Below are 922,746 nucleotides of genomic sequence, written 5' to 3'. Positions count from 1 at the left end.
CACGTACACCATTCATCAGTGGATGTTTATGCCCACCGCCCTCACCGGCGTGTGGCTGTGCCATCCACCAACAACTTCAAGGAGTTAATCGTGGCAAAGGGTAAGCGTACCTTCCAGCCGAACAACCGTCGTCGCGCTCGTAAGCACGGCTTCCGTACCCGCATGAGCACCCGCGCCGGCCGCGCCATCGTCGCCGCTCGTCGCAAGAAGGGTCGCGCTAAGCTCACCGCTTAATTCATGCTTCCAGCCCAGCACAAGCTCACGTCCCCGAGGCAATTTCGGAGAACCATCAAGGGCGGGCGCCGGGCGGGCACGCGCACTGTCGTCGTGCATTTGCGCTTTAACGACGGTGAAGACGACATCGCGGCCACTGGGCCGCGGTTCGGCCTCATCGTGTCGAAGGCCGTCGGGAATGCCGTGGTTCGCCACCGCACCTCCCGGCGGCTTCGTCATGTGTGCATGTCCCTCATGCGCGATGGCGTCAACGGGACAGTATTGCCCGCCAATGTTGACATTGTTATCCGCGCCTTGCCCGCTAGCGGTAGTGCCACCAGTGAGCGCCTTGAGCGTGATATCCGCAAAGCACTAAGCACATGGGATATCTGAACTCTCAAGGAGAGGAGATTCCTGAAGCCCGCGGGTTCGGGAGAGTCCTAGTTCACGGGGTGCGCTTCTACCAAAAGCACTTGTCAGGCCTTAAGATGGTCTCCACCTGTCGTTTTGAACCGACGTGCAGTGCCTATGCTCTCGAAGCCATCTCCATCCATGGAGCCTTCAAGGGGACGGGCATGGCGCTTGCCAGGTTATGCAAGTGCGGTCCCTGGCACCCGGGCGGGTTTGATCCGGTACCGACCAAACAACAACTGAGGTAAACAACTCTCGTGCTTAATTTCATTTATTGGCCAATTTCAGCCGTCCTGTGGTTCTGGCATTGGCTCTTGAGCTTCGTCCTTGATTCCGCATGGGGCGGAACCTGGATCATCGCCATCGTTCTTCTGACGTGGACGCTCAAGGCCATCATGGTCAAGCCGACCATCACGCAGCTGCGCTCTTCACGCAAGATGCAGGAGATCCAGCCACAAATTCAGGAACTGCGCACCAAGTACGCCAATGACCAGACCAAGGCTGCCCAAGAGATGCAGCGCATCTACAAGGAAGCTGGCGTGCGCCCCGTGGCGGGCTGCCTGCCGATGTTCGCGCAGATCCCCATGTTCATTGGTCTGTTCCACGTGCTGCGCTCCTTTGACCGCACTGTTGCCGTCGCCGGTGGCATCGGGCACCCGGCGGGTGAAGCAATGTCGGAGGAGATGAACGCCTCCATTGCGAACTACATCTTCGAACCTGAGCTGGTGAAGCAGTTCGTAGACGCCAAGATCTTCGGTGTCCCGCTCGTGGCGAACCTGAGCCTCAACTCCGGTCTGGAGATTGTTAAGGAAACCACCACCGCACAGGCGGCCTTCATCATCGTGCCGCTCATCGCCATCATTGCGACGCTGACCCACTTCAACGCCCGCATGACGCTGAACCGCCAGGAGGCGCGCCGCGCGGCCGGCAAGACCGCTACCCCGCAGGGTCAGAACGCGGAGATGATGCAGCAGCAGATGGCCATGATGAACAAGATGATGCTGTGGTTTATGCCGGCAATGCTGGTGTTCTCCGGCTTCATCTGGCCCATCGGCCTGCTCTTCTACATGCTGGCCAACACCGTGTGGACCTTCTTCCAAACCCGCATTGTTTACGCCAAGATGGACCGGGAGGAAGAAGAAGAGGCAGCCGCCAAGGCTGAGCTCAAGCGCACTTCTGCCCCGAAGCCGGGCGCACGCAAGAAGGATCACCGCTCTAAGAAACAGCGCCGCAAGAACAACTAGAACGTAACCCAGGAGTTTTCACAGTGACTGAATCTGTGTCCGACACTGTGCCACTGGACCCGTCTGACGTCTTCGGATCGCGTCTGCCGCTCGCGCAGAAATACCACGATTCGCTGGCTACGGACGGGTCCACCCGTGGTTTTATAGGCCCCCGCGAGGTCCCGCGCCTGTGGGAGCGCCACCTCATTAACTGCGCCGTGGTCGCGGAGGTAATGCCGCAGGGCGCCACGCTTATCGACGTCGGCAGTGGCGCCGGCTTGCCCGGCATCCCGCTCGCCATCGCACGTCCCGACCTGAAGATCACTCTCATCGAACCTTTGCTGAAGCGCTTCACTTACCTCAACGAGGTCGTCGACCTGCTGGGCCTCGATAACGTCACCGTCATCCGCGGCCGCGCCGAGGAAGGCCCGGTGAAGAAGGCCGTTAAGGGTGCCGACATCGTGACCTCCCGCGCGGTGGCCCCGTTGGGCAAGCTGGCCAAGTGGTCCCTGCCGCTGGTTCGCAAGGGCGGAGAGATGATCGCTCTCAAGGGTTCCTCGGTGCACGAGGAGCTGGAGCGCGACGCAGCCGACATCAAGCGCGCCGGTGGCGGAAAAGCCGAGGTCATGACCATCCACGGCACCACCATTATCCGTGTCCCGCGCGTGAACTAAAGTAGACGGCATGACTCATCCTCGTCTTATCACCATCGCGAACCAGAAGGGTGGCGTGGGTAAAACCACCTCCGCCGTCAACCTTGCCGCCGCGCTCGCTGAGGCCGGCAAGAAGGTCCTGGTGATCGACTTGGACCCGCAGGGCAATGCCTCCACCGCGGTGGGCGCGGAGCACACCTCCGGCACCAAATCCAGCTATGAGGTTTTGTTGGGTGACTGCAGCGCGGAGGATGCGATGCAGCACTCCCCCGACGATGAAAACCTCTACTGCATCCCCGCCACCATCGACCTCGCCGGCGCGGAGATTGAAATGGTCTCCCTGGTTCGCCGCGAGTTTCGCCTGTATGACGCCCTGCACAACGGCTTCCTCGAAGAGCATGGCTTTGAGTACGTTTTTATTGACTGCCCACCGTCTCTAGGCTTGCTCACCATCAATGCGATGACGTGCGCAGAAGAGGTCATTATTCCCATCCAGTGTGAGTACTACGCCCTGGAGGGCGTGGGCCAGCTGCTGGGAAATATCTCCATGATCCGTGAGCACCTCAACGAGGATCTGCACATCTCCGGCGTGCTGCTCACCATGTTCGACGCCCGCACCAAGCTGGCAGAGCAGGTGGCCAATGAAGTGCGCGAGCAGTTCGGCGCCGTCGTCTTAGGCAACGTCATCCCGCGCTCCGTTCGCGTTTCGGAGGCGCCGGGTTATGGTAAGACGGTTATCGCTTATGACCCGTCGTCGACAGGCGCCCGCGCCTACGCCGCCGCCGCACGCGAGTTGGATAAGCGCGGGGACTACACGCCGCACCCCACCACGGGTGCCATTGGCGTGAGCCCAGAGATTTTCGCGGAATTGGAAGGATAGGACACCGTGGCAGATAAGAAGGCAGACCACAAGCCGGAGCAGCGCCAGGGCGGTTTGGGCAAGGGCTTGGCCGCGCTCATCCCGTCCGGCCCGGGTGCGCCCTCCCGCAAGCCACGCTTGGGAGATTCCGCCGCAGATATCATTCTCGGTGCGTCCACCGGCGCTCCTAAGGATGCCGGCACGAAAAGGGTGCAGGGTGCGCCCACTATCCAGCAATCCTCGGGTTCGAAGAAGCGTCAGGCCAAGCCTTCGGTGATTGGTGCGACTTACCGCGAGATTTCCGTCGGTGACATCATGCCCAACCCGAAGCAGCCGCGTACTGTCTTCGACGAGGATGACCTGGCCGAGCTGGTCCACTCCATCAAGGAATTCGGTCTGTTGCAGCCGGTCGTGGTCCGGCCTTCCGAGGAGGGCGGCTTCGAGCTCATCATGGGTGAGCGCCGCTGGCGCGCCTCTTCCAAGGCGGGCCTGGCCACCATCCCGGCTATCGTCCGCGATACCAAGGATGATGACCTCCTGCGGGACGCTCTGCTGGAGAATATCCACCGCGTGCAGCTCAACCCGTTGGAAGAAGCACACGCCTATCAGCAGCTTCTTGAAGAATTTGGGGTTACCCAAAATGAGTTGGCTGACCGCATTGGTCGCTCGCGCCCGCAGGTGACCAACATGATCCGCCTGCTCAAGCTGCCGGTGGACGTGCAGAAGCGCGTTGCCGCGGGTACGTTATCGGGCGGTCACGCCCGCGCGTTGCTGGGCCTGCCGGATGCAGAGGCCATGGAGCTCATTGCCAATCGCGTCGTGGCCGAGGGTCTGTCTGTGCGAGCCACCGAGGAAGCCGTCACCCTGTACAAGCGCGATGGCAAGCCAGCCGAGCCAACCAAGAAGCCCGCTGCCCCGCAGCCGCAGTTCTTTACGGACTCCGCCGAGCGCTTGGCCGATCGCTTCGACACCAAGGTCACCGTCACCATGGGCAAGCGCAAGGGAAAAATGGTCGTCGAATTCGGTGACCAGGAGGACTTCGAGCGCATCCTAGCGCTTATTGAGGGCAAAGAAGGAAGCTAGCTCGCCATGCTCGTTCAGGCCGTCAAGGAAGGTGTTGCTATCAACCCCTTGGCGGCCCGATCTATTTTTTGGGAGATGAAAACCACGGTCGCTGACCCTGCATTTGAAAAGGAAGCGTGGATCAGCGCCACCCTGCTGCGCTGCGGCGACTGCGGTTTTACCGTGGGCGATGAGGCCACGGTCCTCTTCTGCCCGCCTGAGCTTGCCCCCGGTGCGGCCAAGCTGCCCACTTCCCCCGTCTCGGAGGATGCGGTCCTGGTGACTTCGCTATTTGTAAAGCCGCACCGCGCGGCGAAGGGCTTGGAAGCAGTGCTTCTCGACGCCACCATCATGCACCTCACCTCCCGCGAGGCAAGCGCCGTTGAGGCCTTTGGCTTTCGTGATGCCCGCCAGGCCGAAGAGCTCCTTCGCGAGAAACCCGCTCGCATTGGCCTATTACCTGTGGAGACGCTGGAGTCCGCCGGTTTCATGGTGGTGCGCGATCACCCTATTACCCCGCGCCTGCGTCTCGAGCTTCCTCCGGCCTTCGACCTGCTGACCGCAGCCGCGGTGGAGGACCTCCTCGCCCGCGCTTTGGCCTAAGCCCTTTAGGAAGAGCGCTCGGCGCGCAGCAGCTCGTCGAAGCGGTAGGTGCCGGTCACGGCGGTGTCCTCGTCCAAGAGGTAGAGGCGCTTGACGGAGACGACGATGGCCTCGGCGATGTCATCGCGGCGGTCCGGGTTGGTAAGGATAGCCACGTCCTTGGGGCTGGTCAGGTAACCCAGCACGACCTGCACCACCGGCATCTGCGTCAGGCGCAACAACGCCCACGTGCGGCCGTGGTTGCGGCAATTACCCAGCTCGGTGCGGGCAACGATCTCACGCTGGATGAAGCCGGAGAGCGTCTCGCCGATGAGGGAAGAGTTGCCGGATTCCGACCCAAAGTAGAAGGTGGCTACGCCGTTGGCTTTCTCCGTGGGGTATTCATCGCAGGCCAGTGAAATAACCAGGTCGGCGTCGAATGCATTGGCCATATCTGCGCGGTCACGAATCGATGGGTCATCGTTGCGCGGGCGGGAGATGATGGTCTCCATGCCGGCGGCGATCATGCGCCCGGCAACGCGCTCGGCCAAGTCCCAGAGGATCTCCTCCTCCGTGATGTCACCAAAGCGTCCCCTGACCGTGCGGCCCTTGTTGAGGCCACCCAGGCTGGGGTCGATCACAACGCGCTTGCCGGCCAGCTTCGGCCCGGCGTTGCGCACGCGCTCGCGTTCCTGGATATTGTGCGCCGAGCCGCCAGTGATACGCCGACCCAGCAGGTTGAGGGCGTTAATGGTGGCAGGGCCACAGATCCCGTCACTGCGCAGGCCAGAGTTGAGTTGGTATTCCGCCAGCGCCGCGTAGGTGCGGGCACCGAAATGGCCATCGATGCGTTCTTGGTAGAAGCCAAGCTCCTGCAATTGTTCTTGGAGCTGTGCTACGTCATCGCCCACCTGCACGTTGCCCGGTTCATAGGCCAGAACGCGGGCGCCCAGCGTGTAGGAAGCCTGGCGCAGCTCGCGCAGAGTGAGGTCATCAATATCGCCGCTAGGCACGATGCCGCGGGATTGCTGGAAGGCCTTGAGGACCTCGGCCAAATTGTTATCAAAGTGCTTATCGGCTTCGGAGTACTTTTGCTTCTTCCAGTCGGACAACGTCCCCTGGTAGTCAGTCATGAGGCCGAGGCGGGCAAGGGTTGCGCGTGCTTCGGCGACCCGAACGCTCTGGTCACCTACACGTAAAACGCGGTTCACACCTACCCCTTTCGTGATCAAGGAGGCGCACCGCAGTGCGCCATCAACGAGTTAAAGAATACCAGTTAGAGCTGTTTCTTTATCTGCGCCACGATGTCGGCCTTGGAACGCAGGCCGACGAACTCATCGACCTTCTCACCGTTCTTGAAAATCAGCACGGATGGGATCGACATGATCTGGAACATGGCACCCAGGGTGCGCTCCTCGTCCACGTTGACCTTGACCACGGAGACGTCATCACCGAGTTCTTCGGCGACCTCTTCGAGAATCGGGGACAACTTCTTGCACGGCCCACACCATTCAGCCCAGAAGTCCACGACGACGGGCTTGCCTGCCTCCACGACGTCCGCGCGGAAGGAATCAGTAGTGACGTTCTTAATGTTGCTCATGTGACTATTAACGGTTATCGGCGAGGAAATGTTCCGCATCAATGGCCGCGCGGCAGCCGGAGCCAGCCGCGGTGATGGCCTGCTGGTAGTGGTCATCCACCAAGTCACCGCAGGCAAAGACACCAGGCAGCGAGGTCTTGGTCGAAGGCTGTTCCACTACGACGTAGCCAGCCTCATTGGTGGCCACCTGGCCCTCGAGGAAGCCGGAGCGCGGGTCATGGCCAATCGCTACAAACATGGCGGTGACATCGAGTTCGCTGGTTTCGCCGGTTAGGGCGTTCTTGACCTCCAGGCCGCCAACCTTGCCGTCCTTATCCAGGACGCGCTCAACGGTGGTATTGGTCTGCCACTTGATCTGTGGGTTCTCCTTGGCGCGCTCCAGCATGATCTTGGAGGCGCGGAAGTTCTCGGAGCGGTGGATGATTGTTACGGTTTCGGCGAACTTGGTGAGGAAGGTGGCCTCCTCCATGGCGGAATCGCCGCCGCCGACGACGGCAATGTTGTGGCCCTTGAAGAAGAAGCCATCGCAGGTGGCGCAGGCGGACACGCCGCGTCCAGCGAGCTCGGATTCACCCGGAATGCCCAGGTAGCGCGGCGCTGCACCGGTGGCGAGGATGACGGTGCGGGCCTCAAAGACCTCGTCACCGACGTGCAGCTTCTTCACCTCGCCCTCGAGTTCGACGGAATCGACAACCTCCATGCGCAGGTCCGCACCGAAGCGGATGGCCTGGGCGCGCATTTCTTCCATGAGCTCTGGGCCCATGATGCCCTTCTGGAAGCCCGGGTAGTTCTCTACCTCGGTGGTGTTCATGAGTTCGCCGCCGTATTCAAAGCCCTCGAAGACGATGGGATTGAGCTCGGCACGTGCTGCGTAGAGTGCTGCGGTGTAGCCGGCGGGGCCGGAGCCGACGATGGCGACATCGTGGATGGTCACAAAAAACTCCCTTGAGACGACAATTCTTGGACAGAATCTGATTCATGTTCGCGCACATCGCGCGAAAGATAGTGTGATTCTACTCGGCCTCAGTCTATCGCCGCACGCAGCACCTGCCGAGCCCGGGCTCGCCGCGACTTCACCGTGCCTGGCGCAACGCCCTGTACTTTGGCCACCGCATCGATGGGATAGCCAGCAACATCGGTCAGGTACAACGCTTCTCGCTGGTCCTCGCGCAACGTCTCCATCGCTTGGGCCACCGTGATGCGTTCCGCCAAGTTCTCGCTGGGATTGTGCGCGAGTGCGTAGTTGCGGTCATCCTCAATGATCTCCGCATCGAGGGAGGCGTTCTCCCGGTTGGAGCGGTGGTTGAGGAAGTCATAGCCGGAGTTCATCACCAGCCTGTGCAGCCATGTGCTCAGCGTGGCATCGTGCCGGTAGGAGGCCATGTTGCAGCTGGCCTTGAGCAGTGCCTCCTGCACGATGTCCTGCGCATCATCATCGTTGCGCGTGTAGCGCCGCGCCATGGCCGTCAGGCGCGCACGGTGCTTCTCGACGATTGCCGAAAAGGCCTTAGTATCTCCGCCGATGAAGGCGTCGACGAGTTCACGATCGGTCGGCTGAGCTGACAAGAAGAATCCCCCCGGAAACTTGAGCAATGACACATGGGTCAACACAGTCCCTTGGCCGAAGCCGATGGTGTGTGATTGTCCCCCGTTAATGTGTCTGCGAGTTTACGGGAAGATTCTTCTGTCCGCTACGCGCCGCGTCTACTGCGCCGCACGCACGCGTTGCGCACGACGCAGCGCATCCTGGCATTCCAGCAGCACGCGGCGCAGCGCCCGAGGGTGCTCGCTGCTCAGGAACTCGCTGGTGGCGGCGTCGGCCATCGCGAGATCCGGGTAGAGCCCGCGCACGAGGCGGTTAGCAATCTCGATGGGGTGCTCCTCCCACAGCTTCGCCAGCGAATCGAAGTACTCTTGGGCAAAGGCCTCGGTGAGGTGGGCCGAGCGCGGTGCGTTAAAGGCAGCGAGGAGGGAATCCACCTCCGCGTTGGAGTACTTGCCCGGCGTGCGCACGAGATCGAAGACTTCGCGCTTGAGCTCGGCAGATGGGAAAGCGTGGGAGGCCCCCAGGTAGGCGGCGGCACCGGTAAGCGTGTTGTCCCGCTCCTTTTCCGCCTCCAGCTCCTCGGCGCCGACGGCATCGCGGGCGGCCAGCGCGCGGAGGATGGCCCAGCGGATGTCCGGGTCGAGGGCGAGGCCGTCGAGGGAGCCGTCGTAAAGCGCGCGCAGACGTGGCGAGCCGGATTCCTCCGGCGTGGCCGCGAAGGCCTGGATGGCGGCGCGGGCGACGGTGAGCTGCGCATCGGAGCCTGCCGGTGCCTGCTGCAGCACCTCCCAGAGGCGCTCGGCATAATCGGCGCGAATCTCTTCGCGGTCATCCTCGCCGACGAAATGGTCGATGGCATAGCGAGCATTGGCAAAGGCCGTGGTCAGAAGCGTCGGGTTGGACTCCGCCGGGGCGTGGTTGAGCACCGTGTCCAGGTAGGAGCGCACCGGCCACTCGCCATCGCGGGTGAGATTCCACAGGGAGGTCCAGATGACCGCGCGGGAAAGCTCATCCGGAACTTCAGACAGGCGCGTGCGGATGGTGTCCAGGGAGGTCTCGTCGAAGCGGACCTTGGCGTAGGTGTGGTCGGCGTCGTTAAGCAGCAGCAACGCAGGTGCCTGAAGCCCCGATGCCTCATCGAGGATGGTGCGCTCGCCCTCCAGGTCGACGTCGAGGGTGGCGTATTTGTTCAGGGAGTCATCGAAGAGTGCCACGTTGAGGCGGTGCGGGCGCGTGGTGTCCTCGGCCTCGACAGCGATGGCGAGCTCGTGGATCTTATCGCCGTCCGTGTGCAGCTCCGGGGTGAGAGTGTCCGGGCCCCACGTGCGCAGCCAGGCTGTGGACCAGGCGTCGAGGTCGCGGTCGGTGTGCTTCTTCAGGGCCTTGAGCAGGTCCTCGAAGGTGGCGGCAGCAAAGGCGTGCTCCTGGAAGTAGTCGCGTGCGCCGGCGTAGAAGTTCTCCCGGCCCACGTAGTGCACCAGCTGCTTGAGCACCGCCGCACCCTTGGCATATGTAATGCCGTCGAAGTTCTGGCGCGCGGCGTCCACGTCCGGGATCTCGGCCTTGATGGGATGCGTTGTGGGCAGCTGATCCTGCAGGTAGGCCCAGTTCTTGCGCTGGCCGGCGAAGTTGACCCACGCCTCGGTGTATTCGGTGGCGTGCACCGAGGAATCCGCGCCCATGAACTCCGCGAAGGACTCCTTGAGCCACAGGTCATCCCACCACTGCGGGGTGACCAGGTCACCGAACCACATGTGAGACATCTCGTGCAGGATGGTATTCGTGCGCCCGGCATGCTGCGCGCGGGTGGCGGCGGAACGGAAGAGGTAGTGCTCCGTAAAGGTCACGAGGCCGGGGTTCTCCATGGCGCCCAGGTTGTATTCCGGAACGAAGATGGAATCATACTTGCCCCACGGATACGGGTAGCCAAAGTTGCTGTGGAAAAAGTCCATGCCCTGTGCTGTGACCTGCAGGATTTCATCATCCAGATACTCCGCCATGGAGGCGCGGGCAAAGGCGCGCAGCTCCACTTCCAAGGAGCCATCGGGTGCGGTCCAGGTGCTGTGCTTCTCGACGTACGGCCCCGCCGCAAACGCCGTCAGATACGTCGACAGCAGAGGGGTCGGCGCGAAGTGCGCTACTTCCCCGCTATCCGTCTTCTCGCGGCCGACCTCCGGCTGGTTGCTGAGCAGCTGCCAGCCTTCCGGGCCGGTGAGGTGCACCGCGTAGTTGGCCTTGAGGTCCGGCTGGTCAAAGCAGGGGAAGATGCGGCGGGCATCGGATGGCTCGAGGTGCGAGTAAAGGTACGTAGTGTCATCGGCCTGGTCGTGCATGCGGTGCAGGCCCTGGCCGGTGCGGGAGTAATAGGAGGAGCCGGTGATCTCCACGGTGAGTTCCTCCCCCACTGGAAGATTATTCAGGTAGACCCGTCCACCGTCGAAGGTGTTCTCCACCTCCTCACCGTTGACGCGCACTGCGTGCACGGCCTTGCCCAAGTAATCCACGAAGGTCTCGGGTTTAGTGGTGGTGAACGTAATACGTGAGGTGACCTCGTAGGAGTCGGCGTCGGTTGGCGCGCTCGTGACGTCGAGGTGCAGCTCGTAGGTGCTCAGGCGCAGCGCGGCGCTGCGGGCGGAAGCTTCTGCATGGGTGAGGTTTGCGGTAGTCATGCGCTACATCTTAAACGTCACTGCGGTGCGTATCACAGGGCGGTCAAGATAGAACCCACCGCGTGTTGGGCCCGCGCTGTGGGCCATCAGGATCGATGCGCGCTTGGCCTATAGTCCGCAGGTGGCGCAGTATTCCCGTGACAGTTGCCCGGTCTACTCCCAGTTCTTCGGCGACTTCACGCGTAGTCAGTGCAGCTCCTTCTTTGAGTTGAGCCAGGATCCAGTCCTGAACGGAGGTCGCTGCGATGTGTCCTTCTATGTGAAGCCCCATCAGTGATCGGGCCTTGGTGGTAAGTATCCACTCTCGCGCTTCCCGTAGTTGTTCTACGAAACCGAGGCTCTCATACCACCGAAGGGTATCCGCAGCCTGATCTTCGCTGACTTGCATGAGTTGGGCAGCAGTGTGGCACAGCAGGATCTGGTTGTCCATAAGGTGACGGGCAATGATGAGACCATTGACGCTGTCGAAAGGCTCAGCGCCGAAAGCACCTTTGAGTTCGGTCAAGGCCTTAACAAACGCGGTGTCAACGCGGCCAGAGGACAAAATAACTTCGACGAAGGATTCCTCGGCGCGAAGTTCCGGAATATGGCGACCACTCGACAGCATCGATGCCCACATGCGGTCGAATCCACGGGAGGATTCCTCTGCTAACCCCAGCATCCTTAACGCCGTCATAAGGCGGGGATTTCGGGGAATTGATTGTGTTGTGAGAACTCGATTGCGTTGTACACCTGTGGGAAGACCACCGGGTGACCATACAGAGAAGGCTATGGGAGATTGGTCGATGACTACTGCAGCCGATGCGTCCCAGTCGCGATGGGCTAAGGCGTTGGAGACGAGCTCGTCGACAGCGGTGTCTGGGAAAGCCTTGATCGATACTTCTTGACCTGTGGCAAGTGCGATGCGCTCCACTTCTTGCTGGGCATTGACTCGAATTAGCTCTTTCAACCGCAAGTATGCGGTGATGAGGGGTGCAGAGATTTCCGTTGTTCTCGGCTCACCACCAGGGACAAGACGGAGGAGGTGCCGAACTGTAACCTGCTGGGATACCGGAGGCATGAAGAGGATTTCGGCCGCGTATGTGGGGTTTTGTGAGCCATCCAGCAGCCCTAATTCTCCCAAAAGTTCGCGGGTCGTCGCGGGAACAGGCTCCTGGGAACCGGACATCGCTCTAGCTTGAGCTAGCAGGTGCCGCGCCTGATCGACGGCTGTCATATCGAGTTCCTCAAGTCCTCGCCGGGAGGGGTGAGCGGTGTAATCCGGGTTGGCGCGTTCAAAAAAGAGTGCGCGGCGTTGGTGCTCGGTGAGGGGTACGCAGCGAGTACCAACCCGTTTGCTTGCCTGTCCCTTCGGGCGCTGATACAGCGTGATGCCACGGGGAACGCGCAAGACGATGAGCCGGGCTCCGCACCACTCCAGCTCCTCTGCTTCGACGTGGATGTTGGGCTGTGTTCCTTCGAAGATTTTTCTTATGAGCCAGTCCAGTTCCCTCTGGGTGCCTGTAAATGCCGCTGGTCCTGATTTCTTGTCTGCGACTCCAAGCACGATGAAAGCGTTCCCGTTATCGGCATTGGAAAAGCACACGGCTTCATCGATGAGGAATTCAACAAGGGTTGCGTCTGGATTGCGATTTCTCGGGTGGACTGCAGGGTCCTCTTTGAAATCGAGAATCTCGGATTCCAGGCTATCGGCGGTTGCGCCGGTTTCAATCGAGCGCAGTGCCTGGATGATGAAGTCGAGTTCGTCCTCTCTCATGGCCTGTAGTATAGCGGAGTTGTTTCAAACAACTCCGCAACAACTAATAAACAACTATTGACTAATATGACAGCTTCTGACGCAGATTTATTCTTAAAAGTGCAGGCCACAGTGTTGCGCGAGTTGTTGAGGAGTTGTTTTAGAGTTGTTTATTACTCGGTTGTGGCGCCTTAGTTGTCAAAAAGTTGTTGCCCGCAGTACCGAAATGGGCACTACGGGCAACAACTAAAAACTACTTCTCAAGGCGAGGTATCGCGCTTGAGGGCTTACTGCTTGATGGCAGAGACCTCGAGCTCGATCTTGATCTCCTCGGAGACGAGCACGCCGCCGGTCTTCAGCGGAGCGTTGAAGTCGATGCCGAAGTCGGTGCGGTTAATGGAGGTCTTAGCCTCGAAGCCAAGGCGGGTGTTGCCGAAGGGATCCTCGGCCACGCCGGTCTCTTCTACCTTGAAATCGACGGACTTGGTGGTGCCCTTGATGGTGAGATCACCGGTGACGGTGCCCTCGCCCTCGTCGTTAACGTCGAACTTGGTCGCGGTGAAGGTCATCTCCGGGAACTTCTCAACATCGAAGAAGTCCTCATTCTTCACGTGTGCATCGCGGTCAGCGTTCTTGGTATCGATGGACGCCGTCTTTACCGTGGCGGTGGCGGCGGAGTCAGTAATGTTCTCCCCTACGGTCAGGGTGCCTTCGAACTCGTTGAAGTTGCCGCGCACCTTGGTGATCATGGCGTGGCGAGCTACAAAGCCGATAGTGGTGTGTGCCGGATCCAGTGCGTAGGTTCCTGCGGTGATAGTCATGGGTTCCTCGTTTCTTCTAGGTTTCTCTAGATTGTTGACGTGACAACAAGAATTATACGCTCCTTCACTTATCTGTCAAGGGAAGAAATTGCAAGAACACTAAAGCCCCAGACCTGCTACCCGAAACCTGCAGGTGGGCGTCGTCAAGCGCGTGGCGCGTCTGAGTCAGCGAGCAGGGAGTTTCGGGATCGAGGTCTGGGGAAATGCGTGAGGTGGTGGGTTAGTTGGTTGGGATGCCCACCAGGGTGGCCTCCTTCAGTGTGACGGAGCCGGACTTGGGCATGTCGGTGAAGACGATGAGGGCGCCGTCGAAGGCCACGGGCTTCTCCTTGAGCTCGATGTCTTGGCGCGCGTTGGTTAGCGTGCCGTGTGCGAGCTCGGTGAGCTTGCCGGAGTCAGGATCCGTGGGGTCAAAATCCTTGGTATTAACGCCATAGACTTCGTACTTGGCGCCGGTGGACTTGCTCTGCTGAAGCGGAAGCGCTCGGAGTTGCGTGGGCTTGTCAATGCTGAGCAGGAGTCCAGTGTCTGCCTTCTTCGTGGACCATGAACCTGATACTTCCTTGCCCTCCGGAACGGAGGTGGTCTTGACGTCCTTCAGGAGCACCGGCGGCACGTTGGGGAATGAGGTTTCAGTCGTCGATTCGCTCTTCGTCACCACTGGGGAAGTCTTCTCATTACCCACATGAGACAGGATCCACACGCTGAGCGCGGCCATCGCCACGACGAAGAGGGTGGCCAGCGCGCCTAGGACGATGATGCCGGAGCCAGAATAGCCGCGGCCGCCGAAACCCGGAGCGGGGCTCGGGTCCTCCTTGCGCGGGGTCTCCTCCACTGGAATCTGGAGGGTCTCCTCGCCCTCGTCGCCATCGCCGGCGAAGGCCGCCAAGCGGTTGGCGATGTCCTCGAGATCGGAGTCTTGGCCCTCCTCGGCGTCGGCAGCAATCTCCTGTAGCACCTCCGGTGTCGGACTGGTGGATTCCACGAGGAGCGAGATGGCGGAGGCCAGCGCCGAGCGGTCAGTCTCCTCATCGTTGCTGTGCAACACCGCGGGGAAGGCCAGGGTGGCAATGCCCTCAGTGGAAATGCGGATGCGGTTGCGGTTCTCAATTCCCAGCACGAGGCCCGCCGCATGGGCGGCAGCCGTGGTGCGCACCAGCGGGACCAAGGCGTGGGCGACGGCGCGCGGATCGAGGTCTTCATCCTCCGACACCGTCTTCAGGGAGGTGCCCTCCACCCAGTCCGCCACGACGAGGCAGCCCTGGCGGTAAGACAGGATGTCGATGTTCTCCGCCATGGCATCCAGTTCCATCTCAGCCAGGCGGCGCGTGGCGCGGGAGACCTCCGCGGAGCGGCGGGCGGCTACCGCCGGGGTGGCCGGTGCCATCGGAGCCTCGCCCGTGGTGTCCACGAATGTCAGCGATACCAGGCGGCCGGTGGCCTGCTCGCGGGCCTTCCAGAAGCGGGTACCCGCGGCAGAGCCGTAGTCCTTGAGGAGGCGGAAGCGGCCATCGGATACCGGTGCGCCCGGCACCAAGCGTGGCCCGCGGACAATACCGGCAGACATCGGCGGCGGTACCGGCGAGGAGTTGAAGGCATCCACGCTGAAGATCGGCTGGATCTCCAGCTGCTCTGGGGCCTCGACCTCGATGGCCTCGGCATGCTCGATCTTGATGATGCGGGACATGCCGGGGATGCGCTGCAGCTGGCGGCCAAGGTTGATGACTTCCGGCAAACCCGAGCGCGAAAGCACGATGCCGGTAACAGCCACGAAGATGAGGCCCGCCACGGCAAGCTTCAGCAGGTACACGAACGGCGGCACCTGCTCCGGGAGCACGAGGTTGATGACGTAATTGATGACGAAGGCCACCACGAGGCCCACGAGGGAGGCCAGTACTGACCAGATAGTCGTCGCGATAACCGCGCGGCCACCCAGGCTGCCCAGCTTTCGCTTGAGCAGGAAGCCGCCGATCACCGCGCCGGCCACGAAGCCGAAGCCATTGGCAGTGCCCAGAAGGACGACCACGCGGTCGGGGGAATCCGCCACGTGTGGGGCAAGCAGGGAGAGCACCGACTTGGTGAGCGTGATGCCAGCGATGATAAACGTCGGCGTCCACGCTTCCTCACGGGCGTAGAACACGCGCAGGTGCAGTAGCACGAGGGCGTATGGGATGAGGGTAAAGGCAGAGAAGCTCAGCGTGAGGCCGAGTACCTCGGCCGCCTTGGCGTTGAAGGCGCCGTATTGGAAAAGGCCGCGGGCGATCGGGATGCCGAATCCCGTCATGAAGATGACGATGGGAATCAGGGCGATAAACGTCAGCTTCGTGCCCAGCGTGAGATCCCGGACCACGGCCTTGACGTCACCGTCCGCGGCGTTGCGGGACAGGCGCGGCATAATTGCGGTGAGCAGCGTGACGCCAATGACGCCATAGGGTACCTGCAGGAGAAGCCATGCCTGCTGGTAGATAAACGGCGCTTCTTTGTCCGCATGGGCCGCCACGCGGGAGGTGATGACGTAACCCAGCTGGGAAACCGCTACGTAGGCCACGATGGCCATGGCCATCCCGCCGAATTGCTTGAGGCGGTCATCCAGGCCCCACAGCGGCTTGAGGTTAATGCCCGCCTTCTTGAGATAAGGGAAAAGGATGAGGCATTGCACCACCACACCGGCCGTGGTACCTAGGGCTAGGAGCAGCACGTGCCGGTCTGTGATCGGCGAAGGCGCATCGGGATGCAAGCTGCCCGGGAGCAGCTGGTAGGCCACGAGCACCGTGATCGAGATGATGTTATTGACCACCGGTGCCCACGCGCCTGGCCCAAAGATGCTCTTGGTGTTGAGCACCGCTTGGAAGAGCGCGAAAAGCCCGTAGAAGAAGATCTGCGGCAGCAGCAAGTAGGCAAAGGAGGTGGCCTGCACGGCATTGACCTCGCCGTCCTCCGGCAACATCATGCGCGTTAACTGCGGGGCAAAGATGCAGGAAAGCACCGTGATCGTGGCCAGCAGGGAGAAGGCCAGCGTGAAGAGGCGCCGGACAAAGTCCTCGCCACGGTCAGCGTCTTCCTTTTCCGCGCGCACCAGCACGGGCACCACGAGCGAGGTCAGCACCGCGCCCAGCACGATCTCCGTGATGAGGTTGGGCAGCTGGTTCGCCGTGGTGAAGGCGGAGGAAATAGCCGGGCCGAGCGACGAGCCGATGAGCACGTTGCGGATGAATCCCGTGATGCGGGAAATCATCGTCGCAATGGCCATGGAGCCGGTTGCGCGAACGACGGCGCCGTCGGAGTTCTTTTCGCCGGAGGGCTCACTCGAGGCAGCGGCTGCCTTGCCCTTCAGTCCCGAGCGGTCCTCGAGTTCGTCGTCGACAGCAACGACGCCACTCGGCGCGCGCTTTTCCGGTACCGGCGCCGGCGGCGAAGGCGTGACAATGCGTCGGCGGGCACCAGACTTAGGTTCATGTGTCATTGAGAAAACTATCCGTGAGACTTCTTTTTCTTCCGCTTACCCAGACGGAACAGGGCAGCTAGGATGAGGGCGAGCGCGGCGATTGCGCCGACTCCATAGACGCTAACGATACCGGCACGCGTCTGCACCGTGATATCGATTGGATCCGATATGAGGTGCTCAGATGGTGTTGCAAGCCATAGGCGCAACGACATCTGGTCAACGTTGCTGGGCAGGTCAGCGGTCATGGACACGGTAATAGATCCCTTGGCTGGGATGTGAATCAAGTCCTGCGTGTTCAACGTGGCGCCGTCGGGGGCGTCGTAGGCTAGGTGGGCGTCGACAGGCAGCGGCAGGCCGTTCTCCGCCACGATGAGCAGCGGTGATGACTCCGAAACGCGGGTAAAGACGTTGCCCGGCGGGATGAGCGCCACGGAGGCGCGAAGCTCGCGGAGCATATCCGCGTTTTTCTCCAGCCGGGCGCGGCTCTGCTCCACCGAGGATGGAAAACCGTGGAGGCTGGAGCGGTCGGTAGCGCTGAGCGCCGTGAGGAGATCGCGGCGCAGGGGTGCCGTGAAGCTATAGCGCGTCATGGCGATACTGGGATCGTTGACCATGATGGACATCAGCTCATCGGTATAGCGCGCCTGCTGTGTTACCTGTGTGATCTCGGCGTCGTGGAAGGCTGCGGGATCTGGGTAGGGACTTCCGGGGTTGCCGCTGCCGGGCTCGATGGGCAGCGCGGCAACGGGACGGGGCTCGAGGCGCCCGGAATTGAGCAGGCGCTGCGCTGCTTCCATCACCGCGCGCGCGGCGGCAGGGTCCTGGAAGTTCGGCAGCTTGGCCACGGTCTCCTCTTGCGCGGACGCCACGCTTATCGACGCCCCCGCCGTCAGCGCCCTCGCCTGCTCTGAATCCATCGAAAAGTCGTAGCGCAGCTCCGGGTTGGAGTACCCAGTGGTCTGCGGCTTGGAACCGGTCTGGGCCAAGAGGGCTCCGAGGGAGGCATCAAAGGTGGCGGCCTTGCCGGCCCACTCGGAATTATCCGCCACCAGCAGCGGGACGGGCATCGAGTGCTCGCTTGTCCCTGAGGCCGGTGCGGTCAGTGGCGTGCTGAGCGGGGCGCCGAGGACGCGCTCGATGGTGTCTGCGCCCTGTTCGACGGCCTCGTGGGTGAGCCACTCGTTTCCTACCTGGGACACGGCATCGGTGTCTGCGTTAGCCCACGGCATGAGCATGCGGCAGTCCACCTTCTTCAGTTTCTCCAGCCACGCGGCGGCGTCTTGGGCGCCCGCGCCCGGCTTGCCGCGATCGGAATCGGCGCTGCTAAACCAGGAATCGCGCAGGCGCGTGGGGTGTTTGGCAGTAGAGGGGCGGGTCTCGTTGACGGTGTAGCCGGCGGACATGCGGTCAGCGGCGTCGACAAGCGCGGGGTCCAGGGCCACGCAGCCTGAACCGTGCAGATCATGCTGCAGGTAGGCGTCGAGCAGCTGATCGAGGCGCCCGCCCGGTGAGAGCTGTTCAGCGAGCTGCTCGCTTTCTAAGATGAGCTCCTCGCCGCCGGTATCTCCCGGCACGACGTCGACCTGGGCGGTCACGGGATAGATCAGTGAGAACTCGTGTTTGCTGTCGTCTTCTGCGTCGGGCGTCGGATCCTGATTTTCGCCCCTGAAATCCAGGATTGTCCGCTCTTCCGCAAAGCTCGTGGCCTGACCGTCGCGGGTGCCGGTGAGCGTAAATAGCAGTGGGTAGGCGCCGGGATCGGTGATGGCCAGCGTGGAGTCATCTCCCAACGCGGTGGGGACCTCCACGGTTACGTCGCGGCTCTCCCCCGGCTCCAGTGCTCCTGCGCCGAGCGAAGTCCCATAATAAGGAAAGGATCCCGCAGCGAGCTCTTGGCGGGCCTCCGTCGTGGAGTTCACAGCATTGCTGCGCCGGGAGGTTATCTGCAAGTCATCAACGGCGCTATCCGTCGGGTTGTGGATGCGCAGCTGGACTTTAAGCGTCTCCCCTACTCGCGCCTCCGTCGCGCTGAGCAAGCTGAGTTCGAGCTCATCGGGGCCGCGGGAGCCGAGCCAATAGTGGGAGTCGTTGCTCTCGGCGTCGGGAGTTTGTGCCTGGGCCACGGGGACGGCGCAGCCCACCGCCAGCGCCGTGATGGCAACCGCTGCGCGCCAACTCACCGCGGAGTCGCCTTTCCTGCGGCAGCTTCCTTTCGCGCGAGATCAGGGAGGAGGTCGTGGGCGATGCGGGCCAGCTTGCGCTCGTCCGCATAGGCAAGGTGCTCGATGAGCTCGGAGACCGGGATCCAGGAGACCTCGGTGACCTCCGGGTCCTCGTCATTCATGATGCCGTCCACGAAACGCAGCAGGTGGTGGTGCACGGTCTTGTGAATGCGCACGCCATCGGAGACGAACCAATAATCAATCATGCCCAGGTCCGCGAAGACCTTGCCGTGGATTCCGGTTTCCTCCCATACTTCGCGCTCGGCGGTGAGTTCCTTGGCCTCGCCGTTTTCCACATGGCCCTTCGGCATGGACCACAGCAGGCGCCCGCGGCGGTCCAACCTGCCGATGAGTGCCACATAGATCTGGGACAGGTCCACGTTGCCGTCTTCGTCGACGGCCTCCGCCAATCCGGACACGACGAGTCCGCCTGCGGACGTCTCATCCCGCGTGGTCATGCGGTTGGTGGACGTGCGCTGGGGGCGTCCCGTGCGGTGGTTCCGGTGGCCCGCGCCCCGCCGGCGGCGGCGCTTGGACCCTGGCGTGTTCTTAGTCATCCCTGCTAATCGTAGTAGACTTCGATCCGTGAATTTTCAGGACACTCAGCTAATCGGCGTTCTTGCTCGCGCGGACGCCACCGTCGCCCAGCTCAGTGGCCTCCTCAGTGGCCTGGTGGAACGCTTCGCGCTTCACGACGCCCCCCTCTACCTCGTCGGCGGCTCCGTCCGCGATGCCCTGCTCGGCCGCCTGGGCAATGATCTCGACTTCACCACCCCGGCCCGGCCCGACGTGGTGTATTCGATTCTGGAGGAGTGGGCGGAAACCGTGTGGGATACCGGCATCGACTTCGGTACTGTCTCGGCGGCTTATAAGGGCCAGCAGATTGAGATCACCACCTTCCGCTCTGATAGCTACGACGGCGATTCCCGCAACCCCGAGGTGGTCTACGGCGACACGCTCGAGGGCGATCTCGTGCGCCGCGATTTCAAGGTCAACGCCATGGCCATCGAGCTGCGCCCGGACGGTACCCGCGAATTCCACGATCCGATGGGCGGACTCGATGACCTGGCGAATCGCATCCTCGATACCCCGGATGCGCCGGAGATTTCCTTCCACGATGATCCTCTTCGCATGCTCCGCGCTGCGCGATTCGCGGCGCAGTTGGAGTTTGACGTCGCCCAGCGCGTGCGCGATGCCATGAAGGACATGGCCGCTGAAATCCAGCGCATCACCGTGGAGCGCGTGCAGGTGGAGCTCAACAAGCTCATCTGCGGCACCGCGCCGTGGAAGGGTATTGACCTGCTCGTTGACTCAGGTATTGCGGACTATGTGTTTCCGGAGATCCCGGCATTGCGCATGGCCCCCGACGAGCACGCGCAGCACAAGGACGTGTACGCTCACTCGCTCACCGTGTTGCGCCAGGCCATGGAACAGGAAGAGGACGGGCCCGACCTGATCCTGCGGTGGGCTGCCCTGCTCCATGACATCGGTAAGCCGGATACCCGCGACACTACTGACGGCAAGGTCAGCTTCCACCACCACGAGGTTGTTGGTGCGAAGCTCACCCGCAAGCGCCTGCGCAAGCTGAAATTCCCCAAGGCCACGACCGAAGATATCGGCCAGCTGGTCTACCTGCACATGCGTTTCCACGGTTTCGGCGATGGCCAGTGGACCGATTCCGCCGTGCGCCGCTATGTCACCGATGCCGGCGATCTTCTCCCGCGCCTGCACAAACTTGTGCGCGCCGATTGCACCACCCGCAATGAGCGCAAGGCCCGCCGCCTCCAGCGCACGTATGACCAGCTGGAGGAACGCATCGCGGATATCGCGGCCAAGGAAGACCTCGCTCGCGTACGCCCTGATCTCGACGGCAACGAGATCATGGAGATCCTCGGCCTTGAACCCGGCCCGGAGGTAGGCAAGGCCTGGTCTTACCTCAAGGAGCTGCGCCTCGAAGAAGGCCCGCTGGAGCGCGAGGTTGCTATTGCGAAGCTGCGCGAGTGGTGGAATTCTAGATAGGGATGTACGCAGACAGACTTTTCAACGCCCTTGAGCGCAATGATCCCGCCCCTGGCCAGCTCCTCGTGGCGGCTCCCGACGTTCTCGCGCCCCAGTACAATCGCTCCGTCATCCTCATCACCGAGCAACATGCCGGGCGCACGTATGGAGTGGATCTGACTAAGCGCTCCGAGGTCGCGGTCTTCAACGTCATGCCGGAGTGGCTGCCCGTGGTGGCTAAGCCGCAGGCCCTCTACATCGGCGGCCCGCACGACCAGCAGGCGGCCATCGGCGTGGCGCTGACCAAGCAGGGCGTGGACATCGAGAAGCAGCCTTCGCTGAGCCGCCTCGCCCCACGGGTGGCACTCGTCGATCTGCGCGTGGGTCCCGATGCCGTCACCGAACTGGTGGAAGGTATGCGTCTTTTCGCTGGTCATTTCGAGTGGGGACCGGGCGAACTCGATGAGGAAATTGATCGCGGTGAGTGGTACGTGGCCCCTGCCCTGCCCCAGGACGTAGTCTCCTCCGGATCGACAGATACGTGGTCAGACGTCATGCGCCGCCAAGCCATGCCCCTGCCGTTGTTTGCCACCTTCCCGCGCTATATCGATGAAGATAATTAGAGTTCCTCTCCACCCTCTGCGCTAACATCTCTGCCATGCGTGCGGAGATCATCAAGGCAATACGGACCTGCATGCCCATTGCCGTGGGGGTGGTGCCGCTGGGCCTCGCCTTCGGCGTGCTCATGGTCCAGACCGGTTTCGACTGGTGGTGGACCCCCATCTTTTCTATCGTTATTTACGCTGGTTCGATGGAGTTCCTCGCCATTTCCATGGTGACCGGCGGCGTGACGCCCGCCGTTGCCGCGGTGACGGGTTTCATGGTGAACTTCCGCCACATCTTCTACGGGTTAACCTTTCCGCGCGATGAGATTCGGAATCGTTTCGGCCGCGCCTATTCCACGTACGCGCTGACCGACGAATCCTATGCCGTCCTTTCTGCCTTCCCCCGTGTTTCGCGCCCGAGTGGTGCATTTGTCTTCACCGTGCAGCTTTTCTGCCAGGTGCTGTGGGTTGTCTCGGGCATCATTGGTGCGCTGGCAGGCCAGGCTATTCCGCCCTCGGTGAAGGGTCTGGATTTCGCCCTCGTTGCCTTGTTCATTGTCCTAGCGATTGATTCCTTCCAGAACAACATGGATTACTCGCTTCCGCTGTCTGCTGCGGTCCTGGGTGTCCTCGCGGGCTGTCTGTTTCCAGGGCAGCTACTCATGGTGGCGCTGAGCGCCTATTTTCTGCTCTTGGTGGTGCGCTACCTCTCTCCTCGTGTCGACAGCGCGATGATTCTACGCAGGGAGTCCTAATGCCAGCTGGAGTAACCCTGCTCAGCATCCTCGCCGTGCTTATCCCCGTCGGGGTGGTGACGGTTGTTTTGCGCTGGCTTCCCTTCGTCTTTGTGAAGGCCCTAAAGGATGGCCAATTCATCAGCATGCTGGGCTTCACTATGCCCGTGGGTGTGATGACGGTCCTGGTGGTTTACACCTTGTTTAGTCAGACCCAAGACACGGGAAGCTTTGTGGCTCCCCTTGTAGGTGCCGCGGCTACTGCCCTGCTGCATCTGTGGCGCCGCAACTCCGGCTTGTCCATCTTCGGAGGCACCGCCGTGTACATGCTGTTGATGAACGTGGTGCTTTAAAGGTCCCCGTAGAGGGCGATGGCCTCTGTCCACAAGGAGTGGAACTGGAAGGCGTCGATAAGCTCGGCATTGATGTCGGGGAATGCGTCGTAGGTGTCGGGGTGTGGAACCACGCGCTGTGGGACCTCGGCATTGCCCACTGAGGTCTCCGGTGTCGCAGCGCCGACGATGGAGTCATTCGGAGCGAGGGCGATCATGCGCAGCATGGAGCAGGCCTCAGCGTTGATTTCCTCAAGCTCCGCGATGTGTGTGGCGGTGCCGACCTCCGGGATGGTCATGGTGGTGCGAACATAAAGCTTTTTCATGTGCTCTCACTCTACCCGGGCGTAGCGTGCCGCCATAGACGCGCAGATCATCAATTGGACCTGGTGGTAAATCATGAGAGGAAGGATGAGCAGCCCCAACGAGGTGCCGCCGGAGGCAAAAATCACCGAGGCCATGGGTAATCCGGTGGCCAGGGATTTCTTTGACCCGCAGAACTGAATAGCAATGGTGTCTTCTCTGTTGAACCCCAGCTTCTGGCTGACCGCCTTGGTGAGCCAGAGCATAAAGAAGACAAGCGCGGCGGAAAAGGCAATCTGGAATAGGATTTGCCATACGCTAATCGACGCCCAGATCCCGTCCACCATTCCCTTAGAAAAGGCCGCATAGACGACCATCGCGATGGAGCCTCGGTCCACCACTTTCGTGGCTTTGCTTGCCGCGAGTTTGCCCACCCATTTTCTGGTGAGCTGGCCGAGCACGAAAGGTAGGAGCAGAAGAACAGAAATCTCAAAGAAAACAGAGCTATCGATGTGAATCCCTTCGCCGGCCCCCATGAGTGCCATGACGAGCAATGGCGTAAGCAGAACTCCAGCGAGGTTTGACGCAGACGCAGAGACGATTGCTCCGGGAACATTTCCACGGGCGATTGAGGTAAAGGCTACCGACGATTGCACTGTTGACGGTACAAGCGTGAGGTAGAGAATTCCCAAGTAAAGATCGTTTGGGATGAACGCGGTGAGCGGGCGCAGTGCGAGGCCGATGGTTGGGTAGACCACAAAGGTAAACGCCAGAATAGTGAGATGGAGCTTCCAGTGTTTGATCCCGTTGATGGCTTCGCGCGTTGAGAGTCGGGCGCCGTAGAGGAAGAAGAGAAGGGCGATCGCTATATTCGTGAGGACATCGAAGCTGTCTGCAAAGCTTCCCCGCGCGGGAAAAGCAATAGCGATTGCGACGGCGCACAGGATGAGGACGATGAGGGGGTCGAGTCTTTTTAGGCGCTCAATCATAGAAGAGAGTCTAGACGCCCCTCACGGTTTCACGTGAAACATCTTTTCAAACCTCCTGAGTCGCCAGGGATATCCATTAGGCGGAGACGTTTTTGACTGTTCCCCCGTTGTTTTCCACTCCGTACTCAGTGAGCGGTTTAGGGCTGGGGCCGCCGGTGACTTCGCCGCTGCTGAGGTCAAAGCTTGAGTAGTGACTCGTGCACGTGGCGGTCAAGCCTTCAATCTTCGTGATGAGGGAACCCTGGTGCGGGCAGGTCTGCGAATATGCTTTGAACTCTCCCTCGGTGGGTTGAGCGAAGATCACCTTGTCTACAATGATGGCGGAGCCAACGGGGATTTCCGTCGCTGCGACTTCCGCGGAAGGCTCCTTGCCACAGGCGGCGAGGTAGGCCCCAGCAAAGGTAGTCGCAGTACCGAGCAGGAAAAGGCGGCGTGAACACGTAGTCATGTGGATTACTCTATCTGATTCAGCGGCAGTGTAGGGAGAGGACAATGTGCTGTTAGCTAAGTTTGCCGTCCCACACGGGAAGCTCCTCTTCCCTGCTGCCGCTGAAATCGTAGGCACCGTATGATGTGCCGACATCGCTATAGATCGTCCCAGCTTCGTTGTGTGCTCCGCGACGTTCTCCGGCGAGTGCATACGTGGCCCCCGCGCCGAGGATGCTGAGGCTGAGCGCTGTTGCAGCGACGAGCCGTAGCGCTTTAGTTTTGGTGTTCTTGGTCATGAACACGATCGTGCGCCGCCCGACTCCTGTTGTCACGTCACATTGCCGTGTTCCCACGTAATTGATGTTTAGCTCTCAGTGCTCGCACAGGACAAAGAAAGGTGGCCACACCAATCATCGGGTCTACCCGGTGTTGAGCTGGCCACCTAAAATATAGTTTGTGATGAAATCATATGGGGACTTCTGTTTGCTCAGAATACGTCACTGTGCTGAAAAAGCCGCTCTAGTCTCGGCCCGTTTTATCGGCGTGTTGTGCCGCGGCACGGATCGCGGAGACGTCGACAGCCGGCGCCTCTCCCCCGCAGCCGCCGTCGCCACAGTTGCAGGAATCGCCGCAACCATCGTCGTCTTTATGGGCTTGGTCCCACAGGTAGGCCGCGCGGGCACCCATGTTGGAGCCGATGGAGAGCGCGAGGACAGCTACGACGGCTGTGAGTGCGGGGATTAGCCACATCCAACCTTCAGCGCGAAGCGCGATAACACCACCGAAAACGAGAGCGATCCCTCCCAGGAACCAGAACGGGCCCGCAAGAGCGTGGGCGTTGTCCCATGCCTCCCGGGTTTTGCGGATCTCCGCGAGGCGCAATCCAACAACACTGTTGCCGGGGAGTTTACGGAGTGTGGCAAGGCCGCCGACGATGATGAGGACCGCGGCAAGGACGAGGAAGATGATTCCGACTACGAGCATGCGTCTAAGTCTATCCCGCCTCCTAGCTAGCGAGAAAGCTGGTTCAATTTATTCGTTTCGTGCTGTAATATACATTTCGTGTCGCTTGGTAGATAAATAAGCGTTTATCGCCGGGCGAGAAACTCGTAGTGGTATCAACCATAGAAAAGACTCAATCATGACATTCAAGAGTGTTCTCAACTCTCTGCTGTTCAAGATCCTCGTAGCGATAGTCTTGGGCATCATAGTTAGCCAATTTGCGCCGGAATGGTTCGGCAGGGCCTTCGCAACATACAACGGACTGTTCTCGAATTTTCTTGGCTTCTTCATTCCCATTCTCATTCTTGCTCTCGTGGCACCGGCAATCGCGGGCCTCGGGCGCGGCGCCGGCAAGTGGCTGGGTATTACTGCCGGGATTGCATATGGTTCCACTATCGTGGCAGGCCTCGTTGCCTACGGTTTGACCCAGGTCCTGTACCCCACGTTGCTTGGTGGGCAGACGCTCAACACTGATGTTGCTGACATCGATGCCGGAGCGCTCGAGCCCTACTTCACCGTTGAGATGCCGGCTCCATTCGAAGTTATGACGGCGCTGCTGTTGTCCTTCTGCGTTGGCGTGGCGATGACCACTGTGAAATCCGACAATCTTTACGCGATTACTAAAGAATTTGAGAACGTCGTCATCAAGGTGATCTGGGGCTTTGTGATTCCCCTCCTGCCGTTCTATATCTTTGGCATGTTCCTCTCCTTGGGCATGAATGGCAACATCGGGACGGTGCTGGTTGCCTTCGCCAAGGTTCTTTTGCTTGCGGTCCTCATGACGCTGGTTTACCTCGTGCTTCAATACATCATCGCCGGCGCAATTGCGGGTAAGAATCCATTCCGCGCATTGAAGAACATGACACCGGCCTACTTCACCGCGTTGGGTACTTCCTCTTCGGCGGCGACGATTCCGGTGACGTTGGACGCCGCGTTGAAGAACGGCATTTCCAAGCCCGTTGCTGGCTTCGTTATCCCCCTCTGTGCGACCATCCACCTTTCTGGTTCGATGATCAAGCTGACGTTGTACGCCTTCGCGATTGTGTACATGGCTGATGGTATGGAAGCAGATTTGGGTAAGGCCTTGGGCTTCATCCTGCTTCTTGGAATCATGATGATCGCGGCCCCCGGTGTTCCGGGCGGTGCCGTGATGGTTGCCGTTGGTCTGTTGCAATCCAATATGGGCTTTGATGATTCGATGGTGGCACTGATGATTGCCGCTTACATCGCTATCGATTCCGTGGGTACGGCCGCGAACGTTACTGGCGACGGCGCTATCGCCATGATTGTTGACCGTTTCGCTCGCAATAAAATTGATGGGTTGGAGGCCGAGGCCGACGCCTCTGCTGCCGACGAGGAGCTCAGCAGAGCTTAGGTTTCAAGCTTAGGTTTCACGTGAAACCCTGAAAGCTTCCCCCTCCCCTAGCTTGCGTTCCATTTCTGGTCTATACGTCTAGACCAATCAACTGGAAAGTTGGCCGCGGGAGGGGGATTTTTGTATGCCTGGTTGCCGACGTCGCGGGCCGCTCGGTCGTGCAAGGAGCTCCCAAAAACTCCGACGAAAACCGAGATGACTCTTGTGGGACGAGCTTAGAACATGTATTCTAAAGGTGGGAGTGGGGGAAGCAATTATCCGGCTAATTTAGGGATGCAGCTCCCCATGGGAATCACAACAAATTCTTCAACCTCGGTACCTACTGCGTATTTTTCTCACTCAAACCCGCATGATCCAGAATGTATGGCGGGTCAACTCATGCGAAGAATAGAGTATGAGTTTTGGTCACGTGTCCAGCCACCGCTCGACGCAGATTCAGACACTGCATTTATGACCCTTGGTCAAAAGACGGGAAAGTCTCCGGCACATGTGGCGCGGAATGTCATGGGGCTTATTCGTCTCAGTGAATTGCCGAAGGTGAAGGCGATGCAAGACTCTGAATACGTACTCGATATGCAAGCCTTGGTTGCTATTGATCAAGTACTGGCAAAGCTGGGCAACCCTATTGCTTCAGTTATCTCAGAGATCGATAGTCAATTGGCGGCGTGGCTAACACCGACTAAACCCAACCAGGTCTTTCCCAGCGCAGAAAAGATTCGGCGCAAGGTACGCGACATTGCTAAGGTCTTGGATGATTCAATCGCGTTCCGGGATAAGCGGAAGAAGAATCGGTATTCACTCCTCACCCGGGGAGAACGTGCCTCGATCGAGTTAGAGGTCGATAGTAACGTCGGCGTCGTAATCCACGAGACAATCAAGCTGGCCGCAAAGGAGCATGACGTCTCAATGGCGGATGCCTTAGTTCTCCTCATTACGGGCAAGATTCAGCCGGAGGCTGGAAAAGTCGTTGTGCATGAATTCAAAGCCACTGACGTGGAGGGAGCGCCGGTCTTTGTTCAGGGACACGGCTGGACCGGTGAAGGAGTCCCAGCGTCGAGGACTGTGACGAGAGACTTTAGTGAAGCACCAGAACCGTGCGAAGGCTACCAGCCCTCAGATGTCACGCGAAAGTATGTCGAGGGGCGCGACGGGACCTGTCGGGCGCCTGGCTGTAATCGACCGGCGTGGACATGCCAATTGGACCACAGGATTAACTATGCCGATGGTGGCCCTACGCACCCGTCTAATTTGGTTGCCCTTTGCCAGCACCACCACAACATGAAAACTGACGGACGGGCTTTCTATATCCTGGACCCAGTTACTGGTGATGTTGTCTGGTTGTTTGAGGACGGCACCTGGGCGGTGACTGAAGCAACCGGTCCTCTGGCCCCGGCGTCTAAGGTGTGGGCACGAACCGTCGCGGAAGATGTCATTGCTCACCGGCGGAAGATGCACGAAGAGGCCAAAGCCTTGAAGGTTGAGCTTGATGGCGGAGAGTTGGTCGAAGTCTTCGACAGGACGGACCCGGCGGATCGCTACTCGAACGCATCCGATGATGTCCCCTTCTGAGGGCCAAGAGACTATCGCTGTTGGGGATTAGGGAATTAAGGAGGCTTTGGAAGGCACAGAAGGCGGCATTATTAGTGATTGCTGGCTACAACGACGGTAGCCGATGGGCTTGTGCATATGGAACACGCGCTGTTTCACGTGAAACGACCCCTTCCATCGTGATGCGTGGTGGCGCACGACGTGATGGAAGAGGCTGAGGTGGGTCAGGATTGTTCGGGAAAGCGCTTAGCCAACGGCACGCTTGGTAGCAGCCTTCATCTTGGATACGAAGTCGGTGACTGCAGAGGCGAGTCCGTCGGTGGGCTTGTTGTTCTCGTCGAGGTGAGCGTCGACAATCTTCGTTAAAGCAGATCCGGTGATGGCCCCAGCTGCGCCAGCGGAGATGGCATCGGCGACATGCTGAGGGGTTGAGATTCCGAAGCCAAGGAGAATCGGTGCCCCGCCGAAGCGTTTCACGTTGTTCACTACATCAACGAGCCCGCGGGTTTCCGATTCCTTCTCGGTGCCGGTGACGCCATCGCGCGAGATTGCGTAAATGTAGCCCCTCGAGTATTGAGCCACGCCCTGGAGGGTCTGCTCCGAGGCTTGTGCCGGGGCGATGAAGATCGGGTCAATGCCGGCCTTGTCGGCGGCGGCGACGAAAGGTGCGCCTTCGCGGACGGGGACATCGGGAAGCAAGATGCTATCAGCACCCGCTTCTTGAAACTCGGAGTAGAAGGTCTCCAACCCACGAGTGAAGGGAACATTGCCATAGATGAGCATGCCAATCGGAAGGTCTGGGAATTCGGCTCGAATCTGGCGGATTTGGGCGATGGCGGAATCAACCGTTGCCCCTCCTTCAAGCGCGCGGATGTGTGAGGCCTGAATGGTGGGACCATCGGCAACAGGGTCCGAAAAGGGGACGCCGAGCTCGAGTGCGTCGGCCCCGCCGGCGACGGCCGCGCGAACGATGTCGAGGGCAGTGTCCGGGTCGGGGTCGCTCAACATGATGAAGGGAACGAAGGCCCCTTCATTGCGGGCGGCAAGGTTGGAGAAGAGTTTCTCGTATCGGCTCATTACTTGTCCTCCGTGATCTTGAATTCGGGGTGCGCGTCGAGGGTGCGGCGGACGTGGTCGATGTCTTTGTCGCCGCGCCCGGAAAGGGAAACGATAATGGTGATGTCCTCATCTTTGCGCTTAAGCGCATAGGCCAGGGCGTGTGAGGATTCAAGGGCGGGAATGATGCCCTCGCGGCGGCTAAGGATTTGGAACGCTTCAAGTGCCTCCGCGTCGGTGATGCCGACATAGGTGGCGCGGCCCGTCTGCGCCAGGTGAGCATGCTGTGGACCGACGCCGGGGTAATCGAGGCCAGCGGAGATGGAATAGGACTCCTCAACTTGACCGTCGGCATTGCGCATGAGGTAGGAGCGGGCGCCGTGGAGAATTCCGATGGTGCCATTGTTGATCGTGGCACCGTGGTGTCCGGAATCGAGGCCCTCTCCCCCAGGCTCGGCGCCGACGAGCTCGACCGACTCCTCGTCGATGAAATCCGCGAACATGCCGATGGCATTGGAGCCGCCGCCGACGCAGGCGACGACCACGTCGGGAAGCCCGCCCGTGCGCTGAAGCATTTGGGCCTTGGCTTCCTCGGAAATCACCCTGTGGAACTCGCGGACAATCGTGGGGAAAGGATGGGGGCCGGCAGCGGTGCCGAGCAGGTAGTGGGATTCGTGGAACGTTGCGGTCCAATCGCGCAGCGCCTCATTAACGGCATCTTTGAGGGTGCCAGATCCGGAGTCCACGGGAATGACCTTCGCGCCCATGAGCTCCATGCGGTAGACATTGGGCTGTTGCCTCTCGACGTCTTTAGCGCCCATGTAGATGACGCACTCAAGATCGAGCAGCGCGCAGGCGAGCGCAGTCGCGGTCCCGTGCTGGCCCGCGCCGGTCTCAGCGATAATGCGGGTCTTTCCCATGCGCTTGGCCAAGAGCGCTTGGCCAATCACCTGGTTGGTCTTGTGGGCGCCGCCGTGGACGAGGTCCTCCCTCTTGAGGAAAATACGTGCCTTTCCACCGAGCTTGGTCGCCTCGGTGAGAGGGGTGGGACGGCCAAGGTAGTCACGAAGATAGCCGGACAGTTCTTTGCGGAAGGCGGGATCGTTTTGCGCTTCGACGAAGGCCTTCTCGAGTTGGTCGAGTGCGGGAATGAGAGACTCGGGAACAAATTGTCCGCCGAACTCGCCGAAATACGCGGGAAGGAGGGTTTCCCTGGCGTCCTGTGGGTTAGTCATGGTGTTCCTTTGGGTAGGGTTTGGGCTATGGGCTAATACGTAAAGTGACGAATGGTGTTGAAGGCCGTAGCGATGAGCGCGGTGTCCTTCCTGCCGTCTACCTCCACGCCGGAGTTGATGTCCAGTCCGGCTGTGCCGACGCGAAGCGCATCGCGAAGGTTCTCGGGTTTAAGGCCACCCGCGAGAAGTGCCTTATCTTTGACGTTGTCGGGAATTGTTGACCAATCGAAGGAGCTACCCGTGCCGCCGGCGCCAGCATCGAGGATGAGCATGTCGGAGGCGTCGGCAAGCGCAGAGGCGAGCACCGGGCCGTGTGGCGCCGTCATATCGATGGCGCGCCATATCTGCCGGTCCCCCGCTACAGCGCGGACGGACTCAATGAGTTGGAGCTCGGCCTCCGTGCTCCCCTGGTAAGGGGCATGGATCTGTAGGGCGGCAATGCCGTCGAAAGCGAGCTCTTCCCAGCCAGTGGTGCGGCGAGAGACCGCGACGTAGCTGAGATCGGGTTCGTGGGCGATGATGTCGAGCGCGGTTTCACGTGAAACACTGCGCGGCGATGCCTCTTCGAAGATGAGTCCTCCGTAGACTGCGCCGGCGGCGCGGGCGGCCTGAGCTGCAGACCACGCCGTAAGTCCGCAGACCTTATTGTGACCATAGACAAGCTCGCGTGCAGCACGATCGATATCAGGCGTACCCGTGAGTTGGGAGCCAACAAGGAATGCGTTGGCATGAGACCCAAGGCGGCGCACAGTCTGGTTGTTGCGGATGCCGGATTCCGAAACCATAACTTTGCCGGAGGGTACAAAGCGAGACAGGCGCTCGGAGCGGGTGAGATCGATGCTGAGGTCGTGGAGGTTGCGGTTGTTAATGCCAATGACGTCCACGCCAAAGGCGGTGGCGCGGTCGACCTCGTCCTCAGTGATCGCCTCAGTGAGAACGTCGAGCCCAAGGGAATCTGCTAGATGTTTGAGCTCTGCATAAGTCTCATCATCGACGCTGGACATCATGAGCAAAATGGCGTCGGCGCCAAAGTAACGCGCGGCATACACCTGGATCGGATCGATAATGAAGTCTTTGCACAAGACCGGCAGGTGCGTGGACAGCGCCACGGTTTGCAAATGGTCATAGTCACCACCGAAACGGTCCGGTTCACAGAGGACAGAGATGGCCGAGGCGTAGCGCGAATACACGCGGGCGATGGCTCCCGGTTCATAATGCTCACGGATGAGGCCGAGCGACGGGGACGCGGACTTGCATTCCATGATGAAACGGTTGGTCCCGTTGAGCGCGTCGTAGAAGGAACGCTCAGAGCGCGGGAGAGTCGTGAGGTCCACGTGGGCGAGGCGCTCACGGATGGCTGGTAGGTGCGTGCGGCGCTTGGCGACGATCCCCTCAAGCACGGTCGGCAGAGCCATAGTTCGCCTCCTCGTGCTTCTTCAGCCATGCGGCCACGGTGCCGTCCTGGATGAGTTGGTTGGCGTGCGCGACGCCGTCTTGGATGGTGTCGGTTGTGCCGTTGAGATAGAACATGGCGCCGGCGGTGGCGACGATCGCGTCGTGATGGGCCGGCTTGCCCGTACCGGCAAAAACCGCCCGGAGGGCCTTCGCGTTTTCTTCCCCGTTGCCGCCGGCAAGGTCGGTCAACTCGTGGCGGGAAATGCCGAGGTCTTCGGGGGTGAGCTCGTAGTGGCTAATGGTGCCGTCGCGAAGCTCCCAGACCTGGGTGGTGCCGTGAACGGCAATCTCATCGGTGCCAGCACCGTGGACCACGAGCGCGCGGGTGCGGCCGAGGTCCTTGAAGACCTCAGCGATGAGCTGGCCTTGCTCGGGGTTGGCTATGCCCATGATTTGGAACTCCGGGCGGCCGGGGCTCAGGAGCGGGCCCATGGTGTTGAAGAGAGTGGAGACGCCGAGGCCCTTGCGCACCGGTTGCACGTGGGCGACGGCCGGGTTGTAGGCCGGTGCAAAGAGGAAGGTGAAATTGGATGCCTCGAGCTGGCGGACTGCGCGGTCTGGGTCGAGATCAAGCGGGATGCCGAGGGCTTCCAGGACGTCGGCTGAGCCAGACTTGGAGGAGACAGAGCGGTTGCCGTGCTTGACCATCTTGACTCCGCCCGCGGAGGCGACGAGGGAAGCGCCGGTCGTGACGTTGATGGTGTTAGCGCCATCGCCGCCGGTTCCTGCGGTGTCCATGAGCCCCTTGCCGGTGACAGGGAATGGCCGGCCGGCCTTGATGAAAGCGCGTGCCGCGCCGGCGACATCAGCGAAGGTCTCTCCGCGGGTGCGGATGTGGGTCAGGAGAGCGGCGATATGGATATCGTCATACTCCCCTACCGTCAGTGGGGTGAAGACCTCGATGGCTTGCTCCAGGGTCGGCTCTTGGATGTCGAGGAAAGCTTGCAATGTCGTCAATGCCTTATTATCAGTCATTACTTGGATCCTTCAATGGTGGGGTGAACAGAAAGTTGATTAATACACCGCTCGATCATGATCGGTCCCGTCGGCGTGAGGAGTGATTCTGGGTGGAACTGGAGGCCGAGAGCCATGCCGTCGAGTGTTTCTGCGGCCATGATGACGGGACCAATGGCGGTCTCGGTCTCGGCGAGACTGCGCATTTGGGCGGGAACGTTCGCGCAGCCTAAGGAGTGGTAACGCGCAACGGGGACGAGGCGGCCAACATAGTTCGGGTTATCGGGCTCGGAATCGGTGGTGAGACCCTGAAAGAGAGGGTGGCTGGCGCCGGCGTCGGTCAGCGTTATGGGTACGGAGGAGCCGTGGACTGGGCCGCAGGGCTCGACGGTGCCGCCGAAGTGATCAAGGAGCGCCTGGAAGCCCAAGCAGATACCGAGGATGGGGATGCGGCCGAGGGAGGCGTCGATAAGCTGCATCATCGATCCGGCGTCGCGGGGATGACCCGGGCCGGGCGAGAGGATGATGATATCGGGCTGGGCGGCGAGGACTTCCTCCACGGGCACGGTGTTGCGGAAGACGGTGGTGTTATAGCCGGCGAGGGCGTCGACGAGGTTGTAGACGAAGGAATCGTGGTTATCGATGAGGAGGACGTGCGGATTCATCGGATGACCTCCAGAGATGCGTTGTGTGCCTGGGCGATGGCGCTGAGCACCGCGTAGGCCTTGTGGACCGTTTCATCGGCCTCGGATTGGGGGACGGAATCGCGCACGATGCCCGCGCCGGCCTGGACGACTGCCGTGCCATCCTTGACATAGGCAGAGCGGATGACGATGCAGTTATCCATCGAGCCATCGCCGCGCAGGTAGCCGATTGCGCCGCCGAAGGAGCCGCGGCGTGTTCCTTCGGTCTCGCGGATGAGCTCCATGGCGCGTAGCTTCGGCGCACCGGTGAGTGTGCCCATATTCATGCAGGCTCGGTAGGCGTCGAGGGCGTCGAAATCCTCGTGCAGCGTGGCGACGACCCGGGAAACCAGGTGCATGACGCGCGAGTAGCGGTCCACCTGGAGCAGGTCGGCGACCTTTCTGGTGCCGGGGACGGCGACGCGAGCGAGGTCGTTGCGGGCCAGGTCCACCAGCATGATGTGCTCCGAGACCTCTTTGGAATCGGTGCGCATCTCGAGCTCATTGCGGATATCCAGCTCGTGGGTCGCACCGCGCGGACGGGTGCCGGCAACCGGGTAGACCTGCACCTGCCGGTCAGAGGCCGTGTACTTCAGGTTGGATTCGGGGGAAGCCCCGAAAAGCTCGTGCTCGGTACCGCGCAGGTAGAACATATACGGCGAGGGGTTGGTCTCTCGCAGCGTGCGGTAGGCGGCAAAGGCATCCGGGCAGTCGAGGCTGAACGCGCGGGAGGGCACGACCTGATAGATATCGCCTGCATGTACGTTGTCTTGGAGGCGCTCGACGTGGCGGCGGAAAGCAGCGTCATCGATGCTGGCGCGTGCGCTGATGGTCTCGCGCGGTGCGGGGGCTTCTGGGGTGATGGGCTCGGTGGCAGCGGCACGGTCGAGCTCCGCTTCGAGCGCGCGCTTGTCGACGCCCCACCCCTCAATATTTGCTCTCTTGGTGAGGTGGTCCACCGTGAGGACGTGCTCGGCGACGAGAAATTCATAATCCGGATACACGTTTGGGCCGTCCGGCACCGGTGGCAGTTCCTCGAACGTGGCGACGTAGTCGAAGGCGAATCCGCCACCAAGGAACGGGAGGGACTCGCCGGAGTAGAGCTGGCTGAACTGCAACGTGCGCAGAATATCGGCGGTGGAGGTGGCGCGGAGGCGGGCGCGCTCGTCGTGCTCGGTGGGGAGAGCGAAGCGGAAGGTGACGCTGCCTTCTGAGCTGTGGATGATCCGTGATTGGAAGTCCGCGCGGAGTTCGTCGATAAGAAGGTGACCCGATGGTGTCAACGCGGTGGCGGTGGCCTCCTGGCCGCGGCATACAACCTTGAGTGCCGCCTTGGTGATGGCGATGCACGTGAGGTTTTTCTTCGACTCGATGTCCGCGGACTCTAAGAGCAGGGAGTTCTGTGGGGTGGCGAGGGCATAAAAGAGTGCGCTGGCGTCGGGTGTGTACCTGACCTCGCGTGTGGCTGTGTACGGCATATTCTGTCTTTCTTTAACGGTTTTGTGTGCTGCCGCGAGCTTCGCAAGAGAGCAAAACGCCGAAAAGCCCGCAGCTGCGGGCCTTAAATATGGGAGAACAACGAGGCCCGCGGGTTACGCGCGCCACCACCAAAGGTTAACTGTGTTCTTCATATCATTGACTCTAACACCGATACCTTCCGCCGTACAGATAATGCACCGGCGGGTACCCCCGTGGTGAGTGGAGGGACGGGCCGAAGGGGTCGATGCGTGAGTGTTTCACGTGAAACCTAGGTGCTGTACTTGGCGGTCCCGACCCCCTGTGTCCATGAGGGCAGTTTCGGCAAGGCGGCAAAAAGGGCCCGGCACGATGCCGGGCCCTGACACGTGTGAAGCTACGTGAGCTTGAGAGCGGAACTACTTGAGCTTGATTAGCGCGGAGGAGAAGTAGTCCTCGACGGCTGATGGATCATCGAGTGGGAGGACGGCACCGACGTACTGGTCCGGGCGAACGATGACGACGGCTCCGTCACGGGAAATGCCGCGGCCTTCAAAGATGTCCTTGTCCCCGGGGAGTGCGTTGAAGACGTTCTCCCAATTCGGAACATTGAACTTGCCGTTGCGGGGGCGGAAGAGAAGAGGGGCGTCGAGAATCTCGTAGTCGTGGTGGTTCGTCTGCTGGTAGATGGCCTTCACATCGAAGTATGTATTCTCGTCAGCCCCTTCGGGGGTGAACTTGGCCAGGATGGGCCCGACCTTCTCGGCCCACTGGCTCAGCGTGGAGTCCTCGCCGGCCTTGGGGGCATCGGCAAAGGCGTAGATGCGGTAGCGGCCATCTGCGGTGTGCTGGTGGCCCAGGTGCTGAGGGTAGGCGTCGCAGCGGCGCAGGACCTCAAAGGACTTGAAGCGCTTGCCCACCGGGAAGCCGGAAGCCAGATCTTGGTGCTGGGTAGTGCCGACGATCAGGTTTTCCTCGTACTGCGTCATCATGCCGGCGGCGAACTCCTCCGCGGCGACGTAGTACTTCTCCACTGCCTCCGGATCATCGAGCTCTTCCGTCGGGGTGGCCATGAGGGTCGACCACTCGCGGTCGAAGTTGATGAGGTTCTGGGCGGCCGGCTGGCGCTCTCCGTGGTACGTGCTGAGAAGCTCCTTCGGCGCGCGGCCGTCGAGGACGTGGCCGAGCTTCCATCCAATGTTGAAGCCATCCTGCATGGAGACGTTCATGCCCTGTCCCGCCTTTGCCGAGTGGGTATGGCAGGCGTCGCCGGTGAGGAAGACGCGTGGGTCGTCGTCGTTATCGTCGAAGGCGTCGACAAGGCGGTGGCCCACCTCGTAGACGGAATGCCACGCCACCATCTTGACGTCGACGAAATAGGGGGCGTAAATCTCATTCGCCTTCTCGATGATCTTCTCAATCGGCGTGTTGCGGACCTTGTGGTTGTCATCCTCTGGCACCACGCCGAGATCGACGTACACGCGGCAGAGATAGCCGCCCTCGCGCGGGATGTGGAGGATAGAACCGGCCTGGGAGTGGATGGCGCACTTGGTGCGCCAGTCCGGGAAATCGGTGTCAACGACAACGTCCATGACACCCCACGCGTGGTTAGCCTGGTCGCCCTTGAGCGAGCGACCGATGGACTTGCGGACGCGTGACTTAGCGCCATCGCAACCGACGACGTACTTAGCGCGAACGTCGCGCGGGTTGCCGTCGACGTCCTCGAGGTGCACCGTCACCGGGTACTCGCCCTCCCCTACCTCTAGGGACACGAAATTCCAGCCATAGTCCGGGGTGATGCGGCCGGGCGCGCGGTGTGCATAGCGGGCGAAGTAATCCAACACACGAGCCTGGTTGACAATGAGGTGTGGGAATTCGGAGATTCCTTGCTCGTCATCAACAGGGCAGGCACCACGGACAATCTTGGAGCGATCATTCGGATCCGGGTTCCAGAAGGCCATCTCTGTGATTTCATAGGCCTCTTCCGTGATTTCCTTAGCAAAGCCAAAGGCCTGGAAGGTCTCTACGGAGCGGGACTGGATGCCGTCGGCCTGTCCGAGCTCGAGGCGATGCGGGCGACGCTCAATGATGCGCGTATTGATGCTGGGAAACATCGCGAGCTGTGCCGCGGCGATCATGCCTGCGGGCCCGGAGCCCACAATGAGAACGTCCATTTCATCTGGAAGTTCAGAAGCGCGATCGACGCCGTACCCGGCGGGCTCGTGCGCGCGGGGGTCTTCCGAAACGTAGCCATTGTGGTGGAACTGCACTGTGGACTCCTTAGTCAGCGGTTGTAATGAACGAGAACGAAGGGGTGGTGGGGGTAGCTGCCACTCCCCTACTGCCATGTGAGCTTTGCTCTTGAGGGTGGTGACTCAGTTCAAGGCGTCTCTGAGATGTGAGCTGGGTCTTAGAAGGGAATCATATATGATATGCCCGCCTCGCACAATGGCCCTTGTGAAATCGTGAGGGCTCATGTGGAGGGGCGTCGTCTAGCGCGGGCTGAAGATGAAGTGTCCTCGGGATTGCTCGGCCTCGTGTTCCGCGCCGAGCGCGATTCCCTTGCGCTCACGCAGGATGAAGGTGCAGATGAAGCCGACGATCGAAGCAGATACGAGGTAGCCCGACACCGCAAAAGTGGTACCAGTTGCCTCGACGAGCGAAGCGGCAATCATGGGGGCGAAGGCGCCGCCCAGGACCGAGCCGAGGGCATAGGTGATGGACACACCCGTGGCGCGAATCGAGGCGGGGAATAGTTCTGCGTACATCGCGGATTGCGCGCCGTAGGTCAGGCCCAGGCCCACGGTGAGGAAGAGGAGTGCGCCGTAGAGAAGCCCGAGGCTTCCGGTATTGACCAGTGGGAAGAGGGCGGCAGCGCCGATGCCCTGCAAGATGAATCCCAGGAGGTAGGTATTTCGGCGGCCGATGTAGTCCGAGATGAAACCGGCGAACAAAGTGGTCAAGGCCCACGAGAAGGCAGACACGGTCACGGCGTTGAGGACATCACCGCGGTCGAGTGCGACGGGGCCCTCCGGGTCGGTGGCGTAGCGCTGGATGTAGCCGCCCGTAGTCATGTATCCGACGGTGCCGTTGCCTGCGAAGACGAGCGCGGCGACCAGGACGAGCGGGGTGAACTTCTTAAACAGCGTGCCAATGGGGTTGGTGGCTTCTTCCTCTTCGCGTTCCGCGATCTCCGCGAACACCGGGGACTCGTCGACGCCCATGCGGATGAGGTAGCCCACCAAGACGAGGACGAAGGAGAGGAGGAAGGGAACGCGCCAGCCCCAGTCCATGAAGGCGTCGCCAGGCGCGATGGTGTTCATGATGGACAGCACGCCGGAGGAGAGCAGCAGGCCGGCGGGCACGCCGATCTGGGGGCCTGCGCCGTAGAGGCCGCGCTTGTCAGTCGGGGCGTGTTCCACTGCCATGAGCACCGCGGAGCCCCATTCGCCACCAGCAGAGATGCCCTGGATGATGCGCAAGGTGATGAGGAGAATCGGCGCCCAGATGCCGGCGGTTTCATAGGTTGGCAGAACGCCAATCAGGGTGGTTGCGCCGCCCATGGCGATGAGCGTGACCATGAGGACCACGCGGCGTCCGAAGCGGTCGGCAAAGTGCCCGGCCAGGAAGGCGCCGACCGGGCGGAACAGGAAGGACAAGCCAACGGTCAGGAAGGAGATGATGGTGGCCAGGCCGCCTTCGAGCGGACCGAACATGAGGTGGTTGAACACGAGTCCGGCCACTGCTGCATAGAGGAAGTAGTCGTACCACTCGATGGCGGTACCGATGGTCGTCGCGGCGACGACGCGGCGGCGTTCGGCCGTCGAAATTGTCGGCGTGACAGTTGCGTGCGACATAGTGAGATTCCTTTCGGCATGGGGTGTGCCATATACGGAAAAGCGTGTGAGTTGAACCACTTGCGGTGGTGCCAAGGATAATATACGATCTGGGCAAGGATTTGTTCACAATTAAGGATTCTTCATGGCTGTACCTGAGTTCTTGCCGGTTAAACCGGGCAAAATGATCGCTGTCCATGTGGCCTTTGAGTCCCGCGCGGCACAGCGCGGTCGCTGGCCCAAGACCCCGAGTTACTTCCTCAAGGCGACGAGCACGCTGGCTGAGTCGGACGGGGTAGTCGAGCGCCCCGAAGGAACCGAACTGTTGGCCTTCGAAGGCGAAATCGCACTCATCATCGGCACTCCGGCCCGCAACGTATCCCTCGAGGATGCGTGGAAGCACGTTGCCTACGTGACCGCCTCGAACGACATTGGCCTGTATGACTACAAGGTTCAGGACAAGGGCTCCAACACCCGTTCCAAGTCGCGCGATGGGTACACCCCCATTGGGCCGGAGCTTATCGACGCCCAGGAGATCGACCCCAAGGGCCTGCGCCTGCGCACGTGGGTCAATGGCGAGGTTGTTCAGGAGGGAACCTCGTCCGATGAAGACCTCATCTTCCCTCTCGCCCAGTTTGTTGCCGACCTTTCCCAGCACATGACACTGGAGACCGGTGACATCATCCTCACCGGCACCCCTGCTGGATCTTCCGTTATCGAGCCTGGTGACGTCGTGGAGGTTGAGGTCGACGTTCCAGGAGGCGTGAGCTCCGGCAAGCTGAAGACCACCGTGAAGGAAGTCCCCGCCTCCTTCGATCCGCAGCTGGGCAATCTGCCCTACGTGGACGATAAGCAGCGCGAGGATGCTTACGGTGACCGGGAATCTGCTGGCCTTCCTCCCAAGGATGAGGGCGAACTCGACCCGGAGCTTAAGGCGGCTCTGGAGAAGGCCCCGACCGCCGGCTTGTCCGCTCAGCTTCGCAAGCGCGGCATCAACCAATCCGTGATCGAAGGCGTGTACCCGCAAGCCAAGGGAACCAAGATGGTGGGCGTCGCCCGCACCTTGCGCTTCGTGGCCGGCCGTGAGGATCTGTTCAAGTCCCATGGCGGTGGCCTCAACGAGCAGAAGAAGGTCTTCGACACGGTCAGGGAGGGCGAGGTCATCGTCATCGAGGCCCGCCAGGAATCCGGTTCCGGAACGCTCGGTGACATTCTGGCGCTGCGCGCTAAGGTGCGCGGTGCTGCTGGTGTTGTGACCGATGGCGGCGTGCGTGACTACGAGGCCGTCAAGGAGATTGGCCTTCCCGTCTTCACCCAGGGCGCGCACCCCTGCGTTCTCGGACGCAAACACGTTCCGTGGGATAGCGACATCGCCGTCTCCTGCGGTAACGCCACCGTCCTTCCCGGTGACATCATCGTCGGCGACGATGACGGCGTCGTGGTGATCCCCCGCGACATCGCTGCCGAAGTCGCCGAGGCCGCCCTGGCCAAGGAGCACGAGGACGAATGGGTTGCCTCCCAGGTGGAGACGGGCGCCAGCTTGGATGGCCTCTTCCCGCCGACCGGAGCGAACAAGGAAGCCTACATCGCGTTCCGTGATGGAAAGGCGGGTGGTCAATGACGGAACCCGCAGCACCAGCTGGGGAGAGCAAGTCCCAACAGGCCTATAACTGGATAAGTGAAAAGATTCGTACTCGCGAGTATGAACCTGGCTACCGCCTCGTGCTGGCAGCAATCGCGGATGATTTGGGCATCAGCGTGGTCCCCGTCCGCGAAGCTATTCGCCAGCTTGAGGCGGAAGGAATGGTCACCTACGAGCGCAACGTCGGTGCCAGCGTTACCACGTATAACCGCGAGGCCTATTACGAATCCATGGACATCGTTGCCACCGTGGAGGCCAACGCCACGGCGCAATCCGCTCCGCATCTTGGCCCAGAGGATATTGCCCAGGCGCGGGAGATTAATCAGCGCATGCGGGAGCTTGATATCCACCACGATCCAGAGGTATTTACCCAGCTCAACAAAGAATTTCATAGCGTTCTCTTCTCCAAGTGCCCGAACGAGAGGCTGAAGAACTTGGTGGTGGACCAATGGAAGCAATTGGAATACCACCGGGTCTCCACCTTTCGGTACGTGCCCGAGAGAGCCCAAGAGTCCACACGAGAACACGAGCAATTGCTCAGCCTCATCGAGGCTGGCGCGGAACCCACCTACATAGAAAAGGTGGCCAGGCAACACAGACTGACCACCCTCAGCACCTATCGCAAGAAAAACGATTAAGGAGTGTAAACCACCCATGGCTACGAACAACGATGCAGCTAAGCCCACCGATCTCCCCGAGAAGATTCTTCACTACATCAACGGCGAGTTTGTCCCGTCGGTAGATGGTGATGAATTCGAGGTCCTGGATCCGGTCACGAACAAGCCCTACATCAAGGCAGCTTCCGGCAAGCCGGAAGACATTGAGAAGGCGGTGGCCGCCGCTAAGGATGCTTTCGAGAACGGCCCGTGGTCCAAGGCCCTGCCGCGCGAGCGCGCCCGCGTCTTGAACAAGATTGCGGACATTGTCGAAACCCGCGCAGACAAGCTTGCCGCGTGGGAGTCCTTCGACTCCGGCCTGCCCATCACCCAGGCCAACGGCCAGGCTAAGCGCGCAGCGGAGAACTTCCGCTTCTTCGCAGACCTGATTGTGGCGCAGGCTGACGACGCCTACAAGGTGCCGGGCCGCCAGATCAACTATGTCAACCGCAAGCCGATTGGCGTGGCGGGCCTGATTACCCCGTGGAACACCCCGTTCATGCTGGAGTCCTGGAAGCTCGCACCGGCTATCGCCACCGGCAACTCCGTCGTCCTGAAGCCAGCCGAGTTCACTCCGCTTTCCGCACAGCTGTGGGCAGGAATCTTTGAGGAGGCCGGTCTGCCGAAGGGCGTCTTTAACCTGGTCAACGGCTTTGGTGAGGAAGGCTATGCAGGTGACCCGCTGGTCAAACACCCGGACGTCCCGCTGATTTCCTTCACCGGCGAGTCCCGCACCGGCCAGATCATCTTCGGCAACGCAGCCCCTCACCTCAAGGGTCTGTCGATGGAGCTGGGCGGCAAGTCCCCCGCCATCGTCTTCAGCGATGCCGACCTGGAGACCGCGATCGATGCCTGCATCTTCGGCGTCTTCTCCCTTAACGGTGAGCGTTGCACCGCCGGTTCCCGCATCCTGGTTCAGCGCGATATCTACGACGAGTTCGTGGAGCGCTACACCGCACAGGCTAAGCGCGTGAAGGTGGGCCTGCCTTCCGACCCCACCACCGAGGTCGGCGCTCTGGTCCACCCGGAGCACTACGAGAAGGTCACCTCCTACATCGAGATCGGCAAGCAGGAGGCCACCCTGGCCGCCGGCGGCGAGCGCCCGGAGGGCTTCGAGGAAGGCAACTTTGTTCAGCCGACCGTCTTCGTTGACGTCAAGCCGGACGCCCGCATCTTCCAGGAAGAGATCTTCGGCCCCGTCGTGGCCATCACCCCGTTTGATACCGATGAAGAAGCCCTCGAGCTGGCCAACAACACGAAGTACGGCCTTGCCGCCTATGTGTGGACCTCGGATCTGAAGCGCGCCCACAACTTCGCTCAGAACGTTGAGGCCGGCATGGTGTGGCTCAACTCCAATAACGTCCGTGACCTGCGCACCCCGTTCGGCGGCGTCAAGGCCTCCGGCCTGGGCCACGAGGGCGGCTACCGCTCGATCGACTTCTACACCGACCAGCAGGCTGTTCACATCAACCTGGACAAGGTACACAACCCGGTCTTTGGCAAGCAGGACTAAGCCGTCCACTCTCTACTCCCCCACCACTAACTAACTAAGGAGCCATCATGGCTGACATTCAGGCCCCCGACATTCTGCGTTGTGCCTACATGGAGATCATCGTTACCGATCTCGCTGCCTCCCGTAAGTTCTACGTTGACACCCTCGGTCTCGTCGTGACCGAGGAGAACGAGAACGAAATCTACCTCCGCACTTTCGAGGAGTTCATCCACCACAACCTCGTGCTGCGTCAGGGCCCCGTCGCTGCCGTCGCTGCCTTCTCCTTCCGCGTCCGTTCCCCGGAAGACCTGGACCTTGCGGAGGAGTTCTACAAGGCGCGCGGTTGCGAGGTGCGCCGCAACAAGGATGGCTTTGTCAAGGGCATCGGCGATTCCGTCCGCGTCCAGGATCCGCTGGGCTTCCCGTACGAGTTCTTCTACGAGGTAGAGCACGTCGAGCGTCTTGCCTGGGCATACGACGCCCACATCCCTGGCGCGCTGGTTCGTCTCGACCACTTCAACCAGATCACCCCGGACGTTCCTTCCGCTGTGAAGTACATGGAGGAGCTTGGCTTCCGCACCACCGAGGACATCCGCGATGAGGAGGGAACTGTCTACGCTGCATGGATGCGCCGTAAGCCGACGGTGCATGACACCGCCATGACCGGTGGCGATGGCCCGCGTATGCACCACATCGCATTTGCTACCCATGAGAAGCACAACATCATCGCGATTTGTGACAAGTTGGGTGCGCTGCGCGAGTCCGACCGTATTGAGCGCGGCCCGGGCCGCCACGGTGTTTCCAACGCGTACTACCTGTATCTGCGTGACCCGGATGGCCACCGCGTGGAGATCTACACCCAGGACTACTACACCGGCGACCCGGATAACCCGGTCGTGACCTGGGATGTTCACGATAACCAGCGTCGTGACTGGTGGGGAACCCCGGTTGTTCCTTCTTGGTACCGCGATGGCTCCACGGTCCTCGACTTGGATGGAAACCCGGTGCCGCTGGTTGCCCGTGAGGATGAGTCCGAGCTGGAGGCCACCATTGGCGCGGATGGCTTCTCCTACACCCGCAAGGAAGATGCGGAGGAGATGCCGGAGTGGAAGCAAGGCGAGTACAAGCTGGGACACCAGCTCTAAAACGACCTAAGTACTCAGGTTGATGAACGTGGCCCCGTGGCGTCGAGAAGCAAGCGCACATATCGCGGGGCCGCGTTGTCGTTTCACGTGAAACCTTCAGGTTCAACAAACCTGTTAAACAGAACAAACACGTTCTACAACACCTTAAGGAGCGAAGTACATGCTGGATGAGAAACAGCACATCGCTATCGCAGATGAACTGGCGCAAGCCGAAAAGGACCGCACGATGGTCCCGCTGCTGACTGCCCGTTTCCCGGAGATGAGCATCGAGGACTCCTACGCGGTGCAGCGCGAGTGGGTGCGCCGCGGTGAGGAAAGCGGGCGCCGCCTCGTGGGCCGCAAAATTGGCCTGACCTCAAAGGTCATGCAGGAGGCCACGGGAATCACCGAACCCGATTACGGCGCGATTTTTGAGGACCAAGTCTACGAGAACGGCTCCACCATCGAGCACGCGCAGTTCTCCAATGTTCGCATCGAGGTCGAGCTGGCCTTCGTGCTCAAGGAAGAGCTGAAGGGACCGAATTGCAGCATTTTCGACGTGCTGCGCGCGACGGAGTACGTCGTCCCGGCCCTGGAGATTCTCTCCTCTCGCATCGAGATGGAGGGCCGCACGATCGTCGACACGATTTCGGATAATGCGGCGCTCGGCGCCATGGTCTATGGCGGCAACCCGGTTGATCCTGCGGACGTCGATCTGCGTTGGGTGTCCGCGCTGCTCTACCGCAACGAGTCCATCGAAGATACGGGTGTGGCGGCGGCCGTGCTCAACCACCCGGCCATGGGCGTGGCATGGCTTGCCAACAAACTCCACGCGCACGGCGATAGCCTCGCCGCCGGCGACATCATCCTTGCCGGTTCCTTCACCAAGCCCATGTGGGTCGAACCGGGCGATACCGTCCACGCTGACTATGGAAAGTTGGGGTCCATCACATGCCGGTTCCAGTAAAGTTGCCGCCCACGTTCACGGACGTCCTTGAGAAAGCCGAGCAACCGCTCGTCGGCGCCTGGATTTGTTCAGGCTCGGAGGCTGCGGCGGAGATCATCGCCTCAGCTGGCTTTAGCTGGACGCTGATCGACGGTGAGCATTCGCCTTATGGCCTGGAGACCATCCTCTCCTTGCTGCGCGCCACCGATGCCTATGGCCTGACGCGCGTGGTTCGCGTGCCCGTGAACAACACCGCGCTGATTAAGCAGTACCTGGACCTGGGCGCACAAAACCTCATGGTGCCCATGATTGATACGGCCGAGGAAGCTGAGGCGGCAGTCGCGGCTATGCACTACCCGCCCCGCGGTGTACGCGGCGTCGGCTCGGCTCTGGCCCGCTCCTCGCGGTGGAACGGCGTGGAGAACTACCTCACCAACGCTTCGGATACGGTGAGCCTGACGGTGCAGATCGAGTCTGCGACCGCAGTGGAGAACGTGGAAGACATCGTGGCCGTCGAAGGCGTGGACAACTTCTTCGTCGGGCCCTCGGACCTAGCGGCCTCGATGGGGCTTCTGGGCCAGCAGACCCATCCGGATGTACTCGAGGCGGTCAATCACACATTTGAAGCAGTCCGCGCTTCCGGAAAGAAGGTAGGCGTCAACGCTTTCAACCTTGAGCAGGCCCAGAAATATTTAGAATCTGGAGCATCATTTGCCCTGGTTGGGGCTGATGTTCAGCTTCTTTCAGGAGCGGCACGCCAACTGGCAGACAAATTCCATTTGGGAGGGTAAAAAAGAACCATGAGTGAAAACAACAAGGTCAATATTGACGAGCTGCTGGCCAAGGTTCCGACCGGCTTGCTGATTAACGGTGAGTGGGTGGACGCCTCCGATGGCGCCACCTTCGATGTAGAAAACCCGGCAACCGGTGAGGTTATTGCCACCCTTGCGTCCGCTACTTCTGAGGACGCGAAGAAGGCTATGGATGCTGCCTGCGCCGTGCAGGATGAGTGGGCACGCACGTCTACGCGTGAACGCTCCGACCTGCTGCGCCGCGCTTTTGACCTGGTGCAGGAGCGCAAGGATGAGTTCGCTGCGCTGATGACCCTTGAGATGGGCAAGCCGCTGGCGGAGTCCTATGGTGAGGTCACCTACGGCGCTGAGTACCTGCGCTGGTTTAGTGAGGAAGCCGTTCGCAACTACGGCCGCACCTTGCCGGCGCCGGAGGGCACCCTGCGCATGATTACCCGCCGCAAGCCCGTGGGCCCGTGCCTGCTTATTACCCCGTGGAACTTCCCGCTGGCTATGGCTACCCGCAAGATTGCCCCGGCCATTGCCGCTGGTTGCACCATGGTGGTGAAGCCGGCCAAGCTGACGCCGCTGACCACCCAGTACTTCGCACAGACCATGATTGATGCCGGCGTTCCGGCTGGTGTGGTGAACGTGGTCTCCGGTAAGTCGGCCTCTGCCATCTCCGAGCCGATCATGGCGGATTCCCGCCTGCGCAAGATTTCCTTCACTGGCTCTACCCCGGTGGGCAAGACCCTGCTCAAGGCAGCCGCTGACAACGTCCTGCGCACCTCGATGGAGCTGGGCGGCAACGCTCCGTTCATCGTCTTTGAGGACGCCGACATCGACCAGGCCGTTGAGGGTGCCATGGGCGCCAAGATGCGCAACATCGGTGAGGCCTGCACCGCGGCTAACCGATTCATCGTTCACGAGTCCGTCGCTGACGAGTTCGCGGAGAAGTTCGCCAAGCGCATCGGTGAGCTCAAGGTGGGCAACGGCCTCGATGAGGGCGTTACCTGCGGTCCGCTTGTGGAGAAGAAGGCACTGGATAACATCACCGCGCTTGTCGACGACGCCGTGGCCAAGGGCGCCAAGGTCCTCATCGGTGGCAAGCCGGGCGAGGGCAAGGGCTACTTCTACTCCCCTACTGTTCTCACGAACGTCTCCCGTGATGCCCGCGTGGCCCAGGAGGAGATCTTCGGCCCGATTGCTCCGATTCTGACCTTCTCCGATGAGAAGGAAGCCATCGCGCTTGCGAATGACACGGAGTACGGTCTGGCCTCCTACGTGTTCACCGAGGATTCCAACCGTATGTGGCGCGTTGGCGACGGCCTCGAGTTCGGCCTTATGGGCTTCAACGCTGGCGTCATCTCCAACGCCGCCGCCCCATTCGGCGGCGTGAAGCAGTCCGGCATGGGCCGCGAGGGCGGTGCCGAGGGCATCGAAGAGTACACGTCGCTGCAGTACATTGCCATGCCTAACCCCTATGCGAATGCATAAATAGCGCATTAAATTCGCTGCTAATAATGCTGGCATCTCCTTTACAGGAGGTGCCAGCATTATCTTTTTATGCATAGTATTCGCGAGGGTGTGATGTGACAGCACTCATAGCCAAATCGTGAGCACACACAAACAACTATTTGCATGTGTGGTGCGACACAATTACTAGCTATACACCGAAAGCCACCGGACACGTCCGGTGGATTATCGGGCCGACATAGCTAGTAAGGAGGAGTTGGCGTGGACACATCGACGCAGTCACCAGTGCTACCCGCTCGAAATGTACAGCCCGGGCACCGGGCTCCCACCAAACCAAAGGGCGGCCTGGGCGCCGGGCGCCTAGGAACAACGTCGCTGGTCTTCATGATTATCGCGGCGTCGGCACCTCTTACTGTGCTCGCGGGAGGAGTACCGACCAACTTCGCGGTATCCGGATTGTTAGGGGTCCCTTGGAGCTACTTAGCGCTTGGGATCATCCTCGTGTTCTTTGCAGTTGGGTACGGAATTATGAGTTCGAAGATTCAGAACTCAGGAGCCTTCTACGCCTATGTGTCTGAGGGGCTGGGCAACCGGCAAGGAATCGCAGCCGCAATTCTGGCCCTGGTTTCCTACAACATGATGCAGGTTGGTCTGTATGGAATCTTCGGTTTCTCCCTCGCCAATCTGATCAATAGTTGGTTTGGCACGAGCATTTCGTGGTGGATCGCGGCTTTGGCTGGCTGGCTCTTGGTAGCTGTCATGGGCGTCAGCAACGTTGACTTCTCGGCCAAGATCCTAGGAGTTCTGGTAGCCCTTGAATTCATTGTCGTAGCTGGCGTATCACTATTGTCCCTTGGTGTTGCTCCTGAAGGGATCTCTGTGGAGACGATGCGGCCGAATCAGTTTTTCACCGATGGTATTGGCGTTCTCCTCGCCTTCGGGATTGCTGCCTTTATGGGTTTTGAGTCTGGTGCAATCTATTCGGAAGAAGCTCGTGACCCAGAGCGGACCGTTCCGAAGGCTACTTATATTGCCGTGGGAACCATCGCCCTCTTCTACGCTTTTTCGGCGTGGGCATTTGCTCAGGGGGTAGGGCCGTCCGTCGTCATCGATAAGGCGACTGAGCTTGGTCCCGATCTGGTCTTCGTGTGGTTGGGCGACTATTCAGTGATTGCTGCCAACATAGCGAACTGCTTGTTTGTAACTTCTCTTATTGCTGCCCTTGTCGCGTTCCATAACGCCGCAGCGCGATACTTCTTCTCCCTCGGGCGCTCACGTGTCCTTCCCGAGAAGTTTGCGATGTCATCGTCCAAAGGGGCTCCTATAGCCGGGTCCCTCACTCAGACTTCCATTGCTTTCGTCGTAGTGGGAGGCTTTGCACTGGCCGGAAATGGCAGCGAGATGGGCGAACTGTTCCCAGTCCTCACGCTCTTTACGTGGTTGACCAACGCCGCGGCGTTTGGCCTAGTCTTCCTGCTCGCAGTGGTGAGCGTGTCCATCATGGCATGGCTCAACAAGCAAGAGAAGAGCTACAACCTCTTCACTCGGGTCATCGCACCGTTTGTTTCAGCGTGCGGCCTCGTGGCTGTCTTCGTACTGGTGCTGATGAATTTCCCGCTCATGATCGGTGGAACCGGCCCAGATGCTCTCGTGTGGGTGATGCCCGGGATCATTATCGCTTCCGGAATTCTTGGGTTGTTTTGGGGTGAGTATTTAAAGCACAAAAAGCCCTACATCTACGCAAGTCTTCACGACAATCTTGACCAAATCTAAATCATAGGAAAGGCAATCATGGAAAAGAAGCAGGTAATCGTCGTTGGTGCGGGATTCGCAGGACTGACGGCAGCGCGTGAGCTGCAAACCGCTGGAATTGACTATCACATCGTAGAAGCACGTGACCGTATTGGCGGCCGTGCCTGGACAGACGATAGGCTCGGACGTCCGTTGGAAATTGGTGCTACCTGGGTGCACTGGCATCAGCCACATGTCTGGTCCGAAATCACTCGTTATGGCCAGGATATTATCGCTTCGCCCGTTGTAGATACCGCCTACTGGTATGCCGGTGGTGAGCTGAAGTCCGGAACGGAAGCAGAAATGGATGCCAAACTGGCGCGGCCGATGGAGAAGATCTTCGAAAAATCTCGCGAATTCTTCCCAGAACCGCACAAGCCGCTGCTTGTACTGGATGAGAAATTCGGTGCATCTCAAGAACTGAAGGATGCTTTCCTGGCTGCAGATCAGGCTGGAGTTCTCGATGCGTTGGAGGACGGTGACTTTACCCAGGAAGAAAAGGACCTGTGCAATGCGTATTGGTCAGCAGGATACATTGGGTACCCAGAACAGGGGTCTTCTTTGATGGCCAAGCAATGGGCAGCCTTGTGCGATCACCGTCTTTCTTTGGTGGATGAGCAAACGCTGCGATATAAACTCGTCAACGGCATGCGGGGTATCTACGGCAACATTGCAAAGGATTTGACCGGAGAAATCCGTTTGAACACTGCGGTGACTGCGATTGAGCACGGAGAAGATTCGGCCACCGTTACGTATGCGGACGGTACCTCCGAGACGGCAGATGCCGTGATTGTTACGGTTCCGGTTGGTGCATTGGGGAACATTGAGTTCAACCCGGGCCTACCTGAAGGCTCGCAGAAGACTATCGAGCAGAAGTGGAATTCGACTGGTTTCAAGGCTTGGATAAAGATCAAGGGCCACCACAACATCTTCGGTTACGCGCCCCAGCCAGCGGTCGTATCCGTGCTTCGTTCTGAATACTTCGAAGACGATGACACGACTATCTGTGTTGCCTTCGGCTCCGATCACGAGAAGATCGATTTGGAGAGCATTGAGGATGCTCAAAAGGTTGTTGACCAGTGGCGTCCTGATCTCGAGGTTGTTGGTGTCACCGGCCATGACTGGGTAGCAGATGAGTACTCAGGCCAGGCCTGGGCCACGTTGCGCCGAGGTCAGTTCACTGAGGGCTGGCACCACTTCCGCAGCGCTACCTCTTCGCTGCACTTCGCAGGAGCTGATTGGGCTTCCGGTTGGCGTGGAGTGGTTGTCGATGGAGCCATCGAAACCGGAATCTCCACTGCTCGTGAGGTCATCAACAAGCTGCGCGATTAACCGCTAGCTGACGCCCGATACGCACTCGGTGACTTGTGGTACTCCGCCTTGAAGATGCGTGAGAGGTGCGAGGGATCGTGCAGGCCATAGCGGGCGCTGATGTGGCCGATCGATTCCTCGGAGTGCCGCGGGTCCACGAGGTCTCTGCGGATGTGTTCTAGGCGTCTTGTTTTGATGTAACTGCCCACGGAGAGCCCCTGTTCGGCGAACTTGGCGTGGAGGTGGCGTACCGAGACGAACAGTGCTTGGGCGATGGTGCTGGGGCCTAGGTCTGAGTCGCCCAAGTTCTTCTCTATGTAGGCGGTGGCCTGGTTAAACAGGAGTGTGCCTGCAGAGGGTTCTCCGGCCACGTCGGAGGAGAGAACCGACACCAACATGGTGAGCGCGGAGCGGACCAGCGCCGTGGCGTGCGGTCCCTTGAGCAGATCGAGGTTCTTGGCCAGCTGCTCAAAGAGAGGAACCGCCACCGCGCCCAAGCCGTGTGAGCGGGAGATGGGGTTTGCGGTCAGGCGCTGGATCTGCGCTGGTGAAATGTCGAGGAAGCTCTGCGGGAAATGCACAATGAGTGTGTTTTGGTCCTCCGGATAGCGCAGCGTGTAGGGCCGTTGGGTCACGTACAGAGCTAGGTCCCCTGGATGCAATTCACACGTTCGCCCGTCCTGGCTCATGGTTGAGGAGCCGGTGATTTGCAGGCTGAGCTTGCAAAAGGGAGCCTCGTCGGTAGAAACCTTGTATCGGTTCACCGTGTGGGGCGAAGTGCACATATCGAAGAGGGAAATATCCCCCACCCTCGTGGATCGCAGCGTGGCGTGAAAGGAAGCGGGGTCTTCGGTGTCCACGTCGAGTTGACCAAAGGAATCGGAAGACGCGGTGCGCCATGACGCGATATCGAAATGCTCAACGGCGGAAGCAGACATAGCTGGAATCATATCGTGAGAGCTCACACATTTGTGGACAAATTGTATGCACGCAGAGTCAAGCGGCATCGTGTGGTGCAGGTAACATGCCGAATAAAAGTTTCTTCGGGCTTTGTTCGCGGGGCCCTCGACTTCTTCACAAGGAGATCTCATGACTCAGTTCGCTACTTACGCTGATCTGCTCAACGCCATCACGGACGAGAACGGACGCGATATCCTCAACCCCGCTACCGGTGAGGTTGTTGGCCGCGCCCCAGAGAACACCGTTGAGGACCTCAACGCTGCAGTTGAGACCGCACGCGCAGCGCAGAAGGACTTTGCCAAGCTTAGCGACGAAGAACGTTGCGAGCTTCTCACCAAGGCCGCCGCCGCCATCGACGCCAATGCAGAGGCACTCGTTGAGCTTCTCTCCCGCGAGCAGGGCAAGCCGCTCAACGGCCCGAACGCCCGCTTCGAGGTCGGTGCGTGCTCCGGTTGGCTGAATGCCACCGCCTCCTTCGAGCACCCCAACTACACCGCCGTGGATGATGACATCACCGCCACCGTCAACTACCGCCCGCTCGGCGTCGTCGGTGCAATTGGCCCGTGGAACTGGCCGATGATGATCACCATCTGGCAGATTGCGCCGGCGCTGCGTATGGGCAACGCGGTCGTCGTCAAGCCCTCCGAGTACACCCCGCTGTCCGTGCTGGGTCTGCTCGAGGTCGTCAACTCCGTGCTGCCGGAGGGTGTTCTCCAGGTCGTCAGCGGTGCCGGTGAGGTTGGTGCGGCGCTGACGACCCACGAGGGCGTCGACAAGATCATGTTCACCGGTTCCACCGCCACCGGCAAGAAGATCGTGGAGGCCAGCGCCGACAACCTCACCCGCCTCACGCTGGAGCTCGGCGGCAATGACGCAGGCATCGTACTGGATGACGCTGACCCGAAGGAGATCGCCGGCGATCTCTTCTGGGGTGCATTCATCAACACCGGCCAGACCTGTGCGGCGATGAAGCGCGTGTACGTGCCGGAGTCGCTATACGACGCCGTCTGCGAAGCCCTCGTCGAGGTGGCCAAGGCTTCCCCGATGGGCGTGGGCCTAGAGGAAGAAAACGTGCTCGGCCCGCTGCAGAATAAGCAGCAGTTCGACATCGTGGACAAGCTCGTCAATGCCGCCAAGGATTCCGGCGCCCGCGTTCTGCTGGGCGGTGACCCGGACTATGACGCGCCGGGCTACTTCTACCCCACCACCCTGGTGGCGGACATCGACCCGGATAGCGCGCTGGTCGTGGAGGAGCAGTTCGGTCCTGCGCTGCCGATCGTGAAGTACACGGATCTGGATTGGGCCATCGAGCAGGCCAACAAACTCGACGTGGGCCTGGGCTCCTCCGTGTGGTCCTCCAATCGCGAGCGCGCCCTCGAGGTGGCCTCCCGTTTGGAGGCCGGTACCACCTGGATCAACGCCCACGGTGCCGTGGATCCGCGCGTGCCTTTCGGTGGTATCAAGTCCTCCGGCTATGGCGTGGAGTTCGGTACCGAGGGCCTCAAGGGCTTGGCTTACCCGCAGATCATCAACGGTTAAAACCGGCCTGGCGCTGCTATTCTTAGCGCCATGAGCACCGCCAAAGTCCCGGAGATCGAGTACGCAGCCTTCGACGCCATGAAGGAGGTTGCGTCCTCGCTGAAAGCCGCCTACCTCACTAGGGCTGCTGAAGCAGGCAACGATGTTGAATCACAATGGTGGATTCGTCAGAATTGGCTGGTAGAGGACATAGTCAGTGGTGTTGATTCAACCGACATCGAAGCCATCCGGGCCGCTGCGGCTCTCTTTGCACAGCGGCTTGAAGCCCTCTCCACCGAGCACAAAGCGGCATAACCTATGCTGTCCGCTGCTGATTTCCCCGTTGACCCGCAGGTTATGGAGCAACGGCTAAAGACTCTGCAAGCCAGCTACTTTGGCCGGTCGAATGTTCACAGTCCGTCTGTTCCAGAAGTCATTTATGTGGCGGGGCAGCCAGCGTCAGGCAAATCAACGGCCATTGAATCCGTGAAAAATGGCCACGCGGTCCTTGACTCCGATGAGATACGTAAATTGCATCCAGCCCTCGACGAGATCATGGAGCGCGGCCCCCTGCGCATGGACGTGCTCACCAATGGGCCGGTGCCCTATTGGATGTCCTCGCTGATTGAGTATGGCCGGCAGCATGGGCACTCGCTCATCATTGAAAACACGCTGTCTAACCCGGAGTTCATCGCGGGCGAGATAGCCAAGTTTCGCTCCGCGGGTTTCCGCGTGAAGGTCGTGGGCCTGGCGGTGGCGCAGGAGGTCTCTAGGCTGGGCGTCGTCCAGCGCTACCTGGAGGCGAAGCGCGTGAGCCGCTACCCGCGCTGGACTAACGAGGTTTCCCACACGTCGGGCTTTAAGGCCATCGTCCCAGGGCTTCAAGCGATTGCCCCGCTTGTCGACGACCTCGAGATCCGCAGCCGCGACGGCCGTACCTTGAGCGGTATCGAGGATATTGAGGTTGAGCGCGCAACCTGGTTCGACTCCCCCGCCATTCGTGCTGACTGGCTGGCCCGCTTCGACAGCTGCGACTTGAGTGGCCTTGAAGCAGAAAAGCTCACGCACAACCTCGTAGCGGACGCAGAGCGTATCCGCACGCTTTAAGACTGTGCCCGTGGAACTATTAGGTTCACCCACAGTTCCCGTGCCTGCACGCACCGAGAAGGACCAGGTGGTGAACTCGAATGACTCGCCTGGTCCAACGTGTGTGTGCGCTCGGCGCGTGGTTTAACCCTTATAAGACTTGCTGATCACAGCCTCAGCGTTTCGCTCGTGCAGCCCGCAGGCCGTTCAAGATCACGATGACTTCGGCGACTTCGTGTACCAAGACGACGGCGGCCAAGCCCAGTACACCGCTGATCGCCAGTGGCATCAACACGATGATGATGGCCAGAGACAGCACGATGTTTTGGTTGATGATCCTGCTGCCTCGGCGGGCGTGCTGCAGCGCCTGCGGGATCAGCCGGAGGTCGTGGCCAGTGAAGGCGACGTCAGCGGACTCGATCGCGGCGTCAGAGCCGGTCGCTCCCATCGCAATGCCCACCGTTGCGCCCGCCAGTGCCGGCGCGTCGTTGATGCCGTCGCCGATCATCGCCGTCGGCGTCTTGGAGGAGAGTTCGGCGACGATGCTTGCCTTGTCCTCCGGTCGCAGCTCGGCGCGCACGTCGTCGATTCCAGCGATTTCAGCCAGCGCCCGGGCGGTGCGAGTGTTATCGCCGGTGAGCATGCTCACTTCCACGTCGTTGTCGTGCAGGGATTGCACGGCATCGGGCACCTCGGGCCGCAACTCGTCGCGCACCCCGATCGCCCCGGCGAGAGCGTCATCGACGGTGACTAGGACGCAGGTCTGGCCTTCGGACTCCATACGCTCAACGTCCGCCTTCAGTGGCCCGGCGTCGATCCATCGGGGGCTGCCGACCAGCACCCGTCGGCCTTCGACGGTGCCGCCGATGCCATGACCGGCTTCCTCGCTGATATCCAAGGCGGTGGGCGCTTCGGGCTCCGCTGCCACGATCGCCGCGGCGAGGGGGTGCGTCGATTGCTGCTCAACCGCCGCCGCGAAGGAAAGCACCTGCGCCCGATCGAATCCGTCTGCCGGGACCACTCCGGTAACCTCGGGCTGGTTGCGAGTAAGGGTTCCGGTCTTGTCTACCGCTAGGTGACGGATGCCGCCGAGTCGCTCGAACGCCGCGCCGGACTTGATGACTACTCCGAACTGGCTGGCCGCGCCGATCGCGGCCACGACCGTCAGCGGCACGGAGATTGCCAGCGCGCACGGCGACGCTGCGACCAGGACCACCAGCGCACGGGTGATCCACGTCTCGGGGTCGCCCAGCAGCGAGCCAATCACACCGACCAGCACCGCCAGGATCATCACCCCGGGCACTAGGGGTCGGGCAATCCGGTCGGCGATCCGGGCGCGGTCACCCTTCTCCGCCTGCGCCTTCTCGACGAGATCGACGAGTGTGGTCAGCGAGTTGTCCGTTCCAGCTGCGGTCGTCTCGACCTCCAGCACACCGGCGGAGTTGATCGCTCCCGCGGGTACCTCGTCGCCGGGTGCGACCTCCTCCGGAATGGATTCTCCGGTGATCGCTGAGGTGTCAAGGCTGGAGCGTCCGGACCGAATGATGCCGTCCGTGGCGATCCGCTCCCCGGGGCGCACGAGCATCAGCTCGCCAGCCTCAAGGTCCTTCGCAGCGACCTCGGCCGTCGTACCGTCGCGCAGCACGGTCGCGGTTTGCGGTACCAGTTTCAACAGTGCCCGCAGTCCGCCTTGGGCCCGGTCCATCGCCTTGTCTTCAAGCGCCTCGGCGATCGAGTACAGGAACGCCAGCGCCGCGGCCTCTCCGACGAAACCAAGGATCACCGCGCCGACCGCGCTGATCGTCATAAGCAAGCCAATGCCGAGCTTGCGCTTCGTGACAAGGTTCCGGATCGCTCCAGGTGCGAACGTATAAGCGCCCAGCAGCAGGCCAAGCCAATACAGTACCGTTGCGGGCGTCTCCAAGTCGGACCAGTCCAGCGCCAGTCCTGTAATGAGGGCTACACCGGAGAAGATCGGTAGCAGTAGCTCGGGGTCTTTCCACCATGGCCGATCGAGCTCTTCGATCTCCGTGGCGGGTTCGTGTTCGCATCCACATGCTGAACTCATGCGTCCGTTCCTTTCTCGCCGCAGCCGGGCACCGAGCACTCAGTGTCGATGCAGGGGGCATTCTCGTCGACGGCCAGCGTCGCGTTGACCAGCGCTTCGAGCGCCGCCGCGAGGTGCGGATCGGCAATCTCGTAGCGGGTCTTACGGCCCTCCGGCTCAGCGACGATGATGCCGCAATCGCGTAGGCAGGACAGGTGGTTCGAGACGTTCGAGCGCGTCAGATCCAAGCTTTGCGAAATCTCGGCCGGGTAGCCCGGACCGTCGAGTAGGGTCATCAGGATTCGGGAACGCGTCGGATCAGCCATGGCCCGGCCGAGCCGGTTCATGACGTCGAGGCGTGAAGCAATAGTCAGCATGTACTGAACAATACAACGTGCGCTGAACTATTCAAAATGCACTGAACTGACGGTTGCGCGAAGGTCCTGCGATCTGCAGGAATTAGTCGATGGGATAGCAGATGACTGATCCTTTGTGGTTCGGCTGCCACCCAACGCGGGAGCGACGTGCGCGGCGAGGTTCTCCAGAATCTTCACGTTGACGTCCACGCCATCCCGCACAACCTTTACGTGTTTCCATGCGCCCATATGTTCTCTGTGTGCTGACGTAATTACAGTTTTCTGATTGTTGCAGGCTAACGAGAAAGTAACTTTGCAACTACATACCGTGGAGTTCAAATTTAACGCGTAGCGTTATTGACGCTTCGCGTTATGGGGGATAAGGTGAAGCATGATCCAGTCGTTCGCTGACAAGGACACTGAGCGTCTGTGGAATCGAGAGCGGATTCCCCGGGGAAACCGGCTCGAGGCGTTGAAAGGTGATCGGCGGGGCCAGAGGAGGTTGAGATCGTTGACTACCACTGACAAGCTCCCTCCGGTTCACCCCGGTGAGATCCTCATGGAGGACTTCCTCAAAGGAATGGGGATCACCCAGCACAAGCTCGCCGTCTCCATCGGCGTTCCGCCCCGCCGGATCAACGAAATTGTTCACGGTAAGCGCGCTGTAACCGCTGACACGGCCCTTCGTCTAGCGAAGTTTTTCGAGATGAGCCCCCAGTTCTGGCTCGGGTTACAGGCTCAATATGACTTGGACGTGGCGGAAGACAAGATCCTCTCGGAAATCGAGCGGATTCAACCGGTCCAAGCTGTCTCAGCGTAGCGGTTACCCGAACCAGGTCCGTCAGCGTGAGGATATGCATGCGGATGGTTCGAACTAGGGAATTTGGGGCCGCCGTCGCGTGGACTTGAGTTCCGAGCGCCGCTTTTTCGCTTCGAGACGGCGTCGCACCGAGCTCCGCGTCGGCTTGGTCCTGCGCCGCGGGGGAGGAGGCGGAGCGAGCGCCTCGCGCAAGAGGGCGGCCATGCGTTCGCGTGCCTCGGCGCGGTTGCGTACCTGCAATCGCTGGGTCGATGCGGTAACGGTAAGGACGGTGCCGTCTAGGCGGTGCTCGTGGTTGTGGAGGACGCGGCGACGCTGGGCGTCGGAAAGCGATGAGCACGTAGCGATATCGACGGAAAGCTGCACTTTGCTGTCCGTAGTATTGACGCCTTGGCCGCCTGGTCCCGACGACTTCGCGAACCGCTCCGTCAGGTCGGCGGCGACGATGACCAGACCCCCGGGGATCCCTGGGCCAGGCGCGATGGTCAGGTCGTTCATACCGCCCAGCTTAGTTAGAGTTGTTTCCGGATCAGACCCGCCGTGCGAGATCAGGGTAGTGTACGACCACGCCGTCACCGTCGACCTCCAACTCGACGTCGGCTCCCCGTGTTCCGCTTTTGTATCGGACAGTTTCAGAATCGACGGAGCTGTAGTACTGGTCTGATGCGATCACCTGGAGGGACGGTATATCAATCCAAGCCATGATCAGCTGCGTTTTCGGAACCTGAGTCTCAAGTAGCGTCAAGCGACGAATAGGCATTGTGTTGGTGAGAGGGCACAGACCGAGAGCGCAATCGAGTGCGGCTTTCAGGTCGGCTGACTGGACGATACCGGGGGAGGGCAGATCTTCAAGCTGGGCGCCCTCTTCATTGGTTTCCGCCGACCACACGCCTTGCTCGGACCTAAACAGCTCGAGGCTTCGCCCCCATCCGTCGCCTTCAACGTTCACCGACACACGTTCAGTCACCCAGTTCTCCGCGGCGCGCAGCTCCCACGTGGCCTCGTATCCATCGCCGTATTGCACTCCGGAAGCGGTCAAACCGGCTCTTAAAAAATGAACTGCGGCCTAGTTCCGGATGAGGGGAATCTCGACATGCTCCCACTTATACGTGCGCTTCATGGTGAGGATTTTCCCACGCTTGATGGTGCGAAAAGGCAGGTAGCTTTCGATTTGGACCACGTACCGAGGACGAGGCATACCGGCAGAATGGTGTATTCAGTAAGTCCGCGACGCAGAAGAATCCCATGAATGAGAGCACGGCCCACACGGCCGTTGCCATCTGCAAATGGGTGAATCGTTTCGAATTGAGCGTGAGCAATCGCGGCCTGGATGAGAGCACCGTGCGAAGCGCCATCGAGGTAAAGACATAAGTCGTCTACGAGGTCATGGACTAGACGTGGGGGCGCTGGGATGAACTCGGCCCCAAAGAGTGTGTGGTTACTTCCACCAATCCAGTTTTGAATAGTGCGGAGACCAGTGGGGATAGAGCCCTTCTCCCCCATCAACTCTCTTTGGAGCTTTTCAAGAAGGCCGATGGAGATGTTGGTTCGGTGGCAAAGCTCTTCTCAATGGAACACAGAACGGTGAGGTTACGCGCAACCTCTTCCGCGCTTTCCTTAAAGCCGCGGACTTCCTTAAAGCCGCGGACTTCCTCCTTTTGGGCGAGTTCCGCGAGGACAACCTTGTCGACGTTGGGCGCAATACCTTCAATGCGTGAGGAAGAAATCGCCTCAGAACGCATGAGTAAGCGGGCCACAGACTCCAACTGGCCAGAAGCAGCATGACGGTTGAGATCCAAGATCTCTCGCTCGATACGTGCTGACCGGCTGGTGAGCTCTGGGGAAAACTCCATGCCTTACTTACAAAATGGTCAGGGACATAGACCTAAAAAGGGCCTCCGGCCTTATCGCGCCGGGGAATGCCGGAGCCTGATTCGGGGATCCAGCTCTCGGTAACGTAGTGAGGCTTGTAGAGGCTATCCATTCGTCAGACAGCAAATGAGTGGTTGGATAACTCTTATCCAACCACTCATTGCGGTTTATGCGCTAGATAAAGCTTAAACATACGGGGTTTCAGGGCCATAATTTGGCCTCAATGAGAATGTCAATGACACCTCAATGGGAAGATCAATGAGAACTCTTGTCATTGAAGAGGAATGAAGTTAGCATTGAGCCGTCATTGTTAACATTGAGGGCGGGTATTCATCGTGAACAATTGGTCCGAGAATCAGCTGAGAGAGCTATTGGCTGAGCTTGAGTTGCGCGGCGGTGATTCAACAACAGTCGAGGTCAAAACCGCTCAAGGGGGCATTCCGGACTCTCTACCGCAGACATTGTGCGCGTTCGCAAACATGCCGAGTGGCGGTCTTATCATTCTCGGTGTCAATGAGAAAGAAGGCTTCATTGTCACTGGCATTGAGAATCCTTCGGAGATGGAGGCTGCTCTGGCCTCGCAAGCTCGTCATGCCATCACTCCCCCAGTCACAGTGCATACCGACAGTGTGGCAATAGATGGCACGCATGTCGTGATTGCGGAGGTTACGGGTCTTCCGATCATTGATAAGCCTGCTATCTACAGGGGAGAAGCGTATCTTCGAATGGCTGATGGGGACTACCGTATGAGTGCCTCGGAGCTGCGCATGATGGACGTGGCAAAGCTGCATGCCGAAGAGGCAGTGTCCTATGACACGACGATTGTGGAAGGCACGAGCCTTGCAGACCTAGATAGCGACGTGGTGCAAGATTTCTTGGTTCAGGCGCGGAAAAAGAATCGGCGACTATCGGGACTTACTCAAGATGAGGACGTCTTACGGGCGCTAGCGGTGACGACCTCGACTGGAGAGCTGACGCTTGCTGGCCTGTATGCGCTGGGTTTCTATCCCCAAGGGCATTTTCCCTCCTTAGCAGTAACGGTGGCGCAAAGGCTACCAAATGGTTCGAAGCACGGGCGAGTGTTGGGGTTGGAGACCTTTGAGGGGCCCGTTCCGGTGCTGTTGAACTCGGTAATGGGATGGGTAAGGCAACGTTTAGCCGCCGTACGGCGATATCGAGAGGACGGATCAATGGTGGAAGTTCCTGAACTTCCCCTTCCGGCCATTCGAGAGGCCGTGGCTAATGCATTGGTGCACCGTGATCTTGGGCCAAATACGTTGGGTGCGGGTAAATCGATTGATGTCCGCCTATTACCGGACAAGATGGTTATCTCCAGTCCAGGAGGCCTACGGGATCTGACGGTTGAACAGCTCAAGTCGAGAGATCTGGCGCGCCAGGAGATTAACCAGCGTCTCTATAGACTGTGCCGATATCTCAAAGCAGACGATGGCTCTTTTGTTATTGAGGGCGAAGGCGGCGGCGTGCAGCTCATGCTGGATGCCGCGCGAGAGCAAGGACTACCGGAGCCTGACCTGATAGATTCTGGCGTGCAATTTACGGTGAAAATGTGGCGGCCGGACACTCGTGGAGAGGCCCGTATCTGGGAGCCACTACGCAAGGAGGAATCAGGCACCGGCCCGGAACGACGAGTGGATGCACCAGTGACCTTGGAACGCCTGGGTGTTAACGCCCCGCGCGTAGCGGAGGCGCTGCGTACGGCGGCACAACCGCTGTCTATCTGCGAAATAGAAACAGCCACAAACCTTACTCGAGCGCAGGTCCGATATGCGCTGAAGTCACTGGTGAAGGCACGATTCGTGCGTATGGATGGTACGCGCGGCTCACAAGCGACAACCTATGAATGGCTAGCTAACCGCGAGGGCTAAGGCGCTTGACCAGCTGATCGTGGTGAACGGGGGCGAGGCAGCCGGCGTCGACGACGCGCCGGGCTAGCTCCTTGTCCCCCATCTTGGCGGCAAAGGCCATGCCCATGGTGATGTCATGGTCGGGGCGGCCGATAAGCGTGATCTCATCGCCGGGATTGATGCGGCCCGGCTCGATGATGCGCAGGTAGGAGCCGCAATCGCCGCGCTCAGTAAAGGACTTAAGCCAGCCGGGCTCGTCCATCCAGCCGGAGAAGGTAGCGCAAGGCTGGCGCGGGATAGAGACCTCGAGCACGCACTCCCCCACCTGAATGCGCTGGTTGATGAGCATATTCGGCCAGGAAATACCCTCGGTGGTGAGGTTCTCCCCAAAGTAGCCGTCACGCAGAACGCGGTTGAGCGTGCCCTCCCAGTAGTTAAGCTCCTCGCGGGCATAGGCGTAGACGGCTTTCTCGGCTCCGCCGTGGTGGGCGTGGTCACCGATGGAATCCCCCACCACGCCGGAGCCGTCACCGTAGGCGGGCCCGGGGACCTCCAAGTCCAGGAAGGGGCGCGGCTGCTTATCGATGCCCGTGTACTCGTGCCGCCCGTGCGGCTCGGGGCGGCGGACAGCGACGTTCGTGGAGATAACCTTCATGCTCACTCATTGTGGCACACCTCACGCGCTTATACGTCGCGATCGCGGAAGAGAGCTTCGGCGGTCACGAGGTCATAGAAGAAGAGGCGGGGGGCGAGAGGGAGGACGTCGGCAAGCATGGGCATGTCCTCCTTGAGCAGGGGGCTTTCCATGATGATGTCGTTCGCCGCGGCGCGAGACGCCAGTGCGAAGGCATAAGAGATGTAGGGCATCCACGCAGCGGCATTGAGCTCATCCGCCGTGTTTCCACTGGCGAAGGCGCCCAACGCGATGAGGGTGTGGCTGACGGACATGTCAACGCCCGCGTTTTGCACCAGGGAGGCCAGAGCCGTGGCGTCCTTGCGCAGGTGATCGATGGTGCCCGGCGCATCGAGTGCGCCGTTGTTGGCAAAGCACTCGCGTAGCGCGGCGACGCGCCCGGCCTCCCCCATCAGGTCATCGACGGGCGGCGTGGGGCTGTGAATGGTCGCAGCATTGAGTAGCATCGGGCGGGTCAGGCCATCGGCGCCGGATTCGCGCACGGCGTTCAGCTCCGCGTTCTCGCTGGCGGAAGGATCGAGCAGGAGATCCAGGTAGCTATCGGCGCTCGACTCGGCGGTGGGCTCCAGCGGCGAGTGGAACAAGCGCGTGCGCGCGAGCGAGCGGGCCTGCTGGTTCACGCTAACGCCAGTGCGCGCCAGGGCGTGGAGCGCGTCCTCCGGTTGGGCGCGCAGGCGATCAATGGTGCTGTCGAACATCGCTTGCAGCTTCGGGTTCGGGCTCCGCTGGGAGAGCACGTGGAGCGCGCGGAAGGTGCCCCACAGCTGTTCCGGAGTCCAATCCTTTGAGGCTAGAGCTGCGGGAGAGCCTTCCGGCGTGATCACGATGGAGGCGCTGGAGGGGCGAGCGGGGGCGGCGAGGTTGGAGTCGGCGCGGAGCTCGCGGACGTCGACAAGCAATGAGCCCTGCTCAGCAAGGTCTGCGGGCAGTTCGAAGCCGTCCTCGGTTGCGGTGAGCTGGGTAGGCGCCACGGTGGGCTCGGCCAATGGCCAGGCCCATCCCACTACTTCTGCCGGCGGTTCTGCGTTCTGTTCGATGACGATGTTGGCATCGGCATCGAGAAGGCCGCGGCTGACGAAGGGAGACTTGCGGATAGTTGCCAGCGCCGCATAAATCAGGCTGGTGGACGCGGACGCTTCATACTCCACGATGCGCCGCTCCAAGCTGCGGGCCTGGTGGGCCGCGCGCTCCTCCGCCGGAAGGGAGTCCAGGTAGTCCTCATAGGACAGCGTGGACCACATGAGGAAAAGCTCCGCCGTTGGCTGCTTGCGCACGGCGTTGGCCAGTGCGGCATTGGGCACGGCGAGGCTGGTGACCGCTTGGGTCGTCTTCGACGTGCGGGCCAGCTCCTTGATCTTTTGGCGGCCGTCAATGGTGACGAACTTGGCCAGCGGGAGCGGGCGCGGGGAGTGGACGGTGAACATATCGTCCTGATCGAGCTGACCGGCGAAAATCACTGGCTTATCGGAGTGCTCGGTGGGCTCTAGGCCGATGCGCTTGACGCGGCTGAACAAAGCCTCGGGCCAGACGTCGAATTCCAGCTCATAGCCGGCTTCACTGGCCACGACCTCGCGGCGAGAGACCTCGGTGTCCTCGAGGGTGCGTAGTCCCTTCTCCAGCGCGATGGGCTTCTTTGGCGGGGAGGCAAGCGTATAGCTGAAGGCTGAGTGCGCACCGAGGGCGTCGATGATGCGGAAATCCATGCCGCGCGGGCCGTCGTTGGTGGCGCGCATGTGGAGGCCCTCGGCGAGGGAGATGAAGCGGACGTCGACAAGCTGCTCGTCGTGCCACAGCGACACCTTGTAGCGGCCCACCCACGGGTCTTCGTAGAGGTCACCCGGGAAAGGCTCGGCGATGCCCGCGTCGAAGGTCTGCTCCGAAATCTCCTCCTGCTCGCCGCCGAGAGGCGCGTAAGTGAGATCGATGCGCCACTCCCCTTCCGCGATGAGGTGCACGCGCGGCGACTTGGTGAACACGGGCTCGTTGTCGAGGCCCCGGGCGTTGGGCAGGATGGCGACGTCAAAGTCCCACTCGAAATCGCCGTGCTTGGCGACGTCCACCGGCTCCCTCTGCGGCACCCTGACCTGATCCGGCAGCGGGCCCGCTTCCCAGCCGGCCCAGATGCCGAGGGGCTCAGCGGCCTCCAGCGTGCCCTGCGGCGCGATGAGCGTGGTGCGGTCATAGACGATAAACGGCGCCTCATCGGTGATGCCGGTAAAGGTGACGGTCTCGATGAGGTCCTCGTCGCCATCGCGCAGGGTGACTTCGATGCGGGTAAAAGGCCCAGGGATGCCGACTTCCAGCGGCTCTTCGGTGGCGAATTCGCGCACTGAGTGCGGGCGGTCGATGAAATGAGACTTGACCACCCACCGCGGATCCGTCAGGTCTGCCTCTGGGTAGGTAGCGGGCAGCTCCAGCATGAGGATGTTGCTGCCCCGGCGCAGTGAAATCCGGGGGCCCTGCTCGACGATGTCAGTAGTGACCACAGGTGTTGTGGGAAGTGAATAAATCTCCGCGCTCATTTGCCTCATCATAGGACACAGCGGGGTGCGGTTGCCATGTTGCTGGTAGACGGCCTTGTTGTCCTATGTGCAGGACAGGTGTCCTAAAGATAGGACAGATGGCTATAGTGGGGCTATGGACGCACTACAACTTCTCAAGAAAAGCCCGCTGAGCCTTAGTGAAATCTCGCGGCGCTCGGGAGTGTCACGAAATACGCTCAATCTGTGGTTGCGTGGGGCAGCTCAACCGAGTTTGGCCGGGTTGGACAAGGTAATGCGCGTGCTCGGATACGAGGTTTCCGTACAGGTGCACCGCATGAGCGATGCCGCCGCCGCGACAGCCGCCCGAGTTCTCCTGGGGGAGCTCAGCAGCGAAGAACCAGACGTTAAAGCCTGGATTGACCGCTTTGTGCAGTGGGGTGACGCTGCGGCCGTCGGTGGCAGCTACCAGGCTCTCATGGAACGGGCCGCGTGGGCCTCCAACCCATATGGTCGCCACGGGGCTCTCCACTTCTTACCGTCAAATCCCATAACGATTGCTTCAGCGGTTGATGCGAGTGGGCAAACTTGGGCGATGTCGGGTGCTTTTGCAGCGCAACGAGTCGCGGGGCAGATCGCAGGTGAAGAAGAACCTCAATCAACATTGATCTGGTGCACAAATCCAGCAGACATCGTGTCTTCATTGCCCACTCGGATCCGTGCCAGTTCTGAGCCCGTATCCGGAGGAATCACCCTCGTGTCTGTCGCTGGTGAAGAGCTCACCGGCGCAACTAATGAAGCCGGAATACACTACGTATCACCGCATCAGCTTGCCATTGATGTGTGCGCAGAAAACTACATCGGAGGGGCATAGGTGATGAGAAGGGCAACGAGCCGAGTGAGCTGGGAGCACCATGAGCGGCCGCATGTTTCGGAGTTGGGGACTGACCGTGCGTTATTTCGATTAACCAAGCAACTTCCTGACTTGGTGTGGAACGCTGCCGCGCTGGAAGGAAACACTTTCACCCTCCCGGAAGTTCGAACCCTGCTAGATGGCATCACTGTGGGCGGAAAGGCACTTGCTGAACAGCAACAGATCTTGGACTTGTCAGAAGCTTTCAACCTGCTCCACGAGCTGGTCCTCAAAGAGGAATGTGCGGTGGATAAAGCCACCAGTAACGCACTCCATGCCGTGCTAGCAAGGAACGAGGCCCTGGACGCTGGTCTTTTCCGTGGTGAAGGCCATGTGGAGGGAGATGGCGGTGGAGTGCGGCTCATGGATGGCGGGTTCATCCCTTTTGACCCTGCTGATGAATTGGGTGAAGCTCATGCCGATTTGCTGGTCTCCCTTCAAGGGCTTGAAAACCCAGTCGAGCAAGCGTTGGCCTATTTCTGCTCTGCCACGCGTAGCCAGTTTTACTTCGATGGAAACAAGCGAACCGCACGGCTTGTGGCGTCAGGCCTCTTGATGAGCAATGGCTACGCAGCACTTAATATCCCTAATGCGAGAAGGCTGGAATTCAACCTTGCCCTCGATGAACTGTTCCGATCCGATGACGCCACGACGCTGATGGATTTCCTGTACGACTGCCTAGAGGAGTCCTCCCAGTAAGCGCAGTCGGCCCTCCGCTTCCGAAGCGGAGGGCCTACGTGGGGGCTGAATGCTCAGCGCATCCTTTAGTGCATAGTGCTGTAGTGCTTAGCGGAACATCTTCTGCAGAGCGGAGAAGTCAGCCTTGACCACGCCGACAGACTGCAGGAATGCGGCGATGGCGCCGAGCAGGGCAGCCACAACGCCTGCGCCCAAGAAGCCGGCGCCGACGGGGTGGCGTGGCTAAAAGGAACAGAGTTGACGACACCAGCGGACTTGTTGTGGTCAATTGCCTGCTCGGAGATTTCTTCAGGGAGTGGCCGTATGGGGACTTGCCCAGAACACCGTTGACGTCGGCAAGCACTGCGTGGACACCATAAAACGACAAACGGTGAACCCCAGGACGTGGGATTCACCGTGGTGAATGAATGAGCGGATTAGGCCATCTGCAGGGTGGTGATGCAGGTTGCGCCCTCCTCGGAGGTGTCCAGTGGGACCTCGCCGGTCTTGCCGTCCTGTTCGATGGTGATGGTGCCCTTTTTGTCGGCGGGCAGCCAGTAGCCAATGAAGCCGTTGTCGAACGTCGTCGTGTCCTCGTTGACCAGCTCGTTTCCTTCATCATCCGTGATGGTGACATGGATGTCTTCCTTGCCGAGCTCACCAGTGCAGGTGGTCAGGGAGTGGTTGAAGCAGTCATGGGTCTGGGTCATGTACGGCGCGATGGAGACGTAGAACTTGTCCTCCGGCAGCGGCAGGGAGGCCTGACCCTGTTCAGTAGCGAGGATGAGCTCGTTCGGGCGCACGGATGCGAGGAGATCGCTATTGCGCTCGTCCTTGGACTGGCGATCCAGCTTGTCCACGATTTCCTGGCCATCCAGGCCCTCGAGGTCGAACCCGGCCTGGATCTCCTCGGCGGAGACCTGCTGGACCTCGGTGGTGGCAGCGGCGCTCTTCGAGGCTTCGCTCGGGACGGGGCTGTCAGTAGAGCAAGAGGACAGGGTGATGGCTGCGGCGCAGGCGGCAGCAAGAGAAATGAGGCGTTTCATAAGGCTTCCGAATGGGTCCGGTTGTGTTGACCCAAGCCTATACCCCACCGGGGTATCAATCAAAGAAATGAGAGAAGGATCATCTTTTTGCGCCACGCAGGCTAAACTCTCCCCTATGTCTGATACTTCGGCCGCAACTTTGCCGCCCTGCCCCGAATGCTCCTCCGAGTACACCTACGAAATGCCGCCGCTGATTGTCTGCCCGGAGTGCGCGCACGAGTTCGAGGCCACAGCTACTGCGGACGCCGACTTCGTTGAGCCCCAAGTAATCGTTGATTCTGTGGGCAACGCGCTTGCCGACGGCGACACAATCACCGTCACCAAGACCCTCAAGGTCAAGGGTGCGCAGCAGCCGCTGAAGTCGGGTACCAAGGTCCGTGGCATCCGCCTGAACTTTGATGCTGGAACGGGTCAGGAAGACCACAACATCGATTGCAAGATTGATGGCTCCGGCGCCATGACGCTGAAGCCGGCGGTGGTCAAGAAGGTCTAGACGGGCTATATCCAAAGCGATATCGTTGCTGATATCAGCGGAAGGTGGTCAGTGCGATGGCCTCATTGGTAGTAAGACCTTGACGACGCGAGAAAAGAAGCGCTCGTGGCTCGTGCCACGCCCAGGTCCGTGTCGGACCCGATCCCTGCCAACAGATCACCGCAGCTTCAACGTGCCTAAGTGGCGAACCACAAAATGGAGGCGGCTTGGGCAGCGAGGATGAATCCCATGATGCCAATGATCCAAGCAGTAGTGCTCTGCGCGTTCCTCATGAGCCAGTTGTTTAGGCGAATCAACGGTTTTTCGATCGCGGAGCGGGCCACTGCTCGGATGCAAGTGAGTAAGAGGGCCGGAAGGATCATTACGAAGCAATAGCCCAGCAAGAGCAGCACATTGCTGGGGAATCCGGGACCCTCGACGGTGATGATGCCGATGCCCGCGAGGTAGGGCAGCATTGTTGCGGCTTCGAGGAATACGGCGACGAGAGCCAATCCGATGAGCGAGCCGGTGGTGCTTGAAGAGGGTTTTCCGCTCATGACCTGCGAACGCCACCTCAATATTCGGTTATCCCCACGTGCTGCTTGCTCCGCAGCGCGTGCTCGAGCTTTCTCGGTGTCCATGAAATGGCTTATTGCCAGCAATGCAATTCCTGCGATGAGCTGTACATACCGAAAGCTCGTGGACTCGAACAGATGACTATAAGAACCAAGTAGCGACGTAGCCCCAAACAGCAAAGCCACGCCCAGTGCGAAATAAGAGCCTGCCACAACACTCAGAAAGAGCAGGAGCCTACCGATCCGCAGGCGTCCAGGTGCCGTTAACAAGCCGAGAGGGATCAGGAGGGTGCCGAAGCTGGCCGAATCGATGAGGGCTAGGACGACGAGGCTGCCGATGGTCGCGATCATCACGGGCCTTTCTTAGTAGCACGACTGTGTTAGACGAGACTTTAACACAGTCGTGCTAAAGTTTCTTTTGTGGCGCCAAGACTCGACATTGAAGAAAGAAAAAAGCAGCTCGCTGAGGCCGTGTGGCAGGTCATTCTGGAGCGCGGCATTTCGGCCGTCTCTGTAAGGAACGTGGCTGAGCAGGCGGGAATCGTTGTTGGCTCACTGCGGCATGTGTTTCCCACCCGCGCCGAGTTGATGAAGTTCTCGGCTGAGCTAATGGTGCAGCGCGCAACAGAACGGGTGCTTTCCGTTCCTCCCAGTGATGAGCCGCAGCAGTATGCGCTTGAGATTGTGAGGAAGCTGTTGCCATTAGAGGCGGACTCGCGCGCTGAATTTGAGGTCAACCTCGCACTCGCAACCGAAGTGCCAGCGCTTCCAGAGCTGGCCTCTATTCGGGATGAAGCCCACCAGAAACTCCATGAAGTGGCACTGCGCTTGGTCGAAATGGTGTCTGGTCATTCTCGTGAGTTGGAAGAAGTTGAGGTGAGTGCGCAACGGTTGCATGCGCTGATCGACGGTCTTGCATTCCACTTGCTGCACCGTCCCGTGGAGGACGATCCAAAGTGGGCCCTCGACATCATTCGCACGGAATTAACAGCCATTCAGGCTGACTTCAGAACGCGGGGGTTAGGTGGGGCTCAACGCGGCGTCGCCAAGCACATTCCCACCCCAGCAAAAATCCCACCAGATGGACAAGGAAATCCCAAGGCCAAATGCCACAATGACCAGCTGGGCTACTACACTGTCTAAACATGACTAACCCGAGTGATTCCACCGCGCACCGCTATACCCCGGAGCTCGCCGCGCAGATCGAAAGCGCCTGGCAGCAGTACTGGAAGGATAACGGTACGTTCAACGCGCCGAACCCAGTTGGGCCGCTCGCGGAGGACGGTAAGGAACTTCCCGCGGAGAAACTGAACGTCCAGGACATGTTCCCCTACCCGTCTGGCGCGGGTCTGCACGTGGGTCACCCGCTGGGCTATATCGCTACTGATACCTTTGCCCGTTATAACCGCATGTTGGGCAAGAACGTCCTGCACACGCTGGGTTATGACGCCTTTGGCCTGCCGGCTGAGCAGTACGCCATCCAGACTGGTACGCACCCGCGCACCACCACGGAGGCGAATATCAACAATATGCGCCGCCAGCTGGGCATGCTGGGGCTGGGCCACGATCCGCGCCGCTCGGTGGCTTCGACTGACCCGGAGTTTTATAAGTGGACGCAGTGGATTTTCCTGCAGATTTATAACTCCTGGTTTGATGAGGAGCAGCAGAAGGCACGCCCGATTTCTGAGCTCATCAAGGAACTTGAGGTGGGCAAGCGCACCACCAAGGATGGTCGCTACTACGCGGATCTGACCAAGGAAGAGCAGCGCCAGGCACTCGATGAATTCCGTCTGGTCTATCTGTCTAACTCCACCGTGAACTGGTGCCCGGGCCTGGGCACGGTGCTGGCCAACGAGGAGGTCACCGCGGAGGGCAAGTCCGAGCGCGGTAACTTCCCGGTCTTCCGCAAGAACCTGCGCCAGTGGATGATGCGCATTACCGCTTACTCGGACCGCCTGCTCGATGACCTGGAGCTTCTGGATTGGCCGGAGAAGGTCAAGTCCATGCAGCGTAACTGGATTGGCCGCTCCCGTGGTGCAGAGGTCAGCTTCCATGCCGAGGGTTACAACATCGACGTCTTCACCACCCGCCCGGATACTCTCTTCGGTGCGGAGTACGTGGTGCTGGCCCCGGAGCACGAGCTTGTCGACGCCCTCCTCTCCCCCATCCCTTATGACGATGATGTCGATGAACGCTGGACCTTCGGTCATGATGATCCGAAGGAGGCCGTGGAGGCCTACCGCGCGTCCATCGCCGCCAAGTCTGATCTGGAACGCCAGGAGAACAAGGAAAAGACCGGCGTCTTCCTGGGTACTTATGCCACCAACCCGGTCAACGGCAAGCAGGTGCCGATCTTCATCGCGGACTACGTCCTGACTGGCTACGGCACTGGTGCCATCATGGCGGTCCCGGCGCACGATACCCGTGACTACGAGTTTGCTACCGTCTTTGGCCTGCCGATTACTGAGGTAGTCGCTGGCGGCGACATCACTAAGGAGGCCTACACGGAGTCCGGCAAGGCCGTAAACTCCGCCAACGATTCCCTGGACATCAACGGTATGTCCAAGGATGAGGCCATCGCCGCCATTATCCCGTGGCTGGAGGAACAAGGAGTAGGCCGCGAGAAGATCCAGTACAAGCTGCGTGACTGGCTGTTTGCCCGCCAGCGCTACTGGGGCGAGCCCTTCCCCATCGTCTACGACGAGGCCGGCCAGGCCTACCCGCTGCCGGAGTCGATGCTGCCCATCGAGCTGCCTGAGGTGGAAGACTACAAGCCGGTGTCATTCGACCCAGATGATGCCGATTCCTCCCCGCAGCCGCCGCTGGCCAAGGCCCGCGAGTGGGTTGAGGTGGAGCTCGACCTAGGCGATGGCCCGAAGACCTACTACCGCGACACCAACGTCATGCCGCAGTGGGCAGGTTCTTCCTGGTACCAGCTGCGCTACATCGATCCGACGAATGATGAGATCTTCTGCGACCTCGAGAACGAGCGTTATTGGACGGGCCCTCGTCCAGAGGAGCACGGCCCGAACGATCCGGGTGGCGTTGACCTCTACGTCGGCGGTGTGGAGCACGCCGTGCTGCACCTGCTCTACGCCCGCTTCTGGCATAAGGTTCTCTTCGATCTGGGCTACGTGACCTCGAAGGAGCCTTACCGTCGCCTGTACAACCAGGGCTACATCCAGGCTTATGCCTACACCGATTCCCGCGGTGTTTACGTGCCTGCCGCTGAGGTAGTAGAACGCGATGGCGCGTTCTACTACGGGGATGAAAAGGTCAACCAGGAGTACGGCAAGATGGGCAAGTCCCTGAAGAACTCCGTGGCCCCGGATGAGATTTGCCGCGACTATGGTGCCGATACCCTGCGTGTCTACGAGATGTCGATGGGCCCGCTGGATACCTCCCGCCCGTGGGCAACCAAGGACGTCGTCGGTGCGCAGCGCTTTTTGCAGCGCCTGTGGCGCCTAGCCGTCGACGAGAACTCTGGCGAGCTGTGCACGACGGACGCAGAGCTCTCCGAGGATGACCTGAAGCACCTCAACCGCACCATCGCCGGTGTGCGTGATGACTACGAGAACCTTCGCCTGAACACCGTGGTGGCCAAGCTCATCGAGTACGTGAACTACCTGACCAAGGCCTACCCGAAGGGCGCTCCGCGCGCCGCTGTGGAGCCCTTGGCCCAGCTGGTATCCCCTGTTGCCCCGCACATTGCGGAGGAGCTGTGGAAGCGCTTCGGTCACGAGGAGACCATTACTTACGAGTCTTTCCCGGAGTTCGATGAGAAGTACCTCGTCGACGATGAGATTGAGGTTCCGGTGCAGATCAACGGCAAGGTCAAGGCCCGCGTCATGGTGCCCGCCGATGCCGACCAAGCCACCGTCGTCGGCGTGGCAAAGAGCGATGAGCGCATCGCCGAGCTGACCGCTGGCAAGAACGTGGTCAAGGAGATCTACGTCCCGGGCCGCATGGTCAACCTGGTGGTGAAGTAAAACCAACGCGGCCCCGATCTCGGGGCTGGGGCTGGGCCAGAGCTAATCCAGCTCTTGGTTCAGCTCCTCGCGCACCTTGGTGATGATCGCGCCGAGGAAGCCCTCGCACCCATCGGTAATCATGGGAAACGTGGAGTCATCCTCAAGGACGCCCAGCGTGAACAGCAGGTCGCGGGTGATGGCGTGCGTGTAGTCGTATTCCGGGTTGAACTCCCACTCGCCGCGGAATAAATGGACTAGTTCGAAGGAGAGCTGAGGGATGCCCTCCGGTTCGGCGTAGGCATAGGGGATGTTGTTCAGGACGACCTGCGTTGCCCAGAGCGGATCGCTCATGGCCTTGCGGCCATACTTGGTGAGCTTGATGTGCGTCGTCGTGGTCTTGATCCAATCCAAGTCCGTCAAGAAACCCCGCAAGTTCAGCAACGGCTGGTGGTAGTCCTCGCGCTTGACCTCATCAAAATCATTGGGGCTATTTAGTCCCTCCTTGAGGCGCGCGACGGCCGCCTGCTTGAGGTAGCCGGCCCCGGTCAGGCGTGGATATTCCTCGATGACCTCGAGGTATTCGCGTATACGCTGGCCTACGTGGAGGGCGGTGGCGTCGTCAAGCGCCGGCAGCTCATAGTCGGGGCGCAGCTCCGGGTAGGCTTCGTGGATGTCCGCGCGCCATTGTTTCAGCAGCTCCGGGGAGGGCACGGGGATGTCCTCGAAGGGTGTGGAGCGGAAGGGATCGAGCGGGAGATCCCCAGGAAGCGCGGGCTTGGTGCCGCCCTCGAGGTTGGCGGCCTCCGTGCCCATGGTGGCCAGGCGCTGCGCCACTGCTGGCGGGAAGAACGTGGTGAGGCGTTGGTGGATTTGGTCCAGTGTGTAGTTGGGGAAGAGCGCGAAGATGCGCTCCATACTATCCGTGGGCACGGCCATGTAGGCCATGGTGGCCTGGACGTCGAGGACCACCTTGAACATCGCCTCGGCGCTGCCCAGCTCACTCATCAGATCGGGGCCCTCACCAGCGATAAGCGCGGGAAGGCCCATGACGACGCGCGAGCTATCGGCCACGCTGATACTGATATTCCAGGCGCCGTCAGAGGGATGGTAGTGCGCCACTTCCCGGAAAGTCTCGAAAAAGTCCTGGTCAATGATGCTGAGGACGTCGATTGGCGTGTCGTCCTCACCCACGAGGATTCCCGGATGAGAGGGCTCGAGGCCCAGTGCGGCGTGAACGATGATCATCATCTCGCCCACGGTGAGTTCCGCGGGGGCGGCGACGAAGCGGGACGTGGTGAAGAAGGGATTCTCCACGTCGATGCGGACGTTCCTAGCGAGGTTCATAGTGACCGACAGTATTAGAAAACCGTGCTAGCCGCGCGCCAACGCTTCGCCCACGCGCTTGCCCGAGTGGATGCATCCGCCGAGGAAGGTGCCCTCCAGCGCATTCTTGCCGTGCATGCCGCCGCCACCGAAACCGGAGGCCTCACCGCAGGCATAGAGGCCGGGGAGTACCGTGCCGTCGGGATTGAGGCACTGGCCATCGAGGTTGGTCTCCAGGCCACCGAGCGTCTTGCGGGTCAGGAACTTCAGGCGCACCGCGATGAGCGGGCCCTTGGATTCATCAAGGATGCGGTGCGGGGGAGCCACGCGGATGAGTTTGTCGCCGAGGAAGCCGCGGGCCACGCGCAGGTAGTTGACTTGGGCGTCCTTGCTGAAGGGATTGTTCAGCTGAGAATCGCGGTCTTCCAGGACTTTTCGAAGTTGGGTCATATCAATGGTGGGGGAGCCCTCCGGAGAAATATCGTTCATTCCGGCGACGAGATCCTCCAGGTTGTCTTCCACGACCCAGTCGATACCGTTGTCCATGAAGGCCTTGACGGCCACGTGCGTGCCGGGGCCTAGCTTGCCGGCGAGCTTCTTGAATTCCTTATCCGTCAGATCCGGGTTCTGCTCCGAGCCGGAGAAGATGAATTCCTTGTCCACGATGGCCTTGTTGAGCACGAACCAGGAATAGCCGTGCCCGGTCTGGCCAATGTGGGCGAGCGCGGCCAGATTATCGGTGCCGGGGAAGAGGTTGGTGGGCAGGCGGTTGCCTTCGGCGTCGAGCCACAGCGCCGAGGGCCCAGGGATGATGCGGATGCCGTGGCCGGGCCAGATGGAGTTCCAGTTGGTCATGCCCTCGGTATAGGCCCACATGCGGTTGGTGTTGACCACGGAGGCGCCGGCCTGTTGGGCGATGTCGATGCCGCGGCCGTCGACATGCGCGGGAACACCCGTGACCAGTTCCTTTGGGCATTCGCCCCAACGCTCAGTGGGCCACATCTTGCGTACCTTCTCCAGGTTGCCGCCGATGCCGCCGGTGGCGATGACCACGGCGGAGCCGCGCAGCTCGAAGTGCTTGACGACGTCCCTCGGGCTCGCCTCACCACGCGCCTGGCTGGTGGGGGAGAGGACGCTGCCGCGCACGCCGACGACCCGCGGATTGCCGGCGTCGTCGTTTTCGACGACGAGCTCGTCCACCCTGTGGCGGAAGTGGAATTCTACCTGGCCTTTTTCCTCTGCCTTGAGGAGTGGTTCGCGGAACACGCGCACGACCTCTGGGCCCGTGCCCCAGGTGAGGTGGAAGCGCGGCACGGAGTTGCCGTGGCCGGAGGCATCGCCCGAACCGCGCTCGGCCCAGCCGATGGTGGGCAGGACGTTGAGGCCTAGGTCTTTGAGGTAGGAGCGCTTTTCATTGGCGGCGAAGCGCACGTATTCGCGGCCCCACTTCGCGCCCCAGAAATCGTGCCGGTCATCCTCTGTCACCGCGTCGTAGTCTGCGGAGTTAGCCCAGTCGCGCCAGGCCAATTCCTCGGAGTCCTTGACTCGCATCATCTTCTGTTCGGGGGAGTCGACATAGAACAGCCCGCCGAGGGACCAGAAGGCCTGGCCCCCGAGGTTATTGCGGTTTTCCTGTTCCAGGAAAATGACGTGCTTGCCGCCCTTGAGGGCCTCATAGCCGGCGACCATGCCGGCGAGGCCGCTGCCGACGATGATGATGGAATTCTCATCCGAAGTAGTTTCTTTCATGACAGTAATGATAAAAGAAACTAGCCTCGATTGTGTGACTTGGCTCGCAGCTTCGGTTTTAAGCAGAGAGCGTGCGCTAGGCGTAGGTCGTGTTGACCTTCTCCACGAGGGTGAGGACGTCGTAGGTCGCCACAATCTCATCCTCCTGGTTGTAGAGCACGGCGTCCCAGCAGACCTCACCGTAATCATCGGTGACGCGCGGGGTGATGCGCTTGGCGGTCAGCTCTACGCGGATGGAATCGTCATAGGTCACCGGCGTGATGAAGCGCAGGTTCTCCAGGCCGTAGTTAGCCAGGACCGGGCCCGGTGCCGGCTCCACGAAGAGGCCCGCAGCCCAGGAGACCAGCAGGTAACCGTGTGCGACGCGGCGCGGGAAGAAGGGATTGCTCGTTGCGGCTTCCTCGTCCGTGTGGGCGTAGAAGGTATCGCCGGTCTTCTCCGCGAATTCGAGGATTTCCTCGAGGGAGACGTGGCGCAGATCGGAGGCGAACTGGTCACCGATCTGCAGCGTGGCCAGGTCCTTGCGGAAGGGGTGGGTGCCCTTGCCATTCTCCACGTCGGCGCGGGTCACGCGCTGCACGGCCGCGCCGCGGTGCCACTGGCCCGTGATAGCGGTGAGGTGGTCCGGGGTTCCCTGAACGGCGGTGCGCTGCATGTAGTGCAGGATGCCGCGCACACCACCCAGTTCTTCGCCGCCGCCGGCGCGGCCCGGGCCACCGTGGACGAGGTGCGGGAGGGGAGAGCCGTGGCCGGTAGACGTCTTCGCATCATCGCGGTCGAGGAAGTGCAGGCGGCCGTGGTGGGCGGCGATGCCGAGGGCATACTCGCGGGCGAGCTGCGGGTCGTGCGTAATAACGGAGGCGACCAAGGAGCCGGAGCCCAGGGCGGCGAGCTCGACGGCCTCGGCGGGGGAATCATAGCCCAGGAAGGAGACAACGGGGCCGAAGGCCTCGGTGTCGTGGACGGCCTGGGCGTGGTTATCGGCAAAGCGCAGGATAGTGGGGTTGAAGAAGGCGCCCTCGGCCTCCTCTCCGCCGTAGACAACCTCACCGCCGCCTGCCTTGAGCTTCTCGACGGCCTCCGCGACGTCCTGCTTCTGCTCCGCAGAGACCAGCGGGCCCATGGTGGCGGAGGGATCGCGCGGATCGCCGACCACGACCTTGTCGCGCAGGCGTGCGCTGAGGGCTTCGATGGTGGCGTCGACAAGCGCATGCGGGACGATGGCGCGGCGGATGGCGGTACACTTCTGGCCTGCCTTCGAGGTCATCTCGCCGAAGACCGCCTTGACGAAGGCATCGAATTCCGGGGAATCCGCGGTAACATCTGCGCCGAGGATGGCGGCGTTGAGGGAGTCCGCCTCCGCGCTGAACTGGATGCCACCCTCGATGACGTTGCGGTGTGCGCGCAGCGTATTCGCTGTATCGGCAGAGCCGGTAAAGGCTACGTGATCGCGGTAATCCAGGTGATCCAGCAGGTCACGAGCGGAGCCGGAGATGAGCTGCAGGCTGCCCTCCGGCAGGATTCCGGAATCGATCATGAGGTGCACGCAGGCCGCGGTGATATAGCCGGTGGGCGTAGCGGGCTTAACAATGGAAGGCACGCCCGCGATGAAAGCCGGGGCGAATTTCTCCAGCATGCCCCAGACGGGGAAGTTGAAGGCGTTGATCTGCACAGCGACGCCGGGGATGGAGGTGTAGATGTGGCGGCCAATGAAGGAACCGTCCTTGGAAAAGACCTCTGCCTCGCCATCCGGCATGACGGTGGAATTGGGCATCTCGCGGCGGCCCTTCGAGGAGAAGGTGAACATGGTGGAAATGCCGCCGTCGATATCGACGAAGTTATCGCGCTTATTAGCGCCAGCCTTGTTGGCCAGTTCGTAGAGCTCTTCGCGGTGATCTTGGAGATAGATCGCCAGCTCCTTGAGCTTGAGGGCGCGCTCGTGGAAGGTGAGCTTCTGCAGCCCTTCGCGTCCGGTATTGCGGGCGTAATCGATGGCGCCGGCGATGTCGAGGCCTTCGGCGCTAACTAGGGCGACGACATCCCCGGTGGAGGCGTCGTGCACGTCCGCAACGCGCGAAGGGTTGTCCGGGGTGAGCCACTGGCCGGAGAGATAGCTGGGGACGAGGGCTTCAGTCATAGCGAAAAGTTTGGCCTTTCCATTAGTTTCCGAACGGTTGGTCAGTAAATACAGGCTAGTATAGTCTGCGTCACATTTCTAGGATTAAGTAAGGAGCACGGCATGGCCGCAGAGGTATGGAAGATTCAGTTGGGTGAGCTGGACAAGAAGATGGGCGTAGAAATCCTGGAAGAGTCAGCCGAGCGGGTGGTGGCCACCATGCCGGTTGAGGGCAACACCCAATCCTTCGGGCTGCTTCACGGCGGCGCGATGGCCTGTATCGCTGAGGCCGTCGGCAGCTGGGCGGCGGTGATTCACGCCTCGACGCTGGGCAAGGTCGCTGTCGGCGTGGACATCAACGCGACGCACCACGCCTCCGGGCGCTCGGGTCAGGTCACGGCGACGGCCACCGCTATCAAGCTGGGTAAGACGCTGTGCTCCCACGAGATCGTCATTACAGATGACGAGGGGAGGAGACTGTGCACGGCGCGTATCACGAATGCGTTGATTTCCCCTAAAGCGGAAGGGAAGTAAGGGAGTCCGTAAATAAAGCGTAAAAATCGGGGTCAAGGGGTGTAAAGATGCCGCAAATAACCCGTAGGTCTAGGGGGGAGCGGGCCTAACGTCAATGCTCGGCAGGTGCTCACCAGCACCGGCGCTCGATGCTCTGGGGCACCGGGCACACCTTGTATTGCTTTCACCCAAGGGGGTCTCTCCCACATGTTGGACATTCTGGTCATCGTGATCGTGGTCCTTACATTTAGCGCTCCCTCCGCCATCAACGAGTTTATGGACGGAGACGCGTAAATCATGAACACCATCACAGCGGTTATCGGGCTCATTATTGTTGTCGCGCTCGTGGCCTATCTCATCATTTCTCTTATTGACCCGGAGCGTTTCGCATGATCGCCAGCATTGTGGCGGTAGCACCGCAGTACCTCGCCCTCTTTGCCCTTCTAGCGGCGGCTTATGTGCCGCTTGGTAACTGGATGGCTCGTACCTATACCTCTGAAAAAGACTGGGCTGTCGAGCGCCTCATATACAGAATTTTGCGGGTTGACCCCAACCGGGGCCATAACGCCAAGAACTACACTCGTGCGCTGCTGGGCTTCAGCCTGGCCTCCGTCTTGGTTCTTTACGCAGTGCAGCGGCTCCAAGCAGTGCTGCCAAGCTTTGGCAACGCCCGCGAAGACGCAGTGGAGCCGTGGATGGCCTTCAACACTGCGGCCTCCTTTACTTCCAACACCAACTGGCAGTCCTATTCCGGCGAAGACACCCTGACCAATGCTTCGCAGATGCTGGGCCTGACCGTACAAAACTTTGCCTCGGCTGCTGTGGGCATGTGCGTGGCTGTTGCGTTGATCCGTGGCATCGGCCACCTGGGTTACCAGCGCGACGTGGCGGCAACGCAGGATGGTCAGAAGCTCATAGGTAACTTCTGGGTGGACCTCACCCGTGGTCTGGTTCGCATCCTGCTTCCCCTGTCACTCATTATCTCCACCGTGCTCATCCTTGGCGGAACCATGCAAACCTTTGGATCCAACCTGGTCACTGACTCTGGCGTGGATATCTCCCGTGCTCCTGTGGCCAGCCAAGAAGCTATTAAGCTGCTGGGCACCAACGGTGGTGGCATCTTCGGAGCTAACTCGGCGCACCCGTTTGAGAATCCAACGGGCTTTACCAACCTGGTGGAGATCTTCTCCCTGCTCGTCATCTCTTTCTGCATGATTCGCACGTACGGCGTGATGCTTAAATCGCAGAAGCACGCGTGGACGCTGCTCGGCGTTGCCGGTGGTCTGTGGACCGTGATGGTTGTCCTAGTGACCTGGGCACAGCACACCCTCGTCGGCGGTGCTTCCCAGTTGGCAGGCGCCAACATGGAAGGTATCGAACAGCGCCTTGGCATTGACGCTTCGGCATTGTTCGCCGTGTCCACCACGGGTACCTCGACGGGTGCGGTGGACTCCATGCACGATAGCTATTCCCCGCTGGGCGGCGGCTTGCTCATCCTCAACATGCTGCTGGGTGAGATCGCTCCAGGCGGTGTGGGCACTGGCCTCTATGGCCTCTTGATTGTGGCCATCCTAGCAGTGTTCATCGGTGGTCTCCTGGTAGGCCGCACACCGGAGTTTATGGGCAACAAGATTGGACGCAAGGAAATTTCGGCAGTCAGCCTCTACATCCTCACCATGCCGGTTCTAGTCCTCGTGGGCGTCGGAGCCTCCGTGGCGCAGCGCAAGCTTGTCGAGCTATCTGCAACCAACTTCGGCGCGCCGGGCACAGCGGACAATGCGCACGGCCTCTCTGAAGTGCTTTACGCGTTTACCTCCGCGGCCAACAACAATGGCTCGGCTTTTGCAGGTCTCACGGTGACTGAGCCCTGGTGGCAGATCACGTTGGGCTTGGCCATGCTGTTGGGCCGCTTCTTGCCCATCGTCTTCGCCCTATACCTAGCCGGAAGCCTGGCAGGGCAGAAGCGCCAGGCCACCACTACCGGCAGCTTGCCCACGTCCGGCATCACCTTCTCCCTGTTGACCATCGGCGTCATCCTGCTGGTCGCAGCACTCACCTTCTTCCCCGTCCTCACCCTGGGTCCCATTTCGGAGGCACTATCATGACAACCCCTACCATGACCGCTGAGCAGGTCAAGGCTCCTCGCACAAAGACTGCGGACAAAAACAGCGGTCTTGCCGCTGCGGCGCTGAAGGCGCTGCCGAGCAAAATGTCCCCGCTTGCCCAAGCACGCAACCCCGTGATGTTCGTCGTGTGGGTCGGCGCCGCACTGACTACGGTGTGGTCCATCATCAACCCCAGCTTCTATGGATGGGTCGTGACTATATGGCTGTGGTTCACTATCGCCTTCGCGGCCTTTGCGGAGGCTTATGCCGAAGGCCGCGGAAAGGCCCAGGCCGACAGCCTGCGCTCTGTGCGTGATGATGCCACTGCCAACCTAATAACGGACTCCGGCATTGAGGTGGTCCCTGCGTCTGAGCTCACGAGAGGCTCTATCGTGCGAGTGGAAGCCGGGGAGACCATCCCGGGTGACGGTGACGTCATCGAAGGTGCCGCTACCGTCGACGAGTCTGCTATCACGGGTGAATCGGCTCCCGTCGTCCGCGAGGCCGGCGGTGACCGCTGCGCCGTGACTGGCGGCACCGTGGTGCTCTCTGACTCCATCAAGGTCAAGATCACCTCTGAACCGGGTTCCACTTTTGTGGACACGATGATTGCTCTGGTGGAAGGAGCCGAGCGCCGCAAGACTCCGAATGAGATTGCGCTGAGCATCCTTCTTTCCACGCTGACTATCCTCTTCCTCATCGCCGTGACGGCTTTGGCTCCCATGGGTTTGTTCACCGGCGCTGAGTTGTCCCCGCTGTCCCTCGTCGCGCTGCTGGTATGCCTCATCCCGACGACCATCGCCGCACTGTTATCCGCCGTGGGTATCGCCGGCATGAACCGCCTCGTTCGCCACAACGTTCTGGCCACTTCCGGCCGTGCGGTGGAAGCAGCCGGTGACGTCGCCACGCTTCTTATGGATAAGACCGGCACCATCACGTACGGCAACCGCCAGGCCACGGGCCTGATCGTGGCTTCGGGTGTGAACGAACGTGAAGCTGCAGAGATTGCACGCATTTCTTCCCTGGCGGATGAAACCCCGGAGGGCCGCTCCATCGTCTCCTGGTTGACGGAGAACTACTCTCTGTCTAGCGAGGGCGACGCGGAAGCTCGGAAGGCTGAAGTCATCCCGTTCAGCGCTTCTACCAGGATGTCTGGTCTCGACCTGGCTAACAGAAAGCTGCGCAAGGGCGCGGGCGACGCCGTGCGAAAGTGGGTAACTGAGGCAGGCGGCGCGTGGCCGCAAGAGATCGAGGATTCAGTAACCCAGATTGCGCAAGACGGCGGCACCCCGCTGCCAGTTGCCGTGGAAGAATCCGATGGCAGCCGCAAGGTGATCGCGGTGGTGCAGCTGAGTGACGTAGTCAAGCCCGGCATGGCCGAGCGTTTCGCCGAGCTGCGCCAGATGGGTATCAAAACCATCATGGTCACCGGCGACAACCCGCTGACCGCCGCGGCCATTGCTAAGGAAGCCGGTGTCGATGACTACATCGCCGAGGCCACCCCGGAAGATAAGCTCGCCCGCATCCGCGAAGAACAGGCGCAAGGCCGCATGGTGGCCATGACCGGTGACGGCACCAACGACGCCCCGGCCCTGGCGCAGGCGGATGTGGGAGTAGCCATGAACACTGGTACCTCCGCGGCGAAGGAAGCCGCCAACATGGTGGACCTGGACTCTGATCCGACGAAGCTTATCGACGTCGTTCGCATTGGTAAGCAGCTGCTGATCACCCGTGGTGCGTTGACCACCTTCTCCTTGGCCAACGACTTGGCAAAGTACTTCGCCATCCTGCCGGCGCTCTTCTCCGCGCAGTTGCCGCACTTGGAACGCCTCAACATCATGCACCTGCATTCGCCTGAGTCCGCCATCGTGTCTGCGGTGATCTTTAACGCGCTCATCATCGTCGCGCTCATCCCCTTGGCGCTCAAGGGCGTGTCGTATAAGCCAGCCTCCGCGTCCTCACTGTTGCGCCGCAACCTCGGTATTTGGGGATTAGGCGGCGTGATTACCCCGTTCATTGGCATCTGGCTCATTGACCAGGTCGTCTCCCTCCTCCCAGGCCTCTAAAGAGAACCTGCAAAGAAAAAGGAAGAACAATGCGTGTTTATCTGCGTAACCTCATTGCCGGTTTTGTCGCCGTGCTGCTCTGCGTCGTAGCACTCGGTATGGTCTATCCGGCGGCTGTGTGGGCCATTTCCCGCATCACACCGCAGTCCGCCGACGGCAATCTCATCTACCAAGGAGAGTGCCTCGTGGGCTCTACCCAAATCCAAGACGGGGTGAGCGAGGGCCCCTACTTCTTCCCTCGCGCCGAGGGAATGAGTAACTACGGTACGAGCAGCACGGAGCTGGAGAAGAACATCCAGGAACGCCGCGCCGCTATTGCCCAGCGGGAAGGCGTAAGCGAAGACCGTGTGCCTGCCGACGCCGTCACGGGCTCCGGTTCCGGAGTGGATTCCGGTATCAGCCCCGTGTACGCCGAGCTGCAAGCTCCGCGTGTGGCTCGGGAGCAGGGCATCAGCGTGGAAGAGATGGAAAAGCTCATCGCCGAGAACACGGAGCATGCCAGCCTCGGGTTTCTAGGCGAAGACACGGTCAATGTGACAACTCTCAATATGTCGTTGCCCACGCCTACTCCCTGTTCATAAAGATCAGCTCATAAGATGAAGCAATGTTGACCGAAGCAACTGCGCCGTCCTCGCGCACCAAACGCGGCACCTTGAAGATTTTGTTGGGCGCCGCTCCTGGCGCGGGCAAAACCTGCGCCATGCTTAGTGAGGCGCACACGCTGATTAACCAAGGCCGTGACGTTGTCGTCGGCATTGTGGAAGACCACGGTCGCGCATATACGAAAGCCTTGTGCGAGGGTTTGGAGATCATTCCGCGGCGCACCGTTGACGGTCTGTCCGCCGGGGAGTTGGATACCTTTGCGGTCATCACGCGGAAACCTGACATTGTCCTTGTCGATGAGTTTGCCCACTCCAATCCTCGTGACGAAGAGCACGAGAAGCGCTGGGAAGACATCGAAGAGATTCTGGATGCCGGAATCGACGTCATCTCGACTCTCAATATCCAGCATCTGGAAAGCCTCAACGATGTAGTCAAGCAGATCACGGGCATCGCACCGCAGGAAACAGTGCCGGATGAGGTAGTGCGTGCTGCGAATGAGATCGAGTTGGTCGACGTCTCCCCGCAGCTTCTGCGCACCCGGCTTAGCGACGGACACGTGTACCGCGAAGCACGCATCGAACCTGCACTCAACAACTACTTCCGCGTGGGAAACCTCACCGCGTTGCGCGAGTTGGCACTGCTCTGGCTGGCAGATCAGGTTGATGAAGCACTCATTACGTATCGCTCGGATCAAAAAATCACCGATACGTGGGAAGCACGTGAGCGGGTAGTTGTGGCCATCCAAAACGTTGCCCATGCTGAGACCCTGATCCGGCGCGGGCGGCGCATCGCGACGAAATCTTCGGCGGAACTGCATGTGGTCCACGTCGTTTTTGGTGATTCCTTCACGTCGCGTTCCTCTTCGGTGGCGGGATCGGCGCAACAACTTGCCCGGCTGCAGACCTTGGCCCACGATGTGGGTGCGCGGCTGCACCAGGTTACTGGGGACTCCGTGCCGGAAGCTCTGCTCAACTTTGCGCGAAGCGTCAACGCTACCCAGCTTGTTGTCGGGGTGTCGCCGCGGCGGCGTTTCGGCGTGCACTGGCACAGCACGGTAGCAGAGACAGTACTGCGCGAATCCGGCTCGATTGACTGCCACCTTGTCAATCTTCCCCCGGAAAAGCCGCTTCCGCTCACACGGATGCTGCATCCTTTCCGGCCCTTCCCGCAGCGTGCAATCGCGTGGCTTAGTTCAGCGTTGGCCTTCGTCGGACTCACTGCGTTGTTAGTGCAGGCTGACGGCCAGGACTTGGGAACAGGTACCTGTTCTGCGTTCTACTTTGCACTCATTCTGTTTGTCAGTTTGGTGGGTGGCCTGTGGCCGGCCGTGGTGGTGGCGGTGGCTTCCGGTTTGGCGGTCAATTGGTTTTTCACCGAGCCAATCCATACCTTCGACATCGCCGATCCCGCTAACGCTGTCATCGCCGTGGTCATGGTGGCTATCGCTCTGGCAGTTGGCATTCTTGTGCGCCGCGCCAAGATTGAGCGGGCGAATGCAGCTGTGGCTGCGCGTGATGCTGAGCTGCTTACGGTGTTTTCCCGTGCCGCGTTGAATCGCCGTGCAGATTCTTCCCCGAAAGATGCCGTGATGCGCAAGGTGGGGGAGGCATTCAATTGTCGTCGAGCGGAGCTGTTGGATGACAACGGTGACGTCCTTGCCACCTGGCGCGCAGTTAGCCCCGAGCGCACTTCGAAGCACCTTCATATTCCCGAGAAAGTGCGCCATGAACAGACAGTGGACACCGTTGTGGCGAGCGAAGATGGGACGGTTCAGCTTCGTCTTGCGGGCCCGACTTTGTCTGCCCGGGATCGTGGCCTTGTCACCGTGGTCGCGGGCTATCTCGCGGGTATTGTTCGCCGCGAAAAGCTTTCTGCTGAGGCCGCGCGCGCTGATGCGATAGCCGCTGCAGACGAGCTGCGGCGAGCGCTGCTGTCGAGTGTGAGCCACGATTTGCGTACTCCGTTGGCAACGGCCAAGTTGGCGGTGTCGTCATTGCGTAATGCCGACATTGAATTCACTCCCGAGGACCAAGATATGCTTTTGGCAGAAACTGCGGCGAGCATCGAGGAACTCACCGGGTTGGTCACCAATTTGTTGGATTACTCCCGGCTTACCGCTGGAGCAATCACCGCTCGCCACGACGTCGTCGAGGTGGCAGAGGTGGCTCATCGTGCCATCGCTTCCTGCGCCTTTGGGCATTCCCCGGAGCAAATTGGGCGCATCCATTTGGACCCTAGTGTGCGTGGAGTTACGTGCTGCGCGGATGCAGCCCTCATGGAGCGTGTCTTGGCCAATCTCTTTGATAACGCCCTGCGTTATGCGCCGACTGGCCAAGTGACGATGAGTGCTCAGACTATCGCCGAACAGGTGGAACTGATTGTCGGCGATGAAGGACCGGGTATCCCGCCGGAGAAACAGAAGGAACTGTTCCAGGCGTTTCAGCGTTTGGGTGATACCAGCAACGACAACGGAGTGGGCCTTGGCCTTTCTGTTGTTCAAGGCTTTGTGGAGGCCATGGGCGGTAGCATCGAGGTAGCTGCCACCCCGGGCGCAACCTTTATTTTGCGGTTTCCCGTCGCGGGAGGAGAACAAAAATGACGACGAAGAAAACTAGCATCGCCATCGTGGACGATGACCCGCGTCTGCTCAACACACTGAGCATTAATTTCAAGGCTCGGGGCTACGAGGTTCACCCAGCACGTACAGGTGCTGAGGGACTGCAGGTGGTGTCACAGCAGCAGCCAGACGTAGTCATCTTGGACATGGGGTTACCGGATATGGACGGAACCGTCGTGTTGGAAGGAATCCGCGGATGGTCTGCAGTACCGGTGATCATCTTGACGGCACGCTCTGATCCGCTGTTCAGCGCCGCAGCTCTCGACCGCGGCGCGGACGACTACGTCACCAAGCCCTTCTCTATGGAGGAGCTTCTGGCCCGCGTGCGCGTGGCGCTAAGACATGGTAGCCCACAGAGTCCAGTGAGGCGCACTGAGACCGCTGTGGTACGCGCCGGGGACGTTCTGATCGACGTTCCGCGCCATTCCATCACTAAAGACGGTGAGCCGCTGCACCTGACCCCCACCGAGTGGGGCGTGCTCACCACGTTGCTTCGCGCCCACGGCGGCTTGGTACGCAAAGAGGATCTGCTTTCTGAAATCTGGGGTCCAGGCTTTGAGGGGCAGGGGCACTACCTGCGTATTTACACCTCCCAGTTGCGCCGCAAGCTAGAGGATGACCCAGCTAATCCCGCCTTCCTCCTCACGGAGCCCGGCTTGGGGTACCGCTTCGTGGTGCCAGAGCCGGGCGCGGGAGGGAGTGGCTACTCGGAGTAGTTGTAGAAGCCCTTGCCGGACTTGCGGCCCAGCTCGCCGCGCGCGACCATGTCGCGCATGAGCTGCGGCGGGCTAAAGCGCTCACCCAGCTGGGATTCAAGGTATTCGGCGATGCCGAGGCGCACATCCAGGCCCACGATATCGGTCAGCTCCAGCGGGCCGATGGGGAACTTGTAGCCCAGCACCATGGCGTTGTCGATATCGCGCGGTGAGGCCACGCCTTCCTCCACCATGCGGATAGCCTCAAGCGCGATGGCCACGCCGAGACGAGAGGAAGCGAAGCCAGGGGCATCCTTGACCACTACGGCGGTCTTACCCAGGCCCTCGACCCAGCCCTTGGCGGTGTCCACGAGCGCTTCCGGGGTGGACTCGGCAATAACCACTTCCACCAGCTTGGAGGCCGGGACCGGGTTGAAGAAGTGCAGGCCGATGACGTCGTTGGGGATGCTTTCCGCCAACTGGGATACCGACAGCGAGGAGGTATTGGTGGCGACGACGGCCTGCGGGGCCGCCTCAGCAATATCCCTAAAGGCGGCCACCTTGAGATCCATCGACTCCGGAACTGCTTCAATCACGAGGTCGAAGCCAGCAAAGGCGGAGGCAGTGGTGGACAAGCTGAGACGCTCATCCCAGGATTCGAAGGTTCCTTCCGCGCCGCGGTCGAGGGAGCCGCGGATGGCCTTGTGCACGCGCTCGCGGGCGGCGGCCACGGCGTCATCGTTGATATCCACCACGGTCACGGACGCGCCGGCGGCCAGGAAGGCGTGAGCGATGCCTGCGCCCATACGGCCGCCGCCGAGCACGCCGACCTTGGCAGGAACCTGCAGTACTGAGGACATGAGTTGAATCTCCTTGTGAGTGGAAGGTTTATTTCTTGCGGTCCAGGAAGGCCTGCATCCGCTCAAACTTGGCGGGGGACTCAAAGAGCACAGCCTGGGCGATGTTATCCACCGCTGGGTGCGCAGCATCTGGCATGGCGATGAGCTGCTTGGTCAGGCGTACGGCGAGCGGGTCTTGCTTGGCAATGCGCCCGGCTAGTTCCAGGGCGCCGTCGACAAGCGCATCCGGCTCGTGCAGCTCGCTGACCAGGTGGTTGGCCAGCGCCTCCTCGCCGTTGAGGATGCGTCCAGCCAGCAGAATCTCCTTCGCCAGCGGGGTGCCCACGCACTCCTTGAGGCGCCAGGTAGCACCCGCGGCGGCAGCGATGCCCAATCCGGCCTCGGGCTGCCCAAACTTGGCAAAGGGCGTGGACACGCGGAAGTCGGCCGCCAAGGCCAGCTCGAGACCGCCACCGAGAGCGTAGCCATCTACCGCCGCGATGACGGGGGCAGGCAGTGAGGCGATGCGGTGGAAGATGCCGGAGTTGATGCCGCGGAGGGCGTCCTCGCGACGGCGCTCACGAAGCTGCGCGATGTCCGCCCCGGAGGCGAAGATGCCGCGAGGGCCCTTCGGGGTGTCCACGGTGCAGCCGGTGATGATGAGGATGCGCGGATCGGATTCGAGTTGCGCGCAGAGCTCGTGGAACTCCGTCACCATCTGCTCATCGATGGCGTTGCGTACCTCGGGGCGGTTGAGCTTGGCGATGACAATCTCGTCGTTCTCGCCACGCGTCGAAATCTCAATGGCAGTAGTCATCTACACCCTCTCAATCGCAATCGCGGTGCCCTGGCCCACGCCCACGCACATGGTGGCGATGCCGCGGCGCAGTCCGTCCGTTTCCAGGCGGTTGAGCAGGGTCAACGTGATGCGGGAACCGGAGGACCCCAGCGGGTGGCCCAGCGCGATGGCGCCTCCCCAGGCGTTGACCTTGTCCTCGTCCAAGCCCAGCTCGCGGATGCAGGCCAGTGACTGAGTGGCAAAAGCTTCGTTGAGCTCGACGGCGTCCACGCTGTCGAGCTCCCAGCCGGCGCGCTCCAGCACGTCGCGGGTCGCCGGGATGGGGCCCGTGCCCATGATCTCTGGGCGCACACCGCGCGCGGAGTTGGCCACCACGCGGGCGCGGGCGGTCAGGTTGTGCTTCTTGAGGGCTTCTTCGGAAGCGACAATGACGCAGGAGGCGCCGTCGTTGAGCGAGGAGGCGTTGCCCGCCGTGGTGACATCTCCCAGGGAGGTCACCGGGCGCAGCTTGGCCAGAACCTCCATCGTGGTGCCCGGGCGGGGGCCTTCATCGGTATCGACCACGGTGACGTTGCCCTTGCGGTCAGTGACCTCGACGGGCACGATCTCCCGGGCGAATTTGCCGGCTTCGATAGCAACGAGCGCGCGCTCCTGGGAACGCACGGCGAAGGCGTCGGCTTCCTCGCGGCTAATGCCGAAGACATTGGCCACTTCCTCGGCGGTCTCCGGCATGGAGTAGGTCATCTTCTCCTGCTCCGCGAACTTCGGGTTGGCAAAGCGCCAGCCAATGGAGGTATCGAAGGCTTGGCCTGGCTTGGCAAAAGGCTTGTTCGGCTTCTCCATGACCCAGGGAGCGCGGGACATGGACTCGACGCCGCCGGCGATGACGATATCTGCTTGGCCGGATTCCACGAGGGCAGTGGCCAGGGCAATCGAGGACATACCTGACGCGCACAGGCGGTTGACTGTAATGCCCGGAACGGTGTCCGGGAACCCGGCGAGCAGCCAGGACATGCGGGCAACGTTGCGGTTCTCCTCACCGGCGCCGTTGGCGTTGCCGATGATGACTTCATCCACTGCGGAGGGGTCGAGGCCAGCCTCCTCCACCGTCTTCTTGATGGCGGTGGCCATGAGGTCATCTGGGCGAACCGAGGACAGTGCGCCGCCATAGCGGCCCACGGGGGTGCGGAAGCCGGATACCAGGTATGCAGTCATGTGATTCCTTAGCTGTTGTAGCTGTTGTGTGGTGTAGAAGGTCGTGAGGTCTAGCGTCCGTGGAAGACCGGCGGGCGCTTCTCGTTGAAAGCAGCGAAGCCTTCGTAGTAGTCCTCGGTATTGCAGAGCTTTCCCTGGGCAACGTTTTCGGCATCGACGCTGGCCCACAGCCCAGTGCCGTTATCGCGGATGTCCTGGACCAGGGTGCGGCTGGTGAGGAAAGCTTGGGTGGCGCCGTGGGCTGCGCGCTTGGCGACGTCCCGAGTGAACCCCAGCAGCTCCTCTGCCGGGATGGCGCGGGAGAAGAGCCCCGCGCGCACTGCCTCCGCGCCGGAGATGAGATCGCCGGTGATGATGAGGTCCATCGCGCGGTGCGTTCCTAGACGTTCGACGAAGAGGGAGTGCCCGCCCGAATCCAGGGTGGCGCCCAGGTTGGCAAACGGGGAGCCGAACTTGGCGTCTTCGGCGACGTACACGACGTCACAGGCCAAGACGAGGCCGAGGCCTACGCCCAGGCAGGGCCCGTGCACGGCGGCGAAGGTGGGGGCGGGGAAGTTATCGATCTTCTTGAGCACCGGGGTAACCACGCCCGCGAGGTATGCGGTGGCGTCGTCTTCGCGCGGGTTGAGCCCCTTGATGTTGCGGCCGGCGCAAAAGCCCTTGCCTTCGCCGCGCAGTATGAGCGCGCGGGGGCTAAGCTGCGCGGCCTCATCGAGGGAGCGGGAGAGCTCGGCGAGGTCTTCTTCCGCGAGGGAATTGAGGGCCTTGGGGTTGTTGAGTACGAGCTCGACGACTCCGGCTTCGGCGTCGTGATGCAGGTCGATCATGTGTGTTACTCCTAGGCGTCAAAGTCGAGGACGATGTTCGGCGTGGTGGGGCGCGACTGGCAGGTCAGGATGTAGCCGGCCTTGACCTCATCGGCCTCCAGCGCGTAGTTCTCCGCCATGTCGACCTCGCCCTCGACCAGCTTGGCGCGGCAGGTGCCGCACACGCCGCCGGCGCAGGCGAAGGGGACGTCGGAACGCACACGCAAGGCGGCGTTGAGCAGAGACTCATTGGCAGAGACCGGGGATTCAACGGAGCCGGAGAGACCATCGAGCTGGAAGTTGATGGTGACGTTATCGCCTTCCGGATCGACCTCCACGTGGCGGCCAGCCTGGTTCTGGTCTCCGGAGGGCTTGCCGGTGGTAAACAGCTCGTAGCGCACGTCCTTCTCACCTACGTCACGGCTGGCCAGCTCGTCGCGGACCAGCTGCACCAGCTCGAAGGGGCCGCAGAGGAACCATTCGTCGACGGTGTCCGTGCGCACGACGTTATCCAGTAGAGTCTGGAGTTTTTCAGCATCGATGCGCCCAGAAAACAGCGGATTGACGCGCTGCTCGCGGGACAGGACGTGGTGCACGGCAAAGCGGGTAGGGAACTTGTCCTTGAGGTCACCGATCTCCTCGGCGAACATGACGTCGCCGCCGCCCTTGTTGGCAAAGATGAGCTCAAATGTGGTGTCGGGGGAGGTATGGAGCACGGTCTGGGCGATGGCCATGATCGGCGTGATGCCGGAGCCCGCTGCAATGGCCACGAGGTGTGGGTTCTCTAGCTTCTCCAGCTCTTCGCGCACGGCCTCGGGGTTGTTGAGACCGGTGAGGTGGGTCTTTGAGGTGAACGCGCCCTGCGGGTTCATCACGTCCATGGTGTCGCCGGGCTTCAGGGTGTCGTTGGCCCACGTGGAGAACACGCCACCGCGGTCACGCTTAATGGCGACGCGCAGGATACCGTCGCGTGGCACATCGCAGATGGAATAGGAGCGGCGGACTTCCTGACCGTCGATAGTCGCCCGCAGGGCAACGTACTGGCCGGGGATGTAGTCATAGTCGTCTTGCAGCTCCGGAGGGATGGCGAAGGAAACCTCCACGGAGTCCTCAGTCAATGCGCGCACGTCGGACACGGTCAGGGTGTTGAACGTGGCCTTCTTCTTTGCGGGGGCAGACGGGGTCGTGGTCATTAGTGCACCTTGAAGTAGTCGAAGGGTTCCAAGCAGTCCTGGCAGTTGTAGAGGGCCTTGCAGGACGTGGAACCGAATTGGGCAAGCTTACGAGTGCGGCGGGAGCCACAGTGAGGGCATTCGATGGCCGGCGGCGGTCCAAGCGTTAGCGGGATGGGGCCTTCCGGCGTGGCCCGGGTTTTCCCGGAGGGAGGGGCAATGCCATAGTCCTTGAGGTTTTGCCGGCCAGTCTCCGTCATCCAGTCGGTAGACCACGCGGGCTGGAGCACGAGGTCAACGCGTACCTTGGCGTAGCCGGCATCCGCCAATGCTTTGGTGATGTCCGCCGTGATGTGCTCCATGGCGGGGCATCCGGAATAGGTCGGGGTAATCGTGGCCACCGCGGTGTCGCCTTCGAGACGAGCATCTCGGAGGATCCCAAGGTCAGCGATGGAAATGACAGGGATTTCCGGATCGGGTACCTCGGCGGCGACGTCCCACACGTGGGCGTCGTCAGGCTGCGTGGGGCGCAGCGGGTGGGATTTGTCTGTGATGGACACGATGAAACCTTGGTCCTTTCCTTTTCTTTACCACGTCGCGCCGGGGTGCTGGCGCGCCAAGGATTGCATCTCTGCGAGGATGTAGCCGCGGTGCTCGGAGAAGCGTCCAGTGCGTTGCCCGGAGCGCGCCTGCTTGACGTCCGGGATGGATAGGCCAGCCTTGTCCAGGACATAGGCGATGCGCTCATCGAACTGTGCGCGCAGGCTGGAAGGAAGAACGGCGATGCCTTCTGCCGCGAGCTTCTCGTGGAGCGGGAGGTCCTCGAAAAGCTCGTCGAGGTAGGGCCACATGTACATCAGGCCCTCCGTGATCCGGCGGTGGGATTCCTCGGTACCGAGACCAAGACGCAGAATCCACTGGTTGGCGTGGTCGATGTGGTACTCAACTTCCTTGATGGCCTTGGCCGCGATAGCTGCCAGCGTCTCATCCTTCGACTCCAGCAGGGCGGTGTAGAGCCCGTATTGGTAATAGGAAAAGAGCAGCTGGCGGGCGATGGTGTAGCCGAAGTCCCCGTTCTCCTGTTCGACGAGGCGCGCGGAGCGGAACTCCTCCTCGTTACGGAAGTAGGCCAAGTCATCCTCGGTCTTGCCCCATGCGGTACCGGCGTAGGTCAGCAGGAAGCGGGCGTGCCCGATGAGATCGAGGGCGATGTTGCCCAAGGCAATATCTTCTTCCATCTCTGGTGCCCGCGAAATCCACCAACCCAATCGCTGGGCCAAGATGAGGGCGTCATCGCCCAACATGAGGGCATAGCGTGCGGTGTCCTCGGGGGCGACTGCGCCGGAAGCGGCGATGTCTTCTGCGGTGATGCCGTTGCCCTGCGATTGCTTCGTCGCAGAATCGGCGGCTGCAAATCCGGTCACAGGTGCGGCACTCCTTCCGACTTGTCGTAGTAGGTGGCGTGGCGGTAGCTCTTACCCTGCGGGGATTCGAAGAATCCGCCCTTGGAGTCGGGGTCGGAGGAGGCGATGGCTTCGCTGGGCACGACCCAGACGGAGGTACCTTCGTTGCGCCGGGTGTAGAGATCGCGGGCATTGCGCAGGGCCATCGTGGCATCCGGTGCATGCAGCGAGCCGGCGTGGACGTGGGAGAGGCCGCGGGAGGAACGTACGAAGACCTCCCACATGGGCCAGTTAGAGCTAGACATGGAATTTTCCTTAAAGTGTCGAGGCTGGTTGGGCGGTGTGCTTGGGCTTAGGCGATAAGCGAGGTATCAGCCGAGTGGTGCTTCTCCGCGTAGGCCGCGGCGGCTTCGCGGACCCAGGCGCCGTCGGCATGTGCTTGGCGACGCCGCTGCATCCTCTGCACGTTGCAGGGACCCTCGCCCTTGATGACGGCCTTGAATTCGGACCAGTCGAGCTCGCCGAAGTCATAGTGGCCGCGCTCCTCGTTCCACTTCAGGTCTGGGTCTTCGAAGTGCAGGCCAAGGGCCTCGGCCTGCGGGACGATCATGTCCACGAAGCGCTGGCGCAGCTCGTCGTTGGAAAAGCGCTTGATGTTCCATGCCATGGACTGCTTGGAGTTGGGGGAGTCATCGTCCGGTGGGCCGAACATCTGTAGTGCCGGGCCGTAGAAACGGTTGATGGCCTCCTGGGCCATCTGCTTCTGCTCGGGGGTTCCGTGGGAAAGCTCGTAGAGGATCTCCCAGCCCTGGCGCTGGTGGAAGGACTCTTCCTTACAGATGCGAACCATGGCGCGGCCATAGGGTGCGTAGGAAGCACGGCAGAGCGGAACCTGGTTGCAGATGGCGGCGCCATCCACCAGCCAGCCGATGGCTCCGATGTCGGCCCACGTGCGCGCCGGGTAGTTGAAGATGGAGGAGTACTTGGCGGTGCCATCGAGCAGCTGCTGAACTAGCTCGTCGCGCGGCGTGCCCAAGGTCTCCGCGGCGGAGTAGAGGTAGAGGCCGTGGCCGGCCTCGTCCTGCACCTTCGCCATGAGGATGGCCTTGCGCTTAAGTGACGGTGCGCGGGTAATCCAGTTGGCCTCCGGCTGCATGCCGATGATTTCGGAGTGTGCGTGCTGGGAAATCTGGCGCGTCAAGGTCTTACGGTAGGCGGCCGGCATCCAGTCGGTGGGCTCGATGCGGGAGTCTTCGGCGATGAGCTCGTCGAAGTGCTGCTGTGCTTGTGCGTCATCCGCGGCCGGGACGGCGGCGAGTGTCTTTTCTGATGGGGTCATGGGAGGAATCGTTCCCTCTCTGCTCAGTGTCGGCTCGGTGATACTTACTGACTGGTTGGTCAGTATATGGGGCAGGTGTGAGCTATGTCAACCATGTTTGTGAGCTGTGCCCTATTTTCGAACGAATCGCTGCTAGGTCTGTAGCTGGGCTTTAGGAGTTACGGTTCTGCGGCTTAGCGGGAAGAACGCGAAATGTGCCGCGGAATTCGGCGATGGGCTTTCCCTTGATGCTGAGGGTGACATCGACGACGCCATTGCGTCCCCAGGCTTGGCGGGTTATCCCGACGCCATCAACGACGTCCCCTTCGAAGGCGGGGGCGATGTAGTGGATTGAGTTGTGCGCGGCGACGGCCAACTCGCCACCGGAGTTGCAGGCGCCGGCGAAGATGGAATCGGCGAACATGTACAGATAGCCACCTTGCGCTGTGCCATGCCCATTGCACATCTCTGGGCGGATGGTGAAGTGGCCTTCGCATTTGCCGAGGTCCAACGTGGTGATTCTCGCGCCAATTTCCGCAGTGGCTCGGTCGTCATCGAACATGGCGCGCACGTGGGTAAACTCGGGGCCTTCGGCGACGCCGGGGGCGAGGATGGGGTGTTCGGTGCTCATGGGAATTCCTCCTTGGGAAGGGCCTTCCGCAGCGCTACCGAGGGAGCGGGTAAAGGGGTGTGGTGGCTCACTAGTCTAACGGCGCCCGGGGCTCTCTGCTTGAATGGACTGCGTGAATAAAGAGAAGTCCATCGCTCAGGGCGCGGTCCGTGGCCGCCCCGGCTACTCCCGTGAAGATGTCATTCGTGCAGCTGTCCGCGCTTTTACTGCCCGCGGTTACGACGCCACGTCGATGGATAACGTGGCGAGTGAATTGGGGATCTCCAAGTCTGCGCTCTATCACCACATTTCTTCGAAGGAAGAGATCCTGGAGCTCACGGTGGTCCAGGCGCTGAAACGGTTGGAAGCGGTTGCGGAGGAGATGGCGGCGGCCGATCTCTCGGCGGGGGAGAAGGTACGTGGGCTGCTGCGTGGCTCGATTGAGGTGCTGTGCTCTGACCCGAAGTCCGTTGCGCTCTTGCTCCGGTTGCGGGGTAACTCCGAGGTGGAGCGCTCCGCGCTTGAGCGCCGTCGGGTGTTGACGCGTTCTGTGATTCCGCTGGTGGAGGAAGCCCAGGAGGAGGGTGCTATCCGCTCCGACATTGAAGCCCCGCTGTTGACGCGCATGATTTTTGGAATGATCAACTCGACGTCCGATTGGTACGAGCCGGAAGGGCGAATCGATGCCGAGGAGCTGGCCAACACGTTTGAAAGTGTTGTTTTCAGCGGCCTAGCGCCGCACGCAATGAAGTAGCTCCGAACCTGCGTTTCGCCCCGGCGTTGTCGCTCAATTCGGGGGTGGGGGCTTCTTTTGCGTGTGAAACCGCCGTGGCCTGCATAGATGTGCCGTGGTTCAAAGACTTGGTGTAAATGTGTTGTCTATCACCGCTGTGGTCTGTAGTGTACGTCACAAGACTTACCTAACCGAACGGTAAGTAAGTATCGCACGTGTTGTGCGTTGTCCCAGCTAACCAACTTCTTGCAGCACTTTCGAGGGAGCTTAAAGGGTGTGGTTCCCCTCTCCTCGAAATGAAAGGCAAATGACGTGACCGCAACGTTTGACATTTTCTCCGACCACCACGGCCCCCAGATGGGTATTGAGTACGCTTCCCGAGATGAAATCATCGCGCTGCAGACCGCACGCGCGAAGAATGAGCTGCGCCACGCGTACTACAACGTCCCGCACTACCGCCGCGCGTTTGATGAGAAGGGTGTTCACCCGGATGACTTCAAGGAGCTGTCGGACTTTGCGCAGTTCCCGTTCACGGATAAAGAAACTCTCCGTGCGGAATACCCCTTCGGAATGTTTGCCGTAGGCCAGAACCAGATTTCGCGCATTCACGCCTCTTCCGGGACCACCGGACGCCCGACCGTCGTGGGCTATACCGAAAACGACGTGCGCATTTGGGCGGAGCTCGTAGCTCGTTCGCTGCGGGCAGGTGGCCTGCGAAAGAGCGATAAGGTGCAGATTACGTTCGGCTATGGTCTTTTTACTGGCGGCCTGGGTGCCCACTATGGCGTTGAAGCCTTGGGCGCTACGGCAATTCCTACCTCCGGTGGCCAGACGGAGCGTCAGATTCAGATCATGCAGGACTTCCAGCCGGACGCGATTCTGGGCACCCCGTCCTACGTGCTCAACCTCCTTGACCGCATGCGTAAGGAAGGCCTGGACCCGCGCGAATCCTCCCTGCGCGCCGGCGTCTTTGGCGCTGAGCCCTGGAGCGAGGGAATGCGTCGCGAGCTCGAGGAAGGCTTCGGTATCACGGCCACCGATATCTACGGCCTCTCCGAGGTGATGGGCCCTGGCGTGGCTCAGGAGTGTGTTGAGACCAAGGACGGACTGACCGTTTGGGAAGACCACTTCTATCCAGAGATTATCGATCCTGACACCCTTCAGCCGGTGCCGGACGGCGAGTACGGCGAGTTGGTCATCTCTTCCCTGACGAAGGAGGCCTTCCCGATCATCCGCTACCGCACCCACGACATCACCCGTTTGCTCCCGGGTACTGCGCGTTCGATGCGTCGCATCGACCGCATTTCCGCTCGTAACGATGACATGATCATCCTGCGCGGCGTGAACTGCTTCCCGTCGCAGTTCGAAGAGATCATCACCGAGGACCGCGTGCTGCGCCCGCGTTACCAGTGCGTGCTGAGCAAGCGCGGCCGCATGGACCACCTCACCCTAGTGGTTGAGCACTCCTCGGAGGCAACCCCTGATCAGGTCGACGCTTCTGCCCAGTGGTTGAAGAAACAGATCAAGGAGCGCATCGGCATCACCGTAGGTGTGGAAATCACTGACCATGTCGATTGCGGTGAGGGCAAGGCAAAGAGGATCGTCGACAACCGCGATAAGTAGTCCGTTCTCGGCCCTTCCGGCGCGTCTTAGCTCAGCATTTGTCCCTTTTTCACTGGCTTAACTGTATCCACCGTGCTTCTGCACCCATAGAGAAAAGAATCCCACTATGTCTGCACCAGTCACCCAACAGCCTGCCCAAGGGCCGGGAATCACAACAGAGCACAAGCGTGTGCTCGCTGGTTCGATGGTCGGAACCACTATTGAATGGTTCGACTTCTTCATTTATGCCCAGGCCGCCGGCCTGATCTTTGCTACCCAGTATTTCGATCCGGTCTCCAATGAAAGCGCCTCGCTCGCGCAGATCATTTCCTGGGCGTCGCTGGGCATCTCCTTCCTCTTCCGCCCACTCGGTGCAATTCTGGCCGGCCACTTGGGTGACAGGCTTGGCCGCAAGCCGGTGCTTGTGGTCACGTTGGTTGGCATGGGTCTGGCCACGATGTTGATGGGTGTGCTGCCGACCTATGCATCCATCGGCATGGCGGCGCCCATTTTGTTGGTGGTCCTGCGCATCCTTCAAGGCCTTTCTGCAGGCGGTGAATGGGGCGGCGCAGCGATGCTGTCGGTGGAACACGCACCGCAAGGAAAGCGAGGACTGTTTGGCGCTTTCCCGCAGGTGGGCGTGCCTCTCGGTATGTTCCTTGCCACCATTTTCATGCTGGTCCTCTCCACTGTCCTGACCCCAGAGCAGTTCGTTGCATGGGGTTGGCGCATTCCATTTCTGTCTTCTGTGGTGCTCATTGTCCTCGGCTACCTCATTCGCCGAGCAGTAGAAGAGTCCCCGGCTTTCGCGGAAATGGAAGAGCTGAAGGAAAAGTCCTCCGCACCGCTGGCAGTCCTGTTCAAGGGGCACTTGGGAACCGTGATCAAGTGCGCGCTCATCTTTGCCGCTAACAACGCTATCGGCTACTTCGTCATCGCCTACTTCACTGCTTATGGCACGAAGGTCGTGGGCTATACGCGCCCGCAAGCCCTAGCCGTTGCCCTTATCGCGTCTGTCGGTTGGTTCTTCGGAACGCTGTACTTTGGCCACCTGTCTGACAAGATTGGGCGCCGTACGACATTCATTGGTGGTTACATCGTCTTGGCGCTCTACATCACCCCGGTATTCCTTGCGGTCGATTCCGGCAATGTCATGCTTTTCGGCGCGGCCGTGTTCCTCCTTGGCGTCATCTTGGGCGCGAGCTATGGCCCGCAATCGGCGATGTACGCGGAGATGTTCCCGGTGAAGGTGCGCCTGTCAGGCGTGTCCATCGGCTATGCCTTCGGCTCCATTATCGGTGGTGCTTTCGCCCCGATGATCGCGGAGATGCTTTACACGAAGTTTGAGACCTCCATGGCTATCGCGGCTTATGGCGTCGCGATTTCGATTGTCTCCCTCATCGGTGTGCTCGCCGTTCCCAAGGGGATTCAAGACCGCGATCTGCACGTATAGTCGCGCGGCTTCTTCCCCCGTTACCCTTCATCGCTTAGCTTCCTCCCGGACCCCATCGTTTCGGGCAGGGGATAGGCGTTGAGGGGTTTGTCGGTTTTGGGCTCCTGACCATGGGGTTGGGGTGGGCTAGATGCCAAGAAATAAAAACTCAAAACGGTACCTATAGGTTGGCAGGTAGGCTAAGATTCTCGCTAATACTCGTCGTACGCGGCCCGTATAAACAATTCCTGCGGTCTTGCTCGTGCGCGATATTTGCTCAAGAAGAAAGTTCTCTCATGACCACATCAACCCCGCACAAGACTCGCTCAACGCGCGATACCTTCAATACGCGCTTTGTCTTCCTCATGGCTGCTATCGGCTCCGCCGTTGGCCTGGGTAACATCTGGCGCTTCCCGTATGTTGCCTATGACAACGGTGGCGGTGCCTTCCTCATCCCGTACATGGTTGCCCTGCTCACCGCCGGTATTCCCATCCTGTGGTTCGACCTGGCTATTGGTCACCGCTTCCGTGGTTCCGCGCCGCTGGCCTTCCGACGCATCAGCAGCCGCTGGGAGGGAATCGGCTGGTTCAAGGTCGGCGTGAACTTCTTCATCGCCATCTACTACGCCGCCATCATTGCCTGGGCGGCGCTCTACACCGTTAAGTCCGTGACCCAGGCATGGGGCGATGATCCTGCGGAGTACTTCATGGGTGACTTCCTCCAAGCAGAGCCGGAGGCGACCTACTCAGGGCACATCGTCCCGTCCATCCTTGGCGTCATGGTCCTCGTGTGGATCGTCTGCATTGCCACGTTGGCCACGAGCATCAACGAGGGCATCGGCAAGCTGACCTCCATCTTCCTGCCTGTCCTGGCCGTCATGTTCATCATCCTGGTCATCCGTGCCTTCTTCCTCGACGGCGCCGCCGAGGGCCTCAACGCCTTCTTCACCCCGGATTGGTCCGTGCTGAGCAACCCGTCGGTGTGGATCGCCGCCTACGGTCAGATCTTCTTCTCCCTGTCCATTGGCTTCGGCATCATGATTACCTACGCCTCCTACCTCAAGCCGCGCACCAACCTCACCAACACCGGCCTGGTTACGGCCTTTGCTAATTCCTCTTTCGAGGTGCTGGCCGGCATCGGCGTCTTCGCCACCCTGGGCTACATGGCCGCCCAGCAGGGCGTGGCTGTGGATGAGGTGGCATCCTCCGGCATCGGCCTAGCCTTCATTGCGTTCCCGACGATCATCAACCTCATGCCGCTCGGCGGACTGTTCGGCGTTCTCTTCTTCGGCTCCCTCTTCCTGGCCGGCGTGACCTCGCTGATTTCCATCATGGAAGTCGTCGTCTCCGCCGTGGCAGATAAGTTCAACATCTCTCGCCGCGTTTCCGCCATCACCGTAGGCGGCACCATGGCCGTGGTGTCGTGTGTCCTCTTCTCCACGTCCTCGGGGCTGGTCACGCTGGACATCATGGATAAGTTCACCAACAACCTGGGCATCGTCTTCGGCTCTATCTGCGCCCTCGTAGTCGTCGGCTGGGTCACCGGCCGCCGCCGCGAGATCCAGCAGCACCTCAATGCTGTATCGCAGTTCAAGGTCGGTGGCTTCTGGCAGTTCTTGACCTTCATCGCCACCCCGCTGCTGCTGGTCTACTTCCTGGTCAACGAGATCCTCACCATTGCCCGCGAGGGCTATGAAGGCTACTCCTCCACCCAGATTGGCCTCTTTGGCTGGGCGGTGCTGGGTCTCATCCTGCTCGCTAGCTTCCTCATGCCGCTGGTGGCCTTCCGCGGGAACAAGTACCTGGATGGCATGGAGACCTCGGACTACGGCGTCCCCGTAGGTGGGCGCCCAGCCGGCACCCCGAACCCGCTTGCCGCGGGTACTACAGCCGCACCGAACACTGACGACAAGTAACGAGTATTAGGAAAGGCCAACGACAATGACTACAAGCGCAATCCTGCTCTTCATCCTCTTCGTCGTCGTCATCTGGGGCGGGCTGGTGCTCTCCTCTATTTGGCTGGCCCGCAGCGACGATGACACCACGGGCGAGCTGGGCAATGCCCTCGGCACAGACGACGAATCCCTGTCCCACCGCGTGCACTAAACGGCGGGACGCGGTGAGCTCTGCGTCGGCCTAAATCTCGACCACCGTGCGCCCGTGGCGGGAGCCGGCGCGTAGCTCGGTGGCTGCGGTGGCGACGTCGGAAAGCGCCACCGTTTCCGTGATCGAGTTCAGCATGCTGAGGTCGAGGTGTTCGTCGAGAAGCTGCCAGGCAGCCTCGCGCACCGCGCGGGGCGCGTCGACGGAGTTCCCGCCGGCCAGTACGATGCCGCGCAAGATGAACGGCAGCACCGAAGCGGGCAGGTCCGGGCCAGCCGCCATACCGGTGGCCGCAACCACACCACCCCAGCGCACCTGCGCCAACACGTTGGCCAGGACGGTGGAGCCGGCGGTGTCAATCGCGCCGTCGTACAGCGCCTTCTGCAGCGGGCGGCCGGTCTCCGACAACTCCGCGCGGTCCAGAACGTGATCTGCGCCGAGTGCGGTGAGGTAGTCCGACTGGGAATCCACGCGGCCGGTGACGGCGGTGACCTCGTAGCCAGCGGACTTGAGCAGCTGGACCGCGACGGAGCCCACGCCGCCAGTGGCGCCGGTGACCAAGATATGGCCCTGTGTCGTGCCGTGCGCGCGCAGCTGGTTCACGCAGATAGCGGCGGTGTAGCCGGCCGTGCCGATTGCGGCGGCATCGTGTGCGCTGAAGCGCTGAGGCACGGGGATGGTGGCCTCTGCATTGACGCGCTGGCGGGTGGTGTAGCCGCCGTGGCGGAATTCGCCCAAGCCATCGCCGCAGGCGACTACAAGTTGGCCGGGGTTCAAGCGGGAATCAGAGGTCTCCGCCACGGTGCCCACCACATCGATGCCGGGAACGAGGGGATCGATGCGCATGACGCCTTTGTCACCCTCCAAGGCCATGGCGTCCTTGTAATTGAGGGAAGAAAACTGCACATCTACAACCGTGTCACCTTCCCCGAGCAGGGGCTGCTCCTGGAAAGAATGAGTTACTCCGGACTCCGTGCGAGTGACAATAAGTGTGCTCATGGGCACTATCGTACAGAGGATGTGAAGCAGCGTTTTCCGGCTAATGCTTCAGCCAGCGTCCAGAGAACATCGTTAGGGTGAAGCGCATGACTGGGATTAAAGCTCAACACCCGCGCAATAGGCTGCGGCCCGCGCCGGATCCGTATCGGCACCAGCTTCGTGATTCCTTCCTAGTCGCGGCCCTGTCCTTGGTGGTCGTGATGCTGGCGACGGTGGGCAAGCCATTCATGGACATCCCAGGCGTGGTTGACGGCTCCGCGCATGCCGTGCGCCAGGTGAACACCCAGCTCTTAGGCGGTTTTGAGAACTCTTCCGTGTGGTACGGCGGGTGGACCGACCTCGTGGGAAATATCGCTCTCTTCATGCCGCTGGGCGCGGCGCTCTACGTAGCGGGACGCAACCTGTCGGGTATTAAATGGGGCCTGGGCGGGGCGATGCTCATCGGCCTGATGGTCAGCCTGTGCATAGAAAGCGCCCAGTATATCTTTGCCCTGGGCTTTAGCGATGTCGATGACCTTCTATACAACACCGTGGGTTCTGTTCTCGGCGCCGTACTCATGGCGCGCTTGGGGCGCGAAGGGCAGACAAAGATTCTGCGGCGCCTGGGATTCCTCCTTGCGCTGGCAGCGGTGGTGCTCCTCGCTTTGGTGGTGCTGTAGTACTTAGCTGGGCGTACGCACGAGCTTGGCGACGTCCCCCGCCACCCGCCGCGCATAGGGTGAGACACCAGTAATCGTGGCCGAGCCCGGGCCCGTCCACGAGCCATAGCCCACGGGGAAGAAACCTTCCACCGTGGGCTTTCCTTCTGCCAGCAGCCCGGGGAAGGGGCGCAAGGCCGGCCGGAAGCCGGTGGCCCAGATGAGATCGCTAAAGCCCTCGCGGTTGAGCTCCTCGAGTGAGGAGAACATGCCGGTGGCGTTCAGAATCCCACTATCGCGGGCTTTGAGCACTGGCGGGACCATGACGATATCCCCCAGTTCTGTTTCGGGGCCCGGGTCCGGCTCGCCCCGCAGCTTGGCCAGCATTCGCTGACGGTTGCGGCTAAAGAGCACGCGCCCGTCTACATCATCCGGCATCCAGCGTGGAGGGTGCGCGGTAAACCACGTGGTGTCCACGCCGGCGAGGGAGAGCTCGGCGGCGATCTGCGCGCCGGAATTACCAGCACCGACAACGGCTACAGGATTGTTGTGGCCGCGCTCTAAGAAAGGACCACACCCCGGGTAGCTCGCCGTGTGCCATTGGCAACCCTGGAATTCACCGGGGTAGAAGGGGATAAAGGGCGCGGACCAGGTGCCCGTCGCGGCCACGACGGTGCGGGCACGGAACTCACCGTGGGTGGTGAGGAGGCGGAAGTGGGAGGCGTCGTCAAGCACGCGCTCCACCGCCACCCCGTGCCGGACCGGCAGGTCATAGCGCTGCTCATAGCGGGTGAGGTAGTCCACCACGTGGGAAGCCGGCGGGAAGCCGGGGTAGGCGGGCATGGGCCAGCCGGGCAGGGTGGAGGACTGAGCATCGCTAAAGAGCGTGAGTGAATCCCACACGTGCTGCCAAGCTCCGCCGGGGGAGGAGTTGGCGTCGAGGACGAGGAAGTCGAGTTTCTGGCGGTGCAGGTAGTAGCCGGTGGCCAGGCCGGATTGGCCGCCACCTACCACGATGCAATCGTAGGTATGCATCTATTGGATGAGCTTTCGTTCGCGGGCGGCGGAGACGGCTGCGGTGCGGGTTTCCACGCCGAGCTTCTGATAGACGTGGATGAGGTGGGTTTTGACCGTGGCCTCGGAGATGAAGAGCCGCTGGGCAATCTGCTTGTTGGAGGCTCCCGTGGCCAGCGCTTGCAGGATCTCCAGCTCGCGGGGAGACAGCGCGGTTTCCGGCTGCGCCAAGCGCTCCGCCAGGAGGTTCGTGACTTCAGGCGCCAAGGTCCGCTTGCCCGCGGCGGTGTCGAGCACCGCGGCGTGCAGGGTGTCCTCGGGGGCGTCCTTGAGCAGGTAGCCCAACGCGCCCGCCTCCACGGCGGCCAGGATATCCGCCTGCGTGTCATAGGTGGTCAGGATGAGCACCGGGGGCCCATCGAGCTCGCGCACGCGCCGGGTGGCGGCGATGCCGTCGACATCCGGCATTTGGATATCGCAGACGACGACATCGATATGGGGGCAATCAGCATCCGCCAGCTTTTCGACGGCCGAGCCATCGGAGCCTTCCAACACCACCTCGATATCGGGGAAGGCGTTTAGAATCGCGCGCAGCCCGGCGCGGACCACGGGGTGATCATCGATGAGCATCACGTTGACCATTGCTGCTGCCTCCTGTTGGGATTCGCACCGCGAGCGCGGTGCCGGCGGGTGAAGATTCTACTTGGACGCTGCCGCCGACGCTGCGAACACGCTGCTCCAGGCCGGTGAGCCCGAAGCCGCGCGGACTGTCGATGCCGCGGCCGTTATCGACGACATCGAGGATGATTCCATCCTCGAAAGAGCCGAGGGTGACCACGGCTTGGTCGGCGTCGGCGTGCTTCATGACATTGGTCAGCCCTTCGCGCGCGGCGCGCAGGATGACGTGGGAAAACTCGGCGGGTACGTCAGCGCTGCCGGTGAACTTGAGCTCAAAATAGGTACGCAGCCCGAGCCCTTTGGCCTGGGCTTGGAGCTCATCCACGAGTGCGCGCAGTTCCTTATCGATGGAGGAGGCAGGGGCCGCGAGCTCCTTGACGAAGCGCCGGGCCTCGGCCAGGTTGTCCTGGGCCACCTTCTCAATGAGTGCGAGCTGTTCGGTGACGTCCTGCTGCGTGGAGGTGTTCTTGGCGGCGCGGCTGAGCAGGACGATGGAGGACAGCCCCTGCGCTACGGTGTCGTGGATCTCGCGGGAGAGCCGCTCCCGCTCCTCGAGGCGCCCGGCTTGGTGCTCGCTGGCGGCGAGCTCTTCCTGGGTCTCACGCAGCTGCTTGGCGACGGCCTCGTGGTGCGCCGCCTCCGCCTGAACCCGGCGGGCGGCGTGGTAGACGGCCACGGCGAAGCAGGTGCCAATGAAGGGCCCGATGGCCGCGGCCGCGGTCCAGAATTGCGGGTGGATCCACGCGGGGACGAAGGCGGCCACGGCCCACAGGACCACGCTGGCGAGAATGCCCGGCCAGAAGGGCAGTGCATGGATGAAGACGAAGACCAGCGGGAACTCGAGCCACATGAAGTCTTGGGCGTGCACCATGAGGCCGATCCACAACAAGCACAAAGCGGCGAGCCACAGCGTGGTGGGGACGGGGCGGGTAATGGTACGGGAACCGAAGATGACGAAACACGTGTAGACCACTGCGAGTGCAATGGAGAGGCCGAGGACGCGGGCGTCGAGGCGCTCATCGGCCCAGGCGCGGAGCACTCCGAACACGAGGAGGAAGCCGAACATGGCATGCAGTCCCACGGTCCACAGTTTGTTGCTCATCATCACGAGGCACCAGCCTATCGCCTAGGTGGGGGAGCGCGAATCAACCAACTGGTTGAGTAGAGGTTCAACTGGCTACCCGATTACTTTCGGCGCCCGCACACGCAGGATAAATAGTATGTTCCTGGCATTGAGAGAGATAGTCACCGCCCGCGGTCGGTTCTTCCTGATCGGCGGCGTCGTGGCTCTAATTACGTTGTTGCTCGTTATGTTGTCCGGCCTGACCCAAGGCCTGTCCAAGCAAAATACCTCCGCACTCGAGGCTCTCGGGGAGCAGAATCCTTATGTGACCTTCTCGACGGAAGATCCCTCCTTCACCGAGTCGGAGATCTTCGCCGAGGACGTTCCCGCCTCTGGTATTCCGCTGGGCACCTCCCAAACCAAGCTGGAGGGCCACGGCGGCGTGGCGGTTATCGGACTGCCCGCCGGCACTCAGATCCCCGGCTCTAGCACCGTGATTCCGGAGGAAGGCATGGTCTTGAGCCAATCCATCGACGAGGCCCTGAACGCGCCGTCCCGGGGCACCCTTGGCGGCGTGGACCTGGACGTGAACGCGGTGGTTGAGGATGAGTATTACTCCCACTCCCCGGTGGTGTGGGTCGCTACCGAAACCTGGCAGAAGGTTTCCCATTCCCCCGAGGACATGGTGGGCGTGGCCGTGCTTTCCCACGAGCCGACCGACACCTCCGTGTCCATGGGCAAGGCCCTGTCCGGCCTGCCGGCATATAACTCGGAGCGCGGTTCCCTGCTGACCATGCAGGCCTTCCTCTACGGTATCTCCGCGCTGGTCACCATCGCTTTCCTGAGCATCTGGACCATTCAGCGCACCCGTGACCTGTCCATCCTGCGTGCCCTTGGCGCCAGCGTGAAGTACCTGCTCAAGGACGCTATTGCGCAGGCCGCCATCATCCTGGCGATTGGCGTTGGGGTGGGCGCGCTCGCCGGCTGGCTGCTGGGCCTTGCCGCCCAAGGTGCTGTGCCCTTCGAGGTCTCCGCCATGACCGTCATCGTCCCCGCACTCGGCATTTGGCTGCTCGGCATCGCCGGTGCCTTCCTGGCCACCCGCCGCGTTTCCAAGATCAACCCGCTCGACGCCCTAGGAGGCAACGCATAATGACTACCACCGTTACTCCCGCCCTGTCACTGCGCGACATCGTGGTGACCTACCCCGACGGCCAGTCCCGCACAACTGCACTCGACGGCGTGAGCCTGGACGTTAAGCCCGGCGAGCTCACCGCCGTCATCGGCGAATCCGGTTCCGGTAAATCCACCCTGCTCTCCGTGGCCGCTGGACTTATCGAGCCGGACTCCGGATCCGTTGAGATGCACGGCACCCGTGGCCTCATCTTCCAGCAGGCCAACCTGCTAGCAGCCCTGACTGCGCGCGAACAGCTGCTCATTATTGATCACATGGAAGGCCGCAAGCCCCGCGGTGACCGGGCTGACGAGCTGCTCAGCTTCGTGGGCTTGGAAGGCTTTGGCAACCGCCGCATGAACCAGCTCTCCGGTGGCCAGCGCCAGCGCGTCAACATTGCCCGCGCGCTGATGGGCCAGCCTTCCGTGCTGCTTGCCGACGAACCCACTTCCGCCCTCGACTCCAAGCTCTCCCGCGAGATTGCCAAGCTCCTGCGCGGGGTCACCGATGACTTCGACACCGCCACACTGTTCATCACACACGACCGCAGCCTGCTGGACTATGCCGATACCGTGGTCGAGGTCAAGGATGGAAAGCTCTCCGAATATTCCGAGCTAGCCGCGTAGGAACCCGCTCATCTCTCACATGTTCATACAAAGGGGTAAATTATTACCCCGTTATGATTCGACCCCGCAAGCCCCGAGTAAGCCCAACTGACTACCCGCGCATGCAGCAGTGGACCGCGCTACATGCGCTCATGTTGAGCATCACCGTGGTGGCCTGCGGGGTCTTTATCGTCGCTGCCCGCAGAATCAAGGGAACCTCCCGCGAGACCTTCATCCGCCGGATGGTGGGCTGGGCCTTGCTGGTGGCGGGCACTGCGTGGACGGTCATCTCCCTGGACCCGAAGCAATTCGATATCCGCGAGTCTTTGCCTTTGCACCTGTGCGATGTGCTGCGCCCCATTTTGGCGCTGGGCCTTATCACCGGCAACGAGCACGCCCTGACCTTGACCTACTTCTGGGGCATCATCCTCAACCCGCAGGCCATTATCACCCCGGACGTCATCTACTACTTCTCCCCGCGCTGGCTGCGGTTTGGTACCTATTGGTTCTTCCACATCGTGGCCCTTGCTGTTCCGCTAGCGCTGACCTTTGGTTTGGGCTACCGGCCGACGTGGAAGGGCTATCGCTTCGCCGTGAAGGTCACCCCTGTATGGATGGCCACCGCCATGGCGGTCAATGCGAAGACCGACGGCAATTATGGCTTCCTTAACCACGCGCCGGGAAGCCCCTCCATCATCAACCTGCTGGGACCCTGGCCTGGCTACATCGCGGTAGAGACCCTCGCCGTCGCAGCAGCATGGGCGGGGATGACGTGGCCGTGGGAGAACACTTCGCTGCGCCGCGGCACGGTGGCGGTGGGGCCACGCGGGCTCATGCGCAAGTCCGTCGGTACCGCGTCCGGGATCCTGCGCCGCGCCACGGTACGTTTTCGTAAATAGTGGCTGCGAACCGCGGAATTTTAGGGCTTGTGTGCGAAAACGTACCCACACGGTGGTGGCTAGGTACGGATCGATCAAATAAGGTCCCAGATCTTCGAATTTCTGGGGTGTTATTTGATCGAAACGTACCTTGCTGCGGAGCTAGCGCCGGGCCACGGAGCTAGCGTTGCGCGTTGAGGAGCCGCGCAATGGCTTGCGGGATGGCCGCCGCGATCTGGGACGCAGAACAGGGCGCGAAGCCCTCGGGGGTTTCGGCCGCGATGGCCGCCGCGTGTGCGTGGATAGCGCCGGCGTGGAGGACCTCGGTGATGGTTCGGGCGGTGGTCGCGGCGGCGGTTTCGGTGGAGGTTTCGGCGAAGAGCTGGGCCATGACCGCGCCGAGGATGCCGGAGAGCACGTCCCCGGAGCCCGGGGTCGCGGCAAAGGAGTGACCGGCGTTGAAGGAATAAACCGGCTGGCCCGGAGCGGTAACGCGGGTCAGGCGGCCTTTGAGCAGGATGATGCTGTCCAGCTCCTCGGATAGCTCGTGGAGGGCAGCGCCCCACCCAGCAGACGCATCGGGCGTAGAGCCGAAGGTGGCTTCGTAGAGGCGGCGGAACTCGCCTTCATGCGGGGTGAGGATGGTCATCGGGAGCTCGGCAGCTTTCTGGCGCAGGGAGGTGTTGCGCGCCAAAAGTGTCAGGGCGTCGGCATCGAGAATGGTGGGTAGGTCCTGCGCTAGCACCTTTCGCAGTTCGGTGGCCGCCGCTGCATCGGTACTGCGGCCGGGGCCCACGACCCAGGCCTGGGCCTGACCGGCGGAGGACACATCGGGATGGCAGACCAGCTCGGGAAGCAGGGAGGTAATCGAGTTATCGCCGATGAAGCGCACCATTGAGGGCGTGGCGCGCACCGCCGCGGTGGCACAGAGGATCCCCGCGCCCGGGTAGGTATCACTTCCGGCAGCCAGGGCGACGACCCCGCCGGAGTACTTATCAGAGCGCGCGCTCGGTGTGGGATCAACGATGGGGCCAGTGCAGCCAACTGGCCAGGGGCGGGAAGCGCGCCCGCCCGGCAGATCGAGTTCGCCCGATTGCCACCCAAAGGGCGTCGGCACGGAGGGCTCGTGGGCGATGAATGCCGCTGGTTCATCGAGTTCGGCGAGGGTCGCAGCGAAAGAAGGTGCGCCGGGCAAGAAGAGATCGGAGACCACAACCTGCCCGCATTCGGCGGCCAGCGCGTGACCGAGCCGTGGCGAGCCAAAGGTGACGGTGACATCGGCGTGGACGGCATCCGCGGCGCGCACTCCCGTGTCGGCATCGACGCCGGTGGGCATGTCGACGGCTAAGACTGCCGCCCCGGCAGCGGTGGCTTCGCGGTAGAGCGAAAGCGCGGTGCCGGTTAAACCCCGTGCGGATCCGAGGCCGGCGATGGCGTCGATAAGCAGCGCGCTTCCTATGGGCGCGCTGCCGTTAGACAGCGCGCCGGCAGAAAGGACCGTCCCACCAGCACTGCGGAACGCAGTGAGGGCCTCCTCGTGGCAGCGTTCCGGAACCAGAGCATGGACCGTAACCCCGCGCGAAGCCAGCTCCGCCCCGGCAAAGAGCCCATCCCCGCCGTTGCCGCCGGAACCGGCAAGAATGAGCACCGCGCCGGGGCGTGCCTCCAGCATCACCGAGGCGGCGTCGGTCACCGCCGCGGCGGCCAGCTTCATGAGCTGATCCTCATGAGACTGCTGTTCCAGCAGGTGCTTTTCAGCGGCACGGACAGTGGCAACGGTATAAGCGGGACGCATAACCCACACCCTAGCGCGCGGGTTGGCAGGTAGGGCACCAAAAGAGGTTGCGGCCCTGCATGACCTGCTCCCGGATCTCGGTGCCGCACACATGGCACGGCAGCCCGGCGCGGCGGTAGACGTAGACCTCGCCGCCGTGGTCATCCTTGCGCGGCTCGCGGCCCATGGCCTCCGGTGTGTGCGCGGGGCGAACCGTGTCGATGCGGCCGTGCTCCACGCCGTAGTCCATGAGATCGACCAGGTCAGACCAGATGGCATCGAACTCCGCGCGGTCGAGCTGGTTGCCCGGGATGAAGGGGGAGAGTTCTTGCCGGAATAGGGCTTCTGCGCGGTAGATATTGCCCACCCCGGCGAAGAGTCCTTGGTCCATGAGCATCGCGCCGATGCTGCGCCGCGAGGCATGCACGCGGGCCCACAGCGCATCAGGGTCGGCGTCTGTGCGGAGAGGATCTTGGCCCACCTTCGCCACCTTGGCCTTGTACTCCTCCTCCGTAATGAGCGTGCAGAACTGCGGGCCGCGCAGGTTCGCGGCCATCGTTCCGTTATCGATGCGCAGCCGGATTTGCCCCCACACATCAGCGGAAGGCTCAAAGCGCAGGGACCCAATGAGCCCCAAATGGATGTAAATCACGTGGCGCGGGTTATCCGCATCGAAGTGGAGGAAGAGGTGCTTGCCAAAGGCTTCGGCGAGGGAGAGGGGTGAGGCGTCGACAAGCGCGGCCTCCGCAGCAAACCTGCCCTGGGGGCTGCTCACAGCTAGCGGCGCGCCGCGAAAGTCCGCATTGAGTGTCCGAGCAAGGCGGTGAATAACGTGTCCCTCAGGCATGTCAGGAAGTCTACGCGGGGGCAGTGCTGCTGTAGACTTTCCGGGTACTACCCGTTGAACGGAAGGGCCTAAATACTATGGGGCGCGCAATCGGTTTTGACCGTGAAAAATACATTGAGCTGCAGTCGGAGCACATCAACGCTCGACGCAAAGAAATCGGTGGGAAGCTTTACCTGGAAATGGGTGGCAAGCTTTTCGATGACATGCATGCCTCCCGCGTGCTGCCCGGTTTCACCCCGGATAACAAGATTGCGATGCTCGAGCGCATCAAAGATGACGTAGAAATCCTCGTCTGCATCAACGCCAAGGACATCGAGCGCCAAAAGATGCGCGGTGACCTGGGGATCCTCTACGAAGACGATGTGCTGCGGCTTGTCGACGTCTTCCGGGGCCGCGGTTTCCTTGTCAACAACATCGTCATGACGCAGCTCGAGGACGGCAACAGCCAGGCGGAGGCCTTCATCGAGCGCCTCGAGCGCCTGGGGCTGACGGTGGCGCGCCACCGCGTCATCCCGGGCTACCCCGCCAACATCGACCTCATCGTCTCCGAGGAGGGGTTGGGCAAGAACGACTACGTGGAGACCACCCGTGACCTCGTGGTGGTCACCGCGCCGGGGCCGGGCTCCGGTAAGTTGGCTACCGCACTATCGCAGGTCTACCACGAGAACGTGCGCGGCGTGCAGGCGGGCTACGCCAAGTTTGAGACCTTCCCCATCTGGAACCTGCCGCTCGACCACCCGGTGAACCTGGCATACGAGGCAGCCACGGTGGACCTTAACGACGCCAACGTCATCGACCACTTCCACCTCTCCGCGCACGGCGAATCCACGGTGAACTACAACCGCGACGTCGAGGCCTTCCCGCTGCTGAAGTCCCTGCTTGAGCGCCTGACCGGCACCGTTCCCTACCAGTCCTCGACGGACATGGGCGTGAACATGGTGGGCTTCTGCATCACCGACGACGAGGTCTGCCGCGAGGCCTCCCGGCAGGAAATCATCCGCCGCTATTTCAAGACTTTGGTGGAGGAGGCCCGCAACGGCCTCGACTCCACGCAGTCCGAGCGTGCCGCCGTGGTCATGGCGAAGGCCGGCATCAAGTCCACCGACCGCCCGGTGGTGCTCCCGGCGCGTCAGAAGGCGGAGGAGACCGACGGCCCGGCGTCCGCGCTGCAGCTTCACGACGGCACCATCATCACCGGCCGCACCTCCCCACTTCTGGGCTGCTCGGCGGCCACCTTGCTCAATGCGCTCAAGCACCTGGCGGGCATCGACGATGACCTGCACCTGCTCTCGCCGGAATCCATCGAGCCGATCCAGACGCTGAAGACCAAGCATCTGGGTTCGCAGAACCCGCGCCTGCACACCGACGAGGTGCTCATCGCACTCTCTGTCTCCGCGGCCAAGGACGAGAACGCCCGCCGCGCGCTCGACGCACTGAAGGAACTCGAGGGCTGCGATGTCCACACCACCACCATCTTGGGTTCCGTGGATGAGGGCATCTTCCGCAACCTAGGTGTCCTGGTGACCTCCGATCCGGTCTTTGCCCGCAAGAGCGCGCTGTACCAGAAGCGCTGAGACTCCACCGAAAAATTGGGGATCTTGCCATTAGCAGGCCTAGACTTGCGGGCGTGACTATTGGCAAGATTCTCCTCTACTACTGCTTTACTCCCATTGAGGACCCCACCGCGATCATGCTGTGGCAGCGTAACCTCTGCGAGAAGCTCGGGCTGAAGGGCCGCATCCTCATTTCGGAGCACGGCATCAACGGCACCGTGGGCGGGGACATGGAGGCCTGCAAGCGCTACGTGCGCGAAACCCGCGAGTACCCGGGCTTCAAGAAGATGGAGTTCAAGTGGTCCGAAGGCGGTGCGGAGGATTTCCCGCGCCTCTCGGTCAAGGTACGCGATGAGATCGTGGCCTTCGGCGCGCCGGGTGAGCTCAAAGTGGATGAGAACGGCGTCATCGGCGGCGGCGTTCACCTCAAACCCGAAGAGGTCAACAAGCTAGTAGAAGAGCGCGGCGAGGAGGTCGTCTTCTTCGACGGACGCAATGCCATGGAGGCGGAAATCGGCAAGTTCAAGAATGCCGTGGTGCCGGACGTGCGCACGACGCATGACTTCATCGCCGAAATCGAGTCCGGAAAATATGACTGGATGAAGGACAAGCCCGTGGTCTCCTACTGCACGGGCGGCATCCGCTGCGAAATCCTCTCAGCGCTGATGAAGAACAGAGGCTTCAACGAGGTCTATCAAATCGACGGCGGCATTGTGCGCTACGGCGAAAAGTACGGCAACGATGGCCTGTGGGAAGGCTCGATGTACGTCTTTGACAAGCGCATGCACCACGAGTTTGGCCAGGGCCTAGAGGATCCGGGCTTCATTCAGCTCGGCCACTGTGTGCATTGCGGGGCGGGAACCAACACGTTCCATAACTGCATCAACGAGGACACGTGCCGTAAGCAGGTGCTCATCTGCGATGACTGCATCCAGCATGTGGAAACACAGCACTGTGGGCGGCCGGATTGCGCCGAGGTGGCAGCTGCCCAGGCGCAGGGCTAGTTTTCGATAACCGGGGCGAGCAGGATCTGGATATCGTTGATGCACCAGATCATGAAGTTGCCGGCCATGACCCAGAAGATGGCCATCCAACCGCGCCAGCGCACATAGGCCTTGAGCTTGCGCACCATGATGACGGCGCAGCCGATCATGCCGATGAAGGGGATGATTAGCGTCGTCGTGGCGAACACGGTGCGCTGGGTCCTCGTGCAGAGCCAGGCGGCATACTCGGCGCGGAGGCAGTCGGTCGTGGTTCCGGCGACCTTAAAGATCCCCGCGAGGAGGAGCGCATACAGCGCTGAGCCGATAAGGATGGCAATCATAAACCACAGCGCTTGGCGCGAGGAGCGGCGGTTGGCTTCGGCGACGGCGAGGGGATCGGGTTCGTCGGCAAGCTCGTCAAATGTGCGGGGCTCGGGGCGAGGCAGGTTCGTATAGTCCGCGTCGGACGTGAGATCGTTTTCGGGGTGCTCAGCTGCCATGGTCTGCCAGTCTAACGCGCTTCGGTGGTGTAGGTGCTGGGGCAGACCAGCACGGGCACACCCAGATGCGGGAGCAGCTCGGTGGCGGTGCTGCCGATGAAGACGCGCTCGATGGGGCCCATGGGGTCGGAGCCTAAGCAGAGGAGGTCGCCCTTCTTCCACTTCAGCGAGTCCACCGCGCCGGACCAGCCATGGCCGCTGCCGATGGCCGTCGTGACCGAAAGCTCGGGGTAGGCATCCGCGATGAAATCGTGGGCCCGGTCCAACAACGAAAGCGAGTGCTCGCGCCAATTGGGGGCATCGGAAGGAAAGGTGGGGGAGTATTCGAGGGGGACGTCGACAAGCCCCTTGGCTGAAAACGCCAGGATGCGCAGGGGGATACCGCCGCGCTGCGCAATGCAGGCCGCGTGCATGAGAGCGGGATCATCGGCGCTGCCAAGATCGGTGAAAGCAAAATTAATGCGGGTGATGCCGTGCTTAGACAGCTTGATGCCGCGCGGAGTCAAGCCCACTGGGAGCGGCGCATAGTGCAAAAGCGCATCGGCGGTAGAGCCGGAGAAGAAACGGCCCTTGGGTGCGGATTGGTTTGCGCCGAGGAGGATGACGCTTGCGTTGAATTCCTTGGCCGCCTCCTCCAAGAGCTGCGGGCGCGAGGGCCCTGCGATGAGAACGGAGACGTTCTTATCGAGCTGGGACTTGTCTACCCCAGCCGCGTTCAACGCCTGTTTGACGGCCCGCTCGCAGGCGGCGCGCTCCTTCTTGAACCACTTTTTATAGGAACCGGTGAGCTTGCTGAGCGACGTCACGGTGAGTGGTTGCGAAATAGTAGATACCACGCGGATCTGAACGGGCGTGGAACGCGCGATCCACGCGGCAAACTCGATAGCTTCCGTGCCGGTGGAGCTGGGGCTCCACGAAACAAGGACGCGGAGCGGAGGGACCGTGGCGTCTGGGGAGCACTGTCCTTCCGCGGGGTGTGAAGAATTCTTAGCCATTCATCAAAAGGTTCGGGGTCGTTTTATTCATTATCGGCCCTTCACGCCTTAAAATAAAAATCCGCTCTACCGGCGCTTTTGGTCTATTTTCCTTCCATGATTGGCCGGTAGACATCGGCCAGCTTGGAGATCAGGTTAACCAGGGAGTTGGCATTCTTGATGTCGTCCGGATCGAGCCAACGCAGGATCTCTGCCAAAGCCGCCGCACGCTGGCGAGAGACGATGGTCAGCTCGGATTCACCGAGCTGGGTAAGGGCGACGAGGACACCGCGGCGGTCCTTCTCGTCGCGGTGGCGTTCCACGAAACCTTGGCGTTCCAATTGGTACAGCGCATTGGAGGCGGTAGGCATCCGGATGAGCTCTGCCTGGGCGATGGTGCTCACGCGTGAAGGGCCGCGCATGCGCAGCTGGTTCATGATGGAGACCTGCGACGTGGTGAGGGATGTGCCCTCTGTCGTGCGCTGGAAAATGAGCATAAGTTTGTTGAGCGCGGGCTGGATCTGGCGGGCGACTTCCAGGGCATCCTCGTAAGGGATGGGGGATTCGATAGTTTCTTCACTCATGGAAAATAAGTGTAGCTAGTAATTTCGCGGAGCGGTAGTTAGCCGATTAAAAAATTTGGTTTCCCACCGCGAAGCACTATGAAAGGGCCTAGATTGTTGACGCCGCCGGCACTACACTGTCCGGCGTGAATTCTCCGTCAAAGGCAGAGTCTGCAAAGACAAGGCCAGAAGTGGCCTACCGCAACGAAGTCTCTTATGAATGGGAGCGTGCACAGCATCTGCGCGAGCTTCGCGCGGGAAAGGTGACGCGGGAAGAGCTATGTGATGCCGACTTTCTCCTTCGCGCGGCGGCGGAACACCATGGCGTCGACATGTGCAAGCCGTGCCCAGTGTGCGGTTCAGACATGCGGCTGACCCGTTGGGCTTATGGAGATGCTTTAAAACGCCGGGCGGGAAGCGCGCGGAGCGCTGCGGAAATTGCGGACATGGCCGCTGAAGGGCTGGAATTTACCGTGCATTTTGTGGAAGTGTGTCCGGCGTGCCGCTGGAATCATCTGCTTCGAGCTGCCACGGTCTATGCTCTAGGGTAGTTTTGGCTTCCCAGTTCACGCCGGTAAGCTGCATGTATTTACAGTTTTTGTACAGGATTGATGAGGACACGGATCAGTGACCGAAAAGGAAACCTCCGGGCGAAAGTCAGGTAATCGCAGGAAGAGCACCTCACAGAGCGCTCAGCGTTCGTCCGGCCGCAAGCGCCGCTGGCCGTGGATCGTGCTGGCTGTTTTGTTTGTACTAGTGGGCATTCCTGCCCTGCTCTTCGGCTACGCGTATACGCAATACGACGTCCCCGGGCCCAAGGAGCTGCAGCCGAGCCAGATCTCCACCATCGTCGCCGGCGATGGTGAAACTCAGCTGGCCAAGCTCGTTCCGCCGGAAGGCAACCGCCGTCAGGTGACGTTGGAAGAGATCCCGGATTATGTGGAGGACTCGGTCCTCGCTGCCGAGGACCGTGAGTTCTGGACCAACTCGGGCTTCTCCTTCACTGGTCTGGGCCGCGCCGTCTTGGGCAAGCTCACGGGTGATAGCACTGCCGGTGGTGGTTCCACCATCACCCAGCAATACGTGAAGAACACTCTGGTGGGTGACGAATACTCCTACGTCCGCAAGATCCGTGAGCTCATCTATTCGGTGAAGATGACCAATGAGTGGGCCAAAGAGGACATCCTGAACGCCTACCTCAACACCGTCTATTTCGGCCGCAATGCCTACGGCATCGAGGCTGCCTCCAATGCCTACTTCAATAAGGACGCCAAGGACCTCACCGTGGAGGAAGGCGCCATGCTCGCCGGCCTCATCCAGTCCCCATCGGTCTTGGATCCGTGGGTGGATGAGGAACGCTCGCAGAACCGCTGGAACTACGTCATGGATGGCCTGGTTGAGATGGGCGATCTGGATGCGGCTGAGCGGTCCCAGATGGCTTTCCCGGAGACCCGTGATCCAAGCGAATACTCCGCCTACACCGAGGCACCCGGTGCTTATGGGCACATCAAGAACCAGGTCACTGATGAACTGGCGCGTGTGGGTATTACCGAGGACCAGCTGGCCACCGGTGGCCTCAAGGTGACCACCACTATTGACATGACCGTGCAAAACGCGTCAACCGACGCCGCCCACGAGCAGCTTGGAGTGCTGCAGGAGGACGCCCGCGCCGCCGCCGTGACCATTGACCCGGCTACGGGTGCCGTGCGCGGCTACTATGGCGGCGATGATTCTGGCGGCTGGGATTATGCCAATTCCCCGCTGCAGACAGGCTCAACCTTCAAGATTATGACCCTGGCCGCAGCACTCCAGCAGGGCATCGATCTCAATACTTATTACTCCTCGGCGCCCTACCAGCTGCCAGGATCGCAGATCGTGACCAACGACGTGGGTGGCGGCTGCGGTAGCTGCTCCATCGCTGAGGCAATGAAGAAGTCTTATAACACGTCCTTCCTGCGCCTCCAGGATGACTTGGAAAACAAGACGCAGGACACCGCGGACATGGCCCACGCATTGGGCGTTGCGCGCAGCCTGCCGGGGATTGAAAAGACCCTGACAGAGAACGGCGGTACGCCGTACGAAGGCATCGTGCTGGGCCAGTACCAGTCCCGCCCCCTCGACATGGCGACCGCTATGGCTACCTTGACCAACCAGGGTGTGTGGCACCAACCGCACTTCGTGCAGAAGGTTGAAAACGCCAACGGCGAGGTTCTTTATGAGAACCCGACCGACGGCGGTGAGCGCCGTGTCTCCGCCAACGTGGCTAATAACGTTATTTCTGCGATGCAGCCAATTGCCGCATGGTCGAATGGCGCGCTAGCTGGCGGGCGCCCGTCTGCGTCTAAGACTGGTACCACCCAGCTGGGTGACACCGGTCAGAACAAAGATGCGTGGATGGTCGGTTCCACGCCGCAGCTCGCTACAGCAGTGTGGGTAGGCACGGCCGACAACACCTCCGCGATTTTCAATCAGTGGGGCGGCATCATGTACGGCTCGGACGCACCGACGAAGATCTGGAAGGCCATCTTGGATACCTCTCTGGCTAATGCTGAGCAGCAGACCTTCCCGCAGGCCTATCCGATCAACTACGGCGTCGGCAGCTGGGGTTCGGGCTATGTCTATGACCCGAGCCAGACCACGACGTGGGACCAGACCCCGGCAAGCCCGGAGGGCGAAGCCGCTGAGGGCGAGGGCGAGGCAAAACCAGAGGAAGGCCAACACCATGAGGAGGGGCATGGTGATGCCCCGGCGCAGCCGGCCCAGCCTGAGCAACCGGCTCAGCCCGCCGACCCTGAGGTCCCCTCGCTGGATGAGATTCTCAATGGAGATGGCCTCGACCAACTACTTGGCCAATAGGAGACTGATCCCTGGTGAGCCAACACATGACTTCTCAGCTAGTCCCTCTCTCTTCTGAGTCGATGGCCCGCGGCGCCGTCGACGCCCTGGGCGGGTCGACGGGGCGTTTTGCTCGCTCGGCCCACTCCGGGTGGTGGACTCCACTGCGAGTGATCATCACGTTGGCGTGGACATTCCTGGCGTTTGGGTTCTTGAGTAAGGCAACCTGTGCCGGTAGTCGCAAGGGCGAGGATGGCCTCATTAGCCTGAATTGGGACGGTAACCGTCAGTACACGTCCTTCTGCTACAACGACATCATCCCGCTCTATGGGGGCCGTGGACTAGACCAGCCGGGCTTCCCCTATGCCTATTCCTGGGTTGAGGGGGATATCACGCGCTACATGGAGTACCCGGTGTTGGCCGGCATGTTCCAGGGTGCCGTCGGTTGGCTGGCGCGCACCACCTATCCGGCCGTCGAGTGGATTGGGATTGCCGATGTCAGCTGGTACTTCGGGCTGACCGCGCTCATCATGTCCCTCGTGTGGGTAGGCACCGTGGTTATGGTCTTCCAGCTCACGGGCAACCGGGCGTGGGACACCGTCCTCATGGCAGCTAGCCCCCTCGTGGTCATGCATGCCTTTACCAATTGGGACATCCCGTCGGTGGCGTTCATGGTCGGCGCCCTGCTTGCGGTGACCAAGCGTAAGAACTGGCTCGCCGGCATCCTCATCGGGCTCGGCACGGCCTTTAAGCTGTGGCCCCTGTTTATTCTGGGTGCCTTTCTGGTGCTGGCCATCCGCAACAAGCGCTGGTCGCCGTTCATCAAGATGTTCGTGGCAACTATTGCGACGTGGCTCGTGGTGAACCTTCCCGTGGCGGTGGCCTACCCCGAAGCTTGGCGCGAATTCTTCCGGCTCAACCAAGAGCGTGGGGCGGAGTGGACCACGATCTACGCACTCCTGACTCGCGTTACGAACGTGAGCTTTGAGGCCGAATTCCTCAACACCTTCTCCCTCGTGGCCTTCCTTGTGAGCTGCGCAGCAATCGCCGTCATGGGGCTTAAAACCCCGCGTGCGCCGCGGGTGGCTGAGATGATCTACCTCATCATCATGGCCTTCCTTATCTTCAATAAGGTGTGGTCGCCGCAATACTCGCTGTGGCTCATTGTCCCGGCGCTCTTGGCGCTGCCACGGTGGCGCCTCATCTTTAGCTGGGCGCTTGCCGACGCCCTCCTCTGGCCCATCCTCACCTGGCACATGCTCGGCTCGGAGAACAAGGGCCTGCCGCACGAGATGCTGGACATCGCGGTGATCACCCGGGATGGTTTCATCATCGCCATCGGCGTGCTCATCATCCGTCAGATGTGGGGCAAGTCGGAAGACAAGGTTCGTGCCGCGCACGGTGGCAGGGATCCACTGGCGGGGGACTTTGCGCGATGACCATAACAATCGTGGGCATCATCTCCATCACGATAGGTTTCTTGTGCGTATTGGGTGCCTATTACCTGTTTCAGCGTTCTGAAGACCGAACCTGGCCCATCATGCTGGGGTTGCTGGCTCTGCTTTTCCTTACGGTGATACCTGCGAGTTCGGCAATCTTCGTCGCCGCGACTCACTAGGGGGCGGCCGAGGAGACAAGGGATTTCCTTTTCCGCCGGTCAGTGCGGTACTGTGTGAGGGTTGCTTGACGCAACAGACCCTCCTGCCATATCCGCAAAGGTGATATGGCCGATACCAATTACTAGACCATAGGAGGTGATGAGGTCCGTGCGTCACTACGAAGTCATGATCATTCTGGATCCCAATCAGGATGAGCGCACCGTAACCCCGTCCCTAGACAAGTTCCTCGAAGCAATCCGCAAGGATGGCGGCAAAGTCGAAAAGGTTGACGTGTGGGGCAAGCGCCGTCTTGCATACCCGATCAACAAGAAGGAAGAGGGCATCTACGCAGTCGTGGATCTGGAGTGCGAATCCCACTCCGTTCTCGAGCTCGATCGCCGTCTGAACCTGAACGACTCCATTCTGCGTACCAAGGTTCTGCGCACCGACAGCAAATAGCGGATACTGGGTTTCGAGCAATCCACGTAACCGATATTAAGGAGTAAAGACATGGCTCAGGGAGATACCAATATCACGGTCGTTGGCAACATTGTCGCCGACCCGGAACTGCGCTTCACCCCGGCGGGTGCCGCAGTGGCAAATTTCCGTGTTGCCTCCACCCCGCGTCGCTATAATCAGCAGACTTCCCAGTGGGAGGATGGCGAGGCCATGTTCCTCACCTGCAACGTGTGGCGCCAAGCCGCAGAAAACGTTGCGGAGACCCTGACCAAGGGCATGCGCGTTATTGTTACTGGCCGTTTGCGTCAGCGCTCTTACCAGACTCGTGAGGGCGAGAACCGTACTGTCTTTGAGATCGAGGTCGATGAGGTCGGCCCGTCCCTGCGTTATGCAACCGCTCAGGTAAACCGCAAGTCCGGCAACGGTGGCGGAAACTATGGCGGCGGCCAGCAGCAGGGTGGTGCTAACTACGGCGGCGGCAACCAAGGCGGTTTCTCCGGAAACCAGGGTGGTTTCTCTGGAAACCAGTCCCAGTCTTCTGCCCCGCAGCAGTCCCAGCAGTCGGCTCCGAGCAACGATCCGTGGAATTCGGCACCCCAAGCGGGAAGCTTCGGTGGTGCGGATGCAGAACCCCCGTTCTAAGACTGTCACGCAAGTATTCATTTAACTCAATTGAAAGGCAGGGATCATGAAGCTGATCCTCACCGCTGCCGTTGAGAACCTCGGCGCCCCCGGCGAAATTGTAGAGGTTAAGGACGGCTACGGACGTAACTACCTGCTTCCGCGCGGCCTGGCAATCGTTGCCACCCGCGGTGCTGAGAAGCAGATCGAGGGCATCAAGCGTGCCCAGGAAGCTCGCGCAATCCGCGACCTGGACCATGCACGCGAGATCCGTACCCAGCTGGAGGAGCTCAAGGACGTCAATGTCCCCGTGAAGACCTCCGAGTCCGGCAAGCTCTTCGGCTCCGTGTCCGCAGAGGACATCGTGAAGGCCGTTGCCGCCGCTGGCGGCCCGAAGCTGGACAAGCGCATCGTTGTGCTTCCCAAGGGCCTGGTCAAGAAGACCGGCAACTACCAAGTCGAGCTGAAGCTGCACGCTGACGTTATCGGCAAGGTGAACTTCTCGGTCGTCGCTGCCTAAGAACTAAGGCGCACGACGGTCACCCTCCGTCCAGCCGCGTGTGAGGCGCGGCGATGGTACGCAGGTACGTGACCCTCAGACAACAGCAAGGTTTAAGGCCGTGCTCCTCCCACTATGTGAGGTGGTGGAAGGTGTACGGCCTTTAGCCGTTTTAGGCATGCGGGGTGGGGAATCGTCGCCAAGCACGGCATGTGGATAACTCGCGGAACCTGTGGATAAACCTGTGTGCAGTTTACAGTGAGTTTACTCACGCCGCCTTTTGTTAACCCGCAGGTAGCGCCGATTTCGGGTTGAAGGCCCTACTTTTTCACGGGTTTTGTGCGTATATTCACACCTTGAAAAACATGCTCTGACCTGCGGTAATTATCTTCGCTGGTCACGGGCTTGCAGAGTTATCCACAGGCTTGACCTCGCGCTTTGCGGAGCCTTCGTCCGCTGAGCTGGTAATTCCACAGGGATCTGTGGATAACTGTGGCAGTTATACCCAAGGGGCAGTGTCCATTGCCTCGGCTACACTGTTGTGTACTACGCGCGGTTGCCGCTTGGCACTGCCTTAAAGCCTGGCCGTCCGGAGCGGATAGAAGCTGAGATTTTCAGGGGCGGTCAGGGTGGGATCGATGAACGGTGGGATTGATGGACAATGACTAATGCCAGTTTTGATGACGATCAGGTTCCACCGCCGCCCGAACCGGTAGAGGAGGAACCCCGCCGCTCCTACCGTCAGGAGGAGCCGAAGCGTTACGGCGAATTCCGCCAGCCACCCGCGGACCGGGAAGCAGAGCAAGGCGTTCTTGGCGCTATGCTCCTGAGCCCGAACACGGTGATGGAGGTCATTGAAGAGCTGGAGCCGGAGGACTTCTACTATCCTGCGCACACGCTCATTTATCAGGCCATGATTGACCTCTATGCCGCGGGCACCGATATTGATGCGGTGATTGTGGCAGCTCGGCTCGAGCGCTACAACAACCTCGAGCGGGTCGGCGGCGCGCCCTATCTGCACACCCTGCTGGCCACGGTGCCGACTGCCGCCAACGCTCGCTACTACGCGGAGATCGTGGCGGAAAAGGCGGTGCTGCGCAAGCTGGTCGACGCCGGAACCAGAGTTGTCCAGCTCGGCTTCCAAGGTTCCGAGGACATGGAGATCGAATCGGTTCTGGACCGCGCCCAGCAGGAAGTCTTCGCGGTGGCACAGAAGAAGACCACCGAGGACTACCGGGCACTGAGCGATCTTATCGATCCCACTATCGACGAACTCGCCGCCCTGCAGCAAAACGGTGTGGAATCGGGCGTGCCCACCGGGTTCATCGACTTGGATAACCTGACCAATGGCTTGCGCGCCGGCCAGATGATTATCGTCGCCGCCCGCCCCGGCGTGGGCAAGTCAACGCTCGCCATGGACTTCATGCGCTCGGCATCTCTGCAGCACAACAAGACCTCCGTGGTGTTTTCCTTGGAGATGTCCGCCTCGGAAATCGTCATGCGCTTGCTGTCGGCGGAGGCGGAAGTGAAGCTGTCGGATATGCGCGGTGGACGCGTATCGACTGAGGACTGGGCAAAGATCGATGACACCCTCAACCGCATCCAGGATGCGCCCCTGTTCATCGATGATTCCCCGAACCTCACCATGATGGAGATTCGCTCGAAAGCCCGCCGCCTCAAGCAGCAGCACGGGCTCGACCTCATTGTGCTGGACTATATGCAGCTGATGTCCTCGGGCAAGAAGGTGGAGTCCCGCCAGCAAGAGGTTTCGGAGTTCTCCCGCCAGCTCAAGCTGCTGGCCAAGGAGCTCGAGGTCCCGCTCATCGCGATTTCCCAGCTAAACCGTGGCCCAGAGTCCCGTACCGATAAGAAGCCACAGCTGGCGGATCTGCGTGAATCCGGCTCGCTCGAGCAGGACGCCGACATGGTTATGCTCCTGTATCGCCCGGACTCACAGGACCGCGATGATCCCCGCGCCGGTGAGGCGGACATCATCTTGGCCAAGCACCGTGGCGGCCCGATCGACACGGTGAAGGTGGCGCACCAGCTGCACTACTCCAAGTTCGTCAACATGGCGCACGGTTAAATCACAGGTCCACCACGGCGTTGGGGTCACCCAACCGTGGGCCGAGAATGACTAAGACTAGGAAGACGGCTGCTGCGGCGAGTGCGAGCCACCGCCACACGGGGAAGAAGCGTTCGCCACACAGCCGGGCGAATGCCGCGCCGATCAGCGCGCCGAGCGTATTGAAGATGAGGTCATCGATATCGGTGCGTCCCAGGGCGAAGGCGTACTGTGCTGTCTCCAGCGCCAGGCTCAGCGCGAAGCCCCACGCGGCCGTGGCCTTGAGTGAACGGCACATGCTGAAGACGAGCATTCCGAAGGGAATGAAGAAAGCGGTATTGCCCGCGTACTCAAAGAGCGGGCCAAACCACGTGCCACCGGAAAATTCATCGAGCGGCACCAAGCGCAGATCGCGGACACGCTGGTTCTCCGGCTTCCAGAGGTAGCCAATCTGAAAGAAGGACTTCAGCGTAGTCAGCGCAACCATGACCGCGACCCACGCGCCAAGGGCGACCCTATTGAGCAAGGGTCTTACCCTTGAATTCTGGCAGGGTCAGCGCCGCGACAGCAGCGGTGCCGAAGGCGGCCGCGAAGAGGACGAAGAGCCAGCCCGTTCCTGCCACCGCGATGAGCGGCGGAACGATGAGCGGCGCCAGGATGGATGCGAGCCTGCCGAAGCCGGCGGCAGCACCCGTACCGCGCCCGCGCAGCGCGGTGGGATAGAGCTCGGGACCGATGGCGTACAAAGCACCCCACGCGCCCAAGTTGAAGAAGGACAGCAAACAACCGGCCAGGATGATCGTGGCCTCAGTGCTGGCAAAGCCATAGAGACCTGCGGAAAGCGCGGAGCCCACGAGGAAGGCAGCCAGCGTGGTGCGGCGCCCCCATACTTCGATGAGCCAGGCCGCGGCGGCGTAGCCGGGCAGCTGGGCCAGGGTGATAATGAGCGTGAAGCTGAAGGACTTCACCAGGGAGAATCCGTCGGCGACCAGCAGCGAAGGAATCCAGATGAAGGCGCCATAGTAGGACAGGTTGACGCAGAACCAGATGGTCCACAACGCGAGAGTGCGCCCGCGCAGGGACGGCGACCAGATGCTGGCGGCGGTGACGTCTTCCTCGGAGTAGGTCGGTGCCGGGGTCGTGCGGTCGATGTCCGTCGAGTCCACCTCTGCCTCAAAGGAGGCGACGATCTCCTCTGCTTCTTCGTGGCGGCCCTTCGACTCTAGGAAGCGCACCGATTCTGGCAAATGGAGCCGCACGAAAAGTGCGTAAAAGGCGGGCACCATGCCGAGAGCGAGCGCCCAGCGCCAGCCGCTTTCCGACGCCCCCACAACAAACGTTCCAACTACCGCGGCCAGGATCCAGCCCACCGCCCAGAAGGCCTCCAGCAAGACCACCATGCGCCCGCGGACCTTGAGCGGGGCGAACTCGGAGATCAGCGTGGAGGCCACCGGCAGCTCGGCGCCCAGGCCGAGTCCGATGAAGAAGCGCAGGACGATGAGAAGCGTAAGGCCCGTCGCCAGGGCGGAGGCACCCGTGGCGAGGCCATAGACCAGCAGGGTCAAGGCAAAGACGTGGCGGCGGCCGAACTTATCGGCCAAAAGGCCGCCGAAGGTAGCACCCAAGGCCATGCCGATGAAGCCCACGGACGCCAGCCATGAGGATTGGGTCGGCGTGATTCCCCAGTGCACGGCCAAAGCGGCCATGATGAAGGAAATGAGGCCCACGTCCATGGCGTCGAGAGCCCAGCCAATGCCGGAACCGAAGAGGAGACGTTTGTGTTTTCCAGTGACGGGAAGGCGGTCGAGCCTCTCCGTGCGAGAGATAGAGCGATGATCAAGACGATTCATGCAGGCTAAGCATACTCTGCGGAGTGAAAGCTTTTCAGGCGCAAAGAATTACTGACTACAAAAACCGAACTCAACGCCATGGCTATACCCGCGAAAAGGGGGTTGAGCAGGCCAAAAGCGGCAACAGGTAGAAGAATAATATTATAGGCGAAGGCCCAAAATAGGTTGCCTTTGATGATGCGCAGGGTAGCGCGCGCAAGCCGTACGGCATCGGCCACAGAGCGCAGGTCGTTATTCATCACCGTGATATCAGAGGCCTCGATGGCGACATCAGCCCCAGCACCCATCGCGATGCCGAGGTCCGCCTGTGCGAGTGCCGCGGCGTCGTTCACGCCATCGCCCACCATGGCCACGGTCCGTCCCCGATCCTGCAGTCGAGCGATAGTGTCTACTTTGTCGGCGGGCATGACCTCCGCTGTCACGTTGGCTTCATCAATGCCAACGGCTCGCGCCACTGCGTGTGCTGCACCGGTGTTGTCGCCCGTGAGCAGATGGGGCGTGAGGCCTAGGTCCTGGAGGGCGGAGATGGCGGCGGCTGCGGACTCCTTAACGCGGTCCTGTAGCTCGATGGTCCCCACCACGGCATCCGCCACGTAGACGCCGACCTGCGTCCCGGTGCCGTCGTAGCCCGCAGGCGGGCGTCCCACCCGCACGCGGGTACCTTCAACGGTTGCTTCGATCCCTTGGCCCGCTAGCTCGTGGTAGTTCTCGGCTGCAGGGGTGTTGCCGTCGTAAGCCGCGCGGATGGCTCGCGCGATGGGGTGCTCGGAGCCCTGCTCCGCGGCGGCCGCAAGACGGAGAACCTCCTGCTCTGAGTGCCCCGCAGTGGTCTGAACCGCCGCTACTGACATCTGGCCTTCGGTGATGGTGCCCGTCTTATCCAGAACGATGGTGTCGATCTGGCGGGTCGATTCGAGGATCTCCGGGCCCTTGATGAGAATTCCCAGTTCGGCGCCGCGCCCGGTGCCCACGAGGATTGCGGTGGGCGTCGCCAAGCCCATGGCGCAAGGGCACGCAATGATGAGGACGGAGACGGCGGCCACGAAGGCTGGGGCAACGCCGCCGACCCACAGGTGCGCCAAGAGCGCGAGGATAGCGATGCCGATGACGATGGGTACGAAGACAGCTGCAATGCGGTCGGCGAGGCGCTGCACCGGGGCTTTCGAGGTCTGGGCCGCGGTGACGAGCGCGCCCATCTGGGCTAGGACGGTGTCGGAGCCGACGCGGGTGGCGCGCACCTCAAGCCGCCCGGAGGCGTTGATGGTTGCGCCCGTCACCGTGCTGCCGGGTGAAACCTCAACCGGTAATGATTCGCCGGTGAGCAGGGATTCGTCTACGGCTGAATGGCCGGTGAGGACCACGCCATCGGTGGCGATCTTCTCACCGGGGCGAACCACAAAAATATCGCCCTCGTGAAGGTCACCGATGGGTATGCGGGTTTCAGTATCGCCGCGCAGCACCGTCGCCTCTTTCGCACCCATGGTGAGCAGCGTGGTGAGAGCCTCGGAGGAGCGGCCCTTTGCTTTGAGTTCAAACCAGCGCCCAAGCAGCAGGAACGTAATGACCATCCCCACTGATTCGAGGTAAATGTGGTCCATCTGCGCGTCATTGGAACGCAGCGTCATATGCATGGTCATGCCGGGCATGCCGGCGTTGCCGAAGAAGAGCGCGTAGAGCGACCAGCCAAAGGCGGCGGTGGTGCCCAACGTGATGAGCGTGTCCATCGTGGCGGCGCCGTGCTTCAGGTTGGCCCACGTGGCGCGGTGGAAGGGCGCGCCGCCGATGACGTAGACGAGCGTTGTGAGTACCAGGCAGGCCCACTGCCAGTTCTGGAATTGCAGGGCCGGGACCATGGAGAGGAGCATCACGGGCAGCGAGAGCGCCGCAGAGACGAGCGTGCGCTGCAGGATGTCGGAAGCCTCATCCTCGCGGGCGATGTCCGCCGTGCTTGCCGACGCCTCCCCCTCATCGTCCACCGTGAAGGCTCCATAGCCGGCGCCTTCGACGACGTCGATGAGATCGGCGGGGGTCGTCGTCGCTGGGTCATAGCTTACGGAGGCAGATTCCGTGGCGAAGTTGACCGTGGCTTCGACGTTGTCGAGCTTGTTGAGCTTGCGTTCCACTCGGGATGAGCAGGAGGTGCAGGTCATCCCGGTGATACCGAGGGTGAGGCTGGTGGTCATGATGTTTAGGCCAACTCGTAGCCGGCTTCGGCGATGGCAGCGGCGACCTGTTCATCGCTAAAGCCCTCACCAGTCACGGTGACAGCGCCGGTGGTGTGGTCAGCGGTAACGTCGGTGACGCCCTTGATCTCCGAGATCTCTTCCTTCACGGAGAGTTCGCAGTGGCCGCAGGTCATGCCGTTAACGGTGTAGGTGGTGGTGCTCATGGTCGTGATCAGACTCCTTAAGTAGTGGGTAGATACACCGTTGAGCGTATACCCCCTAGGGGTATAGGTGCAAGGGATAATTGAGCCTTGTGTACCGTTGAGAGTTGAAAGAACCTACAAATTTCCCCGAAACAGATAGGAAGAGACATGGCAACGATTGACATCACTGAAGAGACGTTCCAGGAGACCATCTCCGGCGATGGCATCACCCTCGTGGATGCCTGGGCGGAATGGTGCGGTCCGTGCAAGCGCTTCGGCCCGGTCTTTGAGAAGGCATCCGAGGAGCACCCTGATGCCACCTTTGCCAAGTTGGATACCGAGGCAAACGAGGATCTGGCTGCGAAGCTGCAGATTAACTCCATCCCGACGTTGATGGTTTTCCGTGACGGCATCTTGGTTTTCCGCGAGTCGGGTGCATTGCCGCCGGCAGCCCTGGAAGATCTCATTAGCCAGGTCAAGGCTCTCGATATGGATGAGGTCCGCGCCCAGGTGGAGAGCCAGCAGGCCTAATAATTCCGGATAGTTCGTCTATAAGGCGGTCGAGATAGACCGCTGTGCGCGCTTTCCTGTGAGTATCGCTACACTCGCAGGAAAGCGTCTTTACATATAAAGCACTAACGAGCGCTGCATTGATTACTGCTGCAGGAACCACTAAGGAGTGAGCGCAATGGCAAACCCATTCAGCAAAGGTTGGAAGTATGTGATGGCTTCTTTCGATCAGAAGATCGATGAGAACGCTGATCCCAAGGTTCAAATCCAGCAGGCCGTGGAAGGTGCAAAGGAACAGCACCGCCAGATTTCCGAGCACGCAGCGGAGATTATCGGCCGCAAAACCCAGCTGGAAATGCAGCTCAACCGCCTAGTGAAAACTCAGAAGGACTACCAGGATCAGACGCGCCGGGCCTTGGAGTTGGCGGACGCTTCCGAGGATCCGCAGAAGGCCGCCGAGTACAACCAGGCAGCGGAGGTTGTGGCGAGCCAGCTGGTCGCCGTAGAAAATGAGCTGGCGAATCTGAAGTCCCAGCACGAGGCTGCCGCGCAAGCGGCGGAGCAGGCAAAGGCCCAGCAACAGCAGTCGGAGGCCCGACTGAAGGAGCAGCTCGCGCAGGTGGACCAGTTGCTGTCCCAGGCCGATCAGGCGGCGATGCAGGAGAAGAACGCTGAGGCGCTGGACTCCATGAATGAGCTCAAGCCGGATGACTCGACGCCTACGTTGGATTCGGTACGTGCCAAGATTGAGAAGCGCTACGCTGATGCGCTCGGCGCCCAGGAGCTGCACCAGGCAGCTGGTGGTAGCCGGATTCAGGAGATTTCGGCGGCGGGCCACGATATGGCCGCTATGTCCCGCTTGGATGAGATCCGCGCTGAGATGGCCAAGAACAAGGAGCTGGAAGGCTCGACCTCCAAGACCGCAGAGGAGCTCGAGGCCGGCGCCGAAGCCAAGGACGCTGAGGATAAGTAGTAGCCAGCGCCGAAGTAGAGGGACCTTCTGGAGCAGGCCGCATAGCGCGGCCAGGGGAGTTCACCCCCACGCTCCCAAAAGGTCCCTTTATCTATGGTTCGCAGTGATGCTCTAGCTGTCTTGGCGGCGGATATTGATAAGCACGCCGCGGATGCCGGAGTGGAAGCCATCGCGCAGGTTGACGCGCTGGGTTTCGGTGAGCGTGTACTCGTGCAGCGTTTCGCAGGCGAACTGCAGCAGCGGACGGTCGATCTCCGGCGGCAGACCGCCGCCGGAAAGGAGATGGGCTTGGTCGCGCTGATCGGCGCTCGCGGCGTTGTCGAACCACCACGATGCGTATTGCTGCCCCACGTCAAAGGGGGACTGGAAGCCGGCGGAGCTCCACACTTCCTCGGGGAGGGGAACATACTTCGAGCGCAGCTTGCGGCGCGGCGCCATCATCGACGGCTTGGGCGCGGCCGGTTTGGGGGCAGGCTTCGGGGCTTCGGTGCCCGTTTCCTCTTCTGCGTCCGCGGGCTTCTGATCCGCGGCGCTGGGCTTTGTGGTTTGTTCGCCGCAGGGGGCGGGTTCCTCTTCGTCGGCGGGGGCGCTCGGTGCTGCGGACTCCGGGTGCGAGGCGGTGGCAGCCACGTCTTGAGCCGCGGCGGAAGGTGTTGCAGGCCCAGGCTTTGGCGCAGAGGGGAAGGCAGCTTGTGCCTCGGTAGGTTCGTCGCACTCCGGCGCGATCTCATCGGTGGATTCGCTTGCCTTCTCGTTGCCTTCCTCGGAGCTCTGGGGCTCGCGGATGGTCGGCGGCAGCGGGCCTTCAAGGACCTCGAGCTCCATCGCATCGGCGAAGTCCTCCCGCGGATCGAGGATCGTGGTGGAGTCGCAGGCATGGCGCAGCGCCGAGGACATCGAATCCCATCCGAAGCCATAAAGGTGCACGCGCACACCATTGTTGACGGCCTCCTGGACTCCGGGAATCATGTCTGCGTCGCCGGAGACCAAGACGAAATCCGTGACTTGGCCCTTCATAGCGGAAACGATCATATCGGCGACGAGGCGGGTGTCCACGGCTTTCTGGGTACGCCGTTCGCCCCATTCGATGAGTTGTCCGGTACGCAGTTGGACGCCATCGCAGACCCGCAGCGCTCGCTGGTAACGGTGGGGGCCGGTATCGGGGATTCCGTCGTACCAGTATTGGCGGTGGATGGGGTTGCCTACTTGGTTCTCAATCATGGAACCGAGGGAGCTGACTACTTCGGGTAAATCAATCTCTAGCTGGGCGCGGGCCCCCGTCTCCCAAGAGTTATAAAAGCTGGCCAGTAGGTATGACGTGTCAACGAAGACAAGTGTTCGTTCAAGCATGGCTCCTAAATTCCGTTCTATTTCTTCTAACTAATTTTCTAGGGTCACTTCTGTGAGATCTTCCAGCCTAGGGCCGGTGTAGTCCAGTGTGCCCCATTAGTCACAAAACGTCGATAACCCCGAGGAAATTCCCAGGTCAATGGCATTGCCCGTGGGGGGCTTGCGAGGGTTCCGGTGCGGTTATATGGTTAGTTACATGAGTAACCAACCAACGAGGAGGCCGGCATGGACAACTCTGCCCAGCCGCTCTTCCGGCAGATAGCGGTGCTCATCGAGGACGCCATTATTGAGGGCACTCTCGCCGAGGGCGCCCAGGCACCGTCCACGAATGAGCTCGCCGCTTTCCACAGCATCAACCCCGCCACTGCCCGCAAGGGCCTGACCCTCCTCGTGGATCTCGGAATCCTCGAAAAACGCCGAGGTATCGGCATGTTCGTCACCTCTGGTGCCGCAGACCTTATCCGGGCGCGGCGTCGCCAAGACTTTGCGGCTGAATACGCCGCACCGCTCATCGACGAAGCCGTGCACCTGGGCTACACCCGCCAGCAACTCCACGACCTCATTGACCTTGTCGCAGAAAGCCGAGGACTCTACTCATGATTTCCACCCCGCACTTCACCTTCGACAACGGCCTCACGCACGGCCTCGTCGGCCCTAATGGCATTGGCAAGACCACCCTGCTGCGCAAAATTGCCGGGCAATTGGGCGCCTCCGGCATCACGGTCGACGGTGACAAGCCCTATGACAATGAAAAGGTGCTCAACAAGGTTGTGCTTATGGGCATCGACAACCCCTTGCCCGAAGGCTGGAATATGAAGAAAGTCTTCACCGTAGCCCGCCTGCGCTGGCCCACGTGGAGCACAGCGCGCGCTGAGGAGCTGGTCGAGCGCTTCGAGCTGCCGATGAAGAACTACTCGGGCCTCTCCCGCGGGCAGAAGTCGGCGGCGAGCTTCATCGTTGCGGTGGCTTCGGGGGTGCCGTACATGCTTCTCGACGAACCCTACCTCGGCCTCGACGCCGCCAAGCGGGAGGTATTCTACGACGTCTTGCGTGAAGAGCACGGCCGCACCATTATCGTCTCCACCCATCACCTTAACGAGCTGTCTGGTTTGCTCGATACCGTGGCGCTGATGGGGGAGAACCCGCTGTCCGGTCCCATCGATGAGTTCATTGAGGGCGTCGTCCAGCTCACTGGCTCTGCCGAAACCCTCGATCGCGCGCTGGGGCGCCTGCAGCTCCCAGTGCTTGAGCGCGAAACCTCAGCCGTAGCAGACCGCGCGCTTGTCGACGCTCGCCCCAACCACACCGCCAACGTCTTCGACATGGCCCAAGAAATGGGGCTGCGTGCCACCGAGGTATCCCTTGAGCAGGCAGTTCTGGCATTAGGGGAGGCATGATGAAGCTCTATAGGCATATGGCGCTGAGCTGGAACAGCTTCTTCTACGCCTTGTGGATTGTCATCCTTCCGGTGCTGGGAATGGGCCGTGGGCAAGGGTGGGCCATTGGTTACTCACTCTTTATGGTCCTTATGGTTTACCTTTCGCAGCCTGACTTCACGCGCTATCTGACCTTTGGGTTGAGCACCCAGGTGTGGAATGGGCACCGGCGCATCAATGCTTCCCTGACGCTCTTTCTCATTCTGGTTAGCGCACCCTTCGCGTTTCCATGGTGGGTCCTCATCGCCCCGGTGCTCATGTGGGTGGTGTGCATGACGAAACGCTTTGAGCCATCACGACTGACCGCGAGCTCCCTCATCGTAGGCAGCGATGGTGATTCTTCGACGGGCTGGTTCTCAGCGTCCCCGGTCTCCCAGATTGTGTTGCGCCCTCAAGCCCGCGCGTGGATGTGGGCTGCATTCGGTATAGCCATCGCACCTGCGATAAACATCGTGGTGAGCAAGCTGTGGGATACCGGCGTGGGCATCGTAGGTGTCATTGTTACGTTGATTGTCCTGCCGCTAGTTGCTGATTCAATCCGCAGCTCACTCAAAGATGCAGTGGCCTTTGGGCTGCCGCGCGGTGCTTGGGCCAAGACCACTGTGCTGTGCACGGCAATCCCCGTGGTCCTATCGCTCGTGGCCGATCTGGTAGCGATGATGTGGACCGGCAATCCAGCCGGGTTCACCATCGTGTGTCTTGCTACAACGTCACTACTTTTAACTTTCGCCATTACCGACAAACTGACGTGGCTTTACACAACTGCGCTAGCGGGAGCAATCGCCGTACTGTTCATAGCGTGGCTTATCAATCCCAGCGTTGCGATGGGGTGGACGCTCACAGGGATGGCAATCATCTACGTCGTGTGGGTTGCCGCGTATCCCCGGATGGCAAAAAAGACCAACGTGTTTAGCCCGGGCCTCATGGGCTGGTTTGGGGCACGCTGAGCGCCATCCAATGTCTGCGTTAAAAGGTTGTCTTTGTGCACTTCAAGAAGGGGTAAAAACCTTCATTGAAGTGCATATTTGTGTTTTTTCAAGGCCGTGTGTAACTTTATGTGGGTCAGCGCGACCGACAGCGCCCCACAGGAACTGAGGTTCTTGGAGAGAGGCGGTAGGAAAACAGGCCCTGACAACAAATATTTTCTTTACTCGCAGTACTGCGTACCGCCAAAGGCGTTCCGTATGGCTGTGTGGTGACGATGTTTGAGAACTCAATAGTGTGCCAATGTACTTTTTGTGTTGGTTGATTTTATTCATTGTGGCCGTGATGCATTGTATGTGTGTTGTGGTTGGTGTATGCCGGATGGCGCTTTTCTTTCAAGCGGCGTCATTGTAAATAACATAAGTTGTTTGGGCGTAAATGATTTAAAATCTTCTGACTAGGCCAGCCTCCTTTTTGCCCCGTCGGGTTGGGGGTTGGTTTCGAGATTTTTTCTTTATGTAATTTTTGGATAGCCAGTTCAGGCGATGCTGCTTTTTGTGGTGTTGTTTGTTGTGGTTTGTCTTTTTGACTAGGTTTGGGCTTTTCACGGCCTTTTTGTGGAGAGTTTGATCCTGGCTCAGGACGAACGCTGGCGGCGTGCTTAACACATGCAAGTCGAACGGAAAGGCCCCAGCTTGCTGGGGTACTCGAGTGGCGAACGGGTGAGTAACACGTGGGTGATCTGCCTTGCACTCTGGGATAAGCTTGGGAAACTGGGTCTAATACCGGATATGAACTGCCTTTAGTGTGGTGGTTGGAAAGTTTTTTCGGTGCAAGATGAGCTCGCGGCCTATCAGCTTGTTGGTGGGGTAATGGCCTACCAAGGCGTCGACGGGTAGCCGGCCTGAGAGGGTGTACGGCCACATTGGGACTGAGATACGGCCCAGACTCCTACGGGAGGCAGCAGTGGGGAATATTGCACAATGGGCGGAAGCCTGATGCAGCGACGCCGCGTGGGGGATGACGGCCTTCGGGTTGTAAACTCCTTTCGACAGGGACGAAGCTTTTTGTGACGGTACCTGTATAAGAAGCACCGGCTAACTACGTGCCAGCAGCCGCGGTAATACGTAGGGTGCGAGCGTTGTCCGGAATTACTGGGCGTAAAGAGCTCGTAGGTGGTTTGTCGCGTCGTCTGTGAAATTCCGGGGCTTAACTTCGGGCGTGCAGGCGATACGGGCATAACTTGAGTGCTGTAGGGGAGACTGGAATTCCTGGTGTAGCGGTGAAATGCGCAGATATCAGGAGGAACACCGATGGCGAAGGCAGGTCTCTGGGCAGTTACTGACGCTGAGGAGCGAAAGCATGGGTAGCAAACAGGATTAGATACCCTGGTAGTCCATGCCGTAAACGGTGGGCGCTAGGTGTAGGGGGCTTCCACGTCTTCTGTGCCGTAGCTAACGCATTAAGCGCCCCGCCTGGGGAGTACGGCCGCAAGGCTAAAACTCAAAGGAATTGACGGGGGCCCGCACAAGCGGCGGAGCATGTGGATTAATTCGATGCAACGCGAAGAACCTTACCTGGGCTTGACATACACCAGATTGCTGCAGAGATGTAGTGTCCCTTGTGGTTGGTGTACAGGTGGTGCATGGTTGTCGTCAGCTCGTGTCGTGAGATGTTGGGTTAAGTCCCGCAACGAGCGCAACCCTTGTCTTATGTTGCCAGCATTTGGTTGGGGACTCATGAGAGACTGCCGGGGTTAACTCGGAGGAAGGTGGGGATGACGTCAAATCATCATGCCCCTTATGTCCAGGGCTTCACACATGCTACAATGGTCGGTACAACGCGCAGCGACACTGTGAGGTGGAGCGAATCGCTGAAAGCCGGTCTTAGTTCGGATTGGGGTCTGCAACTCGACCCCATGAAGTCGGAGTCGCTAGTAATCGCAGATCAGCAACGCTGCGGTGAATACGTTCCCGGGCCTTGTACACACCGCCCGTCACGTCATGAAAGTTGGTAACACCCGAAGCCAGTGGCCTAAACTTGTTAGGGAGCTGTCGAAGGTGGGATCGGCGATTGGGACGAAGTCGTAACAAGGTACCCGTACCGGAAGGTGCGGGTGGATCACCTCCTTTCTAAGGAGCATTTATTTTGAGCACCAGTTGGTGCTGTATAGCGTGTGAGTGTTTATTCTTACTCGCTTGGTGGTTTATGTAGACGATTGTTTTACTGCCACTGATTGATAATCGGGTGGAGATACATCTTAACCAGAATGATGATTCAACTAACGCGTTGAAAAGTGCTTGGTGCATTGTTGGGTGTCTGGGGCATTGTTCCCTGGTTGTAACCCATGTAAGTTTCAATAACTACTTTTTTGGTGTGGTTGTTGTCTTGTGTGGGGTGTTGTGTGAGAACTGTATAGTGGACGCGAGCATTCAACCATGTGCTTTCCATCTTCTTTGTGTTGGTGGTGGGTCATGGTTTGTGTGATTTCTTTGTTCTTTTGTGTTTTGTGTGTTCACACCAGCATGATGACTGTTGCTTTTGTGGTGGTTGTTGTGTTGGTTGTGTGTTCGTTATTTAGGGCGCATGGTGGATGCCTTGGCATGCTGGGCCGATGAAGGACGTGTAAGGCTGCGTTAAGCCTCGGGGAGTTGTCAATAGAGCGTTGATCCGAGGATGTCCGAATGGGGAAACCTGGCACCTGTTATGGGGTGTTACCCTTCAGTGAATTCATAGCTGTTGTGGGGGTTTACGCGGGGAAGTGAAACATCTCAGTACCCGTAGGAGAAGAAAATAAAATATGATTCTGCTAGTAGTGGCGAACGAACGTGGATGAGGCTAAACCGTGTGCATGTGATACTTGGTAGAGGTTGTGTGTGCGGTGTTGTGGGCCCCAATGTGAATCAGCTACCACTGGTTTGCTTGTGTGTTGTTGTTAGGTGAAGTGGTGTGGAAACGCCGACCGTAGAGGGTGATAGTCCCGTAGTTGAAGGCTTCAATGCATGGGTTGTTGGGTTGCCCGAGTAGCAGCGGGCTCGTGGAATCTGCTGTGAATCTGCCGGGACCACCCGGTAAGCCTAAATACTCAGTGTGACCGATAGTGTATGAGTACCGTGAGGGAATGGTGAAAAGTACCCCGGGAGGGGAGTGAAATAGTTCCTGAAACCATGTGCTTACAATCCGTCAGAGCACCTGTATGTGTGTGATGGCGTGCCTTTTGAAGAATGAGCCTGCGAGTCAGCGGCATGTCGCGAGGTTAACCCGTGTGGGGTAGCCGTAGGGAAACCGAATCCTCATGGGGTGTTTAGTGGCATGTCCTGGACCCGAAGCGGGGTGATCTACCCATGGCCAGTGTGAAGCAGTAGTAAGATGCTGTGGAGGCGCGAACCCACGTAGGTTGAAAACTGCGGGGATGAGCTGTGGGTAGGGGTGAAAGGCCAATCAAACTCCGTGATAGCTGGTTCTCCCCGAAATGCATTTAGGTGCAGCGTCGCATTAGCTTGGTGGAGGTAGAGCTACTGGTTGGTTGAGCGGGACTACAATCTTAGCAATGTCAGCCAAACTCCGAATGCCACTAATTGTGTTGTGCGGCAGTGAGACTGTGGGGGATAAGCTTCATAGTCGAGAGGGAAACAGCCCAGATCGCCGGTTAAGGCCCCTAAGGGTGTGCTAAGTGGAAAAGGATGTGGGATCGCGAAGACAGCCAGGAGGTTGGCTTAGAAGCAGCCATCCTTGAAAGAGTGCGTAATAGCTCACTGGTCGAGTGGTCCTGCGCCGACAATGTAGTGGGGCTCAAGCACACCGCCGAAGCCGCGGCAATACTTTGTATTGGGTAGGGGAGCGTCGTGCATGTGTTGAAGCGTTACCGTAAGGCGGCGTGGAGTGTGTGCGAGTGAGAATGCAGGCATGAGTAACGAATTGGAAGGTGAGAATCCTTCCCGCCGGATGACTAAGGGTTCCTGGGTCAAGTTCGTCTTCCCAGGGTGAGTCGGGACCTAAGGCGAGGCCGACAGGCGTAGTCGATGGATAACCAGTTGATATTCTGGTACCCGTATATCCGCGCCCATGATAAAGCACTGATACTAACCACCGCGGATACGATCGTCGTGTTCTTTGAACACGGTGGTTGTTGATGTCGTGGGGCCTGATGTGTGGTTCAAGTGATGGGGTGACACAGTGTAGTAGCCATGCCGCTTAGTGGATTGTTGGTGTAAGCGTGTGAGGTGGTGTGTAGGCAAATCCGCACACCGTTTAACCTGAGGCGTGATGCGTAGCCCAAATGTGGGTGAAGTTGGTGATCTAGTACTGTCGAGAAAAGCCTCTAGCGATGTGGATGTATGGCCCGTACCCTAAACCGACACAGGTGGTCAGGTTGAAAATACTAAGGCGTTCGGGTGAACTGTGGTTAAGGAACTCGGCAAAATGCCCCCGTAACTTCGGGAGAAGGGGGACCACACGACTTTGACACTTCTTGCAAGTGTTGTGGGTTGTGGGGTCGCAGAGAATAGAGGGAAGCGACTGTTTATCAAAAACACAGGTCCATGCGAAGACGTTAAGTTGATGTATATGGACTGACGCCTGCCCGGTGCTGGAAGGTTAAGAGGACCGGTTAGTAGTCTTTGACTGCGAAGCTGAGAATTTAAGCCCCAGTAAACGGCGGTGGTAACTATAACCATCCTAAGGTAGCGAAATTCCTTGTCGGGTAAGTTCCGACCTGCACGAATGGCGTAACGACTTCTCTGCTGTCTCAACCACAGGCCCGGTGAAATTGCACTACGAGTAAAGATGCTCGTTACGCGCGGCAGGACGAAAAGACCCCGGGACCTTCACTATAGCTTGGTATTGGTGTTCGGTTCGGTTTGTGTAGGATAGGTGGGAGACTATGAGACGTGTGCGCCAGCACGCGTGGAGTCGTTGTTGAAATACCACTCTGATCGGATTGGATACCTTAACCTTGGCCCATGATCTGGGTTGGGGACAGTGCCTGGTGGGTAGTTTAACTGGGGCGGTTGCCTCCCAAAATGTAACGGAGGCGCCCAAAGGTTCCCTCAGCCTGGTTGGCAATCAGGTAGCGAGTGTAAGTGCACAAGGGAGCTTGACTGTGAGACAGACATGTCGAACAGGGACGAAAGTCGGGACTAGTGATCCGGCACCTACTTGTGGATGTGGTGTCGCTCAACGGATAAAAGGTACCCCGGGGATAACAGGCTGATCTTCCCCAAGAGTCCATATCGACGGGATGGTTTGGCACCTCGATGTCGGCTCGTCGCATCCTGGGGCTGGAGTAGGTCCCAAGGGTTGGGCTGTTCGCCCATTAAAGCGGCACGCGAGCTGGGTTCAGAACGTCGTGAGACAGTTCGGTCTCTATCCGCCGCGCGCGTTGAAACTTGAAGAAGGCTGTCCCTAGTACGAGAGGACCGGGACGGACGTACCTCTAGTGTGCCAGTTGTTCCGCCAGGAGCATCGCTGGTTGGCTACGTACGGAAGGGATAACCGCTGAAAGCATCTAAGCGGGAAGCCTGTTTTAAGATGAGGTTTCATTTGAGGTCCCCCAAAGACGATGGGGTTGATAGGCCAGACCTGGACGCACCGCAAGGTGTGAAGGCTACTGGTACTAATAGACCAAAACAAACACACACACCCATTCTTTAGGGCGTGTCAACAACAAACACAACAGTTAATCAATCACACTGCCGTGTTCGCGTCCACTACACAGTATCTGACACAACACCAGCAACCAGACGTTGCCCCGAGTGTTTGTCGGTGGCCTATAGCAGCAGGGAAACGCCCGGTACCCATTCCGAACCCGGAAGCTAAGCCTGCTAACGCTGATGGTACTGCAACCGGGAGGTTGTGGGAGAGTAAGAAACCGCCGACACCAAACAACAACAAACAACTCAATACAACAAAGAGAGACCGTTAAAGCACCATCATTGCTTTAACGGTCTCTTTTTCGTTTTGCCAGCACTACCGGCATGCGTTACCACGTCTGCACTTCCAGGTCTGAACAAATGGCTTTTTAGTGACCGAGTCATGAGGGCCCTCCTCGGCACCACGTCTGTCGATGCTGGGGTGAAGTTGTTCTGTTCGTCTTCCTTGGCAGGGTCAGTTACAGTAGAGGCTGTGGTTATTGGTGTTGTTCGCGCAGACTGTCAAAGTTGGGGGCGTTGCGTTTGACCGACAAGTTTGACCTGTGGGAACTTCCCTATGAGGGAAAGACCTTCTATGTCCTGCTTGCAGCACGGGGCAAAGTTTCTGCTCTGGCGGACTCAGAAAGTGCTGAAAGTCTTGCTACCTCGGATGAGATTCAGACGCGGGTTTCGCAGTGTCCTACACCCCGTGGATTGATGGATAAGGTGCCGGCTGCATGTCTGATACGTGAGGGGCAGGTTGTCTCCCGGGTGAAAGATATTGAGCATTCTTTGGTCTTGAGGGAGAGGCCGGCCCCAGGGTGGGAAGAGGACGGTCTGAGCCACTTCTTTGCGGACAAGACTGTAAATGTCTTTGAGCCCGATAGTCGTTCAGCGCGGGTAAGACTCGGTGATGACCTTAAGCGGATCGACTTTCTTCCGGTTGCCAACGAGTCAGCACGGAAGAGGCGCGTTGACTTAGCCACACATCCCCACCGCGCGGGCGCGTGGGAACTCAGTAAGAAGTTCGCATTGGCGGCGCTGTCCTTTGTTCTTTTGCTTTTCGGGCCGGCGATTCGTGACCGACTAGAACCAGTGATTGAACCCGTGGCTAAGCGCGTTTCGGACCTGCATAGCCGGGGTGAGTTTTACGGCATGGTGTTTGAGTTCTTCCAGATTGACCATGTGATTGATTTTGCGGCGTCTCTGTTCAGTCCGATTGGCGCTGTCGTCGTTCCGGTCGCTGGCTTGGTGGTGGCCTACGTTGCCGGGTGGAAGGGCGCGCGGGACACGGGCACCTGGTGGGAGGCGGCCGGGCGTCCGCTTGGAAATGAACGCGAGATCCCGGCCTTCGAAAGGTAGGTCGAAGGCCATTGACAATGGTTAAATGTTCCTAATTACGGGCTCAATAAATGGTGGGTTTCAAGCGGTAGTTGAGAGGAGAATTCTCGGGGTCTGGCTGTTAATGGATCAACAAAAGAAATGTGTGTCGCCGTCAGGTGCATGGGAATCCGCATGTCTTCGGCCTCTGCAGGGAAAATGACCGGGTATATGGGGTCACCAATAATAGGGATGCCCGCCTGAAGCATGTGTAGCCGGAGCTGATGAGTCTTGCCGGTCTGTGGCTTGAGAGTGTACTTCGCTATCTCGGGAAGTGAACCGTGGATGGCTTCGTACGGTGCCTTATCTACTGGTTCCACGCCGCCGACCTCGGTGATGGCGTTGACTTCGCCCTCGACGATGCGACCTTGCAATTCCCCTGGGGTCTTCTCCATACGGGAGCGCCAGACGGTGCCGGGGGAGACGTCGGCAAGCGGGGCGATGGCTTCGTAAGTCTTGGTGACGCGGCGCTCGGCGAAGAGCGTTTGGTAGGCGCCCCGAACGGTGCGGTCCTTGGTGAAGACGAGTATGCCCGAGGTAAGCCGGTCCAGGCGATGCGCGGGGGAAAGCTCGTTGTTGCCTGTCATTCGGCGAAGGCGAACGGTGGCAGTCTCCGTGATGTGGCGGGCGCGAGGCATCGTAGCCATGAAGGGCGGCTTGTCGACGACCAAGAGGTGCTCGTCTTCGTGCAGGATTGGGATGTCGTATGGGACGGGTGTTTCGGGAGCCGGCATGCGGTAGAAGTACACCATCGCGTTGGTGGCGAGGGTGCTGTCGGGACTAAGCGGGGTGCCGTCTTGGGATACAACCTCGTTCGCTGTGAAGCGGGCTTGGAGGGCCGAGTCGTTGTCGTCGGGGTGGCGGTGACGTTGGGTCACGATGAGGTCGTGCACAAAGTCCCACGCGGTGATGGGGCCTTCGACAACGCGGGCGTGAGTGGGGTTTAGTCCATCGCGGATAGGAAGTGGTGTTGCGCCACGCTCTTTTTGCGATATTCTTTGCCCCATGGATTTCAACTCTATTCTCGCGCCCGTCATCGATTTCTTCTCTAATGGTATCGGTGCCGTCATTCGTGATATTGCTGTGGCTGCCTACAACATTCTTTTCCCAGCGAATGCTGATGCCGCTACCGCCCCACAGGTCGGCCAGTAGGTATTAGACTGGAGGTGTAAGCACTTCGAAAGGAAAGGTCATGGCAAAGGAAGACATTGTCGTCGTCGCCGTTGATGGTTCGGAAGCGTCGAAGAACGCCGTCCGCTGGGCTGCAAATACTGCGGTGAAGCGGGGTATCCCGCTACGTATCGCATCGAGTTATACGATGCCGCAGTTCCTCTACGCCGAAGGCATGGTCCCGCCGAAGGAGCTTTTTGATGACCTCCAGGCAGAGACCCTAGAGAAGATCGAGGAGGCCCGCGCCGAGGCTCACAAGATTGCCCCGGAGCTGAAGATTGGCCACACCGTGGCTGAGGGCTCCCCGATCGACATGCTGCTGGAGATGTCCAAGGACGTCACCATGATTGTCATGGGTTCCCGCGGCATGGGCGGCCTGTCCGGCATGGTCATGGGCTCGGTATCGGCATCTGTGGTCTCTCACGCATCCTGCCCGGTGGTCGTGGTTCGTGAGGATAACCACGTCACCGAATCCACGAAGTATGGTCCCGTTGTTATCGGTGTCGATGGCTCCGAGGTCTCCCAGAAGGCAACCGATTACGCCTTCAAGGAAGCAGATGCCCGCGGCGCTGAACTCATCGCCGTTCACACCTGGATGGACATGCAGGTTCAAGCTTCCCTGGCTGGGCTTTCAGCAGCCCAAGCGGAGTGGGCCGAGGTCGAGAAGGAGCAAGCAGAACTGCTGACCGAACGCCTCGCGGAGTTCCAGGAGAAGTACCCGGACGTGCAGGTTAAGAAGGTTATCGCCCGTGACCGCCCGGTCCGTGCACTCTCGGAGGCCTCCGAAGGTGCGCAGCTGCTCGTTGTGGGCTCCCACGGTCGCGGTGGCTTCAAGGGCATGCTCTTGGGCTCTACATCCCGCGCGCTGCTGCAGTCCGCGCCGTGCCCGATGATGGTGGTTCGCCCAGACTCGGAGTAACCATCGCATAACCTCGCTATAACGATTCGGGCCCATCCGGTGGAAATATGGTGGGCCCGGGTCGTTTTGGTGTTTTAACGCGTACCGTGGAAGTGTGCGTAGATAAACGCTATTTACTGCTATTAGAAGGAGTGAGTGACATGGGACTCGGTCTCGGTTTCTTTGGTTCGATTGTTGTTGGCATCATTGCCGGCTGGCTCGCTGAGAAGATTATGAAGCGTGACCAGGGGCTGTTTACCAACCTCATCGTTGGTGTTATCGGCGGCCTCATCGGTGGCGGATTGCTGGCGCTCTTCAACAAGAGTGTCGGCGATAGCTGGTTCCTGATGATCATTACGGCAACGGTCGGTGCATGTATCTTGCTGTGGATCGTGGGTGCCATTACGGGCCGCAAGAAGTAATAATTCGCATACATACCGGTTTGTCTATATTGTATAGATGAACCGGTTTTGTCATGTAAGGAGAAGAAATGGCCGAAAAGAAGTCGCGTCGCAACCGCCCGAGCCCGCGGAGCCGACTACTTGAATCCGCCACGCGGCTCTTTACCACCGAGGGCATCCGTGTCATCGGCATCGACCGTATCCTGCGCGAGGCCGACGTGGCCAAGGCGTCGCTCTACTCCCTTTTCGGCTCCAAGGATGCCCTCGTTATCGCATATGTCGAGGCCCTCGATGAGGAATACCGCGCCGATTGGCAGAGGCGCACCGAGGACGCGACCGATCCGGAGAGCAAGATCCTCGCCTTCTTCGACAAGGCCATCGAGGAACAGCCCTCCATGGAGTTCCGGGGCTCGCACTTCCTCAACGCCGCCGGGGAATACCCGCGTCCAGAGACGGAGGCCGAGCGGGGCATCGTGGCAGCATGCGTCGATCACCGCACGTGGATGCACTCGACGATCACGGCCCTGCTCAACGCCAAGAATGGCTACCCCTCAGAGGAGCAGGCGAGCCAAATTCTCATCTTCCTCGATGGCGGCCTTGCCGGCGCCCGCTTGACCCGCGACGTCGCTCCACTAGTAACCGCGAAGCAGCTGGCTATTCAGCTTCTCTCGGCGCCTCCTGCTGACTATTCGATTTAAGAATTTTGCGTGCCTCCGCCACGATGGCCGAGTGGCGCTTGCGGGCAGCAGCCTTTTCCTTCTTGTGCGCAGGGTCTTCCTTAAGACGCTGCTTGGCGGCTTTCTTCTCTTTCTTCTTTTCCTTAGCCCGCCAGCGCTGGATGCTGTCGCGGCGCTGTTCGTGGACGGCCTCCGGTAGGGGATAGCGGCGGTGCAGGATGAATTCGTACACCAAGGTCTGTAGCAGGGTAAAGAGGTAGGAGCAGCCCCAGTAGAAGATGATGGTCACGGGGATGGGGCCATGCCAGGCCACTTTCCACAGCATCCAGGGGATGAGAACCACCATGAGCGCCATGAACCACAGCAAGCGGCGAGGGATCTTCTGATCGAAGAGCGTGGTGAGAAAGCCACGGTAGAGCGTGATGAGCGTGTTGAGGGAGGTGAACACCAGTGCCGCCACGAGCATCGGTAGAACCAAGTCGTGATGCTCGCGCGCGAAATCGGTGAGGGGGACGCCGAAGACGGTGGAGGTGCGGAAGGAGGAGACGTCGCCAAGCGTGAGCATCCCCACCGGTTCATTCGCGGAGCCTGACACCCGAAGAACCACCTGGTAGAGGCCAATGAAAGCCGGGATGATGAGGAAGGCGGGGAAACAACCCACCAGCGGATTGTGCTGGAAGCGCTCCTTGAGCTCGCGTTGCTGGGTGAGGATGTCGACAGCCTCATCGACCGAATCGGCCTGCGTGAGGTGTTCATTGAGTTCGGTCATCTCCGGGCGCATGAGGGCGCCGATGCGGCCCTGTTTCACGGAGAGCCAATTCAGCGGAGCGATGATGCCGCGGACCGTGAGCACGAGGAAGACGATGGTGAGGATCCACGCCATCGAGCCGTCAAGGAAGGAACCAAAAAGTAGGTGCCAGAGTTTCATGATTCCGGAGACCGGGTACATGAAGATATTGATCATCGCCTACTCCTCTTTCTGCAGGGTGATGGGGCACTTACACGTTACCGGGAGGCTAAGGTATGGGTATGCCCCACCCCACCGCGCGCACTCGGCCGACCGTAGGGACCGTCATCGGTGAGCTTATGCTGACGGCCGGCGTGCTTCTGCTTCTCTTTGCCTTTTATGAGTCCTATTGGACAAACATCGAGTCTGGTCACAAGCAGGACCAAGCCAACGAGACGCTGCAGGAAGAATGGCACAACCCACGCGGAGCGGGCCATGCCCCGAAGCTCGGTGAGGCCTTTGCGCGCCTTTATATCCCGGCCTTCGGCTCGGACTTCGCGTTCGCGGTTCTCGAAGGAACCGACGAAGACGATTTGTTGCGCGGGCCGGGGCACTATACCGACACGCAGATGCCTGGTGAGCCGGGCAATTTCGCGGTAGCCGGGCACCGTGTGGGCAAGGGCGCTCCCTTCAATGACCTGGGAAACCTGCAGGCTTGCGATGCCATCGTCATCGAAACCGCGACGGACTGGATTACCTACCGCGTGCTGCCTATCGAGGGGGCTGCGGGGGACTGCTTCAGCCCAGAGCAGCAAGCCAAGCCGGAATACCAGGCTGTACAGGGGCGCCATATCACCCTGCCGGGTGATGTGAGCGTGCTCCAGCCTGTTCCCGGGATGGAAGGGGCTGACCCCAGCGAATCCCTGCTCACCCTCACCACCTGCCACCCGCAGTTCTCCAATGCAGAGCGCATGATCATCCACGCCATGGAGACTGACCGCGAGGCTAAAGCACCCGGATCAGCTGACAATGACCGCCCCGCTGTCTTGGAGGAGAACTAATGTATCGCGCACTCTGGAACCTGTTGCCCGGCCCCACCGTGGTCAAGGCGGTGTTGGCGCTGGCCCTCGCCGTGGGGGTTTTCTTCCTGCTCATGGAGGTGATTTTCCCCTGGGTAGCGGCGCAGATGCCCTATAATGACGTCGCCGTTTAGGCGTTAGTCGCTGTTTAGACCATTAAATGCTTAGGTCGTTACTGTGCATAGGTCGTTACAGACCTAAGCGGTTGATTGCTTCCTGCGCTATGAGCTGGGGCTTGAGAGTCTGCAGCTGATTCGACCACACCACCACGGCGTGGTTGTCCTTCTGGACGGCAAAGACCGAGTGATTCTCAAAGACGCCGCGCCCGCCGGACCACCCATCGAATTCGGCGAGCTCCGTATCCTCAACCGGTGCGGCCCAATCCACGACCGCCCGGGCCTCCTCCACGCTGGGCATCTGCCGCACCAGGACGGTAACCTGTGGGTCCTCGGGGTAGGACCAGAACACGCAGGCGGGGGTGCTAAAGCGCTTGTCGACGCCCCACCGGGTCATCCTCTGCCCATTCGTATCGGCCACCCACTGCGTGTCCAGGTAGGGGCAGTCTTCCCAGTCACTGACCTCGGCGGTAGCGTCCGTGGGCAGGCCATCGCCTGAGTTTGTGTCGGACGAGGGGTTGGCGGCCTGGGTGGTGGGGGCGGGGTCGGCTGCATCTGAACACCCCACCGCGGCAAAACTTATGCCGATCAGGCAGGCGGCGAGTGGGGGAAGTAGGCTGTGGCGCATGACGTCCACACTAGACCAGCCCTCGGTTGAATCGGATGCACTGCGCAACGGTATCCACGTCCTGACGGCGACGCTGCTGGTGGTGGCGATATTTATGACGGTACGCCTGCCGCTGTGGCAGGGCGTGCTCAACCTGCTGCTGTTGGTCTCCTTCGCGGTGGTGTACTTCGGGGGCTCGGCCTATATGGAGGCCCTGCCGCGCGTCGCGCGCTATGGCTGGATGGTTATCCTCACGGTCTTGTGGTTAGCGGATATAGCGGTGGCGCCCGCGGCCATCTACCTCGTGTTCTCTCTGTACTTTGTCTACCTCTATGTGCTGGAGATGATTCCCGGCTTCATCTGCGTGCTCGCGGCCACGGCGGTGACCATCCTGGTGCAAGTACCGGGCGGGCTCTCCTTCGGCGGCATCATGGGCCCGGCGGTATCGGCCTTGGTGACGATTGCTATTACCTATGCCTTCCGGGCGTTGAGCCGCATGAACCAGGAGTTGATGAAGACCCGTTCCCAGCTCGTGGAGTCCGAGCGCACGGCCGGCATGACCGCTGAGCGCCAGCGCATCGCCCACGAAATCCACGACACGCTGGCACAGGGCTTGTCCTCCATTCAGATGCTTTTGCATGCCGCTGACCGCGATCTCGCACAGGAGGACATCCCCAAGGCGCAGGAACGCATCGAACTGGCTCGGCGAACAGCGGCGGATAACCTCCACGAAGCGCGTGCGATGATCGCGGCGTTGCAGCCGGCGGCGTTGTCCGAAACCTCCTTGGGGGCGGCCATGACAAGGATGGCCGAGAATTTTGCGGCGACCGGTGGCCTCGACGTCTCAGTGGACGTAGAAGGCGATGCGCAACAGCTACCCATGAAGGTGGAGGCCGCGTTGCTGCGGATTGCGCAGGGAGCGGTGGGGAACGTCGTCAAGCATGCCCACGCCACGAAGGCTCGCGTGACCGTGACGTATGCGCCGGATGAGGTGCGCGTGGACGTGGTGGATAACGGCCAGGGCTTTGATGCGGAGGCGGTGGAAAATAAACCGGCGGGGCTGGGCCATATTGGTCTAACCGCCATGCGCCGGCGCGCGGCGGAACTCGGCGGCGAGGTCGTGGTTGAATCCACGCCGGGAAGTGGCACGGCGGTCTCAGTTAGTGTGCCCTTAAACAACGATGTAGATTAGGAAATTGTCCACACTGTACCAATGAGGAGGAAGCCCGTGATTAGGGTCTTGCTTGCCGACGACCATGAGATCGTGCGCCTAGGTCTACGCTCGGTGCTCGAGGGGGCTGAGGACATCGAGGTTGTGGGCGAAGTTGCCACGGCCGAAGCTGCTGTGTCCGCAGCCCAGGCGGGTGGCATCGATGTTCTCCTCATGGACCTGCGTTTTGGTGCGGGGATCGAGGGCACGCGCGTCATGGGTGGTGCGGAAGCGACCGCCGCTATCCGCTACTCCATGGAGAATCCCCCCAAGGTGCTCGTGGTGACCAATTACGACACCGACGCGGATATCCTCGGCGCAATTGAGGCAGGCGCGGTGGGCTACCTGCTCAAGGACGCGCCGCCGGTAGAGCTGCTCGCGGCGGTGCGCTCGGCGGCGGAAGGTGACTCGGCGCTCTCGCCCGTGGTTGCTGACAAACTGATGACCCGCGTGCGCACGCCGCGCACCTCGCTCACCCCGCGCGAGCTCGAGGTGCTGAAGCTGGTCGCGGCGGGTTCCTCAAACCGTGAGATCGGGGTGGAGCTGATGCTGTCGGAGGCGACGGTGAAGTCTCACCTGGTCCACATCTACGACAAATTGGGCGTGCGCTCCCGCACCTCCGCCGTGGCGGCAGCACGCGAGCAGGGCGTTCTTTAGAGGTTGTTGGCGTCGCGGTACGCCAAGATGACGTCGTTGGGGATCTTGCCGCGCTCGGCCACCTCGTAGCCGTGCTTGGCGGCCCAAGCGCGGACATCGGCCGGCTTGTAGCGGCGAGTGTCCTTCTTGACCGGGTGGCGGGCAGCCTTCACGAAAGGCTCCAGGGCGGCGTGGAACTTGTCAGCATTCTCCTGCGAGACGTCGAGGAGGTAATCCTTACCGTCAACGCTGAAGCGGATAACGATCACTTCATCTTCATTGAGGGGCGAATTATCAATATCGTCAAAAAACTGGGTGATTTCGCGGCGTGCCATGTTTCTCCATTCGAGCTCTAAACTGATTCTCCCGCTATTAACTATAGAACGAAAACAAATTCCGTGACGCCGCTAATGCGGGTTTTCAAAAAGGGGTTTTGAGTGCGAAAGAAAAAGCCTTCGGGCCGCATATCCTCCACCGTCTAAAAGCGGGGAAGGCAGCGGCCCGAAGGCGTAGAGAATCCGTGTGAGCGGCTATGCGCGCAGCTTGGACTGGATCTCGTCGTTGAGCGAGTCGATCTCACCGGAGATGGAGCGGTGCGCGCGCTGGCGCTGCTGATCGGTCATGTACTCGGCATTGTCGATCGCAGAATCAAGCTCGTTGAGGCGCTCCTTGACGTCGCGCTTGAAACCGGCGGGAAGCTGCGCATCCTTCAGCGAATTGCGGATACCGGCGGTGCGGGCCTTGAGCGGTGCGCCGTGGCCGGAGAAGGAGGCCAGCTGCTCGGCGCTGACGCCGGCCTTCTGCGCGCGCTTCTTCTCAACCTCGCGCTGGGCAACGGTGATGCCGCGGTAAAGGAGAGGCAAAAGAAGGGGCGCTGCGGTGCGCAGGGCGCCGGCATAACGCTTGACATTGTTCTTATTAAAGCGGCCTTCCTTAATACGCTCGAGTTCCTTCTTGGCCATCTTGTATTCGTGCTTGCGGCGCTTCTTTAGGCCCTTTTCCTCGGACTTGATAAGCGCCTTTTCCTGACGGGCCAATAGCTTTTGCTGGCGGTGCTTGGCCTTATCCGCGGCCTTTACCTCTGCCTTTGCGCGGGTTTTGGCAGCCTTGATCTCGGCGCGGGCCTCACGGCGGGCCTTGCGGATCTTCTTCATAATGCCCATTGAAACGTCCTTAAATAATCTATCTTTAGGGTCTCGCTACAACTCTAGCAAGGTGGTCTACTAAGCTCACCTGCTGTGAAGGATGTGCTCGTCGCCACGGACCTCGTGGGCTGCCGTTATCGCTTGGTGCAGCGCCGCGCCCATCCCGAGATCCCACGCACCGCGGTGAGCCAAGCCCGGGCGGAGCGCCACGCCGCGGCTATCGATGCCGCGCTCGCTCGCCTTCCCAAGAAGGGGCCTGGCCGTTTCCGCCGGATTGATCTGGAGGGGGATGATTTCGAGCGGGCGCTTGCCACGCTGGAGGCGCTGGCTCACGGTTACACACACATCACCAACGCCGTCATTTCCACGTCGGAGTGGATGGTGCGCGTGGAGCTTCTGGTTCGGGATGGTGATAAGTACAGCCCCGTTATCGTCTCGGATCACCGCGTGGCCCGCCCGCATGAGAACTCGCGCACGCTGGTTGTCCCCACCCATCGCTTGGGATTGAGTGAGCCGCTGCCGGCGAAATACAAGATTAAGCATCACGCCGTCGATGGCTACCGTTTAGCCCTGGCCGCGCGGGGTTTGGAGGACGTCGGCCTGAATTCTGGCAGGGGTGCGGCGATTGGGCAGGACCGCGGTCAGGCTTTTGTCACGGATACCTCGCGCTTCGGCATCGATGAGGCGCTCGTACAGCCGCTTCCCGCTGGGCCGCGCCGCGTCAAGGAGTGCGCCTCCTGCCGCTTTTGGCCCTTGTGTAAGCAAGAGCTGGAGGCCCGGGATGATATCTCCCTCTTCTTGCCGGGCGACCGCGCTAACCCCTACCGCGAGCGCGGTATCACGACGGTGCAGGGGCTTATCGACGCCTCCCTCGGCGCCCCCTCCGCCCTCGCTGCTGCGTGGCGCGAGGGCGTCCCTTTGCTGCGCCGCGACCGGGTTAGCGTTCCTCGCGCGGATGTGGAAGTCGACGTCGATATGGAGGCCTACCTGGATCAAGGTGCCTACCTGTGGGGCGCGCTCCTGGACGGCGAGTACCACCCCTTTGTGACCTGGGATCCGCTGGGAGGGCGGGCCGAGGCGGAGAATTTCGCCGAGTTTTGGGAGTGGCTCATGGGGGTGCGCGCTGACGCGCATGCAGCGGGCAAGACCTTCGCGGCCTATTGCTACTCCGCCCACGGCGAAAACCATTGGATGCGCAGGTCCGCCCAGCGCTTCTCCTCCCCGAGCCTGGAGGAGGTCGAGGAATTCATCTCCTCAGAGGAATGGGTGGACATGTTCGTCCACGTCAAGCGCAGTTTCGCCGGCACTGCGGGCCTGGGGCTGAAAACCGTGGCGCCCGTCGCTGGCTTTGAATGGCCGGAAGAGTTCGATGGCGAGGAATCCGTCAATGCCCGCCGAGCCGCCCTCGCCGGTGACACGGACGCGCGTGCGCAGATTCTGCGCTATAACGCCGGCGATGTGCGCGCGACCCATGCCGTCCGCGAGTGGATGTCTCACGGCGCGCCGGGAGTGCCATCCCTCGAGCCCTAGCTTCTCCCTGCCCTCCCGTGTGCAAGTCCCCAGACCTGAAACCCGCAACCTGCAGGTGGGCGTCGCCAAGCGCTTGCCGACGCCCCACCACCCACCCCAGGAGGTTGCGGGTTTCAGGTCTGGGGATCTACAGGATGAGGCTGAGTCCGCCGAGGATAATGAGCACCGCAAGGGCCACCCACACCTGGTCCCAGTCCGTGGTGGTCGTGGGCGCTGGGCCTTCGGCCTTCTTGAGGAGCACGGCTTTCTGAGCCTTGACCGCGCGAGCGGTGAGTACGGGGATGATGGCCATGGAACCGAGGCAGAGCAGGGAGGCGGCAACCATGGTGAGGGAACTGGAGGTGGCCAGCCACAGGGCAAGCCCGCCGTTGATGAAGACCGAGCGCCCCAGCCCCCAGCGGTTGTATTCGCGCAGGCCAGCCCGCACCGCTGAAGGGCCGCCGCCCATCGTGGTGGGCAGCATATAGCCCATGACGCCGATGAGCAGTTGGGCGCCAAACCCTACGACGAGCGCGAGCATGGGAATCTGTGGCTCGCTGGAGAAGAAATGCTGGGTGGTGTAATACACCAGGCTGCCGAGCAACCAGAAGCAGGAAAAGAGCACAGATAGCGCCGGGAAGGTGATGCGCCCGCGTGGTTCTCGGAACACGGTGAGGGCATTGAGCAGCCAGCTCTGCAGGCTGAGCACCCAGCCGACGCAGTAGACGATCAGACCCGCTTGCGGTACATTCCACGCGCTGCCGATCACGGTGGTCACCACGCCCAGCGCCAGCAGCGTGAAGCTTAGGCTCATGTGTGGGTTGATTCCCTTGGTGCGCCAGATAGATGGGAACAAGATGGTGAGTGAACCGGCGGCTGCGAGGCCGACGAAACCGCCGATGTTGGCGGCAACGTGTGCAATGAGCAGGCGCGGATGGGAGGGGTGTGTGGCGAGGAATGCGCCAAGAGTAGCGCCCACGGCAAGGAAGAAGGCCGAGGCCACATAAGCTGCGACGACGGGGCGGAATCGTTTGGATTCCGCGCGGCGCCACAAAGCAAAGAGGGCCAACCCATGCCAGGACACCGCAAGAGCGACGAGTGTGGCGCCTATCTGTGTGAGCACCCAGTGGTGGCCCCAATATTCACTGAGGATTTGGCCCACGAGGGTGAGGATAACGCCGGAATTCTGCAGATAAATCCGCGCGAGCTGGCGAGGGCGGGCCGACATCGGAACTTTGAGCTGCACGAACTTTTCGGTGAGGTGCTGGGACCACACCACGATGCTGTTGCTGAGGATGCCCAGGGTGAAGAGATGGATGAGGACCCAGCGGTAGTTTGGGATAAGGGTGTGGGTTGCGCCGGCGAGAAGAAAAACCATCATCCACAGGCTGACCGGGCGGGATGCTTTCCTGTGCCATGTGCGCGGCGACCACTTGTCCATAAAACACGAGTTTATCCGGTTTTTCTCACAACCCAACTCAGCACCGCGATGCCCGTGGCGAGGGCGGTGTAGACGGCGATGAAGCCGGTCCACGACAAGGAATCAAAGAGCACGCCGGCCAGCGCGCCCAGGATGGAGCTGCCCAGGTAATAGAAGAAGACGTAGAGGCTGGAGGCCTCCGCGCGGTCGTGGGTGGCGATATGGCCCACCCACCCCGAGGCCGTGGAGTGCGCGGCAAAGAAGCCGATGGTGAATAACACGATGCCGAGCAGGGTGGGGATTAAAGAGCCCATGCATAGCGCGATGCCCACGGCAAAAAGCAGGCAGGATAGGAGCAGCGTGTTGGCGTGGCCTACTTGTGAGACCAGCCGGCCGGCGCGCGCCGAGGACCATGTGCCGGTGAGGTAGAAGAGGAAGACCAAGCCTGCCAAACCGGGCGCGAGGTGGAAGTGGTTGATGAGCCTAAATGCCAGGAAGTTATAGAGGGATACGAAGGTGCCCATGGCCACGAAGGCCACGATGAATAAAGGGATGAGGCGGGTATCCCGGGCATGGCGGAAGATGGCTCGCAGCTCCGAGCGGAAGTGGATTTCCTTTGGGGTGAAATTCTGCTGGTAGGGCAGCAAAATAGCGGCGATGATGGCGAGGATAAGTGTGACCAGGCTGGAGCCGGCCAGGGCCCAGCGCCAGGAGGTGAGCTCGAGAAGCCCGGTGGGGATGAGGCGGCCGGTCAGCCCACCGATGGTGGTGCCGGCGATGTACAGCCCCATGGCGCGGGCGACGTAGGAGCTTTCGAGCTCCTCCGAAATCCAGGCCATGGCGGTAGCGGGTGCGCCGGCGATGACAGCGCCCTGGAGCGCGCGGGTGGCGATGAGGATCTCTGGATTGGGGGCAAGCGGCACGAGCATGCCGATGAGCGTGGCCGCGATGGTGGAAACAAGCAGCAGTTTTCCGCGGCCGATGCGCTCGGAGATGATGGACACGGGGATGACACAAATGGCCAGCGCACCGGTGGCCGCGGAGATGGTCATGGCGGCTTCGGTGGGGGACATGCCCATGTCCTCCACCAAGGTGGGCAGCATGGCTTGGGTGGGATAGAGGCAAGAAAAAATTGCCAGGCCCACGAAGAGCATGGCAATGGTGGCGCGCCGCGTTCTGGTCATGCATCAAGCATGGCCTAGCGCGGATTATGTGTAAAATGTCCGAAAGTTACTTAAAGCATGCGAGGTGTGCATGAATCTGGAAGATGTGCGCGGCGTGGTCGCGGTGGCGGACCATGGGCTCGTCGGCGCGGCTGCCGACGCCCTCGGGCTTTCTCAATCCGCGCTGACCCGCCGCGTGCAGCGCATCGAGGCGGAGGTGGGGGCCAGCCTCTTCGAGCGCAGCGGCCGGCGCCTGCGGCTGAATGCCCGCGGCCAGGCATTCGTGGAACACGCTCGGCGGATGTTGATGTCCGAAGCTGCCGCGCGCGATGCCGTGTCCCGCCTCATGGATCCGGAGCGCGGCACCGTGCGCCTCGACTTCATGCATTCCTTGGGCACGTGGATGGTCCCGGAGCTGCTCAAGGCCTACCGCGCCCAGCATCCCCACGTGGATATCCGTCTGCACCAGGGTGCGGCCCGCGAGCTCGTGGAGAGGGTAGCCGCCGGCGAATCCGACTTGGCGCTGGTCGGCCCCCGCCCTACGGCCCCCGGACCGCTAGGGTGGCACCAGCTCAAACTGCAACGCCTCGGTCTAGCGGTTCCGGAAGGCCATTGGGCCGCAGGGCGAGACAGGGTGCGGATGGAAGACTTCCGCGATGAACCCTTCATCGGCATGCTGCCGGGCTATGGAACGCGCATGTTGCTCGACTCCCTAGCGAGCGAGGCCGGCTTCACCCCGCGCCTCGTCTTCGAATCCATGGAGCTCACCACCGTGGCGGGCCTCGTGGCCGCTGGGCTGGGATCGGCTCTGTTGCCGCTCGACGACCCCTACCTCAAAGCCCGCAACCCCGTCCCCCTGCAGCCCGCGGCCTACCGCGAGCTAGGACTGGTGTGGAGGAAGGGCGATGATGCCCCGCCGGTCGAGCACTTCAAGGATTTCGTCGTGGCCCGCACCGCTGAGGGCAGTAGCTTGGTCGAGGCCGACTAGCTGCCGAAGGGAAGCTTAGCGGCCAGAGCAGCGAGCGTCTTCGGGGTAGAGACCTCGTGGGGCAGCCAGGGGATGGTGTGCACCGGTTGGCCCGGCAGTTTCACCGCGAGCAATGCGAGGGCCGCGCCGCGTTGCTCTCTATGACGTTTAAGTGGGGGCAGAAGGGGTGTAGTCCATCACCCTCACGGGTCGCAGATTGCCTTTGCCGAGAGGCCAACTGCCCTACATGACGAAGATCCGCGCGGATCGGCAATGACGGCGTATAACTTTGGCAGCTCGGGCAGTTTCGGCTCGCGCGCCGGGATTGGGCGCCCCTCCGCGAGGCCTGTAGATGGATGAAAACGCGAAACCGCGCTGGGGCCTCAACGAAGAGGCCCCAGCGCGGGATGAAGCTACGTGGCCTTAAAGGAGGCCACAGTGCTTACTTGGTGGCAGCAGCGTAACGCTCAGCAACGTCATCCCAGTTGAAGACGTTCCAGACAGCCTTAACGTAATCAGCCTTCACGTTCTTGTACTGGAGGTAGAAGGCGTGCTCCCACATATCCAGCATCAGCAGCGGGGTGAAGTTCACGGAGATGTTGCCCTGCTGATCGGTCAGCTGCTCAATAATCAGGCGGCCAGCAACGTGGTCGTAGCCCAGAACTGCCCAACCGGAGCCCTGCAGGCCGGTAGCAACAGCGGAGAAGTGAGCCTTGAACTTCTCGAAGGAGCCGAAGTCGCGGTTAATAGCCTCAGCCAGATCACCGGTCGGCTCGCCGCCACCGTTCGGGGAGAGGTTCTTCCAGAAGATGGAGTGGTTGGTGTGGCCACCCAGGTTGAAGGCCAGGTTCTTGGACAGAGCGCGGATGGCGTCAGCATTAGCCTCGCCGTTGCGCTGCTCCTCCAGAGCCTCGAGCGCAGCGTTAGCGCCAGCAACGTAGCCAGCGTGGTGCTTGGAGTGGTGCAGCTCCATGATCTCAGCGGAGATGTGCGGCTCCAGAGCATCGTATGCGTAGTCGAGTTCCGGAAGTTCGTAAACAGCCATTTGTTTCATCCTTTCTTTGGGGTACGAGGCCCCATGGTAGGGGCCGGATGAGAATTTGGCCACAATAATTTTTCTATGGGAGCCGCCGTGAACAAAAACCTGGATTGCGGGCAGTACGGCGGAGTATAAGAGGGAGGACAACGCTAAGTGTAAGGAGAACCCAGCATGTTTCTTTTCAAGCCAGAACCCACGCTGGTGGCAGCTAAGGACGCTCTTCCCGGGCGCGTGGAGCCTGTTCTTGAGAACCCGCAGCCCCACGCGGTCCTGGGCACTCCGATTACCGGCCCGTGGAAAGAGGGGCAGAAATCCCTCATCATCGCCATCGGCTGTTTCTGGGGAGCCGAGAAGATGTTCTGGGAGACCGAAGGCGTGGAGGCAACCTCCGTGGGCTATGCGGGCGGCACCACGCCAAACCCCACCTATTACGAGGTCTGCCGCGGGCTGACCAACCATGCGGAGTCTGTGCAGATTACCTATGATCCACGGCGCGTGAGCCTGCGTAACCTTGTGGTTAAGGCCTTGGAAGCTCACGACCCCACCCAGGGCTTCCGCCAGGGCAACGACGTGGGCACGCAATACCGCTCGGCCTTCTACCCAGAGACTGAGGAGGAACGCGCGGAGATCCAGCAACTAGTGGATTCCTACGCAGGCAAGCTCGCCGACGCCGGCTTCGGCGCCACCACCACCGAAGTCACCCTCCTCAGTGAGACGGACTCAGGCCAGTACTACCTGGCTGAGGACGAGCACCAGCAGTACCTGCATAAGGTGCCCAATGGCTACTGCCCGCACCACAGCACCGGTGTGAAGTGCGGCTAGAGCTGCTTGCGCACGTGCGTCCGGCTAGAGCTGTTTGCGCACATGCGTGCGGAAGTCGGAAGGTTTGTTGAGCTGGTCGCGCTCCACGAAGACCCGCATGCGCTCGGCTAATTCCGGGGTGAGTTGAGTGCGCGTTTGGGATCCAAGGACGGAATCCCAGTACCAAAACGTTTCCTCGAAGTAGTTGTGCCCGTGGCCGCCGGGCACGTTGAGGGAGTTGATCTGGTCCAGGGCTACCTGCCAGAAGGTAATGAACGGGTGCCAACGCAGATTCTTAAAGGTATCCGCGTACAGGGTCTGCGGGGTGGGCTCGTGGATCCAGTTGGGGCGGGCGTAGATGAGCTTGCTGTCCCACCACACGATGGCGTCGGAGGCGTGCTGGCCCACCGCCACGCGCGGGCGTTCCCAGCGGCCATAAGGTTCGCCGAAGGCGTCGTGCTCCATGTGGGCGGGAACGGCGGCGAAGCGGAGGTGCCGGCCGCCGTCGATAAGCGGCAGGCGTTCCAGGGAACCGCGTTCACGGTGCAGGCGCCGCATGAAGCTGGTCATCCGCGGAGGTCCGGTGAAGACCGCACCATCGCAGGCGGCGAGGAGTTCCTCGAGCGTCTCAAAGTTCTCCACGATGGCATAGCAGCCTAGGGACTCGCCGCTGAAATACAACTTGGGGCGGTTGTCCTCGGGGAGGAGCTCGAGGCGGTCATGGACGGCCGCGATGAGTTCGCGCGCAAAGATGCGGGAGAGGTTCTTGTCCACCAAGTAGGAAAACATGGAAGGCAAGTAGTCGAATTGCAGGGCCACGGTGGCGCAATTGCCCCGCGTGAGGAATTCGTAGCCGCTGACCGCATAGTTATTGATCCACCCTGAGCCGGAGGGCATTTGCAACACGATCGTGTCGCGGTGGAACGCACCCGTGCGGTCCATCTCCGCCACCGCGTGGCGTGCGGCGGCGTGCGGGCCGCGACCGCGAATGAGTCCGATATAGATGCGAATTGGCTCGTGGGCGCGCTCGAAGTGCATGACCTCCTTGATGTCCTGGGCGCGCGGGCCGCGGTCAAGAAACGCTCTGCCCTGTGCGCCGACGGCCGTCCAAGGCTCATGGGACCAGGGGCTGCCAGAGCGCTCCGGCTCCCACGGCATGGCGGAGCCCGGATATACCAGCTTGTTGAGCGCCAGGCCTTGGACGGAGGCCTTGCGGAGCAAGCGACGCCACACCATCCGGTCGCTGACCAGGGCTGTGGCGAAGCCGACCGCGCCGCCGGCTAGCGGCCAGGCAATCCACCTGGGCAGCCAGCGCTGGACCTGGAGGGACAGCTGAGTGACGGTGAGCTGGGCTGCCTCCCCCACAACGAGCAAGGCGCCGTAGCCTGCCGTGCCCACGGCCATGCCCAGTGCTGCGGACTGCGGGCCGCGGTCATTGAGCTTTCCCACGAGCCGGGCTTGCTCCGTCTGATTGCGCAGGGAGCGTATGCCTGCGACGAGTGTGCCAACCCCAAGTGCGTAGTAGGAATAGCGCCGAGTGGTGGGGCCGACGCGGTCCTGGGGGCGTCGGCCAGCGTGGTGCAGCGCGCGCTTGGCAGCGAAGGCCGCGGTGGTCGCGGCGAGGTGCCCGGCGCCTTGGCCGATGGCCACGTTGGCGGCGGTGACCCACCACGGGCGGGGCAAAAGGGAAGGGGAGACGGCTGCCCACGTTGCGACTTCGGCGCCGAAGAGCCCGGGCCACATGTTTTGCGGAAGGCGCCGCCGGCCAGTCATGCGCATGCCGGGCGTGAGATCGCTGATGATCTCCAGGGAAAAGATTGCAGCCTGAAGGCCCGTGCGGGCGGTTCTGAGTGCGATGCGGCGCGCAAGTTGACGCATGCTGGCCATTGAACCAGCTTTAGGTGCGACGTGCAGTGGAGCATCCATAGATGTCCGATCAGACATGAAAATGTGAGATCGGACTACTGGGTCTGTGAATTCGGGCGCATAACGAGCAAAATTCGGACATTGGGGGCACAATAGGAGGCATGGGAAATCATGTTGGAAACAAAGTAGTACTCATCGGCGCGGGCGACGTTGGAGTTGCTTACGCCTACGCTCTGGTCAACCAGGGAACTGTTGACCACCTGGCCATCATCGACATCGACGAAAAGAAGCTCGAGGGCAACGTCATGGACCTCAACCATGGTGTTGTCTGGGCCCCGTCCCGCACCCGCGTGACCAAGGGCACCTACGAAGACTGCAAGGACGCCTCCATGGTCGTCATCTGCGCCGGCGCCGCTCAGAAGCCCGGCGAGACCCGCCTGCAGCTCGTGGACAAGAACGTCAAGATCATGAACTCCATCGTGGGTGACGTCATGAAGAACGGCTTCGACGGCATCTTCCTGGTCGCCTCCAACCCGGTGGACCTGCTGACCTACGCGGTGTGGAAGGCTTCCGGCTTCCCGCACGAGCGCGTCATCGGCTCCGGCACCGTCCTGGACTCGGCCCGCTACCGCTACATGCTCTCTGAGATGGATGACGTGGCGCCGACCTCCGTCCACGCCTACATCATCGGCGAGCACGGTGACTCCGAGCTGCCGGTCGTCTCCTCCGCCAACATCGCTGGTGTCTCCCTGTCCCACCGTTCTGAAAAGGACCCGGGCTACAACGAGCGCATCGAGAAGATCTTCGAGGACACCCGCGACGCCGCCTACCACATCATCGACGCCAAGGGCTCCACCTCCTACGGCATCGGCATGGCCCTGGCCCGTATCACCCGCGCGGTCATCCAGAACCAGGCCGTCGCACTTCCTGTCTCCGCTTACCTGCAGGGAGAGTACGGCCACGAGGATGTCTTCATCGGCACCCCGGCCATCGTTGACCGCTCCGGCGTCAACCGCGTTATCGAGCTGGCCCTCGATGATCACGAGAAGGAGCGCTTCGAGAACTCCTTCAACACTCTCAACACCATCAAGGAAGAAATCTTCGGCTAGTGAAGATTGTCGCCCACAGGGGATACTCCGGGAAATATCCGGAGCTATCCCCTCTTGCCTTTGAAAAAGCGCTCGAGCTTCCCATTCACGGCATCGAGTGCGATATCCGTCTGAGCAGCGACGGCAAGGTGGTGGTTCACCATGATCCCACCCTGGACCGCACCACGAATGGCTCAGGCCGAGTGTCTCGCATGACATGGGAGGAGCTGCGCCGCCTCAAGATCGGTGGTGGCCAGCGCATGCTGCTTCTCGACGAGCTCCTCGAGATGCTCGGCGATAAGAAGCATCACCTCTACATCGAGACCAAGCATCCCTCGGGGCAGGGCGACATCCTCGAAGAACAGATGGTGCTGCGGTTGCGCTACGCAGGGCTTGTCGACGACCCCCGGATCCACATGATTTCCTTTTCCCACCGGGCCATCCGTCGAATGGCAGCGCTCGCCCCGCATATCGACCGCATATATTTGCGCCGCGATTGGGAGCGCCATTTCAACCGCCCGGACATCCTGTTATCGCAGCCCACGGGCCTAGGCATGTCGCTGCTGCGCGGCAAGCTCCAACCAGGCGCCATTGGTGCGCATGGTCTGCCCACGTACATGTGGACCATCGATAAACCTGAGGATATGAAGTGGGCGTGGGCCAATGGGGTGGATATTCTCGCCACGAACCAGCCGGAAGTGGCCCTGCATGCCATTGAGCTGTAATGAACAGGTAAGTTGTTCAGTATGGCCAAGAAGAAAAAGAAGAACGAACAGCTGCCGGAGGGCATGTCCCGCCGCCAAGCTAAGCTCGCTGCCCGCGCCGCCGAGCGCGCTGCCCTAGAAAAGGACCCCCGCCCCTTCGGTGGACTCGCCGCTGAGGCTAGCCTCGTCGCCCTGCAGGAATTCGTTCCTTCCGCAACGGCGAAGCTGTCTGTGAAAGGCTTTGACAAGGACGTTTACGTCGCCACCGTGCTGCCCGGGGCTACCGCCGCACTCATCCGTGATGAGGAGTCCGGCGGTGAGGCCTTCGTGGGCCTGCAGGTGCAGTCCCACACGCACAATCCGGGCCGCGACCTGGCTTTCGCCCTGAACTGGGTGAAGAACAACGCGCCGGGTTCCACTCTCGAGTCCACCGCTGCTGATGGCTCCCAGCCGGAGCTCAAGGAGCTGCTGGAGGAGGACGCCGAGCTGGAAATCAACGTCTACCAGGACTTCGCGTGGTGGATGCCGGAAGGCGCGCAGGTTCCTCCGCAGATGGCGCAGGCCCTGCAGCGCGCTAACGATTCCGTCATCGAGTCCTACCAGGTGGGCCAGGAGGCTGAAGGCTTTGTGGGCACCGCCTTCTGGGCTAACGCCGGTGGCGGCAAGGCGCACATCCGCTGGGTCCGCCCCTGCGATGACGAGAATGCTTTCCTTAACGCCCTTGCGCGCATCGCCGCTCGCGGTGAGCTCAACCTGGGAGAGAACACCAAGTTTGCCGGTGTCTTCCGTACCCACGGCCTCATCGCTCCGGTCTTCGACCTCGACCCGGAGGTTGCGCACGATTCCTACGAGGCAGAGTTGTCTCGCGTGAATAAGGCGCTGGAGGAGGAGATCTCCAACGACGCCAACCTCGACGCCGATGAGCGCAAGCAGCTGCAGAACATCAAGTCCCGTCAGGTGACGCTGCGCTAGTATCTCGGTGCCTTCGCCCCCGAGGCGCGGGTACGAAACGATCAAATAAGGCTCCAAAACCACAAGGTTTTGGAGCCTTATTTGATCGAAACGACCGGCCGAAGCCTTAGCGCATGGAGTCCCAGAGCGCTTGGGCCTCGGCGTCATCCCAGAGGACGACGTTGCCCACGACCGTGTCCTCGAAGCCGCCGATGGGGACCGTCTTTGTTTCCACGCCGGAGGCCATGGATAGCGCCACGCGTGCAAGGTGCCAGACGTGGTCCTTCTCGTTGACAATGAAGGAGTCGGCGGTGTGGTTAACCAGTGAAATTGCCTTGAAGGGGTTGCCGATGGTGGAGAAAGACGTTGCCTTATCCAGCAGCGCGGCGAAGAACTCGCGCTGGCGCTCCACGCGGTCCAAGTCACCCATCGCGGTGGCGCGGGTGCGCACGTAGCCGAGCGCATCCGGCCCGCGGAGCTTCTGGCAGCCCGCTTGGAGGTCGATGCCGGCAAGCGGATCGTTGATGGGCTCCTTGACGCAGATATCCACGCCGCCGACGGAATCCACGACGTTGGCCAAGCCACCCATGCCGATCTCCGCATAGTGGTCGATGTGGAGGCCGGTGGCTTGCTCCACGGTTTGGGTCAGCAGCTGTGGGCCGCCGTAGGTAAAGGCTGCGTTGACCTTGTCCATGCCAAAGCCGGGAACGTCGACATAGCTATCGCGTGGAATGGAGACCAACTGGGCCTTTCCGGATGCGGGAATGTGCAGCAGCATGATGGTATCGGTGCGGCCGACGCCCACATCGCCACCGGTGCCTAGCTCCGCCTGTTGTTCTTCAGTGAGCCCCTGGCGCGAGTCCGAACCTACGAGCAGCCAGTTTGTACCAGAGGTTTGTGCCACCTGCTCGGTGGGCAGGGCATCGATGCGCGTTAAACGCGAATCCGTCCACAGGGTGAAGGCCACCATGAAGACGAGGGCGATGACGACGATCCAGCCCAGGCAACCGAAAGCCTGCTTGGCTGGGTTTACTTTCTTGCGGCGGCTGTGCGGGCGCCCTTCGGCACGCCTGCGGGTGGGGGCTTGCGGAGCATAGCTACGCGGTGGGGCATCCGGGGTGTACCGATTGGCGCGGACAGCAGGCTGTTGCGAAGGTACGCTCCGGCGGGGCGCTGGGCGCGCAGGGGAGCGCTGGGCCATGTAGGCGTCGACGTCGAAGCGGGTCTCCTCCGGCCGGGAACGCCGCGCGCTGGGGCGCTGAGCGCGGGAGGATGAATGCGCAGGATTAGCTTGCTGCGCGGATGGACGGCGGCGCACCGGTCGGCCGTAGCGATCACGCAAGGGCTGCCCGTCGGCACCAAGGACGAACTCGCCAGCGTCATCACCGGCTGCGTGTGAGCCGCGCGGGCTGGCCATGTTCCGGGGGCGGGAAGGGCCTGCAGAGCTAGCGGAGCCCGCGCGGCGAGGCGTGCCGTGGGGCTCGCCGGCACGGCGGGCTTCGCGCTCTGGATCGCGTCCTTGGTAGGTCATGGGGAACACTGTACCGCGAAACAACTTCTGCCCCACCTATCACACAGGGGGACGGTAGCTGTCTTTTCGCTGTGGCTTGCTGATAGCTCTTATTTAAGCGCCGAAGAGGAGGGCGTAGCCAACGAAAGCGATGGCGTCGATCAGAAAGTGCGCGATGACCAACGGCCACACCTTGCCCGTGCGGTGGAAGTACCAGCCATAGACCACGCCCATGATGATATTGCCGAAGCCCGCGGAAACACCCTGGTAAAGGTGATAAGAGCCGCGCAGGATGGAGGAAGCCGCCAGCGTTGCGGGCAGGGCCCACCCAGACTGCTTAAGCCTGGTCATGAGCCAATACACCACCACGAGCTCCTCCGCCCAGGCATTAGCAAAGGACTTGATGAGCAGCACGGGAATCTCAATCCACGTATCGAAAGCTCCCGGGACGACCTCCTTGGTCCAGCCGAAGTGCAGCGCTATGTAATACAGCGCCAGACCCGGCAGACCGATTACCGCCGCCAACGCCGCGCCATGCAGGCCATCCCGCCACTGCGGGCGGGGTGGAGAAGAAATCAAGTACAGAGCAAGCGCTCCCCACGCGAAGAGCACCGCGGCACTGCACAGCTGGAAGGCGAGGTCGAGCAACGTAGTCGCTGACTGCGAAGCGTTGATGGTGACCGATTGCTCATTGAGCGGCGCCGGGTTGAGCAGAGAATCGGTCAGACGCAACGCGGCGCGCACACCCGAAATACCAAAGGTGATGGTGAGGACGATGAGTATTTCCGCCCGCAGGCGTGAGCGCGCGCTCATGGGTGAAGCACCTGGGCGAGGCCGAGGAGGGAGGACTCGTCAAGCGTGATTGACCCTAAGTGCACGCCCACCGGCGGGTGATCGCGCACCGGCCACGGCACGCAGATGGCAGGCAGCTGCGCCACGTTGAACAGCGAGCCCCACGGTGACCACCGCGTTTGCTCATCGAAGTTGGCCTGGTGATCCAGCGCCAGGAAATGCCCGCGCCGCGGCGGATCGAAAGCCAGCATGGGACTCAAAATGGCATCCACGTCCCATTCCTGGGCCAGCATCTCCGGCAGCTGAGCGGCATGGGCGCGGGCCGCGGCGAATTCGGAATCCGTGACGCGGCGGCCCTTCGCGCGAATCCACTCCGCGTAGCCCTCCGCAAAGTCGAGGCCCGCCAATCTCCGGGTGAAGATGTGCTGGAAGGCCTCAAAGGTGCGGGCAGCTTGAGGGTAGGCAGAGATGGCGACGGTTTCGAAGCCGGCGCCTTCAAAGGAGGCGGTGGCCTCCGCGACCGCACGCAGCATGTGCGGGGCCACCTCGGCTTGAGCGAAAAGGGGATCCGTCAGCACGCCAATGCGGGCGCGCCGGGCACGCGGACGAAGGCCATGCAGCGCGGCGGTATCGGCGATGCTGCGCGTGATGAACCCCTGCACCGAGAGGTCCTCGCCGCCGGGCTTAAACCCGACGACGCCGCAGGCAGCGGCCGGAACGCGGATGGAACCGCCGCCATCGGAAGCATGCGCGGCGCGCAGTAATCCTCGCGCCACCTGGACCGCTGCCCCGCCGGAGGAACCGCCCGGCGTATGGCCGGGATAGAGAGGATTATCCGGGTGGGGCAGGCCGACAGGTTCGGTGTCCACACGCAGGCCCAGCTCGGGTGCGGCGGACTTGCCGACGACTCGCGCGCCGGCGTCGATAAGCTCCTGCACGAAAGGATCAGTCTCCTCCGCCACGTAGGCACGCTCGGCATGGCCGAGCGTGGTGGGCATGCCGGCGACGTCGTTGAGATCCTTGACCGAGAGAATCCACCCGCTCAAGCGCCCGTGTGCCTGGGGCCGGCGCTCGAGATCGAGATACGTGAAGCCGTGCTCGGCAGGGCTCAGGCCCGCTAGATCCTCGCGCAGCTTGTCCAGTGTGAACTCGGTTCTCTCCATGGCGGCTCAGTCTAGTAGTTGAGTGGGATAAAGTTGCTGTCATGAGCACCACCATCGCATTCCTTGGGCCCGCCGGAACCTTTACGGAAGCGGCGATGCAGCATTTCGCCGCTGACTTTGATTCCCCCGAGGTCCTTCCGGTGAGCTCGCCGGCCGAGGCGCTGGCGGCGGTGCGCTCGGGCGCGGCGGACTATGCCTGCGTGGCCATTGAGAACTCCGTGGACGGACCCGTCACGGCTACTTTTGACGCGCTTGCCGACGGCTCCCGGGTCCAGATCTACCGCGAGGTGGACCTGCCGGTGTCCTTCTCCATTCTGGTGCGCCCCGGCAGTTCCAGCCGCACAACTTTCTCCACGCATCCTGTGGCCTACCAGCAGGTACGCGGTTGGTTGGAGCAGAACCTGCCGGACGTGGAGTATGTCCCGGCGGCGTCGAATGGCGCGGCGGCGCAGGCCGTGGCGCGCGGGGAGGTGGATGTCGCGGCCGCCCCTGCCCGGGCAGCGGAGGTCTTCGGGCTGGACTCGATTGCGGAGAATGTCGCGGACGTTGCCGGGGCCACGACCCGCTTCGTCCTGGTGGGGCCGGCCGGAAAACCGACCGAGCGGACCGGCAACGACAGGACGTCGGTCATCTTCACCCTGCCCAACGAGCCTGGCTCCCTCGTCGGCGCCCTCCAAGAATTCGCGCACCGCGGGGTGGATCTTTCCCGCATCGAATCCCGACCGCTGCGCACCGTCTTCGGTAACTATCGCTTCCACGCCGACCTCATCGGGCACATCGAGGACCAACCGGTGGCGGAGGCTTTGCGGGCGCTGTGGTTGCGCGCGGAGAACGTCGTTTTTGTCGGCTCCTGGCCTTCTGCGGTAAAACTCGGGGAGGGCCCACGGGATTTGGCGCGGCTGAAAGAGGCCGATGACTGGGTAGCGCAGGCGCGCACCGGTCAATAGTGTGGTGAAGCATGACCGGAAGAATCATCCTCCTGCGCCACGGCCAGACCTATTCCAACATTGACCGCATAATGGATACCCGCCCGCCGGGTGCTGAGCTCACCGAGCGCGGCCGCGGCCAGGCGGAAGATGTCGGCCGCGAGTTAGCTGAGCTGTGCGCAGGCCGCCGCGTGCGATTTGTGTGTTCTATTGCCCTGCGCGCCCAGCAGACGGCGATGCTGGCCGCCCGCACATACGGCGAGGCAGCCGATGAGCGCAGCGTTCCGGTGGAGGTTCGCGTGGGCCTTCACGAGGTCTTTGCCGGCGAACACGAGATGAGCGGCAGCGAGGATACCCACCGCGAGTACATGGTGGCGTTGCGCGGCTGGGTCGACGGCGACCCGGAAGCCCGAATGCCGGGCGGTGAAAGCTACGTGGACGTGTTAGGGCGCTACCAGCCTGTGCTGGAGGATCTCGCTGCTGAGCTGGAGGATGATGAAGACATCATCGTCGTCAGCCACGGCGCCGCCATTCGTGTGGTGACGACGCACGCCTGCGGCGTGGACCCCGATTTTGCCTACACCGGGTACATGCCCAACTGCCGCTTCACCCTCATGGAGCCGCAGGGCCAGCCCTTTGGCCAGTGGGTGCTGAGGCGCTGGGCGGATACCGAAGTTTAGTTCATTGCGGCCACGGTAGGTACCTACCCCCAGCCGAGCTCGTGGAGACGGTCCTCCTCGAAACCAAAGTAGTGCCCGACCTCGTGGAAGACAGTCACCATGACTTCGTGGGCGAGCTCTTCTTCCGAGTTGCTTATCGCCTGCAAAGGCTGCCGGTAGATCGAGATGGTGTCTGGCAGGTGGCCGGTGTGTGAGGCCGTGCGGTGGGTGAGCATCACGCCCTCGTAAAGCCCAAGCAGGTTGGGGCTATCCGGGTGCTCTTCTTCGACGAGGATGACCAGGTTGCGCATCTGATCGACGAAGCGATCCGGGATCTTGTCCAGGGCCTCGCCGACTAATTCCTCGAAGCGTTCCTCGCTGACCTCGTACATGTGCTTACTCCCTGTTGAGCGGACGGGGGTTTATTGGGCCGGTGCCACGGCTTCAGGCGCGGCGGGATCGGCGTTCTGCCCGGCCGGCTGGGCATTCTCGCTGCCCTGCTGGGAGTTCTGCTCGGCTGGCTGGGCATTCGGGTCGCGCAATGGGTTGCGCTTCGGCTGCTCCGTGGGCGGGGCGCCATTGATGCTCAGGGCATCACGGCCGCCCGTGGCAGAGCCGGTGATCTCGGAGAAGTGGCCGTCCTTGATGTGGATCAGCGAGCAATTCACCGAACGGGAGCCTCCCTCCCACGATTCGCGGCTCATCGCGCCCCAGAAAGGCTGCAGCGTGGATTGGTAGAGATTCTCCTCGCCGCCCAGGTAATCCATGGCGTTCTGGGTACACGTTTCGGAGAGGAATTTATCCATCTCTTCATCGCTGGGGTAAGCATCGGGGAACTTCTCTGCCAGGCTGATGACGGACACGGTCTCCATCTGGTGCGGTTCCTGGCACGGCACGGTGCTGACTACCTGTTTGTCATCCACCTTGCGGCATTCGCCGGGCTTGGCGACGATCGCCTGGTCCACCTCGCTGACCTTGCCCGTGGACTCCTGCGGTACGCCGTTGGCGTCGGTAGTCTGCAGGCCGCACAGGAGGGTGCGGTCACCCTGATCCCAGGAACCAGCCGGCGGAAGGATGGAAGCAATGTCGTAGCGTCCGTTGGGATCCCATTTGCCGTTGAGGTAGCTCACCGTGGGGGCCTCGCACAGCTCGTCGCGCAGAGCGTTTTGCCGCGTGACGTCTGGGCGCTTGGCGTTGGGGCCGAACTCGCTGGTGGGGTAGGCGCTGAGATCCTCTCGGGCGGAGACCTCGAAGCGGTGCGGTTTATCGCAGCTGGTCTGCTCAAAACCGGTGGCAGTGCCGTCCGGGGCGATATCCCACGTCACGCACGAGCCCGCGGAGGCGGTGGTGAAGGATGCGGCTTCGCCTTCGGAGGAATCAGCGGCCTGGCGACCGTCGGCGCTGGGGGAAGCGGAGTCATGTGCGGCCGAATCGGTGCCAGTTTGCCCGCCGCTGAAGAGACCGTAGAACGCCAAGAAGACGGCCGCGGCTACGGCAGCAACGAGGACGACGCGGATGGCGGAGGCGGAGCGCCACGCAGATGAAGTGCTCATAGAACTCTTCATACTACCCCCTCAACGGCCCAGGCTTCTAGCCCGCCCAAGGCTAAGGCGGCGGGAGAATCACTAGATGCGCGAGCGGGAGACGTGTGTTGTGAGCCGGTAGCGGTCAGTGCGGTAGACCGAGGAACACCATTCAACCGGGCGGTCCCCGGAGCGGGCGAGGCGGGTGATGTGCAGGAGCGGGGTGCCCGGTGAGACGTCGAGAAGCTCGGCGATGTCCTCCTCAGCTGCCACGGCGGTGACGGTTTGTTCGGCCTCGGTGATGGGGACCTTGAAGGTGTTATCCAAAATCGAGTAGACGGAGTTGTAGATGTCATTTTCCAGCAGCGTGGGCGCGAAGGCAGAGTTATACCAGCCATCATCGATGGAATAAGGCTCGCCATCGCCCAAGCGCAGGCGCCGCAGGTGGGTATGGGAAACCGAGGCTTCCGTACCGAAAAAGGCGCAGACTTCACCGGGGGCGGCGCTGCGTTCACCCAGCAGGATGCGCGAGGAGGCCTGTACTTTCTGATAGCCCATCTCATCAGAAAAGGAGGCCAAATGAAGCCGGGAGACCAGCGGGTTGGGGGCCACGAAGGTGCCTTTTCCTCGCACGCGGCGCAGGCGGCCTTCAGCTACTAGGTCACCGATGGCGCGGCGCACGGTGATGCGGGAAACGCCGTATGTTTCCTCGAGGATGCGCTCGCCCGGAAGGATGTCACCGGGTTTGAGGGTGGTTCGGCAGAGCTCGGAAAGAATATCCCGCAGCTGAGCGTGCTTGGGCACGGGGCCGTCGGTAATGATGTGAGGTGCCATGTTATCCATGATAATCCGCTGGTTATTACCAGCGCAAAGGTATGGCCGTGCGCTAAACTATCCGGCGTGATTGATCTCAAGTTTCTTCGCGAAAATCCCGATGTCGTCCGCGCCTCCCAGGTAACCCGTGGGGAGGACCCCGCCTTGGTGGACCAGCTGCTCGCCGCCGATGAACAGCGCCGCGCGGCAATTGTGAAGGCAGACCAGCTGCGCTCGGAGCAGAAGGCCTTTGGCAAGAAGATTGGCCAGGCCTCCCCGGAGGAGCGCCCCGCGCTGCTGGAGGGCTCTAACGAGCTGAAGGAGAAGGTCAAGGCGGCCGGCGAGGAAGCGGCCGCGGCCGAGGCCAAGGTGACGGAGCTGCAGTACCAGCTCTCCAACGTGGTGGAGGGTGCCCCGGCGGGCGGTGAGGATGACTTCATCGTGCTCGAGGAGGTCGGCGAGAAGCCGCAGTTCGACTTCGAACCGAAGGATCACCTGGAATTGGGTGAAACGCTGGGGCTTATCGACGTCAAGCGGGGCGCCAAAGTCGGCGGCGCACGTTTTTATTACCTCACCGGCGATGGAGCCTTCCTGCAGCTGGGCATGCTGATGTTGGCTGCGCAGAAGGCCCGCGAGGCCGGTTTCCAGCTCATGATCCCGCCGGTGCTCGTGCGCCCGGACGTCATGCAAGGCACCGGCTTCCTGGGCCAGCACTCGGATGAGATCTACTACCTGCCGGCGGATGATCTCTACCTGGTTGGTACCTCCGAGGTGGCTCTGGCCGGCTACCACAAGGAAGAAATCATCGACCTGTCCAAGGGGCCGCTGCAGTATGCGGGCTGGTCCTCTTGCTTCCGCCGCGAGGCGGGTTCTCACGGCAAGGACACCCGCGGAATCCTGCGCGTGCACCAGTTCGACAAGCTGGAGATGTTTGTTTACTGCAAGCCGGAAGACGCCGAGGAGATGCACCAAAAACTCCTGAAGATGGAAAAGGACATGCTCGCGGCGATGGAGCTTCCCTACCGCACCATCGACATCGCAGGTGGGGATCTGGGCTCCTCCGCGGCGCGCAAGTTTGATAACGAAGCGTGGGTGCCGACTCAGGAGACCTACCGCGAGCTCACTTCGACCTCGAACTGCACCACCTTCCAGGCCCGCCGCCTGTCCACGCGCTACCGCGATGAGAACGGCAAGACCCAGTACGCCGCTACGCTCAACGGCACCCTGGCGACCACCCGCTGGCTCGTGGCCATTCTGGAGAACCACCAGCAGGCGGACGGCTCCGTCGTGGTTCCGGAGGCACTGCGCCCATTCGTGGGCAAGGACGTTCTGTACCCCGTAAACTCCTAGAAGAACGCGGCGCGCGGCGGCTCGCGCGCCGCTTACTTTTGTCCCCTCCTTGCTGCCTTCCGCCGGCGGCGAGGTCTTAAGCATTTGGAGCACTATGAGCGCTGTGGCTAACTTCCTCTACCGGCAGATCACGCACATCGGGCGCGGGGTGACTATTGCTCAGGGGCTCAAGATGCGCCTGTCCGGGGAGGAGAATATCCCGGATAAGGGCGGGGCTGTCATCGTGTGCAATCACACCGGCTACATGGATTTTCTCTTTGGGGCTTTCCTGGCGTATCGCAAGCGCCGCTTGGTGCGCTACCTGGCTAAGGCCTCTATTTTTAAGACGCCGGTGGCGGGGCAACTGTTTCGGCTGATGGGCCATGTACCGGTGGATCGTATCGATGGTGGGGCGTCGATTGTGAAGGGCATTGAGCTGGCCAAGAGCGGGGAGCTCGTTGGGGTGTTCGCGGAAGGGACGATTTCCCGCAGCTTCGAGATTCGCAGCATGCGCAATGGCGCAGCGCGGATTGCTCATGGCGCGGGGGTGCCGATTATTCCGCAGGTTATCTTTGGCTCCCAGCGCCTGTGGACGAAGGGGCAGAGGAAGCACCTGGGCCGCACGAAGACGCCTGTGCTGATTAAGGCCTTGGAGCCTTATTACACGACGGGTGACTTTGACGCGGACATCGCTGAGGTGCGCCGCCGGATGCAGGAGGCCCTGGAGGGCCTGTGGGCCGACTACGAAGCGGAGTTTGGCCCGATGCCGGCCGGCGAGTTCTGGGTGCCGGCACGCAAGGGCGGCGGCGCCCCGACATTGGAGGAGGCAGAGGCAAAGGACTCCGAGGTGGAGTCCGAGCGCTACCGCGTGCGTCGGCTGCGCGATGATCTGACAAGCCTTAAGGACCGCGTCTCTGAGGCCACCGTGGAGCTTATGCGGGATCGGATGGCGCTGATGAAGCCGGGCAGTAACGAGGAAACCGGTACCGCAGAAGCTGGAGCCGACGCCGCAGAGAAGAATCGCCCGCGTACTGCGCCGGAAACCCTCGAGTGGATCAAGGAGAACCTCAACTCGGTGGTTGAGGAAGCCATGCGCGGCGTCGGGGAAGGCCGCGACAAGGTCACGGAGGTCATGGCGCAACTGAAATCCGACGTGATGGAAGCTCAGGCCTCGATGACGGCGAGCAGCAAGGAGATTTTCGCCGGATCCGTGGTGGAGCAGGGCTTGCTGTCTGCGGCGACGCAATCGCGCATCATCGTTTCCCGCCTGCCGCACCGGGTGAAGGCTGAATACTCTGAAGCGCCGCGGGTGATTGCGGCGGATCAGAGTGCGTTGAGTATGGAGAACGGCGAGATTTCGAAGCGGCTCCAGGAGGCGCTTACACAACTGCACCCGCAGGTTGAGGAAGTGATCGTGATTTCGCCGCATGGCGAGGTGCTGGACGCTGCGGCTTTTGGGGATCTCCCCCAAACCTGCTGGCGCATTGCCTGCGCGGACGGGGCCGAAGGGGTGCAGTTCAACGATGCTCCTGGCGGCGCAGTGGTGACCGCGTCTTCGCCTGCGGAGGGGTTGGCAGCCGTGGTGAAGAAGATTGGCGCCGAGCCCAAGGATCTCTTGTTCTTTGCCAACGAGCCAGGGGATGAGACCTTTGCGGAGGGTGCGGAAGGCGTCGCTGTGCATATGGTGGCGCTGGAGACCGCCCCCATTGAGGTGATTAAGGCTGCCCGTGCGGTGACGTATTCCTCGGAGCGTTATGGCATGGCTGAGGTGTTGGAGGCGATGGCGCGCCTGCAACGAGAGAAGGAATAGGTCTTTATACCCCTGGACTTGTGGAGAGTTCGTGACGCCCGTTAACACCCCCGGAAGGGGGTGTTATTTTATTTTGTCATCCTATGAAGCTTCTTGAAAATGCCAGCTTACGGCAACGAAACCTACGTGTGAGTAGCGTCTCCGGAGAGAAATCCAGGTGATATATAGCATTGGCTTTGGGAGAAAACTTCTTCTTCATCCGCCTCTCGGGCAGGTAGCCGAGGCATCGGTGAGCAGGGCGCTCGTGGTGGATGAGCACGATATGCTGCGCATTCCGTCAACTGGACAGGACTTTCTGACGCCGTGCAGCGAGAGAGGAGACTCAGTCAACAATGAGCACGACGAGTATTACAAGCTTCAACCCTGAGTATTTTGAAAAGACCTGGAATGACTACTCCACCGAGGACTATGACGTCGTCATCATCGGCGGAGGTTCCGTAGGCGCCGGCGCCGCCGTGGATGCGGCCACTCGTGGCCTGAAGACGGCCGTGCTCGAGGCCCGCGACTTCGCCGCTGGCACCTCGTCGCGCTCCTCCAAGATGTTCCACGGTGGCCTGCGCTACCTGGCCATGTTTGATTTCCGCCTGGTGGCGGAGTCCCTCAAGGAGCGCGAGCTCAACATGTCCACCCTCGCACCGCACCTGGTGAAGCCGCTGAAGTTCATCTTCCCGCTGACCCACCGCGGCTGGGAGCGCGTCATGATGTTCGGCGGCTTTACCCTCTATGACCTCATGGGCGGCGCCAAGAGCGTTCCGATGCAGAAGCACCTCACCCGCAAGGGCGTGCTGAAGGTGACCCCGGGCCTCAAGGAGGACGCCGTCGTCGGTGGCGTGCGCTACTACGACACGCTTGTCGACGACGCCCGCCACACCATGACCGTCCTGCGCACCGCCGCCGAATACGGGGCCAACGTGCGTACCGGCACCGAGGTGATTGGCTTTGAGAAGGACGCCCGCGGGCGCGTCACCGCTGCGAAGGTCCGCGACCTGGAAACCGGCCGCGAGGCCACCGTCAAGGGCAAGGTTTTCATCAACGCGACCGGCGTGTGGAACGACAAGATTCAGCAGATGGCAGGCGTCGAAGGAAAGTTCACGGTTCATGCCTCCAAGGGCGTGCACATCGTGGTTCCGAAGGATGCCCTCGACGCGGAAGCCGCGCTGTGCTTCGTCACCGAAAAGTCCGTGCTCTTCGTCATCCCGTGGGGCGAATACTGGATCATCGGTACCACCGACACCGATTGGGAAAAGGGCCTGTCCCTGCCGGATCCAGCCCCGACCAAGGCGGATATTGACTACATCCTGGATCAGGTCAACCAGCGCGTGCGCAACAAGATCACCCGCGATGACATCGTCGGCGTGTACTCCGGCCTGCGCCCGCTGCTGTCCGGCAAGTCCGATTCCACCACCAACCTCTCCCGCAACCACGCCGTGGCCCGCGTGGCACCGGGCATGGTTTCCGTCGCCGGCGGCAAGTACACCACCTACCGCGTCATTGGTAAGGATGCCGTGGACCTGGCCGTGAAGGAGCTGGGTACTAAGGTGTCCGAGTCCGTTACCGAGCGCACCCCGATTCTGGGCGCGGATGGCTACCACGCGCTGGCCAACCAGGTACCGGCGCTGGCTCGCCGCTATAACCTCAGCGAAGACCGCATCGAGCACCTGCTCGGCCGCTATGGCTCTCTGATCGGTGAGGTGCTGGCCCCGGCTGCTGAGGACGCCACGCTGCTCGAGCCGGTTCCGGGCGCTGAAAGCTACATCTGGGCTGAGGTTCGCTACGCCGTAACCCACGAGGGCGCCCTGCACATCGACGATATCGTGACCCGTCGTCTGCGCGTGGCCATCGAGTTCGCCGACCGCGGCGTCGCCGCTGCGCAGCCGATCGCTGAATTCGTTGCTCCGCTGCTGGGCTGGGATCAGGCTGATATTGAGCGCGAAGTCTCCCACTTCACCAAGCACACTGAGGCAGAGCTCGCCGCCGAGGCGGCACTGACCGACCGTGAGGCAAACGACATCCTCGAGCGCGCAGGAAGCGCACGAGCCACCAAGGAAGAAGCCTAAAAGTCGCGGGGCCCAGCGAGCGGTGGATATCCCTCGCTGGGCCCTTGGCCTAGGCAGATGAGAAAGGACATCTAATGACCGGAATGGATGCATTCCTCTGGGAGTTCATCGGCACTGCGCTGCTGCTCCTGCTCGGCAACGGCGTGTGCGCCGTTGTGAACCTCCGAACTTCTGGCGCGCGCGGTTCGGACTGGATCGTCATCGCTATGGGCTGGGGCCTCGCGGTGTTCATCGGCGCTAGTGTTGCGGACCCCACCGGTGGCCACCTCAACCCGGCGGTCACCATCATGCTGGCCGTGAACGGCTCCCTCGAGTGGGGCCTCGTTCCCTACTACCTGCTGGGGCAGATTCTCGGCGCCATGCTTGGTGCATTCCTTGCCTGGGCCACCTTTAAGCAGCTTTTCGACGCCAACAACCTCGACGAAGCCGGCAACGTCACCGGCGCCAACAAGAACACCGGGGGCATCTTCTTTACCAAGCCCGCGCACCCGAATAACGGGTGGAACGCGGTTACCGAGTTCATCGCTACCTGCGTGCTGCTCATGTTCATCGCCTTCGGCCCAACCGGAGGAGAGCTGGGGCCGCTGAGCTACTTCGGTGTTGCCTTCGTCATCGTCTCTATTGGTCTGTCCCTCGGCACCGCCACCGGCTACGCGATTAACCCGGTCCGTGACTTTGGCCCCCGTATCATGTACGCCTTCGTCCTTCCCATTAAGGACAAGGGAGACGCCAACTGGGGCTATGCATGGGTCCCGATAGTTGCACCGATGCTGGCGGCCGTCGCCGTTGGCCTGTTGTCCATGGTTCTTTAAACCAACCCCGACAAGGAGAAAACAATGTCTACCAAGAGCTACGTTGCAGCAATTGATCAGGGCACCACGTCTACCCGCTGCATTATTTTCAACCACGACGGCGAACAGGTGTCCGTCGGCCAGCTCGAGCACGAGCAGATCTTCCCGGAGAAGGGCTGGGTCGAGCATGACCCGGAGGAAATCTGGAGCAATACCCGCCGCGCGGTGGGTGAGGCTTTGGCCAACGGCGACATCAATGTCGAAGACATCGCCGCCCTCGGTATTACTAACCAGCGTGAGACCACCGTGGTGTGGGACAAGAACACGGGCAAGCCGGTGTACAACGCCATTGTCTGGCAGGACACCCGCACCACCGAGATTTGTAAGGAGCTCGCCGGCGACGAGGGCGCGGACAAGTGGCGCCGCCGCACCGGCCTCATCATCAATTCTTACCCGGCCGGTCCGAAGGTGAAGTGGATCCTCGATAACGTCGAGGGTGCGCGCGAGCGCGCTGAAAAGGGCGAGCTGCTCTTCGGCACCATCGATACCTGGCTGCTGTGGAACCTCACCGGTGGTGCGGACGGCGACAACGGCCAGGAAGCCCTGCACGCCACCGACGTCACCAATGCCTCGCGCACGTTGCTCATGGACATCGAGAAGCTCGAGTGGGATGAGGAACTGTGCAAGGAGATGGGCATCCCGACGTCCATGCTTCCGGAGATCCGCCCGTCCCTGGGTGACTTCCGAACCGTGCGCGAGCGCGGCTCGCTGGCCGGCGTGCCGATTCGCGCCATTTTGGGTGACCAGCAGGCCGCCATGTTCGGCCAGGGCTGCTTCCGCCCGGGTTCCGCCAAGAATACCTACGGTACCGGCCTGTTCCTCCTGCTCAACACCGGTACTACCCCGAAGTTCTCCGAGAACGGCCTGCTCACCACCGTGTGCTTCCAGCGCGAGGGCGAGCGCCCTGTCTACGCGCTTGAGGGGTCCGTCTCCATGGGCGGTTCCCTGGTGCAATGGCTGCGCGATAACCTGCAGATCATCCCGAACGCTGCCTCCATCGAGAACATGGCCCGTGAGGTTAAGGACAACGGTGGCGTCTACATCGTTCCTGCCTTCTCTGGTCTGTTCGCCCCGTACTGGCGCCCGGATGCCCGCGGCGTCATCGTGGGCCTGACCCGCTTTGCCAACCGCAAGCACCTGGCCCGCGCGGTCCTCGAGTCCACGGCGTACCAGACTCGCGACGTCGCCGATGCCATGGTGGCGGACTCCGGCGTGGAGATCACCGAGCTGCGCGTCGACGGCGGCATGACGATGAACGAGCTGCTCATGCAGTTCCAAGCGGACATGCTTGGCGTGGAGGTGCACCGCCCGAAGAACGTGGAGACCACCGCCACCGGTGCTGCATTCGCCGCGGGCCTTGACTCCGGCTTCTGGGATGACCTCAGCGTGCTGAGCTCCCAGCAAGGTGACTTCAAGGTGTGGAAGCCGCAACGCGAAAAGGAAGAAGTTGAGGCTCTCTACCGCGATTGGAAGCGCGCCATCAAGCGTTCCCTGAACTGGGAAGACGTGGACGATGACGACGTGATTGCCTAAGACCTGAACGACGCACGAAGGCGCGGCCGTGACGAGTAATCTCGTGGCGGCCGCTTTCGTCGTTGGGCGCTTATCCGTGCCGTCGTGTGTCTCAACCTGACGTAGACTCGGGGCTATGGCCAATGAAGTATTCTCGGACCACGCTCCGCGCCTCATCATCAGCGATATCGACGGTACTTTGTTGGACCGAAACCACCGGGTGCCCAAGCGAAACCGCGAAGCTGTGGCCCGTGCGGTCGCCGCGGGCAGCGAGTTTGCGCTGGCAACTGGGCGCCCCTTCCGGTGGATCATGCCCGTGCTCGAGCAGCTGACCGTGCGCCCAGTCTGCGTGACATCAAATGGTGCGGTGATTTATGACTCGGCGGAGGACCGCGTTCTCTCCGCCCACGAGCTTTCGCCTGAGGCCCTCGCGGAAACCGTGAAGGTCGCTGCAAAGGTGCTCGAACCGCATGGCGGGGTTGGCTTCGGGGCGGAGCGCGCGGGAGGCTCGGTCTTGGACCCGGTTGAGGAACTCTTCGTGGTGGAATCGCACTATTCAGAGAACGCGCTCTTTGAGGGCTTCGGGCTGGTGAGCGTGGGGGAGTTGGTGTCTCGACCGGCGGTCAAGCTGTTGATTCGTAATACCGCGTTCTCGGCGCCGGAACTCTACGAACTCATCGCGCCGCACATTGATTCCGAGCTTGCTCACGTGACCTACTCGATGTCCGAGGGCGTTCTAGAGGTTGCGGCCCCCAACGTGACGAAGCGCCGCGGAGTGAAGTGGCTGGCTGAGCATCACGGTATCGCCCGCGAAGACATCATCGCCTTTGGCGATATGCCCAACGATATCGAGATGCTTGAGTGGGCAGGGTGCGGTGTTGCCATGGAGAATGCGCATCCGGATGTCGTGGCCGCTGCAGATGCAGTGACGCTGCCGCACCATCAAGCAGGTGTGGCAAAGGTCCTCGAGCGCTGGTTCTGATATCTCCGGTTGCGGGGTGCGTGGTGGTGTTTTAGTCTTTGTCGCATGGGGGATTTGGAGACTTATTTCTCCTACCGCAGTTCGGGGTTGGATCTTGTGGGGCTTGCGGTAGGCAGTGTGGATGATTTACGCGCGCGTGGCGCTTCATTGGCTGATGCGGTGGAGTTGGCTGGGCTGCATCGTGTGTATTTTGGGTCGACGCGTTTTACGGGCAAGCAGCGCCAAGCGCGTGCGGCTGCGGTTGCCCAAGGACATGATGTGGCGTCGTTGAGCTTGATTGAGGCGTATACCGCCAAGGTGAAAAAGGAGTTGGATGCGTGGAATCTGCGTGTCAGGTTGGCAGGGACTCCAGCACACCAAATCCCAAAGGTAGCGAAGGAACGCTTGAAGCAGTTGCGGCCGCAGCGGGTGCCTGAACCTGGGGTGCGCTTGACGTACCGGAAGGTGGGGCCGCATTCGTTGACGATTACTGATTCAGCCTTGCGCATTAGTGAGATGCGTGGGACTTTGGAGTCGATTAATCCGGCTGATTTGTTGGATGCGGCAGGTCAGGTGTTCTTTAACCAGGCGCATGGGGGTTCGAAGCCTGCGGTGGCGACCAATGTGGTGGTTACGTTGGATGAGTTGGACCAGATTGTGCGGGGTGAGGGCGATGATATTGAGCTCGTGCTTACCAACGGTGGGCGGATGACGGGCCGGGAGTTTGTGACCTATAAGTTTGCTGAGGTTGGGTATGTGACTTTGGTGCATCCGACTATAGGGCCGGTGTGGTTGCATCGTGTGCGGCGTTTGGCTGGGTTTGAGCAGCGGTTAATGGCGAGTGCGGAGCATCCGACGTGTGCGCGTGAGGGGTGTAATAAGCCGGCGGATTATTGCCAGGTGCATCATTTAGTGCCGTGGCAGGCGGGTGGGGCGACGGATCCGCCGAATCTGACGATGTTGTGTGCTTATCACAATGGCATCAATGATGATGACCCGGATAAGCCGACTGGTGCCGGCTATGTCTTTAGGTTGCGGGGCGGGGTGGGGTATGTACCACCCTGGGCGGAGCCGATTACTTCGCAGCCGGCATACCAAGCGGCACAAGCGGCATTGAAGCAGCAGACCACAGGGGACTTTTTAGGTTCAGCCCTCCCGGATACCTAAACCCCAAGCCCAAATAAATGCCGAAGCGGAAGCCATCAGGTGGCTCCCGCTACATCGGCGATCCCGCTTAGACTTGGGGTGCTTTGGGGTTAGTCCGTGAACACCTGAATCTGCTCAGTCTCCGGGTTGTAGACAATGGAACCGCCCTGGAACTGCACGCGGACTTCCTTGCCGAGGCCGGTGGGGACTTCGTTGGACGTCGGCAAGCCGAGCGTCGCCGCGTTGTCGCCGGACGCCCATTCCTTGGCGATGCGTCCCACGAGTGCGTGCGTACCAGTGTCCTCAGAGCCTAGGACGATGCCGTTCTGAAAGAGCTGGTAGATGATGCCGGCCGACTCATCCGGCCCGCCCACAGCCAATCCCAGCGCTGGGCCGAAGGCGTTAAGGACCGCCGTCCACGTTTGCTTCAAACCCTCGTTCTTGCTCAGGGACAGCACCTTGGTCACGATGCCCGGGATCTGCTCCACCGGCAGGCCATTGACGGTCTGGTCCATGTCAATCTGCTGGTCCGAGCGGGCATACATGATGGCGAAGAGCGTGCCAGCCAGGCCTACCAGTGCCGTCACGGTGCTCATCGGGATCTCGGCGCCGCCCAGGGACGACGTCGCCTCCTGCGCCGGGGCAGCTTGTCCGCCCGGCGTGGAGTCAGGGGTGTCTGGTGTGGTCGTATCCTCGCTGTCCCAGTCCGTCGACGTCGAACCAGACGCACCCGACTTGATGGCGAGGTACTTCTTGTGCGCCGCCGCGCGGATCTTTGGCCATTGGGCAATGGTGTATTGCCCCGGGCACGCGGTGTAGTGCACATCGCTGTGGCCGAAGAGGCCATAGACGGGGGCAGAAGCACCCGCCGGGTAGCGCGAACCGCCGTAGCCCTCCGAGCGCAGCGAAACGCGGGAGGACGGATCGACGCCGGAAATCGCGCCCTTCCAGCCGGCGAGGTCAGTGACGGACTCGAGCATGGCTTCCGTCGGCCGGGCTTGCTCGTAGTTTCCGATCATGGAAATGCCCCACGTGTTTCGGTTGAAGCCGCCGATGTGGGCGCCCTGTACGGCCTCGTCGAGCCCGCCGTAGCGGCCCTCGTAAATGGTGCCGTACTTATCCACCAGCGCGTTGTATCCGATATCGCACCATCCCAGGCTCTGTGCATGGTACTTGTACGCGGCGCGCACCTGCGCCGCCGCCTGCGCACGGGTGTAATTGTTGGAACCCGCGGTGTGGTGCAGCGCGATAGCCTTCACTCCGTCGTCATAGTCGGCATCCTTGCACCGGATGCTCTCGTCGGCGCCCCAACCGGCGCGGGAGACCACGCGCGGCATGCCATCGGTTTCAGCGGTTGGCTCAATGCCCTCGCCTTCTTGGGCGTTGCCGTCCATGAAGACAGCCTCGAGGCCTTCGACGTCGCTGTTGGCCGGAAGCTCTTCGGTCTCGGCAACGGGGGCGATGTCGCCGACGTTGAAGGGGGCGTCGTCAAGCGCGGCGTCCTCAACGGGGGACTCGGTGAGTTTCTCATCCAAGTTTGACCCGGTCACCAGGTCCACGTTGTTGATGGAGACCTGCACGTCGTTGGTATCGCCCACGAAGATGAGCTCGGTGCCGTTCGTGGCATTGGGGTCATCGTTGTTGTAGGACATCGAGTCCATGTCGTACCACTCGGACCAGGACCCGTCCGGTTGCTTCGCGCGGACGAAGGCCGCGACATCGCGCGTGCCCTTCCACGTGACGGCGAAGGAGGAGAAGGTCTCATCGCGGTGGAATTGCTTGACGGCGCGCGGACCTTCGCCCTCGCCCTGGGCTGCGATGGCCGGGTCATCCACGACGACCGTTTCGCCAGAGCCGAAGGTTTCGGAGGCCGAGCTCACTTCGATGGGGCCGCTGCCCGCTTCCTGGGTCTGGATGAGGGGTTGGCCGCCCACGGCTGCGGCAGCGACCACAGCGATCGAGGTGACCGTGGCGATAACCGGCGTTGACCACGTCGATTTCGCGGGAACAAGACGACGTTTGAGGTGCACTGTTACTCCCTAGGATGGTGGCGCCACAAGGTTAAGAGAAGCGCAAAAAGTTAACTAACGGGACAGATGTTACGTCAGGTGTTGGAGTGAAAGAAGGTGTGACACGCGAGTTTCCTCGCTTGGGTGTCACCCGCCGTTTTGCACGTGTTGCTGCCTTAAGCTGGTGGCCATGACTGCATATGACCTCATCGTTGTTGGATCTGGATTCTTTGGCCTGACCGTGGCCGAGCGCGCAGCCTCCCAGCTGGGCAAGAAGGTGCTCATCGTCGAGCGCCGCGAGCACCTGGGCGGCAACGCCTACTCGGAGGCCGAGCCGGAGACCGGCATCGAGGTCCACAAGTACGGCGCGCACCTCTTCCACACCTCGAACAAGCGCGTGTGGGAGTACTGCAACCAGTTCACCGACTTCACCGACTACCAGCACCGCGTCTTCGCCATGCACGACGGCACGGCCTACCAGTTCCCCATGGGCCTGGGCCTGATTAACCAGTTCTTCGGCCGCTACTACTCCCCGGATGAGGCGCGCGAGCTCATCAAGGAGCAGGCTGGCGAGTTCGCCGTAGATGAGGCGCAGAACCTGGAGGAGAAGGCGATCGCGCTCATTGGCCGCCCGCTCTACGAGGCCTTCATCCGTGATTACACGGCCAAGCAGTGGCAGACCGACCCGAAGGAGCTGCCGGCCGGCAACATCACGCGCCTGCCGGTGCGCTACACCTTCAACAACCGCTACTTCAACGACACCTACGAGGGCCTGCCCGTCGACGGCTACGCAGCCTGGCTGGAGAAGATGGCGGAGCACGAGCTTATCGACGTCCGCCTGGGCACCGACTGGTTCGACGTGCGCGAGGAGGTGCGGGGGGCGTCGCCAAGCGCGCCGGTGGTCTACACCGGCCCACTGGATCGCTACTTCGACTTTGCCGAGGGTGAGCTGGGCTGGCGCACGCTGGACTTCGACCTGGAGGTGCTGGAGACCGGTGACTTCCAGGGCACCCCGGTGATGAACTACAACGATGCGGACGTGGACTACACCCGCATCCACGAGTTCCGCCACTTCCATCCGGAGCGCGCCGATAAGTACCCCAAGGACAAGACGGTGATTATGAAGGAGTACTCGCGCTTTGCCGAGAAGGGCGATGAGCCGTACTACCCGATTAACACCCCGGAGGACCGCTCCAAGCTGGAGGCCTACCGCAAGCTCGCCGCCGCTGAGGCCCGCGAGAACCAGGTTCTTTTTGGTGGCCGCCTGGGCACCTACCAGTACCTGGACATGCACATGGCCATCGCGTCCGCGCTGAGCATGTTCGATAACAAGCTGGCCCCGTTCTGGAATGAGGGCAAGGCCCTGGAGCAGGAGCGCGGCCACTAAGCCGCGTGCGGCCTGTACGGGTTAGTTCCCGTGGCGCGCTATGCTGAGACACCTCGATGGAAGGAGGTGACGGCATGGCCCAGCGCAAAAAGAAGCGCGCAGACCGCAGCATGTGGAAGATGTCCCCGGAGCGGCTCGAGGAACACCTCAAGCTGCGCAGTCGCGCAACGCGCATTCCCGATAAGAAGAAGGAACAATCCAGGAAGGCCTGCCGGAACACCCGGCAGGCCTTTGGCCTTTCTTTGGGAGGTTTCGCCAGCGCACGGGGCCGGGATGCCGCACATAAAACTTGTCGGGCGTTCAACGATTGATTAAAGTTAACAACAGGTTAACAATAGGCGAACAGAAAGTGAGTTTAGAGATGACTTCCCCGAATGCCCGCCGTTTCGATACGTTGCGCCAAGACCTGCACGCAGATTATGGCCACGAATACACCGCGCAGGAGATTGATTCCTTCCTCGACGCCACCATTGAGCGCCACGAGGCCGGCGCAACCTTAGAAGAGTTCATCCCCGTGATGGTGGAGCGCGAGGTGCGCGAGCACTTCGGTACGCACCGCATCCACGTGCGTTTCGCCGCAGGAGCTGACCACGCGCTGGCGCAGGCTGCCGTAGCGCTGACGAAGAAGTACGCCGGCGAGGCCCTGCTTGTCGACGCCGCCGTAGCCCACCCCGAAAACGACCCCGACTCCCACATGGCCCACGTGCTCCAAGAGCGCGGCATGGCGGAGCACCCGGACCGCTACCTCGAGGACCTGCGGCTGGTGACCATCCCGGATTACATCGTGTATCTCGGCCGCGAGATCCCGCGCGACGAGGCCGGCAAGGACATCAAGATTTGGGACATCGCCACCGCCGAGACCGTGGAGGAGACCCGCGAGCTGGCCGATGCCCTCGGCGCCCGCGTGCTCTACATGCTCAACCGCCTGGGAATCGAGCCCATCTCGGAGGATGCCGCTGTCACGGCCTAAATCAGCTGGATAAAGACTTCCTCAACGCGGTCGACACTGCGCAGGGAATCTGGAAGGTTAAGACCGGCATGGGCGATGACGTAGGCGTCGCGTACATCGGTCTTGGAGTTGCCGACGTGGATGCGAGAGAGCTGCCGCATCGCAAGCCCTGGTAGATGGCGAACATCTGCCCCCATGTCTTGGGCGACTGCGACGGTCAACCGGCCGATGTTGTTGGGAATAACAAGGACCGAGGCGTTGTCGGCGAGGAATTGGCCGAAGAGCTTGCGTAGCGAGCCTTCATGCTGATTGATGCGTTTGGACAGGACTTGCCTGCCTTGGGGATCGAGGACGCAGGCGTGGTGGAAGTATTTGCCGACGTCTACGCCAATGACGAAGTCATAGGCCATGGGTGTATGCCTCCTAGCGATGAATGAGAAGTTGGACTATTTAAGCTTCATCGCTGGGGTTGTCGGACATGCTTGCGCTGGCATCCACATTACTGTGAGACCTCATACCACCTGGGCTGGGTCGGGTTCCTATTAGCAGTTTGAGGATGTCACTGTCTTCGGCGGCATCACCCCCGGATCATTTTCAGACAGGGGCGGGAACAAGCCATACCGAAGCCAGCGACTAGTTCCACTGTCCTTTCAGACGGAGGGACCGGAAATAAACATAACCAGCCCAATCGGGTGGACAGGCTATGAATCTTCGGTGCCCTGAGGTGGAACTGCTAACAACGTAATGGGGGGAAGCGGGGGCAAAGTCAATAATTCGAGTCTGGCATAAGTTGATAAGGATTGCCTAACCTAATACTGTTTCAAGTTATGTTCCGATCGGGAATCGGCAACGGAAGCGAGGCGGCGACGATGAACAGAAAACGTGGATCGACCAGAGAACCCCTCTCCGGAGGGGGAGTCGGGGACGCGGGCCCGGACGGGACGGGCGACGGCGACGCGGTGGCGTCGCAGACGGACGACGGGCGGTTGGTACACGTCGCACCGGTCGCAGCGGGTGGCCGACCATCCACCCGCGATATGCTCGTCGCCGCCGCGATCGGCGTCGCGGGGTCTCTCGTCGTCGTGCCCCTGACCTACCTGCAGGTGTTCGCCGGCATCGCCCACGTTTATCTCGTCGCGGCGACGCTCGGGTTGTGGTTCCTGCAGTGCGTCGTTCCCCTCATCGTCGTCCGCAAGCCTGGCGCGAGCCTCATTGCGTGCCTTGCCATGGGCGTCGTGTCCGCGGCGACCACCCCGTTCGGCGTCGCCGCGATCGGGGCGCTGATCATGGAAGGATTGCTCATCGAGCTTCCATTCATGGTCACCCTGTACCGGCGGTGGACGCGTACCCAGTTCGTGGCGTCGGCGATGTTGTTCTCCGCGCTGATGGGAACGATGGCCCCGCGCGCAGTTGGCGTCGACTCGCCGACCACGCCCATGACCCTGATCAGCTTCGCCGTAGCCTTGGCCTCGAGCTTGGTGTTTTTGGTCCTGGGCTTTGCCGTCGCAAAGGGGCTTCGCAGCCGCGGGGTCACCCGGTGACCGGCGGAGCACCCGCGTGCGCCGGTGCGACACGCGGGACGGCCCCGGCCCGGTTACGGGTTAGGGGCGCGGGCGTGCGGCACGCCGATGGGCGATGGGCACCCGACATGGTGGATCTCTCCTTCGATTTCGGCACGATCAACGCCATCACGGGACCCGTGGGATGCGGAAAGACAAGCCTGGCCCACCTCATCGCTGGACTGATTCCCTCGCACATCCCCATCGACCATGCCGGATTCGTGCACATCGTCGATGCCGACGGCACCGAACGCCCCGTGGACGGGGACCGGGTCACCTTCGTCGGGCAAGACCCGGCGACGCAGGTGCTCACGCTCCGAGTCGTCGATGACGTGGCCATGGCCCTCGAGTTTTCCCTCGTGGAAGCCGGTATCGTCGCCAAGCGATCAGCCGAGGCTCAATCGGAGCTCGGGCTGTCAGAGCTCGCGGAGAAGGATCCGTGGGCTTTGTCGGGCGGGCAACGCCAGCGGATGGCCATCGCTGGTGCGGTGGCCAGGGCGCCGGAGGTCATGATCTTCGACGAGCCCGCCGCCCACGTCGACGAGGACGGTCGGCGGGCGCTGTTCGCCGCCATCCGTGATTTGCGGGCCCCGGGGCGCGTCATCCTGCTCATCGAGCACGACCTCCGTCCGTTCGACGGGTGGGTCGACACGGTGACAATCCTCGATGCGGACGGGAGCGTCGCCGCGCACGGAGCGCCGGAGGGTATCGCGGTGAAGGGCATTGCGACGTCGGCCGCGACCGCCGGAGCGCCGGACGCCAGTACGCCGGGCACGGGGGCACCGGACCGTCTCAGTCCGGACCGGCGGCGAAGGCCCCGGGGAGCCGGGGATGGCGCCGATCCGGAATCGGAGGCGGACGCCGTTCCACTGCTGGCCTTGACCGGAGCCCATGTGGCCCGGGGCAGGGAGCGGATCCTGAACGGGGCCGATCTGACACTGGAACGGGGCGAGATTCATGCCCTAGTCGGTGCCAACGGAGTCGGTAAGTCCACCTTGCTGGCGGTGCTGTCGGGCCAGATGAAGGCGGGAGCGGACCTCCGGATTGACGGCGCGTCCGCCCGGCGCGTCCCCGACGCCTTCGCGTCGTTGGCGTTCCAGAACCCCGAGCACCAGTTCACCCGCGCGACCGTCGCCGCGGAAATCGACTCCGCGTTGGCCGGCACGGACCCGCACGGACCACTCGGCGCCGATGAGCTGTGGAAACTGCGGGAAGCCTTGTGCCCCCGGGCACTTGACCCCGTCTCGCCGTTCGTCCTGTCGGGCGGACAGAAAAGACGGTTGGGCATCTTCCTGGCGGTGGCGGCCAATCGCCGTTTGCTGCTTCTCGACGAGCCGTTGGCGCACCTGGATTCGCCGAGCTCGCGCATCGTACTGGATACGCTGGCGGAATACGCCGGGGCCGGCGGAACCGTTGTGTTCACGTGCCACGACCGCCGTGCCGCGCGAACGTGGGCGGATCGGGCGAGCATCGTCGCCGAAGGGAAGGTCGCCTGGTCTGGTCCCGCGGCCGACGTGCCGGCTGCCCCGGAGTCGTCCCGGCGGGATCGCGCACTGCCCGCGGCCGGCGCAGGGACGTCCGGGAATGAAAGCCCCTGGACCAGTGAATCCGCCTCTCGAAGGCGCGCAGGGTTGAACGCCATCACGATTGTCGGGGCGGTGATGCTCGTCCTCGTCGCCGGGCTGCTCTCCGGCGGAGACGCCGTTCTCGCTCTGACGGGGGTCGCGTTCCTCGCACTCGCTGCGATCGCGGAACGCGACGTTCGGGCGACGGCGGGGAAGGTCCTCCTCGTCCTGTTGATCGGGGTGTTCTTCGGCCTGCTCGGGTGGCGCTCCGAGTTCTACGGAGGTGGGGATACGGCGGAGGCCGTCCGCCACGGCATCCATCACGGACTGCTGCTGACGGCCGTGTTCGCGGGGACGGTCCTGGTCTCCGCGTGCATGCGCGTCGAGGAGCTCTTCGACGCCATGGTGCAACGCCTCCGGGTGCCCTACACATGGTGCACCATAGCGATTTCCGGGGTGAGCATCGCGGCGTTCCTGCGCAGCGAAATCCCCCAGCTGACATGGGCGATTAGATTGCGCTCGATGCAACCAGGGCAGTTTTTCCGCTCCGGTTTCATTCGCGCGACGACGCCCGCGCGCATCGCCTTCCCCTTGTTCGTCAGCGCCGTGCGCGGCGCCGAAAAGCTGTCCCTGACCCTGGCGATGCGCAACTTCGGCCGCCATCCGCGGCGTACCTTCCGCACCGATCACCCCTGGCGAGTGCGTGACGGTTTCGCGGCCGCAGCGTCCGCCGCGGCCTTCGTTGCCGCCCTGGTGTCCGCAGTGACTTGACGGGCACCCGGAATCGGCGGGCCCCGAGCCCGCGAGCGTTTCCGAGCCTGTACGGAGACGCGCCCCACCCAGTTGCTTCAACCCTTCAGACACATCCTCCGGGTCGCGCCATGCGGGCCCGGTCCGCCCGGCACCGGCATGGCGCCGACAACCGAAAGAGGTACCAGTGAACACGATCCGGACCATCAGCGACGTGCTTCGGGACAAGGCCGATGAGACGAAGAAGGGGATCACCTTCGTCGAGAATCGGCGGGACGTCCTCGTCCCGTACGGCCGGGTCCATGCGGAGGCGGTGGCGGCTGCGACTCGGTTGGCCGAAGCCGGCATCGGCCCGTTCGAGGTGCATGCAGACTCACTCGCCCGTGCTTGCATCGACTCAGGCACCAGGTACATCGACGTCAACGATTCGATCGACGCCCGCCGCGCAATCATGGCCCTCGACGGGGATGCTCGGCGGGAGGGGGTTCCCGTGCTCACCGGGTTCGGCCTGTGCCCGGGCTTGTCGACGGCCCTGTTGATGCTCGGGGCCTGCGCTGCGGGGGCCGAAGAGGTCCGCGATGTGCGGGTCGATCTGCGAATTGGCGCCGACCAGGAATCCGGGGCCGCGTCGGTCGAGTCGATGTTCCGGACCATTCGCGGCGGATACCGCTCGATGCTCGGCGGCGCCATCGTCGAAGTGCGGCGCAACCTGGTGTCGTCGCAAAGCGGAATCGGCTACGAATGCCCGGACATCGACGTCGTACGCGGGGTGTGCCCCTCGATCCTCGGATTTTCCTACCACGTCGCCTTCGATGCTCTCCCCGATGAGTCGGTGGAGAAGATCCGCACGTCGAGACTGTACGCGATGCCCGTCGTCTCCGGTCTGCTCGCCCGTCTCGGGGCGGCCGTGACGTCGCGGAAGGCGCGGGCGAACGGCACTTCGCAACCCGCCGAGCTGGTCATCGCACTGTCCTCCGCCGGCGCGGGCGATGCGGGGTCGGCGGCCGAGACAACCGTCGTCCGGGCAACTGGCCCGGGTTCCTACAAAATGACCGCGGCCATTGCCGCCGCCACCGTTGCGTCGGTCGCGGGGAAGCCGGTCGCGCCGGGGTGCCGGGATCTCGTCAGCCACCCCCGGCTCCTCGAACCGGTCCTCGCCTTCGCCCGCGATGCAGGCATCCATATCGAAACGCCGCATGACAACCCGACCACGGGGCCACTGCCGGCAGCGGCCCACTGCGACACCAAAGAAAAGGAGAAACGATGACGGATCAAGCTGAACGGGGTGCGGCGATCGTCGTCCGCGACCTCACGAAGAGCTACCCGATTGCGGGCACAGCCGGCACCGCGCCCGAAGGCGGGGCAGGTGCTCCGCCGGACGGCGGGCGCAAGGGAAAGCGCGGCGCCCGGATGCGCAAGCATGTGCTCGACGGCGTGAGTTTCACCGTGCCCGCCGGGTCGATCGTGTCGTTCCTCGGCCACAACGGCGCAGGCAAGACCACCCTCATCCGAATCCTGTCGACGCTCATCACCGCAGACTCCGGCGAGGTGAGCATCTTCTCGCGCGATGTGAAAGAGGACCCGGCGGGCGTGCGCGCCGACATTGCCACCACCGGCCAATTCGCGGCGATCGACGAGAACCTCACCGGCCGGGAGAACCTGGAGTTCTTCGGGCGTCTGCGCGGACTCGACCGCGCCGACGCGGCCGCCCGCGCGACGGAACTGCTCGCGCAATTCTCGCTCGCAGACAGTGCCTCGACGCTGGCGTCGGCCTATTCGGGTGGCATGCGGCGCCGTCTCGACATCGCCGCGTCGCTGTGCGTCGTGCCCAGGCTGCTGTTCCTCGACGAACCCACGACGGGGCTGGACCCTGTCAGCCGCGAAGAGCTGTGGGGCTTCATCCGGCAACTGCGCGACGACGGAATGACCCTGGTGCTGACCACCCAGTACCTGGAAGAGGCGGAGGCGCTGGCAGACCACGTCCATCTGCTCAAGGACCGCCGCATCATCGCCAGCGGAACGCCGGAGGAATTGCGTCGCGACTTCGGGTCGCACGTGCTCCGCGTGTCCTTCGCCACTGCCGCCGGGGCGGAGGCGTTCGCCCGCTGCCTAAGGGGAGCGTGTCTGGACCGTGCCCGCGTCGCGGGGAAGTTGGTGTCCCTCGACGTCGACCCCGGACCGCAGGTCCTCGAGGCGGTGGCGCGGGCGATGGAGGCCTCGGAAACGTTGCCGGATTCGCTGAGCGTGTCGCCGCCCACCCTCAACGAAGTGTTCATATCGATGAACGCGGGGGGTGTGGCGCGATGAGTGCGACGTCGGTCGCGGCGTTCCTCCGTCGGGATCTGCTGCTGTTGCGACGCAACACCGCGTCGCTGATCTCCATGTTCGTCGTTCCTCCCCTCTTCCTGCTGTGCCTGTACGCGGTGTTTGGGTACTCGGCAGGGCAATCCGGCTTCGGGTACCTGCGTTTCGTGCTCGGCGGCTGCCTGTTCCAGGCGGCGATGTTCACCGCCGCGGCGTCGGCGATGGCGGTGGGACAGGACGTCGAATCCGGGCTCGTCGACCGCGTGCGCGTGCTGCCCGGGGCCACAGGCGGCTATGTCGCCGGCAGGCTCGCCACCGATGTGCTGCGGATGTCCGCGTCGATCGCGGCGCTGCTGGTCGTCGCGTGGTCCTGCGGCCTCGACATGGCTCTCGGTGACGTCGCGTGGACAGTCCTGTGGTCACTGCTCGCCGCCGCGGTCCTGTCCCTGGTCACGGACGGGGTGATCCTGATGGTGCCCGCCCCGGTGTCGACAGCCTCATCGATCCAGGCGCTGGAAATGCTGCTGCTCATGTTCTCCACCGCGTTCATTCCGGCGACCGCTTTGGACGGCTCCCTGCGCGACGTCGTACGTCACATGCCGTTTTCGCCGATCATCGAGGTGATCAGGGCGGCGTCCCCGGATGCCTTCCCGGATAGTGCCGGGGAAGAGGCAGCCCTGTGGCTCGGTGTCGCGGCGGTCGCCGGAATCGTCCTGTTCATCCGCCGGTTCACCTCGAGGAGCGAATCATGATCGGCCCCATCTTCGTGCATCTGCGGCGCATTGCCCACATTTGGCTGCGGCGCCCCGACTTCTGGTTCATGACGTTCATTGCTCCGCTCGTGTACCTGTTCATCGTCAACCGCATGTTCGGTAGCCTGGTCAGGCAGCTCACCGGAGAGTTCGAACTCCCGAACGCGGTCATCCTGGTCGTGACGACGTGGGCGTTCATCTTGGCCATCACGGGATCGTCCACTGTGTTCGTTGAACGCAGCAATGGCCTCCACGAGCGGTTGATCACCATGCCGGCGCCGTACGCGGCCGTGCCGGTCGCACGGATCATCGCTGAGTTCATCCGGATCATGGCGATGTCGGTCGTCGTCGCGGCGGTGGCCGCCTTGCTTTCCGACAGCCCCCCTGAGGCGTCCTGGTGGTGGAGGATCGCGGTGACCGGCGCGATGGTTGCCGCGGCGGCCGCATGCACCGGCACGTACATCGCGTTCTCCATCACCAGCCCCCAGGGCTCCGTGGCCCTCATCCCGTTAATCATCGTTGCGATGTTCGTCAACACGGTGCTCATGCCCGCCGACCACTTCCGTCCCCTCCTGCGCGGAATCGCCGGGCACACCCCCGTATCCGCGGCCGGCGAGGCCGTCAACGGCACCGGGGCTGCGGGTCTGGTGGTCTGCGCGGCCTGGTTCTTTGGTATCGCCGTGCTCGCGGCGTGGGGCATCGCCGTGAAAACGAGGCCGGGGGAGTCTGCATGACGGCCCGCGAATCCGAGCATCTAACCCGAAACCGCCGCGTGGACGCGGCCCACACACCCGGAGACAGAACCAGATGAAGTCGATCGCCCAGATCGTCCAGAACAACCGCAGGCTCCTCGCGGCCTACGAGGACAAGGTCGAGCCGAGGTTCCTAAGCCGCTATGCGCGCGAACCGATGGACGCCGCCGCCGTGTACCGGAAGCTCCGTGCGCTGGATCCCGGGCCGGATGCGCCGGCCCGGGTCCTCGACCTCGGTTGCGGAACCGGGTGGCTCGCCCGCACGCTCGCCGCTGAGTCTCGCTATCGCAGGGCGAACATCGTCGGCTACGACCTGTCGCCCAATGCGATCCGCATCGCCCGCGAACGCGCCGCCGCCGACGGGCTCGGGGCCCGGACGGAATTCCACGTTGCCGACATCCTCACGCCGCTCGCGGGAGAGCCCGGCGGGGCCTGTGAAATCTGGGTGTGCGGCGCGCTCCACCAAATGAAGGATGCGGGAGCCGCGCTCGGCAGGGTCTCCGGGCTGCTCGCCGACGGCGGCATCGCTTACGTGCAGACGTTAGTCGAGGATCCCGATGTGAACGAGCGGGTCGACATGGCCGTCATGGCGAAGATGGGCCACCGGGTGTTCCGGGGCAGCGAGCTCGAGGACCTCGCCGAAGCCAACGGGCTGAAGCTGGACGGAGCCTCACGCGCCGGCATGGTGTATTTCTGCACTCTCGCGAAGAAAAGCGCGATCGGGGAGGCGGGGAAGTGAGCGCCGTGGACGGGACCGTCGGCCCGTGGTCGCTGCTCGCCCCGATCCGGACCCGGATGCGTGCGGTGGTCGCGTTGTCCGTCCTGTCGTCGGTGGCTACCGTCGCTTCGCTGGTCGGCATCATCGACATCGCGATGACGTACCCGGAGGCCCCGGTGCATCGGACGTGGTTGGCCGTGGCTGTCATCGTCGTCGCCGCGACGGTGCGAATGGCTGCAGACGGCGCCGCCGGCATGCTCTCGCACCGGGCGGATAACGACCTGCAGCTCCACCTCCGGCGCCGGTTGGTTGCCCATATCCGGAAGCTGCCGCTGGGCTGGCTGGACGCCCGGCGCTCGTCGGGGATCATCGGGTCGGTTGAGAAGGACGTCGCGGCCGTCCACCAGCTCATGGGCCACACCGTCGGCGAGACCGTGGTGGCGGTGCTGGTTCCCCTGCTTTCCCTCATCGCGCTCGTCGCGGTCGATTGGCGGATCGCGGCGGTGGCGGTCGTCCCAGTGCTGGTCACCTTCGCCCTGATGGGCATGATGATTTCGCGCGGAGCCGATCTTCAGCGCGACTACGAGCGAGCCTCTGAAAAAGTGACGGCTGCGGTCATCGAGTTGGTGCGCGGCATCCCTGTGATGAAGTCCTTCGGACGCGCCAGCCAGGGCGCGGGCCGCTACGATGCCGCGGCGTCGTCGTTCGTCCGCGCGTGGTCCGCCTGGTCCCGGCAGTCGAACATCTATCTCGGGCTCATCGACGTGGTGACGTCCCCGATAACAGTCCTCGCAGTGGTGTGCGGCGCCGGCCTCGCTTTGAGGGACACCGCGGGCGGCAAACCGGAGGGTCTCGTCGCCGGGCTGGTTCTCGGCCTTGGACTCTCCGCGGCGATCGTGCGGGTGGCCATGAACTCCGAACCCATCATCGCGGGGATCGCCGCCCTGAAGTCCATCGCGGAGGTGCTGGGCACGCCGCCGATCACCGAGTCCGCCGAGCCGGTGCCCGTGCACGGAGGCGCGCTTGAGGTTCGGAACCTGGTCTTCTCCTACGGGGATGGGCCGCGGGTCCTCGACGGGATGTCCGCGACGTTCGAACCGGGGACCCTCACGGCGCTGGTGGGGTCCTCCGGTTCCGGAAAGTCCACCGTCGCCCGGCTGTTGGCGCGTTTCCACGACCCTGTCGAAGGCTCGGTGCTGCTGGGCGGCGACGATCTTCGCGACATCGCCGTGCGCGACGTGCACCGTTCGGTGTCGGTGGTGTTCCAGGATCCGCAGTTGCTCACGCTGCCCTTGCGGGAGAACATCCGGCTGGCCAGGAGAGACGCCACCGACGGCGAAATCATGGCGGCCGCGAAGCTCGCGAACCTCGATACGGTCATCGCGGCGCTGCCGAAGGGCCTGGATTCGGTGGTCAACGTCGACGTGACCTTTTCCGGTGGTGAGGCGCAGCGCGTGGCCATCGCGAGGTCGATTGTCACGGACGCGCCGGTGCTCATCTTCGACGAGGCAACCGCTTACGCGGATCCGGCTTCCGAGGCCCTCATTCAGTCCGCAATCGAGCGTTTGGCTCGTTCGCGGACGGTGATCGTGATTGCGCACAGATTGAGCACGATCCGTAACGCCGACCGCATCCTCGTTCTCGATGGGGGAGCGGTCGCGGAGGCGGGCACCCACGACGAGTTGCTTGCGCGCGGTGGCCGCTACCGGGATCTGTGGCGCGCGTTCGCGCTCGACGACGAACCATCCGCCCCGCGGGGCACTGAAGCAGACGATGAAAAGGCAGGGAACCGATGATCCGGGACTTGTGGTCGATGACGGATCGGCGCTCGAAGATGACGCTGGCGTGGCTCATTGCGTTGGCCGCGCTTGCCGCGCTGGCACAGGGTGCGGCGTTCGTCGCGCTGCTGCCGCTGCTGTCGGCTCTGGCCGTGGGAGATGATGCGACGGCGTGGCGTTTCACCGGCGTCATCGCCGGCCTCGCGGCCGCCCATGCGGTGCTGTCCCTCGCCGCGGGGACGGTCGGCAGGGCGAATTCCGCAGCGGTGCTGTCGTCCCTGCTGCGTTCCCTGGGCGAACGCGTGCTGACGTTGCCACTCGGGTACGTCACCAAGTCCACGGCCGGCCGCTTTTCGGAGATGGCGTCTTCGGGCATGGCGTTCGCGGCGTCCGTGCCGCACGTGATCCTGCGGCCCGTCATCGCCGCGGTGGTTACGCCGACCGTCATCGCCTTCGGAATTCTGGCGGTGGATTGGCGCGTCGGTTTGGTTCTTGTCGCGTCGGCACCGGTGCTCTTCTTCGCCTACCGGGCCATTGGCCGGGTCGGCGGGGAGTCGGACGAAGCGCATGCTGACGCCGTCGCTGCCGTCTCCGGCAGGCTGATCGAGTTCACCCGCGGCCAGCAGGCGATTCGCGCCGCGGGCGACGGTTCGGCGGCGGACGCGATGGTGGATGAGGCGATCCAGGCCCAACACGATGCGTTCGCGAAGGCGACGTCGACGCAGGGGACGGCCATCGGACGGTTGGGTTCGGTCGTCCATGCGGTGTTCACAGCGGCGGTGATCGTCGCCGTGGCAGTCGCCGCGACGGGTGGGATGGCGCCGACGCATTTGGCGCCGATGCTCATCGTGCTCGTCCAGTTCACCGGACCGATCACCACGGCGGGAGCGTTGTCCGGCGGGTTCGGTGCGGGCCGCAACACGTTGGCTGCGTTGCGTGACCTGCGGGCAATCCCCGCCCTTCCCGAACCTGCCGCACCGGAGCTGCCCGACGGGCATGACGTGGAGTTCCGCGACGTGAGCTTCGGGTACGGGGATAAGAAGGTCCTCGACGGCGTCAGCTTCCGTGCACCTCAGGGAGCACTGGTCGCCATAGTGGGACCGTCGGGGGCGGGCAAGACGACGGTCATGCGGCTGCTGTCGCGTTTTCATGATCCGGACTCGGGGGAGATCCTCATCGGCGGGGTGCCCTTGCCTCGGATCGGCACCGACGGCGTGAACTCGCTGGTGACCCCGGTGTTCCAGGAGACGTTCCTCTTCGACGCGTCCGTGCAGGACAACGTGGTCTTCGCCGACCCCGGATTCGGTTCCGGGCCCGGCGACGGAGACCGCTTGCGCGAGGCCGCCCGGCGATCCGGGGTGGACCGCATCGTGGAGCTGCTGCCTTCCGGGTGGGATAACCCGGTGGGGGAGGAAGGGACGCTGCTGTCGGGAGGCGAGCGGCAGCGCGTCGCCATCGCCCGGGCGCTTCTGAAGGATTCCCCGGTGGTACTTCTCGACGAGCCGACGTCCTCGCTGGATGCGGCCACTGAGCGGGCGATCATCGGCACGATTGAGGCGTTGCGCGGCGATCGCACCGTGATCGTCGTCGCCCATCGCCTGCACACCATCCGCGATGCCGACCTCATCGTCGTGCTTTCGGAGGACGGGACGGTCGCAGAACGGGGCACGCACGATGAATTGCTGGCGAAGGGCGGCCGCTATGCCGAGTCGTGGGCGTGCCGGACGGGGAGTTCCCCGGGCGCCTGATCCTCGTCCGTCGAGGACTATCGCTCCGGTCCGGTACCGGTGCAGTGGTCCCGCCACGCCGTCCCGGTCAGCGGGTCCTCGACGATGCCCTGGGCGACAGGGTCGTAATTGAAGCCGTAGTGCTCGGTGCGGTGGGCGGGGCACACGTCTTGGACGGTGATGTTGGTGACGCCGGGTTCCCGCACGAAGGAGTTTTAGTGGGGGAGCACGGCATTGTCGTGCCGCGTGCCCAGGAAGGTGTACCGAACGCCCGGTCGAGTGATGTCGCCGATGGTCAGCTCATTCAGCAGCATGGAACCGGAGATCTGCTGTTCCCAGGCAAGCGCGTTCGTTTTGCCGGCGTTTCGGGAGTATCCGTGGCGCATCTCGGGGTGGACGTCAAAGCGATCAGCTGCGCTGTGCGCCCGGGGCCCGTGGTTCGAGGCCCGGTACCGATGAGCTGTTCGACGACCCGGTCCCGGGAATGAGGATGACGGGCAATTCACCGTCCCGGGGCGGCACCGGAAGTCGTTGGCGCCGGGGGCACCAGACCGGGCTTGGCCATGGACAGGGCCCGGGCGGCCGCGGGTGAGGTTTACCGGTGGCCGGGCCACCGGTCGGGAAACCGCCGTCCGACAGCGACGAGGGGATTCTCGTCACCTCGTCGGGGGTGTTCCTATATAGGTTGTCAACTCCGCGGGTGGGCAGTCGAACAGTGCTTTTTGTAGTTGTCTCTCTTGAAAGGTTATTGGCGTCTTTTTCGAAGATTGCTGCGGGTGTTTCAATAGTTGGTGCTCTTTCGGCCGAGCTTCATTCAGCGACAAAGGCGATAGTTCTCCCGTTGTGCTACGTGCTTGGCATTCCCGCTATTGTGTTGTCGGTTTCCCAGACAGAGGTGCTGGCATTAGAGCAGTTTGGCCAGGGCATTCAAGACTGGGATTTTCTTATCATCTTTGGTCTTCCCTTGCTATTCGTTGGATTGCTATCTGTTTTTTCTTTTTTCGCGGGGGGTGGACCAGATTAAAGTCACCACTGAGCGGCTCGCGCGAATTGGTGTTGCAACTCCGATGATCAATGTCGCACGGTTCATCGGCTTGCCTTTTTGCTACTTGACTTTGTCAATGGCCTTGTCGGTAGTTTTCGCTGTGCTGAGTTCTACATTGCATCTGGCTATCCTTGGTTCCTCATTGGGGCATGTGATGGCGGGGATTTCTCTGAAGGTTTCGTTTTCCCTTGCTGGCGTTCTTTTTGCAGCATTTCTTGTTTGTACCGGCGTTTATCTCACTTGGGGAGCAGTTGGGAAGAGGTTCGCTAAAGTCGACTCTTTGAGCTGACTGAAATAGGAAGAAAGACACTCTGATCATGTGTTGCTATGAGGAGTATCCTTCTTATTGCACAGAGTTAATAGTTGTCAGTTAGCGAAAAATTAGTCAGTATTGTTCTCTACTTTCTCAATCTCCCTCCGATTCGACACTCTCTTGAGCCTCTGACAATTGCGGCCACGAGTTCGTGACCATCGAGGTCGATTTCCTTTTGGCGCCGCAATCATAGGCGACGAAGTCGGCAAGGACATCAAGATTTGGGATATCGCTACGGCAGAAACCGTAGAGGAGACCCGCGAGCTGGCTGACGACCTCGGCGCCCGCGTGCTTTACATGCTCAACCGTCTGGGCATCGAACCCATCTCGGAGGATGCACCCCTCTCGGCTTAGCTTTCAGCCGCGTGGGAACTCAGCTGAAGAGTGCGAAACCACTAATCTTGGTTCCTGAATACTGTCGAAACCTGTGTGGAGAACCGAAAATATCGTGACTGCCAACAAATCTGCTGCGTACGAACCCGTACAGCGCATCCTGCTGCCCAAGCGTGGCGAGCCGGTCGACGTCCGCATGCTCTACCTCATCGAGTCCGAGCAAAACCGCGAGCGCCTCAGCTGGAGCGGCCGCACCTCCGTGACCATCCCGGCCGGCGAGGAAGCCTCCTTCGAGACCTACTTCAACGCCTTCCCGGCCGCCTACTGGCGCCGCTGGTCTCAGCTGAAGTCCATCGTGCTGGTGATGGACGTCGAGGGCGAGGCCAACATTTCCCTCTACCGTTCCAAGCAGGATGGCCAGCGCATCGCCGTGGCCAACCACGTGGTGACCACCGGCCACCACGAGTTTGAGCTGCCCCTGAAGAACTTCGAGGACGGCGGCCTGCTGTGGTTCGATGCCTCTGCCGTTGAGGACACCGTGCTTGCCGACGCCTCCTGGTGCGCCCCCCACGCCCCGAACCCGCAGCTCCTACCGGACGGCAGTGAGTACCCGGCGCAGGACAAGCGCGTCGCCGTGGGCATCCCGACTTTCAACCGCCCCACCGATGCCGTCGCGGCGCTGCAGGCGCTGGCAGAGGACCCGGTGGTGGACGGCATCATCGACTACGTCCTTATGCCGGATCAGGGCAACCAGCACCCGGCGGACGAGCCGGGCTACGACGACGCGGTGGCGCACTTCGGTGAGCGCTTCCGCGAGTTCCGCCAGGGAAACCTGGGCGGCTCGGGTGGGTACTCCCGCATCATGTTCGAGGCGCTGGAGAATACCGACTCGCCCTACATCCTCTACATGGACGATGACATCGCCATCGAGCCGGATTCCATCCTTCGTGCGGTCCAAGCAGCGCGCTACGCCGCCAAGCCCTTCATCGTGGGCGGCCAGATGCTCAACCTGCAGGAGCGCTCCCAGCTGCGCACCACCGGCGAGCGCGTCAACCGCGCCGACTTCATGTGGGGCGCGGCCGAGCACGCCGTTTACGACCACGACTTTGCCAAGTACCCGCTGCGCGCCATCGGTGACGCCCAGTCCCACCTCGACCCGAAGAAGTACGACTCCCGCGCGCTGCACCGCCGCGTCGACGTGGAATACAACGGCTGGTGGATGTGCCTCTTCCCGCGCGTCGTCGCGGAGAGCATCGGGCAGCCGCTGCCGCTGTTCATCAAGTGGGATGACACCGAATATTCCCTGCGCGCCGCCGCCCACGGTTTCCCCACGGTGACCTGGCCGGGCGCTGCCATCTGGCACATGGCGTGGGCGGATAAGGACGATGCCATCGACTGGCAGGCCTACTTCCACCTGCGCAACCGCCTCATCGTGGCGGCCCTTTACCACGAGGGCGATGCGCGCGGGATTACCAAGTCCATCTTCAAGTCCACCCTCAAGCACACCATGTGCATGGAGTACTCCACCATGGCCATCCAGCTGGAGGCCATGAAGGACTTCCTGGCCGGCCCGGATCAGCTCTTCGACATCCTGGAGTCCTCGCTGCCGCGCATCGCCGCGATCCGCAAGGAATTCCCGGACGCCGTCATCATCGAGTCGGCGGATCAGCTGCCCGCGCCCACCGGCGCGCCGGGCGTGCCCACCCGCAACATCGGCGGCCGCCTGGGCAAGATCAAGAAGATTCCGTGGCTCATCAAGTCTGCCAAGCACCTGGTTACCAAGGAAGACCCGGCCCATCACGAGGCGCCGCAGCTCAACCTCACCCCGGAGGAGGCCCGCTGGTTCACGCTCTCCCGCGTCGATTCCGCCACCGTCTCCACCGCGGGCGGCACCGGCGTGGCCTTCCGCAAGCGCGACCGAGAGCTGGCCCTCGAGCTGGTGAAATCCACCCGCGAGCTGCTCAAGGAAATCGAGGAGAACTTCGATGACCTGCGCGCCGAGTACCGCGCGGCCCTGCCGGAGCTGACCTCCCGCGAGTCCTGGCGGAAGGTCTTCGATGCCCAATAAGCTTTCTGTCGCCGAATCCCACGTCCTCGAGAAGATTCAGGACGTGGCCTTCGAGGCCCCCGGCGTTCTGCCCACCGCGCGGGGCTTAAGCCACTTCGGCGAGCACGCCCTGGGCTGGCTGGCTCTCTCTGGTCTGGGTGCTGCCGTGAATTACCAGAAGCCGGCGCGCCGCCGCCAGTGGGTAGCTGTTGGCGTGGGCGCTTTCACGGCGCACGCGGCCAGCGTTGTGATCAAGCGCATTGTGCGCCGCAAGCGCCCGGACTATGACTACGTCAAGGTGGGCGTGAAAACCCCGTCTAAGCTGTCGTTTCCTTCTTCTCACGCGACGTCCACAACGGCGTTCCTCGTGGGTGCCGCGCACGTTCTGGGAACCCCGGCGCCGCTCGTCGGTGTGCCGGTCATGATGGCCTCGCGTATGGTGCTCGGGGTACATTACCCATCCGATACGGCGTTCGGCGCCCTGCTGGGGGCCGCCACCGCGGAAGCATGTCACCGCTATGAAAGGAAGACCGCATGAGCGAACGACCAAACCGCGTCGACGACGGTGAGCAGAGAGTCTTCCACTCTGAGCCGCACACCTCCGGTATTGATACCGGCCGCAAGCGCAAGCCGCCGAAGAACCTCGCCGACGGCATGGTGAAGGCCCTGCGCCCCAAGCAGTGGGTCAAAAACGTCTTGGTCTTGGCCGCCCCTGCGGCCGCGGGCGCGGAGTCGCTGTTCCACTCGCGCGTGCTTCTCGACGTCCTCCTCGCCTTCATCGTCTTCTGCATGGGCGCGTCCTCCATTTACCTCATCAACGATGCCCGCGATGTGGAGGCTGACCGCGCGCACCCGACGAAACGCTTCCGGCCAATCGCGGCGGGCGTGCTTCCGGTGGGCCTGGCTTATGTCATGGCGGCGGTGCTCATTATTGGTTCCATTGGCCTGTCCTTCTTGGCCACGGCCGGACTGCACCTTGCCATCGTCATGGCCATTTACATTGGCCTGCAGCTGGGCTACTGCTTCGGGTGGAAGCACATGCCGGTGATCGACATCGCCCTGGTGTCCTCCGGTTTCATGCTGCGCACCATGGCCGGTGGCGTGGCCGCGGGCATCGAGCTATCCCAGTGGTTCCTACTGGTGGCCGCGTTCGGCTCCCTGTTCATGGCCTCGGGTAAGCGCTACTCGGAGATCCTTTTAGCGCAGCGCACGGGCGCCAAGATTCGCAAATCCCTGGAGGGCTACACCCCCACCTACCTGCGCTTCGTATGGACGCTGGCGGCTACTGCCGTGGTTATGTCCTACTCCCTGTGGGGCTTCCAGCTCTCCAACGAGTCTGATGGGCCGGCCAGCGTGTGGTACCAAATCTCCATGGTGCCGTTCACCATCGCCATCCTGCGCTATGCCGCCGATGTGGACCGCGGCAATGGCGGTGCACCAGACGAGATCGCCTTGGAGGACCGCGTCCTTCAAATTCTGGCCCTGGTGTGGCTGGCATGCATCGCCATGGCGGTCTACATCATGCCGGTAATGGTGGGCTAGCCAGCGGCGATCGGGAACAGGGCAAGGCAAGTGCTAAACTCTCTCCTCATGCGAAAATCCGATACACGTACCGCGGCCGCGCTCAGCGCGCTGGCCTCGGTCATCGTGATCGGAGTTTTCTCGTTTTGGGGTGGATTCGCCCGCCGCTGGATCTCCGACGACGGCCTGATTGTCCTGCGCACTGTGCGCAACCTTGAGGAAGGCAACGGGCCCGTCTTCAACGCGGGGGAGCGCGTCGAGGCGAATACCTCGACGCTGTGGCAATACCTGATCCTCCTCGTGCGGTGGGTAACGAACGCCCCGCTGGAATCCATCGCCGTCAACCTGGGCCTCGTGCTGGCGGTTGCGGCGATGGTGCTAGGGGCGTGGGCCACGGCACGCGCCTTCTTCCGCTCGGGCCAGTTTGCCGCACCGCTGGTGGCTCCCGCGGGCGCGCTGGTCTACCTCGCGCTGCCCCCGGCTCGTGACTTCTTCACCTCCGGGCTCGAATGGGGACTGTCCATTTTCTACCTCGCGGCCCTGTGGGCGCTGCTGCAGCACTGGGTGCAGTCCCGCGATAGCGCCAGCGCCTACTGGCTAGCGCTGTGGGCCGGGCTGTCCTGGCTCGTGCGCCCGGAGTTCGCGCTCTACGGCGGACTGGCCGGCCTGCTGCTCTTGGCGGCACACCGTAATTGGAAGGCGTGGCTGGGCATCCTCGGCGCGGCCCTTCCCATCCCCGCGGGCTACCAATTCTTCCGCATGGGCTACTACGGCCTGGTGACTCCGCACACGGCAGTGGCCAAGTCGGCGTCGTCAAGCGCGTGGGGCAGCGGCCTGAACTACCTGAAGGATTTCGTGGGGCCTTATGCCCTGTACCTGCCCGTTCTCGTGCTGGCGGGTGCGGCGTTGTGGACCTTCCGCGCCCAGCTGCGCCCGGCAGCGCTGCGCAGCGCCACGACCGTGACCTACCTGATGGTCGGGGCGGCGGCGGTGCACGTGCTGTACGTGCTGCGCGTCGGCGGTGACTTCATGCACGGACGTATGCTGCTGCTGCCGCTCTTCGCCGCCCTTCTCCCCGTTTTCGTGCTGCCGCTCAAGGGTCTTGTGTCTTCGCTCGCGGTGGCCTTCTGCGCGGTGTGGGCATTCATCATCGTGCTGCGCGGGCATCCGACGGATTGGGATGCCTATGAAAAGCCGCTGTCCATCGTGGATGAGCGTGATTTCTGGACCTATGCCACCCACCGCGAGGCGGGCCACCCGCCGCGCTCGGCGCGGGATTACCTGGGGATGAAGTTCATGCGCGGCTACGAAGAAGCCGGCGAGAAACTCGTTGGCGGAGATGCCCTGGCCACCATCTATGTGGAGGATAAAGAAAAGGACCTGCTCAACTGGCTCACCGTTCCGCGCGAGCCGGGAATGAACGAACCGCCGACGGTCTACCTGGTGAACTTGGGCATGACGTCGATGAACGCGCCGCTCAATGTCCGGGTTCTTGACACGATTGGTCTGGCCACGCCGATGGCCGCACGCATGCCCCGCGAGGAAGGCGGGCGCGTGGGCCACGACAAATCCCTTGAGCTGGAATGGCAAGCAGCACTCACGGGCGCGGACATCGAGTATCTCCCGCCGTGGTATGACAAGGACAAGACCCGCCAGGCGCGCGCCGCGCTGGACAGCCCAGAAGTGCAGGAACTCATCGCTTCCTATAGCGCGCCCCTGACGTGGGAGCGCTTCCGCGCGAATCTAGCTTTCTCGCTGACCTCGGGGCGCACGCTCATGTTGCCGTCTGACCCGAGCGATTATCCTGTCCATTAGCTTGGTGTGAGCTGGGGAGCACCCCCATGGGTAGGCGAAAATTGCCAGGGTGCGTTACGCTAAACAAGATTCTTGTTATTGATCTGTAACTATCGCTGGCGTGTTGGCGATGTAGTAGTGGCAGTAAAAACGTTAAGGAGAAACATGAGTTCACTAAGCTCTGGCCTGCGGACTCGGGTCCTCTCAGTGGTGGCAGCCATCGCTGTGGCTTTGGGCCTGGTAGCGACCGCGGGTACGCAAGAAGCATCCGCCGCCAACCGGGACTGGCTGCGTGGCGACGCCACCGGTGCCTGCGAGTGGGACCGCGTCGGCTACTGGGTGCAGCGCTGCGACGTGTGGTCCCAGGCAATGGGCCGCAACATCCCAGTGCAGATCCAGCCGGCTAAGAACGGCGGCAACGCAGGTCTGTACCTGCTCGATGGCCTGCGCGCTACCGATTCCACCAATGCCTGGATCAATGACGTCAACGCCGCGCGCACCTATGTAGACCACAACATCACCCTGGTGATGCCGGTGGGTGGCGCAGCGTCCTTCTACGCGGACTGGAACGGCCCGGCCACCTATGACTTGGTCAAGCCGGTCAACTACCAGTGGGAAACCTTCCTGACCCAGGAACTGCCGGCCTACCTGGAGGGCAACTTCGGAGTGGCCCGCAACAACAACTCAGTTGCCGGCCTGTCCATGGGCGCTACCGCTGCCATTACCCTCGCTGGCAAGCACCCGGGGCAGTTCCGCCAGGCGCTGTCCTACTCCGGCTACCTCACCACGACCTTGCCGGGCGCTCAGACCTTTATGCGCTTGGCGCTTCTCGACGCCGGCGGCTTCAACATCAACGCCATGTACGGGTCCATCATCAACCCGAAGCGCTTCAGCAATGACCCCTTCAATCTGATCCCGGAACTGGCTGCGAACGGAACGGATGTTTATGTCTCCGCCGCGTCCGGCATCCCGGGGCCGGTGGATCAGCAGCGCTACCGTCCGGAGCACATCGCGGCCGGCGTGGCCTTGGAAGGCTTTGCCAACGGCACCACCCGCCTGTGGGAGCTGAAGGCCCGCGCAATGGGCGTTCGCCTGCAGACGAATTACCCGGCACAGGGCCTGCACAACTGGGAGCAGTTCGGATACCAACTCGAACGCTCCAAGCCACAGGTGCTTAACGTAATGAACGCTTGGTAATCATCTCCTGCGTGGCCGCCGTGCTCTTGAGCACGGCGGCTTTTTCATAGACATGGTGGGCGTGTCCCCCTTCCCAAAGTCTCAAGTTAAACTTAAACTTGAGAACACATTAGACCGCTCACTACGCGTACGGTGGCGAGTTCCGCAGGAGGGGAACCTGCGGAGCCCGCTCGCGGTAGCGCGTGCCCTCATCTCGATTTACCCCTAACAAGGACTCTTCAATGCCGAACACTGCGTCAACTCAGCCCCGCCGGTCCACCAAGGTTTCCGGCCTGCGTTCCCCGTCCGCAGCCCGCAAGGGCCTGACCATCGCTGCACTGCCCACCGCCGTGGCCGTGGGCTTTGCGTTGCTGCCTATTGCAAACGCGCAGTCTTCCGGCTCTTCCAGCGACGGAATTACTGATCTTCTGGGCAGCTCCAACCTCTCCGATTCCTTCGCCCCGTCCAATCCGCCGCAGCGCACTCCGGTGGAGACCGAATACCCGAAGATCGAGGGCTTGCCGGAGGGCGTGTCCGTGTCCCGCGTTGAGTATCTGACCAACCGCCACCTCAAGGTCTACATCAAGTCCGCCGCCATGCCGGACAAGGAACAGGTCGTGCAGATCCAGCTCGCGCGTGACTGGTACTCCAACCCGGACAAGACCTTCCCGGAGGTCTGGGCTCTTGATGGCCTGCGCGCCCGCGACGACGAGTCCGGCTGGACCATCGAGACCAACATCTTGTCCCAGTACGCCGACCGCAACGTCAACCTCATCATGCCGGTGGGCGGCGAGTCCTCCTTCTACTCCGACTGGCAGAAGGAAGACAACGGCAGGCACTACATGTGGGAGACCTTCCTGATGAAGGAACTCATCCCGATCCTGGAGAAGGGCTACCGCTCCAACGGCAAGCGCGCCGTCACCGGCATCTCCATGGGCGGTACCGCCGCTGTCAACCTTGCTGAGCGCAACCCCTGGGCCTTCAAGTACGTTGGCTCCTTCTCGGGTTACCTCGATACCACCACCACCGGCATGCCGGAGGCCATTACCGCCGCGCAGGCCGATGCCGGCGGATTCACCTCTACCAACATGTGGGGTGACCTGTACTCCCAGGATTGGATCGACCACGATCCGAAGCTGGGCATCGAGAACCTCAAGGACATGAAGGTCTATGTCTCCGCCGGTAACGGCAAGGATGACTACGGCCAGATCGGCTCGGTGGCCAAGGGCCAGGCCAACATGGCCGGCGTGGGCCTGGAGGCCATCTCCCGCATGTCCACCCAGACCTTCGTTGATTACGCTAAGCGCGCTGGCGTCGAACCAGTGGTTAAGTTCCGTCCGACCGGCGTTCACAGCTGGGAATACTGGCAGTTTGAGATGACCGAGGCATGGCCTTACATCGCTGATTCCCTCGGCCTGGACAAGAGCGACCGCGGCGCGGACTGCACCCCGGTCGGCGCCATTGCGGAGGCCACCAAGTCCGGCATCATCGGTAACTGCGTGAACAACGAGTATGACGTCGCCGAGCGCGGCAAGGCCCAGGACTTCCAGGCTGGCACTGCCTACTGGTCCCCGGAGACCGGCGCCCACGCCGTGATCGGCCGCATCGGCGCTCGCTACTCCGAGCTCGGTGGCCCGACCTCCTGGCTGGGCTTCCCGACGACCGGCGAGGAAAAGACCCCCGACGGCCGCGGCCGCTACGTCCACTTCGAGCACGGCTCCATCTACTGGACCCCGGAGACCGGCGCTTGGCCGATCCCGAAGGACTTCTTCGATGCATGGGGCAAGAACGGCTTCGAGGGCGGCGACCTCAAGTACCCGGTTGCCGAGGCGCGCAAGGTCGGCGACGGTCAGGTCCAGGACTTCGAGGACGGCGTGCTGACCCGCAACCCGGACGGTTCCTTCCACATCGTCCACGGCGCCATCGGCGCGAAGTACAAGGAGCTGAAGGCTGCTGAGTCCGAGCTGGGCTTCCCGGTGGGTGAGGAAAAGGCCGTCAACGGCGGCTTCTTCCAGGAATTCGAGCACGGCAACATCTACTGGTCCATGGACTCCGGCGCGCACTACATCCTCAAGGGCAAAATCTTCGATGAGTGGGGCAAGCACGGCTGGGAGCAAGGCGAGTTTGGCTGGCCGACGGAGGACTACACCTCCATTCCGGCCGGTGGGCTGACCCAGTCCTTCCAGCATGGCGTCATCCGTGAGGTCATGGGCCAGGTCCAGGCGGATAAGAAGTAGGAGAACCGCCATGCGTCTTTTCTCCGCGCGTCCCGCCGCGGCAGCCGGCGCGGCCGTGCTGTTCGCCGTCGGTGCCCTGCTGAGCGGTTGCGGTTCCGCCACCGTCGAGGAGGGCGAGGCCACCGACACCTCCGTGGCGCCGTTGGAGCGTTCCTCCGCGGCGAGCGGTGGGGCGGCGGCAAGCTCGGCGTCAGCTAGTGGGGCGTCGGAAAGCTCTTCGTCGGCGTCGCGCACCGAAGAGGAACAGGACGGGGAGCCGGAAGACCGCGGCGCACGCGAGATCTCCGAGATCCCCGCCCCCGCTCCCGCGCAAGGCCCAGACCAGGACTTCCTGGCTGCGGTGGCGAAGGCCGGCGTGAATGTCGACGGCGTGGAAGACCAAGTGGTGGGTGCCGCGCAGGCCTCCTGCCAGGGCGATGCCGTCACCGCACCGGCAGTGGCCGGACAGCTCATTGAGCAGGGCCGCACCGAGCTTAGCCACGAGGAACTAGTCCGGCTCATCACCGAGCAGGGCCGCAAGCTCTGCGCTCAGTAACGTGGCAGGGATTTTCCAGACAATCCCGTGCCTTCTCGAGGTAGAAATTTCTTCATGCGTAAAACACTTACCGTCCTTGCCGTCGTTGTTCTCCTCGCCGTGATTGGCGGGGGAGCGGTCCACTTCCTCAACACTCGCGAGGAAGGAGAGCAAGGAAACCTTGCGGAGCCCGCCCCCTCCCAGGGGGAGGGCGAAGAAAACGCAACCCCCGAGCAACCGGATTGGTGCCCGCGCGTGGAGTTCATCTCCGCGCCGGGAACGTGGGAATCTGCCGCGGACGATGATCCGATCAACCCGGGGGCGAACCCGAATTCCTTCATGCTGTCGATTACGAATCCGCTGAAGGAGGCCTACGTTCCCGAGGACGTCAAGGTGTGGACGCTGCCGTACACCGCGCAGTTCAAGAACATTAACGCGCAGCACGAGATGAGCTACGACGATTCCCGCAACGAGGGCACCTCGCGCCTGGAGGGCGAGCTGACCTACATGCACGAGACCTGCCCGAACACGAAGTTCATCCTGAGCGGCTTTTCGCAGGGCGCGGTCATCGCGGGTGATGTGGCGGACCGAATCGGCGGCGGTAACGGGCCCGTGCCCGCAGAGAGCGTGGCGGGTGTCGCACTCATTGCGGACGGCCGGCGCCAGGACGGCGTGGGCATTAACCCGGGCGCGCACGTCGGCGGCGTGGGCGCGGAGATTGCCCTGCAGCCGGTCTCAACGTTGATTCAGGGCATCGTCCCGGGCGCCACGATGCGCGGTGAGCGCGCCAACGGTTTCGGAACGCTAGCGGACCGCACCTTCCAAATCTGCGCGCCGAATGACTCCATCTGTGATGCACCACTGGACGTCAGCAACGGCCTCGAGCGCGCCCGCGATCTTATCGACGCCAACGGCGTCCACGCACTGTATGCCTCTAATCCGGACACCATCGAAGGCACCACGGCCAACCAATGGGTGACGCAGTGGGCCAAGGACACCATCGACGCACAATAGCGCTTGGCGACGGCCTCCGTACGCCACCGCACCGCGCGCCATGTAACGGTCGGCGTAGTCCTTCTGATATTTTTAATGTCAAAAGTACGTGAAGCAGGGGTATGTGCCCCGCTCTACCCTACGAAGGAGCTTTCCCACATGGACTTGAAAGCCTTGATCGGCCAGTTCTTCGACGAGAAGGGCAACATCGCCCTGCCGCCCCACCTCACGTTGGCGGGCCTTGCTGAACACGTCTATGCCGCGGAGCAACAGGCGGGTATCCCGGACCGCCCGGTCATGCGCCAATGGGTCTATAGCGATAACCCGGAGGGAACGCCGCGCGATGTCACCCGATCCCAGGTCAATACCCGCATCAAGGCAGTGGCTGCGCGCCTGCAACAGGTAGGCAAGATGGGGGACCGCGTGGCGATCCTCGCGGGTAACTCCCCCGAGTACATCTTCGGCTTCCTTGGCGCGATGTACGCGGGCATGACCCCGATCCCGCTCTATGATCCGAACGAGCCCGGCCACACCGACCACCTGCGGGCGGTCTTTGGTGACGCAAACCCGTCGATCGTTCTGACCAATAACATCTCGGCCGCGGCGAACCGCGCATACTTCTCGGACCGCCCGGCGGCCGAGCGCCCGCGCATCATCTCCATCGACTCCCTGCCGGATTCCCTGGCGCAGAGCTGGGTGAACCCGCTGGAGACCGAGGAAGGCAAGGCGGCCCTGGCCGCGCTGCAGACCGCGCCGGTGGACCACCCGGCCTTCCTGCAGTACACCTCCGGCTCCACCCGGACACCTGCGGGCGTGCTGCTGACTAACCGCAACATCATGACCAACGTGCTGCAGATCTTCACCGCGGTACAGATCAAGCTGCCAGCGCGCGTGGTGTCCTGGCTGCCGATGCACCACGATATGGGCATCATCCTGGCGGTCTTCGTGACGATTCTGGGCCTCAACCTGGAAATCATGACGCCGCGTGACTTCGTACAGCAGCCCAAGCGCTGGATTGATCAGCTCAAGCGCCAGCCCATCGATGAGCAGCTGCAGGGAACCTATGCCGTGGTTCCGAACTTCGCCCTTGAGCTTGCCGCGCGCTATGGTGCCCCGGCCGAGGGAGAGAAGCTGGACTTCAGCAACGTCGACGGCATCGTGATCGGTTCGGAGCCGGTCACCGAGTCCGCGGTGAATTCCTTCTGGGAGACCTTCGGTAAGGAAGAGTATGGCCTGCGCCGCGATACCCTGCGCCCCTCCTATGGCATGGCGGAGGCCTCCTTGATCGTCACCACACCGCAGACCCTGGAGCGCCCGATTATTTCCCACTTCGACCGTGACCGCTTGGCCGAGGGGGAGGCGGTCATCGTAGAGAAGTCCGCGGACTCCGTGGCCTATGCCTCCTGTGGCCAGACCGTCGTGGCTCAGCACCTGACCATCGTGGACCCAGAGACCAAGGCCGAGTTGCCGGATGGCCGAGTGGGCGAAATCTGGCTCCACGGTGATAACCGCGCGGCCGGTTACCTGGACCGCGCGGAGGAAACCACCTCGACCTTCCACAACACGCTGGGGGAGCGCCTGAAAGAGGGCTCCCGCGTGCCGAATGCCCCGGAGGACAATAACTGGTTGGCCACCGGTGACCTCGCGGCAATCGTGGATAACCAGCTCTACATCACCGGTCGCCTCAAGGACCTCATCGTGGTCGCAGGCCGCAACCACTACCCGCAGGACATCGAGGGCACTGTGCAGGAGGCCTCGGGCCACGTGCGTGCGGACTCCATCGCGGCCTTCTCCGTGGAGGGCGGCAGCACCGAGGAGCTCGTCTTGCTCATCGAGCGCGCCGATGGCGCCAACCCGGCCGATGACGCCGCCGCGTCCGAAGCCATCCGCTCCGCGGTCTCCGCGAACCACGGCGTGACCCCGGCGGTCATCCAGTGGTTTAACGCAAACGAGATCAAGCGCACCTCCTCGGGCAAGATTGCCCGCCGCGTGGCCAAGAAGATCTACCTCGCTTCCTAAAGCCCACGCCGCTTAAACCCCCGTTCCCGCGCTACTGCGGGGCGGGGGTTGCTGCTGCCTGTGGGTATGTCGGTTATGAAACCCAAGTTAACAAAGTGAGATAATTGGTCGATAACCCCTATGTACGCTTCGACGTGCGCGTTTTCGTGCTGCGCAAAATCGAATGCAGAGTTAGATATTTTTTAGTCCGCGTAAGAAAGCTAGAGATTTATGACCGTTGAAGAGCTTCGTGGCTGGTTGCGCACCTGGGTTGCGCAGACCACCGGCCTGTCGGCAGAGGAAATCACGGACACCAAACCGCTGGAGAATTTTGGGCTGTCCTCGCGTGACGCAGTGGTTCTTTCCGGCGAATTAGAAAACCTCCTCGGCATTAAGCTCGAGCCCACCGTGGCCTACGAGTACCCCACCATCGCGCAGCTGGCTGAGCGCCTGGTCAACGGTGCAGCCGCTGCAGGGGAGAGCGCACCGAAAGAGGCGTCGCCACGCCCGGCCACCATCGCGGGCGGTGACATCGCCGTCATCGGTTACGCTGGCCGCTTCCCGGGCGCTAAGAACGTTGATGAGTTCTGGACCATGCTCGTCGAAGGCCGCGCTGGCACCGGCCCGCTGCCTGTCGGACGCTGGTCGGAATACTCTTCCGATCCCATTACCAGCGAGAAGATTGAGCAGCAGAACACCGACGGTGGCTATATCGAGGACATCGCTTCCTTCGACCCCGAGTTCTTTGGTCTCTCCCCGCTGGAGGCGGCCAACATGGACCCGCAGCAGCGCATCCTCATGGAGGTCTCGTGGGAGGCCCTCGAGGACGCCGGCGTACCCGCCAACCAGCTGCGCGGCACGGCCACCGGTGTCTACATGGGCTCCACCAACAATGACTACGGCATGCTCATTACCGCCGATCCGGCCGAGATGCATCCCTATGCCATGACGGGTACGTCCTCGGCGATTATTGCCAACCGTCTGTCCTACGCCTTCGATCTGCGCGGCCCTTCCATCAACGTGGACACCGCGTGCTCCGCCTCCCTCGTGGCGGTCAACCAGGCGGTCAAGGACCTGCGCGTGGGTGCGGCTGATACGGCACTCGCCGGCGGCGTGAACATCCTGGCTTCACCCCACGCCTCCATCGCCTTTAGTGAGCTGGGTGTCACCTCTCCCACCAGCGCCATCCACGCCTTTTCCGATGATGCCGATGGCATCGTCCGCGCGGATGCCGCGGGCGTGCTCGTGCTCAAGCGCCTCGAGGACGCCGAGCGCGATGGCGACACCATCCATGCTGTCATCAAGGGCACCGCGGTCAACTCCGACGGCCACTCCAACGGCCTGACCGCCCCCAACCCGGAGGCGCAGGTCGACGTCCTCGAGCGCGCCTATGCCGACGCCGGCATCCGCCCGCAGGACGTGGACTACGTCGAGGCCCACGGCACCGGCACCATCCTCGGTGACCCCATCGAGGCCACCGCGCTCGGCCGCGTGTTGGGCCCGGGCCGCCAGGCCGCGAACCCGACCCTGCTGGGTTCTGCCAAGACCAACATCGGCCACTCCGAGTCCGCCGCCGGCGTGGTGGGCCTCATCAAGGTCATCGAAGGAATGCGCCACGGCGTCATCCCGCCGAATATCAACTACGCGGGCCCCAACCGCTATATCGATTTCGACGCCGAGCACCTCGAAGTGGTCGAGGACCCGCGCGAATGGCCCGAATATTCCGGCCAGAAGGTCGCGGGTGTTTCCGGCTTCGGCTTCGGCGGTACCAATGCGCACGTTGTGCTGACTGACTACCGCGGGCTCACCCACCAGGACACCCCGCAGGTCGCCATCGGCGAGGGCCAGCCAGTGGCCCTGCCGGTCTCCGGCCTGCTGCCCTCCCGCCGCGCCGCAGCGGCTTCCGACTTGGCGGACTATATCGAGGCAGAGAACCCGAACCTGCTTTCCCTGGCCCGTACCCTTGCGCGCCGCAACCATGGGCGCTCGCGTGCGGTAGTGGTGGCGTCGTCCAGCGAGGAGGCCGTCAAGCGCCTGCGCCAGGTTTCCGAGGGGACCGTCTCCGTGGGCATCGTCGCCGCGGACTCTCCCTCCGTCCACGGCCCCGTCTTCATGTACTCCGGCTTTGGCTCCCAGCACCGCAAGATGGCCAAGGACATGATTGAGATTTCGCCGCTGTTCAAGGAGCGTCTGGAGGAGCTCGACGCCATCGTGCAGCACGAATCCGGATGGTCCATTCTGGAGCTGGTGCACGACGACGCCCAGACCTATAACACCGAAACCGCGCAGGTGGCCATCACCGCCATCCAGATCGCGCTGACGGACCTGCTCGCCACCTTCGGCGTGCGCCCGGCCGGCGTTATCGGCATGTCCATGGGTGAGATCGGCGCGGCCTATGCTGCGGGCGGCATCACGGCGGCCGACGCCATGCTCATCGCCTGCCACCGCGCGCGCCTCATGGGAGAGGGCGAGGCCTCGCTTCCCGACGATCAGCAGGGCGCCATGGCCGTCGTCGAGCTCTCCGCCGAGGAGATTGACGCCCTGCCGGGTTCCATCGAACCCGCCGTGTACACCGGCCCGGGTATGACCACCGTGGGCGGCCCGCGCGAGGAGGTCCTCGCGCTGGTGGAGCGCCTCGAAGGCGAGGGCAAGTTCGCCCGCGCGCTCAACGTCAAGGGCGCGGGCCACACCTCCGCCGTCGACCCGCTCCTCGGTGAGCTCTATGCGGAGATCGCTGGCATCGAGACCCGTCCGCTACACACGACGCTCTTCTCCTCCGTGGACCGCGGCAAGGTCTACCGCCCCGGTACGGTGCTGCACGATGAGGATTACTGGATCCGCATGACCCGCAAGCCCGTCTACCTGCAGGACGCAGCGGAGGCAGCCTTTGCGGCGGGCCACATGCAGATCGTTGAGATTTCCCCGAACCCGATTGCGCTCATGGGCCTGATGTCCACGGCCTTTGCTGCGGGCAAGGCGGATGCGCAGCTGCTCTATAGCCTGAAGCGCAAGGTGGATCCCACCGAGTCGCTGTTGGATCTGCTGGGCAAGCTCTACGTCGCGGGAACTCCGGTGAACTACACTAAGGTCTTTGGCTCGGGCGCGCTTGTCGCCGCCCCGCATACCCGCTTCCGCCGCCAGCGTTTCTGGACCAACGCTCGTCCCTCGTCGGGTGTGTCCGGCCTGCCGGGCGCGCGCGTGACGCTGCCGGAGGGCGCGGTGGCGTTCTCCACGAACGCTGACCAGGCGCCGAGCGCGCTGGCCATCCTGGAGGCCGCCGCCGAGGCCGTCACCCCGGGCGCGCACATCGCGGCGAGCGAGGAGCACCTGGATCTGCCCGCGAAGGGCGAGGTCACCACCATTGTTCGCCGCACGCTGGGCGGGCTGTCGGTGGCGGTGCACTACGTGGATGGAGCGACCACCAAGCTTGTTGCGGAAGGTTTTGCCTCGACCCTTAACCTTGCAGAACCCACCCCGACGGCCGAGCCGAGCCTGCCGCAGGCCGTGACCGCGCCGCAGTTTGCTGACCCCGACGTAGGGGTCGACGCCGTGCGCTGGGACCCGGAGAAGGAGAGCGTGGAGGAGCGCTTGGCGCTCATCGTGTCGGAGTCCATGGGCTACGACGTCTCCGATCTCCCGCGCGAGCTGCCGCTCATTGATCTGGGCCTGGATTCGCTCATGGGCATGCGCATCAAGAACCGGGTGGAGAATGACTTCCAGATTCCGCCGCTGCAGGTGCAGGCGCTTCGCGACGCCTCCCTCGCCGACGTCATCACCATGGTCGAAGAGGCCGTGTCCGAGCAGCCCGATGCCGCAACCGCAAGCGCCGACGCGACCGCCGACGCACCCTCCGCGCTCACCGAGAGCGACGACACCACCCCAGACGCCTCCGCGGTGAGCGCGAAGGGCGGCGAAGGCGTGGGCGTTGCACCGCGCGATGCCTCCGAGCGCATGGTCTTCGGCACCTGGGCCACCTTCACAGGTACGGCCGCAGCCGGCGTGACCTCCGCGCTACCGCAGGTCAGCGATGAGGTGGCAGAAAAGATTGCCGAACGCCTCACCGAGCGCGCTGGCATCGAGGTCACTGCGCACCAGGTCCACGAGGCCGAAGCGCTGGAGAACCTGGCGGACCTCGTCCGCGAGGGCCTGGAGACTGAGGTCGAGGGCAATATCCGTGTCCTGCGCGAGGCCGATGGCCCCGCCGTCTTCATGTTCCACCCGGCCGGCGGCACCACCGTGGTCTACCAGCCGCTGACCCGCCGCCTGCCTGCCGACGTCGCCGTCTACGGCGTCGAGCGCCTCGAGGGCAGCCTGGAGGATCGCGCCGCCGCCTACATCGAGGACATCCTGCACTACGCGCGCGGCCGCAAGGTCGTGCTTGGCGGCTGGTCCTTCGGCGGCGCGCTGGCCTATGAGGTGGCCTACCAGCTGCAGGAGCGTCAAGCTCGCGGCGAGGATACTGCTGAGGTTGCCTTTATCGCTCTGCTGGATACCACCCAGCCGGCTAACCCAGCGCCGAAGACACTGGAGGAAACCAAGGCCCGCTGGGGGCGCTACGCCGCCTTCGCCAAGAAGACCTATGGCCTCGACTTCGAGCCGCCCTACGAGATGCTGGAGACCGTGGGCGAGGATGCACTCATGGCCATGCTCGCGGAATTCCTTAGCTCCACCGACGCCTCTGAGCACGGCCTGTCCGCCGGCGTGCTCGAACACCAACGTGCGTCCTTCGTGGATAACCAGATTCTGGGCTCGCTGGATATGGGACGGTGGGCGTCGGTAAGCGTGCCCGTCATCCTCTTCCGCTCCGAGCGCATGCATGACGGCGCCATCGAGCTCGAGCCTGCCTATGCGGAGATTAACCCGGACGGTGGCTGGGGCGTTATCGTGAAGGATCTGGAGATTGTGCAGCTGCCGGGCGACCACCTGGCGGTTCCCGACGAGCCCGCAATCGGTATCGTGGGCAAGCACATGGAGGAATGGATCGAGGAGAAGATTCGGAAGTGACTAGCACCGCTGACAAGCTAGCGGACCTACGCGAGCGCCTCGAACGCGCCCAGGATCCCGGCAGTGAACGCTCCCGGGCGCGCCGCGACGAGGCTGGGCGTTCGACTCCGCGCCAACGCATCGCCGCGCTTCTCGACGAAGGCTCCTTCGTCGAAACCGGCGCCCTGGGCAAGACCCCCGGTGACCCGGATGCGATTTACTCCGACGGCGTGGTCACTGGTCACGGCCGCATCAATGGCCGCCCGGTGTGTATCTACGCGCACGATAAGACCGTGTATGGCGGTTCCGTGGGCGTGACCTTTGGTAAGAAGGTCACCGACATCATGGATTTGGCCATCAAGATTGGCTGCCCGGTTATCGGTATCCAGGATTCCGGTGGTGCGCGCATCCAGGACGCGGTGACGTCTCTGGCCATGTACTCCGAGATTGCCCGCCGCCAGCTGCCGCTATCTGGCCGTAGCCCGCAGATTTCCATCATGATGGGTAAGTCCGCCGGTGGTGCGGTGTATGCGCCGGTGACCACGGACTTCATCATCGCCGTCGATGGTGAGGCGGAGATGTACGTGACGGGCCCGAACGTGATCAAGGAGGTCACGGGCGAGGAGATTTCTTCCCACGATTTGGGCTCGGCCCGCCAGCAGGAGCTCAACGGCAACGTGTCCGTCGTGGTGCCCTCGGAGGATGAGGCCTTCGACATGGTGCGCGATTTGCTGGACCACCTGCCGCTGACCTGCTTCGACGAGTCCCCGGTCTTCGATGCGCCTACTGATGACGAGGTGGCTGAAGACACTGAGCTGGATTCCTTCATGCCGGATGACACGAACGCCGGCTACGACATGATGGACCTGCTCACGCAGCTTGGCGACGACGACGATCTCATCGAAATCCAGGAAAACTACGCCCCCAACGTCATCACCGCCTTTGGCCGTATTGATGGCAAGGCCGTGGGTTTTGTGGCCAATAACCCGATGCACTCGGCGGGCTGTATCGATGCGGATGCCGCCGATAAGGGCGCGCGCTTTATTCGTATTTGCGATGCCTACAACATCCCGCTGGTCTTCGTGGTGGATACGCCGGGTTACCTGCCGGGCGTGGACCAGGAGAAGGCGGGCTTGATTCACCGTGGCGCGAAGTTCGCGTTTGCGGTGGTAGAGGCCACCGTGCCGAAGGTCTCGCTGATTGTGCGCAAGGCTTATGGCGGCGCGTATGCCGTGATGGGTTCGAAGAACCTGACCGGTGATATCAACCTGGCGTGGCCGACGGCCCAGATTGCCGTGATGGGCTCGGCCGCCGCCGTGGTCATGATTGCGGGCAAGCAGCTCGAGGCCGCCGAGACCCCGGAGCAGCGCGCCATGACGAAGAAGATGTTCATGGACTTCTACGACGAGACCATGACCGCGCCCTATGTCGCCGCGGAGCGCGGCTACCTCGATGGCATGATTAAGCCCTCCGAGTCGCGCTTGGCCCTGCGCCGCGCGCTGCGCCAGCTTGCCGATAAGCAGGAGAAGGACCTGCCCAAGAAGCACACCATCTCCCCGCTCTAGCGTCGTTTAAACCCGGCGGCGGGCGAAGAAGGCCTGCGGATCGCGCTGAATTTTGTGTCTCGGCGTAACATGTGAGCCTGTTTTATCCGATAAGCCTAAAGACTAGGAATTCAATCAAAGGAGAAACCCAATGCTCTCTAGCGTTCTTGACCTCAGCGGTGACATCATCAACCTCGTCATCATGCTGCTCAACCAGGCCGGCGTAGACGTTTCCGCGCTGAGCTCGAAGTAAGCCAGCGCTTCTAGCCCCTCCTTGCGGAGGGGCTTTTTTAATCCCAGACCGGGCTGGGTAGGGGGACTGGTGGTCCGCCGTCGGGAGGCAGCCACGCCATGCGGCCTTCGATGCGGTCGATGCGCCCGCGATACGTGGGGCGGGCGGGGTCATCGTCATTGATGGCGTTGTGGTACTTACATAACGGCACGAGATTGTCGAGGTTCGTCGGCCCGCCATCCTGCCACCTTCTGATGTGGTGCATTTGGCATTCCGCGGCAGGTCTTGTGCAGCCGAGCCAGGCGCACGTTGGATGCTCTGCGCTGAGCAGGATTCGTTGCTTATCGTTGGCGAAGCGGCTGCCGTAATACACATTGACCGGCCCCTCGACCGGGTGGAAGAGGGAGACGAAGCCACGCTCAGAAAACGTGGTGCGGAGGAACTCCGCGCCCGTCATCGTGCCGCCGTCGGTTGCCTGCAGAAGGATGTCATCGCCCTCGCCACGCACAATCTTGTCCAGCTGGTCGAGGCGCACAATGACGTGCGCATGCAACGCCGGCTTTGGCGCGCCGCTGCCGGAAAAGACCTCGTGGACTGCCTTGAGCAGGTCTTCTGATGTGGCTTTGAGCGTGCCTACCAGATTGGCAATCGCGCGCGGGCGATCCGTGATGATGAGCTTGTGCATGCCGCCCGTACCGCGTCGCACGCGGACGCCAGGAGTGGGCTCGGGTGTGAGCTCCGCGAGCCTGCGCTTCGCCACACGCGAAATCTCGTCTTCTGGGGTCGCACACAATTCCACTCGCAGGTCCCATGCTTGGCGCGAGTTCTTGACTCGCGCGACGTGTCGTTCAATCTGCAACAGCGTATCCAGCGCATGGTTCGTTTCCCGCGCGCGGCGCTGCTTGGCGCTGAAAGCAGTCTGGCCAAAATACACGCGGTGGAGTCCCTCGAGCTGCCGCGCCACGCGCGGCGTCGCGCCCAGCGCCAGCATGTCCTCGTGCGTGTGCCCTGCGCACAAGGAGACGACGTGCATGCCGCGAGCGAGTACCCCGAGTAAGTCCCCCAACTTCATGCCTCACACACTAAACCGCCCCTAACTATCCCGCAACCGGAACGCTAAACTCCCAGCTCAAACGTCCATTTGCAAGGGCGTAAAGGGGTGAAAGAAGGTCGACGGGTAACCGACTATGTCACAGATTCTAGGCGCGGGAGCGGGAAGCAAAGGCCGCGATGGCTCGCCAGCCAAAGAAGAACAGCGCCGACATTACGGTGGCCACGATGAGGAAGGACCAGTGCGGCAGGCGGCCGTTGACCAGCATCCACAGGGCCATACCGCCAATGATGGCGCTCAGCCACACGACGACGCCCTCCTTCCACAGGCCGCTCAGCTTCGTCGCCATGATGATGACCCAGCCCACGAGCGCGCCCACGGTCCATGGCCAGAAGGCATCAACCCACGAGCTAAAGCTCAGACCACCGTGCGCCAGGCGGGCGAAGATGGCGAAGAGGGCGAGAGCGAGGACGTCGATAAGCGGGGCAACGCGCATTTAGGATTCCTTCCGATTCAACGCCGCGTAAGAGAAGCCATCGCGGGCGTAGTGGGCGAAGTAGATGACCCATCCAATGATAGTGATGAGTGCAAAGGAAATAAGCCGGTAGATGATGGCTGCGGAGGTGGCGTGCACCACGGTCAGGCCCGTGGCCACCAGCGGGGTGATGAGCGCGGCCTCCACCGTGCCCACGCCACCCGGGGTGACCTGCGCGGAGCCGGCCAGCTTTGCGGCGAGGAAGGCCAGGGCCACACCGGCCAGGGTGGTGTGGTCGGCGTCGGCACGCAGCCACGGAATCTCCCCGGTTACCGCCCACACGGAGGCCCACAACGCGCCCATATCGGCCAGGCGGTGAACCAGCGACGCCCCAGCAACCACAGCAAAGGGGCCACGCGACAGGTGGACCTCGCCCAGGTTGCGGACTTCCTGAATCGCGCGGTCCCGCTTCGGCCCGGGCCGAAGCTTGCGCAGCCAGCTCTCAAGGGTCACCGGGTGCGAGGTCAGCCAGAAGATGCCGCCGAGCGCCGCGAGCATGAGGACAACCGTGGTGATAAGCGATCCCAGAGCCATATCCGCGTTGAGGAAAAACACCCCGCCGAGCCCAATGAGCGCGAGGAACATCGAGCTAATAATCGAGGACAGAAACAGGAAGTAGCTGCACAGCGCCACCGACGCGCCCCAGCGGCGTTGCACCTGGAAGGTGAGCAAGGCGGAAAAGGCAGGGCCCGCCGGCAGAGTCGTGGACCAGGCATTGGAGGCCAACGTGATGGCATAGGTTTCGCGCAGCGGCACCTTGACACCGCCCGCGCCGATGAGCCGCTTCATCACTTCTGCCATACCCGCGATGGAGAGCAGCGCGAAGAACACCACCAGCACCACGGGGAAAGGCTCGGCGTGGCGCAGGCGGCGCAATCCCTCGGAGATGAAGTCCAGCTGGTCGCGGAAGAACCACGCCAGCGCGGCCAGAATCAGCAGGGAGACTATCCAGGTCAGCCAGTTCTTCTTCATCGATCATCCGTGGAATTGAGGCGCTTGACCAGCTCGGAGAAGGGGATGAGCTCGGTGTCGGTGTCGGCGCTGCGGTCCCCGCGTACAGGAGCATCGCTTGGCGACGCCTCCTCAACCTGTTCTGCCGAAGTCACAGAGGAGTGGGGCGCGTCGTCCTGCGCAGCCGGTGCGACCTCTTCGTTGTTCAGCACTGGGGCGGTGGGCGCCGGCTCGGCAGCTGACGCAGTGGCCAGGGCCGGTTCGGCAACCGGAGCGTTGTCGCCGCCGAGGCGGTGGGTCAGGCGGGTGAGGAAGCGCGGGGCCCACCAGTTGTCCTCGCGCAGGAGGTGCATGACGGCGGGGACGAGGAGCATGCGGACGATGGTGGCGTCGATAAGCAGTGCAAAAATCATGCCGAAGGCGATGTACTTCATCATCACGATGTCCGAGAAACCGAAGGCGCCCGCGACCACAATCATGATGAGCGCGGCCGCCGTGATGATGCCGCCCGTGTGCGCGGTGCCCGCGGCGATGGCCTCGTCCGTGGACGCACCCCGGCGGCGGGCCTCCACCATGCGCGAGACCAGGAAGACCTCATAGTCCGTGGACAAGCCAAAGACGATGGCGATGATGAGCACCAGAATCGGGCTCATCAGCGGACCGGCGGTGTAGTTGAGCAGGCCGGAGCCGAGGCCATCGACGAACATGAGCGTCAAAATGCCCAGCGTCGCACCTAGCGAGAGCAGCGTCATGATGATGGCCTTGAGCGGCAGGATGAACGAGCCGAAGACCAGCGCCATGAGGATGAAGGTGGCCAGCACCACGTAGAGGGCCATCCAAGGAAGGGTGTCGAAGAGCGCGTCGAGGGACTCGACCTCCATGGCCGGGGTGCCGCCTACATAAAGCTCCACGCCGTCGGGTGCCTCAATGTTCTCGAGCTCGTGGACGATTCGTGCGTAGTCCTCGCGGTCCTGGATACCGGCGCCGAGGACGGTGGTGCCGTCGACGGTCGCGGTCTTCGGGCCCATTGGCTCGGTAAGGCCTTGGATGGAGCGGGCTTGCATGACGACGTCGACAAGCTGCTCATTCGTCGCGTTCTTCACCACCAGCTTGACCGGCTCGGTGCGGAAGGAGGGGAACTGCTCGTTGAACTGATCCTGCGCCACGCGCGCGTCTTGGTTGGGCGGCAGGTAGGTCTCGTTGATACCGCCGAATTTCACGCCCAGCACCGGCAGGGCCAGCGCGATGAGCAGGGCGCAGATGGCGGTGGTCATTAGACCCGCGCGGCCCATGGCCCAGCGTGGCATCCGGTACCACCACGTGTCCTCGATGCGGCGCCCGCGCCGCGAGGTCTTTCGCACAGTCCACTTATCGATATTGTGACCCAGCATGCCAAACAACGACGGCAGCACCGTCACCGACAGCAGCGCTGCCAGGCCGACGGCGGAGATGGAGCCGTAGGCCACGGATTTGAGGAAGGCCTGCGGGAAGAGGAAAAGCCCGGAGAGGGATACGGCCACCATGGCGGCGGAGAAGACCACGGTCTGGCCGGCGGTGGCGGTGGTGATCGCCACGGCCTCCTTGGTATCGCGGCCCTTGTCCAGCTCCTCGCGGAAGCGCGAAACCATGAACAGGCCGTAGTCGATGGCTAGGCCCAAGCCCAGCAGCGTGACGACGGCTTGTGCAAACACGTTGACCTGTTGGAAGCCCGCCAGGATGGACAGAATTCCCAGCGAACCCAGGATGGACAGGCCACCCACGACGAGCGGCATGAAAGCCGCGACGACGGAGCCGAAGACCACGAGGAGCAGCAGGCCGACGAGCGGCAGGGCAGCCTTCTCCGCGCGGGAAATGTCCTTGGCCATGCCCTCGTCCAGTGCATCGGCCACCGCGGTGGCGCCCGCCACCTGCACGGGCACGTCGGCAGCGTGCAGCGAATCTTCGATGGCGCGGAAGTCCTTGAGCGTTTGCTCGCCGTCACCTTTGAGTCCGATGGCGGCAAAGGCCGTGGAGTGGTCCTGCGTGATGAGGTTCGGGTTGCGCTTATCAAAGTAGCTGGTGATGGAGTCGATCTGCTCCGGGTACTGGGCCTGCAAGTCCTCGAGGAAGGCCTTTGCCTCGGCGGTGTGGGCGTCGGGGTCCTCGAAGAGCAGGATGACGTCGCCGGAATTGTCCCGGCCGAACGTCTCCAACTCGATCTGTGCCGCGCTTGTCGACGCCGCCCCCGGATCCTCCCAGCCCTCCTGGCTCATGCGCTCCTCGAGGCGCGTGCCGAAGCCGAAGAAGAGGCCGAGGATGAGCCCGACGATGATAAGCGGGATGACCTTGCGGTGGGCATAGGAAAAACGGCCCCAAGAATAAAACATGCGGCTCCTAACTCTGCTTGGGCGCGCGGTCCGGCAGCAGCGCGGACAGCGGACGGAAAGGCTGCAGCCAGGCGCCGCCTGGAGGCAGGTTGTCCAGGTTCACGCGCGGCAGCGGTTCGCGGAAGACACCCTCGATGTCTTCGAGGTCGACGAACTCGATATCGGGATGGGTCAGCGCCCAGGAGGTGTGCTCGTGGAATCCAAGCACGCAGGTGGGCAGGCCGGAAGCGGAGAGCTGCTCAAGCAGGTGCTGGAAGTTCTGGCCGTCGGCAGAAGCCACGATGACACCGGAGAGGTTCTCGCGGTTGGCCTTGATGTATTCGACCATGTCGGGGTCGACATCATCGTCCTCGTGGAGCTTTGGCTTGGCAAACACGGCGAAGCCGACGTTGCGGATAGCCTCGACCCAGGGGCGGATGACGTCGGCGCCGCCGGGGCTGACGTTGGTGAAAACGGCGGCCTCAGGGGTGGCGTCGTTATCGAAGGCCAGGTCCACCAGCCAGCGGCCGATGGCGTCGAAACGCGGGCGGTAGGCGGCGGTGGGGCGCCCCCCGAGGATGGCGCCGAGCCCCATGTCCATGTTGGGTGCGTCCCACACCAGAAGGTAGGTTCCGGCCATTACTTCTTCTCCCACAGGTACTCGGTGATGACGTGTTCCTTATCCAGGCCTTTGCCCTCAAACTTGGTGATGACCTGGCGGTCGGTGAGGATGGGGCACTCCGGCCAGGGCCAGCCCTTGTAGTCGAGGGAAGGCTCGACCTCGACGAGCTCATTAATCCACTCGGCGTAGCCGGCGTGGTCGGTGGCCACGTGGAGCACGCCGCCGGGTTTCAGGCGGGAAGCAAAAAGATTGAGCGTGCCGGATTGGATGATGCGCCGCTTGTGGTGGCGGGCCTTGGGCCACGGATCCGGGAAGAAGATGCGGATGCCGTCGAGGGACTCGGGCGCGAACATGCGCATGAGAACCTCGATACCATCGCCGCGGACCATGCGGATGTTCTCAATATCGTTGCGCACGATGGAGCCCAGCAGCTTGGCCAGGCCCGGCTTGTAGAGCTCGACGGCGATGATGTTGGTGTCCTGCTCGAGTGGCGCCATGGCTGCGGTTGAGGTACCGGTGCCGGAGCCGATCTCGACGATGGTCTTAGCTCCCTCGCGGCCGAACCAGGCGGGGATGTCGAGGGGTTCGTCGGCAAGCAGGCGCCCCAACCTAGGCCAGTTCTCCTCGAAGAGGGCGTTCTGGTTGTCGGTGAGGGTGCCGCGACGGAAGGTCACGTTGCCGAGGCGTGGGTAGTCCAAATCATTGTTGAACTCGGCGTTGAAATCCGTCTGGAGGCCGCGGCCGTGAGGCATCTGCGCGGCGGGATTTTGGGAAGAGTCTGCGCTATTCATCAGTTGACATTGTTCCCTTAAGCAGGGGTGAGGGGCAACGTGCCGCGCCGTGGAGGGTGGAGGGGCACCTCGGTGGAGGCCACACAGGACGCCGTGGGGGTAGCGGGACGGGCGTACGGGATGGGTGATCCACAGAAACGAAACCCCCGTATGGGGGCGATTGAGGGCGGTGGGTGCCACATTTCACACTCCGCTGTCCTCGACATAGTCGATATGAACTGGGTGGATATAACCGGGGTGGCGGGCATTACACATTCTGTCATCACCAGTGTCCGTACTCTGGTTGGTGAAACGTCGTTGGGGGAACCTTCGGCGAAATAAAGCACCCTGGCCACACCGACCACAGGAGAATGTGAGATGACCGCAACTATTAAGGGCCTTGTAGGTGAACTGCCCACGAAGAACGAGAAGCTTATTTCGTGGATCAGTGAGAGCGTCGAGCTCTTCCAGCCGGAAGAGGTCGTCTTCGTAGACGGCTCCCAGGAGGAGGCTGACCGCCTCGCCGCCGAGCTAGTGGAAAAGGGCACCCTGATTAAGCTCAACGAGGAGAAGCGCCCGAACTCCTACCTGGCTCGCTCGAATCCTTCGGATGTTGCCCGCGTGGAGTCCCGCACCTTCATCTGCACCGAGACTGCTGAGGACGCTGGCCCGACCAATAACTGGGCCCCGCCGGCAGCCATGAAGGAAGAGATGACCGAGGCCTTCCGCGGCTCCATGAAGGGCCGCACCATGTACGTCGTGCCGTTCTGCATGGGCCCGATTAGTGATCCGGACCCGAAGCTCGGCGTGCAGCTCACCGACTCGGCTTATGTTGTGCTCTCCATGCGCATTATGACCCGCATGGGCCAGCAGGCCCTGGACAAGATCGGGGACAATGGCGGCTTTGTCCACGCTCTGCACTCCGTGGGCGCCCCGCTGGAGCCGGGCCAGGAGGATGTCGCCTGGCCGTGCAATGACAAGAAGTACATCACGCAGTTCCCGGAGACCAAGGAGATTTGGTCCTACGGCTCCGGCTACGGCGGAAACGCCATCTTGGCCAAGAAGTGCTACGCGCTGCGTATTGCTTCCGTCATGGCGAAGGAAGAGGGCTGGATGGCAGAGCACATGCTCATCCTGAAGCTCACCAACCCGGAGGGCAAGAAGTACCACATCGCGGCCGCCTTCCCGTCCGCCTGCGGTAAGACCAACCTGGCCATGATTACCCCGACGATTCCGGGCTGGTCGGCTGAGGTCGTGGGCGATGACATCGCGTGGATGAAGCTGCGCGAGGACGGCCTGTACGCCGTCAACCCGGAGAACGGCTTCTTCGGCGTGGCACCGGGCACCAACTACGATTCCAACCCGATTGCCATGAAGACGATGGAGCCGGGCAACACCCTGTTCACCAACGTCGCGCTGACCGACGACGGCGATGTCTGGTGGGAGGAAATGGGCGAGGCCCCGGAGCACCTCATCGACTGGCATGGCAACGACTGGACCCCGGCTTCGACCACCAAGGCGGCTCACCCGAACTCCCGCTACTGCGTGCCGATTACGCAGTGCCCGACCGCTGCGCCGGAATTCGATGACTGGAAGGGCGTCAAGATTGACGCCATCCTCTTCGGCGGCCGCCGCGCGGATACCGTCCCGCTGGTGACCCAGGCCTTCGACTGGAACCACGGCACCATGATTGGTGCCCTGCTCTCCTCCGGTCAGACTGCTGCCGCCGAGGGCAAGGTCGGCGCCCTGCGCCACGACCCGATGGCCATGCTGCCGTTCATGGGCTACAACGCCGGTGACTACTTGCAGCACTGGGTAGATATGGGTGAAAAGGGCGGCGACCGTATGCCGGCCATCTTCCTGGTGAACTGGTTCCGCCGCGGTGAGGACCGCCGCTTCCTGTGGCCGGGCTTTGGCGAGAACTCCCGCGTTCTCAAGTGGATTGTGGACCGCATCGAGGGCAAGGTCGACGCCGTCGAGACCGTCGTGGGCCACACCGCCCGCCCGGAGGATATCGACCTCACCGGTATCGACTTCGACATCGAGGACGTCCGCGAGGCCCTTTCCGTGAACCCGGCCGATTGGGCTGGCGACATGGAAGACAACAAGGAGTACCTGACCTTCTTGGGCTCCCGCGTTCCGTCTGAGGTGTGGGACCAGTTCACCGCGCTCAAGGAGCGCGTTGAGTCTGCCTCCTAATCTTCGCTGTTAAACGGATGCTCCCCTGCGGGGGAGCTTTCGTCGTTTTAGGGGCTTAAGCGCGCAGGACGAGGACCAGGTTGGAGGTGAGGAACTCGCGCAGTACCGGCACCTTGAGCACCCACCAGGCCCAGGCAGGGTGGTAGCGCGGAAAGGCCGCGAGGAACTCTGCGCCCTGTGGACTCGGCGGAGCCACGCTGCGCGCCCAGTCCAAGCCCTCGCGGGCGGAGAGCGCAAAGAGCGAGGTGCCGAAGACGTTCTTCGGCGGGTGGCCGTGGATGCGGGCGTAGCGGTCGCGGGCGAACTCGCCGCCCACGTAGTGCTCCCACAGGCCGGTCTCGTGCCCGCCAAAAGGCCCCAGCCACACCGTGTAGCTCAAGATCACGAGCCCACCGGGCTTGGTTACGCGCAGCATCTCCTCACCCATGTCCCACGGGTTGGGGATGTGCTCGGCCACGTTGGAGGAATACGTGATGTCGAAGGTGTCATCCGCGAAGGGCAAGCTAGTGCCGTCGCCGCGTACGGCCTGGGCCACCTCGATGCCGGCGGCGGCCATCTCGCCCACGTCCGGCTCCAGCCCCACATAGCTGGCCCCGCGCTGGGCAAAGGCCGAAGCGAAATAGCCGGGCCCGCCCCCGACGTCGAGCACGCGCGCGCCGGTGAGGGAGAGGGAATGGTCGCGGGAGAGGGCGTCGACAAGAGCGGCGGTGTCCTCAGCCAAGCCGCCATAAAAGACCGCGGGCGCTGTCTGCTCGAAGCGGAAGGAGCGCAGCAGCCGCCAGGAGCGGCGCAGTGTGGCCAAGGCACGGGTGCGTTTCATAACCCACTAGGCTAGTTCCTCGACATGAAAATCCTTCTTTTGTGCTGGCGCGATTCCACCCACCCGCAAGGTGGTGGCTCCGAGCGCTACCTTGAGCGCGTCGGGGAATACCTCGCTGCCCAGGGCCACGAGGTGGTCTTCCGCACCGCGCGCCACATGAACGCCGCCAAGCGCGAGCGTCGAAACGGCGTGCTCTATTCGCGCGCCGGGGCCAAGTTCAGCGTGTATCCGCGCGCGCTGTTGTCGATTTTATTGGGGCGCCGCGCTTTGCGCGGCGCTGACGTTGTGGTGGATACCCACAACGGCATCCCCTTCTTCGCGCGCCTGGCCACTCGCGCGCCCGTGGTGATCCTGACGCATCACTGTCACCGCGAGCAGTGGCCGGTGGCCGGTCCCGTCCTGGCGCGGCTGGGGTGGTTCCTGGAATCTCGCGTGGTCCCCGCGCTGTATCGCGAGAACACGTGGGTGACGGTCTCGGAGGCTTCGAAGCGCGACCTGGAGAAGCTGGGGATTCACGGCGCGCACATCATTGAGAATGGCGTGGACCCCCTGCCGTCGCACGTGCCTACCTTGGAGCGCGAGGCCGATATCCACCTGGTGACACTGTCGCGCCTGGTGCCGCACAAGCAGATTGAGCACGCGATGGACACCGTGGCGCGGATTCCGGGCGCGCTTCTCGACGTCATCGGTTCCGGCTGGTGGGAATCCCACCTGCGCGAGTACGCGCGCACTCATGGGGTAGAAAAGCGGGTGCGCTTCCGCGGTCAGGTGACGGAGGACTATAAACATGCGCTGCTCGCGCGCGCCGATGTGCACCTTATGCCGTCTCGAAAAGAAGGCTGGGGTTTGGCAGTCATGGAGGCGGCCCAACATGGGGTGCCCACGGTAGGTTATGCGTTCGGCCTGCAAGACAGTGTTATCGACGGCAAGACCGGTGTGCTGGTGCGGCGCGAGGAAGAGTTCGCGCCGGCGGTGCGCACGCTTGTCGACGATCCCTCCCTCCGCCACCGTTTGGGCAACGCGGCGCGCGAATTGGCGGCTACTTTTTCCTGGGAGAAAACCGGCGCGCGCTTCGAAGAACTGCTAGAAGCGGAAGTGCGCACCAGGCGGCGCTAAGCCCCCACGGGGCGGGTGCCGGTTGCGCGTTCGTGGTGGCAACGATGCCTCCCTTTTCGACGACTGCGCCCACGCCGAGTTCTTCTAATCGGTGGAGGTCGCGTTCACTCCAGGCCTCGGCGGCCGCGAGGTAATGCGGCGATGGCTCATCCACTGTCACACCGTCTACGGTGAGCTCGCCGGAGTCGAGCTTGTTGGCGGCTTTGGAGTAGGGGTCGAGGGCGATGCCGTCTTCGAGCGGCACCATGGCAGGACGGTCGGCGAAGAAAGTCAGGCGCCCGTCGAGCTCTTCGATGAGCTGGCGGTCGATGCCCGTCTCACGTGGCTTCAACACGGCGAGCTCCCGCGGGGCATCCGGTGCTTGGAGTAGGCAGGCACACAGGGCGAGCGCGGCCGGAAGCTGGCGCAGGGACGCGATGCCCGCCACGGCCAGCGGCAGGGCGAGCAGGGTCAGCTTGGAGGAATCACGAACCAGGCCCGCACCGGGAATGTGCTCGATGGCGAAGGCAGTGACACCAGGTGCCAGCGCGCCGAGGATGGCTAGTCCCATGCCGAGAACCGCCAGGGCCGCTAGCGGGCGCAGCTCGCGCCGGGGAAGGCGGGTGGCGCCAAGAATGGCGAGGGCGGCGACGGCCAGGCCTGCCAGAGCGAAGCCGTGTTCGCGGGAGGCCGGCACCGCTGCGGCGTTCCAGATGCCACCGAAACCAAGCAGCGAGCCGACTACTCCCACATAGGCCTCCGCGCGCGGAGCGAAGGCCGCTGCCTGGGCGGCGGGGGCGCCGGGGGTGCCGGGGGCGGTGAGTACACCGCCCATGAAACTGGGAACCAACCACGGCAACCACAACAAGACTGAGCCGCACGCGAAGAGCCACCTTTTTCGCCCTTCGCGCTCACAGACAACCGCGATGAGTCCCCCGAAGAGCCCGCCGGTGGGCGTCAAGGACGCGGCCCACAGCGCTAGCCACGCCACGCGCGGGCGCGCAGTGAGGCATCCCCATGCGATCACGGGCGCCAGCCAGGCCGCGACCGCCAGCGACCACTGGCCCTGCAGGAGGCGCTCGATGACGAAAGGATTGGCCACCGCGCACGCCATTGCCGCGGCCGCCGCCCACGGGCTGGACTCGCGTGCCCACCGGCCCGCCACCCACGCCGAGGCGCTCGCGGCAGCAAGGATGAAGACCCTGGCCAACCACGCCCCGCCGAGAAGAGCGAGCACGCCGTCTTGCGGCGCGTTGCGGGCGGGAAGATCACCGGCGCCGAAGGCGGCGGCGCTCAGGGCTGGGCGGTCAAGGAGCACCATGTCGCGCCACAGGAACTCGCCGGGCAGCACGAAGGGCCAACACACCGCGAGCACGAGTACCACGCCCCACGCGCAGAGGGCGGCGCGCACCGCAAGGGATGCTCGGGACACAGCCACGGGCGCCTACGCGCTCTGCGCTGCATGGCGGCGCATGAACATCGCGGCCGCCACGGCCAACAACGCCACGCCGATGGCCTTGCCCAGCCAGCCGACGAGGCTCAAGATTTTGACCGTGTCGATCACCCGGCGAACCGAGTCGAGGCGTTCGGTGCGGGTGGAATCGGACCAGGAGAGGGGGACGTCGAGAAGCGCACGCTCGTGCGTGTCATCGGCATCGACCATCGCCTGGGCCTGGCGTGCGTCCGTAGCCCAGAAGATGCGCGGGTGCTCCTCCTCGTTGACGATGGTGCCGGTCGTGGGCTCCACCCACACCGTGCGGCTCACGGCGTAGAAAGGCTCGAGGATGACGTGTGATTTCGGCTTGAGGTTGTAGCGCTCCAGGGATTCCGCGGAGTAAAAATCGCCCGCGGGGCCGGAGCGGTGGGCTTCGAAGGCGAAGACCTCCCCGAGCGAGACTGGCGCGACATCCTGGTGGAAGACGTAGGTGGGGATGCTGTCGAGCTTTTCATCGCGCAGGAAATCGATGGGCTCCGTGTCCTGGGTCAGCGGATCGAAGAAGGGATAGGAGCGCTGCTCCGCGCCGGAGGGGAAGAAGTAGCTGATGCCGTCGCGCTCCACCCGGTCTTCCACCTGTACGTCGAAGGCGGGCAGCTCGATGTGCTGCGTCGTGTTCGGCCCCGCCACCGGGTAGGTGGATTCGCGGTTGAGCTGGGATTCCTCGGTGATGTGCGCGATGGTTTCGCCGTTGAAGGTGAGGTCCACGGTGGACTGCGCGCGGGCCACGGAATCCTTCTTCGCAGGGGCGGTGGTGGTGTGGCGGGTAAACGTGGCTCCGTCGTGCTCCGCGTGGATCTCTAGGTTGAGGTCCCTGGGCAGCGGGCGGGATTGGTTGTTGTACAGCGGCGGAAGGATGGACCCGAGTATGAGGAACACCGCGGCGGCAATCGTCACCTGCGCTAGGCGGGAGCGAAGGAACACGTCAGCTCCGATCGGTCGAGGGATTCACTGCAGAAATAGTATCGTAGTGGGCCATGCGCTTTCTCCCTGAGCTCGAAGGCGTGCGTGCGCTGGCAGCATTGGCAGTCGTGGTCACGCACGTGTCCTTTCAGACGGCCACCGGCTGGGCCTGGGCTGAGCGCCTGGATTACGGGGTGGCGGTCTTCTTCGTCCTCAGCGGTTTCTTGTTGTGGCGCCGGCGGCACGCGCACACGGCGGGGCAGTACGTGCTCTCCCGCGTGGCGCGCTTGGCACCGCTGTATGTGGTGTGTGTGGTGGTAGTCCTCGCCTTGCTTCCCGACGCTTCCCCCTTAACCCTCCCGCAGGTCATCACCAACCTGACTGGCACGCAGCTCTATATTGCTGATGGCCTGGTTCCCGGGTTAACGCAATTGTGGTCGCTGTGCGTGGAGTTCGCCTTCTACGCGGTGTTGCCGCTGTTGGCGTGGTTGTTGGATAAGCTCTCGGCGCGCCCGCGGGTTGCACTTATTGCTGGAGCTGGCGTGCTGAGTTTGTTCTGGGGTTTTCTGCCGTTTGTGGCCGGATATGAATCCGGCGATGTCAATACGCAGATTTGGCCGCCCGCGTATTTCTCGTGGTTTGCGGTGGGAATGTTGGCCGCGGAGGCCGAGGCCGCGCAGGTGCGCCTGCGTGCTGGGCGGATTGTGCGTCCCGCCTGTTGGGCGGTGGCGGCGGGCTGCGTGTGGCTGGCCAGCCGCGAGTGGTTCGGCCCGCAGGGCTTGGTGCATCCAGAACCGGGTGAGTTTGCGCGGCGCATTGCGGCGGGGGCGGTGTGCGGGGCGTGCATCGTGGTGCCGGTGGCGCTGGCCCCGCGGGAAAGCTGGCTTTCTTCCGAGGTGATGCGAGCGCTGGGCCGCTGGTCTTATGGTGTTTTCATGTGGCACGTAGCGGTGCTGGCCATTGCCTTCCCGCTGTTGGGCGTGTCTGCTTTCTCCGGCTCTGCCGGGGATTTCGCGGTGGTGTTGGTCTTCACGGTGGTCGTTAGCTGTGTGCTTTCTGCTGCGACCTACGCGCTTGTCGAGGTCCCCGGCCGCGACCTCATCCGCTCCTTCGCCCGCGGCCGCATCGCCGTCCCGCGTTCTCTGCCGCGCGTCGCCGCCGATTCCGCGAGCTCTGGCGGTTCCGGATCCCTTGCCAACGCCGCCGGTTTTACTGATTCCGCCGGTTCGGCGGGGCCGTAGACGGCACTTCACACATGGCATTTTCCAGAAGGCATTAGTCAAACGGTTTACTTGACCCCAAACAAACCTTTTACATCGCCGCAGATGGTTTCCCTGCCCCCAAAGACACCTTTTGACTAGTACCTTTTGAGGGAAACCATCTGGGGCGGGGCCGGGTACTTAGGACGTGCGGCGGGATGGGAGGCAGGCACACGTGATGGCCGCGGCGCAGAGCAGTTGCACGAGCAGCGAGTCGCCGGCGTAGCCGTCCGTGGGCCAGGGTGCGCGGGCGAGCATCGCGCCCGCGGCCAAAGTGAGCGCGCCCGCCAGGTAGTCGGGGCGCAACGTGGTCCAGCGAGTGATGGCCCACGCCGCGGCAGCGGCGGCCACACCGGGCAGACCTGCGACGAGAGCCATCGTTGCCGCGATGAGCAGGGCTAGAAGGACACGCGCCGAGGAAGACGAGTGGGTAGCAGGGCTGGACGAGGCGGTGTTGTGTGCCGTGTAAGCAGCGGAGGCGGCGGGGGAAGCGGAGTGAGGGCGGGGGCCGCGGGCCATGACGAGCAGGCACAGCGCGGTGGTCAGCGCGGCGAGCGCGCCGCCGAGGCCCAGGCCGACGCGATAGGCACGGTCGGCAGCAAAAGACATGTGGAAGGTGCCACCGGCACCGGCGGGAATGAGGAAGGCTTGCGTGTCGGCATCGATGGAGCGCGGCTCGAGGGACAGTGGTTCCGAGCTGGAGGCAGGCGTTGAGTCCGGCGCTGAGTCTTGTGCTGAACCTGGCGTCGAGACCGCAGCTGTGCTGGGGGAGCGCAGCTCGCCGCGCAGGCCTTCGTTGAAGGCACGGCCGGTGATGAGGAGGCGGTCGTGGTCGGCGGGCTCGATGGTCTCACCGGCAGCGAGCGGGGTATAGCCGTGGTCAGCACCGGATGTGGCGGCTGAGCCGGCGGAAGACCCGGCTGCGGCTGAAGAGCGGTCAGAGGAAGCGGGAAGGGGCGCGGGCAGGGAGGATGCGGTATCGGTCAGCGCCGCCCAGTCGCCGGTGGTGCGCAGGAGGTGCTGACCGGCGGGCAGGTTGAGGGTGGAGTTGGGGGCGTGGGGGGAGCCGTCGATAAGCACTGTCTTCTCACCGGAGACCCGCACCGTCATGTCGCGCGGGGTAGTAAAGGAGCGGATGAGGATGTGCTCGTTGTCCTGCTGGAAGAGGAACTGCTCGGCATCGGGCGAGGTATCGGGCACGGTGACGATGCGCCGCGGGGTGGGCTGATCCACGATGGAGGCTTCCGCAATTCCGGTGCGGCGCTGCGGCTCGATGCGGATGGTGGAGGCTTTCGCGCCGGGCACGCGGATATCGCGGGCGCGGTAGGCCTCCATGGTGACCGTCACCTTGGAGTCGCCGTTGTGGATGGTGACCTCAGTCGTGCCGGTGGTCATCAGCCGCAGCGTGGGCGAGGTCCACGTGGAATCGGAGTGCAGCTCCAGCCAACCGGAATCGCCGGGCGCGGGCCACCACGCGGTGGAGTTCTCGTCGTCGACGGCCGCTGTAAGAGAACGCGCCGGGTTCGCCCCGCCGAAGGCAGAAGCATCCGCGGCAGAGGAGGACGCGGTGACGCGACCATCGTGCTCCACCACCTGGGTCAGCGGGCCAGCGGAGGGGTAATCGCGCAGTCGATTGCGCACGGTGGAAGGGTCATCAGGGGCCAGCGGCGCGGAGACCGGGCCGGAAAGCGTTCCGTAGTTGCGGTCGCGCAGCGCAGGCGTATCGGTCACGATATCGGCGTTGGAGGCGACCAGTTCGTGTGGGCCGTACAGGAGTGCGAGCGACTCCCCACCGCCCGCCACACGCGGCGGATTCGCCGGCGCCAGGTTCATGGAGAGGTCGGGGTCGAAGACAACGACGTCGACCTCCCCGAAGGTGTGGACCTCGCCCGGAATATGGGTTGCAGAACCAGCCATGAGGTCGTGGCGCACCGCGACGGCCCCGATTCCAAGACGCTGCAAAACCACGGGTGCCGTGGCGGGATCGCGTTCAATCTGCGCCATGACACCGTCCAGGCCACGGATGCCCTCGGGCGGGATGAGGGGAACGGCGTCGCGGACGGCCCAGGGGACGTCGAGAAGCGGCTGCGCCGGCTCATCGCGCGTCCAGCCCCAGTCCTGCCGTGCAAAAGAGGCCGGCGGGTAGAGAAGCACGCGCGTATCCAGGCTGTTCATGAAGTCAGCTGCCTCGTGCCAGTAGGCAGGAACCTCCTCGTAGGCGCCCTTCGACAGCAGCCGGCCCGCCCAGGCGGGGGCGGTCGCGCCCATCACCACGAGGCACACCAGAAGGCCCGCTGCTTCACGACGCCCCGGGGCCAACGTCCGCGGCAACCTCACCCGGGCAGCAATCGCGGCCACGCCGAGTACCAGTGGGATGCGCACCAGCGGGTCGAATTTGTGCACATTCCGCAACGCGGCCAGCGGGCCATCGAGCGCGTCGAGGTACCACGCGGCATGCGTGCCTAATATGGCCACGCCCACGAGCAACATCGCAGGCCACAGGCGCGGCAGGCGGGCCAGGCCCATAAGACCCAGGGCGGCCACGGCCACGGTGACAAGCACGAAGACCGGCTCGGTGGCCAGCTCGTTGCCAGCGACGCGTTCGGTATCCACAAACGGCGCCCAACTGGTGGTGCCGCGCAGGATTTCCGCCAGGTTGAGCCACCGCGTGGTCACGCCGGCGGACTCGATGAATTCCGTAAAAGGCGGGGCATAGCGGCCCAGGATGAGCAGCGGGGTAATCCACCACGCGGATACCGCAGCGCACCCAGCCAACCACACCAGGCCGGTCTTGCCCGAGCGCCGCCACAGCAGGATCACACCCGCCGGCAGGCAAGCGGCGAGTGTGGCCGTGGCGTTAACCGCGCCCATGCACGCCACCGCCACCACCGAGGGTGCGGCATCCCGCCAGCTCAGTTCGCCCTTTCGCAAGAAAGGCAGCAGCACCCAGGGCGCGAGCATAACCGGCCAGGTCTCCGAGGAAATCGCACCCAGCGTGGTCAGCGTGCGCGGGGAGAGCGCATAGAGCAGACTGCCCATCAGCGCGGCATAGCCCGGCGCGGTGGGAAGCACTGTCCGGACAACGCGGAAGAAGCCCAGAAAGCCCACCGCTAAGACCAGGAACCACCACGCACGTTGCGCTATCCAATCCGGCAGTGGGTCCGCCAGCAGGAAAAACAAACCCTGCGGGAACAAGTAGCCATAGGCCTGGTTCTGCAACTGGCCCAGCGTGAAAGTATCGGTATAAGCATGCAGCGCGCAGCGCAAGAAATGCGCGGGGTTGGCCACCAGATCGTGCTTGGTATCAGCAGCGGTCAGCCCCCACGGCTGCACCAGAACCACGAGGGCTAAAAAGAAAAGCCCCCCGATACGTGCGCGCACGCTTACTCGCGGGAGCCGTACTCCGGCCCGCCCATCACGGCGTCGGAGGCCTTGACGGAATTATCGTTCGGCACGGCATCGGCCTGCGAGAATTGGGCAATGCCCAGGATGGTCACGACTCCCAGCGCCACGCCGACGACCGCGCTGCCCAGGGCCGGGCCCAGGGTGCGCTTGTTGAGGGAATCGCTGTCGAATGCCATGGCGCCAGATTCTAGCAGCTAAAAGCTGCCTTTAGGAGTCGCTTTCTTCCGCGTCGTCCTCATCGTCGTTCTCCGGCGGCACGATGAAGACTGGGAGACCGGCGTTGCGCACGATGTACTCCGCCGTGGAATTCGTCCACAAGGAGCGGAAGCCGGTGAGCGCGCGGGTGCCGGTGACGATAACGTCGATGTCGAGTTCGTGGGCGGCGTCGACAATCGCGCTCTGAATCGTCGTCACTGATTCCACCAGGTGGGCATGGCCGCGCAGGCCGAGGGACTCGGCCTTGGCAATTCCGTGGTGGCAGATGGCGAGGGCCTCTTCATAGGCCGGGTCATCCTCCACGCTGTCCGGTGAGACCGTGGATTGGTGCAGCCCGGTGCGGCTGACCGCGCGGGCGGCCTGGCGTGCGGACGGCTCCCAGGCGGTGAGGATTTCGACGTCGGTGGGGCGCAGGAGCCGCGCGGCGTACTCGAGGGCGCGGTCGGCGCGGTCGGAGCCGTCATAGGCAATGAGCATGGTCTCTCCGTTATTCATGTGACCATCCTAACAACCGCTTGTTTCCCGCGCGGGTGCTTCAGGCACACTGGTGGGCATGAGAAAAGCAATGCCCGCCCTCCTGTTGAGTGCTACCTGTGCGCTGAGCGCGTGTAGTGAGGAGCCTGTGCTTTCCGACGCCCCGCCCAGCGAAACCAGCGCCGCGGCCTCGAGCGCCGCGTCGGGGGACGCGGCAGAACACGATGCCGCGCTTGAGGGCGTCCGCGCTCGCGCTGCCGTCAAGCTCATGCCGCCGGCGCTGAACTACGAGGATGCCCGCGCGAAACTCGAAGCCGGCGTGGGCGGGCTCTTTATCCCCAGCTGGGCCGACCCTGAGCTGCTCAGCGATGGCCCGCGGGGAGTGAACGCTTTGCGCGAGGAGATGGGCCGCGACTTCGAAGTCTCCATCGATTTCGAAGGCGGGCGCGTACAGCGCTTCTCCGAAATTTTGGGCGACTACCCCTCTCCGCGGGCCATGGCGGAGGGCCACAGCCCGGAGGAGGTCGAGGCCCTAGCCACGGAGATTGGGCAGAGCCTACGCGCCCACGGCGTGACGGTGGACTTCGCCCCGGTGCTCGACGTGGATGGGGGAGACCTGGAAGTCGTCGGTGACCGCTCCTTCTCCACCGACCCACAGGCCGCCGGCGAATATGGCGCGGCCTTTGCCCGCGGGTTGCAGGCCGCCGGCGTGAAGGCCGTGTTCAAGCACTTCCCGGGCCACGGGCGTGCCTCCGGGGACACACACCTGGGTGAGGCCGTTACCCCGCCGCTGGAAGAACTGTACGGACACGAGTTCGTGCCTTTCCACACGGCAATCCCGCAAGCCCCGGAAGCGGCCCTCATGATGGGCCACCTCGTGGTGCCTGGGTTAGGGGACGAGCCCGCCTCCCTCAACCCGCGGGCTTACCAGCTGGCCCGCGAGGAACTGGGTTTCGAGGGCACGATTTACACCGATGACCTGGGAGGGATGGCCTCCATCTCGGAGAACTTCAGCGTGCCGGAGGCCGTGGCCGCAGCCCTCACCGCCGGGGCCGATATGCCGCTGTGGTCCACCGACGATGACATCAACGCGGTCATCGACGCGGCCGCCGACGTGGTGGCCCAGCAAGAGGGCGACTAGTAAAAACTAGCTGGCAGCCGTTAATCTCGTACACGTGAAAAAGGCAATCGGACACAGCCAACAGCGACGCAAGGGGCTCCAGGTGACCCTTGGCGTGCTCGTCGGCCTGATACTCATCGCCGGCATCGCCTATGCGTGGGACGTCATGGCTAACCAGCACAAGGTCCCGCGCGCGACGTCGGTCGGCGGCGTGGACATCTCCCGCATGGAGCGCACCGCTGCGGTGGAGAAGCTGGAGCAGGAACTCGGGGACGTCGCGGCCCAGCCCGTGGATATCCGCGCCGGGGAGAAAAGCTCGCAGCTTATCCCCCAAGACTCCGGCCTAAGCCTGAATTATCAGAAAGCCGTCGACGGCATTCCCGACGCTTCCCTGAACCCCCTCTCGCGCCTGTACAGCTTCATTAAGCCCACCCAGGAAATCCCTGTGGCTGTGGACATCGATGAGAACCAGCTCTCCGGCCAACTCGAGCGCGTGGGCAACGAGCTGAAGATCGAGCCGGAAGACGGAAACTTGGAGCTTATCGACGGCTCCCTCAAAGAGACCAAACCCAAGCTCGGCCAGGCGGTGGAAGAGGGAGTGCTGCACGAGGGCGTCGTGAAGCACTGGCTCGACCCCGAGGGCGTCGACGTCGAGCCGATGGTGGTGGAGCCGCAGATTAATGATGAGGCCATTGAGGCCATGCGCACCGGGGATGCCGCCCGCGCGCTGGATAACCCGCTCACCCTGAAGGGCGAGAACAACACCACCGGCACCCTGCGCAAGCCGGAGATTTCCCAGTTCGTCTCCATCGCCGCCGAAGACGGCGAGCTGCGCCTCAAGGTGGACAAGAACCGCGCGCGCGAGCTTTTCCAAGAGCGCATGCAAGGCTCCGAGGTGCCCGGCACCAACGCCAAGATTTCCTTCAGTGGCAATGACAAGCAGATCACGCCGTCTGTGGATGGCTCCATCATCGACTGGGATAAGACCTTCGAGGGCTTCGAGGACCGCGTGAGCAGCGAGGACGACCGCGAATGGGATGCCGACTACAAGCCGGACCCCGCGGATTTCACCACCGAGATGGCGGAGAAGGCCACCTTCGATGACACCGTGTCTGAGTTCTCCACTGGCGGCTTCTCCGGGGCCTCCGGAACAAATATCCGCCTGGTGGCCCAGCAGGTCAACGGCGCCGTGGTCAACCCGGGTGAGACCTTCTCCCTCAACAGCTACACCGGCCCACGCGGTACCGCGCAGGGCTACGTGGAATCCGGCATCATCATCGATGGTCACGCGGGCGCTGCCGTGGGCGGCGGCATCTCCCAGTTCGCCACCACCTTGTACAATGCCGCCTACTTCGCCGGCATGGAGGACGTCGCGCACACCCCGCACTCCTATTACATTTCCCGATACCCGGCCGGCCGCGAGGCCACCGTCTATGAAGGTGCTATTGACCTGCAGTTCAAGAACACCTCGAACCACCCAGTGCGCATCGAGACTGACTTCGGCAACGACATCACCGTGCGCTTCAAGGGCGTGAAGACGGTCGACGTCGAATCCATCAACAACGGCCGCTGGGCCAAGACCGAGCCGCAGCGCAAGTCGGTGAGTGAGGATTGCTCGCCGTCGTCCGGCGCGCCGGGCTTCACGACGTCCGATACCCGCGTAATTAAGGATCTGTCCGGCAAGGAGATCTCCCGGGAGACCACCACCACGGTCTACGACCCGCAGCCCATCGTTACCTGCGGTTAAGCCATGACCCGGCCGATGCACACCGCGGTGAAGGACCCGGCGGACGTCGATCAGCTGGCCCAGCACCCGGTTGCTTTCCGCCGCGTGGCCGGCCTGTTTGCCCCGCACCGCGGCACGCTGCTTGTGGTGGTGGCGCTCATCATCGCCACCTCCGGGCTGACGGTGGTGCAGCCTTTCCTGGTACGCCGCACCGTGGATGAGGCCATTCCTGAACACGACACCGCGCTGCTGCTGTGGCTCGTCGGCGGCATGCTGGCCATCACCGTGGTCTCCCAGGCCATCGGCGTTATCCAGTCTTTCTTATCCGCGCGGGTGGGGCACACCATCATGCACGAACTGCGCACGCAGGTCTTTGCCAACCTGCAGCGCCAATCGCTGCAATTCTTTACCAATAACCGGGGCGGTGAGATTCAGTCGCGCCTGACCAATGACATCGCGGCGATGCGCGGCATGGTGACCACCACGGCGACCTCCGTGGCCAGCAACCTCACCATGACGGTGGCCACGTTGGTAGCGATGGTGGCGCTTTCGCCCACCCTCTCGCTGTTGTCCCTGGTGGTGCTGCCTCCCGCAGTGTGGCTCACCCGCCGCGCCGCCGTTCTGCGCCGCAGCCTCATGGAGAAAAACAGCCGCGCGCAGGCGACGTTGCAGCAGACCATTTCGGAGAACCTGTCCGTGTCCGGCATGCGCCTGGCGGCCACGCTGGGCGCGCAGGAGCGGGTCTATGGCGCGTTTGAAAAGACCTCGCGCTCCCTCATCCGCTTGGAACTGGAATCGCAGCTGGCCGGGCGCTGGCGCATGGCGCTGACGCAAATCATCTTCGGCGTGATGCCGGCCCTGATTTACCTGGTGGCTGGCCTGCGCCCGGGGATTACGATTGGCACGCTCATTGCGTTTAGTACCCTGCAGACCCAGATTTTCCGCCCGATTACCGGCCTGCTCAACGTGGGCGCGCAGTGGGTGGCGTCGATGGCGCTGTTCAGCCGCATCTTCGAGTACCTCGACCTGGAGCCCGATCTCACTGAGGCCACTCAGCCCGCCCAGCTTGCCGACGCCTCCCTCACCCTCCACCACGTCTCTTACCGCTACCCCGGCACGGACACCGACGCGCTTTCCGACGTCTCCCTTTCCATCCCCGCCCACACCACCACCGCGCTAGTAGGGCATACCGGTTCCGGCAAGTCCACGGTGGCCGCCCTCCTGGCGCGCCTAGCCGATCCCACCGAAGGCACCGTGCACCTAGGTGGGGTAGACCTGCGTGACATTCCACCGGCGCAGCGCGCGGCGGTCATCGGCGTGGTCTCCCAGGAGACCTACCTCATCCACGGCACGGTGCGGGAGAACCTCCTCTTTGCACAGCCCGATGCCAAAGAGGAACAGATGTGGGCGGCGCTTAACGCCGCGCGCGTGGACGAGGTCATCGCCGCGCTTCCCGACGGGCTGGATACTCTCGTGGGCTCGCGCGGCTACCGTTTCTCCGGCGGTGAGCAACAGCGCCTCTCGCTGGCCCGCACGCTGCTGCGCCAACCCCAGGTGCTCATCCTGGATGAGGCCACCTCGGCCCTCGACAACGAAACGGAGCGCGCCATCCAGGACGCAGTGCTTGGCGCGGACGCTACCCGCCTGGTCATTGCGCACCGCCTGTCCACCATCCGCGACGCCGACCAGATCATCGTCCTCGACGCCGGCCGCGTGGTCGAGCGCGGCACCCACGCCGAGCTGCTTGCGCGCGGCGGTGCCTATGCGGCGCTGCTTCGCGCCGCCGACGAGACCTAAAACAAAACCCAGCCTGAGCTGGGTAAATAAGTGGAGCCGACGACGGGAATCGAACCCGCGCCAGCAGCTTGGGAAGCTGCAGTTCTACCATTAAACTACGTCGGCGCAATGCAGAATCTGCATCGCAGTAAAGCTTAGCACCGCCGCCGCCCGAGGCCATAAAAGGCCCAGTGGGGAGGTAGACTGTGTGCCGTGCTTCTTTCCGATCGTGATATTCGTGCCGCCATCGACTCAGAGGGGCCTGATGCCTTGGGCATTGAGCCTTATGACGCAGAGATGGTCCAGCCTTCCTCAATCGATGTGCGCCTAGACAAGTTCTTCCGCGTGTTTAATAACTCGCGCTACACGCATATCGACCCCAAGCAGGAGATGCCGGACCTCACCAGCGAGGTAGAGGTGGCTGAGGGCGATGCCTTCGTGCTGCATCCGGGTGAGTTTGTGCTCGGTGCAACGCTGGAGAAGTTCACCCTGCCTGCGAATTTGGCTGGACGCTTGGAGGGTAAGTCCTCCCTGGGGCGCTTGGGCCTGCTGACGCACTCCACGGCCGGATTCATTGATCCGGGTTTCTCCGGACACATCACGCTCGAGTTGTCTAACACCGCGAACCTGCCCATTACCTTGTGGCCGGGGATGAAAGTGGGCCAGCTGGCTATCTTCCAGATGTCCTCGCCGGCGCAGGCCCCGTATGGTTCCGGCGCACTGGGGTCGAAGTACCAGGGCCAGCGCGGGCCTACACCGTCGAAGTCCTATCTGAACTTCCGTTAAACTTTTCGTTCTCGCCGCGCGCTTCAGGTCAACCGCGCCTAAAATTCCCGGTTATGCGTATGACTGTGATTGGTACCGGCTACCTGGGTGCGACGCACGCCGCCTGCATGGCGGAACTCGGCCACGAGGTACTCGGTGTAGATGTTGATGAAAGCAAGATTGAAGCCCTCAAGAACGGCCGCGTGCCGTTCTATGAGCCCGGCCTCCCGGAGGTGCTTGAGCGCAACATCGAGTCCGGCCGCCTGGGTTTTTCCACCAGCTATGATGACGCCGCGGAATTCGCCAACCTGCACTTCCTCGGCGTAGGAACCCCGCAGGCACACGGCTCCTATGCGGCGGACCTGACCTACGTGAAGTCCGTCATCACGGAGCTCGTGCCGCGCTTGAAGGGCGAGCACATCATCTTTGGCAAGTCCACCGTCCCAGTGGGCACCGCAGCGGAGCTGCAGAAAATGGCAGATGAAATCGCCCCGGAAGGCACCAGCGTGGAGATTGCGTGGAACCCGGAGTTCCTCCGTGAGGGCTATGCCGTCAAGGACACCATCACCCCGGACCGTATCGTCCTCGGCGTCGGCGAATTCGCCGAGAGTCGTGCCGAAGAGGTTGCCCGCGAGGTCTATGCCAAGCCGCTGGCGCAGAACACCCCGTTCATCGTGACCGACCTGCAAACCGCCGAGCTGGTCAAGGTCTCCGCCAATGCCTTCCTGGCCACCAAGATTTCCTTCATCAATGCGGTGTCTGAAATCTGCGAGATTGCAGGGGCGGACGTGGTCAAGCTTGCCGACGCCATCGGCTACGACGAGCGCATCGGCCGCAAATTCCTCGGTGCTGGCCTCGGCTTCGGCGGCGGCTGCCTGCCCAAGGATATCCGCGCCTTCATGGCGCGCGCCGGCGAGCTGGGTGCGGATCAGGCGCTGACCTTCCTGCGCGAGGTCGACGCCATCAACATGCGCCGCCGCGATCGCGTCGTGGACCTGGCCAAGCAGGCTTTCGATGGCTCCCTCCTCGGCCACCGCGTCACCGTTCTGGGCTGCGCCTTCAAGCCCAACTCCGATGACGTCCGCGATTCGCCGGCGCTCTCCGTGGCCGGTTCGCTCTCCCTCGCTGGTGCTGCCGTCACGGTCTATGACCCGGAGGGCATGGAGAACGCGAAGAAGGTGTTCCCAACCCTCAATTACGCGCCGACTGCCGACGCCGCCCTCAAGGACACCGAGCTGGTCATCCTCGCCACCGAGTGGCAGGAATTCCGCGACCTTGACCCGGCGGAGGCCGGTGAGCTCGTGGCCCGCCGCCACATCATCGATGGCCGCAACGTACTGGACGTCGACAAGTGGCGCAGCGCCGGCTGGACCCTCGATGCTCTGGGGCGCGTCCTGCCAGCTTAATGCCTACAATCGCCGAATGCGTTGTCTCATCGCCCTTGGGGGTGGGCGGTGATTCTTAATTGAGGATTCGGTGCAGAGCTTTGGTCGCCTTTGAATGAAAAGGGGGCGAGGCATCTATTTCTGACAGCAGTTTTTCAGCTTCCGCGAAATCGAAGCTGAAAAACTGCTGTCAAGAGTATTGGCTATTTGAGAGTTAACGGGAAGTATTTCAAGGGTCAAAGGGGGTAAAGGCCTGAGTTATAGTTCCAGTACAGCACCTATTCGGCACCCCCGAAAAGGGTCCTGAATGTTACTGGTGTTCAGCAACTATGTGCGAGATTCAGGGTTGGGTGAATGTCTGCAAGTTTTAAGTGTATGTCGGTGTCCAGCCCATATTTATGCTGGTTATTGTTGTGGCCGTGGTGATGGATAGTTTTGGGCTATGGCTGGAAGAAGTATGAGTCTGTCAAAAAGATTTAGTATCGGGCTGTCGTGCAGGTAGTCGGGTGGCAGGTGAAATCGACTTGATTTTAAGCAAGTAGTAAGGTTGCAAATGGAGCCCAAGCTGGGCCCAGAAAACTTGAGAAGTTCTTGAGCGCTCAATTTTCTCTCATCGCTGACCGCAACGGGCCCAGCGAATACTGAATCTCCGAAAGGAATCTCACCATGGCACTTGTCATTAAGAAGACTGCCGCAATCGCCATCGCAGCGGGTCTCACTTTTGCTGGCTCCGCAGGATTGGCTATTGAGAATGCAGCCCCGGCCGCTGCACAGGTGGAGCAGCCGGGCAACGAGGCTGGCTACTCCTTGACCATCACGAAGCGTGACCTCAATGGAGACAACTCCGGGACGTCTAATGGTTCGAAGCTGGATGAAGCTAAGATCCCGGGTAAGACCCCCGATACTCCTGCAGGCTTCAAGTTCTCGATCATCCGCGTAACCCCAGCTACGGGTGATGACAAGAATGATGCCTCGAAGGCCACTCCTGTTGAAGGAGCAGTCAAAAAGAGTGGTGTGACTGATGGAAACGGTGTCATCGAGTTCACCGGCCTTGAGGAAGGCGTCTACCGCGTCTCCGAGCTTGAGGTTCCAGCAAATTCTGGCTTCGTTCCCGGGCCTGACTTCTTGGTTTCCGTGCCGGTTACCAATGAGACCGGCACTGGTCTGATCAATAACGTTCACGTTTACCCGAAGAACACCCGTGCGGGCATTGAAAAGACCGTTCAGGATAAAGACAAGCACGGCGGTCAGGAGTACACCTACACCATCAGCTCTGACATCCCGAAGGCAGCTTCTGGTGAGGACAAGCTCGTAAGCTACCGAGTCGAAGATGCTCTCGATGGTCGCCTTGAAGCTCCGACTGCTGACAAAATTGAAGTTCGCCTGGGCACCAGCTGGGAAAACGCAACCAAGGTGGATTCGAAAAACTACGATGCTGTCATCACTCCCGCACCGGCGAAAGATGGGAAGCACAACATCAACCTTCAGTTCAATGAAGATGGCCGTGCCCTCTTGGCTGAACAGAAGGCTGGCACCAAGGTTCTGACCCGTATCACCACGAAGGCGCCGGAAAACGTTGAGGTCATTCCTAACAAGGCTAAGCTGTATTTCAACAATGGTGATGGTAGAGGTGAGTACGACCGCGAGTCCGAGGAAGTAAAGACCTACTGGGGTACCCTCAACATCAACAAGGTTGGTGAGGACGGGAAAACCCCGCTTCAGGGTGCAGAGTTCCGCCTGGTGAAGTGCCAGGCCGGTGAGGATGGCTACACCCAGCTTCCTAATACCGAGGCTCTGAACGTCAACGGTAAGTCTTCCTGGACCACTGGTAAGGACGGCAAGATCTCCATCACTGGAATTCACGCCACCGATTTTGCTGACAATGCCGATGACAACACTCTGCTGTGTGCACAGGAGACCAAGGCTCCGACCGGCTTCCAGCTTGATGAGCGTTTGGTTCCGTTCGTAATTAAGCGCACGGACGGTGGCACCCAGACTGCTCCGAACGTGTCTGGCCTGAGCAATGTGAGCAATGTGAAGGTTGACAACCTTGCGTACTCCTTCGACCTGAAGAATAAGCCGAGCGACCGTTTCCTCCCGAACACCGGTGGCATGGGTATCACCGCTCTGGTTCTCGCTGGTCTCGCCATTGTAGGTGCCGGCGTATTCGTTGCCCGTCGTAACGCTGCTTAAGCGTGCTGTGCATTGCTGGTCTAGCGGCCACTGAACGCTAAACCAGCATGCGGCGTACCCACGCGGGGAGGCGCCTTTCAAAAGTATCCCCGCCCCTTTTAAACAAAGATTGGACACAGCATGAGCATCGCAACGCGCACACCTGCGCACAAGCACAGGCAGCAGCGCTCGCTAATGCAGCGTGTCGTTCTGCCCGTCGTTATCATTCTCGCCGGTCTATGCGTGCTCATGTACCCAGTCTTGGCTACGCAGTGGAACAACCACCTCCAGCAGCAAGTCACTGAGGAGTACGAGCGGGAGTTCCGGGATGCTTACCATGCTCAAGAGGCCAGTGAGCAGGTTGAGGCGGCGCGCAGCTACAACGCCGCGCATACCAACGGCCCGATTTTGGACCCGTGGCTTACTCGCATCAGCGAAGACAATATTGAATACCAGGAGTACCTCGACCAGCTCAGCGGGGCACCGGCGATGTCCCAAGTTGTCATCCCCGCTATCGACGTAAAGCTGCCGCTTTACCATGGCACTAAGGATTCCACCCTGCAGCGCGGATTAGGTCACCTCTATGGGACGTCTCTTCCCGTCGGAGGCGAGGGAACTCACGCGGTTATCACCGGCCACTCGGGTCTGACTAATGCAACCATGTTTGATGACCTTGAAGAGCTTAAAGCGGGCGATGCGGTTTACATTTCTACGTTTGGCGAGCGAATGAAATACCAAGTTTATGAGACTGAGGTTGTTCTGCCGGACCAAGTAGACAACCTGCGTGCAGATGGTGATCGTGACCTGTTGACCCTTGTCACCTGTACTCCATACGGCATCAACACCCACCGTTTGCTTGTTCATGCGGAACGCGTGCCGATGGACCCGGACGAAGAGCAGCTTATCGACGAATCCGCCTCCATCTTCCAATGGTGGATGTGGTTGTTGTTGGGTATCTCCCTCCTGGTCCTCATAGGACTCATCTGGTGGGTCTACCGGGAAAAGCAGAAAAGCACTCACGCCGAGGAAGCTCAAGAGGAAAAGGAATCATAATGCGTAGGACCAAATACGTAGCGGCGATTGCTGCAGCAACAGTACTATCCTCGGGGCTCTTCCTACCCGCAGCAGATGCCCGCGTGATTAGTGGAAATGATCGAGGAATTGTTGCAGAAAGCGTCGATTCGCAGCGCTCAATCTCACTGGTAGTAGAGAAGGTCGCCACGAATCCTTTCGATCCTGTTCCCGCCGGTGAGAAGCCTCCTGCAATTTCTGGTGCAACCTTTACCTTGTCGGAAGTTAAAGGCATCGATGTCACCACATCTGCTGGCCGAGCAGCGGCCAAGAACATGGAGCTCGATGATGCTCGTGCTCAGGGCCTCGTGCGTGTCGCATCCCAAACAACTGGGGATGACGGACGTGCTCACTTCGAACGCCTTAAACCAGGGCTCTATCTTCTCGAAGAAGACGAACCGGACAGCGCGTTCGATTATCATGTCTCATCCCCCAAGTTGATTATTCTGCCTCTGGCCAATCTTGAAGGAACATCGTTCACTTATGAGAACGTCGTGGTGACTAAGTGGGATAAGGACAAAGATGTTCCTCCTCCGTCGACAACTCCGGTAACAACGCCCCGAGATACTCCGCCACCAGAAGACACTCCGCCGCACAATCCTGGCACCCCTTCGAAAGAAACGACACCCCGAGTTCCAACCGGGCCGCATGAAGAACCCCCCACGAGCGAGCCGCCAGTCTCAAGCAACGGCGACTCCCCACTGGCGTCGACAGGTGCGAACGTTCTCTGGGCCGTAGGCCTCGGCAGCATGCTCGTACTACTCGGTGCCGTACTCGCACGGCGCAACGGAAACAAGCAAACACAGTAAACCGCGGACTCTAGGAAAGAACGATTATGCGAAACTTTAAAAAGCCTGCAGCACGTACTGCGAGCTCGCGTACCCGCAACGCGATACGAGGAGTCTCCGCTGTGGTTGCTTCCTTCGCCCTTGCCGTGGGCCTAGGAACCTATCCGGTTGAGGTATCGGCGCAAGAATCCGTTTCCCCTTTAGAAACAGAGCCTGCCGAAACTGAACAGGCGGTTACGGTAAAGCGGGAGAAAAATGTAGACCGCATCACCGTCGAGGACCCCCAGGGGTACGCATGGGATTTTGGGTTCAAAGCTTCCTTGGAGGATGTGTTTGCCATCAAGCGTGTTGGCAAGGGTGAGATCAAGGAGATCCGCAAGGTAACTATTGACGGGCATGAGATTGAACCTGAGTTCTACGGATTCGTGAACGCCGATAAGAACAATGACAAGGACGCTGACGATCAGGAAAGCTACTTGGCCTTTGATATCCAGGCGTTGTACTCGGTTCCTCCGCGCATGGTTGAGTTTGAGGTTGAGACCACGGATGAGGCTGAGTACTCCGTAGCTGAAGCCGACGAAGTACCGTCCAAGGAGGAACTCAAGGAATCTGGTTTCGGTATGAAGGCCTCCGAGACCATTGCAGAAGAATCAACGGAATCCGAGGCCGATACTAATGCACCTGAAGAAGCCGATGCTTTAGAGCTGTCCCCAGAGTCGACCAACGGTGGACGTCTTCGTGCAGCGCAACCGGGTCCTGTTTATGGTCAGCCGGGCGTATACGACCAAGAGCTGTCGCTGTCCAATCCCCAGCCGAAATTCCTCAACGGCAATCCAGAGTTGGGCATGACCGTGAACGAAACCGGTGAATGGCGGATGACAAGGTTCGCTATTAAGAAGGACCGAAATGATTCCAATACCAAGTCGATCACGGGCCCCGTTCGCATCCGCGTTGTGCGCAATGGCACGACTGTTGTAGACCGTACCTTTGAGGATCTCTATGAGAAGGAATGGAATTGGAATTCTCTTAATAAGTCTTATGACACGGAATTCCAGCTCATTCCGAAGGTGACTGATCTATATTTCCAAGGTGGCGACATCATCATCTTTAACCCAGTCGCACCTCCGAATGGCACGTATGCAGTGCAAATCTGGGGCCAGGACATGGACAATGAGTCCCAAGGCCACCGGGTCAATGTCACCGGCAACGGGGTTGAGTTGTCGGAACAGAAGACCGAGGGTGAGGACCCGTATAAGACTACGTTTACGGTGAAGGAGAACTCTCTCTTCGAGAATGCTCACCTCACCCTGAGTCCTTCCGCGCGACTCGAAGACGTTTACTTTGAACTGCCCATTGAGGGTTTGGGAGATGGTGTCACGCTTGAACACGAGGTAAAAACGTATTCGGATCGCGTCGAAATCACATGGTTCCCAACCAAGGATGGACAGCGGCTCAGCTCGGTCAAAGTTGCGAAGGATTCCCAGGTTGTTCTCCGCACCTCGTACCGTTCGGAGCCTACCCGCTCGGAAGATCTCGTCATTAACGGCTCGCGTGACAAGGACTGGGTGATTGAGCCTGAGCCAGGGCTTCCGATTGCCCCGATTGAAGAGAAGGATGTTCCCCCAGTAACTCCTTCAGGCGAGAAGTGTACCCAGCGCGATACAAAACCCGACAGCCGTCAGCCTGCTCGTAGCCTTACTGCTAGTGAGGCTCTGTACGGCACGAGGCGGTTTGTGGTGGCCAGCCCGAACAGTAGTAAAGACCGTATTTCTTCGCAGCTCTACCTGCAAGTACAAGATGAGACGGGAAACTATAAGACCCACGAAGTCGGGCCGAAAAGCGGATGGGTTTACAACGCAATCGCTTACAACGATAAAGATAACTACATCTATGCGATTAGTGAGCCTAGGACTGTAGATTCTGTCGGCCACATCGAGGACCCGTGTTTCCCTGCTGGGCATTTGCTTCAGATTAACCCCTACACTGGTGAGGTTTTCGACCTCGGACGCGTGCAAGGATTCCTTGGCGAATTACCTGAGCACGCTAGCAAAGTCGGTGAATACTCCAATGATCTAGGCAGCGGCATCAACGCGGGTACCTTCGACTCGAATGGAAAGTACTGGGTAGCTGCGTCATCAAGCTGGGGAGCCGGACGGCTCTACGAGGTTGACCTCGATCGGCTCACAGCAACTTCTAAGAATAAATTCCCCGCAAAACAAGCGGCTGCTACGCCATGGTCCATCGGACAAAATTACCGTACCGTATCTGAGGACATCGTAGCTCTTTCGGATGCCCCCAACTATGCGTGGGGAATTCAAAGCGGGTGGGCAAACCCAAGCACTCCGCAAAAGATCTGGCTTGAACGAATCAATCTCTCCACTGGCAAAGTTGATCGCATCGATATCACTAACCTGACTATGCCGTCCGGCCAGACCCTGTTTGGTTTTCTCGGGAACCCGAATAAAGCGCCGGTATGGGGACAAGGATGGGCAGAATCTGGCGATACCTTGGCCTTTGGCTTGGGCGGTAGCTCTTCCAAAGGGGGCGTAAGCCAAATTGTGGAAATCAAGGTCGGTAATGCTGCGGCCAGCATCGGAAGTGTGAAGCCGAGAATTGTTGGGACGAGAACTGCGCCCAGTTCTTATAACACTGACGGTACATCGGCAATTGCCCCTGATACCGTGCCTGAGCCGGTTGATCCTTTGGTGGAAAAGGATGCTGTTGAGGATCACGCAATTGCTAACGGCGATGGCACCTACAACCTGAAGTACACAATTACCGTGACCAACCCAGATAAAAATATGGGCGCAATCTATGACGAGGTTGTTGATAAGCCGGAGTTTCCGAACTCAGTGAAAATTCTGAAGACCTCGTGGACCAAGACTGATGAATTTGGTCGCAAGGCGGGATCCGGAATTCAGCAAGGAGCCGGCCCGTTCAAGCTGGCTGGATACGCTGAAATCCAACCTGCGGGTACCAAACAGTTTGGTCAAACCAGTAACGGTAAGCACGTCTTCGAAGTCGAGATGCAGGTGGCGATCGACGCAAATGCTGCAGCACCTAAAACTGGTGAATGCAAACCTGGACAAGGTTTCTTCAACACTGCCATTGTTGGAAATAAAGAAGATGATGGCTGTGTTCCTTATCCGGAAGAAGGAACCGATACGGTTCGTCTGCACCTAGCCAAGATTTCAAGCGATGATCTCAACAAGGAGAACGTCCTTGCTGAGGCAGAGAAGCTCAAGACCGCGGAGTTCGAGCTGCGTACGCTCGACAATGAGGGCAACGAGACGGGTGTTGCTACGAAGCTAACTTTGAATCAGGAAACCGGCACTTTTAGCTCGGAGGAACTCAAGCCGGGGCATTACCGCCTCGTTGAGACTAAGGCTCCGGAGTCCTACAGCCTGCTTACAAAGCCAATTGACTTCAGGGTGTCTGTGAGCGGTCAGGGCAAGGACGTGAAGGCGGATATTACCTTCGACGACCCAGAGGGCATTGAACTCATTGCTCAAGAGGTGGATTACAGCAAGGCTCCGAGCCAATGGAACCTTTCTTCAAAGGACGTGGTGATGACAGTCGCCAACGTATTCCAAGGCGATCTTCCCAAGACAGGCGGCGTTGGTTTGTGGGTACCAACGTTGGTTGGTCTGACCATCATCGGTCTCGGCGTGCTTCTCGCGACGCGACGCCGCCAGCTGAGCTAGAACCCACCCCTCAGGGGATGACCACCCGAAAACACTAAAGGTGTTGTGAGAGGAAACCTCACAGCGCCTGTTGTGTTTTGCTACGAGGCTGAGGGAGAACGCTAAGAAGGTGTTCCCGACGTTGAACTACGCGGCGTCGGCAAGCGCGGCACTCAAGGACACCGAGCTGGTCATCCTGGCCACCGAGTGGCAGGAATTCCGCGACCTCGACCCGGCTGAGGCTGGTGCACTCGTGGCCCGCCGCCACATCATCGACGGCCGCAACGTGCTCAGCGTCGATGCTTGGCGCGCCGCGGGCTGGGCCGTCGAGGCGCTTGGTCGCGTCCTTCCGGCACAGTAAACGCCGCAATCACGGTGGTCAGCGGCACCGCGAGTGTCAAGGCCATCGCGCCCAGCAGGGAGCGCAGAACCTCCGTGGCGACGAGGTCGCTGGAGAGGATCTGCAGGGCTGGGCGCTGCGCCGCCGTGATGAGCATCAGCAGGGGCAGGGCCGCGCCGGTATAGGTCAGCACGATGGTGTACACCATGGAGGCGATATGGTCGCGGCCCACTTTCATCGCTGAGGTAAAGAGCGTGCCGGGCCCCACCGTCGGATCAGCGGCGTGCAGCTCGCGCACGGTGGAGGCCTGCGCCACCGCGATGTCGTTGAGGCTGCCGATCGCACCGATGATAAACCCGCACAGCAGCACGCCCACAACGGGCACCCCGGGCATGTAGAGCAGCAGCTTGAGATTATCCTCCGAGCTGGAACCCGTCAGTGCCGTGCTGCTTATCGACGCCCACCCCAACGCCCCCGACAACGCCAGCGCCACCAATGCTCCTCCTAAGGCGGAGGCTGATTTCCAGTTCACGCCGTGCACGAGAGGAACGGCGAGAAAAAGGATGGCCGCGCAGGTAACGAGCGCCAGCGGCAGCGCCGAATGGCCCTCGATGAGGGAGGGGATGAGGTAAAAGAAGACGATTGCCAAGCTGATTACTAGGCCCAGCAGTGCGCGCAGTCCGTGCCAGGCGGCGAAGCCGACGGTAACAAGGGCCGCGATAATAGCCCATAACGCAAGGTTTCCACTGCGCTGAAAATCAGCGAAGGCATAGGTGCCATCCGCGGAATGGGAAAGCACTATCTCATCGCCCTGGTTTAGGATCGGGTCACTGGCCAGGCCGTGGAAGATGAGTTGGGTTTTGCGCCCCGTGTCCTCGCCGGAGGTCAGATCTATCAGTGCGCGGGTGCAGCTGGTGTCCTCGCTCGCGGCGGGAATCAGCGGGGCTTCGTCGAAAGCCCGGCCGGCATGGGGATCGCTGCAAAGATGATGATCGATGCGGTCGACGGTTCCGGTCACCTGTGGCTGATTGAGCGCATAGGTAGCGAAGAAATCGGCGCTGGTGTGCTCGGATGGCGGGGTGGTGGGGCGTAGTAGAAACAAACCCGCAAGCGTTATCAGGGCGGAGAGGCTAAGAAAACTGATGAGCCCAGTACGCCACGGATTCAGGTTAGTCATGCCTATCATTGTGAATGAGTTTCATTAAAAAGAAAACTAATGATGACACGATCAACAAGTTATCCACAGGCTGGCGGCGGCGCCGTTGTGCGGTGCGGGTGGGGCGTTTAGCGTTGCTGGCATGAACCTTGTGGAAGCGCATCTTCGCAGCCAGGCGGCGGGCATCGAGCTCGTCGCCGGCGTTGCGGGGCTCAGCTTCGAGCAGCTTCGGGTGTGGGGTCCGGAGTCTGCGGCACGCTCTCTGCTGGCGCTTTTCGACGTCTACTTTGCCTCCACCTCCTTCACCCGCAAACAGGCGCGTGCCGTTTCGGCCGCCCGTGCCAATGGGCACGACCTGCCCACGCTGTTGCTCATTGAGCGCTTCGCAGGAAGGCTGAAGAAACAGCACCAGGCGTGGGATCTGCGCATTGAGCTGTGCGGAATCGCTGGCGATGAGAAGGCCGTGGCCCGCTATGCGCGCAAGCGCATTCGCGAGCTCAGCCCGCCGCCCGCGCCGAAGCCGGGAGTGACAATTCGCCGGGGAAAGGAGCTATCCAAGCTCACGCTCACGGCTCCGGCTGCACTCATCGAGGACCTGCGGCCCAATATCGATGAGGAGGATCCTGTGGGTTCCTTCACGGCCGCGTTTCGCGAGGGCCGCCTCGCCCGCCCCGTTGCCCAGACCCTCGCCGTCATGGAGCTTCCCGAGTACGCCACAATCCTGGGTCGCCTCGGTGATCCCTCCACCCCGCGCCCCGATTCCGCGGATCCTGCTTCCGCCGCTCCAATACCCCCAAATTCTACTTCGGACCAGCCCACTATCAGTAGCTGCGCCGACGAGTCTCGGGACAACGCAGCCCCAGACCTCGGGGATATCGTGATTCAGCTATCCAACGGCGCCAAGATCACGGGCAAAGAGCTCATCGAGCGCGAGCTCGCCGAAGAAGGCCTCGTCATGATTGTTGACCGCGTCAAAGGCCCCGTGGAACTCCACCGCACCCAGCGCGTCGCCTCGGAGAAGCAGCGCATCATGGCCTGCGGTGAGCAACCCACCTGCGCCTGGGATCGCTGCCTGTGCGGCGCCGATTATTCCCAGATACACCACATCACAGAATGGAGACACGGCGGCGAAACGAACCCCGAGAACCTCACTCCGCTGTGCAAATACCACAACGCCATCAATGGCCTCCCGGGTCGCGGCCGCATTGTGCGCGAAAACGGCAAGATTAAATGGGTACCGGCTGGGCCCCACGATCCGCGTGAACCGGCCCACCCGCATCGCGCGCCGCGCGCTCAGCGCATCCGGGAGCATCGTGACGGCACCGCAAGCCAAAGCTGTACTGAGCCAAGCGCCCGCACACCCGCCGCGCCGCCGGCATCCACACCTTCCGAGCCGGGAAGCCCCGCTCCGCCCGACCGCTAGTGCTCGAGGCAAGGGGCCTCGCACGCTTTTGCGCTGAGCGCGCCCCTTTACGCTTGCCCGATCGTGGGAAGCCTGGCCGTCAGTAGCGTGCAGGGCTACTGGCGGTAGCTCACCAGGAAGTTGCCGAGCCGCTCGATCGCGTTCTCCAGCTGCGAAGCCCACGGCAGCGTGACCACGCGGAAGTGATCCGGCGTGGGCCAGTTAAAGCCGGTGCCCTGCACCATGAGGATTTTTTCGGCGCGCAGGATGTCGAGCATGAGCTTCGCGTCATCGTGGATCTCGTAGACCTCTGGATCCAAGCGCGGGAAGCAATACAACGCGCCCATCGGCTTCGTCACGGATACGCCTGGAATCTCGTTGAGCTTCTCGTATGCGACATTGCGCTGCTTGAGCAGGCGCCCGCCCTGGCCGGTGAGCTCATAAATGGACTGACGCCCACCAAGTGCGACCTGAATCGCGTGCTGCGCCGGCACATTCGGGCACAGGCGCGTGCCCGCCAGCAAATCCAGGCCCTCGATGAAACCGCGCGCATGGGACTTCGGGCCCGTCAGCACCATCCAGCCGGCGCGGTAGCCGGCCACGCGGTAGGCCTTCGACAGGCCATTAAACGTGATCGTCAGCAAGTCCGGCGCCAGCGAGGCAATCGAAATGTGCTTCGCGCCGTCATAAAGAATGCGATCATAAATCTCATCCGCCAGAATCAGCAGATTGTATTCGCGTGCTACCTCAACGATTTTCTGCAGCGTTTCACGCGAGTACACCGCACCCGTCGGGTTATTCGGATTAATGACCACAATAGCCTTGGTCTTCTCCGTTACTTTTGCGCGAATATCCTCAATGGACGGATTCCAATCATCCTCTTCATCGCACAAATAGTGCACAGGCGTGCCACCCGCCAGCGACGTCGCTGCCGTCCACAGGGGGTAGTCAGGGGCGGGGATGAGAACCTCGTCGCCGTCGTCAAGCAGCGCCTGCGTGACCATCGAAATTAGTTCGGAGACGCCGTTGCCCAGGTACACGTCATTGACGTCGAAGCTGGGGAAATCCTCCAGCTCATAGCGCGTCACAATCGCGCGACGCGCCGGGATAATTCCCTTCGATGTGGAGTAGCCCTGGGAGGTCGGCAGCGCCGCAATCATGTCGCGCATGATGACGTCCGGCGCATCGAAACCAAACACTGCCGGGTTGCCGGTGTTGAGCTTCAAAATGCTGTGCCCGTCGAGCTCCATGCGCTCGGCCTCCGTGGAAACCTCGCCGCGAATATCGTAGGCAACGCCTTGTAGTTTGGTGGATTGATCAAAAATCCGGTTGTGTGTCATGCCGGATATGTTACTTCTGGTTCCACTGCTCCAGCTTGCGTTTGGCCAGATTCATCGCATCGCCGGTGATTTCGCTTGCTTGACGACGCCTCTCCGCCCATTGCGCCTGCTCCAACGCCCGCATCTGCGCGCGTTCCTCCGCGCCCGCGGCCTTGAGCTCGCGCATGCGCTGGCGCTCGATCTGGCGCGGCGACGGGCGATGCCAGGATTCCGGGCCCACCTTGGCCACGTACAGCATGATCCACAACGCGGGGATGAGGAAAAGCAGGCCCGTTCCGGTCAGCGCGGCGGTGACGCCGGACATGGCACCGAAAGATGCAATCGAGCCGAACAACAACCCCAGCGTGCCTACCATGGCCGTGGCCAGTCGAGGCTTCTTCGTAGCCTGGTAGGCGCGCTCCATTTCACCTTGGGAGTAGATCTTGAGCTCCGTGCTGGCTTTGGTGGGGATATCCATGAAGACGGCCGCCAGCTCGCGGCGAGTCGTCGCCTCCATTATCGCGTCGGTGCGCTGTTCAAACTCGTCCATCGATAGACGGCCTTCACCCAAGGCCTGGGCGAGGTCGTTGACGGCGTTGGTCCGTTCGGCGTCGGAAAGCCGCATGCTGAAAGGATTAGTCACAATAGCCATCCTAACAGCCTATTTAGCTTGCTCCTTTTCGCGCACGAGGCCGGAGAGGAACGGGAAGATTGCGACGGTGAGGGCACCGCCGGCGATGAAGATCGAGGCCATTTCTGTATCGACGATGCCCGAACCCACCGCAAGCGTCATCACCGCCACGATGATGGGCAGGCCGGTTGCCGCATAGAGCGCCACTTGGAGGCGCTCGCGGGTGGTTTCGACGTCGGAGCCCGTGTGGTGGATATTTTCGCGCAGGAACACTGGCAGGCCGCGGGTCACCAGGATAAGAAGCGGGATGCCGAGGACCTTGAGGGGCTCGTCCACGATGACCTTCCAGTCAATCGCCATGCCGGAGACCACGAAGAAGACCGGGATGAGCATGGAATAAAACACCACGTCGAGGCGGTTCTCCAAGCCCTTATGGAACTCATCGGGCACGATGCGGTTCAGGATGATGCCCGCTGCGAAGGCGCCCAGCACGATATCGAGCTCAAAAACGGCGGTGACCGCCATGAGGATGGCCAGAATCAAAATGATGAGGCGCATGATGGTTTGGTTGGTGGAGCCCGCCCCGGAGATGAATGCGTCCTTGAACCACGGCATGAGCGTCGTAATGGCAAAGGGCATGATGGCCACGGCGACCGCGATTGCGATGAAGGCCAGAAGAATCAACATTGTGGTCCACGTGGAGCGCGTTCCCAAAAGGAGCGCCATCGCGGTAATCGGCGCAACCTCACCGATGGCGCCGTGGATGACCACGGAATCGCCCACCCGCGTGCCAAGCAGCTTGTCCTGCTTGAGCATCGGCGTGATGGTGCCCAGTGCCGTCGACGTCAAAGCAATTGCCATGACGATGGCGCCGGGGATGTCATCCATGAGGAAGTACGCGCCAACGCCACACACCACCATGCAGATGAGCCACGTGGACAGCCCCGTCGCGGCTTCCTTCGACTTCAGGCTGGCGAGGTCAATTTCAAAACCCGCAAGCAGGAACAGCGCGCCAACGCCAAGCTCCTTGAGCATTCCGATGCCGGGGTCTTCATGGGCCAGGCCCAACATCGATGGGCCGATGAGCATGCCGAAGAAAATGAGCAGCGCCACGGCCGGCATCTTCTTGCCTAGGGCATGGGATACCAACGGTGCCAACAGCGCCACCGCCATAATCCATGCGAAGGACACCAGCGAGTTGGTGTAGTTGGTCTCGCCCGAGGCGAGGACGTAGGTTACGTCAGTTTGCATGGGGTAGAGCGTACCTGTGGGGTATCAGGCACGCCTACCCCGTGCGTTGGTGGTGTGGCCGACGTCGCACTAGTCGCCCTTGCTTGCCGACGCCCCCGGAGCCTTCGGCGCCGCCGGGGCACTGGGTGCCGCTGGCGCGTCTGGCACAGATGGTGCCTGAGGTGCGCTGGGTGCGGCTGGAGCCTTTGGTGCCGCGGGTGCGCTGGGTGCGGCTGGAGCCTTTGGTGCCGCGGGTGCGCTGGGTGCCGCCGGTGGTGTCGGTGCGGACGGCGCCGCAGGAGTGCTGGGCGCAGTTAGAGGTTTCGGTGTCGAAGGAGCAGCCGGGGCACTAGGCGCTGCGGGTGCTTGCGGCGCGCTTGGCGCAGTCGGAGCTGCGGGAGCGGTGGGGGCTGCGGGTACCTGAGGTGTGCTGGGGGCCGCCGGTGCACTAGGGGTGGAAGGAACTGCTGGAGCAGTAGGCACGGTTGGCGCGGACGGAGCTTGGGGCGCAGTGGGTGCTGCAGGAGCGCTGGGGGCAGCCGGAGGCGTCGGCGCTGCAGGTGCCTGCGGCGCAGAGGCAGCGCTTGGTGCGGACGGCGCAGCGGTGGGGGCCTGTGGGGAGCTTGTCGGGGCAGATTGCGCAGCGGTCGCTTCCGGGGAAGGCACGTCGGAATCTTCCACGGGCAGGCGGCGAGGCGTGTCGAGGAAGGCCTTCTCGCGCGGGGCAGGGAGGTCGCCGGAGGGGGCGATGGCGCTGCGCAGCATGAGCGCCACATCGCTGACCTGGGTTTCCGGCGCGATGGACTTCACGCCGCCCGTGAGCATGACGTTGCAGAACGGGCAGCCCGTCGCGATCTGTTCCGCGCCCGTTGCCACGGCCTGCTCCGAGCGGAACTCGTTAATGCGCTTGCCCAGCTTTTCTTCCATGAACATGCGCGCGCCACCGGCGCCGCAGCAGAAGGCCTCGTCGCGGTTGTGGTCCATCTCCGCCAGCGACGCACCGGTCGCCTCCACGAGCTCACGCGGCGGGTCGAAGACCTTGTTGTGGCGGCCCAGGAAGCACGGGTCGTGGTAGGTCACCGGCTTGCGGTTCTCCGGGGAGCGCGGCACCGGCACGAGCAGCTTCTCCCGCACCAAACGGTTAAGCAGCTGCGTGTGGTGCAGCACGTCGAAGTGGCCGTCGAAGTCGGGGTACTCGTTGCGAATCGTGTTGAAGCAGTGCGGGCACGTCGTGATGATTTTGCGCTGGCCTTTGGGGACGCCGGCAAAGGCGTCGTTAAGCGTGGCGACGTTTTGCTCCGCCATCACCTGGAACAGGAACTCATTTCCGGCACGGCGCGCCGGGTCACCGGTGCAGGTCTCGCCCGTGGCCAGCACACCGAACTTCACGCCGGCGGTGTGCAGCATGTCCACCACGGCGCGCGTCGTGGCGCGGCCCTTGTCGTCGTAAGTACCCGCGCAACCGACCCAGAACAGGTACTCCAGGTCCGAAAAGTCTTCCGCGTCCTCACCAATAATCGGCACCTCGATGCCATCGGCACGCGCCTCGTCGATCCACGCGCGCCGTTCCGAGGCGTTGCGTCCCCACGGGTTGCCCTTTGTCTCGATGTTCTTAAACAGTCCGGTCAGCTCCGACGGGAAGTCGGACTCCGCCAGCACCTTAAACCGGCGCAGGTCCGCCACGTGGTCGATGTGCTCGATGTCTACCGGGCACTGGTCCACGCACGCACCGCAGTTGGTGCAGGCCCACAGGACATCATCATCAATCGTGCCCGCCATCGCCAGCACGTTGAGCCCCTCGTGCGGGTTGTAGTTATCCAGCGCGCCCTGGCGCAGGTCCATCATGAGCTTCTTCGGGCTCAGCGGCTTCTCGGTGTTCCATGCGGGGCAGAGGTCCTGGCAGCGGCCGCATTCGGTGCAGGAGGAGGCGTCGAGAAGCATCTTCCAGCTCCCCGGCTCAAGGTCCTCCAGGTCGGGTGTGGGCACTGAGCCCAGCGCCTTTTCACCCGTGGCGTTGCGCTGGAAGAAGATGTTGAAGAAGGCCATGAAACGGTGCCACATCACGCCCCACTGGAAATAGCGCGCGATGCAGGCGATGAACACCAGGCCCGTCAGCAGCTTCACTAGGGCAAAGAACTGCACCATGCTTGGCGACGCCTGCATAATCCCCGCCACACGCATGGTCAAGAAATCAGCCCACGGGGAGCCTCCGCCATAGGTGGCGATGGCGGAGGCCTTGACGGCGAGCATGCCTAGGCCCTCGAGGAGAACGATGGCCTCCACCAGGCGTGCGGGGAAGACCTGCGAATTGTAGAAGCGGCTGCCGCGCTCGGTGTGGCCGAGTTTCAGGCGCACGCCAATGAGGAAGCAGATGCCCAGCACGGTGCCGATCGCGAGGACCTCTTCGATGAAGTGGTAGACCGGCCAGTCGCTGAGCCACGGCCAGCCTTTATCGGGGGCGAAGGTTTGGATATAGGCCTCGAACCAGACGATGGCGCCGAAGAGGAAGCCCACCATGACGAGCCAGTGCGCGGCATTGACCAGCGGCCGGCCCTTGAAGTGGGTATGGCCGAAGACTTCGATAAGCACGCGGCCGAGGCGCGCCAGGGGGCGGTCGGTACGGTTTAGCTGCGTGGGGCCGCCGGAGCGGATGAACCGAAACAGCGCCGTGAGGCGGTAGAAAAAGTACAGCCACACCGGGACCGATGCGGCGATGGCAACCCAGCCGAACATGCGCGCTCCTTTAATTGCTGCTGTGTGTGCCTCTTACCTTAAATCCTCGGCCCCGAAATCAGTGAGTCAGGATTCAGCTAGTGTTTTCGGAGGCCGAGAAATAAGCTGACGTGTATGGGAAGAATCAGTGCGCCGAAGGCGGCGGTGGGGCTTATCGCAGGATTTGCGGCTTTCGGCGTGACGGGGTTTGCAGTGGCGCAAGGCGGTCTGACGGCGAACCTGGCGCTATCGGGAACGTTCTTCAACGTCAACATGCGGCACTTGGAGGGCGAGGCTTTCTCGCTCTTCGTGGATAGTGACAAGAAGGGTGAGGAGGACGTGCCGACGGCCCGGTTGAAGATGGAGCACGCGGTGGCCTCGGATCTTTGCCTCTACGTCACGACGGACCTGCCGGCGGTGGGGGAGGCCACGCTGGCGCTGAAGGCGAAGGGCGATAACAGCGTGGAGGCCACCGACTTGTTGGTTGGTGCGTCGGACATCGAAGGCTCGTTGGTCATGGAGGACGCGAACGTGGGCATCGATGCGCGCCAGCTGTCTACCACCGCGGATCCCGGAACGTGGGGCCTGTATGCAAAGAAGGTTTCGCTGACTGCCGACGACGTCCGCGCCACCTCCATCGGCGCCAAGACGCTGTCAGCACAGAACGTGGGTGTATCCGTGGAACGGGGCCGCGGAAATGGCTGCTGATCGGTTTAAGGCGTGGCGCGGTGGGCGGCCGTTCATCCCGGGCTTGCTGCTCATACTTTCGGGAATCGTCATCGCCACGCCCGCGTATTTCACCGTGCACATCTCGGACCTGCTGGTCATGATTTCCACGGTGTCGGGCGTGTCCACGCTGCTTATCGGGACGCTGTTGGTCATGTTCGGCTTAGGAGCGTGGTTTCGCCCGGCCACCTCGACGTATCTGGGAGTGCTCGGCATCATCGTGGCCGTGATTGCGCTGCCTACCTCTAACTTGGGAGGCTTCCTTATCGGCACGCTGCTCGGCATCATTGGCGGCGCGCTCACCCTGGCGTGGGAGCCCACCGATGTTTAAGCACCGTCCTTCGCGCTCACGGAGCGTGTTGTTCGTGGCCGCCATGGTCGCTGCGGCGAGCGCGACGGGCGTGAGCGCGCAGGTCGCCCCGGCGCAGCCCTACTTTTCCACCGTGAAGGCGGACGAGGTCACGCTAACGGGAAACGTGAAAGCCACGCTGGGCACGATGCCCACCCGCGACGGCGAGGTGCGCGTTATCGAGCTCACCGGCGATCGCCTTGCCGTGCGCAACCTGGCCATCACCTTGCCCGGAAATGCCGGCGATGGCCTGCTCACGACAGGTGGTTCGATAACCACCGTGGAGCCCGCGCGCATCGTGGCGACCTCGCTGACCGCCACCCCCACCGTCGAGGGTGCGCGCACCGTGCCCGTCACGGCAGATCTCACCGGCGGCGATATCAATGCCGTTCTCGATCAGCTCGGAATTCCCCCTGCTCCGGACGCCGAGCTTCCCGACGCCCTCATGGAGCACCTTTCCTTAAGCGACGTCACCCTTGAGCTGGCGAACCTCACGGGTGACACGTTCTCGGCCCCGAGGATGTCCGTGACCGTCGACTAGTCCTCGCGGAACTGGGACTGGTGGAGGCGCCAGTAGGCGCCGTGGGCGTCGAGAAGCTCGGCGTGGGTGCCCTGTTCCACGATGCGTCCTTCCTCCATGACGATGATGATGTCGGCGTCACGAATCGTGGACAGGCGGTGCGCGATGATGAAGGAGGTGCGGTCAGCGCGCAGCGCGTTCATGGCGTCCTGAACAAGCACCTCGGTGCGGGTATCCACGGAGGAGGTCGCCTCATCGAGGATAAGGAGCGCCGGCTGCGCCAGGAAGGCGCGCGCGATGGTGATGAGCTGGCGCTCGCCGGAGGAAATCGCGCCATTGTCCTGATCGATGACCGTGTCATAGCCCTCAGGCAGCGCGTGGACGAAGCGGTCCACGTAGGTGGCCTTGGCGGCGGCAATGACCTCCTCGTCGGTGGCGTCGAGGCGGCCGTAGCGGATGTTGTCCATGATGGTGCCCTCAAAGACGACGGCGTCCTGCAGCACCATGCCCACCTGCGAGCGCAGCTCGTGGCGCGACATCTGCGCGGTGTCGATGCCATCGAGGCGGATGGTGCCGGAATCGATGTCGTAGAAGCGCATGATGAGATTGACCAGCGTGGTCTTGCCGGCACCCGTGGGGCCGACGATGGCCGCGGTCTGGCCCGGTTCCACGCGGAGGCTGAGATCCTGGATGAGTGGGGTTTCGGGATCATAGGAGAAGTCCACGTCCTCGAACTCAACCAAGCCCTTCGCGCGCCCGCCCAGGCGGGAGGTGGTCTCCTCGGCGGGTTCTTCCTCAGCGTCGAGGAACTCGAAGACGCGCTCGGCCGAGGCCACGCCCGATTGCACCTGCTGCATCATTCCGCCGAGCTGGCCCAGCGGCTGGTTGAACTCGCGGGAGTACTGGATGAAGGCCTGGGCGCCACCCAGCGTGAGGTTGCCGGAGGCCACCTTCAACGCGCCGAGCACCGCGATGACCACGTAGGACAGGTAGGAGATGAACTGCATGATCGGCATCATCATGCCCGCCAGGAACTGCGCCAGCGAGGCGGAGCGGAAGAGCTCCTCGTTGCGCTTATCAAAGTCCTCCGTCATGGAATCGATGCGCCCGAAGACGGTCGCCAGGTCGTGGCCGGAGAAGGCTTCCTCGACCTGCCCGTTGAGGTCACCGGTGGCCTTCCACTGCGCCTTGAACTGCTTCTGCGCGCGCGAGCCGACGACCCCGATGACCACACCGGTCAGCGGCAGCGCCAGCAGCGCCACGAGGGCCAGCTGCCAGGACACGGTGAACATCATGACCGTGATGCCGATGACCATGAGCAGGTTATAGAACAGCTGCGAAATGGCCTGCTGCAGCGCCGTCTGGACGTTGTCGGCATCGTTGGTGGTGCGCGAAAGAAGGTCGCCGCGCGACTGCGTATCGAAGTAGTTCAGCGGAAGCCGGTTGATCTTCGCCTCGATGCGCTCGCGCAGATCGAAGACAACCTTCATCACCAGCGAGTTGAGCAGGTAGCCCTGCCACCACTGGAAGAGCGAGGACACCACGTACATCGCAATCACGATGCCGATGACCGTGCCCAGCTTGGAAAAATCAATGCCGAAGCCAGGGTTCAAGTCCATGGCGGAGGCCATGTCCGCGAACTTATCCTGCCCGCCCGCGCGCAGAGCGGCGATGGCCTGCTCCTTGGTCATACCGGCGGGCAGGTGGCGGGAAATGACGCCGGAGAAGATGACGTCGGTGGCCTTGCCCATAACCTTGGGCGCGGCCACGGCGAGGAACACGCACACGAGGTTCATCGCGGCAATCGCGACAAGCTGCGCCTTGAACGGCGCGAGCAGGCCAAAAAGACGCTTGGCGGAGGGCCAAAAATTCTTGGCCTTGCGCGGCGCGTTCTCGCCGGTCTTCTCCTCGATCTCGGCAGTGGTGTCTTCACTCAACGTAGCGTTGTCCTGCTCAGCCATTTATGCCACCTCCTGGGATTCCACAATTTCGCGGTACGTCTCCGAGTTTTCCAGCAGCTCCTCGTGTGTGCCGCGGGCCACGACGCGCCCGGCGTCCATGACCAGAATCTGATCCGCATCCACAATCGAGCTCACGCGCTGCGCCACAATGATGGTCGTCGCCTCCGCGGTGTATTCCCGCATGGCGTCGCGTACCGCGGCATCCGTGAGGACATCGAGCGCGGAGAAGGAATCATCAAAGAGGTACACCAGCGGCCGCGCCACCAGCATGCGTGCGATGGACAGGCGCTGGCGCTGGCCGCCGGAAACGTTGGTGCCGCCCTGGGAGATGTGCATGTCGAGGTCCTCGACGAAGTTTGCCTGGGCCACGCGCAGCGCTTCCCACAGCTCCTCATCGGTGGCGTCCGGGGCGCCGAGGCGCAGGTTGGAGGCCACGGAACCGCTAAACAGGTACGGCTTCTGAGGAACGAGGCCCACACGCTTGACGACGTCCCCTCGTGCCATATCGGCGATATTGGTGCCGTCGAGAAGCACGCGCCCCTTCGTCGGGAGGTAGAGGCGCGGGATCAGGGAGAGTGCGGTGGTTTTGCCGGAACCGGTCGCGCCGATGAGCGCGGTGGTGGTGGCGGGGGTGGCGGTGAAGGAGACGTCGTGAAGCACGGGCGCTTCGGCGCCGGCGTACTGGAACGTGACGTTGTCGAACTCGACCACACCCTCGGAGCGCTCCGGGGTGAGCGGGTTAGCGGGCTCGACGATGGAGGGATCGTGTTCGAGGACGTCGGTGATGCGGCGCGCGCAAATGACGGCGCGGGGCAGCATCATGGCCATGAAGGTGCCCATCATGACCGCCGCGAGGATCTGCAGCAGGTACTGCAGGAAGGCGGTCAGGGAGCCGACTTCCACGAGGCCATCGTCGACGCGGTGGCCGCCGAACCACAGAACTGCGCCCGTGGCTACGTTCAGGATGACGGTGATGATGGGGAACATGAGGACGAACAGCTGACCCACCTTGAGCGAGAGGTTGGTGATGTCGCGGTTGGCGGTGCGGAAGCGCTCGGCTTCGTGCTCCTCGCGGGTAAAGGCGCGGACGACGCGAATGCCGGCGATTTGCTCGCGCAGCGTGCCGTTCATGACGTCGAGCTTTTCCTGCCAGGAGCGGAAGAGCGGCATGAGGCGGACGATGATGACGGAGATGGCGGCCAGCAGTACGATGACGGACACCGCGACGAGCCAGGACATTCCGGCGTCTTCGCGGATGGCCATGATGATGCCGCCGATGGACATAATGGGTGCGGCAACCATGAAGTTGAGCATCATCATGTAAACCATCTGGACCTGCTGGACATCGTTGGTGCCGCGGGTAATGAGGGTGGCGGTGCCGAAGTTGCTCATGTCTTCGGCGGAGTAGCGGGTGACGCGGCGGAAGACTTCGGAGCGCAGGTCGCGGCCGAGGCCCATGGCGGTGCGGGAGCCGAACCAGATAGCGGCGATGGCGGCGCTGACCTGGATGAAGGCCACGATGAGCATGATGCCGCCGGTGCGCCAGATGTAGTCGATATCAACTTGGGCCACGCCCCTGTCGATGATCTTCGCGTTGAGCGAAGGGAGGTAAAGCGTTGCCGCGGTGGACAATGCTTGGAGAAGCAACACCGCGATGACGTAGCCGGTATACGGCTTCGAACGGGATATGAGGATACGTAGGAGTTCCATAGACCAACGTTTCATGTGAGCGGCCTGGAAAGGCCAAAGGTCAATGACCGCGCAAGTCTATCCCGCTAGACGCGAGCGCGTCTAGCGCGCTAGAAGCAGACCGGCGCGCGCTGGGCCCGCGCCGTGACGGCGGCCCAGTCCTCGACGTCGTCGGTGGGCTGGCACAGGCCCTCCCACGTGGTGATGGCCACGCCGCGGGCCATGAGCTCCAACAGAACAAGGTGGCGGTCCCCGGAGGCGGAGAGCTGGTTGAGGTCCGCGTGGGAAATATCGGCTCCGACGCGGACGTTGCCGATGAGCCGCAGGCGCGGCGTGGTCCCCTTCGGGCACGGCTCAGCAACGGATTCCGCGCCGGAGAGCCCGGCGAAGCGGCGCAGCAAACCGAAAGGCGCGGGGCGCTCGCAGTAGAGGTCCACGCACAGCCCGGCCCTGATGAGCCGTTCGGCGGTGGAGAGCGCGGCGGGGCTGTCCCCGACGATGGCAACACGCTGCATGAGAACCCCTTCAGTTCGGTAGAAATAGACTGTCTAGTCTGTAAATCTAGTCCGCTCGGTTCATTCTGGCTAATTTTTATTCTCCCTAGTACCCAAGCTCACAGCCCCCGCGCCCCACTGTGGGGCTGCGCACACGCCCGCCTCCCTTTAATGTGAGGTGTCATGACCGAACCGATAAACCTGCTGGACCGCGGCGACTACCGCGACCCCAGCATTAGCCCCGAAGGCACCCGCGACACCGCGCCGCTCGAGCTTGCCGTGGCCGAGCGCAACCAGGAACTCGTCGAGGAGTGGGCCGACAAGCTTTATGACGCCTCCGCCGAGACCATCACCGAATGGGCCGCCGAGCACGCACCCGGCCGCCTCGCCGTCACGATGTCCATGGAAAACACCGTGCTCGCCGAGCTCGCGCACCAAGCGCACCTCGACGCCGACCTCCTCTTCATCGACACCGGCTGGCACTTTCCGGAGACGTTGGAGGTGGCGGGGGACGTCGCCAAGCGCTATGCGGACCTGCCGCTGGTGCGCGTCCTGCCTATCTTGAGCCCCGAGGAGCAGGACAAGATTTATGGCCCGCGCCTGTACGCGCGCGATGTCGCGGCCTATAACCGCATGCGCAAGGTGGAGCCGCTCAACATGGCTATGGACCCGTATGTCGGGTGGGTCACCGGCCTGCGCCGCGCCGATTCCGAGCACCGCGCCACCGCCCCGGCGCTGAGTCTGGACCGCACGGGGCGGCTGAAGATTTCCCCGATTATTACGTGGGACCTCGATGACACCGACGCCTACATCAAGGAACACGACCTCATCATCCACCCCCTCACCCTCCAGGGGTACCGCTCTATCGGCTGCGCGCCGTTGACCTTCCCGGTAGGCGAGGGCGAGGATGCGCGCTCCGGGCGCGTTTTCGCTGACGGCAAGACAGAATGCGGGTTGCACGACTAATGACTCTTTCACCACACCTTAAAGACTTAGAGAACGAATCCCTTCACATCCTGCGCGAAGTCGCCGGGCAATTCGACAAGGTAGGCCTGCTCTTTTCCGGCGGCAAGGACTCCGTCGTCGTCTTCGAGCTCGCCCGCCGCGCCTTTGCGCCGGCCACAGTGCCCTTCGAGCTCATCCACGTCGATACCGGGCACAACTTCCCGGAGGTCATCGACTTCCGCGATCAGCTCGTCGCCGAGACCGGCGCGCGCCTGCACGTCGCTCACGTCCAGGATTGGATCGACCGCGGCGACCTCCAGGAGCGCCCCGATGGCACTCGCAACCCGCTGCAGTCCGTGCCGCTGGTGGAGACAATCGCCGAGCGCGGTTACGACGCCGTCCTGGGTGGTGCCCGCCGCGACGAGGAACGCGCCCGCGCCAAGGAGCGCATCTTCTCCATCCGCGATTCCTTCGGCGGCTGGGACCCGCGCCGCCAGCGCCCGGAGCTGTGGGACCTCTACAACGGTGGCAAGATGGCCGGCGAAAACGTCCGCGTCTTCCCCATCTCCAACTGGACCGAATCCGATATTTGGGAGTACATCGGCGCGCGCAATCTGCAGCTTCCCTCCATCTACTACTCGCACCAGCGCGAGGTGTTTAACCGCAACGGCATGTGGCTGACCCCGGGCGAGTGGGGCGGCCCGCGCGAGGATGAACCGTTGGAGACCCGCACCGTGCGCTACCGCACCGTGGGCGATATGTCCTGCACCGGTGCTGTGGAATCCACCGCCGCCTCCCCCGATGAGGTGCTCGCGGAAATCTCCATTTCCACCCTGTCCGAGCGCGGCGCCACCCGCGCCGATGACAAACTGTCCGAGTCCGCCATGGAGGACCGCAAGAAGGAAGGCTACTTCTGATGACGACTACCCTCGCACCGAATGTCGGCGCGCTCAAACAGCGCGATACCCTGCGCCTGTGCACCGCCGGTTCCGTCGATGACGGCAAGTCCACCTTCGTGGGCCGCCTGCTCTACGACACCAAGTCCGTGCTGGCGGACCAGGTGGAGTCCATGGAGCGTTCCTCTGCCGACCGCGGCTTCGACGGCATGGACCTCTCACTGCTTGTCGACGGCCTCCGCGCCGAACGCGAGCAAGGCATCACCATCGACGTGGCCTACCGCTACTTTGCCACCGATAAGCGCACCTTCATCCTCGCCGATACCCCGGGCCACGTGCAGTACACGCGCAACACGGTCACCGGCATGTCCACCTCCCAGGTGGTGGTGCTGCTTGTCGACGCCCGCAATGGCGTCGTCGAACAAACCCGCCGACACCTCAACGTGGCCGCACTCCTGGGCGTGCGCCACGTGATCCTGGGCGTGAACAAGATCGACCTGGTGGACTACGACGAGGCCACCTTCCGTGCGATCGAGACTGAGTTCAACGAGGTCGCCGCGCGCTTGGGTATCACCGATTCGGTGGCCATCCCGATCTCGGCGTTGAAGGGCGATAACGTGGTGGAACGCTCCACGAACATGCCGTGGTACGAGGGCCCGACGGTCCTCGACACGCTCGAGACCGTCCCAGTGGCCACCGGCCGCGCCGATGATCTGGACCTGCGTTTCCCCATCCAGTACGTCATCCGCGAGCACGCCAGTGACTACCGCGGCTATGCCGGCCGCGTGAAGGCCGGGCACGTGGCGGTGGGGGATGAGGTGACCCTGCCAGGCGGGCGCACCTCGACGGTCACCGCGATCGATACCAACGACGGCCCGCTTGGCTCGGATGAGGCGGCGCGCGCCGGGGATTCCGTGGTACTTAGGCTGGCCGATGACATCGACTTGGCCCGCGGCGACCTCATCGCCGGTGCGCAGCGCCCGGAGGAGGTGCGCGAATTCGCCGCCACCGCGGTGGTCCTCACGGACAAGGAGCTGCGTGCGGGCCAGATGGTGAAACTGCGCTATGGTGCCGCGCTGGTCAAGGCGCGCGTGGCATCGGTGGAGCGCATCCTCGACCTCGATGGCGTGGCGGATGTTGAGGCACCGGAATCAGCAGCCCTCAATGACATTGCGTTCATCACCGTCCAGACACAGGCGGAGCTTCCCGTGGAGGATTATGCCGCCCGCGGCGCGGTGGGCAACTTCCTGCTCATCGATCAGTCCAGCGGCAACACCCTTGCCGCCGGCTTTGTGGGCCAGCGCCTGCGTTAACCCGCGAGTTTAGGCCGTGGCGTTCTTCTCGGCCTGCTTGCGGCCCAAGGTCTTGCGCAGGGACCAGATGAACTCCGCAATCATCAGGTAGACCGGGGTGCCGCCGGCGACCATGAAGAAGAAGGCGCCGGCGGAGCTGGCCTCGTCGACGTAGTCATCAGCGCCGTAGAGGAGCTCGACGCTGCTGGCGTTGCCGACCTCCGCGAGGGCGCCGAGGCCGCGAATCGTGGAGATGATCCACATGAAGGCCAGCAGGCCCCACACGATGCACCACTGGCTCGACTGCGCGCGCTGGCGGGAGGGCTCCACGGGGAAGGAGAAGTTGCTCAGATCAACGTTGAAGTTGGAGGAACCGGAAGCCTGGGCGGTCGACGGCTGGGGCATGAGCTGCACTCCCGAGCCAGACGTGGCGATCTCACGGATGCGGGCGACGTCCACCTCAGGGCCGAAGGGATCCGCGATAGCTCGGTCATACTGCTCGCGGCGGTCCTGGCGGGAGAAGATGCTGTGGGCGGTGGAGAGTTCGTCGTAAAGCGCGGCGTTGGACGGGTCAGTCGCGGTGAGGCGGCGCTCGATATCCGAGGTCAGGGTCGCGGAATCAGCGGAAGGGTCAAGGTTGAGGGAGTTATAGAGGTTGTAGTGTGCCACGAGGCGAAAAGTCCTTTCGAGGGGTTAGCAGGGATCGCTGAAATCTGCATTGTTATTGAGCGAACGGGCGTTGCCACCGTATCGCGCCTTGAGCTTACAGACCTCATCCACGCTGTGTCCGGCGTCGTAGTAGGCCGCATAGACCTGCTTGCCTTCGTGTTCCGAACGCAGCGAGCTGCATGCTGTTCCCGGCATGATCTTGGCCCCGGCGTAGTGGGCCTCCACGCGGTCGATTTCGGATTGCGGGGACTCGCCATAAGGGACGAGGAGGGAGTCCACGATGAGGATGTAGCGGCCATCGCAGGTCTCTTGCGCTTGTGTGCTCTCAGCGCTGTCCTCAGTGCTCTGCTCGCAGAGGGGGATGTCATCCGTGATTTGCTTCGGGACATTGTTGGCACTGAGGCGGTTGGAATCCCAGCATTTGATCGTCGTTGAGTCAACGAGGCCGTCGTTTTTATAGGAAACCCATTCTCCGCCGCCCCAGGAATAGAGGTAAAAAGAGGAGCTGTTTTCTGTGGCGAGGTAGAGCCAGTCGTCATTGCAAAACAGCGTCATCGGGCGTGGAATATCATTCCTAGTCTTTTCAGCTGCTGTACCGCACCTGTCTGCCTTCTGAGGCGTGGCTTTAGACGTCACGGGTTTCGCGGTGCTCGTCTCAACACTTGTAGTGCGGGTTTCAGCGCTCGTTGTGGTGGCCGCAGCACTTGTGGTGGTGCTTGGGGCCACCTGTGTAAAGGAAGCTTCTTGCTCGATGCTCTCAGAGGATGAGCGCGACATTAACAGCCACGTGACACCAGCAATGACCGCAAGGAGTACGACGACGGCGATGATCATGATGCTCCTCGAGCGTGCAGGACGTTCCGGGCCCTCGTTGTTTGGCGGGGCCCAGGGGTTGCTATTAGTCACGCAGGGAACTCCTTTAAGACGGGGGGCGGCAGACAGCAGCTTCCACAGGAAGCCGTGTCACACTATAGCCGCATTATCCCGCACAAAAGGGGGGTTAGTTCGGTGGGACATCACCGCTCATGATTGTTTTCTGCTGGTCTTCGTCCCAGCGGAACCCGGCATGCGTTTCGCCGGTGCGCCCGGCGGTGGTTTCGCCCTCGCGGGCCCAATGGTAGGTCACGGCGATCTCCGCGTCACTCACTCGCTCGACGGTGGGAAAGAAACCATAAGGCTCGAAGGTAGCAGTGCCAAGGTATTCGCCTTTGTGGAAGAGCATGATGTGGTGTGGCGAGGAGGCCGTGGCACCCCCGATGGTGATAATTTGCCAGCTCAAATCCGCGCAAGGGTCGAAGCCGTCGGAAGAGGATAGTTGCCAGCCAAAGTCATTCCACGGCGCGATGCTGCCAATGCCTGATTGATAGGCCTCGTCGGCGTCAATATCCTCGCAGGACTCCGACTTGTCCGCGCTCTGGGTAGGGGAAGGTGCCTCGCTGCTCGTCGGCTCAGGGCTTATCTCCTCTTCCGTGGTGTTCTCGGTGGCAACGTTCGCCGAGCTGTTGTGGACCGCACTGAACATAGGGGTCTCTGCCTCGTCCTGATGGCTTTGCGCACAAGCAGCGAGTGGGAGGCAGATGAGGATAGCGCCCACAAAGGCAGGCCTGAGCATTATTTTTCCTTCCATAAAAAGTGCGCCTCGTGTGAGGCGCACGATTAGTTTTATCTTAGCGAGGAGGAACGTCACCGCTCATGATGACTTTGTTCTGGGCGGCGTCCCAACGGAAGTTTGCTTCCGTGGTGCCCGTCGGTGCGGCATTGGCGTCGCCTTCTTGCGGCCAGTGGTAGGTCACGGAAATCTCACTGCCGTTGACCTGCTCGACGCTGGGGAAGAAGGCGTAGGGCTCGGCGGTGGCGGTGCCGATGTACTCGCCGTAGTGGAAGAGCATGATGTGGTGCGGCGAGGAGGCCGTGGCACCCTCGACGGAAATGGTCTGCCAACTTAAGCTCGCGCACGGATCGAAGTGGGCGGAATCAACCAGTGCCCATTCATGTCCATTCCACTGGGGAACCTGGGCGATGTTGTCGGCGAAAGCGGCGTGGGCATTTCCTGCCTCGCAGACTTCGGCGACGGGGCTGGCCTGAACTTCTTCTGGGTTGGCGCATGCAATGAGGGGGAAGCACAGTAGTGCGGCTCCGGCGAAAACTCGTGGTGTGAACATTGTGTTCTCCTTTCTGAGGTCTCGGTGTGGTTCCAGACCCTACAAAGGCCGCAGAGACCCCGGCCAGAGTTACGGAGAGCATTCCTCGGGTCAGCGGGTAGTCTCTCAGGCATGGAGAATCTGTCTGGTCGTACACTGTTCGTCGCTGCCGTGGATGCCGAAGCCACGCATGTTCCGGAGGGAGCGCCGCTGCTCATCACGGGTATTGGTACGGTTCCCGCCGCCATCGAGCTGACAACGGTGCTGGCGTCGGCAGAGGTGCTGCCGGAGCGTGTCATCAACATCGGTACTGCGGGCGCGCTTCGCGACGATCTCTCGGGCGTCTTCGAGGTCTCCCACGTGCGCAAGCACGACTTCCACTTGGAGGTGCTCAGTGATGTTTCGCGCTACCTGCTCCCCGAGGTCATCGAGTTAGAGACCTCCGGTAAGCTGCCGACCGCCACGCTTGCCACGGGTGACGCCTTTATTTCGGATACCCCGACCCGCACGCGCCTTGCCCAGGATTCTGCGCTGTGCGATATGGAGGGCTACGCCATCGCTGCGGTGTGCCGAAAGTTTGGTGTGCCGTGCACGCTTCTCAAGCAGGTTTCGGACACCGCTAATGAAGAATCCTATGGCTCGTGGGCCTCGGTGCTCGACCGCGCGGCGGAGGAGTTGGCCGCCGCCTTCGGCACGGTGTCCGCGGACTAGGCTCTCCATAGGGCAGTTGTCGGGTGCATAATTGTGTACTGCGACCAGCATGAGGGCTCACACACTCGTGCCGCCTGATGCACCGTGGTGTGCTTCCAGGATTGTGATGCGTGCCGATAAATAAATGTTTCTGTTACCAACACCATTAGGTGTGGGGTTGGCAATCGGGGGTTAGGCGCTACAGGCGTTGCTGAGTCTGGATGAACGGGATATATTCACAGCTGGAATAGGTGGTTGTGCCAGTTCATTTTCAGTTTGCATGGGGATTGTCATGAAAATTTCAAAATCGTTATCCATTAAGCTGTGCGCGTTTGTCTCGGCTACTGCCGTCATTACTGCTACAGCGGTGGCGCTTCCGAACGCGTCTGAGGCAGCGCTGACGGATCCAAGTCTTTCTACTCAACACGGTGATGATCTAGGTCAAGGGCCCGAAGCATCAATCACACTCCAAACAGACCGCCAAAAGGTTAAGCCGGGTGATTCGGCGGTTGCCCATGTCACGCTTACAGGCGATGTACCTTTCCCGGAAACTGGGACGTGGCGGTACGGTGAATCGGATGCCACTGCGGTGCTTTTTGAGCTGCAGGTCGATCCAAAGCTGATCGTTCAGGACGTTGATCAGCTGTCCTTCCAGTGGGGTGATGGTCAGTCCCGCACCCCTTTGGACGTGACTGTGGACGAAGAACACAACAGTATTCTGTTTGAGTTCACTCCAGTTGAAAATCTTCCGCTTGGCCCGAACCCCACAATGAGCGTGGACATTCCTGTGACAGTCAGTGAGGAAGCCAAGCCTGGTGAAGACCTTGGAATCGGCGTGGCCACGGAGGTGGATATTCGGCCGACGCTCGACTGGACGTGGGGCAATTGGGACATGGTTGAGGACCCAAACGGAGACCAATGCGTGCGTCTGGCTACAGGTAACCTCCACTTCGAGAATCCTGGACAGTACGGCACGTGGCTAGCAGATTTGTGGTTGGGTGCGGATAACAACGATTTCGAGTTGGAGGGCCCTGCCACCTTTGCTGTCACGGATAAGAATGGTTCCGACTTTACGGATCAGGTCTTCCAGACTGAGGACTATCCTGCTTCGACGCCAATTCCGTCGGCTGAACCAGAAATCTGGACGGGCGCGGATGGTACAGATTTCGGTTTCTACCGTTGGCTGCACAGGTACCAGTGGAAGATTAATGATCAAAAGTTTGCTGGTGATGTCTGGATTCCAGAAGGGTCGACCATTCACATTGAGCAGCTAGTTCGCTCCAAAACCTGCAGCTTCGAGCCCGAAAGAGAGCATTTTGGTGCGAAGGTTGAAAGCCACAACTCGCCATTGTTTAAACAGGCTACTGCGAGGACAACCCTAACGGTAGAAGAAGAACCTACCCCTGAGCCGTCGCCGACTACGGAGTCTTCGTCGTCTTCGTCGAGCTCGTCGTCGAGTTCTGTGTCTTCTTCGGTTGTTCCGTCGTCTTCGGTGACGTCTTCTTCTGCTGAGCCGTCGCCGACTACGGAGTCTTCGTCGTCTTCGTCGAGCTCGTCGTCGAGTTCTGTGTCTTCTTCGGTTGTTCCGTCGTCTTCGGTGACGTCTTCTTCTGCTGAGCCGTCGCCGACTACGGAGTCTTCGTCGTCTTCGTCGAGCTCGTCGTCGAGTTCTGTGTCTTCTTCGGTTGTTCCGTCGTCTTCGGTGACGTCTTCTTCCGCTGAGCCATCGCCAACTACGGAGGAGTCTTCGACTGAGTCGTCCGCTACGACGCCAACGAGTACTGAACAGTGCGTGACGAGTACCGTCACCACGACGGTATCGCCTTCGGAGACTGAGCCTGAAGGAACTGAAAGCGCTGTGACGACGACGGAGACTGAATCCGAGTCCTCAACAGAGAGCACGACTACTGAGACACCGGAGGACGATCCATGTCCCCCGGTGACGGTTACCTCGACCCCTACTTCAGCACCGCAGTCGTCGAATCCGGACAAGCCCGAAGGCGATAAGCCTAAGGAAGGCTCTAGTACATGGGGGTGGCTCATCCCGTTGGTACCGCTGGCCATTGTCCCGCTCTTGATTAAGAACCACCAGCCGGATACCCCAGCGCCCGAGGCTCCCAAGTCGCAGCCGACTCAAGAGCCTGCACGGCATGTCACTGAGCAGCCATCAACGGTGGATGGGCCCACATCTGAGCACTCGCATCCTGTAGAAAATCAAGCGGATTCTGTAGAGAAGCAACATAGCCCCAAGTCTCGTGTTCTTGCGAATACCGGTGCAGACGTAGCGATCATCGCGGGTCTTGCACTCGTGCTAATTGCATCAGCACTAGTGCTTCTGTGGCCTGGACGCCGCAAGGAGTCCTAGGACTGCTTAGCCTCTAAACGGACAACGCCCGAGCTGTATAGCTCGGGCGTTGTCGTAGTATCGCCTAATCCAAATTTTGCACCGGAGTCCGGCAAGAGGGAAGCAGTGTGTTCAGTCGGTGCTAGAGCAGCTCATTGACCTAGCGGGCGCCGCTGGCCTCTAGGTTCTCGTAGAGCTCCATGACGTCCTCATGGCCCTCCGCCGTGGAAATCTTAATGTTTTTAGCTTCGATTTCGCCGGCGCGTAGGCTGGCCATCTCCTGGTGGTAGCGGAAGACCACGGCAATGGTGGCAGCCACCGGCACAGCCAGGAAGGCGCCGATGATGCCGGCCAGGGCGGAGCCGACCGTGACGGATAGCAGAACCATCGCGGCGTGCAGGCCCATGGCCTTGGATTGCAGCATCGGCTGGAGCACGTTGCCCTCCACCTGTTGGACGATGATGATGAGTGCCAAAGCGAGCAAGGCCTTCGTCAGCCCATCGGAGACCAGAGCGATGACGACGGCCAAAACACCCGCAGTGACAGCACCAATGACCGGGATGAAGCTGGCGAAGAACGTAACCACGCCGATGACAAGGGCCAGCGGTACCTGGAGAGCCCAGAGGCCGAGGCCGATGAGGATGCCGTCGACAGCTGCGACGGCTGCCTGTGCCTGAATGAAGCCGGATAACGTGTTCCACACGCGAGTCAGTAGCTCGGTGGCGTGCCAACCTGCGGAGTAGCCGGTATAGGTGCGCAGCCACGGCAAGAATTTATCGCCGTCCTTGAGGATGAAGAAGGCTACGAAGAGCATGATGGCGAGCGCCATGGCGATGGAGCTGGCCATCGATACGCCGGAAATCACCCCGGTGGCGATGTTGGAAGCTTGGCCCTTGATGAAGGTCATGGCGTCATCGAGGACTTCCTGGACTTTCGCGGCATCAATATCGAAGGGCAGGTCCTTGGCCATATCGACGAGCTTGTTCAAGCCGCCTTCAGCCTGATTGACCAAGGAAGCGCCCTGGGAGGACACCACCGGGGCCATCGCCGCGAAGACACCGCCGATGATGGCCAAGAATCCCAGCAACGTGGTGATGGAGGCCAACGCACGCGGGAACTTGTGCGCGCGTAACCAGTTCGTCACGGGGAAGAGCACCGTGCACACCAGGATGGCCAGGATGACCGGCAGCAGGCCCACCCAGATGAACTTCAGCAGGTAGCCGGCCAGGCCGACGCCCGCCACCACGATGATGAAGATCAAGCACACCTTGGCCAAGGAGATGGCATCGCGCCCGAGGACGCGAGACTTGTCATCGGTCTTCGACACCGGGAGGGTAGCTTCTTCATTAATGGGCTCCGCGGCGGCAGAAGCCGCCGCGCCAGAGGCCGTGGAGGACGTGCCCGAGCGGGCACCGTCATCATTGTTGTTTGTCATGCGCTCCATCTTCTCATATGAGCGCAGAAAACGAACTATGCGCGGATGCTGCTTACCTGGCGGATGATGCCGAAGCGGTGCATCGTTACCGAGACTGCCTGCTCGAGGAGGAAGGGAAGGAGCTCACGGCGGCCATCGGCCAGCACCGGCTGGTCCAGGACCACGGAGTTGGATTCCACCGCGGCCTCAAAGACGCCTGGCTCGACAGAACCCACGGTTCGAATGCGCGCGGATTCCAAGCCGGAAACCTCGCGGGCGAAGGCGCTTGCCTCCACGGCATCGATGTCAAAGCCCAGCTCGCGCAGCTCCGCGGCCTTCTCCGGCGCGGCGCTGAAGCGCACGGGTGAGCCGGTGCGGGTGGCGGCGAGGGCGAGGCGGGAGACGTCGCGAAGCGCGGCATCAGTGCCAATGCGCACCTGGAGCGGGGTGAGCACCGGACGGTAGCGGAAGACGTTGGCCTCGCAGACCAGGCCTGCGCGGTCGTGCTGGCGGCCAAACTCCTGCTGCCATGCCAGCTCGTCGAGTTCTGCTGCACGCCACAGCCAGGCGGTGTCCTCCTCCGAGAAACCCAGCTCGCCGAAGGCACGCAGCTGGGCCGCCACCGGCTGGGAGATATCCACGTCGAAGGGGCGCAGCGGGCCCTCGGACCAGGTGCCGAATTGTGCCACGTAGTTCGGGCCGCCGGCCTTCGCGCCCGGGCCCATGACGGACTTCTTCCAGCCGCCGAAGGACTGGCGCTGCACAATCGCACCCGTGATGCCGCGGTTGACGTAGGCATTGCCCACCTCGACGCGCTCGAGCCAGTAGTCAATCTCGTCGTTATCCAGCGTGTGGATGCCGCCGGTCAGGCCGTAGCCGGTGGAGTTCTGCCACTCGATGGCCTCCTCCAGGGTTTCCGCGTGCATGATGCCAAGCACCGGGCCGAAGCACTCGTTGACGTGGAACCAGGAACCGGGGCGCACGTTATCGCGGATACCCGGCGACCACAGGGTGCCTTCCTCGTTGAGCTTCTCCGGCTTTACCAGCCACTTTTCACCCGGCTCCAGTTGGGTGAGGCCGCGCAGCAGCTTCTCGCCCGGGGCCTCGGCTAGGCCATTCATCGTCGTGGTGATGTCGTAGCCGGGGCCGGTGATGAGGGTCTTGACGGCGTCGACAAGCTGCGAGCGCAGGCGCTGCGACTCGCCGGCCGCACCGACGAAGATGACCAGGGAGGAGGCCGAGCACTTCTGGCCGGAGTGGCCGAAGGCTGAGAGGTAGAGGTCCTGGATGGCCAGGTCGGGGTCCGCGGACGGGGTGATGATGAGCGCGTTCTTGCCGGAGGTCTCCGCCATGATGTTGAGCTCCGGCTTCCAGGAGCGGAAGAGCTTGCCGGTATCGGAGGCACCGGTGAGGATGACGGCGTCGACGTCGGCGTGGGAGATCAGCGCGCGGCCAGCGTCGCCCTCGTCGGTGAAGACGAGCTGGACCAGATCCGGGTCGAGGCCCTGTGCCTCCAAACCTGCGCGGAAGGCCTCCACGACGAGCTTCGCGCAGTGCACGACCTGCGGCGCGGGCTTGATGATGACGGCGGAACCTGCGGCGAGTGCCGCCGCGATGCCGCCGGTGGGGATAGCCACCGGGAAGTTCCATGGCGGGGTCACCACGGTCACGCGGTGGGGCGTGAACTCGGCGGAGTAGCGCTCCAGCAGGCGCGCGGACTGCGCGTAGTAGGTACAGAAATCGATGGCCTCGGAGATTTCCGGGTCAGTCTGCGTGACGGTTTTGTTGGCCTCGTAGGCGGCGACGGAGATGAACTCGCCGCGGCGGTTGGCCAGCTCATCGGCCACGGCCTCGAGCGCGCGGGCGCGGCCCTCGGCAGGGCGCGCACCCCACTCGGCGCCGAGCTCGGCGGCGCGGGACACGTGCTTGTCGACGACCCCCGCATCCGTCACCTCATCCACCCCGTGCTCACCCGGGTCGGTGGCCAGGGCCTTAAGCGCCCACTCGCGGTTAGCCTCCAGGGCCGGGTCGGTGTCCGGCTCGTTGGCAAAACGCCCGGTGCGCGGTGCCTGGCGGCCGGCTGCCTGCTTTGCCTCCTCCAGGCGGTTTTGGGTACGGCGCGGCCCGGCGAAGGTATCCCAGCGGTGGTCGACGGCCTGGCGGAAGACCTGCTCCTGGTCTTTCAGAGCCTGCTCCTCCGGGGCGAAGAGGGCGTAGAGGAAGTTCTGTGGTGCGGAGTTTTCCTCCAAGCGGCGCACCAGGTAGGAGACCGCGACATCGAAGTCCTCCATGTGCACCACCGGGGTGTAGAGGATCTGGCGGCCCTCGAAGGCATCGCGGACCGCGGCCTGCTGGGCCGGGGACATGCCCTGGAGCATCTCGGAATCCATCATGCGCATGACACCGCGCTTGGTGCCCAGCTTGTAGGCAAAAGCCGCGGTGTAGAGGTTGTGGGTGGCCACGCCGATGCGCACGCAGTCGGCGAACTCGGGGCGCAGGATGTAATCGAGCAGGCGGTAGTAGTTGGCGTCCACCTCATCCTTGGTGGAATAGGGAGCCGCCGGCCAGCCGTGGATCTCACCCTGGACGTGCTCCATGGAAAGGTTTGCACCCTTGACGATGCGAATCTTGATGTGGGATCCGCCCTCGGCCACGCGCTGCTTAGCGAATTCTGCCAGGTGCGCCAAGGCGTCGAAAGTATCCGGCAGGTAGGCCTGCAGCACGATGCCGGCCTCGAGGTTGGTGAACTCCGGCTCGCTGAGCAACTCGGTGAACAGGCGCACCGTGAGGTGGAGGTCGTGGTATTCCTCCATGTCCAGGTTGATGAAGACCTTGTCCGGGCGGCGCGCGGCGGCCTCATAGAGCGGGCGCAGGCGCTCCTTGAGACGGACCAGGGAGCCCTCGATATCCCACGGGTTGAGCTGGGCCACCATGGAGGAGGCCTTGACGGACACGTAGGTCACGCGCGGGTTATTGATGAGCTTGAGGGTGCGCTCGGCGCGGGAGCGCGCTTCGTCGTCACCCAGCACGGCCTCACCGAGGAGGTTGAGGTTGAGCTGCTCGCCGGACTCGGCGGCCTTGTCCAAGGTCTTGTTGAGGGCGTCGCTCTCGGCGTCGAGGACCAGGTGGCCGACCATCTGGCGCATGCGCATGCGCGCCAGCGGCATGACCAGGTTGGGCAGGATGGGCCCGAAGAAACCGCCCAGGCCCACCAGCGAGCCGTTGATGAGGCCGAGGAAGGACGCGTCATAGGTGGTGGTGACGGATTTCAGCGCGTGGGCGGCTACCTTGTCATCTTCGGGACGCATGACGCGGTCCACGAAGTCCATGGTGAAGGCCACCCCGTCCGGGTTGCGCAATAAGTCTGCGAGCTGTTCTGTGGCCGGATCCTGCTCGTCGGCGGTGGAGGCGAGCCAGGAGTGGGCCTGGGCCGCGGCGTCGGCGATCAGCGCGGCGTCAATGTCGGTGGATTCGGGAACGGGGGTGTGAGCATCGTTAGTCATGGATTACAACCTTTATGGGTCTCAAGGCACACTGGTGCGGCCTTGCGGAAAGCGGAAACTGCAGACTTTCTAGTCCAACACGGGCGCATACTCTGCGCCGTGCCGTTCAGTCTGTGTGAAAAGAGGTGCTTATTTAACGCTGGCGTACACAACCGGTGGCCGATCGGAAGAACGACGCTGCCTAATGAAGTGAGCATTCATGTGCGACCACCCTTCTTGCGTGTGGGGAGCAGCCAGGCAACGGCCTGGCCTGATTAGCGAGAAATCGGTGACCTTGATATGGCCCGCCGCACAGAAATCGTAGACGTGTAACCCATCTCGCTTACATGAAAGCTAGCCCCTTAAGTTGGGGTGAGTCAATCCCACAGGTGTTGTTTTGAGGGGAGGGTGCTACCCCCGTGTTAGTGGCTGAGATAGTCCGCGAGATCTGACGCGATTTTCTGTGCGCCCAGAGGCCCCAAGCCGAGTGCCCACGTATCGTCGCTGACCTCGATGGCATGGCCGTCTTTGACCGCAGGTAGCCGTTGGAACGCCGCGGTAGAAACGGCGGTGTCTTGGCCGGTGGCGGAGGGATCTCCGTAGCTGCAGTAGAAGATGTAGTCGGCGTCCGCTTGGTCAATGTTCTCCGGCGAGATTTCCGCAGCGAGCTCTTCGATGTCCTGGTTGGCGGGGCGGGCGAGGCCGGCGTCATCAAGCACCGTTCCAATGAGTGAAAGGCGCCCGTAGAGGCGTACCTTGCCCGGCATGAAGCGCAGAATGGTGACGGTGGTGTCTTCGCTAGCTGGCCCGTCCTCAATGACCTTCTTTACTTCTTCGATCTTCTTGTCATAGTCGGCCATGACTTGTTCGGTGCGCTCCTCTTCTCCGAGGGCTTCGCCGATGAGTCGGAAGTTTTCTTTCCAGGTGTATCCAGGACGGATCGAGAAAACGGTAGGTGCGATGGAATTGAGCTGGTCATAGTGCTTATCCATGCGCAGCTGCGAGCCGATGATGAGGTCGGGGTTGAGCGAAGCAATCTTTTCCATATTGACTTCGTTGATCGTGCCTACCGTTTCGATGTCACTTGCTTTGTCGGCCATGTAATCCGGGACGGGATTCTGGCCCTTGGACGTGGTCATGCCGACTGGCTTCATGCCGAGTGCTAGGACGGAATCGAGTTCGCCGCTTTCTAGAACAACCACCCGTTGTGGCTTTTCTTTGAGTTCGGTCGTTCCGCGTGCATGCGTGACCGTGCGTGGGAATTGACCAGGGGCTGCATCGCTGCCAAAGCTTTGGCTTTTCTCTCTCGCCCCGGCAAAGCCTTCGCCTCCGGTGGCCACGGAGTCATTTCCCGAGGCTGAATTGGAGTTTCCTGATTCTTTCCCGGACGGTGAGGACGCAGGGTTAGAAGCGTCAGCGTTTGAGTTGGTGTTTTCGAGGCTGGCGCAGCCGGTGAGCGCTAGCGCTGCGGTAAGACCAACAGCAGTGAGGCGGAGGAGAGGGGTGCGGGGTGCGATTTTCTTTCGAATGTTCATAAAAGGTAGCCTAACCTAAATTAGGTCGAGCTAAGGAAACGTGAGCATATGAAGATATTTGGGTGGTGTCGGTGATTGAGCAGGGGTTGCGCGCCGGAAAGAGAAATACCCGGCGTCTTGGTTGGGTAGTAGTTGCTGGCCTTGCCATTCTCTGTATCGGCGTGGCGCTGTCACTGGCGTTGGGCGCGCGTAGCATTCCCTTCAGCGACGTGTTGGCCGCCCTTCGGGGACAGCCTGGTATAGCTTCCTCGATCGTGTGGGAGAGGCGTCTTCCCCGTACACTCGTTGCTGTTTGCGCAGGCTGTGCTTTGGCCCTCGCTGGTGCAGTTCTGCAGATCATGACGCGCAACCCTTTGGCAGATACCGGAGTTTTCGGGATTAACGTAGGCGCCAGCTTGGCCGCCGCCATTGCTCTGGGCTGGTGGGGGTGGCAATCACCTTTTGCGTTTTCGCTCGCAGCCATCATCGGTGCGGCGGTGACCATGCTGCTGGTCACCGCGGTCGGGCGTGGCAGAGCGGGCGATGTTGATCCGCTGAGACTGATTCTTGCAGGCGTAGCCATCGGGGCGGTATGTGAGGGCCTGTCCTCCGCGCTGATCCTGATAGATCCTCACGCCTTTGCAAGAATCCGTGCTTGGGTGACGGGCTCCGTTGACGTTGCTTCGTGGACGCCAGTGGTGATTGCCTTCGGCGGACTGGTGGTAGGCGTGGTGCTACTGATTGTCTTTGCTCGCCACTTGCCGCCCCTTGCTCTGGGGGATGACGTTGCGGCGAGTCTCGGCATTAACCTCAAACTGACTCGTTTGGGGCTTGTCGCGGCGGTAACGGTGTTGGCTGCTACCGCCACCGCAGCGGCGGGGGTGATTGTGTTCGTTGGACTAGTTATCCCGCATGTTGTCAGGCTGTGCGGGATATACGAAGAGCGGGCACAGCTTGTCGCCGCTGCCGTGGTGGGGCCTTTGTTTTTATTGGGCGCCGATATTGTGGGCCGCTACCTCACTGCTGCTGAGTTGCCGGCTGGCGTCACGGTGTCGCTCATTGGTGCCCCAGTATTGATTGCGCTGTCCCATCGCGCTGGAAGGAGGCTGTGATTGTGAGCGTGAGAAGTGTTTTGTCCTTTGCGGGCATTGTGATCGTCGCGCTGGCTATTGCTGCCTATTCGCTCTTCTCGCCTGGTGCCGGGCAGGATAGTGCAGCGTTGTGGTCCGTGGCTACGAATCCCAATAGCACTGACTTTGCAGCCACCGTCGTGTGGCAATGGCGTGCTCCGCGGGTGGTTGCCGCGATTGTCGTAGGAATGTGTTTGGGCATAGCGGGCGCCATCTTTCAGATCCTCACCCACAATCCGCTGGGGTCACCCGACATTATCGGGTTTAATACCGGTGCCTATACCGGTGTCATCGCGGTCTCCTTGGCGAGCTTTAGCTCCGCATTCAACATTGCGCTAGGCGCGTTGGTGGGTGGGACTATCACTGCGTTACTCATCATGGGGCTTTCATTTGCCGGAAGGCTCACGGGAGCAAGGCTGGTTGTGGTGGGGATTGGAGTGACGTTCTTCCTTTCAGCAATAAACAAGTGGTTGATTCTTAGTGGTGAGTTGGAGCAGTCCCTAGGTGCGGCGACTTGGGCTGCTGGAACATTGAATGCTGTGTCCTGGGCGCGAGTTATTCCATTGGGGGTGCTGGGAGGCGCGGCGTGCGTCGCTGGGTTGCTGCTGCGTGGCTGGTGTGACGCGCTTGCCCTGGGGGATAGCACGGCGAGTGCGTTGGGGTTGAACGTGAGTCGTGCACGTGTGGTGATGGTTCTGGTTGGCACAGTTCTTGTCGCTGTATCGACGGCGATAGCGGGCCCAATCTCATTTATTGCCCTCGCGGCCCCACATATGGCTCGGTTGCTCTCGCGTCCAGACAGGACGCCGGTGTTGCTCTCTGGAGTCCTCGGTGCACTTTTCTTGCTCGCTGCCGATTTAGCAGGGCAGCGGCTGTTTTTCCCAATTACTCTGCCTGCCGGTCTTATTACGGTCTGCGCCGGTGGCATCTACCTGGCGGGTTTGCTGCTGTGGCAATCCCGATCTGCCGGAATGAAAGGTCAGTAAAGTGAACCAACTAAAAGTATGTGACGGTGCGCCGAGCGTGCGGGCTGAGGGGGTGAGCATGTCCTATGGGAGGACTGCCCCGTTAATTCTCGACTCGGTGGATGTGTCTTTTCCGGCCGGGAAATTTTCTGCCATTATCGGCCCCAATGGTTGTGGAAAATCCACTTTGGTGAAGGTGTTGGCGCGGTTGGAAATGCCGAACGCGGGCGCGGTGTGCATTGGCGAAGAAGATGCAGCCGCATTCTCTCGGCGTAGCTACGCTCGGCGCGTCGCCGTGATGTCGCAGCAATCCATAGCTCCCGAAGGGATCAATGTCAGGGAACTGGTTGCGCGCGGGCGATTCGCCCACCAAGGATTTATGGGGTGGAGGAGCCAGGAGGACGAGCGTGCCGTTAGTCGTGCGCTAGCAAGGGTGGGCCTTGAACAACTGGAGACGGCCGAGGTAGCGGCGTTGTCTGGCGGTCAGCGTCAGCGTGCTTGGTTGGCCATGGCCCTCGCCCAGGAAACGCCTGTGCTCTTCTTGGATGAGCCAACGAGCGCGCTTGACATTGGATACCAGCATTCCTTCATGCGGCTGATGCGGCAGCTGGCAGGAAGCAAAACCCTTATTGCGGTCATTCATGATTTGGCGCATGTATTGCGCTATGCGGATCACGTCGTGGCGATGAAAGATGGAACGGTGCGGGACGCGGGCGTGCCGCGCGAGGTAATCACCCCTGCCCTTATTGAGGAACTCTATGGGCTGTCAGTCCGCGTTGTAGATGTGGACGGTGAGCCGGCAATCGTCCCTGTAGGGTGAGTCTCCGCCAAACCGGGTTTGTTTTCCCAGCGTGTTGGCGATAAATAAAAAAGTTGAGTCGATCGGGAACAACTTTGAGTTTGCCTGCGTTGTGTAGGTTGAGTGACCGGCGCTCAGGTTTGGATGACTTTGAGTGTCGCTTCTGTTAGAGTCGCTGACTGGACGCGGCAGAAGTTGAGTCGCGCACTATCAACTTAAAACAAACCCCAACACGCAAGGAGAAAAGATTATGGGACGCGCAGTAGGAATTGACCTTGGTACCACCAACTCGGTTGTATCCGTGCTGGAAGGTGGCGAGGCAACCGTTATCGCTAACTCCGAGGGTTCCCGCACCACCCCGTCCGTCGTGGCTTTTGCCAAGAACGGCGAAATTCTCGTTGGCCAGTCCGCCAAGAACCAGGCGGTCACCAATGTTGACCGCACCATTCGCTCCGTCAAGCGCCACATCGGCACCGACTGGACCATCGATATCGATGACAAGAAGTACACCCCGCAGGAGATTTCGGCCCGCACGCTCATGAAGCTGAAGCGCGACGCCGAGGCTTACCTGGGTGAGGACGTTACCGACGCCGTCATTACCGTCCCGGCTTACTTCGAGGATTCCCAGCGCCAGGCCACCAAGGAGGCCGGCCAGATTGCAGGCCTCAACGTCCTGCGTATCGTTAACGAGCCGACTGCCGCCGCGCTGGCCTACGGCCTGGAGAAGGGCGAGCAGGAGCAGACCATCCTGGTCTTCGACCTCGGTGGCGGTACCTTCGACGTCTCCCTGCTGGAGATCGGTGATGGCGTGGTTGAGGTCATGGCTACCGCTGGTGACAACCAGCTCGGTGGTGACGACTGGGACCAGCGCATCGTCGACTGGCTCGTCGATAAGTTCAAGGCTTCCCAGGGCGTTGACCTGACCAAGGATAAGCGCGCTGTCCAGCGCCTGCGTGAGGCTGCTGAGAAGGCCAAGATTGAGCTGTCCTCCTCCCAGTCCGCCAACATCAACCTGCCGTACATCACGGTGGACTCTGAGAAGAACCCGCTCTTCCTGGATGAGACCCTGTCCCGCACCGAGTTCCAGAAGATCACCCAGGACCTCCTGGACCGCACCAAGGAGCCGTTCAACCAGGTCATCAAGGATGCTGGCCTGTCCCTGTCCCAGGTTGACCACGTGGTCCTCGTCGGTGGTTCCACCCGTATGCCGGCCGTGTCCGATCTGGTCAAGGAGATGACCGGCAAGGACCCGAACAAGGGCGTTAACCCGGATGAGGTCGTGGCAGTCGGCGCTGCTCTCCAGGCAGGCGTGCTGCGCGGTGAGGTTAAGGACGTGCTGCTTCTCGACGTCACCCCGCTCTCCCTCGGCATCGAGACCAAGGGTGGCGTGATGACCAAGCTCATCGAGCGCAACACCACCATCCCGACCAAGAAGTCCGAGACCTTCACCACGGCTGATGACAACCAGCCTTCCGTGCAGATTCAGGTCTACCAGGGTGAGCGCGAGATGGCTTCCGCCAACAAGCTGCTCGGCTCCTTCGAGCTCGGCGGCATTGCCCCGGCACCGCGTGGCGTGCCGCAGATCGAGGTCACCTTCGACATCGACGCCAACGGCATCGTCTCCGTTTCCGCTAAGGACAAAGCCACCGGCAAGGAAAACACCATCAAGATCCAGGATGGTTCCGGCCTGTCCCAGGAGGAGATTGACCGCATGGTCAAGGACGCCGAGGCACATGCTGAGGAAGACAAGAAGCGCCGCGAGGAGCAGGAGACCCGCAACCAGGCGGAATCCACCTCCTACCAGACCCGCAAGTTCATGGATGAGAACTCCGACAAGCTGCCGGAGGACCTCAAGACCCGCGTGACCGAGGCTGCTGACGCCGTCGATGAGGCGCTGAAGGGCGATGACATCGAGGCAATTAAGTCGGCCGTCGAGAAGCTCGGCACCGAGTCCCAGGAGCTGGGCAAGGCCCTGTACGAGGCACAGGCTGCTGAGGCGGGCGCCGAGGGTGCCGCTGCTGGCGACGCCGCTGGTGACCCGAACGTCGTCGACGCCGAGGTTGTCGACGAGGACGACGAGAACAAGGAGAAGTAAACCATGACCTCCCCTCAGGACCCGGGCAACCCGGCCAATACCGACCCTGAGGCAACCTCCGCTGAGGCTGCGGAGGCTGCCGCCGCCGAGGCCGCTTCTGCCGACGGCGCCGTGGATGACGCCACGGCGAACACCGCTGAGGCAGAGGCCGCGGTAGAGGACGCCGCCCGCGACATCACCGATGAAGCGGCCGCGGGTGAGGAGACCGTTGCGGAAAACTCCTTGGAAGCTCAGCTCGCTGAGCGCACCGAGGACCTGCAGCGCCTCAACGCGGAGTACACCAACTACCGCCGCCGCACCGAGCGCGACCGCCAGGCCGTGATCGAGACCACCAAGGCCAAGGTCTTGGCAGACTTCCTGCCAATCCTTGATGACATGGAGCTCGCTCGCCAGCACGGTGACCTCAACGAGGGCCCGCTCAAGGCCATCGCGGACAAGCTCACGGGCGTGCTGACCAAGAACCAGCTGACCCCGTTCGGCGCCGAGGGCGATGCCTTCGACCCCGAGGTGCACGAAGCGGTCCAGGACTTGTCCACCGGTGACGAGCAGGTCATCGGCACGGTTCTGCGCCGCGGCTACACGGTGGGGGAGCGCGTTGTGCGCACCGCCATGGTGATTATCGCCGACCCTGCAGAGTCAGCCGATACCGCTGAGAGTCCGGATAGCTCGGACAACGCAGAATAGGTATTGCAGGTGGCGTCAGGGCTCAATGTTCCTTGGCGCCACTCTTCTTTTCTCTACTTAGTTAGCTTTTTACTTAGCAAAAAATCTTAAAACCCAACCATGAATCGACTCTCCTGAAAGGAGGAGATGCCCAGTGAACGCTAAGCCAGAATGGGCAGACAAGGATTATTACGCGGATCTGGGGGTCTCCTCATCCGCTACCGCCGAAGAGATTAAGCACGCTTACCGCAAGCTGGCCCGCCAGAACCACCCCGATGCCAACCCGGATAACCCCGCGGCGGCGGAGAAATTCAAGCAGGTGGCTGAGGCCTATGACGTGCTCTCAGATAAAGCGACCCGCAAGGACTATGACCAGTTCAAGGCCATGATGCGCGGCGGTGGCTTTGGACGGAGAGGAGGCGCCGGGTTTCCCGGCGGGTTTCGATCCACGCACATGGGTGGACCGGGTGCGCAAGAATTTGACATCTCGGACATCTTCGGAGGATCCGCTCGAGGAGCGTCTCAAGGCGGCGGTCTTGGGGATATCTTCGGTGGCGTTTTCAACCGCGGCGGTGGTGCTGGCCACACAGCTCGGCCGTCGCGGGGGGCCGACGTCGAAACGCAAATAACCCTCGACTTCCGCGAGGCAGCAAAGGGAACCACCATCCCGCTGCAGCTCAGCGGCGAAGCTCCCTGCACCACGTGCCACGGCTCCGGTTCAAAGAGCGGCAAGCTGACGACGTGCTCGACGTGCGATGGCACCGGTTTCACCTCTGAGCAGCGCGGTACCTTCGGTTTCTCGGCGCCGTGCACGGATTGCGATGGCACCGGCCAGCGCGCCGAGGACCCGTGCGCTGATTGCTCCGGTTCCGGAACGGTGCACCGCACCCGCTCGATCACGGTGCGCATCCCCGCAGGCGTGATCGATGGCCAGAAGGTACGCCTTGCCGGCCAGGGCGAAGCTGGCCCGAATGGCACGCCGTCTGGTGACCTCTTCGTGGCGGTCACGGTAAAACCCGACAAGGTCTTCACCCGGGAGGGCGATGACCTACACGTCACCGTCCCTGTCTCCTTCGCGGAGCTGGCCTTGGGCGACACCATTACGGTGCCGACCCTCGATTCACCCGTGCGCGTGAAGGTACCGGCGGGCACTCCCGACGGCCGCACGTTGCGAGTGAAGGGCCGCGGTGTGGCCAAGCGCGGCGGCAAGGCCGGTGACCTCATGGTGACCGTACAAGTTACGGTGCCCTCCACCCTGGATGCTGCTGCCTCCTCGGCGCTGCGCAATTACGCGCAGGCGGAGAAGGACTCGGGCTTCGATCCGCGCGCCGGCTGGGCCGGCAACACGGTAGCCCGCTAGGAGGAGGTGCGTGATGAGCAAAGACAGGATGAACCGAAGCGATGCGGCGCAGCCCAAGGCGATGTACGTCATCTCCGTGGCTGCGGAACTGTCTGGCATGCATGCTCAAACCCTGCGCACGTATGACCGGATGGGGTTGGTCTCCCCGGCCCGCACCTCCGGCGGTGGGCGCCGCTATTCCGAGAGCGATATCGAGCTTTTGCGCAAGATCCAGACGCTCTCGCAGGATGATGGTGTGAACTTGGCTGGTATCAAGTCCATCATCGAGCTGACCGCGGAGCGTGACCGCCTCGCCGCCGAGCGTGATGAGTTGCAGGCCGAAGTTGAGCGCTTGCGCAGCCAGGTGCGGCCATCGCGCGGCGAGCTGGTCCACGTACCGCGTTCGACATCCGTGGTGATGTGGAAGCCGCGTCGCAACCGACGCCGCGACAGCTAGGCACTTCCCCCTCCCTTGTGGGAGGGGGTTCTCCTGTTTTGGGGCCCAGCCAGCCCTGCTCGGCCTGAGGCCGCGTGCTCTTCGCCTAAAAAGTGCCGTTGTTGCCAAAGTTCTTGTTCAAAATTGCTCTGGGCCTTCGAACTTTGGCAGCAAGGCGCCTTTGGTCAACGACCCCAAAAGCTTTCCTCATTGAAAACGTGAGTTTGGCAATACTTATCGCTACACTCGCGTCCAGAGTTGTGCCGCCCGTCACGTGTAGATGCGATTGTGCGTGCGGCCACCGTTACGGTACTGAATCCATGAGAAAGGCACTAGGCACATGACTTTGTACGCAAACCCAGGCACCCCTGATGCCATCGTCAACTTCCGCGAGCGCTATGACAACTACATCGGCGGCGAGTGGGTACCGCCGGTCGATGGTGAGTACATGGACAACATCACCCCGGTGACCGGTGAGGTTTTCTGCCAGGTGGCCCGAGGTAAGGAAGCAGACATCAACTTGGCCATCGATGCCGCGGAGAAGGCTTTCGAGACTTTCGGCAAGACCACCCCGGCGGAGCGCGCGCTCCTGCTGCATCGCATCGCGGACCGCATCGAGGAAAACCTGGAGAAGATCGCCGTCGCGGAAACCTGGGAGAACGGCAAGGCTGTGCGCGAGACCCTCGCCGCCGATATCCCGTTGGCTGTTGATCACTTCCGCTACTTCGCCGGCGCCATCCGCGCACAGGAGGGCCGCCTGTCCCAGATCGACCAGGACACCGTGGCTTATCACTTTCACGAGCCGCTGGGTGTGGTGGGGCAGATTATCCCGTGGAACTTCCCGCTGCTGATGGCGGCGTGGAAGATTGCACCGGCGCTGGCCGCAGGTAACACCATCGTGATGAAGCCGGCTGAGCAAACCCCGGCATCGATTCTGCTGCTCATTGAGATTATTGAGGACCTCCTGCCGAAGGGCGTGCTCAACATCGTCAACGGCGTCGGCGAAGAAGCTGGCGTGGCTCTGTCCACCTCGGAGCGCATCGCCAAAATCGCCTTTACCGGCTCCACCCCGGTGGGCAAGATCATCAACAAGGCTGCTGCGGACAAGGTCATCCCCGTCACGCTGGAGCTCGGCGGCAAGTCACCGTCCATCTTCTTCGCGGACATCATGGACAAGGACGATGCCTACCTGGAGAAGTGCGTGGAGGGCTTTGTCATGTTCGCCCTCAACCAAGGCGAGGTCTGCACCTGCCCGTCCCGCGCATTGATCCACGAAGACATCGCGGACAAATTCCTAGAACTGGCGGTGGAGCGCGTAAAGAAAATCAAGATTGGCCACCCGCTCGATACCGAAACGATGATGGGCGCGCAGGCCTCCCAGGAACAGATGGACAAGATCACCGAATACCTTGAGGTGGGCCCGAAGGAGGGTGCGGAAACTCTCGTCGGCGGCCACGTGAACAAGGTGGAGGGCCTGGAAAACGGCTACTACATTGAGCCGACCGTCTTCCGCGGCACCAATGACATGCGCATCTTCCGCGAGGAAATCTTCGGACCGGTGCTCTCCGTGGCCACGTTCAAGGACTTCGAGGAAGCCATCCAGATAGCCAACGACACCAACTTTGGCCTTGGCGCCGGTGTGTGGTCGCGCCACCAGAACACCTGCTACCGCGCCGGGCGAGAAATCCAGGCCGGCCGCGTGTGGGTGAATCACTACCACGTCTACCCGGCGCACAGCGCCTTCGGCGGCTACAAGGAGTCTGGCATCGGACGCGAGAACCACCTCATGATGCTGTCCCACTACCAGGAGACGAAGAACATGCTGGTGTCCTACTCTGAGGAGCACGCCGGCCTCTTCTAAAAGGCAGCAACCCCACGTGGCTGCCTACTAATAGCGTCGTGCGATGATGCCCAGACCCCGCAGGAATGCGGGGTCTTTCCAATAGGAGCCATGATCGCCCGGAAGTCCGCTAGCACCTGGCAGAGGTGTTGCACCGAAGGCGGGGGAGGTGGGATCGGGGCCATGGATGCCACCATGCGGACCGGTGGTAATCGTGATGGGATCCTCGGTGTTCCGCGTGCTCCAGATCCTGCCATGCAATTGCGACGCTCTATCCGCCGAGGCGCCCGGGCTGCCGACGAGCACGACGTCATCCGCAACATAGTCCTGCTGCGCGGCCTTACCTACAACCACCGAGCCATAGGAATAGCCGATGAGGATGTGCTGAGCCCGAGGAAAGCGCTGCCGCAAGGCGCGTTGGAAGCGGCCTAGCTCGGCGGCCCCGCGGCGCGCCGGGTCTTCGTGTGCCGCGCGGGACAATGTGGGCGGGGCGGAGTAGCCAATCCACGCCACCGTAGGCCCATGGGTGGCGCAGGCGATGGCGCGTGCGCGCTCCACCGCAGTGGGCCAGCTCGCTGTAACGGAAGAACCTACCCCGCCCACAAACGTGCTGACCTGGGCGGCCTGTGTGCCGATGTTCTCTGGGTCCACGAGCGCCACCAGCCGCCCAGGGCTGGCCTCGAGCACGGTGACATCAGGGTTAGCCGCGGCCAGAGAGCGAACCTCCTCGCTGGCCATGGTCAGCTGGAGCTCGTGCAACTCGGTCAGCGAGAGGTCGCCGAAATCCTCCAAACGGCTTGGCGGTTGGGCCAGCTCCGGAGTGCACAGGGCGGTGAGTTGGCGGGCGCAGGCCCAATCGAGGACGTCGGCAAGCGCGTCCAACTGCCCCAGCGCCACGCTGGCGGGTTCTGCAAAAGCGGGGACCGAAGCCAGCCGCACAGCGCGTGCGCGCAGCTGTTCAATTCTCTCCTGCAGTGGTGCGTAGAGGCTCAGAATGCGCGCGGCAAGGCGCATCTGCTGCACGGGATTCACCAGATTGTCGCTGGCGCGGTGCAAGGAACGCCGCGCGGCATCGGCGCCAACGCCAGAAATCGCTAGACCTACCCAATGATGGTGCGACGCAGCTATATAACGTTCCAGCTCAGATGCGTTTCGTTCCATCCCTAACGCTTCCAACCGAAGCGCCCCGGCCGCGCTCATTGCGTTCCTTCCAAACGGGAGGAAAGCTCTGCATCAAGACCGTGGGTTAACCCCATGAAATGGTCAAGTTCCTCCAATTGCGTCCGCCGAGCATTTTCGCTGGCCCGCCGGGCGTCCTCCCACTGGGCGCCGAGGAGGGCAAGGGCGCGGGCGGTGCGGGGAGGATCCTGCAAGGACGGAAACGCGGCGGGGCAGGCATGGCCGAAGAGGTAGCGGATCTGCTCGCGGGCAGCCCGGTCAATGTCGAGGTGGTTCATAGCATCGAGACTGCGCCAGCTCTCCTATTGCCGTAAAGGGCGGCCGTCGCGATCCGCGAAATCTGTGGATAACTAGTCCGGGCTCGTCTACCGTGGGCCGCATGAAGGTAGCAGCAGTTCAATTGACCAGTACCGGAGACGTTGAGGACAACCTCGCCGCAGCCCTCGACAAGATTCGGGAAGCCGCGGACAACGGCGCGCAACTTATCGTCCTGCCGGAAGCTACCACCCAGAGCTTTGATTCCGGGCGCCTCGATACGCACGCGGAGGGTCTCGATGGCCCCACCGCCACCGCCGTGCGCGCGCTGGCAGAAGAACTCGGCGTGTACGTGGTGCTGGGAATGTTCGCCCCGGCGGATACCGTCCAACGGGGAGAGAAGACCATTAACCGCGTGGCCAACGTCGCGCTCATCGCGGGGCCGGGCGTCTTCGGCGGCTACGAAAAGATCCACACTTACGACGCCTTCAAGTACAAGGAATCCGATACCGTCCGGCCCGGTGAGTCACTTGTTGTCTTCGACGCCGGGGAGCTTACCGTAGGTGTCGCCACCTGCTATGACATCCGCTTCCCCGAGCAGTTTAAGGAGCTTGCCCGCCAGGGAGCCCAGCTCATCGTCGTGCCCACCAGCTGGGCGGATGGCCCTGGCAAGCTGGAGCAGTGGCGCCTGCTCAGCGCGGCGCGCGCGCTCGATTCCACGACGTATATCTTGGCTGCGGGTCAGGCTCGCCCCGGTGGGGAGGCGAAGGCGGGGGAGGCCTCCGGGCCCACTGGCATCGGGCACTCCGTCCTCGTGGCGCCGGATGGCACGCGCCTCGCGGAGGTGGGCTATGAGCCGGAGATCCTCTACGGCGAGGTGGACCCAGACACCGTGGCGAAGGTTCGTGAGTCCCTCCCCATTCTGGACGCCTAAGCTCCGTGTGCACGCCTAAGCGCTTTAGCGCTTAGGCCCACTGGGACTTCTTCCATGCCGCCCAGGCCTCCCAGTCATCGCCCCACCCGTCAAGCTCCGCGGCGGAGGCCGCCCACTCGTGGCCACGCTGCCAGCTATCCGTGGTGATTGCCTCCTCCGAAACGCCACCGTCGAGCAGCGCCGCGCGCGCTAGTTCGATGCGATCGGCAGGACCGATGAGCACGAAGCGGCGGTCCGTTCCCGCCGCGAGCACCGGTTCCATCGGTTCATTGGCCACCACTGGGTTGAACCCGGCGGCCAGCGGCCGTGCTCCGAGCAGCCAGGGATCCTGCGAATCCCGAACGATGTGCCGCAGAGTGAGCTCCGGAACCAGGGCCTGCAGGTTGGCCTGAAACTCCGTTTCATAGTGCTCGCCCGGCGAGGGGGCCACGGCATAGACCTCGAGCCCGGAGGGGAGGGTGCTCCCCAGGGCGTCGAGAAGCAGCGCCCGGGCGCCTGCCCACCCGGTGCCGAAGGAAATGAGAGTGGTCTCGGAATCGAGCTGCGGTGGCTCACCGGCGGGCATGCCCAGCGTCCACCAATCGCCCGGCTGGGCCTTCGCCAGCATGGAGGAGGCCTCACCCGCCAGCGCAAGGTGGAATGTCAGCTGCCCCGAATCATCGGACGGCGCAGCCGGGGTCAGGGGGCGCCAGGTACCGGGCGTGAGCTGCGAGGTCACCGGTACGTGCTGGCCCGCGCGGTAGTCCAGCGCCATGCCGGATTCCAGACGGACCACAGCGGTGTTCCGGTTAGGCTTGTCCACCGCCACGACCTGGGCGCTGTGAGCAGGGGGAGTGCCGGCGGCATCCGCCTCCTGGGCGGCGCTGCGCATGATTGAACACACGCTGGAAATGGTGCGCGTTGCCACGTCGTGCTGGTGCGGCGTCAGCCCCAGCACCGTAAGCCCCTGCACCAGGGAAGCCTCGAATTTGGGATACACCTCAGGGGGGAAACCGTGGCGGCGATGATCGCGCCCCATCTGCGCTAGGCGCTTGGCGACGTCCCCCCGAACCCCACCGTCCTCCACATTCTCCAGCACCCACGCCAGCGCGGGGGCCAGTGAGGGGTGCGTGTCCTTCATCGACAGGGCAAAGACTTGGCGGGATTCGGCCACGGTGGCAAAAAAGTGCCTGTGTACTGCATCGCGATAGTCCTCGGCATGGTTGCGCAGGTGCTCACCCAATTCCCTCATGCCCGCCCATCCTAGCGCCTGGGGGTAGCGTCAAAACCCCCTAGGGTTATACGTCAGGGGTGGCAAAGCGGGGAGGGAGTTGTAGTGTAATCTACGGTTCATTTCCCGAAAGTGGGTGAGTCTCGTCTCAAGGATGCCGCGATGCGCGGCATGGAAGGAAGATCTCGCATGGAAGATTTCTCTGCGTACACAATCATGACCGACGTGGGCTGGATTTCTTTGCTCATGGTTATCGGCAACGTTTTGCGCCACCAGATCAAGTTCGTATTCCAGGACTTGCTGCTGCCTGCCCCCATCACCGCCGGTCTGCTCGGCTTGCTCTTGGGGCCCAATGTCTTGGGGTGGATCGGTTTTTCCGACAATCTCGGTGATTACACTTCGCTGCTCATCGCCGTGGTCTTTGCCTCCATGGCCTTCTCCATGGAGATGGGCGGCAACATGGGCAAGGGCGCTCGCAACATGTGGGGCTATTCCACCATGATGTTCACCGGCCAGTGGGGCCTGTTCATCATCCTTGGCCTCTTGCTGTTTAAGCCTACTTTCGACACGCCCGACTGGTTCGGCATGATGCTGCCCGTTGGCTTTACCGGCGGTTTCGGTACCGCCGCGGCCGTCGGCGGTGCCTTGGAGGGCGTGGGCGCTGAGGCAGCCTCCTCGCTGGGCTTTACCTCCGCTACCGTGGGTACCTTGGCCGCCATCGTCGGCGGCATCATTGCGGGTAACTGGGGCATCCGCAAGGGCAAGGTTTCGCACGTTCCGAAGCAGCTCCCAGAGGAGCTGCGCCGCGGTTACATCTCGCGCCTGGAGGATCGCCCCTCGCTGGGCCGCGCGACGACGAACCCCTCCGCCATCGAGCCCATCACCCTCCACGTTGGTTTCATCGCCTTGACCGTGATGACCGCCTACGGGATTAACAAGGGCATCGCCTCCATCTGGGAGAACGTCTCCATCCCGCTGTTTGCCATGTCCATGGTCGTGGGCCTGCTCTTCCGCGCCGTGATGAACATGGTGGGTGCTAAGGACTACCTGGATAAGGACACGGTGAGCTCGGTCTCCGGTGCGGCGACTGACTACCTCATTGCCTTTGGTGTGGCGGCCATCGTGCCGGCAGCCGTCGCAGCCTACTGGCAGGCCCTCCTGTTGCTCTTCGTCCTGGGCACCATCTACTGCATCTTCTTCCTGATGTGGTTCCCCGCCGAGTTCTTCGGTGAGCGCTGGATTGAGCGCGGCATCTTCGGCTGGGGCTGGGCCACGGCCACCGTGGCGACAGGCATTGCGATCCTCAAGATCGTGGACCCCAAGCTCAAGTCCGGCACGCTGTCGGAGTACGGCATGGCCTACATCGGCTTCGGCCCCTTCGAGATTTCCTGGACCATCATCGCTCCGCTGGCCGTCATGTACGGCTTCACCGCTGGCTTTGGCTGGATCTCCCTGGGCATCGCGGTGGTCATCTACCTCGTGTTCAAGTTCACCGGAATGATGCCGCCGCGCGGAACCATCTTCAAGGAAGGCATCGGGCACGTCGGCTCATCGAAGTAGACGCTAAAGCCCTTCGCGCGCAATCCCCCAGGCCGTGGCCTGGGGGATTGTTTTATTGGTAGGGGTGTGACTTGACTGAAGGGGAGCTTGTTGAACACATTGCTCTTTAACTGAAGATAGGGGTAAAATTAAGAAGTTATTAGCGTGGCGCTCGCACAGTGTCTGCCTTTCTTCCTCTATGTGAGCGCAAACTTAGGAAGCCGTATGCATTTTCTTTATGAAGACTCACTTCGTGAGCGTGTACTCGAGTCTGCGCTTCATATCGGAGCTGCGGAGGGAGATGAGGCCATCTCCGTCGAATCCGTGGCCAAGCTGGCGGAGCTTAGTGCTGATCAGGTGCTTGCGGAGTTTCCTGACCGCGAGGCCATCGTGCGGGCGATCCCCGAATATGTGACTGACCGCAAGGTCAAGTTTCTTGAGGAAACGCTCGATGCGGCCCCAGGCTACGCCGATCTTTTTACCAAACTGACAACTTTTACTGAGGCCTATTACGAGTATGCCGAGCGTGAGCCGGAGCTGTTCCGCTACCTCTTTGAAAAGAAGGCCTATGTCTTCGAGGATGAATGGCAGGCTCTCTTGCAGGGCAATTTGACCTATAACCGGACCTTGGACCTGATCTACGAAAGCATTTCGCTCATCGCGACGGAGGGAAAACTCCAGGTTGGAAGCGATGTGTGTTTCGAATCGGTGGCAAAGTTCAGCGTTGCTACCTTGGCCACTGTTCATGGCATGGCGCACCTCAGCGTTCTCGGCGTACTGCGGCACCAACACTCGGTGGTGCGGCGCTTCAACCTGCGCGAGGTATGCAAGGCGCTCATCGGAACCCTGTTCAAGGCGGCAGAGTCGCTAGAAATGCCGAGCCTGCGCAATCCGATGCAGGATTACCGTGCGATGCTCGCCGGCTTTGTTCCGGACCGCGATCCAGCTCTCGATATCTCTGCGATTGAGGATTTACAGAAGCTTCCTGCGGAACGCGCGCGCATGGCCGTCATGGAACGCGCTATCCAGCTGGCGGCGCGCGACGGGCTGAAGGCAGTGACCATCGAGAACGTGGCCGAGTACTTCGAGGTCTCCGATGTGTTCATTGCTTCGTTGGTGGACAATGACTTCGTGCTGCGTGAATCCGTGGATCAGGAAACCGACTGTGAGCTGGAAGCCCGCAGCCTCTACCTCCTAGAGCAGCTGCCGGAGGATGCATCGGCCGTCGACAAGCTCCTGTGCGTAGCGGTGGCCTACTTCGATTACGCGGTGACCTACCCCGAACGTTATAGCGCCTGCATCGCCGCTGCCTCTGGGTCCGTGGTGCCGCTGAGTGCGGATGGCGAGGAACAGACCAAGATGGGTGTGTCCTTCGCATTGTTGATGCGTTTTGCCCGCGAAGCGCTGCGGGAGGCCGGGTACGAACCGGAGGATCGCCTGGTTTATATCAAGAACTTCACCCTGTGGGCCGGTGCTGACGGCATGTGCCACCTAGCTTCTATGGGTGAGTTCCGTGGTATCGACCTCGAGGAAAAGTGGTCCATCTATTACTTTGTGACGGGCGTGGTCCTAGCGACCTTTGCCTACGATCTTCCCGGCAAGCAGCCGCAGACTATCTAGCCCGTTTAATCGTAGATAAACGTAGATAAACACCGGCTCTTCCGTTCTGCTGAATCCAGCAGGGCAGAGGGGTCGGTTTTCTTGTGCCCACGGCGTGCCAGGATAGGCGGCGTGTCAGTAAAGGCACGCCATATCAGCGGAAAAGGGAAACTTGAGTGTGAGCCGATCAACCTGGCGTAGACATGGAAATTTAAAAAAGTTCTAGTTGAGTGGAACAGACTCAAGTTCTGTGGCGTTATAGACAGTGAAGCTTCCTTCGCCACTGTTGTTGCGGGAAGGTTTGGACAAACAGTAGAAACGGAGAAACGCAACAATGAGTTCTTTTAACCCCACCACTAAAACTCAGGAGGCCCTGCAGCAAGCGCTGCAGACGGCCTCCGCCAACGGTAACCCGGACATCCGCCCGGCACACCTCTTAGCAGCCATCCTTGAGCAGAAGGACGGCATTGCCGCCCCGGTGCTCAAGGCCACCGGTGTGGATCCGGAGACGGTGCTCAAAGAGGCGCGCCAGCTTATCGACGCCCTCCCGAAGGCCGAGGGCGCCAACATGGCGAACCCGAACTTTAACCGCGACGCCCTCAACGTCTTGACCCGTGCCCAGGAGCTGGCCGGCGAGCTCGGTGATGAGTTCGTCTCCACCGAGGTTCTGCTCGCAGCTATTGCGGGTTCCAAGTCGGATGCCGCCGAGCTGCTGACCTCCCGCGGTGCCACCTATGACGCGCTCAAGGGCGCTTTCCCCTCCGTGCGCGGCGCGGCCAAGGTGACCTCGGAGAACCCCGAGGAGCAGTTCCAAGCATTGGAGAAGTACGCCACGGACCTCACCGCACGCGCCCGCGAGGGCAAGATTGACCCGGTCATCGGCCGCGATCAGGAGATCCGCCGCGTGGTCCAGGTGCTTAGCCGTCGCACGAAGAATAACCCGGTGCTCATCGGTGAGCCCGGCGTGGGTAAGACCGCCATCGTGGAGGGCCTGGCCCGCCGCATCGTGGCGGGTGACGTCCCGGAATCCCTCAAGGGCAAGACGCTGCTGAGCCTGGACCTCGGCTCCATGGTCGCCGGCGCGAAGTACCGCGGCGAGTTCGAGGAGCGCCTCAAGGCCGTGCTCGATGAGATTAAGGCTTCCGATGGGCAGATCATCACCTTCATCGATGAGCTGCACACCATCGTGGGCGCTGGTGCCACCGGTGAAGGTTCCATGGATGCCGGCAACATGATTAAGCCCATGCTGGCCCGCGGCGAGCTCCGCCTAGTCGGTGCTACCACCCTCGACGAGTACCGCAAGTACATCGAGAAGGACGCCGCCCTGGAGCGCCGCTTCCAGCAGGTCTACGCCGCCGAGCCTTCCGTGGAGGACACCATCGGTATCCTCCGTGGCCTCAAGGAGCGCTACGAGGTGCACCACGGCGTGCGCATCCAGGACTCAGCCCTGGTCTCTGCCGCGGAGCTCTCGCACCGCTACATCACCAACCGCTTCCTGCCGGATAAGGCCATCGACTTGGTCGATGAGGCCGGCTCCCGCCTGCGCATGGAGATTGACTCCTCCCCGCAGGAGATCGATGAGCTGGAGCGCATCGTCCGCCGCCTCGAAATTGAGGAGCTGGCCCTGAAGAAGGAATCGGACGCCGCCTCGAAGGACCGCCTGGCAGCCCTTCAGCAAGAGCTGGCGGATGAGCGCGAGAAGCTCGGCGAGCTCAAGGCCCGCTGGGCCAATGAGAAGAAGGCCATCGATGATGTGCAGACCATCAAGGAACAGCTGGAGGATCTGCGCCGCCAGGCCGAGATTGCGGAGCGCGATGGCGACCTAGCGCTGGCCTCCGAGATCAACTACGGCAAGATGCCGCCGCTGGAGAAGGACCTGGCTGCGGCCGAGGAGAAGGCGAAGCAGCAGCACAACACCATGCTCACTGAGGAGGTCACTCCGGATACCATCGCGGAGGTCGTCTCCGCTTGGACAGGCATCCCGGCCGGCAAGATGCTGCAGGGTGAGACCGAGAAGCTGCTCAACATGGAGTCCGTGTTGGGTGAACGCGTGGTAGGCCAGAAGGAGGCCGTCACCGCGGTGTCCGACGCCGTTCGCCGCGCCCGTGCCGGTGTGGCTGATCCCAACCGCCCGACCGGTTCCTTCCTCTTCCTCGGCCCCACAGGCGTGGGTAAGACGGAGCTGGCGAAGGCTCTGGCGGACTTCCTCTTTGACGATGAATCCGCCATGGTCCGCATCGACATGTCCGAGTTCGGTGAGAAGCACTCCGTGGCCCGCCTCGTCGGTGCCCCTCCGGGATACGTGGGCTACGACGCCGGCGGTCAGCTCACGGAGGCGGTGCGACGCCGCCCGTACACGCTGGTGCTTTTCGACGAAGTCGAGAAGGCCCACCCGGACGTCTTCGACGTGCTGCTCCAGGTGCTCGATGAAGGCCGCCTGACCGATGGCCAGGGCCGTACCGTGGACTTCCGCAACACGGTCATCATCCTGACCTCGAACCTGGGTGCCGGCGGCACCAAGGAAGAGGTCATGGAGGCGGTCAAGCGCAGCTTCAAGCCGGAGTTCATCAACCGCCTCGATGATGTCGTGATGTTCGAGCCGCTGACCTCGGATTTGCTCACCGGCATCGTGGACATTCAGCTCAAGGGCTTGGCCGAGCGCCTGTCCGGCCGCCGCCTGACGCTGAACGTGTCCGACGCCGCCAAGCTGTGGCTGGCGGAGCGCGGCTATGACCCGGCCTACGGTGCCCGCCCGCTGCGCCGCCTGATCCAGCAGGCCATCGGTGACCAGCTCGCCAAGAAGCTCTTGGCCGGTGACATCGTGGACGGCGATACCGTGCACGTTGACGTCGCCGATGGCGGCGAGCACCTCGACCTGTCTGCCCGCACCGCGTAATCCGCCGACTAAGCGGTGAGCGCTAATTGCGCTCACCGCGCTCACCGGTCGCCAGCACCCGCTCATGCCCCTATGATCTGGGGGCATGAGCATTTTGATCTCCCCTCACGAGCTGAGTGAGAAGATTTACCGCGGTGACAAGACGACCATCCTCGCTTCCCTCTGGGCCCCAGGGGAAGGCGAGGCCTTCAATCTTTTTTCTTCCCTTCACATTCCAACCGCCCAGTACGCGGACGCCGCGTCAGCCTTCGTGGGCCTGCCGGGCTCCAAGGTCGGACGCAACCCACTCCCACAGACCGAGAAGATTCAAGAGTGGATCGATCACTGGGGCCTGCGTGAGGATAGCGAGGTCGTGGTCTACGACGAAGGCCGCGGCCTCTTCGCCGGCCGCGCGTGGTGGACGCTGCGCTGGGCGGGCATCCATAACGTCCGCATTCTCGACGGCGGCCTGTCCAACTGGCGCGCCCAGGCAATGCCCACGCTCACCGGCCCGGGCAACCTGGGCATGACCTCGAACCTTAAAGTGAAGCCGGGCTCGATGCCCACGGCCACCATCGATGAAGTCAAGGAACACAAGGGCCTGCTTCTCGACGTTCGCACGCGCAACCGCTTCGCCGGCCGCCGCGAAAACCTCGACTTGAAGGCCGGCCACATCCCGGGCGCGGTTAACCTGCCCGAGCGCCTCTTCCACACGCAGGACATCACCGTGTGGAAGTCCAAGGAAGAAATCCTGGAAATCCTTGATCAGCACGGCGTGACCAAGGAGAACGTGGACGGCGCCATCATCTACTCCGGTTCCGGCAACCACTCCGCGCTCACCATTGCCGTTCTGGAGCACGTGGGCTTTACCGGCCTGCGCCACTTCGTTGGCGGCTGGTCACAGTGGTCGGCCAATCCTGCCAATCCCGTGGAGCGCGGGGACCGCGAGCACGTCTAGAATCCGCGCGTGACCAGCGTGCCAGCGCCTATCGGGCGCGCCGGGCGATTAGAGTCGGTCAATGATGCCTTTCGTACTCTTATCCCTCGCCGCCCTCGCGCTCGCGGCTGGTCTCATCGTGCTCTGGTTGGATCAGCGCCAGCGTGCCGCACACTCCGCCGGTGACGCAGCAACCGACACCGTCACCGATACTGACGCCTCTGCCGACGTTATTGCCACCGATTCCGCCGACGGCGCAGCCGATGCCGCGGCCCCTGAATCCGCCGAGCCCGAGGCCGAACCTGTACACGCCGAAGAACCCGAGCCCACAGTAGAGCCCGCCATCGCAACCGAGCCGGAAACCACCCCAGAGCCTGAGGCAGAGCCGGCCGTAGAAGCAAGCGCAGAACCGGCACCAGCGCACAGCTTTGCCGAGCGCGCAGAGCGCGCCAGGCACCTCGTGCCGGGCAGCGCCCGCCGCGAGCGCAAGGCCTTTGGCCAGCAGCGCGGCTGGGAATACATCAAGCACGATTCCTACTTGGCCGATGAGTGGACCCGCGGCGCCGCCGCCCGCGGCCAGGAACCCCGGGATATCGTGGCCGGAAGCGTCCGCGGCCATGAGACGCTGCTCTTCGACATGGGCTCAATCCCCGTCATGGCCATGCGCACCGGCGCGGCCTCCGACATTGTTGTGGATTTCCGCCGAGCAGGCGAGGAAGCGGAGAACCATTCTGAGGATCTGGTGTACGTGCGTGAGGAGGAAGGCTTCGAGGTCTTCGCCACCGACGCCGGCGTGGGACAGCGCCTCATCGATGCCCGCGTCACCGACGCGCTGAGCCGCCTTCCCGCCGAGGTGACCGCCGTGTGGATGGAGGGGGAGTGGGCGCTTGCCCAGACCACCCGGCAGGCGCGCAGCGCAGAGTGGGAAGAGCTGCTCGAGCCACTGGCCACGCTCGCCGATTCCGCCCGCGTGCTCCCACCGCGCTCCGAGGCTGCCCAAGTGCTGCGCGTTGATGAGCTCGACCCCAGCCGCGATATCCCGGAGCCCCCGCAGCCGGAGCCGACCGGGCCCACGGCAGTTCCGGATCGTGATGACTCCCTCGACACCCCTACCATCCAGCGCCCTACCGAGCCGGTGGTCATGCCGAGCCGCACCACCAGCGAGGCCCGCGGCACCATCGACCATTCCAGCTTGGGTGCGGACGAGGTAGACGCGATTGCCGACGGCCACGAACACCCCGCACCCGAAAACAACCAGGCCCGCCTCCCACGCCGTTTCGACGGCGGCTCCTCCATCTTCGACTAGACCTGCCGGCCCGGCACCAGCACTAGTCGCGGGCAACCGTGCGGCAAGAGGGTAAACTACAGGGCGGATTTTTCAAGGCTATAAAGCCACAGACTTTAAGGAGCGAGCGATGAGCCTGGATCAGCAGAAGAAGCAACGCCTAGCAGAGCTGGTGAAGGAGCTGGCCGTCGTCCACGGCAAAGTCACGTTGTCCTCCGGCAAGGAGGCCGATTACTACGTGGACCTGCGCCGCGCCACCCTGCAGCACGAGGCCTCGCGACTTATCGGCGCGCTGCTGCGTGAGCTCACCGCCGACTGGGACTACGCCGCCGCCGGCGGTCTGACCATGGGCGCAGACCCGGTCGGGTTGGCCATCATGCACGCCGATGGCCGCGATATCGATGCCTTCGTCGTCCGCAAGGAAGCCAAGAAGCACGGCATGCAGCGCCAGATCGAGGGCTTTAACGTTGAGGGCCAGAAGGTGCTCGTCGTCGAGGACACCACCACGACCGGCAACTCCCCACTGACCGCAGTGAAGGCGCTGCGCAAGGCAGGCGCCGAAGTCGTCGGCGTGGCCACCGTGGTGGATCGCAACACCGGTGCTGGCGATGCCATCGCCGCCGAGGGCTTGGAGTACCGCTACCTGCTGGGCCTTGAGGACCTCGGCCTTGCCTAAGCCCGAGGAAGAAGCGGAAGCCAAGGGGCCTACCGAATGGAATGAGGGCCGCCACGGTGTTGGCCCTTGGGAGGGCCCGCTCCCGCAGGGCCCGGAGGCGGAGAAGTACGATCCCGAGCTGCTCGCGGAGGGGGATCGTCGCAACGTCGTCGACGCCTACCGTTACTGGACGCGCGAGGCGATCCGGGAGGACATCGATAAGCGCCGGCATGCCCTGCACATCGCCATCGAGAACTTCGAGAACGATTCCAACATCGGCACCGTGGTGCGCACCGCCAACGCCTTTGCTGTCGACACCGTCCACATCGTGGGCCGGCGCCGCTGGAACCGGCGCGGTGCCATGGTGACCGACAGGTACCAGCACCTCATGCACCACGCGAACGTCAGCGATCTGATGGCCTGGGCTGCCGACCAAGGCCTCACCGTCGTGGCCATCGATAACACCCCCGGGTGCGTTCCACTGGAGACCGCGGAATTGCCCGAGCGCTGCCTGCTCCTCTTCGGGCAGGAGGGTCCGGGGGTGAGCCCAGAGGCACAAGATGCGGCGCTGATGACCTGTTCCATCGCGCAATTTGGTTCGACTCGCTCCATCAACGCGGGCGTGGCCGCAGGCATCGCCATGCATGCGTGGATTCGCCAGCATGCGGATTTATCAAAAGCTTGGTGAGATCCTGCACACTGTGTTTACATCTAGGTAACGAATTCACATTTAAGAATGATGAGACAACAGTGTTAGAGAAATGGTCCCACCGCGCTGACCTCGCGGAGACAGCCATCAATGAGCGCCACGCGCAAGCCGTGTGGGGCTTGCCCCGTACCAACCTTGCCGTGGTGAGTTGGCCACCCACCACCAAAGAATCGCTCTTTGTGCACTGGCATTATTGGTGGCAGGCGCACTATTTGGACTGTCTTGTCGACGCCGCCTTGCGCAAGAACACCAAGGCCCGCCGCGCGCGCATTTCCGATACCATCCGCGGCATCCACGTGCGCAACCTCCGTGCGCTGACGAAGAACCGCTACTACGACGACAAGGCCTGGATGGCCCTGGCTATTTCCCGTGCCGGTGAGCTGAAGAAGCAGCGCCCCTACAAGAAGCTGGGCGCCCTGCAGCACAACATCCGCGATGGCATCGATTCCCAGGTGGGCGTGCTGCCGTGGCGCGAGGGCGAGACCTTCCTCAACGTTCCCTCCAACGGGCCGGGCGCTATCATGCTCGCCCGCATGGGGCGCGTGGATGAGGCCCGCCACATCGTGGACTGGATCTACGACCACCTGATCGATGACGATGGCTTCGTCATGGACGGCATCCGCATGCGCATGGACGGGCAGGAAATCGTTCGCAACATCCACCCCTACTGCCAGGGCGTGGTGCTCGGTGCTTGCTTGGAGATTGTGCTGGCGCTGCGGAAGCAGACGGGCCTGCGCTCCGTGGAGGACATCGACACCATTCATGAGGCCGAGCTCGCCGCGGACATGATGGATTACACCACCCGGATCCGCGGCCTCGTCCAAGCGGTGGCCACGGGAATGGCAACGTATACGGGTGTCATTGATTGGCAGACTGGCGACGGCGACGGCGGCCTCTTCAAAGGCATCCTTGCTCGCTACCTGGCTGACGTGGCGGTGCGCCTGCCGGGGGATTCCCCGGCTAACCGCGCAACGAAGAAGTTGGCCGCGCGGCTGGTGACGGCCTCGGCGGAATCCGTGTGGGAACACCGCCTTGAGGTGGATGGTCTGCCCATTTTCGGCTCCGACTGGACCGCGGATGCGAAGCTGCCCCACAATTACGGTTTTGGGCCTTCCTCCTTGGGCCAAAAGGTGGGCATTATCCGCGTGGCTGAGCGCGATTTGTCCGTTCAATTGTCCGGTTGGATGTTGTTGGAAGCCTGCACCCGAATTGTGAAGTACAAGTCAGAATCCGCCTGACGGCAGAATATGCCCAGCTCAAAGGGCTGTTTGAGCCCGTGGGAGCCGGGGTTTAAGTGAGGTCACACCGCTTCTCGCGGCGGAAAACCACAATAACAGGCATACTTGGATGTTGGAACGTGTTGTTTCGCTGGTTTGTGAGACGGCACGGCTTACTGCACAGCAACTCCAAAGGATGGAATTTCATGCCTATTGCAACCCCTGAGGTTTATAACCAGATGCTGGATACCGCCAAGAAGGGCGGCTTCGCATTCCCGGCAATTAACTGCACCTCCTCCGAAACCATCAACGCCGCACTCCGCGGCTTCGCCGAGGCTGAGTCCGACGGCATCATCCAGTTCTCCACCGGCGGCGCCGAGTTCGGTTCCGGCCTGTCCGTGAAGAACAAGGTTGCCGGCGCCAAGGCACTGGCTGCCTTCGCTCACGAGGCTGCAAAGCACTACGGCATTAACGTTGCGCTGCACACTGACCACTGCCAGAAGGAAGTCCTGGATGAGTACGTGCGCCCGCTGATCGCCTTCTCCCAGGAGCGCGTTGACCGCGGCGAGCTTCCGCTCTTCCAGTCCCACATGTGGGATGGCTCCGCTATCCCGATCGATGAGAACCTCGTGATTGCCCAGGAGCTCCTCGAGAAGGCCCACAACGCCAACATCATCCTCGAGGTTGAGATTGGCGTCGTCGGCGGTGAAGAGGACGGTGTTCAGGCCAAGGCTGGCGCAAACCTCTACACCTCCCCGGAGGACTTCGAGAAGACCGTCGATGCCCTCGGCACCGGCGAGAAGGGCCGCTACCTGCTGGCCGCTACCTTCGGCAACGTCCACGGCGTCTACAAGCCGGGCAACGTGAAGCTGCGCCCGGAGGTCCTGGATGAGGGCCAGAAGACCGTCGTGAAGAAGCTCGGCCTGGAAGAAGGCTCCCAGCCCTTCGACTTCGTCTTCCACGGCGGCTCCGGCTCCGAGAAGGAGAAGATTGAGCAGGCTCTGGGCTACGGCGTTGTCAAGATGAACGTGGACACCGACACCCAGTACGCCTTCACCAACCCGGTTGCCCGCCACATGTTTGCTAACTACGACGGCGTCTTCAAGATCGACGGCGAGGTTGGTAACAAGAAGGTCTACGACCCGCGCTCCTACATGAAGAAGGCTGAGCAGGGCATGGCTGACCGCGTGGTTGAGGCCTGCACCGACCTGCACTCCGTGGGCAAGACCGTTTCTAAGTAAACCAACGCCCCGCTGACGCTGGCTCCTCCTGGACGCCGTGCTGATTCAGCACATCTCAACAAGCCACCCCTCACCCTCGAGGGGTGGCTTTTGCGTATCCCAACCCCATCATCAGAACGCGTAAAATACCGGAATCATGGAAGCGCAAGAGTCATCGTCGAATTCGTCACCGGGAGCCAAACGCGTCCGCAGGACCACCCGCGAGCAGCTGCGGTTGGTGGATAAATCTCTGAAGTCGCGCTTCACGCGCATTCGCAACCGCCTGGTATTCATGATTCAGAGTACCCTCGGTGCCGGTTTGGCGTTCTATGTTGCGCATGACTTTTTCGGCCACGAGCAGCCCTTCTTTGCCCCGATGGCCGTCATCATCATCCTCGGCCTTTCGGGTAGTGACCGCCTCAAGCGCGCCGTCGACATGTCCATTGGCGGCATCGTGGGCGTGCTGGTGGGCACGCTGCTTGTCGACGCCCTCGGAACCGGCCCCATCCACATGACCATCATCATTGGTTTGGCGCTGGTGATCGGCTCCTTCGTCACGGGCTCGCAGCTGGTGAGCAACCAGATCGTCATCGCCGCCATCCTTATCGCCACCATTCTTCCGCCGGAAGAAATGGGCGGGCTCTCCCGCGCCATCGACGCCATCATCGGCGCGGTTATCGGCCTCACGATGATTGTGCTGATTCCCTCCTCACCCCTGCGGGCGGGCCGCTCGGAAGTCTCGAAGGTCTTGGGCATTACGGCCTCGGTTCTCTCCGATGTCTCCAGGGGCCTTGCGGACAATGATCCAGAAACCATCATGGAGGCCCGCGATGCCGTGCGCGGCACGCAGGACGACATCAACAATATGCTCAACGCCACCAAGGGCGGTGCGGAGACCGCAAAGCTCTCGCCCTTCCTGTGGAGCTCGCAGCGCAACGTCCGCTCGCTGGAGCGCATCCTCACGCCGGTCGATAACGTGGTCCGCGGCACCCGCGTGCTGTCCCGCCGCGCCCTCGTGCTCGCCGAGGACGGCGACCAGGCCACTGCCGAGCAAGTGGAGCTTATCGACGAGCTGGCCGAAATTACGATGGAGCTCTCTGACCTCTATACCCACCAAACTGCGCATGAGCGCCGCGTGGATGAGGCGCATGCTATTCCGGAGATAGTCAAACGCCTGCGCCAGTTGGCTGCGCGCTGCTCGATGGACGTCGCCGGCGAGGAAGCAGTGCTCTCCGCCTATGCTGTGCTGGCCCAAACCCGCTCCGTCATCGTGGACCTGCTCATGGTGTGCGGCATGTCGCGTGAGTCCGCCGTGGCGCAGCTGGTGCCCACCTCGAAGCACCCGGCCTACCCGCCGGAGGTGCGGGAAGAGGACTAGGGCTTGAGACTCGGGCAGTGAGAATTTTGGAGGCAATTCGAGCTATTTGCTCGGTGAGGGTAAATCAGAAGTGACCCTGGCGGCCAATAGCGAACTGCTTTGAAAGTACCGAGGTCTTTTCACAAATGCGGAGCCACGACCGCTAGCCTCGTGCACGATGTCCTGCTTTTCAGCGGTAGTGAGAGTTGAGGGATGCTTAGACCCACTGAGGTGATAAACCTTGTACGTATTCTCTGGAGGGTAGCTCTTAACGAATGGATTAGAGAGTGCGTAGCTCATAATTTTCCCGAGACGTTGTTCCTCGGGGTCGGATGATTTCTTAAGCGCATCTGAAGTCTTTTTATTCCAGCTAGAAGCGATTTCAATGTCTAAGACCTTTGGAAAGATTCCGACGATTCTCTGGCTGAAGTAGAAACCGATGTAGTCCACTTGTGCAAGAGGCGTAGAGGCTTCCAGGATGACGGCACCTACCCTTTGATAAAAGGTGAAAAGAGAATTGTCGGCATGCCCCAAGATGGCGGTGTTGAGTTTTGGCGTGCGTTGAGCAGCCAGCTTGGTAACACGTTCGAGGTTTTCTAGCCATAGCCTTGCATCTTGGTCTATCCAACTGGCGAGCCTAAGAATTTTCTTTAGTTCTACGGTTGGATCCACGTTGAGAAGTGAGTCCTGATGCGCACACCGGTTTCGAAGGATATTGAGGTCTGTCAACAGGGCTGCAACTATCTTCCTGTTACCTTGGCCTGGGAATGCGTTTCGAAGGTATTTTCTCCAGATTTCCTCATTGGCATCGGATTTCGTGGAAAGAAGTGAAGCCCAGTACCCCATGTTCAGATGCGCGATGATGTCGTCTTTGGTGACAGGACGCTTGTACTTCTTAGCTAGCTTCGTTGATAGCGCTGAAGTATCGAAAGAATCTTGGTTCCAGCCGAAGTCAAATGGGTGAGCGTCGGCAAGTGAATCGCTCATAGCGTTTCGAAGCAAGACTTCTGTGTGATGAATTACTTCAGACAGCGCAGCTGCGATTTGCGCGTTGAGTTCATAGAGCTTCCATGCCTCTTCCGCCGTGCCGCATTCTTCGAGGTATGGGGCGAATCTGGCATCAGATACCCAAGAAATTTTGTGCGTTAGTGGCATGGGCTTGTTCTTTCGGGAGCTGAGAGTGGTAGAGTCTTCCGCAGACCGCCTAGGTGCATTGCACAATGCGCATGCGGTGAGGATTCGGTTTCGAGCCTAGTGCCGAAAAGGTAATGCTGGCCGAATCCTCCTTTCGTTTTACCTTCGCCGCGAGAATCGTGCTGGTTTTCCCGGATAGTGGCGCTGTAGTTGAGTGCGGTTGCTCGGAGGCGAGGAAGAGGATTAGGGCCGCACTATCTGTAGGTCCCGCAGGTGACGGTAGAACGTCACGCGCTTGACCGGCCTCTTGGCGCGGACTCCATCGACGCTGACGCTGAGCGCCGGTCCCCCTGCCTGCACCGCCCGGCCCTGCACGACGCTGGCGGGGTCCAGTTGCCCTGGCTGGACAGGCTTGCGCAGGCGCGCGAAGAACCCACGGCGTGGTGCTACGTCCGCCTCAAAACTTGTCACCGCCTTCGCCGCCACGATGCCCGGCGCATCCGTCATCGGCACGAGCTTGGCACCGAAGACATCCTTCTCGCGGTCCGCGCGCAGCAGCACGGCATCGTCAACGATGATCTCACCAGTGATCTCCTCGTTTGACCACTCAGCAATCGTTGCCGAACCCGCCACGGCGAGGCCCGCATCATTGCGGATGAGCGGCACTGGGTTGACGGGTGCGGTCATGGCAAAGGAGAGCGCCTCCTCCATCACTGTTCCTTGGTCGCCGAGACCCTGGCGGCCCTGGCCCGTTTCGCTAGCTTTTAAGCCCCAATTCATCGCCGCGGTGGAGTGCTCCCCAGTTGGAACGTAGCCCACCTCGGCCCACAGGTAATCCGCCCGCATCATGCGAGTGAGCACGGCGCTCAGTGCGGCATCGCTGCCAATGACCACAATGCGCAGTGGCTCACGCAGGAACGGTGCCTGGGGCGCTGGCCCCGGCGCCCCAAGGTGGCTCACGTCCGGCTGCGCGGCAATCTCATCCAGCGATGGGGTGGGGTCTTCCGGGAGAATCTCGCTGGCCAGGGTATCAATAGCCTTCAACTCCTGCCGGCTGGGAACCTCTGCGAAGCGGAAGTGCTCGACGCGTATTCCGCGCTGGGAGGCCTCAATGAGGGCAGTGGTGTGGGCGTCGGTGAGGTGGCCGCCGCAGTCTACAAGCGCACAGATCATACAAGAAGCATAGAAGCGTGGAAAGAGCTTCGCTAAAACACGCCATGCGCGGCGTGCAGACAGTGGAGCTTTCCCCAGAAAAGTAGTGCACATCACAATGCGCCAGTAGGCTCCAAGGCAACGCCCAACTTCTTAGCAATCAATTCTTAAGTCCCTAACAGCCGGAGGTAAGTACCATGTCCACCCGATTGACAGTTCTTGCACTTGTATCCACCGCCGGGCTCCTGATGAGCTCGTGCAGCCTCATCGGCGGTGCGCTGACGGAAGCCGAGGAGCCAGCATTCATCGAGGCTGCCGCCGAGTCCACGACGAGTTCGGCGGCGCCTACTTCTTCGAAGGCCACGTCGACATCGAGCAGCACGTCCTCTTCGAGCGCCAACGCCGATTGCGATGACTCGAAGGAGCTCGAGGATACCGAGCTAAGCAAGGTCCTCGAGAATAAAGAAGCCTATGTGAAGGGCTCGACCGAGAAATTTGAAGACGTGAGCGTCAGTGAAGATGAATACGACGCTTGCAAGTTCCTCAGCTACGCGGTGCTGGAGGGCGAGTTTGATGGGGAGGACGTCAAGGTTCCTGTCTTCTTCGTCAACGGTGAGGTCTATGACGAGGATGCCCTCTACATCACGTCAACGTCCTTCGAGGTGGAGGAAGACGGCGAAGGCTACACTTTTGAGTCCAAGACTGAAGGCGACGTCGTTGGCGTCGAAGGAAAGGCATACAAACGCCCAGGAACCGAGGCGCCGTCCATGGAAACCTCCTTCGACGGCGTGGATTCGGACATCTTCTTCATCGACGTGGATTCGGAACCAACCGAGTCCGCGGATTTGGCTAAGGATGAAAAAGACCTCCGTGGCGAAGAGCTCTTCACTATCTCCGCCGATGGCTGGAACATGGTCTGCGGAATCATTGAGGAAAACAACGCAATCGACTGCGCGCATGGCGACGGCGGCAGCTGGACCATCAAGGGTGGCAATACCCCAATGCCAGAGGGCATGGAATTCAACCTGGTGACCTTCCTGCCGCTAGAGGGCAGCACTGAGTTCACTCAGTATGACGATGAAATCCCAACTAACGGCACAAAAATCGAGGGCAACGGGCTCTACCGAATCGGCATCGGTGATGTTGAAGCCCAAATCGCTGTTGTCGACGACGGCATCATCGTCAGCACCCCGGACAAGTCGCGGTTGATGTTTACCAATGACACCATCTACTTCGATGAGGAGGGCTCGGGCGGCGGCAGCACCGACGATGAAAACACCGAAAACGTCTAGCCCACCCCATGCCGCCAACGCATCAATTCCTGATGACCATGTCACAAACCCACCGCCATACCGTTATGCCGGGTAAAGTAGGTGCGTATTTGACTTCAATAAATAGGAAGTGACACCAACATGGCAGCGATCGTCATCGTCGGCGCCCAGTGGGGCGATGAAGGCAAGGGCAAGGCTACCGACATCCTCGGCGGCAAAGTCGATTACGTGGTTAAGCCCAACGGCGGTAACAATGCCGGCCACACCGTCGTGGTCGGCGGCGAGAAGTACGAGCTGAAGCTCCTTCCCGCCGGCATTCTTTCTGAAAACGCCACCCCGGTCCTGGGCAACGGCGTGGTCATTAACTTGGAGGCCCTCTTCGATGAGATCGACGGCCTCGAAGCCCGCGGCGCTAACGCTTCGCGCCTTAAGATTTCCGCCAACGCGCACCTCGTGGCGCCCTACCACCAGACCCTGGACCGCGTGCAGGAGCGCTTCTTAGGCAAGCGCGCTATCGGTACCACCGGCCGCGGCATCGGCCCTGTCTACGCCGACAAGGTTGCCCGCATCGGCATCCGTGTGCAGGACATTTTTGATGAGTCCATCCTGCGCCAGAAGGTCGAGTCCGCCTTGGATATTAAGAACCAGATGCTGGTGAAGATGTACAACCGCAAGGCCATCGATCCGGAGCAGGTTGTGGAGTACTTCCTGAGCTACCGCGATCGCCTGCGCCCGATGGTCATTGAGGCCGAACTGGAGCTGAACCAAGCACTGGATGCTGGCAAGCACGTCCTTATGGAGGGCGGCCAGGCCACCATGCTGGATGTTGACCACGGGACCTACCCCTTCGTGACCTCCTCGAACCCGTCGGCCGGCGGTGCCTCGGTCGGCTCCGGCATTGGTCCTACGCGCATTAAGACTTCCCTGGGCATCATCAAGGCCTACACCACCCGCGTGGGCGCTGGTCCTTTCCCCACTGAGCTCTTCGACAAGTGGGGCGAGTACCTGCAGACCACCGGCGGCGAAATCGGCGTCAACACCGGCCGCAAGCGCCGCTGCGGTTGGTATGACTCCGTGGTGGCTCGCTACGCCACCCGCGTCAATGGTTTCACGGACTACTTCCTGACCAAGCTGGACGTGCTCACCGGCATCGGTGAGATTCCCATCTGCGTGGCATACGACGTCGACGGCAATCGCTACGACGAGATGCCGCTGACCCAGTCTGAGTTCCACCACGCCGAGCCCATCTTTGAGACCATGCCGGCCTGGGATGAGGACATCACCAACTGCAAGACTTTTGAGGACCTCCCGCAGAAGGCTCAGGATTACGTCCTGCGTCTGGAGGAACTCTCCGGCTGCCGCATCTCCTACATCGGTGTCGGCCCCGGCCGTGACCAGACCATCGTGCGCCACGACGTCATGCAGGACCAGTAAGGGGCCAACCAGTCCAAGACGAACGAACCTCAGGCACCGCCTAACGGTGACGGTGCCGTGCAACAACCGCCCAACTTCTCCCGTGCCAGAGAAAAGTGGGCGGTTTCGCGTTTCTATGAGGGTATTTGTGTGTTTAATATGCCCTGCTTGGCGACGCCCCATGCAACCCCCTCCCTGTCCTCTCACTGTCCGCAACACCCCCTTTAGAAGTGAATTCCTGAGAAAAATGTTACCAGTGTTGCAATGTGAGATAATTAACAATCGAGACGGTGTGTTGAGGTCCCGCATGAAACCGCAGGTGGAATGTGAAATATGATGCACTGTTGATAGCGATTGGCATTTATGAACTTTTCAGCTGTCCGTACGGTTTCTTTAATCTGTGAACGGCGATAACATCGGAAGGGAGTTTGTTCATACATCCCTGGAACCTCTGACCTTCATTCAGGGAGAAATAGTTGAGCGGCTCTCGGTTGCGTAAGCCGGTTTTGCCCCTTACGCGGTCACGTTTCCCTAGCGTGATCAATTCTTTCAAGTCTTAAGGAAAGGACTTCTTGCCATGAACAAGAAGGAAATAAAGCGTACTGCTGTACGCCGCCGCGGCACTACCATTGCTGCCGCTGCGCTCTCTATTGCTATGGTGGGCCCCTTCGTCCACGCAGTAACTCCCGCATCCTCTTTCGCTACTGTTGCTAATGCGCAGGAAACCCAGCCTGCTGCTGACGCTCCGGCAGCAACTGGTGCCGACAAGGCCATCTACTCTCCGGGCCAGGCTGACCAGAAGGGTACGATTTCTGGTTCTGTGAAGGAGATTGTCGAAGCCGCGGTTGGTTTCGGCAATGTCCAGGGCTCTGGTAACCCGCTTGCTGGCGTGAAGGTGTACGCCCAGTGGTACGAGGGCGCGCAGACTCAGCATTCGTCGCCGATTTATTACACCGAGTCGGACGCGAACGGTAACTTCTCTATCAACATGGCGCCGTACACTGACGCGCTGGGTGTGAACCGCAAGTTTGAGGCTGATGCGTCGGTTGGAGAGACGGTCCCACAACGCGATCACAAACGTGAGAAAATCCGTGTCTGGACCGAGCTTCCGGATGACATGACGGATAAGTACCGTTTGGTGCACCAGCCGGCTGCAGGCATCTTCCCAGCTATTGGTGATGCTGCGACGCCTACCGAGCAGGGTGATGGCGCATGGGGTGGCAACAAGGTCACGGGAATGACCATTCAATATGCGCAGAAGGATAAACTGCCGCAGCACTTGCCGGAAAACCAGTGGGTAGAGAGCACCGGAACGGGCGGTAACGATGGTACCTACGCCGGCCGAGCTTTCTGGAACATGCATGTGCTGCTAGGTGCGTTGAACCACAACACTCAAAGTGCATTTAATAGTAAGGATCTTGCGGCGCCTGGTTTGAAGGTTGTTGGTTCTTACTTGAGTGATGAGGCTGTTACAAAGATTGAGCAGTACGCGAAGGATAACTTTGCGGGTAAGACGCTGCGAGGCAAGGGTTGGACTCCTGCCGATGAACAGGGGCTTCAGAAGTGGATTAATGAGCAGATAGCTGCGGATCCACAAGGCTGGATCGCAGAAACCATGACCACCACTACTAGCGCAGACGGTAAGTTCGAGTTGCGTTGGAAGGGGCTGTATGGAAATAACCACACGGGCACCGGTGGTGGCATTAACCCACCTGCAGACAAGCTGCATAAGCTGGCAGGTTCGCATGATGAGGGATCCTGGGAAAACGGTAATCGTCAGTCAAAGCATGTCAACATGCACTGGAGCTACGTCAGTATCCTTGACAAGAACGGCAACCCGCTGCCGGACAACATCGGTGCGCTGTACCCGTGGTCGCTTGGCCAGTGGGCGGGCCCGGGCTTCGGTGCTGACTTGAATGCTGGCGCTAATGCTCAGCTCTTCGGTGGCGACGGTGCCTTCATTGGTAACACCACCGATGGCTACACGGGCTGGAACATTGCGCTTGCTCCGCAGGCTTTGAAGTTCGACGTGGTGGAGAAGAATACCACTGACAACTGGGCAGCGATTGGCGACAAGGTCCAGACCGACACTGCCGGCCTGCCGATTGCGGACAACCTGAACTACTACATCGAGTGGGTCGACAAGAACGGCAAGGTCGTTAAGACCTGCGAGACCGCTAAGGCTGATTCCGCCACCAAGATTCCGAGCTGTGCGCTGGATGTTCCAGCGGATGCCGAGACTGGTGACACGTTCACCGCTCGCCTGAAGGTTACTAGCGGTGACCCAGATTCGAAGAACGACCTCGTTCTGGCGGTGGATGCCTTTGCCGTGACTCGCGACTACCTCGAGTACGACCCAGTCGACGACGCGAAGGCCGAGCAGCCGGCTACCTCCGAACCGAAGTTCGACAACCCAGCTACCGATGCTGAAGAAACCAAGCCTGAGGACCCCAAGTTTGAGCTTGGCAAGCTGCCGGAGGGGGTCACCGAAGACCAAGTCAAGGTTGATCCTAAGACCGGTGTTGTGACTTTTAAGCCGACCGCTGAGCAGGTAGGCAAGACCTTCAAGTTCCCAGTAGTGATGCGTGACGAAGCTCTGCAGGTTCCGGTTCGCGATGAGAACGGCGACCCTGTAAAGGACGACGAGGGCAACCCGAAGACCCAGGGCCGTATCGTCGCTCGCGCTGACGCTCCATTCAAGGTTGCGGACGCCACCGCGTCTACGATTGAGCCGAAGTATGAGGACAAGCTTGTTGTTCCGGGTGAGGAGACGAAGTCTACGCCGTCCTTCACTGATAAGGACGGTAAGGATGCCAAGGCTCCTGCTGATTCGAAGTTCAAGATCGCTGACGGCTTCAAGGCTCCTGAGGGCTACACGGTCAAGATCGATGAGAACACCGGTGTAATCACTGTTACTGCTCCGGAGAAGCTGGATGGCGAGACCGTCGAGGAGTTTGAGGTTCCGGTTACGGTGACCTACCCGGATGGCACTACGGACAACGCTAACGCGAAGTTCGAGCTGGACACCGATGGTGACGGTACGCCTGATTCCAAGGATGATGACGACGATAACGACGGCGTCTCCGATAAGGATGAGGAGGAGAAGGGTTCTAACCCGAAGGATAAGGGTTCGATTCCGGCTACTCCGCTGGAACCGGGTAACCCGACCGACGCTGCAACCCTAGAGCCGTCCTACGAAGACCAGCTTGTTGTTCCGGGTAAGGAGACGAAGTCTACGCCGTCCTTCACTGATAAGGACGGTAAGGATGCCAAGGCTCCTGCTGATTCGAAGTTCAAGATCGCTGACGGCTTCAAGGCTCCTGAGGGCTACACGGTCAAGATCGATGAGAACACCGGTGTAATCACTGTTACTGCTCCGGAGAAGCTGGATGGCGAGACCGTCGAGGAGTTTGAGGTTCCGGTTACGGTGACCTACCCGGATGGCACTACGGACAACGCTAACGCGAAGTTCGAGCTGGACACCGATGGTGACGGTACGCCTGATTCCAAGGATGATGACGACGATAACGACGGCGTCTCCGATAAGGATGAGGAGGAGAAGGGTTCTAACCCGAAGGATAAGGGTTCGATTCCGGCTACTCCGTTGGAACCGGGTAACCCGACCGACGCTGCAACCCTAGAGCCGTCCTACGAAGACCAGCTTGTTGTTCCGGGTGAGGAGACGAAGTCTACGCCGTCCTTCACTGATAAGGACGGTAAGGATGCCAAGGCTCCTGCTGATTCGAAGTTCAAGATCGCTGACGGCTTCAAGGCTCCTGAGGGCTACACGGTCAAGATCGATGAGAACACCGGTGTAATCACTGTTACTGCTCCGGAGAAGCTGGATGGCGAGACCGTCGAGGAGTTTGAGGTTCCGGTTACGGTGACCTACCCGGATGGCACTACGGACAACGCTAACGCGAAGTTCGAGCTGGACACCGATGGTGACGGTACGCCTGATTCCAAGGATGATGACGACGATAACGACGGCGTCTCCGATAAGGATGAGGAGGAGAAGGGTTCTAACCCGAAGGATAAGGGTTCGATTCCGGCTACTCCGCTGGAACCGGGTAACCCGACCGACGCTGCAACCCTAGAGCCGTCCTACGAAGACCAGCTTGTTGTTCCGGGTAAGGAGACGAAGTCTACGCCGTCCTTCACTGATAAGGACGGTAAGGATGCCAAGGCTCCTGCTGATTCGAAGTTCAAGATCGCTGACGGCTTCAAGGCTCCTGAGGGCTACACGGTCAAGATCGATGAGAACACCGGTGTAATCACTGTTACTGCTCCGGAGAAGCTGGATGGCGAGACCGTCGAGGAGTTTGAGGTTCCGGTTACGGTGACCTACCCGGATGGCACTACGGACAACGCTAACGCGAAGTTCGAGTTGGACACCGATGGTGACGGTACGCCTGATTCCAAGGATGATGACGACGATAACGACGGCGTCTCCGATAAGGACGAGAAGGACAAGGGTACTAACCCGAAGGATCCGTCCGATAAGCCGTCTGAGGATAAGGCTCCGGACTGGAGCGATAATGCTTCTACCACTCCGGATGAGCCGGCTGTAGTTGAGAAGGATCCGAACTCTGGTGATGTGAAGCCGGGTACTACGGTGGAGGTCACTGAGGGTGACGGTACTGCAAAGATTGATCCGGAAACTGGTGATATCACTGTGACTCCGGGTGAGGATGCGAAGCCGGGCGACAAGGTTGTCGTTGAGGTTAAGGATCCTTCCGGCGAGGTTATTGACACCATTACGGTGACGATTGCTGACCCGTCGATTAACACTGACAAGGTCACCATCACTGAGGGACAGGAGACTGACCCGTTTGACACGGCCAAGGATGTTCCGGAAGGCGGTACGGTTTCCGTTGAGAACCTGCCGGGCGGTTTGACTGTGGATCCGGAGACCGGCAAGGTCACTGGTACCCCGGATAAGCTCGATGACTGGGGCAAGGATGAGGAGACGCGTGACGTTGTTGTTACCGTCACCATCACCGATGCTGATGGCAACGAGGTCTCTGGTGACAAGGTCATCACTATTCAGCGTGATACTGACGGCGATGGTGACCCAGATGTCACTGACCCGGATGATGACAATGATGGTGCCACCGACGAGGAAGAGAACAAGGCTGGAACCGATCCGAAGGATCCGAACTCCAAGCCGTCGGAGGATAAGGCTCCGGATTGGAATGATGGTTCTACTACGCCGGATAAGCCGGTAGAGCTTCCGAACACTGGCGGTTCGGTTGAGGACGGCACCACGGTTGAGACCGAGGGGCCGGGCGAGGCCGAGATTGGTGAGGACGGCACCATTACGGTGACTCCGGGTGAGAATGCGAAGCCGGGCGACAAGGTTGTCGTTGAGGTTAAGGATCCTTCGGGCAAGGTTATCGACACCGTTGAGGTAGAGATCACCAAGCCGGGTAAGCCGGGTGGTTCTTCTGATTGGGATGGTTCTTCGAACCTGTCTCAGCGTTGTATCAACACTGGTTTGGGTGTTGGTATCCCGCTGCTGTTCCTGATTCCGGTTGGTCTGGCTTCCCAGATGAATATTCCGGGTCTGAAGGACTTTGTTGCTCCGATTAATAAGCAGATTCAGAATCTGAATACTCAGCTGCAGAAGCAGGCTGGTGTGTTCAATGGCCCGCTGGCTGGCAAGGTTGCTGGTATTGATGCGCAGCTGAAGCGCTTCGGTGCTGATTATCAGCAGGTTGCTGGTGCTGTGGCTCTGATTGCTGCTGGTGCGCTGGCTATCGGCCTTATCGCTGATGCTTGTGCTCCGGGTGCAGGTTCTTCCAACGGTTCCTCCAAGTAAGAGAGACACTGACGCACACCGAGGGCCAGTCGGCCCTTAGGGGCCGGCTGACACATAGAAGGTCAGTCTAAAGACCAAGCCCCCTTTCCCACCGTTTCCCTGCGGTGGGGGAGGGGGCTTTGGTGATCCTGGGGCAAGGGCGTGTTGTGCGCTGGTGCTCGTGTGGGGGAAACGGTGAGAATGGGTAGGTGGGGGTTTGGGGGACGTCGCCAAGCAATGCAGCACCAGAAGTGTGCGATAATTCGAGAATGACTACCGTAGGCGACATCGCAGGCCACATCGGAACCCCTCTGACAGGAAACGCCACCAAGGTGCTTCTTTTGGGGGCGGGAGAGCTGGGCAAGCAGTTGGTAATTGCCTTTCAGAACTTAGGGCTAGAAGTCCACGCCGTGGACCGCTACGCAGGAGCACCCGCGCAGCAGCTCGCGCACTTTAGCTACATCGCAGACATCAGGGACCCGCACAAGGTGTGGGAGCTTACAGAGCGCATCAAACCGGACTATGTGGTCCCGGAAGTGGAGACCGTCGCGGTGGAGGCGCTGAAGCGTATCGAGGAATTCGGCACCACCGTCGTGCCGACGGCGCGGGCCTGTGAGCTGACACAGTGCCGCGAGAGCGTGCGTGAGGTGGCTGAGAGCATCGGCCTGCCCGTAACTGCCTATCGCTTTGCTGAGTCCGCTGAACAGCTGCAGGAGGCGGTGGGGGAGTTGGGACTGCCGTGCATCGTGAAGCCGGATATTACGACCTCCGGCAAGGGGCACGTCCTTCTTAAGGAAGAAGAGGACGTGGAGGAAGCCTGGGCCATGGTGCGCCACGTGTCCTCCGATAACAAGCGCGTGGTGGTGGAGCGCTTCGTTGACTTTGACTATGAGGTCACGCTGCTTGCCGTGCGCTCCGTCGACCCAGCTACGGGCAAGATGGCTACGTGGTTTAGCGAGCCCATTGGTCACCGCCACGAGAACGGTGACTTGGTGGAGTCCTGGCAGCCCATGGCGATGAGTGAGGACGCCCTGGCGAACGCACGCTCCGTTGCGGCGCGTATCTCTAATGAGTTGGGCGGGCGCGGTGTCTACGGCGTTGAGCTCTTCGTGGCGGGCGATGAGGTGTACTTCTCCTCCGTCTCACCGCGTCCTTTGGATACCGCCATGCTGACCGGATACACGCAGCGCTTCTCTGAATTTGAGCTGCACGTCCGCGCGATCTTGGGCTTCCCCATTGACGTGACGATGGTCAGCCCCGGTGCTGCGGTCATCCTGCACGCGGACGCAGAGCTTGACGACGTCTCCTTCACCGGCCTCGACACCGCCCTATCCTATGAAGAGACCGACGTGCGCCTGTTTGGCAAGCCCTGGGCATACGCCGGCCGCCGCATGGGCATGGTGGCTACGACTGCCGAGGACGTTGAGACCGCCCGCGACAGGGCAGCGCTCGCAGCCGGAAAGATCACTGTGGGGCCGAACGCTGATCGAACCGTCCACGGTGATTCACAGCCCGTGGAGCCGACTGCCAATGCCGTCTCCGACATTGAGCTAATTGAGGTCCCGGAGCCGGTTGTCGACGTCGACCCGAAACTCATCCGCTCCACCGACGATTAAAGAAACAGTGACGTTATAAGTTAAGGGGAATGGTGCCCCGCGCCCTGACTGGAGAGCGGGGTACTGGATGTGATTGAAGTGGCCGCGTGTTACGCACGGCCACTTCTGTGCATTTCTGGGGGCTACTTGTCGGCGGGCCAGAGTGATGCGCGCGAGCCATCTTCCGCCGAGGAATCTAGTTGGCGTAGTGCCGCCTTAAGGAAATGCTTATGCAAAAACTTAAGAAATTTTAAATGGAGAAATCTAAGAAAATCTGAGTTATGTGCCGTGTCAACATTTGGGCGAACAAATTGGCGAAAAACGGCCTAAAGGTCAAGCGTACAGCACGTTTTACCTGCTAAAATATAGCCCTATGGGGGCATAAGGAAAAGTTATGCAGCAATCAACTATCTTGCGACTAGCTGTGAGTGATGATAGCATCCTGAGTGGACTATAAGAGTACGTGAGATTCTTAAGGAGAATCGCCGGTCAGGGTGTAAAAACCTACGTCCAGATTTCAGATTGTCTCAGCGGAAACTTACTGCTGTGCAGAACAACTTGTAGACATTCACATCATTCGAAGAGGAAACGATGAGTAAATTAAGGAATATCTCCAGAGAGGGGTGGATGGTCCTTACTGCTGTTTTCACAGCAATAGCAGTGATTGCGGCCATGGTCACCGTTCCCTGGACGAAGGCCGGTGCGGCTGAGCCGACCGACTTCAAGCCGAATATGACTATGGGTGAAAAGACTGACGATCCCGTTACTGATACATCTTGGGGACCGCTGGTGTGGGCCGGAAAACCGGCTAGTACTTACTATCACAAAGGAAACAAGGCCAACAATGTAGGCTGGGCATGGTGTATCGATGCTACTGCTTCGATTCCGATGCAGAATAATAGTAAATATGATGCATCAACTGCGGTAAAGGCTCCGATTCCCGAGGAGTTCCGGGATGCCGCTATCAATGTAGCTATGAAGCAGCAGGATGCACTCAAGCGAAACGATAAGGCCGCTGTGCGAACCTACGCGGTATATCTGGCTGCGCTTCTTGGTTCTAATTCGCTTCACCGGAAGGTTGCAGCTCTGACCATTACCGGTGATGACTACAAATACAACGAACCATTTGGGAATGAGTGGTATCCGTACTTCAAGAATGATGGCGGAAGTGCAGAAGAGTTTAAACAGCTTACTGGCTTCGAGATAAAGACCACAAGAAACAGTGATGGATTTGCTGTCGAATTTGTTCGTGATCCATCCGTGATGGTTCCAAAGGCTCCTGAGGGCGCTTACATCACCATTATTGGACCTGATGGGAAGCCAGGGGGAGATCCCCACGGTCAGCGAGTTATGCCGCCGGATCAACCTGGTCTTCCAGACGATGAGTCTGTAGAGCCGTCGATCGGAACTCAGGCTAAGTTTGCTGAGGGTTCGACTCAGGTTGTTGCTGGGGCAAAGGTTGAGGACACGGTGACCTATGAGGGTCTGGTTCCGGGTAAGAAGTACACCCTTAACGCTGAGCTGATTTCCAAGAAAGATGGCAAGACCGTTCTGGGTGAGGGTGAGAAGACCTTTACTCCGGAGACCGCTAACGGTAAGACCGTTGTTGAGATCACTGTTGATGAGTCCGTCAAGGAGCCGGTTGAGGCTGCGGTTGCTTTTGAGAAGTTGACTTCGGTTGAGGTCAACGACAAGGGCGAGGAGACTCCGGGTACTGATCCGGAGAACCCGAACGACATTGCTAAGCACGAGGACATCAATGATAAGGCTCAGACTGTGACCTCTAAGGATGAGCCGTCTGAGTCCACCACGCCGGAGCAGCCGGGCGAGTCGACGACTCCGGAGAACCCGGATGAGTCCACCACTCCGGAGAACCCGGATGAGTCCACCACTCCGGAGAACCCGGATGAGTCCACCACTCCGGAGAACCCGGATGAGTCCACCACTCCGAAGACGACGGAGCCGTCTGAGTCGACGACTCCGGGTAAGCCAGGTGATGAGTCTGGTAAGCCGAAGATTTCGACGAATGCTGACTTCGCTAACGGTGCAACCCAGGTTGTTGCTGGTGCGCAGGTTAACGATACGGTGACGTACAAGAACCTGGTTCCGGGTAAGGAATACACCCTTAATGCTGAGCTGATTTCCAAGGAGGACGGCAAGACCGTTCTGGGTGAGGGTGAGAAGACCTTTACTCCGGAGACCGCTAACGGTAAGACCGTTGTTGAGATCACTGTTGATGAGTCCGTCAAGGAGCCGGTTGAGGCTGCGGTTGCTTTTGAGAAGTTGACTTCGGTTGAGGTCAACGACAAGGGCGAGGAGACTCCGGGTACTGATCCGGAGAACCCGAACGACATTGCTAAGCACGAGGACATCAATGATAAGGCTCAGACTGTGACCTCTAAGGATGAGCCGTCTGAGTCCACCACGCCGAACAAGCCGGGCGAGTCGACGACTCCGGAGAACCCGGATGAGTCCACCACTCCGGAGAACCCGGGCGAGTCGACCACTCCGAAGACGACGGAGCCGTCTGAGTCGACGACTCCGGGTAAGCCAGGTGATGAGTCTGGTAAGCCGAAGATTTCGACGAATGCTGACTTCGCTAACGGTGCAACCCAGGTTGTTGCTGGTGCGCAGGTTAACGATACGGTGACGTACAAGAACCTGGTTCCGGGTAAGGAATACACCCTTAATGCTGAGCTGATTTCCAAGGAGGACGGCAAGACCGTTCTGGGTGAGGGTGAGAAGACCTTTACTCCGGAGTCTGCTAACGGTAAGACCGTTGTTGAGATCACTGTTGATGAGTCTGTGAAGGAGCCGGTTGAGGCTGCGGTTGCTTTTGAGGAGTTGACTTCGGTTGAGGTCAACGACAAGGGCGAGGAGACTCCGGGTACTGATCCGGAGAACCCGAACGACATTGCTAAGCACGAGGACATCAATGATAAGGCTCAGACTGTGACCTCTAAGGATGAGCCGTCTGAGTCCACCACGCCGGAGCAGCCGGGCGAGTCGACGACTCCGGAGAACCCGGATGAGTCCACCACTCCGGAGAACCCGGATGAGTCCACCACTCCGGAGAACCCGGGCGAGTCGACCACTCCGAAGACGACGGAGCCGTCTGAGTCGACGACTCCGGGTAAGCCAGGTGATGAGTCTGGTAAGCCGAAGATTTCGACGAATGCTGACTTCGCTAACGGTGCAACCCAGGTTGTTGCTGGTGCGCAGGTTAACGATACGGTGACGTACAAGAACCTGGTTCCGGGTAAGGAATACACCCTTAATGCTGAGCTGATTTCCAAGGAGGACGGCAAGACCGTTCTGGGTGAGGGTGAGAAGACCTTTACTCCGGAGACCGCTAACGGTAAGACCGTTGTTGAGATCACTGTTGATGAGTCCGTCAAGGAGCCGGTTGAGGCTGCGGTTGCTTTTGAGAAGTTGACTTCGGTTGAGGTCAACGACAAGGGCGAGGAGACTCCGGGTACTGATCCGGAGAACCCGAACGACATTGCTAAGCACGAGGACATCAATGATAAGGCTCAGACTGTGACCTCTAAGGATGAGCCGTCTGAGTCCACCACGCCGGAGCAGCCGGGCGAGTCGACGACTCCGGAGAACCCGGATGAGTCCACCACTCCGGAGAACCCGGATGAGTCCACCACTCCGGAGAACCCGGATGAGTCCACCACTCCGGAGAACCCGGATGAGTCCACCACTCCGGAGAACCCGGGCGAGTCGACCACTCCGAAGACGACGGAGCCGTCTGAGTCGACGACTCCGGGTAAGCCAGGTGATGAGTCTGGTAAGCCGAAGATTTCGACGAATGCTGACTTTGCTAACGGTGCAACCCAGGTTGTTGCTGGTGCGCAGGTTAACGATACGGTGACGTACAAGAACCTGGTTCCGGGTAAGGAATACACCCTTAATGCTGAGCTGATTTCCAAGGAGGACGGCAAGACCGTTCTGGGTGAGGGTGAGAAGACCTTTACTCCGGAGACCGCTAACGGTAAGACCGTTGTTGAGATCACTGTTGATGAGTCCGTCAAGGAGCCGGTTGAGGCTGCGGTTGCTTTTGAGAAGTTGACTTCGGTTGAGGTCAACGACAAGGGCGAGGAGACTCCGGGTACTGATCCGGAGAACCCGAACGACATTGCTAAGCACGAGGACATCAATGATAAGGCTCAGACTGTGACCTCTAAGGATGAGCCGTCTGAGTCCACCACGCCGGAGCAGCCGGGCGACGAGACTTGCGAGTCCACGACCCCGTCTAAGCCGGGCGAGGAGACTACCCCGAATAATCCGGGCGAGTCAACGACTCCGGGCAAGCCTGGTGAGTCGACCACTCCGGGTAAGCCGGGTGAGTCCACCACTCCGAACGATCCGTGTGAGTCTACGACCCCGGATAAGCCTGGTGAGGAGCCATCTGAGTCGACGACTCCGAAGACGACTGAGAAGACCACTGAGCCGTCTGAGTCGACGACTCCGAACAAGCCGGGTGACGAGACCTGTGAGTCCACGACCCCGTCTAAGCCGGGCGAGGAGACCACTCCGAACAACCCGGGTGAGTCCACCACTCCGGGCAAGCCTGGCGAGTCGACCACTCCGGGTAAGCCGGGTGAGTCCACGACCCCGAATGACCCGTGTGAGTCCACCACGCCGGATAAGCCTGGTGAGGAGCCGTCTGAGTCCACGACTCCGCGTGAGCCGGGTGATGAGTCTGGTAAGCCGAAGATTTCGACGAATGCTGACTTTGCTAACGGTGCAACCCAGGTTGTTGCTGGTGCGCAGGTTAACGATACGGTGACGTATGAGAACCTGGTTCCGGGTAAGGAATACACTCTGTTCGCTGAGCTGATTTCTAAGGAGGACGGCAAGACCGTTCTGGGTGAGGGTGAGAAGACCTTTACTCCGGAGTCTGCTAACGGTGAGGTTGTTGTTGAGATCATCGTTGATGAGTCTGTGACGGAGCCGGTTGAGGCTGCGGTTGCTTTTGAGGAGTTGACTTCGGTTGAGGTCAACGACAAGGGCGAGGAGACTCCGGGTACTGATCCGGAGAACCCGAACCATATTGCTGAGCACAAGGACATCAACGATAAGAACCAGACGGTTCCGAAGTCGGGCGATGATGAGTCTGGCAAGCCGAAGATTTCGACGAATGCTGACTTTGCTAACGGTGCAACCGAGGTTGTTGCTGGTGCGCAGGTCAACGACCGTGTTACCTATGAGAACCTGGTTCCGGGTAAGGAATACATCCTGTTTGCTGAGCTGATTTCTAAGGAGGACGGTAAGACCGTTCTGGGTGAGGGTGAGAAGACCTTTACTCCGGAGTCTGCTAACGGTGAGGTTGTCGTTGAGATCATCGTTGATGAGTCTGTGACGGAGCCGGTTGAGGCTGCGGTTGCTTTTGAGGAGTTGACTTCGGTTGAGGTCAACGACAAGGGCGAGGACACTCCGGATACTGATCCGGAGAACCCGAACCATATTGCTGAGCACAAGGACATCAACGACAAGAACCAGACGGTTCCGAAGTCGGGCGATGATGAGTCTGGCAAGCCGAAGATTTCGACGAATGCTGACTTTGCTAACGGTGCAACCCAGGTTGTTGCTGGTGCGCAGGTCAACGACCGTGTTACCTATGAGAACCTGGTTCCGGGTAAGGAATACATCCTGTTTGCTGAGCTGATTTCTAAGGAGGACGGCAAGACCGTTCTGGGTGAGGGTGAGAAGACCTTTACTCCGGAGTCTGCTAACGGTGAGGTTGTTGTTGAGATCATCGTTGATGAGTCTGTGAAGGAGCCGGTTGAGGCTGCGGTTGCTTTTGAGGAGTTGACTTCGGTTGAGGTCAACGACAAGGGCGAGGACACTCCGGATACTGATCCGGAGAACCCGAACCATATTGCTGAGCACAAGGACATCAACGACAAGAACCAGACGGTTCCGAAGTCGGGCGATGATGAGTCTGGCAAGCCGAAGATTTCGACGAATGCTGACTTTGCTAACGGTGCAACCCAGGTTGTTGCTGGTGCGCAGGTCAACGACCGTGTTACCTACGAGAACCTGGTTCCGGGTAAGGAATACATCCTGTTTGCTGAGCTGATTTCCAAGGAGGACGGTAAGACCGTTCTGGGTGAGGGTGAGAAGACCTTTACTCCGGAGTCTGCTAACGGTGAGGTTGTCGTTGAGATCATCGTTGATGAGTCTGTGACGGAGCCGGTTGAGGCTGCGGTTGCTTTCGAGGAGTTGACTTCGGTTGAGGTCAACGACAAGGGCGAGGAGACTCCGGGTACTGATCCGGAGAACCCGAACCATATTGCTGAGCACAAGGACATCAACGACAAGAACCAGACGGTTACCTCTGACTCCGACAAGCCTTCCGATACCCCGGATAAGGGCGACGGCAAGGACAATGACGGAGACAAGGGCAGCTCGAAGAAGGACCTGCCGTGGTGGCTGCTGCTCATCCCGGGTCTGGGCCTGATCAAGATCATCACCGACGGTGGCCACAACGGTGGCAACGGCGGACATGATGGTGGCAACAACCACGGTGAGTCCCACGACAACACCGGCCGCGATGACCGCGAGGTTACCGTCCTGGACGCAACCCCGCCGGAGGATGCTGCTAACCAGCCGCAGGACTTCGGTCAGCCGGTGCCGTCCAACACGCACCGCGTGGAGATCAAGCACGTACCTTCCGGTGCAACCCAGCTTGACCCAGGCATGCAGGACTTCATCAAGTAGTCCGCACTGCAACACCATCCCGGCCCTCACCGGCTGGGCGTGGTAGGGGCAGGAAATGATTAGGACAATCCCCTCCAGGGTGAAAACGCTGGAGGGGATTCGTCGTATGACTCTTAGACTATTGTTTACAACGAAACCCCATAGCGAAGACTTTTAGAAGCTAGACGCCCATAACTAGAAGACAGTCACAAGGAGCAGAGATTATGGCTGACGAAAGCCAGCAGAACGATATTCCGGAATACCCCGCCGATTCCACGGGCGAGGCTGCCGGGGAGACAGCCGCGGGGAAGCACCGTGCCGGTGAGGAGCAGGCAGCGGGCGAATCGAAGAAGGGCAACAAGAAGCTCCTCATTGGTCTGGTGGCGCTCATTGCGATCATCTTGGTCATCGTGCAGCTGGTGATCTATGCAGGCCGCAATGGCGATGATTCCGCGGAAGACAATGCGGGGGATTCGGCGGAGACGTCGCAAAGCTCTGAGTCTGCCGCACCCACGACGAACAATGATCCCTTCGTGGATGACTCCGGTGAGCAGGATCAGGAGATTGATGCCGCACCGGGTGAGTTCCGTGGCTTTGGTGCCATGTCCCTGGGCATTAACGATGAGTTCGCCGCCGTGGACCCGATTCAGGTTACGGATACCGGCATGCTGATCCCGCCGCGCGATGTGCAGCGCTTGGGTTGGTATTCCGCCTCCGCAGTACCGGGCGAGGCTGGCCCGGTGGGCTCCAGCGTTATCACCGGCCACATCAACTACCAGGGTCAGGGAACGGGCTTTGCGGAGAAGTTCACCACCCTGGAGCAAGGGCAGGAGTTCACCGTTTTCATTGACGGTGAGGAGCGCAAGTTCCGTGTGACGGAGGCGCCGTACCGTCTGCCGAAGGGCGCGGGATTCCCAGACGTGGTCAATGACACGGAGGGAGAAAACCGTCTGGTCCTCATCACCTGTGGCGGCAAGTTCGTCGGTGGCGAACTGGGCTACGAGGACAACATCATCACCGTGGCAGAGCCGGTGGCACCCGTGGAAGGCGGTGCTGAGGCGCCGGCAGATGGTGTTGTTGACGCGCCCGCTGAGGGCGCGGTCGAGGCGCCGGCGGTTTAGCCTGGTTGGTGAATCGCCTAAGCGGGGTGATGGCTTAGGCGGAGGCCTCCTCCAGACGCGCGATGTGCAGCGTCAGGTAGGAGACTTCATCGGGGGTTAGTGCGCTGTCGAGGCGCAGCTCAATTAGGTTAGCTACCATCTGGGCGGTCTCGACGGCATCGGGGTAGCGGGCGGAGATGGCGGTGGCCACCTGGCGGTCGTCGGAGTCGAGCTGCTGGTGCTCCGCCATGCGCACGAAGAGGTAACGCAGGTGCGTGATGAAGCGGGCGACGGAGATGTCCTCGCTATTAAGCTCCGTATCGTTGTGCGAGCCGATAACAGCCAGGATCTGCTGAATCAGACCCGTCATGCGGTAGGTGCCGGAGAGATCTCCCACTGCGAAGCCGGCGTTGACCAAGTGCAGGGTGATGGCCACGGCCTCGTCGGGAGCCAACGGCTTATGCAGGCCACCATTGATGGCGGTGAGTAGCTGCTGTGCGAGGGCAAAGTCATCGGAGTAGAGGTGGCGCACCTCAGCTTCGAGGGGATAAGACACGGCGTTGCCGCGGTTGACGGCACCGTGGATGTGGTCCGCAATCGCCACGACCAAAGTGAGCTTGCTGCGCAGTGCCTCAGACATGTCGACGGAATGCATGGCGTCGATGACCAGCTGCACGTATTCGCCGGGAATGCCGGCGATCATGGCAGCCATGTGGTCCGGGTCGCGGCCAGAATCCGGGACGAAGACCTTGACCACCTTGGCGGGGTCAACCTCAGTGCCGGGGTGAGCCTGGAAGCCAATGCCACGGCCGGTGACGATGACGTCCTCCGCGCCGCGCCGTGCGAGAACGACGTTGTTATTAAACACTCGCAACAGTTGCACAGGGCACCTTTCTGGTTGAGGTTAAAACGACTAAAGCCGGCCACGATGGTGGTTCCATCGAGCCAGCTTAGTCAGGGGTCGTTAAAGGCGTGCTAAAGGTTCCCTAGTGGGTCCTTTAGCGGGTCGTGGTGATGACCGTGTCGCCAGCGGAGGCTTGGTTGAGGCCAGCCGGAGTGACGGCGGACAGCGCCTTGGTGTTGGTCACGGCAAGGACGATGGTGGTGTCGTAGCCGGCTTCGGTGACCTTGGCGAAGTCAACGGTGGCAAGCAGCTCGCCCTGCTTGACCGTGTCGCCCTTCTTGACAGCCGGAGCGAAACCTTCGCCCTTCATCTTGACGGTGTTGATACCGATGTGGACGAGGACCTCGACGCCGTCCTCAGTCTTGATGCCGTAGGCATGCCCCGTCTTCATGGCGCTGACAATCGTGCCGCTCACTGGGGAGTAGACGTCGTTGTTTTCGGGGACGATGCCCACGCCGTCGCCCAGGGTGCCGGCGGAGAAGACCGGGTCATCGATATCAGCCATGGGAACAACCTTGCCGGCAGCCGGGGAGGCGATGTCGGTGGTGGTGCCAGCGGCAGGCTCAGCGGCCTTGGCCGGGGCGTCAGCGCCGGCAGCGGCGGTTGCTGCGGGGGCGTCGGCAAGCGCGGCGTTGTCGGCGGTGTTGGCGTTGTCGAGCTCGGCCTTCTCGGCTGCCTCGCGGGCGGCCTTAGCCTCAGCGCGCTCCTCCGGGGTGCGGTAGTCGGTGAAGAGGATGAGGAAGAAGGCCACGAAGAAGGCCACTGCGATGGCGATGGCGTACTTGGCCATCGGGGTGAAGACCGGGATGGTCAGCAGGGAGGTGAAGACGAAGGCGTCGGTAGTAATGCCGTTCGTGCCCAGGGTCAACAGGGCCACGGTCAGGCCACCAGCGAAGCAGCCCACCAGCATGCGCGGGTAAATCCTCTTGTAGCGCAGGTGGATACCGTAGAGGGAAGGCTCGGACACGCCGCCGAGCAGGCCAGCCAGGAGGGCAGAGCCGGAGGTCTGGCGCATCACGGTGTCGTGGTCACGAATGGACAGTGCCAGCACGCCAGCGGTGGCGCCGAAGCAGGCGAAGTTCCATGCGCCCATGGGACCCTGGATGAAGTCATAGCCCAAGGTCTGGATGTTGACCAGCATGAGGGCGTTGAGCGGCCAGTGCAGGCCCAGCGGGACGAGGAACGGGTAGAGCATCGGGATGGCCAGGGCGAAGACGAACGGGGCGTTGTCATTCATCCAGGACAGGCCAGCGCCAATGCCGTTACCGGCCCACACGCCGAACGGGCCAATGATGAAGGCGGTCAGCGGGATGAGGAAGAGCAGGGTCAGGAAGGGAACGAAGACCATGTGCACCGCGGACGGGATGATCTTCTGGAAGCCCTTGTAGAAGAGCGCGGCGACGGCAGCCATGATGAGCGGGACGAAGACGTTTCCGCCGTAGTCCTGCAGCTGCATGGTCATGCCGAAGATTTCGATGGAGCACTGCTCAGCGCCGAGGGTGTCGTTGGTGACGCACTGGACGGCGGGGTTTTCTGAGAGGTTCAGGAACTCCGGGGTGAAGAGCGCCGCCATGATGGTGGCCGGGACCCACGGGTCGATGCGCAGCTTCTTACCAGCGTTGTAGGCCACCATCACCGGCAGGAAGTAGAACACGGAGCGCCACATGGCGTCCACGAAGAACCAGGAGGCCGGCTTGTCCGGGGAACGGAAGTCCACGACGCCGAAAGCATCCAGGACGGAGGCGAAGGCGATGATGAGGGAAGCGCCCAGCAGCACGCCCAGAATCGGGCGGAAGGAGTCAGAAAGGTACTCGAAGAAGGCGTCCATCCACGGCAGCTTGCCCTTGGACTTGGCGCGGGCGGCGGCCTTGACATCGTCATTAGATTGGCCGCCGGACTGGTTGCGGTTCTTCATCTGCGGGAGGGCCTTGATCTCGTCATAGACGGTGGCCACGTCTCCGCCGATGACAACCTGATAGTTGCGGCCGCCCTGGGGCACGGCACCCATGACCTTGGGGATGGACTCGAGTGCTTCCTTGTCTGCCTTGGAGGCATCAGCCAGCTCAAAGCGCAGGCGGGTGGCGCAGTGCGTGAGAGAGGTGATGTTCTCCGCCCCGCCGATGCCATCCAGGATGGCCTCGGCTGCCGAGCGAGTATCAGTCGACATGAGAATCCTTTCGCGAGTTAAGGGCCTGTGAAAACCACAAAAGACCTAGGCCACAATGGTTCATAGCGAACCATCCCCACGCGGCTAAGAGTGGGGAGCCTAGGTCTTGCCCGAAGTAACAATCCTGGTTAGGAGCCTACTCCGAGGTGCTCACGGGAGACAAGTTTCTGTGGGATAGCACACTTTGGCCCCGGCTTAGGTGTCGGTGGCCTGGGAAGTTGATGAGGAAAAGCGTCAAGCGGGCGGCGAGCAAGGGTGTGTTCCCGTACTGTGAAAGTGTCGTAGTGTCACTGTGTGTCCCAAATTGTGATCCCGGGTACACACCTTCTATGCAGAGAAAGGTTGGTCATGACCGCCAAGTCCTCACGCAATTCTGCCTTTATCAGCGTCATCGGGCGCGGCTTCGACGGTTTGGACGTTGCTGCTGTGGCTCAGGAACTAGGAGCCACCTTCGCCCAGGTCGATGACTTGGGAACCACGCTCAGCGAGGTTTTGGACAACGCCCCCGCGGGCAACCTGGTCCTTCAGGGCACAGGCGTTATGGACTTTGACGCCAAGGCCGCGGCCGCTCTGGGCCTGCCCTTCGTGCTGGTTTCCGATGCGCCTGACCGCGCCGCGGAGCTGGCGCTTGAGCACGCGCGCTCGGTGGGCGCCACCGTGGTGGGCGCGGTGGGCGACGTCTCCTCCGTTCCCAGTGCGATTTCCTCCTTGGAGGACATCGAGCCCTATATGTGCGCCGAGCTCTTCCAGAAGCAGCTTCTGGATCAGGCCCGCGAAATCGGTGCGCACATCGTGCTGCCGGAGGGCGAAGATGATCGCATCCTTCAGGCCGCGGGGGAGCTCATCAAGGGCAAGGTGGCGAAGCTGACGATTTTGGGTGACGGGGACGTCGAAAAGCGCGCCCAGGAACTCGGGATCGACCTGAGCGGTGTGGAGATCATCAACCACCTGGAATCCCCGTTGGCGGAGGAATTCGCAGCGGACTTTGCGGAGCTGCGTAAGAAGAAGGGCGTGACGCTGGAGCAGGCGCGCGAGACCATGAAGGACGTGTCCTACTTCGCCACGATGATGGTGCACAAGGGCTTGGCCGATGGCATGGTCTCCGGCGCGGCTCACACCACGGCGCACACCATTAAGCCTTCCTTCCAGATCATTAAGACCAAGCCGGAGGCCTCCGTGGTCTCCTCCATCTTCCTCATGGTGATGCCAGGCCGCCTGTGGGCCTTTGGTGATTGCGCGGTGAACCCGAACCCGACCCCGGAGCAGCTCGGCGAGATCGCCATCGTCTCTGCGCAGACCGCCGCGCAGTTTGGCCTAGACCCGCGCGTGGCGCTGCTGTCCTACTCGACGGGTACCTCGGGCGCTGGCCCGGACGTGGAGAAGGTGACGCAGGCCGTCGAGGTGGCTCGCGGCATCGATTCCTCCGTGGCGGTGGATGGTCCGCTGCAGTTCGACGCTGCCTGTGACCCTGGCGTGGCCGCCAAGAAGGCGCCGGAATCCGCCGTTGCGGGTAAGGCTACGGTCTTCGTCTTCCCGGACCTGGAGGCCGGCAACATTGGTTATAAGACGGCGCAGCGCACCGGTGGCGCGCTGGCGGTGGGCCCGATTCTGCAGGGGCTGAACAAGCCGGTCAATGACCTTTCGCGCGGCGCGACCGTTCCGGACATCATCAACACGGTGGCTATTACCGCAATTCAGGCAGGGGTGAAGTAGATGGCGTACGTACTCGTTCTCAACTCGGGTTCCTCCTCGGTTAAATTCCAGCTGGTGGACCCGGAAAGCTCGGCCACGGATACCCCGCTGGTCTCCGGCTTGGTGGAGCAGGTCGGTGAGCCGCAGGGTGCGGTGACCGTCAAGACGGGCGGTGAGGAATACAAGGAAGAGCTGGAGATTCCTACCCACTCCTTCGGCCTCGACCGCGCCTTCGGCATCATGCACGAGCACGGCGTGGGCCCGACGGACGTGGAGGTCATCGCCGTGGGCCACCGCGTTGTGCACGGTGGGCGCCTGTTCAGCGAGCCGCAGCTCATCGTGGACCAGATTGAGTCCATGATCGAGGACCTCATCCCGCTCGCGCCGCTGCACAACCCGGCGAACCTGGATGGCATCCGCGTGGCGCGCAAGCTGCTGCCGGATATCCCGCACGTGGCGGTCTTCGATACGGCCTTCTTCAACCACATGCCGCCGGCGGCCGCGCTCTATGCCATCAATAACGATGTGGCCTCGCAGTACGATATCCGCCGCTACGGCTTCCACGGAACCTCCCACGAGTTCGTCTCCCAGCAGGTGCCGAAGCTGCTGGACCGCGACCCGGGCCACGTCCACCAGATCACGCTGCACCTGGGCAACGGTGCCTCGGCGGCGGCGATTCGCAACGGCCGCCCGATCGATACCTCGATGGGCCTGACCCCGCTGGCGGGTCTGGCCATGGGCACCCGCTCGGGCGATATTGACCCGGGTATCATCTTCCACCTCTCGCGTGAGGCAGGCATGTCGATCGATGAGATCGATAACCTCTTGAACAAGCGCTCCGGTGTGAAGGGCATTGCGGGTGTCAACGACTTCCGCGTGCTGCGCGAGCGCATCAACAACGAGGACCAGGACGCCTGGCTGGCTTACAACATCTACATCCACCAGCTGCGCCGCTTCATCGGTGCATACATGATTGCGCTGGGCCGCGTGGACGCGATTACGTTTACCGCCGGTGTGGGCGAGAACGATACCGAGGTCCGCCAGGATTCGCTGTACAACCTGGACATGTACGGCATTGACTTCGATAAGGAAGCCAACCTCGTGCGCTCGAAGGAGCCGCGCATGATTTCGACCGCGGAATCCCAGGTCAAGGTCTTCGTGGTGCCGACCAACGAGGAACTGGCCATCGCGCAGAAGTCCGCGGGCATCGCGGCCATGGCCCGGGAGGCGGGCCTGTACTAGTTCTACGTGCCGGCGAAAGCCGGCACCTAGAACATCGTGACCGGGCGGACCTTATTGGCCAAGTCCACCAGCGCGTAGCGGTGGCGGGCGAACGGTGCCTGGCGGGCTAGTGCCCGCAAGGTATCCGCCAGGCCATAGCGCAGGCCGCGCTGGGTAAAGGGGAACTCGAAGAGATCGTTGGGGGAGGCAGCGGCGTCGAGGTCTGCCTCGCGCAAGAAGGTCAGCCCGGCGGAGATGACCGCAATCTTGATCTGCAAGAAGCGCGGCTCGTTCTGCGGAATCTCCTCCAAGCGGCGGGCGGCACGGCGGATGCGGGACTCGGAGAGATCGTGCACGATGAGCTGCAGGACCGTGGTCAAGCGGGCCATGCGGTGGTGGCGCGATGCATTGGGCACCCTATCCAAGGTGGCCACGGCGAGCTCAACCTGGTGCTCAGCGCGCAGCTGGCGGGCCAGGCCGAAGGCGGAGGAGACCGTCGTCGGGTTCGTGGCCCACACGATGCCGTAGAGGCGCAGCGAGTTGAAGCGCAGGTGGGCCGGATCGTCGGTGACGTGGTCCCAGATGCCGGGCTGATCTTCGAAAGCGTCGTTGGGCAGATCCGCCAGCGACGTAGTGAGGTTGGCGCAGGCGCGGGCGACGGAGGCGTCGATAAGCGCGGCTTCCGAAAAACCCAGCTGCTGCAGGATGAGCTCGTTGACCGCGCCGATGGCCAGCTTCGGGGCGGCCTCACCGGGCAGCACGTCGAGGACGTGGGCGAAATGGGCCTGGGCCTCGCGGTACTTATCCAGCAGCAGCTCGGTCACGCCCGAGTACCAGTGGAAGCGCCAGTCCTTGCCCAAGCGCTCCTCGATGGAGGTCAGCCACTCGCGTGCCTGGCCGATGTATCCCAGATCAATCATGGCGCGCACCACGCCGAGGGGAATCTCCGCGGACTCCTCGTACTCCGGGGTCTGCATGGCCTGGCGCAGGGTCTCCAGCGCTTCCTGTGGCTCGGTATAGGAGGAACCCTGCAGCAGCGGGGCGCCGATATCGGAGCGGACGATGAGCGGGATGGGCAGCGCGGAGACTACCTCGGGGGCGGTGATGCGCACGGTGCGGTCGATGCCGTCGATGAGCTGGTCGGTGCGGAAGACCAGGTGCTTCGTGCCGAAGGTCGTACGCTGCGGGGAGAAGACGGAGTGTTGGGCTGGGTGCTGGATGCCATCGCGCAGCGCGATGACCTCACGCAGCACTCCGAAGAGCTGGTTGCGGAGCTCGGACACGGACGCGAAGCGCTGCTCCGGGTCAGGATCGGTAGCGCGCAACAGCAGGCGGTAGAAGGAGAGGTAGCGGCGCAGCAGCGGCTCCTCGGTGGGGGAGGGTAGGCCGGGCCTGTAGACGCCATCCTCCACCGGAAGCTTCAACGTCAAGCAGGCCAGTGTACGGCCGATGGAGTAAATATCGCTGGCCACCGAGGGGCCCTGGGTGGCGATCTCCGGGGCCTGGAAACCCTGTGTGCCATAGATGTGGCCGAAGGCGCCGATGCCGGAGACCGCGCCCAGATCGATGAGCTTGACCTGGTCCTCGGTGACGATGATGTTGGAGGGCTTCAAATCGTTGTAGACCACGCCGCGGGCATGCAGGTAGTCCAGGGCGGGCAGGATTTCCAGGATGTAGGCAATCGCGGTGTCGACCGGGAAGCGGTCATTGACTTGGTCGTTGCGGCGCTGCTTGAGCGAGGGGCCGCCCACGTATTCCATGACGATGAAGCCGCCGGGGACGCGGGGGTCATCGATGAAGTTGAAAATCTTCACGATATTCGGGTGTGTGATGTCCGCGAGGAACTCGCGCTCCGCCTCCGCAGTCGCTGTCTCTTCGGCGGAGTTGGTGGATTGCATGCCCTTGAGCACCACGATGCGCCCGGAGACGAAGTGGTCATTGGCCAGGTAGATCCACCCCAACCCGCCATGGGCGAGCACGCCGAGGATTTCATACTGGCCGGCCACCATGTCGCCCGGCTTGAGCTGCGGGGGTGCGGCGCGGGGCGCATCCTTCGGATCGATGAGCGCCTCGCTGGGATCTACCGGGACCACGAAGGGCAAGGTGGCCATGCCATCGGCCACCTCGCGGTCGGTGCGCTTGGTGGCGCGGCGCTGGCGGAAGGTATCGAGCGCGCGGCGTCGCGAGGCCCGCGAGGGGTCCTCTGCTTTGCGACGATCACGCAGCTGCCCCAGCTCCTCGATGAGTGCCGCGATGTTATCCGAATCGACGTATTCGCCGTCGTCGGGTTTGCCCGTCGCGGTGCCATGCGCGCCGGGGCGGTCCGCTGGGGAGAGGACGGCGCCGGTGGCGCCGAGGTCCTCCTCTTCCTCGAGGTCATCCGCGAAGGGATCGAAGGGGACTGCCGCGGTGCGGTCTGAGGCTTCCGCGTTGTTGGCGCCGGGCGCTGCTGCGTTCTGGCCGCCGGATTCCGCGGGCGACGCGGTGAGGTGGTGGTCCTCCGAAAAATCGTCCTCCTCATCGGCGAAGGGATCGAAGCGCACGGCCTGGGTGGCGTCGGCAGGAGCTTCGGGCTCCACGGCTGCGGGATCTGCGGCTTTGGGCTGCGCAGTCTCGTGCTCTTCGGGCGTGAGGTGGTCGAGCTCATCCTCGCTGAAGCGGTGCGACATTAGTGCCCCTCCTTCTTCTCACCGGGCTGGTTGCTGGTTGGGGAACTCGGCTGCGATTCCGTCGCGGGTGGAGTCTCATCGAGGTACTTCGGTGCCGGGAGCAAAGGCTGTTCCATATAATCCCCCAACCACGTGCTGAAGAGCTTCTGCCAGGTCCCGTCCTTGCGGATGCGCTCCAGCGTGGAGTTGACCTGGCGGATGAGCGGGCGCGAGTCATAAGAGCCATCGGGTTTGCGCACGGCTACGCCATAGCTTTGGCTTTCGAGGGGATCGCCGACGATCTCCGTGTAGCGATCCTGCGCCAGCATCCCGGAGAGCAGGGCATCATCCACCACGATGCCGTCCGTTTGCCCCAGCTGCAGCGCCATGAGGCAATCGCCCCAGGCGCGGGTCTCCAAGATATCGGAAGTAGGCGCGTGCTTGCGTATCGCGTCCACCATGGTGGAACCCTTCGTCGCGCACAAGGTCAACCCGGCGGTATCCGCGATGGAGTGAATGCCGGAGTTCTTCAGCACCAGCAAGCGGGCATCCGTTTGCATATAGGGAATGGAGAAGGCGACTTCGCGCTGGCGTGTGGGGCTAATCGTCATGGTGCGGATGACGATGTCCACCGTGCGGTCGTTGAGGGCACGCGCGCGCTCGGAGGCCTCCACGAAGCGGAAGTCAACCTTGTTGGGGTCCCCAAAGATATCGCGGGCAATCTCGCGGGCGATGTCGACCTCGAAGCCGCGGACCTCGCCGGTGGCGGTATCGCGGTAGCTGAGCAGGTTATTGGAGCGGTCCACGCCCACGATGAGCCGGCCGCGCTTCAGGAGCTCGGGCACGCGCTCCTTCGGCGTCTTATCGTCCGGGCGGTAGGAGCCGTAGGCTTCGGCATCGCTTTGCTTGGACACCTCACCGCTGCCTGCGGGCTCGATGATGGCGTCCTCCGGCAGCGGCGGGCCCGGCGTGGAATCGAGGTTCGCGGTAGACGGCAGGATGGGATCCGGCGCGCTGGGCGGCTCCGGCTCGCAAGCGCTGAGCGCCACGACACTGCTGAGCACGAGCAGGGACACGGTCCAGGCTGGGCGTTTCGTGGTAGGGCGGCGCATCACAGGTACTCCTGCAGACGGGGACGGATTCCCAACCACACGGCGATAATCGCGCCGAAGGTAGCCAGGAGCACGCCGGTAGACACCATGGTCATGGCGTTGAGACCCTGGACCAGGTAGGTGCGCATGGCGTCGCGGGCCTGGTCGATGAGCGCGGCCAAGGAATTATCCACGGCGTTGAAAGCGCTGGCGGCGGTGGGGTCACCGTCCGGATCGATGGCGGTGGCCTGGTACAGCGCGGCATCGTAGTCACCCATGGAGAGATCCTCCATGAAGGTGTCGTGCGTGGTCGTCCAATCCTCCACTGCCTGCTTCGCGCGGGGAATCAGGGTGGGATCGGAGGAGGGGAAGTCGTCGTCGACAAGCGCCTGCTCATAGTCCCGCAGGGCCTGGTTGACGGAGTACACCGTGGAATTAAAGTGCACGGACATGTCATGCTGGGAGGAGCGCAGGACCAAGGCGAGGGTCTCCGAGGTGCGCATCTGCTGGGCCTCGATGCGTGAGGCGGTCAGCGAGTCCCAGGGGCGCGACACCGTCTCGAAACCCTGGTGGCCCGAGGCCCACGTGGCGAAGTTGGAGGCGGAGGCCCACACCAGCGCCAGGAACAACAGCCCCGTGGCCACCACGAAACCCCGGTTGAAGCGCCGGCGGGTCAGCCGCCACAGCCACCACTGCGCCAGGCCGAGGAAGATGAGCGCGGCGACCAGACCAGATAGTGGCACCCACTGCGGCCGGGTCAGGCGCTGCTGCTGCTGGCTCACCTTCTCCGAGGTCAGGGTGAACAGCTCCGCGGCGGCGGGGAGGATCTGGGTCCGCATGAGCGCCGAGGCATTGGACATATAGGAGTTCGCCACGGCGTGGCCCGCGCGGTGATTGACGCGGGCCTTTTCCACGAGCGCGGTATACACCGGCAGCTTGCGTTGGATAAAGGTGACGAGCTCGCGCACGCGTTCATCCTCCGCGGAGGTGCCCACGATGGCCTGCGTGGCGGCGACGGAGGCGGCATCGATGGCCTCGTTATAGCGGTTGCGGTTCACCTCCGGCTCCACGCCCGCCTGCACGAAGCCGGTGGTGGCCACGGTATCCGCCAACGACAAGTTGGTGTAGAGATGGTGCGCCGCATTCGACATCGGCTCGGTGGAGGTCAGCAAGGTATCCAGATCATCGTGCCGAGCGGCCGAGGAAGAGGACATAGAAAAGCCGGCCGCCGCGAGCGCGACGGTGAGGATGACGGTGACCGTAAAAAGCTTGCCGGGCGTGGTGGCCGCGAAGCTGTAGAGGCGCCGGATGACGCGCGCGGGGCCGGCGAAGGAGCTCATGGCCAGCTGCGTCGGGCGGCCAAACGCCGGGCTGGCGGGCTCGGTGACTTCATCGAGCCAGTGATCGCCCCATGATTCGGGGGAGTGCTCGCGCAGTTCGGTGGCCGGGCCGGTCATTCCCTTAGGATAGCGCCCTCGACCGCGTCGCGCGATGATTTGGGGCAGGGTGGCGCGGGCTGCTTCTGACGTATCGTGGAAGGCATGTGTACACGCGTAAACCCAGAACTTTCCGGTGATGGCTGGTCTAAGGGGCCGGGCGGGGTGCCGGTATGGGGCAAGTTTGGAGCTGCTGGCCTTTTCTTGGTGGCGGGGGATGAGGTATTGCTCCAGCACCGCGCCACGTGGACGAATAATGGCGGGACCTGGGGAATCCCGGGCGGGGCGAGGGATAAGCCGGAGTCCCCGGAGCAGGCAGCGCTGAGGGAGACGGCGGAGGAAACCGGAATCTCGGCCTCGGACATCGAGGTGCTGGATGCGCTGGTCACCTCCGGGCCTTTCGAGGAAGGCTGGACCTATACCACGGTGTTGGCGCGGACTGTCTCGGGCCAGCGGCTGGAGACGACCGCCAATGCGGAATCCGCCGAGCTGCGCTGGGTGCCGTTTAGCCAGGTAGAAGAGCTAGAGCTCTTGGCTCCCTTCCGGGAAGCGCTGCCGCGTTTGCTGGAGCGCTGGGAGGAAATCAGCAGCTGATACAGGCGCGCGGCGGGAACCTGTGGCACGCTGTAGGGCATGATTGAAGTAGCCGGACTGACCAAACAGTACAAGTCTGTCCGCGCCGTCGATGACCTCACCTTCCAGGTGGAGCCGGGACAAGTGACCGGCTTTCTGGGACCAAACGGCGCTGGAAAATCAACGACGATGCGCATGATTCTGGGCTTGGACAAGCCCACCGCTGGCACTGCTCTGGTGCACGGCAAGCCCTACCGCGAGCTGAAGAACCCGCTGCGCGAGGTGGGCGCGCTTCTCGACGCCAAAGCCGTCCACGCCAACCGCACCGCCGCCAACCACCTGACGTGGATGGCGCAGGCTAATGGCATTCCTACTTCCCGCGTCGACGAGGTGCTGGGTCTTGTGGGCTTGGCCGATGTTGCGGGCAAGAAGGCCGGCGGCTTCTCCCTCGGTATGGGCCAGCGCCTCGGCCTGGCGGCCGCCCTGTTGGGGGATCCGGGCGTGCTGATCCTGGATGAGCCGGTCAACGGCCTAGATCCGGAAGGTATTCGCTGGGTGCGCTCGCTCGTGCGGGCGCTGGCGGCGGAGGGCCGCACGGTGCTTATCTCCTCGCACTTGCTGGCGGAGATGGCGCAAACCGCGGACCATCTCGTGGTGATTGGCCGCGGCAGGCTCTTGGCTAATCAGCGGACCTATGACTTTGTGAAGGAAAACTCCAGTGCCTCGGTTATCGTGCGCTCGGAGCACTTGCGCGAGTTCGGCTCGGCGCTGAAGGAGGCCGGCATCACGTATAGCGAGTCGGTTGATGAGGAGCAGCGCCGCACCTTGGTTATTCCGAACCAAACCACGGATTACGTGGGTCAGCTGGCTTATTCCACGGGTGTGCCGCTGACGGAATTGACGCTCCACCGCGCCTCGCTGGAAGAGGCCTACGTGGCTATGACGGAACGCGCGGTGCAGTACCAGGCGGCGGCACCGAAGGAAGGGGTACAGCGCTAATGTTTTTCAACACTGTGCATGCGGAGTGGACGAAGCTGCGCACGACGAAGTCCTTCTGGTGGACCACGGCCCTCATCATTCTCATCGTGACGGGCTGGACGCTGCTGAACTCGCTGAACGCGGGCGAGGCGGTGTTGGGCATTAGCCCGCTGCAGGAGCGGGCCTTGAGCTCCATCCTCCTGCTCATGGGCATGCCGATCATAATGATCCAGGGCGCGATGGTGGTGACCACGGAATACCGCTATAAGACGCAATCTTTGACCTTCATGGCCAACCCGAAGCGCTGGACAGTGGCCTGTGCCAAGCTGCTGCTCTACGGCGTGATCGCGGCCATCATTGCTTTCTTGAGCCTGGTGTACATCTTCGTGTTGGCGGATATGACGACCAACGAATCGGCGGCGGAGGCTTTCCAGCCCTTTGCCAGCGAGGATGGCAAGTACATGCTGTGGTCCTTCCCGCTCGCGGCCTTCGGCGTGGTTGCCTTCGTGCAGGGCCTGGGCATGCTGTTGCGGCAGACCGCCGGCACGGTGGCGATTTCCCTCATCTTGTACTTGGGCTTGGAAAACATCGTGCGTGTGCTGCCGACGGTGGGCGATAAGGCCATTCACTTCATGCCCTTTACCGCCTTCCAAAACTGGGCGGTGAACTATGTCGATGAGAACGCGCCGTGGTCATCGGTAGGATTTGAGGCCCTCGTCTTCTTCGGTTGGGCCGCGGTGCTGTGGACTTTCGGCGTCATCGTGCTGGAGCAGCGCGACGCGTGATTCCTTTTCCACTCCTGGCTACATTGGCGCTGTTGTCCGCAACAGCGCCTTTTGCCACTGATATGTATTTGCCGGTGATGCCGGAGATCCTCGCCGATCTGGGCACCACCCGCGCCATGGTCCAGCTGACTATCTCGGGCTTCTTCATCGGCATGGGCGTGGGACAGCTCGTGATGGGCCCGCTTTCCGACGCCATCGGGCGCAAACGCCTCCTCATCGCTGGCGCCTCCCTCGCGCTGGTTGCCTCCGTGCTGGCGGCGCTGGCTCCGACCGCCACCGTGCTCGTGGCCGCCCGCGTGCTGCAGGGCCTCGGCGGCGGCGCGTGCGTGGTGCTGGCCCGCGCGGTGGTACCTGACCTCGTGCACGGCGCGGCGGCCGCGAAGGCTTATTCGCTGCTCATGGCGCTGCAGGGCATCGCGCCGGCGGTGGCCCCGGTGCTCGGCGGTGTTCTGGCGGAGCCGCTGGGCTGGCGCGGCATCTTTTGGGTGCTTGCCGGCCTGCATGCGGTGCAGTTGGTGCTGGCGATTGCCATCGTCCCGGAAACCGCGGGTGGGCGCTCCCGCGCCGGGCTGTTCCGCACGGTGGCGGGCAACTACTGGGCGGTCCTGACCAATGCCCGGGTGTGGGGCTACCTGGTGACCATGGCCTTCGGTTTCTGCTCGATGTTTTGCTACATCTCGGCCTCGGCCTTCGTGGTGCAAGACCAGTGGGGCTTTTCGCCGCTGGGCTATTCGCTGGTTTTCGGCATCAACTCCGTGGGCCTCTTTATGGCCACGCTGGTGAATTCGCGAGCCATGGATTCGGTCTCCCCGGCGGTCATGCTGCGCGTCGGTGTTTGCGGCGTTCTTGCGTGTGGGGTGCTCTTGTTGCTGTCGGTGTTGTTTGGCGCCCCGGTGTGGGTGTGCCTCCTCGTGCTCTTTGCGTGCGTGGCGCCGACCGGCTTCATCATGGGCAACGCCACCGCGCTGGCCACTGGTCTGATGCGCCCGCGCGCGGGAAGCGTGTCCGCCATCATGGGCTTTGGGCAGTCCTTGCTGGCCAGCGCCATCAGCCCGCTCATGGGTTGGGGCTCAAATGCGGCGCTGACCATGGCCATCGGGATGGTGTGCTGCAGCTTCATCTCGCTGTGCGGCCTTGTGGCGTCCGCGCGGCTGGCCCGCGGCGCCGCCTAGCGTACGCCATTGAGCACAAGGCATCTCCCAGATGGCGCCTTGTCATTCTCAGAGATGGTTCTAGTCAGATGGTTCGTTTGCCCCCAAACGAACCATCTACTGCCTCGCAGAAGGTTTGTTTGCCCCCAGAGGAACCGTTTGACTGGAACCATTCGACTGGAGACTTCTGGCTGGAACCATCTGCAGGCCCATGCTGCCCTACCGCAGCAAGGTGTGGGCCCGCATGTGCCTGCTACTGCAGGGCGGAGGTCAGGCGCATGACGTTGTCCACGTAGCGGCGCAGCAGGCCGCGCTCGTTCCACTCCTCGAGGGTGAGCTCGTGGCAGACCTTCTTGTAATTCCTGGCCAGCTGGGTGAAATTCTCGATGAGGTCGCCCTTGGCCACCAGCATCGTTGATTCATAGTTGAGGCCGAAGGAACGCATGTCCATGTTGGAGGAACCAAACATGCACAGTGGATCGCGCTCCGGAAGATTCGGGTCCGCCAGGATGAACTTGGAGTGCAGCACGAAGGGCTCGGGGAATTGGAAGATCCGCACGCCAGCCTCCAGAAGTGCTTGGTAGTAGGAGGACTGCGCGTGGTTGACCATGAACTGGTCCGCCTTCGCTGAAACCAGGAGCTCCACCTCAACGTCGCGGTAGCACGCGGTGGTGACCGCTTCCAAGAGGGACTCGTCCGGAATGAAGTAGGGCGAGCAAAGGATGAGCTTCTCTTTAGCGTGGTGCACCACCGAGTTGAACATGCGCAGGTTAGGTTCCGTGGTGTAACCGGGCCCGGAGGGGACCAACTGGAGGTGGTTGGAGTCCGCCGTCATAGCGTCGTCATAGGGCTGCATGTCCAAAGACAGCTGCTCCTCCGATTCCAGGTACCAATCCACCGCGAACACCGAGGCCAAGGACGTCACCACAGGGCCGGTCATCTCGACCATGTAGTCGATCCATGCGCGGTCCTTCGTCTTGTATTCGCGCTTAATCATGTTCATCGAGCCCAAGAAACCCGTGTGGCCGTCAATGACCACGATCTTGCGGTGATTGCGCAGGTCCGGGCGGCGGAAGCGGCCCTTGTGCAGCTGCAGCGGAAGCATGAGCCGCCAGTCGACGTCAATCTCGGTGAGGCGTTTGCCCAGCGTGAAGTAGCCCTTGTACTTCAAACTGCCAATCTGATCTAGCAGCAGCTTGACCTCTACGCCGCGCTTTCGGGCACGGGCGAGGGACTGGAAGAAGACATCGGTCACCTCATCCCAGGACTGGATGTAGATCTCAATGAGCACGTATTTCTCAGCGCGGTCCACCGCACGGGCCATGGCCAGGATGGCCTCCTCATAGGAGGCGTGCAAGCCCTTGTTATGCCCAATGAGAGCTGGGTGCCCGGTGAGGTTGCGGTTGAGCTGGATGAGGGATTCCACCTCCGGCGAGAGGCGGCCGGAGGGGTGGTTGGGGGTGGAGGCGGTGACGTCGTTAAGCAGTGCGTTGGCCTCTTGCTGGATGCGGTGGCGCCGGCGGTTGATATAGGGCGAGCCCATGAGCAAGAACAACGGCAGCCCCACGATGGGCAGCACAAGAATGGCCAACAGCCAGGCCGTAGAGCTAGACGGGCGGCGGCCTTCGGGGACCACGCCGATGGCGATGATTTTGATGCCGTAGTCAATGATCAGCAGCACAAGCTGCCAGACGGAGAGATCGATGTTGAGGTTCATGGCAGGCTAGCGCACCGATGCGAAATCGGGGACATCGAAATCTGCGATCAGTGGCACGTGGTCGGAGGTCTTGTCGCCGGCGCGCTCAACCATATCCACCTGGGCACCTTGGATCAGGCGTGCAAGCGGCTCGCTGGCCAGCTGGAAATCGATGCGCATGCCCTCGTTTTTCTGGAAGCGCAAGGACTTGTAATCAAAGTAGGTCCAGCGGTCTTCCTCGGTGAAGCGGCGTGTGACCTCCTCAAGCCCGGCCTCCTCCAGCATCTGGAAGGCCGCGCGCTCCGGTTCGGTGACGTGTGTTTTGCCGCGGAAAAGGGACATATCCCAGACGTCCTCATCGCGCGGCGCAATGTTGAAGTCACCCGTGAGCAAGAGTTTCGACTGCGCGCGGGTCTCCACATATCGAGCCAGCGCGTAGAGGAAGTCCAGCTTGTAGTCGAAGTGCCGGTCCGTGATTTCGCGCCCGTTGGGAACGTAGAGGGACCAGATTTCAATCCCGCGGATGCGGGCCGATACCGCCCGGGCCTCGCGCGCCTGCTCCTTGGCGGGGTCCTTGTGGAACCCCGGCTGACCGGGGAAGAAGGTCTGGACCTCCTCCGGCTCCTCCTTAGACACAATGGCCACGCCATTCCACTGGTTCAGCCCGTGGCAGGTGACGTGGTAGCCGGCCTCCTCAAAAGGCTCGCGGGGGAACTTCGCATCCGCCACCTTGGTTTCTTGCAGACAGAGCACGTCGATGTCGTGCTTGGCCAGAAGATCCACCGCGCGCTGCGCGCGGGTGCGAACGGAGTTGATGTTCCAGGTAGCGATGCGCATGTGGTTTAGGGTACTTGAGGCAGGCGGCGGGCGTAACGGTGGCGGTGCTGCTCGAGGAAGCCGAGCTTCTCGTAGAGGCGAATTCCCGCCGTATTATGAGCCACGACCTGCAGGTAGGCCTTCTCCGCTCCCTGTGCCTTGCCCCAGGCCAGCATGTGCGCGCCCAGCGCGGTGCCCAGGCCCTTGCGGCGCCAGTCTTCGGCCACCTCCACGGCGGAGTAACCCAGCCACACGGTGCCGTCCCCGGATTCGGTGAGCGTGCCGCGCGTGATCGCGATGGTCTCACCAGCAGGGGAAAGGAGGCGTCCGAAGCCCATCGTGCCCTCAATGTGGCTGCGCAGGTACTCCAGCGCCAGCGGCGGGAGCGCCTGGCCGCGGAAGTGGTAAAGGTCGAGCCACTCGGCATCGGGCTGCTTGTCGACGACGAAGTGGACGTCGGAAAGCGCCGGCAGCTCATCCAGGTCTCGGACCATCACCAGGATTTCCGGTTCGAGCTCCCACGCTTCGGGCTGCGCCGCCACGAGCTTCTCAGCAGGCTTGCCGATGCGCTCCGGGATGGCCAAGCACACAGGCAGTTCGTGGCGCGCATAGAACGCTTCAATTTCTTCCATGGGCACCGGCAGGAAACCCGCAGACGGGCCGAGCGGCACCGCCGAATTGGAGCGCCCCGTCACACCATCACCCGCGCGCATGAGCCACTGGCCATCGGAGGTCCACGTATGCTCCTTGCCCGGGAAGGCAGCCGCGGTGGCCACCTCGACGGCGCGGATATCGGAATTGCGCACCGTGCGCGGGGAGAGGCGCTTAATAATCTTGAGCTGCTCCGGCGGAATCTCCACCGCGTCGAGCGAAGAGGGGTAGCCGCCGACTTCCTGCGGGCGGATGACCAGCGGATCTACGCTGAGCACGTGGCCAATCACATCGCTGTGCACGCCGCCGAAATCGCGCCGGGCCACCACGCGCTCGCCCACCTGGACGGCATCGGAGCGGAAGATGCGGGACATTAGTCCTCGTGCCCGAAGGGGTCTTCGTCCTCGCCCGGAACCCAGGTGAGGCCGGCCTCGGTCCAGCCGTTGCGCTTAATGGCCTTCTTGGCTTGGCGCTTGTAGCGGCCGGTAAGCACGTCGGTGTAGACGAAGCCGTCGAGGTGGCCGGTTTCGTGCTGCAGCATGCGCGCGAAGAAGCCATAGCCCTCGATGGAGATGTCCTCGCCCTTTTCATTCTTGCCGGTCACGCGGGCCCAGTCAGCGCGGCCGGTGGGGAAGCCCTCGCCCGGAATGGAGAGGCAGCCTTCGTCCTCGGAGCCGTCGTCAGCCGGCATGGTCTCCGGGATCTCGGAGGTTTCCAGCACCGGGTTGATGACGCAGCCGCGGCGCATACCGCCTTCGGGAAGCTCGGTGCCATCAGGCCCGTCGGTGTCGGGGCAGTGGTAAACAAAGAGGCGCTTGTTCACGCCGATCTGGTTTGCGGCTAGGCCGACCCCGTGCGCGGCGTCCATGGTTTCGTGCATGTCCGCGATAAGCTCCTGCAGCTCGGGGGAATCGATGGCTTCAGTGACCGGCTCGGTGGGATTGTGAAGGACCGGGTCGCCGTGGATAACGATGGGACGAATAGTCATGGCATACAGTCTAAGCATGCATTCCCTGTCAGACCTAGACGCCGCGATTTTGGAGTTCGAGTCCCACGCCCCGCGCGATATCGGCGCTAAGGAGGAGGCCATCCGCACGCAGCTGGACATTACTCCGGTGCGCTATCACCAACGCCTCAACGTGCTGCTCGACAACCCCGCCGCGCACGCCTCTTACCCGCTGCTCGTGACACGTTTGCGCCGGCTTCGCGACGCCCGCGAGGACGTCCGGCGCGCCGCACGCGACAATACACCGGACTGAGGCTCGTAGATACTAGAGTGACCAATGTGACTAATGTGAATCCGGAAAACTCTGCCTCGTCCGCTGACCGCGCGCGCCACGCCGCCGAGTCCGACTCGGCCGCCGCCCCGGCCTCCGCTAGCAAGCTCCCGCTGCGTGGTGTCGCCATGGTGCTCATCGCCGTGGCCGTCATGCTCGGCATGTGGGCTCTGTACGCCATGACCTCGGATAGCTCCGAGGACACCGCCCAGGACGCGCCCGCCAACGACGCCGCCGTGTCCGGACCCGCCACCGGTGGCGCCGAGGGCGACGCCCATACCGGCGGCGCTGCGGGCGAAGCCGACAAGAATAACGACGCCGACGAGAACGAGCGCCCGGCTGATACCGACGCCGACTCGGAGAACGCTGCTGAGGTCGGCGCTGAGCATGGTGAGAACGCCGAGGCCGGTGCACCCGCAGGCAATGCCGATCGCCCGCAGGCGGAAATACCCGTCAACGTTTACAACAACTCCGGCCGCGTCAACTACGCCGCCGATGAGGCCGAGCGCCTCAAGAGCAAAAAGTTTAGGGTCGCCGAGGTAGGAAACATCAGCGATGATGTCCTCGTCGCGCCGAAGACCACCATCTTCTTCCCACAGGGTGATGCCGCGGCCGAGAACCTGGCCAAGGAAGTCGCCGCCCAGTACTACGGCGGCAACGTTCCGGCGGAAGCCATCGCGCCGTACCCGGCCGAGCTGACCGGGGATTACACCAAGGGCGATGCCGTCGTCGTGGTTCTCGCCGTTCCCCAAGCCTAGGGAATAAAAACTTATTAAATTCACCCTGTTGGTGGATAGGATGAATGGGTGAATATTCCGGAAGAGAACTTCGCCCGTTCACCCGAGCCCACGCTGGGCGTTGAGTGGGAAGTTGCCCTCGTTGACCCAGTGACCTGGGATCTCGTGCCGCGCGGCGCCGAGCTTATCGACGTTGTCCGCGCCTCCCACCCCTCCGTGCACCTGGAAAAGGAATTCCTCCAAAACACGGTGGAGCTGGTGACCGGGGTGTGCCGGACGGTGCCGGAGGCGATGGGGGACCTTCGGGCGTCGCTCAGCGCAGTGCGTGAGGCGGCCGATTCCATGGACGTGCGCCTGTGGGCCTCGGGCGGGCACCCTTTTACGGACTTCCGGAAGAACCCCGTCTCCGCCAAGGAGAGCTATTCCGAAATCATCAACCGCACCCAGTACTGGGGCCAGCAGATGTTGCTGTGGGGCACGCACGTGCACGTCGGCATCAGCCACGAGGAACGCGTGTGGCCCATCATCAACGCGCTGATGACGAAGTACCCTCACCTGCTGGCCATTTCTGCCTGTTCGCCGGGGTGGGAGGGGCTCGATACTGGCTATGCCTCCAACCGCACGATGCTCTACCAACAGCTGCCCACCGCGGGCATGCCCTACCAGTTTGAGAATTGGGAGCAGTGGCAGGCCTACATGCGGGACCAGGCTATTTCGGGGGTCATCAACCACACCGGCTCGATGCACTTCGATGTTCGCCCGGCCTCCAAGTGGGGCACGGTGGAGGTGCGCATTTCCGACGCTGCCTCCAACCTCCGCGAGCTTTCCGCCATCGTGGCGCTGACGCACTGCCTGGTGGTGCACTATGACCGCATGATCGACGCGGGCGAGAAGCTGCCGACTCTCCAGCCGTGGCACGTGGCGGAGAATAAGTGGCGCGGTGCGCGCTATGGCATGGACGCGCTGGTCATCACCTCGCGCGAGACCGATGAGCGTTGGATCAAGGATGAGCTGGCGGATCTCTTGGTGGAGCTGGCCCCGCTGTCCGAGGAGCTGGGCTGTGCCCGGGAGCTGCAGTTGGTGCAGGAAATCATCGATTCCGGGGCGGGCTACGAGCGCCAGCGCCGCCTGTACGAGGAGACCGGCAGCTGGCAGAAGGTGGTCAAGGCCACCGCGGATGAAATGGAGCAGCTGCTGCCGCTCTAGTCTGAGTACCGAACGATCAATTAAGGCCCGGAAACTGATGGTTTTCCGGGCCTTACTTGATCGAAACGTCCTTTTGGGAAGCTGCCTCGCCTCGACGAGGACGTTTCGATCAAATAGTGCGCTAAAACGGGCGGGTTTTGCCCCCTTATTTGATCGAAACGTCCCCTAGCTCTCCGCCACCGCGCGCTTACGCGGCGCGACGAATCCCCACACCGCGTAGACGGCGATGAAGGCAACGCAGGACAGCGTCCACAGTGAGGTCGCCCACGGCTGGAAGGACTCGATCGCATCGAGGTTGGCCGTGGACATGGTGAACCACACCGGCACCGACATAAACGGCAGCGACACCACGAACAGCGCTGCCACGGAGGCGAGGCCGGCGAGTTGCTCGCCGAACTTACCGGACAGGCGCGCGCTGAGCGCCTGGTTGACCGATACGAAGACCATGACCACGAAGGGGATGGTCCACACGAAGTGGTGGTACCACGAGAAGGGGGAGACCAAGCAGGTGCTCAGGCCCGTCAACGCGAAAGCCGCCGAGCGGTTGCCGCGCAGGTATGCGGTGCGAAGCGCCAGGCAGGTAAGCGCAAAGACCACGATGACCGCCAGCAGCCACCAGATGCCGCCGTCGACGCCTAGAACGCGGTACATGAGCGAGCGCAGCGACTTCGCGCCGGGGTTGGCGTGCTCGCCCACGCGGGAGGAGTTGAACATGGCGTCGGTCCAAAAATCCATCGCATCGGGCACGAAGAGGAAACCGAGCACGACGGTCACCAGGAAGGTAATGACCGCCCCCGCGGCGGCCCACCAGCGCTTCTCAAAGAGCAAAGCCAACCCCATATAAGCCGGGGTCAGCTTGATTCCCGCGGCCAAGCCAATACCCACGCCCGGCAGGCGGCGCTTAATCGGCAGGAAATCTAGGGCCACGAGCAGCATCAAGAATACGTTGACCTGCCCGTAGTACAGCGAGCCGTGCATCGCCTCATTCGCCGGGGTCAGGGCGGTGAGCAGCACCGCTACCAGGACGGCCGCCGGGGTCACCTTCATGCCCCGCTCACGGAAGATCATGATGATGATCGCCAACACCGCCAGGAACATGAGCGAGGGCCACATAAAGGTCAGCGCACCCTTGCTGAAGAAGGGCAAAACCTTAAACAGCAACCCCGCAAAGGGCGGGTACGTGAAGGGGAACTCGAAGATATAGGGGGCGTCGTAAAGCAGGCCGCCCGCGTTGAGGTCTTCGCCCGCCATGCGGTAGATGGAGAGGTCGAAGGGGAGGATATTGATGAAGGCATGGGGCCCATCGAACTGGCTGAACTTGTACACCATCACAGCGATGCACAGCGCGAGGACAGCGCATATCGTTGGTACGCCTTGCAGCTTCTTCACGTCGACTCTCCTCGGATGACCACCAATTATTGCCTTTTGCAGCCTATATTAATTCGCCCTCATTTCCTGGGAGAAGGCGCCCGTGTCCCTACTTTCGGCGCATGGAGCGCGCGGCAGGGGCCTCATTGCGCAGCATTGACTCCGGCGGGCCGTACAGGCCCTCACGGCGGGCGATACGCGTGGTTCTTTGTGCGGTCACCGGGCTGGTGATCATGGCGAAAAGGACAAGCAGCACCAGGATGCCCAAGTCGCCGCGCTCAGCCACGCTGAAGCTCTCCGAGCCCGTCACCTTGATGATTGCGCCCACAATGGTGAAGATGAGCCCGGTGGTTTGGGGTTTGGCTATGGCGTGCACGCGCGCCATCGTGTCCTTAAAACGTGCCACTCCAATCGCGGCCGCCAAGGTGAGTATCGAGCCAAGGAGGATGAGGATGATGGAGAGGATATCGGCAACTACTGCGTAACTCATGAGTCCCTCTTCCTAAAGCGAGTAACGGAGACCGTCGAGATGAACCCGAGGAGCGCCACCACCAACATCGCGTTGGAGACCGTCGTGTCCAGCGTCCAACAGATGTAGGTGGCCAGGGCGCATTGGAACATGGCCACGAGCCCGTCCATGGCGATGAGCCGGTCAAGCGAGTTGGGCCCGATGACGATGCGCCACGTGGTGATGAGGAAGGCCACCACGAGGAAGCCCGCGGCCACGGTGAGCAGGATGTTATACACGTCAGTATCCATCAGGGGTGGCTCCTTTCGAAGATGGCAATCATATCGGCCTCCAGCTTGCGCACCGCCGCGATCTCACGCTCTAGGTGAGCTTCAGAATCGGCGTCGAGCAGATGGATGGTGAGCATGCGGTTCGCAATGTCGATATCGGACACGGTGCCGCCCGGCTGCAGGTTGTACAGGCTGACCGCCAGCGCCAGAACGAACTCATTCTCCAAGCGCATCGGGAGCCTGACGATCGCCGTCTTGGGCACCTCCTGCGGGCGCACCGCCAGCCAGCCCACTTTGATAGAAGCTTCCATCAGCTCCACAAACCACTGCACCATAAAGATGAAAAGTTTGCCCCAGCTCACCGAAATCCCCGCCACGGGCATCGCCGGCAGCGGCAGCGCGAAGACGATAAACAGGCTGGCTATCAGCCCGCCCACCAGGTTCGCCACGGTGACTTCACCCATGAGCATGCACCACATGACGATGATCCACACCATGAACCACGGGCGGAAACGGTGCTTAATTCCGGAGAATCTCATCGGGACACCTCCTCTTCTTCCTTATCCACGGAGGTGGGCAATGTGGGCGTGGCGCTTGGCGACGTCCTCGTTGTCGGCGCCACCGGCTCCGGATCCGGGAGGGGCTCGCTGCGGTTCTTCCGCGAATCGGCGCCCTCCTCGTAGCGTTCGGCGGGGTCCAAGTGCCGCGTTGGGTCCTCGGCGGAATCTCCCAGTACCGCGTAGCGGTAAATGGAGTCATCCTGCGCGGACGTCGCCGCGCGGGTGGTGACACCGGAGATCGGGCCGGCGAGGAAGGTCATCGATACCGAGGCGATGACGAGCAGGGACGTGGAGGCCAGCATGCCGAAGGGTACGCGGCCGACATCGGCGCGCTCCTCCAATTCGACGTACTCGGTGACCTCCCCGAGCGGGGAGGGTCGCGCCATGGCGAGGTTGCCTTCGGGGGCATCCCTGCGGTCACGCAGGAAGCCCTTGGCCCACACGAGGATCATGACGTAGAGGGTCAGCAGCGAGGTGAGGACAGCGCCGCCGATGAGGACCCACGACATCCAGGAACCCTCGTTCGCGCCGGCCTGGATCAACATGATCTTGCCCAGGAAGCCGGAGAAGGGCGGGATGCCACCCAGGTTCATGGCCGGGATGAAGTACAAAATGGCGATGAGCGGTGCGGAATAAATCAGCGAGCCCAAGCGCCGCAGCGAGGATGTGCCGGCTTGACGCTCGATAAGGCCTACCACCAGGAAGAGCGCGGTCTGCACCAGAATGTGGTGTACGGCGTAGAAGATGGCGCCCGACAAGCCCTGCGCGGTACCGAGGGCAACGCCGAAGACCATGTAACCGATGTGGCTGACCAAGGTGAAGGACAGCAAGCGCTTGATATCCGATTGCGCGATGGCACCCAAAATACCTACGAGCATCGTGGCCAGTGCGACCCACATGAGCAGGCCGTCGAGCCCGCCGCCGGTGAAGATGGAGGTACGCGCGCGGATGATGGCGTAGACGCCGACCTTGGTGAGCAGGCCCGCGAAGACCGCGGTGACGAGCGAGGGCGCGGTGGGGTAGGAGTCCGGCAGCCAGGCATCGAGCGGGAAGATGGCCGCCTTGATGCCGAAGGCGATGAGCAACACGGAGAAGACCGCGGAGCGGGTACCGGCCGGGATGTCCTCCATCCGGAGGCCGATCTGGGCCATGTTCATCGTGCCCACCGCGGCGTACACATAGGCCAAGGCCAGCACAAAGATGAGCGAGGAAGCCATGGAGACCATGACGTAGCCCACGCCCGCCCGCACACGCGCGGGCGATGCGCCGAGGGTCAGCAGCACGTAGGAAGACACGAGGAAGATCTCGAAGCCCACGTAGAGGTTGAACAAGTCACCGGCCAGGAAGGACACGTTCACGCCCATGGTCAGCAACATGTAGTTAGGCAGGAACACCGCCACCGGCTCGTCCTTGGTGCCATCGCGCACGCCCTGTGAGATGGCGTACCACATGACGGAGAACAGGACGACGGAGGAGGTAAAGAGCATGACCGTGGACAAACGGTCCGCCACGAGCGTGATGCCCACTGGGGCATCCCAGCCGCCCACCTGGAGGGTCTGGATGCCGGTGGTATCCGCGATGAAGATCAGGGCGGCGTTGACCGCGGCGAGCATGAGCAGGGAGAAGAAGGCGATGCGGCGCTGCGCATGAGCATTGCGCGCAAAGAGCATCGCCAGCGCGGCCGCCAGGGCGGGGATGATGATCGGAAGGGGGATCAGGAAGCTGATGTAGGGCAGCAGCAGGTCCACCAGGGGTGAGATAGTTTCACTCATCGGTGGCCTCCTTCACGGGAGCCTCGAAGAATTCGGGGCCAAACTTATCGCCTTCCTTAGTGGTGCGGCCGGTGGTCGGATCATTGGAGGCGTCGTGATCGGGGGCGGCCGAGGCATTGCCCGGGCGCGAGGCAATCGCTGCGATGGCGGTGTCCTCGGTGTCATCCTCAATCACGTCCGCGGTGCGGTAGCGGTACTGGCGGTAGGCCAAGGTGAGGATGAAGCCTGTTAGCGCCATCGAAATGACGATCGCGGTGAGGATCATCGCTTGGGCCAGCGGATCGGCGATTTCCTCGCCATAGGGCAGGGAGGTCCGGCCGTCGATTGGCGGCGAGCCCGCTTTGCCGCCGGCCATGAGCACGAAGAGGTTCGCGCCATTGCCCAGCAACAAGATGCCGAGGAGCATCTTGGTCATCGCGCGGTCCAGCAATAAGTACACCCCGGCGCCGCAGAGCACGCCCGCAGCGAGCAGGAGCATGAGGTTGGCATCCATTAGGCGTGTCCTTTCTCTGCGGTGGCAGCTTTCTCTTTTTCTTTCGTGCGGCGTGCCAAGGAGCGGGCGCGGTCGCGGGCGCGTTGCTTACGCATCTCTTCTTCCTCATCGAGCTTCGCGCCCAAAGAGGACAGGACGTAGAGCGTGAGGCCGACGACGATGAGGTAGACGCCGGCGTCGAAAATCAGCGCCGAAGGCAGGGACACATCACCGATGAGTGGCACGCCGACCTTCGTGTACCCGGTGGTCAGCGGCGGGTAGCCCAAGAGCATCGGGGTGATGACTGCGCTGAGGGAGAGCAGCAGGCCGACCGCCATGGTGCGGCCGCCGTCGAGAGGCAGCGCCTCATCGAGCTCCGCGCGCCCGCCGGCCAGGTAGCGCAGAATCAGCGCCAAGGCCGCCACGAGGCCGCCGGCAAAACCGCCGCCGGGGGCGTTGTGGCCGCCGAAGAAGAAGTAGAGGGAGAGCACCATCATCGAGGGGAAGAGGATGCGGGTGCTCACGTCCACCATGAGCGAGCGGTTGAGCGCCTTCTCCGATTCCACACCCGCGGCCAGCCAGCGGCGGCCGGTGACCTGCAAAGTCGGGCGGCGGGAGGAGCGGGTGAAGCTCTGCGTGCGGTAGATCAGCGAGGCGATACCCGTCGCCGCGATGATGAGTACCGTGATTTCGCCGAAGGTATCCCACGCGCGCAGGTCCACGAGCAAGACGTTGACCGTGTTGGCGCCGTGGCCGATCTCCTTGGCCAATTCCGGCATGTACTGCGAGATGGGTTCCTCGCGCCGGGCGTTGATGGCGAACATGCCCACCACGGTGACGGCCAGGCCCACGCCCACCGCCAGCCACGCGCGCAGGCGGCCGGATTTGGGGTCCTGCTTCCACTCGGTATTCGCCGGCATGCGGCGCAGCACGAGCATGAAGAGCACCATGATGATGGTCTCCACGAGGAGCTGCGTCAGCGCCAGGTCGGGAGCGCCGTGAAGCGCAAAGATGAAGGACAAGGCATAGCCCGTCGCGCCCACCAGGATGACGCCGGAGAGGCGGTTATCCAGCACCGTGGCGGCGACGGCGGCGATGATGATGACCACCGCGGCGATGGCCTGCCAGGGGTTCTCGGCCACGATCATGTGCACGTTGGTGAGGTCGCCGCGGATGAGCATGACGATGGGCAGCACCATGAGCGTGGCAAAGATGACCGTGAGGTTGAACTGCAGCGAACCGCGCTGCGTGGAGGCGGTGATGCGCAGAGAGAGTTGGCGCAGGGTGTTGATGACGGCGTCGTAGGCATCGTCGGCAGAGCCCAATGCGGGGTAGGCGAACTGGGCCTTCGTGAGTGTCTGGCGCTGCCAGTGCAAGAGAGAACCGGCCACGATGATGACCACGGAGAGCAGCAACGGGATGGTGAAGCCATGCCACAGCGCTAGTTCGGAGGTCTGCTCCGCCCCAAATGTGTTGTCTAGGTGCTGCGTGATGCCGTGGGACAAAGGCAGCGGCAGCAGACCACAGAAGATGGTCATCAGAGTCAGCGCCGTCGGAGGGATCCACAGGAAGGGGCCGATGTGGTGCATGTTTGCCACTGCCTCAGAGGGCTCGTCCTGTCCCTTGGAGGAGAACGCACCCCAGAGGAAGCGCAGGGCATAGGCCATGGTCAGCGCGGAGCCGACGACGACCGTCACGAGCAGCATGTTGCGTGGCATGCCGACCAAGAGCTCCTCGTGCATGATCGCCTCGAGCGTGGCCTCCTTGGATACGAAGCCCAGCAGCGGCGGGATACCGGCCATCGACATCGCGGGGAGGATGGCCAGGATGTACAGCGCGGGTTTCTTCTTGCCCAGGCCTGCCAGCTTGTCGATGTCCCTCGTGCCCGCCGAGTGGTCGATAGCGCCGACGATCATGAAGAGCGCTGCTTTGAACAGGGAGTGCGCAAAGGTCAGCGCCAGGCCTGCCTGCATGGCCTCGCGGGAGCCGATGGCGATGATGGCGGTGATAAAGCCCAGCTGCGAGACGGTGCCGTAGGCCAGGACCAGCTTCAGGTCGCGCTGCTTGAGCGCCATCCAGCCGCCGAGCAACATGGTGAACGCGCCCAAGGGGATGACCACGAGGTGCCAGGTGGGGATGTCATGCACCGAGGGCGCTAGGCGTGCGACGAGGTAGATGCCGGCCTTCACCATCGCTGCGGAGTGCAGGTAGGCCGAGACCGGGGTCGGCGCGGCCATGGCGCCGGGCAGCCAAAAGTGGGCGGGGGCGATGGCGGATTTGGAGAGCGCACCGCAGAGGATCAGCACGATAGCCACGGTGAGGAAAGGTGTGTTGGCCAGGTCCTCGGCGGCGGCGATATCGCTGAAGGACCACGCACCGGTCTGGCGGCCGAGGAGGGTAATGCCCACGAGCATGGCCAGGCCGCCCAGGACGGTGACCATGAGGGCTTGCTGCGCTGATCGCCGGGATGAGGCGCGCTCGCCGTAATAGCTCACGAGGAGGAAGGAGAGCAAGGAGGTGATTTCCCAGAAGACGTAGAGCAGCAGGAAATTATCGGAAATGACCAGGCCATACATGGCCGTGGCAAAGCCCACCATCTGGCTGCCGAAGAGGGCCAGGCGGCGCCGGGAGTGGTCGAAATAACCCCAGCAATACAGCAGGACCAGTGCGCCCACGCCCAGGATAATGAGGCTGAACAGCGCGGAAAGCGCGTCCATGCGCAGGCTAATCGTTAGGTGCGCGGCGGGCATCCAGTTGAGGTCGTATGCCAGCTGGTTGCCATCGCGCAGGGTTCCAGCGGTGAGCTGTTGGAGCACCCAGAAGAAGCCCACCGCGGGCACGACGGCAAGGAGCCCGAAGGCGCGGCGGCCGAGATAGAAAAGGAGGAATGGAGCGACGATGGTAGTAAGTACCAAGGCGCTGAAGAGAGTGAGCACGAGGTTGCGGTGGCGTCCTTTCCTTGTCGGGGACTGGGCAAACCCCACCGCAGCGGCGGGCGTTCACTAGTGCTCACGATACAGTCTGAAATCCCAATTTTCAGATTTTCGTTTCATACAGTTATGCCTGTGTCTCCTGTTGGCGTTCCGCCATGTCGCCACCAACGCATCCAGGAGTAAGCGAGCCCGCGCCCGGCGGATGGCTCTGCCGGGCGGGATAGTGCCGCTTAAGCGAAGCGCTGGAGGAAGAGAGCCTCAGCGATCGCAATCTTCTCAATCTCAGTCGGGTCGACCGACTCGTTAGCGGAGTGGATGGTACACTGCGGCTCCTCGACACCAAAGAGCGCAATCTCTGCGTTCGGGTGCTTCTCCTGCAGCTCCACGGTCAGCGGGATGGAGCCGCCCATGCCCTGGGTGATGGTCTCGGAACCGTAGGCCTCTCCCAGGCACTCACCGAGCAGGGCGACGGCTGGCTTGGACGGATCGGTTTCGAAGCCCAGGTTGGCCTCGAGGATGGTGACCTCGATGTGCGCGCCCCACGGAATGTGCTTCTTCAGGTGCTCGGCCACTGCTTCCGCGGTGGAGCGGGGGTCCATGGTGGCGGGGGTGCGCAGGTTGATGTTGGCTTCGGCGGTAGCGGGCACGGCGTTGACCGCCTCGGAGACCGGGGTGGAGGTAAAGCCGGTCACGGTCACGGCGGGGCGGGCCCAGATCATGTCAGCGATGGCGGTGGCGCCTTTCGGATCCTTCGCGCCCATGATCTCGGTGCCCTCGAGCATTTGGGCGTCGGCGCGGAAGTCCTCCTCGCGGTAGGCGGTGTCCTGCCCCTCGGCCAGCGGCCAGGTGCCCTCACAATCGACGCCGTCGATAGTCGTGCGGCCGTACTCATCCGTCAGGGAATCCAGTGCACGCATGAGGGCCTTGACGGCGTCGGGAGCCGCGCCGCCGAACTGTCCGGAGTGCACTGCCGAGTTGAGGGTGGAGACCTTGACGTTGATCTGGGAGCCGCCGCGCAGGGAGGTGGTCAAAGTCGGCACGCCTGCCTTGGCGTTGCCGGCGTCGGCGATGAGGATGGCGTCGGCGGCGAAGAGCTCGGGGCGCTCCTCGATGAGCGCGGACAGGCCCTCGCCGCCGCGTTCCTCAGAGCCCTCGATGAGCACGGTGAGGTTGAGATCGGTTCCACCCTGAGCGTCGAGCGCGCGCAGCGCGGCGAGGTGCATGGCCACGTTGCCCTTGCAGTCCGCGGCGCCGCGGCCGTACCAGCGGCCCTCGCGCTCAGTCAGGGTGAAAGGATCGGAGTCCCACGCGTCGGGGTTTCCGGCAGGAACCACGTCGTAGTGCGAGTACAGCAGCACCGTCTTCGCGCCCTCCTTGCCGGGGCGCTTGGCGACGATCGCCGTGGAACCATCAGTGGTGGTGATGGCTTCGGGGGTGAAGTTGGCGTCGACAAGCGCGGCCTGAACCCACTCGGCAGCCTTCGCGGGCTGGTCCTCGAGGCCCGGCTCGTTGTGGACAGAATTGAAGGAGACGAGCTCCTTGAGTTGCTGGAAAATGGTATCGCGGTCGTTGCTGACAAACTCAGAAATGTTGCTCATGCCCTCCAACCTACTCGCATCCTCGAATCGGCCTGCCGAGCGTTAGGTAGTAATATATTCATGGTTCTAGTCCAAATTCTTTTAGAAAGGACCTGACATGGCGACTACCACCGCCGAAGGTTCCCAGTCCACGGTCCGCGAGCTTACGCTCCGGGGCATCATCATTGGTGGGCTCATCACTCTCATTTTTACCGCCGCCAACGTGTATCTGGGCCTCAAAGTGGGTCTGACGTTTGCCACGTCCATTCCCGCTGCCGTGATTTCTATGGCGGTGCTGCGCCGCTTCGCCGGGCACAACGTCAAAGAGAACAACATTGTGCAAACCATCGCGTCGGCAGCCGGCACTTTGTCCGCCATCATCTTCGTGCTCCCCGGCCTGGTCATGGTGGGCTACTGGCAGGGCTTCTCCTTCGTCGATACCGCCGCTGTCTGCGCCATCGGTGGTGTGCTCGGCGTGATGTACTCCATCCCGCTGCGCCGTGCGCTGGTGACGGGCTCCGATCTGCCCTACCCGGAGGGCGTGGCCGCGGCCGAGGTTCTCAAGGTGGGCGATAGCTCTGGTGAGGACGGTGAGGCCGCGCACGAGGAAAACGCGAAGGGCCTGCGCGTCATCGTCTTCGGTGGCATCCTTTCCGCCGTCATGGCTTTGCTTGCCGCGATGAAGGCTGCAGCCTCTGAGGTGGCCACCTATTTCAAGCTGGGCTCGGGTGCGACGACGCTCGGCACCTCCCTGTCCCTGGCGTTGGTCGGTGTTGGCCACCTCGTGGGCTTGGCGGTGGGTATCGCCATGCTCGTCGGCGTGGTCATTTCCTACCTCATCCTGCTGCCCATCCTCACCGGTGGGGAGGCACTGAGTGACCCGGCCACGATCATGGACACCGTCGACACGGTCTTCTCCGACAGGATCCGCTTCATCGGCGTGGGCACCATGGCCATCGCCGCCATTTGGACGCTGATTAAGATTTCCGGTCCGATTGTCAAGGGCATGGCTGAGTCCTTCGCGTCCTCCCGCAACCGCAAGGACGGCCACCAGGTGGCGGTGGAGGAGCGCGATATTCCGGCACCGTATGTCGTTGGTACCATCCTTCTTCTCATGGTCCCGATTGGACTGCTGCTGTGGAGCTTCGTGCGCGGCACCGATATTCATGACCACATGGCCGTCCTCATCACGGTCTCCGTACTCTTTACCTTGCTTGTGGGCCTCGTTATCGCGTCGGTGTGTGGCTACATGGCTGGTCTCATTGGTGCGTCCAACTCGCCGATCTCATCTATCGGCATCATCGCGGTTATCGCCGCTGCATTGCTGATTGCCGCCGTGACGCGCGGTACTGAGGCGGAACCGCTCTCGCTGGTGGCCTACACGCTGTTTACCGCGGCCATCGTCTTCGGCATCGCGACTATTTCCAATGACAACCTGCAGGACCTCAAGACTGGTCAGCTGGTTGGTGCGACGCCGTGGAAGCAGCAGGTAGCGCTCATCATCGGTGTCCTCTTCGGCTCCTTGGTGATTCCGCCGATTCTGCAGGTCATGCTCACCGGCTTTGGTTTCCAGGGGATGGAGGGCGCCGGTGAGGACGCGCTGGCTGCACCGCAGGCCGCGTTGATGTCCTCGGTGGCCTCCGGTATTTTTGATAACTCGCTGCCGTGGGACCTCATCGGCCTGGGCGCGGCGATCGGCGCCGTCATCATCATCGTCGACGAGTGCCTGCGCCACTTCACCGACAAATACTCCCTGTCCCCGCTGGCGGTGGGCATGGGCATGTACCTGCCGGCGGCCATCACGATTGTGGTTCCGATTGGCGCCATCTTGGGCTACTTCTACAACCGCTGGGCGGTACGCCAGTCCAAGCCGGACTTTGCTAAGCGCATGGGCACGCTGCTGGCCACCGGCCTTATCGTCGGCGAGTCCCTCTTCGGCGTGGTCAACGCTGGCATTATCGCGGCGTCGGGCGGCGAGTCCCCGCTGGAGATCTTCGAGGGCGGAACCGCTGCCAAGATCGTCGGCGTCATCCTTTTCGTCGGTGGCATTGCTGCGGCGTACAAGTGGACGGCGAAGAAAGCCGAGGCTTAAGCGGAGCTAGGACTTCGGTTTAATGGACGGTTCGATTTAGTGGGCGGTTCGTATTAACGGGCGGTGCTGTTGCACCGCCCGTTCGCTTATAGCGTTCGTGTTGAACCTTGCAGTCGCTAGGTCTGAGTGCCAGAATGGTCGCTAGCACTTCCACATGGCAAGTGCCAGAAATAAACAGAGTCATCTATGTGGTTGGGGCTGGAGAACACTCGCCAGCCGTGCCGTCGCGGGCGTCCGTCATAGATCAGACGTGAGTGTCGTCCTCAACAAAGCTTAAGGAGCACAAACACATGGCAAAGATTATTGCCTTCGATGAAGAGGCACGTCGCGGCCTCGAGCGTGGTCTCAACACGCTTGCCGACGCCGTCAAGGTCACCCTCGGCCCCAAGGGCCGCAACGTCGTCCTGGAGAAGTCCTGGGGCGCCCCGACCATTACTAACGACGGTGTCTCCATCGCGCGCGAGATCGAACTCGAGGACCCGTACGAGAAGATCGGCGCTGAGCTGGTCAAGGAAGTTGCCAAGAAGACCGATGACGTCGCCGGTGACGGCACCACCACCGCTACCGTTCTGGCACAGGCGCTTGTCCGCGAGGGCCTGCGCAACGTAGCCGCTGGTTCCAACCCGATGGGCATCAAGCGCGGCATCGAGGCCGCCACCAAGAAGGTTGTAGACTCCCTGCTCTCCTCCGCGAAGGAAGTAGAGACCCAGGAAGAGATCGCTACCACCGCAGGTATCTCCGCTGCTGACCCGGCAATCGGCGAGAAGATCGCTGAAGCTATGTACACCGTGGGCAACGGCTCCGTGAACAAGGATTCCGTTATCACCGTTGAGGAGTCCAACACCTTTGGCGTTGACCTCGAGGTCACCGAAGGTATGCGCTTCGACAAGGGTTACATCTCCGGTTACTTCGCTACCGATATGGAGCGCCAGGAGGCAGTCCTTGAGGATCCGTACATCCTGCTCGTCTCCTCCAAGATTTCCAACATCAAGGACCTTGTGCCCCTGCTGGAAAAGGTTATGCAGACCGGCAAGCCGCTGCTGATTATCGCTGAGGATGTTGAGGGCGAGGCCCTGTCCACTCTCGTGGTCAACAAGATCCGCGGCACCTTCAAGTCTGTCGCTGTGAAGGCTCCGGGCTTCGGTGACCGCCGCAAGGCCACCCTGCAGGACATGGCTATCCTCACCGGCGGCCAGGTCATTTCCGAGGAGGTCGGCCTCTCCCTGGAGACCACCGAGCTCGAGTACCTCGGCCAGGCACGCAAGGTTGTCGTTACCAAGGATGAGACCACCATCGTTCAGGGTGCTGGCTCCCAGGAGCAGATCGACGGCCGTATCAAGCAGATCCGCGCCGAGATTGAGAACTCCGATTCCGACTACGACCGCGAGAAGCTGCAGGAGCGCTTGGCCAAGCTGGCCGGCGGCGTGGCAGTCCTCAAGGTTGGTGCCGCTACCGAGGTTGAGCTCAAGGAGCGCAAGCACCGCATCGAGGATGCTGTGCGCAACGCCAAGGCTGCTGTCGAGGAGGGCATCGTCGCCGGTGGTGGCGTGGCTCTGCTGCAGGCAGCTGAGGTTCTGGATTCCCTCTCTGACCTCACGGGTGACGAAGCTACTGGCGTCAAGATTGTTCGCGAGGCGCTGTCTGCTCCGCTGAAGCAGATTGCTCAGAACGCTGGCCTGGAGCCGGGCGTTGTCGCTGACAAGGTTGCCTCCCTACCGGCTGGTCAGGGCCTCAACGCCGCTTCTGGCGAGTATGTGGACCTGATGGCTGCGGGCATCAACGACCCGGTGAAGGTCACCCGCTCCGCGCTGCAGAACGCTGCGTCCATCGCAGCCCTGTTCCTGACCACCGAGGCGGTTGTGGCTGATAAGCCGGAGCCGGCTGGCGCAGGCGCTGGCATGCCGGACGCCGACGCAATGGGCGGTATGGGCTTCTAGTCTTTTACTCCCTGGGCTGAGGTTCCTTGCGGCCTCAGCTCCTAGCAAAACAGATGCTCCCCACGACTGACCGTGGGGAGCTTTCTTTGTTTTGAGACCCTTTTGTGTTCTCCCGTAGCCCCAAATAGGGGTAATCTGAGGTGTTCCAGCGAAAAATGTTTCGGAATTTTTTCTGTAAAGAAAGCCTATGAATCGTGGTTGAGGAGGCTAGCGTTACGTTCTAAGGCAGATTTCTTGAGCCTCCGTTTCAGACGTTAGCTATTTCTGCAGTTAGGGACGTTGTAGCTGGCTACGTTAAGAAAAGGTGAATAAATACCCTGAAAAGTAAACCTGACTCTCGAAGCGCTTTGCGTGGAAAATCACCCAGAAATTCACTTGCAATGTTTCGGTGGTGTGCCAAAATAGTTCCGTGTGACGCCCGCTGAGGGTGTCTGCCAAACCGCAAACCCCTCCGGGCAATTTCTTTACCCGGACTTCACAAGAGGAGACCACAATGGATCTTTCTTTCATCGGCGATCAGCTCGGTAACTTCGCTGACTTCGCTTCCGGTATCAAGAACCTGTTCAAGGGCTTCGCTGGTGTCTTCGATGCCATCGCTAATGCAACCCAGCCGGGCTACGAGGTTAAGCCGGAGCTGGACTCCACCGATAAGCTGACCGGCCTGAACGCCCTGTCTTCCAAGTAAGTTATAACCGCTAAATAATCACTAAGTACTTCTAAAAGGAGAAAACAATGGAGCTTCTTTCTTCCACCGGTATCATTGGTACCCTGCTTGACGTTCTCTACGGCCTCGGCGACATGGCTTCCGGCGCTTCCAAGCTGATCGGCCTGCTCTAAATAGCACGCTGCTCACGCAGAACTAAGCGTTAACCCCGCTGACCCATTCTGGGCAGCGGGGTTTCTCATTTCCGCAACCCGCGCCCTGTCCGGCTAGTGCGGTGGCGTGGTACGTTTTCGTAAACATGCCCGCCTGATCACTCGGTTTCAGGACCTTGTGTGCGAAAACGTACCTTAGCACGCGCGGTCCAGGTACGAAACGATCAATTAAGCCCCCAGATCGTCGAATTATGGGGCACTAATTGTTAGAAACGTACATTCTGGGTGGCTGCTGCCGCCCGTCGGGCATACGGGGGTAAAACACGCGGCTACAACTTCTTTTATCGCGCCAGATGTCTGCTTCCTAGATAGAATTAAAGGCATGGCTGACATTAAAGACGACGAACTCCCCGAGATCGACCTTGCGCAGACCGACGGCTACGTCGTCGATGACTCTGATGAAGACGATCCCTCGCTCATCATGCCGGATGGCTCACCGGTTGAAACCTGGCGCGAGAACTACCCGTATGAGGAGCGCATGACGCGTGACGAGTACGAGTCTATTAAGCGCTCCCTGCAGATTGAGCTGCTGAAGTGGCAGAACTGGACCAAGGAAACCGGCCAGCGCCACATCATTCTCTTCGAAGGCCGCGATGCCGCTGGTAAGGGCGGTACCATCAAGCGCTTTAACGAGCACCTCAACCCGCGTGGTGCACGCACCGTGGCGCTTGAGAAGCCCTCCCCGCGCGAGTCCACCTCATGGTATTTCCAGCGCTACATCGAGCATTTCCCGTGCGGCGGTGAGATCGTCTTCTTCGACCGCTCCTGGTACAACCGCTCCGGCGTGGAGCGCGTCATGGGCTTCTGCACGGAGTCCCAGCACGCAGAGTTCCTGCGTGAGGTTCCGATGCTGGAGAACATGATTCTGGGTTCCGGTATCTCCCTGACCAAGCTGTGGTTCTCCGTGACCCGCAAGGAACAGCGCACTCGCTTCGCCATCCGCCAGATCGACCCGGTCCGCCAGTGGAAGCTGTCACCCATGGACCTGGCCTCCCTGGATAAGTGGGATGACTACACCCGCGCGAAGGAAGAGCAGTTCCGCTACACGGATACCGAAGAATCCCCGTGGATCACCATTAAGTCCAACGATAAGAAGCGCGCCCGCATCAACGCTATGCGCTACGTGCTCTCGAAGTTTGAATACACCAACAAGGACCACGAGGTCGTTGGTCAGGTGGATGACAAGATCGTGAAGCGCGGACGCGACCAGATCGGTGACTAGTCACGCACCCCGACCGCTTATTAGCGAGTCAGGCATAAAAAGGAGGCGGCAGGAAAACCTGCCGCCTCCTTTCTGTTTATCTATTTCTTCCAGGGCTCAATCGGGTTGCCCTGCCACTCGGAATTGCCCGGGACTTGGTCGCCGCGCATCACCAAGGAGCCGGGGCCAACCGTCGCCACGCTGCCAATGACTGAGGCGGGCAGCGCCACCGAATGTGAGGCAAGTGTCGCGCCGGCCTTAATGGTCACGGTGTCCAGGCTCATCACGCGGTCCTGGAAGAGGTGCGTTTGCACCACGGTGCCCGGGCCGACGGATGCGCCGTCGCCCACGATGCAGAGATCGGTCTCCGGGAACCAGTAGGAGTCGATCCACGCACCGCGGCCAATCCTGACGCCCAGCGCGCGCAGGCCCAGGTTGATCTCACCCATGCCATAGGTGTGGCTAAAGAACCACGGCGCAGCAACCGCCTCAACGAAGGTATCTTGCAGCTCGTTGAGCCACACGAAGGCGGACCACAGCGGGTGGTCGCCGGCGGTCTGCGTGCCCACGCAGATCCACTTCGCGGCTACTGTGACCGTCATCGCGATAGCGCCCGCCACCATGAGGATGAGGCCGCCGAGGGCCCAGGCGGCGGCGACGCCGAGGGCGTCGGCAAGCGCGTAGAGCGATGCCAGGGTCCCCGCCAGCAGCATGGCCGAGGTCATCGGCGCCAACAGGCGCATGGTCTCAATCGCACCGCGTGCGGCCTTGACCCCAAAGCCCGGGGAGTAGGTGAGGGACTCGCCCTGCACGCCCTCCACGTGGGCCTCGACGCGGCGCATGCGCTCCGGTGGGGAGCCCCACCAGTTGGCACCGGACTTAGTCTTCTTCGGCGTCGACGAGAGAACGGCAACCAGCGAGTTCTTCGACAGCTTGCGGCCCGGACCCGTGATGCCGGAGTTACCCACGAAGGAGCGCTTGCCCACCTTGGTCTCACCCGTGAGCATCCAACCGCCGCCGAGCTCGTAGCCGCCGATCATGGTGTCATCCGCCAGGAAGGCGCCGTCTTTGACCTCGGTGAGTTTGGGCACCATGACGGCCGTGGAAATCTCCACGTCCTTGCCAATCGTCGCACCCAGCGAACGCAGCCACGCCGGGGTGAGCTGCGAGGCATAGATGGGGAAGAGCTGAGTGCGAGCTTCATCCATGAGCCTCTCGATGGTCCACAAGCGCCAACCTTTGGCGGAGCGCACCGGTGCAACACCGGGCGTGATGCCAATCGAAAGGAGGCGCACGCCCAGCCAGGTTTGCAGCATATAGGTAGCAAATGCCACCAGGGCGCCGAGCGGTGCGAAGAAGATGGAGCCGACGAAGGCGGAGCCATCCGTCAGCGCGATGAGGCTAACGACGACAGCCGCGCCGACCGCCAGCGCCACAATGGGCTGCACGGCTAGCAGGACGGACGTGAAGTCATACACAGGAACCCATAGGGGACGGCGCTTCGGGGCATGGGACGGGAAGCGGTGCTTGGAGCGGCCCACCTTCTTGGCGGGGGAGCCGGACCAGCGCTGGCCGTCCTTGACCTTCTTGCGCCCCGTCACGGTGGAGCCGGCCTCTACGTGGGCGTACTTGCCCACGACGGTGCCCGGCAGCAGCGTGGAGCGCGCACCCACGCGCGCGCCTTCCTTGACCTCGATGGCACCGACGCGGAGGATGTCGCCGTCCAGCCAGTAGCCGGTGAGGTCCACTTCCGGTTCGATAGCGGCGTGCTTGCCCAAGGTCAGCAGGCCGGTGACGGGTGGCAATGAGTGAAGGTCCACGCCGCGGCCAATCTTCACGCCCAAGGCGCGGGCATAGTTATTGACGCGGGTAGCGCCCGCCAGGGAGCTGGCGCCTATGGCATTAACCCAGCGCTCAGCGGCCCAAATGCGCAGGTGCGTGGAACCGCCGCGCGGGTACTCGCCAGGCGTGATGCCGGCGGTGATAAGCCGCGCGCCGTAACCACCCAGTGGGATGCGCCCAACCGGGGTGACGAAGACGACGAGCAGGATGGCCACCAGCCACCACGGGGTGGTCATGGCCCAGTCCACGCCCAGCAGGTTCGCCACGTTGGAGCCCAAGAGCAACCAAGCCAGCCAGCTCGTGGCGGCCATGGTCATCACCGGGATCTGGATGAGCGTTTGCGCGATGCGCGTGCCGGCGCGCACGGGCGCTACCTCGCGGGCGGGGCCGGAGTCCTCGGCGGATTCGGCGTCGGCAAGCTGCTCCGCCAGGGAGCCCAGGCGCGGGTGGTCGTAGAGGTCACGCACGGCCACGGTGGGGAAGCGCTCACGGATGCGGCCGACCAGGGTCGCCGCGGCCAGGGAGGTGCCGCCGAGGGAGAAGAAGTCGGCGTTGACGTCCTCGACGGACACGCCCAGGGTGTCCACCCACAGCTCCGCCAACCACTGCTCGGTGGGGTTGAGGCCGGATGCCTCCACACCCACGCCGGGCAGTGGCCACGGCAGGGCCTTCTTATCCACTTTGCCGGAGGTGCGAATCGGCAGCTCCTCCATGACACAAATGCGGGGGACGAGCGCTGCCGGCATGGATTCCGCGAGACGGGCGTGCGCCGCCTCGTGGTCGAAGCCCACCGTGGGCTCCTCCAGCGACACGTAACCGACGAGCACGGACTCGCCGCCCGGTGTCTTCTGCACGGCCACGGCGGAGTTGTACACGTTGGGAAGGGCCGCCACGTTGGCTTCGACCTCACCGAGCTCGATGCGGCGGCCGCCAATCTTGACCTGGTCATCGACGCGGCCCACGAAGTACAGGCCGTCCTCTTCAAGGCGCACGTGGTCGCCTGTGCGGTAGGCGCGCTCCCAGCCCAGAGACTCCAGCGGCGCGTACTTCTCCGCGTCCTTGACTGGGTCCAGGTAGGCGGCCAGGCCCACGCCACCGATGACGAGTTCGCCCACCTCACCGGTGTTTACGGGGACGCCGTGCTTGTCGACGACCACCAGGTCCCAGCCCTTCAACGGCAGCCCGATCGACACGGGCTGGCCCGGCAGCATGCGTTGCGCGCAGGCTACGACGGTGGCCTCGGTGGGGCCGTAGGTATTCCACATCTCGCGGTCCTCGGTGGCTAAGCGGTCCACCAGCTCCTGGGAGCAGGCTTCGCCGCCGACGATGAGGAGGCGGATATTATCCAGGGCCTCGGCGGGCCACAGGCCAGCCAGGGTTGGCACGGTGGAGACCACCGTGATGTCACGGCGAATGAGCCAGGGACCTAAGTCCATGCCGGAGCGCACCAGGGAGCGCGGGGCCGGGACCAGGCAAGCACCGTGGCCCCAGGCCAGCCACATCTCCTCGCAGGAGGCGTCGAAGGCCACGGACAGGCCGGCCAGGACGCGGTCGTCCGGGCCGAGCGGGCCATGCGGGTTATCCGCCAGGAAGAGGGCTGCCTCGGCGTCAACGAAGGCGGCCGCGGAACGGTGGCTCACCGCCACGCCCTTGGGCTTGCCCGTAGAACCGGAGGTAAAGATGATCCAGGCGGTGTCTTCTGGACGCGGTTCGTCGAAGGGGGCGGTGCCGCCACCGTCCTTTTCGTCGAAGGTGGGGCGCGCCCCGCGCTCCCGCAGCATGCGGAAGCCCTCGTCGGTGAAGACACCGTCGATATCGGCCTCGCCGAAGACCATCTCGGCGCGCTCATCGGGGTCGTCGGCGTCGACGGGCACGTAGGCCGCGCCGGCGGCGAGCGTGGACAGGATTGCCAGGTAGAGCTCGCGCTTGCCGGAGGTCATGCGGATGCCGATGCGGTCCCCGCGCCGCACACCGCTGGCGTGGAGTTCGGTGGCCCAGGCGGAGACGTCGGCAAGCAGCTCGGCGTAGGTCAGGATCTCACCGTCATCCAGGGCGGCAGCCTCGGGGTAGTTCTCTGCTGTGGTGCGCACGACGTCCCACAGGGTGCGCGCCGGTGCGGCCTCGGAACCTAGGAGGTAGTGCGCGGGAACCTCGGGCATTGCTGGGGTCTCGGGCTCGTCCGCCTGGAGGGCGTGGCGGCCTCCGGTACTAGGAAGATTATCGGGCTCCGTCATTTAGGCATCACTGCTTTCTGCATCACCGGGCGCGTCGGCCGCGATGATGGCGGTGGCCAGCTTGCGCAGGTGCTTGAGCTGCTTGTTGGTGGATTCGTCGAGGGCCTCGTCCTCCGCTTTCGCCACCAAGACCGCAAGCTCCTTGTGGGCCTTGGTGCCTTTCTTGGTGGAGGCAATGATTTGGCGGCGGCGGTCCTTGGAGTCACGCTCACGCTTGACCCAGTGGCGGGACTCCAGTGAATCGAGGAGGCGCACCATGTCGGAGGCGTCGATGGCTAGGGTTTCCGACAGGGCGGACTGGGACGACGCGGTCTCCGCAACGAGGCAGGTGAGTACCCAGTATTCGCGCAGGGTGGTCCGCTGCGTTTGCAGCGCGGCCTCGACGCCTTCGCGGGTGCGGCGGCGGAGGCGCTCCAGCTGGAAGGAAGGGGACTCCAGGAGCGCGGTAGGGATGGAAACAGAATTCAATGAAGGCATGCCGATGATTCTAACGCGCCTACGGTGGCATGCCTAAATTATGGGTTATGGCCCACTAGTTTCAGGCTGAGGCTAGCTTCTGCACGATGAGTGTGTTGAGAGAAACGCCTTCCCGTTCTGCTTCGATGGTCAGGTCTCGGTGAAGTGACTGAGGTATGCGGAGGTTGAACTTCCCCGAAAAGCTTCGCTGCCCGAATGGTTCTGGGATGTGTTCATTGTTGCGTTGCATATCTTCTAGAGTTTCTTCGACGACGCTGCGCAACTCGGCTTCTGCGGTGGTCGCAGTAGCATCCAGCCATGACAGGGAAGGGAACTCTAGGACTGTGGCAACGAACTCGCCATCTTCTTCTGACCAAGCGGTTTGGTAGGTGTATTTGTCTGCGAGGTTCATGATCTGCTCCTAGAAATAGAAGTCACATACAAGTTGCAGCTCTGAGAAGCGGACGTTTGTCCGTGAGGTCCGCATCTTTGTGAGGATCTTTTCTATCTTGGAAACCACACCTGTATGGTACCGCAAATGGTACCACTAGTGGTTTGGGTAAACCATAGGGCAGCCTTGGGCCTTCCAACCATCCGTTCCGCCCTCGACGTTGATGACGTCCCAGCCCTTGGTGTGCTCCAAGTACTGGCAGACCTGCATGCTGCGCCCGCCTAGGTGGCAGATGACGTAGATGTCTTGGTCCGGGTCAATCTCGTCGATGCGATCAACTAGTTCGCCCATCGGGATGTGCGTGGCGCCTTGGGCATGCTCGGTGTTCCACTCGTGGTCCTCGCGGACGTCGATAAGCTGGGCGTTCTCAGGTACTTCCTGTGGCGTTACGTTTCTCATGCCCCATACCCTAGTCACGCATAGGGCCTAGTGTTGTTACTCCACTCGCCGCGTCCACGGAAGAGCTTCAAACTCTGCGCGGTCCCCGTTCACAAACCGTTCAAGGAGGGACAAGGCTTCGTCGATGTCCTCTAGGAGCATCTGGAAGTTTTCTTCCTCACCGTTGTTGTGGCCCCATTCGACGAGGTAGCGTGCCGCTCCTGTTTCTGAGGGTTGCACGCGGTCGACCTGGCAGTAGTCGCCCGGGACTATTCGGTCAAAGGCTGCTACCCACGCTCCCACTTCGGGGAAGCCGTCCTGGCGAACTGCCTCGAGAAGGTCATCGTTGAAAAGATACGCAGCTGAGCCGAAGACCGTGGCGTTGACCATGAAGCGCTCTTCCTCAGGGATATCTGAGGACGACTTCTGATCTTGCCAATTCACTTTGTCCACCAACTGCGCCGGGGAGTAGGTGAATTCAACCATCAAATCCAGAGCAAGGGGCAGTGGGATGGATGGGATTTCGTGTAGGTTCCCGTCGGGGGTGACAAGGTCAAGCGAAACGTTGTCGCCCGTATAGGTTGTTTCCAAGGTATAACGCTCCTGGAAGTCCACCTGACTCCCGGATCGAACCTCAAGCCTCCATCCTGTGAAGAGGCGAAGGCCTGCTTCGAGTACGGAGGAGGAGGTGGTCACCTCCCAAGTGTTCACATACAACTTATCCGCGAGTAGCTTCAACTGGCAGCTCTCAGCCCCCGGAAGCGGCTTGCCCGACGGGTTGTACAGTGCCAGGGAATCATCGACAACAAGCGAAATGCCATGATCCTGCGCCAGATGAGTAAGCCTCTCTATTGTGACCGACCTGACGTCGGCAGGGATGAGCAGCCGAGTGAGTGCTTGTGCCTCCACGTGCTCCTCGGCGAGGAGGATTTCGCTTCCGAGCTTTGAGTTAATCCTCTCAATATATTTCTGCATCCGAGGGCTGGGCTCGCCATTATGGTCAGCACGGATGCGGTGCATCATGCATACTGATGCTTCTGTCCACTGCTCCTCGCGCTCCGGAAGCTCCATTGCGGTGACCGTGGTGTACGGTGCCGGATCCGAAGATGAAGAGTCCGGGAAGACCGTGGAAATCATCTCGCCGTTGCCGTCCAAATAGTGCTCCGCCACTGCGATGACTTCGTCTGCGATGTCGAAGGTCTGCACATTGTCGGTGCCGAGGTTATCGTAAACCTTCGCGGTCCACTGTCCTTGCGCATTGCGGCCGTAGGCCAGGGAAAATGTTGGCCATTTGTGTAGATGGACCATCACGCCTGCGGGGAGCTCCTTCACCGCGTCCAGCCGGCGCCAGGGTGTTTCGTGGCGGACTGAAGCATCCAGGATTGGCTTAGATTCACGTTGAGGCAACGGCTCCCACGCAAGTTCTTCGATCAACGGGTTGTGATCACTGAAGGAAAGCAGAATCTCTCGTGCTTCTTCGTAAGTATCGACAGTGAGCGTGCGGAATACTGGTTCAGTGGCCTCTGGAGGGAGGCTGGACCATATCAGTTCGAACTGCCCGCTTGCGCGCACGTGCATGGACATATCGAGGCCGTAGCTGCGTTCTTCCGAGCCATAGTTGACTACCTGAAGCCACGTTTGCTCGGACACCGGTAGGCGCAGGGCGTCCTCAAAGGCGCGATCAAGCATCGGTCTGCTGACCTGTCGCCACATAGTTCCCATGCAGTTCCTGATGGAGGAAAGGCCATTGCTGCTCGTGGGGATTCCAGTCGCATTAAAGAGGATGTCCGTGGTTCCAATGAAGACCACCAAGCCGTGGTAATACGCCAGCAAAGCTAGCTTTTCTTGGAGTTCTAAATTGCTCGAATCCATCGTGACCGTGACGGCCGAATGCGCGGGCACGTCCTGTCCGAAGAGTTTGGAGAGTGCGGCCGATGCTTCTTCCATTTCTGGATCCGGCTTCCGGAAGGAGTCCAGCCCTTCCGTCTGAATTAACTCCAGAAAATAGTCATGGTCAGCAATCTTTTCTCGGTTAAAGCGCACGATGTTGAGCTGCACGTCCATTAAGCGGGGTCCTTCCAGAGTGGGTTGGGTAAGGGCACGGACAAGCTTATGCGTCTTGCGTCACAGTTTCCTTGGGATCCTGTGGACGGTCTCTGTCAGGGCGCTCGTGTGGGACGGTGGGCGGGCGCGGGCTTTAGCGGTGTGCTGAGAGGTATTCCAGAATGGCTTTCACGCGGCGGTTGTCCTCGCTGGGGTCCAGCCGCAGCTTGGTGAAGATATTGGAAACGTGCTTGGCCACCGCGGCGGAAGACAGGACGAGCTCGGCGGCGATGTCCTTGTTGGACTTGCCGCGGGACATTAATTCGAGAACCTCGCGCTCGCGTGGAGTGAGCTCGCCCAGACCGCTGCGCCCGGAGCTCATTAACGCCTGCGCCACGGTGGGATCGATGACGGTGCCGCCCTGAGCCACCACGTCCAGGCTGGAGAGGAAGTCCCGCACCTCGGAGACGCGGTCCTTCAACAGGTAGCCTGTGCCGGCATCGGGGGAGTCGAAGAGCTCCACCGCATATGCGGGCGCTACATACTGGGAGAGCACCATGACGGGTAAGCCCGGGTATGCATTTCTCAAGTTCACGGCGGCTTTCAAGCCATCATCGCCCATGCCTGGTGGCATGCGCACGTCCGTGATGACGATGTCCGGAAGCTCATCGCGCAGCTTATCCATCACGGCCTCAAGCGCCGGGGCGGAATCCGCCTGGCCCACAATCGAATGCCCGCGGCGCTCCAGAAGGCCAGCTAAACCTTCGCGCAGAATGGCGGAGTCATCCGCCACGACGATTCTCAAACTCATTTCTTAAACTCCTGACTGTCCGCGATCGAGAAGAAGAGGAATCGAGCACGCTAGCCTCGTCGGCCCGCCCGGGGGAGAGGATAGCGTCATCTCCCCACCGAAAGCGGCGAGGCGCTCGGCCATCCCGGCCAGCCCATGGCCTTGTACCACCTGCGCACCACCTGGCCCCTCATCTACCACAGTGATCTTTAAGGAGGCATCCGCGGTCACTAAAACAGACACCGGCGCGCCGGGCGCGTGCTTGGCAGCGTTGGTCAACGCCTCCGTGCCGAAGAAGTAGCCGCAGGCCAGCACGGAGGCGGAAAGCTTGGGCAAAGGATGCGGGGCGAAGACGCTGACATGGGGGCCGTGGGAAGAAGCAACATCGGCAAGCGCGGCCACCAAACCGTGATCCTGCAGCACCTGCGGGTGGATGCCGTGCACCGTGGTGCGCAAGGATTTGAGGCCGCGGTCCACGTCCTGCTTGGCGGCGGTAAGGAGCTCGGCGAGGTCAGAAGGGGCGTCGAGAAGAGCCTCCCCCAACTTCATGCTCGCGGCCACGAGGTATTGCTGCGCGCCGTCGTGCAAGTCACGCTCGATGCGGGCGCGCTCCACCTCATAGGCATCCGCGATGGCGCGGCGCGAGGCCGTGAGCTGCGCAATCTTCTCCGCTTGCTGCTGCTCATGGTTGGTGGGCTGGGGCTTTCTTCGGAACACAGGCCCAGCATAGTGGTCCGCCCCTGCGGCAGGGGTAGTGCTGGCACTACCTTAAAGAGCAACGCTAGGGCTGTTCTTTAAGCGGGCCTGAGACGGTGAAATGAGAGACATGGCACAGACACTTTCCCTGACAGACATCACCAAGGATTTCGGCGGCGGCCCGGTGCTCGCTGGAATCTCCCTCAACATCGAACCGGGCGAACTCGTGGCCGTCATGGGGCCGTCCGGCTCCGGCAAGTCCACGCTGCTGCACTGCATGTCCGGCGTGCTCACCCCCACGCACGGCAGCGTGCGCTACGGGGATGAAGAGCTCTCCGCGCTTGGCGACGGTCCCCGCTCCCGCACCCGCCTGCGCAACTTCGGCTTCGTCTTCCAAGACGGCCAGCTGCTGCCGGAGCTGAGCAACGTGGACAACGTGGCGCTGCCTGCGATGCTCAACGGTATGGGGCGGGGTGCGGCCCGCAAGCGCGCGATGGAATTGCTGGACCAGCTGGGCCTGGGTGGTTTGGCGGAGCGCCGCCCAGCGCAGGTTTCTGGCGGTCAGGCGCAGCGCGTGACTATTGCGCGTGCGCTGGTGGCTTCTCCGGGCGTGGTCTTCGCCGATGAGCCGACCGGTGCGTTGGACCAGTCCACGGGCCACGAGGTCATGCAGATGCTCACCACCATCGTGCGCCAGTCGGGTGCCAGCCTGGTCATGGTCACGCACGACCCGAAGGTGGCCGACTGGATGCAGCGCCGCGTGGAGATTCGCGATGGCATCATCCACGACGACCGCCGCCTCGAGGTGATTCGATGAACACCGCGACTTTGGTCTTTGACCTGCAGCGCGAATCCATTCGCGCGCGATCCGGAACAGGAATCGTCTCGATGCTGGCGATTGTGAGCTTGACCATTGGCTCCGCCATCGCCTTCCTCGTTGCGGGTGGTACCTGGATGTTCTGGCAGCGCGCCCAGCACGTCGAGGATGCCGCCCCGGCACTCAAGGAGGCCTTCGGCAACGAGATGGAGGCCTTCCTCTATCCCTGGTTTGCCCTAGCCCTTTTTGCTTGCGCGTTCATTCTTCCGGCGCTGTTTAACCTCACTGCCCAAGCCGCCGTCCTCGGTGCGTCCGGCAGGGAACAGCGCCTGGCCACCCTGCGCCTGTTGGGATTGAGCTCCCGCCAGGTGGAGCGCATGGTCATCGTGGAGACCGGACTGCAAGCCATCGTCGGCATCGTGCTCGGCGGGCTGATCAGCCTGCTCGTCGCGCCGGTCTTCACCCAGCTGGATTTCCAGATGCGTTCCATTGCTCTGTCCGAGCTTCTCCTCCCGTGGTGGGGCTACCTCGCCGTGGCGGGTGTGCTTTTCCTGCTGGCCATCGGTGCGGCACTCGTCGGCATGCAGCGCGTGCGCGTGAGCCCGCTGGGCGTGGCCAAGCGTCAGATGCCCGCGGCTTACCGCTGGTGGCGCGCCATCGTCTTCCTCATCATTGTGGTGGTCGGTGGAGTTTTCCTCTCTGGCAAGGCGGGCCCGCCGACCGCCATGGTCATCGTGGTCATGTTCGGCATGCTGATGAGCATCAACCTCATCGCTCCCTTCATCCTGCAGCTCGGCGCGCACATCTTGTCCCTCTTCCCGGGCACCGCGCACTTCGTGGCCTGCCAGCGAGTGGCAGGTAATGCGCGCCCCGCCTGGCGGCGGAGTGCGGCCATCGGCTTCTTCGGCTACTTGGCGGGATTCCTCGTTGCCGCACCCCTGGGCGCAGACGCTTTGGCCCTGGTGTTGAAGGAAGACCCGGGGATGAACGTGGTGTTCAAGGACATCTCCACCGGTGTTCTATTAACCCTCATTTTTGGCTTCACGCTGACCACCATGTCCATCATCCTGGGACAGGTCTCCGGCATCTTTGAGGATAAGGAGCTCATCCGCTCCCTGGATCTCATGGGCGTGCCGCGCGGCTTCCAGTTCCGCTCCGGTGCCTGGACCGTCATGGGGCCGGTCGTGGGCTTGAGCTTCTTCGGCTTCCTCTTCGGCGGTGGCATCGCCTCGCTGATGTTCTTCTCCAGTGTCGATTCAAGCGACGTCGATGTTCTCGGCCGCATGCTCATGGCCTTCGGATTCCTGGCCATAGGTTGGTTGGTCACGCTGCTAGCCATTGTCATTGTTGAACCCCTGCGCGGCTACGTGCTGCGCACGGGAGGAAGGAAAGAATGAAAACTGTACTGAAAATCTTCGGCGGACTGTTCCTTGTTGCCCTCATCGCCGTGGTCGCGGCCGTGTACTTCTTCGGCCCCTCCTATGGTGGGGCGCTGTTGGGCAAGCCCTACTTCCTCTTCAACGCCAGCGAGAAGCGCATCAACACCGCGATGGTGGACACCGCAGCTTTCACCGGCATTTACGGCGAAAGCGAAGAATTCCAGCGCGCCCGTGAGGCCTTTAAGGAGGACCCCACGAACCCGGATCTCCTCGATGCCGCCATTGACGCCGCAGGCGGCAAGCACTCCAGCGTCTTTAGCGCCGAAAAAGAAAAGGCCATTGAGCGCACCGAGCCTTCGGTCGATTTCGACGACGGTGTCCTGCGCGCCACCGTGCCGTCGATTGGCCGCCATAATGACGGCCAGGCCTATGCCGATACCTTGGCTCAAGGCCTGACTGCCCACCCGGAGGCGTGCGCTGCCGTGGTGGACCTGCGCGGCAACGGCGGCGGTGACATGGGCCCGATGTACGCGGGCTTAAGCCCCCTGCTGCCGGATGGCACCGCGCTCTCCTTCGTCAGCCGGATGGGGACCTCTGACGTCACCATCGACGGCAACTCCGTCACCGGCGGTGGCACGCCCACAACCACGTCGGGTGGCAAGATTGAGGTCCCCGTCGCCGTGCTCACCGACGACGAAACCGCGTCCTCCGGCGAGGCCACCCTTCTGGCCTTCCGAGGCCTGGATAACGTGCGCACCTTCGGCGAGCCGACCGCCGGCTACGCCTCTGCGAACGTGGTCCTGGATTATCCGGATGGCCGCTCGCTCATGCTCACCACGGCTAAGGACAAGGCGCGCACGGGCGAGGAGTTCGCCGAGGATCCCATTGCCCCCGATGCCCCGGAATCGGAGCTCGATGGCTGGCTTGCCTCCCACTGTGGTTCCTAAGCACGTTGCGGATCCTAAGTAAGCTGCGGCGACTTAGCCGCAACGTTCGCCTTCCCACCGCCAGTAGTGATGCCACTTCCACGGCGGAGGAACCAGCTCGCCCCGCCCTTTTATGACCGCGAGGACCTGGTGAACCGCGACGTCGAGGTGGTGCTCAATTGTGGCGGCGGTGAAGTGGAGGGGCCGGTAGCCGCGCTGGATGGCGTCGTTAAGCTTCTGGCGGTCGATCTCGAAACGCTGCCGGTTCTCGCCTTTGTGGTAGGCGTATCCGTCCACCTCGATGGCCACCTTGTGTTCCTCTAGGAGCAAGTCCCAGCGGTAGGGGCCAATCCGCACGTTGTTGCGGACTTTGACGTGGGGATCGAGACCCCGGGTGAGGTCGCGCTCCGGCTTGCTATCCGCCCCGACGATGGCCTTTTCCAACACCTCACGCGTGTGCTTGGGCAGGCGGCGAAAGTCCAGCTGTTCCGTCTCGATGCGCGAGCGCCCATGCGGCCCGGCGAAGAAGGCCTCGATGAAGGCCACGGCATCCTCGTGCTCCATCGCCTCAACGCATTGCAGCGGGCTACACACGTTTACCCCATTCATGCTGCCCAGCGCTTTGGGCCGCGCCCGTCGGCTCCGGAAGTACGTGCTCGGTGCCATCGTTCCTGCGCGCAGGAAGTGAAGCGGAAAAGTTAGTTCTTGGCCAAGATACTGCTGGGCGGCGGAATAGCCATCCAAGGCTGAGTCTGGCCAGCGTCTTGAGACGATTTCAGCGAGCTCGCGCGGCGTTGGCACCGCAGATAAATACAGACCGCGACAAATCTTGATTGCCTGGCCGTTAGCCGCGCGGCGAGTGCCCGCGCGTCCCTCGAAAATTTCCATGTGCCCCCGATGAGTACGTTTCTAACAAATAAGCCCCCAGAAACCGCTGTTTTCGGCCCCCTATTTGATCGAATCGTACGTCACGAACGAGGAGTTGTCGCGGTGACAAAGAAAAAGGACGTTTCGATCAAATAAGGCCTCTCAAACCCCCGGGTCTGGGGCCCTATTTGATCGAAACGTCCCTTAGAAGTGCGAATTATTTGAAGCGAGCCTTAGCCTCGTCGAGGATCTTCTCTGCCTCAGCCTTGTCGCCCCAGCCAGAGCCGGTAACTTCCTTGTTCGGCTCCAGGTCCTTGTAGTGGACGAAGAAGTGCTCGATCTCGTCCTTGATGTGCTGCTCCACATCGTTGATGTCCTGGTAGCGCTCCCAGCGCGGGTCATCGATGACGGCGAGCAGCTTGTCGTCGCCGCCGGCCTCGTCGGTCATCTTGAATACGCCGAGAATGCGGGCCTCCACGACAACGCCCGGGAAGACCGGCTCCGGGAGGATAACTAGTGCGTCGAGCGGGTCGCCGTCCTCACCCAGGGTGTGGTCGATGAAGCCGTAGTCAGCCGGGTAGGCCATCGGGGTGAACAGGTAACGGTCGAGGTGGACCTTGCCGGTCTCGTGGTCGATCTCGTACTTGTTGCGGGAGCCCTTAGGGATCTCGATGGTTACTTCAACGCTCACGGCTGAATCCTCCATAACTAATAGGTTGGCATGTGCTCCGCATAGTCTACCGCGCTAGTCTAAAGGGCGATGAAAGCTAAGCATGTCTGGTGGAGTACTGCGGCCCTCGTCACGGCCGGCGTCGTGGCGGCGACGGCCGCAGTGGGCGTAGAAGTCCAGCGCACCTACGATCAACTGGACCACGGCCAACCCTATAAGCAGGCAGAACCCGAAACGCTGCTCCAACCCGTCGAGCCTGGTGAGATAGACACCGCCGCGCTTAAAGCGAAGTTGGATGAGCTGGGCAAAGACAAGGCTCTCGCCACTTTCGGCGGTCAGGTCATCGACACCACCACCCACGAGGTGCTGTGGGAGCGCGAACCCGCAAAGCCGCTCACGCCTGCCTCCTCGACCAAGGTCCTCACCCTCGCCGCAGCAACGCTCGCGCTCGATGAAGAAGAACGCCTCACCACGGAAGTGGTCAAAGGCGATAACGATGGCGACGTGGTCATCAAAGCCTCCGGCGATGTGTGGCTGACGGACGAGCGCCTCGATGAGCTCGCGGAGCAGATCAAGAAGCACATGAGCACCGTCAACCGAGTATCCATTGATACCTCCGTCTGGGCCGGCCCCGACCAGGCTCCCGGCTGGGACGATGACAATATCGACGGTGGCTATGTCGCACCCATCCAGCCAGCCATGCTCTACGGCGGGCGCATCGGGGAGAAGACCGGGGACGTCCCGCGCTCCCATGAGCCGGCACTCGACGTCGCCCGCGCGCTCGCCAAACGCCTGGGTACCGATAAAGCCGACATGGCCCCCGCACCCGACAACGCGGAGGCCATCGCCTCCAGCGAGTCCGAGCCGCTGGCCTTGCGCGCGCAGCAAGCGGCGAAGGACTCCGACAACGTCATGGCAGAGGCCATCGCCCGCGAGCTGGCCATCAGCCAAGACGCGGAGGCAAGCTTCGACGGCGCCGCGCAGGCCACCCTCGACGTGCTCAGCGGCGCCGGCATCGACGTCAACGGCGTCACCTTAAAGGACGGTTCAGGTCTCTCCCGCGATAATCGCATCCCGGCAGGCCTCCTCGCCCACATCGCGGATCAAGCCGTAGCCACCGAAGAGCTACGCCCACTGTTGGGCTACCTCCCCCTCGCCGGCGGCGAAGGAACCCTCTATGAGCGCTATTCCGATTCGCCCGCCCGCGGCTTCGTGCGCGCCAAGACCGGCACACTCACCGGAACCTCCGCGCTGACCGGCACCGCCCAAGGCCAGTCGGGCCGGGTTTATGCCTTCGCCTTCCTGGTCAACGACGGCGAAGTCACCTCCGCCCGCCAGGCCCAAGACGCCCTCGCCGCCGCACTCCATGACTTCTAAGAAACCTTTTTGGCCACGTAAAAGCCCCAACTTCTTGGCCTGCCGGGTGGCCGCCCGCGCCGTGGTGGGGCAGCACCCCCGCGCCATAGCGGTGGGATTGTCCGGCGGCGCCGACTCGCTGGCGCTGACCGCGGCCCTCGTCGCAGAAGGTCATGAGGTCACAGCGCTCTGCGTCGACCACGGCCTACAGGAAGGCTCGGCCGCACAGGCGCGCGGGGCTGCCGACCAGGCTCGTGGATTGGGGGCGGGGGCGGAGGTGTTGCCGGTGGACGTCGCCAAGCACGGCTCCGTGGAGGCCGAAGCCCGCGCCGCCCGGTACCGTGCCTTCGCGCCCTGGGGCGAGGTGGCGGTGGCTCATACCGCCGATGACCAGGCCGAAACCCTGCTGCTGAGCGCCCTGCGGGGGAAGGTGGCGGGCATGTGCGAGCGCTCCGAGGTGGAGGGCGTGCGCGTGCTGCGCCCCCTTTTGCGCGTGCGCCGCGCTCAGACCGAGGCCGCCTGCGCGGAGCTGGAGCTGGACGTCTGGCACGATCCCCAGAACCAGGACCCGGCCTTTCGCCGCGTGGCGCTGCGCCGCGAGATCCTCCCGCGCCTGCAGGAGATCCTGGGCGGTGACCCCGTGCCGGCTTTGGCCCAGGCAGCCTATGACGCCGCGCTTGACGACGCCTTCCTCACCACCCACCCCACCCCCGACTGCGCCGAGCTGGCCGCCCTTCCCGAGCCGAAGCGCCGCCGGGCGATTGCCGCGTGGCTGCGCGAGGAAGGGGTAGAGGTTACGCGCGAGGCGGTGCGCGGCATCGATGCCCTGTGCGTGCAGTGGCATGGGCAGGGGCCAGTCGCCGTCCGTGGTGAAAAGAGAGGTACAAGGTTGGAAGTCGCACGCGTTGGTGGCAAACTGTCACTATTGCCTCGGTCAGCAAAGGAGCGCTCACGTGCACGACACCCATGATTCAGCCGTCCCCGCCAATCCTTATGGAGAGGACATTAGAAACGTACTCGTCGCCGAAGACGATCTTCAGGCGCGCATCCAAGAGATGGCGGACCGCGTTTCCGAGAAATACAGCAACGCCGATGATGACCTCATCCTGGTGTGCGTGCTCAAGGGTGCGGTCTTCTTCTTGACGGACTTTGCCCGCAAGCTCACCATTCCGTCCCAACTGGAGTTCATGGCGGTGTCCTCCTATGGCAACTCGGCCTCCTCCTCGGGCGTGGTGCGTATTTTGAAGGACCTGGACCGCGATATCGAGGGCCGTGATGTGGTCATCGTGGAAGATATCATCGACTCCGGCCTGACCTTGTCCTGGCTCATCCGCAACCTGCAGGGCCGCCACCCCCGTTCACTGGAAGTGGTCACGCTGCTGCGCAAGCCTGAGGTAGTCAAGGCGGAGCTGGATCTCTTCGACGTGGGCTTTGATATCCCCAACGAGTTTGTCGTGGGCTATGGTCTGGATTTTGCGGAGCGCTACCGTGACCTGCCCTATGTGGGCACGCTGGAGCCTGCGGTATACAGCAACGACTAGTTTTTCTTGCCCTCTGTTGCATGAGGCCTCGAATTCGCAAGGTAATTAATGAAAAATAAGAACATCATCCGCTATGGCTCGATCGCGGGCCTAGTTCTCATCCTGCTGTACGCTTTCACGTTCTTTAGCAATGATGCCCGCAGCTTCAAGCAGGTGGACACCTCCGTGGCCATGCAGCAGCTGACGGATAAGAACGTCGAGGAAGCACAGATCGATGACCGCGAGCAGCAGCTGCGCCTCAAGCTCAAGAAGCCGGTGACGGTGGAGGAGCAGGAAGGCGTCGAAGAGGTCATTGCCAAGTACCCGGCCCGCGCCTCCGAGCAGGTCTTTAACGCGGTGAAGGGCTCTGGTGCGGAGAAGTACCAGACCAAGGTGACGCAGGATTCCTTCATCGGTTCCATGATCAGCTTCCTGCTGCCGATGCTGATCCTCTTCGCGCTGCTGTTCTGGCTTATGACCCGCATGCAGCAGGGCGCGGGCGGCATGTTCGGCATTGGTGGCTCCAAGGCCAAGGAGCTGACCAAGGACATGCCCACCAACACCTTTGCGGATGTTGCCGGTGCGGATGAAGCGGTGGATGAACTCCAGGAGATCAAGGACTTCCTGGATGATCCGGAGCGTTACCATGCGCTGGGCGCGAAAATCCCGCGCGGCGTGCTGTTGTACGGCCCTCCCGGCACGGGTAAGACCCTTCTGGCCCGCGCCGTTGCGGGTGAGGCCGGCGTGCCTTTCTATTCCATTTCCGGTTCCGACTTCGTGGAGATGTTCGTCGGCGTCGGTGCTTCCCGCGTGCGCGACCTGTTCAAGCAGGCCAAGCAGAATAGCCCGTGCATCATCTTCGTCGATGAGATTGACGCCGTGGGCCGCCAGCGTGGTTCCGGTACCGGCGGCGGCCACGATGAGCGCGAGCAGACGCTGAACCAGTTGCTCGTGGAGATGGATGGCTTCGGTGACCGTGAGGGCGTCATCCTCATCGCCGCCACCAACCGTCCCGACATCTTGGACCCGGCGCTTCTGCGCCCGGGCCGCTTCGACCGCCAGATCCCGGTGACCAATCCGGACCTGGCCGGCCGCGAGCAGATTCTGCGCGTGCACGCTAAGGACAAGCCGCTGGCCAAGGAAGTGGACGTGGCGCAGCTGGCCAAGCGCACCGCCGGCATGTCCGGTGCGGACCTGGCCAACGTTCTCAACGAGGCTGCCCTGCTCACCGCGCGCATTGGCGGCAACGTCATTACCTACGACGCGCTGGAGGAGGCCACCGACCGCGTCGTCGGCGGCCCGCGCCGCCAGAGCAAGATCATCTCTGAGCATGAGAAGAAGGTCACCGCCTACCACGAGGGCGGCCATACCTTGTCGGCGTGGGCGCTCAAGGACATTGAGCGCGTCTACAAGGTGACCATCCTGGCCCGCGGCCGCACCGGCGGCCACGCCATGACCGCGCAGGAAGACGACAAGGGCATGTACACCCGCGACGAGCTTTTCGCTCGCCTCGTCTTCGCCATGGGCGGGCGTGCCGCGGAAGAGCTCGTGTTCGGCGCACCGACCACCGGTGCCTCCTCCGATATCGAGCACGCCACCAAGATCGCGCGTTCCATGCTGACCGAATACGGCTTCAGCCCGGACCTGGGTACCGTCAAGTACGGCCAGGAGCAGGGCGATCCCTTCAGCTATGCCGGCGGCGGTGGAACCATTGACTACTCGGATTCCGTGGCCGCCAAGATCGATGAGCAGATGGCGTACCTCTTGGACCGCGCGCACCAGCAGGCCTATGACATCCTGTCCGAGCACCGCGACTACCTGGATAAGCTCGCCGAGATGCTGCTGGAGAAGGAAACCCTGCGTCGCCCGGACCTCGAGGGCATCTTCGAGGGCATCGAGCCGCGCGAGGCCTTCGACGTCTTCCCGAACGAGGACGCCCGCTTCCCGCGCCAGGCTGGCCGCGAGCCGGTGAAGACCCCGGTGGAGCTGGCCCAGGAGCGTGGTGAGGAACTGCCGAAACGCATGACGCTTCTCGACGCCTCCCGCGCCGCCCGCGAGCGCCGCCACGCGGAGCTAGAGCGAGCAAAGGAAAACGGCGGAGAGCCCGCTGACGCCGCAGGGACGGCGGCGCCGGTCAAGGAGATCGGCTTCAGCTTTGGCCAGCACGCCGGCGATTACGTGGATCCGGAGAAGGGCAACACCTTCTTCGGGGAATCCGAGATCACCGAACCTACCGGCCGCGAGCTCAGCGAGGACCGTGCCGAAAGCGATGGGGCACACGATGAGACCGTGGCCCCAGAGCAGGCCCAGCCGGCTGCGGAGCAACCGGCTGAAGAGCAGAAGGGCCCCAGCAACGAGGTCACCCAGGAGATTCCGCGCGTGCCGGAGTCCGCTGCACCGCAGCAACAAGCACAGCCGGAATCGCAACCGCAAGCACAAGCGCAGCCGCAAGCACAGCCACGCGAGCGCGAGCAAGAGCGCCGTGGCCGCCACGCCAAGCCAGAGGATCACGCCTGGGGCGCGCCCGGCTGGGGAGACAACGAATACCGCAACAACCCGTACAAGGACGGCGAGAATAATGAGCGATAACATCCCGGCGCAGCGCGAGTTCGATCACGAGCGCGCCGAAGCCGCTGTCCGCGAGCTTCTCATCGCCGTGGGCGAGGACCCCGACCGCGAGGGTCTGCGCGAAACCCCGGCCCGCGTGGCCCGCGCCTATGCGGAGGTCTTTGCCGGCTTGCACCAGGACCCGACCGAGGTCCTCCACAAGACCTTCGCGGAGGAGCACCAGGAACTCGTCCTCGTGCGCGATATCCCCATCTACTCCACGTGCGAGCACCACCTTGTGCCCTTCTACGGCAAGGCGCACATCGGCTACATCCCGGGCCCCGACGGCCACGTCACCGGACTGTCTAAGCTGGCCCGCCTGGCGGATATGTACGCCAAGCGCCCGCAGGTCCAGGAACGCCTCACCAGCCAGATCGCCAATGCCCTCGTGGACGTCCTCCACGCACAGTCCGTCATCGTGGTCATCGAGTGTGAGCACCTGTGCATGGCCATGCGCGGCATCCGCAAGCCGGGGGCTACCACGACGACGTCCGCAGTGCGCGGCGGTTTCAAGAAGAATGCGGCCTCCCGTGCGGAGGTCATGAGCCTCATTAGGAGCTAGTTTCCATGGCAGTCAGCAACCTCACCGTCCCCGGCCGCACGCTGGTCATGGGCATCGTCAACGTCACGGAAGATTCCTTCTCTGACGGCGGACGCTGGATTAATGTCGACGACGCCATCGCGCACGCCAGGCATTTGGTGGCCTCCGGCGCGGACATGATCGATGTGGGCGGTGAGTCCACCCGCCCGGGTGCAGTGCGTGTCGCGGCCGAAGAAGAGGAGCACCGCGTCGTGCCCGTCATCAAGGCGCTGCACGAGGAGGGGATCAAGACCTCCGTGGATACGATGCGAGCCTCGGTTGCCACAGCGGCCGCGGAGGCCGGTGTCGACATGATCAATGACGTCTCCGGCGGTGCGGCCGACCCGGAGATGTACCGCACCATGGCGGCCACCGGCCTGCCGGTGTGCCTCATGCACTGGCGCACCGTCCAATTCGGCAGCGCGGCCGGAGTGGCCGACCACGGCGGAGACGTCGTGCGCGATGTCCACGAGTCCCTGGCGAAGCTCGCCGATAACGCCCTCCAGGCAGGTGTTAGCCACGACAATATCGTGGTGGATCCGGGCCTGGGATTTGCCAAGTCCCCGCAGGATAACTGGGCTTTGCTCAAGGCGTTGCCGGAGTTCCTCCAGGGCGAGTTCCCGCTGTTGGTGGGCGCTTCCCGCAAGCGCTTCCTCGCCGCCATCCGGGAGGATCGCGGTGCCGAGTCCAGCCCACTGCTCGCGGATCCGGCCACCGCAGCCGTGACCGCCATCTCCGCGCAGATGGGAGCGTGGGGCGTGCGCGTGCACGAGGTCGACGTCTCCCGCGATGCCGTGGACGTGGCCGCAGCCTGGAATGCGGGCGCGGCGTATACCGGCGGCGAGCATGCCTCCGGCAGCTACGCCAACGGCGCCGATGGAGGAACCGTGGTCTCGACTTCGCTGGGGAGGGCTTAAGCCCATGGCGGATCGCATCGAACTCACCGGCCTGGAATGCTTTGGCTACCACGGCGTCTTCGAGGAAGAGAAGAAGACGGGGCAGCCCTTCATCGTGGACGTCACATGTTGGTTGGACACCGCGGGCATCGAGGATGACCTGTCCCGTACGGTCAACTACGCCGAGCTTGCCGACGTCGCAGCAAACATCGTCGAAGGCCCCTCCCGCGATCTCATCGAAACGGTGGCCGCTGAAGTCGCCGAGACCGCGATGAAGCGCTTCGAGATCCTCCACGCCATCGAGGTGACGATCCACAAGCCGAAGGCACCCATCCCGCGCACCTTTACCGACGTCGCGGTCGTAGCGCGCCGCTCCCGGAAGCGGATGGCAGGCTAATGCGCGCTGTCTTGTCCATCGGGTCCAACATGGAGGATCGCCGCGCGCTCCTGCAGACCGTTTTCGATGAATTCGCCGCCGAGACCGTTGCGGCCTCCCCGGTCTATGCCACCCCGCCGTGGGGTGTGACTGACCAAGATGAATTCCTCAACGCAGTGCTTATCGTGGACGTGGACTGCACTCCGCTGGAGCTGCTGCGCCGTGGCCAGAAGTTGGAAGAAGCCGCCGAGCGCGTACGCGTGCGGCACTGGGGTCCGCGCACCTTGGACGTGGACATCGTGCAGATAGACGGCGTTACCTCCGATGATCCGGAGCTCACCCTCCCGCACCCCTATGCACACGAGCGCGCCTTCGTGCTCGTGCCGTGGTTGGCTGCGGATGAGCACGCGGAGCTCAACGGCACCCCGGTGCGCGAGCTCATCGCGGGCCTCGATGAGGACGAGGTCGCAGCGGTGAAGGAAGTGGGGTAGGCGATGAAGAGGACGTCGATCAGCGCGCTCGTCGGCGTGGCCCTCTTCGTGGCCGCAGCGGCCGCCATCCTCACCACCCGTTTTTATGGCTCAATGCTGGCCATTCCGGCAACAGTGTCGATTTCCCTGTGGGCCATGACCGTAGTGTGCGGCGTCCTTACCCTCAAAGTCCGCAACGCCAAGGACGATGAACATGGCATCGGCCTGGATAACTCGCAGCTGAATCCCATGACCATCGCGCAATTCCTGCTCGTCGGTAAAGCCTCCGCGTGGACCGGCGCCATCGTGGGTGGGGCCTATGCGGGAATGGCGGTCTATGTCGTGCCGCGCGCCGGCGAGCTCGTTGCTGCGTCCGGTGACCTGGCCGGGGTGGTGACCTCGGCGCTGGGTGGTGCCGCGATGTGCGTTGCCGGAGCGGTGCTGGAGCGACACTGCGAGGTGCCACCTCCATCTGATGGTGCACAAGCGGTAAGTTAGTGGGCATGACGAGTCCGAACCACGCCCCTGAGCCCCAGCACGAGTCGGCCCCGGATGATCGCCCGACGACCCAGTTTTCTGCACAACCGGACTCCCAGCCGCCAACGTCGGTGGAGTCTTCCCAGTCCGGTTCGAAGACGGACGCCGGTTCCATCGGACTCATCGTCTTGGTCATTCTCGCGGTCATTGCCAGCCTGGTTATGTTGATTTCGGGCTCGGCGAATGCGCTGAAGATCGCCTTGCTTGCTTCCCTGTGGGCCGCGGTTCTGGGCTTCTTCCTGGTGGTGCGCTACCGCCGTCAGGCACATGAGGCCAACGAGCTTCTGGCGGTGGAGCGCGCCCATGCCGCTTCCTCGCTGACCGCCTCCGGATCTTCCACAGCAGACAACAGCCAGGTCCTGGCGGAGATCCGTTCTGAACTAGAAGCCATCCGCGCCCAGATCGAGGAGATCTCCGGGCGCGAGTGGGTCTATGAGCCTGCCGCCCTGTATGCGGAGGCCCGCCGCATCCAGGAGCTGGAGCGCAAGGCCGGTGGCGGGAGCGTGGATGAGCGCGGCGATGCGCCCACCGTGAACTTCACCCAGAAGTCCGGCGGCGCGCCGTCTGCCGACGCCGTGGCAGGCCGCCTCGGCTCGCAGCCGACCCACCCGGTGAGCAACCCGCTGGACAACCTGTTGGCGGATAATGCCCGTGCCAACGCTCAGCAGCCGGCGGCGGAGACAGCCGCGAAGCCTGTTCAGCACCCCACTCAGAAGCCAGCCGAGCAGCCCGCCACGAAACCCGCCGGGAATCCCGCAGATCAGCAGGGCGCCCGCCCAGCCCCATCGCCCTTCGGCGCGCCGCAGCCTTCTCAGAACCGTCCCGCGGCGTTTCGCCCAATGACCGAAACGCAGCCTAAGCCGCAGGCGGCGCAGCAGAAGCCGCAACCGAAGCCTCAACCCCAGCCGAAGGCCGAGAAACCCCAGCCACAGCCGAAGCCGCAGCAGAAGGCGCCGGAGTTTAAGACCGATAGTTTCCAGGCCGTGCAGTGGAACCAGGGTGCTGCGGGCGGGCAGCACATCAAGGAGAACTCTGCCCCGGCCCAGCCGCACCACCGCCACCGCAAGCCGGAGGCAGACACCGCACAGACCAGCACCCGTGGCCGCCGCCGCAGCGATGAGCACCGCGAGGGCGCGGTCTCCGTGGCGGAGCTCATGGCACGCCGCAAGCGTCAGCAGGAACAGCAGAACAAGGGCGACAAGAAGTAGATGAAGGCACCACGCATGCGGGTGGCGGTCTGGGGTAACTCCCGGGCCGGCCTTAACTTCGCACGGCGCCTCGAGTGGGCCGGCCACACCATCGAGAGCCTTGAGGACCCCTCCGAGTTGGACCGCTTCGATGCACTGATTATCGCTGCAACGGCGAGAGAGCTGGAGGCGGCTGTTGGGGATGTGGCCAAGCACGTGCGCCCTAGGCAGATTATTATTCATACCTCGTTGCTGGTTGGGGTAGAAGCACTCGATGAGCTGGAAATACGAGGCTGTGTGACGATTGCCGCAGCACCATTGGCTGACTCCTATGCGGTGAGCGCGCCCGATGAGGTAGCGGAAACCGTCATTGGTCTGCTGCTATCGGAGATTTCCCAGTCCGCAGAAACGGTGCCGGAGGAGCAGCGCGCCGAACGTGCCGCACGGTTGTACTACGCGGAGATGCTCGGTGCACTCAGCGTGTGGGCGGCGATAAAGGCGGGGATTATCGAAAACTTTATGGGCGGCGCCTTCGACCTCGACGCCGGGGACATCATCGATGCTTATTCTGCCGCCGTGGAGCTGGGCATGGCGCGCAACTACCGCGACGTCGCCCGCATGGTGGGCGGGCAGGAGAAGATTGAAGAACTGGAACTGTGGGCAGTAAGAAAGGAAGCGCCGTGGCAGAACAACTCCTAGTGGAGGACATTGAGCGCATCCGCATGGTTGGTAGCGCCTACCGCAAGACGGGCAAGCGTGTGGTGCTCGTGCCGCTGGGCCGCGATATCCATGCGGGGCACTTGGCCTTGGTGCAGGCGGCGCAGCGCGTGCGCGGCGGCATCGTCGTCGTGGCTGTGGACCCAGAGACGGACATCTCTGCCCTCGACGGTGTTGATGTGGTGTGGCGCTATAGCGAGCAGAGCCAGCGCACGCGGGTCCTCGCACCCGATCACGGCATGGAGGACGTGAGCGCGGAGCTGACCCGCATTGTGGCGCTGACCTGTGCGCTGGGGCCCAGCGATGTGCTCATGGGGGAGAAGGACTACGAGCTGCTCGTGGCCACCCAGCAGGCCTTTACGGACCTCCACATCACAGCGCGCGTGCAGGGCGTGCCCTCGGTGCGCATGCCGGACGGAGTGGTGATGAGCCTGCGCAACGCTGACGTCGCACCGGAGGCCCGCGAGCAAGCCAGCGCGCTGTCGGCGGCACTCACCGCCGGTGCGTACGCGGCGGAGTCCGGAGCCGAAGAGGTTGTGCGCGTGGCACGTGAAGTGTTGGCCGCAGCAAACGTGGAGTCGGAGTACGTCGAGCTGCGCGGACGCGACCTGGGTGAGGCCCCCGCAGAGGGCGATGCCCGCCTCTTTATCGCCGCTACCGTGGGTGGGGTGCGGCTCATCGATAACGCGGGCGTGCCGTTGGGCATTGGCTTCCGTAACTTAGAACAGCGCGGATAAAAGTCTGTGGCGCAGGTCTCCACCAGTTAGGTTGGAGGCATGAAGATTGGAATTCTGGGAGCCGGCGCCATCGGCGGATACTTTGGCGGAAAACTGAAAGCAGCGGGCCACGACGTCGCCTTCGTCGCTCGCGGTGAGACCTTGCGGGTGTTGGGGGAGACGGGCGTGACGCTGATCGACGCCCACGCAGAACCCACCACCACCGAGGTCATTAAGGTCCCGGCTGCCCAAACTTTTGCTGAGGTCAAAGAACTCTTGGGTGGGCTGGACGTGGCGGTTATTGCGTCGAAGGCGCTGCCGGGCAACGAGACCTTTGGCAGCGCGGAGGACCGAGAGGCCCTGCAGGGGATCCCGGTGGTGACCACGCACAACTCGGTTGAGATTCCCTACCTGGCGGCCGAGGAATTCGGGGAGGAAAACATCCTTGCCGGTGTCGCCCGCGTTTACGCCACCCGCCTGGGACCGGCTCAGATCAAGCGCAACCCAGGGCCCTTGGCTTTGGCTTTTGGTCCGCTGAGTGCTGAGGCGCCGGAGTCGCTGCGCCGTACGGGCGAGGAGCTGGCGGCCGCGTTGAAAAAGTCTGGGGCCTCCAGCAAGTTCCACGACGCCGCGCTTGTCGACGTCTGGTCGAAAGCCATGTTCGTCACCCCGACAGGCACTCTAGGCACCTTGGTGGACAAACCGATTGGGTACCTCTGCCAGGAAATCCCCGGCCAGCTCGAGGCCTTCATGCGGGAAGTTGAGGCCGTCGGGCGCGCACTCGGCGTGGAGCTACCAGAGAACGTGGTGGAACAGACCATGGAGTTTGCCCGCCAGCAGCACCCGGACAGCACGTCCTCAATGCAGCGCGATATCAAGGAAGGATTGCCCAACGAATTAGACGCCCAGGTCGGAGCTATCCGACGCATGGGCGTCAAAGCTGGGGTTGCAACCCCGTTGTGGGACTTCGCACAGGAGGTGCTGGAGGCGCAGCTGCGCACCGCCTAAGAGTGCGCACTACGCAGCGTCGGTGCCTTATTCGGTACCGATCTTGCCGCCCTTCTTCCACACCACAACCACGGCCGGGCGCGGGGTGGACTTACCGCCATCAGGCCAGTGGGAGGTGGCCTTGTCGAAGGTGGCGTCATCAGACTCGCCCGGGTGCTGAACGTTGACCATGACGCGGTCATCGTCGACGATCGGGCCACAGGTCTCCGCGCCCGCCGGGACGGTGAGGAAGCACTTGAGCTCGCCGCGGGTCTCGCCCTCGGTGGTCACGGCGTAGAGGCCGTCGTTAGAGTCCAGCGCGTTGCCGTCAGTGGAGATCCACAGGTTGCCGTGGTTGTCGAAGGCCAGGTTATCCGGGCAGGAAATCGGGGAGACCTTCTCCTTGTCGAAGCCACCGAAGTAGGTGCTGGCCTCACGCGGGTCACCGCAGACTAGGAAGAGGTTCCAGGTGAACTTCTCACCGGCGTGGTCATCCTCGAGCTCCATGACGAGGCCGTTCTTGTTCTCCTTGACCGGAGCCCATTCCTTGGCGTCTTCCTTGTTCTTCTTAGCGTTCTCGCCGGTGGCGCCGCGGTACTTATTGTTGGTCAGCGCGATGTAGACCTTCTCGGTCTCCGGGTGAACCTGGACGTCTTCCGGGCGGTCCATCTTGGTGGCGCCCACCTTGTCGGCGGCCTCACGGGTAAAGACGGCGACCTCTTCGGCGGACATGCCGTCCACGTGGGACTCGAACTTGTTGTTCTCAGTATCGGAGGTCAGCAGCTTGACCCACTCGCCGCTGCCATCGAAAGCGCCGTCCTCCGGCAGGACACCAGAGCCGTCGATTTCCTTCTCCGGGGAGTTGCCCTCCATCTTGGCCACGTACAAGGTGCCGTGGTCCAGGATGGTCATGTTGTGCTCGAGATCGCCTTCCTTGTACTTCTTGGTGGAGACGAACTTGTAGACGTACTCGAAGCGGGAGTCATCGCCGGAGTAGCACACCACGGTGCCATCCTTGGTTATGTGGATGTTGCCGGCCTCGTGCTTGAAGCGGCCCATTGCGGTGTGCTTAATCGGGGTGGACTTCGGGTCCAGCGGGTTGATCTCCACGAGCCAGCCAAAGCGGTTCGGCTCGTTCGGCTCCTTGGTCACATCAAAGCGGTCATCGTACTTTTCCCACTTGCGGTCGGACGGGCCTTCCTCGATGCCGAAGCGCTTGAGGGATTCAGCAGCCTTCTTATCCTTGATGTCGCCGCCGGCGAAGTATTGGTCGAAGTTCTCTTCGCCGGAGAGCATGGTGTTCCACGGGGTCACGCCGCCGGAGCAGTTGTTGAGGGTACCCAGGACCTTCTCACCCTTCGGGTCGGCGGAGGTCTTCACCAGGTCAGTGCCCTTAGCTGGGCCCACCAGGGTGAACGGGGTGGTGGCGGTGATGCGGCGGTTGAGCGGGCCGAACTCACGCTTGAGCTCGCCGGAGCCCTTGACCTTGGACACCTCGAGGATAGTGTGGCCGTGACCGGCCCAGCCGATCTTCACCTGTTCCTCGGTGGGGTTCTCCGGATCGTAGTCCGGGAACATCATCGGCTCGGTGGTGTACTCGTGCGAGCACATGTAGATCATGCGGTTCTTGTCATCCGGGTGCTCGATGAGGCCGGCGAAGTCATTGTTGAAGCCGAACTGCTTCTCCGCCGCTTCGGCGGTCTGGTTGTTGACGTCGAATTCCGGAGCGCCCTCGATGACTGGGTCACCCCAGGCAATCAGAACGGACTGCTCATAGCCCTTCGGGATGACGACCTCATCCTTGGTATTGGCCTCAACGGCTTCAAAGTGCATGCCTTCGGCGGAGGTGAGCTCGATGTCGGAGCCCTTAACTTCGCTGGTCTTGTTGGAGGAGCCGCCCGCCGCAGACCCGTTGTCATCCGGAGCAGCGCATGCAGCCAGCGCAGAGGAACCACCAACGGCGACGACAGCCAAGCCACCGGCGCGCAGGGCGGTACGGCGGGAGAACTGGTCGCCGAAGTAAGGGTTGTCGGAGGTGTTCTCGCATTCGCCGAAACAGGCATTACCGCACTTGTAGGTGCAGGTAAGAGAAGAACGAGACGAGGTGAACATGTTAGCCAAGAGATTACGGCCGTTGAGTGCCATGAAAGTTATGCTCCAAAAATCGAAAATCGTTGGTTGCGCAAGGGGATGTCGCAACGAAGTGTCGCAACGGACGTCATGAGTTAATACGGTTGAGATGACCGCGCGGTTGATCCTGTCTAACCGCTAGATGAACACTCTGTGAACCGGGATCGCGCCAGCGTATAGGGATCGACTACCCTAGACAACCGTGAGCGAGAAGAAGAATACTGAAGTTACTGACGTCCCCGAGCAGCTGCGCATTCGCCGCGAGAAGCGTGCCCGACTGTTGGAGTCCGGCACCGAGCCCTATCCGGTGACCGTAGACCGCACGATCTCTCTGCGGGATCTTCGCCAGCAGTTCCAGGTAGTGGCCGAAGGCGAGGAACCGGCCGCGGAAGAGGGCGTTACCTACCTCAGCGCTGGTGAGGAGACTGACGTTGAGGCGGCCATCGCCGGCCGCCTCATCTTCATGCGCAATACCGGCAAGCTGTGCTTCGCCACCCTGCAGGATGGCGACGGTACCCAGGTGCAGGCCATGCTGTCCCTTGCAGAGGTAGGGGAGGAGCGCCTAGCCGCGTGGAAGTCCGACGTTGACTTGGGTGATTTCATCTCCGTGCACGGCCGAGTAATTGCCTCGCGCCGCGGCGAGCTCTCCGTCATGGCTAGCGAATGGACCATGGCGGCGAAGTCCTTGCGCCCGCTTCCGGTGTCCTTCGCTGACATGAATGAGGAAACCCGCGTGCGCCAGCGCTACAACGACCTCATCGTGCGCGAGGAAGCCCGCAAGAATGCCATGACCCGCGTCAAGGTCATGCGTGCACTGCGCAACTACCTGGAGGATGAGGGCTTCGTAGAGATCGAAACCCCGATGCTGCAGACCCTCCACGGCGGTGCAGCAGCCCGCCCGTTCGTAACGCACTCCAATGCTTTGGACATTGACCTGTACCTGCGCATCGCGCCGGAGCTCTTCCTTAAGCGCGCCGTCGTCGGCGGCATCGATCGCGTCTTTGAGATCAACCGCAACTTCCGCAACGAGGGCGTCGACCGCTCCCACTCCCCGGAATTCGCCATGCTGGAGACCTACGCCGCGTGGGGCGACTACAACGATTGCGCCCGTACCACCCGCGAGTCCATCCAGTCGGTGGCACGTGCGGTCTTCGGTTCCACCACCGTTACTTTGGCGGATGGCACTGAGTATGACTTCGGTGGTGAAGAGTGGCCGGAGATTGAAATGTACCCCTCACTCAACGAGGCTCTGCAACGCAAGTTCCCGGGCCAGCCGGAGGTCACCATCGACTCCACCGTCGAGGAGCTGAAGGCGCTTGCCGACGTCATCGGGCTCGACGTCCCGAAGGACGGCGGCTGGGGCCACGGCAAACTGGTGGAAGAGATCTGGGAGGTGCTCTGCGAGGACCAGCTCGAGGGCCCGATCTTTGTGAAGAACTTCCCGGTCGAGACCTCTCCGCTGACCCGCCAGCACCGCTCCCTGCCGGGTGTGACCGAGAAGTGGGATCTCTATGTGCGCGGCTTCGAGCTGGCTACCGGATACTCGGAGCTGGTGGATCCCGTTATCCAGCGCGAGCGCTTTGAGGATCAGGCGCGCTTGGCCGCCGGCGGTGATGAGGAAGCCATGGTCTTGGATGAGGACTTCCTCGCCGCCATGGAGCAGGGAATGCCGCCGACAGCCGGCACGGGCATGGGCATCGACCGCCTGCTCATGGCCCTGACCGGCCTGGGCATCCGTGAGACCGTGCTCTTCCCGATTGTGAAGCCGGAGAAGTAGGCCCGAGGCCAACTCGCACCGAGCTCACCCCGCGGCACATTCCGCGCGCAACGCACAAGCCACCAGCCCCACAGCTGAAGGCTTGTGTGTTGTTGTTTTGCAGCCTCCAGTTTGTTGCCACAGCGCACATCACTCAGCGAGAAGCCTGCCTGCGTGGAAAAATACAAAGCATGAAAAAGCTACTCTCTCTTCTCACACTGCCGCTTGTAACGGCTGGCTTGGTTGCGTGTTCTTCTGATGAAGTAACCGAGGAAACTCATCGATTCGAAGTTGTGGAGTCCTCCGGTTCTCAAAGCAGTGCGCAAAGCTCTGAAAGCGCCGAAGAAAGCGATTCCACAGATCGCGAGCCGGAGTTTGGCTTTCAATCTTCCGGACTCAAAGAACGCGATGCCGAGGACTTCCGCGCCACTGGGTTCAGGTATGAGACTACGGTTGCCTGGGGAGTAAGGAGCCCAGATGGCAGGGTGTCGTGTTCTCTGACTGAGGGTTCCAAAGGGCCTTGGTGCAGCGTTGGCTTTGAGAACCCGCCTATCCTGCCTGACCCCGAGAACCCGCAATGGGAAGCGAACATGGTTTCCTTCAAAGATGGCGCAGGCTTCTTCCCCAACGGCGTGGTGGATGCCGGCGACCAGGTTCCATCGCAGCAGCTGGGGGAAGGCGAGAAGGTCGAAATAGACGGTGTGGTTTTTGAAGCCCCTAGCGCAGATGAATTCACCGTTCAGGTCCAAGGACACCATTTCACTGTGAAGGACGGCGGCCAGTTTTCGGCGGATACCTATCCTTTTAAGCCGGACTCCAATGGCTATGCGCCCGTGGGTACCGTCTGCGGCGAGGCTGACACCAATTTTGGCCGTCAGAAAGTCTTTGTGCAGACAGACGGGACGAATTGCACGACTGCAATGGACATCGTGGACAAGTACGTCAACTACGAGTGGAAGGCGGAAGAGGTGAACACCCGCGGATTCTTGAAGCTTGACGGCTGGGAGTGCGCCCACAAAGAACCGGAATTCGTTGAAACACCCAATCCGTACGCACGTCGGATTCATTGTGAAGATTTATCCGGTACCGGTCGCGTTATTCTTCTTGACGCTGCAAATCCTAAAGATCCGAAATATTCGGAAAACTAGTGGCACAGCACTACTTCGTGGGACGATGATTGTTATGAAGAAGCTTCTCTCTATCCTTTCTGCCTCCCTCATGGCCTGCGCCGTGGCTTCGTGTTCTTCCACGAGCGAACCGGCGGGCGATGAGCCACAGTTTCAACAGAACTCAGCCAGCTCCACTAGCTCTGAGTCTGCCTCCAGTAGCTCTACTGAGGCCGCGGCGTCGAGCAGCGCCAAGCCCGATAAAGACAAACCCGGCGGATTGAAGGAACGCGATCCGAAGGACTTTATGGCCGGCGGTGATCGGGCGAGTATTCCGAACCCCATCCCGGCCGTCAAGAGCCCTGATGGGCGCGTCCTCTGCCTCATTCACGAAGAGACTGACGGCCCAAACTGCAAGGTGGAGTTTGCTGATCCGCCAATCTATCCGGGGCCAGTCATGCAAAGCTGGAGGTCAAACGCGGTGAGCTACCGCAGTGACCGTGGCTTCTTCCCTGTGTGGGCCATCGAGTTCTATAGGCCCACCGAGGTTGAAACGCTCAACGAGGGCGAGACCGTGAGCTTTGACGGTGGAACCTTTGAGGCGCACAGCGGCAATGAGTTCGTGGTCAAGTCGAACGGGCACCACTTCACCGTCAAGGATGATGGACAGTACTACTCCGATACCTTCCCGGCGAAACCGGACGCGGATGGCATTGCCAACACCGGTGCGGTGTGTGGTGAGAGCGGCACGCGTGGTGAAGACACCGGTTTGGTCTACGTGCAAGAGGACGGCACGAATTGCAATGACGCCATGGAATTGTTGGATGAATACGCCAACCATGATTGGCAGGCTGGCGAGGGCGGAAGCCGTGGCCACCTCGAGACTGACCTAGGACACTGTGCATACGGTGCGCCGAAACTGTGGGAGGATACCCCAGAAAACCGGCTGCTGGGCTGCAGCCTGGATAGCGGTGGCAGCGTCGTGGTCATCACGTCCCGCAACATGGAAACGATTCCTTAAAACCCCACCACCTGCCGGGGAGCGAGGAAACCTCGCTGCCCTGGCTCATGTGGCATCCCCGGCTAGCTTGCGAGTACTCTAAACTCCTTGCGCGCTGACATCGGAAGCGTTGGCGTGAGTATCCCCAGAGCAGAGAAAAGAAAGGTGTGGCTGGCCGCATGTCCGCTGAGATTCCCTCCAAGGTAGTCATCAACCTCAGCATCCTGGTGCTGGGAGCGATGGTCATGATTCTCAACGAGACCTCGCTGTCCGTCGCACTACCAGCCATCATGGCGGACTATGGCATCCCCGCCACGAGTGCACAGTGGTTGTTGACGGGATTCATGCTCACCATGGCCGTTGTCATTCCGACCACCGGTTACCTGCTGGAGAGGCTCACCACGCGCCAGATTTTCTTCGCCTCTGCTGGGTTCTTCCTGGCAGGCACCGTGGTCGCGGCCCTTGCGCCGAGCTTCGTCGCTTTGCTCCTCGGGCGCGTCCTGCAAGCAGGCGGGACTGCGCTGATGATCCCCACTCTCATGACCGTGGCCATGACTTTGGTCCCACCGCAGCGCCGCGGCACGGTGATGGGAATTATTTCTGTGGTTATTTCCGTCGCCCCGGCGCTGGGCCCCACGGTCGGCGGGGCAATCCTTAACCGCTTCACCTGGCACGTCATCTTCTGGGCCATGGTGCCGCTCATCGCTCTCATCCTGGTGGCTGGTCTCTGGCGCCTGAGCGATGTGGGTGAGAACCGCGATACCCCACTCGACGGTCCCTCCGTACTCCTTTCTGCTTGTGCATTTGGCGGTCTGGTCTATGGTTTGTCTTCGATTGAAAAGATGCTGCAGGGTGGTGCCTGGGTAGACATCGCCGTCACTGTGGTGGGTGTCATCGCGCTCATTGTCTTCATCCGCCGGCAGCGGCGTCTGGCGCTCGAGGATCGTGCACTAATGGATATGCGCCCCTTCCGCGTTCGCAACTTCACGCTCGCGGTGCTCATCCTGGTATTGTCCTTCGGCCTGATGCTGGGAATGGTTACGGTCTTGCCCATCTACCTGCAGACCACCCTGGGCGTCACCGCCTTTGCCACGGGTTTGGCGGTGATGCCGGGTGGAATTCTCCAAGCATTTCTTTCCCCGATTGTGGGCCGACTCTTCGATTCCTATGGCCCGCGCCCGCTCATGATTCCGGGCTCGCTGTTTATGGTGGCCAGCCTGTGGCTCTTGGCCACCTTGGGCGAGAACTCAGCCGTGTGGATGGTTGTGGGCATGCACGTTCTCTTCTCCTTCGGCATGTGCCTGATGATGACGCCGTTGATGACAACAGCGCTGTCCTCGCTTCCGGAGAAGCTGTATTCGCACGGGTCGGCCATCATGAACACCTTCCAGCAACTGGCGGGTGCGATGGGAACGGCCTTCCTCGTTGTCTTCCTCACGCGCGGCACCCAGGCCGGTGTCGCGGCGGGGATGGGACCAGCCGCAGCGACGGCACAGGGAACGCACTGGGCTTTCCTCTTCGCTGGCGTGGCCGGCACCGCCATTGCGGTGATTGCGCCGCTGCTCAAGCGCGTGAATTAGCACAGCGGCATGTTCAGGCGAAGCTCCTCTGCATCCTCGCCCCACACGAGAACGGCGTCGGTCGAGTCCTCGGCGCCCATGTAGAACACCGGCTCGGTGTCGGAAACGTCGTAGCTGCGCACGGTGCACTGTCCGTTGGACAGTTCCTGTGCATCCTGCGTCGGGGCGGCTGCATCGCGCTTGGCGACGTCCCCGTACCGCGCCACGGAGTAGCCCACACCGTCGCCAACGCAGGTGATCTTCGCATCCTGACCATCTTCCGGTTCGCGGGCATCACAGGTGGCACCGCTGAAGCCTTCCCCGCCGGGACGGGAGCTGATGAGTCCCGGGTGATCGTCGACAAGCGCCTGCTCCGCCTCGGACCACGCCGGCCGTCCCAAGAAGAACCACAGTAGGCCGCCGATCAAAGCTAAGAGGAGAAGCCCCACGCCGAGCCCGGTGAAGACTTTCTTCTTCGAGGTCGACCCACGCTTGGTGGAGCCCTTCGCGGGAGCGGAAGCTGCGACCTGCGGTTGAGGCTGCGTTCCCCACCCCTCCTGCGGGGCGGGGGCGTAAGGCTGTTCTGGTTGCCACGGCGGTGTGCCCGTTGTGGCGGTGTTCGCGCCAGTGGTATTCGCGCCAGCCGTGTTGGCGCTGGTCGTGCCCGCGCTACGCAGCGAGTCAACGACGGCAGCAGCCGAGGGGTAGGCGGCAGCTGCGCGGAAGGAAGGGTAGGCGGCGGCGACGATGCGCGCGAGGCGGTCGATTGCTTCTTTCGCTGTTGCGTTGGGAGCTTCGTTACTTGAGGCAGGTCCGACCGCAGCGAAGAAGGCATTCGAGCGGTTATCGGTCAGAATGATGCGACGCGGATTGAGCGCGCGGATGGCGTAGTTGGCGCGGCCCTTGTTGAGCAGAAAGTCAGTAGCGTCTGCCAAGGGAGCAAAGACGGCGAGGGCTTCCTCCCGGGACAGGTGGTGCGCGCCAACGCCGGAGGAGGTGAAGTTAGAAAGCTGCTCGCCCGGCAGGCTGCGGCGCACAAAGAATTCCTGACCGCTATTCATCGTGCCTGTGCCCACGATGGGTGCAATGGCGCTGTGCTGTAGCTGTCCTACAATGCCGGACTGGCGGAGCACGCCGCGGTGCTCTGGGGCGTAGATTTCCACGAGCATCTCATCGTGTGAGGTATCTTCCACGAGGAAGAGCGCGGAGTCAGCTCCTTGGTCCAAGACTGCCTTTTGGCGCAGCTGGTGCTGGGTGGTGAAAAATTCTGGGAGCATAGACACGGTGAGAGGAAATCCTTCGCGGAGAGTCGACGATGAGATTTATAGAATCCTCTTCATTCTAAGGGGATGAGGCCTCCATGGCAGGCCGGTGCGTGACGCGGGCTTTCTAGCGCCTGTTCGCTACCGGCGTACAGTGCCGCTGCCTGCGGAAACGGGGGTTTAGGGGAAGCGGGGAGAAAAATCGTGAATGGAGTGTCCGCCCCGCGCGTTAGAGTGGATGACACATTTAAAGCGAAAGGTAAGAGGTAATGTTCGAGAGGTTTACTGACCGTGCTCGCCGCGTCATCGTTTTGGCGCAGGAGGAAGCACGCATGCTCAACCACAATTACATCGGCACCGAGCACATCCTCCTGGGGCTTATCCATGAAGGTGAAGGTGTAGCAGCCAAGGCCTTGGAGTCCATGGGCATCTCGCTGGAGGATGTCCGCCGTGAGGTGGAAGAGATCATTGGTCAAGGTTCTCAGCCGCACACAGGCCACATCCCATTTACCCCGCGCGCCAAGAAGGTCCTCGAGCTCTCGCTGCGTGAGGGCCTCCAGATGGGGCACAAATACATTGGCACCGAGTTCCTGCTCCTCGGCCTCATCCGTGAGGGTGATGGTGTGGCTGCGCAGGTGCTGACCAAGTTGGGTGCTGACTTGCCGCGCGTTCGCCAGCAGGTTATCCAGCTGCTCTCCGGATATGAGGGCAACGAGGGCGAAGGCAACCAGTCCCAGGGCGGTGCCGGCCCGGTTGGCGCTGGTGCTGGCGCTGGCCAGGGCGGCCGTGGCGGCTCGGGCGGCTCCGGTGAGCGTTCCAACTCTCTGGTGCTGGACCAGTTCGGCCGCAACCTCACCCAGGCTGCGCGCGATGGCAAGCTGGACCCAGTGGTGGGCCGCGATTCCGAGATCGAGCGCATTATGCAGGTGCTGTCCCGCCGCACGAAGAATAACCCGGTGCTCATCGGTGAGCCCGGCGTGGGTAAAACCGCCGTGGTCGAAGGCTTGGCTCTCGATATCGTCAACGGCAAGGTCCCGGAGACCCTCAAGGATAAGCAGCTCTACTCGCTGGACCTGGGCTCCCTGGTGGCCGGTTCGCGCTACCGCGGTGACTTTGAGGAACGCCTGAAGAAGGTGCTCAAGGAGATTAACCAGCGCGGTGACATCATCCTCTTCATCGATGAGATCCACACCTTGGTCGGCGCCGGTGCCGCCGAGGGCGCTATCGACGCCGCGTCGCTGCTGAAGCCGAAGCTGGCCCGTGGCGAGCTGCAGACCATCGGTGCCACCACGCTGGATGAGTACCGCAAGCACATTGAGAAGGACGCCGCTCTCGAGCGCCGCTTCCAGCCGGTCAAGGTGGAAGAGCCTTCTCTCGATGACACCGTCCTCATCCTCAAGGGCCTGCGCGATAAGTACGAGGCACACCACCGTGTGTCCTACACCGATGAAGCGCTGAAGGCGGCGGCCTCCCTGTCTGACCGCTACATTAACGACCGCTTCCTGCCGGATAAGGCCGTGGACCTCCTCGATGAGGCCGGTGCCCGCATGCGCATTAAGCGCATGACCGCTCCGGAGGGCCTGCGCGAGGTGGATGATCGCATCGCCGAGGTCCGCAAGGAGAAGGAAGCCGCGATCGACGCCCAGGACTTTGAGAAGGCCGCTGGCTTGCGCGATAAGGAGCGCAAGCTGGGTGAAGAGCGCGCGGAGAAGGAAAAGCAGTGGCGCTCTGGTGACCTGGAGGAGATCGCTGAGGTCGGTGAGGAGCAGATTGCAGAGGTCCTGGCTCACTGGACCGGCATTCCGGTTCTCAAGCTCACGGAGAAGGAATCCAACCGCCTCCTCAACATGGAGGAGGAGCTGCACAAGCGCATCATTGGCCAGGACGAAGCCGTCAAGGCTGTGTCCCGCGCCATCCGCCGCACCCGTGCGGGTCTGAAGGATCCGCGCCGTCCTTCCGGTTCCTTCATCTTTGCCGGCCCGTCCGGTGTGGGTAAGACGGAGCTGTCGAAGTCCTTGGCTAACTTCCTCTTCGGTTCGGATGATGACCTTATCCAGATTGATATGGGTGAGTTCCACGACCGCTTCACCGCCTCCCGTCTCTTCGGTGCCCCTCCGGGATACGTCGGCTACGAGGAAGGCGGCCAGCTGACCGAAAAGGTCCGCCGTAAGCCGTTCTCCGTGGTCCTCTTCGACGAGATCGAGAAGGCCCACAAGGAGATCTACAACACCTTGCTGCAGGTGCTGGAGGATGGCCGCCTGACCGATGGCCAGGGCCGCATCGTGGACTTCAAGAATACGGTGCTCATCTTCACCTCCAACCTGGGTACCCAGGACATCTCGAAGGCCGTGGGCTTGGGCTTCACCGGCTCCTCGGAGAATGATTCGGATGCGCAGTATGAGCGCATGAAGAACAAGGTCAACGACGAGCTGAAGAAGCACTTCCGCCCTGAGTTCCTCAACCGTATCGATGAGATTGTGGTCTTCCACCAGCTCACCCAGGAGCAGATCGTCGAGATGGTGGAGCTGCTCATCGGACGTGTCGAGAAGCAGCTTTCCGAGCGTGACATGGGCATCGAGCTCACCCAGAAGGCCAAGGATCTTCTTGCCAAGCGTGGCTTCGATCCGGTCTTGGGCGCTCGCCCGTTGCGCCGCACCATCCAGCGCGAGATTGAGGACCAGCTCTCCGAGAAGATCCTCTTCGGTGAAATTGGCGCCGGTGAGATCATCACCGTGGATGTTGAAGGCTGGGATGGTGAGTCCAAGGACAACTCTTCCGCAACCTTTACCTTCACCCCGCGTCCGCGCCCGCTGCCGGAGGACACCTTCGACAAGGAGCTCGAGGAAACCGCCGTGCGCGAGGCCGATGAGGAACTAGCCACCGAGATCGATGAGGGATCCCACGGTCCGAATTCCGATGGTCCTGACACCGTCACCCCGGATGTCCTCGATGAGTCTGGTAGCGACTCCGCCGAGGAATCCCACAACAACGATGGTGATGACGGCAATCCGCCGCCGGCTGGTGCCGGTGCTGGCCAGCCGCTCTAAGCGCTGACTTGGGCCCCGCGCTGGGCCTATAAGGATTAGCCCCGAACCGCATGCGAGTGACACTCCGTGCGGTTCGGGGCTTTCTTTGCGTGACCGGTGGGCGGGACGGCCCGGTGGGCGGCGTGCCCACAACTAGAACAGAATCAGCACACTGTCTCGTGGGATTCGTGTTCTGGGGGCTCGATTTGGATGGTGGAGTGCTCGATGCCATGTTCGCGCAGAACGTGCTGGGCGGCATCTAACAGCGGACCGGTGTCGACGGTGCCGTCGCGCACGATGTGCACGGTCGTGAGAACGTTGACTCCGTCCAGGCTCCACAGGTGCAGGTCATGGATGTCGGCAACGCCTTCGACCCGACGCAGCACGGGTTCGATCACGCTGGCGTCGAAGCCCGCCGGAACCTGCTCGAGCAGAACGCTTGCCGACAACCGCATGAGCTGCCACGCGCGTGGGAGCACCATCGCCGCGATGACTAAAGAGGCGATCACGTCCGCCGCCACAAATCCCGTGGTCAGCACCACGATGCCCGCTACGATCACCGCGACCGAGCCGAGCAAGTCCACCAGTACGTGTAAGAACGCGCCTTCCACGTTGATCGAGGACTCGCGGTGCCGGTGCAGCACCCACGCCGAGAGCGCATTGGCTACCAGGCCGATCACCGCGATGATCAGCATCGCCTTGCCCTGTACCTCGGCCGGGCTCTGCAGGCGGCGCACCGCCTCGACGACAATCCACACTGAGATTGCCAGCACCATTACTGCGTTGGCTAGCGCCGCAAGTACCTCTACTCGCCGGTAGCCGTAGGTGGCCTGGGCTGATGCTTGGCGCCGCCCAACCAACACTGCGATCACCGCAATGATGAGTCCCGCGGCGTCGGAAAGCATGTGCATCGCATCCGCCATCAGTGCCATCGAGCCCGCCAACCATCCGCCGATTAGCTCCGCGAAGAAGACAATGCCGGTAATACTGAGCGCAATCAGGAGCGCGCGCAGCGGCGTGCTGGAGTGATCATGGTCGTGGTGCTCGTGTGCCATGCACTCAGCCTATCGCCGCCGGTGCCTATTGACAAGTAAATGAAAACGGAAAATGGTGGGTGAATCGATCTGGTTTTACTTAGCCACGCCGAGGTCTACCAGTGCTTTCTTTGCCACCTCAGGGTCATCACTCTTGATCATGTACTCAACGATTCCCTTATCGTCAGGGAGGATCTCCTGAACAGTGAACATGGCCTCCAATCGCTGGGCCTTGAATGTGGAACCGCGCGTTGATTCTGCGGAAATCTCAGCGGCCTTCAAGACGGGTTTGCCGTCACGAACGGCAGCGGTGGCGGCAGGGTCATCGGTGAAGACTACGTAACCAACCTCAGGCGCTTTCGTAGTATCCACGGAACAGTTGATGCCCTTCGCTTCTGGGGCAGGGGAGTTATCCGCGCCGTAGTAGCTGAACATCACTTCATAATCTGTGCACACTTCCACGAAGTCAGCAATCGGCTCCGGTGCTTGGTCGGCGGAGGTGAGGCCGCTTTGAGCGTCGCCAGCAGTATCGCCACCGGTCTCGCCGGCGGTGTCACCGTTGGAAGCCCCGGAATCGGCAGGTGCTTCAGCGGCGGGCTGCGCAGGCGCGGCGGAATCCTCAGACTTGTCACCAAAGAGGGCGTCTTTAGCTGCGACGTAACCAATCGCTACCACCACGATGACCGCGATTACCAGCGGAAGGAGCAACAGCTGCTTCTTTACACTGAGGCCTTGCTTCGAGCCATCGGTGTGGGTACCTGTCGTGCCCGCGGTGGGGTTTGACGTGGAGGCGGTGCCCGATGCATTCTTCGAAGCTGCGCCTGGGTCTAGTAGTGAGCCATGCTTGATGAAATGGCGGTAGCCATTATCCGCAACTGTCTGGCCTTCTTTGATGTGTGATGTGTCTTCCGCCCCGTTAAGGTGATCGGGCGAACCCGGGTATGCAAGTCGGCTCATTATTCAGTCCACCACCGTGAATCAATATCGGAATACAGGGAACGCATCGACTCAACGCGCGCTTCCACGCTGTCGCGATTGAGACGGTGCTTGTTTTCTTTCCACCGCTTAAAAAGCTCCTCCGAAGACACCGCGCGCGAGGCCTCCGTTCGTGCCTCCCGGCCTGCGGTCAGGGCCCACTGGGCGGCAAACTGCACGCGACGCGCGGCCTTTTCCGTGAACCCGCTCCACACTTTGTATGTGTTGTAGAGCTGAGCCACGACGGTCCAGCCATCCTGGTAAGGCAGAACTGCGACATTGCCCAGGTTGTCAAGTTCAAGGAACTCAAAATGAGATGGATCCTTTTTATCGGCGGTCACGAGGATCCTGCGGTTGGTGACAAACGCGGCACCATCCACCCCGCTAGCTTTCGTGGCGGCGGCTTCTAGCACAATCTCGTCGACACCAAGGCCTTCTACAACGGCTGCGGCGGCAGCGTGCACAATCTCGGAATCACCAGCACGTTTAAGTGCAGCACCGAGATCTGGCCGGTCTGTCAATGCAATTTGGGGTCCTGTCATGCACACGAGACTAACAACACATCAAAAACTGTGACTGGGTGCGCTGAATTATGGTGTAGATCACCCCCCAGCATAGGGGTGATGGATGGGACACCACGGAACCGTGCCAGAAACCTCGGTACGTTGTGTGGGTATGAGCTCAACGTTCACGCCAGCAAAGTTTGATGACACTTGGATCTACCGCCTTACAAAGTTCCCGTGGCCGGAACCGGCGCCGAGCAACGATGAAGTGCGCCGACACTCTTGGGGAATGACGTACAAGAGCAATAAGGCGTTTGCGACCCCGCTAGGGGTTGAGGCCATCAACGCAAGGGCGGCCAAGTACTACAAAACATCTCTCGAGCAAAACTGGGGGGTCACTGGTGCACAGGAAGCGTATCAGGTTATTGATGCTCTGCTCGAAGGTGGCCAGCACGTGGAAAATGACCTGGTTTTACCCCTCGCATACGCCGTGAAGAACGTCCCCGAGCGCGAGCTAGATGCGGAAGTGGAGGAAAAGGTCGAGTTCCTCAAAGACTTCTTTATTGCCCAAGGCGCGGATCCGCGCCTTGGAGAACATAAGTTCCGCTACCTCGTGAGGATGTTGCGCTCGGAGGGCTTTGCCAAAGCAGCGGCCCCGGCACTGCCCACCACTACGCGCGCATGGGACATAATCCGTGTTCACGCCGTTGGTGGCCCGGCAACGGAGCTGGGGTGGATCTCTCCAGAAGAGTTCCTTCAGATTTCAGACAAGGCCGTGGCGGCGCTGCAGCGCTACTTCGTGTCGTGGGCTGACGTAGCCGCAAGTTTCTGGTGGGGCCGAATGATCTGGGCGAGTGATGGTGAGCCCGACGTCACCGCTGCGATGAAGGATCAATCGCAACGGCTCACCGAGCTGCTCGCACACAGTGATTCGCCTTGGGTGCGCGTGCCCTTGCATGACATCCAGGCCGAGGAGCCATTATCATCCTTGGGCGGTTTGCACTAGAGCCCCTGCACTAAGCCCTTAGGAAGCTTGGCAGTTAGAGGGTGCAGGGACATCCTTGAAGCGGTCGATCAGATAGTCCACGCCGCGCGGAACTGAGTTGATGATGCCAACGGCGTGGTTGGCCCCGGAGCGGGGAAGAACGTCGACGGGGTCGGCGGCGTCAAACTGCACGGCGCCACCGAGTGAGCAGTAGCTACCGGCCATCGTGCGGGACTGCTCGTAGGGGATGAGGTCATCGGTAGGGGAGTTCATAACCAGCATCGGGGCGTTGAGGGCACGCTGGCCCAGTCGTTGCTCCGCAAGCATCTGGGCGGCAGCCGGTTTGCGGCGCACAAGTTCGCCGAAGGACTCGCCCGTCTTGGTCAGCTGGCTGGTGCGGGTAAAGCCCCACGTCGCAATCGAATCACCAATGCAGGCGTGGGCGGCGCTGGCAAGGAAGTGCATGCCGCACGGGTTCATCTCGGTGACGATCTCGTTGTAAAACTCGGGGCTGCGCTCCGCATAGCCGTTGATGGCATAGCCCAGCACGTGAACGATGGAGGAGCCATCGACCGCGTTCATAACCTCGAAGAGATCAGCCGGTGGGGCGCCGGCGTAGGTGCCTTTGACGTTGAGCTCAGGTGCATAGGTTGCCGCGTACTCTGCGGCGGCCGCGGCGGCACCGCCGCCTTGGGAGTAGCCGGCAAAACCTACGGGGGCATCCATCGGCGCGTTCGCGTGGTGGAGGGTGGCACGGGCGGCGTCGAGAACCGCGTGTGCTTCCTCGATGTGGTTGACATAGGTGTGGTGACCTGGTGTGCCGAGTCCAACCAGGTCGGTCGTGACCACGCGCACGCCCTGTTGCGCGGCGTATTGGTACAGCGCGTACTCGTAGTTCATATTGAGCGTGACCTGATTGGCCGGACCCAGCGCGACGTTGCCCACCGACTGCGCGGCATTCGACGGAGCGCACTGGTCGCCCGCGCCGCGGGTGCCGGGTGCGAAGACGATGGTGGGGCGCTCACCCGGGCCGCTCCAGGCAGCGGAAGGCTCGTAGATGACACCGGTAACGGTGGTGGGGGAGCCGTCCATGAGCGTGGACTCATAGGAGATCTTCTCCGCAGTGACACCGGAGACACCTGCGAGGTGCTCAATCGGATGGGCAGAGGTCGGCGTGCCGGGTGTAGCCGATGCTGTGACGGGCAGCAGCGCAGAAGCCGCCAGCGTAAGGGCCGCCACGAGTGCGCGAGGAGAGATTAGATTCATGCCGTAAGGGTAATCGCTCTGTCGCCGGTGCGCAGCGACTTCGCTGCGCTGAGACGTCGCTGCGCTAAGCTAGCGCGCATGGGCATTTATTTTCGCAAGCGCAAGAAGACCGGAAAAAATAGCTGGATCAATCTCTCCGGCTCCGGTGCCTCGATGTCAACAAAGGTCGGTCCCGTGACCTTTAACTCCCGCGGCGGCATGTGGGTCAATCTTCCAGGTGGACTGAACTTCCGGGGGCGCTGGCGCTAATGACTTCTCACCCCAGCAGCGACTATGTCCGTATGGGGTACGAGGCCGACGTCGTCCTGCGCCTAGGCATGATGCTCATGGGTGCGGGAACGTCCGGCTACCGCGTGCTGCGCGGCATGAAACGTGCCGCCCGCGCGCTCGGCTTTGATCGGCTCGACGCCAACGTTGGCGTCACACAGATCACCTGTACGTTCCACCGTGGCCGCGACTTCCGCACGGTGGTGGCGCAACAGCATTCGCCGGCTGTCGACGCTTCCCGGATCGAAGCCCTTGAGGACCTGACCCACCACCGGCTGTACGCGGGCATCACGGCGGAAGAACTCACAAAGATGCTCGACGTCATCGAGGCCAACGTGGTCAAGCGGTGGAACCGCTGGCTCCTAGCTGCGGCGGCGTCCATTGCGTGCGCCTCTTTCGCGGTCCTGAACTTCTTTACGCCGCTGGCGATTCTGCTGGTAGCCCTCGCCGCCTTTTGTGGTCAGCTCACCCGCGCGGTTTTGCACGGCAAACACGTCCACCAACTGGGGTGCATCGTGGCGGCCGGAACGGTGGCCAGCCTCGTGTACTTCTTCACCACCGAGGCCGTGGCCGCCGCCGGGGTGGCGGACCCGTCAGAGTTTTCCTCGGGCTACGTGGCCGCGGTGCTCTTCCTCATTCCCGGCTTCCCGCTGTTCTCCGCGCTCATTGACCTCGCGCGCTTCGACTTCGAGGCCGGGCTATCCCGCCTGACCTATGCGCTGACGGTGATCACCGCCGCCACCTTTACCGTGGCCCTAGTCAGCTGGACCACGGAGCTCACTCCGGAACCGGGCATCCCCGACTATGCGCCGGTGTGGTACCTCGCCGCCGCGGCGGCCAGCTTCTTGGGCATTTCCGGATTCGCGTTCCTCTTTAATTCCTCGCGCCGCATGGTGCTCGTGGCGGCCGCGGTGGGCACGGTGGCCAACCTCGTTCGCCTTATCCTTATCGGGGTCGGGGCCACAAGCTACGTCGGCGCGTTCGCCGGCGGTCTCATCGTGGGGCTTTTGGGCGCGGTGGCCTCCAAGCGCGCGCATCTACCGCGCATCACCACGACGGTGCCGGCGTCCGTCATCATGATCCCGGGAACCTCCATGTTCCGCACGGTTTATCACCTTAATGTTGGCAACATGGACCAGGCGTTGAACAACTTCGCCACTGCCTCGATGGCCGTGGCGGCCATTGGTTGCGGGCTCATCCTCGCCCGCCTGCTGACTGACCGCGATTGGACCTTCGGTCACCTCATCGATTTCTCGCACGTGCCTAGTGCGGCAGGTGAAACAGGCCCTGCTCGTTGATGTCCATTAGGCCATCGTCGATAAGCGAGGCCTGCGCCCGCGAGCGCTGCGCCGCGTCCGGCCACACCGCATCCAGGTCGGCCTGGGAAACTGGGTGGGGTGAGCCGCGGAGGACGTCGAGAAGCAGCCCGCGCACCTGGCGGTCCGTGCCGGTGAACTTCTGCACGCGCTTCTTTGCCCGCGCTGCCTCCTCTTCGCTGGGTTCCGGACAGCCCGCGATCTGCCACGCGCACGAGGCTTTGATGGGGCAGGCGGCGCAGTCGGGGTTCTTGGCTGTGCACACCAGTGCACCGAGCTCCATGAGCGCGGCGGAAAAACGTGGCCCATTCTCCTCCGGAAGCAGTGCTTCCACCTGTGCCAGCTCGCGTTTTGTGGGAGGCGGCGCGAGGAAGCGGCCCTCCTCGGCGCGGGCATAGACGCGGCGCACGTTGGTATCCACCACCGGGACGTTGTAGCCAAAATGGAAGCACGCCACGGCGCGCGCGGTGTACTCACCGATCCCGGGCAACGCCAAGAGCTTGTCGACGTCCCCCGGAACCGCCCCCTCACCAATCTCCTTCGCGCACTCCCACAAGCGCAGCGCGCGGCGCGGGTAGCCCAGCTTTCCCCAGGCGCGCAGTACATCCGCTTTGGATGCCGCCGCGAGGTCGTGTGGGGTGGGCCAGCGGCGCATCCACTCCTCCCACTGTGGGGCCACGCGTGCGACGGGGGTCTGTTGGCTCATGACCTCGCTTAAGAGCACACCCCACGCCGAGGTACCCGGCCGGCGCCACGGCAGGGGGCGCTCATGGGCATCGAACCATTCCACGACAGCTTGGGTATCCATAGGCACCTCAGTGTAGGGCGCTGAGGTCTAAGCTAAGAAACATGCCTTTAGCAAAAGTTCCTCAAAATCCACAGAAAGTGTGGGAAGCCCTCCAGCAAGGTAATCAACGCCTCGTTACGGGCAACCTCATCGCCGTTAACCAGGACGCGAAGCTGCGCGCTGGCCTGACCCAGGGCCAGGATCCGCGCGTCATCGTATTGGCCTGCTCGGACTCCCGCGCGCCGATCGAGCACGTGTTCAACATTGGTTTCGGCGATGCCTTCGTCATCCGTACCGCGGGCCACATTTTGGACAGCGCGGTGATGGCCTCGCTGGATTATGCCTTAGAAAACCTCCACGCCAACCTGCTCGTTGTCATGGGACATCAGTCCTGCGGCGCAGTGGGCGCGGCCAAGGACTTCCTGGATGGTGGCGAATTGCCCACGGGCCTGCAGCGCCCGATCATCGAGCAAGTTGCCGCGGCCTCGATGGTGGCCAAGCGTGATGGCCGCGAAGATCGCGCTGACTTCGAGCGCGAAAACACCGCGCAGGTGGTTTCCCAGATCATCTCCGATATTCCGGCTGCACGCCGGCTTCTCGACGCCGGAACGCTCGGCATCGTCGGCCTGCGCTACCTCCTTGAGGATTCCAGCGTGGAAACCGTCGTCCTGCACGGAGTTCATTAGCCCCGGGCGCTGGGCGGGCCCCAAGCGCGTAGAAGCCGCTGCTCAAGACACGCGGCTTTGGGCTGGCCCGGGTTGGGCTCGAGTCCCCTTAAACTAAGACCTGTGACTGAGCCATCCCGTACCCCGAAGCAGCTGCCGCGAGAGATCTACGTGCGTCGTCGCGTCGCCGCACTCGTGGCGATCTTGGTACTCGTGGTTGTTCTTATCTTCGCTGCTACCGCGCTCTTTGGCGGTTCGAAGGAGGACTCGGCGGCCGAGTCGCAGCAGGCAGCGGCTTCGGATACCTTGGCCCCCTCGGAGAATACAACCTCCGCAGCGGAAACGGCGGAGTCCACCTCAGCCAAGGAATCCACTGAAGCGACGGGTTCGACGGAACCGGCTAAATCCGAGGCGGGCGAGTCCGGCAAGGAAGAACCAACGTCAGAGGCGAAGCCGGATGAGCTGACCGTGGACCCGTCCAAGACGACGTGCTCCCTCCAGGACCTCAAGGTGCTGGCTAAGACCAATGAGGACAGCGTCCCGGCCGGTAAGATGCCGACCTTCTACCTGGAGGTTTTTAACCCGACGACAAAGGATTGCTCCATCGACCTCGATGAAGAGCAGCTGCGCTTTGAGGTTTACAAGATGGGCTCTAACGAGCGCGTGTGGGCCGATACTGACTGCTATGCCTCTGTAGAAACTGGCAAGCAGACCTTCAAGTCCGGTGAGACCCGCTACTTCCAGGCGGATTGGTCCCGTAAGCGCTCCGAACCGGGCAAGTGCACCGAGCGTGAGGAAGCCGAGCCGGGTGCTTATTTCTTGCACTCCGTCATCGGTGAGAATTACTCCCCAGCGCTCCCGTTCAACCTGCTTTAACTGCGGCGATAGCTTCGCTCAGCGTTGCCGCTTGGCGCACCTGCATGCCGCCGCTGGTCTCCACCTTTCCGGGCGGGACGATGGCGTGGCGGTAGCCCAAGCGGGCAGCTTCTGACAAGCGGCGGTCTAGGTTCGGCACGCGGCGCACCTCGCCGGCGAGGCCCACCTCACCGATGACCACCGTCTTCGGTGGTAGCGGCTGCTCGTGCAAGGAGGACCACGTGGCGAGCGCTACGGCAAGATCCGTGGCTGGTTCCTGAATCTTCATCCCTCCCACCGTGGCCACGTAGGCGTCCTTATCGTTGGTGCGCTCGCCCGCGCGGGCCTGCAGCACCGCGAGCACCATGGGGACGCGGTTGGCGTCGAGCCCCGTCACCACGCGCCGCGGGTTCTTGGCCACGGGATCGACGGTCAACGCTTGTACCTCGGCCAAGATGGGGCGCACACCATCCATGGCGACGGTCACCGCGGAGCCATCCGGGGTGCTGCCGCGGTGGGAGAGAAAGAGGCCGGAAGGATCCGCGACCTCCCTGATTCCGGCCGCTGTCTGCTCGAAGCAGCCCATCTCATCGGTAGCGCCAAAGCGGTTCTTCAGGCCGCGAAGCAGCCGCAGTGAGGATTGGCGGTCACCTTCAAAGTTCAAGACAACGTCCACGAGGTGCTCGAGCACGCGCGGACCGGCGACGTTTCCATCCTTGGTCACGTGCCCGACGAGGAGGATAGGGATGCCGGTGGTTTTGGCTAGCGTGGTCAGCGCTGCGGTCACAGCGCGTGACTGCGCTACACCACCGGCTACTCCTTCGACCCCGGCGGCGTGCATGGTTTGGACGGAGTCCACGATGAGCAGGCTGGGCTTAAGCTGCTCTACATGGCCAAAGACGACGTCCAGGTTTGACTCGGCCGCAAGGTAGAGCGTTTCATGCAGTGCGCCGGTGCGCTCCGCGCGGGCGCGGACCTGCCCGGCGGATTCCTCCGCGGTGGCGTACAGGGCGGTGCGGCCCAACTGTGCCCAGCGGGAGGCTACCTCCAGCAGCAGGGTGGATTTGCCGACTCCCGGCTCTCCCGCCATGAGCACGACCGAACCAGGGACGATGCCGCGGCCGAGAACGCGGTCGAGCTCCCCGATGCCGGTATTGATGGCCTTCGTCGCTGATGCGCCGACCTTCGTTATCGGCACCGCCGGGCTCGTCGGAGTCAAGCCTGTGGGGCGCCGCCCAGACACGGCGGCTTGGGCGGCGGTACTGCTTTGAGCCGCCGCGGTTTCCTGCAGCGTCCCCCATGAGCCACACTCAGGGCAGCGGCCGAGCCACTTGGGGGAGACGAAGCCACACTCAGAACACGTGTGGACGGGACGAACCTTTTTTGCCATGTCTCACACTCTAGTAAGCCGCGTGGACATCCAGTGTGCTCGTGAAATGAAGTAGGTCTTTTTCACTTACCGCGCGCGCTACTCATGAAGGCGTTACAGTGTTAAGCAGGTTACTCCAATGTGTGTGCCTGTCCCTCTTCATATCTGTCCGATTCTCTAGTAAGAAGGTAATTCTCATGAAGATTCGTCGCACTCTCGTTGCCGCTGGCGCTGCTGTTGCCATCGCTTTTGCTGGTACCCCGGCTGCTTCCGCAGCGCAGGCGCCGGAGCCGCTGGCTTCCGTTCTGACCCAGATTGCTAACACCGCTGGCTACGAGGCTCAGAACATCATCCTCGTCCCGGCTGCCCTGTCCTCCTTGGGCTTCCTGTCGAACCTGCTGTCCTAGTCCAGACCTCTCACACACATAACTCACTATTCAAGGAGACAAAATGAAGATTCGTCGCACCCTCGTTGCCCTAGCCGCTGCTACCTCTCTGGCCGTTGCAGGCACCCCAGCCGCTTCTGCTGCTACCTACCCAGAGCCGCTGAACCAGGTTATGGATCAGATGGTTAAGGTCGGTGGCCCGCAGGCGCCGAACCTTCTTCTGGTTCCGGCTGCTCTGTCCTCCCTGGGCATCGTGAACTCCATCGTTGTGCTGGCTATGACCTCTTCTCAGGCCTAAGCACCTCACTGGCGCTGTAGAAAAGGCCACCGCGTGTATCTCATGCGGTGGCCTTTGCGCATCTACGGAAGCACTAATACGAAACGCAACCGCCCCAACTGACGAAGTTGAATCCCCCGATTCGAAGATCCGGGAAAACTTTGGCAGCTGGGGCGGTTGCGCTTTGAGGAAAAGGCTTACTTGTTCTCAGCGTAGCCTTCGGTGGACTGCGGGTCGCGGTCGAAGTCACCGGACTGCAGCGGGGAGGCGGACACGGTGGCGTCAACCTCAATGGTGCCGGTGTTGAAGGTGAAGGTCACCGGGCGGGAGCCGCCGAAGGCGTAGTCCTCGTTCTCCAGGGAGGTGGTCACATAAGTGATGTTCTCATCCTTGCCGTCCTTGGGGAGGCGGTCCAGGTTCGTCTGGGAATCAGCAAAGAGGGAATGATCGCGGGGGAGCGGCTCGACGCCCTCCAGAGGAACATCCTGGCCGTCGACGCTGACGGACTCGAGAACGACGTCGTTGACCTTGTAGCCCTGGTTGACGGCGACGAACTTGAGGGAGGTCTCACCGGTGTCCGGCTCAACCTGAATGGTGACGTCACGCACGGCCACCTTTCCATCTTCGGAGCTTGCGGATGCGCCGTCGACAGCAATCACCTTTTCCGCGGTCTGAGCAACATGACCGGCCGAGCAGGACGCCAAGGCCAGCGCGGAGAGGGCGGTAACTGACATGATGGCACCGCAGCGAGCGGCGGACTTCAGGGACTGCACTGTGAGTGTCCTCCATTGAATTGCGATCACAAAGCTTATCAACGCTTTAGCCTAGTACCTCTGGGAAGAAAGCACACAGTTTCCAGCAAACCCCTTGGGTAGACCGGGGGTAGCCGAGCTTTCTATAGGGCGTCACCGTGGTGTAAAGCGGCGGGCAGGCGGTACCCGGGCGGGGGAGCGGGGCACGATGGCTGCGTGCTAGAATAGATTCCCTGTATATGCGGCCCACCGAGAGTACGCCGAGAGCACACGATGGGCACCGTCTCAAAGGCTTCACAAGGAGTGGCAATGGAATTTAAGGTCGGAGAGGTTGTCGTCTACCCCCACCACGGCGCCGCCAAGATTACGGCGATTGAAACCCGGGAGATGGGCGGCGAGGAGCTCGAATACCTCGTTCTCCAAATCAACCAGTCCGACCTCGTGGTCCGTGTGCCTTCCAAGAACGTTGAGATGGTCGGCGTGCGTGATGTCGTGGGCAAGGAAGGCCTCGAGAAGGTCTTCTCCGTTCTGCGCGAAGTAGACGTTGAGGAAGCCGGCAACTGGTCCCGCCGCTACAAGGCCAACCAGGAGCGCCTCGCCTCCGGCGACATCAACAAGGTGGCCGAGGTCGTACGTGACCTGTGGCGCCGCGACCAGGACCGCGGCCTGTCCGCTGGTGAGAAGCGCATGCTGGCCAAGGCCCGCCAGATTCTGGTCGGTGAGCTCTCCCTGGCCAAGCCGGTTGATGAGAAGAAGGCTGACACCATGATGGAGGAAATCAACGCCACCATCGAGCGTCACCGCGCCGCTGGCCTGGTGGATGACAAGTCCATTACCACCGACATTGACAATGACGTCGATCTCGATGACCTCTCCTTCGACGACGAAGACTAAGGACCAGCCCACCCCCCGCGTCATTGCTCTCGTCGCGGCTGCCGGGCAGGGCACACGCCTCGGCGCAGATGTTCCCAAGGCCTACGTGGAGCTACGCGGGCGCACCCTCTTGGAGCGCTCCGTCCGGGCGATGATCACCTCCGAATTCGTTGATGAGATCATCGTGCTGGTCAGCCCGGCCATGGAAGATTATGCCTCCAGCATTCTCGGCCGCATCGACTCTGACGTACCCATTCGCATCGTCCACGGCGGGGGCGAGCGCGCCGATTCCGTCTGGGCGGGATTGCAAGCAATCCCGGAAGAGGACGCCGTGGTGCTCATCCACGACGCCGCCCGGGCATTGACGCCGCCGGGGATGATCGCGCGCGTCGCCAAGCGCGTGCTCGACGGCGCCACCGCAGTCATCCCGGTCCTTCCCGTTGCGGACACCATCAAAGAGGTAGAGGGCCAGACGGTGCTGTCCACCCCTGACCGTTCCCGCCTGCGCGCTGTGCAAACGCCGCAGGGCTTTAACCTGGCCGCGCTGCGCCGCGCCAACCTAGACTATTGGGCGCAGGACCCTGACTTCGTCGCCACGGATGACGCCAGCCTCATGGAATGGCACGGCGAGCGCGTGGAGACCGTGCAGGGAGATACCTTCGCGTTCAAGATCACCACCCCCATTGACCTCGTCCTGGCCAAGGCCGTGACGGATGAGGCCGAACCGACCATCTTCGAGGTGCCTAGTGACTAACCCGATTATCCCGCGCGTGGGAATCGCCACCGACGCCCACCAGATCGAGCCTGGAAAACCCTGTTGGATCGCAGGTCTCCTCTTCGAGGACGTGGATGGCTGCGAGGGCCATTCCGATGGTGATGTGGTGAGCCACGCGCTTGTCGACGCCTTGCTCTCCGCCTCCAACCTCGGCGACCTCGGCTCCTTCGTCGGCGTGGGCCGGCCAGAGTACGACGGGGTCTCCGGTGCCCAGCTGCTGCGCGAGTGCCGCGAGCTGCTGGAGAAGGAAGGCTTCATTATCGGCAACGCCGCCGCACAGTTGGTTGGGCAGAGCCCCAAGATGGGACCGCGGCGGAAGGAAGCCGAGTCCGTGCTGAGTGACATCCTCGGCGCACCGGTGTCTGTTTCCGCTACGACGACGGATCATCTCGGCTTCACCGGCCGCAAGGAGGGCCGCGCTGCCGTGGCAACCGCCGTGGTCTGGCGCGCTCCCAATTCCTAACGTAAAGTCATCAGAAAAGGAGGACGCTGTGGCTTTGACAATGCGAATTACCAATACCGAGGCACTTCGTGCTCGGCACGACGAACTCCTGCACGCCTTGGAAGCTGCGGTTGGTGAAAACCTTAGCTCTGAAGATTTGCGGATGCTTGCAGAGTCCGGTCGCTTTTCGAAAGCGGAGCGCGCTTTATATGACGAGCTCCGACGCGTCGAGCTTATGCTTGAACGTTAAGCGGTGGTCTGCTTGGGGGGAATCGGGCAACAGCTGACAGCGGAATTCTTTAATTGGGTGCATGCCTTGCACCTGAAAGTGTTGCCCCTCAATAAAGACTCCGATATTCAGGTATGGACGGATCTCAACCCAGACGATGGATCTGCACTATTGGAATTGCACGCACCGCTGGTTTACGGCGTAGGAAGCGATAGTAGCCATAGTGTTTCCTACAGTGACCTTTTCGAATCTGTGGTTCGCTTTCACACGGTCCTTTCACCTGATGAATTGTCCCTCAGCGTAAAATCGAGCAAGTTTGAGCTACGGGTGGGGACTGCTCCGGGCGTGCGTTTCGAGTACGAGCGAGACAATCGTGTCGCTCCGACTGCCCATATTCATCATTCAGGAGTGGCTGGCTTGTTGAGTCCTGCGTTAATGAAAAATTTTTCCGGAGTGAAGAATCGGCGGAAGAAGGGAAAGATTGAGGACATACATTTTCCTGTAGGCGGCAGACGGTTTCGGGTGTCTTTGGAGGATTACTTTTTCTTCCTTTTCGCGGAATGCGGTTTCCGATCGCGGCCCGGCTGGAAAAGCGTTCTCACAGATAGTCGGGAAAAGTGGCTCGATGAACAGTTGCGCGGAGCAGTAGCTGATAATCCTGAGCGAGCTGCGCAAGTCTTGCGGCAGATGGGATACTCCGTTGAGTGGACAGGCACTGCGTCCGTTTCTCATACGCGTGACCATCGGCCGTGGTGAATTCCTACTTGCGGGTCAATTAGACTAGGCCGGGTGAGTACTTTGCGCATTTTTGATACCGCCACCCGCAGCCAACGTGAGTTCGAGCCGGTTCGTCCCGGCCATGCGTCGATCTACCTGTGTGGTGCCACCCCGCAGTCCCAGCCGCACATTGGGCACCTGCGCTCCGGCGTTGCCTTCGATATCCTGCGCCGCTGGCTGCTTGCGCAGGGCTATGACGTGGCCTTGGTGCGCAACGTCACCGATATCGATGACAAGATCCTCACCAAGGCAGCCGAGAATAACCGCCCTTGGTGGGAGTGGGTATCCACCTATGAGCGCGAGTTCACCAAGGCTTATAACACCCTGGGCGTTTTGCCGCCCTCCGTGGAGCCGCGAGCGACGGGCTTTGTGACGCAGATGGTGGAGTACATGCAACGGCTTATCGACGCCGGCTTCGCATATGCCGTGCCTGGCGAGGACGGTGCTGGTTCCGTCTACTTTGATGTCGCCGCGTGGAATGCCACGGAAGGCTCGGACTATGGCGCGTTGTCTGGCAACCGCGTCGAGGATATGGAGCAGGGTGAGTCCGATGCCGTGGGCAAGCGCAGCCCGCAGGACTTCGCGCTGTGGAAGGCGGCTAAGCCGGGCGAACCGTCCTGGCCCACACCGTGGGGCAAGGGCCGCCCGGGCTGGCACCTTGAGTGCTCGGCCATGTCGACTTACTACCTAGGCGGCGAGTTCGATATCCACTGCGGTGGCTTGGACCTGCAGTTCCCGCACCACGAAAATGAGATCGCACAGTCCCATGCGGCGGGGGATAAGTTCGCCAACTACTGGATGCACAACCACTGGGTCACCATGGCCGGTGAGAAGATGTCGAAGTCCTTGGGCAACGTACTCTCCATTGCCAACATGCTGGAGATCGTCCGCCCGGTGGAGCTGCGCTACTACCTGGGTTCCGCGCACTACCGTTCGGTCCTCGAATACTCTGAGGCAGCGCTGACCGAGGCCGCGGCGGGCTACCGTCGTATTGAGGACTTTGTGGGCAAGTTCGAGGGCGTCGAGAAGGGCCAGTGGACCGCGGCCTTCGAGGACGCAATGAACGATGACATTGCTGTCCCGAAGGCGCTGGCGGAAATCCACACCACGGTGCGCGCGGGCAATAAGGCGCTGGGAGAAGGCAACCGTGAGGAAGCCGAGCGCCTTGCCGGGGCGGTGCGCGTCATGGCTGCGGTTCTTGGCTTTGATCCACTCGATGAACAGTGGAAAGATAGTGGCGAAGAAAGCGGCGCTGATGCGGCATTGGACGTCCTCGTCCGAGCCGAGTTGGAGCGTCGCACTACCGCCCGCGCAGAAAAGGATTGGGCTACTGCGGACGCTGTGCGCGACCGCCTTGCAGCCGCGGGTATTACCATCACCGACACCGCCGACGGCCCCACCTGGTCCTTGGCGGATTAACGTCCTTGGCAAAGGCCTAGGACAGCACAGAAGCCGAGGACAACATAAGGAGAAGAATTATGGCACGTACCCATGGCCGCGGCGGCGCAGGTATCCGCAAGACGAATAAGAAGGGCGCTACGAAGGGCTCTGGCGGTCAGCGCCGCAAGGGCCTAGCCGGCAAGGGGCCCACGCCGAAGGCGGAGGACCGCGTCTACCACGCCAAGCACAAGGCGAAGCTGGAGCGCGAACGCCGCAACTCGGGCCGCCACCACAAGGAGACCGCGGAGATGGTCGTCGGCCGCAACCCGGTCATCGAGTGCCTCCACGCTAAGGTTCCGGCAACGTCGCTCTACATTGTGCAGGGAACGCGCAACGACGCCCGCCTGTCTGAGGCCGTAGCCATGTGCAATACCCGCAACATCCCGATTCTTGAGGTCCAGCGCCACGAGATGGACCGCATGACCGGCAACGGCATGCATCAGGGCATTGGTCTGCAGATCCCGCCGTACAAGTATGCCGACGTTCATGACCTGATGGATCGGGCCCGCGATGCTCAGGAACCGGGTATGTTCGTCATCCTCGATAACATTACGGATCCCCGTAACCTCGGCGCGGTTATCCGCTCCGTCGCTGCTTTCGGCGGCCACGGCGTCATCATCCCGGAGCGCCGTTCGGCCTCCGTTACCGCGGTGGCTTGGCGCACCTCGGCCGGTACCGCAGCACGCCTGCCTGTCGCGCGCGTGACCAACGTGACCCGCACGGTTCAGGAGTTCCAGAAGGCTGGCTACCAGGTCGTCGGCCTCGATGCGGGAGGCGAGCACACGCTCGACACCTACAACGGCGGCACTGACCCCGTCGTCATCGTCATCGGCTCTGAGGGCAAGGGCATCTCGCGCCTCGTCCGCGAGAACTGCGATGCCATCATGTCCATCCCCATGACCGACTGGGTTGAATCCCTCAACGCCTCCGTGGCGGCAGGTGCGGTCCTTTCGGAGTTCGCCCGCCAGCGCCGCGCGGCCCAGAAGTAGGCTCACGCTTTCGCCGCCATGTTCCTCACGAGTGTGCGTCCCGCCCCGGAGCTTATTGGGGAGGGACTGCCCGGCGTGCCGGAACACATGCGCCGCCTGGGCGTGCTCATCGCAGCGCTGCCCGGCGGCGCCTTGCGTTTGCCTACGCCCGTGACCGTCGTCGTGGGGGATAACGGCGCCGGAAAATCCACGCTGCTCGAGGCCATCGCCGTGGGGCTTGGCGTCAATCCCGAGGGCGGCTCGCGCCACGCCCGGTTTGCCACCGGCGACGAGGACTATCCCGAGTGGCTCATCTGCTCGCGGGCGCACAACCCGCGCGACGTGTACTTCTTGCGCGGCGAGACCTTCCTCAACTTGAGCGAGTATCACCACCAGATCCACAGCCCGGAGAATCCCGATCCGCTCAGTGACCTGCCGTTTCTCAGCCACGGCCAGGGTCTGCTCGCCCTCGTCGAGAGACGCTTCCATTCTGACGGAATGATCATTCTCGACGAGCCGGAAGACGGCTTGTCCTATCCCCGGCAGGTCGAGGTTGTCACGCAGCTCGAGCGCCTCGCCGCCCAGGGCGCGCAGGTCATCCTCGCGACGCACTCGCCAGTCTTCCTCAGCATGCAAGGCGCGACCGTCTACGCGTTCGGCGACAAGGGGATTGCGCCCGTCGCTCCCGAAGCGACGGAAGCTGTCCACGCCGCGCGCGAGTTCCTTGCCGATCCATTGGGGACCGCCGCGTTTCTTATTGGGGAGGGCGAATGAGAGACTTCTATGTCGACGCCTATGCCGCGCTGGACGGCGGCCACGGACCTGAGTGGGTGTCCTCCGTTCCTGGTTTCGTGGCGCTGCGACGCCAAGGACTGGACCTGCGTGCGCCGGTGACCGTGCTGACCGGGGACAACGGGGTAGGAAAGTCGACGCTCGCCGAGGGCATTGCCTTCGAGTACGGCTTTCCTGAGCGCGGTGGGATATGGGGTGTGCAGCGCTCCGCCGGTCCCATCAATCCCCTCCGGAGGTGGGCGAGCCTGCGGCTAGGTACCGCGCCCAAGGACGGCTACTTCCTGCGAGCGGAGGCGCACTACAACGTTGGTTCGACCGCGATGTCGCATGGCGAGTCCGTCATGGACGTCGTGCAGCGTTCCTTTGATGGGCGCGGGCTCTACATCCTCGACGAGCCGGAATCTGGGCTTTCGCTCGTGCGGCAGATGACGCTCATGGCGGAAATCCATCGCGCCGCGGAGGCGGGTGCGCAGTTCATCGTGGTGACGCACTCACCGATTGTGGCAGCCATCCCCGGTGCGCGGATTGTTGAAATTACAGAAGATGGGTTCTTCCTTGAGCTGCGCGACGTGACACAGACGCTGGCGTTTCAGTCGTTGCGTGAGTTTCTCTACGCCTCCGGATGCTAGATTCAGGGCCGAGAAAGCTGGATGGCGATCTTTACTTCTTGGTTGCTGGCCAGTACTTCACATCTTGAACATTCAGATTGCGTGCGTGTGCCGAATACAAGGTTCTGGAGGATTGGGGTTCCACGGCTTAGAGACGAGGACAACTCGGTCCTTTGCCTGCCGTTTTCACCTTGTACAGATTCAGCTGCGGGTAACTTGAAGAATCTTCGCCAGCAAACCGTGACATCGAGAGTACATACATGCACAGACGTGTGCAACATCACGCTGGGACGTAATAATTCTCTAGATAACAACGGGTCGCAAGTGTGATTAGTCAGTACGCGAGAAAAGAAAACCTACGCGATGGAACGCGACCTCTACGCGATCGTCAACGACATTGCCGACCACTACAACAAGGTTCACTGAATGATGAACTGAAGGATCTTTTATCCCTTGTAGGCCTTTCATTGCACCACAGTGTTTCCTGCGAGCATGCTTCGCTCGGTATGAAACAGCGTCTAGGAATCGCCAAAGCACTGGTCGGTAATCCACAATTATTGCTTCTCGACGCTCACCTACGAACGGCCTAGACCCGAGGTTGGGGCTGAGTGGAGTGAGACACGATGGGGCGCACGTGCAGTCTAGAGCCCGAAGAATTCCTCCACGAGCTCGGCAGCGATGAAGGAATCCGTGTTTTTACCCAGGCGTGGGTCCAGCTCGTTGCCCGACGGGATGACGTGGCCCATGCCCTCGACGCTCACGAGCTCGACCGGCGCGCCGGTGGCGTCTGCCGGCTCCCAGCGGTCGACAACGGTGTCGGGGAAAAGGTGGGTGCGCTCTGGGCCGGCGGCATGGTTGAGCTCCGCGAAGCGTGCGGCGTTCTCCTGCGCGCCGGTGACGGCACCGCGGGTGCGCTTCGGGTCAATGCCCGCCGTTCCGCCCGTATAGGGCGCGAGCCGGTCGCCCGTGCCGTGGACGAACATGACCGGGGTGGGTTGGTACGCCGAGTCCGGATTGGTGGGCGCATGGTTGGCGCCGGCGCCGAGAGTGGAGGCGAAGATGCAGGCGGCATCGGCAAGCCCGGGGGCGTCGAAGAGCAAGCGGATAACCATCTGCCCGCCGTTGGAGAAGCCGCAGAGGAACACGCGGCTAATCTCCTGCTCCGCGCGCAGCTCGTCGAGGATGGCGCGCGTGAAGGCGACGTCATCGATGCCCAGCTCGCGCGCGGCGACGGGCAGGGTGGCGCGGGCATCGTTAAAGTGCTGTTCCACGCCGGTGGGGTAGACCGCAAGCATGCCGTGGCGGGTGGCGAGGTCATCGAACGTGCCGTTAGTGAAGCGGCGGATGACGTTCGCGGATTGCAGGGAGCCGTGGAAGAACAGGAGGAGGTCTCTCTGGCGCTCGACGTCATCATTCGGGCGGTACACGAGGTACGTGCGGGTGCGGTCTTGTAATTCGAGGCTACGGCGTTCCAAAGTCACGCATCTAGCCTAATCCTGATGCGCGCAGTGCTCATCGTGCGTCGAGGTGTGGTGTGTCTCGGCGTCGGCGCGATCGGTGGCGGCGCGGAAGTGTTCCTGGGAGGCGCGGCGGGCGGCGACGTCGTCGCGGACGGCCTTGCGGCTGCGAGCCCAGCCGATGCCGCGGCAGACCAGGTAAATAACAAAAGAGATGCTCGTGACGAAGACCGAGACGGGCAGGCCCGGCGCCAGGGAGAGGACCAGGCCGCCCACGGCGGAGACCTCCGCGAAGATGGTGGACCACACCACCGCGCGCAGCGGGGAGGAGGTAATCTGTACCGCCGCTGCGCCCGGGGTGATGAGCAGCGCCATGACGAGTAGGGAACCGACGATCTGTACGGACTGCGCGGCCGTCAGACCAACGAGGATGGCGAAGCAGACCGCTAGGGACTTCACCGGCACGCCGGCGGCTTGGGCCATGACGGGATCCGCAGAGGCGAAGAGCAGCGGGCGCCAGAACAGCGCCACTACGGCGACGATGATGGCGGTCGTGGCGGCGAGTAACCACACCGAAGCGGAGGAGACGCCGACGATTTGTCCCGTCAGGAGCGTCATAGCGGTGTTGGCGTTGCCAGGGTAGAGGTGCAGGAATAACACCGACAAGCCTAGGCCAAAGCTCATGACCACGCCGATGGCGCTGTCCTGTTGGCCTTTGAGGCCGAGCACCGCCAGAATGATGGCGGCGACGATGGCGCCGGCAATCGCGCCGAAGCCGATGTTCAGTCCGAACAACAGCGCTGCGGCCGCACCCATGAGCGCGAGCTCCGAGGTGGCATGCACGGAAAAAGACATCTGGCGCAGCACGATGAGCGAGGTCATCACTCCGGACAGGATGCCCAGCAGCGCACAAGCAACCAGTGCATCCTGTACGAAATCGACGCCCAGCAGGTACTGGGTGTCCTCGAGGAACTTAGACAACGATGAGCCTCCCATCGACGTTGAGGACCTTCACGGACGAGCCGTACAGCTCCGAGAGCACCTCCGAGCGCATGACCTCATCCACCGTGCCGAACATGTGCCCGTTGGGCGCGAGGTAGAGCACCTTGTCCACCACACCCAGCACGGGATTGATGCCGTGGGTGACGAAGAGGATGGAGGTGCCGCGTTCGTGACGCCACGCATTGAGCTTCTCGACGGTCGCCTGCTGCCGCGCTGGATCCAAAGACAACAGCGGCTCGTCCGCGAGGATGAGCTCTGGGTCGTTGGCTAGGGCCTGGGCTTGGCGAATGAGCTGTTGCTGCCCGCCGGAGAGCTGGCCCACGCGGCGGTTGGCAATTCCGGTGGCGCCGACCTCGGCGAGGAGTTCATCGACGCGTCCCCGGGCAGGGAGCCGGTTGCGCAGCGTGCCGTGGGCGAGGGACAGCGACACCAGATCCCGGGCGCGTAGCGGCAGGTCCTGCGGGAACATCCTTTGCTGTGGGATAAAGCCCACGCGGCACGCGACGTCCACGCTGCCCGCGGTGAGCTGGCGGGTACCCAGGATAGTTCCCAGCAGCGTGGACTTGCCCACGCCATTGGGGCCTAAAACGGCGATGAACTCGCCGCGGTCTACGGCGAGGTTCATATCCGACCACAGTGGTTCTACTGCGGCATTCTTAAAGGAAATGAGCACTTATGCGGCCTCGAGTGCGCTGACGACTTCTTCGTAGTAGTCGAGGAAGTTGGTCTTCTCCGGCGGGGTTTCACCAATCTCTACCACCGGGATGTTCTTGTCCTCGGCGGCGGTGCGAATGCGCTTGGTCATGTCGGTTTCGGTCTGCGGGTTGAAGATGAGCAGGTCGATCTTGTCCTGCTTGATGTCCTCGAGGAAGTGCGCCAGGTCGGCGGCGGTGGGCTCGCCTTCAGCAACGGTGGCCTTGCGGTAGCCCTCCGGGGTGGCGTCGGTGCTCTCGGTGTATTTGAAGATGTAGTCCGCGATGGGCTCGGTCTGCGCGTAGTTGTGCTGCGGGAGCTTCTCGATGCGTGCCTTCAGGCCCTCCACGCGCTCGACCAGAGGATCGGCGGTGGCCTTGGCCTCCGGGTTGGCCTCGTTGACGAGATTGGCTACGTCGGTCGCCACCTTCTCGATGGCCGCGGCGTCGTACCACACGTGCTCGTTGCCATCGATGTTGGTGATCTGCTCGGGGTGCTCGGCGGCGATCTTCTTGGCCTCGTCCATGGTCACGGTTTCGCCTTCGTGAGCGTGGTCATGATCATGACCTTCTCCATGGTCATGCTCGTCATGACCATGTTCGTCGTGGTCATGCGCGTGTTCCTCGTGCGCATGGTCGTGTTCTTCTCCATGATCATGATCGCCATGGTCATGCGCGGTCAGCGGCAGGGCGTGGATGATCTCGTCCTGGTTCTTGACTGCCTGGTAGAGCCATGCGTCGTAGCCGCCGCCACCGGCGATGATGACGTCGGCGTCGTTAGCGCGCGCGATGTCGGCCGCGGTGGGTTCGAAGTGATGGGGGTCCACGCCATTGCCACTCACGATGGGGCGGACGTCGATGTTGACGTCGGTCTGTGCGGTATCGACGACGGCCTGGGCAACGTCGGCCCAGATGGAGGTCGAGGCCACGACGTGGATGGTCTCCTTGTCGGAGCCGGCATCCGAGCCGCCGGCGGCGCTGTCATCACCGGAGGAGCAGGCACTCAGCGCTGCGGCACCCAGGGTGGCGGCGAAGAGGAGAGCGGTGGGACGTCGGAAAGCACGGCGTGAGTGGGAAGTGGTCATGTCCCTATTTCTACGCTTTAGTGAAAATTGTTGTCAAATGATAATGAGTTGAAAACGGGTAGTGTTACCGTCATGTCCAAACGCAGCACGACGCTGGCCTCCCTGGCTGCCGAACTCGGGGTTTCGCCCACCACGGTGTCCAACGCGTATAACCGCCCGGACCAGCTGGCGCCTGCCACCCGCGAGCGCATCCTCGCTGCCGCGGCCGAGCGCGGCTACACCGGCCCGGATCCCACCGCGCGCAGCCTGCGCACGCGCCGCCAGGGGTCGCTGGGGGTCCTGCTCACCGAGCACCTGTCCTATGCCTTCGAGGACATGGCTTCCGTGGACTTCCTCGCCGGGATGGCGGAGGCTTCAGCGGGGGCGAGCACGACCCTTACCTTGATTCCCGCCGGCCCGGATACCGTGGGCGCCCCCAACGATGCCCAGGCGGCGCAACTCGTAGGGTCGGCGGCGGTTGATGGCTTCGTGGTCTATTCCGTGGCGGCGGGCGATGCTTATCTGGAGGCCGTGCGCCGTCGCTGTCTGCCGGTGGTGGTGTGTGACCAGCCCACGGATTCGGGCCTGCCCTTCGTGGGCATCGACGACCGCGCCGCGATCGCCCCGGCGGCGCAGGCGCTTGTCGACGCCTCCCATACCCGCATCGGCATCCTCACCATCCGCCTGCACCGCGAGCGCCTCGACGGCGAAGTGACGGCAGAACAGCTCGCCGCGGCGGACATGCACGTCCAGCGCTCGCGCGTACTGGGGGCGCTGGACGTCTTCGCGCAGGCGGGCCTCGATCCTTCAGATATCCCCGTGGTGACGCGCCACATCAACGACCCGCGCACCGCCTATGCGGCAGCCGAAGAGTTGCTGAGCGCCCACCCCGAACTCACCGCGGTGCTGTGCACGACGGACTCGATGGCGCTCGGCGTGATAGCTTATGCCCGCGATCATGGAATTGCTGTTCCGGAGCAGCTTTCCGTCACCGGATTCGACGGCATCGCGCCGGCCCTAGCACTGGGACTGAGTACCGTCGTACAGCCGAATAAGGAGAAGGGGGCGGCAGCCGGGCGCATGCTGGCCAGTCTCATCGATGGGCGCGGCGACGTACCGCGCGCGTTGTTGGAGACCACCTTCCATCCTGGGCGGACCGTGGCCCCGGCTGGGGCTTAAGCGCTGTGCTGCGCGCGGGCGGCGGCGAGTTCTTCGAGGAACTCCGTCACCGCCGCGATATCGGGCACGCGTAGCGCCGCTTGCGTTGCGCCCTCACCGACCTTGACGCCGAGGTCCGGCGGTTGGTTGAGCATGGCGAAGCCGTCTTCATCGGTGGTGTCGTCCCCCACGAAGACCACTGCCGTGGCGCCGACGCGCTGGCGAAGCTTCTCAAGCCACGTGCCTTTCGTGGCCTGCGTAGCGGAAAATTCGACGACGCACTTGCCCGCAGTCTTAGGGAAGCCATCGGCGCTGAGAGCCTCGCCTTCTGCATAGGCCGCGGCCGCCGCGTCAGGATCCTGCAACTCTAGCGTCCGCAGGTGCAGCACGCGCTGGAAGGGTTTGACCTCCAGTTCCGCGCCGGGGTGGCGCGCGATGATTTCTTTGAGTTCTGCTTCTTTCTTCGCCAGGTGAGCTTCCATCTCCGGAGTGAGGGCGGAATCCTCCCAAGAGGACTCTGCGCCATGCGAGCCGCCCAAAAGTACCGGTTCACGCAGCGGGCAAACCCGCTTTAAGCCTTCGAGATGCCGACCGGAGAGTACCGCGGCGGTGGTGTTCGGGAGCTCCGCTAGGGTGGCCAGGGCGTCGAGTGAGCGCTGCTCCGGCTTTACGTCATACGCGTTGCGCGCGAAGCCCGCTAAGGTGCCATCAAAATCGGACACAACCGCGAGGTGTTCAGTGGAGGCGAGAGCATCAATCATGCTCCCCACCCTAGCGCTGAAAACTTCAGGGCTACAGCGAAGCCATCCGGATGATCGGTGAATCCACTTTGTCGGTGCGCAGCGTCAATACGAGTTGGTTGTTGGGGTTAAGCGCAAAGTCGAATTCATGGCCTTCGGCGATGAGGTTGCGCATGAGCGAATCGGCCCACCTGACCGAGCCCTCGCAGTCTTCACCGTTCGGTGGGCTCTCGTAGGTGGCTTTTTCTACCCTCATCACGTCACCCTCCCAGATCGTGGAGGCCTTGTTCCCTTTGTGGAAGGAGACCTCGGCGGTGAAGGGGACGCAGCCGGTCGAGCCCACGGCAGTGTGCTCACCGAAACTCATGTGCGGCACTTGCGCGGTATCGGCTGGGAGGGAGGATGGCGCGTCCGGGGAGGTATAAAGGTTGATGACCTGCCAATCCTTGCCCACGATGCGATCATCGCCGCGCGGCGTGGGCTCCTCGTCCGCGGAGCCGCACCCGGTGAGGCCACTTGCGAGCAGCGCCGAGGTGAGCACAGCGGTGAGCGCTGCGGCGGGGCGGCGTCGCATCATGCTTCCTCCTGATCCAACGCGCCGAGGAAGGACTGCGACCACAAAGCGATATCATGCTGGCGCACCTGCTCGTTCATGGCAGTCATGCGCTCGCGCATGGTCTCAGGCGATTCCTCCAGCGCCTTGACCGCGGAGAGCAGGGCGCGCTTGATGGATTCGATGTCGAAGGGGTTGCACAGGTTAGCTTGAGTAAGCTCTGCCGCCGCACCTGCGAACTCGGAGAGCACGAGCGCGCCGGAGCCATCGCCGTGGGAGGCCACGTATTCCTTGGCCACTAGGTTCATGCCGTCCTTAAATGGCGTGACCAGCATGATGTCCGCGAGCCTGTAGTAGCGGCGCAGGACCTCCTTCGGAACGGAGCTGTGCTGATAGTGCACCACCGGCGCACCGAGGCGCCCGAAGCGCCCATTGATGCGGCCTACGGCTTCCTCCACCTTCGAGCGCGTGGCGCGGTAGTGGTCGATGCGCTCGCGCGAGGGCGTGGCCAGCTGCACGAAGGTCACCTCTTCTGGGTCCAGCGCCCCGGTTTCGAGGAGCTCCTCGAAGGCAGTAAGACGCTGCAGGATGCCCTTTGTGTAGTCGAGGCGGTCGACTCCCAAAATGACGTGCGTGGGGTTACCCAACTCCGCACGTAGCTGGGCGATGTCCCCCGCATCACCGCCTTCAGCGAACTCACCCGCCGCAATGGAGATGGGAAAGGCACCGATTCCGACGGAATGCCCACTACTGGTCACGATGCGCGCGGTGACCGCGCGGGTGCTCACTTCACCTTCGACCTTCAGGCCCTGGGTGCGGGCGAGCTCTAGGAAATTGCGGGCGTTGGATTCGAGGTGGAAGCCGATCAGGTTGGCGTCGAGAAGCCCCCGCACCAACTCCTCACGCCACGGCAGCTGGCGGAAGAGATCCGGGGAGGGGAAAGGGATGTGGAGGAAGAAGCCGATGGTGAGATCGGGGCGCAGCTGGCGCAGGATGCCGGGCACGAGCTGCAGCTGATAGTCCTGAACCCACACCGTGGCATTCTCCGCGGCGACAGCCGCTACCTCGTTGGCAAAACGCAGGTTGACCTCGCGGTAAGCATCCCACCAATCGCGGTTGTAGACGGGGGTGACGATGAGGTCGTGGTAGAGCGGCCACAGGGTGGCATTGGAAAAGCCCTCGTAGAAGGCTTCATAATCCTCTTGCGTGAGGCGTACCGGGTGAAGCAGGACGCCGTTGTCGGTGGTGAAAGGCTCAGGGGCCTCGTCGGCCACGCCCGGCCAACCCACCCAACAGCCCTGGTGTTCTTCCAAGACAGGGGAAAGCGCGGTGACGAGACCGCCGGGGGAGGCCTTCCATTCACGGGTGCCGTCGGCGGAGGTCTCGAGGTCCACCGGCAGGCGGTTGGCCACGACTACGAAGCTATTGCTGCGCCCGGACATAGCTAGGCCTTCTTCGCGGACTTTTTAGACGCCTTCTTCGTCGACTTCTTGGTGCTCTTCTTAGTCGCCTTCTTTGAGGCTTTCTTCGTAGCCTTCTTGGTCGCCTTCTTGCTGGACTTCTTGGAGGCCTTCTTCGTTGACTTCTTGCTGGACTTCTTCGGAGCAGCATCGGCTTGCTCGGCCAAGACCTTGCGGTGCACCAAGCCTTCCGGTTCGACGCCCAGCATCGACATAAGAGTCACGCCGTCAAGGAAATCCTCCGCATAGGTGGCAACGACGCGGCGCGCGGAGCGGGCGGTCTCTTCCTCTACTGCATGAGTCTGGTCAGCCGCTGGCTGAGTATCTGTGACCTTTGGTGGCACGGAGTCCTCCTGGGATGAAGTGTGAAAGCTTTCAGACCGGCTATTCTACGCTATTGCGACGCCGATGGGGCGCTCGGGTCATCTTTGCCGGGCACCGTGTAGGTGGGGCGCTGCGCTGGAAACTCCGTGGTGACGGGCCACATGTCCGTGACGGCATCACCCTGCTGGAAGCGCGCCTGCTGCGCGGGCGTCGGTGGCTTGGGGCCATACTGCGGCGGCGGGGCCGGCAGGTTGTGGCGCGGTGCGAAGGGGGACATGGGGACGCGGGGGATGCGTGCTCGCTGCGCCAAACGGGTGGCCCGTGAAAAGGAAAAGGTTCCCAGGCGCTTGAAGGCGGTATAAGGCCGGAAGTACTGCGGGCGGCGCAGGCGGCGGGCGACGCGCTCACCGAAGACCACGCCGGCGGCGAGCGCGCCGGAAATGGCAAGCGCACTGGCCAGGTTGGTCAGGCCGGTGATGAGCTGTTCGTTGAGCATGGCGTACATGCCGCGATACAAGGTCAGGCCCGGCAGCATGGGGGTATAGCCCACGATCATGGTGATGAGCGGTGGCATCATGTAGCGGCGGGAAAGGAGACCACCCGCGAGGCCTACCGCCACGGCCGAGAATCCGGAGGCCACGACAGCGCCAACGCCGAAAAAGACGACGAGGAAGTAGTAGAAAACCATACCGGCGGCCGCCGTGAGCCCGGAGATGGTGACCTCCGACCACGAAGCCCCCAAGGCCAACGCGAAGGCGGCGGAGCCGATTCCGCCGCACAGCACCAGAAGCGGGATCTGGTGATAGACGGGTGGCGCGAGCGTCGCCAGCGGCGGCAGGCTAAAGCCCACCCATGAGGCAACCTGGATACCCAGGCCCACGCCGGCGATGATGGCGCCGGTGGACATGAGGGCCTCGAAGAACTTGGCGGAGGAGGTTACGGGGGCGCGCGTGATGCCGTCCACCAGGCACTGCACCAAGGTCAGTCCCGCCACCAGCACGATGATGCCCGAACCGATGATCTGGGAAGGCAGAATGTGGATACCAAAACCCGCGAAGACGTTGTAGAGAATGGCCGCGGGGACAACGGCAAGCAAGCCACCGACGAGGTTCTGATAGAAGGGCGGCAAGCGGTAGCCGGCCAGGAACATGTTCGTGCCCATGATGAGCGCCGAAATGAGGAACGTGATGACGCCGACGAGGAGATCACCACCGAGCATGACGGCGATAAACCCACCCATGGCGCCCCAGGCGCTGACGATGGTGGTCGTGGAATAGGGGTTTTTCATCGCGTCGATATCATCCAGGACCTTCTCCGCCATGGCCGGCGGCGTGGCACCGGAGTGGATGGAGCGGATGAGGCGGTCGACGGCGGACAGCTTGGTGAAGTCCACAGCGATGCTCGGCGCCACGCGGAAGACGTGGAGGTTGCGCCGGTCTGGACCCGTGCCAATAGCCGTGTGGATAGTGATCGTGTTCATCAGGATGGACACGTGACAGTAGTGCAGACCATAAGAGGATGCGACGAGGTGAATCTGCGCCTGGACGTCAGTATTGGCGGAGCCAGCCGCAATCAGGATTTCGCCGACGCGCGCGGCGATTTCCATGACGCCCGTGACCTGGGCCGGGTCGGTGAGATCGACCGGGGCAAGAGGGGAGGGCGGTGGTGCGGCCTTCGCGGCGTCAATGGTGGCGACGGGGGCCGAACGGTACAGCAGGCGCTGGCGCAAGGAAGAAAGAACAGACACGGAAAAGAAAGACCTCATCAACACTTCTGGGTTCGGTAAGTCAGCACTTTAGTAACTGCCGCCGATTTATGCACCTGCCAGTGCTTTTCGGGGTCCTCACACTCGCTTTTTCGCAGCGCAAGCACCCTGGCTTTCCTTCCGAGGGGTGGTCTCAGGTACGATTCCCTCTAGCGGATTAGCCGCGGTGCTGGAGTGGCGCAATTGGTAGCGCAACGCACTTGTAATGCGTAGGTTGCGAGTTCAAGTCTCGTCTCCAGCTCAAAAGGGCCTTTTTAAAGGCCCATTTTTCTTAGTCGGCGAGGTGGCCTAGGGCGACGTCGATAAGCGCCCGGCGTCGCTGCGGTGACAGGGGGCGCTCGGTGAGGTGATCATGGACCCACAGGCCGTTCGCTATCACCATCGCGAGCGCCACGGATTCATCCTCCGTAGCGGGATCGGGGAGCCAACGCTCGTCGACATCCCTCCACACCTTCTGAAAATCCGGATGGGACTGCGCGTGGATGGACATCAGCAGCTCAATGAGCGGATCATTCTTGCCCATTGATTCCAACGCGGCACGGTAGCGCTGGCGCGGGCTTAATTCCTCGGCCGTCTTGCCGTCGGAGAGTGCGATAAGCTCCTCCTCCCAGCGCTCCGCGCACAACGAATGGCAGTCTATGAGCAGCTGGTGCCGGGTGGGGAAGTGGTAGATGAGCCCAGACTTGCTCATGCCCGTGGCCGTGGCCAAGGAATCATAAGTGAGCGCGTGGACGCCGTCCTTCTCGATGATGGTGAGCGCCATGTCGAGCGCTTCGACCTTTTTACTAGTGCGAGGCATCGGCACCTCCTGACGTGGGGTTGGTGCGGAAGCACCAGCCGGTGACCGCGGCGAAGACGAGCATGACTACGCCGAGTCCTGCGGCGGTGGCCAGGTAAGCGTCGGTATAGGCGGGGCCGGCAACCTCCGCGAGCGCCGGGGTGTGGAGCGCTTCCATGCCTAGGTCTTGGACGTCTTCGGGCAGACCGCTCTTGTACACCATGGGGAGTACGGAACCGGTGATCGCAATCGAGAGCAGCGTGCCGAATTCATAGGAGACCTCCTCTACGCCGGCGGCCATGCCGGAGCGCGAGGCGGGGGCGGCGCCGATGATGGCGGTGGAGGAGACTGACATGACAAGCCCCGCGCCGATTCCGGTGATGAATAGGCCCGCCAGGTATGCGGGGAAGATGTTGTGCGTGCCGCCCCACACCACGCAGCCGATGCCCGCCGCCATGAAGAGGAAGCCACCGGCGATGATCGGCAAGAAACCCCAACGGTGGAGGTTGGCACCACCCAACGCGGACATTGGCAGCGCCGCCAGCGCGATGAGGGAAATGATGAGCCCGGCATGAAGCGGGGAATACAGGTCCACCAGCTGGAGCTTCTGCGTTGTGGTCATCTCTAGTCCCGCCATGCCAAACATGGCGCCCGCCGCAGCCAAGACGCCGCCGCTGAAGATGGGGGAGCGGAAAATATCGAAGGTGAGGAGTGGTTCCTTCAGCTTGTGCTGGCGGCGGGTGAAGAGGATGGCGCCGATGAGGCAGGCGGCTAGCGCGCCGCCGATGAGCATGGCGTTGAGGTGGGCGCTGGCCACCGACTTGATGACGAGTATCAGCGAGGCCAGCGTGATGAGCGCATACAGCGAGGAGAGGAAATCCCAGTGCTTCGCCGGGTTCGCCATATTCGGCGGGGCGAGGAAGGCCGTGAGGATGAGCGCGATGATGACGATGGGCACGTTGACCAAGAAGACCGAGCCCCACCAAAAATGCTCCAGCAAGAAGCCACCCACCGTGGGGCCGGCCGCCGCACCCACGACGGCGATGGAGCCCCAAATGCCGATGGCTGTATTGCGCTCAATCTCATCCTCAAAGGTCAACCGGATCAGGGCGAGGGTTGCGGGCATCATGATGGAGGCCCCGAGGCCCAAAAAGGCGCGAGCCGCGGCTAATTCCCACGCGCCGGGCGCTAGCGCTGCGGCCAGTGATGCGATGCCGAAGATCCACAGGCCGATGACGAACATGCGGCGGTGCCCGATTTTATCGCCCAACGTGCCGGTTCCCAGCAGGAGGCCGGCCAGCATGAGCGCGTAGGCGTTGATGATCCACAGCTGCTGCAGCGAGGTGGCGTGGAGCTGATCGGAGAGCACCGGTAGCGCGGTGTAGAGGATTGAGTTGTCTAAGCCGATCATGAGCAGGCCCAGGGAAATGACGCCAAAAAAGGTCCACCGGCGCGTAGCGGAGGCGCGGAGGGATTCGGCGGAGGCTTTCACGTGGAGGTCTGACATGGTTCGAAACTATAGCGAACGGTCGTTACAGTTTCAAAGCTTAGAAGGTCGAGTTGTTGTCGCAGTCACAAAGTTTCTAGGACGTGAGAAGTCAGCTTTATGGTGGCGAAACGCGCCTTAAAGGGGGAACACTGGGGGCCGTTAACGGCAAAAGTTAGAGAGGTAAATCATGGCACGCAATTACGCCACACAATTAGTAGAAACCTTGGAAGCCCAGGGTGTGAAACGCATCTACGGCCTCGTCGGCGATTCCCTCAACCCCATCGTGGACGCAGTGCGGAAGTCCTCCATCGAATGGGTTCACGTTCGCAACGAGGAGGCCGCAGCGTTTGCCGCGGAGGCCGATTCCCTCACCACCGGCAACCTTGCCGTGTGCGCCGCATCCTGCGGCCCGGGAAATACGCACCTTATTCAGGGACTTTATGACGCCCACCGCAACGGCGCCAAGGTCCTCGCCCTGGCCAGCCACATTCCTTCCCGCCAGATCGGCTCGAAGTTCTTCCAAGAGACCCACCCGGAGGCCATCTTCCAAGAGTGCTCGAGCTACTGCGAGATGGTGAACTCCGCTGACCAAGGTGCCGTGGTCTTGCACCACGCCATCCAGAGCACCATGGCGGGCAAGGGAGTGTCCGTCCTCGTTATCCCGGGCGATGTGTCCACGCAGGAGGCCGAGGATGATACCTTCACCTCCTCTGTTATCTCCGCCGGCTGCCCGGTCGTCTTCCCGGATCCTGCCGAGGCCGCCGCATTGACCCAGGCCATCAACGAGGCCAAGACCGTCGCCCTCTTCGTCGGCGCCGGCGTGAAGAACGCCCGCGAGCAGGTCCTCGCGCTCGCCGAAAAGATCAAGGCCCCCATCGGCCACGCCCTGGGTGGCAAGATGTACATCCAGTACGACAACCCCTTCGACGTCGGCATGTCCGGCCTGCTCGGCTACGGTGCAGCACACGAGGCCACCCACGAAGCAGACCTGCTCATCCTGCTGGGCACGGACTTCCCCTACAACGACTTCCTGCCGGATGCCAACGTGGCGCAGGTTGACATCGACGGCTCCCACATCGGTCGCCGCACCCGCATCAAGTACCCGGTGACCGGTGATGTCGCCGCCACCATCGAGAACATCCTGCCGCACGTGGAGGAGAAGAAGGACCGCTCCTTCCTGGACAAGATGCTCAAGAAGCACTACGACAAGCTGAATCACGTAGTCGAGGCCTATACCTCCGGCGTGGAGAAGCACACCCCGATCCACCCGGAGTACATTGCCGATCTCATCGATCAGCAGGCCGATGAGGACGCCATCTTCACCGTCGATACCGGCATGTGCAATGTTTGGGGCGCGCGCTACATCACCCCGAATGGTAAGCGTGAGCAGATTGGTTCCTTCCGCCACGGCACCATGGCCAATGCTCTGCCGATGGCTCTCGGCGCGCAGGCGGCGAACCCGGGCCGCCAGGTCATTACGTTCTCCGGCGACGGCGGTCTGTCCATGCTCATGGGCGAGCTGCTCACGGTGAAGCTGCACAACCTGCCGGTGAAGATGTTTGTGTTCAATAACTCTTCCCTCGGCATGGTCAAGCTGGAGATGCTGGTCCAGGGCCTCCCGGAGCACGAGACCGACCACGAGCACGTGAACTACGCCAAGATTGCGGAGGGCGCGGGCATCAAGCACTTCCGCATCGAGGACCCGAAGGACGCGCCGCGCCTCATCAAGGAGGCCTTGGCCTACGACGGGCCTGTGCTTATCGACGTCGTCACCGACCCCAACGCCCTCTCCCTGCCACCCACACTGACCTTTGAGCAGCTGCTCGGCTTCTCCAAGGCGGCAACCCGCACCGTCTTCGGCGGCGGCGTGGGCCAGATGCTCACCATGGCGAAGTCCAACCTGCGCAACATCCCGCGCCCGCAGGACTTCTAAGCGGACTTTCGGCATTCGGCCGTGACCCCCGCCTTCCCTCCGGCATACTTTTCGCCGTGGGGAGGCGGGGGTTTGCTGTGCGGGGAGTTCTCGGCTTGCACCTGCCGCGACGTCAACTTCTAAGCTTCGTGTCATGAGCACGGACTACAGCGACTACAGCATTGGTGAGGTGGCCGCCATCCTCAAAGTCACCACTCGAACGTTGCGGCACTGGGATGAGATTGGGCTGCTGAGCCCGCAGTGGCGCACTGTGGGAGACCACCGTCTCTACACAGAAGACGACCTGCAGCGCGGTATGGACATTGTGATCTATCGCAGCGTGGGCATTGAGCTGAAGGACATCGCTGAGTTGTTGCAGGCGCCCGCCGCGTCCGCCGTGGATCGTCTCCGTGCTCAGCAGGCTGCCTTGCGGAAGCGGCGCGCCGATGTTGACGCGATGCTGCAGGCAGTGAACCGACTAATCAAGGAGACCGAAATGGATCAGAACCTTAGCGCGAGCCAAAAGGTAAAGAAGCTGGGTGACGCATGGCCCACGTTGCAGGAGGAAGCCCACGAGAAGTGGGGTGACAGCACAGAGTGGGCGGCCAGTGCGGCCGTCGCGGAATCGATGGGGAAGAAAGACTGGGAGGTATTCTCCGTGGAGCATGAACACTTTGCGGCCGAGCTAGAGGAGGCCGCGAAAGCGGGACTTGAGGCAGGCAGCGAGGAGGCGAAGGAGATCGTCGACAAGCACTGTGCTCTCATCGCCCAGTGGTACCCGGTGTCGAGGTCCAAGCAAGTGCTCCTGGCGCGCATGTATTGCGAGGATCCGCGCTTCGATGAGACCTACCGTGGCAACGCCGACTACCTGCGCCAGCTGATCGAGGCTCAAGCCCAGGCAGAAGGGCTGGATCTGGGTAATCTCGTGTGGGACTGATTTGTTCACAGCGCACGTCCAGACTCCGCTCAGTACCCTGGGAAGGCGTAGTGCAATACTTCTCACTTTGAATGAGAAACCCCCACGCCACCTAGTCATAGGAACAGCGGAGAAAGGACCAAAGCGGGACCATGGATGATTCAAAGGACGTCAAGGTACTTGTCGTCGATGACGAGCCGAATATCGTTGAACTACTTACTGTTTCCCTGAAGTTTCAGGGCTTCGATGTACACAGCGCCAACTCCGGCAACGAGGCTCTGCGCATTGCGCGTGAGATCAATCCCGACGCCTACATTATGGACGTCATGATGCCGGGCATGGACGGTTTTGAGCTGCTGGGCAAGCTGCGCGCAGAAGGCCTCGACGGCCCCGTCCTCTACCTCACCGCCAAGGACAGCGTGGATCAGCGCATCCATGGCTTGACCATTGGTGCGGATGATTACGTCACCAAACCCTTCAGCCTGGAGGAAGTCATCACCCGACTGCGCGTGATCCTGCGCCGCGGCAATGCGGTGGATGATCAGGATGGCAGCGCCACCATGACCTATGCCGACCTCACTCTCAACGATGACACCCATGAGGTCACCAAGGCCGGGGAGATCGTGGAGCTTTCGCCCACCGAGTTCAACCTGCTGCGCTACCTCATGCAAAACCGCGAGGTGGTGCTGTCCAAGTCCAAGATTCTGGACAACGTCTGGCACTACGATTTCGGCGGCGATGGCAACGTGGTCGAGTCCTACATCTCCTACCTGCGCCGCAAGATTGATACCGGCGATACACCGCTGATCCACACCGTCCGCGGCGTTGGTTATGTGCTGCGTACGCCGCGCACGTAGGTTCATCCACTATGAGCGAATCCCCCGCGAACACTCAGGGCTCGGATTCTGGATCCTCTTCGGTGCGGAATAGCGCCCTGCGCCGGCGCATGCAACGTCCTAAAGCGCTGCCCCTGCGCACGTGGCTGCTCGTCCTCATGGTTCTGGTTTCGGGCTTGGGCCTGGCTATGTCCTCCCTGGCGGTGTCGTCGATCATGCGCAATGTGCTCTACACCCGCGTGGACACTGAGCTCAATGACGCGATTGGCTCCTGGGCCAGCAACCTCGACGCGGCCTTTTATACCCCGCAGGACGGAAGCCGCCGACCCCCGACGGACTATGTAGCACTGGCGTATTATCCCGATGGTTCCGTGGTGACCACGCGGCCGATGGCGGGGTTGCCGGATGCCCGCTCGGTGGTCGTCGGCGGCGAGCCCACGAGTGTCCGCTCGGTTCAAGGCGAAACCGAATGGCGGGCCGTGGCGAAGCTCAAATCGGATGGTTCCGTGGTCGTCGTGGCCAAAGACATGACGACGGAGAACTCCATCCTTAAAGGCCTGGCCATTGTCCAGGTCATTATCGCGGCGTTGGTCATGCTCATCATCGCGTTGGTGGGCATGTGGCTCATCCACAGAGCCTTGCGTCCACTGCGCGTGGTGGAGAAAACGGCCTCCCAGATCGCGGCGGGCAACCTGGATAAACGCGTTCCTGAGTGGCCGCTGCACACCGAGGTGGGGCAGCTCGCCGCAGCGCTCAACGTCATGTTGACGCAATTGCAAAACTCCGTGCTCCATGCGCAGGAGAAGGAGCAACAGATGCGCCGCTTCGTCGGAGATGCCTCCCACGAGCTTCGCACCCCACTGACCAGCCTGCGCGGCTACACGGAGCTGTACCGCTCGGGGGCAACCCAAGACCCGGAGTTTGTCTTCAGCAAGATCGATGCTGAGTCGAAGCGCATGTCGCTGTTGGTGGAGGATCTGCTGGCCCTGACGCGCGCAGAGGGCTCGCGCCTCGACATGCGTGAGGTGGACATGTTGGAGCTCGTGCTCTCTGTGGGTTCTTCGGCGCGCGCGGCTTTTTCTGGCCGCACCATCAACGTCAACAACGAAGCCTCCGGGATTCCAATGGTCAACGGAGACCCGGACCGCTTGCACCAGGTATTGCTTAACCTGGTGTCCAACGGCATCCGTCACGGCGGTGATGAGGCGTCGGTGACGCTGACGTTGCGGGATGACGAGGAGCACGTGCTTATCGACGTTGCCGATGACGGCAAGGGCATCTCCCCCGAAGATGCAGCCCACATCTTTGAGCGCTTTTACCGTGCTGATACCTCACGAACCCGCGATACGGGTGGCTCGGGCTTGGGCTTGGCCATCGTGAAGTCCCTCGTGGAGCAGCACGGCGGTTCCATCTCCGTGGACTCTGAGCTGGGCAGCGGATCGGTCTTTACCGTCCAACTGCCCAAGGCGGCAGCTAGTTCCTAGCTGCCGAAAGGTAGCAGTCAGCTCTTAGCTGTCGCGGCGGCCATCCTCATCTGTGCCGAGGTGCTGGCGGATGCGCGCGGCGGCCTCGTCCATGGCGGCGGGGTCGGTGGCGTCGGCAGCGAAGGCCTTGGCGAAGTCGTAGTCTTCCATTTTCTCGGTGGGGAAGAGGTGGATGTGGGTATGCGGCACGTCGAAGCCGGCGATGATGTAGCCGGTACGTGGGGTATCAAAGGCCGTCTTAATGGCGCCACCGATCTCTAGAGCGATCTCGTTGAGGTGTGCCCAGGTTTCTGAATCGAGATCAGTCCACTTATCGACCTCCTCGACTGGCACCACCAAGGTGTGGCCATAACGCAGCGGCTCGATGGACAAAAACGCCACGCATTTCTCGTCGCGGTACACAAAGCGAGCTGGCAGCTCGCCCTCGATGATCTTTGTAAATACGGAAGACATGGCCCCTAGGCTACCGCCAGTTAAGATAGACGGCATGCGCATTCTCGTTATCGGTTCGGGCGGCCGCGAACACGCCCTGCTCACTGGCTTGAAAGCTGACCCCACTGTTACCGATCTGCACATCGCACCGGGCTCCCCGGCCCATGCGAAGCAGGCCACCGTCCACCCGGAGTATTCCCAGGTGGATGATCCTGCGCGCATGGTTGAACTAGCCGTGGACATCGCCGCTGACCTCGTCGTCATCGGGCCGGAGGTGCCACTGGTAAAAGGCGTCGCGGATGCACTGCGTGAGCGTGGCATTGCGGTCTTCGGGCCGTCGGCAAGCGCGGCGCAAATCGAGGGTTCCAAGGCCTTTGCCAAGGACGTCATGGCGGCTGCCGGCGTGCGCACCGCCCGCGCGGAGCAGCTCGCCCCTGGCGCAAGTGATGCGGACATCGAGGCCGCGCTCGACCGTTTCGGCCCGCACTTCGTGGTCAAGGACGATGGCCTAGCAGGCGGCAAGGGCGTGGTGGTGACCGAATCCCGCGAAGAAGCCCGCGCGCACGTCGACGCCGTCCATGCAGCCGGCAACCCGGTGCTGCTCGAGTCCTTCCTCGATGGCCCCGAGGTTTCCCTGTTCTGTCTCGTGGATGGTGAGACCGTCGTGCCGCTGCTGCCGGCGCAGGACCACAAGCGTGCCTATGACAACGATGAAGGCCCCAACACCGGCGGCATGGGTGCTTATACGCCGCTGCCGTGGCTGCCTGCCGACGGTACCCAGCGCATCGTCGACGAAGTCTGCGTCCCCGTGGCCAAGGAAATGGTCAAGCGCGGCACGCCGTACACCGGGCTGCTGTATGCGGGATTGGCCTGGGGCAAGGAAGGTCCGGCCGTCGTCGAATTCAACTGCCGTTTCGGTGACCCGGAAACGCAGGCGGTCTTGTCCCTTCTGAAGTCCCCACTGGGAGAGGTCCTGCACGCCACCGCGACAGGGCAACTCGCGGACCTTGCGCCGCTGGAGTGGGAGGAAGGCTACGCCGTTACCGTGGTGCTGGCTGCCGAGGGCTACCCGGCTTCCCCGCGCAAGGGTGATCCGATCACCTCGCCGGATCTTGATGATCCCACCCGCGTCCTCCACGCTGGCACCACCACGGGGGAGGGCGGATACGTGTCCAACGGTGGTCGTGTCCTCAACGTCCTCGGCCGCGGTGCCACCTTGGCCGACGCCCGCGCCGCCGCCTACGAGGTGCTCGACGGCATCAAGCTGGAGGGCAGCTTCTTCCGCAAGGACATTGCGTTGCCAGCGGAAAAGGGGCAGATCAGCATCTAATCCGCTGATAATGCCTCCTTTGGGGCAAGGCGTGGAATAATGAGCGACGTGGCTGAAAAGAAGAACATTTCCAACGTCCTGTCCGCTCGATACGCCTCCCCAGAAATGGCTGAAATCTGGTCCCCAGAACACAAGATCATTCTGGAGCGCCAGCTGTGGATCGCGGTGATGAAGGCGCAGAAGGATCTCGGCGTCGATATTCCCGCCCAGGCCATCGCCGCCTATGAGGCGCAGGTTGAGAACGTGGACCTTGCCTCGATTGCCCAGCGTGAGCGCGTCACGCGTCACGACGTCAAGGCACGCATCGAGGAATTCAACGCCCTGGCCGGCTGCGAGCACATTCACAAGGGAATGACCTCGCGCGACCTGACGGAAAACGTCGAGCAGCTGCAGATTCTGCGTTCCTTGGAGCTGGTGCGCAATAAGGCCATCGCTGTGGTCTCGCGCATTGGTGAGCACGCCGCGCAGTACCAGACGCTGGTGATGGCAGGCCGTTCCCACAACGTCGCTGCCCAGGCGACGACCTTGGGCAAGCGCTTCGCCTCGGCTGCCGACGAGCTCCTGCTCGGCATCGAGCGCGTGGAATCCCTGTTGAGCCGCTACCCGCTGCGCGGCATCAAGGGCCCGATGGGCACCTCGCAGGACATGCTTGACCTCATGGGAGGCTCCGAGGACAAGCTCGCCGCGCTGGAGACGCGCATTGCGGATCACCTGGGCTTCTCCCGCGTATTCAACTCGGTGGGCCAGGTTTACCCGCGCTCCCTCGACTTCGACGCTGTGTCTGCGCTCGTTGAACTGGGTGCTGCGCCCTCCTCGCTGGCCACGACCATCCGCCTGATGGCCGGCAACGAGACCGTGACTGAAGGATTCAAGGAAGGCCAGGTCGGCTCCTCCGCGATGCCGCACAAGATGAACGCCCGCTCCTGCGAGCGCGTGTGCGGTTTCCAGGTAATCCTGCGCGGCTACCTCACCATGGTGGCGGATCTGTCTGGCCAGCAGTGGAACGAGGGCGACGTGTTCTGCTCGGTGGTCCGCCGCGTGGCACTGCCGGATGCCTTCTTCGCCATTGACGGTATGTTTGAAACCTTCCTCACCGTGCTCGCGGAATTCGGTGCCTTCCCGGCGATGATCGACCGCGAACTGGAGCGTTACCTGCCCTTCCTTGCCACCACCCGCATCCTCATGGCGGCGGTGCGCGCGGGCGTGGGCCGCGAAACCGCGCACGAGGTCATCAAGGAAAACGCCGTCGCCGTGGCGCTCAACATGCGTGAGAATGGCGGGGAGCAGGATCTGATTGAGCGCCTGGCTGCCGACGAGCGCCTGCCGCTCGATGCTGCCGCCCTCGAGGCCGCGCTGTCGGACAAGCACGCTTTCATCGGCGCTGCCGAATCGCAGGTGAGCCAGATTCTGGGCCGCATCAAGGCGATTGCTGATCAGCACCCGCAGGCCGCCGCCTACACCCCGGGCGAAATCCTTTAGTTTCACCCCTTGGCGGTACGTTTCGATCAATTAAGGTTGCCAGCTCTTCAATTTTCTAGCCCCTATTTGATCGAAACGACCTCCCATCGGCGGCCGGACAACCCGGCACTAGCTCTTAGGCCATTCCAGGGATGCGCAGCACCGGCAGCTCGAAGCCGCCGAGGGATTTTCCGTTGGTAGCAAGGTAGCCGCCGATCATCAGAGCGGTGAGCACCGCCATGATGCCGAGAACCGTAGCACCCGTGGACGAGGTTTGCTGCTGCGTCGTCTTGCCCGGGATGGGTAGCTCCGGCACCGGCTGGATACCTTCCTGCGCACCGCGGCTGTGCAGCTCTTCCACGCACTCGGCAAAGGACTGCACCTGCGCTGCGTTGAAGGCATCGACGGCCTCCTTTTCCTGCGCCTGGTTTTCTGCCAGAGCGGCGCGCAGCTTGGGGCTGAAATCGCTACCCGTAGACAACAACGGCGCCGGGCCCTTCTCAGTCCGGGACTTCGCCGCATTGATCGAGTATTCGGCATCCCCCGGCAACAGCACCGATTCATCCTCCACCAGGTCCTCCGGGGCGGACGCGCCGACCATGATGATGACCATATCCGCGCCCGTGTAGCCGGCCTTGCCCAGCGCGGCCACCGTCGCCGCGTAGCCCGGAGCCTTGCTGATATCGCGCGAGGTGTACGCGGAGAAGTCCAGCTTCGGGAACTGCGCTTGAATCTTCTCCGAGGTCGCGCGGATGGTGTTGATGTAGCCCGCCCGGACGTCGCGGGCTAGTGCGCGATCCGTGGCGGACGCCGACATCGTGCACAGCCACTGTCCGTGGGCGGACTCGCGCACGGAGATGTCGGCTGCGTGCGCAGCGGGCACAGACAGGGTGGCGCCCACCAGCGCAGCGGAGGTCAAAAGGGAGGTCAGGCGAGAGTGCACGGGCTTAGCTCCTCGGGATTGGGATGTATCTTGAAGCAGTCTAGACGGGTCTAGAATGTATGTCATGCGTCCAGAACTTTCTTCCTATGCCCACATCGCCTCCGGCAAGGTGCGCGATATCTACGAAATCGATGACAGCACCCTGCTCATGGTGGTCTCCGACCGTATTTCCGCCTATGACCACGCCCTCGAGCCGGCCATCCCCGACAAGGGCCGCGTGCTCACGGCGACGTCGAAGTTCTTCTTCGACGCCATCGACTTCCCCAACCACCTGGCCGGAACGCTCGATGATGAGCGCATCCCCGAGGAAGTCCTCGGTCGCTCAATGGTCGTGCAGAAGCTCGACATGCTTCCCTTCGAATGCGTCGCCCGCGGCTACCTCACCGGCTCCGGACTCAAGGAGTACAAGGCATCCGGCAGCGTGTGCGGAGTCAAGCTGCCCGAGGGTCTGACCGAGGCTTCCCGCCTGCCCGAGCCCATCTTCACCCCAGCCACTAAGGCGGAGCAGGGCGAGCACGATGAGAACGTCTCCTTCGATGTCGTCGTGGACAAGCTCGGCCGCGAACGAGCCGAAGAGCTGCGCGATGCCACCCTGCGCATTTATGCCAAGGCCGCCGCGTTGGCGGAGGAGAAGGGCATTATTTTGGCGGATACGAAGTTCGAGTTTGGCGTCGACAAGCACGGCACTTTGGTCTTGGCCGATGAAGTCCTCACCCCGGACTCCTCGCGCTACTGGCCGGCCGATACCTATGAAGAAGGCAAGGTCCAGCCTTCCTTTGATAAGCAGTACGTTCGCGATTGGCTCACCAATTCCGGCTGGGACAAGGAGTCCACGCCGCCGCGCTTGCCGGACGACGTTGTCCAGGCCACCCGCGCGCGCTATGTTGAGGCCTTTGAGCGCCTGTCCGGAACCACCTTTTAAGGAGGCTGAATGAACGCACCGATTGCTGCCAAGCGCCCCATCACGCGAGAGTTCCACGGCCGCAGTTTCGTCGATAACTACGAGTGGCTGCGTGAGAAAGACGCCCCGGAGACCCGCGAATACCTCGAGGCCGAAAACGCCTATACCCAAGAGCGCACCGCACACCTGGACACCTTGACGGAGAACATCTTCACCGAGGTCAAGTCCCGCATCAAGCAGACGGACATGTCCGTGCCCCAGCGTCGCGGCAAGTACTGGTACTACGGCCGCACCGAGGAAGGTAAGGAGTACGGCTATAGCTGCCGCATCCCGGTGTCGGAAGGCTCCGATCCGTGGACCCCGCCGACCATCCTGGAGACGGGGGCACCGGAAGGGGAGCAGGTGCTTCTCGACGTCAACGCGCTCGCCGAAGGCCACGACTTCTTCGCCCTGGGCGCTTCTTCGGTGAGCGATTCGGGTGACCTGCTGGCCTATTCGGTCGACGTGGCTGGCGATGAGCGCTTTGAGCTCTTCATCAAGGACTTGCGCACGGGCGAGCTATTGGAGGACCGCCTGGAAGGCATCTTCTACGGTGCGACGTGGGTAGGGGAGGAATTCATCTTCTACACCACCGTGGATGATGCATGGCGCCCGGATACGGTGTGGCGCCATCGCGTGGGTACCCCGCAGTCGGAGGATGTCGTGGTCATGCGCGAGGAGGATTCGCGTTTCGGCATCGGCGTGGGCACGACCCGCAGCGAGAAGTACATCATGATCGTGTCGAGCTCGAAGATGACGAGTGAGGCATGGGTACTCGAGCAGGACAACCCGGAGGGGGAGTTCAGCTGTTTGTGGGCGCGCGAATCCGGAGTGGACTACGACGTTGATCACGCCGTGGTGAGTGGTACCGATTATTGGGTGGTCACGCACAACGTGACCGGACCGAACTTTGAGTTGGGCTATTGCCCGGTCGGTGAGGAACTTCCCTCTTTGCGTGAGCTCACCGTGCTCATGCCTCACGATGATGAGGTTCGCTTGCAGGGCGTTGATTGCTACCGCGACCACATCGTCGTGGCCTACCGTCGGGGCGGGATCGGCCGGGCAGCGATTATGGATGTGCGGGAAGGCTGGGCGCGCCTCAGCGAGCTCAACTTCAACGAGGAGCTCTATACCGTCGGTGTGGCCGGCAACCCGGAGTGGGATGCGCCGGTGCTGCGCGTGAGCTATACCTCCTTCATCCAGCCCGCACAGCTCTTTGACTACCGCGTGGCTACGGGCGAGTACACGCTGCTGAAGGAACAGGAAGTCCCGGGCGGCTATGACAAGGACGAGTACGTGGCCTACCGCGTCTGGTCTGAAGCACCCGATGGGACGAAGGTGCCGGTGTCCATCGTGCACCGCGCGGACCTGGACCGCACGCAACCGAACCCGACGTTGCTTTATGGCTACGGTTCCTACGAGGCGAATATGGACCCGTACTTCTCGGTCTTCCGTTTGTCTCTCATGGACCGCGGCATGATCTTCGCCATGGCGCACGTTCGCGGTGGCGGCGAGATGGGCCGCAACTGGTACGACGACGGCAAGATGCTGGCCAAGAAAAACACGTTTACGGACTTCATCGCGGTGGCGGATGACCTCATCGCGCGCCGAGTGACCACGCCTTCACAACTTGTTGCTGAAGGTGGCTCGGCCGGTGGCCTGCTCATGGGCGCGGTGGCAAACATGGCGCCGGATAGGTTTAAGGCCATCGAGGCGAACGTGCCCTTCGTCGACCCGCTGACGTCCATTCTCATGCCGGAGCTACCACTCACGGTGGTGGAGTGGGAGGAATGGGGCGACCCGTACCACGATCCGGAGGTCTACGACTACATGGCCTCCTATGCGCCATACGAAAACATCGCTCCGCAGAAATACCCGAATATTCTGGCGTTGACCTCGCTCAATGACACCCGCGTGCTGTATGTTGAGCCGGCGAAGTGGGTGGCCAAGCTGCGTGACGTTGCCACCGGCGGCGAATTCCTCCTCAAGACGGAGATGGCCGCCGGCCACGGTGGTGTGTCCGGACGCTATGCCCAGTGGCGGCAGGCGGCTTTCGAGTACGCGTGGCTGATTAACCAAGCTACGGGGGCGGAGGCTTAAGCATCACCCCCGCTCGGCGCGCGGCGGCGCGGTGGCTGTGCGATAATTTTCCTTATGCATGGCCACCTTTTGGTTTCGATTTCCAGTATCTTCGACGACACCCGAAGGCAGGCCGCTGACCTGCTGGAGCAGTTCGATAAAGCGGATATCCCGGTGTCCTTGCTCGTAGCGCCACACATTGATGGCAATTGGCACCTGGCTAAGGATGAGTCGACGCGATCGTGGTTGCGTGATCAAGCCGAAGGCGGCCGCGTGCTCATTCTCAACGGCTTCGACCAGGCGGTTCAAGGGCGTCGCGCGGAGTTCGCGAACTTGGATGCGCACGAGGCACGCCTGCGCCTGAAGGGGGCGACGCGACAGATGGCAAAGATCGGCTTTGAGCCCACTATCTTTGCGCCGCCGCGCTGGCGTATGTCGGAGGGAACACTAGAAGTTCTTCCTGAGTTTGATTTTGACTTTGCTGCATCCACCCGCGGCATCCACGACCTTCGCTCCGGCGAGCTCCACCAAGCACGCAACCTGTCTTTTGGTGAGGGCTTTGGTTCGGCCAAGTGGTGGCGCCGCAACATCATCCGCGCCGCGGAACGCTCCGCTGAGCGCGGCAATACCGTGCGCCTGTCCATTTCCGGCCGCAATCTTGGTGACCGTAAGGTCGTCTCTGATTTCCTCAAGGCGGCCGAGCGCGCCGCTGCCGCAGGTGCGCGGCCTGCGGACTATTCAGTCTTCATGCACGCCGAATAGCCCACCAACCTCTTTTCTTTTCTAGCGCGTACTCGGTACAACATGGGGAAGTTGGAGACTCCACGTCTCGGTGGTGTTGCGTCAACTTTTACTTGGAAAAGCCAGTTCTTGTGGCTAGCTTCAAACAGATCATCGCGATGTGCATTGAAGGTGATGGGGTCTTTACGCGTTTACAGCCAACTGCCCGTCCAACACATGCAGATAAGCGTTTGGTGCTCTTGGGACAGAGGTTTAAAAGCGTTCATTTGCTTGAAAATACTGTTTTGCTGCGGTCATTAAATGCGCCAGCTTCTCATACGGGCGCGTACGAAGGTACGGTTCCCTCTCGAATTAGGTGTGGTTCATTGAAAGCTTGTGCCCCCAGGAGGTTTTCCTGGGGGCACACGCGCGTTTCTCTTAGCTCTTTAGAACCAAGAAAGTTAGGGCCAATCTACTTAACAACAATCTTTACCATTACCGGCTCGTCATTCACGGTTACTTCCTGACTACCCTCGAGCGCTCGCGCGGAGGAAAGGCTGGAAAGCCCCGAACAAGATGCGTTGATGGTATGCGAACCAGGTTCCAACGCGTAGAAGTACACGCCTTTGGCATTAGTCGTGTGTACCTTTTCCTGCGAAAGACCAATAAGCTTACATTCGCCTGCCGGGTTACCACTGGAGGTTACAACTTGAATCGTTGATTCTCCTGCATTGGGCTTGGTCTGCCCATCGTTGGGGAGACCTTGGCCGACACTGATTGCAACAACTAGGGAAATAATGCCCAGAACGGTACCAATGAATCCCAGAAGATTACTGGGGTTATTAATGAGAGCTTGAACCTGAGCTGGAACTGGGATCTGTGGTTGCATTGTTTTGGATCTCCTTAGTAGATTTCCGAAGTGAGAACTTCATGAGTGTCTTTTGCAGGGGAGAGATGATGATGTGTGGGGTGAGCTGGGGTAAGTCCCTTTCATCTTGTAGTGAATTATGAGGCATCGGAAAGGGCCGTGCAACCGTCAGGCGGTTTGATGTTGCCTTGTGTTGCCCCCCAATAGGGGAGGAGTGGCCTCTTGTTTCATCGGGTCCGACTGGCCGGCTGCGCTGGGGATCCTATATAGGTTGTCAACCTTGTGGGTGGGTTAGTTTTCTCCGCGGGAGCTATATGGACACGCTCGTTGTTTCCGGGCATGACTTTGAAGCTCATCCATGACGGACAAACCTTGGGACACTTCAGACCGGTGGGTTCGACACCCACACCGAAGAACCTGTAGCGCCACTGGAGTTAGCCAAGTAACAAGACTTCGGACGCCAAGGAGAAAAGCACCACGCGCTGCTTGGGCGAAAGAAGAACTCAAACGGCGCGGCCGGCCAGACGGAGATCAGCCACATACGACGCCCACATCGGCGACGAATGGATCCAGCTTAGACGTAAGAAATGGCTGGGTCGGGCGCTCCTAAATCCACGCGAAATGTCCCTTAAGCTCGGAGAAAAATGACCTTGAGTCCAAGGCTTACATGCAAAACGCACACATTAAATTCAGGAGAGCGCTTTATTCAGACTCGGTTGGGGCACAGGCAGCAGCAATGATGCCGAGGACTGCCAACAGACCAATGCCACCAGCAGCGTACTGAGCTTCGCGTGGAATGTTGCGCGTGACGTTGTACGTCAGCGACTCAATTTGCTTCTGTACCGGTTCAAGACCCGGGATGTTGAACTGCGCGCTGGCGTTACCGAGGAAGGCCAGCGGAATGGCAAGTGCTGCTGGGATGGTGAGGCCGAGGACCGTCGGCAAGCAGCGCTCACTCACAGAGGAACCACCGGCGGGGGCGGCTGGCTTGTCGCCGGACTTGACGGTTTCTGAGGTGCCGTCGGTGTACGTGATGACGAGGTTACCGTCGGTATCCGTGGTCACGGACTCAATGCCGCGGCCGTCTTTGCCGTCTTTACCATTTGCGCCATCGAAGCCATCGCGGCCCGGCGTGCCCTGGTCGCCCTTCGAACCGGCGAGGGCACCGAGAATCTCAGAGGTGCCGTCGGTGTAGGTGACGACCACCTCGCCCTTGTCGTTGGTGGTCACGGACTTGATACCACGGCCGTCCTTACCGTCCTGGCCGGCGTCGCCCTTGTCGCCCTTAGGGCCCTTGTCGCCATCGTTACCGTCGGTACCGTCTTGGCCGTCCTTGCCATCGGCGCCGACGACCTTGCCAACGTTCTGCTCTTCGCCATCAGTGAACGTCACAATGAGTTCACCCTTGTCGTTGATGCGAACAGACTCGATGCCGCGGCCGTCCTTGCCCGGCTCACCCTTGTCGCCCTTCGGACCAGAAACCTTGCCGGCGTTCTCGGTGGTGCCATCGGTGTAAGTGATGATGAGGTCACCCTCGTTGTTGGTGGTCACGGACTTAATTCCGCGGCCGTCCTTACCGTCCTGGCCGGCATCGCCCTTGTCGCCCTTAGGGCCCTTGTCGCCGTCTTGCCCGTCCTTGCCATCGGCGCCGACGACCTTGCCAGCATCCTCGGTGGTGCCGTCGGTGTAGGTGATGATGAGATGACCATTGTCGTCAATGGTGACGGACTTGATGCCGCGGGCATCGTCAGTCGGCGCTGGGTCTTCGGACGGGGTGCAGTCCTTGAGCTCATCCGCAGAGCGTTTCACTGTTGCGAGGTTAAAGCCCACCTTGACCGGGTCGTGGTCGGAAGAGCGGTAGGGGTTATCGGCCTCGAAGACATCGCCGCCGGTGTAGTTGCGGCGGGAGTACTCCATGGCAATCGGCTCATCGGAGTTGATGTTCCACGTCTGCGCGGCCTGGGCGTCGACATGCTCGTTGGCCAGGATGTGGTCGAGGGAGCCGAGGCGGCCGGAGAACTGGTAGGAGGCCACGTCCTGCCAGTCCTCTTGCGCGTTGAGCTCTTCTACCGGGATGGTGTAGCCGGCGTTGCGGAAGACGGAGATGGCGTCTTCCTTGGAGTAAGCGTTCAAGTCACCCATGACGAAGGTGGCCTTCTCCTGCCACTGCGGCTGCTTGGACAAACCATCGAGGACGGCCTGCGCGTGGGCATTGCGCACGTTCGGGTTATTGCCCTGGCCGTCGCCGGTGTCCTTGTCACCGTTAGCCACGGAGCCCTTGGACTTGAAATGGTTGGTGACCACCACGAAGGAATCTGGGCCCTCAGCAGCGCACCTCTCGGAGACAGGCTGGAACTCCGCGGCGAGCGGGGTGCGGGCGGTGCCCTTGAAACGGGCGTCCTCAAGCAGCGTAGCCTCACCTACCGGCTTAACACGGTCCTTCTTGTAGATGATCGCGGTGCGGATGACGTCCGTGTCGGCCGCAGAGTTCGCTGGGGCCTTGACGTAATCCCACTTCTCAGAACCCGCGCGGGAGTTGAGTTCATCTACGAGGTACTTCACGGCATCGTCGTAGGAGCCGCCCACGGTGTTCGCGGCGTTTTCGATCTCCGACAAGCCAATGACATCGGCATCGAGGCCCTCCAGTGCGGTGAGGATCTTGCCCTTCTGATCGTTGAACGCAGACTCCGACCACGCGCCGCGGAAGGTGCCGCTATCAGAACCCACACCGTTACCGAAACGGTCCTTGTACGCCTTCGCGCCGTTGTCCTCACCCAAGTTGATGAAGAAGTTGAGCACGTTAAACGCCGCCACGGTGTAATCGCCAGCCACCTGCGGGGCTTCTGGGCGAGCCGGGTCCCACGTAATCGGCAGGTCTGCGGTTACGGAGTCACCCGTAATCATCGAGGTGGGCTGGAAGCGCCACTGCTCGTGGCCGTATCCCAGGATCACACCGGAGTCCGCGAACTCCACCTGGTTGGTGGTGCGGATGGTCTTCACATCCGAGCCGTTTTGCATGATGTAGGGCAGCTTCGTGGATGCACCATCGCGGGAGAAGTCGCGCGTGGAGCCGTCATCCAAGATGACGTACTTCGCCGCGTTAGAGGCTTCCATGTCCTTTTGTTCCTGAGTACCCGGGGAGACGATATCGGTAGGTTGGCGCAGCGCCTCCGTACCCGGGGCTAGGCCCAACTCGCCGTAGCGGTTGAGGCCGTAGTTGTCGGTCACCGTGTGTACACCGGGCTTGAGCAGCATGGACTCGAGCTTCTCGCGGGCCTCGTCACCTTCCGGTAAGGCGTCGATGGCGAGCGGGGTGACGGGATCGAGTGCGGTGTCGAGGACGGAGCCTTGGGTCAGGGCGATTTGGCTCTGCCCGTAGTACTCGTCGACGGAGCCAGTAACCTCGACGGATTCCCCAATCTTTGGGTAGAAGCCGGTGCCGCCGGTGTAGACGAAGATGGCCTCCGAAGCTTCGGTCGGCGCGGTCTGGCCCGTGCCCGGGGTCTGAATGGTGAAGCCGTTGAGGGACTTCTCGCCCTGCCACACGGCGGTGACAACGCCCTGGGTGGTGACGTTCTGGCCTTTGAGTGGGGACTCCGTGCCGGTGCCCTGGATTTCCGGGATGGTGACAGTGGAACCCGGCTCGGCCGGCTGCGGTTCCTCCGGCGCGGTGGCGCCGCCGCCGGAGGAGGTAGGAGTCGGGGCGGCGGTGCTGAAGTCGGCGGCGTTGTCGTCGGTGTCGGTGCCGGCGTCATCACGCTGCGCGGAGGTGGTGTTGCTCAAGGAAGAGGTGGGGGAGCCCTCGCTAAGCGACGCCTCCCCGTACCCCACGAGGTCTACCTCGGCCCCGGAGGCGTCGTAAAGCTTGACCGAGCCCTTGGAGCCGGACATGCTGAGACCGCCCTCTGCATCCGGGGTGGGCAGCGGATCGCCTTCGCCGCCGCCACCTTCCTGGATGAGGAAGTAGCCGCCAGCCGGGATGGAACCGGACAGCTCGTGTTTTCCACCGGAGTTGCCCTTGGAGGAGAAGTACTCCACGGACCATCCGGTGAGGTCGATGGCGGAACCCGTTGGGTTGTAGAGCTCGATGAAGTCGTTGGTGAAGGGGGCGTTCTTGTTGCCGCCGCCACCGTAGACCTCAGAGATAACGGCGTTGGAGCCGTCCGCCGCCGCACTGGCCTGAGGCGCGACGATGCAGGTAGAGACAAGGGCAGCGATGGCGAGTGAGCCAATGCGTGTGAGATGCATGAGAGGTTCCTTGGATAGGTGAGAACAGGACAATGCATCTCGTTCTACCCGGGTTTCGCACCGAGTGATACCGGAGCGCACTAGGTGAGCTGGGGGTTAAGGTGGGATTCCCCAAGAATTCTTCAGCCGTTTGGTTTGAATTCATCACCCCCAAAGATTCCGAATCTTTCATGCCGGCGGGATAGACTGGCGGGGCACCTATACTCACGCACAGTAAGGCAAAAATTTTCATGGCTCGTGTAGTTGTCAATGTCATGCCCAAGGCCGAGATTTTGGACCCGCAAGGTCAGGCCGTTGTTCGCGCGCTGGGCCGCCTGGGGGTTGCTGGTGTCAGCGACGTGCGCCAGGGCAAGCGCTTTGAAATTGAAGTCGATGATTCGGTCAGCGCCGAGGAGTTGGAGAAGGTTGCTTCCACCCTGCTGGCCAATACCGTGATCGAGGACTACGAGGTCATCCAGTAATGAAGATCGGCGTTATTACCTTCCCCGGCACGCTTGACGACGTCGACGCGGCCCGCGCCGCCCGCACCGCCGGCGCCGACGTCGTGTCCCTGTGGCATGCGGACGAGGACCTGCGCGGCGTCGATGCCGTCGTGGTTCCCGGCGGTTTTTCCTACGGTGACTACCTGCGCTCCGGCGCTATTTCGGCGCTGGCCCCGGTCATGCGCGCGGTGGTGGATGCTGCGAATAAGGGCATGCCGGTGCTCGGCATCTGCAACGGCTTCCAGATTCTGACCGAGGCTGACCTGTTGCCCGGAGCCTTGACCCGCAACCAAGGCCTCCACTTCCACTGTGTGGATACCTACCTCGAGGTGGCGAACGCACAGACCTCCTGGACCAGTGAGTTTGAGCAGGGCCAGCGGATCCTCATCCCGGCGAAGCACGGCGAGGGCCGTTTCCAGGCGGATGCGGAGACCGTGGAGCGCTTGGAGGACGAGGGCCGCGTGGTCTTCCGCTATACCGATAACTTCAACGGTTCCATCAATGGCATCGCCGGCATCACCAACGAGGCCGGCAACGTGGTGGGGCTCATGCCGCACCCAGAGCACGCCATCGATCTTCTCACCGGTCCGTCCACCGACGGTCTGGGTTTGTTTGTGTCCGCCCTCAAGGTCGTCGCTTAACCCGCGCCGACGGTTATAAGGAGAAACAATGACCGTACACAACGACACCGTCGAGCAGGCCACGCAGGACGCGGACCTGGAGCAGCCCTACCGCGAACTGGGCCTCAAGGATGATGAGTACGCCCGCATCCGCGAGATCCTGGGCCGCCGCCCCACCGATGCCGAGCTGACCATGTACTCGGTGATGTGGTCGGAGCACTGTTCTTATAAGTCCTCCAAGACGCACCTTCGCTACTTCGGCGAGACCATGACCGAGGAGATGGGCTCGAAGATTCTCGCCGGCATCGGTGAGAACGCCGGCGTGGTGGATATCGGAGACGGCAACGCGGTGACCTTCCGCGTGGAAAGCCACAACCATCCCTCCTACGTGGAGCCGCACCAGGGTGCGGCGACGGGCGTGGGCGGCATCGTCCGCGACATCATGGCCATGGGCGCGCGCCCGATTGCCGTGATGGATCAGCTGCGCTTCGGTCCGGCGGATGCACCCGATACCAAGCGCGTCCTGCCGGGCGTGGTCGACGGCATCTCGCACTACGGCAACTGCTTGGGTCTGCCCAACATTGGCGGCGAAACCGTTTTTGATGAGTCCTACGCCGGCAACCCGCTGGTCAACGCTCTGTGCGTGGGCACGCTGAAGGTGGAGGACCTGAAACTGGCGTTCGCCTCCGGTACCGGAAACAAGGTCATGCTCTTCGGCTCACGCACTGGGCTCGACGGCATCGGTGGCGTGTCCGTGCTGGCGTCTGACACCTTCGAGGACGGCGCGGAGCGCAAGCTGCCCGCCGTCCAGGTGGGTGACCCATTCGCGGAGAAGGTCCTCATCGAGTGCTGCCTGGAGCTGTACAAGTCCGGCATCGTCGTCGGCATCCAGGACCTCGGCGGCGCGGGCCTGGCATGCGCCACCTCCGAGCTCGCTGCCTCCGGTGATGGTGGCATGGAGATCAACCTGGATAACGTCCCGTTGCGTGCGAAGAACATGACCGCAGCAGAGATCCTCGCTTCCGAGTCCCAGGAGCGCATGTGCGCCGTGGTGACCCCGGAGAACGTGGAGAAGTTCAAGGAGATCTGCGCGCACTGGGACGTCACCTGCGCCGAGATCGGTGAGGTCACCACCGGCAAGCACCTCATCATTCGCCACCAGGGCGAGGTCGTCGTCGATGCCCCTGCACACACCATCGCCAACGAGGGTCCGGTGTATGACCGCCCGTACGCACGCCCGGAGTGGCAGGATGCGCTGCAGGAATTCGAGGGCGTCGAGAAGCAGGACATCACTGTGGCACTCAAGAAACTCGTGGCCTCTCCGGCGCTGTGTTCCCGTGATTTCATCACCGAGCAGTATGACCGCTACGTGCGCGGCAACACCGTACAGTCCCACCACGCGAACGCTGGTGTGCTGCGCATTGATGAGGAGACCGGCCGCGGTATCGCGGTATCGGCCGATGCCTCTGGCCGCTACACCAAGCTGGATCCGAACATGGGCGCACGCCTGGCTCTGGCGGAGGCCTACCGCAACGTCGCCGTCACCGGCGCCCGCCCGGTCGCCATCACCAACTGCCTCAACTATGGCTCCCCGGAAAATCCGGACGTCATGTGGCAGTTCCGCGAGTCCGTGCACGGGCTTGCCGACGGCGCCGTGGAACTCGGCATCCCCGTCTCCGGTGGCAACGTCTCCTTCTACAACCAGACCGGCGAGGAGCCGATCTTGCCGACGCCCGTCGTGGGCGTCCTGGGCGTCATCGATGACGTCCACGCGTCCATTGGCAACGAACTCGGCCTCGTGGAGGAACCGGAGGTGCTCGTTCTGCTGGGTGAGACCAAGGATGAGTTCGGCGGTTCCATCTGGCAGCAGGTGAGCGCTCATGAGCAGGGCCATGAGGCGAAGAACGGGCTCAACGGCTTGCCGCCGCAGGTCGACCTGGCTAATGAGCAGCGCCTCGCTGACTTCTTCGTGGGCAACGAAGGTCTGACCGCCGCTCACGATATCTCCGAAGGTGGCCTCGCCGTCACCGCATTCGAGATGGCCAAGCGCAGCGGCGTGGGCCTGAACCTGGATCTGTCCAAGGTCCACGAGGACGCCTTCGTGGCTGCCTTCTCCGAGTCCGCCTCCCGAGTGCTCGTGGCAACGACCGCTGACCGAGTCGACATGCTGCTGCAGCGCGCCGAGGAGTGCGGCGTGCCGGCCGTCGTCGTCGGCCAGACCACCGACAACGGTGAGCTGGAGCTGGGCGGCGAGTCCGTTGCTGTTTCCGAGTTGCTCGAAGCTTGGGCGGCGACCCTGCCGGACCTCTTCGGTCACGCGGTGGGTGCCAACTCCGTCGTGGAGTAAGCGACACCTACAGCACTGCAACCGGGCAGGGTTCTCGCCAAGGCGAGGCCCTGCCCGGTACCTTTTTTATCCCTTTATATCTTTTATATCTTCGTCATTTGACGAGCTCAGAGGTAGTCATTAATCCACCAAGACTGGCCGAAGCGAAGATTGTGAGCATGCCGCGAGCCGTGAGGTGACGGCTTTCTAGGAACCAACTAATTAAGCACCGATGGTGCGGGCGATGGTCTGGTCCCAGCTCAGCTTCATCGTTCTAGGGAAGTTGCTGTCAACTGGCTCGCAGGACTCACCATATTCACTTGGGTCCGTAGCTCCCAAGGTACGAGAAGAGCCTAAAGCGTTTCTTCGTCCCAATTGCTGTGAATACCGATACTGGCTTTTTCGACAAGTGGATTGGTGAGGAAGTGCTCGTCAAGTAAAGCCACTATTTTGTTGGGCCAGGTTGATCCGGGAGAGACGGTCCTCAGTAAATGCGCCATGATAATCAAAGCACCAAATAGCCTTTCACTTTGATTCTCTGGCAGGAGGTATAGGTTCCCATTGTTACGGATCGCTTCAGTAGGAGCCGGAGCAAAAGAACGATTCCAGAGCCTACCGTGGTGCGCGCAGGTATTCCGAATAACAGTTAGCTGCTCGAGCCAACTCGCCAGCGGATGTTTCTTCTTAAGCCTTTGCTTCTGATTCCTGTTCAAACTGGAGAAGTTGATCTTTATTTCCAGCGCTTCCGAAATCGATCGTTGATCGTTGGATCCTAAGCCTGCATAGAGCTTTGAAATGTCCGAAAAATCGAGCACTTCAGCCATAACCCACATGGGATACTGTCCACCGTATTGTTCAATGTAGTGTTTCACGGCGTCGTTCTTCTTCGCCCTCGCGAGTCGTCCATACGCTGTACTCAGCCACGACACGTGGTCAAAGTTTGGCCGAAAGTCGTCTGAGCGGAGGTAGAAAGTAGGATCATTGGGGTGTCGAGCACACAGCAGTTCGACGAGCTTGGTTCGCATCGCTACTTCGATTCGCTCCATTCCGTCATGGATTAAGGTACGGAGTTTCCTATCGGCTTCATATAAGGAGATGACGTGTGCAAAGTCGGTACCATCGACGAAGTGACTAGAACGACTAGTTCCGTCTTCATTGAATTGTCTGGCTGGATACCAATAGGCAGAAAGCCGGTAGTAGCTAACGTGTGAAAACCATTGTTCAGCTAAAGCTCTGTCGATTTTCATGCCACGGCTCCGCAGTCGAATAATATGCTCGTCAATGGTCGTTGCTGGCTTGAGCGATGAAGACATGGGAAGCCAATCTGGAGAGGGGACGAGTTGTTGTGGGGATCGGATCGGCGGAACGGTGCAAATAGAGATCCAGCCCACTCCGAGTTTCCGAAGAGAAACCGGGCGGGCTGAACTATTAACCAAAATTTTACCGTAGGACCTTGAAATGCGTCAATCCCACTTTTCAGGTAGACGCGCCCGAAGTGAGGCGGCCACCTGTTACTACTTAAGCGCCGATGGTGCGGGCAATGGTCTGGTCCCAGCTCAGCTTCATCTGGTGGGAGAAGAGGTTGAAGGTGTGCGAGCCCTGGGGGCTGAAGTAACGGTTCACTCGCACCCCGGCATTGCGGGCGTTGCGGGTGAATTCCTCTGAGCACTGGTTAGCAACCGTTTCCACCGCGCGGGGTCCGAGCCATTGGCCGGGGTTATTGGTCCCATCGATAGGACCCGGAGTGCCGGAGGCCGAGCCCACGAAGACCTCGACGTCACGCAGGCGCCCAGGGTTGGCGTTGGGGTCGTGATCGAACCACTGCGGGGAGCCCGGCAGGCCCCACGCATTGAAGGAGGAACCGCCGCCATAGGCGATCATCGCGGTGGAGGTGGGGAAGCCAATTGCACCGGAGCGCACTGGGCAGCCGGAGTAGGAGGCCGCTGCTTTGTAACGCTGTGGGGCATGACCGGCGATGTCGAGTGCGGCGCCGCCCGTGGAAGAAATGCCGCCGATGGCATCGCGGCCGGTGCCGTGGAATTCGGCGTCGATCAGCGGGGGCAACTCAGCGGTCATATAGGTGTTCCACTTGTTGACTCCCAGGATGGGATCCTCGGCATTCCAATCGGTGTAGAGGGAATAGGCGCCGCCGAGCGGCATAACGACGTTGACGTTCTTGCCCACGGCCCAATTACGGATATCAGAGTGGGTCATCCAGTTCATGCCCGCCTGGCCGCCCTCTACACCGGGCAACAGGTAGAAGGAGGGGCGCGGCTTATCGCCCTCGGGGAGTAGGACGTTATTAGAAATCACCGCACGATTGGCCGGGGACCACACGTCTACCACCCAGTGGTTGCCACCCATGTGGCGCTTTGAGGTAATGAAGGCCTTGTCACCGAGCCAGGGCTGCGGGTTGGTCACGCGCGAGGAAACCTCGCCGATGGTGCTGGACTGTGCGGAAGCGGAGCCGGCGCCTGCCGACGCCGCCCCCAGCGCCATCATGGCAGCTGCGAACAGCGCCGCGGTGCGGCGAGAGCGTGAGACAAAGGAAAGCATAATGTGGGTAGTTTACGTGGCCAGCGCCCTCGAACTGCAAATATTGGAAGAAAAACTGGTGAAAACTGTTGCTCAACCCTTGTCTGCCACAGTGCCCGTCCGTATAGTTACGGGTACGTAAGTTTTGGGAGTGAATGCGTTATGCGCATGACCCGCATCTCAGGCAAGACAAGGCCCCCACTATGAACGCACCCAGTGCTCAGAAATCGTCCCCGCAAGAATTTCCAGTTGAAGAAGGCTCTGTGCAGGAAAATAGCACGATAGAGCAGCTCATCCAGCGCACGTACTGGATGGCGGACCGCGGCCCGCGCCCATTAACGCGCGGCTGGGGCCACTTCTTTGCGGCCATTGCCTCCCTGATCGCATCGACGGTTCTGATTACCTTTGCGTGGATGACGCTGCCGTGGTGGCAGGGGCTTGCGGTGACGGTCTACGGCGTCGGCGTGGTGGGCCTCTTTACGGTCTCAGCGTTGTACCACCGCTGGCCGTGGGTATCCATGCGCGCGGTGCAATGGTGGCGACGTGCTGACCATGCGACGATTTCGGTGTTTATCGCGGCGACCTACACGCCCTTGTGCGCCATCGTGCTGGAGCCAACGCAGGCGTTATGGATGCTGACCTCGGCGTGGGTGGGCGCCATCATGGGCGTCATCTTGAATCTGGTGTGGATTAATCACCCACGCTGGCTGGACGTGGTGGTTTACCTCGTGCTGGGCTGGCTCATCCTGCCGCTATTGCCGAACCTGTGGCAGTCCGCAGGACCGGCTGTGGTGTGGCTTCTCTTTGCCGGCGGCGTGGTCTATTCAGTGGGTGCGTTGATGTACGGCTTCAAGTGGCCGGGGCGCAACGCGCGCTGGTATGGCTACCACGAGCACTTCCACACCGCGACGATTGCCGCGGCGGTGGTGCACATGGTAGCCATCTGGATGGTTGTTGCGGGCTAGCCGAATACGGGGGCTAGCTTCACGGAATTTATGGGGATGGAGCTTATTCAGCGTCGGTGAGGTCCTCCGCGAGGGGGAATTCGACGACTAGGCCTTGGCACAGCACGCGTGCGTTAGGGTTGCCATCCCACGTGGGATTAAAGCCAACCGCACGCAGCGCTTCGACGAGTAGCTCGCCAACGGCCACAGGTGTGCTGAGCTCGGCATCGGTTCTCATGGTGCCGAAACCAAAGAAGAGGTCTCCGGTGTGGATTAACCTGTCGACGTCCTGCATGTGGCAATAAACATATCCTGCGGCACCGTCTTCTTCCGCCTTTTCGGCGCCGCATTCAGCGCCGTCGGAGGCGTCCCAGCCCTCGTCGAAGCTGAAGGCTAGGTTGCGCTGTTGCAGCTCATCACGGAGGGCGTCGAGGCGCTGTGCGTCTGCGGACTTCTCTGTGACCTTCTGTGCGTACTTAGCGGCAACTTCGTCAATGATGGAATCGAAATCTTCCGGGAAGGGATCCGTGCGCACTGTCGTCCACTCGGAAGGATCGTCGAGAAGCTCAATAAAGTCGTTGTGAATGTCCTGGCGTGAATGGCCGTGGCACAGATGCAGCGAGATGTCGTTGCGAAGGGTTCCGGAGACCAAGATGTCTTCGGAAGGCGGGAAGGAACTGGAGAACATGGAGTGTGGTGTGGTCATGCCTGTGGATGGTAGATGCGTGATGCTGACAGTCGTTGAAAGCAGGGAGGGCACCCCGCCAGGTGGCGGAGGTGCCCTCGAGATGCGTGGCGTGACTAGACGTGGAGCGGATCCACACCGGCCTCGGTGAGCATCGGGATGTTGTGGACCTCAGGCGGAACGCCGAAGGCATCCACGAGAACGACGGACCATGGTGCGAGCGAATCGACGAGGTCGTTGATAGCAGCGCGGGCGGCCTTCATGCGGCCGGCCGGAATCAGGTTGTGCTCCTGGTACCAGCCCGCGTGCTGAACCAAGGTGTCGAAGACGAAGAGGTGGCGCAGCTGCTCGAAGACCTGGCGTGCCAGCGAACCTTCCTCAAGGCGCTCTTCTGCCTCAATCATGGCCTGGACCAACAAGGTATCCACGCGGGCCCAGCCGGCGGCGATGAGGTGATCCTGGCACTGATCCACGATGGCGGCGGCCTGCACCTTATCGGCCTTGCGAGCCGGCTGGATGCGGCGCACGAGGGAGAAGAGGATGGACTGGGCGCGATCGTCGATCAGCTTGGCCTGGTAGGTGGCGTCGAAAAGCGAGGCCTCTGAAGGATTCACGCGGTCCACCAGGCCTTGCAGGCGAGTAGTGAACCCGTAGCGGCGGCGAACCACATCGGTGGCGGTGGTAGCCGCGTACTTCACGGTGTCCCACGGGCTCATGTCATTCATCGCGCGACCATAGGCGGTGAGCAGGTTCTTGCCCACCATCTGAATGAGCACAGTGTTATCGCCCTCGAAGGTAGCGAAGACATCGGAATCGGCGCGGTAGGTGGTCAGGCGGTTCTCGGACATGTAGCCGGCGCCACCGCAGGCCTCGCGGCACTCTTGGATAGTGCGGGTGGCGTGCTGGGTCTGCGCGGATTTGATGGCAGCTGCCAGGGATTCCATCTCACGGGAGGCAAACTTCTGCTCTTCGGTCGGCTCCGTCACAGACCAGGTGCCAGCCTCGTGCTGATCGTTTTGTTCCTGGTAGCGCTCCAGAATTTGGTTGTAGAGCAGGTGCAGCGCGTATGTACGGGCCAGCGGAATGAGCAGGCGGCGGCGGTGCTGGCGGTGCTCAATGAGGCGCTTCTCGGCGCCGGTCGCGCCCTCGAACTGACGACGGCGGTTGGCGTAGCGGATGGCGATGTCCAGGGAAGCCTCGGTGGCGGCGCCCGCTGCGCCGGATACGCCGATGCGGCCGCGGATGAGAGTGCCCAGCATGGTGAAGAAGCGAGCATTCTTGGACTCGATGGGGGAGGAGTACTTGCCCTTCTCGTCCACATCGGCGAAGCGGTTGAGTAGGTTCTCGCGCGGCACGCGGACGTTGTCGAAGCGCAAGGTGCCATTATCGACGCCTACCAAACCACCCTTGTGGCCATGATCGCCCAAGGTAACGCCTGGCAGCTCGTTGCCTTCTTCATCGCGGATGGGGACGATGATGGCGTGGACGCCGTGGGAGCGGCCGTCGCTATCTGGGGTGATGAGCTGGGTGAAGACGACTGCGGCGCGGCCATCCTTGGCGGCGTTACCGATGTAGTTCTTCACCGCGGAATCGGAGGGGGTGTTGATGATGAACTCATCGGTCTCCGGGTCGAAGGTGGCGGTGGTCTCGAGGGATTGCACATCGGAACCATGGCCGCGCTCAGTCATGGCGAAACAGCCCGGCAACTCCAGGCTGGCGGCCTTCTCAACCCACTTGAGGTGGCGCTCGGTGCCTAGCTGATCCAGCGCTCCACCCCACAGGCCCCATTGCACACCGGACTTAATCGCCAGCGAACCGTCAACCCACGCCAAGCCTTCGAGGGTGAAGGTGGAGAGATTTGGCTTGCCGGCACCGCCGTTGGCGCGGCGCAGGCCGTGGTTGAATCCGCCAAAGTCACGAACCTTGGAGAGGTTGTCGAAGGTGTGTTGGCGCTGCTCCGCCATGGGCAGATCCGGGTTCGGGAAGAGCGAAGGATCGTTGAGGAAGGTGCGCAGCTCCTGGCGGAAGGCGGCGTGGGGGCCGTCGAGAAGCGCGGCAAGTTCGGTGGCAACAGCAGGCTTCGGGGTGGTCGGCAGGCGGTGTGGGCTGCGGGCTTCGGCCTTGGGGGCGTCGGTGGAGGCCTGGTTGTTGAGCTCCGGGGAGATGGACTTTTTGTCCGTGGAGGACTTGGTGAGTGCCATGGTGAAGGTCCTTTCTGGGAGGCTTTTCTTAACGTTCAACGATGGCCGCGACGCCCTGACCGCCGGCGGCGCAGATGGAAATGAGGGCCCGTCCGCCGCCGTTTTCTTCGAGAATCTTGGCGGTGGTGGCGAGGATTCGGGTGCCGGTGGCGGCGAAGGGGTGGCCGGCGGCCAGGGAGGAGCCCTTGACGTTGAGCTTGGCGCGGTCGATGGGGCCTAGCGCGGACTGTAAACCGAGGCGTTCGCGGCAGTAGGTCTCGTCCTCCCATGCGGACAGGGTGGCCAAGACCTGGGAGGCGAAGGCCTCGTGGATCTCGTAGAAATCGAAATCCTGCAGGCTTAGGTTGTTGCGCTCGAGCAGGCGCGGGACCGCGTAGGTGGGGGCCATGAGCAGGCCGTCGGGACCGTGGACAAAGTCGACGGCCGCGGTCTCTGAGTCCACGAGGAAGGCACGGGGCTCGATGTTGTGCTCGGCTGCCCATTCCTCGGAGCTGAGGAGGGCGACGGAGGCGCCGTCGGTCAGCGGCGTGGAATTGCCTGCGGTCATCGTTGCCTGCGTGCCGTGTTGCTCAGCATCGCGCTTGCCGAAGACCGGCTTGAGCTTGGCCAAGGACTCCAGGGAGGAATCCGGGCGCAGGTTGGTATCGCGGTTGACGCCGAGGAAGCCCGTGGTGAGGTCTTCAAAGAAGCCTTCCTCCCAAGCCTTGTGGAGGTTCTGGTGGGAGGCGAGCGCCAACTCATCTTGGGCCTCGCGGCCGATGTTCAATTCACGGGCGGTGATGGCGGCGTGATCACCCATGGAGAGTCCGGTGCGCGGCTCACCGTTCTGTGGCTGTTCCGGGGCCAGCTGCGAGGGGCGGATAGAGCCGATGAGCTGGGCATGCTGCGCAGCGGTCTTGGCGCGGGTGAGGTTGAGCAGCGTGCGGCGCAGCGTGTCATTGACGGCCAGCGGGGCATCCGAGGTGGTGTCCGTTCCGCCCGCGATGCCGGCGGAGATTCGGCCTTGGGCAATGGCATCACCGACGTGGATAGCTGCCGCAAGAGAAGTGCAGCAGGCCTGTTGTACATCGATGGCGGGGGTCGTGGAGTCGAGGGCGGAGCCTAGAACGACTTCGCGGGTGAGGTTGAAATCGCGGGAGTGCTTGAGCACAGCGCCGGCGGCGACGAGGCCGAGGCGTTCGTCGTGAAGCCCGTAGCGTGCGACGAGTCCATCCAGCGCACTGGTGAGCATGTCTTGGTTGGACGCGTGGGCGTACTGCTTATTGGAACGAGCAAATGGGATGCGGTTGCCACCCAGGATGGCTACGCGGTGCGGGGGGTTGGTCATTAAAAAGCTCCTTCGCGAGTGGTCTCGTGCGAATCATCCCAGCGGGAGGGGGTAGCAACCCGGCTGTTCGTTTCGCGTCACAACTAAAGTGATATTGTTAGTTCTATCACTCAATTAACTAACCTTGCAACCAGCTCAACAAAGCTCGCAAGGTTGTGAAGAATCGAGAAAGGAACATGCCAGCCTATGCCGAACGTCACAATTGCTGAGAAGCTCATCAACTCACCGCTCGCCGCCAAAGCAGGAGTACCCCAAGGTCATCCCCTGCGCCGCCACAAGGCTGGGGAACCAGCACTCGATGGCCCCATCGTCATCGGCGGCCAGGGGCGCATCGCTGAGTTTCTGAGTTCTCAGCTAGCCGTGGACTACCAGGTCATCAATGCTTCCGCGGAGGCGAAGCGGGCCGCCCTCGTCTTCGACGCCACCGGCCTGGAGACCCCAGAGCAGCTGCGTGAGCTCTATGACTTCTTCAACCCGCAGATGCGCAACCTCCTGCCGTGCGCGCGCTTGGTGGTCATCGGCACCACCCCGGAAGCTGCGGACACTATCGACGCCCGCATTGCCGCCCGCGCACTCGAAGGGTTCACCCGTTCCCTGGCCAAGGAAATGCGCAAGGGCGGTACCGTGAACCTGGTCTGGGCAGACCCCGCTGCCACCACAGAGGTGGAGTCCACGCTCCGCTTCTTCCTTTCTGGCAAGTCGGCCTTCGTGGACGGGCAGGTTGTGCGCGTCAGTGCCCAGGGGCACGATTCTCCGGCAACCAATGGCGAAGCGCAGAACTGGGAGCAGCCGCTCGACGGGCGGCTGGCGGTGGTGACCGGTGCTGCCCGCGGCATCGGCGCCACCATTGCTGAGGTGCTGGCGCGCGATGGTGCCAGCGTCATCTGCATCGACGTTCCGCAGGCCAGCGAGCATTTGGCCAAGACCGCGAACAAGGTCAAGGGCACCGCGCTGCCTCTCGACGTCACCGACCCCCAGGCCGCAGACAAGATTGCCCAGCACGCGCAGGAGCGCCACGGCCGAGCCATTGACGTCATCGTCCACAACGCCGGAATTACCCGTGACAAGCTGCTGGCCAACATGAATGAAGGCCAGTGGGACTCTGTTCTTGCCGTTAACCTCTTGGCGCCGGTTCGCATTACCGAAAGCCTCTTGGAATCCGGTTCCCTCGCGCCGGGTGCCGCAGTGATTGGTGTGTCCTCTATGGCTGGCATTTCCGGCAACCGCGGTCAGACCAACTACGCCACGACCAAGGCCGGCATCATTGGCCTCGTTGATTCCTTGCGCTCAGTGTTGGCGGAGAACGGCTCCACCATCAACGCCGTGGCGCCGGGCTTTATTGAAACCGCCATGACCGCGGCGATGCCGACCGGGCCGCGCGAGATCGGCCGCCGCCTGAACTCACTGCAACAGGGTGGTTTGCCTGTCGACGTCGCGGAGACCGTCGCCTTCTTCGCCTCGCCGGCCTCCGCGGCGGTGAGCGGCAACACCGTCCGCGTCTGTGGTCAGAACCTCATGGGAGCCTAAATGAACGTCACCACACTCAACGAGATTCCGGACCTTCCCGCCCTGTACCGCAGCCTCATGCTGGGTGCGGTCCCCATCCCCGGGCTGGGGGCGGGCAAGCGAAAGGTTGAGGACTCGCAGACCGCGTACCGCGTCGACAGCGTAGGCGTCGACACCGAGCACCTGGCTCGCTACTGCCAGGCCACGGGCCTGCGGCTGAGCAACGAGCTGCCTGCTACCTATCTCTACGCGCTGGCCTTCCCGCTCGCCATCAAGGTCATGGCAACACCGGACTTTCCGTTCCCAGCCGTGGGCGTGGTGCATCTGTCCAACCGCATCGAGCAGAAACGCCCGCTGCGCGTTGACGAGCGCTGTGACATCGCGGTGCATGCGGAAAACCTGCGCCCGCACCGCAAAGGGTTGGTCATCGATATGGTGACCACTTACAGCGTTGGCGGCGAGGAGATCTGGCGCCAGACGTCAGTCTTCCTCGGCCAGGGGGCCAAGTTCACCAAGGACACCCCGCGCCAAGTGAGAACACGTCCGGAGGCCGAGCGCTTCCTCGACTTCCCCGGCGATGAGGCGGGAACGCCTACGGCAACGCTGCGCTTTAGCCCCGAAAGCACCCGCGTCTATGCCGCGGCATCGGGGGATAAGAACCCCATTCACGTGTCCACGGTGGGTGCCAAGCTCTTCGGATTCCCCGCGCCCATCGCGCACGGCATGTACACGCACGCTCGCATGCTGTCGGTGCTCGATGGCACCCTCCCCGGTGCTGTGCGCATCAGCGCGGACTTCTACAAGCCCGTCATCCTTCCGGCGACCACGGGGGTTTACGTAGCGCCCGGCGGTACCACGGACAGCGATGGTGAAGTCCGGACCGTCACCTTGCGCAAGGCCAAGGACCCAAGCTCCCTCCACGTGGCGTGCCGGGTTGAGCCTCTAAAGTAGGCGCGGCCCAGTGGATGAGCCTCGGGCTCATCCTTTTGTTAATCCACGTGTTGGTGCTTTGGTGCCACCACCAGTGGCTTCGGGGAGTATTTGCCGCGCAGTCCGCGAAGGATGCCGGCGTGCTCCCAGAGGCGCTTGTCTTCCTCGGTGCGGGGAGTGAATTGGCGGGCAGCCAGCGGCTGCCAGTCAGCGTCCATCGCCATATAGGAGACTGTGGCGTGGATGGCGGTCTCCAGTTTTTCGCGGCCGCCGCGCGGGTTGCCCGAGCGCACGTGGACGGACATCTGCATCGAGCGGGTATCCGTGCGCATCATGCGGGCATCCACCTCGATGAGATCTCCAATATGGATTGGCCGGTAGAAGCGGATTCCGCCGGCATAGACCGCGACGGTGTGCTCGCCGGACCACTCCATGGTGCAGGCGGCACCCGCCTCATCAATCCATTCCATGGCGGTGCCGCCGTGGACGTTGCCGCCCCAGTTGACGTCGGTGGGCTTGGCCAAGAAGCGGTTGACCATGCGGGGAGCGTCGGACGGGCCGTCATAAGTCTGCTTTTCCATCTCCGCTTCGATGGCTTTGCGCAGCTCGATGCGGGATTCCGCGGCCTCCCATACGCGCTGGTGCTCAGTGGAATCCGGAACGAGCGGCGGAACGGCCATCGACTTTCCGGTCTCGGTGTCCTTGGCCACGAAGATGACGAGGCAGTCGCAGGCGCGCGTGAAGATGCCATCGCGCGGGTCGGCGGAGAGCACCTCGTTGACGATGTGCATGGAGGACCGCCCCGTCATCGCGATGCGCGAGCGTACCTCCACCAAGTGGCCCGAAGGAATTGGGCGCGTGAAGTGGATGTGGCCCACGTAGGCCGTCACGCAGTAGGTACCGGACCATTGAACCGCGCACGCATAGGCGGCCTTATCGATCCATTCCAAAACGCGACCGCCGCCAATGCCTTGGGCGCCGGCGATGGTGAGATCTGTCGGGGCGGCCATAAACCGCAGCGTGATGGAGGGGGACTTCCCGGTCGGGACAGGCTTCTTTTCTTCCGAGGAGCTTGGTGGCATGGTTGGTGACATGGATAACAAAGTATCAGGGAGTGTGCATAGCGTATGAAAAAGGCCGTTGATGCCGCCACCACCCGTGCTGCCGTCGAAGCGGTGGCGGAGTGGATCCGTGACCCTGAGAGGACCGAAAAACCAGGTCGCTCTGCTCTGGCAAAGGCCACCCGCACTACGGCCCGCCTAGTGGAGGCGGACGCGCCGGGACATTCCGTGGAGTTGCGGGTCCCCCCATTCGTGGCAGTCCAGTGCATCGCTGGTCCCCGGCATACCCGGGGTACCCCTCCGAATGTGGTGGAGATGGATCCCCTGACATGGTTGCAGCTGGCCACGGGAGTCATTGGCTGGGAGCAGGCGCTTAACGCTGGCCGCGTAGACGCCTCCGGATCCCGCTCCCACGACATCGCAGCCTGTTTGCCCGTGATTCCGTTAGTTTTCACAGGCCCAAACAGCTAGGATTGGCGCCGTGGTAGCTGAACACGTCCAGAGCATGACTAAGCCCTTGTCGACGGATCCCAGCCTGGATCCGGAACCCCGCGAAGAATGCGGAGTCTTCGGTGTTTGGGCACCAGGAGAAGAGGTTTCGAAGCTAACCTACTTCGGGCTTTTCGCCCTCCAACACCGCGGACAGGAGGCCGCCGGTATCGCGGTGGGCGATGATGATCGCATCGTCGTCTTTAAGGATATGGGCCTTGTCTCCAATGTCTTCGATGAATCCATCCTGAGCTCGCTGCATGGAAACGTGGCCGTCGGCCATACGCGTTATTCCACTGCAGGCGGCAAGGAATGGTCGAATGTGCAGCCGATGTTCGGGACGTCGCCCAGCGGTGTTGACATCGCGCTCGGCCACAACGGAAACCTAGTAAATTACCTGGAACTGCGCGCAGAGGCTGTGCGGCGTGGGCTGATCAAGCCGCAGGAAGAGTCCGTCTCGGATTCCATGTGCTTGTCCATCTTGTTGGCGGACGGCGTCAACGAGGACAACACCGTCTTTGATTCGGCCCTGCAATTGTTGCCCACGGTGAAGGGTGCATACTGCCTGACCTTTACGGACGGGCACACTCTCTATGCCGCACGCGATCCGCATGGCGTGCGCCCGCTTGCCCTCGGCCGCCTCACTACCGGCTGGGTGGTAGCCAGTGAGACCTGTGCGCTCGACATCGTCGGCGCGCAGTTTATCCGGGAGATCGAACCAGGCGAGCTCGTTGCCATCGATGAGACCGGAATCCGCTCCGAGCGCTTCGCCGAGACCAAGCGCCATGGCTGTGTCTTTGAATATGTCTATCTAGCTCGGCCCGATACGAATATCAAGGGCCGTTCTGTCAACGCCACGCGCGTGGAAATTGGGCGTCGTCTAGCGCGCCAGTACCCGGCACCCGATGCGGACATGGTGATCCCCGTTCCGGAGTCCGGCAACCCGGCTGCCGTCGGTTATGCCCGCGAATCCGGGTTGACCTTCGCGCACGGCTTGGTGAAGAACTCTTATGTGGGCCGCACCTTCATCCAGCCCACGCAGTCCCAGCGCCAGATGGGCATTCGCCTCAAGCTCAACCCGCTGCGGGAGGTCATTGAAGGCAAGTCCATCGTCGTGGTGGATGATTCAATCGTGCGTGGTAACACGCAGCGCGCGCTGATCCGGATGTTGCGGGAAGCCGGTGCTGCCGAAGTCCACGTGCGCATCGCCTCCCCGCCGGTGAAGTGGCCGTGCTTCTACGGCATCGACTTCGCCTCCCCAGGAGAGCTCATTGCCAACGCCAACCCCTCCGATGATCCGGAAGAGGTAGCACAGACCATCTGCACCGCGATTGGTGCGGATTCACTGGGATTTGTCTCCACCGATGAGATGGTGGCGGCTACTCAACAGCCGCGCAACGAACTGTGCTGCGCATGTTTCGACGGTAAGTACCCACTCGGACTGCCTGCCGGAAACCCCAATGCTGAGGCCGTGCGCACCCTGCAGGGCTCGACGACAACTAACGAATAAGGACTAAGTCACTCATGAGCGAGAACACGTATGCTGCCGCCGGCGTCAACATTGAGGAAGGCGACCGTGCAGTAGAGCTAATCACCCCCCACGCCAAGCGCGCCACCCGCCCCGAAGTTATGGGCGGGCTCGGCGGATTCGCCGGCCTATTCAAGTTGGGGGAGTACAAAGAACCGGTCCTTGCGGCTGGCTCTGATGGTGTAGGCACCAAGCTGGCTGTGGCCCAAGCCATGGACAAGCACGACACCATCGGCATCGACCTCGTCGCCATGTGCGTGGACGATCTTGTCGTGTGCGGCGCTGAGCCGCTCTTCCTGCAGGACTACATCGCCGTGGGCGAGGTAGTGCCGGAAAAGGTAGCGGAGATTGTTAAGGGCATTGCTGAGGGCTGCGTCCAGGCTGGTGCAGCGCTCCTCGGCGGCGAGACCGCCGAGCACCCAGGGGTGATGGGCAAGGATGAATACGATGTCTCCGCTACTGCGGTTGGCGTTGTAGAGGCTGATGAGCTGCTCGGCCCGGACAAGGTGCGCGAAGGCGACGTTCTCATCGCCATGAAGTCCTCCGGCCTGCACTCCAACGGCTACTCCTTGGCGCGCTACGTGCTCCTGGAGCAGGCGGGTCTGCCGCTCGACGGCTACATGGAAGACCTAGGTCGCACCCTCGGCGAGGAACTTCTGGAGCCTACCCGCATCTACGCCAAGGACTGTCTGGCGCTGACATCGGAGTGCGCGGTGTCTACCTTCTGCCACGTCACCGGAGGCGGCCTTGCCGGCAACCTGGAGCGCGTCATCCCGGAGGGCCTGAGCGCTGAGGTGAGCCGTTCGACGTGGACTCCGGGCCAGATCTTCAAGACCATTTCTTCGGTGGGCAAGGTTGCCCTCGAGGAGATGGAGAAGACCTTCAACATGGGCGTTGGCATGATCGCCGTCGTTGCGCCGGAGGATCGCGAGCGAGCATTGGCTATGATGACCGCCCGCCACGTGGAGGCGTGGGAACTGGGCACCGTTCGTGCTGCCGAAGAGGGCGAGCCGCGCGTTGTCATGACCGGCGAGCACCCAGGGTTCTAAGTCCTGAGAAAAGGAACAAGGCCGGAGGCGCTTCCCCTTAAGAAGAGGGGGAGACGGCTCCGGCCTTTCGCTTAAGTGATGTACAGGGTGGGACAGTGACTCGCGCGCCTAGCGCGCGTCGGAATCATCCTCTTCCCACTCATCCGAGTCCCAGCGATCTGCGTAGTCCTCGTAATCCGCGTACTCCGAGTATGGGTCTTCGTCCTCATCGTGGGAACGCTTGGAGTTCTGTGAGGCGAGCTCACGCTGGAGCGAATCCAGATCCATCTCGGGCGAATTGTACTTCAGCTGGCGTGCAACTTTGGTCTGCTTTGCCTTTGCGCGTCCGCGTCCCATGTGCATGACCCCCTTGAGGTGTGTAGGGCGGTCCAGGGATTCTTGGCCGCCCCATCGTCTTAGTCAGATATGTGTATGTTCCTGTAAGACACCATAGCCTGTGTGAAGAAAAAATTCCGAACTACCCCCCAGTGGTGCGTGGAAAAGTGCGCTAGCCCGCGGCCAACGGGCACTGTGCATTTCGCCACTATTTTCCGCGCAGTCGGTCCACAGCGGCGCGTCCGGCCTTGGGGCCCTCGTCGGCGGGGATGGAGTCCGGCTCGACCGATGCCGCCACTGGACCAATGCTCAGATCCCCGTGGTTGAGGGCGCTGCGTTTCACTAGACCAAGCGCGATGGGGCCGTAATCGCAATCCTCGACCACGGTGCCGAGCTTGCCGACGCGCCGTCCCCCAAGTGAAATATCCGCTCCGCTTACGGGGAGCTCCGGAGCGGAGCCATCGAGGTACAGCATGACCAATAAGCGCGGAGAGCGCCCGAGGTTCTCTACGCGCGCGACCGTCTCCTGCCCGCGATAGCAGCCCTTCTCCAAGTGGACGAACGCGGGGTTATCATCGCTGCGTCGGATCCACTGGGGAACCTCGTGGGCGATGGTTTTCGCATCGAGGTCAGCGGCCAATTCTGGTTCGCGTGCGCGCACTCGTTCAGCGGTATAGGCCATGAGCCCCGCTAATTTTCCGCCCTGCTTTTCCAACTCTGCGACTGCTGTCTCCAGCTCACCCCGCGGCACGAGGAAATCCTGGCGCGGGCAGCCCGGCCAGTGCACGCAGCGCTCCATCACGGCGCTGGAAGGCTTCTGTAGCGGCTTACCCAGCACGGTGATGATCGCCGCGTCCGCTTCCTCCACGGTGACCTGGGACCAGAAAATCATGGCGGTGAGGAAGTCCCGCAAAGATTCGAACTGGGCCGGTGGCACATCGAGGTAGAAGGTTTCCCCGTCGAAGGACAGGTCGATATGGTGTAGGACGTGGCCCTGCATGTCTAGATCAAGGGCGCCGGCAGAGAATCCGGCGTCCACGTCATCGAGCTTCTGGCTCAGGAGGTTGTGCAGGAAAGCCCGGGCATCGGGCCCGGAAACGGCAATGACCCGGCGTTGGGAACGGTCGATGATGGCGGAACCTGTCTCCACCGCGCGCTGCTCCACGAGGGGGTCGCCGTAGTGCCAGGGGATACCGGAGACGTCGACAAGCGTGGTGCCCTGGAACTCAGCGGCCCCGGGCCGGGAAAGAAGTGGCGAAGTATAACTCACGCCCTCCGATGGTAGGGCATAATCGGGTCTATGAGCCTTCAGCGTAGGAAAGAGCCGGTCATCTACGTCGTGGAACCGTTTGGAGGGTCGGTGCGGCGTCATATGCCGAACCTACCGTTGGTCTATTGGGACGATGCTGCGGTCACACGCGGTGACGGTATCTTCGAGTCCCTCCTCGTGCGTGACGGCAAGGCGGCCAATTTTCATCGCCACGCGGAGCGCTTCCGGCATTCCGCGCGTGCTCTCGATCTTCCGGAGCCACCCATCCACAAGTGGAAAGAAGCCACCGAGCTGGCCATCGCGGACTATTGTGGTCCCGCCGCCGGGGAAGGCGAGGACGGTTTAGCGCGAGAGGCTAAGTGCACGTGGACCTATACCCGCGGGCGGGCCTCGACTGGGGTGCCCACGGCATGGGTGGTGGTTCAGGAGATTCCGGATGACGTTGTGGCGCAGCGTGATACCGGCGTCAAGGTGATGAGCACGCCGCGTCTGTGGCAGGTGGCGGAAGAGTTGCCGGCGAAGACGCTGAATTATGCGGCCACGATGGCCACGCTGCGCCTGGCCCGCGAGCGTGGATTTGATGATGTGATTTTTACCGATCCCGATACGGGGCTGGTCTTGGAAGGGGCCACCTCCACCGTGGTGGCGGTCAAGGGTACAAAGCTGCGCACCCCGGCGGGCAAGGGAATACTGCCTGGCACCACGCAAGCTGCGCTTTTTGAGTATGCCTCTGAACAGGGATATCGCTGCAAGGCGAAGGAGCTGAATCTGCGCTACCTCGAGGAGGCTGACTCAGTGTGGCTCGTCTCCTCGGTGCGCACTGCGGTGCGTGTGACGCGCCTGAATGAAAAGAAGCTCAAGGCGCCGGCGAACGCGGAGAAGATACGCGCGCTGATCGACGCCGCCCTGGCACGCTAACTTCGCCGCATTGCTAGTTAGCCAGCCACACGGGTGAGCTCGGCGGACATGTAAGGGCGCATTTCGCCGTCGACAAGCCGCTCATCCACCCAGCCGAGGTTGTTGTTCGGCATGAGGCCATACATGCGCTTGCCGGGGCCGAGGTTGGCGGGGCCGGTTTCGGTGACCATCGTGGACGCGGACTCGAGCTGCCAGGCGCGCTCGTTAAACAGCGACCCATAGAAGATTTCGTTGATGCCGTTGGACGAGGTATAGGTCATCTCAATCTCGTCCTTGAGTGAGATGCGCCAGAACCCGGACTCGCGGACATCGGGGCCAACCGGGTTGCCCTCGGAATCAATCTTCCAGGTGCGGGACGTATAGGTCAGGTAATTCTCACCGTCGTGGGCGATGATGAGCTGCTGGCCAAAGGCGTACTGTTCACCGTCGGTGCTGTGGGCTTGGCCTTCCCCTTGCCATACACCGACGAGGGGGAGAAGCCCGAGCAGACCATCGTGCAGCGACGGGCCCTGGCGCAAGTTCGCCGTCTCATCCGGCAGGGGATTATCTGCTACATCAACGGTGGGAATGTTGCGGGAGGCTGCATCCTTCCATGCCTCCGCTGCCTGGTTGACGGCCGCGTTGCCGTCTACCTTGGTGTTCTCCGGGTGGGTGTTTTCCGTGTTTTTCTCGCTATTTGTCTGTTCGCTCATGCTGCCCCAGCGTAGTCGTGGCAGCGCCGCGGAAACCACTAGGCTCCAGTAGTCTAGGGAGCCATGCGCGCTTTGCTGATTTCAAACCCTAATTCTACGAGCCAGAATGCGGCTCTCTTCCGAGAGGTTTTGCCCGTCATTCGGGAGGTGGATGGGTTGCAGCTGCTCGCTCGCTTCACGCACTACCCGGGCCACGCGGAAGACATGGTGCGCGGTATGACCCGGGAGGACTTTGACGTCATCCTGGTCTTCGGCGGCGATGGCACGGTCAATGAGATCATCAACGGGTTGCTCGGCCCGGCGAATTCCGCACAGCGCCCTAGCCCCCAGGAGATCCCGGCGCTAGCGGTGATCCCTACTGGTTCAGCAAACGTCTTCGTTCGCGCCCTTGGTTTCCCCAATACCCCTGTCGAGGCTGCACACGTGCTGGCTAGGATGCTGGAGCGAAACACCCGCCGCACCGTGTCGTTGGGTATGTGGAATGACCGGTGGTTTGCGGTCAATGCTGGTTTCGGGCTGGATGCAGACGTGCTGGCTCGCGTGGACCGTGCACGGGAGATGGGCTTTTCAGCCACCCCGCTGCGCTACCTGGCGGTGGCCTTTCAGGCCTATCAGCGCGCCCGCATCCGCCCACCGCGCATTAATGTGCGTGCGCGCTCGAGCTCGGGCGAAACCTTCGCGGCCGATGACGTTCCCGTCATGTTCACCTCCAACACCAACCCGTGGACCTTCCTGGGGCCGCTGCCGGTGGTGACTAATCCGCGCAATTCCTTCGATCAGGGGCTTGGCCTTTTTGGTGTGTCGGACCTCGGCGGGATTGATGGTCTCGTGGGCGTTCTCCACCTGTTCGGCGTGGATCACCGTCACTGGTTGAATAAGGTCACGGATGCCCGCACGCTGCATTTTGAGGATGCCGTTGAGGTGGACCTGGTCTGCCCCAAGCCGCACCGCTTCCAAGCGGACGGGGAGTCGGAAGGCACCTTTACGGAGGTGCACTTGGAGTCGGAAGCAGACGCGCTGGAAGTCTTTGCTCCCATCGACCCAGCCCCGCCCATTCACCGCAGCTTCCGCCGAGTCCTGCGAGATCTCATCCGTATTAAGTAGCCGGCGGTAGTAACAAGTCTGCGGTGCGGGTACCGCTGGTGCACCGTCGGCTTAGTTTTGCATCGGCTTAGTTCTGCCTGTTTTGGCGCCAGCTCGGCGGCGTCGTCGGCGCGCTGCCCACTTCGTTGGCGGTGTCTTGCGCTTTTTGCGCGGCATCCTCGACGGCCTTCTCCTCCGAACCATCGATCTCCAGCGGGGAGAGTTGTGCTGTTTTTAGCGTGATATTGCGTCGCTGTACCTCGAAGGTGATGGAGCCGCCGTGTAGTTTCACGGAGGTGGCTTGAGAAGGCAACGGGAGTTGGCGCGTGTCCAAGACCAGGCCGAAGGCCTTTTTCAAGCGTTCGTCATCAGTCCCGTAGACACTCATGCGAAACTCTGGGCCGACGAGGCGCAGCGTCACCGTCGCGGTGGACTTGGTGGTATCCCCCGGCAGCGTGCCAGTGAGCTCAGCCTCGGCGGAGGGCCCGCCGGTGGGGGACATATTATCGGGGTTGGCAATGGAGAGGTCAGTAATACCCAGCATGCGGCCCAAGGCCACTCCGTCGAGGCTGATGCTGCGCGTATAGGTGGATACCGGTGAGCCTTCCAGTTCGCCGCTGAAGAGTTGTTCGGGGTTAATTGTGATGTCGCGCAGTGTTGTGGAGGCATTGACCATGCCGAGTTTCGGAACTTCCACGTCGGAGGAGTTGACCTCCAGGTATGGAATCTCTTTGGTTAGCGCGGCAAGGGAGAAGGGGACGCCGCCGATGTAGACATTCGGGGTGTTTTCCAATTGGGAGCTGGCTTTGGCTTTCTGGGCCACGGTGTGTTCCGCGTGCATCGCCACCGCTGAATCCGCCAGCCATGCTGTCAGGGCCACACCCGCAACGGCGGCAAGGCGTACGGCAGTGCGGTTGAGGTAGATGACAGTCACCCCTCTATTACTACCGCACGTAGGGTGGGAAGCATGAATATTGAGACCAAGACTCTGCCACTGAACCCAGATGTGGCCCAGCGCGTGGAGGAGCTGGCCACTGCTGCTGAAGCTCACGACGGCTTTGCGCCCCTCTCCGAGCAGTTTCTTTTAGGGCTCAGGGATGAACGCCTTGGGCACCATCATCTTCTCGCAATTGAAGATGGTGCGGTAGCTGGCGTGGCTGCCCTCGATGGGCAGACTGTAGAGCTCTTTGTTGGCGTGGAACACCGTGGGCGAGGGGTAGGGCAGGCGCTTGTCGACGCCCTCCCAACCTCCCCCCAAATCTGGGCCCATGGCAATCTTCCCGCTGCGCAAGCGCTGGCGAAGCGCAACGAGATGGACGTCGTCAGGCGCCTGCTTGTCATGGCGATTGAGGGGAAGGACTTGCGCGCGGCCGAGGAAGCGCCGGCAACGGTTGATGGCCTAGAGATTCAGACCTACGCCGAGTCAGTGGAGCGCTTCGGGCGCGAGCACGTCGAGGCGGAATGGGTACGCACCAATAACGAAGCCTTCTCCTGGCATCCGGAGCAAGGAGGCTGGGATCTGGAGCGCCTGCACCGCGGGATGGAGGCAGAGTGGTTCGATCCGGCCGACGTGCTTTTCCTGTGGGATTCTCCGAATGACTCCCACAGCCACCCGGTAATGGCTGGCTTCCACTGGCTGAAGTGGCACGACGAGGCTACCCCAGCCTTCGGTGAGGTCTATGTTGTGGGATTGGGTGAGGACTATCGCGGGCGCGGGCTCGGTGGACCGCTGCTGAGCGCTGGGCTGCAGCGCATGGCGGCTAAAGGTGCGGACAAGGTCATCTTGTATGTCGAGGCTGATAACGCTCCGGCGGTAAAGGCCTACGAGCGTTTGGGCTTTGGCATCGCTGAGGAACACTGCGTCTGGGCGAAAAGTGACTAGCCTCACCGGCTTTTGGTACAAGTTCACCGATTGTTCATCTCTTGATCCCTGTGGGGTTAACCCGCCCTGTATAGCTTTACAACACGTGAGTTAATCGCGCTCGTCTCAAGAAGATCGCTCAAAGAAGAGTAGAGGGCGATTTGCTCGGACAATCATTCTCTTGTATCCGCACCGGAAAGGTTTCCCGTGATCCGCAACTTCAAGCGCACCGCCGCTATCTTCGGCATCGTCGCCGCCACCTCCACTGCTCTCGTTGCCTGCTCTGAGTCCAACGAATCTGGCTCCGCTGAAGGCGGTTCCGATGGGGCAGAGGTTTCCGGCGACCTCTCTGGTGAGGGCGCATCCTCCCAAAAGTCCGCTATGTCCGTCTTTGAGAAGGCATTCCTGGAGGCATACCCGGATGCTAACTTCTCCTACACTTCTTCCGGCTCCGGCGCTGGTGTGAAGGCTTTCAACGGCGGCACCGTTGACTTCGCCGGTTCTGACTCCGCTCTGAAGGAAGATAAGGGCGAGGTTGAGGCCGCCAAGGAGCGTTGCGGTGGCAACGACGCATGGCACCTGCCGACGACCATTGGCCCCGTCGCCATCGCCTACAACCTGGGTGACACCGAGGTCAACCTCTCCACCGAAACCCTCGCCAAGATCTTCAAGGGCGAGATCACCAAGTGGAACGATGACGCCATCAAGGCTGAGAACGAGGGCACCGACCTTCCGGACAAGAACATCACCGTCATCTTCCGCTCTGACGAGTCCGGTACCTCCGATAACTTCCAGAAGTTCCTGAAGTCCGCTACCGGCAACTGGGACAGCGAAGGCAAGCAGTTCCCGGATTCTGTTGGTGAGGGTGCTAACGGTTCCTCCGGTGTGGCTGACCAGGTTGCCTCCATCGAGGGTGCTATCACCTACGTTGAGGCTGGCTACGCTCATCAGAAGGAAGCCGATGGCGTCAAGATTGCCAAGATTGACTTCGGCAACGGCCCGGTTGAGCTCAGCTCTGAGTCCGTCGGTGTCGCTCTCGACCACCTCGCTTTCAAGGAGACCAACTCCGAGCACGACATGGTCGTTGACTCCGACAAGCTCTTTGCTTCCAAGGATGAGGGCGCTTACCCGCTCATCCTGACCACCTACAACATCGTCTGCTCCGCTGGCTACGACGAGGAGACCTCCGCTCTGGTGAAGGCCTTCTTTAACACCGTCCTGGACAATCAGTCCGAGGAGCTGGAGAAGGCAGGCTTCATCCCGGTTTCCGGTGACCACCTGGAGCGCCTGAAGGCAGCCGTCGAGGCTATCCAGTAAGAGCGCGTTACTACGCGGGTTTCTTTGAACCCCCGTAGCGTCCGTTTGAACACACACTTCCGCCCCCAACCCGCCCTTCACGAGCGCTTTGGGGGCGGCAGCATGTCCCGTATTTTCATTGTTTCCGTTGAAAAGGATTCCCTAGTCTCATGGCAGACAACAATCTCACCACAGCGTCGTCCGTGAAGGAGGATGCCGTTTCAGCGACCCGCCCTAGCGCGCATGCGTCCGAGGCGGACGCCACCTCTACGCCCGCCGTCAAGTCCGGTGTGAAGCGCCCTGGTGATCGCATTTTTGAATTCTTGTCCACTGCGTCCGCAACGCTGATCACGGTGATGATCGCTGCCATCGCGGCCTTCCTGATCTGGCGTGCGGTTCCTTCTCTGTCCGTCAATGAGGGTGGCATTCTGGGCTTCTTCACCTACGGTGACCGTTGGGAGACCAACGACACCGATGCTATGAAGTTCGGTATACCGACCATGTTCGGTCACACCGTCTTGATTTCCATCGTGGCTCTCATCATCGCGATGCCGGTCGCGCTCGGCATTGCCATCTTCCTGTCCAATTACGCGCCGGCCAAGCTGGTCAAGCCGTTGGGATTCTTGGTAGACATGCTCGCCGCCGTGCCATCCATCGTGTACGGCCTGTGGGGCTGGCAGGTGCTCGGCCCTGCGCTGTCCGGCTTCTACACCTGGCTGCACTCCTGGGCTGGTGGCTTCTTCCTCTTCAAGGTCTACGACAACTCCCCGAACTTTGCGACGGGCCGCAACGTCCTCACCGGTGGCATTGTTCTGGCGGTGATGATCCTGCCGATCATCGCTGCCACCGCCCGCGAAGTCTTTGTGCAGACCCCTCCCGGTCAAATCGAGTCCGCCTTGGCCCTCGGCGCCACCCGGTGGGAAGTCATCCGCATGACGGTTCTCCCCTTCGGCATGTCCGGCTACATAGCCGGCTCCATGCTGGGTCTGGGCCGCGCGCTGGGTGAGACCATGGCTCTCTACATGGTTGTCTCCCCGCTGGTGGACTTCCGCTTCTCGCTGTTCGACGGCGGTACCACCTTCGCAACGGCCATTGCCCTGGCGGCTGCTGAGTTCGGTAATGAGATGCGTGCCGGTGCGTATATCGCCGCTGGCCTCATGCTGTTCCTTCTGACCTTCTTGGTCAACGCTATTGCCCGTTCCATCGTGAAGAGCAAGTAAGGAGGGCTCAGAGATGACTACGACTACAACTTCCAACTCTGTCCCGGCATCTTCCGGCCCGACCTTCCTGGATATCTCCTCGAGCCGAAAGACCACCAATACTGTTGCCACCGTTCTCGTGTGGGCAACGATGATCATCGCCATGATTCCGCTGCTGTGGGTTCTCTTCGAGCTCATTTCTCGCGGTTCGGGCGCTATCCTGAGCCCCGAATGGTGGACCCACTCCCAACGCGGAATCCTTGATACCGAGGCCGGCGGCGGTGCGCTCCACGCTATTATCGGTACCTTTGTGCAGACCGTCATCGCGACCGTCATTTCCGTTCCGATCGGCATTTTCACCGCGATTTACCTGGTGGAGTACTCCCGCGGTGGAACGCTGAGCCGTCTTACTACTTTCATGGTGGACATCCTCTCCGGTGTGCCTTCCATTGTTGCGGCCCTGTTCATCTTCGCCATGTGGATTACTCTGTTCGGCTTCAAGCGTTCCGGTATGGCGGTGGCGCTATCGCTTGTGCTCCTGATGATTCCGATTGTGGTCCGCAATACCGAAGAGATGCTCCGCGTGGTCCCGATGGATCTGCGTGAGGCTTCCTATGCTCTCGGTGTGCCGAAGTGGAAGACCATCGCGCGCATCGTTCTGCCGACCGCACTGTCCGGCATTGTCACCGGCATCATGCTGGCCGTGGCCCGCATCATGGGTGAGTCCGCGCCGGTGCTGGTGTTGGTGGGCTCCACCTCCTCCATCAACTGGGACGCACTCAAGGGTGCGCAGTCCTCGTTGCCGTTGATGATGCTGGATATGTACAAGTCCGGCGCTGATCCGGCCGTCCTGGACAAGCTGTGGGGTGCCGCCCTTACGTTGGTTCTCCTCATCGCGATTCTCAACATTGGCGCGCGCATCGTTTCGGCGAAGTTCTCCGTCAAGAAGTAACCGTATTCACTTTCTACCTACCCCATAGGAGCACTACTCATGTCCAAGCTTGAGCTCAACGACGTGAACATCTACTACGGTGACTTCCACGCCGTACAGAACGTCAACATGCAGATCCCGGCGAAGGCCGTGACTGCCTTCATCGGCCCTTCCGGCTGTGGTAAGTCCACAGTCCTGCGCACCCTGAACCGCATGCACGAGGTCATCCCTGGTGCTTATGTCAAGGGTGAGATTCTCCTGGACGGCCAGAACATCTACGGGCCCAAGGTCGATCCGGTGTCCGTTCGCAATACCATCGGCATGGTCTTCCAGAAGGCCAACCCGTTCCCGACGATGTCCATTGAGGATAACGTTGTTGCCGGCCTGAAGCTGTCCGGCGAGAAGAACAAGAAGAAGTTGAAGGAGGTCGCCGAGAAGTCCTTGCGCGGCGCCAACCTTTGGGATGAGGTTAAGGACCGCCTGGACAAGCCGGGCGGCGGCCTGTCCGGCGGCCAGCAGCAGCGTCTGTGCATTGCTCGCGCGATTGCCGTGGAGCCGGAAGTCCTGCTCATGGACGAGCCCTGCTCGGCGCTCGACCCGATTTCCACCTTGGCCGTGGAGGACCTGATCCATGAGCTGAAGGAAAACTTCACTATCGTTATCGTTACTCACAACATGCAGCAGGCAGCCCGCGTGTCGGACAAGACCGGCTTCTTCTCCCTGGAAGCCACCGGCCGTCCTGGCCACCTGGTGGAGTTCGATGACACCACGAAGATCTTCGAAAACCCCGCAAAGAAGGATACCGAGGATTACATCTCTGGCCGCTTCGGCTAAACACTGACAGCGCCGAAAGCCGGCACCTCTTCTAAAGGTCTAGAAGAGGTGCCGGCTTTGTGCATGCACTGTGCGCTAGGTGTGGCGAGCGGTAGGGGCTAGCGGTGAAACTGGCGCTCCAGCTCCGCCATGCGGGCCTCCAGCTCTGCCTCTCGTTGCTCCTGATCGCGCTTGCGCATGTAGCGGTCGGGGTCCAAGCCCGTTGCCAGGTAAATGATGCGGCCGGCAGCTGCTGCGCAATGATCGGCGAAACGCTCGTAGTAGCGCGAAAGCTGCGAGGTTTCCACGGCCTGGCGCACCGTTCCTTTCCACTCGCGCTGCGTCAACATACGAAGCAGGTGTTGGTTGATGTCATCGACGGCGTCGTCGTCCTCGGTCAAACGGAGCGCCAGCTCCGGATCGCGGGTGATAAGGATGTCTTTGAGGCCTGAGGACATGTCGAGAACGAGGCGGGCGTATTCCTCGAAATAGCCCATAATGTCCGATGGAACAACTGATTCAGGGTGGCGGCGGCGGGCGCTGGTGGCAATGTGCTGAGACAAGCGGCCCATGCGGTAAAAGTCTTCCACAATATAGATGGAAGCGATGACCTGTCGCAGATCCTTGGCCATCGGGTTTTCCAAGGCCAGAAGGGACACCGCACGGTCTTCGCAGCGCGAGCGGACTTCATCCAACTCATCGCGCAACGACAAGGCCTCTTCGGCTGGTTGCAGGGAGGATTCGATTAATGCCTGAGAGGCAAGAGTCATCAGCTTATGAACCGCAGTGCTCATGATGATGAGGTCATGGGCAAAGTTGTCCAACTGTTCACGGTAGGCAGCGCGCATGTCACGTACTTTAGCTGAACAATTGGTCTAGTGCCTGTCGAGCGACACAAAAGGGGATTTTCGTGGCTAGCCGCCGGAATGCATAATCTCCGCGCCTTCCGGCACGGTTGCATCCTCCGGATCGTCGAGCCACCCCTCGGGAAGGACCACTTTGGCGGGGGATCCCTGGCGTCCGCGGGCGCCATCGGCGTCGTCGGCAAGCGCAGGCGAATCAGCCCACGGCTCGAGCAGCTCCCGGAGAGCGTCGAGGGAGTTCACGCGGGACAGGCCAGCACGGACCTGACCTCCCACGGGAAAACCGCGTAGGTACCAGCCGATGTGCTTGCGGATATCGCGGCTGGCCTGGTCCTCGCCCTCGTGCTGCGCCAGCAGTTCTGCGTGGCGAATCATAATCTGCGTGACCTCACCCAACGTGGGCTCGGCCGGCACCGGCTCGCCACGAAGGTGCGCGGAGAGCTCTGCGAAGAGCCAAGGACGGCCCAGACAACCTCGTCCCACGACGACGCCGTCGCAGCCCGTTTGTTCCATCATGGCGTGGGCATCCGTGGCCTTGAAAATATCGCCGTTACCCAAGACAGGGACACCGGTATGGGCCAAGTGCTCCTTAAGGCGCGCAATTTCATTCCAGTCCGCATGGCCCGAGTAGCGTTGCGCGGCGGTACGTCCGTGGAGCGCGACTGCCGACGCCCCTTCTTCCACCGCAATGCGGCCGGCGTCGAGGTGCGTGTGGTGCCCCTCGTCGATGCCCACGCGCATTTTCACGGTGACCGGGATATCGGTGCCCTCCGTGGCCTTGACCGCTGCGGCGACGATGTTGCCAAAGAGGCGGCGCTTATAGGGGAGTGCGGAGCCTCCGCCGCGGCGCGTGACCTTGGGAACCGGGCAGCCAAAGTTCATATCGATGTGGTCAGCCAGATTCTCATCCACGATCATCTTCGCCGCCTTGTACGTGTACTCCGGATCGACGGTGTACAGCTGCAGTGAGCGCGGATTCTCCTGTGGATCGAAAGTGGTCATGTGCAGCGTCTTGGGATTTCGCTCTACCAAGGCGCGGGCGGTAACCATTTCGCAGACATAAAGGCCGGAGACGGTGCCGGTCTTCGCTATCTCTTGCTCGCGACACAGCACGCGAAAGGCCACGTTGGTCACGCCCGCCATGGGGGCGAGGACAACGGGGGAGTTGAGCTGGATTTTTCCGATAGCAAGAGTCACGCCGCCAATTGTGCGCGGAAAGAGCCTGGGGTGGCAAATTCTCACGAGGAAAGTGAGGGGTGCACACAGTTTGGGGCAGAGTGCGGTAAATCCTCCACCGATTCGCTAGTGTGGTGCATGTAACTAACAGGAAAGGACCGTAACGTAGGTCGTTTCTGCACATAAAAGGAGGACTAATGTCTGAGAGAATTGCATACGCACCGTTTGAGAAGCTCGTGATGAGCGCTGACGAGGCCGCAAAGTTCGTCAACCACGGTGACCGTGTGGGAATCTCCGGCTTTACCGGCGCTGGCTACCCTAAGGCGCTGCCGACCGCCATCGCGGAGAAGGCGAAGGCAGCTCATGAGGCGGGCGAGGAGTTCAAGATCGATGTTTTCTCCGGTGCCTCTACCGCTCCGGACTGTGATGGTGTGTTGGCTGAGGCAGACGCCATCCGCTTCCGCTCTCCGTATAACTCTGATCCGGTTTTGCGCGGCCGCTTCAACGACGGCTCCGCCCTGTACCAGGACATCCACCTCTCGCACTCTGGCCAGCAGGTGGAAGAGGGCTTCTACGGTGACTTCCAGGTAGCCATTATTGAGGCCGTTCGTATTGATGAGAACGGAAATATCGTTCCGTCCTCCGCCGTGGGCAACAACCTCGAATACATCGATGCCGCCGACAAGATCATCATTGAGATCAACGAGTGGCAGTCCCTCAACCTCGAGGGCATGCACGATATCTACAAGATCGAGAAGCTGCCGAACCGCCAGCCAATCCCGATTACCAAGCCGGCTGACCGCGTCGGTACCACCTACATCGAGATTCCGGAGGAGAAGGTCGTGGCTGTGGTCAAGACCAATGCCCCGGACCGCAACGCTCCGTTCAAGGCCCCGGATGAGGTTTCTGAGAAGATTGCTGCGAACTTCATCGAGTTCCTCGAGGGCGAGGTTGCTGCCGGCCGCCTAGAGTATGACAAGTTCATCATGCAGTCCGGTGTGGGCAATGTCCCGAACGCCGTGATGGCAGGCCTGTTGGACTCCAAGTTCGAAAACATTCAGGCCTATACCGAGGTTATCCAGGACGGCATGCTGGATCTTATCGACGCTGGCAAGATGACCGTCGCCTCCGCAACCTCCTTCGCCCTGTCCCCGGAGTACGCGGACAAGATGAACGCTGAGGCTGATCGCTACGCCAAGCACATCATCCTGCGCCCGCAGCAGGTATCCAACCACCCGGAGGTTATTCGCCGCGTGGGCCTGATTTCTTCCAACGGCATGATTGAGGGCGATATCTACGGCAACATCAACTCCACCAACGTCTCCGGCTCCCGCATCATGAACGGTACTGGTGGCTCGGGTGACTTCACCCGTAACGCCTACATCTCCACCTTCGTCTCCCCGTCGGTGGCCAAGGGCGGCGCTATCTCCGCCATCGTGCCTTTCGTTTCTCACACCGACCACACCGAGCACGACACCATGGTCATCATCACCGAGTATGGCGTTGCGGACCTGCGCGGTTTGGCCCCGAAGGAGCGCGTGGAGAAGGTTATCGCCGTGGCTCACCCGGATTACCGCCCGATGTTGGAGGAGTACTTCGAGCGCGCCAAGGCTAACAAGTTCCAGCACACCCCGCACGATCTGAAGACCGCCTTCGACTTCCAGGTGAACTTCATGGAGAAGGGTGACATGCGCGGCTAATTCTTAGACCCGCAAGGCCGTGGCCCTTACCGCTGAAGGTGAGGGCCATTTCCTTTTCTATGGTGCCACCGGCTAGGATAGGTGAGCGTTGGGCCTTTAGCTCAGTTGGTAGAGCTACGGACTTTTAATCCGCAGGTCGTGGGTTCGATCCCCACAGGGCCCACAAAAAGAGCCGCCTTCGGGCGGCTCTTTTTTGTTTTGGGGCCCAAGCGCAGGGCTGGGTTCAGGGCTAGCTCTTAACGAGCTTCCTGATGGCCCGCATGGCCTCCTCGAGCTTCTCTGTGGCTACTTGCCCGTCTTCGGCGGCTGCTCCCGCCACACAGTGTTCTATGTGGTCCTCCAAGAGCGCTAGGGAAACGTTCTCGAGCGCTGAAGTAACCGCTGAGATCTGCGTGATGATGTCGATACAGTATTGGTCCTCCGCGATCATGCGGTGGATGCCTCGGGTTTGGCCTTCGATGCGCTTGAGGCGAGCCAAGTACTTTGCTTTCTGCTCATCATCGGAGTTGTAGCCGTGCACACCCGGCTCGTGACAGGAACAGGTATCCCGCTGGTCAGCCATGGTTTTCTGCCTTTCTGCCAGGACGATTTGGTTAAGTGAGGATGTCTCCAGTATATTTTTACAAAGTTGCCTCAAGGCAACGGGCCCCCATCGTCTAGCGGCCTAGGACACCGCCCTTTCACGGCGGCGGCACGGGTTCGAATCCCGTTGGGGGTACCAACACTTTTGTGTTGGTGCACAAGAAAATACTTATGGCCCTGTGGCGCAGTTGGTTAGCGCGCCGCCCTGTCACGGCGGAGGTCGCGGGTTCAAGTCCCGTCAGGGTCGCCATATTTCAGCCTCGGAGCATTGTTTATAGAACATATGCCTCGGGGCTTGTGTCGTTTTATGGTGGTGTGTGGAGGCTCCTGCAACGTCGCAAATGGCGCATAGATCTGTATAGGTCTAGGCGCTGTGGTGACAGTGTGTATTGAGGGGCTGCATCACCGTGAAAACGGTGAATGACATGCTGATTTGGTGTGCTTATCTAGCTTTGTGTAGAGTACTTATTCGTGCCCAGCGCACAACAGATAATTGAAAATGGCCCTGTGGCGCAGTTGGTTAGCGCGCCGCCCTGTCACGGCGGAGGTCGCGGGTTCAAGTCCCGTCAGGGTCGCCGAAGTCCTTGTGGCTTCTGGCCAGATAGCTCAGTCGGTAGAGCACACGCCTGAAAAGTGTGGGGTCGCCAGTTCGATCCTGGCTCTGGCCACAAGACAGCCCCTTCCATTGGAAGGGGCTTTTTTGTTGCTCTTTTTGGTTTAATGGGCGGCATGACTACTTCAGTTGCGCACCAAACCGATCAATCCCGTTTCGTCATCACCGTTGATGGGGAAGAAGCAGGCTTCGCCGAATACAGTGATTCCGCTACCACACGCGAATTCACGCACACGGAAATCTTCGAGTCATTTCAGGGCCAAGGGCTGTCCAAGCCGCTTATTAAAGCGGCACTGGATGATGACTCAACGGCCGGCCGCCAAGTCATTCCAACGTGCAGCGCCGTGGCGCGCTTCATTGAGAAGAATCCCGATTACCAGCGGCTGACTGCCCGTGAAGGCAGCCTTTAAAGGCACGGTCTTTTAGATGTAGTAGTCCGGGTCCACCAGCTTGATGCGCTCATCCTTCTTGCGCGGGCGGTTGGTGGCCGGGATACCGATGGCAATGTGCTCCGGTGGCACGTCCTTTGTCACTACGGCGTTGGCACCGACAGCGGAGCCGTGGCCGATGGTAATCGGGCCGAGCACTTTGGCGCCCGCGCCAATGGTGACGTTGTCCTCAATTGTTGGGTGGCGCTTAGTCTGTGTCAGCACCTGACCACCGAGCGTGACGCCGTGGTAAAGCATGACGCCATCGCCAATTTCGGCGGTTTCACCGATGACGATCCCCATGCCGTGGTCAATGAAGAAGCGCCGGCCAATGGTAGCGCCGGGGTGAATCTCGATTCCGGTGAAGAAGCGGTTAAGCTGCGCCAAAATACGGGCTGGCCCACGCCATCCACGTTTCCACATGCGGTGGGCGATTCGGTGCGCCCAAATGGCGTGAAGGCCGGAGTAGACCACGGCATTTTCGACGTCGCCGCGCGCGGCCGGATCATGCTCGCGCGCGTTGGCGAGGTCTTCACGAATCATCTTCAAGATGTGCATGCGAACCATCCTATCTAGAAAGAAAAAGCGCCCCCTAGCACAGAGGGCGCTTTTATTCGGAGGGCTTTCCACGGCGCCGTGCTTGGCGACGTCCCGTGGAAAGCCACGTTAGCGTTTTCCTTAGGCCTCGCGAATGTCCTCGAAGAGGATGGTGGAGACATAGCGCTCACCGAAGTCCGGGGCGACGACGACGATGGTCTTGCCCTTGAACTCTTCGCGCGCAGCCAGCTTGAGTGCCGCAGAGACGTTGGCACCGGAGGAAATGCCGACGAGCAGTCCTTCTTCGGTGGCCAGCTTGCGTGCGGTGGAGACGGATTCCTCGGTGGTTGCGGTGAGCACCTCGTTGAGGATCTCGCGGTCCAGAACCTCTGGGACAAAGTTGGCGCCGATGCCCTGGATCTTGTGGGGGCCAGCGTGTCCCTCGGAGAGGACGGGGGAGTCGGCGGGCTCAACGGCGACCAGGTAGGTGTCGGGGTTCTGGGAACGCAGGTAGCGGCCCACACCGGTGACGGTGCCGCCGGTGCCGACGCCAGCGACGAAAGCGTCGACCTTGCCCTCAGCGTCGTCCCAGATCTCGCGGCCCGTGGTTGCCTCGTGAATCTTCGGGTTTGCCTCGTTGGCGAACTGGGAGGCCAGGATGGCGTTGGGGGTCTCAGCGATAATTTCGTTGGCCTTCTCGACAGCACCCTTCATGCCGGCAGCGCCCGGGGTGAGCACGATTTCAGCACCATAAGCGCGCAACAAAACCTTGCGCTCGTTGGACATGGTCTCCGGCATGGTGAGGATGACCTTGTAACCCTGGGCGGCACCGACGAGTGCCAAGCCGATGCCGGTGTTGCCGGAGGTGGCCTCAACGATGGTGCCGCCTGGCTTTAGCTCGCCGGATTCTACGGCGGTGTCGACAATTGCCTTGGCAATGCGATCCTTGACGGAATTAGCGGGGTTGAAAGACTCAACCTTCACCAGTACCTCGGCGCCGAGGCCTTCGGTCAGGCGGTTGAGGCGGACAAGCGGGGTACCGCCGATGGTGTCGAGAATATTGTTGTATACAGCCACGATGTGGACTCCTTGAAGATAAGTTCTGATGTACAGCAGACACTCTACACCGTGGCAATAGACCAAGTGGTATATAGATTCTGAACAGATCATTCGGGCATGGCATGTGGGATTTGAGGCGTCTCATGAGGGCGAGGCGTGATTTAGAATTACCCCCGTCGGCCGGTTATACTTCGCAAATAGTGTTCGCCTACCCCCGTTTCAGGCGGGAAATGTGGGTGCACCTGCTGGTTACCCCCGAGTAAGAGAGAGTCTCATGGAGCCGCACCGACTCAAGGATGACGACGAAGCCGTACGCGCAGCGCTCTCGTCACTAAAGACCGCAACGGGAATCCCCGTCACGATGTACGGGACCTTGCTGCCGGACAATCGCCTGCAGATTACCCAGTGGGTAGGGCTGCGGACCCCGGCCTTGCAGAATTTGGTGATTGACGCGAACGTGGGCGTCGGCGGGCGCGTTGTCAGCACTCGCCGCGCGGTTGGTGTGTCCGACTACACTCGTGCCACCACAATTAGCCATGAGAATGATCGCCATATCCAGGATGAGGGACTGCATTCGATCGTGGCGGTGCCGGTCACCGTTCAGCGTGAAATCCGCGGTGTCCTCTATGTTGGTGTCCATTCGCCGGTGCGCTTGGGTGACAAGGTAATCGAGGAAGTCACCATGACTGCTCGGTGCCTCGAGCAGGATCTGGCCGTTAATTCCGCGTTGCGTCGTGCCGACGGAGGCAAGGGCGGCGCTGCTCGCGGCCACGTGATGAACGGGGCTGAGTGGGAGCAGGTGCGCTCAACGCACTCTAAGCTCCGCATGTTGGCTAACCGAGTCAACGATGAAGATCTCCGTAAGGAACTAGAGGCTCTTTGCGACCAGATGGTCTCCCCGGTGCGCGTTAAGCAGTCCACCAAGCTTTCTGCTCGCGAGCTGGATGTTCTTTCCTGCGTGGCGTTAGGGCATACCAATGTCGAGGCGGCCGAGGAAATGGGTATTGGCGCCGAAACGGTGAAGTCCTATTTGCGCTCTGTCATGCGCAAACTGGGTGCACATACTCGCTATGAGGCAGTTAATGCGGCCCGTCGTATAGGCGCGTTGCCCTGATCGTAGGTAAGTTGGGTGGGCGTGAAAGACCAATTTATTGTCTCCGGTGGGGCGCGCCTGCAGGGCACCGTCAAGGTGGACGGTGCCAAGAACAGTGTGCTGAAGCTGATGGCTGCGGCACTGTTGGCGGAGGGCACCACCACGCTGACCAACTGTCCTAAAATCCTTGATGTTCCACTGATGCGAAAGGTCCTTGAAGGCCTTGGCTGTTCAGTGGAAATCGATGGCCACACCGTGCAGATCACCACGCCGGCCACGTTGCATTCCAATGCAGACTTCGATGCGGTGCGCCAATTCCGCGCGTCGGTGTGTGTATTGGGGCCGCTGACGGCGCGCTGTGGTCACGCAAAGGTAGCTTTGCCAGGTGGCGACGCCATTGGTTCCCGCCCACTGGACATGCACCAATCTGGGCTAGAGAAGATGGGCGCTAGCACGCGCATCGAACACGGCGCCGTTGTAGCGGAGGCGGATCAGCTCCATGGCGCGAACATCAAGCTCGATTTTCCCTCGGTAGGCGCTACCGAAAATATTCTTACTGCTGCAGTCCTTGCGGATGGCGAAACCCAACTCCACAATGCGGCCCGCGAACCGGAAATTGTGGACCTGTGCACGATGCTCAAGGAAATGGGCGCCGACATCTCCGGGGAGGGGACATCCACCATCACCATTCGGGGAGTGGACAAGCTGCAACCGACGGAGCACGAGGTTATCGGTGACCGTATTGTTGCGGGTACGTGGGCATATGCTGCCGTAATGACTCGCGGGGATATCACGGTGGGCGGTATTGCTCCCAAGCACCTGCACCTGCCGTTGGAGAAGCTTAAGTCCGCCGGTGCGGATATCGAGGACTATGTCAATGGTTTCCGCGTGCGCATGGACCGGCGTCCAACTGCTGTGGACTACCAAACGCTGCCGTACCCCGGCTTCCCCACGGATCTTCAGCCGATTGCCATCGGGCTCTCCGCGGTCGCGGAAGGTACATCCATCATCACGGAAAATGTCTTTGAGTCTCGTTTCCGGTTCGTCGATGAGATGCTCCGCCTTGGCGCTGATGCCCAGGTGGATGGACACCACGTAGTTATCCGCGGTCAAGAGCGCCTGTCCTCGACGCATGTCTGGAGCTCCGATATCCGCGCAGGTGCCGGATTGGTCCTCTCCGCTTTGTGTGCGGATGAGACGACCACCGTGCACGATGTCTTTCACATCGACCGCGGCTATCCGAACTTTGTAGAGAACCTGCAGGCCTTGGGCGCCACCATCGAGCGCACTCAAGAGGAGGAGCTCTACTAAGGAGCATTGCTTGGCGACGTCCCTATGTGGCGCACCTTTTCGGTGTGTCACCTGGGGATTTGTTGTTTGTTGGGGGTGTGCGTATATTTATCCGAGTCGCCGCGAGGTAGCCGGGAGGTTAACTGGTGGTAGATGTTCGGACAATGTTTGTTCGGCGGGTTTGACTTTGGTTGAGCTTGTTGGGTAAGGTTGTTCGGGCCGCTGCGGAGAGGTTAACGTTTGGTTAATTTTGTTTGTGGTGTGCGAACGATGTTTGAGAACTCAATAGTGTGCCAATGTACTTTTTGTGTTGGTTGGTTTTATTCATTGTGGCTGTGATATGCCGTATGCGTATCACGGTTGGTGTATGCCGGATGGCGCTTTTCTTTCAAGCGGCGTCATTGTAAATAACATAAGTTGTTTGGGCGTAAATGATTTAAAATCTTCTGACTTTGCCAGCCTCCTGTTTATCCCCGTCGGGTTGGGGGTTGGTTTCGAGATTTTTTCTTTATGTAATTTTTGGATAGCCAGTCCGTGCTGTGCACGGTTTGGTTTGTCTTTTTGTTAGGTTTGGGCTTTTCACGGCCTTTTTTGTGGAGAGTTTGATCCTGGCTCAGGACGAACGCTGGCGGCGTGCTTAACACATGCAAGTCGAACGGAAAGGCCTCTTGCTTGCAAGGGGTACTCGAGTGGCGAACGGGTGAGTAACACGTGGGTGATCTGCCTTGCACTCTGGGATAAGCTTGGGAAACTGGGTCTAATACCGGATATGAACTGCCTTTAGTGTGGTGGTTGGAAAGTTTTTTCGGTGCAAGATGAGCTCGCGGCCTATCAGCTTGTTGGTGGGGTAATGGCCTACCAAGGCGTCGACGGGTAGCCGGCCTGAGAGGGTGTACGGCCACATTGGGACTGAGATACGGCCCAGACTCCTACGGGAGGCAGCAGTGGGGAATATTGCACAATGGGCGGAAGCCTGATGCAGCGACGCCGCGTGGGGGATGACGGCCTTCGGGTTGTAAACTCCTTTCGACAGGGACGAAGCTTTTTGTGACGGTACCTGTATAAGAAGCACCGGCTAACTACGTGCCAGCAGCCGCGGTAATACGTAGGGTGCGAGCGTTGTCCGGAATTACTGGGCGTAAAGAGCTCGTAGGTGGTTTGTCGCGTCGTCTGTGAAATTCCGGGGCTTAACTTCGGGCGTGCAGGCGATACGGGCATAACTTGAGTGCTGTAGGGGAGACTGGAATTCCTGGTGTAGCGGTGAAATGCGCAGATATCAGGAGGAACACCGATGGCGAAGGCAGGTCTCTGGGCAGTTACTGACGCTGAGGAGCGAAAGCATGGGTAGCAAACAGGATTAGATACCCTGGTAGTCCATGCCGTAAACGGTGGGCGCTAGGTGTAGGGGGCTTCCACGTCTTCTGTGCCGTAGCTAACGCATTAAGCGCCCCGCCTGGGGAGTACGGCCGCAAGGCTAAAACTCAAAGGAATTGACGGGGGCCCGCACAAGCGGCGGAGCATGTGGATTAATTCGATGCAACGCGAAGAACCTTACCTGGGCTTGACATACACCAGATTGCTGCAGAGATGTAGTGTCCCTTGTGGTTGGTGTACAGGTGGTGCATGGTTGTCGTCAGCTCGTGTCGTGAGATGTTGGGTTAAGTCCCGCAACGAGCGCAACCCTTGTCTTATGTTGCCAGCATTTGGTTGGGGACTCATGAGAGACTGCCGGGGTTAACTCGGAGGAAGGTGGGGATGACGTCAAATCATCATGCCCCTTATGTCCAGGGCTTCACACATGCTACAATGGTCGGTACAACGCGCAGCGACACTGTGAGGTGGAGCGAATCGCTGAAAGCCGGTCTTAGTTCGGATTGGGGTCTGCAACTCGACCCCATGAAGTCGGAGTCGCTAGTAATCGCAGATCAGCAACGCTGCGGTGAATACGTTCCCGGGCCTTGTACACACCGCCCGTCACGTCATGAAAGTTGGTAACACCCGAAGCCAGTGGCCTAAACTTGTTAGGGAGCTGTCGAAGGTGGGATCGGCGATTGGGACGAAGTCGTAACAAGGTACCCGTACCGGAAGGTGCGGGTGGATCACCTCCTTTCTAAGGAGCATTTATTTTGAGCACCAGTTGGTGCTGTATAGCGTGTGAGTGTTTATTCTTACTCGCTTGGTGGTTTATGTAGACGATTGTTTTACTGCCGCCTATTGATAATCGGGTGGAGATACATCTTAACCAGAATGATGATTCAACTAACACATGTACGTCTAACTGCGTATTGATAAGTGCTTGGTGCATTGTTGGGTGTCTGGGGCATTGTTCCCTGGTTGTATAACCCACGTAAGTTTCAATAACTACTTTTTCTTTTTGGTGTGGTTGTTGTCTTGTGTGGGGTGTTGTGTGAGAACTGTATAGTGGACGCGAGCATTTAACCATGTGCTTTCCATCTTCTTTTGTGTGGGTGGTTGGTCATGGTTTGTGTGATTTCTTTGTTCTTTTGTGTTTTGTGTGTTCACACCAACACAGTTTGATTGCCGTGTTTGTGGTGGTTGTTGTGTTGGTTGTGTGTTCGTTATTTAGGGCGCATGGTGGATGCCTTGGCATGCTGGGCCGATGAAGGACGTGTAAGGCTGCGTTAAGCCTCGGGGAGTTGTCAATAGAGCGTTGATCCGAGGATGTCCGAATGGGGAAACCTGGCACCTGTTATGGGGTGTTACCCTTCAGTGAATTCATAGCTGTTGTGGGGGTTTACGCGGGGAAGTGAAACATCTCAGTACCCGTAGGAGAAGAAAATAAAATATGATTCTGCTAGTAGTGGCGAACGAACGTGGATGAGGCTAAACCGTGTGCATGTGATACTTGGTAGGGGTTGTGTGTGCGGTGTTGTGGGCCCCAATGTGAATCAGCTACCACTGGTTTGCTTGTGTGTTGTTGTTAGGTGAAGTGGTGTGGAAACGCCGACCGTAGAGGGTGATAGTCCCGTAGTTGAAGGCTTCAATGCATGGGTTGTTGGGTTGCCCGAGTAGCAGCGGGCTCGTGGAATCTGCTGTGAATCTGCCGGGACCACCCGGTAAGCCTAAATACTCAGTGTGACCGATAGTGTATGAGTACCGTGAGGGAATGGTGAAAAGTACCCCGGGAGGGGAGTGAAATAGTTCCTGAAACCATGTGCTTACAATCCGTCAGAGCACCTGTATGTGTGTGATGGCGTGCCTTTTGAAGAATGAGCCTGCGAGTCAGCGGCATGTCGCGAGGTTAACCCGTGTGGGGTAGCCGTAGGGAAACCGAATCCTCATGGGGTGTTTAGTGGCATGTCCTGGACCCGAAGCGGGGTGATCTACCCATGGCCAGTGTGAAGCAGTAGTAAGATGCTGTGGAGGCGCGAACCCACGTAGGTTGAAAACTGCGGGGATGAGCTGTGGGTAGGGGTGAAAGGCCAATCAAACTCCGTGATAGCTGGTTCTCCCCGAAATGCATTTAGGTGCAGCGTCGCATTAGCTTGGTGGAGGTAGAGCTACTGGTTGGTTGAGCGGGACTACAATCTTAGCAATGTCAGCCAAACTCCGAATGCCACTAATTGTGTTGTGCGGCAGTGAGACTGTGGGGGATAAGCTTCATAGTCGAGAGGGAAACAGCCCAGATCGCCGGTTAAGGCCCCTAAGGGTGTGCTAAGTGGAAAAGGATGTGGGATCGCGAAGACAGCCAGGAGGTTGGCTTAGAAGCAGCCATCCTTGAAAGAGTGCGTAATAGCTCACTGGTCGAGTGGTCCTGCGCCGACAATGTAGTGGGGCTCAAGCACACCGCCGAAGCCGCGGCAATACTTTGTATTGGGTAGGGGAGCGTCGTGCATGTGTTGAAGCGTTACCGTAAGGCGGCGTGGAGTGTGTGCGAGTGAGAATGCAGGCATGAGTAACGAATTGGAAGGTGAGAATCCTTCCCGCCGGATGACTAAGGGTTCCTGGGTCAAGTTCGTCTTCCCAGGGTGAGTCGGGACCTAAGGCGAGGCCGACAGGCGTAGTCGATGGATAACCAGTTGATATTCTGGTACCCGTATATCCGCGCCCATGATAAAGCACTGATACTAACCACCGCGGATACGATCGTCGTGTTCTTTGAACACGGTGGTTGTTGATGTCGTGGGGCCTGATGTGTGGTTCAAGTGATGGGGTGACACAGTGTAGTAGCCATGCCGCTTAGTGGATTGTTGGTGTAAGCGTGTGAGGTGGTGTGTAGGCAAATCCGCACACCGTTTAACCTGAGGCGTGATGCGTAGCCCAAATGTGGGTGAAGTTGGTGATCTAGTACTGTCGAGAAAAGCCTCTAGCGATGTGGATGTATGGCCCGTACCCTAAACCGACACAGGTGGTCAGGTTGAAAATACTAAGGCGTTCGGGTGAACTGTGGTTAAGGAACTCGGCAAAATGCCCCCGTAACTTCGGGAGAAGGGGGACCACACGACTTTGACACTTCTTGCAAGTGTTGTGGGTTGTGGGGTCGCAGAGAATAGAGGGAAGCGACTGTTTATCAAAAACACAGGTCCATGCGAAGACGTTAAGTTGATGTATATGGACTGACGCCTGCCCGGTGCTGGAAGGTTAAGAGGACCGGTTAGTAGTCTTTGACTGCGAAGCTGAGAATTTAAGCCCCAGTAAACGGCGGTGGTAACTATAACCATCCTAAGGTAGCGAAATTCCTTGTCGGGTAAGTTCCGACCTGCACGAATGGCGTAACGACTTCTCTGCTGTCTCAACCACAGGCCCGGTGAAATTGCACTACGAGTAAAGATGCTCGTTACGCGCGGCAGGACGAAAAGACCCCGGGACCTTCACTATAGCTTGGTATTGGTGTTCGGTTCGGTTTGTGTAGGATAGGTGGGAGACTATGAGACGTGTGCGCCAGCACGCGTGGAGTCGTTGTTGAAATACCACTCTGATCGGATTGGATACCTTAACCTTGGCCCATGATCTGGGTTGGGGACAGTGCCTGGTGGGTAGTTTAACTGGGGCGGTTGCCTCCCAAAATGTAACGGAGGCGCCCAAAGGTTCCCTCAGCCTGGTTGGCAATCAGGTAGCGAGTGTAAGTGCACAAGGGAGCTTGACTGTGAGACAGACATGTCGAACAGGGACGAAAGTCGGGACTAGTGATCCGGCACCTACTTGTGGATGTGGTGTCGCTCAACGGATAAAAGGTACCCCGGGGATAACAGGCTGATCTTCCCCAAGAGTCCATATCGACGGGATGGTTTGGCACCTCGATGTCGGCTCGTCGCATCCTGGGGCTGGAGTAGGTCCCAAGGGTTGGGCTGTTCGCCCATTAAAGCGGCACGCGAGCTGGGTTCAGAACGTCGTGAGACAGTTCGGTCTCTATCCGCCGCGCGCGTTGAAACTTGAAGAAGGCTGTCCCTAGTACGAGAGGACCGGGACGGACGTACCTCTAGTGTGCCAGTTGTTCCGCCAGGAGCATCGCTGGTTGGCTACGTACGGAAGGGATAACCGCTGAAAGCATCTAAGCGGGAAGCCTGTTTTAAGATGAGGTTTCATTTGAGGTCCCCCAAAGACGATGGGGTTGATAGGCCAGACCTGGACGCACCGCAAGGTGTGAAGGCTACTGGTACTAATAGACCAAAACAAACACACACACCCATTCTTTAGGGCGTGTCAACAACAAACACAACAGTTAATCAATCACACTGCCGTGTTCGCGTCCACTACACAGTATCTGACACAACACCAGCAACCAGACGTTGCCCCGAGTGTTTGTCGGTGGCCTATAGCAGCAGGGAAACGCCCGGTACCCATTCCGAACCCGGAAGCTAAGCCTGCTAACGCTGATGGTACTGCAACCGGGAGGTTGTGGGAGAGTAAGAAACCGCCGACACCAAACAACAACAAACAACTCAATACAACAAAGAGAGACCGTTAAAGCACCATCATTGCTTTAACGGTCTCTTTTTCGTTTTGCCAGCACTACCGGCATGCGTTACCACGTCTGCACTTCCAGGTCTGAACAAATGGCTTTTTAGTGACCGAGTCATGAGGGCCCTCCTCGGCAATTGGGCCTAATCATGTTCACCTGAAAGCGCTGATAAACAAGGCTCATACCCACCCGGGTAGCTGCCTAGTTCCTAACTACTGCGAAAGGGCCACGGAAGTATGATCTACCCCACCAATGCTCGGGCGTCTCGTCCTCATACAGAATTGTAAACTGGGCACCGAGCTTTCTGGCTAAGTAGCCAACCCGGTCCGGGATTAGGGTACGGAGAAGATGTTTGAATTCCTTTTGTTTCTCGTTCCTTCAGTGCTTTATATCATTTTTCAGCGCAAGAGAATTGGGGTTTCTCAAGCTCGGGCAAATGTGGGTTGGCGATTGGGAAATTGGCAAACAGTAGTACTAAGCATCATCCTTTTCCCCGTGTTGCTTGGAATAGGATACGCCGGTATCCGTGTGGTGTCGTCGGCTAGTCTGGCCATACCGGGGGTGGTTCTGTCTCAAGGGGTAAGCCTTGCTGTCATTTTCAGGGCTATAGGCGAGGAAGTGTTTTTCCGAGGATTTGTTGGCGGCTTACTTCTTCGATCCTGGGGGTTCTGGAGTGGTAACACGCTCCAAGCGGGAGTTTTTCTTCTGCCTCATTTGATGTTGTTGAGCTTCGATGCGCAGTTGTGGCCCATACTTCCGGTTCAGTTTCTCTGCGGGTGGATCCTGGGAGTGGTGCGATACCGCTCGGGAAGCGTCATTGAATGCGCGATATTGCACGCTGCTATTAACCTTGCAATTGGACTGCTTGCGGGATAAGCGAAGGATTGTGCGCGGGCGCTCAGGGCGGTTAGTGGCTGTCAATTCGCACCAAAGATTGGGGCGCGGGCTTATTCGTCATGTAGCAGGCGTTGTACGGCCTGGCGGACACCCTTCTGTATCCAGTTAGATTCCCAAGACAGACTTCGCAATGAAGAAGTAGACGATCAAGCCCGTTGCATCACAGAAGGTGGAGATGAATGGGTTAGAGAAGACCGCAGGGTCCGCGCCAACAGTTTTAGCCACAATGGGCATGAGTCCGCCTACCGTCGCGGACATCGAACAAATGAGAAACAGGGTGGAGCCGATGACGAGGCCGATATCTAGGCCATAGATGACCGTCGCCAAGACAAGCCCGGCCAGCCCCAGCACAGCGCCCAGCAACATTCCGACGCGCAATTCCCGCCACATGACTGCCAAGAGGTCGCGTGTGCGGACGTCGCCAAGCGCGAGCGCTCGTGTGACGGTCGTTGCTGCCTGATTTCCCGTGTTTCCACCCGTGCCTGTTAGCAACGGGATAAATAGTGACAGCACCACCGCTTTAGCCAGTGTGTCTTCGAAAGAATCGAGCACCCGCACAGTCAACAGCGCTGACACAGCGAGCACGAGCAGCCAGAGAATGCGGGAGCGGACGAGCTTGAGAAGGGGCGTCGACAAGTACGGCTGCTGGAGCGCCTCCGTACCACCGGAACGAGCTGAGTCCTCGCTGTCCGCCTCTTCCATAATGTCGGTTGCATCGTCCCAGGTAAGAAGGCCAACGAGGCGGTGTGAATCATCCACAATCGGCAGCGCCAGCATGTCGAGGGGCAAGAACCAGCGGACGGTCTCTTCGGCGTCGGCAGTCGCGTATGCATATACCGGCTCGTTCATGATGTCCTCAATGAGAATGCCGCGCTCAGCCGTGAAGAGCTCGCGCAGACTGACGACACCTACCAGACGCCGGTCCTTACGCGTCACAGGAACGGTATAGATGGTTTCTAGCTCATCGGCGTTGTCGCGGAGGGTGCGCAGGGCATCTTCCATGCTCATTTCCGGGTGGATATTGGGGACTTCCGGCGACATACGGCGGCCAACGGAGCCCTTCGTGTAACCAAGAATCACTCCGGTCACATCGCGCTGAGTCTGAGTCAGCGAACGGAGGAGGCGATCCGCAATCTCCGCAGGAAGCTCGTCCAGCAGGGCCACGCGGTCTTCGGGATCCAGCTCGTCGAAGAATTCGTAGACATCGGCGTTGCCCAACTCGTCAATGATGTCCGCTTGGTGTTTGGCATCAAGCGCATCGAAGACCGCGATAGATTTTTGACGCGGCAGCAGCCTTAACGCCAATGCGGCGCGGAGAGCATTCTGGCGCTCCACAATCGCGATGAGCTCTTGACGTGGAACGCGAGCTAAGAGCTCTTGGAGCCGAGGAGCCTTTTGGGGGTTGATGGCGTCTTCTTGCTTGAGCCACTCCTCAACAATTTCGGTGGCCTGCTCAATCGTTTCTGCCATCGGTTTTTCGCCCTTCTACTCGACGTCAACCTCCTCAGACTACGTCATGCAGCGCTGCGTAGCCTTTTCACGTATGTACTATTGCGGCATGCTTTCCCTTTACCGTGATTTCTCGGACAATGACGTCGTCAGCTCTATTCTGGGCTACGAGGAAACAGAGTTCCTCTTCGTTGTGGCAGATGTGCCGAAGAAGTGGGTGAGCGATGATCCCTACGCTGAGGACAAGACGCATATTCAGCTCATGAACATGCCTGGAGTCGCCCTGAAAATTTTGCCTGAGGGCGAGCTGATTACTGGTGACGTCGACGTGCGCTATCCGCAGCTCTTCCAGACAGTCGCAGGAAAGACGCTGTGGGATCCGCGCGAAGTTGCAGAGCTTGAGCCTTTCACGGTGATTCATGCTCGGGGTAGCCACCACTTCCACGAGAGGAGCAAGGAACACTACGTCGATATCTGGGAGATCCTCCCAGATGCGGAAGACGGGGCAATGGAGCAGCTCCTCGCTCGGATTGCCGTTCCGGTAGAGCTTGATTCCAAGTTCGGTCCGTTGGTGCTCGATCGCAGTACGAACACGTTCGACGGTAGGGCAGAAGAGCTCGGAGTTGATTTCAGCATCTGGTACGAAGGGGAGGAGCTTCTCCTCGCGGAGAGCGCGAACCTGAGGCGAAAATTCAAGGCACCCCTCACCGTTATCAATAAGGTCCTCAGTGCTGAGATCATCGATGAGGCCCGGCGCTTTGCCGCCAAAAAAGCTCTTCGAGCTGCGAACCGCTGGCGCCATGACGTCGCCCTGTCCGAGGGCGCAAACGTCCCGGCACCTGAGCTCACGGCCGGCGACGTATACGCCAAACTCACGCCCGTTGCCGTTGAAGTCCCCCAACGCGGACACCTCAGCGTGGAATTCGATGATGGCTATCTTTTTGGTGGGCACGCCGTGACGGTGAAGACTAAACGCAGCGGTGCACCCGCAGCCCTTGAGCTCGACGCTTAGTGCTGTTCGCGCATCCGCGTGATGACATTGTGCGCGGAAATGAGGCACATCGGTACACCAACACCCGGTACCGTCGTACCGCCCGCGTAGTACAGGTTCTTGAGTTTTCGCGAGGCATTGCGCCCGCGGAAGAAGGCGGATTGCCGCAACGTATGCGCGGGTCCCACCGCGCCACCAGCCCAGGAGTTGTAGCGCCGCGCAAAATCAGAGGGGCCGACCGTCCGGCGCACCACGATGCGCTCAGCAAAGTCGGGAATGCCAAGCCACGTGCCGAGTTGGTGAATCGCGGCATCGGCAATTGCGCCAACGCGGGGCGATTCTTCTTCGCCATAGGCGTTACCCGCGCCGAAGTTTTCCTCCGCCGGCACGGGGACCAGCACAAAGAGATTCTCGCAGCCCTCCGGCGCCACGGCAGGATCCGTCGCGGAGGTCTTCGACACGTAGATGGACTCGGACGCCCCCAGCGGGCGCGAAGCCTCCGGAGCGTGATACACCGCCCGGAAATCGGGCTCCCAGTCCTTGCTGAAAAGAAGGGTGTGGTGGGCCAGCTCCGGCAGCGCGCCCCGCACGCCGAGGAAGACCAACACCGTGCCGAGGCCCGGGTCGCGTCGCGCGAAATAGCTCTCGGGATAGGTCCGCGCCGACTGAGGCAGCAGAGAAGTCTCAGTATGGCGCAGGTCCGCCGCGGAAACGACGGCCTCGGCGGAGATGAAGCGGCCGTCGTCCAGCCGCACGCCAGTCGCACGACCTTCCGCGCACTCAATCGCCGTCACCGCCGTATCCATGAGGAAGGTTGCGCCTTGTGCCTGGCGCGCAATCGCCGCGACCACCGCGGCGAAACCACCTTGCGGGTAGCGCACGCCTTCGACCAAATCGGTGTGACTCATCAAGGAATACAGCGCCGGTGCAGCTGTTGGCTCCGTGGACAAGAACACCGCCGGGTAGGTCAGCACCTGGCGCAGGCGGTAGTCCTGAAACTGTGCTGCCACCAGCCGGTCCAAGGACCGAGTGAGAAGTAGCGCCAGCGAACCCAGCCGCGTGAGCACGTCCCGGGTTAAAAGCTGCGTGGGGTGGGAAAACGTGGTGCACAAAAAGCTGCTTAGCGCCACGGCATAGATATCAGAGGAACGCGCTAAGTAGGCGCGCACGCGCTCGCCTGCGCCCGGCTCGATGGACTCAAAAAGCCGAACAACGTTGTCCACGCCGCTGTGAATGTCGAGGAAGGCGCCGTCGTCGTTGTAGACGCGATAGGCGGGGGAGAGGTCAACCAAGTCCAGCTCGCGCGCGGTGCTCGTCCCGCAGGCACGGAAAAACTCGTCGAAGGCTTCCGGCATGAGGTACCAGGACGGGCCCGTATCGAAGCGGAAACCGTCGACCGTCAGTTCGCCTGCGCGCCCGCCGACGCTGTGCTGCTTCTCGACGACCACCACGTCCCAACCCTCACGCAGCAACAGCGCCGCGCTGGCCAGACCAGCGATGCCCGCGCCGATGACGACAACACGCTTGCCCATAGCTACTTCACCGCCGATGCCGCTGCCCGGCTCACCAAGAATGCCTTGCGCGCCGGCGAGACGGAGACTCGTGTCGTGAGAATATCGGCGGCGGGGGTAGCCGCGAGCTGGTCGGTGAGCTCGGTAAACAGGGCCGTCGCAGCCGCCACGCCCACCCGCGAACCACGCGGCAACTTCTCCATCGCGCCGCGCGCTACAGCCAGGTCGCGCCGAATATCAGCGATGATTGCCGTTTTCCGCTCCTCATCCAAGCTAGCCGGGTCCGGCAGGTTCGGGAAATAGGAGCGGCCCAGCTCTGCGGAATCCTCGCGCAGGTCGCGCAAGAAATTGATCTTCTGAAAGGCCGCGCCCAGGCGCCGCGCGCCTTCCTCGATGCCGGACGGGCGGGGCCCGCCGGCGTAGAAGGCGTCCAGGCACAAGAGCCCAATGACCTCCGCGGAGCCGCACACGTAATCCTCGAAGGAGTCGTGGGTGTGCGTGCGGTGCGTCAGATCGCAACGCATGGAAGAAAAGAACTGTGCAACGTGCTCATCGCTGAACCCGCAACGCCGCGCGGAAAGCGCAAAGGCATGCACGATCGGATCAGCGTGAAACCGCTGGGACGGGGCGGCGCGGACGGTGGCCTCGTAGGCGTCGAGAAGCACGGCGGCGTCCTGGGGATCGAGCCCGGCGTCGACGATTTCATCGGCGGTGCGCACCATGGCGTATAAATTGCGGATGTCCACCCGGACCCTGGGGGAGAGAAGCCGTGTGGCCAGGGAAAAACTGGTGGAGTAGTGGCGCATGATTTGAGCCGCGGCTGCTTCGGCACAGCGGTCGTAATGTTCCAGAGCGGAAAGAGATGCGCGCATGGAGCATATTTTAGACCACACGCGTCACATAACTTACCCAGGGCAAGATAGGGTAGGGACGTTACTTTCCCCATCTATAAGGAGAACACGTCCATGACAACCCCAACGATGACTGCTGCGGCTCGTGCCGTCGACCTGTTCAAACAATACGGTCAGGGAGATACCGCAGTTACCGCGTTGGACCACGTCGACGTTGAGTTCGCGCGCAATACCTTTACCGCCATCATGGGCCCTTCGGGCTCCGGCAAGTCCACGCTCATGCACACCATGGCGGGGCTCGATTCGGCGACGTCCGGCTCGGCCTTCATCGGTGACACCGATATGTCGCAGCTCAGCGACAAGGATATTACGGCCCTGCGCCGCGACCGCCTGGGCTTCATTTTTCAGTCCTTCAACCTGGTGCCCACACTGACCGCGGCAGAAAACATCACGCTGCCCACCGATATCGCTGGCAACAAGGTGGATAAAGAGTGGTTCGATGAGGTCACTTCCCGCCTAGGCTTGTCCGAGCGCTTGAATCACCGCCCAGCAGAGCTCTCCGGTGGCCAGCAGCAGCGCGTGGCTTGCGCGCGCGCTCTGGTTTCGCGCCCGGAAATCATCTTTGGCGATGAACCGACCGGCAACCTGGACTCCAACTCTTCCGCCGAGGTGCTCGATATTTTGCGCACCGCAGTGGATCAGGACGGCCAGACCGTCGTCATCGTGACGCACGATGCGAAGGCCGCATCCTACGCAGACCGCGTGGTCTTCCTTGCTGATGGTCGCCTGGTCAACGAGCTGAACAACCCGACCATGGAGTCCATCCACGCCGTGATGGCAGAAATCGAGGGCTAGAGCATGGCCACAAAGAACACCATGCGCACGGTGTCCGTGCGCAATATTCTCGCGCACAAGCTGCGCCTTGCCTTGACCCTGCTGGCGGTGGTGCTCGGCACCGCCTTCATCTCGGGGTCCTTTATGTTCACCAAATCTTTGTCGAACACCTTCGACTCTGCGGTATCCACGGCATTTACCGGTGTGGATGCGGCCGTAAGCCAGAAGGAAGGCGGCCCAAACCTCGACCAGAAAATGCGCGATGACATCGCCGCCGACCCCGACGTGCGCGCGGTCAACATGCAAAGCAGCCAGACCGTCGTGGTTGCCAACAAGGATGCCGAGGCTTTTCAAACCGGTGGCGGCACCTCCAGCGTGCAGCCCTACTACCCGGAGGACCAGTCCGTCGGTGAGCCCGCCACGCTTGTCGACGGCTCCGCGCCTCACGGGACCGGCGAGGTTCTCATCAACGACTCGGCTGCGGAAGAGTTCGACATCAAGATCGGCGACAGCCTCCTCGTGGTCCACCCGGACCAGCGTGATGAGGTGAAGGTCGTGGGCGTCGTCAAGCCTGTGGTGGACCAAGGCCCTAGCCTGACGCTGCTCATGGACCACGAGGCCTTCGTCGAGCGATACGGCAATTCCGAACAGCTGAAGGTCGCTGCGGCCGAGGGAGTGAGCGCCGATGAGCTCGTGGATCACCTCAACGAGACCTTCGAGGTTAAGGCGGAATCTGGCCAGAAGCTGGCCGATGAGATTTCGGATCAGATTTCCTCTGCCCTGAAATTCGTCAACTACTTCCTCATCGCCTTCGGCCTCATCGCGCTGCTGGTGGGCACGTTCATCATCGCGAACACGTTCTCCATGATCGTGGCTCAGCGCACCAAGGAGTTCGCGCTGCTGCGCGCACTCGGTGCATCCCGCGGCCAGATTACGCGCTCGGTGGTGACGGAGGCCTTCATCGTGGGCCTCGTGGGCTCTGCCGTGGGCGTGGCAGCGGGCATGGGCCTGGTGGCGATCATTAAGGCCGTCTTCGAAGCCAAGGGCATGCCCATGGGCGGCGGCCTGGGCCTGAGCTTGAGCGCTGTGCTTGTGCCGTTGATTCTGGGCGCATTGGTCACCATCGTTTCCGCGTGGGCACCGGCGCGCCGGGCAGGCGCGGTCAAGCCCGTGGAAGCCATGCGCACCACCGAGTCCGCGGCGGGCGCTTCGCTGCTGGTGCGCAGCGTGCTGGGCGGGCTGCTGCTCGTCGTCGGCATTATTTTTGCGCTCGTGGGCGTGCTTGTCGACGCCTCCACGGGCATCCGCGCCACACTCGTGGGCCTCGGCTCGCTCAACCTCATCCTCGGCTTCTTCCTTGCGGGACCGGCCATCTCCTTGCCTATCGTTCCGGCGATCGGCCGCGTGGTTGGCGCGCCCTTTGGCGCGGTCGGCAAGCTGGCATCGACGAACTCGGCGCGCAACCCGCGCCGTACCGCGGCGACTGCTTTCGCTCTCATGCTGGGCGTGGCGCTGGTGACATCGATCGGCATGTTGGGTGCGACGATGAAGGCCTCGGTGGCCGACGCCGTCGAGCAGGACGCCCGCGCGGACTTCTTGCTGTCCGGGCCGACGTCTGGAAACTTCCCGACGCCGAACGAGACGGTGCAGCGCGCCCGCGATACCGAGGGCGTCGGACAGCTCGTGGCGATGAGCACAGCACCCCTGCAGGTGGATGGTCAGGCCTCGATGAATTATGGTCCGGAGATGATGATCAGCCAGGTCATCGATGGCAACGCCGATGACATGCTCAACCTCACTCTGGTCGACGGTGCATTGAATACGGGTGAGGAACCGGGCTTCATCGCCGACTCTGTCTTGGCTGAGAAGCAAGGCTGGGAGGTCGGCCAGTCCTATGAGTTGGCGGGGCCGGATCCATCCCGCACTGCGCAGGTAAAACTCCTCGGCACCTATGAACCTTTCCAGATGCTTCCGGGCCTGGCCGTGTCCCAATCCGCGGTAGAAGAGGTCATCGACCCCAACAGCCTCGACGTCACGGTGGTTTCCGTCAATGCGGAAGAAGGCTATGACAAGGAGAAGCTGCGCGCCAACCTGGAGAAGTCCGTCAAGGACCTCGTTGTGGTACAGGTGCGCACCAGCGAGGAATATGCTGGCGAGGCCGCCGGAATGATTGACCAGATGCTCACGATTCTCTACGCGCTGCTGGCTTTGGCCGTGGTCATCGCTGTCCTGGGCATTGTCAATACCCTCACCCTCGGCGTGATTGAACGCCGACAAGAGATCGGTATGCTGCGCGCGGTGGGTACTCAACGCCGCCAGATTCGCACAATGATCACGGTGGAATCGGTACAGATCGCCCTCTTCGGCGCGCTCATGGGCATCCTCATGGGATTGGGGATGGGGTGGTCCTTCATCTCCGTGCTTTCCGACGAAGGCCTCGATTCCGCGACGGTGCCGTGGATGATGCTCGCGGTCATGTTCGTGGGCTCGGGAATCGTCGGCGTGCTGGCGGCCCTGTGGCCGGCGCAGCGCGCGGCGAAGACCCCGCCGTTGGACGCCATCGCCGACTAACACAGCCTGCGGCTGCACAAGGGGCGTGGGAGGCGGGTTAGGCCAGCAGCGAGCCGACCCACCCCCCGCGCCAGGCCACGATGATTCCTAGGCCGATGGTCCAGAAGAGATAACGTGCCAAGCACCACCAACGCTTGGCCTTTATCATTTCTCCGAGTTCCTTGGCCATCGTGGACCACGTGGATAGCCCGCCGGCGAGTCCGGCCGCCAGTAGAGGAAGGAAGTACTCGGGGGCGTGTGCATGCGTGGCAAAGCCATAGGCCACACCGGCCACCGCCGCGCCGACGAGGTTGGCGGCAAAGGTGCACGTGGGGGAGGGGAGCACACGGGTGAGCAAGTAGCGCCCGCAGCCGCCAACAAAGCCGCCGGCGAGGACCGCCAAGATGGAGAGGATCATGCGCGGCCCCGGGAAGCAATGAGGTCACCTATTAGGTATGCCGCGGTGCAGCCAATGATCGTCGCCAGGACGTACGCTCCCGCCCGCGCCGGGCTAAAGCCCGAGGTGAGGTAGGCAAAGGCGGCAAAGCTGGTGAAGCCGCCCAGAAATCCTGTGCCCCAGAACGCCGGGGGTTTGGCATAGCCCATGACAGTGCTGCCTACAACATTGATGAGCAGCAGCGGCAGCGCGCCACCCCCGAGAAGTGAAGTAAGGCCGAAACGAGTCAGCGCCCCGAGCGCGGTCCCGCAGCCCACAAGAAGGATCTGTGGCATAGGCACCATCCTAATTGGGATGCGAAACCAGCGTGAAGCAGGCAAGCTTAGGGTGTATCCACGTCTCCAAGGAGGAACCCACCATGGCACACGAGCGCGCCGGCCAGCTAGCCCAGCCTTCCGATCTCATCGATATCGCAGAACTAGTCACCGCGTATTACACCCGCACCCCCGATGCAGATAACCCCGACCAGCAGGTCGCCTTCGGCACCTCAGGGCACCGCGGCTCCGCCTTGGACACCGCCTTCAACGAGGCTCACATCTTGGCGATTACCCAGGCCATCGTGGACTACCGCGCTGAGCAGGGGACCACGGGCGCCATTTTCATCGGCCGCGATACCCACGCTTTGTCCGAGCCCGCCATGGTCTCCGCCCTTGAGGTTCTCCTTGCCAATGGGCTGGAGGTTCGCGTGGATGACCGCGGACGCTACACCCCGACCCCGGCCGTCTCCCACGCCATCCTGACCAACCCGGGCACCGATGGCATCGTGATCACTCCCTCCCACAATCCGCCGCGCGATGGCGGCTTCAAGTACAACCCGCCGACGGGCGGCCCAGCAGACACGGATGCCACCGACTGGATCGCAGCCAAGGCCAACGACTATCTGCGCGCCGGGCTCGATGGCGTCAAGCGCGTGGCGGTTGACGGCGTGCTCGATGAGCGCTGCGTGAAGCACAACTACCTCGACTCCTACGTGGCTGACCTAGCCAACGTTGTGGACATGGCGGCCATTAAAGAGGCCGGTGTGCGCATCGGCGCGGACCCGATGGGCGGCGCCTCGGTGGACTACTGGGCGGCCATCGCCGAGCACTACGGGCTCAACATGACGGTGGTGAACCCAGAGGTAGACGGCACCTTCCGCTTCATGACTCTGGATACTGACGGCAAGATCCGCATGGACTGCTCCTCCCCGGACGCCATGGCTTCGTTGGTTCAGAACCGCTCCAAGTACGACTTGGCCACGGGCAACGACGCGGATTCCGATCGCCACGGCATCGTCACCCCGGATGCGGGTCTGATGAACCCGAACCACTACCTAGCGGTGGCCATCGAGTACCTGTTTAGCCACCGCCCCGAGTGGGGTGAAGCCGGGGTAGGCAAGACCTTGGTGTCTTCCTCCATGATCGATCGCGTCGTGGCCAGCCTGGGCCGTGAGCTCGTGGAGGTCCCGGTGGGCTTCAAGTGGTTTGTGCCGGGGCTTGTCGGCGGCACCCTGGGCTTCGGCGGTGAGGAATCTGCTGGTGCTTCCTTCCTGCGCTTCGATGGGACCGTGTGGTCCACCGATAAGGATGGCATCATCATGGATCTCTTGGCTGCCGAGATCCTGGCGGTCACGGGCAAGACCCCGTCTCAACGCTATGCGGAGCTGGCCGAAGAATACGGTGCGCCAGCTTATGCGCGGACCGACGCCCCAGCTACCCGCGAGCAGAAGGCCATCCTGAAGAAGCTCTCCCCGGAGCAGGTGACGGCGACTGAGCTGGCTGGGGAGAAGATCGTGGCCAAACTCACCGAGGCCCCCGGCAACGGCGCAGCGATTGGCGGCCTGAAGGTGGCGACGGAGAACGCGTGGTTCGCTGCCCGCCCTTCCGGCACGGAGGACAAGTACAAGATCTATGCCGAGAGCTTCCGTGGCGAAGAACACCTCAAACAGGTGCAGGAAGAGGCGCAGGCGCTGGTGTCGCAGGTTCTCGAAGGCTAGGACTGAAGGCCAGGGCTGAAGTCTGGGCCCGAGACTAGGCTAATGAATTATGACATCCGCAAAATCCATGTCGGCCGCCGATCTGATGAGCGCGCTGGTGCGTTTTGGAATGGCTGCCGTGTGGATTATCGCCGGCATTCAGAAGCTGGACGCCAGGATGGAGATGACCCAGGCCATCGAGGCCTACGGCATCTTCACCCCGGAATGGTCCGGATACTTGGCCTACCTCATCGGCCCCTTGGAACTCATGGGTGGGGTGCTGTTGCTGCTGGGGTTGTTCTTGAGGGAGGCGTCGGCAGTCGCGGCGGTGGTCTTAGTCCTCTTCATGGTGGGAATCTCCCAGGCATGGGCGCGTGGGCTGGTGATCGATTGCGGTTGTTTCGGCTATGACCCCGCCGACGTGAGCCAAGGCATGAACTACGCGCTGACGCTGCTGCGTGATGCAACCTTCTTGGTCCTCACCCTTTGGACAATCTGGCGCCCGTATCGCCGTTACGCTCTCCACCCCTAACTTGTTAGACTGTGCTCGTGATCAAAGACAAAATCAGCGCCGCCCTTGTGCTTGACGTCATTAGTGCATTCGCGCGCTTTTATATGGCCTATGTGTGGATCAAAGCGGGAGCGTCGAAGCTGTCGGATCAGCTCGCAGTGTCCCAAAGCATCAAGGCCTATGAGATCTTTACACCAGAGTGGTCTCAGTATTTGTCCTACCTGATTGGCCCGTTGGAAGTGTGCGGCGGCCTGTTGCTGCTGCTGGGGCTGTTCCTGCGCCAATCGGCATGGGTGGGACAGATTGTCCTCGTTCTATTCATGATTGGCATTGCGCAAGCGTGGATGCGAGGGCTCGGGATTGACTGCGGTTGTTTCTCCGTTAGCCCTGATGAAGACGCGCAGGTGATGAACTACATGATGACACTGCTGCGTGATGTCTTCTATTCTGTGTTAATGGTGTGGACAATCAAGCGTCCCTTCACCAAGTTTGCATTGCACCCTTAACAGCGGTGTGTAGGATTTCGGTTCGTTCCATTTACGTCATACAAGACAAGGTTTCTCAATGAGTACAGTTAAAGACCCCACCGCCAATAACAACAGCGGATTCCTGTGGGGCATCGGTGTTCTGCTGGTGATTATTGCCGTCGTACTCGGCTTTATCTTCTACCAAAACCGTGGTGCCAGCGTTGAGGGCTTGGAAGGCTACACCAAGCAGGACGTCAATATGGAGATGTCCTTTGCTGATAACGCCGTGACCCTCAAGGCTGCCGACGTCAAGGATGCGCCGGAGGTCGAGCTGTACGAGGACTACTCTTGCCCTCACTGCTCTGATCTGGCCAAGCAGACCGATGATCAGATGAAGGAAAAGATTGAGCAGGGCAAGCTCATTGTTAAGGTGCGCACCCTCAACTTCCTGGATGGCAGCCCGAATGGCATCGAGAGCATCAAGTCCAACGAGGGACACTCCTCCAAGGCCGCGGCTGCGATGGAGCAGGTAGCCAAGTCCGGTGACGTACAGCTCTACTGGAACCTGCGTAAGTACCTCATGGATGAGCAGTCCAAGGTGTACAACAAGTGGGAGATGAAGGACTTCGCGCAGGCCGCTAAGTCCTTGGGCGCGGATAAGGACACCGTCAAAGCCATCGAGGATGCACCGGTGGGCAAGGGCAACGCCCTAGTAACCGCGAACTACGAGAAGCTGGAAGCCGACACCGGCAGCGTGTCCTCGCCGCGCATCATCAAGGACGGCAAGGACATTCCGGAGGATGACAAGACCTCCATCATGGAGTGGGTCGACCTCGTCGCAGCTAAGTAGGGGCGTGCAAATACCGCACCTAAACTCGCGATTTGGTGAGTGAAAACGGAGGCGATATATTGATACGAGTTGCAATCACAAAGGTTGCACCTCGTGTGAGGGGCTATGGCGCAGTTGGTAGCGCACCACACTGGCAGTGTGGGGGTCACGGGTTCGAATCCCGTTAGCTCCACTTCATAATTCAATACAGCTTTGGGGCTATGGCGCAGTTGGTAGCGCACCACACTGGCAGTGTGGGGGTCACGGGTTCGAATCCCGTTAGCTCCACTTTCGGCCGTCTCCTTGAATGGGGGCGGCCTTTTTCTATGCTGGGGCCATGGATGTATTCACCAAGACCGTGTCCCGTTCTGATCAAGCTGGCGCCGAGGCTGCTGGGTTGAGATGGCTGGCGCAGGCGCTTGCCGCCGTCGTCGTGGACGTCACCGAAGTCACCTCTACTTCTCTTAGCACGCGGCGGGTGGAGCAGGCGCGGCCGAGCGTCCCTGCTGCCCGCGCCTTTGGCGCTGCGCTGCGCACGGTCCATGAAGCGGGAGCGCCCGCCTTCGGCGCCCCGCCAGCGGGCTGGGAGGGTGCGAACTTCATTGGGCGCGTGGAGCAACCCTGCGAACCGTGTGAAGCCTGGGGCGAGTTCTACGTTGAGCAGCGAGTGCTGCCTTTCGTGGGAGGACTGCCTCAGGGGCTGCAGGGGATTGTTCGGCAAGCATGCGAGGCCATAAAAACTGCTGACTGGGACGTGAAACCGGCGCGAATTCATGGCGACCTGTGGGCAGGCAACGTGCTTTTTACTGCCGATTCGGCCGTGATGATCGACCCTGCCGCGCACGGCGGGCACCCGTGGACGGACCTAGCCATGCTCGAGCTCTTTGGCACGCCGTTCTACGAGGAAATCCTCCGCGGGTACGGGGCGCCCAAGGAATACGAGAAGTGGGTGCCTATGCATCAATTACACCCACTTGCAGTTCACGCGATGACGCATGGTCCGGCCTACTACGCTCCGCTTGAGCAGGCTGCGCGTTCCACCCTTGAGGCATTGCGATGAGTGCGTGACCGCTCGAAGGTTCTGGCGGATTTGAAGGAGAGGAGCTCTGGGTGCGCTTTTGTGCTCCGCCCTTTAAGGGCGCGCGGACCTTGCTGTCACTTCCCCGCATCTGCTGGGCGGGTTTCGTTCTTTAAGGCTTAAGAGTTCCGGTACTCCCGCTGCATCCGGTGGCGTGTGAACCGTAGTCCGGGATTACTGAGTTTCCCGCGTACCTTGTTGTGGTTCGCGGGTGCTGCTGTCTGAAGGATCGTCGATATGCCCGCGAACCTTCCCTCGGTTGGCGGTGTTGTCGCTGGTGGTGGGTCGTTTTCCTTTCTGCTTGTGTTGTGTTTGGTGGCTGTGGGTGTTAACTACTGTCGGGTGGTTCCTCTGGTGGTTGTCCTGCTTGTTCGGCGGTGAGTCTGGCTAGTGCTTCTTGGTATTCGGGCATTGCTGTTATCGGTGTGCCCCAGGGTGGGATGAAGCTGACCCCGGTGTTAAGCCGGTACATGTAGCCGCGTCCGGTAGGTCTTTGTGGGTCATCATCATTTATTCCGTTGTGGTAGGCGCACAAAAACGTCAGGTTTTTAATGTTGGTGTAGCCGCCTGCCTGCCAGGGCACCAAATGATGGACTTGGCAGTAGTCTGCCGGCTTATTGCAGCCTGGTCTAGAACACGTGTGGAATTCAGCATGCAGGGTAAGGCGTTGTTTGAAGTTTGCTCCACGCTCTAGCCGCCAGGTGTCGATGGGTCCTTCAAGAGGGTGCACGATGGTGGCATACCCTATTTCGGCAAACTTGTGGGTTAAGAATTCCGCCCCGGTCATGCGCCCACCATTGGTGAGGTTGAGCTCGATGTCATCACCGTCGCCGTTGATGATCTGGTCGAGCTCGTTGAGGGTGACGATGACTTGGGTACGCACCGCTGGTTTAGAGCCGGTGCCCTCTTTGAAGAAGATGTCGTTGGCGGCTTGAAGCAGGTCAGTGGTGTTGGTTGATTCGAGGACGCCGCGCATGTTGGCAATCGTGGTGGCGTCGTCAGTGATGGAGAGAGTGTTGGGGCCTTGTGCACGGTAGGTGATGCGCACACCTGGTTTGGCTATGCGCTTGGAACGTAGTTCTTTCAGTCGTGTGGTAGCAACGGTGGGGATGCGGTGTGCGGGTGTTCCTGCGAGTTTGATTCTGAGGTTCCAGGCGTCGAGGGTTTTCTTGACTTTTGCGGTGTAGGTTTCAATCAGTGTGAGGGTGCCGAGGCTGTGGCGTTGTTGAAGGGCTGCGGTACGGGCTTTGCGTTGTTTGCCGCTAAAGCGGGTGGGCCCGAAATACACCTGGTTAAGGCGTGCTAGTTCGGCAGCATCGGAAGCGGAAGCACCGAGCGTGCGGAGCTCATCGGGTGAGCCAGGAATGTTTTCCACCAGCGCAATCCCCGAGTTGCGTAGGCGGATGTAGGTTTCGATATCCCCCATGAGCACAGAGACTAAAACAGCACCGTGGGCCCCGCAACCGGAGCGAAGAAATGCCCAGCTCAGGGGTGGAGTGAAGAGTCAATCATGGGTGTGGGACTATGTGCGCTACAGGTGTTGGGGCGCACGGACTCGCGTTATGGGAAGGGAGAAGTTGACCTCCTGGAAGAGAATGCCACTGGCGTGCGGGGAAACGCTGGCCTCGGGCGCACGTGGTGGGTGCGGAAACGGAACAGGAAAGGCCCCGCGAGGAGGGGGCTTGGAACCTTAGGCGCTGGTAGGGCCCGGCGGCATGGTGCGCTTGTGGGCGCCGCGGCGCCACAGGGTCTCGATGCGCGATTGGGCGGCGGCAGGCACGTCCTTGCCCTCGAGGTAGTCATCGATGTGGGAGTAGGTGACGCCGAGCGCTTCTTCGTCAGAGAGTAGGGGGCGGTCATCCTCTAGATCTGCGGTGGGAACCTTCTTCCACGTAGATTCTGGTGCGCCGAGATGCTTCAGAAGCTGAGCACCCTGGCGCTTGTTAAGCCCGGCGAGGGGCAGGACGTCGGCAGCGCCGTCGCCCCACTTGGTAAAGAAGGCGGTGACGTTTTCGGCGGCGTGGTCTGTACCGATGACCAGCGCGCCGACTTCGCCGGCCAGCGCGTACTGCGCGGCCATGCGCAGGCGGGCCTTGAGGTTGCCTCGATTGAAGTCCCCCAGGGAGTCCTGGTGTAGGGCGTTGGCCACGGCGCCGTCGAGAGCCGCGGTGGCCTCGGCGATGTTGACGGTGAGGCAGTGGTCGGGCTCGATAAAGTCGAGGGCGATCTGTGCGTCATCCTCGTCGGCCTGTACGCCGTGGGGAAGGCGCACGGCCCAGAAGTCCGCGCCGTCGACGCGGGCCACCGCCAGCTGAGCCAAGCGCCCAGCCAGGGTGGAGTCCTGGCCGCCAGAGATGCCCAGGACAAAGCCCTTCGCGCCGGTTGCGCGTAGGTAGTCCACCAAAAAGGCGACGCGGCGCTCAACCTCTTCTTCTGAATCGATGCGGGGTTTTACGCCGAGGGCCTTGATGATGTCGTGCTGGAGGTCTATGGATTCATGTGACATGACGCCAATGGTAGCCGCCTGCGACAATAGGAACCCGTGAACAAAGATACGTACGTCATGATGGTCGCAGGCGTCGCCGCCCTGGGTGGCCTGCTCTTTGGATATGACACCGGAGTGATGTCCGGAGCCCTCCTCTTCGTGGGACCGGAATTCGGCATGTCTGCCCATGAGGAGGGGCTGGTGACCTCGATGCTCTTGGCCGGCGCGGCAGTTGGCGCGCTGGTCGCTGGGCGTGTGGCGAGCATGATCGGGCGGCGTCGCACCCTCATCGCCGGTGGGCTCATCTTCGTGGCTGGTTCCGTGTGGTGCGCGCTTTCAAGCTCGGCCGATGAACTCGCTGCCGCCCGCACATTCCTCGGCGTGGCAGTGGGCGCGGTGTCGATCGTCTCCCCGATGTATATCTCCGAAATCACCCCGGCGGCTGTGCGGGGCCGGATGGTCTCCCTCAATACGCTCATGATCGTCGTGGGGCAGCTGCTGGCGTATGGCGTGAACTCGCTATTGGCTGCAAGCGGCAGCTGGCATTGGATGCTGGGGCTGGCCGCGGTCCCGGGCGCGGCGCTGGCGCTCGGCATGGTCTTCCTGCCCGATACCCCGGCATGGCTCGCGGCACAAGGGCGACCGCGTGAAGCTGCCGCGGTCAGCGCTCGGGTCGGCGCGCAGGGAGCGGAGTTGGAGCTTAGTCCACGTCCGAGCACGGGTGAATGGCGAGCTTTGCGACGCCACCGTTGGATGCGCTGGGCCATCGCACTCGCCATGCTCATGGGCTTGACCCAGCAGATTACGGGCGTGAACGCCATCGTGTACTTTGCGCCCACGATGATGAACCAGGTGGGTATCTCCACCACTAACTCGGTATATACGTCGATGGTGATCGGTGCGGTGTCCGTCGTGGCGTGCCTCGTGGGCATGCGCGTGATTGACCGGCTGGGACGCCGCCGGCTGCTGTTGGCGGGCCTAGGCGGAAACGTGGTCTCGCTCGTGGTCCTCGCGGTGGACTATCATTTCGCCCATGACTCCATTCCGCTGGCCATGCTGTCGTTGGCGTGCATGGCGGCATTCATTGCCTTCCAACAGGCGGCGGTCTCCCCGGCCACGTGGTTGCTCATGTCAGAAATCGTGCCGCCTGAGGTTCGAGGGGTGGGCATGGGAATCGCCGGGCTGGCGCTGTGGGTGAGTAACTGGGCGGTGGCGCAGTTCTTCTTGCCGGTGGTGGAGTGGCTCGGAGGTTCGCTGGCCTTTGGAATCTTCGCGGTCTTAGGCCTCGTTGCGGTGGGATATACCCGCGCACTCGTTCCGGAAACGGCGGGGGAGCGCCTCGAGGATGTTGCCGAGCAGCTGCGCTCCCGCTACTCCGAAAGCTGAGTGTTTTGGTAATGACGCGCGTGTGGGGTAACATTTTTCCTCGTGTCATTGCTGGGTGTCTTCCCAGCTATGCTTTGAACTAATCAATCGCATCAAGATTGCGCATAACGAAAGGAGCGCCCGATGAAGGTTCGCAAGTCGCTTCGGTCGCTGAAGAAGAAGCCGGGCGCCCAGGTTATTCGCCGCCACGGTAAGGTCTTCGTGATCAACAAGAAGGATCCGCGCTTCAAGGCTCGCCAGGGCTAAGAAACGAGTTTCCTCGTCTCCGCCCTCCCCGCTTTGTGGGGAGGGCGGATTTTTTATGCCCACGTGCCTGGACAGATGCGCTTTAATGAATATAATTATCGGGCGGACTTCGGCAGGAGCCCGGAAGATAGTTGAAAGAAAGAAGAATAATGAAGAAGCGTCTCGTGGCGGCGGTGTGTGCTGCTGCAGTTGGGTTCACTGTTCCGGTAGCTCATGCTGCGGACTTTGAGTTTGAAAGCTTGGCGGATCCCTCGCTGGGAATCAATGACCCCTCGTGCGAGCCGAGCGGCGAGGTGCGTGAGCCGGTGGTGCTTCTCCACGGCACGTCGGACAATTCCTCGACGTGGAACGAACTGATCCCGGTCCTGCAGGAGGAGGGGATGTGCGTGTGGGCCTTTGACTACGGCGCGGACGACGTGACGTTGCAGAACGCGAATCCTCGTGCCAAGGCGATTGCGGACTTGGATGAGTCTGCGCGCGAAATTGCAGGGCAGATTGATTACGTGCGCGAGGTGACCGGAAGCGACAAGGTTAATCTGGTGGGCCACTCGCAGGGCGGGCTGCACATCAAGACCTACACGCAGATGTACGGTTCGGCTGAGCACGTTTCCCACGCTGTGGCCATTGGTGGCAACCTCCATGGCACAACCCTCAACGGGATGGGCGAGGTTCTGGCCAAGATGATTGCGGCGATGCCACACTTTGCTCGGTTCTTGGCGAGCTCTGCAGGCATCCAGCAGGTTGTCGGCTCCGAGTTCATGGAGAACCTCAATGCGCTGCCTGATACGGCGCCGGGGCCGCTCTATACATCGATCTATTCGCCTGCCGACGTCACGGTGACCCCGAACTCTTCCTCCATGCTTACACCTGTCGACGGCGCCGACGTGGTCAACATCGATCTAGGGGAGCTGTGCGGAGCGGAGCCGCTGCATCCGGACCTGCCGCGGGATCCCATGACGATGAGCCAGGTGCTCTTTGGTCTGACCCGCGAGGCGGGGCAAGGGGCTGATTCTGGAACCTGTGTCGAGCCAATGCTTGATTAGATTTCATTGGCAATAGAGGGGCCGGTATCGAGGGCGTGGCCTAGAGCCGTGCCCTTTTGTGGACTTTGTCACAAACTAAGTGAATCTTCGGTAAACGTGCAGGGAATATCAACGGTGTAGTTACCGCCGTGGGGACGGGCGGAGTGATGGGGTGTCAACATGTGGGGTCGGGCCAAGTTACATCCTGGGAATACCAGGCATGTAACTACTACATGTAGTGCTAGTTGCGGGGTGCGGGCACAAAGTATAGTGTCGTTGATGTTGCTCGAGCGGCGGTCCGATATCGCTGTTCAGAGCCTGTAGGCAGAGCCGTTGAACGCTCTGCCAGTACCGAATTCAACAGTCACTCCGCGTGTAGCGCCGAAGGAAGCCAAAGGAACGTCACATGAGCATCACTGTCTACACTAAGCCCGCTTGCGTCCAGTGCAACGCCACCAAGAAGGCTCTCGACCGTGCTGGTCTCGAGTACGAGTTGGTGGATATCTCCCTCGATGATGATGCCCGCGACTACGTCATGGCCCTCGGATACGTCCAAGCGCCGGTCGTGGAAGCGCACGGCGAGCACTGGTCCGGCTTCCGCCCGGATCGCATCAAGGCCCTCACTGCGATGGTGGCGAGCGCCTAGGTTAACGCCATGTTGGTCGTGTATTTCTCTTCCGCTACGGAAAACACCCACCGCTTCGTCGAGAAGCTCGGCCTTCCCAGCGCCCGCATCCCGCTGCGCCTTAATGACGAGCCCCTCACCGTGAATGAACCTTATGTCTTGGTGTGCCCGACATACGGGGGAGGGGCGTCGGTAAGCGGGCAGAACACGCGGCCTGTACCCAAACAAGTCATTCGTTTCCTGAATGATGAACACAACCGCAGCTTCATTCGCGCCGTTGTAGCCGGAGGAAACAGCAACTTCGGCAGTGACTTTGGCAAGGCGGGTGACGTTATCGCCGCCAAGTGTAAGGTTCCTTATGTGTATCGCTTCGAGCTTCTCGGAACCGAGGAAGATGTCACAATTTGCCGTGAAGGCCTCCTGGCCAACGCGGCCGCTTTAGGTTTGGCTGCCTAAAGCCTCATCCGTACTATTTCGTCTCTCCATTTCGCCATAGCAAAGAAAGGCCCGTGAACGTCGTGACCACGCAACTGGGTAAGACCGTCGCCGAACCTGTGAAGCCGGCCGAGCAACTGGATTATCATGCACTTAACGCGCTGCTGAACTTGTATGACGAGAACGGCAAGATTCAGTTCGACAAGGACCGCGAGGCCGCGAACCAATTCTTCCTCCAGCACGTCAACCAGAACACTGTCTACTTCCACGACTTGGAAGAGAAGATGCGCTACCTGGTGGAAAACAAGTACTACGAGCCGGAGCTGATCGAGCAGTACGACTTCGATTTCATCAAGTCCCTGTTCAAGCGCGCCTATGCCTTTAAGTTCCGTTTTAAGACCTTCCTTGGCGCCTACAAGTACTACACGTCGTACACCCTGAAGACCTTCGACGGCCGCCGCTACCTCGAGCGCTTCGAAGACCGTGTGTCCATGACCGCACTCTTCTTGGCGGATGGTGACACGGAGGTGGCTGAACACCTCGTGGATGAAATCATGACCGGTCGCTTCCAGCCGGCTACCCCGACCTTCCTTAACGCCGGCAAGGCTCAGCGTGGCGAGCTGGTGTCCTGCTTCCTGTTGCGCATCGAGGACAACATGGAGTCGATTGGGCGCTCTATTAACTCCGCTCTGCAGCTGTCCAAGCGCGGCGGCGGCGTGGCCCTGTTGCTGTCCAACATCCGTGAATCCGGTGCGCCCATCAAGCATATTGAGAACCAGTCTTCCGGCGTCATCCCCGTGATGAAGCTGTTGGAGGATTCCTTCTCCTATGCCAACCAGCTGGGCGCTCGCCAGGGCGCTGGTGCGGTGTACCTCAACGCGCACCACCCGGACATTATGAGCTTCCTTGACACCAAGCGTGAGAATGCGGACGAGAAGATCCGTATCAAGACCCTTTCGCTTGGCATCGTGATCCCCGACATCACCTTCGAGCTGGCAAAGCGTAACGATGACATGTACCTGTTCAGCCCGTACGATGTCGAGCGCGTCTACGGCAAGGCCTTCGGCGATATTTCCATCACCGAGCACTACGAAGAGATGGTCGAGGATCCGCGTATCCGCAAGAAGAAGATCAACGCTCGCCACTTCTTCCAGACCGTCGCGGAGCTGCAGTTCGAGTCCGGTTACCCCTACATCATGTTCGAGGACACCGTGAACCGCGCCAACCCGGTCAAGACTGGGCGCATCAACATGTCGAACCTGTGCTCCGAGATTCTGCAGGTGAACGCCCCGTCAGAGCTCAACGACGACCTCACCTACAAGACCCTGGGTAGCGATATTTCCTGCAACCTTGGCTCCCTCAATATCGCGGCTACCATGGATTCCCCGGACTTCGCCTTGACAGTGGAAACCGCTATCCGTGGCTTGACGGCTGTGTCGGACAAGACCTCTATCGACTCCGTTCCCTCCGTGCGCAAGGGCAACGATGATTCCCACGCGATTGGCCTGGGGCAGATGAACCTGCACGGTTACCTTGGCCGCGAGCACATTGAGTACGGCTCCGATGAAGGCTTGGACTTCACCAACGCTTACTTCGCCGCCATCATGTACGCCGCGTTGCGTGCATCCAACAAGCTGGCCCGCGAGCGTGGCGAGTACTTCACCGAGTTCCCCGAGTCTGACTATGCCAGCGGTGAGTTCTTCGACCGTTATGATCCGGCTGACTTTGCTCCGCGCACGGAAAAGGTCAAGGAGCTCTTCGCTAAGTCCTCGATTCACACCCCGTCGGCGGAGGAGTGGGCTGCGCTGAAGGCGGACGTCGCCAAGCACGGCATCTACAACCGCAACCTGCAGGCAGTGCCGCCGACCGGATCGATTTCGTACATCAACAACTCGACGTCCTCGATTCACCCGATCGCCTCCAAGATTGAAATCCGCAAGGAAGGCAAAATCGGCCGCGTCTACTATCCGGCGCCGCACATGGACAATGACAACCTGGAGTACTTCAAGGACTCCTATGAGATCGGCTACGAGAAGATCATCGACACCTACGCCGAGGCCACGAAGTACGTTGACCAAGGTCTGTCGCTGACGCTGTTCTTCAAGGACACCGCCACTACCCGCGATATCAACCGCGCCCAGATCTACGCATGGCGCAAGGGTATTAAGACCCTCTACTACATCCGCCTGCGCCAGATGGCTCTGGAGGGAACCGAGGTTGAGGGCTGCGTTTCCTGCATGCTCTAGTCCCTGTTAGTCCTTGTTCGCACGCGCCTCAATCAGGATGGCGCGTGCGATTTTTTCTGCCTCGGGGGAGTCGCCGCGGTGGATTGCCTCCGCTAGATCCAGGTGGCGCTGTTCGGTGCCGGCCGTGGGGTTGCGTTTGCGGGAGCCAAAGAGGGAACGCCCGCGCACCATGGACAGCAGATAGGGGCTGAGAGCTGAAAACATCTCATTGCCCGAGGCGTGGAGAACCATGGCATGAAAACGCAGGTCGGTAGCGAGGTGTTCACCGACGCGCCGCGTTGGCGTGTCTTGGAGGCGTTGGGCCAGCTCTAAGATCTCCTCCTTATCTTCTTGGGATGCATGCAGCGCAGCGAGGCCGGCGGCGACGGGCTCGATGGCAAGGCGCAGTTCATTGAGTGAGGCGCGCTGCCTGTCGCGGGATTTCTCTGAGCTTAGGCGCCACGAAATGATGGCGGGATCATAGACCGCCCACTCGCTGATGGGGAGCACCGTGATACCTACGCGGCGTGAAGAAGAGACCATGCCTAAGTGCTCTAGGGCGCGCATTGCCTCGCGGGCTACGGTTCGGGAAACTCCGAAACGCGCGCAGAGATCGGTGAGCGTAAAACGCTCACCGGCGGCAAGGGTGCCGCTGACGATGTCGGCGCCCATGGTGTCTAGAACGGTGCTGAGTAGGGGAGCGGAGGGCTCAGTCACGGGGAGCCGGTACCTCCATCGACATTCGGGGGCGTGTGAACAGGGCTTAAGTATAAAACACGCAGGAATTTTGGCCCCTAGTTTTACCGGGTACGATGGCACCAGACTCAAAATAACTAGTAAGACGAGGTGACGTGCGTGTCTCACGAGTACGACGATTACATCGCTAGCCACGAGGCTCCGGTGAAGGCAATTAACTGGAACACAATTCCAGATGAGAAGGATCTCGAGGTGTGGGATCGCCTCACCGGAAACTTCTGGCTCCCGGAAAAGGTGCCGGTGTCCAACGATATCCAGAGCTGGAAAACTCTGACTGAGAAGGAACAGGAGACCACCATGCGTGTCTTCGCTGGTCTCACTCTGCTCGATACCATCCAGGGCACCGTCGGTGCGGTATCGCTGCTTCCCGACGCCACCACTCTCCACGAAGAGGCGGTCTACACCAACATCGCCTTCATGGAGTCCGTTCACGCGAAGTCCTACTCCAATATCTTCATGACGTTGGCGTCGACTCCCATGATCAACGACGCCTTCCGCTGGTCCGAAGAGAATGAAAACCTCCAGCGCAAGGCAAAAATCGTCATGTCCTACTATCAGGGCGATGACCCGCTGAAGAAGAAGGTTGCGTCCACCTTGCTGGAATCCTTCCTCTTCTACTCAGGCTTCTTCCTGCCGATGTACTTCTCGTCGCGCGCAAAGCTAACGAACACGGCCGATATCATCCGCCTCATCATCCGCGATGAGGCCGTTCACGGCTATTACATCGGCTACAAGTTCCAGCAGGGCTACAAGAAGCTCTCGGAGTCGGAGCAGGAAGAGATGAAGGGCTACGCCTTCGACCTGCTCTATGAACTCTACGAGAACGAGATCGATTACACCGAGGATCTCTACGATGAGTTGGGCTGGACCGAGGATGTAAAGCGCTTCCTTCGCTACAACGCCAACAAGGCGCTCAATAACCTAGGCTTCGAGGGGCTTTTCCCGGCTGATGAAACCCGCGTGTCCCCGGCCATCCTGTCTTCCTTGTCTCCGAACGCGGATGAGAACCATGACTTCTTCTCTGGCTCCGGTTCCTCCTATGTGATTGGCAAGGCGGAGGAAACCACCGACGAGGACTGGGACTTCTAAGTACCATCCACTGCCACGCCGCACCTCCTAGAACGATCAACCGAAAGTTTGATTCTTTCAGGGGGTGCGTTTTCGGGTTTTAGGGGCCCGCACACTCGGCCATCTGTGTTCTAGATCACCGCCTGGTGAGGCATGGTGTAGCGGGTCTGCCACGTACAAGGGGTTATCCGGATAAAACGGGGCTAGCAAGAGCTACGGGGAATATTAGAGCGCTGGAAATTTGGCCCTGAGGTGCCCTAATATAAGGCGAGTAAACCTAGGTGTTTAATCACTGGGCGTGTGGCGCGATAAAACGCGTGATACCGATGTGGTTAGACGCTTGTTCTTCAGGAGGATTTTATGACCGCTGTGGCGCCACGGCTCGACGATTACGTCGCGCCTACACGTCCGGAGCCGACTGGTAACGCAAAGACCGGTTCCAAGGCGTGGATGTTGCTAACCACCACCGACCACAAGCAGCTGGGCATCATGTACATGATCATGGCCTTCAGCTTCTTCTTCCTCGGTGGCTTCATGGCTCTGCTGCTTCGCGCTGAGCTTTTCACCCCAGGATTGCAGTTCCTGTCCAACGAGCAGTTCAACCAGCTCTTCACCATGCACGGCACCGTCATGCTGCTGCTGTTTGCAACACCAGTGGTGTGGGCATTCGGTAACTATGTTCTGCCCCTGCAGATTGGCGCACCGGATGTGGCCTTCCCGCGTCTGAACGCTTTCGGTTTCTGGATTACCCTGACCGGCGGCGTCGTGATGCTCGCGGGCTTCTTGACCCCGGGCGGCGCTGCTGACTTCGGCTGGACCATGTACGTCCCGCTGTCTGACTCGGTTCACACCCCGGGTATCGGCGCCGACATGTGGATCGTCGGCGTGGGCGCTACCGGTGTCGGTACCATTGCTTCCGCCATCAACATGATCACCACGGTCCTCACCCTGCGTGCACCGGGCATGACCATGTTCCGTCTGCCGGTCTTCACCTGGGCAGTGTTTACCGCATCTGTCATCGTTCTGATGATCTTCCCGCTGCTGACCGCTGCGGCGCTGGGTGTTCTTTATGACCGCAAGCTGGGCGGCCACATCTTCGACTCCGCCAACGGCGGCGGCATCCTGTGGCAGCACCTCTTCTGGTTCTTCGGCCACCCGGAGGTCTACGTCCTGGCACTCCCGTTCTTCGGCATCATCTCTGAGGTTGTCCCGGTCTTCGCTCGCAAGCCGGTCTTCGGCTACATCGGTCTGGTCTTCGCCCTGCTGGCAATCGGTGCGCTGTCCATGGCCGTGTGGGCTCACCACATGTTCGTGACCGGTGCTATTCTGCTGCCGTTCTTCTCCTTCATGACCTTCCTCATTGCGGTTCCGACCGGCGTGAAGTTCTTCAACTGGGTCGGCACCATGTGGAAGGGCCACATCACCTGGGATACCCCGATGATCTTCGCCATGGGCTTCCTGGCAACCTTCCTCTTCGGCGGCATGACCGGTATTATGCTGGCCTCCCCGGCACTGGACTTCCACCTTGCTGAGTCCTACTTCTTGATTGCTCACTTCCACTACACCCTCTTCGGCACCGTGGTGTTCTCCGCCTTCGCTGGCCTGTACTTCTGGTTCCCGAAGATGACCGGCCGCATGCTCGATGAGCGCCTGGGCAAGATTCACTTCTGGCTGACCTTCATCGGCTTCCACGGCACCTTCCTGGTTCAGCACTGGGTGGGCAACATGGGTATGCCGCGTCGTTACGCCGACTACCTGGAGTCTGATGGCTTCACGGTCTTCAACCAGATTTCCACCATCTTCTCCTTCGTCCTCGGCGCCTCGGTTATCCCGCTGATTTGGAACGTCTTCAAGTCCTGGCGCTACGGTGAGATCGTCACCGTGGACGATCCGTGGGGCTATGGCAACTCCCTCGAGTGGGCCACCTCCTGCCCGCCGCCGCGCCACAACTTCGTGTCGCTGCCGCGCATTCGTTCCGAGCGCCCGGCCTTCGAGCTGCACTACCCGCACATGGTTAAGCGCATTCGCGAGGAAGCACACGTCGGCCACTAAGCACTCACTAGCTGAGTACTCCTGAAAACGCCGCCTCCCCATCACTGCGATGGGGAGGCGGCGTTTGCCGTAGGTGAAAAGGTCACGAACGTGGTGTGAGATAATAAGCCCCGTGGATAATCAAAGTGAACAAGTCTTCGCCGTTGTTACCGCCTCCGGCCCCGATAAGCCAGGCGTGTCGGCGGCCTTCTTCCGCGTACTGGGCTCTCATGATGTGGAGCTCGTCGACGCCGAGCAAGCTATCTTCTCCGGTCGGATTTCGCTGTCCGCCTACATCCGGGTTCGTTCCTCGCGCCTCGAGGCTTTGGAGCAGGGATTGCGAAATACGCTGAGCATCTACGCGCAGTCCATCAACGTGGATCTGCGAGAAGAAGAGTCAACCTCACGCCCGCGCTCGACGCACGTCGTCGTGGTTCTGGGACGCCAGCTCAACGCCAGCCAGATGTCCGCCATTGCTAAGGAACTGGCTAACCTCAACGTCAACATCGACCGTATCCGCGGGCTCTCCACTTATCCGCTCAATGGCTTGGAGCTGTATATCACGATCGATGGTGCTGCCGATCCTGTGCGCGCCATGCTGGCCCGCCTAGCTACCGAGCAAGGTGTCGACATCGCCATCGAGCGCTCCGGCCTGCAGCGCCGTTCGAAGCGGCTTATCTGCTTTGACTGCGATTCCACCCTTATCACCGGCGAGGTCATCGAAATGCTGGCCGCCCACGCCGGCAAGGAAGCCGAGGTTGCCGCAGTGACGGAGCGCGCGATGCGCGGCGAGCTGGACTTCGAGCAATCCCTACGCGAGCGCGTCGCCACCCTGGAAGGTTTGCCGGAGTCCGTCATCGCAGAAACCGCCGCCGATATTTGCCTGACCCCGGGCGTGCGGACCACCATCCGCACCCTCAAGCGCATGGGATACCGCGTTGCGGTAGTCTCTGGCGGCTTTATCCAAGTCCTCGAGGATTTAGCACGGGAACTCGACCTCGACTACGTGCGCGCCAACACCCTCGAAATCGTGGACGGTAAGCTCACCGGCCGCGTCATCGGTGACGTGGTGGACCGCAAGGCCAAGGAGAAGTTCCTGCGCGAATTCGCTGCGGATTCGGGTCTGAGCATGCTGCAGACCGTTGCCGTCGGCGACGGCGCTAACGATATCGACATGATTTCCGCCGCCGGCTTGGGCATTGCCTTCAACGCCAAGCCAGCGCTTCGCCAGGTTGCGGATACCTCCGTCAACCACCCGTACATGGATGAGATCCTGCAGATCCTCGGTATCCCGATGGAAGAAGTTGCCAGTGAGTAATCTCCGCGAGGCCCATCGCCGTCTTGCGGCTGCGTGCAGCGAGCGCAGTTGGCGCGATGACCCTGAGGACCCGAACAAACCCGAGACCATTCAGGCGATGCAGATCGCGCTTAACCTGCCCAAGCAGGATCCGCCCGCGCGCACGAAGGTGCTCGAGGCGGCAGCTAAAGGCGTCGTCAAGCTCTGTCTCGATGAGAGGGCTGGCCAGGATGGGGCCTTCGCCGAGGCCCTAGGGCAGTGGTACGGGCACCGCATCCGCAAGGTGGCGCGCCGCGCACGCAACAAGGCCTGGCGCGATGTGCAGTCCCTGCCGGGCGTCACCGTGGATGATCGCGCGCGCGTCTTCCTTCCCTCGGCGGTGCAGGACGTGCACCCGCTCGTGGCGAAGCTACAGATCGGCCACACCGATCTGCCCCAGGATGAGCCCGGGCCCGCGCTTGGCGACGCCCCCGTGATCTACGTCGACGCCTCCCTCGCCATGAGCGCGGGAAAGGCCGCAGCGCAGGTAGGACACGGTTCGATGCTGTTAGCCGCGGCGATGAGCGCCGAGGAAGTGGAGGACTGGGTAGCACAGGACTTTGCGCTGTCCGTGCGCGAAATCCCCCATGAGGAATTTGCCGTGGCTTGTGCGCGTCCGGGAGCGGTGGTGGTGCATGACGCCGGTTTCACCGAGGTCGCTCCAGACTCAGCCACGGTGTGCGCGCTGCGTCATCCCTAGCGGGCCTCAACCAGGCGCTTGAGCGCCCCGCGCACGACCTGCGGGTCGCTCGTGGGCCACATCTGCGGCATGGAGGCTCGCAGGTAGGAGCCATAGCGCTTGGTTTCCAAGCGGCTATCGAGGACTGCGACGACCCCGCGGTCCGCAGTGGAGCGCAGCAAGCGGCCCGCGCCCTGGGCCATAAGCAGCGCCGCGTGCGTGGCAGATACCTCCATGAAACCATTGCGCCCAGCTGCCTTAGCTGCTTCGGTGCGCGCTTGCATCAGGGGATTATCCGGGCGGGGGAAGGGGATACGGTCGATGAGCACCAGGGAACACGCGGGTCCCGGGACGTCGACACCCTGCCAGAGAGTGAGCGTGCCGAACAGACAGGAGTTCTCGTTCTTCGTGAACTTCTCCACGAGCGCGCCGATGGAGTCCTCGCCTTGAAGGTAAATGTCGAAGGGGAGCGTGGGCTTGAGCTCCTCGGCTGCTTGTTGTGCGGCCCGGCGTGAGGAAAAGAGACCGAGGGTGCGCCCGCCCGCGGCCATGATGAGCTCGCGGATTTCCTTAAGGGTCTGCGGGCTGAGTCCGTCGCGGCCCGGCTGCGGAAGGTGTGCTGCGGTATAAAGGATGCCGCTGCGGGCGGGGTCGAAAGGATAGCCCACGTCGAGACTATCCCATGTGCCTTTGGGCAGGCCCCATTGCGCGGCCATGGCGTCGAAGCGCCCGCCCAAGGCAAGCGTGGCGGAGGTTAGCACCACGGTCTGTTCGCCGAAGAGCTTTTCGTGCAACATGCCGGCGATGGAGAGAGGGGCAACGGCCAGGGTGTCGTTCAGCGTGCGCTCATCGCGTTCCAGCCACACCACGTCGGCGTGTGCTGCGGGGTCACCGGTGGCGAAGACGTCGAGGATGCGGGCGATGGCTTCGACGAGGCTGCCGAGGTGATTGGCCAGGTTTTGGCGCTCGGCAGATTTCTCCGGGTCCTGGGCCTGTTCGCCCTCGGGGGCGCGGGCGATGGTCTCGCGGCAGTCGCTTAACGTGTCCGCGAGACCCATGAGTTGCTGCTTGGCTTCCTCCGGAAGATCGGTCCAGCGGCCCGGCGTGAATTCACCGAGTAGTTGGCTCAGTTCATTGGCTTGTTCGCTCAGCCGCTGGTCTTTGCCATTGGCGCCGAGGGACTTGGCGCGGTTGGCCGCCATTTTGAGGGCGCGCCCGGTGATCTCGGCGGTAGAGACCGAGGTGATGCGGCCGTCCAGCTCGTGTGCCTCATCGATGATGACGACATCGTGCTCCGGCAGGATGTTGATGTCTGCCACCGCATCGATGGCGAGCAGCGCGTGGTTGGTGACGACGATGTCGACGTCCGCCGCGCGGCGCCGCGCGAGCTCCGCAAAGCAGTCCTCGCCGTGCGGGCAGCGGGTAGCACCAAGGCACTCATTGGAGGTGACGGAGACCTGCCGCCAGGCTAGATCGGGCACTCCCGGTTCGAGGTCCTCGCGGTCGCCCGTCTCGGTGTCCTCCGCCCACTCGTAGACGCGCTGGACATGGCGTCCGAGGCTGGAGATGGCGTCCTGGTCAAGCAGGGCGTCTTCGTCGTCAAGTTCAGCGGCGCGGGAGACTTTGTTGAGGCAGACGTAGTTGGAACGCCCCTTCATGATGGCGAAGGTCGGCTTCTTTTCCAGGTGCGGTTCGAGGGCCTCGGCGAGGCGCGGCAGGTCTCGTTCCACCAGCTGGCGTTGCAGTGCCAGCGTGGCCGTGGAAACAATCACGGTGTGCCCGGTCTCTTGCGCGTGGCGAAAAGCAGGGACGAGGTAAGCCAGTGATTTACCCGTACCCGTTCCAGCTTGCACGGCGAGGTGGCGCTCTTTTTCCAGCGCGGTGGTCACGGCTTCCGCCATGCGCACCTGGCCGGCACGCCGCGCACCTCCGAGGGCGGAGACGGCGGCGTCAAGGAGGTCAACCGTTGAGTCCTGCATTTGAGTCAGTCTAGTCGGTTGCCTCCCGCACGCATCCTATGAGCCGAACCCGATGAAGCGGGTCGGCACCGCAGGCTCGTCGCGGGTCAGAGCCAAACCTTCCCACGGCAGAGTGGTGATGGCCTGGGCTAGGTACTCGCGGGCTTCGTGGAGGGTGGGCAGATTGTCCAGGATCTCTCCGTCGCGCATGAGCGGCACCGTCATGTCGCGGGTGCTCAGCGTCCCGGTGTCTGGATCTTCGGCGGAGAAGGGGAGCACGAGCTCCTCGACGGCCACCCCGGAGGAGCGGTAGGTGCGCAGGGAGCGCTTTGCCCCGCCCTGCGACTTCTTCGAGGAGGAACGCTTGGCCACGGGATGGCCATCAACCTCGACGACCTTGTACACCATGCTGGCGGTTGGGGCGCCAGAGCCGGTGACCACCGAGGTGCCCACGCCGTAGACGTCGACGGGATCTCCTCGCAGGCCAGCGATGGCGAACTCGTCCAGGTCGGAAGAGACAACGATCTTCGTGTTGTGGTTGCCCAAGTCATCGAGCTGCTTACGCACGCGGCGGGTGACAGCGGCCAAATCGCCGGAGTCGATGCGAACGCCGCCCAGCTCGGGGCCGGCCACCCGCACGGCGGTTTCCACGCCCTTGGTGATGTCGTAGGTATCCACCAACAGGGTGGTGCCCACGCCGAGGGTTTCGATCTGCCCGCGGAATGCCGCCTCCTCGTTCGGGGTTCCGTCTTCGTTGACGTGCGCGAGCGTCCATGCATGCGCCGCAGTACCGGAGACCGGGATGTCGTAGCGGTAGCCAGCTTCCAGGTTGGAAGTGGCCTGGAAACCGGCTAAGTAGGCGGCGCGGGCGGCGGTGACGGCGGCATACTCGTGCGTGCGGCGCGAGCCCATCTCGATGATGGGGCGGCCATCCGCAGCCACCACCATGCGTGAGGCCGCAGAGGCCACGGCGGAATCGGAATTCATGATGGACAGGATCACGGTTTCCAGGATCAGGCATTCGCCAAAGGTTCCGCGCACGGTCAGCAGTGGCGAGTTGGGGAAGTACAGCTCGCCTTCGCGATAGCCGTCGATGTGCCCGGAGAAACGGTAATTAGCCAGGTACTCCTTGGTCTCTGCATCGAGGAAATCCATCTCCGCCAGCTGCTGAGCGGTGAAGCGGAAGTCCCGGACTGCGCGAAGGACACGCTCGGTGCCGGCGACAACACCGTAGCGCCGCTCGTTGGGGAGGCGGCGGGCAAACACTTCGCAGGCCACCTGGCGGTGCGCGGAGCCATCGCGCAGCGCAGCCTGCAGCATGGTCAGCTCATACTTATCGGTAAGCAGGGCCGTAGAACGATCGCTGGGCCCGAGCCCAGAATCCTGGACGTTGTCTGAGGTAGTAGTCACATCGAAGATGCTACTCAGCGCGTACCGAAAAATCAGCAGTTCTATGCTTCGAGCTGAATGACAACGTAGACTTCGCCGTCGCTGTAAGCCGTGCCCACCGCAGCGGTGGTCATGCGGGGATCGCGCAAGGCGGCCACGTGGGAGGGGGAAGCTCGGAAGGCTTCGACAAATTCATAGGCGCTAGCTTTGTCCAAAGGAAGGTGGTGCTGGACCATTTGCACGTTTTCTTCTGATGGTCCTTCCTCGTGTGTTACCGCGTTGCACTCCGCCTTTTCGCGGGCTGCGGTTTGGCGGTCGATCCAGGGCACCAGCGGGGCTAGACCATCCTCCTTGCGCCACGTGTTGAGCGCCTCTATGAGCTCATCTTGGATGGTGGCGAGCTGGCGTTGGACGGGGACGTCGGGAAGCTCGTAATCGCACGTCGCCGGTGCGGGAGGCTCAGAATCCTGTGAACTGCCGTTATCGGAGGGGCTGGTCAAGCTGAGCACGGCGGTCACGAGCGTGCCACCGAGGACCAATACGGTGATGATGCGCTGCACGAGAGGCACAAGGTCCTCTCTTGAGGGTTGGCGTCCCGCGAGAATGTCAGTAACGGCTGGGGGAAGGGAGAAAGAATTCATCGATGCCACCTGCAAACGACAATCAGGTTAAAGGTCGAAGACAGTATAACTGTTCGCGCGATGAAAAAATTTGGCTAGTGTAGAGGACATGAAAGCGCACAACGAAACGTCCGCAGTCGTGGTGATGAGTTCGCCCATGGCCACCCCGGAGCTGGATGAGGCGATTGACGTCGACGTCGCCACGAGCGAAAACCTGCCGTGGATGTGCATTGTCTGGGATGACCCAGTCAACCTAATGAGCTACGTTTCCTACGTGTTCCAGACTGTTTTGGGTTATGACAAGAAGCGAGCTAACGAGCTGATGATGCAAGTCCATACCGAAGGTAAGGCGGCGGTGTCCTCGGGTGAACGCGACAAGGTTGAAGCTGACGTGAAGAAACTACAGGTCGCCGGCCTGTGGGCCACGATGCAGCAGGCAGGATAAGAGTATGCAGACGTGGAAGAAGAAAAAGTCCTTCATGCGTGGTGCGAAGTACACCACCGTATTCGAGCCCATGGAGCGTGAAGTCCTCGGTGATCTCACCGCGACGGTCTCCGAGGCCATCATCGCCCGCGCGCAGTCAGCGCCGAAGGATGAATTAGCGGACATGCTCGACATGCCCACTGGCCACACCGAAGCACCGGAGGATCCGTCACTGGCCCGTCTCTTTCCAGACTTCCAGAAGCCAGGGGATGAGGAGTTCGATGGTGATAATTCGCTGCTGCGCTCGCTGCACGAGAATGACATCGCGCGCGCCAAGCTGGAGAATCTCCAGGTGATTAACACCGCCCTTGGCCCCACTGGCGGGGTAGAGGTGGCTATCAGTGAGGAAGAGGCACATGCTTTCCTCGCCGGCCTCAATGACCTGCGCCTCTACATCGCTGCTGGCGACGTGCCGCAGGATACCCCCGGGGCAGACCGCGATGCGCTCGTGGAATGGCTGGCCTTCTGCCAGGATTCGTTGCTCAACGTCATCATGGACTAGCAGAAGCGCAGGCCGGGATTGGAGACGTAGTCCTTGCCTCACGCTTGCTAAAGTTGGAGGCATTATGACCACGAGTGGACCCTTTGGCCAGCAGCAATCGCATGAGCCCAACCCTTTCCAACCCCGCCCGGCAGGACCGGGAACGGGGCACCAACCCGTACTCAACAAGGGGGGCTCGAAGAACTACACCCGGACCGGACGTTTAAAAACGGCTGCGTCTTTAACGGTGGGCTTCCTGGCCGTCGAGTGGATCATCCACATCATCAACTTCCTGTTCTTTGGAAGCGAGCTGGGGCAGTACGGCATTCACCCGTTGGATTTCAACGGTATCTGGGGGATCTTCACCGCGCCGCTGCTCCACGCAAACTTTGAGCACCTCATCGGTAACTCGCTGCCAGGTGCGGTGTTTTGTTTCCTGATTGGCCTATCCGGGCGTAAGGCGTGGTGGGAGGTCACCATCATCGTGGTACTCATCGCTGGTGTTGGCACGTGGCTGCTGGGCGGGCCGGGAACCTCGCATATTGGAGCCTCGGGCGTGGTGTATGGCTGGTTGGCATACCTTATCGTGCGGGGTATCTTTAACCGCTCGTTGAGCCAGTTCCTCGTTGGCTTAGGCCTTGGTTTTGCCTACTCCGGCCTGATCTGGGGCGTGCTGCCCATCTATGAGGGAGTGAGCTGGCAGGGCCACCTTTTCGGTGCCATTGGCGGCATCGTCGCGGGCATGGTGATCACCTCTGATGACCCGATGAGAAAGGTTAAGCCTGCGCCTCGAGGAGTGATGAACTAATGCCTGATGCAACCTCTCCCATTGGGATTTTTGATTCAGGCGTAGGCGGACTCACCGTAGCGCGCACAATCATTGAGCAGCTTCCCGACGAATCCATCGTCTACATCGGCGATACCGCCCACGCCCCTTATGGTCCACGGCCCATTGCCCAAGTCCGTGAGCTGTCCACCGCGATTGCTGATGAACTCGTGGAGCGTGGCTGCAAGATGCTGGTGATTGCGTGCAACACCGCCACCGCAGCCTTCCTCCACGATGCCCGCGAGCGCTACGACATTCCGGTCGTCGAGGTGATTCGCCCGGCCGTGCGCCGTGCCATTGCCACCACCCGCAACGGCAAGATCGGCGTGATCGGCACGGAGGGCACCATTAATTCAGGTGCTTATCAAGATCTTTTTGCGGTCAACCCGAACGTCGAGTGCGAGGCAGTTGCTTGCCCGGACTTTGTGAACTTTGTCGAGCGCGGCATTACCGCTGGGCGCCAGATCCTCGGTGTGGCGGAAGGCTACCTCGCTCCGCTGCAATCGGCAGGGGTCGACACACTCGTCCTCGGCTGCACGCACTACCCGCTGCTCACAGGCGTCATCCAGCTCGCTATCGGTGACAACGTCACCTTGGTGTCTTCCGCCGAGGAGACCACGAAGGACGTTTTGCGCATCCTCACCAAGACGGACATGCTTGCCCCGGCGGGGCAAGTGCCAACCCGCAGTTTTGAGTGCACTGGTGACCACGCGGCGTTCGAGCGTTTGGCTACGCGATTCCTGGGACCCAAGATTTAGCACCGGCAAAGATGTACAATCGAGCCAAATCTCGCATCCCCCATTGTTTCGTGGAACTATTGAACGCATGAAGCTGACCATCCTAGGCTGTTCCGGGTCGGTGCCCACTGTGGGTAATCCGGCCTCTGGCTACCTCCTGTCATTCCCCTCGGCTCCGTCCATCATCATGGACCTCGGCCCGGGTACGCTTGCTCGCCTGCAGGAACTCCAGGATCCGTGCGATGCTCACGTGGCATTAACGCATCTCCACGCTGACCACTGCCTAGACTTCCCGTCGCTGATGGTCTGGCGCCGTTTCCACCCCACGGCCCCGGCAGCTTCTCGCAATTTTTGCCTCGGCCCGGCGGCGACTGAAACCCACTTGGGCCGGTTGTCATCGGATGCCCCGGATGGGGTGGATGATATGAGTGATTCCTTTGCGTTTAGTCCCTGGGTGGACCGTGAGCGCCAGCTTGTCGACGATGTCTACATCACGCCTTTCCGTACCGTGCACCCGGTAGAAACGTATGCCCTGCGGGTCGAGCACACGAAGACCGGCGCAACTGTGTGTTACTCGGCGGATTCCGCTTATACGCCCGCACTCGTTGAGGCTGCCCAAGGCGTGGATGCTTTCCTCTGCGAGGCTGCATGGGGCGAGACTTCGGAGGATAAGGCTCCAGACATGCACATGTCGGGAGCAGAAGCTGGGCGCCTAGCGCGTGAGGCAGGGGTAAAGAAGCTCGTGCTTGTTCACCTACAGCCGTGGGGCGATGTCGCCGCAACATATGCCGCCGCTGCCCGCGAGTTCGACGGAGAGATCGTCGTCGGCGCCGCTGGGATGGAGCTCGACTTTTAACACGCGCGGTAGGGTAGTGGGCATGACTGATTTCACTCGTGCTGATGGTCGCACGCTCGACCAACTCCGTAGCGTTCGCATTACCCGTAATTTCACCACCAATCCGGCTGGGTCGGTGCTGGTGGAGTTCGGCAACACCCGAGTCATGTGTACGGCTTCCGTGGAATTCGGGGTGCCGCGTTTTAAGAAGGATTCCGGCGAGGGCTGGCTGACTGCTGAGTACGCCATGCTGCCCTCTGCAACCCACGAGCGCATGCCGCGCGAGTCGATGAAGGGCAAGGTCAAGGGCCGTACCCACGAGATTTCCCGCCTGGTGGGCCGCAGCCTGCGCGCCGCCGTGGACCTGTCTGAGCTGGGGGAGAACACCATCCAGCTGGATTGCGACGTGCTGCAGGCAGACGGCGGTACCCGCACGGCGTCGATCACCGGCGCGTATGTGGCGCTTGCTGATGCGATTGCTTACCTCAAGGAGGAAGGCGTCGTCCCGGGCGAGCCGCTGCTGGATCCCATCGCTGCTGTTTCCGTCGGCATCATCGACGGCCACGTGTGCCTCGACCTGCCCTATGAAGAGGATTCCCGCGCGGAGGTCGATCTCAACGTGGTGATGCAGGAAGGCGGAGACTTCGTTGAGATTCAGGGCACCGGCGAGCACGGTTTGTTCGGCCGCGCGGAGCTCAATGACATGTTGGACGTGGCGCAGGCTGGTTGCGCCCAGCTTATCGACGCTCAAAAGGCGGCCCTCGGATGGTAAAGCTCCTCGTCGCTTCGAATAATGCCAAGAAGCTCAAGGAACTAGAGAAGATCCTCGCCGACGCCGGCATCGCGGGCATCGAGCTGCTCCCGCTTTCCGCGGTGGAGGCTTACCCGGAGCCCGTGGAGGATGGCCGCACCTTTGCCGACAACGCGTTGATTAAGGCGCGCGCCGGGGTGCAGCACACCGGCTTGGCAACGATTGCGGATGATTCCGGCCTCGCGGTGGAAGAACTCAACGGCATGCCTGGTGTGCTCTCGGCCCGGTGGTCGGGCGGACACGGCGACGATGAAGCGAATAATCGTTTGCTGTTGGGGCAGATGTCCCACGTGCCCGCGGAGCGTCGCGCAGCAGCATTCGTGTCGGTCTGTGCCCTGGTGACCCCGGATGGCCAGGAGCACGTGGTGGAGGGCCGCTGGCCAGGCTCCTTGCTCACCGCTCCACAGGGCGAAAATGGCTTCGGCTACGATCCCCTCTTCCAGCCCGAGGGCGAATCCCGCTCCGCCGCGGAGATGTCCCCGGAGGAAAAGAACGCGGTGTCGCACCGTGGCCGCGCACTGGCGCAGCTGCGCGAACCTTTGGCGGCCCTCGCCGGGCAAGCCTAAGCGCGCGGAACTGGGAATAACAAAAGCCCCGCTCGAAATTTGCCGAGCGGGGTTTGAAATTGTGCGCCCGGTGAGACTTGAACTCACACGTCATAAGACACTAGAACCTAAATCTAGCGCGTCTGCCAATTCCGCCACGGGCGCTGGTTTCGTTGCTGCGGAGTACTGCCTTCTCTGCGCAACGTCCACTAGCCTACAGGGCAGCAGGCCGCGGAAGGAAATCCACTTTTCACGGCGTGGTGGGTAGGCTGTTGTGCGTGAGCACCAACCCAGCACCGAAAAAGCGGATGAAGGTTCGATGGTGGCACATCGTCCTCATCGTGTTCTTTGTCGTGCTCTTTTTGTTCCTTGCCTATTGGCAGTGGACTCGGTTCCGCTCTGGCTCGGGAACCTTCCAAAATCTGGGATACGCCTTCCAGTGGCCGCTCTTCGCGGTGTTCGTGGTCTACGCATACCGCACCGCTATGCGCTACGAGAATGAGCGTATCGATGCAGAGAACGAAGCCCTCGAGCGGGGAGAAGAACCAGCTCAGTATGAAGCAAAGAGCGTGAGGTCAACCAAGGAACAAGCCGTGACCAAGATCGACGAGGATTTCCTGCCACCTCGGCCGCAGGTTGATGTGGAAACCTTCAACGCCATGAACAAACAGCGCCGCCGTCGCGGCACCGAAGAGGAGAATTAATGAGCAACTCAGTGAGCAACGCCGTCCACCCCGACCGCCAGGCCCGCATCCGTGGTCCGCTGAAGTTCTTTTCCATCGCCGCCACGGTTACCGGTATCTTCCTTCTTATTTTGGTTGTGCGCATGATCCTGCAGTACGGCGTAGGCATGGAAATGCCGTCGTGGGCCACGCTCATTGCTCAAGCCCACGGCGTGGCCTATATGGTCTACCTCGTTTCCATCCTGGTTCTTGGGCCGCGCGTCATGTGGCCGGTGAGCAAGTTGTTCACCACGGCGCTTGCCGGTGTTGTCCCGTTCCTGTCCTTCTGGATGGAGCACAAGCGTCGCACTGAAATCGTCGAAAAGTTCCAGCTTTAGGCGCCTTCCACCGGCACCATCGTGAGGTTGGCGCCGGCATCGACCACATCCTGGGCTAGATCCTGGGATAGGTCAGTCGTTGTGATGACCGTGTCTACTTGATCAAATGTGGCCACGCGGTGGGCTGACATGCGCGTGAATTTCTCTGGTGTGGTGACAACGATGACTCGTCGGGCGGCTTGGAAATAGGCCCGCTTAATGGTCGCCTCGGTGAGGTTCGGGGACATAAGGCCTACCGACGGAGTGCACGCGCAGATTCCGACAATCGCGAGGTCGAAGCGCATAGACAGGACTGTTTCAACCGCTTCCGCCCCGTACACCGCAAGATCGTCGCTGTTGACGGTTCCGCCGGGAATGATGACGTCACTGCCCGGCGTCTTGGCTAATGCTGCGCCCGCGTACAGGGACATCGCTAGTGCTGTGATGTCCATGCCGGCGAGATTGCGGGCAACGGCAGTTGGTGTTGTCCCTGAGTCAACGAGCACGCAGGAGCCTGGTTCAACAAGGCGTGCAGCCTCCGCTGCAATCGCCCGTTTGCCGGCGGGATCCTCTTTTCTGCGTACCTCCAGGGGATAGCGGGCGCCCCTTCGAACCGCGGGGCGCGCTCCTCCGTGAAATCGTTCGAGGGCCCCTACTTCTTCCAGCGCCGCGAGGTCGCGGCGGATGGTAATAGCGGAAGCTCCGGTGAGTTCTTGTAATTGGCTGACCGTTTTGCTTCCTGAGTCAACGGCCCAAATGATTCTGCGCTGGCGTTCTTCCTTGTCCATGGGCTTGATTGTATCGGCATGAAATGACCATGGTTGGTGAACGCTTCAATCTTTAATCTGTAGCTTGTCAAGGCAAAAAGCCACGTCAAGCACGATTAAGGAAGATGATTGAAATGCGCAAGACCATAACCCTTGGGCTTATGATGAGCAAACGGCTCGCAGATGACATCGCCGCTTATGCGCCGCAAGGAGTCTCTGTCCGGTGGATCGGTAGCGAAGCGGAAGCGCGTGCGTGCGACGGCGTGATTGTCGACGCCACAGAATTCGCTGGTGTTCTTCCCGGCCAGGTTGTGCTGGTGCTTGGCGACGTCAACGGAGCCGCCGAAGAACGCCTTCGGAAGTCGGGCTCGGTGGTCATGGATCGTCACCTGCGCACGCATATCGACACCCTGTTAATGGCTTTTGCTGCTTTCGCTGAGCAGCAGGCTCTCGTCTCGGTGGTTGCAGGTGGCGTGTACTAAAACAGCGGAGACTAATCTGGAGCGTAGCTATCTCTACTACGCACGAAGGGCTAAGCCTCATGTCTCCTCGCAAACTCAGCACCACGCTCATCGCGTTGGTGGTGCTTCTCTCACTCGCCTGTGCCGGTTTAGGTGTGTATGCCGTGCGCCAACCACAAGAGGTGTACACCGCGCCGGTAGAGTCAACCAATTCGCAGGTAATCAACGCAGTCGAGCGCGAGGAGCAAGTCGTCTTGCTTAGCCTCGGTATCCAAGGACTCACAGAGAAGTCTTCCGCTGGGCAGGTATTTGGCGTGAGGGTTCCGTGGACCGACCGCACCCAGTTTGTGCAGTATTCCTACAAAGCCAAGCTTGGTATTGAGGGTAAGGACGTGAGCGTCACCGAAACCGGCGAGCATTCCTACACGGTCCACATCCCGGACTTCATCTTCATCGGGCACACCGACGAGGAGTTTAAGACCGCCGTGGAGAACAACGGAGTTCTCAGCTGGACCACGCAGCCACTCGACGCTGCATCCACGGTGTCGGACGTCCTCAGCGCCGATAAGAAGCGCAAGGACATCAACGACAACCGCGAGCTCTTACAAGACCAAGCCCGCAGCTTTTATGAAGGCATCATTCGCGGAGTGGACTCCGAAGCCCAGGTCACCATGGAGTTCCACAAACCTTCGCCCGCCAAGTGACCTTGAAGGCGGAATGAACCTATTAACGTCGAGTGGCCTTGTACGTGGAATGAACTATGTTCATTCCACCTCCGTGAACTTGCGGTCCCAATAAGCGCGTACCGGGTTGGCGTCCGCGAGGAGGATGTCGAAGCGGTCGTTGGCAATCTCGATGATTTCGCTCAAGACCACGCGCTGTTCCAGCTCATCCGAGTTGGACAGGCGGCGCACGCCCGCATCGATGACGCGGTCGGCCGAGTCGTTGGTGTCCAGGTATGCCACAAAGGGCATGTCGAAGCGCTTGCGGTAGGCCGTTGAAACGTCGATAAGCTGCTGTGTCTGTACGTCATCGAGGTCATCCAGGGCCAGGGAACCGCGGTCGGCGGAGATGGTGGCGGCCGAGTCGGCGTCGACAAGCAGCAGCTCATCCATCGCCGGGTAGTCGTGGATCAGTGCACGGTGCTGCTCACTCGGGGCGGTGAGTACCGCAACTTGGATTGCTTCCCGCAGTTGGCTGACGTCCTGGAAGGGGCGCAGCTCCCAGGCGGCCTCAAGCGGCCAGGTTTCGTTGTTAAAGAGCGGGCGCAGGGCGCTGACGAAGCTGTCGCGCTCCATCTCGTTGAGCTCCTTAAGCGAGACGCCGGCGCCGTCGAGGCGGCTGACATCATCACCCGACTGCGCACCGACGTGGAAGAACAGCAAGTTGAGGAGAATCGCCGTAATCGCGCCGATGGACATTCCGGAGGAGACGAAGATCTGTGCCCATTCCGGGAAAGCAGTAGCGACATCCGGCTTGAAGGTGACCAGCATGGCCAAGCCCAGCGCGGTCGTGACGATGGCGGCGTTGCGGCCGTCGGTGATGTCTTCTTTCGCAATGGTCTGCAGGCCCGCCCACGCAACGTTGGCGAAGAGCGCTAACGAGGCACCGCCGAGTACCGGGGAGGGGATAGCCGCTACCACGGCGGCGGCCTTGGGCAGTAGTCCCAGGATGATCATGAAACCGGCAGCCGATGCCGCCACCCAGCGCGACTTCACACCGGTCAAGCGAACCAAGCCGACGTTTTGCGCGAAGCAGGTATACGGGAAGGAGTTCATCACGCCGCCCAGGGTGGTGGAGAGGCCATCGGCGCGGATGGCGCGCACAACGTCATCGCGCTTGATGCGCTTCTTTACAATCTCACCGGTGGCGAAAACATCGCCGGTGGTCTCCACCATGGTGATGATCATGACGATGATGAGGGAGAGAATCGCCATGATGTCGAAGCGCGGCATGCCGAAATAGAAAGGCGTGGTCATGCCGATGGCGTCGGCCTCACGCACGCCGTCGAAGGACGTATCACCCAATACGAGTGCCAAAGCGGTGCCGATGATCAAACCAAGCAGTACCGACAGCGTTCCAAGGAAACCGCGGAAGAAGCGCTGAACCACGATGATGATGGCCAGCGTGCCGAAGCCATACAGCAGATCGCGCGCGGCCGGAACCCCGTCGGCGTAATTGACAAAGTCATTTGCAGATACCGCCAGCAGCGATGTACCCATGACCAAGAGCACGGTGCCGGTGACAATCGGCGGGAAGTATTTGAGCACTCGTCCAAAGACCGGCGCGGCGAAAAACGTAAAAATACCGGCGGCAATAATTGCGCCATAAATCGTAGGCAGCGGCTGGTCACCCGCGCTGAGTCCGATAGCAATGATGGGGCTGACCGCCGTGGTGGTCACACCCTGGATGATGGGCAGGCGAACGCCGATGTGCTTGCCGACGCCCACCGCCTGGATCAACGTCGCCAGACCACAGGTCAACAGGTCGGCGTTGATGAGGTGGATCGTTGTGGCCTCATCCAGCCCCAGCGAGCCCGCGATAAGCAGCGGGACGATGACCGCGCCAGCATAAAATGCGAGGACGTGCTGGAGTCCGAGCGCTGCCAACTTCGGGGCTGGTGGGACGGCGTCGACCGGGTGTGTGGGCTGAGGGGCGGTTGCGATGTCGGACACGCGGGGAGGCTCCTTGCTAAAAAGCGAGACGAGGATACTGCGCATAACAATAGAGCGCGGCAAGGACACGCACCAAGAGCTCGCCCCAAAAAGTGTGGGAAAGGCCACGTCAGGGGGTACTTTACCCCCGCATCCAACCGTACGGCCGTTACCTATGGCGGAGCTGACCTGTGCAGTGCCTAAACTGGCTCGAAAGGTGGTGTGTGGTACGCATTTGGCGATATGAGCTTATGTGGCTGTGCCCCTAGGATGGGCTACAGAGAGGGGTTCGGTGACGGACGGGTTGACCGAATTGCCCGTGAATTGAAGTCACCTAAAGCCCTTCTGCGACTAAGCATTACGCGTCGTGTGAACTACGAAGGGAGTCAATATAGTGACCACCGCAACTGAACAGTCCGTGCAGTTCGAGGCATGGAAGGGCTTCGAGCCCGGCCCGTGGACTGAGAACATTGACGTTCGTGATTTTATCCAGCGCAACTACACCCCTTATGACGGGGATTCCTCCTTCCTTGCTGGCCCCACCGAGAAGACCAAGAATGTGTGGAATCACCTGGAGGAGAACTACCTGTCCATCGAGCGCCAGAAGCGCATCTTCGACGTGGACACCCACACCCCGAGCGATATCGATGCTTTCCCGGCCGGCTACATCTGTGAGGACGACAACGTCATCGTGGGCCTGCAGACGGATTCTCCGCTGAAGCGCGCCATGATGCCCAACGGCGGCTGGCGCATGGTCAAGCAGGCTATCTTTGAGGCCGGCAAGGAAGTTGACCCAGACGTAGAGAAGATCTTCACCCGCTACCGCAAGACCCACAATGACGCGGTCTTCGATATCTACACCCCGCGCATCCGCGCAGCGCGTTCCTCTCACATCATCACCGGCCTGCCGGATGCCTATGGCCGCGGCCGCATCATTGGTGACTACCGCCGCGTGGCCCTCTACGGCGTGGATTACCTCATCGCTGAGAAGGAGGCATCCAAGCACGCAGTCGGTGATATCGGATTCTCCGAGCACTGGGCGCGCTATCGCGAGGAGCACGCCGAGCAGATCAAGGCGCTGAAGAAGCTCAAGGTCATGGCTGAGTCCTATGGCTTCGATATCTCGAAGCCCGCGAAGACCGCCCACGAGGCAGTGCAGTGGACCTACTTTGGCTACCTGGCCTCCATTAAGTCCCAGGACGGCGCCGCCATGTCCATCGGCCGCCTCTCCGCATTCTTCGACTGCTACTTCGAGCGCGACCTTGCCGCTGGCATCATCACCGAGGAAGACGCCCAAGAAATCATCGACCAGCTGGTGCTCAAGCTGCGCATCGTCCGCTTCCTGCGCACCGAGGACTATGACCAGATCTTCTCCGGTGACCCGTACTGGGCAACCTGGTCCGATGCCGGCTTTGGCGACGATGGTCGCCACATGGTGACCAAGACTTCCTTCCGTCTGCTGCAGACACTGATCAACCTGGGCCCGTCCCCGGAGCCGAACATCACCATCTTCTGGGATCCGCAGCTGCCGGCGGGCTACAAGGAATTCTGCGCCCACATCTCGATTGAGACCTCCTCGATCCAGTACGAGTCCGATAAGCAGATTCGTGAGCAGTGGGGCGACGACGCCGCAATTGCGTGCTGCGTGTCCCCGATGGCCGTCGGCAAGCAAATGCAGTTCTTCGGCGCCCGCGTCAACGCCGCAAAGGCCCTGCTCTACGCCATCAACGGCGGCCGCGACGAGGTCAGCGGCAAGCAGGTCGTCGACGGTTACGAGCCCATCAAGGGCGATGGACCGCTCGACTTCGACGAGGTCTGGCAGAAGTACGAGGAGATGCTGGACTGGGTTGTGGGCACCTACGTTGAGGCCCTCAACATCATCCACTACTGCCACGACAAGTACGCCTACGAGGCTATCGAGATGGCGCTGCATGATTCCGATATCGTGCGCTCCATGGGCTGCGGTATCGCCGGCCTGTCCATCGTGGCTGACTCGCTTTCCGCCATCAAGTACGCCAAGGTCTACCCGGTGCGCGATGAGACTGGTCTCATCGTGGACTACAAGACGGAAGGTGACTTCCCGTTCTACGGTAACGATGATGACCGCGCCGATGACATCGCCGCCACCATCGTTCACACCGTGATGGAGAAGATTAAGGCCATCCCGATGTACCGCAACGCCATCCCCACTCAGTCGGTGCTGACCATTACCTCCAACGTTGTCTACGGCAAGGCCACCGGTGCCTTCCCGTCCGGCCACGAGGCGGGCACCCCGTTCGCGCCGGGCGCAAACCCGGAGAACGGCGCGGATAGCCACGGCATGGTTGCCTCCATGCTGTCGGTAGGCAAGCTGGACTACAAGGATGCACTCGACGGCATCTCGCTGACCAACACCATCACCCCGTCCGGATTGGGCCGCACCCCGGAGGAGCGCATCACCAACCTGGTGGGCGTCCTCGACGCCGGCTTCATCATGGATTCCGAATAGACCACATCCACACCACTTCCTAAGGAGAACACAACATGGCAACCAAAACTTTCGACGAGCGTCTCGCTTCCATGAAGGCCAGCCGCACCGCCAACAACATGAACTCGGGCCTCTACCACGCCAACATCAACGTCCTGGACAAGTCCACCCTGGAGGACGCCGTTGAGCACCCGGAGAAGTACCCGAACCTCACGGTCCGTGTTTCCGGCTACGCGGTGAACTTCGTGAAGCTCACCCGCGAGCAGCAGCTCGACGTCATCTCCCGTACCTTCCACCAGGGCTCCTAAATGGCAGATGGCATTACCGGCGTCGTGCACCTCAACCCTGAAGAAGGGGAGAAGGTGCGCGGCGCCGCCGCCGGTTTAGGAACGGACAACGACCTCGAGGGCTACACCCGCCCGGAGTTGATGCAGGCCCGCCGCTCTGGCGATGTCGCGCTCGTGCACTCCTGGGAGCTGGTGACGGCCGTGGATGGGCCTGGAACCCGCATGACCATGTTCATGTCGGGTTGCCCGTTGCGCTGCCAGTATTGCCACAACCCCGACACCATGGAGATGAAGGTCGGCACCTTGGAGCGCATCGAGGATGTGGTCAAGCGCATTAAACGCTATAAGCCCATCTTCAACGCCTCCGGGGGCGGCCTGACCATCTCGGGCGGTGAGCCGCTCTTCCAGATCGCCTTCGCACGGCGTGTGCTCAAGGAAGTCCACGATGCAGGCATCCACACCACGATCGACACCTCGGGTTACCTCGGCGCGCGCCTGCGCGATGAGGACCTGGACAACATCGACCTGGTGCTCTTGGACGTCAAGTCCGGTGACGAGGAGACCTATAAGAAGGTCACCCGCCGCGAGCTGCAGCCGACGATCGATTTTGGGGATCGCCTCAACGCCATAGGCAAGCCGGTCTGGATCCGCTTCGTGGTGGTGCCGGGGCTTACCGACAGCCCCGAGAACGTCGCCAACGTGGCCAAAATTGTCTCCCGCTGGAAGAGCAACGTCGAGCGCGTCGAGGTGCTGCCCTTTCACAACATGGGCGCGGACAAGTGGCACGAGTTGGGCTACCCGTACACCCTGGAGGATACAAAGCCGCCGAAGCCGGAAGACATGGAGGAGATCCGAGAGGTGTTCCGTAAGGAAGGTTTCGTGGTCTACTAGAAGCATGAAACGCTTCGGCCACACCATCAAGGAACACACCATCACCGTCCCCTGGGACTATGACAATCCAGCCGCGGGGGAGTTCGAGCTCTACGCCCGGGAAATCATCCCGTCGGGCGGTGAGAATTACCCGGCGCTGCTCTATAACCAGGGCGGGCCGGGTTTCCCGGCGCCGCGGCCGACGGGTGCCACCGGGCTCATCGGAAAGGGCCTGGAGCGCTACCGCTGGATACTTATGGACCAGCGCGGCACCGGGCGCAGCCACCGCATCGATGAGCTCAGCCCGGCTGAGGATCGCAGTGCTGCGCGTCTGGCGCAGCTGCGGCAGGAGAATATCGTGCGCGATGCCGAGCGCCTGCGCGAGCACCTCGGTGAGGAGTCCTGGGATCTTTTCGGCCAATCCTTTGGCGGCTTCATCATTACCGCCTATGCCTCGATGTTCCCGGATTACATTGGGCGCGCCTTCCTTACCGGCGGCCTGCCCACCCTGACCAAGGGTGCGGATGATCTCTACCGCACGACCTTTGCCAAGCTCAAGGTCCGCCACGAGCGCTTCTATGCCCAGTTCCCGTGGGTGCAAGCACGCATCGAAGAGCTCATCCACCACCTGGACAACTCAGAGGAGCTGCTGCCGACAGGGGAGCGCCTGTCCTCCCGCCGCTTCCGCACTATCGGCATCGAACTGGGTCGCGGTACCGGATTCGATTCTCTGGGCTACCTGCTGGAGGAACCTTTCCGCACCGTGAACGGTGAGAAGCGCTTGCGTTCGGACTTCCTCAACGACGTCGGCAGCCGCGTGAGCTTCCAGGCCGGGCCTCTCTACGCGGCCATCCATGAGTCCATTTACGGTGGCGTGGGCGGCCAGGCCGTCACAGGCTGGGCGGCGCACCGCGTGCGCGAGGAATTCCCCGAGTTCGCCGAGGATGGCACGTATCTGACCGGCGAGCACATTTTCCCTTGGCAGTTCGACGAGGACCCGGCGCTGCGCCCCTTCAAGCAGGCTGCCGAGGAGCTCGCCGCCCACGAGTGGGCAAGCTCGCCGTACGATGCTGCCGCGCTTGCCGACGCCCCCGTTACCGCCTCCGCCGCCATCTACCTTGACGATATCTTCGTGCCCTTCGAAGATTCCCTTGCCACGGGGGAGACCTACCGTGACTTGCGCCCGGTGGTGACCAACCGCTTCCAGCACAACGGTATTAGCGAAGACGGCGCGGGGATTTTGGGCGAGCTCTTCCGGGCGGCTGACGAGCGTTAACGGGCGTCAAGTGCGTTCGGGGAGCAATCTCCCCCAAGATGTGGTGGTGGTCACCGTGTGGCACACTAGTTAGGAAAATCCAACCGAAGCAGAAAGGATAAGCCTATGGGCGGACTCATCGTCATCGGCGTGATTCTTCTAATTATTATTGCCACCGCCTTCGACGGTTTCTACATCGTCCGGACGAAGGAGGCCGCCATCATTGAGCGGATGGGTAAGTTCGTGAACGTTGCTCACGCGGGCTTGCACTTCAAGGTGCCTTATGTCGACCGCGTGCGCGCCAAGATCAGCCTGCAGATCCGTCAGCTCGACGTCATGGTGGAAACCAAGACCAAGGACAACGTCTTCGTCCAGATCCCCGTTGCCGTGCAGTACGAGGTAGTTCAGGGCAGCGAGCGTCAGGCCTTCTACACCCTGTCCAACCACGAGCAGCAGATCGTGGCTTATGTTCAGGACAATGTCCGTTCTTCGGTTGCCAACATGGACTTGGATGATTCCTTCTCCTCCAAGGACACCATCGCCCGCAACGTGGCGATGTCCCTGCGCGATAACATGGCCGCCTACGGCTGGAACTTTGTCAATACCCTGGTCACCGATATCCGCCCGGACGCCCGCGTGCGAGAGTCCATGAACTCCATTAACGCCGCACAGCGTGAGCGCGAGGCAGCCGTTGCCCAGGCAGAGGCCGAGAAGATCCGCGTGGTCAAGGAAGCCGAAGGTGCGGCCGAGGCCAAGAAGCTGCAGGGCCGAGGTGTGGCTGACCAGCGTAAGGAGATCGTCGAAGGTATTGCTCAGCAGTATGAGCTGCTGCGTGCTGCCGGCGTGCAAGAGAACCCCGAGACCCTCATGCTGGTCTCCCAGTACCTCGACGCCATGGTGGACGTGGCCGACCGCGCCCACACCAATGTGCTCTACATGCCGTCTAATCCGGGCGGCATGCAGGATCTCTTCGGCGGTATGCGCGACGCACTGCTGTCCACCAACGCTATTAATGAAGCGCCGAAGCCGTCGGTTTCCCTGTCCGAGAACAAGCACAGCCGCGAGGATTCCGGTGCTGCACGTCGCCGCCGCGAGGAGCAGGAGCGCCGTGAGCGCGATGAGCGCGCCCGCCGCGATGCTGAGATGATGGAGCAGGCGCAGCGCGCGCAGCAACAAGCACAGCAGCAGGTGCAGAACGCACCACAGCAGGGCCAGGGCTTTAGCCAGATTCCGAGCTTCCCTTCCCCGCCGCAGGGCAATAACCAGCCGCAGAGCGCGCGCGACTATTTTGACCAGTTGCGCAACCAGCTCAACAAGGGCAATAACTAAGCACAGCGCTTAAGACTAAGCTCAGCACATAAAAGAGGGCCTTCCCGCTTGGGGAAGGCCCTCTTTGCTGCCTTGGGTGGTGCTAGGTGGCCGTTACCTACTTGGTGTAGCCGATGTTTTCCACCTCGATGACGGCGAAGGAGTTGGCGCCGAAGTTTGCGATATCGGGGTGGGTCGCAACCATGGTCGGGCCGTTGAAGATAGGAATGATGCCGTACTGGGCAAGGGCTTCTTTCTCCAGCTCATTGGATTTTTTGATCTGCTCGTCTGGGTCAGCGATCTGGGATAGCTCGTCGATCTTCTTGTCCAGTTCTGGTGTGCCCGTGCCGGAGCGGTTGAGCTGGGAGCCGGTGCGATAGGTCTGGCCGAAGTAAGCGACACCGAAGGGATCGCCGGAGGAGAAACCCATAGGCAGAATATCGAAGTCGTACTTGGAGGTGATCTCGGAGAAGTCAGAGACTGGGCGTTCCTCCACCTTCAGGTCCACGCCGATATCTTTCATCATCTTTTGGGTGGCGGTGGCCATGGCCTTGCTGATGGATGAATCTCCCAGCAGCGTGTAGCGCATGGACAGCTTCTTGCCGTCCTTCTCGCGGATGCCGTCGCCGCCTTCCTTCCAGCCGGCCTCATCGAGGAGCGACTTGGCCTTCTCTGGATCGAAAGAAATGACTGCGCCGACGTTGTCCTCGTAGCCCTTCTGGGTTTGGTAGAGGTTGAAGGAACCTGGCAGGTCCTCGGTGTAGCCGTTGAGTCCGTTGAAGCGGATGCCGGAGAGCGTGGCGCGGTCGATGCCGGTCATGATGGCTTCGCGCACCTTGATATCAGAGAGGATCTCGTTCTTGGAGTTGAGCGTGTACAGGTTCTTGCCTGGGGTCATGGCGGTGCGAATTTCAACGTCTGGCATGTCCTTTACGGCCGCCAGGCGTTCCTTGTTGGCCACGCCGGTGGCGTCAATTTCGCCGGCCTTGAACGCGTTGATTGAGGCCTGGTCCTCCATCTGGCGGTAGGTCACCTTGTCTAGGAATGGCTTATCACCCCACCACTTCTCGTTCGGAACGAAGGTAGCGCTGCCGTTCTTGAAGTCGACGCTTTCGACCTTGTACGGGCCCGCACCCCACTCCGGGTGGACCTTGCCCAGGTAGGCCTCGTTGAACTTCTCCGCGGAGTCAACCTGTGGCGGGAGCAGGACGTTGAACAGACCCTGCCACCACGGATAGGCCTGTTTAAAGGTGATGACGGCCTGCTTGTCGTTCTCACCTGGCTTGACGGACTCGATGAGCTCGTAGCCGTCGGTGGCGCTAACGTTGACGTCCTTGTTCTCACCGTTGTTGAACTTCCACGTGTTCTCAAAGGATTTCCAGTCAATCGGGGTGCCGTCGTTGTACTGCGCCTTCTCGTGGATGGTGAAGGTGACGACGGTCTTACCGTCCTTTTCTTCGTCTTTGACGTCGGTGATGTAGTCATTGTTGACGTGGAACTCACCCGCGCCATCGAAGAGGCCAATTTGCGGGTTGTAGTACTTCCACAGGCTCAGGGTGTATGAGGTGGCGTCGGCCTGGAAGGTGTTCTGCTGCTGGGAGATCTCGTCGATAGCCAAGCGCAGCTCGCCACCCTCCTTGAGCTCGGAGCGGTCCTTGGGGTTGTAGGAGCCGTCCAGCTTGACGTCGAGCTTCTCGCCGGAGGCGGAATTGCCTGATCCATCGGAGCCGGAGCCGCTATCGGAGGCGCAGCCGGTCAGGATGAGGGCAGAGGCGGTGACCACTGCGAGGGCGGTCCTGCGGAGCTTCATATTCATATGTGTGTCCTTTCGAGAGGAAACATGGAGACAAAGGTGAGTATTTAGTTATAAGTCTTGCTAAGCCGGGGTTTCGGCGGGCTGGTAAATCTCGCGTACCCGGTCACGTTCCACGGCTGGATCCGGCACCGGGATGGCGGAGAGCAGCGCGCGGGTATAGGCGTGTTGCGGGTTGTCAAAGACCTCGTCCGTGGGGCCGTATTCCACGAAATCGCCCTTGTACATCACGGCGACCTTGTCAGAAAGGTGGCGCACCACGGAGAGGTCGTGGGCGACGAACACCAGGGAAATACCGAGGCGGTTCTTCAGGTCATGCAGCAGGTTGATGATGCCGGCCTGGATGGAGACATCGAGGGCGGAGACAGGCTCGTCGAGCACCACGATGGAGGGGTTGGTGGCCAGAGCACGGGCCAGGCCGATGCGCTGGCGCTGTCCGCCGGAGAAGTGTCCAGGGAAGCGATCCACCTGGTGGGATTCCAGGCCGACGAGCTTCATCAGCTCAGCCACGCGCTGGCCGACGTCCCCCTCATACCCCAGCGATTCCAGCGGCTCGGCGATGATCTCACGAATGGTCATGCGCGGGTTGAGCGAGCTCATCGGGTCCTGGAAGACGATTTGGATGTCCTTGCGCAGCTTGCGGCGTGCGGACGCGCTCAAACCGGAGGTGTTGGTGCCGTTGACCACTATGGTGGAACCCTCTGGCGGGTTGAGGTCCATGATTTCCAGCAGGGTGGTGGTCTTGCCGGAGCCGGACTCGCCCACGATGGCAAAGCACTCGCCCTGGTGCACATCGAAGCTGACGTTCTTGACCGCGTGTACTGTGCCGACGCGGCGCTTGAGAATCGCTCCCTTGATGAGCGGGAAGTCCTTGACCAGGTTCTTGACCTCCAAGGTGACCGGCCGCTGCTCGTAGGGAGTATCGCCCAGGGTATCTGCGGAAATCTTCGGCAACGGGTACATGCGCTCGCCGCCGATGGTGCCGTCCTTGATCTCGTCGGAGCGCAGGCAGGAGGCGAAGTGTCCGGGGACGTCGTCAAGCGCGCGCAGTTCCGGCTCCACGGTGCGGCACTCGTCTTTGACCACCGGGCAGCGGTCGGCGAAGGGGCACTCGGCGGCGACCTCGATCAGCCGCGGTGGGGTACCAGCAATAGGCGTGAGTGGCTCATCGGTGGCCTTGTCCACGCGCGGCGTCGACCCGAGAAGGCCCACGGTATAGGGCATCTTGGGGTTGTTGAAGATGATGTCGACATCACCGAGCTCCACCGGGCGCCCGGCGTACATGACCAGGACGTCGTCGGCGGTGCCGGCGACCACACCCATGTCGTGGGTAATCATGATGACCGCGGCGCCCGTTTCGCGCTGGGCTACCTTGAGGACCTCCAGGATCTGGGCCTGGATGGTGACGTCGAGCGCAGTGGTGGGCTCGTCGGCGATGATGACGCGCGGGTTGTTGGCCATGGCGATGGCGATGACCACGCGCTGGCGCATACCGCCGGAGAATTCGTGCGGGAATGACTTCACGCGCTTCTCCGCCTCCGGGATGCCGACGAGCTCGAGCAGGCGAATGGCTTCCTTTTCCGCTTCCTTCTTGGAGACATCGCGGTGGGTTTGGATGGCCTCGATGAGCTGGTCACCGATGGAGAACACCGGGGTCAGGGAGGAGAGAGGATCCTGGAAGATCATGGCGATATCCTTGCCGCGGATCTTCGACATCTCCTTGTCGGACTTGCCAATGAGCTCGGTGCCGGCATAGACCACGGAGCCTTCCACCTTGGCGTAGTCGGGCAACAGGCCCATGACGGCCAAAGAGGTCACGGACTTACCGGAGCCGGACTCGCCCACAATCGCCAGGGTGCGGCCCGGCATGAGGTCGAAGTCGACGCCGCGCACTGCGTGGACGGAGCCGGCCTCCGAGGGGAAGGTGACGGTGAGGTTGCGCACGGACAGCACCGGCTCGGTGGATGCAGCGGGGTCGGTGGCGCGGCTGGCCGGGTCGGCGTTGGCGGTGTGTGCAGTATTCTGCGGGGTCATGCTCGGCCTCCGGAGTTCGAGTTGGGGTCAATGGCATCGCGCAGGCCGTCGGCGATGAACGCCATGGAGACGGTCAGCAGCGTGAGGATGCCTGCGGGGAAGTAGAAGAGCCAGGGCGAGGCCTCGACGGCGTTGGCGCCGCCGGCCAGGAGGGTGCCCAGGGAGACGTCGGGAAGCTTCACGCCCAAGCCCAGGAAGGACAGCGCGGTCTCCGACATGATGGTGGACACCACGCCCAGGGCCGCCTGGATGATGAGCAGCGAGCCGATGTTGGGAACTACGTGGCGGAAGATGGTGCGCAGACGCGAGACACCCATGTAGTCCGCGGCACGGACATAGTCGTTCTCGCGCACACTGAGCGCCATGGCCCAGATGACGCGCGCCGGATACATCCAGCCGAAGGCGATGAGTACCACGATGAGCAGCTTCCAGTCGCCGCCGGAATCAGAAACCACCAGGGCGATGAGCAGGAACGTCGGGATTGCCAGCAAGAAGTGAATGACTGCCAGGATGACCTTTTCCACCGCGCCGCCGTACATGGCCGCGGCCGCGCCGATGAAGGCGGAGATCAGGGTAGAAGCCAGCGAGACGATGAGTGCGATGATCAGCGAGCGGCCCAAGCCGTGGACGGTCTGCGCAAAGAGATCGTTTCCGGAGTCCGTGGTTCCGAACCAGTGCTCCGGGGAAGGCCCGGTGGAGAGGTTGAAGAAGTCCGGCTCGTCGAAGGACCACGGGGTGAGGTAGCTGCCGAAGATGGAGAGCAGCGCGAGTAGCACGAAGATGACGAGTCCGACGGCAGCTGCCTTGTTGCGGAAGAAGCGGCGAACGTACAGCTTGAGTTTGGAGGTGCCGCGGAAATCGCTGCTGGAGAATTGCTTGCGCTGTGCGTCATCGACGTCGACGCCGGAGCCGAGTGCGGATTGTGCGCTGGGTTCGGTCTGCGGTGAAAAGTCCGCAGTGGCGGCATGCGGGCGCACGCCGAGGTTATCAGCTGCCGTATCGATAGCGAGGTCGTTGCGGCGGTGGCGCTCGGTGTGGCGCGCTTCGGAGCGTGGCGACGTGGATTTCTTTTCTGGAGACATTTAGCTCACCCTTACTCGCGGATCGAGGGCGACGACGACGAGGTCAGCCAGGATTGCAGAGAAAGCAATCATGACGGCACCGAAGGCGGCGACGGCGGTGGTGCCGTTGACGTCGTTGCGGCTGATGGTTTCGATGAAGTACTGGCCCATTCCCTTCCACGCGAAGATGGTTTCCGTCATGATGGCGCCGGTAAAGATTCCGGGAACGGAGAAGGCCACGGAGGTTGCGACCGGAATGATGGAGGTGCGCAGGGCGTGCTTGCGGATGGCCTGGGAGCGCGTGAGGCCCTTGGCTCGGGCGGTGCGCACGTAGTCGGCGTTCAAGTTATCCAGCAGCAAGGTGCGCTGCATCATGTGGTAGCCGGCGTAGCTGATGATGATGAGCGAGATGGACGGCAAGATGAGGTGTTGCGCCATATCCAGCAGCTTGGGGAAGAAGCCTTCGACGCCGAGGCTGGAAGCGCCCGTCACGTAGACCACGCGGTGGCCGGTCACGCGGTTGATCCACAGACCACCGGCGACGACCAAGATGGAGGCCACGACGACGTGCGTGTTCATCGTGATGATGGAGACGCCCTGCCAAAAGCGGTCGGCCGCCTTGTACTGGCGGGAGGCGGTGTAGACGCCGAGGGCGACGCCGATGACGACGGAGAGAATCGTGGCCACGAGCAGTAGCTGTGCCGAGACGAGCGCGCGGTGCCCGATTTGTGCGCTGACCGGGTCACCGAGAGGGGAGGTACCCCAGTCCCAGTGGAAGATGATGTTGGACAGCCATCCCCACCAACGCTCAATGAGAGGGGTCTCCGGGTTGAGGCCGAGTGGCGTGAGAATTCGGCCGATTTCTTCCGGCCCGAGCGGTGGGTTGCGGCCGACATAATTTGATCGGGGATCAAGGAAGGTTGCGGCCAGGAGGTACGCGATATTAGTCGCGAGGAAGATGACTACCAGCCAGCTGGCGGTCTTCTTGATGATGTACTTGAACATCACTATTCCTTCGCAGGGTGTGGTCTCAACGGGTTTGGGAAGTATGGCGGCCGTGAAACCTCACGGCATCCATGTGACCTAGACCTCAGGCTAGGTGCTGTGTCACATATTAAAAGAAATGTGAGACAGGAGGGAAAGATTTATTGTTTTTGTTTCATGAGGGGTGTTGCCTGCACGTCCTCAGGTTGCATTTATTACATATTAATAGCCCTATAGAAATTATCGGGCGTGAGGAATGTAGGTGCAGTGCGCACCAAGGTTCCCGCCGCCGAAAACCCTGCATAACCGTTTAGGGGTGAGTGAATATTATGCGCATAATTTCGGGGGTAGCGGGAGGGGTATCAGGGCATCTAAAAGGGGTAAAGATACTCAGCAAGCATTCAGTAGCTGACGAAGCGCATCCTTCTCCGCTGCCGTGACCCAGATTTCATAGGCCGCCTTCACCTCTACGATGCGGCGCGCATACTCGCAGCGAAATCCTTTGTTGGGCGGCAACCACGTGGCGGCATCGCCAGCGCCTTTTTGCTGGTTGAGGGGACCATCGACGGCGAGGAGGTTGCGGGGATCATTAGCAAAGTCGCGGCGTTTTTCTGGTGACCATTGCTGGGCGCCTTTCTGCCAGGCGTCGGCAAGCGGCACAACGTGATCGATCTGTACCGCACGTGATGTCTGCGCCCCGCGCTGGAACTCAATGTCCTGGCCCGAATAGGGATCGTGCAAGGTGCCGGAAAGTGCCACGCAGTCGTGGGTGCCTTCCTTGAGAACGAGGCTCTCCGGATCCAAATCCCTGCGGAGGATGTCATTGCGGGTATCGCAGCCGTTGTGGCCGAACTCCACGGTGACGTCATCGGACCACGCTTGGCCAAACTCTTCGCGCTCATAGCCGGTTTTGGGCGCGCGGCCTTTGACCTCCAAGGATTCTAAGGCGGCGAGAGTTTCGGCGATGTCCGGCGCAATGCTTGGCGCGGGTGTGGCCTCTTCGGCTTGTTCTTCTGCTGGGCCTTTCTGCGTGGGTGCCGCTGACGTAGTGGAGCTGGGCCGCTCGGGCGTAGGTTCGGTTGGGGCGGGGAGGATAAGGCCGATGGCCACTAGTACTGCTACCGCGGCGTTGAGTAGCGCGGCGATGAAGAACGGGGTACGAGAGGCCATGACGCATTGATCCTAGTGGGTAGAATCGGCACACGGTATGAGTATCGATATGTTCTTTGACGAGTACCTCGCTGAACGCGGTCTGACGCGCTCGGCCGAGGTTGTCCCGGACCACGCCTGCCAGGTCTTTTGTGATGCGCCTGAGCCGAAGACCCAGTCTTCCCTCGAAGAGGCGGTTCAACTCGTCGCCCACACCTTGGGGGAGTAGTGCAGGTGTCTGATTTTCACGTCTCTGCGCCTTTGTCGCCTTTGTCTGCGCGCTTGGGCTCCGAGCCCTTTGCGCTGTTTTTCTCCGGTCAGGGTTATGCCTGGCTGCCGACGTTGCGCGATGCCCTCGCCACCGGCGTCCGACCCAAGATAGCGGCGTTCCTCTCCGCGGCCGAGGAACTCCTCGCCCCGCTGGAGGAGGAGCTTCTGGCTGCTGCTCCGCACGGGTTTGCCCCTTTGGCCTGGGCAGACGAGGAGCCGGCGTGGGCGCACGCGCTTGCCGACGCCTCGCTTTCCACCCCCGGCATCCTCACCGCGCAGCTAGCGGTCCTCGAATCACTGCGTGCGCAGGGAATAGAACTCGAGGATGCCGTCACCAGCATCGGACATTCCCAGGGCGTGCTTGCCGCGGCGGTCGTTGAGGGACGCATGAGCCCAGCCGAGGCTCTGGCGCTGGCACGCCTCATCGGCGCGGCTCTGGAGACAACCGCACGCAGTGCTGGGCTGGTCCGCACCCCGCAGGGCGCGCCCATGGCGGCGGTGACCGGCGCGACGAAGCAGCAACTACTCGACGCCGGCGCCCACATCGGGCTCGACAATGGGCGGGGGCGCTTCGTCATCGTCGGAACACCGGCTGAACTTGCCCGAGTGAAGGCCACGCTGCAGGAGAGCTCGGCCCTTAAAGAAGAGCGGGAAGGGAAGCCCGCCGCAGTTACCGTTTCCGACCTTGATGTTTCAGCTGCTTTCCATCATCCCACCATGCAGTTTGCGGTGGAACAGGTAGAAAGCTGGGCGGCCCGGATCGGACTGGAAACCGAATCCGCCGCGCAGCTCGCGCGGGCGGTATTGACCGATTACGTGGATTGGCCCGAGCGCATTGACTCGGCGCTTCAGGCCGGGGCGCGTTGGATTCTGGAAATCGGGCCCGCCCGCGGGGTGGAGCCGCTGACTCGGGATATCGTCGCCGGGCGCGGTGTGGGCACGCTGGCCGTCGCTGCACCGGAAGGGTTGGCCCAGCTCGTGGAGCCGGGCCGCGCACCCGTTCTGCCACGCGCGTGGTCCGAGTGGGCACCGCGAGTGACAGACGGGCGCCTGGTGACTGCCTTTACGCAGGCCACCGGTTACTCACCGGTCATGCTTCCCGGGATGACCCCCACCACGGTTGATCCGGCCATCGTCGCCGCGGCCGCCAACGCTGGGCACTGGGCGGAGCTGGCCGGCGGGGGACAGCACACCGATGACATCCTGCAGGAGAACCTGAGCACCTTGAGCCGGCTCTTAAAGCCAGGGGTGAATGCCCAGTTCAACGCGCTGTATCTCGCGGCTTCCCAGTGGCGCCGCCAGATTGAGGGGCCAAACTCGATTCTGCGAGCGCGCGCCGCAGGAGCACCCATCAACGGCGTGGTGATTTCCGCCGGCATTCCTCCTGTGGAGGAGGCCGTGGAGCTGGTGGAGAAGCTCCACGGGGCAAACATCCCCTGGGTCGCCTTCAAGCCGGGAACTTCGGCGCAGGTGGAGGAGGTGCTCCGTATCGCCGATGCTCTCCCCGAGACCACCGTCATCATGCAGCTGGAAGGTAGCGCGGCCGGTGGCCACCATTCCCTAGAAGGCCTCGATGAGGTCCTTGTTGCTACCTACGCGCGGATCCGTGAGCGCGACAATGTCCTCCTCGCCGTTGGCGGGGGAATCGGCACCCCGGCGCGTGGCGCGGAGTACCTCCTGGGTACGTGGACGCAGCGCTTCGGCCTGCCCGTAGCCCCCGTCGATGCCATCATGGTGGGCACCGCCGCCATGGCGGCGAAGGAGTCCACCGCATCCGAGTCGGTGAAGCAGGCTCTCGTCGCCGCGCACAGCGGGGACGTTGTGTCGGGCCGCTCGGATCTGGGCGCGGACATCCATGAGCTGGATAACTCTTTCGCCCGCGCCGGGCGCCTCCTCGATGAGGTGGCCGGTGACGCCGCGGCCGTGGAGACCCGCCGCGCGGAAATCATTCAAGCCATCGGGCGCACGTGCAAGCCCTACTTCGGGGACCTCGATGAGATGTCCTATTCCGCGTGGCTGCAGCGCTACCTTGAGCTGTCCTACCTGGACGGCTGGGTTGACGAATCCTGGTTTGATCGATTCACGCGCATGGTGGCGCGGGCTGAGGCCCGACTTAACCCGGTCGATCAGGGCGAGATTGAGCTGCGCGTTGAGGTTGAACGCGAGAACCCGGCTGAGGCAATTAATCAGCTGACCGGACTCTACGGTGACGCGGCGCTGCACCCGACCGACGCCGCGTGGTTCATTCAGCTCGTGGATGGTCCCGGCAAACCCGCAAACTTTGTGCCGGTCATCGATGCTGACGTACGCCGCCGCTGGCGCCTTGACACCTTGTGGCAGGCACACGATGAGCACTACGAGGCCGATGAGGTCTGCATCATCCCCGGCACGTCAGCCGTTGAGGGAATCGCGCAGGCCAACGAGCCGGTGGCGCAGATCCTCGGCCGCTTCGAGCAGGCGGTGCTCGGGCTTCTCGACGCCTCCGACGCAGAGTTCGACAAGGGGCTTGCAGGCGAGCTCAACATGAGCGACGAAGAGCTCATCCGCCGCGCCCCGAGCCTGAATTGGGCCGGGCGCGAGCAGCCCAACCCCCTGCGCCTTGGGCTTGATGGCACCGAGCTGGAACCTGCCGGTGACGGCGCCATGTGGTTGACGGTTCCGTTCCACTCTGGAGCTGAGCTGCGCATTCGTATCACTCCGCCGAGCATTCCGGGTGCCTCACCACTCGTTAAGGTCGAGGATGCCAAGGCCGCCATGCGGGAGCTGCTGCGCCAGGCCGTCGGCGGTGACCTTCCGGACGTTAGCTCCGGGACCGCGACGGTCAGCGCTCACCTCAGCACCACCGACATCGCCCACTACAGCGCGGTGACCAGCGGGGAGATGAACGCTACTGTTTCGCCCGATGTCCTCGTCGGCCCCGCCTGGCCAGCCACCTTCGCTGTGCTGTCCGGTGCCCATGCGGCGTCCGGGGAGCCGGTGGTGGAGGGCTTTCTTGACCTGGTCCACCTCGAGCACTCGCTGAGTCTCAAACCATATACCTGGGAGCTGCTTCGCGCCAGCGCCGCGCCGGGCTCCGAGCCTTTGGACCTGCGCTACACCGCTGAGTTGGAGGAGGCACGCGATACACCGTCGGGGCGCGTAGTCGACGTTTCTGTCGGCGTGACTGCAGCCGTGCGCGGAGAAGAACATGAATTCGCGCAGATGCACGAGCGCTTCCTTATCACCGGGCGCCGCGGTGACGCCGCGCTCGAGACCGTGGGCGCCGCAACTTATGGTGCACAAGAAAGCGGGGCAGAGACAGCAGAGACGTCGGTCCGTGAGACACCGCGCTCCTTCCGCCACCGCACTAGCGCTGTGGCACCGGAATCCTTGCTGCCCTTCGCCGTGGTCACGGGGGATAGGAACCCCATCCACCTGTCATCGAACGCGGCGGCATTGGCGGGACATCGTGAAGGCCCCATCGTCCACGGCATGTGGACCTCAGCGCTGGCGCAGGCGGCCGCGGCTTTCGACGGTGCCCGCGTCCTCGACTGGTCCGCTACCTGGCTTGCACCTGTGCTGCCGGGCAGTGAGGTGGAGTTTGAGGTGGAACGGGTGGGCGTCGACAAGCGGCGCGGCTACGGTGAGGTCCGCAGCGTGACCGCCACCAGCCAGGGCGTGCCGGTGCTGCAGGCGCGAGCGACGATGAGCAGCCCCACCACCTTCTATGCCTTCCCCGGCCAGGGCATCCAGTCCCCGGGGATGGGGATGCAGGACTATGCGGAATCCGCAGCGGCGCGCGCGGTGTGGGAGCGCGCGGACAAGCACACGCGGCAGAGTTTGAGCTTCTCCATCCTGGAGATTGTCCGCCACAACCCCGACACCGTGGTGGTGGATGGTGAGACCTTCACGCACCCGGACGGGGTGCTTTATCTGACGCAGTTCACGCAGGTGGCCATGGCCACCCTGGGTTGCGCGCAGATCGTGGCACTCAAGGAAGCTGGGGTCCTCGAAGACAGTGCCTTCTTCGCTGGCCACTCGGTGGGCGAGTACAACGCTCTGGCCGCCTATGCCGAGGTCCTGTCCTTGGAGGCGGTGCTGGACATCGTTTATGTTCGCGGGCTGACCATGCACCGTTTGGTCGAGCGCGATTCCGCGGGCCAGTCCCTCTACGGTTTAGCGGCGCTGCGCCCGCACAAGATGGGGATGAGCGCGGGCGAGGCCTTCGCCTATGTCGCCCGCGTGGCCGCAGAGACGGGCGAGTTCCTTGAGGTGGTTAACCACAATATTGCCGGGCGCCAATACGCGGTCGCCGGAACGAAGGCGGGCCTGGATGCGCTGGCGAGCGACGCCGAGCGCCGCGCCCCTGGGCAACGCGCCGTCATCCCCATCCCGGGGATTGACGTGCCCTTCCACTCCTCCCGCTTAGTGGGCGGCGTGGCGGATTTCCGCGCCCACCTCGACGCACTCATCCCTCAGTCGATCGACCTCGACGTGCTGGTGGGGCGCTATATTCCTAACCTCGTGGCGCGGCCCTTCGCGCTGAGCCGCGAGTTCGTGGAGTCCATCGCAGAAGTGGTGGATTCGCAGCCTATCGAGGAGATCCTGGCGGATTTCGATGGTGCCATGGCGAGCCCGGCGCGTCTTGGCCGCACCCTGCTCATCGAGCTTTTGGCCTGGCAGTTTGCCTCCCCGGTGCGCTGGATTGAGACCCAGGACCTGCTCCTTGGTGGGCTCGGCGTGGAGCGTTTCATCGAGGTTGGCGTTGGCACCGCGCCCACGCTGTCCAACATGCTGGGCCAAACACTGCGCCTGCCCCAGTATGCGGGCAGCACAAACATCGAGGTGCTCAACTACGAGCGCGACCGTGGGCGAGTCTTTGCCGACGACGCCGAGACGGCACCCGAGCCAGCAGCGCAGGATTCTGCGGACGCCGTCGAAGCGCAGAAGGGTGAGCCTGAGTCGAGGCAGCCATCCGAGAGCGCACACCAGCAAGAAACGGTGCACGCCCCGCGCGAGGAGGCCCCAGCCGCCGTCGAGGATCGCCCGCTCAGCGTGCACCAGGCCCTCGAGATGCTCATCGCGCTGTGGACGAAGGTCCGCCCCGATCAGATGGCGGCGACCGATTCCATCGAAACCCTCGTGGAAGGCGTGTCCTCGCGCCGCAACCAGTTGCTCGTTGACCTCGGCGTGGAGTTCGGTATCAGCGCCATCGAGAATGCCGCGGACGCACCCATCTCGCAGCTGGCGGAGAGCGTGGCGCAGCGCGCGCCGGGCTACGCAACGTTTGGGGAGGTCCTCGCGGAGCACGTCGCGCAGGCGCTCACCCGGCTGACCGGGCCGGCGGGCAAGAAACCGAGCTACGTGGCCGAGCGCGTGAGCAGCACCTGGGGATTGGGCCCGGGCTGGGCCGATCGCGCTATTGCACAGCTGGTCCTGGGCACGCGCGAGGGCTCATCGCTGCGCGGCGGGGAGTTGGCAAGCCTGCCCATGACCGGTGTGGCGTCGGCGGCTGAGCTCGACGCGCTGATCGACGCCTCCGTGAGCGCCGCCGGCGAGCGCGAAGGAGTCTCACTGCAGAAGGCCGCAGCAGCAACGCCGACCGAGACCGTGGACCCCGAGGCGGTGCGCGCCTATACCGAGCGCCTTGAAGCGGCGCTGAAGGACTCCGCCCGCGCGGCACTCGCCGCCCTAGGCCGCGAGGTGGCGCCAACCGACGAGGTTGAGAGCACCGCGCTTCCGGAGCTGGAGCAGCTCGTTGCAGCGGAGCTGGGCTCGGACTGGAAGCGACAGGTCGCCCCGGCCTTCGATGCGCGCAAGGCAGTGCTTCTCGACGACCATTGGGCCACCGCCCGCGAGAACATCGCCCGCGCGGCCGCCGCCGGGGAAGCAGAGCCCGAGCTGGACGTGCTGGGCGCCGGCGAGGAGGTTGCGCTCCTGGCTGAGCACTTCGGCTATGAGGACCTAGCCCGCGATGCCCGCACCCCGGCCGACGGATTGCTCTTCGCCGGGCAGATGGCCGTGGTGACGGGAGGCTCGCCGGGTTCGATTGCCGCCGAGCTCATCGGCGAGCTGCTCGCGGAAGGAGCGACCGTGATCGCCACGACCTCCCAGCTAAGCCACGAGCGCCTCGAGTTCTATAAGGAGCTCTACCGCAGCCGGGCCGTCGGCGCGGCAGCACTATGGGTCGTTCCAGCGAACCTCAATTCCTTCGCGGACGTGGACGCGCTTGCGGAATGGATTGCGGCGGAGCGCACCGCCACCGTGGGTGGTGAGTCCGTGCGACTGAAGCCGGCTTACGTGCCGGATCTTCTCTTCCCCTTCGCCGCGCCGCGTGTGGCCGGCACTCTTGTGGATGCCGGGGCAGGGGCGGAGTCCCAGATGCGTCTGCTGCTGTGGTCGGTGGAGAAGCTCATCGCGTCGCTGTCCGCCGTGGGCGCGGATACACATGTTGGCCACCGGTTGCACGTGGTGCTTCCGGGCTCGCCGAACCGCGGGCGCTTTGGCGGCGATGGCGCCTACGGCGAGGCCAAGGCGGCCCTCGACGCCCTGGTTAACCGCTGGTCTTCCGAGCAATCCAGTTGGGGTGCGCGCACCTCGTTGGTGCACGCCCAGATCGGGTGGGTGCGCGGCACCGGCCTGATGGGCGGCAACGATCCGCTGGTTACACAGGTGGAGGCCCGCGGCGTGCGAACCTTCTCGGCGAAGGAAATGGCGGTGCAGCTTATCGACGCCACCGCCTCCCCTCGCATCCGCGCCGAAGCAGCACAGGCGCCGCTGAGCGTGGACCTCACCGGCGGGCTGGCCGAGGCTGAGCTGGACCTTGCTGCACTTGCCAGCGCGGCGCAGTCCGAGAACAGCGACGCATCGCGCGTAGCCGGTAGTTTGTGCGAAGGGAAGGCGCCGCCAACGGTAAAAGCCCTGCCGAACGTGCTCAGGCCTGCCGAGTGCACCAGCCCAGACTTCAATGGCGTGACGCAGTCCCTCGAGGACATGGTGGTCATCGTCGGGGCCGGCGAGCTCGGCCCGCTGGGTTCATCGCGTACTCGCTTTGAGGCGGAGGTCGGCGGGGACCTGTCTGCTGCTGGAGTGCTGGAGCTGGCCTGGAGCCGCGGGCTCATCAGCTGGGATGAGCGCACAGCCGGATGGCTGACGGCCGAAGGAGAGGAGGTAGCCGAGGAAGACGTCTACGCGCGCTTCCACGACGAGGTGCTCGCCGGGATTGGTGTGCGTCGCTTCCACGATGACTTCGGCCCGCACCTGCCCATGGTGGATAACCTCGCGCCCGAGCTGACCACCATCTACTTGGAGAAGCCGCTGAGCTTCACCGTGCAGGACGAAGAGACAGCACGCAGCTTCGTCGACAGCTGCGAAGGCGCTACGCTGCGCCGCGTCACTGATGCGACCGGTGAGGATGAATGGCAGGTCGCCCGACCCGCGGGCTCCGCGGTGCGGGTTCCGCGGCGCGTGGCCATGACCCGCTTTGTGGGTGGCCAGATTCCGGAGGGCTTCGACCCGCAGGTCTACGGCATCCCCGCGGACATGGTGGATAACCTCGACCGCCTCGCCCTGTGGAACCTGGTGTGCACCGTGGATGCCTTCCTCTCCGCAGGCTTTAGCCCAGCCGAGCTCTTGGCCCACGTCCACCCGGCGCGCGTGAGCTCCACCCAGGGAACCGGCATGGCAGGCCAGGAGGCGCTGCGCTCGCTGTACGTCGATAAGCTCTTGGCCCAGCCGCGGCCCAATGACGTCCTCCAGGAAGCGCTGCCCAACGTCATTGCTGCGCACGTGATGCAGTCCTATGTCGGCGGCTATGGCCAGATGGTGCACCCCGTGGCCGCCTGTGCCACGGCGGCGGTGTCGGTGGAGGAGGGCGTCGACAAGCTGCGCCTGCACAAAGCCGACTTCGTCGTGGCCGGCGGCATCGACGCCCTGTCGATTGAGGGAATCACCGGGTTCGGGGACATGGCGGCCACGGCCGATAGCGCGGAGATGGCGGCGAAGGGGATTGAGCATCGCTTTTTCTCCCGCGCTAACGACCGCCGCCGCGGCGGCTTCGTGGAATCCGAAGGCGGCGGAACCATCCTGCTCGCCCGTGGATCCTTCGCGGCCGAGATGGGACTGCCGGTGCTTGGCGTGGTGGGCTTTGCCGAGTCCTTCGCCGACGGCGCGCACACCTCCATCCCCGCGCCGGGCATGGGCGCGCTCTCGGCGGCGCGGGGTGGGCAGGACTCCCGCCTGGCCCGCTCGCTGAAGGCCCTCGGCGTGGACGCGGACGATATCGCGGTGGTGTCGAAGCACGATACGTCCACCAACGCCAACGACCCCAACGAATCTGACCTGCACGAGCGCATCGCCGCCGCGCTTGGCCGCAGCCCCGGCAACCCGCTGTATGTGGTTTCGCAGAAGAGCCTGACCGGGCACGCCAAGGGCGGTGCCGCCGCCTTCCAACTCGTCGGCCTGACTCAGGTGCTGCGCAGCGGGGTTCTCCCGCCGAACCGTTCGCTCGACTGCGTTGACCCCGTGCTGCGCCGCCACCCGCACCTGGTGTGGCTGCGCCAACCGTTGGACCTGCGCCGCACCCCGCCGAAGGCCGGCTTGGTGACCTCCCTGGGATTCGGACATGTCTCCGCCCTCATCGCGCTCGTGCACCCCGGTGCGTTTCATGCCGCGCTGGTGCGCGAGCGGGGTGAGGCCGAGGCCGAAGCATGGCGCTCAGCCGCCGCCGAGCGCGAGTGGCGCGGCTTACGGCGCCTGGAAAAAGCCATGCGCGGCGGGCCCGCCCTGTACGAGCGGCCGGTGAACCGCAACCTGGGGGCGGGCACAGCCGCCGAGGTAGCTGAACGCGAGGCCGCGGTGCTGCTAAGCGAGTCCGCGCGCCTGCGCGGAGGCACCTTGGATCCGGAGGGAGGAAGCACGGCTCAACGGGGGTAGCAAACCGTGGAGTATCCCCAGCTTGTACCCTCTGGAACGATAAAGAAGCAGGTCAGACGGGTTGGAGAAGTCCTGATATCTGGGGCACCATGCAAGGGTGAAAAATGCTAAGAAACCACTGCTAGGTCTGATCTCGGTCGCTGCCGTCGCCGTGCTTACAGCATGTTCGGCCACCGGTGGCGCGCCCCGCCCCGACGCTGACGGCGAGCTAGCCGGTGGCGTCGACACCGAGCGCCTTGTCGTCGCCATGATCTCCCACGGCGCGCCGGGGGATACCTACTGGGACCTCGTGCGCAAGGGCGCGGAGGATGCCGCCCGCAAGGACAATATCGAGCTGCGCTATTCCTCCGACCCGGAAGCGCCCAACCAGGCAAACCTGGTGCAGTCCGCCATCGACTCCGGCGTGGATGGCATCGCCGTGACCATGCCCAACTCCGGGGCGATTGGGCCTGTGGCCAAGAAGGCTTCCGATGCCGGCATCCCCACCGTGGGGCTTAACGCCGGCATGGATGATTACCAGAAGTACGGCATGAGCGCCTTCTTCGGCCAGGAAGAAAAGGTGGCCGGCACCAAGGCCGGCGAGCGCCTCAAGGATGAGGGCGCCAAGCACGTCTTGTGCGTTATCCACGAGCAAGGCAACTCCTCGCAGGAGTCGCGCTGCGCCGGTGTGAAGAAGGGGCTGGACAACGGCAAGGTTGAGCTCCTGTACGTCAACGGCAAGGATCTGACCGCCGCGCAGTCCACCATTAACGCGAAGCTGAGCCAGGATCCCTCCATCGACTGGGTCATGGCACTGCAGGCCTCCGTGGCCATGCGCTCCGCCGACGCGGTTGCCGACGCCTCCTCCAAGGCCAAGGTCTCCACCTTCGACACCAACGCCGAGCTTGTCGACGCCATCGCGGATAAGCGCATCGAGTGGGCCGTCGATCAGCAGCCCTATATGCAGGGCTACCTCGCCGTCGACTCGCTGTGGTTGGCACACCGTAATGGCTCCACCATGGGCGGCGGTCGCCCCGTGTACACCGGCCCCTCCTTCGTGGACTCCACCAACGTGGACATCATCTCCGAATCCGCTAAGGAAGGCCTGCGATGAGCGAAACCACGACTGCATCAGACGAGGCGCTATCCAGCCCTTCCGATACCCGCCTGACTCGCCGCAGCGGCTTCGCGCGCCTCATCCGCCGCCCGGAGCTGGCCAGCCTGCTCGGCGCGGTGGTTATCTTCGTCCTCTTCATGATCGTGGCGCCCGCCTTCCGCTCGGTGGAGGCCTTCTCCACGGTGCTTTATGCCAGCTCCACGCTGGGCATCGTGGCCTTGGCGGTGGGCCTGCTCATGATTGGTAACGAGTTTGATTTGTCCTCCGGTGTGGCGGTGACGTCCGCGGCGCTCGTGGCCACCATGCTCAACTACAACTTCCACCTCAACTCGTGGGTGGGCGTGGGCCTATCCTTGTTGACCGCCCTGGCCATCGGCGCGCTCAACGGCTTCCTTGTGGTGCGCACCAAGATCGATTCCTTCCTGATCACCCTGGCGGCCTTCCTCATGCTGCAGGGGCTTAACCTGGCGATTACCAAGCTGGTGACCGGCCAAGTGGCCACCCCGACCATCGCTGACATGGAAGGATTCGGCTCTGCCCGCGTCCTCTTCGCCGGCACCATCCACATCGGCAGCTTGAGCATCCGCGCCACCGTTATCTGGTGGATCCTCTTCGTCGCCATTGCCTCGTGGGTGCTGTACAAGACGCGCTGGGGAAACTGGATTTTTGCTGTCGGCGGCGATGACGAAGCCGCCCGCGCCGTCGGCGTTCCCGTGCGCCGCGTCAAGGTGGCGCTGTTCATGCTCGTCGGCTTCGCGGCGTGGATCGTGGGCATGCACACCCTCTTTGCCTTCGACTCCATCCAGGCCGGCCAGGGCATCGGTAACGAGTTCCTCTACATCATCGCCGCGGTCATCGGCGGCTGTTCCATGACCGGCGGGCGCGGCACCGCGGTGGGCACAGCCATCGGCGCGCTCATCTTCGGCATGACGAACCAGGGCATCGTGTACGCCGGCTGGAACCCCGACTGGTTCAAGTTCTTCCTCGGTGCCATGCTGCTCTTTGCCGTGCTGACGAACACCTCGGTGGCTAACTTTACGAGGAAGCGATAACCATGATTGAGCTGCACGATATTTCCCAAACCTTCGGCAACTTCCACGCCCTGCGCGGCATCAACCTTTCTGTGAAAGAGGGCGCGGTGACCTGCGTGCTGGGTGATAACGGCGCGGGCAAGTCCACGCTGATCAAGATCCTGGCGGGCCTCAACCAGCCCACCGGCGGCACCATTACCGTCGATGGGGAAGAGGTGAACTTCGCCAGCCCCCGCGATTCCCTCGACGCTGGTATCGCCACCGTGTACCAGGACTTGGCGTTGGTGCCCTCGCTGTCGGTGTGGCGCAACTTTTTCTTGGGACAGGAGCTCACCGGGGCGTTGGGGAGCTTGCGCGAGGAAGAGATGAAGCGCATTACGCACGAGCAGCTGTCCGAGATGGGCATTGAGCTTGGCGACGTCTCCGTGGAACTCTCTGCCCTCTCCGGCGGCCAGCGCCAGGTGGTGGCGATTGCCCGCGCCATCTACTTCGGCGCGCGCTACATCATCCTGGACGAGCCCACCGCAGCACTCGGCGTGAAGCAGTCGGGCATGGTGCTGCGCTTTATCGACGCCGCCCGCGAACGCGGCATGGGCGTGGTCTTCATTACGCACAACCCGCAGCACGCCTACCTCGTGGGCGATCACTTCATCGTGCTCACGGTGGGGCAGATGTCACTGGACGCCTCCAAGGAGGAGGTCACGTTGCCGGAGCTGACCCAGTGGATGGCGGGCGGCGACGAGCTGGAGGAGCTCAAACAGGAGCTGGCACGCTAAGCTTGCCCGCATGACAAAAAGTGGCGTGAGCGTGGGCACCGACCTGGTGCACATTCCGTCCTTTGCTCAGCAGCTGGAGCTTCCCGGCACGCGCTTCGCGCAGGTTTTCAGCGCCTCCGAATTGCGCGTGGCGCAGGCCCGGGGGCTGAGCGGTGCTGCCCGCGCGCAGCACCTGGCGGGGCGCTGGGCGGCGAAGGAGGCCTTCATCAAGGCGTGGTCGCAAGCGCTCTACGCGCACCCGCCGGTCATCGCAGAGGAAGCCGTGGACTGGGCGGAGATTGAGGTCCGCCCGGATGCGTGGGGGCGAGTAGCACTCGAGTTGCGTGGTGAGATTGCCCGCCTCGCGCGGGAGTCCTTGGGGGATTTCTCCACGGCGCTGTCCATCAGCCACGATGGTGATTACGCCACCGCCATTGTGTACCTTTCGCGCTAAACGCGCCTGGGCGCCCCTGGCTTCGCTGGGTGTGGCTAGGCGCTGGTGGCGATGGCGAAGAGGTAGGCGATGAGCATGCGCTTAATCTCTTCCACCACGCCATCAAAGCTTTCCTCGGAGCGCATGGTGCTGTAGTTGAGCAGGGAAACCACGGTGTGGACGAGGAAGGCGGCGATCTCCACACGGGCATCGGCGTCCATGCCCTGGGCAAGAGGCTCGATGATTTCCGCGATGGGCTTGAGCAGGCTGAGCTCCGTGTCGGCGGCCGTGGCGCGGGTCGCGGGTGTGGACTGCACGGCATGCCACACCGCTCGGCGCGAGGGGTCGTTGCGCCAAACACGAGCCATGCGGTCGATGAATTCTTCGAGGAAGTCCGGCCATTGCAGGGCCGGAACGCGCTGGGAAAAGCGCTCAACCTCAGCCAACATCTCCGCGGTGTCTTGGCGGTCGAGCTCGCAGATCAGCACGTACTTGTTGGCGAAGTACTGGTAGAGCGTGCCAATCGGCACTTCCGCGCGGCGCGAGACTTCGTCGAAAGTAAAGGACTCGAAGCCATAGTCCACGAGCGTCTCCCGCGCGCAGGACAAGATCCGGTCATACTTGGCCCGGCTGCGCGCCTGCGCTGGGCGACGCCTCGGGACCAGAATCTCCGGTGACTTCGAGCTGGATTCCACGGTTTAGTTGAGCCCCTTAAGCACGCGGGCGACGTGGCCGGTGGCCTTGACGTTGTACATGGCTTGGCCGATCGTGCCGTCCTCTTCTACAAGGAAGGTAGAGCGGATAACGCCTTGGACGATCTTGCCGTAGTTCTTCTTCTCGCCGAAAGCGGCATAAGCCGTCATGACTTCCTTGTCGGGGTCAGACAGCAACGGGAAGTTGAGCTCATGGTCCTCGCGGAACTTTGCCAGTGCCTCGGGCTTGTCAGGGGAGATTCCCACCACGGCGATGTTCATGTCATTGAGCTGCTCCAGGCTGTCGCGGAAGTCGCAGGCTTCCTTCGTGCAGCCAGGGGTGTTGGCGCGCGGGTAGAAGTAAACCACGACGCGCTGGCCAGCATAGTCACTCAGACTTACGGTGTTGCCGGCATCATCGCTCAAGGAAAAAGCGGGAGCCTTGTCTCCTACGGACAGTCGTTGTGCTTCAGTCATGCTGTCTACCTTACCGTGCCCTACGGGGAGGCTATCTGGCGAATCTACGCCACCGAGGGTGAAACAAACGTTGGCCAACTCTGCAGGGGAGCTGGCGGTCAATGTAGAATGTCGACGTTAGAACCACAACGGTTAGAAATACACTAACCGCAACAACACCGAACGAAGCCAAATTCAGGAGATTCACGTGGCACGCAACATTGATGATATCCAGCGCGACATCGAGCGCACCCGCCGTCAGCTGGCTAGCACCTTGGATGAGCTGGCTGATCGCAGCAAGCCGCAGAACTTCGTCGAGGACGCTAAGGGCGCGGCAACCCAGAAGCTGCAGGAGCGCAATGTGCAGATGGCGCTCGCCGGCGTTGGTGCAGCCGTCGTAGGCCTTATCGCTTTCTCCGTTTTCCGCTCCAAGCGCCGCAAGTCCGATATCAAGGAACTGCAGCGCCTGCTCGCTGAGCGTCGCTAGAGCCGGTTAGCGCCGTTGGGCGCGACTGCATACCTAGAGGCCCTGCCTTGGGAAATACCCCGGGGTGGGGCATTTTTGTGCTCCGTATGCGTTACTGGAAGCATTGCCTACCCTATGCAGGTTTTGGGTAGCCTTACCTGTCTGTGTAGTATGAACCTCCGAACAGACCATAAGACCAAAGTTTGAAGGAGAAATCGTGCTTCACGTATCGACGCCTGCAGGCCAGGCATCCCGTCCGCGCGCCGGGCGAGTAGTAGGGGCGTGCGCCATGGTGGCGGCGCTGGCCAGCGCGCTGGCGGGCTGTGCCTCCGACAATGCCGATGCCGGCAGCGAGCAGGCCACGGGAGCGCAGGGGACTGCCGCTGTGAGTTTCACAGACCTTGCCGGCCGCCAGGTGGAGCTGGACCACGCGCCGGAACGCGTCATCCTGGGAGAAGGCCGCAGCGTCTTTGCCACCGGCATCCTCAACAAGGAAGACCCGCTGGACAAGGTCGTGGCCATCGGATCGGACCTGAAGCAGAATGTGCCCGACTACTACCGCGAGTTGGAAAAGACCACGCCCAAAGTCAACGAGCTGCCGGAAATCGGCGGCTTCACCAAGGGCGATGTCACTGTGGAGGAGCTCATCAGCCTCGACCCGGACCTCATCGTGCTCTCCAAGGATCAGTACGAGGCCTCCCAGACCGCTGGGCTCACCGACAAGCTGGATCAGGCCGGCCTGACCTATGCCGTCACGGACTTCCGCGCCAAGCCCTTGGAGAACACCATTCCCACCATGGAAATCTTCGCCGATATCTTCGGCCACGAGGACCGCGCGGAGGAGTTCATCGCGGACTGGCAAAAGAACGTGGATCTGGTAACCGAGCGCGCCACGAAAGCGCAGGACAAGCCCTCCACCTTCGTGTGGCGCGCAGCGGGTGTCTCCGATTGCTGCGGCTCGTGGAATGACTCCAACATTTCTGAGCTGGTCAACGTCGCCGGCGGAAAGAACGTGGCAGACGGCATCATCGAGGGTGAGTCCGGCGCGCTGACCCCGGAGAAGGTTATCGACGCCAATCCCGACATGATCATCGCCACCGGCGGCGACTGGTCCGCCAAGGTAGATAGCGCAAAGGGGCACACCGGCTTCGCTGCCGCCGGCTATGGCATCAGCGAAAAGGACGCCCACGACAGCGCCGCTTCGCTGGCCGGCGTCCAACCTGGTTTTGAGGACCTCTCCGCCGTCAAGGAGCACAACCTCCACGGCCTGTGGCACCAGTTCTACAACTCGCCCTTCAACTACCTGGCGCTCCTTCAGATCGCCGCGTGGCTCCACCCAGAGGACTACGCAGACGTCGACGTTCAGCAAGAATGGGCCGAAGCCCAAGAGAAATACTCGCCCGTTCCCGGCGACGGAACCTTCTTCAGTACCAACTAGTCATGAGCATTCTCACCTCAACCGCGCGCTCGGCAAGCCCTGAACGGACCACGCGCGCAGAAACCGCGGTGCTTCTCGTGGAGGCCCTCGCACGCGAGCACTCCCGCGTGACCCGCCGCCGTATCGCCATCGTCGCCGGGCTTATCGTCGTAGCACTCGCCGCATTCGTTCTTAGCGTGATCGTTGGCGCCATCGACCTCACCCCGGGGCAGGTGCTGCGGGGGATGGTGGATCCGGGAGGCGTCGACAAGCAAACGCGTACAGTCCTGTGGAGCCTGCGCCTGCCTATGGCCGTCATGGCGCTGCTTATCGGGGCCAGCCTGTCACTGGCTGGCGCGCAGATGCAGACCATCCTGGATAATCCGCTGGCGGAGCCCTTTACCCTCGGCATCTCCGCGGCGGCTGCCTTCGGCGGAGCCAGCGCCATCGTGTTGCGTTGGCAGCTTCTGGCCCAGCCGCAGTTCAACCTCGCACTCATCGCGTGGCTGTCGGCGGCGCTGGCCACAGCCATCATCGTCGTTGCCGCCGTTATTCGCGGTGCGAAGTCCGAGACGATGGTGCTGCTCGGCATCGGCCTCGTCTTCTTCTTCCAGGCCATGCTGGCGCTCATTCAATACCGCTCTTCCAGCGAGGCTCTCCAGCAGATCGTCTTTTGGTCCATGGGCTCGCTCACCCGCGCCAGCTGGCAGGCCAACGCCGTGCTGGCCGGCGTGCTTGCAGTGGCGTTGCCCATCCTGGGCGCGCTGTCGTGGCGGCTGACGGCGCTGCGGCTTGGTGACGCCCGCGCCACCGCCCTCGGTATCAACACCTCTCGCCTGCGCGTGATCGTGCTCGTCGTGGTCTCGCTCGTCGCGGCCACCACCGTGGCTTTCGCCGGCATCATCGGATTTATCGGCCTAGTGGGCCCGCACATCGCGCGCATGTTGGTGGGTGAGGACCAGCGCTACTTCGTGCCGGCCTCCATGGCCGCGGGCGCGGCGGTGATGTGCGCCGCCCACGCGCTCAGCCTCCTGATTAAGCCCGGGCTGGCCATTCCCATCGGCATCGTCACCTCTCTATTGGGCGTGCCATTCTTCATCGCCATCGTCATGACCCGGAGGAGGGCATTGTGGACGTAGACCTCACCATCTCCGATCTGACCGCCGGTTATGGTTCGCGCACGGTGGTGGACAGGCTGAGCCTTCCCACCCTGCGCGGCGGGCAGGTCGTGGGGCTGCTGGGGCCGAACGCATCCGGCAAGACCACCACCATCAAGACGCTCGCCGGCGTGCACCGCGCGCGGGGTGGCACGGTGGACTTTCGCGTCGACGGCCAGAGCCCGCGCGGACAGCGGCGCCGCCAGCTTATCGGCTATGTGCCGCAGGGCCTGCCGCACACCGCGGCGCTGCGCGCGTTTGAGGCGGTGCTGATTGCAGCGCGGCGCGAAGCGTGCGAGGACCCAATCACCCGCACCGCCGAGGTCCTGCACTCCATGGGGCTCGACGACATTGCGCAGCGCTACCTCAATGAGCTCTCTGGCGGTCAGCGCCAGCTCGTCGCCGTGGCGCAGATGTTGGTGGGGACCCCTGGGCTCATGCTTCTCGACGAACCCACGTCCGCCCTCGATCTCAACCGCCAGCTCTTCGTCTTGGGCCGCGTGCGGGCAAAAGCTCGGGAGGAAGGAAGCCTCGCGTTGGTGGCGATTCATGACATCAACCTGGCGGCCCGGATGTGCGATCAGCTCGTCGTGCTCCATGGCGGCAAGGCCCGCGCCCATGGCGCGCCGGGGGAGGTGCTCACGGAGGAGCTCTTGCGCGAGGTATACGGCGTAGAGACGGATGTGCTGGACCACTGCGGGCAACCCGTCGTGGCGCTGCGGGAGGTTAGTTAGACTCGGGCCGTGTGAGCCGAAATTCGCCCGAGAACCTCCTGTTGTACCTCACCCCAGAGGATGAAAATACCCTCCGGGACGTCTATGCTGCCCTGGCTCAGCGTGGCTTTCCGGTGCAGCACCAGCGCCCGCACATTACGGTGACGTTCGCGCCGGCGCTCGAGACCGCAGTCGTCGACGAGGCCCGCAACCTGCTCCCGCCGCTTCTGCCCGCGGCCTTTCGCCGCGTGGGCACGGTGGTCTTTGGGACGAAGAGTAAACAGACCGTGGCGTGGCTTTTAGAAACCACGGATGAGCTGGAATCCGCCGCGCGCCGCCTCAGTGCCTCGAACCCGGAGGGGAGGGGCCCGCGGTGGACCCCGCACCTGACGATGGGTCTGCGGCTGCCGCGAGCGATGGTGCCGGAGTACATGCGGGCGCTCGATGAAATCTCGACCTTTGAGCACAAGGAATTCACGGCGGCGCAGGCCGCGTGGTGGCGGCCCAAGACGCAGCAGCTCGAGGTCTTGGCTTAAGGGACATTTCGTGTGGATAAACCGATACGGATTCCCAGGGCAGCCTGGGATAATACGGTGATCTTGATTTTGAATCGGTTCCAACGGCCCGATCTGTGAAATCAACACTGGATAGTCCTAGGTCTGTGATAGGAGGACTGCTGCTGGTGCGGTAAGGCCAATTCCTATGGCTAATAGGAATCGGCCGTCGTGTGACATGTGCGGCCACGGACTGGTTAAGAACGGCAAAACCGCGGCAGGAACCCAGCGCTGGTTGTGTCCTAAATGCAACGTTTCATCGATTAATGCCCGCGCACACACCAGCGAGATTCGGCACTTCAAAATCTTTATTGACTGGATTCTTTCCGGCGAATCCGCAGACCATTTAGCCAAACGCCTTGGGGTAACAAGGCGGACTTTGACCCGGTGGTTCAAGCTGCTGTGGTTTATCACCGTGCCCACGTCTACTGACCCCTATCGTGTTTACGACCAGGTCTTTATCGACGGCACCTATTTCCACAAGAAATGCCTGCTGGTAGCCTGCACCGAAACACACGTCATCGCCTGGCACTGGTGCCTGCGTGAAAGCTCATACGAGTACCTGAAACTGCTCGACAAAATCGCGCAACCACTCATCGTCACCACCGACGGGGCAGGTGGAGCGCTCAAGGCACTGCGCATTAAATGGCCCGACGTTGCCATCCAGCGCTGCCTAGTTCACGTCCAACGCAACACTTTTGCTGATATCAGCCGCAACCCGATTCACCCAGCGCATAAAGCAATCCGGAAACTGGGCTACATGCTTGTCCAAGTACGCAATCCCGACGATGCTGCGCGGTTTACAGCTGCAGTCCACCACACCCGTATTACCTTTGCTGATTGGCTTAAAGAGCGAACCTACCGCAGTGCTACACCTGCAGGCCAAGTACCGAAATGGGTCAGCCCCAACCAGAAATGGTGGTACACCCACCGCAACGCCCGCAGGGCTCTAAAGCGTTTGGAAAAGCTCATCCACGCAGGACAATTATTTACCTTCCTTGACCCGCCTGAAGGTGTCACACAGGCTTTAAAAGCCACCACGAACCTGCTGGAAGGTGGCATCAACAAACAGCTCAAAGACTTAGCAGGCAATCATCGTGGCATGTTCGATGAGCATCAGCGCATCACCATGGACTGGTGGCTCTACACCCACACCGAAGACCCGGTAGCGCCACTGGAGTTAGCCAAGCAACAAGACTTCGGACGCCAAGGAGAAAAAGCAGCACGCGCGGCCTGGGCAAGAGAAGAACTTAAACGACGAGGCCACCCAGACGGGCGACCTGCCACATTCGACACCCACATCGACAACGAATGGAACCCCAGCTTAGGCATAAGAAAAGGCTGGGCCGGACGCTCCTAAATCCACACGAAATGTCCCTTAGCGCGACACGCCGCAAATCCACACGAAATGTCCCTTAAGCCACGAAATGTCCCTTAAGCCGAGGTCTTGGGCTAGGATCGGAAAAGCCCCTCACCACGGGGTGAGGGGCTTAAGCTGTGCGCCATCAGGGACTTGAACCCCGAACCCACTGATTAAGAGTCAGTTGCTCTGCCAATTGAGCTAATGGCGCTTGTTGTTTCTGACCGACTCTGATTTCCTCAGTGCCTGCCGTGCAACGAGATGTAACTTTAACACCCTCTTTGTAAAAAGGTAAAATCGCCAGGTAGATGTGTGTTTTTCGCGATTAATGCCATGGCTAAATGCTTCTCTTAAAGAGTCGCGGGTGTGGAAGTCTGACGGGTGGGTAACGAAACGGTTAAGAGCGGTGGCGCCAACTGGTTCGTAGGGTGCGTGGGCGGTTAGGCTATGTGCACTCTTATTATTGTCTGTGTCTTTCTATGAGCTAGGGGTTTGTGTGCATTCTCTATTCCCTTCTGCACGTCCCGCAATGCTTCTCTCGAGTATCGTTGCGACCGCTTCACTCTTAACCGCCTGCACCATTGGTGGTGCCGCGGATTCCGGTCCGGCCACTGGCCAATCGGAGGCTGACATCAAAGCAAGTGCTTCGGCGGAAGCATCGGAGTCGGCAGCCGCCAAGGCAAAGCAGCTGAAGTTTTCCGTTAAGGATGGTGCGAGCGACGTCGATCCCTCCAAGCCAGTCGAGGTTACGTCCCCGGCCGGGCTTAAGTCGGTGACGATGACCAACGAAGCCGGCAAGGTGGTCGAGGATGAGCTGTCTTCTGATTCAAAGACCTGGAAGAGCGCCGAAGTGCTGGGGTACAACCACACCTACACCATCGACGCCACGGACAAGGACGGCACCCATAAAACCATCACCTTCACCACCCCGCAGGCAGCAGGCGTGTCCGAAGTGGCCTTGAGTCCGATACCGGATTCTGAGGTGGGGGTTGGCCAGGTTATCGGCGTGCGTTTCGGAAACTACGTCACCGACCGCAAGGCGGCCGAAGAAGCAATCACAGTCAAGACCGAGCCTGCCGTTGAAGGTGCTTTCTACTGGGTCAACAACCAGGAAGTGCGGTGGCGCCCGGAAAACTACTGGGAACCCGGCACGAAAGTGACCGTCGACGTCGACCTGTACGGTCGCAACCTCGGTGGCGGCATCTACGGCGGTGAGGATGCTTCCACAAACTTCACCATTGGTGACCGCGTCATCGCGCTGATCGACAACAACACGAAAATGATGTCGGTGTTCAAAAACGGTGAAGTGCTGCGCCGTTTGCCTGTTTCGATGGGCAGGGATGGCCAGTGGGATACCCCGAACGGAACCTACGTCATCGGTGACGAGTACCCGTCCCTCGTTATGGACTCCACTACCTTCGGCCTGGCTCTCGACGCCGGCGGCTACAGGACTGATGTTCAGTGGGCAACCCAGATGTCGTACTCGGGTATCTATGTCCACTCAGCTCCGTGGGCAGTTGGCGCGCTGGGCAGCTATAACCAGTCCCATGGCTGTATCAACGTAACCCCCGAGGCCGCCCAGTGGTTCCAGAATACGGTCAAGCGCGGCGACATCGTCCGGGTCTCCAACACCGGCGGCGGCGTGCTGAGCCCGCTCGATGGTCTGGGTGATTGGAACATGGACTGGGCCACTTGGTCTGCAGGCAACGCTACCGCTAATCAGTAGCTCTCCTGGGGCGGCGGCGCTTATCGACGTCGCCGACCAGGGTGCCCCCGAAAGCTAAATCAGCTAATTCTTTGCCGGTGGTTCAAACGGCTGTAACGGGCAGCGTTGCGGCGCATGTGCACGGAGTGCAAAGTGTGTGAAGTGTGACGCTTTAGCTTCTATAAAGTGGTTTGCATCACGTCTTTGTTTTGGTGAATCTTGTGGAGAACTAGTTTTCACTGCAAAGATGGAGGCAGAAGTGGATCTCTACGAGTACCAAGCTCGAGACCTCTTTGAAGCTCATGGCGTTCCCACCCTCAAAGGCATCGTTGCGACCTCAGCTGTGCAGGCTGAAGAAGCAGCCGCGAAGTTGGGGACACCGGTGGTCGTGGTCAAAGCGCAAATTAAAACTGGCGGACGCGGCAAGGCCGGGGGAGTCAAGCTCGCGCATAGCCCCGCGGAAGCTGCGGAAAAGGCCAACGAGATTTTGGGCCTGAAGATCAAAGGCCACACCGTGCGCAAGGTTATGGTGGCCGAAGGCGCGGACATTGCGGCGGAGTATTACTTCTCGATCCTCCTCGACCGCACCAAGCGGCGCTACCTAGCCATGCTCTCCAAGGAGGGCGGCGTAGAGATTGAAAAGCTCGCCGAAGAGCGCCCGGATGCCCTGATTAAGCGCAGCTTCTCCCCACTCGACGGTATGACGGACACGCTGGCGCGGGATATGGCGTATGAGGCCGGGTTTGATGAGGGGGACGTCGCCAAGCTGGTGCCCGTATTCAAGAAGCTCTACACGGTCTATACCGAGGAAGATGCCACGCTGGTGGAAGTTAATCCTCTGGTCAAGACCTCAAGCGGCGAAATTATTGCGCTCGATGGCAAAGTTACGCTGGATGATAACGCGCAGTTCCGCCACCCCGAGCACGTGGAGCTCCAAGACCACGGCGCGACCGACCCGCTGGAGCTCAAGGCGCAGAAGATGGGGTTGAACTACGTGAAGCTCGATGGTTCCGTGGGGATTATCGGCAATGGTGCTGGCCTTGTGATGTCCACGCTCGACGTTGTGGCCTATGCCGGCGAGGATCTTTCTTCGCAACCGAAGCCCGCGAACTTCCTAGACATCGGTGGTGGCGCTAACGCTGAAGTGATGGCCAACGGGCTCGAAGTGATTCTTAGTGATCCGCAGGTGAAAGCGGTCTTTGTCAACGTCTTTGGCGGTATTACCGCCTGTGATGAAGTGGCCAAGGGCATCGTGCAGGCCTACAAGATCTTGGACTCGGAGGGGATTGAACCCAAGCCTCTCGTGGTGCGCCTCGACGGCAACAACGCGGAACTTGGACGCACGATTCTTAACGACGCACACCTGCCCAAACTGGAGCAGGTAGAAACCATGGATGCTGCCGCCCGCAGGGCTGCGGAGCTGGCGAACTAGGAGTAGACATGTCGATTTTTCTCAACAAAGACTCGCGGATCATCGTGCAGGGCATGACGGGATCCGAAGGCATGAAGCACACGCGCCGCATGCTGGAATCCGGCTCCAACATTGTGGGTGGGGTCAACCCGCGCAAGGCAGGTGAGCGCGTCGATATTGACGGGCGCGAGATTCCCGTCTTCGGCAGCGTGCGTGAGGCCATGCAGGCGACAGAGGCCAACGTCACCGTAATTTTTGTGCCGGCAAAATTCACTAAGGACGCCGCGGAAGAAGCCATCCGTGCCGGTATTGAACTCGTGGTCATCATCACGGAGGGAATTCCGGTGAAGGACACCGCTGAGCTCTATGCGCTGGGGCGAGAGTCCAAAACACGCATCATTGGGCCGAACTGTCCGGGGCTCTACACACCGGGTGAATCCAATGCGGGCATTATTCCGGCAGAGACTGCGCCGAACCCAGGAAAGATTGGTTTGGTGTCGAAGTCGGGCACCTTGACGCATCAGATGATGTACGAGCTATCCGATATTGGTTTTAGTACGTGCGTAGGAATTGGCGGTGATCCGATTATCGGGACCACGCATATTTCAGCGATTGAGGCCTTCCAGAATGATCCCGATACCGAGGCGATCATCATGATCGGTGAAATCGGCGGTGATGCAGAGGAGCATGCCGCTGCCTATATCAAGGACCACGTCACAAAGCCGGTCATTGCGTATATCGCAGGCTTTACCGCGCCGGAGGGCAAGACGATGGGGCATGCTGGCGCCATCGTGTCTGGTGGTTCTGGTACGGCAGAAGGCAAGAAGGCGGCGCTGGAAGCGGCCGGCGTGAAGGTGGGCAAGACCCCCTCGCAGGCAGCGGAGCTGGTGCGGGCAGCCTTGGCTTAAAGATACGGTGCATGAGCCCAAATGAGGTGTATGAGTCCTGAGGCTCATACACCGGTAGGGGCTAGCGGGGGAGCCCGCGACGTCGAGACACTGTCTTGTCGAAGGGGATCCAAAACCGCAGGGCGGCGTCCTGGTTCTTTGAGATGCCGATGCGCGGCCCGCGGACCCACTCAGGTTCCTTATCGCGTTGTTTAAGGCGAATGGGCGTGCCGTTGTCCGCGATACTGAAGCCAAGGGCCCTGCCTAAATTTCCCGGTCCGCGGGCGAGGTTATGAAATTCCGTGTCGCCCCGGCGTTGGTAGGCAAGGTCTACTCCGTCGATGACTTCCCCGCCGCGGAGCAAGCAACCCTGACCGGTTCCTTCGGGCGCGCAGACGATGTTGCCGTTGCGGTGGATGCCGTAGGAGGCATAGACATAGAGGCGGCCGGGTGGGCCGAACATGGCGGCGTTGCGCGGGGTGCGGCCGTTGAAGGTGTGAGAGGCCTCATCGTCTGCGCCGAGGTAAGCCTCGACCTCCGTGATGCGCACCGAAACGCCGTTGTGCGTGAGCACCGTGCCCAGAAGCTGGGGAGCAACGACGTCGGCGGTGTCGGTGAAATCGATCATTGCCGCAGTCTAACGCGAAAACAAACGTTAGGCCTTAGCTCGTTCTTCCTCGGCCTCAATCTCTGCGTTGAAATTACGCTTGGAGGCCTGCCACTGGTCCTCAGTCATTCCGATACGCCAGTAGCCAGAGATAGAAACGTCTTCCTTGGGAATCCCGGATTCAACGAAAAGGAAGCGACGAAGCTCTTTGATCATTTCGGCGACTCCGTGGATGAACCATCCGGTTTTCTTCTCCTGGGGGATACCAGCCGCGCGGACCACACGGGATAGCTCAGTACCGTGGGTAGCGCCATTGCGGACTACCCAGGTGATTTCCACGCCATCGCGGGTGGGCAGTTCAAACGTGCGGTCTTCGGCTTCGATCTCGATATATGCAGTCGCAGTCGCGCCGTCGGGAAGCCGCTTCAAGCCAGCGCTGATGGCCGGTGCTGCAGACTCGTCGCCGGCGAACACAAAGTGCTCATAGTCTTTGGTTGGTCCCCACGCGCCACCAGGGCCGAGGAAACCGAGCTTCTCTCCAACCTCGGCTCTGCGTGCCCAAGGGCCAGCCAGGCCGGAATCACCGTGGGACACAAAGTCGATGTCGAAATCCCCGGTTTCTGAGTTCACGTTGATCAGGGTGTAGGTGCGGAGAATTGGCTGCTTGTCGCGCGGTTGCTCTGCGCGAATCTGCTCGATTTTAAACGGCCAGGAGTAGTCGGCACTTTCTGGCACGAACAACAACTTGATGTAGTGATCTGTAAACTCCAGCTCTTTGCCTATGAATGCTGGGGAGTTCATGTGTAACCGAACGAGGTCTGGAGATACTTGGCGGCGGCCAGTCACGGTCGCTTCATGTGCCTTGCGGGGTTTGCGCTTCGGCGCTGCCTCTTTGCCCTGGTCAGCCATTGTCATCACAATCCTTGCTATCTCTTTACGAGCTTAGATCTTCTGTGAGGGCAGAAGCCTACATGCTCTAAGTTTAGGTAAGGCTAACATGCTTAAGGTTGGCGGGCATAAAAAATTACCCCGCATCCTGTCGGAACAGGGCACGGGGCATATTCGGGGTGGCTGACGGGGCTCGAACCCGCGACACCCAGGATCACAACCTGGTGCTCTACCAGCTGAACTACAGCCACCATCGTTGCCTGAAAGCAACGAGATACAGGTTAACTCACCTCGTTGAATTTACAAAAACGCCTGGTAGTCATCGGTAGTGGCAGCCTTAAGATCCTCCGCTTCCGCGGTGGAGGGGCCGTCGTCCGTGCGGAAAACGCTGCGGCGGTAGAAGTCGAGCTCTCGAATGGACTCAATAATGTCTTGCAGGGCTCGGTGTGCCATGCCCTTTTGTGGCTGGTTGTAGTATGCCCGCGGGTGCCAGCGGCGTGCTAGTTCCTTAATCGTGGAAACGTCAATCATTCGGTAGTGCAGCGCGGCGTCCAGGCGCGGCATGTACTCGCGAATGAAGGTGCGGTCCGTGGCGATGGAATTGCCTGCAAGGGGAGCAGGGTGGTTGGCGTCGCAGTGCTTCTCGACGAGCTTCAGTACCGCTTCCTCCGCCTCTTCGATAGTGATCGTGGATTCCCGGATTTCCTTGTCGAGACCGGACTTCGCATGCATCTCGGTGACGAAGTCATCCATCTCCGCCAGTTCTTCCTCTGTAGCGTGCACGACGAGGTCGAGGCCCTCGTCAAGGATGTTTAATTCGGCGTCCGTGATGACGGCGGCGACTTCCACGATTACGTGGCGCTGCGGTTCAAGTCCGGTCATCTCCAAGTCGATCCAGACGAGGCGGTCGTTTTTGGCGGGGATATCACTCATGGCTTCCACCATAGTTTCTCTTCGGTCATGGTTTGGGAGGTGCCCTAGTCGGCTGAGATGGGGGTAAATGGGGGTGAGGAGGGGTCTCGTTGTGGAAGGTGCCTTTTTATTCGAGGTGTGCTGGGGTTTTCTGGTTGACATTGAGGGGCAGTGTCGAGGGCTTCTTGAACTTTTTCATGATTTCTCTCACCAAACCCTTGGGAGATGGGACATTATTAGGTCAGCCTTTAAAGTGATGGCACTCACATATATCGAAGGACGGAAACCTACCGATGTCAGCCTTTCTTGACACTCTCAACTCATTAATTTGGTCACCAGCATTAGTCTTCCTGTGCCTCGGCGCGGGAATTTATTTCACCCTGGCCACCAAGTTCTTACAGGTGCGCTGCATTCCGGACATGATTAAGCAGCTGAAGGACGGCGAAAGCTCCGATTCGGGTGTCTCGTCCTTCCAATCGCTGATGATTTCCCTGGCGGGCCGCGTTGGCGTGGGAAACATTTCGGGCGTTGCAACCGCCATCGCTTTCGGCGGCCCAGGTGCCGTGTTCTGGATGTGGGCGGTGGCTTTGCTCGGTTCCGCAACTTCTTTCGTGGAATGTACCTTGGCGCAGGTTTATAAGGAGAAGGACCAAGACACCGACGAATACCGCGGTGGTCCGGCTTATTACATCGAGAAGGCCTATAAGCACACCAAGGCCGGTCCTTTCATGGTGGTCTATGGAATCGTCTTCGCTATTGCGATGATCCTTGCCACCAGCTACTTCCTGCCCGGCATTCAGGCTAACGGCGTGGCTGCGGCCGTACAGAACGCTTGGGGTGTTGAGGTCGGTTGGTCTGCCGTGATTCTGGGCGGAATCCTCGCCATCATCATTATTGGTGGCGTGAAGCGCATCGCTAACTTCGCCTCCCTCGTGGTCCCGTTCATGGCCGGCGCCTATATCCTCTTTGCCATCATCATCCTGATCATGAACTTCAACCAGATCCCCGAGGTCTTCGGCATGATCTTTAAGTCCGCTTTCGGCGCGGAGCAGGCTTTCTCCGGCCTATTGGGCTCGGCCATCATGTGGGGCGTGAAGCGCGGTATCTACTCCAACGAGGCAGGCCAAGGTACCGGCCCACAATCTGCCGCAGCTGCGGAGGTATCCCACCCAGCCAAGCAGGGCTTCGTGCAGGCCTTCGCGGTCTACATTGACACCCTCTTCGTGTGCTCTGCTACCGCATTCATCATCATCTCTACCGACATGTACAAGGTCTTCGAAGGCGAGTCGGAGGATGGCCCAGTGCGCTACGCCGGTTCGATCCCGGATGGGGTCGAGGTCGGTCCGGGCTTTGTCCAGCACGGTCTGGACACCCTGTTGGCAGGTTTCGGCCCGAGCTTCGTTGCCATCGCTATTGCCTTCTTCGCCTTCACCACTGTCCTGGCGTACTACTACATGGCGGAGGTCAACCTGACCTATTTCAACCGCTGGATCAGCAACAAGACCACTCGCCGCGCGTTGGTGTGGCTCCTGCGCATTCTCCTCGTGGTGTCCGTGGTTGTTGGCGCAACGACGACTCCGGGTGCTGCCTGGGCGCTGGGCGATATCGGCGTTGGCGCGACCGCGTGGCTCAACATCATCGCCATCCTCTTCCTACAGGTCCCGGCCCTCAAGTGCCTCAAGGATTACAGCGCACAGAAGGCAGCTGGCAAGGACCCGCAATTTGACCCAGAAGCGTTGGGCATCAAGAACGCCGAGTTCTGGGTAGAGCGCAAGCTCGCCCGGGAGGAGGCCGCACAGAAGGCTATCGCGGAGCAATCGCCGCTCCAAGGCAAGTAAAGCAATGCCCGCTCTCCACGGGGAGAGCGGGCATTTTATGTCCTAGGCCATCTTGGAATAGAAGCTGCCGATGAGCGGTGCAGCAATTGGGGTGGGCACAATCTTGCCCAACGCGTTCATTGCTTTCGATAGCGGCCCAGGGACCACGCGGCGCTGGTTGCGGGCCATGGCCTCCAGGGTCTCTTCGGAGCAGGACTCATAGGTGGTCCACAAGAAATCCGGGACTACCTTGTCCACGATGGATTGCTCTTCTTCGGGGATGACGGCATCGCGCACCGGGCCGGGGGCAAGCAGCGTGCAGGTCACGCCGGAGCCCTTGAGCTCGTAGTGCAGGGCCTCCGTAAACGCGTTAACACCTGCCTTGGTGAACACGTAGGTGGCGTTGTTTGGGATGGAGACGTTGCCCGCGGCCGATCCCACGTTGCAGATAGCGCCGCTGCGTCGCGGCAGCATTTGCTCAAGGGCGGCGCGCGTCAGGCGGTGAACGGCCTTTGCATTGAGGTCGAACTGCCGGGTTTCATAATCCCAGTCCTGCTCCATGAACTTGCCAAAGCTGGCGATGCCCGCCGAGTTGACGATGATGGAGATTTCCTTGCCCGCCATGAACTCGATGACGCGGTCAACGTCTGCGGCCTCGGAGAGGTCCGCTGCCAGCGCGATGGCGTCCACCTCGTGGCGCGAGCGCAGGTCCGCGGCGATGGATTCAAGGACGTCTTCGCGGCGGGCAACGAGAATGACGTTGTAGCCACGGGCGGCTAGGTCCTTGGCCATCGCAGCGCCAATGCCCTGGCTAGCGCCGGTCAGCAGCGCATACGAGGAGCGGGTAGGGGCGGGCAGCCCGGGGGAGTGAGCCATGAAACGGCGTCCTTTCTCTCAGGGTGGGAAGTTTCCACCCAGCGTAGAGCAATCAGGGTCTAAATCAGGGTAAACACCGATGAACCCTTCGGCCCAACTCTGGATAATGGACAGTGAAAGGAGACATCATGAACAACCAACGTTTGACCCGTTCCACAACTGACACGATGCTCGGAGGCGTGTGCGGCGGCATCGCACAGACCTACAACCTCGACCCGACCTTGGTGCGAATCCTCTTCGTTGTTGCCACGCTGCTGGGCTTCTCAGGAATTCTGCTCTACCTCATCCTCTGGGTCGTCATTCCAGTGGAGTAATCGGTAGATTCTGCAAATTACTGCAGCGGGCCCATCGCCATGAAGCGCTTCCACGTTTCCCACTCATCACGCAGACGCGGCAGGGCGCTGGGTGGGGTAGCGGTGCCGTCGACAAGCGTGGCGTCCTGCATGCGTACGCCGTAGTCGAAGAAGAGAGCCCCGTGCCCGGAAGCGCCATAGCGGAGGACCGGCGCCAAATTGAGCCCGTCGAATGACAAGGGCGCGTTGGGGCGCACATCAAGCCCCGCGATCGCCGCGAGGGTAGGAGCTAGGTCGAGCGGGGAGACAAGCTCAGTGCACTCCCCGGACTCTGCAACCCCGGGCCACAGGAGAGACATTGCGGCCTTATCCTCCTGCAGGGAACACACCGCTACGACGCCATCGAGATCATCCAACACGTGGGGGTCTGGTTGCTCAAGAAGCCGAAAGACCCGTGACGATGCGGGGCGGGTATCCTCCCGAACCTCGAAGCCAGCTGCCGCAAAGATGTCCGTGATGCGCGTTGTGGCTCCGCGCTGCGGGTACTGCCCGGTGAGCACTCCGCGGCGTGACTCCGCATAACTTGGTGACGTCCCCCAGGCATTGCTGAAGCGCATTCCGCGCAGCGCGGATTGTGGAGCGTGGTCAAAAGTCGCGAGGGTGATGTCCATAAAAGTGTGCCTAAATTGTGCCCAAAGGCCACTTTTCGAGGTTTAATAAAACCCAAAAAGTGGCCCTGACCTGCGTGCCCCCAGCAGGATTCGAACCCGCGACACATGGGGTAGAAACCCACTGCTCTAATCCACTGAGCTATGGAGGCGTACCGCGCCATCATAACGCACTGGGGCGTGTAGTCCGATTATCGGGCTACCGCTGGCGTTGGCTCGGCGTTGGCGTTGAGGAGGACGTCGTTAAGCGTGCGCGCCGCTGGGCTCAGCGCACGGTCCGCGCGGTGGATGACGAGCGCCTGCACGGTCGGGAGGGCTTCCGCGATTCGCCGGAAGTGGACTCCCTGCTGGCCCAAAGTGTGCGCGGTGTGCGGCAGGAGGCTGATCCCGTAGTCGCCCGCCACGAGTGGCAACCCCGTCTGCAACGTGGGAACTTCTTGGACCGTGACGGGCTTGCTTAACGCTGCCTTGGCCCACACCTGATCCATTGCTTCCGGCAAACCACTGAGTTCGGGCCAGCGCGGCGGCAAGAGCCAGGTCTCAGCGCTCAGGTCGGTCAACCGCACGGGGTCGGGCAAGCCTTTAAGCCTCTCGGGGAGCGCGACGCGCACCTCCATTTCTGCGGCGCAGTCAATGGTGAGCTGCGCGCCGAAGTCTTGGTGGAAGCGCTGTGGGTTAGTGGTGAGGAGGATTCCTAACTCCGCTGAGCCATCCAGGACCTCTCTCAACGTGGCGGTTGGTTCTAAGTCCTTTAAGGAAACACTTACCTCCGGTGCGCGCTGGCGCATGCGGCACAAAATCTCAGGCATATAAAGCCAGTTGAACTCAGGGGCGGAGCATAACGTCACCGAGCCCGCGCTGCCGGATGCAATTTCGGCAAGGCGCGTGGTGGCGGTGGTAAGAAGGGAATCTATCGAGGTAGCGACGCCATAGAGGTAGTCTCCGGCCTCTGTGGTTCGGACTCCACCGCGCCCGCGGGAGAGCAGCTTCACGTTGAGATCCTTTTCGAGCTTGCGGACGGTCAGGCTTAAAGAGGGTTGCGTGAGTTGCAGTGCTTCCGCAGCTTGCGTGAAGGAACCGTGGTCCACAACGGACCGAAAATGGTGAAGCTGGCGAGAGTCCATAAGAGCAGGCTACCCGAAAGCTGAGAAAAAACTACCTTTTAGGTAAGAGAACCTCCGTGACGGTAGACTGCCCACCATGCACACTGAGAAAGAAACTCCCAGCTCACAGCGCTTTCGGGGGCCGGCACACTCGACGTCGGGAGCGCAGCCTTCCCGCTTGTTGAATCTTTCTTTCGTCGTCTTCGCGGGCCTCGTCGGCGGAATCATTTCTCTGTTCTTTCTTGCGGACTCGCTCGCCGCCCTAGGCATCCCCGACCCAGGGCGTATGACAACATTCGGCCTGCCCTTCTTCCGCGCTATCGCGTGGATGCTCATGGCGCTTTCTATCGGCTCCTTTATGTCGAGCGCCTTCTTTATCTACCCGGCGGTACCGGACAAGGACAACGAGCGCCTCATCAAGGCCACGCTCACCGTCGATGGGCACATCGCAGCGCGGACCGGCGCATGGGCGGCGGTGGGCGCCGCGGTGGTGTCTTTATTAGAGGTCCCTCTCGTCATGTCGGATCTCACCGGTACCCCGTTGGCTAAGGTTCTTAACCCGGAGCTCATGGGCATGGCAGTGGGGCAGATCGCGGCGTCGCAAGTCTGGCTGCTCACCGCAGCAATCGCAGTGATTGTTGCCGTATCTGGTTTTGTCGCACGCACGTGGGCGGGCCAGGTCGGAACGTTTTTCTTGTCCTTGTTGCTGACGGTGCCTCTCGGGATGGAGGGCCACTCGGCTTCCGGCGGCGATCATGACTACGGTACGAACTCGCTGCTGCTGCACCTGTTCTTCATCATGCTCTGGGTCGGTGGACTCATGGGGCTCATCGCCCATGGCCGCCGCCTTGGCCCAGATATGGGTGTGGCGGTGCGTCGCTATTCCACGGTCGCTTTGTTCTCCATCGTGGGGCTGGCAGCTACAGGCGTAGTTAATGCGCTGATTCGCGTTGAGTTCGGGGATCTGTTCACTACTCGATACGGCCTGTTGGTGCTGAGCAAAGCGGTGCTCACCGTGGTGTTGGCGGCCATCGGCTTCGTGCACCGACGGGTCACCATCCCTCACTTGAAGAGTTCGCCGCGCCTGTTTACCAGGGTGGCTGTGGTTGAGGTTCTCATCATGGCGGCGACCGTTGGCGTGGCCATCTCGATGGGCCGTACGCCGCCCCCGCCGCCGCGGGACCCGAATCTCAACGCCATGCAGATCCTGCTGGGCTATGAGCTTTTCGACGCCCCCACCGCCACCAACGTGTGGACCATGTTCCGCTTTGATCTCATGTTTGGCTCGCTGGGGATCGTGCTGGCCGGCTTCTACCTGTACGCGCTGTGGCGCCTCAAGCGCCGCGGGCTGACGTGGTCGGCAGGACGCACTGCGTGGTTCCTAGTGGGAGCGCTGGGCATGACGCTGATCATGAGCAATGGCATCGGCTTGTATATGCCGGCGCTGTACTCCATGCACATGTTGGTGCACATGATTCTGTCCATGGCAGTCCCGCTGTGCCTTGTGCTCGGCGCTCCGGTGACCTTAGTGATGGAAGCTTTTGAGCCTGGGGAGCCGGGCAAGCCCACGCTTCACGACGCTGCCGTCGCCCTCACCAAGGCCCGTACCTTGCGCATTCTTACGCATCCGGCGGTCAACGTTGTGCAGTTCCTGGCTTTCCTTTACGTGCTCTACCTTTTCCCGAACTTTTATGAGCTCGCCATTTCGGAACACGCTGGGCACGTGATTATGAACTGGGTCTTCTTGATCTCTGGCTACATCTACTACTGGGAGGTTATTGGCCCGGACCCGTTGCCGTGGCGCGCGCCGACGGGCATTCGCCTGCTCATCCTCTTCGTGTCGATGCCCCTGCACCTTTTTGCCGGTGTCTACCTCATGCAGATGCAAGTCATTCTGGGCTTGGACTTCTATGAGTCCTTGAGCTTGCCGTGGCACCCGGACTTTGTCACGGACCAACGAACCGGCGGCGGTATTTCCTGGGGCTTCGGCCAATTCCCGCTGGTGATTGTGTTTGGTTCGCTCTTCCTCGACTGGCTGCGGGAGGATCGTGCCACCGCTCGGCGCCATGATGCTAAGGCGGATATTGACGGTGATGCTGATTTGGAAAGCTATAACGCCATGCTCAAGCAAATGAGCGAAGGGGATGATTCCACCTTCCGCCAGCACTAGCGGGAGTGCGCACCCTGGGTGTGTGGAAAGGTGCTTTTACCTTTGTGGATGGATATCTTGTTGACGCGTACAACAAGTTATCCACAGGTTGGCAGTGAGGCCATTGCGGGCGCGCTGATCGGTGGCGATGATGCGAGGTACGGGAGGCGCATCGCTTCCTCGCATTGAAAAGAGCACCAGCCACAAACAGCAAAGGAATCACGCAATGTCTCAATACCCAATCTCACTCACGGGGCGCCTGACTCACGACCCCCACCTGACCAAAATCAGCGAAACCATGTACAAGGCCCGCCTCCGCTTTGCTTCCTCGCGCAGCGTTCCGGAGAAGGATGAGGAGGGCAAGACGGTGTGGCGGGAGTTGGACCTTAACTATATCGACGGTGAGGTGTGGGGCCAGTGCGCCATCAACGTTAAGAAGTCCCTGTTTAAGGGTATGCCGGTCTTTGTTATGGGCTCCATTGTCACGGACCGGTGGGAGGATAAGAACGGGGCAAAGCGCTCTAGGACCTATATCAAGATCGCCCACGTGGGCCTTGACCTCAACCGCTTCTGCATTACCTCCACCAAGATTGGTACCTCCTATGGTGAGGAGGGCAGCGAAGCCCTCTGGCTGGGGGAGAATCCGCCAGTACCGGATGTGGATTACACGGCACCGCCGAGTACTGCGGAGGATGAGGCATTGCCGGCTGCTCTGCAGTCGGGAGATACCCCGCAGGATACTGCGGCGGATCGTCAGCAAGCGCAGAGTGCGACCGAACCTCACCGAGAACCGGCGCCAGAAGAAGCTATGGCCTAAGGACGGGGGACTACCACCGCCCATGTGATGTACTCTTTGTACTGTTATTGACCAATCCTGACAGAAGTAAAGGGTGAAACATGGGCGAATTCATCTACACGATGAAAAACGTGCGTAAGGCCATCGGTGACAAGGTTATTTTGGACAATGTCACTATGGCTTTCTACCCGGGCGCCAAGATTGGCGTCGTGGGCCCCAACGGTGCAGGTAAGTCCTCGATCCTGAAAATTATGGCCGGCCTCGATCAGCCTTCCAACGGCGAGGCTTTCATTGACCCGGGCAAGACGGTCGGCATCCTCCTCCAGGAGCCGCCGCTCAACGAGGAGAAGACGGTCCGCGAGAACGTCGAAGAAGGCCTCGGGGAGATTTTCCAGAAGAAGCAGCGCTTCGAGGAGATCGCGGAAGAGATGGCCACCAACTACTCCGACGAGCTCATGGAAGAAATGGGCAAGCTGCAGGAGGAGCTCGACCACGCGGATGCGTGGGAGGTTGACTCCAAGATCGAGCAGGCCATGGAGGCACTGCGCTGCCCGCCGTCTGATGACCCGGTGACTAACCTGTCCGGTGGTGAGCGCCGCCGCGTCGCGCTGGCCAAGCTGCTGCTGAGTGAGCCGGACCTCCTGCTGCTCGACGAGCCCACTAACCACCTCGACGCCGAGTCCGTCCAGTGGCTGGAGAAGCACCTCGAGTCCTACCCGGGCGCCGTCCTGGCCGTGACCCACGACCGCTACTTCCTCGACCACGTTGCGGGCTGGATCTGTGAGGTTGATCGCGGCAAGCTCTACCCCTACGAGGGCAACTACTCCACTTACCTGGAGAAGAAGGCAGAGCGCCTCGAAGTTGCTGGTGCTAAGGACAAGAAGCTGCAGAAGCGCCTCAAGGAAGAACTCGCGTGGGTTCGTTCCGGTGCGAAGGCGCGCCAGGCCAAGAACAAGGCCCGTCTCCAGCGCTACGAGGAGATGGCTGCAGAAGCCGAGCAGTACAAGAAGCTCGACTTCGAGGAGATTCAGATTCCGACCCCGCCGCGCCTGGGCAACAAGGTTGTGGAGGTCAAGGACCTGACCAAGGGCTTCGATGGTCGCGTCCTTATTAAGGACCTGTCCTTCACCCTGCCGCGCAACGGCATCGTCGGTGTTATCGGCCCGAACGGTGTGGGTAAGTCCACCCTGTTCAAGACCATCGTGGGCCTGGAGGAGCCGGATTCCGGTTCTGTCACCGTCGGCGAGACCGTCAAGCTTTCCTACGTTGACCAGGGACGCGAAAACATTGATCCAGAGGCCACCGTGTGGGAGGTCGTCTCCGATGGACTGGACTACATCCACGTTGGCCAGAACGAGATGCCGTCCCGCGCCTACCTCTCCGCATTCGGTTTTAAGGGCCCGGACCAGCAGAAGCCGTCTAAGGTTCTTTCCGGTGGTGAGCGCAACCGCCTGAACCTGGCCCTGACCCTCAAAGAGGGCGGCAACTTGATCCTCCTCGATGAGCCGACCAACGACTTGGACGTGGAAACCCTGGGCTCCCTGGAAAACGCGCTGGAAAAGTTCCCCGGCTGCGCCGTGGTTATTTCCCACGATCGCTGGTTCCTCGACCGCACCTGTACCCACATCCTGGCCTGGGAAGGCAATGTCGCGGAAGGCCAGTGGTTCTGGTTCGAGGGTAACTTCGGTGATTACGAGAAGAACAAGGTCGAGCGCCTCGGTGAGGACGCTGCCCGTCCGTCTCGCGTTACCCACCGCAAGCTCAGCCGCTAGGGCCGCTCAGCCCTAACACTCAAAGGAAATCTTCGGAAGGATTCTGGAATGTCCGCTCAGAATGTTGTGTCGGAGGAGACTAAGGACAACGTCCACGAGCTCACCGTGGGAGTGCGTTGGTCGGACTTCGACATGTACGGTCACATGATGAACGCCAACTTTATCGAGCTGGCGCAGGAGGCGCGCTTGGCCTTTGCCATGCACCACTTCTATTCACGTGGGGTAAACATGGTGGCTTTTGTTCGCCACATCGACGCGGACTATGTCCGCCCCATCAAGTGGGATGGACGGCATGGCACGGTGACGGTGGAGACTACGGTGGTGCGCCTTGGAACCACGTCGTTTACCACTCGCCAGAAGATCAAGGACGCGCAAGGCCAGGTGGCCTGCGTCATCGACTGTGTGCAGGTCACCATTGATCCAGATACCCAGATGCCGCGGGAGGTTTCTGAGCAGGAGCGCACCATCATCCTGGAAAATGCTGTCGTCGAGTTGGACGAGCAGTAGGCGGCCAGCGCAATTATGGAGAGTGAATCCCTGACATTGCACAACGGCGGGGTGGGGCTGCAGGCCCTCCTCGCTCGTGCGACGGGGCTGGATGCCTCAGCGACGGTGCGCTTGCGTCAATACGACGCCACCCACGTTGAGGTTTTTGTCACGACCCCCTTCGATGTCGTCGTAGCGCGGCGCTGCGAGGGCGTCGTTGGCCGCGATGGGGCAGTGGTGTCGGCGCAGGCGCTTCTCGACGCCCTCCGCACCACCCCCGATCACCTCCTTGAGGAGGACGGGGCGGAGGTGCTTGACCTAGGCCCCGCGCGCGATCCCTCATGGCCGGGGGCCTTGCCGCCGGCAACGGGGTTTCGAGAGATTGATTCATTGCCTGTCGACGTCGTCCGTGAATTAGCGGATAAAGGCCGGCAGCTAGCTCGGCAATTCTCTGGTCCGATGGGACCTCCGAAAAGCCTGTTGAATCAAACCGTGCTCACCGTGGAGAGCGCGGAGACCCAAGTAGAGATTCCTATGCGGATGATCTTCGCCTGCACGAGTTTGGGCCTCATCCCGGGCTTTGCTGCGTCACTCAATATCCCCCGCCACCTGCGCGTGGCGGGCAAGGGGCGGTGGGTGCGCCTCGACGCGCCCTATGGCAGTGTTTATCACTCCACGCGGCTGTCTTTGTTCTAAAACGTCTCCAGCCTCGCCGCCGCAGAGTCCGCGGCGGGGCGCGGCACCGCGGAAGGAAAACTGTGTGGTTTCTACGCCCGCAACGCAGCGTGATTTGCGTTACCATTAAGGGGTCGAATTCAGTTTCTTTAATAAAAGGAGATGACTCGCACGATGCGTATTGCGGCACCCAAAGAAATCATGAACAACGAGAACCGCGTCGCTCTTACCCCGAGCGCTGCGCACGCACTCATCAAAGATGGCCATGAGGTTCTAGTGGAAACTGGGGCCGGAGAAGGCGCTTCTTTTCCGGACTCCGAGTACCAAGCCGTGGGCGCGACGATCGTCGCCACCGCCAAGGAGGCCTGGGCGGCGGACATGGTGGTCAAAGTCAAAGAACCGCTCGAGGCCGAGTATGGCTACCTGCGCGAGGATCTGCTGCTCTTCACTTATCTCCACCTGGCGGCGGACCGTCCGCTGACGGACGCCCTGGTTGAGGCCGGAACCACCGCCGTGGCCTATGAGACGGTTACCGATGCCCGCGGCACTCTGCCGCTTTTGACACCGATGTCCCAGGTGGCCGGGCGCCTCGCCGTCATTGAGGGAACTCACCATCTGTTGTCCACGCAGGGTGGGCGTGGCTTGTTGGTCTCCGGCGTGCCGGGCACCCAACCGGCGCGAGTGGTGGTCATCGGCGGTGGCCAGGTTGGCGCGTCCGCGGTGGCTATGGCGCACGGCCTGCGCGCGGAAGTCACGGTGCTCGACCTCGACCCACACGTCCTGCAGCGCTTCGATGAGCAGTACCAGGGCGGCGTGCGCACCCTGGTGTCGGACCCTGCCACGCTGGAAGCGGAGCTTCTCGCCGCCGACCTCGTCATCGGCGCCGTCCTCGTACCCGGTGCTGCCGCCCCGAAGTTGGTTCGGGAGGATGTGGTTAAGCGCATGAAGAAGGGCGCCGTGCTTGTCGACGTTGCCATTGACCAAGGCGGCTGCTTCGAGAACTCCCACAAGACCTCGCACGATGAGCCCACCTTCAAGGTGCACGACACCCTCTTCTACTGTGTTGCCAACATGCCGGGCGCGGTGGCGAACACCTCCGCGCGCGCACTCGGCTCGGCGACCTTGCCGTACATGCGCGCCCTGGCTGCCGGCGGCTTCGACGGTGCGGTCGAGCGCTTCCCGGGCTTGGCCAATGGCCTGATGACCCGCGGGGGAGAGCTGGTGTCCAAGCCCGTGAAGGAGGCCTTCGGGCTTTAGGGTGCGCGGTTGATGAGCATCGCCGCTACTCGCTCCATGTGGTCCCAAATCATCGCACGGTAGGCCGGCGGGATGGTCTCCTCGTCGATCTGCGCCAAGGAATTGCCCATGAGCTCGAGCCAGCGATTATGGGCAGCTATGTCGATGGGGTAGGGCGCGTGGCGCATGCGCAGGCGCGGGTGACCGCGATTCTCTGAGAAGAGCTGGGGTCCGCCCCAGTACTGCACGAGGAACCAGGTCAGGCGTTTTTCCGCGCCCTCCCAATCCTGCTGCGGGTACATCGGTCCGATGAGATCATCCTCGTGCACCTGTGCATAGAAACCGCCGACGAGTTTCTCAAAGGTCTCCATTCCACCGACGGCTTCGTACACGCTCGTTGGTTGCACGCCTAATCTTCCTTTCGCGTCAGGCTGGGTTCTTCCAGATCAAAGATAGCCATCCCTCGCGGGTAGGGCGTGGTAATTCCTTCCGTATGCATGGCGGTGAGGATTTTCGCCTGCATCGCGCGCTGCACATCCCATTGTTTGCCCGGTAGCGTCTTGACGGAAACGCGGTAGGACATGTGGTCAACTTCCAAACCGGACATGCCATTGACCGTAGGTTTGGCCAGGATGAAGCCCTTGATTTCGGGGTCGCGGGCGGCGTTCTCTGCTGCGGAGGTGATGACATCGACTGCGCGGGTGGGGTCGTTGCTCAGTGCGATGGGGACTTGCACGCGGGCGACGGAGTAGCGGTCGGAATGGTTGGCCACCTGCAAGATTTCGCCGTTACGGACGTACCATAGCGCGCCATCGATATCGCGGACCGTGGTAATACGTAGGGAAATGGACTCCACGTCGCCGAAGACCCCGTTTCCGAGGTCGATGGTGTCACCGATGCCGTACTGGTCCTCCATGAGCATGAAAATGCCGGACAGGAAGTCCTTGACCAGCGCTTGGGCGCCGAAACCAAGGGCGACACCAACCACGCCGGCTGAGGCCACGAGCGGGGCGACGTTGACTCCGAGCTTGTCCAAGATAGCGAGCGCTGCCCAGACCCAGACGAATATGGCAACCGCGGAGCGTCCAACGCCGGCGAGGGTCTGGATGCGGGAGGTGCGCCGAGCCTCCTGTGTTTGCTCGAGGACTTTGTCGGTTGTTCGGTGCGCTTTGCGCGGGGAGAGCGGCGAGCTGAGCTTGCCCTTCTTGATGCTGTTATCAGCCAGCTTGGTGATGAGTCGGCGCAGCAGCCAGCTGCCGATGATGGCGACGATGAGGATGAGCGCGATGCCGATGGGTTTGTCGATGAGCCAGGACTGCATGTTTTCTGTTTGCCACCAGCGGGTGACCGCGTCGACAGCCCCGTCGGTTGGCTCGGAGGAAGCGCTTAGGTATGCGGTTGGTCTGGTCACGTGTGTCCTTTCTGCTATCGCTCACAACTGACGCTTACCGATGGTAGGGAAGAGAGCTGAATATAAAAAGCTTGTCTTTCCCGCGACTGAACAGCTTGGTCTAGAATTGTGCCTCATGACTGACAACCGCACCCTTGGCTTTTCCTCTCGTTCCATCCATGCCGGTTACCAGCCGGATCCCTACATGGGATCCATCAACGTACCGATCTACGCCTCCACGACCTACCAACAGGACGGCCTCGCGCAGTTGCGCGGCGGCTATGAGTACGGGCGAGTGGCTAACCCCACCGTTCATTCTCTGGAGAAGACCCTCGCGGTGCTGGAGAATGCCGAGTATGCGCGCTGTTTCGCCACGGGCATGGCGGCCGTCGATACCCTCATTCGGATTCTTGTTCGTCCAGGTGACCACGTCATCCTCGGCAACGATGCCTATGGCGGCATGTACCGCCTCCTGCATCATGACTACGGCGAGTGGGGCATCGAGCTGTCCATCGTCAATACCGCCGATACCGCGGCGGTGGAGGCGGCGTTGAAAGAGAACACCAAGCTCATTTGGTTGGAGACCCCAACCAACCCAGCGACGACGATCACGGATATCGCCGCAGTCTCTGAGGTTGTTAAGGCGGCTGGCGACGTTCAGATTGTCGTCGACAACACCTTTGCCACGCCCTACCTGCAGAATCCTTTGGAGCTGGGCGCGGACCACGTCCTGCACTCCACCACGAAGTACCTGGGCGGCCACTCGGATGTGCTGGGCGGTGCGGTTGTGACCAACTCCGCGGAGATGGATGAGCGCCTGCTGTATTTCCAGGGCAACGTCGGCGCGGTGTCCTCGCCTTTCGACGCCTACCTCACCGCCCGCGGCATCAAAACCCTTGAAGTGCGGATGGACCGCCACTGTTCCAATGCGCAGGCCGTGGCCGAGTTCTTGGAATCCCGCCCGGAGGTCAAGCAGGTTCTCTACCCGGGTCTGCCCTCGCATCCGGGCCACGAGTTGGCTAAGAAGCAGATGCGTGGCTTCGGCGGGATGATGTCCGTGCGCTTCCACAGCGAGGAGCACGCCCGCCAGATTTGTCTCAACACCAAGCTCATCTCGCTGGCTGAGTCCCTCGGCGGTGTCGAGTCCCTCATTGAGCACCCGCAGAACATGACGCACATTTCCGCTGAGGGCTCCGAGCTCGTGCCACCGGCAGACCTCGTGCGCATCTCGGTGGGCATCGAGTCCATCGATGACTTGCTCGCGGACTTAAAGCAGGCCCTAGACGCCCTTCACTAAAACCGCCGAAGCGCCAAGGTTTTGAGCCTCGGCGCTTTCGCTGTGTGTGATTAGAGGGAATTGAGCAGGGATCCGGCCGTGCGGTCGGTCTCCTGCAGCATGAGTGGGTCCGTGCCGGGCATGGGGGAGATGGTGGTGTCCGGCCACTGCGAATAGGTGGGGATGCCCACGATGTGCAGGCGCGGGTCTTCGGTGCCACCGGGGTTGACCACGCGGCGGTTCCATGTCGTCTCCGGCGAGCCGGTGGACTGACCATGGTCGACGAACGCTCGCACCCGCCCATTGAGGGACACCGCGAGAGGATCACCGGCGCGGCGGACATCGGGGGAGTGCATCCAGGCGTCGATAAGCCAGGCGGAGGAAGCCTCGTTGTGCACGGTGCGCAGCGTGAACTTCTCTCCGATCTCCAGCTGGGGGCGCTGCCCCAGGAAGGTGACGAGGCCGGCGTCGACAAGCGCGAGCAGCTGGCGGGTGCGGAAGAGCGGCGGACCCGACCCCACCATCTGCCCGAAGGCCATGAACTCCTTGAAGGTGCTGGTGCGCGACTCCCACGTCATCCGGCCTTCCGAGCCGGCAATCGACGAGGGCTTGCGCGCGGCCGAGATAGCCCACAGCGCGGACTTCAGCGGGGAATCGGCGGCGGCGACGGCCTCGATGATGTCGCGTGCTAGGCCTTCGGCAATGTACTCGGTGACCTCACCACCGGTGAAATCATCGAGCGGGTTCGCCCAGTGCGCAAGATCTAACGGCTGGGCGGAGGAACCCTCGAGGGCTGCGGTGAGCTGGTTTGCCATGCCTCGGAGATCTGGGGCGGTGAGCTCCGTGGAATCGAGCGTGGCGATGATATCCGCGAGGGGGCGCTGCGGGGCATCGGGTGCGACCCGCGCCTGGTTCTCGTAGTACTCGGCGTAGGCATCGCGCAGAATGTGCGGCAGTAGTTGCGTGCCGAAGTTCAGCTCAGCCTCCGGATCCAGGGCGGCCACCGCGGCGCGGAAGCGGGTCAGGGCGGCCTTCGGCGGCAGCGCGTGGTATTCCGACTTCGGGATATAAGGGTAGCCGCGGCCGGAGGAGACGATGAAGTGCGGCTCCTCACCGCTGGGCTCGTAGCGCAGCCCGGAGCGCGTGGAGGGATCCTCCACAAACTCACCACCGCGGTCGATGGTGAGCAGCGCCATGATGTCGAAAAAGCCCATACCCAGGCCGCGGACCAGGACCTTCTCGCCCGCGGGGACCGCAGACACCGGCTGTTCGACGGGGTTGTCTGGCCGCACCCAATGCAGGTCCGAGTGTGCAGCCTCCGCCAGGGGGCGTTCGGACTCGCTCAGCGCGGGCACCTGCCAGCCGTAGGCCAGGACGGTGGCGTCGGCGGTGACGGTGGAGGCGTCGGAAAGTGCTATGACATCGTGGTCCTCAGTGGCTTCGATGGACAGCGCGCGGGCGCGGTGCTGGACGACGTCCACGCTCTCCGGCAGCTGCGCCAGCGCAACCTCAAAGACCCACTCCAGGTAGGCGCCGTAAAGCGCGCGGGAGGGGTTGGACTCCGGGCGGGTGTGCGCGAGCTCTTCGGCAAAGGAAGCAGCGAGCTCCTCGCGCGGCGGGTGGGAATCATAAAGCTCCAGCTTGGCAGGCGCGATGTCGGGGCGCTCGCCGCGCAGGAGCTGGATCCACTCGTAGAGGATGGGGCCCTCGAGGACCGGCGCGGTGGTGGTGGAGCTGGGCTCGGTGAACAGAGTGACCGCGCCGGCCAGCGTGTTCATGCACAACGTGCGGGTCTGCTCCGTATCCCAAATGCGGCCAGCGCCCAGCGGGGCATCATCGATGATGTGGAGGCGCAGGGGTGACTCAAGGGGGGTCGCGCGCAGGTGGGCCGCGAGGCGCTCGACCAGCGAGATGCCGCGCGGGCCGGCCCCGACGATGGCGATGGAGGGCATAAAAATCAACCTCAAACTTTTAGACTGTTCTGTCTAGTGGAATAATACCGGTCAGTATACGTTGTGTTAAATCCGTAGACACAATTCAAACCGACTATCTACTCTCTGAAAGCAATACCGTGAAAACCCTACGCGCACTCGCCGCCACCCTGGCAGCAGCCCTCGCCTTAGCCGGCTGCTCCGCCGTGGAACGGCCGGACGGGGAGGACAACGTCCTCACCTACCTAGAGCCGCAGTTCTTCCGCACGCTCTACCCGCCGGCCGCCGGCTTTTATCCCAACGGCGGCGTGGTCAACCAGCTGACCGATCGTCTCCTGTACCAAGACCCCGAGACCCTCGAACTTTCGCCGTGGATTGCCACGGAGATGCCCAAAGTCAACGCCGATGCTACGGAGTACACGTTTAATATCCGCACCGACGTCACCTACTCCGACGGTTCCCCGCTAACTGCCGAAAACGTCGTGGCCAACTTCGATCTCTTCGGCCGCGGCGATAAGTCCCGCACGCTGACCAGCTCAGAGCAGATCGCCAACTATGACCACGGCGAGGTCGTGGACGAGGACACCGTGAAGTTCTACTTCACCCAGCCTTCCCCGGGCTTCCTCCAGGCCACCTCTGCCTACAACGCCGGCCTGCTCTCCGATTCAACGCTGGCCTTGGACAACGAGGGCTTCGGTCCCGGCAACGCGGTCAACGTCATTGGCTCGGGCCCCTTCGTGGTGGAATCGGAAGAAATCGGCACCGACCTCAAGCTCAAGACCCGCGAGGACTACGACTGGGCCCCGCCGGCCGTGAAGCACCAAGGGCGCGCGGAGATCGACGGCGTCCACTACATCCTCGCCGCCGAGGAATCCGTGCGCACCGGCGCTATTCTCTCCGGTCAGGCCGATATCGCCCGCCAAATCTCCGCCCCGCAGGAGCCGCTGCTAAAGGAAGAGGGCATCAACATCATCGCCCGCGGCACCAACTCCATGAACAACCAGTTCGCCTTCCGCTTCGACCACCCGTTGCTGCAGGACAAGCGCGTGCGCGAGGCCATCATCCACGGCGTGGACCGCGAGGAAATCCTCCGCGTGCTCTTCTCCGAGTCCTACCCGCTGGCCACCTCCACGGTGGCCAAGACCGGCCTGGCCTATAAGGACCAGTCCGCCGCCTATGCCTTCGACCCCGAGGAATCCAAGCGGCTTCTCGACGAGGCCGGCTGGGAACCCGGGCCGGACGGCATCCGCGTCAAGGACGGCGAGCGCCTCGTCCTGCGCACCAATACCGCGTTGCCGCAGCCGCGTTCTAAGGAAGTCATGACCATGGTGCAGGACCAGCTGGGTGAGCTGGGCATCGGCATCCAAGTCAACGCCGGCGACCAGGCCACGCAGAACGCCGATGCCAAAGACGTCGACAAGGTGCAGATCTACCACTCGATGGTGGGCCGCGCCGACTATGACGTCATCACCTCGCTCTACGGCATCAACAACCGCGACGCCTTCCTCAACCAGGACGAGGAGGGCACCCCAATCGACGCGCACCTGCAGGAGCTTCTCGACGCCGTCCTCGACACCCCCGACAAGGAAGGCCGCATCAAGGCCACGGAAGAAGTCCAGGACTACATCACCGAGCAGGCCTATGCGCTGCCGCTCTTTGAGGAACCTGTGGTCTACGCCGTCCGTCCAGGCATTTCGGGCTTTAGCCCGGAATCGGTGGCGCGCCCGTGGTTCTACGAGGTGTCCATCGACGCCGCGGCATCGGATGAGGAGGAGAAATAAATGACAACCCGCCAACTCTTCAGCCGCATTGGGCAGGCCCTCCTCGTGCTGCTCATTACCTACACCGTGGCCTTTGTGCTCCTGTCGGCGCTGCCATCGGATGCCGTCCAGTCGCGCTTCGGCGACCCTGCCCTGGGCCTGTCCCAGGCGGAGATTGAGGCTATTCGGGAGGAGATGGGCGTCGACAAGCCGCTCGTGGTGCAGTACTTCACCTCCCTGGGTGGCTTCCTCACCGGGCACTTCGGCAACTCCACGCAGTCGGGCGCTCCGGTAGCCACGCTGCTTGCCGACGCCCTTCCCCACACCCTCATCCTTGCCGCCAGTGCCATCGTTCTCGCACTCATCGTGGCCGTGTTCGTGGCCTTTGTGGCCACGCTGCCGGGGCTTGGCGCCATCGGTTCTTTCTTCCGGGGACTGCCTTCCTTCATGGTCTCGCTGCCCGGCTTCTGGATTGCCATCCTGCTCATCCAGTTCTTTTCCTTCCAGCTGGGCTGGGTGCGCGTCATTGAACCCGGCAGCGTGGAGGGCCTAATCCTGCCTACCGTGACGCTCTCGGTTCCTATGGCCGCGCCGCTCATCCAAGTGCTGATCCGCTCCATCGATGAGACGCAATCGCGGCCCTTCGTCCAGGCGGTGCGCGCACGCGGTGCCTCGGAGGCGTGGATCTTCTGGCGAACTGTCCTGCGCAATTCGCTGCTGCCCACCTTGACCATGGCGGGCCTGCTCTTCGGTGAGCTCGTCGGCGGTGCCGTGGTGACCGAGACCGTCTTTGGCCGCACCGGCTTGGGCTACATGGTGGCGCAGGCCGTGGCGAACCGCGATACCCCGGTGCTGCTGGCTGTGGTTCTCATCGCTGCGACCTCCTACATCATCATCAACCTCGTGGTGGACCTGCTCTACCCGGTGCTGGATCCGCGCCTGCGCGCCAGCACCCCAGAGCGAGCTGCCCGCCGCAGCACAGATTCCGCCACCACCTCGGCCGCTACTTCGGAAAGGACGGTGCGCTCATGAGCATGACGCACACCAATCCGCTGCGTTCTACACGGGCGCCGCGCCGCCACACCGCGAATCCCTGGCTCGCGCCGGGTTCCATCATCGCCATCGTGGTCCTCGTGATCGCTTTCCTGGCCGCGCTTTTCCCAAGTTTGTTCACCTCGGCCGACCCTTATGCGGGCACCGATGTGGCCCTGTTGCCGCCGGGGGAGTCCGGCCACCTCATGGGCACGGATGCGGTGGGGCGCGACCTCTATGCGCGCATCGTTTACGGTGCCCGCCAGTCGCTCCTCGGCGCGCTGATCGCCGTGGCCGTCGGCCTGGTCGTCGGCACGCTCATCGGTTTGCTCGCCGGCTCCCTGCGCGGAGCGGTGGACACCGTCCTCATGCGCGTGGTCGACGTGCTTCTTTCTATCCCCGGCATCCTGTTGTCGCTGTCCATCATCATCGTGCTGGGCTTCGGCTCCGTGCAGGCAGCGGTGGCCGTCGGCGCGACCTCGGTCGCGACCTTCGCCCGTTTGGCCCGCTCCCAGGTGATCACCGTGGCCAGCTCGGACTACATCGAGGCCGCTTATGGCGCCGGCGCGACCCACGCCACCGTGCTTTTCCGACACGTCCTTCCCAATTCACTTACCCCGGTTATCGCCCTGGCCACCCTGCAATTCGGCACCGCTATCCTGCAGCTGTCCATCCTCGGCTTCCTGGGCTACGGCGCCCCGCCGCCGACCCCGGAGTGGGGGCTTATCATCGCCGAAGGCCGCGACTTCATGGCCACCGCCTGGTGGCTCATCATCCTGCCCGGCATCGCGCTGGTCGCCGTGGTGATGTCCGCCAACCGCCTGTCCCAAAACTTCCCCGTGGAGGCCTAACATGTCTGTTTCAAAGAATGCAGCGCAGCCCCTGCTGCGCGTGCGGGACCTTAACGTGTCCTATTCCACCGCAGGTGGTGACGTTTCCGCCGTGCAGGGCGTCAACCTCGAGGTTCGCCCGGGGCAGATGACCGCCATCGTGGGCGAGTCCGGCTCCGGCAAGACCACCTCCGCTATGGCCGCCATCGGCTTGCTGCCCTCCAACGCCACGATCGATGCCGGCACCATCACCTTCGACGGCCGCGATATCACCTCGCTGCGTCGCCGTCAGTGGCGTGAGTTGCGCGGGCGACGCATCGGGCTGATCCCGCAGGACCCGAACAACTCCCTCAACCCCGTCCAGACCATCGGCGCCTCGGTGGAGGAGGGCATGCGCATCCACAAGGTGGGCACCGCCGCTGAGCGCAAGGCAAAGGCGTTGGAGTTGCTGGAGCGCGTCGGCATCGATGACCCTGCGCGCCGCTATCACCAGTATCCGCACGAGCTGTCCGGTGGCATGAAACAGCGCGTGCTCATCGCCGCCGCCGTGGCGCTAGAACCCGACCTCATCATCGCTGACGAGCCGACCTCCGCCCTCGACGTCACCGTTCAGAAGATCATCCTCGATCTCCTCGATGACATGCGCGCGGAGCTCGGCATGGGCATCCTCTTCATCACCCACGACCTCGCCGTGGCCGGTGACCGCGCCGACCGCGTCGTGGTTATGGAGTCCGGTCAGCTGCGCGAGGAGGGCTTGGCCGCCACGGTGCTGACGAACCCGCGCCACGACTACACCAAACGCCTGCTTGCCGACGCCCCCTCCCTCACCGTCGCCGACGCCGGCCGAGCAGCTACTTCGCGCAACGCCGTCGTCAAGACCGACACAACCACTGACCGCACCGCGGGCGAACCCTTGGTGCGCGTGGAAGGCCTGACCCAGCGCTTCGGTGATTTCACCGCCGTCGATGACATCTCCTTCACCGTGGCCAAGGGCTCGACCCACGCCATCGTGGGCGAATCCGGCTCCGGCAAGACCACGACGGGGCGCAGCATCGCCATGTTCAATACCCCGACTGCGGGCAGCATCACCGTCGGCAGGCGCGACATCGTAGGCCTTCGCGGCAAGGCCTTGCGCGAAGAGCGAAACAACATCCAGCTGGTCTACCAGAACCCCTATGGCTCGCTGGACCCCAAGCAGACGATTGGCCAGACGGTGGCGGAGCCGCTACGGAATTTGAAGGGGGCGTCGGCAAGCAGCGCGAAAGCCAAGGCCAAAGAGTTCCTCGAGCTGGTCGCCCTTAACCCGGATTATTATGACCGGCGCCCGCGCGAGCTTTCCGGCGGTCAGCGCCAGCGCGTGGCCATCGCCCGCGCGATGATTGTGGAGCCGGAGCTGGTCATCCTCGATGAGGCCGTTTCCGCCCTCGACGTCACCGTGCAGGCCCAAATCCTGCGGCTGCTGGCCCGGCTACAGGAGGAGCTTGGCCTGACCTACATTTTCATCTCGCACGACCTAGCTGTGGTCAACCAAATCTCCGATACCGTGTCCGTGCTCTCGAAGGGCCAGCAGGTGGAATGCGGGCCCACGGCCGAGGTCTTTAGCAACCCGCAATCGCCGTTTACCCGCAAGCTTATCGAGGCCATCCCCGGCTCGCGCTATCGCGCCGGCGACCTCAACCTCGGCCTGTAGCCTGGGGCCGATCAAGAAAGGATTAGTTCATGGCAGACATCATTAACCTACTGTCGGATGCAAGCGAGGACGTCGCCCAGCTGCGCGAGCGCCGCCCCGAAGCCAAGGAGAATGCGCAGGCCTCCTTCGCCGCGCTCCTCGAACCTTCAACGCCCGGCACGTTCAGCTATGCGGAACGCTACGCCATCGCTACCTTTGTGGCGGGCGTGTATCAGGCGACGCCTGCCGTCGCCTTTTATTCTGACCTGCTGGCGGAGGAATCAGAGGAGCTTGCCGTCGAAATATCCCGCGCGGTGGAGAGCGGCATCACCACCGGCCCGTATATTGATGGCGGCTTCACGCTTTTCGAGGTCTCCCAGCGCCTCGCCGCCGCCCTCGACTTCGCCCACCTTCTGGTCTTCCACCCCAAGGATGCTTCTCCAGCTGCGATTGGTCACCTGCAGGCGGCCGGCTGGTCCGACGATGACATCGTGACGCTGGCGCAGCTGGTCAGCTTCCTGTCTTTCCAGCTGCGCGTGGCGCACGGCCTCTCCGTGCTTGCCGGTACTGCACAGCCCGCGCCCGTGACTGAGGCGCCGCGTCCCACCCAGACCCCGGAGTGGGTGCCGGGGGAGGGGACGCTGGTGCCGGACGTCGCCAAGCCGCAGGGCTTTGTAGCGCACTCGCTGGGCTGGAAGCCGTGGGTGCCGCCGCAGCCGAAGGAGGAGTTCACAGACGCGCAGCGCGATGCGCTCATTAAGCCCGAGCGCATCGATATGGAGTACTTCCGTCTGCTCGCCCGCGATCCGGCCGCGCTCAAGGCGCGCACGCTCACGGACCTGGACATCTTCTACAACACCGACGGCGGACTGGGTCGTGCTGAGCGTGAGCTGGCCGCTACGGTGGTCTCGCGCCTGAATGGCTGCGAGTACTGCGCGTCGGTGCACCAGCAGCGCGCAAAGGAAGAGGGCGGTGACGCCGCGGCGATTGACTGCCTGCTCGAGGAAGGCGTTTCCGCTGACCTGGGCTCGGCGCAGTGGTCCGCCATTCGCGATGCCGCCCTGGCCCTGACCGAGTCACCCTTTGCCTTCGACGCCTCCCACGTTGAACGCCTCGAGTCCGTGGGATTCGATACCCTAGCCATCATCGATGTCATCAACTCCACCGCGTTCTTCAACTGGGCTAACCGCCTGATGCTGACGCTGGGGGAGCCGGATGTGCCGAAGCGTTTCCGCTAACGAGAAGGAGGAACAACCATGGTGAAAACTGCCGTTGTAACTGGTGCGACGGGTGGAATGGGCGCGGAGATCATCAAGGACCTTGCCCGGGACCACCGCGTGTATGCCCTGGGGCGGCGCGCCGGGGAGCTGCCGGAGGCGGAGAACATCGTGCCGGTGGCAATTGACTTGCTGTCGCTTCTCGACGGCTCACCGCTCCCCGCCGAGCTGGCTTCGCTTGAGCGCGTCGACGTGCTTGTGCACGCGGCGGCCCGGGCGGATAAGCGATCGGTGGAAAGCGCTAGGCCGGAGGATTGGCGCGCGCAGATGGACCTCAACGTGCACGTGCCAGCCGAGCTGACCCGCCAGCTTCTGCCCGCGCTGCGTGCGGCGGAGGGGCTTGCGGTGTTCATTAACTCCGGTGCCGGCATCCACTCCTACGGGGATAACGTCATTTACGCCGCCACGAAGCATGCTTTGTACGCGCTTGCCGACGGCCTCCGCCTCGGCGAACTCGGCATCCGCGTGTCCACCGTCGCGCCGGGCCCGACGGATACCCCGATGCTGCAGGGCCTGCAGGATTACAACCCGGAGCATGTCATCGCTCCTGTGGAGGTGGCGAAGGCCATCCGCGCCACCGTTGATGCTGGCCCGACGACGCAGCTTACGGAGATTCGCGTACGCCCGCGCATTGAGTTGAATCAGCGCAAGTAGGAGCCGCGTTTTCTCTCAAGATGCGAAAAACGCAGCGCACGGTACAGTTATGAGGCGTGTCCACCTCTCAACGTCGCCGCCCCGCCTATTTGGTGATCGCGGATTCGCTGCGGAGCAAGATTGAATCCGGCGAACTGAAGCCGGGTGACCGCTTTCCCACCGAGCGGGAATTAGTCCAGGAATACAAGGTGGCGCGCATGACGGTGCGCCACGCGCTGGACATCGTCCAGATCGAAGGTCTCATTGACCGCAAGCGCGGGCGCACCGGTGGCACCTTCGTGCGTGCCACCCCGCCGACGCTGAGCCTGACGAGCGGACGCAGCGCGCTTGACCAGCTGCGTGAACATGGCCTCGATGTTGAGGTGCGGGTGTTGTCGCTGACGCTGATTGAGGTGCCTGGGCATCTCGCTTCCTCCTTCGGGATTGAGGAAGGCGATTCCGTGTGGGAATGCCGCGCGGTGCAGTTGACCGAGGGCTCGCCCATCATGGCCTCCACCCTTTTTATCCCGCAGGCCTTGGCCTCGGACCTCACGGAAGAGGACGTTCAAAAGCCGCTGACCGAGCTGTTGACGGAGCTTGACCTAGTGCCCGTGTTTAAGCGGGACTCCCTCGTGGCCGCCACCGCGCGCACGGAGGAGCAGAAGGCCCTTGGAGTGGGTCGGAACCAACCCGTCTTGCGCATTACACGAACCGTTAAGGCGGAGGGCGGCGTCGTGGCTGCTCAGTTGGAAGAGACCCTGCGCCCTGATGCCGTCACGGTGGAGGTCGTCATCGGCGAGGACCCCACGCCGACCCTCGACTAGAAATCCCAGCCAGGACAGCGCCATGAGTTCGGCCTCGCTGGGAATGTGAGTTCGCGCTCCAGGAAGCCCGCCAACCATCATTGGGTTGGCGGGTTTCGTTCTTTAAGGGCTTAACCCTCAGCGGGAAGCGCGTGAATCGTGCTCAAGGATCGCCGATATGCCCGCGTGCCTTGATGTGGTCCGCGGGAGGCAGTGTTGTCACTGGTGGTTAGCTGTTTCCTTCCTGCCGTTGCTGTGTTTGGTGGATGTTAGCTGCTGTCGGGTGGTTCCTCTGGTGGTTGTCCTGCTTGTTCGGCGTTGAGTCTGGCTACTGCTTCTTGGTATTCGGGCATTGCGGTTATCGGTGCTCCCCAGGGCGGGATGAAGGTCACTCCGGTGTTAAGCCGGTACATGTAGCCGCGTCCGGTAGGTCTTTGTGGGTCATCATCATTTATTCCGTTGTGGTAGGCGCACAAGAACGTCAGGTTTTTAATGTTGGTGTAGCCGCCTGCCTGCCAGGGCACCAAATGATGGACTTGGCAGTAGTCTGCCGGCTTATTGCAGCCTGGTCTTGAACAGGTGTGGAATTCAGCATGCAGGGTAAGGCGTTGTTTGAAGCTTGCTCCACGCTCTAGCCGCCAGGTATCGATGGGTCCTTCAATAGGGTGCACGATGGTGGCATACCCTATTTCGGCAAACTTGTGGGTGAGGAATTCTGCCCCGGTCATGCGCCCGCCGTTGGTGAGTTCGATGTCGTCTCCGTCGCCGTTGATGATTTGGTCGAGCTCGTTGAGGGTGACGATGATTTGGGTGCGCACCGCGGGTTTGGAACCGCCTGCTTTGTTGAAGAAGATGTCGTTGGCGGCTTGAAGCAGGTCAGTGGTGTTGGTGGATTCGAGGACGCCGCGCATGTTGGCAATCGTGGTGGCATCGTCAGTTATGGAGAGTGTGTTGGGGCCTTGTTCCCGGTAGGTGATGCGCACGCCTGGTTTGGCTATGCGTTTGGAGCGCAGTTCTTTCAGCCGTGTGGCGGCGACGGTGGGGATGCGGTGTGCGGGTGTTCCTGCGAGTTTGATTCGCAGGTTCCAGGCGTCGAGGGTTTTCTTGACTTTTGCGGTGTAGGACTCAATGAGTGTGAGGGTGCCCAGGCTGTGGCGTTGGGTGAGGGCTGCGTGGCGGGCTTTGCGTTGCTTGCCGCTAAAGCGGGTGGGACCGAAATAAACCTGGTTAAGGCGTGCTAGTTCGGCGGCATCGGAAGCAGAAGCGCCGAGCGCGCGGAGCTCATCAGGTGAGCCAGGAATGTTTTCCACCAACGCAATCCCCGAATTGCGAAGGCGGATGTAGGTTTCGATATCCCCCATGGGCACAGAGACTAAAACAGCACCGTGGGCCCCGCAACCGGAGCGAAGAAACACCCAGCTCAGGTGGTGTGGGAAAGGCCAACCCGAAAATGGAGGAATGAGCACCATGGGTGGGGAAGGTGGCTGTGGGCGTGGAGTTGGCATGAGAAAAGCCCCTCAGGGGAGGGGCTAGACGCGTGTGCTAACCGCGGTCGACGGCGCGGTTGCGCAGGGCGCGGGCGAGGCGGTCACGCTGCTCGGTCACCGTGCGACGCAGGCCACCGGCCAGGTCGCGAGAGAGGAATTCGCCGGCGCGGTCGAGGGTCTCCTGGCTGACATCCCAGCGCGGGAACAACCCGGTCACCGTGGTCAGAGCAATCTCGTTGGACTGCGCGGACCAAATCTTTTCCGCCACGTCGAAGAACTCAGCACTCGGCAGGAGCTCATCGGCGCCTACGAACGTCAGGCCCGCGAGCTTGGACTCCAAGTCGCGGTTGCCCAGTTCACCGGCGACAATCTCGTCCCACACCGCGCGCTTGTTGTCCTCGGTATTAACCGCGGCCAACGCCTTAAGCGAGGCCTGGTAGCCTGTCGCGGTGTTATCGCGCTTGAGTTCCTCAGCCACCGCCGTCATGGCGGCGCCGGCGGCCTCGGGGCCGGTGACGTCGGCAAGCGAGCCATCGGCGATGAGCGCGGTGAGCGCCTTCCAACGCAGGCCCGCATCCGAGGAGGTCTTGAGGAGCTCCTGGAAGAAGGTGCGGGAGGCGTCGTGTAGCTTGATGCCGGCCAGCGCCTGGGTGAAGACGATGGAGCGCTCGGCGTTTTCGGAGCGGGCGCCTTCAAGGAGGGCGTCGGCAAGCTGCGTATCCTCCTTTGCCCACTCCGGGTCGGCGTAGGTGGACTGGGCCATGGCGGCCTGGGAGAGGATGCGCTCCAGCACGGCGAGCTCGGTCTCCGCCGCCGCACCGCGGGCCACGAGCGCCACGAAATCGCGGGCGCGCATCGAGCCCGCACGGGTCATTTCCCACGCGGTGGACCAGCACAGAGTGCGGGCCATGGGATCTTCGAACTTGTCGACATTCTCCAACAGGAACTCAAGGGAACCCGCATCCAGCTCGATGAGGCAGTAAGTCAGGTCATCGTCGTTAGGCAGCACGAAGTCGATGTCCGCCTGCTTGAGGCCGATGAGTTCCGGAATTTCGGTGGAGGCGCCATCGATATCCATCTCGATGCGCTCGGTGCGCACTACCTTCTCACCTTGCAGGGCGTAGACGCCGACGGCGACGCGGTGCGTACGCAAAGTATCGCCGCGCTGGGTGAGGAAGGCCTGGGTGATGGTGCCGGACTCGTCCGTCTCCAGCGCCACACCCAGCGTGTTGACTCCTGAAGTCTTCAACCACTGCTGCGCCCAGAAGGATAGGTCGCGCCCTGAGGCCTCCTCCAAGTGGCGCAGCAGATCCCCGAAGGTGGCGTTCGACCACTGGTGCTCCTGGAAGTGGCGGCGTACCCCGGCGAAGAAGTTCTCGCGGCCCACGTAGGCCTGCAGCTGCTTCAGCACCGACGCCCCCTTGGCGTAGGTGATGCCGTCGAAGTTCTGCTCCACGGTCTCAATATCAGAAGCATCCGTGGAAATCGGGTGCGTCGTGGGCAGCTGATCCTGCTGGTAGGCCCAGGCCTTCTCCACGTTGGCAAAGGTCACCCACGCGGTGTCGTACTGGGTCTCCTCCGCCTGGGAAATCGCCGCCGACCAGGTGGCGAAGGACTCGTTGAGCCACAAGTCATCCCACCACTGCATGGTCACCAAGTCACCGAACCACATGTGCGCCAGCTCGTGCAGGATGGTGTCCGCGCGGCGCTCATACTTGTAGTGCGAGGCTTGCGACGTAAAGACGTACTCATCGCGAATGGTCACGCAGCCCGCGTTCTCCATCGCGCCGGCGTTGAACTCCGGCACGAAAATCTGGTCGTACTTGCCAAAGGGGTAGGCGAAGCCGAAGTTGCGGTGGTAGAAATCGAAGCCCTGCTTGGTCTCCGTGAACAGGCGCTCGGCGTCGAGCGATTCCAGCAGGGAGGGGCGGCAGTAAATCCCCAGCGGCACCTCAACGGACTTAGCAGGTGAGCCCTCCGAGTGCTCCGCCAGCATGCCTGTCCACGTATCCTTCACGCCCACATACGGGCCCGCGCACAAGGCAACCAGGTAGGTCGACAGCGGGTAATCCACCGCCGCGCGCACGGTATTGCCCGAACGCGTGATAGGGGAGTTCGTAATCACCGTCCAGTGCTCCGGAACCTCAAAAGCCAGCGAGTACGTCGCCTTCAAATCCGGCTGGTCAAAGCAGGCGAAGACGCGCTTGGCGTCGGCAGTCTCGAACTGGGTGTAGAGGTAAGCCTCGCCGTCGACTGGGTCGACGAAGCGGTGCAGGCCCTCGCCCGTGCGTGAATAGCGAATCTTCGCCACGACCTTCAGCTCATACTCCGCCACCTGCAAACCCGATAGCGGGATCCCGTACGTCGGGTCATAAGCACTGGTGGGGAGAGGAGCGCCATTGAGGCGGACCTCGAGAAGCTCGTCACCGCGCAAGTCAATAAACGTAGAACCGGCCTTCTTTACTCGGAACTTCACCACCGTGGTGGAGGTGAAAAACTCATCCCCGGTGAGGTCGAGGGCGACGTCGTAGTGGCTTACCTCCACCATGTCGGAGCGCTGCTGGGCTTCCTCGCGGGTGAGGTTAATCGAGGTCATAAGGTGCATCTCCTCTTTCTCTGTAGCTAAAGTCTCTGCACCAGCGTAGTCACACGCCTAGGGTGGGGTGCCAAAGACGACAGAAACAAAGGAGATTTACCGTGGCTCAACAAGTGACGTTCTGGTTCGACTGCTCATGCCCCTTCGCGTGGCTGACCTCGCGCTGGATTAAGGAGGTGGAGAAGGTCCGCGATATCGAGGTGACTTTTGAGCCGATGTCCCTGTCCGTGCTCAACAAGGGCCGCGACCTGGATCCGGAATACATGAAGATGATGGAAGCCAACTGGGGTCCTGCCCGCGTGGCGGCCAAGATTGCCGTGGAGGCCCCGGACAAGGTCGATGCCTTCTACACCGCGATGGGCACCCGCATCCACACGGAGGGCCAGGGCGGCAAGAAGGGGTACGGCGCCTACGATGACATCATCAAGCAGGCGCTTGACGACGCCTCCCTCCCCTCCACCTTCGCCTCCGTGGCCAACACCGAAGAGATGGATGACAAGCTCACCGAGTTTCACAACCGGGGCATCTCCGAGGTCGGCGATGAGGTCGGCACCCCGGTGGTGAAGTTCGGCGATACTGCTTTCTTCGGCCCGGTCATTACGCGCGTTCCCACCGGCGAGGAAGCTGGCGAGCTTTTCGATGCCTCCGTGCGCCTCGCCCAGTTCCCGTACTTCTTCGAGCTCAAGCGCTCCCGCACCGAGGATCCCCAGGTTTAACGCGTGCGGTTGCGCATTGCCGCCGCGATGACGCAGACCAGGACGATAGGCGTGAGCATGAAAGCAGGAAGTCCCGCGATGTTAATGATGGGCAGATAGCTCTGCGCCTGGTATTCCTCCCAGGCTGCGGCTAGCCACGTGGCCCACGACGCACCTGCAAGTAGCGCGAGGACGCCGGCGGTGATTCCGCCGGCGGTGCGTGGCTTATGTAGGAGCCACCACAGGCCCACGCCGAGGTGGGCCAGCGTCATCACTGCGTCCAAGAGAAGTGGCAGGATGAAGACGTTGTCGGTGAAGAAACCGGCGGCGAATAAACCTGCGCCGACAAGGATTGCGCCGACGTAAAGGACACAGGCACGAGCGTTCATGGGCATAGTGGGGTCCTTCCTAGGGGAGTAGACGTGCCCCACCATATCAATTTTGAGTTATTGCTAAAACGGGTCGGCGGGCGTGTTCGCTGACCGGTAAGATGTTGGCCATGCGCGTTTATTTAGGAGCAGACCACGCAGGGTTCGAGACGAAGAACGTCATTGCCGAACACCTGAAGAAACAGGGCCACGACGTCATTGACTGCGGCGCCCATGAGTACGACGCCGAGGATGATTACCCGGCTTTTTGCATTGAAGCTGCGCTGCGGACCGTCAACGATCCGGGCTCGCTCGGCATCGTGCTGGGCGGTTCCGGCAACGGCGAGCAGATCGCCGCTAACAAGGTGAAGGGCGCGCGTTGCGCCCTGGCGTGGTCCCCGGAGACTGCACGCCTGGCCCGCGAGCACAACAACGCCCAGCTCATCGGCATCGGCGGTCGCATGCACTCCGAGGAGGAGGCGCTCGCCATCGTGGATGCCTTCCTTGATCAGGAATGGTCCCGTGCCGAGCGCCACCAGCGCCGCATCGACATTCTTGCCGAGTACGAGCGCACCAACATTCCGCCGGAGCTTCCGGAGGCTTAGTTCATGTCCTTGGGGTGAGTGCCGCCGCGGCCCTCTTCCCCAAGGTCGAGATCGGTGATGGCGGCCATCTCGGATTCATCAAGCTCAAAGCCAAATACATCGAAGTTCTGCGCGATGCGCTCCGGGTTTTCGGACTTCGGGAACACGATGACGCCATTTTGTAGGTGCCAGCGGATGATCACCTGAGCGGGGGAGACGCCGTATTTCTCGGCGGGCTCGGTGATTTCCGGCTGCTCAAAGAGATCGGTTTTGCCCTGGCCCAGTGGGCCCCAAGCCTCAATCTGCACCTTGTGGGAACGGAAGGCATCGAGCTCGCGCCAGCGCTGCAGGTAGGGGTGCAGCTCTACCTGGTTGACCACGGGGGTTTCATCAGTCTGGGTTTCCAGCTGGTCAAGGTGCTCCAGTTCGAAGTTGGAGACACCAATGGACTTTGCCTTGCCGGCCTTCTTCAGTTCGATGAGCTGCTTCCACGCCTCGACGTAGTGGCCGTTGTCCGGGCAGGGCCAGTGGATGAGGTAGAGGTCAACGTAGTCGAGCCCCAGTTTCTCCAAAGATTCATCGAGGGCTGCGGCTGCGTCGGTTTGGCGGTCATTCCACAGCTTCGTGGTGATGAACAGCTCCTCGCGCGGGATGCCGGACTTGGCAATCGCGCGGCCCACGCCTTCCTCGTTGCCGTAGATGGCAGCGGTATCGATGTGGCGGTAGCCCACCTTGAGGGCCTCGAGGACCAGCTCTTCGGTCTTGTCGGGGTCAACCTTGAAGACGCCGAAGCCGAGCTGCGGGATGGAGTTTCCATCGTGCAATTTGATATTAGGTACAGTCATGCGGCCCACTCTACGCAGAGCTTGTTCATCCGTGCAGAAAACGATTAAAACCGCACCAACGACCTAAATTAGGTGGTTAGCGCGGCTTTTCCTTGGAGGGAATGACGGGAATCGAACCCGCGTCTTCAGCTTGGAAGGCTGAGGTATTAGCCACTATACGACATTCCCACAACCGGCAATCTTCAACTTTCAAGGTCTTGACTTTGAAAGTCTCAACGTTGAAAGCCGTTGAATCGGCGTGCCGACTACTTTAGCGCACGCGGGCGCTGAAAGGAAAATGGGAACTTAAGCGGGGTAAAGCGCGTTAGTTTGGGTAGGCGTACAAGCAAAACAACACATAGTTCGACACGCAATTCAACTCTGAGATGAAAGTGGTGCTTTCGTGAGCTCGTTATTGCTCCTTATCCTCGTCGTCGGTGGCGGCGCATGGTTCCTGTCCTCGCGCAACGGGAAGAAGCAGCAAGAGCTGCGAGAATCTCAGCGTTTCGAGGACGCGATGGCGGATGCGCGCCGCTGGACTGAGCGCCTTGGCGGCCAGGTGATGAACTTGAGTGGCACGGATACTGCCTCCCAGCAGGCCATGGCTGATGCTTCCGAGCGTTTTACCGCCGCCAACTCGGCGATTTCCCGCGCCACCACCGCCAAGCAAGCGCACCTCGCGCGGGAGTCCGCGCTGGAGGGGCTGTACTATGTGGCGGCCGCGCGCGAGATTATGGGCATGGACCCAGGCCCCGAACTCCCGCCGCTGGAGGGCCAGCGCCAGGCCGGCAAGGTCACGGAAACCCGCACGGTGGAAGCAAACGGGGAGACGCTGACGGCGTCGCCAAGCGCATCTGCACAAACCCCGAACTACTACCCGGGCGGTGTCGTGGCTGGGCGCCCGGTCCCGGCCGGTTGGTACTCGCGCCCGTGGTGGGCTGATGCGTTGACCACCGGCGTGTGGATGGTGGGTTACTCCATGATGTTCAACGCCATGTTCGCGGGCATGTCCGGCGTCGGCTACTCCGCCGCGGCGGCTGAAAGCGGCGACTGGGGTGGAGACCTCGGCGGCGCTGAAGGCATGGACGGCGGTGCCCTGGACGGAGCCGGTGATATGGGCTCTGGCGATGCCGGGGGAGGCGACGATGGTGGCTTCTTCGATGGCCTCTTTGGTGGCGACGGAGGCGATGGCGGAATGTTTGATTTCGACTTCGACTTCTAAGCGGTGAAACATCCTTTGACATGCATAAATGAACATAAAATGGGGCCGGTGTTGGGATAGTCAAGCGGCTATCGGTACACTAGCCCCAGTATGAAGCGCAGCTGCGTTCGGAGCTTCCGGGCGCAGAGGCTTTCCATACGGGGCGTGGCGCAGCTTGGTAGCGCACCTGCTTTGGGAGCAGGGGGTCGCAGGTTCAAATCCTGTCGCCCCGACGTATGGGGGCCTGGACACGCATCCAGGCCCCTTCATTACATTTTTAGACGATCACAATCAGGAGAGTTTCTCGTGAAGACCACCGTAGACAAGCTGAGCGATACCCGCGTCAAGCTCACCGTCAACGTTCCGTTCGCTGAGCTGGACAAGGAAATCGCTCAGGCCTACGCGGCGATCGCGCAGCAGGTTTCCATCCCGGGCTTCCGTAAGGGCAAGGCTCCGCGCCAGCTTATCGACGCCCGCTTTGGTCGTGGCCCCATCCTCGAGCAGGTAGTCAACGACATGCTGCCGTCCCGCTACGAGCAGGCCGTTACCGAAAACGATCTCAAGGTTATTGGTCAGCCGGAGATCGACATTGCCAAGCTGGAGGACAACGACTTCGTCGAGTTCACCGCTGAGGTAGATATCCGCCCCGAGTTCGAGGTGCCGGACTTCTCCAAGATTTCCGTTAAGGTGCCGGCGCTGGAGACCTCCGAGGAGGACGTCGACAAGGCGCTCGAGGACCTGGCTTCCCGCTTCGGTGAGCTCAAGGACACCAAGCGCAAGATGAAGACTGGTGACTACGCCATCATCGACATCACCACCGAGGTTGACGGCACCAAGCTGGATGAGGCTTCCCACGAGGGCATGACCTACCGCATCGGCGACGACAACCTGATCAAGGGCCTCGACACCGCTCTGCGCGGCATGAAGACCGACGAGGACAACGAGTTCACCACCACCATCCAGTCCGGTGAGCACGAGGGCGACGAGGCCACCGTGAAGGTCCACGTCCAGCAGACCAAGGAGCGCAAGCTGCCGGATCTCGACGACGAGTTCGCACAGATGGCCTCCGAGTTCGACACCATTGACGAGCTGCGCGAGGACACCAAGACCCGTGTCGAGGAGTCCAAGAAGTCCGAGCAGGCTGCCGCCATCCGCGATGAGGTCCTCAAGGCCGCGCTTGCCGACGTTGACTTTGAGCTCCCCGCCTCCGTGGTGGACGAGCAGGTCCACGCCCAGCTGCACCAGGTCATGGGTCAGCTGGCTCACGACGAGAAGGCTCTGGCTCAGCTGCTTGAGGCGCAGGGCACCACTCGCGAGGAGTTCGACGCTGACGCTCGCAAGTCCGCTGAGGAATCCGTGCGCACCCAGCTCTTCTTGGACGCACTCGCTGAGGTTGAGGAGCCGGAGGTGTCCCAGCAGGAGCTGACCGACCACATCCTCTTCACCGCCCAGTCCTACGGCATGGACCCGAACCAGTTCATCCAGCAGCTGCAGTCCAGCAACCAGCTGGGCAACCTGTTCTCTGACGTGCGCCGCGGCAAGGCCCTGGCTATGGCTATCTGCCGCGCCGAGGTCACCGACGAGGCTGGCAACAAGGTTGATGTTGACCAGTACTTCGGTGAGATCGATGAGGACGAGGCTGAGGCTTCCGAGGAGAAGTAATCTCCCGCTTGTAAAACGCCGCTGCCACATGTGTGGTGGCGAGCGCGCGTGAAACCCCGGATTCAGGTAACTCAAGGATGAGCCTGAATCCGGGGTTTGTGTCATTGTGAACGCCCTCTAGGAGTCTTTGAGTACTTCGTAGAGGGCGTGATGGGTGTTGGCTGGGGATACCGCTAGCCGTTCGTGGCTCTAAAGGCCTTGTCGGTTAGCTGCAGGAAGCGCATAACGTAATCCTTGACAAAGTCTGCGGTGCGTTCATTGAGATGTCCGGACTCTTCGAAAAGGGTGGGGGATTGACCCAGAAATACTTCGGGCTGACCCGGAAGCGGCATATCGAAGTAGGACAGGGCGAGGCGAAGGTTCTTCTGTGAACTGTAGCCGCCCATACGGCCTACAGAGTGGCTAATGATACCTGCGGGAAGGTTCTTCCACGCCACATCTGAGTTGGGTTTAGAGCCGATGTCCACTGCGTTTTTGAGGCAGGCGGGGATAGTGCGGTTGTTCTCTGGCGTAATGAAGAGGATCCCGCTCGAGTTCTTGATGGACTCGCGAAAAGTGGTGTACTCAGCCGGAGTGGGCTTGTCCGTGACGGCGGGGTCATCGTAGTCGAAGTCATAGAGCGGCAAGTCACGGATTTCCACGATGTTTGCCTCGTAGTCTTCAGGGATCATCGTGAGCACCTCGTGTGCAATCTTGCGTGTAAATGACCCTCGCCGCAGGCTGCCGACGATAACGCTGATACGTGGGGTGGTCATGGTAAACCTTCTTTCTTAGTTGGGTGTAGGGAGACGTGGTCAGGGGAGAAAGGGCTTGCAGCCAAAGGCCGGTGGTGGGCCGGCAGCGTGGGCGGCAGTGAGGAAGCCATCTACTTTGTCTCCTTCTTCATGGCGGAAGTACAGCTCGATGAGCCCTAGAAGCCCCCCGAGGACGGCCTCTCGTGCGGCGGATGTATTCAAAAGCCGCATGGCTGCGGGTTGGTTTCCTTCGCGGATGGCTTCAAACAGCGCGATGGTCTCAAGCCAGCTTCCTTGGTCCGGTCGCGGAAAAGGTTTAGAAATCCCAGTCATCATCACTCGTTTCTTCAGCAGTACCAATGACATAGGAGGAACCAGATCCAGAGAAGAAGTCATGGTTCTCATCTGCTCCGGGGGCTAGGGCGGCGAGGATTTCTGGGTTCACTTCCGTTTCTTCGGGCGGGAAATAATCCGGGTAGCCCAAATTCATGAGTGCCTTGTTGGCGTTATAGCGAACGAACACGGCTACGTCATCCATGAGTCCCAAAGGCTCATATAGCTCGCCGGAATAGTCCAGCTCTAGTGCATAAAGCTCTTCGAGCAAAGAAATGGTGAAATCATGCATTTCCTTCTGCCGTAGCGGGGTCGTGGATTCCAGACCGCGCTGATACTTGTAACCCGAGTAGTAGCCGTGCACTGCCTTGTCACGCAGAATGAGGCGAATCATGTCTGCCGTATTTGTCAGGGTGGCGTGGACAGAAAAGTGCAAGGGAAGATAGAAACCCGCGTAGAGAAGCAGCGAGGAAAGCAGCGTCGATGACACCTTGCGTTTGAGTGGATCCGGCCCAAAATAGTGCGCGAGCACTTTCTTGGCGCGTGCCTGGAGAAGGTCATTATTCACCGCCCAGCGGTATGCTTCATCAATTTCCTTTGTACTGCTCAGGGTAGAAAACACTGAAGAGTAAGAACGGGCATGGACTGACTGCATGAAGGCGATGTTGGTATACACGGCCTCCTCGTGTTCGGTGCGGGCATCTTGAATCTGACAGATTTCACCCACGGTGGCCTGGACAGTATCCAGGGTGGTGAGTCCCGTGAACACCCGCATGGTGAGGTTGCGTTCCTCGGGTGTCATCCTCTGCCATGCCGGGAGATCATTAGAAAGCGGGACCTTCTCTGGCAACCAAAAGTTAGCGGTGAGACGGTTCCACACTTCAAGATCCTTGTCATCGCTCACCCGGTTCCAATTGATGGCGCGGATGCGGGCTGAAGGATCATGCCGGTAGCTCGGCGGTGTAACTGAAATGCTGGTTAGTTCAGCACTGTTCGATGTTGAAGACATAGCTTCTTTCTTTCTGAGTGGATGGTTGTGGACAAGGGGAGGACCGTGCTTCTACAAAGCACAGGAGACGCAGCCTTCGACCTCGGTTCCTTGGAGCGCGGATTGGCGTAAACGGATGTAGTAGAGGGTCTTGATTCCGGCTTTCCAGGCATAGATCTGTGCCTTGTTGATGTCCCGCGTGGTGGTATCAGCGGTGAAGAACAAGGTCAGGGAAAGCCCTTGGTCCACGTGTTGGGTGGCCATGGCGTAGGTGTCGATGATTTTTTCGTATCCCACGGCGTAGGAGTCATCGAAATACTCCAGGTTGTCGTTGGTCATTTCCGGTGCGGGGTAGTACACGCGCCCCAAGCGGCCTTCCTTGCGTATTTCAATCTTGGAGGCAATCGGGTGGATGGACGCGGTGGAGTCATTGATGTAGGAAATTGATCCAGTGGGTGGAACTGCCTGCAAGTAGGCGTTGTAGATGCCATCTTGCATCACTTGATTCTTGAGCCGTAGCCAATCCTCGCGTTGGGGGATCTGTACGCCTGCTTCGTGGAAGAGCTGTTTTACGTGTTCAGTGGCTGGCGCCCAGTCTTGGTCGATGTATTTGTCAAAGTAGGCGCCAGTGGCATAGGTGGATTCTTCGAAGCCTGTGAATCGTTGACCTTTTTCAACCGCGAGTGCATGGGATGCGCGGAGCGCATGGTAGGTCACCGTGAGGAAATAAATATTTGTAAAGTCCAGTGCCTCGGCGCAGCCATAAGGAATACGCTGTGAAGCAAGGAAGCCGTGCAGATTCATTTGGCCCAGACCAATGGCATGCATGGAAGCATTTCCGTGAGCGATGGAAGGAACAGCTTCGATGTTCGTCAGGTCTGAAACCTTCGTGAGGGCACGCACTGCGGTTTCGACGGTCTCCCCAAAGTCCGGTGATTCAAAAGCCTTCGCAATGTTGAGCGAACCTAGATTGCAGGAAATATCCTGGCCAACGGTGGTGTAGTCACCCGAAGCTCCGTAGGTCGATGGCGTGTTGACCTGGAGGATTTCACTACACAGGTTGGACATATTGATATGTCCTTTGAGGGGATTAGCGCGGTTGACCGTATCCTCAAAGAGGATGTAGGGGTATCCGGATTCAAACTGAAGCTCAGCCAGCGTGGTGAAAAACTCGCGGGCCTTAATGGTCGTGTGAGAAATTCGCGGATTGGCAACCAACTCGTCGTAGTACTCGGTGATGGACATGTCAGACATGGCTACGCCGTACTCGCGAGTGATGTCATACGGGCTAAAAAGATGCATATCTTTGTTCTCTTTGGCCAGACGGAAGGTTATATCTGGAATAACAACCCCCAGCGAAAGAGTCTTGATGCGGACTTTCTCATCGGCATTTTCCCGCTTGGTATCCAGGAAGCGAAGAATATCTGGATGGTGCGCATGCAGGTAGACGGCTCCAGCGCCCTGCCGGGCGCCCAATTGGTTGGCATAGCTGAAGCTATCTTCGAGAATCTTCATGACTGGGACTACGCCGGAAGCCTGGTTCTCTATCTTTTTGATCGGGGCTCCGGATTCGCGCAGATTGCTCAGCAACAAGGCCACTCCACCACCGCGCTTTGATAGTTGCAGTGCAGAGTTCACGCTGCGGCCAATGCTCTCCAAATTGTCTTCGATTCGCAGGAGGAAGCAGGAGACCATTTCGCCGCGCTGGGCTTTGCCTGCGTTGAGAAAAGTAGGGGTGGCGGGCTGGAATCGTCCGGTCATGATGTCATCCACCAGCTTTTCTGCGAGCTCTTCGTCGCCCTGTGCAAGGTATAAAGCTGTGGTGGCGACGCGTTCTTCGTAGCCTTCTAGGAATCGGGAGCCATCAAAGGTTTTCAGTGCATATGAAGTAAAGAATTTAAATGCGCCGAGGAAGGTGCGGAATTGGTGCTTAGCTCGATGAGCTCTGTCATACATGGCGCACAGAAAGGCGTCATCATAAAGCTCAAGGAAATCCCGCTCGTAGTACTCGTTATCAACCAACCATTCCAAGCGTTGCTTGGTGGAATCGAACTGATGCATGCGGGGAGCGACATGGTGCGTGACATAGTCTTGTGCTGCCTGAATGTCCTTGTCAAACTGGATTTTTCCAGAAGCGTCGAACAAGTTCAGCTGTGCGTTGAGTGCGTGGTAGCTCTTGCGCTTGCCGACCCCGCCGGCATTGTCTGCTGAAGCGGTGCGGAGCGTAGTGCCATGAGGTTGTGTGGGGGTGGCATCGAGAGGCCACATTGTGTCTTCCAATCTGTGTGATGCGGATGGGTTCTTCATCTTGCGGGGGATTAATGGGGTGTCATCGTTAGCTGCTTTTGCTGCTCCCAAAACTTCTGAAGGCCCTGCTTTACGGCGGCGATGTCCTTCTGTGTGCCGAGAAGCTCGAAGTGATACAGCTCCGGTACGTGGCACTTGGCGGAAATGATGCGTCCGGCGACGCAGTAAGCACTTCCGAAGTTGGTATTCCCTGAGGTAATAACGCCCCGGATAAAGGAGCGGTTGATTGGGTCATTGAGGAAGTCGATGACCTGTTTGGGGACTGCGCGTTTGAGCGAGCCTCCGCCGTAGGTGGGAACGATGAGTACGTACGGGTGTGAAACCTGGATCATCCCGGTTTTCTTGGGGCGCAGTGGAATGCGCACCGCGGGTCTATCTAAGCGTTCAACGAATCTTTTTGTGTTTTCTGAAACGCTGGAAAAGTACACCAAATCTGGTGAGTCTGACATGGCAATCCTGCTCATCCTGGCCTTAGCCATAAGTGGGATAGGTGATATTCGAAAAGACTAACTACGCAATGCCGTAGTTGCAACTACGGCCTAACGTAGTTTTGAAAAGGGCAGGTGAGGGCAGGATTAAAACAAAGGGGAAGGTCTAAAGGCTGTGGTGTGCTACAAACACTGCGTCGGTAGCTGGGCGTCCAAGTACTACCCACTGAGTGCTGCCGGCCACCTGTATTTCGAGAGAGTCTGAAAAGGGCGCTCCCTCGCGCGTGCTAAGAACAGCCCCAGTGACAATGCCGCGCTCTTCAAGGAACTTCAGCAGTTGTGGGTCGGAATCAGAAATGCGTTCCACGGTCACCTGCGATTGTGCACCGCTGTCGGTGAGACGGTGCGCACTGGGGATTGTGATCTGTCCATCAACCGTAGGGATAGGATCGCCGTGTGGATCCCTAGTGGGGTAATCAAGGAACTTATCCACACGTTCTATGAGCATGTCGGACACCGCGTGTTCGAGATTTTCGGCTTCATTATGGACTTCGTCCCACGTGTAGTCCAACGCTTGAACCAAAAAAGACTCAAGCAATCGGTGGCGGCGCACCATGACCAATGCGTACTGCCTGCCAAGTTCGGTTAACTCCACAGAGCCATAGGGCGTGTGTGACACGAGTCCTTGCTTCGACATTTTGCGCACTGCATCGGAAACCGAGGAGAGCTTGAGTCCCAACTGTTTCGCTATAAGTGTGGCGGTAACGGGCTCGGACGACCATTCCTTTAGCCCCCAGATTGCTTTCAAATAGTTCTGGGTACTGGTGGATAGCTCGGAAACAGACATGAGCAAATGTTAACCCAGCTTCCGTATGCGCCTTTGGTGCTGCGCCCCAACGCTCATAGCGAACAGAGGCCAAGTTTGAGAGGAATGCCGGTAAGGTGGGGCCAGTTAAAGCATTCTTCACTTGAAGGAGAACCATTCATGTCTGAGAAGATTTCAATGAACTCGTCGTCTACGGGTATGAATCTGAGCGATAGCGTGTATGAGCGCCTGCTGCGCGAGCGCATTATCTTCCTGGGAACCCAGGTGGATGATGAGATTGCCAACAAACTGTGCGCCCAGATCCTCCTGCTGTCTGCAGAGGACCCCACGCGCGATATTTCGCTTTATATCAACTCGCCGGGTGGCTCCGTTACCGCGGGCATGGCAATCTACGACACGATGAAGTACTCGCCGTGCGATGTGGCTACCTATGGCATGGGCCTGGCTGCTTCGATGGGCCAGTTCCTCCTGTCTGGTGGCACCAAGGGCAAGCGCTACGCGCTGCCGCACGCCCGCATCATGATGCACCAGCCTTCCGCTGGTGTGGGTGGTACCGCTGCAGATATCGCCATCCAGGCTGAGCAGTTCGCGCAGACCAAGCGTGAGATGGCTGAGCTCATCGCTGAGCACACTGGCCAGACCTTCGAGCAAATCACCAAGGATTCGGACCGCGACCGCTGGTTTACCGCCCAGCAGGCCAAGGAATACGGCATCGTCGACCACGTCATCGAGTCCGTCAACGGTCCTATCACCAACTAGGGAACAAGGAGCTTTATCACTATGTCGAACCTTCAGATGCCTTCTTCCCGCTACGTTCTGCCGGAGTTCATTGAGCAGAACGCACAGGGATCGAAGACCACCAACCCGTATTCCAAGCTCTTTGAAGAGCGCATCATCTTCCTGGGCACCCAGGTCGATGACACCTCCGCCAACGACATCATGGCGCAGCTGCTGGTCCTGGAATCCCAGGATCCGGATCGCGACATTACGATGTACATCAACTCCCCGGGTGGCTCCTTCACCGCGCTGATGGCTATCTACGACACCATGCGCTACGTTCGCCCGGACGTGCAAACCGTCTGCTTGGGCCAAGCCGCGTCCGCAGCAGCCGTCTTGTTGGCCGCTGGCGCCCCGGGTAAGCGCGCCGCTCTGCCGAACTCTCGCGTGCTGATTCACCAGCCGCGCACGCAGGGCACGCAGGGCCAGGTCTCTGACCTTGAGATCGAGGCCAACGAGATCGAGCGCATGCGCCGCCTCATGGAAGAGACCCTGGCCGAGCACACCGGCCGCACCGCAGAGCAGGTGCGCATCGATACCGACCGCGACAAGATCCTCACCGCGCAGGAAGCCGTCGAATACGGTCTCATCGATACCGTCTTTGATTACCGCAAGCTCAACGCCTAAGTGAGCAAGCTTAAAGCCCCGCTGTCTAGTAGATAGCGGGGCTTCGGTCATGCCTAGGCTTCGTAGGGCGGCAGGATGGCCTCGGGGGACTCGGGGAGGATCTGGCCGCCGTCGATAATGAGGGTCTGGCCGGTGATGTAGCCTGCCTCGCGGGAGGTGAGGAAGGCCGCGGCATTGCCGATATCGCGCGGGGACCCTAAACGGTGCATGGGAATGGAGCGCGCCATCTGGTCGAGGTACTCCTGACCCTGGCCCTCCAAACCCTCGGTGAGGATGTTGCCTGGTAGAACTCCATTGATGGTGATGCCATCGCGCGCCACTTCCAGGGCGGCGGAGCGCATGAAGCCCTGCTGCGCGGCCTTCGAAGCGCCGTAGTGCGCCCAGCCTGGGTAACCGGTGTGCGAGCCGGTGATAGACGTCGTGATGACGATGCGCCCGTAGCCCGCCTTCTTCATGTAAGGCAGCGCCTCCTGCACCACGGTGAAGGTACCGTGCGTGTTGATGGCGAACATGGTGTCCCACTGCTCGTCGCTCATGTCCTCGAGCGGGCAGTTGGGGAAGACACCGGCGTTGGAACAGACAATGTCGATGCGGCCATAGCGCTTGACGACGTCCCCATAAAGGGTGCGGACGGAGTCGCGCGAGGTGACGTCGACAAGCAGGGCGTCCGCGCCGAGTTCTTCGGCGGTTTTGTGTGCGGCTTCTTCGTTGAGGTCAGCGATGATGACGGTCGCGCCGGCCTCGCGCAGGGCACTGACGATACCGCGGCCGATGCCGGCGGCACCGCCGGTGACGATGGCAACCTGGTCCTGAAGATCGAACATGTGAAGCTCCTTAGCGGTTGAGGGTGGCTCTGAGCCCCAGCCTAGGCCGCTACCGGTTGTGGCGTGCTGTGCTTTGTGGTCGCCGTGTAGGCACGCACGCCGATGAGGGAGAGCGCGGCCAGCACCGCGGTAACACCAGCGAGGGTGTAGAGGCCCGTCGGGGTCCAGCCTGTTTCGAGGAGGTAGCCGGCCAGGATAGGCGCGAGGGTGGCGCCGACGCGGGCGATGCCGATGGCGGCGCCCGTTCCCGTGGTGCGCAGTGCGGAAGGGTAGACCTCCGGGGTGACGGTATAGAGGCCGGAAATGCAGGCGTTGAGGCTAAGGCCTACGCCGACACCGAGGGCGAACATGAGGGGGGGCACGGCGGTGGAGTTGATGAAGCCGACGAGGACGACGGAGGAGACAAGACAGAAGGCGATGAGCAGCGGGCGGGCGTCGATGCGCGTGGTGAATAGGCCGAAGAGGATGGCGCCGATAGCCCCGCCGAAGGAGAGCATGATGCCGCCGATGATGCCTTGTTGAGCAGTCAGGCCCTCGGCGGTAAGTAGCTTCGGGGTCCACTGTGAGGTGAAGTTGTAAGCAAACATGATGAAGCTGAATGCCAGCCAGAGCTTGATGGAGGTGCGCAGGAACTGTGGGGAGATGAGGTCCTTGTAGGACGCCTTGTGGGTGGTGCGGGGGCGGACGCTGACCTCGCTCTTGAGGCCGAGCTTGGCGGTGATGGTGCGCACGGCGTCCATGCGGCCGCGGGCGGCGAGGAAGTCGGCGGACTCGGGGACGACAGCAACCGTGAGGATAAGGGCCACGACGGTGAGCGTTGCGCCGACCCAGAAGATGGGTTGCCAGCTATCGAAGGTTGATGCGATAACACCGCAGAAGGATGCACCAAGGCCGTAGCCGGAGGCATAAATGGCGACGGCCAGTCCGCGGAAGCGCAGGTTGGAATACTCGCTGACGAGGACGGTGACGCAGACGAGGACGCCGCCGACGCCAATGCCGGTGATGAGGCGGAAGAAGAGGAGAAGGCTAAACGTTGGCGCGAGGGCGGTGAGAACGAGGCCGACGAGGTCGATGATGAGTGAGACGGTAATCAGTGTGGTGCGCCCGAGGCGGTCAGCTAGCGGGGCAAGGAAGAAGGAACCGAGGCCGATACCGATAAGCGCGGCGGAGAGGAGCCAGCCTAGGGAGGAATTGGACAAGGCGAACTCTTCGCTGACAGGTCCGGCGCCGAAGGCCATGGCCACCATGTCGTAGCCGTCGAGAGCGTTGAGGAAGAGGGCGATGGCGATGATGAGCCACTGGCGCGCGCCCATGGGGGAGCGGTCGATGAGTTCGCGGATGTCCATGAAAGTCTTTCTGCTGATGGAGAGGTTTCGATGTAAGTTAGTGAACCGCTCTGTCTATGTCCATTAACTGCCGTTTTAAATTCAGTGGCGCGCCGCCGCGCGAGGAATAGCGCTCGGGTCTGGGTGGTTTACTAGAGTGGAATGGACTGCGGTAAAATCGCTCCACCCAACCCCAGAGAAAAGAGTTGAAAGGCCTTCATGGCACGTATGCAAGAAAGCGCTGACCTGCTCAAGTGTTCCTTCTGTGGAAAGAGTCAGAAGCAGGTGAAGAAGCTTATCGCCGGCGGCGGCGTCTACATCTGTGACGAGTGCATCGAGCTCTGCAACGAAATCATCGAAGAGGAGCTCGGCGCGGCTCAGGCTGAGGCGGACGAAGAGAAGGAAATGCGCCTTCCGCGTCCTTCGGAGATTTCGGCTTTTCTGGATAAGTATGTCATCGGCCAAGACCAGGCCAAGCGTGTGTTGTCGGTGGCTGTGTACAACCACTACAAGCGCATCAAGGCTGAGGAAGCCGCGGGCTTGGAAGGCCGTCGGAAGAAGACTCAGGATGAAGAAGTGGAGATTGCCAAATCCAACATCCTGATGCTGGGCCCGACGGGCTCCGGCAAGACCTACCTGGCGCAGACCCTGGCACGTTTGCTCGATGTGCCCTTTGCGATCGCGGATGCCACGAGCCTGACCGAGGCCGGTTACGTGGGCGAGGACGTTGAGAACATCCTGCTCAAGCTGCTGCAGGCTGCGGACTTTGATGTGGAGCGCGCGCAGCACGGCATCATTTACGTCGATGAGGTGGATAAGATCTCCCGCAAGTCGGAGAACCCCTCGATTACCCGCGATGTGTCCGGTGAGGGCGTGCAGCAGGCGCTGTTGAAGATCCTCGAGGGAACCGTGGCGGCCATCCCGCCGCAGGGCGGACGTAAGCACCCGAACCAGGAGTTCATCCAGCTGGATACCACGAACATCCTCTTCATCGTGGCCGGTGCTTTCGCGGGCTTGGACAAGGTGATTTCGGAGCGCGTGGGCAAGAAGGGCGTGGGATTCGGCGCCAAGCTGGAGAGCAAGGACGAGAAGGAGTCCGTCGACTTCTTCTCCCAGGTGCGCCCAGAGGACCTGGTGAAGTTCGGCCTCATCCCGGAATTCATCGGCCGCCTTCCGGTGGTTGCCACGGTGGACAACCTGGACCGCGAATCGCTGGTTAAGGTATTGGTGGAACCGAAGAACTCCCTGGTCAAGCAGTACCAGCGCCTGTTCAGTATGGATGGTGCGGAGCTGCACTTCGAGGATGCGGCGCTGGAGGCAATTGCCGAGCTAGCACTCGAGCGCAAGACCGGTGCCCGCGGCCTACGCGCCATCATGGAGGAGCTGCTCGTTCCCATCATGTATGACCTTCCGGACCGCGAGGACATTGCCAGCGTCCACATCACGCAGGACTGCGTGACTGACGGCGGCGAGCCGGAGTTCGTGTACTCGGATGAGGCGAAGGAATCCGCCTAAACGGCATCTTATAAAAGGCATCTTCACGGCTGAAGATGCCTCTTGCGCTGTCTAAAAGGCGTTTTCAGGCCTAAAAACGCCGTCTGTCAGATGCCATCTTCGTGCTGGGGGGGCAAAGGAACCAGATGAGTGGGACCATTTAGCTATGGCGCGAGATCGTGACCTGGGATTATGCACGGGCCGGCGGGTAAATGGTTCCTTTACTGTGGTTTTATTGCTCGCCCGGTGCTGGGAAGAGGGTTCTACTCGTAGAGGTCCCGGGACACGTCGCCTTCGTCCTCGGTGGAGTAGACGTCCAAGGGCGCGGATTCGGCTTCCAGCTCGGTCTCGTTCTGCTTGAGGTAGGACTCAAAGCCAATGTCGGGGATGTTCGCCGTGAGGAAGGCCAGCACGGCATCGACGGCCATGCGGTGCAGACCCTCGGTGTTGTTGTGGGTGTGCATATCGATGTCGAGCAGATTGCTCATCATCGCGTGATTTGTCACCCGGTACATCGTCAGCGCCGAAATCAGAGTGAAGATATCGTTCGCAGAAATGCCCGGGCGGAAGGCGCCGGAATCTTGGCCCAGCATAAGCAGCCTGTCGAGGTGGAGGGAGATCGCTGAAACGTCGACAAGCGCGTGCGAGGACTCCAGCACACTGTGAGAGGACTCCATCGTCAGCATCCGGATGGCCTCCGGGTTGTCCACGTGCTGGCGGAACATCCAGTCCACCAAAGTGCGCACGCCCTCTACCGGGACCGCGGAATTGATTTCCAAGCTGCCCTCCGGAGGGTTGAGCCGCTGGGCAGCTGCAGCCAATGCCTGCTGGTAGAGGCCCTTTTTATCCCCGAAGTAGTAATGGATCATGCGCTTGGACATTCCAGACAGCTTCGACACGGTTTCGAGCTTGGTATCGGCATAACCGTGCTCAGAAAACTGCGCTATCGCAACATCGATCACGTGCTCAACAGAGCCGGAGTCGACCGTTGCAGTCTCAGTGCTCATGGAAAGTCCCGTCTAGTCGATGAATATGCGTACAGTTGTCCACTATGCCGAAAAAAGACGGCCATGGAGTTCAAGTGCAAAGAACTCGCATCTTTCGGGGGTAAAATCACACCCCATGGGGGCGAAAAACGGGACTAGGGTGGGGAAGTGAGTACCCAGCCGAAAGGATTCACACATGACTGCTTCTCAACCCGTCAAGATCACCGTGACCGGCGCCGCCGGCAACATCGCGTACTCCCTGCTGTGGCGCATCGCTGCCGGCGATGTCTATGGCAAGGACACTCCAGTTGAACTCGCATTGCTGGAAATCCCGGACGCCGTTGGTGCCGCTGAGGGCGTGGCCATGGAACTTAATGACTCCGCCTTCCCGCTCCTTCGCGGCATTACCGTCACCGATGATCCGGAGGTGGCCTTCAAGGACACCAAGGCCGCTTTCCTCGTGGGCTCCCGCCCGCGCACCAAGGGTATGGAGCGCGCTGACCTGTTGGAGGCTAACGGCGCTATCTTCACTGTGCAGGGCAAGGCGCTGAACGCCGTCGCCGCACGCGACGTTCGCGTCCTCGTCGTGGGCAACCCGGCCAACACCAACGCCTATATCGCCGCGAACAGCGCTCCGGACCTGGACCCGAGCCAGTTCAGCGCGCTCATGCGTCTGGACCACAACCGCACGCTGAGCCAGGTGTCCCTCAAGACGGGCGTGCCCACCGCGGAGCTGACCAAGGTTGCCGTTTGGGGCAACCACTCCGCCTCCCAGTTCCCGGACCTGACCTACTCCAACGCCGAGGTAGATGAGACCTGGTACAAGGAGGAGATGATTCCGAAGGTGGCCAAGCGCGGCGCCGAGATCATCGCCGTGCGTGGCCGCTCCTCGGCAGCCTCCGCAGCATCCGCCGCGGTGGATCACATGCACGATTGGATCCATGGCACCGAGGATTGGCGCACCGCCGCCATCGTTTCGGATGGTTCCTATGGCGTGGACGAGGGGCTCGTCGCAGGTTTCCCCACCGTCTCCCGCGACGGAAAGTGGGAAATCGTCCAAGGCCTGGAGCTTAGTGACTTCCAGAAGGAGCGCATCGAGGCCTCCGTGCAGGAGCTGCGTGAGGAGCGCGAGGCCGTAGCCCACCTGCTGAAGGGCTAAGCCTCCAGCACCAAGTTATCGATGAGTCGCACCGGCCCCACCTGCGCTGCAACCAGCGCCAAGGCGGGCCGGTGTTGTGTATCTACGGGCTCGAGCGTGGCTGGGTCCACCACGGTGAGGTAATCCACCGTCACGCCGGGGGAGGTGGCGAGCTGGGCCTCGGCTTCTTTGAGCGAGGCGCCATCCTGCAGCGCGAAGAGCGCCTGGGATAGGGCGACCGCCTGCTCACGCTCGGCGGCACTGAGGCGTGCATTGCGGCTGGACTCGGCCACGCCGTCCGTTGCGCGCACGATGGGCACGCTGATGATGTCCAGCGGCACATCGAGGTCCGCCACCAGGCGACGGATGATGGCTACTTGCTGCGCATCCTTTTGCCCAAAATAAGCGCGGTCCGGTGCGACAAGGTGAAACAGCTTGCTCACCACGGTGGCCACGCCATCGAAGTGGCCGGGGCGCGAGGCACCTTCCAAGACCGAGCCCATCTCACCCGTGCGCACCCACACCCGCGGGGTACCGCCCGGGTACATTTCCTCCACGCTGGGGGCGAAGACCGCATCGACTCCCAACGAGTCCAGCAGCGCGGCATCCGCGTCGAGGGTGCGCGGGTAGGCGCGGTAGTCTTCGCAATCGCCCAGGTCCGTGAACTGGAGGGGGTTGACAAAGACCGAGCACACCACGGTGTCGTTGTCTTCGCGGGCGCGGCGAATGAGGGAAGCGTGGCCGTCGTGAAGCGCGCCCATCGTGGGTACCAAGCCCACGGAGCCGGACGTTGCCGCGCGGAAGGCACGGAGTTCGGATTTAGTTGTGAGGATCTGCATGGCTTAAGACCTTAGTCCTCGAAGGACTCCTCGGCGTTGGGGAAGGAGCGTTCGTTCACATCGGACACGTACTCCTTCGCGCCCTCCAGCAGTGCGCCGCGCAGATTCGCGTAGCGGCGCACAAATCGCGGCGCCTTGGGCCCGCCCAGGCCGAAGGCATCGGTCCACACCAGAATCTGACCGTCGGTCTGCGCGCCGGCGCCGATGCCAATGGTGGGGATAGGCAGCTCCTTGGTCACCTGCTCAGCAAGGGCTGCCGGGACCATCTCCAGCACCACGGCGAAGGCGCCGGCCTCGGCGAGGGCGCGGGCGTCGTCGTGAAGCTTCTCCGCACCGGCACCCCGGCCTTGGACTACGAAGCCACCCAAGGCGTGGACTTGCTGGGGCGTAAAGCCAATGTGGGCGCAGACGGGGATGCCGGCGGCGACAAGCGCGGCAACAATCGGTGCGCGCTCCGCACCGCCCTCCAGTTTCACGGCCTGCGCGCCGGTTTCCTTCATGACGCGCACCGCGGTCTCGAGTGCCTGGGAGGGGCCGTCCTCATAGGAGCCAAAGGGAAGGTCCACCACCACGAAGGCACGGGAGGTCGATGCAACCACCGCGCGGGCGAGGGGGATCATCTCATCCAGGGTGAGCGAGAGCGTGGTTTCGCGGCCCAGGACCACGTTGGCCAGGGAATCGCCGACGAGCAGGAGATCTACCCCGGCTTCATCGAAGATTTCGGCGGTCATGCAGTCATAGCTCGTCAGGCACGCGAAGGCCTGAGAGTTTTCTTTAGAGCGGGCGAAATGGCGGGTGCGGAGGCGGGCGCGGTGGCCAGGGTTGTGAGACATGCCCTTACTCTAGACACGGCGCTGGTGCCAGTTGACGCACAGGGTAGAGTTGGCCAGGTGACTGATCAGAATAAAGAGCAACTCGTTGGCACCAACCGCGCGGACCAGCTTCCCAAGTCCTGGGAGCCGCAGGCAGTAGAAAAAGACCTCTACGAAGGCTGGGTAAGCGCCGGTTACTTCACCCCGGATGCGTCCTCGGAGGCGGAGCCTTATTCCATCGTGCTGCCGCCGCCGAACGTCACCGGCCAGCTGCACATGGGCCACGCCCTGGACCACACTCTGATCGACTCCATCATTCGCCGCAAGCGCATGCAGGGTTATGCCACCCTGTGGCTGCCGGGCGCTGACCACGCCGGTATCGCTACCCAGACCAAGGTGGAGGCCCGCCTGCGTGAGCAGGAGGGCAAGAAGCGCTGGGACTATGAGCGCGAGGAATTTATCAACAAGGTCTGGGAGTGGAAGGAAGAATTCGGCGGCACCATCCAGAACCAGATGCGCGCCATCGGTGACTCGGTGGACTGGTCCCGCGAGCGCTTCACCCTGGATGATGGCCTCTCCCGCGCCGTGCAGACCATCTTCAAGACCCTCTACGACGAGGGCATGATCTACCAGGCTAACCGTCTGGTCAACTGGTCCCCGGTGCTGGAGACTGCGGTGTCCGATATCGAGGTCGTGTACAAGGACGTCGAGGGCGAGCTCGTGTCCATTCGTTATGGTTCGCTGAACGACGACGAACCGCACCTCATCGTTGCCACCACCCGTGTGGAAACCATGCTGGGTGACGTCGCCATCGCCGTCCACCCCGACGACGAGCGCTACGCCCACCTGGTGGGTAAGGAGCTGCCGCACCCCTTCCGCGATGATTTGAGCCTGAAGATCATCGCCGATGATTATGTGGACATGGAATTCGGTACCGGTGCCGTGAAGATCACCCCGGCGCACGATCCGAATGACTACGCCATGGGCCTGCGCCACGACCTGGACATGCCCACGATCATGGACACCACCGGCCACATCGCGAACACCGGAACGAAGTTCGACGGCCTGACCCGCGAGGAAGCTCGCGTGGAGATCCGTGAGGCGCTGCGCGAGCAGGGCCGCATTGTCAAGGAGATTCGCCCCTACGTCCACTCCGTGGGCCACTCGGAGCGCTCCGGCGAGCCCATCGAGCCGCGCCTGAGCCTGCAGTGGTTCGTGGCCGTGGAGAAGATGGCGAAGATGTCCGGTGATGCCGTCCGCGAGGGCGATACCACCATCCACCCGAAGTCCCTGGAGCCGCGCTACTTCGAGTGGGTCGATGACATGCACGATTGGTGCATCTCCCGCCAGCTGTGGTGGGGCCACCGCATCCCGATCTGGTACGGCCCGGAGGGCGAGGACGGCCAGCGCGACATTATCTGCGTCGGCCCCGACGAGGAAGCCCCAGAAGGCTACGTTCAGGACCCGGACGTTCTGGATACCTGGTTCTCCTCTGCGCTGTGGCCTTTCTCCACGATGGGCTGGCCGGAAAAGACCGCCGATCTGGAGAAGTTCTTCCCCACGAACGTGTTGGTCACCGCCTATGACATCCTCTTCTTCTGGGTCGCCCGCATGATGATGTTCGGCACCTTCGCCGGCGCCCACACCCCGGAGCTGCTCGGTGAGGGCAAGGACGGCCGCCCGCAGGTTCCGTTCACGGATATCTACCTGCACGGCCTGGTGCGCGATGAGCAGGGCCGCAAGATGTCGAAGTCCTTGGGCAACGGCATCGACCCGATGGATTGGGTGCGCGACTATGGCGCGGACGCACTGCGCTTCACCCTGGCCCGCGGCGCGAACCCGGGCGTGGACCTGCCGCTGGCTGTCGATGCCGCCGCTGCCGGCCGCAACTTTGCGACCAAGCTCTTCAACGCCACCAAGTTCGCGCTCATGAACGGCGCGGGCGTGGCTGAGCTGCCGGCACGCGACGCGCTGACCGACGCCGACCGCTGGATCCTCGACCGCTCCGAAGAGGTCCGCGCCAAGGTGGACGCCTACCTGGATGATTACCAGTTTGCCAAGGCTAACGAGCTGCTCTACCACTTCGTGTGGGATGAGCTGTGTGACTGGTACCTGGAGATTGCCAAGACCCAGATCCCGCGTGACTTCGATGGGGCGAGCGCCGAGGAGCAGGCTACCGGACGTACGACCCAGATCGTTCTGGGCCGCGTTCTTGATCTGGTTCTGCGTTTGCTGCACCCGACGATGCCGTTTGTCACCGAGGTCCTGTGGAAGGCCCTGACCGGTGGGGAGACCATCGTCACCGCGCAGTGGCCTACCCAGGAGCACACCAACGGCGGCGCCGAGAAGGACGAGGTAGCCGCCCGCCGCATTCAGGACGCAGACAAGCTCATCACTGAGCTGCGCCGCTTCCGTTCCGATCAGGGTGTCAAGCCTTCGCAGAAGGTCCCGGGCCGCCTCGACTTCGCCGCGGCCGACCTGCAGGAGCAGGAAGGGCTCATCCGCAACCTGGCCAACACCACCGAGCCGGGTGAGGACTTCACCGCGTCCGCCTCCATCGAGGTGCGCCTGTCCCAGGCCACCGTCGAGGTCACCCTGGACACCTCCGGCGCCGTCGACGTCATCGCTGAGCGCAAGCGCCTGGAGAAGGATCTGGCCAAGGCCCAGAAGGAGCTGGACCAGACCGGCAAGAAGCTGGGTAACGAGGCCTTCCTGTCCAAGGCGCCGGAGGCCGTCGTGGAGAAGATCCGCGTGCGCCAGCAGGTGGCTCAGGAAGAAGTCGAGCGCATCACCGCACGTCTGGAGGGGCTCAAGTAGTGGCGGGGGAGAAAGACCGCGAGGAATTTGAGGTCGTCGATGCCCTCGCGGAGGGCACCGATGGCGGGCCGGTCGAAATCACCGACTCCGGCCTAACGCTCAACCTCGGCGGCGAGGATGACTACGAGGAGGCAGCGCCCGAGCAGGCCACGCCGGAGGAGCTCGCGGAGCTGGCTCAGGTGACCGCGGAGCTCAACGCGCGTGCCCCGGAGACTATCATTGAGCCCAGCCTCGAGCGCATCGAGATGCTCATGGATCTCTTGGGCAACCCGGAGCGTTCCTTCCACGTCATCCAGGTTGCAGGCACCAACGGCAAGTCCTCGACCGCGCGCATGATCGATTCGCTGCTGCGCTCCTTCCACCGCCGCGTAGGCCTAGTGACCAGCCCGCACCTGCAGCTAGTCACCGAGCGCATCGGCATCGACGGCCACCCCATCCACCCGCGCGACTTCGTGCGCATTTGGCGCGAAATCAAGCCCTATGTGGAAATGGTGGATTCCCGCTCCGACATCCCCATGTCCACCTTCGAGGTGCTGGTGGGTATTTCCTACGCGGCCTTCGCCGATGCGCCCATCGACGTCGCCGTGGTCGAGGTTGGCCTTGGCGGCACGTGGGATGCCACGAACGTGGTCAACGCGGAGGTAGCCGTGGTCATGCCGGTGGGTCTCGACCACACGGATTACCTCGGTGACACCATCACCGAGATCGCCGGTGAAAAGGCCGGCATCATCAAAGCCCGCGAGCACGATGCCGACGACGTGCTCACGCCGGGGGAGAACATCGCTATCATCGCCGAGCAGGAGCCGGAGGCCATGCGTGTGCTGCTGCAGCGCACCGTCGACGTCGGCGCCGGCGTAGCGCGCGCGGGCTCCGAGTTCGCCGCGCTGGAATCCCGCATTGCCGTCGGCGGCCAGCAGCTCACCATCCAAGGTCTCGGCGGCCTCTATGAGGACATCTTCCTGCCGCTGCACGGCGAGCACCAAGCCAAGAACGCGGCCGTCGCCTTGGCGGCGGTGGAGGCTTTCTTCGGGGCGTCGTCAGGCAATCAGCTCGATATCGCCTCCGTGCGCACCGGCTTTGCCAAGGCCGTTTCCCCCGGACGCTTGGAGCGCGTGCGCACCAGCCCCACGACCTTCTTGGACGCCTGCCACAACCCGCACGGCGCTAAGGCCCTAGCCGCAGCGCTCGACCGCGACTTCGACTTCGCCCGCCTCATCGGCGTGGTGTCCATCTTCGCCGACAAGGACGCCGCCGGCATCCTCACGGCCCTGGAATCCGTTCTCACGGAAGTCGTGATTACTCAGAACACCTCGCCGCGCGCCCGCGATGCCTACGAGCTAGCGGAGCTCGCCCGCGACATCTTCGGTGAGGAGCGCGTGTATGTCGAACCCGAGCTGCCCAGCGCCTATACCCAAGCCGTGGAATTGGCGGAGGAGGCCGATGTGCAGTCCGGTTCCGGCATCGTGATTACTGGCTCGGTGGTCACGGCAGGTGACGCCCGCGCACTCTTTGGAAAGGAGCCCGCATGAGCCCCCGCAAACCCGTCCCCGAGGAGGAGATCGGCCCGCTCGGACTAGGCCAAGCGCCGGCCAAGGATCCCCTCAAGCAATTCGGTGGCATGGTGGTGGCCAGTTCCCTCACGCTGGAACTCATCACCTTGGTTTTGGCGCTGCCGATGCTGTACAAGCTGTATGACGGCACCCTGTGGACCCCGTTCAACTATGGCGTGGTCATCGGATTTATGGTGCTGTTGTTAGCGTCCTTCCCGTTCATGAACAAGTCCTGGGTCGTCGGGGTATTGATCGTGTTCCACGTCATCGGCATTGTTCTTGGTTTCATGGTCCACTGGTCCGTGGCCACGATCTTCATCATCTTCGCCCTTCTTTGGGCTCTGGCGGCGTATATGCGCTCGGTGATCGTCGCCCGCATGGAGCGCGGTTACCTCACCACGCAGCACCTGACTGAGAAGTAGGTCGCTGCGGTGTATATCCGGCCCGAGCTGCGCGCAGGCGCGGCGTTCATGTCGCTTTTCGATCCGACTAATCCGCTCATCCGCCGTGCCGGGCGCATCGTGCCAGCGCTGTGGCCGGCACCTTTAATCCAGGGCGTGCGCACGCGGCGGGTGAAGAACACCGAAATCCACGCGACCATCTATAGCCCGGAGAACCCGCGCGGCGCGGTGCTGTGGATCCACGGGGGCGGTCTGCTCATGGGACATCCGCGCCAGGACGTCAAGCACCTCAAGGAGACCGCCGCAGAGGTTGGAGTCACCGTCGTCGCGCCGCACTACCGCTTCGCCCCGGAAAATCCCTATCCGGCCGCGCTTGACGACGTCCACTCGGCCCACCACTGGCTCCTCACGCACGCGGAGGAGCTGGGAATTAGTCCGGATCGGATTGTCATCGCCGGCCAAAGCGCCGGGGGAGGGCTGGCTGCCGCGTTGTGCCAGCGCCTCCACGATGAAGGCGGGGTTCAACCAGCGGGGCAGTGGTTGTTTTGCCCGATGCTCGATGACCGCACAGCATTCACCGACCGCAACCCCATCTGGGACGCAGATTCCAACGCGCAGGCGTGGCGCTTCTACGTCGATGGCAACCCGGAAGCACCCTATGCCGTGCCCGGCCGCCGCACGGATCTGTCGGGGCTACCGCCGGCGTGGCTCTACGCGGGTAGCAGCGAGCTTTTCTACGGCGAGATTATGGATTACGCCGAGCGCCTGAAAACTGCTGGTGTGCCAACACAGTGCGAGGTTGTAGAAGGCGGCGTGCATGCCTTCGAGTTGTGGGCTCCCCATACCGCGGCGGCAAAGCGCCTGCTCATGCGCTCTCGCGTTTGGCTGCAGTCGACACTCAACGCGCTAGACTAACGGGCATGCTCTTTCTGCTCTACGGTCTTTCCGCACTGCTGTGCATCGCCGCGCTCGTGGCCAAGCTGTATTTCGGTGGCTTCGCGTTCCCGCTCGCACTGCTGATTCCGGCCTTCGTCTTCCTCGTCGTCGGTATGCTCAAGCAGCAGCGCGATGAGCGGCCGGTGGAGTTTGCGGATCTGGAAGAGTGGCACCGCGAGGAGCTAAAAAGCCTGCTGGAGAGCGGTCAATACGGCACGGCCGTGCGTCAAGTGCAGTTGTGGTTTCGCGGAACGAGCCATGAGCGCGCGGAAGAAATCGTGCAACACCTCACGTAACGCTTAGAATTAGCCCCACTGTCAGGACGCGGGAGCACCTGTTCTGTACTATGTGCCCTATGACTGAACGTACACTCATTCTCATCAAGCCGGATGGCGTCAAGAACGGCCACGTGGGCGAGATCATCTCTCGCATCGAGCGCAAGGGCCTGAAGCTCGTCGCCATGGATCTGCGCGTCGCCGACGAGGAGACCGCTAAGAAGCACTACGCCGAGCACGAGGACAAGCCTTTCTTCGGCGAGCTCGTTGACTTCATCACCTCTGCACCGTTGGTTGCTGGCATCGTCGAGGGCGAGTCCGCTATCGCCGCATGGCGTCAGCTGGCCGGTGGCACCCACCCGGTGGAGAAGGCCACCCCGGGCACCATCCGCGGTGACTTCGCTCTGACCGTTGGCGAGAACGTCGTCCACGGTTCCGACTCCCCGGAGTCCGCTGAGCGTGAGATCTCCATCTGGTTCCCGAACCTCTAAAGAAGTTCATCGCGCCTAGCGCGCAATAAAGCCCGAGCAGTTCACAACGATGAATGAACTGCTCGGGCTTTTGTCATTTCTGGCCCTTAGCCCGAACCCGTCCTGTGTGCTCGAGCACAGATAATCTGGGCGCGGCTTAGTCGAACGAGAGCAGCGTGCGCAATGCCATAAAGGCGTCTTTGTGCACCTGGTGGGTGACGGTGCGGCCGCGTTGCTGTCTGGATAGCAAGCCTGCCTCCCGCAGGCGCGCTAGGTGGTGGGAGACCGTGGGCTGGCTCAGCGCAGTGAGCTCGGTGAGTTCCGTGACGCTCATGGGTCCACAGCCTTCATCGCACAGGATGGACAAAAGACGCAGGCGTGCTGGGTCTGCCAGCACTTTGAATTGCTGCGAAAAATGCCTCGCCTCGGCGTCGCTGAGCGGGCCCGTGCTTAAGGAGCAACACTCAGTGCCGCGCGCGCTGGTCTCGGGCGTGGAAGAGGAAGCCATGCGATCAGTATAGGGGTTATTCTTGCGCCCTACGTTATATTGACGCATATCAATACGTGCTGTACATTGCATGTTTGCATCGTGCTCTGTTCAACGTTGAAGGAGGGAGAGACATGGCTGTGCCGCAGCGCCCGACGTTGTCTTTTCTTGATCGGTTTCTACCCGTGTGGATCATTCTGGCGATGGCCGCCGGACTGCTCATTGGCCACCTCATTCCCGGGATTGGCCAAGCCTTGGGCGCCGTTGAAGTCGGCGGGATTTCCATCCCGATCGCCATTGGCCTCCTCGTCATGATGTACCCACCCTTGGCCAAGGTTCGCTACGAGAAGACCAAGGAAATTGCCACGGATGGCCGCCTCATGGCAGTATCGCTCGTCCTCAACTGGCTGGTGGGGCCGGCGTTTATGTTTACTCTGGCGTGGCTGTTCTTGGCGGACCAGCCGGAGCTGCGGACCGGCCTCATCATTGTGGGACTTGCGCGCTGTATTGCCATGGTGCTTGTGTGGTCGGACCTCTCGTGCGCTGACCGCGAGGCAACGGCTGTGCTTGTCGCCCTGAACTCCATCTTCCAGGTCGCTATGTTTGGTGTTCTGGGCTGGTTCTACCTTCGCGTCCTCCCCGGATGGCTGGGCTTGGACACGACGAGCGCTGACTTTTCCTTCTGGGCCATCGTCAAGGCCGTACTCGTCTTCTTGGGCATACCGTTCCTGTTGGGTGCGCTGTCTCGCGTGTGGGGCGAAAAGGTAAAAGGACGGGAATGGTTTGAGAACCGCTTCCTCCCAGCCGTATCGCCCCTGGCCATGATTGGTCTGCTGTACACAATTGTGTTGCTCTTCTCCCTGCAGGGCGAGCACATTGTGGAACAGCCAGTAACGGTAGCGCGCGTGGCTGTGCCGCTGGTTATCTATTTCGTGGGCATGTTTGTATTGTCGCTGGGCGTGGCAAAGGCCGTTGGTATGAATTACGCGCAGTCTGCCAGTGTGGCGTTCACTGCAGCAGGAAACAACTTTGAACTTGCCATTGCAGTATCCATCGGCACCTTCGGAGCGATGTCTGCTCAAGCCCTTGCCGGAACGATTGGTCCCCTTGTTGAAATTCCAGTCCTCGTTGGTCTGGTCTATTTCATGCTGTGGATTGGTCCGAAACTCTTCCCGGGAGATGACACTCTTCCGCGCTAGCGCGTGCGTGCAGCGTCCATGCTGCGCACGCCAACTTCGGTCAGAGTGATGTTAAAGGTCCGCTGGTTCTTGCCATAAATAAAACCAGACATTTTCACTACGCCGGACTTTTCGAGCTCGCGCATTTCCTCCTCGAGCCCCTCCTCGTAGCCGAGTAGCCTGCTCAATGCCGGGATGGAAATGGTGTTACCGGTAACGGCGCCCGCCGCCACCAGTCCGCTGAGGGCCTCCGGGTGATCCTCCACGGCGGCAATGCTTTTCTCTGTGACGCCATCCAAGCTGTCCTTTTCTGTGATGGCTTTGATGCGGCGCTTGCCCACGCGAAAGGCAGTGGTGCCGAAGGCGCGGCCACCGATGATAAACGCCGGTATGGCAAAGGTCGTGTGGCCCGCTGCTACGAGGATAGGGTTGAGCGATATATCGCCGACAATCCCGGTGGACTGAATTCCCTCAGTGATGAGAGGGGAGAAGATAGCAAGCACCGGTAGAAAGTAGGCGAGAAGAGGGTAATCGCCCGCCCGGTACTCTTCTTGCGCAGCTTGGACGAACTTTGGCTTGCTGCGAATGATGCGGATGGCGCCGTAGAGCATCACCATGATGAGCACCGCGTAGACCGGGACCGCGTAGGGATAGGGGAAGTCAACGACGCGAAGGCCTGAAGCGATGCCCGCGGGCACGGCTACGGTCACGATATTCCGCAGCGCGATCTCGTTGCGGGCGCGCGCCTGCGCCACAGTGCGTGGCGCGTGGACAGGTATTTTCCGCTCTGCAGGTGTGTTTGTGGGCGCGCCGTTGGACATAGCGGCGATACTAACATGTGAGCCTTAATCGAGCTCTGTGCCAGAATAGAAGGCGCTGACAACTTAATAAAGATGATGAGAATTTTTCAAAGACTCACTACCGTGTGGCGGCAACCTGCGCCCGGGGTGAGCACAACGTCAGGAGATAAGCCACTGATGGCATCCAAGAAGAAAACAAAAGAAGAACGTATTGAATCGACGTTGGTTGCGGCTGTAGCGGGGATTGACCGCGAGGCACTCGCGCCCAAGACCCGCCTTTATGCCTTGGCCAAGCAGGTGGGCGTGGCTTCCAAGGAATTGGTGGCCCAGTTCGCGGAGATGGGAATCAAGAAGTCCGCACAGTCCACACTGACGCCGGAAGAGGTGGGCCAGCTTATCGACGTCCTCGTGCCCGCCACCGAAGCTCCCGAGCAGGCCGCCACCGAGGACGCCAACCCGGCTGCAGCCACGGCCGATGCTGCGCAGACCCCCGAAGAACCTGTCGAAGAAACTACTGAAGCCCCGGCTGAAGAAAAGCCGGAGAAGACCGTGAAGAAGAAGCGCGCCAAGCGCGCGGCGAAGCGCGTGAGCAAGGCAGGCAAGAAGGCTGAGCCGAAGGGGCAGGCAGGGGAACCCACACCGGAAGAGCCTGCTGCGCAGCCGGAGCAGCCGGAGCAGTTGAGCGAGGAAGAAGAAAAGCTGCGTGAGCGCGTGCGCAAGAACGTTGATAACGAGATTTCGCAGATCGTCGACAAGGTCGATGCCGAAATGCTGCACGAGGCGCTCGCCGAGGCCGGTGATAGCGACGAGGACGAGGACCTCACCCCGCTGATCACCCCGATGGCTGAGGAAGACCCGGACGTGTACGACTTCGCGCCGGTCTTCATGGCGCCGAAGATCACTCCGCTGGCCAAGCGCCAGAAGCCAGAAAAGCGCGAGGAAGAAACCGAGGAAGATTCGGCGCCGTCGAACCAACCGCGTGGTCGCCGTCGCGGCAGCCGCGGAACCTCCCGCGGCCGCGGGGCGGAAAGCCGCGGGCCAGCCCGCGAGGAAGTCGAGCACATTGAAGAGCCGAAGGCCATCAAGGGCTCAACCCGCATCGAGGCGCAGCGCCGCCGCCGTGCGGAGCTGCGGGAGAAGGGCCGCGAGCGCCAGCACATCGTCTCCCAAGCGGAGTTTCTCGCGCGTCGCGAATCTGTAGAGCGCACCATGGTGGTGCGCGATAAGCAGCGCACCGACGGCGCGGGCATCATCACCCAGGTCGGTGTGCTGGAGGATGATCTCCTGGTTGAGCACTTCGTCACGACGGAGACGCACCCCTCCCAAATTGGCAATATCTACTTGGGCCGTGTGCAAAACGTGCTGCCCTCGATGGAGGCAGCCTTCGTCGATATCGGACAGGGCCGAAACGGCGTGCTGTACGCGGGCGACATCGACTGGCGCGCATTGGGCATTGGCGGACGCGGCCGCAAGGTGGAAAACGCCTTGAAGTCCGGTGATCAGGTCCTAGTTCAGGTGGCCAAGGATCCCATCGGCCACAAGGGCGCGCGCCTGACCACCCAGATTTCTTTGGCCGGCCGCTTCCTGGTGTATGTGCCGGGCGGGCGCAGCGCGGGTATTTCCCGCAAGCTGCCGGCGCCGGAGCGCAAGCGCCTCAAGGGGATTCTGGAGCGCGTCATCCCGGGGGATGGCGGCGCCATCATCCGTACCGCAGCGGAGAACGTGTCGGAGGAGGACATCGCGTCCGACGTCAACCGCCTGCACTCCCTGTGGGAGGACATTAGCGCCCGCGCCGCGCACGAGAAGGCAACGAAGGGTGCCAAGCCGGTCACCTTGTACGAAGAGCCGGACCTGCTCATCAAGGTCGTGCGCGACCTTTTCAACGAGGACTTCAGCACCTTGGTTGTGGACGGCAAGCGTTCCTACAACACGGTCAGCGCCTATGTGGACTCCATGGCGCATGACTTGGCGGACCGCGTTGTGCGCTATGACGCCCGCGACCACGATGGCGAGGATGCCTTCAGCGCCTACCGCATTGATGAGCAGCTGCAGAAGGCCCTGAGTCGTAAGGTGTGGCTGCCGTCTGGCGGCACCCTCGTCATTGACCGCACTGAGGCCATGACGGTCATTGACGTCAACACGGGCAAATTCACCGGCTCCGGTGGCAACCTCGAGGAGACGGTGACCCGCAATAACCTCGAGGCGGCCGAGGAGATCGTGCGCCAAATGCGCCTGCGCGATATCGGCGGCATGATCGTCGTGGACTTCATCGATATGGTGCTGCCGGAAAACCAGGACCTTGTGCTGCGCCGCCTCAAGGAAGCGCTGGGACGTGACCGGACGCGCCACCAGGTTTCTGAGGTCACCTCACTGGGCCTGGTGCAGATGACGCGAAAGCGCGTGGGCACCGGCCTCATCGAGACTTTCTCCACCGAGTGCGAGGCCTGCCATGGCCGGGGAATCATCATTCACGAGTACCCGGTTGATGAGGATGCCGAGGAAGAGAATTCGAAGCCGCAGCGCCGTGGCCGCAAGGAGCGCCGCGCACCGCAGCGCGATCCGAAGCAGCACCCGGCTGCCGTGCGCATGCACCGCGACGAGGAGGAAGCCGCCGAGCATGGAAACGGCGCAGAACAGGACACAACGCGCGACGACGAGTCCTCCTTGGAGGAGCTCGTGGCCAACGTGGTCGTCGTCGACGAGGACGAGCCGGATACCCCGGATAGCGCCTCCATTGGCTATGCCGTAGCGGAAAGCTTGGACGCGAAGCGCTCGAAGCCGAAGTCGAAGGCGAAGCGCTCGCGCAAGCCGCGCCGGGCAACGCGTACCTTCCGGGAGCCACAGCGCGAGGAGACGAGCGAGGGCTCGCGCGCGAAGCACGGCAAGCGCGATGAGCACGCCGGTGCGGAAAAGGCATCCACGCAGCGCTCGGAGCAGACCTATGACGAGGCTGTTGAAGCCTTTGAGAAGTCACCGCGCCGCAAGCGCCGCACGCGCGGAAATTCCCGCTCGGATATTCGCCCGAAGCGTGAAGACTTCGCGCAGGACGAGACCCCAGCAAAGGACGCTCAACTAGCCACCTCTAAAAAGGAGGCCAAGGCTGAGCGCAAGGGTGCGGAGCCGGGCGAGAACGCGAGCGTGCGCGCGACCCGCAGCCGCGGCCGCCGCCGAGTGGTGCGCAAGATGGCACAGAGCCAGTCCACCCCGGCGTCGAATGAACGCGGACAGGGGAGCGAAGCGCAGCGGCGAGAGTCTTCCGCACAGACCACAGCGTCGAAGGCACGAAAGGGCGGGCGCGGGAGGCGTCGAGTAGCACGGCGCAGGTCGCGCTAGAAAAGGCGTTTTGCCTTTTCGCCCCCTCACGGGGTAGTCTTTGACAGTCGCTGTTTAGACCATGAATGCGCTCGATGGGACGCGCTGCGGTTCCCGCACGTCTCTCGCGGATGTGGTTCTAAACGCCAATGTCCAATGTCCATTCGTTAGCGGCACCACCCAGCTGCTAGCGAGCCGAGTTTAGATAAGGGGTAGCCCTCTATGTACGCGATCGTCAAGACCGGCGGAAAGCAGTACAAGGTTGCTGAAGGTGACCTCGTCAAGGTCGAGAAGATCGAGGGTGAGCCGGGTTCCTCCGTTGCTCTCACCCCGGTTCTGCTCGTCGATGGCGCAACCGTCAAGTCGAAGGCTGCAGACCTGGAGAAGGTCTCCGTCTCCGCTGAAATTGTCGAGCAGGGCAAGGGCCCGAAGATCGACATCCTCAAGTACAAGAACAAGACTGGTTACAAGCGTCGCCTTGGTCACCGTCAGCCGGTGACCACGCTGAAGATTACCGGTATCAAGTAAGCCTTAACCGGCTCTAATTCATCCCTGAAGGAGGGGAAACCACATGGCACACAAGAAGGGTGCTTCCAGCTCCAGCAACGGTCGCGATTCCGAGTCCAAGCGCCTCGGCGTTAAGCGCTTCGGTGGTCAGCAGGTTAAGGCCGGCGAGATCATCGTGCGTCAGCGCGGCACCAAGTTCCACCCGGGTGAGAACGTTGGTCGCGGCGGCGACGATACCCTGTTCGCTCTCGCGGCAGGCTCTGTTGAGTTCGGCGTCAAGCGTGGACGTCGTCTGGTCAACATTGTTCCGGCCGAAGAGGTTGTTGCAGAAGCAACTGCCTAAGAGCTTCATGGCGTAATCCCGAGCTTTTCGCTCGGGATTTTGTCGTTTTCACGCGGCCGGCGTGGCGGGGGGAGCGTGGAGAAAACTAAAGGGGCGTTGCTTCAGATCCCCGCAGTGCTCAACTAGGACGGTATGCCAGGAACCGTTAGACTAGCGGGCATGGCACGATTCATTGACCGAGTGGTTTTGCACTTGCAGGCAGGCGACGGCGGACACGGCTGCGCCTCCGTCCACCGCGAAAAATTTAAGCCGCTCGGCGGGCCCGATGGCGGCAACGGCGGCCACGGCGGAGACATCCTGCTGGAGGTCTCACCCCAGATCCACACCCTCATGGATTTCCACTACCGCCCGCACCTGAAGTCCGGCCGCGGCGGCAACGGCGCCGGTGACTGGCGCAACGGCGCGCGCGGCGAGGACCTCATTCTCGAGGTCCCTGAAGGCACCGTGGTCTATACCGAGGACGGGGAGATGCTCGCGGATCTCACGGTCCCGGGAACCCGTTTCGTGGCCGCGGAGGGTGGTTTCGGTGGACTTGGAAACGCAGCGCTAGCCTCGGCCGCCCGCAAGGCCCCGGGCTTTGCGCTGCAGGGCGAGCCGGGCCAGGCGCGCGACCTCATCCTCGAGCTGAAGTCCATGGCGGACGTCGGCCTCGTCGGTTTCCCCTCCGCGGGCAAGTCCTCCCTCATCTCCGTCCTTTCGGCAGCCAAGCCGAAGATCGGTGACTATCCCTTCACCACCCTCCAGCCCAACCTGGGCGTGGTGGACATGGGCTACGAGTCCTTCACCATGGCGGATGTCCCGGGCCTCATCCCGGGGGCCGCCGAGGGCAAGGGCCTAGGCCTCGACTTCCTACGACACATCGAGCGCACAGCGGTTCTCGCCCACGTGGTGGATACCGCCTCCATCGAGCCGGGCCGCGATCCGCTCTCCGACATCGAGGCGCTCGAGACCGAGCTGGCCAAGTACCAGGAGCTCCTGGAGCAGGACACCGGGCTCGGTGACCTGCGCGAGCGCCCGCGCGTCATCATCCTTAACAAGGCGGATGTTCCCGAGGCAGAGGAGCTCGCGGAATTCGTCAAAGGTGACCTCGAGGAGAAGTACGGCTGGCCGGTCTTCATCATTTCCGCGGTGGCGCGCAAGGGGCTAGAGCCCCTCAAATACAAGCTGATGGAGATGGTGAAAGAACACCGCAAGTCACAGCCCAAGGCGGCGGTGGACAAGAACCACACCATCATTCAGCCCAAGTCCGTGGGCAAGAAAAAGAAGGGCTCCTTCGCCGACTTCACCGTCCGCCCCGACCCCGAGGTGGAGGGCGGATTCATCGTCGAGGGCGACAAGATCGACCGCTGGATTCGCCAGACCGACTTCGAAAACGACGAGGCCGTGGGCTACCTCGCAGACCGCCTGGCCAAGGCCGGTGTCGAGGAAGAACTGCACCGCCAGGGCGCGGAGGAAGGCTGCCCGGTCACCATCGGGGACATCACCTTCGAGTACGAGCCGATGGCCGGTGGCCGCGCAACTGATGCGGGCCGCGGACAGGACGGCCGCCTCATGGGCACCGACCGCGTCTCCGCCGCTGAGCGCAAGCGCGCCTCCCAGGCGCGCCGCGGCCTCGTGGACGAGTTCGACTTTGGCACGGATGGGGAGGTCACTCGCGAGTCCGCGAACCGCGATCGCTGGCAGGGTTAGCCCGGTATACTGAGCCGGTATGTCATCCGAACACGACAACCAGCTCGACTATCCTCTTCCCCTCGAACCCTTCGAGGGGCCAACCCCGGATATGGACTATCCGGAGACGACCACGCTATCGGAGAAATCCAGCGGTTTCTCCTCGCCGCTGCGCGAGGAGATCTCTAAAGCCAAGCGCATCGTCATCAAGATCGGATCCTCGTCGCTAACGCGCGATGACTTCGTGACCTCCACCGAGAAGATCGACAAGATCGTTGACGCCGTCTGCGCACGCATGAACGTCTCCGACATCATCATCGTCTCCTCCGGTGCCGTGGCCGCCGGAATGGGCCCGTTGGGCCTGACCACCCGCCCCACCGATTTGGCCACCAAGCAGGCGGCAGCCGCGGTGGGCCAGGTGCACTTGGCCTACGAGTGGGGTGTGTCCTTTGCCCGCTATAACCGCACCATTGGCCAGGTGCTGCTGACCGCGTCGGACGTCGGCAAGCGCGATCGCGCCCGCAACGCCCAGCGCACCATTGACCGTCTGCGCCAGATGCGCACGGTGCCCATCGTCAACGAGAACGACACCGTGGCCACCTCCGAGATGCACTTCGGTGATAACGACCGCCTTTCTGCGCTCGTGGCCAATCTGGTCGGCGCGGATGCCCTCTTCCTTTTCTCTGACGTGGACGGCCTCTACGACAAGAACCCGGCCGAGCCGGACGCCAAGTTTGTGGAGGAGGTGCGCACCGGCAAGGACCTCAAGGCGGTCGTTGCTGGCGACGGCGGCAAGGTCGGCACCGGCGGCATGGCCACGAAGGTCTCGGCTGCCCGCCTGGCCACGCGCGGCGGCATTCCCGTGCTGCTGACCTCGGCGGATAATATTGGGCAGGCGCTTGACGACGCCTCCGTAGGCACCGTCTTCCACACCCGTGAGGAACGCCGCCTATCCGCCTGGAAGTTCTGGGCTCTCTACTGCGCGGATACCGGCGGCTCCCTGCGCCTGGACGAGGGCGCCATGGAGGCCGTGGTCCGCGGCGGAAACTCCCTGCTGGCCGTGGGCATTACCGACATTAAGGGCGAGTTCAACGCCGGTGAGATCGTGGACATCATGGGGCCCAAGGGCCAGGTCATCGGGCGCGGCGAGGTGGGCTATGACTCCACCACACTGCACAACCTGCTGGGCAAGCACACCGATGAGCTGCCGGAGGATATGCGCCGCCCGGTTGTCCATGCCGACTACCTGTCCAACTTCGCCTCCCGTATTTAATGCGCTATTTCATGGGCCCCGACGTGTGGGCGGCAACTGTGGCAGATATCGACGCAGCCGGACACGAGCGCGTCGAAAGTTTGGCGGAAGCCGAGGTCTTTGTGAATACCGCCTCGGACCCGGCGCAGACCCCGGAGATTCCGGAGAACATCAAGTGGGTGCAGTACTGCTTCACCGGGGTTAACCGGCACATCGATGCCGGGCTTATCCGGCGGGATGGCCTGCCGTGGTGCAACTCCGCGGGTGCTTTTGCTAAGCCCGTGGCGGAATCTGCGCTGGGGCTCATGCTCTCCCAAGCGCACCACCACAAGGCTTTCGCCCTGGCGAAGTCCTGGTCGGTGGCGCGCGAGCTCGATGAATCCCAGGCTTGGCTCTATGAGCAGCAGGGGCCAACGCGCGTGCTCATCGTGGGCGCGGGAGGCATCGGCAAGCAGCTCATGGCCTACCTCGCGCCCTTCGGCGTACACATCACCGCGGTGAACCGCTCGGGCCGCCCGGTAGAGGGAGTGGACGTGACGTTGCCCATCGAGCGCGTCGACGAGGCCTGGTCTGAGGCGGATTTCGTCGTGAGCATCCTGCCGGCGACGGCCGCCACGGAAGCTTTCTTCGACGCAGCGGTGTTCCGCGCCATGAAGCCTTCGGCGGTATTCGTCAACGTCGGCCGTGGCAGCACCGTGGTCACGGACGATCTCGTGGAGGCCCTGCGCTCCGGCGAGATTGCCGGCGCGGGCCTAGAGGTCATGGACCCGGAGCCGCTCCCGGATGGCCACCCGCTCTACGATCTGCCCAACGCCACGCTGACGCCGCACATGGCGGCCTCGGATCACGTGGCCCAGTACCACCTGGGTGCTATCTTCAATGCCAACGCCGCCGCGTGGGAGCGCGGCGAGGACATGCCCACGCGCGTCGACCCGGACGCCGGCTACTAGTTAAGGAGGATATGCATGAAGTACGCCATCGAACCGCACCCCTGGGAGGAAACCATCAAGGTGCTTGACGCCGCGGGCTTTGAGCGCGCCCCGCTAGATGAGGCCTCCTTCCTCATCTACACCGGCGACGGCAGCGATTTCCCGGACCCGCTGCCGGAGAACATTGGCTTCGTGCAGATTCCTTCGGCGGGCGTGGACCACGTGCTTGAAGTGATGAAGGGGAGCAGCGTGCCGTGGTCGAACGCGGCCGGTGTCTATGACAACACGGTGGCGGAATCCACCATCGCGCTACTTTTGGCGCAGCTACATGCGCACCGCCGCGTCAACGGCACGTTTGATTCCTATGCAGAGATGGAGGCGCACACTTCCTACCTCTACGACGACAAGACGGTGGCCATTATTGGCGCCGGTGGCATTGGCAAGCGTCTGATCAGCATGCTCTCCGGTTTTGGGCCGCGCATCATTGCGGTCAACCGCTCCGGCAACCCGGTCGAGGGCGCGGAGGAGACTTACCCGATTTCCCAGGTCGACAAGGTCTGGCCGCAAGCAGACTACTTCGTGCTCATCGCCCCGCTGACCCCGGAGACCCGTCACATGGTGGACGCGGAGGCATTTAAGCAGATGCCGGATCACGCGGTCGTGGTCAACGTGGGCCGCGGACCGCTCATCAAAACGGAGGACCTCGTCGCGGCACTGGAGGCAGGCGAAATCGCGGGTGCGGCACTCGACGTCACCGACCCTGAACCGCTGCCGGAGGACCACCCGCTGTGGCAGGATAAGCGCGTGGTTATCACCCCACACATTGCTAATACGCAGCGCTCCGTGCGCGAGAAGATTGGCGCGCACACCGTCAAGGTGGCCAAGGCTTTCGCGGCGGGGGACAAGCTGCCTACTCTGGTTGACCCGAAGGCAGGTTATTAATGGAGAACCCCGATATCCGTGTTGGTGATGCGGAGCGCTCTGAGGCCCTGGAGCAACTGAGCCAGCACTTCGTCAACGGTGCGTTGGGCCCCGATGAATTTGAGCAGCGCACCGGTGAGGCCGCCGCGGCGCGCACGCGCGGGGACGTTGAAAAGCTCTTTGCGGACCTGCCGGAGCTTTCCACCCCACGTGCTTCAGCACCTGCCACCCGCCACGAGGCGGAGTTGGAGGACATGCTCTCCCGCGGGCGCAAGGTGCAGATAGTGGATTCCGTCATCTGGTCGGTGGCGATGATCGCCCTCTTCCTTGGGCTTTTTGTCTTCGACTGGAGCTATTTCTGGATCTCGCCCGTCATCGCGTTCTTCGCTTCCTGGGCTGCGCGCGGGGTGCTGAAGTTCAGTGAGTCGGATGAAGAGCTCTTCGATGAGCTTTCTGAAGGGGAAAAGAAAAAGCGCGCCGAGCGCCTGCGTGCCGCGGCGGAGCGCCGCCGCGAACTTGGGGCCTAAAACTGGCGCTCATTAAGAACCCATAGCTGCACAGAATCCCTGACAAGCGGGCAGACCTTCCGTACGCTGGTATGGCATGAGCAACACTGAACGTGAAGAAGTTCTGTCCAAAGCCCGCGCTGCCAAGGCGGTGGCGCCGCAGTTCGCGCAGCTGCCCACCCCGCGCAAGAATGAGATCTTAAACCGCGCGGCCGAGAACCTCATCGCGCACACCGAGGACATCCTCGCGGCGAACCAGCTCGATATCGAGGCCGGCCGCGCCAATGGCATGTCCGAGTCTCTCATCGACCGCCTGTCGCTTGATGCCGCCCGCATCGAGGGTATTGCCGGCGGCCTGCGCCAGGTGGCCTCCCTCCAGGACCCGGTAGGGGAGATCCTGCAGGGCCGCACCATGGATAATGGCATCCAGATGAAGCAGGTCCGCGTACCGCTCGGCGTGATGGGCATGGTTTATGAGGCCCGCCCGAATGTCACCGTCGATGCCTTCGGTTTGGCCCTGAAGTCCGGCAACGTGCCGCTGTTGCGCGGCTCGAAGTCCGCGAAGAACTCCAACGCCAAGCTCGTGGAGCTCCTCCAGGACACCCTGGTGGAGTTCGATCTGCCGCGCGAAGGCGTGCAGCTTCTGCCCTGTGAGACTCACGATTCCGTGCAGGACCTCATCACCGCCCGCGGCCTGGTCGACCTGGTCATCCCGCGCGGCGGCGCGCGCCTTATCAACGCCGTTGTGGAAAACGCCACCGTCCCCGCCATCGAAACCGGAACCGGCAATTGCCACTTCTACGTCGACGCCTCCGCCGACCTGGACAAGGCCATCGACATGGTGATCAACGGCAAGACCCGCCGTCCCTCTGTGTGTAACTCGACGGAGTGCGTGCTGATCGACGCTGCGTTTGACGACGCCTCCAAGCTCCGCATCATCACCTCCCTTCAGGAGGCAGGGGTCACCATCCACGGCGACGTGAAGGAGCTCGAGGCCTTCGGCGTTGAGGACGCCGTGGAGGCCACCGACGAGGAGTGGCGCGAAGAATTCCTCTCCATGGATATCTGCGCCAAGGTGGTCGACGGCGTCAACGGCGCCATCGCGCACATTGCCGAGTACACCACCGGCCACACTGAGGCCATTGCGGCCCAGGATGCTGACGTGCTGCTGACCTTCGCCAACGAGGTAGATGCCGCAGCGGTCATGCTCAACGCTTCCACCGCGTTTACCGATGGTGAGGTATACGGCATGGGCGCCGAAATCGGCATCTCCACCCAGAAGCTGCATGCGCGCGGCCCGATGGCGCTGCCGGAGCTAACATCCACCAAATGGGTGTTGCAGGGCACCGGCCAGACCCGCCCTTAGGGGTTCGTGCTGCGCGCCGGGGGAGCACTGGGTATTCTAAAGCGCGGTAATAACAAAGAACTGAATGGTGCCTTTCTCCCATGCTGTCCCGCATTGCTTCCTCCGTGGCCGCCGCCGTCATGGCCGTGTCCGCCTTCATTGTCCCGCAAACCATCTCTGCACCCGCCGCGCACGCTGACGAACAGTGCCCCGCAGTGGTCGTCGTCGCCGCGCGTGGCTCCGGCCAAAACGGTCAGGTCTACCCCACGCAGTATTCGAACCAGGGCGGCCGCGCATCCAATGGATGGGAGGGCGAATCCATCCGCGCCATGCTGCAGGGCGCCGAGGCACGCTACCAGGCCACTCACGGCGGAAATTCGCTGATGAAGGACGTCTACGTGCTGGGCCTGGAGCCGCAGTACTATCCGGCGACCTACCCGGAATACTCTGTTCCGAACGAGTCGGTTCCGAACACCGCGGCTGACCTCGTGCGCCTGGCCACGCAGTACGCCAACCCGGTCATCAACACCGCGGTCTCCGCCATCAACCAGTTCATGTACTCCGTGCAGACCGGCAATCGTGGCGTGACCAGCGCGATCAACAGCTATGAAGCCGCCACCGGTTGCCACCCGCAATACATCCTGTCCGGCTACTCCCAGGGCGCCATGATTCTGGCCAACCACGAGGTGGAACTGGCCCACCGCGGTCAGCTCGCTGGCGTCGTGACCTTTGGTAACCCGCTGACCCGTGCAGGGGACCCGGCCGTCGTCGGCGCAACCCAGGGCGCGGGCGGCCCGATGGGCTACTTCCCGCAGATGCGCGCCAACGTCAGCCGCGTGGACTACTGCCTGCCGCTCGACGCCGTGTGCGACCTCTCCGCCCAGACCCTCTACGCCGCCAAGCCCACCGGCGGCTCCCATGGCCAGTACTTCTTCACCAACCACCAGTGGGATAACCAGGTCTACGATTCCATCGGCCACATGGTAGATGGCGTTCGTTTCCGCTAAACAGGAAAGAATGAAGTCTCTTTCTTTTCGTGTTTCCTGTGTAGCTGCCGCCCTTGGTACGGTGGCGTCCCTTCTCAGCGCGCCGGTGGCCTCGGCGAGCGGTGTCGGCACGTGCCCCGACACCGTGGTGCTTGTCGCACGCGGTTCAGACCAGAACGAGGAGCAGGGCGAATACGTAGGCCCGCAGCGTTACTCCGAGCGTGCGCCGGAATCCACCGGCTTTGAGGGACGCAACTTTGCCGCCCTGTTCCATCAGGTAGAGCAGCGCCACCCCGGCACAATGGATGGCGTTTATGTTCTGGCTTTGGGGCCGGAGGCGTACCCGGCCGCGATGAACCTGCCGCCTTTGGCGCAGGAGGGTGAAGACCTGGGCCCGCTTCAGCTTGTGCAGCGAGCGCTCGGGATTCTCCATGAGCATTCCATCGGGGAAATGGCGTATTCGGTGACGTTTGGAGCTGCCGACAGCCTGCGCACCGGCGCCCGCAATGCGCCGAAGGTGGTGGACAACTATGAGGCCACCACCGGCTGCCACCCGCGTTGGGTAGCCGCTGGCTATTCGCAAGGAGCGCTCGTCGCGACAAGCACGGAGGAGTACCTCGCAGAATCCGGGCGCCTGCATGGTGTGCTCACCTTTGGCAATCCCTTGCACCAGGTGCCGTGGGCTAAGAACCGCACCGGGCTGCCGGCGCAGCGCTACGTCGATTATTGCCTGGAAGGGGATTTCGTCTGCGATTTCTCCCTCGACGCCGCTAACCGCGCCCTGGCCACCAAGGCTGAGCGCCATGCCTCCTATTTCTTGGCGGAGCCTTCCGGGCAGGACATGCAGGTCATCGACTCCGTGGCCGGTATACTCACCAGCCATGACTAGTCCGCAACGCATCGGCATCATGGGCGGCACCTTTGACCCCATCCATAACGGTCACCTCGTCGCCGCCAGCGAGGTAGCCCACCGTTTCCGCCTCGACACGGTGGTCTTCGTCCCCACCGGCCAGCCCTGGCAAAAGGCCGATAAGCAGGTCACCGCCGCCGAGCACCGCTACCTGATGACCATGGTGGCCACGGCGTCGAACCCACGTTTTACCGTTTCCCGCGTGGACATCGACCGCGAAGGGCCCACCTACACCATCGATACGCTGCGGGATCTGCGCGGAATCTTCCCGGACGCCGAGCTCTACTTCATCACCGGCGCGGATTCGGTGGCCTCCATCATGAGCTGGCGCAACTGGGAGGAGATGCTGGAGATGGCCCACTTCGTCGGTGTGACCCGTCCCGGCTATGACCTGCGCAAGGACATGCTGCCGCAGGATTCCCAGGATGATATCGAGCTGATTGAAATCCCCGCCATGGCCATTTCCTCTACTGATTGCCGCGCCCGCGCGCAGCAGGGCCAGCCGGTGTGGTACCTCGTGCCGGATGGGGTGGTGCAATACATCGCCAAGAACCACCTCTATGGTCCGCACCCGGAAAAGCCCCTGTAACGTCTGCGCCTTTCCGGTAGTCGGGCGGGGGAATTCGACTAGGAAAATGAGCCTTGTCGTGTAAGACTAGAGTTCTTAAGCAGAAAAGTACTTGTGTAGGGATTGTCATGTCGATTACTGATGAAGCACGCCGCATGGCGGAAACCGCCGCCCTGGCTGCGGATGAGAAGCTGGCCACCAACATCGCCGCTATCGATGTTTCCGACGTGCTGGCGATTACCGAGGTCTTCGTCTTAGCCTCCGCCGATACCGAGCGCCAAGTGGCATCCATCGTGGAGGAAGTCGAAGACGAGCTGACCAAGCAGGGCTTCGAGCCCAAGCGCCGCGAAGGCAACCGCGAGAACCGATGGGTACTGCTCGATTACGGCCCCATCGTGGTCCACGTCCAGCGCAACGATCAGCGCGAGTTCTATGGCCTGGACCGCCTCTACCACGATTGCCCGCTTCTCGACATCCCCGGTATAGACACCCCGGAGCGCCCCGGCGAGTGGTCCAATGACGTCAACCCTCGCGACATCGACTCCTTCGATGAGCTTCCCCTGGCCCAGCCAGAGCCGGAAGACGACGAATTATGACCCGCCGCCTCCTCCTCATCCGCCACGGCCAGACCACCTATAACGCCACCGGCCGGATGCAGGGGCACCTGGATACCGAGCTTTCGGAAGCGGGCCACTCCCAGGCTCGCGCCGCCGCGGATCTGCTCGAGGACAAAGGGATTACCGCGATTGTCTCCTCGGACCTCATCCGTGCCCGCGATACCGCCGAGATTATTGCTCGGCGCTTGGGGCTTGAGGTGTCCGTCGATAAGCGCCTGCGCGAAACCCACCTCGGTGAGTGGCAGGGGATGACCTCCGCTGAAGTAGATGAGCAGTTTCCTGGGGCGCGTGCGCTGTGGCGCCACGACCCCACCTGGGCGCCGCCGCAGGGCGAAAGCCGCGTCGATGTGGCCAACCGTGCCCGCCCCGTGATTGATGAGCTCATGCAGAATCACCCGCAGTGGGATGAGGGGGCGGTCCTCGTCGTCGCGCACGGCGGTGCCATTTCCGCGCTGACCTGCCACCTTCTGGGCCTGGAGCACCACCAGTACGGGATCCTGTCTGGGCTGAAGAATACGCACTGGTCGCAGCTGACCGCACGGCCCGAATTTGATGCTGCACGCCCGCTGTCCCCGCTGGAATTCACCCCGGAGAACGTCGGCCGCGCCCAGTGGTACTTCGACGGCTGGAATATGGGTGGCGCCGTCATCGGGGGCGCGGGGGCGGACGTCTAGTGATCCGCGTTGTTACCGATTCCGCCGCGGGCTTGCCGGCGGATATCGTCGAGGAACTCGGCATCTGCGTCGTGGACCTGCACGTCATGGAAAGCCATGGCAAGGATGGCGCGGAGCTGTCCACGTCCGGTTTGACTGCCCTTGAGCTGGCTGCTTTATACGGGCGGCAGATGGAGCGCTCCGGTGATGATGGTGTGCTGGCCATCCATCTGTCGAAGGATCTGTCCTCGACGTGGTCGGCGGCGGTGACCGCTTCCGGCGTTTTCCCGAACACCGTGCGTGTTATTGATTCCGGCACTGCCGGCATGGCGATGGGCGCGGCTGCTATGGCGGCGGCCAAGCTTGCGCAAGAGGGCGCTTCGCTCGACGAGTGCTATGCCGCGGCCATCAACACCCTTGAGCGCGGGCATACCTTGGTCTACCTCAGCTCGACGGAGGAGCTTCGCCGCTCCGGGCGCATGTCCGCGGCCACGGCGATGCTGTCCACCGCACTCCTGGCTACTAAACCGATCATGGCCATTCAGGGCGGCAAGCTGGAGATGGTGGGCAAGACCCGCACCCAAACCAAGGCCTTTACCAAGCTCGTGGACCTGGTGGCCTCCCGCGCCGAGGGCAAGCCGGCCTTCATCGCGGTGCAGTACAACGAGGACAAGGTCTCGGCCCGCCGGCTGGAGGACTTGCTGCGTTTGGCCCTGCCGGATTCCTCTTTCATGCTGGTGCCGCTTACCGACGTCCTCGCAGTCCACGTCGGCCCCGGAGCCATCGGCGTCTCCGCGGTCTTTAGCTGACGGCGGAGCCGAGCTAAAGACGTTGTTGACGTCTTCAACAAGTTATCCACAGGCTGCGGCTTAAGCCCTCGACGGGGGGTGTGGACGCTGCGTAGCGTCGCGGGCATGAACGCCATTGCTGATCGCCTCCGCGACCTCACCCGCCCGACCGGGGAAGAAGAACTGCTCAACGTCGACTTTCCGCGCGTGCGCGTCCCGCCCTGGTTGGCGCTGGCTGTTGTAGGCGTAGCCGGCGTTGCACTCCTGGCCTGGCTGGGGGCGAGCCGCAGTGCGGAGAACCCCTATGAGGTTGCCGCGCCGAGCAGCGAGGCAGCGGCGGATATCGTGGTTGCGGTCGTGGGTGAGGTAGAGCAGCCCGGGCTGGTGACCTTGGCGCCGGGCGCGCGCATTAACGACGCCCTCGAGGTGGCGCGCCCGCGCGTGCCCACCGATAACCTCAACCTGGCGCAGAAGCTTAACGACGGCGAGCAGATCACCGTCGGCGGCCCACCCAATGCCCTAGAGGCAGCGGGAGAGGGGCTCGTTTCCCTCAACTCCGCCAGCGAGGAGGAGTTAACGGAGCTTCCGGGTATTGGCCCGGCCACGGCGGCGGCGATCATCGCGCACCGCGAGGAGGTCGGCAGCTTCACCACCGTGGAGCAGCTCATGGACGTCTCCGGCATTGGGCCGGCGAAGTTCGCCAAGCTGAAGGACAAGGTCCGGCCGTGAGAGAGCTGCGGCTCGTGCCCGCTGCGGTGGTGGCGTGGCTGGCCACGCTCGCCGTGCTTTTCGGGCATCCGTGGTTGTTGGGCGGGCTGGTGTGTTTCGCTCTAGCGCGCGGTCAGTGGCGCGGGCAGGGCATTTTGTGCGCGGCGAGCGGAGTCATCTTCGCCACCCTGGCTTATGTGCGCTCGGTGCGCGCCGCGGCGTTCCACTTCGGCTCGGAGGTGACGGGTAAGCTCGCCGCCGACCCGGTTCAGACGGCATCCGGGTGGATGGTGCGCCTGCGCGTGCCGGGCTACCCGGCGCAGCTGCCCGTCTTCCTCAAGGAGGAACCGGAGGCCTTCGGTGGCTCGCTGGTGACGGTGCACGGTCACCCCGGCCCCTCGGATCAGGTTGGCGTGGGCACATCCGTCTTTAGTGGTGAGCTCACCGCGCACGCCCATAGCTGGACGGCGACGGTCGCAGAAAACTTCCGCGCCGTGTGTGACAACGGCCTCATCCCCGGCATGGTCTTGGGCGATACCAGCCTGCAAAGCCCCGAGGATAAGCAGCTCTACATCGACACGGGTCTATCGCATTTGAGTGCTGTGTCCGGCTCCAACGTTGCCATCGTGTGCACCGCGGCCGCGTTGGTGGTGCCGGGGCAGAGGGTGAGGGTGGGGGCGTCGGCAAGCGCGTTGGCGTTGTTCGTGGCACTTGTGGGGTGGGAACCCTCCGTCCAGCGCGCCACCGTCGCCGGGCTGGCGGGACTGGCGGCGGTGCTCAGCTCCTCGAAGATGGAACCGCTCCATGCCCTGGCTCTTGGCGTGCTCTTTCTGCTCGCGGCGGACAGCGACCTAGCGGTCAGCTTCGGCTTCGCGCTCTCCGTCGCGGCCACCGCCGGCATCGTAGTACTCAGCCCGCTGCTATTGCGGGTGCTGGGCACGGGCATCGTGGCCCGGGCCTTTGCGGTCGCCATCGCCGCGGACATCGTGACCATGCCGCTCATTGCGCTGATGAGCGGGCGGGTCTCGGTGGTGTCAGTCATTGCCAACGTGCTGGTGGCCCCGGTCGTGCCTATTATCACCGTCGTGGGGCTCATCGCCGCCGTCCTGGCGCAGGTGGGGTGGGGCAGGCCCCTGGTGATCCTTATTGAGCCGCTGGCGGATTGGATCCACTTCGTCGCCTCCTCCATGCCGGTGACCACCGTGGCGGCGGGGCCCGTCGCGATGCTCCTACTTGGCGGGTGGGTCATTGCGGCGTTGCTAAGATGACAGGCATGTCTTCTGCCCCCGTGCACCTCATCCTCGGTGATGATGAATTCCTGGCCGAGCGCGCCCGCCTGTCCATCCAACAAGGTGAGGTAACCAAGCTCAAGGCCTCCGAGGTCAGCGAGGGCGAAATCCTGGAAGCCACCAGCCCCTCCTTGTTTGGGGAGGACCGCGTCATCGTCATCAGCGACGTGGAGAGGGCCGGTAAGGAGGTTACGAAGATCCTCCTCGACGCCTGCGCTAATCCCATGCCCGGTATCACGCTCATTTTGATGTACTCGGTGACGGCGAAGACGCTGAAGAAAAAGAAGAAGCCGCCGGAGCTCATCGCGGCGCTGCGCAAGACGGCCGAGGTGCATGAGGTCTTTTCCCTCTACCCGAACGAGCTCGCGCAGTGGGCTACGCGTGAGTTCGCCTCGCATGGGGTGCGGCCTACACCGGATGTGGTGCAGGCGCTTCTCGACGGCGTCGGCTCCGACCTCCGCGAGCTCGCCTCCGCCATCTCGCAGCTCGTCTTCGACACAGGCGGCAAGGTGACCCGCGAGGCGGTGCACGCGTACTACGTAGGTGTGGCCGAGGTGGCCAACTGGGATATCGCGGATGCCGCTGTGGCAGGCCGCGTGGAGGCGGCGGTGTCCACGTGCCGCCGCGCGCTGCAGTTGGGGGCGAGCCCCGTGGCCATTGCATCTGCCCTGGCGAACAAGGTGGGCAACATCGCGCGCCTCTACACCGCGCGCGGGGATCAGTATTCCCTGGCCTCCCAGACCGGCATGGCGCCCTATGCCATCAAGCTCACCCAGCCGGTGGCGCGGCGCTGGTCGGGAGAGAATATCACCAAGGCCGTGATCCTCATGTCGGAGCTGGATGCCGCGGTCAAGGGTCAGGGCGGGGACGAGGACTTCGCCATCGAGGCGGCCGTTAAGCGGGTGGCGGAGCTGGCGCGCTAGACTAACCCTCCATGGATGACATCCAGAACTTTGCCACCAAGCTTTTCGATTTTGCCCGCAACGGCGATGCCACGCTGCTCGAGTACATCAAGCAGGGCGTCAACGTGGACATGGTGAACCAGGACGGGCAGTCCTTCATCATGCTCGCCGCCTACCACGGCCATGCGGAGCTGGTGCGCCAGCTCGCCGCGGCGGGTGCCGACGTCAACCTCCTCAACGATCGCGGCCAGTCGCCGTTGGCCGGGGCTATTTTCAAGAAGGAAGACGCGGTGATCGACGCCCTTCTCGACGCCGGCGCCGACCCCACTGCCGGCCAGCCAAATGCCCTCGACTCGGCTCGCATGTTCGGCCGTGAGGATCTTCTCGAGCGCCTGTCATGAGCTGGTCCGCGTTTGCGGCCATCCTCCTCATGAACCTCGTCGGCGCGGCAGCACCCGGCCCCGACATCGTGCTGGTGACGCGCTATGCCACGCGCTCGCGCCGCCACGCCATCGCGGCGGCGACGGGCATCCAAGTCGGCGTGCTGTTCTGGTGCACGCTGACCGTGTTTGGCGCGGCCGCCCTGCTGACCGCCTTCCCGGGAGTTCTCTCCCTGATTCAGGTGATTGGCGGTTGCTTCCTCGTCTTCATGGGCGTGCTTTCCATTCGCTCCGGGCTGGAGCTGCGCAAGCAGCCGCCGGTGGATGAGGAGGAGGCCGCCGCCCGCTTGGGCTCGGTGGGCAAGGTCTTCCGCACGGGGTTGGCCACCAACCTATCCAACCCTAAGATCGTGCTCTTCCTCGCCGCCATGGTTGCCCCGCTGCTGCCGCCGCATCCGCCGGTGTGGGTATCGGTGGCTTTGGTGTTGAGCCTGTCGCTGTCGAGCTACCTGCTTTTCGTTGTTCTCTCGGCGGTCATCTCGACCCGCGCGATTCGCCGCCGCCTGCTGGCCGCCGGCCCGTGGATCGACATCGGTTCCGGTGCCTTCTTCGTGGTGGCCGGCTGCGCGCTGGTGTGGGCCGGCATCCAGGCCGCCTAGGCCTGCTCGAGTAGCTCTTTGAGCCACTGGGACCACGCCGCGACCGTGGCGGAGCGGCGGCGCAGGGTCGTCTCACCCAGGCCCAGGTTCGCCGCGCGCATGAACCCGGCCGCCTCGGCCTTGCTCAGAGCGCAGTGCTTATCGACGACAAACCGCACCATCTCCCGGAACACCGGCCGCGAGGCCAGCGCCTCAACGAGGGCGAGGTTGCGCTCGTCGCGCGTGCCGCTGAGCTTGGTCAAACCTAAGTAGCGGGCGGCGTTGGTGTAGTAATCAGCCTGGCGCGGGGTAAAGCCGAAGGCCTCGGGCATCTCCGCCTTCGGCACGGGGTTCTCCAGCAAGCTGATGACGCGGGCAAAGGAATCCGCCTGGGGGAAGGGAACGCGCGTGCCCTCGACCTTCGTGTGCTCCAGAACCTCGCGCACCGCCGCATCAGTCACACCGGACTCGCCCAAAACGTAGCGCGCCGCGCTCACCAGCTCGATGCTGCGGAAGTCCTCCGGCTGCCTAAACGCGTAGCGGTAGAAGTGAAAGATGCCATTGGAATAGACCAGATACACCGGCACCACTTCTTTATCCAGTGCCAGCGAGAAGCGGCGGAAAGGGAAGTAGAGCTGGCGGATGTTGAAATCGGGGGAGACGTGGTTCTTCGCTTCCACGAGTACGAGGTGCTCGGCGGATTCGAAGCCGGCGTCGATCTCCATCTGGGCGCGGTCCACCTCGATATCGCGTCCGCCGACCCGCATGGGCAGCGTGAGCGTCGACATGCGCCCGCTGACGGTCGGTACCAACTCACCGCCCAAGAAATCATCGAGCATGCCGCTTAAGTGTGCTGCGGTCAACGCTGCGGCCTCCGAGGTCAAGTTCTCGAAGTCAATGGACTGGATGTGCCCCGGAACCGGCATCGACTTCAGCGGCCCGGCCTCCTCCGGGAAAGGCTGGTACAGGTCAAAGCGGCCAATCAGGTAGGCATCGCGGCGAATCGGCAGCATGGACAACCCGTGCTGGCGAAGCACCTCGGGGCGCGCGGCGGAAAAATCGTGCTTGGCCATCAACCGCGGCTCGCGCCCGGAAAGCTCCTTGAGCTTCGCGGCGGGCAACACCACATAGCCCTGGTCCGCGATGTCGGCGGCGAGGTGGGGATAGACACGGTCCCAGGCGGCGTCGTTAAGCATAATTGCGCACGAGCACCTCATCGACCTTGCCGCGCTTCGAGGCCACGGAATTCACCGCGCGCGTAGCGCCGACAATCTCGACGCGATAGTCCGCGTACAGCTCTTTGATAAAGTCCGTCGCCGAATTCGACAACAGGAACTTTACCCCGCGGGCATTAAGGGCATCGCAGGTTTCCTTCAGCCGAATCTGGTCCGCACGGCCGAAGCCCCCCGACTGGTAGCCGGTGAAATTGCTGGTGGGGTTGACCGGATCATAGGGCGGATCGAAGTAAACGAAATCCCCCTCGTTGGCCTCCACCGCGGCATAGTCGCCGTTATAAAACGTCACGTCGTGGGAGGACAGGTACTCCGATACAGCGCGCAGATTGGGCTCATCACAGATCTTCGGGTTGGCGTAGCGGCCAAACGGGGCGTTGAACTGGCCCGAGTTATTCACCCGATAAAGCCCGTTATAACAGGTCTTATTGAGATAAATCGTGCGGGCAGCCCGCTCCACGGGGCTCAAGTGCGCAAAGCCCGGCTCGCGGTCGCGGGCGCGCATCTCGTAGAAGAAATCCGACTCATTCGGATAGCCCTTCAACAGGGCGATGAGCTCGTCCACATCATCGCGGACCACCTCGTAGACGGTGATGAGCTCAGTGTTCAGGTCATTGACCCGGGCGCGTTCGGGTGCCAAAGAAAAAAGAACCGCTCCGCCGCCCAAGAAAGGTTCGACATAAGCGTCGAAGCTCTCGGGCAGCATGGAGTGGATAACGGGTAGAAGCTGGCGCTTTCCCCCTACCCACTTCAGGAGCGGTTTCATTTAGGCCATCTTGTTGAAGGCGGTGGCCATGCCGGACTTCTTGTTAGCCGCGGTGTTGCGGTGGAAGACGCCCTTAGACACGGACTTGTCCAGTGCGCGGGAAGCAACGCGCAGCTGCTTCTCAGCGGCAGCCTTGTCGCCAGCGGCGACGGCCTCGCGGAACTTGCGGATCTCGGTACGCACGGCGGAGCGTACGGACTTGTTGCGCTGACGCGACTTCTCGTTGGTCAGGATGCGCTTCTGCTTGGACTTGATGTTTGCCATCGTTCTACCTCTTATCGTCGTAGGAATGTTTTACCGAGGAAGGCGGACCCAAGGTCCTGACCGCCAGCGTGCCCCGGCATCCCAAGAAATTTATCAGGGCTCAGGCTAAATCCCCAAATCACGCCCAGTGATAGCGGGAGCGCAGGCGGTTGGCAATGCGCTCGAAGCGCCGCTCCGGGAAGAGCGTTCCCTGCCGACGGCACTGTTCCTCAGAAATCTCCAGCACTCGATCCATCCGCACCCAGCATTGCCGGCCGGTTTCATCCCACTCGCCGGTGCCGATGTCGAGCCACTCTTCTTTGTTCGCGTGGCCCGGGTTGGAGGAGATGAGCAGGCCGAGCACCGTGGTGCGCGTGCGGGAGACAATCAGCACGGCGCGCTCGCGCGGCGGGGATTGCTTGCCATCGGAGGGCGCCCACACCCACACGACTTCCCCGGAGTCAGCCTGCCCGTCCATGTCCGGGGTGAAGAAGACGCTGCGCGGGTGGGCGGAGGCGGCCTCGACGCGGATATCGGCGGCCTTGCGGGGTTCCGTCACGGAATCGTTCTGGTTCAACCCCAAGCGTTCGGTGATGCGCTCGAGGCCGGCGTCGACAGGCTCGGGGCCTCCGATGCCGAGAATGCGGGCCAACCTAGACATGTCGTCTATTCTAAACGCATGTCTACAAACTTCGCGGCTACTACGTTTACGGATCCGTCCAAGATCCGAAACTTCTGCATTATCGCCCACATCGACCACGGCAAGTCGACGCTGGCTGATCGCATCCTGCAGTTGTCGCAGGTGGTAGAGGAGCGCGACATGCGCGACCAATACCTCGACAACATGGATATCGAGCGCGAGCGCGGCATCACCATTAAGGCGCAGAACGTGCGCCTGCCCTGGATTCCCCAGTCCGGTCCCCTGAAGGGGGAGGAGATCGTCATGCAGATGATCGATACGCCCGGCCACGTGGACTTCACTTACGAGGTCTCCCGCGCGCTGGAGGCGTGTGAGGGCGCCATCCTGCTTGTCGACGCCGCCCAAGGCATCGAGGCCCAAACCCTGGCCAACCTTTACCTGGCCATGGAGAATGACCTGGAGATCATCCCGGTCCTTAACAAGATTGACTTGCCCGCGGCCGACCCGGAGAAGTACTCCCTGGAGATCGCCCACATCATCGGCTGCGAGCCGGAAGAGGTGCTGCGCGTCTCCGGTAAGACCGGCGAGGGCGTGGCGGAGTTGCTGGACAAGGTTGCGGAGCTTGTCCCGGCGCCCACCTCCGAGTTCGGGCCCGATGCCCCGGCCCGCGCCTTGGTCTTCGACTCGGTCTACGACACCTACCGCGGCGTGGTGACCTATATCCGCATGATGGACGGCAAGCTCACCCCGCGCCAGAAGGTCACCATGATGTCCACGGGTGCCAACCACGAGCTTCTGGAGGTGGGCATTGTTTCACCGACCATGCAGAAGTGCGAGGGCCTAGGCCCGGGCGAGGTAGGCTACCTCATCACCGGCGTAAAGAACGTGCGTGAGACCAAGGTGGGTGACACGATTACGTGGGCGTCGAATGGCGCGAGCGAGCCGCTCAAGGGCTACGCCGACCCGAACCCCATGGTGTACTCGGGTTTGTTCCCGATCTCCCAGGCAGACTTCCCGGACTTGCGCGATGCGCTGGAGAAACTGCAGCTTAACGACGCCTCCCTCACCTTCGAGCCCGAGACCTCCGTGGCCCTGGGCTTCGGCTTCCGTTGTGGCTTCTTGGGCCTGCTGCACATGGAAATCACGCGTGACCGTTTGGAGCGCGAGTTTGGATTGGACCTGATTTCCACCGCCCCGTCGGTGACCTACCGCGTGGTGGCAGAAGACGGCGAGGAATCGTATGTGCACAATCCCTCCGACTGGCCGGCGGGCAAGCTGCGTGAGGTTCACGAGCCGATTGTGAAGATGACCATCATCGTGCCGGAGGAGTTTGTGGGCCCGACGATGGAGCTGTGCCAGTCCAAGCGCGGCCAGATGGGTGGCATGGACTACCTGTCTGAGGACCGCGTGGAGCTGCGCTACACCATGCCGCTGGGTGAAATCATCTTCGACTTCTTCGACATGCTGAAGTCCCGCACCAAGGGCTATGCTTCTCTCAACTACGAGGAGGCTGGCGAGCAGCTGGCGGACTTGGTGAAAGTGGATATCCTGCTCAATGGTGATCCGGTGGATGCCTTCTCCGCCATCGTGCACCGTGATTCCGCGCAGTGGTACGGCAATAAGATGACGAAGAAGCTCAAGGAGATCATCCCGCGCCAGCAGTTCGAGGTGCCGGTCCAGGCGGCCATCGGCTCGAAGATCATCGCGCGTGAAAACATCCGCGCGATGCGCAAGGACGTGCTGGCCAAGTGCTACGGCGGCGATATCTCCCGTAAGCGCAAGCTGCTGGAGAAGCAGAAGGCCGGTAAGAAGCGCATGAAGTCCATCGGTTCCGTTTCCGTGCCGCAGGAGGCCTTCGTGGCGGCGCTGTCCACGGACGCCGACTAACGCATCGAGCACCTCCGGTACCGGTCGGGCCACCATCACTGTCTGGAGCTATTGGTGCTAATCAGGGCGAACTTGCGCTGTTGGAGGCTGAAAGCGCCCGGTTTGATATGGCGCTTTCAGCCTGCCTACTGGGCGTTAAAGGAGTAGCCGCCGGTGAGCTGATTGTGGATTGTCACCGAGTAGTCCTGGCCGTTGGCGGTGGCGCCGTCCACAAGCATGGCGAGCTCTTGTGAGTTGTAATAGCGGCTTAGACCCACGTAAATAATAAGCAGGAGGATGCTGCCCGCGACTGCGATTGAGGTGGCAATCTTCCACACGCTTACTTGGTTAGTCACGAGTAGTCCTTTCATGCGTGAAAACTTCGGTCACTGTAGCTACTAGTACGATAACAAGTCTTTTATGTGCACGGTATTGAATTAGAACCAGTGCACCCACTATTCCGGGGAAGTTCAGGCAGGGATCACCGGTTTTCGTCTCAACCTGTCCTAGGCCGACGAGTGCGCTGACTTAAGGATCACCGATGTGCCCGCGTGCCTTGATGTGGTCCGCGGGTGGCAGTGTTGTCACTGGTGGTTAGCTGTTTCCTTCCTGCCGTTGCTGTGTTTGGTGGATGTTAGCTGCTGTCGGGTGGTTCCTCTGGTGGTTGTCCTGCTTGTTCGGCGTTGAGTCTGGCTAGTGCTTCTTGGTATTCGGGCATTGCGGTGATTGGTGTGCCCCAGGGTGGGATGAAGCTGACCCCGGTGTTGAGCCGGTACATGTAGCCACGCCCGGTAGGCCTTTGTGGGTCATCGTCGTTGATGCCGTTGTGGTAGGCGCACAGGAAGGTCAGGTTCTTGATGTTGGTGTAGCCGCCTGCCTGCCAGGGCACCAAATGATGGACTTGGCAGTAGTCTGCCGGCTTATTGCAGCCTGGTCTTGAACAGGTGTGGAATTCAGCATGCAGGGTAAGGCGTTGTTTGAAGTTTGCTCCACGCTCTAGCCGGAAGGTGTCGATGGGTCCTTCAATAGGGTGCACGATGGTGGCATACCCTATTTCGGCAAACTTGTGGGTGAGGAATTCTGCCCCGGTCATGCGCCCGCCGTTGGTGAGGTTGAGTTCGATGTCGTCTCCGTCGCCGTTGATGATTTGGTCGAGCTCGTTGAGGGTGACGATGATTTGGGTGCGCACCGCAGGTTTGGAACCGGTGCCCTCTTTGAAGAAGATGTCGTTGGCGGCTTGAAGCAGGTCAGTGGTGTTGGTGGATTCGAGGACGCCGCGCATGTTGGCAATCGTGGTGGCATCGTCAGTTATGGAGAGTGTGTTGGGGCCTTGTTCCCGGTAGGTGATGCGCACGCCTGGTTTGGCTATGCGTTTGGAGCGCAGTTCTTTCAGCCGTGTGGCGGCGACGGTGGGGATGCGGTGTGCGGGTGTTCCTGCGAGTTTGATTCGCAGGTTCCAGGCGTCGAGGGTTTTCTTGACTTTTGCGGTGTAGGACTCAATGAGTGTGAGGGTGCCCAGGCTGTGGCGTTGGGTGAGGGCTGCGTGGCGGGCTTTGCGTTGCTTGCCGCTAAATCGGGTGGGCCCGAAGTACACCTGGTTAAGGCGTGCTAGTTCGGCGGCATCGGAAGCAGAAGCGCCGAGCGCGCGGAGCTCATCAGGTGAGCCAGGAATGTTTTCCACCAGCGCAATCCCCGAGTTGCGAAGGCGGATGTAGGTTTCGATATCCCCCATGGGCACAGAGACTAAAACAGCACCGTGGGCCCCGCAACCGGAGGGACAAAATTCCTGGTTAATGGGGCTGGTACGAGAAAAGCCCCTAGATTGAGTTGGCTGGTTCGCATACCAATTGAACTCGCCATACGCTGCTGCCCAACCTTTCTCCTCTCGGTAAAGCCGGTCGAAACGAGATCCTCCTGAGACCATTTCGCACAGCCTCGCAGTAGGTTCGCTATCGGGGATAGCGGGCATGGGTAGCCCATCAGCTTGAATCCAAACCGACCTGACAGCACAGCAGTTTCCGGTATGCTCGGCGCACATGCTCGGAAAGGATGACACCATGAAGATGGCCCCGCGCCACCGTCAGCAATTGCCACCGCTTCCGATGGTCTCGGCCAAGCTCGGGGAGCGGTTGGCCAGCCACGTGTTCGTGGAGGAAGGCCGGGAGTTGCTTCCGGAGTTGCAGGCCTTCCGCCGCGATATGCACCAGAACCCGGAGGTGGGGCTGCACCTGCCGCGCACCCAGGAGAAGGTGCTCGAAGCCCTTAATGGCCTACCGCTGGAGATTCATCTGGGCCGTGACCTCAGCTCGGTCGTCGCGGTGCTGCGCGGCGGCAAGCGCGGCGAGCGCCCCGTGTCGGTTCTGCTTCGCGCGGACATGGACGCCCTTCCGGTGCGTGAGCAAACGGGCAGCCCGTTTGCCTCGACGAATAGCAACATGCATGCCTGTGGCCACGATCTGCACACGGCCGGACTGATTGGCGCGGTGAAGATGCTGTGCCGCCACCGCGAGGAGTTGTTGGGCGATGTCATCTTCATGTTCCAGCCGGGCGAGGAAGGCCCAGGCGGCGCGCAGCCGATGATCGATGAGGGCGTGCTCGACGCCGCCGGCCGCCGGCCCATCGCCGCCTACGGTCTGCACGTCGGCCCGCAGGATAAGGGCACCTTCCACCACATCGCGGGCCCGATGATGGCCTCGTCGTCCAATCTGGGGATTACCGTCTACGGCAAGGGTGGGCATGGCTCGCGCCCGCACGATGCTATCGATCCCGTTGCGGCCCTCGCGGAGATCCAGATGGCGCTGCAAGTGGCGCTGACCCGGCGCTTCGATGCGAACTCGCCGATTGTCATCACGGTGACCAACCTGCGCGCGGGCGACGGCGCGGTCAACGTCATCCCGGACAAGGCGGAGTTGGGCGCGACGGTGCGCGTGCTTCGCGACGAACACATCGACGCCGTCCGTCAAATGATCATCGAGGTCTCGAGCTCCGTGGCGGCTTCCCATCGTTGTACCGCGAAGGTGGACTTCGAGGTCCTGTACTCGGCCACCAAGACCTCACCGCGCGAGGACCAGTTCGCTGCGTCGTTGTGGGCGGGTATGTTCGGCGCGGAAAACGTGCTGACCATGGACACCCCGATGATGGCCTCGGAAGACTTCGGCGCGGTACTCGCCCAGGTTCCGGGCACCTTCATGTGGTTCGGTACGGGCGATCCGCACACCCCGGAGCACATGCGCGAGTGGAACCACTCGCCGCAGGTGCGCTTCGATGATTCCGTTCTGGGAGACCAAGCCGCAGCCCTGGCGGCAGTGGCCTTTGAGCGCCTCGCCGCCGAGGACGCTCACCCCTCGCCGGCCACGAAGGCTATGCGTGCGCCGGTGCAGGGGACAGGGGCGGATGCGCAGCCGCCTTCTTCCGCAGCGCAATAGTGCCCCAGATGGTGGCTACCCATTCGGCTAGCACGATGACCATGCCGGCGAGGAGGGGCCAGATAGCGTCGTCGAGCGCAGTGCTTAACGACGGGAAGAGGTTCTTCGTGGCGTGCACCGCGATGGCGATAATAAGCCAGCGCACCGGCTGTTTCTGGGACAGGCCATAGGCACTAAGACCAGTGAACAGCGAGTGGGAGAGCGGGTTGGAGGCCAGGCGGATGACGCCTGCCCCGATCGCCCCGGCGGTATCCGAATCGAGGTTGTCCGCCGTCATGCGCGCGAAGGCGGTGGCGTCCTCACCCACAGTGAAACCGATACCCACGGCCACGCCCACAAGGACGTAGTCGAGCCAACTGCGGGGCCGGATGACGAAGGTACAGATAAGCAGCACGCCGAGGAACTTCAGCACTTCCTCGATGAGCGGCGCATACCCCGCAGCGCCCAGCCAGTCCAGGCCCGCGCGAGTAAGAAGATGGACCATGTTCGTGTTGAGTTCCACCGCGAGGCCGGAAACCGCGAACCCCCACACCACGCCGTGCGCAATTCCCGGCCGGCGGCGCAGGAAGAACAGCGCGAGGGGGACGAGTACGGCGGCGAAGACCACCGCAGTCAGCGCACTTGCGGGCAGGAAGGGCTCGCCCGCGTAGTGGAAGGCGGTGACGGCCAGCGCGCCGAGGGTCAGCAGGTAGTACAGGTACTTCATGCGTCCTCCGGCTGCACACGGTCGGCGAAGTCACTTGCCTTCGGTCCGTAGATGTGGAGGAAGGAGATGGTGTTGTTGTGCCGCTGAGACAGCGTGATGCCGTCGCCGTCCTCGACGCGGTAGAGCTCGGCAGCCTGGGTGGTGATGGGGGCGTCGGTGAGCGCGCTGGTCCCGTTGAAGGAGCGGTGCTGGCGCGGCAGGTACGTTTCGACCTCGCGGGAGGAGCTGCCTTCCTCAGAAATGATGGTCGCGCTCCCGCAGTTCCAGGTCTGCGAGGAGGCGTACGGATCCTCCGGGCACTCCAGTCCCGGGATGCCGCGCACGGGGGTGGTGTCGGGAGTGGGGTCGGGGAGGAGGGCGTCGGCAAGCGGTACTGCGGCGAGGACGCCGATGCAGGAATAAATCAGTGTGTTTCTCATGCTTTCGACCCTAAGAGCTGCGGGTTTGTGCCGGTATCCTCCGCAGGGAGGATTTTGCGGAGTTTGACAATGCTGACAATCATGGCCACCCACAGGCCGATGAGGATGAGGAAGGTGGGGAAGATGGGCCATAGGGCGTCGTCAAACGCGGTAGAGATAGACGGGGCAATCTTCGGTTAATATCTATTACTATAATCGCATAAGTCCAGCAAATAAGAAGACCCCCGGCCCAACACCGGGGGTAAACTTACCGACTAGTCCTCTTCGCAGTCGATGGCGTCGATGAGTCGAATCACTCGACGGATGCCACTAACCATGCCACGGTCGTAGTTGTCCTTGGTATCTATGTTCTCGGATAACGCAGCGTTCTCTCGGTAGACAAATCGCTTGAGTATCTCAAACTTATCCACTAGCCCTCCTTGAACGTGTCTAGATAATCCTGGTACTCGTCGTCGTCGGGTTTGATGTAACCCGAGCCCCATGAAGGGCCGTAAACGTCTGAGTCTGTACCTACGTGAACGTTTTTATAATCCAACGCCATAAGCTCCGCTGCCTTCTCAGCGATGCTAGGAGAGGGGACAGAGAGAACAATCTCATCGTGAATCGGAAGGCGCATGTACTCGAGCAGCCCTGCTTCTTCCAGCCTGAGCAACCCACGACAAGTCACATCACGAGACATAGACTGAATCATGTAGTTCAACGCTGCGTAAGGCTTATCAGGGTCCACCTTGAGGACACGACCCGTAGGGGTCTGAATACAGCCGTTCCTGCGAGCCTCGTACTGGAGACGGTCTGAGAGTTCTTTAACTCGAGGGTAAGACCTTTCGAAGCCCTTGATTACCTCACGAGCTTTCTGAACACTGATGCCGCAGGTTCGGGCGATATTACCCGGACCAGAGCCGTAGACGTAGGCGAAGTTCACTGTCTTACCCACGCTGCGCTCGACACCCGAGGCATCCGCTGTAATCTGGTGAAGGTCTGCTCCTTCAGCGAAGGCCTTGCGCATGTTCTCGTCACCGGACAAAGCAGCTAGCATTCTCAGCTCCTGAGCCTGATAGTCACAAGAAGCAATCTTGTACCCTGGCTCTGGAATAAAGCATCGTCGAATAGTCCAGTCAGACGAGGGGAGAGTCTGAGCAGGAATACCAGTGATGCTCATGCGAGCCGTACGAGCGGCTAGGGGTTGGATGTTAGCGTGACAGTACCCGCTAGCATCTGCTTGGTCCAGGAACTTCTCAACCCACGACGTTCGCCACTTCTTAGCCTTCTTAGCCTCTGTAACAGCGTGAGCTAACAGATTACCCTGCTCAGCCAGAGGCTCGAGAATCTCCTTGTTCACCTTCCAGGCACCAGAGGGAGTAGTCTCGGTAAGCTTCACGCCCTCTTCTAGGAGAACCTCTGCTACCTCTGCTGTAGAGTTCACAGACTCGACACCGTAGCGGGCGTAAGCTACAGCCTCCCAGAGCTCTTGCTCTTGTTCTAGCTTGCGCTTCAGCTCCAGGGCATAATCCTTATCCAGCAAGAAGCCGTTACGCTCCATGCCGGTGCACACCCTGGCTACGTCGTGCTCGTAGCGAATCAGACGACGAGACGGCTCGGGAACCTTGTCGATAAGAATGTTCCGAAGAGCATAGGTTAGAACAACATCCATCCCGGCGTAGGTGAGGTACTTCTCGTTCCAGCAGTCGATACTGGCGAAGAGCTCAGATTTCTTAACTCCGATGTCCTTAGCCATCTCGGTCATAGAGCCCTTGATTTTCTCTGCTACCTCTTTGTCGATGTATTCGTGGGTAAGGTCTTGCAAAGAGTGCCCCACCCCACCCTCCTTACGAGAGCGGGAGTCGATGAGATGGGCCAGGATTTTAGTATCAGTGACTTTATCCCAGTCCACTGTGTAACCGAAGCATTGTTGAAGAACTAGAATATCGTAGCTAGCGTTCTGCATCCACAGCTCGCGGTCGTCGAGCGCTTGCTTGAGAGTGTCCAGCGTTACGGGTAGCTCGTCTACGAGGATTACCCACGCCTCGAGACCGTGACCGAACTGAATAGCTCGGCACCTGAAGTCCTCGGAAAAGATGTCTAGGCCAGTGGTCTCGGTATCCACAGCCAGAGGGGCTCTGTTCAGGGACCTTTGCCAAGCGTCGAAGTCCATAAAGTCTCCGATGTCCTCGGGGACCTTGATAACAGCCTCCCGGCCAGCGACCGGGACTTTGTAGATTTTAATAGTTCACCTCCTGGTGTAGTAGTTTACCGCGACCGTGACCGTTTGTTAACCCGTTACAGGGTGCAAGAAACACACTCTTCCACGCCTGTGCCTTCCAGCGCCTGCTGGCGAATACGGGCGTAGTACAGCGTTTTCAGACCACTGTTCCATGCGTAGATGTAGGCACGGTTCAGGTCACGGGTAGTAGCCTCGTCTGTGAAGAACAAGGTACAGCTCAGGCCCTGGTCTATGTGACGAGTAGCGATAGAGTAGGTATCGATAAGAGCCTCGTACCCGGTCTCGTAAGCATCCTTGTAGTAGGGGAGAGTGTCCTTGCTCAGGCCCGGTGCCGGGTAATAGACTCGGCCCATCTTACCCTCCTTACGAATCTCGATAGGAGCAGTAACCGGGTGAATACTCGGGGTTGCACCGTTGACGTAGGAGATAGAGCCGGTAGGCGGTACAGCTAGCAGATACGAGTGATACAAACCGTACTTCTCGATGTCCTCCGAGAGCTCTGCCCAATCATCGGGGCTAGGAAGCTCAGCGTCACCGAACAGGGCCTTCACCTTATCCGAAACAGGCCGGTAGTCGTTGAACACGTACTGCTCCAGGGCCGTACCGTCTGCGTATTCGCTGAAGACGAAATCGTGGAACGCGCCACCAATCTTAGCGAGCTTATTCGACTCCTTCAGCGCGTAGTAGCGAACCGCTGAGAAGTAGGCATCCACAAACTCGAGAGCATCCTCTGAGCCGTACTCGATAAAGTTCTGAGCCAGGAATCCGTGAAGATTCATCTGGCCAAGACCGATGCTTCGCATGTACTGGTTAGCCTTAGCAATACTCGGGACTTCTCGAATACTCGTGTTCTCGACAACTCCTGTGAGCATCCGCACCGCAGCTGAAACCGTCTGCTCCAACTCCTCCGGAGCCTTCATGACGTTGGCGATGTTCAGCGAGCCTAGGTTGCACGAGATGTCTAGTCCAGCCCGGTTCATACCAAACTCCGCGAAGTCGGTAGCAGCGTTGGACTGAAGAATCTCCGAGCAGAGATTGGACATATTGATACGGCCGTGAACCGGATTATCCTGGTTAGCCTGGTCCTCGAACAAGATGTAAGGGTAACCAGACTCGAACTGAATCTCCGCGATTGTCTGGAACAAGTCACGGGCGTTAATCTTCTTCTTGCGAATCTCGGGGTTCTCAACCCAGGCGTGGTAGTGCTCGGTAACACTCAGGTCAGCGAACGGCTTACCCTCGATGCGCTCGACATCGTACGGGGAGAATAGGTACATATCCTTATTCTCTCGTGCTAGCTCGAACGTAATGTCCGGAACAACAACGCCTAAGGAGAGAGTCTTGATACGAACCTTCTCGTCTGCGTTCTCTCGCTTAGTGTCCAGGAACTCCATGATGTCAGGGTGGTGCACGTTAAGGTACACAGCACCTGCGCCCTGACGCGCTCCTAGCTGGTTAGCGTAGGAGAAAGAGTCCTCGAGGATTTTCATCACAGGAACAACACCACTAGCGGCACCCTCGACGTTCTTGATAGGAGCACCGTCTTCTCGCAGGTTCGAGAGCAGCAGGGCAACACCGCCACCGCGCTTTGATAGCTGCAAAGAGCTAGTGATTCCGTAACCGATGGACTCCATATTGTCTTCCAGTCGAAGCAGGAAGCAGGACACCATCTCACCAGAGTCACCGCGACCAGCGTTAAGGAACGTCGGGGTAGCAGGCTGGTAACGACCAGTCATCATAAGGTCAACAAACTCTACAGCCTCATCCTCGGTAGAGGCTAGGTGCAACGCAACCATCGCTACACGGTCTTCGAAGCGCTCGAGGTAGTGAGGGTCCTCAGGGGTTGAGTCATAGGTTTTGCAAGCGTACGAGGTGTAGAACTTGTACGCACCAACAAACGTCGGGAACCGGAACTTGTAAGAGTAAGCCCTTTGGAACACTCGCTTGATACTTCCAAAGGTAAAGTACCGAAGCGTCTGCGCATCCCAGTAGCCGTTATCGGTCATGAAGTTGATTTTCTCTTCCAACGAGTGGAAGAATCGGGTGCGTTCGTTAACGCCTCCGGGGCCAACAAAGAACTCTCGAGCAGCCTCTTTGTCCTTGTCGGTTTGAATCTCACCGTTCTCTCCGAACAGGTTGAGCTGAGCATTAAGCTCTAGATACTTTTTCACAAAGAACCTCCGTTGTAGATGATGATGGCCACTCCAAACAACAGCGACAAGCCAGCCGCAGCGTAGAGACTCACCTCGGTACTAGAGCCAGGGGCCTGAGAACCGATAGCAACCGCTGACAAAGCCAGAAGCAACGCAGCCATAAGGAAAATAGAGAACAAGAAAAGCATTAGCACCTCCCTAGAAAGTCTTGAATATCGTCGTAGTTGTCTTGGGTAAGAAAAAGGTCCACACAAGCGATTAGCGGAACCCGGTACTCGCGGGAGATGTACTTGGCCAATGCGCAAAAGTCAGGGCCAAAGTTGGTGTTGCCAACCCCGATAACCCCGACCAGTTTGTCGCTGTGCTCGCTGAGCAGTCGCTTCACACTAGCCGGAGCATGGGTTCGGTTTCCCGGAGAACCGTAGGTGGGGAGGACAAGGACGTAATCCCCGCCCTCGTAGGAGTCCAAGGGCTTACCGTTGAACTCCTCAGCTACTCTGCGAGTAACACCTGTAGAGGACCAGTAAAGAACCTCTGGTTTACTCAACAAAATCCTTGAACACGCTCGGGGCTACGTCGTAGAGCTCTGCCAGAATCATCTGGGAGACGATACGAATCTCAGCATCCGCATGGGGGCTGATTCGCTTCTTGAGGTAATCTCGCCATGCTCGAAGGTTTCCGGAGACTACGATACGAGTCTCCAGGCAGTTCGGAAGTACAGCACGAGCAGCTTCACGAGCCTGCTTACGAGGCAGACCCTCGTTCTGCAAGGACTCAACCAGAGCCGTGTACTTTTTCAGAGACTTCCGAGCGCTCTTCACCACGGCCTCGTACTCCTTAGAGCCTTCGTGGTACAGCGCTGAGATAGCCGGTGGCATAACGATATTAGCCTCTGACTCGTCAACAAAGCGCTGAGACATCTGCGAATACGAAAGGTGGCGATGACGAATAAGCTCGTGTGTCAACGCACGGGAGACTCCGGTGAGGTAGAACGTCACCGTAGCGTGCTCTAGCACACTCTCGTGGCCCTGTGCGATGATGTTGGCGATGTAGTCGGCGTTCTCTGCGGTTGCCGGGTTAGGCTTGTGGAACGACTGGTAGCAAGCACGGCCAGCGAACTCTACAAGGTCCTCGGAATCCGTAGAGTACGAGGAGATCTCCATACCAGCCAGCTGTAGGGAGCTTGTTTCTCCTACTTCGAGGTCGGGGAAATCTACGTCGATACAGGGGTTTGCCAGACGCCTAACCTCAGGCTTTACAACGTTAACCATTATTATCCTTTCTTTGTGAATTATTAGCCTTGTAGATTGCGTTGCGGATACGTCCAGGCTGATTGTCAATCTCTAAAGCTCTATCAACAGTGAACTTTGCATCTTCCAGGAAGTCACTGGGGCTCATAAACGGATAGGTAGAAAACCTAGCCACGACCTTGGTTCTCCAACGGACCTTACGGATTAGCTCTACCCATACCCAGCCATCGAGCCAATCTTTTTTGTATCGCCACTCGTACCCCTCAGGAGGAGTAGGAAGCTCGTACCTCATTACGACTCCTTTCGAGGGCCAGGAACCGGCCCTAGTCGGTACACTGCATCGCAGAACTGCTCGCAGCGCTTTCCTGTTTCAAAGACACCGGCCTGGAACAGGACGGCGTAGTCGTCGAGCGTGAAGACGCTAGAACCCGTCTCGCGCCAACGGTCGAACAACTCGAGCTTTTCCCGGATGACTTCATCATCTGAGCGAACCATTACACCTCCACCAATCGACGGTGGAGCTTCACCTCGTGGTCGTAGCCGTAGTCGTGTTCGTTATTCAGATGGACAATCCAGGGGAGGTCATCGAGGTCATTGCGAACGAGGATTGCCTTCCTACCTACGTACTCTCCGACGAATCGCTCACCAGGCTCGATGTCCTTGATGTCCTCGGGAATGTCTGTACGGGCCAGGACAAGCTTACGCCCGGTAAAGTACCAAGACTCATTCCCGGGGAGGAATTCTCCTCCTCCTTCTAGGTTCAACTCCTCTCCCTCTTCTACGGGAGTTCCATGAGTTCGTCCGGAAAGAGCACTGACGCCTAGGAGCACGTACTTGCTTCCGTTCTCGCTTTCGACTTCTCGAAGGTAGTGAGTGTCTTCGGCCCACTCTTCGGGGACGGGTTCGCCTTTCGGTTTCGTGAGTGCTAGGACCTTTTCCTTAAGGCCGTCCTCGAGGTCCAGGGTCTCTACAAGGGTCTTGAATTCCTTGGTGTTCATGTCACCAGCTCCAATCGTCTTCGGTTGTTTCTTCTCGCTTACCAATCACATACGAGGCACCAGAGCCGGAGAAGAAATCGTGGGCTTCGCCGGTGCCAGGGTCAAGAGCAGAGAGGATATAAGCAGGAATCTTCGTCTGCTCGCGCGGGAACAATGGTTCGATACCAAGATTCGCCAGCGCCTTGTTAGCGTTGTAGCGGAGGTAGTGCTTAACATCCTCTGTCCAGCCAACCTTGTCGTACAGCTTCTCAGCACGCTCGAGCTCGGTATCCAGCAACTCCTGGACCATCTGCTTCGCATAATCCCGAGTCTCACCATCGGGGTCTAGCTTCTGGCACCAGTACCCGGCGTAGTAGCCGTGAACACCTTCGTCTCGCATGATGAGGCGAATAATGTCAGCGGTGTTCGTTAACCGGCCTTCGGATGCTAGACGAAGCGGGGCGTAGAAGCCGGAGTAGAACAAAAATGACTCGAGCAGTACACCAGCTACCAGAGCAAATGGACCGCCGTGCTCGTAATCCTCTAGGATTCGATTCGCCTGCTTTTGTAGAAGGTCATCCTCCTCTGCCCAGCGGAACAGCTCTTCGATTTCTCGACTAGAGCACAGGGTAGAGAAAATCGTGGAATACGACTTAGCATGAACCGCTTCCATGAACTCGATATTCGAGAACACAGCCCTAGCGTGAGGGGTGGTAACCTCCCGGCCCATGCTCGGGGCACCCTGCTGTTGCTGAAGCGTGTCGAACAGCGTTAGCGAGGCGAAGACCTTTTTCACAACCTCTTGCTCGTCCCTGGTCATCTTGCGCCAGGCTGGCAGGTCGTTGGATACGGGAACCTTGGTGTCTAGCCAGAAGTTGCTAGTCAACCGTTCCCAGACTTGCTTATCAACCGGCTCTTCTAGGTCGTTCCAGTTAATAGCCTTCAACTTTTACTCCTTATCCGGGTAAAGAATCCCCTCGATGTCCGGTGCCTTAAAGCCTTCTGGCTTCATGATTTTCCCAAGCTCATTACGGGTTACCGGGCCCAGGCTTCCGTCAACCTTGGACAGGTTAGCGGTGCAGATAGCCTCCCAGCATTCGATAGCCTTCTCCTCACCAGCGAAGCGGATAGCCCCTGTGAAAGCGACGTAAGCCGCATCCAGGAAAGCGTCTACCAGCTCGGGAACGGTGAAAGACTCAGTACCCTCTTCGTACTCCTCGAACAGTCGCTCTAGAAAAGCGTGCTTCTCAGGGAATCGGATAATCGTCTCGGGACCTTCGGGGACCTCCTGGCCCCCGAGCTTCATAAAGCGGGATACACTACGAATAGCGTTAGTCAACCTAAACCCCTTTCTTAGTTACGGCGGGTGCCGTCGGCGTTGAGCCAGATAGGGTCAAGATTGTCAGCGCGGTTAGCGCCCATGAACGCGTACCACGGACGGCCATTCTTACCCATTCCGGTCTTGTACACGTAGCCCTCTGGCGGGGTAGGGGCATTACCCGGAGCCTGGGTTGCGCCAGTTGGCTTACCCTTGGCTGCGCTGGAGTTGCCACCAGCGAAGTAGGTTCCAGCCTTCTTAGCGAGGTCGATAACCTCCTTCAGCTCTTCGTCTGCGAGGGTCTGCTTAGCTGCTGCGATGTCGTCTGCGTGGATAACAACCCACGGTGCGTCATAGCCTGCGCCACCCTTGAGGGTGATTACAATCTTGTCCTGCTGAGTCTCGGTCACGGTTACGGTCTCCTTCTTGTCGGCGGTGTTTTCGGTTACAGGTGCTTCTCCAGCACCTTCGAGTCCTTCGAACGGGTCAGTTGCCATTAGGCATTCTCCTTCTTGTTGAGCTTGGTCACGGGTCGGTAAGTGCACATGCACCACAAAGCCCAGACCACTACGAACGTTGGCCAGAACGGAAGCTCAGGGCCTCCGAAAGCCTCTACCACTGGGATAATTCCCCAGCTAGTGATTGCTGCGATAAAAGCGACGCTTACAGCGATAGCGAATACAAGCGCTAGGACTATCACTGATTCTCCTTCTTCTTGTTTTTCTTCTTCTTGAGAAGACCAGGGCTAGCAGAGGTCCAGTACGGCTTCAACCAAACCCGGTCAGCGTTCTTGTCAGCTCCGAACAGCTGCTTCTTATTCGTAGACATCTACCCACTCCTCATCTTCTTGGTGCTTGGTACCGAGACCTTCGGTACGGTCTGCTTCTCGTTGAGAGCGCTTGCGATTCATAAGCTCTGCTAGCTTGTCCACGCAACGACGCTTCAGATTCTCGTCGGACTTGTTCTCTACGCTTCGTCCTAGGAAGTAAAAGTCCCTGACAGCCTCGTAGTAGTGGAAGTGTTCGTCTTCCAACGCCTCGAATCCGATACCGAAGTCGATAGCCTCGTCGTCCAGGATTCGCTCATCTCCAGCGAGACGGGACAGGATTCGTCGAACATCCGCAGGGGTGTACAAAAAGTTCCCTGTGAAACGTTCGTAGTCCAACTTCTCCTTCGAGCAGATAGAGTCAGCTGTCTTTCGGAGAGCCTTGAGCTGCTCCTTCGACGACTTACCACGAAGATAATTCTGAGTAGCCGGTCGCTCCACAATAAACATCCAGAGCTCCTGCTCGATGTCGTCTGCGTCGAGTAGCTTGTTCCAGCGAGTCTCCGCTTGCTGCGCGGCCTTGCGAACCGCGTCTTTCAGGCCAATAACTGCTTCTTCCTGCATTAGACCTTGAGAACCTCCGTTCCAATACTGATTCGTGAATCCCTAACCTGGAGCAGGTGAGGTGTCACATGCCGACGTTCGATTGTCAACCAAGCCAACGAGGTTTGCCAGTTTCCTGTTCCACCCTTGAGGTAGGTAACCTTCTTCGGGTCCATGATGTGGCCAACCTCTACACCTGTCACCGTGCTCGTATCGCCCTCGTATCCTGTGGTGTAGCTGGAGATGCCTGCACGGTGAGTGTGGCCCATAACCAGGTTTGTTCCCAGCTTCTTAGCCGCATTCAGCGCGGTGTTACCGGCGTTCTGAGACAATCGGATATTAGCCAGATGACCGTGAGTAGCAACCCAACCCGGAGCGAACTTGTAGAAGTCCGGAAGCTTGGTAATCTCCAGCTCGTCAAAGCGCAGGAGCTTATCAAAATCGAAAGCACCAGTCTCTGCCAGAGCAGGAGCGTACTTCTCCAGGTACAACCGAGTCCTAGCATCGTGGTTACCTTCGATAACTCCGATAGGGCCGTCGTACACCTCCCGAAGAGGTTTGAGCAATTGCTCTACAGCCTTCTCAGAGTCCTCGAACACACTGCCCTCGAACTCGTGGCGGGTTCCCTTTGTCCAGCGACTAGGCTGAGGATAGTCCATAAGGTCTCCGATATGGATAATCTCATCCGGACGGTGTGACTGGACAATCTCGATTATACTCTTCCAGAGTCGTTTGTCAACTAGTGGAAAGTGCGTGTCGGGGATTACAAGGATATTCTTAGTCATCGTCCTCCTTATCCACGCCGAACAGGCGACCGTCTCCTCGTTTTAGATTCTCGATAATGCTCTCGGTTGTGTGCATGTATCCGAACTCGTCAACCCAGATACCGCCGTCGTTGAGGATAGCGGTGTATCCGATGACAGGGGATGGGTCCTCAAACGCGAGAGTGTCGTGGTCGTAGGAGACGCTGAAGCCTGCTTCCACGAGCTTTAGATACGCCTTACCCTTCTCAGTGAGCGAGTATCGAACCTGCGTATCCAGGAACCGTTGCAGATACCAGATAGCCTTCTCGATGTCCTCTACGATGTCGTTCTTCTTACCCGCTCGTGCGATGTACTTGAACGCATTAGCGAAGTAAAAATTATCAGGGAAGAAAGCCTCGATTACGTCGATAGCCTCCAGTCCCGAAGGGGTCTGGTAATGGCTAGGATTTCTTACTGCGTCGTTCAATTTCTTGAATCTCCCTCGTGTTGTAAAGAGCCACTCCTGGCTCCTTCGGATTAAACAAAGTCCCGACAGGGGTTAGCTCCCTAACCTGCTCTGCTGAGACATCGAACATGTTCATGGCCTCTTCCTCGGTCACGAGCAAGGGGATGTCTCGTCTACCCATGCCAGCACCTCCTTAATCGCTGAGATAGTGTGCTCTAGACGAAGCGCGTTTACGTACAGTAAGCTTCCGTGCTGGCGCGAATAAACGCTTACATCTGGCCCGGTGAGTCCCTTGTCGAATACGTGAGCTCGAATCGTGATGTCGTCGCTGTACTCGTACTCGAAGAGGCGGTAAGTCCCCAGCCGGTCCTCGTTAAAAGCAGGTTTCTTGCTCACGATATTGACATCCCAGCCCATCTCCTTAGCTAGGTGGCACAAACGAGCATGGTTCACTGAAGCGTCCGACATATTAGCCATTAGCAAGCTCCTTAATCTTGTCCGGACGGAACCCGGACCACTCGTCGTTGGTTGTGTGGACAATCGGCATCTGCGAGTAGCCCTGAGCAATCAGATTCTCTCGAGCCTCGGGATTCTCGGAGACATCCACCGTTTCGTACTCGATACCGTGAGAGTCCATAAGGTCCTTAGTGCGCTTGCACTGGACACAGCCAGGCTTGGTGTAAACAATCACCACGTTGTCTAGTCCTCCTCTTCTTTCTTGGTCCCGAACGGGTCCTTGATGTACAGTTCGTTGTCCTCGTTGGCGTAAACGGGAACCTTGATATAACCGACTACTGTTTCCATAGTCGTGTAAACTCCTCTTCTCCTAGTTGCTGGAACATTGAATTAGCGTCCTCACCTTTGGGCATGTGAATAGTCCTAGCGTTCGGTAGCTCGTGGGCAATTTTCCGAGCTAGCTTCTCACCAGGCTCGTCACCGTCCGCGAACACGTAAACGGTTGAGTAGCCTTTGAATAGCTCACCCCAGAACGGTTGCCAGCTAGTAGCGCCGGGAACGCCAACCGTGGGTAAACCAGCCATAGTCACCGTCGCTGCATCCAGCTCACCCTCGGTAATCCCAACCTCTAGCCCCGGCTGAGTCAGAGCGTAGGTGTTGTACAAACGCGGTCTGTCGCCTGTCAACGAAGCGTACTTAGGCTTCGAATCATCCAGGGCTCTGAACCGGATAGATACCACGGTCCAGCCGTGACGCGGATGCCAGCGCAGATAGGGGATAGCAAGCTTTCCCTCGTGCTTAGCGTGCTCTGGTAACGGGTCTTTCACAAACCCGAAGCGGAGATTAGAAACCCGCTCGGGAGCCAAACCGCGCTGGTCGAGGTACTCCTCGGCTACGCTTCCGGGTAAGGTTTGATGGTAGCGGGTTACCGCTTTCTTCAGCGATTCTAGCTGCGATTCGCTGGGCCTCTGCAAAGCCGCACTCCTCCTCCTGTTCGATAATCTTGATGCAATCCCCCGAGTAGCCGCAGGCGTGGCAGGTAAAAGCTCCTAGCTCGTACGAGACGCTAGCGCTGGGGTTGTCGTCGTCGTGTACCGGGCATTCGCACTGAATCCACATACCTCCCCAGTCCTCGGGAGCCTCCCAGTGGGGAAAATACTCATTCATCACCGCGAGTATCAGGCTCATTCATCGCCTCGTGTACTCTCGATAAACCGGGTCACTAGCTTATCCAGCTCCTGAGTTCTCCAGATTCGATAGCCTCGGGGGAACTCCTGCTTCTCCAACCATCCCGCGAAGCGGGTTACGTTAAAGTCAGGAAGCTCGAACAGGAATGTACCCCAGTCCACAACCTCCGCACCGGGAATAACCTCGTGCGTGCCGTCCTCGTACTCGAACTCGTAGCTGGTCACATCCATGAAGTCTGAGTAGAAACAGTAATCACACGTTCCGAACTCCAGCTCTTGCTTCTTGGTCTCTACATCGACCAGGCGAATCTTACTCATCATCCTCCCATACGATTTTGACGAACTCGATGTCCTTAGCGAAGAAGATGTACTCTGAGAAGTCGTCGTCAATCTGGATTACGCCAGACTGGTTAGCGAACTCTCGAACGCTATCCTTTGCGTATGCTTCGTTTGCGAAGTCGAGACGAATAATTCGTCCGGTCTTAAGGTAAACAAGTACCTTGGTCATATTGGATTATACTCCTTTAGTTATCGTTTGTCAACTCGGTCTTTGTCTTTTTATTCATTCCCCTCCTTGAGCGTGTAGCGTTCGCCAGTGGGGGCAAGGTATTCGCGTAGAAGAGACGTGGTGTACCTGCTCGAACCCTTTCCGATGCAGCGGATTCGGTCACTCATATCAGGAAACAGCATGATATAGCGCTGATTATCACGGGTATCCTCCGCGACAGCTAGGAAGTGCTTGTCCTGCTCCCAGTCCACACCAAGCATGGTTGGACGAGGCTTCGGAGGGAGAGCCTTGAGAATCTGCGACTTCCATAGCCCAGAAAGTTCCATATCATCCCAATCCTCTGCCGTAGTCCAAGCCGCGAGGTCTAGCGCATCTAACGCTTTGTGCGCGTCGATAATCTCTTTTCGAGTAAGGTTACTCATGTTCTTTCCTTTCATTATACACGAACAGTGTCGGTTGTCAACTCAGCTCGAGCTGACTTTCTTAGAACATATATCATGCTGGAAACTGAGCCATATGACCGTTCTAGTTTTATCGCTTTCTGGTACACGGTGAGGCCGTTGTCCGCGAGAATAAACTCATGTTCCCAGTCCTCCCAGGGCTGTCCTTGTCTGTGTGCCATCTCAAGAGAGCGGGAGTTGATTTCTTTATGGAACTTTGCTGCTCTCCTACTGATCTGCCTTAGGTTGGCTCTACCCCACCTGCGATCTTTCTCGGCTATCTTCTCTTTGTTTGCCTCTCTATACCTACGCGCGCTCTCAGCTATCTTATCCTTGTTGGCTTCTCGGTACCTACGGTTAGTTTCTGATTTACAGATTTTGCATTGACTCTGTAGACCATCCTTCATGTTTCGGCTCTTAGAGAACTCAGAGACCGGCTTAGTCTCCTTGCACGTTGAACAACGCTTAGTCTGCATCGGCAACCACAATCTGCTTGATATTCGTCATACCAATACGAACAGCTTGCTTCAGCATCTCCGGGTAGACCTGACCAGTCTTAGCCGCGTATTGTTTCCAATCATCCAGCTCCTCGGACTTGAAGCCTTCGAGATGAATAGAGTTGCGCTGGCTCGGGAGCGAACGCTCGAACTCCTTTACCTTCACAGGCTTACGATTCATAGCTCGAACATGAGCCTCGGAGTTCTTAGCAGAAACACCCTGGTCCTTAGCCTTCTTCATCTGCTCCACAGTGTTCTGAGAAACACCGCTCACAGCATCCGAGATGTCTTCTACCGAGTCGCCGTTCTCGAACATTGCGTAGATAACCTCGCCTCGAAGCTCTCGGGTGATGCTCAACCCCAGCGGAGCGATACGGTCATCCCACGCCTGAGCAAACGACGTGTACCCGAGTACCTCCCAGGCGCGAGCCTCGATGATGTCCTGGAGCACAGCCTCTACCTCTAGAAGACTGTTCTTGAGCTGGTTAAAAAGCTGCTCTGCCTTGTTACGATTCATGGTGTTGATTCCTTTCGGTTGTTGTTAGTTCTTGTCGTTGCGGAAGTAGTGCCGTCCGGTTGGTTCGAGCTCCTCTGGGAGAGCTGACCTGTAGGGCATAGAATCTCCCTTCCGAGTCAAGATGCCGATAGACCCACCGCCAGTGCAAGCGACCATCATCACCGTTCCGTACTCCGGGTGTACCGCCTCTGCCAGATAGTGCTCGTCCTCGTTCCAGCCAATCTCAGCCAGAGTAGGTCGCGGCTTGGGCGGGAGAGCGGATAGGATAAACTCCCGATTTGCTTCGGGGTAGATTCCACTGTCGAGCTCGATATAGCCACACAAAGCATCCAGAGCTTTGTGTGCTTCTACCAGCTCTTCACGTGACATCTCGACCGTGTATTTACTCTTCATGATTAGGAACCTTTCTCTTTCCTATGACCCCGAACGCCGGGGGATTGTTGATGTAGTCGATAGCTCTCTGGAACGCCTCCGTATCATCTCGGAGGTGTCCTAGAACCTTGTGATTGCACGGGCGGCAAAGAAGGCCACGCACGTAGCCTGACTCGTGGTCGTGGTCTACAGCGAGCTTTCGTCGTGCTCCCGTGGCTCGTTGGCAGATGTAGCACCTACCGCCTTGAGCTTCGTATATTCTCTGGTACTCCTCGGCTGTGATGCCGTAGGTCTTACCGATGTGCGCGGCGTGGTTGTACCCGCGCTTCTTCTGCTGATTCAGCTTGTGGTGCGTGTAGCACCTAGGCCCCGGATACTTCGCTACACGATTAGTAGTGATGCCTTCCGCGATACAGTCTTTGCACCGCTTCTTCTTTTTCCTAGCCAATCGGAACCGTGCCTCCTCCCGGAACCAGCTCGTGCATCTCTCCGCCCTCGCGGACGTACACGGTCTTTATGCTGCCGTTGTTCTCGCCAACAGCATCGACAACCGACTCTTGGTCTTTGAACCAGGGCGTGAAAGCTGTAACAATCGTTCCATCGTCGGCCTTGCGCTCGTACCGAGCGCTCCATAGCTTTTTTACTTCTAGTGTTGGCACTTGTTCATCGCCTCCTTCATCGCTTGCTCCCAGGTCTCGAACTGCTCGTACAAGCCTTTGTATCGCAGAATCCAGTAGAATCCGTCTGGCTTTTCGTTCCATAAATGATTAACCCATCCTCTTTGTATTCGTGGCTTATCCCCACGGGTCGTGTGACAACTCATGCGCTGGAACCTCTTCCTGTTTCTCTGAGATGCTCATGCGATAGCCATCGAACTCTAGCGGAACAAAGCTCTGCCCCGACGGGTCAGCTCGCTGGCCACGATTCTTCACGGTGCTCACGCACAGCTGGTCAGCCCAACCGTATTCTCCCGGCTGCTTGTGCAAGGTAAGAATCAACTCGGGAACACGACCAATCTGACCCTTGACACCCGACAGAGGAATAGGCTGGTTAGCATCGTTGTAAGGGCCGGTAACATGGTGCAACACGATGACACAAGCCTCTGTAGTACGAGCCATATCGTGTAGCCACGCCATGAGAGAATCAAGGCTTCGTGACTGGTCATCCTCGGAGCCCTCCATCACGACATCCAGCGCGTTATCCACCACGACTAGCTCGGGGAAATCACCGTACAACTCTTCGTAAGCGAGAAGCTGATTCTCGATATGAGACAGGCTAGGGGAGGGGTTGTAGCTGAATCGGACAGGGACGTTTCCGATGATGTCTTCGATTATACCACGTTCGTTGTCGAGTAGCAACTCGCCAGAACGTTTCATATCGATGTCTCCTAGAATCGCTAGAGCTCTGGACACCTGAACAAAAGCGTCTGAGTCAGCGGAGAAGTATAGGCACGAAACACCTGCTCGCAAAGCATAGCTTAGAACAAAAGCGGACTTACCAGTACCAGGTCCAGCTGCAACCAACGCTAGCTGTCCTCGCAAGAACCGTGTACCAGCATCCTCAAGGCTTTTCCACACCGTGGGTAACGGTTCGCCAGCGGAGCCTTTAACCGCTGCTGATTGACCAAGAGTAAGCATTACTACCCCCACATAATAAGTTCGTACAACAGATACCCGAGAATCACAACCACGAACACTGCTAAACTAGCCAGAATCACAGCGGCTGATACTGCCATTACTGCGTATAAAATATCCATTATCCCTCCTTGTACTCACAACTTGAGCGCACGGCACACATGGTGCAATTTTGCTTACTCGGGTTAGGTTCAAACCTCTCTGATTGAATCATCTCCTCGAGCCACTCGAAAGCGTGGTGGACATCTAGCTTATCGTCGTCTGTAATCTCAAACGTCTTCGTAGGCTTTCCGGTCTTGCCCATGAAGAAGTCACCCGCCGAAACCTCTACGTCGTACAACGTCTCCAAAGCTTCGGCATAGGTGGCGAGCTGGAAAATATCACCCGGCTTAGAACCAGTCTTAATATCACGCACCAGCAACGAGCCATCTTCGCGCTCGATAACTTGGTCGATGAAGCCTTTTACTCGAACACCGCCGAGCTCGACGTTGAACTCTAGCTCGATAGCTTTCTCGCCATCCGGCGTAACCCACGGTTTATCCGTAGAGTCCAGAGAGTATTCAACCAGTGCCCTGAGTTGCTCGCGGCCTTTCTCAAGCCTTCGTTCGATGTCCACAGGTCCAGAGTAAGGACCGGAACCGAACCAGTAATCAAAGTTCGGGGTTTCTTCAGCTTGCTCTGTGATGCTTCGGGCAAACTCTGTGGTGTAAATCTCTTCCAGCTCTGGTAGCGAAAGCTTTCTATCAGACAGCTCCCACTCTTCCATAGCCTTGTGAACACCAAGGCCTTGTGACAGCCAGCTAGCCGGTCGCTGCCAAACCTTGTCAAGTCTTTCTAGCTTATAACGGTAAGCGCACCGCGCGTACGTGTTGTACTGCGAAACACTACGATGATTAGGCATTCGGGTTCGACCACGATTCGATGACGCATCCGCCGATTACTTGCACCTGGTACCTGTCCATGACGCTGGTCAAAGCTTTCAGCTCGGGGGAGTCCGGCCCATTCTTCGGAACCGGAAGCTCCCGAACCACAACCATAGATGCTTTGTCATCGTCTACTACAGCGAACACACCTTTGCTATCGGTGTTTACTCGAATCATAACTTTTAGAACATTTCCGGCAACCTCCAGATGCGGTCACCAATCGTCGTTATTCGCACGTCTGGTCGAATCTTGATGATGAAATCTTCATCCGATTCCGTGCGTGGAACGTAAGCGAAACCAGGGGTATTAACCACACCCGGTATCGCGGGGTAAGCGGGGTTGTAATCGATAACCTGGCGGTAGATGACTAGTTTCTTCACCAGCACCGATGCCTTACGGCGCGAAGTCTCTGAGTGACGAAACGCTTCATCTCCGTCTAGGTTGTAGTGACCTACGAGTCTTAGGGCTTGGTACAGCGTGTTCTTCTGGTATTCCGGGTCAACCTTCCACGGGAGATTATCGTTGATAATCGTCATCGTAGAGACGTAACCAGCCTGCTTAGCCAGCTTAGAAACGTACTGCCTAGAGACCCCGTAGGTCTCAGCTATCTGTGATTGTTTGTATCCTTCCTGAATCATCGACATAACAATGTCGTGCGTGAGTCCACTCATATCTTTGTTAGAGCCCGCCTTAGCTCTGTCAAACCTTTCTATTCAACGGCGGTTGTGTTTACGACTATACCTTAGACGTTCGTCTACCCGAGGACCAGAGGAGCGAACACTACCAAGGTAAGGATGAAGAAGACGCCAGAAACAACGCTTAGAACATCGTTTCGAACACCTTCTACATCGTAGCGGAAGCTCTGTGCGAGCGCTAGTGATTTTAGAACAAGTCTTTGAATCATCACCAATCAACCGCCATAGCGAAAGCTCTCGATACAATATCGTCGGTTAGCACAGCTCGTGCCGGGCGGTTTAGGAAGTCTTCCGCAAACGAACGCTCTGTCCAGTTAAACCGTAGCGGGTTATCCGAAACAGCCTTTGCGTACTCTCTGAGGATGTAATGAATATCCGTTTCGTCTTCAATGCCAACGAACGTTCCAGTCTCTTTATTCACAACCATGTAAGGGTACGGATAGTGTCCTGAAACATCGGCCCAATCGCCTAGGCATTCTACAGCCATCTGATTAGCCTCTTCGCACAGCTCGTGCACGTGCTTCATAGCTCCCATTGTTACTCAAACCTTTCTTTGACCTGGGTTTATAGGTATTTCCTACAAATGTTCTGCTGCCTAGTAGTGGTGGAAGAGTACTTCTTACCGGGGACGCGTCCCGCTCCAGGGATTGCGTAAGCGATAACCGTGTCGTAAGACCAGACCACGTACACGCTTCCGTATTCGTCTAGCCAAGCCTTTAACAACGCTTCATCAGGTATGGATAGCGGGTATTCTGACTCTGGCATAGTGTCAACCCATGCGCCTTTGCACGATGAATGCCGAAACTCTTTCATGCCAGCGATTGCTTGCTCCATGCCTTTGTAATTAACAGTCATAGTTGTCAAACCTTTCTTAATCCCAGGGCTCTACGTCTTCGCTCACTACGTAAGGGGATACCCAAACCTTGCTAGGCTCTCCGTATTGTTGCGAGATGAAGTCGATGACCTCGGACTCCGATGCTTCGGAAAGTTCGTTACCAGTGATTTCCTTGTACACGTCCGGGTCAACGTCGATAGTTCCGGCTGTCTTGATTGAGTAGATGAATCGCATTGTTTGTCATGCCTTTCTTAGTTAGATAGTGTTATGTCCATAGGGTTTTTGGACATGGAGTCCGGTGTCTTTTTGGACACGGAATCCGTGGAGTTCTTGGACACTTCTAGCGGTTTATGGTTGTTGCCTGCGTTTGGGCCGGGGTTTGGATAGTTTCGGGTTCATCCGTGGTGGTTGGCGGTGTTTCATTCCTTCAACGAGGTTGATGTTGATCTGGCCACCTGGTGGCCTGTGGCTCAACGTGATCGGCAGTGGCACGCTGAAGAGGAATTCACCGTCATGGGCCGTGTAGAACTCCGCAACGTTATCGGCTGTGACTGTGGAGTAGAGTCTGCGGTTTTTAAACCTCAGACCAATGTAAAGACCGAATCCGCACACACGTACAACCCCACCTTTGCTCACGCAGAGCTGGTCTGGGATGCCCCAATGGTTTGTTGATTGTGTCGTCAGCGCCGTTAGTGTTGGGGTATCGGTGGGAGGTATGCCTTGCAAAGCTGCCATGTCATCGGTGCAGGCCTCGTGGGAAGTTGCCGCTTCCGCGGGGCCGTTTAGCATTTCGGATACTGCTTGTGGGTTGTGTGCTTGGTTATAGGCGACTATGCGGGCCCAGACCTGCTCGGGATCGAGTGGATGCTGAGGTGATGGTGCTTTGGGGAAGGTATCGAAAGCTTGGCGTGGGGTGATGTGCATTTTGCCGATAAGCAGTGATTGGTGCCGTCGTCGTTCGTTGTAGACCTGGCGGTATTCAGCCAGATATGTGTTGACCTCAGCAAGGCTGACTGGGTGGCGTGCATCGAGGAACTGGGTCAACGTGCGGTGAGAGCGCTCGTCTTTTCCCTGGGTTGTCGGGGCGAAACCAGCAATAGCAAGAACACCTTGGCTGGCGAGCCAGGTTTCAGTAGCAGAGAGAAAGCCACGGTGGTAGGTGGCGAACGCATCGCCATTGTCGGAAAGGATTTCTTGAGGTTTGCCGTAGGCAGCGAACGCTGCGGCCAGTACGGCGCGTGCGTCAGTACCGTTTTCTGGCAGGGCGAACGCTGTGGTTCCGACATCGAATCTGCTGGCATCATCGATAATCTGGTAAATCGTGACATGTGTGTGGGCATGGTCAAAGAGGCGATAGACCAGTCCATCGATTTGCCAGAGTTCACCGACGCGATCACGGGCGAAGCGCTTATAGGAGCTGCGTGGCCGTTTGCGGGCATTGGCATCAACAAACCCCAGTTCATGCAGCCACGAGGCGATTGTAGAACGCGATGGGGTGTAATCTGCGCCTACAGTGTCGAACAAAAAGTAGTAGATCGACCAAGGCCCATAATCCAAGCCTTGCTCCATTAACTGTTGTCTGGCGTGGACGACTGCGATTTTATCGGCCTCGTCAAACTTCTTAATCGGATTCTTCGGGGCAGTCGAATCGGGCACAATACCTGCGCGACCCTTCTGCGCTATCCGGTGTTTGATGTTGTGGTACGTCTGCCGCGAGATTCCTAATTCTTTGCAAAACTGTGTGACCGTCTTGCCGTCACGAACGGGATCGAAATCTGCGACCTTTCTACGCTTATGCAATGGAATAGCCATCCGGCTATTCCACCGCCGCAAACGTCCAAAAAGCCACTAGACATCCCGTCCAAAAACATCCTGGACTCCGTGTCCAAAAAGTCGCTAGACATCACATTCTTAGTTAGATAGCTGCTGCTAGGAACCAGGTGTCGTCGTCTTCGTTGCCCCAAACCTCCCAAGGGAATTGAGCGTGAATGAAAGCCCCAGCCATCTCTTCTAGTGCTTCGTCGCCGGTGCTCCATCCGTAGGTGAGCTGCAACGCTTCGTCTTCGATGAAGTCTTCTAGGTATTCCGCGACTTCTTCGCGCGTGCCCCAAGCCTCAAGAGTCGCCGCGAAGTGTTCTGCGTAAACCTCTGAGCCGTCGTTATTGTCGTCGCTCTCAAGCGCGGAGAGGATGAAGTCTTTATTCTCTTCCCATGTTCCGCGACCGTTGCGTTTCAGGCCACGAACGATAGCTTCCTTAATAGTCATAGTGACTAAACCTTTCTCTGTGTTGTGTTGGTGTGTTGTGGTCTGCTAACCACTAGCGGGAACAACCTACGGTTGTAGGTTGTTAACCTAGCGCCTAGCAAACGAAATTGTTCTCCACGAACTCAATCAAAGCTTTTTCATCGTAGGGGTCGATGCCGATAACGCCGCCTACAAGTGAATCCTCTTCGTCTTCGCCCCGCTCTACCCCGATGACGTAGACGCTGCCATTAACCCAAGCGGCGTAGTCCTTAGCAAGACTCATAGCGATGTCTTTGTACTCGGAGCACGATGGGCCCCATGACCGCTTAAACAGCGGCACATCAACAACCACGGTGTAGCGCGGGTGGCCGTATTCATCCACGGCTACGAACTCGTAGACCTCATAGCTTTCTAGCTGGTCGTTGTAGTCGTCGATAGCTTCGATGTCGTCGATAACATCTTGTGCCCACCCTGCATAGTGGGTTGTATTTTCATCTACCCACTCCCACCATGTCTTACCATAGCGCTCTCGCAACAGGACGAACGTGACTTCGATGTCACCTAGCGCGTTGTCTTTGTCCTCTAGCAAACCTTGGTAGTCGCGCAAGGTTCTATCCGGGTCATAGTCGATTGTGTCGCGCTCGTGTGAGCGGATGGCGAAGCCTTTAATTTCCATGATGTCCAGCGGATTCTCAGCGTATTCATCGTAGGTCACGGCAATCTCCATGCCTTTGTACTCGAAACGATTGATAGCATCGTCAACAACGTGAGTGAACATGTTTGTTCATTCCTTTCTGTGGTGTGTGAAACTGTGATGTCTTAGCACAGTATGCGGAGACAACCACCCGTGAGTGATTGCCAACCATACTGCATTAAGCGGCGATGTTTTCGAACTGAACCTCTACGTGTTCGTATGCGTCTTCTTGGAAGTATTCAAGGATGTCCTCGAAAATCGTATCGCTCATAGCTTCCATAAGCTCAGCGATAACGCGGTGGCGCGCCCAATCAGCATCGCTGCATGTGCGAATGAAACCTGAGATGTTACGGCCATCGTCCACGCTTGTGATGCCATAGCTTTCAGCTAGTTTGTACAGCGCCTCGCCATTCACGAACCACCGCATGATGTATCCGTCACGCGCGTGGCCCCATCCGCCATCGTCAAAGTAAATCTCGCCAGGGCCCCAAACCATTACCGGGCCGCTTCCGCCGAATAGTTCGTCAAACCTATCTGCTAGGAAGTTTCCCCAGTAAGCCATAGCTTTCTTGTAGAACTCGCGCGCGTTAATGAACACGTCCTCCGGTTCTTCGCCATGCCTTAGAAAGTAGTCCTCGAACTCGCGTTCGTAAGCATCGTCTAGTGCACAGCTCAACTCTTCCAGCGGGTTATAGAAGTTGCACACGTTGACTTTAGCGATAGGGGAGTGTAGAAGCTCGGGGGAGAGTTCGATGCGTGCCATTGTGATGATTCCTTTCAGATTGTTGTGATGATGTCTTACAGGGACAGAGCGGATACGTCCCAGTTGTCGTTGAGTACGTCCTGGTAAAGGACGTGTTGTAATACCAGAGCGCCACCTATACGGAGCATGTCATCGCTTAGTAAGGTGAGTTTGTTCATATTGTCTAGCGCGAAGTGAAAAAGCATCTCTCCCAATTTTTCGGACGTGATTCCTTTTTCATTCCATCCCTGTGTGCTGTAAAAGTTCAATTCTTTGAGCGCTGACTCATGCATAGGGGCAAGGACTTTTTCAAGGGTAGAGAGTTGGGTATCAATAACGGTCATGGTCATGCCTTTCTGGCTAGTGGTGTGGTGTGATATGGGAATTTATCCCGGTGAGTCGCGGGAGTTTCGAACTCCAGCATCCCGCTATTACGCGACTCCGTTGGTTGGTGTTTGTCAAGCCTTATAGATAGTCTTCTGGGTCTTCGTCCTCCAACCAATCGGCTAGCTCTTCCAACTCTTCACGAAGACAATTTTCAAGGTAGAGACCTACCGCGATATGAATCGCGTCATCGATAGACCCGGCCTCAGATACGGAACCGAAGCAAGAGTAATAAGCCTCGTCACACTCCGCCTGGTTAGCGGCGTAAAAGTCCAGATAGTCCTGTGTGTAAATCATCGGGTGCGACCACTGCACAGTTTCGTTGATGTAATCATCGCTTTCTCTCAGTTCAGACACTACTTCCTGTAGTTTGTCGGCAAGCGTAGCGATGATGTCTTCCTCGCGAGTGTAGTCCTCGTCATAGTCATCATCGTACCAATCAAGACTTAGCACGTTGATGTTGAACGCATCACTAATGAGGTCTGTCACACGTTCATCGGCGTGAGAGCTTAGGAACGGGAACTTTTTAGCGATACCGTCGTTGAGGTTGGAGTCAAAGTTTGCCAGGGAATCGGCGGTGATGGTGGACATGTTAGGGAAACCTTTCAGGTTGGATTGGTGGTTAAGTGGATTGATACCCACTAGTGGGGATAACCGACGTATGTCGGCTATCAACCTAGCGATTACCAAAGATTAGCAATTGCATCGAACAACGGAGAGTCTAGGCCTAGGCCTACAGTCTCTAGGGCCGGGTGCCAGATTCCGTACAGAACGAAGTCAAGAATCAGATTCGGCATTAGATGAACATCTCCCGAACATCGAACAGTGCGTCTACCAGGGCAGAGTCTTCTTCGAAACCATAGCTAGCCAGAACGCCGGTGTAGTCGCCGTTTACTAGAATGTCAAAGATTGCCTGAAAAAAGTCGAACATTATGATTGTTCCTTTCGTGGATGAAATGATTATTCCTGTTATGCACCGGAGGAGTATTTCCGATACATAATCGGAATAACCGGGGACTAGCTACAACTAGTCCCTAGTAATTCCAATCTCTGTATTTAAGAACAATGAATAAGACTCGATCCCGGTATCGGGGCTAACGTCGCGTAATTCCTGCTGCTTTATGGTCTAGTTATGGCTGGTACCTCCGCGTGGCAGACACCTGTCACACGGCCCATTACACCCCTGTAGTCACAGCTTCCGGCCTACACCTACAGGCAAAGTTTTGCACTAGAAAATTCCATAACCTCGCACGGCGCGGTTTCACTTTTCTCTGCCTTATTCACTATTCAGTTGTTTGTAACTCTAGCTTACATCAGCCGTTGGTGTTTGTCAACTCCACTGTTTGTAGTGTCTGTCACAACCAGACTCTGTAACGCTTTGAAGTTATGAACCATACTGTACCGCGTCCTGTTGACGTTTGTCAACTCGAAACGATGTTGTTTGTGTCACAGCCTTAGTTACAATCTTAAGTTCGCCTTTTGTTCGCGCCGGGCCTCAGCCCGTCGCTAGCAGAGGAACCTGCTAGCCCCTAATCGATGACCTCGCGGCCTCTTTCGGAACACCCATGACTATACACGGCTGCTGGCGAGTGTCAACTCTGGGTGCAAAAGTGCAGGTTAAAGAGTGTTTCTGTGCAACCCATACGTTTGAAACTCAAAGGTCTAGTCATAGTGTTTGCCCAGCTCAACGATGCTTTTCAACGTCGATTCTTCGCAAACAACAGCGCCTGAAACGTCGCATAATCGCAGGTCTCGATAGGTGTCGAGATGCAATAGACCATTGTGAAACGTCGGTGTCGATGCGTTTCCAGGCGGTCGAACTGTTTCTATCAACGCGATGCGTGCGTGATACACCGTTGGTTAGCGTCGATGCAACTCGATACGATGTGTTGTTTCTCACAACCATAGGTTTGTGTCGTGCGTCACGCCGATTAACGTGCCGAAACTCCGTAGAGCGACGAACAGCGGTGTTTGTATACCAATACACCGGAGAGAGGTGTTAGGCCGTCTACGGGGCGGCTAGGGGCCTTAGGCGGCGTGCTGTGGTTTGCACCCCCGCCCCTGGTGTCGATTCCAGTAGGGGACTGGTGAATATAAACATTGACAACTGTTTCGTGTTGTGCTATTCGAGCGTTGAATAATAACGTGTTTGTTATGCAACACAGTGCACAGTGACCGGGGGTACTAGGGCAGGGGACTAGTGAGGGGCACCACTAGCGGGGTACTAGGGAGACCTAGGCCACTAGGCAGGGTGCAGGGTGAGGTAGGGTACTCCGGATACCACTGGGTGACCTTGACCACTGCTGCTAGTAGAGAGTGAGCGGCAACGCACTAGTTTGCACAGAGTGAGTAAGAGCACTTTAGAGCTTGCACTGTGTCGGGCAACACCGGGTTGAGTTTACGTGAGCATTGCCACTTTTTAGGTGTCCCTATCCTGGCTTAGGTTTGACTTAGTAAGGCTCGCCTAGCTTAGGTCACCCTAATCGAACAAGCGTTTTATTCGTTCGAAAAAACAATAGGGGCACCCCCATCATAGACCAGGGGGGGTGCTCCCACCCGTACCCACGGCGACCGGAGCGTATTGCGCCCGCCTGTTTTCTCCGTAGTTTTAAAGCTCACGGGATGAGCGTACTGTTATTTTCGGGGAGTTTCAAGACCTTTCAGAAACTTATAGAACACTTAAGACCCTGAGATAACCTTGTGAACATCGACGATAATACCCTAATCCGGGGGTAAAAAGGGGTAGATTACCTACTTAGGGTAACCTAACCCTCACGTACTATATTAGTGAGGGGTGAGTGAAACGAACCCCGAACGACACCCCAGTCGTTCCGGGTTGCACTCACCCGAGGGGCCACCAAGGGCCCTCGGGAGTTTGGTACTCCCTCGGTCCCGAACGGACTCAAGCTCCGTTCGGAAACACTTACTCAGTGTTCCCTCACTCCGAGGGACCACCAAAGGTCCCTCGGTGGTTTATACCACCTCGGTCCTACCCAAAGAAAGAACCTCGCCTTCGGCTCGGTAAGAAAGAAAGGGTACACGGACCTACGACCAAGGGGTCTTCGGTCCTAAGGAAAGAGGTAACAATGAGTTGGAGTACCAGTGACCGACGAAAGAGGCTTCCGTCGGACTGGTCACGAAGGAGACTAGAAGTCCTCCGAAGAGACCAACACCAGTGCCGGGCCAAGGGGCCCGGCTGTAAAGGAAGAGCAACGGAGGTTGACCACATCCTCCGGGGCGATGACCACAGCCTGAATAATCTTCAGGCATTGTGTTCTGTGTGTCACCGAAGAAAGACACTATCCGAAGCGCAGGCTGCTTCGGCACAAAGGAGATCCAGGAGATTCCGTTCTATCGAATCCCATCCTGGAATGAGATAGGAGGTAATCGAATGGGTACCAGGGGTCCTGTTCCAAAGCGTTCAGAAGAGGTGGCCGGTCATCACCGTAGCACCGAAGAGATAACCAAGATTCAAGCATCCGGTGAAGTTCCGGTTCCGGAGCTTCTTGTTGAAGACCCTCATCCGGTGGTGGTCGAGTTCTGGAAGTCGCTGAAGAACTCGGCACAGTCACAGTACTACGAAGAGTCTGACTGGGCCTACGCCTTGTGGATTCTTCATTTCGCTGACAAGCAACTCAAGTCGGGTCGTCCATCGAGTCAGATGGTGGCTGCGGTGAACTCAGCCTTCACAGACCTCTTGGTTTCCGAGGGAGCCCGTCGCCGGGTTCAGATGGAGATTGAGCGTTCCGAGGCTAAGGCTAGCGTCGTTGACCTTGCTGAGTTGTTCAAGCAGCGGATGCAATCGAGTGGATAAACGATACACGGCGTTTACGGGGCCCAGGAGGCCGATACACGGCCTCTGAGAGGCTCCAAGGGTAAATGCACCCGAGAGCGATTCTAATCGCTTAAAACAGCGTCCTGGGCAAGACGAAAAACTGCCGCCCCTGGCTGAGGCTACTGGCAAGCCAGGGCATGAATGGGCGTAGCTCAACTGGGAGAGCAACGGTCTCCAAAGCCGTCGGTTACAGGTTCGAGTCCTGTCGCCTGTGCGTAAGAGGTCCACGGCGGATACACGATTGGTAAAGCCGCGACTGGGGCCGTAACGAGTTTATAAACGAAGGATGATGATAGTGAACGAGGTTAAGAAGCTTATCCAGAACCTGAGTCTGGAAGAGTGGAAGCAGCTGTACCGATGGGCTCTTCAGGAAGAGTCGGTTCGTCGGGAGAAGGAAGAGCTGCGCCTGGAGATTATCCAGGAGGTTCTAGCCGGTGAGAATCCGGAGGAGGCTGAGGCTGTTGAGCCTGAAACCGAATCCTAACTGGCGCGGGGACCCGACGTTTCTTCCGGAGGTCCTTCGAGCTTTCGGGGTGAAGGTTGTCGAGGCTCCTTCGTGGAAAGAGTACGGCCACGGTGATTTCGGGACTATCCAGGGTGTGTTTGTTCACCACATCGGCAGCAACCGTTATCACTGGTCGAATATCCAGCGTCATCCGTCTCTTGGTCTTTGTTCTCAGATTCACCTTTCCCGCGAGGGTGTAGCCACCCTGGTTGGTGCTGGCATCGCCTGGCACGCGGGTAAGGGCTGGTTCAAGAATTGGCCGACAAACGACGCTAACCGTGTCGCTATCGGTATCGAGGCTGAGTCAGATGGTGTTTCTGCTTGGCCAGCTGCCGAGCTGGATGCGTATTACCGGATTTGCGCTGCGATTCTGTGGTTCCTGGGTAAGCGGGCTACTACGGATACTCTGCTGGCGCACTGGGAGTATTCGCGCGCTGCTCAGGGTAAGTGGGACCCCGGCGCTGGTGACGGAAAGGCCAACCATGTAATGAACATGGAGGTTTTCCGAAGCAAGGTTAACTATTACATCGACAATCCGCCGTTCGCGGCTAGGAAGGAGGACAACGAGGTGGCTTTCGACGATATTAAGCGAGTGTATTCGTCTCGTGTTCACGGTTCGACTTTCAAGGGTCGTCCGATTGATTATCTCCTCAACGCAGACGCTCACGCTTTTGTGTCTCGCGCTAATACGGAGAAGATTCTGGAACGTCTAGAGGCTCTTGAGAAGAAGGTGACCGAGAATGGCAATCGATAATAATTCGGCGCTTCTGGATGCTACCGGAGCGTTTATTAACCAGAGGTTCCAGGAGCAGTCCTGGTTCAAGGAGAACTCGAATTTTATCACCTCTGCCGGTGGTTTTCTAGCAACCTTGGTTGCGTGGGCTGCTACTCAGCCGTTCGCGGATGATGCTCGTGTTCAGGTGGCTATCCTGCTGGTTGGTTTTGTCCTGACCACGCTCGGCGTGAAGGTTACTCCGAACGGTATTTCTAAGTCTCAGATGAAGAAGTTCTCTCAGGCTAATGCGGATTACGTTGATTCCCAGCCGTTGGTGGTTGAGCGTCCGATGTACCAGGATGATGGCCCAGAGAACGCCTCCGATGTCCTCGACGCTATGGTAGCCGAATACAACAAGGCATAATCCATGAATAAGACGTTAATGGCGTTCGCTTGGGTTCTGGCTACGATGCTCGCGGTTCGAGGCTTGGATTATGTTACCGGGGATTCGGTTGCTGCTCCTGTCAAGGTTTCCGAGGGTGCGGAGATGCCGTTGTACTGGGGTTGGGCTTCTCTAGTCGCGGCGGCATTGGTGGTCGGTTCTTTGGTGCTGAAGAAGGCTAGTTTCCTTCAGAACTCGGCGCTTGTTTGTTTCGCTATTAACGCTATGTTCGCTGTTCAGGCGTTTGCTTATCGTATGCTTCCTGTCCCTTGGCCTCCCGAGGATACCCGTTTGGTCACGGACCATATCGGGCACGCTCTTTTGTGGTTGCTAATCGCTGTTGCTCTCTGGTGGAGAGAAGGAGTAGTGCGCCGTAGAGATGCGATTCTCGGGAGGGAGAAGGTGTGACGGACGAGAAGCTTTTTGATTGGCTCACTCAGTCTTCGCCTTCTCAGTTCCTTATTGGTATTGCGATTCTTGTTTTCGGTTCTCGGAAAATTCTTTCCGAGGATAATCTTTCCGAGTCTCTAAGCGGTTTGTCTTGGCCGTGGAAGTTGTTGAGGCGGCACAGGGAGGCTGTTGCTCAGAAAGAGGCTACTGAGTTGCAGGAGCTTCAGGCAGAGGTTCTTCGGTTGACTCGGGAGAAGATGCGGTATCACCGCTGGATGGTTCAGGCTACGCAGTGGATTCAGCGTCTTGACGCTTGGTCTGCTCGGCACGGGCACGAGTTACCTAAGCCTGATTTTGTTCATTGGTTGGATTTTGAGATAAGAAAGGAGCCTGGGAGCGGCGACGATGACGACGATTCAGAGCACTGACCCGTGGGTTATTGGCCCTACCTGGGCTCGAGACGATAACGGGCAGTTTATTCTCCCCGAGCATTCGCTTGGTTGGGGGGTTATTAATTGGCTTTACGAGTATGTCCTTACTCCTGGCGGTCCTAACGCCGGTGAGCCGTTTATGCCGACGCTGGAGCAGGCTCGGTTCCTGGTTTGGTGGTACGCGGTCGATGAGAACGGACGCTGGTTGTATCGTTCCGGTACTCTTCGTAGGCTAAAGGGCTGGGGTAAAGACCCGCTTGCTGGAGCTATGGCGCTTGCTGAGCTTTGTGGCCCGGTCGAGTTCAGCCACTTCGATGAGGCTGGCAATCCGGTTGGTAAGCCAAAGTACGACCCGTGGGTTCAGATTGCGGCTGTCTCTCAGGACCAGACCCGTAACACGTTTACGCTTTTTCCGGCTCTTGTTTCTGACAAGATGAAGCAGGAGTACGGCATCGATATTCACAAGACCTTGGTTTACGACGGTCGCGGTAAGATTATCGAGGGTGTGACTAGTTCTCCGTTGTCACTCGAAGGTAAGCGTCCTACATTCGTTTTGATGAACGAGACTCAGTGGTGGATGGAGGCCAACGATGGCATCGAGATGGCTCGTGTCATCGAAGGCAATGTTACGAAGTCCGCTTACGGTACGTGTCGTTCCCTGAGTATTTGTAACGCTCACATCCCTGGTCAGGGCTCGGTTGGTGAGTCTGACTGGGATATGTATCTCAAGGTTGCTGCTGGTCAGGTTGTTGATACCAATGTCTTGTACGATTCGCTCGAGGCACCTCCGGATACGCCGGTTGGTGAGATTCCTTCGATGTCCGATGACCCCGAGGGGTTCGAGGCTGGTATCGAGAAGCTGAAGCAGGGCCTGGACATCGCTCGTGGTGATGCTAAGTGGCTGGACCTGGACTTGATTGTTTCTTCGATTCTGGATGTTCGTAATCCGGTTTCGGAGTCTAGGCGCAAGTTCTTGAATCAGGTTAACGCTGCTGAGGATTCGTGGATTTCTCCTTCTGAGTGGGATAGGAACAAGTCAGGCGTGAAGCTGGAGCCGGGTGATGTTATCGCTCTGGGCTTTGATGGTTCTAAGTCTAGTGACCATACAGCGCTTGCCGCTTGCCGTGTCGAGGATGGCGCGGTGTTCTTGCTGAAGACCTGGGACCCTGAGAAGTGTCCTGGTGGTGTGGTTCCGCGAGAGGATGTTGATGCTGCTGTTCGTTCTGCGTTTGAGCGGTACAAGGTGGTGGCGTTCCGGGCGGATGTTCACGAGTTCGAGTCCTATGTTGATGAGTGGGGCAGGGACTTTAAGCGCAAGCTGAAGATTAAAGCGTCGCCTGGTAATCCGGTGGCGTTTGATATGCGAGGTCAGCGCAAGCCGTTTGCTCTGGATTGTGAGCGGTTCTTGGATGCTGTCCTCGAGGGCGAGATGACGCACTCTGGTGACCCGGTTTTGCGTTGGTACATTCTTAACGCTCATCGTCACCCGACGAATTACGATGCGGTTTCTATCCGCAAGGAGTCGAAGGACTCGTCAAGAAAAATCGATGGTGCTGTGTGCGCTGTCCTGGCGTTCGGCGCTAGGCAGGCTTACATGCTGTCGAATAAATATCGAGGTAACAGGAGAGGAGGCGTGATTGCGTAGTGGCTGAGTCTGACAAGGTTGAGATTACAATCGATGACGCTATCGCGGAGTTCGAGGACCACCAGCAAGGGTTCGCGGATTCTGAGGCATACTACAACGGCGAGGCCCGTGACCTTGCTATTGGTATTGCTACACCTCCTCCGCTTCGTAAGCTGTTGGCACAGGTTGGTGTGCCAAGGATTTACGTTAACGCTATCGCTGAGCGTTTGATTATCGAGGGTTTCCGTCTAGGCGGTGCTGGTGAGACGGATGAGGACCTCTGGGCTTGGTTCCGGGCGAACCGGCTGGATGTCCAGTCGTATCAGGCGTTTAGGGATGCTCTGATTTACGGTCGTTGTTACATCACGATTGCCGCTAACGGTGATGAGGATTCGGATACCGAGGACCCGTTGCTGGTTCCGGATGTTCCGATTATCCAGGTTGAGTCCCCGAAGTCGCTGTACGCTGAGATTGACCCTCGTACCCGTAAGGTTGTGTGGGCTGTTCGTGTGGTTAAGGACTCGGGCGATGAGACGGTTGCGGCGACGTTGTACACACCAGACCGTACTGAGATTTATGCAAAGACCGAGCAGGGCCTTTCGTTAGAGAACACTATCAATCACGCCCTCGGGGTTGTCCCGGTCGTGCCGATGGTGAATACGTCTGGTTCCGGCGACCTGGTTGGTGAGTCGATTATCACCCCAGAGATTCGCAGCATCACAGACGCTATGTCTCGAGCGATGATGAATATGCAGACGACTTCGGAGCTTATGGCTACTCCGCAGCGAATCATTTTCGGTTCCAGCGTGGATGAGCTTAACAAGGACAATATGTCCGCTCTCGAGCTTTATACTGCTTCGTATATCGCTATCGAGGACCCGCAGGGTAAGGCGATTCAGCTTCCTGCGGCTGAGCTCCGGAACTTTACCGAGGGTATTAGCCATATGATGAAGATGGCTGCTGCTTACACTGGTTTGCCTCCGCAGTACCTGAGTTTCTCGAACGATAACCCGGCTAGTGCTGAGGCTATTCGTTCTTCGGAGGCGCGCCTGGTGCGCACCTGCGAGGCTCTTGGTGCCGTGTTTGGAGATGCCTGGGAACAGGCAATGCGTATCGCGCTGTTGGTGCAAGGCACTAAGTTGACGCTCGACCATTTCCGAATGGAAACGGTTTGGCGCGACCCGGCTACTCCTACTTTCCAGGCTAAGGCAGATGCTTCTCAGAAGTTGTACGCCTCTGGTAACGGCGTGATTCCGAAGGAGCAGGCTCGTATTGATATGGGCTACACCCCGGAGCAGCGCAAGCAGATGGAGGAGTGGGATAAGGAGTCACCTACTGCTCAGATGGCTTCGCTCTACGGTAATCGTCCTATTCCCGATACAGGGGAGGGGGATGAAGAGGTAGATGAAGATGCAGGAGCTGGAGAGGCAGACGGCTAGCACTGTCGCTCCTGTTATGGCGCAGACTACTATGCTGCTTTCCGCTTACGAGGCTGAGGAGGTTTCCCCTCAGCTTTGGAATGCGTTGATGACGTTGTTGTACGAGGTAGTGGAGAAGGCGAGTATCGCTGTTGCTGAGCTTGCTCGTCAGTTTTATGACGAGGAGCGTGCTCGTGTGTTTCCGGGTATCCCTCGCAACGACGTTTACAGGGCTGAGCTTTCGTTTGAGCAGTTTTCCGAGGATATGTCTGAGGTGTACAAGCTGTTTAAGCGGAAGGAGACTACGCCCGAGGATGTTCACCGTGCTGCTCTCAGGGTTGCTAGAAGCATCGAGAATACTGGCAGGTGGACGGTTATTAAGGCTATCGAGGCCCCTGACCCTTACCTGGATGATGACGAGTTATTCGTCGAGTCTGATGAGGGTTTGATTGTTGAGTCTTTGACTGAAGAAGAGGCACTGGCTCGTAGGAATCAGTGGTACAAGGACCAGGGCATACGGCGCTGGGCTCGTGTTGCTACAGGTGCTGAGACGTGTGGCTGGTGCCTGATGCTTTGTTCTCGTGGTCCGATTTACGCCAGCGAGGCTCGCGGTGGCGGGCTGAACGCCTGGCACGACGGCTGCGATTGCAAGGTTGTTCCGGTCTTTGACCTTGAGAATTGGCAGGGCCGTGAACGTTATCTGGCTGCTCTTGAGATGTGGAAAGAGGAGACAGACGGTCATCGGGGAAAGGAAGCTATCGCCGCGATGACTAAGGCCGCTTCGGATGGAAAGTTCCAAAAGTATCTGAAGCAGGTTTCTAAGTAATTTTGATTGCCCTCCAGGCGAGGGCGAAAACCTACCCAGGAGGTAAACATGTCCGAAGAGAATACTGGTGTAAACGAGAATCAGGCTCCTGAAAAGGAGGAGCTCCCACAGTGGGCTCGTGACCAGATTACGAAGGCGAATAATCAGGCGGCTAAGTACCGCACTGAGAAGAACGAGGCTGTTGAGGCTGCGAAGAAGGAAGTAGAGGATTCTTTCGCTTCGAAGATTGAGGAGCTTGAGGCTGCTGGTCAGAAGGCGAATGACGAAGTTACTGCTTCTCGTCACGAGGTGGACCGTATCAAGGCCGCTCTCGAGGCTGGTATCGCAACCGACAAGGTTTTGTCGTTCGCTGATTTGCTCAAGGGCGAGAACCCCGATGAGCTGCGTTCTCATGCGGAATCCCTGAAGGAGTTGTTCGTGACAAACGAAGCTCCCCGTGCGTCAAAGGCTACTGACCCTTCTCAGGGACAGGGTAACAATCACCTTCCGTTGAATGGTGACCCGTTGCTCGAGGCTGTGATGCGAAAGATTAAGAACTAGAACAAGGAGTTTGAATGGCTATTTCGCCTAAGAATCTTGCTACTACCCAGGATTTTTCTGGGTTCCTGGAGCCGAAGCAGGCGGCTCCGATTTTCGAGGAGATGACCAAGCGCTCTCTGGTCCAGCCGCTAGCGAAGAAGATTGAGATGGGCCCGACCGGCGTCTCGATTCCCTTCTGGGATGGCGATGTCCAGGCACACTGGGTAGATGAGGCTGGTAAGAAGCCGCTGGCCAAGGGTGGCTTCGATAAGTTCACTGTTCAGCCTAAGAAGATTGCGGTCATCTTCGCAATGTCCTCTGAGGTTGTTCGTGCTAACCCGCTGAACTATATCAACGTTATGCGCGAGAAGGTTGGCGAGGCTTTCGCTGTCGCTTTCGATAACGCTGTGCTTCACGGTGATTCTACTCCGTTCGGCGCTTACGTTGACCAGACCAAGAAGACGGTCGACCTCACCTCCCCGGACGCTTACGGTGCTACCAACAATGCGCTGAAGCTTCTGGTTAACGATGGTAAGAAGTTCACTGGCGGTCTGCTCGATAACGTTACCGAGCCGGTTATCAACGACGCTCTGGATAAGAACGGTCGTCCGCTGTTTATTGAACCGACTTACACTGACACCAACTCCCTGACTCGTACGGGTCGTATTCTGGCTCGTCCTATTACGATTGCCGAGGGTGTTAAGGGCTCTGGTAAGGATGCTCCGGCTGGCTACTTCGGTGACTTCTCCAAGATTCTCTGGGGCCAGGTCGGCGGTATCTCCTACGACATCTCGGACCAGGCAACTCTGGACCTGTCTGAGGCCCAGGATGGTTCTGGCATGACTTCGCTCTGGCAGAACAACTTGGTCGCTGTCCGTGCCGAGGCTGAGTTCGCGGCTCTGGTTCGTGACCCGGAGGCTTTCGTTAAGGTCACCACTGGTAAGGGTGGCTCTGATTCTAACGTCGCCGCCTAAGGGGGACGTATGAAGCTGGTTAACAAATACAACAAGGGCGAGGTAGAGGTTAGCGACGAGTACGCTGAGCGTCTGCTTCGCTCGGGGGAGTGGGAGAAGCCGGGCGGTAAGCCTAAGGCTACTCGCTCTCGTACTAAGAAAACCGAGGAGGACTAGTGCGTTACGCTTCTCTTGAGGATGTCGAGGTTCGCTTTTTTCGCCCGCTTACCGAGGAGGAGCGTCCATTAGTCGAGGCTCGTGTTCGGGATGCTGAGGATAAGATTCGTCTTCGTATCCCGGACATCGACGCTAGGGTTGTTGAGCGCCCTGAGCTTGCTGGCGTTATCGCCCGTATCTGCGCTGATGCGGTTATTCGTCTGGTTCGTAATCCCGAGGGTTATGTTCAGGAGACGGATGGTAACTACACCTATATGCTGGCTCAGTCTCACGCCGACGGTAAGTTGTCGATTACTCCTGATGAGTGGGAGGACCTTGGCATTCGTTCTGGTGTGAGTATTTTTCACGTTGTGCCTCAGCTCCCGGAGAGCCTCCGAAACGAGGTGTAAGGATGAGTCTTCTAGATAAAGGGAACGCAGACATTCTGCTGTACCCGGAGGAGGTGACCATCTCCCGCGATGGGAATCCCCAGACGCGGGCGGCTAAGGAGCCGGTTAAACTGCGGGTTTGGCTTGCTCCTGTTGGCCAATCCGGTACGTCTGCTAGGCGTGCCGAGCAGGATAACGAGGGTTTTGAGACTGAGAAGGTTATGCGTATGCGGATTCCGCGCGCTAACCAGGACATCGAGATTGGTGCTCAGTCAAAGATTGTGTGGCGTGGACAAACGTGGTCTGTTTTCGGGGATGTTACCGACTACATCGGTTCTCCGCGTACCGCGCATCGTGATTACATGTTAAGGAGGGCGTAATGGCTAGATTGGTCTGGCGTTATCCTGAGACAGGTAAGGACGATGAGCTGTACGAGATTCTGGTCCGTTTCCCCAAGGTGGGCCTGAAGACGGCTTCTGAGGCTAGTAAAATCTATGCTAAGGCTAGTGCGATTCACGCCGTTCACCATGCTAATAACATCGATGACCCTCGCGCTGATTCTCGTATCGAGATGGAGCGTGGTACCAGAGGGGTTGACGCTTTCGTGAAGCTGGTTGACCCTGATGAGGGTGCTTTCCAGATTGAGCATGAGATTAAGGCCCTGCAAGGGGGTGCTGGTCTTGTCTGATTTCGAGTATTTCCCTCGGGTTCAGGAGGTGGTGATACCGATTCTTAGGAAGCATCTTCCTGAGGATGTCATGGTCACCAGCTGGGTTCCGGACATTGACCATCGTACTTATCCGGTGGTTAACGTCCGCCGTGTTGGCGGGTACAGGGATAATCGGTTGCCTAAGAAGTTGGACCTCCCGATTATCGAGGTTACAGCCTACGGCGATGAGAGTATCGAGGATACCGAGGCGTTGTATGCGCGGGTCCTGGACATCCTTTACGAGGCGAAGGATAAGCAAGAAGTAGTTGACACTGGGCATCTGTCGCATGTCAAGGAGACTATGGGCGCTACCCAGTTCTCTTCGTTGTTTCAAGACACCTGGAGAATCCAGGGTCTAATCCAGGTCGGGGTTCGCCCGGCCAGAGAGGATAGCTAATGGCTTATAATGATAACGCGGTCTTTACCGCTTCCACAGGCTACGTCTACGTTGGCCCTGTGGGTACTGCTGCCCCGACCCCGGAGCAGCTTGCTGACTTTGACCCGGATACTTTCGGCGCAAAGTCTTCTAAGGTTACTATTTCCGGTAACCCGACTGGCGGTACTTTTACTCTTACCGCTGGCTCTTCTACTACCACTCCGCTGAAGCACGACGCTACCGCTGCTGCTGTCCAGGCGGCTCTGGAGAAGCTTTCTGGCATCGGTTCCGGTGGTGTCGCTGTTTCTGGTGATGCTAAGAACGGCTACACCGTTTCCTTTATCGGAGAGAACTTCGGTAAGGACGTTAAGCTCACCGCTGCTGGTGAGTCTCTGACTGGTGGTACTTCTCCGGCTGTGAAGGTTGCTACCGCTGATGGCGGTACCGCTCTTGGCTGGGAGCCTATTGGTCACACCGGCCAGGACGACCTCCCCGAGTTCGGTTACGACGGTGGCGATACCGAGACCAAGGGTTCTTGGCAGAAGAAGACCCTGAAGGAGATTGTCTCCGAGGCTCCGGTGGATTACGTCACCGTGAAGGCGCTCCAGTTCGACGAGAAGACGATGGAGCTCTACTACGGTAAGAACGCCTCTAAGACCAAGGGCGTTTTCGCTATCGATGACGCCGGTCAGTCGGGTGTCGAACGAGCGGTGATGATTGTCATCGTCGATGGCCCGTTCAAGATTGCGTTCACCGCAGCTAAGGCTTCTGTCCGTCGTGACGAGTCTATTTCTCTGAGTACCGAGGACTTCTCGGTTCTTCCGCTTCGCGCAACGTTTGTGAAGCACCCTGGTCGTCACCTGTTTGAGTGGACGGCTCCGGCTGCTGCCTAAAGCAGCCACGGGGTCGGGGGTTTCAAGGTAGGTCGCCCCCGGCCCTGTTTTTAGACCTACCTCAGTTTTCTTTTTCTACAACACGATAGGAGACCTACCAATGGCTACCTTTACTCTTGACAACCTCCGCGAAGAGGTTTCCCGCAAGTACGCCCCGACCGTTATCGAGAACGGTTCTGACGTTTACACTCTTCCGAATCTGCTTCAGATGCCGTCTAAGCAGCGTAAGGAAGTCCTGGACCTGATTGATAAGTTCGAGGACTCTGGCTCTAGCGATTACGATGCTCAGTTCGAGGTCTTCTCTGAGATTATCGAGGCCGGTGTAGAGGGCGGTAAGGGCAAGGAGCTGCTCGAGCTTCTCGGGGACAACGCCGCTCTGGTGGTTGAGATTGTCACCTCCTGGATGGAGCGTACTCAGGCGGGGGAAGCAGAGCCCTCCTCCGAGTCCTAGAGGAGACCGAGGGGGCGGTTTACGCGGACTTGCTCAGGTACTACAACATTGACCTAGCTGGTTTGTTTGAATCTCCCCCTTCTATTTCTCCTAGGAAGGTGCTTTTGCTTGTCGAGTGCCTTCCTGCGGAGTCTGTGACGAACGCTAGGTCTCGTGACCTTCCAGAGGCTGCTGGTTGGAGCGTGGACACGTATTTGCTGGCTTCACTGATTGATGCGGTGAGGGAGAATACGTTTACCAATATCCAGGTTCGCACGAAGAAGAGACTTACTCCCCCTGACAGGATTCAGGTGCCCGGTGTTGTTAAGGAGAAGAAACCGAACAGTTTTGTCGCTAAGGCACAACAGTTCCTGAATCAGTTAAAGGAGGAGTAAATGGCCGGTCCGGTATCAGTCGGTACTGTCTATATCAAGGTCAGACCCAATACCAAGGGCTTTCGCCAGGAGGTCGAGCGTGACCTTGCTGGTCTTCGGGATGTCAAGGTTAAGGTTGACCCGAAAACCACTGGTCTTAAGCAGAGGATTGAGCGCGCCGCTGATGGCGCTAGGGCTAAGGTTCGGGTGGATGTTGATAAGAAGCATCTCAAGGACCAGCTGACAGGCATTCAGCGTTCAGCTCCTACGAAGTTGAAGACCACTATGAAGGTGGTGGCTAGCACTAACGCTGCTATCAAGAGCCTTCGAGGTCTCGAGAATTATCTTGATAAGTTCTCTGAGGTTGATGTTTTCGATTTCAACTCAGCCAACGGTGCTGCTGAGCAGCTTCAGTGGAAGATGCTGGGGGTTCGCCAGAGTCTTGCTAAGTCCACTGCGGAGGCTAAGAGTTTTACTGAGCATCTTCCTGGTAAGGACGACATCGAGGAGATTCGTCGTATTGGTCAGGCTCTGGACAAGATGTACCGAAAGAAGCACGGTACTCCAGAGTTCTCTGAGCTCCCTGGTATTCCTGCGCTGAAGCGCCAGACCCGGCGCTGGATGAATCTTTTGCGTTCTCGTTCACGAGAGGCTGCTGATGCAGTGGCATCGCCTTTCCGAAGCGTAGGAGATGTTGTCGGACGGCAGATGTCGTCTGCTGCGGATAAGGCTGGTTCTTCTATTCGCCGCAGCGTTTCCAACGTTGCTAACGGGCTAAAGTCTTCGCCTAAGAAGATTCTCGATGGTGCACGGGACCTCGGGCATTTCTTCGGTACCGAGTTCGAGAAGGGCTATAACCAGAGGGCCGAGAAGGATGGGTTCGGCGGTTCTCTTGCTGAGGATATTGACCGTCTGCGCAAGAGGACTCGGGCGGCTCGTCTTGAGCAACAGCTAACCTGGGATGCTGCCAGGAAGGGTGCTGAGGATTACAAGAGGGCGATGCACGATGCTGATAGCGTTAATCAGCATCACCTAGGCGCTAACCGCGACGAGTTCCAGAAGGAGCTTTATAAGCGGGTTAAGATGCTCCGCGAGTTCGAGAAGGAGTATCAGAAGGCTAACCCTGATTGGAAGGGTAAGAAGTCCTCTAGGAAGGACCAGTTCAATCTCGAGGAGACGACTCGCAAGCTTCGTCGTTTGACGGATACCGAGTTCAATAACAAGCTTCCTGAGATTCTGGACCGAATCCACGAGAAGGCTGAGAAGCTTCGTACCAGCTGGGATACTTGGGATAAGTTCGAGGATTCCATGCGGGACCTTAGGAAGATGACTAAGGCTCCTGTCCAGGGCCCTGAGCTTGGCCCGATGGAGGATAAGGTCCGCGAGGCTATCCGTCTTCGTCGAGAGTACGAGAACGCTTCCCGCCTTGGTAAGGCGCGTATCTGGGCTCGTGATAATGAGCATGTTCAGCGTCTGAATCGTGGTCTCCGGAGCACGGTTGATTACGCTAAGAAGGCTGGCCCTCCACTTCAGCGTTTGGCTGAGAAGGTTAGGGGCATCGACCTTCATAAGAAGCTTTCATCCGGCGCTGATAACGCTAAGCAGTGGGGCCGCTTCCTGAACCCCCTGCGGCATGTTCCTGATTCGTTTAAGAGCCGTAAGTCTTCTGGCTTGTTCAACGGTTTCAAGTCGGGTCTTGCTTCGATGCGGCACGGTATCAGCGAGGGTGTCGAGGGCCTTCGTAGGATGGACCTTTCGTTCCTAAAGGTCCGTAGCAGCGCTGATAAGGCTGGCAAGCAGACGAAGAAGGCTGGCGGTCTTTTCAAGAAGATGCGCAAGTTCATCTACTCCGGTGACCCGAACGCTACTCGCATCCTGGGTATGACTAGTACCGGATGGCTGGTGTCTGCGGTTGCTGCTATCGCGGCTCCTGCGGTTGGTCTTATCCAGGGTGCGTTGATGGCGCTTCCGTCTCTTGCTCTTGCTGGTGCTGCTGCCCTTGGTGTTGTCGCTATCGGTTTCGACGGTATCAAGGACGCTGCTGAGGCGGCTGCTCCTGGTTTCTACGAGATGAAGAAGGCGGTTAACGCCACCTTTAGGGAGCGTCTGACTCCTCAGTTTGAGCAGCTGGGTAAGGTGCTTTCTGCTATCACCCCGAACGCGGTGAATGTCGCTAACGGGCTCTCTGATTTCACTCAGGGAATGGTGGATGCTGTTTCGAGCAGCAAGGGGCTCACCAATATCCAGAAGGTCATGGACCGTACTGGAACGATGATGTCCAAGCTGAAGCCGTTCGCTAACGACTTTACGGATGCGCTTCTTCAGGCCGGTGAGGCTGGTTCTCGTTCGTTCCCGCTTCTTACACGCCAGTTGAATAACTTCGGGCGTAACTTTAAGAAGTACATCGATACGATTTCGGAAGATGGTACTCTCCAGCGCGGTGTAGAGTCTACGTACCGTCTGCTGGGCAGTTTCGGTAACAACATCGGTAAGATTCTTTCTTCGGCATTCGAGGTTTTCCCGGAGGCTGAGAAGGGCTTTACCAAGTTGTTCGATGGCCTAGGCGATGGTCTGGCTGCGATGATGCCAGCGTTTATGACGTTTGGTAATCAGATTGCTGGAGTCCTAGGTGATATTGCTTCAGGTATTGGTAAGGCATTCGACCTTATCGGTGATGATGTCCGCAACCTGCTCAACGGTCTCGGTAACGGTCTTTCTGATGGACTCGCGGGAATCGGCAGGGGGCTTGAGCCCGTGCTCGAGGGCCTCGGCGGGTTTATGTCGGGTATCGCTCCAGGCGTCGAGTCCTTGCTTGGCTGGATTGGTGATGCGTTCGAGTCTCTGGGCAGGGGACTAGCTAACCAAGGAATCGCTGACTCGCTCTCCCGTATTGGTGAGGGTATCGGGGATATTTTCTCCTCCGATGTCGGTCTCGGCAACATGGTGCTGGGCGTCCTCGAGGGTATCGGTAACGTGCTCGGTGTCATGGCCAGTGTCGCGGCTGATGCGTCACAGGCGCTTGGTGATTTCTTCAAGACCGCAGAGAACGATGGTTTCGGTAAGGCTTTCGAGGACGTTGGTAAGAAGCTTTATAACCCTCCGAACTGGAAGGTTGAGGATGTAGAGGCCAGTGTTGGCTTCCTTCTCAAGTACGAGGTTAAAGAGGATAAGCCGCTTGACCATGAGATTTCCAGGGTCAAGAAAGACATTAAGCAGGCTGCTAATCGACTGAAGAAGGTTGACATCGACATCGATGTTGACCCTGCTATCAAGGCCCTCGAGGGTGCTAAGACCGCTGATGAGGTCAACAGGATTGTCGATAGCGTCTCCGAGGAGATGGCTAAGGCTGCTGCTGCCAAGGATATTCGCCCCGACTTCCACTGGGAGCCGAATATCAATGTTGAAGATGGTCTCGCTAAGATGCGTGCCGCGATGGAAGGCCCGGTTTCTCATCTCGAGAACTTCAAGGCCGAGATTGCAGCCGTCGCTAATTCTGTGGCTACTGACCTGAAGATTGATATTCAGCCTCAGCTTGAGGTTCTTAGCAAGACAGGTAATGTTGAAGAGGCTCGAGCGGCCTTGGATGATATTGTCAACACCCTTTCCGAGGGCGCTAAGGCTCAGGGTCACGAGGTTACCATTCCGGTTGACCCTAAGGCTGAGGTTAATCCTGCGGCCAATATCGAGGGCGAGATGCAGGCGGCTATCGAGCCTGCTAAGCAGTCGCTTACCGAGCTGTTCCAGAACATGGGTACCGACCTTAACGCTACGACCTCTAAGGAGCTGGACACAGCTTTGCAGCAGGTCGATACTGCGGTATCCGAAGCTGCTAACGGTATCGGTACGTCGCTTGGTGACGCTCTTGGTGGTGTCGAGATTGACATGACCGGGTTTTCTACCCAGATTTCCACAGCCCTCGGAACAGTCTCTGAGACTATTTCCGGTAAGGTTCAGGAGATTGGTGATAAGTCTGCCGAGGCTATGAGTAAAATCGTTACTGACCTCGGTACTTCGATGGAGGGGATTAGCTCTTCTATTGGAACTGCTTTGGATGGTGCCGCGTCGAAGGTTTCTACCTCGATGGACGGTATCAAGGCTAGCGGTGACACCCTAAGCGGTCTCCCTGGGCAGATTGGCGGCTACTTCTCTGAGATTGCTAGCTCCGCTGATACTCAGGGTAACGCTGCGAAGGACTCTTTCGTTGGCGCTATGCAGGCGATGAAGAATGACTCTATCGCTGCTGCTGGTGAGATTAAGTCCGGTGTTGAGGCAGCTCTGAAGATGGACCTTACGTCTTCGGGTGCTGCTGTTGGCCAGACTTTCGCTAACGGTATCCGCAGCAAGGTTGGTGAGGTTTCTGCGGCGGCTAACGAGCTTGCGGCTGCGGCTCGTAACAAGTTCCCGAACTCTCCGGCTAAGGAAGGTCCGTTCTCTGGTAAGGGATGGATTGACAAGTCCGGTGACGCTATCGGTATCACGTTCGCTAACAGTCTTCGCGGTCAGGTGAAGAATGTCTCTGATGCTGCTTCCGAGCTCACGGGTGCTGCTCGTGCTGAGTTCAACGACATCGCTGTGGCTCCTGAGCCTACGATGAAGGCGTTCCAGAAGAAGAAGGTTCTCGACCCTGTTCTGAAGCATAACGCTGAGCAGTACGCGAAGTTCCGGGAGGCTAACGAGAAGGCCGAGGAGGCTCACCAGAAGCGTCTTGGTCAAATCGCTGAGTCTAAGTCCAAGGATAAGTCGAAGTCCCTGGCTAAGGCTGATGAGGATTACCAGAAGCGTCTTGCGGATAACCGTAAGCGCCTCGAGGAGTCCCTGAAGGACCCTGACTACACGGATATTGACCTTTCGTTCAACTCGTACTGGGTTGGCGGTCTGAAGGAGATGTTCAAGGAGAAGCTGGGCAATCTTGCTCACGACATGGGGCTGGCTGATGCTACCCGTGCTGCTGCTAAGGATGCTATCCGGGTCGGTAGGGAGCAGTTTGGCGACCATCCGATTTACGCAGAGGTCGAGGCGAACATTAACTCGGAGCACTTCGAGTGGACTGTCGAGGAGGCTATTCGTGAGTCTGGGCTTAACGAGGTTCCGATTAACTTTGTTATCGATAACCTGAGCCAGCTCAAGAGGGACCTGAACATGGGGGATGGTGTTGTGTCCCGAGGCATCGATGTCGCTATGCAGTACAACTACAACGACATGGATGTTAAGCGGTACAACGACCACAAGCAGAAGACGGAGGTCCATTATCACGTCGAGGATGTGGATGAGGCTATCCGTCGTGAGAAGCAGCGTGAGCGAAAGCAGATGCTGAAACTAGGTTAAGGAGTATGTTCTATGGAAGCGGTTGTAGAGGTATACGGGTACAACGGCGGTAAGATGACTATCGCTGGACCTGATGCTGGCGCGGAGGGTGTTCACCTCGCGTCTGGTGTTGAGGGGTTGATGGACCCGGAGGTTTCGTTTGTGAAGCAGTCTCCGGGTAATCGCCCTGGGGCTAAGTATATCTCTCACCGCATCCTGGAGCGTACGCTTATTTTTCGCGTCACCGTCCTGAATTCTGAGAAGGATGAGTGGAACGAGCGCGATTATCAGTGGCGTAAGCTGTGGGCTTACGATGAGGATACCGAGATTAGGGTGACTACTCCGGTGTACGGTACTCGGGTGCTTAAGGCCCATCTCGAGGAGATAGAAGTCGATACCGAGTTCGACCCTCACGTTAGCGGGGCTACGGATGTGACTATGACCGTGGTTGCTGATGACCCGTTCTGGTACGCCCCTGATATTGTGCTCGATACCGTTTACAACGAGAAGTCTGGCTGGGAGGCTATCACTAATCGGGCTAATCGTACTCCTAACCGTGTGTATCCGATTATCGAGCTACCAGGCGGTACGCAGTGGAAGATTCCGTCCTGGAAGGATGCTGTTTCTGCTTCGGTTGTTTCACCTTCGATTAATATGCCGTCTCAGGCTTCTGGTGAAGGGTTCTTGGTGAACTTTGACCCTGGTTCTCGCCAGGTGATTAGTACGAAGGGAACTATGGCCTGGGGCCGTATGAACGGGGTGAGATTCCAGGGGTATATCCCACCGGGTAAGACGAATCTGACCCTGAGGTTTAAGCCGTCTTCGAGCGTGTCCAAGGGTCCTCGTGTGATTCTGAAACAGCCGTTTAATCGTCCCTGGGGGTGGGCATAACAGTGAGTATCTACGATGACGCTATGAAGACCCTGGAGGCTCAGAAGAAGCGAATGAGCGAGGATGCTTATGTTCGCCTCTGGGATGGTAACTGGTCTGGGTACATCACGATTAACGACTTCTTCGACCTCTCGATGAAGTTTGTTCGTAACGATTCGGGTGACCTTACTATCCAGCTCCCTCTGGATTCTGAGGCTGCTGAGCTTATGATGAATCCGGATGATTGGCCTACGAAGTCGATGTACATCACTGTTGATAAAGACGGTGCTCGTTGGTCTGGTCGTGTGGTTAATTCTAAGACCGATGTAACGTTCCAGGGGGAGAGGTATTTCGAGCTCACCGCCGTGCATGATTATCAGAAGGCTAAGGAGCTTCTGGTTTGGTCTAATCCGTTTCTTCCTGCGGAGGTTCAGTTCCCGAAGGCGTGGATGTTGTACGGTCCTGCTAGGTGGGCTGTGGCTTCTACGTTGTTTGTGAATCTGCTTCGTAAGAACAATTCGTTGTGGATGATTCCGGATGACCCTTTGGATATAGGGCAGTGGTTCGACCTGGATATGAGCAACTGGAACATGGTTGTGAAGCCGGTGAAGTTCTTTGATGATACTTCGATGCACACGTTTGTGTCTTCGAGGTTCAAGTATTTCCATGATTGTGTCGAGTCCATTATGGCTGATGCCCAACTCACTCTTCAGTGCCGACGGTTTATCAAGGGTGAGGATGAGCCTCCGATTCCGGATAAGGACCTTCGTAACGGTTGCTTGGTCTGGGAGGTTGTGGATAACGCTGGATACAACAAGCAGACTGCGTTTGGTGGTAATTTCTTTACAGGTTTCGACCGTCGTATTCGTCGTATCATGAGCGATGGGTTGACCGAGAAGCTGGATTACGTCGAGACTACCGAGCAACCCGATGAGTACTTTAAGCAAGGGTTCATCGGTACTGTGCCTACGGCACCGTGGGTTGTGTTGATGCACGGCGATATGACGGGTGTTAACGCATTAACCTACGAGTATTCTCCTCCGGGGCCGTCTCAGTTTGTGACTGGTGGTTCTTCGATGATGGGCGTTAACGAGGCGATTAAGGCTAGCATCATCACCGTTGGTGGCATTATCGGTAGTGTTATTGGCCAGTCTCAGATTGGTGCCGCTGCTGATGCTTTGTTAGAGCCGTTGTATTCGGATGTGTTCCTGGCGTTCAAGGCGAATAAGCACCATTCTCGTATCAAGGAGCAGGGTTGGGATTACCCGTTCGAGACGTGGGTTGATGGTGCGGATAAGGCTTATTCCGTCGCTGGCTGGATTGCTATGCGAAAGGCTCTTGAGGAGTCGAGGGAGAAGTTTTCTGTCACGGTAGAGATGGAGAATGGTTCTCCTTATTTTGTTGGACCCGCTGGTTACGGGGATTTCTTCCTAGGTGACCGTGTTGGCGTTCATGCTCTTGGTATGCCCGAGGGCAGGCTCATGGTTGAGCAGGTCCAGGAGCTCGAATACACCCGTAATGCTGATACTAACGGGTGGAAAATCAGTGTTGGTAAGCCCGAGTTTGATTCTGGTATCAGTTTCCTGGTTAACAGGTTCCAGAAGAATACCGAGGCGTTGAAGGAACTAGGAGTGTGGTAAGTCATGGCATGGCCTACTCAGGGACAAACGAACTACGACGACCCTCAACAAAGATTCGTGTGGGCTCTTCGGGGGATGCGGTTTAATGGTTCTCCGGTGATTCTTCCGGAGCCTGTGGCTAAGGAGCTTTCGGAGCATCTTTCACGGTGTGGTTTTATCCACATCGACCAGGTTGCTGTGTGTCCTGTTGATGAGAATCCGTTGAGGCATCTTCCGGCTCAGGAGATTCATTTCCAGCCTCCGCTAGAGGGGCAGGACCACGCTATGAATACCTCTGGTGAGTGGGTTGATGTTGAGACCCCGATTGTTACCGAGTCTGGTATGAGCCTGGGGGAGAAGCAGGAGTTGATTAGGCAGTTCAGAGAGGAGGGTCTCCTTGACTAGTCCGTTTACTAAGCCTGGTGCTACTCAGGATAAGTATCAGGATGTTTATTCTAAGGGAGGCACCTACGGCTCTGACCTCCGCTCGGAGGCTGATGTTCGTCGTCTTCTGAAGACCGAGATTCGTAGTCCTTTTGCTAAGGCGGTTCAGGATGTTGTTAACGCCGTAGAGGGTGTTGTCGGCGACATCGCTAGTGCTATTCGTGGCGAGGGCGCTAGGTACGAGGTTATCAACGTAGCGGTTACCGAACGACTAGGGCCGATTAACACGTTGATTACTCAGACCGGCGCTCGTCACAAAGAGCTCGCGGACAAGGTTGACCGGAGCATCGAGAAGCAGGCTGGTATTAACCAGGAGCAGGCTAAGACGATTAAGGAGGCTGGCGATGCTGTCCAGGCTCTGAAGGATTACAAGGCCGAGGTTCAGGCTAAGGTCCAGTCGAGTATCGATACTGCTAAGTCTGCTACCAGTGAGGCTGCTGCTCTTCGTAGCGAGCTTACGAAGCTGTCTAACGGATTGGATGCTCGTATCGAGCAGTCTAAGGCCGCTAAGGACCTTCAGAATAAGTTTGACAGGCTCAACAACGAGTTCGGGTCCAGGGTTGATTCTGCGATTAGCGGCTCTGCCAAGGTGAGGGAGCTGTCTGAGCAATCGAAGGTGACGCTGGATGCGTTGATGAATCCGATCGATGTCGGTACTTCGTTGGTTACGGTGAATCCGGTTACCAAGGTTCCTTATTGGGCAGAGGGGGCTACAGAGAATACTAAGCTAACGTCCCCTGTCGAAGGAGCTAAGATATACACTCATCCTGCAATCTCTAACACGTACGGAGGTATGGTTACAGTAGACCCTCGGCTCGAGTACGAGGCATCGTTCTGGTTGCATATTGATACCAAGAATGTTCGTACGGTTATCGAGTTCCGAGGCCAGGACGGCGGGCACGCGGTAAAGAGTGTTTCATCCTTCGATGATTCGCAGGCTAAGTATTCTAGCGTTAACTACATCTGGTGGTCCCCTCCGAACATGGAGCCCGGTTGGCACTATATTCACCAGCGATTCCGCCTGAACGATAACGTATCTCAGGCTAAGCTAGCTAACATTTATTGGGTCCACGGGGGCGGTGCGTCTGGCAATGCTAGTATCTGCGACCTTAGAATCTCCCCGCTGATTCCTACGCAAGCCAGTGTGGATGCTGCCCAGAATAAGGCCATCGAAGCCCTGGAGAAGGCAACGGCTACCCATACTTTGTCTCTTGCTAATCAGAAGCAGATTAACGAAGAGTCAGCTAAGTGGAGGGTTGAGACCGAGGACTGGAAGGCTAAGAAGGACCAGTTCCAGAAGACTACGGAGCAGTTCCAGAAGACTCAGGCTAAGGTTGAGGAGCTTCAGACTAAGACAGATGATGCTCAGAACAAGGCCCTAGAGCTTCTAAACAAGCCCGAGCTTAACGGTTCCTTGGTTCCGATGGTTCCTAATGGCGGCAGATTCAGTTGGCTCGGTAAATATGATTGGGTTCCTGAGTACACTACGTTCTCGCACTCACGGCAGTTCGGAGACTCTATCAGCCTGCAAGCAACGGGTAGGGAGAATACCAACATCCGAGGCGCTGCTGTGGATGCGATTCCCGGAGGGACGTACAAGGTTGAATTTACCGCCTATGCGAGCGTGGACGACTCCAGTATTTTTCTGGAGCTAAGAAACGATGCAGATCTGTCTCACGCAATTAAAAGCTCGACTCCGTTTCTTATTGAGGGAGATTCTTCTAAGAAAGAATACCCGTCATGGGGAGGTTATCTTCTTGGAGACGTAAGGCTCAAGAAAGGGCTGTATACCTATACTGGGTATATAACCCTTAAAGATGATGTGAGCAAGGTGAGGCTGTATACCTTGTATTGGAATCACCCTAACGGCACAGCTACGGGGACTCAGCGCCTTGATAGCCTCAAGGTCTATCGTCATGTCCCTTCTCAGGCAGAGGTGGACGAGCTCCAGAACAAGGCGCTGGAGCAGTCGGAGAAGTTCCAGATTGAGCAGGAGAGAATCAACCGTCTTGTTCAGACTCAGCTCTGGGACCACCAGGATACGATGGAGTTCCTGGATATTCGTGCTCCTAAGACCTACGGGTACGAGGTAGCGGCTAACATCTGGACGGTCAAGGCCAACCCGTATCAGTCTGTGTTGCCAGCAAAGGTCAATACGGGAAATAGTCCGTTTATTACCGTTCTAGTGACGGCAGATGATAAGCCTAGGACTTGCTACATTGTCTGCAAAGGAAAATGGTTTGGCTCATTCGAAGTCCGTATCAACTGGACCAACGGCGCGGTTGATGTATGGAACAACCAGATTGACCCCTGGGGTGCACGTGTCTTCAAGTACTACGGAGGTAACTCGGTTATCGGTATCAGGAACATCTCCGTCACAGTTACTCCCGAAAGCCTTCGCCGTGAGATGAAGGTGTCCCTAGGCTCTAGGAGTATCGAGGATAGAAGGTCTGTCTCAGGAGATACCAGTTTGCTAAGAGGAGCACTTGGTAAGAGAGAGTTCAGGGTGTCAGCCCCGGTTATGTGTGATGAAGGAGTCGAGTACCTAAGCGATGAGGGTACTTGGGTAGGAGCTCCTGCGTTCATTACTATCCCCAGGAAGGTGATTAGGATTACCCAACCTAGTAAGGTGCACACCTTCAGCGAGGGATGGGGAACCTATAACGCTTGGGATAAACCCAAAGGTAACGATTATGATACGCATAACTCCAGTACCCGTGTTATTTCTAACTCGGTAGGCTAGTCGTTCTCCAACCTCTCCCTAAGCTGTTGGGGTATGCAGAACTCTGTCTCAAGGATTCCTTGAGTAGTCCGGGAGCCCTTGGTGAGCTGTCGTACCCTGACACTAACCTCGTGCCTGAGCATGAACAGGCGTTTGCCTTCTTCGTCCAGCTCGTTCCACTCGTCGATGTACCTGCGTCCTGTGGAAACCCATTCCCGAGTAGTCTTCTCGGGGATGGACTCGAGGTTCTTGATTTTCTCACCAATCTGGTTTAGCTGCTGGTACAGTACACGCCTAGCGTTCTCGTTAGGGGCTGTGCCGATGTAGCTGGAGAGTTCTTCGTAGGCTTGGTTAGCTTCCGCTAGCTCCTCTGCTGTGTCTCGTCCCGCGATGATTCGGCGTTCCATAATCTCGTGGTCCCCGAGCTCTTGCTCGAATAACTCGTACACTCGCTGCTTCACCGGCGCACCGGAGACAGCGTGAGGTAGGTGTTCTTGAGGGCAGTAGTACGACTCGTTGGCCTTTCCTGTGGATAGTTTCTGGCGTTTGATATGCATGTTCTGTCCACAATCCCAGCACTTCAGGATTCCTAGCAGGGGAGAGGTTTTCCCTCCTGTCTGCTTGCTACTCCGAGAGCGAAGGAGCTCTTGGATTCTGTTAAAGTCCTCGGCACTAATGCTTGGTTCGCACCTCTCTACGGGGTTACCTACAGCGTCCAGGACAAGGGAGTTATCGTGCATGGTCCAGCCTAGATAGGCTTTGTTCCTGAGCAGGTGACTAACCGTTTCTCCTTTCCACCCTTTAGTCTTCTTTCCCCACCGTGATTCTGACCCGGTGGGGATTTTTTCGTTGTTAAGCCAGTTTGCGATAGCCGAAGATGAAACACCATCCAGGGCCATCTTGAAAATCTTCTGGATAACCTTTTGCTCTTCCGGATTCTTCTCTAGTTTCCATTCACCACCTAGTTTTACAGGCTGGTACCCGTACGGTGGTCTGCCTCCGAACCAGCGGCCTTGCTCGCGCATCTTCTTTTTAGAGGCCTTGGTACGCTCCCTGATAGCCTCGAGCTCTCCTTCGGCAACACCGGCGATGACACTAGCTACCATTCGACCGACCCAGGTTCCTAGGTCGATGTTCTCGCTGATACTCACCAGAGTCTTTTCGTTCTCGATAATCCAGGCAAACAGTTTGTGGGTGTTAATCGAGTTACGAGCCAGCCTGTCCAGCTTCCAGGCGACGAGAATATCCCACTCCTCGCTGAGTGGTTCTTTGAGATACGGTCCTAGTCCCGGAGCATCGAAAGGGGAGATGCTACCTGATACGTCGATGTCCTCGGCCCAGGCTACAATCTCGTGGTCGTGGTCTCGAGCCCAGTTCTCGATGAGCTCTCGCTGCCTCTCGATACTGGTTGATTCTTCTGTGCTACGGCTGATTCTGGTTCGTGCAAGTACCCTCATGTAACTAATTCTACATTAACCAATGTTCGAGGGGCCGAAATTAGCCGTGAAGTGCACCGCCATGGCGATGAGCAACCAGCGCACCGGTTGCCGGCGGGAGAGCCCGTAAGCCGCGATTGAGGTGAAGAAGGAATGCATGAGTGGGTTCGCGATGAATCGGGCAAGGAGCCCCAGAAGCGTTCCCTTGAGATCAGAATCGAGGTTCTCCAGTGTCATGTTGGCGTAGTAGATGGCGTTCTCGGTCACGCTAAAGCCCATGCCCACGGCCACGCCGACGAAGACGTAGTCCGCCCAGTGGCGGGGCCGGATGACGCAGGTGCAGATGAAGACGACGCCGAGGAATTTAAGGACTTCCTCGTTAAGCGGGGCGATTCCAGCGATGACCAGCCAGTCTGGGGCCGTACGGATGAGGAGGTGGTTCATGTGCTCGTTGAGCTGGCCGGCGACAGTGGAGACCGCAATACCCCACACCACCCCGTGCGCAATGCCGGGGTGCTTGCGCAGAATCAGCAGCGTGAGGCCTAGTGCAACAGCGGCGTAGGCCACCGCGGCGAGCGCACTTGTGGGCACGAAAGCGCCGTGGGAGAAATCATAAGCGACGTACACCAGCCCAGCGGCGGTGAGCAGTTCGTACAAAGTCTGTGTTCTTCTCATGCGCTTTAGGCTATGAACTGGAGCTGGGGTGCCGGTATCCTCCGCAGGGAGGATTTTCCGGAACGCAGGGAGAACTATCGTGGCAACCATGACGAGAAAGACGCGACCACTGTGGATCACGGTGCTGCTCATTCTGCTCTGCGTGGTGGCGGATTTGGCGGCATGGATCCCCCATATCGAAAACTTCGAGGGGACGGATCAGGAAGCCCTTGTTTTGGGCTTGATGGGTCTATTTAGCTTCGCCACGTGGATTCTGCTGCCCTTCGCCCTGCACCACTCACGGCGGGAGCGCAACATCCACGAGGAGTACCCCGGCCACCCGGTGGTGCTGATTGCGGCTCTGCTCGTCCTGGTACTAGGCGGGTTTCGCCCACTGTCGCTGTCAGTGCTGGTGGTGTTGATTTCAATCATCTCGCGCGGCCGACTGCGGTGGTCCCTGGCGGGGACGGCGGTCTTCGTGGCCTCGTGTGTGACCATTATCTCTGTGCCTTACATTCGGATGAACATCTTCGATCCCTTTGGTTACGTGTTCTATGGAAGCCTCTTTCTCATCGTTGCTTGGATTACGGGCTCGGTGCGCGCGCAGCGCCGCCAGCGCGAGGTCACGCTGGTGAGCCTGGCGGAGCTCAACGAGGATCAGCTGCGCTCGCGCGAGGAGCGCGCCCGCCTGGAGGAACGCAACCGCATTGCCCGCGATATCCACGATTCCCTTTCGCACCGGCTCAGCCTTATTTCCGTGTACGCGGGAGGCTTGAGCTACCGCAAGGACGCCGACCCGGAGCGGGTCGCCGAGGCGGCAGACACCATCCAATCGGAGGCCAAGGCCGCCGTGGAGGACCTGCGCGGGGTGATCAAGGCGCTGCGCGTGGATGACCGGGTGGATCCGCGCGCGAGCATCGAGGAGCACATCGGGCGCGCACGCGCGGCGGGGACGAAGGTGCGCTACGTCAAGGGAGACGTCGATAAGCTGAGCACACTAGCCGCCCACACACTGGGCCGCGCCGTGCAGGAGGGGCTGACCAACGCGCGCAAGTATGCGCCGGGGAAGAAGGTGACGCTCACCGTGGAGAACGAGGAAGATAAGGTGCGGGTGACCATGCAGAACAAGAAAGTAGCGGAGCAGCCAGAGTCCGGTGGCGGCAACGGCTTGTTGGGCCTGGAGGAACGCGCCCGGCTGGCGGGAGGCACCTTCACAGTGCTTGACGATGCCTCCACCTTCACCTGGGTCCTCGAACTCCCTGAGGAGGCACGCGCGTAATGATTTCAGTGGTATTAGTCGATGACGAGCAGGCGCTGCGCCGCGGCATTCGGTTCATCCTGGAGGGCGCGCCGGACATTGAGGTGGTGGCCGAGGCCAGCAATGGGCGCGATGGCGTGGCCCGCGTGCTGGACCTGCAACCGGACGTCGTCTTCATGGACATCCGCATGCCCGTCATGGATGGCATCGAGGCGGCCGGGAAACTGCGCGCGAGCGCGCCGGATATCCCGGTGGTCATGCTCACCGCCTTCGATACGGATGAGTTCATCGTGGATGCGCTGCACGCCGGCGCGATGGGCTTTCTGCTCAAGACCATCGAGCCGGAGGGCCTGGTCTCGGCGGTGCGGGCCGCCGCCACGGGGCAGCAGCTGCTGAGCCCGAAGGCCCTGAAGAATCTGCTGGCGCTCAAGCACCCCGAGCCCGCGCCGGCAGAGACAAAGGCGCCTGGGCCCCGCCCGCTGGAGGGCTTAAGCCAGCGCGAGAACGAGGTGGCGCAGCTGGTGGCCCAGGGCCTGGACAACCAGGAAATCGCCGAGCAGCTCTACGTCTCCGTGACCACGGTGAAGACCCACATCAAGCACATCCTGGACAAGCTGGGCGGCACCAACCGGGTGCACATCGCGATTGCGGTGTTGGAAGCGCGCTAGCGCCGGCGGATAAACGCGGAGGCGAGGCCGAGCAGCGCGATGACGATCACGATGATGGACGCCGCCGGCCAGTACTGGGGGTAGTACTTCAGCGCGTAGCCGAAGACCTGGCTGTCGTTGAACTGGCGGGCAAGTGCAATGGGCATCCACCACAACTTTGTGAGAGTGAGGACCGCGCCGAGCAGGCCAGCGATGATGCGGCGACTGCCGCGCAGAAAGAAGCTGGCTGCCACGAGGAGCATGCCGGCGATGGTGAGAGCGAATAGCAGGGGAGTTACCGCAGCGAATGGGGAGCCGTTGATGAGGAACTCGTGGTCAATTTCGTGCTGCTCGATGAGGGTATAGCCCTCAAGGACGACGTCGTCCGGTATTCCCATTTACTTCTCCTTCTGCTCAGTGTTCGGGTCGTAGCCGTCGGCCCAGGTATCGGTGTCGAAGTCGTAGTCTACGTTCTCGCCCTTTTCATCGGTGCGCTGGTACCAGTCCGTGTAGCGGTGGGCGGAGGAGTCGAAGTCGGAGCCTGCACCGCGGCCTTCGTCGGCATGCTCGACGGTGAGCTCGAAGTCATCGCCGTGCTCCTCGATGCCTCGCACGACGGCGTTTTCCACCGCGGCGCGCGCGTAGGCGCGGCGGATGAACATCGGGTCGGAGCGCAGATCTTTGATGAAGGCCACCATCATGACGAGCAGCACGATGCAGAAAGGCAGCGCTGAGAGGATGGTGAGGTTCTGCAAGCCGGTGAGTACGTCCTCGCCGCCGGTCAGCAGCATGACGATGGCGATGCCCATCATGCACAGTCCCCAGAAGATGACGATGAACTTGTTGGGGGCGGGGTCGCCCTTGGAGGACATGGTGCCCATGATGACCGACGCTGAATCGGCCGAGGTGATGAAGAAGACCGCTAGGACCACGATCAGGATGAAGGGCGTGATGCTGCTCAGCGGCAGATTATCGAACATGGCGAAGAGCACCTGCTCGCCGGAGGCAGAGCCATCAAAGTTCGGTAGTTCCTCGCGCTGGAAGGTGATGGCCGTGCCGCCGAAGATGGTGAAGGCCAAAATGAGGATGAGGGAGGGCGCGAAGACGGTGACGGCGGTGAATTCGCGCAGCGTGCGGCCACGGGAAATGCGGGCGACGAACATGCCGACGAAGGGCGTCCACGCGATCCACCATGCCCAGTAGAAGGCGGTCCAGTAGGACTGGAATTCGATGGTTTCATCGCCCCAGGACAGGCCCTTGGCCATCATGGGCAAAAGCTGGTCGATGTAGGTGACGATGCCGGAGGGCACGAGGTTGAGCAAAAGCAAGGTCGGGCCGGTGAAGAAAACAAAGATGACCAGGCCGAGCGTGAGCGTGATGTTGAAGTTGGACAGGTAGCGCACGCCGCGGGAAACACCAGAGACCGCAGAGATGATGAACCCGCACCCCAGTACGGCGATGATCGCGATGAGCACAGCATTGGTCAACGGACCTGCGCCGCGGATGATGGACACTCCTTGGCCAATCTGGATGGCGGAAAGCCCCAGCGTGGCGGCGGTGCCGAAGAGTGTGGCGACGAGTGCGAGGATGTCGATAAGCTTGCCCAGCGGCCCATCGGTATCGCGGGAGCCAAACAGGGGCTTGAAAATCGAGGACACCAGCGGAACGCGGCCGCGGCGGTAGGAAGAGTAGGCGATCGCGCCGCCGACGAGGGCATAGGCCGCCCAGGGCGAGACACCCCAGTGGTAGTGCGCCTGGGCCATTGCTTGGTGGAGGGCTTCGACGCTGTTGCCGTCGACAGTGTGGGGAGGCGGGGTGATGTAGTGCGACAGCGGCTCCGAAGGACCGTAGAAGAAGATGCCAACGCCGATGCCGGCACCGAACATCATGGCCACCCAGCTGAACCAGCCGAACTCGGGTTCCTCGTCATCCGTGCCGAGCTTGATGCGGCCCAGGAAAAGGCCGCGGAGGAGGCGGCGGAGACGGACTCCGGTGAGGTGATGCCCCAGATGATGAAGGCTACGACGAACGTAGCCGTGCTGAAGAAGGTGACCTTGTCCAGCGTGAAAGCATTGCGTTGGTCTTCCACACCGATTCCGGGAACCAAGCCCGGGTGCATGTTGTGGGGATAGATGCCAACGGGTGGACCGGTAGATTTTCGAGTGTTCACGTCAACAATTATCGCAGGTGCGCGAAATGACAGCGATGTGAGCTAGGATGAAGGCACTTATTTCTGCGTCGATTGGAATGCCATGTCGCTGCCTAATTTTGATGAGAATGTCCGTGAGCTGGAGGAAGCCTTTGCCCTCTTCGAGCTCGTGGAGGAACACGTCCTCGATCCGAACCTGTTGTTCACGGTGAAATAATCCGCCTCTTCTGTGCGCCCGCGAGTACTCCGCGGCGGGTGCGCACTATGAGGTCATTGGCGCATTTCCGCCGCGGTGATCTTTTCAATGAGCGTGTCGAGCTCCGCGCGGCTGGGCTGTGAGAGCGGGTTGACCACGCAGAAGTCGAGGAGGAAGTAACCGGCGGTTTGCAGAGCCGTGTGGCGCTGCCAGAACTGGCTGATATCGGAGTGGTTGGTGGCAAGTGATTGGATGCTGCGGCGCTCCGAGAGCAGCTCGTAGTGCAGGTCGCGGCGCTGCGCCAGCGCTTCCTCTGGGGTCTTGATAAGCAGGGAACCGAGCAAGGCTGCCATCGCCTCGAAGCAACGCGTTTGCAGGCGGTAGTGGTTGGTCATCTGGGCCCGCGGCTTCCACAGCCACAGGAAGAGCATCGCCACGACCACGGAGAGCCCAATCTCCGCCATGCGCGAGCCGATGGTGTGGGCCAAATGCTCCGAGGAGTTTCCCATCAGCAGTGCCAGCGGGGTGGAGAAGATAACGCATAGCGCGTAGTTCTTCACCACCAGAATCTCCGCGCAGAACTGGCAGAAGGCCAACGCGAGCACCAGCCCCCAGCCGTGCGGGCTGAAGGAAGCGATGAGAGCGAAGAGACACACGCCCAAGACCGATCCCAGCATGCGCTGCACGCCGCGAATCGTTCCCGGCACCCGGTCGGGGCCCCACTGCAAGACCAGGAGCACCGACACCGCGCCCCAGTCCGGGCGGTTAAGCCCCAGCGCCAAGCCGATGAACGCGGTGACCAGGCCGCCGAGCGCGATCTTTTCCGCCGTCACCACCGCGTGGGAATTGCCCACCGCAGCGCGGTAGAAGCGGTAGCGCATCGTCGGCTTGGTGTGCGGGATGGCGGTGCGGTCAGGATCGACGTAGGTGGGGGAATCAGAGAGCTGATCCGAGTTGCCGCCCACCTGCTTGTGGTGCGCCACGATGCGCTGTTGCGCGGCCAGCGCGCGGTGAACCAGCTCCGCCTGGGCGGGGCGGCGGATGCGGCGGCCGCGGATCACGCCGGCGTCGGCAAGCGCTTGCCAGGCGGTGGAGATGGCGGACTGCGCCTGGTGGTGGCGGGCCAAGAAATCGGTGTCCGAGTGAAGGAAGGCATCGGCGGCCTTCTCCAGCGCGGCCACCGCGCGCGTTTCCGGGCCGTGCGGATCCCTAAAGCGCGGCACCATGCCCAGCACGTAGCCCGCCGCCACACCGGCCAGGCTCCACGCGGCCACCTCCCACGGCGAGACCCCGCGCAGCATGGTGGAACCACCGGCCACCATCACGATGAAGAAGGAACCCGGCGGCGGCAGCCGCAGCGCATTCTGCACGAACGCGCCGGTCGTCGCCAGTGCCACCGTAAACACCGCGGACAGCGCCAGGCCATGCACGCCGACCAGGGAACCGGCCGTAGCCGCGAGTGTTAGCAGCGCGCCGGCGGTCAGGATCACGCGGCGCCGCGTGCGGTAGGGGTGCCCCTCGCCGTAGATGACGGAGAAGGCGCCGGCAGAAATGAGCAGCACCGCATCCGGGTGGCCCGTTAAAACAGCAATCCCGCCCGGGATGATGATCGCCAATGCCGCGCGCAGGGCACCGGGCCAACGGCGCGCGGAGGTGTTGAAGGCGGTAAAGAGCTGAAGGGCGTTAGGGCGTTGCGGCAGTGGGTGTTCCATATCGGGAGAACACCTTACTCGCTTCGCCGCGCTCGACCAGCCGGCCGTCCTGCAAGACCGCCACCGTGGGGCACAAGTGACGCACGACGTCGATGTCGTGGGAGACAAAAACCAGCGTCATGTCCTTGGTCACGCGCTGCAGTAGCTCCAGGACCTGGGCCCGCGATGTCGCATCCAGCGCCGAGACGGCCTCGTCCGCCAGCAGAATCTCCGGCTTGCCCACCACGGCGCGCGCCAGCGAGATGCGTTGGCGCTGCCCGCCGGAGAAGTCCCGGGGATAGCGCTCGACACCGTCGATGCCGACCTCCCGCAGCACTGCCTCGGCTTCTTCGCGCGTCCCGCCGCCCTCGGCCACGATCTTCCAGATAGGCATGCGCGGGTTGAGCGAGCCCTTAGGGTCTTGGAAGACCATGTGCACGCGCTTCTTCACCGTCACCGTTCCGGAGGTGGGTTCCGTCAGGCCCGTGAGCAGCTTGAGCAGCGTGGATTTGCCGGAACCGGAACCACCGACGATGCCGAGGCGCTCGCCCTCGCGGACGGTGAGGGAGACGTCGTCCAGCGCGGTCACCCCGCGGTAGGTCTTGGTCACGTTCTGCAGCTCGATGACGGGCTCGCCCAGGGTGGGCATGGGCGGCGGGGTGAGGTCGGGAGTGGTGAGCTCACCGATGCGCACGACGCGATCGCACACGCGCTTGACGACGTCCTGGTCATGGCTAATAAACAGCAGCGCTGTGTCTTCGCTGTCCGCGGCATCCACGATGGTGGAGAGGATTTCCTCTTGGGTGAAGGGATCGAGGGCGGTGGTCGGCTCATCGCAGATGAGCAGCTTGGGGCGGCGGGCCATGGCCATCTCGATGAGCGCGCGCTGGCGCTGCCCGCCGGAGAGCTGGTGCGGGAAGCGGTTGAAGCCGGGCACCTTCATCAGCGGGTCGAGTGCGGTCATGGGTTCTTGGAAGACCATGGCCAGCGGCAGCTTGCGCAGGTTGCGGTCGCGCATGCCCAGCAGCTCCTGGCCGTTGAACTGAATGGAGCCGGTGGCCTGCAGGTGATCAGGCAAAAGCCCCATGATGGCCAGGGCGGTCAGGGACTTGCCGCTGCCGGAATCCCCGACGAGGCCGACGCGCTCGCCGGGTGCGATGGAAAAGGAGAGGGGGCCAACGGGGCCCACGCGCAGATCAGTGACGGTCAGCATGGCTTCCTAGAAGGTTGAATCCGAGGACGGTGCCGGCGATGGCCAGCCCGGGCCACAGGGCCTGGAGGGGGTGGGTGGCCAGGAGGGGCTGGGCGTCGTGAAGCATGCGGCCCCACGAGGCGGTCGGCGGGGCAGTGCCCAGGCCGAGGTAGGACAGGCCGGCTTCGGCGAGGACGGCCAGCGCAAAGTAGACGGAGGCTTGGATGGCCACGATGCCGCCGAGGTTCGGCAGCACGTGGCGCCACGCGATGAGCGCCGGCGGCACGCGCGAGATGCGCGCGGCCGCGATATAGTCCTGCGTCATGATCTGCAGCGTGCCGGAGCGCGTGACCCGGATGAAGGAGGGGATGCCGGCGATGCCGATGGCGATGGTGGCCGTGAGCGTCGAGGAGCCCCACACCGCGCCGGCGACGATGGCCAGCAACAGCGCCGGGAAGGCGAGCAGCAGGTCGGTGGCCGCCATGATGAAACCGCCGCCGCGCATCCCGGCGACGATGCCGAGCGGCACGCCGATGAGTGCGGCGATGGCCACCGCCACGACGCCCACCAGCACGGTGACTTGAGCGCCGGCGAGGATGCGGGAGAAGGTATCGCGCCCGAAGCGGTCGGTGCCCATGAGGTGCTCCAGGCTGGGGCCGGCCAGGCGGTCGGGGGAGATGAGGTTGGGGTCATAGGGCGTCCACACTAGGGAGACCAGCGCAAGCAGGATGGTCAGGCCCACCAGGATATAGCCGGGTTTCATCGCGCCTCCTTCAGCCGCGGGTCGATGACCCTGTAGGCCAGGTCCGTGAGCAGGTTGACGGTCAGGGTGAAGGTCACGAAGACCATGATGAGGGTCTGGACGGTGGTGAGGTCGCGGGTTGAGACGGCGTCGAGAAGCAGCGAGCCCAAGCCGGGGATGACGAAGACGTTCTCGATGACCACCGCGCCCACCACCAGGGTGCTCAGCTGCACGCCGGTGACGGTGAGCACCGGCAGGGCGGCGTTGCGCAAGCCGTGGCGGATGAGCGCCCCGGTGCGGGATTCACCCAGGGAGCGGGCGGTGCGGATGTAGTCCTTGTCCATCTCCTCGCGGAGGGTGGCGCGCACGTAGCGCGTGAGCATCGCGCCTTGCACCAGCGCCAGCGAGATAGCCGGCAGGACCAGGTGGCTTAAACCCTCGCGCGGCAGCTGCCAGCCGTTGGCCGGAAGCCATCCCAGGTGCACGGAGAACACGGCGACGAGCAGAATACCGACCAGGAAGCTGGGCACCGCGATGCCCAGCTGCGTGGCGGCGTTGAGCACGGGGAGCCTAAAGCGGGCCAGCAGGATGCCCATGGGGATAGCCCCGGCCAAGGCGAGGGCGATGGCCAGCCCGATGAGCAACAGCGTGACCTGCGCGCGGTCAATCACCAGCGGGGTGATGTCCTGCTGCGAGGACAGCGAGACTCCGAAATTGCCGGTCAACAAGCCCTTCATCCACTCCAGGTATTGCACGATGAGCGGGCGGTCCAGGCCCATGGCGTGGGTCAGCTCCGCCACGGATTCATCGGTGGCGTTAACACCTAAGGCCACGCGCGCCGGGTTGCCGGGCACGGCCCGCATGAGCAGGAAGATGATGATGGAGGCGGCCCACATGGTGCCGAGGAAGCGCAGGATTCTCATCGCACACCTTTAAGCTCGATGGCATCGGTGATCTGGTTAGGCTGCAGGCCGGTTAGGCCCTCGCGGTAGAGCACGATATTGGGCATGTTCATCAAGGTCAGGGCGGGCATATCTTCCATGATCTGGTCGACCGCCCCTTTCATGTCATCCTGCTTCAACAACGTGCGGGTCTGCGGCGAATCATAGCCGATGTAATAGTCCGGGTTGCCAAAGATGGTGGGGATATCGCGCGGCTCGACGTGCGCGACGAGCGACATCTGATAATCCTTGGCCCCCATGACTTGGCTCAGCCACACGGCGGGGAACTCGGCGGTTTCCAGCGTGACCTCGAATCCCATCTCTGTCAGCTGCGAGTAGAGGAACTCGGAGAGCGTTTGCGTATAGGGCAGGCTTGGCACGGTAAGCGTGAGCGGCGTGCCCACGGCCCCGGTCTCCTCCATCAGCGCGCGGGCGCGCGCGGGGTCGTAAGGGTAGTAGTCCTTGGCGCTAAACCACGGGTCGGTCGGCGGCACCGGAGCGCCGCCGGTGTCTTTCGCGCGGCCCTCCCAGAGGATGTCGTTGGCGGCCTGGCGGTCGATGCCATAGGCCACCGCGCGGCGCACGCGGGGATCGTCGAAAGGCGCTGCCTGGTTATTCATGGACAGCAGCACCTCGCCGTTCGTGGTGCCGACTGCCGTTTCAATGGAGTCATCGAGGGTGTCGAGCAGCTCGGGGTTCTGCACGCCCCACACGGCGTCGACCCCGCCGGAGCGCAGGGCGTTGACCGCGGTGAGAGAATCCGGGAAGTAGCGGATGGTGATGTCTTCCTTCGCCGGGGTTCCCCAGTAGTCCGGGCGGGCGCGCAGCGCGATGTACTCGTTGGGGGAGAAGCCGGCGACGGCGAAGGGGCCGGTGCCCACAGCTTCGGTGGGCGTGCGCATGGCGCCGATGACGGTGCCCATGGACCACAACCAGCCGGCGGAGGGGCGGGATAGCTCGACGACGAGCGTGTGATCATCCACCGCCGTGGCGGATTCCACCACGTCCATCTGCTTCTTGAGCCCGTTTGTCCATTCCGTCTTCACAGCGTTGATAGACCACGCGGCGGTGTGCGCGGTGAAGGCCTCGCCGTTGGAGAAGGAGGCCTCGCGCAGGTGGAAGGTGTAGCGCGTGGAGTCCACCTCCCAGGATTCGGCGAGACCGGGCACAATCTCTCCCTCAGGCGAGATGCGCACCAGTGTCTCGTAGACATTGCTCATGAGCGCGGCCGGGATGGCGGCGCCGCCGACGGTGGTGAAATCCAGGGACGTCGCGGGCGTCGTCGTGGCCAGCGTCAGCGCGGAGGAATCAGAATCAACAAGCGCCGTGGAACCGGCGGAGCAGGCGCTGAGCGACGCCCCCAGCACCACCCCCAGCGCACCTAACCAGGCCTTCATCCTTCGGACAGCTTGACCTCGAGCGGGGAGGTGGTGCCACGTACGCTTGTCATGCCAAGTGTTAGGCGGTCCCCGAGGTACAGGATTTCGGTGCACTCGACGGGATGCCCGGAGTGATCCGAGATGTCGAGGTGCAGGCGCCACAGCGGGGTGGCGGGCTCGACGTTGAGGGAGCGCGCATCCTCCTCACTGGCGGAAGCCAGCGAGAGCTCGCGGTTGACGTTGTCGAATTCCACGCCTTGCTTGCGCAGGTGATCGTGGATGGACTCATTATCGGCATCGAAGTTGAGGATGTGGCTGCCCACGTCGACAGGGAAGAACATGCGCTCGATGGCGATCGGCATGCCATTGGCGCTGCGCACGCGGTGCACAAAGATAACCGGGGAGCCGGGCTCTACCCGCAGGAACTCGGCCTCCCTTTCGGTAGCGGGACAGCGGCCCAGCCACAGGGTGGAGGCGCCGGGCTCGAATCCGCGCTCGCGCAGCCAGTGCGTTACGGAGTAGATGGAGTCGAAGGACTCCGAGGTGAAACGGCCGAGAACGACAGAGCGGCGGCCGCGGCCGGAGGAGATGAGGCCTTCCGAGCGCAGCGCCGCGACGGCCTGGCGCACGGGACCGCGGGATGAGGAGAATTGCTGGCACAGCTCGGCCTCGCTGGGCAGGAAATCACCGGGGGAAAGCTTCTTGCTGCGAATGAGATTGCGCAGATAGTCAGCGATAATACTGTGCTGCTGTGTACCGCGAAGGGCCACGGTGATGCTCCTCTATGTAGAAAACGCTGTGATGGGTAGTGATGTGTTGAAGCGCGGATGCGCGAGGGCGCGTCCGCCTACAGCTGCCACGCTTGAGCCAGGTTAACCATGTTACCCAAGGCGGCCTCGTGGCTTGTGGATTGCAGGGAGATCATGAGTTCATCCGCCTGGGCCAGATTTTGGAATTCCGTGAGGTAGTCGCGCACGTGCTCGATACTGCCCACGGCGGAGTACTTCAGCATGCCGATGATCTGCTGGCCCTGCGGGGAATCGATGATGCGGGCAACGTCGGCGTCGCTGAGCTGCTTGCCACGACCTGCAAAGGCCTTGACGCGGCGGAAGCAGACCTTTTCAAATTCCTCGTCGGCGTCATCACCCGCGGTGACGTTGACACCCGCGATGACATAGGGCTCCGGGTGGGCTTCGGAAGGCTGGTAATTCTCGCGATAGTAGGCCGTGGCGGCCTCGAGGTGTTGCGGGGCAAAGTGCGAGGCGAAGGCATAGGGAAGCCCGTACTTGGCGGCGAGCGAGGCGCCGAACAGCGAGGATCCCAGGATGTAGATGGGGACGTTGGTGCCGTGGCCGGGGATGGCCTTCACACCGGGGATGAGGGACTTTCCGGAGAGGTAGCCCTGCAGCTCCTTGACGTCCTCGGGGAAGCGTTCGGCGGCGTGGCCATCGCGGCGCAGGGCGCGGCCCAAGGTCTGCATGTCGGTGCCGGGGGCGCGGCCCAGACCGAGGTCGATGCGGCCGGGGTAGAGCTCGGCGAGGGTGCCGAATTGTTCGGCGATGACATAGGGCGCGTGGTTCGGCAGCATGACGCCGCCGGAGCCCAAGCGGATGCGCTCGGTCTTCGCGCCGATGTGTGCGATGAGCACCGCCGGGGAGGAGGAAGAAATGGAGGGCATGTTGTGGTGCTCGGTGTACCACATGCGCTGAAACCCCAAAGCCTCCGCGCGTTGCGCCAGCTCGACCGACCTGGCCATGGACTGGGAGGGAGATTCCCCCGGGTAGATGGTGCAGAAATCGAGGACGGACAAAGCGGCGCGGGACGTCATGAGCTACTCACTTTTCTTCGACGAGCCTGTAGATACAACGTCGATGATAACGCCGATGGCAAATGCGAGGAGCGTGGGAACCACCCAGCCCAGGCCAACGTCTTGGCCAGGGGCGAAATCAAGCGGCGCGCCGAAGGAAGTGGCGGCGGACCACAGCACGGAAACCCACAGCGCCAAGCGGAATCCCCAGTAGAAGGTGACCCACTTCTTGACCACCGGCTGCAGGAGAGTCAGTGCAATCAGCGAGATAGCCGGCGGGTACAAGAACACGATGAAGGGCACCGCGATGGCAAGCACCGTGTCAAGGCCCTGGAAAGCGAAGGCGATGGACAGCGCGGTAAACAGGCAGGCCCACAGGTGGTAGGTGGTCTTCGGCACGAGCAGGGCGAAGAACTCCGAGGTGGCGGAAATCAGGCCCACGGCGGTGGTCATGCATGCCAGGATGACGATGGCGGAGAAGACGGCCTGGCCGATGTTGCCCATGGTGAGATTGGAGGCGTCGGCAAGCAGGGCGGCGCCGGACTCATAGGAGGCACCGTTCGGCATGGTTTGGCCGATCCACGCCAGCCCCAGGTAGATGGCGGCGAGCAGGGCGCCGGCGATGACCGCGGAGAGAATGGTTCCGCGCAGCAGCTCACTGTTCTTGGAAAAACCCTTGGAGCGCAGGGAGGTCACGATGACGATGGAGAAAGCCAGGCCCGCGATGGCGTCCATGGTGTTATAGCCCTCAAAGAGGCCGGTAACGAAGGGTGCGGAGGCATACTCTTCGGTTGGGGTGCCGGGAACGCGGGGATTCGCCACGGTAGCGAGGGTGATGAGGACCGCGAGCAGGATGACCAGCGCCGGGGTGAGGAACTTGCCCAAGGTGTCGATGATGTCATTCGGGCGCCAGGCCAAAGCCAACGCGATAAGGAAGAAGACGACGTTGAAGGCGCCGTTGGCGAAGGTCCCCTCCCAACCCAGCAGCGGGGTGATGGCGGTTTCCATGGACACCGCGCCGGTACGCGGCAGGGCGTAGAAGGCGCCGATGGCCAGGTAAGCAATGACGGAAAAGGCCACGCCGAAGATCTTGCCGCCGTGGTTTCCGATATCCCGCACGGATTGGCCGGAGATAGCCACCGCGACCACAGCCAAGACCGGCAGCGCCACGCCGGCGGCGAGGAAGCCCAAAGTGGCGGGCCAGAAGTTGGTGCCGGAGGAGACACCGACTTCCGGCGGGAAGATGAGGTTGCCCGCTCCAAAGAACATGGAGAAGAGCATGAGTGAGGCAACGATGACGATGCCGATGGGAGAACCCGTCTTCGAGGCGGACTGAGAGGGAGCCTGAGCGTCATTAATGGACATTTTTCTAAGAATAATGCCCATGACATGAGATGTAAACTCTAGCTGAAGGCCTTCTCCAGCCGATCCAGCGCTTCTTCGAGCAGCTCGCGGGAGGTGGCGAAGTTCAAACGCGCGTGGTGCTCGCCGCCCGTACCGAAGGTCACGCCCTCGTTGAGAGCCACCTTGGCATGCTCGCGCACCCACGCCGCGGGCTTCGGGTCATCACCAATAGCGGTCCCGGAAAAGTCCAACCACAGCAGGTAGGTGGCCTGCGGGTGGGAAGTCTTTAGGCCCGGCACGCGCTTGGGTAGCTCCTCCACCAGCCAGTCGCGGGTCTTCTTCAGGTACGCAATCTCCTCGTCGAGGAACTCCCCGCCGTCGCGGTAGGCGGCCTCCGCCGCCAGAACGCCCAGCGTGCCGGTGCCGTCCTTGGCCACACCGGTCAGCGAATTCCAGCGCTCCACGTCCGCGGAGTTGGAGAAGATCACCTGTGCGCACTTGAGACCCGCGGTATTCCACGCCTTGGACGTGGCGGTGACGGTGATGACGCGGTCGGACAAAGCACCCAACGGGATGTGGCGGCCCTCGTAGACCAGCGGGGCATGGATCTCATCGGAGAGGATACGGGCATCATACTTATCCGCCAGTTCCACGAGTCCCCGCAGCCAGTCCTCGTCGAAGACGATGCCCAGCGGGTTATAGGGGTGGGAGAGCAGGATGGAGCCGGCGCCGGCCTGAAAGGCGCGCTCGATATCGTCTAGCTCCAGCGAGGTCTCTATCTTTTCGCGCCCCGCGGTCTCCGGCAGCTCCAGCAGCGGCGGGTAAGACGGAACCGGTACGGCCACCGCGCCCTCAGTAAAGTACTGCACCCCGAGCAGCAGCCCGCGCACGACGTCCCCAATCCAGAAGACGTGTTCCGGGCGCCAGCCGTAGCGCGATTCATAGAAATCCGCCAGGGCCGCGTTGAGCTCGGAGGCCTTGGGGGCTGGGGTGTAGCCGAAGGATTCGGCGTCGACAGCCTCCTGTATTGCTTCCTTCACCGCGGGGGCGGTGAGGAAGTCCGATTCAGCGATCCACAGCGGAATGATGTCCTCGTCAAAGACGGTCCACTTGCGGGTACCACGGGCACTAAGTTCTTTCAGGCTAGGGAAATGCATGCGCCCCACCTTACTCGTCGTTGGGCTGCACAAATCCGTATTTTTTCAGCCGCTGGCGGTCGGCGGCGGAGGCGGATTGGGTCAAACGCAGCAGCTCGGCGTAGATGCCGCCGGACTGTGCCAGCTCGGCCGGAGAACCAATCTCGGAGATGCGGCCGTGGTCGAGGGTGATGATGGTGTCCACGTCCGCGATGGTGGACAGGCGGTGCGCGATGATGAGCGTGGTGCGGTCCTTCATGAGCTCGTCCAGACCGGCCTGGACGGCGCGCTCGGCCTTGGTGTCCAGCGCCGAGGTGGCCTCGTCGAGCACGAGGATGGGGGCGTCCTTCAGCATGGCGCGCGCCACGGCCACGCGCTGCTTCTGCCCGCCGGAGAGCTTGAGGCCGCGCTCACCGATGACGGTGTCGTAACCATCGGGGAATTCCTCGATGAAGTCGTGCGCATTGGCGCGCTTGGCGACGTCTAAGATCTCCTCCATCGTCGCCCCCGGCTTGCCATAAGCGATGTTTTCCTTGATGGTGCCGGAAAAGAGATAGGACTCCTGGAAGACCACGCCGACCGAGGCGCGCAGGCGCTCGGCGGTAAGCTCTGCGGCGTCGTGCCCGAGCACCGTCAGCTTTCCCTCCGTAGGCTGGTACAGGCCCAACAGCAGGTTGACCAAGGTGGACTTGCCGCCGCCGGACTCGCCGACAAGCGCGACCTTATGGCCCTCCTGGGCGGCGAAGGAAATACCGGCGACGACCGGCTTATCCGACTCATAGGAGAAGGACACGTCCTCGAAGGCAAAGACCGGGCCTTGCGTTGGGCGCAGCGGCTCGGCCGGGGTGAGGTCCAGCTCGGGGACGTCGGAGGCGTCAGCGGCGGCGACCAGCTGCGGGTTTACCGTCGGCTCCGGGGTCTCCTCCATGACTTTGAAATAGTCCTTGGATCCGGCGATGGCGCGCTGGCTGACATCCACGATCCAGCTCATCATGAACACCGGCTGCTTGGCCATGTTCACCAGCTGCAGGAGCATGACCATGTCACCGATGGAGAAGTGGCCCTCCAAGGTACGCCAGAAGATCAGCCCATAGATGCCTAAGAAGATCAGCGCCATGGCCGCGCCGCGCGCGGTATCCATGGAATGCCACCAGTGCGATTGCGGCTTCGTCGTATCCACCACCGTGCGGTAGCGCGAACCGAAGGAGGCCAACTCGCGGGCCTCAGCGACGAAGGACTTGGTCACCTTCACCTGGCCGATGACCTCCGCGAAGCGCCCATTGGCCACGTCGATGTTTTCGTTCTTGATCCCCTCATACTTCTGCCAGCGCTCCGAGGTCAGCGCGGTGAGCCACATATAGATGGGGAAGAGCGCTGCCAGCAAGATGGCCAGCGGCCAGTAGTACACCGCGGTGATGACCAACACCGCCGCGGCCTGGATCAGCATGACGAAGAAGTTATTGGAGAAGGACTGCAGGAACTGCGTGATATTCGCAATCGAGCGGTCCAAGCGCGCAATGATGGTGCCGGTGACCTGGTTGTCGTAATAACCCTGCGGCACGGAGAGCAGCTTGGCAAAGTAGCGCGTGGACAGAATCTGGCGCAGGCGCGCCACCATGACATCGCCGATATAGCCGCCGATGTTTTTCACCACGTTGCCCAGCGCATCCGCCACAAAGAGCGCCACGACCCACCAGAGGATGGTACGCAGCGGGCCTCCTGCGACGACGGTGTCGGTGGCCTCGCGGAGGATGAAGGGCGTCAGCAGCGAGAGAATCGCGGTGACTGACGCGGTGATTAGGACGCCGAGATAGAACGGCCACAGCGCAGAAGCGCTGCGGACGATGCGGAGAATAGAGTTCATCGTCGGCCGATGTTACGCCCTTAATAGGAATATCCAACCCGTCGACTAAGGTAAGGGAGAAACCGAAGTCGTGATGGAAAAGGATTCGCGGTGAAGAAGTACCTCCCCCTAGCGTGTGCCCCGCTGTGCCTGGCTGCCCTCTCAGGCTGCAGCATCCTCCAGCCGCCGGACGCGGGCCCGCAGGACAACATCGTGGTGTCCAGCTCGGAGCCGCCGACGTTTGAGGCTAAAGACGTGGACGCCGAAGAGGTGACCTCTAACCTGGCGGCACCCGTCAAGGACAAGGGCCTCAACGTGGAGTATGAGCTGCAGGGCCTGTACTCCGGCGGCGGTGGAACGGTGCTCACGGTGAAGATCCACAACCTCAACGAGGTCCCCATGCCTGCCGACGCCCTCCCGGAACCCACCCTCGAGCGCGCCGACGGCAACGGCGGCTGGGCCACCGTGGATTCGATTGATGTTGACCCCGCTGTCCACCCAGATGTAGCCGCGCCGGGCTTGGACCACCCGCTGGGGGCAGGCGCGTCCACCAACCTCCAGTATGTCTATGACGTTGCCCCCGGCAACCTCTGGAACGCGCGCTTCAACATCGGCAACGTGCGTTTTGTAGGAGACCTCAATCTATGACGGAACTCGTCGTTCTAGCCTCGCCCGAGGGCAAGCCCGCAGGCGTAGCTGAGAAGGCCGCCGTCCACACCGCGGATACTCCGCTGCACTTTGCTTTCTCCGCCTGGGTGGTGCGCGGAGGCGAGCTGTTGCTGACCCGCCGCGCACTGTCCAAGCTGACCTGGCCTGGTGTGTGGACCAATTCCTTCTGCGGACACCCCGGGCCGGATGAGCCGACTGCCGACGCCGTCGTGCGCCGCGCCCAGTTCGAACTTGGCCTCAGCGGCACCCCTCACTTAGTGCTGCCGAACTTTTCCTACCGCGCCGTGGATTCCTCCGGCGTGGTGGAAAACGAAATCTGCCCGGTCTATCTCTTTGAGACCACCGACGAACCCACGCCTAACCCGGATGAGGTGGACTCCTTCGCGTGGGTCCCGGTGCGCGATGTCCTCGCTGCCGCCGATGCCACGCCATTCGCCTTTAGCCCGTGGATGGTTGAGGAGCTGGCCCACGAGCCGTTGCGCGAGGCCCTGTTGGCCTAAAGCAGGCTGCCATCCTGGGCGAAGGCCGCCGAGATATAATCCAGGCTGGAATAGGCCACGCGGTTTTCGCCGTTATCCAGGTTGTATTCCCAGATGGCGTGCTCGGGGCGGTAGGCCTCGAAACCGGGCTCGCCGGTGCGCACGAAGTCCCGCAGCCACTGTGCTAGCTCCGTGTCCCCAAAGAGCGGGCGCAGCTCCTCGCAGTGCAAGGCCGGGCCCGAGGAGCGGGTGAACTCCACCATCCAGGTCTTACCTGGTGCCTTCTCCACCACCTCTGCCGCCCAGCGGCGGATGATGGCATCACCCACCAACCGGCCCATCGGGCGGTCCTTATCCATGTGCTGTGCCACCTGATACCACGGTTTGAAACCATTGCGGGGAAATCCAAAGCGCGGGGCCACATAGCGCAGGATGAGGCCGCGGAAAGGGGAGCGGTCGATCTTCTGCGTGGCGGGGATGTTGTAGAACTCGTCGCGGGTGCTGGCGAGGATGAGGGGGACGTCGGCAAGCTGCCCACACTCCAGTGGGGTAGGGCCCAGCGCCATATCGAGGCTGTACTTCTTGCGGAACTTGGCGTAGCCGGCCGCGAGCTCCTCTTGGCTCATCGCCGCGAGGGAGGAGCGCGTGATGGGCTTCTTCATCACCTGGCGCAGCGTGGCCTTGCGCTCCTCGAAGCTCTCCCGAGGGAAGCCCGGGGAGAGCGCCACGGCGCGGCGAAAAGCCCCGCGGTAGTGGTCGCGCCGACACAGCCAGAGAACGGCATTGGCGCCGGCGGACTGGCCCACGACGGTGACGTTGGTGGGATCGCCGCCGAAGGACTCGATGTTGCGCTGAATCCATTCCAAGCCCAGCTGTAGGTCCTCGATGGCGCGGTAGTGGTTGGGCTCATCATCGCGGAAACGGGCCAGGCCCGGCAGCCCCACGCGGTAGCCCAGCTGCACGTGGACGATGCCCGCCTCCGCGGTCGGCGTACCCTCCGCCCGGGGGTCCTCGTGGGAGCCGTGCTCGTAGCGGCCGCCGTGGATGTAGACCAGCGTGGGGGCTAGGGCGGCGGTGCGTTTGCCGGGCGCGGGGGCGGTGATGGTCAGCGCGACCTTCTCCGGATGCGGTTCGCGCGCGTCCTGGTCACGCGGCGGGGCGGGCTCGGGGTTATCGAAATCTCCTGGGATGTGGGAGTACTCGATGGAGTGGAAATGGGCCACGTCCCTATCGAGGTAGCCGGTGATGGTGCCCGCGGGGCAGGTGACGTCGAAAGGTGCACTGCTCATGGACAACAGGCTACCCTGAGGGCATGGAATGGCTCGTGCAGGCGCCAGTGTGGGCGCAGATGGCGGTGCTCGCCGTGACCGCAGTGCCGGCCGCGACCGTCATGGGGTGGGTGCTGATGTGGGTTATCGACCGTGTGAATTCGTGGCTAGCACCCGCGACTAGGATGAAGAAACATGACTGACGATGATCACCGCGAAGGCCTGTGGGACCCCGAGCGCCCGCAGCCTCCCCACCGCAAACGCGCACTGCCCAAGTCCCGAGTGAGCGTGACCCTCTGGCTGATGATCGCGCTCATCGTCGTGGTGGCCATCGTCGGCGTTGTCTTTTAAGGGGGTCTTCCCGAAGGGAAGACGCCGCTAGGGGCGCCGCGCTTGCCGACGCCCCTCCTAGCCCTAGCGCCCGGCACCCGGCCTCGTGGCGGCCTGGGCGAGGCGCTGGTAGAGCTCCTGTTTTGGCAGATCCTCCAACAACACCGGCTTGCCGGCGGTATCGCACAGCGGGATGCACCAGTTGGGGTACTGGTCCTTCGTCGTGCCCGGCTGGTTTTGGGCGCGCACGTCACCGACCATGTCCACCAGGTTGGTCACCGTCAGCGCCGACGGGGTTCCCGCGATGTAGCGGTGCAGGGCAACGAGCATGTCCTCTTCGCTCTCGCGGTTGTCCAACATGCCATAGGCCTGCAGGTTGTCCTTGACCTTTTCCTGCCACGCGCGGTCCTCGGCTTCTTCTTCCGCCACTGGGCGGGTCAGCAGGCCCAAGCGGGCGCGCAGCGCGATGTGGTCGCCACGCAGGAAGGCGAGCGTCGGCGGCAGATCGTGCGTGCCCACCGAGGACATCGCCATCTGGCGGTATTGATCCTGCGGGCGCGGGGTGGGGCCGTCCTCGGCGTGCTCAAACCAGATGATCGTGGTACCCAGCACACCCATATCGCGCAGAGCGTTTTGGACCCACGGCTCCAGGGTGCCCAGGTCCTCGCCCACGAGCACTGCGCCGGCGCGCTCAGCCTCGAGCGCGAGGATGCCGAGCATAGCCTCCCAGTCATAGGACACGTAGGTGCCGTTGAGCGGGGTGGAGTGGCGCGGGATCCAGTACAGGCGGAACAGGCCGAGCACGTGGTCAACGCGCAGGCCGCCGGCGTTGCCCAGCATCGTACGCAGCAAGTCACGCCACGGCTGGTAGCCGGATTCCGCCAGGCGGACCGGGTGCCACGGCGGCTGAGACCAGTCCTGGCCCTGCTGGTTGTAATCATCCGGCGGGGCGCCCACCGAACACTGCGGGGCGAGGTATTCCGCCAGATTGACGGCGTCGGCACCGGCGGGGTGGATGCCCACGGCCATGTCGGTGATAAGCCCGATGCTCATGCCGGCGTCGAGCGCGCGGCGCTGGGCGGCATCCAGCTGCTCATCGCAGAGGAACTGCAGCCAGGAATAGAACTCGGCCAACTCGCTGACGTCGAGGCTCAGCGCGTGGCGGCGACCGCTGTGTCGCTCGAGTTCGGTCTCGGCACACCACAGCGCGAAGTTGCGCAGGCCGCGGCCCTCGCGGCGCTGGTATTCGCTAAAGGCGGTGCGGCGCTCTGGGGTCATCCCCTTGTTGAAGAGCTCCTGGAGGACCTGCAGCTTGGCCTCGAAGATGGAATCACGATCAATCTCTTCTGCAGACAGGTTGCGCTCGCGGAACTCGGCGGCCAGCTCGGCCACGTCATCCTGGAGTTCCGGGCTGAGCAGTTTCAGCTCCGGGACGTCCTCGATGCGGATATAGATCGGATTGATGAATCGCCGCGTGGTGGGAAGGTAGGGCGAGTCTTCCACCGGCGGAATCGGCTCGCCAGCATGCAGCGGATTAATAAGGAGGAAGTCGTAGTCCGGCGCCAGCAGTTCCGCCAGCTCTGCCAAGTCACCGAAATCACCCATGCCCCAGGACTTCTCGGAACGCACCGAATATAGCTGCGCCATCGCACCCGCCGCGGGGCGCTCAAGATAACGGTCGGCCGTGCTCAGGTGGTTCGGCACGACGATGAGCGGGCACTCGTGCTCTCCGATGCCGGGAGAGGACAGGAGCAGCTTATGGAATCCGAGAGGCAGGTCGCCGGGGACGTGGAAGCTTGCCTCGCCCCACATGGTTCCGGAGACGTCGGCAGCCGGGGCATCGTTGGGGTCCTGGTAAGTCGGGCGGGTCTCGCCGCTTTCCAATTCGATGGTGACGGCGACCGGATCCCCGTCGTGGACGTGGACGGCGAAGGACTTTTCGGCGCCTTCGCGGGCCACGACGCAGGGCGGCAGCGGGCGGGAAGCCCGAGCGAGGTAGTCCTCGAAGAGGGCTTGGGTTAGCTCCTCATCGTCCGGACGGTCGGAGATAGAGACGCCGAGTGCGCGCAGCGTGTAGGTGATTGTCTCCTCGCTGACGTACACAGGCTGTCCGTTCTGGGCGGTGTACTCGCAGGCCACACCGTGGCGTTGGGCAAGTTCTTGAAGCAGATCACGGGTAGTCACATCCCCCAATTGTGCCACGCCCTCCCCACGCGCGTAATAAATCAGGTTGGTAGAGTGGGCTGGAATTTAGTTTTTGTGGGAAAGGACACAACTGTGACTTTGAATGAAGCGCACACCAAAGCGGAATTCGAGATCAAGGACGGCGAAACGTGCCTTACCGCCATGATGGCTACGGCGCACGCCCGCCCACATGGCGTGCTGTTTACCCGCCCGGCGAATTACGAGTGGGTCAACGTCACCGCCAAGGAATTCGTGGAGGAAGTCTACGCGGTGGCCAAGGGGCTCATCGCCTTCGGCGTGGAGCAGGGTGACCGCGTGGCGCTCATTTCCACCACCCGCTATGAGTGGTCCCTGCTGGACTACGCCATCTGGGCCGCCGGTGCGGTTTCCGTTCCGGTGTACCCCTCGTCGTCGATGTCCCAGGTCCAGTGGATCATCGAAGACTCCGGCGCGATCCTCGCCATCACGGAAACCCGCGAGCACTCCGAGCTGGTCAAGCACCTGAAGCTGCAAGAGGACGGCACCCCGCAGCTGCACGGTTCCCCCTCCCAGCTGCGCCGTGTTCTGGAAATCAACTCTTCGGCCATCGATACGCTGAAGTTTGAGGGACGCGACATCAGCGACGACACCGTCAACCAGCGCATCGAAGCTACGCACACTGACGACGTCGCCTCCCTGGTGTACACCTCCGGCACTACCGGGCGCCCCAAGGGTTGCATGCTGACCCACCGCAACTGGCTGGCGGAAGCCCGCGGGTTGCTGACCAACCCCATTGGTGCCATCGCCGTGCCGGGCGCACACGTCCTGACCTTCCTGCCGCTGGCACACGTCTTCAGCCGTGCGGTGTCGCTGGCGGTCACCATCGGTGGTGCGTCCCAGAACCACTGGGCGGACTTCAGCACCATCACCGTTGAGTTCGCTCGTTCCCGCCCGAACCTGATTCTTGGCGTGCCGCGCGTGTTTGAAAAGGTACGCAACGGTGCGTCCGCCAAGGCGCATGGTTCCTCCGCGTTCAAGGGCGCGATCTTCGACAGCGCGGAGAAAGTCGCCATCGAATACTCCAAGGCGCTGGATACCCCGGAGGGCCCCAACCGAGTTCTCAAGGCCAAGCACAAGGCCTTTGACAAGCTGGTCTATTCCGCCATCCGCCAGGCAATGGGCGGCGAGGTCAAGTACTGCATCTCCGGTGGCTCGGCCATCTCGCAGGATCTGCTGCACTGGTACCGCGGCATCGGCGTGACCATCTACGAGGGCTATGGACTTACGGAGACCGCAGCGGCTGCCGCCGTGGACTTCGTGGATCAGTCCATCGGCACCGTCGGCCCGCCGCTGGGCGGAACGACGATGCGCATTAACGAGGACGGCGAGATCCTGATTAAGGGAGATATCGTCTTCAAGGGCTACTGGCAGAACCCGGAAGCCACCGAGAATGCGCTGCAGGACGGCTGGTACAACACCGGCGACCTCGGTGAGATCAACGAAGAAGGCAAGCTCGTTATCACCGGCCGCAAGAAGGACCTCATCGTCACCGCGGGCGGCAAGAATGTCTCGCCTGGCCCGATGGAAGATATCCTGCGTTCCCACCCGCTGATCTCCCAGGCCATGGTGGTTGGCGACGGCAAGCCCTTCGTCGGCGTGCTGCTCACCCTGGATGAGGACGCGCTCAAGCGCTGGAAGGCGGATCACAACATCGCTGCGACAAAGGGCATGCGCGAAGTAGCTGCTGATCCGGCGCTGCGCGCGGATATTCAGGACGCCATTAACCAGGTCAACGCCACCGTCTCCCACGCGGAGGGTATTAAGAAGTTCGTCATCCTGGATCAGGACCTCACCGAGGAAAGCAACGAGCTCACCCCAACCCTGAAGGTCAAGCGTTACGTGGTGGCCCAGCGCTATGCGGCTGACATTGAGCGCCTCTACGCCGGCAAGAAATAAGGCTGGACGGAGTCTGTGAATTCCTTCGGAGTGTCGCGCAGCCGAATGCGAGGATCTCTAATAGAGTCAGCGGGGTCAGAAAAACTCTAAACCTCAACTAGAGGTTCTCACGGGAAGGGCGGCCTATGCACAAGATCGCAGCCGAGCTGCGCCACCGTGAGCTGACCCAAGAAATCTATAACATCGGCGATGAAGTCGTCGACTACATCGAGCACCTCATCGAGGCCATCGAGGACTGGGACGATGAACTCTCCCTCGACTGCTTGGCCGAGCTGGGGGATATCGTCGAAGACGCCCGCGTGGATTCCGGGCGCTGCGTCGGCGAGCTCATCGGCCTGCGCCAGGCGCTGGTCTCCGGCCTGAAGTCCGGCACCATCTCGGCTGCCTCCTCCGGCGACAATGACGTCGAGGAACCGAAACAGCTCACCGCCCGCGCGCTCGCTGAGGGCCTGCCCATCTCCGGCCCGCCCGTCGTGGTCTCCGAGCTGGCAGAAACCTTGCGCGGCCGTACCGCCGCGGTGGCTGCCTACCTGCGCGAGCTGGTCGAGTACGTGCTGGCGCAAACCGACGCCGTGGCCCGCAACCTCGACGTGGTTTCCCTGCCGAACTTGTACAAGCGCGCGGGAGAATCCTCCCTTATTGCCGTGCAAGCCTGGCGTCACACCGTCGTCGAGGCACACCCCGCCTTCGTGCGCACCATGCGCGGGCACAATCCGCCGCCCTTCCTAGAGGAGCGCGCGCGTATCGACGCCGTCGTCGCCCGCGTCCGGGCTAAGCGCCAGAAGCAAGCCGCCACGACCGCTTAAGGAGCCGCATCACAGACTTCCTTGTTGCCAACACACAAGGACAAAAGGAAAGCGCCACCGAGATTCCCTCTCTCGGTGGCGCTTTTCGTAGTTTAGGCGTGCCACGCGAAGCTTTCCGTGTCACTTTTTACGTTTAAACCGTTTTAGGTTTAAACCCCCGGGTTCTTGGCGGCCGGCGCGGCCTGGTCTAGCTGTTCCGTAATCTGCGGCCACAGCTGGCCCATGATGTCATCCCAGGTCAGGATCCACACCGTCTTGTCCTTGGTGGGCTTGCCCACCATGACGAGCTGCTCGTTGCGGGCGCGCATCTGATCCAGAGTCTTCTGCACGGTGGAGGAGGAACTCACCGCCAACGCGGGGCGGGAGAATTCCAGCACCGGGGTTTCCGGATCCGCCAGCAGGGTATCGCGGACGTGGACGATGCGCGGAATGCGCGAGGCGCGCGGGTAGACCAGCACGCGCATGATGGACTTGTGCACGACGAGGTCGTGCAGCTCAGCCACCGTGGCATCGGAAGACAGAGGCAAGATTTCCGAGCCGTGCTCGCGGGCCAACTGTGCGGCGGTGGACGCTTCCAGCTCGATGACGCCGGTGATCTGGTTCGCGGAGTCGTCGTCAAGCGTGCCCGTCTGCCGCGAGTGCTCGACGAGGTGGCGCAGGGTCTCCGCGTCATAGCCGGCCGCACCGGCGCGGTCGACGGGTTCCTCGCCGGTCATGAGCACCAGCTTGTTCGCCATCTTGTTAATCCAGATCAGCAGCGGGCGGAAGAGCCAGATGAAGCCGCGGGCAGGAACCGCAATGAGCTGCAGGGCCGTCTCCGGGTGGGCGATGGCCCAGGACTTCGGCGCCATCTCACCGATGACCAGGTGTAGGAAGGTCACAACGAAAAGCGCAAGGAGAAAGGAGACGACGTCAGCAACGCCCAGCGGCAAGCCGAGGGCCTCCAGCGGGCTCATGAGCAGGTGATGGACCCAGGGCTTGGTCACGGCACCGAGGACGAAGGTTGCGGCGGTAATGCCCAGCTGGGCGCCGGCCAACATGATGGTCAGCTCGTTGAGCGAGCGCAGGCCCGCGCGCGAGGCAGCCGAGGATTCCGCGGTTTCCTCCAGGCGGTTGCGGCGCGCACCCATGAGGGAGAACTCGATGACCACGAAGAAGCCGGAGGCAGCAATGATGAGAATGGTGATGAGGAGGTTGAACCACCAGGTATCAGTCATTAGTCATCGTCTCCTTCCGGGAATTCCTCCACCAGCTCGAGGGCTAGGACGGAGGGCACGTGGCGGTCGATTTCCTCGACGCGCACGTTAAGCGTGCGGGTGGGGGCTTCGTCGCCGTCGACCCAGTCTTCCGGCTCGGCCTCCAACTCGATGGCGAGCTCTTCGCCTTCCTCCGGCAGCGTGCCGGACTGCGCGATGAGCAGGCCGGCGACGGTTTCGAAATCACCCTCGGGCAGGTCGTGGCCGATGGCGCGCTCGATCTCGTCAATGGGGGTGTCACCGTCGACGATCCAGTGCGTTTCGTCTTGCTCGGTGATCTCTTCGGTCTCTTCGAGGTCGTGCTCATCGGTGACATCGCCGAGGATCTCCTCGGCCAAGTCCTCCATGGTCACGATGCCCACGAAGCCGCCGTATTCGTCGATGACGCAGGCGAGTTTCTCGTCGGCGTCGCGAAGCTCCGTGACGACGTCGGGAAGCGGCATGAGCTCCGGCACTACCACGGGTTCCTTCATGATTTCGCGGGCCGGGGTGGCCACGGGCAGCTCGGTGCCCAGCACGTCGTAGAGGTGCACCACGCCGATGGGATTATGTTCATCGTCGATGATGGGGTAGCGGGTGTGGTTCTCCGACATCATCTCGCGCACCTCGCCGATGGTGGTCTCCGGCTCAATGACATCCACGCGCGAGCGCGGAATCATGGCGTGTCCCACGTCGTGTTCGGGGAAGTCGAGGAGGCGGTCGAGCACCAGGTAGGTGTCCTCATCCAAGTCGCCGGCCTCGTGGGAGGCATCCACGATGGACTCCAGGTCATCGGTGGTGGCAGAGGAATCGACATCCTCCACCGGTTCGATGCCGAAGACCTTGAGGATGGCGTTGGAGGAATACTCGAAGAAGTGGATCAGCCAGCCGAAGATCTTGAGGTACCACATCGTGGACGCGGACAGCCACAGCGCTGTCTTCATGGGGGCGGCGATGGTGTAGTTCTTCGGGAAGAGCTCGGCAAAGAGCATCGTGAGAACCGTCGACACGGCCAGCGCGGTCACCGTACCGATGGCAACGGACACGCCCGTGGGCACGCCCACGCCGCCGAGCAGCTGGCCCAGGCCTTGGCCCACGAGGGGCTCGGCCACATAACCAATAAGCAGGCCCGTAATCGTGATGCCCAGCTGTGCGCCGGAGAGCATGAAGGAGGTTTTCTGCGTGATCTTGAGCGCGCGCTCCGCTGGTTTATCCCCAGTCGCAGCGCGCTGGCGCAGCTGCGTGCGGTCCACGGACATGAAGGCGAATTCTTGCGCGACGAAGTACGCGTTGGCCACGATAATGAGAGCGATGACGGCGAAACCCGCCACAATCATCAGGATGGCAGATAACACGGCTTACCCCACCGCCTTAAGGAGACGGCGGGGACATCGACTCGGAGGTTCCACGAAAAAGGGGGCCTTTCTTCACTATCGGGGTTGCAAATCTGCACTATAGACTACCGCTTCAACGGTTTAGTCGGTTATTTTGTTCCCCATGGATCCCTTCGGTCTTTATATTCACGTTCCCTTCTGTGCCTCGCGCTGTGGCTACTGCGATTTCAACACCTATACGCCCGGTGAGCTGGGAGGGGATCTGACCAGCGATTATCTGGCTGCGCTGGAGAAAGAGCTGGAGATGGGGGCGGCCCAGGTAGGCCGCGAGGCCGAAACAGTTTTTATCGGTGGCGGCACGCCGAGCTTGTTGGGTGCCGAGGGGCTGGGCCGTGTGTTGAATCGGGTGCGCGACACCTTTGGCCTAGCCCCAGACGCGGAGGTCACCACGGAATCCAACCCGGAGTCGACCTCGCCGGAGTATTTCGCCGGGCTTCTCGACGCCGGCTTCACCCGCCTCTCCCTCGGCATGCAGTCCGCCTCACCGGGCGTGCTCGCAGTGCTCGAGCGAGCCCACACCCCGGGCCGCGCCTTCGATGCTGCCCGCGAGGCTAGTGCCGCGGGCTTCGAGCACGTCAACCTGGACATGATTTATGGCACGCCGACGGAAGAGGACGCCGACGTTGCCCTGACCTTGGAGCGCGCCCTGGAGACCGGGGTGGACCACATCAGTGCGTATTCGCTCATTGTGGAGGACGGCACGCGCATGGCCCGCAAGGTATCGAAGGGCCTGCTTCCGGCCCCCGACGAGGACGTGCTGGCCCGGCGCTATGAGATGATCTCATCCACCCTCGAAGCCGAAGGCTTCGAGTGGTACGAGGTCTCCAACTGGGCCAAGCCGGGCGGGGAGTGCCAGCACAACCGCATCTACTGGGTGGACGGCAATTGGTGGGGCGCGGGCCCGGGCGCGCATTCGCATTTGGGCAACGAGCGCTTCTTCAACGTGAAGAACCCGCGGACCTATATCAAGGCGGTAGGCCAAGGGGAGCTTCCCATCAAGGAGCGTGAGGAGCTCAGCGCCGCCGATCGCCACACCGAGCGCATCATGCTGGGACTGCGTCTGCGCGAGGGCATCCCGTCCTCGTGGCTAGCGCCGGCCGCCGAGCCCGTCGCCGCGCGCTTCATCGAGCGCGGCCTGCTCGAGCGCGCCGGCGACCACCTCCGCGTGACCAAGGCGGGATGCCTGCTCGCCGACGGCATCATCACCGACCTCCTTGTCGCCGAAGATACCGCCGAAGGCACCGCTCGCTAGGGGCTTGCCCCGCCTGCGGGCCGACCTCCGGATCCGCATCAGCTGGCTCATTAGCGGCCGTACCCTGCTCGCGGCCTGTCCTCAGCCTTCCGCACATGGTTCCAGTGGAAAGGTTCTAGTCATAACAGTTCTAGTCATAAGGTTTGTTTGGGGGCAAACAAACCTTCCTTAGGCTGCTAGAAGGTTCGTTTGGGGGCAAGTAAACCGTATGACCTGAACCATCTGAGTAGAACCAGCTGTGTGATGCAACCGCGAAGCTGCGAAGAAGTGGCTAGGCCTTGGCCTTTCGACGTCGAGGAGACATGGGGACTTAAGGTTAGCTCCGCCGGGAATTTGTTAGTTTTGCTCCTGTCGTCGGGAAGTTTGATAGCGGTGTTAGTTTCTCTCTCCACGTCGAGAAACCTGTTAGTCGCTCTCGATATTGCTAGTATTAGTGGCATGGATGACGCCTTAAACCCCTATACTCCTGGCTCGGGCATCGTGCCGACAGTTCTTACTGGGCGCGAGAGAGACCTTCATGCGTTTGACAATCTTGTCAAACGCGTCCAGAACGGATTGCTTGGCCGTCCAATGTTGCTCGTTGGCTTGCGTGGAGTGGGTAAGACCGTGCTGCTCAACCAATTAAAAAGGAAGGCTGACCAAGCCGACTGGCTAACGATTAAGTTTGAGGCTTCGCAGGGGGCACGTGGACGAGAAGGAGCCCGCCGTGCTCTAGCGCAAGGTTTAGCCAAAGCCTCTTTGCGCTATCGGACGAAAGCCAAGGTATCTGAGGGTTTTCACTTTATTGCTGCGGCCGTAAAATCTTTTTCGCTCTCGGTAGGACAAAGCATTATTGACCTTGGGGTTGAAGTAGGAGATATTCCTCCGGCAACAGGAAACCTCGAGCTTGATCTGCACGATGTGATCGAGGCCATCACTACGACGCTCCTCAAGGAGGATAAAGCTTTAGGAATCTTCATCGACGAAATGCAAGACCTTGATGAAGAGCTGCTCGAAGCACTCATTTCTGCACAACATGAAGCAGCGCAGCTGGGCTTGCCTTTTTACATTATTGGCGCTGGGCTCCCGAGTCTGCCAGGGATTCTGGCGGAGTCCCGCTCTTATGCAGAGCGAATGTTCGAGGTGCACCAAATTGGCAGGCTCGAAATGTATGCCGCAGTTGCCGCCTTCCGTGAACCTGCGCGGACACAGAATGTGGAATTTGACGATGAAGCAGTTGAATATCTAGCTAATGTATCGGGGCAGTATCCGTATTTCATCCAGGAATTTGGTGCACAAATGTGGCGCACTGCGCGAACTTCACCTATGGATTCCGATGCAGCTCGACGCGCCGCGCGGCTTGGAATTGAGCAGTTGGACCGCGGGTTTTTCCAAGCCAGGTGGGATCGCGCTACTCCAGCCGAGCGGGACTACTTGACCGCGATGGCAAAGGTTGGCGGAGAGGAAATCTCGAGCAAGGACATCGCGGACATCTTAGGTAAAGACACGAAGAAACTGGGTCCTGTGCGAGCCAAGCTCATTAGTAAAGGATTGATCTATGCTCCAGAACACGGCAGGGTGAGCTACACTGTGCCAAATTTTGACGACTTCATCGCCCGCCAGAACGGATAGCCTTAAAGACATGTCCAGCTCCACCGATGCCCGCCGCCAAGAGGTCCTGCGCGCCATCGTCGCGGACTATATCGCCTCGCAATCGCCCGTCGGCTCCAAGGCCCTGCTCGAGCGCTACCAGCTGGGCGTGTCCTCGGCGACGATTCGCAATGACATGGCCGTGCTCGAAGCCGAAGGGCTCATCGCCCAGGAACATGCCAGCTCCGGGCGCGTGCCCACGCAGAAGGGCTACCGCCAGTTCGTCGATACGCTGCACGACGTCAAGCCGCTCTCCAAAGCGGAGCGCCGCGCCATGCTCACCTTCCTCGAAGGTGGGGTGGATTTGGAAGACGTGCTGCGCCGGTCTGTCCAGCTGCTGGCCCAGGTGACCAAGCAGGCAGCCGTCGTGCAGATGCCAAACCTCAAGGTCTCCCGCGTCAAGCACTGCGAGGTCGTGGCACTCTCACCGGTGCGCCTGCTCTTGGTGCTGATTACGGATAATGGGCGCGTCGATCAGCGCAATGTGGAGCTCGATGACGTGATCGACCCCGAGCAGACCCACCGCCTGCGCGATATCCTCAACACCGCCCTGGAGGGCAAGACGCTCACCGATGCTTCGGTGGAGTTGGCCGCGCTTGTCGACGACTCCCCAGCCGACATCCGCCCCCACCTCCTCAAGGCCGCGACGACGCTGATTGAAACCCTCGTGGAGCAGCCCTCCGATCGCCTGATCATGGCGGGTACCTCCAACCTCACCCGCGTGGCCCTCACCGAGGGCCTGCCCTCTATCATCGAGGCTCTCGAGGAGCAGGTCGTCGTGCTCAAGCTGCTGGCGCGCGTGCCGGATTTAGGCAATGTTTCTGTATCCATCGGCGAGGAGAACGAAGCCGACGAGCTGCGCCAAACCTCTGTCGTGGCCACGCGCTATGGTTTTGGCACCGGCGAGCATGCGGCGGCACTCGGCGGGCTGGGTGTCGTGGGGCCGACGTATATGGACTATTCGGGAACAATTTCCAAGGTCTCTGCCGTTGCACGCTATGTGAGTGAAATCCTGGCGGGCGAGTAAGCTAGCCCGTCGGATTAGATTTAGTATCAACGAGAAATAGAAGGATGACAGTACGTGGCTCGTGACTACTACGGCATTCTTGGTGTAGAAAAGTCGGCGTCCGACGCCGAGATTAAGAAGGCCTACCGCAAGCTGGCGCGCAAGTACCACCCGGACGTCAACCCGGGCGATGATGAGGCCGCGGAGAAGTTCCGCGAGGCTTCCCTTGCACAGGAGGTTCTGCTCGATCCGCAGAAGCGCCGGATTGTGGATATGGGTGGTGACCCCATGGAGGAGCGCGCGGCCCAAGGCGGCGGCTTTGGCGGTTTCGGCGGCGGCGGACTCGGGGATATCTTCGCCGAGTTCTTCGGCGGGGGAGCGGCCTCCCGCGGCCCGCGTTCCCGCGTGCAGCCGGGCGATGATGCTCTCTTGCGTACCACCATTACCCTCGAGGAGGCTTATAGCGGCGTCAAGCAGCAGGTCAAGGTGGACACCGCCGTGATCTGTGACCGCTGTGAGGGAACCGGTTCCGAGTCCAAGGCCAAGCCGGTCACCTGTGACCATTGCGGTGGCATGGGCCAGGTCCAGGAAGTCCAGCGCAGCATGTTGGGCAACATGATGACTACCCGCGATTGCCCGAAGTGCTATGGCTTCGGCGAAGTGGTCACCGATCCCTGCGGCCACTGCGGAGGCGATGGCCGCGTGCGCAAGCGTCGCGATATTACGGTGAGCATCCCCGCCGGCATTGGTGATGGCATGCGCATCCGCATGGCCTCCCAGGGCGAGGTCGGCCACGGCGGCGGCCCCGCCGGTGACCTGTACGTGGAGGTGCACACCGAGCCGCACCCCGTCTTCGAGCGCAATGCCGATGACCTGCACCTGACCGTTCGCGTGCCCATGGTGGATGCGGCTCTGGGCTCTTCCTGTACCGTCGAGCAGCTCGACGGCGAGGAGCTCACCATCGATATCGCGCCGGGTACCCAGCCGGGCGAGTCCATCACGCTCCAGGGCAAGGGCATGCCGCGCCTGCGCACCGATGGCTTTGGCAACCTTCACGCCCACGTGGATGTGGTGATCCCGACGGACCTGGATAAGAAGACCCGCGAGGCCCTCGAAAAGGTCCGCGCCGCCGGTCACAGCGGCACCGAGGTGCACCGCGCCGGTGACAATCAGGGCGAATCCCTCTTTACCCGCCTCCGAGGCAAGTTCCGCCGCTAATGTCTCTGCCCGTCTTCCTCCACCCGGACTTGTCCCTCGCCGAGGTCGGCCAGCCCGTGGGCCTCGACGGCGCGGAGGGCCGCCACGCGGTCACTGTCAAGCGCATGGGCCCAGGGGAGAGCCTGGTGCTTATCGACGGCTCCGGGCGCCGCGCCACCGCCACCATCACCGAGACGCAGGGCAAGGACACGCTAGCCGCGCTTGTCGCCGACCTCGTGAATATCCCCGAGCCCTCCCCGTGCGTCATCGTAGTCCAGGCCATTCCGAAGTCGGAGCGCGCCGAGTTGGCCGTCGACCTGGCTACTCAGGCCGGGGCGGATGAGATCATCGCCTGGCAGGCGGATCGCTGCGTGTCCAAGTGGGATGCCAAGAAGGCCCCGAAGGCTTTGAGCAAATGGGAATCTGCGGCCGTGGCAGCCGCCAAGCAATCGCGCCGCGCGCGTGTGCCTGTCGTGCGCGGCCCGCTGACCACCCGCCAGTTGTGCCAGGAGATTGCGGGCGCACGAGCCTTGGTACTCCACGAGGAAGCCGAGGTTCGGCTTAAGGACCTTGCTGACCTCGACGCCGCCGAGACTATCTACCTTCTGGTGGGCCCGGAGGGCGGCATCGGCGCGGAGGAACTAGCCCGCTTGCAGGACTCCGGTGCGACGGCGATCAAGTTGGGGCCGGAGGTGTTGAGGACGGCGTCGGCAAGCATGGTGGCGTTGGCCAGCATCGGCACCCTGACCTCGCGCTGGTAGCCTTTTGGGCGTGCCTATTATCACCACCAAGTTTGATCTCGATTCCGCCTACCTGGCCACGGTGCTCGGCCCGGCGGACGATAACCTGCGCGTTTTGGGAAACCTTCTGGGCGTGGACCTCTTTGCTCGCGGCACCACCATTACTGCCGCCGGCCCCGATTATGAGGTGGCCCGCGCGCACAAGGTCTTAGAGGAGCTCGAGGCCATCGCGCGCCGCGGCCACCCGGTGAGCACGGATACCGTGAAGCACACCCTGGACCTGGTCACGGTGGATGCCCCGGCGTCTGTGTCTGAGACGCTCGCAGCGGATATCGTTTCGCGCCGCGGCAAGGCCGTGCGCCCGAAGACGGTGGGCCAGTCGCGCTATGTGCAGGCCATCGACGAGAACACGATTGTCTTCGGCATCGGCCCGGCCGGTACCGGCAAGACCTACCTGGCGGTGGCCAAGGCGGTGCAGGCCCTGCGCGCCAAGCAGGTCAGCCGCATTATTTTGACCCGCCCGGCGGTTGAGGCGGGGGAGAAGCTGGGCTTTCTGCCCGGCACACTCAACGACAAGATTGACCCCTACCTGCGCCCGCTGTACGACGCTTTGCGGGACATGATCGATCCGGAGATGATTCCGAAGCTCATGGAGGCCGGCATCATTGAGGTCGCCCCCTTGGCTTATATGCGTGGCCGCACGCTCAACGATGCCTTCGTCATCCTCGACGAGGCCCAGAACACCACGCCGGCGCAGATGAAGATGTTCCTGACGCGCTTGGGTTTTGGCTCCACCATCGTGGTGACCGGCGATATTTCCCAGGTGGACTTGCCGGGCGGGCAAGTTTCCGGCCTGCGTCTGGTGCGCCGCATTCTCAAGGGCGTGCCCGATATTCACTTCGCGGAGCTGGGCGCGGCCGACGTGGTGCGCCACCAGCTGGTCGGGCGCATCGTGGAGGCTTACGATAACTTTGCTGAGCAGGAGGAGAAGAAATGAGCATCGAATTTATTAACGAGTCCGGTTATGACGGCGTGAACGAGGAGATGCTGATCGACGTCTGCTCCTACGCCCTCGGCCGCCTCGACGTTAACCCGGATGCCGAGTGCACGATTACCGCCGTGGATCTGGATACCATCGCGGACCTGCACGTGCGCTGGATGGACCTGGAAGGCCCGACCGACGTGATGAGCTTTCCCATGGATGAGCTCACCCCGGGTGCTACCGGCGGGCGCCCTGACGCCGCCGAGGCCGGACCGGCCATGCTGGGCGATATCGTGCTCTGCCCGGAGTTTGCACAGCGCCAAGCCACCGCGGCCGGCCACTCTTTGGGCCACGAGCTGGCCCTGCTGACAGTGCATGGTTGCCTGCACCTGCTGGGCTATGATCACACCACTGCGGCGGAGGAGAAAGAAATGTTCGGCCTGCAGAACGAGCTGCTGGCGGACTGGTACGAGGACCTGGCGGCGCGTGGCGTGAGCTACCAGCCCAAGCCCTCGGGCCCGAAGGCCTTCCCGGATGCCGCCGAGCGCGCGAAGCTCGATGAGGAAGTTCCCGGCGGCGGAATCTAAAACGGCCCAAACGTTGAGGTGCTACGTGGGGCGTAGCACAATGGAGGACTATGAACATCCTCTCCATTCAGTCCCACGTCACCTTCGGTCACGTGGGCAACTCCGCAGCAGTCTTTCCACTTCAGCGCGCTGGCCATGAGGTATGGCCGATTCACACGGTGAACTTCTCCAACCACACCGGTTATGGCGATTGGGGCGGGCCGATGATCCCGGCGGAGGAGGTCACGGCGATTGTGGATGGCATCGAGAAGCGCGGCGCCTTCCCCCGCATCGACGCCATCCTGTCTGGCTACCAGGGTGGTCCGGATATTGCCGGCGCCATCGTGGATGCCGTGAACCGCATCAAGGCGGTCAACCCGAATGCGCTGTATGCCTGCGACCCGGTGATGGGCAACGCCAAATCCGGCTGCTTCGTCTCCGACGAAATCCCGCCGCTGCTGCGCGATAAGGTCGTGCCGGTCGCGGACATCATCACCCCGAACCAGTTTGAGCTGGGCTACCTGACGGACTGCGAGGTGGGCACCCTGGAGCAGACCCTCGCCGCGGTGAAGCGCGCGCAGGAGATAGGCCCGAAGACCGTGCTGGTGACCTCGGTGCAGCGCCCGGAGACCAGCGAGGACGAGATTGAGATGCTCGCCGTTGATGGCGAGCGCGCCTTCTTGGTGGCCACCCCCAAGCTGCCTTTCAAGCGCAACGGCTCGGGCGATGTCACGGCTTCGCTCTTTACGGGGCACTACGTGGAAACGCACGATGCGAAGGAAGCGCTCAAGCGCACTGCGTCTTCGGTCTACGATTTGCTGCATAACACCTATGAGGCGGATTCCCAAGAGCTGCTGCTCATCGAGTCGCAGGATGTCTTTGCCAACCCGCAGCTGCAGTTCCGGGTGGAGGAGCTCTAGCCGTCAATCCGTGACCGCCCTGCGCGCGCGTTCGCGGCCTGGCGTGGATGCCTTGACCCGGCGTCGTGTCCTGGCCCGGCATTTGGTGTCCAGCAAACGGCATCTCGCAGAAGGCATCTGTCAAAAGGCGTTTTCACGTCTAAAAACGCCTTTTGCTGCGTCCAGATGGCGTTTTTGCGGTCAAAGACGCCTTTCGGAAGACGCCGTTTGCAAGACACCATGTGCAAGATGCCGTTTGGCGCAAGCTTTTTCGCAGTCACCATGCGGCGGATAACCTCGCGCCATCAGCTTTCACCCTCACCTCACCGCTGCTTTCGCGGCCCACCTTCAACGATGTCGTTTCCATCCACAAGGTTCTACTCAGATGGTTCGGGTCAGAAGGTTCTCTTGGGGGAAACAAACCTTCTGGAGGTCGCTAGATGGTTCGTTTGGGGGCAAAGAAACCTTGTGACCTGAACCGCCTGACTAGAACCGCCTGACTCGAACCATCTGCAGGCCAGATAAACCCCGTGAAAGCACAAATGGTCCCTCTAGTCTGGTCCCTTCGCACACTAAAGGGACCATTTAATAGGCGAAAACCACCACCAGATGGTCCCTTTGCACAGAGAAGGGACCAGAGTAGAAGGACCAAACTACAAGGCCCCTCGGCAGGAAGCTCTCGGGGCCGCACGTCGAGAGCCAGAGCAGAGCGATACAACAAGAACGGGACTCGGCAGCTCGTGCGTTATGATATGAGACGATATGAGCACTGATTTCGATGCCGCCTTCGCGGACCTGCCGGCTGAGGGCGAAGCCAACGCCGCTGACTATTCGCAATACACCGACACGCCCGAGGGCTTCCGCTCCGGCTTCGTGTCCTTCGTCGGCCGCCCCAACACCGGCAAGTCCACCCTGACCAACGCCCTGGTGGGGCAGAAGATCGCCATCACCGCCGACCAGCCGGAAACCACCCGCCACCCCATCCGCGGCCTCGTACACCGCGAGGATGCGCAAATCGTCCTCGTCGACACACCCGGCCTGCACCGCCCGCGCACCTTGCTCGGCGAGCGCCTCAACGAGGTGGTCAAGGACACCTACGCAGACGTCGACGTCATCGGCCTGACCATCCCTGCCGATGAGAAGCTCGGCCCCGGCGATCGCTGGATTCTGGAGAACGTGCGTAAGGTCGCCCCGAAGACCCCCATCATCGGCATCGTCACCAAGCTGGACAAAGCCTCCAAGGACCAAGTCGGCGCCCAGCTCGTAGCTCTCCACGAGCTCCTCTCCGAGGAGAACCCAGACGCCGTGGTCATCCCCGTCTCCGCCACTGAGCGCGTGCAACTGGATGAGCTGACCCAGGTCATCGTGGACCACCTCCCCGAGGGGCCTAAGTTCTATCCCGATGACCACATCACCGACGAGGATCAGGCCAAGCGCATCGCTGAGCTTATCCGCGAGTCTGCGCTGTCCGGCCTGAAGTACGAGCTCCCGCACTCCGTCGCCGTCGAAGTCGATGAGATCCTGCCCAGCCAGGAACGCCCCGACGTCCTCAACGTCCACGCCATCCTCTACCTGGAGCGCCCCGGCCAGAAGCGCATCATCGAGGGCAAGGACGGCCGCCGCTTCCGCCGCATCGTGGGCACCGCCCGTAAGGAAATCATCCAGCTGCTCGGCCAGAACGTCTACCTTGACCTGCGCATTAAGGTCCTGAAGAACTGGCAATCGGACCCGAAGGCACTGGGCCGCCTGGGCTTCTAAATGCGGGAAAACTTCCGCGACCGCGCCCTCGTCATTCGCTCCTATGATTTCGGCGAGGCGGATCGCATCATCGTCCTCTTGACTCGCCACCACGGCCTCGTGCGCGGGGTGGCCAAGGGCGTTCGCCGCGCCAAATCGCGCTTCGGCTCGCGCCTGCAGCTCTTCGTCAACCTCGACGTGCAGCTCTACCCAGGCCGAAACCTCTACACCATTTCCCAGGCCGATACCGTGGACTACTTCGGTGCGCGCATCATCGAGGATTATGAGCGCTACACCGCCGCCTGCGCCGCCCTCGAATCCGCCGAGCGCCTCGCCGCCGCCGATGCCCCCGGGGACCCCTATCTCTACGATGCCTGCGTCGACGTCCTCGACAAGCTTCAGCATGGCGATCCGCTCATGCTTCTCGACGCCTTCCTCCTCCAAGCCATGTCCCACGCCGGCTGGGCACCCAGCCTTTTCGATTGCGCCCAGTGCCAAAGGCCCGGCCCCCACCACGCCTTCCACCCAGCCGTGGGTGGGGCCGCCTGCCACCAATGCCGCCCGCCCGGGGCCGCGGAGGTGGACCCGGAAACCCTGCACCACATGTGGCTTATCGCCCACGGTCACCCCAGCCAGCCGACGAACACCCAAGCCCAGGAGGCCCACCGGCTGACCCGTGCCCACCTGCAATGGCACCTCGAGCGCTCCGTTGGCGCGCTGGGGATCATGGAACAGTAGACTGTAATGCGTGATTACGCCTGACCCGAACCGAGTCCTTCATCCGCCCGCTATCCCGCAGGAGTTCCTGCCGCGCCACATCGCGCTGGTCATGGACGGCAACGGCCGCTGGGCAGAGGAGCGCGGCATGAAGCGCACCGAAGGCCACCGCCGCGGGGAAGCAGTGCTTCTCGACGTCGTCGATGCCTGCCTCGCCCTCGGCGTTCCCTACCTTTCCGCCTACGCCTTCTCCACCGAGAACTGGCGCCGCAGCGCGGAGGAAGTCCGCTTCCTTATGGGCTTTAACCGCGACGTCCTGCGCCGCCAGCGCCATTGGCTCAACGATAGGGGAGTGCGCGTGGTGTGGGCCGGCCGCCGCCCGCGCCTGTGGCGCTCCGTTATCAAGGAGCTCGAGGCAGCCGAGGAGCTCACCAAGGACAACACCAAGATGACCCTGGTGATGTGCGTGAATTACGGTGGGCGCGCCGAGCTTGTCGACGGCATCCGGAATCTCGCCGAGCAAGTCTCCCGCGGCGAGCTCGATCCGCGCTCGATCAATGAGAAGACGGTGAGCTCGGTGATGTATGACCCCGATATGCCGGACGTGGATCTGTTCTTGCGCCCCTCCGGTGAGAAGCGCACCTCGAACTTTCTGCTGTGGCAGTCGGCCTATGCGGAGATGATTTACCAGGACAAGCTCTTCCCGGATTTCACACCGGATGACTTGTTCGCCGCGGTGGAGGAGTACGCGCGGCGCGACCGCCGCTTTGGCGGCGTCAAGTAGCCTGCAATCTAAGACGCCGCGGAGCAGTTGGCACAGATGCCGAAGATTTCGGCATCGTGCCCGGTGAGCTCGAAATCGTGCTCCTTGGCTACCGAGGAGGCCCACTCTTCGATGGGGCCGCCGTCGATTTCCTCGGTGCGGCCGCACTTGGTGCATACCAAGTGGTGGTGGTGCGCATTGCTTTCGCAGTGCCGGTAGAGGGTCTCGCCGGAAGGCATGTGGAGTGCATCGACGGCTTCAATCTCCGAAAGCGATTGGAGCGTGCGATAGACGGTGGTGAGGCCGACTTTCTGGTTGCCGTCGATAAGCGCCTGGTGTATGTCCTTGGCAGAGGCGAATTTGTCGAGACTACGCAGGACTTCGACGACGGCGGTGCGCTGGCGGGTATTGCGAGCGCCGAGCTTGGGAATACTGTCGTGGATGGCCATGGGTCTAAAGTTTATCAACACACTTCCATTAAGAGGTGGCCAGTGAGGCGTCGCGAAGCAAAGGCAGCACCTTCTGAGCCGCCAAAAAGTAGCGGACTTCGCGGCCGAGGCGTTCGCAGTCGACGATGTGCGCGCGCTTCAAAACCCGCAGGTGTTGGCTAATAAGCGGTTGGGATTTGCCGGTGGCGGCCACGAGTTCGTGGACGTAGTGATCGCGCTCAGCTAGGCGCCGGATGATGTCGATGCGCAGCGGTGAATCCAAAGCGCTAATGACGGTGGCGGCTGCCGCGGGATCGAACGAGAGAGCTTCTTTCTGGGTGTTGGTCACACCATTCACCTTCAACCATATCTATTGGGGGAGAGTTAAAAAGAGAGATATAGGTACTATAGCTGAAGAATGCGAAAAAGTGTATAAAATGCACCACAGTTTCGGGGTGAGGGCACGCGGTGTCAGGGGGCGCGCTAGACTAGGCCGCACTGTATAAAGACTGTCCCCTACCAGAGGAGTCCCATTAGCTATGGCATCCGTCATTGATACCGTCGTCAGCCTGTGTAAGCGCCGCGGCTTGGTCTACCAGGCAGGTGAAATTTATGGCGGTTCCCGCTCTGCGTGGGACTACGGCCCGCTCGGTGTCGAGCTCAAGGAGAACATTAAGCGCCAGTGGTGGCGTCACATGGTGCAGTCCCGCGACGATGTCGTGGGCGTCGATACGTCCGTGATCCAGCCGCGCCAGGTGTGGGTGTCTTCCGGCCACGTCGAGGTCTTCACCGACCCGCTGGTGGAATCCAAGCACACCGGTAAGCGCTACCGCGCGGATCACCTCATCGAGGCTTACGAGGAAAAGCACGGCCACGAGCCGGCCAATGGCCTCGCTGACATCAACGATCCGGAGACCGGCCAGCCGGGTGACTGGACTGAGCCGAAGGCCTTCTCCGGCCTGCTCAAGACCTTCCTTGGCCCGGTCGACGATGAGCAGGGCTTGCACTACCTGCGCCCGGAGACCGCGCAGGGCATCTTCGTGAACTTCAAGAACGTGATGACCTCGGCCCGCATGAAGCCGCCGTTCGGCATTGCGAACATTGGTAAGTCATTCCGTAACGAGATCACCCCGGGTAACTTCATCTTCCGCACCCGCGAGTTCGAGCAGATGGAGATGGAGTTCTTCGTCAAGCCGGGCGAGGATGAAGAGTGGCACCAGTACTGGATCGATGACCGCTACAACTGGTACGTCGACCTGGGCATCAAGGAAGAGAACCTGCGCCTCTACGAGCACCCGAAGGAGAAGCTCTCCCACTACTCCAAGCGCACCGTGGACGTCGAGTATGCCTTCGGCTTCAAGGGCTCCAAGTGGGGCGAGCTGGAGGGCGTGGCTAACCGCACGGACTACGACCTTTCCGTCCACACCAAGGGCTCGGGCGAGGACCTGTCCTACTTTGACCAGGAGTCCGGCGAGCGCTGGACCCCGTACGTCATCGAGCCGGCTGCCGGCCTGGGCCGCTCCATGATGGCCTTCCTCGTTGACGCTTATGACGAAGAGGAGGCCCCCAACGCAAAGGGTGGCACCGACAAGCGCGTGGTGCTGCGCCTGGACCGCCGCCTGGCGCCGGTGAAGGTGGCCGTGCTGCCGCTGTCGAAGAAGGAAGCGCTATCCACCCCGGCTCGCGAGCTGGCGAATAAGCTGCGCGCGAACTGGAACGTGGAGTTCGATACCTCCGGCGCCATCGGCCGCCGTTACCGCCGCCAGGATGAAATCGGCACGCCGTTCTGCGTGACCTATGACTTCGACACCTTGGAGGACAACGCGGTCACCGTGCGTGAGCGTGACTCCATGGAGCAGGAGCGCGTCAAGCTCGACGAGCTTGAGGCTTACCTGGCCGCTCGACTGATCGGCTGCTAATGCATTACACCAGCTGGGACCGCAGCGACCGCAAGAACCCGGTGCTCCTCGTGGGGGAGGGTCCGGCGTCGCTGGGCATGTTCCAGGAGCGCTCGGCGGACGTGGAAGGCGAGCACTGGCGCTTGGGGCTCGATGATTTGGGCGCGTCGGTGACGCTGGAGGATGACCGCGTCTACCGCCTGGCGGGCAACCCCAAGCGCGATAAGCGCTTGGAGGCTTCCTTAGATGGGCGCACGTTTGCCTTCATCAACGAGGCCGGCGGCGACTGGATTGTTGAGGACCACGACGGGCTGAAAATCGCGCAGTTCTCCTCGAAGAACTCGGGTGTGCGTAAGGCCATCCTGGAGTTTGAGGGCGAGAAGAGCGATGATTCCGATGACCTCAATCATTCGGAGATTGCGGCGCTGAGCTGGTTTACGCGTGTGATTCTGGAGGCGCGGACGCAGAGCACCGCTATCCCGATCATCGCGACGTTGGTGCTGCTGACCATCGTTGCGGTCGTTGTGGTGCTGCTCTGATGCAGCGCTGGGTGTGGCACGACGGGGCGTTGGCGGATGGCGCGGGTGAGGTCATCGCCCGCGTGAGACCGACGGGCCTGCTGCTTCCTGGAACGGGTGCCACCATCGCCTTCGAGCACATCCCGGGCGCTCGCAGCTTTACTGTACGCGGGCCCGACTTTTCGGCGGAACAGACCAGCTTCACAGTGAAAAAGCTGCGCGCGGTCTGCCAGGGCCGCGAGTACCTGCTCGAGCGCACGAACCCCTTCCGCCGCGAGCGCCGCATCCTCGCTCTCGCAGACGCCAACGAGGTCGCCCGCACCGCCCCGCGGGGCCGCGACCTCGAGGTTGCGGTGGGCGAGCTCCCCCTCGCGGACGCCGCCTTCACCAGCTACTGTTGCCTGCTTCTCGACGGCTCCACCCGCCCCCTTCGCACCTAACCTACCTTCCGCGATATAGCCAGAACTGGCGTGGAAACTTGGGTGATTTCATTAAAAGGGGAGCTCTTCTGGCATCCTTGCTCGGCTTGGTATGCCAGTAGAGGGTTCTAGTTAGATGGTTGCAGTCATAAGGTTTGTTTACCCCCAAACGAACCATCTAGCTCGGTGCAGAAGGTTTACTTGCCCCCAAGTAAACCGTTTGACTGCAGCCTTTTGAGAGAAGCCTTTTGCCGAGAACCATGTGCATGACTGGTTTACGCCTACCGTGTGTTTGCACCACCCCGTATCCGAGGAACTGATTGGCTGGCTACCGAGCCGGGGTCCAATCGCCGGATGCGTGCACAGGAAATCCGGCCGAAGGCATCTCGCAAACGGCATCCGACAGAAGGCATCTGAAAAATGGCGTCTGTCAAAAGGCGTCTTTGGGGCTGAAAACGCCATGTGGAGGGCGCAAAAGGCGTTTTTAGCTGTGAAAACGCCTTCTAGAAGATGCCTTGTGCAAGGCGCCTTTTGCGAGATGCCATGTGGGGCCGCCCCGGTTATGAGATGCCGGGTGTAGGCCGCGGGCTTCGAGGCCTAGGCGCGAAAAGGGGGAGGGAGCGGCTAGAAGGAGCCACCGCGGAAACCGCCTCCGCCTCCGCCGCCCGAGAAGCCACCGCCGCCGAAGCCGCCGCCACCGGAGAAGCCGCCGCCGAAACCGCCACCGCGGGAGCTGCCGCCGCCGAGGATTTGGCCAATGACCATGCCGGTGAGGATGTTGCCCGCGGCATCGGTGGCCTGGCGGCGCTGCTCCCGGCGGCGGTAGGCCTCCAGGTCTTCCTTCGCGCGGTTGAGCGAAGTCTGCGCGGCAGAAGCGGCATCGCGGGAGTAGTTCAGCGCCGCGCGCAGGTCCTTGGAAGCGGAGTTCTGGGCTTGGGCGAAGAGGCGGGAGGCGTCGGCAAGCGCGACGCGCGCATCGGGGCCCACCACGCGGCCGCGCGAGGACAGCAAGTCTTCCGCCGCCTGGATGGCGGACTCGGCCGCGGCAATCTGCTGGCGGTAGAGCGCAATCTGGCGCTCGCGGGTGGCGTTGGTTTCGCGGACAGTATCGAGCTGCTCGTCCAGCTTGCTATCGAGCGCCGTCAGCGCGGTGTACTGCCCCAGCGGATCGGCCTTGCCCTGCTGGCGAGCCGCACTGAGCGCCTCCCGCGCCTGGGCGAGTAGTGACTCCAACGCGGACCAATCCGCCGGGGAGCCCTGGGCCTTGCCGCGCTGTTCGAGGTGCTGGGCTTCGGCGATTTCTTCCTCGACCTCATTGATGAGCGCCGGCAGGTTATCCTGCGCCGCGGTGATCGAGTTCTCGGCGTTTTCCACGGCGCTGAGCAGACGGTCAGAGACCTCCAGCGCATGCTCGGCATCGCGGATATAGCCCACCAACGGACCCTGCTGCCCGGCGGGCTGGGACTGCAGCACGCGGCCGCGCGAAAGCAGCTTCTCGGCCTCGTCGAGCGAGACCTCCGCCATCTCCGGGTTATCCGCAATCGAGGACAACGCCTCCGCGGAATGAGAAGCACTGAGGGATGACAATGTCGTGCGCGCCTGCGGCAAGCGCCCGCGCAGATCGACGGTGCGCTGGGTCAGCTCATCCAGCTTGGAACCGGCGTTGATGAGCAAGTCCCGCATCTTGGCAAAGTCCGCCGCCTGCTCATCCAACGCATCATCTGCCTGCCCGCAGGAAGAGATAATCTCCACCAGCATCTGGCGGCGCTCCGAAGTCGATTCCGGTAGGTTGTCCTGCAGCTTCTGCTGCAGCTGGAACGCTTTCTGCAGTGTTAGCGTGGAGTGGTTCATCGCGCGCGTAAACGGGCGGGTGCGCTCGGGACCGAATTCGGCCACCGCGATGTCGAGCTCCTCCTTGCCGCGGCGGATCGACTCATCGGTGGAGACCAGTTCCTCCTGCGCCAGTTTCTCCAACGTATCCATATCCAGGCGGTCGAGCTGCGCGGTATTGCCCGGCTCAATCTGGCGCGCGGACTCCAGAGTGGCCGCCGAGTCCTTCTTTGTCTTGCGCCTGTTGGCCACCGCGATTCCGCCACCCGCCAAAGCCAGCGCGCCCGCGCCGCCAGCTAGCCACAGGCCTCCGGAGCCATCGGAGTCAGAAGCAGCAGAAGCGCCAGAAGACGACCCCGCAGAACCGGAAGCGGCAGCGTCGACAAGCGCAAGCGCGGAGGGGCCGTACTGGTGACCGTCGGCAAGCTTGGCGTAGGCCGCGTCATACATCGCATCCAGGCGCCCACGCGGCCAGTCTTTACCCGTCTGCACGCCCACGGTGGAATCATCCACGCCCACCACATAGGCCGCGGAGTTCGGGCCCTTGGACTGCACAATCTCACCCGCATAGCTTTCCGCGCCCTCCGGCAGCGAGGAGGCAAAGACTACGAAAATCACCACGTGGTTCTCCTGCTGCAGCGCGGCAATCTTGTCCTCCAACTCGGCCTTCTCCGAGTCCGAGAGCACCCCCGCCTCATCCGTCACCTTATCCGTGAGCGAGGCCGCCTCCGGCGCGGCAACAACGAAGTCCGCCGCCACGGCGGGGCTAGCAGTGGCCAACCCCAACACCACAGCGGCAAGGGCGGCGCGACCAAAACGAGCAGCAGTAGTCATGCGCACCACGATACCTTCCCACCCAGCGCTAGAGTGGTCAGACAGTGAAGTACGTTATTGTCCTCGGCGCCGCACAGTATGACGGGCGCCCCTCCCGCATCCTTCGCGGCCGCGTGCGCTTCGCCGCCGAGTACGCCGCCGCGCACGACCTGCCCATCATCACCGTGGGCGGGAAGCTGCCCGGCGATAGGTTCACCGAAGCCGGGGTGGCTAAGCGCATGCTTGACGACGATCCCCTCAACGTCACCGCCCTCGAAGAAGGCCTGGACACCCGCAGCGAGCTGATTGCCGCGCGCGAGAAGCTGGGCGTGACCGAGGCCGTCATCATCACCGATCCGCTCCACCGCCTGCGCACCTTCCTTATCGCCCGCCAAGAAGGAATCACCGCGACCGTTATGGGCACGCCCTATTATCCTTCCCCGCGTTTCTCCATCCCGTGGTGGCGCTACCTTGCCCACGAGACCGGCGGCTTGGCCTACCTGGGCCTGCGCACCCTGCTGGGGGAGGAGCGCACCGATGGCGTGCGCGTGGCCTTCTACCGCATCGAGCGCATTATCCGCCCCAACCAGGCCCTGCGCCACCGCGTCATTGGCGCGAGGCAGACCCAGGAAGGCCAGGACTCCGCCTAAACTTAAAACCCGTGAGCTATTCCTACCGCGCAGAAGACGTCGCCCGCCTCGCTTCCGAGTCCCCCAAAGGCTCGGCCCTGCTCAAATCCGAGGAGCACCGTGGCGCCTTCTCCCGGGACCGCGCCCGCGTCCTGCACTCCGCGGCGCTGCGCCGCCTAGCGGATAAGACCCAGGTGGTGGGCCCGCGCGATGGTGATACCCCGCGCACCCGGCTTACGCACTCCCTGGAGGTCAGCCAGATCGCCCGCAGCATCGGTGCCGGCTTAGGGCTGGACCCGGACCTGTGCGACATGGCAGGTCTGACGCACGACATCGGCCACCCGCCCTACGGCCACAACGGCGAGAATGCGCTCAACGAGGTGGCCCTCGGCGGCTTCGAGGGCAACGCCCAGACCCTGCGCATCCTGGCCAAGCTGGAGCCCAAGGTGGTTTTGGATACCCCGGCGGGCCCGCGCAGCTATGGCCTCAACCTCACCCGCGCCTCGCTCGATGCCGCCTGCAAATACCCCTGGACCAAGACCAACCCGGATGGCACGACCAACCGCAAATACGGCGCCTATGACGAAGACATAGACGTGCTGGAATGGCTGCGCCAGGGGCACTCCGACCAGCGCAAGTCCATGGAAGCTCAGGTTATGGATTGGTCGGATGATATCGCTTATTCCGTCCACGACGTCGAAGACGGCATCATCTCCCGCCGCATCTCTTTGAACGTGCTGTGGGACCTGGTGGAGCTGGCCAACCTCGCGGACAAGGGCGCCAAGGCCTTCGGCGGCACTGCCGACGAGCTCCTCGAGGCCGCCGACCGCCTACGTCAGCTGGATGTCATCAATGCCATCGGCAACTTCGACTACTCCCTGCGGGCTTATGCCAACTTGAAGAAGATGACCTCGGAGCTCGTCGGCCGCTATGTGGGCGCCACCGTTTCCGCCACGCTCGCGGCTAACGACGAACCGCTTGGCCGCATGAACGGCGACCTCGCCGTCCCGCCGGGCGCGGTGGCGGAGGTAACGCTGCTCAAGACCATCGCCGTGCTCTACGTCATGGACGAACCCGCCCACCTGGCCCGCCAGGACCGCCAGCGCGAGCGCATCTACCGCGTCTACGACTACCTCGTGGCCGGCGCGCCGGGCTCGCTGGACGCCACCTTCGCCTTGTGGTGGACCCAGGCCGACACCGACCTGGAGCGTGACCGCGCCATCATCGACCAGATCGCCTCCATGACGGAATCGCGCCTTGAGCGCCTGGCGCAGCGCAGCGCCGAGCTCTTCGGCTTCTTGAGCTAGGGCTGAGCTAGCACACCAACGCACCCTGCCCACGGGAAGAAGGCGGGGCAGGGCCGTGCTGTTCGCAACGGCCGGGCGAAGCGGGAGGTATCCGTCACTCGATAGTTAAACACCGTTTACTTTGACGTCATGCACCTGACAACTCGTTGTTAAACGAGCGGCCTAGCCTCGGGCGGGCCGTAAACTGTGCGGCTCCTGTGGAGCCCTCAGAAGCGGAAGTCTCTTCATTTTTGCTATCTGTCAAGGAATTTTTGTGTCTCAAAAGAAGTCTCAGAAAAAACTGCATCAAGCCGCGCTGATCGCCTCCATCAGCCTCGTTGGCTCAAGCCTTGTTGCTCCCGCATTTGCCTCCGCCCAGAACCTGCCCAAGGCAGACATCCTGGACTTGTCCTTGGAGAACGGGACCATCAGCAACTCCGCATCCGATGCCGCACCGCTGAGCATCGGCGCGCCCACCGTGGAGCAAGACAGCGTGCTTGAGCGCCCCGTGGCCCACTTCGACGGCCGCAAGGATGCCGTCGGCTTCGACATCGGAGACAAGTTTCACCAGATCAAGGACGGCTTCACCGTCGAATGCGTCTTCCGCTACGACGGAGAATTCGACGGCAACGAAAAGAGCCTCTGCGCCAACAAGGAAGCCGGCGGCTGGGCCATGGTCATCTACGGCGACCAGCTCACCTTCACCGTCAACGGCAGCGACGGCTACAAGAAAGCCCAGCAGCAAGTGGAACCGGGGCAGTGGTACCACGCGGTGGGCGTCTACGACGGCACCAAGAGCGAGCTCTATGTCAACGGCGCCAAGGTGGCTGAGAACACCGAGATCAACGGTGAGGTGACCAAGCCCAAGTCCAACTCCACCGCCGTGATGATCGGCGCGGACTCCGGCCGGGATAACGCCGCCCAGTTCTACTCCGACGCCGTCGTGAGCGAAGCCCGCATCTTCTCCGATCCGCTAGGGGAGGAGGAGATTTCCGCCCTCTATGAGGACTCCAACCTGAGCACCGACAAGAAGGCGGAAATCACCGGCTCCACCCCGAGTACCGGTCAGCACCTGACGGGCCCGGTGACTTTCGACGTCCAGTTCAACGACGCCGCCCTCATCTCCCGCGAGCTCACCTACGCCCTGGATGGTGAGGAAATTGAGCGCGGGCAGGAAATCGGCACCGGCCTCAAGGAAGGAAACCACTCCATCCAGGTCGAGGGTCGCGATGTCTTTGGCAACCCCATCTCCCAGGCCATCGACTTCACCTCCGGCAACCTCCCGGGTGCCGCCGGCACCGACTCCACGCCGAGCGGCGAGGGCGTGACCATCTCCGCCCGCGCGGACAACCCGAGCGGTGGGGAGGTGGAGACCACCTTCACCGAAGCAGACGTTGCGGTAGCAGACAAGGGCTTCCAGGGCACTGTCACCGAAATCCCGGAGAGCCTGGACTTTGAGTACGAAGACGGCGAGGACTTTGACAAGTCTCTCAACCCGGACAACGAGGACGCCCAGGCGACCAGTTCCACGGAGAACATGCCCTTCCAGCGCTTTGATCTGAAGGTCAAGGACGCAGAGAAGAAGACCCACGACCTCGCCTGGTCCGGCACCGTGGATCCCAAGCGCTCGGTGCGCCTTATGGCCTGGAATACCAAGACCAATAGCTGGGAGAAGCTGGCAGAAACCCGCGGCGCGGCCGACGCCGAAGTCAGCCTCAGCGCGGAAGTCAACCAGGATTTCGTCGACGGCGAAACCATCCACACCATGCTGGTGGGCTATGACGTCTTTGCCGATGACCTCAATGAGCCCGTCAACGAAGAGTTCGCCGACGCAGGCGACTATGACTTTTCCATCGCCCACCACACCGATACCCAGTACCTCTCCGAAGGCGCGGTAGAGAAGGCCACCGCCGAGGAACGCAAGAAGTGGGAAGACGGCTACACCGCCGCCACCCAGTGGATCGCGGACAACGCCGAGAAGCGCAAGATCGCCTACTCCGCCCACACCGGCGACATCATCGAGAACTGGATTGGCAAGGACAATGACCGCCCTAATGCCAAGAAGGAATTCGAGGTGGCCTCCAACGCCCAAAAGATTCTGGAGGACGCCGGCGTGGTCAACGGCGTGCTGCCCGGCAACCACGACAACCAAAGCGGCGCGGACGTCGGCGCCGACAACCTCTACAACGAATACTTCGGCCCTGAGCGCTACGAGGCGCAGCAGGGCACGGGCAAGTGGGCTGAGCAGGACGCCTCCTACCACCCCTATGCTGAGGGCGATAACGACAACCACTATGACTTGTTCTCCACCAACGGCATGGACTTCATCGCCCTGCACCTGGGCTTTGACGTCACGGAAGAGGAAGCCGCGTGGGCGGATAAGGTGCTCAAGCAGTACTCCGACCGCAACGCCATCCTGCTCACCCACGCCTACCTCAAGCCTTCCGCCAACCCGGATGGCCGCGGCTCGGACTTCTCCCACGACGGCGTGATGGTCTATGAGAACGTCATCGAAAAGAACCCCAACGTGGCTCTGGTTCTGGCTGGCCACGAGCACGGTGTGTCCATTGTCACCCGCAAGGACGTTGGCCACACCAACAACCACGTGGTGGAGCTTCTCGCGGATTACCAGTTCTACGAGGTCGGCTCCGATGATCTGGGCCTGACGGAGCTAGGCAAGTATGACGGCGACACCGGCCTGCGCTTTGGCTCCAGCTACCTGCGCCTCCTGCAGTTCGATCTGAAGAACTCGGAGATGGTCGTTGATACGTATTCGCCGCTTCTCGACGACCACAATGCCACCGAGTACGATGACCGCCACCGCTACAACGGCCACGAGGACGAGTTCCGTGTGCCGATCCAGTTCCAGACCCGCAAGACCAGCTTTGCGACGAACTCCATGCTCGCCCTGACCGATACCGGCAAGGAGATTGGCAAAGACACCGCCAAGTCCGGCTGGCCCGCCAGCGTCACCTACAAGGACGTCAAGGCCGGCCAGGCTTATGGTTGGTACGCTACCTCCGCCGACGCCTCCTCCAAGGAGGACACTAAGCCCGGCATCGTGCGCCAGTTCGGCGTCTTCACCGCGCAGGAGCAGCAGGAGAAGGATAGCGAAGCCCCTGAGCTCACCGTCCCGAGCGGCAAGCTCACCATCACCAAGGGTGAAAAGGCAAACCTCCTCGAGGGGGTTAGCGCCAAGGATGATAAGGACGGTGACCTCACCGACAAGGTGAAGGTGATGGGCAACATCGACACCGCCAAGCCGGGCGTCTACTCCGTCACCTACGCCGTGACCGACTCCGCCGGCAACCAGGCTCTTGCCTCCCGCGTCGTGGAAGTCACCGCCGGCAGCGAGGGCGACAACACTGACAGCAGCAGCGATAGCGGAAGCAGCAGCGACAACAGTTCCAGCAGCTCGAGCCGCGGAAGCGCCCTCCCCGCCATCCTCGGCGCCCTCTTCGGTGCCGCAGGCGCCACCGCCGTCATCGCCGGCCTGCTGAACTACCTCGCGCCGGAAGTGCGCGATACCGTCAAGCGCGCCCTCGGCCTCTAAGGCCCCGGCGGGCTAACCACCCGCCGGTCTACAACCTCACTAGCGCACCAGCGCGACACCCTGGTCCTCCAGCACCATGCTGATGGGGGCCAGGTCTTCTTCCACCATGTCAAAATCCGCAGCAATAATCGCCACGATGTGTTGCTCGCGGAGGAAGTCCGCCAAAGCGTCAAGGTTGCGCGGGGCACCGGACGTGCAGCCGTGCAGGCGGCCGAGCGCGCCATAGAGATCCTCGCGCGTGCGGATGGGTTCAGTAATGAGAATGCGTTGCATGTCTTAGTCCTCCGCGTCCGGGATACTGCAGAAGCTGTCGTAGTGGTCATCGGTGTAGTACCAGACATCCGGGTCGGTCTCGCTGCCGCCACCGGTAACAATGCGCTTGGCCCCGCGGTGCCCAATCCCCGGGGTTTCCACGGTGTATTCGCGGTAGTAATTCTTTGCCTGCTGCGGCAGCGCACCCTCATAGTTTCCGAAACGCACGTTGTCGTTATCGGGGTAGTCATAGGGCCCACCGGCCAGGATATCCTCGGCGGTCTCGTGCGCCTCCTGCGGCAGGGAATCCATGGCGCAGGTGGGCAGGTCTGTTCCGCCTTGCTTGGCGACGTCCCCCTTATCCCCACCAGCGGCAGAGGACGCACCCGCCGCAGCGGACGACGGTGCCGCCTTCTGGTCCGCGCCATCGCCGGAGCCACCAAGGTCAATGCCGAAGTAGCCCGCGACGAGGACTAGAACCGCGCCACCGATGATGGCCGGCAGCGATTTTTTGGAGGGGGAGGATTGGGACATGGCCCCCATCATTGCAGGTATAGGGCCTGAACCAGAAATCCGGATCAGGCCTTTTATTAATACCCACCGCAGGGTCTTTGCGGATGTGGGACTCGGCCGCCCGGCTCCACCCAGCCGTGGGTACCTGTAGCTCCGGCGGGCGGGGTAGTCTGTACGCATGGCACGAGGCAGAATTCCGGACAGCGATATCCAAGCTATCCGTGAACGCGCGCCTATTGATGAAATCGTGGGCGAGTACGTTCAGCTCAAACCCGCTGGCTATGACTCGCTGAAGGGATTGAGCCCCTTCAAGGATGAAAAGACCCCGTCCTTCCATGTGCGCCCGCAGCGCGGCTATTATCACTGCTTCTCCACCGGCAAGGGCGGAGACGTCTTCAGCTTCCTCATGGAGATGGAGCAGGTCTCCTTCCCGGAGGCCGTTGAAGCCGTAGCCCAGAAGATCGGCTACCACATCAACTACCAGGGTGGCTCCACCGGTGCGCGCGATGAAAAGCCCGGCACCCGCCGCCGGCTTATCGCCGCGAACAAGGCCGCGCACGAGTTCTACCGCCAGCAGCTGGAGACCCCGCAGGCCGCCACTGCTCGTGAGTTCCTCCTTGACCGCGGCTTCTCCAAGGAAATCATCTACGCCTTTGAATGCGGCTATGCCCCGGAGGGCTGGGACACGGCTACTAAGCACTTGCTGCGCATGGGCTTTTCCTTCGAGGAGCTCGACGCCGCCGGCATTTCCAAGATGGGCAAGCGCGGTCCCATCGACCGCTTCCACCGGCGTCTGCTGTGGCCCATCAAGGACCTGTCCGGCAACGTTATCGGTTTCGGTGCGCGCAAGCTTTTCGACGATGACAAGCTGGGCAAGTACATGAACACCTCCGAAACCATGCTCTATCACAAGTCCAAGGTGCTCTTCGGCCTGGATTTGGCCAAGCGCAACATTGCGGAGCAACACCAAGCTGTCGTCGTCGAGGGCTATACGGATGTCATGGCAATGTATGCCGCGGGCGTGAAGACCGCCGTGGCTTCCTGTGGTACCGCCTTCGGCGCGGATCACCTGCAGGTATTGCGCCGCCTCATGTTGGATGATTCCTACTTCCACGGCGAGCTCATCTATACCTTCGACGGCGACGAGGCCGGACAGAAAGCCGCGATGCGAGCCTTCGAGGGCGAGCAGAAGTTCACCGGCCAGTCCTTCGTTTCCGTAGCCCCTGATGGCATGGACCCGTGCGATCTGCGCCTCGCGCGTGGTGATGCCGCGGTGCGTGACTTGGTGGCGGACCGCATCCCCATGTTCGAGTTCGTCATCCGCTCCGTCATCTCAGACTTCAGCATCGATACCGCGGAGGGCCGTCTCCAGGCCCTGCGGCGTGCGGTGCCCGTGGTGGCCCAGATCCGCGACCAACCTCTGCAGCGCGAGTACGCCCGCCGCCTTGCTGGCTGGGTGGGCTGGCCCGACCCGGAGGAAGTACTTCACCAGGTACGCCAAGAGGCGCGCAAGCCGAAGAAGGAGCAGCGCCCGCGTTTTGCCTCACTGGAGCAAACATCGTCTGTGCCCGCGCAGACCAACGCCCCCGTTATGCACATACCCGGCCCCCGCGAGCCGCACCTATGGCCACAGCGCGAGGCCCTCAAGCTGGCCCTGCAATTCCCGCAGATCGCCGGCAGCTACTTCGACGGGATTACGGAGGATGCCTACTCCAACGAGGCCTACCGCACCATCCGCCGCGCCATCTCGACCCTCGGCGGCGTGACCGCCGGTGCCGAACAACCCGGCGTGGAATGGCTGGCCGCCGTAGCTGGCGAAATGCCGGACCTCATGGCTCGCAACTTCGTCTCTGAGCTCGCCGTGGAGCCCATCAAGCTGGGGGAGACCGGCAACCCCGATACCGACCTTGAGGCCTACGCCGATTCCGTGCTTTCCCGCCTCCAGGAAGCCCGCGTGGGCGACCAGGTAGCCCAACTCAAGGCGCAGCTGGGCCGCATGCGCCCCTCCGACGACGAGGAATCCTACAACTCACTCTTCGCGGACCTCGTCGCCCTCGAGCAAGCCCGCCGCGAGCTCAACGACCGCGCTTTCCGCGGCGTGCGCTAACCGACGCCCCCTCTAATCCGCAGCCACGCGCACGCGTTGTAGCGTACGCGCTAATCTTCGTCCGGCTCGTAAATCCGATCCGGTTGCACACCATCCGCGGTGCCGCGCTTGCCGCGGCGCCCCTTGTTGTAATCCTTAAGCTCACGCATGCGCGGTTCCGGGTCCAATCGGTTGGCCACTGCCTTGCGTGCGGAACGCACCGCAGCCTTGGTGGCGGGGGAGTTGACGGCCTTCTCGTAGGCACCCTTAATTTGGTGATAGCGCTTGCGCCCCGCCTTGGTTCCAAAGACGTATCCGGCGGCAGCACCCACAACAAATTGGATCATTGGAAACTAGTCATCCCCTTACTTTTAGCCAGCGCAACAGCCGGCGTTTGCGTACAACGTACGGGCAACGTGCAATTCTCATGAATAGCCTACCTGCCAAACCAGTCCGGGGCAGGTGGCCTTCTGGCAGCGGAGCGAACAGGGATGCCGAATAGATATGACAGGAACTCTTCCCATATTGCATTCGCTTCAGTTAACTTAATACCTGTGAAGACTTCGAAGCGTACGCATGCGGTATCGGCAGCCGTGGCCATGTCAGCGCTGCTAACGGCCAGCGTGGCGGCAGCTGAGCCCCGCACCAATTGCCTTGAAGAACCGCGCGAAGTCACCGTGAGCGAGGACTAGCGTTTATTTTCTATATAACTCTGGGCCATGTGCGCGAAGCATCCGCATTGTAGACTCTTACGGAGATTCTCTCCCAGTAGTCAACAAAGGAAGTCTATGTCTAAGCCAAAGATTATGACCGTGTACGGTACCCGCCCTGAAGCCATCAAGGTGGCACCGGTCATCAAGGCTCTGGAGAAGGACGAGCGTTTCGAGTCCGTCGCCGTCTCCACTGGTCAGCACAAGGAAATGCTGGAACAGGTTAATACTATGTTTGGCATTGAGCCAAAGCTGGATCTTCACCTTATGAAGCCTGGTCAGGGGCTCAATGAGATTGTTTCTCGTGCGCTGATGGGCTTGGATGAGATTATTGATGCCGAGCAGCCTGATGTCATCATTTCCCAGGGTGATACCTCGACTGCGATGGCCGCAGCGCTGGCTGGTTTCCACCGAGGAGTGAAGATCGTTCACCTCGAAGCTGGTCTGCGTACCGGTGACATTCACTCTCCGTTCCCGGAAGAAGCCAACCGAAAGCTCATTGGCCAGGTGGCAGAGCTGCACCTCGCGCCGACTGCAGGTTCGATGGAAAACCTGCGCCGTGAGAACGTCCGGTCGAAGGATATCGCGGTCACCGGTAATACCGTCATTGATGCTCTTCTGGAGGCCGCCAGCTGGGATACCGAATTTGAGGATCCTGCCCTGCAGGAAGCAGCCGAATCTGGCAAGCGCCTCGTGGTGGTCACCACCCACCGCCGTGAAAACCTCGAAGCGATGAAGGAGATCGGCGGCGCAGTCAAGGATCTTGCGGAGAATTACTCGGACATCAACTTTGTCCTTCCGCTACACCTGAACCCAAAGGTTCGTGAAGCTGTGCTTCCGGAAGTGGAGTCATTGCTCAATGTCGTCATCACGAATCCACTTCCTTATGACCAGTTCACCAAGCTGCTTGACCGCGCAACCATCATCCTGACGGATTCCGGCGGAGTCCAGGAGGAGGCCCCAGCACTCGGCAAACCAGTCTTGGTGATGCGCCAAAACACCGAGCGTCCAGAGGCAGTTGTTGCCGGTACCGTGAAGCTTGTAGGAACCAACCGCAGCCTCATCGTGGCGGAAGCCAAGCTGTTGCTTGATGACGACGCCGCGTATCACTCCATGGCCAACGCCGTGAACCCCTACGGCGATGGCAAAGCTGCCGAGCGTGCCGTTGCCGCTATTGCCGAGCTCCTAGAAGTAGGGGAGCGCCTGCCAGACTTTGACCCCAGCGTTGAGGGTTAGTCCAACTGTTTTATGGGGCAGGGTCGACTACTTTGTTGCTCTTGCTCGACTTGGTGGTGTCACCATACTCGCAGACACGGAACCAAGTTGAATTGAAAGAACTTGTTCCCGTTGGGTTACATACTCTGTCTTAGCCCATGCGAAACTGGTGAGCCAACTCAGCACCGTCATCCGATGATTGAACAACTTATCCGGTGATGCTACGACGAGCGGCGAACTGTGATTGAGCACCTTTCGAATCTACTCGCGGCTTCATGAAAAGTCCCATCTTTGGTACCCCGAGCTTGCATCAAAGTACTATTACGGCCATAACATTACCTATTGAAGATTTGCTGCGGTTGATAATCAGCTCAAAGAATAGCTAAATCGTCGGTAAATGACGCCAGTTGCTCCTTTGGCTTTTTATGGAGAGATTCTGTTCGACTCGATATTTGGAACTTGGTAGGACTTCCGCGACCGAGCAAACTGCGATAGCGGGGGACTTTCGGACTACGATTTTCGATCGGTTGGCTATCTGAGACAATCTTTGATTCAGTGGGCTTGTTTTGGTTAGGAAGAAGTAAACGTCGTGAACCAACTTCCCGAAGGTACCGATCCTTGAAACAACTACTCGTCGGTGATGACTTCTAAAGAATGAAGCTCGAGGGGGTGCGCTTTAATGCCAAATGGTTGAATTCCAATTTCTTCAACTGTGAAGTCATGCGGAAGGTTGACGCTGATTTCCTGGATAGTTCTTCCACTATTGGTCTTAATGTAGCGGAAATATCCAATTGAGGAATATGGTGATACCGATAGGCCATTAATTGGGGTTTCACTTGGAACCAAAAGAGTATTATCTGTGGAATTACTGATTCTAAATTTGATGAGTGCCGAATTAGGGCCTACTTCTTCCTTGAATGAGGCATCGATACGAAGAGTGAAGTTTCCATTAATGGGGGGGATTTTTACAAATTCACCCGAGTTGATAGATGGATTCCCTTTAAAGAGCTCCAACCGCTTGCGATTTTTGATTGATCCTCGCATGGTTGGAAAGAGTTCTTCGATATTCCAAGACGGTGGAAGTGAGTCGAAACTATTGAGTTCACGAATGATTTCCAAGTCCTTATTTGCTGCGTCGAATGTGGTGTCTTGCCCCACATGACGGGTCCAAAAATAGGATGGATGTTCGGAGTTTACGATGACTGGGCCAAATTTATCAGCAAGGTGATGAGGCGAATCTGGAGGCGAAATCAATCGGCCATTACTATCTGTGGTATAGATTCCGAGCAAGCCGATCGCAATTTTAGGTCGATAACATTGTCGGAAAGTGCTGAATTCTTCCCCGTTGTAAAGACCAGTAATGCCCGACGCGAGTGAGACCTTCATTCCTGCGAATGCGGGCGAGAGGTATCTAGCAGTTTGATTGAAAAAATCCGGAGTTAGAAGATCGTCGTCGTCGAGTCTGTAGATTCCAAAGGCTTTGGAGCTTCCAGCTAAGTCGAGTCCAATTTTATAGGGGTTAAGTTTACTTTTTCCGTCGGTATGTGGCTCTAGGATGATAAAATCATATTTGCTTGAGATTTCCTTCAGCTGTGAGATGTATTTTTCAGGCATCTCAGTTGAATATCGAATGAGATGACGAATTGGATGCTTTTCCGCCGCAATCGAAATGAGTGGCATACTGAATTTGCTAAGAATATGCAGGCGGGGCTCGATTCGTTCGGGGGCATAAAGATAGTCAAAGTATTCTTTGGCTGAATTAAAAGTGGAAGTTGATTTCCATGCTGGAGATGTGGGATCGTAAATACTGAAGCGAGTAGTGCCTACGAATGCCATTCTGAAATCCTTCTATAGTCCGTCGGTATGAGCTACGCGAGCATTAACCCGCAGTGTTCTAGTTAATACTAGCACGCGTCGGCCTTATGGCGGATGCTGAAATTGGGGAGTAATGCAAGCGTAAAGACCTTTTATGGCCTAAAGGATATTTGGGATTGGGCATTTGAAACTGCCGGTGAAATGGCACTTATGGTTACGGGGGCGAAGCGGGGTGAAGTAGAACTTGACGGGTTCAGAGGGCACCATTACAGGGGTTTCCGGTGCGAAGATGAAAGCTGGTGCGTAGTCATTTGAACACGCAAAGGAGTCGTGCTGTGAAGCCTTCTGGAAACCGGCTCGTCGTCTACACTATCTGCCGTACCATGGAAACCGGTCGTACCATCACCGGTGCTTCTGAAGTAGGTCGCCTTACTATCACCGAGGACACTCCGTTAGTCGCCATTGGCGAGGGGCCGGACTGCGGGTAGCCAGGTATGTCCCGCGACCTCACGGCCCGTCGACTCGTCGTTCTTCCCGTCGTAGGATTCCCACCAGGCTGCAAGTAAAGCGACTCAGATTCCTGTGTGTAGCCATGTCGTGCGTGAGAAAGCTCTTCTAGGTCATACTGGCTTGTGCGGGAGACGGAGCCAAGCGCCCTTACTGAGTCTTGCAGTGTCTAGTTAATGACCATAAGAGTGTTTCAGCCTCCGTCAAAGCACGCGGTGTAGGAAGGGAACTGGTTAACCATGTTGCACCGGATACCTGCCGTCGGAACGCCCTCGACGACCTCTTACCACTTCGGTGGAGTGAGGAATTCTCGGAGTCGATGAACACGTATGGATACATAGTCGCAAACCAGGCCGGGCATCAAACCTGGTGAACATCCTCATTGATATTATTCCGCACTACGTAGCGGCTTTGGCTTCTTTTTTCGGATAGGAATGCAAAAGAAATCCTACATGGTTTCAATCTGTGGATCCACGGCGATAGCAAGCTTTTAACATGTGGGGACTATGTAGCGGAAGTCGACTGCTTCCTCGAAAATATGCTGGAGTAGTTGGGACTTCTGGCGGGCCAGTTCAGTGATCGGATGGACTTCCCTCTTTACAGCTTCAACAGAACGCGTTCTTGGCATAGTGGCCAATCCCTCTTTGGTGCGATAGCAACTGCAGCGCAGGTGTTTCAAGCTGGCTGGGAATGAGAATGCGTATGATTCAATTTGAATCCGATGTTAAGTGCATTTGTGTGACAGTATCGAACAAGATTGCACTATAGCTTGGAAATATGAGTTAGCTGAGAGTGTCTCGAGATGCTTAGAACTTCGACCGTGGCTTAATGTAGAACTGCAGCTGAATGCATTGTCGTATGAAGTCCCGTGACTTCGATTGAATCGTATCTATTAAAAGGAAGTATTGAAGGAATCATGAATACAAGTCAAAGCCTCTTTGCCCTAGACAGTAGTTTGAGCTTCGATTTGAGCTCCGAGTCGGAGGGGGTGTTTCGGATTTCGGGTCAATTCTTTGCAAGGCGAGATCAGAGAATCGTCGTTGGGATTGAGCAAGGGCAAGGGCCTACCCCCAGCGGGTTTGTGCGCTCTCCAGCTGGTTTTGATTTCTTCTATCTTATTGGTACTGGGAGACTCGAGCGATTCGAAAAACAGTTTTCGATGGAAGGTCTATCGAGTGTGAGTATGTTCCTTCGACGGTGGTATACAGACTCTGAAATCTATTTTTCCATAGATGGAAACGATTTTGAAAATGCGGTGTTCGTTATGGGAAGCTGTGTTTCGCGTGATGTCTTTGAATATGTGCAAGTTCCGCTTGCAGGTTATAGAGCACGGTTCAGCTATTCAACACTTCATTTACCGCCTATTTACCACGAAAAAGAGCATCTGGAACTTAACAAAAGCCCATTTCAGAGAAGAATGGTAGAAGGTGATCTTAGTAGGACAAATATTCGGCTCGCACAATTAGCGGCAGGTTCTACTATCTTGGTTGATTATATTGACGAGCGCCTTCCTTTGTTCGTGGGGTCCCGTAGTGTGTACACCGAAAGCCCCGAATATCTGGCAACTGGACTCATACGTGGATCGAAATCAATCGACGTGTTTTCGGAATCGTACTTTATGAATTTTGAAAAAGGATGGAAGTTTTTTACTTCAGCATTGAGCCAAAAGGTCCTCTTGGTTAATAAAGTGTTTTGGGCAACGCATTCCTCGGCGGGACGTCTCTTGCCGGATCAGAAACTCATTGCTAAGCAAAACGCTAAACTACAGCGCCTATATGATATTGCAGCTTGTGGGAGAGACGACAACGTCAGATTTCTTGAGTATCCGGACTCTACCTTCTTGGCGGATGAAAAGCATCGATGGGGGTTAAGCCCATTTCATTATTCGAGCATCTTCTACGAAGCCCAAGCTGATGCTATTCAAAGAGAAGTCATTGGATCCCATTCTTAATTACAGTGGGGGCAGTGGGCTGCTACCCAGCGCTATCTGGGCCAGGGAAAGCTCTCACGACGTGGCCGTCCAGGCGGGCGACCGGCCACATGCGACATCCATATCGATAATGGATGGGATCCGAGCTTTGGTATAGGAAAAGGCTGCGCCGTGCGCTCCTAAATCCACACGAAATGTCCCTTAACCCAACTTAAGTAGTAGCCAGGCGTGGGATGCGGAAACCCTCCTATTGGCTTTTAGCCGATAGGAGGGGGTAACCGCTCCTCCAACTGGGCTCGAACCAGTGACCCTTCGATTAACAGTCGAATGCTCTGCCAACTGAGCTATGGAGGAATGTGCGTATGCTGCTTGGTAAGTTTCCTTAACCGGTGCAACGAGAAGTAACTATATAGGGCCTTTGTTGAAGATTACAAATCGCCTGCACAAAAGCGGTATTGGAGACGTTAGTGATGCGATATTCGGACTTGCTAGCAAGCGCCGCTAAGCTATTTGTTAGTTAGGAATCGTAGGGAAAAGAGAGATATTCATGTTTGTTGGGCATACCCGTTTCAGTCTCTTCGTTCCGGATTCAGTGTCGTGGCGTGCTAGCAATGGGCAAGCCGGGTTGTCGGGAAACGAGTATCGTGACTACCTTTATGAGGATTCTCGCCTTTCGCTACGCGCGGATATCTTTCTGAATCACACTCTGCCAACCTTGGCTCAGGCGGCCGAGGGTTTCGAGGTGAAGCATATCGTCTCCATTTCGGATTCATTGCCTCATAAATTCAAATTGCAGTTACGCGAGGCGGCAGAAGAATATGCCATCCTGCATCTTGATGAGCTTCCTGACGGCGACAGTGGCTGGACGGCGGTGCGTCGATATGTCGAGAGTATAGGCTTTAGAGGCACGTTTGGTCGTTATCGGCTCGACGATGATGATGTCCTGTCGAGACATTACTTTCAGACGATGGATTCATATATTAAACCGGAGTTTGAGGGCATGCTCGTTAGTATGCCTCTCGGTGTTGAAGCGGTTTATTCGGACGGGCAGTTCTTTCATATGCGTGAGGCTCATGCCCCTATGAACTCAATGGGGTTGTTGTCGATTTGCGCGGTTAGGGAGAACGGAGCTTTTGTGGAACCCCAAAGTGGTCCGCATGATAAGTCAGACCGCTTTGTCCCAGTTATCTTAGACGCAAGTGAATTAGGATATTTACGCGCTATTCATTCTGGGCAGGACAATGCCATGCGCCATGAGTCGAGCGTGCTAATGGCGCGCCTTATGGAGGATATGGCCTCATTCCCTGCATTTACTGACGTTGCTGCTCTTGAGGGGGCGTTTCCAACGGTTACGAGGCAGATGCAGGATAAGAGTCTGGCCCTGAACATCGAGTGTCCCGTTGGCCATGGCCTTCACTTCCTGCTCGAGCCTAACAGTAGCGACGTTAACTTCATTATCGAGGGTAAATCAGACTATGCGTTCGAGAAAGAGATTCTGGTGAGTCTTTGGATCGAGGATTCGCGTGGTCGGCGTGTCCCGTCTTATAGGCTGGTCGAGGGATTTGCGGCATCTCAAAACCCAAGTGTCGGGCATTTTTTGTATGTTCCGGTATCTGAAGGGGCTTTCCGTCGTCTGGTGAGCTTGCATTTAGAGCACGGTTATCGGCTTCGTGGATTCCGAATTCTGGCGCAAAGCGACCGCGCTAAAACAGTTTGGGTTTCACGAGTCGTCATGCAGCAACGAGATGGGAAAGCGAGCTACGTTGGTACCGATGACTGGGATTTGGTTCGTCGCCAAGGAGCTCGAGGCTTCATTGATCAGGCTATTGACGGTGTCTATCAGAACCGGTCGACTATTGTAGCCGGTGCACGTAAACTCGTAGGGGAGGAATGGACCAGTAAAGCGATTGTGCGTTTTGATCGGTTAAGCAAGATCCTACGCAAGTAGAGATTTGAACTAGGCGTCGTCAGTGAAAACTTCGTCGCTAAATAGTTGCTCCCAATCGCCGTGCAGGGATGCTGCGAAGCCAAGGATTCCCGTAAGTAGAAATGTGGGGGCTGGAGCATGCCCTTTGCCCCAATCCCCGAGGAGAAGGCGCCACTGTCGGGGATGATCTGCCACTGCCTGGGACCATGGTAGAAAATGCTGTTTGTAGTGCAGCTCGTCATCCCTGTTTTGCAGGTACGCTACATAGTTCTCGAAGCCCTTGTTGTACTCCGCCACTAGGTCGAATGTAATGTTCGTGTCGGAAAGGCTTCGGCCACTCCAGCACTTTTCGAGATAAGCTGTCACTTGGGGTTCATGATAACGGCCAATGTGTGTTTGCGGGTTAGACACCACCGCCAGTGATTTGGGGAAGCGGTTTGAGTAGTAAAGTGCAGCAAAGCCTCCAGCTGATGCACCCCAAAAAATTGTTCGCTCGCCTAACTCGGAGACAGGGGTATCAGGGTGGAGGCCGGTGAAAACGTGAGATAGGCACCTTTCTAGGTCTTCCTGGTACGGCCGCGATTCGTCTCCTGTGAACCAGCCAATACTTGCTCCGCGGTCAAGCGAGGGGTCAGAGACATATATCAAATTGGCATCAATGCCATCAACAACCTGTCTACCAACAAAGACGGGAAGAGTTGTTTTTGAAGGATCAATAGCGGCGTGGAACAGGATGATAGTGGAATCGGCACCGCGATCTTCAATAAGTAAATCCAAGAAAGCTTCGCCGTATCGAATCGAAACTGCCTCGGCTTCTTTGGGTAGACTTCCTAGAAGGGGGGTACTTAGAAAATCCTCGACAGAACCGAAGAAAGAAGTTGAGGCGCCATATCGCGCGTAGTTTCTCCTCAAAGTCATGGTTCGTCAGTTTATCTCGCATATGTTCTAAGAGCTATTCCCTGCATCATGGTGGTTTGAGCTCGCTAAAGAGAGTTAAACTACCTGTAAGCTTTCATTGAACGATACTGACATGTTCGCAAAATGTATACCCGTGATACCGTTGACAGAGCGTAAAGCGAGAAAGGTACAAGATGTCGTCTCAGGAATTCGTTTCTAAAAGCTTTGACAAAGTTTGTGTTGTAGGCCTCGGATACATTGGTCTGCCTACAGCGGCTTTCATTGCCTCGAAGGGGGTTAATGTCGTTGGCATTGATGTGAATGAGCGTTTCGTCAAATTGATTAATGACGGAAAGGTACCCTTTTTTGAGCCGGGCTTCGAAGAACTTCTATCCAAAGTGGTCGAGGAGGGAAGCCTGATCGCCCAAGCCGAACATGTCGAAGCTGATGCCTATATTGTTTGTGTACCGACGCCTTTCAAAGAAAACCACGAGGTTGATACAAAGTACATCCGTGCTGCTTCAGAGGCGCTTGCACCTCATCTTCGTCCGGGAGCACTCGTAGTGTTGGAATCAACTTCTCCTCCGGGCACTACCGAAGGCATGGCTAAGCACCTCATTGAACTTCGACCGGACTTGTCACTCAATGACGAAGATGACAACGCCATCTTTATTGCGCACTGTCCAGAGCGAGTGCTTCCAGGCCGGATTATGGAAGAAATGGAAAACAATGACCGTGTAATCGGAGGTCTAACCCCCAAAGGGACTGAACTTGCACGAGACTTGTATGCCACTTTCTGTACCGCAGAACTCCTCATGACTAATGCCACGACAGCGGAAATGGCAAAGCTTACGGAGAACTCCTTCCGCGATGTCAACATTGCTTTCGCCAACGAGCTTTCTCTCATTTGTGATCGCCTTGGAATTGACGTGTGGGAGCTTATCGAGCTAGCGAATCACCATCCGCGTGTTAATATCTTGCAGCCTGGTCCAGGCGTCGGTGGGCATTGTATTGCAGTTGATCCTTGGTTCATTGTCTCCGCTGCTCCTGAAGAAGCGCGGCTTATTAAGATGGCCCGTGATGTCAATGACGGGAAGCCGGATTGGGTCATCGAGCAGGTCATCGAGGCTATTGAAGGGAAAGAAAGCCCTGTAGTGGCTGCTCTTGGTATTGCCTTTAAAAATGATATTGATGATCTGCGTGAGTCGCCGTCTTTGGAAATTGTCAAGCGACTGGGGATGGACAATCCACAGTTGGACATTCGCGTGGTTGAGCCGAACGTAGACGATCTTCCCGATGTTTTGGAGAACATTTCGAATCTTACAAAGCAAGGAACTGAAGAAGCTATTGCTGCTGCGGATGTCGTGCTTCTACTGGTTAATCACAAAGAATTCGTCGCATTTGATACCTCGAAACTTGAGGGAAAGACCATCATCGACACTAAAGGAATTTGGCGATAGCAAGACGCCCCATGGGGTGGTTGTTTTCACCTTGTAGGGACGTAACGGCTAGGAAGAGCGGCGTAACAATGCGGATTCTTGTCCTATCCCAGTATTGGGCTCCGGAGAACGGTGTTCCTCAACGGCGATGGTCGTGGTTGACCAAGATTCTCGTGGAGGCTGGGCATGAGGTGATGGTGATCGCGCCTCCGCCGCACTACCAGCGTCAAATTAGCATTATCGAATGGCTTTCACGAGAGTCGATCGTTGGTGCTCAACATATTGTTGGTGGAAATTCAGGGGAAAAAATCCTGCGATCGGGATTCTTCCCAGCGGGATCGACGCTGACACGAAGAATCTTAAACCAGGCATCAGTTGCTGCATCTATGCTTGCCATGCAAATCAGCCATCGGGGCAAAATCCGTGAGTACGCTCCGGACTTAGTAATTGGTACGGTGCCGGCGTTACCGACGTCGGTGGTGACCATGCTTACAGCTCGTATTATTGGGGCCCCATACATTATTGACCTTCGAGACGCATGGCCGGAACTACTACGCGAAAAAGACGACTGGAACTCCGGCACAGGTAGAAAGTCTATTCGTGAAATCGTCTTAAGCAAGGGGCCTTTTCAGGTACTCACTGCATTTACCGAGTGGACTATGAACAAGGCATTGAACCATGCGGACGGAATCATCACTACCTCCGAGGACTTAGCCGCTCATCTTGAAGACACAATGCCTGCAAAAGGTAGTGGTCGTGAGCGTGTTATTTGTACGGTGCGTAACGTATTTCCGCCGAAAACGAGATATCTGGCGGAAGACAAGAGTGCGCTTAATCGCGAGGGGCTTAATGTTCTCTATGCTGGCACAGTAGGGCGTGCGCAGCGCCTTGACAATGCCGTTAAGGCAGTGAAGATTGCGCAGGATCGCGGGTACAAAGTGAGCCTACGGATTGTCGGTGACGGGGCAGGTTGGCTAGCGGTAAAGGATCTGATTCATGATTCTGGTACTGATGCCCTTATCGAACACCGCTATCCCGCAGAAAAACTGGAAGAGTTTTATGACTGGGCAGATAGTGCGTTGGTACACCTGACAGCGTGGGAGCCGCTTACCCGTACGGTACCGTCAAAAACCTATGAGCTAATGTCGGTAGGGATTCACATTAGTGCTGTAGTCCAGGGAGAAGCGGCGAGATTGGTAGAGCAACTCGAGGCCGGAAATGTTGTCGAACCCGATAATCCGGAAGCACTTGCTGACATGTGGATTAATCTAATCAAAGATCGCTCCCAGCTGCACGTGTCGTCTCGTGGACGAGAGTGGGTCGCTCAACAACGAGACGGCGTAGTTCCCCGAACGGTTCGCAATATCGTACATAGTGTTGCAGCTGATAGATTCTAGCTCGACAAGGAAAATGGATGAGAGTCAATTCTCTGAGCGATTACCAGCCAGTTGAAACTGAGTTCGCGGTGCTTTTAAGCTCTTCGGAGCAGCTGCTTCCCTTGCCCAAAGGAAACGGTACAGTTGTCTTCTGTTTTAGTGAAAGCGAACTTTTGAAGGCGGGAGAAGCACGAGTTGTACTTATTGATATTTCACCTGAGTTCGCTGAACGCTTGATTGCTCGGTTAGTAAGAGATAGAGGACATGTTGAGTATTGGGCGCCTCGATCAAATGTCACGAATGCTCTTAATTTAATTGGGAACGGTGGGAAACTGAGCGGCTCCCTTGCTATCTCAGGACTGCATGTGTCCGATAGATGGATCCAACTTCGTTTGAGTATCGCAGACAGGGAATCCCGCGAGGTAGAAGATTTTATTAGAGGACTTTCTGCGCCTAATGCTGAAAAGGCCTCCGATAGTTGTAGCAGTGATCAGCGATTAGAGAGCATATCGTTGAGATCGATCTTGATTTCACGCGCAGCGACGCTAGCTAAACCGGTCAAGAGGTTTGTCCCTCCTTTTGCGATTGTAGCGCTATACAAGATTCTTGAAAGGATTCGATGAGCACTTATCGGCCCGGTATTAGCATTATCATTCCCTCGTTCGCTCCGGTATCTACTCAGAGTACGAATTCGGCATTGGTCTTCGCGCTAACTTCGCTTGTGCAGCAAACAGTTTGTACAGAGCTTATTGAGGTGCTTGTAGTGTTCAATGGTCCTGGCGCGCTTAGAATGGAACCAGACTTGTCACAGCGTTTCCCTGACCTAGACCTAAGGGTATTGCGAACCACATCTCCTGGCGCTGGCCGTGCCCGCAATCTGGGAATTGCGTGTGCAAGCCGTAGTTTCGTTACATTTCTCGACGATGATGACGCATTAGAACCACAGTTCATTGCGACGGGTCTAGAGCACGCTGAGGACGGCGTTTGCGTACTGTTGCCCATCCACGATTCAGTTGATGGCAGCTTTTCCCAGGAGAATTCTCTAAACACCCGTATTTTGGGTCTACGTGGAACTACGGTTCCTGTCGCAACGGCTCCGTGGGCACTTGGATTTAATGCCAGTAAAGTAATTCCTACTGAACTGGCCCAAAGGTATCGCTACAAGGAGACGCTGCGTTCGGGAGAGGATGTAGCGTATTTTGCGCACCTCCTTGAAGTGCCAGGAATGCTGCTAAGGGTACCAAGTAGATATGAGGGAACCGCCTATCTTCGGACGATCCGAGATAGATCAGTGTCGCGTCAAGCAGAAGGTTTCGACTTTAACGTCACTCAGCGTCTCGAATGTATGGCACAGCTTCGGGCCATTCGGGAGTACGACACAAAGACTCATGCGCGACAGAAGCTAGAGGATGCCCAGTTTGGATTCGTTGAGACTTACTTGCGCGACCATCCTAGCGAGATACGCCGTGCCATTGAGACAGCTATAAGTTTGAAAGTCTCGGGCTTAGATTGGGGAGAGCTGCGTCCTGATAAAGCGAAGCGGCTTGTGTTTTCTTACTGTTTCCCGCCATATGCAGACACTTCCGCTAACGTTACAGCCAAGGTGATACGCCAGGATGCTGAATTGGTGGATGTGTTCTCTGCCAACATGAGTCGGGTTCGCGAATATGATGAATCTGCGCGTCTAATTGTCGATCCATATCTTGCTCATGTAGAGGAACTTGACGTGGTTCCTTCCTTCTCCCACTGGAGGGCGATTTGCTCGTATGCTAGCCAAGCTGCGCGAAAAGCTCACAAACAAGCGAAGAGTCGCGGTGGATATGAATCAATGTACTCACGCGCTTTATGGTCTGGATCGCATGTAGCAGCCGCGTTATTCAAGAGCAAGCATCCCGAAACGTACTGGCAGGCGGAATTCTCAGACCCTCTTAGTGTTGGTGTGGATGGTGGCCTCAGACCGGGCAAGCTCACTAGAGGAGTGACGACTTATAGACTCAGAAAGATGATTGAGCGCACCGATTGGGCAGATATTCAGATTGCCACTCATTTTGAGTTAACTGAACTGGTGACTTTTCTATATGCTGACGAAGTTATTTTCACCAATGCCAATCAACAAGAAGTCATGTTGGAACGCTATCCAGCCGATTTAAGGAGATTGGTGCAATCAAAATCGAGAATTCGCCATCAAACGGTTCCTACAGAGGAGATGTACTCCTTGGTCGGGTCAGACTATCGACTTGATCCTGCGCTCATCAATATCGCATACTTCGGCAACTTCTACGTAAACCGAGGTATCGACGACATTTTAACTGCTTTAGCGCACCACCCAGCCCGAGACCGCTTTCGACTACACATTTTCACCTCGAATCCCAATAAGCTACGCCGCGATCTATGGGGACATCCGGCAGAAGAGTGCTTGTGTATCAACGGTTATTTGCCGTACCTGCAGTTCTTAAACCTTTCTACGCGCTTCGATGTCTTGGTCGTAAACGACACTGACACGACTGGTTCCTCGTTTGGCGCTAATCCTTTCCTGCCATCGAAGTATGCTGACTATGCTGGTAGTGGGGTAGACGTTTGGGGAGTCGTCACCGATGACTCGCCATTATCAAAGCTTCCTTTGGCTTTTTCGACGCATGTGGGAAACACAATGCAAGCTCATAACGTTCTCGACCAGCTTCTCAGACAGGCTGAGTAAAATTTCCGGTAGCGATTCATGGAGTGAGGAAAGTCCACGGACCTGCGGATTGTTCGAACAATAAAACTTGGAAGGGCTGATGCATGTTGGCACGTCACAAATTACGTGGTTCAAAAACCTCTCAGCGAGGAGTTGAGGAACTGAATGCCGAAGTAGCACGACATGAAGGCCGCGTACAAATAGTCAATCCTGAGGGTCTTCGCCCACTGGCTACGCGACCGACTCTGGCTGAGTATATCGTGAAGCTAACTGGAAGGCGACACTTCATCATTGCGGACGCTCGAGCCAAGGCATTGCGTACGACGAGGGATTACCGGCTTTGGCAACTATGGCTAGTGCTAAACCCCCTGTTTGACGTAGCACTATATGGGTTTCTATTTGGACTATTATTGAAAACTTCTCGTGACGTTGAGAATTTCATTGGGTTTTTGTTTATTGGAATCATCTTCATGTCGATGATTACTGGACTTATGACTGCCGGAATCCGCTTAATGCAGTCGTCAAAGGCTATGATTCGTGCCTTTCAATTTCCGCGAGCATCAATTCCCTTTGCAGTAACAATACGTTCTCTAATAGATAATCTCTTACCAGGCTTTGTTGCGCTCCTAGTGGCTTTTCTTTTTCAGTGGGGAACCTGGCCCTCGTGGACGATAGTTCTTGTGATCCCGTTGTTTCTCATGATCCATGTATTTGGTTGTGGACTGATGATGATAACTGCACGTCTAACAGCACAGATACCAGAAACTAAAACTATCATGGGACTCGTAACCCAAGGGCTCTTCTTTTTATCGGGTGTAATGTTTTCAATTGACAGATTTGCCGAGCATTCGGCAATTCATCAGCTCATGTCCGCCAATCCATGCTACGTATTTCTGACAGCAATTCGAGACTGCACTATCTATCGAACGGCTCCTAACCTAGCCACATGGGCCGAACTCTTGGCGTGGAGTATAAGTATCTTTGTCATTGGCTTCGTGTTCTTTTGGCAGGCTGAAGATAAATACGTCCGACTTGTTTAATTGTTGTCGCTTGAGCCTCTGCAGAAAAACACAAATTGAGTAGATAGTTCGAAGATGTATAAGCGTAGGAAGCAAGATGCTGAAATGAAGCCTGAAATAGACATCAATTACATTGAACAGGCGAACGTAGTTGTTGATAATGTGTCGAAGCGATATGTGATTAGCCAGGGGCGTTCCTCAGACGCGAGCATGACGCGCGTCGGCCGTGGAAAAACTGTGGTTGACGCAATAGTCGGTGCTTCACTAATTGCACTTCCCGGCGAGTCAATCGGAATTATTGGGCTGAATGGCTCGGGAAAGTCGACGTTGCTAAGCATGATTGCAGGTGGTTTAGCCCCCACCTCTGGGCGTATTCTCACGCGTTCTCAACCCACGCTTATGGGAGTGTCTCCAGCTCTACAGCCGGACCTTTCTGGTGAACATAATATCTATTTGGGTTGTCTGGCACTGGGGATGAGCCCAAAGGACGCGAGGCTTCAAATCAGTGAGATCGCGGAATGGACCGAACTGGGCGAAGCGATTAAACGGCCAATGAAAACCTATTCATCTGGAATGTCGGCCCGCCTGTCGTTTGCTATTTCCACAGCAGTGCGTCCCGACATTCTAATGATTGACGAGGCCCTGTCAACTGGTGATGCGGCATTTGGAGCTAAGGCTTCCGCTAGGATGCATGAGCTATTAGATCGTGCCGGAAATCTCTTTTTAGTGTCTCACGCACTCGGCGAGGTAGAGCGGAACTGTGATCGAGCAATCTGGATCTCTAAAGGCCGCATTATTGCTGATGGTCATACTGACATTGTTGCATCCCAATATCGGGAATGGGCGAAGCTGATGGGGCGTGAAAACAAAGACCCCGCTCATCAGTATATCGAGGAACTTGCCAAGCTGTATAAGGCCCCACTGATAATGTTAGATCGAGCACCGTAATTGAAGACCTAGAAACATGTGGTACTCAACCCCGTGACTGCCGCTAGTTTTGAAAAGAGGCAGGAACTGAGCAACGGGAGACTAAGAATGAGGTTACGGCGTGGTTGAATTTTTCCAGCGCGGTCGTGGGATGACAATCCTTTGTGTAGCGGTAGCAGGGTTGTTGGCGATTACGATTGTCATTGAGGATGGTTACTGCCGAAAAGCTATATTTTTGTTGGCTCTAGTCATTGGGCTCTTCTTAACTGCAATGTGGATTTCTTCGTCTAAGAAGTCCGAAGGTACTGGCCGCGACGCTTTGAGGCGGATCCAGCATTTGGAAAGTTTGATTGCGGAAATGCTTGCCAACGAGGAGCCACAACGACAAGGGAACCAAAAGAGAGTCTTAAGGGCGTTGAACCAACAGTACCTCTCTCCGGGCATGATTGAAGAAAGAAGTGACGCCGCAAACAATGGACTATTCTTTGCACCTGGGGCAGTTCCGTCAGTGAAAATAGTGGGGAGGCCTACATCTCACCAGCCGGGTCGTATAGCAGCTGAGCAAACGATGGAAAGCGATGGCTTTGAGATTTTGAAAGGGTTGATGGATGCTGATTCTTCCGCACGGAGCCGCGGCATTGAATTAATAGGATCCGCAACAATTGAATCTGGGCTCAGTCCACTCGGGAACGTCCGGCGGTTCTTCGCACCTCACCAGCTTGGGGAGCCGCATCCGCTGACTGCGTATTTAGTCATCGATGAAGAAGAGCTTCAAAGGGGACTTTGGGCTGGGACTCTGAACACACAAGCTACCAAGAGTTTTTCCGCGTTGGCCAGTTACATTCGCAAAGCAAAACAAGTTGGGGTAGTCGTCATTGTCGTGCAGGCAGCAGCCCGTGATCATTTTTCTAATGAATTGAGAGAACTAGCAACGGTGGTAGTCACGAATGGAAAGCCGAGATGGGGGTGGGGTGAAGATGTCAATCTTCCGGTACTCACCAAAATTGCTGAGCTCTTAGGGGCGGATAGGAAATGAACTCTGTTGTTTTATATGGAGATGTAAACGCAAACATAGTCGATGGCTCATCAACTTGGCTCGTATCGCTAGCGCGTGTACTTTCGCACATCGTTGACCGCGTGCATCTAGTCCTAAAATGTCAAGTTGAAAACGATACACTGCTCCAATCGCTAGTCGGGATTAATAATGTCTCCATTTATGAACCGGAAGATTGTACTGCTAGCAAAGGAATGGCCCCGGAAAAGGCCGCTGCATTTTTGCAGAAGATAGTTGAGGAACAATCAGCAACTATCGTCATTGCACGTGGTTTAAGCATTTGCTATGAAATAAGCAGGATCGACGGTCTGGCGCCGCTTTTGTGGGCATATGTTACAGATATTCCGTACCCTACTGATAAGCTTTCTGTATCTAATATCTCTCAATTGGAACAGATTGCTCGTTCTTCCTGCCGAATATTTGCTCAAACCGAGGCAGCTCGTTCTTATTGGGAAGCAGTGGTCCCGCTTTCTGCTGGAAAGACGGTTCTCATGCCGCCGATGATTCCCGATGAAGCATTCTCGTCTCCCGATGAAAAAGACGCCTACAATGGACGTCGTCCGTTGCGAATCGTTTACGCGGGAAAACTCGCTTCAGGATGGCGCACATTAGAGATGTTGGAGCTACCCCGAGAACTCGGAAAGCTGGGAGTCCCTGCGACCCTAGAAGTGATCGTCGCAAAAATTGATGGTGGTTCAGCTGCTCCGGAGTGGGAGCATACAATGCGCCGTGCTCTTGAGGAGGCTGACTCTGATCCATCAAGTGGCGTCAAATGGTATGGAGTACTGCCACGAGACGAAGTAATCAAACGCATTGGTAATTCAGATATTGGGTATGGTTGTAGAACCGAAAATTTAGATTCTAGCTTGGAAGTATCAACCAAGGCTTTGGAATATGGGGCGGCTAGCGCAGCGCCGTTGATCAATCGCACTCAAGACCATTGTGAGATTTGGGGGGAAGGATACCCCTTCTTTGTCGACGCTGTAGATACGATAAGCACCATTGCGCAGAGGATCGTTTCTGCGTTGCCCGAGCTTTCAAAGGCGCAGACTGCTGCGTGGCGTGCAAGCGAGCATTTTTCGATGAGGGCTGCCATTAGCCGCTTAGAACGTGCTTTTTCGCGCGCAATCGATACCCCAGTGCCGGACCCAGATTTTGTGGAGGGGCCGGTCCGTATTGTCGTAGCATCTCATGACCTAAAATTTATGGGTGAATTGATGGAGCACTTAATGCGATCGGATAGGTACGAGGTGAGGCAGGACCCCTGGAAGACCCTCCACGAACACGACGAACTCCTAAGCGAGGAGCTCGTTGAATGGGCTGACGTGGTATTTTGTGAGTGGGCTGGTCCAGCGCTTGAATGGTACTCGAAGAATTGCCAGCCATCGACTCAACTCGTTTCAAGGCTTCACCGTTTTGAGCTTGAAGGACCTTGGATGGATCAGGTCCTTTGGGAAAGAGTCGACTCAATGATATTTGTTTCAGAATGGGTCAGGCGAACGGCTGTAGCAAAGTTTGGGATGCAGGGTGTGGAGACGGCGGTAATTCCCAACTCTATTGATTTAGACGATTTCGATAGACCGAAAGTCCGCAATGCTGAGTTTACAATTGGAATGGTCGGCTATGTTCCGTTCCTTAAGCGGCCAGATAGGGCTCTAGATTTAATTGAGTCAGTTATCAGAGAGGATCCCCGCTACACACTTAGGTTCAAGGGAAGGTTTCCTTGGGAGTACCCCCATGTATGGGATGATCCCCTGCAAAAGCAGCTATACCTAGAGTTCTTTAATCGTATTGCCTCATCGAGAGCTTTAAAAGAACACGTTGCGTTTGATGGTTTCACCGCAGACATAGCTTCTTGGTATCGAGGAATAGGGTACATTCTATCGCCTAGCGAACTAGAAAGTTTTCATCTTGCGCCTGCAGAAGCAATGGCTAGTCGGTGTGTACCGCTGCTGTGGGATAGGGAAGGCGTTGAGGATATATTCGGTCCTTTTGCGTCCGAAACAGGGACAGCTAAAGCAGTGGAAACGATTCTTGAAAGCGGAGAAAGGGGTGCGTTCCCCTCCATGGGTAGTCGGGCACGCGAATACTCTTCCAAATGGGATAAAGAAGTGGTTATGTCTCAGTGGGACGAAGTTCTATGTAAAAGAATTGGCTCCAATGGGGCGTAGAACATAAGGCAAGACGAAACACACTGGGTTTCGTTGTTTGGAGATCGTCTGCAAATCCGTCTACCGAATGAGTTGCCGGAAAGGGTTTGCAGTGGGAGAATCGTATTCAAGCAACGTACGTAGCTAACCATGGAATGGCAAACTGGATTGTGAAGAAACCAAAGTTTTTTGTATTTAATGTTGGTCTGTTCGTTTTCGGAACACTGCTGCTACTTTTGGCAGCGCTCCTGGGGCGTGCAGAAGTTGACTCAACATTAACATTGGCGATTTTGTTGTTGGGCGGAGTTGCCATTGCGGGTGGTGTGGTCGCGTACCTTACACGTCAGGAGCGGCAGAACCAACGCACCAACGCGAAGCTGTTGCAAATGTGGGAGTCTGAAAGGGCGGTGCAGGGCTCAAGCTTTAAGGACTCTCAGCCGGTTCGTAGCGTGGGTGGTAGAAGCTCCCAGATTGCGATTGAGCTTCGACAAGCCCTCGCCGAATCAGGGCTTCTTACCAAAGCCGAAGCGCTAGAGATGCTTACTAGGGTTAAGTCTTCCCGTATTCCTGAGAATAAAGGAGCTGCTAATGGCAGTGTCCAAATAGCGCAAGCTTTGGAAGCTGATTTACGGACTTCCGCAAGGGACAATCGGGAAAGGCCTGAGTACTCGATCAGACCTACCTCAGGCGAAGACATTGGAATTGTCCAGCGCACGCCCAAACAAACGGTGCGAAAGCTCGGTGTTAAGATTGCTCCCAACCTACCTGCGTATGACTTTCTCGAGCTGGCCAATGAGCCTCTCAAGGCTTCATTGGAAGTATCTAATTGTAACCGAGCCGACGTTCGGATCACTGTCGGATCTCCGAATGGCTTCTCAGAGCGTCGCGCGGCTGTCCTAGCGGTCGCTGCTTTCGACCAGTACGGTAACCAAATCGAACATCGTGTTCTTAATAGTTACAGTGACAAGTTTGGTTATTTCTCATACTTGGCTGCCGACGGGGAGCGTCTTGAAAATTGTGTCACCTTGTCGATTCCGGTTCAAGCTAAAGTTCTGGAACTAGAGGTACATAGATGGGCAGGCTCGGTCGAAATAAGTAATGACTTGACCATTAGTTTGACTGAGCAGAATACGTCCTGGAATACACGACGTAAAGCAACTGATGTTAAAGTCGCAGCTATTCTGGACGAGTTTTCAAGTAACTGTTTCCGCTACGAGTGTGAAATGATTTCCCTCTCTCCTGAGAAGTGGAAAGAACAAATGGATGATTTTCAACCAGATGTCTTCCTTTGTGAATCTGCTTGGAGCGGTGCTGATTCAGATTCGCGTCCTTGGAAGGGGCGGGTTTATTCGTCGTCGAATTTCCCGAACGAAAATCGTCGTGAACTCCTTGATATCCTCGAATACTGTAAACGCCGTAATATTCCTACTGTATTTTGGAATAAAGAGGATCCGTCTCACTATGACGACAAGCGGCATAATTTTGTAGATACCGCGCTCAAGTTTGATCATATTTTCACCACGGATTTGGCATCAGTAAACAGGTATAAAAAGGAATATGCTCATCCAAGCGTCAACGTTTTGCCCTTTGCAGTGCAACCTCGCCTGTTCAATCCCCTCGAAAGCGGTGACCGTAGTAAAGCCGTGAACTTCGCAGGCGGCTGGTATTCGAATCATACTTCGCGCTGTGACGCGATGGATCGGATGTTCAATTCGGTGATGGAATCGGAGTTTAACCTACAGATTTTCGATAGATTCTACGGTGGCTCGGACGAGAGCCATTTTTACCCAGAAGAATTCCGTACTTTCATCAAGCCTGCAGTTCCAAATGACCGTGTCGCCGAGGTGTACAAGGGCTCGGAGATCGGTATGACAATCAACACCGAGACGAAATCACCGACGATGTTCGCTCGACGGATTTTTGAGCTGATGGCTTGCAATACATATGTTGTCTCCAACTTTTCTGAAGGCGTCTTTGATTACTTTGGAGACGACGTGCTGTACCTCGATCGGAATCCTGACGGACTGAAGAATCTGTCCGAAGAGCAAAAGCGCCTCAGTAGGGAGAAAAATCTCATAAAGGTCTTGAAGGATCACACCTACAAGAAGCGTTTTGAGCAGATTCTCGATACCGTGAAAGTTTCGTATCAGAAGAGCGAGCAGGCGGGGGCTTTTATTGTCTCCACATCTAATTGGGAAGAAGCAGAAAAGGCTTTCGATGCACTAACCTTGATGGACAATTGGCGAGGCCCAAAGGTTATCCTTCTTGACGCCAATGTCGATAACCTTACTTACGCCGATGCATTGACCAAATGGAATAGACATGGCGTCCGAGTCGTATTTGAAAAGCTTCTGCTCAATGGCGAGTGCTCCGTCAACGAGGTATTTGATCGTTTCGAATATGGCGTCCTAGTGAATGCCAGTGATTTCTTCGAGCGCGGGCTGGACAAGGCCGCGATAGAGAGGATGGCGTTGCACAGTCAGTACATCGATTTGCCTATTGTTTCTAGAACATCAGTCGACTCGACAAAGACTGAACAAACTTATCGAATAGTCTCAACTCCGGCAGAAAGTCCTTTTCTCGTATCGCAGTTGAGTTTGCCTTCAGTCTTGGAAAGCCGAGTCAAAGGCAAAGACGTGCAAGCTTACTGTGTTTAAGTCAGGGTGAAGAATGGAACCGTTACTAAGTATCATCGTCCCAAGCTACAACGTTAGTAGTAAAATATTTGATTGCTTTTCATCGCTCGACGCGTTGAAGAAGCATGTAGAGGATCTCGAAGTTATCTTCGCAGACGACAAGTCTACGGATGACACATACGACAAGGTGCTGGAGTTCTCCTCTACCCGAGATTGGGTAACATGTTTCCAGCTGCCTGCTAATACTGGTACCCCTTCTGTGCCTAGGAATCAGGCCTTGAAGGTTGCAAAGGGCAAGTATGTGTTCCACTTGGATTCGGATGACAAGATTCTTGCGGACGGTATCTTGGCTGAGCTTTCATTAGCGGAGCGTACCCAAGCAGATGTGGTACGAGCACCTCTACTGAGATTCGACGGACGTTCTGAATTAAAGATGAACGTTATTCCTGATTGGGATGAATCAATGCCGCGTATCGAGCGGGTGCGGCGTGTAGTCCGGTACCACAGCACAACAGTTTGCGGACTCTATCGGCGGAAGTTCATGATGGATGAAGGCCTCGAATGGCCGGAGGACCTACGCCTGGCTGAAGATGCCATTTTCTTATATAAGGCTTTGGTTAAAGCGAATGTTCAATACTCTGCTGAGCCAGATTTCCGCTACAACACTGTAAAGGTTGGGACTAAGTCTTCAAGTACTCAGCAGTATCAGAAGCGTGAGTTGGATAATCACTTATCGGCTTGGCGTCGATCGGCAGACATCCTTTCAACCATTGGCATTGACTATTTCGGTCTCCGGGGGCAGATTGCTCTTCAAGCTGCGTTCCAGAATATGATTCGTTATAACCAAGGCGGTTTTGCCGAGGAAGATTTTCGCCGTCTAAGTGATTTTCTAAACGAATTTGAACCGCAGGTTCGCGCCTTTACATACGGTCCACGTTTTGCTCAGCTAAGAGACTTTGTGCTCGACGGGAAGTATGCCGAATTCCAAGAAGCCATTAAGATTCGACTGCTCATTGCTGGCTATGATCTTCGGTTCATTCTTCCGGCTGTGCCTGAACTGTCCAAGTATTATCAAGTTTGCGTGGATGAATGGACTGGGCATGACTCGCATGATGAAGAGCGAAGCCGCCGCTTGCTCGAATGGGCTGATTCAATCCACTGCGAATGGATGCTTGGCAATGCAGTTTGGTACTCGAAGAACAAAAATCCACGTCAATCACTGGCTGTTCGGCTCCATAGATTTGAAACCACGAAGGACTATGGTAACCAGCTGGACAGAGCTGCTGTGGATAAAGTGATTACAATTGCTCCTGGAATGTTTGAGGAAACGCAGTCTGTTTTTGGATTTGATCGGGAAATAGTCACTTATGTTCCGAACTATATCCAGACGTCTGAGTACATGACTAGTTCAGACCCTGCCAAAGTTTTCAATCTTGTGATGGTTGGAAGCATTCCGATTCGTAAAGGCTATAGGAGAGCATTGGAGCTCTTGCGGCAGCTTAAAGAGGTAGATCCGCGCTATTCACTGACGGTGTTTGGGCGCCGACCGGACGAGTTGGGCTGGGTCATCAATGATCCGGCCGAACGTGAATACTTCTCGGAATGTGAGCGGTTTATTGAGCGTAATGGGCTCGGCTCTGCTGTTCATTTCCAGGGGTGGGTCGACACAAAGACCGAACTGGCAGATAAAGGGTTTGTTCTTTCGCTTAGTGATGCCGAAGGATCTCACGTTGCGGCTGCCGAGGGATTTGCAGCATCAAACATCACTCTTCTTCGTCCATGGGCTGGTGCAGAATACATGTACCCGAATCAGTATATTTTCGATTCCTTGGCAGATATGCGCGACTATGTTTTGGAGTGTCGAGACTACGAGGTCTTTAAGGCTCGGGCCAAGGTAGGTAGAGACTATGTTGAAGATCGCTATCGCATGGAAAGGTTTATCGAGCTCTATACATCGACCATGCCGATCCCGCACAGTGTTCCATAGTTAGTTTTCTTTAGGAACCGGCGTAGGTAATTCGATGTATGACACCGTTTCGTAAGTTCGGGCGGCGCGGGAGAACCTAGTTTAAGACAGTCTCCCGCGCCGGTTCTCGGGCTTGTTTACTGCCGCGCCACCTGAGTAGATAAGGTTGAACGGATCCTACGGGTTGTAGAGTAACCGATTTCGAATTGCAGAACATTTAACAGCTTGTGGTTGGTATCGCAACCGCAGGCTTCTCTTGCGATCTTTGCTGACAGGGGACCAATAGAACTGTAGTAATACCTCTCATGAGTGTTGATTTCCTTCTAGTGTTAGCTGTCAATTCTGGCAGCAAGGCTCCTTGTGGTGTCGGTTGAGCTAACGAAGGATAAGCGCAGATGTCTTCCTTGTAGTATTTGAAATAGTAAGAGCGCTTTTCCTTAAAGTTCTTTGTTAAGAAACGTCTGCGAATGGGAGACTTTTCGCATACGAGCAAAGACGACTTTTGCGGTTAGCTCTTGATGCGTCAGGTCGTGGCCACTCGCAACGGGGCGGCTCGAGGCGTCGCTAAGCATGGCTGCGTGAGAGGGAAAATCGCGCGACTATCCCAAAGCAGAGAGTTAATGTGACGTCCTCTAAGATTGCTCTATGGCTAACTTGACTTCTGTCCGCACTGTTGTTGTCCCCGCAGCTGGTATGGGTACGCGTTTCCTTCCCGCTACCAAGACTGTTCCGAAGGAACTTCTGCCAGTTGTGGATACCCCGGGTATTGAGATGATTGCGGAGGAGGCCGCGGGGGCCGGCGCGACGAGATTGGCAATTGTAACCTCGCCCCGCAAAGACGAAGTGATGCGCCACTTTGATGAGTTCCCCGAGCTTGTGGAAACTCTCCGCGCTCGTGGCAAGGATGAGCAGGCGGTAAAGGTTGAGCGTGCTGCACAGATTATTCAGCCGGTGGCTGTTGTGCAGGACAAGCCTTTGGGGTTGGGCCATGCGGTAGGCCTGGCTGAGGGGGTGCTCGATGAGGACGAGGATTTCTTTGCCGTCATGCTTCCGGATGATGTCATCGAGCCCACTGCTGCTATGAGTGAGATGATTCGCGTTCGCCAAGAGCGCGGAGGATCGGTGCTCCTAGCGGTTGAAGTGGAGCCCGACCATGTATCCAACTATGGCGTGTTTGATATTGAGAGCACTGACAATGACCGCGTAAAGAAGGTCGTGGGCATGGTAGAAAAGCCCGCGGTGGAGGATGCGCCGTCAAATCTAGCGGCTACTGGGCGCTACCTGTTGGATCGGGCGATTTTTGATGCTCTGCGGCGCATCGTTCCGGGGAAGGGGGGAGAGCTTCAGTTAACCGACGCAATTGATTTGCTTATCTCCGAAGGCCACCCTGTCCACGTTGTTGTACACGACGGTATTCGCCACGACCTAGGAAATCCCGCCGGCTTTATCCCAGCGAGTGTGGAGTTTGGTTTGCGCCACCCGAAGTATGGGCCAACTCTTTTCCGCGATATTGAGGCGATTATGGAGAAGTACCGGCCACAGTTGGGGTAGCGAATAGTGTTGCATCCCCTGATCTATTAGATCTGGCGTACGCCTAATCAATACTCTCTAAACTTGCCAGAAACGTGCGCTGCCGCTCACCGGTGGTGGGGTGGCCTTCGCCATGGCAGCGCTTGGCCGGACTCACGCGTTTATCGCTGGGTGGGCGCTGACGCTGGGGTACTCGTGCGTCGTCGCGTTGAATGCGTCGGCGGTTACGCTCGTCTTCCGCGTCACGTTTCCTGAATTGGTCATGAGGGGCGCGCTTTCAGTTCGGTTCCAGTTCTTTGCCGTTGTACTCATGATTGTTGCGGTGGTGGTCATCGTGGCGTCGATGGTGATTTATTACGTCGCCAAGCGCCCGGGGCTTGCACCAGCTTTCCCCGTCGACGTCCCGCCGGCACCAGCGGCTGCGACCATCATCGCTTTTGCTCCGTGGGCCTTCGTGGGCTTTGATTCTATTCCGCAGCTGGCAGGCGAGTTCAATTTCTCGCCGAAGAAAGAGCTAGGCCTTCTGATGTGGGGAATCATTGCGGCAACCTTGATCTACTTGGCGATGATGCTCGCGACCTCCATCGCTGTGGGAACCAATCACGATGCTTATGAAGGGGAGCCATGGCACCCGCAGTTGCAATAAGTGACGTAATGGGACCGACAGGTGTTCAGAAGACTGAAATGGTAGCGGTGTGGTGAGTATCTGGTAGCGCCTGAGTGAGTATCCGGTAGCGGTGTCTTACTCAGGCGTTGTTGGTGGTTATGTGTTGGTGGTGAGGCGCATGTTTGGTCCTTCGAGTGTGATGATCTCGGCGCCGGAGACGAGTCGGTTGAGGATTGACTCGGAGATCACGGCGTCGGGGATGGACTTGTACCACTCCAGTGGGGTGAATTGTGAGGTCACTATCGTTGAGACTTTGCCTTCTCGCCCGGCGAGGATGTTGAGAAGTTGGTGCGCGGTCGCGGCATCCACAGGTGTGGTCAGGAAGTCATCGAGGACCAGGACGTCGACGTCGTGGAGGTGCTGGATGAACTTCAGCCGTGCGGGGTCATCGGGTTGGAGGACTGCCAGTTCGGCGGCGAGCATGTCGGTGCGGTAGAACCGTGCGGAGTAGTCGTTGCGGCATGCTGCTGTGATCAGGGCTTGGGCGAGGTAGGTTTTGCCGACTGAGGATTTGCCCAGGATGACAATGTTTTGGCCCAGGTGGCACCATTGTCCGTGAGCGAGTCTGCTGACTTGCTCGGGGTTGATGTTGCGGTCAGGCGTGCAGACCACGTTTTCAAGGCAAGCATCAAGGTTTGGCGATCGGGATGCTTTTAGCAGTTTGTTGATGCGTCGTTCACGCCTGGCCGCGACTTCTTTATCGAGTGCGTAGAGCACCTTTTGGGAAAACGTCCATGCGTCGAATGCGGGATCGTTGGCGATGTCGATGACGCTTCTGCCGAAGGCAGTCATCCGCAGCGCGGTGAAGTCGGGCAGGACGGACTCGTCAAGGAAGCGATCTGCTGGCGGGGTTGGTGATGACATGGGCTTTTAGTGTCCTTTCTTAGCGAGGTTGTCCATGCTGAACTGGTCTGCACCGCCGAGAAACGCGCCGGTGGTATCCCGGTCGGTGATTGCAGGGGCGGTGGGCTGGTTGACTGTGGTGCTGCGCGGGGCCTGGTCTAACCCGCGGGCCGGGTGGCGTGTTCTTTGCGTATGGCGGCCATCATGTTTTTGACCGCGGTATATGACACAGCCCGTCGGCTGCCGTCGTTGGCCATCAGGCGCTGGCATGCCTCTTCCAGGATTGGTTTGTTGCCGTGTTTGCCCATCGACAGCACGTTTCTACAGGACTGGTACGCCTGGGCCGGGATGGCTTTCGCCGCGATGAGTTCTTCGATGACCTTGCGTGTTGCCGGGCCGGTTTTGCTGGCTTCGCGATAAAAGTAATCGCTTGTCCACAGCCCACGGGTGGAGTCCATTCCAGATGGAATGTGCTCATAGTCAGTGACATAGGCCCCACGCTTATGCGAAACCTGGTGGGTTGCCACGGTTGTCCCCTGGTCAAAGACGGTCAAGACCTGGCCTGTGATGCGCACATCGACAGTGCGGCCAACAAGCTGGTGCGGAACGGAGTAGCGCACCGTTGCAACCGTGATATGGAAATCCGGGGCTACTTTCGCACGCTTCCACTCGGTATGTTGCCACGGGGTTGCCGGCAGGTCAGCAAGGAGATGCTGCTCGTGTGCTTCGAAGAGATCCCTGCGGCTTGACTGCTGACTGCGAAACGGCACGGAGGTGTTGATCGCATCGACTAAGCCCACAATCTTTCCGTTGAGCTCATCTAAGTCAACACACTGGTGGTCTTCAAGGGCGTGGATGATCTTGTGCGTGACGATCTTTACCGCAGCTTCCACATTTGCTTTATCCTTCGGCCGACGCGCGCGTGTGGGAAGTGCTGCTGTGTTGTAGTGCTCCAAGAACTGCTGGTAGGTGTCGTTGACCTTCCGATTCCTATCGGCAGTGCTGATTGCGTTTGATGCCGTCGACGCGTTATCGGGGACAACAACCTGGCAGACCCCACCGAAGTAGTCAAACGCTTGGCGGTGTGCATCAAGCCAGGACTGTTGCCGCTGGTCAACACACGCACAAGCAAACAGCATTCCTGAATACGGCAGCGAAGCGACGAAAATGCTGACTTTCGCACCCGGTGTGCCCGCAGGGTCGTACAGGCGCATCTTGTTCCCTGCCCAGTCCACCTGCATCGTATGCCCTGGTGCATGGGTGATCCGGGCGGTAAGCCCGGCCGCATCGACATGGGAGGCAACCAGCTGGCGGAACCGGTCGTAGCTGTAATGACGCTGGCCCGGCTGGGTGGGGGTGGTGGTGTAGCGAGCCCACAATACTTGCAGTGTCTGCTTCACACGCCCTGTGCGTGCTTTGACGACCGCGTCAAAGTCAATCGGGACGAACTCGCCTTGACCGCTGGTGCGTTTATCAACGAATATCTCGTCTAGCTCGTCATTCGTCAACGCCGCGACCTGCTGGGCAGTAGTCAGGCCAAGGCTTCGCAGCGCTTGGTTCGCTCGGGAAATCGCGCGGTGCGAGCACCCGAGCTGGTCTTCAATCTGGCGGTAAGAACGCTTCCTAATCAGCAGCGTCATCACCGCACGGTAATCCGTCATCAGCGGACTCCTTCCAGTACGCGCCGCACCCGAGTGGTGCGGCTACCGGAAGTATCACCCCGAGCGCCGCGAGCTGCTACCAGATACTCACTGAAGCGCTACCAGATAGTCACGACACTGCTACCAAATAGCCGGTCGCAACAGACAGGCCTAGTGCTCATGGTCGTTGCTGTTAGCGCTGGAGTCCTTACTGGGCTTAACGGGTTCTTTACTGCAGCAAGCCGTGTGTTGTTTACCCTTGGTCGCGCCAACCTGGTCTCTAGTCGGTTAGGTGAGCTAAACGGCAAGGAGCGTACCCCTCGGAATGCGATTCTTCTGGTGTGCACAGTGTGCCTGGTGACCCCGTGGTTTGGGCGCGCAGCCTTGACATGGGTCGTCGATATGTCGAGTGCTGGTATCACAGTGGCGTATTTCTATCCGTGCTTCTGTGCATGGAAGATTGCGCGCACTGGGCAGGTCCCCGGGATGCCCAAGCCCATTGCACCGAACAAGTTTTACGAGTACTTCGCGCTGGTTGGGTGCACCCTCTCGGTCGGGTTTTGGCGCTGGTCTTTGTCCCGGGCTCGCCTGGCATGCTTGGGACGGCTCCGCTCATCGCGCTGGTGGTCTGGATTGTGCTGGGGCTGGCGTCGTGGGCTATCAAGAGTCGTCAGTTGAAGAATGTGCCGCCGGAGGAGACGGCGGCGTTGGTTTTGGAATAGTTGAAGCGGCTGGACGGCAGTAGCTGCTGGATGGGGCGGATGACTACATGGCGCCTCGGTAAACCGAGCGGTCATTTAGTTGAGTGGTCTCAAATGGGGCGAGGACGTCGAGTCTTGAGAGCTTCTCCCATACTTTGCGTGATTGTCCACGGTTGGTGAGGATACCGAGCTTCACACAGCGGAGGAGTACTGCTTCGGTGTTAAAGACTGTTGCTGCCTGTCGCTTGCGTATGAGCTCTTTCGCGTCTTCGTTATCAATGATGATAGCGGTACGCACCGAATGGTCCTCTTCAAGGAGTGCTAGGCAGTGAGCGATTGCGACGTATTCTCCCAGGTTTTTCGCCATTCCACCCTGGATTGAGAATCTGGGTCCCGCGAATAGGCGGATGTATTTGAAGAGGCGATCCATGTCGTCGTCAAGCACGTGCACGTGGCCATACGCAATGAGTGATGCCCATGTTTGGGCGCCGCACTGAAACTGCGGAACTTTCAGTTTTCTCTCTACTTCGTCTCTTACCGCCGCAGGCACGTGAAGCTGTTCATCGTCTACGAACTTGAGAAGCAGGTCCTGTTGGTTGGCACAGATGAAATTCAGCAACACGCTGGTGTCGGCAACGATGAACTTTCTCGTCATGGCGAACCTACTCGTTGGCGAAGAAGTCATCCAGGTTCGCCTCTATATCGTGGTGATCTGTGAGATTCTGGCTGACAGAACTTGGAGTGGTTTGCATTGAATCTGCTACTTCCTCGGGGCTAACCTGCTCGGCGAACGCTACGGTTGACAGGGTGATGAGTCCTTGGGAGTAGGCCTTGTAGGCATCGGCAACGAGCCTTTCGGAAGCCCGCGGCAGAGCAGCAATCTTGCGTGCGTGGTCATACGAGGCTTTCCATCCGAAGCGGGAGGCGAGTCCCTTGGCGGTGTGATCCCTTAGCTCTTCCTTGGTTTCTTTCGAAATAAGTCCAGCTTGGTGCAGCTGGATGGCTGCTACGTGTGGAGAGACTTGGAACCGTTGGACAACTGTAGACAATAGCTCTTCCGCATCTGCGTATGCAGGCAGCTCTTGTAACGCTTCTTCAGGGCAGAGCACGCAGCGCGCAAAGGTGTTTGCGCGTGTTTCGGAAGGCAGAGTCTTGTCACATTGCAAGGAAGCGCCATCCTCCGTGATGTCCCCGGCCACGATGTGCCCGATTTCGTGGGCGACGGTGAAACGCTGTCGGAAAGGATTGTTGCTCGTGCTAATCCCTACGGTTAAGGCACCTGAAGCAGGATCGCGAAGAGTCAGTGCATCGAGGTCATCCGTCAAGTCGAGCACGATGAAGTCAGCGTCAACGAGCTTCATGAGATTGTTGATGTCGCTGACAGGTTCTAATCCGAGGTCGTGCTTCGCGCGAAAATCAGCAGCCAGCTCAACGCCCTGTTGTGAGGGGCTCGTTGAATTAGGCATGTGCGCTATCCAGGTTCACTCGTAGCTGGAGATAAGGCAGAAGAGTTTGTGTTGCTTCCTCGGTTTTGGCCTGGTGGCCACGGGCCGCAACGCGTACACGCTGGGAGAGCGGGGTGGCGTCCACAAGCTCAGCGGCATCTATACCAAGAGCCCACGCGAGGGCCATGATGTGGTGGAGAGTTGGCGTGGAAGTGCCCTTCTCTAAGCGGGCCAGGGTGGGCTGGGACAGAATTTCATCGGTCATGGCGGCGAGCTCTCTTTGGCTGAGTCCGCGAAGCTGACGCTGAGCGCGGACACGCTCGCCGAAGTCGGTAGGGATGTTCATTTTGTGCTCCTTAGTGACTTCGATTAAACACGTGAATCAGATTTGAGTCAATATGATTCAGGGTGCCGTATGATCAGAGGAAAGCTTTTCTGATCTCTGTGATCGCATGCGCAAACGGTATCCGCTCCTGCTCGATGCGCAGCCGACATTGGGCATTACTTTGGACGCTCCAGCAGGCGTTGACTAGTTCTGTGCTCATTGGGCATAATTCTAGGCAGGGGCAGCCCTACTACGTGTACAGCTGCTCGACCATCACCGGGGCTACTGGCAGGTGAGGGGTCATTTTTCTACTGTGCTTGGGGTGCTAGTGACTTTGCGTTGAGCAGCTACCAAGCGTCTTGTGGAGAATTGCATTCGCGTGCATAAACGATTCCGCTCCTGTTCAATGCGCAGCCTTCCTTTGGAGTAGGTAAGGCAGTAGACGCGTTACTCTTCGGTGGTGAGGTGGGTGAGGACGGCAGCGTCAGCGAGGGAGCTTTCTAAATCGGACAGCACCGGGGCTTGGTTGAGATAATGTAGGCGAGAGTTGTTGCGGAGCAGGCCTAGAGCGGTGGTGCCGAAGGGGGCAAGGAGTGCTAGGCGCGGTTGGCGAAGGGGGCCAATCCATTTGCCGGCAAAGCGCTGGCGATGGTCAATGGAAATCTGTCAGGGCTCGCGTGCGACTCAGATGAAAACAGTGCCGTGGTTCAGGTGCATCCAGTTGGATTTTTCGATCACATCACGAGCAACCTTGTAGTGAATAACATCTACTTCACGCCAGGCGATGAAGAGCAGCTTTATGGCGGTAACAGCCAGTTTATTGAAACTAAAACTGGCGAGTTCGTCACTTTCATAGAAAGCAATGCTGCCATTGCGATTGGCTCATCATCCCTGGTCATGATCAAAGGTAGTTAATTAGTGGTCGGGTACCAGGGGTGATGTCCGATAATTCTCGGAACTCGCTAATCCCCTCAGGCTCTGCCTCGGTGTCTCTGTTGGATGGGAAGTACTCCGCAGCTTTTGCCAATATCCTTAGTGCTGCGACTGAGCGTGCGTACTTCGAAGAAGCCGCTGTTTCAGGTACTAGGCGGTATCTAAAGAGGCTCATTAACTCTGATGATTTATCTGCACCAAGATTCTGGCAAAGTTGGGGATAATTGGCTTCTCTAAAGAACTACTTGAAGCTTTGGAGACGGCGGGGCACCGACGATTTTCTCCAACTGGGGCAGTCGAAGATTTGACTCTCTTGCGATCATTTCACGATGAATTCCGTTCTCCTCAAGGAGCTGCATGGATTTTTCTAAAAGTGCTGGGCGGTCGCATTTGGTAATCAGTCCTGGTTCTGTGCGTCTCCACTTTTTACGTGAAAGAGTGGTCATCGCGCCACGATAGCTATTCTCGCTAATTGTTCCGAGTCGTCGCATTCTAAACAACAGAGCTTGAACAGACATACCCCACTTCTCTTTTAGCTCGAAGAGTTTCCGCCAAGACTGTTGATTTATCGACCGGGGAAGCTCGGGGAGTAACGATTGGGTCGGCGCCAAAAACTCTGATGCAAATAAATGGGCTTGGGATTCTGCAGCTGTTTCGCCTGGCTCCGCTCCCTCATGCATCACCAAATGCCCTAGCTCATGCGCTAAATCGAATCTTTGACGGTAGAAGTCATTCTTTTGGGGATTTAGGATGATATAAGGTCTCGTGCGCACCCACATTGAATACGCATCAACATTAGCCGTAGCTTCCTCGTTGAGCGTAACAATGACCCCTTTCCTTTCGATGGTAAGAAGCAAGTCCTTGATCGGTAGAGTCCCCAAGTTCCAGGTTTTTCGGAGTAGACGTGCTGCGGCTTCCACTTCATCATCTTCTTCAGGAAAGTCCACGGACGGCAGATCTGGTTCTGGGAGAATTAGGTGTTGTTCAAGGCCACTTGTAACGGTCGCGGTGAGGACGCCAAACTGATGGGCTTGTCGCCGGATTTTTTGAGGGGTGGTTTTTAATGAGCGAAAATGCGGTGGGGTTGAGGAAGCTGGTAGTGGGGAAATGGTTTTGCGAAAAAACTCTGGCTCGACCTCGAGCTCGTTGGCTAGCCTAAAAATAGAGTCTTCCGTAGGGGTTTTTGAGCCGCGTTCCCAAGAAGAGACGGCTGCTGGTGTCACGTTTACGCGCTCCGCGAGCTCCTTCTTAAGGAGGCCATTAAGTTCACGAGCCTGTGTCAATCGCTCTGGCGCGAATGAATCAGCTATTTCCCTTAACCTGCCCATATGTCTGTCCTCGGTCGTTTGTTCCTGCTTTTGGCTGAGCCTTGTGCTCTGGTGCTCTTCGAAGCTGAATTCCTAACTCGTCCGCTGAATGAGTGGACGCTGGTGCTGCCTTTCTAATCGTATTAGAGGTGGTTGGGGTTGAGAAATCTAGTTGAATGTAGTCTGCCCAGGCGCTCCCGATAACTCGGCCCTCTGTTGGAACGCCAATTCTAGCTTCTAGGAGTCCGTCGGAGGGGGAGGCTCGGTAGGCTACGAAAATTACGGAGTGGAAGGGGTTGTTTTCTTGGATTTTTTGATAAGCAAGCCCGCCGACGAATGTTGAGGCTTCATGCAGGAATAGTGCAGTTTGGGTCCCTGAATTGGTCTCTGCGTCGGAAGCTCTAACAAGATCACGACGAATGTCACTTTGTTTCATCCAATCTACAGTGTCTAGATCTTTGAAGTTTGAGCAGTTAACGACGGTGATGATGCACCCTTTAGAGATCCATCCGTGGAAGCCTCCGTATGAAACTTCGTTGATGTCGAAGTCCGGTTTTGGGGGACGCGACGCAAACACTTCTGGGGGAAGGTTTTGGGATAGGATATCCATCCCCGCGTCGTCGGCACTCTGTTCGGGTATCGAGTATTCCCCCAGCCTAAAAACCCTCCTGAACTCATCGAGTTGGTAATCCTGGCAAAGTGCAGCAAAGGTTTTGGGCCCTTGCTTCTTTTCGGGCGTCCAGTCCTGTTTTGCCCTGGCAATTGCCGAGAGTAGGGCAAAGGCTACGGATTGCTGAAATGAATAACTTTCAATTAACTGATGTGGAGAAATCATGAAAGCAAATATACCAGAATGCTGATATAGGTGGCGAAAACTTAACTAGACGAGGTTGTTGTTGGGCAACAAGTGGAGATGTAATTAGGCGAGTCGCTGGTCAGCGTGCACATGAATAGTTGCATTCGTCTACCCGGTGACAGGGCGGACTAATGAGAGAAGCGGGAAAACTACCGATGGAATGGACGGTGCCTACTTCCAAGTCGGTGCATCCGTCGAAGTGGCTGGTTTTGATAGGAAGCATCGCTCTGATGACACAAAATCGTCAGGGGCCTTTTGAGAGTCATGCAGGACGCGCTCAACGACCTGCGCCATTTTGATTAGCCGAGGTCGCAGGTGAATTCGAAACCTAGTGAAAATGTCATGTGCAATGGTTGTGTTCCATGTCAGCGAGGCTTAACAAGGTATGGGTTTTCGCACTCACATACGCAAACGGAATTCGCTCTTGCTCAATGCGCAGCCTTCCTTTGGTGTAAAGCAAGCGGTAGGCGCGTTGCTCTTCGGTGGTGAGGTGGGTGAGGGTGGCGGAGCCGTCGCCGGGGTCGGGGACGGCTAGGTGCTGGAATTCGGTGACGGTGGCGGGGTCCATGAGTAGTGATGTGGTGTGGGGGAAGTGAGTGCGCACGGCGTTGAGGATGGCAAAGCCGGCGGCATCGAGGTCGCCCCAGTAGGTGATGTCGGTGCGGTGGAGCCAGCCCAGTGCCTGGAGTTGGTGAGCGGCGGTGCCGGAGCCGAGGATGGCGATGGTGGTTGGGGAGGCGTCGGCAAGCGCGGGAAGTGCCAGGAAGGTTTGTTTGTTCTCCACGATGAGCACCCGGGGCGGGGTGTCGGGGAAGAGGGTTGCGGCGTCGGCGAGGGGGATTTCGATATCGGAGAGTGCCGGGGCGTGGTTGAGATAGCGCAGGCGCAGGCGGGCATCACTGCGGCGCAGGCCCAAGTCCGTGATGCCGAAGGGAGCAAGGAGCGCCAGGAGCAGGCGGCGGTGGGTGCCTATCCATTTACCATCCACGCCTTCCACCGGCACGGCGCGCTCCCACTCGCCGGAGTGGGGATTGGCGCGCAGCCAGGTCAGACACGGCCCAAGGCAGCGCAGATCATAGGCGCTCAAATCCTTCCACTGGTTGTACGTGTGGCGGACGGTATGAGTGAAGTCCGGGGAGTCCGGAAAGATGGCGGCGATGTCCTGGGCGCGCTGGAGGGCCCGGTTGTAGTCGGACATCAGGCCCGCGGCGGCAGCGATGCGCGCGGCGCCGGTGAGTACTACGCGTGTGGGAACGTCGTTGGTGCCAAGGCCCGCGCGGGACCAATTGCGGGATTCATAGATGACCTCCTCCTGGTGCGGCCAGCGCTGCCAGGCGCGGATGAAGTCCCTCGTGGCCTTGATATCGCGGGCGGCGGCCGTAGCTGTTGGCGGGTGCAGCGGCCAGTCCAGGTTGAGTGCAGCGGGATCGGCGAGTGCTTCGGCGAAGTGGTTGCGCAGGTACTTGGCGGCATGCCCCTGCAGGTCTTTAGGAGTCCGCATCGTCGGAGTCCTTGGGGTCGGGTTGTTGGGGGTCGTGGGTGGTGGAGGCGTCGATAAGCTTATAGCCCGTGCGTGCCTGCGGGCGGCCGTCGATGGTGAGCTCGTCGTAGCTGACCACGATGGTGCCGTCCACATAGGGCGAGAGAGTCTGGATGAGCTTGAAGGGCGTGGCCAGAATCATGTGGAATCCAAAGGACGCGAAGACGGACATGGCCGTGCGGGTGAAAGCGGGATCCGCGCGGTCAAAGGCCTCATCCAAGATGATGGACCCATAGGTGGGCACGTCCTGGTCCGGCTCCGCGAGGCGGAAACGCAGGGCTGCGGCCAAGCAGAAGAAGACGAGCTTCTGTGCCTGGCCACCAGAGAGCGAGGCGGAGTCCTGATAGGTGTTGGCCGTCGTGCCATCGGGGTAGCACTCGCGGCCGACAAAACTGACGTGCCGGCGGGTATCCAAAACCACGTTGCGCCAGCGGATATCCTCCGGCTGGCTGGAGCCGAGGCGGCTTAAGATCTTGTCCAAGGCGTGGTAGCGCGCAATGGCTGCCGCCGGATCATCCTCGGTGACTTCCGCCAGGCTGTGGGAGGTGGCGGCATCGAGATCCCGTTGGAATTCTTGAACCACCTGGCCGCGGGCGTCCTTGACGTCGATGCGCAGGGTGCGCTCACCGTTGAAGGGTGAGCGCTCCAAGGACTTGTTGATGTAGTCCATGCGCATCTCAATATCGCTGCGGGCGCGGCGCAGATCCGTGGCCAGGTGGGAGAGGTTGCGTACCGTCTGGCCATTGAGCAGCTCGAGGAAGCGGGCGCGGAAATCAGCCAGGCGGTCCGCCCGGAGGAACTTGAGCTTCTCGATGCCCTCGCCGGCGAAGCTGGCCTGCGGCTCCAAGTCGGCGGCCTCCGCCGGCCACTCGGACAGGTAGGCGTGCAGGACGGAGACGATCTTGTCGTTGGCCTCCTCGATGCGGCGCGCTGCCGTGCGGGCGGTCGCTTGCAAACTGGCCTGGACTTCATCGCGGCGGGCATCGATGTCATCGATAGTGAGACTGCGCTTGCCTTTGTGCAGGGCTTGAATGACTGCCGTCTCAATGTCTTTATCCGCGATCTCCGGCACGGGGCCGATGCCGCGGCGGCGTGTGGTGGAGCGCTCGAGCTCGCCTTCGACGTTGCCCAGGTGTTTCTGCGCCTCGTTGAGTCTGGCGCGGGCGGCATCGAGCTTCTGCTTGGCCTGTGCGTGCGCGGCGGCCAGCGCCTGGGCCTCCGGGGAGGAAGCCAGCGAGTCAAACTGCTCTTGCAGATCCTGCTTGCGGGCCTCGGCGGAGGCGGTGTCGATGTCCTGGAATGAGGTATCTAGCACTTGCTGGGCCTTATCGCGCTGGGAGCGCAGGATGTCCATCTTCCGGTTAAGGTCCTGGACCTGCTTGGCCGTAGCGCGGGCGGTGGCCTTGGCTTCGGTGAGCTGGGAGCGCAGCAGCTCAATCTTGGCGGTGTTGGTGGAGCCCACCCGGTACCAAGCGGTGCCGTTAAAGCGCGTGCGGTCATCCTTAATGAAGCGCGTTGAGCCGTCCTTGTCCTTGGGGCGGCTTTCCAAGCCATCGCGGGTAATGGCCGGGGTCAAGGTGGCCTTCTCCAATTCCGCTACGGAGTCCACGCATTCGTAGTTGAAGCGGCGCGAAATGTGGTGGCGTACCCAGCCCGCCATGGCGTGGTCTTGGAACTCGAGTTTGTGGATGAGCTGCCGCGGGCTGCGCGCCGCTGCCGGCGCTGGGGCAAACTCCGGGATTGTGCGGTACTCCAAGCGCGTGCCCACGTTGCGGGAATTGACCCACTGGTTGATGGCCTCCCGCGCGGCTTCGGGCACGAGCAGGGTGGCGGCGAAATTGTGCAGCAGCTTCTGGATCACCGGCTCCCACTCGCTCTGGTGCGGGCTGATATCGATAAGCTCGCCGGCGAAGGGGAGCTCGGACTCGGCATAGCCGGTATCGCGGGCCAGTTGCGAGCGCAGCTCCACCAAGGTCTTATCGATGTTGGTTCTCCGCGAGCTGAAAGAGCGCAGCTCGCTGTCCAGCGTGGAGCAGGCGGTGGCGGCGTCGCGGGCGGCCACGCCCGCCTCCTGTTGGTGGTTGATGAGGTCCTCGAAATCGGCCTCGAAGTCCGCGATGCGGATCTTCGCGTTGGCCTGTAGTTGGGCGAAGCCATGCGGGCTGAGCTCGTAGTGATCAGTCCACTGTCCAGCCGCTGCACTGAGGCGCTGGAACTCCTTCGTGCGGTGCTCAATCTCCTTTTCGGCGGTTTCTATCTTGGCCCTTAAGGCATCGAGCTCACCCGAACTGAGCTGGGATACGGCCACTGCGGCGAGGCGCTCTGCGTCATCGAGGTGAGCTACATCGGCCTCAAGGGATGCGGCCTGAGACTGGGCTTCAGCCAATTGCGCCGAAAGGGCTCGAATGCGAACGTCCAGTTCTTCAGCCACCAAGCGGGCGCGTACAGCTGGCAACGCCTCAGCCATGGCCTCCGCTTTTGCTTTATCTTCCTCCGCGCCTGTGCGCTGGGAATGCAGCTGGGGCAGGGGAGCGAGCGTATCAATCTGGGCCTTGACGTCTTCGACCCGCAGATAGGCTTGGCGCAGATCCTCAAATTGCTCGACGGCCTCATCCGCCTTCTCAAAGGTAGCCGGACGGTCCAGCATGTAGTCCCTAAAGAGCTGGTCCAGGCTGGAGAGGGACTTCGCGGATTGCGTGCGGTGGAGAAGGAGCTGGCCCTCCACATTCTTGATGCCTAGGCGTTTGCGGAAGCGGTCTGCGAACGTGGTGTAGGTCGGCGTGAAGGACGCGCCGGGGCCTTTGTACAGTGCCTTAATCTTGCGGGTGTCCAGGCTGCGGGTGAGCAAGGGGCTGAGCTTGTCGATGTCCTCGTCGCCCGGCACCAGCCCATACAACCTCTTGATCTGGCCTACTGAGTTCTCACCGCCGTTGAGGCGGAAGATAGCGATGAGGGTGTGCTGCTTGCCCGCGCCGTTATCGTAGGTAAGCGCAACGACCGAGTTGGTGGCGCCCTCCCGCAAGTATTCGGGGGCGATCTCACCGGTCTGGGTGTTCTCTCGCTGCCGCCACGCGCCGCGCACATAGGAGACGAGGTTGCGCCCGTTGTGCCGCCCGAGGTCCTGTTGCGACGCCGCGTTGAACTTCACGTGACTTTGTGGAACGAGCACCGCAGACATGGCATCGAGCAACGTGGACTTGCCGGAACCCGAGCCGCCTGTAATGAGGAAGCCCTTGCGGGCTACTGGGATGGAGAAGTAGCCGTGGAAAGTACCCCAGTTAATCAGCTGGATGCGGCTGATGCGGAATTGGCCGGGGTAGAGGGTGGTGTTCTTAGTCATCGGAGGCATCCTCCTGCTCTTGGAGCTGCTCCGGTTCCTGCTCATCCTGGTCTTCCGTCTGTGCCAGGCGGGCGTATTCATCCCGGATGGCGGAGACCGTGGAGGCGTCGAAAAGCTGGCGCAGTACCGGGGAAACCTCAAAGCGGCCCTCGGTTTCGGTGGCGCTGATGAGGGAATAGTCATTCTGTATGCGTTTCATTGCCGCGTTGAAGCGCTTGGTGAAGCCGGCCTCGTCGCGGTTATCCACCGCACGGACATAGCCGATGCTCTCCCGGAGATCCTCCACGTCCACGATGACGCGCTCGCCGGGCAGGGTGAGGCCCAGCTCCTGGCGCAGGTTCAACAAGATGGCGGTGTCGATGTGCTTAAGCTTGTCCGTGCGCAGTACCTGCGGGATGCTCAAGCTGTCTTCCTCCACCATGCGGGTGAATGCGAAGCCTTCCGTCTCATCCACGACGAGCTCCAGGAACACCTCGTGCAACCGGGCGCGTAGATTCTCTTCGTCGGAGATGATCGCCGCCCACAGTACCGGTTCCTTCTGCGCGCGAATGAGCGGGCCCTGCAGCAGCTGCACCAGCGCGCGCCGTGAATGGTAGGTCAGCGTTCCTTTATCGTGTTCCCACAGCGGCGGCTCGTGCGCGGCATCGACGCGGGGGCTGTTGGCGGCGGTCACTGTAGCTCCTTAACGGTGGTGTGATCGAAATACATGGTGGGGATCTGGGCGCAACGCACGGTACCGTCTTCCTCGGTCCACATGACTGTCTCGTGTTCTTCTTTCAGCGAGGGCAACGGGTGGGAATCCGCGATATGTACCAAACCCACTACGCTGGCCAGACCTTGCGTCGGGGGATAGGCCTGCAGCACCTGGCCAATAGTGCAGGGGCCGGACTTGGCGACGGCCCCGCGTACCGCCTCGTGCAATTCCTCAAAGTCGATTTCTGATTCGCGGACCAGCTCATAGAGCGCCTGCGGGTCTTCCGTGCCGGGCTGGTAGGCCACTGGCGCCTCCTCCACGACCTCCCGCCCGGGATTGGCCAGGCGGATGCGGGAGACCGAATGAATCGACATGCCGATGCGCTGCAGCGGTGTGTCCATCCGGTGAAAGGCCTTCAGTTCGGAGTTCTGCGCGGCATCAATGGCCATGCCGCGGGCCTCGCGCAGCAGTTCAATCATGCGCCGGTCCTCCGCGAATTGCTCGGAGGAGACGTAGTTGCGCAAACTGCGCGCCAGCCCGGTCATGGTCTGGTTGACCTCGAAGCTGGTTTCCTCCATATCGCGGAAGAGGCTGCGCAGCCGCTGCCTCCTGTCCGGGGCGAGCTGCTGCCCGGGCTCGCTTTCCAGAACCTCCTTGATCCATTGGTCCAACCAGGCGCTGCGCTCTCTATCCATCAGGAGGGAATAGAAGCCGCGGAAGCTGCGCCCGGCCTCCGATTCCGCAATGTGGTCCACGCCGTTGAAGATTTCCTCCAGCACCTCGCCGCGGTAGCCCTCCGGATCTAAGAGCTGTCGGCGAAGCTGGTGGTTGAGGGCCTCGAGCTCATGGCGAACCCGGGCGAAATCGCTCGGCACGGCCATGGCCATGTTCAGTACGTCTTGGACGCGCTCCTCCGTCTCCGCGGCGGTGAGGCTTTCAAACTGCCCGAGGTGTGCCTTCTCAATCTCGCGGTCAATGCGGTCACGTTCTGCTTCCAAGCTGGCCACGCGGCTAGCGATGTCCTCGTTGGTATCCCGCGCCAGCCTTTGCAGCGCCGAGCTGATCGACTCCACCCGTGAGGCCGTCACCACGGTTACCGGTGCTTCCCAGCGCTCGATGGCTTCGAGTGCCGAGAGAGCATCTTCACTGGGCTCGAGCGTTTCACCGTGGGAGCTCTTGCCGGACTTTCTGATTAACCAGCCGGCCTTGACCCAGTCATTGCAGTAGTTCTGTGGTGTGCGGGGCATGGAAAACTCGCTGGCCAAAACTTCGAAATCAGTGACCATGAGCTCGTATACCTCTGCTGCTGGGCGTGCCCGGGTGCCGCGTGGGAAGTACTCCGCAATCAACGCCAGAATCACGGGCGCGTTGTCCGCAGCCAGGAGCCGGATCGCGGCGGAATCGCGCATCAAGCGCCGGAGGGAGAGGGCGCGTGCTTCAACAGACATGTCTTGATTCTGACAGGTGTGCCGGACATGCGCAGTGGAGTAGAGCTCAGATTTTCGAAGCCCTCTGCCTGGTGCATGACCTACAGAGCACAGGTCGAATTAATTACGCCCATGGAGGCGGGGTCAGAAGTGAAGCTTTAGGCTGCGTCCACCTGGTCGTCTTGTACCTCAACGCGGCCCATGAAATACCGTGAATGCGACTTTTTCAAGGATTCCAGGGAGGGCGCTGAAATATGGGCGATCTCGATATCAGGATCGTCGATCGCTGCTTCGCGGCGGAGGCGTTCCTTAAGCGCTTGAGTCGAGTCCGAGAATTGTTTGATGAAAGATTCGCCTGAGCGACGTTTGTAAGTGATTATAAATTCAGCCACTGTGCTGCTCCGATTCATCTGGCTGTCCAGCAAGGATTTTAGTTGTGCGCGGCCCCTAATCTAGTAGGAATCTGTCTAGCACGGAGTTCTAGCTGTTGTCGCGAGTGAACCCCTGCTTGGCTATGGTCGAGCTTCTCTTTCTGAACGTTGCGGCGAGGGCAGGGACGTTGGCATCGAGAAAGTCGTGCACGGTGGCACAGATGGTTTCTTTATCATCGGTATCGCGAGTGACTCGGCCAACCTGCTGAATGACAACGCCGCGGAAGCTTACTGGCGCTGCCAACACAAGAGTATCCAGTGCAGGAAGATCAATGCCTTCGCCGGCCACCTGGGACATGGCTAAAAGGACGAAATGCGGTGTTGCGGCAAGCTGCTCACGGACGGTTTGTCTCTCGCTTGCCTTTTGCCCGCCGTGGAGTTGGAGAACGGGGAAGGGGGCGTCGGCAAGCAAGGCGTTGAGGGTAGCGAGGTGTTCGCGTCTTTTCACTAGGACGAGGACCGTGTGTTCGTCCTGTGCTGCTTGTGTGATGACATCGGCGATGAGTTGGTTGCGGTGCTCATTTGCCGCCAGAGCGGTGTCGAGGTCGGGCCAGAACAGGTAAGGGGAGTCGTACGTGAACTCGGTGTTGTGGACTATGTAGTCGCGGCGTCCGGGGCGTTCGAGCTCGACGGTATGGCGGATAGGGCCGCAAATGAGAGGAAGTAGCTTATCGAGGCCGTCGGAGCGGTAAGGAGTCGCGGTCATACCGAGCATGAAACGAACGTTGAGGTGAGCTAGAACGTTGGTTAATCCGGCGGCGCCGACTCGGTGGCATTCGTCAACGATGATGTGGCCGTAGTTGGAGAGAAAGTCAGTCTTGGAATCGCTACGGCTAATGGATTGGGCAGTGACAATGTCTATCTCTCTACTGAGCTTCTTTTTGGAACCTGAGTATTGTCCAACCTGAGCTTCCGGGAGGAACTGCTTGAGGGCTTGGCGCCATTGGGTAGCTAGCTCCCTCGATGGAACTATCACTGCGGTCGGGACCGAACGCTGGGCGATGATTGCACACGCCATGACGGTCTTTCCAGTACCAGGAGGAGAAATGAGCATTCCGGACTTGTGCTTGAGCATCTGTTTGACGGCGGAATGCTGGTAGGGGCGTAGTTCGCCGGCGAATGATGTATCGATGCGTCGGGGTTTGGGTGTGCGGCCGCGACGTGTGACGGTATATCCGGCAGCCTTCAAGATGTCGAGGACGTCATCGAGCGTGCCGCGGTCGAGCGTGAGGACTTGGTCCTTCTCATCAAAACGTACGATGATCCGTGGAGTGCCGAAAGTGGAGAAACGCTGGGCCTGTTTTATATAAAATTGCGGGTTGGCAATAGCGCCTAGGTACCGCAGGGCTGTACGGGTGGTGGCGTCGATGCCTGATAAATCGACGTGGACGTGTGAATCGTGCGTGACGTGGACTTTTCCCGAGGCCTTGAGCCTCTTTAGTTCTGCGCGGGTGGGTGCCTGGGGGAGGGATGTTTCGGGATCGGGCTGAAGCGCAGCGTAGATTTTCTTGAGCTCGGAAAGCGTTGACTTCTTCGTTCTTGCCAAAGCTTCGAATTGGTCTGGCAAAGGTTGAAAATCATTGTCGACGAAGACTGTTGTGCCTTCGGATCGATGGTGGCCTGCTAATGGGAGGGCAATCAGGTTGCCGAAGCCACGGCCTTTAGCCGGCAGCGTGTCTTGGGATGGAAAGAATCGGTCGAAACTGGAGAAGTAGGAATCCGGGCTAGCCTTGGCAAGAAGCCCGATGCCCACGGACCGAGCGAGGCCGGCGGGAATAGGTTCGTCGAAGAATACCCAGACATGAGCTCCGTTCCCAGAGCGCGATACTTCTATGAGCGGGTCGAGGCCCTGGTTCTTGCATTCTTCCGCGTAGGCGCGGGCGGCTTGCTTGAAGTCGTCATCATCAAAATCGCAGACCAACAGCCGGCAACTATCATCTGTGCACAGTGGATAAAGCCCAACGTGAAAGTGATTATCACGGCGCAGATGTCCTTCGATCACCTTCGGTGTCAGGGGCTTTAGGTCGGGATTTCTTCGGTCATAGTAGCCATTGCTAGCCGGGTACCAAGCCTTCTTTCCCGCAGTATTTTTGGCCACTGCGTAGACATCTGTCCTCCCAGTGAAGTAATCCATGAAGAGGGCAATTTTCTCTTCAGGTGAGCGGTTTTCAGAGTGAACGTTCGCCGGCGGCGGTGTGACTGCAGTACTAGGGCGCGAAGGAGCATGACCGAGGGCCTGCAGTAGTTGGGCCACCTGGGACTCCAATTCGCTAACGCGAGTTTCAAGTGCTTGGAGGCGTTCCTGTTCAGTCATGGTGCGTGTTCCTTGTGCGTCGGAACTAGTTTATCGGACGGTGTGCGGGTAAGAGCCTTGTCGGCTTGGTGTTGTATTGCTTAGAATAAGCGTACGACGAGCCGGCTACCGAAACGTTGTCGCCTGGAGCCGCGTAGGCTCCAGAGCTTTGTGGAGGGCCTTCTGGGAGCAGTGATGGAGTGCGTGCTTTAACAGTCAAGCCGTGATTCTGGCAGGTGTGCCGGGCATACGCAGCAAGTGGAGCATTGGAGCGGCCTCGAGGCACCTCTAGGCATTCGCACACAACTCGGTTGTCCTTGAGAAGAGTCTCTCTGAAAGGTGAAAGACACTTCAGGTGTAAGTGTCATGCTGGGATAGGAGGGTTGATGACTTCCCCTACGCAGATTCTCCTACGAGTGCTAATCTCTGAGATAGGCAGGTGCTGACTACTAAAGGGCGAAGGAGGGACTAAATTGACAAAGTCGACCGTTTCAAAACCTGACCACATTAATACTTCTGTAACTCAGGTCCAAGATATGGATGAGGAAGACCGTCGCCGCTACGTTGAGTACTTAGGGCGGGAGATCGCCAATTGGTCCGCGGAACTTAACCGCCGTCTAGCTTGACCATTTATCCCGACGAAGAGGAAGTCCTAATCGTCGGAGAATTGGCTTGTGGGTCCCCTCTGCAAATCCGTGATTCAAATCAGTTTAAAGCAAATGTAAACCGACCGGTGACTACTGTTCTCGGGAGAGACGCGTTTCCAACCGCTTGGGATAAAGCTGCAGCACTTCTGCATTCTTTCTGCACCACGCAAAGTCTTTTCGATGGTAACAAGCGGACTGGCTGGGCGGCTTGCTGGTTGTTTCTCAGGCTGAACTTGGCAGTAGGGCCCCTGCTTGGAAAAGTTGATGCAGATGCCTCTGAGCATCTTGTGGAAAGAATAGTTAGTGAAAAAGTTGGCGTGCCTGAAATCGCAGATGCTTTGCGGTCTTTGGTGGCACCTTTTCTAGGGAACGCCGGTAATCTACCGTCAGGGTTTAGCGTAACGAAAATAACGGATGAAGGGGAAGACTATTTTGTAGGGGTTGGAAAGACTCCTGACGGAACTCGCTTTATTTACCTGTATCTCGCGGTGAACCAGAGTACCCCTATTGAAATGGTGCTTACTCCCGATCAAGCACGCGAAGCAGCTGAAGAATTACTCCAGTATGCCGATAACCCACTAGAGAAAAAGAGAATAAAGTTTAAAGCTCGAGCAATTCAAGCGCACTTAGACATGCATGACTGGTCTAGGTACATCTAGGCAGTTTGAAATACCAGAGCAAGCGCAATCTAGCTCATGCGCTAGCCGTGACCAGCTCCTTGAGTGCATTGAGCGTCTCGCGTGAGGCGGTGCCGTAGTGCTCGCGCAGGAAGTGGTGGGTGGCGTCGGGGTTGCCCAGGGACACGGGCACGTCGCTGAGGTTGTGCAGTTCCGATTCGCCGGCGGAGGTCTTCTCCACGGACCAGAAGCTCTCGGGGCGCAGGCCCAGCTCGCCGGCGCGCTCGAGGACGCTGAAGGTGTGGGAGGCAAAGATGAGCTGTGCGCCGTTGACGTTGATGCTGGGCTCGCGGAAGGCCTGGATGATGAAGTCGAGGAGTGCTGGGCGCAGGGCGGAATCTAGTTCATCGGCCACCAGGATCCCGCCGCGGCGCAGGGTATCGAGCACCAGGGGAGCGGTGGCCATCCAGTTCTGCGTGCCGCCGGATTCATCGGTCAGCTTCAGCTCGTAGAAGGAATCATCGGCCTTGTGTTCCACGATGATGGCGTGCAGCAGGGATTCAATCTCCGCATCGGAGTAGGCACCAAACTCATCGGGGCGGAGGATGCTGCCATATCTGTGGCTGAGCGCATCGATGACCGGGCGCATCTGGCGGAAGACGTGCTCCGGGATGTGGTCCTGATTGAGCCGTACGGAGTGGATTCCGGCATCGGCCGCGCGCAGCAGCGCGGCGGCCTCATGCAGGTGCAGCTTGCCGGTGCGGATGAGGGTGGTGATGCGTGAGGCCGTGCTGATGGAAGAGTGCCCGTGCGGCAGGTAGGCCACGTCGTGCACCAGGGCACGGGCCAGCGGGGCGAGGACCGGGTGGCCATCGCGCAGGCCGGCGGAGAGGATCAGCTCGGTGTCCGCAACGGGGCCGAGCTTGGCGACGTCCTCCTTGTCCATGAAGGATTTCGTCCATTGCACCTCCTCACCGCGGGTCCGCACGAAGCAGGGGCTCCACCTTGTCGATGGCACGCGGCTGAGCCATTCCGCGTGCACGCCGGTGAAGCTCCACTGGAATCCGTAGAGGTAGCGCACGCCATCGAGCTCAAAATCCAGCTCGAAAGTGCTGGGCAGGCGCTGCGTGCGGGGATCTAGGCGGTACGGGGCGTGGGGGAGTTGGTTGGGTGGGGCGTCGGCAAGCCAGGTGGTGGCGGAGGATTCGATGGCGAGCAGTGCGAAGGCGAGGGCATTGAGGACGCTGCTCTTTCCCGACGCCGTGGGGCCGATGAGTACGGTGGTGGGCTCGCTGACCTGTGCCCATCCTTCCTCCGGGGCGGTGGAGTGCTGCCAGTGGTGGTACAGCGAAAGCGTCTGCGTGGCGCGGATGCTGCGGAAGTTAGACACGCTAAAGGAAAGGAGCCTCATGGTCGCGACACTACAGGCTCACACATACCGGATCATAGAAGGCTGTTTCAGAACCGGGTGCGTGCCCTCATCCGGATTTCGGCCTCACTCCAGCAGTCGCTGGTAGCGTCTGTTTACATACCGCAACCAGTAACCACAGGAGGCCGCATCCTATGGACGGAGATATCACTGGGCTGCTCGTGTGCGTCGGTTTAGTACTGGTCATGCTGGCCTACTGGACCTTTTATATCCGGTACGTGCGGAGGAATCCCCAATCAGAAGAGTGGTACGACTCAGCCGATGCAACAGGTGCAGAAAGCGATGGCGTCCTCTTCATCTATCCTTATGGCACGCTCATTATGGGCGCGGCCGGTGCCACAGGGTTGGTGGCAAGTGCGAACCTTCCCGAGTCTGTTGAAACGGTGTTGCTTGTTCCGCTCGTGGTGGCTTTTGTCATCGGGGTTATTGGTTTTACGGGGGCGATTGGGGTTCCGCTTCCGTGGCCTTTTGTGCCGCGTTGGGTCGTGGACATCCGCAAAGCAAAGCGCGCGCGACGCCGCGCGCGCAGACAAGCCAGAAAAATGAAGAAGAAAGAATAGGCTTGGCCGTTATCCCAGCGCCCTGAAACTCAGCCCGGCCAAAAAGTGAGCAGAAGCGTGCCTTGGCTCCGTCGTGGCGGTGAAAGGGCGGAAGAGCGCTGCTGAAGCTCAGACAGCGATTTCAGGGGCCTAAATTGCCGTTTTCTGGGCCCGCCGATTAATGTTGCTGGGAGCGGATTCGCTGTGTGCATAAAAGCAGGCAGGGAATACGCGGGGCTATAGCTCAGTCGGTTAGAGCTACGGACTCATAATCCGTTGGTCCCGGGTTCGAGCCCCGGTGGCCCCACTTTTGCGGCTTACCCGATACGATGACCACCATGAGCGTTGTCGAGATGGACCCATTGATCGAGTCGCTGTACTACTGGTCCGACATCATTGGTGTCCTCCTCATGGGCATGATTGGCGGCACCATGGCCCGCCAGCGTGGCTATGACATCGTGGGCTTCTTCTTCATCGCGATGTTCTCCTCCCTCGGCGGCGGCATGATCCGTGACGTGCTGATCAACCGCGGCACCGTCGCCGCGATGAGCCAGCCGGAGTATCTCTACCTGGCGTTTGCCGGCGCAATCATCGCCCGCTTCGTCTACTTCAAAGGCAAGACGTGGGACTATGTCCAGTCCCATGGGGATGCGGTGGTCTCGGCGCTGTGGGCGTCGACAGGCGCGCTCAAGGCCATTGCCTATGGGCTGCCGCTGATTCCTTGCATCATGATGGGCGTGTTCACCGCCACGGGAGGTTCCATGATCCGTGACATCGCCATGGGGCGCGAACCCGCCGTCTTTGGGGATAACACCCCCACCGTGATCCCCGCGGTGGCCTGCGCTTTGGTGGTCCTCGGCGCGGATTCGGCCGGCTACTTGGCCTGGGGAGTCATTCTTGGCCCGGTCGTCTCCTTCGTGATGACCATGCTGGGTATCTGGGCCGGGTGGCGCGTTCCCGCCCGCCAGGAGTGGGCGCCGGTTAATGACACCGCGGCCTACGTCATGGTGATGGCGCGCAAGGCGGAAAGCAAGGGCAGGGCCGTGGGGCGTCGCCTAGAGCCCTCCAAGCTCCGCTCTTGGCGCCACAACCAGATGGAAAAGGCACTGCAGCGCCGTATCGAGCGCGAGGTGCGCGCCGGCAAGCGTCGTTCGGAAGCAGCCATCGATGCCACCGAGTTCCTCGATTCCTTCAATGAGGAAGTCGCGGAGATGTCGCAGATGATGGAGCCGCCCGCCGCGGAAGCGGAAACCTCCGATTTCGGCGTGGACTTGAGCGGAGATTCCTACGAGACCCCGAGCACCGAGGGGCCGACACCACGCGAGCTTTTGGATCGCATTTTGGCCGATGACCAGCTCACCGATGAACTGGTGGAGAGGCTCATGCGCCGTTATGAAAAGAGAGATGATTAGATCCTTTAAAGTATTAGTGAGAGTGAGGTGATGAACGCGTGACTTCGAGGCGTTCTTTTCTAGGCATGCTGGCGGCGCTAGCGGTGTCGGGCGTCGTGGCGCCCACGGTGGCGGGATGCACGGCGGAGCCTGGCAACGTCGACACCTCAGACATGAACCTCATCACCACGGACATCTCGGAGCCACAGCGCACCCTCATCCCGGCTGATTCCAACGATGCGCCGGGGCAAACCATCATCAACCTTGTGTACTCGGGGTTGATGTACCTGGATGAAACCGGTGGCGCTCACTATGACTTGGCGGAATCCATCACACAGGTCGATGACACGACATATGACGTGGTGATTCGAGATGACGCCGTGTTTTCCGACGGTTCAACCGTGGAAGCAGAAGACTTCGTCGATACGTGGAATACCGCGGTGCGCCAGTCGCTGCTCTCCGCGCACCACTTTGAACCAATCCGTGGCTTCCACGAAGGCAGGAAGTCAATGCGCGGCCTTAAGGTGACGGGGCCGAAAACTTTCCGCATTGAGCTCTCACGCCCCACGGCGGGATTCCTTGAGCGCCTGGGATACTCGGTCTTTTTCCCCATGCGCTCCGAAGACCAGGATAGGCTGAGCGATCGCGGAACAGATCCCATCGGCAGCGGGCCTTATGTGCTGGCTTCCTGGGAGCGCGAGAAGGCTGTGACCCTCGTGCCGAACCCTCGCTACAAGGGCCCGCGAACGCCGCAGAATGAAGGCATCAAATTCGTGGTGTATTCCTCGGAGGAGCAGGCCTACCAGGACCTCGTAGATGGCAAGCTGGACGTGCTCACGCGGATCCCGGCGGAGAAGCTAGGCAGCTTCGAAAAGGAACTGGGCTCCCGCGCCTTGACCAAGCCTGGCGGCTCCATCATGGAAATCACCATCCCCGCCAACGATGCGAACTTCCGCGGTGAGGCCGGACGCTTGCGCCGTCGCGCGTTGTCCATGGCAATCGACCGCGAAGGAATGGCCCGGGACATCTTCCACGGAATGGTGCTTCCCGCCACCGGCTTCGTCGCGCCGCTGGACGGTTCCATTCCGCCGACACCGGAGGGGGCCGACGTCTTGACCTACCAGCCGGAGAAGGCCCGCGAACTGTGGGAGCAGGCGGAAAAGCTGGAACCGTTTGATGGGATTTTCAGCATTTCCTATAACACCGACGGCGGCCATAAGACCTGGATCGACGCCGTGGCGAAGCAACTGTCGGATACCCTCGGCGTGCCGGCGGAGGGCCATGAGTTTGCCACTTTGAAGGACCTCAGACAAGAGGTGATTGCCCGTCATCTCACCGGTGCCTTCCGTACGATCTGGCAGGCGGAGTTCCCAGAGGAATCTACCTTCCTGGTGCCGCTATATGCGTCCTACTCTTCGGAGAATGAATCAGGCTTTAACAGCTCTGAATACGATGAGCTGCTGAAGAAGGCGGGTCAGGCGAAGAGCCGGGAGGAAGCCCAAAAACATTACACGGAGGCTCAGGGCCTGTTGCTGGAGAAGATGCCGGCGATTCCGCTGTGGACGACCAAGACTTTCTGCGCTTTCGGCGAGGGCATCGTCCCCGCGGGCTACACGTGGAAGCCAACTCCGAATTACTATCTCATCCACCGCGCTTAAGGCTCCAAGGGTTCTGTCAGACTGAAGGACTAGGCTTGGCGCAATGCTGAAGTATTACTTGTTCGCCGTGTGGCAGGCCATCGTGGATCACGGCCTGCCGCTGTTGGGAATGCTGTTGTTGGCGATTCTCATCCCGCGCATCGGCCGCTTGGCAGTGCGGGTCATTGAGTCCCGTCTGGATGAGAATCAAGAATCTACCAAGGCGCGTTTGGCGCTTGCCGGTGCACTGGTCTACGTGGCGCAGGCGGTGGCCTTTTTCCTTCTTGTGTTGGCTGCGCTGGCCAACCTCGGGGTGCCGCCCCTCGGCGCGGCTATCCCGGCGACAGTCGTTTCGGCCGCCGTCGGTTTCGGCGCGCAGGCCATCATCGGTGACTTCCTCGCGGGCTTCTTCATCCTCTCGGAAAAGCAGTTCGGCGTGGGTGATTACGTCAGCTTCGACGGTGTAACCGGCGTGGAGGGCACCGTCGTTTCGCTGACCCTGCGCACGACGACGGTGCGCACACCCACCGGTGAAGTGGTCATGGTGCCGAATGGTTCCGCGGGCGTGGTCACGAACTTCTCGCAAGAATGGTCGCGCGCGGTGGTGGATATCGCCATCCCGGTCCACGAGGGCGAGTCCTTGCCGGAGATTACCGAACAGGTGGAAAAGATTTCGAAGCGAGCCCTTGAAGCCCCAGACATCCACGCGGATGTGGCCGGTGAGCTCGACGTTTTGCCCGCCACTGGGCTCACGGCCCCCACCGCGGCCGGCCAGCCATGGCAGGTGCAGTACCGCGTCCTCGTGCAGGTCAACCCCGCCCGCCAGTGGGCGGTGGAGCGCGCGATCCGCTCGGCCCTGCTCTCCACCTTCTGGGATCTGTACAAGCTTCCCACCACTGAGGGCGTGCCGGGTGATGTCTCGCAGGAGCTTGGCGACGTCTCCGCTGCCGACGCCCCCACCACCATCATGCCGGCGGCAGATCCTGCAGAGCCTTCGCACAAAGACGTGTCATCGGATGCGAAAACGGAGGCCATTGCTGCCGACGCCGTCGCTGATGCCGGCGCTATGCCCCAAGACAGCAAAGATGACGGGCCGGGCCGGCCGGCTTATGCGGGCGACTCCGAGGAGGAAGAAGAAGACGATTATCAGCGCGGCATCTGGCGCGACGATAAGCCGGACAACAAGTGGAACTATTTCTGGACTCTAGGCGGGCGCGTGCGGGCCTCAACGACGGGGCTCATCGCCGGCCTCGGTGTGGTTGGCCTGTTGCTGCTTTCCTCCGCTAACCCTGATGGGGTGGACGCTGGGTGGCTATCGCCCTCGCGGTGGATGGGGCAGTCCGAATCCACTTCTGAGTCGGCGCAACCTTCTGCGTCTTCCTCCGCGCCACTGACCACACCTCAGGAGGCGCCGGCAACTGACTCCACGGGCTCCGCAGAACAGGAGCCGACGGCAGAAGTTGATCCGGACACGCCAACTGATAGCACCCCGGACAGCGAAGCTGTGTATGCCCCCGCGGATCCGCAGGACGCCGAAACCCAGGCCCCAGTGGAGCAAAACTCCGAAACGCCCGCGCCCACGGCGAACGAGCAGCCTTCCGCGATCGTTTCTGAGGGAGCCGCAGAGCCGTCCACCGTGATGTAGCTCCGCGGCATCACCGAGAGGCGCCACAAAGAGATGAGAGAGGCGCGTGGAGAGGGCGCACCAGAGATATGAGTGATAGGGAAGTGCAGCGACGTAATGCGCTACATTTTTGATATCGGCGCGGCGGGCTCATCCGTTAACTCATGCGGTGTAGCCCGCTGCTGATTTCCAGCTCGCTGTGGCTTTCGGGCGTGATGTAGTCCTCGGATGAGCGCGATTTCCTGCGGGGTAGTGCTGCAGGATATAACTTGAGTTTATGAAGAAGTTCTCTCGTGCGGCCCTCGCCGCCTCTGTTTCTGTATCTGTCGCACTGTCCGTTGTTGTTCCTGCTCAGGCGGAGACCACGGCCCCTAACGCCGAGGCAACCGCAACGGTTTCCTCCGAGTCTGACTCCTCCTCCCAGGAAGCTGATTCCTCGAGCCAGGGTTCTGGCTCCTCCAACACGGACGAGGATGACGCCGAATTCCAGCAGTCCTCCGAAGGTGAAATGATTGCACTCGGCGTGGGTATTACCGCAGCGGTCCTCGCGGCTGCCGCCGGTGGCGTGTACTGGGCGGTGCAGCAGCGCATCATTCCGAACCCGCTGCCGGGCATCATCCCTTCTCCGCCGGCACCAGCTCCGGCACCGGCACCTGCTCCTGCACCGCAGCCTGCCCCTGCCCCTGCCCCCGCGCCGAAGCCAGCTCCGGCTCCTGCTCCAGCCCCGGCGCCCAAGCCGGCTCCCGCACCTAAGCCGGCTCCGGCCCCGAAGCCTGCCCCCGCGTCCTTTACTCGCTGCGCAGACGTGTGGAACGCACTAGGCCGCCCGATCTATGCGGGTGAGCCAGGTTTCCGCTCCAAGTTCGACCGCGATGGTGATGGCGTAGGCTGCGAGCGCGATCCTCGTTAAGCTGGAGCGCATGAGCGCATTTTCTTCCCTTGAGTCCTGGCCAGTCGATACCGTTGCCGCCGCCTTGTTGCACCGCGGCGAGGTAGTAGAGCAGCTGGGGGATGCCTCCCGCCGCTTCCCGGTGGCCTCCGTGACCAAGCTGGTGGCCGCCTATGGGGTGATGGTGGCCGTGGAAGAAGGGGCGGTGGAGCTGGATCAGCCGGCAGGCCCTGAAGGCTCCACGCTGCGCCACCTCTTGGCACATGCCTCGGGCGTGGGCTTTGATTCCCGCGAGCCACAAAAGCCCGTAGGGGAGCGCCGAATCTACTCCTCGGCCGGCTATGAATGGGCCGCCGAGGAAGTAGAAAAGGCCACCGAGATTCCTTTTGCTGAATACCTTGCTGAAGGCGTGTGTGCTCCTCTGGGCATGCGGGCCACTACCTTGGAAGGCTCGGCCGGGCACGGTTTGGTTTCTAGTGTGGAGGATCTCGCTGCCTTTGCCGGCGAGGTCTATTCGCCGCGCCTGCTCGATCCTTCGACGGTGGAGGAAATGCGCAGCGTTCAGTTTCCGGGACTGCGGGGCATCGTGCCCGGCTATGGCAGCTTCAAAGATTGCACGTGGGGGTTGGGCTTTGAAATTCACGGTGAGAAGCAACAGTGGATGGGTGGCTTGCCCGCCGATGCCGTGGGGCACTTCGGTATGAGCGGTACCTACCTGTGGGTGGCTGGTGACTGGGCCATGGTTGCGCTGACGGACCGTGATTTTGGTGAGTGGTGCAAACCTTTGTGGGCCGAGACCAATACGTCCATCTGGCAGGAGTGCCAGGCGGGTTAGCCGGGTGTCATGACGGTGTTGAGCGTCGTCGCGGCGTACCGTAGGGCACCGAAACGGGGGTAGTGGGGTAGCTGTGGCGACAACGCGCGCGTGTTGCACGCGTTTACTTATGTGACTGAAGTGATTGATGGGGTGAATTTCGGGGTGGAAGTCTCAAGTTCTTGTTGAGGCTGTGGGGGCTTAAGCGCAGGTTGAGGGTTGTTGTGGCTCAAGTGGCGGGGGAAAATTGTGGGCACACAACGACGCACCGTGTGGCCGCATACTGCGGCCGCACCAAGCGGTGTTCGCGCCTCGGCGCGAGTGACGTGATGAAGACAAGTTCGTAGGGGAAGACGAAGCTCGTCTTGCGTCGGCGCATGCCGGCGTGCCATCACTCGCACGTCAAAGGAGTTTAAGGAGTGAATCAACGCGTTCACCCGCAGCTGGCCGGTGCCGCCGCGCCGGCCGCTTCAGCCAACCCACTTGGTAGCCCGGCAGATAGCTGGCCCAACCGCGCCTGCGGTGAGGTCTGCACCGCCGTGCTGCAGATCTCGGGCATGCCGCGCAGTCTGCGCCCTGCCATCGAGCGCGCCATGGCGCGCTGCATCAGCAGCGAAAGCGAGTTCATAGTGCCTGGTGATGACCCGCTGACCGCCCAATGGTGTACCCGTTGGCACCGCGACCCAGTATGGGATCCGCTTAGCGGCCGCGTTCCCGACAACGCAGGCGGCCTCGGGATAGGCTGCCAGCAAGTCATTACGGGAACGCCCAGCGAACTGGACGCGTTAGGCCGCGCCGTAGAGATGTTGGCGGGGGAGTACGGATTCAGGGGCGTCGTCAAGCGTGCGGTCTAAGTTCTAGTCCGCGAAGGGATCCAGGATGCGCTCCGGAAGTTCCGCCACGGAGTCGATTACGTGAGTCGGGCGGAAAGGGTAGCGCTCGATGATGCTGTCATCACTGATGCCTGAGCGCACCAGGATGCTGCGCATGCCTGCCTCCAGACCGGACTTGACGTCGGTATCCATGCGGTCACCGATCATGACGGTATTTTCCGAGTGCGCGCCGATGTTATTCAACGCGCTGCGCATCATGACGGGGTTCGGCTTGCCCACGTAGTAAGGCTCGCGGTTGGTCGCCGCAGTAATGAGTGCCGCGACCGCACCCGTGGCTGGGAGCACGCCTTGCGGGGCCGGGCCCGTGACGTCCGGGTTGGTGGCAATGAAGCGCGCGCCGTCGCGGATAAGGTTGATCGCCGTGGTGATGGCTTCAAAAGAATACGTGCGGGTCTCACCCAAGACCACGAAGTCCGCGTCGCGGTCGTTGAGAATCCAGCCGGCCTCGTGTAGGGCGGTGGTCAGCCCGGACTCGCCCACGACGTAGGCCGTGGACAGGCCAGCTTGAGTGGACAGGAAGGCCGCCGTGGCCGTCGCCGAGGTCCAGATGCGCTCCGCCGGGATGTCCAGGCCAGTGTTCTTCAGACGTGCGGAGAGATCCCGCGGGGTGGACATCGAGTTGTTCGTTAGCACCATGTACTCGATGTTGTTATCCTTCAGCGCCTGGATGAATTTATCCGCGCCGGGAATCATTTCCCCTTCCTTGATGAGGACGCCGTCCATGTCTGAGAGATAGGAAATCACGAGTGTTCCTCCACATAATCAGCAAGTTCGCCCACCGTGGTGACGGAGAGCATGGTTTCTTCGGTGAGGCGGACTCCGCAGGCTTCCTCGAGGCGCACGGCTAATTCGATGCGCTCGAGCGATTCAACCCCCAGGTCCTCCAATTTCGCTTCGCGCTCCAGGCCTTCCTCCACGCCGGTCACCTTCGTGATGAGGCGGGTGAGCTCGCCGTATGCGTCCCCGGCTGGGGAAGCTTCTTTTTCTTCTGCCGGCGCGGAGCCGAAGCGGGCTTGGAGTTGCGCTGAAAGGTCATTAGCCATGGAGCCCAGTCTAGTATTGAAATGTCATGGTTATTCGAGCACGTTCCTCCGCCATCGCCCGCAGCTGGTCGCGCCGGGCCCGCCCTCGCATGCGCTCCATCGAGCACACCGTCCACGGTCAGTTGCATGATCTCACGACAGAGCCGGGCCTGACCGGGGTGACGGACTCGGGCTTCGTGGACAACGACGGCGTGCGCGTGGCATGGTACGAGGTAGGCCCGCAGGACTCGGAGGTCACCGTGGTTTTCATCCACGGCTACTGCTTGTCTGCTGAGAGCTTCTACTCCCAGGTCAACGACGTGCGCCGCAACTACCCTTCGGTGCGCTGCCTGCTTGTCGACGTCCGCGGCCACGGCCAATCCACCCACGTCACTCCCGCGCAGTGCACGGTTCGGGGCGCGGCCGACGACGTGCTGGCCGTCATCGCTGAGCGCGCCGCCGAGGGGCCGTTGGTGCTGCTTGGGCACTCGATGGGCGGAATGATTGCGCTCAACCTGCTGCGGCGCGCCCCGCGGGAGGTTTTTCACCGCGTTAAGGGCATGACGCTGGTGGCTACCTCGATGCAGCGCTTTGCGGCCGAGGGCGTGGCGCGCGTCTTGGAATCGAAGACGCTGGGCATGGTCTATCGCGCTTGTTTGCGGTTGCCGAGCCGGCTCAACCGCGTGCGCTTCGAGGCCGCGGCGCTTATCGCCCCGGCCTTCGCGGCACTGTTGCAGGGCTTCCCGCAGATGGACAAACTGCAATTCCACGTGGCGATGCTGCTAGATACCCCGATGTCGAGCTACGCAGGCTTCTTCGACGATCTGGTGGAGCACTCCGAGTTCGGCGCGGCGGCCAGGCTTAGAAACGTGCCGGGCGAAATTGTGGTGGGCAGCCTTGACATCGTGACCCCGCACCGCCAATCGGAGGTCATTGCCCGTCACTGGCCGGACTCCACTCTGACTGTCATCGACGGCGCCGGGCACATGGTCATCTTGGAGGAACCCAGCGAGGTCTCCAAGGCTTTGGGGCGCGTCCTCGATGGAGTGCTGGGCAGCTAGGGTCTGCTGCTGATGGCGGTTGAGCCTTCTTTTGGCGTTGGCTGGGCCACGCGCGGTGCCCGAACTGCCCGTTCTGCCAAAGTTATAGCCTCTGATTCAAGATCTGGCCAGAACTTTGGCAACAAGGGCAGTTGCCCCTCGGCTTGGACATGATAAAGCCCCTCCTGCTCAGGCAGAAGGGGCTTGAGGTTTTAGGCTCTAGCCTTAGTCCTCATCGGAGGACGTGGAGAGGGTGGACGTCGGGTCGTCGAGCTTGAGCTCGCGAGCTGCCTTCTCCACGGTGCTGCGCTCCACCTTGTCCTCGCGAGCCAAGCCCTCGAGGACTGCGACGACGATGGACTCGGCGTCGGTGTTGAAGTAGCGGCGGGCACCCTCGCGGGTATCAGAGAAGCCGAAGCCGTCTGCGCCCAGGACGATGTAGTCACCCGGGACGTAGGGGCGAATCTGCTCCTGCAGGTCCGTGGCGAAGTCGGAGACACCGACGAACGGTCCCTCGAAGCCCTTGAGCTGGGAGGTGGCGAATGCCTCGGTGGGCTCAACGCCCTTGCGCAGAGCTTCCTTGTTGCGGGCAGCGCCGTCGCGCGCCAGCTTGACCCACGAGGTGACGGAGAACAGCGACGCCTTGACGTCGTAGCTTTCAGCCAGGATTTCCTGTGCGCGCAGGGCCTCGTACATGCCCACACCGGAAGCCAGGATGTTGGCCGGGATGGAGCCGGACTCAGCGGTGTTGTAGTGGTAGATGCCCTTGTGCAGGCCCTCGACGTCGAGGTTCTCCGGCTCGGCAGGCTGCTTGACCGGCTCGTTGTACACGGTGATGTAGTACATGATCGGCTCGTTGTCCTCGCCGTACATGCGCTCGATACCGCGCGGAACCAGGTGCGCAATCTCGTAGCCGAAGGCTGGGTCGTAGACCTCCACGGCCGGGTTGGTCGACGCCAGGATCGGGGAGTGGCCGTCCATGTGCTGCAGGCCCTCGCCGGTCAGGGTGGTGCGGCCGGCGGTAGCGCCGATGATGAAGCCGCGGCCCAGCTGGTCGCCGGCAGCCCAGAAGGCATCGCCGGTGCGCTGGAAGCCGAACATCGAGTAGAAGATGTACAGCGGAATCATCGCCTCGCCCTGGGTGGCGTAGGAAGTAGCAGCTGCGGTGAAGGATGCGGCTGCGCCTGCCTCAGAAATACCCTCGTGCAGAATCTGGCCGTCGGCAGCCTCGCGGTAGGAGAGCATGAGGTCATGATCCACCGGGACGTAGTTTTGGCCGCGCGGGTTCCAAATCTTGAGAGTTGGGAACCAGGAGTCCATGCCGAAGGTGCGGGCCTCATCCGGAATGATCGGAACGACGCGCTTGCCCAGCTCCTTATCGCGCATGAGCTCCTTGAAGGTACGCACCAGAGCCATGGTCGTTGCCACGTCCTGCTTGCCGGAGCCCTTGCGCACCGAACGCAGCTTGGACAGATCCGGGGTGGCGAGAGTCTCGAAGTTCTCACGGCGCTCCGGCAAGAAGCCACCCAACTCGTTGCGGCGCTCCAGCATGTACTTGATTTCTGGGGCGTCCTTGCCCGGGTGGTAGTACGGCGGCAGGTACGGATCGGCTTCGAGCTGCTCGTCGCTGATCGGGATTCCCTGCTTATCACGGAAGAGCTTCAGATCCTCCAGCGTCAGCTTCTTCATCTGGTGGGTCGCATTGCGGCCCTCGAAGTTGTGGCCCAAGCCGTAGCCCTTAATGGTGTGGGCCAGGATGACCGTCGGGCGGCCGGTGCCCGCGTAGCTCAGCGCCTTGTCGTATGCGGCGTAGATCTTGCGGTAGTCGTGGCCGCCGCGGCGCAGTGCCCAAATCTCATCATCGGACATGTCCTCAACCAGCTTGAGCGTGCGCTCATCACGGCCGAAGAAGTGCTCGCGGACGTAGGCGCCGTCGTTAGCCTTGAAGGTCTGGTAGTCACCATCAGAGGTGGTGTTCATGATGTTGACCAGGGCGCCGTCCTTATCGGCTTCAAGCAGCTTGTCCCAGCCGCGGCCCCAGACAATCTTGATGACGGACCAGCCGGCACCGCGGAAGAAGGACTCCAGCTCCTGAATGATCTGGGTATTGCCGCGCACCGGGCCGTCGAGACGCTGCAGGTTGCAGTTGACAACGAAGGTCAGGTTGTCCAGCTCGTAGAGGGAAGCCATCTGCAGCAGACCGCGGGACTCCGGCTCATCCATCTCGCCGTCGCCGAGGAAGGCCCAGACGTGCTGCTTGGAGGTGTCCTTGATGCCGCGCTTCTCCAGATACTTGTTGAAGCGTGCCTGGTAGATAGCGTTAATGGGGCCAAGGCCCATGGACACGGTGGGGAATTCCCAGAAGTCCGGCATCAGGCGCGGGTGCGGGTAGGACGGCAGGCCCTTGCCTTCGCCGCGCGAGTGCTCCTGGCGGAAACCGTCGAGGTCTTCCTCGGTGAGGCGGCCTTCCATGAAAGCACGTGCGTAGACGCCCGGTGAAGCGTGGCCCTGGAAGAAGACCTGGTCACCGCCGGAGGGATCATCCTTGCCCTTGAAGAAGTGGTTCAAGCCCACTTCGTAGAGCGGGGCAGCACCTGCGTACGTGGAAATGTGTCCACCGACGCCAATGCCCGGGCGCTGTGCGCGGTGCACCATGATGGCCGCGTTCCAGCGGATCCAGCGGCGGTAGCGCTTCTCCAATTCCTCATCGCCCGGGAACTCCGGCTCGAGGGAGGTCGGGATGGTGTTGACAAAATCCGAGGACGTCAGGGACGGCAACGGCACGCGCTTGGCGGTAGCGCGCTCAAGAAGACGCAGCATGAGGTAGCGGGCGCGCTCCGGATCGGAAGAGTCCAGTAGACCGTCGAGGGAGTCCATCCACTCGCGGGTTTCCTCCGGGTCGGAGTCGTGCAGGTATGCTGCCACGCCATCGCGAACGATGGGAAAGTTGGAGTCGCCGTTGTGGGCGTCCAAGTCGGCCATTAAATCCTCCTGGTTCGTAGTACAAAGATCTGCTCCTAGGATACGCGCCGCTTTCACAGCGGGGCATTTGGAGGCCCCCAGGGGTGGTTTCATGGGGGAAAATGTCCACCACTGGGGAAGATAGGGGGAGGTTCGTCGCGAAAAAGTGCACCGTAGACGTTAAAATACTCTGCATGACATCAACTACTTCATCGGAAGGAACTCAGCGAGTGACGGGATTTGCAGCCAAGCTCGGCATCGAAGAGGGGCAGATTGCTCTGGAGCTTGGCTGGGACGAGGACTGTGACTCCACGATTTCTGAGTCCATTGAGGACGTGTTGGGGGAGGACTTCCTCGATGAGGAGACCGACGAGCTGTGTGACCTCGTGTTGCTGTGGTGGCGCGCGGAGGACGGCGATTTGGTCGATGGGCTGGTCGATGCCACCCGCCCCCTGGGTGATTCGGGCCGTATCTGGCTGCTGACCCCAGGTGCTGGAAAGCCGGGCAACCTCGAGCCCGGTGAGATCTCCGAATCCGCACAGCTGGCTGGTCTGGTGCAGACCAAGGCTGAGCGCCTCGGCGAGTGGCAGGGTTCCTGCCTTGTGGCCCGCGGCTACACCAAGAAGCCTTAAGGACTAGCGCAGGATATGCCTGCTCACGCGGCATTCGCAGCGACTAGTTGCACCCTGATTTGTTGCTGCGGGTGCCCATAGGCTAATCTTGTGCGAGCACACAGTGCACTGCGGCTTTAGCTCAGCTGGAAGAGCAACTGGTTTACACCCAGTAGGTCGGGGGTTCGATCCCCTCAGGCCGCACAAAATGGAAGGCCAAACCAACTTTAAGGTTTGGCCTTTTACTTATTCCCGGGTTGATCCCGGATGAGGGGATGAATGAAGTACTTACGCGTGTTCACGGAGGTCACTTTTGCCCCGTAAGTATTTCAAACTACTTTTCTCCAGAAGTGCGCCCAATCCTAGGTGGCGCTACACGGAGCTTGAACAGGAAAGCCTCAAGCACATGTAAGGCGAAGTCGTTAGGGATGCCTTGATCAGTGCGTCCCTTTCTCTACCCGACCTTGTCACAAGCGATACCGTCGCCGTCGCGGTCTAGGCGTCGGCTATAGCCAGGGCTTCCCGCAGTCATATGAGAATAGCCTGCTTCTTGGGCTTCCTCGCAGCTTCTAAAATTCAAATCAGCTGGCGGCTGATCAAGTTGAGGCGCCGGCTGTTGCTCAAACTGCTGTTGCTCTTCGATCTCCTGCTGCAAACGTTGCTGTTCAGCTTCTTCCCGCTCAGCTGCTTCTTGCTCGGCTTGACGCCGTTGGGACTCCACAATTTCCTCTTGTTTGCGTCGCTCTTCCTCTGCAGCACGAATCTCGTTGTCGCAGTCTTCTGTCCAGCCGTGTGAGCCATCAGTGAAAAATGTATTTTTAGCCCCATCAATGGGTTCACATCGATCAATTTGCTTCGGCGGGGTGCTAGTTGTGGGCGACTCTTCGGTGCTCTTGGGGCCCGCTGGCTGGGTCGAGGTTTCTGGCTCAGTCAGATGTTCGCTGGAATCTTCTTGACTCGTACGAGGAGAACTGGGAGCAATTAGTCCTCCGACGAGAGCTGAGAGAATTGCAATTGCTGTAATGATGCCCCAGTGGCGTTTAAGCGGGGCGGCACCATTAGTCTCTCGCCGTTGGTGTAACAGATACCAAGCACTAGGAAGGACGAAGGCTAGGCCTATGAAGAGTCCTCCAGCAAAGCTTCGAAAAGATCCTGAGGCTATACTTCCTACGATTATCAGTGCGCCGAAAATGATTCCGCCCCAAGCGAGGAAGTTCTTAAACTTTAATTTCTTGTTCATATGTACAAATGGTGAGAATCCAAGTAGGAACTCGGTATAAGCCCTAGTGATACTTGGTAGTTGGTAACTCTAGTTATTGCAGTCTACTGCGCTTGAGCAGGGGACGAAGGAAACTTGAGCTCACTAATATTCAGGTGCTAGTAGCGCTCCTGACCGCGCTCACGGATCTTCTCGTAGAAGTCCGGCTTGGCGGAGCCATATCGCGAGCGGGAGCGGCGCGAAGGCTGCGTGGCAGCCGCAGGCGTCGAAGGCGGGGCAGCAGGCATCGTAGCATCAGAGTGCTCGCCGGAAGGAGCCTCGTGCGCGGAGCTATCGACGTCCGCAGCCGCATCGGGGGAGCTGGTACCGGCACCGGTGGCGGCCGCAGTGGCCTCAGCAATCAGGGCATCCTCATCGCGGGCGCGGCGGCGCTCCCGGATCTCAGACCACACGAAGTAGGCAAAGCCCAGCGGCGCCATCACACCGAAGGCAATCCACTGGTAGCCATAGGACAAGTGGTTGCCGCGGTCCAGCTTTGGAACCGGCAGCGCATGCAGCTCACCTGGCTGCTCGGGGGAGAGTTGGAGGTAGTCGTGGGCGAGGGGGACGTCGACAAGCTCTGCAATCTGCTCCGTATTGATGGAGTAGACCTGCGTGTATCCCTGTTCCTCAATGGGTGCGGAGGTGTGCTTGCGTTCGTCGTAGCGCGCCATGGCCACGATGGTGACCTCGCCCTGCGGGGCCGGGTCGATGTGGGGGACGGAGTTGCCCTCGTCCGTGGGCATCCAGCCGCGGTTGACCAGGAAGGTTTCACCAGACTCGGTTTCAAAGGGGACCAGCGACTGGAATCCCGGGGCGGATTCCACCGGGCGCAGGCGCAGGAGCACCTCATCTTCTGAGAGGTAGTGGCCGGTTAGCTCCGCGCGTTCCCACTCCTTGTGCAGGGAGCCATCAGCAGAAAAGACTTCGGTGACCGGCTGGGGGTCGGCGTCGTAGGCCTCCTCAATGAGGTGGTTGCGCTCCACAATCTGCGCGTCCTTATTCAGCTGCCACGGAGCGAGCACCGTGAAAGACAAATAGGAAAACGCGACGATGAAGATGAGAGAGAGCACCCACCCAGGCTTGAGGAATGTCTTAAGCATGATGACCAGTCTAGTAGCCGCGCAGAATTATCTAGCCGTGGTTTTCTTTAATCCAGTCGAGCAGCCCCGGAACGGAAGCATCGATCTCACTGCGGGTGCGGGCGAAGTCCTCCTCCGTGCCGTAGAAAGGATCCTCCACGCTGGCATCCTCCGGTGAGTTCGGATCGAAGCTGCGCATGAGGCGCACCTTGTCTTCCGGGATGCCGCGCTCGATGAGGGCATCGCGGTGGCCGGTGTCCATGGCCACGAAGAGGTCCGCGTCCATATGGTCCGGACCCAGCTGGGCGGCCTGGTGGCCGGCGCCATCGTGGCCGCCGCGGCGCAGCTCAGCCACGGCGCGCTCGTCCGCGCCCTGGCCCACGTGCCAGCCGCCGAGGCCGCAGGAAGAAACTCGCGCGAGGAGATCGAGCATGTCGGTCTCCATGGCGTCGCGTGTAATGATTTCCGCCATGGGTGAGCGGCAAATGTTGCCCGTGCACACGAAGACGATGTGGAGCTGGTTGTCGTTCTCCGGAGGCGTCATGCAAAGGCTCCTTAAGCTAGAGGGGTGCGCTGGCGAACGAAAGCTAGGATATAGCAGCGACGCGACTGACGTGAAACCTTAAGCCAACAAGGAGCATACGAGATGGCAGAACGAACGACCGTTGGCGAGATCCGCCGCGTAATCCACGAGGCCTACCCGCCGCAGCTGGCCGAGTCCTGGGATGCCGTTGGCCTGGTGTGCGGCGACCCCACAGACGAGGTGAGCACCGTGGCCTTCGCTCTGGACTGCACCCAGGAAGTGGCAGACAAAGCCGTGGAGCTCGGCGCGCAGATGCTCGTGGTGCATCACCCGCTGCTGCTTCGCGGGGTGACCTCGGTGGCGGCGGATACGCCGAAGGGCAAGGTCATCCACACTCTGATACGCAATGGCGTGGCCCTGTTGGCCGCGCACACCAACGCGGATAAGGCCCGCCCGGGTGTCAACGACAAGCTGGCTGAGCTCGTCGGTATCACGCCCGGCCGCCCCATCGTCCCGGTGGAGCCCTATGAGAACCTCGACGAGGCCTTAGGGCTAGGGCGCGTGGGCGAGCTTGAGCAGCCGGTGACTCTGCGCGAATTCACCCAGCGCGTGGCCGATGCCCTTCCGGAAACCGAATGGGGAGTGCGCGCGGCCGGCGATCCGGAGCGCATGGTGAAGAAAGTTGCCGTCTCCAGTGGCTCGGGGGATTCCTTCCTGGACCACGCGGCGGCTCTCGGCGTGGACGTCTACGTCACCTCCGATTTGCGCCACCACCCAGTGGATGAGCACCTGCGCGCCGCGCACCTGGCGGAGCCGGAGGGCCCGGCCGTGGTGGATACCGCTCACTGGGCCAGCGAGTTTCCCTGGACTGCCCAAGCGCGCGATATTGTGGAGGACGCATTGCGCGTGAACACCGAGATCATCGATGTCCGCACCGACCCATGGACGATTTCTGCGCATAAGGAGAACTAAATGAAACTGCCACAGGACCTGCAGAGCATCTTGCTGGAGCTGGCCACCCTCGAGCGCTCCCAGGCGCTAGGTGGGGCAACCACCATCCCGGAGCAAGAGGAGTACGAGAAGGCGCAGGCCGCACACGCCCGGCTTGTCGACGCCTCCGGCTCCGCCCAGCTCGCCGTCGACGACATGGAACTGGAGATCTTGCGCATTCAGGCTGACGAGCGCAAGCTGCGTCAGCGCGAGCGCGATGACAAGGCGCAGCTTGGTGCTGCGACCGACCCAGAGACCCGCAAGGACCTGGAGCACGATCTCTACGCTGCAAAGTCCCGCATCGCGGATCTTATGAGCGAGCTACAGGAAGCCCATAACGAAATCCACGCACTGCGCGCCAACCTTGATGTTCACGGCGCGAAGGTCTCCGATTCCGAGCGTAAACTCGAAGTACTCAAGCGCGCGGCCGAGGCCGCCCAAGAGGCCGCGGCGAACCGCCCGGATCCGCAGGTGCGCATCGGCGAGCTGCGCGAGCAGCTGCCCGCGGATGTCCTGGAGGAGTACGAGACCGTGCGCGAAGAAAACGGCGTGGGCGCTGCGGCCTTCACCGGGCGTGGTTGCGGTGGTTGCTTCATCGTGCTGCCGCCGGCCGAGCAGAACGCGGTGCGCAACGCTGCTGCCGACGAGGTTCCGCAGTGCAGCGACTGCGGCTCCTACCTGGTGCGCCCGGCCTCATGAAGCTAGTCATCTTTGCTGACGGCGGCTCCCGCGGCAATCCCGGGATCGCCGGCTCCGGAACTGCGGTCTATAACGAGGACCGCTCGCAGCTGCTCAGGGAAATCGCTTACGTCGTGGGCCAGAAGTCCACGAATAACGTGGCCGAATACCACGGGTTGCTGCGCGGTTTGGAGGCCGCGGTGGAGCTGGGCGCGGATGAGGTGGAGTTCTATATGGACTCCAAGCTCGTGGTGGAGCAGATGAACGGGCGCTGGAAGATCAAGCACCCGGATATGCAGAAGCTCGCCATCGAGGCGCGCCGCCTGCTCAACCAGATTCCGCGCTTCAGCCTCGAGTGGGTTCCGCGCGCCAAGAACTCGGTGGCCGATGAGCTCTCCAACGTGGCGATGGACGCCGCCGCGAAGGGCGAGCCCGTGGGCATCCTCGATATGGGTGCCGGCGACGCCGTTGAAACCGGCGCCGCTGTCGATGCTGCGGGCAGTGAAGAACCCGGCGGGGAGGCAGGGGAGACGTCGCCAAGCACGGCGTCTTCAACCGCGGCCGACTGGCGCTCCGAGACCGGACAGTCCACCCGCTTCATCCTGCTGCGCCACGGGCAGACGGCGATGTCCGCCGCCAAGCAGTACTCCGGGCGTGCAAACCCCGAGCTGACCGAGCTGGGCAAGAAGCAAGCGCTCGCCGCCGCCCAAGCCCTGGCCGATACCCACATCGATGCCGTGGTGTGCTCGCCGCTGCGCCGTTGTCAGCAGACGGCTGCCGCCGTGGTTAAGGGCCGTGAGCTGCGTGTGGAAACCGTCGAGGACCTCATCGAGGTGGACTTCGGGCGCTGGGAAGGCAAGACCTTCGCCGAAGCCGATGCCGCCGACCCCGAGCTCCACGCGCGTTGGCTGAAGGATACGTCCGTGGCCTGCCCGGGTGGCGAGTCCCTGCGCGCAGTGCACCGCCGCGTCAGTGCTGCGCGCCGCGAGCTGCAGCAGCGCTATGCAGAGCAGACTGTCCTCGTGGTCTCCCACGTCAACCCCATCAAGTCCTTCGTGCGCCAAGCACTCGATTCCGGACCGCAAACGCCCAACCACCTCTTCCTTGAGCTGGCTTCCTTGAGTGAGGTCGAGTTCTTCGAGGGCGGTAGCACCCTGCACCGTTTCAACGATGTGGGGCATCTGGGCGCGCTGCGATAAACTAACAGGCGCGAATGAGCCGACCGGGCAAACGCGTTCCGTCGAACCGGCCCCTTCATGGGGCTAGGCGCGGGCCGAGGAAAGTCCGGACTCCACAGAGCACGGTGGTTGCTAACAGCAACCCGGGGTGACCCGCGGGAAAGTGCAACAGAGAGTAGACCGCCGCGTACCTCCGCTGCGTTTCGGCGCGGCGAAAGGGAAGCGGTAAGGGTGAAAGGGTGCGGTAAGAGCGCACCAGCACTGTCAGCGATGGCGGTGGCTGGGTAAACCCCACTGGGAGCAAGGCATCACGGCCCGCCACGCTTGCGGGCCCGATCAGGCGTTAGTAGGTTGCTCGCCGAAGCCTGAAGGTAGCTGCTTGAGCCAACTGGCAACGGTTGGCCTGGATGGATGTTTGCCACCGCGCCACGCGCGCGGCACAGAATCCGGCTTATAGGTTGGCTCATTCGCACCCACGCTTTTATTTTTGGAACAATGGGGCAGCATGAAACTGTATGCCGCGCCCTTGGACTTTCGGCCCATCGCCGAGGAATTTTCCGTTCCGACAGACTTCCCGGAGGACGTCACCGCACAGGCCGCCTCCGCGCAGGACCGCTATGCCGAACAGCGCCGCGATGCCCGCGACATCCCGCTGGTGACCATCGACCCGGCCGGCTCCATGGACTTGGACCAGGCCGTCTTCATCGAGGCGCGCGATGGCGGCTACCGCGTGCTCTATGCCATCGCGGATGTCGCCGCGTTCATCGAACCGGGCTCCGCACTGGAGCAGGAATCCCTCAAGCGCGGCCAGACCATTTACCTGCCCGATGAGCCGGCGCGGCTGCACCCGGCAGAGCTCTCCGAAGATAGGGCTTCGCTGCTTGCCGACGTCGACCGCCCCGCCGTCCTCTGGACCTTTGACCTTGACTCCGCAGGTGAGGTGGAGGACTTCTCGGTGGAGCGCGCGCTTGTGCGCAGCCACGCGCGGCTGGACTACGACCAAGTGCACGCCGACTTGGAGAAGGGCACGCTGCATTCCTCCATCGCCTTGCTGCCGGAGGTGGGAAAGCTGCGCCAGGCTTCCTCGCTGCGCCGCGAGGCGATCAACTTGCGCATTCCCTCGCAGCGCGTATCCGAAAGCAGCGATGGGGAGAAAGGCCATTACGAGCTGGTCATGGAGCCGCGTCATGAGGTGATGGACTATAACTCGGAGATTTCCCTGCTCACCGGGATGTGCGCGGGGCGGCTGATGGAATCACACGGTGTTGGATTCCTGCGCACCCTATCGGCGGCCACCCCGGAGGCTGAGGCCACCTTCCGCTCTGAGGCGGAGGCCCTGGGCTTTGAGCTGGGGGAGAGCAGCATCTCTGAATTCCTGCATTCCGTGGATGCGGATTCGCCGCGCGGGATGGCGGTGATGCGCGAGGCCCAGCGTTTGCTTCGTGGTGCTGACTACGTGTGGCTGGAGGATGGCCAGGCGGACGTGCACGCGGGAATCGGCGGCTACTATGCACACGTGACGGCCCCGTTGCGGCGTTTAGTTGACCGCTTTGCCACGGAGGTCTGCCTGGCGCTCAGCGGCGGCTACGAGGTTCCGCAGTGGGTGCGTGAGCGCGCCGGGGATGTCATTTCCACGATGCGCTCGACATCGCAGCTGGCCTCCCAGGTGGATAAGGCCTGTTTGAACCTTACGGAGGCGACGGTCTTGGCGCCGTGGGTAGGCACCAACTTCGAAGCCGTGGTGGTTGATGGCGGGGAACAGCGCGAGAAGGCGCGCCTCTTCGTCCTAGACCCGCCGGTGATGGGGCAGGCCGTGGGGCGCCCGGAGACCGGCAAGGAAACGATGGTGTCCTTGGTCAAGGCCGACGTTGAGGAGCGCGATGTGCTCTTCGCGTGGCCGGCGGACTAGTCCTCGGTGATTGCTGGGCTTCCGGCAGTAAGCGGGACGACAAGCAGGCCGTCCTCGGCCAAGTCGGCCGCAAAGTTTGCGGCCTTGGTGCTCGGCACGTAGGCGATGACCGCGGAGGACGTGCCCGCGTGGGCGGAGCGTGCCGCGACGGCGCCGCGCGCGGTGGCCAGCTGCGCGAGTTTCTCCGCGGAGCTGAATTCATACACGGTGGACAAGGCTGACTGCGACTGCGTGAGGAGCGGGAAAAGCTCGGTGCCGCGGCGCGAGCGCAAAGCGCGGGCAACTCCTTCGGCGCGCTCGGTTTCCTCTGAGTAGAAGGTCAGCCACGCGGTGGCTTGCGCGATGGTCGGCTGATTCTCGGTGCCGTGCACCTTGTGGACAGCGGCGAGCCACTCGAGGACGCGTTGGGGTGCATCCGGCAACAGGCGCAGCGAAGGCGTGCCGAAGGCGCGGCAGGCGGCGTCGATGAATCGCTCGCGGGTGCGAATCTCTGCGACGGCTTCTAAGGAATCGGCATCACTTGGCACGGCCAGCGCGAAAGCCGCGATGTCTTTGTTGACCATGTGCGGTGCCTGGGTGACGGAGCCGTCGGCGTAGTCGATGATGGTGATGGACTCACCAGCGCCGCGCAGCGCGGCGGAGTGGCGGGCGCGCAGCGCAGGGAATCGGGCGAAGGTGCCAACTGCTTGGGAACACACCTCCGCGATGCGGGCACGCAGCGGAGCATCATGCAGATCATCTGCGTTGCCGAGCAACGCTAGCGCTGTGGCAATGTCGATGGCTGCGGCGGCGCCGAGCCCGGTCGAATCGGGGATGTCGTTGACCACGGTGATATCGGCGCCGGCGGTCTCGCGGGTAAGGAGCTGGCGGTTGATCATGGTGTAGATGATGCCGCCGAGGCGCGCGGCGATGGCCCCTTCGGGTGCAGGGGGTTCGATGGGTTGGCCTTCGGAATCGACGCTGGGCTGTTGCTCCGCGGCGAGGGAAGAGACCTGCTCGAGGGAAATTTGGTCTTCAACGGTCTCGCCGTTGGTGTGCTCTAGGCGAACCTTGACCAGGCCGTCGCTGCGGGGGCTGACAGCTGCTGCCGCGCGGATGTTGGCCAGGCCCATGATGGCGATGCCGCCGTAGTGATCGATGTGCTCGCCGATGAGTGCCCAGGTGGCAGGGGCGCTGGCAACATGAGCTGCATCAACGCCCACGTTCTCGCGGTGTGCGGCGCGAACGCGGTCGACGGCCGGGGTCGAAGGGGCAGTCCACAGGGGCATCGGGAAGGTTCTCCTTTGCTGGTGGCGAAAGCCTGCCTAAAAGAAAAGGCAGGAGTAGGTGACCAATCTATTCTAACGGGCGAGGCCCGCGGGCGGTCTGTAGTGTGGGGTGCACTGATTACTTGCCCGACAGAACGGAGAAAACTATGGCTGAGGCTGACAACAAGTGGTTCTACGACCCGTCTACCGGCGAGGTATCCCAGGGAAAGGTGTCCGGCTGGGAGAACCGCATGGGCCCCTACAACTCCCGCGAGGATGCCGAGCGCGCTATTGAAATCGCGCAAGCCCGCACCGCCGCGGCTGATGCTGAGGATGCCGCCGAAGACGATAACTAGGCGATAGCTAAACGTCTCATGGCCGGCCATGAGGCGGATGCGAAAAGCTCGGGCCCACACCACCGCAAGCAGGCGATGGTGTGGGCCGTTGTGGTGACTGCACAACTACACAGCCACGCAGGATGAGCCGGCGGCTTAGCGCAGCTTCTTGCGCAGCGGCTTAAACGCGGACTTGATGGCTTTAAAGCTGTCCGAGTAGGCGTTGAGTGCTTCCAACCCGATGACGCGCTCGCGCTGGTAGAGCAGACCATAGCCGAAGGTATCCTCGCCACGCCGGCGTGCGGTTTCTGCCAATTCGAGCAACTTATCGCGAGATGTCACGGAATCCTGGAAGTCTCCCAAGACAGATTGCATCTGCTTGCAGGCCTTGTAGAGGTTCTTGGTTTTTAGCGTGGTGGCTGAACCAGCGGCCTCAGCTGCATAGCGCAGTTTCTTTGCGGCCTTGCGCATATCGTGGAAGTACTCTTCACGTTCATGCAGTGTCAGCTCGGTGTTATCCCAGTTAGAGATAGCTTTCTTGTGGCGCTTGACCAGCTTGTCATAAGCCTGCTTGAGGTGCAGTGCCATGACCGTGTCAAGATCGTGGGACTCTTCTTCATCGCGTTTGGCGTGTTTCGGCGCATAGTCCTTCGCTGCGTCCTGCTGCTCAGATGATTCAGCGGAAGCTGTATCAGCGGAATCAGATTCCCCCGCACCATTGTCCCCGGCGCTGGTGTCTTCGTCAGCTGAAGCATCCTCGGCGGCGACTGGCGGGTTGGAAAGGAATGCGTCGAGCGCATCGAGCAGAGCCAGGTACTGGTCAGAATCGAGAGCGGCGATGACACGACGATGCGCGCGGCGGTAAGCGCGGCCCATATCGTGCGCGATGTGTTCGCGGGTGGCTTCATCAAGCACATCGGAGTCCTCGGAGGCGAGGAGATTCTGCCAGCGCTCTTCCACGACCTCGGCGTCACGAGCAACGCCAAGCATGGCAGCAAGCTCCTTGAGATCGGACTCTAGGCGCTTGATCTCGGGACCCACGACAATGCCGTGGAAGGTTTGAAGGTGGCTGCGCAATTCGCGGGTAGCAACGCGCATTTGGTGCACGGAATCCCACTCATCACGGCGTACCCGCGGATCAAACTCGACGAGCTTATCCCGATTAGCTCGCAGTGCCTCCACGACTGCCGCCGCGGGGGAGCCGGGCTCCACGTTAGACGTTGCGAGTGCTGGGGGAAGCTCGACATTGTTGATGGACTGCCCCAATGCTGACTTCAGCTTGGACGGTGAGGAGGAAACCCGCGCGCCAGAACTGATCAACAGGGAGGTGGCATGACGCAGTAGCGCGCTGCCCTCCTTCGTACCGGGCAGTTCTCCTGCGAGCTCTACTTCCCACTCGCGCCATGTGCTCTGAGAGCCACCTGGTAGGAAAGAGAATGCGGTGACATGGTCATCGCAGAACTCAGCGACAGGCTGCTCGTCCGTGTTTACGAGGAGCAATTCGGTGCGGTTGTTGTCCACTTGTGCAATGGGTTCAAGCGGGTGGTTACGGATCACCGAACGAACCTGGTGGAGGAGTTCGGCCGGGACTTCGTACTTGCCGTCGACGGGTTCACCGAGTTCGGCTCGGATTTCGGTACGACCTTCCGCGCCGGGAATTTTGATATGCCAGCCATCGTCATTTCCACCGGTGCGGCGCCGCAGCGTGATCTTCGCGTGGGTAAGGCGGAGATCCTCAGTGTCGTAGTAAATCGCCGACAACGAGTGGTGGCGAGTTTCTGCGACTCGGGCTACCTCATCGAGGCGGGCGAGATCTGGTACCGGGGTGGTTTCATCCACGGCGAACTTGGCTTCGATTTCAAGAAACGTCTTTGGAGACATGTACACACCTTCGTCGGGGAGCGAAATGATAAAAGAAGAGGTATAAAACCTCTGCACTGCCTTCTAGGTTACCTGGCTAATAGTGCAAATGTGCCAACCCTTGCTGGTCCTTAACCGGTGAGTTGGCGGCGCCCACCCAAGCCCGAGGAATCACCACCCAAGTGGGAATTCTCCGCGGCAGTTGCACCTGCGGACATCCCTGCATGGTTCCTCATTGCTAAGGAGATGGTTCGCGAATCAGGGAAGAGGTGATCAGCTAAAGCTTCTGCCTTATGTCTGCGTACTTCCACCGCTGATAAAGATCGCTGAGCGAGGGCTACGTCGTTTTTCCTTTTGGCGTTGCTGCCCGCAGCCGAGTCTGTCTGTTTCTCGTCGTGAGGCGCCAATGAGGCGTTCGCTTCCTCCAAAAGCTCCCCAATGCGGGTGGCGTAGGCCAAAATGAAGCTTCGGCGAAACGACGCCACATTGCCGAGTAATCGCGCGTTGTCGGCAGCCTCCCCATGAGTCATGTGCCATTCGCACTGCCGCAGGAGGGAAGCGAACAGGTCGCTGACATGATCAATGTCCGCCTCGGCGCCAAAGACGGTGATGATTCCCATGGGGTGAAGCTTGAGGACGGTGCATCCATTTCGATCCGCGATGACGCTAAGAAGCGTGGTCTTGTGGTTGATATAGGGCGCGCTGATACGGATGCGTGTGGACATCACCGTGTCCGGGGATTCGGCGAGTGCCTCATCGAGGCGGTGCCGTTGTTGGAGGCTCTGTGCTTTGGCAATGAGCGCACTGGCTTCCTCTTCATAAGGAGTGGATTCAGCCTTTCGCAGAAGCTGGGTGATCTTGTTGCGGAACCGATTCTCTTTGCTGTCTTGGCTTGCCCGAGAACTAGTTTTCTCTGCTGCGAGCACGTCAACGTCACGCAGCGGGGGCAGAGCGGAAGTAGCGTCAATGAGCCGTATGAGGTCATCGGTCGACATAGTCATCGAGTTAGGCGGGGAGACGCTCAACCATTCCTTGCGCAGCACAGTAGAACTAATCTGCGCGGGAATATGAGCAGCGGCACGATAAATAAGAGGGTGGCAAAAGCTGCCTAGGACGTGGAGTAAGTCCTTAGGTGACCATCCTTGACTGGCAGCTTGGCAAATGAGCTCGAGTCCTCGTGCGCTTAAGGTTCCGTGGTGGTTGTTCATAGCTATTCCTGTTCCGTTTGTATGGGTGCATATGTTCGGTTGTGGGAGCCATTCAAGCACGTGAAGTTGACATCTGGCCTAAGAGTCGAAAAAATTTGCCCCCGAGATACTCTTGCCAACTGGGGCAATAGTTGGCGGGGCGGGGGCAAAAGATGCAACTCCCGCCGTTACTTGGGCCCGCGGCGGTAGGGTTTAGAACATGAACAGCCAACACGAATTCGTCCTTCGTACAGTTGAAGAACGCGATATCCGCTTCATTCGCCTTTGGTTTACTGACATCTTGGGGGCGCTGAAATCGGTGGTAATGAGCCCCTCAGAGTTGGAATCTGCCTTCGAGGAAGGTGTTGGCTTCGATGGTTCCTCGGTGGAAGGGTTCTCCCGCATCTCAGAGGCCGACACTATCGCAATGCCGGACCCTTCAACCTTCCAAATCATGCCCTTTGACAAGGAGGAACCGGAGCTTCTTTCGGCGCGCATGTTCTGCGACATTACCCAGCCCGATGGGCAACCTTCTCTGGTGGACCCACGCCACATTCTGCGCCGTCAGGTTACTGAGGCTGCCAATGAAGGGTTTACGTGCAAGGCTTCTCCTGAGATTGAGTTTTATCTCTTGGAAGACGCCCGCGATATCAATACCCTGATTGCCACCGATAACGGAGGCTACTTCGACCAAGCCACGCACGATAATGCCCCGAGTTTCCGGCGCCGGTCGATGTACGCGCTGGAATCCATGGGCATTGCCACGGAATTTAGCCACCATGAAACCTCACCTGGGCAGCAGGAAATCGATCTACGCCATGCCGACGTGCTGTCCATGGCAGACAACATCATGACTTTCCGCTACCTCATTAAAGAGGTGGCCTCCCAGCAAGGAGTGCACGCCACATTCATGCCGAAGCCATTTGAGCATCGCTCGGGCTCGGGCATGCACACGCACTTGAGCCTTTTCGAGGGAGATTCCAATGCTTTCCACGACCCCGACGATGAGATTTCACTTTCCAGTACGGGGCGGCAGTTTATCGCCGGCATCCTTGAACACGCTGTGGAAATGACCGCAATCACCAACCAGTGGACCAACTCCTACAAGCGCCTGATGTTTGGCAGCGAAGCCCCGGGATCAGTGACGTGGGGAATCTCCAACCGTTCGGCGTTGGTTCGAGTTCCTACCTATCGTCTTTCCAAAGAAATGTCGCGTCGCGTTGAAATCCGTTCACTAGATTCAGCGATGAACCCCTACCTGGGCTACGCGGTGTTGCTTGCCGCTGGCCTGCGTGGAATCAGGGAAGGCTATGAGCTTGGTGATCCCGCCGAGGACGACGTCCATCAGCTGACCCGTCGTGAGCGCCGCGCGATGGGGTACAAGGATCTGCCAAGCAGCTTGGACCAGGCGCTCCGTGAATTCGAGCGCTCTGAGTTTATGGCGGAAGTCCTAGGAGAGCACGTCTTTGAGTACTTCCTGCGCGCCAAGTGGGATGAGTGGCACGAGTATCAGCAGCAGATCACCGCATTCGAGTTGCGCAACAACCTGAATTTCTAGGAGAAGCATGCGTCCAGCATCTGTACCGTCCCCGGCAACTCTTGGCCTTACCCGGCCAACTGCTGCGGAGGACTTGTCCCGCCTTGGGTGGGATAATCCTGAGTCCCTTGAGCTGCTGTGGACCCTGGCCGCGGCCGGTGATCCCGATATGGCCCTCAATACGTTAATGAGGATCATCGAGTCAGCGCCTGAGATTGGTCCGGCGATGCGTGAAGACGAAACCTTCCGGGTACGTTTGATGGCCCTGTTGGGCGGCTCCTCGGCGTTTGGTGATCACCTTGCCGCCCACCCGGAGACCTGGCGCGAGCTACAGCGCCCGCTGCCGACTCCCACGGAAATGCTGCACACCTTGTTGGAAGAGGTAGGCGCGGAACCGGCGACGTATGCCGAGCAGCCCACTCGTCCTGATACCGCGAGCCCCGATCTGACCTCTCCCGGCACATACCGAGCGGCTCCCGGAGACCACAAAGCATCGCTCAAGGTGGCCTACCGGACGCTCATGATGCGCATCGCCGCTCATGACCTCGCAGGGACTTTCCATTCGCGCAAGGGACAGTCACGGCCGCAGCCGCGGGTGGGCTTCCGTGAAATCACGCGGCTGACGACGGCCCTCGCTGACGCCTCCTTGACGGCAGCGCTCGCCGGTGCTGTCCGAGTGGTCTACGAGGACCAGCCACTCGATGCGCAGCTGGCAGTCATCGCGATGGGTAAGTGCGGTGCGGGCGAATTGAACTACATCTCCGACGTGGACGTGATCTTCGTGGGTTCGGAGGCAACGCCACGGATCACCCGTCTCGCGTCAGAATTCAATCGAATCGGCTCGGCGTGCTTCTTTGAGGTCGACGCCAACCTGCGCCCGGAAGGCAAGTCTGGTGCACTAGTCCGAACTCTGGATTCGCACGTGGCCTACTACAAGCGGTGGGCGGAAACGTGGGAATTCCAAGCCCAACTAAAAGCGCGGCCGCAGACCGGCTACTTGCCCTTGGGCACGGACTATCTCGACCAGATCGGACCCATGGTGTGGACTGCATCGCAGAGGGAATCCTTCGTGGAAGACGTCCAGGCTATGCGCCGTCGAGTGCTGGACAACGTCCCGGAGGATATGCGCCTTCGCGAACTCAAACTCGGCGAGGGCGGCTTACGGGACGTGGAATTCGCCGTCCAACTATTGCAATTGGTTCATGGCCGCTCAGATGAATCGCTGCGCACGCTGGCGACGGTCGATGCCCTCGCAGCGCTCGTGCGCGCCGGGTATGTCGGACGCGAAGATGGCACCCAGCTCATCGAGGCCTATGAGTTTCTTCGCTTGCTCGAGCACCGCCTTCAGTTGGAGCGCTTCCGCCGTACCCACACATTGCCGGAAAAAGATGACCTCAAGGCGCTGACGTGGCTGGCCATCAATTCAGGATTTCACCCACAGGGGCATCAATCAGCAGCGGATCGGATGAACGCCCACCTGCGGAAAATTCGCCTGCTCATCTCTGAGCTGCACTCGCGCTTGTTCTACCGCCCGCTGTTGAATTCCGTGGCGTCGATGTCTGCGGATGAGCTCAAATTGTCGCGAGAAGCAGCGCTTTTGCAGCTGGCAGCACTTGGCTATCGCCACCCGGATCGCGCCTTCGAGCACCTCACCTCCCTGGCGGCTGGGCAGTCACGCAAGGCCCGTATCCAGGCCATCCTGCTGCCGACCTTGATGGAGTGGCTCTCAAACACGGCCGATCCAGACATGGGCCTGCTGAATTATCGCAAGCTGTCTGAGGCGGCCTACGACCGAACGTGGTTCCTGCGCATGCTTCGTGACGAAGGCGTCGTCGGCCAGCGCCTCATGAAGATATTGGGCACCTCGCCATTTACATCGGAGCTCATTATCCGCGCGCCGGACGTCGTTAAGCAGCTCTCCGATGGCGCGGCAGGGCCCAAGCTATTGGAAACCAAACCGGCGCAAGTTTCCTCCGCCTTGATTAATTCCACCAAGCGTCACGCGGACCCTGACAAGGCCGTGTCGGTTGCCCGAGCCCTTCGCCGCGCGGAGCTGGCGCGGATCGCTGCCGCGGATCTGCTGGGATTCTTACCGGTCCAGCAGGTGTGCTTTGAGCTGTCCACCATCTGGAATGCAGTGCTGGAAGCCGCGCTGCGCGCCGAAGTCAGGGCCTGGAGGCTGGAGAACGATGACGCCGAACCACCAGCCCGCATCGCCGTGATTGGAATGGGGCGGCTCGGCGGCATGGAGCTGGGCTTTGGCTCGGATGCCGATGTCATCGTGGTGGCAGAGCCAACCGAAGACAATGCCGAAGAGGAAGCCCTGCCGTGGGCAATTGGCATTATCGAGAAACTGCGCCGCCGCTTGGCAAAGCCTTCCGGGGATCCGCCCCTGGACGTTGATTTGGGCTTGCGCCCAGAGGGTCGGTCGGGAGCAGTTGTGCGCTCGATCGAGTCCTATGAGCGTTATTACTCGCAGTGGGGCGAACCCTGGGAGATGCAGGCACTACTCCGCGCGGCTTTCGTGGCGGGGGACAAAGACGTCGGGCAACGTTTCCTCACCATGGTGGATGCCTTCCGCTATCCGCCGCAAGGCGTGAGCGAGAAGACCATCCGCGATATCCGCAGAATGAAAGCGCGCGTTGATAACGAGCGTTTGCCGCGCGGCGCTGACCGCAATACCCATACCAAGCTGGGGCGCGGCGGGTTGACCGATATCGAATGGACCGTCCAGCTGCTGCAGATGATGCATGCTCACGACGTGCCGGCGCTCCATGATCCCTCCACACTGCGCGTCCTCGACGCCCTCGAAGAGAGCGAGGTCATTCCAGTCCAGCAAGTGCGGGAGCTGCGGGAGGCCTGGTTGTTGGCCACCGATGCCCGCAACGCCCTGGTACTGGTGCGTGGCAAGCGCGTGGACCAGCTTCCGGCACCGGGCCCCCAACTGGCGCAAGTGGCTGGTGCGGCCGGCTGGGAGCCCGAGCACAACCAACAATTCCTAGAGCACTACCTCAAAGTCACCCGGCACGCCCGGAAGGTAGTCGACGAGGTGTTTTGGGGTGAGACTGAGTCATTCGAGCACGATTAGTAGAGCACAGCGAGGGCAGGTGTGTATCCTCCCTGACCCGCACCCTGAGTTAACCCGGATCTATCCCTGAACTAAACGCACGCCCCTGTTCAATCAGGTGATAAGCCGTTAGCCTTAGACAGCAGTGAGCGGCACTTGCCCCGCGCCCTTCAAGGAGCCGAAAAGGAGAACACCATGAGCCTTAATCTTTCTCTCGACCTCAACGCTGCCACGCTTGCTGATCTCGATGCATTCTTGTCCGCCGCCCGAGCCGCCGGGTGCGATCCCGCCGCCGCGCTGAGCGTGGAGGGGACGGTGATGCGGTTGGACGTCGACAAGCCCCGCGTTGTCCCTCCTGAGCCGAAGCCAGAGACCCCACGCCGCAGCAGCCTCGATCGCTCCGTCGCAGAGTCAACTATCCGGTCCATCATTGATGCGCTGTCCGAGCGCCTGGATTCGCCGCATCCCCCGCGCGGTACCTCTTTTGGGACCTTTGGCCCTGGCGCGGATTAAGCCGGCGGTGTGAGAAAAGTCTAAGGTTGTGGCCGTGAAGTCCAAGCAGTTTATCGCCGTGTGGGTCCTCGTTGTGATCGCTGTCATCACCGCCGTCGGCGCAGGCTGGTGGGCCACAGAGAGGCACCAGGTGCCGGAGGGTGCACTGACCGTGGAGCAGGTGGTCAACGGTGGCGTCCCGCAGGATCAGTCGGTTGATGTTCAGCTCGACCCTGCTGAAAATGACCGCATTGTTTCGCTGGCAGAGGCACTGGGGATCCCGTCGGAGTCGGTTCCTCGCGGCCTCTTGTCGGTGGCATCAGACAGGTACCGCTCCCGCCAGATCCTCGAGACTGATCTCAAGAAGGCCGTGGAGGCGGGTGCAATTACGAAAGATGATGCGAAGGGTGTGCTCGCCGCCTTTGACGCCGGGGTCGTCGCCCCGGTGGATGGCCCGATTCTCGTGGAATCGACCCCGGCCGAATAGCCCGATGATCTCGCCCGGCTGGGGTGCCGGCGCGAACACACAGGGATTGGCAGGTGATACGCAGTCAACGGGGATCTGCCTGGCAGCCGCGGATCTTAAGCTCTCACGCACAGATAACGAATCGATAAAGGTTGGTGCGTTGAGGTGGAGAAACAACGAAAACTACGCGAGCTGCTCAGAACCGCCCTAGGGGTGAGCATTGCCGTCCTCGTTCCGATTGGCGGTGGGCTCGGGGTCTTCGAAGTGGCCAATTCGGTACCCCTTGAGGCGGCGTTCAGCGCCGCGGCCCTTCATTAGCCCAGCCCTGAACTAACCAACCTGCACGATGGTGACGTGCGGGCCGCCGTCCTCGCCCCGGCTGCGCAGGATGTGCGTGATGAGAACACCCACGATGCCAATGCACCACACGCCAAAGACTGCCCAAGCAGCGAGCCGGAAGTCATGGAAGGGGTAGTCAGGCCCATTACCCAAGTGATCGAGAACCATGCCGACGAGTTGGGCGCCGATGACCGTGGCGATGAAGCCTCCCATATTGGCCAGGCCCGTCGCCGTGGCAACGACAGTGCGGTCGAGGTTTTCACGGACAATGTCGAAACCGTAATTTGCCACCGGTGTGCACAGGGCTACCAGGCTGATGAGGATGAACAGCGAGAGATAGCTGCCACCGAAGAGGAAGAACAAGGCCCACACCGCGCAGTGGGTAGCCACAAACCCTAAGGCGAGCCACGGGCGGAAACCGCTGGCCCTGGAGGAAAGCTTGCCGTGCAGTGGGCCGACGAGCACCATGCACACGCTAAACCACGTCAGGATCCAGCCGGCGCTAGTCTTAGAAAAATCCATGCCTGCAGTCATCAGCGGCACGCCCCATAGCATGACGAACACGTTGGTGGCCCCCAGGCCGATCCAGTGAATAAAGAATGCCTGCCAGGCTACGGGGGAACGGAAAACGGTGGATAACAGCGCTGCTGTGCTTTCCGGCTTCGCGTTAGGTTTTTCTTTCGGCTTGGGCACGATGCCGAGGGATTCTGGGGAATCAGCCACCGCCACCGCGGCCGCAACGGCGATGAGGATGCCCACCGCACCCAAGCTAACGAAGGCCATGGTCCACCCACCCCAGCCCAGCAGCATGGCGAAAGGAAGGGCGGACAAGAACTGGCCCAGCTGCCCAAGCGACGAGGTGACCTGAGTGAACATGGGGGTGCGGTGCAGCGGGAACCAGTAGGGCAAGATACGCATCACGGAGAGGAAGGCGGTGGCATCGCCCGCGCCGATGAGCAGGCGGGCGGCGATGGCTACCCAATAATTGTTGGTGAAGCCAAGGAGTACCTGACCCACGCCCATGATGACGGAACCAATGACGAGCAGGCGCCGCGGCCCGAACTTATCGATGAGCATCCCGGTAGGGATCTGCGCCAGCGAATAGATACCCAATTGCACCGCGGTGAACACGGCAATGCGGGAGGCATCGACCTCGAAGCGATCGATGGCTTCGAGGCCCGCCACGCCAAAGGACGTGCGGCCGGTCATCGCCACGATATAGACCAACACCGCAGCCACCCACACAGAGAGAGCCTTCGTGGTAATTACATTGCGTGGATGAGGAGCCGACATGGCTGATACTTTACGCGTCACCAACTAAGATGCAGGGGGTGAAGTACATTTCGACCCGCGATACCGCCCGCCAGCCCGCCGCCTTTACGGATATCCTCCTTGGAGGTTTGGCCCCTGATGGTGGGCTCTACCTGCCGGAAACCTATCCCCGCATTGATGACGCCACCCTTACCCAGTGGCGCCAGACCTTGGCTGAAGGCGGCTACGCGGCCCTGGCCGCGGAGGTGCTCAAGCTCTTCGTGGACGATATTCCTGCAGAGGACCTCGAGGGGATTGCCCAGCGCGCCTACACCTACCCGAAGTTCGACGATGAGGAAATCGTCCCCGTCAGCGAACTGGGGGAGGGCCTGTACATTGGTCACCTCTCTGAAGGGCCGACGGCCGCCTTCAAGGACATGGCCATGCAAATGTTGGGCGAGCTCTTCGAATACGAGCTGGCCCGCCGTGGCGAAACCCTCAACATCCTGGGTGCTACCTCGGGTGACACCGGTTCCTCGGCGGAGTACGCCATGCGCGGTCGCAAGGGCATCCGCGTCTTCATGCTGACCCCGGCCGGGCGCATGACGCCCTTCCAGCAAGCCCAGATGTTCGGGCTGGATGACCCGAATATCTGCAATATCGCCCTCGACGGCGTCTTTGATGACTGCCAGGACGTGGTCAAGGCGGTATCGGCCGACGCCAACTTCAAGGCCGAGAACCGCATCGGTGCGGTCAACTCCATTAACTGGGCCCGCCTCATGGCGCAGGTGGTCTACTACGTCAACTGCTACCTCAAGGTCACCACGGAGAACACCGAGAAGGTCTCCTTCAGTGTGCCCACCGGCAACTTTGGTGATATCTGCGCCGGCCACATCGCCCGCCAGATGGGCCTGCCCATCGACAAACTCATCGTCGCAACCAATGAGAATGACGTGCTCGATGAGTTCTTCCGCACCGGCAGCTACCGCCCGCGCTCCTCGGAGCAGACGTACAAGACGTCCTCGCCGTCGATGGATATTTCCCGTGCCTCGAACTTCGAGCGCTTCGCCTTTGACCTGCTTGGCCGCGATGCCGCACAAATCAAGGATCTGTTTGGCACGAAGGTGAAGGAAGGCGGGTTTAACGTCGACAAGCAGGCGCTCGACGCCGCCCACGCAGAGTACGGCTTCCTGTCTGGTTCCTCCACCCACGCGGACCGCCTCGCCACCATCAAGGATGTCCACGAGCGCTACAACGTGCTGGTGGATCCGCACACTGCCGACGGCATCAAGGTTGCCCGCGCAGTCAAAGATGAGTACGGCGTTGACACTCCCATCGTGTGCCTAGAAACCGCGCTTCCGGTGAAATTCGCGGAGACCATCTCGGAAGCCATCGGCAGCGAGCCGGAGGTGCCGGAGCGTTTCGCTGGAATCCTGGAAGCCGAGCGCCACGTCACCGATCTGCCCAACGATGCGGCGGCGGTGAAGGATTACATCACGCAATACATCAAGAGCACGGAGGTTTAAGCCAATGGCACAGGAACAGTTCTCGGGTCCGGAGTATTTCACCGAGTTTGACCCGGAGAAGTTCATCCGTGACATGAAGCAGGTCGCTGAGATGGAGAAGGAAAACAAGGATCACAAGGCGGACCCGGGTGAGGCTGCATCCGCTCAGGAGGACTAGGCCTTGCCTTCTGGTGGTGCTCAGCGCGACTGCGCTGGCAGTGGCTGGATGCTCAATGCCTACGGGGGTTGACTCCGTTCCCGAAGCTGCCTCGAGCACGTCCGAGTACACCACTATGACGCCGGCTCCGCCGCAGACGCATACGCCCGATGCCTCCCCAGTGCCGCCAGGCGCGGCGCTCGACATTTCTGCTATGCAGCCCGTTCCCGGCGAAGCCTTTGACTTCAACCTTTGCACGGTGGCGTGGAGCTTTGTGCTTGACGACGCCCGTACCATCGCCGTCACCGCCTCCCATTGCGGTGAGCCGGGGGATACGGTGTGGGCAGGTGCTGAGGATAGGGAATTCGTGTACCCAGCGGAGCCCGTCGGCACCATCATCTATTCCGATCTCAGCTCACCTGACACACACCAGCTCGACTTCGCTTTGGTGGAGATCACGCGGCAGGCGGAGTTTTATGTCCCGCAGGACATGCCTACTAGCGTGGTCGCTGCGGGGCAGGAGGAGCTCCCCGATGAAGTGTGCAAGCTGGGGCGCATTACCGGTGAGACCTGCGGCCCGCTTACTCACGGCGAGGGACACGGGAAACTCCAGTTTGGTGACCGCACAGTGGATACCGTCTCCGCGCGCGCCCAAGTCTGCTCCACGCACGGCGATTCGGGCGCTCCGGTCTTTGGCGCGCCGGGCAGCGCCTTTGAAGGCGTGATCGTCGGGGTTCTGTCGGGGACGACGGAAGCCGCGGCAAGCAGTCAGGGCTGCGCCGACGGGTCGCCGGCGGAGATGTCTTTTACCCCTGCCTCCGACATTGAGGCACTCCTGCCGGAGATTCTGGAGCGGGTTTAGGCGCTAAGATTGAACCCATGCCGACTCCTGATTTTATTGTGTCCCTGCGTGAGAAGATTGGTCACGAGCAGCTCTTCCTTCCCAGCGTGACCGCGGTTATTGTGCGGGCGGTTCCTACCGGTTCTGCGATATGGGAGCTGCCTTCAGTGCTGCTGGCCCAGCGAGCCGACAACGGCACATGGGCCCCCATCTCCGGTATTTGTGAGCCTGGCGAGGAAGTCACGACGACCGCGTTGCGTGAGCTCAAGGAAGAGGTGGGCCTCGATGGCCGCATCGAAGCGCTCCTCGGCGTCGGTCAGGTGGGCCCAGTAGTCTGTCCCAATGGGGATAAGTGCCTCTACATGGATACCGCCATCCGTGTCTCCGTTCCGGATGATGCGGAGCCGGTGATTTCCGACGAAGAGAACCTTGCCGCGCAGTGGTTCTCCGTGGCACAGATGCCCACCTCAGTCAGCGCCCGCCACCGCATGATCATCGGCGATGCCGTGGCACAGATGAAACATCCGCAGGGCTTCCGTCCGCGGATGGGCTACGTTAAGCGCAACTAAAAGCCCCGGTTAGGGGGTCTTTTCTTTGAGGTTTGTCCGTGGGCTGGGAATCGTTGGAGTTACCGCAAAGTATCATCAGAAACGCATGAAATGGGTTGATGTTGCCGGCGGTGCTCGATAGCTTCGGGGTCATGATTTCACGCACACTGAAGAAAGTAACCACTGCAACTGCGTTCGTCGCCCTCGCAGGCGGCGTCCTGGGTGCCGGTACTGCCGGTGCGCAGGAACCATCCTCCGCTGACTCCGTGAAGTCCAGCCAGATTCAGGAGCTGAGCTCGCGCCTGTTCGGTGACTCCTTCTCCTCCTCCACGAAGCCGGAAGCTCCGCAAGGTTCTGGCTTGATTGAGAAGTACGAGGACATCGACGGTCTGCAGGAGAAGCTGCCGGCTGATGAGGCTCAGAAGGTTCTCAACGGTACCTTCACCGCTAAGAAGAACCCGGCGATTTCCGTGACCTTCAATGAGGACGGAACTCTAACCTACGATGACGGCTGCAACTCCGGTGGCGGCAGCTACAAGCTGGACCAGACCGATGCCATCGTGGCGGAGAACCTGACTTCCACGATGCGTGCTTGCTCCCCTGAAGAGATGGCCGATGCCGATGCGCTCAACACCATCCTCACCGCTAAGCCGGTCGTTATCCCCGTGGAGGGCAACACCTTCGCGCTGGGCAGCCAGGGCCAGGCCATCCAGTTCACCAAGGCTGAAAACTAAAGCCTGTTAAACACCTGGCAGCGTGCACCGCGGAGCTAGTTCGAGATTGGGCTAGCTCCGCTTCTCTGTGCGCGCCGGCCTTCGATGAGCCAGCTAATGAAGCGGCAGGAGCAGGCAGACCAGTGCGCGATGAGGAGCAACGGGATGCTGAGCGCGATGACGTCGAGAAGCTCCGAGCCATTCACCAGGGCTACCTGGTGACCACCCATGCTGACCGTCCCCGGTGGGAAGGTGCAGGCCCACCATGCGGGCGAGTAGTCCACCCAGCGAGCCACATTGGGGTAGAAGGTGATCATGGCATAGAGCGCGAGGGGGACGGCGATCACCATGGCGGTCAGCCCGTAATAGACGGAAACATGACCGGGGTAGAGGATCTGCATCGCGGTGGTGGATTGGCCCACCACGCCCAGCGGAACCCAGGCGGTAGCTGAGTTGGCCCCGGAGAGATTTACCTTGCCGTGCCAAGCGGCCCAATACACGCGGATGAAGGTGGGGACCGCGGTAGAGATCGACATGACGAAAAGAATGGTGCCCATGACGTGGTAGGCATGTCCGTAGTCGAGGGCAAGGAAGCCAGCCACGGAGGATGAAATCATGGGACCGACCAGCGGCAGGCCCCAGGTAAAGCGCGGTTCACCGTCGAAGCGGGTGAGCTGAATAGCCCACGTGATGACGGTGACGGGTCCGCCGATCCAAAAGCCGACGAGGCGGAAGGTTCCGATATCCGTCAACCCGGACAGCGCTGCGCCGAGCGCCAGGATGCCGATGAAATACATGGACCATTCAGCCATCGAGGTTCGCGCGAAGCTGGGCTGACGGTATAGCGCAAAGCCAACCGTCAGCACGAGGAGAATAATGCAGGATAGCGCTGCGAAAACGGCGGAGCCTGTCAGCATGCCCTCCTCAACGAGCAGCCGAGAGACGATGGAGGTTCCCATGAGGCTGCCGCCCCATGCGGGCCCGGGCGGTGGCAGTTGGCGGAATCTGTCAGTCACAGCTGGAATGGTAGCCATCCCACTGCATTTCGGCCCCATTGATCCGCATAATTGGGCCGTGAGATTGCACCCTGTTGCGCTCGGCAGTAGGGGAGGGCACACAGGATGTGCGTGGGCGGTTGACTTCACCGTCGGCAGCGATGCTCACTGCGTAATACGACGACGGGCCCCGACGGTTCTTTCGAATCGTCAGGGCCCGGATCGGATACAGAGCTGGCGTAGAGCTAGGCTCTAGCAGTCGTAGTACATCTCAAATTCCTGCGGAGTCGGACGCAGGCGGACCGGCGCAATCTCGTTCTCGCGCTTGTAGTTGATGTAGGTCTCGATGAGGTCCTCGGAGAAGACATCGCCCTCGGTGAGGAAGTCGTTGTCTTCCTCGAGTGCTGCGATGGAGGCCTCCAGGGAGGTCGGTGCCTGCGGGATGGAGGCGGCCTCTGCCGGCGGCAGCTCGTAGAGGTCCTTGTCCACCGGAGCGTGCGGCTCGATGCGGTTCTTGATGCCGTCGAGGCCCGCCATCATCATGGCAGCGAAACCGAAGTAGGGGTTGCCCGACGGATCCGGAGCGCGGAACTCGATGCGCTTGGCCTTCGGGTTGGAGCCGGTAATCGGAATACGAATAGCAGCCGAGCGGTTGCGCTGCGAGTACACCAGGTTAATCGGCGCCTCGAAGCCCGGAACGAGGCGGTGGTAGGAGTTCAGGGTGGGGTTCGTGAACGCCAGCACAGCCGGTGCGTGGGCCAGGATGCCGCCGATGTAGTAGCGAGCCATGTCGGACAAACCGGCGTAGCCAGCCTCATCGTGGAAGAGCGGCTTGCCGTCCTGCCACAGGGACATGTGGGCGTGCATACCGGAACCATTATCGCCCGCCAGCGGCTTGGGCATAAAGGTTACGGACTTACCAAACTGCTCCGCGGTGTTCTTGATGATGTACTTGAAGGTCTGAATATCATCAGCCGCGTGCAGCAGGGAGTTGAAGCGGTAGTTGATCTCGTTCTGACCGCTGCCCACCTCGTGGTGGAAGCGCTCGATGGTGAATCCAGCCTTCTGCAGCTGCTCCACCATGGCGTCGCGGACTTCGCCGTGCTTGTCGACGGGTGCCGTCGGGAAGTAGCCGCCCTTCACGCGAGTCTTAAAGCCGGTGTTCGGGGTGCCGTCGAAGTTGGTCTCAGAACCGCGGTTCCACCAGCCCTCGTCGGTATCAACCTCGTAGAAGCCGTTGTGGACATCGGTGCCGTAGCGAACGGAGTCGAAGATGTAGAACTCAGCTTCAGCGCCGAAGTTACAGGTATCCGCGATGCCGGTGGAGGAGAGGTATTCCTCAGCCTTGCGGGCGATGTTGCGCGGGTCGCGGCTAAAGGGCTCCAGGGTGAACGGGTCGTGGACGAAGAACTTGATGTTCAGGGTCTTCGCGGTGCGGAAGGGATCCACGAAGGCAGTCTTCGGATCCGGCAACAGCGTCATGTCGGACTCATCGATGGTGGTGAATCCGCGGATGGACGAACCATCAAAAGCAAGGCCGTCGGCGGCTGCGTCTTCAGTAAATTCCTCGGCCGGAATAGAGAAGTGGTGCTCGGTGCCGGGGACGTCCGTAAACCGGATGTCAACGAACTTGACGTCCTCTTCCTTGATGAATGTGATGACGTCCTGGATTGTCTCAAAGGACACGGTAGTCTCCTGTTGGTTGACGTGTAGTACTCCCGACTAGTTTACAGGTATTGGCTGCATCACTGGGACGCGTGGGCACCTGAAGGCAAAATTTCTGCTCGGGATGGACGGCGGCTAGATTGGTGGGCATGGCAGATAACAACGATGGCATCGGGTCGGGGCAGTGGCCTGGGCAGGCATTGGGCTTGCCCAAGGAGGGGCCAGGTGCCCTGGCGTCGGTAATGCGGCGTACGTTCGGCGTGTTAATTGACTGGATTTTGGCCATGATCATTGCCAACGTTCTCGAGCTCTTCACCGACAATCTGGGCGGTCCCGCCTTCTTGGGTTATGCAGTGTGGGTAGTCATGGGCATCGTGTGCGGGTGGCTGTTCGCCCGCACCCCGGGCATGGCGTTGCTCGGTATGGGCGTGGCGCGCCTCGATGTCCCGGGCAGTTCCGTTGGCTTGTGGCGGGCCGCGGTCCGCACGCTGCTGACTGCTGTGCTGTTTCCCGCAGCGATGGTCGATGCCGACGGGCGTGGCCTCCACGACCGCGCCACCGGCACCGCCGTCATCATGGCCTAAGGCTGTTGGGACCAGCGATAAAGCTGCTGGGGTGCGTGAGGCAACTAGGCCGGGAGGCTTCGAAGGCAACGAAAAGGGTCCCTTCCGAACTCTCGGAAGGGACCCTTTTTGTGCTTGGAGCTAGTGGCTTATTTGCCGCCCTTGCGCTCCTGCATGCGGCGCATACGGCGGTTCATGCCCGCCATGTTCTGAGCCTGGCGGGGCATCGGGCCCTTGGGCAGACCAGGGGTGGTGCCCGGCAGATCATCCATGGCCTCGATACGGCGAATGTTGTCGTAGGTTTCGTTCTTGTTGTAGTTGCGCGGCAGCTTCATAATGTGGCTGCGCAGCTTAGACACGGGAACCTCGTCCTCGCCATTGCCCACGAAGACCTCGTACACCGGCACGCCGCCGGCCATGCGGTCCACGCGCTTCTTCAAGCGGTTAAGAGTAGGGCCGACGCGCTTGCGGTCGCCCTCGACGACGAAGATGACGCCCGAGTTGCCGATAACGCGGTGGATAAGGTCCTGCTGGCGGGTAGCGGCCACACCAGTCTTGACCTTCCACACCACGCCGACGGTGTTGCGCAGCTGCTGCTCCAAGGCCCAGCCGGCGGCGCCAGGCTGATCCTCCACCTTCTTGTACATATCGCGCTCGAGGCGGCGGGTAAACAAGAACATGGCCAGGATGGCGCCGATGCCCAAGCCCAAGATGAGCATGAACCACTCGCCGTTGAAGAGCATGCCGATAAGGAAGAAGAGCAAGCCCATGCCCAAGAATGCAGCCAGCATGATGGGGATGAGCGCCTTATCCTGCTTGCGCTGCATGTTGAACGCTTGCCACATCTGTGACCAGTTTTGCTTGCGCTGGGCGCGTTTGGCCGCGCGCTCCTGCTTCTTCGCTTCCTTCAGCGATGCCTTGTCGTCGTTAGCCATGGCTCCTACTTTAGAGGTCAGAGGGTCAAAAAGAGAATCGAACTAGCGAATAGTGGACGCCGCAGAGTTCGGGTTCGCTGCACCAGCCGGGGTCTTAACCATACGCGTGGTCACCGGAGTCTCCTCGGAGGGGCCGTACTTCTCCAGAAGCGTGGAGGCCTCTTGGGCGGTAGCGCCCTGAGAGGTCTCAGCCAGGTGCTTGAGGTTTTCCGGCAGCTCGAGACCGCGGGCCTCCATGGCCTGCACGTAAAGGCGGCCAGCGCGGTAGGAGGAGCGGACCAGCGGGCCGGACATGACGCCGCCGAAGCCGAGCTCCTTGGCAAGCTTGGAGTGCTCCACGAACTCCTCTGGGCGTACCCAGCGCTCGATCGGGTGGAAGCGCGGGCCGGGGCGCAGGTACTGGGTAATCGTGATGATGTCGCAGCCCACCTCGCGGAGATCGCGCAGAGCTTCCTCGATCTCCTCGGCGGTTTCACCCATGCCCAGGATGAGGTTGGACTTGGTGATCAAACCGAAGTCGTGGGCCTGGCGGATGACGTCGAGTGAACGCTCATAGCGGAAGGCCGGGCGGATGCGCTTGAAGATGCGCGGCACCGTCTCCAGGTTGTGGGCGAAGACCTCAGGGCGGGCTTCAAAAACCTCTTGGAGCAAATCCGGCTTACCGGAGAAGTCCGGGGTGAGGTTCTCCACGCCGGTATTGGGGTTGAGCTCATGAATCTTGCGCACAACCTCGGCGTAGAGCCAGGCGCCCTCGTCGGGCAGATCATCGCGGGTCACGCCGGTGATGGTGGTGTAGTTGAGATCCATCTCCTGGATGTTCTCGGCCACGCGGCGCGGCTCGTCGCGGTCCAATTCCTCCGGCTTGCCGGTGGCGATATCGCAGAAATCGCAGCGGCGGGTGCACTTGTCACCGCCGATGAGGAAGGTGGCCTCGCGCGATTCCCAGCACTCGTGAATATTGGGGCAGCCGGCCTCCTGGCACACGGTGTGCAGGGAAGCTCCGGATACGCGTGATTTCATGTCCTCATAACCCGGTCCGGTGCGAACCTGGTTGCGGATCCAGCGTGGCTTCTGTTCGATGGGCGACTCCGCATTTTTCTTCTCAATGCGGAGCATCTTGCGTCCTTCAGGCTTAACAGTCACGGAACCTCACTTTACGCGTTGGGGTTAGCTCTTCCTAATACAAGTCCTGCGAGAGCCGGGTTTATTCCACCGAGGGTATCTTCTACTTTCCCTCTGCTGCTTTGCGGGCTTGGCGTGCCTTCTCGTTGGCCACCTTGATGGGATCAGGCGCCGAGGCGAAGGTGTGGTCGGCCACGGTGAGTTCGCCGGAGAGGGCTTTGAGGAGGGCGTCGAGAAGCGGCGCTTCCGCTTCCTGGATGGTGACCTCGCGGCCAAGCTCCAGCGAGAGGGTTGACACGTCGGCATCGTCGATACCGCAGGCCACGATGTGCTCGTAGTATTCCAGGGTATTGGTGCAATTGAGCGCTAGGCCGTGCATGGTCACGCCGCGGGTAACGCGGATGCCTAGCGCCCCCAGCTTGCGGTCGCGCCTCGGAGCGGCCGGGTCGGCGGCGCGGGTGGTGGACGGAACCCACACGCCAGAGCGGCCGTCGATGCGCCCGGCGGTGCTCACTCCGAGTTCGCGGACGGCTTGGATGATGGCCTCCTCGAGGCGGCGAACATAGTCCACGACGTCCACCGGTTCCGCCAGCTTGATAATGGGGTAGACCACCAGCTGGCCCTCGCCGTGCCAGGTAATGCGCCCGCCGCGGTCGACGTCAATGACCGGCAGGCCGTTATCGGGCATATCCTCCGGCTGCGTGCGCTTGCCGGCGGTGTAGACGTTGGGGTGCTCAACCACGAGGATGACATCACCCTGCGTGCCCGCCGCCCGCGCTGCGGCGAGCTCGGCCTGGAGATCCCAGGCCTCTTGGTAGCCCATGCGGCCCAAGCGGCGGATCTCCAGTGGCTCGTCGGAAGCGCGAATAGAGCGGTTGGCGGGAAAGAAAGGTTCGCGGGGAGCAGTCATGGATACCCATGCTAGTCCCCGCGAAGATTCAGCCAGACAAGGGCTGAATGCGTGCTGTTCAGGCGCAGATTTAGGCCACGCCGTTGGCGGAGGCGTACTCCTCAGCGGTCATCAGCTCGCCGGCTTCGGTGACCTCGACCTCGAAGAGCCAGCCCTCACCGAAGGGATCGTTGTTGATGACGGCGTAGTCATCGTGCACACCCTCGTTGACGGCGGTCACGGTACCGGTGACCGGGGAGTAGAGGTCAGACACGGACTTGGTGGACTCCACCTCGCCACAGGTCTCGCCGTGCTCGACGGTATCGCCCACGGCCGGCAGCTCGGCGAAGACGACCTCCCCCAGGCGGTCGGTGGCCACGGAGGTGATGCCGACGCGGACGGTGGAACCGACGACGGAATCAGCAGCTGCGTTAATCCACTCGTGGTCCTCGGAGTAAGAAAAATCGGAAGGAAGATTAGCCATGAGAAGGGATGTCCTTTCGGTAGATGGATTCAGTAGTGGAGTTTACTTCTCGCGCTTGTAGAAGGGCAGCGCGGACACTTCGAAGGGGTAGCGCTTGCCGCGGATGTCGATCTCCACGGCGTCGCCAGCCTCCAAGCCTGCGGCGGTATCGATGAGCGCGAGCGCGACAGGGTGGCCCAGGGTGGGGGAGGGCTGGCCGGAGGTCACCGTGCCCACCTTGTTCTCACCAACGAAGACCGCCGCTCCGGCGCGGGCGGCGCGGCGCTGCGAGGAAACCAGGCCGGTAATAACGGCCTGCGGGCCTTCTTCGGCGCGCTGGCGCAGCACCTTTGCACCCACGAAGTCCTGCTCCTTCTTGGCAAAGGCGCGGGACATACCGGCCTCGACCGGAGTGATGTCGCGGGTGAGCTCGTTGCCGTAGAGCGGCATGCCGGCCTCCAAGCGCAGCGAGTCGCGCGCAGCCAGGCCGCAAGGCTTAATACCGTATTCTTCGCCGGCCTTGAGCAGCTCTTCCCACAGCTCCGGGGCATCGGAGTTGTAGACGATGAGCTCGAAGCCGTCCTCGCCGGTGTAGCCGGTACGGCAGATGAAAGCGTACTTGCGCGCCACCTTGCCGGTCATTGCGGCATAGTAGGGCAGGTCCATCACGGCCTGCTGCTTGGTGTCCTCCACCAGCGGGACGAGAATCTCCAGCGCCTTCGGGCCCTGGACAGCAATCATGGCCACATCGCGGGACTCGTTCTTCAGGTCCACGTCGAAGCCCTCGGCGCGCTCGTTGAGAGCCTCCCACACGGTATCGGCGTTGCCAGCATTCGGCACGACGAGGAACTTGGTCTCCTCCAAGCGGTAGGTGATGAGGTCATCCATGATGCCGCCATCCTCGGCGCAGATCATGGAGTACTTTGCCTTGCCCACCTTGAGGGGAACCAAGTTGGAGATGAAGCAGTAGGACAGGAACTCGGCGGCGTCCGGGCCGTTGACCCAGATTTCACCCATGTGGGACAGGTCGAAGAGGCCGGCGGCTCCGCGCACCGCGCGGTGCTCCTCAAGCTCGTTGTCATATTTCAGCGGCATCTCCCACGGCCCGAAGGGCGTGAAAGTGGCGCCGAGCTTCTCGTGCTCAGCGTGCAGCGGGGAGTGCAGGTAGTCAGTCATTGATTAAACCTCCTGGTTGTCGTCGGAGTAGTCAAAAGCCTCTGGCGGCGGGCAGGTGCACACCAGGTTGCGGTCACCATAAGCCTCGTCGATGCGGCGCACCGGCGGGAAGTACTTGTTGGCGCGCAGCGAGGTCACCGGGTAGGCGGCCTGCTGGCGGGTGAAGGTGAAGTCCCACTCGTCGGCCGCGACGGATTCGGCGGTGAACGGAGCATGGTGGATGACGGAGTCCTCGTAGGCCACCTGGCCGTCGATGATCTCCTGGATTTCGGCGCGGATGGAGCGCATGGCCTCGATGAAGCGGTCCAGCTCACCCAGGTCTTCAGACTCGGTGGGCTCCACCATGAGGGTGCCGGCCACCGGGAAGGAGAGGGTCGGCGCGTGGAAGCCGTAGTCCACGAGGCGCTTGGCCACGTCAGCGGCGGTGACGCCGGAGGCGTCGGTCAGCTCGCGCAGGTCAAAGATGCACTCGTGAGCCACGAGGCCGGCATTGCCCGTGTAGAGCACAGGGAAGGAATCCTTCAGGCTCTGTGCCAGGTAGTTTGCGCCGAGGATGGCGTGGCTCGTGGCCTCCGTGAGTCCTTGGGCGCCAATCATGGCCAGGTAGGACCAGGAAATTGGCAGCACGCCGGCGGAACCGTAGCGCGATGCGGTGGACGGCACGCCGGTGGTCTCCGCAGTCGGTTGCGAGGGATCCAGTTTGGGGTCGTTGGCATCGGCCGGCAGGAAGGGCACCAAGTGCTTGGCGACGCCCACCGGGCCCACACCCGGGCCACCGCCGCCGTGCGGGATGGTGAAGGTCTTGTGCAGGTTCAGGTGGGACACATCGCCGCCGAAGGCACCCGGACGGGCCCAACCGGCTAGCGCGTTCATGTTGGCGCCGTCGATGTAGACCTGGCCGCCGGCCGCGTGGACCTTGTCGCAGACCTCGCGCACCTCGGGGTCGAAGACGCCGTGGGTGGAGGGGTAGGTAATCATGATGCCGGCGATGTGCTCGCCATGCTGCTCAATCTTGGCGTCGAGGTCGGCGAGGTCAATCGAGCCATCGTCGGCGGTCTTGACCACGACGACGCGCAGGTTGGCCAAGGTGGCTGAGGCCGCATTGGTGCCGTGCGCGGAGGCCGGGATGAGGATGACATCGCGGCCGTGATCGCCGTTGGCCACGTGGTAGTGGCGAATGGCCAGAAGGCCGGCCAGCTCGCCCTGGGAGCCGGCGTTGGGCTGGATGGAGACCTGGGCGTAGCCGGTAATCTCGGCGAGCCAGGACTCGAGTTCGTCGATCAGCGCGCGCCAGCCCGCGGTGGTCTCCTCCGGGGCATACGGGTGGATGCCGGCGAATTCCGGCCAGGAGATGGGCTCCATCGCGGCGGTGGGGTTGAGCTTCATCGTGCACGAGCCCAGAGGGATCATCGTGCGGTCCAGGGCCAGGTCCTTATCCGCCAAGGTGCGCAGGTAGCGCAGCATCTGGGTCTCGGAGTGGATGGAGTTGAAGATCTCGTGCTGCAGCGGGGCCTCGGCGCGCTGGACGGAGGACGGAATCTCGAAGGAGCCAGACGCGGCCGGCTCGGAGTTAGCGGAGGACTCGGCGCCGAAGGCGCCGGCGAGGATGTTGACATCCTCGTTGGTCGCGGATTCGCCGAAGGAGACCGAGATTTTGTCCGTGCCGATGGCGCGCACCAGGTAGCCCTGCTCCTGAAGCTGGGTCTTGATGGCGGCGGCATCCACGCCGGTGACGGTTACGGTGTCAAAGAACTCGCGGGAGGCAATCTTCTTGCCCGCGCCGGTGACTGCCGCAGCGAAAGCAGAAGCGCGGTCGTGGACGCGTTGCGCGATGGCCTTGAGGCCCTCAGGCCCGTGGTACACCGCGTACATGGAGGCCACGTTGGCCAGAAGTGCCTGGGCGGTGCAGATGTTGGAGGTCGCGCGCTCGCGGCGGATGTGCTGCTCACGAGTCTGCAGTGCGAGGCGGTAGGCGGGGCGGCCGGCGGCGTCCTTCGACACACCCACGATGCGGCCCGGCAGCTGGCGCTTGAGCTTGTCCGTAACAGACATGAAGGCCGCGTGCGGGCCGCCGAAGAAGAGCGGCACGCCGAAGCGCTGCGAGGAACCGAGGACCACGTCCGCGCCCATCTCACCGGGGGCTTCCAAGAGAAGCAGCGACAGGGGGTCAGCCACGACGGCGGCAAGAGCGCCGCGGGTGTGGAGCTCTTCGATGGCAGCGCGGGGGTCGACGATATCACCCTCGGTTCCGGTGTAAGCCAGAACGGCGCCGACGAGGTCTTCGCCGACGATGCCATCGCGGACATCAGCAATCTCGACCTCGAGCTCGATGGCTCGGGCACGCTCGGCAGCGACGGCGAGAACCTGCGGGTGAAGGCGGGAATCGAGCAGCACGCGGCGGCCCTTCTTCACCGCGCGGGCCATGAGGCCGACGGCTTCGGCGGTGGCGGAGGCTTCGTCGAGAAGCGAGGCGTTCGCGATGGGAAGACCGGTCAGGGACTCAATCATGGTCTGGAAATTGAGCAGGGCTTCGAGGCGGCCCTGGGAAATCTCCGGCTGGTAGGGCGTGTATGCGGTGTACCAGCCGGCATCCTCCAGCAGCCCGCGGCGGATGACCGCCGGGGTGAGGGTATCGGAATAACCCTGGCCGTAAAAGGACTTCAGCACGACGTTCTGGGAGGCGTACTCGCGGAGCTTCGCCTGCGCGTCATCTTCGCTCAAAGCCTCCGGGAGGTTCAGCGCCTCGGTGGCGCGGATGGAGGTGGGCAGGGCGGCATCGACGAGTGCCTCCACGCTGTCGTAGCCCACTGCCTTGAGCATCGTCTCACGCTCGGCCGCATCGGGGCCGAGGTGGCGAGAGATGAAATCCATGTGTTTTATCTCCTTTGTGGCGTTAGATTGTGTGACCTAAACTGCCCCAAGTATAAGGCGTAGGCCATGACATTAGCCCCGGTTACCCCTGACATGGAGGCGCAGCGCTACGGCGGTCGCTACCGCGACGGTGAGGCCGATGACGAAGGCCGTGGAATAGCCAACGGCAGGGCCCAAAAGTGACAGGATGAAAGGCGCAAAGAAACCCAGATAGGTCAGTGAATAAAACACCCCCGTCGCTGCGCCGAGCTCCTCTGCGTCGGCGATGGCTTGGGTCTCCGCGAGTCCGCTGAGCATGCCGATTCCATAGGAGCTGCCCATGATGATGGCCGCGATAGGCAGGAGAAAAACTGCCCAACCATGATGAGCCGCAGCGAGGACGGCGAGGCACAGTGCCATTCCTACTGCGGCCAGCGCCATGCCGTGGAACGAGGTCACGCGGATGCGGCCAGCCAGTTGCTGGATAACCACGCCGCTGCCCATGGTGAGAAGCGCGCACAGGCCGGCGACAAGAACGGGGTGGCGTAGGTGCTCGCTGAGCTGCGCGGGCAGGAATACGAAGGCGGTGGTGGCGGAGCCGAAGACCCATGGTGCGTAGGCCACTACCGGTAAGTAGCGGGGAGTAATCAGGCTGGTCGGGACAAAAGAATGGCGACTCGAAGCTGACTGTGTAGATCTCGGTTCCGGCACCGTCCACACGAGTGGGACTACGATGAGTGCTAGGCCGATATGCAAAAGATAAGGCACAACGGTGGGCCAGGGGAGGAACTCGGCGGCGATACCAGCCACGCCGGGTGCTGATGCGAAACCGGCCGACAGGGCTATGGAGGAACGCTTGGCCCCAACACTCAGGTGTGTGCTGAGCTCCTTGATCCAGGCTGCGCCGGAAGACATGGCGAGGCCCACGGCGGCACCGGCGCACAGGCGGCCGATCAACAAGGGGAAGAAGGCGCCGCCTGCGCCGCTAAGGAAAACGAGGGAACCGACGGTGGTGGTGAGGACAGCTGGGCGCATGATGGCGCGGCGCCCTAGCGAATCCGAAAGCGGACCACCGATGAATAGAGCGACCATGATGCCGAGGGCATAGATGCCAAAGAGGAAGGTTGTCTGCAGAACCCCCAGGTTGGTGGTGAGTTGGTAGACCACGACCATGGGGGCGAAGAGATTGGCGCCGCAGGCGACGAGGAACATACCGAGTGCGACGCGAAACCACTTTTGCGAAACCATGCAGCACAGTCTAGTGTGCTGAGTCACAGGTGTCGGGTCTTGGTGACAAGACGGATAAAGAAAACGCGCCTAACTGACAAAGTTGGCGCCGATCTCTGAGGATCTGAAGGAAACTTCGTCAGTTTTGGAGGGGTAGCGGTTCCTCTGAGCGATGTCACCGAGCTGTGTTTGTGGGATGGAGGAAAGCAGGGCGAAAACGACGAGGCTCCCCCGCCGCAGTGGCGGGGGAGCAAGCCTAGGGCTTAGAGGGCTTCGAAGCCTTAGAGGTCAAGGTCGGCTTCGAAATCTGCAGTTTCGAGGCGGTCCTTGATGGTCGTGATGAAGCGACCAGCGTCGGCACCGTCGACCACCTGGTGGTCGTAGGTGAACGGCAGGTAGCACATCTGGCGGATAGCGATGGCGTCCTGGCCGTCCTCGGTGACGACAACCGCGCGCTTGGTAATAGCGGCGGTGCCCAGGATGCCGGCCTGCGGCGGAACCAGAATCGGGGTATCCAGCAGGGCGCCCTCGGAGCCAATGTTGGTCACGGTGAAGGTTGCACCGGTCAAATCGTTCGGCTTGAGCTTGTTGTTGCGTGCCTTGTCAGCCAGCTCGGCGATCTTCTGAGCGATCTCCGGAAGCGTCAGCTCCTGAGCCTTGTGGATGACCGGGGTGAGCAGGCCCTTCGGGGTGTCTACGGCGATGGCCACGTTGACGTCAGCGTGGTAGGTCATCTCCTTGGTCTCCGGGTTGTAGGAAGCGTTGACGTTCGGGTGGGACACCAGTGCCTCAACGGTTGCCTTCACGATGAACGGCAGGAAGGAGAGGTTGGCCTCGTACTTGTCAATGAACGCCTGCTTGGACTGCTTGCGCATATCCCAGATGGCAGTCATATCGACTTCCTGGACGTGGGTCAGCTGAGCGGAGATCTGGAGGGCCTCAACCATCTTGGACGCCGTGATCTCGCGGATACGGTTGACCTTCTGGGTGGTGCCGATGAGCTCCTGCTTCTCCGGATCCACGGACTTGGTGGACCAGCGAGCACGCGGGCTGCTGGAAGCTGCCTTAGCGGAGGAAGCCGGTGCCTCACCCTCGCCAGCAGCGGCCAGCACGTCCTGCTTGCGGATGCGGCCGCCAACACCGGTGCCAGAGACGGTGGAGAGATCCACGCCGTGCTTCTCAGCCAGCTTGCGTACCAGCGGAGTGACGTACGGGACGTTGTCACCGTTATTGACCTTCGTAGAGGTCTCGGAAGCCTTCGGCTCAGCGGACGCGGCCGGCTTCTCGTCCTTCTTCTCAGCCTTGGCCTCGGACTTCTCCTCGGCCTTCTTGTCGGCCTTTTCCTCTGCCTTCGGCTCTTCCTTCTTCTCGGCCTTTTCTTCCTTGGCCGGGGCGGCGGAGCCGTCGCCGATGCGGGCGATGACGGCGCCGACGTCGACGGTGTCGTCTTCCTCGGCGAGGATTTCAACGAGGGTGCCGGCGACTGGGGACGGGATTTCGGTGTCGACCTTGTCGGTGGAGACCTCGAGGAGTGGTTCGTCGACCTCGACGGTGTCGCCGACGGACTTCAGCCACTGGGTGATGGTGCCCTCGGTGACGGACTCACCGAGTTCCGGCATCTCTACGTCGGTGGCATCACCAGAAGCAGCAGGAGCCTCGGACTTCTCCTCGGCCTTTTCCTCGGCCTTTTCCTCTGCCTTCGGCTCTTCCTTCTTCTCGGCCTTTTCTTCCTTGGCGGCAGGCTTCTCGGAAGCGGCGGCGGAGCCGTCGCCGATGCGGGCGATGACGGCGCCGACGTCGACGGTGTCGTCTTCCTCGGCGAGGATTTCAACGAGGGTGCCGGCGACTGGGGACGGGATTTCGGTGTCGACCTTGTCGGTGGAGACCTCGAGGAGTGGTTCGTCGACCTCGACGGTGTCGCCGACGGACTTCAGCCACTGGGTGATGGTGCCCTCGGTGACGGACTCACCGAGCTCCGGCATCTCTACGTCGGTGGCGTCACCAGAAGCAGCAGGGGCCTCGGACTCAGCGTCCTCAGCAGGCTTGTCCGGAGTCTCCTCGGCCTTCTCGGAGGAATCCTCCGACTCCTCAGCAGCCGGTGCGGACTCGCCCTCGTCACCGATGATGGCGATGACCTCGCCCACGTCTACGGTGTCATCTTCCTCTGCCTTGATTTCGAGGATGGTGCCGGCGACCGGGGACGGGATTTCGGTGTCGACCTTGTCGGTGGAGACCTCGAGCAAAGGCTCGTCGACCTCAACGGTGTCGCCGACGGACTTCAGCCACTGGGTAATCGTGCCTTCGGTTACAGATTCGCCCAGTTCGGGCATCACAACAGAGTGTGCCATAAGTATTAAGACTCCTCGAAAGTTGGAATTATTGAAACGCTAGTGTTCGATTCTACAGCGTGTTTATAAAAGGCGCGCACGGGTGGGGTGAATTAGGGCATCCTCCGCACGAAGGGGCTCAAGGATGCCTCCGGTAGGCTAAAGAGCCATGTTCAACCCCTTCCGCCGCAACAGCTCTAAGTCCCAGCTGCGCCCGCCCCGCGCACCGGGGGAGACGATTCGCGCAGAAGACGCCCGGGAGCTTCAAACCTGGGCACAGGGACGCGCATATATCGAGGCCTTCGTTGAGCCGGAAACCGTGGTCAACGAGATGTCCGTGGTCGTAGTTGATGAGAACGGCGCCTTCATCCGCCGCCGTATCGGCGGGCCGAAAGGGATCGATGCGGTAGCCAAGCTGCTTCGATGCGATGTCTATGACGTCGAGGAGACCGGCTATCCGCAGCGCATGCGCGAGCGCATTGAACGCGAGCGCATCCTGCGCAAGAGGGAAGAGCAACGTGAACGCCGCGAGCGCTTTGAGCAGCGCCAGCAGCAGAATAAGGACTAGTCCTTCACGATGGTTGCGCCCGCATCCGCGAGCTCGGCAAGCGCGGCGGCGCCACGGGACTCATCGACAGGCGCGCAGTAGTGTGCCAGAACGCGGACGGCGAAGCCTTCCTTAACTGCGTCGAGCGCCGTGGCCCGCACGCAGTGATCGGTGGCGATGCCAACGATGTCCACGGCGGTGATGTTGTGCTCACGCAACCAGTCTGCCAATGACACACCATCGGCCGCGCCTTCGAACCCGGAATACGCAGCGGTGTATTCGCCTTTGCGGAAGTAGGCTTGGGCGGCGCCGATGGATTCGTGCATGGCGGCACCAAATGAATCAGCAACGCAGTGCACTGGCCAGGAATCGACGAAGTCGGGCGATTCGGAGAAGTGGCTGCCCGGATCGATGTGCCAGTCCTGGGTAGCCACGACGGTGTCATAGCTGGGCTGAAGGGCGCCGATACGGTCAGCCACCTCGTTGCCTTTTTTGGTGGCAAGTGCGCCGCCAGGGCAGAAGTCATGTTGGACGTCAACGATGATGAGTGCAGGCTTCATACGCGGTAATTCTATAGGCTGGATGCCGATGAAATCACCGATTCCTTTTTATCTACAAAAAATCCTCGACCGCGTTCACGACCACGATTCCGGCGAGGTCGCGGACTATATCCCAGAGCTGGCCAGCGCAAACCCTGACCAACTCGGCGTAGCCCTGTGCTCTGTGACGGGGCACCTGTACAGCGCTGGCGATGCGGAGAACCGCTTTACCATCCAGTCCATCTCAAAGCCCTTCGTCTACGCGCTTGCTTTGAGTGAGTTGGGCTTAGATGCGGTGCGTGATGTCGTCGGCCTCGAGCCCTCTGGGCAGGCTTTCAACGAGCTTTCCCTAGCCAAAGACCACCGTCCGGTAAACCCGATGATTAACGCCGGCGCCATTGTGGTCAACCAGCTCATCAACGGTGTGGATTCCTCCGTGGAGGACCGCGTGGAAAAGATACGTAGCTTCGTCTCGCAGCTGGCGGGGCGCGAGGTAGACGTCGATAAGCGCCTGTGTGACTCCGAGCTCGAGCACGCCGAACGAAACCTTTCGCTCGCGCACATGCTGCGTTCTTATGAGATCATTCAGGACGATGCCCACGACGCAGTTCTGTCCTACACCTCGCAGTGCGCGCTGTCGGTCGACGTGCGTGACCTCGCCGTCATGACCGCGACCTTGGCCAATGGCGGGCGCCAGCCGGTGACGGGGGAGAAGATTCTGGACGCCGACGTGTGCCGCATGACCTTGGCAGTGATGAGTTCCTGTGGCATGTATGACGGCGCCGGGCGGTGGATGGCGGAAGTGGGAATCCCCGCTAAGTCGGGTGTGGCCGGCGGGCTCATTGGTACGCTGCCGGGGCAGATTGGTGTGGCGACGTTCTCGCCGCGCCTCGATGAACAGGGCAATAGCGTGCGCGGCACCGCGATTTTCCGCGAGCTTTCCTCGGACATGGGCCTGCACCTGATGTCCACGGAGAACCGCTTCGGCGTGCACCCGGTGCGCAGCGTCGATGAAGATGATGATACGGCCATCATCCGCCTGCAGGGCCACATCAATTTCACCGCTACGGAAGCCATCCTCCACGAGCTGGAGGAGCGCCAATTCTCTGGCAAGCGCCTAGCGCTGGACTTCTCGCAGGTTTCCGGCCTGCACACGGTGGGCCGGCGCATGCTCAAGGAAGGCCTGCGCCGGCTGCGTGAGGGCGGCAACGAGGTGGCGCTTGTCGACGATAACGGGGTCGTCACCGACCGCGCGATGTCCGACGGCACCGTCCTCCCGCTGGCGGACAAGGAGGACTACGTCATCGCCGGCGAAGAGGTGTGAGCGGCCTGAAGCCGCTCACACGAGGGGCCGAATTGAAGCCGCCCACACGAGATTAGGACTCGGAGATCTCGCGCAGCGTTGCCACCACGGTGCGCACCGGTATGCCGGTGGCGCGCTTCGGGGTGTAGCCGCGCGGAGCGGAACCGTTCCAGGAGGGGCCGGCGATATCGATGTGTGCCCACTCGATGCCTTCGCCTACGAACTGCTTTAGGTAGGTGCCGGCGAACTCCATGCCGCCCTCGCGCTTGGCGTTGATGTTGCGGATGTCTGCGGCCTGGGACTTAATCTCCTCGTCGTGCTCCTCCAGCAGCGGCATGGCCCACGCGTTTTCGCCCACCTCGCGGCCGATTTCGGCGATGCGATCGCGGAAGACCTCGGAGCCCATAACGCCCGCGGTGCGAGAGCCCAGCGCCACGATCTGTGCGCCCGTAAGAGTGGCGGTCTCGATGAGGTAGTCGGGCTTGTCCTCGCTGGCGCGCGCAATGGCGTCGGAAAGCACGAGGCGGCCCTCGGCGTCGGTGTTGAGCACCTCTGAGGTCAGGCCACCGTAGTGGGTAATGACATCGCCCGGGCGGGTGGCGCCAGAGCCCGGCATGTTCTCAGCCAGCGGCAGGGTAGCGGTGATCTGGACCGGCAGCTTTAGCTTGGCAGCCGCGATAATGGTGGCCGCCATGGCAGCCGAGCCACCCATGTCCGAGATCATGTCCCACATACCGTTGCCCGGCTTCAAGGAAATACCGCCGGTATCGAAGGTGATGCCCTTGCCCACAAGAGCCACGTGCTTCTTGGCCTTCTTGGGCTTCCAGCTCAGGCGCACCAGGCGCGGCGGGCGGGCCGAGCCCTTACCCACAGCCAAGATGCCACCGAAGCCCTGCTTTGCCAGCTGCTTTTCATCGAGCACCTCGACGTCAAGCCCGGCTTCCTTGGCCTGGCTGGAAATGATGGCGGCGTAGGACTCCGGGTAGAGCTCGTTCGCCGGGGTATTCACCAAGTCACGGGTGAACAAGACAGACTCTGCCACGGTGCGAGCGGCCTCGAACTCCTCGGAGGCGGACTTATCAGCCACGACGACGAAGGTTGCCGGCTGTTCCTTCTTAGTGAGCTCGGTGGAGCGGATGCCGCGGTAGGCGTAGCCGCCAAGGATGAGGCCTTCGACGGCGGCGCTCACACCGAAGTCCGCGAGGGTGGTCACGATGGTGCCCACGCCAGTCGTGGCACGGGCGGCGCTGCCCGCGGCGCGGCGCAGTGCTTCATCGTCGAGTTCCTCGACGCCGCCCAAACCCAGCGCGATGACCTGTGCGGCGCCCGCCTTCTGCGGGGCGGGGACCTTCACGATTTCCCCAGCCTTGCCCGTCGCCCCCACTGCGGTGAGGGCCTCATACGTCGAGCGCAGCGCCGAGGAGCCGAGCAGGGAGGTACCCGGCACCTCGAGCCCATCCTCGCCAGCAAAGGTTGCGATCAACAGGGCGTCCGCCTGCTTGGGGGCCTTCTTGGCCAGCTCAACGGTGGGGAAAGAGCCGCGTGCGGGCAATTCGAACGTGGTAGAAGCCACGATGTCCTCCTTGAGAAAAGTGACAATGGGATACTCCTCACACCCTACCCGTGTCCATGATGTGGGACGCGTCAGGGGCGATGCGCTCAAGGGGTGACTACGCCGCTAGGGCATTTCTGCATATCTATAGGTGTTGGGGGAGTACGCTATGAAACATGTTGAATTACACCGTGACGCGAACTGAAAACCCCACCTCCCCGGAGCGCCTGCAGGAGATTTTGGCTAACCCGGGCTTTGGCAAATACTTCACCGACCATATGGTGACGATTGACTGGACCGAGGACAAGGGATGGCACGACGCGCAGGTGCGCCCCTACGCGCCGTTCAGCATGGATCCAGCGTCCACCGTCTTCCATTACGGCCAGGCTATCTTCGAGGGCATCAAGGCCTACCGCCAGCCCGATGGCAGCATCGCCACTTTCCGCCCGGAGCAGAACGCGCAGCGTCTGCAGGCTTCCGCGGAGCGCATGGCCATGCCGCAGTTGCCGGAAGAGGAGTTCATTGAGTCGCTGCGCCAGCTTGTCGCCGTCGACCAGGCCTGGGTCCCCGAAGCCGGTGGCGAGGCTGCCCTGTACTTCCGCCCCTTCATGATCGCTACCGATGTGTCCCTGGGCGTGCACCCGGCGCACTCCTATCGCTATGTCGTCATTGCCTCCCCGGCCGGCGCGTATTTCTCCGGTGGTATCAAGCCGGTGTCCGTCTGGCTGTCCACCGACTATGTTCGCGCCGCCCCCGGCGGTACGGGTGCGGCCAAGTTCGCCGGCAACTACGCGGCCTCCCTGCTCGCTCAGGCGCAGGCAGCGGAAAAGGGCTGCGACCAGGTGGTGTGGCTGGACGCCATCGACCGCACCTACATCGAGGAGATGGGTGGCATGAACTTGGCCTTCGTCTACGGCGAAGAGGGCAACCAGACTCTGGTAACCCCGGCGTTGTCGGGATCGCTGCTTCCGGGCATTACCCGCAAGTCCCTGCTGCAGGTGGCCGAAGATATGGGCTTGAAGGTCGAAGAGCGTCGCATCACCTACAAGGAGTGGGAGCACGACGTTGCCTCCGGTGCGATGGTGGAGGCCTTTGCCTGCGGTACCGCTGCCGTCATTACCCCGGTGGGCCACGTCATGGGCACCGATACTGACTTCCACATCAACAACGATGAGGCAGGGGCCACGACGATGGCTTTGCGTGAGCGCCTCACCGGTATCCAGCGCGGGTCCGTTGAGGATACCCACGGCTGGCTGCACACGCTGGTGGAGGCTTAGAGCGCAATTCGCTTAGGCAAGCTCGGCGGCCAGCTGCACCAGCGGCAGGGCCGCGAGCGCGCCGAGGGGGAAACCTTCGCTTAGATTCAAATCGAGCAGCGGTTCAATCCCGAGCTCCTTGAGAGCGAGGGCATACGCCGGTTCGGGGGTCGTGCTTCCCGCGCGCAGCCAGCCTTTCACACCGGGGGCACTGCGCTCGGCGAGGACGGCGGCGGTGGCGGCCAGGGGGCCGTCGATAAGCACCGGCGTCCGCCGCGCCGTGGCTTGGGCGATGAAACCCACTAGTGCTGCCACACTCGGGGTGCCGATGGTCTGCACAACTTCCCAGCCCTCCAGGTTGCGGGCGCGGAACATGCAATCACGGACAATGCTCACTCGTGTCTTCCACTGTGCATCCGTAATACCGCTGGCGAGCGTATTCGTCCCCACGATGGCCACCGGTTCAGTGTGGGTAATCCGGCCCATAAGGCTTGCGGCGACGGTCGCGTCATCGATGCCACGAGCCGACGCTATGAGTAGATCCGAACCGGAATCGATCTCGCGATCTGCGGTGGCCATGCCCACATCGATGAAGGATTCGAACTCCGCAGGGGTCATGGCGGCGGAGGAGGCGCCAGGCTCAGGGCTGGTGGACTCTGCGCTGGTGCACTCGACGAAGTCTATGCCTGCCCCTGCGCGCTGCGCAGCGCTGAAGAGGTGATCGCGCCACCGTTCCTCATCAGCAGGGGATTGTTGCGTGAGCGCGCCGGAATCGGTCGTGTCCACCGCGATAGCGGGATTTCTGAGAAAGACAATGGCGCGAGGGCGCTGAAGGGGCTTAGCCTGCTGAGAATCCTGGGCTGCCGCCAACCACGCCGCAATCTCTGCCACGCGGTTTGGTTGTGCTGCGGTTGAAGGGCGAAGCTGGGGAACGGCGGTGAATTCAGGCATGTGTCCTCCGGTCTAGACGGTGGCTCCGCGCTCCACCTGCGGGCGCGGGGTGCGCCACTTACGCGGCTGGGAGGCGCGGGAGTACGCGTAGAAGCCTAGGCCAAAACCGGCCTCGGTGGTGCCGGGGAACTTGAGGCGTACGGCGTTATTGCACTTGCGCGCGAGCCAGAAGCCCTCGACCGCGAAGACCACGATGACCGCCATGGCGCCGATAGAAATGATCTGGGACAGGCGCGGATCCCGGGTGCTGACGAACATGAGCACCAGCAGCACGATGGCAAAAGGCATGACCCACTCGTTAATGAAGCGACGGGAATCTACCCAATCGCGCACGTAGCGGCGGACCTCGCCCTTATCGCGGGCGAGAAGGTAGCGCTCGTCGCCAGCGGCCATGCGCTCCTGTGCCACCTTGTTGCGCTCGCGGGATTCTTGGCGCTCCTTGCGCTTGTATTCCTTCCACTCCGCCTTGGACATGGAAGCCTTAAGCTCCTTGCGGTGCTGGTAGCGCTGCGCCTCCGACATTCCTCGGGGATCGCGCTTGACGCCGCGGGCGATTTCTTGCGCATCGCGCTTGGGCGTGGGCCGGCCCTTCGGCGGCGTGTAGCCCTTGCGGTGCGGTTTCTCGGCGGCGGGTTGCTCTTCCGGCGCCGGGGTTTGTTCGGCGGGTGAAGAGGTCTTGTCATCTTTTTGCCACGGAAGTTTCACGCTGTTTAGCGTACAAGGTCGCACGGACATACTGGGAATAGGCCCGCGGGAGCCGGCGTTGAGGAAGGGGAACACGACACTGTTCGACTGCGAGGCATCCTTTCTTCCTCTCCTGTGAGGGGGTAGGGTGGGCTCCAGAAAATTCCGTAAATATAAGAGGAGAAACCATGACCGCTCCCGCGTCTGCAACCGGAGTTATCCTGACCGAGGCCGCTGCTGCCAAGGCAAAGTCCTTGCTTGAGCAGGAAGGCCGCGATGATCTCTCGCTGCGCATCGCCGTCCAGCCGGGTGGCTGCGCTGGCCTGCGCTACCAGCTCTACTTCGATGACCGCACTCTGGATGGTGACAAGGTGGACACCATCGGCGGCGTTAACCTCGTCGTAGACAAGATGTCCATCCCGTACCTCACCGGTGCCAAGATTGATTTCTCCGACACCATTGAGGCACAGGGTTTTACCATCGATAACCCCAACGCTGGCGGTTCCTGCGCTTGCGGTGACTCCTTCAATTAAAGTCACATAGACGATATGCCGAAGCCCTCGCCATGTGGCGAGGGCTTCGCTTTTTATTCTTCAATCTTCTCGGTACCGGGTTCCCGGTACCGTTTCCTACTTCTGGAAGTTGGACAGAAGAGGGTGGGTGACTCTAGAGCTTCACGGGATAATCGCGCTGCTCAATCTTGGGGTCGATGCGCTCTTCCACGAAGATGCCGTGCCAGATCATGAAGGACAGAACCGTCCACAGGCGGCGCGAGTGATCGGATACTCCGTCGCGGTGTTCCTTGAGCATCTCCAGTACTTCCTTCTTGTTGAAGATGTCCTCGGTCTGGGACTCCGTGATCTGATCTTGGGCCCAACCGTAGAGTTCATCGCCGGCCAGCCAGTGGCGCATGGGAACTGGGAAGCCAAGCTTCTTGCGGTGCAGCACGTGCGGCGGGACGATCTGCTCCATGGCCTTGCGCAGCGCGTACTTGGTGGTGCCGTGCGAAATCTTGAGGTCATAGGGGATGGTCTCCGCGACCTTAAACACTTCCTTGTCAAGGAAGGGCACGCGCAGCTCGAGCGAGTTGGCCATGTTCATCTTGTCGGCCTTGACCAGGATATCGCCGCGCATCCACGTAAAGAGGTCGAGGTGCTGCATGCGGGCTACGGGGTCGAAGTCCTGAGACTGCGCATAAATCGGCGCGGTCACCTCGCGGTGGTCCCATTCCTGTTTAGCCCAGGGCAGGACGCGCTGGAGCTGCTCGAAGTTGAAGGAACGAGCATTTCCGTAGTAGCGCTCCTCCATGGTCATGGAACCGCGGTTGAGTAGGGACTTGCCCTTCATTCCTTCGGGGAGCACCTGCGAGAGCTTGCCCAAGCCGCGGCGCAGTGGGGAAGGAATCTTCTCAAACGGAGCCAGTGAGAGCGGTTCCTTGTAAATGGTGTAGCCACCAAAGAGCTCGTCTGCGCCTTCGCCGGAAAGTACCACCTTGACGTGTTTGCGGGCCTCCTGGGCAACGAAGTACAGCGGCACGAGGGAAGGATCGGCAACGGGATTGTCCAGGTACCACATGATCTTCGGGACGGCGTCGGCGTACTCCTCGGGGGAGACAATTTTGACGATGTGCTCCACACCGATTGCCTCGGCAGACTCGGCGGCGACATCCACCTCGGAATAGCCTTCCCGCTCGAAGCCAGTAGTGAAGGTGAGCAGGTTCGGATTGTGGCGCTTGGCCAAGGCCGCAATGGCAGTGGAGTCAATGCCGCCGGACAGGAAGGAACCTACGGTTACATCGGCACGCATGTGCTTCTCGACGCTATCCTCCAACGCCCGTGCAATCTTGTCGAAGAGCTTTTGCTCTTCGCCCTGCTTAACGGGCTGAATAGGGAAGCGAGGCTTGAAGTAGCGCTCGGACACGACTTTTTTGCCGGGACGAAGAGTAACGGTGCAACCCGACTCGACGCGGCGAATATTGGCGTGGAGGGATTCCGGTTCCGGCACGTACTGCAGGTCGGTGTAGTGCTCGATGGCGTGCTTATCAAGGCTGAGATCTAGACCTAGCGAATTGGCCATCGAGAGGATGCACTTCATCTCGGAGGCGAACACCGTGCCGGCAGCCGTGGTGGCGTAATAGAGGGGCTTGATGCCGAACTGGTCTCGAGCGGCAAACATCGTGCGCGTTTCGGTGTCCCAGATGACGAAACCAAACATGCCGCGTAGGTGCTCTACTACGTCCTTGCCCCAGTGGTGGTAGCCGACGACGATGGGCTCACCATCGCCCTCGGTGTTAAAGGTGTAGCCGGCGGCGATGAGCTCTTCGCGCAGCTCGACGTAGTTATAAATCTCGCCGTTGAAGGTGAGAGCGTAGCGCTGCGGGTTGTCTTCGGGACCCCAACGCAGCGGCTGGTGGGAGTGCTCGAGGTCGATGATGGACAGGCGGTTAAAACCAAAAGCCGCATCATCGTCATGCCAAGTACCAGCAGCGTCGGGGCCGCGATGGCGCATGCACTGGAGGGACTGCTCGAGTGCCTCCACGTGTTGGGCGGCGTTGCGATCGGCGCTGAGCAGCGCGCAGAGTCCGCACATAAACTTGCTTCTCCTTATATATCAAGGTCTATCCTCGACACACTTTACGGCTGGAGTTGGGCGATCTGCGAACCCCGCGCCGCGTTCCCCGTTAGGGTGCGAACTTTCGGATGATGTACAGCAGTATGCCTTGTGAATTGAGTCATAGGCGGAAGGGGGAGGGTGGGGTAGCTGGTGTGACCTTGCGCAGGTGGGCCGGTAACATCCCGTACGTTCACTATTTATAGAGCGGAACTAGCACCTGATCAGTCCAGCGAAAAGGTCTGAAATTCAGGCATGATCCTCTATCCTGATTGGGTAGGAATGCTCTGTGAGTATTCGAGAAGTTTGTGTGCACAGAAAGGCAGAACACACGTGGGACAGCGTAAGCAACGCAACCTCGGCCGTAAGGCAGGCCTGGCGGGCGTTATCGCTCTGGGCGGTCTAGCTCTGGCAGGTTGTGACGTCGCAGCGCCGACGGCCGTTGAAAATCTCCTAGGTATGGGTTGGCCGAAGGGTGTTACCCCTGAGGCTCACTCGATGTACAACTTCTGGATCTGGGTCTGGGTTGCTGCATGGATCATCGGCTTTATTATGTGGGGTCTCTTCCTCACTGCCATCTTCCGTTGGAGCGCGAAGAAGGCCGAGAAGGCTGGCAAGGGCGAGTTCCCGAAGCAGCTGCAGTACAACGTGCCGCTGGAGATGGCATTGACCATCATTCCGATCCTTATCATTATGGGCCTGTTCTTCTTCACGGTTCAGGCACAGCAGAAGGTTACGGCCTTGGATAAGAACCCTGAGGTCACCGTTGACGTGACTGCTTTCCAGTGGAACTGGAAGTTTGGTTACGCCGAGAACAAGGTTGATGGCGAGAATTACAATGGCGCCGATACTGAGCGCCAGAAGCTCGCTGAGGAATCTGCTGTGGATCCAGAGGGTACTGCGAACCCCAACCCGATTCACGGTAAGTCCATGGGTGACATTTCCTACCTCAACTTCAACAAGATTGAGACCGTCGGTACCACCGAAGAGGTTCCGGTTCTGGTTCTCCCGGTAGACACTCCGATTGAGTTCCGTCTTGCCTCCGGCGACGTTTCCCACGCATTCTGGGTTCCGGAGTTCCTGTTTAAGCGCGATGCCTACGCACACCCGGAGAAGAACTCCCAGGAGCGTCGCTTCCAGGTTGAGAAGATTGAGGAAAAGGGTGCCTTCGTCGGCCGCTGTGCTGAGATGTGCGGTACCTACCACTCCATGATGAACTTCGAGATCCGCACCGTTGACCGCGCGGACTTCAACGAGTACCTCAAGTTCCGCGAGGAGAATCCGCAGGCAACCAACGCCGAGGCCCTTGAGCACATTGGTGAAGAGCCTTACGCAGTTACCACCACTCCGTTCAACTCGCTGCGCGATACTCGCGATGCCGACAACTTCGTTGACACCTCGTCTGCGGCATAAGAAAAGGAACTGATACACAATGCGTGCAACATCTAAGGTCTTTTACTCAATTGCGACCTACCTCTTCGTGTCGCTCATCGTCTACATCATTGGTGTTAACTACGTCAAGGATGATGGCTACCTGTACGGCGCCGAGTGGGTCGGTATCGTTGGCATGCTCCTTGCCATGCTTCTCTGCATCATGCTGGGCGGCTACCTCCACTTCACCGATAACCGCGTTGACGTCACTCCGGAAGATTGGGAGGAAGCGGAGACTGAAGACGGAGCCGGTATTCTCGGCTTCTTCTCTCCGAGCTCCATTTGGCCGCTGTGCATGACCGGCTCCATCGCGGTGCTGGGTCTTGGCATCATCTTCCTCTACTTCTGGATGATCATCCTGGGTGCTGTCTTGCTCGTGACGTCCGTTACCGGCCTGTCCCTGCAGTACGGTCTTCCGAAGGAAAAGCACTAAGGCTTAGCCACTCCTGCCGCGCGACTTAGCGCCACGACTTCTCACGCCCCTGCCACGCAACGTGGCGGGGGCCTTGTCGATCTTCAGGGCGTCGTGAAGCGTTGTAAAAAGTTCCCGGAGGCCCCAAAAAATTTGTGTAGCCCGGCAGACTGGGGAAGGGCTTGGGGTACCAGGATGGCTGGGAGCAGGTCGGTCGTAGGAATTCCAGCACGTTAACGTGCGTTTTTACGGGGGTCATCCGAAAGTTGCAGTCCTGCACTTACGCGTCCGAGCGGGGGTGTGATTTATCTCATTAGGGCACGTCATGGGGAAGTAGCTCTGGCGGACGGGCTCCGGGTAGTTGACGTGCTTTGAATGCTTGCCGTCTTCGTTAGTACGTTGCACTACCTGCAGGGATGGGGCGTCGTAAAGCGCGGTGAAAAGTTCCCAACTATTTCCTGAATGATTTGAGGGCTCCGGACGAGCTGAAGATAGTGAAGGTCTATGCTCTGGCCTCAAAAACATCGGGGGGAAATGAGATGACTTATGCGGCTAGACCAGCCATACTGTTATGCGTGACGAGCGTAGTTTCTAACCAAGGTATGGCAGCACCACGTGTTGCCGCGCTGAACCGACCCAACATGGTCAGCGTTGGCACCATCGTGTTCCTGTCTCAGGAATTGATGTTCTTTGCTGGACTGTTCGCGATGTGGTTCACCTCGCGTGCGAACGGCCAGGAGGGTGACTGGGCTGAGCACACCGCGCACATCAACGTGCCGATGGGCTTCATCATTACGACAGTCCTGGTTCTTTCCTCCGTGACCTCTCAGTTCGGCGTGTTTGCAGCAGAAAGGGGTGACGTATACAAGCTCCGACTCTGGTACTCGGTGACCATCGCGTTGGGTGTTGTCTTCCTAGGCATCATGGCGTTCGAGTGGACAGAGTTGATCATGGCTGGTGTCACTGTTCAGTCCAGCGTGTTCGGTTCGGTCTTCTACATTCTGACCGGCTTCCACGCGGCTCACGTGACTGCGGGTCTGATTTCCTTCGGAATCATCTTGGCGCGCATCGCCCGCTCCAAGTTCACGCCTGCACAGGCCACCGCGGCAATGGCAGTGTCCTACTACTGGCACTTCGTTGACGTTGTGTGGATCGGCGTGTTCGTAGTCATCTACCTAGTTCAGTAGGCCGTAGTCGCCGGGGAGCAACCGGCCTACAGCCATTCATTTCCATGTACGAGTTATCTAAAGGAAAATGATGGATAACATCCAGCAGCCCGCCGCAGTGGAAGACACCACTGCCGCGGCTAAGAAGACCCGCCGTCGCCGCAAGGCGAAGCGCACGCTGGCTGGCGTCTTTGCGCTGAGCATCGGCCTTACCGGCGCTGGCGTCTTGGCTTCTGCCTTGACCCCTGACGCGCAGGTGGCTACAGCCGCAAAGGATGACCAGGCACTCGTTCAAGAGGGCAAGGACATCTACGAAGTCGCTTGTATTACCTGCCACGGCGCTAACCTGCAGGGCATCCAGGACCGCGGCCCGTCCCTCGTTGGCATTGGTGCCGGCTCCGTGTACTTCCAGGTTCACTCCGGCCGCATGCCGATGATGTCTAACGACGCTCAGGCTGAGCGCAAGACTCCGCGCTACACCGAGCAGCAAACCCTGGCGCTTGCCGCTTATGTTGCTGCCAACGGTGGCGGTGCCGATATCGTCTACAACGAGGACGGCTCCGTTGCGCAGGAATCCCTGCGCGGCGCTAACTACAACGGGCAGATTCAGGCAGAGGACGTAGCTAAGGGTTCCGAGCTCTTCCGCATGAACTGCGCGTCCTGCCACAACTTCACCGGCAAGGGCGGCGCGCTGTCCTCCGGTAAGTTTGCCCCGCCGCTGGCTCCGGCCAACGAGCAGGAGATCTACCAGGCAATGCTGACCGGTCCGCAGAACATGCCGAAGTTCTCTGACCGTCAGCTGACCGCAGACGAGAAGAAGGACATCATCGCCTACCTCAAGTCTGCAAAGGAAACCCCGTCCCCGGCCGGCTGGTCGCTCGGCGGTCTCGGCCCAGTGGCTGAGGGCCTGGCAATGTGGATCATCGGCATCAGCCTTCTGTGCGTTGCCGCTATGTGGATTGGATCTCGCTCATGAGCAACGTAAAGAAGAATTACTCTCGCAAAGAGCTCGATGCTATGAGCAACGACGAGCTCGCAGCGCTCGGCACCGAGCTTGACGACGTCACCGTCGCATTCCGCAAGGAACGCTTCCCGGTCGAGGGCGACCCCGCTGAGAAGCGCGCCGCCGGCAATGTCACCTTCTGGCTCATCGTTTCTGTACTGATGGGCATCGCCTTCCTTGGCGTTTACCTTTTCTGGCCGTGGCAGTACAAGATGCTGGGGGAGGACGGCCTGTGGTGGCACACGCTCTACACCCCGCTGCTGGGCCTGACTTCCGGCCTGTGCATTCTGGGCCTGGGCTTCGCCATTGTTCAGTACGTCAAGAAGATTCTCCCGGAGGAGATCTCAGTCCAGCGTCGCCACGACGGTCCTTCCGAAGAGGTTGACCGCCGCACGCTGACCGCGCTGCTTAATGATTCTTGGAACACGTCGACGCTGGGTCGCCGTTCCACCATCAAGGGTCTGCTCGGCGGCGCCGGCGTTCTGTTCGGCCTGACGGTTATTGCGCCGCTGGGTGGCGCCATCAATAACCCGTGGAAGAAGCGCCACGATCTGAACTATGCCGGCGACGGCACGTTGTGGACCTCCGGTTGGACCATGCATGAAAAGGGCGTCAAGCTCTACCTTGCTCGCGACACCGGTACTATTGCCGAGAAGCATGAAGGCGAATCCGGCACTCACTACACCACCCGCGGTGTTACCCGCCTGGTTCGTGTACGTCCGGAGGACCTTGCCGCCGGCGGAATGGAGACTGTCTTCCCGCTGGCTGCTGAGGATGTCAACGATGGTGCTGAGTACTCCGAGGACAAGGACGTCTACGAGAACCACATGCACTCCATCCATGGCAACCGTAACGCCGTGATGCTCATCCGCCTGCGCAACGACGACGCCAAGAAGGCCATCGAGCGCAAGGGCCAGGAGGACTTCCACTACGGCGATTACTACGCCTACTCCAAGATTTGTACCCACATTGGTTGCCCGACCTCGTTGTACGAGGCTCAGACCAACCGCATTCTCTGCCCGTGCCACCAGTCGCAGTTCGACGCTCTGCACTACGGCAAGCCGGTCTTCGGTCCGGCCGCCCGTGCACTGCCGCAGCTGCCGATTGACGTGGACGAAGAGGGCTACCTCGTTGCTAAGGGCAACTTCATCGAGCCCGTCGGACCTGCATTCTGGGAGCGTAAGTCATAATGAGTAACAAACTTGCACAGATGGGTAACAACATGGATGAGCGGTACTCCGCTGCCGGCGTCCTGCGTACCCAGCTCAACAAAGTCTTTCCCACTCACTGGTCCTTCATGCTCGGTGAGATGGCACTGTACAGCTTCATCATCTTGGTGCTGACCGGCATCTACTTGGCGCTGTTCTTCGACCCTTCCATCACGAAGGTCATTTACGACGGCGCTTACACCCCGCTCAACGGTGTGGAGATGTCGCGCGCCTATGCAACTGCGCTTGACCTCTCCTTCGAGGTTCGCGGTGGTCTGTTCGTGCGCCAGATGCACCACTGGGCAGCACTCATGTTCATGATGTCCATGATTGCCCACATGCTTCGCATCTTCTTCACCGGTGCGTTCCGTCGCCCGCGTGAGGCTAACTGGATTATCGGTTGCGCCTTGATTCTCTTGGGCATGATCGAGGGCTTCCTCGGTTACTCCCTTCCGGACGACCTCCTCTCCGGTGTCGGTCTGCGAATCATGTCCGCCATTATCCTGGGCCTGCCGATCATCGGCACCTGGCTGCACTGGGCCATCTTCGGTGGCGACTTCCCGTCCGACCTGATGCTGGATCGTTTCTACATCCTGCACGTGCTGGTTATCCCGGGCATCATTCTGGGCCTGATTGCAGCTCACCTCATCATGGTCTGGTTCCAGAAGCACACCCAGTTCCCTGGACCGGGCCGCGCTGAGAACAATGTTGTTGGCGTCCGCATTATGCCGGTCTTCGCCACCAAGGCCATTGGCATGGGCATGATGGTTGCCGGCGTGCTGGCACTCATCTCCGGTCTGATGACGATTAACTCCATCTGGAACCTTGGCCCGTACAACCCGTCTCAGGTTTCCGCTGGTTCCCAGCCGGATATTTACATGCTGTGGACTGACGGTGTTGCTCGTGTCATGCCGGCATGGGAGCTTTACATCGGCAACTACACGATTCCGTCCGCCTTCTGGGTTGCACTGCTCTGTGGCTTGATGGTTGTGTTGCTGTTTGCTTACCCGTTCATCGAAAAGAAGCTGACTGGTGACGACGCCCACCACAATCTCTTGCAGCGCCCGCGCGATGTCCCGGTTCGCTCCGCTATCGGCGCGGCTGCCATCACGTTCTTCCTTCTGGTGACGCTGTCCGGTGGTAACGACCACGTGGCTCACTTCTTCCAGATCTCCCTGAACGCGATGACCTGGGTTGGCCGTATCGGCCTCATCGTCCTGCCGCCGATCGCTTACTTCATGACCTACCGCATATGCGTTGGTCTGCAGCGCTCCGACCGTGAGGTCCTGGAGCACGGTATTGAGACTGGCGTTATCAAGCAGCTGCCGAATGGTGCCTTCATTGAGGTCCACCAGCCGCTTGGCCCGGTGGATGACCATGGCCACCCGATTCCGCTCGAGTACTCCGGTGCCGCGGTTCCGAAGCAGCTCAACCAGCTTGGTCTGGCTGACTCCGAGACGCAGGGCATCTTCTCTTCCGATGACCCGTCTATCGTCTCCCGCGTCAATGAGATTCGCCACGAGAACCACGCTGAGGAAGCGGAGATGTTCCGTCAGCTCAACGAGGCTAATCGCCGCGAAGACGAGGAGAACGGCCGCATCTAGCGCCTTCACTCGCTGAAACACGCTCACAAGAGCCCGTGCTCCTTTCCAATACGAGGAAAGGAACACGGGCTCTCAGCGTTTCTGTCTCCGCTTTGTAGCGCTGTGACGGGCGGGTAGGACGCAGCGGTGGGTCCTGTACCGGCAAAGCGGCCTAAAGCCTTGCCAGAGTTGGGTAGAGCGGCTGCGGTTGACTCTCCGTTAACTGTGAATCAACTTTGCCCCCTAATGTCACGCAAGGTGGCTGATCTCTGGTGGGGTGAGGAATAGTACTGGGGGTCGGTGGAGGAATCTGCTAAAAGTCCATAGCATTTCTTGATTCTTTGGTGGTGTTTTAGGAGTGCACTGTGGGTAGGTTGGGGCATTTGATGCCCGGCATTACCGGTGCGTGACGAAGGTTACATTATTATTTTTATGGCGAATTCTGATTCCGGTCATGCGCTAATGGTCTAGCGGTCTCGCGTTGGCTGGCGACCCTGTTGTGGCAGGTTGTTGCCCGTATCTTCTGGTGGGTAGTGTGTATTGGAGTCGAGGCTGCGCGGGGGATGTCTTTTAGGTTTCCGTTTGATAACAGGACGGTAACGAAGCCGGTTTTGCGTTTCCGACTCGACATTGCTTGTGATGATTTCGTAACCTATTCGAGACATTGAGTTACCGACACGGTGTACACATCACCGGTGCTCAATACGAACTGAAGATTTACGCGCCGCGTCTGGCCCCTCCTAAAACCGGGGGCCGAGCGGAGATGGCTCTACAGGAATGGGTCATCGTCGAACGCTAGGCCCGCACCTTGGGTCAGAGCTTTTGCCCGCGTCATCAAGAAGGTGAATGAATGATTCGCCGTCTTGGCGGGCGAAGTAGGCGCATAGGAAGATTTGGAGTTTAAATTCGTGGCTAAGCACCGTCGTCAGGGCAATGTGAACACCCGTCGCATCGCATCTACCGCTGCTATCGCAGCAACCGCAGCTGTTACCGTACCGGCTGCCGCCAACGCAGCCGAGGTCGTTGTTCCGGACACCGACATCCGCTTTGAGGTTGCCGGCCTGGAGAATGTTCCTAACATTCAGCAGCTGCCCAACGTTGATCGCTACATCCCTGCCTTCAAGGCAAACCAGGGTGGCGGCTACGCCGCTGCTGTTGAGTCCCCGGCGGCACCGGCCCCGGCGCCGACCCAGTCCGTGGGCGAGAAGGTTCTTGAAGCCGCTCGTTCCGCCATCGGTTCCCCGTATGTCTACGGCGCTAACGGCCCGAGCGCCTTCGATTGCTCTGGCCTGACCTCCTGGGCTTACCAGCAGGCTGGCGTGTCCATCCCGCGTACGTCCCAGGCGCAGGCATCTGCCGGCACCCCGGTGTCCCTCGATGCGCTGCAGCCGGGTGACATCATCGTGTACTACTCCGGTGCATCTCACGTTGGCATCTACACCGGCCATGGCACCATCATTGACGCTCTGAACTCCGGTACCCCGGTGGGTGAGCGTTCCCTGAACTACATGCCGATTCACTCCGCAGTTCGCTTCTAAGCGCACTCGGTAATCGTCCTAACCCCTTCCGCCGCTCTTGCCATGTTGATAGTGAGGGTGGGGAAGGGGTTCGGCTATTCTTGTAGCCGTTATGTTTTTGCTCGACTGAGGGTATAATTCAGTTATCTATTAACCTTCTCTAAGTTTCGGGGGTATCCATGTCGCGTCGTGGCCTTGCGTGTGCGGTCGCTGCACTTGCCTTGAGCACGGTTCCAGTTGCCGTCCTTTCACCGTCGGCTGTGTCCCAGGAGGTTTCTCCGGAGCAGCAGCAGGAAGGCGCTCCGCAAGCGGAGGATCCTGAAGACCTGCCCGGCCTCATTGAGCGCATGGCGGACGTTGCCCAGCGCGTGTCTGCCAAGGGTGAGGAAGTCAAGGGACTCGAGGATGAGCTCGCTGAGTCGGAGAAAGAGATCGGCGAGCTGGAATTAAAGGCCGAGGAGGCACAGCGTACTTCCGAAGACGCCTCAGCTGCCGTGGCCGAACAACAGGAACGCATCGATGCTCTAGCGCATAAGCGCTACCGTAGGAATGCCGCTGCAACGTCGGTCTCCGCCGCCCTCAATGCAAATGACGTGGCCAGTGCGGTAGAACGGATGGGCTATCTAGGTGCCCTATCCAAGGCCGCGAAGCGTGAGGAAGGCGCAATGGTCGCGGCTTCCGCAGCGGCCGATGACGCGCATCAAGAGGCAGTTGATGCCGCCGAGGAGGCACGCCATAAGCGTGACGAGCTGCAGGTAAAGCGTGACTCGGTGCTGAAAGAAAAGGCCGAGCTGGAAGAACAACAGAAGGCACTTGAGGCCACCGTTGATGGCTTAAGCCCAGAAGCGCGTGAGGCATGGGTCCAGCGCTTCGGTGGATCCTCCGACCTTGACTTGGCTGCGCTGGCCGATGGCTCCGGGTCTGCCGCTGTGGAAGCCGCTCTCAGCCGTATTGGTGCCCCGTATGGCTGGGGCGCAACAGGTCCTGATGTTTTTGACTGTTCTGGCTTGATGGTGTGGAGCTATCAACAGATGGGCAAGAGCATTCCGCGCACCTCGCAGGCGCAGCTCGCCGGTGGTACGCCGGTACCGCTGGACCAACTCCAGCCGGGCGATATTGTGGGCTATTACCCCGGCGTTACCCACGTGGGAATGTATATCGGTGACGGCCAGATTGTTCATGCCTCCACCTATGGCGTCCCCGTGGCCGTGGTGCCGCTGAATTCCATGCCGGTGGAAGGTGCCGTACGCTATTAGGACATGGCGCGCACACTCCTCGTCACCAATGACTTCCCGCCCACCATCGGCGGGATTCAGTCTTATCTCCGGGACTTTCTGGCGACTCTCAACCCGCAGGACGTCGTCGTCTTTGCCTCTACCCAAGACGGGGACGTTGCTGCGGAGTATGACTCGACGCTGCCCTATACCGTGGTCCGCTGGCCGCGCTCCATCATGCTGCCGACGCCTGCCACGGCCCGCCAGATGCAGCGCCTCATCCGAGAACACGATATCGAGACCGTGTGGTTTGGTGCCGCGGCCCCACTCGCGCTCATGGCGCCGGCAGCGCGTGCTGCGGGAGCGCGCCGCATCGTAGCCACAACGCACGGGCATGAGGTGGGGTGGTCCATGCTTCCTGGGGCACGGCAAGCTTTGCGCAGGATCGGCAAGTCTTCGGATGTCCTCACGTATATCTCGGACTACACGCGCAACAGGTTGGAGCCCGCGTTCGGCTCGGGTGCGCGGTGGGTTCATTTGCCCTCGGCGGTCAACCTGGAGGATTTCACGCCAGCTACCGCAGCAGAGAAGCAGGCGGCCCGTGCGCATTTCGGGTTGGGTTCCGGCCCAGTAATTGTCTGCATCTCCCGTCTGGTTCCGCGTAAAGGGCAAGATCAGCTCTTGCGCGCTATGCCAGCGGTGCGTGTGCGGATCCCGGATGCGCAATTACTCATTATCGGACGCGGCCGCTACGAGCCGACCTTGCGTGAACTTGCGCATCTGTACTACCCAGACGCCGTGATTCAGGAGGCGCGGGATACGGCGGAATTGCGTTTGGCCCTCCATGCGGCCGATGTATTCGCCATGCCTGCGCGCACTCGGGGGGGCGGACTCGACGTCGAGGGACTCGGCATTGTTTACCTCGAGGCGCAGGCGGCGGGGCTGCCAGTGGTTGCTGGAGATTCCGGCGGAGCACCGGAAACGGTGACTCCGGAAACAGGGCTCGTTGTGCGCGGGTCTTCGGTACCGGAGCTCGAGGAGGCGCTGTGCACGCTGCTTGGCGATGCCCCCCGGGCCCACCGTATGGGGGCAGCCGGGCGCCGCCACGTGGAGGAGCGCTGGACGTGGGAAATCATGGGCGCACGATTGCGCGAGATTCTTGAATGTGATCGAGGGCAATCCGGGGTATATCCTACTAGTCATGCTTGAACACACTCCCTCCGCTGAAGACGGCCGCAGTGGCCTCACCATCGGGTTCGATATTGGTGGAACAAACCTGCGCGCCGCGGTGATTGATCCCGCCGGAGAGATTGTGGATTCGATGAGCGTGCCGACGGCCATGGAAGCGCGAGAGCTCGAAGATGACATCGTGCGTTGCGTCGACAGCCTCGCAGCTTCTCATGACATTGATGCCGTTGGGCTTGCCCTCGCAGGGTTCTTGGATCCCGAATGCGAAATTGTGCGTTTTGCTCCGCATTTGCCGTGGCGGGACGCCCCAGTGCGTGAAATCTTGAGCAAGCGCTTGGACGTTCCTGTCCGGCTTGAGCACGACGCCAACTCGGCCGCGTGGGGGGAGTGGCGCTTTGGCGCAGGGCGCGGGGCGAAGGAGTGGGTTTTCTTCGCTGTCGGTACCGGCATTGGAGCCACGCTATTTAATGACGGCACGATTTACCGCGGTGCTTTCGGCACTGCCCCTGAGTTTGGGCACCTCGTTGTTTCACCGGGCGGACGCCAATGTTCGTGCGGAAAGCGCGGCTGCCTCGAACGCTACGCGTCCGGAACCGCTCTGCCGGACACCTGCGCGGATCTGCGCGGTGACTTTGAAACCACCCTCCCGGAGAATCCCTCCGGCGAGGAGATCACCGCGGCCGCTCGCCGGGGAGATCCGCTAGGTCTGGCTGTCATGGATAACTTCGGACAGTGGTTGGGGCAGGGACTATCCATGGTGGCGGATGTCCTTGACCCCGAGCTGATCGTCATCGGCGGTGGGGTATCCAAGGACGCGGATCTGTACCTAGATCGGGCACGGGAAGCCATGGCTAGCCAGATTGTCGGGGCCGGTCACAGGCCTCTGGCCCGAGTCGCAACCGCGAAACTGGGTTCCGCGGCGGGTATGATTGGTGTCGCTGATCTCGCCCGCCAGGAGCACCGAGGTTAACACCGCACATTTTTCTTTCACCGGACAGCGCGGCCTGTTCGGCATAAACAGATAGGACTATAAGCGATGCGAAACAAGTGGTACTGGGCCTTTAAGCACATCTTTTTTGGCCCGGCCCTTCGAGTGTGGAACCGCCCATGGTCCGAAGGAATGGATCGCATCCCGGAATCCGGTTCGGCTATTTTGGCATCCTCTCACCAAGCCGTCATGGATTCTTTCTACTTCCCTCTGTTGTGCCCGCGGCAGATTACTTTTCTGGCTAAGAGCGAGTATTTCACCACCCCCGGTTTCGTTGGCGGCCTGCAAAAGTGGTTCTTTAGCTCCGTGGGGCAGGTACCGATTGACCGCGTCAACAAAGACGCGAGCGACGCCATGCTAGCGAGTGCGCAACGCATTATCGGCCGTGGGGATCTCTTTGGAATCTACCCGGAGGGAACTCGTTCGCCCGATGGACGCATTTACAAGGGGCGCACTGGCATGGCGCGCATCGCGTTGACCACTGGTGAGCAGGTAATTCCCATTGCCATGATTAATACTCGGAAGGCAAACCCGATCGGTTCATGGATCCCGCGCCCGGTTCGCGTCGGCATGCGCGTGGGTGAGCCCATCGACCCCCAGGCGTGGGCTGCCGAGCGCAACCTTGATCCGCAGGACCACGCTACTGCGCGCGCCTTCACGGACTACGTGATGAAGCAGCTGGCTGAGTTGGCGGGTAAACCCTATGTCGACGTGTACGCCTCCGATGTGAAGGCCTCCCTGCAAGCTGGACACGGCTACCCGGAAGGGGCCGAGCCCGGTTCGGAGGCACGGTAGTCAGTGTCTTCTTCTCTAACCAAACGCCTGGCGTGGCCCGATGTAGCGAAAGGCATCTCCATCCTGGGCGTCGTGCTTCTGCACATCACGCTCACCGTTCCTGAATCAGGGGAGACGTGGCTGGCGGCCTTTAACGTCTGGCTGGATCCGCTTCGCTTACCTCTGTTCTTCTTGGTGAGCGGCTTTTTTGCCCAGAAGGTTTTTCGCTTTAGCTTCGCGGAGCTTTTCACACGCCGCCTGTGGTACTTCCTCGTTCCCTATGTGGTCTGGATGCTCGTTGAGCAACAAACCAAACGCGTGGAGTACCACTGGGTCTTTGGAGATCCCATCTTCGATGTTGGCCAAATGACAGCCAGCCTGCTCGTGGGCCATTCCATGGCATGGTTTTTGCATTCGCTGATTTTGTTCAACATCTTCTTGTGGTGCGTACGCAAGCTCCCCGGGTGGGCAGCGATGGCGCTGAGCTTTAGCCCGATTCTGTTCACCGCTTGGCAGGCGCAATACACCTCGATTGCGAAGGCCATCATGTTTCTCCCGGTCTTTGTCGGCGCCGCCTATTTCCGTGATGCCATTTCCGCCTTCGCTGCAGCCATCGAGGCACCGTTTAAGGGCATATGGGATCACCGCAGTTTTTGGGCGTATTCCGGGATGACAGTGGCCTACGCCATCGGCTTTTTTACTCGCCGCACGTGGGATAGCTACGCCGGGGAAGTTGACGTCACGTGGTTGTTGCCTGGTACGGAGGCGCTGGTGCGGGATGACGTTCACATCCTCGTTCGCATGGTAGAGCAGTTCTTCGAGGTCCCCGTGGGAATCGCGGTGGCGGTGGTGGTGTCCTATATTCCGGCCCTGTCCACCGGTCTGCGTTTCATCGGTGCCCACACGCTGCCTATCTATCTAGGGCATCCCATCGGCCTCACCATTCTTTATGGCTACCCCATGGCGCTCCATCCTCGGGAGGTTAGCCTGGCGGGCCAGTGGCCGCTGGAAAACACGTGGTTCTGGCTGAGCATGTGCGTTCTTTATTGCGCTGTCGCGTCGCTAGCACTTTGGGCTTTGGGCAAGGTGCCCGTCGTGGGCTGGACGCTTAAACCGCCGCCGATCGGTGCGGGTCGGCGAAAAACGGAACCGTCGTCTGTAGGCTCAAGCCTGAGCCAGCAGCTCACCGCGACAAGAAACACGACGAGCAAGAAATAGTCGTTGCCCGGAATTTGCTGCCACCACGACCATGCCAGCTCCAGCTGCTCATTGTGCGGGACGAGCCAGTGGCCGCGGGCCAGCAACGTCAGCCATGTGAGGGCAGCTAGGAACCAGTGTCGGCGGGCGGTCAGATATACCGCTGCCAAGCAGAGCCACGTGAAATGGTGAGACCACGAGACCGGGGAGCACAGCAGCGCCGCCGAGGAAGCGAGCAGCACGAGCTCGACCTGCGATGATGTATGTTCCATGAGCCACCACAGAAGCGCGACGATGGCGATGCATCCGAGAATCCAAAGAGCTGATGCTTGCTCGGGGACAATGCGGCTTAGCAGGCCGCGGAGTGATTGGTTGCCGGAGTAGGCCAGCCCACCGATGCGCGAGGAATCACGGAGGGTATCGGTCCAATACACCGCTGAGCTCGCCGGGGAGGCGAGGTGCCCCACTACACCACATGCGACAAAGGAGACCAACGCCGTGGCAAGAGCGCGCCAGTCGCGGCGAACGAAAAACACGGCGAGGAAGACCGCTGGGGTGAGCTTGATGGCTATTGCAATGCCCGTAAGCACACCACGCCACGAGCTTCGTGGGCTCAGCAGTAAGCAATCTACAACGACCGCCGCGGTCAACAGAAGGTTCACTTGGCCGAAGCTGAGCGTCTCAGTAACCGGTTCCATCAGCATGCAGGCACACAATGCCCACGAGGACCACCAACCAGGTCGCTCAGTAGCATAGCTCCGAGAAATCACGGCATATAGGCAAACCCACAGCGCCCCGAGCGATGCTGCGGTGAGAAGAATGGACAATGGCCACAACGGGAGCCATGACACCATGGCGAAAAGCGCCGCAGCAAAAGGCGGGTAGGTAAAAGGCAGCGAAAAACCGTTGTCGAGCACATAGCTCTGTGCGTAAAGATTTTCTCCGCGTAGAAGCGCGCGTCCTCCCTCGCGATAGACATCGAGGTCAATGTGGTAATAAGGCGCAATGCTGCCGTTGCCGAATAATGCCGGAAGCTGGATAATCCACGCTAGGGAGGCCAGTCCTGCTATGAACAAGGGGAGGAGAGGGGAGGAGAGAGCTTTCTTCACGCAGTTGAGTATAGACCCCCAGTGGGCAGGCCTATGTGGGCGGGAGACTAGGATACGGGGCGTGCGCTACTTCTACGACACCGAATTTATCGAGGACGGATCGACCATTGAATTGGTCTCCATCGGAATTGTCGGGGAAGACGGTAGCGAATACTACGCGGTATCCACAGACTTCGATCCGGCCAAGGCAAACGCATGGGTGCGTGAGAATGTTTTGGATAAGCTGCCGAGTCCAGCAGATCCGGTCTGGAAACCGCGCGAAACCATCCGCGAAGATCTCCTGAAATTCCTCGGCCGGCACTCCACTCCCATCGAGTTGTGGGCCTGGGTGGGCGCCTATGACCACGTGGTTGTTGCGCAACTCTGGGGCGATATGGCGAGTCTGCCCAAGGGCCTGCCGCGCTATACCCGGGAGCTTAAGCAGTATTGGGAATTCGCCGGTCGCCCCAAGCTGCCTCCAGTCCCGAACGGCAACCATGACGCGTTGGTCGACGCCCGCCATAATCTGGCCAAATTTCGGGTTTGTGAACAGCACTTGCCGTTGACTAGGGGCAACCGCGTTAATAAAGCGTGAATTAATACCGTGGCCGAAATGCCATTAACTAACGCGCGATAGACCCAAGATGGTTAAATACTGGGTGTGAGTTGGACAGTAGATATTCCCAAAGAAGTGCTCCCTGATTTGCCACCGCTGCCGGAGGGGATCAACGAGAAGTTTCAAGATGCGATTGCCCGCGAGGCAAAGCAGCAACCCAGCTGGGATCAGCTGCAAGCCGATAACGTGCGCAAGATCCTGGAATCCGTCCCACCTATCGTTGTGGCTCCAGAGATTGAGGACCTCAAGCGCAAGCTTGCCGACGTCGCCTTGGGCAACGCCTTCCTCCTCCAGGGAGGCGACTGCGCGGAAACCTTCGAGTCCAATACGGAGCCGCACATCCGCGGCAACATCAAGACGCTGCTTCAGATGGCCGTAGTTTTGACGTATGGCGCGTCCACCCCGGTGGTTAAGCTCGGCCGCATCGCCGGCCAGTATGCCAAGCCGCGCTCCTCTGATCTGGACTCTAATGGTCTGTACAACTACCGCGGTGACATCGTCAACGGCGTAGAAGCCAACGAGGAATCCCGTCGCCACGATCCTGCCCGCATGATCCGTGCCTACGCGAACTCCTCGGCGGCCATGAACCTGGTCCGCGCACTGACCCAATCCGGTACCGCTGACCTTTACCGACTCCACGAGTGGAATCGCGAGTTTGTGGCCAACTCTCCGGCAGGCGCTCGCTACCAGGCCCTGGCGAATGAAATTGAGAACGGCCTGGCCTTCATGAACGCCTGCGGAGTCTCAGACGAGACCCTGCGTTCGGCACAGATCTACTGCTCCCATGAAGCCCTGCTGCGTGACTATGAGCGTTCCATGCTGCGCTTGGGCTTGGACACTAACGGCGAGACCAAGCTCTACGACCTGTCCGCTCACCAGCTGTGGATCGGCGAGCGCACCCGCGGCCTCGACGATTTCCACGTCGCTTTCGCCTCCATCATCGGCAACCCGGTAGGCATCAAGCTTGGCCCAGGAGTTACCCCGGAGCAGGCTGTGCAGTACGCAGAGCGTCTGGACCCGAACCGTGAGCCTGGCCGCCTCACCATGATCGCCCGCATGGGCCACGATAAGGTGCGCTCCGTCCTGCCACCGATCATCAAGGCCGTGGAGGACTCCGGCCACAAGGTTGTGTGGCAGTCCGATCCGATGCACGGGAATACCTTCACGGCATCGAACGGCTACAAGACCCGCCACTTCGACAAGATCGTCGACGAGGTCCAGGGCTTCTTCGAGGTGCACCGTGAACTGGGTACCCACCCGGGTGGTGTCCACCTAGAGTTCACCGGCGAGGACGTCACCGAGTGCCTCGGCGGCGCTGAGGACATCACGGACGTGGATCTGCCGGGCCGCTACGAGTCCGCCGTGGATCCGCGCCTGAACACGCAGCAATCGCTGGAGCTGTCCTTCCTTATCGCCGAGATGCTGCGCAACTAGAAGTTGCGCAGGCTAATATGGCCTCCAGAGAATTGGCCACGTGCCGTATTCTCCGGAGCCAAACCACCAGGCCGCCACGGCGACGGCCAAGGTGGCAAGCCCGACGAGGATGAGGAAACCTATAAGCGCGATGGCGCTGCGGTTGCTCAAAGGGCGCTCTTCTGGCTCCTCCTCGGCACCGGCCGGGGGAAGCGGCGCAGAAGGTTCTGCTACCGCAGGGGACGGTGCCGGGGGATTTACCGGTGCGGCCGGCGGGAGAAAAGCATCGTTTCGAGGCTCTACTCGGGTTTCCCGCGTGGGCGGTTGAGGCGCCGGGATCGTGGAGGTCGCTTCGAAGACCCGGGTATTGCCTGCCCCCGAAAAATCCGTGGGCACAGCGGCTGTTCGTGCAGCTGCCGAGTTCCGCGGGACGGGGACGGTGAATTGCGGGAGCTGCAGTTCACGGGATACATCATCCAGCGCATCGAGGAATTCGCCGGCATCCGCAAACCTCTCGGCCGGCTGGCGCGCGGTGGCGGTGGCCACGAGGGCATCGAAAAGCATAGGCACCCCCTCGATGCGTGAGGACGGCGCCACCACATCCGCGTGCACGCGCGCTGTGGCGTGGGCCAGTGGGGTCTCGCCGTGGAAGGGGACCGTGCCGGTAAGGAGCTCAAACAGGACAATTCCGGCCGAATAGACATCGGAAGCCGGGGTGATATCTGCACCCGTAACCTGCTCGGGGGAGAGGTAGCTGACGGTGCCGACGATTTGACCCGAGCTATCGTGCTCCGCCTTGGCGGAGCGCACCAAGCCGAAATCGCCGACCTTAACGCGGTGATTGTCCGTGATGAGAACGTTGTCTGGCTTGATATCGCGGTGCACGAGGCCGGGGTGGACCTCGGTGAGCCCGGCCAGCACGGAGTGCATGACGCCGGCTGCGGCATGCGGCGGCATGGGGCCGCGTTCAGCAAGGAGCTCGCGCAAGGTGCCGCCGGTGATGAGCTCCATGATGAGATAGATGGGCAACCCATCCGCGGAGAAATCATGCACGGCGACGAGGTTGGGGTGGCTTAGCTGTGCCATGGCGCGGGCCTCGCGCTCGAAGCGGGTGACGAAGACAGGGTCATCGTGATAGCGCTCATCCATGACCTTGGCGGCCACTGCGCGGCCCAAGCGCATGTCGACACAGCGATACACAGTGGACATGCCGCCGCGAGCGATCGGCTGATCGATGCGGTAGCGTCCTTCGAGAATGTCGCCCACGTTCAGCCTTGTCATGGATTCCAGTATGGCCGATCAGCGCCCCAAAGTGTGATCCGGCTACAGTTGTGTCCGTGACTAATTCTGAGAACAACTTCGAGAATCCCCACCCGGAACTACCGCAGCTCCTCGCCGGGGAAAAGCTGCTGACGCTCGCTGAGGTTGCTGAAAAGCTCGATCTTCCCATCACTCGCGTCTTCGACCTGCTCAACGCGCGTAAATTCATTGTGTGGCGAAACGCCGAGGGGGAGCGCCTCGTCCCGGAGGCATTCTTCAATTCCAAGGGCGTCATTTCCAAGCACGTGTCCGGCGTCATTACAGTTCTTTCGGACAACGGCTGGGGCGACAACGAGATCCTGGCGCACCTTTTCACCGAGGATGAGTCACTACCGGGCCGCCCCATCGATGCGCTGCATGGCCACCTCGCGCGCGAGGTTATTCGGCGCGCGCAGGCTTCGGCGTTTTAGGACTATCAGCCTCATCCATGGCCGAGGTGGTGCGTGGAACACCATCGAAAATCCACTGCGTTGCTGACCACGCCACGACCACCATGGCGATGTCCCAGAACCAGTTATAGAGCTGGTGGTTTCCGTCGCCAGCGAAGGCCACTCCGATAAAGAGGGCCACGCCGGTGGTTAGTTTGATCAAGGGCAGCGGTGGACGGAAGGTTCCCATGAGCGTCAGCACGGAGGCGTAATACCAGGGAAGCGTCACAGAGTTGAAGACGAACGCCACCTGGTAGGCAGCAGCCGTAGCGGCAATCGCGCGGCGCACGCCCGTTCGCCCCCACCACCACACGACGACGAGGCCGAGGAGCATGAGGATCATCGCAATTGAACGCAACACGCTGAGCACCCCGTTATAGGTGGTATCGGGGGAGAAGACCTGGATGAGCGGTACCAGAATGTCGGCGAGCAAGGTAGGGCCGGCCAGGGGATTGATCACCTTGGAATTGCCACTGATTTGTGACAACCAGCCCCACGAGCTTCCCGACGCCCACGTAATCACCGCCACCGCCAGCGCGACCTCCGCCACGGCAACGACGCCGGACAGGAGAAAGACCCCGAAGCGCTTGAGTGGCGTGGTGCCTTTCGGCGCCCAGTGGTGCAGCATGAGCCACACGATAAACGGTGCGGCGAATACAGCTGTGGCTTTGAGCGACACCGCTACGCCGACAAGAAGGAGGCTGAGATGAAACTTGTTGTGAACCGCGGCGAGCAATCCCAGCGATACCAAGCCCACCATGACCGATTCATTGTGCATGCCGCCGATGAGGTGCAATAGAATCACTGGATTCGCTACACCCAACCACAGCGCTAGCGCCGGATCGCCCCCGATGCTGCGTGCAAGGCGTGGAATCGACCAAGCGATGGCGGCAAAGCCGAGGACCGATATCGCCTTATAGACGATGATGCCCGCGGCGACATTGTCCCCCACGAGGTCGGTTACCCCGTTGCCCATCCACAAGTGCAGCGGACCATAAGGCGTAGTGGTGTTGCGCCAGTCGTGTGAGACTTCCAGCAGGAAGGGGCCGGGGTTAACAGCCGCGCCTTCGACATAAGGATCGAAACCATCGCGCACCATGGCTCCCTGCATGAGATAGGAGTACACGTCCCGCGAAGCCAGTGGGGCCGCGCACAACAGCGGGGCAACCCAGCACATCAGCATTCGGCGGATGTCAGACAGCGCGCCGTCGGGTTGCGGGTTCTTGAGCTGTGGGGCGATGAGATAACGCCCAGCCAGGACCCACGCGGCGACCAATCCAAAGAGGCCAACCCAATAGAGGACTATGCCGATGTTGCGGCCGTGGCCATACGCGAGAAAACCGATATTGAGTGCCTCAAGAAAGCCGCCGCGGTTCCGGGTTGCGCCACCAGAGAAGGAGGCGAGAGCAAGGATCGCCGCGGAGACGATGCCCAAAGGAAGGGGGTTGGGAATGCGCAGGGATACGCGCGCGGATGCGGAGCGGGCCATGCTACATCCGGCGTGCGGTGGATTTGTGGGCAAGCTCTTCCAGCGTTGCCGTGACTTCGGGGGCGACCTGGGCATTATGAAGGTGGTCAAGGCCCGAGCGCGTGAGATCGCTGATGCGCTGCTCGACGACATCCGGTGCCCCGGAATCGGCAATGATCTGGGCCATGCGGGCAATATCTGCGGGATCCTCCGTCTGGCCGATGAGTCGGCGAAGCTCCGCGGCAGCAGCGGGATCAGTGGTATCCGCACGTTGCAGAGCCAATGACAAGAGGACCGTGCGCTTGCCCTCGCGCAGATCATCACCGGCGGGCTTGCCAGTAATTGCTGGGTCACCAAAGACCCCCAACAAATCATCGCGGAGCTGGAATGCGACCCCGATGTCTTGTCCATAGCCGCGGAAAGCGGCAACAAGCTTTTCGGGTGCTCCTGCTACGGCTGCGCCCAAATGCAACGGGCGCTCGATGGTGTACGCGGCGGTCTTGAAACGGTTTACTGAGTCCGCCAACGTTGCATCCTCGGAGCCTTCCGCTTCGAGGCAAATATCCAGCATTTGCCCGCCGATAACCTCGCGGCGCATCGCCCGCCACGGCGCCCGAGCGCGCGCGAGCGCCTCGGGGCTCAGGCCGGAATCCTGGAGCATGTCCTCGGCCCAGACCAAGGCCATGTCGCCCACAAGGATGGCGAGAGACTGCCCGAAGAAGTCAGCGTCACCGCTGAGCCCGAGCTCCCGATGGCGAGCGGCTACGCCACGGTGGACGGTGGGATTGCCGCGCCGGGTATCGGAAGCATCCACGATGTCATCGTGGATGAGAGCACAAGCCTGGATGAATTCTAGGGAAGAAGCTGCGCGGAGCATCGCCTGCGGGGACTCCGTGCCCTCGAGCCCATGTGCGCCGATAAAACCTGCCCACGCGTAGAGAGGGCGGATACGTTTTCCGCCGTCCAGCACGAAGGATTCCAAATAGGAGATCGCGTTAGTCACCGGGGAACCGATGGACGCGATGGCGTCGCGCTGACTATCTAGGAAAAGCTCGAGCTCCTCGCGTACGGCTACGGGGATATCGTCCAGGGAAGGTATTTGCGGAGTAGTCACGCCTGCCACTCTACCTGGGCAGGCTCACGGATTAGACGCCAGGTTAAGCGGTACCGGCTGGTGCTAGCGGCACAGCTGATTGCAGGATGGCGAAGGGGCGTGAATCGGCGGGGTAATGGAGCTGGCGAAGGAAGTCACTAAAGCCCATTTTGCGGTAGAGGCCGAAGGCGGAGTTGGCTTCATTGGGAACCTCCGGTGTGGAGAGCAGGATGTAGCGGGCGGGGAGGTTCCAGGCCAGCGCTTCGAGCAGTGCACGGCCCAGACCGTGGCCCTGTGCCTCGGGTACTACGTGGATTTCCGCCAACTCAAAATAGTTGTGGAGAACCTCTTCTTGCTCTGGGGTTGCGCCGCCGTTGTTGGAGAGTGCTCGGCGGAGTTGCTTATCCCACCAGGTATCAGGAGAGCCTAGAAAGCCGTAGGCAAAGCCGGTGATGCCGTCTTCGGAGGTGGCCGCCACGCAGGAAAACCCCGGACGTATGAGATCCCCGCGCCACCGCATGATGGAGCTGTTGCGTACTGAGGGGTCGTAGTTCATCGCTGCAATATAGATATCCACCAAGTGCGGGAGGGCAATGGCGAACTCTTGGGGGCTTAGGCGGCGCAGCGTGTAACTCACATGTCTAATAACAACAGATTCTTGCGGTATGTGAAAGCAGGCGGCGAACCCATTCCGAGCAAAGTTGATGTGCATGTTCGAAAAACGTGGAGAAGTTCAGTAAAACTATTGTCAATTTCGAACATGTGAACTAAAATTAGCGGTGGATGTAGGAAGGCGGCTTTAAGGTGAATCGCGTCAACAAACAACGACAGAAAATCAGCAACACAGTCTCTATTGACAAGCTCAGGAAGAAGCCCAAGGGGGAGAGGTCATGGCACAGGTAATCTCAGCAACAGCAGCGGCGCGGAGCCGTAACCGGGAGGCGTTGCAGTGCGTACGCCGCGATCGTTTCGTGGGTCAAGCGTTGGATTTGTTGGTGGACGCGCGCCAGAGCGCAGCGGAGGGGCGATTCGCGGACGCTTTGGAAATGGCCTATCGCGCCTCGCTGCGCGCTGCCGGGGCTCGGGTAGCGGCGTCCACGGTGTCACGTCGCCGGCGCTTGCCTACCTCCGCTTGGGAGCAAGTGGCGCTCATCGGTCCGGCTGATGCGCAGTGGGCAGCGGAGTTTAAGGACTACTCGCGTGTGCGTTCGCGAGTGGCATCCGGACTGGATCCGGTCCCTGATCCTGATACGGTCTATCGCTATGTGGCGCTTGCCGCCCGCTATGTGGATGCGACTGAGTCTGAGCTGGGCTTCGGTGGTCTCGCGGCTTAATGCGGAGCGCGGGGTCACAGTAGTGGGGCGTAGTGCGTTTAAAACGTGTGGACTGTCTTTGCGGGAACTATCTCGCTATCCTTGACGTTATAGAGGTAGTAATCCTATTTCCCAGTTCCACTACCTAAACCCAACCCACTACGGAGGACGCTGTGGCCCTTTCTGAGCACGAACAGCAAGCGCTGCGTGAAATTGAGCAGTCGTTGCTGGCCAATGATCCTGATTTTGGTGCGTCGGTGTCCGGTGAAACTTCTTTCGGTGCAAACTCGGGCGCTATCACTCTCCGCGGAGTTGCCTTGATTGTTGTCGGTCTCTGCATGATGGTGGGCGGAATTGCGTTGGCCCAGCAATCCCTGTGGTTTGTGAGTCTCTCGGTCCTCGGCTTCCTAGTTATGTTTGGATCCGGCGTCTGGATGCTGCGCGGGAACTCGGAGGATTCTCTGGTTACAGTCGGTGCGCAGTCGTCCACTCGGGATCGCGGCAAGCAATCCAAGAAGGGTGGTAGCGACGTTGGGAGCCGCCTCGAAGACAATTTCCGTCGTCGCTTTGAAGGCCGCTAAGCGCATAAGCGCATAGGCGCCTAAAGGCCGGTCCGAAGAGCCCTCCGCTTTAAAATCAGCGGAGGGCTCTTTTAATGCGGTGACCTAGGGCAGGATGGCTTCGGCCATTGCGTAAAGGGTTTGCGTTGCGCTGCTGAGCTTTTCCGGTGAGCCGTCCGCCAGTTCAGAGGCTCGGACGATGGCCGCATTGAGCAACGAGATATCTACTGAGGAAACTCCGGGACAGAACTCGTCAACGATGGAGGCGAAGCCGCCATGTGGTTTTTGTACTTCCTCGTCAGCAAAGGCTTGGGGGAAGTGCTGTGCGGCGGTCATCAAATGGCCGTGTGCACTATGAATGAAGAGATCGAGCGTGGCGTCGACATAGGCGTGGATGCGCTTCTTAGCTTCCGGGGAGGCTACCTTCATGGCGGCCTCGAGCTGCTCATTCCACGATTGGGTGGCCTGAATAAGCAGCTGCACCAGTAAATCGTGCTGGGATGATACGTATCGATAGATGCTGGGGCGGGCAAGCCCAACTTCTGCGGCAACTTCGGCCAAGGTGGGGACTGCACCATGGCTAGTGATGATCAGCTTTTCGGCAGCCTCGAGCACCGCGCGGTGCTGGACGGCGCGGTGCTCGGCTACTGTCGTTTCAGTGATCTTTGGCATGCGTGTGAGTCTACGTTAAGCTGCGCATTCTTTGCTTATCGCTGGGCAGAGGCGGTGGCCGGTGTTAAGCGGCCGTCGACCATCTCATAGACCTTGTCGCAGTGATCGAGAACCTCGTAGTCGTGAGTGACCATGATGCCCGCGACGTTGAAGTCATGGCATTCTTTTGCCAAGAGCGCAACGATCTCCTGGGAGCGTGCACGATCCAGGGCTGCGGTGGGCTCGTCGACAAGCAGCACCTGGGGGTCGCCAACGAGTGCACGCGCGATGCCAACGCGCTGCCGTTCACCGCCGGACAAGCTGCCCGGGCGGTGCTTGGCGCGATGTTTCATGCCAACCTTGTCGAGGAGTTCAGTGCTGGAATAGCGCCCAGTCTTACCAATGACTTTGCTGGCCAGCTCGAGCTGTTCCTCCGCAGTCAACGCGGAAGGAAGATTTCCGGTGGACTGGAAGACGAAGCCGATGTGGTTGCGGCGGATCTGTGCCAGTTGGGCGTCGCCAAGCTGCACGATGTCCTCGCCCGCGACGAGGACCTGGCCGGAATCGGACGTCGTCAATGCGCCCGCAACAGCGAGCAGCGTGGACTTGCCGGAACCTGATGGGCCGACCACGGCAACGAATTCGCCGGGATCGATGCTGAGATTGACGGAATCGAGTGCCTTAACCTGCGAATCGCCATCGGTGTAGCTGACGGTGACGTCTTTTAGTTCTAAAGCTGGGCTCATCGGTTTTCTCCTAGGGCTGCGAGGGGGTTGGTTCGGGTGACACGGACAACGGCGATGAAAGCGCCGAGCAGACCAGCGACGAAGAGGATGAGTCCGCCACTGATGACGGAACTGAATTCGGTGGCATAAGGCATGGCAGTCTGCTCCAGGAGGCTGCCCAAGCCGACGGCGACAAGCGCGCCTGCCAGGATGGACAGGACGAGGATGACGACTGCCTGGCCGAGGCTATCGCGCAACAAGAAGCCCTTGGTCGCGCCCATTGCGCGGAGGGTGGCGATATTGCCGGCCCGTTGAATGGTCCACACGAGGAAGAAAGCGCCGGTAACGAGTGCGGCGATGACATACAGGAACCACGTGATCATGGACAAGGTCATCATCTCGGCGGTGTAGCCGGGGGAGGAGTCGAAGCTTTCCTTGAGGGTTCGAACATCAAGGCCGGACTGTTCCGTGAGGGTGTCGGTGTCGGGCTTGTCTGCCGTGCGGGCGACGATGACGGAGGCTTCGTCATAAGCGTCTGGGTTCACGGCTTCACCGTGGCGACCACCAGCGTGGATTTCTTGCCAGATGTCGAGCGGAAGGTAGGCCACGTCCACGTGTCCGAAGGTGCGTTGGTTATCGGTAAACCCAACGACATTCAGTGGGATATCCAAGCGATCGAGCGTGATGGTGTCGCCGACCTCGATGCCCTCATCGTGCAGGGTGGAAGAGACGATGATGTCGTGCTTGGTGTTGCTGGGCTGGCCGTCGACCCGGTTGGTGTCAAGTGCGGGCAAGCCTGCCGGTGCCACGAAGGAGTCCGGTTCTACTCCCAGCAGGGTCAGGTCCACTGCTGTGCCGTTTTGGTTATGGGCATTGGCGATGGTCAGGCCAAGAGGAGCGGCCTCCTCCACGCCGTCGTGTTGAGAGAAGGATTCGCTATCAGAGGCATCGACAACCGAGCGGGTGAAAGCTGAGTCTTTCTGGGTGCCGTCGGCGAAAGCGACGACGTCGGTATCCATTGCTTTTAGTCCGGAGACGCCGTCGTTGACCAGACCTGCTGTGAGGCCTGAGATGATGACGACGAGCATGGACATGAGGGCAAGGACAACGCCCATGAGGATGAATCGGGTACGCGCGAAGAGCATCTCGCGCCAAGCTAGATACATAGGGGATCTTCCTAGTGGGTGAAGAAAACTAATGGAGCGCCATCCCGTGGTTCTCAAGATGGCAACACACTGTTTCTATCATAGGAACGCGGCGTTTCTAAAAAGGGGAGGCGGTGGTGACGGCGTTTTGGTCGCTTTCCCTCAATTCCCCACTTTCACCCACTGCGCGCGGGCTAGGGGCTGGAGCCTGGGTGCCGCTGACGGTTTTGTCAGGGGTGGGGCGGGCAAAGTTGCAGGATTCTGGGGCTGGTGAGGAGATTTAGTTTCTAAGGGGTGGAAGTTGCGTGGGTGATTGCCCGGGGAAGGTCCCTACTTTGGCGGTATGTCAAGGGGGGTGCCGGGAAAACTTCCCACCAGAAAAACATCCTTTTATCTGGAGGTTTATCGTGACACGCGGGCGAGCGGGGCGCTAAAGGTGTTGGTGGTGGGGGAAAGTGGGGTAGAGTGGGGCGCAGCGGAGGAGAGTTGTTCTCTTGTCGCGAGAGGAATCCGGAGTTTTCGAGTGACAGGAAGGTGGACCCGGGGATGTTTCTCGGCACCTACACTCCCAAGCTCGATGACAAAGGGCGGCTTACGCTTCCAGCGAAGTTTCGCGAAGAACTGGCCGGTGGCCTCATGGTCACCAAGGGGCAGGACCACTCGCTTGCGGTGTACCCGCGCGAGGAGTTCGCGGCACGAGCCAGGAAGGCTGCGGCTGTGTCTCGTACCAACCCGGACGCGCGTGCGTTCATCCGTAACTTGGCAGCGAGTGCGGACGAACAGCGTCCCGATGGGCACGGGCGTATCACGCTGTCTGCAGGCCACCGTGAGTACGCAAACCTGACGAAGGAATGCGTAGTTGTGGGGTCGGTTGACTTCCTCGAAATCTGGGACGCAGCCGCATGGGCTGAATACCAGGCGCAAACTGAAGACGCTTACTCGGCGGCAGACGCCGATGACGTACTTGCCGGACTGCTTTAGAGCTAGCCCGGTGCACCGAGAGTGCGTGTACGGACTCTGCCCGAGGAGGATGAGCTGGTGTACTTCCCCGACATCAGAACCCTTCCTCGGACAGGGCCCTATACGCACTCGATTTTTTATCGACCACATCAGACAGCAGCCTCAGGCGCCTGAACGGAAAGGGGGACAGCAGCTGTGGACCGCAATGGCACTATTACCTACGACGTGAATGACAACCACGGTCATGTCCCCGTCATGCGTGCGCGCATGGCTCAGCTGCTTGCCCCAGCGGTTGAAGCGGCAGGGGAGAACGCAGTGATTGTCGACGGCACCCTAGGCGCCGGTGGCCACAGTGAGTACTTCCTCAACTGCTTTCCCGCCGCACGCATCATTGGCGTGGACCGGGACTCCGCCTCCTTGAGCAATGCTTCTCGCCGTCTCAGTCCCTTCGCGGACCGCTTCGTCCCCGTCAACGCGCGCTTCGACGAGGTGGGCAGCGCCATTGCGCAGGGCGAGCACGAAATCTTTTCTATCGCGCGGGAGCACGGCATTGCCGGGGCGCTGTTTGATCTTGGTGTGTCATCCATGCAGCTCGATCAGGTCGACCGCGGATTTGCGTACAAGACCGACGCGCCGCTGGATATGCGCATGGACCCACGCCAGGAAATGACGGCCGCCGACATTCTGAATACGTATAGTCACGGCGAGCTTGCCCGCATCCTCAAAACTTATGGTGATGAGCGCTTCGCCGGCAAGATTGCGTCCGCTGTGCTCAAAGAAAGGGAAAAGGAACCTTTCAGCAACTCCGCGCGGCTGGTTGAGCTGTTGTATGCCGCTATCCCGGCGGCAACTCGCCGCACCGGCGGCCACCCTGCGAAGCGAACCTTCCAGGCTTTGCGCGTCGAGGTTAACCGCGAGCTTGAAGCGATTGAGCAGGTTATCCCCGTAATCACGGATGCCCTGTCCGTTGGTGGGCGCGCGGTGTTTATGAGCTACCAGTCGCTCGAAGATCGCATCGTCAAGCATGCCTTCACCAAACTCAGCACCTCGACCACACCTGCGGGCCTGCCCATGGATCTCCCGGGCACCGCGGCGCACTACTCCATTGTGACGCGTGGGGCCGAGAAGGCGAGCGAGGAAGAGGTTGCGGAGAACCCGCGGGCGGCATCCGTCCGGGTGCGCGCTCTCGAGCGTCTTGAAGGGACCCCGTCTTTTCATGAACCGGGAGGTAGGCCATGACGTTGAGAGACCGCACTGCACAGGCAACCGACCGCCGCGACCACGAGAGGACCCACACCATGGGCGCTAGCCGCGATTTCACTACTGGAGCCGACGTCTCGGGGCAGGGGACCGCACTACTTGAGCGGGGTCGCCGTACCACGCCGCTGCCCAGCCGTACTCCGCATCGCGGCACAGTGCCCTCACGACGGGGTGCAACCAGTCTGCGGGGAAACCGCCTTGGGTCGAAGCAGGTAGTGAGTAATCGTGGGCGCCGTGTTGTGCAGCCCACTCGGGTCACTGGTCTTTTCGCCCGCCTGTCCTTCATTGCCATCGGCCTACTTATCGCTGGTGTGGCTGCGGCCATGTGGCTTTCGGGCTTGTCGACGTCCCAGACTTTCAAGATTCAGGAGCTCACCGCCCAGGAATCCACGTTGGATAACCAGCTAGAAACTCTCAACCGAGACTTGGAGAATGTTCGCTCCGCCTCCGATGTTGCCCGCCGCGCCCACGAAGCCAAGATGGGTATCCCGGTCCAGCCAGGCGTTGTGGAAGTCGGTCCGGACGGCAACGTGGAACAAAAGCGTGAGGCAACTCCGGATATGGAATCGGTCATCGATGTCAACGGCGAGCCGGTCCGCCCGGGACAGGCTTCCAGTGACCCGAACGCGACCGCCAACATGTCCGACAACCTGAACGCTCGCCCGAATCTCAACGGAAGGCAGGGCGAGCGTGAGAGCTCTGCCCCGAATGATTCGCGTTCGGGAGACAACTCCGAGGGAGGTCAGTCGGGTGAAGGAAACGTAGAGCTGCCGGATATCCCGGCCCAGGCTCCTTACGCCGCTCGGGGGTAGATTCCCTTCCCGCTCCGCGCGTGCCTGCGTGGACGGGCGGCGATCATAGGGCACAATTCGGGATGAGTTCATCTCCACCCCGCACCAGTGGGGCACGATGTTTAGCTGTTCAAATACCCATCCTCGCTGCAGATAGAAAGGTGACGTGTGACCCCACCACACTCAGGTGGCCGGCGCCCGAGGCGCGTTTCCGCCGCCCGTGCCGCCCAGCCGCGCGGTACCTCTCACCAACCACGGCAGCGTTACGCCGCCGACCGCGTCGTTCCCGCGACCCGTTCCCGAAACCCGCGTACCGGCAAGCCGTTTATGAGCCAGCAAAAGACGATGCACCATCGCGTTCATGTCATTGCGGCGGTACTACTCGTCGTCATGCTGGCGTGGATGGGGCGCCTCGCATGGGTGCAGATCGTGTGGGGCCCAGACTTGGCAGCGAAGGCCGCAGAACAGCGAACTCGTGTTTATGTGGATACCGCTGGGCGTGGCGAGATTCTTGCTCGCGATGGCCAGCGTTTGGCCTACACCATGCGCGCTCGGTCCTTGACTGTGTCACCGACCCGCCTGCGCGATGAGCTTCGTGAACAGGAAGAGCAGAAGGCCTCCGACGAGGCCGAGTTTGCGTCCCTAGCGCCCGACGCAAAGAAGACCTACCTCGACGACAAGGTGACAGAGAGGCTCACCGACATGTCGAAGGGAATCCCGGACAAGCTGAAGGAAGCGGGCATCGACGCCGGGGACGTGGATTCGGAGCAGATCATGGATAAGCTCCGCGCCGATACCCAGTACGAGGTTCTCGTACGCAACGTCGACCCGGATGTCGCGGTAGCCATCGCTGAGGAATACCACGGCCTGGCTGCCGATGAACAGCAAATCCGCCAGTACCCCAACGGATCGATCGCTGAGAACGTCATTGGCAAGGTATCCATGGATGGCCAGGGACAATTCGGTTTCGAAGCTTCCGGAGACACCACCCTCACGGGAATCGATGGCAGCTCGACGGAAGACGTTTCCGCCAGCGGCCAGGTCATCCCAGGTACTCTCCGCGATCAGGTGCCCACCACCGACGGCAAGAACGTGACGCTGACGCTGGACCTCGACTTGCAGACTTACGTGCAACAAAAGCTGGAGAAGGCGAAGGCCAACTCGAAGGCGAAGAGCGCCGAGGCAGTCGTCCTCGATGCAGCTACCGGCCAGGTTTTGGCGATGGCAAATACTGGAACGGTTGATCCGAACAAGGACATCGAAAAACAGCTGGACAAGGATAAGACCTTCGATAACCTTGCTGTCTCGCACCCCTTCGAGCCGGGCTCAGTGGCAAAGATCATCACCGCCGCAGCAGCCATTGAAGAGGGGCTTACTGACCCCAATGAGGTTCTGCAGGTGCCCGGTTCCATCGACATGGCCGGCGTGACTGTGAACGATGCCTGGCCGCACGGCGTCGAGCCCTACACCACGACCGGCGTCTTCGGTAAGTCATCGAACGTGGGAACGCTGATGTTGGCAGATCGACTCGGACAAGATAAGTATGCCGACTACCTGAAGAAGTTCGGCCTCGGCCAGACGACCGGCATCGAGCTGCCCAACGAGTCCCCGGGACTTGTTCCCGATCGCTCGCAATGGTCGGGCGGAACGTTCGCTAACCTGCCCATCGGCCAAGGCCAATCATGGACCGCCTTGCAATTGGCATCTATTTACCAGGCCCTGGCCAATGATGGTGAGCGCATCGAGCCGCGCATCATTGACTCGATTACAGCGCCGGACGGGACGAAGGAAGAACTGGACGAGCCCGAGACCACCCGCGTGGTCAGCACCGAAACCGCGCGCACAGTCGTGGACATGTTCCGCGCCGTTTTCCAGGATGACCCGCAGGGCATCAACAACGGCACCGCCGGAAACGCCAATATCGAGGGCTATCAGCTCTCCGGAAAGACCGGTACCGCGCAGAAAGTCGATGAGGAAACTGGGGCCTATTCCAACTCCAAGTACTGGATCACGTTCGCGGGCATTGCGCCTGCCGACGACCCCCGCTTCGTCGTCGCCGTCATGCTTGATGAACCTGAATCCGGTGTCAACGACGACGGATCCGGCGGTCAATCCGCGGCCCCCGTATTCAGCGATATTGCATCCTGGTTGCTAGACCGCGACAATATCCCGCCCTCCCCGCCAGCACCGAAACTGACCTTGCGTGCCGAGTAAAAGCAACAGCGCCGATAAATACACCTAGAGCACAGAACAACAGAGAAGAGGAAGCATCGTGACAAGCAGCACCAGCCTTGAGCGCCTAGCAGAGATTTCTGGGGGCACGGTGATCGGGGATACCTCGATCACTGTGGGGGCCTGTGGATTGAATTCTGCGACGCTGCCGCCCGGCGGCCTGTTCGCGGCGCTTCCTGGAACACGCGTCCATGGCGCGAAGTTTGCCGCAGATACCGCGGCGGCTGCCATTCTTACGGATGCCGAAGGCCAGCGCATTCTCGTCGAAGCAGGGGAGTCGCGGCCGATTCTCGTGGTGGAGGATATCCGCGCCATCCTCGGTACCGTCTCTGCCGAGATTTATGGCCATCCCACGCAGAAGCTCACCATCCTCGGCGTGACAGGCACCTCCGGTAAAACTACGACGAGTTACCTCCTTGAGGCGGGGCTGTTGCACGCAGGCTATTCGGTCGGCCTCATCGGCACGACGGGTACTCGCATCAACCGCGAGCCGGTCCCGACCTCTTTGACCACTCCGGAGGCGCCGACCTTGCAGGAACTATTTGCGCGGATGGTCTCCGAAGGCGTCACGCACGTCGTGATGGAGGTGTCCTCTCACGCGCTTTCCTTGGGGCGAGTTCAAGGCACGCACTTCAACGTGGGAGGATTTACCAACCTGAGCCAGGACCACCTCGACTTCCATCCGACGATGGAGGACTATTTCGAGGCTAAGGCCATGCTTTTCGACGGCCCCCAAGCCGCTGATCGCTCCGTCATTTGTGTCGATGACGACTGGGGGCGTCGCATGGCGCAGCGAGCAGCTGAACGCCCGGTGATTCAAGTGTCGACGGGCTCGGAGGCGCGCGAGGCTGATATCACCGGCCGCCAGCTGCGCACCGAGGTCACCGGTGCGCAGCAGGTGGAACTCAAGGTCACCTCTGGTAAGCATGCCGGTACTTATGAATTCCGCCTACCTATGCCGGGCACCTTCAACATCGCCAACGCGGCACTCGCAACGGGGATGGCCGCCGCCGTCGGAGTCGAGCCACGAGTCTTCCTCGAAGGAGTCGAAAAGGTGGCGGTCCCAGGCCGCATGGAGCGCATCGACCGCGGCCAAGACTTTGTCGCCGTGGTTGACTACGCACACAAGCCGGCTGCAATCGCGGCCGTGCTGGACACCCTGCGTACGCAGTTGGACGGCAGCGCGGGCCGCATCGGCATCGTCGTTGGCGCAGGTGGCGACCGTGACTCTTCCAAGCGCCCGCTTATGGGCGCGGCGGCCGCGAATGGCGCCGACCTTGTTGTCGTCACCGACGACAATCCCCGAACCGAAGACCCGGCCGCCATCCGCGCTGCCGTGCTGGCGGGAGCCCGCGAGGCGAACCCGTCGGCCGATATTCGAGAAGTTGGCTCCCGCGCCGAGGCCATCGATGAGGTCGTGACGTGGGCGCAGCCGGGTGATGCTGTCATCGTCGTCGGCAAGGGCCATGAGGTAGGACAGTTGATTGGCGATACCGTTCATCACTTCGATGACCGCGAGGAGATGGCTCGCGCCCTTGATGCCATGGCCACTGCGACTACCCTGAGTAACGAAGAATCCAAGGAGCAAGCATGATTGCGTTAAGCCTCGCTGAGATCGCTCAGATCACGGGCGGCCGCCTGGATAATGTCAACGATCCAGATACCCGAGTGACTGGGTTCGTCGAATTCGATTCTCGTAAGGTCACCCCGGGCGGTCTCTTTGTGGCGCTGCCCGGCGCTCGGGTAGATGGGCACGACTTTGCCAACACCGCGATTGACAAAGGGGCCGCGGCTGTTTTGGCGGCGCGGCCGGTGGGCGTTCCGGCGATCGTCGTCGAGCCGCACGGGCGCGTCGAAGGCGACGGTGCCAATGCGGACATTTATGCCAATGATGCCGATGGCTCCGCCGCGGCCGTCGTTGAAGCACTCTCCGCGCTCGCCCGAGCAGTAACCCAGCGGCTTGCAGCCGAACAGGAGCTCACCATTGTGGGCGTTACTGGTTCGGCAGGAAAGACGTCCACCAAAGACCTGATAGCCACTATCTTCCGTGAGGTGGGGGAGACCGTTGCCCCGCCAGGCTCCTTCAACAATGAAATTGGTCTGCCTTATACGGCCCTGCGCTGCGATGAGCACACGCGCTACCTCGTGGCGGAGATGTCGGCCCGCGGCATTGGACACATCCGGCACCTGACCAACATCACCGCGCCGCGCGTCGGCGTTGTTCTCAACGTCGGCACAGCACACCTTGGTGAGTTTGGTTCGCGCGAAAACATCGCGAAGGCCAAAGGAGAACTCGTAGAAGCACTGCCGAAGGCTGTCGACGGCGGCGTGGCCGTCCTCAACGCTGATGATCCTTTCGTCGCCGCGATGGCTCCCCGCACGGCGGCCAAGGTGGTGTACTACTCCACGGAAAACCGCCGCGGAGGCGCACCGGCAGCGCAGTATTACGCCACCGATATTGAACTCGATGACGTCGCCCGCCCCTCCTTTACCTTGCATAGCCCGGATGCCGAGCCCGTTGCCGTGAAGCTGCAGGTTTTTGGCTCCCACCAGGTATCCAACGCGCTCGCTGCCGCGGCCGCAGCGATCGAGCTCGGGGTATCGGCCGCCACCGTGGCTGCTGCCCTGTCTGGGCATCGTCTCGCCTCCGAGCACCGGATGGACGTGCGCACACGCCGCGATGGCGTCACAGTCATCGATGACTCCTATAACGCTAACCCGGATTCGATGCGCGCGGCGATCGCCGCCTTGGCCTATACCGCCGCCGCGCGCCCCGATGCTCGTGCCATCGCAGTATTGGGGGAGATGGGAGAACTCGGCGGCGATGCGGAAAAATCGCACCGCCAGCTCGGTGAGATTTTGGCCAAATACCACGTGGAGCACCTAGTTGCAGTAGGGGAGAATCCCAACTGCCGGGCAATGGCCAAGGCAGCCATGCAGCAGGGTATAAATACAGTGGTGTGCGCCGATGCCGCGGCGGCTGCAAAGGCTGTCGACGGCATTCTGCGCGTGGCCCCGGCAGGGGTCGATGATTGGGCTAGCCGTAGCGTTAAGGACGTGGTCTTGATTAAGGCCTCCAATGCCCAACGTCTTTGGTTGGTCGCGGAACAGCTGAACAACAGCTAGCCGCTAGAAAGGACTTCAAGCTCGTGACTCAGATCATCATCGCTGGTGCGGTTAGCTTCCTCGTGGCGATCTTTACCACCCCGGTTCTTATCCGGTACTTTTCCGATACCGGCCGCGGACAGGAGATCCGTGAAGACGGTCCTAAGTCCCACCTGCGCAAGCGTGGTACGCCGACGATGGGTGGACTAGCCATCCTGGCCGGCATCCTTGTGGCCTATCTCGTTGCCAGCATCTACGGGCTCCTGACGGGGCATGAGGGCTTCACCGCGTCGGGTCTCCTCGTCCTTGGATTGACGCTGGGACTTGGCGCAGTGGGGTTTGCGGATGACTTCATCAAGCTCTTCCGGCACCGCAATCTCGGCCTCAACAAGACCGCAAAGCTCGTCAGCCAGCTCGTGCTGGCGCTGCTCTTCGGCTTCTTTGTTCTGCGCTTCCCCAATGATGATGGCCTGACCCCCGGTTCCACGAAGCTGTCCTTCATCCGTGACCTGAAGACTTTTGACCTCGCCGTCGGCGGCACCGTGATCGGAACCATCGTGTTCTTGATCTTCATGTACATCCTTATCGCGGCGTGGTCGAATGCCGTCAACCTCACCGATGGGCTCGACGGGCTTGCGGCCGGTGTCACGGCCATCGTCATGGGCTCCTACTCGCTGATGACTTTCTGGCAATTCCGGTACTCCTGCGCCACCAACTTCGCCGCCGGCTGCTACCAAGTGCGCGATCCCCTCGATCTGGCCGTGCTTGCGGCTGCGGGCTTGGGCGGCTGCCTCGGATTCCTGTGGTGGAACGCCGCCCCGGCAAAGATCTTCATGGGGGACACTGGCTCCCTGGCGCTGGGTGGTCTGGTTGCCGGTATCTCCGTCACCAGCCGCACCGAGCTGCTCATGATCATCATCGGCGCGCTCTTCGTCATCGAGACGGTGTCCGTTGTCATCCAAATCGTGGTCTTCCACTCCACGGGCAAGCGCTTCTTCCGTATGGCTCCGATCCACCACCACTTTGAGAATGGTGGCTGGGCAGAAACGGCCGTCGTCGTCCGCTTCTGGCTTTTGGCCGCCATGGCGGCTATGGCCGGCGTCGCCATCTTCTACGGTGATTGGCTGACCGCTGCGGGCATTGGAGTTGGAGCATGACGCGTTCAGAATTTCTTTCCGGCCGCGTCCTTATCGCCGGCGCAGGCGTATCTGGTCGTGGTTGCGCGACGGTCTTGGCCAGCCTGGGCGTGGACCTCACGGTGGCTGACGGCAATACGGAATCCCGCAGCCGCATCGCCTCCGAGCTGGGCGTCGCTGCCGTAGACACGGCCGCGGTCGACCTTTCGGAGTACTCGCTCGTCGTGACCTCACCAGGATGGCGCCCCGACTCGCCGTTGCTCGTCGCGGCCGCTTCCCAAGGACTTGAGGTCATCGGTGATGTTGAGCTGGCTTACCGCCTCGACCGCGCAGAGGTCTTCGGCGCCCCTCGCCGCTGGCTCGCGATAACCGGTACGAACGGCAAGACCACGACGACCGGCATGCTCGCCGCCATCATGGCTGCCGACGAGCAGCGCTCCGGCCAGCGCGCACAAGCGGTAGGCAATATCGGCGTCTCGTCCTTTGATGCCCTGGCCGCTGAGCCCCGCGTGGACATCCTCGTGGCGGAGCTGTCCTCTTTCCAACTGCACTGGTCCTCCCAGCTGCGCCCGGAGGTGGGAGCGCTGCTCAACCTCGCCGATGATCACCTGGATTGGCATGGTTCCTTCGATGCCTACGCCGCCGACAAAGCCAAGATCCTGCGCGGCCAGCATGCCGTTTACGGCAAAGATGACGAGCACGTTATAGCTCTCGCCTCCTCGATTCCGGCAGCGACTGCCTTTAGCCACGCCGAGCCCGCTGCGGGTGAGGTGGGAGTTAGCGCCGGCGGCCTCGTGGTGAATGAGGTCGCTGGGATGAAGGCCGCCGTTGTCGAGGACGTCACCACCATCCAGCCCGCCGGCTTAGCCGGGGTGCTGGACGCTGCCGCTGCGTCTGCAGTTGCCGCTCTCGCCGGCGCACGCCCCGAGGCCATCGCCGAAGGCCTCGCCTCCTATGTGGTGGCGGGGCACCGCGGAGAGGTCGTTCACCGCCACTCTGGCGTGACCTACATCGATAATTCCAAGGCCACGAACCCGCACGCCGCGGAGGTAGCCATGCGTGGTCTCGACTCCGTGGTGTGGGTCGCCGGCGGTCAGCTCAAAGGCGCCGATGTTTCGGACCTACTGCGCACCCACGCGGCGCGGTTGAAGGCGGCGGTTCTGGTGGGCGTCGACAAGCATGTGCTTGCCCAAGCCCTAGCAAAGGAAGCGCCGCACGTCCCCGTCATCATCGTGGATAGCCACGACCCAGAAGCAGCAATGGAGCAGGCAGTTGCCGCCGCCGTGCAACACGCCGAGGCCGGCGGTACCGTACTTTTGGCGCCCGCTGCGGCATCGTTGGACATGTACACCGGAATGAGCCAGCGCGGCGACATCTTTGCCGCCGCTGCCCGCCGTCTCGCCCGCTAGCTAGGAGCACCCAGAAGCCGTGACTGCCACCAGCACCCAGAAGCCACCACGCACGCTGGGACACCACCTGCGTGATCTCCGTGAGCGCCTGCGCGCTTATCCCGGGCTCGATTACTTGGTGCTGCGTATTGCCATCTTTTCACTCATTGGCATTGGCGTGCTCATGGCCTTTTCCTCGTCGATGGCGACGTCCCTTTCAGAAAGCGATAGCCCGTGGTCAGCCGCCCTGCGTCAGTGCGTGCTCGTCGTCGCCGGCCTCATTGTGTTCTGGATTGGCCTGCGCATGTCACCACGCACGCTGCGGGTGCTCGTGCCCTGGTTCTTGGGGCTGTCCATCCTGCTTCTCATCCTCGTCCTCGTTCCCGGGATCGGTACTGGCCGCGCGGAGGTCGGTTCGCAGTCATGGATCATGCTGCCGGGAGGCGTGGCCTTCCAGCCTTCAGAGTTCGCGCGTGTGGCTGTGGGCATGTACGGTGCCTCGGCGCTGGCGGATAAGACGCATCGCTCGATGCGCCTAACGGATCCATTCATGATGTATTCCATCATTGCCGGCATCATGTTCGTGCTTATCGTTGCTCAGGGTGACTTGGGCATGGGCGTATCCTTTGCCCTCATCGTTGTCTTTACCCTGGTTTTCGCAGGCGTGGATTGGCGCGTTCCTACCGTCGTCGGCGTCTTCGGCGCTATCGGCATGATCACCGTTTTCCTAGCCGGTGGCTTCCGCTCGCACCGCTTCCACACCTACTTCGATGCCTTGCGCGGAAACATTGAGGACACGCAAGGTACAGGTTTCCAGGCTTACCAGGGCTTCCTTTCGCTTGCCGACGGCGGCTTCTGGGGCGTGGGCCTCGGCCAATCGCGCGCTAAGTGGTTCTACCTCCCAGAAGCGAAGAACGACTTCGTCTTCGCCATTATCGGCGAGGAACTAGGTCTGTGGGGCGGTGCCCTGGTCATCGGGCTTTTTGCCGTGCTGGGCTATTTCGGGCTGCGGACCGCAACCCGCGCGCAGGATCAGTTCCAGTCCCTGCTCGCCGCCACGTTGGCGGTCGGTGTTGTCGTGCAGGCATTCATCAACATTGGCTACGTCATCGGCGTGCTGCCGGTGACGGGTATTCAGCTGCCGATGATTTCCGCGGGCGGTACGGCCGCGGTGATTACGATCGGTTCGATGGGTCTGCTGTGCAACGTGGCGCGCCATGAGCCGCTCCAAGTGTCCGCGATGCAGAACTTTGGCCGCCCGCTCTTCGACCGTATCTTCTTTATCCCCGAGCCGACGCCGCCCAACGAGCGCCGCGGCGGGGCACACAGGGCCCCGCGTGAAGGCAAAGAGGCCGCGCGCTCTCAGCGCGCGCACCGCGACCGCTCCCAGCGCCATGTTGAGCGCAGCCGCGAGGAAAGATTTGGGCGTGCCGTAACGGGACGCTCTGCACGCTCGCAGGCGCCGCAGGGGGAACCGCGGCGCGAGTATCGCCGGGAGTATCGGCGCGGCGAGCGACGGTAAGAAAGCTCGGCGCTGGTAGCGTGTAGTGCATGAATGACACGCCGATTTCCGTCGTCATCGCAGGTGGCGGCACTGCCGGACACATCGAACCAGCGCTCGCGGTGGGGGAGGAGCTGCGCCAGCGCCACGGCGCGCGGGTAACCGCATTAGGAACCCCGCGCGGCTTGGAGCGCGATATTGTGCCGGCGCGCGGAGTCGATTTGCGCATGATTACCCCCGTCCCGGTCCCGCGCAAGATCAACGCTGACGCTGTGAAACTGCCCTGGCGAATCCTCACGTCCGTGCGCGAGACCCGCGCGGTGCTCAAAGACGTTGGGGCCAACGTTGTGTTTGGAACCGGCGGCTATGTTGCCGCCCCGGCCTATTTGGCGGCCAAGTCATTAGGCATCCCGTTCTTTGTTCTCGAAACCAACGCTCTGGCCGGCATGGCGAACAAGCTGGGCGTGCGTTTGGGCGGCACGGGCATTAACGCGCAACAAGGGTCCGGGATGCCCGGGGATGTCTTGGGCATCCCCGTGCGACCGGGCATGGGGGAGGACCCCGACGGGACAAAGGCGTCTACCGCGCGCCAGAACTGGAACCTCGACGAAAACCGCCCGACCATCGTGGTGACCGGCGGTTCACAGGGCGCGGTGAGCATCAACACCGCCGTCGCCGGCGCGCTCGATGACCTGTGCCGGGATTTCCAAGTGTTGCATGCTTATGGCAAGAAGAACGAGGCGCCGGCTGGGCGCGAACACTACACGGCGGTGCCTTATATCGATGACATGGCCGGCGCGCTCGCGGTTGCTGACCTCATGGTGTGCCGTTCCGGTGCAATGACCGTGGCTGAGGTTTCCGCCGCCGGTCTGCCCGCGCTCTACGTGCCGCTTCCGCACGGCAATGGCGAGCAAGCACTGAACTCGCGGGCATTGGTGGAGGCGGGGGCCGCGGTCCAGATTCCAGACGCTGAGTTGACCTCGCAGCGCCTCATCAGGGAGGTTCGCGCCATTCTTGACCACCCCGAGGCCCTGGCAGCCATGCGTGCCGCTGCCGATGCCAGCGAGGCCGGCGACGTTGCGGCTGTCATCGCTGACCGCATTGCACAGCGCGTCGCCTCCGGCGCCCGCAACTAGGCGCACAGTACAGGTTTATTAAAGAAGGATTTTTCACTATGACTGACACCCCCTCCACCACGGACCTGTCCCGCGTTCACTTTGTCGGAATCGGAGGCTCCGGCATGTCCGGTCTCGCGCGCATCCTGGTCAGCCGGGGCGCGGTAGTGACCGGCTCGGACGTGAAGAAGTCGACGGCTGTCGACGTCCTCCGCACAATGGGCGCGCACATTGCCATTGGGCATACGGCCGAGAACCTTGAAATGGCCGGCGAAAAGCCGACGGTTGTCGTGACTTCCTTCGCCGCCATCCCGCAGGATAATCCGGAGCTCGCTGCCGCGCGTGCCGCCGGTATTCCGGTTATTCGCCGTTCCGATCTATTGGCCGAGTTGATGGAAGGTCACCGCCAGGTGCTGCTTGCCGGAACCCATGGAAAGACCTCGACCACGTCCATGGCGGTATCCGCGCTCCAACAGGCGGGGCTGGATCCTTCCTTCGCTATTGGTGGGCAGCTAAACCGCGCTGGTACGAACGCACACGGCGGCACGGGCGATGCCTTCGTGGCGGAAGCCGATGAGTCCGATGCTTCGCTCTTGCGCTATAGCCCATCCGTGGCCGTGATTACGAACATTGAGCCCGATCACCTCGATTATTTCGGCACGGCGGAGAGCTACTACCAGGTCTTTGATGACTTCGCCGACCGCGTCGTCGACGGCGGATACCTTGTCGTCTGCCTCGAGGATGCGCAGGCGGCCGGCACCGGTGAGCGCGCCGCAGACCGCGGTATTCAGGTGCTGGGCTACGGCGCGCGGGGCGAGGTAGCCGCGGATTCTTCTCTGCCCCTCGCAGTGGAGATTCTGGAGGAAACCGTCTCCGCCGCCGGCGCGCACGTCCGCGTTCGTCTGACCCTGCCGGGGCAGGCGCCTCAGGAGCTGAGCTATGACTTGCACGTCCCCGGGCATCACATGGTGCTCAATTCGGCGGCTGCTCTGTTGGCCGGTGCGCTGGTTGGCGGGGACCCGGCGGAGCTCGCCGCGGGATTGACTGACTTTACGGGCGTGCGCCGGCGCTTTGAGTACCGCGGAAGCGAGCGCGGCATCCGCGTCTTCGACGATTATGCGCACCACCCCACGGAGGTTTCCGCAGTTCTCGGTGCGGCCCGCGCAAAGGCGGATGCGGAGGGCGAGGGCGCACGCGTCATCGCCTGTTTCCAGCCACACCTGTACTCACGGACGATGAAGTTCGACGCCGAATTTGCCCAGGCGCTGGCGCTTGCCGACGCCGCCGTCATCCTCGACATCTACGGAGCTCGCGAGCAACCGGTTGAGGGCATTACCTCCCGCATCATCACCGACAAGATGCCGGAAGACATGCCGGTTATCTTCGAGCCCGATTTCTCCGAAGCCGCCAGCGACGTCATCTCCTTGGCACAACCCGGCGATATCGTCCTGACCATCGGCGCGGGCACGATTACCTATGTGGCTGGCGAGATACTGTCCGAGCTGGGCAATAAGAACGAGGCGGAGGAGCCGAAGGAACCGAATGTCTAAAAAGGCTGGGGCACTCGCGGTGGGCGCGGTCCTTCTCGTAGCGGTGATCGCTGCCGCAGCGGTGTGGCTTTTTCCCATCCTCACGGTGAAGTCCTTCGAAGTAGTGGGAAATGACCATGTAACGGCTGAGGACGTGGAGCAGGCCAGTGGCGTGTCTCAGGGCACGAACCTCGCGCGCCTGGACGCTCGCGAGGCCGCGCACGGTGTGGCGGAGATCCCCTGGGTGGAAAGCGCAACAGTGTCGCGGGCATTTCCCTCGACGGTGCACATTGAAATCGTCGAGCACGAGGCAGTGGCCTTCGTGCGCGACGGTGACAGCACCGTTCTAGTGGATAACCACGGCAAGGAATTCGTGGAAGCCGAGGCACCGCCCGAGGCTGTGGAGGTCACTGGGCACACCGACTCCGGTTCCCCGGAAATGCAAGCGGCCGTCGATGCCGTAGCGGCTCTTCCCGCTCCAATCCGGGAGAAGGTATCGGCCCTCGAGGTCAAGGATAGGTACTCGCTGACATTCCGAACCAAGGACAACAAGACCATCTTTTGGGGTGCCTCGGAAGATAACAAGAACAAGGCAATCGCTTTCGAAGATGTACTCAAACTCGAGGGTGAATCTTGGAACATTTCCAACCCGTCGCTGGTGACTCGCCGCTAGGTCCGTCGCGAGTGGGACGGGTGTGGCGCTTGTTAAGAAAACCGCATGTCAGCAACCCTAAAGTAGAGGTTGAGGGTACCGACACGCGGCAAAATGTGCGCCGAAATTACCCCGTTGTCGTTAAAGATGGATGTAACCGCCTCTCGCGAAAAGAGGCGCCTCCTCGTTTACATTAAAAGCTTATTCGAAAGGCAAGAGACCCTCGTATGATCTCATCTAGCAACAACCTCGCGGACATCAAGGTCGTCGGCGTCGGCGGCGGCGGCGTCAACGCCGTCAACCGCATGATCGAAGAAGGGCTCAAGGGAGTCCAATTCGTCGCCATCAACACCGATTCCCAGGCGCTGATTTTCTCCGATGCGGACACCAAGCTCGACATCGGCCGCGAGGCCACCCGCGGCCTCGGCGCCGGCGCTAACCCGGAGGTTGGCAAGACCTCCGCGGAGGACCACAAGACCGAAATCGAAGACGCCCTCCAAGGCTCCGATATGGTCTTCGTGACGGCCGGCGAGGGCGGCGGAACCGGCACCGGTGCGGCCCCCGTTGTGGCGTCCATCGCGAAGAAGATGGGTGCTTTGACCGTTGGCGTTGTTACCCGTCCATTCAAGTTTGAGGGCGCGCGCCGTACCCGTCAGGCCATGGCCGGCATCGAAGAGCTGCGCGAGGTCTGCGATACCCTCATCGTTATCCCGAATGACCGCCTCATGCAGCTGGGCGGCGAGGAGCTGTCTATCGTCGAGGCCTTCCGCGCCGCCGATGAAGTTCTGCACAATGGTGTTCAGGGTATTACCAACCTGATCACCATTCCGGGCATGATCAACGTCGACTTTGCGGACGTCCGCTCCGTCATGTCCGACGCCGGCTCCGCCCTCATGGGTATCGGCTTTGCCCGCGGGGATAACCGCGCGCTCAACGCCGCTGAGCAAGCCATCAACTCCCCGCTGTTGGAGTCGACCATGGAAGGCGCCAAGGGCGTTCTGCTCTCCATCGCCGGCGGTTCCGATCTGGGCCTCCACGAGGTCAACGCAGCCGCCTCCATGGTGGAGGAGCGCGCCGACGAAGACGCCAACATCATCTTCGGCACCATCATCGATGACAACCTCGGTGATGAAGTTCGCGTCACCATCATCGCCACCGGCTTCGATGCCCAGGCCAACATGACTACGCAGCCGGCACAGCCCGGTCAGGCTGCGCCGCAGGGCCAGCAGGCCACCCCTGCTGCCCGCCCGGGTTCCCTCTTTGAGAACCGCGCCGAGGCACAGGCCGAAAGCCCCGCCGCATCCCGCGCCGAGGCCCCGCGTGAGGACTACACCCGCGCTGAGTCGCAGCGTGTCGACGCCCAGCGTATCGAGCGTGAGGAGTACACCCCGCGCCACTCTTACGAGCGCGAGCAGCCGGCCGAGCCGGCCCCGTCCAGCGGACTGTTTACCACCTCGGATCGCTTCCGCGGTGAGGAGTACCGCCGCGGCGCCGACGACGAATATCGCCTCTCGCGCCCCGCTGAGCGCCGTGGCCGCGACTTCGATGATGACGGCGACGACGATCTCGACGTGCCCTCCTTCATGCGCTAGTCCCAGCCCGCTACTCTGGAGTGCATGCCAGTAAACGAGGAAGCACATGTAGCACAGCGCCCCGTCCGCATGGTTTTCACCAGCCGTGCCGGCGGGGCGTCGTCGTCCCCTTATAGCTCTTTCAACCTCGGTGATCACGTTGGTGATGACCCCGAGGCCGTGAGCGCCAATCGCCAGCGGCTTCTGCGGGTGACTGGTCTGGAGGACATTGTGTGGATGGAACAGCTTCACACCAACACGGTCACGGTGGTGGGTGCCGAACGCCGCGGTGTCCACGAACCCGTCCCTGCCACCGATGCCGTTGTAACCACCGAGAAACGTCTGGGGCTGGGCGTGCTCGTTGCTGATTGCACGCCGGTGCTGCTTGTCGACGTCTCCGCGGGCGTCATCGGCGCCGCCCACGCCGGGCGCCTCGGCGCGCGCAACGGAATCGTCCGGAACACCGTGAATGCAATGGTTGAGCTGGGGGCGACTCCCGCGTCGATCCAGGTACTCATGGGGCCTGCTGCGTCTGGGCGCAACTATGAGGTGCCGGAGGAGATGGCGGAAGACGTCGAGAAGCACCTGCCCGGTTCCAAGACCCGCACCTCGTCGGGTACGTGGGGAGTTGACGTGCGCGCCGGCCTGATTCGCCAGCTGATGGGGATGGGGGTTACGGCCATTGAGTCGGATCCACGCTGCACGATCGAAGACACTGATTTCTTTTCTTATCGCCGCGAGGGCGTCACGGGACGCCAAGCCGGCGTGATTTGGTTGGAGGATTAAATGACTAGCAAGGACCCCGCTGAGCGTCGTGAAGAACTACGGGCCGGACTGGAGCGCACCCGCGCTGAGATTCAACGCTTCGCCGCCACGTATGATCGTCCCGTGCCAAAGCTGCTGCCGGTGACGAAATTTCACCCGGCAGAGGACATCGCGCTGCTGGGGGAGCTGGGGATTACGGATGTGGCAGAAAATCGCGAGCAGGAGGCGCGCGCCAAAGCAGAGGCGCTGCCTGAGATGCGCTTTCACATGATCGGCCAGATTCAAACCAAGAAGGCTAACCACGTCGCTCGCTGGGCGCACAGCGTGCACTCCCTCGACTCGGAAAAGCTGGCCCGGGCGCTGGATCGCGGCGTGGCGCTTGCCCAAGAACGCGGGCAACGCGAGGACACTCTTCCGGCATATATTCAGGTTTCCGCCGATGGCGACACCGCACGCGGGGGATGCCCGCTGGAGGATGTCCCTGCTCTGGTGGATATCGTCCAAGAATTAGAGAATGTGCAGCTGCAGGGGTTCATGGTGGTTCCGCCGCTGGAAAGCGAGCCGGCGGAGGTATTCGCTCAGGTAAGGGCGCTGACCGACGAGGTCGCGGCCAAGCTCGGACGGGCTTTAAAAATGTCTGCCGGAATGAGCGCAGATTTGGAGGCGGCGATTGCATCTGGAACGGATATCGTGCGTGTCGGAACCGGAATCATGGGAGCGCGCCCGCTAGGTTAATTGACGTTGCAAAAGTGCATTACAAGACAGCAAATGAACAGCACACACTAGGTCAGAGGGAGACCCAGAATGTCACTGATTGATAGGACTAAAGAGTTCTTCGGGCTGGGCCCGATGGACATGGACACCGACGATGCTTACTACGCTGACGAGCGCAGCTACAGCGCTCCGGCATACGCACCTTCCTACGAGAAGCCGGAAGAGGAATTTGTCCCGACCATCGTGGCGCTGTCGCTCGTCTCCTTTGACGATGCAGCGAAGGTCGGTGGCCCTTTCCGTGACGGTGACGCAGTGGTCTTCGAGCTCACTGACGCTGACCGTGGCTCCGCAAAGCGCTTCGTTGACTTTGCCGCTGGCCTCTGCTTTGCACTGGAAGGCCGCATGAAGAACCTGACCAAGGGCGTGGACACCAGCCGTAAGGTTTTTGCTATCGTGCCGAAGGGCGCCGATATCTCCACTGTTGAGCTGGAGCGCGCAGCTCACCTGCGCTAAGTGCGTCGCGTTCTACCGCCTCATCGATTTCTTTTCTCCCGTGTTGGCTAAGGGGAGAGGAAAGCGGTGGGGCGGTTTCGCATTGATGAAGCCGGCGGCGAAGTGAGTACGGGAATAGTCAGCCGACGATTAGCCGTTCATGTTCGCCGAGCGCGAACCGGAGGGCAGGGGAATACCGTTAGCGGGGGTGGTTCGGATAGGCTCGGGCACTGTGAATGCTTTAGGTTCAATTCTCCTCGTTGCCGTGAGTCTTTACTCGTGGATTCTGTTAGCGCGAATCGTCATCGAAATGATTCAATCTTTTTCGCGCCAATTCAATCCACCCCGCTGGTTCATGATGGTTGCAGAGGTGCTTTTCGTAGTCACTGACCCGCCGGTTAAGGCGCTGCGAAAGGTGATTCCTCCGCTGCAGTTGGGAGGCGTTGCGCTCGACGTTTCCATCATTGTTTTGTTCCTGCTTTTGTCCATTCTTTCGCAACTGATTTCGTGGCTATTTTTCGGCCCCAGCGGACTTGCTGTGTAACTAACGGGTGTATTAAACCCTCCTGTTAACGTTGAGACTCGTGCCAGCGTTAGATAATGTGTTGATTCGGATACAATGAGTTAGCAAAATCCGTATTATTAACCGCACATGTACCCGGCCTCTGGAACCTCTAGAGGTTTGACCGATTCGTAAGGGGAAGAGAAGTCAATGCCACTGTCACCCGCTGATGTACACAACGTCGCTTTCAGCAAGCCGCCAATTGGCAAGCGTGGCTACAACGAGGATGAGGTAGATCAGTTCCTCGACCTCGTTGAGGATGCTCTTGCTCAGCTGCAGGACGAGAACGATGATCTCCACGCCCAGGTTGAGGAACTGAAGTCTCAGACTTCGGCCGGCGCCGCTGGCGGCGCTACTGCCGCTAAGGTCGACGAGGCCGCTGTGCGCAAGGAAGTTGAATCCAAGCTTCGCGCTGAGTACGAGGCAAAGCTGGCTGACTCCAAGAATGAGATTGCCAAGGCCAAGGAAGAGACGAAGCGTGCGCAGGAGCAGGCAAAGGCTGCTCAGGCACAGTCTTCCCAGGCGCCGGCTGCTCAGGCAAAGGACAACTCCGCCGAGCTCAAGGCAGCTCGCGAGGAAGCTGCCGCCGCCAAGCGCGAGCTCGAGGCTTCCAAGAAGGAACTGGCGAACACGAAGAAGGAGCTGGAGTCCGCAAAGAAGAACTCCGCAGCCTCCACCACCGCCTCTTCCGCCGCTGCCGTGGCTGGTGCGGGCGCTGCCCAGTCCAATGCACAGGGCCTGGCTACCCCGGATACTCACATGCAGGCAGCCCGCGTGCTGGGCTTGGCTCAGGAGATGGCGGACCGTCTCACCAGCGAGGCCAAGGCTGATTCCGAGTCCATGCTGGCTGAGGCCCGCACGGCGGCAGAGAAGCAGCTTGCCGATGCTGACTCCCACTCCAAGGCCCAGCTCGCGGATGCCCAGAAGCGCTACGAAGCTCAGCTGCAGGAGGCCGATACCCGCTCCAAGAAGCTGGTGGCGGACGCTGAGAACAAGGCAAAGCAGACTGAGTCCGACGCTACGTCCCGCGCCGAGGCGCAGATTCGCCAGGCAGAGGAGAAGGCAGCTGCGCTGCAGGCCGATGCCGAGAAGAAGCACACCGAGGTCATGAACACGGTCAAGCAGCAGCAGACCGCTCTGGAGGCTCGCATCTCCGAGCTGCGCACCTTCGAGCGCGAGTACCGTACTCGCCTCAAGACGCTGCTGCAGTCTCAGCTTGAGGAGCTGGAGTCCCGCGGCACCGCTGCTCCCAACGGTGAAGCCGGCAAGTCCAACAATTAATCACTGAATCAGCGGCGTCCCTGCGGGGGCGCCGTTATTCTTTTCTGTGGGTATGTATTCTCAGTAGGTATTGATTTTTGAGGCAGTGACGGGGAAGGAGAGCGCGCATGCTTATTGGTGCATTGCTTTTGGCCTTTGTGGCTTTCTTGGCGTTCGTGAATTACATCCTCTCCGCCGCTGAGTGGTCTCTGTACCTGCTCTTTGCTTCTGCCGGGGTAGGCATTGTTCTGTTTATCGCAGATACCGTGATTAAACTGCGCCGCAAGCACGACGAGTAGCCCTCGCCCCAGCAGTAATTCTGGGTGGAGGGCTTTTGCGAAGACTCCTAGTTGTGTCGCTCCTAGTCGTCTCTTTCCAGGGCGTCGAATAGCCCGGGAGGCGCTTGCAGAGGCGTGGGCGGCGGGAGGGGACCGTACGTCCTCATGGCCGTTCCGTTGACCCGGGCCATGCGGCCGCGTCCCGGTGGCGCGTTCGGATCGTCCTGGTTCACGCCATTGTGATATGGGCACAGCATCACCAGGTTTTCCTGGTTGGTATACCCGCCGTTCTTCCACGCGATGAGATGGTGAACTTGGCATTCATCGGCGGGCTTCATGCAGGAGCCCCAAGCACAGACCGGGAACTCGGCCATGGCCATGATGCGTTGCTTGATGCTGGCGGAGCGCTCCTCATAGTAGAGATTGACCGGCCCGTGATAGGGGTGGAAGAGAGTCGCGAGCGCGCCATCGAGGTCGATCTCTTCGGCTAGGACCTTGTTGAGGTATTCCGCGCCGGTCATCGTTGCGCCGTTGGTCATCTGCAGCGTGATTTCCTCGCCGTCGCCGTTGAGAATCTTCGTCATTGCATCCAGCGGGACCAAGATATTGGTTTGCAAACCGCGGCGCGGGGCGGCGCCTTTGAAGAAGGCTTCGCGGATGGATTCGAGGGGACGTTCGCGGTCGACGGCGTCGCTAAGCTCTGCAATCATTTGCGCGGGGCCTGTGATTGCCATCGTCCACGGTGCATTGCGGCGGCGGTAAATGGTCACGCCCTCCTTCGGTGCGGGCGGGGCCGAGTGCTCCTTGAGCTTCTTCTTCGCCAGTGTTTCCATCGCGAGGGTATCGGCGCTGGTCCGACACAACTCTAGGCGCAGCTTCCAGCCCAATGCCTGCGTCTTGGCTTTGCGGGCATAGCGGTCAATGACTTCCAGAGTGGGCAATGAGTGGCCGCGCTGGCGCGCAGCCTTCACCGCATCACGTTGCATCTTGGTCATGGCGGTCTTGCCAAAGAAGCTCGTGTGCAGCCGCACCAACTGCGCGGCAGTTTTGTCTGGGGAACCGGCGGCGATGAGGTCTGCTTCAGACATGCCTTCGCACTCGGCGATGACATCGATGCCGGCCCCGAGTGCGCTGAGGAAAGTCTGTAGCGCGTTCATATCTGTGGAGAATAAAACACCTTCTGAGCTGCGCGCATTAGAAAAAATGTTCCTGTGGAAAACTGTTTCTCAGGCACCTCTTTTGTGCACTGTCGTTTCTATTTTGGGGTTCACGGGAACCTGCGCCTGTGAAAACTTGACCCCTCGGTTATACTTTGGAGCTATATGCAGTGAGCCGGCTATCACCGGGGAGCATTCCGGAAGAACGTGAGGCGCGTGAGCGTCGCATTATTAGAACCGGGCGGGTAGGGACCGTCATCTCCTTCACATCAACGAAGCGGGGCGCCTCGGCGCCCAAGCGGGGTGGTACCGCGAGCCGTACGGCGCGTCCCCGTCACAGCGAACGAGTGAAGGAATTTTTAGATGAGTAATAACCCCGCGAACGTCGGCAGTGTTTATCCCAAAGTTGATATGACTGCTGGGTCTTCCCGTTTCCCCGATATGGAGCAGGAAGTCCAGAAGTACTGGAAGGCCGACGACACCTTTAAAGCCAGCCTCAAGCAGACAGAGGGCTGCCCCGAGTATGTCTTTTATGATGGCCCTCCCTTTGCCAACGGTCTGCCGCACTACGGCCACCTGCTGACCGGTTACGTCAAGGACATCGTCCCGCGCTACCGCACCATGGCCGGCAATCACGTCCCGCGCGTCTTTGGCTGGGATACGCACGGCTTGCCGGCGGAGCTGGAGGCAGAAAAGCAGCTCGGCATCACCGACAAGGGCCAGATCGAGGAGATGGGCCTGGAGAAGTTCAACGAGTACTGCGCCAAGTCCGTCCTCGAGTACACCGATGAGTGGGAAGAGTATGTCAACCGCCAGGCTCGCTGGGTGGATTTCGAGAACGGCTACAAGACCATGGACTTGGAGTACATGGAGTCCGTGATGTGGGCGTTCAAGGAGCTCTATGACAAAGGCCTGATCTACCAGGGCTTTAGGGTTTTACCGTATTCCTGGGCGGAGCACACCTCCCTGTCGAACCAGGAGACCCGCCTGGATGACTCCTACAAGATGCGTCAGGACCCGACCCTGACGGTGACGTTCCCGGTGGCTGGTGCCGTGGAGGGAAGTGCGGCGGAGAAGACGTTGGCGGAGAACGCCGAGCTTGCCGATGCCTCCTTCCTCGCCTGGACCACCACCCCGTGGACCCTGCCGTCCAACCTGGCTTTGGCGGTCCACCCGGAGGTTGATTACGTCCTGTTCAAGGCCACCGAGGGCGACTTTGCTGGCCGCACCTTCATCATGGCCGAGGCGCTCACCGGCACCCTGGCGAAGGAGCTGGGTGAGGTGGAAGTCCTCAAGACGTTCAAGGGCGCGGAGCTGGAGGGCTTCAAGTACGAGCCCATCTTCGGCTTCTTCCCGGATGTCGAGAATGCGTACCAGGTCTTGCTTGCTGACTACGTCACCACCGAGGACGGTACCGGTGTGGTCCACCAGGCCCCGGCCTTCGGTGAGGACGATATGCTCACCTGCCAGAAGTACGGCGTGGGCCTGGTCATCCCGGTGGATGAGGACGGTAAGTTCACCTCCCAGGTACCGCCGTATGAGGGCCAGCTCGTCTTCGACGCCAACAAGGCCATCATCAAGGATCTCAAGGCCGCTGGCCGCGTGGTACGCCACGTGACCATCGAGCACTCCTACCCACACTCCTGGCGCTCCGGCGAGCCGCTCATCTACATGGCGCTGCCTGCATGGTTCGTCAAGGTGACGGAGTTCCGTGACCGCATGGTCGAGCTCAACCACAATGAGATCGAGTGGTTGCCGGAGCACATCCGCGACGGTCAGTTCGGCAAGTGGCTGGAGGGCGCTCGCGACTGGAACATCTCCCGCACCCGCTACTGGGGCGCTCCGATCCCGGCGTGGATCTCCGATAACCCGGAGTACCCGCGAGTCGATGTCTATGGCTCGCTGGATGAGCTGGAGCGTGACTTTGGCGTGCGTCCGACGAGCCTGCACCGCCCGTACATTGATGAGCTGACTCGTCCGAACCCGGATGATCCGACGGGTAAGTCCACGATGCGCCGCGTGCCGGATGTGTTGGATTGCTGGTTTGAGTCCGGCTCGATGCCGTTCGCTCAGAAGCACTACCCGTTTGAGAACAAGGAATGGTTCGAGACGCATTCCCCGGCGGACTTCATCGTGGAGTATTCCGGCCAAACGCGCGGCTGGTTCTACCTCCTGCACGTGTTGTCCACCGCCCTGTTCGACCGCCCGGCGTTCAAGAAGGTTGTCGCCCACGGCATCGTGTTGGGCAATGATGGCCTGAAGATGTCGAAGTCCAAGGGCAACTATCCGAATGTGAATGAGGTCTTCGACCGCGATGGCTCGGATGCGATGCGCTGGTTCCTCATGTCTTCGCCGATCTTGCGCGGCGGCAACCTCATCGTTACGGAGCAGGGCATCCGTGAGGGCGTGCGCCAGGCCATCCTGCCGATCTGGAATTCGTACACCTTCCTGCAGCTCTACGCCTCCCAGGACGCAAAGTTCGACGTGAGCTCCACCAACGTGCTGGACCGCTACATCTTGGCCAAGACCCATGACTTGGTGAAGAACACCAACGACGCGCTGGCGAATACCGATATTGCTTCGGCAACGGAGGAGGTCCGCCTCTTCGCGGATGCGCTGACCAACTGGTACGTGCGCCGCTCCCGTGACCGCTTCTGGGAGGGCGAGGAAACCCATCCGGAGGCCTTCAATACGCTCTACACGGTCCTGGAGACGGTCTCCCGCGTGGTCGCGCCGCTGCTGCCGCATGTGGCTGAGGTCATCTACCGCGGCCTGACCGGTGAGCGATCCGTGCATTTGGCTTCCTACCCAAAGGCCGAGGATTACCCGGCTGACGATGCCCTCGTGGCCGCCATGGATGCCACCCGCGCGGTGGCCTCCGCGGCGTCCTCGGTGCGCAAGTCCAACAAGCTGCGCAACCGCCTGCCGCTGCCGAAGCTGACGGTGGCGATGAAGGATTCGGCGCGCCTGGCGGATTTCAAGGACATCATCCGGGATGAGGTCAACGTTAAGGACGTTGAGCTTACCGACAATGTCGACGCGGTGGGCACCTTCGAGGTCGTGTGCAACGCCAAGGTAGCCGGTCCGCGCTTGGGCAAGGATGTTCAGCGAGCCATCAAGAACCTCAAGGCGGGCAACTACGTGCGCGAGGGCGAGGACGTCGTGGTCGACGGCGATATCCGCCTATCCCCGGACGAGTACACCGAGCGCCTCAAGGCGGCGAATGCGAAGTCGACGGCTCGTGTGGAAGGGCTCGATGGCCTCGTCGCCGTGGATACCGAGGTGACGGAAGAGCTCGAGGCAGAGGGCTGGGCTGCGGACGTCATCCGCGGTTTGCAGGATGCGCGTAAGGCCGAGGATTTCGTGGTGACTGACCGCATCACCGTGGTTCTCTCCGTTCCCGCGGAGAAGGAAGAGTGGGCTCATCGCCACCGCGAGCACATCGCGGCGGAGGTGCTCGCTGTCGACTTCACTGTGACGACCCAGGCTCTCGAGCCAAGCGATGGACAGAACATCCATGATGTCCTCAAGGGCGTGACGGCTACCGTGGCAAAGGCCTAAATCCGCAGCGAAAAGCTCCGCTTCCCTCGAGCGGGGAGGCGGAGCTTTGAGCATCTGCGCACTGGTGGCGCAGGGCGGCCCGGAGGGGGCCGCGATGACGGGGCGTGTGCGCTAGCGGCGGGTTCCGGGCAGGTGTGCGCGCCACGCAAGGATGACGTTGATGAGGCACACCAGCGCCAAGAAGCTGCCGATGCTGAACAACGCCGTGAAGCCGATATAGGGCGCAAGCGCGCTAAAGGCCATCGGGATGAAGAAGCCAGTGTAAGAAATGGAGTAGTACATGGCGGTCAAGCCGGCGAGCTCTCGCTCGCCCGCGATGCGCTGGACCTCGGACAATCCAGCGACCAGCGCCAAACCGTATCCCGCGCCCATCGTGGCGGCGGCCGCGATGCCGAGCGGCAGGGACAGCGAGTGCGCAGCAAACGCCCCGAGGATTGCGCCGACGGTGATGACGAACATCGACAGGGCCGAGGCTCGCGCGGACTTGTGGGTATCAACCAGGCGGCCCAGCATCTGGACGGCCACGCCGCAGCCCAGGGTGATGACGGTCATCAGGCCGGAGAAAGCGATGGGGGCGTTTCCAGCGGATTCGGATAGCAGCTGTGGAAGGAGCGCATAGGCCGCTCCCGCGCAGCCAAAGACCCAGGGGGCCACAGGCACGACGACACGCAGGAAACGCTTGTGCGCAGCGGCGGGGATGTGGAGCATCTCCAGCATGTCACGCACCCTGAGCTCCAGGATGGTGGTCTTGACATCGCCTCGGCTGGGCTGGCGGGTCTCAGGCGTATGCAGGATCCACGCGGCAGTCAACAGCGTGAGCAGCATGTGGAGGATATAGGCCGTGTGAGTCGGCCATGGCCCCCACTGGGCCAGCACCGAAGCGATACCCGCGCCGACGAGGAAGCCGGCGGTCAAACACAACGAAGCCTTACGAGCGCCGGACGCTGGGTCGCCGCCGGCGCTCGTGATGAGCTCCGTAATCCACGTTGAACCCACCGCCATGACTAGGCCTAATGCCATACCGCACAAGACGCGTCCCAACGCGATGATGAGTGGTTCGTTGGGGGCGATGGACAGCAAGAAAGAGCCTGCCAAGGACAGTGGTGCTGCGGGGAGCAACAGTGGGCGGCGGCCAAGCAGATCGGACAGCGGGCCGCCGATGAGCAGTGCGGGGATGATGCCAACCACGTAGGCGGCTAAGAGCCCGTTGACCGTCACCTGGGAAAAATTCGAGGTCTCGCGGTACATCACCAGCAGCGGGGTGAATTCATTTCCGCCCCAAGCAACCGCGATCATGGCACCGGCGACGGGGAACCACGCGCGCTTAGGCAGCGGCGCTTCGGCGGAGCGGCTGGGCGAGCCTGGGGAGGCAGCGCTTTCAGTGCTTTCGGTGGTGTCGGCGTCTGTGGGGGCGTCGGGTTGGGGAGTAGGCGCCTCGACAAGCGGGTTCGAATGCGCAGAGACAGTCACAGTTGCTTCCTTGAGGAGTTGAGGTGGGAATGGAGTTCGGTCAGGTAGGTGTCGATGTCGCCGGTGCGGAGGGCGTCGGCGAGCAAGGCGTGCTGGGCCACGAAGCCGCGTGCCTTCTCGACGCTGCGGCCGATGGCAGTTGCGGTAAAGCGGTGTTGGCGCTCGCGCAAGGTGTGGCCGAGGTGGGCGAGGAGGCGGTTGCCGCCGTTGTCCATGATGGTTTGGTGGAACTTCGCATCCAGTTGGGTATAGGTGCCCAGATCGCCAGCGTCTAGGGCGGCCTTTTGCTCATCGATGGTGGCGACGAGGACATCGGCGATGAGACTGCGCTCCTCTGCGGACAGTCCGCAAATATGGCGGGCAGAGTTCTCATCCACGAGGAGGCGCGCCTCGTAGACCTCACGGATTTCGCGGGGGCTAATCGGTACGACCAGCGCACCGCGCTTGGGGTAGAGCTTCAAGAAGCCCTCCACCTCCAAACGGAGGAAAGCCTCGCGCACCGGGGTTCTACTCATTCCCAGCTCGGCGGCAAGGGCGGCTTCGGAGAGCATCTCCGAGTCATCGATGTCGTCATCGATGATGCGGCGCTTGAGGTGATCGTAGGCCCGTTCCGCGGCGGGTACCTTGTCTTTTTGCATGTATACATGATGCATGCATGCGGTGCTCTCGGTCTAGCGCAAACGCCAATTCGTGAGACATTGATCACGCGGTGGGCAAGTGAGAGCTAGTTCTCTGAGCGGCGCGTGTGGTCAGGTAGGAGATGTGTTAGAGGCGAGTGAGGGAGGAAGTGGGGACGTCGTAAAGCACTGCCTCTCCCATACCGACCCAACCGATAAAGGGATTGTCCTGAAGCACTTGTGGAGTGTGGACGTGGCCAAGAATCCATGCGTCGAAGCCACAGGCCTGTAGCTGTTCGGGTGTCGTGGGCAAGCATATGCCTTTAGAGAATTCACCGGTCACTGATGAGTGCAGTAATCCCAGATGCGGCTCGTTGCTCTGGCGCGTTGGAAAGGTGAGTGTGCGGGGATCGGGATCGGCAGCTACCGCGGCGGTGACAACGGTAGCGCCGGCGCAGTGAAAGGAGTGAACGTCGGCGGAATGAACCGTTACAGGCGAAGAGAAACTGAGTTCGTGGTGGACGTCGTGATTCCCGGAGATGAAATGGACGTCGCTGAAAAGCTCGCATGCGCGAGCCATGACTTTCTGTGCTTGGGGTACGTAGGTGGCTGCGTCGGCTTTGCGGTCAATGATGTCACCGAGGCAGATACATGCATCCGCAGTCGTGACCTCCAGTACGTTTAGCACCCACTCCATGCCTGGCGCGTCGGGGCGGCCAAGGTGAAGGTCCGCGAAAATGAGGATACTAGCCACGCGCCCTCCTTCCTTGCCACCACGTGATTAGGACTAGCACGACAGTGGAGGTTCCTACACCGATGAGCGTCATAGCCATGGCTTCAGCGCGGTGGCCCTGGTCAAATTGGTTCATGATCCACGGCGCAAGGAGATTGAGCTGGCTTGGGCGGATCAGGGAGGACATGACGAGCTCGCGGAAGCCCACAAAGAACGCCAGCAGCCAACCGGCAAAGATACCCGGGGCAAGCAGCGGCAAGGTGATGCTGCGCAACGTGTGGGAGGCGGAGGCACCGGACACGGCGGCTGCCTCGTAGACCGAAGGGGAAACCGCGCCAGCGGAGGTCTTGATGCTCTGCACCGCCATCGGCAGGAAGAGAACAGTAAAAGCCATGACGAGGATGATCATGGAGCCATAAGGTGTCCATGGCAGCCAGGGAGCGTTCCATAGGAGAATGAAGCCAATGGCGAGAACGATTCCGGGGACGGTATCCGGTGCTACAGCAAGGAAGTCGACAACACGGGCGCTGATCTGCCTGGTTCGCTGGGTGAGCAAGGTGACCGCGATGCCGAGGATGACCGCCGTTGTGGCGCCAATTGCACCGAGGGCGATGGAACGCAGCAAAGCTTCTTGAGCGGAAGGCATCTGCAGGACGATGGCGAAATAGTCGAAGGTGAGGTTTTGAGGCGTTGGGGGCGCGGATCGCAGAATGGTCATGGCTGCCAGGGTGATGGAAATATACGGGATGAGCACCGAGCAGGCGATGATGAGGAAAGCAACTAAGCTGCCAAGGACCTTGCCTGCGGTGCCGATGCGGAGCGAGACTTGGCGGGATACTCGTCCACCACCGGTAAGGTCGCGCCGCGAGACCCATTGCTGGAATGCCCATGCGCCCACACCAAGTGCAAACAACACCGATGAGGAGGCTGCTGCATCGGAGAAACTCAACGGGTCGATGGTGACGTCTTGGTAGATGGAGGAGACGAGGACCGTGAAACCGATGGCGTTTCCCAAGGTAACTGGGGTGCCGAACTCGCCGGCAGCCTTGATGAAAATGATCAGTGCGCCCAGTGAATAGGGGCCCACGACGGTGGGGAGGATGATGCGACTAATCTGTTGCCACCGGCTGGCGCCTGCGACTTGAGCCATTTCCAGAGAGGATGCAGGAATTGAGGTCAGACAGTTGCGCAGGATGAGATAGAGGAAGGGGAAGAGCTCGCACGCCATGATGAAAGCCATGCCAGGAACCGAGTAAATGGCGTCATGCGCGAGCTTGCCGACGGTATGCCCGAAGAGCAATTCGGAGACTCCACCGCGGCGGGTGAAATCCATCCACGCCATTGCTGCGGCAAAAGGCGGGGTCATGAAAGGAATCATGATGGCGATTTCTATCCAGTTCGCCTTAGAAAAAGACGTCCACGCGCGCAGGAAAGCTAGCGGGGCGGCGAACAGAGTAGAAAAGACCACCACGAGGAGGGAGAGGACGACCGTATTGAGTAGCACCTCTCCCATGCCCGGCTCCACAATCTTGTGGAGAGAAGAAGGCTCATCGCGGTACCCCACCACAGCGCTGATGAGCACCGATGCCAACGGCGCAGCGACAAGCACGAGCAGCACGAAGAGTACTGCATAAATGCCGAGAGTGCGCTGAGGGCTGCGGGTGGTGGTGCTCATAAGGTGGGGTTGCTCCGTGGTGAGATAGTAGAGGCTACTTCAGGTAGCGCTCAGCGAACTTTTCCTTGATGTCCTTGGAGGAGGAGGCGATGCCATCGAGATCCTCGTTGAGGGTTTCAATCTCCTCCAGCTTCGGGCCGTTCTTCGGGGTGATCTCGGTGTTGGCCGGGATCATGTTCTTGGAAGCAGAAATCTCCTGTGCTTCATCGGAGAACATGAAGTCGACAAAAGCTTCGGCAGCGTCCTTGTTGTCGGTGGTCTTGAGGATCATGACCGGTCGCGGGGTGACGGTAGTGCCGGAGGAGGGGATAACAACCTCAAGCGGCTCTCCCTTGGCCTGAGCGGAGTATGCGGAGTAGTCCACACCACCCATGACGATGCCTCGAGAACCGGAGGTGACCTGGTCCAGGGCCGGACCGTTAGCGCCCTGGACAATCATGCCGTTGTCGAAGAGTTTGTCAAAGAGCTCCCAGGTCTTGTCCTCGCCCCACTGATCCACCATGGCGGCAATGAGGTCAGCGGCGGTGCCGGACTCGCGCGGATCCGGCATAATGACCTGATCCTTGTATTTTTCGTCAGCGAGGTCCTCCCAGTCCTGAGGAGCGGAGTCCACCACGTTGGTGTTGGTCACCAGTGCCAAGGCGGAGCCATCGCGGCCGGTGAATGTGCCGTTCTTGGATACCCAGCTGGAAGTGATCTTGTCAGCACCTTCCGGGGTGTACTCCGCCAGAGCGCCGGCCTTGTCCTGCTTGGAAGCAGCGGACCAAGAAGCCAAGTAGACCACGTCTGCCTGCGGGTTAGCCTCTTCCGCCTTGAGCTTGGCGGTGATCTTGCCGGTGGTGTCGGCGAAGACGTTGACCTTGACATCGGTCTTTTCCTCGAAGGCTTCGACGAGGGCGTCGGTAAGGCCCTGCGGGTTCGCGGAGTAGTAGTCCAGCTCGCCGGACAGTCCCTCCGGGGCTTCCCAGGCCTCGGCGCTGGTTTCAGCACCGGTGTTGTCGGCGGAGGATGCGTCGGTGGAGTCAGCGGAATCAACAGAACCGCAGCCAGTCAGAGCCAGGGCAGAAGCAGCGGCGGCAGCGAGGGCGAGAGAAAGTTTCTTATACAGCATGGAGAATCCTTAAAGTAGAAAACGGATGTGACTAGTACGCAAGACGTACCGTCGAACCACGATCGACTCGAGAGCGGCTGTAAGCCACCCAAGGCTCGTCAGCGCCTTCGACATCGCAGTGCAGCTCGTAGCGTCCGCCGATGTACTGAGCGGTGCGGACGATTCCGTCCACGTGGTGCGGGAAAGACCCGATGTCTTCCTCCGCGTCAAGGACGGTGAGGTTTTCCGGGCGGACGTCGGGAAGCCCAGCGCGGCGGTTCATAGTACCCACGAAGCCACCGACGAAGGGGGTGGCAGGGGAGTCGTAGAGGGTGACAGGATCGGCGAACTGTTCGATGACGCCGTCCTTCATGACGACGACGCGGTCCGACATGGACAGAGCCTCGGATTGATCGTGGGTGACGTAGATGACCGTGAGTCCTAAGTCGTGGACCAAGGCAGTGAGCTCGGCACGTATCTGAACACGCAGGGCAGCATCGAGCGCAGAGAGTGGCTCATCCATTAGGAGCAACTGCGGGTTGGACACAAGCGCGCGGGCGATGGCTACGCGCTGCTGCTGGCCACCGGAGAGTTGATTAGGGCGAGCTTGTGCCTTCGGGGTAATTCCGACCATGTCCATGCACGCGCGCACACGTTCTGTGCGTTCCACAGAAGACAACTTGTTACCCGCGGTGGTGAGGGGAAACTCGATGTTCTTCTCCACAGTCATGTGCGGCCACAGCGCCAGATCTTGAAACACCATGGACAGGTTGCGCTTATTAACGGGAACGTTCGTGTGTGGGCCGAACACTTCTTTATCGGAGAAGGTGATGGTGCCAGCATCGGGGGTTTCGAGGCCTGCGATGCAGCGCAGAAGCGTGGACTTACCGCAACCGGAGGGGCCGAGAATGGAGATGAACTCGCCGGTGTTAATGGCGAGGTCAGTGGCATGGA

General features: G+C 60.9%; 828 protein-coding genes, 19 tRNA genes, 6 rRNA genes, 1 other RNA gene and 7 pseudogenes (1 of these 861 only partly in view). 501 read left to right on the top strand and 360 right to left on the bottom strand.

Annotated features, from left to right (window positions below):
• Positions 1–90: 90 nt before the first annotated feature.
• The 8 genes from rpmH to R3O64_RS12810 are packed head-to-tail and all read left to right on the top strand — an operon-like array spanning position 91 to position 5,024.
• Positions 91–234, top strand: coding sequence for a 50S ribosomal protein L34 (gene rpmH / locus R3O64_RS12845; protein WP_003847033.1), 144 nt, complete (start codon positions 91–93; stop codon positions 232–234).
• Between the two features lie 3 nt (positions 235–237).
• The gene (gene rnpA, locus R3O64_RS12840) at positions 238–606 is read left to right on the top strand and encodes a ribonuclease P protein component (protein ID WP_070521939.1); all 369 of its coding nucleotides are present in this window, start codon (positions 238–240) and stop codon (positions 604–606) included.
• Positions 594–872: a membrane protein insertion efficiency factor YidD gene (gene yidD, locus R3O64_RS12835; protein ID WP_070444526.1), complete on the top strand. Its 279-nt coding sequence runs from the start codon at positions 594–596 to the stop codon at positions 870–872. The genes rnpA and yidD overlap by 13 nt, the downstream gene beginning before the upstream one ends.
• 9 nt (positions 873–881) lie before the next feature.
• Entirely contained in the window at positions 882–1,868 is a 987-nt protein-coding gene (yidC, locus tag R3O64_RS12830; RefSeq protein ID WP_339017071.1) for a membrane protein insertase YidC, read from the top strand.
• 23 nt (positions 1,869–1,891) lie between these two features.
• Positions 1,892–2,521 (top strand): 16S rRNA (guanine(527)-N(7))-methyltransferase RsmG, encoded by a 630-nt coding sequence (gene rsmG / locus R3O64_RS12825; protein WP_339017070.1) that lies wholly within the window; start codon positions 1,892–1,894, stop codon positions 2,519–2,521.
• Positions 2,522–2,531: 10 nt separating this feature from the next.
• Complete coding sequence (locus tag R3O64_RS12820) at positions 2,532–3,380, top strand: ParA family protein (RefSeq protein ID WP_070521927.1); 849 nt, start codon at positions 2,532–2,534, stop codon at positions 3,378–3,380.
• 6 nt (positions 3,381–3,386) lie between these two features.
• Complete coding sequence (locus R3O64_RS12815) at positions 3,387–4,442, top strand: ParB/RepB/Spo0J family partition protein (RefSeq protein ID WP_070521924.1); 1,056 nt, start codon at positions 3,387–3,389, stop codon at positions 4,440–4,442.
• A gap of 6 nt (positions 4,443–4,448) precedes the next feature.
• Positions 4,449–5,024, top strand: coding sequence for a hypothetical protein (locus R3O64_RS12810; protein ID WP_070533599.1), 576 nt, complete (start codon positions 4,449–4,451; stop codon positions 5,022–5,024).
• Positions 5,025–5,029: 5 nt separating this feature from the next.
• Here the strand turns inward: R3O64_RS12810 and R3O64_RS12805 are convergent, their stop codons facing one another.
• The 10 genes from R3O64_RS12805 to R3O64_RS12760 all read right to left on the bottom strand — a co-directional run bounded on the left by R3O64_RS12805 (position 5,030) and on the right by R3O64_RS12760 (position 19,598).
• On the bottom strand, positions 5,030–6,214 hold the full coding sequence (locus R3O64_RS12805; protein ID WP_193633911.1) for an N-acetylmuramoyl-L-alanine amidase: 1,185 nt from the start codon (positions 6,212–6,214) through the stop codon (positions 5,030–5,032).
• Between the two features lie 65 nt (positions 6,215–6,279).
• On the bottom strand, positions 6,280–6,603 hold the full coding sequence (trxA, locus tag R3O64_RS12800; protein WP_070533604.1) for a thioredoxin: 324 nt from the start codon (positions 6,601–6,603) through the stop codon (positions 6,280–6,282).
• A 7-nt stretch (positions 6,604–6,610) separates the two neighbouring features.
• Positions 6,611–7,537: a thioredoxin-disulfide reductase gene (gene trxB / locus R3O64_RS12795; protein WP_193633912.1), complete on the bottom strand. Its 927-nt coding sequence runs from the start codon at positions 7,535–7,537 to the stop codon at positions 6,611–6,613.
• Between the two features lie 89 nt (positions 7,538–7,626).
• Positions 7,627–8,169, bottom strand: coding sequence for an RNA polymerase sigma factor (locus tag R3O64_RS12790; RefSeq protein WP_070533756.1), 543 nt, complete (start codon positions 8,167–8,169; stop codon positions 7,627–7,629).
• Between the two features lie 138 nt (positions 8,170–8,307).
• Entirely contained in the window at positions 8,308–10,818 is a 2,511-nt protein-coding gene (pepN, locus tag R3O64_RS12785; protein WP_339017069.1) for an aminopeptidase N, read from the bottom strand.
• Positions 10,819–10,861: 43 nt separating this feature from the next.
• Complete coding sequence (locus R3O64_RS12780; RefSeq protein ID WP_239249586.1) at positions 10,862–12,574, bottom strand: ATP-binding protein; 1,713 nt, start codon at positions 12,572–12,574, stop codon at positions 10,862–10,864.
• 266 nt (positions 12,575–12,840) lie between these two features.
• On the bottom strand, positions 12,841–13,374 hold the full coding sequence (locus R3O64_RS12775) for a YceI family protein (protein WP_070521904.1): 534 nt from the start codon (positions 13,372–13,374) through the stop codon (positions 12,841–12,843).
• A 220-nt stretch (positions 13,375–13,594) separates the two neighbouring features.
• On the bottom strand, positions 13,595–16,837 hold the full coding sequence (gene murJ, locus R3O64_RS12770; RefSeq protein ID WP_070533611.1) for a murein biosynthesis integral membrane protein MurJ: 3,243 nt from the start codon (positions 16,835–16,837) through the stop codon (positions 13,595–13,597).
• 8 nt (positions 16,838–16,845) lie between these two features.
• Positions 16,846–18,999: a hypothetical protein gene (locus tag R3O64_RS12765; RefSeq protein ID WP_339017068.1), complete on the bottom strand. Its 2,154-nt coding sequence runs from the start codon at positions 18,997–18,999 to the stop codon at positions 16,846–16,848.
• A complete protein-coding gene (locus R3O64_RS12760; protein ID WP_010188049.1) occupies positions 18,996–19,598 on the bottom strand; it encodes an NUDIX hydrolase in 603 nt (200 codons plus the stop codon). The genes R3O64_RS12765 and R3O64_RS12760 overlap by 4 nt, the downstream gene beginning before the upstream one ends.
• A 28-nt stretch (positions 19,599–19,626) precedes the next feature.
• Here R3O64_RS12760 and R3O64_RS12755 point away from each other — a divergent pair, with 28 nt between their 5' ends.
• The 4 genes from R3O64_RS12755 to R3O64_RS12740 are packed head-to-tail and all read left to right on the top strand — an operon-like array spanning position 19,627 to position 22,731.
• Positions 19,627–21,060, top strand: coding sequence for a CCA tRNA nucleotidyltransferase (locus R3O64_RS12755; protein WP_070684540.1), 1,434 nt, complete (start codon positions 19,627–19,629; stop codon positions 21,058–21,060).
• A gap of 2 nt (positions 21,061–21,062) precedes the next feature.
• A complete protein-coding gene (locus R3O64_RS12750; protein WP_070533618.1) occupies positions 21,063–21,662 on the top strand; it encodes a YqgE/AlgH family protein in 600 nt (199 codons plus the stop codon).
• A 35-nt stretch (positions 21,663–21,697) separates the two neighbouring features.
• Positions 21,698–22,399, top strand: a complete 702-nt coding sequence (locus R3O64_RS12745; protein ID WP_070565636.1) for an AzlC family ABC transporter permease — start codon at positions 21,698–21,700, stop codon at positions 22,397–22,399.
• Positions 22,399–22,731 (top strand): branched-chain amino acid transporter permease, encoded by a 333-nt coding sequence (locus R3O64_RS12740; protein WP_339017067.1) that lies wholly within the window; start codon positions 22,399–22,401, stop codon positions 22,729–22,731. Before R3O64_RS12745 ends, R3O64_RS12740 begins: the two co-directional genes overlap by 1 nt.
• Here the strand turns inward: R3O64_RS12740 and R3O64_RS12735 are convergent.
• The 5 genes from R3O64_RS12735 to R3O64_RS12715 form a co-directional block, all read right to left on the bottom strand.
• Positions 22,728–23,036, bottom strand: a complete 309-nt coding sequence (locus tag R3O64_RS12735; protein ID WP_070565640.1) for a hypothetical protein — start codon at positions 23,034–23,036, stop codon at positions 22,728–22,730. The genes R3O64_RS12740 and R3O64_RS12735 overlap by 4 nt on opposite strands.
• A 6-nt stretch (positions 23,037–23,042) precedes the next feature.
• Complete coding sequence (locus R3O64_RS12730) at positions 23,043–24,002, bottom strand: bile acid:sodium symporter family protein (RefSeq protein WP_339017065.1); 960 nt, start codon at positions 24,000–24,002, stop codon at positions 23,043–23,045.
• Between the two features lie 76 nt (positions 24,003–24,078).
• A complete protein-coding gene (locus R3O64_RS12725) occupies positions 24,079–24,450 on the bottom strand; it encodes a Rieske (2Fe-2S) protein (protein WP_070521874.1) in 372 nt (123 codons plus the stop codon).
• 52 nt (positions 24,451–24,502) lie between these two features.
• The gene (locus tag R3O64_RS12720; protein ID WP_070533626.1) at positions 24,503–24,727 is read right to left on the bottom strand and encodes a hypothetical protein; all 225 of its coding nucleotides are present in this window, start codon (positions 24,725–24,727) and stop codon (positions 24,503–24,505) included.
• A 223-nt stretch (positions 24,728–24,950) separates the two neighbouring features.
• The gene (locus R3O64_RS12715; protein WP_070563651.1) at positions 24,951–25,415 is read right to left on the bottom strand and encodes an SdpI family protein; all 465 of its coding nucleotides are present in this window, start codon (positions 25,413–25,415) and stop codon (positions 24,951–24,953) included.
• Positions 25,416–25,572: 157 nt separating this feature from the next.
• Between R3O64_RS12715 and R3O64_RS12710 the strand changes: the two genes are divergently transcribed.
• Positions 25,573–26,808 (top strand): dicarboxylate/amino acid:cation symporter, encoded by a 1,236-nt coding sequence (locus tag R3O64_RS12710; RefSeq protein WP_339017064.1) that lies wholly within the window; start codon positions 25,573–25,575, stop codon positions 26,806–26,808.
• A gap of 450 nt (positions 26,809–27,258) precedes the next feature.
• The gene (locus R3O64_RS12705) at positions 27,259–28,377 is read left to right on the top strand and encodes an HNH endonuclease signature motif containing protein (RefSeq protein WP_230307929.1); all 1,119 of its coding nucleotides are present in this window, start codon (positions 27,259–27,261) and stop codon (positions 28,375–28,377) included.
• Positions 28,378–28,602: 225 nt separating this feature from the next.
• On the opposite strand, the gene trpA is transcribed toward R3O64_RS12705, so the two are convergent.
• From trpA to R3O64_RS12665, 8 genes are all read right to left on the bottom strand, one after another.
• The gene (trpA, locus tag R3O64_RS12700; RefSeq protein ID WP_070563645.1) at positions 28,603–29,433 is read right to left on the bottom strand and encodes a tryptophan synthase subunit alpha; all 831 of its coding nucleotides are present in this window, start codon (positions 29,431–29,433) and stop codon (positions 28,603–28,605) included.
• Positions 29,433–30,647 (bottom strand): tryptophan synthase subunit beta, encoded by a 1,215-nt coding sequence (gene trpB / locus R3O64_RS12695; protein WP_239249214.1) that lies wholly within the window; start codon positions 30,645–30,647, stop codon positions 29,433–29,435. Before trpB ends, trpA begins: the two co-directional genes overlap by 1 nt.
• Positions 30,648–30,679: 32 nt before the next feature.
• Positions 30,680–32,062: a bifunctional indole-3-glycerol-phosphate synthase TrpC/phosphoribosylanthranilate isomerase TrpF gene (gene trpCF, locus R3O64_RS12690; RefSeq protein WP_070533636.1), complete on the bottom strand. Its 1,383-nt coding sequence runs from the start codon at positions 32,060–32,062 to the stop codon at positions 30,680–30,682.
• Positions 32,040–33,077 (bottom strand): anthranilate phosphoribosyltransferase, encoded by a 1,038-nt coding sequence (trpD, locus tag R3O64_RS12685; RefSeq protein WP_144676107.1) that lies wholly within the window; start codon positions 33,075–33,077, stop codon positions 32,040–32,042. The genes trpCF and trpD overlap by 23 nt, the downstream gene beginning before the upstream one ends.
• Entirely contained in the window at positions 33,077–33,721 is a 645-nt protein-coding gene (locus R3O64_RS12680; protein WP_239249212.1) for an anthranilate synthase component II, read from the bottom strand. The genes trpD and R3O64_RS12680 overlap by 1 nt, the downstream gene beginning before the upstream one ends.
• A complete protein-coding gene (locus R3O64_RS12675) occupies positions 33,718–35,217 on the bottom strand; it encodes an anthranilate synthase component 1 (protein ID WP_339017062.1) in 1,500 nt (499 codons plus the stop codon). The genes R3O64_RS12680 and R3O64_RS12675 overlap by 4 nt, the downstream gene beginning before the upstream one ends.
• Before the next feature lie 396 nt (positions 35,218–35,613).
• A complete protein-coding gene (locus R3O64_RS12670; RefSeq protein ID WP_339017061.1) occupies positions 35,614–37,464 on the bottom strand; it encodes an FAD-binding monooxygenase in 1,851 nt (616 codons plus the stop codon).
• Between the two features lie 222 nt (positions 37,465–37,686).
• Positions 37,687–39,051 carry an MFS transporter gene (locus R3O64_RS12665; protein WP_070596454.1) on the bottom strand — a complete coding sequence of 455 codons (1,365 nt, stop codon included), beginning with the start codon at positions 39,049–39,051 and terminating at the stop codon, positions 37,687–37,689.
• Positions 39,052–39,175: 124 nt separating this feature from the next.
• Between R3O64_RS12665 and R3O64_RS12660 the strand changes: the two genes are divergently transcribed.
• The 9 genes from R3O64_RS12660 (at position 39,176) to R3O64_RS12620 (ending at position 50,280) form a co-directional block, all read left to right on the top strand.
• Positions 39,176–40,651, top strand: coding sequence for a fumarylacetoacetate hydrolase family protein (locus R3O64_RS12660; protein ID WP_339017060.1), 1,476 nt, complete (start codon positions 39,176–39,178; stop codon positions 40,649–40,651).
• Positions 40,648–41,310: a GntR family transcriptional regulator gene (locus R3O64_RS12655; protein WP_339017058.1), complete on the top strand. Its 663-nt coding sequence runs from the start codon at positions 40,648–40,650 to the stop codon at positions 41,308–41,310. Before R3O64_RS12660 ends, R3O64_RS12655 begins: the two co-directional genes overlap by 4 nt.
• Before the next feature lie 16 nt (positions 41,311–41,326).
• Positions 41,327–42,841 (top strand): 5-carboxymethyl-2-hydroxymuconate semialdehyde dehydrogenase, encoded by a 1,515-nt coding sequence (gene hpaE / locus R3O64_RS12650; RefSeq protein ID WP_070533651.1) that lies wholly within the window; start codon positions 41,327–41,329, stop codon positions 42,839–42,841.
• Between the two features lie 47 nt (positions 42,842–42,888).
• Positions 42,889–43,965, top strand: coding sequence for a 3,4-dihydroxyphenylacetate 2,3-dioxygenase (gene hpaD, locus R3O64_RS12645; protein ID WP_070563615.1), 1,077 nt, complete (start codon positions 42,889–42,891; stop codon positions 43,963–43,965).
• A 160-nt stretch (positions 43,966–44,125) separates the two neighbouring features.
• The gene (gene hpaH, locus R3O64_RS12640) at positions 44,126–44,911 is read left to right on the top strand and encodes a 2-oxo-hept-4-ene-1,7-dioate hydratase (RefSeq protein ID WP_154762381.1); all 786 of its coding nucleotides are present in this window, start codon (positions 44,126–44,128) and stop codon (positions 44,909–44,911) included.
• Positions 44,896–45,681 carry an HpcH/HpaI aldolase/citrate lyase family protein gene (locus tag R3O64_RS12635; RefSeq protein ID WP_339017056.1) on the top strand — a complete coding sequence of 262 codons (786 nt, stop codon included), beginning with the start codon at positions 44,896–44,898 and terminating at the stop codon, positions 45,679–45,681. Before hpaH ends, R3O64_RS12635 begins: the two co-directional genes overlap by 16 nt.
• Positions 45,682–45,690: 9 nt before the next feature.
• Positions 45,691–47,178 carry an NAD-dependent succinate-semialdehyde dehydrogenase gene (locus R3O64_RS12630; protein ID WP_070684552.1) on the top strand — a complete coding sequence of 496 codons (1,488 nt, stop codon included), beginning with the start codon at positions 45,691–45,693 and terminating at the stop codon, positions 47,176–47,178.
• A gap of 240 nt (positions 47,179–47,418) precedes the next feature.
• Positions 47,419–48,930, top strand: a complete 1,512-nt coding sequence (locus tag R3O64_RS12625) for an APC family permease (RefSeq protein ID WP_339017055.1) — start codon at positions 47,419–47,421, stop codon at positions 48,928–48,930.
• An 18-nt stretch (positions 48,931–48,948) separates the two neighbouring features.
• A complete protein-coding gene (locus R3O64_RS12620) occupies positions 48,949–50,280 on the top strand; it encodes an NAD(P)/FAD-dependent oxidoreductase (RefSeq protein WP_339017054.1) in 1,332 nt (443 codons plus the stop codon).
• On the opposite strand, the gene R3O64_RS12615 is transcribed toward R3O64_RS12620, so the two are convergent.
• A complete protein-coding gene (locus R3O64_RS12615; protein WP_339017053.1) occupies positions 50,277–51,197 on the bottom strand; it encodes a helix-turn-helix domain-containing protein in 921 nt (306 codons plus the stop codon). The two genes, R3O64_RS12620 and R3O64_RS12615, sit on opposite strands and share 4 nt — an antisense overlap.
• Before the next feature lie 151 nt (positions 51,198–51,348).
• Between R3O64_RS12615 and R3O64_RS12610 the strand changes: the two genes are divergently transcribed.
• From R3O64_RS12610 to R3O64_RS12600, 3 genes are read left to right on the top strand one after another with little or no spacing between them, the layout of a single operon-like run.
• Positions 51,349–52,758, top strand: a complete 1,410-nt coding sequence (locus tag R3O64_RS12610; protein WP_339017052.1) for an aldehyde dehydrogenase family protein — start codon at positions 51,349–51,351, stop codon at positions 52,756–52,758.
• Between the two features lie 30 nt (positions 52,759–52,788).
• Positions 52,789–53,052, top strand: coding sequence for a hypothetical protein (locus R3O64_RS12605; RefSeq protein ID WP_339017051.1), 264 nt, complete (start codon positions 52,789–52,791; stop codon positions 53,050–53,052).
• 3 nt (positions 53,053–53,055) lie between these two features.
• Positions 53,056–53,844, top strand: coding sequence for a zeta toxin family protein (locus tag R3O64_RS12600; RefSeq protein ID WP_339017050.1), 789 nt, complete (start codon positions 53,056–53,058; stop codon positions 53,842–53,844).
• Positions 53,845–53,998: 154 nt separating this feature from the next.
• On the opposite strand, the gene R3O64_RS12595 is transcribed toward R3O64_RS12600, so the two are convergent.
• Positions 53,999–55,891 (bottom strand): heavy metal translocating P-type ATPase, encoded by a 1,893-nt coding sequence (locus tag R3O64_RS12595; protein ID WP_010187976.1) that lies wholly within the window; start codon positions 55,889–55,891, stop codon positions 53,999–54,001.
• Positions 55,888–56,247 carry a Cd(II)/Pb(II)-sensing metalloregulatory transcriptional regulator CmtR gene (cmtR, locus tag R3O64_RS12590; RefSeq protein ID WP_070533668.1) on the bottom strand — a complete coding sequence of 120 codons (360 nt, stop codon included), beginning with the start codon at positions 56,245–56,247 and terminating at the stop codon, positions 55,888–55,890. Before cmtR ends, R3O64_RS12595 begins: the two co-directional genes overlap by 4 nt.
• A 490-nt stretch (positions 56,248–56,737) precedes the next feature.
• Here cmtR and R3O64_RS12585 point away from each other — a divergent pair, with 490 nt between their 5' ends.
• Positions 56,738–57,046 (top strand): HigA family addiction module antitoxin, encoded by a 309-nt coding sequence (locus R3O64_RS12585; RefSeq protein WP_029158886.1) that lies wholly within the window; start codon positions 56,738–56,740, stop codon positions 57,044–57,046.
• A 54-nt stretch (positions 57,047–57,100) separates the two neighbouring features.
• On the opposite strand, the gene arfB is transcribed toward R3O64_RS12585, so the two are convergent.
• The 4 genes from arfB to R3O64_RS12565 all read right to left on the bottom strand — a co-directional run bounded on the left by arfB (position 57,101) and on the right by R3O64_RS12565 (position 58,899).
• Positions 57,101–57,544 (bottom strand): alternative ribosome rescue aminoacyl-tRNA hydrolase ArfB, encoded by a 444-nt coding sequence (arfB, locus tag R3O64_RS12580; RefSeq protein WP_010187974.1) that lies wholly within the window; start codon positions 57,542–57,544, stop codon positions 57,101–57,103.
• Positions 57,545–57,575: 31 nt separating this feature from the next.
• Positions 57,576–58,085, bottom strand: coding sequence for a putative glycolipid-binding domain-containing protein (locus R3O64_RS12575; RefSeq protein WP_154736150.1), 510 nt, complete (start codon positions 58,083–58,085; stop codon positions 57,576–57,578).
• A 77-nt stretch (positions 58,086–58,162) separates the two neighbouring features.
• Complete coding sequence (locus R3O64_RS12570; RefSeq protein WP_144014670.1) at positions 58,163–58,549, bottom strand: Fic family protein; 387 nt, start codon at positions 58,547–58,549, stop codon at positions 58,163–58,165.
• Entirely contained in the window at positions 58,549–58,899 is a 351-nt protein-coding gene (locus tag R3O64_RS12565) for a Fic/DOC family N-terminal domain-containing protein (RefSeq protein ID WP_339017049.1), read from the bottom strand. The genes R3O64_RS12570 and R3O64_RS12565 overlap by 1 nt, the downstream gene beginning before the upstream one ends.
• 354 nt (positions 58,900–59,253) lie before the next feature.
• Between R3O64_RS12565 and R3O64_RS12560 the strand changes: the two genes are divergently transcribed.
• Positions 59,254–60,804, top strand: a complete 1,551-nt coding sequence (locus R3O64_RS12560) for an ATP-binding protein (RefSeq protein WP_339017048.1) — start codon at positions 59,254–59,256, stop codon at positions 60,802–60,804.
• On the opposite strand, the gene R3O64_RS12555 is transcribed toward R3O64_RS12560, so the two are convergent.
• Positions 60,788–61,438 carry an MOSC domain-containing protein gene (locus R3O64_RS12555; RefSeq protein ID WP_339017047.1) on the bottom strand — a complete coding sequence of 217 codons (651 nt, stop codon included), beginning with the start codon at positions 61,436–61,438 and terminating at the stop codon, positions 60,788–60,790. The two genes, R3O64_RS12560 and R3O64_RS12555, sit on opposite strands and share 17 nt — an antisense overlap.
• Before the next feature lie 29 nt (positions 61,439–61,467).
• On the bottom strand, positions 61,468–63,999 hold the full coding sequence (locus tag R3O64_RS12550) for a hypothetical protein (RefSeq protein WP_339017046.1): 2,532 nt from the start codon (positions 63,997–63,999) through the stop codon (positions 61,468–61,470).
• A gap of 115 nt (positions 64,000–64,114) precedes the next feature.
• Here R3O64_RS12550 and R3O64_RS12545 point away from each other — a divergent pair, with 115 nt between their 5' ends.
• Both R3O64_RS12545 and R3O64_RS12540 read left to right on the top strand, forming a co-directional pair.
• On the top strand, positions 64,115–64,831 hold the full coding sequence (locus R3O64_RS12545; protein ID WP_070533677.1) for a helix-turn-helix domain-containing protein: 717 nt from the start codon (positions 64,115–64,117) through the stop codon (positions 64,829–64,831).
• A gap of 24 nt (positions 64,832–64,855) precedes the next feature.
• Positions 64,856–65,569: a Fic family protein gene (locus R3O64_RS12540; RefSeq protein WP_339017045.1), complete on the top strand. Its 714-nt coding sequence runs from the start codon at positions 64,856–64,858 to the stop codon at positions 65,567–65,569.
• Positions 65,570–65,985: 416 nt separating this feature from the next.
• Here R3O64_RS12540 and R3O64_RS12535 read toward each other — a convergent pair whose 3' ends face one another.
• Entirely contained in the window at positions 65,986–66,594 is a 609-nt protein-coding gene (locus tag R3O64_RS12535; RefSeq protein ID WP_339017044.1) for a CueP family metal-binding protein, read from the bottom strand.
• 115 nt (positions 66,595–66,709) lie between these two features.
• Here R3O64_RS12535 and R3O64_RS12530 point away from each other — a divergent pair, with 115 nt between their 5' ends.
• Positions 66,710–67,087, top strand: coding sequence for a zinc ribbon domain-containing protein YjdM (locus R3O64_RS12530; protein WP_339017043.1), 378 nt, complete (start codon positions 66,710–66,712; stop codon positions 67,085–67,087).
• Positions 67,088–67,263: 176 nt separating this feature from the next.
• Here the strand turns inward: R3O64_RS12530 and R3O64_RS12525 are convergent, their stop codons facing one another.
• Positions 67,264–67,992, bottom strand: a complete 729-nt coding sequence (locus R3O64_RS12525) for a GAP family protein (protein WP_339017565.1) — start codon at positions 67,990–67,992, stop codon at positions 67,264–67,266.
• 69 nt (positions 67,993–68,061) lie between these two features.
• On the opposite strand from R3O64_RS12525, the gene R3O64_RS12520 reads away from it, so the two are divergent.
• Both R3O64_RS12520 and leuS read left to right on the top strand, forming a co-directional pair.
• A complete protein-coding gene (locus R3O64_RS12520; RefSeq protein WP_339017042.1) occupies positions 68,062–68,784 on the top strand; it encodes a TetR/AcrR family transcriptional regulator in 723 nt (240 codons plus the stop codon).
• 2 nt (positions 68,785–68,786) lie between these two features.
• A complete protein-coding gene (gene leuS, locus R3O64_RS12515) occupies positions 68,787–71,630 on the top strand; it encodes a leucine--tRNA ligase (protein WP_339017041.1) in 2,844 nt (947 codons plus the stop codon).
• A 42-nt stretch (positions 71,631–71,672) separates the two neighbouring features.
• On the opposite strand, the gene R3O64_RS12510 is transcribed toward leuS, so the two are convergent.
• The 3 genes from R3O64_RS12510 to paaZ all read right to left on the bottom strand — a co-directional run bounded on the left by R3O64_RS12510 (position 71,673) and on the right by paaZ (position 76,821).
• On the bottom strand, positions 71,673–72,956 hold the full coding sequence (locus R3O64_RS12510; protein WP_339017040.1) for a hypothetical protein: 1,284 nt from the start codon (positions 72,954–72,956) through the stop codon (positions 71,673–71,675).
• A 27-nt stretch (positions 72,957–72,983) separates the two neighbouring features.
• A complete protein-coding gene (locus tag R3O64_RS12505) occupies positions 72,984–74,684 on the bottom strand; it encodes an FAD-binding dehydrogenase (RefSeq protein ID WP_339017039.1) in 1,701 nt (566 codons plus the stop codon).
• Between the two features lie 76 nt (positions 74,685–74,760).
• Positions 74,761–76,821 carry a phenylacetic acid degradation bifunctional protein PaaZ gene (gene paaZ, locus R3O64_RS12500; protein WP_339017038.1) on the bottom strand — a complete coding sequence of 687 codons (2,061 nt, stop codon included), beginning with the start codon at positions 76,819–76,821 and terminating at the stop codon, positions 74,761–74,763.
• A gap of 102 nt (positions 76,822–76,923) precedes the next feature.
• On the opposite strand from paaZ, the gene R3O64_RS12495 reads away from it, so the two are divergent.
• From R3O64_RS12495 to R3O64_RS12465, 7 genes are all read left to right on the top strand, one after another.
• Positions 76,924–77,334 carry a PaaI family thioesterase gene (locus R3O64_RS12495; RefSeq protein ID WP_070510093.1) on the top strand — a complete coding sequence of 137 codons (411 nt, stop codon included), beginning with the start codon at positions 76,924–76,926 and terminating at the stop codon, positions 77,332–77,334.
• A 276-nt stretch (positions 77,335–77,610) separates the two neighbouring features.
• Positions 77,611–77,706, top strand: coding sequence for a K(+)-transporting ATPase subunit F (gene kdpF, locus R3O64_RS12490; RefSeq protein ID WP_039672809.1), 96 nt, complete (start codon positions 77,611–77,613; stop codon positions 77,704–77,706).
• On the top strand, positions 77,706–79,418 hold the full coding sequence (gene kdpA, locus R3O64_RS12485; protein ID WP_369816131.1) for a potassium-transporting ATPase subunit KdpA: 1,713 nt from the start codon (positions 77,706–77,708) through the stop codon (positions 79,416–79,418). Before kdpF ends, kdpA begins: the two co-directional genes overlap by 1 nt.
• Positions 79,415–81,484: a potassium-transporting ATPase subunit KdpB gene (kdpB, locus tag R3O64_RS12480; protein WP_070510099.1), complete on the top strand. Its 2,070-nt coding sequence runs from the start codon at positions 79,415–79,417 to the stop codon at positions 81,482–81,484. Before kdpA ends, kdpB begins: the two co-directional genes overlap by 4 nt.
• Before the next feature lie 29 nt (positions 81,485–81,513).
• Entirely contained in the window at positions 81,514–82,065 is a 552-nt protein-coding gene (locus R3O64_RS12475; protein WP_070561857.1) for a potassium-transporting ATPase subunit C, read from the top strand.
• Positions 82,066–82,088: 23 nt separating this feature from the next.
• Complete coding sequence (locus R3O64_RS12470; RefSeq protein WP_339017036.1) at positions 82,089–84,686, top strand: ATP-binding protein; 2,598 nt, start codon at positions 82,089–82,091, stop codon at positions 84,684–84,686.
• A complete protein-coding gene (locus R3O64_RS12465; RefSeq protein WP_070561854.1) occupies positions 84,683–85,420 on the top strand; it encodes a response regulator in 738 nt (245 codons plus the stop codon). Before R3O64_RS12470 ends, R3O64_RS12465 begins: the two co-directional genes overlap by 4 nt.
• On the opposite strand, the gene R3O64_RS12460 is transcribed toward R3O64_RS12465, so the two are convergent.
• From R3O64_RS12460 to R3O64_RS12415, 10 genes are all read right to left on the bottom strand, one after another.
• Entirely contained in the window at positions 85,408–86,259 is an 852-nt protein-coding gene (locus R3O64_RS12460) for a 3-hydroxyacyl-CoA dehydrogenase family protein (RefSeq protein ID WP_070561852.1), read from the bottom strand. The genes R3O64_RS12465 and R3O64_RS12460 overlap by 13 nt on opposite strands.
• Positions 86,260–86,287: 28 nt before the next feature.
• Complete coding sequence (locus R3O64_RS12455; RefSeq protein ID WP_070561850.1) at positions 86,288–87,055, bottom strand: enoyl-CoA hydratase/isomerase family protein; 768 nt, start codon at positions 87,053–87,055, stop codon at positions 86,288–86,290.
• Entirely contained in the window at positions 87,056–88,252 is a 1,197-nt protein-coding gene (locus tag R3O64_RS12450; protein WP_144014793.1) for a thiolase family protein, read from the bottom strand.
• A 50-nt stretch (positions 88,253–88,302) separates the two neighbouring features.
• Positions 88,303–89,079, bottom strand: a complete 777-nt coding sequence (locus R3O64_RS12445; protein ID WP_239249183.1) for an enoyl-CoA hydratase/isomerase family protein — start codon at positions 89,077–89,079, stop codon at positions 88,303–88,305.
• Between the two features lie 11 nt (positions 89,080–89,090).
• Complete coding sequence (paaE, locus tag R3O64_RS12440) at positions 89,091–90,251, bottom strand: 1,2-phenylacetyl-CoA epoxidase subunit PaaE (RefSeq protein WP_339017033.1); 1,161 nt, start codon at positions 90,249–90,251, stop codon at positions 89,091–89,093.
• Positions 90,251–90,790: a 1,2-phenylacetyl-CoA epoxidase subunit PaaD gene (gene paaD, locus R3O64_RS12435; protein ID WP_070684603.1), complete on the bottom strand. Its 540-nt coding sequence runs from the start codon at positions 90,788–90,790 to the stop codon at positions 90,251–90,253. The genes paaE and paaD overlap by 1 nt, the downstream gene beginning before the upstream one ends.
• 27 nt (positions 90,791–90,817) lie before the next feature.
• Positions 90,818–91,654 carry a 1,2-phenylacetyl-CoA epoxidase subunit PaaC gene (paaC, locus tag R3O64_RS12430; RefSeq protein WP_339017032.1) on the bottom strand — a complete coding sequence of 279 codons (837 nt, stop codon included), beginning with the start codon at positions 91,652–91,654 and terminating at the stop codon, positions 90,818–90,820.
• Entirely contained in the window at positions 91,651–91,938 is a 288-nt protein-coding gene (paaB, locus tag R3O64_RS12425; protein WP_039672784.1) for a 1,2-phenylacetyl-CoA epoxidase subunit PaaB, read from the bottom strand. The genes paaC and paaB overlap by 4 nt, the downstream gene beginning before the upstream one ends.
• Positions 91,939–91,985: 47 nt before the next feature.
• Positions 91,986–92,972, bottom strand: a complete 987-nt coding sequence (gene paaA / locus R3O64_RS12420; protein WP_070561838.1) for a 1,2-phenylacetyl-CoA epoxidase subunit PaaA — start codon at positions 92,970–92,972, stop codon at positions 91,986–91,988.
• Between the two features lie 151 nt (positions 92,973–93,123).
• Positions 93,124–93,582 carry a hotdog fold thioesterase gene (locus R3O64_RS12415; protein ID WP_154736134.1) on the bottom strand — a complete coding sequence of 153 codons (459 nt, stop codon included), beginning with the start codon at positions 93,580–93,582 and terminating at the stop codon, positions 93,124–93,126.
• Positions 93,583–93,685: 103 nt separating this feature from the next.
• On the opposite strand from R3O64_RS12415, the gene R3O64_RS12410 reads away from it, so the two are divergent.
• The 5 genes from R3O64_RS12410 (at position 93,686) to metS (ending at position 99,434) form a co-directional block, all read left to right on the top strand.
• Positions 93,686–94,315 (top strand): TetR/AcrR family transcriptional regulator, encoded by a 630-nt coding sequence (locus R3O64_RS12410; RefSeq protein WP_070561834.1) that lies wholly within the window; start codon positions 93,686–93,688, stop codon positions 94,313–94,315.
• A 336-nt stretch (positions 94,316–94,651) separates the two neighbouring features.
• Positions 94,652–95,917 (top strand): AMP-binding protein, encoded by a 1,266-nt coding sequence (locus R3O64_RS12405; protein ID WP_154736235.1) that lies wholly within the window; start codon positions 94,652–94,654, stop codon positions 95,915–95,917.
• A gap of 106 nt (positions 95,918–96,023) precedes the next feature.
• A complete protein-coding gene (locus R3O64_RS12400; RefSeq protein ID WP_070561830.1) occupies positions 96,024–97,349 on the top strand; it encodes an MFS transporter in 1,326 nt (441 codons plus the stop codon).
• 275 nt (positions 97,350–97,624) lie between these two features.
• Positions 97,625–99,244 carry a sodium-dependent transporter gene (locus R3O64_RS12395; RefSeq protein ID WP_339017031.1) on the top strand — a complete coding sequence of 540 codons (1,620 nt, stop codon included), beginning with the start codon at positions 97,625–97,627 and terminating at the stop codon, positions 99,242–99,244.
• A gap of 25 nt (positions 99,245–99,269) precedes the next feature.
• Positions 99,270–99,434, top strand: coding sequence for a methionine/alanine import NSS transporter subunit MetS (gene metS / locus R3O64_RS12390; protein ID WP_070524180.1), 165 nt, complete (start codon positions 99,270–99,272; stop codon positions 99,432–99,434).
• A 30-nt stretch (positions 99,435–99,464) separates the two neighbouring features.
• On the opposite strand, the gene R3O64_RS12385 is transcribed toward metS, so the two are convergent.
• The gene (locus tag R3O64_RS12385) at positions 99,465–100,430 is read right to left on the bottom strand and encodes an MDR family oxidoreductase (protein WP_339017030.1); all 966 of its coding nucleotides are present in this window, start codon (positions 100,428–100,430) and stop codon (positions 99,465–99,467) included.
• 86 nt (positions 100,431–100,516) lie between these two features.
• On the opposite strand from R3O64_RS12385, the gene R3O64_RS12380 reads away from it, so the two are divergent.
• The gene (locus R3O64_RS12380; RefSeq protein WP_250224421.1) at positions 100,517–101,089 is read left to right on the top strand and encodes a VanZ family protein; all 573 of its coding nucleotides are present in this window, start codon (positions 100,517–100,519) and stop codon (positions 101,087–101,089) included.
• Positions 101,090–101,092: 3 nt separating this feature from the next.
• On the opposite strand, the gene R3O64_RS12375 is transcribed toward R3O64_RS12380, so the two are convergent.
• The 3 genes from R3O64_RS12375 to R3O64_RS12365 are packed head-to-tail and all read right to left on the bottom strand — an operon-like array spanning position 101,093 to position 103,865.
• A complete protein-coding gene (locus R3O64_RS12375; RefSeq protein WP_339017029.1) occupies positions 101,093–102,103 on the bottom strand; it encodes an NAD(P)-binding domain-containing protein in 1,011 nt (336 codons plus the stop codon).
• Positions 102,104–102,724 carry a response regulator gene (locus R3O64_RS12370; RefSeq protein ID WP_144014783.1) on the bottom strand — a complete coding sequence of 207 codons (621 nt, stop codon included), beginning with the start codon at positions 102,722–102,724 and terminating at the stop codon, positions 102,104–102,106.
• Positions 102,699–103,865, bottom strand: a complete 1,167-nt coding sequence (locus tag R3O64_RS12365; protein ID WP_339017028.1) for a sensor histidine kinase — start codon at positions 103,863–103,865, stop codon at positions 102,699–102,701. Before R3O64_RS12365 ends, R3O64_RS12370 begins: the two co-directional genes overlap by 26 nt.
• Positions 103,866–103,980: 115 nt before the next feature.
• Between R3O64_RS12365 and R3O64_RS12360 the strand changes: the two genes are divergently transcribed.
• Genes R3O64_RS12360 through R3O64_RS12350 form a run of 3 tightly spaced genes read left to right on the top strand, consistent with a single transcriptional unit; the run spans position 103,981 to position 106,501 of the window.
• Positions 103,981–104,976, top strand: coding sequence for an ABC transporter permease (locus R3O64_RS12360; protein WP_339017027.1), 996 nt, complete (start codon positions 103,981–103,983; stop codon positions 104,974–104,976).
• Complete coding sequence (locus R3O64_RS12355; RefSeq protein ID WP_070684625.1) at positions 104,976–105,623, top strand: ABC transporter ATP-binding protein; 648 nt, start codon at positions 104,976–104,978, stop codon at positions 105,621–105,623. The genes R3O64_RS12360 and R3O64_RS12355 overlap by 1 nt, the downstream gene beginning before the upstream one ends.
• Positions 105,624–105,676: 53 nt before the next feature.
• A complete protein-coding gene (locus tag R3O64_RS12350) occupies positions 105,677–106,501 on the top strand; it encodes a TIGR02206 family membrane protein (protein ID WP_339017025.1) in 825 nt (274 codons plus the stop codon).
• A gap of 160 nt (positions 106,502–106,661) precedes the next feature.
• On the opposite strand, the gene R3O64_RS12345 is transcribed toward R3O64_RS12350, so the two are convergent.
• Together R3O64_RS12345 and R3O64_RS12340 are read right to left on the bottom strand one after the other, a co-directional pair.
• The gene (locus R3O64_RS12345) at positions 106,662–108,275 is read right to left on the bottom strand and encodes an NAD(P)H-hydrate epimerase (RefSeq protein WP_339017024.1); all 1,614 of its coding nucleotides are present in this window, start codon (positions 108,273–108,275) and stop codon (positions 106,662–106,664) included.
• Between the two features lie 10 nt (positions 108,276–108,285).
• Positions 108,286–109,101 (bottom strand): Fpg/Nei family DNA glycosylase, encoded by an 816-nt coding sequence (locus R3O64_RS12340; protein ID WP_070729677.1) that lies wholly within the window; start codon positions 109,099–109,101, stop codon positions 108,286–108,288.
• Positions 109,102–109,178: 77 nt separating this feature from the next.
• Here R3O64_RS12340 and R3O64_RS12335 point away from each other — a divergent pair, with 77 nt between their 5' ends.
• A complete protein-coding gene (locus R3O64_RS12335; RefSeq protein ID WP_339017023.1) occupies positions 109,179–110,675 on the top strand; it encodes a DUF1846 domain-containing protein in 1,497 nt (498 codons plus the stop codon).
• Positions 110,676–110,728: 53 nt separating this feature from the next.
• Positions 110,729–111,658, top strand: a complete 930-nt coding sequence (locus tag R3O64_RS12330) for a rhodanese-related sulfurtransferase (RefSeq protein WP_070533722.1) — start codon at positions 110,729–110,731, stop codon at positions 111,656–111,658.
• Here the strand turns inward: R3O64_RS12330 and R3O64_RS12325 are convergent.
• From R3O64_RS12325 to R3O64_RS12315, 3 genes are all read right to left on the bottom strand, one after another.
• Positions 111,655–112,137: a hypothetical protein gene (locus tag R3O64_RS12325; RefSeq protein ID WP_070561807.1), complete on the bottom strand. Its 483-nt coding sequence runs from the start codon at positions 112,135–112,137 to the stop codon at positions 111,655–111,657. The two genes, R3O64_RS12330 and R3O64_RS12325, sit on opposite strands and share 4 nt — an antisense overlap.
• A gap of 11 nt (positions 112,138–112,148) precedes the next feature.
• Positions 112,149–113,132: a universal stress protein gene (locus tag R3O64_RS12320; RefSeq protein WP_154762696.1), complete on the bottom strand. Its 984-nt coding sequence runs from the start codon at positions 113,130–113,132 to the stop codon at positions 112,149–112,151.
• 83 nt (positions 113,133–113,215) lie between these two features.
• A complete protein-coding gene (locus R3O64_RS12315) occupies positions 113,216–113,695 on the bottom strand; it encodes a MarR family winged helix-turn-helix transcriptional regulator (RefSeq protein ID WP_339017021.1) in 480 nt (159 codons plus the stop codon).
• A 170-nt stretch (positions 113,696–113,865) separates the two neighbouring features.
• Here R3O64_RS12315 and R3O64_RS12310 point away from each other — a divergent pair, with 170 nt between their 5' ends.
• From R3O64_RS12310 to dnaB, 8 genes are all read left to right on the top strand, one after another.
• Positions 113,866–114,225: a DUF5318 family protein gene (locus R3O64_RS12310; protein WP_339017564.1), complete on the top strand. Its 360-nt coding sequence runs from the start codon at positions 113,866–113,868 to the stop codon at positions 114,223–114,225.
• A gap of 76 nt (positions 114,226–114,301) precedes the next feature.
• On the top strand, positions 114,302–116,530 hold the full coding sequence (locus tag R3O64_RS12305; protein WP_284847742.1) for a transglycosylase domain-containing protein: 2,229 nt from the start codon (positions 114,302–114,304) through the stop codon (positions 116,528–116,530).
• A 26-nt stretch (positions 116,531–116,556) separates the two neighbouring features.
• Complete coding sequence (locus R3O64_RS12300; protein WP_154762698.1) at positions 116,557–117,948, top strand: glycosyltransferase family 87 protein; 1,392 nt, start codon at positions 116,557–116,559, stop codon at positions 117,946–117,948.
• Complete coding sequence (locus R3O64_RS12295) at positions 117,945–118,127, top strand: hypothetical protein (protein WP_070524214.1); 183 nt, start codon at positions 117,945–117,947, stop codon at positions 118,125–118,127. Before R3O64_RS12300 ends, R3O64_RS12295 begins: the two co-directional genes overlap by 4 nt.
• A 148-nt stretch (positions 118,128–118,275) precedes the next feature.
• Entirely contained in the window at positions 118,276–118,566 is a 291-nt protein-coding gene (rpsF, locus tag R3O64_RS12290) for a 30S ribosomal protein S6 (protein WP_180952128.1), read from the top strand.
• A 51-nt stretch (positions 118,567–118,617) separates the two neighbouring features.
• Positions 118,618–119,208, top strand: coding sequence for a single-stranded DNA-binding protein (locus R3O64_RS12285; protein ID WP_010187897.1), 591 nt, complete (start codon positions 118,618–118,620; stop codon positions 119,206–119,208).
• A gap of 46 nt (positions 119,209–119,254) precedes the next feature.
• On the top strand, positions 119,255–119,707 hold the full coding sequence (gene rplI, locus R3O64_RS12280; protein ID WP_070524218.1) for a 50S ribosomal protein L9: 453 nt from the start codon (positions 119,255–119,257) through the stop codon (positions 119,705–119,707).
• A 640-nt stretch (positions 119,708–120,347) separates the two neighbouring features.
• A complete protein-coding gene (gene dnaB, locus R3O64_RS12275; protein ID WP_339017019.1) occupies positions 120,348–121,772 on the top strand; it encodes a replicative DNA helicase in 1,425 nt (474 codons plus the stop codon).
• 1 nt (position 121,773) lies between these two features.
• Here dnaB and R3O64_RS12270 read toward each other — a convergent pair whose 3' ends face one another.
• From R3O64_RS12270 to R3O64_RS12255, 4 genes are read right to left on the bottom strand one after another with little or no spacing between them, the layout of a single operon-like run.
• Positions 121,774–122,238 carry a VanZ family protein gene (locus R3O64_RS12270; protein ID WP_070524241.1) on the bottom strand — a complete coding sequence of 155 codons (465 nt, stop codon included), beginning with the start codon at positions 122,236–122,238 and terminating at the stop codon, positions 121,774–121,776.
• A gap of 28 nt (positions 122,239–122,266) precedes the next feature.
• Complete coding sequence (locus R3O64_RS12265) at positions 122,267–123,601, bottom strand: MFS transporter (protein WP_339017018.1); 1,335 nt, start codon at positions 123,599–123,601, stop codon at positions 122,267–122,269.
• A 5-nt stretch (positions 123,602–123,606) separates the two neighbouring features.
• Positions 123,607–125,784 (bottom strand): heavy metal translocating P-type ATPase, encoded by a 2,178-nt coding sequence (locus tag R3O64_RS12260; protein ID WP_339017017.1) that lies wholly within the window; start codon positions 125,782–125,784, stop codon positions 123,607–123,609.
• Positions 125,785–125,789: 5 nt separating this feature from the next.
• Positions 125,790–125,990, bottom strand: coding sequence for a heavy-metal-associated domain-containing protein (locus R3O64_RS12255; protein ID WP_154736116.1), 201 nt, complete (start codon positions 125,988–125,990; stop codon positions 125,790–125,792).
• Between the two features lie 147 nt (positions 125,991–126,137).
• Here R3O64_RS12255 and trxA (R3O64_RS12250) point away from each other — a divergent pair, with 147 nt between their 5' ends.
• Together trxA (R3O64_RS12250) and R3O64_RS12245 are read left to right on the top strand one after the other, a co-directional pair.
• A complete protein-coding gene (gene trxA / locus R3O64_RS12250; RefSeq protein WP_070533740.1) occupies positions 126,138–126,500 on the top strand; it encodes a thioredoxin in 363 nt (120 codons plus the stop codon).
• A 157-nt stretch (positions 126,501–126,657) separates the two neighbouring features.
• The gene (locus tag R3O64_RS12245) at positions 126,658–127,452 is read left to right on the top strand and encodes a PspA/IM30 family protein (protein ID WP_339017016.1); all 795 of its coding nucleotides are present in this window, start codon (positions 126,658–126,660) and stop codon (positions 127,450–127,452) included.
• 111 nt (positions 127,453–127,563) lie between these two features.
• On the opposite strand, the gene R3O64_RS12240 is transcribed toward R3O64_RS12245, so the two are convergent.
• Positions 127,564–128,802: an NYN domain-containing protein gene (locus tag R3O64_RS12240; protein WP_101736532.1), complete on the bottom strand. Its 1,239-nt coding sequence runs from the start codon at positions 128,800–128,802 to the stop codon at positions 127,564–127,566.
• A gap of 225 nt (positions 128,803–129,027) precedes the next feature.
• On the opposite strand from R3O64_RS12240, the gene R3O64_RS12235 reads away from it, so the two are divergent.
• The 7 genes from R3O64_RS12235 to R3O64_RS12205 all read left to right on the top strand — a co-directional run bounded on the left by R3O64_RS12235 (position 129,028) and on the right by R3O64_RS12205 (position 138,154).
• The gene (locus R3O64_RS12235; RefSeq protein WP_010187877.1) at positions 129,028–129,402 is read left to right on the top strand and encodes a GntR family transcriptional regulator; all 375 of its coding nucleotides are present in this window, start codon (positions 129,028–129,030) and stop codon (positions 129,400–129,402) included.
• Complete coding sequence (locus tag R3O64_RS12230) at positions 129,399–130,199, top strand: ATP-binding cassette domain-containing protein (protein WP_101736531.1); 801 nt, start codon at positions 129,399–129,401, stop codon at positions 130,197–130,199. The genes R3O64_RS12235 and R3O64_RS12230 overlap by 4 nt, the downstream gene beginning before the upstream one ends.
• Positions 130,196–131,185, top strand: coding sequence for a hypothetical protein (locus R3O64_RS12225; RefSeq protein WP_339017014.1), 990 nt, complete (start codon positions 130,196–130,198; stop codon positions 131,183–131,185). The genes R3O64_RS12230 and R3O64_RS12225 overlap by 4 nt, the downstream gene beginning before the upstream one ends.
• A gap of 591 nt (positions 131,186–131,776) precedes the next feature.
• Positions 131,777–133,294, top strand: a 16S ribosomal RNA gene (locus R3O64_RS12220).
• Between the two features lie 434 nt (positions 133,295–133,728).
• Positions 133,729–136,799 (top strand): 23S ribosomal RNA (locus tag R3O64_RS12215).
• Positions 136,800–136,921: 122 nt separating this feature from the next.
• Positions 136,922–137,040, top strand: a 5S ribosomal RNA gene (gene rrf / locus R3O64_RS12210).
• The 16S, 23S and 5S rRNA genes sit together here, the layout of an rRNA operon.
• 295 nt (positions 137,041–137,335) lie before the next feature.
• The gene (locus R3O64_RS12205; protein ID WP_339017013.1) at positions 137,336–138,154 is read left to right on the top strand and encodes a hypothetical protein; all 819 of its coding nucleotides are present in this window, start codon (positions 137,336–137,338) and stop codon (positions 138,152–138,154) included.
• A 35-nt stretch (positions 138,155–138,189) separates the two neighbouring features.
• Here the strand turns inward: R3O64_RS12205 and R3O64_RS12200 are convergent, their stop codons facing one another.
• The gene (locus R3O64_RS12200) at positions 138,190–139,242 is read right to left on the bottom strand and encodes a pseudouridine synthase (RefSeq protein ID WP_339017012.1); all 1,053 of its coding nucleotides are present in this window, start codon (positions 139,240–139,242) and stop codon (positions 138,190–138,192) included.
• On the opposite strand from R3O64_RS12200, the gene R3O64_RS12195 reads away from it, so the two are divergent.
• The 4 genes from R3O64_RS12195 (at position 139,178) to R3O64_RS12180 (ending at position 141,339) form a co-directional block, all read left to right on the top strand.
• Complete coding sequence (locus R3O64_RS12195; RefSeq protein WP_167595824.1) at positions 139,178–139,324, top strand: hypothetical protein; 147 nt, start codon at positions 139,178–139,180, stop codon at positions 139,322–139,324. The genes R3O64_RS12200 and R3O64_RS12195 overlap by 65 nt on opposite strands.
• Before the next feature lie 40 nt (positions 139,325–139,364).
• The gene (locus R3O64_RS12190) at positions 139,365–140,261 is read left to right on the top strand and encodes a universal stress protein (protein WP_339017011.1); all 897 of its coding nucleotides are present in this window, start codon (positions 139,365–139,367) and stop codon (positions 140,259–140,261) included.
• 140 nt (positions 140,262–140,401) lie between these two features.
• Positions 140,402–140,662, top strand: coding sequence for a GlsB/YeaQ/YmgE family stress response membrane protein (locus R3O64_RS12185; RefSeq protein ID WP_010188457.1), 261 nt, complete (start codon positions 140,402–140,404; stop codon positions 140,660–140,662).
• A gap of 68 nt (positions 140,663–140,730) precedes the next feature.
• The gene (locus tag R3O64_RS12180; protein WP_339017010.1) at positions 140,731–141,339 is read left to right on the top strand and encodes a TetR/AcrR family transcriptional regulator; all 609 of its coding nucleotides are present in this window, start codon (positions 140,731–140,733) and stop codon (positions 141,337–141,339) included.
• Here the strand turns inward: R3O64_RS12180 and yidC (R3O64_RS12175) are convergent.
• Positions 141,296–142,282: a membrane protein insertase YidC gene (gene yidC / locus R3O64_RS12175; RefSeq protein WP_339017009.1), complete on the bottom strand. Its 987-nt coding sequence runs from the start codon at positions 142,280–142,282 to the stop codon at positions 141,296–141,298. The two genes, R3O64_RS12180 and yidC (R3O64_RS12175), sit on opposite strands and share 44 nt — an antisense overlap.
• Before the next feature lie 65 nt (positions 142,283–142,347).
• Between yidC (R3O64_RS12175) and R3O64_RS12170 the strand changes: the two genes are divergently transcribed.
• Together R3O64_RS12170 and R3O64_RS12165 are read left to right on the top strand one after the other, a co-directional pair.
• Entirely contained in the window at positions 142,348–143,106 is a 759-nt protein-coding gene (locus R3O64_RS12170) for a class E sortase (protein ID WP_154762766.1), read from the top strand.
• A complete protein-coding gene (locus tag R3O64_RS12165) occupies positions 143,106–143,258 on the top strand; it encodes a hypothetical protein (protein WP_168162985.1) in 153 nt (50 codons plus the stop codon). The genes R3O64_RS12170 and R3O64_RS12165 overlap by 1 nt, the downstream gene beginning before the upstream one ends.
• A 55-nt stretch (positions 143,259–143,313) precedes the next feature.
• Here R3O64_RS12165 and R3O64_RS12160 read toward each other — a convergent pair whose 3' ends face one another.
• Positions 143,314–143,868, bottom strand: a complete 555-nt coding sequence (locus tag R3O64_RS12160; protein ID WP_101736152.1) for a DUF2020 domain-containing protein — start codon at positions 143,866–143,868, stop codon at positions 143,314–143,316.
• On the opposite strand from R3O64_RS12160, the gene R3O64_RS12155 reads away from it, so the two are divergent.
• Both R3O64_RS12155 and R3O64_RS12150 read left to right on the top strand, forming a co-directional pair.
• Positions 143,867–145,039, top strand: coding sequence for a sensor histidine kinase (locus R3O64_RS12155; protein ID WP_339017008.1), 1,173 nt, complete (start codon positions 143,867–143,869; stop codon positions 145,037–145,039). The genes R3O64_RS12160 and R3O64_RS12155 overlap by 2 nt on opposite strands.
• Before the next feature lie 36 nt (positions 145,040–145,075).
• On the top strand, positions 145,076–145,714 hold the full coding sequence (locus R3O64_RS12150) for a LuxR C-terminal-related transcriptional regulator (RefSeq protein ID WP_010188464.1): 639 nt from the start codon (positions 145,076–145,078) through the stop codon (positions 145,712–145,714).
• Here R3O64_RS12150 and R3O64_RS12145 read toward each other — a convergent pair.
• Both R3O64_RS12145 and R3O64_RS12140 read right to left on the bottom strand, forming a co-directional pair.
• On the bottom strand, positions 145,711–146,028 hold the full coding sequence (locus R3O64_RS12145; protein WP_070523909.1) for a histone-like nucleoid-structuring protein Lsr2: 318 nt from the start codon (positions 146,026–146,028) through the stop codon (positions 145,711–145,713). The genes R3O64_RS12150 and R3O64_RS12145 overlap by 4 nt on opposite strands.
• Before the next feature lie 195 nt (positions 146,029–146,223).
• The gene (locus R3O64_RS12140; protein ID WP_070523907.1) at positions 146,224–146,856 is read right to left on the bottom strand and encodes a DUF6474 family protein; all 633 of its coding nucleotides are present in this window, start codon (positions 146,854–146,856) and stop codon (positions 146,224–146,226) included.
• A 75-nt stretch (positions 146,857–146,931) separates the two neighbouring features.
• Here R3O64_RS12140 and R3O64_RS12135 point away from each other — a divergent pair, with 75 nt between their 5' ends.
• A complete protein-coding gene (locus R3O64_RS12135) occupies positions 146,932–148,368 on the top strand; it encodes a TM0106 family RecB-like putative nuclease (protein WP_186312199.1) in 1,437 nt (478 codons plus the stop codon).
• Positions 148,369–148,495: 127 nt separating this feature from the next.
• Here the strand turns inward: R3O64_RS12135 and R3O64_RS12130 are convergent, their stop codons facing one another.
• Both R3O64_RS12130 and R3O64_RS12125 read right to left on the bottom strand, forming a co-directional pair.
• Positions 148,496–149,788, bottom strand: a complete 1,293-nt coding sequence (locus R3O64_RS12130) for a copper oxidase (RefSeq protein WP_339017006.1) — start codon at positions 149,786–149,788, stop codon at positions 148,496–148,498.
• An 11-nt stretch (positions 149,789–149,799) separates the two neighbouring features.
• Positions 149,800–150,951, bottom strand: a complete 1,152-nt coding sequence (locus R3O64_RS12125; RefSeq protein ID WP_070532618.1) for an MFS transporter — start codon at positions 150,949–150,951, stop codon at positions 149,800–149,802.
• 70 nt (positions 150,952–151,021) lie between these two features.
• On the opposite strand from R3O64_RS12125, the gene R3O64_RS12120 reads away from it, so the two are divergent.
• The gene (locus R3O64_RS12120; protein ID WP_239249465.1) at positions 151,022–151,918 is read left to right on the top strand and encodes a LysR family transcriptional regulator; all 897 of its coding nucleotides are present in this window, start codon (positions 151,022–151,024) and stop codon (positions 151,916–151,918) included.
• 421 nt (positions 151,919–152,339) lie between these two features.
• On the opposite strand, the gene R3O64_RS12115 is transcribed toward R3O64_RS12120, so the two are convergent.
• The gene (locus R3O64_RS12115; protein ID WP_269948841.1) at positions 152,340–152,942 is read right to left on the bottom strand and encodes a superoxide dismutase; all 603 of its coding nucleotides are present in this window, start codon (positions 152,940–152,942) and stop codon (positions 152,340–152,342) included.
• A 165-nt stretch (positions 152,943–153,107) separates the two neighbouring features.
• On the opposite strand from R3O64_RS12115, the gene msrA reads away from it, so the two are divergent.
• Positions 153,108–153,758: a peptide-methionine (S)-S-oxide reductase MsrA gene (msrA, locus tag R3O64_RS12110; protein ID WP_339017003.1), complete on the top strand. Its 651-nt coding sequence runs from the start codon at positions 153,108–153,110 to the stop codon at positions 153,756–153,758.
• Between the two features lie 24 nt (positions 153,759–153,782).
• On the opposite strand, the gene R3O64_RS12105 is transcribed toward msrA, so the two are convergent.
• Positions 153,783–155,624, bottom strand: coding sequence for an alpha/beta-hydrolase family protein (locus tag R3O64_RS12105; RefSeq protein WP_339017002.1), 1,842 nt, complete (start codon positions 155,622–155,624; stop codon positions 153,783–153,785).
• Positions 155,625–155,764: 140 nt separating this feature from the next.
• Between R3O64_RS12105 and R3O64_RS12100 the strand changes: the two genes are divergently transcribed.
• Genes R3O64_RS12100 through R3O64_RS12090 form a run of 3 tightly spaced genes read left to right on the top strand, consistent with a single transcriptional unit; the run spans position 155,765 to position 158,367 of the window.
• Entirely contained in the window at positions 155,765–156,712 is a 948-nt protein-coding gene (locus R3O64_RS12100; protein ID WP_070523884.1) for an L-lactate dehydrogenase, read from the top strand.
• Positions 156,712–157,416: a glycerophosphodiester phosphodiesterase family protein gene (locus tag R3O64_RS12095; RefSeq protein WP_070523881.1), complete on the top strand. Its 705-nt coding sequence runs from the start codon at positions 156,712–156,714 to the stop codon at positions 157,414–157,416. The genes R3O64_RS12100 and R3O64_RS12095 overlap by 1 nt, the downstream gene beginning before the upstream one ends.
• Positions 157,417–157,437: 21 nt before the next feature.
• On the top strand, positions 157,438–158,367 hold the full coding sequence (locus R3O64_RS12090; RefSeq protein WP_070531791.1) for a DUF5926 family protein: 930 nt from the start codon (positions 157,438–157,440) through the stop codon (positions 158,365–158,367).
• A 106-nt stretch (positions 158,368–158,473) separates the two neighbouring features.
• On the opposite strand, the gene R3O64_RS12085 is transcribed toward R3O64_RS12090, so the two are convergent.
• From R3O64_RS12085 to R3O64_RS12075, 3 genes are all read right to left on the bottom strand, one after another.
• Positions 158,474–159,763: an LCP family protein gene (locus R3O64_RS12085; protein ID WP_070532122.1), complete on the bottom strand. Its 1,290-nt coding sequence runs from the start codon at positions 159,761–159,763 to the stop codon at positions 158,474–158,476.
• 207 nt (positions 159,764–159,970) lie between these two features.
• On the bottom strand, positions 159,971–160,669 hold the full coding sequence (locus tag R3O64_RS12080; RefSeq protein ID WP_070531794.1) for a CPBP family intramembrane glutamic endopeptidase: 699 nt from the start codon (positions 160,667–160,669) through the stop codon (positions 159,971–159,973).
• Positions 160,666–161,811, bottom strand: coding sequence for an amidase (locus R3O64_RS12075; RefSeq protein WP_070597028.1), 1,146 nt, complete (start codon positions 161,809–161,811; stop codon positions 160,666–160,668). Before R3O64_RS12075 ends, R3O64_RS12080 begins: the two co-directional genes overlap by 4 nt.
• A 41-nt stretch (positions 161,812–161,852) precedes the next feature.
• Here R3O64_RS12075 and pheA point away from each other — a divergent pair, with 41 nt between their 5' ends.
• Positions 161,853–162,758 carry a prephenate dehydratase gene (gene pheA, locus R3O64_RS12070; protein WP_339017000.1) on the top strand — a complete coding sequence of 302 codons (906 nt, stop codon included), beginning with the start codon at positions 161,853–161,855 and terminating at the stop codon, positions 162,756–162,758.
• 11 nt (positions 162,759–162,769) lie between these two features.
• On the top strand, positions 162,770–163,417 hold the full coding sequence (locus R3O64_RS12065) for a histidine phosphatase family protein (protein ID WP_070597027.1): 648 nt from the start codon (positions 162,770–162,772) through the stop codon (positions 163,415–163,417).
• A gap of 23 nt (positions 163,418–163,440) precedes the next feature.
• Here the strand turns inward: R3O64_RS12065 and R3O64_RS12060 are convergent, their stop codons facing one another.
• The 3 genes from R3O64_RS12060 to R3O64_RS12050 form a co-directional block, all read right to left on the bottom strand.
• Positions 163,441–163,788, bottom strand: a complete 348-nt coding sequence (locus tag R3O64_RS12060) for a metallopeptidase family protein (RefSeq protein WP_070531807.1) — start codon at positions 163,786–163,788, stop codon at positions 163,441–163,443.
• A 30-nt stretch (positions 163,789–163,818) separates the two neighbouring features.
• Positions 163,819–164,949, bottom strand: a complete 1,131-nt coding sequence (locus tag R3O64_RS12055; protein WP_339016998.1) for a septum formation family protein — start codon at positions 164,947–164,949, stop codon at positions 163,819–163,821.
• Positions 164,950–165,021: 72 nt separating this feature from the next.
• The gene (locus tag R3O64_RS12050; protein WP_185963230.1) at positions 165,022–165,753 is read right to left on the bottom strand and encodes a GntR family transcriptional regulator; all 732 of its coding nucleotides are present in this window, start codon (positions 165,751–165,753) and stop codon (positions 165,022–165,024) included.
• A gap of 66 nt (positions 165,754–165,819) precedes the next feature.
• On the opposite strand from R3O64_RS12050, the gene serS reads away from it, so the two are divergent.
• From serS to R3O64_RS12015, 7 genes are all read left to right on the top strand, one after another.
• Positions 165,820–167,082, top strand: coding sequence for a serine--tRNA ligase (serS, locus tag R3O64_RS12045; protein WP_070523855.1), 1,263 nt, complete (start codon positions 165,820–165,822; stop codon positions 167,080–167,082).
• 94 nt (positions 167,083–167,176) lie between these two features.
• A complete protein-coding gene (locus R3O64_RS12040) occupies positions 167,177–168,871 on the top strand; it encodes a lysophospholipid acyltransferase family protein (protein ID WP_339016996.1) in 1,695 nt (564 codons plus the stop codon).
• A 332-nt stretch (positions 168,872–169,203) separates the two neighbouring features.
• Positions 169,204–170,928: a glycerol-3-phosphate dehydrogenase/oxidase gene (locus R3O64_RS12035; protein WP_070523849.1), complete on the top strand. Its 1,725-nt coding sequence runs from the start codon at positions 169,204–169,206 to the stop codon at positions 170,926–170,928.
• Positions 170,929–171,002: 74 nt separating this feature from the next.
• Complete coding sequence (locus R3O64_RS12030; protein WP_339016995.1) at positions 171,003–171,740, top strand: MIP/aquaporin family protein; 738 nt, start codon at positions 171,003–171,005, stop codon at positions 171,738–171,740.
• Between the two features lie 24 nt (positions 171,741–171,764).
• A complete protein-coding gene (gene glpK / locus R3O64_RS12025; protein WP_143334528.1) occupies positions 171,765–173,312 on the top strand; it encodes a glycerol kinase GlpK in 1,548 nt (515 codons plus the stop codon).
• 115 nt (positions 173,313–173,427) lie between these two features.
• Positions 173,428–174,273, top strand: coding sequence for a Cof-type HAD-IIB family hydrolase (locus R3O64_RS12020; protein WP_070523840.1), 846 nt, complete (start codon positions 173,428–173,430; stop codon positions 174,271–174,273).
• Between the two features lie 45 nt (positions 174,274–174,318).
• Positions 174,319–175,419 (top strand): HNH endonuclease signature motif containing protein, encoded by a 1,101-nt coding sequence (locus R3O64_RS12015; protein WP_339016994.1) that lies wholly within the window; start codon positions 174,319–174,321, stop codon positions 175,417–175,419.
• A gap of 89 nt (positions 175,420–175,508) precedes the next feature.
• Here the strand turns inward: R3O64_RS12015 and R3O64_RS12010 are convergent, their stop codons facing one another.
• The gene (locus R3O64_RS12010; RefSeq protein ID WP_339016993.1) at positions 175,509–177,428 is read right to left on the bottom strand and encodes an N-acetylmuramoyl-L-alanine amidase; all 1,920 of its coding nucleotides are present in this window, start codon (positions 177,426–177,428) and stop codon (positions 175,509–175,511) included.
• 169 nt (positions 177,429–177,597) lie between these two features.
• Here R3O64_RS12010 and glf point away from each other — a divergent pair, with 169 nt between their 5' ends.
• The 3 genes from glf to R3O64_RS11995 all read left to right on the top strand — a co-directional run bounded on the left by glf (position 177,598) and on the right by R3O64_RS11995 (position 179,764).
• Entirely contained in the window at positions 177,598–178,794 is a 1,197-nt protein-coding gene (gene glf, locus R3O64_RS12005; RefSeq protein ID WP_046647608.1) for a UDP-galactopyranose mutase, read from the top strand.
• A 74-nt stretch (positions 178,795–178,868) separates the two neighbouring features.
• Positions 178,869–179,105: a hypothetical protein gene (locus R3O64_RS12000; RefSeq protein WP_339016992.1), complete on the top strand. Its 237-nt coding sequence runs from the start codon at positions 178,869–178,871 to the stop codon at positions 179,103–179,105.
• Between the two features lie 50 nt (positions 179,106–179,155).
• Entirely contained in the window at positions 179,156–179,764 is a 609-nt protein-coding gene (locus tag R3O64_RS11995) for a three-helix bundle dimerization domain-containing protein (protein WP_339016991.1), read from the top strand.
• Positions 179,765–179,766: 2 nt separating this feature from the next.
• On the opposite strand, the pseudogene R3O64_RS11990 reads toward R3O64_RS11995, so the two are convergent.
• Positions 179,767–180,153 (bottom strand): annotated as a pseudogene (locus tag R3O64_RS11990) (IS110 family transposase); the annotation flags it as partial.
• 627 nt (positions 180,154–180,780) lie between these two features.
• On the opposite strand from R3O64_RS11990, the gene R3O64_RS11985 reads away from it, so the two are divergent.
• The 9 genes from R3O64_RS11985 (at position 180,781) to R3O64_RS11945 (ending at position 191,669) form a co-directional block, all read left to right on the top strand.
• Positions 180,781–181,284, top strand: a complete 504-nt coding sequence (locus R3O64_RS11985) for an ECF transporter S component (protein ID WP_230307979.1) — start codon at positions 180,781–180,783, stop codon at positions 181,282–181,284.
• Between the two features lie 107 nt (positions 181,285–181,391).
• On the top strand, positions 181,392–183,638 hold the full coding sequence (locus R3O64_RS11980; protein WP_339016990.1) for an ATP-binding cassette domain-containing protein: 2,247 nt from the start codon (positions 181,392–181,394) through the stop codon (positions 183,636–183,638).
• Positions 183,639–183,804: 166 nt separating this feature from the next.
• Positions 183,805–184,884: a saccharopine dehydrogenase gene (locus tag R3O64_RS11975; RefSeq protein WP_339016989.1), complete on the top strand. Its 1,080-nt coding sequence runs from the start codon at positions 183,805–183,807 to the stop codon at positions 184,882–184,884.
• On the top strand, positions 184,881–185,924 hold the full coding sequence (locus R3O64_RS11970; protein ID WP_339016988.1) for an ABC transporter ATP-binding protein: 1,044 nt from the start codon (positions 184,881–184,883) through the stop codon (positions 185,922–185,924). Before R3O64_RS11975 ends, R3O64_RS11970 begins: the two co-directional genes overlap by 4 nt.
• Positions 185,921–186,673 carry an ABC transporter permease gene (locus R3O64_RS11965; protein ID WP_070517740.1) on the top strand — a complete coding sequence of 251 codons (753 nt, stop codon included), beginning with the start codon at positions 185,921–185,923 and terminating at the stop codon, positions 186,671–186,673. The genes R3O64_RS11970 and R3O64_RS11965 overlap by 4 nt, the downstream gene beginning before the upstream one ends.
• Positions 186,670–187,407: an ABC transporter permease gene (locus R3O64_RS11960; protein ID WP_070523826.1), complete on the top strand. Its 738-nt coding sequence runs from the start codon at positions 186,670–186,672 to the stop codon at positions 187,405–187,407. Before R3O64_RS11965 ends, R3O64_RS11960 begins: the two co-directional genes overlap by 4 nt.
• Before the next feature lie 73 nt (positions 187,408–187,480).
• A complete protein-coding gene (locus R3O64_RS11955) occupies positions 187,481–188,164 on the top strand; it encodes a class I SAM-dependent methyltransferase (protein WP_154762581.1) in 684 nt (227 codons plus the stop codon).
• On the top strand, positions 188,161–189,939 hold the full coding sequence (locus tag R3O64_RS11950) for an ABC transporter ATP-binding protein (protein ID WP_339016987.1): 1,779 nt from the start codon (positions 188,161–188,163) through the stop codon (positions 189,937–189,939). The genes R3O64_RS11955 and R3O64_RS11950 overlap by 4 nt, the downstream gene beginning before the upstream one ends.
• Positions 189,936–191,669, top strand: coding sequence for an ABC transporter ATP-binding protein (locus R3O64_RS11945; protein WP_339016986.1), 1,734 nt, complete (start codon positions 189,936–189,938; stop codon positions 191,667–191,669). The genes R3O64_RS11950 and R3O64_RS11945 overlap by 4 nt, the downstream gene beginning before the upstream one ends.
• A gap of 17 nt (positions 191,670–191,686) precedes the next feature.
• On the opposite strand, the gene R3O64_RS11940 is transcribed toward R3O64_RS11945, so the two are convergent.
• Both R3O64_RS11940 and R3O64_RS11935 read right to left on the bottom strand, forming a co-directional pair.
• Positions 191,687–191,854: a hypothetical protein gene (locus tag R3O64_RS11940; protein ID WP_154762579.1), complete on the bottom strand. Its 168-nt coding sequence runs from the start codon at positions 191,852–191,854 to the stop codon at positions 191,687–191,689.
• A 9-nt stretch (positions 191,855–191,863) separates the two neighbouring features.
• A complete protein-coding gene (locus R3O64_RS11935; protein ID WP_154762578.1) occupies positions 191,864–192,034 on the bottom strand; it encodes a hypothetical protein in 171 nt (56 codons plus the stop codon).
• Positions 192,035–192,363: 329 nt separating this feature from the next.
• Between R3O64_RS11935 and R3O64_RS11930 the strand changes: the two genes are divergently transcribed.
• The 13 genes and pseudogenes from R3O64_RS11930 (at position 192,364) to R3O64_RS11870 (ending at position 212,167) form a co-directional block, all read left to right on the top strand.
• Positions 192,364–192,672, top strand: a complete 309-nt coding sequence (locus R3O64_RS11930) for a hypothetical protein (protein ID WP_141761409.1) — start codon at positions 192,364–192,366, stop codon at positions 192,670–192,672.
• Between the two features lie 529 nt (positions 192,673–193,201).
• Positions 193,202–193,360 (top strand): annotated as a pseudogene (locus R3O64_RS11925) (three-helix bundle dimerization domain-containing protein); the annotation flags it as partial.
• 94 nt (positions 193,361–193,454) lie between these two features.
• Entirely contained in the window at positions 193,455–195,407 is a 1,953-nt protein-coding gene (locus tag R3O64_RS11920) for a glycosyltransferase (RefSeq protein ID WP_070523817.1), read from the top strand.
• The gene (locus R3O64_RS11915; protein ID WP_070517733.1) at positions 195,397–195,924 is read left to right on the top strand and encodes a phosphatase PAP2 family protein; all 528 of its coding nucleotides are present in this window, start codon (positions 195,397–195,399) and stop codon (positions 195,922–195,924) included. The genes R3O64_RS11920 and R3O64_RS11915 overlap by 11 nt, the downstream gene beginning before the upstream one ends.
• Positions 195,921–196,928, top strand: coding sequence for a decaprenyl-phosphate phosphoribosyltransferase (locus tag R3O64_RS11910; RefSeq protein WP_167595716.1), 1,008 nt, complete (start codon positions 195,921–195,923; stop codon positions 196,926–196,928). The genes R3O64_RS11915 and R3O64_RS11910 overlap by 4 nt, the downstream gene beginning before the upstream one ends.
• A gap of 48 nt (positions 196,929–196,976) precedes the next feature.
• Entirely contained in the window at positions 196,977–198,722 is a 1,746-nt protein-coding gene (locus R3O64_RS11905) for a hypothetical protein (RefSeq protein WP_070523808.1), read from the top strand.
• Between the two features lie 144 nt (positions 198,723–198,866).
• Entirely contained in the window at positions 198,867–199,898 is a 1,032-nt protein-coding gene (locus R3O64_RS11900) for an alpha/beta hydrolase (protein WP_250224301.1), read from the top strand.
• A 302-nt stretch (positions 199,899–200,200) separates the two neighbouring features.
• Entirely contained in the window at positions 200,201–202,114 is a 1,914-nt protein-coding gene (locus R3O64_RS11895; RefSeq protein ID WP_369815760.1) for an alpha/beta hydrolase-fold protein, read from the top strand.
• Between the two features lie 10 nt (positions 202,115–202,124).
• Positions 202,125–202,649 (top strand): hypothetical protein, encoded by a 525-nt coding sequence (locus tag R3O64_RS11890; protein WP_339016985.1) that lies wholly within the window; start codon positions 202,125–202,127, stop codon positions 202,647–202,649.
• Between the two features lie 54 nt (positions 202,650–202,703).
• Entirely contained in the window at positions 202,704–203,642 is a 939-nt protein-coding gene (locus R3O64_RS11885) for a cutinase family protein (protein ID WP_070624342.1), read from the top strand.
• Between the two features lie 138 nt (positions 203,643–203,780).
• Positions 203,781–205,640: a FadD32-like long-chain-fatty-acid--AMP ligase gene (locus R3O64_RS11880; RefSeq protein WP_339016984.1), complete on the top strand. Its 1,860-nt coding sequence runs from the start codon at positions 203,781–203,783 to the stop codon at positions 205,638–205,640.
• Between the two features lie 210 nt (positions 205,641–205,850).
• On the top strand, positions 205,851–210,623 hold the full coding sequence (locus R3O64_RS11875; protein WP_339016983.1) for a type I polyketide synthase: 4,773 nt from the start codon (positions 205,851–205,853) through the stop codon (positions 210,621–210,623).
• On the top strand, positions 210,620–212,167 hold the full coding sequence (locus R3O64_RS11870; protein WP_046647588.1) for an acyl-CoA carboxylase subunit beta: 1,548 nt from the start codon (positions 210,620–210,622) through the stop codon (positions 212,165–212,167). Before R3O64_RS11875 ends, R3O64_RS11870 begins: the two co-directional genes overlap by 4 nt.
• Positions 212,168–212,436: 269 nt before the next feature.
• Here the strand turns inward: R3O64_RS11870 and R3O64_RS11865 are convergent, their stop codons facing one another.
• The 6 genes from R3O64_RS11865 to trmB all read right to left on the bottom strand — a co-directional run bounded on the left by R3O64_RS11865 (position 212,437) and on the right by trmB (position 218,673).
• Entirely contained in the window at positions 212,437–213,450 is a 1,014-nt protein-coding gene (locus tag R3O64_RS11865; protein WP_143336114.1) for an HNH endonuclease signature motif containing protein, read from the bottom strand.
• A gap of 127 nt (positions 213,451–213,577) precedes the next feature.
• Entirely contained in the window at positions 213,578–213,925 is a 348-nt protein-coding gene (locus R3O64_RS11860) for a DUF3054 domain-containing protein (RefSeq protein WP_070562261.1), read from the bottom strand.
• Positions 213,926–214,936, bottom strand: coding sequence for a YbhN family protein (locus tag R3O64_RS11855; RefSeq protein ID WP_339016982.1), 1,011 nt, complete (start codon positions 214,934–214,936; stop codon positions 213,926–213,928).
• Entirely contained in the window at positions 214,933–217,281 is a 2,349-nt protein-coding gene (locus R3O64_RS11850; protein WP_339016981.1) for an MMPL family transporter, read from the bottom strand. Before R3O64_RS11850 ends, R3O64_RS11855 begins: the two co-directional genes overlap by 4 nt.
• 7 nt (positions 217,282–217,288) lie before the next feature.
• Complete coding sequence (locus R3O64_RS11845; protein WP_339016980.1) at positions 217,289–217,900, bottom strand: NYN domain-containing protein; 612 nt, start codon at positions 217,898–217,900, stop codon at positions 217,289–217,291.
• Positions 217,900–218,673, bottom strand: coding sequence for a tRNA (guanosine(46)-N7)-methyltransferase TrmB (gene trmB, locus R3O64_RS11840; RefSeq protein WP_339016979.1), 774 nt, complete (start codon positions 218,671–218,673; stop codon positions 217,900–217,902). The genes R3O64_RS11845 and trmB overlap by 1 nt, the downstream gene beginning before the upstream one ends.
• Before the next feature lie 357 nt (positions 218,674–219,030).
• On the opposite strand from trmB, the gene R3O64_RS11835 reads away from it, so the two are divergent.
• Positions 219,031–220,851: a phosphoenolpyruvate carboxykinase (GTP) gene (locus tag R3O64_RS11835; protein ID WP_339016978.1), complete on the top strand. Its 1,821-nt coding sequence runs from the start codon at positions 219,031–219,033 to the stop codon at positions 220,849–220,851.
• A gap of 55 nt (positions 220,852–220,906) precedes the next feature.
• Here R3O64_RS11835 and R3O64_RS11830 read toward each other — a convergent pair whose 3' ends face one another.
• Complete coding sequence (locus R3O64_RS11830) at positions 220,907–221,671, bottom strand: class I SAM-dependent methyltransferase (protein ID WP_144676805.1); 765 nt, start codon at positions 221,669–221,671, stop codon at positions 220,907–220,909.
• A gap of 24 nt (positions 221,672–221,695) precedes the next feature.
• Here R3O64_RS11830 and R3O64_RS11825 point away from each other — a divergent pair, with 24 nt between their 5' ends.
• Positions 221,696–222,787 (top strand): glycosyltransferase family 4 protein, encoded by a 1,092-nt coding sequence (locus tag R3O64_RS11825; protein WP_339016977.1) that lies wholly within the window; start codon positions 221,696–221,698, stop codon positions 222,785–222,787.
• On the opposite strand, the gene R3O64_RS11820 is transcribed toward R3O64_RS11825, so the two are convergent.
• Together R3O64_RS11820 and R3O64_RS11815 are read right to left on the bottom strand one after the other, a co-directional pair.
• Positions 222,711–224,198: a hypothetical protein gene (locus R3O64_RS11820; protein ID WP_339016976.1), complete on the bottom strand. Its 1,488-nt coding sequence runs from the start codon at positions 224,196–224,198 to the stop codon at positions 222,711–222,713. The two genes, R3O64_RS11825 and R3O64_RS11820, sit on opposite strands and share 77 nt — an antisense overlap.
• Positions 224,199–224,210: 12 nt before the next feature.
• Positions 224,211–225,185, bottom strand: coding sequence for a DUF3068 domain-containing protein (locus tag R3O64_RS11815; protein ID WP_070562281.1), 975 nt, complete (start codon positions 225,183–225,185; stop codon positions 224,211–224,213).
• A gap of 53 nt (positions 225,186–225,238) precedes the next feature.
• On the opposite strand from R3O64_RS11815, the gene R3O64_RS11810 reads away from it, so the two are divergent.
• Positions 225,239–226,405: an acyltransferase gene (locus tag R3O64_RS11810; RefSeq protein WP_339016975.1), complete on the top strand. Its 1,167-nt coding sequence runs from the start codon at positions 225,239–225,241 to the stop codon at positions 226,403–226,405.
• A gap of 159 nt (positions 226,406–226,564) precedes the next feature.
• On the opposite strand, the gene R3O64_RS11805 is transcribed toward R3O64_RS11810, so the two are convergent.
• From R3O64_RS11805 to R3O64_RS11795, 3 genes are read right to left on the bottom strand one after another with little or no spacing between them, the layout of a single operon-like run.
• Positions 226,565–229,804, bottom strand: a complete 3,240-nt coding sequence (locus tag R3O64_RS11805) for an alpha-(1->3)-arabinofuranosyltransferase domain-containing protein (RefSeq protein ID WP_339016974.1) — start codon at positions 229,802–229,804, stop codon at positions 226,565–226,567.
• Positions 229,805–229,806: 2 nt separating this feature from the next.
• Positions 229,807–230,004 (bottom strand): DUF2613 domain-containing protein, encoded by a 198-nt coding sequence (locus R3O64_RS11800; RefSeq protein WP_010188604.1) that lies wholly within the window; start codon positions 230,002–230,004, stop codon positions 229,807–229,809.
• Positions 230,005–230,035: 31 nt separating this feature from the next.
• On the bottom strand, positions 230,036–230,539 hold the full coding sequence (locus tag R3O64_RS11795; protein WP_070624331.1) for a universal stress protein: 504 nt from the start codon (positions 230,537–230,539) through the stop codon (positions 230,036–230,038).
• Between the two features lie 58 nt (positions 230,540–230,597).
• On the opposite strand from R3O64_RS11795, the gene R3O64_RS11790 reads away from it, so the two are divergent.
• The 3 genes from R3O64_RS11790 to R3O64_RS11780 are packed head-to-tail and all read left to right on the top strand — an operon-like array spanning position 230,598 to position 235,161.
• Positions 230,598–231,659 (top strand): glycoside hydrolase family 3 N-terminal domain-containing protein, encoded by a 1,062-nt coding sequence (locus tag R3O64_RS11790; protein ID WP_339016973.1) that lies wholly within the window; start codon positions 230,598–230,600, stop codon positions 231,657–231,659.
• 34 nt (positions 231,660–231,693) lie between these two features.
• Complete coding sequence (locus R3O64_RS11785; RefSeq protein WP_339016972.1) at positions 231,694–233,385, top strand: VanW family protein; 1,692 nt, start codon at positions 231,694–231,696, stop codon at positions 233,383–233,385.
• A 3-nt stretch (positions 233,386–233,388) separates the two neighbouring features.
• On the top strand, positions 233,389–235,161 hold the full coding sequence (locus R3O64_RS11780; RefSeq protein ID WP_339016971.1) for an ABC transporter ATP-binding protein: 1,773 nt from the start codon (positions 233,389–233,391) through the stop codon (positions 235,159–235,161).
• A 31-nt stretch (positions 235,162–235,192) separates the two neighbouring features.
• Here R3O64_RS11780 and R3O64_RS11775 read toward each other — a convergent pair.
• A tRNA-Gly gene (locus tag R3O64_RS11775) sits at positions 235,193–235,266 on the bottom strand.
• Positions 235,267–235,353: 87 nt separating this feature from the next.
• On the opposite strand from R3O64_RS11775, the gene dcd reads away from it, so the two are divergent.
• From dcd to R3O64_RS11740, 7 genes and pseudogenes are all read left to right on the top strand, one after another.
• Entirely contained in the window at positions 235,354–235,926 is a 573-nt protein-coding gene (dcd, locus tag R3O64_RS11770) for a dCTP deaminase (protein WP_070523734.1), read from the top strand.
• A 53-nt stretch (positions 235,927–235,979) separates the two neighbouring features.
• Positions 235,980–237,311, top strand: coding sequence for a UDP-glucose dehydrogenase family protein (locus R3O64_RS11765; protein ID WP_198530304.1), 1,332 nt, complete (start codon positions 235,980–235,982; stop codon positions 237,309–237,311).
• 645 nt (positions 237,312–237,956) lie between these two features.
• Positions 237,957–239,483, top strand: coding sequence for a SpaH/EbpB family LPXTG-anchored major pilin (locus tag R3O64_RS11760; protein ID WP_339016970.1), 1,527 nt, complete (start codon positions 237,957–237,959; stop codon positions 239,481–239,483).
• A 120-nt stretch (positions 239,484–239,603) separates the two neighbouring features.
• A complete protein-coding gene (locus R3O64_RS11755; RefSeq protein ID WP_070531953.1) occupies positions 239,604–240,515 on the top strand; it encodes a class C sortase in 912 nt (303 codons plus the stop codon).
• Entirely contained in the window at positions 240,515–241,342 is an 828-nt protein-coding gene (locus R3O64_RS11750; RefSeq protein WP_141746423.1) for a pilin N-terminal domain-containing protein, read from the top strand. Before R3O64_RS11755 ends, R3O64_RS11750 begins: the two co-directional genes overlap by 1 nt.
• Before the next feature lie 101 nt (positions 241,343–241,443).
• A complete protein-coding gene (locus tag R3O64_RS11745) occupies positions 241,444–245,025 on the top strand; it encodes a DUF6923 family protein (protein ID WP_070531956.1) in 3,582 nt (1,193 codons plus the stop codon).
• Positions 245,026–245,119: 94 nt separating this feature from the next.
• A pseudogene (locus tag R3O64_RS11740) lies at positions 245,120–245,365 on the top strand (UDP binding domain-containing protein); the annotation flags it as partial.
• Here R3O64_RS11740 and R3O64_RS11735 read toward each other — a convergent pair.
• Positions 245,295–246,521, bottom strand: a complete 1,227-nt coding sequence (locus R3O64_RS11735) for a YibE/F family protein (protein ID WP_339016969.1) — start codon at positions 246,519–246,521, stop codon at positions 245,295–245,297. The pseudogene R3O64_RS11740 and the gene R3O64_RS11735 overlap by 71 nt on opposite strands.
• Positions 246,522–246,642: 121 nt before the next feature.
• On the opposite strand from R3O64_RS11735, the gene R3O64_RS11730 reads away from it, so the two are divergent.
• Positions 246,643–247,923 (top strand): HNH endonuclease signature motif containing protein, encoded by a 1,281-nt coding sequence (locus R3O64_RS11730; RefSeq protein WP_339016968.1) that lies wholly within the window; start codon positions 246,643–246,645, stop codon positions 247,921–247,923.
• Between the two features lie 95 nt (positions 247,924–248,018).
• Here the strand turns inward: R3O64_RS11730 and R3O64_RS11725 are convergent, their stop codons facing one another.
• From R3O64_RS11725 to R3O64_RS11710, 4 genes are all read right to left on the bottom strand, one after another.
• Positions 248,019–249,242: a pyridoxal phosphate-dependent aminotransferase gene (locus R3O64_RS11725; protein ID WP_193634727.1), complete on the bottom strand. Its 1,224-nt coding sequence runs from the start codon at positions 249,240–249,242 to the stop codon at positions 248,019–248,021.
• A 10-nt stretch (positions 249,243–249,252) separates the two neighbouring features.
• Positions 249,253–249,873: a DUF1707 SHOCT-like domain-containing protein gene (locus tag R3O64_RS11720; protein WP_227485910.1), complete on the bottom strand. Its 621-nt coding sequence runs from the start codon at positions 249,871–249,873 to the stop codon at positions 249,253–249,255.
• Between the two features lie 9 nt (positions 249,874–249,882).
• Entirely contained in the window at positions 249,883–251,103 is a 1,221-nt protein-coding gene (locus tag R3O64_RS11715; protein ID WP_070523707.1) for a cation:proton antiporter, read from the bottom strand.
• A 69-nt stretch (positions 251,104–251,172) separates the two neighbouring features.
• On the bottom strand, positions 251,173–253,815 hold the full coding sequence (locus tag R3O64_RS11710; protein WP_339016967.1) for a (Fe-S)-binding protein: 2,643 nt from the start codon (positions 253,813–253,815) through the stop codon (positions 251,173–251,175).
• A 114-nt stretch (positions 253,816–253,929) separates the two neighbouring features.
• Here R3O64_RS11710 and R3O64_RS11705 point away from each other — a divergent pair, with 114 nt between their 5' ends.
• Genes R3O64_RS11705 through R3O64_RS11695 form a run of 3 tightly spaced genes read left to right on the top strand, consistent with a single transcriptional unit; the run spans position 253,930 to position 255,410 of the window.
• The gene (locus R3O64_RS11705; RefSeq protein ID WP_070523701.1) at positions 253,930–254,502 is read left to right on the top strand and encodes a DUF6230 family protein; all 573 of its coding nucleotides are present in this window, start codon (positions 253,930–253,932) and stop codon (positions 254,500–254,502) included.
• Positions 254,492–254,851, top strand: a complete 360-nt coding sequence (locus R3O64_RS11700; RefSeq protein ID WP_339016966.1) for a DUF6114 domain-containing protein — start codon at positions 254,492–254,494, stop codon at positions 254,849–254,851. The genes R3O64_RS11705 and R3O64_RS11700 overlap by 11 nt, the downstream gene beginning before the upstream one ends.
• On the top strand, positions 254,844–255,410 hold the full coding sequence (locus R3O64_RS11695; protein WP_144676771.1) for a hypothetical protein: 567 nt from the start codon (positions 254,844–254,846) through the stop codon (positions 255,408–255,410). The genes R3O64_RS11700 and R3O64_RS11695 overlap by 8 nt, the downstream gene beginning before the upstream one ends.
• Here the strand turns inward: R3O64_RS11695 and R3O64_RS11690 are convergent.
• From R3O64_RS11690 to R3O64_RS11680, 3 genes are all read right to left on the bottom strand, one after another.
• Complete coding sequence (locus tag R3O64_RS11690; protein ID WP_339016965.1) at positions 255,407–257,350, bottom strand: ABC transporter ATP-binding protein; 1,944 nt, start codon at positions 257,348–257,350, stop codon at positions 255,407–255,409. The genes R3O64_RS11695 and R3O64_RS11690 overlap by 4 nt on opposite strands.
• A complete protein-coding gene (locus tag R3O64_RS11685; protein ID WP_339017563.1) occupies positions 257,351–259,060 on the bottom strand; it encodes an ABC transporter ATP-binding protein in 1,710 nt (569 codons plus the stop codon). It lies immediately after the preceding gene.
• Positions 259,061–259,149: 89 nt separating this feature from the next.
• On the bottom strand, positions 259,150–259,554 hold the full coding sequence (locus tag R3O64_RS11680; RefSeq protein ID WP_250224332.1) for a methylenetetrahydrofolate--tRNA-(uracil-5-)-methyltransferase: 405 nt from the start codon (positions 259,552–259,554) through the stop codon (positions 259,150–259,152).
• 162 nt (positions 259,555–259,716) lie between these two features.
• Here R3O64_RS11680 and R3O64_RS11675 point away from each other — a divergent pair, with 162 nt between their 5' ends.
• From R3O64_RS11675 to R3O64_RS11665, 3 genes are read left to right on the top strand one after another with little or no spacing between them, the layout of a single operon-like run.
• On the top strand, positions 259,717–260,499 hold the full coding sequence (locus R3O64_RS11675; protein WP_070532030.1) for a phosphoadenylyl-sulfate reductase: 783 nt from the start codon (positions 259,717–259,719) through the stop codon (positions 260,497–260,499).
• On the top strand, positions 260,499–261,395 hold the full coding sequence (gene cysD, locus R3O64_RS11670) for a sulfate adenylyltransferase subunit CysD (RefSeq protein ID WP_010188641.1): 897 nt from the start codon (positions 260,499–260,501) through the stop codon (positions 261,393–261,395). Before R3O64_RS11675 ends, cysD begins: the two co-directional genes overlap by 1 nt.
• On the top strand, positions 261,395–262,687 hold the full coding sequence (locus R3O64_RS11665) for a sulfate adenylyltransferase subunit 1 (protein WP_339016964.1): 1,293 nt from the start codon (positions 261,395–261,397) through the stop codon (positions 262,685–262,687). The genes cysD and R3O64_RS11665 overlap by 1 nt, the downstream gene beginning before the upstream one ends.
• A 9-nt stretch (positions 262,688–262,696) precedes the next feature.
• On the opposite strand, the gene R3O64_RS11660 is transcribed toward R3O64_RS11665, so the two are convergent.
• From R3O64_RS11660 to R3O64_RS11645, 4 genes are all read right to left on the bottom strand, one after another.
• Positions 262,697–263,335 carry a hypothetical protein gene (locus R3O64_RS11660; protein WP_144676761.1) on the bottom strand — a complete coding sequence of 213 codons (639 nt, stop codon included), beginning with the start codon at positions 263,333–263,335 and terminating at the stop codon, positions 262,697–262,699.
• 24 nt (positions 263,336–263,359) lie between these two features.
• Positions 263,360–264,241: a hypothetical protein gene (locus tag R3O64_RS11655; RefSeq protein WP_339016963.1), complete on the bottom strand. Its 882-nt coding sequence runs from the start codon at positions 264,239–264,241 to the stop codon at positions 263,360–263,362.
• 94 nt (positions 264,242–264,335) lie between these two features.
• Positions 264,336–264,947: an LppP/LprE family lipoprotein gene (locus tag R3O64_RS11650; protein ID WP_339016962.1), complete on the bottom strand. Its 612-nt coding sequence runs from the start codon at positions 264,945–264,947 to the stop codon at positions 264,336–264,338.
• 55 nt (positions 264,948–265,002) lie between these two features.
• Positions 265,003–265,497, bottom strand: coding sequence for an LppP/LprE family lipoprotein (locus tag R3O64_RS11645; protein WP_339016961.1), 495 nt, complete (start codon positions 265,495–265,497; stop codon positions 265,003–265,005).
• A 111-nt stretch (positions 265,498–265,608) separates the two neighbouring features.
• Between R3O64_RS11645 and R3O64_RS11640 the strand changes: the two genes are divergently transcribed.
• Positions 265,609–266,187: a nucleosidase gene (locus R3O64_RS11640; RefSeq protein ID WP_339016960.1), complete on the top strand. Its 579-nt coding sequence runs from the start codon at positions 265,609–265,611 to the stop codon at positions 266,185–266,187.
• A gap of 1,236 nt (positions 266,188–267,423) precedes the next feature.
• Here the strand turns inward: R3O64_RS11640 and R3O64_RS11635 are convergent.
• Positions 267,424–267,978, bottom strand: coding sequence for a hypothetical protein (locus R3O64_RS11635; protein ID WP_339016959.1), 555 nt, complete (start codon positions 267,976–267,978; stop codon positions 267,424–267,426).
• Here R3O64_RS11635 and R3O64_RS11630 point away from each other — a divergent pair.
• The gene (locus R3O64_RS11630) at positions 267,959–268,531 is read left to right on the top strand and encodes a hypothetical protein (protein WP_339016958.1); all 573 of its coding nucleotides are present in this window, start codon (positions 267,959–267,961) and stop codon (positions 268,529–268,531) included. The genes R3O64_RS11635 and R3O64_RS11630 overlap by 20 nt on opposite strands.
• 139 nt (positions 268,532–268,670) lie before the next feature.
• Here R3O64_RS11630 and R3O64_RS11625 read toward each other — a convergent pair whose 3' ends face one another.
• The 3 genes from R3O64_RS11625 to R3O64_RS11615 form a co-directional block, all read right to left on the bottom strand.
• Entirely contained in the window at positions 268,671–269,945 is a 1,275-nt protein-coding gene (locus tag R3O64_RS11625; protein WP_339016957.1) for an AI-2E family transporter, read from the bottom strand.
• Positions 269,946–269,980: 35 nt separating this feature from the next.
• Positions 269,981–273,427, bottom strand: a complete 3,447-nt coding sequence (locus R3O64_RS11620) for a bifunctional proline dehydrogenase/L-glutamate gamma-semialdehyde dehydrogenase (RefSeq protein ID WP_339016956.1) — start codon at positions 273,425–273,427, stop codon at positions 269,981–269,983.
• Between the two features lie 401 nt (positions 273,428–273,828).
• Positions 273,829–274,941, bottom strand: coding sequence for an ABC transporter substrate-binding protein (locus tag R3O64_RS11615; RefSeq protein ID WP_070532059.1), 1,113 nt, complete (start codon positions 274,939–274,941; stop codon positions 273,829–273,831).
• Between the two features lie 161 nt (positions 274,942–275,102).
• Between R3O64_RS11615 and R3O64_RS11610 the strand changes: the two genes are divergently transcribed.
• From R3O64_RS11610 to exaC, 8 genes are all read left to right on the top strand, one after another.
• Positions 275,103–276,032 (top strand): FecCD family ABC transporter permease, encoded by a 930-nt coding sequence (locus R3O64_RS11610; RefSeq protein WP_232755653.1) that lies wholly within the window; start codon positions 275,103–275,105, stop codon positions 276,030–276,032.
• A complete protein-coding gene (locus tag R3O64_RS11605) occupies positions 276,029–277,036 on the top strand; it encodes a FecCD family ABC transporter permease (RefSeq protein WP_083299193.1) in 1,008 nt (335 codons plus the stop codon). Before R3O64_RS11610 ends, R3O64_RS11605 begins: the two co-directional genes overlap by 4 nt.
• Positions 277,037–277,094: 58 nt before the next feature.
• Positions 277,095–277,835, top strand: coding sequence for an ABC transporter ATP-binding protein (locus R3O64_RS11600; protein WP_339017562.1), 741 nt, complete (start codon positions 277,095–277,097; stop codon positions 277,833–277,835).
• Positions 277,836–278,064: 229 nt separating this feature from the next.
• Positions 278,065–279,909: a molecular chaperone DnaK gene (gene dnaK / locus R3O64_RS11595; protein ID WP_070624196.1), complete on the top strand. Its 1,845-nt coding sequence runs from the start codon at positions 278,065–278,067 to the stop codon at positions 279,907–279,909.
• Between the two features lie 3 nt (positions 279,910–279,912).
• On the top strand, positions 279,913–280,593 hold the full coding sequence (gene grpE, locus R3O64_RS11590) for a nucleotide exchange factor GrpE (protein WP_070532063.1): 681 nt from the start codon (positions 279,913–279,915) through the stop codon (positions 280,591–280,593).
• A 133-nt stretch (positions 280,594–280,726) separates the two neighbouring features.
• Positions 280,727–281,932 (top strand): molecular chaperone DnaJ, encoded by a 1,206-nt coding sequence (dnaJ, locus tag R3O64_RS11585; protein ID WP_070624194.1) that lies wholly within the window; start codon positions 280,727–280,729, stop codon positions 281,930–281,932.
• A 13-nt stretch (positions 281,933–281,945) separates the two neighbouring features.
• Positions 281,946–282,368, top strand: coding sequence for a heat shock protein transcriptional repressor HspR (locus tag R3O64_RS11580; RefSeq protein WP_070523924.1), 423 nt, complete (start codon positions 281,946–281,948; stop codon positions 282,366–282,368).
• Between the two features lie 319 nt (positions 282,369–282,687).
• Positions 282,688–284,208 carry an acetaldehyde dehydrogenase ExaC gene (gene exaC, locus R3O64_RS11575; protein WP_070532076.1) on the top strand — a complete coding sequence of 507 codons (1,521 nt, stop codon included), beginning with the start codon at positions 282,688–282,690 and terminating at the stop codon, positions 284,206–284,208.
• A gap of 27 nt (positions 284,209–284,235) precedes the next feature.
• Here the strand turns inward: exaC and R3O64_RS11570 are convergent, their stop codons facing one another.
• Positions 284,236–285,348, bottom strand: coding sequence for an alpha/beta hydrolase (locus R3O64_RS11570; protein WP_232755641.1), 1,113 nt, complete (start codon positions 285,346–285,348; stop codon positions 284,236–284,238).
• Positions 285,349–285,383: 35 nt separating this feature from the next.
• Entirely contained in the window at positions 285,384–285,644 is a 261-nt protein-coding gene (locus R3O64_RS11565) for a hypothetical protein (protein WP_339016955.1), read from the bottom strand.
• Positions 285,645–285,745: 101 nt separating this feature from the next.
• Here R3O64_RS11565 and R3O64_RS11560 point away from each other — a divergent pair, with 101 nt between their 5' ends.
• Positions 285,746–286,555, top strand: a complete 810-nt coding sequence (locus R3O64_RS11560; RefSeq protein ID WP_144269185.1) for a carbon-nitrogen hydrolase family protein — start codon at positions 285,746–285,748, stop codon at positions 286,553–286,555.
• A 31-nt stretch (positions 286,556–286,586) separates the two neighbouring features.
• Here R3O64_RS11560 and R3O64_RS11555 read toward each other — a convergent pair whose 3' ends face one another.
• A complete protein-coding gene (locus R3O64_RS11555; RefSeq protein ID WP_070523629.1) occupies positions 286,587–287,786 on the bottom strand; it encodes an FAD-binding oxidoreductase in 1,200 nt (399 codons plus the stop codon).
• 168 nt (positions 287,787–287,954) lie between these two features.
• Between R3O64_RS11555 and R3O64_RS11550 the strand changes: the two genes are divergently transcribed.
• From R3O64_RS11550 to R3O64_RS11505, 10 genes are all read left to right on the top strand, one after another.
• Positions 287,955–289,325 (top strand): sodium:glutamate symporter, encoded by a 1,371-nt coding sequence (locus R3O64_RS11550; protein ID WP_339016954.1) that lies wholly within the window; start codon positions 287,955–287,957, stop codon positions 289,323–289,325.
• A 204-nt stretch (positions 289,326–289,529) separates the two neighbouring features.
• Positions 289,530–290,924, top strand: a complete 1,395-nt coding sequence (locus R3O64_RS11545) for a hypothetical protein (protein ID WP_339016953.1) — start codon at positions 289,530–289,532, stop codon at positions 290,922–290,924.
• A gap of 313 nt (positions 290,925–291,237) precedes the next feature.
• Entirely contained in the window at positions 291,238–293,799 is a 2,562-nt protein-coding gene (clpB, locus tag R3O64_RS11540) for an ATP-dependent chaperone ClpB (RefSeq protein ID WP_339016952.1), read from the top strand.
• An 85-nt stretch (positions 293,800–293,884) separates the two neighbouring features.
• Positions 293,885–294,736, top strand: a complete 852-nt coding sequence (locus R3O64_RS11535; protein ID WP_339016951.1) for a sulfurtransferase — start codon at positions 293,885–293,887, stop codon at positions 294,734–294,736.
• A 61-nt stretch (positions 294,737–294,797) separates the two neighbouring features.
• Complete coding sequence (locus tag R3O64_RS11530; protein WP_339016950.1) at positions 294,798–296,021, top strand: hypothetical protein; 1,224 nt, start codon at positions 294,798–294,800, stop codon at positions 296,019–296,021.
• Positions 296,022–296,130: 109 nt separating this feature from the next.
• Positions 296,131–296,676 (top strand): orotate phosphoribosyltransferase, encoded by a 546-nt coding sequence (gene pyrE, locus R3O64_RS11525; protein WP_070523611.1) that lies wholly within the window; start codon positions 296,131–296,133, stop codon positions 296,674–296,676.
• On the top strand, positions 296,669–297,343 hold the full coding sequence (locus R3O64_RS11520) for a TrmH family RNA methyltransferase (RefSeq protein ID WP_144015117.1): 675 nt from the start codon (positions 296,669–296,671) through the stop codon (positions 297,341–297,343). Before pyrE ends, R3O64_RS11520 begins: the two co-directional genes overlap by 8 nt.
• A gap of 62 nt (positions 297,344–297,405) precedes the next feature.
• On the top strand, positions 297,406–298,602 hold the full coding sequence (locus tag R3O64_RS11515) for a glycoside hydrolase family 76 protein (protein ID WP_144015118.1): 1,197 nt from the start codon (positions 297,406–297,408) through the stop codon (positions 298,600–298,602).
• 185 nt (positions 298,603–298,787) lie between these two features.
• Positions 298,788–299,822 carry a class II fructose-bisphosphate aldolase gene (gene fbaA / locus R3O64_RS11510; protein ID WP_070523601.1) on the top strand — a complete coding sequence of 345 codons (1,035 nt, stop codon included), beginning with the start codon at positions 298,788–298,790 and terminating at the stop codon, positions 299,820–299,822.
• A 136-nt stretch (positions 299,823–299,958) separates the two neighbouring features.
• Positions 299,959–301,179, top strand: coding sequence for an FUSC family protein (locus R3O64_RS11505; RefSeq protein WP_070564041.1), 1,221 nt, complete (start codon positions 299,959–299,961; stop codon positions 301,177–301,179).
• A 42-nt stretch (positions 301,180–301,221) separates the two neighbouring features.
• On the opposite strand, the gene R3O64_RS11500 is transcribed toward R3O64_RS11505, so the two are convergent.
• Together R3O64_RS11500 and R3O64_RS11495 are read right to left on the bottom strand one after the other, a co-directional pair.
• On the bottom strand, positions 301,222–302,313 hold the full coding sequence (locus tag R3O64_RS11500) for an Abi family protein (protein WP_339016949.1): 1,092 nt from the start codon (positions 302,311–302,313) through the stop codon (positions 301,222–301,224).
• 222 nt (positions 302,314–302,535) lie between these two features.
• Positions 302,536–303,465, bottom strand: coding sequence for a hypothetical protein (locus R3O64_RS11495; protein ID WP_339016948.1), 930 nt, complete (start codon positions 303,463–303,465; stop codon positions 302,536–302,538).
• A 176-nt stretch (positions 303,466–303,641) separates the two neighbouring features.
• Here R3O64_RS11495 and R3O64_RS11490 point away from each other — a divergent pair, with 176 nt between their 5' ends.
• The 6 genes from R3O64_RS11490 (at position 303,642) to R3O64_RS11465 (ending at position 321,355) form a co-directional block, all read left to right on the top strand.
• Positions 303,642–304,736 (top strand): hypothetical protein, encoded by a 1,095-nt coding sequence (locus R3O64_RS11490; protein WP_339016947.1) that lies wholly within the window; start codon positions 303,642–303,644, stop codon positions 304,734–304,736.
• 120 nt (positions 304,737–304,856) lie between these two features.
• Positions 304,857–306,149: an adenylosuccinate synthase gene (locus tag R3O64_RS11485; RefSeq protein ID WP_339016946.1), complete on the top strand. Its 1,293-nt coding sequence runs from the start codon at positions 304,857–304,859 to the stop codon at positions 306,147–306,149.
• Between the two features lie 556 nt (positions 306,150–306,705).
• Positions 306,706–311,949: a YPDG domain-containing protein gene (locus R3O64_RS11480; RefSeq protein WP_339016945.1), complete on the top strand. Its 5,244-nt coding sequence runs from the start codon at positions 306,706–306,708 to the stop codon at positions 311,947–311,949.
• A 248-nt stretch (positions 311,950–312,197) separates the two neighbouring features.
• A complete protein-coding gene (gene purT / locus R3O64_RS11475; protein WP_144677244.1) occupies positions 312,198–313,544 on the top strand; it encodes a formate-dependent phosphoribosylglycinamide formyltransferase in 1,347 nt (448 codons plus the stop codon).
• 651 nt (positions 313,545–314,195) lie between these two features.
• On the top strand, positions 314,196–320,255 hold the full coding sequence (locus tag R3O64_RS11470; protein WP_339016944.1) for a VaFE repeat-containing surface-anchored protein: 6,060 nt from the start codon (positions 314,196–314,198) through the stop codon (positions 320,253–320,255).
• 203 nt (positions 320,256–320,458) lie between these two features.
• Positions 320,459–321,355, top strand: coding sequence for a class F sortase (locus R3O64_RS11465; protein ID WP_101736085.1), 897 nt, complete (start codon positions 320,459–320,461; stop codon positions 321,353–321,355).
• 34 nt (positions 321,356–321,389) lie between these two features.
• Here the strand turns inward: R3O64_RS11465 and R3O64_RS11460 are convergent, their stop codons facing one another.
• Both R3O64_RS11460 and R3O64_RS11455 read right to left on the bottom strand, forming a co-directional pair.
• On the bottom strand, positions 321,390–322,217 hold the full coding sequence (locus tag R3O64_RS11460; RefSeq protein ID WP_101736084.1) for a PRD domain-containing protein: 828 nt from the start codon (positions 322,215–322,217) through the stop codon (positions 321,390–321,392).
• A gap of 115 nt (positions 322,218–322,332) precedes the next feature.
• Positions 322,333–324,405, bottom strand: a complete 2,073-nt coding sequence (locus R3O64_RS11455) for a glucose PTS transporter subunit IIA (protein ID WP_339016943.1) — start codon at positions 324,403–324,405, stop codon at positions 322,333–322,335.
• A gap of 348 nt (positions 324,406–324,753) precedes the next feature.
• On the opposite strand from R3O64_RS11455, the gene pta reads away from it, so the two are divergent.
• Both pta and R3O64_RS11445 read left to right on the top strand, forming a co-directional pair.
• Positions 324,754–326,118: a phosphate acetyltransferase gene (gene pta / locus R3O64_RS11450; RefSeq protein WP_101736082.1), complete on the top strand. Its 1,365-nt coding sequence runs from the start codon at positions 324,754–324,756 to the stop codon at positions 326,116–326,118.
• Positions 326,119–327,339 (top strand): acetate kinase, encoded by a 1,221-nt coding sequence (locus R3O64_RS11445; RefSeq protein ID WP_070521625.1) that lies wholly within the window; start codon positions 326,119–326,121, stop codon positions 327,337–327,339.
• A 26-nt stretch (positions 327,340–327,365) separates the two neighbouring features.
• Here R3O64_RS11445 and R3O64_RS11440 read toward each other — a convergent pair whose 3' ends face one another.
• Genes R3O64_RS11440 through R3O64_RS11430 form a run of 3 tightly spaced genes read right to left on the bottom strand, consistent with a single transcriptional unit; the run spans position 327,366 to position 332,514 of the window.
• Positions 327,366–329,987, bottom strand: coding sequence for a tetratricopeptide repeat protein (locus R3O64_RS11440; RefSeq protein ID WP_250224357.1), 2,622 nt, complete (start codon positions 329,985–329,987; stop codon positions 327,366–327,368).
• Positions 329,987–331,078 carry a glutamate ABC transporter substrate-binding protein gene (locus R3O64_RS11435; protein WP_339017561.1) on the bottom strand — a complete coding sequence of 364 codons (1,092 nt, stop codon included), beginning with the start codon at positions 331,076–331,078 and terminating at the stop codon, positions 329,987–329,989. Before R3O64_RS11435 ends, R3O64_RS11440 begins: the two co-directional genes overlap by 1 nt.
• Positions 331,078–332,514, bottom strand: coding sequence for a hypothetical protein (locus tag R3O64_RS11430; RefSeq protein ID WP_339016941.1), 1,437 nt, complete (start codon positions 332,512–332,514; stop codon positions 331,078–331,080). Before R3O64_RS11430 ends, R3O64_RS11435 begins: the two co-directional genes overlap by 1 nt.
• Before the next feature lie 84 nt (positions 332,515–332,598).
• Here R3O64_RS11430 and R3O64_RS11425 point away from each other — a divergent pair, with 84 nt between their 5' ends.
• Genes R3O64_RS11425 through R3O64_RS11410 form a run of 4 tightly spaced genes read left to right on the top strand, consistent with a single transcriptional unit; the run spans position 332,599 to position 336,001 of the window.
• Positions 332,599–333,087, top strand: a complete 489-nt coding sequence (locus R3O64_RS11425) for an NUDIX hydrolase (RefSeq protein ID WP_339016940.1) — start codon at positions 332,599–332,601, stop codon at positions 333,085–333,087.
• Between the two features lie 39 nt (positions 333,088–333,126).
• Positions 333,127–334,065: an ABC transporter ATP-binding protein gene (locus tag R3O64_RS11420; protein ID WP_339016939.1), complete on the top strand. Its 939-nt coding sequence runs from the start codon at positions 333,127–333,129 to the stop codon at positions 334,063–334,065.
• A complete protein-coding gene (locus R3O64_RS11415; protein WP_339016938.1) occupies positions 334,065–334,829 on the top strand; it encodes an ABC transporter permease in 765 nt (254 codons plus the stop codon). The genes R3O64_RS11420 and R3O64_RS11415 overlap by 1 nt, the downstream gene beginning before the upstream one ends.
• Positions 334,826–336,001, top strand: coding sequence for a multidrug effflux MFS transporter (locus R3O64_RS11410; RefSeq protein ID WP_339016937.1), 1,176 nt, complete (start codon positions 334,826–334,828; stop codon positions 335,999–336,001). Before R3O64_RS11415 ends, R3O64_RS11410 begins: the two co-directional genes overlap by 4 nt.
• Positions 336,002–336,233: 232 nt before the next feature.
• On the opposite strand, the gene R3O64_RS11405 is transcribed toward R3O64_RS11410, so the two are convergent.
• Genes R3O64_RS11405 through R3O64_RS11390 form a run of 4 tightly spaced genes read right to left on the bottom strand, consistent with a single transcriptional unit; the run spans position 336,234 to position 340,131 of the window.
• Positions 336,234–337,697, bottom strand: a complete 1,464-nt coding sequence (locus R3O64_RS11405) for a phospholipase D-like domain-containing protein (protein WP_339016936.1) — start codon at positions 337,695–337,697, stop codon at positions 336,234–336,236.
• Positions 337,698–337,703: 6 nt separating this feature from the next.
• Positions 337,704–338,513 carry an exodeoxyribonuclease III gene (locus R3O64_RS11400; protein WP_339016935.1) on the bottom strand — a complete coding sequence of 270 codons (810 nt, stop codon included), beginning with the start codon at positions 338,511–338,513 and terminating at the stop codon, positions 337,704–337,706.
• A 5-nt stretch (positions 338,514–338,518) separates the two neighbouring features.
• Positions 338,519–339,517 carry an N-acetylglutamate synthase, CG3035 family gene (locus R3O64_RS11395; RefSeq protein ID WP_339016934.1) on the bottom strand — a complete coding sequence of 333 codons (999 nt, stop codon included), beginning with the start codon at positions 339,515–339,517 and terminating at the stop codon, positions 338,519–338,521.
• Positions 339,517–340,131, bottom strand: a complete 615-nt coding sequence (locus R3O64_RS11390) for a peptide deformylase (RefSeq protein ID WP_339016933.1) — start codon at positions 340,129–340,131, stop codon at positions 339,517–339,519. The genes R3O64_RS11395 and R3O64_RS11390 overlap by 1 nt, the downstream gene beginning before the upstream one ends.
• Positions 340,132–340,147: 16 nt before the next feature.
• On the opposite strand from R3O64_RS11390, the gene R3O64_RS11385 reads away from it, so the two are divergent.
• The 3 genes from R3O64_RS11385 to R3O64_RS11375 are packed head-to-tail and all read left to right on the top strand — an operon-like array spanning position 340,148 to position 342,363.
• On the top strand, positions 340,148–340,402 hold the full coding sequence (locus R3O64_RS11385; protein ID WP_154762609.1) for a DUF3263 domain-containing protein: 255 nt from the start codon (positions 340,148–340,150) through the stop codon (positions 340,400–340,402).
• A gap of 26 nt (positions 340,403–340,428) precedes the next feature.
• On the top strand, positions 340,429–341,178 hold the full coding sequence (locus tag R3O64_RS11380; protein ID WP_284847702.1) for a LytR C-terminal domain-containing protein: 750 nt from the start codon (positions 340,429–340,431) through the stop codon (positions 341,176–341,178).
• Between the two features lie 48 nt (positions 341,179–341,226).
• The gene (locus tag R3O64_RS11375; protein ID WP_070564163.1) at positions 341,227–342,363 is read left to right on the top strand and encodes a glutamate--cysteine ligase; all 1,137 of its coding nucleotides are present in this window, start codon (positions 341,227–341,229) and stop codon (positions 342,361–342,363) included.
• A 165-nt stretch (positions 342,364–342,528) separates the two neighbouring features.
• On the opposite strand, the gene R3O64_RS11370 is transcribed toward R3O64_RS11375, so the two are convergent.
• The 8 genes from R3O64_RS11370 to R3O64_RS11335 all read right to left on the bottom strand — a co-directional run bounded on the left by R3O64_RS11370 (position 342,529) and on the right by R3O64_RS11335 (position 351,804).
• Complete coding sequence (locus tag R3O64_RS11370; protein ID WP_070532189.1) at positions 342,529–343,752, bottom strand: glycosyltransferase 87 family protein; 1,224 nt, start codon at positions 343,750–343,752, stop codon at positions 342,529–342,531.
• An 88-nt stretch (positions 343,753–343,840) separates the two neighbouring features.
• A complete protein-coding gene (locus tag R3O64_RS11365) occupies positions 343,841–344,221 on the bottom strand; it encodes a monovalent cation/H(+) antiporter subunit G (protein WP_070685789.1) in 381 nt (126 codons plus the stop codon).
• Positions 344,218–344,490, bottom strand: coding sequence for a monovalent cation/H+ antiporter complex subunit F (locus R3O64_RS11360; RefSeq protein WP_010188770.1), 273 nt, complete (start codon positions 344,488–344,490; stop codon positions 344,218–344,220). The genes R3O64_RS11365 and R3O64_RS11360 overlap by 4 nt, the downstream gene beginning before the upstream one ends.
• Positions 344,490–345,008, bottom strand: coding sequence for a Na+/H+ antiporter subunit E (locus R3O64_RS11355; RefSeq protein ID WP_070685787.1), 519 nt, complete (start codon positions 345,006–345,008; stop codon positions 344,490–344,492). Before R3O64_RS11355 ends, R3O64_RS11360 begins: the two co-directional genes overlap by 1 nt.
• The gene (locus R3O64_RS11350) at positions 345,005–346,801 is read right to left on the bottom strand and encodes a Na+/H+ antiporter subunit D (protein ID WP_339016932.1); all 1,797 of its coding nucleotides are present in this window, start codon (positions 346,799–346,801) and stop codon (positions 345,005–345,007) included. The genes R3O64_RS11355 and R3O64_RS11350 overlap by 4 nt, the downstream gene beginning before the upstream one ends.
• Positions 346,794–347,294: a Na(+)/H(+) antiporter subunit C gene (locus R3O64_RS11345; protein WP_070564160.1), complete on the bottom strand. Its 501-nt coding sequence runs from the start codon at positions 347,292–347,294 to the stop codon at positions 346,794–346,796. The genes R3O64_RS11350 and R3O64_RS11345 overlap by 8 nt, the downstream gene beginning before the upstream one ends.
• Positions 347,294–350,209: a Na+/H+ antiporter subunit A gene (locus R3O64_RS11340; RefSeq protein WP_339016931.1), complete on the bottom strand. Its 2,916-nt coding sequence runs from the start codon at positions 350,207–350,209 to the stop codon at positions 347,294–347,296. The genes R3O64_RS11345 and R3O64_RS11340 overlap by 1 nt, the downstream gene beginning before the upstream one ends.
• A gap of 227 nt (positions 350,210–350,436) precedes the next feature.
• Positions 350,437–351,804 (bottom strand): dipeptidase, encoded by a 1,368-nt coding sequence (locus R3O64_RS11335; RefSeq protein ID WP_339016930.1) that lies wholly within the window; start codon positions 351,802–351,804, stop codon positions 350,437–350,439.
• Between the two features lie 97 nt (positions 351,805–351,901).
• Here R3O64_RS11335 and R3O64_RS11330 point away from each other — a divergent pair, with 97 nt between their 5' ends.
• The 4 genes from R3O64_RS11330 (at position 351,902) to ppk2 (ending at position 357,910) form a co-directional block, all read left to right on the top strand.
• On the top strand, positions 351,902–353,875 hold the full coding sequence (locus R3O64_RS11330; RefSeq protein WP_339016929.1) for an OPT family oligopeptide transporter: 1,974 nt from the start codon (positions 351,902–351,904) through the stop codon (positions 353,873–353,875).
• Positions 353,876–354,165: 290 nt separating this feature from the next.
• Positions 354,166–355,812, top strand: a complete 1,647-nt coding sequence (gene groL / locus R3O64_RS11325) for a chaperonin GroEL (RefSeq protein ID WP_070522669.1) — start codon at positions 354,166–354,168, stop codon at positions 355,810–355,812.
• Positions 355,813–356,305: 493 nt separating this feature from the next.
• Entirely contained in the window at positions 356,306–356,497 is a 192-nt protein-coding gene (locus tag R3O64_RS11320) for a PorH family porin (RefSeq protein WP_154762604.1), read from the top strand.
• Between the two features lie 513 nt (positions 356,498–357,010).
• Positions 357,011–357,910, top strand: a complete 900-nt coding sequence (gene ppk2, locus R3O64_RS11315; protein ID WP_070522677.1) for a polyphosphate kinase 2 — start codon at positions 357,011–357,013, stop codon at positions 357,908–357,910.
• A gap of 80 nt (positions 357,911–357,990) precedes the next feature.
• On the opposite strand, the gene R3O64_RS11310 is transcribed toward ppk2, so the two are convergent.
• The 7 genes from R3O64_RS11310 to R3O64_RS11280 form a co-directional block, all read right to left on the bottom strand.
• Complete coding sequence (locus R3O64_RS11310) at positions 357,991–361,965, bottom strand: Pls/PosA family non-ribosomal peptide synthetase (protein WP_425248907.1); 3,975 nt, start codon at positions 361,963–361,965, stop codon at positions 357,991–357,993.
• Entirely contained in the window at positions 361,966–362,442 is a 477-nt protein-coding gene (locus tag R3O64_RS11305) for a MarR family winged helix-turn-helix transcriptional regulator (protein ID WP_070522684.1), read from the bottom strand.
• A 61-nt stretch (positions 362,443–362,503) separates the two neighbouring features.
• On the bottom strand, positions 362,504–362,833 hold the full coding sequence (locus R3O64_RS11300) for a type II toxin-antitoxin system HicB family antitoxin (RefSeq protein WP_339016928.1): 330 nt from the start codon (positions 362,831–362,833) through the stop codon (positions 362,504–362,506).
• 135 nt (positions 362,834–362,968) lie between these two features.
• Complete coding sequence (locus R3O64_RS11295; RefSeq protein ID WP_070522692.1) at positions 362,969–363,271, bottom strand: rhodanese-like domain-containing protein; 303 nt, start codon at positions 363,269–363,271, stop codon at positions 362,969–362,971.
• 36 nt (positions 363,272–363,307) lie between these two features.
• Complete coding sequence (locus R3O64_RS11290; RefSeq protein ID WP_101736064.1) at positions 363,308–365,314, bottom strand: hypothetical protein; 2,007 nt, start codon at positions 365,312–365,314, stop codon at positions 363,308–363,310.
• 133 nt (positions 365,315–365,447) lie between these two features.
• Positions 365,448–366,104 carry a LuxR C-terminal-related transcriptional regulator gene (locus R3O64_RS11285; RefSeq protein ID WP_144014569.1) on the bottom strand — a complete coding sequence of 219 codons (657 nt, stop codon included), beginning with the start codon at positions 366,102–366,104 and terminating at the stop codon, positions 365,448–365,450.
• 3 nt (positions 366,105–366,107) lie between these two features.
• Complete coding sequence (locus R3O64_RS11280; RefSeq protein ID WP_339016927.1) at positions 366,108–366,800, bottom strand: sensor histidine kinase; 693 nt, start codon at positions 366,798–366,800, stop codon at positions 366,108–366,110.
• Positions 366,801–366,909: 109 nt separating this feature from the next.
• Between R3O64_RS11280 and R3O64_RS11275 the strand changes: the two genes are divergently transcribed.
• The 3 genes from R3O64_RS11275 to R3O64_RS11265 are packed head-to-tail and all read left to right on the top strand — an operon-like array spanning position 366,910 to position 369,922.
• Positions 366,910–367,596, top strand: a complete 687-nt coding sequence (locus R3O64_RS11275) for an ABC transporter ATP-binding protein (protein ID WP_339016926.1) — start codon at positions 366,910–366,912, stop codon at positions 367,594–367,596.
• Positions 367,593–368,993: an FtsX-like permease family protein gene (locus R3O64_RS11270; RefSeq protein ID WP_339016925.1), complete on the top strand. Its 1,401-nt coding sequence runs from the start codon at positions 367,593–367,595 to the stop codon at positions 368,991–368,993. Before R3O64_RS11275 ends, R3O64_RS11270 begins: the two co-directional genes overlap by 4 nt.
• Positions 368,990–369,922 carry a S41 family peptidase gene (locus R3O64_RS11265; protein ID WP_339016924.1) on the top strand — a complete coding sequence of 311 codons (933 nt, stop codon included), beginning with the start codon at positions 368,990–368,992 and terminating at the stop codon, positions 369,920–369,922. The genes R3O64_RS11270 and R3O64_RS11265 overlap by 4 nt, the downstream gene beginning before the upstream one ends.
• 33 nt (positions 369,923–369,955) lie before the next feature.
• On the opposite strand, the gene R3O64_RS11260 is transcribed toward R3O64_RS11265, so the two are convergent.
• Together R3O64_RS11260 and R3O64_RS11255 are read right to left on the bottom strand one after the other, a co-directional pair.
• On the bottom strand, positions 369,956–370,789 hold the full coding sequence (locus tag R3O64_RS11260; RefSeq protein ID WP_250224371.1) for an endonuclease domain-containing protein: 834 nt from the start codon (positions 370,787–370,789) through the stop codon (positions 369,956–369,958).
• A 196-nt stretch (positions 370,790–370,985) separates the two neighbouring features.
• Positions 370,986–371,459 carry an inorganic diphosphatase gene (locus R3O64_RS11255; RefSeq protein ID WP_070685816.1) on the bottom strand — a complete coding sequence of 158 codons (474 nt, stop codon included), beginning with the start codon at positions 371,457–371,459 and terminating at the stop codon, positions 370,986–370,988.
• Positions 371,460–371,528: 69 nt separating this feature from the next.
• On the opposite strand from R3O64_RS11255, the gene dacB reads away from it, so the two are divergent.
• Genes dacB through R3O64_RS11190 form a run of 13 tightly spaced genes read left to right on the top strand, consistent with a single transcriptional unit; the run spans position 371,529 to position 383,408 of the window.
• Positions 371,529–372,815, top strand: coding sequence for a D-alanyl-D-alanine carboxypeptidase/D-alanyl-D-alanine endopeptidase (dacB, locus tag R3O64_RS11250; protein ID WP_070532234.1), 1,287 nt, complete (start codon positions 371,529–371,531; stop codon positions 372,813–372,815).
• On the top strand, positions 372,805–373,764 hold the full coding sequence (gene tilS, locus R3O64_RS11245; protein WP_070532237.1) for a tRNA lysidine(34) synthetase TilS: 960 nt from the start codon (positions 372,805–372,807) through the stop codon (positions 373,762–373,764). The genes dacB and tilS overlap by 11 nt, the downstream gene beginning before the upstream one ends.
• Entirely contained in the window at positions 373,748–374,335 is a 588-nt protein-coding gene (hpt, locus tag R3O64_RS11240) for a hypoxanthine phosphoribosyltransferase (protein WP_070532240.1), read from the top strand. The genes tilS and hpt overlap by 17 nt, the downstream gene beginning before the upstream one ends.
• A gap of 48 nt (positions 374,336–374,383) precedes the next feature.
• Complete coding sequence (gene ftsH, locus R3O64_RS11235) at positions 374,384–376,903, top strand: ATP-dependent zinc metalloprotease FtsH (protein ID WP_339016923.1); 2,520 nt, start codon at positions 374,384–374,386, stop codon at positions 376,901–376,903.
• Entirely contained in the window at positions 376,893–377,483 is a 591-nt protein-coding gene (folE, locus tag R3O64_RS11230) for a GTP cyclohydrolase I FolE (RefSeq protein WP_070532246.1), read from the top strand. Before ftsH ends, folE begins: the two co-directional genes overlap by 11 nt.
• 5 nt (positions 377,484–377,488) lie before the next feature.
• The gene (gene folP, locus R3O64_RS11225) at positions 377,489–378,418 is read left to right on the top strand and encodes a dihydropteroate synthase (RefSeq protein ID WP_339016922.1); all 930 of its coding nucleotides are present in this window, start codon (positions 377,489–377,491) and stop codon (positions 378,416–378,418) included.
• A 4-nt stretch (positions 378,419–378,422) separates the two neighbouring features.
• Complete coding sequence (gene folB / locus R3O64_RS11220) at positions 378,423–378,794, top strand: dihydroneopterin aldolase (protein ID WP_339016921.1); 372 nt, start codon at positions 378,423–378,425, stop codon at positions 378,792–378,794.
• Positions 378,794–379,264, top strand: coding sequence for a 2-amino-4-hydroxy-6-hydroxymethyldihydropteridine diphosphokinase (gene folK, locus R3O64_RS11215; protein ID WP_070532253.1), 471 nt, complete (start codon positions 378,794–378,796; stop codon positions 379,262–379,264). The genes folB and folK overlap by 1 nt, the downstream gene beginning before the upstream one ends.
• A gap of 3 nt (positions 379,265–379,267) precedes the next feature.
• The gene (locus R3O64_RS11210; RefSeq protein WP_101736053.1) at positions 379,268–379,741 is read left to right on the top strand and encodes a DUF3180 domain-containing protein; all 474 of its coding nucleotides are present in this window, start codon (positions 379,268–379,270) and stop codon (positions 379,739–379,741) included.
• A 5-nt stretch (positions 379,742–379,746) separates the two neighbouring features.
• Positions 379,747–380,988 carry a DUF6779 domain-containing protein gene (locus R3O64_RS11205; protein ID WP_339016920.1) on the top strand — a complete coding sequence of 414 codons (1,242 nt, stop codon included), beginning with the start codon at positions 379,747–379,749 and terminating at the stop codon, positions 380,986–380,988.
• Entirely contained in the window at positions 380,989–381,666 is a 678-nt protein-coding gene (locus tag R3O64_RS11200; RefSeq protein WP_144014574.1) for a hypothetical protein, read from the top strand.
• Complete coding sequence (locus R3O64_RS11195; protein WP_338025102.1) at positions 381,648–382,421, top strand: pantoate--beta-alanine ligase; 774 nt, start codon at positions 381,648–381,650, stop codon at positions 382,419–382,421. Before R3O64_RS11200 ends, R3O64_RS11195 begins: the two co-directional genes overlap by 19 nt.
• Positions 382,422–382,460: 39 nt before the next feature.
• A complete protein-coding gene (locus R3O64_RS11190; protein ID WP_070564111.1) occupies positions 382,461–383,408 on the top strand; it encodes a 2-dehydropantoate 2-reductase in 948 nt (315 codons plus the stop codon).
• Between the two features lie 27 nt (positions 383,409–383,435).
• Here R3O64_RS11190 and R3O64_RS11185 read toward each other — a convergent pair whose 3' ends face one another.
• Entirely contained in the window at positions 383,436–385,532 is a 2,097-nt protein-coding gene (locus R3O64_RS11185) for a PhoX family phosphatase (RefSeq protein ID WP_339016919.1), read from the bottom strand.
• A 187-nt stretch (positions 385,533–385,719) separates the two neighbouring features.
• Between R3O64_RS11185 and lysS the strand changes: the two genes are divergently transcribed.
• The 4 genes from lysS (at position 385,720) to R3O64_RS11165 (ending at position 390,959) form a co-directional block, all read left to right on the top strand.
• Positions 385,720–387,294, top strand: a complete 1,575-nt coding sequence (gene lysS / locus R3O64_RS11180; protein ID WP_339016918.1) for a lysine--tRNA ligase — start codon at positions 385,720–385,722, stop codon at positions 387,292–387,294.
• 170 nt (positions 387,295–387,464) lie between these two features.
• Positions 387,465–388,421: a hypothetical protein gene (locus R3O64_RS11175; RefSeq protein WP_339016917.1), complete on the top strand. Its 957-nt coding sequence runs from the start codon at positions 387,465–387,467 to the stop codon at positions 388,419–388,421.
• A gap of 34 nt (positions 388,422–388,455) precedes the next feature.
• Positions 388,456–389,400, top strand: a complete 945-nt coding sequence (locus R3O64_RS11170) for a hypothetical protein (RefSeq protein ID WP_070532269.1) — start codon at positions 388,456–388,458, stop codon at positions 389,398–389,400.
• Between the two features lie 158 nt (positions 389,401–389,558).
• Entirely contained in the window at positions 389,559–390,959 is a 1,401-nt protein-coding gene (locus tag R3O64_RS11165) for an MDR family MFS transporter (RefSeq protein WP_070683123.1), read from the top strand.
• Here the strand turns inward: R3O64_RS11165 and R3O64_RS11160 are convergent.
• Positions 390,956–392,215, bottom strand: a complete 1,260-nt coding sequence (locus tag R3O64_RS11160) for a serine/threonine protein kinase (protein ID WP_339017559.1) — start codon at positions 392,213–392,215, stop codon at positions 390,956–390,958. The genes R3O64_RS11165 and R3O64_RS11160 overlap by 4 nt on opposite strands.
• 254 nt (positions 392,216–392,469) lie before the next feature.
• Here R3O64_RS11160 and R3O64_RS11155 point away from each other — a divergent pair, with 254 nt between their 5' ends.
• Positions 392,470–395,247 (top strand): ATP-dependent Clp protease ATP-binding subunit, encoded by a 2,778-nt coding sequence (locus R3O64_RS11155; RefSeq protein ID WP_070564102.1) that lies wholly within the window; start codon positions 392,470–392,472, stop codon positions 395,245–395,247.
• 143 nt (positions 395,248–395,390) lie between these two features.
• On the opposite strand, the gene R3O64_RS11150 is transcribed toward R3O64_RS11155, so the two are convergent.
• From R3O64_RS11150 to R3O64_RS11140, 3 genes are all read right to left on the bottom strand, one after another.
• A complete protein-coding gene (locus R3O64_RS11150; protein WP_070522760.1) occupies positions 395,391–396,281 on the bottom strand; it encodes a cation diffusion facilitator family transporter in 891 nt (296 codons plus the stop codon).
• A 75-nt stretch (positions 396,282–396,356) separates the two neighbouring features.
• Complete coding sequence (locus R3O64_RS11145) at positions 396,357–397,217, bottom strand: hypothetical protein (protein WP_339016916.1); 861 nt, start codon at positions 397,215–397,217, stop codon at positions 396,357–396,359.
• Positions 397,217–397,777: a hypothetical protein gene (locus tag R3O64_RS11140; RefSeq protein WP_339016915.1), complete on the bottom strand. Its 561-nt coding sequence runs from the start codon at positions 397,775–397,777 to the stop codon at positions 397,217–397,219. The genes R3O64_RS11145 and R3O64_RS11140 overlap by 1 nt, the downstream gene beginning before the upstream one ends.
• Before the next feature lie 133 nt (positions 397,778–397,910).
• Here R3O64_RS11140 and R3O64_RS11135 point away from each other — a divergent pair, with 133 nt between their 5' ends.
• A complete protein-coding gene (locus R3O64_RS11135) occupies positions 397,911–398,744 on the top strand; it encodes a DUF1266 domain-containing protein (RefSeq protein ID WP_339016914.1) in 834 nt (277 codons plus the stop codon).
• Positions 398,745–398,762: 18 nt separating this feature from the next.
• Here R3O64_RS11135 and R3O64_RS11130 read toward each other — a convergent pair whose 3' ends face one another.
• Complete coding sequence (locus R3O64_RS11130) at positions 398,763–399,989, bottom strand: lipase family protein (protein ID WP_339016913.1); 1,227 nt, start codon at positions 399,987–399,989, stop codon at positions 398,763–398,765.
• Between the two features lie 78 nt (positions 399,990–400,067).
• Here R3O64_RS11130 and R3O64_RS11125 point away from each other — a divergent pair, with 78 nt between their 5' ends.
• Positions 400,068–400,238, top strand: coding sequence for a DUF4236 domain-containing protein (locus R3O64_RS11125; protein ID WP_083299135.1), 171 nt, complete (start codon positions 400,068–400,070; stop codon positions 400,236–400,238).
• Positions 400,238–401,554, top strand: coding sequence for a threonine/serine ThrE exporter family protein (locus tag R3O64_RS11120; protein WP_070532280.1), 1,317 nt, complete (start codon positions 400,238–400,240; stop codon positions 401,552–401,554). Before R3O64_RS11125 ends, R3O64_RS11120 begins: the two co-directional genes overlap by 1 nt.
• Here R3O64_RS11120 and R3O64_RS11115 read toward each other — a convergent pair.
• Complete coding sequence (locus tag R3O64_RS11115) at positions 401,520–402,380, bottom strand: A/G-specific adenine glycosylase (protein ID WP_339016912.1); 861 nt, start codon at positions 402,378–402,380, stop codon at positions 401,520–401,522. The two genes, R3O64_RS11120 and R3O64_RS11115, sit on opposite strands and share 35 nt — an antisense overlap.
• 41 nt (positions 402,381–402,421) lie before the next feature.
• Between R3O64_RS11115 and R3O64_RS11110 the strand changes: the two genes are divergently transcribed.
• Positions 402,422–403,045 (top strand): carbonic anhydrase, encoded by a 624-nt coding sequence (locus R3O64_RS11110; protein WP_070562329.1) that lies wholly within the window; start codon positions 402,422–402,424, stop codon positions 403,043–403,045.
• A 102-nt stretch (positions 403,046–403,147) separates the two neighbouring features.
• Positions 403,148–403,900, top strand: coding sequence for a hypothetical protein (locus R3O64_RS11105; protein ID WP_070564075.1), 753 nt, complete (start codon positions 403,148–403,150; stop codon positions 403,898–403,900).
• On the opposite strand, the gene radA is transcribed toward R3O64_RS11105, so the two are convergent.
• Positions 403,887–405,269: a DNA repair protein RadA gene (gene radA / locus R3O64_RS11100; protein ID WP_339016911.1), complete on the bottom strand. Its 1,383-nt coding sequence runs from the start codon at positions 405,267–405,269 to the stop codon at positions 403,887–403,889. The genes R3O64_RS11105 and radA overlap by 14 nt on opposite strands.
• Positions 405,270–405,445: 176 nt before the next feature.
• Between radA and R3O64_RS11095 the strand changes: the two genes are divergently transcribed.
• Entirely contained in the window at positions 405,446–405,655 is a 210-nt protein-coding gene (locus R3O64_RS11095; RefSeq protein ID WP_070532290.1) for a hypothetical protein, read from the top strand.
• Positions 405,656–405,698: 43 nt separating this feature from the next.
• Entirely contained in the window at positions 405,699–405,932 is a 234-nt protein-coding gene (locus R3O64_RS11090) for a hypothetical protein (protein WP_070564069.1), read from the top strand.
• Between the two features lie 176 nt (positions 405,933–406,108).
• Here the strand turns inward: R3O64_RS11090 and R3O64_RS11085 are convergent, their stop codons facing one another.
• Entirely contained in the window at positions 406,109–406,684 is a 576-nt protein-coding gene (locus tag R3O64_RS11085) for a hypothetical protein (protein WP_070522795.1), read from the bottom strand.
• Between the two features lie 288 nt (positions 406,685–406,972).
• Between R3O64_RS11085 and R3O64_RS11080 the strand changes: the two genes are divergently transcribed.
• From R3O64_RS11080 to R3O64_RS11035, 10 genes are all read left to right on the top strand, one after another.
• Positions 406,973–407,557 (top strand): CarD family transcriptional regulator, encoded by a 585-nt coding sequence (locus tag R3O64_RS11080; protein WP_070522798.1) that lies wholly within the window; start codon positions 406,973–406,975, stop codon positions 407,555–407,557.
• Positions 407,529–408,290 carry a 2-C-methyl-D-erythritol 4-phosphate cytidylyltransferase gene (gene ispD, locus R3O64_RS11075; RefSeq protein ID WP_070522801.1) on the top strand — a complete coding sequence of 254 codons (762 nt, stop codon included), beginning with the start codon at positions 407,529–407,531 and terminating at the stop codon, positions 408,288–408,290. The genes R3O64_RS11080 and ispD overlap by 29 nt, the downstream gene beginning before the upstream one ends.
• Positions 408,283–408,774 (top strand): 2-C-methyl-D-erythritol 2,4-cyclodiphosphate synthase, encoded by a 492-nt coding sequence (gene ispF / locus R3O64_RS11070; protein ID WP_070562317.1) that lies wholly within the window; start codon positions 408,283–408,285, stop codon positions 408,772–408,774. The genes ispD and ispF overlap by 8 nt, the downstream gene beginning before the upstream one ends.
• A 28-nt stretch (positions 408,775–408,802) precedes the next feature.
• Positions 408,803–409,003, top strand: coding sequence for a hypothetical protein (locus R3O64_RS11065; RefSeq protein WP_144676665.1), 201 nt, complete (start codon positions 408,803–408,805; stop codon positions 409,001–409,003).
• 12 nt (positions 409,004–409,015) lie between these two features.
• Positions 409,016–409,738 (top strand): hypothetical protein, encoded by a 723-nt coding sequence (locus tag R3O64_RS11060; protein ID WP_144691917.1) that lies wholly within the window; start codon positions 409,016–409,018, stop codon positions 409,736–409,738.
• 33 nt (positions 409,739–409,771) lie between these two features.
• Positions 409,772–411,178 (top strand): cysteine--tRNA ligase, encoded by a 1,407-nt coding sequence (gene cysS, locus R3O64_RS11055; protein ID WP_070522808.1) that lies wholly within the window; start codon positions 409,772–409,774, stop codon positions 411,176–411,178.
• A 59-nt stretch (positions 411,179–411,237) separates the two neighbouring features.
• Complete coding sequence (gene rlmB, locus R3O64_RS11050) at positions 411,238–412,188, top strand: 23S rRNA (guanosine(2251)-2'-O)-methyltransferase RlmB (protein WP_070562308.1); 951 nt, start codon at positions 411,238–411,240, stop codon at positions 412,186–412,188.
• Positions 412,189–412,206: 18 nt separating this feature from the next.
• Positions 412,207–412,941 carry an AAA family ATPase gene (locus R3O64_RS11045; protein ID WP_010188884.1) on the top strand — a complete coding sequence of 245 codons (735 nt, stop codon included), beginning with the start codon at positions 412,207–412,209 and terminating at the stop codon, positions 412,939–412,941.
• Positions 412,938–413,588: an AAA family ATPase gene (locus R3O64_RS11040; protein ID WP_010188886.1), complete on the top strand. Its 651-nt coding sequence runs from the start codon at positions 412,938–412,940 to the stop codon at positions 413,586–413,588. The genes R3O64_RS11045 and R3O64_RS11040 overlap by 4 nt, the downstream gene beginning before the upstream one ends.
• A gap of 305 nt (positions 413,589–413,893) precedes the next feature.
• Positions 413,894–414,157: an ATP-binding cassette domain-containing protein gene (locus R3O64_RS11035; RefSeq protein WP_339016910.1), complete on the top strand. Its 264-nt coding sequence runs from the start codon at positions 413,894–413,896 to the stop codon at positions 414,155–414,157.
• 51 nt (positions 414,158–414,208) lie between these two features.
• On the opposite strand, the gene R3O64_RS11030 is transcribed toward R3O64_RS11035, so the two are convergent.
• From R3O64_RS11030 to R3O64_RS11015, 4 genes are read right to left on the bottom strand one after another with little or no spacing between them, the layout of a single operon-like run.
• Positions 414,209–415,048, bottom strand: coding sequence for an alpha/beta hydrolase family esterase (locus tag R3O64_RS11030; protein ID WP_070522820.1), 840 nt, complete (start codon positions 415,046–415,048; stop codon positions 414,209–414,211).
• 9 nt (positions 415,049–415,057) lie between these two features.
• A complete protein-coding gene (locus tag R3O64_RS11025) occupies positions 415,058–416,020 on the bottom strand; it encodes a metal ABC transporter permease (RefSeq protein WP_186312193.1) in 963 nt (320 codons plus the stop codon).
• Positions 415,998–416,699 carry a metal ABC transporter ATP-binding protein gene (locus R3O64_RS11020; protein WP_339016909.1) on the bottom strand — a complete coding sequence of 234 codons (702 nt, stop codon included), beginning with the start codon at positions 416,697–416,699 and terminating at the stop codon, positions 415,998–416,000. Before R3O64_RS11020 ends, R3O64_RS11025 begins: the two co-directional genes overlap by 23 nt.
• On the bottom strand, positions 416,700–417,803 hold the full coding sequence (locus R3O64_RS11015; RefSeq protein ID WP_070522828.1) for a metal ABC transporter solute-binding protein, Zn/Mn family: 1,104 nt from the start codon (positions 417,801–417,803) through the stop codon (positions 416,700–416,702). It lies immediately after the preceding gene.
• 72 nt (positions 417,804–417,875) lie between these two features.
• On the opposite strand from R3O64_RS11015, the gene R3O64_RS11010 reads away from it, so the two are divergent.
• Positions 417,876–418,961, top strand: a complete 1,086-nt coding sequence (locus R3O64_RS11010) for a LacI family DNA-binding transcriptional regulator (RefSeq protein WP_070522832.1) — start codon at positions 417,876–417,878, stop codon at positions 418,959–418,961.
• On the opposite strand, the gene otsB is transcribed toward R3O64_RS11010, so the two are convergent.
• From otsB to thrE, 5 genes are read right to left on the bottom strand one after another with little or no spacing between them, the layout of a single operon-like run.
• On the bottom strand, positions 418,958–419,701 hold the full coding sequence (otsB, locus tag R3O64_RS11005; RefSeq protein ID WP_070522835.1) for a trehalose-phosphatase: 744 nt from the start codon (positions 419,699–419,701) through the stop codon (positions 418,958–418,960). The genes R3O64_RS11010 and otsB overlap by 4 nt on opposite strands.
• A 31-nt stretch (positions 419,702–419,732) precedes the next feature.
• Positions 419,733–420,257: a hypothetical protein gene (locus tag R3O64_RS11000; protein ID WP_070522838.1), complete on the bottom strand. Its 525-nt coding sequence runs from the start codon at positions 420,255–420,257 to the stop codon at positions 419,733–419,735.
• Entirely contained in the window at positions 420,254–421,675 is a 1,422-nt protein-coding gene (locus R3O64_RS10995; protein WP_144268909.1) for an alpha,alpha-trehalose-phosphate synthase (UDP-forming), read from the bottom strand. The genes R3O64_RS11000 and R3O64_RS10995 overlap by 4 nt, the downstream gene beginning before the upstream one ends.
• 2 nt (positions 421,676–421,677) lie before the next feature.
• A complete protein-coding gene (locus tag R3O64_RS10990) occupies positions 421,678–422,037 on the bottom strand; it encodes a hypothetical protein (RefSeq protein ID WP_070522844.1) in 360 nt (119 codons plus the stop codon).
• Between the two features lie 50 nt (positions 422,038–422,087).
• Positions 422,088–423,764 (bottom strand): threonine/serine exporter ThrE, encoded by a 1,677-nt coding sequence (gene thrE, locus R3O64_RS10985; protein WP_070684905.1) that lies wholly within the window; start codon positions 423,762–423,764, stop codon positions 422,088–422,090.
• A 186-nt stretch (positions 423,765–423,950) separates the two neighbouring features.
• Here thrE and R3O64_RS10980 point away from each other — a divergent pair.
• Positions 423,951–424,023 (top strand) — tRNA-Thr (locus tag R3O64_RS10980).
• 30 nt (positions 424,024–424,053) lie between these two features.
• On the opposite strand, the gene R3O64_RS10975 is transcribed toward R3O64_RS10980, so the two are convergent.
• Entirely contained in the window at positions 424,054–424,581 is a 528-nt protein-coding gene (locus R3O64_RS10975; RefSeq protein ID WP_070684868.1) for a TetR/AcrR family transcriptional regulator, read from the bottom strand.
• Positions 424,568–426,067 carry an MFS transporter gene (locus tag R3O64_RS10970; protein ID WP_339016908.1) on the bottom strand — a complete coding sequence of 500 codons (1,500 nt, stop codon included), beginning with the start codon at positions 426,065–426,067 and terminating at the stop codon, positions 424,568–424,570. Before R3O64_RS10970 ends, R3O64_RS10975 begins: the two co-directional genes overlap by 14 nt.
• A gap of 169 nt (positions 426,068–426,236) precedes the next feature.
• On the opposite strand from R3O64_RS10970, the gene R3O64_RS10965 reads away from it, so the two are divergent.
• From R3O64_RS10965 to R3O64_RS10950, 4 genes are all read left to right on the top strand, one after another.
• Entirely contained in the window at positions 426,237–427,982 is a 1,746-nt protein-coding gene (locus R3O64_RS10965; RefSeq protein WP_339016907.1) for a pyruvate dehydrogenase, read from the top strand.
• A 133-nt stretch (positions 427,983–428,115) separates the two neighbouring features.
• Positions 428,116–428,898, top strand: a complete 783-nt coding sequence (locus R3O64_RS10960) for a MerR family transcriptional regulator (protein ID WP_339016906.1) — start codon at positions 428,116–428,118, stop codon at positions 428,896–428,898.
• A gap of 131 nt (positions 428,899–429,029) precedes the next feature.
• Positions 429,030–429,734, top strand: coding sequence for a response regulator transcription factor (locus R3O64_RS10955; RefSeq protein ID WP_070522860.1), 705 nt, complete (start codon positions 429,030–429,032; stop codon positions 429,732–429,734).
• A gap of 11 nt (positions 429,735–429,745) precedes the next feature.
• Entirely contained in the window at positions 429,746–431,197 is a 1,452-nt protein-coding gene (locus R3O64_RS10950) for a sensor histidine kinase (RefSeq protein ID WP_144268914.1), read from the top strand.
• Positions 431,198–431,221: 24 nt separating this feature from the next.
• On the opposite strand, the gene R3O64_RS10945 is transcribed toward R3O64_RS10950, so the two are convergent.
• A complete protein-coding gene (locus tag R3O64_RS10945; protein WP_046649286.1) occupies positions 431,222–431,650 on the bottom strand; it encodes an HIT family protein in 429 nt (142 codons plus the stop codon).
• Positions 431,651–431,684: 34 nt separating this feature from the next.
• On the opposite strand from R3O64_RS10945, the gene purD reads away from it, so the two are divergent.
• Both purD and purB read left to right on the top strand, forming a co-directional pair.
• Positions 431,685–432,959 (top strand): phosphoribosylamine--glycine ligase, encoded by a 1,275-nt coding sequence (gene purD / locus R3O64_RS10940; protein ID WP_339016905.1) that lies wholly within the window; start codon positions 431,685–431,687, stop codon positions 432,957–432,959.
• 39 nt (positions 432,960–432,998) lie between these two features.
• Positions 432,999–434,438: an adenylosuccinate lyase gene (gene purB, locus R3O64_RS10935; protein ID WP_070532348.1), complete on the top strand. Its 1,440-nt coding sequence runs from the start codon at positions 432,999–433,001 to the stop codon at positions 434,436–434,438.
• 115 nt (positions 434,439–434,553) lie between these two features.
• Here purB and R3O64_RS10930 read toward each other — a convergent pair whose 3' ends face one another.
• The gene (locus R3O64_RS10930) at positions 434,554–435,360 is read right to left on the bottom strand and encodes a serine/threonine protein kinase (RefSeq protein ID WP_339016904.1); all 807 of its coding nucleotides are present in this window, start codon (positions 435,358–435,360) and stop codon (positions 434,554–434,556) included.
• Between the two features lie 64 nt (positions 435,361–435,424).
• Here R3O64_RS10930 and R3O64_RS10925 point away from each other — a divergent pair, with 64 nt between their 5' ends.
• Genes R3O64_RS10925 through R3O64_RS10915 form a run of 3 tightly spaced genes read left to right on the top strand, consistent with a single transcriptional unit; the run spans position 435,425 to position 439,141 of the window.
• Positions 435,425–436,282, top strand: coding sequence for a phosphoribosylaminoimidazolesuccinocarboxamide synthase (locus R3O64_RS10925; protein ID WP_339016903.1), 858 nt, complete (start codon positions 435,425–435,427; stop codon positions 436,280–436,282).
• Positions 436,283–436,291: 9 nt separating this feature from the next.
• On the top strand, positions 436,292–438,400 hold the full coding sequence (locus tag R3O64_RS10920) for a S9 family peptidase (protein ID WP_339016902.1): 2,109 nt from the start codon (positions 436,292–436,294) through the stop codon (positions 438,398–438,400).
• A 54-nt stretch (positions 438,401–438,454) separates the two neighbouring features.
• Entirely contained in the window at positions 438,455–439,141 is a 687-nt protein-coding gene (locus R3O64_RS10915; RefSeq protein WP_339016901.1) for a DUF2334 domain-containing protein, read from the top strand.
• A 430-nt stretch (positions 439,142–439,571) separates the two neighbouring features.
• On the opposite strand, the gene R3O64_RS10910 is transcribed toward R3O64_RS10915, so the two are convergent.
• Positions 439,572–439,988, bottom strand: a complete 417-nt coding sequence (locus R3O64_RS10910) for a hypothetical protein (protein WP_339016900.1) — start codon at positions 439,986–439,988, stop codon at positions 439,572–439,574.
• 380 nt (positions 439,989–440,368) lie between these two features.
• Between R3O64_RS10910 and R3O64_RS12895 the strand changes: the two are divergent.
• Positions 440,369–440,577, top strand: a pseudogene (locus R3O64_RS12895) (IS256 family transposase); the annotation flags it as partial.
• Positions 440,578–440,669: 92 nt separating this feature from the next.
• Here R3O64_RS12895 and R3O64_RS10905 read toward each other — a convergent pair.
• On the bottom strand, positions 440,670–444,215 hold the full coding sequence (locus tag R3O64_RS10905; RefSeq protein ID WP_339016899.1) for an ExeM/NucH family extracellular endonuclease: 3,546 nt from the start codon (positions 444,213–444,215) through the stop codon (positions 440,670–440,672).
• A gap of 230 nt (positions 444,216–444,445) precedes the next feature.
• Between R3O64_RS10905 and purS the strand changes: the two genes are divergently transcribed.
• From purS to purL, 3 genes are read left to right on the top strand one after another with little or no spacing between them, the layout of a single operon-like run.
• Positions 444,446–444,676 carry a phosphoribosylformylglycinamidine synthase subunit PurS gene (purS, locus tag R3O64_RS10900; protein WP_039676532.1) on the top strand — a complete coding sequence of 77 codons (231 nt, stop codon included), beginning with the start codon at positions 444,446–444,448 and terminating at the stop codon, positions 444,674–444,676.
• Positions 444,676–445,338 carry a phosphoribosylformylglycinamidine synthase subunit PurQ gene (purQ, locus tag R3O64_RS10895; protein WP_339016898.1) on the top strand — a complete coding sequence of 221 codons (663 nt, stop codon included), beginning with the start codon at positions 444,676–444,678 and terminating at the stop codon, positions 445,336–445,338. The genes purS and purQ overlap by 1 nt, the downstream gene beginning before the upstream one ends.
• A 28-nt stretch (positions 445,339–445,366) precedes the next feature.
• On the top strand, positions 445,367–447,664 hold the full coding sequence (gene purL / locus R3O64_RS10890; RefSeq protein WP_339016897.1) for a phosphoribosylformylglycinamidine synthase subunit PurL: 2,298 nt from the start codon (positions 445,367–445,369) through the stop codon (positions 447,662–447,664).
• Between the two features lie 332 nt (positions 447,665–447,996).
• On the opposite strand, the gene R3O64_RS10885 is transcribed toward purL, so the two are convergent.
• Complete coding sequence (locus R3O64_RS10885; RefSeq protein WP_339016896.1) at positions 447,997–448,956, bottom strand: Abi family protein; 960 nt, start codon at positions 448,954–448,956, stop codon at positions 447,997–447,999.
• 205 nt (positions 448,957–449,161) lie between these two features.
• Positions 449,162–450,199, bottom strand: coding sequence for an alpha/beta hydrolase family protein (locus R3O64_RS10880; protein WP_339016895.1), 1,038 nt, complete (start codon positions 450,197–450,199; stop codon positions 449,162–449,164).
• Between the two features lie 290 nt (positions 450,200–450,489).
• Between R3O64_RS10880 and trhA the strand changes: the two genes are divergently transcribed.
• Positions 450,490–451,143 (top strand): PAQR family membrane homeostasis protein TrhA, encoded by a 654-nt coding sequence (gene trhA / locus R3O64_RS10875; RefSeq protein WP_196189552.1) that lies wholly within the window; start codon positions 450,490–450,492, stop codon positions 451,141–451,143.
• A 43-nt stretch (positions 451,144–451,186) separates the two neighbouring features.
• On the opposite strand, the gene R3O64_RS10870 is transcribed toward trhA, so the two are convergent.
• The 3 genes from R3O64_RS10870 to R3O64_RS10860 all read right to left on the bottom strand — a co-directional run bounded on the left by R3O64_RS10870 (position 451,187) and on the right by R3O64_RS10860 (position 455,335).
• Complete coding sequence (locus R3O64_RS10870; RefSeq protein WP_070522903.1) at positions 451,187–451,828, bottom strand: DUF6891 domain-containing protein; 642 nt, start codon at positions 451,826–451,828, stop codon at positions 451,187–451,189.
• Positions 451,829–451,923: 95 nt separating this feature from the next.
• Positions 451,924–454,008, bottom strand: coding sequence for an acyl-CoA dehydrogenase family protein (locus R3O64_RS10865; RefSeq protein WP_339016894.1), 2,085 nt, complete (start codon positions 454,006–454,008; stop codon positions 451,924–451,926).
• 28 nt (positions 454,009–454,036) lie between these two features.
• Positions 454,037–455,335, bottom strand: a complete 1,299-nt coding sequence (locus R3O64_RS10860) for an acetyl-CoA C-acetyltransferase (protein ID WP_339016893.1) — start codon at positions 455,333–455,335, stop codon at positions 454,037–454,039.
• A 186-nt stretch (positions 455,336–455,521) separates the two neighbouring features.
• Here R3O64_RS10860 and R3O64_RS10855 point away from each other — a divergent pair, with 186 nt between their 5' ends.
• Positions 455,522–456,862 (top strand): 3-oxoacyl-ACP reductase, encoded by a 1,341-nt coding sequence (locus tag R3O64_RS10855; RefSeq protein WP_339016892.1) that lies wholly within the window; start codon positions 455,522–455,524, stop codon positions 456,860–456,862.
• Positions 456,863–457,792, top strand: coding sequence for a MaoC/PaaZ C-terminal domain-containing protein (locus R3O64_RS10850; protein WP_339016891.1), 930 nt, complete (start codon positions 456,863–456,865; stop codon positions 457,790–457,792).
• 38 nt (positions 457,793–457,830) lie between these two features.
• Here the strand turns inward: R3O64_RS10850 and R3O64_RS10845 are convergent, their stop codons facing one another.
• Positions 457,831–458,865 (bottom strand): acyl-CoA thioesterase, encoded by a 1,035-nt coding sequence (locus tag R3O64_RS10845; RefSeq protein ID WP_070522918.1) that lies wholly within the window; start codon positions 458,863–458,865, stop codon positions 457,831–457,833.
• A 33-nt stretch (positions 458,866–458,898) separates the two neighbouring features.
• Between R3O64_RS10845 and R3O64_RS10840 the strand changes: the two genes are divergently transcribed.
• Genes R3O64_RS10840 through purM form a run of 3 tightly spaced genes read left to right on the top strand, consistent with a single transcriptional unit; the run spans position 458,899 to position 461,898 of the window.
• Entirely contained in the window at positions 458,899–459,303 is a 405-nt protein-coding gene (locus tag R3O64_RS10840; protein ID WP_070522921.1) for a sterol carrier family protein, read from the top strand.
• A 34-nt stretch (positions 459,304–459,337) separates the two neighbouring features.
• A complete protein-coding gene (purF, locus tag R3O64_RS10835) occupies positions 459,338–460,831 on the top strand; it encodes an amidophosphoribosyltransferase (RefSeq protein ID WP_154762622.1) in 1,494 nt (497 codons plus the stop codon).
• Positions 460,832–460,845: 14 nt separating this feature from the next.
• A complete protein-coding gene (gene purM / locus R3O64_RS10830) occupies positions 460,846–461,898 on the top strand; it encodes a phosphoribosylformylglycinamidine cyclo-ligase (RefSeq protein ID WP_070522927.1) in 1,053 nt (350 codons plus the stop codon).
• 108 nt (positions 461,899–462,006) lie between these two features.
• Here the strand turns inward: purM and R3O64_RS10825 are convergent, their stop codons facing one another.
• Both R3O64_RS10825 and R3O64_RS10820 read right to left on the bottom strand, forming a co-directional pair.
• Positions 462,007–462,234, bottom strand: a complete 228-nt coding sequence (locus R3O64_RS10825) for a DUF3073 domain-containing protein (protein WP_269948764.1) — start codon at positions 462,232–462,234, stop codon at positions 462,007–462,009.
• A 187-nt stretch (positions 462,235–462,421) separates the two neighbouring features.
• Positions 462,422–463,483 carry a folate-binding protein gene (locus R3O64_RS10820; protein ID WP_339016890.1) on the bottom strand — a complete coding sequence of 354 codons (1,062 nt, stop codon included), beginning with the start codon at positions 463,481–463,483 and terminating at the stop codon, positions 462,422–462,424.
• A 30-nt stretch (positions 463,484–463,513) separates the two neighbouring features.
• On the opposite strand from R3O64_RS10820, the gene R3O64_RS10815 reads away from it, so the two are divergent.
• Positions 463,514–464,401, top strand: coding sequence for an aminodeoxychorismate lyase (locus R3O64_RS10815; RefSeq protein WP_070522936.1), 888 nt, complete (start codon positions 463,514–463,516; stop codon positions 464,399–464,401).
• A 17-nt stretch (positions 464,402–464,418) separates the two neighbouring features.
• Here R3O64_RS10815 and R3O64_RS10810 read toward each other — a convergent pair whose 3' ends face one another.
• Positions 464,419–465,093, bottom strand: a complete 675-nt coding sequence (locus R3O64_RS10810) for an FABP family protein (protein WP_070522940.1) — start codon at positions 465,091–465,093, stop codon at positions 464,419–464,421.
• Between the two features lie 63 nt (positions 465,094–465,156).
• On the opposite strand from R3O64_RS10810, the gene R3O64_RS10805 reads away from it, so the two are divergent.
• Positions 465,157–466,197: a diacylglycerol/lipid kinase family protein gene (locus R3O64_RS10805; protein ID WP_339016889.1), complete on the top strand. Its 1,041-nt coding sequence runs from the start codon at positions 465,157–465,159 to the stop codon at positions 466,195–466,197.
• 67 nt (positions 466,198–466,264) lie between these two features.
• Here R3O64_RS10805 and R3O64_RS10800 read toward each other — a convergent pair whose 3' ends face one another.
• Entirely contained in the window at positions 466,265–467,110 is an 846-nt protein-coding gene (locus R3O64_RS10800; RefSeq protein WP_070522947.1) for a DUF2993 domain-containing protein, read from the bottom strand.
• Between the two features lie 33 nt (positions 467,111–467,143).
• On the opposite strand from R3O64_RS10800, the gene mshD reads away from it, so the two are divergent.
• From mshD to pstB, 5 genes are all read left to right on the top strand, one after another.
• Entirely contained in the window at positions 467,144–468,058 is a 915-nt protein-coding gene (mshD, locus tag R3O64_RS10795; RefSeq protein WP_070522950.1) for a mycothiol synthase, read from the top strand.
• A 186-nt stretch (positions 468,059–468,244) separates the two neighbouring features.
• Positions 468,245–469,354, top strand: coding sequence for a phosphate ABC transporter substrate-binding protein PstS (gene pstS / locus R3O64_RS10790; protein WP_070522954.1), 1,110 nt, complete (start codon positions 468,245–468,247; stop codon positions 469,352–469,354).
• A 149-nt stretch (positions 469,355–469,503) separates the two neighbouring features.
• Complete coding sequence (gene pstC / locus R3O64_RS10785) at positions 469,504–470,553, top strand: phosphate ABC transporter permease subunit PstC (RefSeq protein WP_070522957.1); 1,050 nt, start codon at positions 469,504–469,506, stop codon at positions 470,551–470,553.
• 13 nt (positions 470,554–470,566) lie between these two features.
• Positions 470,567–471,484, top strand: coding sequence for a phosphate ABC transporter permease PstA (gene pstA / locus R3O64_RS10780; RefSeq protein WP_070522961.1), 918 nt, complete (start codon positions 470,567–470,569; stop codon positions 471,482–471,484).
• A gap of 39 nt (positions 471,485–471,523) precedes the next feature.
• Entirely contained in the window at positions 471,524–472,297 is a 774-nt protein-coding gene (gene pstB, locus R3O64_RS10775) for a phosphate ABC transporter ATP-binding protein PstB (RefSeq protein ID WP_070532392.1), read from the top strand.
• 98 nt (positions 472,298–472,395) lie between these two features.
• On the opposite strand, the gene phoU is transcribed toward pstB, so the two are convergent.
• Together phoU and dusB are read right to left on the bottom strand one after the other, a co-directional pair.
• Positions 472,396–473,124 carry a phosphate signaling complex protein PhoU gene (gene phoU / locus R3O64_RS10770; protein WP_144676632.1) on the bottom strand — a complete coding sequence of 243 codons (729 nt, stop codon included), beginning with the start codon at positions 473,122–473,124 and terminating at the stop codon, positions 472,396–472,398.
• A 66-nt stretch (positions 473,125–473,190) separates the two neighbouring features.
• Entirely contained in the window at positions 473,191–474,336 is a 1,146-nt protein-coding gene (gene dusB / locus R3O64_RS10765; protein ID WP_339016887.1) for a tRNA dihydrouridine synthase DusB, read from the bottom strand.
• A 176-nt stretch (positions 474,337–474,512) separates the two neighbouring features.
• On the opposite strand from dusB, the gene R3O64_RS10760 reads away from it, so the two are divergent.
• A complete protein-coding gene (locus R3O64_RS10760; RefSeq protein WP_070522973.1) occupies positions 474,513–476,015 on the top strand; it encodes an acetyl-CoA hydrolase/transferase family protein in 1,503 nt (500 codons plus the stop codon).
• 90 nt (positions 476,016–476,105) lie between these two features.
• Positions 476,106–476,178 (top strand) — tRNA-Lys (locus tag R3O64_RS10755).
• Between the two features lie 66 nt (positions 476,179–476,244).
• On the opposite strand, the gene R3O64_RS10750 is transcribed toward R3O64_RS10755, so the two are convergent.
• On the bottom strand, positions 476,245–476,577 hold the full coding sequence (locus tag R3O64_RS10750; RefSeq protein WP_070532400.1) for a metal-sensitive transcriptional regulator: 333 nt from the start codon (positions 476,575–476,577) through the stop codon (positions 476,245–476,247).
• Positions 476,578–476,660: 83 nt separating this feature from the next.
• Between R3O64_RS10750 and R3O64_RS10745 the strand changes: the two genes are divergently transcribed.
• From R3O64_RS10745 to R3O64_RS10725, 5 genes are all read left to right on the top strand, one after another.
• A tRNA-Glu gene (locus tag R3O64_RS10745) sits at positions 476,661–476,736 on the top strand.
• A gap of 34 nt (positions 476,737–476,770) precedes the next feature.
• Positions 476,771–476,847, top strand: a tRNA-Asp gene (locus tag R3O64_RS10740).
• Positions 476,848–477,098: 251 nt separating this feature from the next.
• A tRNA-Asp gene (locus R3O64_RS10735) sits at positions 477,099–477,172 on the top strand.
• A 20-nt stretch (positions 477,173–477,192) separates the two neighbouring features.
• Positions 477,193–477,265, top strand: a tRNA-Phe gene (locus R3O64_RS10730).
• A 52-nt stretch (positions 477,266–477,317) separates the two neighbouring features.
• A complete protein-coding gene (locus tag R3O64_RS10725) occupies positions 477,318–477,620 on the top strand; it encodes a GNAT family N-acetyltransferase (RefSeq protein ID WP_070522980.1) in 303 nt (100 codons plus the stop codon).
• 12 nt (positions 477,621–477,632) lie between these two features.
• On the opposite strand, the gene epsC is transcribed toward R3O64_RS10725, so the two are convergent.
• Both epsC and cysK read right to left on the bottom strand, forming a co-directional pair.
• On the bottom strand, positions 477,633–478,196 hold the full coding sequence (gene epsC / locus R3O64_RS10720) for a serine O-acetyltransferase EpsC (RefSeq protein ID WP_070532406.1): 564 nt from the start codon (positions 478,194–478,196) through the stop codon (positions 477,633–477,635).
• A gap of 120 nt (positions 478,197–478,316) precedes the next feature.
• On the bottom strand, positions 478,317–479,252 hold the full coding sequence (cysK, locus tag R3O64_RS10715) for a cysteine synthase A (RefSeq protein ID WP_070563979.1): 936 nt from the start codon (positions 479,250–479,252) through the stop codon (positions 478,317–478,319).
• A 256-nt stretch (positions 479,253–479,508) separates the two neighbouring features.
• Here cysK and ramA point away from each other — a divergent pair, with 256 nt between their 5' ends.
• From ramA to R3O64_RS10685, 6 genes are all read left to right on the top strand, one after another.
• Positions 479,509–480,348: an acetate metabolism transcriptional regulator RamA gene (ramA, locus tag R3O64_RS10710; protein WP_070522991.1), complete on the top strand. Its 840-nt coding sequence runs from the start codon at positions 479,509–479,511 to the stop codon at positions 480,346–480,348.
• 21 nt (positions 480,349–480,369) lie between these two features.
• Positions 480,370–481,638: a UDP-N-acetylglucosamine 1-carboxyvinyltransferase gene (gene murA / locus R3O64_RS10705; RefSeq protein WP_070523021.1), complete on the top strand. Its 1,269-nt coding sequence runs from the start codon at positions 480,370–480,372 to the stop codon at positions 481,636–481,638.
• A gap of 569 nt (positions 481,639–482,207) precedes the next feature.
• Positions 482,208–483,727, top strand: a 16S ribosomal RNA gene (locus R3O64_RS10700).
• A gap of 462 nt (positions 483,728–484,189) precedes the next feature.
• Positions 484,190–487,260, top strand: a 23S ribosomal RNA gene (locus tag R3O64_RS10695).
• 122 nt (positions 487,261–487,382) lie between these two features.
• Positions 487,383–487,501, top strand: a 5S ribosomal RNA gene (gene rrf / locus R3O64_RS10690).
• A gap of 387 nt (positions 487,502–487,888) precedes the next feature.
• Complete coding sequence (locus R3O64_RS10685) at positions 487,889–488,416, top strand: CPBP family intramembrane glutamic endopeptidase (RefSeq protein ID WP_339016886.1); 528 nt, start codon at positions 487,889–487,891, stop codon at positions 488,414–488,416.
• A 126-nt stretch (positions 488,417–488,542) separates the two neighbouring features.
• On the opposite strand, the gene mgtE is transcribed toward R3O64_RS10685, so the two are convergent.
• A complete protein-coding gene (mgtE, locus tag R3O64_RS10680; protein ID WP_269948526.1) occupies positions 488,543–489,907 on the bottom strand; it encodes a magnesium transporter in 1,365 nt (454 codons plus the stop codon).
• An 88-nt stretch (positions 489,908–489,995) separates the two neighbouring features.
• On the opposite strand from mgtE, the gene R3O64_RS10675 reads away from it, so the two are divergent.
• Positions 489,996–490,898: a DUF2262 domain-containing protein gene (locus tag R3O64_RS10675; RefSeq protein ID WP_339016885.1), complete on the top strand. Its 903-nt coding sequence runs from the start codon at positions 489,996–489,998 to the stop codon at positions 490,896–490,898.
• Here R3O64_RS10675 and crtI read toward each other — a convergent pair.
• Together crtI and R3O64_RS10665 are read right to left on the bottom strand one after the other, a co-directional pair.
• Positions 490,895–492,409 (bottom strand): phytoene desaturase family protein, encoded by a 1,515-nt coding sequence (gene crtI, locus R3O64_RS10670; protein ID WP_339016884.1) that lies wholly within the window; start codon positions 492,407–492,409, stop codon positions 490,895–490,897. The genes R3O64_RS10675 and crtI overlap by 4 nt on opposite strands.
• 2 nt (positions 492,410–492,411) lie before the next feature.
• Positions 492,412–493,260, bottom strand: a complete 849-nt coding sequence (locus R3O64_RS10665; protein WP_154762477.1) for a phytoene/squalene synthase family protein — start codon at positions 493,258–493,260, stop codon at positions 492,412–492,414.
• 93 nt (positions 493,261–493,353) lie between these two features.
• Here R3O64_RS10665 and R3O64_RS10660 point away from each other — a divergent pair, with 93 nt between their 5' ends.
• A complete protein-coding gene (locus R3O64_RS10660) occupies positions 493,354–494,094 on the top strand; it encodes an ABC transporter ATP-binding protein (protein WP_193634561.1) in 741 nt (246 codons plus the stop codon).
• Positions 494,095–494,097: 3 nt separating this feature from the next.
• Positions 494,098–496,644 carry an ABC transporter permease gene (locus R3O64_RS10655; RefSeq protein WP_339016883.1) on the top strand — a complete coding sequence of 849 codons (2,547 nt, stop codon included), beginning with the start codon at positions 494,098–494,100 and terminating at the stop codon, positions 496,642–496,644.
• Positions 496,645–496,681: 37 nt separating this feature from the next.
• Here the strand turns inward: R3O64_RS10655 and R3O64_RS10650 are convergent, their stop codons facing one another.
• Positions 496,682–497,041: a FluC/FEX family fluoride channel gene (locus R3O64_RS10650; protein ID WP_339016882.1), complete on the bottom strand. Its 360-nt coding sequence runs from the start codon at positions 497,039–497,041 to the stop codon at positions 496,682–496,684.
• Positions 497,038–497,355 carry a fluoride efflux transporter family protein gene (locus R3O64_RS10645; RefSeq protein WP_070561762.1) on the bottom strand — a complete coding sequence of 106 codons (318 nt, stop codon included), beginning with the start codon at positions 497,353–497,355 and terminating at the stop codon, positions 497,038–497,040. The genes R3O64_RS10650 and R3O64_RS10645 overlap by 4 nt, the downstream gene beginning before the upstream one ends.
• Before the next feature lie 83 nt (positions 497,356–497,438).
• Between R3O64_RS10645 and pgm the strand changes: the two genes are divergently transcribed.
• The 7 genes from pgm (at position 497,439) to R3O64_RS10610 (ending at position 501,901) form a co-directional block, all read left to right on the top strand.
• Positions 497,439–499,055: a phosphoglucomutase (alpha-D-glucose-1,6-bisphosphate-dependent) gene (pgm, locus tag R3O64_RS10640; protein ID WP_070561761.1), complete on the top strand. Its 1,617-nt coding sequence runs from the start codon at positions 497,439–497,441 to the stop codon at positions 499,053–499,055.
• Between the two features lie 49 nt (positions 499,056–499,104).
• Positions 499,105–499,566, top strand: coding sequence for a MauE/DoxX family redox-associated membrane protein (locus R3O64_RS10635; protein ID WP_070522452.1), 462 nt, complete (start codon positions 499,105–499,107; stop codon positions 499,564–499,566).
• Between the two features lie 17 nt (positions 499,567–499,583).
• A complete protein-coding gene (locus tag R3O64_RS10630; RefSeq protein WP_070522450.1) occupies positions 499,584–500,051 on the top strand; it encodes a MauE/DoxX family redox-associated membrane protein in 468 nt (155 codons plus the stop codon).
• Positions 500,052–500,109: 58 nt separating this feature from the next.
• Positions 500,110–500,862, top strand: coding sequence for a DsbA family protein (locus R3O64_RS10625; protein WP_070563121.1), 753 nt, complete (start codon positions 500,110–500,112; stop codon positions 500,860–500,862).
• A 99-nt stretch (positions 500,863–500,961) separates the two neighbouring features.
• Positions 500,962–501,034: transfer RNA gene (locus R3O64_RS10620), tRNA-Ala, on the top strand.
• A 22-nt stretch (positions 501,035–501,056) separates the two neighbouring features.
• Positions 501,057–501,129, top strand: a tRNA-Ala gene (locus tag R3O64_RS10615).
• Positions 501,130–501,178: 49 nt separating this feature from the next.
• Positions 501,179–501,901, top strand: coding sequence for a fructosamine kinase family protein (locus tag R3O64_RS10610; RefSeq protein ID WP_284848225.1), 723 nt, complete (start codon positions 501,179–501,181; stop codon positions 501,899–501,901).
• A 346-nt stretch (positions 501,902–502,247) separates the two neighbouring features.
• Here the strand turns inward: R3O64_RS10610 and R3O64_RS10605 are convergent, their stop codons facing one another.
• Together R3O64_RS10605 and nadE are read right to left on the bottom strand one after the other, a co-directional pair.
• A complete protein-coding gene (locus R3O64_RS10605; protein ID WP_339016881.1) occupies positions 502,248–503,345 on the bottom strand; it encodes an HNH endonuclease signature motif containing protein in 1,098 nt (365 codons plus the stop codon).
• A 264-nt stretch (positions 503,346–503,609) separates the two neighbouring features.
• Entirely contained in the window at positions 503,610–504,425 is an 816-nt protein-coding gene (nadE, locus tag R3O64_RS10600) for an ammonia-dependent NAD(+) synthetase (RefSeq protein ID WP_425248906.1), read from the bottom strand.
• Between the two features lie 36 nt (positions 504,426–504,461).
• Between nadE and R3O64_RS10595 the strand changes: the two genes are divergently transcribed.
• From R3O64_RS10595 to nrdE (R3O64_RS10570), 6 genes are all read left to right on the top strand, one after another.
• Positions 504,462–505,790 (top strand): sugar porter family MFS transporter, encoded by a 1,329-nt coding sequence (locus R3O64_RS10595; protein WP_339016880.1) that lies wholly within the window; start codon positions 504,462–504,464, stop codon positions 505,788–505,790.
• A 123-nt stretch (positions 505,791–505,913) separates the two neighbouring features.
• The gene (gene ykgO, locus R3O64_RS10590; RefSeq protein WP_003847162.1) at positions 505,914–506,036 is read left to right on the top strand and encodes a type B 50S ribosomal protein L36; all 123 of its coding nucleotides are present in this window, start codon (positions 505,914–505,916) and stop codon (positions 506,034–506,036) included.
• A 149-nt stretch (positions 506,037–506,185) separates the two neighbouring features.
• Positions 506,186–507,079: an esterase/lipase family protein gene (locus R3O64_RS10585; protein ID WP_070561755.1), complete on the top strand. Its 894-nt coding sequence runs from the start codon at positions 506,186–506,188 to the stop codon at positions 507,077–507,079.
• A 385-nt stretch (positions 507,080–507,464) separates the two neighbouring features.
• Positions 507,465–507,704: a glutaredoxin-like protein NrdH gene (gene nrdH, locus R3O64_RS10580; RefSeq protein ID WP_070522434.1), complete on the top strand. Its 240-nt coding sequence runs from the start codon at positions 507,465–507,467 to the stop codon at positions 507,702–507,704.
• A gap of 9 nt (positions 507,705–507,713) precedes the next feature.
• Positions 507,714–508,139, top strand: a complete 426-nt coding sequence (nrdI, locus tag R3O64_RS10575) for a class Ib ribonucleoside-diphosphate reductase assembly flavoprotein NrdI (RefSeq protein ID WP_070522431.1) — start codon at positions 507,714–507,716, stop codon at positions 508,137–508,139.
• Positions 508,140–508,201: 62 nt separating this feature from the next.
• A complete protein-coding gene (gene nrdE, locus R3O64_RS10570) occupies positions 508,202–510,364 on the top strand; it encodes a class 1b ribonucleoside-diphosphate reductase subunit alpha (RefSeq protein WP_070522502.1) in 2,163 nt (720 codons plus the stop codon).
• Positions 510,365–510,370: 6 nt separating this feature from the next.
• Here the strand turns inward: nrdE (R3O64_RS10570) and R3O64_RS10565 are convergent, their stop codons facing one another.
• Positions 510,371–511,015, bottom strand: a complete 645-nt coding sequence (locus tag R3O64_RS10565; protein ID WP_154737106.1) for a FadR/GntR family transcriptional regulator — start codon at positions 511,013–511,015, stop codon at positions 510,371–510,373.
• A gap of 183 nt (positions 511,016–511,198) precedes the next feature.
• Here R3O64_RS10565 and nrdF (R3O64_RS10560) point away from each other — a divergent pair, with 183 nt between their 5' ends.
• From nrdF (R3O64_RS10560) to R3O64_RS10545, 4 genes are all read left to right on the top strand, one after another.
• On the top strand, positions 511,199–512,188 hold the full coding sequence (gene nrdF / locus R3O64_RS10560) for a class 1b ribonucleoside-diphosphate reductase subunit beta (protein ID WP_070522424.1): 990 nt from the start codon (positions 511,199–511,201) through the stop codon (positions 512,186–512,188).
• A 339-nt stretch (positions 512,189–512,527) separates the two neighbouring features.
• Positions 512,528–514,219, top strand: a complete 1,692-nt coding sequence (gene ctaD / locus R3O64_RS10555; protein WP_070522420.1) for a cytochrome c oxidase subunit I — start codon at positions 512,528–512,530, stop codon at positions 514,217–514,219.
• Between the two features lie 103 nt (positions 514,220–514,322).
• Positions 514,323–515,516: a phosphoserine phosphatase SerB gene (gene serB, locus R3O64_RS10550; protein WP_070522500.1), complete on the top strand. Its 1,194-nt coding sequence runs from the start codon at positions 514,323–514,325 to the stop codon at positions 515,514–515,516.
• Complete coding sequence (locus R3O64_RS10545; protein ID WP_339016879.1) at positions 515,509–516,234, top strand: peptidyl-tRNA hydrolase; 726 nt, start codon at positions 515,509–515,511, stop codon at positions 516,232–516,234. Before serB ends, R3O64_RS10545 begins: the two co-directional genes overlap by 8 nt.
• On the opposite strand, the gene R3O64_RS10540 is transcribed toward R3O64_RS10545, so the two are convergent.
• The 3 genes from R3O64_RS10540 to R3O64_RS10530 are packed head-to-tail and all read right to left on the bottom strand — an operon-like array spanning position 516,231 to position 520,201.
• Positions 516,231–518,192, bottom strand: coding sequence for an ATP-dependent DNA helicase (locus tag R3O64_RS10540; RefSeq protein WP_070684838.1), 1,962 nt, complete (start codon positions 518,190–518,192; stop codon positions 516,231–516,233). The two genes, R3O64_RS10545 and R3O64_RS10540, sit on opposite strands and share 4 nt — an antisense overlap.
• 36 nt (positions 518,193–518,228) lie before the next feature.
• Entirely contained in the window at positions 518,229–519,581 is a 1,353-nt protein-coding gene (locus R3O64_RS10535; RefSeq protein WP_070530062.1) for a nicotinate phosphoribosyltransferase, read from the bottom strand.
• 41 nt (positions 519,582–519,622) lie between these two features.
• Positions 519,623–520,201, bottom strand: coding sequence for a CAP domain-containing protein (locus R3O64_RS10530; protein WP_070530060.1), 579 nt, complete (start codon positions 520,199–520,201; stop codon positions 519,623–519,625).
• Between the two features lie 88 nt (positions 520,202–520,289).
• Between R3O64_RS10530 and clpS the strand changes: the two genes are divergently transcribed.
• From clpS to rdgB, 7 genes are all read left to right on the top strand, one after another.
• The gene (gene clpS, locus R3O64_RS10525) at positions 520,290–520,625 is read left to right on the top strand and encodes an ATP-dependent Clp protease adapter ClpS (protein WP_070522406.1); all 336 of its coding nucleotides are present in this window, start codon (positions 520,290–520,292) and stop codon (positions 520,623–520,625) included.
• Between the two features lie 4 nt (positions 520,626–520,629).
• Positions 520,630–521,166, top strand: coding sequence for a DUF2017 domain-containing protein (locus R3O64_RS10520; protein WP_070522403.1), 537 nt, complete (start codon positions 520,630–520,632; stop codon positions 521,164–521,166).
• 64 nt (positions 521,167–521,230) lie between these two features.
• Positions 521,231–521,953 (top strand): rhomboid family intramembrane serine protease, encoded by a 723-nt coding sequence (locus tag R3O64_RS10515; protein WP_339016878.1) that lies wholly within the window; start codon positions 521,231–521,233, stop codon positions 521,951–521,953.
• The gene (murI, locus tag R3O64_RS10510; RefSeq protein WP_070561737.1) at positions 521,953–522,729 is read left to right on the top strand and encodes a glutamate racemase; all 777 of its coding nucleotides are present in this window, start codon (positions 521,953–521,955) and stop codon (positions 522,727–522,729) included. The genes R3O64_RS10515 and murI overlap by 1 nt, the downstream gene beginning before the upstream one ends.
• A gap of 67 nt (positions 522,730–522,796) precedes the next feature.
• Positions 522,797–523,564 carry an MBL fold metallo-hydrolase gene (locus R3O64_RS10505; RefSeq protein WP_070522394.1) on the top strand — a complete coding sequence of 256 codons (768 nt, stop codon included), beginning with the start codon at positions 522,797–522,799 and terminating at the stop codon, positions 523,562–523,564.
• Positions 523,565–523,586: 22 nt separating this feature from the next.
• Complete coding sequence (rph, locus tag R3O64_RS10500) at positions 523,587–524,315, top strand: ribonuclease PH (RefSeq protein WP_070530053.1); 729 nt, start codon at positions 523,587–523,589, stop codon at positions 524,313–524,315.
• Complete coding sequence (gene rdgB / locus R3O64_RS10495) at positions 524,309–524,920, top strand: RdgB/HAM1 family non-canonical purine NTP pyrophosphatase (RefSeq protein ID WP_070516103.1); 612 nt, start codon at positions 524,309–524,311, stop codon at positions 524,918–524,920. Before rph ends, rdgB begins: the two co-directional genes overlap by 7 nt.
• A 62-nt stretch (positions 524,921–524,982) precedes the next feature.
• Here rdgB and R3O64_RS10490 read toward each other — a convergent pair.
• A tRNA-Leu gene (locus R3O64_RS10490) sits at positions 524,983–525,064 on the bottom strand.
• Between the two features lie 143 nt (positions 525,065–525,207).
• Here R3O64_RS10490 and R3O64_RS10485 point away from each other — a divergent pair.
• On the top strand, positions 525,208–525,603 hold the full coding sequence (locus R3O64_RS10485) for a hypothetical protein (RefSeq protein WP_070530048.1): 396 nt from the start codon (positions 525,208–525,210) through the stop codon (positions 525,601–525,603).
• Positions 525,603–525,959, top strand: a complete 357-nt coding sequence (locus R3O64_RS10480; protein ID WP_070530046.1) for a DUF3817 domain-containing protein — start codon at positions 525,603–525,605, stop codon at positions 525,957–525,959. The genes R3O64_RS10485 and R3O64_RS10480 overlap by 1 nt, the downstream gene beginning before the upstream one ends.
• On the opposite strand, the gene R3O64_RS10475 is transcribed toward R3O64_RS10480, so the two are convergent.
• Positions 525,956–526,726, bottom strand: coding sequence for a DeoR/GlpR family DNA-binding transcription regulator (locus R3O64_RS10475; protein WP_070624996.1), 771 nt, complete (start codon positions 526,724–526,726; stop codon positions 525,956–525,958). The genes R3O64_RS10480 and R3O64_RS10475 overlap by 4 nt on opposite strands.
• 113 nt (positions 526,727–526,839) lie before the next feature.
• Here R3O64_RS10475 and R3O64_RS10470 point away from each other — a divergent pair, with 113 nt between their 5' ends.
• Together R3O64_RS10470 and R3O64_RS10465 are read left to right on the top strand one after the other, a co-directional pair.
• Positions 526,840–527,187: a hypothetical protein gene (locus R3O64_RS10470; RefSeq protein ID WP_339016877.1), complete on the top strand. Its 348-nt coding sequence runs from the start codon at positions 526,840–526,842 to the stop codon at positions 527,185–527,187.
• Positions 527,188–527,246: 59 nt separating this feature from the next.
• Positions 527,247–527,870, top strand: a complete 624-nt coding sequence (locus tag R3O64_RS10465; RefSeq protein ID WP_070530038.1) for a hypothetical protein — start codon at positions 527,247–527,249, stop codon at positions 527,868–527,870.
• A gap of 60 nt (positions 527,871–527,930) precedes the next feature.
• Here R3O64_RS10465 and R3O64_RS10460 read toward each other — a convergent pair whose 3' ends face one another.
• Positions 527,931–529,841, bottom strand: coding sequence for a solute carrier family 23 protein (locus R3O64_RS10460; RefSeq protein WP_339016876.1), 1,911 nt, complete (start codon positions 529,839–529,841; stop codon positions 527,931–527,933).
• Positions 529,842–530,214: 373 nt separating this feature from the next.
• On the opposite strand from R3O64_RS10460, the gene pflB reads away from it, so the two are divergent.
• The 5 genes from pflB (at position 530,215) to R3O64_RS10435 (ending at position 536,028) form a co-directional block, all read left to right on the top strand.
• Complete coding sequence (pflB, locus tag R3O64_RS10455; protein WP_070522371.1) at positions 530,215–532,308, top strand: formate C-acetyltransferase; 2,094 nt, start codon at positions 530,215–530,217, stop codon at positions 532,306–532,308.
• Positions 532,309–532,343: 35 nt separating this feature from the next.
• Complete coding sequence (gene grcA2, locus R3O64_RS10450; protein WP_070525314.1) at positions 532,344–532,595, top strand: autonomous glycyl radical cofactor GrcA2; 252 nt, start codon at positions 532,344–532,346, stop codon at positions 532,593–532,595.
• Positions 532,596–533,465 carry a pyruvate formate-lyase-activating protein gene (gene pflA / locus R3O64_RS10445; RefSeq protein ID WP_339016875.1) on the top strand — a complete coding sequence of 290 codons (870 nt, stop codon included), beginning with the start codon at positions 532,596–532,598 and terminating at the stop codon, positions 533,463–533,465. It abuts the gene before it with no gap.
• Positions 533,466–533,469: 4 nt separating this feature from the next.
• Positions 533,470–534,720, top strand: a complete 1,251-nt coding sequence (locus tag R3O64_RS10440) for an alpha/beta fold hydrolase (RefSeq protein ID WP_154737090.1) — start codon at positions 533,470–533,472, stop codon at positions 534,718–534,720.
• 105 nt (positions 534,721–534,825) lie between these two features.
• Positions 534,826–536,028 carry an SPFH domain-containing protein gene (locus R3O64_RS10435; protein WP_154737091.1) on the top strand — a complete coding sequence of 401 codons (1,203 nt, stop codon included), beginning with the start codon at positions 534,826–534,828 and terminating at the stop codon, positions 536,026–536,028.
• 97 nt (positions 536,029–536,125) lie between these two features.
• Here the strand turns inward: R3O64_RS10435 and R3O64_RS10430 are convergent, their stop codons facing one another.
• The 5 genes from R3O64_RS10430 to R3O64_RS10410 all read right to left on the bottom strand — a co-directional run bounded on the left by R3O64_RS10430 (position 536,126) and on the right by R3O64_RS10410 (position 543,069).
• Complete coding sequence (locus R3O64_RS10430; RefSeq protein WP_339016874.1) at positions 536,126–537,823, bottom strand: ABC transporter family substrate-binding protein; 1,698 nt, start codon at positions 537,821–537,823, stop codon at positions 536,126–536,128.
• Between the two features lie 60 nt (positions 537,824–537,883).
• The gene (locus R3O64_RS10425) at positions 537,884–539,854 is read right to left on the bottom strand and encodes an ABC transporter ATP-binding protein (protein WP_339016873.1); all 1,971 of its coding nucleotides are present in this window, start codon (positions 539,852–539,854) and stop codon (positions 537,884–537,886) included.
• A complete protein-coding gene (locus tag R3O64_RS10420; RefSeq protein ID WP_143334806.1) occupies positions 539,851–540,936 on the bottom strand; it encodes an ABC transporter permease in 1,086 nt (361 codons plus the stop codon). The genes R3O64_RS10425 and R3O64_RS10420 overlap by 4 nt, the downstream gene beginning before the upstream one ends.
• Positions 540,937–541,920 carry an ABC transporter permease gene (locus tag R3O64_RS10415; protein ID WP_070530021.1) on the bottom strand — a complete coding sequence of 328 codons (984 nt, stop codon included), beginning with the start codon at positions 541,918–541,920 and terminating at the stop codon, positions 540,937–540,939. It lies immediately after the preceding gene.
• 369 nt (positions 541,921–542,289) lie between these two features.
• Entirely contained in the window at positions 542,290–543,069 is a 780-nt protein-coding gene (locus R3O64_RS10410; RefSeq protein ID WP_339016872.1) for an HNH endonuclease family protein, read from the bottom strand.
• 37 nt (positions 543,070–543,106) lie between these two features.
• Between R3O64_RS10410 and R3O64_RS10405 the strand changes: the two genes are divergently transcribed.
• The 6 genes from R3O64_RS10405 to R3O64_RS10380 all read left to right on the top strand — a co-directional run bounded on the left by R3O64_RS10405 (position 543,107) and on the right by R3O64_RS10380 (position 555,567).
• Positions 543,107–543,277: a hypothetical protein gene (locus tag R3O64_RS10405; protein ID WP_154762460.1), complete on the top strand. Its 171-nt coding sequence runs from the start codon at positions 543,107–543,109 to the stop codon at positions 543,275–543,277.
• Positions 543,278–543,282: 5 nt separating this feature from the next.
• On the top strand, positions 543,283–552,231 hold the full coding sequence (locus tag R3O64_RS10400; protein WP_339016871.1) for a fatty acid synthase subunit beta domain-containing protein: 8,949 nt from the start codon (positions 543,283–543,285) through the stop codon (positions 552,229–552,231).
• A gap of 97 nt (positions 552,232–552,328) precedes the next feature.
• A complete protein-coding gene (locus tag R3O64_RS10395; protein WP_339016870.1) occupies positions 552,329–553,324 on the top strand; it encodes a substrate-binding domain-containing protein in 996 nt (331 codons plus the stop codon).
• Positions 553,321–554,379, top strand: a complete 1,059-nt coding sequence (locus tag R3O64_RS10390; protein WP_339016869.1) for an ABC transporter permease — start codon at positions 553,321–553,323, stop codon at positions 554,377–554,379. The genes R3O64_RS10395 and R3O64_RS10390 overlap by 4 nt, the downstream gene beginning before the upstream one ends.
• A gap of 2 nt (positions 554,380–554,381) precedes the next feature.
• Positions 554,382–555,134: an ATP-binding cassette domain-containing protein gene (locus R3O64_RS10385; protein ID WP_070744994.1), complete on the top strand. Its 753-nt coding sequence runs from the start codon at positions 554,382–554,384 to the stop codon at positions 555,132–555,134.
• Between the two features lie 10 nt (positions 555,135–555,144).
• Positions 555,145–555,567, top strand: coding sequence for a holo-ACP synthase (locus R3O64_RS10380; protein ID WP_070522339.1), 423 nt, complete (start codon positions 555,145–555,147; stop codon positions 555,565–555,567).
• Between the two features lie 35 nt (positions 555,568–555,602).
• On the opposite strand, the gene R3O64_RS10375 is transcribed toward R3O64_RS10380, so the two are convergent.
• Positions 555,603–556,241 carry a TetR family transcriptional regulator gene (locus R3O64_RS10375; protein WP_070522336.1) on the bottom strand — a complete coding sequence of 213 codons (639 nt, stop codon included), beginning with the start codon at positions 556,239–556,241 and terminating at the stop codon, positions 555,603–555,605.
• A 3-nt stretch (positions 556,242–556,244) separates the two neighbouring features.
• Positions 556,245–556,715 (bottom strand): thioredoxin-dependent thiol peroxidase, encoded by a 471-nt coding sequence (bcp, locus tag R3O64_RS10370; protein WP_070522333.1) that lies wholly within the window; start codon positions 556,713–556,715, stop codon positions 556,245–556,247.
• Positions 556,716–556,902: 187 nt separating this feature from the next.
• Between bcp and R3O64_RS10365 the strand changes: the two genes are divergently transcribed.
• The 6 genes from R3O64_RS10365 to R3O64_RS10340 all read left to right on the top strand — a co-directional run bounded on the left by R3O64_RS10365 (position 556,903) and on the right by R3O64_RS10340 (position 562,361).
• On the top strand, positions 556,903–557,181 hold the full coding sequence (locus tag R3O64_RS10365; protein ID WP_010191207.1) for a DUF3618 domain-containing protein: 279 nt from the start codon (positions 556,903–556,905) through the stop codon (positions 557,179–557,181).
• A 268-nt stretch (positions 557,182–557,449) separates the two neighbouring features.
• A complete protein-coding gene (locus R3O64_RS10360) occupies positions 557,450–558,598 on the top strand; it encodes an ABC transporter substrate-binding protein (RefSeq protein WP_404507499.1) in 1,149 nt (382 codons plus the stop codon).
• 2 nt (positions 558,599–558,600) lie between these two features.
• The gene (locus R3O64_RS10355; protein ID WP_339016867.1) at positions 558,601–559,716 is read left to right on the top strand and encodes an iron ABC transporter permease; all 1,116 of its coding nucleotides are present in this window, start codon (positions 558,601–558,603) and stop codon (positions 559,714–559,716) included.
• The gene (locus tag R3O64_RS10350; protein WP_339016866.1) at positions 559,707–560,468 is read left to right on the top strand and encodes an ABC transporter ATP-binding protein; all 762 of its coding nucleotides are present in this window, start codon (positions 559,707–559,709) and stop codon (positions 560,466–560,468) included. Before R3O64_RS10355 ends, R3O64_RS10350 begins: the two co-directional genes overlap by 10 nt.
• 11 nt (positions 560,469–560,479) lie before the next feature.
• Positions 560,480–560,983, top strand: a complete 504-nt coding sequence (locus R3O64_RS10345) for a 2'-5' RNA ligase (RefSeq protein WP_339016865.1) — start codon at positions 560,480–560,482, stop codon at positions 560,981–560,983.
• A 166-nt stretch (positions 560,984–561,149) separates the two neighbouring features.
• Complete coding sequence (locus R3O64_RS10340; protein ID WP_339016864.1) at positions 561,150–562,361, top strand: IS1249 family transposase; 1,212 nt, start codon at positions 561,150–561,152, stop codon at positions 562,359–562,361.
• Positions 562,362–562,499: 138 nt separating this feature from the next.
• On the opposite strand, the gene R3O64_RS10335 is transcribed toward R3O64_RS10340, so the two are convergent.
• Positions 562,500–562,572 (bottom strand) — tRNA-Lys (locus tag R3O64_RS10335).
• Positions 562,573–562,890: 318 nt separating this feature from the next.
• On the opposite strand from R3O64_RS10335, the gene R3O64_RS10330 reads away from it, so the two are divergent.
• The 3 genes from R3O64_RS10330 (at position 562,891) to sucD (ending at position 566,385) form a co-directional block, all read left to right on the top strand.
• The gene (locus R3O64_RS10330; RefSeq protein ID WP_339016863.1) at positions 562,891–564,087 is read left to right on the top strand and encodes a L,D-transpeptidase; all 1,197 of its coding nucleotides are present in this window, start codon (positions 562,891–562,893) and stop codon (positions 564,085–564,087) included.
• Positions 564,088–564,325: 238 nt separating this feature from the next.
• On the top strand, positions 564,326–565,498 hold the full coding sequence (sucC, locus tag R3O64_RS10325; protein WP_193629749.1) for an ADP-forming succinate--CoA ligase subunit beta: 1,173 nt from the start codon (positions 564,326–564,328) through the stop codon (positions 565,496–565,498).
• Positions 565,499–565,506: 8 nt separating this feature from the next.
• Positions 565,507–566,385, top strand: coding sequence for a succinate--CoA ligase subunit alpha (gene sucD / locus R3O64_RS10320; RefSeq protein ID WP_339016862.1), 879 nt, complete (start codon positions 565,507–565,509; stop codon positions 566,383–566,385).
• A 61-nt stretch (positions 566,386–566,446) separates the two neighbouring features.
• Here sucD and R3O64_RS10315 read toward each other — a convergent pair whose 3' ends face one another.
• From R3O64_RS10315 to orn, 4 genes are all read right to left on the bottom strand, one after another.
• On the bottom strand, positions 566,447–566,992 hold the full coding sequence (locus R3O64_RS10315) for a DNA-3-methyladenine glycosylase (RefSeq protein ID WP_339016861.1): 546 nt from the start codon (positions 566,990–566,992) through the stop codon (positions 566,447–566,449).
• Between the two features lie 27 nt (positions 566,993–567,019).
• Positions 567,020–567,880 carry a siderophore-interacting protein gene (locus R3O64_RS10310; protein ID WP_339016860.1) on the bottom strand — a complete coding sequence of 287 codons (861 nt, stop codon included), beginning with the start codon at positions 567,878–567,880 and terminating at the stop codon, positions 567,020–567,022.
• A 157-nt stretch (positions 567,881–568,037) separates the two neighbouring features.
• Positions 568,038–568,110: transfer RNA gene (locus tag R3O64_RS10305), tRNA-His, on the bottom strand.
• 49 nt (positions 568,111–568,159) lie between these two features.
• Complete coding sequence (gene orn, locus R3O64_RS10300) at positions 568,160–568,792, bottom strand: oligoribonuclease (RefSeq protein WP_070522488.1); 633 nt, start codon at positions 568,790–568,792, stop codon at positions 568,160–568,162.
• A 272-nt stretch (positions 568,793–569,064) separates the two neighbouring features.
• Between orn and R3O64_RS10295 the strand changes: the two genes are divergently transcribed.
• Positions 569,065–570,609 carry an alanine/glycine:cation symporter family protein gene (locus R3O64_RS10295; protein WP_070531537.1) on the top strand — a complete coding sequence of 515 codons (1,545 nt, stop codon included), beginning with the start codon at positions 569,065–569,067 and terminating at the stop codon, positions 570,607–570,609.
• Positions 570,610–570,651: 42 nt separating this feature from the next.
• On the opposite strand, the gene cmrA is transcribed toward R3O64_RS10295, so the two are convergent.
• Positions 570,652–571,464 carry a mycolate reductase gene (gene cmrA, locus R3O64_RS10290; RefSeq protein WP_070624957.1) on the bottom strand — a complete coding sequence of 271 codons (813 nt, stop codon included), beginning with the start codon at positions 571,462–571,464 and terminating at the stop codon, positions 570,652–570,654.
• Positions 571,465–571,592: 128 nt separating this feature from the next.
• Between cmrA and R3O64_RS10285 the strand changes: the two genes are divergently transcribed.
• On the top strand, positions 571,593–571,778 hold the full coding sequence (locus tag R3O64_RS10285) for a PspC domain-containing protein (RefSeq protein WP_010191177.1): 186 nt from the start codon (positions 571,593–571,595) through the stop codon (positions 571,776–571,778).
• A 17-nt stretch (positions 571,779–571,795) separates the two neighbouring features.
• Here R3O64_RS10285 and R3O64_RS10280 read toward each other — a convergent pair whose 3' ends face one another.
• The 3 genes from R3O64_RS10280 to R3O64_RS10270 form a co-directional block, all read right to left on the bottom strand.
• Positions 571,796–572,428, bottom strand: coding sequence for a hypothetical protein (locus tag R3O64_RS10280; protein ID WP_339016859.1), 633 nt, complete (start codon positions 572,426–572,428; stop codon positions 571,796–571,798).
• A gap of 75 nt (positions 572,429–572,503) precedes the next feature.
• Positions 572,504–572,577: transfer RNA gene (locus tag R3O64_RS10275), tRNA-Arg, on the bottom strand.
• A gap of 39 nt (positions 572,578–572,616) precedes the next feature.
• Complete coding sequence (locus tag R3O64_RS10270) at positions 572,617–573,549, bottom strand: LysR family transcriptional regulator (protein ID WP_070624955.1); 933 nt, start codon at positions 573,547–573,549, stop codon at positions 572,617–572,619.
• Positions 573,550–573,625: 76 nt separating this feature from the next.
• Here R3O64_RS10270 and R3O64_RS10265 point away from each other — a divergent pair, with 76 nt between their 5' ends.
• The 6 genes from R3O64_RS10265 (at position 573,626) to ald (ending at position 580,663) form a co-directional block, all read left to right on the top strand.
• Positions 573,626–575,698, top strand: coding sequence for a cytochrome c oxidase assembly protein (locus R3O64_RS10265; RefSeq protein ID WP_339016858.1), 2,073 nt, complete (start codon positions 573,626–573,628; stop codon positions 575,696–575,698).
• Between the two features lie 205 nt (positions 575,699–575,903).
• Positions 575,904–576,494: a single-stranded DNA-binding protein gene (locus tag R3O64_RS10260; protein ID WP_070563723.1), complete on the top strand. Its 591-nt coding sequence runs from the start codon at positions 575,904–575,906 to the stop codon at positions 576,492–576,494.
• A gap of 80 nt (positions 576,495–576,574) precedes the next feature.
• Positions 576,575–578,245: an energy-dependent translational throttle protein EttA gene (ettA, locus tag R3O64_RS10255; RefSeq protein ID WP_070522290.1), complete on the top strand. Its 1,671-nt coding sequence runs from the start codon at positions 576,575–576,577 to the stop codon at positions 578,243–578,245.
• Between the two features lie 48 nt (positions 578,246–578,293).
• On the top strand, positions 578,294–578,752 hold the full coding sequence (locus tag R3O64_RS10250) for an acyl-CoA thioesterase (protein WP_101735449.1): 459 nt from the start codon (positions 578,294–578,296) through the stop codon (positions 578,750–578,752).
• A 15-nt stretch (positions 578,753–578,767) separates the two neighbouring features.
• Positions 578,768–579,427 (top strand): hypothetical protein, encoded by a 660-nt coding sequence (locus tag R3O64_RS10245; protein WP_339016857.1) that lies wholly within the window; start codon positions 578,768–578,770, stop codon positions 579,425–579,427.
• Positions 579,428–579,580: 153 nt separating this feature from the next.
• The gene (ald, locus tag R3O64_RS10240) at positions 579,581–580,663 is read left to right on the top strand and encodes an alanine dehydrogenase (RefSeq protein WP_070531516.1); all 1,083 of its coding nucleotides are present in this window, start codon (positions 579,581–579,583) and stop codon (positions 580,661–580,663) included.
• Here the strand turns inward: ald and R3O64_RS10235 are convergent.
• Both R3O64_RS10235 and R3O64_RS10230 read right to left on the bottom strand, forming a co-directional pair.
• Positions 580,660–581,049 (bottom strand): globin, encoded by a 390-nt coding sequence (locus tag R3O64_RS10235; protein ID WP_339016855.1) that lies wholly within the window; start codon positions 581,047–581,049, stop codon positions 580,660–580,662. The genes ald and R3O64_RS10235 overlap by 4 nt on opposite strands.
• 2 nt (positions 581,050–581,051) lie before the next feature.
• Positions 581,052–582,053 carry a mechanosensitive ion channel family protein gene (locus tag R3O64_RS10230; RefSeq protein WP_070683775.1) on the bottom strand — a complete coding sequence of 334 codons (1,002 nt, stop codon included), beginning with the start codon at positions 582,051–582,053 and terminating at the stop codon, positions 581,052–581,054.
• Between the two features lie 115 nt (positions 582,054–582,168).
• Here R3O64_RS10230 and R3O64_RS10225 point away from each other — a divergent pair, with 115 nt between their 5' ends.
• Positions 582,169–583,329 (top strand): cystathionine gamma-synthase, encoded by a 1,161-nt coding sequence (locus R3O64_RS10225; protein ID WP_339016854.1) that lies wholly within the window; start codon positions 582,169–582,171, stop codon positions 583,327–583,329.
• 50 nt (positions 583,330–583,379) lie between these two features.
• On the opposite strand, the gene R3O64_RS10220 is transcribed toward R3O64_RS10225, so the two are convergent.
• Positions 583,380–585,260: an FAD/NAD(P)-binding protein gene (locus tag R3O64_RS10220; protein ID WP_339016853.1), complete on the bottom strand. Its 1,881-nt coding sequence runs from the start codon at positions 585,258–585,260 to the stop codon at positions 583,380–583,382.
• Positions 585,261–585,379: 119 nt separating this feature from the next.
• On the opposite strand from R3O64_RS10220, the gene R3O64_RS10215 reads away from it, so the two are divergent.
• From R3O64_RS10215 to R3O64_RS10185, 7 genes are read left to right on the top strand one after another with little or no spacing between them, the layout of a single operon-like run.
• On the top strand, positions 585,380–587,020 hold the full coding sequence (locus tag R3O64_RS10215; RefSeq protein WP_339016852.1) for a TIGR04028 family ABC transporter substrate-binding protein: 1,641 nt from the start codon (positions 585,380–585,382) through the stop codon (positions 587,018–587,020).
• Positions 587,021–588,031: an ABC transporter permease gene (locus tag R3O64_RS10210; RefSeq protein WP_339016851.1), complete on the top strand. Its 1,011-nt coding sequence runs from the start codon at positions 587,021–587,023 to the stop codon at positions 588,029–588,031.
• The gene (locus R3O64_RS10205) at positions 588,028–588,882 is read left to right on the top strand and encodes an ABC transporter permease (RefSeq protein ID WP_339016850.1); all 855 of its coding nucleotides are present in this window, start codon (positions 588,028–588,030) and stop codon (positions 588,880–588,882) included. Before R3O64_RS10210 ends, R3O64_RS10205 begins: the two co-directional genes overlap by 4 nt.
• A 1-nt stretch (position 588,883) precedes the next feature.
• Positions 588,884–590,551: an ABC transporter ATP-binding protein gene (locus tag R3O64_RS10200; RefSeq protein WP_339016849.1), complete on the top strand. Its 1,668-nt coding sequence runs from the start codon at positions 588,884–588,886 to the stop codon at positions 590,549–590,551.
• 29 nt (positions 590,552–590,580) lie between these two features.
• Positions 590,581–591,768 carry an alkylhydroperoxidase domain protein gene (locus R3O64_RS10195; protein WP_339016848.1) on the top strand — a complete coding sequence of 396 codons (1,188 nt, stop codon included), beginning with the start codon at positions 590,581–590,583 and terminating at the stop codon, positions 591,766–591,768.
• A gap of 18 nt (positions 591,769–591,786) precedes the next feature.
• Positions 591,787–592,461 (top strand): SDR family oxidoreductase, encoded by a 675-nt coding sequence (locus R3O64_RS10190; RefSeq protein ID WP_070561368.1) that lies wholly within the window; start codon positions 591,787–591,789, stop codon positions 592,459–592,461.
• Between the two features lie 56 nt (positions 592,462–592,517).
• Positions 592,518–593,264: a GntR family transcriptional regulator gene (locus R3O64_RS10185; protein ID WP_070563685.1), complete on the top strand. Its 747-nt coding sequence runs from the start codon at positions 592,518–592,520 to the stop codon at positions 593,262–593,264.
• Between the two features lie 248 nt (positions 593,265–593,512).
• Here the strand turns inward: R3O64_RS10185 and R3O64_RS10180 are convergent, their stop codons facing one another.
• Both R3O64_RS10180 and pepN (R3O64_RS10175) read right to left on the bottom strand, forming a co-directional pair.
• Complete coding sequence (locus R3O64_RS10180; protein WP_339016847.1) at positions 593,513–594,604, bottom strand: HNH endonuclease signature motif containing protein; 1,092 nt, start codon at positions 594,602–594,604, stop codon at positions 593,513–593,515.
• 181 nt (positions 594,605–594,785) lie between these two features.
• On the bottom strand, positions 594,786–597,326 hold the full coding sequence (gene pepN / locus R3O64_RS10175) for an aminopeptidase N (RefSeq protein ID WP_339016846.1): 2,541 nt from the start codon (positions 597,324–597,326) through the stop codon (positions 594,786–594,788).
• 101 nt (positions 597,327–597,427) lie between these two features.
• Between pepN (R3O64_RS10175) and R3O64_RS10170 the strand changes: the two genes are divergently transcribed.
• Entirely contained in the window at positions 597,428–598,042 is a 615-nt protein-coding gene (locus R3O64_RS10170) for a DsbA family protein (protein ID WP_339016845.1), read from the top strand.
• Here R3O64_RS10170 and R3O64_RS10165 read toward each other — a convergent pair.
• Positions 598,039–598,416: an MFS transporter gene (locus R3O64_RS10165; RefSeq protein WP_339016844.1), complete on the bottom strand. Its 378-nt coding sequence runs from the start codon at positions 598,414–598,416 to the stop codon at positions 598,039–598,041. The genes R3O64_RS10170 and R3O64_RS10165 overlap by 4 nt on opposite strands.
• Before the next feature lie 104 nt (positions 598,417–598,520).
• On the opposite strand from R3O64_RS10165, the gene R3O64_RS10160 reads away from it, so the two are divergent.
• A complete protein-coding gene (locus tag R3O64_RS10160; protein WP_010191143.1) occupies positions 598,521–598,994 on the top strand; it encodes a ribose-5-phosphate isomerase in 474 nt (157 codons plus the stop codon).
• Here the strand turns inward: R3O64_RS10160 and R3O64_RS10155 are convergent.
• Together R3O64_RS10155 and R3O64_RS10150 are read right to left on the bottom strand one after the other, a co-directional pair.
• A complete protein-coding gene (locus R3O64_RS10155; protein WP_101735459.1) occupies positions 598,991–599,818 on the bottom strand; it encodes an aldo/keto reductase in 828 nt (275 codons plus the stop codon). The two genes, R3O64_RS10160 and R3O64_RS10155, sit on opposite strands and share 4 nt — an antisense overlap.
• A 93-nt stretch (positions 599,819–599,911) precedes the next feature.
• A tRNA-Gly gene (locus tag R3O64_RS10150) sits at positions 599,912–599,986 on the bottom strand.
• A 214-nt stretch (positions 599,987–600,200) separates the two neighbouring features.
• On the opposite strand from R3O64_RS10150, the gene R3O64_RS10145 reads away from it, so the two are divergent.
• From R3O64_RS10145 to tig, 3 genes are all read left to right on the top strand, one after another.
• The gene (locus R3O64_RS10145; protein WP_339016843.1) at positions 600,201–601,019 is read left to right on the top strand and encodes a DUF1542 domain-containing protein; all 819 of its coding nucleotides are present in this window, start codon (positions 600,201–600,203) and stop codon (positions 601,017–601,019) included.
• A gap of 138 nt (positions 601,020–601,157) precedes the next feature.
• A tRNA-Pro gene (locus R3O64_RS10140) sits at positions 601,158–601,231 on the top strand.
• Positions 601,232–601,304: 73 nt separating this feature from the next.
• Positions 601,305–602,660 (top strand): trigger factor, encoded by a 1,356-nt coding sequence (tig, locus tag R3O64_RS10135; RefSeq protein WP_070524649.1) that lies wholly within the window; start codon positions 601,305–601,307, stop codon positions 602,658–602,660.
• Positions 602,661–602,833: 173 nt separating this feature from the next.
• Here the strand turns inward: tig and R3O64_RS10130 are convergent, their stop codons facing one another.
• From R3O64_RS10130 to R3O64_RS10105, 6 genes are all read right to left on the bottom strand, one after another.
• The gene (locus R3O64_RS10130; RefSeq protein ID WP_070524650.1) at positions 602,834–603,415 is read right to left on the bottom strand and encodes an NADPH-dependent FMN reductase; all 582 of its coding nucleotides are present in this window, start codon (positions 603,413–603,415) and stop codon (positions 602,834–602,836) included.
• Between the two features lie 39 nt (positions 603,416–603,454).
• Positions 603,455–603,730 (bottom strand): hypothetical protein, encoded by a 276-nt coding sequence (locus R3O64_RS10125; protein ID WP_070564615.1) that lies wholly within the window; start codon positions 603,728–603,730, stop codon positions 603,455–603,457.
• The gene (gene nrdF / locus R3O64_RS10120) at positions 603,711–604,736 is read right to left on the bottom strand and encodes a class 1b ribonucleoside-diphosphate reductase subunit beta (protein WP_012715216.1); all 1,026 of its coding nucleotides are present in this window, start codon (positions 604,734–604,736) and stop codon (positions 603,711–603,713) included. The genes R3O64_RS10125 and nrdF (R3O64_RS10120) overlap by 20 nt, the downstream gene beginning before the upstream one ends.
• A gap of 51 nt (positions 604,737–604,787) precedes the next feature.
• A complete protein-coding gene (gene nrdE / locus R3O64_RS10115) occupies positions 604,788–606,983 on the bottom strand; it encodes a class 1b ribonucleoside-diphosphate reductase subunit alpha (protein WP_010190920.1) in 2,196 nt (731 codons plus the stop codon).
• Between the two features lie 50 nt (positions 606,984–607,033).
• Positions 607,034–607,501: a class Ib ribonucleoside-diphosphate reductase assembly flavoprotein NrdI gene (gene nrdI / locus R3O64_RS10110; protein WP_005324049.1), complete on the bottom strand. Its 468-nt coding sequence runs from the start codon at positions 607,499–607,501 to the stop codon at positions 607,034–607,036.
• A 115-nt stretch (positions 607,502–607,616) separates the two neighbouring features.
• Positions 607,617–608,297: a metal-dependent transcriptional regulator gene (locus tag R3O64_RS10105; RefSeq protein WP_339016842.1), complete on the bottom strand. Its 681-nt coding sequence runs from the start codon at positions 608,295–608,297 to the stop codon at positions 607,617–607,619.
• Between the two features lie 138 nt (positions 608,298–608,435).
• Here R3O64_RS10105 and R3O64_RS10100 point away from each other — a divergent pair, with 138 nt between their 5' ends.
• Positions 608,436–609,035: an ATP-dependent Clp protease proteolytic subunit gene (locus R3O64_RS10100; RefSeq protein ID WP_010190917.1), complete on the top strand. Its 600-nt coding sequence runs from the start codon at positions 608,436–608,438 to the stop codon at positions 609,033–609,035.
• 21 nt (positions 609,036–609,056) lie between these two features.
• Positions 609,057–609,680 carry an ATP-dependent Clp protease proteolytic subunit gene (locus R3O64_RS10095; protein WP_070447792.1) on the top strand — a complete coding sequence of 208 codons (624 nt, stop codon included), beginning with the start codon at positions 609,057–609,059 and terminating at the stop codon, positions 609,678–609,680.
• A gap of 53 nt (positions 609,681–609,733) precedes the next feature.
• Here R3O64_RS10095 and fabG read toward each other — a convergent pair whose 3' ends face one another.
• Together fabG and R3O64_RS10085 are read right to left on the bottom strand one after the other, a co-directional pair.
• Positions 609,734–610,504: a 3-oxoacyl-ACP reductase FabG gene (gene fabG, locus R3O64_RS10090; RefSeq protein WP_070565114.1), complete on the bottom strand. Its 771-nt coding sequence runs from the start codon at positions 610,502–610,504 to the stop codon at positions 609,734–609,736.
• Positions 610,505–610,545: 41 nt separating this feature from the next.
• On the bottom strand, positions 610,546–611,850 hold the full coding sequence (locus R3O64_RS10085) for an MFS transporter (protein ID WP_339016841.1): 1,305 nt from the start codon (positions 611,848–611,850) through the stop codon (positions 610,546–610,548).
• Between the two features lie 198 nt (positions 611,851–612,048).
• On the opposite strand from R3O64_RS10085, the gene clpX reads away from it, so the two are divergent.
• Positions 612,049–613,344, top strand: coding sequence for an ATP-dependent Clp protease ATP-binding subunit ClpX (gene clpX / locus R3O64_RS10080; RefSeq protein WP_070624520.1), 1,296 nt, complete (start codon positions 612,049–612,051; stop codon positions 613,342–613,344).
• A 242-nt stretch (positions 613,345–613,586) separates the two neighbouring features.
• On the opposite strand, the gene R3O64_RS10075 is transcribed toward clpX, so the two are convergent.
• Positions 613,587–614,330 carry a TetR/AcrR family transcriptional regulator gene (locus tag R3O64_RS10075; RefSeq protein ID WP_070519465.1) on the bottom strand — a complete coding sequence of 248 codons (744 nt, stop codon included), beginning with the start codon at positions 614,328–614,330 and terminating at the stop codon, positions 613,587–613,589.
• 175 nt (positions 614,331–614,505) lie between these two features.
• Between R3O64_RS10075 and R3O64_RS10070 the strand changes: the two genes are divergently transcribed.
• Positions 614,506–615,468 carry a malate dehydrogenase gene (locus R3O64_RS10070; protein WP_070530427.1) on the top strand — a complete coding sequence of 321 codons (963 nt, stop codon included), beginning with the start codon at positions 614,506–614,508 and terminating at the stop codon, positions 615,466–615,468.
• On the opposite strand, the gene panC is transcribed toward R3O64_RS10070, so the two are convergent.
• Positions 615,465–616,286, bottom strand: coding sequence for a pantoate--beta-alanine ligase (panC, locus tag R3O64_RS10065; RefSeq protein ID WP_070519469.1), 822 nt, complete (start codon positions 616,284–616,286; stop codon positions 615,465–615,467). The genes R3O64_RS10070 and panC overlap by 4 nt on opposite strands.
• Before the next feature lie 11 nt (positions 616,287–616,297).
• Positions 616,298–617,119, bottom strand: a complete 822-nt coding sequence (gene panB, locus R3O64_RS10060) for a 3-methyl-2-oxobutanoate hydroxymethyltransferase (RefSeq protein WP_269948562.1) — start codon at positions 617,117–617,119, stop codon at positions 616,298–616,300.
• Positions 617,120–617,176: 57 nt separating this feature from the next.
• On the opposite strand from panB, the gene R3O64_RS10055 reads away from it, so the two are divergent.
• From R3O64_RS10055 to ndk, 6 genes are read left to right on the top strand one after another with little or no spacing between them, the layout of a single operon-like run.
• Positions 617,177–619,915 (top strand): valine--tRNA ligase, encoded by a 2,739-nt coding sequence (locus R3O64_RS10055; RefSeq protein ID WP_339016840.1) that lies wholly within the window; start codon positions 617,177–617,179, stop codon positions 619,913–619,915.
• On the top strand, positions 619,915–621,444 hold the full coding sequence (gene folC, locus R3O64_RS10050; RefSeq protein ID WP_339016839.1) for a bifunctional tetrahydrofolate synthase/dihydrofolate synthase: 1,530 nt from the start codon (positions 619,915–619,917) through the stop codon (positions 621,442–621,444). The genes R3O64_RS10055 and folC overlap by 1 nt, the downstream gene beginning before the upstream one ends.
• Positions 621,441–621,887, top strand: a complete 447-nt coding sequence (locus R3O64_RS10045; protein ID WP_339016838.1) for a DUF4233 domain-containing protein — start codon at positions 621,441–621,443, stop codon at positions 621,885–621,887. Before folC ends, R3O64_RS10045 begins: the two co-directional genes overlap by 4 nt.
• A 48-nt stretch (positions 621,888–621,935) precedes the next feature.
• Positions 621,936–622,781 (top strand): alpha/beta hydrolase, encoded by an 846-nt coding sequence (locus R3O64_RS10040; RefSeq protein WP_339016837.1) that lies wholly within the window; start codon positions 621,936–621,938, stop codon positions 622,779–622,781.
• Between the two features lie 5 nt (positions 622,782–622,786).
• A complete protein-coding gene (locus tag R3O64_RS10035) occupies positions 622,787–623,098 on the top strand; it encodes a hypothetical protein (RefSeq protein ID WP_070711118.1) in 312 nt (103 codons plus the stop codon).
• A gap of 59 nt (positions 623,099–623,157) precedes the next feature.
• Complete coding sequence (gene ndk / locus R3O64_RS10030) at positions 623,158–623,568, top strand: nucleoside-diphosphate kinase (RefSeq protein WP_039676402.1); 411 nt, start codon at positions 623,158–623,160, stop codon at positions 623,566–623,568.
• 136 nt (positions 623,569–623,704) lie between these two features.
• Here ndk and R3O64_RS10025 read toward each other — a convergent pair whose 3' ends face one another.
• Positions 623,705–624,055: a metalloregulator ArsR/SmtB family transcription factor gene (locus tag R3O64_RS10025; RefSeq protein WP_339016836.1), complete on the bottom strand. Its 351-nt coding sequence runs from the start codon at positions 624,053–624,055 to the stop codon at positions 623,705–623,707.
• Positions 624,056–624,168: 113 nt separating this feature from the next.
• On the opposite strand from R3O64_RS10025, the gene arsB reads away from it, so the two are divergent.
• A complete protein-coding gene (gene arsB / locus R3O64_RS10020) occupies positions 624,169–625,233 on the top strand; it encodes an ACR3 family arsenite efflux transporter (protein WP_339016835.1) in 1,065 nt (354 codons plus the stop codon).
• Here the strand turns inward: arsB and R3O64_RS10015 are convergent.
• Positions 625,230–626,033, bottom strand: coding sequence for a hypothetical protein (locus R3O64_RS10015; protein ID WP_339016834.1), 804 nt, complete (start codon positions 626,031–626,033; stop codon positions 625,230–625,232). The two genes, arsB and R3O64_RS10015, sit on opposite strands and share 4 nt — an antisense overlap.
• Positions 626,034–626,189: 156 nt before the next feature.
• Between R3O64_RS10015 and R3O64_RS10010 the strand changes: the two genes are divergently transcribed.
• From R3O64_RS10010 to R3O64_RS09915, 20 genes are all read left to right on the top strand, one after another.
• Positions 626,190–629,345, top strand: a complete 3,156-nt coding sequence (locus tag R3O64_RS10010) for a translation initiation factor IF-2 N-terminal domain-containing protein (protein ID WP_339016833.1) — start codon at positions 626,190–626,192, stop codon at positions 629,343–629,345.
• A gap of 201 nt (positions 629,346–629,546) precedes the next feature.
• Positions 629,547–629,852 (top strand): 50S ribosomal protein L21, encoded by a 306-nt coding sequence (gene rplU / locus R3O64_RS10005; protein WP_010190885.1) that lies wholly within the window; start codon positions 629,547–629,549, stop codon positions 629,850–629,852.
• A 43-nt stretch (positions 629,853–629,895) separates the two neighbouring features.
• On the top strand, positions 629,896–630,174 hold the full coding sequence (gene rpmA, locus R3O64_RS10000) for a 50S ribosomal protein L27 (RefSeq protein ID WP_070519487.1): 279 nt from the start codon (positions 629,896–629,898) through the stop codon (positions 630,172–630,174).
• 159 nt (positions 630,175–630,333) lie between these two features.
• The gene (gene obgE / locus R3O64_RS09995) at positions 630,334–631,863 is read left to right on the top strand and encodes a GTPase ObgE (protein ID WP_070530445.1); all 1,530 of its coding nucleotides are present in this window, start codon (positions 630,334–630,336) and stop codon (positions 631,861–631,863) included.
• Between the two features lie 91 nt (positions 631,864–631,954).
• Positions 631,955–633,115, top strand: coding sequence for a glutamate 5-kinase (gene proB / locus R3O64_RS09990; RefSeq protein ID WP_227486272.1), 1,161 nt, complete (start codon positions 631,955–631,957; stop codon positions 633,113–633,115).
• A complete protein-coding gene (locus R3O64_RS09985) occupies positions 633,115–634,044 on the top strand; it encodes a D-isomer specific 2-hydroxyacid dehydrogenase family protein (RefSeq protein WP_339016832.1) in 930 nt (309 codons plus the stop codon). The genes proB and R3O64_RS09985 overlap by 1 nt, the downstream gene beginning before the upstream one ends.
• A 15-nt stretch (positions 634,045–634,059) precedes the next feature.
• Positions 634,060–634,965, top strand: a complete 906-nt coding sequence (locus R3O64_RS09980; RefSeq protein ID WP_250224234.1) for a D-isomer specific 2-hydroxyacid dehydrogenase family protein — start codon at positions 634,060–634,062, stop codon at positions 634,963–634,965.
• Positions 634,965–635,471, top strand: coding sequence for a DUF1707 SHOCT-like domain-containing protein (locus R3O64_RS09975; RefSeq protein WP_070525723.1), 507 nt, complete (start codon positions 634,965–634,967; stop codon positions 635,469–635,471). Before R3O64_RS09980 ends, R3O64_RS09975 begins: the two co-directional genes overlap by 1 nt.
• A 76-nt stretch (positions 635,472–635,547) precedes the next feature.
• A complete protein-coding gene (locus tag R3O64_RS09970) occupies positions 635,548–636,816 on the top strand; it encodes a glutamate-5-semialdehyde dehydrogenase (protein WP_339016831.1) in 1,269 nt (422 codons plus the stop codon).
• An 80-nt stretch (positions 636,817–636,896) separates the two neighbouring features.
• Complete coding sequence (locus tag R3O64_RS09965) at positions 636,897–637,802, top strand: cutinase family protein (RefSeq protein ID WP_193629825.1); 906 nt, start codon at positions 636,897–636,899, stop codon at positions 637,800–637,802.
• A 10-nt stretch (positions 637,803–637,812) separates the two neighbouring features.
• Positions 637,813–638,670, top strand: coding sequence for a cutinase family protein (locus R3O64_RS09960; protein ID WP_070597452.1), 858 nt, complete (start codon positions 637,813–637,815; stop codon positions 638,668–638,670).
• The gene (nadD, locus tag R3O64_RS09955; RefSeq protein WP_070530460.1) at positions 638,663–639,280 is read left to right on the top strand and encodes a nicotinate-nucleotide adenylyltransferase; all 618 of its coding nucleotides are present in this window, start codon (positions 638,663–638,665) and stop codon (positions 639,278–639,280) included. The genes R3O64_RS09960 and nadD overlap by 8 nt, the downstream gene beginning before the upstream one ends.
• A gap of 107 nt (positions 639,281–639,387) precedes the next feature.
• On the top strand, positions 639,388–639,855 hold the full coding sequence (rsfS, locus tag R3O64_RS09950) for a ribosome silencing factor (RefSeq protein WP_070530462.1): 468 nt from the start codon (positions 639,388–639,390) through the stop codon (positions 639,853–639,855).
• The gene (locus R3O64_RS09945) at positions 639,852–640,550 is read left to right on the top strand and encodes a histidine phosphatase family protein (RefSeq protein ID WP_070530463.1); all 699 of its coding nucleotides are present in this window, start codon (positions 639,852–639,854) and stop codon (positions 640,548–640,550) included. Before rsfS ends, R3O64_RS09945 begins: the two co-directional genes overlap by 4 nt.
• Entirely contained in the window at positions 640,550–641,338 is a 789-nt protein-coding gene (locus tag R3O64_RS09940) for a DegV family protein (RefSeq protein WP_250224238.1), read from the top strand. The genes R3O64_RS09945 and R3O64_RS09940 overlap by 1 nt, the downstream gene beginning before the upstream one ends.
• A 105-nt stretch (positions 641,339–641,443) precedes the next feature.
• Positions 641,444–642,046, top strand: a complete 603-nt coding sequence (locus R3O64_RS09935) for a ComEA family DNA-binding protein (RefSeq protein ID WP_070530468.1) — start codon at positions 641,444–641,446, stop codon at positions 642,044–642,046.
• Complete coding sequence (locus tag R3O64_RS09930) at positions 642,043–643,293, top strand: ComEC/Rec2 family competence protein (RefSeq protein ID WP_070624510.1); 1,251 nt, start codon at positions 642,043–642,045, stop codon at positions 643,291–643,293. The genes R3O64_RS09935 and R3O64_RS09930 overlap by 4 nt, the downstream gene beginning before the upstream one ends.
• A complete protein-coding gene (gene holA, locus R3O64_RS09925; protein WP_070519517.1) occupies positions 643,290–644,237 on the top strand; it encodes a DNA polymerase III subunit delta in 948 nt (315 codons plus the stop codon). The genes R3O64_RS09930 and holA overlap by 4 nt, the downstream gene beginning before the upstream one ends.
• 11 nt (positions 644,238–644,248) lie before the next feature.
• Positions 644,249–644,617, top strand: a complete 369-nt coding sequence (locus R3O64_RS09920) for an ankyrin repeat domain-containing protein (RefSeq protein WP_070530472.1) — start codon at positions 644,249–644,251, stop codon at positions 644,615–644,617.
• The gene (locus tag R3O64_RS09915; protein WP_143334673.1) at positions 644,614–645,255 is read left to right on the top strand and encodes a LysE family translocator; all 642 of its coding nucleotides are present in this window, start codon (positions 644,614–644,616) and stop codon (positions 645,253–645,255) included. Before R3O64_RS09920 ends, R3O64_RS09915 begins: the two co-directional genes overlap by 4 nt.
• Here R3O64_RS09915 and R3O64_RS09910 read toward each other — a convergent pair.
• From R3O64_RS09910 to R3O64_RS09895, 4 genes are all read right to left on the bottom strand, one after another.
• Positions 645,252–646,430, bottom strand: coding sequence for a type II restriction enzyme (locus tag R3O64_RS09910; RefSeq protein ID WP_339016830.1), 1,179 nt, complete (start codon positions 646,428–646,430; stop codon positions 645,252–645,254). The two genes, R3O64_RS09915 and R3O64_RS09910, sit on opposite strands and share 4 nt — an antisense overlap.
• Positions 646,423–647,232 carry a DNA adenine methylase gene (locus R3O64_RS09905; protein WP_339016829.1) on the bottom strand — a complete coding sequence of 270 codons (810 nt, stop codon included), beginning with the start codon at positions 647,230–647,232 and terminating at the stop codon, positions 646,423–646,425. The genes R3O64_RS09910 and R3O64_RS09905 overlap by 8 nt, the downstream gene beginning before the upstream one ends.
• The gene (gene rpsT, locus R3O64_RS09900) at positions 647,233–647,496 is read right to left on the bottom strand and encodes a 30S ribosomal protein S20 (protein ID WP_010190855.1); all 264 of its coding nucleotides are present in this window, start codon (positions 647,494–647,496) and stop codon (positions 647,233–647,235) included. It abuts the gene before it with no gap.
• Positions 647,497–647,614: 118 nt separating this feature from the next.
• Entirely contained in the window at positions 647,615–648,136 is a 522-nt protein-coding gene (locus tag R3O64_RS09895) for a type II toxin-antitoxin system PemK/MazF family toxin (protein ID WP_070519531.1), read from the bottom strand.
• 18 nt (positions 648,137–648,154) lie between these two features.
• Between R3O64_RS09895 and lepA the strand changes: the two genes are divergently transcribed.
• A complete protein-coding gene (gene lepA / locus R3O64_RS09890; RefSeq protein WP_070565201.1) occupies positions 648,155–650,002 on the top strand; it encodes a translation elongation factor 4 in 1,848 nt (615 codons plus the stop codon).
• A 125-nt stretch (positions 650,003–650,127) separates the two neighbouring features.
• On the opposite strand, the gene R3O64_RS09885 is transcribed toward lepA, so the two are convergent.
• On the bottom strand, positions 650,128–650,337 hold the full coding sequence (locus tag R3O64_RS09885; protein WP_070530478.1) for a hypothetical protein: 210 nt from the start codon (positions 650,335–650,337) through the stop codon (positions 650,128–650,130).
• 278 nt (positions 650,338–650,615) lie between these two features.
• Positions 650,616–651,713 (bottom strand): HNH endonuclease signature motif containing protein, encoded by a 1,098-nt coding sequence (locus tag R3O64_RS09880; protein WP_339016828.1) that lies wholly within the window; start codon positions 651,711–651,713, stop codon positions 650,616–650,618.
• Positions 651,714–652,038: 325 nt separating this feature from the next.
• On the opposite strand from R3O64_RS09880, the gene R3O64_RS09875 reads away from it, so the two are divergent.
• Positions 652,039–653,406, top strand: a complete 1,368-nt coding sequence (locus R3O64_RS09875) for a M20 metallopeptidase family protein (RefSeq protein ID WP_269948618.1) — start codon at positions 652,039–652,041, stop codon at positions 653,404–653,406.
• Here R3O64_RS09875 and R3O64_RS09870 read toward each other — a convergent pair.
• The 43 genes from R3O64_RS09870 to R3O64_RS09665 all read right to left on the bottom strand — a co-directional run bounded on the left by R3O64_RS09870 (position 653,342) and on the right by R3O64_RS09665 (position 680,444).
• On the bottom strand, positions 653,342–654,112 hold the full coding sequence (locus R3O64_RS09870; protein ID WP_144676938.1) for a PrsW family glutamic-type intramembrane protease: 771 nt from the start codon (positions 654,110–654,112) through the stop codon (positions 653,342–653,344). The two genes, R3O64_RS09875 and R3O64_RS09870, sit on opposite strands and share 65 nt — an antisense overlap.
• Positions 654,109–654,531 (bottom strand): hypothetical protein, encoded by a 423-nt coding sequence (locus tag R3O64_RS09865; protein WP_143334679.1) that lies wholly within the window; start codon positions 654,529–654,531, stop codon positions 654,109–654,111. Before R3O64_RS09865 ends, R3O64_RS09870 begins: the two co-directional genes overlap by 4 nt.
• A gap of 254 nt (positions 654,532–654,785) precedes the next feature.
• Positions 654,786–654,941, bottom strand: coding sequence for a hypothetical protein (locus R3O64_RS09860; RefSeq protein ID WP_185964684.1), 156 nt, complete (start codon positions 654,939–654,941; stop codon positions 654,786–654,788).
• Complete coding sequence (locus tag R3O64_RS09855) at positions 654,941–656,683, bottom strand: DNA polymerase (RefSeq protein ID WP_339016827.1); 1,743 nt, start codon at positions 656,681–656,683, stop codon at positions 654,941–654,943. Before R3O64_RS09855 ends, R3O64_RS09860 begins: the two co-directional genes overlap by 1 nt.
• Positions 656,684–656,808: 125 nt before the next feature.
• Entirely contained in the window at positions 656,809–658,923 is a 2,115-nt protein-coding gene (gene nrdE / locus R3O64_RS09850; RefSeq protein WP_339016826.1) for a class 1b ribonucleoside-diphosphate reductase subunit alpha, read from the bottom strand.
• Positions 658,920–659,093: a hypothetical protein gene (locus tag R3O64_RS09845; protein ID WP_339016825.1), complete on the bottom strand. Its 174-nt coding sequence runs from the start codon at positions 659,091–659,093 to the stop codon at positions 658,920–658,922. The genes nrdE (R3O64_RS09850) and R3O64_RS09845 overlap by 4 nt, the downstream gene beginning before the upstream one ends.
• On the bottom strand, positions 659,093–659,452 hold the full coding sequence (locus R3O64_RS09840; protein WP_339016824.1) for a class Ib ribonucleoside-diphosphate reductase assembly flavoprotein NrdI: 360 nt from the start codon (positions 659,450–659,452) through the stop codon (positions 659,093–659,095). Before R3O64_RS09840 ends, R3O64_RS09845 begins: the two co-directional genes overlap by 1 nt.
• Entirely contained in the window at positions 659,445–660,068 is a 624-nt protein-coding gene (gene thyX, locus R3O64_RS09835; RefSeq protein ID WP_425248924.1) for an FAD-dependent thymidylate synthase, read from the bottom strand. Before thyX ends, R3O64_RS09840 begins: the two co-directional genes overlap by 8 nt.
• Positions 660,069–660,168: 100 nt before the next feature.
• Entirely contained in the window at positions 660,169–660,447 is a 279-nt protein-coding gene (locus tag R3O64_RS09830) for a hypothetical protein (protein ID WP_339016822.1), read from the bottom strand.
• Positions 660,447–660,650 (bottom strand): hypothetical protein, encoded by a 204-nt coding sequence (locus R3O64_RS09825; RefSeq protein WP_339016821.1) that lies wholly within the window; start codon positions 660,648–660,650, stop codon positions 660,447–660,449. Before R3O64_RS09825 ends, R3O64_RS09830 begins: the two co-directional genes overlap by 1 nt.
• Positions 660,650–661,153 carry a hypothetical protein gene (locus tag R3O64_RS09820; RefSeq protein WP_339016820.1) on the bottom strand — a complete coding sequence of 168 codons (504 nt, stop codon included), beginning with the start codon at positions 661,151–661,153 and terminating at the stop codon, positions 660,650–660,652. Before R3O64_RS09820 ends, R3O64_RS09825 begins: the two co-directional genes overlap by 1 nt.
• Position 661,154: 1 nt before the next feature.
• Positions 661,155–662,078, bottom strand: a complete 924-nt coding sequence (gene nrdF, locus R3O64_RS09815; protein ID WP_339016819.1) for a class 1b ribonucleoside-diphosphate reductase subunit beta — start codon at positions 662,076–662,078, stop codon at positions 661,155–661,157.
• A 3-nt stretch (positions 662,079–662,081) separates the two neighbouring features.
• Positions 662,082–662,438, bottom strand: coding sequence for a hypothetical protein (locus R3O64_RS09810; RefSeq protein WP_339016818.1), 357 nt, complete (start codon positions 662,436–662,438; stop codon positions 662,082–662,084).
• 47 nt (positions 662,439–662,485) lie between these two features.
• The gene (locus tag R3O64_RS09805) at positions 662,486–662,947 is read right to left on the bottom strand and encodes a hypothetical protein (protein WP_339016817.1); all 462 of its coding nucleotides are present in this window, start codon (positions 662,945–662,947) and stop codon (positions 662,486–662,488) included.
• Positions 662,948–663,146: 199 nt separating this feature from the next.
• The gene (locus tag R3O64_RS09800; protein WP_339016816.1) at positions 663,147–663,278 is read right to left on the bottom strand and encodes a hypothetical protein; all 132 of its coding nucleotides are present in this window, start codon (positions 663,276–663,278) and stop codon (positions 663,147–663,149) included.
• Positions 663,265–663,840 carry a hypothetical protein gene (locus tag R3O64_RS09795; RefSeq protein WP_339016815.1) on the bottom strand — a complete coding sequence of 192 codons (576 nt, stop codon included), beginning with the start codon at positions 663,838–663,840 and terminating at the stop codon, positions 663,265–663,267. Before R3O64_RS09795 ends, R3O64_RS09800 begins: the two co-directional genes overlap by 14 nt.
• On the bottom strand, positions 663,840–664,604 hold the full coding sequence (locus R3O64_RS09790) for a metallophosphoesterase (RefSeq protein WP_339016814.1): 765 nt from the start codon (positions 664,602–664,604) through the stop codon (positions 663,840–663,842). The genes R3O64_RS09795 and R3O64_RS09790 overlap by 1 nt, the downstream gene beginning before the upstream one ends.
• Positions 664,597–665,049: a DUF3310 domain-containing protein gene (locus tag R3O64_RS09785; protein WP_339016813.1), complete on the bottom strand. Its 453-nt coding sequence runs from the start codon at positions 665,047–665,049 to the stop codon at positions 664,597–664,599. The genes R3O64_RS09790 and R3O64_RS09785 overlap by 8 nt, the downstream gene beginning before the upstream one ends.
• Before the next feature lie 129 nt (positions 665,050–665,178).
• A complete protein-coding gene (locus R3O64_RS09780) occupies positions 665,179–665,505 on the bottom strand; it encodes a hypothetical protein (protein WP_339016812.1) in 327 nt (108 codons plus the stop codon).
• Positions 665,498–665,722, bottom strand: coding sequence for a glutaredoxin-like protein NrdH (gene nrdH / locus R3O64_RS09775; RefSeq protein ID WP_143334339.1), 225 nt, complete (start codon positions 665,720–665,722; stop codon positions 665,498–665,500). The genes R3O64_RS09780 and nrdH (R3O64_RS09775) overlap by 8 nt, the downstream gene beginning before the upstream one ends.
• A 97-nt stretch (positions 665,723–665,819) precedes the next feature.
• The gene (locus R3O64_RS09770) at positions 665,820–666,425 is read right to left on the bottom strand and encodes a toprim domain-containing protein (RefSeq protein ID WP_425248923.1); all 606 of its coding nucleotides are present in this window, start codon (positions 666,423–666,425) and stop codon (positions 665,820–665,822) included.
• On the bottom strand, positions 666,328–666,603 hold the full coding sequence (locus R3O64_RS12890; protein WP_425248922.1) for a CHC2 zinc finger domain-containing protein: 276 nt from the start codon (positions 666,601–666,603) through the stop codon (positions 666,328–666,330). Before R3O64_RS12890 ends, R3O64_RS09770 begins: the two co-directional genes overlap by 98 nt.
• A gap of 65 nt (positions 666,604–666,668) precedes the next feature.
• Positions 666,669–666,992: a hypothetical protein gene (locus R3O64_RS09765; RefSeq protein ID WP_339016810.1), complete on the bottom strand. Its 324-nt coding sequence runs from the start codon at positions 666,990–666,992 to the stop codon at positions 666,669–666,671.
• Complete coding sequence (locus R3O64_RS09760) at positions 666,982–667,179, bottom strand: hypothetical protein (RefSeq protein ID WP_339016809.1); 198 nt, start codon at positions 667,177–667,179, stop codon at positions 666,982–666,984. Before R3O64_RS09760 ends, R3O64_RS09765 begins: the two co-directional genes overlap by 11 nt.
• A gap of 50 nt (positions 667,180–667,229) precedes the next feature.
• The gene (locus R3O64_RS09755; RefSeq protein ID WP_339016808.1) at positions 667,230–667,601 is read right to left on the bottom strand and encodes a hypothetical protein; all 372 of its coding nucleotides are present in this window, start codon (positions 667,599–667,601) and stop codon (positions 667,230–667,232) included.
• 483 nt (positions 667,602–668,084) lie between these two features.
• On the bottom strand, positions 668,085–668,633 hold the full coding sequence (locus tag R3O64_RS09750) for a hypothetical protein (protein WP_339016807.1): 549 nt from the start codon (positions 668,631–668,633) through the stop codon (positions 668,085–668,087).
• 24 nt (positions 668,634–668,657) lie between these two features.
• Positions 668,658–669,026, bottom strand: a complete 369-nt coding sequence (locus R3O64_RS09745; protein WP_339016806.1) for a hypothetical protein — start codon at positions 669,024–669,026, stop codon at positions 668,658–668,660.
• The gene (locus R3O64_RS09740) at positions 669,016–669,453 is read right to left on the bottom strand and encodes an endonuclease VII domain-containing protein (RefSeq protein ID WP_339016805.1); all 438 of its coding nucleotides are present in this window, start codon (positions 669,451–669,453) and stop codon (positions 669,016–669,018) included. The genes R3O64_RS09745 and R3O64_RS09740 overlap by 11 nt, the downstream gene beginning before the upstream one ends.
• Positions 669,446–669,664 (bottom strand): hypothetical protein, encoded by a 219-nt coding sequence (locus tag R3O64_RS09735; protein WP_339016804.1) that lies wholly within the window; start codon positions 669,662–669,664, stop codon positions 669,446–669,448. The genes R3O64_RS09740 and R3O64_RS09735 overlap by 8 nt, the downstream gene beginning before the upstream one ends.
• 135 nt (positions 669,665–669,799) lie before the next feature.
• Positions 669,800–670,642 carry an AAA family ATPase gene (locus R3O64_RS09730; RefSeq protein ID WP_339016803.1) on the bottom strand — a complete coding sequence of 281 codons (843 nt, stop codon included), beginning with the start codon at positions 670,640–670,642 and terminating at the stop codon, positions 669,800–669,802.
• Positions 670,643–670,760: 118 nt separating this feature from the next.
• Positions 670,761–671,540, bottom strand: a complete 780-nt coding sequence (locus R3O64_RS09725) for a PD-(D/E)XK nuclease family protein (protein ID WP_339016802.1) — start codon at positions 671,538–671,540, stop codon at positions 670,761–670,763.
• Positions 671,533–671,709 carry a hypothetical protein gene (locus R3O64_RS09720; protein ID WP_339016801.1) on the bottom strand — a complete coding sequence of 59 codons (177 nt, stop codon included), beginning with the start codon at positions 671,707–671,709 and terminating at the stop codon, positions 671,533–671,535. Before R3O64_RS09720 ends, R3O64_RS09725 begins: the two co-directional genes overlap by 8 nt.
• A 35-nt stretch (positions 671,710–671,744) precedes the next feature.
• Entirely contained in the window at positions 671,745–672,233 is a 489-nt protein-coding gene (locus R3O64_RS09715) for a hypothetical protein (protein ID WP_339016800.1), read from the bottom strand.
• Between the two features lie 232 nt (positions 672,234–672,465).
• A complete protein-coding gene (locus R3O64_RS09710) occupies positions 672,466–672,783 on the bottom strand; it encodes a hypothetical protein (protein ID WP_339016799.1) in 318 nt (105 codons plus the stop codon).
• A gap of 345 nt (positions 672,784–673,128) precedes the next feature.
• Positions 673,129–673,326, bottom strand: a complete 198-nt coding sequence (locus tag R3O64_RS09705) for a hypothetical protein (protein WP_339016798.1) — start codon at positions 673,324–673,326, stop codon at positions 673,129–673,131.
• A 114-nt stretch (positions 673,327–673,440) separates the two neighbouring features.
• Positions 673,441–674,904, bottom strand: coding sequence for a DDE-type integrase/transposase/recombinase (locus R3O64_RS09700; protein ID WP_339016797.1), 1,464 nt, complete (start codon positions 674,902–674,904; stop codon positions 673,441–673,443).
• Positions 674,905–675,007: 103 nt separating this feature from the next.
• A complete protein-coding gene (locus R3O64_RS09695; RefSeq protein ID WP_339016796.1) occupies positions 675,008–675,358 on the bottom strand; it encodes a hypothetical protein in 351 nt (116 codons plus the stop codon).
• 94 nt (positions 675,359–675,452) lie between these two features.
• Positions 675,453–676,115, bottom strand: coding sequence for a hypothetical protein (locus R3O64_RS09690; protein WP_339016795.1), 663 nt, complete (start codon positions 676,113–676,115; stop codon positions 675,453–675,455).
• Between the two features lie 94 nt (positions 676,116–676,209).
• The gene (locus R3O64_RS09685) at positions 676,210–676,794 is read right to left on the bottom strand and encodes a hypothetical protein (protein ID WP_339016794.1); all 585 of its coding nucleotides are present in this window, start codon (positions 676,792–676,794) and stop codon (positions 676,210–676,212) included.
• A gap of 35 nt (positions 676,795–676,829) precedes the next feature.
• Complete coding sequence (locus R3O64_RS09680; protein ID WP_339016793.1) at positions 676,830–677,123, bottom strand: hypothetical protein; 294 nt, start codon at positions 677,121–677,123, stop codon at positions 676,830–676,832.
• A gap of 115 nt (positions 677,124–677,238) precedes the next feature.
• Positions 677,239–677,748 (bottom strand): hypothetical protein, encoded by a 510-nt coding sequence (locus R3O64_RS09675; protein WP_339016792.1) that lies wholly within the window; start codon positions 677,746–677,748, stop codon positions 677,239–677,241.
• A 205-nt stretch (positions 677,749–677,953) separates the two neighbouring features.
• Entirely contained in the window at positions 677,954–678,088 is a 135-nt protein-coding gene (locus R3O64_RS09670; protein ID WP_289297272.1) for a hypothetical protein, read from the bottom strand.
• A 2,215-nt stretch (positions 678,089–680,303) separates the two neighbouring features.
• Positions 680,304–680,444 (bottom strand): hypothetical protein, encoded by a 141-nt coding sequence (locus R3O64_RS09665; RefSeq protein ID WP_339017567.1) that lies wholly within the window; start codon positions 680,442–680,444, stop codon positions 680,304–680,306.
• Between R3O64_RS09665 and R3O64_RS09660 the strand changes: the two genes are divergently transcribed.
• The 26 genes from R3O64_RS09660 to R3O64_RS09535 all read left to right on the top strand — a co-directional run bounded on the left by R3O64_RS09660 (position 680,385) and on the right by R3O64_RS09535 (position 703,122).
• A complete protein-coding gene (locus R3O64_RS09660) occupies positions 680,385–680,537 on the top strand; it encodes an HNH endonuclease (protein WP_339017556.1) in 153 nt (50 codons plus the stop codon). The two genes, R3O64_RS09665 and R3O64_RS09660, sit on opposite strands and share 60 nt — an antisense overlap.
• 11 nt (positions 680,538–680,548) lie before the next feature.
• The gene (locus tag R3O64_RS09655) at positions 680,549–680,971 is read left to right on the top strand and encodes a hypothetical protein (RefSeq protein ID WP_339016791.1); all 423 of its coding nucleotides are present in this window, start codon (positions 680,549–680,551) and stop codon (positions 680,969–680,971) included.
• A 162-nt stretch (positions 680,972–681,133) separates the two neighbouring features.
• A tRNA-Trp gene (locus R3O64_RS09650) sits at positions 681,134–681,206 on the top strand.
• A gap of 81 nt (positions 681,207–681,287) precedes the next feature.
• Entirely contained in the window at positions 681,288–681,476 is a 189-nt protein-coding gene (locus tag R3O64_RS09645; RefSeq protein ID WP_339016790.1) for a hypothetical protein, read from the top strand.
• Positions 681,454–682,251 carry an N-acetylmuramoyl-L-alanine amidase gene (locus R3O64_RS09640; protein ID WP_339016789.1) on the top strand — a complete coding sequence of 266 codons (798 nt, stop codon included), beginning with the start codon at positions 681,454–681,456 and terminating at the stop codon, positions 682,249–682,251. The genes R3O64_RS09645 and R3O64_RS09640 overlap by 23 nt, the downstream gene beginning before the upstream one ends.
• A complete protein-coding gene (locus R3O64_RS09635; RefSeq protein ID WP_339016788.1) occupies positions 682,238–682,636 on the top strand; it encodes a hypothetical protein in 399 nt (132 codons plus the stop codon). The genes R3O64_RS09640 and R3O64_RS09635 overlap by 14 nt, the downstream gene beginning before the upstream one ends.
• Positions 682,637–682,639: 3 nt before the next feature.
• Positions 682,640–683,062 carry a hypothetical protein gene (locus R3O64_RS09630; RefSeq protein WP_339016787.1) on the top strand — a complete coding sequence of 141 codons (423 nt, stop codon included), beginning with the start codon at positions 682,640–682,642 and terminating at the stop codon, positions 683,060–683,062.
• Positions 683,059–683,472: a hypothetical protein gene (locus R3O64_RS09625; protein WP_339016786.1), complete on the top strand. Its 414-nt coding sequence runs from the start codon at positions 683,059–683,061 to the stop codon at positions 683,470–683,472. Before R3O64_RS09630 ends, R3O64_RS09625 begins: the two co-directional genes overlap by 4 nt.
• Positions 683,450–685,120 carry a hypothetical protein gene (locus tag R3O64_RS09620; RefSeq protein WP_339016785.1) on the top strand — a complete coding sequence of 557 codons (1,671 nt, stop codon included), beginning with the start codon at positions 683,450–683,452 and terminating at the stop codon, positions 685,118–685,120. The genes R3O64_RS09625 and R3O64_RS09620 overlap by 23 nt, the downstream gene beginning before the upstream one ends.
• Positions 685,120–686,538: a phage portal protein gene (locus R3O64_RS09615; protein ID WP_339016784.1), complete on the top strand. Its 1,419-nt coding sequence runs from the start codon at positions 685,120–685,122 to the stop codon at positions 686,536–686,538. The genes R3O64_RS09620 and R3O64_RS09615 overlap by 1 nt, the downstream gene beginning before the upstream one ends.
• The gene (locus tag R3O64_RS09610; protein ID WP_339016783.1) at positions 686,510–687,343 is read left to right on the top strand and encodes a hypothetical protein; all 834 of its coding nucleotides are present in this window, start codon (positions 686,510–686,512) and stop codon (positions 687,341–687,343) included. Before R3O64_RS09615 ends, R3O64_RS09610 begins: the two co-directional genes overlap by 29 nt.
• 48 nt (positions 687,344–687,391) lie before the next feature.
• The gene (locus R3O64_RS09605) at positions 687,392–687,883 is read left to right on the top strand and encodes a hypothetical protein (protein WP_143334369.1); all 492 of its coding nucleotides are present in this window, start codon (positions 687,392–687,394) and stop codon (positions 687,881–687,883) included.
• A gap of 14 nt (positions 687,884–687,897) precedes the next feature.
• Positions 687,898–688,836 (top strand): phage major capsid protein, encoded by a 939-nt coding sequence (locus tag R3O64_RS09600; RefSeq protein WP_143334370.1) that lies wholly within the window; start codon positions 687,898–687,900, stop codon positions 688,834–688,836.
• A 9-nt stretch (positions 688,837–688,845) separates the two neighbouring features.
• A complete protein-coding gene (locus tag R3O64_RS09595; RefSeq protein ID WP_185964688.1) occupies positions 688,846–688,992 on the top strand; it encodes a DUF7302 family protein in 147 nt (48 codons plus the stop codon).
• The gene (locus R3O64_RS09590; RefSeq protein ID WP_143334371.1) at positions 688,992–689,381 is read left to right on the top strand and encodes a Gp19/Gp15/Gp42 family protein; all 390 of its coding nucleotides are present in this window, start codon (positions 688,992–688,994) and stop codon (positions 689,379–689,381) included. Before R3O64_RS09595 ends, R3O64_RS09590 begins: the two co-directional genes overlap by 1 nt.
• Positions 689,382–689,383: 2 nt before the next feature.
• Positions 689,384–689,740, top strand: a complete 357-nt coding sequence (locus R3O64_RS09585; RefSeq protein ID WP_143334372.1) for a hypothetical protein — start codon at positions 689,384–689,386, stop codon at positions 689,738–689,740.
• Positions 689,740–690,048, top strand: a complete 309-nt coding sequence (locus tag R3O64_RS09580; protein WP_339016782.1) for a hypothetical protein — start codon at positions 689,740–689,742, stop codon at positions 690,046–690,048. The genes R3O64_RS09585 and R3O64_RS09580 overlap by 1 nt, the downstream gene beginning before the upstream one ends.
• Positions 690,041–690,466: a hypothetical protein gene (locus R3O64_RS09575; RefSeq protein WP_339016781.1), complete on the top strand. Its 426-nt coding sequence runs from the start codon at positions 690,041–690,043 to the stop codon at positions 690,464–690,466. Before R3O64_RS09580 ends, R3O64_RS09575 begins: the two co-directional genes overlap by 8 nt.
• Entirely contained in the window at positions 690,466–691,338 is an 873-nt protein-coding gene (locus R3O64_RS09570; RefSeq protein ID WP_339016780.1) for a phage tail protein, read from the top strand. The genes R3O64_RS09575 and R3O64_RS09570 overlap by 1 nt, the downstream gene beginning before the upstream one ends.
• Before the next feature lie 100 nt (positions 691,339–691,438).
• The gene (locus R3O64_RS09565; protein ID WP_339016779.1) at positions 691,439–691,789 is read left to right on the top strand and encodes a phage tail assembly protein; all 351 of its coding nucleotides are present in this window, start codon (positions 691,439–691,441) and stop codon (positions 691,787–691,789) included.
• Positions 691,790–691,887: 98 nt separating this feature from the next.
• On the top strand, positions 691,888–692,163 hold the full coding sequence (locus R3O64_RS09560) for a hypothetical protein (RefSeq protein ID WP_339016778.1): 276 nt from the start codon (positions 691,888–691,890) through the stop codon (positions 692,161–692,163).
• Positions 692,164–697,467: a hypothetical protein gene (locus R3O64_RS09555; RefSeq protein WP_339016777.1), complete on the top strand. Its 5,304-nt coding sequence runs from the start codon at positions 692,164–692,166 to the stop codon at positions 697,465–697,467.
• Positions 697,468–697,479: 12 nt separating this feature from the next.
• Positions 697,480–698,337, top strand: coding sequence for a hypothetical protein (locus R3O64_RS09550; RefSeq protein WP_339016776.1), 858 nt, complete (start codon positions 697,480–697,482; stop codon positions 698,335–698,337).
• Between the two features lie 23 nt (positions 698,338–698,360).
• Positions 698,361–699,956, top strand: a complete 1,596-nt coding sequence (locus tag R3O64_RS09545; protein ID WP_339016775.1) for a phage tail protein — start codon at positions 698,361–698,363, stop codon at positions 699,954–699,956.
• A gap of 3 nt (positions 699,957–699,959) precedes the next feature.
• Positions 699,960–700,340, top strand: coding sequence for a phage gene 29 protein family protein (locus tag R3O64_RS09540; protein WP_143334381.1), 381 nt, complete (start codon positions 699,960–699,962; stop codon positions 700,338–700,340).
• A complete protein-coding gene (locus R3O64_RS09535) occupies positions 700,333–703,122 on the top strand; it encodes a hypothetical protein (protein ID WP_339016774.1) in 2,790 nt (929 codons plus the stop codon). The genes R3O64_RS09540 and R3O64_RS09535 overlap by 8 nt, the downstream gene beginning before the upstream one ends.
• Here R3O64_RS09535 and R3O64_RS09530 read toward each other — a convergent pair.
• Together R3O64_RS09530 and R3O64_RS09525 are read right to left on the bottom strand one after the other, a co-directional pair.
• Positions 703,119–704,558 carry a recombinase family protein gene (locus tag R3O64_RS09530; RefSeq protein WP_339016773.1) on the bottom strand — a complete coding sequence of 480 codons (1,440 nt, stop codon included), beginning with the start codon at positions 704,556–704,558 and terminating at the stop codon, positions 703,119–703,121. The two genes, R3O64_RS09535 and R3O64_RS09530, sit on opposite strands and share 4 nt — an antisense overlap.
• Positions 704,559–704,573: 15 nt before the next feature.
• Positions 704,574–705,212, bottom strand: a complete 639-nt coding sequence (locus R3O64_RS09525) for a PrsW family glutamic-type intramembrane protease (RefSeq protein WP_339016772.1) — start codon at positions 705,210–705,212, stop codon at positions 704,574–704,576.
• Between the two features lie 88 nt (positions 705,213–705,300).
• Between R3O64_RS09525 and R3O64_RS09520 the strand changes: the two genes are divergently transcribed.
• Both R3O64_RS09520 and R3O64_RS09515 read left to right on the top strand, forming a co-directional pair.
• The gene (locus tag R3O64_RS09520) at positions 705,301–706,470 is read left to right on the top strand and encodes a sensor histidine kinase (protein ID WP_250224243.1); all 1,170 of its coding nucleotides are present in this window, start codon (positions 705,301–705,303) and stop codon (positions 706,468–706,470) included.
• A complete protein-coding gene (locus tag R3O64_RS09515; RefSeq protein WP_070519545.1) occupies positions 706,470–707,117 on the top strand; it encodes a response regulator in 648 nt (215 codons plus the stop codon). Before R3O64_RS09520 ends, R3O64_RS09515 begins: the two co-directional genes overlap by 1 nt.
• On the opposite strand, the gene R3O64_RS09510 is transcribed toward R3O64_RS09515, so the two are convergent.
• The 12 genes and pseudogenes from R3O64_RS09510 to R3O64_RS09455 form a co-directional block, all read right to left on the bottom strand.
• Positions 707,114–707,494, bottom strand: coding sequence for a hypothetical protein (locus tag R3O64_RS09510; protein ID WP_070519547.1), 381 nt, complete (start codon positions 707,492–707,494; stop codon positions 707,114–707,116). The two genes, R3O64_RS09515 and R3O64_RS09510, sit on opposite strands and share 4 nt — an antisense overlap.
• Positions 707,495–709,215: pseudogene (locus R3O64_RS09505) on the bottom strand (BCCT family transporter). It lies immediately after the preceding gene.
• A 300-nt stretch (positions 709,216–709,515) separates the two neighbouring features.
• A complete protein-coding gene (locus R3O64_RS09500) occupies positions 709,516–711,153 on the bottom strand; it encodes an FUSC family protein (protein WP_339016771.1) in 1,638 nt (545 codons plus the stop codon).
• The gene (locus R3O64_RS09495; protein ID WP_339016770.1) at positions 711,125–712,345 is read right to left on the bottom strand and encodes an ATP-binding cassette domain-containing protein; all 1,221 of its coding nucleotides are present in this window, start codon (positions 712,343–712,345) and stop codon (positions 711,125–711,127) included. The genes R3O64_RS09500 and R3O64_RS09495 overlap by 29 nt, the downstream gene beginning before the upstream one ends.
• Positions 712,329–713,087 carry an ABC transporter permease gene (locus R3O64_RS09490; RefSeq protein ID WP_070624524.1) on the bottom strand — a complete coding sequence of 253 codons (759 nt, stop codon included), beginning with the start codon at positions 713,085–713,087 and terminating at the stop codon, positions 712,329–712,331. Before R3O64_RS09490 ends, R3O64_RS09495 begins: the two co-directional genes overlap by 17 nt.
• The gene (locus tag R3O64_RS09485) at positions 713,084–713,989 is read right to left on the bottom strand and encodes an ABC transporter permease (protein WP_339016769.1); all 906 of its coding nucleotides are present in this window, start codon (positions 713,987–713,989) and stop codon (positions 713,084–713,086) included. Before R3O64_RS09485 ends, R3O64_RS09490 begins: the two co-directional genes overlap by 4 nt.
• Positions 713,986–715,404 (bottom strand): ABC transporter substrate-binding protein, encoded by a 1,419-nt coding sequence (locus tag R3O64_RS09480; protein WP_339016768.1) that lies wholly within the window; start codon positions 715,402–715,404, stop codon positions 713,986–713,988. Before R3O64_RS09480 ends, R3O64_RS09485 begins: the two co-directional genes overlap by 4 nt.
• Positions 715,401–716,156 (bottom strand): GntR family transcriptional regulator, encoded by a 756-nt coding sequence (locus R3O64_RS09475; protein ID WP_070564718.1) that lies wholly within the window; start codon positions 716,154–716,156, stop codon positions 715,401–715,403. Before R3O64_RS09475 ends, R3O64_RS09480 begins: the two co-directional genes overlap by 4 nt.
• 77 nt (positions 716,157–716,233) lie before the next feature.
• A complete protein-coding gene (locus tag R3O64_RS09470) occupies positions 716,234–717,214 on the bottom strand; it encodes an LLM class flavin-dependent oxidoreductase (RefSeq protein ID WP_193634066.1) in 981 nt (326 codons plus the stop codon).
• 3 nt (positions 717,215–717,217) lie between these two features.
• The gene (gene brnQ / locus R3O64_RS09465; RefSeq protein WP_339016767.1) at positions 717,218–718,558 is read right to left on the bottom strand and encodes a branched-chain amino acid transport system II carrier protein; all 1,341 of its coding nucleotides are present in this window, start codon (positions 718,556–718,558) and stop codon (positions 717,218–717,220) included.
• A 38-nt stretch (positions 718,559–718,596) separates the two neighbouring features.
• Positions 718,597–719,694, bottom strand: a complete 1,098-nt coding sequence (locus R3O64_RS09460) for a MalY/PatB family protein (RefSeq protein WP_339016766.1) — start codon at positions 719,692–719,694, stop codon at positions 718,597–718,599.
• Between the two features lie 10 nt (positions 719,695–719,704).
• Positions 719,705–721,537, bottom strand: a complete 1,833-nt coding sequence (locus R3O64_RS09455; protein ID WP_339016765.1) for an ABC transporter ATP-binding protein — start codon at positions 721,535–721,537, stop codon at positions 719,705–719,707.
• 90 nt (positions 721,538–721,627) lie between these two features.
• On the opposite strand from R3O64_RS09455, the gene R3O64_RS09450 reads away from it, so the two are divergent.
• Together R3O64_RS09450 and idi are read left to right on the top strand one after the other, a co-directional pair.
• On the top strand, positions 721,628–722,164 hold the full coding sequence (locus tag R3O64_RS09450; protein ID WP_070530192.1) for a hypothetical protein: 537 nt from the start codon (positions 721,628–721,630) through the stop codon (positions 722,162–722,164).
• Positions 722,161–722,685, top strand: coding sequence for an isopentenyl-diphosphate Delta-isomerase (gene idi, locus R3O64_RS09445; RefSeq protein WP_070519572.1), 525 nt, complete (start codon positions 722,161–722,163; stop codon positions 722,683–722,685). The genes R3O64_RS09450 and idi overlap by 4 nt, the downstream gene beginning before the upstream one ends.
• On the opposite strand, the gene R3O64_RS09440 is transcribed toward idi, so the two are convergent.
• Complete coding sequence (locus R3O64_RS09440) at positions 722,682–723,953, bottom strand: carboxylesterase family protein (RefSeq protein WP_339016764.1); 1,272 nt, start codon at positions 723,951–723,953, stop codon at positions 722,682–722,684. The genes idi and R3O64_RS09440 overlap by 4 nt on opposite strands.
• A gap of 23 nt (positions 723,954–723,976) precedes the next feature.
• Here R3O64_RS09440 and R3O64_RS09435 point away from each other — a divergent pair, with 23 nt between their 5' ends.
• Both R3O64_RS09435 and R3O64_RS09430 read left to right on the top strand, forming a co-directional pair.
• Positions 723,977–724,135 carry a hypothetical protein gene (locus tag R3O64_RS09435; RefSeq protein ID WP_168164014.1) on the top strand — a complete coding sequence of 53 codons (159 nt, stop codon included), beginning with the start codon at positions 723,977–723,979 and terminating at the stop codon, positions 724,133–724,135.
• Positions 724,128–724,283: a hypothetical protein gene (locus tag R3O64_RS09430; RefSeq protein WP_167595632.1), complete on the top strand. Its 156-nt coding sequence runs from the start codon at positions 724,128–724,130 to the stop codon at positions 724,281–724,283. The genes R3O64_RS09435 and R3O64_RS09430 overlap by 8 nt, the downstream gene beginning before the upstream one ends.
• A gap of 63 nt (positions 724,284–724,346) precedes the next feature.
• Here R3O64_RS09430 and malQ read toward each other — a convergent pair whose 3' ends face one another.
• Positions 724,347–726,446: a 4-alpha-glucanotransferase gene (gene malQ, locus R3O64_RS09425; protein WP_339016763.1), complete on the bottom strand. Its 2,100-nt coding sequence runs from the start codon at positions 726,444–726,446 to the stop codon at positions 724,347–724,349.
• A 93-nt stretch (positions 726,447–726,539) separates the two neighbouring features.
• Here malQ and R3O64_RS09420 point away from each other — a divergent pair, with 93 nt between their 5' ends.
• Complete coding sequence (locus tag R3O64_RS09420) at positions 726,540–728,381, top strand: AMP-dependent synthetase/ligase (protein ID WP_070530199.1); 1,842 nt, start codon at positions 726,540–726,542, stop codon at positions 728,379–728,381.
• 125 nt (positions 728,382–728,506) lie between these two features.
• The gene (locus R3O64_RS09415; protein ID WP_070519581.1) at positions 728,507–729,187 is read left to right on the top strand and encodes a hypothetical protein; all 681 of its coding nucleotides are present in this window, start codon (positions 728,507–728,509) and stop codon (positions 729,185–729,187) included.
• A 149-nt stretch (positions 729,188–729,336) separates the two neighbouring features.
• Here the strand turns inward: R3O64_RS09415 and R3O64_RS09410 are convergent, their stop codons facing one another.
• Both R3O64_RS09410 and R3O64_RS09405 read right to left on the bottom strand, forming a co-directional pair.
• Positions 729,337–730,404: a CNNM domain-containing protein gene (locus tag R3O64_RS09410; protein WP_070561466.1), complete on the bottom strand. Its 1,068-nt coding sequence runs from the start codon at positions 730,402–730,404 to the stop codon at positions 729,337–729,339.
• Positions 730,404–731,777, bottom strand: a complete 1,374-nt coding sequence (locus tag R3O64_RS09405; protein WP_070519585.1) for a hemolysin family protein — start codon at positions 731,775–731,777, stop codon at positions 730,404–730,406. The genes R3O64_RS09410 and R3O64_RS09405 overlap by 1 nt, the downstream gene beginning before the upstream one ends.
• Positions 731,778–731,919: 142 nt before the next feature.
• Here R3O64_RS09405 and hemW point away from each other — a divergent pair, with 142 nt between their 5' ends.
• From hemW to R3O64_RS09350, 11 genes are all read left to right on the top strand, one after another.
• Positions 731,920–733,068 (top strand): radical SAM family heme chaperone HemW, encoded by a 1,149-nt coding sequence (gene hemW / locus R3O64_RS09400; protein WP_339016762.1) that lies wholly within the window; start codon positions 731,920–731,922, stop codon positions 733,066–733,068.
• Between the two features lie 438 nt (positions 733,069–733,506).
• On the top strand, positions 733,507–734,679 hold the full coding sequence (locus tag R3O64_RS09395) for an ATP-binding protein (protein WP_070708259.1): 1,173 nt from the start codon (positions 733,507–733,509) through the stop codon (positions 734,677–734,679).
• A gap of 10 nt (positions 734,680–734,689) precedes the next feature.
• On the top strand, positions 734,690–735,724 hold the full coding sequence (gene hrcA, locus R3O64_RS09390; RefSeq protein WP_070530209.1) for a heat-inducible transcriptional repressor HrcA: 1,035 nt from the start codon (positions 734,690–734,692) through the stop codon (positions 735,722–735,724).
• A gap of 54 nt (positions 735,725–735,778) precedes the next feature.
• A complete protein-coding gene (gene dnaJ, locus R3O64_RS09385; RefSeq protein WP_143334694.1) occupies positions 735,779–736,921 on the top strand; it encodes a molecular chaperone DnaJ in 1,143 nt (380 codons plus the stop codon).
• Positions 736,921–737,661, top strand: a complete 741-nt coding sequence (locus R3O64_RS09380; protein ID WP_070682941.1) for a 16S rRNA (uracil(1498)-N(3))-methyltransferase — start codon at positions 736,921–736,923, stop codon at positions 737,659–737,661. Before dnaJ (R3O64_RS09385) ends, R3O64_RS09380 begins: the two co-directional genes overlap by 1 nt.
• 10 nt (positions 737,662–737,671) lie before the next feature.
• On the top strand, positions 737,672–738,637 hold the full coding sequence (locus R3O64_RS09375) for a PhoH family protein (protein ID WP_070561478.1): 966 nt from the start codon (positions 737,672–737,674) through the stop codon (positions 738,635–738,637).
• Positions 738,634–739,209 carry an rRNA maturation RNase YbeY gene (gene ybeY / locus R3O64_RS09370; RefSeq protein WP_070530222.1) on the top strand — a complete coding sequence of 192 codons (576 nt, stop codon included), beginning with the start codon at positions 738,634–738,636 and terminating at the stop codon, positions 739,207–739,209. Before R3O64_RS09375 ends, ybeY begins: the two co-directional genes overlap by 4 nt.
• A gap of 50 nt (positions 739,210–739,259) precedes the next feature.
• Positions 739,260–740,108: a pyridoxal kinase PdxY gene (gene pdxY, locus R3O64_RS09365; RefSeq protein WP_339016761.1), complete on the top strand. Its 849-nt coding sequence runs from the start codon at positions 739,260–739,262 to the stop codon at positions 740,106–740,108.
• Positions 740,109–740,849: 741 nt separating this feature from the next.
• Positions 740,850–741,845, top strand: coding sequence for a GTPase Era (gene era / locus R3O64_RS09360; RefSeq protein WP_070564764.1), 996 nt, complete (start codon positions 740,850–740,852; stop codon positions 741,843–741,845).
• Positions 741,846–742,562, top strand: coding sequence for a DNA repair protein RecO (gene recO / locus R3O64_RS09355; protein WP_070530231.1), 717 nt, complete (start codon positions 741,846–741,848; stop codon positions 742,560–742,562).
• 10 nt (positions 742,563–742,572) lie between these two features.
• Positions 742,573–743,325, top strand: coding sequence for an isoprenyl transferase (locus R3O64_RS09350; protein ID WP_070564770.1), 753 nt, complete (start codon positions 742,573–742,575; stop codon positions 743,323–743,325).
• A gap of 8 nt (positions 743,326–743,333) precedes the next feature.
• Here R3O64_RS09350 and R3O64_RS09345 read toward each other — a convergent pair whose 3' ends face one another.
• Entirely contained in the window at positions 743,334–743,753 is a 420-nt protein-coding gene (locus tag R3O64_RS09345) for a Fur family transcriptional regulator (protein WP_070530236.1), read from the bottom strand.
• A gap of 28 nt (positions 743,754–743,781) precedes the next feature.
• Complete coding sequence (locus R3O64_RS09340; RefSeq protein WP_070597392.1) at positions 743,782–744,081, bottom strand: ArsR/SmtB family transcription factor; 300 nt, start codon at positions 744,079–744,081, stop codon at positions 743,782–743,784.
• 190 nt (positions 744,082–744,271) lie between these two features.
• On the opposite strand from R3O64_RS09340, the gene R3O64_RS09335 reads away from it, so the two are divergent.
• From R3O64_RS09335 to R3O64_RS09325, 3 genes are read left to right on the top strand one after another with little or no spacing between them, the layout of a single operon-like run.
• Positions 744,272–745,651: a glycine--tRNA ligase gene (locus R3O64_RS09335; protein ID WP_070530241.1), complete on the top strand. Its 1,380-nt coding sequence runs from the start codon at positions 744,272–744,274 to the stop codon at positions 745,649–745,651.
• Entirely contained in the window at positions 745,651–746,169 is a 519-nt protein-coding gene (locus R3O64_RS09330) for a hypothetical protein (RefSeq protein ID WP_070530243.1), read from the top strand. Before R3O64_RS09335 ends, R3O64_RS09330 begins: the two co-directional genes overlap by 1 nt.
• A complete protein-coding gene (locus R3O64_RS09325) occupies positions 746,169–746,588 on the top strand; it encodes a hypothetical protein (protein ID WP_070597391.1) in 420 nt (139 codons plus the stop codon). The genes R3O64_RS09330 and R3O64_RS09325 overlap by 1 nt, the downstream gene beginning before the upstream one ends.
• A 603-nt stretch (positions 746,589–747,191) precedes the next feature.
• Here R3O64_RS09325 and R3O64_RS09320 read toward each other — a convergent pair.
• Positions 747,192–749,231, bottom strand: coding sequence for a TPM domain-containing protein (locus R3O64_RS09320; RefSeq protein ID WP_339016760.1), 2,040 nt, complete (start codon positions 749,229–749,231; stop codon positions 747,192–747,194).
• 44 nt (positions 749,232–749,275) lie between these two features.
• Here R3O64_RS09320 and R3O64_RS09315 point away from each other — a divergent pair, with 44 nt between their 5' ends.
• From R3O64_RS09315 to R3O64_RS09305, 3 genes are all read left to right on the top strand, one after another.
• The gene (locus R3O64_RS09315; RefSeq protein ID WP_339016759.1) at positions 749,276–749,860 is read left to right on the top strand and encodes a YdcF family protein; all 585 of its coding nucleotides are present in this window, start codon (positions 749,276–749,278) and stop codon (positions 749,858–749,860) included.
• 11 nt (positions 749,861–749,871) lie between these two features.
• A complete protein-coding gene (locus R3O64_RS09310) occupies positions 749,872–751,146 on the top strand; it encodes a deoxyguanosinetriphosphate triphosphohydrolase (RefSeq protein WP_339016758.1) in 1,275 nt (424 codons plus the stop codon).
• Between the two features lie 253 nt (positions 751,147–751,399).
• Positions 751,400–754,678, top strand: a complete 3,279-nt coding sequence (locus R3O64_RS09305; protein ID WP_339016757.1) for a LamG-like jellyroll fold domain-containing protein — start codon at positions 751,400–751,402, stop codon at positions 754,676–754,678.
• Positions 754,679–754,717: 39 nt separating this feature from the next.
• On the opposite strand, the gene R3O64_RS09300 is transcribed toward R3O64_RS09305, so the two are convergent.
• Both R3O64_RS09300 and R3O64_RS09295 read right to left on the bottom strand, forming a co-directional pair.
• Positions 754,718–754,951: a barstar family protein gene (locus R3O64_RS09300; protein WP_070519618.1), complete on the bottom strand. Its 234-nt coding sequence runs from the start codon at positions 754,949–754,951 to the stop codon at positions 754,718–754,720.
• A gap of 3 nt (positions 754,952–754,954) precedes the next feature.
• Positions 754,955–755,464, bottom strand: coding sequence for a ribonuclease domain-containing protein (locus tag R3O64_RS09295; RefSeq protein WP_339016756.1), 510 nt, complete (start codon positions 755,462–755,464; stop codon positions 754,955–754,957).
• Positions 755,465–755,621: 157 nt separating this feature from the next.
• Between R3O64_RS09295 and dnaG the strand changes: the two genes are divergently transcribed.
• Positions 755,622–757,550 carry a DNA primase gene (gene dnaG, locus R3O64_RS09290; protein WP_070624483.1) on the top strand — a complete coding sequence of 643 codons (1,929 nt, stop codon included), beginning with the start codon at positions 755,622–755,624 and terminating at the stop codon, positions 757,548–757,550.
• A 50-nt stretch (positions 757,551–757,600) separates the two neighbouring features.
• Here dnaG and R3O64_RS09285 read toward each other — a convergent pair whose 3' ends face one another.
• Positions 757,601–757,876: a hypothetical protein gene (locus R3O64_RS09285; RefSeq protein ID WP_070519625.1), complete on the bottom strand. Its 276-nt coding sequence runs from the start codon at positions 757,874–757,876 to the stop codon at positions 757,601–757,603.
• 207 nt (positions 757,877–758,083) lie between these two features.
• On the opposite strand from R3O64_RS09285, the gene R3O64_RS09280 reads away from it, so the two are divergent.
• Together R3O64_RS09280 and wecB are read left to right on the top strand one after the other, a co-directional pair.
• On the top strand, positions 758,084–758,221 hold the full coding sequence (locus R3O64_RS09280; RefSeq protein WP_154736808.1) for a hypothetical protein: 138 nt from the start codon (positions 758,084–758,086) through the stop codon (positions 758,219–758,221).
• A gap of 96 nt (positions 758,222–758,317) precedes the next feature.
• Positions 758,318–759,475 carry a non-hydrolyzing UDP-N-acetylglucosamine 2-epimerase gene (wecB, locus tag R3O64_RS09275; protein ID WP_339016755.1) on the top strand — a complete coding sequence of 386 codons (1,158 nt, stop codon included), beginning with the start codon at positions 758,318–758,320 and terminating at the stop codon, positions 759,473–759,475.
• Between the two features lie 606 nt (positions 759,476–760,081).
• On the opposite strand, the gene R3O64_RS09270 is transcribed toward wecB, so the two are convergent.
• The gene (locus R3O64_RS09270; RefSeq protein ID WP_339016754.1) at positions 760,082–761,290 is read right to left on the bottom strand and encodes a glycosyltransferase; all 1,209 of its coding nucleotides are present in this window, start codon (positions 761,288–761,290) and stop codon (positions 760,082–760,084) included.
• A 314-nt stretch (positions 761,291–761,604) separates the two neighbouring features.
• Between R3O64_RS09270 and R3O64_RS09265 the strand changes: the two genes are divergently transcribed.
• Complete coding sequence (locus R3O64_RS09265) at positions 761,605–761,757, top strand: hypothetical protein (protein WP_339016753.1); 153 nt, start codon at positions 761,605–761,607, stop codon at positions 761,755–761,757.
• Between the two features lie 887 nt (positions 761,758–762,644).
• A complete protein-coding gene (locus R3O64_RS09260; RefSeq protein WP_339016752.1) occupies positions 762,645–763,727 on the top strand; it encodes a DUF6270 domain-containing protein in 1,083 nt (360 codons plus the stop codon).
• Positions 763,728–763,987: 260 nt separating this feature from the next.
• On the opposite strand, the gene R3O64_RS09255 is transcribed toward R3O64_RS09260, so the two are convergent.
• A tRNA-Asn gene (locus tag R3O64_RS09255) sits at positions 763,988–764,060 on the bottom strand.
• Between the two features lie 193 nt (positions 764,061–764,253).
• Here R3O64_RS09255 and R3O64_RS09250 point away from each other — a divergent pair.
• On the top strand, positions 764,254–765,654 hold the full coding sequence (locus R3O64_RS09250; RefSeq protein ID WP_101735526.1) for a glycosyltransferase: 1,401 nt from the start codon (positions 764,254–764,256) through the stop codon (positions 765,652–765,654).
• A gap of 9 nt (positions 765,655–765,663) precedes the next feature.
• On the opposite strand, the gene R3O64_RS09245 is transcribed toward R3O64_RS09250, so the two are convergent.
• Positions 765,664–766,551, bottom strand: a complete 888-nt coding sequence (locus R3O64_RS09245; RefSeq protein WP_145990288.1) for a hypothetical protein — start codon at positions 766,549–766,551, stop codon at positions 765,664–765,666.
• A gap of 173 nt (positions 766,552–766,724) precedes the next feature.
• Here R3O64_RS09245 and wecC point away from each other — a divergent pair, with 173 nt between their 5' ends.
• The 12 genes from wecC (at position 766,725) to R3O64_RS09185 (ending at position 783,950) form a co-directional block, all read left to right on the top strand.
• On the top strand, positions 766,725–767,990 hold the full coding sequence (wecC, locus tag R3O64_RS09240) for a UDP-N-acetyl-D-mannosamine dehydrogenase (protein ID WP_101735527.1): 1,266 nt from the start codon (positions 766,725–766,727) through the stop codon (positions 767,988–767,990).
• Between the two features lie 11 nt (positions 767,991–768,001).
• Positions 768,002–769,366: a glycosyltransferase family 4 protein gene (locus tag R3O64_RS09235; RefSeq protein ID WP_339016751.1), complete on the top strand. Its 1,365-nt coding sequence runs from the start codon at positions 768,002–768,004 to the stop codon at positions 769,364–769,366.
• Positions 769,367–769,383: 17 nt separating this feature from the next.
• Positions 769,384–769,968 carry a hypothetical protein gene (locus tag R3O64_RS09230; RefSeq protein WP_145990289.1) on the top strand — a complete coding sequence of 195 codons (585 nt, stop codon included), beginning with the start codon at positions 769,384–769,386 and terminating at the stop codon, positions 769,966–769,968.
• Positions 769,965–772,043 carry a glycosyltransferase gene (locus R3O64_RS09225; RefSeq protein WP_339016750.1) on the top strand — a complete coding sequence of 693 codons (2,079 nt, stop codon included), beginning with the start codon at positions 769,965–769,967 and terminating at the stop codon, positions 772,041–772,043. The genes R3O64_RS09230 and R3O64_RS09225 overlap by 4 nt, the downstream gene beginning before the upstream one ends.
• Positions 772,044–772,126: 83 nt before the next feature.
• A complete protein-coding gene (locus R3O64_RS09220; RefSeq protein WP_083304451.1) occupies positions 772,127–773,062 on the top strand; it encodes an ABC transporter permease in 936 nt (311 codons plus the stop codon).
• A gap of 54 nt (positions 773,063–773,116) precedes the next feature.
• Entirely contained in the window at positions 773,117–773,989 is an 873-nt protein-coding gene (locus tag R3O64_RS09215) for an ABC transporter ATP-binding protein (protein WP_339016749.1), read from the top strand.
• Positions 773,990–774,089: 100 nt separating this feature from the next.
• A complete protein-coding gene (locus R3O64_RS09210) occupies positions 774,090–775,004 on the top strand; it encodes a hypothetical protein (RefSeq protein ID WP_339016748.1) in 915 nt (304 codons plus the stop codon).
• Positions 775,001–777,193: a glycosyltransferase gene (locus R3O64_RS09205; protein ID WP_250224269.1), complete on the top strand. Its 2,193-nt coding sequence runs from the start codon at positions 775,001–775,003 to the stop codon at positions 777,191–777,193. Before R3O64_RS09210 ends, R3O64_RS09205 begins: the two co-directional genes overlap by 4 nt.
• A 134-nt stretch (positions 777,194–777,327) precedes the next feature.
• On the top strand, positions 777,328–779,829 hold the full coding sequence (locus R3O64_RS09200) for a CgeB family protein (protein WP_339016747.1): 2,502 nt from the start codon (positions 777,328–777,330) through the stop codon (positions 779,827–779,829).
• 13 nt (positions 779,830–779,842) lie between these two features.
• Positions 779,843–781,795: a glycosyltransferase gene (locus tag R3O64_RS09195; protein WP_339016746.1), complete on the top strand. Its 1,953-nt coding sequence runs from the start codon at positions 779,843–779,845 to the stop codon at positions 781,793–781,795.
• 624 nt (positions 781,796–782,419) lie between these two features.
• The gene (locus R3O64_RS09190; protein ID WP_250224272.1) at positions 782,420–783,325 is read left to right on the top strand and encodes a UTP--glucose-1-phosphate uridylyltransferase; all 906 of its coding nucleotides are present in this window, start codon (positions 782,420–782,422) and stop codon (positions 783,323–783,325) included.
• 112 nt (positions 783,326–783,437) lie between these two features.
• Positions 783,438–783,950 (top strand): hypothetical protein, encoded by a 513-nt coding sequence (locus tag R3O64_RS09185; RefSeq protein WP_339016745.1) that lies wholly within the window; start codon positions 783,438–783,440, stop codon positions 783,948–783,950.
• Positions 783,951–784,067: 117 nt separating this feature from the next.
• Here the strand turns inward: R3O64_RS09185 and R3O64_RS09180 are convergent, their stop codons facing one another.
• Together R3O64_RS09180 and istA are read right to left on the bottom strand one after the other, a co-directional pair.
• On the bottom strand, positions 784,068–784,835 hold the full coding sequence (locus R3O64_RS09180; protein ID WP_070624366.1) for an ATP-binding protein: 768 nt from the start codon (positions 784,833–784,835) through the stop codon (positions 784,068–784,070).
• Between the two features lie 137 nt (positions 784,836–784,972).
• Positions 784,973–786,475 carry an IS21 family transposase gene (gene istA / locus R3O64_RS09175; RefSeq protein WP_339016744.1) on the bottom strand — a complete coding sequence of 501 codons (1,503 nt, stop codon included), beginning with the start codon at positions 786,473–786,475 and terminating at the stop codon, positions 784,973–784,975.
• Between the two features lie 159 nt (positions 786,476–786,634).
• Here istA and R3O64_RS12885 point away from each other — a divergent pair.
• Together R3O64_RS12885 and R3O64_RS09170 are read left to right on the top strand one after the other, a co-directional pair.
• Positions 786,635–786,892: pseudogene (locus R3O64_RS12885) on the top strand (amino acid permease); the annotation flags it as partial.
• A gap of 155 nt (positions 786,893–787,047) precedes the next feature.
• The gene (locus tag R3O64_RS09170; RefSeq protein ID WP_339016743.1) at positions 787,048–787,176 is read left to right on the top strand and encodes a hypothetical protein; all 129 of its coding nucleotides are present in this window, start codon (positions 787,048–787,050) and stop codon (positions 787,174–787,176) included.
• Positions 787,177–787,219: 43 nt separating this feature from the next.
• Here R3O64_RS09170 and R3O64_RS09165 read toward each other — a convergent pair whose 3' ends face one another.
• From R3O64_RS09165 to R3O64_RS09155, 3 genes are read right to left on the bottom strand one after another with little or no spacing between them, the layout of a single operon-like run.
• A complete protein-coding gene (locus R3O64_RS09165; RefSeq protein WP_339016742.1) occupies positions 787,220–787,810 on the bottom strand; it encodes a hypothetical protein in 591 nt (196 codons plus the stop codon).
• A gap of 7 nt (positions 787,811–787,817) precedes the next feature.
• A complete protein-coding gene (locus R3O64_RS09160) occupies positions 787,818–788,621 on the bottom strand; it encodes an ImmA/IrrE family metallo-endopeptidase (protein ID WP_339016741.1) in 804 nt (267 codons plus the stop codon).
• Complete coding sequence (locus R3O64_RS09155) at positions 788,614–788,946, bottom strand: helix-turn-helix transcriptional regulator (protein ID WP_339016740.1); 333 nt, start codon at positions 788,944–788,946, stop codon at positions 788,614–788,616. The genes R3O64_RS09160 and R3O64_RS09155 overlap by 8 nt, the downstream gene beginning before the upstream one ends.
• 585 nt (positions 788,947–789,531) lie before the next feature.
• Between R3O64_RS09155 and R3O64_RS09150 the strand changes: the two genes are divergently transcribed.
• A complete protein-coding gene (locus R3O64_RS09150; RefSeq protein WP_339016739.1) occupies positions 789,532–789,840 on the top strand; it encodes a hypothetical protein in 309 nt (102 codons plus the stop codon).
• 251 nt (positions 789,841–790,091) lie between these two features.
• On the opposite strand, the gene R3O64_RS09145 is transcribed toward R3O64_RS09150, so the two are convergent.
• From R3O64_RS09145 to R3O64_RS09110, 8 genes are all read right to left on the bottom strand, one after another.
• Positions 790,092–791,186: an XRE family transcriptional regulator gene (locus tag R3O64_RS09145; protein ID WP_339016738.1), complete on the bottom strand. Its 1,095-nt coding sequence runs from the start codon at positions 791,184–791,186 to the stop codon at positions 790,092–790,094.
• Positions 791,161–792,000, bottom strand: coding sequence for a hypothetical protein (locus R3O64_RS09140; RefSeq protein ID WP_339016737.1), 840 nt, complete (start codon positions 791,998–792,000; stop codon positions 791,161–791,163). The genes R3O64_RS09145 and R3O64_RS09140 overlap by 26 nt, the downstream gene beginning before the upstream one ends.
• Positions 792,001–792,361: 361 nt before the next feature.
• Positions 792,362–793,522, bottom strand: coding sequence for a DUF3322 domain-containing protein (locus R3O64_RS09135; protein ID WP_339016736.1), 1,161 nt, complete (start codon positions 793,520–793,522; stop codon positions 792,362–792,364).
• On the bottom strand, positions 793,509–796,901 hold the full coding sequence (locus tag R3O64_RS09130; RefSeq protein WP_339016735.1) for an ATP-binding protein: 3,393 nt from the start codon (positions 796,899–796,901) through the stop codon (positions 793,509–793,511). Before R3O64_RS09130 ends, R3O64_RS09135 begins: the two co-directional genes overlap by 14 nt.
• A complete protein-coding gene (locus R3O64_RS09125) occupies positions 796,894–797,574 on the bottom strand; it encodes a DUF4194 domain-containing protein (protein WP_070519688.1) in 681 nt (226 codons plus the stop codon). Before R3O64_RS09125 ends, R3O64_RS09130 begins: the two co-directional genes overlap by 8 nt.
• Positions 797,571–799,043 carry a DUF3375 domain-containing protein gene (locus R3O64_RS09120; protein WP_339016734.1) on the bottom strand — a complete coding sequence of 491 codons (1,473 nt, stop codon included), beginning with the start codon at positions 799,041–799,043 and terminating at the stop codon, positions 797,571–797,573. Before R3O64_RS09120 ends, R3O64_RS09125 begins: the two co-directional genes overlap by 4 nt.
• A 137-nt stretch (positions 799,044–799,180) precedes the next feature.
• Entirely contained in the window at positions 799,181–799,414 is a 234-nt protein-coding gene (locus R3O64_RS09115; RefSeq protein WP_339016733.1) for a hypothetical protein, read from the bottom strand.
• 88 nt (positions 799,415–799,502) lie between these two features.
• Positions 799,503–801,767, bottom strand: a complete 2,265-nt coding sequence (locus R3O64_RS09110) for a TOTE conflict system archaeo-eukaryotic primase domain-containing protein (protein WP_339016732.1) — start codon at positions 801,765–801,767, stop codon at positions 799,503–799,505.
• Positions 801,768–802,368: 601 nt separating this feature from the next.
• Between R3O64_RS09110 and R3O64_RS09105 the strand changes: the two genes are divergently transcribed.
• On the top strand, positions 802,369–803,052 hold the full coding sequence (locus R3O64_RS09105; RefSeq protein ID WP_141752571.1) for a type II toxin-antitoxin system death-on-curing family toxin: 684 nt from the start codon (positions 802,369–802,371) through the stop codon (positions 803,050–803,052).
• Between the two features lie 34 nt (positions 803,053–803,086).
• Here R3O64_RS09105 and R3O64_RS09100 read toward each other — a convergent pair whose 3' ends face one another.
• On the bottom strand, positions 803,087–804,421 hold the full coding sequence (locus R3O64_RS09100) for an ATP-binding protein (protein WP_339016731.1): 1,335 nt from the start codon (positions 804,419–804,421) through the stop codon (positions 803,087–803,089).
• Between the two features lie 152 nt (positions 804,422–804,573).
• Between R3O64_RS09100 and R3O64_RS09095 the strand changes: the two genes are divergently transcribed.
• From R3O64_RS09095 to R3O64_RS09060, 8 genes are all read left to right on the top strand, one after another.
• A complete protein-coding gene (locus R3O64_RS09095; RefSeq protein WP_144015111.1) occupies positions 804,574–804,999 on the top strand; it encodes a hypothetical protein in 426 nt (141 codons plus the stop codon).
• A 212-nt stretch (positions 805,000–805,211) separates the two neighbouring features.
• Positions 805,212–805,285 (top strand) — tRNA-Ile (locus R3O64_RS09090).
• A gap of 31 nt (positions 805,286–805,316) precedes the next feature.
• Complete coding sequence (locus R3O64_RS09085; RefSeq protein ID WP_070623401.1) at positions 805,317–806,390, top strand: trimeric intracellular cation channel family protein; 1,074 nt, start codon at positions 805,317–805,319, stop codon at positions 806,388–806,390.
• A gap of 38 nt (positions 806,391–806,428) precedes the next feature.
• Positions 806,429–808,027, top strand: coding sequence for an ABC transporter substrate-binding protein (locus R3O64_RS09080; RefSeq protein WP_339016730.1), 1,599 nt, complete (start codon positions 806,429–806,431; stop codon positions 808,025–808,027).
• A 43-nt stretch (positions 808,028–808,070) separates the two neighbouring features.
• Positions 808,071–809,651, top strand: a complete 1,581-nt coding sequence (locus R3O64_RS09075) for a mechanosensitive ion channel family protein (protein ID WP_339016729.1) — start codon at positions 808,071–808,073, stop codon at positions 809,649–809,651.
• A 256-nt stretch (positions 809,652–809,907) separates the two neighbouring features.
• Positions 809,908–810,540, top strand: a complete 633-nt coding sequence (locus tag R3O64_RS09070) for an excalibur calcium-binding domain-containing protein (protein WP_070596524.1) — start codon at positions 809,908–809,910, stop codon at positions 810,538–810,540.
• 10 nt (positions 810,541–810,550) lie between these two features.
• Complete coding sequence (locus R3O64_RS09065; protein ID WP_339016728.1) at positions 810,551–811,354, top strand: serine hydrolase domain-containing protein; 804 nt, start codon at positions 810,551–810,553, stop codon at positions 811,352–811,354.
• 398 nt (positions 811,355–811,752) lie between these two features.
• Positions 811,753–812,187, top strand: coding sequence for a hypothetical protein (locus R3O64_RS09060; RefSeq protein WP_339016727.1), 435 nt, complete (start codon positions 811,753–811,755; stop codon positions 812,185–812,187).
• Between the two features lie 3 nt (positions 812,188–812,190).
• Here the strand turns inward: R3O64_RS09060 and R3O64_RS09055 are convergent, their stop codons facing one another.
• Both R3O64_RS09055 and R3O64_RS09050 read right to left on the bottom strand, forming a co-directional pair.
• On the bottom strand, positions 812,191–812,970 hold the full coding sequence (locus tag R3O64_RS09055; RefSeq protein ID WP_070519713.1) for an HAD-IIA family hydrolase: 780 nt from the start codon (positions 812,968–812,970) through the stop codon (positions 812,191–812,193).
• Positions 812,967–813,269, bottom strand: coding sequence for an acyl carrier protein (locus R3O64_RS09050; protein WP_101735548.1), 303 nt, complete (start codon positions 813,267–813,269; stop codon positions 812,967–812,969). The genes R3O64_RS09055 and R3O64_RS09050 overlap by 4 nt, the downstream gene beginning before the upstream one ends.
• 26 nt (positions 813,270–813,295) lie before the next feature.
• Between R3O64_RS09050 and R3O64_RS09045 the strand changes: the two genes are divergently transcribed.
• A complete protein-coding gene (locus R3O64_RS09045; protein ID WP_339016726.1) occupies positions 813,296–814,309 on the top strand; it encodes an alpha/beta hydrolase in 1,014 nt (337 codons plus the stop codon).
• Between the two features lie 204 nt (positions 814,310–814,513).
• Here the strand turns inward: R3O64_RS09045 and aceE are convergent, their stop codons facing one another.
• Positions 814,514–817,270 (bottom strand): pyruvate dehydrogenase (acetyl-transferring), homodimeric type, encoded by a 2,757-nt coding sequence (aceE, locus tag R3O64_RS09040; RefSeq protein WP_339016725.1) that lies wholly within the window; start codon positions 817,268–817,270, stop codon positions 814,514–814,516.
• 173 nt (positions 817,271–817,443) lie between these two features.
• Here aceE and R3O64_RS09035 point away from each other — a divergent pair, with 173 nt between their 5' ends.
• Positions 817,444–817,881 (top strand): DUF3052 domain-containing protein, encoded by a 438-nt coding sequence (locus tag R3O64_RS09035; RefSeq protein ID WP_070517365.1) that lies wholly within the window; start codon positions 817,444–817,446, stop codon positions 817,879–817,881.
• A gap of 110 nt (positions 817,882–817,991) precedes the next feature.
• Positions 817,992–818,064: transfer RNA gene (locus R3O64_RS09030), tRNA-Val, on the top strand.
• A gap of 250 nt (positions 818,065–818,314) precedes the next feature.
• Here R3O64_RS09030 and R3O64_RS09025 read toward each other — a convergent pair.
• From R3O64_RS09025 to R3O64_RS09015, 3 genes are all read right to left on the bottom strand, one after another.
• Positions 818,315–819,100 carry an excalibur calcium-binding domain-containing protein gene (locus tag R3O64_RS09025; protein ID WP_339016724.1) on the bottom strand — a complete coding sequence of 262 codons (786 nt, stop codon included), beginning with the start codon at positions 819,098–819,100 and terminating at the stop codon, positions 818,315–818,317.
• Between the two features lie 137 nt (positions 819,101–819,237).
• Entirely contained in the window at positions 819,238–820,221 is a 984-nt protein-coding gene (locus tag R3O64_RS09020) for an SURF1 family protein (RefSeq protein ID WP_070562701.1), read from the bottom strand.
• Positions 820,222–820,252: 31 nt separating this feature from the next.
• On the bottom strand, positions 820,253–820,744 hold the full coding sequence (locus R3O64_RS09015; RefSeq protein ID WP_070519723.1) for a low molecular weight protein-tyrosine-phosphatase: 492 nt from the start codon (positions 820,742–820,744) through the stop codon (positions 820,253–820,255).
• A 102-nt stretch (positions 820,745–820,846) separates the two neighbouring features.
• On the opposite strand from R3O64_RS09015, the gene R3O64_RS09010 reads away from it, so the two are divergent.
• The 5 genes from R3O64_RS09010 to R3O64_RS08990 all read left to right on the top strand — a co-directional run bounded on the left by R3O64_RS09010 (position 820,847) and on the right by R3O64_RS08990 (position 825,478).
• Positions 820,847–821,695 carry a Nif3-like dinuclear metal center hexameric protein gene (locus tag R3O64_RS09010; RefSeq protein ID WP_070519725.1) on the top strand — a complete coding sequence of 283 codons (849 nt, stop codon included), beginning with the start codon at positions 820,847–820,849 and terminating at the stop codon, positions 821,693–821,695.
• Entirely contained in the window at positions 821,696–822,412 is a 717-nt protein-coding gene (locus R3O64_RS09005) for a zinc ribbon domain-containing protein (RefSeq protein WP_070519727.1), read from the top strand.
• Positions 822,409–823,590, top strand: coding sequence for a bifunctional RNase H/acid phosphatase (locus R3O64_RS09000; RefSeq protein ID WP_101735552.1), 1,182 nt, complete (start codon positions 822,409–822,411; stop codon positions 823,588–823,590). The genes R3O64_RS09005 and R3O64_RS09000 overlap by 4 nt, the downstream gene beginning before the upstream one ends.
• Positions 823,591–823,605: 15 nt before the next feature.
• Positions 823,606–824,039, top strand: an RNA gene (gene rnpB, locus R3O64_RS08995) — RNase P RNA component class A.
• A 35-nt stretch (positions 824,040–824,074) separates the two neighbouring features.
• The gene (locus R3O64_RS08990; protein WP_339016723.1) at positions 824,075–825,478 is read left to right on the top strand and encodes an RNB domain-containing ribonuclease; all 1,404 of its coding nucleotides are present in this window, start codon (positions 824,075–824,077) and stop codon (positions 825,476–825,478) included.
• On the opposite strand, the gene R3O64_RS08985 is transcribed toward R3O64_RS08990, so the two are convergent.
• Positions 825,475–826,746 carry a galactokinase family protein gene (locus tag R3O64_RS08985; RefSeq protein WP_339016722.1) on the bottom strand — a complete coding sequence of 424 codons (1,272 nt, stop codon included), beginning with the start codon at positions 826,744–826,746 and terminating at the stop codon, positions 825,475–825,477. The genes R3O64_RS08990 and R3O64_RS08985 overlap by 4 nt on opposite strands.
• Positions 826,747–826,892: 146 nt before the next feature.
• Here R3O64_RS08985 and R3O64_RS08980 point away from each other — a divergent pair, with 146 nt between their 5' ends.
• The gene (locus R3O64_RS08980) at positions 826,893–827,081 is read left to right on the top strand and encodes a hypothetical protein (protein ID WP_339016721.1); all 189 of its coding nucleotides are present in this window, start codon (positions 826,893–826,895) and stop codon (positions 827,079–827,081) included.
• A gap of 135 nt (positions 827,082–827,216) precedes the next feature.
• On the opposite strand, the gene R3O64_RS08975 is transcribed toward R3O64_RS08980, so the two are convergent.
• Both R3O64_RS08975 and R3O64_RS08970 read right to left on the bottom strand, forming a co-directional pair.
• A complete protein-coding gene (locus R3O64_RS08975) occupies positions 827,217–828,941 on the bottom strand; it encodes a CYTH and CHAD domain-containing protein (RefSeq protein ID WP_339016720.1) in 1,725 nt (574 codons plus the stop codon).
• A 110-nt stretch (positions 828,942–829,051) separates the two neighbouring features.
• A complete protein-coding gene (locus R3O64_RS08970) occupies positions 829,052–829,921 on the bottom strand; it encodes a DUF2786 domain-containing protein (protein ID WP_246819424.1) in 870 nt (289 codons plus the stop codon).
• Between the two features lie 406 nt (positions 829,922–830,327).
• Here R3O64_RS08970 and R3O64_RS08965 point away from each other — a divergent pair, with 406 nt between their 5' ends.
• The 4 genes from R3O64_RS08965 to R3O64_RS08950 all read left to right on the top strand — a co-directional run bounded on the left by R3O64_RS08965 (position 830,328) and on the right by R3O64_RS08950 (position 835,690).
• Positions 830,328–831,665 (top strand): glutamine synthetase family protein, encoded by a 1,338-nt coding sequence (locus R3O64_RS08965; RefSeq protein WP_070519741.1) that lies wholly within the window; start codon positions 830,328–830,330, stop codon positions 831,663–831,665.
• Between the two features lie 7 nt (positions 831,666–831,672).
• Complete coding sequence (locus R3O64_RS08960; RefSeq protein WP_339016719.1) at positions 831,673–834,732, top strand: bifunctional [glutamine synthetase] adenylyltransferase/[glutamine synthetase]-adenylyl-L-tyrosine phosphorylase; 3,060 nt, start codon at positions 831,673–831,675, stop codon at positions 834,730–834,732.
• Positions 834,733–834,906: 174 nt separating this feature from the next.
• Positions 834,907–835,224 carry a hypothetical protein gene (locus R3O64_RS08955; protein ID WP_070519746.1) on the top strand — a complete coding sequence of 106 codons (318 nt, stop codon included), beginning with the start codon at positions 834,907–834,909 and terminating at the stop codon, positions 835,222–835,224.
• 34 nt (positions 835,225–835,258) lie between these two features.
• Positions 835,259–835,690, top strand: a complete 432-nt coding sequence (locus R3O64_RS08950; protein ID WP_227485674.1) for a hypothetical protein — start codon at positions 835,259–835,261, stop codon at positions 835,688–835,690.
• 309 nt (positions 835,691–835,999) lie between these two features.
• Here the strand turns inward: R3O64_RS08950 and R3O64_RS08945 are convergent, their stop codons facing one another.
• A complete protein-coding gene (locus R3O64_RS08945) occupies positions 836,000–837,301 on the bottom strand; it encodes an MFS transporter (RefSeq protein ID WP_154762628.1) in 1,302 nt (433 codons plus the stop codon).
• 38 nt (positions 837,302–837,339) lie between these two features.
• Here R3O64_RS08945 and thrC point away from each other — a divergent pair, with 38 nt between their 5' ends.
• From thrC to R3O64_RS08920, 5 genes are all read left to right on the top strand, one after another.
• Positions 837,340–838,785 (top strand): threonine synthase, encoded by a 1,446-nt coding sequence (gene thrC / locus R3O64_RS08940; protein ID WP_070683202.1) that lies wholly within the window; start codon positions 837,340–837,342, stop codon positions 838,783–838,785.
• Between the two features lie 4 nt (positions 838,786–838,789).
• Complete coding sequence (locus tag R3O64_RS08935) at positions 838,790–838,942, top strand: hypothetical protein (RefSeq protein ID WP_167595809.1); 153 nt, start codon at positions 838,790–838,792, stop codon at positions 838,940–838,942.
• A 55-nt stretch (positions 838,943–838,997) separates the two neighbouring features.
• On the top strand, positions 838,998–839,783 hold the full coding sequence (locus R3O64_RS08930) for a trypsin-like serine protease (protein ID WP_339016718.1): 786 nt from the start codon (positions 838,998–839,000) through the stop codon (positions 839,781–839,783).
• Positions 839,784–839,800: 17 nt separating this feature from the next.
• Complete coding sequence (locus R3O64_RS08925) at positions 839,801–840,331, top strand: NUDIX hydrolase (protein WP_339016717.1); 531 nt, start codon at positions 839,801–839,803, stop codon at positions 840,329–840,331.
• Positions 840,332–840,462: 131 nt separating this feature from the next.
• Positions 840,463–841,044, top strand: coding sequence for an META domain-containing protein (locus R3O64_RS08920; protein ID WP_339016716.1), 582 nt, complete (start codon positions 840,463–840,465; stop codon positions 841,042–841,044).
• Between the two features lie 35 nt (positions 841,045–841,079).
• On the opposite strand, the gene R3O64_RS08915 is transcribed toward R3O64_RS08920, so the two are convergent.
• The gene (locus R3O64_RS08915; RefSeq protein ID WP_284847952.1) at positions 841,080–842,048 is read right to left on the bottom strand and encodes a TDT family transporter; all 969 of its coding nucleotides are present in this window, start codon (positions 842,046–842,048) and stop codon (positions 841,080–841,082) included.
• A 222-nt stretch (positions 842,049–842,270) separates the two neighbouring features.
• On the bottom strand, positions 842,271–843,704 hold the full coding sequence (gene glnA, locus R3O64_RS08910) for a type I glutamate--ammonia ligase (protein WP_070519765.1): 1,434 nt from the start codon (positions 843,702–843,704) through the stop codon (positions 842,271–842,273).
• A gap of 128 nt (positions 843,705–843,832) precedes the next feature.
• Here glnA and R3O64_RS08905 point away from each other — a divergent pair, with 128 nt between their 5' ends.
• Positions 843,833–844,267 (top strand): RDD family protein, encoded by a 435-nt coding sequence (locus tag R3O64_RS08905; RefSeq protein ID WP_339016715.1) that lies wholly within the window; start codon positions 843,833–843,835, stop codon positions 844,265–844,267.
• Positions 844,268–844,395: 128 nt separating this feature from the next.
• Here the strand turns inward: R3O64_RS08905 and R3O64_RS08900 are convergent, their stop codons facing one another.
• The 8 genes from R3O64_RS08900 to sucB form a co-directional block, all read right to left on the bottom strand.
• Complete coding sequence (locus R3O64_RS08900; RefSeq protein WP_070519767.1) at positions 844,396–845,181, bottom strand: DUF4191 domain-containing protein; 786 nt, start codon at positions 845,179–845,181, stop codon at positions 844,396–844,398.
• A 42-nt stretch (positions 845,182–845,223) separates the two neighbouring features.
• Positions 845,224–846,297, bottom strand: a complete 1,074-nt coding sequence (gene lipA, locus R3O64_RS08895) for a lipoyl synthase (RefSeq protein ID WP_070519769.1) — start codon at positions 846,295–846,297, stop codon at positions 845,224–845,226.
• 109 nt (positions 846,298–846,406) lie between these two features.
• Complete coding sequence (lipB, locus tag R3O64_RS08890; RefSeq protein WP_144675306.1) at positions 846,407–847,213, bottom strand: lipoyl(octanoyl) transferase LipB; 807 nt, start codon at positions 847,211–847,213, stop codon at positions 846,407–846,409.
• Positions 847,214–847,283: 70 nt separating this feature from the next.
• Positions 847,284–847,676: a glycine cleavage system protein GcvH gene (gene gcvH, locus R3O64_RS08885; protein WP_070562740.1), complete on the bottom strand. Its 393-nt coding sequence runs from the start codon at positions 847,674–847,676 to the stop codon at positions 847,284–847,286.
• A 42-nt stretch (positions 847,677–847,718) separates the two neighbouring features.
• Positions 847,719–848,831 carry a glycine cleavage system aminomethyltransferase GcvT gene (gcvT, locus tag R3O64_RS08880; protein ID WP_339016714.1) on the bottom strand — a complete coding sequence of 371 codons (1,113 nt, stop codon included), beginning with the start codon at positions 848,829–848,831 and terminating at the stop codon, positions 847,719–847,721.
• Positions 848,832–848,834: 3 nt separating this feature from the next.
• Entirely contained in the window at positions 848,835–851,702 is a 2,868-nt protein-coding gene (gene gcvP, locus R3O64_RS08875; RefSeq protein WP_339016713.1) for an aminomethyl-transferring glycine dehydrogenase, read from the bottom strand.
• 72 nt (positions 851,703–851,774) lie between these two features.
• Positions 851,775–852,929, bottom strand: a complete 1,155-nt coding sequence (locus R3O64_RS08870) for an MFS transporter (RefSeq protein WP_339016712.1) — start codon at positions 852,927–852,929, stop codon at positions 851,775–851,777.
• 260 nt (positions 852,930–853,189) lie between these two features.
• Positions 853,190–855,256: a 2-oxoglutarate dehydrogenase, E2 component, dihydrolipoamide succinyltransferase gene (gene sucB, locus R3O64_RS08865; protein ID WP_250224743.1), complete on the bottom strand. Its 2,067-nt coding sequence runs from the start codon at positions 855,254–855,256 to the stop codon at positions 853,190–853,192.
• 148 nt (positions 855,257–855,404) lie between these two features.
• On the opposite strand from sucB, the gene R3O64_RS08860 reads away from it, so the two are divergent.
• On the top strand, positions 855,405–855,803 hold the full coding sequence (locus R3O64_RS08860; RefSeq protein WP_070519782.1) for an oxidoreductase: 399 nt from the start codon (positions 855,405–855,407) through the stop codon (positions 855,801–855,803).
• Here R3O64_RS08860 and R3O64_RS08855 read toward each other — a convergent pair.
• Positions 855,800–856,342: an isochorismatase family protein gene (locus R3O64_RS08855; RefSeq protein ID WP_070565428.1), complete on the bottom strand. Its 543-nt coding sequence runs from the start codon at positions 856,340–856,342 to the stop codon at positions 855,800–855,802. The two genes, R3O64_RS08860 and R3O64_RS08855, sit on opposite strands and share 4 nt — an antisense overlap.
• A gap of 28 nt (positions 856,343–856,370) precedes the next feature.
• Between R3O64_RS08855 and R3O64_RS08850 the strand changes: the two genes are divergently transcribed.
• Positions 856,371–857,645 carry a glutaminase gene (locus tag R3O64_RS08850; protein WP_339016711.1) on the top strand — a complete coding sequence of 425 codons (1,275 nt, stop codon included), beginning with the start codon at positions 856,371–856,373 and terminating at the stop codon, positions 857,643–857,645.
• A 52-nt stretch (positions 857,646–857,697) separates the two neighbouring features.
• On the opposite strand, the gene R3O64_RS08845 is transcribed toward R3O64_RS08850, so the two are convergent.
• A complete protein-coding gene (locus R3O64_RS08845; protein WP_339016710.1) occupies positions 857,698–859,197 on the bottom strand; it encodes a leucyl aminopeptidase in 1,500 nt (499 codons plus the stop codon).
• 155 nt (positions 859,198–859,352) lie between these two features.
• Here R3O64_RS08845 and R3O64_RS08840 point away from each other — a divergent pair, with 155 nt between their 5' ends.
• The gene (locus R3O64_RS08840; protein WP_070533369.1) at positions 859,353–860,453 is read left to right on the top strand and encodes a branched-chain amino acid aminotransferase; all 1,101 of its coding nucleotides are present in this window, start codon (positions 859,353–859,355) and stop codon (positions 860,451–860,453) included.
• A gap of 12 nt (positions 860,454–860,465) precedes the next feature.
• On the opposite strand, the gene R3O64_RS08835 is transcribed toward R3O64_RS08840, so the two are convergent.
• Both R3O64_RS08835 and R3O64_RS08830 read right to left on the bottom strand, forming a co-directional pair.
• Entirely contained in the window at positions 860,466–861,383 is a 918-nt protein-coding gene (locus R3O64_RS08835) for a nicotinate-nucleotide--dimethylbenzimidazole phosphoribosyltransferase (protein WP_339016709.1), read from the bottom strand.
• A 12-nt stretch (positions 861,384–861,395) separates the two neighbouring features.
• Positions 861,396–862,088 (bottom strand): DUF3043 domain-containing protein, encoded by a 693-nt coding sequence (locus R3O64_RS08830; RefSeq protein ID WP_339016708.1) that lies wholly within the window; start codon positions 862,086–862,088, stop codon positions 861,396–861,398.
• 167 nt (positions 862,089–862,255) lie between these two features.
• On the opposite strand from R3O64_RS08830, the gene R3O64_RS08825 reads away from it, so the two are divergent.
• Entirely contained in the window at positions 862,256–862,600 is a 345-nt protein-coding gene (locus R3O64_RS08825; RefSeq protein WP_070512402.1) for a HesB/IscA family protein, read from the top strand.
• 133 nt (positions 862,601–862,733) lie between these two features.
• Here R3O64_RS08825 and asnB read toward each other — a convergent pair whose 3' ends face one another.
• Positions 862,734–864,656, bottom strand: coding sequence for an asparagine synthase (glutamine-hydrolyzing) (asnB, locus tag R3O64_RS08820; RefSeq protein WP_339016707.1), 1,923 nt, complete (start codon positions 864,654–864,656; stop codon positions 862,734–862,736).
• A 354-nt stretch (positions 864,657–865,010) separates the two neighbouring features.
• Here asnB and R3O64_RS08815 point away from each other — a divergent pair, with 354 nt between their 5' ends.
• From R3O64_RS08815 to R3O64_RS08760, 12 genes and pseudogenes are all read left to right on the top strand, one after another.
• On the top strand, positions 865,011–866,090 hold the full coding sequence (locus R3O64_RS08815) for a cytochrome c oxidase subunit II (RefSeq protein ID WP_070519800.1): 1,080 nt from the start codon (positions 865,011–865,013) through the stop codon (positions 866,088–866,090).
• Positions 866,091–866,109: 19 nt separating this feature from the next.
• The gene (locus tag R3O64_RS08810; protein WP_070519802.1) at positions 866,110–866,541 is read left to right on the top strand and encodes a cytochrome c oxidase subunit 4; all 432 of its coding nucleotides are present in this window, start codon (positions 866,110–866,112) and stop codon (positions 866,539–866,541) included.
• Between the two features lie 554 nt (positions 866,542–867,095).
• The gene (locus R3O64_RS08805) at positions 867,096–867,707 is read left to right on the top strand and encodes a cytochrome c oxidase subunit 3 (RefSeq protein WP_369815732.1); all 612 of its coding nucleotides are present in this window, start codon (positions 867,096–867,098) and stop codon (positions 867,705–867,707) included.
• A 67-nt stretch (positions 867,708–867,774) separates the two neighbouring features.
• Positions 867,775–868,662, top strand: a complete 888-nt coding sequence (locus R3O64_RS08800; protein ID WP_070519807.1) for a c-type cytochrome — start codon at positions 867,775–867,777, stop codon at positions 868,660–868,662.
• Positions 868,659–869,879 (top strand): ubiquinol-cytochrome c reductase iron-sulfur subunit, encoded by a 1,221-nt coding sequence (locus tag R3O64_RS08795; RefSeq protein ID WP_070623272.1) that lies wholly within the window; start codon positions 868,659–868,661, stop codon positions 869,877–869,879. Before R3O64_RS08800 ends, R3O64_RS08795 begins: the two co-directional genes overlap by 4 nt.
• Complete coding sequence (locus R3O64_RS08790; RefSeq protein ID WP_070561948.1) at positions 869,879–871,501, top strand: cytochrome b; 1,623 nt, start codon at positions 869,879–869,881, stop codon at positions 871,499–871,501. Before R3O64_RS08795 ends, R3O64_RS08790 begins: the two co-directional genes overlap by 1 nt.
• Positions 871,502–872,388: 887 nt before the next feature.
• Positions 872,389–873,018 carry a C40 family peptidase gene (locus R3O64_RS08785; protein ID WP_070533388.1) on the top strand — a complete coding sequence of 210 codons (630 nt, stop codon included), beginning with the start codon at positions 872,389–872,391 and terminating at the stop codon, positions 873,016–873,018.
• Between the two features lie 158 nt (positions 873,019–873,176).
• Positions 873,177–874,253 (top strand): C40 family peptidase, encoded by a 1,077-nt coding sequence (locus tag R3O64_RS08780; protein WP_339016706.1) that lies wholly within the window; start codon positions 873,177–873,179, stop codon positions 874,251–874,253.
• Positions 874,254–874,256: 3 nt separating this feature from the next.
• A complete protein-coding gene (locus R3O64_RS08775; RefSeq protein ID WP_339016705.1) occupies positions 874,257–875,420 on the top strand; it encodes a glycosyltransferase family 4 protein in 1,164 nt (387 codons plus the stop codon).
• A complete protein-coding gene (locus tag R3O64_RS08770; RefSeq protein ID WP_143334895.1) occupies positions 875,413–876,369 on the top strand; it encodes an ROK family protein in 957 nt (318 codons plus the stop codon). The genes R3O64_RS08775 and R3O64_RS08770 overlap by 8 nt, the downstream gene beginning before the upstream one ends.
• A gap of 66 nt (positions 876,370–876,435) precedes the next feature.
• Entirely contained in the window at positions 876,436–877,182 is a 747-nt protein-coding gene (locus R3O64_RS08765; RefSeq protein ID WP_070561939.1) for a lysophospholipid acyltransferase family protein, read from the top strand.
• Between the two features lie 3 nt (positions 877,183–877,185).
• Positions 877,186–878,169, top strand: a pseudogene (locus R3O64_RS08760) (acyltransferase family protein); the annotation flags it as partial.
• 35 nt (positions 878,170–878,204) lie between these two features.
• Here R3O64_RS08760 and R3O64_RS12880 read toward each other — a convergent pair.
• Positions 878,205–879,467, bottom strand: a complete 1,263-nt coding sequence (locus R3O64_RS12880) for a glycosyltransferase 87 family protein (protein ID WP_425248905.1) — start codon at positions 879,465–879,467, stop codon at positions 878,205–878,207.
• Between the two features lie 61 nt (positions 879,468–879,528).
• On the opposite strand from R3O64_RS12880, the gene R3O64_RS08750 reads away from it, so the two are divergent.
• Both R3O64_RS08750 and R3O64_RS08745 read left to right on the top strand, forming a co-directional pair.
• The gene (locus R3O64_RS08750) at positions 879,529–880,041 is read left to right on the top strand and encodes a polyadenylate-specific 3'-exoribonuclease AS (RefSeq protein WP_143334897.1); all 513 of its coding nucleotides are present in this window, start codon (positions 879,529–879,531) and stop codon (positions 880,039–880,041) included.
• Positions 880,042–880,107: 66 nt separating this feature from the next.
• A complete protein-coding gene (locus tag R3O64_RS08745; protein WP_143335742.1) occupies positions 880,108–881,496 on the top strand; it encodes a class II 3-deoxy-7-phosphoheptulonate synthase in 1,389 nt (462 codons plus the stop codon).
• A gap of 12 nt (positions 881,497–881,508) precedes the next feature.
• On the opposite strand, the gene R3O64_RS08740 is transcribed toward R3O64_RS08745, so the two are convergent.
• On the bottom strand, positions 881,509–882,756 hold the full coding sequence (locus tag R3O64_RS08740) for a protein kinase domain-containing protein (RefSeq protein WP_339016704.1): 1,248 nt from the start codon (positions 882,754–882,756) through the stop codon (positions 881,509–881,511).
• Positions 882,757–882,806: 50 nt separating this feature from the next.
• Between R3O64_RS08740 and R3O64_RS08735 the strand changes: the two genes are divergently transcribed.
• A complete protein-coding gene (locus R3O64_RS08735; protein ID WP_070519830.1) occupies positions 882,807–883,205 on the top strand; it encodes an Rv2175c family DNA-binding protein in 399 nt (132 codons plus the stop codon).
• On the opposite strand, the gene R3O64_RS08730 is transcribed toward R3O64_RS08735, so the two are convergent.
• From R3O64_RS08730 to R3O64_RS08720, 3 genes are read right to left on the bottom strand one after another with little or no spacing between them, the layout of a single operon-like run.
• Positions 883,174–884,712, bottom strand: a complete 1,539-nt coding sequence (locus R3O64_RS08730) for an alpha-(1->6)-mannopyranosyltransferase A (RefSeq protein ID WP_339016703.1) — start codon at positions 884,710–884,712, stop codon at positions 883,174–883,176. The genes R3O64_RS08735 and R3O64_RS08730 overlap by 32 nt on opposite strands.
• A gap of 1 nt (position 884,713) precedes the next feature.
• Positions 884,714–885,805: a polyprenyl synthetase family protein gene (locus tag R3O64_RS08725; RefSeq protein ID WP_070533343.1), complete on the bottom strand. Its 1,092-nt coding sequence runs from the start codon at positions 885,803–885,805 to the stop codon at positions 884,714–884,716.
• A 43-nt stretch (positions 885,806–885,848) separates the two neighbouring features.
• Entirely contained in the window at positions 885,849–886,421 is a 573-nt protein-coding gene (locus R3O64_RS08720) for a GNAT family N-acetyltransferase (RefSeq protein ID WP_070685278.1), read from the bottom strand.
• 253 nt (positions 886,422–886,674) lie between these two features.
• Between R3O64_RS08720 and R3O64_RS08715 the strand changes: the two genes are divergently transcribed.
• On the top strand, positions 886,675–887,118 hold the full coding sequence (locus tag R3O64_RS08715; RefSeq protein ID WP_143335745.1) for an SAV_6107 family HEPN domain-containing protein: 444 nt from the start codon (positions 886,675–886,677) through the stop codon (positions 887,116–887,118).
• 152 nt (positions 887,119–887,270) lie between these two features.
• Complete coding sequence (locus R3O64_RS08710) at positions 887,271–887,678, top strand: DUF3040 domain-containing protein (RefSeq protein WP_269948015.1); 408 nt, start codon at positions 887,271–887,273, stop codon at positions 887,676–887,678.
• Positions 887,679–887,762: 84 nt separating this feature from the next.
• Here R3O64_RS08710 and R3O64_RS08705 read toward each other — a convergent pair whose 3' ends face one another.
• From R3O64_RS08705 to R3O64_RS08695, 3 genes are read right to left on the bottom strand one after another with little or no spacing between them, the layout of a single operon-like run.
• Positions 887,763–888,329: a TetR/AcrR family transcriptional regulator gene (locus R3O64_RS08705; RefSeq protein WP_154736401.1), complete on the bottom strand. Its 567-nt coding sequence runs from the start codon at positions 888,327–888,329 to the stop codon at positions 887,763–887,765.
• A gap of 35 nt (positions 888,330–888,364) precedes the next feature.
• Positions 888,365–889,054: an ABC transporter ATP-binding protein gene (locus R3O64_RS08700; RefSeq protein ID WP_339016702.1), complete on the bottom strand. Its 690-nt coding sequence runs from the start codon at positions 889,052–889,054 to the stop codon at positions 888,365–888,367.
• Positions 889,051–890,199, bottom strand: coding sequence for an ABC transporter permease (locus R3O64_RS08695; protein WP_339016701.1), 1,149 nt, complete (start codon positions 890,197–890,199; stop codon positions 889,051–889,053). The genes R3O64_RS08700 and R3O64_RS08695 overlap by 4 nt, the downstream gene beginning before the upstream one ends.
• Before the next feature lie 525 nt (positions 890,200–890,724).
• On the opposite strand from R3O64_RS08695, the gene mraZ reads away from it, so the two are divergent.
• From mraZ to R3O64_RS08600, 19 genes are all read left to right on the top strand, one after another.
• Complete coding sequence (gene mraZ, locus R3O64_RS08690; protein WP_010190539.1) at positions 890,725–891,159, top strand: division/cell wall cluster transcriptional repressor MraZ; 435 nt, start codon at positions 890,725–890,727, stop codon at positions 891,157–891,159.
• 174 nt (positions 891,160–891,333) lie between these two features.
• Positions 891,334–892,377 (top strand): 16S rRNA (cytosine(1402)-N(4))-methyltransferase RsmH, encoded by a 1,044-nt coding sequence (gene rsmH, locus R3O64_RS08685; protein ID WP_339016700.1) that lies wholly within the window; start codon positions 891,334–891,336, stop codon positions 892,375–892,377.
• 236 nt (positions 892,378–892,613) lie between these two features.
• Positions 892,614–893,210: a hypothetical protein gene (locus R3O64_RS08680; RefSeq protein WP_339016699.1), complete on the top strand. Its 597-nt coding sequence runs from the start codon at positions 892,614–892,616 to the stop codon at positions 893,208–893,210.
• A gap of 324 nt (positions 893,211–893,534) precedes the next feature.
• A complete protein-coding gene (locus R3O64_RS08675; protein ID WP_339017555.1) occupies positions 893,535–895,403 on the top strand; it encodes a penicillin-binding protein 2 in 1,869 nt (622 codons plus the stop codon).
• A 58-nt stretch (positions 895,404–895,461) separates the two neighbouring features.
• Entirely contained in the window at positions 895,462–897,015 is a 1,554-nt protein-coding gene (locus tag R3O64_RS08670) for a UDP-N-acetylmuramoyl-L-alanyl-D-glutamate--2,6-diaminopimelate ligase (protein ID WP_339016698.1), read from the top strand.
• Entirely contained in the window at positions 897,012–898,547 is a 1,536-nt protein-coding gene (locus tag R3O64_RS08665; protein ID WP_070561908.1) for a UDP-N-acetylmuramoyl-tripeptide--D-alanyl-D-alanine ligase, read from the top strand. The genes R3O64_RS08670 and R3O64_RS08665 overlap by 4 nt, the downstream gene beginning before the upstream one ends.
• Before the next feature lie 23 nt (positions 898,548–898,570).
• On the top strand, positions 898,571–899,683 hold the full coding sequence (mraY, locus tag R3O64_RS08660) for a phospho-N-acetylmuramoyl-pentapeptide-transferase (RefSeq protein WP_070519857.1): 1,113 nt from the start codon (positions 898,571–898,573) through the stop codon (positions 899,681–899,683).
• Positions 899,680–901,071, top strand: coding sequence for a UDP-N-acetylmuramoyl-L-alanine--D-glutamate ligase (murD, locus tag R3O64_RS08655; protein WP_339016697.1), 1,392 nt, complete (start codon positions 899,680–899,682; stop codon positions 901,069–901,071). The genes mraY and murD overlap by 4 nt, the downstream gene beginning before the upstream one ends.
• A 19-nt stretch (positions 901,072–901,090) precedes the next feature.
• Positions 901,091–902,572 carry a putative peptidoglycan glycosyltransferase FtsW gene (locus R3O64_RS08650; RefSeq protein ID WP_339016696.1) on the top strand — a complete coding sequence of 494 codons (1,482 nt, stop codon included), beginning with the start codon at positions 901,091–901,093 and terminating at the stop codon, positions 902,570–902,572.
• Positions 902,573–902,601: 29 nt separating this feature from the next.
• Positions 902,602–903,687, top strand: a complete 1,086-nt coding sequence (gene murG, locus R3O64_RS08645; protein ID WP_339016695.1) for an undecaprenyldiphospho-muramoylpentapeptide beta-N-acetylglucosaminyltransferase — start codon at positions 902,602–902,604, stop codon at positions 903,685–903,687.
• A gap of 38 nt (positions 903,688–903,725) precedes the next feature.
• Entirely contained in the window at positions 903,726–905,216 is a 1,491-nt protein-coding gene (murC, locus tag R3O64_RS08640; protein ID WP_339016694.1) for a UDP-N-acetylmuramate--L-alanine ligase, read from the top strand.
• Positions 905,209–905,868, top strand: a complete 660-nt coding sequence (locus tag R3O64_RS08635) for a cell division protein FtsQ/DivIB (RefSeq protein WP_339016693.1) — start codon at positions 905,209–905,211, stop codon at positions 905,866–905,868. The genes murC and R3O64_RS08635 overlap by 8 nt, the downstream gene beginning before the upstream one ends.
• 206 nt (positions 905,869–906,074) lie before the next feature.
• Complete coding sequence (gene ftsZ / locus R3O64_RS08630) at positions 906,075–907,439, top strand: cell division protein FtsZ (protein WP_339016692.1); 1,365 nt, start codon at positions 906,075–906,077, stop codon at positions 907,437–907,439.
• 24 nt (positions 907,440–907,463) lie between these two features.
• On the top strand, positions 907,464–908,204 hold the full coding sequence (gene pgeF, locus R3O64_RS08625; protein WP_339016691.1) for a peptidoglycan editing factor PgeF: 741 nt from the start codon (positions 907,464–907,466) through the stop codon (positions 908,202–908,204).
• Positions 908,205–908,918 carry a YggS family pyridoxal phosphate-dependent enzyme gene (locus tag R3O64_RS08620; RefSeq protein ID WP_339016690.1) on the top strand — a complete coding sequence of 238 codons (714 nt, stop codon included), beginning with the start codon at positions 908,205–908,207 and terminating at the stop codon, positions 908,916–908,918. It begins immediately after the preceding gene.
• 69 nt (positions 908,919–908,987) lie between these two features.
• A complete protein-coding gene (locus tag R3O64_RS08615) occupies positions 908,988–909,410 on the top strand; it encodes a cell division protein SepF (RefSeq protein WP_070519876.1) in 423 nt (140 codons plus the stop codon).
• 211 nt (positions 909,411–909,621) lie between these two features.
• Complete coding sequence (locus tag R3O64_RS08610; RefSeq protein WP_070520150.1) at positions 909,622–909,933, top strand: YggT family protein; 312 nt, start codon at positions 909,622–909,624, stop codon at positions 909,931–909,933.
• Positions 909,934–910,101: 168 nt separating this feature from the next.
• Positions 910,102–911,232: a DivIVA domain-containing protein gene (locus tag R3O64_RS08605; RefSeq protein WP_070685308.1), complete on the top strand. Its 1,131-nt coding sequence runs from the start codon at positions 910,102–910,104 to the stop codon at positions 911,230–911,232.
• Positions 911,233–911,339: 107 nt separating this feature from the next.
• Positions 911,340–911,510: a hypothetical protein gene (locus R3O64_RS08600; protein WP_168162406.1), complete on the top strand. Its 171-nt coding sequence runs from the start codon at positions 911,340–911,342 to the stop codon at positions 911,508–911,510.
• A gap of 62 nt (positions 911,511–911,572) precedes the next feature.
• On the opposite strand, the gene R3O64_RS08595 is transcribed toward R3O64_RS08600, so the two are convergent.
• Positions 911,573–912,646 (bottom strand): HNH endonuclease signature motif containing protein, encoded by a 1,074-nt coding sequence (locus R3O64_RS08595; RefSeq protein WP_339016689.1) that lies wholly within the window; start codon positions 912,644–912,646, stop codon positions 911,573–911,575.
• 363 nt (positions 912,647–913,009) lie between these two features.
• On the opposite strand from R3O64_RS08595, the gene ileS reads away from it, so the two are divergent.
• Positions 913,010–916,207, top strand: a complete 3,198-nt coding sequence (gene ileS / locus R3O64_RS08590; protein WP_339016688.1) for an isoleucine--tRNA ligase — start codon at positions 913,010–913,012, stop codon at positions 916,205–916,207.
• Positions 916,208–916,318: 111 nt separating this feature from the next.
• Here the strand turns inward: ileS and R3O64_RS08585 are convergent, their stop codons facing one another.
• The 6 genes from R3O64_RS08585 to R3O64_RS08560 form a co-directional block, all read right to left on the bottom strand.
• Positions 916,319–917,503, bottom strand: coding sequence for an MFS transporter (locus R3O64_RS08585; RefSeq protein ID WP_339017554.1), 1,185 nt, complete (start codon positions 917,501–917,503; stop codon positions 916,319–916,321).
• 170 nt (positions 917,504–917,673) lie between these two features.
• On the bottom strand, positions 917,674–918,315 hold the full coding sequence (locus tag R3O64_RS08580; protein WP_070533299.1) for a GntR family transcriptional regulator: 642 nt from the start codon (positions 918,313–918,315) through the stop codon (positions 917,674–917,676).
• Positions 918,316–918,442: 127 nt separating this feature from the next.
• Entirely contained in the window at positions 918,443–919,048 is a 606-nt protein-coding gene (locus R3O64_RS08575) for a metallophosphoesterase family protein (protein WP_083299252.1), read from the bottom strand.
• Positions 919,041–920,702: an ABC transporter permease gene (locus R3O64_RS08570; protein WP_339016687.1), complete on the bottom strand. Its 1,662-nt coding sequence runs from the start codon at positions 920,700–920,702 to the stop codon at positions 919,041–919,043. Before R3O64_RS08570 ends, R3O64_RS08575 begins: the two co-directional genes overlap by 8 nt.
• A 34-nt stretch (positions 920,703–920,736) precedes the next feature.
• Positions 920,737–921,813 (bottom strand): ABC transporter substrate-binding protein, encoded by a 1,077-nt coding sequence (locus tag R3O64_RS08565; protein WP_070519889.1) that lies wholly within the window; start codon positions 921,811–921,813, stop codon positions 920,737–920,739.
• 31 nt (positions 921,814–921,844) lie between these two features.
• Positions 921,845–922,746, bottom strand: the 3' portion of a protein-coding gene (locus R3O64_RS08560; RefSeq protein WP_070563153.1) for an ABC transporter ATP-binding protein. The gene runs 91 nt beyond the window's last position; only the last 902 of its 993 coding nucleotides appear in the window; its start codon lies beyond the right edge, outside the window; its stop codon occupies positions 921,845–921,847.

This window comes from Corynebacterium hesseae (assembly GCF_037850265.1).
Classification (GTDB): Bacteria; Actinomycetota; Actinomycetes; order Mycobacteriales; family Mycobacteriaceae; genus Corynebacterium; species Corynebacterium hesseae.
This window is presented reverse-complemented; position numbering and strand designations above follow the sequence as displayed.

Coding starts and splice junctions, on each gene's coding strand:
- rnpA (WP_070521939.1), top strand. CDS start 238: ATGCTTCCAGCCCAGCACAAGCTCACGTCCCCGAGGCAATTTCGGAGA.
- yidD (WP_070444526.1), top strand. CDS start 594: ATGGGATATCTGAACTCTCAAGGAGAGGAGATTCCTGAAGCCCGCGGG.
- R3O64_RS12820 (WP_070521927.1), top strand. CDS start 2,532: ATGACTCATCCTCGTCTTATCACCATCGCGAACCAGAAGGGTGGCGTG.
- R3O64_RS12810 (WP_070533599.1), top strand. CDS start 4,449: ATGCTCGTTCAGGCCGTCAAGGAAGGTGTTGCTATCAACCCCTTGGCG.
- trxA (WP_070533604.1), bottom strand. CDS start 6,603: ATGAGCAACATTAAGAACGTCACTACTGATTCCTTCCGCGCGGACGTC.
- pepN (WP_339017069.1), bottom strand. CDS start 10,818: ATGACTACCGCAAACCTCACCCATGCAGAAGCTTCCGCCCGCAGCGCC.
- R3O64_RS12780 (WP_239249586.1), bottom strand. CDS start 12,574: ATGAGAGAGGACGAACTCGACTTCATCATCCAGGCACTGCGCTCGATT.
- R3O64_RS12775 (WP_070521904.1), bottom strand. CDS start 13,374: ATGACTATCACCGCAGGAACCTACGCACTGGATCCGGCACACACCACT.
- murJ (WP_070533611.1), bottom strand. CDS start 16,837: ATGACACATGAACCTAAGTCTGGTGCCCGCCGACGCATTGTCACGCCT.
- R3O64_RS12760 (WP_010188049.1), bottom strand. CDS start 19,598: ATGACTAAGAACACGCCAGGGTCCAAGCGCCGCCGCCGGCGGGGCGCG.
- R3O64_RS12750 (WP_070533618.1), top strand. CDS start 21,063: ATGTACGCAGACAGACTTTTCAACGCCCTTGAGCGCAATGATCCCGCC.
- R3O64_RS12745 (WP_070565636.1), top strand. CDS start 21,698: ATGCGTGCGGAGATCATCAAGGCAATACGGACCTGCATGCCCATTGCC.
- R3O64_RS12740 (WP_339017067.1), top strand. CDS start 22,399: ATGCCAGCTGGAGTAACCCTGCTCAGCATCCTCGCCGTGCTTATCCCC.
- R3O64_RS12735 (WP_070565640.1), bottom strand. CDS start 23,036: ATGAAAAAGCTTTATGTTCGCACCACCATGACCATCCCGGAGGTCGGC.
- R3O64_RS12730 (WP_339017065.1), bottom strand. CDS start 24,002: ATGATTGAGCGCCTAAAAAGACTCGACCCCCTCATCGTCCTCATCCTG.
- R3O64_RS12725 (WP_070521874.1), bottom strand. CDS start 24,450: ATGACTACGTGTTCACGCCGCCTTTTCCTGCTCGGTACTGCGACTACC.
- R3O64_RS12720 (WP_070533626.1), bottom strand. CDS start 24,727: ATGACCAAGAACACCAAAACTAAAGCGCTACGGCTCGTCGCTGCAACA.
- R3O64_RS12715 (WP_070563651.1), bottom strand. CDS start 25,415: ATGCTCGTAGTCGGAATCATCTTCCTCGTCCTTGCCGCGGTCCTCATC.
- R3O64_RS12710 (WP_339017064.1), top strand. CDS start 25,573: ATGACATTCAAGAGTGTTCTCAACTCTCTGCTGTTCAAGATCCTCGTA.
- R3O64_RS12705 (WP_230307929.1), top strand. CDS start 27,259: ATGACCCTTGGTCAAAAGACGGGAAAGTCTCCGGCACATGTGGCGCGG.
- trpA (WP_070563645.1), bottom strand. CDS start 29,433: ATGAGCCGATACGAGAAACTCTTCTCCAACCTTGCCGCCCGCAATGAA.
- trpB (WP_239249214.1), bottom strand. CDS start 30,647: ATGACTAACCCACAGGACGCCAGGGAAACCCTCCTTCCCGCGTATTTC.
- trpCF (WP_070533636.1), bottom strand. CDS start 32,062: ATGGCTCTGCCGACCGTGCTTGAGGGGATCGTCGCCAAGCGCCGCACG.
- trpD (WP_144676107.1), bottom strand. CDS start 33,077: ATGACTGATAATAAGGCATTGACGACATTGCAAGCTTTCCTCGACATC.
- R3O64_RS12680 (WP_239249212.1), bottom strand. CDS start 33,721: ATGAATCCGCACGTCCTCCTCATCGATAACCACGATTCCTTCGTCTAC.
- R3O64_RS12675 (WP_339017062.1), bottom strand. CDS start 35,217: ATGCCGTACACAGCCACACGCGAGGTCAGGTACACACCCGACGCCAGC.
- R3O64_RS12665 (WP_070596454.1), bottom strand. CDS start 39,051: ATGTCGCACGCAACTGTCACGCCGACAATTTCGACGGCCGAACGCCGC.
- R3O64_RS12660 (WP_339017060.1), top strand. CDS start 39,176: ATGGCTGTACCTGAGTTCTTGCCGGTTAAACCGGGCAAAATGATCGCT.
- R3O64_RS12655 (WP_339017058.1), top strand. CDS start 40,648: ATGACGGAACCCGCAGCACCAGCTGGGGAGAGCAAGTCCCAACAGGCC.
- hpaE (WP_070533651.1), top strand. CDS start 41,327: ATGGCTACGAACAACGATGCAGCTAAGCCCACCGATCTCCCCGAGAAG.
- hpaD (WP_070563615.1), top strand. CDS start 42,889: ATGGCTGACATTCAGGCCCCCGACATTCTGCGTTGTGCCTACATGGAG.
- hpaH (WP_154762381.1), top strand. CDS start 44,126: ATGCTGGATGAGAAACAGCACATCGCTATCGCAGATGAACTGGCGCAA.
- R3O64_RS12635 (WP_339017056.1), top strand. CDS start 44,896: ATGCCGGTTCCAGTAAAGTTGCCGCCCACGTTCACGGACGTCCTTGAG.
- R3O64_RS12630 (WP_070684552.1), top strand. CDS start 45,691: ATGAGTGAAAACAACAAGGTCAATATTGACGAGCTGCTGGCCAAGGTT.
- R3O64_RS12620 (WP_339017054.1), top strand. CDS start 48,949: ATGGAAAAGAAGCAGGTAATCGTCGTTGGTGCGGGATTCGCAGGACTG.
- R3O64_RS12615 (WP_339017053.1), bottom strand. CDS start 51,197: ATGTCTGCTTCCGCCGTTGAGCATTTCGATATCGCGTCATGGCGCACC.
- R3O64_RS12610 (WP_339017052.1), top strand. CDS start 51,349: ATGACTCAGTTCGCTACTTACGCTGATCTGCTCAACGCCATCACGGAC.
- R3O64_RS12605 (WP_339017051.1), top strand. CDS start 52,789: ATGAGCACCGCCAAAGTCCCGGAGATCGAGTACGCAGCCTTCGACGCC.
- R3O64_RS12600 (WP_339017050.1), top strand. CDS start 53,056: ATGCTGTCCGCTGCTGATTTCCCCGTTGACCCGCAGGTTATGGAGCAA.
- R3O64_RS12595 (WP_010187976.1), bottom strand. CDS start 55,891: ATGAGTTCAGCATGTGGATGCGAACACGAACCCGCCACGGAGATCGAA.
- cmtR (WP_070533668.1), bottom strand. CDS start 56,247: ATGCTGACTATTGCTTCACGCCTCGACGTCATGAACCGGCTCGGCCGG.
- arfB (WP_010187974.1), bottom strand. CDS start 57,544: ATGAACGACCTGACCATCGCGCCTGGCCCAGGGATCCCCGGGGGTCTG.
- R3O64_RS12570 (WP_144014670.1), bottom strand. CDS start 58,549: ATGGGGGAGAAGGGCTCTATCCCCACTGGTCTCCGCACTATTCAAAAC.
- R3O64_RS12565 (WP_339017049.1), bottom strand. CDS start 58,899: ATGGAGTTTTCCCCAGAGCTCACCAGCCGGTCAGCACGTATCGAGCGA.
- R3O64_RS12555 (WP_339017047.1), bottom strand. CDS start 61,438: ATGAAGGTTATCTCCACGAACGTCGCTGTCCGCCGCCCCGAGCCGCAC.
- R3O64_RS12550 (WP_339017046.1), bottom strand. CDS start 63,999: ATGAGCGCGGAGATTTATTCACTTCCCACAACACCTGTGGTCACTACT.
- R3O64_RS12545 (WP_070533677.1), top strand. CDS start 64,115: ATGGACGCACTACAACTTCTCAAGAAAAGCCCGCTGAGCCTTAGTGAA.
- R3O64_RS12535 (WP_339017044.1), bottom strand. CDS start 66,594: ATGAAACGCCTCATTTCTCTTGCTGCCGCCTGCGCCGCAGCCATCACC.
- R3O64_RS12530 (WP_339017043.1), top strand. CDS start 66,710: ATGTCTGATACTTCGGCCGCAACTTTGCCGCCCTGCCCCGAATGCTCC.
- R3O64_RS12525 (WP_339017565.1), bottom strand. CDS start 67,992: ATGATCGCGACCATCGGCAGCCTCGTCGTCCTAGCCCTCATCGATTCG.
- leuS (WP_339017041.1), top strand. CDS start 68,787: ATGACTAACCCGAGTGATTCCACCGCGCACCGCTATACCCCGGAGCTC.
- R3O64_RS12510 (WP_339017040.1), bottom strand. CDS start 72,956: ATGAACCTCGCTAGGAACGTCCGCATCGACGTGGAGAATCCCTTCTTC.
- R3O64_RS12505 (WP_339017039.1), bottom strand. CDS start 74,684: ATGAAAGAAACTACTTCGGATGAGAATTCCATCATCATCGTCGGCAGC.
- paaZ (WP_339017038.1), bottom strand. CDS start 76,821: ATGACTGAAGCCCTCGTCCCCAGCTATCTCTCCGGCCAGTGGCTCACC.
- R3O64_RS12495 (WP_070510093.1), top strand. CDS start 76,924: ATGGCCGCAGAGGTATGGAAGATTCAGTTGGGTGAGCTGGACAAGAAG.
- kdpF (WP_039672809.1), top strand. CDS start 77,611: ATGAACACCATCACAGCGGTTATCGGGCTCATTATTGTTGTCGCGCTC.
- kdpB (WP_070510099.1), top strand. CDS start 79,415: ATGACAACCCCTACCATGACCGCTGAGCAGGTCAAGGCTCCTCGCACA.
- R3O64_RS12475 (WP_070561857.1), top strand. CDS start 81,514: ATGCGTGTTTATCTGCGTAACCTCATTGCCGGTTTTGTCGCCGTGCTG.
- R3O64_RS12470 (WP_339017036.1), top strand. CDS start 82,089: ATGTTGACCGAAGCAACTGCGCCGTCCTCGCGCACCAAACGCGGCACC.
- R3O64_RS12465 (WP_070561854.1), top strand. CDS start 84,683: ATGACGACGAAGAAAACTAGCATCGCCATCGTGGACGATGACCCGCGT.
- R3O64_RS12460 (WP_070561852.1), bottom strand. CDS start 86,259: ATGTCCTCAGTACTGCAGGTTCCTGCCAAGGTCGGCGTGCTCGGCGGC.
- R3O64_RS12455 (WP_070561850.1), bottom strand. CDS start 87,055: ATGACTACTGCCATTGAGATTTCGACGCGTGGCGAGAACGACGAGATT.
- R3O64_RS12450 (WP_144014793.1), bottom strand. CDS start 88,252: ATGACTGCATACCTGGTATCCGGCTTCCGCACCCCCGTGGGCCGCTAT.
- R3O64_RS12445 (WP_239249183.1), bottom strand. CDS start 89,079: ATGATCGACCTGCATCACGACGCCGAAGCCGGAGTCGTCGAGCTCGTA.
- paaE (WP_339017033.1), bottom strand. CDS start 90,251: ATGACCACGACCCCGTCTGCCCCCGCAAAGAAGAAGGCCACGTTCAAC.
- paaB (WP_039672784.1), bottom strand. CDS start 91,938: ATGTCTAGCTCTAACTGGCCCATGTGGGAGGTCTTCGTACGTTCCTCC.
- paaA (WP_070561838.1), bottom strand. CDS start 92,972: ATGACCCCATCAGAAAAGACACTCGCCGCCGTCCCGGCCGCGGATGAC.
- R3O64_RS12415 (WP_154736134.1), bottom strand. CDS start 93,582: ATGAGCACCGAACACCCCATCCTCGCCCCCGGCGTCGCCGAAGGCCCC.
- R3O64_RS12410 (WP_070561834.1), top strand. CDS start 93,686: ATGGACTGCGTGAATAAAGAGAAGTCCATCGCTCAGGGCGCGGTCCGT.
- R3O64_RS12405 (WP_154736235.1), top strand. CDS start 94,652: ATGGGTATTGAGTACGCTTCCCGAGATGAAATCATCGCGCTGCAGACC.
- R3O64_RS12400 (WP_070561830.1), top strand. CDS start 96,024: ATGTCTGCACCAGTCACCCAACAGCCTGCCCAAGGGCCGGGAATCACA.
- R3O64_RS12395 (WP_339017031.1), top strand. CDS start 97,625: ATGACCACATCAACCCCGCACAAGACTCGCTCAACGCGCGATACCTTC.
- metS (WP_070524180.1), top strand. CDS start 99,270: ATGACTACAAGCGCAATCCTGCTCTTCATCCTCTTCGTCGTCGTCATC.
- R3O64_RS12385 (WP_339017030.1), bottom strand. CDS start 100,430: ATGAGCACACTTATTGTCACTCGCACGGAGTCCGGAGTAACTCATTCT.
- R3O64_RS12380 (WP_250224421.1), top strand. CDS start 100,517: ATGACTGGGATTAAAGCTCAACACCCGCGCAATAGGCTGCGGCCCGCG.
- R3O64_RS12375 (WP_339017029.1), bottom strand. CDS start 102,103: ATGCATACCTACGATTGCATCGTGGTAGGTGGCGGCCAATCCGGCCTG.
- R3O64_RS12370 (WP_144014783.1), bottom strand. CDS start 102,724: ATGGTCAACGTGATGCTCATCGATGATCACCCCGTGGTCCGCGCCGGG.
- R3O64_RS12365 (WP_339017028.1), bottom strand. CDS start 103,865: ATGATGAGCAACAAACTGTGGACCGTGGGACTGCATGCCATGTTCGGC.
- R3O64_RS12360 (WP_339017027.1), top strand. CDS start 103,981: ATGTTCCTGGCATTGAGAGAGATAGTCACCGCCCGCGGTCGGTTCTTC.
- R3O64_RS12355 (WP_070684625.1), top strand. CDS start 104,976: ATGACTACCACCGTTACTCCCGCCCTGTCACTGCGCGACATCGTGGTG.
- R3O64_RS12350 (WP_339017025.1), top strand. CDS start 105,677: ATGATTCGACCCCGCAAGCCCCGAGTAAGCCCAACTGACTACCCGCGC.
- R3O64_RS12345 (WP_339017024.1), bottom strand. CDS start 108,275: ATGCGTCCCGCTTATACCGTTGCCACTGTCCGTGCCGCTGAAAAGCAC.
- R3O64_RS12340 (WP_070729677.1), bottom strand. CDS start 109,101: ATGCCTGAGGGACACGTTATTCACCGCCTTGCTCGGACACTCAATGCG.
- R3O64_RS12335 (WP_339017023.1), top strand. CDS start 109,179: ATGGGGCGCGCAATCGGTTTTGACCGTGAAAAATACATTGAGCTGCAG.
- R3O64_RS12325 (WP_070561807.1), bottom strand. CDS start 112,137: ATGGCAGCTGAGCACCCCGAAAACGATCTCACGTCCGACGCGGACTAT.
- R3O64_RS12320 (WP_154762696.1), bottom strand. CDS start 113,132: ATGGCTAAGAATTCTTCACACCCCGCGGAAGGACAGTGCTCCCCAGAC.
- R3O64_RS12315 (WP_339017021.1), bottom strand. CDS start 113,695: ATGAGTGAAGAAACTATCGAATCCCCCATCCCTTACGAGGATGCCCTG.
- R3O64_RS12300 (WP_154762698.1), top strand. CDS start 116,557: ATGACTTCTCAGCTAGTCCCTCTCTCTTCTGAGTCGATGGCCCGCGGC.
- R3O64_RS12295 (WP_070524214.1), top strand. CDS start 117,945: ATGACCATAACAATCGTGGGCATCATCTCCATCACGATAGGTTTCTTG.
- R3O64_RS12285 (WP_010187897.1), top strand. CDS start 118,618: ATGGCTCAGGGAGATACCAATATCACGGTCGTTGGCAACATTGTCGCC.
- rplI (WP_070524218.1), top strand. CDS start 119,255: ATGAAGCTGATCCTCACCGCTGCCGTTGAGAACCTCGGCGCCCCCGGC.
- dnaB (WP_339017019.1), top strand. CDS start 120,348: ATGACTAATGCCAGTTTTGATGACGATCAGGTTCCACCGCCGCCCGAA.
- R3O64_RS12270 (WP_070524241.1), bottom strand. CDS start 122,238: ATGGTTGCGCTGACTACGCTGAAGTCCTTCTTTCAGATTGGCTACCTC.
- R3O64_RS12265 (WP_339017018.1), bottom strand. CDS start 123,601: ATGAATCGTCTTGATCATCGCTCTATCTCTCGCACGGAGAGGCTCGAC.
- R3O64_RS12260 (WP_339017017.1), bottom strand. CDS start 125,784: ATGACCACCAGCCTCACCCTCGGTATCACCGGGATGACCTGCACCTCC.
- R3O64_RS12255 (WP_154736116.1), bottom strand. CDS start 125,990: ATGAGCACCACCACCTACACCGTTAACGGCATGACCTGCGGCCACTGC.
- trxA (WP_070533740.1), top strand. CDS start 126,138: ATGGCAACGATTGACATCACTGAAGAGACGTTCCAGGAGACCATCTCC.
- R3O64_RS12245 (WP_339017016.1), top strand. CDS start 126,658: ATGGCAAACCCATTCAGCAAAGGTTGGAAGTATGTGATGGCTTCTTTC.
- R3O64_RS12240 (WP_101736532.1), bottom strand. CDS start 128,802: ATGCTTGAACGAACACTTGTCTTCGTTGACACGTCATACCTACTGGCC.
- R3O64_RS12235 (WP_010187877.1), top strand. CDS start 129,028: ATGGACAACTCTGCCCAGCCGCTCTTCCGGCAGATAGCGGTGCTCATC.
- R3O64_RS12230 (WP_101736531.1), top strand. CDS start 129,399: ATGATTTCCACCCCGCACTTCACCTTCGACAACGGCCTCACGCACGGC.
- R3O64_RS12225 (WP_339017014.1), top strand. CDS start 130,196: ATGATGAAGCTCTATAGGCATATGGCGCTGAGCTGGAACAGCTTCTTC.
- R3O64_RS12195 (WP_167595824.1), top strand. CDS start 139,178: ATGGATTTCAACTCTATTCTCGCGCCCGTCATCGATTTCTTCTCTAAT.
- R3O64_RS12200 (WP_339017012.1), bottom strand. CDS start 139,242: ATGACGGCACCGATACCATTAGAGAAGAAATCGATGACGGGCGCGAGA.
- R3O64_RS12190 (WP_339017011.1), top strand. CDS start 139,365: ATGGCAAAGGAAGACATTGTCGTCGTCGCCGTTGATGGTTCGGAAGCG.
- R3O64_RS12185 (WP_010188457.1), top strand. CDS start 140,402: ATGGGACTCGGTCTCGGTTTCTTTGGTTCGATTGTTGTTGGCATCATT.
- R3O64_RS12180 (WP_339017010.1), top strand. CDS start 140,731: ATGGCCGAAAAGAAGTCGCGTCGCAACCGCCCGAGCCCGCGGAGCCGA.
- yidC (WP_339017009.1), bottom strand. CDS start 142,282: ATGATCAATATCTTCATGTACCCGGTCTCCGGAATCATGAAACTCTGG.
- R3O64_RS12170 (WP_154762766.1), top strand. CDS start 142,348: ATGCCCCACCCCACCGCGCGCACTCGGCCGACCGTAGGGACCGTCATC.
- R3O64_RS12165 (WP_168162985.1), top strand. CDS start 143,106: ATGTATCGCGCACTCTGGAACCTGTTGCCCGGCCCCACCGTGGTCAAG.
- R3O64_RS12155 (WP_339017008.1), top strand. CDS start 143,867: ATGACGTCCACACTAGACCAGCCCTCGGTTGAATCGGATGCACTGCGC.
- R3O64_RS12160 (WP_101736152.1), bottom strand. CDS start 143,868: ATGCGCCACAGCCTACTTCCCCCACTCGCCGCCTGCCTGATCGGCATA.
- R3O64_RS12145 (WP_070523909.1), bottom strand. CDS start 146,028: ATGGCACGCCGCGAAATCACCCAGTTTTTTGACGATATTGATAATTCG.
- R3O64_RS12140 (WP_070523907.1), bottom strand. CDS start 146,856: ATGGGCATTATGAAGAAGATCCGCAAGGCCCGCCGTGAGGCCCGCGCC.
- R3O64_RS12130 (WP_339017006.1), bottom strand. CDS start 149,788: ATGGACAAGTGGTCGCCGCGCACATGGCACAGGAAAGCATCCCGCCCG.
- R3O64_RS12125 (WP_070532618.1), bottom strand. CDS start 150,951: ATGACCAGAACGCGGCGCGCCACCATTGCCATGCTCTTCGTGGGCCTG.
- R3O64_RS12120 (WP_239249465.1), top strand. CDS start 151,022: ATGAATCTGGAAGATGTGCGCGGCGTGGTCGCGGTGGCGGACCATGGG.
- R3O64_RS12115 (WP_269948841.1), bottom strand. CDS start 152,942: ATGGCTGTTTACGAACTTCCGGAACTCGACTACGCATACGATGCTCTG.
- msrA (WP_339017003.1), top strand. CDS start 153,108: ATGTTTCTTTTCAAGCCAGAACCCACGCTGGTGGCAGCTAAGGACGCT.
- R3O64_RS12105 (WP_339017002.1), bottom strand. CDS start 155,624: ATGGCCAGCATGCGTCAACTTGCGCGCCGCATCGCACTCAGAACCGCC.
- R3O64_RS12100 (WP_070523884.1), top strand. CDS start 155,765: ATGGGAAATCATGTTGGAAACAAAGTAGTACTCATCGGCGCGGGCGAC.
- R3O64_RS12090 (WP_070531791.1), top strand. CDS start 157,438: ATGGCCAAGAAGAAAAAGAAGAACGAACAGCTGCCGGAGGGCATGTCC.
- R3O64_RS12085 (WP_070532122.1), bottom strand. CDS start 159,763: ATGGCCAGCCCGCGCGGCTCACACGCAGCCGGTGATGACGCTGGCGAG.
- R3O64_RS12080 (WP_070531794.1), bottom strand. CDS start 160,669: ATGAGCGCGCGCTCACGCCTGCGGGCGGAAATACTCATCGTCCTCACC.
- R3O64_RS12075 (WP_070597028.1), bottom strand. CDS start 161,811: ATGGAGAGAACCGAGTTCACACTGGACAAGCTGCGCGAGGATCTAGCG.
- pheA (WP_339017000.1), top strand. CDS start 161,853: ATGAGCACCACCATCGCATTCCTTGGGCCCGCCGGAACCTTTACGGAA.
- R3O64_RS12065 (WP_070597027.1), top strand. CDS start 162,770: ATGACCGGAAGAATCATCCTCCTGCGCCACGGCCAGACCTATTCCAAC.
- R3O64_RS12060 (WP_070531807.1), bottom strand. CDS start 163,788: ATGTACGAGGTCAGCGAGGAACGCTTCGAGGAATTAGTCGGCGAGGCC.
- R3O64_RS12055 (WP_339016998.1), bottom strand. CDS start 164,949: ATGAGCACTTCATCTGCGTGGCGCTCCGCCTCCGCCATCCGCGTCGTC.
- R3O64_RS12050 (WP_185963230.1), bottom strand. CDS start 165,753: ATGGCACCTCACATCATTACCGACGGCCCCGTGCCCAAGCACGCTCAG.
- R3O64_RS12040 (WP_339016996.1), top strand. CDS start 167,177: ATGAGCGCTGTGGCTAACTTCCTCTACCGGCAGATCACGCACATCGGG.
- R3O64_RS12035 (WP_070523849.1), top strand. CDS start 169,204: ATGAGCACGACGAGTATTACAAGCTTCAACCCTGAGTATTTTGAAAAG.
- R3O64_RS12030 (WP_339016995.1), top strand. CDS start 171,003: ATGACCGGAATGGATGCATTCCTCTGGGAGTTCATCGGCACTGCGCTG.
- glpK (WP_143334528.1), top strand. CDS start 171,765: ATGTCTACCAAGAGCTACGTTGCAGCAATTGATCAGGGCACCACGTCT.
- R3O64_RS12020 (WP_070523840.1), top strand. CDS start 173,428: ATGGCCAATGAAGTATTCTCGGACCACGCTCCGCGCCTCATCATCAGC.
- R3O64_RS12015 (WP_339016994.1), top strand. CDS start 174,319: ATGGGGGATTTGGAGACTTATTTCTCCTACCGCAGTTCGGGGTTGGAT.
- glf (WP_046647608.1), top strand. CDS start 177,598: ATGACTGCATATGACCTCATCGTTGTTGGATCTGGATTCTTTGGCCTG.
- R3O64_RS12000 (WP_339016992.1), top strand. CDS start 178,869: ATGGCCCAGCGCAAAAAGAAGCGCGCAGACCGCAGCATGTGGAAGATG.
- R3O64_RS11995 (WP_339016991.1), top strand. CDS start 179,156: ATGACTTCCCCGAATGCCCGCCGTTTCGATACGTTGCGCCAAGACCTG.
- R3O64_RS11985 (WP_230307979.1), top strand. CDS start 180,781: ATGCTCGTCGCCGCCGCGATCGGCGTCGCGGGGTCTCTCGTCGTCGTG.
- R3O64_RS11980 (WP_339016990.1), top strand. CDS start 181,392: ATGGTGGATCTCTCCTTCGATTTCGGCACGATCAACGCCATCACGGGA.
- R3O64_RS11970 (WP_339016988.1), top strand. CDS start 184,881: ATGACGGATCAAGCTGAACGGGGTGCGGCGATCGTCGTCCGCGACCTC.
- R3O64_RS11965 (WP_070517740.1), top strand. CDS start 185,921: ATGAGTGCGACGTCGGTCGCGGCGTTCCTCCGTCGGGATCTGCTGCTG.
- R3O64_RS11960 (WP_070523826.1), top strand. CDS start 186,670: ATGATCGGCCCCATCTTCGTGCATCTGCGGCGCATTGCCCACATTTGG.
- R3O64_RS11955 (WP_154762581.1), top strand. CDS start 187,481: ATGAAGTCGATCGCCCAGATCGTCCAGAACAACCGCAGGCTCCTCGCG.
- R3O64_RS11945 (WP_339016986.1), top strand. CDS start 189,936: ATGATCCGGGACTTGTGGTCGATGACGGATCGGCGCTCGAAGATGACG.
- R3O64_RS11935 (WP_154762578.1), bottom strand. CDS start 192,034: ATGCGCCACGGATACTCCCGAAACGCCGGCAAAACGAACGCGCTTGCC.
- R3O64_RS11915 (WP_070517733.1), top strand. CDS start 195,397: ATGCCCAATAAGCTTTCTGTCGCCGAATCCCACGTCCTCGAGAAGATT.
- R3O64_RS11910 (WP_167595716.1), top strand. CDS start 195,921: ATGAGCGAACGACCAAACCGCGTCGACGACGGTGAGCAGAGAGTCTTC.
- R3O64_RS11905 (WP_070523808.1), top strand. CDS start 196,977: ATGCGAAAATCCGATACACGTACCGCGGCCGCGCTCAGCGCGCTGGCC.
- R3O64_RS11900 (WP_250224301.1), top strand. CDS start 198,867: ATGAGTTCACTAAGCTCTGGCCTGCGGACTCGGGTCCTCTCAGTGGTG.
- R3O64_RS11890 (WP_339016985.1), top strand. CDS start 202,125: ATGCGTCTTTTCTCCGCGCGTCCCGCCGCGGCAGCCGGCGCGGCCGTG.
- R3O64_RS11885 (WP_070624342.1), top strand. CDS start 202,704: ATGCGTAAAACACTTACCGTCCTTGCCGTCGTTGTTCTCCTCGCCGTG.
- R3O64_RS11880 (WP_339016984.1), top strand. CDS start 203,781: ATGGACTTGAAAGCCTTGATCGGCCAGTTCTTCGACGAGAAGGGCAAC.
- R3O64_RS11875 (WP_339016983.1), top strand. CDS start 205,851: ATGACCGTTGAAGAGCTTCGTGGCTGGTTGCGCACCTGGGTTGCGCAG.
- R3O64_RS11865 (WP_143336114.1), bottom strand. CDS start 213,450: ATGAAGTTGGGGGACTTACTCGGGGTACTCGCTCGCGGCATGCACGTC.
- R3O64_RS11860 (WP_070562261.1), bottom strand. CDS start 213,925: ATGCGCGTTGCCCCGCTTATCGACGTCCTCGCTCTCGCCCTCTTCGCC.
- R3O64_RS11855 (WP_339016982.1), bottom strand. CDS start 214,936: ATGAAGAAGAACTGGCTGACCTGGATAGTCTCCCTGCTGATTCTGGCC.
- R3O64_RS11850 (WP_339016981.1), bottom strand. CDS start 217,281: ATGTTTTATTCTTGGGGCCGTTTTTCCTATGCCCACCGCAAGGTCATC.
- R3O64_RS11845 (WP_339016980.1), bottom strand. CDS start 217,900: ATGGCCGGAACCTACCTTCTGGTGTGGGACGCACCCAACATGGACATG.
- trmB (WP_339016979.1), bottom strand. CDS start 218,673: ATGAATAGCGCAGACTCTTCCCAAAATCCCGCCGCGCAGATGCCTCAC.
- R3O64_RS11835 (WP_339016978.1), top strand. CDS start 219,031: ATGACCGCAACTATTAAGGGCCTTGTAGGTGAACTGCCCACGAAGAAC.
- R3O64_RS11830 (WP_144676805.1), bottom strand. CDS start 221,671: ATGAAACGCACCCGTGCCTTGGCCACACTGCGCCGCTCCTGGCGGCTG.
- R3O64_RS11825 (WP_339016977.1), top strand. CDS start 221,696: ATGAAAATCCTTCTTTTGTGCTGGCGCGATTCCACCCACCCGCAAGGT.
- R3O64_RS11810 (WP_339016975.1), top strand. CDS start 225,239: ATGCGCTTTCTCCCTGAGCTCGAAGGCGTGCGTGCGCTGGCAGCATTG.
- R3O64_RS11800 (WP_010188604.1), bottom strand. CDS start 230,004: ATGGCATTCGACAGCGATTCCCTCAACAAGCGCACCCTGGGCCCGGCC.
- R3O64_RS11795 (WP_070624331.1), bottom strand. CDS start 230,539: ATGAATAACGGAGAGACCATGCTCATTGCCTATGACGGCTCCGACCGC.
- R3O64_RS11790 (WP_339016973.1), top strand. CDS start 230,598: ATGAGAAAAGCAATGCCCGCCCTCCTGTTGAGTGCTACCTGTGCGCTG.
- R3O64_RS11780 (WP_339016971.1), top strand. CDS start 233,389: ATGACCCGGCCGATGCACACCGCGGTGAAGGACCCGGCGGACGTCGAT.
- R3O64_RS11765 (WP_198530304.1), top strand. CDS start 235,980: ATGCGTATGACTGTGATTGGTACCGGCTACCTGGGTGCGACGCACGCC.
- R3O64_RS11760 (WP_339016970.1), top strand. CDS start 237,957: ATGGCACTTGTCATTAAGAAGACTGCCGCAATCGCCATCGCAGCGGGT.
- R3O64_RS11755 (WP_070531953.1), top strand. CDS start 239,604: ATGAGCATCGCAACGCGCACACCTGCGCACAAGCACAGGCAGCAGCGC.
- R3O64_RS11750 (WP_141746423.1), top strand. CDS start 240,515: ATGCGTAGGACCAAATACGTAGCGGCGATTGCTGCAGCAACAGTACTA.
- R3O64_RS11735 (WP_339016969.1), bottom strand. CDS start 246,521: ATGACTAACCTGAATCCGTGGCGTACTGGGCTCATCAGTTTTCTTAGC.
- R3O64_RS11730 (WP_339016968.1), top strand. CDS start 246,643: ATGAACCTTGTGGAAGCGCATCTTCGCAGCCAGGCGGCGGGCATCGAG.
- R3O64_RS11725 (WP_193634727.1), bottom strand. CDS start 249,242: ATGACACACAACCGGATTTTTGATCAATCCACCAAACTACAAGGCGTT.
- R3O64_RS11720 (WP_227485910.1), bottom strand. CDS start 249,873: ATGGCTATTGTGACTAATCCTTTCAGCATGCGGCTTTCCGACGCCGAA.
- R3O64_RS11715 (WP_070523707.1), bottom strand. CDS start 251,103: ATGCAAACTGACGTAACCTACGTCCTCGCCTCGGGCGAGACCAACTAC.
- R3O64_RS11710 (WP_339016967.1), bottom strand. CDS start 253,815: ATGTTCGGCTGGGTTGCCATCGCCGCATCGGTCCCGGTGTGGCTGTAC.
- R3O64_RS11705 (WP_070523701.1), top strand. CDS start 253,930: ATGGGAAGAATCAGTGCGCCGAAGGCGGCGGTGGGGCTTATCGCAGGA.
- R3O64_RS11700 (WP_339016966.1), top strand. CDS start 254,492: ATGGCTGCTGATCGGTTTAAGGCGTGGCGCGGTGGGCGGCCGTTCATC.
- R3O64_RS11695 (WP_144676771.1), top strand. CDS start 254,844: ATGTTTAAGCACCGTCCTTCGCGCTCACGGAGCGTGTTGTTCGTGGCC.
- R3O64_RS11690 (WP_339016965.1), bottom strand. CDS start 257,350: ATGGCTGAGCAGGACAACGCTACGTTGAGTGAAGACACCACTGCCGAG.
- R3O64_RS11685 (WP_339017563.1), bottom strand. CDS start 259,060: ATGGAACTCCTACGTATCCTCATATCCCGTTCGAAGCCGTATACCGGC.
- R3O64_RS11680 (WP_250224332.1), bottom strand. CDS start 259,554: ATGCAGCGTGTTGCCATCGTCGGGGACAGCCCCGCCGCGCTCTCCACC.
- R3O64_RS11675 (WP_070532030.1), top strand. CDS start 259,717: ATGACCGAACCGATAAACCTGCTGGACCGCGGCGACTACCGCGACCCC.
- cysD (WP_010188641.1), top strand. CDS start 260,499: ATGACTCTTTCACCACACCTTAAAGACTTAGAGAACGAATCCCTTCAC.
- R3O64_RS11665 (WP_339016964.1), top strand. CDS start 261,395: ATGACGACTACCCTCGCACCGAATGTCGGCGCGCTCAAACAGCGCGAT.
- R3O64_RS11650 (WP_339016962.1), bottom strand. CDS start 264,947: ATGCTCAGGCCTGCCTTTGTGGGCGCTATCCTCATCTGCCTCCCACTC.
- R3O64_RS11645 (WP_339016961.1), bottom strand. CDS start 265,497: ATGTTCACACCACGAGTTTTCGCCGGAGCCGCACTACTGTGCTTCCCC.
- R3O64_RS11640 (WP_339016960.1), top strand. CDS start 265,609: ATGGAGAATCTGTCTGGTCGTACACTGTTCGTCGCTGCCGTGGATGCC.
- R3O64_RS11625 (WP_339016957.1), bottom strand. CDS start 269,945: ATGACAAACAACAATGATGACGGTGCCCGCTCGGGCACGTCCTCCACG.
- R3O64_RS11620 (WP_339016956.1), bottom strand. CDS start 273,427: ATGACTAACGATGCTCACACCCCCGTTCCCGAATCCACCGACATTGAC.
- R3O64_RS11615 (WP_070532059.1), bottom strand. CDS start 274,941: ATGAACATTCGAAAGAAAATCGCACCCCGCACCCCTCTCCTCCGCCTC.
- R3O64_RS11600 (WP_339017562.1), top strand. CDS start 277,095: ATGTCCTATGGGAGGACTGCCCCGTTAATTCTCGACTCGGTGGATGTG.
- dnaK (WP_070624196.1), top strand. CDS start 278,065: ATGGGACGCGCAGTAGGAATTGACCTTGGTACCACCAACTCGGTTGTA.
- grpE (WP_070532063.1), top strand. CDS start 279,913: ATGACCTCCCCTCAGGACCCGGGCAACCCGGCCAATACCGACCCTGAG.
- R3O64_RS11580 (WP_070523924.1), top strand. CDS start 281,946: ATGAGCAAAGACAGGATGAACCGAAGCGATGCGGCGCAGCCCAAGGCG.
- exaC (WP_070532076.1), top strand. CDS start 282,688: ATGACTTTGTACGCAAACCCAGGCACCCCTGATGCCATCGTCAACTTC.
- R3O64_RS11570 (WP_232755641.1), bottom strand. CDS start 285,348: ATGGAACGAAACGCATCTGAGCTGGAACGTTATATAGCTGCGTCGCAC.
- R3O64_RS11565 (WP_339016955.1), bottom strand. CDS start 285,644: ATGAACCACCTCGACATTGACCGGGCTGCCCGCGAGCAGATCCGCTAC.
- R3O64_RS11560 (WP_144269185.1), top strand. CDS start 285,746: ATGAAGGTAGCAGCAGTTCAATTGACCAGTACCGGAGACGTTGAGGAC.
- R3O64_RS11555 (WP_070523629.1), bottom strand. CDS start 287,786: ATGAGGGAATTGGGTGAGCACCTGCGCAACCATGCCGAGGACTATCGC.
- R3O64_RS11550 (WP_339016954.1), top strand. CDS start 287,955: ATGGAAGATTTCTCTGCGTACACAATCATGACCGACGTGGGCTGGATT.
- R3O64_RS11545 (WP_339016953.1), top strand. CDS start 289,530: ATGCATTTTCTTTATGAAGACTCACTTCGTGAGCGTGTACTCGAGTCT.
- clpB (WP_339016952.1), top strand. CDS start 291,238: ATGAGTTCTTTTAACCCCACCACTAAAACTCAGGAGGCCCTGCAGCAA.
- R3O64_RS11535 (WP_339016951.1), top strand. CDS start 293,885: ATGAGCATTTTGATCTCCCCTCACGAGCTGAGTGAGAAGATTTACCGC.
- R3O64_RS11530 (WP_339016950.1), top strand. CDS start 294,798: ATGATGCCTTTCGTACTCTTATCCCTCGCCGCCCTCGCGCTCGCGGCT.
- pyrE (WP_070523611.1), top strand. CDS start 296,131: ATGAGCCTGGATCAGCAGAAGAAGCAACGCCTAGCAGAGCTGGTGAAG.
- fbaA (WP_070523601.1), top strand. CDS start 298,788: ATGCCTATTGCAACCCCTGAGGTTTATAACCAGATGCTGGATACCGCC.
- R3O64_RS11505 (WP_070564041.1), top strand. CDS start 299,959: ATGGAAGCGCAAGAGTCATCGTCGAATTCGTCACCGGGAGCCAAACGC.
- R3O64_RS11500 (WP_339016949.1), bottom strand. CDS start 302,313: ATGCCACTAACGCACAAAATTTCTTGGGTATCTGATGCCAGATTCGCC.
- R3O64_RS11495 (WP_339016948.1), bottom strand. CDS start 303,465: ATGATCTGTGCGCTTGTAGACTGCGGCGGCCACCTCACCGACGCCCAC.
- R3O64_RS11490 (WP_339016947.1), top strand. CDS start 303,642: ATGTCCACCCGATTGACAGTTCTTGCACTTGTATCCACCGCCGGGCTC.
- R3O64_RS11485 (WP_339016946.1), top strand. CDS start 304,857: ATGGCAGCGATCGTCATCGTCGGCGCCCAGTGGGGCGATGAAGGCAAG.
- R3O64_RS11480 (WP_339016945.1), top strand. CDS start 306,706: ATGAACAAGAAGGAAATAAAGCGTACTGCTGTACGCCGCCGCGGCACT.
- purT (WP_144677244.1), top strand. CDS start 312,198: ATGACTACCGTAGGCGACATCGCAGGCCACATCGGAACCCCTCTGACA.
- R3O64_RS11470 (WP_339016944.1), top strand. CDS start 314,196: ATGGTCACCGTTCCCTGGACGAAGGCCGGTGCGGCTGAGCCGACCGAC.
- R3O64_RS11465 (WP_101736085.1), top strand. CDS start 320,459: ATGGCTGACGAAAGCCAGCAGAACGATATTCCGGAATACCCCGCCGAT.
- R3O64_RS11455 (WP_339016943.1), bottom strand. CDS start 324,405: ATGTCGACTGATACTCGCTCGGCAGCCGAGGCCATCCTGGATGGCATC.
- pta (WP_101736082.1), top strand. CDS start 324,754: ATGACCGCCAAGTCCTCACGCAATTCTGCCTTTATCAGCGTCATCGGG.
- R3O64_RS11445 (WP_070521625.1), top strand. CDS start 326,119: ATGGCGTACGTACTCGTTCTCAACTCGGGTTCCTCCTCGGTTAAATTC.
- R3O64_RS11440 (WP_250224357.1), bottom strand. CDS start 329,987: ATGTCGCACCGCTTCAGCGAGGATGAGCTCGACCACCTCACGCCCGAA.
- R3O64_RS11435 (WP_339017561.1), bottom strand. CDS start 331,078: ATGCGCCGCCCTACCACGAAACGCCCAGCCTGGACCGTGTCCCTGCTC.
- R3O64_RS11430 (WP_339016941.1), bottom strand. CDS start 332,514: ATGACCGGCCCGGCCACCGAACTGCGCGAGCACTCCCCCGAATCATGG.
- R3O64_RS11425 (WP_339016940.1), top strand. CDS start 332,599: ATGTGTACACGCGTAAACCCAGAACTTTCCGGTGATGGCTGGTCTAAG.
- R3O64_RS11420 (WP_339016939.1), top strand. CDS start 333,127: ATGATTGAAGTAGCCGGACTGACCAAACAGTACAAGTCTGTCCGCGCC.
- R3O64_RS11415 (WP_339016938.1), top strand. CDS start 334,065: ATGTTTTTCAACACTGTGCATGCGGAGTGGACGAAGCTGCGCACGACG.
- R3O64_RS11405 (WP_339016936.1), bottom strand. CDS start 337,697: ATGAACCTCAACATCGATCTCTCCGTCTGGCAGCTTGTGCTGCTGATC.
- R3O64_RS11400 (WP_339016935.1), bottom strand. CDS start 338,513: ATGCGCATCGCTACCTGGAACATCAACTCCGTTCGCACCCGCGCGCAG.
- R3O64_RS11395 (WP_339016934.1), bottom strand. CDS start 339,517: ATGTCCCGCATCTTCCGCTCCGATGCCGTCCAGGTGGGCGAGCGCGTG.
- R3O64_RS11390 (WP_339016933.1), bottom strand. CDS start 340,131: ATGACTATTCGTCCCATCGTTATCCACGGCGACCCGGTCCTTCACAAT.
- R3O64_RS11385 (WP_154762609.1), top strand. CDS start 340,148: ATGCATTCCCTGTCAGACCTAGACGCCGCGATTTTGGAGTTCGAGTCC.
- R3O64_RS11365 (WP_070685789.1), bottom strand. CDS start 344,221: ATGAGTTACGCAGTAGTTGCCGATATCCTCTCCATCATCCTCATCCTC.
- R3O64_RS11360 (WP_010188770.1), bottom strand. CDS start 344,490: ATGGATACTGACGTGTATAACATCCTGCTCACCGTGGCCGCGGGCTTC.
- R3O64_RS11355 (WP_070685787.1), bottom strand. CDS start 345,008: ATGAGATTCTCCGGAATTAAGCACCGTTTCCGCCCGTGGTTCATGGTG.
- R3O64_RS11350 (WP_339016932.1), bottom strand. CDS start 346,801: ATGAGTGAAACTATCTCACCCCTGGTGGACCTGCTGCTGCCCTACATC.
- R3O64_RS11345 (WP_070564160.1), bottom strand. CDS start 347,294: ATGGATGCCAACCTCATGCTCCTGCTCGCTGCGGGCGTGCTCTGCGGC.
- R3O64_RS11335 (WP_339016930.1), bottom strand. CDS start 351,804: ATGAGCAACATTTCTGAGTTTGTCAGCAACGACCGCGATACCATTTTC.
- R3O64_RS11330 (WP_339016929.1), top strand. CDS start 351,902: ATGGCGACTACCACCGCCGAAGGTTCCCAGTCCACGGTCCGCGAGCTT.
- groL (WP_070522669.1), top strand. CDS start 354,166: ATGGCAAAGATTATTGCCTTCGATGAAGAGGCACGTCGCGGCCTCGAG.
- R3O64_RS11320 (WP_154762604.1), top strand. CDS start 356,306: ATGGATCTTTCTTTCATCGGCGATCAGCTCGGTAACTTCGCTGACTTC.
- ppk2 (WP_070522677.1), top strand. CDS start 357,011: ATGGCTGACATTAAAGACGACGAACTCCCCGAGATCGACCTTGCGCAG.
- R3O64_RS11310 (WP_425248907.1), bottom strand. CDS start 361,965: ATGACGGAGCCCGATAATCTTCCTAGTACCGGAGGCCGCCACGCCCTC.
- R3O64_RS11305 (WP_070522684.1), bottom strand. CDS start 362,442: ATGCCTTCATTGAATTCTGTTTCCATCCCTACCGCGCTCCTGGAGTCC.
- R3O64_RS11300 (WP_339016928.1), bottom strand. CDS start 362,833: ATGAACCTCGCAGACAAATACACCTACCAAACCGCTTGGTCAGAAGAA.
- R3O64_RS11295 (WP_070522692.1), bottom strand. CDS start 363,271: ATGAGAAACGTAACGCCACAGGAAGTACCTGAGAACGCCCAGCTTATC.
- R3O64_RS11290 (WP_101736064.1), bottom strand. CDS start 365,314: ATGGACGTGCAGCTCAACATCGTGCGCTTTAACCGAGAAAAGATTGCT.
- R3O64_RS11285 (WP_144014569.1), bottom strand. CDS start 366,104: ATGAGTTTGAGAATCGTCGTGGCGGATGACTCCGCCATTCTGCGCGAA.
- R3O64_RS11275 (WP_339016926.1), top strand. CDS start 366,910: ATGGCACAGACACTTTCCCTGACAGACATCACCAAGGATTTCGGCGGC.
- R3O64_RS11270 (WP_339016925.1), top strand. CDS start 367,593: ATGAACACCGCGACTTTGGTCTTTGACCTGCAGCGCGAATCCATTCGC.
- R3O64_RS11265 (WP_339016924.1), top strand. CDS start 368,990: ATGAAAACTGTACTGAAAATCTTCGGCGGACTGTTCCTTGTTGCCCTC.
- R3O64_RS11260 (WP_250224371.1), bottom strand. CDS start 370,789: ATGGAAATTTTCGAGGGACGCGCGGGCACTCGCCGCGCGGCTAACGGC.
- dacB (WP_070532234.1), top strand. CDS start 371,529: ATGAAAGCTAAGCATGTCTGGTGGAGTACTGCGGCCCTCGTCACGGCC.
- tilS (WP_070532237.1), top strand. CDS start 372,805: ATGACTTCTAAGAAACCTTTTTGGCCACGTAAAAGCCCCAACTTCTTG.
- ftsH (WP_339016923.1), top strand. CDS start 374,384: ATGAAAAATAAGAACATCATCCGCTATGGCTCGATCGCGGGCCTAGTT.
- folE (WP_070532246.1), top strand. CDS start 376,893: ATGAGCGATAACATCCCGGCGCAGCGCGAGTTCGATCACGAGCGCGCC.
- folP (WP_339016922.1), top strand. CDS start 377,489: ATGGCAGTCAGCAACCTCACCGTCCCCGGCCGCACGCTGGTCATGGGC.
- folB (WP_339016921.1), top strand. CDS start 378,423: ATGGCGGATCGCATCGAACTCACCGGCCTGGAATGCTTTGGCTACCAC.
- folK (WP_070532253.1), top strand. CDS start 378,794: ATGCGCGCTGTCTTGTCCATCGGGTCCAACATGGAGGATCGCCGCGCG.
- R3O64_RS11210 (WP_101736053.1), top strand. CDS start 379,268: ATGAAGAGGACGTCGATCAGCGCGCTCGTCGGCGTGGCCCTCTTCGTG.
- R3O64_RS11205 (WP_339016920.1), top strand. CDS start 379,747: ATGACGAGTCCGAACCACGCCCCTGAGCCCCAGCACGAGTCGGCCCCG.
- R3O64_RS11200 (WP_144014574.1), top strand. CDS start 380,989: ATGAAGGCACCACGCATGCGGGTGGCGGTCTGGGGTAACTCCCGGGCC.
- R3O64_RS11190 (WP_070564111.1), top strand. CDS start 382,461: ATGAAGATTGGAATTCTGGGAGCCGGCGCCATCGGCGGATACTTTGGC.
- R3O64_RS11185 (WP_339016919.1), bottom strand. CDS start 385,532: ATGGCACTCAACGGCCGTAATCTCTTGGCTAACATGTTCACCTCGTCT.
- R3O64_RS11175 (WP_339016917.1), top strand. CDS start 387,465: ATGAAAAAGCTACTCTCTCTTCTCACACTGCCGCTTGTAACGGCTGGC.
- R3O64_RS11170 (WP_070532269.1), top strand. CDS start 388,456: ATGAAGAAGCTTCTCTCTATCCTTTCTGCCTCCCTCATGGCCTGCGCC.
- R3O64_RS11165 (WP_070683123.1), top strand. CDS start 389,559: ATGTCCGCTGAGATTCCCTCCAAGGTAGTCATCAACCTCAGCATCCTG.
- R3O64_RS11160 (WP_339017559.1), bottom strand. CDS start 392,215: ATGCTCCCAGAATTTTTCACCACCCAGCACCAGCTGCGCCAAAAGGCA.
- R3O64_RS11155 (WP_070564102.1), top strand. CDS start 392,470: ATGTTCGAGAGGTTTACTGACCGTGCTCGCCGCGTCATCGTTTTGGCG.
- R3O64_RS11150 (WP_070522760.1), bottom strand. CDS start 396,281: ATGGCACACGAGCACCACGACCATGATCACTCCAGCACGCCGCTGCGC.
- R3O64_RS11145 (WP_339016916.1), bottom strand. CDS start 397,217: ATGAGCCGACTTGCATACCCGGGTTCGCCCGATCACCTTAACGGGGCG.
- R3O64_RS11140 (WP_339016915.1), bottom strand. CDS start 397,777: ATGACAGGACCCCAAATTGCATTGACAGACCGGCCAGATCTCGGTGCT.
- R3O64_RS11135 (WP_339016914.1), top strand. CDS start 397,911: ATGAGCTCAACGTTCACGCCAGCAAAGTTTGATGACACTTGGATCTAC.
- R3O64_RS11130 (WP_339016913.1), bottom strand. CDS start 399,989: ATGAATCTAATCTCTCCTCGCGCACTCGTGGCGGCCCTTACGCTGGCG.
- R3O64_RS11125 (WP_083299135.1), top strand. CDS start 400,068: ATGGGCATTTATTTTCGCAAGCGCAAGAAGACCGGAAAAAATAGCTGG.
- R3O64_RS11120 (WP_070532280.1), top strand. CDS start 400,238: ATGACTTCTCACCCCAGCAGCGACTATGTCCGTATGGGGTACGAGGCC.
- R3O64_RS11115 (WP_339016912.1), bottom strand. CDS start 402,380: ATGGATACCCAAGCTGTCGTGGAATGGTTCGATGCCCATGAGCGCCCC.
- R3O64_RS11110 (WP_070562329.1), top strand. CDS start 402,422: ATGCCTTTAGCAAAAGTTCCTCAAAATCCACAGAAAGTGTGGGAAGCC.
- radA (WP_339016911.1), bottom strand. CDS start 405,269: ATGGCAAAAAAGGTTCGTCCCGTCCACACGTGTTCTGAGTGTGGCTTC.
- R3O64_RS11095 (WP_070532290.1), top strand. CDS start 405,446: ATGAAGATTCGTCGCACTCTCGTTGCCGCTGGCGCTGCTGTTGCCATC.
- R3O64_RS11090 (WP_070564069.1), top strand. CDS start 405,699: ATGAAGATTCGTCGCACCCTCGTTGCCCTAGCCGCTGCTACCTCTCTG.
- R3O64_RS11080 (WP_070522798.1), top strand. CDS start 406,973: ATGGAATTTAAGGTCGGAGAGGTTGTCGTCTACCCCCACCACGGCGCC.
- ispD (WP_070522801.1), top strand. CDS start 407,529: ATGACCTCTCCTTCGACGACGAAGACTAAGGACCAGCCCACCCCCCGC.
- rlmB (WP_070562308.1), top strand. CDS start 411,238: ATGGCACGTACCCATGGCCGCGGCGGCGCAGGTATCCGCAAGACGAAT.
- R3O64_RS11045 (WP_010188884.1), top strand. CDS start 412,207: ATGTTCCTCACGAGTGTGCGTCCCGCCCCGGAGCTTATTGGGGAGGGA.
- R3O64_RS11040 (WP_010188886.1), top strand. CDS start 412,938: ATGAGAGACTTCTATGTCGACGCCTATGCCGCGCTGGACGGCGGCCAC.
- R3O64_RS11025 (WP_186312193.1), bottom strand. CDS start 416,020: ATGGGAGGCTCATCGTTGTCTAAGTTCCTCGAGGACACCCAGTACCTG.
- R3O64_RS11015 (WP_070522828.1), bottom strand. CDS start 417,803: ATGACCACTTCCCACTCACGCCGTGCTTTCCGACGTCCCACCGCTCTC.
- R3O64_RS11010 (WP_070522832.1), top strand. CDS start 417,876: ATGTCCAAACGCAGCACGACGCTGGCCTCCCTGGCTGCCGAACTCGGG.
- otsB (WP_070522835.1), bottom strand. CDS start 419,701: ATGATTGATGCTCTCGCCTCCACTGAACACCTCGCGGTTGTGTCCGAT.
- R3O64_RS11000 (WP_070522838.1), bottom strand. CDS start 420,257: ATGATGCGACGCCGCCCCGCCGCAGCGCTCACCGCTGTGCTCACCTCG.
- R3O64_RS10995 (WP_144268909.1), bottom strand. CDS start 421,675: ATGTCCGGGCGCAGCAATAGCTTCGTAGTCGTGGCCAACCGCCTGCCG.
- R3O64_RS10975 (WP_070684868.1), bottom strand. CDS start 424,581: ATGCCTCGCACTAGTAAAAAGGTCGAAGCGCTCGACATGGCGCTCACC.
- R3O64_RS10970 (WP_339016908.1), bottom strand. CDS start 426,067: ATGTCAGACCTCCACGTGAAAGCCTCCGCCGAATCCCTCCGCGCCTCC.
- R3O64_RS10965 (WP_339016907.1), top strand. CDS start 426,237: ATGGCACGCAATTACGCCACACAATTAGTAGAAACCTTGGAAGCCCAG.
- R3O64_RS10960 (WP_339016906.1), top strand. CDS start 428,116: ATGAGCACGGACTACAGCGACTACAGCATTGGTGAGGTGGCCGCCATC.
- R3O64_RS10955 (WP_070522860.1), top strand. CDS start 429,030: ATGGATGATTCAAAGGACGTCAAGGTACTTGTCGTCGATGACGAGCCG.
- R3O64_RS10950 (WP_144268914.1), top strand. CDS start 429,746: ATGAGCGAATCCCCCGCGAACACTCAGGGCTCGGATTCTGGATCCTCT.
- R3O64_RS10945 (WP_046649286.1), bottom strand. CDS start 431,650: ATGTCTTCCGTATTTACAAAGATCATCGAGGGCGAGCTGCCAGCTCGC.
- purD (WP_339016905.1), top strand. CDS start 431,685: ATGCGCATTCTCGTTATCGGTTCGGGCGGCCGCGAACACGCCCTGCTC.
- purB (WP_070532348.1), top strand. CDS start 432,999: ATGAGCGACGTGGCTGAAAAGAAGAACATTTCCAACGTCCTGTCCGCT.
- R3O64_RS10925 (WP_339016903.1), top strand. CDS start 435,425: ATGCGTCCAGAACTTTCTTCCTATGCCCACATCGCCTCCGGCAAGGTG.
- R3O64_RS10920 (WP_339016902.1), top strand. CDS start 436,292: ATGAACGCACCGATTGCTGCCAAGCGCCCCATCACGCGAGAGTTCCAC.
- R3O64_RS10915 (WP_339016901.1), top strand. CDS start 438,455: ATGCATGGCCACCTTTTGGTTTCGATTTCCAGTATCTTCGACGACACC.
- R3O64_RS10910 (WP_339016900.1), bottom strand. CDS start 439,988: ATGCAACCACAGATCCCAGTTCCAGCTCAGGTTCAAGCTCTCATTAAT.
- R3O64_RS10905 (WP_339016899.1), bottom strand. CDS start 444,215: ATGCATCTCACACGCATTGGCTCACTCGCCATCGCTGCCCTTGTCTCT.
- purS (WP_039676532.1), top strand. CDS start 444,446: ATGGCTCGTGTAGTTGTCAATGTCATGCCCAAGGCCGAGATTTTGGAC.
- purQ (WP_339016898.1), top strand. CDS start 444,676: ATGAAGATCGGCGTTATTACCTTCCCCGGCACGCTTGACGACGTCGAC.
- purL (WP_339016897.1), top strand. CDS start 445,367: ATGACCGTACACAACGACACCGTCGAGCAGGCCACGCAGGACGCGGAC.
- R3O64_RS10885 (WP_339016896.1), bottom strand. CDS start 448,956: ATGTCTTCATCGCTCAAGCCAGCAACGACCATTGACGAGCATATTATT.
- R3O64_RS10880 (WP_339016895.1), bottom strand. CDS start 450,199: ATGCTTTCCTTTGTCTCACGCTCTCGCCGCACCGCGGCGCTGTTCGCA.
- trhA (WP_196189552.1), top strand. CDS start 450,490: ATGGCGGACCGCGGCCCGCGCCCATTAACGCGCGGCTGGGGCCACTTC.
- R3O64_RS10870 (WP_070522903.1), bottom strand. CDS start 451,828: ATGACCACACCACACTCCATGTTCTCCAGTTCCTTCCCGCCTTCCGAA.
- R3O64_RS10865 (WP_339016894.1), bottom strand. CDS start 454,008: ATGGCACTCACCAAGTCCTCCACGGACAAAAAGTCCATCTCCCCGGAG.
- R3O64_RS10860 (WP_339016893.1), bottom strand. CDS start 455,335: ATGACCAACCCCCCGCACCGCGTAGCCATCCTGGGTGGCAACCGCATC.
- R3O64_RS10855 (WP_339016892.1), top strand. CDS start 455,522: ATGCCGAACGTCACAATTGCTGAGAAGCTCATCAACTCACCGCTCGCC.
- R3O64_RS10850 (WP_339016891.1), top strand. CDS start 456,863: ATGAACGTCACCACACTCAACGAGATTCCGGACCTTCCCGCCCTGTAC.
- R3O64_RS10845 (WP_070522918.1), bottom strand. CDS start 458,865: ATGTCACCAACCATGCCACCAAGCTCCTCGGAAGAAAAGAAGCCTGTC.
- R3O64_RS10840 (WP_070522921.1), top strand. CDS start 458,899: ATGAAAAAGGCCGTTGATGCCGCCACCACCCGTGCTGCCGTCGAAGCG.
- purF (WP_154762622.1), top strand. CDS start 459,338: ATGACTAAGCCCTTGTCGACGGATCCCAGCCTGGATCCGGAACCCCGC.
- purM (WP_070522927.1), top strand. CDS start 460,846: ATGAGCGAGAACACGTATGCTGCCGCCGGCGTCAACATTGAGGAAGGC.
- R3O64_RS10825 (WP_269948764.1), bottom strand. CDS start 462,234: ATGGGACGCGGACGCGCAAAGGCAAAGCAGACCAAAGTTGCACGCCAG.
- R3O64_RS10815 (WP_070522936.1), top strand. CDS start 463,514: ATGAGCCTTCAGCGTAGGAAAGAGCCGGTCATCTACGTCGTGGAACCG.
- R3O64_RS10810 (WP_070522940.1), bottom strand. CDS start 465,093: ATGAGCGAACAGACAAATAGCGAGAAAAACACGGAAAACACCCACCCG.
- R3O64_RS10805 (WP_339016889.1), top strand. CDS start 465,157: ATGCGCGCTTTGCTGATTTCAAACCCTAATTCTACGAGCCAGAATGCG.
- mshD (WP_070522950.1), top strand. CDS start 467,144: ATGAATATTGAGACCAAGACTCTGCCACTGAACCCAGATGTGGCCCAG.
- pstC (WP_070522957.1), top strand. CDS start 469,504: ATGGCAGACAACAATCTCACCACAGCGTCGTCCGTGAAGGAGGATGCC.
- pstA (WP_070522961.1), top strand. CDS start 470,567: ATGACTACGACTACAACTTCCAACTCTGTCCCGGCATCTTCCGGCCCG.
- pstB (WP_070532392.1), top strand. CDS start 471,524: ATGTCCAAGCTTGAGCTCAACGACGTGAACATCTACTACGGTGACTTC.
- phoU (WP_144676632.1), bottom strand. CDS start 473,124: ATGCGCGCTGCCTACCGTGAACAGTTGGACAACTTTGCCCATGACCTC.
- R3O64_RS10760 (WP_070522973.1), top strand. CDS start 474,513: ATGTCTGAGAGAATTGCATACGCACCGTTTGAGAAGCTCGTGATGAGC.
- R3O64_RS10750 (WP_070532400.1), bottom strand. CDS start 476,577: ATGGCTGACCAGCGGGATACCTGTTCCTGTCACGAGCCGGGTGTGCAC.
- R3O64_RS10725 (WP_070522980.1), top strand. CDS start 477,318: ATGGGCGGCATGACTACTTCAGTTGCGCACCAAACCGATCAATCCCGT.
- epsC (WP_070532406.1), bottom strand. CDS start 478,196: ATGCACATCTTGAAGATGATTCGTGAAGACCTCGCCAACGCGCGCGAG.
- ramA (WP_070522991.1), top strand. CDS start 479,509: ATGGAGCCGCACCGACTCAAGGATGACGACGAAGCCGTACGCGCAGCG.
- R3O64_RS10685 (WP_339016886.1), top strand. CDS start 487,889: ATGTTTGAATTCCTTTTGTTTCTCGTTCCTTCAGTGCTTTATATCATT.
- mgtE (WP_269948526.1), bottom strand. CDS start 489,907: ATGGCAGAAACGATTGAGCAGGCCACCGAAATTGTTGAGGAGTGGCTC.
- R3O64_RS10675 (WP_339016885.1), top strand. CDS start 489,996: ATGCTTTCCCTTTACCGTGATTTCTCGGACAATGACGTCGTCAGCTCT.
- crtI (WP_339016884.1), bottom strand. CDS start 492,409: ATGGGCAAGCGTGTTGTCGTCATCGGCGCGGGCATCGCTGGTCTGGCC.
- R3O64_RS10665 (WP_154762477.1), bottom strand. CDS start 493,260: ATGCGCGCATCTCTTTCCGCTCTGGAACATTACGACCGCTGTGCCGAA.
- R3O64_RS10660 (WP_193634561.1), top strand. CDS start 493,354: ATGACAACCCCAACGATGACTGCTGCGGCTCGTGCCGTCGACCTGTTC.
- R3O64_RS10655 (WP_339016883.1), top strand. CDS start 494,098: ATGGCCACAAAGAACACCATGCGCACGGTGTCCGTGCGCAATATTCTC.
- R3O64_RS10650 (WP_339016882.1), bottom strand. CDS start 497,041: ATGATCCTCTCCATCTTGGCGGTCCTCGCCGGCGGCTTTGTTGGCGGC.
- R3O64_RS10645 (WP_070561762.1), bottom strand. CDS start 497,355: ATGCCACAGATCCTTCTTGTGGGCTGCGGGACCGCGCTCGGGGCGCTG.
- pgm (WP_070561761.1), top strand. CDS start 497,439: ATGGCACACGAGCGCGCCGGCCAGCTAGCCCAGCCTTCCGATCTCATC.
- R3O64_RS10635 (WP_070522452.1), top strand. CDS start 499,105: ATGACATCCGCAAAATCCATGTCGGCCGCCGATCTGATGAGCGCGCTG.
- R3O64_RS10625 (WP_070563121.1), top strand. CDS start 500,110: ATGAGTACAGTTAAAGACCCCACCGCCAATAACAACAGCGGATTCCTG.
- R3O64_RS10610 (WP_284848225.1), top strand. CDS start 501,179: ATGGATGTATTCACCAAGACCGTGTCCCGTTCTGATCAAGCTGGCGCC.
- R3O64_RS10605 (WP_339016881.1), bottom strand. CDS start 503,345: ATGGGGGATATCGAAACCTACATCCGCCTACGCAACTCGGGGATTGCG.
- nadE (WP_425248906.1), bottom strand. CDS start 504,425: ATGTCACATGAATCCATAGACCTCCAGCACGACATCATCAAGGCCCTC.
- ykgO (WP_003847162.1), top strand. CDS start 505,914: ATGAAGGTTCGCAAGTCGCTTCGGTCGCTGAAGAAGAAGCCGGGCGCC.
- R3O64_RS10585 (WP_070561755.1), top strand. CDS start 506,186: ATGAAGAAGCGTCTCGTGGCGGCGGTGTGTGCTGCTGCAGTTGGGTTC.
- nrdH (WP_070522434.1), top strand. CDS start 507,465: ATGAGCATCACTGTCTACACTAAGCCCGCTTGCGTCCAGTGCAACGCC.
- nrdI (WP_070522431.1), top strand. CDS start 507,714: ATGTTGGTCGTGTATTTCTCTTCCGCTACGGAAAACACCCACCGCTTC.
- R3O64_RS10565 (WP_154737106.1), bottom strand. CDS start 511,015: ATGGGCGCCGACATCGTCAGCGGCACCCTTGCCGCCGGTGAGCGTTTT.
- ctaD (WP_070522420.1), top strand. CDS start 512,528: ATGACCGCTGTGGCGCCACGGCTCGACGATTACGTCGCGCCTACACGT.
- R3O64_RS10540 (WP_070684838.1), bottom strand. CDS start 518,192: ATGCAGGACTCAACGGTTGACCTCCTTGACGCCGCCGTCTCCGCCCTC.
- R3O64_RS10530 (WP_070530060.1), bottom strand. CDS start 520,201: ATGAATTCTTTCTCCCTTCCCCCAGCCGTTACTGACATTCTCGCGGGA.
- clpS (WP_070522406.1), top strand. CDS start 520,290: ATGAAAGCGCACAACGAAACGTCCGCAGTCGTGGTGATGAGTTCGCCC.
- R3O64_RS10520 (WP_070522403.1), top strand. CDS start 520,630: ATGCAGACGTGGAAGAAGAAAAAGTCCTTCATGCGTGGTGCGAAGTAC.
- R3O64_RS10515 (WP_339016878.1), top strand. CDS start 521,231: ATGACCACGAGTGGACCCTTTGGCCAGCAGCAATCGCATGAGCCCAAC.
- murI (WP_070561737.1), top strand. CDS start 521,953: ATGCCTGATGCAACCTCTCCCATTGGGATTTTTGATTCAGGCGTAGGC.
- R3O64_RS10505 (WP_070522394.1), top strand. CDS start 522,797: ATGAAGCTGACCATCCTAGGCTGTTCCGGGTCGGTGCCCACTGTGGGT.
- rph (WP_070530053.1), top strand. CDS start 523,587: ATGACTGATTTCACTCGTGCTGATGGTCGCACGCTCGACCAACTCCGT.
- rdgB (WP_070516103.1), top strand. CDS start 524,309: ATGGTAAAGCTCCTCGTCGCTTCGAATAATGCCAAGAAGCTCAAGGAA.
- R3O64_RS10485 (WP_070530048.1), top strand. CDS start 525,208: ATGAAGGTTCGATGGTGGCACATCGTCCTCATCGTGTTCTTTGTCGTG.
- R3O64_RS10480 (WP_070530046.1), top strand. CDS start 525,603: ATGAGCAACTCAGTGAGCAACGCCGTCCACCCCGACCGCCAGGCCCGC.
- R3O64_RS10475 (WP_070624996.1), bottom strand. CDS start 526,726: ATGGACAAGGAAGAACGCCAGCGCAGAATCATTTGGGCCGTTGACTCA.
- R3O64_RS10470 (WP_339016877.1), top strand. CDS start 526,840: ATGCGCAAGACCATAACCCTTGGGCTTATGATGAGCAAACGGCTCGCA.
- R3O64_RS10465 (WP_070530038.1), top strand. CDS start 527,247: ATGTCTCCTCGCAAACTCAGCACCACGCTCATCGCGTTGGTGGTGCTT.
- grcA2 (WP_070525314.1), top strand. CDS start 532,344: ATGGCAACCAAAACTTTCGACGAGCGTCTCGCTTCCATGAAGGCCAGC.
- pflA (WP_339016875.1), top strand. CDS start 532,596: ATGGCAGATGGCATTACCGGCGTCGTGCACCTCAACCCTGAAGAAGGG.
- R3O64_RS10440 (WP_154737090.1), top strand. CDS start 533,470: ATGAAACGCTTCGGCCACACCATCAAGGAACACACCATCACCGTCCCC.
- R3O64_RS10435 (WP_154737091.1), top strand. CDS start 534,826: ATGGGCGGACTCATCGTCATCGGCGTGATTCTTCTAATTATTATTGCC.
- R3O64_RS10430 (WP_339016874.1), bottom strand. CDS start 537,823: ATGAATATGAAGCTCCGCAGGACCGCCCTCGCAGTGGTCACCGCCTCT.
- R3O64_RS10425 (WP_339016873.1), bottom strand. CDS start 539,854: ATGACCCCGCAGAATACTGCACACACCGCCAACGCCGACCCGGCCAGC.
- R3O64_RS10420 (WP_143334806.1), bottom strand. CDS start 540,936: ATGTCTCCAGAAAAGAAATCCACGTCGCCACGCTCCGAAGCGCGCCAC.
- R3O64_RS10415 (WP_070530021.1), bottom strand. CDS start 541,920: ATGTTCAAGTACATCATCAAGAAGACCGCCAGCTGGCTGGTAGTCATC.
- R3O64_RS10410 (WP_339016872.1), bottom strand. CDS start 543,069: ATGGCCTCTCGTACCCCGTTCTTCATCGCCGCGCTACTCAACGCCGCG.
- R3O64_RS10405 (WP_154762460.1), top strand. CDS start 543,107: ATGAGTATCGATATGTTCTTTGACGAGTACCTCGCTGAACGCGGTCTG.
- R3O64_RS10390 (WP_339016869.1), top strand. CDS start 553,321: ATGAGCGAAACCACGACTGCATCAGACGAGGCGCTATCCAGCCCTTCC.
- R3O64_RS10385 (WP_070744994.1), top strand. CDS start 554,382: ATGATTGAGCTGCACGATATTTCCCAAACCTTCGGCAACTTCCACGCC.
- R3O64_RS10380 (WP_070522339.1), top strand. CDS start 555,145: ATGACAAAAAGTGGCGTGAGCGTGGGCACCGACCTGGTGCACATTCCG.
- bcp (WP_070522333.1), bottom strand. CDS start 556,715: ATGACTGAAGCACAACGACTGTCCGTAGGAGACAAGGCTCCCGCTTTT.
- R3O64_RS10360 (WP_404507499.1), top strand. CDS start 557,450: ATGGTGGCGGCGCTGGCCAGCGCGCTGGCGGGCTGTGCCTCCGACAAT.
- R3O64_RS10355 (WP_339016867.1), top strand. CDS start 558,601: ATGAGCATTCTCACCTCAACCGCGCGCTCGGCAAGCCCTGAACGGACC.
- R3O64_RS10340 (WP_339016864.1), top strand. CDS start 561,150: ATGGCTAATAGGAATCGGCCGTCGTGTGACATGTGCGGCCACGGACTG.
- R3O64_RS10330 (WP_339016863.1), top strand. CDS start 562,891: ATGCTTCTCTCGAGTATCGTTGCGACCGCTTCACTCTTAACCGCCTGC.
- sucD (WP_339016862.1), top strand. CDS start 565,507: ATGTCGATTTTTCTCAACAAAGACTCGCGGATCATCGTGCAGGGCATG.
- R3O64_RS10315 (WP_339016861.1), bottom strand. CDS start 566,992: ATGATCGATTTCACCGACACCGCCGACGTCGTTGCTCCCCAGCTTCTG.
- R3O64_RS10310 (WP_339016860.1), bottom strand. CDS start 567,880: ATGGCTGACCAGGGCAAAGAGGCAGCGCCGAAGCGCAAACCCCGCAAG.
- orn (WP_070522488.1), bottom strand. CDS start 568,792: ATGAGTGATATCCCCGCCAAAAACGACCGCCTCGTCTGGATCGACTTG.
- R3O64_RS10295 (WP_070531537.1), top strand. CDS start 569,065: ATGTCAGCCTTTCTTGACACTCTCAACTCATTAATTTGGTCACCAGCA.
- cmrA (WP_070624957.1), bottom strand. CDS start 571,464: ATGGCTCACTCCCCCGGGCTGCCCGCCCCTACCCGCTCCTCGTATGCG.
- R3O64_RS10285 (WP_010191177.1), top strand. CDS start 571,593: ATGAACAACCAACGTTTGACCCGTTCCACAACTGACACGATGCTCGGA.
- R3O64_RS10280 (WP_339016859.1), bottom strand. CDS start 572,428: ATGGACATCACCCTCGCGACTTTTGACCACGCTCCACAATCCGCGCTG.
- R3O64_RS10270 (WP_070624955.1), bottom strand. CDS start 573,549: ATGGACTCTCGCCAGCTTCACCATTTTCGGTCCGTTGTGGACCACGGT.
- R3O64_RS10265 (WP_339016858.1), top strand. CDS start 573,626: ATGCACACTGAGAAAGAAACTCCCAGCTCACAGCGCTTTCGGGGGCCG.
- R3O64_RS10260 (WP_070563723.1), top strand. CDS start 575,904: ATGTCTCAATACCCAATCTCACTCACGGGGCGCCTGACTCACGACCCC.
- ettA (WP_070522290.1), top strand. CDS start 576,575: ATGGGCGAATTCATCTACACGATGAAAAACGTGCGTAAGGCCATCGGT.
- R3O64_RS10250 (WP_101735449.1), top strand. CDS start 578,294: ATGTCCGCTCAGAATGTTGTGTCGGAGGAGACTAAGGACAACGTCCAC.
- R3O64_RS10245 (WP_339016857.1), top strand. CDS start 578,768: ATGGAGAGTGAATCCCTGACATTGCACAACGGCGGGGTGGGGCTGCAG.
- ald (WP_070531516.1), top strand. CDS start 579,581: ATGCGTATTGCGGCACCCAAAGAAATCATGAACAACGAGAACCGCGTC.
- R3O64_RS10225 (WP_339016854.1), top strand. CDS start 582,169: ATGACTGACAACCGCACCCTTGGCTTTTCCTCTCGTTCCATCCATGCC.
- R3O64_RS10220 (WP_339016853.1), bottom strand. CDS start 585,260: ATGCCCTCCATCGCCATCGTCGGGGCCGGCCCGCGCGGCATCTCGCTG.
- R3O64_RS10210 (WP_339016851.1), top strand. CDS start 587,021: ATGACAACCCGCCAACTCTTCAGCCGCATTGGGCAGGCCCTCCTCGTG.
- R3O64_RS10205 (WP_339016850.1), top strand. CDS start 588,028: ATGAGCATGACGCACACCAATCCGCTGCGTTCTACACGGGCGCCGCGC.
- R3O64_RS10200 (WP_339016849.1), top strand. CDS start 588,884: ATGTCTGTTTCAAAGAATGCAGCGCAGCCCCTGCTGCGCGTGCGGGAC.
- R3O64_RS10195 (WP_339016848.1), top strand. CDS start 590,581: ATGGCAGACATCATTAACCTACTGTCGGATGCAAGCGAGGACGTCGCC.
- R3O64_RS10190 (WP_070561368.1), top strand. CDS start 591,787: ATGGTGAAAACTGCCGTTGTAACTGGTGCGACGGGTGGAATGGGCGCG.
- R3O64_RS10180 (WP_339016847.1), bottom strand. CDS start 594,604: ATGGGGGATATCGAAACCTACATCCGCCTTCGCAATTCGGGGATTGCG.
- pepN (WP_339016846.1), bottom strand. CDS start 597,326: ATGACCTCGATTAACCTCACCCGCGAGGAAGCCCAGCAGCGCTCCGAC.
- R3O64_RS10165 (WP_339016844.1), bottom strand. CDS start 598,416: ATGCCCATGAACGCTCGTGCCTGTGTCCTTTACGTCGGCGCAATCCTT.
- R3O64_RS10160 (WP_010191143.1), top strand. CDS start 598,521: ATGCGCGTTTATTTAGGAGCAGACCACGCAGGGTTCGAGACGAAGAAC.
- R3O64_RS10155 (WP_101735459.1), bottom strand. CDS start 599,818: ATGACTGTACCTAATATCAAATTGCACGATGGAAACTCCATCCCGCAG.
- R3O64_RS10130 (WP_070524650.1), bottom strand. CDS start 603,415: ATGACCACCCCACGTATCAGCGTTATCGTCGGCAGCCTGCGGCGAGGG.
- R3O64_RS10125 (WP_070564615.1), bottom strand. CDS start 603,730: ATGATGACTGGGATTTCTAAACCTTTTCCGCGACCGGACCAAGGAAGC.
- nrdF (WP_012715216.1), bottom strand. CDS start 604,736: ATGTCTTCAACATCGAACAGTGCTGAACTAACCAGCATTTCAGTTACA.
- nrdE (WP_010190920.1), bottom strand. CDS start 606,983: ATGTGGCCTCTCGATGCCACCCCCACACAACCTCATGGCACTACGCTC.
- nrdI (WP_005324049.1), bottom strand. CDS start 607,501: ATGGCTAAGGCCAGGATGAGCAGGATTGCCATGTCAGACTCACCAGAT.
- R3O64_RS10105 (WP_339016842.1), bottom strand. CDS start 608,297: ATGTCTGTTTCCGAGCTATCCACCAGTACCCAGAACTATTTGAAAGCA.
- R3O64_RS10100 (WP_010190917.1), top strand. CDS start 608,436: ATGTCTGAGAAGATTTCAATGAACTCGTCGTCTACGGGTATGAATCTG.
- R3O64_RS10095 (WP_070447792.1), top strand. CDS start 609,057: ATGTCGAACCTTCAGATGCCTTCTTCCCGCTACGTTCTGCCGGAGTTC.
- fabG (WP_070565114.1), bottom strand. CDS start 610,504: ATGTTCGATCTTCAGGACCAGGTTGCCATCGTCACCGGCGGTGCCGCC.
- R3O64_RS10085 (WP_339016841.1), bottom strand. CDS start 611,850: ATGGACATCCGCGAACTCATCGACCGCTCCCCCATGGGCGCGCGCCAG.
- clpX (WP_070624520.1), top strand. CDS start 612,049: ATGGCACGTATGCAAGAAAGCGCTGACCTGCTCAAGTGTTCCTTCTGT.
- R3O64_RS10075 (WP_070519465.1), bottom strand. CDS start 614,330: ATGAGCACTGAGACTGCAACGGTCGACTCCGGCTCTGTTGAGCACGTG.
- R3O64_RS10070 (WP_070530427.1), top strand. CDS start 614,506: ATGACTGCTTCTCAACCCGTCAAGATCACCGTGACCGGCGCCGCCGGC.
- panC (WP_070519469.1), bottom strand. CDS start 616,286: ATGCAGATCCTCACAACTAAATCCGAACTCCGTGCCTTCCGCGCGGCA.
- panB (WP_269948562.1), bottom strand. CDS start 617,119: ATGTCTCACAACCCTGGCCACCGCGCCCGCCTCCGCACCCGCCATTTC.
- R3O64_RS10045 (WP_339016838.1), top strand. CDS start 621,441: ATGAGCCCCCGCAAACCCGTCCCCGAGGAGGAGATCGGCCCGCTCGGA.
- R3O64_RS10040 (WP_339016837.1), top strand. CDS start 621,936: ATGTCGCTTTTCGATCCGACTAATCCGCTCATCCGCCGTGCCGGGCGC.
- R3O64_RS10035 (WP_070711118.1), top strand. CDS start 622,787: ATGCTCTTTCTGCTCTACGGTCTTTCCGCACTGCTGTGCATCGCCGCG.
- ndk (WP_039676402.1), top strand. CDS start 623,158: ATGACTGAACGTACACTCATTCTCATCAAGCCGGATGGCGTCAAGAAC.
- R3O64_RS10025 (WP_339016836.1), bottom strand. CDS start 624,055: ATGGCTTCCTCTTCCACGCCCGAGACCAGCGCGCGCGGCACTGAGTGT.
- arsB (WP_339016835.1), top strand. CDS start 624,169: ATGGCTGTGCCGCAGCGCCCGACGTTGTCTTTTCTTGATCGGTTTCTA.
- R3O64_RS10015 (WP_339016834.1), bottom strand. CDS start 626,033: ATGTCCAACGGCGCGCCCACAAACACACCTGCAGAGCGGAAAATACCT.
- R3O64_RS10010 (WP_339016833.1), top strand. CDS start 626,190: ATGGCATCCAAGAAGAAAACAAAAGAAGAACGTATTGAATCGACGTTG.
- rplU (WP_010190885.1), top strand. CDS start 629,547: ATGTACGCGATCGTCAAGACCGGCGGAAAGCAGTACAAGGTTGCTGAA.
- rpmA (WP_070519487.1), top strand. CDS start 629,896: ATGGCACACAAGAAGGGTGCTTCCAGCTCCAGCAACGGTCGCGATTCC.
- obgE (WP_070530445.1), top strand. CDS start 630,334: ATGGCACGATTCATTGACCGAGTGGTTTTGCACTTGCAGGCAGGCGAC.
- proB (WP_227486272.1), top strand. CDS start 631,955: ATGGACTATCCGGAGACGACCACGCTATCGGAGAAATCCAGCGGTTTC.
- R3O64_RS09985 (WP_339016832.1), top strand. CDS start 633,115: ATGCGCTATTTCATGGGCCCCGACGTGTGGGCGGCAACTGTGGCAGAT.
- R3O64_RS09980 (WP_250224234.1), top strand. CDS start 634,060: ATGAAGTACGCCATCGAACCGCACCCCTGGGAGGAAACCATCAAGGTG.
- R3O64_RS09975 (WP_070525723.1), top strand. CDS start 634,965: ATGGAGAACCCCGATATCCGTGTTGGTGATGCGGAGCGCTCTGAGGCC.
- R3O64_RS09970 (WP_339016831.1), top strand. CDS start 635,548: ATGAGCAACACTGAACGTGAAGAAGTTCTGTCCAAAGCCCGCGCTGCC.
- R3O64_RS09965 (WP_193629825.1), top strand. CDS start 636,897: ATGCTGTCCCGCATTGCTTCCTCCGTGGCCGCCGCCGTCATGGCCGTG.
- R3O64_RS09960 (WP_070597452.1), top strand. CDS start 637,813: ATGAAGTCTCTTTCTTTTCGTGTTTCCTGTGTAGCTGCCGCCCTTGGT.
- nadD (WP_070530460.1), top strand. CDS start 638,663: ATGACTAGTCCGCAACGCATCGGCATCATGGGCGGCACCTTTGACCCC.
- rsfS (WP_070530462.1), top strand. CDS start 639,388: ATGTCGATTACTGATGAAGCACGCCGCATGGCGGAAACCGCCGCCCTG.
- R3O64_RS09945 (WP_070530463.1), top strand. CDS start 639,852: ATGACCCGCCGCCTCCTCCTCATCCGCCACGGCCAGACCACCTATAAC.
- R3O64_RS09935 (WP_070530468.1), top strand. CDS start 641,444: ATGAACGCCATTGCTGATCGCCTCCGCGACCTCACCCGCCCGACCGGG.
- holA (WP_070519517.1), top strand. CDS start 643,290: ATGACAGGCATGTCTTCTGCCCCCGTGCACCTCATCCTCGGTGATGAT.
- R3O64_RS09920 (WP_070530472.1), top strand. CDS start 644,249: ATGGATGACATCCAGAACTTTGCCACCAAGCTTTTCGATTTTGCCCGC.
- R3O64_RS09915 (WP_143334673.1), top strand. CDS start 644,614: ATGAGCTGGTCCGCGTTTGCGGCCATCCTCCTCATGAACCTCGTCGGC.
- R3O64_RS09910 (WP_339016830.1), bottom strand. CDS start 646,430: ATGCTTAACGACGCCGCCTGGGACCGTGTCTATCCCCACCTCGCCGCC.
- R3O64_RS09905 (WP_339016829.1), bottom strand. CDS start 647,232: ATGAAACCGCTCCTGAAGTGGGTAGGGGGAAAGCGCCAGCTTCTACCC.
- rpsT (WP_010190855.1), bottom strand. CDS start 647,496: ATGGCAAACATCAAGTCCAAGCAGAAGCGCATCCTGACCAACGAGAAG.
- R3O64_RS09895 (WP_070519531.1), bottom strand. CDS start 648,136: ATGTCTAGGTTGGCCCGCATTCTCGGCATCGGAGGCCCCGAGCCTGTC.
- lepA (WP_070565201.1), top strand. CDS start 648,155: ATGTCTACAAACTTCGCGGCTACTACGTTTACGGATCCGTCCAAGATC.
- R3O64_RS09880 (WP_339016828.1), bottom strand. CDS start 651,713: ATGGGGGATATCGAAACCTACATCCGCCTTCGCAACTCGGGGATTGCG.
- R3O64_RS09875 (WP_269948618.1), top strand. CDS start 652,039: ATGAAGATGGCCCCGCGCCACCGTCAGCAATTGCCACCGCTTCCGATG.
- R3O64_RS09870 (WP_144676938.1), bottom strand. CDS start 654,112: ATGAAGTACCTGTACTACCTGCTGACCCTCGGCGCGCTGGCCGTCACC.
- R3O64_RS09865 (WP_143334679.1), bottom strand. CDS start 654,531: ATGAGAAACACACTGATTTATTCCTGCATCGGCGTCCTCGCCGCAGTA.
- R3O64_RS09855 (WP_339016827.1), bottom strand. CDS start 656,683: ATGGACTTCGACGCTTGGCAAAGGTCCCTGAACAGAGCCCCTCTGGCT.
- R3O64_RS09845 (WP_339016825.1), bottom strand. CDS start 659,093: ATGCTTTTCTTGTTCTCTATTTTCCTTATGGCTGCGTTGCTTCTGGCT.
- thyX (WP_425248924.1), bottom strand. CDS start 660,068: ATGGAGATCTCCTCGTACTCTACGGATTCCGAGGACCTTGTAGAGTTC.
- R3O64_RS09830 (WP_339016822.1), bottom strand. CDS start 660,447: ATGAGGTACGAGCTTCCTACTCCTCCTGAGGGGTACGAGTGGCGATAC.
- R3O64_RS09825 (WP_339016821.1), bottom strand. CDS start 660,650: ATGGTTCGCTCAGATGATGAAGTCATCCGGGAAAAGCTCGAGTTGTTC.
- R3O64_RS09820 (WP_339016820.1), bottom strand. CDS start 661,153: ATGAACACCAAGGAATTCAAGACCCTTGTAGAGACCCTGGACCTCGAG.
- R3O64_RS09810 (WP_339016818.1), bottom strand. CDS start 662,438: ATGAAGCTCGGGGGCCAGGAGGTCCCCGAAGGTCCCGAGACGATTATC.
- R3O64_RS09805 (WP_339016817.1), bottom strand. CDS start 662,947: ATGGCAACTGACCCGTTCGAAGGACTCGAAGGTGCTGGAGAAGCACCT.
- R3O64_RS09800 (WP_339016816.1), bottom strand. CDS start 663,278: ATGTCTACGAATAAGAAGCAGCTGTTCGGAGCTGACAAGAACGCTGAC.
- R3O64_RS09795 (WP_339016815.1), bottom strand. CDS start 663,840: ATGCAGGAAGAAGCAGTTATTGGCCTGAAAGACGCGGTTCGCAAGGCC.
- R3O64_RS09790 (WP_339016814.1), bottom strand. CDS start 664,604: ATGACTAAGAATATCCTTGTAATCCCCGACACGCACTTTCCACTAGTT.
- R3O64_RS09780 (WP_339016812.1), bottom strand. CDS start 665,505: ATGGCTAATATGTCGGACGCTTCAGTGAACCATGCTCGTTTGTGCCAC.
- R3O64_RS12890 (WP_425248922.1), bottom strand. CDS start 666,603: ATGTGGATTCAGTGCGAATGCCCGGTACACGACGACGACAACCCCAGC.
- R3O64_RS09765 (WP_339016810.1), bottom strand. CDS start 666,992: ATGATGAGTAAGATTCGCCTGGTCGATGTAGAGACCAAGAAGCAAGAG.
- R3O64_RS09760 (WP_339016809.1), bottom strand. CDS start 667,179: ATGACCAAGGTACTTGTTTACCTTAAGACCGGACGAATTATTCGTCTC.
- R3O64_RS09755 (WP_339016808.1), bottom strand. CDS start 667,601: ATGAGTAACCTTACTCGAAAAGAGATTATCGACGCGCACAAAGCGTTA.
- R3O64_RS09750 (WP_339016807.1), bottom strand. CDS start 668,633: ATGAATCGTAACAAGGCAGAGCAGCTTTTTAACCAGCTCAAGAACAGT.
- R3O64_RS09745 (WP_339016806.1), bottom strand. CDS start 669,026: ATGAAGAGTAAATACACGGTCGAGATGTCACGTGAAGAGCTGGTAGAA.
- R3O64_RS09730 (WP_339016803.1), bottom strand. CDS start 670,642: ATGCTTACTCTTGGTCAATCAGCAGCGGTTAAAGGCTCCGCTGGCGAA.
- R3O64_RS09725 (WP_339016802.1), bottom strand. CDS start 671,540: ATGCCTAATCATCGTAGTGTTTCGCAGTACAACACGTACGCGCGGTGC.
- R3O64_RS09715 (WP_339016800.1), bottom strand. CDS start 672,233: ATGAGTGGACTCACGCACGACATTGTTATGTCGATGATTCAGGAAGGA.
- R3O64_RS09710 (WP_339016799.1), bottom strand. CDS start 672,783: ATGAAGCACGTGCACGAGCTGTGCGAAGAGGCTAATCAGATGGCTGTA.
- R3O64_RS09705 (WP_339016798.1), bottom strand. CDS start 673,326: ATGCGATTCATCTACTCAATCAAGACAGCCGGAACTATCGACGTTGAC.
- R3O64_RS09700 (WP_339016797.1), bottom strand. CDS start 674,904: ATGGCTATTCCATTGCATAAGCGTAGAAAGGTCGCAGATTTCGATCCC.
- R3O64_RS09695 (WP_339016796.1), bottom strand. CDS start 675,358: ATGACTATTAAGGAAGCTATCGTTCGTGGCCTGAAACGCAACGGTCGC.
- R3O64_RS09690 (WP_339016795.1), bottom strand. CDS start 676,115: ATGTTCACTCACGTTGTTGACGATGCTATCAATCGTTTCGAGTACAAA.
- R3O64_RS09685 (WP_339016794.1), bottom strand. CDS start 676,794: ATGGCACGCATCGAACTCTCCCCCGAGCTTCTACACTCCCCTATCGCT.
- R3O64_RS09680 (WP_339016793.1), bottom strand. CDS start 677,123: ATGACCATGACCGTTATTGATACCCAACTCTCTACCCTTGAAAAAGTC.
- R3O64_RS09675 (WP_339016792.1), bottom strand. CDS start 677,748: ATGTCCACCATCACCGCCGATTCCCTGGCAAACTTTGACTCCAACCTC.
- R3O64_RS09670 (WP_289297272.1), bottom strand. CDS start 678,088: ATGTTCGACTTTTTTCAGGCAATCTTTGACATTCTAGTAAACGGCGAC.
- R3O64_RS09655 (WP_339016791.1), top strand. CDS start 680,549: ATGGGTACCAGGGGTCCTGTTCCAAAGCGTTCAGAAGAGGTGGCCGGT.
- R3O64_RS09635 (WP_339016788.1), top strand. CDS start 682,238: ATGGCAATCGATAATAATTCGGCGCTTCTGGATGCTACCGGAGCGTTT.
- R3O64_RS09630 (WP_339016787.1), top strand. CDS start 682,640: ATGAATAAGACGTTAATGGCGTTCGCTTGGGTTCTGGCTACGATGCTC.
- R3O64_RS09620 (WP_339016785.1), top strand. CDS start 683,450: ATGACGACGATTCAGAGCACTGACCCGTGGGTTATTGGCCCTACCTGG.
- R3O64_RS09610 (WP_339016783.1), top strand. CDS start 686,510: ATGCAGGAGCTGGAGAGGCAGACGGCTAGCACTGTCGCTCCTGTTATG.
- R3O64_RS09605 (WP_143334369.1), top strand. CDS start 687,392: ATGTCCGAAGAGAATACTGGTGTAAACGAGAATCAGGCTCCTGAAAAG.
- R3O64_RS09600 (WP_143334370.1), top strand. CDS start 687,898: ATGGCTATTTCGCCTAAGAATCTTGCTACTACCCAGGATTTTTCTGGG.
- R3O64_RS09595 (WP_185964688.1), top strand. CDS start 688,846: ATGAAGCTGGTTAACAAATACAACAAGGGCGAGGTAGAGGTTAGCGAC.
- R3O64_RS09585 (WP_143334372.1), top strand. CDS start 689,384: ATGAGTCTTCTAGATAAAGGGAACGCAGACATTCTGCTGTACCCGGAG.
- R3O64_RS09580 (WP_339016782.1), top strand. CDS start 689,740: ATGGCTAGATTGGTCTGGCGTTATCCTGAGACAGGTAAGGACGATGAG.
- R3O64_RS09570 (WP_339016780.1), top strand. CDS start 690,466: ATGGCTTATAATGATAACGCGGTCTTTACCGCTTCCACAGGCTACGTC.
- R3O64_RS09565 (WP_339016779.1), top strand. CDS start 691,439: ATGGCTACCTTTACTCTTGACAACCTCCGCGAAGAGGTTTCCCGCAAG.
- R3O64_RS09555 (WP_339016777.1), top strand. CDS start 692,164: ATGGCCGGTCCGGTATCAGTCGGTACTGTCTATATCAAGGTCAGACCC.
- R3O64_RS09550 (WP_339016776.1), top strand. CDS start 697,480: ATGGAAGCGGTTGTAGAGGTATACGGGTACAACGGCGGTAAGATGACT.
- R3O64_RS09545 (WP_339016775.1), top strand. CDS start 698,361: ATGAAGACCCTGGAGGCTCAGAAGAAGCGAATGAGCGAGGATGCTTAT.
- R3O64_RS09540 (WP_143334381.1), top strand. CDS start 699,960: ATGGCATGGCCTACTCAGGGACAAACGAACTACGACGACCCTCAACAA.
- R3O64_RS09530 (WP_339016773.1), bottom strand. CDS start 704,558: ATGAGGGTACTTGCACGAACCAGAATCAGCCGTAGCACAGAAGAATCA.
- R3O64_RS09525 (WP_339016772.1), bottom strand. CDS start 705,212: ATGAGAAGAACACAGACTTTGTACGAACTGCTCACCGCCGCTGGGCTG.
- R3O64_RS09520 (WP_250224243.1), top strand. CDS start 705,301: ATGACGAGAAAGACGCGACCACTGTGGATCACGGTGCTGCTCATTCTG.
- R3O64_RS09515 (WP_070519545.1), top strand. CDS start 706,470: ATGATTTCAGTGGTATTAGTCGATGACGAGCAGGCGCTGCGCCGCGGC.
- R3O64_RS09510 (WP_070519547.1), bottom strand. CDS start 707,494: ATGGGAATACCGGACGACGTCGTCCTTGAGGGCTATACCCTCATCGAG.
- R3O64_RS09500 (WP_339016771.1), bottom strand. CDS start 711,153: ATGGAACACCCACTGCCGCAACGCCCTAACGCCCTTCAGCTCTTTACC.
- R3O64_RS09495 (WP_339016770.1), bottom strand. CDS start 712,345: ATGCTGACCGTCACTGATCTGCGCGTGGGCCCCGTTGGCCCCCTCTCC.
- R3O64_RS09490 (WP_070624524.1), bottom strand. CDS start 713,087: ATGAAACCCGGCTATATCCTGGTGGGCCTGACCATCCTGCTTGCGCTG.
- R3O64_RS09485 (WP_339016769.1), bottom strand. CDS start 713,989: ATGAGAATCCTGCGCTTCCTCGGCACCATGTGGGCCGCCTCCATCATC.
- R3O64_RS09480 (WP_339016768.1), bottom strand. CDS start 715,404: ATGAAGGCCTGGTTAGGTGCGCTGGGGGTGGTGCTGGGGGCGTCGCTC.
- R3O64_RS09470 (WP_193634066.1), bottom strand. CDS start 717,214: ATGACGTCCCGCGCCGCTTTGTCCGTCCTCGATTTCTGCACCATCTAC.
- brnQ (WP_339016767.1), bottom strand. CDS start 718,558: ATGTCCATTAATGACGCTCAGGCTCCCTCTCAGTCCGCCTCGAAGACG.
- R3O64_RS09460 (WP_339016766.1), bottom strand. CDS start 719,694: ATGCATTTCCCTAGCCTGAAAGAACTTAGTGCCCGTGGTACCCGCAAG.
- R3O64_RS09455 (WP_339016765.1), bottom strand. CDS start 721,537: ATGAACTCTATTCTCCGCATCGTCCGCAGCGCTTCTGCGCTGTGGCCG.
- idi (WP_070519572.1), top strand. CDS start 722,161: ATGACGGAACTCGTCGTTCTAGCCTCGCCCGAGGGCAAGCCCGCAGGC.
- R3O64_RS09440 (WP_339016764.1), bottom strand. CDS start 723,953: ATGAGCAGTGCACCTTTCGACGTCACCTGCCCCGCGGGCACCATCACC.
- R3O64_RS09435 (WP_168164014.1), top strand. CDS start 723,977: ATGGAATGGCTCGTGCAGGCGCCAGTGTGGGCGCAGATGGCGGTGCTC.
- R3O64_RS09430 (WP_167595632.1), top strand. CDS start 724,128: ATGACTGACGATGATCACCGCGAAGGCCTGTGGGACCCCGAGCGCCCG.
- R3O64_RS09415 (WP_070519581.1), top strand. CDS start 728,507: ATGCACAAGATCGCAGCCGAGCTGCGCCACCGTGAGCTGACCCAAGAA.
- R3O64_RS09410 (WP_070561466.1), bottom strand. CDS start 730,404: ATGACTGATACCTGGTGGTTCAACCTCCTCATCACCATTCTCATCATT.
- hemW (WP_339016762.1), top strand. CDS start 731,920: ATGGATCCCTTCGGTCTTTATATTCACGTTCCCTTCTGTGCCTCGCGC.
- R3O64_RS09395 (WP_070708259.1), top strand. CDS start 733,507: ATGGATGACGCCTTAAACCCCTATACTCCTGGCTCGGGCATCGTGCCG.
- hrcA (WP_070530209.1), top strand. CDS start 734,690: ATGTCCAGCTCCACCGATGCCCGCCGCCAAGAGGTCCTGCGCGCCATC.
- R3O64_RS09380 (WP_070682941.1), top strand. CDS start 736,921: ATGTCTCTGCCCGTCTTCCTCCACCCGGACTTGTCCCTCGCCGAGGTC.
- ybeY (WP_070530222.1), top strand. CDS start 738,634: ATGAGCATCGAATTTATTAACGAGTCCGGTTATGACGGCGTGAACGAG.
- pdxY (WP_339016761.1), top strand. CDS start 739,260: ATGAACATCCTCTCCATTCAGTCCCACGTCACCTTCGGTCACGTGGGC.
- era (WP_070564764.1), top strand. CDS start 740,850: ATGAGCACTGATTTCGATGCCGCCTTCGCGGACCTGCCGGCTGAGGGC.
- recO (WP_070530231.1), top strand. CDS start 741,846: ATGCGGGAAAACTTCCGCGACCGCGCCCTCGTCATTCGCTCCTATGAT.
- R3O64_RS09345 (WP_070530236.1), bottom strand. CDS start 743,753: ATGGCCATCCACGACAGTATTCCCAAGCTCGGCGCTCGCAATACCCGC.
- R3O64_RS09335 (WP_070530241.1), top strand. CDS start 744,272: ATGGCATCCGTCATTGATACCGTCGTCAGCCTGTGTAAGCGCCGCGGC.
- R3O64_RS09330 (WP_070530243.1), top strand. CDS start 745,651: ATGCATTACACCAGCTGGGACCGCAGCGACCGCAAGAACCCGGTGCTC.
- R3O64_RS09325 (WP_070597391.1), top strand. CDS start 746,169: ATGCAGCGCTGGGTGTGGCACGACGGGGCGTTGGCGGATGGCGCGGGT.
- R3O64_RS09320 (WP_339016760.1), bottom strand. CDS start 749,231: ATGACTACTGCTGCTCGTTTTGGTCGCGCCGCCCTTGCCGCTGTGGTG.
- R3O64_RS09300 (WP_070519618.1), bottom strand. CDS start 754,951: ATGCAACGCATTCTCATTACTGAACCCATCCGCACGCGCGAGGATCTC.
- R3O64_RS09295 (WP_339016756.1), bottom strand. CDS start 755,464: ATGTCCCAATCCTCCCCCTCCAAAAAATCGCTGCCGGCCATCATCGGT.
- dnaG (WP_070624483.1), top strand. CDS start 755,622: ATGGCACGAGGCAGAATTCCGGACAGCGATATCCAAGCTATCCGTGAA.
- R3O64_RS09285 (WP_070519625.1), bottom strand. CDS start 757,876: ATGATCCAATTTGTTGTGGGTGCTGCCGCCGGATACGTCTTTGGAACC.
- wecB (WP_339016755.1), top strand. CDS start 758,318: ATGTCTAAGCCAAAGATTATGACCGTGTACGGTACCCGCCCTGAAGCC.
- R3O64_RS09270 (WP_339016754.1), bottom strand. CDS start 761,290: ATGGCATTCGTAGGCACTACTCGCTTCAGTATTTACGATCCCACATCT.
- R3O64_RS09250 (WP_101735526.1), top strand. CDS start 764,254: ATGTTTGTTGGGCATACCCGTTTCAGTCTCTTCGTTCCGGATTCAGTG.
- R3O64_RS09245 (WP_145990288.1), bottom strand. CDS start 766,551: ATGACTTTGAGGAGAAACTACGCGCGATATGGCGCCTCAACTTCTTTC.
- wecC (WP_101735527.1), top strand. CDS start 766,725: ATGTCGTCTCAGGAATTCGTTTCTAAAAGCTTTGACAAAGTTTGTGTT.
- R3O64_RS09235 (WP_339016751.1), top strand. CDS start 768,002: ATGGGGTGGTTGTTTTCACCTTGTAGGGACGTAACGGCTAGGAAGAGC.
- R3O64_RS09230 (WP_145990289.1), top strand. CDS start 769,384: ATGAGAGTCAATTCTCTGAGCGATTACCAGCCAGTTGAAACTGAGTTC.
- R3O64_RS09225 (WP_339016750.1), top strand. CDS start 769,965: ATGAGCACTTATCGGCCCGGTATTAGCATTATCATTCCCTCGTTCGCT.
- R3O64_RS09220 (WP_083304451.1), top strand. CDS start 772,127: ATGTTGGCACGTCACAAATTACGTGGTTCAAAAACCTCTCAGCGAGGA.
- R3O64_RS09215 (WP_339016749.1), top strand. CDS start 773,117: ATGTATAAGCGTAGGAAGCAAGATGCTGAAATGAAGCCTGAAATAGAC.
- R3O64_RS09205 (WP_250224269.1), top strand. CDS start 775,001: ATGAACTCTGTTGTTTTATATGGAGATGTAAACGCAAACATAGTCGAT.
- R3O64_RS09200 (WP_339016747.1), top strand. CDS start 777,328: ATGGCAAACTGGATTGTGAAGAAACCAAAGTTTTTTGTATTTAATGTT.
- R3O64_RS09195 (WP_339016746.1), top strand. CDS start 779,843: ATGGAACCGTTACTAAGTATCATCGTCCCAAGCTACAACGTTAGTAGT.
- R3O64_RS09190 (WP_250224272.1), top strand. CDS start 782,420: ATGGCTAACTTGACTTCTGTCCGCACTGTTGTTGTCCCCGCAGCTGGT.
- R3O64_RS09185 (WP_339016745.1), top strand. CDS start 783,438: ATGGCAGCGCTTGGCCGGACTCACGCGTTTATCGCTGGGTGGGCGCTG.
- R3O64_RS09180 (WP_070624366.1), bottom strand. CDS start 784,835: ATGTCATCACCAACCCCGCCAGCAGATCGCTTCCTTGACGAGTCCGTC.
- istA (WP_339016744.1), bottom strand. CDS start 786,475: ATGACGGATTACCGTGCGGTGATGACGCTGCTGATTAGGAAGCGTTCT.
- R3O64_RS09170 (WP_339016743.1), top strand. CDS start 787,048: ATGCTTGGGACGGCTCCGCTCATCGCGCTGGTGGTCTGGATTGTGCTG.
- R3O64_RS09165 (WP_339016742.1), bottom strand. CDS start 787,810: ATGACGAGAAAGTTCATCGTTGCCGACACCAGCGTGTTGCTGAATTTC.
- R3O64_RS09160 (WP_339016741.1), bottom strand. CDS start 788,621: ATGCCTAATTCAACGAGCCCCTCACAACAGGGCGTTGAGCTGGCTGCT.
- R3O64_RS09155 (WP_339016740.1), bottom strand. CDS start 788,946: ATGAACATCCCTACCGACTTCGGCGAGCGTGTCCGCGCTCAGCGTCAG.
- R3O64_RS09145 (WP_339016738.1), bottom strand. CDS start 791,186: ATGGGCAGGTTAAGGGAAATAGCTGATTCATTCGCGCCAGAGCGATTG.
- R3O64_RS09140 (WP_339016737.1), bottom strand. CDS start 792,000: ATGATTTCTCCACATCAGTTAATTGAAAGTTATTCATTTCAGCAATCC.
- R3O64_RS09135 (WP_339016736.1), bottom strand. CDS start 793,522: ATGCGGACTCCTAAAGACCTGCAGGGGCATGCCGCCAAGTACCTGCGC.
- R3O64_RS09130 (WP_339016735.1), bottom strand. CDS start 796,901: ATGACTAAGAACACCACCCTCTACCCCGGCCAATTCCGCATCAGCCGC.
- R3O64_RS09120 (WP_339016734.1), bottom strand. CDS start 799,043: ATGTCTGTTGAAGCACGCGCCCTCTCCCTCCGGCGCTTGATGCGCGAT.
- R3O64_RS09110 (WP_339016732.1), bottom strand. CDS start 801,767: ATGACTGAACAGGAACGCCTCCAAGCACTTGAAACTCGCGTTAGCGAA.
- R3O64_RS09100 (WP_339016731.1), bottom strand. CDS start 804,421: ATGAGGCTCCTTTCCTTTAGCGTGTCTAACTTCCGCAGCATCCGCGCC.
- R3O64_RS09095 (WP_144015111.1), top strand. CDS start 804,574: ATGGACGGAGATATCACTGGGCTGCTCGTGTGCGTCGGTTTAGTACTG.
- R3O64_RS09085 (WP_070623401.1), top strand. CDS start 805,317: ATGAGCGTTGTCGAGATGGACCCATTGATCGAGTCGCTGTACTACTGG.
- R3O64_RS09075 (WP_339016729.1), top strand. CDS start 808,071: ATGCTGAAGTATTACTTGTTCGCCGTGTGGCAGGCCATCGTGGATCAC.
- R3O64_RS09070 (WP_070596524.1), top strand. CDS start 809,908: ATGAAGAAGTTCTCTCGTGCGGCCCTCGCCGCCTCTGTTTCTGTATCT.
- R3O64_RS09065 (WP_339016728.1), top strand. CDS start 810,551: ATGAGCGCATTTTCTTCCCTTGAGTCCTGGCCAGTCGATACCGTTGCC.
- R3O64_RS09050 (WP_101735548.1), bottom strand. CDS start 813,269: ATGGCTAATGACCTTTCAGCGCAACTCCAAGCCCGCTTCGGCTCCGCG.
- R3O64_RS09045 (WP_339016726.1), top strand. CDS start 813,296: ATGGTTATTCGAGCACGTTCCTCCGCCATCGCCCGCAGCTGGTCGCGC.
- aceE (WP_339016725.1), bottom strand. CDS start 817,270: ATGGCCGACTTGGACGCCCACAACGGCGACTCCAACTTTCCCATCGTT.
- R3O64_RS09035 (WP_070517365.1), top strand. CDS start 817,444: ATGACATCAACTACTTCATCGGAAGGAACTCAGCGAGTGACGGGATTT.
- R3O64_RS09025 (WP_339016724.1), bottom strand. CDS start 819,100: ATGAACAAGAAATTAAAGTTTAAGAACTTCCTCGCTTGGGGCGGAATC.
- R3O64_RS09020 (WP_070562701.1), bottom strand. CDS start 820,221: ATGCTTAAGACATTCCTCAAGCCTGGGTGGGTGCTCTCTCTCATCTTC.
- R3O64_RS09015 (WP_070519723.1), bottom strand. CDS start 820,744: ATGACGCCTCCGGAGAACGACAACCAGCTCCACATCGTCTTCGTGTGC.
- R3O64_RS09010 (WP_070519725.1), top strand. CDS start 820,847: ATGGCAGAACGAACGACCGTTGGCGAGATCCGCCGCGTAATCCACGAG.
- R3O64_RS09005 (WP_070519727.1), top strand. CDS start 821,696: ATGAAACTGCCACAGGACCTGCAGAGCATCTTGCTGGAGCTGGCCACC.
- R3O64_RS09000 (WP_101735552.1), top strand. CDS start 822,409: ATGAAGCTAGTCATCTTTGCTGACGGCGGCTCCCGCGGCAATCCCGGG.
- R3O64_RS08990 (WP_339016723.1), top strand. CDS start 824,075: ATGAAACTGTATGCCGCGCCCTTGGACTTTCGGCCCATCGCCGAGGAA.
- R3O64_RS08985 (WP_339016722.1), bottom strand. CDS start 826,746: ATGCCCCTGTGGACTGCCCCTTCGACCCCGGCCGTCGACCGCGTTCGC.
- R3O64_RS08980 (WP_339016721.1), top strand. CDS start 826,893: ATGGCTGAGGCTGACAACAAGTGGTTCTACGACCCGTCTACCGGCGAG.
- R3O64_RS08975 (WP_339016720.1), bottom strand. CDS start 828,941: ATGTCTCCAAAGACGTTTCTTGAAATCGAAGCCAAGTTCGCCGTGGAT.
- R3O64_RS08970 (WP_246819424.1), bottom strand. CDS start 829,921: ATGACTATGTCGACCGATGACCTCATACGGCTCATTGACGCTACTTCC.
- R3O64_RS08965 (WP_070519741.1), top strand. CDS start 830,328: ATGAACAGCCAACACGAATTCGTCCTTCGTACAGTTGAAGAACGCGAT.
- R3O64_RS08960 (WP_339016719.1), top strand. CDS start 831,673: ATGCGTCCAGCATCTGTACCGTCCCCGGCAACTCTTGGCCTTACCCGG.
- R3O64_RS08955 (WP_070519746.1), top strand. CDS start 834,907: ATGAGCCTTAATCTTTCTCTCGACCTCAACGCTGCCACGCTTGCTGAT.
- R3O64_RS08945 (WP_154762628.1), bottom strand. CDS start 837,301: ATGTCGGCTCCTCATCCACGCAATGTAATTACCACGAAGGCTCTCTCT.
- R3O64_RS08935 (WP_167595809.1), top strand. CDS start 838,790: ATGGCACAGGAACAGTTCTCGGGTCCGGAGTATTTCACCGAGTTTGAC.
- R3O64_RS08930 (WP_339016718.1), top strand. CDS start 838,998: ATGCCTACGGGGGTTGACTCCGTTCCCGAAGCTGCCTCGAGCACGTCC.
- R3O64_RS08925 (WP_339016717.1), top strand. CDS start 839,801: ATGCCGACTCCTGATTTTATTGTGTCCCTGCGTGAGAAGATTGGTCAC.
- R3O64_RS08920 (WP_339016716.1), top strand. CDS start 840,463: ATGATTTCACGCACACTGAAGAAAGTAACCACTGCAACTGCGTTCGTC.
- R3O64_RS08905 (WP_339016715.1), top strand. CDS start 843,833: ATGGCAGATAACAACGATGGCATCGGGTCGGGGCAGTGGCCTGGGCAG.
- R3O64_RS08900 (WP_070519767.1), bottom strand. CDS start 845,181: ATGGCTAACGACGACAAGGCATCGCTGAAGGAAGCGAAGAAGCAGGAG.
- lipA (WP_070519769.1), bottom strand. CDS start 846,297: ATGCTCCGCATTGAGAAGAAAAATGCGGAGTCGCCCATCGAACAGAAG.
- lipB (WP_144675306.1), bottom strand. CDS start 847,213: ATGACTGCTCCCCGCGAACCTTTCTTTCCCGCCAACCGCTCTATTCGC.
- gcvH (WP_070562740.1), bottom strand. CDS start 847,676: ATGGCTAATCTTCCTTCCGATTTTTCTTACTCCGAGGACCACGAGTGG.
- gcvT (WP_339016714.1), bottom strand. CDS start 848,831: ATGACTGACTACCTGCACTCCCCGCTGCACGCTGAGCACGAGAAGCTC.
- gcvP (WP_339016713.1), bottom strand. CDS start 851,702: ATGGATTTCATCTCTCGCCACCTCGGCCCCGATGCGGCCGAGCGTGAG.
- R3O64_RS08870 (WP_339016712.1), bottom strand. CDS start 852,929: ATGGTTTCGCAAAAGTGGTTTCGCGTCGCACTCGGTATGTTCCTCGTC.
- sucB (WP_250224743.1), bottom strand. CDS start 855,256: ATGGCACACTCTGTTGTGATGCCCGAACTGGGCGAATCTGTAACCGAA.
- R3O64_RS08860 (WP_070519782.1), top strand. CDS start 855,405: ATGTTCAACCCCTTCCGCCGCAACAGCTCTAAGTCCCAGCTGCGCCCG.
- R3O64_RS08855 (WP_070565428.1), bottom strand. CDS start 856,342: ATGAAGCCTGCACTCATCATCGTTGACGTCCAACATGACTTCTGCCCT.
- R3O64_RS08850 (WP_339016711.1), top strand. CDS start 856,371: ATGAAATCACCGATTCCTTTTTATCTACAAAAAATCCTCGACCGCGTT.
- R3O64_RS08840 (WP_070533369.1), top strand. CDS start 859,353: ATGTTGAATTACACCGTGACGCGAACTGAAAACCCCACCTCCCCGGAG.
- R3O64_RS08835 (WP_339016709.1), bottom strand. CDS start 861,383: ATGCCTGAATTCACCGCCGTTCCCCAGCTTCGCCCTTCAACCGCAGCA.
- R3O64_RS08825 (WP_070512402.1), top strand. CDS start 862,256: ATGACCGCTCCCGCGTCTGCAACCGGAGTTATCCTGACCGAGGCCGCT.
- asnB (WP_339016707.1), bottom strand. CDS start 864,656: ATGTGCGGACTCTGCGCGCTGCTCAGCGCCGATCGCAACGCCGCCCAA.
- R3O64_RS08810 (WP_070519802.1), top strand. CDS start 866,110: ATGCGTGCAACATCTAAGGTCTTTTACTCAATTGCGACCTACCTCTTC.
- R3O64_RS08800 (WP_070519807.1), top strand. CDS start 867,775: ATGATGGATAACATCCAGCAGCCCGCCGCAGTGGAAGACACCACTGCC.
- R3O64_RS08795 (WP_070623272.1), top strand. CDS start 868,659: ATGAGCAACGTAAAGAAGAATTACTCTCGCAAAGAGCTCGATGCTATG.
- R3O64_RS08790 (WP_070561948.1), top strand. CDS start 869,879: ATGAGTAACAAACTTGCACAGATGGGTAACAACATGGATGAGCGGTAC.
- R3O64_RS08780 (WP_339016706.1), top strand. CDS start 873,177: ATGTCGCGTCGTGGCCTTGCGTGTGCGGTCGCTGCACTTGCCTTGAGC.
- R3O64_RS08775 (WP_339016705.1), top strand. CDS start 874,257: ATGGCGCGCACACTCCTCGTCACCAATGACTTCCCGCCCACCATCGGC.
- R3O64_RS08770 (WP_143334895.1), top strand. CDS start 875,413: ATGCTTGAACACACTCCCTCCGCTGAAGACGGCCGCAGTGGCCTCACC.
- R3O64_RS08765 (WP_070561939.1), top strand. CDS start 876,436: ATGCGAAACAAGTGGTACTGGGCCTTTAAGCACATCTTTTTTGGCCCG.
- R3O64_RS08740 (WP_339016704.1), bottom strand. CDS start 882,756: ATGACAAGGCTGAACGTGGGCGACATTCTCGAAGGACGCTACCGCATC.
- R3O64_RS08730 (WP_339016703.1), bottom strand. CDS start 884,712: ATGGCCCGCTCCGCATCCGCGCGCGTATCCCTGCGCATTCCCAACCCC.
- R3O64_RS08715 (WP_143335745.1), top strand. CDS start 886,675: ATGGCACAGGTAATCTCAGCAACAGCAGCGGCGCGGAGCCGTAACCGG.
- R3O64_RS08705 (WP_154736401.1), bottom strand. CDS start 888,329: ATGCCAAAGATCACTGAAACGACAGTAGCCGAGCACCGCGCCGTCCAG.
- R3O64_RS08700 (WP_339016702.1), bottom strand. CDS start 889,054: ATGAGCCCAGCTTTAGAACTAAAAGACGTCACCGTCAGCTACACCGAT.
- R3O64_RS08695 (WP_339016701.1), bottom strand. CDS start 890,199: ATGTATCTAGCTTGGCGCGAGATGCTCTTCGCGCGTACCCGATTCATC.
- mraZ (WP_010190539.1), top strand. CDS start 890,725: ATGTTTCTCGGCACCTACACTCCCAAGCTCGATGACAAAGGGCGGCTT.
- R3O64_RS08675 (WP_339017555.1), top strand. CDS start 893,535: ATGCACCATCGCGTTCATGTCATTGCGGCGGTACTACTCGTCGTCATG.
- R3O64_RS08665 (WP_070561908.1), top strand. CDS start 897,012: ATGATTGCGTTAAGCCTCGCTGAGATCGCTCAGATCACGGGCGGCCGC.
- murD (WP_339016697.1), top strand. CDS start 899,680: ATGACGCGTTCAGAATTTCTTTCCGGCCGCGTCCTTATCGCCGGCGCA.
- murG (WP_339016695.1), top strand. CDS start 902,602: ATGAATGACACGCCGATTTCCGTCGTCATCGCAGGTGGCGGCACTGCC.
- murC (WP_339016694.1), top strand. CDS start 903,726: ATGACTGACACCCCCTCCACCACGGACCTGTCCCGCGTTCACTTTGTC.
- R3O64_RS08635 (WP_339016693.1), top strand. CDS start 905,209: ATGTCTAAAAAGGCTGGGGCACTCGCGGTGGGCGCGGTCCTTCTCGTA.
- ftsZ (WP_339016692.1), top strand. CDS start 906,075: ATGATCTCATCTAGCAACAACCTCGCGGACATCAAGGTCGTCGGCGTC.
- pgeF (WP_339016691.1), top strand. CDS start 907,464: ATGCCAGTAAACGAGGAAGCACATGTAGCACAGCGCCCCGTCCGCATG.
- R3O64_RS08620 (WP_339016690.1), top strand. CDS start 908,205: ATGACTAGCAAGGACCCCGCTGAGCGTCGTGAAGAACTACGGGCCGGA.
- R3O64_RS08615 (WP_070519876.1), top strand. CDS start 908,988: ATGTCACTGATTGATAGGACTAAAGAGTTCTTCGGGCTGGGCCCGATG.
- R3O64_RS08605 (WP_070685308.1), top strand. CDS start 910,102: ATGCCACTGTCACCCGCTGATGTACACAACGTCGCTTTCAGCAAGCCG.
- R3O64_RS08600 (WP_168162406.1), top strand. CDS start 911,340: ATGCTTATTGGTGCATTGCTTTTGGCCTTTGTGGCTTTCTTGGCGTTC.
- R3O64_RS08595 (WP_339016689.1), bottom strand. CDS start 912,646: ATGAACGCGCTACAGACTTTCCTCAGCGCACTCGGGGCCGGCATCGAT.
- ileS (WP_339016688.1), top strand. CDS start 913,010: ATGAGTAATAACCCCGCGAACGTCGGCAGTGTTTATCCCAAAGTTGAT.
- R3O64_RS08585 (WP_339017554.1), bottom strand. CDS start 917,503: ATGATCGCGGTTGCTTGGGGCGGAAATGAATTCACCCCGCTGCTGGTG.
- R3O64_RS08580 (WP_070533299.1), bottom strand. CDS start 918,315: ATGCAAAAAGACAAGGTACCCGCCGCGGAACGGGCCTACGATCACCTC.
- R3O64_RS08570 (WP_339016687.1), bottom strand. CDS start 920,702: ATGAGCACCACCACCCGCAGCCCTCAGCGCACTCTCGGCATTTATGCA.
- R3O64_RS08565 (WP_070519889.1), bottom strand. CDS start 921,813: ATGCTGTATAAGAAACTTTCTCTCGCCCTCGCTGCCGCCGCTGCTTCT.